The organism is Paludibaculum fermentans (assembly GCF_015277775.1).
Taxonomy (GTDB): Bacteria; Acidobacteriota; Terriglobia; order Bryobacterales; family Bryobacteraceae; genus Paludibaculum; species Paludibaculum fermentans.
On the sequence record NZ_CP063849.1, the window covers coordinates 5,325,629 to 6,248,374 of the forward strand.

Sequence of the window (922,746 nt, forward strand, 5' to 3'; positions counted from 1 at the left end):
TCACGCGCAGGAAGGCTCCACCCGGGACATTGCAGGTGAGACAGCGGATCTGGCGCGTCTTCAGGTCGATGCTGAATGCGTCGCCGAAGCTCTTGGCCATGAAGGCCACCGAAGTATTCGAGGGCGAGAAGTCGGCCCGTTCTCCGAAATGCGTCAGCACTTCGATGTTCTTCGGAAGGTTCTCCAGCGGGCTGGATTGCTTGCGGGGCGACTGCGCGAGGAGGGGGAGGGCGATGAGGGAGGCGAGGAGGAGCTTCATGGCTGCGACGTTGAGTCGAAACCAATGTACTGCACCTCTTCCTCCAGGTCGATGCCATACCGCTCATGGACACGCCGCTTTAACTCCGCCACCAGGCGGCGGACTTCAGCCGCGGTGCCGTCTCCGACGTTGAAGATCGTGTTGGCGTGATAGTCGGCCACACGGATCCCGCCCTCAAAAAGGCCGCGCGCGCCTACTTGATCGAGAAACCAGGCTGAGGGCACCTTGCCGCCTTTGACCACTTCCGCCGGAACCTCGGCGCGACTCGCGGCGGGCAGTTCCGCCAGGATCAGGTTCTTGAAGATGCTGCCGGCACACTTCATCTCGGGCGGGAACTTCCGATTGCGCACGGCCAGGATCTCGGCCGAGGTCTTCATTAGTTCGGCGGCGTCACCCGGCTGCATGCGCAGCTCCGCCGACAGGATCAGCCACGGCTCGCCCTGCAGACGGTTGCGCTTGAAGATGCTGCCGCGATACCGGAACTCGCAGCCGGCCTTGCCGGTCTCGCGAACGGCCTGGCCGTCGAAGTAGCGGACCCGCTCGACTACATCGGAGATCGACGCGCCGTAGGCTCCGGCATTGCCGTAGATGGCCGCCCCCACATTGCCGGGGATGCCGGTCATTGCCTGGATCCCCTTCAGCCCGCGGGCGGTGGTGTGGTCGACCAGATCCTGCAGCGCCGCTCCGGCCTGGACATGAACCTGGGTGCCATCCGAATCGATCACGCCGCCGCGGTAGCGCAGCACAATGCCGTCATACCCTTGGTCGGCCACCACCAGATTCGTACCGAGGCCGATAACCAGATGCGGCAACCCGCTCTCTTTCGCGAGGCGGAGTGCCTGCAGGAACGCCGCCTCGTCCTCGCTGTCGACAAACAGCGAAGCCGGACCGCCCAAGGCAAAGCGAGTGTGACGCGCCAGCGGTTCGTTGCGGCTAATCTGGAGAGACGGGACCAAACCGAGGCGCTCGTGCGCCTCTTGCACAGACAGCATTGTCCCAATTGTAGGGGAGGCAGCCGAATGCGTGCCAGCTTTGCCGGAATGCCCAAGGAATCCATCAAGTTCCTGAGGGATCTGGAGAAGAACAACAATCGCGACTGGTTTGAAGCGAACAGGACTACCTATCTGGAGAAAGTGAAAGCGCCGCTGGAGGCGCTGGTGACGGCGGTCGGCGCGGAGATGACGAAGTTTGCCCCGGAAGCGGCTACCGCGCCGGGCAAGGCAATCTACCGCATCTACCGGGACACCCGTTTCAGCTCGGATAAGACGCCGTACAAGACCCACCTGGCCGCGTCGTTCTACCGCAACGACCTCGGTAAGCACATCGCGGGTGGATTCTACTTCGAAATCTCCCACAAGTACGTCGGGTTCGCCGGCGGCGTCTACATGCCCGAGGCTGAAAACCTGCGGCTGATCCGCGTCCACATCATGGACAACTTCAAGCGTTTCCAGAAGCTGCTGGCGGATAAGAAACTCGCCGATATGGAGGCGCTGAAAGGCGATTCGCTCAGCCGGCCCCCCAAGGGCTTCCCGGCCGATCATCCGACCATCGAGTGGCTGAAGCGCAAGCAGTTCTTCTACTGGCGTGAACTGCCGCCCGAACTGGCCACCAGTCCGGAACTGCTGGGTGAGATCTGCGCGCGATTCAAGGCCATGGCGCCCATGATCAGCTTCCTGAACGAGCCGCTGTTGTCGATGAAGCAGAAGCGGGCTCCACTCGAGACCGGCTGGATCTAGTCCGCTTACCGGCCGGGGTGTGAATAGTCGTTCACGTGCGGGATCAACTCCTGGTACGTTTCGTTCGAGAGCGGGGTGTGCCAGTGGCCCGTAAGCTTGGCCGCCCCCACGAGTCCGAAGAACAGTACAGCCACCCCGGCCGCCATCACCCACGCCGGCACCGGCTTCTTTGACGGAACCACCAGCGCCATGTGGAGGGTGTCCTCCACCGGGCAAACCGCCACGCACTCCATACAGCCCAGGCATTCGGCCGACTGGATCTGAATCAGCTTGTCCACCGGCAACCGCGAGGGGCAGACCTTGGCGCACTTGCCGCAGTCGATGCACGACTCGGCCTTCCGCTGGATCTTCATCGGGCTCAGCATCGACACCAAACCCATCAGCGCGCCGTAGGGACAGAGGTAGCGGCACCAGAAATTCTGGACGAACACGGAGGCCAGCATCAGGATGGCGACGGTGATCGCCGCCGCCATGCCCATGTTGCGGAAGAAGTTCAACATTTTGACGTCGGCCACCAAGCCGTAGGGCGACTCCAGGAACTCCCTCAGCGCCACCGGCGGCATGGAGAACACGGCATAGAAGAACAGGCCGAAGAGGATGTACTTGAGGCTCCGCAGGCCGATGTCGAGCCAGCGCGGCAGGTAGAAATTGCGTTTGAAGGTATCGCGGCCGAGCTTCCAGAGGTACTCGGACAGCGTGCCCACCGGGCACAGCCAGCCGCAGAACGCCTTGCGGAAGAAGATCGAGGCCGCCAGGAATGCCACGAACAGCACCATCGCCGCGGGGTGGACTACCGGGACCTGTCCGGTGAGGACAAAGTAGCGGGTATTCATCATGCCCGCAATGGGCAACCAGCCTTCGACCCCGGGCGGACGGGTGTAGCCGGTCATACCCGAACCTTCGAACTGCCGCACAAAGAGGTAGAACTGGAAGCCGATCCAGAGATTCAAGGCCAGGAAAGAGAACTGGACGAGGCGCCGCAGCATCTGCGAGCGATCGACGCCAATGCGCCGGACAAACGGCTTTTTCGGCTTGCGGCCGGAAGCGGCGGGCGGGTCGGCAACTACTGGCGCTGCACTCATGGCCTCATTGTGGACTTTCGCCACAGGAAAGGCTGTGACTCAAGTCACTTGCCCAGGGTCTGCCGCGCCATTCCCACCACCGCGTTCACAAAGATCGAACCTAACGCTGTTGGAATCATGATCTTCCAGCCGATATTCATCAGCTGGTCGTAGCGGTAGCGCGGGAAGGTGCCGCGCAGCCAGATGAACAGGTAGAGCACCATGAACAGCTTGAGCGCCCACCAGAAAACGGGCGCCGAAGGAGCGTTCACGGCCGGGACCATAAAGAGCGCGGCCACCCCCAGGAAGGCGACGCCAAGTCCTGCCATGCCAATGGTATAGCCCTGGATAGGCTGGCGGCGGGAGAGATACAGGCAGCCGAGCCCGGTACCGCCGAAGACCAACAGTGGCATTCCGTAGTTCATGGGGACCGCCAGCCAGGAGACACTGGGGAACGGCCGCAGCCAGCCGCCCCAGAACAGGGTCACCAGAACGCTGCCGACGGCGAACATGTTGATGTACTCCGAGAGCATGTAGATGCCCCAGCGGAAGCCGCTGTACTCGGTGTGATAGCCGGCCACCAGTTCGGATTCTGCTTCCGGCAGGTCAAACGGGGCCCGGTTCGTTTCGGCGACCGAGCTAATGAAGTAAATTACCATCGGCACGAGCATCAGGCCGTAGTTGTCGAAGGCGAACCAGACGCCCTGCGCCTGCTGCGCCCGCACGATGCCCGTCAGCGAAAGGGTACCCGCGCACATCACGCCGCTCATCAGCGCCAGGCCGAGGGCCACTTCGTAGCTCACCAGCTGTGCAGCCGAGCGGAGCCCGCCCAGCAGCGAGTAGTGCGAGTTGGAAGACCACCCACCAAGGATCAGGCCTAGGATGCCGACGGCCGACATGGCCGAAATCACCAGCAGGCCTACGTTCACATCGGCTACTTTGATGGTGTCTGAGAACGGAACCACCGTGAGACAGGTAGCGCCGGTAAAGAAGCTGATCGCCGGAGCGAAACGGAAGATCCACTGATTGGCGTCCTTGGGGACGATGTCTTCCTTCAGCAGCAGTTTGACGGCATCGGCCAGGGTTTGCAGGACGCCATTCGGACCCACGCGCATCGGGCCCAGCCGCGCCTGCATGTCGGCCAGCACCTTGCGCTCCAACAGAACGGTAAACGCCACGGCCAACGGAGCCAACGCGATGATGATAATCCCTGTAACTAGCGGGATGAACCAGGGTTGTGTGAAAACGGTGCTCATCGAATAGGGCCTCTCATCGTTGGAAACTCTGCTGCGCCAGGCGGACAAACGGTTCCGGGTAGACGCCGATCACGAGGGTCATCACGCCGGTCACCACCAGGGCAACCTGCATGCCGAAACTGGTGCTCAGCGCGGGCGTCTCTTCCTCCTCCGTCTCGATGAACATCGCCTTCACCATCCGCATGTAGTAGTAGATGGCGACAGCAGCATACAGACAGCCGAGGACGGCCAGCACATAGTGGCCGGTCTCGATCAGGGACAGGAAGATGAAGTACTTACCGAAGAATCCGGCCGTGGGCGGAATGCCGGCCAGCGACAGCAGGAAGATCAGCATCCACAGCGCGTGTCCGGGCGACTTCTTCATCAGGCCGCGCAGATCGTTGATGTCTTCTCCAGCCAAGCCCTTACGGGTAAGGGAGGTGAGCACCAGGAACGCCCCCAGGTTCATGAAGGTATAGACCAGCAGGTAGATCAGAACGCCCTTGTAGCCCGTGTTGTTGCCAGCGATCACGCCCAGCAGGATGTAGCCGGCATGATTGACTGAACTGTAGGCCAGCAGGCGCTTGGTATTGGTTTGTGTAATCGCCGCCAGGTTGCCGATGGTCATCGAGAGTACGGCGGCCGCGATCAACAGCGGTTCCCAGGTGGCGCGGGCCGAACCAAGGGTACTGGCGAACAACCGCATCAGCAGGGCAAACGAGGCGGCTTTGGAACCAACGGCCAGGAAGGCGGTGATCGTTGTCGGCGCGCCTTCGTAAACGTCAGGCACCCACATGTGGAACGGAGCACCGCCGATCTTGAACAACAGGCCAACCGTCGTTGTCGCGATGGCCAGGAACAGGATCGTGTCGGAATGACTGCGGGTCGCCACAGCCTTGGCGATGTCGTTGAGCTGGGTGGAACCGGCGATTCCGTACAGAATCGAGAAGCCGTAAGCCAGGAACCCTGACGAGAGTCCGCCCAGCAGCAGGTACTTCAGGGCTGCTTCGTTGGAGCGCTGCTCGGCTCGCAGGAAACCGACCAGCACATAGAACGAAACGGCCATCGTTTCCAGGCCGACAAAGATGGTGACCAGTTCATTGCCGCTGGCCAGGAAGAACATGCCGCACTGGGCCAGCATCAGGATGCCGTAGTATTCGCCGTGATGCTCGTCGCGCACTTCGAGGTAGCGGTAAGAGATCAGCCCCACGATCAATGTCGTGATCAGGAAGATCCAGTGAAAGAACAGCGCGAAATGGTCAACTACGACCGCGCCATGAAAGGCCGAAATCTCACCGCCGTTGATCGCCAGGGCCATACCCTGCCGCCAGAAGGCCCAACCCGCGAACGCTTCGCCCAGGCCGAGAAAGATCAGCAGATACTTGCGCTGATGCGCTTCCGGGAAAACCCAGAAGTCGAACAGCAGCGTGGCACAACCAAACAGCGCCAGCAGAAGAACCGGCAGCAGCACGAAGTGGTCGAGCGAGGTGTAGTACACGCTCATCGGGAGGCAACCTCCGGAGTGGGGGTGGTAGGCACAGCAGCGGCGTTGGCCGTGTCATGCACGCGATGCACGATCTGCGCTACCGGCTTTTCCAGGATGTCGAAATACGGCTTAGGGTACACGCCGATGGAGATGGCCCAGATGATCAGCGGGATGAAAACCGCCCACTCGCGCCACTTCAGGTCCGGCAAACCCTTGTTCTTCTCGTTCGTGACCTCGCCCAGCATGGTGCGCTGGTAGAGCCAGAGCAGGTAGGCAGCGCCAAAGATCACGCCGAGCACAGCGAACGCGGCCCAAACGTGGTTGGCGTCGAACGCGCCTTGCAGGATGGTGAATTCCCCAACGAACCCATTTAACAGCGGCAGCCCGGCGCTGCTCAGCATGGCGATGGCGAAGACGATGGCGTAGTTGGGCATGATGTGCGCCAAACCGCCGTACTCCTTGATCTCTCGCGTATGTCGGCGTTCGTAGATCACACCCACCACAAGGAACAACATGCCGGTCGAAATACCGTGGTTGATCTGCTGGATGATCGACCCGGTGATGCCGCTCTGGTTCAGGGCGAAGATCCCCAGGGTGCAGAAACCCAGGTGGCTGACAGAAGAGTAGGCCACTAGCTTCTTCCAGTCCTGTTGCATCAGGCTGACCAGGGCTCCGTAGAGAATACCGATGATCGACAGGACCGCTACGATCGTGACGATCGTGTGATCCGAGCTGGCCTTGGGCAGCAGTGGCAGCGAAAACCGGATGAATCCGTACGTTCCCATTTTCAGGAGCACCGCGGCCAGGATCACCGAGCCGGCGGTGGGCGCCTCCGTATGGGCGTCCGGCAACCACGTATGGAACGGGAACATCGGCACCTTGATGGCGAAGCCCACGAAGAAGGCCCAGAAGACCCACTGCTGGGTGGCCAGCGGCAGGTTGATCTTCATCAGTTCCGCGATCTCAAACGTGTAGCGGCCGAACTGGGCAAAGTAGTTGAAGTAGAGCAGCAGGATGCCCAGCAGCATCAGGACGCCGCCGGTCAAGGTGTACAGGAAGAACTTGATGGCCGCGTACAGCTTCCTGGGGCCGCCCCACACGCCGATGATGAAGTACATCGGGACCAAGACCATCTCCCAAAAGACGTAGAACAGCAGGAAGTCCATCGAGATGAAGACACCCAGCATGCCGGTCTGCTGGAGCAGGAACATCGAGTAGTATTCCTTCTCCCTGTCCTTGATGGCGTCCCACGAGGAGAAGATGGCCAGGAAGCCCATGATCGTCGTCAGCATCACCATCAGCACGCTGATGCCGTCGACGCCGATCAGATACTGCACACCGAGCGACGGAATCCACTCCGCGCGTTCGACGAACTGGTAACCGCCATTGGAACGGTCGAAGCCAATAATCAGCGGCAGCGAGACCAGAAAGCCGATGGCCGCCGTGATGTTGGCCCAAAGCCGGATGAACGTCTTCTGCGACTTGGGGATGAACAGCAGAAGGAAGAGTCCGGCCAGCGGCGTGAACAGGATGACCGAGAGTAGGTGTCCTTGCATATCTCAATAGCTCCGCTAGCGAACCCACCAGAAGTATCCGAACATGGCGAAGACTCCGGCGATGAAGACGAGTGCGTACGACTGGAGGAAGCCGGTCTGGAAAAATCGCACCGGGAACGACAGCGCCCGGACGGTGTAGGCGCTCAAGTTGACGAGCCCGTCAACGATCCAGGTGTCGTACCACATGGAGATGCGCGAGACCATCTTGGTCAGCCAAGCCGTGCCGTTGACACCGCCATCGACCACGGTCCGGTCAAAGGCGCCCATCAGCGAACCGCCGCGCATCGACAACCCGCGGACGAAGAGGAAATCGTAGATCTCGTCCACATACCACTTGTTGTACAGAATGGGGTGCAGCGCGCCGCCGGTCGGCCGGTCGGATTCCTTCATTTTCAAGTAGATGTGGCGAGCCAGGAAGATGCCGGAGAGCGCCGCGCCAATCGACAGGCCCATCAGGATCCACTCCATGCTGGTGTCGTGGTGCTCAGCTTCGTGCTCAGCCACCTTCTTGCCGGTTTCGAACACCGGCGCCAGCCAAAGTTCCAGCCCTTGGAAGAAGCCGTTTTCCCCGAAGACCTTCGGCATGCCGATCCAGCCGGCGCCGATGGACCCGGCGGCCAGAACCATGAGCGGGATGGTCATCGACTTGGGCGACTCGTGGATGTGGTGCTTCGTGTGTTCGTCCATGCGGCCTTCGCCGTAGAAGGTCATGAACATGAGCCGCCACATGTAGAACGCGGTCATGAGCGCGGTGCAGAAGCCCACGGCCCACAATACTTTGGAGCCGAGCGGGGACGACCACGTCTGCCACAGGATCTCGTCTTTCGAGAAGAACCCGGCCAGCCCTGGGATGCCCGCAATGGCCAGCGAGGCGATGAACATTGTCGTGAACGTGATGGGAATCTTGTTTCGCAGGCCGCCCATCTTGCGCATGTCCTGCTCGCCGCTCATGGCATGGATCACTGATCCGGCGCCGAGGAAGAGCAGGGCCTTGAAGAAGGCGTGCGTGTAAAGGTGGAAGACACCTACCCAGTAGGCGCCGACGCCTACCGCAACAAACATATACCCAAGCTGGGAAACCGTGGAGTAGGCCAGGACGCGCTTGATGTCGTTCTGCACCAGGCCGATGGAGGCGGCGAAGATGGCCGTAGCGGCGCCGACCGCCGCCACGATGTGGGAGGTCTCGGGCGTCAGCGCGAACAGCGCATTGGACCGGGCGCACATGTAGACACCAGCAGTGACCATGGTGGCGGCGTGGATTAGCGCGCTAACCGGTGTGGGGCCTTCCATGGCATCCGGAAGCCAAACATACAGCGGGATTTGTGCGCTCTTGCCCGTGGCGCCGACGAAGAGCAGCAGGGCCGTCAGGCTCAGCACCCCAAAGAAACCAACCTCGGGAGCGAACCGCGCGGACCGCAGTGCTTCGTTCACGTCGACGAAGGTGAGCGAGCCGGTGAGCTGGAACAGGAAGAACATGCCCAGAATGAAGCCGGCATCGCCGATCCGGTTGACAATAAAGGCCTTCTTCCCTGCGTCGCCAGCGCTCTTCTTATTGAAGTAGAAGCCGATCAGCAGGTAGCTGCAAAGGCCCACACCCTCCCAGCCGACGAACAGCAGCGGGTAGTTGTTGGCCAGAACCAGCGTCAGCATGAAGAAGACGAACAGATTGAGGTATCCGAAAAAGCGATAGAAACCGCCGTGCCGGGGCCCGTGCTCATGGGCCATGTAACCGGTGGCGTACACATGGATCAGGAAGCCGATGCCGGTGACGACCAAGATCATGACGCTCGACAGCGGGTCCAGCATGTAGCCCATGTCCGCATGGAGTAAGGGGAGCCACTGGAACAGGATGACCTGGTGTACTTTCTCGGGCAGCGAGGCCAGTTGGATCACCGCACCGAGAGACAGTAAGAACGAAAGCAGGACCGCTCCGGGACTGATAATCCGGACGGCGGCCTTGGGCAGACTGCGGCCAAAGAACAGCATGATCGCCGCGCCGCAGAGCGGCAGGATGGGGATCAGCCAGATGAGATCGAGGAAGTTCATCGTGCCGGCTCCTCCTACCACTTCAACAGGTCGATTTCGTCGACCAGGACCGTTTCCTTGTTACGGAAGACGGCGATCAGGATTCCAAGGCCAACCGCGGCTTCCGCCACGGCAACAGTGATGATAAAGATGGCAAAAACCTGGCCGTTGAGCTGTTGCAGATGTTTGCCGAAGGCGACCAGATTGATGTTGACCGCATTCAGGATCAACTCCAGGGACATCATGACGACCACAGCATTGCGGCGCAGCAGGATTCCCACGGTGCCGATGAGCAGCAACGCGGCGCTCAGGACGAGATAGTGTTCCGTGGTGATGGGGTGCAGCATGGGTCAGATCCTCTTTTTCGCCATGATGACGCTGCCTACGACCGCCACCAGCAGCAGGATGGAGGCCAGTTCGAAGGGCACCAGATACTGTTTGAAGAGCACGTCGGAGAGCGCTTCGACGTTGCCAGCGGAGGGAAGTTCCGGCGCCGACTGGCCCAGGTGCATGCTGCCCGAACCCTGGCGCAGGAACCAGGTGATCAGGGCACCTGAGCCCACGACACAGACCACAGCGGCAATCCAATGGCGGTGGAACTGCCGTTCCCGTGCGGCGGCGTCCAGATTCACCAGCATGATGACGAAAAGGAAGAGGACCATGATGCCGCCGATGTAGAGCACAATCTGGACGGCGAACAGGAACTCGGCTTTCTGCAGCAGGTAAAGCCCGGCGACACCGGCCAGCGACCCAATCAGCGCGAGGGCGCAATGGATGGCGTTGCGTAAGGTGACGGTGAGGATGGCGCCGATGAGGGTCAGCGCCGCGAACGCATAGAAAAATCCGGTTTCTAGCATGGACACACGTCGGGTTTGAGAACCCGCTCCCTGTAAGTCATGGGGCGCTCAGAACTTGTACTTGGTAGGCTTGATGCCCTCTTCGAGGATCTGCCGGTCAAAGATCGCCCCTTCCCGCGAGTAACTCGCCAATTCAAAGTCCTGCGTCAATTCCAGAGCGTCTACCGGACAGGCATCTTCGCACAGGCCGCAGAACATGCAGCGCGAGGTGTCATAAGTGAAGTTAATGAGGTCTTTGCGCTTGGTCTCGGGGTTGCGTTCCCACCCGACAACAATCAGGTTCTCGGGGCAGGCCAAGGCGCAGAGGTCGCAGGCGATGCAGAGCGTCTGTCCGTTCTCGGGATTGATATTCAGGCGCGGAGCGCCGCGATAGCGCTCGGCGATCTTGGGGCGTTGGGCCGGATACTGCTCAGTGACGATGTTCTTCGGATTCTGGGTCCGGAAGGTCACCATCAGGCCCTGCACAAGGTCGACGAGAAAAATGGTTCTCAGAAGCTTACGCATGGTCGTTTAGATCCGCCGGGGGTTAGCGGTCCACCTCCCCAAGCACAATATCGATGGTGCCGATGATGGCCACCAGGTCCGCTACCAGCGAACCGCGCGCCATCTTGTCGAGCGATTGAAGATTAACGAAGGACGGCGGCCGCACCCGGCAGCGGTAAGGCTGCGTGGAACCGTCGCTGACAATGTAATACCCGAGCTCGCCCTTGGGCGCTTCGATCGAGACGTAGGCCTCGCCCACCGGCGGCTTCAAGACCTTGGGCACCTTGGCCATGATGGGGCCTGCCGGGATGTCGGCCACGGCCTGGCGCACAATGCGGACGCTTTGGCGCATCTCCTGCATTCTCACCATATACCGGTCGTAAGTGTCGCCGTTTTCGCCCGTCGGAATGTCGAAATCGTACTTCTCGTAGCCGGAGTAAGGCAGTGCCTTGCGGATATCCCAGGCACATCCGGCGGCGCGGAGCATCGGGCCGGTCACACCGTACGCCTTGCAGTCTTCAGTGTTCAGGATGCCCACGCCGATCATACGCTCGCGCCAGATTCGGTTGCCGGTGAGCAATTCTTCGTACTCATCGATCTTCGGCAACATCATGTCGCAGAAGTCGTTTGTGTCCTTCTCGAAACCTTCGTACGTCTCATACTGCAGGCCACCGATGCGGAAGGCGTGCGTCGTCAGGCGGGCGCCGCAGTACTTTTCGAAGATGTTGAGCGCATACTCGCGCTCACGCATGCAATAGAACAACGGAGTGATGGCGCCGATATCCAGGGCGTGCGTGCCCAGCCACAGCAGGTGGCTCGCAATGCGATTGAGTTCGGTGAGGACAACCCGGACGGCCTGCGCGCGCGGCGTGGCTTCGGCGTTCAGCAGTTTCTCGACCGCCAGGCAGTAACCTAATCCGTTGGAGATTGCCGCTACGTAGTCCATTCGGTCCACGTAGGGCGCAAACATGGTGTACGTGCGGTTTTCCGCGATCTTTTCGACGCCGCGGTGCAGGTACCCGATCACCGACTCCGTGCCCAGAACGCGCTCGCCGTCCAGTTTCACGATCACGCGCAACACGCCGTGCGTGGAGGGGTGCTGGGGCCCCATGTTCAGAACCAGTTCAGTGGAATCGAGGAATGTTCCCGCCATGGTTATTGTCCACTCTCGATCCCCAGGTTCTCCTGGACCCACTTCTGATCCATTTTGAGGATCCCGTTTTCCTTGCGCAGAGGGAAGGTCGACCACTCGTCCGGCAGCAGGATGCGCCGCATGTTGGGATGACCGTCAAACTCGATGCCGAACATGTCGTAGACTTCGCGCTCGAGCCAATCCGCCGTAATATGCACCGTTGTCGCGGTCGCAACCCGTTCCCCATCCTTGAGCAGGACTTTGATGCGGATGCGCTCATTTCTCCGGAAGCTGTAGAGAACGTAGATGATGTCGAATTGCTCATCACGCTTCGGCCAGTGGACTGCGGTAATGTCCACCAGGTAGTCGAAGCCGTGATTGTCCTTTAGCGACTGGAGGATAGGAATCACGGCAGCGGGCTTGGCTACCAGGAAGTTCTGGCCGAGATAACTCAGGAAAGCAGGAATCTGGTCGGAAAACTCAGCAGCCAAGACGGACGGTAACTCGCCTTCCCAAGGCGCGGTAACCATCACAGCCGGGGGCTTGGGCGCTGGCGGAACAGCCGGTTTCGCGGCGGCCGGCGGCTTGGGTGCGGCGGCAGCGGCAGGTTTCGGCGCCGCGGCCGGGGTTACCGGTGCGGCATCGGAAGTTTGTGGAGCGGCGGCAGGCGTTTGAGCTGGCGGAACAGGCTCCGGCGCGGGGGCGCCTTCCGGCTTTAGGTCGTCAGGCATGGAAGAATCCTAACTGAACATTCAGGGTTATCACAACCGGAAATTCGGTGTCAAATGTCCGAAGTTCCCTGAGTGCTGTGAACCCTTTGCAGGAGAGGGCTTCACGGCCCTCTGGCGACAAAAATACCTCAAAAGCCGAAGCCCGGAGCATAGCGGGAGGCCGGAAGCGGGCTCCAGGGTCTCACAGCGCCCCGTTTTCGACCGCACATTAACGTCAAGTTAAACTTCGGCGCTGAGCGCGCCCCACTAGTCCACGTAGGCCCGAAAAGTCCCGGTGGGCGCTCTGTTCCACCGGCACAACGGCCATGTCCAAGAGATTGTAAAATGGAATGAACCACTGTTCTCCTAAGGAGCTCCCGTAACAATGCTGAAGCGAGTTCTGGCGACTGCCGCCATTACCTTGAATCTGGTTTCCGGTCTGGCGCTGGCGCAGAAGAAGGGCGACGCGGATAAGGGCAAGGAAGTATTCGAACAATGCGGCGTGTGCCACAATGCCACGACCGACGAAAAAAAGATGGGTCCCAGCCTGAAGGGGCTGTACAAGAAGCCGAAGCTCGCCAACGGGCAGAAGCCGACGGATGCCGCCATCCTCGGGATCATCAACAAGGGCAAGGGTGCAATGCCGGCCTTTGATGAGGTGCTGAGCGCGGACGAAAAAGCCGACCTGATGGCCTATCTCAAGACGATCTAGCTCTATTTAGCCGGCACGCCGGTTTCAGTGACTTCGGCGGTCCACTGCAAAGCCCGAAGGTAGACGTCAGCGACAACTCCAACTGGCAGTAGGAGTTGTCGGCAATGCGGTTCCAACTCCTGAGGGGATGCTCGTTCGTAGGATTCGACAATCCGGACAAGCGCCCCCAAGGGCCCCTCACTGCGCCCGAGCAGAACGGACGCCAACTCCTCCCCCAGTCCCAACTGTTGAACTACCTCGCGCATGGGGGCGCCCAGCAGCGCATCCATCAGCGTGAACATGCCGGCCATGAAAGCGAGCGACTTAGCGAGCTTGAGCCCCGCCTCCTCCGCCAGTAACTCGCACATCCGCGCGCGGATCAGGGCGGCATCGATTATCTCGGTGCTGCGGCCGGCGGCCAGGGTAGGCAACAGGACGAAAGTCATCCAGCGGCGCGTTTCATTCTCGCCCAGCCGCATCAGGCACTGGCGCAGGCTGGAGATCTCGCGCGGAGCACCGAATCGTGCTGAATTGGAGTATTGAATCAGTCGGTAGCAGAGCCCGACATCGGGCGCGATGGCGGCCTCCACCTTTTCCAGCGTGAACTGGTCAGCACCCAGCAAAGTCAGCAACTTGAGCTTCGTATTGTGGCGGGCATTGAGGGTTCGCCCGCTGACCACGCGAGGCCGGTGCAGGAAGTAGCCCTGGAAATAGTCGTAGCCGGCGGCCAGGGCGGAATCGCGCTCCTCGACGGTTTCCACCTTTTCGGCCAACATGCGCAGCTTACGCTCTTTCAAGCGGCGCGCGATTCTGACGGAATCGGCGCCGGAGATAGCGCGAAAATCCACCTTTACCCAATCGACAAGCTCCAGTAGCGGGTCGAACTCCGGCAGCCCGGTATAGTCGTCCAGGACCAGCAAATAGCCGAGTTTGCGCAACTCCCGGCAGGCCGCCAAAACCTCCGCATCAGGCTGCACATTCTCCAGGATTTCGAGGCCGATGACGTCGGAAGGCAGTGAGCGGATGCGATCGTCCAGCAGCATGCTGCGAGGCACGTTGATCAGCGCCCGCCGGCCCTTCAGGAGAGAATCGAGGCCGATATCGAGGAAACTCGCCGAGAGAACCTGCCAACTGGCCAACTCGTCGTTTCGGGTAGTTGCGGTTGCGTCGGGAAGCGCTCGAAACAAAAGCTCATAGGCCACCACATTATTGGTGCGATCAAAGACAGCTTGGCGAGCTACGTGAACTTCGAGTGACATCCGCTAGATTTTGACCGAAATTGGAGTTCACGGGACGGCCGGCGGTTCCACTTCCGCCGACGCCGCGAATCTGTACCATGTTATATCAGCGCTTCTGTCAGCGGCTGAACACTCATCGGCACCAATCTAGCAGTATCGAACAAATCCAGCCACCCCGCCCAGCGGCCTGTGAAGATTTGACCAAAGCGGCGTGAGGCGGCTAAACTAAAAAGGTCAGCGGTTCTGCGCCGCTGTGTGCGTCCCCATCGTCTAGCCCGGCCTAGGACACCGCCCTTTCACGGCGATAACGCGGGTTCGAATCCCGCTGGGGACGCCATCTTAACTCTCCCCACCCGCATCAATTCCCCCAGAACGAGTAGCATCGCACGAGTCCCTCGCGCGTGTGAGATACGAGCGGACGAGTTCGCGGCTAGTCCCAGGGCTCAGGCTTCTTTTCCACCTTCGGCGGCGCCCCTTTGAAGGTCAGCACAACATCCACCAACTGGTTCTTGTCGTCGACCATTGTTTCCGCCTTCGTGTCACCGAGATTGTCGAAGATCCCCCGTTCCCGCACGCGCTCCAGGAAGGCGTCCGGATATTTGCTTCGAAACGGATCGCCAGGCTTGAGAATCCACAGCTTGCGCAAGACGGGCTCGGTTTCGATATCCAGGCCTTTGATCATCAGCCGGCCGAACTTGTACTCAGGCCCCGGATCCACGTTGATGAAGATGTCCACCGTCTTCTTCTCGTCGTTCAGCGCGCGATCCGCTTTGTAAGTGGCGCGCATGTAGCCGGTCTGCTTCACCTCATCAAGGATGCGTTGCATGCCTGCACCGATGACGGAGTAACTGACGGTCTCACCGGTCTTGAACTGCGCCAGATTCTGTACTTCTTCGGGCGAAATCGGCGCGCCACGCACTTCAATCTTGTCGAGTTTGTACACGGGCCCTTCGTCCACCTGCACGGTCACCACAACACCTTTCGCGGTCTTCGAGGGTTCCGCGGTGAACTTCGGGAAAGAGGCCTTGAGATGACCCACAGCCTCGTACATGGGCCGGATCTGGTTTTCCAGGAAGAGCCGGAAGTTGGTGTCCACGAACGGCATGCCCACGGCCACCTGGGACAAGGCTTTCACCAGATACCTGGAATCCAGTACCCGCGCCCCGGTGAAGGCAACCTCGGTGACAACGGGCGGCGCCGAATTGGGTCCAAACAGGATAGTGACCTGATCCTGGCCCAGCAGCAGGACCCGTCCCTGGACCGTCTCCTTGATCCCCTTCTCGCCGAGCATCGCCTGCATGATGGCGGCAACCTTATCGATTAGGACGTCCGACGGGGGGATCTTCTTACCGAACAGCGGCAGGGAGCGGCGAACCCGTTCCTCGACGGCCGCGCGCTCCAGCGGCAACCGGTCGAGCGACCACTCCATGAAGTTGGTGGGCTCAGTCACTTCCAGGGTGGCGGCCACACCTTTCACATCGGGCAGTCCTTCGTACTTCCAGCCGAAACTCTCAAAGAAGCCGGCGGCCAGGACGCGGTCGCGCGCCCGCTCGAAGTTCTGCTTGGTGGCGAGATCGCCCAGGCGGAGACCGGACGTGGAGATCACCTGTTCGGCCGTGTAGAACTTGTTGCCCGTCACGCGGATCTCGCGGATGGGCCAGATTTCGTTGGGTGCGGACTGCGCGGCGGCAGGATTCCGCGCCGGGACCGGGCGGCGGGCAGGCGCCTGTCCCCACCCCAGACAGGCGGCGACAAGGACGATGGCGGCGAGTCTCATTGCTTTCATTATGTGAAAATTTGCCAATGCTAGACTGAAAGTGATGTCCTACGATCTGATCGTGATCGGGAGCGGACCTGGGGGGTACTCCGCTGCGATTCGCGCAGGCCAGTACGGCCTCAAGACTGCGCTCATTGAAAAAAGCCCTCTCCTCGGTGGGACGTGCCTGCACGTTGGCTGCGTTCCCACAAAAGCCCTGCTCCACACTGCGGAAGTGTGGGACTACTTCCTGAACCCCGGACCTCAAGGGATTTCGTGCCAGGACCCCAGGCTCGACTATCTCAAAGTTCTGGAACGGAAGAACAAGATTGTCACCAGCCATGCCAAGGGCATCGAGTTTCTGATGAAGAAGCAGAAAGTCGAAGTCATTCGCGGCTACGGTCGGCTGAAGGGCCGCGGCCAGGTGGAAGTGCTCACCGACGGCGGCACTAAAACGCTGGAAGCAAAGAACATCATCATCGCCACCGGTTCCGAGGCGCGGATGATTCCAGGCCTGACGGCCGACGAGAAGACCATCGTCACGAATATCGAAATCCTGAGCCGCCCTCAGGTCCCCAAGAGCCTGCTGGTTATTGGCGCCGGCGCTGTTGGCGTCGAGTTTGCCTCTATCTTCAAGCGCTTCGGCAGCCAGGTGACCGTCTTTGAAATGCTGCCCCGGCTCGTGCCGGTGGAAGACGAAGACGTGAGCAAGGAACTGGAACGCCAGTTCAAGAAGCAGGGAATCAACCTGGAAACCGGCGCCAAGGTGCTGGAAGTGCAGCGTACCGCCGAAGGCGTCAGCCTGCAGGTACAGCTCGCCAGCGGGAAGGTGCAGCAGTTCGACGGCGAGATGCTGCTGGTGGCCGTGGGCCGCAAGCCGCTCACGGAAAACTGCGGTATCGAGAACACCCGAGTGGAACTCGACCGCGGCTTCGTCAAGGTCAACCAGTACCAGCAGACCGCCGAGCCGGGCGTCTACGCCATCGGCGACGTGGTCGCCGGCACGCCCCAACTCGCGCATGTCGCGACCATGGAAGGCATGGTGGCTGTCGCCCATATGGCTGGCAAGACCGCGACGCCTATCAACAAGAACCGGATTCCCGGCTGCACGTACACTGAGCCCGGCATCGGCAGCGTCGGCCTCACCGAGAAGCAGGCGCGCGAGAAGGGTTACGACGTGAAGGTGGGCAAGTTCCCCTTCGCCGGAAACTCGAAAGCCTCCATCCTCGGCAACCACGGCGGCTTCGTCAAAGTGGTGGCCGATGCCAAGTACGGCGAGATCCTGGGCGTCCACATCATCGGACCGCATGCCTATGAGCTGATCGCGGAAGCGGTGACGGCCATGGAAGCGGAAGCGACCGTCGAGACCATGATGTCGACGATCCACGCCCACCCGACGCTCTACGAAGCCGTCGGCGAAGCGTTCAACAGCGTGTACGGCCTGGCCATAAACGCCTGATCCCGATGCGAAAACTGCAAGTGCGCGAGCTCGGCCGCCTGGCCTATGGCGAGGCATGGGATTTACAGAAATCCCTGGCCGAGCAGCGCAAGCAGGGCCTCATCCCGGATCAACTCCTGCTGGTCGAACATCCCCACGTGCTCACCCTGGGCCGGAACGGTCACGAAGAGAATATCCTCTTAAGCCGCGACCGGTTGGCTGAACTCGGCATCGAATACTTTGAGATCAATCGTGGGGGCGACATCACTTATCACGGGCCGGGACAGATCGTCGGATACCCGATTCTTGATCTGAGAGAATGGAAGCGGGATGTCGTCGCCTATATCCGGGCACTGGAAGAAGTAATCATCCGGACTCTGCGGCGCTATGGGATTGAGGGAGTTCGTGATCCGGGCGCGGCCGGCGTCTGGGTGAACGGAGCGAAGGTCTGTGCGGTCGGCGTGCATATCAGCCGCTGGGTAACGACGCACGGCTTCGCCTTGAATTGGACTACGGATTTGAAGTACTTCCAGTACATCGTGCCCTGCGGGCTGACGAAGCCCGTGACCTCGATGGAAGAACTGGGAGTCCGAGTGGATCGCGCGGAGCTGCACCAGGCGATTCTGGACGAGTTCGCGCAGGTATACGAATACGAACCGGCGCTCGTGAGCGCCTGAGCCTGACAGACTGGAGAAAGTCGAAATGTCCGATGTCGTCATGCCCCAGATGGGCGAGAGCATTGTCGAAGGCACACTAACCAAGTGGCTCAAGAAGGTGGGCGATCGCGTGGAGCGCGACGAGCCACTCTTCGAGATCTCCACCGATAAAGTGGACACCGAGATTCCGTCGCCAACGGCCGGCACCCTCACCGAAATTCTGGTGCAGGAAGGCGCCGTGGTGGCCATCAACACCGTGGTAGCCCGTGTGGGCGACGGGGCCGCTGCACCGGCCCCCGCTCCGGCGCCTGCACCCGCTCCTGCCGTTGAGGCGCCCAAACCACCTCCGGCCCCTGTGGCTGCGGCACCTGCCCCGGCACCTGCCCCGGCAACTGCTCCGGAGCCTGCTCCGGTCCCGGTGGTGGAAGCAGTACCCGTACCGGCGGACGAGGACGACCAGGGCGGCCCCATTAGCCCGCTGGTGCGCCGCATGGCGCGCGAGAACAACATCGACGTAAAGGCGCTGAAGGGCAGTGGCGCCGGCGGCCGAGTGACCAAGCAGGACGTGGAAAACTACCTGGCCAGCCGCCAGGCTCCGCCTCCTGTGGCAGCAGCGCCTGCCGCTCCGGCTGCACCGCCTGCGTGGGCCACACCGGTGGCTCCGCCGCCCGCACCCGCCTCGACCGCGCCCCTACCCAGGGTCGAACCCGCTAAAGTACGCGTCGAGCCCATGTCCACCATGCGGCAGAAGATCGCAGAGCACATGGTGATGTCGAAGCAGACCTCCGCCCATGTGACGACGGTGCACCGCGTCGACATGACGAAGATCGCCAAGGTCCGCGCGAAGTCGAAGGATGAATTCCAGCAGCGCTACGGCTTCGGGCTGACGTTCCTGCCCTTCGTCCTGCGCGCCACCGCAGAGGCGTTGCGGGTGTTCCCGCTCTTCAACTCGTCGATCGAGGGCACCAACATCCTCTATCACAACGAGATCAATATCGGCGTCGCCGTGGCCCTGGAGAACGGGCTGATCGTGCCCGTCGTCCACCAGGCGGACGAGAAGAATATCGTCGGACTGCAGCGCTCCATCGTCGACCTCGCCGCCCGTGCCCGTTCCAAGCAGTTGAAGCCGGCTGAGGTCCAGGGCGGTACGTTCTCCATTACCAATTTCGGCAGCTTCGGCTCGCTCTTTGCGACGCCGGTCATCAACCAGCCGCAGGTGGCCATCCTCGGTGTTGGCGCCGTGGAAAAAGTGCCCGTGGTGATCGACGACGCCATTGCCATCCGCTCGATGGCCTACCTGGCCCTGACCTTCGACCACCGCCTCATCGACGGCGCTCTGGCCGATCAGTTCTGCCAGAAGGTAAAGTCGGTTCTCGAAAACTGGAACGACCAGGTTCTGTAACCACCACTCATTGACGAAAACACGCCGCTCATCGGATCTCCGGTGGGCGGCGTGTTTCGTTGTGGCACACTCGATGCCGTGAAGACGCTGCTTGGATTGCTGGCTTTGGCCGGGCTCACCGTTTCCGCGCAGCCCACAGCCAAAGAGCGCCTGTTGGAGCGGATTGAGGCCATCGCCGTCTCGGAACCGCCAGTGCTTGGCGTTGACACGCAGATCAGGACGGCGGCCACGCTGGCGTCCAAGGATCCGGATCTGGCCGAGCGCTGGCTGCAGGCAGCCACTTCGCGCGCCTTACCCCTGGTGGACCTGCACACCCGCGGCGAATTCCTCATTGCGATCGTCGACCAGTACCGGCAATTGGACACAGAAGCGGCGGAGCAGGTCTGCAGCCTCCTGCCGCGCCGGGCGACGGGCGCCAAAGAGGATCCCTTGGCCCGGTGTTACCACAGCCTCTTCTCAGTCAAGCGCTCATGGGAAGAAGAGAAGGCACTCACCCGCCGGGCCCTGTCCGCGGGGGCATTCCTGGCACCGGAGATTCGCAGCCACCTGGAACGCTCCATCAAGGAGCATCCGGAGGAGTGTGCCGCCGAGTTCGCCGTTATTGTGGAAGGCTTCCCCGCCGCCGATGCTTCCCCCCAGGAGCGCAGGCACTTGCTCGATATGGCCAATCTGATCAGGAAGCGCGAGCCGGAGTTGGCCGCGGCCGCCAGGAAACTGGCGGAGAGCAAGCCGAAAGCCCCCGCCGCGGGCACTGAAGAGGAGCTCGAAAAGAAGCAGGTGCTGGGTGAAGAGAAGCCACCAACGGAGGGCCTGGCCACGCCGGAACGGATCTCCCTGGCTCGCAAACAAACGCCCGCAATGCAGGTGGAGATGTTGCTGGAGGTCATGGACGGCGACAAGGAACTCTCGCCGCCACAGCGGATCGCCCTTGCCTATGAAGCGCTCGAGGTGACACCCAAGATCAAGGCCGGCGACGAACGGCTGGTCAGTCAATCGATGCTCGCGCGCCGGCTATATGACTACGGCGATCGAGGCAAGGCCGCCGTGGCCGCGCAGATGCTGGCTGAGTCGTTCGAGAAGTTCTACAACTGCGAGACCGCCGCGTGTGTAGCGTTTGAGGGCGACTCGAGCCCTGGTGAGGTGATCAATGATTTCGCGGAGTACTTGCGCGAGAACAAGATCCAGCCGGAGGATCTGGGGCTGCGCCACAAGTCGCTGGAAGCGCGGCTGCTGATCCTCGACCTGCAGCAGAGCCTGGGCATCGAAAAGAAGCGGTTCTCATTCTTTTGAGATATTCAGTTCTGATATTGACATTCTATAGGAGTGGGCGCATGATGGCCGTATAGGCAGTCTATACGAACCGATGCCGCCCACTACCAACCTCCTACAGGGGACTCTCGACCTTCTGATCCTGCGTTCGCTACTCACGGCCGAACTGCACGGACTCGGCATCTCCCGCCGCATCGAACAGATGACCGGCGGCACGTTCCAGGTGAAGCCCGGCTCTTTGTTCCCCGCGCTGCATCGTATGGAGGAGGCTGGCTGGTTGAAGTCCTCATGGGGCGAGTCGGAGTCAAACCGCCGCGCCCGCTACTACCAGATGACCGCCGCCGGCCGCCGGCACCTCAAGTTGGAAACAGAGGAATGGCAGCGGATCTCGCTCGCCATGGCGCAGGCGTTAGCCACCTCCTGAGGTACCACCGATGTCACTGCTAAGCCGGCTGTCCGCCTGGAAACGGAATCTCCTCCACAAGAGCCAGGTGGAACAATCTCTCGACGAAGAGCTGACCGCCTTTGTGGACTTGCTCACTGAAGAGAAGCAGAGGGCCGGAATGGAGCCGCGGGAGGCGCGGCGGGCGGCGCTCCTGGAGGTGGGCGGCCTCGACCAGGTGAAAGAAGAGTGCCGCGACAGCCGCGCGCTGCACTGGTTGGACGTGCTGCACCAGGACCTGCGCTACGGCCTGCGGCTGCTGCTGCGCAATCCGGGCTTCGCCGCTACGGTCGTCGTCACGCTCGGCTTGGGTATCGGCGCCACCACCTCGATCTTCAGCGTAGTGCACGCCACGCTGTTGCGGCCATTGCCCTACAGCCACCCCGAGACTCTCATCTATATCAAGCAGAATCTGGGCGGCTACGGCCCCATGCCGTTCTCGTTTCAAAAAGAGTTCACCGCCTGGCGCGACCGCAATCACAGCCTCAGCCAGATCGCCGCCTACATCGGCACCCGCGTCAACGTGGTCGGCGTGGGCGAGGCGCAGCGAATGAACTGCGGAATTGGCACCGCGTCGTTCTTCCAACTGCTGGGCACCCGGCCGGAGGCGGGGCGTCTCTTCGTGCCGGACGAGGATAGGCCGGGTGGGGCTCCAGTGGCGCTGCTGAGCTATGCGGTCTGGCGCGGCCGGTTTGGCGGAGATCCCGCCGCGGTGGGCCGCACGCTCACCGTGGACGGCAAGCGGTTTACCATCGCCGGTATCCTGCCCGCCTCCTTCCGGGTCCCGGATCGCTACGGCTTCGAGTACGAGATCTGGCTGCCCTTCTCCGCCAGCATTCAGCCCGAAGGCGCGCCGCCCTATATGCTGCGCGTCGTGGGCAGGCTGGCGCCCGGAGTCACCGTCTTGGCCGCCCAGGCTGAGATGGATTCCATCCTGCAGACCACGTTGCGGCGGCCGCGCAAGATCAATGCCTTACTGGTTCCGTGGCAGCAGGAGATCGCCGGAGGCGTTCGCACGTCGTTGCTGGTCTTTCTGGGCGCTGTCGGATTCCTGCTACTGATTGCCTGTGTGAATGTCGCCATCCTGCTACTCTCCCGGGCAGCGGTGCGGGAACGCGAAGTGGCCGTCCGCATGGCGCTGGGGGCTCCTCGCTCGCGCATCATCCGGCAATTGCTGACCGAGAGCATGATGATGGCCCTTTCCGGCGCGGCCTTAGGTCTCGCGTTCGCATATTGGGGCAAGGACCTGCTCGTCAATTTCCTCTCGAAGAACCTGCCTGCGATGTACCCGGTTCAACTCGACGACCGCGTGCTCGCCTTCACCCTCGGCCTGGCCGTCGCCACCGGCCTCTTCTTCGGACTGGCGCCGGCGCTGCAAACAGTCAGGATGCGAGATAAGGGCGGGCTTCGCGAATCGGCCCGCGGCGCCAGTGAGAGCCGCGCACACCACGGCTTCCGGAACATCCTGATCGTCACCCAAGTTGCGACCGCGATTACGCTGACCATCGGCGCCGGGCTTCTCGTGAAGAGCTTCCTGCGGCTGCACGGATTGGACATGGGCTTCCGTTCCGACCGGATACTGACGCTGACCGTAAATCTCACCCCTGCCGATTACCCGGATGCGGCGCGTCAAACGCAGTTCTTTCAACGCGCGCTGCAGAACATCCAGGGGTTGGGCGGGGTCGAATCGGCCGCTGCCAACTACTGCCTCCCCCTGGGTGATACACGCTGGAGCGTCAGCAAGTTCAAACTGGAGGGCCGGCCGGAACCGGTGGATTCCTCCGACCTGGAAGTCATCAGCACGGGTTACTTCCATACCATGCAGATCCCCTGGAAAGCAGGACGCGACTTCAACCAGCAGGACAGGGCCGGAAACCCAGCGGTGGCTATTGTGAACGAAACCTTCGCGCGGCGCTTCTGCCCCGAGGGCCGGTGCCTGGGCCGCCGTGTGGAGCATTGGAAGGATCCGAATCAATGGATGACCATCGTTGGCGTCGCCGGCGATACGCGCGCGTCCATGGAACGTCCGGTGGAACCCGTGCTGTTCATCCCCTATCTTCAGGGGGAGGCGCCCTCCATGACGTTTGCCATTCGAACAGCCGGCGAGCCGATGAGCATGGCCGCCGCCGTCCGGGCACAACTTGCCGCCATCGATCGCAATCAGCCGCCCAGCGACGTCATGAGCCTGGATGATCTGCGCGGCAACTGGATTGCCAGCCGGCGGGCGAGTATGCTGCTGCTGGCCGCTTTCGCGCTGCTCGCGCTGGTGCTCGGCTGCATCGGCATTTATGGCGTGGTGGCCTATAACGCGAACCGCCGTACACACGAAATCGGCATCAGGATGGCTCTGGGCGCCAGGGAGAGCGACGTGCTGACTCTCATCACGCGCCAGACCCTGGCGTTGATCGCCGCGGGTGAGTTGGCCGGACTCGGCGCCGCGCTGGCCCTGAACCGCGTGCTCACGACCCTAGTGGTCGAGGTTCCCACCACCGACCTGTTCACTTACATCAGCGCCTGCCTGCTCTGGACCACCGTGGCCCTGCTCGCCTGCTATGTGCCGGCGCGCCGCGGCGCTCGAGTCGAGCCGATGATGGCGCTGCATTGCGAATAGTCCCCTGCGCTTCGCGATAAAATCGAAGCGGGGGGAATGCTGCACGTGTCTGCCAGCGACCGGCTCTTCATCGAGTTTTCCGCAAAGAAACTGCGCCAGTTCCTCAGCCGCATCCATGTCTGCCTGGAGAAGTTGACCGACGACCAGATCTGGATCCGGACCGGCGATGCTTCCAATTCCACTGGAAATCTCTGCCTGCACCTGTCCGGGAACGTCCGCCAATGGATCCTGCACGGCATCGACGGCCAGGAGGATCAGCGGCAGCGGGACGCGGAGTTCGTCGCGCGCGGCGGTGTCTCCCGGGAAGAGCTGTGGCAGCGCCTGAACGGCACCGTGCAGGAGGCCTGTTCCGTCATCGAACAGATTCCGGCTGAACGCCTCACCGCCATCGTCCGGCCTCAGAACTACGACGTCACTGTCCTGGAAGCCATCTATCACGTCGTCGAACACTTTGCGCAGCACACTGGCCAAATCCTGTTCTCCACCAAAGCGGTGACGGGAGAGGATCTTGGCTTCTACCGGCACCTCACCGGAACCGTTCAACCACCGCCGCCGCCGGCGGGTCAGGAGACACCATAGCCATGGCAACTGTCGAGCAGGCTTTCCTCGTTTTCTCAACCTCCAAGCTTCGTATGCTGATGGGCCAGATCGAGACTTGCGTGGGCAAGCTGGAGGAGTCCCAGATCTGGGGCCGCACGGGCGACAATGCCAACTCCGCCGGCAATCTCTGCCTCCACCTGGAGGGCAATGTACGGCAGTTCATCATCCATTCCATCGGCGGGCAGCCCGACGTCCGAGTTCGCGACGCCGAGTTCGGTGCACGCGGCGGCCTCACGAAGCAGGAGCTTCTCGCAAAGCTGTCAGCCTGCGTGGAAGAGGCCTGCACTGCGCTCGAGAAACTGGCGCCGGAGCGTCTATTGGAGACGGTCGCCCCGATGGGACGCGCCATGCTCACCCTCGATGCCATCTATCAGGTGGTGCAGCATTTCGCACTCCATACCGGCCAGGTCATCTTCCTCACCAAGGCCTTTACCGGTGAAGACCTGAACTTGCCGCGGTTTTCGACGAAATGATCTCCCTGCGCGAGTGGGCGCCCGATGACCAGCCCGCCACGCGGGGGCTGCTCATTCGCGCATTCGGCCGCCCCGGCGAAGCCGACCTCGTGGAAGCCCTTCGAGCGGAAGGCGCCGTGATTCTCGAACTCGTCGCGGAGATGGGGCAACAGGTGGCGGGCCACATCGTATACAGCAGGCTCTCGCTGGACCCGGCCAGGGAATCGCTGCAAATGGCCGCGCTGGCGCCGCTGGCGGTGGATCCGGAATTCCAGCGCCGCGGCATCGGCGGAGCGCTGATCCACATGAGCCTACCCACGCTCGCGCATGCCGGAGTGGATGCAGTGGTCGTGCTCGGTGATGCCGCCTACTACAGCCGTTTCGGATTCTCGCCTGAACTGGCCGCCACCCTGCAGTCACCATTCCCACCTGGTGACCACTTTATGGCGATGGAGCTTTCCCCCGGCTCCATCGAGGGTTGCCGCGGCAGGGTCTGCTATGCGCGCTCCTTTGGTCTCTGATCGACGCCGCTGATCCCCCGCCAACCGCCGTTCATTGGCCTTCGATAGGTCTTGCCGGCATTCCGCCCTAGCCTGAATCAGGAGGTTTGGAACGCCATGCTGCCAAGGGAGCTCGAACGCCAGTCGGCCCTCATTGAGAGAGTCGGCTCGTTGCCCACCGGGGTGCCGGTGGAACTCACTACAACGGCGCGCCACAGAATCCAGGGCAGGCTTGGATTTGCGACCGACGACACCGTACATATCAACACCAGCAATGGGGAAACTGTCTGGATGTTCGACGAACTGCGGTCCGTGCGCCGATTGGATCGCCGCCGCTTCGGCGTCGTCCACAGGTTACTGGCCCTGTTGCTGGCGACGGCCTGCGGACTGTCTGCCGCGAACCTGCGATCCAAGGCTCTGGACATCCCGAATGGTGCGAAGGTCGAGATCCAAATGAAGGCCGGCGAAAAGTTCACGGGCTTGCTGCGCGCCGTCGCCGAGGAGGGCATCACGGTGGAGCTCATCTCCAGCCAGCCAGGCGCCCAACGCGTGATCGCCTTCGACGAGATGAAGTCACTGAAGTATCCGCGAGGCGGCCTGCATCCGGGCATCGTTGCGGCTCTGACGGTGGGCGCGCTCATGGCAATTGGTGGGTTAGCAGGTGGAGGTTAGAAGACGTATGCTGTTCCGGCCAATTTCGTTGCTGCTGTTCTTCGCGCTGCTGCTGCCGGCCAGGGACCTGCGCTCAATGGCGCTCCAGTTGCCTCTTGGCACGCCGCTACGCGTTCAAACCCAAACCCAGACTATTGTAAAGGCAAGGCTCCAGTCCGTCACAGACGAAGGAATCTCCATTCTGGTCCTCGACGGAGGCGCCCTGAAGGAACAGACCTATCGTTACTCGGAACTGCGGTATCTGGAAAGCCGCGCTGGACGCATGTCCGGAGGCAGAGCCGTCCTCACCACGCTCGGTATTCTCTACGGCATCTCGATGGTCTGCACTTTGGTCCTTCTTGCCGCGCACTGATAGCAGTCGTACCATCCTGATTGACGTGTACCGCACGATCTCAGTTCTGGTCTACACCTTCGGGCTGGCTGCCTTCATCGGGCTGTTTGCGCTCTGGACCCGCCAATTGCGCCTGGGCCGCACGGAGCTGCGCAGCTGGCTCTATCCCGCCATCTTCATTTCGTCCTCGGCCTGGTTCGGCCTGAATATCCTTGTGCCGAGCCACTACTTCGTTCTGCTGGCCGGAGCCTGCGTCTTCCCGGCCCTGCTCGGCAAACTCTTCGGCTGCCGCGGCATCCCGTTTGTCGCGCTGGCCAGTGCTATCATCGCCGCCCTTTCGCTGCTCCATACCGTGAACGCGATCACCCTGGCGCACGCCCAGCGCGACCTCAGCATCGCCTACTGCGTGGTCTTCGCCTGGACCTGCGCCACCGCGGCTCGTGCCCCCGGCAGCGGCCGCACCAGCGTAGTTCTGCTCGTCGTCATCATGGTGCTGATCCCGCTCGCCATGTTCACATTCGGCGACTGGCTGAGCCTGCTGATGCGCTCCCTTCCCCTGCCCGTCCTGATGGTGCACAGCTACTCCCGGCGGCGCTTTCTCTTCCTCGACCTCTTCGCCAAATGGGGCTCGAACTTCGCCGTCGCACTCATCGCGCTCACCGTCTGGTTCAGTCTGCTGCCTGCGGGCTTGGATCCCATCTATTCCGCGCTGCTGATGCTGCCCGTCCTGTGGGGCGTCTTCCGCCTCTGCCGATCTCTGGGCGAGCTATTGGATCGCCGCGTCCTGGGCCGTCCCTACTCGCCTGCTGAGGCCCAGCGTGTCTTCCTGGAGAAACTGCAGGGCAGTGAGGACGAAACCGTCTTGCTCCGCGAAGCCCACACGCTGGCCGAGCACATCTTCCACACGCGTGCCTCTGTCAGCGCAGACGGCGTCATTAGCCTGGAAGACCGTCCCGACGGGCGGCCGTTGTTCAGTGAGGATCTGGCGCTGGTGAAGACGCTTTCCGAGATGCTCCACTTCCTGCTGGAGAATCGCCGCCTGGAAGCCAAACGCCGGGCCCTGCTGCTCGATGCCAGCCGCTCGGAACTGAAGGCCCTGCGCGCCCAGATCAACCCGCACTTCCTGTTCAACGCCCTGAACACCGTGGCGGGGCTGATCCCCTCCAACCCCGAGCTCGCCGAAGAGACGGTGGAGAAGCTGGCCGAAGTCTTCCGCTACACCCTGCAGCGATCCGAAGCAGAGATGGAGCCGCTATCGCAGGAACTCGACTTCATCCGCGCCTGGCTGGATGTCCAACAAGCCCGCTTCGGCCAGCGATTGCGGGTGGAGATCGAAGCCGAAAGCGACACCCTGGCCGCTCGCGTGCCCGCAATGACGCTGCAGCCCCTCGTCGAAAATGCCCTCAAGCACGGCGTGGCAGTCACCAGCCAGCCCTGTCTGGTCACGATCCGCGCCTGCCTCCGGGGCGACACCCTGGTCCTCACCGTCACTGACACGGGCCCCGGCCCGAAGGAGCCGGCCACCGAGACCGGACACGGCCTGAAGAATGTCCGCGAACGCCTGTCCGGCTACTACGGCGACCGCGGCCGCCTCACACTCAGCCGCGACCACGCCCGTCAGGTCACGACGGCTACAATCGAGTTGCCTGTATGACCAGAGTGCTCATCGTCGATGACGAACTGCCTGCGCGCGAACGGCTCCAGCGGCTGTTAGGCGGCCTGGAAGGAGTCTGCGTCTGCGGCGAGGCCGACGATGGCGTTGCCGCGATTGAACAGATCCGCGTGCTGCGCCCGGACGTCGTCCTGCTCGATGTCGAGATGCCCGGCTGCCGGGGCACCGAGGTCGCCGCGTCGTTGCCGGACCCCCGCCCTCACATCATCTTCTGTACCGCCTACGATCGCTATGCCGTGGAAGCCTTCGAATTGCGCGCCATCGACTACCTGCTCAAACCTGTCACCCGTTCCCGCCTGGAGCAGGCCTTGGCCAAGACCCGCGAGGCCGCACCGAAGCTCCCCCCGCCGCAGCGCTTTCTGGCACGTTCCGGCGAGCGCTACGTCGTCATCCCAGTGGCCGACATCGTCGCGTTTCTCTCAGAGTCCGGCCTGACCAAGCTTTGTACGCGGGACCGCGAGTACTGGATGGACCCCACGCTCAACGACCTCGAAGCCCGGCTCGACGCCGCTCACTTCTTCCGCATCTCGCGCGCGGCATTGGTGCGTCTGGACGAAATCAAGGAAGTGGCGCCGCTGCCCGGAGGATCCGGTCAGGTAACACTGAAGAGCGGCCGCCGGGAAGAAGTGTCGCGCCGCCGCTTCCGCGAGCTCCTCGATCGCCTGGCGACCTAGACGATCTCCGTCTCGCTGCCGTATGCCATCGCTCCGAAGGCTAGTACGATCCACACGCTCACCGCCAGCGCCAGGTGCAGGATCTGCATCCAGACCGGAGCCAGCAGCACGACGTTCAATCCGCCCGCCGCCAGTTGCACCATCGTCAATCCAAGCAGCCAGGCCTTCATCCGGCCGCGGAAGCGCAGCAGCGCGGCCAGGATCAGGAACACGCCCGATGCGGAAGCAATCACCGGATGAACCAGCCTCAGTTGCAGCAATAGCGGAGCTTCCTTCGAGAACTCCTGCCGCATGCCCTCCTGCAGCGAGACCGCCGGCCAGATCGTGTCGCCCAGCGCAGCCACGACGCCGGTGATGCTGGCGCACAAGGCCACGCCCAGCGCCGTCCAGACCAGCGTGGGGACACTGGCCTTCACCCAGCGGTCGTGACGCGCAAACCATCCACACGATCCGATGGCCGCCAGTAGCAGCAGCGTATTCGTCAGGTGGGCGCAAAGGTAGAGGGCGCGTCCGGCCGACGCATTCTTCTCGACGTACGCCAGTAGCACCAGTCCCGCGCCCAGCAGCGCCTCGACGATGATGAAGATCAGGGAGGCCCAGGCCGCCTTGCGCGCCAGGTGCCCTTTGGAAAACAGCTTGCGGCTCCATGCCACCAGCGCGGCCACACCGATCAGGGCCACGCCGCTGGTGAGCCGGTGTGTGAATTCGATAATCGTGCTCGTGGTGGGCGACGGCGGCATCACCTCGCCGTTGCACAGCGGCCAGTGGCTGCCACAGCCCGCCCCTGATCCAGAGGCCCGCACGAAGGCGCCCCACAACACCACAAACACATTCCACCCCAGCATGGCCCACGCCAGCCGGACGAACGCCTGCACTCGATTGTTCATGACTTTCTACAATGAAACCGTATGCCTTCCACTTTACGGGATGCGTGGACCACAAGAGTACAGGTGGAGGACTATGAGGCCCACATGGCCGCCATCGGCCAGGCCCAGGCCAATGCCGCCCACATGGCGGACTTCCTCCAGCGTGTCGGCGAGCCCGGGGCCCGCCTCCTCATCGCCGGAGCCGGCACGGGCCAGATGTTCGACTACCTGCCGCCGGGCGTCTTCGACGGCTGTCGCGCGTTCTTCACGGACATCAACCCGCGCTTCCTCGCCGCCTTGCGCCAGCGTAGCCCAGGTGCGCTCTGTGTCGCTGATGACATGGAGTCCTCCGCGCTGAAGGGCCCGTTCCACGCTGCAGCCGCAGTCTTAGTCCTGGAGCACATCCGGTGGCGGCTGGGCCTCGACACCCTGACCGCCCTGAATCCGCGCTACCTCTTCCTCGTCCTGCAGCGCAACCCCGAAGGCATGACCACAGCTGTCAGCCCCACGCGAGTCCTGCCCGCCAGCATGCAGAACCTCGGCGGCCAGCACCCCGAACTTGTCGACAAAAACGAAGCGGCCACCCATCTCCAGCGCTTTGGCTATGCGCTGATCGAAGAGTGGCCACGAAAGGTACCCGACTCGAAAGTGATGCTGGGGCTCTTGTTCGAGCGCGTGCCTTAGCCCGCGCCGCCGCCCGAGGTCTCTTCCCGGAACGTCGCTGATGCCTTGATGTAGTCCCGGTGCATCCGAGCGATGTTCTCAATCGTGATGCCCTTCGGACACACGGCCTCGCACTCGCCCGTATTCGTGCAGTAGCCGAAGCCTTCGTCCGTCATCTTCAGCACCATGCGCATCGCCCGGCGGTCGCGCTCCACCTGCCCCTGGGGCAACTGCCCCAGATGCGAGATCTTGGCCGACACAAACAACGACGCCGAAGCATTCGGGCACGAAGCCACGCAGGCGCCGCAGCCAATACACGCTGCCGCGTCCATCGCCATATCCGAGCACTTCTTGATTACCGGCAGCGCATTGCCGTCCGGCGCCGAGCCGGTGTTCACCGAAATGAACCCGCCTGACGCGATGATGCGGTCGAACGAACTGCGATCCACCATCAGGTCTTTGATGACCGGGAAGGCCTTCGCACGGAAGGGCTCCAGCCACAACTCGTCGCCATCGTGGAAGTGGCGCATATGCAACTGGCACACCGTCGTCCCGCGCTGCGGCCCGTGCGGCACGCCATCAATCATGAATCCGCAGCAGCCGCAGATGCCTTCGCGGCAGTCGTGCTCGAACGTCACGGGATCCTCGCCCTTGCGGGTCAGTTCCTCGTTCAGGACGTCGAGCATTTCGAGAAACGACATGTGCTCGTTGGCGTTGGGCACCTCGTAGCGCACCATCCTGCCCGCGGATGTGGCGTTCTGTTGACGCCAGATGTTCAGAATGATCTTCATCTTCGGATGCCTCTATTTGTAGTTCCGCTGAGCCAGGTGGACGTGTTCAAACTCCAGCGGCTCTGTGTTGCGCACCGGAATCTTGTTCTCGCCCTGATACTCCCAAACGGCCGCGTGGCAGAAGTTCACGTCATCGCGCTTCGCCTCGCCGTCCTCCGTCTGGTACTCCTCACGGAAGTGGCCACCGCAGCTCTCTTCACGGATGCGTGCGTCGCGGCAGAGCAGTTCGCCCAGTTCCAGGAAGTCGGCCACACGGCCGGCGCGCTCCAGGCTCTGGTTGAGCTCGGCGCCGCTACCGGGGACATTCACGTTCTCCCAGAACTCGGCCCGCAGCTCGGGGATGCGGGCAATCGCGTGCTCGAGGCCCTTGGCATTGCGAGCCATGCCGCAGTCCTCCCACATCACCTTGCCCAGCTCACGGTGGAAGTCGTCCACCGTCTTCTTACCCTTGATCGACAGGAACTTCTTCGTCCGCGCGTCCACTGTCTCGCGCGCTGCCCTGAACTCCTGGTGCGTCGCGTCCACGCCGCCCGGCTTCACACCGGCCAGGTAGTTGCCCATGGTGTAGGGGATCACGAAGTAGCCGTCGGCCAGACCCTGCATCAGCGCGCTGGCGCCCAGGCGGTTCGCTCCGTGATCGGAGAAGTTCGCCTCGCCCAGCACGAACAGGCCCGGGATGGTCGACTGCAGCTGATAGTCCACCCACAGGCCGCCCATCGTGTAATGGACAGCCGGGTAGATGCGCATCGGCTTCTTGTACGGATCGTCGCCCGTGATGCGCTCGTAGATCTCGAACAGGTTGCCATAGCGTTCCGCGATCACGTTCTGGCCCAGCCGGTTGATCGACTCGCTGAAGTCCAGATAAACGCCGCGGCCTCCGGGGCCGACGCCATAGCCTTCGTCGCAAGCCACCTTCGCCGCACGCGACGCGATGTCGCGGGGGCAGAGGTTGCCGAACGCCGGATAGCGCCGCTCCAGGTAGTAGTCGCGCTCCGTCTCGGGGATCGTGTTCGGATCGCGCGTGTCCGCCTTCTTCGTCGGCACCCAGATGCGCCCGTCGTTGCGCAGCGACTCGCTCATCAGCGTCAGCTTCGACTGGTAGTCGCCGCTCTGCGGAATGCATGTCGGGTGGATCTGCGTGTAGCAGGGATTCGCGAAGCCCGCGCCCTTTTTGTATGCGCGCCAGATCGCCGTCGCGTTCGAGCCTTTGGCGTTCGTCGACAGATAGAACACGTTGCCGTAGCCGCCGGTGCCCAGCACCACGGCGTCCGCCACATGGCTCTCAATCTCACCCGTCACCATGTTCCGGGTGATGATGCCGCGCGCCCGGCCGTCGATCACGACCAGTTCCAGCATCTCGTAGCGGTACAGCATCTTCACACGGCCGGCATCCACCTGGCGTTCCAGCGCCTGGTAGCAGCCCAGCAGCAACTGCTGCCCCGTCTGCCCTCGCGCGTAAAACGTTCTCGATACCTGCGCCCCGCCGAAACTGCGGTTCGCCAGCACGCCGCCGTACTCCCGCGCGAACGGTACGCCCTGCGCTACGCACTGGTCGATGATGTCCACGCTGACTTCCGCCAGCCGGTAGACATTCGCTTCGCGAGCGCGGAAATCGCCGCCCTTCACCGTGTCGTAAAACAGCCGGTAGACGCTATCGCCATCGTTTTGATAATTCTTCGCGGCATTGATGCCGCCCTGGGCCGCAATCGAGTGGGCGCGCCGGGGAGAATCCTGAAAACAGAAGCACTTCACGTTGTAGCCCAGTTCGCCCAGGCTGGCCGCCGCCGCGCCGCCTGCCAGGCCGCTGCCGACGACAATCACGTTGTACTTCCGCTTGTTGGCCGGATTGACCAACTTCATCTCGAACTTGGCCTTCTGCCACTTCTGCTCAATCGGTCCGGAAGGGATCTTCGAATCCAGATTCAGTGCCATGTGTATTTGCCCTCCTTACTTCACGAGCCCGACCAGCACGGCCAGGGGCATGGAAACATTCCCGATCCCGACCACAAAGCCGTAGACCTTCGCCAGCGTCTTCAGCTTCGGTGTGTACTTCGGGTGGTTCACGCCCAAACTCTGGAACATGCTCCAGACTCCGTGGTAGAGGTGGATCGCCAGCAGGATGTTGGCAATGATGTAGAAGAAGGACGCTGCGGGGTTTTGGAATCCGACGATGACGTTGTGGTACACGTCACCCTTAATGAATTGATCGCCCAGGGCTTGGCCCGTCGTGAAGTGAAGGATGTGGTAGATCAGGAACGCCCCGACAATGGGCCCGCTCCAGATCATGGTCCGGGCGGCGTAGGTCGTGGCGATGTGGGCTTTCTTGACGTAAGCCTGTGGCCGGGCTTCATTCTTCAGCCGCCACAATTGAAACGCTGCGGTCACATGCAGCACGGCAGCCGACAGCAGGACAAAGCGGACGAACCACAGCAGCCCGCCCAGGCTCTGCAGCATCTCGGCGTAGTGATTCAGCTTCTCCCGCCCTTGAAACAACTGCAGGTTGCCGAACATGTGGCCAAGGACAAAGCCGCTTAGCACGAAGCCCGTCAGGGCCATGACCACTTTCTTGCCGACGACTGACTGGTAGAAGGTTGCTGTTCTGTTTAGGCCGCTGTTAACAGCGATTGAGCTCATCGAGGCACTCCGTTTTCCCCGTAGGTATGGTGTGGGGTGTGAGGGGCCATCCCATCTCGTTACCTAGGATGCCCGGAACCCACTATTGTATGCGAAATTTCGGAGTGCGGGGTACGTTGACAAAGCGGGCCCGCTCAGGTGGCGGGCCCGCTCAAAGGAGGAGGAGAAGTGGTCTTTCGTTCAGTTCAATCAACGCCGGCTAGCGATTGAGCGCGAGTACAACCCGCTCGGCCGGAGTATCCTTCGCCATCAGCAACTGGGCATGAGTGGCCGGAATACGCATCACGGACGCCGCACCGATAATCTGCGCCTGCGCCAGGCGGTAGGTCGAGCCTACGTGCTCGAACACCAGCTTGCCGTCAAACCGCGACTTCGCATCACCGGCCGGCGCTACGATGATCGCGTTTTTGCCAGCCTCTTTGCCGGTCAGGAAAAGGACAGTGCCGCTGTCGGATGTCTCCAGCAGATACTCGCCCGCCGGCAGCGAAACATTCGAAGCCTCAAATGCGAATGGGACGCTCACTCGAGCACTCGCTCCGAATGCCGGCATCGCCATCGTCAGGCTCATCGCCATTGCGATCACACCAAAAATCGTGAACTTCTTCCCAGTAGTCATGGTCACGTCTCTCCGTTCTTCTTCCGTTACTTTTCTTGGCTGGGCCGCTATCCCGGCGGCCCGCCTCTAATCTCAAGAACGCATCCGCCGAGAATTTGTTCGCTCGCAGGCGTGCAATTTACACCCGCGTCCTTTGTTTCACTTGGAACGCGCGATGCCCTCGCGGATCTGCTTCAGGTAGTGGACGCCGTTCTTCTTCTCGAAAACGAGGTTCACCTTCTTCTGATCCGTCGCGATGGCCATCGACCCCGAGTTGTAGCTCACCAGCGCCATCGCAGCGGCGCCGTTCGAGGCACGCAGGGTCAACACCGGGGCAGAGGGCTCGTTCACAAAGCTGTACTGCCCGGCCGGCATCTTCTGCCCCGAAGCGACGAAGTCGAACGGGATGTTCACCCGCACCTCCGGCGCGGCCGCGGAAGCCACCATTGAGGTCATCATCATCGCGGCTGTGGCCGCGTAAACACACATCGAGCGCAGCGATTTCATGGTCTGTTTCTCCAGTTTGTTCAGTTTGAGCCGGACGCTTGTTTCTGCGTCGCGTCCGCCTTCAATGAATTAAACGGATCAACCACACGAATAGTTCGCTGCGCTCGAAATGTGTTCGAAGTGTAAAATCCCTTACGCCATGACCCGTTCGAACGCGCTTTTGAATTTTTCCATCTCTTCCCTGGTGCCTACGGTCACTCGCACCTGCGTCGGCCAGATGGGCCACGCGCGGCCGACGTACACATTCTGCTTCGCCATCGACGCAATCACTTCCCGCGCCGGACGCTTCACATCCACCATGAACTTGTTGCTCACGGAAGGCACAAAGGAGTAGCCCTTCTGCGTCATCCACGAAAACACACCTTCGCGCACATCCTGCGTATACTTTTTCCGCTGCGGCACCAGGTCTTTCACAGAGAGGCTGACAGAAGCGCCCACCATGCCCGTCGATGGCGTGTAGCCCGTGCCGAAGCCCAGCATCTTGCTCAGGAGATCCGGACGCCCGAACGCCGCGCCCGCGCGCAAGCCCGCCATGCCATAGATCTTCGAGAACGTGCGCAGCACGATCACATCCTTGCCAGCCGCCACCATGTCCGTGCACCGCTTCGCATCGCTGAAGTGGATGTACGCTTCGTCCACCATCACGATGCTGCCCGCCGGCTTGTTCTTCACCAGGTACTCGATGTCCTCGCGCGCCGTCAGCGTACCCGTGGGATTGTTCGGATTACAGACATAGAACACGCCCGCGCCGCTGCCGCCCGCGGCCAGCATGGCCTTCACATCGTGCCCATAGCTCTTGGTCAACGGCACTCGATGCACCGGAGCCCCAATAAACTCCGCCGCGCGCTCGCCCGCTTCATAGCCTGGGTTCGCCACAACGAAACTCCGTGACGGAGAACAGAACGCCAGCACCGTGCGATGCAGCGGATCGCTCGAACCGCAAACGCCCGTGCGCACTCCTCGGGCAGTCCTTCCTGTTGCGCCAGCGTGCGGGAGAGCTTGATCGTCTCGCCGAAGAGGTAGCGCCCACCGCGCTTCAGGACGCCGTTCATGGCCTCCAGCGCTTCGGGACAAGGCCCCAGCGGATTCTCATTCGCGTTCAGCATCACCGCGTCGGCCGAGGGCTCCCCTACGAAGCTCAACTGCGCCAGCGCGGATTCGGAAAGGATGGTCAGCGCGGAGGCAACGCCCCCGAACGCACGTCTTGATACAGCCCAGCTCTGTCCCATTTTTCGATAATCCCTTTGACCAAGTCTGCCATCCGTTCTACCACTGCCTGGAAATAAACGGAAGCCTTGGCCTTATCGAACCGGACCGAGCCCTGCCCCGGCTGATACAGGATCACCGGCGTGGGGAATGGATAGGCCGCCCACGTGCCCGCCGCCGGACGCGGCGTCTCCAATTCCTTTGAATACAGCTCCGGATGCACGAGCTTCTCGTCAATCGCCTGGATAAACGCTGTCTCGTTCCAGCCCGCGTGCCCGCCGTCTTCTCCGAACACCTTCAACGTGACATCGCTGCAGATCGCCCACCAGTTGCTCACCAGCATCCGCACACGCTGCTCGCGGCCCACCTTCTCCGCGATGTCGTTCAGGATCGCGGTCTGCGGCCCGCCGTGTCCGTTGATGACGATGATGTTGCGGAACCCGTTCCGCGCCAACCCGGTGAAGATGTCGGTAACGAACGCCCGGTAAGCCGCCTCGGAGATCTGGAACGTGCCCGCATACCCGTCCAGGCTGCCCGTCACGCCATAATTCAAGGGCGGCGCCACCAGCGCATTCAACTTCGGAGCCATGGCCCGCGCCAGGGCCAGCGGTGCCGTATTGTCGGCCCCGTTATTGATCACCCCGTGAGCCTCCACTGTGCCTGTGGGCAACAGCACCGTCTGGATCTGTGCCGGAACCAACCGGCGGTACTCCATCCAGTTCAGATCGTTCAGTTCACGCGTGGACTGGGCCGGCAGGGTCAGCACGGCCAGAAAAAGGATCGCAGCGAGTCTGTGTACCATGGCAATTGCCTTCCATGGTACATGGCCACCTTAGTCCTCAATCGAGAACGAAGGCGCCTTCCGCAACGGCCCCGCGCTGCATCGTGCGATCACCTGCTTCGCAATCGCGTAGAACCCTTCCGCCTGTGGTTCCTGCTCGCCCATCAGCGCGATCGGCCGCCCCGTATCCCCACCAATCCGCACCTGCGGATTCAACGGCAGTTCACCCAGGAACGGAATATCCATGGCTTCCGCCGTCCGCCGCCCGCCGCCCTCGCCAAAGATGTCCACCTTCTGGCCGGTGCCCGGCACAATCAGGTAGCTCATGTTCTCCACCAGGCCCAGCAGTTCCACCTTCACCTGCCGGAACATCAGCACAGCCTTCCGGCCGTCTTCCAGTGCGACTTCCGACGGCGTGCTGACGACAATCGCGCCCGTAATCGGCGCCGTCTGGATCAGGCTCAACGCCACGTCGCCCGTACCCGGTGGCAGGTCGATCAGCAGGAAATCCAACTCGCCCCAATCCACTTGCCGCATGAACTGCTGCATCACGCTGTGCAGCATCGGTCCGCGCCAGATCAGCGGCTTGTCGCCGGGATTCAGGAACCCCATCGACATCAGCTTCACGCCGTGCTGCTCCAGCGGCTGGATCCGGTTCTCCACCGCGTAAGGAGTATCGTGGATGCCCATCATCAGCGGCACGTTGGGGCCATAAACGTCTGCATCCAACAGTCCGACCTTCTGGCCGAGCCGCGCCAGGGCAATGGCCAGATTCACCGAAACCGTGGTTTTGCCCACACCCCCTTTGCCGGAGCCGATCGTAATCAGATTCCTGACGCCGTCAATCGGCATCTTCGGAGGTTCGTTCTGCGGAGGCATACCCATAAACCTTTAGTGTACCGTCACGGCTACTTTTGGACGAACTCCCACAACTCGGCCGCATGATCGACCACCCGCTGGCGGTCCCGATCCAGCAGCAAGCGCAACTTCACCAGCTTCTCGGCCTCCAGGCCGACCGTCTTCAGGTATTCCTCCTTGCTCGCATACCTCCGGCCAATCGCGGCCTTGTCAAAGGCGAAGAACGAACCCAGCGTCGGAGCCATCTCCTTCGGCGCCCCCGCCGCCGCCGTCCGCATATTCCAGCCGGTAAACGTACCCAGCGGCACGGCCACCTCCGGCATCCGGATCCCGCCCAGTTCATTCCCGTCCGCATCCACCTGCGGCACCAGCACCGGAAACGGCTTCCCCACCTTCGGAGGCTCCATCGTGATCACACCCGTCGTCTCCCAGTCCGGACCGTAGGAGACGTTGTACGCCACCTTTGGATGCTCGGGGAGTGCCGCCTTCATCGACTTCGGCCACCTCACCTGATCCGGCCGCACCAGTTGCCCTTCGGTGATCAGCGGATACTGCGATGCTGGAGGCTGCTTGCCGTCCTTGATCCATGCCTGCATCGCATCCAGCAATGCCCGCTGCAGGGGCCGGTGATCGTTGGGATTCAGCGGATACTGCGCGCCCGCAGCCGCGCTGGGCAGCCGCCCCGGACCATGCTGCGACCCCGCCACCACATACAGCCGCGTATCCGGCGACATCGGCGCATCCATCTTGCCGTCCACGCTCACGTGGATCAGGGCGGCGCACCGATTCCAGTACTCCCACGAGCCATTCGTGTAGAAGATCTTCGGCATCGTCGCCGCGCTGACACCCATCAGCAACCCGTTCGGCTTGTTCGTATCCGGATCGATCTGCGGCACGTCCGTGAACGGAAATACATCGGTCGGATACAGCGTATTGAAGTGGGCATAACCGTCCCTAGACGCCTGCCCGAACCGGAAATTGAAGCTGCCCCGGCCCGCTCCGCCAACGTCTGCCCAGACGCCGTCGAACACTTTCCGTCCCTTCTCGTCTTCATTGAACCCGAAGTAGAGAAAAGTCCGCAGAAAGCGCCCGCTTTGCGAGATGCCGAATCCGATCGACCGCTTGATGAATCGCCGCTGGTCCGCCAGCAGCGTCTCCACCCCGCCGTACTTCAGGAACGAAATCGCGTCCCGCACCGCCGCCAGCCCCAGCCCCTCGATCCGCGGATTCTCCGCCTGGTACACCACCTCGTAGATCTGGCCGGGCTGGAATCCCGACTCCATTTCGATCGCTGTCCGGTCCTCGTTGAACTTCCAGTCCGCACCGGGAATCGTCCGCCGCGCGCCCAGCACGGTGGGCCGTACCGTCAACGTCACCGCCGGGCTCACAGCCGCGTACGTCGTGTGCTTGCGATCCGACAAGTGCATCATGTTGGTGCGCGAATCCGGAATGAACTCAGACCGCACCAGCCCGCGAATCGCCTGCCCGTTCAGCATCGCGATCGGGCTATCCAGCCGCAGCAGCTTGTCGCCAGGCGGCGTATCCCACTGCCACCCGACCCACAGCAGCGTGTACCCCTGCTCCAGCAGATTCCTGTCGCCGAACTCCTCTTCCGTGCGCGGATCCGAGGAACCCCGGGCATAGTTGAAGCGCGACAACATGCCTTTGCCGCCACGGTTCGACACCTCGAACAACACCGTGCCGTTGCCCTTCGCCGGATCGCGCGGCTTCAGGATGTAGAGATCCGCCGTGAATTCGACCAGCCCCCGCTCATTCCGCGGAGCCAACTCCAGGTCGCGCACCGCCTTATTCTGCGGCAGCTTCGGATCCAGCGCGAACTGCACTTTCGCAATGATCCGCTCGTATGGCCCGGCCGGCCCTGTGGATTGCCCGCCAAGCACGTCGCTTCTCTCGACGACGCTGACGCTCGTCACGCCCGCGCACAGCGGTAGCACGCATAACAGAACAATTCCGGATAGTCGCAAGTCAGGGCTCCTCAGCCCTCGATTCTATCCGACCCTCGCCACTCGCACTCAGGCCAGCGTGAGGTTAGCCTGCGCCTTCAGCGTAAGATCGTCGAATTCCCCCCGCAGGAACCGCGGCACCGCCGCCGCCGCGATCATCGCCGCATTGTCCGTCGACAGATGAGGAGCCGGGAAATACACCGGGCACATCAGGCGTCCGGACTGCGCCGACGCCCGCAAACCCGCATTGCAGGCCACGCCGCCAGAAATAATCACAGACCGCGCCGCCGTCTCTTCCACCGCGCGCCCCACGCGCCGCAGCAATTCCTCCACCACGACACGCTGGAACGCCGCCACGGCATCCAGCGTCGTCTGCGGAGTCACCGCCAGCCACTGCTCCACCGTCGGATGCGGATGCAGCTTCATCAGCGCCCGCCGCGTGACAATCTCGCCTTCCATATCATGCGCCTGCACCCAGCGCAGCATCGCCGTCTTCAACCCGCTGAAGCTGAAATCCAGGGCATTGCCCTTCATTTTTGAAATCGGTAGCGCCAGCCCGTCGGCATCTCCATAGGGTGCCAACTTATCCAGTACTGGACCGCCCGGATAGCCGAACCCCAGCAGCTTGGCCACTTTGTCGTATGCCTCGCCCGCCGCGTCATCACGGGTCTTGCCCAGCAGCCGGTAGGTCATCCGCTCGCTGACTTCGAACAGATGCGTGTGTCCGCCGCTGGCCACCAGCGCCAGTGCCGGGAGTTCGATCTCCGCACCGCACTGCCGCGCTTCCAGCAGCACCGCGTGGATGTGTCCCTCAATGTGGTTCACGCCGATCAGCGGCAGCCCGCGCACCAGGCACACGGCCTTCGCGTAAGTCAGCCCCACCAGCAGCGAACCCACCAGCCCCGGTCCCGCCGTCACCGCAATCGCATCAATATCGTCCCAGCCCAGCCGCGCCTGCTCCAGCGCGCCGCGCACCACCGGCCCAATCGCCCGCAAATGCTCGCGGGAAGCCAGCTCCGGCACTACGCCGCCATACTTGCTGTGCGTGTCGATTTGCGACGCAACGACGCTCGCACTCAGCTCTCCGTCCGACGTCACGATCGCCGCCGCCGTCTCGTCGCACGAACTTTCGATTCCCAGGATTCGCACAATGGCTCCGCAAATGGGTATATTATTCGCAGCGAGGTTTATTTTTTTCGCTCGCCTTTTTATGCAGTTATCAGAATTCGACTATCAATTGCCCGACGAACTGGTGGCGCAGGAGCCTCTCGCCGATCGCTCCGCCGCCAGGATGCTCGTCGTCAACCGGCAAGCCGGATCCTTCCAAGACGCTTCATTTCGCGACCTGCCCGCCCACCTGGGCGCCGGCGACTGCCTAATTCTCAATGATACGCGCGTTTTCCCGTCCCGCATCTTCGGCAAGAAGATCGGCTATGACCGGCAGGTCGAACTCTTCCTCCTCCGGCCCGAGTCATCCGACCGCCTCACCTGGTCGGCTCTCGCCCGGCCGGGCCGCCACCTTCACATCGGCACTCGCGTTTACATCACCCCTCGCCTGTTCGCGGAAATCCTCGAAACCCGCGATCGCGGCGAGCGCCTGCTGAAGTTTACATGTAACGGAAATCTCGACGCCGAGCTCGAAGCCAACGGCCACGTCCCGCTGCCGCCCTATATCCACCGGCCCGACCAGCCCGCCGATCGGGAACGCTACCAGACCGTCTTCGCCGAAAAACCCGGCTCCGTCGCCGCACCCACCGCCGGCCTGCATTTCACTCCCGAAGTCCTGGACGAGTGCCGCGCCGCCGGTGCGGAGATCGCCAAAGTAACCCTCCACGTAGGCCTAGGCACCTTTCAGCCCCTCTCCTCCGACGAAGTCGAACAGAATCACCTCCACTCCGAACGCTACGAAATCACTGCGCCCAACGCGGAAATCATCGCCCGGGCCACCCGCCGCATCGCCGTCGGCACCACGGCGGTCCGTACCATTGAGACTGCCAGCCGCAACGGCGGCTTCCATCCTCAATCCGGAGAAACGAGTATCTTTCTCTATCCCGGCTGCGAATTCCAGGGTGTCGATGCAATGATCACCAATTTCCATCTACCCAAATCGAGCCTCATCCTGCTGGTCGCCGCATTCGGCGGCAAGGATTTGATGCTGGCCGCTTACCGCCACGCCGTCGAGCAGCGTTACCGCTTCTTCTCCTACGGCGACTGCATGCTGATACTCTAATAAGCCATGCGGCTTCTTGTTCTCTGTGTGTTGGCGGCCTCTTCACTGCTTTTTGCGCAGGACGACGTCACCGTCACCCTCCAAAAACAGGCTGAGGCCTGGAATCGCGCCAATCTCGAGGAATTCATGACCACTTACATGGATTCCCCCGACATCACCTTCACCGGCCGCGCGGGCGTCACCCGAGGCTACAAGCCCGTGCTCGAGCGTTACCGCAAGAACTACGGCACGCCCGAAGCCATGGGCACCCTGCGCTACAGCGAATTGGAAGTCCGCCTATTGGGCCCGGACGCCGCCCTGGTCCTGGGCCGCTTCGACCTCACGCGGACCCAGGCCGGTGGCGGCAACGCATCCGGCCATTTCACGCTGGTGCTGCGCAAGACCGCCGCCGGCTGGAAAATCATCCACGATCACACGAGTTAAGCGGCCAGGCTCCGCGACAGAATCTCTTCCACCGTCTTGGGCGTAATGTCCTGCCGCTCGCCCAGCTTGACCGCCCCGTTGCTCTCCAGTTTCTTCGCCACCAGCGCCGGAGTCTCAGGCTTTACCTCCGGATACTGCGACAACCGCGTCGGCAATCCCAGCGACTCGAAAAACTCTTCCGTCTTCCGGATCGCCGCCTCGCACCTCTCATCGTCGGTTCCGGTCCGAATCCCCCAAACCCGCTCGGCAAACTGCAGTAACTTCTCGCGCTTGCCATCGGCCTGCACCCGGAACAGGTGCGGCACCACCGTCGCCAGCGTCCGCGCATGGTCGATGCCGTATAGGGCCGTCAACTCGTGCCCAATCATATGCGTCGCCCAATCCTGCGGCACGCCGCTGCCAATCAAGCCGTTCAAAGCCATCGTGGCCGACCACACAAACGTCGCCCGCAGGTCGTAATTCTCCGGCTCGGCCAGCGTCTTCGGACCGACTTCGATCAATGTCTGCAGAATCGCTTCCGCGAACCGGTCGTTCAATTCCGCATGCACCGGGAACGTCATGTATTGCTCCAGCGTGTGGACGAATGCGTCGACAATACCGTTCGCCACCTGCCGCTGGGGCAAGGAGAAAGTGGTCTCCGGATCCAATACCGCGAATTTCGGGTAGCAATGCACCGACCCGAAGGCGAGCTTCTGCCCGGCCGACCGCCGGCTGACCACCGCAAAAGTGTTCGATTCCGACCCCGTCGCGGGCAGCGTCAGGACGCACGCCAGCGGAACCGCTGAATCCACCGCCGCACCCTTGGTCAGGATGTCCCACGGCTCCCCCGCAAACGGCACCGCCGCGGCAATGAACTTCGTGCCGTCCAGCACCGAACCGCCGCCTACAGCCAGCAGCAGGTCCACCTTCTCCCGCCGCGCCAGTTCCACGGCGCCCATCAGCGTGTCGTACTCGGGATTCGGCTCGATGCCGCCGAACTCCAGCACCGTGCGCCCTTCCAGGGCCTGCATCACCTGCTCATACACGCCGTTCTTGTGGATGCTGCCGCCTCCGTAGGTGATCAGCACCTTGGCCGAAGCCGGGATTTCCTTGGAAATGGAGGCAATCTGACCCTTGCCGAACAGAATCTTGGTGGGGTTGTAGAAGGCGAAATTAAACATGAGAGGCTCGCTCCCACTATCTTAGGCGACCCGCGGCTAGTGCCGGGACCAGGCGAACCAGACGACTGACCCGGCCATGGCGCTCAACACCACCAGCCCGATCGCGGCCACCGCGGCTTCCGCGCTCATCCAGGCGATCCCGCCCAGCAGCCCCAGCCCGACCACGGCCATCGCCGCCCGCTCCGCCACCACCACCGGACGCGCCGCCCGCGCCGCATCATCGCGCCGGGCCCGCAACTGCATCTTCCACCACACCAACCCGGGCTCCTGCACCGGCGCCTCGGCCGTCGCCGCCGCCTCCTGCAGGAATCCGGCGACCATCAGGGTCTCCGCGCAGTCGCCGCATTCGGCCAGGTGCTCGCGCAATTCCTCGGTCCATGCATCATTGCGCTGCGCCGCCAAAACGTCCTGTTCGTGGGAACACATCGTCTTCATCGTCCAGTCTCCTGCCGGAAGCCCCGTTCACGCAAGAGGCTCGCCAGTTTCTGCTTCACCCGGAACAGCAGCGGCCGCACGCTGGCCTCTTTCAGCCCCGTCACGGCCGCTATCTCCCGGTGGCTCGCCCCTTCCACATACGCCATCCACATCAGCGCCCGCTCATTCGGTTTGATGGCATTCATCACTTTCTGGATGTCCGCCGACAGTTGAATATCGGCTCCGCTCTGGCCTTCCTGCGGACGGGTCGCAATCCGCTCATCCAGCGGAGCCGGTTCGAACTTCTTACTCCGGAAGTGGTCCCGCGCCAGATTCGTCGCCGTCCGGTACAAGTAGCTCTTCCGTTGCGCCTCGTCCATCGCCGGCAATTCGGACCGCATCAGCCGGTAGAACGCCTCCTGCATCAGGTCCTCGGCCAGCGCCGCATTGCCAGTCAACCGGGAGAGGTAGGACTTCAGCGGCCGCGCATGCAGCGCGTACAGGTCGCGGAAGCCCGCCTCGGTCATGCGTAGCGCCTCCACCGGCGCGCCGCTGGCCGCGACTATGTTCGCGAGTGGAATCGCCGGAGTCATCTCAGGTTCTATCACAGCAGCAGCCTTGCCGTTCTAGCTCTGTTCGTTCGTCTTCCCGTTGATCAGGCCCAAGGTCTTCGACAGCAGGTAGCTCGCCCCCGCCGCCGCCAGCAGGCCAATACCCAGCGTCAGGATCAGCGTGCCCACCACCGCCACGTCCCGCTGCGAGTATTTGTCCACAATATTCTGCAGGAACAACACCCCGATTCCGATCACCGTGCAGACAACCCCGTACTGCACCGAATTCAGAATCCGTCCAAAAGTTGCCGGTTTCTCCTGCGGCGCCCCCTGCATCAGGCGCTGCCCTGCCTCAGATTGCAGATAGGCAAGCACTTCCGCCCCGCTTCCCAGCTTGTCCATCAGCTTGTTGAAGATCTCCGCCTGGGCCCTCTCCGCCTTCGTCCGCCGCAGGTGGTCAAACAGGGCCCGCGTGATGATCACCACCGCCAGCGCGACCGTGCCGAACACCATGATGATCGCAATTGCTTCCGTTCCCATCGCTGTACTCCTTGATTTCCGCTGCGCCTTTGCGCTTCCTTCAGTCATTCCAACGCGTGGGGCCCGGGGCTTGTTAACGCCCTTGAAAACTATTTCCGGCCGTGCGGATTTCGGCGCTATTTGTATGACCAGAGAGAACATGTCCGACACGGGCGAACCAGTATACTGACAGGAGAATATGATGATTGAACGCTGCGCCTACGCGCGAGCCGGCCTGATCGGGAATCCATCAGACGGCTACTTCGGCAAGACCATCGCAGTCATCGTCAGGAACTACCAGGCCCGCGTCACCATATACGAAGCCCCCCGCATCTCCATCCGCGCCGGGCATCGGGACCGCCTGGACTTCTCCAGCTTTTCGGAGTTCCTGGAAGACGTCCACCTGAACGGGTACTACGGCGGCGTCCGCCTGATCAAGGCCGCCATCAAGAAATTCAACGACTGGTGCGCCGCCAAGGAAATCCGGCTGGACCGCACCTTCGCCATTGAGTACGACACGAACGTGCCGGTCCGCGTCGGCCTGGCCGGTTCCAGCGCCATTGTTACGGCCACAATCCGTGCATTAATGGCCTTTTTCCATATCGAAATCCCAAAACCGGTGCTGCCCGGCCTCATCCTCAGCGTCGAACTCGAGGAACTCGGCATCGGCGCCGGACTGCAGGACCGTGTCATCCAGGTCTATGAAAATGCGGTTTTCATGGACTTTGAAAAGGCCCGCATGGAGCGTGACGGCTACGGCTTGTATGAACCGCTCGACCCTGCCCTGCTGCCGCCCCTCTTCGTTGCCTTCCACGACAACCTGGCCGAGGGGACCGAACTGACCCATAACGACTTACGCAGCCGCTTCAACCGCGGTGAGCAGGCCGTGCTCGACGCCATCCAACACTGGGCGGACCTGGCCGAGCAATCCCGCATCCTGTTGCAGGAGGGGAAAGGCATGGCGATCGGTCCGCTCATGAACGAAGCCTTCGACCTGCGCGCCAGCCTGATCCGCATCAGCCCCGGCAATATGGAGCTCATCCGGCGCGGCCGCGACCAGGGCGCGTTCACCCAGTTCTGCGGTTCCGGCGGCGCCATCATCGGCTGTTACGACGGCGACCCGGCCCGCTTGCGGCGCCTGCGCATCTCCTACGCGGAGATGGGCGCTGAACTCATCGTTCCCCAGATCCAGGCCGTCTCCAAGACGAATGGCGAAGCAGTGGGGGCATTCCGTCTATGAAGGTACGCAAAGCAGTCATCCCCGCCGCCGGCATGGGCACCCGCTTCCTGCCCGCCACCAAGAGCATGCCCAAGGAGATGCTCCCCATCGTCGACAAGCCGGTGCTCCAGTTTGTCATCGAAGAAGCGGCACAGAGCGGGATCGAGGATGTCCTCATCATCACCGGCCGCGGCAAACAGGCCATCGAGAATCACTTCGACTTCAATCCGGACCTCGAGATCTTCCTGCGCGGAGCCGGCAAGCAGCACCTGGTCGACCAGGTGCGCGACATCGGGGACCGTGTCCAGATCCACTACATTCGTCAGAAGGAGCAGTTGGGCTTGGGCGACGCCATCCGTCTCGCCCGCGCCCATGTCGGCCGCGAACCGTTCGCCGTCCTGCTGGGCGACACCATCATCGAACCGCCTCCGGGCCAGAAACCCGGGCTCCGGCAACTGTTGGATTCCTTCGAGCAAACCGCGGCCAGCGTCGTGGCAGTCCACCACGTGCCCAAGGAGTGGGTCACCCGCTACGGCATTGTGGACGGCGAACCGGAAGGCAGCAATCCCGACCTGCTGCGCCTGCGCAAGCTGGTCGAAAAGCCGGCCGTGAATCTGGCGCCCAGCGACCTGGCCATCGCCGGCCGCTATGTGTTCAGCGCCGATATCTTCGACTGCATCGATGCCACCCAACGTGGGGTCGGCGGCGAGATTCAGCTCACCGACGCCATGAATTTACTGGCCCAGCTCCAGCCTGTCTACGCCCTCGCCTGGCAGGCCAAGCGCTTCGACATCGGCAACCGGGTCGAATACGCCAAGTGTTTTCTTGAACTTGCGCTGAAACGGGAAGACACTGGACCGGCCATTCGCGCCCATCTGGCACAACTACTCGCCGAGGAGTGAGTCGCGTTGCTATACTGGATGGTGCTGCCTTGGGCAGTCGTGTGTCACTACGCGTGTCCAGTGGGACGGCCGTGTGCCGAACCCTACCGGTAGGTCGCACCCCTAACAGTCTGGTGATGGCGTAAAGGAAACCGTCCGCGCGCGTGCGGGCGATCGAGAAGATGTTCGATTCGTTAAGCGACAAGCTACAGCGGGTATTCAAGAATATCCGTGGCGAAGGCAAGCTGACGGCCGAGAACATGGAAGTGGCCCTTAAGGAGATCCGTGTGGCTCTCCTCGAGGCGGACGTCCATTTCAAGGTCGTAAAAGCCTTCATGGAAGGGGTGCGCACAAAGGCACTCGGCCAGGAAGTCCTATCGTCCTTCTCCCCCGCCCAGCAGGTGATCAAGATCGTCCGGGATGAGCTCATCACTGTCCTGGGCACCCACACCGCCCGCCTTCGCACCGCCAACCAGCCGCCCACTGTGGTGATGGTCGTCGGCCTCCAGGGCTCCGGTAAAACCACCTCCAGCGGCAAGTTAGCCCGCTATCTGTCCAAAAACGGCCACCGGCCGCTGCTTGTTTCCGTCGACGTCTACCGCCCCGCCGCCCGCCAGCAACTCGCTGTTCTCGCCAAAGACCTCGGCATTCCGATCTACGAAGGCACCCCCGAAGAGACCAAACCTGTCGATCTGGCCCGATCTGCCCGGCGTGAAGCCGAGATCAGCGGCCGCGACATGGTGCTGGTCGACACCGCCGGCCGCCTGCACATCGACGAAGACCTGATGACCGAGCTCTCGCAGCTCAAAGAGGCCCTGAACCCCACCGAGATCCTCTTCGTGGCCGACGCCATGACTGGCCAGGACGCCGTCAAAAGCGCCGAGGAGTTTCATAAGCGCCTTGGAATCACTGGTGTAGTACTCACCAAGATGGACGGCGACGCCCGTGGCGGCGCGGCCCTCTCCATCCGCCACATCACCGGGCAACCCCTTAAGTTTGTCGGTACGGGCGAAAAATCAGACGCCCTGGAAGCCTTCCATCCCGATCGCGCCGCCTCGCGCATCCTGGGCATGGGCGACGTGCTCAGCTTCATCGAGAAGGTGGAGTCCGCCGTCGACCAGAAGAAGGCCGAGCAGATGCAGCGCAAGCTGCTCGAGGACGATTTCACCCTCGAGGATTTCCGCGACCAGCTCAAGCAATTGCGCAAGCTGGGGTCGCTCGAGTCCCTCCTGGGCATGATGCCGCAGGTCGGCATGTTGAAGGAATTGAAGAACGTAAAGGTCGATGAGCACGAGTTCACCCGCGTGGTGGCCATCATCGACTCCATGACGCCCAAAGAGCGGGACAACCACATGCTGATCAACGGTTCCCGCCGCCGCCGCATCGCCAAGGGCAGCGGCACCAGTGTCCAGGACGTCAATAACCTTTTGAAACAGTATGGGCAGGCACGCAAGATGATGAAATCCGTATCCGGCGGCCTGCTGGGCAAGAAGATGGGAAAACTGAAGCTGCCGTTTCCGAACCCTTTCGGGTGAGGCATGGCCGCTCACGCCAGATTTGCTAGGAGAGTAGAACGCATGTTGATGATTCGGTTGGCGCGTTTCGGCGCCAAGAAGAAGCCCACTTACCGTGTGGTCGTGATTGAAAAGGATCGCGCCCGCGACTCCAAGGCCATTGAGGTTTTGGGGCATTACAACCCCGTCGCCGACCCGGCCGTGGTCCAGTTGGATCATGCCCGCATCGAGCATTGGACCAAGAGCGGCGCGCAGCTGTCCGACACCGTCGCCCGCCTGGTCAAGGCAAACCCGGCTCCGGTGGAACAGCCCGCGGCCTAAAAGGCCTCAGGTTTCCGCTCGGCGCGGGGCGTGTTTGTTACGTGTCCTCAGCATGTTAGCATCGGAGGCAGGACGGGAGGTCCTCGCAATGTCTGGAATGAAAGATCTCGTTGAGGAAATTGCGAAGGCGCTCGTGGACACGCCAGACGAAGTCCAGGTGCGTGAAGTACAGGGCGAGCAGGTAACCGTGCTCGAACTGCGGGTTGCGGCCAGCGACCTCGGCAAGGTGATCGGCAAACAGGGACGCACGGCGCGTTCCGTCCGCACCCTGCTGGGCGCCGCCGGGATGAAAGTCAATCGCCGCTTCACGCTGGAAATCCTTGAGTAATGGGGAGTTCCACGCCGCTATCACCACCGGATGATGGGGTGATGATCGGACAGTTGACCCGCACGCACGGCCTCAAGGGTGAGATTCTCGCCGAGGGCTGGAACGATGTGGAACGCTATCAGGCTCTGCCGCTGGTCTGGTTAAGAAACCGGACGGGTGCATGGGCTCGCGGCGGCGAACCGCTGCAGGTGGAAAGCATCCGCCCCCACAAGGGCGGTCTGCTGGTAGCTTTTGCGGGACTGCCGTCGGTGGACGATGTCGAGCCTCTGCAAGGGTGTGAGATGGTGATTCGCAGAACGGATCGCCCGCCCCTCGACGAGGGTGAGTTTTACATGGCCGACCTGGTCGGCTGTGAGGTGTTTGACCGTGCCTCCGGGCGCAAGCTCGGCACGGTGACCGGCTGGCAGGAGTTCGGCGGGCCGGTGTTGTTGGAGGTTTTGGCCGAGGGTGCGAGTCCCGGAGAACCCGGAGACAGCATTTCGATCCCCTTCGCCCGTTCGATCTGCGTGGAGATCAATCCCGCGGAACGGCGGCTGGGCGTGGATCTACCCGACGGCTTGCTGGAGTTGAACAAAACCGTGCCGAAAGAGCCCGGTGACGCCCGATGATCTTCCATGTGCTCAGCATCTTCCCGGAGTTCTTCCAGGGACCTTTTGGGCATGGGGTCGTGGCCCGGGCGGATAAGTCCGGCCTGTTGCAGATCAAGATTCACGATCTGCGGACGTGGACCTACGACTTTCACCGGACCGTGGACGACCGCCCTTTCGGGGGCGGCGAAGGCATGGTACTGAAGCCACAGCCGCTGTTCGAGGCGGTGGAGGCGATTCTGCCCAACCGGAATCCGGAGAAGCAGAAGGTAGCACTGCTTTCGGCGCAGGGCCCCGTGTTCCATCAGGGGACCGCCCGGCGGTTTGTGGAATTGGATGAGCTTTTGCTGATCTGCGGACGCTATGAAGGCGTCGACGAACGGGTCAGTGAGTATTTGGCCGACGAGGAGATCTCGATCGGTGATTTTGTGTTGAGCGGCGGAGAGTTAGCCGCCGCGGTGGTAGTGGACGCAGTCGCCCGGTTGATTCCGGGTGTACTGGGCAACGAGGAATCTTCCCGTCAGGAGTCGTTTTCGGCTCTGGAAGACGGGGAGGAATCTGGCATCCTCGACTGTCCGCACTATACGCGGCCGGCAACATTTCGCGGCTGGAGCGTGCCGGAAGTTCTGCTGGGCGGAAATCATGCCGAGATCCGCAAGTGGCGCCGGCAGGCGGCATTGGAGAAAACGAAACGGCTCCGGCCGGATCTGCTGTCCTCACGGGCGGCGGTCCTGGACCCGGATGGAGTAGTGAAGAAAGGTTAGAAGGAAGAAGACCATGATCAGCCCCTACGTGAACAAGATCCTCAATAAGAACAAGCGCACCGATATCCCCGTACTTCACATCGGCGACACCATCAAAGTCCACGTGAAGATCAAGGAAGGTGACAAAGAGCGGCTGCAGGTGTTCGAGGGTGTGCTGATCGCGCGCAAGAACAGCGGTCTGGGCGAGACCATCACGGTCCGCAAGATCAGCTTCGGCCAGGGCGTCGAGCGCATCTTCCCCATCCATGCGCCTGTCATCGACCACGTCGAAGTGATGCGCTCCGGCAAGGTGCGCCGCTCCAAGCTCTACTATCTCCGCGCCCTGCGTGGCAAGGCCGCTCGCCTGAAAGAGCGCGACCAGCCCAAGGGCTAGTTCAGGATACACGTCCCGTGCGTTGCACCAACCAGTTGGAAGACGAGGTGCGACGCACGGGCTATGTCAGAATCGCGGGTGTCGATGAGGCCGGGCGGGGTTGCCTGTTCGGGCCTGTATTTGCCGCCGCCGTGATTCTAGATCCTGATAAGCCGTTGCGGGGTCTTGCCGACAGCAAGACCTTGGCATGTGAACGCCGCGCGGAACTGGCGGTTCTGATCCGGGAAAGGGCCATGGCTTGGGCAGTCGCCTCCGCCTCGGCCTCCGAGATCGATCAGATCAATATCCTCCAGGCCTCGCGGTTGGCCATGCGCCGTGCCGTGGAAGCGTTGAATCCGCCCTGCGACTATCTTCTCGTGGACGCCACTACCGTCGACTGGCCGGTTCCCCAACAGGCCCTGATCAAGGGCGACGCACGGGTGCGCGCCATTGCCGCCGCCTCGATTCTGGCCAAAGTCGGCCGCGACGAGTGCATCGGCCTGCTGGATGAGCAGTATCCCGGCTATGGACTGGCCCGGCACAAAGGCTACCCCACGGCCGAACACAAGGAGGCGTTATTGCGCCTCGGTCCTACCGATCTCCATCGCCGCTCGTATGCCCCCGTGCTCCAGGCCCTCCAACGTACGTTATGAACCCAGAGCTGCCCAATCCCGACGAATCCACCCCCTCCGGCCTGCCGCCCGAGGCGGAAGAAACCGGGCAGCCCACCGCGCGGCGCGCTACCTGGATGGAGAAGACGGCCGCCGTTTTGTTCTGCGTATTCTGCATTGAGCTGGGTCTGTTCCTGCTCGTCTATCCCTGGCTCGACAACTACTGGAGCCGCAATTGGCTCATCCAATTGCGCCCCGAATGGACGTCGATGCTCCTCAGCCAGCAGTTTCGCGGCGCCGTCAGCGGATTAGGGATCCTCAATATTTTCTTAGGTTTCCTGGAAGTGATGCGGCTCTCACGCTTCGCCCGTCCTTAATAGCCCAAGAACAAAGGGCGAAGATCAACGCGTCCCCGACAAAAACCACCTATCCCCCGGCCAGGTTTTGTATGCCCTACAAAAATGGCTCATGTCCTCCCCCGGCAAATCCGATATCTAACCGTGGCAGTACGCACTGAGACCCATGCCGGTCGCAGATTGCGCCTTATGGCGCTGGTATGCCTGTGCTGCCTCTCCTGGAGCTGCAATCGAAATGCGGCCTTGTCCGGCCCCTCCGTCAACTCCATCAGGGCACTGCGAAAGCTCGATCAGGCGGCATTGCAAGGCCAGGTTGCGGTACGAATCCAAGGCACAGTCACTTTCGTCGACCCAGCCTGGAAGCTTCTGTTCGTGCAGGACGAAACCGGCGGCGTGCGCGTGGACAACGCGGAGCTGCCGCCGGGCCTGCATCCCATGCAACGCGTGGAGATCACGGGCATGGCCGGGGCCGGCAGCCCCAGTCCCCTCATCATTCAACCGGCCATCCGGGTCCTGGCAGGCACCGCGGTTGTCAAACCGGTCGACATCGGACCAGAACGAAGAATTCGGCCGGAGCTGGAATACAACCTCGTGGAAATGCGCGGAGTCATCCGCTCCGTCGGCCTGGAGGGCACGGGACGTATCAAGGCAGTCCTGCAGTCAGCCACTGGACCGGTGAACGCGTTGGTCGTGGACCATGCGGGCGGCGAATACACCGGTCTCGTGGACAACGAGGTCGCCATTCGCGGAGTCCTCAGCCTGAGCTTCGACGCCGGCGGTGAACCCAGCCGCGCAAAGCTGCGGGTCTCGCGGCTATCCGACATCAGAGTCCTGAAACAGCCAACGCCGCTTGCCTCCCTGCCCGCCCAGTCCATCGCCTCCATCCTCACCGCGGGCTTGGATCACCTGCCTGTTCACCGGGTCCGGTTGCGCGGCCGCGCCGATGGCGACCAGTTCTCCGACTCTACCGGCCGGTTGCGGCTGCGAGCCGGCTTTGCCGCGCCATCCGGTCCGACCGAAGGCGCCGAGGCGCTGGGCTTCCTGGACGTGGAAGAAGGCAGACTGGTGCTGAGCGACGCCCAGTTGATTCCTGTCAGTGACATCGCCAATCCCGCCGGATCGGGCACTCAGACTCACCTGCGGACGTTGACCACCATAGGCGAGATCCATCGCATGAAATCGTCCGAGGCCGCCTTGGGCTACCCCGTGCGCATGAATGCGGTTGTGACCGCTCACGAGATCTCGCGCCACTCGCTCTTCGTGCAGGACTCAACGGGCGGCATCTATGTGGCGGGATTCTCACTAGACAACAGCAACCTCGTCACCGGCGACCAGATCGCACTGGAAGGCGTTACCGGCCCCGGAGAGTTTGCGCCGATCATTCTGGCCCCGCGCATCCGCAAGCTGGGCAAGGCGCCCCTGCCCCAGCCGCACAGACCTGAGATAGACGACCTGCTATCCGGCCAGGAAGACAGCAACTGGGTAGAGGCTCGCGGAGTCGTGCAGGCGATCAGGGTCTCGAACGCCGACACAACGCTGGACCTGAACTGGGGCTCGCACCGCTTCGAGGCCCGCATCCCCGGCTTGCTCACCCCGCCCCACAGCCTGCTGGACGCAACCATCCGCCTGCGCGGGGTCTGTGGTTCGCGCTTCAATTTCCGCCGCCAACTGGTGGGCATCTCGCTGCTGGTCCCTTCGCTCAGCTTCGTCACCGTGGATCAGCCGTCGTCCGACCCGTTCCTGCAACCGGCCCGGCCCTTCTCCGACCTCATGAGCTACTCGCCCGACGGCAACACGGCCCATCGGGTGAGGGTGTACGGCAAAGTTGTCATGACCCAACCGGAAGGTCCAACTTACCTCAGCGACGGCTCCGCGGGCCTGGTTGTGGAGAAGCATCCCAGGACTGCACTCCATGCCGGGGACGTTGTAGACGTAGCCGGCATTCCGCGTCCCGGTGAGTTCAGCCCACGGATGGGCTACGCCGAACTGCGCCTCATCCGCTCCAGCCAACCACCCGTGCCATTGCATGTCACGGCGGACCAGGCGCTGGAAGACGCCCGCGACCTGCAACTGGTCGAGGTGGACGCGTTTCTGGTCGACAGGGTTGTCACCCAGGTGGATCAGACACTGGTGATGCAGTCGGGCCGCGTGCTGTTCCCTGCCAAACTGGACCTCGGAACCCGTCTCCCCCCGCTGGAACGCGGCAGCCTGCTACGCCTCAGGGGCATCTGCTCGATCCATGCTGACGGCAGCGAGGATCTCAGGCCCGAATCGTTTTCCCTGCTGCTGGGCGATGCCGGCGATGTTCACGTGCTGCGGACGGCGCCCTGGTGGACGGTGCGGCGCACCTTCGAGGGGCTGGGACTGATCGGCCTCGTGGCCTTGTTGGCACTCTCGTGGGTGTTCATCCTGCGCCGCCGCGTGCGGCAGCAGACCGAGATCATTCAGGTCAAACTGACCCAGGAAGAGGCCCTGAAAGAAGCGGCCGAGGCCGCCAGCCGCGCCAAGAGCGAGTTTCTGGCCAGCATGAGCCACGAGATCCGCACGCCCATGAACGGCGTGCTGGGGATGACTGAGCTCGTGCTCGACACGAATCTGGCCAAGGAGCAGCGTGAGTACCTCGAACTGGTGAAGGACTCCGCGGATGGCCTGCTGACCGTGATCAACGACATCCTGGATTTCTCGAAGATCGAGGCCGGGAAGATCGAAATCGACCGCGTGGAATTCGATCTTCACGAGAGCATCCACACCGTCCTGCGCACCTTCGCGCTGCGGGCGCATGCCAAGGATCTCGAGCTGATCAGCGACTTCGAATCGGGTCTGCCGAATATAATCATCGGCGACGCCGCGCGCCTGCGCCAGGTGCTGGTGAACCTACTCGGCAACGCCCTCAAGTTCACGGCGGCCGGCGAAGTTGAGCTCAAAGCGATGGTGGATGCCCGCGACGAAAAGACCGGCGAGTTCCTGCTCCATTTTGCGGTACGGGATACCGGCATCGGCATTCCGGAGGATAAGCAGCAAGTCATCTTCGAGGCGTTCACACAGGCGGACAACTCGACGACGCGCATGTTCGGCGGGACGGGCCTGGGCCTGGCCATCTCGGCGCGCCTGGTGAACATGATGGGCGGCCGGCTGTGGGTCGAAAGTGTCCCGCAAGAGGGCAGCACCTTCCATTTCACGGCCAAAGTGCAGGAGTCCGCGGCGTCCACCTTGCCCGAGGCCGAAGGGGCTTACCCCTTGTCCGGTGTCCGGGTGCTGGTGGTCGATGATAACTCCACCAACCGCAGGATCCTGGATCTCACCCTGGCCAGCTGGAACATGAGTCCCATCCTGATGTCGGACGCCGAATCGGCCCTGGCAGAACTCCGGCGAGCCCAGCAATGCGGTGAAGCTTATCCGCTGCTGCTCACCGACGGCCATATGCCCCGCATGGATGGCTTCACCCTGGCCGGCTGTGTCCGCCAGGACGAGCGCCTGAACGAAACCTCGATTGTGCTGCTGACCTCGGCGGGCAAGGCGGGCGACGCCGCACGGTGCCGGGAATTGGACATGTCGTCCTATCTGACAAAGCCCGTGCGCCGGTCTGAGTTGCGCGCGGTGCTGAGCCGCGTCCTGGCCGGCCGTCTCACGATGCGACAGGCCATCCCTGCCGCGCCTCCGGTTCCTGTGGCCGCCCCGGCGGGGGGCCTGGATCCGCTGCGGTTCTCCCAATCACTGGCCGGCCTCAGAATCCTGCTGGCCGAGGACAACGCCATCAACCAGCGGCTCGCCGTGCAGTTCCTGGAAAAGCGTGGCTGTCAGGTGACCGTCGCCGGCAATGGGAAGATTGCCGTGGAAGCGGTGCGGAAGGATCAGTTCTCGCTGGTCCTGATGGACGCGGAGATGCCGGAGATGGATGGCCTGCAGGCGACCGCGGCGATCCGGCAGTGGGAGAAGGAGAACGGCGGCCACATCCCCATCGTGGCCATGACCGCCAGCGCGATGGAAGGCGATCGTGAACGCTGTCTCAACGCGGGCATGGACGGCTACATCGCGAAGCCCATCCGCCTGGCGGAGTTTCAGGCCGTCGTTGAGTCCTTTGCGAACGGAGTGCCGGAGAGTACCACCGCGCCCTTCGTCATCGAAACGAAGTGAGCGGCCCGGACCGCCCACTTCTTCCCTTTACTTGATCGTCACCAGGTTAGTCAGCAGTCCGGCCAGGCCGTCCGTAACGGTGACACGGTCCACCTTTTCCACCACCCGCTCCAGGGTCTCCAGCTCCTTGAGCCGGACGAGCAGCGGGTTCTCTTCCATCAGCCGGGCGGTGTTCAACAGCGAGCGGGTGGCCGCGGTCTCTTCCCGGCGCCGGATGATGTTGGCCTGCGCCTGCTTCTCGGCGGTGACCACTTGGTTGAGGATGTCACGCACATCTCCGGGCAGGATGACGTCCTTCAACGCGATGGCGCCCACGCGCAGGCCGCAGACGGACAGCTCTTCGCGCACCTCCTGCGCCACAGTCTCGTCGACGTCGGTCTTATCGGCCAAAACCTCGTCGAGGGTCCGGTGCCCCAGCGTGCGGCGCACCGCCAGCTGCAGGGCGCGGTAGAGCAGGGCGGCCGGATCCTTGGCGCTGCGGGCCGCCATCACCGGATCGGCTACCTGGTACTCAGCCGAGATGTTCACACGCAGCGAAACCTTGTCGCGCGTGAGAATATCCTGGCCGGCGATTTCCATGGTCTGGCGCCGCAGGTCGACCGTGTCGACGCGCGGGCTCGAGGCGTTCCAGAAGGCGTGCTTGCCGGCCTCCAGGGTACGAGTGAACTTGTTGTCGAGATACAGCAGGCCGGCCTGGCCCTCCGCCACCCGTGCCATCGTCACGGGTGCGGCGGAGCCCAGGCGTTCGAGAGCCGGCAACTTGGCCGCCGGAACCTCGGGCGCGTCGATCACGACGACGACCTCGGCGGTGACCTCGACCTCGCCCTTCCAGTACAGCGCCCGTCGCGCGGGCGGCAGCACATGGAACAGCCGGCCGTCGGCCGAAACCATCGCCACCTCGACGTCGCTGGTCTCCACCAGGACGAAGAAGGTGTCAATCAGGTCCTGCCGCTGCTTCAGCAGAAACCGGTTCCACTCGCTCTCGAAAATCAGCCCGTCGGTGCGGCAGACCACCGTCTCCAGCCGCGTGAGCGGGGAGACGAACAGGTTGTGCTCGCCGGGGCCGAGGATGGTGTCGAAGCGGCCGTCGCGGATCACCAGAACCCGCTCGCGGTCGCCTACGGCAATGCGCTTCCAGATCATACTTACCTCCTGATAGAACACGCCCCAGACACGGCTCCGCAAGCGCCACGCGGGCGAAAATCCAGCGCCTGATTGTCCGTATAATTCGACCGTAATTCCAGCGGAAATTCAGAACTTCCGCCTTCCGTGCCGGCCGGCTGAAACAGCCTGGTCAGGCGGCCATTGTCTTCGCGCTGAGCGAAGCGGCCGCTGCCTTCCTCGTCTTCAAGCCCACCCGAAGGAGGGATGGAGACGGTTCGGGCTGGAACCAGTGCCTGGGGTCAGTGTTGTGTGCTTGGTGGGCTTTGAGGGCCCGGTTGGCTGTGATAACGGGAGTCGAACCCGCAACCTACGGATTATGAATCCGTTGCTCTACCGTTGAGCTATATCCAGGCTGGATAGACGGACCATGCCGGTATGCGGTACTTCAGAGAAGCCGCACCAGGGAGGATTTGTGAACCTCGACATGTGGCAGTGATTCGTCATAGGCGTGTGCCCCTATCCTCTGCAAGGATAAAAGACCGGCCGACATAAGTCAACAACCTGGCGAAAATAATTCTGATTTATGCCGCTCTGGCGCCCCTGCATTTCGACGCAAAGCGCAGCGCACTTCCATCCCTGTCCACGCCTACGGAGAGGACCTCCCCTTCGTCTACAGCTTTGTCCAGGACCAGCCTTGCCAACGGCTGGATCAGGTGCCGGTGGATAGCCCGCTTCAGCTCCCGGGCGCCGTACTCCGCGCTGGTTCCACGCTCGATCAGGAAATTGCGTGCGTCCCGCGTCAGTTCCAAAGGGAATGCGGAGGACCCCAAGCGCTGCGCAATATGCCGATCCAGCGCCTCGAGTTGCAGGTCCAGGATCTTCTCGGTGGCATCGCGGTCCAGCGGCTGATAGGTGAGCATCGCATCCACCCGATTTACGAACTCGGGCGAAAACCGCCTGCGCACCGCTCCGGTGCTGATCGCGCGCAAGGTCTTCGCATTGGCCTTGGAGGGCAGCGCGGAGGCCAGGCCGAAACGGTCGTGCAGTTCCGCCATCATCTCGCGCGCCCCCAGGTTTGAAGTCATGAAGATCAGGCTGCGCTCGAAGTTCACGGTAGTGTTGTCGCCCAGCTTCAGCGCGGCCTTGTCCAGCACGCCCAGCAGCAGGCGCCGCATCGACGGAGCCGCCTTTTCAATCTCGTCCAGCAGGACGATGGACAGGCCGCTGCGTTCGCTCGCGACGGCATTCAGCTTCTGCTGGCTGATCATGGGCTGGGTCTCGCGATGGCCCAGGTAGCCGGGCGGCGCGCCAATCAGCTTCGCCACTTCGTGCTCCAATTGGAACTCCCCGCAGTCGATGCGCAACACGTTGCGCTCACTGCCATGCAGGGCGTCAGCCAGCGCCTCCACCGTGCGCGTCTTGCCGGTACCCGTGGGCCCCAGCAGCAGGAATACCCCCACTGGACGCCCAGCCGGAGCCAGCCCCGACTCGAAGAGTTCGACGTAAGGCACGATCGCCTCTATCGCCTCGCCCTGTCCCACTACCCGCCGCCGTAAGCCCGCGGCCAATTCATGTAAGCCTTCCGCGTTCATGCCGCGGGGCCGGATCACCTCAATCGAAGTACGCATGAGAATGCCTTTTTCTCCGCGCACATTATAGGACCCGCCTTCCAAATCCAGGCCATGGAGGGGGGCCTTTCAGACCTACATGTACGAAATTTAACTGGAGGTTCTAAATATCTAAGAATGAGTGGGTTGCGCCTGCAATCCGGCCGCAATTGTGGCGAATTTAGTGAGGACCCCGAAATCGTGTGACCGGTCCGCGGGCTCCGGCCGAATCGGGCAATAAGCGCCCAGGCAGGGCCCGGTTCTGTGCGGTGATACTGACTTTGGTGTGGAATTCCGCCGGATGGCTTTGCAGGTGCAGCACGGGCCAGCACAACTTACTGGCCTCGAGACTGGCGCCAGAAGCGACATGTGCCTGGGGCGGCTGCGTGCCTATCCCATGACCAGGAAGACAATACTACCCCAGCGCCTGAACCAGGAGTCAGGCGGCGCGGCTGAAATGGAATGGGGAACGGATTGAGGACTATTTGTGGCGGTAGGTGATGCGGCCCTTGGTGAGGTCGTAAGGTGACATCTCCAAGGTGACGCGATCGCCGGCCAGGACACGAATCCGGTTACGGCGCAGCTTGCCAGCCAGGTGAGCCAGCACGAGACGCTCGGCATCGAGCTGTACGCTAAACAGGCCGCTGGGAAACTTTTCCACCACCGTGCCAGTCACTTCAATGCAATCTTCTTTGCTCATCTTCCTCCAAACACGCGAATTGCGCACACTTCCCCCATCACGGGGACCGTGCATTCACAAGTATAGCCTAGAACGTGGGCCCGCCCGCCCAGATGCCGTGCACAGTTATGCGTCACAGAATGGCTGGCCGGGCCGATAGGGTCACCGGGGGCACTCACTCAGATGGCCAAAACGCTTTTGAGTATACGGAAAAGCATGGATTGCCTCGACGGGGCGGATGCGCGGTTCCGCCTGGCGCTATGCTGCTACGTGGCCGCCCTGGAGGGCGTCCAACAGCATGTATTCGAGGCACTTGCCGGCAAAGCAGGCGGCTCTCCACTCAGCCTGGAAGCGGAGGCCGCGACACTCCGGGCAACTCCGGACGATCTCGCTTTCGAAAACGCCCGGATGAAGCTGGACTCTCTACTGTGCACCTCATCCGGCCAGATCGAGCGCCACCTGGCGGGCGTCGTTGACCTGGAAGAAGTCCTGTCCATGCTCACCTCGGCGCGGCAATCTCTCTCCAAACGTCAGGAATCAAAAGAGGAGGAACTCCGCGCGGTAGCCTCCACACTGGACGAGGCGTCGAGAGAGGACGGGCTCGACCAGTTGCGCCGGAGGATCCGGCAGGAGGCCCAACGCGTGAGTGTGCTCGTCCAGCAGATGCACGCGGACAATCAGCGGATGTTGCAGGAGTTGGATGAGGAGATGAACCGCTACCGCAGGCGCCTGAACGATGCCGCCGATTCGGCCAACCACGACGCACTCACCGGGCTGGGCAACCGGCGGCTGGTGAACGACCGGCTGGCTGAACTCATCGACTCAGGCACCCCGCTGTGCCTGTTGATGCTCGATTTCAACCGCTTCAAATTGATCAACGACATCCATGGCCATCTGGCCGGCGACGAACTGCTGCGTGCGTTTGCCGCGCGCCTGCGGAATCACCTTAGGCAGGACGACATTGCGGCCCGGTGGGGCGGCGACGAGTTCGTTATCGCGCTGCCCTGTGCCATCACCGACGCCATGGCACGAACGAGACTGCTCCAGCAGAACCTGAGCGGGGAATATTCCATCCGGTTGAGCGGTAAATCCCTCCGGATTCAACTGACAGTGTCGATCGGCATTGCGGAGTACCGGCCCGGCGAGACGGTCAATCAGCTGATGACCCGCGCTGACGAATCCCTCTATACCCATAAGCACAGGTAGCCGGCGATCCCCCTTCCTACCCGGGGCGAGTCTGCTAGGATCTGGATGGGAAGTTTGATCGGTGCGCCAATTCAAAGAAAAGACAATCCTCATCATCGGCGCGGGACGCGGCATCGGGAAACGGCTGGCAATCGGATTTGCCCACGCCGGAGCGCGTGTCGGGCTGATGGCTCGCAGCAAAGCAGAGTTGGACCTGGCCAACCTCGAGATCGAGCACGCCGGAGGAGTATCTCTCCGCCTGCGGGCCGATGTCCGGGAGTACGAGCAGGTTGCGGCCGCCGTCGATCGACTGAGCGTGCAATTCGGCGGGGTCGATCTCCTCATCTGCGCCCATGCGGTGTTCGGCTCCATCGGACCGTTGGCAGAGAGCCTGCCGGCCCAGTGGGCGGATGCCACGGCCACGAATGTTGTGGGTACGATGAACGCATGCCGGGCCGTACTGCCCGGCATGCTCGAACGCCGGGGCGGCAAGATCATCCTGCTGGTCGGGCCGGGCAGCGAGAGTCCACGTCCCAATTTCAGCGCCTATAGCGCCACCCAGGCGGCGCTGGTCCGCTTCGCCGAAACGCTTTCGGAAGAGGTACGCGAGGCAAATGTGCAGGTGAACTGCATGAATCCGGGCGCCACTTACACCAGCCTGACCGACGAGATCCTGGAAGCAGGCGACCGTGCTGGCTGGAAAGAGGCCAAAGACGCCACGCAGATCCGCACAACCGGCGGCACCGCTCCGGATAAACAGATCCAACTAGCCCAGTTTCTTGCCTCGGAACGCTCCAATCACCTCAGCGGCAAACTGATCTCCATCCACGACGACTGGAAGAAACTGGAGAACGCCAACGCGCATGCCGAGATGTTTACGCTGCGCCGTTTGCAGAAGGTATAGCTTCAAAGCAGTGCGCGCGTTCTTTCTGATCCTGGCCGTCATGATGGCAGTTCCGGCGCATGCCGCCGAGATCCGCATCACGTTTCCCGTGGTCCGCAAAATGATGGCGGACCAGGTCTTTACGGTGGAAGGCAAGAAGTACGTACGCGGCGACAAGTCGAAGCGCTGCGACTACGCCTATCTCGAAAATCCGCAGGTGGGCGAGTGGAACGGACAGTTGATGATCAAGGCGAAGTTCTCGGGCCGGACGGCGTGGGACGTCTTCAGCCGCTGTGTCGGAGTCGGCGACGCCTTCGACCTCACCATCGTTGCTACCCCCCTGGTAAAACGGGGGGTACTCGTCCTGGCCGACGTCAAAGTGGACACGGGCGGCAAGGACTCCTACTACATCCGCAAGGTCCGCAAGGCTCTTGGGACCAGCCTGGAAAAGGAGTTCGGCCTGGACATCACAGGCCGTGCCCGCGAACTCATTGAGCAGAAAGACCCGAAGGCCGGCTATCTGCGCGACCTCTCCGGCTTCGATTTCCGCCAGGTGAAGCTGTCCAAGGACGCTGTCATCCTGGATGTCGATTTCGTGGTCACCATTCGCTAGCCGCGGCTAGGCCATGGCAGAGAGTACAGCGTAGGCGACCGCCTCGTTGGCGATGCCCGAGTGGCCGTTGACGAAGGTCGTCGACTCCAGATTCAGCACACCGCCGGAAGCGGGGAAACTGTACCCCGCCGTTCCTGATGCCAGCAGGGTGTTGGCGGTCGCCTGCGGAGTCTTCTGCGCGCCGTTGCGCCCCATCCCGCCGTAAGGATCGTTGGGCCCGCCGTCGATGGATGAGGCGATGATGCTCTTCAGCCGGGCCGCAATCGGGTACGCCCAGCCGACCGCGTGATCGTTCGGCGTGTGCGTAATCAGGATCGGCCCTTCGATCCGTTGATTCAGCAGGATGCTCTGGAACGCTCCGTTGCTGTGGCCGTCGTAGAGAGTCGAGAAGCCGTAGTGGGAGAAGGCGGCTTGCAGCAGCGTCATCGACTTGGGGTGGAACTGTCCGCCAGCGGCTGCGGCAGCCGTCACCAGCCGCGCACCGAAGCTGTGCCCCATCAGGTGGATGCGGGCATTGGCGTGGACGGCGATGCGGGCCAACAGCGGATTCAGAGCAGTCAACCCCACCAGGCCCGCGCGCTCGCGCATCGTGTAAAACGTGAACAGATTCAGCCCCGTACGAACGGCGCCCACCAGATCGTCCAGGGGATTGGAGAACAGGCCCGCGGCCCCTCCGTCATTCGGCCCGGCCGCGACCGCTTCGGCTTCACCGGTCAGCTTCTGCAGAAACTCCTCGTTGCTGAAAGCGCCGCCATCGGCGGCCGCGGCCTGCACGTTGGCCGAGCCCTCTTCGTTGCTGACGGGCACCGCGGCCAGAAGCTGCCGCAGCAGCCCGATGGCTTCGTCACGCTCCGGGATGGTCAAGTCACCCTGCACCGTCAACTCCTTCAGCCGGGCCAGGATGGCGGGATCGGCCGCCGCTTCCGCCCCTTCGAAGGCATCGGCCAGGGGATCCAGGAATTCCGCGCTGGCCGCGCCTCCCGGGATGGCGTCTTCCTCCGCGAACTTCTTCGAGGGCCAGAAGACCCCGGCCACGGCGATGGTGCGGCCCGCCATGGCCGGCACCAGATTCCTGTCGAGCACAGACCGGAAGCTGGTGAACATGCGCTTGTAAAGATCCAGCGCGTCCAGTTCATCGTTGTTCCAGCCGTGCGAGATGACGATGAGTTCCACAGGCCCCTGGCTCTGCAACCAGGTGGAGAGCGCCTGTTCCTCAGCGGCATCCACGGCCTGGGCGTCTTTGTTGAACTGCAGGGGAAAGAATGGGAAGTTGGACAGATTCCCGGGAAAAGCCATAACGAACACCTCCGAAAACTTCAGGAATGATCAGACCGACTGGATGACCCGCATCAGGTCGAGTAGTCCGCGGCCCTGGAAATAGCGCTCGCGGCCAAGGTCCGTAGCGGACTCGAGAAAGATGTTTTTGACCACCGAGGGTTGGCCAATGAATTCGCGGCGGATGGAGAGGAACGCGGCCACTGCGCCGGAAACATGCGGAGCGGCCATGCTGGTGCCGCTGTTCTCCAGGTAGGTGCGCGACTGCTCCTCGGGCGTGACGGCCACCCCGGTCTGCGCCAGCAGCTTACCGGCGGCGCAGGATTGGATCTTCTCTCCGGGCGCCACCAGGTCGGGCTTCAGGCGGCCATCGCCGGTTGGTCCCTTTGACGAGAAGTAGGAAACCCCATAGACATGAGGGGAATCGCGGTGCGTGGAGCCCACCGTGATGGCGTCCTGCGCATTGCCCGGATCGTTGATGCTCACCATCAGACCGGCGGATCCGGGTCCAGCGAATTGGGTTCGATTCAGCCCATAGCCGGTATTGCCGGCCGCCACCACAACCACCACGCCGGAACGAACCAAACGGTTCACGGCCACGCACAGCGGGCTCTGGCCGCAGGCAAACCACTCCGGCTCGAAGGCATAGCCGACGCTGAGATTGGCCCCGTGAATCAGCAGGTAGCGGCCATAGTCGTTGATCTCGAGGATCTTTTCAATGGCCGAGATGATGGAACTGGCACGCCCCTTCCCTGCCTCGTCCAGCACGCGCAGGCTCACCAGCCTCGCGGCGGGCGCAATGCCGGTATAGACCGTCTTGCCCATCTCGTTCTTGGTGTACTGGACACTGGGGACCGCGAGTCCGCCGGCATTCTCCTGGCGCCTGGCGGCCAGGCTGAGGGCCGGCAACTCCTTTGCCGGCGGAGTGTAGCTGCCGGCGATGATCCCGGCCACATGGGAACCGTGACCGTAGGGATCCACCGGCTGAGCGACAGTCGCCGGACTGAGGCCCGTAAAATCCCAGTGGGAGAGGGGCAACTCCAGCTCCAGGTTCTTGTAGTCCGACTTGAAGTGCTCGTGCGACGCGTCGATGCCGGAGTCGAGCACGGCCCATGTAATCCCCTGGCCGCGGGCGCCGAAGGCCACCCGGGCGGCATCGGCTTTGACAGTCCGCACGGATTCCACAATCATCGACGACACTTCGTGGTCGTCCCAGATGTGATAGATGGGACGCTGCCTGGGCAGCTTGCCCGCGTCTTCGTTCAACTGCACCAACTTGAAGATCTGCCACCACATCAGTTGGGCGAAGAGAAAGGGCAAAGTGGGAGACGGAGTAGCCAGGTGGGAGCCGGGCGCTGGCAGCGGGTCAGCGCCCCCAACCGGCGGAGCCACGGGCGGCATCAGCACCTTCTCTACCATGTCCGCTGTCGCCTGCACGGCCGCCTGGCGTCCCGCCGCAAACTCCAGGTTCACTTCGATGATCACCCTGTGCCCCTGCGGGCGCGCGGTGACCTCACCGGATGCCTCGCGGCGGATCTTCCCGTAGAGCGGCTCCGTAATGATGGACTTGGCCAGCGACTCGTTTAGCCGGTTGTTGTCGTCGGAAAATGCGGGCACAGGGGGATCAGGCATGTTGCATCCAGTGAGACGTTTATATCCCGTCCCAGCGCGAAATGCCAGAGAATACGGCCAAAGGAGAGCGGGTTCGGACGCGAAAAAGCCCCGCCGGAGGAGCAGCGGGGCTTTTCGTTACTTTCGAACGATTTAGGCGGCGGAATACTTGTCGGTCTTCGCGTCCCACAGCATCTTCTTGCCGGTGCGATAGCTCATCACCGAAAGGAACCCGGGGATGGCGGCTTCGTAGCCGGCCTGAGGCGGCGCGATGGGCTTCTCCACGCCGAGAATCGAGTTGAAGAAGTTGCGAAGGTGCGCTTCAACCGCCAGGTGGTCGTTGTTCGGGATCGTGATGGAAAGCTCCTTGCGGGCCTTCACGATATCGGACACGCCGTTGTAGTTCTCGGGGTAGAAGTTCAGCGTCGAGCGCTTGCTGATCTCGATGGTGCCTTCGTTGCCGCAGAACTGTTCGCCGTAGCCGAAGTGGTCGCTGCCCAGGTAGCTGGAGTAGTTCACATGGAACTTGCTCTCGGGGTAGTCGAGCAGGACGCTCCAGGTATCCGGCACATCGCGGTCGTCGCCATCCACCCAGCGATTGATGCCGCCGGTGGCTACAACGGAGGAGGGGAAGTGGCGGTCCATTACATAGGCGATGATGTCGGTCTGGTGGACCATCAGGTCGGTCGCGATGCCGCTGGAGTAGTCCCAATACAGGCGCCATTGGAAGTAGCGGGGCTTGTAGAACTCACGCTTGGGCGCGGTGCCAAGGAACTTATTCCAGTCGGTGTTCTCGGGGGTGGCGTCCGGCGGCATCGGGTAGCGCCAGGCGGCTCCGCCATTGGGCAGGGCGTTGCGGTACCAGAAGGCGCGGACGTAGTGGCAATCGCCGATGAGGCCCTGCGCAATCATCGTCTTGGCCATCTGATACAGGCTGTTGGAGCGGTTCTGCGTACCCACCTGCACGACGCTCTTCGACTTGGAGACGACGCGCATGATCTCCTGCGCCTCTTCCACGGTGTGGGCGAGCGGCTTTTCGACGTAGACGTTCTTGCCGGCGGCAAGGGCGTCCAGCAGCATCGTCTTGTGGAGATGCTCCGGCGTGGCGATGATGACGGCGTCGATCGACTTGTCGGCCAGCAGGTCCTTATAGTCGACGTACGTCTTGGCACTGTTCTTACCCTGCGTCTGGACGAGGTCCTTGGCGCGTGCCAGATTGCCTGAGAACGTGTCGCAGACGGCATTGATCTGAAAGCGGCCGGCATTGCCGGCATAAGCGCGTTGGGATAGATAGTAGCCGCGGCCTCCCGTACCGATCACGCCAAGCGAGATCTTGTCGCTGGCGCCCAGCGCCGGCAGCACGGCCGGAGCAGCGGCCAGCGCGGCTGCTTTCGCTACAAAGTTACGTCTCGAGAGTTCCTGGCTCATCTATTCATCTCCTTACTTAAAGAAAAGGCCCGTTTGTCCCCAACGCACCAGCATACAGGAACCGGGGCCGGGTTCGGCAACGCAAATCCCCCGGGAAGCATCTGAGATGATAGAAGCGAGAGCACTATGAATGGTCTGAAAACGGCACTCCTCCTCGGCCTGATGAGCGGCGTCCTGTTAGTCGGCGGCCAACTGCTGGGCGGACGGAGCGGTCTACAAATTGGCTTGATCCTGGCGGTGGGCATGAACTTCTTCAGCTACTTCTTCTCAGAGAAGATGGCGCTGATGTCGAGCGGAGCCATCCCGGTGAGCGAAACACAGAACCAGGAGGTCTACTGGCGGCTGGAACCCATGGTGCGCCGCCTGACCGAACGCATGGGGCTGCCCATGCCGCGCCTGTGGGTGATCCCCGAACAGGCTCCGAACGCCTTTGCTACCGGGCGCAACCCCAGCCATTCGTCCGTCGCCGTGACGGCCGGACTGCTGGAACTAATGAACGATACGGAACTGGAAGGCGTGATCGCCCATGAATTGGGCCACGTCCGCCACCGCGACATCCTGATCAGTTCGATCGCCGCCACCCTGGCCGCGGCCATCACCTACTCGGCCCACATGGCCATGTTCTTCGGTGGCCGGCGCAGCGATGACGACGACGCTCCGAATCCGCTGGTGGCGATCCTCATGATGCTGCTGGCGCCGATCGCGGCCGGCCTGATCCAGATGGCGATTTCCCGCTCGCGCGAATACAGCGCGGATGCGGCCGCCGCGAAGTATACCGGTTCGCCGAACGGCCTGATTTCCGCCCTCGGCAAGCTCGAAACCTGGTCGAAGCGAATCCCGATGGACGTCTCCCCGGCCATGTCCCATATGTACATCATCAAACCGTTCACGGGCCAGACCCTGGCTCGCCTGTTCTCCACCCACCCGGCCACGGAAGAACGCATTGCCCGGCTGGAAGGGTTGCGCGCCCAGTGAGCGGCGTCAAGGTCACTCGCAAAGCCGAATCCCGGATTGAGTCCGGTCACCCCTGGATCTTCTCCAGCGACGTCGCGGAGCGCGGCCAAGCGCAGCCCGGCGATGCCGTGCGGGTGCTGAACCTGCGCGGGCAATGCCTGGGCGTCGCGCACTACAGCAGTACGTCGCAGATCGTGCTGCGCATGCTGTCGCGCAAGGACCAGCCCATTGACCGCGCCTTCTACCTGGCCCGGCTGCAGGCGGCGCTGAAGCACCGGCAGCATGTGGTGCGCGAGAGCGACAGCTACCGCCTGGTGCATGCCGAGGGTGACCTGCTGCCCGGCCTGATCGTCGACCGTTATGGCGACTACCTGTCCGTCCAGTTACTGGACCAGGGCATGGATGCCGCCAGCGAAGTGCTGGCCAGTTGCCTGGAAGAGGTGGTCCAGCCGAAGGGGATCCTGGCCCGCAATGACGTGCCAGTGCGCAAGCTGGAGTCGCTGCCGCTGGTGCCCAAGGTTTTGTCCGGCGAGCTGCCGGAGCGGGTTCCTGTCAAGATGAACGGCCTGTCCCTGCAGGCGGATCTGCTGCATGGCCAGAAGACCGGAGTCTATCTGGACCAGCGGGAAAACTATGTGGCGGCGGCCCATTGGGCGCGCGGCCGGGCGCTGGACTGCTTCACCTCGACTGGCGGGTTTGCGCTGCATATGGCGCCGAGCTGCGAGTCAGTGGAAGGCATCGATTCGAGCGCCGAAGCATTGAAAACGGCGACGGCCAACCGGGACGCCAACGGAATCAAAAACGTGACGTTCCGCGAGGCGAATGCGTTTGACTACCTGGCCGGCCTGGCGGCGGCACGGCGTCAGTTCGACACGGTGGTACTGGATCCGCCGGCTTTCGCGAAGTCGAAGACGAACATGGACGCGGCGCTGCGCGGGTACAAAGAGATCAACTTCAAGGCGTTGAAGCTGTTGCAGCCGGGCGGGGTGCTGGTGACGTGCTCCTGTTCGCATCATGTGAACGAGGGCACGCTGCTGCAGTTGGTGGCGGAGGCGGCGCTGGATGCGGGCAAGACGTTGCGGGTGCTGGAGCGCCGGGCGCAGGCCCAGGACCACCCGATTCTGCTGACGGTGCCGGAGACGCTGTACCTCAAGTGTTTGATCTTCGAGGTGTTGTAAGTGAAGGTGTTGTGAGCAATTTCGCCGCCAAATGTTGCCCGTGAGGGGCGCAGCGTTTATACTGGAGTTTGTTCGCATGTGCGCCCGTAGCTCAGCTGGATAGAGCAACTGGCTACGAACCAGTAGGTCGGGTGTTCGAATCACTCCGGGCGCACCATTCCCCATCCAAAAAGCTCCTCTCTCCACCCAGGATTCAACGCGAGGTCGCTGACTCCGCCCACAACAGATTCACAAAACAGTGCCCGTCGTGCTGCCGGTCATCGAGACCGCTGAGTCTCACCGGGACTCCGTCGCGGAGGATCGCGTCTTCGAGGTGCTCCTTCGCGGGGTTCCAGAGGTTTTCGATGGCAATCACGCGTTTATTCGGACGGTCGTAGACGACCACGGATGAGTTGATGCGCTGACAGCCCGCGGCCGGCCGGATTTCGATCCACTCCTCCTGGCGGCCTACGATTTCGGTGCCAACCTCTCCGCCCAACGCTGTTCCGTGATCGTACACTTTGGGCGCTTTGACCGCCATATACGGTTTCGGCTCAATCGCGCACTGCGTTCCCCGGTAACTCCAGTTGTGGACGAATGGAAAGGTCAGGCCCGCCATCTCCCCTCTCACCTCCTCAGCGCGGAGATTCCGGAATCTGTAGAGTTGCGTGACCCAATGCCCGGAGCAAAACACGCTGACCATTGGGTCCGAGGCCGCCTCGTCGTACCAACTGGTCAGGAGTTCTGCGCGACCGTCATGGTCGAGGTCCACCAGGTGCTTGATGCCCATTCCGTCCTCCCCCTTGTAGACCAACGTGAAGAACGGCACGGGGAGCCCCTGGTCATCCATCAGGAGAATTGAAAGGGAGAACAGCGGGGTGGTCCGCCCATTGAAAGCGGGACCCGAGGCAAAGAGGACATAGTCCTGGACGCCGTTTCCATCCAGATCGCCCTTCCAGACCTCATCGAGGGCGTGGATATGCACTTCCCAGGCTTTCCCGCGTTTGCTCACTCCTCGGAGGAGGATGGCGCGTTCGTCCCGCTTCGACGAGGCGGAGATCCCATCGAAGACGATGTGCTTTCCAGCATCAAGCCGACCGGATCGAACCCGGGTCAACGGGAACCTCGGCAGTTTGTTCAGGTCGATGCCGGTGGACGTATCGTTCCAATTGCCCCATGCGGCGGCGAATGAGAGCATGACTACAAGCGCGGAGCGCAGAGCCCTGATCGACATGTCCCCATCTTCGCGCATTCTCCCGAATTTCGGCAGAATGAGATCGAATTTTCCGATCCAAGTACGGATTTACCGGAGCAGATCCAGATCTTCGTCCCGAGGAACCGCCGCCTCAGCCTGCGCGGCCAGTTCCTCGTCCGATAGAGTCGAGGCCTTCAACAATTCCAGCGCATCCTTGGCCCGCGATGCCGGCACCAGGAGCCGGATTCCACCCGAAGCCGCCACAGATAATTCCCGCCCTCCCAGCATGTACTCGTCGTACAACTCACACGGCATGCCCTCAGCCACCAGGACGGATTCGGCCAATTTGGCTTCTTCGAACGATCCGTAGGTCTGGACGACTACCAATTGCTCGGCATCCATGGCCGTAGCGTACCAGAAGCCGCCCCGGCGTCCACCGTAAAGTCATGAGGAACTAACCCACCGTTTGTTGTGCGTCGTGCCCTAAGGCGGAAAGGGGGAGAGACGTGCGATGATCCGGCTTAGCATGGCAACTATGCCCAGGGTCCTGCGGGTGCTTTGCATCCTGCTTCCGCTTGTCCTCGCAATCACCGGTTTCCTCTCACACATCCTGTCGGACTGGTGGCTGGAGAACCTTGCGGTCTTCCTCGTGCTGCTCGCCCTGGCGCTCGCTTACAAGCGGCTGCCCCTCTCCAATACGTCTTGGATACTGCTCTTCCTGTTCCTCTGCTTTCACGAATATGGAGCGCTCTACAGCTACAGCAACGCTCCTCTGGGTGAGTGGATGATGCCGTGGTTTCACACCCAGCGAAACCACTACGACCGGCTGGTGCACCTGCTTTTCGGGTTGATGCTGACATGGCCGGCTCTGGAGGCGATCGGCTTCCTGACCCGAAGCCGAGGCGCCATCCTCTACGCCTTAGGCGTACAGTTCATCCTGGCTGCCAGCGCCCTTTACGAGATCACAGAGTGGCTAGTGGCGTCGGCAGTGGATCCGGTCCTCGGAGTCGAGTTCATCGGCGCACAGGGCGACGCCTGGGACGCGGCGGAGGATATGGCTGCGGCCCTCATCGGCGCGCTGGTGGTTGTCTGTGTGGCGGGCACGGTGCGGGCCTGGCGGAACCGGCGCGCGCAGGCTCAGCGTAGAAGTTCCGCGTCCTCGGCCGACGGCTCCGCCGCCTCGGCCTGCGCCGCCAATTCCTCGTCTGACAACGTCGAGGCCTCCAGCAACGCCAGCGCCTCCTTGGCACGCGATGACGGCACCAGAAGCCGCATCCCGCCGGACATCACCACCGCGAGTGGCCCTTCTATCGCCAAGTTTTCGTCGTAAAGCTCGCACGGGACGCCTTCCGCCAGTAGAATCGATTCGGCCACTTTTGCCTCGTCGTACCACTGGTAGGTACGGATTACCACCAATTCGTCGTCCAGCATGGCTCCAGCGTAGCAGCCGCTCCGGCTGGTTCGGCGATAATGGGAGGCAGATTCCCCTTTGCGACGCGCTCTGCCATTCCTGGGTAGGCTCCCCGATTTCCGCCGCGATCCCGTGGGCTTTCTTGCCCGCATGTCCGCGGAACAGGGCGACGTGGCCCGCTTCCGCCTGGGTCCGCAGAACGTCGTCCTGCTGCGCCACCCCGACGACATCCGCGACGTCCTCGTCACCTACAACCAGCGCTTTGTGAAGAGCCGCATGCTGCAGCGGACGCGCGTCCTGCTCGGCGATGGGCTGCTCACCAGCGAGGAGCCGTACCACACGCGCCAGCGGAAACTCGTCCAACCCGCATTTTATCGAGACCGGCTGGTGCGCTACGCCGCCACGATGGCCGAAAAGGCACGCGACGCCGGCGTCCGCTGGTCCGACGGGCAGTCGGTCGACCTCGACCAGGAGATGATGCGCCTCACCCTCTCCATCGTCACGGCCACACTGTTCAGCGCAAATGTCGAGGCGGAGACGGCCGAGATCGGCGCCGCCATGTCGTCGATCCTCAACATGTTCAACCTGCTCATGCTGCCGATGAGCGAGTGGCTGATCCGCATTCCGATGCTCCCGTCGGCCCGGCGGTTTCGCGAGGCGCGCGGCCGGCTCGATTCGGTCATCTACCGCATCATCCGCGAGCACCGCCAAGCCCATGCCGACCAGGGCGACCTGCTCAGCATGCTGATGGATGCGCGCGACGAAGCCGGCAAGGGCATGAGCGACCAGGAGTTGCGCGACGAAGCCCTGACGCTGTTCATCGCCGGTCACGAGACGACGGCCATGGCGCTGAACTGGACCTGGTACCTGCTGGCACAGAATCCGGACGTCGAACGCCGGTTTCATGAGGAGCTCGATACCGTCCTGCAGGGCCGGCTGCCCGGATACGACGACTTCGCCAAACTGCCGGTGACCGAGAGTATTTTCGCGGAGTCGATGCGGCTCTATCCGCCGGCCTGGGGCATCGGCCGGCGGGCGATTGCGGCCCATACCGTGCGTGGAGTCGAGTATCCGGCCGGCACGATCTTTGCGGTCAGTCCGTGGGTAACCCACCGCAGCCCGACGCTGTGGGCGGATCCCGAACGGTTCGATCCCGATCGGTTTCGGGGAGAATCTCGCGCGGTACAACCGAAGTTCGCCTACTTCCCCTTCGGCGGGGGTCCGCGCGTCTGCATCGGCGAGCGCTTCGCCTGGCTGGAAGGGGTGCTGGTGCTGGCGGCGATCGGTCAGCGCTGGCGGTTTGAGCTCGATCCGGCGCAACCCGTTGAGCCGCAGCCTCTACTGACGCTGCGGCCCAAACACGGCATAAAGGTAACGATTCACCGGCGCTAGGCCGGGCTATTTGGCATCGACACGGGGCGGAATCTTCTCCAGGTTCCCGATCTCGATGCCCAACGCCAGGCCGAAGCGGGCGAACTGCTCCATCCCGCTGAAGTCCCAGGACGCTTTATACTCGTCGCTCGGCTGGTGGTAGGTGGACCCTTCCTCCTTGGCCTTTTGTGCGGCGTAGTCGGAAGGCCGCCCCTCGTATTCGCCCCCCATATTGATGGAGAAGGCGGGGATGCCGACGCGAGCGAAAGAGTAGTGATCGGAGCGGTAGTAGCCGCCGGACTCGGGGTGGCCGTCGGGCTTGATGCTCAGGCGGTGGCGCTCGGCGACGGATTGGACCAGGGCGAAGAATGAGGTGCGGTCCGCGCCGGTCATGATTGCATCCTTGACCCGCCCGTACGGCGAGAAGGAGTCGAAGTTCAGGTTGGCGGCGATCTGGGCCGCCGGCAGCATGGGGTGATCCGCGAAGTAGCGCGACCCCAGCAACCCGCTCTCCTCGGCGGCGACGGCGACGAACCAGCCGCTGCGCAAGGGTTTAGGCTCCATCGACGACCAGGCGCGGGCCATTTCGATCAGCAGGCCGCAACCGGTGGCGTTGTCGATGGCTCCGTTGTAGATGGGATCGCCGTTGACCGGCTGGCCGATGCCGAGGTGGTCCCAGTGGGCGGAGTACAGGACGGCTTCGGAAGACAGTTTCGGATCGCTGCCGGGGACAACGCCGGCGACGTTCACCGTCTCAATGTCCTGCAGTTTGAAGTTGAACTTGCCGGCCACGTGAATCTTGCCGAGAGGCATGGCTTTGAAGCCGCGCTTGTCGGAGGCCTGCAGCATCTCTTCCACGGTCCTGCCGGCCAGGCCCAGCAACTGGGCTCCGGCGTCGGTCGTCACCCAGGCGGCGAGGGTCAGGGCGGGCTCGCCGGCGGCGCGGCGGACCTGGGGCTGGGCTCGGCCGTTGGCGCGCAGCACCTGCCAGCCGTAACTGGCGGTGGGGGTGGTGTGGATGATGATGGCCGCGACGGCGCCCTGGCGGGCCGCTTCCTCGTACTTGTAGGTCCACCGGCCGTAATAGGTGAGAGCCTTTCCCTTGAAGAAGTTAGCGTCGGTGGAGGGCGGTTCGTTCGTGAACAGGACGACCACTTTACCCTTGACGTCTACTCCCTTGTAGTCGTCCCACTGGTACTCGGGGGCGACGATGCCGTGGCCGACAAAGACGGCCTCGGCGTCGAACTGCCCGGTGGGCTCCTGCGTGTGGGAGGTGGCCACGAAGTCGTCCAACCATTTGAAACTGATGGACTTGCCGCCGGCTGTGGCGGTGAGCGCTCCGCCCGGCTCCACTTCGACGCTGCGCAGGGGTACGCGCTGGAAGTAGGTGCCGTTTTCACCCCCGGGCTTGAGGCCGGCGGCGGCGAACTGGGCGGCGATGTACTCGGCGGCCAACTGTCCACCGCGGGCGCCGACGCCGCGGCCCTCCAGCAGGTCGCTGGAGAGGAACTTCACATGGGGGCGGATGCGTTCCCCCTCAATCCGGTCGATCTGGGCGGATAAAGTGGCTGCGGCGGCCAGTAGCAGGATGGAGGATTTCATTCGATCATGTCCTTTTGGCGGCAAGACGGGCGACGAACTTGGGAATGTTGATGACAAAGCGCTCGTGAGTTCCTTCACCAACCAGTTCTTTTTCGTCCCTGGCTTCGACTCGGAACACGACCCGGCGGTCGGCGACTTCGATGACCGTGGCAGTGAATGTTACAGACATGCCAACAGGGGTGGCGCCCAGGTGGCGGATGTTCACCGTGGTGCCTACGCTGTCTTCGTTTTCGTCAAGTAAGTGCTTGATAGTATTCCGGGAAGCCCATTCCATGTACGCGATCATGTGGGGCGTCGAGAGCACCCGGGCTTCTTCGTGGCCGAGGAAGTCGATGGCCACTTCCGGCGTCACCAGCAGCGGCAATTGGCCTGTGGTTCCAACCGGGATGTCATTCATGAGAATATGGTAGCGCGGTGGAGAGAGGGCTCGATTCCTCGATTCCAGTAACGTCAGTCCCAAAAACCGCATCCAACGGATTGATCGTATCCAACGATTGAGGATTTCATTATTTGCCCGTGCTTTGTGCGCTGATAGTTTTGGGGCTGCTGTCACCCGCCACTGAGGTAGCGGTAGATAGACCAGAGACCCTTACCTTCTCGGGATTGGCTGACACCCAGGCGGAGCGTGAGAGTGAGCAGGCGCTCACCCGCTACCTGCAGGCGAGCCGGCGCAACCTCATCCGTGGAGTGAGCATGATGGCTCATTTCGCCGGGCGTTTGCCCAAGATGCAGAAGTCGGCCACCCTGGATGCCCGCCGCCGTGTGACCAAGGAAGGCGCGATCATCTACGAGCCGACCGAGCGCCAGGGCGACAGCACCGTCCAGAAGGAACTCATTGTCCGCTTCATCAATGGTGAGATGGAGAACTCCGGCAAAGAGAATACAAAGGTTGCCATTAGTAATGAGAACTATAAGTTCAAGTACAAAGGCATCCGGGATCGGGCCGGGCGACAGGCGTATGTGTTCGAAGTAAACCCGCGCAAGAAGCGCGAAGGCCTGTTCAAAGGTGAGATCTGGATCGATACCGACACGGCACTGCCGGTGCGCGAAGTTGGACGGTTTGTGAAGAGCCCGTCGGTGTTCCTCAAGAAGGTAGACTTCACCCGCGATTACACCATCAAAGAGGGTGTCGCCGTGCCGCAGACGATGGAGATCAACAGTCAGACCCGATTCTGGGGGATGGCGGAGTTAGCCATCCAGTACAGCGAGTTCCACTGGGAAGATTTCCACGTGATGGCCAATTAGGCCGCCCGCCGCGCTTCTCTCCCCCGACCTTCATTCCATAGCCCTTTGATTTCAATCATTTAGTGCATCTATGTACACCGCCCGAGGCGGCGCACACGAAGCCTTAAACGAACAACGGGCCGCCTGAGCAGGCGGCCCGAAGTATGATCTGGGTTGGTAGTTACCAGCGGGGTTCGCGCCGCCGGCCGCCGAAGCCGCCGCCGCCGCCACCGCCACGATCGCCACCGCGACCGCCGCCGCCACCGCCACCACCGAAGGGGCGCTCCTCACGAGGACGAGCTTCATTCACATTCAGCTTGCGGCCTCCGAAGTCAGCGCCATTCAGCGCGTTGATAGCGCGCTCGGCTTCGTCGTCGTTGGGCATTTCAACGAACGAAAAGCCGCGCGAGCGGCCGGTTTCACGGTCCGTGATGATGCTGACGCGGTCCACGGTTCCATATGCTTCAAACAAGCCCCGCACTGAGTCTTCGCTCGAGCTGAAGCTCAAATTACCTACAAAAATATTCTTCAAGCAGACGCTCCTTCGTATTTGGACAGCTGGCTAGTTCGGGGGAGTTCAGACAGGCGGGAACAAACGCGGGTCGGACTCTAACCTACCTTCACACAGGCAATCTAAATACCGATTCAGAATAGCAAACCTTGTCAACCATTAAAAGTTAAATATCATTAATCTATAGATAGGTCAATGTGTGTGGATTGCCCTTCATCCATCCGGGGCCAAACCAGCCACAGGCCCCACAAATTCCTACACATGGCGCCTCCACGGGCACTACAATGATCCCCAATGAGACGCTTTGCCCTGCCCTTCACCCTGACTGTGCTTGCTACAGGCTTCGTCGCCGCTCAGCCGCCCAATGGCTACCCGACCATCGGCAAGATCCACCGGGAAAGTCCGGCGCTGGACGCCCTGATTCCGCCCAACGCCACCATCGAAGTCCTGGCCTCCGGATTTGAATGGGCGGAAGGCCCGGTCTGGGACAAGCGGCATGGCTTCCTGCTCTTCTCCGACATCCCCAACAACTCCATCATGAAATGGACTCGGGAAAAGGGTGTCGAGTTGTACATGAAACCCTCCGGCTACACCGGAGTTTCCCAGTGGGGCACGGAGCCGGGCAGCAACGGGCTGATCCTGGATCCGCAGGGGCGGCTGATCCTGATGGAGCACGGCGACCGGCGTGTTGCCCGGATGGACACCAATGGCGGCAAGAATACATTGGTGGACGGCTACGAAGGCAAGCGGCTGAACAGCCCCAACGACGGTGTCCTGAAATCGAACGGTGACGTCTACTTTACGGATCCCCCGTACGGGCTGCCAAACCGGGGTGAAGACCCTCGGCGTGAAATGGACTATTGCGGCGTATTCCGATGGTCGAACGGGAAGGTCACGCTCCTGACTAAGGAGATGACGCTCCCGAATGGAATCGCCTTTTCTCCGGACGAGAAGACGCTCTATGTGGCCCAGAGCGATCCAGCCCACGCATTGTGGAAGGCGTTTCCGGTGAAAGGAGACGGGACGCTGGGGGCGAGCCGCGTGTTCGCCGATGTCACCTCCCTGGTGGCGCAGTATCCGGGCTTGCCGGACGGCATGAAAGTAGACAAAAACGGCAACTTATTCGCATCAGGACCGGGCGGAATCCACATCTTCGCTCCGGATGGGACGCGGTTGGGCCGTATTGAGACTGGCGAGGCCACCGCCAATGTCGCGTGGGGCGACGACGGTTCCACGCTCTACATCACCGCCGATATGTACCTGTGCCGGGTCAAGACGACCACGAAGGGCGCGGGCTGGTAAGCGCGGTCAGACGAAGTGCCGGCGGCGGCGGCGGCGCAGCTCGTCCAATCCGGCTTCAAAATCAGCGGGTTGCGGGATGGCATCCCCTGGAGCGCCGGCCCCCAGCACGCGCAGCAGCGCCAGGCGGGAAGCACGGTTACAGAGGCCCAGCAGATCCTCCCCGGTGAAGTCCTGGGTGGAGCGGGCGAGGTAGTCCAGGTCCGCCTGGAGCTTCGGCGTGCGGCTGGCCAACAACAGTTCGAGAATCTCCCGGCGCTCGTTCTCCGCGGGCAGGGGAATCTCGATAATTTCGTCAAAGAAACCGGTCCCGAGCAAGGCCGGGTCGAGCCGGTCGATGCAACTCGTTGCGCCCAGCACAACGATCCCGCGCAGCCCGGCCAGGGCGCTCATCTCGGCCAGCAGATGTTGGGACAAGTAGGACTGCATCAGGTCCTCGACATGGTCCAGGAACAGGATACAGGGCGCGGATTGGCGGACCCGGCGGAAGGCTTCTCGTAAGGTCCCGGCCGGATCCTCGTGCTGGGCGTGGAAGATCTTGCCATGGAGAGCGAGGAAGCCGGCGCCGCTTTCACTGGCAACCGCCCGGGCCAGAAGGGTTTTGCCGACGCCGGAGGGCCCGCTGAGCAGGACGCCGCGGCTGCCGGAGACGCCCGCCCGGACATAGGCTTCAGCATGCCGGATGGGCCATTCGATCAACTCCCTGAGCCGCTGCTTTTGAGGCTCCAAGCCGCCGATACCGCTCCAGCGGGCGTTGGGAGTTTCCAGAAACACTTCCCCACGGGCCGTGCCTTCGACGACGCGCAGCGCCATCAGGAAGTGGTCCATTCTCAGCCGGGGCTGTTCGCGCTGATGACGGCAGGCGGCGAGCACGGCCTCTTCGCAGATGCTGGCCAGATCGGCTCCCGTAAAGCCGGACGTGATCCTGGCGAGGCTTTCGAGGTCGATGACGCCTTCCACCGGAAGGCTGCGGACGCATGCTTCGAGGATCTCTTTCCGGGCGACGCGGTCTGGCACGGGCATGACGATTTCCCGATCCAGGCGGCCCCGGCTGCGGAGCTCCTGGGCGATCGTGTTGGGCTTGGAACTGGCAGCAACAAGAAAGACCCGGCTGCCGGCTTCCGTGCAATCGACCTGTTTCAGCAGGTGAGCGACCAGAGGGAGTTCGGCACGACCCTGCTCGAAGACCAAACGAGGCGCCAGCATTTCAACATCAGACAGAAAGAGGATACTCGGCGGATGTGCTCGAGCTTCATCGAACACCTGCGTCAGGCCGCCGACCCCATCGCGGTAGAACTGGTCCAGTAAATGACCGCATTCGTGCGGAAAGAACGCTGCACCGCATTCCATGGCGGCAGTGCGCACCAGTCTCGTTTTGCCGCAGCCCGGGGGACCGGAGAGCAGGATCCCGCGCGGCGCCTGAAGTCCGAGGAACTGACCGGGCGAGCCGGATAGCACCCAACGGGTGAGTTCCTGGAGCCGCAGTTCATGCGGCTTAGCAGCCCGGTCTGGAGAAGGTGGATGGATTGACGCCATGGTGGTGCCTGGGCAATCTGGATTGCCCACTTACCTCTTCGTCCACTAAAAGGCTTTCTTGATTCGAATGCGCGCAGTCCAGGAAGGCGGCGGGGCTGGCGGATCAGGCACAAGCTCGGCAATGGCGTGCGGCCTGCGCGCCTCCAGCAACCGGATGCGTTTGTCCAGATCCTGCAATTGCCGTGTCTGGCGGTTCAGTGCGGCGTGCAGTTCATTGACGTAGAGTTGCCGCAGGTCCAGCTCTGTCCTGAGACGCCGCACCTCGGTGTCCTTCTGCGCGAGGATCGATTCAAGGCGGTCGAGATGACCAGCCAGGATCTCCTCCGGCTCGTCGCGGTTTAATCCGTCCACACCCTGCTAGTGGGTGGAAGACCGGGGAATTCTCTACTCGGATTCAGTCCATTGCAGGCCGCCGCCGAATTCGACACCGACCACAAACCCCATCCCTTTGGCAACGCAGTGCCGGACGTGGGCTACGCCGGCGATGCGGAACTGCAGGCACTCTAGGTTTACCAAGGTACCGACGGGGATGGCGCGTTCGAGTTCCAGGCGTATCCCGCCACGGGAAATATTCAGGCACTTGGCAGGCGAGTGGAACGAATGCCCTTCGACCGTCCGCCAGTGAACCTTGACCTTGCCCGGTAGGGGGTGGCGGACGTGCCGCCGTTCTTCGTTTTTTGCCGCCATTGCCGCCTACACCTAAATGAGTGAAACATCCCGAGCCTAATCTGGGTGTAGTTGATGCGGCGGCAGAATGCAAGGGGGAGTAATCCAATTCAGCGGACACCCGTCATGAGAGGTGAGGATGATGCGGCCCTTCGGACAGTGCCGCAAGGAAGCCCGGAAGAGATTGAAGGAACTGACGTTATGAAACGCCTCACGGTCGTGATGTTCATGCTGGCAGGCACCCTGCTGGCTCAGGGGCCGGGCGGCCCCGGATTTCGGCACAACGGGATGGGCCCCCGGCAGCAGCAGATGCAGCCGGCCGGAAACGCTGACGCGCTGAAACAGTATCTTGGCTTAACAGATGCGCAAGTCCAGCAGTTGAAGGACTTGCGGAAGCAGCAGGCGGAATCGCAGCGGCCCGTCATGGAGCAGATTCGCGATAAGCGGCAACAACTGCGGGACGCGGTGCGGGCGGCCAATCCGGATGCCGCGCTCATCGGCCAATTGACGGTGGATATCAAGAAACTCACTGAGTCGATGCTCGCCAATCGCACCGATCTGCAGGCGAAGGCGCAGGCCCTGCTCACTCCGGACCAGAAGACCAAGATGGCCGCGTTGGAGCAGGCGCAGAAACTGATGCCGGCCGCGGGCCAGGCGACGTCGCTGGGTCTGCTCGCACCCCTGGCCGGGACAGCCGGACAGGCGGGCATGGGCCCGGGGATGATGGGGCGGCCGCGGCAGGGCCGAATGATGATGCGCCCGAACGGACCACCGCCGCCAGCGGCGAATCAACAGTAATTTGAACGAGGTAGAGGAGGGGCGGGGCCGAGTCACCACCGACGCGGCTCCGCCCTTTTTCTTTATCTGGGCGCCCAGCCGGGCATTACGTAGGCGTAGAACAGGACGACGAGACCGATCACCGAAGCGAGAAAGATACTGTGGCGCAGGGTGAAGCGGAAGAGCCGGGATTCATCAGAGAGGGGCATGCCGGTGGCAGCCGCGGCCACGGCAATGCTCTGCAGGCTGATCATTTTGCCCATCACGCCGCCACTCGAATTGGACGCCGCCATCAAGATTGGATTCAGTCCGAGCCGGTTGGCGGTAACCACCTGAAGGTTACCGAACAGGGCGTTGGCGCTGGTGTCGCTGCCGGTGAGGAACACGCCCAGCCAGCCGAGCAGGGCGCTGAAGAAGGGGAAGGCGGCTCCGGTGGCGGAAAAGGCCAGGCCCAGGGTGCCGGTGGCTCCGGAGTAGTTCATCAGAAACGCCAGCCCCAGCACAGAACTCACGGTGAGGACGGGTTTGCCCAACTGGCTGCAGGTGGTGCGGAAAGCGAGGGCCACTTTGGCGACCGGCGGCTGCAGTACCAGCATGGAGAGCAGGCAGGATACGAGGCAGGCGGTACCTGCCGCGGAGAGCCAGTTCAGGGTGTACTTGGCGGCGTAAGGCAGCACCTTGGTGGTCACCGGCGGAGCCTGGAGGATCTGATTGTGCAGTCCGGGCCAGTCGAGGATGACCGTGAAGCTGTTGAGAAAGACTTTGATTTCGGGGCGGCCCCACAGGAGCACGCAAACCACGAGCAGACCGTACGGCGCCCAGGCCTTGATGACCTCCCCGAGCGGGTGGTGCGGCGGCAGCTTGGTGACGGCTTCCGCGCCATCGAAGACGAAGTGATCCTTGGGTTTCCAGATCAGGGTGAGCAGGACGCAGGAACCGATGGCCGCCAGGGATCCGAGAATGTCCGTCAGTTCCGGCCCCAGGTAGTTGGAGGCGTAGAACTGAGAACCGGCGAAGGCGACGCCGCACGCAATGGTGGCGGGCAGGACTCCGCGTAGGGCACGCCAGCCGCCCATGACCATGACCAGGTAACTGGGGACGAAGACGGAAACCGGGGCGCAAATGCGGCCGACGGCGGCGCTCAGTTGCGCAAGCGGCAGCCCGGTGATGCCGGCCAGGGTGATGACAGGGATCCCGATGGAGCCGAAAGCGACCGGAGCGGTATTGGCGAGCAGGCAGATGCCGGCGGAGTAGAAGGGCGAGAAGCCGAGCCCGGTCAGCATGGCGGCGGCGACGGCGACGGGAGCCCCAAAGCCGGCCGCGCCTTCGACAAACGCTCCGAAGGCGAACGCGATGAGCAGGGCCTGCAGCCGGCGGTCCTGGGTGAGGCCGCCAATGGAGTCCTTCACGACTTCAAACTGACCCGTCTCGACGCTGAGGCGGTAGAGGAAGATGGCCCAGAAGATGATCCAGCAGATGGGGAAGAGTCCGAAGGCGGCTCCATAGGCGATGGCTGCAAATGTCAGGACGGCGGGCATTTGGTAGACGCCTAGCGATACCAGTGTCGCGGCGGCCAGGCCCCAAAGCCCGGCGACCCAGGCCGCTTTTCGTTTGGCGCCCAATAAATAAAGGAGCGTAAAGAGTGGTAGCGCGGCCACCAGAGCGGATAAACCCAGACTGCCGGCAACCGGAGTATAGTGTTGCTGCCACATGGCAGGTCATTCTATGACATTCGGCCCATGGAGCGTGCGAAGCGCCGATGAGTACCGCCCGACGGCGGAGTCAAAAGGCAGCCAGGAGCTTTCCATGATCCGGCCGGCATCCGTTCACGAAGGGAATCTCCCTCGCCAAATCCTTCGCTGCGGATCCGGCCGCCGGGCCGCGGCAGGAGTTACGCCGCCGGACGGCGTGACGGCCGCTTTTTCCTTGCGGCGGGCGGCGGGGGCTCAACCGGCTGCGGGGCTGCGGGCCGGCGGGCAAGGTAACGGAGCCAGAGCAGGGACTGGCCCTGCGCATCGAACGTGGTGCGCCAGTATTCGCGGAATTCCGTCTCAAGATTTTTGGGCGCGAGCTTCCACTTCCGCCAGGGCCGGCAGGACAAGAGGATCGGTGGCGGACAGCGCGCTGAGGCGGTCGGCCGCGACGGCGCAATCCTGCCTTTTGCCGAGGAGCGACTGGATCTGCCGGACTCGCTCCAGGCGCTGCAGGAATACGGGCCCGTAGAAGGGACGGAAGAGTTCGAGAGTGTAGCGAAAGCGCTTGGCCGAGAGGCGGAAAGCGTGCAGCTTTTTCGCGGAACCGGCTTGGACTGCCGCTTTGCGTCCGGCGTCGAAGAACTCCGACGCGAGCGGGGGCAGGGCCTCGCGAGCCTGCAGGGCTGCGTCATCCGCTGGTCCGGCGATGGCGGCGACGCGCTGATGCCAGACGCCGGGCGCTCCAGTGGAGAGCAGGAGATAGACCTGCCCCAGGAGAGCCAGGGCCGCACTGTCCCGCTCCGCCTTCATGCTGACGAGCAGCGGGTGCCCCTCGGGCAGGCCGCATTTCACGAGGAGCGCTTCACAGACGTCGTGATCGCGGGCGATGGCGGCGGCATCCAGCGCCGGCTTCAGCGCCTTGCGCATGCTCCTGGCTGATTTTCCCGGCAGTAGGGGTCCAAACGTCCGAAGGGCCTGCGACACACGACGGATGGAGACGCGCAAGTCGTGTACGGGATCTTCACTCGTGTCCTTGAGCGTAACCACGATCTGCTCCTCCAGCTTGCCAATCGACTGGCGGAGCGTCTCGCGGGCATGTTCGGACGATGTCATGTTGAGCTCACAAACGAGCGGAAGTGACCGTGAGCGGCTTTTGGTAGACCTGGCGGAACTGCGCCGCGGCGCGCTCCACCGCCCACTGCTCGAGGCCGGTATCCTCGCTTGCCTCTATTGTGAGACAGAACGAACTACCCCGGAGCTCGCACTGGATGCCGGCGACACGCTGGTCGCGGCTGCGGTCGAGCGCGTCGGCGATGCGCAGCAGGGGCGCCAGCAGCATCACGACACGCTGGCGCTCGGGCGGCAATTGGAGGAAGTCGGCGTGCCGGGTGCCAGGCATGGCCTTGCGGTGATAGCGGCAGAGCATGGCGACCTCGATGCGTTCGAGGTCAGTGAAGCCGGCGATGTCGGAGTTGGCCACGATATACTGCGAGTGCTTGTGGTGGCTCATGTCGTTGATGGCGTGGCCGACGTCGCGCAGGTAGGCGGAGGCTTCGAGCAGGCGGCATTGCTCGGGCGAGAGGCGATGCCAGGGCTCCAGCGCCTGGAAGAGTTCCCGGGCAAAGATGCCGACGCGGCGGGCGTGGCGCAGGTCGACGCCGAAGCGGCGGGCGAACTGCTCCACCTGAAGGCGTTGCTCGTTGTCGAGCCGGGTGCGCTCGCGGCCGACTCCGCGCTCGGCCAGATCGCGCAGGATGCCGTCGCGGACACCGGCGGAGCAGTAGGCCAGTTGCGAGATCTGGAAGTGCTCCATCACGGCAGAGAGGACGGCCGCGCCCGGCAGGATGATCTCGGCACGGCGCGGGCCGATGCCGACCACCTTGCGGCGCTCGTCCAGTTTCATGGTGGCCAGACCTTTGTACAGACGGCGGATCTGGGCCAGGCTCGCCCGGCGGCGGTCGGCTTCGGGGCGGCGGGCGCGCGGGATCCGGTTGGCGGCGCAGACGATCGCTGAAGCAGAAGCGGAAGTCCCGATGGCTCGGGCGAAGCCTCCTTTGTCGATGCGGCGCGAGACGACGGCCAGCTTTTCCTCAATGAACTCGCTCATGCGGCGGAGGTCCTCGGGCAGCGGCGGGTCGGTCTGGAGGAATACGGAATGGAGGCGGACGGCGCCCAGCGGGCGCGAGAACGCGGCTTTCATGAGGCCGTGCTCTGCTTCGATGATCTCGGCGCTGCCGCCGCCGATGTCGACGATGAGGATGCGCTCGTCGGGATGCGGCCAGCGCGTCTCGACGCCCAGGTGGATGAGACGGGCTTCTTCCTGGCCGGAGATCACTTCGACGGGCTGGCCAAGGACTGCGCTCACGCGCTGTACAAATTCATCGCCGTTGGAGGCGTCGCGGACGGCGGCCGTGGCAACGGCCCGGACCGCCAGGACACCCAACGGCCGGTAAGCGGCGACCATGCGGGTGAGCACGCCGCAGAGAAACTCCAGGGAGGCCGGATCGATGCTGCCGGTGCGGAAGACACTTTCGCCCAGGCGCGTCACCTGGCGATCCTCGGCCAGCACCTTGAGGGGCCGGCCGCGCTCACTTTCCGCAGCCATCATGCGGACTGAGTTACTGCCGATATCTATCGCCGCATAGCGTGGCATGGTGCAAAATGAATGAGTTCCCGCGAGACTTCGATTATGACCCAATGGACCACCACACTGGGACTGTTTGCGCTGGCCGCCCTCAGTTCCGCCCAGACTCTTGACACGCAAAAGCTGCTGCAGCAGGTGGAGGCACGTTCGGGCCCGTACAAAGCGATGTCGCGCCAGATCTGGGAGAACCCGGAATTGGGGTGGTCGGAGTTCAAGAGCTCGGCCTTGCTGAAGGAGCAGTTGCGCTCGGCCGGCTTCCGGATCCAGGAGAATATTGGGGGTCTGCCGACAGCGTTCGTAGCGGAGTGGGGCAGCGGGAAACCGTTGATCGGGATCATCGGAGAGTACGACGCCCTGCCAGGCCTGTCGCAGGATGCGGAGCCGGCACGCAGCCCGCGAGTCTCCGGCGGTCCCGGCCACGGCTGCGGCCATAACCTATTTGGAACCGCCTCGGCGCTGGCGGCCGTGAGCGTGAAGGAGCACCTGATCGAAGCGAAGCTGCCGGGCACCATCCGGTTCTATGGCACTCCGAACGAAGAGGGCGGCGCGGGCAAGGTGTACATGATCCGCGCGGGCGCGTTCCAGGATGCGGATGTCGTGCTGGCCTGGCATCCCGGCGACACCAACCAGGCGGACGACAACTCCTATCTGGCGAACATCAGCGCAAAGGTGCGGTTCTATGGGAAGGCGGCCCACGCGGCGGGCGCTCCGGAGGCGGGGCGATCGGCGCTGGACGGCCTGGAAATCATGACGCATGCCGTGAACATGCTGCGCGAGCACATCCCGCAGGAGTCGCGCATGCATTACATCATCACCAGCGGAGGGGCGGCGGCGAACATCGTGCCGGACTTCGCGGAGCTGTCGATCATTGTGCGGCACCCGGATTTGAAGACCCTGGACGGGATCTGGGAGCGAGTGAAGAACTGCGCCGAGGCTGGTGCGCTGGCCAGCGGCACGCGGGTCGAGATCGAGATTGTTTCGGCCTACGCGAATTTCGTGACAAACCCCGTGCTGCGCGACCTGCTGGACAAGAACCTGCGCATCACAGGCGGCTTCACCTATACGCCGGACGAAGCTGCTTTCGCCGAGAAGATCAGGCAGTCGCTGGGGAATCCGAATCTGCCGCCGTTGGACACCACCTCGAAGATCCTGCGGCCCTATACGGCGGTGAGTTCGGTCTCCACCGATGTAGGTGATGTGAGCTGGGTGGTGCCGGTGGGCCATATGCGCGCGAGCACCTTCCCGCCGGGCACGCCGCTGCATTCCTGGCATTCGACGGCCTGTGCAGGAACGGAGCTCGGCCGCAAGGGCATGATGGTGGCTGCGAAGGCGCTCGCGTTGAGCGCTTCGGACCTGTTCCACAACCCGGAACTGGTAAAGTCGGCACGGGCCGCCTTCGACCAGAAGATGGCAGGGAAGCAGTATCGTTCGCTGATCCCGGAAGGGAAGCAGCCGGCCTTGCCGGCGCGGCCGTAGGCTTCACACCGAGGGCAGCGACCGGCGCCAATCGAGCAGTTTTCCCGAGAGCTCTTTGGAGACTACCGGATTCGCGGCGGCGACGTTCGCCTCCTCTTGCTGTGATTGGCGGAAGTCGTATAGCTCGAGGTTCGAGCCGTCGCCGTTCACGAGGAGTTTCCAGGGGCCGCTGCGGATGGCCAGATTCGGACTCTGATCGCGAGGCAGTCCCGGACGGATCATGGAGGCGGAGCGCCCGTAATCCCACAGCAGATCCTTCGGGCGATCCATTGGGCTGCCGAGGAAGGCCTGGCTGAGGTTCACGCCATCCAGTTTCGCTCCGGGCGGCGGAGCCACTCCGGCCAGGGCGCAGCAGGTGGGGAACAGGTCGACAGAACTGGCAACGGTGGTCGAATCGGTCTGGCCCGCCGGGATGCGTTGGTCCCAGCGAACGATGAGGGGCGTGCGGATACCTCCCTCGTAGAGGCTCCACTTGCGGCCGCGCAAGCCGGAAGTGCTGCCGGGAGGATCGAGCTTCTCCTTGTAGTAGTAAGGCCAGGCCGTGGGTCCGTTATCGCTCAAGACGACGAAGAGCGTGTTGGCGGCCTGCCCCATGCGCTCGATGGTGTCAACCAGGCGGCCGACCTGCTGATCCAGGTTGTCCAGCATCGCGAAGTATTGCTGGACGTACTTGTTTGCCGCAAACCGCTCGTACTTCTTCATCAGCTCCGGTTTGGGTTCGAACGGGTCGTGCACTTCGTTCGGCCAAAGGTGGAGGTAGAAGGGCTTGCGGGCAGCCGCACTGCGCTGGATGAAGTCGACGGAGCGGTCGACATAGATCCCGGTCAGCTCGCTCTGCGGGGCGTGGGTGATTTTGCCGCGGCCCATTTTCTCATTGAGCTCCGACAGCTTGCCCGGCGGCAGTACGCGGTCCCCGAGCCCTTCGAACGAGGTGTAGGACTCGTCGAAACCATACTCCGCCGGAAGCGGCGCATCGCCCACGTCTCGTCCGCCGCCCATGTGCCATTTGCCGAAGTGGCCGGTGGCGTATCCAGACTGCTGGAAGGCCCGGGCGATGCAGGGGGCACCGGCGTCGAGGAAATCCCGCTGGCCCAATTCCCGCTGCCGCTGCCGGGTGTCGAGATAGGAATGTATCCCCTGGCGGGACGGGAACTGGCCGGTGGTGATGCCCACACGCGACGGGGAGCAGACCGGAGAGGCCACATAGGCCTGGGTGAACCTCACCCCCTTGGCGGCGATGCGATCGATGTTCGGGGTGGCGATGGCCCCGCCGAAGCAACCCAGGTCACCGTAGCCCATGTCATCGATCAGGATCTGCACCACGTTCAGGCGCGGCGCCGGCGCGGCTAGTGCGCTGCTCGCCAACGCCGCGCCTGAGCTCTTCAGGAAATCCCGGCGATATACCACTCGTCCGATCCTCCTCGGCGGCTCGCTCGTCCGCGCATCCAATGAGATCATACCGGGTGGAGAGCGGGTGCGAGTGCTGCTTCTGCCGTTAGGAGAGGATCTCGAAGACCGCTTCGACTTCCACCGCGGCGCCGACAGGAAGCGAGACAAAGCCCAGTGCGGAGCGGGCGTGGTAACCGTTGCCGGTCTTGCCGAAGACTTCGTGGAAGAGGTCAGAGGCTCCGTTGATTACCAGGTGCTGCTCAACGAAGTCCGGGTGCGAGTTGACGCAGCCCAGCACCTTGATCACGCGCAGCCCGTCGAGAGTGCCGTGGGCATTCCAGACGGAGTTCAGAATCTTGGCCGCACAGTCGCGAGCGGCGGCGTAGCCTTCCTGCGTGGTAAGGCCGGCCCCGAGCTTGCCTTTCGCGGTGCTGACGTGGCCCGAGGAGATGAGCTGGTTGCCGGAGCGGATGCAGAGGTTCAGGTAGCCAGGTTCAATCCTGGTGAATTCGATGCCGAGGGATTCAGCGGTTTGTTGCGGAGTCATGCGTGAGTCTGTTGCTATTATCGCGGATCGACTGCGGGCGGCACCGGGCCCCGATCGGCAGTCAGTTTCGACGCCGGAATGGGCAAATTCCTCAACGGGAACACCCACCTAACGGCAGATTGCCGGGGGCTCTGCTCGTGGGGTAGAATCTGGCGAACCCACAGCAAAAGTACAGTACCCCGGCATGTGCTCCGCCCAACAGTTTTTAACACAACCTCGCTTACACCCCGGCCACAATAGCAAACGCCTGATGCGTCGCTGTGTCCGGGGCGAACAGACGTAAGGTGATGCAGCGCCTTACCCCAGGCCGGCGTTTCCTTCTCCTGACTGCAGTTGCCCTGGGCTTTGCGGCCCTTCCCGTATTGGTCGACTCTGGAGCCATCGCGGACAGCGCTCGCCTGTTTCCCAGGGCGGCCGGTCTACACCCTTACTTCGTACCCGAGCACGGAGTGTTGCTGTACTTGCGTGCGCCACTCGTGGCCATCAGTTCCTTCCTGCTTTGCCTGATGCCCGGCCTGTTTCTGGCATTTGCCACCGGCGCGGCCACTCGCCTGGACCGCTGGGTGCTTTCGGGCTTCGGACTCAGCCTGGCCGGGGTGAGCCTATGCGCGGGCATCGCGCAGTCCTTCCTGAGTCAGCCACTGGCCGGGGTAGGCTTCTTCGCACTTCTGATCGGGCTGGCGGCCGTGTCGTTTGGAGTCGCATGGCTGCGCGCCGGCGATCCTGCGCAGGCTCCGGAATGGAGCCGCGCCGACACGGAATCAGTACTCCTGACCGTGATGGTGTTGTGGTGCTGCCTGGCCGCGCTGGTGCCGAAAATCTACTGGGAAGCGTTCCATCCGGACGGGCACCAGGTGCTCGAAACCAGCCGGAGGCTGCTGTTTCACGCATTGCCTTTCTGGCCCCCGGAATCGGGGGACGCCAGCTTTCCCGGCTTCACCACGATGCTGTTTGCCTTCCCTGGCTCGTGGTTTGTAAGGATCTTCGGAGACAGCGAGGCGTCCGCCCGCCTTCCTTTGTTCCTGTACCTGCTGGTGTTGTTCTTCGGCGTACTCGCGTCAGTGACGCGGCGCATTGGACGGCCGGGGCAGATCCTGATCTGGATAGCCCTGGTCATTTACCTGGTGGTTGCGGGTTATAGCATCACCTACAATCCGTATCACGCGGACCTCGCCTCACCGGCGACGCAGGACACCCTGTTTGTGGTCTGTTTCCTTGGATTCGCTCTAGCCTATTGCCAGCGCGCGTATGGCTCGCTTGTGCTCTGGACGGCCGCCCTGTACACCTGTTGGCCTACCGGCGCCATGCTAGCCTGCCTGTGGTGCGCGGCGACGCTCGTCGCCTGGAAAGAGAAGCCCAGAAATCAGGTGGTGGCCACGGCGGTGGTATTGGCCGCTTGCATGATCACAACCAGGATCCTTGGTCACTTCTTGCCTTCTCTCGGAGTCCCCCAGCCTGGCGGCGAGCATGGTTGGTCCGCGCTGCTCGAGGAACGCCTGAATGTCTACCAGATCGGAGCCATGCTGCGGTTGAGATTTGTGTGGGACACCTTGTTCCTGCAGCGCTGGTGGTGGGTGGTTGTGCCCGCCGGCATCCTGCCTTTCGGTTCGCTGGCCCTGTGGCGCAGGCAGGACGAACTGAGCCGCGCTGTTACCTTGACCACGTTGGCCTACTTCCTGTTCTTCTACACCCAGGCGCTGGTGCACATCCATTACTTCGTGCCCGTCATGCTGCTGCCCCTGGTAGTCTTCTGGCGGATGGAGCCAGACGACGTGCCGCGCCGGCGGCGCTTCTACATGGCCACGGCAGCGGCCGCGGCGGTGGCGATGATCCTCTCCTGGCCGGAAAGAACCGGCGTGTATGTGACGACACGGTCCATCGGCTCCAGCATTGAATGCCTCATCCCCGGATACGACTGGCAGGAGCCTCGCGTGTACAAGGGGTTCCAGTTGATGGCCCAGGCGATTCCCGACGGCTGGGCGGAAGGAGTGCCGGAACGGCGCTTCGGCGTGCTGCCTTCGGTCTGGGCCTATTACGCGCACCGTAGCCGGGTCCCCGGCGTCCCGATCAACTACATCCTGACAGACCAGACCGCGGCTGTTCCTCCACTTTCAAGCCTCCTGGCCTCGGATGGCGAAGCGGCACTCTACGTGAGGAGCCGTGAAGTGATGGAATCCCAGCGCGGCCTGCGGCTGGTCGACAGAGCAGGCAGCTCGATCTACCAGGCTCCTCGATGGACCATGCTCAAGAAGAAGCAGCTGCTATCGGAGACTTGGGCCGAGATCCGCAGGCGCCTGGGTTTTTGAGGCAAATAAGCCGGGAGAGGTGGCGGCTGGGCCCCATATCCGGGACTCGCTACTGCCGCTGCAAAAGAACAAGGCCGCCTACCCTACGGAGGGGGGCGGCCTTGCTCCAATTCGACAGGAACCAGGATCTCAGCGCTTGTGCAGCCTTCTCCGCAGCAGGCCGAGCCCGATCAGCCCGCCTCCAAAGAGGACGAAGCTGGACGGTTCCGGTACGGAGGACGGCTGGGTATTCACGTTGATGTTGAAGCTGTTGCCCAGGTCGAGGTAATCGCCGTAGGTCATCCCATCAATCGTAAAGCCAAACCGGAAATAGTCGGGGACCCCCATGTTGGTTAAGTCGTTCGAGAAGGTGAGCGGGACGATGACGGAGCCATAGTTCTGAGAGAGGCTGTCCGAGATCCCGTAGGAACCCGAGCCGAACACCGCATAGGCCCAGTAAGAGATGCTGAACTGGTTGAATTCCCCTGTCGCGGTGATGCCAGGGCCGTAATCACTGGAAAGGAAACCATCAATGTCGAGACTGAAGATGCCGGGGTTGGAGACACCGTACAGCTTCGCCTCTACCGTAATGGGGCCGCAATCGAGATCGCCCCAGCAGGACAGGCTCATGTTCGACATCTCGTACGAAGATGCTCCAGTCTGATGGATCGACGGGCCTGACAGGTTGAACGGCTGGATGTACCAGTTCCCAGGCATGAAATCCAGCGGACCTGACTGGGTCGGACTGGAGCCGACGGTGGTCACCGTTACATTTGCTGAGATCCCGGCCGCGGTGGACGGGCCAACGATTACCATGAACGCAAGTACGGCCATCAGGCCGTAATAGCACACTAAAGACGACGTACGGACCTTTTTGTCCGGTTTCATTGACTTTCTCCTCCTCAATCGTGGACAGTGAACGAAGAATACATCCGGGTGAGAGTTCAGTCAAGAGTTTCGTGTAACAGCCCTGACAGTCAACGACTTCAGAACCGGCGCTGCCCGCCGGGCGTCTGGGTGGACCGCTACGGAGCCAGAACCTGGAAAAACCGGTCCTGATAGACAGGTTTCCAACCAGCGTCCCGAAGAGCCTTGGACGATGGGCGCACGGGGAAAGACCAGTGCATGCGTGAAGGGTATTGGTCGAAGACGGGGCGCCAGCCCGGTCGTGTGTCCCAGATTTGCATGACCTGGCTGAAGAGTGCGGCGCCATAGAAGTCCGAGCGCGAATCCAGGAAGACCTGCTTCCGGCCATTGAAGTTGTAGGTCAGGTAGCCCGCGTGGACATCGGCGGAGTAGATGCGCACATCGTCGGGGAGTTGAGCGAGGTACTTCCAGGCGCCATCGGGGTACATCATCGGGTTCCACCCGATCCGCTGCTGGTTGACCGGATCCTTGGCCCAGAGCACCAGATAGACCACTAACAGGCAGGCGGGGAGCGCCCCTTTGAAGGAGAAGTCGAACTCCTGGACTTCGTCCGAGAGGCGGAGGAAGCCTCTGGCCCAGCCGGCCTTGGAAAAGTCCTGCCGGATCCAATGCGTGAGGGATGCGGTGAAAATGGGCACTCCAACCAGGCCGAGCATTGGGATTCCGCGAACCACGCGCAACGCGGTAATCAGAACCACCAGCCCGATCAGCAGCCATTCCAACCGGCGGATGCGAACGGACAAGAGACAACCGGCGGCGGTCAAGGCCACGGCGAAGGCCAGTTGTCCCGCCTCCACGCGCAACAGATCGGGCTGCAACCACTCGCCCACCCCCTTCACTGCTTCGGGATGCAGCAGGAAGTCGACGATGTGTAAGTGAAGCTGGATCCCATAAGGATTGATCAGGCTGCCCGCGCCCGCACAGAGTGTCGCAAGCCCGTACCATCTCGCACGCTGCAGGCACTGCTGCCGGTCGCAATCCTTCCAGATCCAGGGCTTCACGAGCCAGGCGGCGCAATAGGCGGCCGCAAACTGGATCCCCAAGGGGAAGCTCGCGTGGAGGTTCGCCCAGAGTGAGAACAGCCCCACCCAAAGTAGGGCTTGGGGGATTCTGAACCGGCTGCCACCGCGTTCGAGCAGAACGAATGCAGCCAGCGTCAGGATCCAACCTATGAGATGCGGACGGGCGATCCAGTGCAACTGCGTGGCGGTCACCACCGGCGCGGCCAGCAGGCAGACGAGGATCGGACTGGAGCCCAGCGTCCGTTGCAGGTGGATCCACATCCAGAAGGCAGCGGCGATGACACCCAGATAGAAGGCGAGCAGTCCGGGCAACCCCGCCCAGGAGTGGACAACGCTCATGATCACTTCGGAAAGCCACTCCCACGCATGCCAGGGCCGGCCAGAGGTGACAAACGACATCCAGTCGGTACGGGGAATAGCGTGGTGGCGGAGGATCCAATCCCCGACCCGGATGTGCCAGCCGGGATCGGAGTCGGTCAGCAGCCGGCGAGGGGCATCGCCGCGCACGAGCGCATACGCCACTACAAGGATCGCCCCCACCATCCGCAAGTCCGGCAGAAACCAGGAGCTCCAGGATCTCGGCTCGGCGGCTTGTTGTTCCTTGTCGGCAGTGGGCGGCATTTGAGATCGGTCTCCAGCTAGAGTACTAGACGACGAAGGCCGCCTGCCCGGGACGGGGCGGCGGCCTTCACACAGTCAGGTTGAGGGGCGGTTCACTCCCGTTTGTAGAGCTTGCGCCGCAACAATCCCAGACCAACCAGCCCGCCGGCGAACAGCGCCATGCTGGAAGGCTCCGGCACGGAGGTAGGCGTGTTCACGTTGATGTTGAAGCTGTTCTCCATCGACAGGGTTTCCAGGTAGTTCATGCCGTACAACGTGACACCGAATACCAGGTTGAACGGGGATCCGACGGCAGAAAGATCCGGTGACGTAAACGGCCCAACCGCGAAGGAGCCGTAACTCCCCCTGAGGTTGCCGTACACCCCGACCTGCGAGTTGCCGAGGTAGGTGTACGCAAAATACGAGCCATTCAGTGATGAGCTATCGCCCAAAGTCGTCTCGTTGAAGCCTGGGAGGCCGAAATTCCCGTCGAGACTCACCGTGAACACTCCGGGATTGGTGAGACCGCTCAGGTACGCCGCAATGGTGACCTCTCCGCATCCGGCATCGTTTTGGCAGCTGATGCTCAGGTTGGACATCTTGATCGAGCTGCCTTTTTGGGTGATCGACGGTCCACTGATGTAGAACGGCGAAACATCCCATTCCGAAGCCACGAAATCAAGGTTGCCAGACTGAGACTGACCCGAGCCATACACGCCCGAGCCATAGACAACCACGTTGGCGGAGACGGCGCTAGCCGCGGATGGGCCGACCAGGACCATGAACGCGAGGACGGTCATGAGCCCAAAGTAAAGAAACGCGACGGGTGTATTGACCCGTTTCCTGTGCTGCATTGTGAACACTCCTCCAAATCTTCGGTCGGATCAGAATACAGCTAATGTAGAGCACCGTCAATGACTAACCCGTCTAGAATCAACGATACACGCTGGTCAGGCACATTTAGCGGTGACAAACGTCACACGCCACAACCAGTGGTGTACCTATAGCAGGCCTGACCGGAGTGTGGAGCTGATGACACGGAACTCGAGCGCCTCCGGGTCAATCAGCTCCGAGTGGCCGGTGGCAGGCAGGGTGATGAGGCGCGCATCGTCGCCGGCCTTGCGGGCGGCGGCTTCGTAGCGCTTGGAGATTTCCAGCGGTACCACGTCATCCTTGATGCCGTGGATCAGGCGGGTGAAGACCTTGATGGGCACACGCTCTATGGGCGAGCAGCGGGCATAGCGGTCCGGATGCTTTCCTGGATCTCCGCCCATCAGTTCCCCCACAACGCCATTATTCAGCTTCAACTCGAAGCCGCGGCGGAGGTCGGCGACTCCAGCGAGACTCAGCACCATCCGCAGGGGCGCGACCTTCTCGCCGGCCAACCAAAGGGCCAGGTGCCCGCCGGCGGAGTGGCCGGCCACACCCAGCCGCTTGGGGTCGAGGTTGTACTTACCCAGGTTTTTCGCGAGAAAGGCAGCTCCGGCGCGAACGTCATCGAAGGTACCAGGCCAGCCGCCGCCCGCCTGCCCGATGCGCCGGTATTCCAGATTGAAGCAGGCGACGCCCTCCATCGCGAGCGCCTTGCACAGAGGGGCCGCATGCTTCAGGTCAAAAGCAGCGCGCCAGAAGCCGCCGTGGAGGAAGATGATCGTCGGGTGGGGACCGGTCGCGCGCGGCAGATACAGCTCGCCAAACTGGTTCGGATCCTGGCCGTAGGCGATGCGGGCATCGGCATCGGGTGCGGGTTTGGACAGGGCACTCTGCATACTTTGCAGCCTCGACGCGGATCAGGCGGGTTTGTAGAGCAACACCGCAGCCTGCGCTTCGCCGGATTTGCCTTCGCCAACGGGCCCAACCTTCTCGGCGGTCTTGAACTTCACCGAGACACGGTCGACAGGCAGTCCCAGCGCGACAGCCAGGCTTTCCCGAATGGGCAGGCGGAAGTCCTTCAGCCGTGGCCGCTGCAGGATCACAGTGGAGTCGACATTGGAGATGGTGTAGCCCAATTCCCGAGCCAGGGTGACCGCGTGCCTCAGGAAGACCAATGAGTCGCAGCCCTTCCAGCGCGGATCTGTATCCGGAAAGTGCATCCCGATATCCCCCAGCGCCAAAGCACCCAACAGTGCGTCCGTGATCGCATGCGAAAGCACATCGGCGTCCGAGTGGCCGTCCAGGCCAAACTCGCAGGGGATTGTGACGCCCCCCAGAATCAGTGGCCGCCCGACGGCAATGCGGTGGTTGTCCCAGCCCAGGCCGGTGCGGATATCCATCAGTTCTGGACCTTCCGCTTTTCCTCGGCCAGGAACAAGCGGGCTAACTCGATGTCGGAGGGGCGGGTGATCTTGATGTTCCGGTCGCTGCCTGGAACCACTGTGACTTCGACGCTTTCCAGCCGCTCGACCAGGCTGGATTCGTCAGTGCCGACGAACTGGTCCTCGCGCGCCTTCCGGAAGGCTTCGCGAAGGAGTGCGGCACGGAAGACCTGGGGCGTCTGGGCCAGCACCAGGCGGTCGCGGTTCAAAGTTCCGCGCACCACATGCCGCTGGACCTGCTTCACGGTGTCCACAGGCACGATCCCGACAATGGCCGCTCCGGTCTCGGCAGCCTGCTGGATCACCTGCACGATGGTTTCAGAGTCGATGAACGGACGGACGGCGTCGTGGACCGCGATGATGTCGACATCGGGATCCAAAGCCGCCAGCGCGTTCTCGACGGAGTTCTGCCGGGATTCTCCGCCCTCCACGCAGCGCACGGGTTTGGCGAAGGTCTCCTGGCTCAGCAACTCCGCGGCGAGTTCGAGATCGGCTCCTCGCAGCGCTATCAGGACTTCCGTCACCAGCGGGCAGGCGACGAACTTGCGCACGGTATGCAGCAGAATCGGCGCGCCTTCCAGCGACATGAACTGCTTCTTATTGGTGCCCGTATGTTCGGCGGACTGGCTCTTCATGCGAGTGCCGAGTCCGGCGGCGGGTAGAATCACGGAGACTTTCATCTTGTCTGGCTCTTGGTCGATTCAATTTTCACTTGGCGGCCACGAGGCCGGCCGTCTCAGGGTTGCGGATGCGCGGGGAGGGCCGACTTCTCCTGACCCGACTCACTGGCACGGCCACGATCCGAGGGCATGCTCTTCTCGTGTACGTGGTGTACCCTCTCATCGAAGCGGCCAAAGATCATTTTGCCGGCCTGCGTCTGCAAAACGCTGGTCACGGAAATATCGATGGTCTTCGAGATCAGGCGTTTGGCGTTGTCCACCACCACCATCGTACCGTCATCCAGATAGGCCACGCCCTGGTTGTATTCCTTCCCTTCCTTAAGGATGAATACACGCATGATCTCGCCTGGCAGGACGATGGGCTTGAGGGCGTTCGCCAGTTCATTGATGTTGAGCACCTCAACTCCATGCAGTTGAGCCACTTTGTTGAGGTTGAAGTCGTTGGTGATGATCTTGCAGTCGTAAATCTTGCCCAGCTCGATCAGCTTCAGGTCGACTTCGCGGATGTGCGGAAAATCGTCTTCCAGCAGTTGGACGTTCAGATTGGCCATCTTCTGGACACGCTGCAGGACGTCCAGGCCTCGGCGTCCGCGGTTGCGCTTCATGGAGTCGGCGGAATCCGCCACCAACTGGAGCTCCCGCAGGACGAACTGCGGGACGACGAGAGTCCCGTCGAGAAAGCCTGTCTCAGCGATATCGGCGATGCGGCCATCAATGATCACGCTGGTATCGAGGATCTTAAAGGATTGCTTTTGAGCCTTTTCGCCGCCGAACAAACCGCCCAGGGCCGACAGGTTGAGCATGTCGCCTTTGGTCGCGCCGACAATGAGGCCCACATATGACATCAGAAGCAGGATTAGAAGTTGAAGGAACGGAACCGTTCCTTTGCTGCCCGGCAGGGCCCAGGCAATGATAAGCGACACGAGGAATGCGCCGACGATCCCCAGGACTGAGCCCACGGCCGCCCCGATCAACCGTTTCAGACTAACCTGCTTAAGCCGCACCTCGAAGAGAACAATCAGGATCCCTAAGATAATGCCGACACCGGCGGCGAATGGAGAGGTTAGACCAAAGGGCTGAAGGAACCAGGCCGCAGCTGTCAGGATGAGCACGAACAGCGCCCTGATCAGCAACAAGTCATTCACCGGATTCTCCTCAACTCACACTAAATTCCAGCAGGGGAACCCGATCATGATAGAGCGGACCCCCATCGCGGAATGAGTATACCACCAGCCCAACTCGGAGATTGGTACCACGTCAAGGACTAGGGGTAAGGGGACGACTGGAAAGACGGAACGGGCGCGCCAGACTAGCCGGCGCGCCCGTTCGTGTTTGAGTTAAGAAAATGAAGTCTAGAGAGCCTTTGCCAACTCTTCGGCAAAAGCGCTTTGAGGGCCATTCGGGCGGCGGTGCTTCTTGCCACCGCGGCGATTCCGGTCACGCTCGCCACCTGGGGCTTGAACGGCAGCGGAAACGGAAGCAGCGGGAGCAGAGGAAGAAGGGGAAGCGGTATGCCCGATGGGCCCACCGGGGCGCACAGCGCCCTTGGGGCGCGGCGGTTGAGCGGGATTTGCCCGCAGAAGGCGGTCTTCAAGAGGCGCGCGATCGAAACGCCGGATGATTGAATTCATCTCTTCGTCGTTCGGCGCTTCAATGAACGCAAAGCCTTTGGATTCCTGAGTCTCCGGATTGCGGATGACTTTCACGGAATCGGCCACCAAGTTGTCCGCTGTCAGCCACGCCTTGATATCATCGGCAGTGACCCAGACCGGAAGGTTACCGAGAAAAACGGTCGAACTCATCGAGTTGGGAAGTTAGCTCCGTCGGGGATTGGGACTGGTTCGAGAGGAAGTGCAGTCCATGAGGCACTTACATGTTATCACGCACAAATATGGGCGGCAATGCGAGCCGCCCATTTTTTTGAAACGAATTGTGTGGAAGTGGCGTCTTCCGCCAGTTGGCCTAGTCGCCGGGCTGCACGGTCACGGCCAGGCGAACGGCGGGATTGGTCCGCAACTCGTCCAGCACGGCCTCTCCTGGCGCGGAGTCCACCTCCACCAGCGCTACCGCGATCAGCGGCTGGCCTGGGGCAGTGGGCTTATCCTGGCGGCCCAGCGAGAAATTGGCGATGTTCACTGAGTTGCGGCCCAGGACAGTGCCCACGTGGCCGATGACACCGGGCACGTCGTCATTCCTCATGTAGATGAGCTGCCCGGCTAGCGTACTCTCCACCCGGATCCCATCCACCGACAGCAGACGCGGCTTGTCCAGGATGATGCTGCCTGAAACGGAGGTCACGCCCTGGTCAGTGTCGATTTCGACCAGCACGGAGTCCTCACCGATCGAACGCGGCTGGTGCGACTCGCTCACCGTCAGGTTGCGTTGTGCCGCCACCTGCATGGAGTTGACGAGATTCACCCGGTTCGAAAGCCCGCGGCTGAGCACGCCGGCCAGCGCGGCGTTCCGCACCAGATTCGTGTTCATCTCCGCGATCCGGCCGAAGTAAGTGACCCGGACGCCTTTGGGATGCCCCGTGGAGACGTATGCCGCGAACTTACCCAGGCGCTCCGCCAGGGTGATGGAGCCGCCAATCGCCTTATACTGCTCCGGCGTCACGGCGGGCATGTTCACTGCGTTGATCGCTACTCCATTCTGGAGGTACTCGACCAACTGCTCGACAATGCGGATGCCCACAATCTCCTGAGCTTCCTCTGTCGAGCCGGCGATGTGCGGCGTGGCGATCAGGTTGTCGCACTGCAGCAGCGGATGATCGGCGGGCAGCGGCTCCGGCTCGAACACGTCGAGTCCGGCGCCGGCCACCTTCTTCGAAACCAGGGCCTCGCAGAGCGCGTTCTGGTCGACAAGTTCGCCGCGGGCACAGTTGATGATGCGGACGCCATCCTTCATGCGCGCGATGGTGGCGGCGTTGATCATGCCCCGGGTCTCCGGAGTGACGGCCAGGTGCAGGCTGATGTAGTCGGAGTTGGACAGCAACTCGTCCAGGCTCACCAGTTCGACACCCAGGTGGGCCGCGGTAGCGGGATTGACGTACGGATCGGAGGCGACAATGCGCATCTCGAAGCCGCGCGCCCGCCGCACCACTTCCTGCCCGATGTTCCCCAGCCCCACGACCCCCAGGGTCTTACCCCGCAGCTCGTTGCCCAGGAACTTCTTCTTCTCCCACTTTCCGGCCCGGGTGGACGCCGTGGCCGCGGGCACCATGCGCGCCAGCCCCAGCATCATGGCCAGGGTGTGCTCGGCCACCGAAACGGCGTTGCCGCCCGGCGTATTCATGACGAGGACGCCAGCAGCCGTGGCGGCCGGCAGGTCCACATTGTCGACTCCGACTCCGGCGCGCGCCACCACGCGCAGCTTCGGAGCCTTCGCCAGGGTGTCTCCCTTCACCTTGACGGCACTACGCACCAGCAATGCGTCGCAATCGGCCAGGTGGGGTTCGTATTCTTTCGGGTTCGAGACGACGATGTCCCAACTAGACTGCTTCTGGAGCAGGGCGATCGCTGCGGGCGACAGGGGTTCAGCGACGAGGATCTTCATCGACTACTTCACCGCCGCTACTTCTTTGGCGGACACTGCTTCGGCGTAGACGCGCTGCACAGCGGCCACACCCTTGCCGAACTCCACGGGAATGCCCTTCGAGTGCAGGATGATTTCGAGCTCGGCGACCATGGCGAACAGGTCGGGGAAGTCGAAGTAGCCCAGGTGCGCGATACGGAAGATCTGCCCCTTCATCGTGCCCTGGCCGTTGGCGATGACGGAACCGAACTGGTTGCGGAAGCCCTTGACGATGTCGCTGGAATCCATCCCCTTGGGCGCCTTGATGGCGGTCACGGAGGACGATGGCGCGTCGGGCGCGAACAGTTCGAGCCCCAGCTCGAGAGCGGCGGCGCGGGTAGCCTTGGCCAGCAACTGGGCGTTCTCGACCAGCTTGTCCATGCCGAGTTCCTTGATGTACTTCAGCGCTTCGGCCAAAGCGAGGATGTGGCTGACGTTCGGCGTCCAGGCGCTTTCGCCCTTATCCGCCATCTTCTTCTCCTTCTTGAGGTCGAAGTAGAGGCGCGGCAGCTTGGCGGACGCGCTCTGCGCCCACGCCTTGGCGCTGACGCTGATGAATGCCAGGCCGGGCGGGATCATGAACGCCTTCTGCGAACCGCCCACCACGATGTCGAGGCCCCAGCCGTCGATGTCGAGCGGCATCGTACCCAGGCCGGTGATCGCGTCGACGATGCACAGGGCGCCGGTCTTCTTCGTGATCTCGCCGATCGCTTTGACGTCGTGCGCCGCGCCGGTGGAGGTTTCCGAGGCCTGGAAGAGAACGCCCTTGGTGTCCGGATTCTCGTTCAGGGCCGCTTCCACGGCGGCCGGAGCGACCACGGAACCGTATTCCGCCATCAGGACTACCGCGTTCAGGCGGAAGGCCTTGGCCAGCTCCACCCAGCGTTCGCCGAACTTGCCGGCGCAGCAGATGACGACCTTGTCGCCTTCGCTGAAGAAGTTGGTAATGGACGCTTCCAGGGCACCCGTGCCGGAAGACACGGTAATGAGAACGTCGCCCTGGGTCCCGAAGACTTCCTTCAAATCACGCAGCACTGTGGGGTACAGCTTGATGAAGTCCTGGGTACGATGGTGAATGTCGGACGCCATCATAGCGTGCAAAGCGCGCGGCAACAAGGGCGTCGGGCCTGGCGTCAGGAGTCGCTGTTTCTTGATATACATGGCTGTGGGAAAATAAACGGGAAGTAGGACTCAGGATATCAAATATGCCGCTCCTCGATCAGTTGCAGAAGGATATGGCGACCGCCATGAAAGCACGGGAGGAAGCGCGGCTCAGCGCTATCCGGATGGTGAAGGCGGCCCTCATGAAGGAGAAAGTCGACTCCATGAAGGAGCTCGACGAAGCCGCCGAAATGAAGGTGCTGAACTCCCTCATCAAGCAGCGCCGCGACTCCGCGGAGATGTACCGCAAGGGCGGACGCCCTGAGCAGGCGGAGAAGGAAGAGACGGAACTGCGGCTCATCGAGAGCTACATGCCGGCCGGCGCCACTGAGGAAGAGGTGGATGCCGCCATTGCCGCCGCCGTCGCTGAAACCGGCGCCACCACCGCGAAACAGATGGGCCAGGTGATGACGGCCGCCAAAGCCAAACTGGCGGGCAAACGCGTGGACGGCAAGTCGATGAGCGACAAGATCCGCGCCAAACTCAGCTGAGCCAGATCACCCAAGGCGAGACGCTCAACCCAAAAAGAGCCCGGCGCGTACTGTCCGCACCGGGCTTTTTGGAGTAACACACACTGGGTGCCCGGCAGGCGGGCAGATCTCTCAGGCCGGCAGCTTAGTTGTAAAACGCGGCGTTCGAATCCGCGAAGGCAGCCAGTTCGGCCGGCAGTTCTTCCAGGACGTAAATCGAGGTGGTGGGGCAGACGGGCACGCAAGCGCCACAGTCGATGCACTCGCCCGGATTCACGAACAGATGGGCCGCTTCCTCGTAGCCCGGTTCGTCGGGCGTCGGATGAATGCAGTTCACGGGGCAGGCGTCGATGCAGTGATTGTCTTTCGTGCAGGTATCGGTGATCACATATGCCATAAGAGTAGGGGCTCCGTTTATATCTTATGCAAGCGGCATGCCAATCCCACTCGATCTGGAAACTGCACAAGTTCAAACACTTAGCGCTTGCCCCACCCTTCCGCCACTTGGGGCAAATCACGCACTAGCGGGAACTCGCCCTAAACCAGTATCATGATCTCCGGTTCAGGGAGTTTACACCCGAATGGCTAACCCGCATAACCAACACAAGCCTTTTGTCCCACCGGACATGAAAATGGCGGAGTTCACACTCCGCGCAGTCCTCCTAGGTCTCGTCATGACCGTCATCCTCGGCGCCGCAAACGCCTACCTCGGTTTGCGCGCCGGCCAGACCATTGCCGCCACGTACCCAGCGGCCGTGATCGGCATGGCGGTTTTGCGTCTCTTCAAGGGCTCCATCCTGGAAGAGAACATCGCCCGCACCGTCGGCAGCATCGGAGAATCCGTCGCCGCCGGCGCCATTTTTACGATTCCCGCGTTCGTCATCGTCAAGGCTTGGACCCGCTTCGACTCCTTTGAAGCCTACTGGCAGTCCAGCGTTCTCATGCTGGTAGGCGGCACCCTGGGCATCCTGTTCGTCACGCTGCTGCGGCGCGTGATGGTGGAAGACCCCGAACTGCCCTACCCCGAATCCTCCGCCGCGGCCGAGATCCACAAAGCCGGCCAGCGCGGCTCAGACGCGGCCGCCACCCTGTTTCAGTCGATGGGCATCGGCGGGTTCATCTACCTGCTGGGCGAATTGAAGCTCTTCTCCGCCAGCAAGGACTTCCTGCTGCACGTCGGCGAGATCGGCAAGAGCACCGTGAAGCTCGGCGCCGACCGCATCCTGAACGTCGGCGGCGTCTCCAAGTTCTCCCTGCCCGCCATCAGCCCGGCCTACCTGGGCGTCGGCTACATCATCGGACCCCGCCTGGGCGCCTTGAACTTCGCCGGCGGCCTGCTGGCCTGGGGCCTGATGGTTCCGCTGCTGGCCTACTTCCTGGGGCCCGAAATCTCCAAAACGCTGCCACCCGGCTCAGGTGTCGAAGCCTGGGACGCCATCTCGAACCAGATCTGGCGCAATATCGTCCGCCCCATCGCCGTCGGCGGCATGCTGGTGGGCGCCAGCTACACGATGTTCAAGATGCGCAAGGCGCTCGCCAGCGGTATCGGCCGCGCCGTGGCCGACCTCAAGAAGGCCGGCGGCCAGAGCGAAGCGCAGGACCGCACCCAGATCGACCTCAACTTCCGGACCGTCTTCCTGGGCCTCGGCGCCACCTTCGCCGCCATGATCGCCCTCTACAACTTCTTCTCCGGCTCCATCGTGGCGGCCGTGGTCGCCGCGGTCGTCATGATCGTCCTGGGCTTCTTCTTCGCCGCCGTCTCCGGCAACCTGGTGGGCATCATCGGATCGTCCAACAACCCCATCAGCGGCCTGACCCTCTCCACCCTGATCATCGCCGCCCTCATGATGGTCGCCATCGGCGTGAAGGGCATCACGGGCGTCGCCGCGGTACTCGGCGTAGCGGCCGTGGTTTGCGTGTCGTCGGCGGTCGCCGGCGAGATGCTGCAGGATCTCAAGGTCGGCCACATCCTGGGCGGCACCCCGCGCTCGATGCAGATCGGCGATTTCATCGGGGTCGCCGTGGCCAGCCTGGTGCTCTACTTCCCGCTGCTGCTGCTCCACATGGGCAACATCAAGGAGGGCGGCATCGGCTTCGGCGACGCGAAACTCTCGGCTCCGCAGGCCGGCCTGATGGCCATGCTCAGCCAGGGTATCGTCGGCGGAGACATGGCGTGGCCTCTGGTCGTGGTGGGCATCTGCATGGGCCTGGCGCTGATCCTCCTCCAGGTGAAGAGCCCCATGCTCTTCAGCGTCGGCATGTACCTGCCGCTGGAAACCACCTTCGCCATCTTCACCGGTGGCGTCATCCGCTGGCTGATGGACCAGGCGCGCGACAAGAAGGGCTTCAACGACGCCCAGAAAGCGCGCGTCGAGAACGCCTCGGTGCTGATCGCGTCCGGCCTCATCGCCGGCGAGGCGCTGATGGGCCTGGTCAAGGCCGGTTTCAACATCGCCGACAAGCCCCTGGCCACACTGTTCAGCTTCTTCAACGATCCCCCCACCGTCGCGGGCCTCATCGTCCTGGTGCTGCTCTCCCTGCTCATGATCCGCTGGCCGCTCACCAAGGCCGGTGATCCCAACGAGCCCGCGCCGCCCACCGCGATCATGTAGCATCAACTGTTATGAATCTCATGCGCGACATCCGAGCCTTTCCCGTGGAGAAAGGCTCGGTCGCGCTGTGGTGGTTAGGCCAGAACAGCTTCCTCTTCAAGAGCCCGGAAGGCACCCTGGCCGGAGTCGATCTGTACCTCACAGACTCCTGCGCCGCCCTGGGCCACGCCGCCGGCATCAATCTCTCCCGCGCTGTCCCCATCCTCATCCAGCCCGAAGAGCTGGATATCGATCTCTTCACCTGCACGCACAATCACCAGGACCACACCGATCCCGAGACCATCCGCAACCTGCGCAACAAGGACGTCTTCACGTTCCTGGGACCGCACCCCAGTTGCGACGTCTTCCGCCAGGAAGGGGTAGAGTCCGGCCGCATCCAGGCCGCCTGGCCGCAGTGCGAATTCGAATTCCGCGACCTGAAGCTGCGCGGTACGTTCGCCCTGCCCACCGACACCACGGACCTGAACCATATGGGCTTCCTGCTGCAATTCGGCAATGGCCCGAAAATCTACATCACGGGCGACACCGACTACACCGAACTGCTGCACGAGGCAGCCGCGCACAAGCCCGACCTGCTCATCACCTGCATCAATGGTGGATTCAACAATCTGTCGTTCTGGGAGGCCGCACAACTGGCAGAAGCTGTAAAACCGAAGGCCGCCGTGCCTTGCCACTACGACATGTTCCCCGACAACTCGGTGAATCCGCGCATGTTTGAGGCTGCCATGAAGCTCAAGTGCCCCGATGTGCGGTACGCCCAGCCGGAACACGGAAAACCCTTTGTTTTTGATATCGGGTAATCGCCCGAGCCAGCGAGTATCATAGAAGTTTGTCGATCGTCTCTTCTTCTCTGTCAGGGAAATTTACCGCCTGGCCCATCCTCTACGGCGCTGTCGCACTGACGACAGGGGCGACGCTCATCCTTGAGCTGTCGCTGACGCGCATTTTCTCGGTCGTCTTCTACTACCACTTCGCGTTCCTGGCGATCTCCATAGCCCTGTTCGGCCTGGGCAGCGGCGGCGTCCTGTCTTACTACATCGTGGCGCGCGGCGAGAAGCTGTTCCATCGCCTCGGCGTGCTCTCGGCTCTGAACTCCGGCGCGGTCGTCCTTTCATTGGCCCTCATCCTCAATCTGGCCGGCAAGCCATCGGGCTTCCAGACCCTGGCCATGGTCTACTTTGCCGCCGCCCTGCCCTTCCTGCTCTCCGGCATGATCGTCTCGCTGGCCATCGCCGAGACCATCCACCGGGTCGACCGGGTGTATTTTTACGACCTCGTCGGCGCCGCCGGCGGCTGTCTTCTGGTCATCCCGCTGCTCAACATCGTCGGCGGACCCGGAGCCCTGCTCTCCGCCGCCGTCCTCTTCGCCGCCGCCGCCGCCGTCTGGTTTGGCCTGGCGCGCGCCACCACGGGCCGCGTCCTGGGTGTTGCCTTGGCACTCTTCCTGGTCGCCCTGATCATCGTCAACAAGCGCAAACCGATCCTCGACATCAGCAGCGCCAAAGGCAGCAAGCTCGCCGCCGAAATCTTCGTCCAGTGGAACAGCTTCTCGCGCATCTCGGTCCGCCAGGACCCCAAGGACCAGAGCCTGCTGGTCGTGATCGACGCCGACGCGACCACAGGAATCCCGCAGTTTGATCTCGACAATCTCACCGACAAGGACCGCGCTGAGCTCACCGCCCACGGTCCCGGCTTCCCCTATCAGCTCCGCCCGGGCGCCAAGACGCTCATCATCGGCGCAGGCGGCGGCTGGGATGTGGCGCGCGCCATCGCCTCGGGCTCGAAGGATGTCACCGGCGTCGAGATCAATCCGATCATCGCCGAGACCATCATGCGCGGCCGCTTCCAGGGCAGCAGCCACGGCCTGTATGCCCGCCCCGAGGCGCACATCGTCGTGGAGGATGGCCGCAGCTTCGTGCGCCGCTCCAAGGACAAGTACCAGCTCCTCCAGGCCACCCTGGTCGACACCTGGGCGTCCACCGCCGCCGGGGCCTTCGCTCTCTCGGAAAACAATCTCTACACGTCCGAGGCGTTTGAGGACTACCTCTCCCATCTCACCGACGACGGCGTCCTGGCCTTCACCCGCTGGGGCTTCGATCCGCCGCGCGAGTCGCTCCGCCTGCTCTCCCTGGCCCGCCAGGCGATGTACAAATTGGGCGAACATGACTTCGCCCGCCACGTGATCGTCGTCCGCGAGGACGTCCAGAGACTGAACACCTGGGGCGCCACAGACACTGTACTGATCTCGCGCAAGCCCTTCCGGGTCGAGGATCTGGAGAAGGCCGCGCTGGCCGCCGCCAAGGGCGGCTTCGAGATCCTCTACCTGCCCGGCCAGAGCCCCGACAACCAGTTCTCGTCGTTCCTGACGGCAAAGGATCAGGCCGCCTGGTTCCGCGATTACCCCTACGACGTGACGCCCGTCCCGGATGATCGCCCGTTCTTCTTCTATACCGTCCAGCCGCGCGACATCTGGAACTTCAAGACCACCGCTACCCACGAGAATGCGGATTTCAAGGTGAACCTGGCGGTCCCGACGCTCTTCTCGCTACTGGGCGTCAGCCTGCTAGCCACGTTCATCACGCTGGCCCTGCCGCCCTTCCTCCTGAAAGCGCGCCTGCCCCGCGAGCCCGGCGTCCCCACGTTCCTGCTCTACTTCCTCTGCCTGGGCGCCGGCTACATCCTCGTGCAGGTCGGTCTCATCCAGAAACTGGTGTTGTTCCTGGGACATCCCACCTACGCTTTGACCGTCGTCATCTTCTCCATGCTGGTCTCCAGCGGCTTGGGCAGTTATGCCAGCCGCAGGCTCGTCCGGGGCAACGATAACCGCCTGACGTACGCCTTATGCGCCGTCACGGCGATCGTCACGATCCTGGCCTTCAGCGTGAAACCGATCATCGACGCGGGCGAGGGCCTGCCCCTGCCGGTGAAGATGCTGATCACGGTACTACTGATCGCGCCGGCCGGCTTCGCGATGGGCATCCCCTTCCCCAGCGGCCTGACGCGGTTGGAGCACTGGCATTCGCCCTCGGTCCGCTGGGCCTGGTCCCTGAATGCGGCGGCGAGCGTCCTGGGCTCCTGCGGAGCCATCTTCCTGGCGATTTACCTGGGCCTGCGGATGACGCTGCTGATCGGAGCGGCGCTCTACCTGGTGGCTCTCGTGACGTTGAAGCTCACCAGCAAACACGCGGTGGCGCAGTAGCCTTCAGCGCGCGAGCCCTGGGTGGCGCTTGTTCGCATACCCAAAGAAGACATTACCGGAAACAACAACGGGGCCCCGAAAGGCCCCGTCAGTCTACAACCCAAGTGTGCAAGCTGGTGACTACAGTTTCCCCGACCCGTTCGGCTTCTTCTGTGCCAGATTGTGCCGCAGCGCCGCTTCCAGGGCCTCGCAGAAGAAATACTCGCCCCACATGACGCTCTCGTTCACACCCAGGTCCTTGTGGATGTGATACACACCGCCCTGCAGGATCCCTTCCCAGTTCGAGCTGTCCTGCTGCGTGTGCTTCTCGCACAACGTCTTCAGGATGCGCAGCGCGCTGGACCAGTAGTAGAAACCCTTCACCGGATCGGGCAACATCCGGCACAACCGCAGCAGTCCGCTCGCCGCAATCGCCGCCGCTGACGTGTCCAGCAGCTTACGCGTATCTTCCGGAGCATTGAAGTCCCACGAAGGCACGCCATCCGCGTTCGTGTGCGTCAGGAAGTAATCCGCGCAACGCTCCGCTGTCTCGAGGAATCGAGGATCCCGCGTGTACTCATAGCAACTGCCGAAGCCGTAGAGAGCCCACGACAGCCCGCGCGACCAGCAGGAGTCGCCGCGATAGCCCTGGTGCGTCGTCTGCCGCAGGAACTCGCCGGTCTCCAGGTCAAACAGACCTTCGTGCGCCGTCGAGCCATCGCCGCGCACCAGATAACGCCGCGTGGTCAGGGCATGCCGGATGGCGATGTCGCGCAAGCGCCGGTCGTTGGTCTCCCGCGCCGCGTAGAAGATCACCGCCACGTTCATCATGATGTCGATGAAGATGGAGTCTTCGCTCACGAACGACCGCAGGTACTGGCCCTTCTCCTGGAAGCGCAGCGACATCGTCTTGCCGGCCTGCACCAGTACATCGTTCAACCGCGGCTCGCGCGTAATCTGATACCAGCGGTAGTAGGTGGAGAGGAAAATGAAACCAAGGTCGTGAACGTCGCGATCAAACTGCCTGGGCTCCAGCGGGCGGCTGTACTCGATGGCCTTGTCCATCCAATACTGCTTGTTCTCGCCATTCTCCAGGGACCGCCGGTGGAAGATCCACATCATCCCCGGCAGAAAACCATCACACCAGTGCGTCCACGCCGGACCATCGTGTTTCCACTTGCCACTCTTTGTGTAAATGGGATAGAAACCTGGGTGCTTCTCGATGAGATTTGTGACCTGACGCTCCGCGAACCGCAGCGTATCCTCGAGCAAAGTGCGATCGATTTCTGGACCAAACTGAATCACGGCTTATCTTCTCCCCGTCCCTCCAGGGTACGCCAAGTAGTGTTGAAGCCGCTCGATAGCTTCGCCCGGGAGCCGCGCAACAGAATAATGGAGGCGCCCGGCGCGGCCTGCCCAATCTCGGCCGGCGGCAGCCGCTGCTCCGGTCGCACGTTCACAAACGCCATCTCCAACTGCTTGTCCAGCGCGGGAAACTGCAGCTTCGCCTGGAAGATCCCGCTGGCGTTCTCATAGCTGACCTGCCCCGGCACCAGGGCGAGAAAACAGTGTCCGGTCGGGAACTGCCGGCAAACCGCCATGTCGATCCGCATCTGCACCACCGCACCCTTGGGCAGCAGGACGGTGCCCTGCTTTTCCACGTTCTTCGCGACTTCGAACTTCAGTGAGTCGCCCACCACCGATTTGCCCAGGTCAACGGAGGAAGTCAGCTTCAGTTGCACCTGCACCCCTTCGGGCAGGTGGATTACAGTCTGGGCCAGCTTGGGCGCGGCTGCATCCGGAGGCGGGTCCTCAAAGATCAGCGTCGATTCGCCCGCATACTGCCGGCAACTGGAAAACATCGTGCGATTGCGGCTCTCCGTGCCATCCATCGAGGTCAGGCTCATGTCCATCCCCACCGGCAGCGTGTAGGTCTCCCCACCGATCTTCACCGGAGCGTAGTCCAGCAGCTTGTGCCCCTGCTTCAGCGGCACCTGCGGCGGGATCTCGTCGATGTTCATCTCGAGCCGCGTCAACTCCAACGTCTCCACGTCATTCCACACCCAGCCGTGGTACCCTACCTCACCTTCCGCCGTCCCCATGCGCATGAGGTAGTAACTGCCAATCATCGGCACCCGGAAGTAGAACTTGTGTGCCGGCCGGCCGTTGATCACTTCCTGCCCCTTGTACTCGAACTTGGCATTCCCGCTGAAGTAGATGCTCTTGGCATGCAGCGCGAAGTCGCCTGTCCCGATAGCCCCCTGGCCGCCTACCATCTGCCGGACATCACTCTCATCGAACTTCTTGGCGCCCGGCCAGGCATACAGCTCCTTGCCGTCCACTAACGCCACTTCCAGCCGGATCGTATCCAGCAGTTCGAACTTCTTCGATGTTTGTTCCCTGCGGCTTCGCTCAATCGTCTCCACGCAGGTGAAATTAGGCATGCGGGCCATCATCTGCGAGACAACGCTGCGGATGCGGGCCATCAGAATCGTATCGGCGGTCAACGGCGCCTTGGGGTCGTACTGCGCAGGCAACGCCTGGAGGCTCAGCAGCATCAAATACACGGGAGCCAGACGCATGACAAGATTATAGTCTTGGGGCCATCTGGTATTCTCTGCCTTATGGCTGTTAAGGTTACAGTATTCAACAACGGTCCTCTTCGCATCGAAGGGGAACCGTCCGATTTCACCATTTACGACGCACAAGGCGCTGCCTTTGGGCTCGGCGGGCGCGTGGCCATCGGCCTCTGCCGCTGCGGCCTCTCGGCGAACAAGCCGTTCTGTGACGGATCGCATGCCAGACAAGGCTTTGAGTCGGTTTGTGCGGCGCGCGAACTTCCGCCTCCGAAGCCCAAAGCCTAAAAACTATTTTCCAGGAGGATCGATGAGAATTCACGCAGGCCAAATGGCCTTCGCAGGCCTACTGACCACGACGCTGTTCTTCGCCGGGTGTTCGAAAAAGGACGAACTCCCTACGCAACAACAAGCCCAGCAGCCTGCTTCAAGTACTCCTGGCTCCGCGCCGGCAGGGCAGTTGAATACTGCCCCGCCCCCGGCGGCCAATGGACTTGCGAGCCAGGGCAGCCAGCCCGGCGCTCCGGTCCGCAGTGCCTCCACCTCAGCCGGCCAGGCAGGCCAGCCGCAAACCCCCTCGGGCGGCGCAGCGGTTGGCAGCCCAGCGGCCCCCTCCAATTCCTGGGGTTCCACGCCCGGCAAGGCTCAGCCTGTTGCACCCGCGCCTCCGCGGCAGTTCACGCTGTCGGCCGGCACCAGCATCCCGGTGCGTACCATCACCAACCTCTCCACCAAGACAGCCGCTCCCGGCGATGCCTTTGAAGCCACCCTCACACGCGACCTCGTGGTGGACGACTATGTCGTGGCGCCAAGGGGCTCCACCGTCACCGGCCGGGTCACCAACTCCGATCCCGGCGGGAAGGTGAAGGGCCTGGCCTCCATCAGCGTCGCCCTCTCTTCCATCTCCGCCGCCAACGGACCCATTTCGATTCAAACCTCGGCCGTCGGACAACAGGCCCGAACCACCAAGCGCAAGGATGCCGCTAAAATCGGTATTGGCGCCGGCATCGGCGCGGCCATCGGCGCAATCGCCGGCGGCGGCAAAGGTGCAGCCATCGGAGCCGGCATTGGCGGAGCCGGCGGCACCGGTATGGTCTTGGCAACAAAAGGCGAGGCGGCCGTGATTCCCAGCGAATCTCTACTGACTTTCCGGCTGTCCGCGCCCGTGACCGTTACTGAGAAGAGGTAGGACCCAGAACGAGTGAGACCGAGCGGGACTAAGTTAGGCCACCTGCGATCCAGATTATTCACAATTCCCGTAGCGGTTTTGGCGACGGCAGTACTTGTGACCACTGCCGTCGTCACTTCAGTCTTTGCTCCGGAAGGCCGCTGGCAGCGCTTCCTCTACCGCCTCTGGGGCGGCACCGTTCTCGGCATCTTCGGCGCCCACGGCCGTGTCGTCGGCGCTGAGAAGCTCAAGCCCGGCGCCAACTACGTCATCGTTTCCAATCACCTCAGCCTCGTGGACACCCCCATGATGTTCCGCTGGCTGCCCATCCCCTTCAAATTCCTGGCCAAGCGCGAACTGCTGAAGGTACCCTTCATCGGCTGGTATCTGAACCGCGCCCGCCATCTCACGGTCGATCGCGCCAGCCTGCGCTCCTCCATCGAGAGCATGAACGAATGCGCGCGCCTCATCCGCGAACGCCACCTCTCCGTCATCATCTTCGCCGAGGGGACGCGCAGCCTCACAGGTGAAATGCAGAGCTTCAAGGACGGCGCGGCCTATCTCGCCATCCAGTCCGGTACTCCGGTGGCCCCCATCGCCATGGTCGGCACCTGGGACATCCTGCCCGCCAAGTCTTCTTACTTCATGCCGGGCAACGTGGAACTGCGCATCGGCGAACCGGTGAGTCCGGAGGGCTACACCCTCAAGCAGCGAGCCGCGTTCACCGCCCTGCTGGAAGAACGTGTCCGTGAACTGCTGGCCGCCCCTACGGCCTGAGGTTCCTCCGACCATACCCCGAGACCGCCCCAAGCGGCATCATCCGACTGTACAATCGGCTGTCGGCCTTCCGTAGTCTCACTCTTTGTCGGCTCGAGCCATTTGGGGCCGTGGTGCTGGGTTGCAGCGGTTTCGCCCGGTGCCAAAGCGATTCAAATGCCGCCATCACTTCTCCAATTCGAAGGGGATCACTAAGGAACGCGGCAAAGTTGGACGATTCGGCTGGGTCGTCCGGCGTATGATCAATCGGGAAGTGAAGCACCGCAAACGCTGCGTTAACCACGAGGATTCTCACGCGGGGTGTCCCTCCAGCCGATAGAAGCCTCACATTCTCCCTGAGCTTCTCCAAGCCATATTCCGCAAGCTCCGCGGAGAATCTGCGCGCTGCGGCTTCTGGAATCAAGATACGCAGACAGCGACGCAGTTCGCCGACGCGCCGGAAAAACTGAGGATTGGTCTCACGGCCGCCACCGAGCATCGCAAGCAGGACCTCGATAGGGTAAGTAGCAGTGAGCCAATCGACATGCGAGAGGGTATGCTTGTTTCGAATGTAATCGATCTTCTTAATCGTCGCCTCAGTCACTTGCGTCGGGATCCATACCTGCTCTGCGCGCTCCCATTGCTCTATTCTCTGGCGAATGAGTTGATAGGGCACCTTTCTCCCCTCTGTATCGGACAGCCAGTGCATGATATACAAAACAGCCTCAACTGTGATCATACAAAATAGAGATCCAATATAAATTGCAAGATGAAAGTTTGGAGCCACAGCCTTGATGTTTACAGCCGCTTCACGTATAATTTCTGGCTTGACAATCGTGATAAATGTTGCAAGTCCAATTCCAGACGCGATAACGGTCTGAAGTGACAACGCCAGCGCTGTATTCTGGTTCACCGCCTGAATCCTGGCAATGGACACTAGCAGTAGTCCTCCACAAAGTGCTATTTCAATGGCCTCGACCGGTTCGTGCTGATGGACTGGAATTAGTTTTCCGAGGGACCCCCCAGTCAAAACCATCGACATGGCCGCAGAAATGTAGACGGCGTATAGTTTAAGCCAAGGCACCAGACGGGAATGAGGAATCTCGTCATGATGACCCGGGCCAATCGCCTTGCTCTCTCCGCTTGGTGAGGTCTCATCGGTCGCGGCATCCTTTCTCAGGATCCGTCGTAGCGGACTGGTGGCCGCAAGCAACATCCGAGGAAGCAGTCTCGACGCCAGAATACTCAGCATGATAGCCAGCACCATGGCACACAAGTATCGAAATGGATGATTCAACATATTCCTCCCACGGCTTACAGAGGCCTGGAGCCGCTGATCCATCTGAGCTTCAGTCCGTAGACGCCATCGGGGACAGCCATCAGAGCCAGAGTCACCAGAAGCGCAAGCATGATTGCATCCGGCCGGTTTGAATTCAGAAATACAAGTGGCACACTCAAGGAAAATGCAGTCATAAGCAATTCGCCAAGCTCCTTGTGACGTTCGCCCTTGAGGATCTTATAGAAATAGAAGACAAACAGAGTCACCATGTATCCAAAGTATATTCCTAAGCCAATATCCGATGGCCGGTGCAATCCCCGCGTCACTCGCACAAATGCGATCAAACCAGTGATACATAAGATAACGACTAGTTTGGAGATGGCGCTCCGCGCAGAGGGGACTTTACTCTTCCTCATCTCGAACGCCGAAATAAGACAGATGGTAGCAAGGATCATCTGCCGAGGTACAAATCCTGACGGTGCACCTTCATTTTTCGATTGCGTCTCAACCACATGCTTCAACAAGAATGTCTCCCCGGCGTTTATAGTTGGACGATCGACGGCGAAAGCGGGCTTAAGAATGAGGTGTTCAGCGAGGAATGACAGCACCAGAAGACACAAACATAGGGCGGCGGAGGCGGCGACCGCCTTCCAACCTCTGAACCTCTCTGGCCATCGGTAGGTCAGCAGGGCTCCAAGCCCTAATGAGGCGAGAACTCCAGAGATCCCTTGCAGGACAAGTGAATCGAGATAGAAGGTCAAGTCATTAAGAGGGGCTGTTGGCGCAATGGCCCCGTCCTGCCACTGGCATTCCGTGGATAGGACAATTGCGACGAACACCACTGGAATGAGTGCAACAAATAACCTGACCGAAGTATATGCGTTTCGAAAGTGGTTCATGAATACCCGAGTACGTCAGCATACTACTTTTCACTTCTCATATAAAGCACTAACAGATCCGTACATCTTAAAATCATTTTCAAAAGACCAATCCGAAGGACGGTCATTGACTGTTCACCTCTTTTAGGGAATGCCCTCTTCGCGAGACGTGCCAAGCCCAACGCGGCGTCTTCGGACATAAACCGCGCCGAAGTTCGCTGATACAACGCCCCTGCCTCCCCTCGGGATTGCGGGTTTGGAGCAAGCTCAGCCTCCCCTTTGACGGCGTAGTGAAGTGTAGGTACTCGGCCACTCGTAGCCGACTCAGGCAGGAGGCCCCAGACACCGGTGCACCCATGCAATCTGAGGGCAGCACGGCCCAGCAGGCACTGCTCAAATTGATAGAATGGTCGCGAGCCGGAAGACCGGCAAGTGGAGGTTGTTAAAGGTGATCGCCATGGTGCTACGTTTCTATAGCTGCTTGTTCGCCCTCTTGGCGGGTGTGTTCATGACTGGAGTCTCTTGCCTGCTGCTGCTCAGCGATACCAAGAACTTCAAGCTGGACATGCTGCCCTTCTGGAAGGGCGAGTCCGCGCTGTATGGAATGCTCGTTTTAGGATTGCTCGGTATCGCCGCAGCGCTCCTCGGCCTCGTGAGAAAAGTGAAGCCGCTCCTGCTGGTCTACACCGTCATCGTCTTTGCCCTGATGATTTACGGCTTCTTCCTCAGCCCCGTCTACCGCTTCTCAGGTGCGCCCGAAGCCAAAAGCGTGGCTTGGATCGCATGCGCCGCCCTCCTCGCCGTCGTGGGCGCTTTTATGCAGTACCGCGAACCGCGCCGGGCGTAAGTCCGCTGACAGGGTTCATCCACCGGGCCTGCCCCCACAAGGGGTGGGCCCATTTCATTTACGACCAGAGTTCGTGCACCGGCGCATACTGCTCCGACTGATTCGTCGGCACCAGCGAGAAGCCCCGGTTCAGCGGATCGTCGTGATACACCTTCGTCCAGTCGATCCCCAGCGCGGAGTACAGCGTCGCTTCCAGATCCTCCGGCCGGATCTCCCGCTGCAGCGACCAGCCTGGCTCCACCAACCCGTTGCCCTGCGCGTCCGTCTTGCCGATCACCCGCCCGCCCTTGATCTTCGCCCCCGCCATCATCACGGCCTGCGTCATGAAGTGGTCGCGGCCCGCCCCCGAATTGGGCGCGCCTACCGTACGGCCAAATTCCCCCATGCACAGGATCAGCGTCTCATCCAGCAGCCCGTCACTCTTCAGGTCCGCGATCAGAGTGCCCAGCGCCAGGTCGAACGTACGGCCCGTGGAGGCCGCATTCGTCGGATTCAGCCCCGTGCCCGTATAGATGCCCGTATGCATGTCCCAGCCGCCGGTCGTGATCTGGATGAACCTTGCGCCCAGCTTGCCGCGCAGCAGGTTCCGCGCCGTAATGCACGCATTCCCGAGGCCCGTCGTGCCGTATCGCGCCCGCTCCGTCGCATCGAACTTGAACACGTTGTCGACGGCGGTGTTGTACATCAACGATCGCGCCGTCAGATTGAACTGCTCCATCTCCTTGACGGCCGACCCGATCGCCGCCTCGGCCCGCGTCTCGGCATCCAGCTCCAGCAGCAGCCCATACCGGCGGTCGAAGCCCGTGGCGCCAATCGGGGATGTCGTGTTGCCTAATCCGTTTCCACCGGGACTCACATAGAACGGTGCCGTCGTCGGCTCCAGGTAGCCCTGCCCCGGACCGCTGCCCGTATTCAACGACACAAACGCCGGCATGATCGCCGTCGGATCGCCTAACTCGCGCGCGACCACAGACCCGATATGCGGCGCGATCTTCGACAGCCCCGACAGCGGATTCCGTCCAATCTGCACCCAGGTCTGCATGATGCCGTGCACCAGAGCCCAAGCCTTGGCGGAGCGCACCAGCGCAATCGAATCCATCTGCCCGGCCAGCGTCGGGAACAACCCGCGCGGCCAGCGGATGTCGCCATACGACGTCGGCTCCATCGCCGGCAGCGTCCAGTCCCCTTCCTTCAGGTCGAAGGTATCCGTGTGGCTGGGACCGCCCGACATCATCACGAAAATGACATTCTTGGCCGTGCCGATGGGCGTGCTCTGCCCCTTCGCGATCGTCTCCAATGCCCGGCCCGGCAGGAAGAAACTACCCGCCACCGCCGCGCCTGCATGCTGGAAGAACACCCTGCGGTCGATCGCCGGACGACGCCAGAAGTTCGTGCCCTGCACCTTCGACCAGTCAATGCCAAACCGGTTCTTCATGGTATGCGTCCCCTCTAATAGCTAAACAGAAAATCGGTCTTGTTGATCAGGGCCCATGCCAGGTCCTCCAAGGCGGCCGAGCGCGGATACGCCTTCGTGCCCGAACCGTTCAGGGTCTTCAGAGCAACCATCTTTTCATATTCGCTGGGATGGCGCGAGAGAAACGTGAGGAACAGATCCTCCACCACGTCCTCGTTCCCAGGATTCTTCACGAGTTCGGCCAGGTACGGGGAAGCCGTAACCTTCACCCGGTTCATGATCACCGGCGAGTTCATCAGCTGCAGCGACATCATTACCGTACCCGACGTGCCGCGCGGGATCAGGTCCCGGTTCCCGCGGTCGAACGCATCGAGAAACTCGCGCGCCCGCCCGTCTTTCTGTGGTTCCGTCGGCTCCGGCAACTGCATCGCCCAACTCACTTTGTCGGGCCACCCGCCCACCAGGTAAGCCGGCAGGATATCGGTCGCTTTCACCACCGCATCCAGCACCTCCTCCGCCTCCAGCCGCCGCGGCAGGTGGCGCGCATACGTGCGGGCCTTCGCCGAATCCCAGGGAGCGTTATACTCTGAGCTCAACTGATAGGTCGTGCTCTCGGCAATCAGCCGCAGAATCTCCCGCAGGTTGAAATCGTTCTTCCGCGCCAGTTGCGCCAACTCCTCCAGCAGCACGGGATGAGACGCCTGATAGGCCCATCCGGCCGGAGGCTTCACCGCCGGATCCAGCCGGTCCGGGTCCAGGTTGTCCACCGGCTCCGCCAGCCCCACCGTGAACATCGCCTTCCACAGCCGGTTCACGAAATTGCGCGCGAACATCGGATCCTCGGCGATCTTGTTCGCAAACGACGCCCGCCATTCTCCTTTCGCCGGTGTTCCATCCCGGTAGACCGGCGCCAGCTCTTTCTGCTCTTTCCCGTCCACCCGGATCGGATACCGGTCCGGACGGTTCCCCCACTTCGTGTCCAGCAGGTACGCGCCCGTCGGTCGGTCCAGCACGATATGCGAGCGTGTGTAGAAATTCGCCGTGTCGTTACCCGGGTAGGGCAGGAAGCTGATCCGTGCGAAATGCGCGGACATCCGCTCCGCCTCCAGGCGCGTCGTCCGTGTGCCCCACGCCGACACCGCCTCCAGGTGGCCGCGCCCATCGTGGCACATCAGGCAGTCGTAGGACCCCATCCCCAGGAAGATCGTCGCGGCGCGCACCGCCACCGAATCATAGATATCCTGGTTCGGCCCCATCGGGGCAAACCCGCGCACGATGAAGTTCACACCAGCCGATGCGTCGTCATAGCTGTTCCCCGTCGCGGTCAGCATATGGTACGCGATCTCCCGCCACGACCGGCCCTCCGCAATCGAAGTCTTGATGTACTTATGGACGGCGTTCCGCCCCGACATCCCTTCGTTCCGGTTCGTCGCCATCATCGCGTTCTGGAACAGGTCGCCCATCCAGACCGTCCACTTATCCACGAACTCCGGGCTGTGCAGCAGTTGGTTGATCACCGCATCGCGCTTGCGCGGAGTCCGGTCCGCCACAAACGCCCGCACCTCTTTGGCGCTGGGAATTCGTCCAGTCAGATCCAGATTGATCCGCCGGAAGAACTCCTCGTCCGTCGAGAGCGGAGCCGCCGGAATCTTGCCCGTCTGCAGGCGCTGGAAGATCTCACGGTCAATCACATTGCGGCGCGCCATTTGGGACGCGGCGACCACTTTCCGGTTCGTCTGCCGCCTCGGCACCGCTTTGGCAAATGCCAGCGCCTGTTCGTAGATCTCGCTCCGGATGTGCGTGGCTGCGGCCCCCGAGGATTTGGGAGCCGTGGTGTACGAGCAATCCCCCAGCCGCTCCGCTCCGCGCGGTGGTACTTCCCCCGCAACCGCCAACCGGGCAGCGCCGCTAATCGCCAGCACGACCCGCAAGAGAATTGGGTACAGCCGTCGAACCGTCATTCTGTACTCCGGCATAGTGAATTATAACCGCCGCCGGGAGTCTCACCCAGACCGTCTTGTGATTCCAGACGTCTGCCAGGTGGTAAAAGTGTACTTAATTATCTCCGGGAATAACAAAGAGAGGACTTTCGATTTCCCTTCCGCGAATTCCAGGATTCCCTGGAAATTCTTCGCGCCCGCAGGACGAATGTCCACCAACCGTCCTACGCGGCCATTCCGAAAGGTGGGAGGGCGAACGCCCTCGTCCGCAGCCGGCCCCGGCTAGTAACTGAACAGAAAATCAGTCTTATTGATCAGAGCCCAGGCCAGGTCTTCAACCGCCGCGGCCCGCGTATACGTCGCCGTACCCGACTTGCCCAGCGTCTTCAAGGCCACAGCCTTCTCATACTCGCTGGGACTCCGCGACAGGAACGTCAGGAAGAGATCCTGCACCACCGCCTCGTCCACCTTATTCTTGGCCAGTTCCGCAAGATAGGGAGACGCCGTCGTGCCCGTCGCCTTCACACGGTTGGTCACGACCGTGGAATTCATCATGTTCAACCACATCAGCACCGACCCCGACGTACTGCGCGGCTGCGTATCCCGATTCCCGCGGCTGAACGAGTTCATGAAGCCGTTCGCCGTCCCGTCGCTGCGCGGCTCAGTGGGTTCAGGCAACTGCATCGCCCAGTTCACCTTCTCGACCCATCCGCCCACGGAGTACGCCGGCAGCAACCCCGTCGCCTTCGTGATCGCGTCGTGCGCCTCTTCCGCTTCCAGCCGCCGCGGCAGATGCCGGGCAAACGTCGAGACCTTCGTCAGATCCCAATCCCCGTCATACCGCGAACTCAATTGATACGCCGTACTCTGCACCATCAGCCGCAGCGTCTCGCGCAGATTGAAGTCGTTGTCGCGCGCCGCCTGCGCCAGCTTCTCCAGCAGTACAGGATGGGAGGCCTGATACTCCCACCCGGACGGCGGCGGCACATTCGGATTCAGCCGGTCCGGATCCAGATTGTCCACAGGCTCTGCCAGGGCCAGGTTGAACATCGCCTTCCACAGCCGGTTCGCGTAGTTCCGCGCAAACATCGGATCCGTCGTCAGCTTCTGGGCAAACGAGTCCCGCCAGTCGCCGCCGGGCGCCGTGCCATCCCGGTACAACGGAGTCAGATTCGTCACCGCCACGCCATTGATGTTGGCGGCCACCCGGTTCGGCCGGTTCCCATAGGTCGTGTTGAGCGTGTAACTGCCCGTCGTCCGGTCCAGCACGATCGTGGAATTCAGGTAATAATCCGCCGTATCTCGACCCGGATAAGTCGACAGGCTGATCCGCGCGAAATGCGACGACATGCGCTGTGCGTCCACCCGCAATGTCTTCGCACCCCAGGCCGAAACCGCATCGAGGTGCCCCCGCCCGTTATGGCACAGCAGGCAGTCGTAGTGACCCAGCCCCAGGAACATCGTCGCCGCCCGCACGGTGACCAGGTCATACGTATCCTGCGCCGGACCCATCGGAGCAAACCCGCGCAGCATGAAGTTGACGCCGGCCGTATCGCGATCGTAGTTGTTGCCCGTCGCCGTGACCAACTGATACGCAATCTCGCGCCACGACTTGCCGGAGTCGATCGCATCCTTAATGTATTCGTGGAACCGGTTCCGCCCCTCCTGGTTCTGGTTCCGGTTGGCGGCGGTCATCGAGTTCTGCAGCAGGTCGCCCAGCCAGACAGTCCACTTATCCACAAACTCGGGGCTATACAGCAGCTTGTCAATGACGTCGTCGCGCTTCGCAGGGTTCGCATCCGCCACAAAGGCGCGGATCTCGGCCGCCGTTGGAATCCGCCCGGTCAGGTCCAGCTTGATGCGGCGGTAGAACTCCTCGTCTGACGCGAGCGTCGCCGGTGCCATGCCGTCCGCTTCCAACTTCCGGAAGATCTCTTCGTCGATGAAGCTGCGCCTGGGCAGATCGGCCGCCGAAACCGCCGCGCGGACCGCCACGGACTTGGGCATCGCCTTGGCGAACGCCAGCGTGCGGTCATACGCTTCGCGCCGGATACGGTCCGCCCGCGACAGCACCTTCTCCGGTGCGGCGATGAACGAACAGTTCTCTCCGGAGGCGCTAAGTGGTTGCTGCTCAGCCGCTTCCACAGGATCTTGAGCGAATGCCCGCGGCACTGGGCCGACGCATGCCACCAGCGCGAGCACGGAAGTGAGAGAGGTATGGATCCGCCGAGCAGTCATGGTCACCCTGGATGCGTGGATTATAGCAGGTCGTCTGACATCTGCCAGGCACGGACTACTCTGCCCCGCCCGCTGGCCAGGCCCAGTACGCTGGCCCATTCACCCGAAAGTACAAACCCGAGATTCCACGAAATTGCGCGATCTAATCCGAATGCCCGAGAGTATAATCGAGCCGGGTGCGGTCCTTAATTCTTGTCCTGTTACCCAACCTGCTCCTGGCGGCGGAGCCGGATCCCCTGCTCCCTCTCATCCGCCAGCGCATTTCCGATTGGCGCCGGGAACTCCCCGACTTCCTCTGCACCCAGGAGTCAACATTCGACCAGGGAAACCGCGGACGCGGCATCCGCATGTCCGACTCGGCGTTTTATGAAATCCGCGTCGTCCGCGGCCGTGAGTCGTACGTCCTCAGAAGCGTCGCGGGTATCGATATCAAGGCCAATCAGTTGGAGCCTGTCGACCTCGCCGGGATGAACCATCGCGGAGAATTCTCATCGGCCCTGCTGCTACTCTTTGATGCGCCTACGAAAACCCTCTTCCATCGCGCCGACCGGGAAAGAGTGGATGGCCGCCGCCTGCGACGCTACGATTTCAAGGTCCGCCAGGAGAACTCCCAGTGGTACGTCGGCCCCGGAGCCGCCTACCAGCCCGCTTACGAAGGCTCCTTCTGGGCGGATGAAGCCGACGGCAAGGTCTACCGTCTCCATATGGAAGCCCACCAGTTTCCCCGCAAATACGTCGTTCAGGACGCCTGGCTCACCGTCACCTACTCAACGGTGAGCATTGAGGGTGAGCCGTTCCTGATGCCCGCCCAGGCCGAGGTTCGGGCTTGCCATACCTTGATGGACTGCAGCCATGTCTACATGAAGTTCACGGATTACCGCCACTTCACCGCCACATCCAAGGTCGATTTCAAGGATTAGCCATGCGCGTTCTTTCCCGCCGCCGGACCATCGCCACCCTCGGCGCCTCCCTGATTCCGTCCGCCCTCGCCGCCCCACCCTGGCAAACCAGGCCGGTCGAGCAATGGTCAGAGAAGGAACTGCAGCGCGTAGTCACCGACTCCCCGTGGGCCGTCCGCGTCTCCGTCCCACTCACCGGACCCGACGGGCCCACCCCAGGCCGCTCAGGGTCCGCCCCTGGTCTTCCCTATGGCCGCAGCGCAGGCGCGGGTATGCCCATGCCTGTGGAACACGAGATTCCGTTCCTCGTCCGCTGGGATTCCGCCAAGCCGGTTCGGGAGGCCCTCAAACGGCTGAATTTGGCTTACCCGGAGGTCGACGAAAAGCAGGAGGGCCGGATCTACGTCATCACGATCCTGCCTGGGGAGACACTCTTATCCACCGGCCATATCATTCAGCCTGAAGGCGAAACCCGGAAGAGGATCCTCACCAGCACAGTGCTCCGCCGTCGTGGCCAGCCGGAAATACACCCGTTCAGTGTGAAGGGCCACTACGACGGCCCGGCCCTCTTCACCTACTTCTTCCAGCCGGCGATCCGGTTCGCCCCCGACGATGGTGCTGTCGAGTTCTCCACCATCGCCCCCAGGCCTCTCTCCTGCAAGTTCAAGCTCACTGAGATGGTCTACGAAGGCCAGCTCGCGCTTTAGTACGCCTTGGCGATCACCACTCGGCGATCCACAGTCTCACCCGTCAGGATGCACTTGCCCGGCCCGTCGTACAGATCCACCGACGGAATGTTTCGGACGCTTGCCTTGAATTCCTTGATCCGCGCGTCGTTGGCCGGATCGTCCTTCAAATGCGCCATCACGAACTTGCCGCCGCCCTTCTCGGCCGTGACCGAGCCCAGGATCTCCTCCACCTCGCCGATGGAGTTCGCCAGCACCGTGTTGTCCTGCATCCGCTGCCGCGCCTTCGCCAGCAGGTCGCGCTGCATCGCGTCCAGGATCTCCGCCTGCTTCGCCACTGCCTCGGACTGCGGAATCACTTCCTTCGTGCCCGTGTCGCGGCGCTTGATCACCATGTTGCCGCTGGCCACGTCGCGCGGACCCAGCTCGAACACCACCGGGATCCCTAACCGCTCCCAATGGAAGAACTTGGCGCCCGGGGTCATACCGTCTCGCAGGTCGACGTGCGCGCCCAGGTCCTTCGCCAGCTTGGCCGCCGCTTCCAGCACCACGGCCTTCTCTTCGTCCTTGCGGAAGATGGGCACCAGCACGCTCTTGCGCGGAGCCACCTTCGGCGGCAGCACCAGGCCCTTATCGTCCGAATGGGTCATGATCAGCCCGCCGATCAGCCGCGTGCTCACGCCCCAGCTCGTCTGCCACACGTAGTCCAGCTTCCCTTCCTTGCTCTGGAACTGGACATCGAACGCCCGGCCGAAGTTCTGGCCCAAGTCGTGGCTGGTGCCGGCCTGCAAAGCCAGGCCGTTCTGCATCATAGCCTCGATCGAGTACGACCGCAGCGCGCCCGCGAACTTCTCCGCCCGCGTTTTCACACCCTTGATCACAGGCACGGCCATGATCTCTTCCGAAACCTCGGCGTACAGATCCAGGATCCGCAGGACCTCTTCCACCGCCTCCTCATGGCTGGAGTGAGCCGTATGCCCTTCCTGCCACAGGAACTCGGTCGTCCGCAGGAACATGCGCGTGCGCAGCTCCCAGCGGATGACGTTCGCCCACTGATTCACCAGCACCGGCAAGTCGCGGTAGCTGTGGATCCACTTCGAGAAGAAATGGCCGACGATGGTCTCCGAGGTGGGCCGGATGACGTAAGGCTCTTCCAGTTCCTTGCCGCCGGCGATGGTCACCACCGCCAGTTCCGGCGCGAACCCCTCGACGTGCTCCGCCTCCTTCTGCAGGAAACTCTGTGGAATCAACAGCGGCAGGTAGATGTTCTGGTGGTTGGTGGCCTTGAACCGGTCGTCCAGCTCACGCTGCAGACGCTCCCACACGGCATAGCCGTTGGGTTTGATCACCATGCAACCCTTGACGATCTCGGCCGGCTCGGCCATATCGCCATGCAGCACCACATCCTGATACCAGGTGGCAAAATCTTTTCCGCGAGGAGTAATAGGAGACTCGGACATCGTAATAGACCATTCTAGCGTGCCGCTCCCAGGCCAAACGTGAGGAATTGCTGCATCTTGCCTGCGAACAGCCCGCTGAGCGTCCATACTGTGTAGACAAGGCCCATGGTCGCGCCAGGGAAAATCCGCTTCGGTCCTTACCTCTTCGATCTGAGGGAGCAACGGCTTTCCGGGCCGGCCGGCGAGATCCCGCTCAACCTGAAATCGGCCGCCGTCCTCGCCTACCTCGTCCAGCGCCCGGGCCAGATCGTCCCCAAGGACGAACTGCTCCATGCCGTCTGGGCCGACACCGCGGTCACCGACGATGCCCTGGTCCAGCGCGTGCTCGACGTGCGCAAGGCGTTGGGCGATAACTCGAAGACTCCACAGTACATCCGCACCCATCCCAAGCGCGGCTACGAGTTCGTAGCCGGTCCGGAAACTCCGCCGGCCAAACCGGGCGCCACCCGCTGGTGGAGGCCTGTCCTTGCCTTTGCTCTGACTGTTGCGGCCGGCGCGCTGTTCTGGTTCGGCCGCAAACCGCCTGCCGCCCCCGTCGAACTCAAAATCGCCCAGATGACCTTCCTGCCCGGCATGGAGGACTACCCCGCCTTTGACGCCACCGGCCGCCGCATCCTGTACGGCTCCGACGAAAATGGCACGGCCAACCTCTGGATCCTGGAAGAATCCAGCGGCGACCGCCGCCAGGTAACTCAATCCAAAGCCAATCTCTCCGAACCAGACTGGTCGCCCGACTCCGACTGGATCGCCTACCGCTCAGAAGAGGGCAAAGGCGGCCTCTTCGCCAAGTCCCTGGTCACCGGCGAAACCGCCCCCATCGCCGAGTTCGGCCACCACCCGCGCTGGTCGCCCGATGGCCGCTTCGTGGCATTCCATACCGCCGGAGCCCAGAGCGACATTTACATCTGGAAGAAAGAGGACCGCTCCCTGCGCCGCGTCGTCGTCACCACGCCGACCCTCCACAGCCTGTCGTGGCCCGCCTGGAGCCAGGACGGCCAGATGCTCTATTTCATCGCAACCGCTCAATTTCGCAGCGAAACGGCGCAGACACGCTCGCCCGACTGGGTCTACCTGGGCCATCAGATCTGGCGCGTCAATGCCGCCGGTGGCGAAGCCAAAGTGGTGACGCCCGGCACCGGGGTCCTGAAGGACGGCGGCTTTGACTACGACCGCACCCGCTCCCAACTGGTGTTTGTCGGCCTGGATCGCGGCCTCTGGCGCTCAGAGATTGACGGCCGCACCGGCGCCGAAACCGCCCGGCCGGTCCGCCTGACCCTCACCACCCAGGGTCACCAGCACCCGCGTTTCAGTCCCGGAGGCGAGATCGCGTTCTCCGCCATCGCCGCGCCGGAAGCCCTTTGGCTGGTTCCCTTTAAGCCAGATGGAAGGCTCGACGAAGCAGCCATGGCCCGCCTCACCACAGGCGCCGCCTCCGTCCGCGCTCCCGTACTCTCGCCCGACGGCCGCCGCATCGTCTACTTCCTCTGGCAGGGTGAGCGCTTCGAACTCTGGCTGCTCGACCTCGAGACCCGCGCCGTGCGGCCCATCGGCCCCAACGACCAGCTTTCCCGTACCTCTCCATCCTGGATCGACGAAGGCCGTGGCCTCGCCTACGACCTGATGGACGGCCGCAACCGCGAACGCCGCCGGGCCCTGTTCAACCAGGACTACTCCAAACTGGTGGATGAGAAGGTTCTCGACGGCGCGCCTTCTGGCCGGGCACCCAGCAACTGGGATCCCACCGGCCGGTTCCGGCCGTATGTCGAGTCCAAGGACGGCCAGCAGAACCTCTGGCTGGAACGAAAGGACAGCACACCGCTCCGCCTGGCCGGTCCGGGCCACTATCAGGGCGCCACCTGGTCAGTCGGCGGGCGGCGCATCTACTACCAGTCCGACGAAGACGGCTGGTTCAATATCTGGCTGCTCGACTTCGATCCTGCCCGAGGCACCCCCATCGGCCCACCCCGCCAAAGCAGTTACTTCCGCGGCAGCCCCTACCTGCTGTCGGACAGTAACCTGGGCTTCGCCATGCAGCCAAAGGGTTTAGTGGTTCCGCTGCTCGAAAATCGTGGCGACCTGTGGCTCATCCGCAGCCACTGATCCGGCCTCCGCTTAACGCCCCCATCGTCGATTTGTCGTGACAATTTCGCCCGGCTGTCAGTACTTGCGCCCCCTTCCGGGCGCAGCATGGGTCACCGTAGCGCAGTAAACAAAGGAGTTCCCGTCTATGTTGACCTGGGGTCTTAGAATCGCCACGTTCCTGATTCTCACCGGCCTGATGCATGCCCAGTCCATCACCGGCAGCATTGTCGGCACCGTCAGCGACACCTCCGGCTCGCCCGTTCCGGCGGCCAATGTCCAAGTCCAGAACCAGGATACGGGCGCCGCCCGCACCGTCGCCACGAACGAGCAGGGCAACTATGCCGCCACCCTGCTGCCGCCCGGCCGCTATACCGTCTCCATCGCCCAGCCGGGCTTCAAACCCGGCCGGATCGTGGACTTGGAAGTGCGCGTCGACCGCAGCCTCCGCGCCGACCTCGCCCTGCAGCTGGGCGAAGTCAGCGAGACCATCACCGTCTCCGACGCCGCCGCCACCAAAGTGGAAACCGACACCTCCACCCTGAACCAAACCCTCGGCCAGAAGACGATCGTCGACATGCCCATTTCGCGTAGCTTCGTCTCGCTGGCCGGGTTGACCGCGGGCGTCGTGCCCGTCACCGGTGAGAACGGCCAGAGCCTGCAGACCAGCTTTACCAACCGCGGCAACCTGAGCGCCTTCGTCAGCGGCCAGCGCGAATCGTCTGTTTCCTTCCTGATCGACGGCGTCGAGTCGCGCGGCGAACGGCTGGGCAACGCCAGCATGCCGGTCTCGGTGGATGCCATCCAGCAGTTCGGGATGCTGCGCAACACCATGTCGGCCGAGTACGGCAACGCCGCGGCGGTCATGAACGTGACCATCAAATCGGGCACGAACCAGATCCACGGCACGGCGTTCGAGTTCCTGCAGAACTCCGTCATGAACGCCCGCAACTACTTCGACACCAGCGCCAAGGCGCAGACGAAGATGAACGACTTCGGCTTCAGCCTCGGTGGGCCGGTGGTGAAGGACAAGACCTTCTTCTTCACCAACTTCGAGGGGATCCGCAGCCGCCGGACGACTCCTCTGCTGGGCCGTGAACCCACCCAGGCCCAACTGGGCGGCGACCTGTCGTCCATCGCCAGCGTGATCTACGACCCGCTTACCACGGACGCCGCCGGGGTGCGTACCGCCTTCCCGGGTAACATCATTCCTGTCAATCGCTTGGATCCGGCGACGAAGAACTTCAGCAACTACATCCCCGTAGCCAACCTGGCCCAGCCCATCAACAACAGCAACCTCTCGGTCTCGCCCAGCGCGATCGCCGACAGCAACCAGGTGCACTTCCGGGTCGATCATGCCCTCAGCAGTACGGATCAACTCTTCGGCCGGTGGTCGTACTACGACGCTCCGAACACGGCTCCGTCCCTTCACCCCCTGTGGAGCAAGGAATACCCCTGGACTACCTACAACGGCGCTCTCCAGGAGACACACGTCTTCGGACCCCGCACCGTGAACGAGTTCCGCTTCGGCTTCAGCCGCGACAACATCTTCCAGAAGGCGATTGGCGTGCCCGGCACGAACCTCGCCCAGTTGATCGGATTGAAGAACACGGTCCCCAACGAGCCCGATGGCGGCGCCCTGCCCGGCGTGACCATCACCGGCTACAACGTCTCCGGCGGCAGCCGTCCAACCGGCTATATTTCCAACCGTTTCCAGTACTCCGACGTGCTCAGCCTGACGCGAGGCAACCACGTCCTGAAGCTGGGCGCCGACATCCGGCGGCTGCAGTACAACGTCTACAGCTCCAACTCGCCGAACGGTGACATCTCGTTCGCCAAGATCTTCACGACCTCGACGGCGGGCGGCAGTACGGGCGGCGATCCCCTGGCCGACTACCTGCTGGGAGCCTTCAACACCGCCAGCGGCGCGCGTACGGTGAACAGCCCGGCCTTCCGCAATACGACCTACAACTTCTTCGCGCAGGATGAATGGAAGGTCACGTCGCGCCTGCACCTTTCCCTGGGCTTGCGCTATGAATATGCGCAGCGCGCCTACGATGTCCACAATAAGATCGCGATTGTCGACTTCTCGACCGGCAACCTGATCTTTGCCCGCAAGAACCCCTTCGATCCCAAGGACTTGAGCCTGAACCAGGACACCTCGCGCGCGCTGCTGGACGAGGACTACAACAACTTCGCGCCGCGCTTCGGCTTCAGCTACGACGCGGGCAAGGATACGGTGATCCGTGGCGGCTACGGCATCTTCTACGACGTCACCCAGGCCAACGAACTGAACTTCCTGGGCTTCGTGCCGCCCTTCCAGACGCTCATTTCGGTCACGAATAACCCCAAGGCCGGCACGCCGGGCACCCTCTTCCAGAACCTCTTCCCGAACCCGGGTCCGCCGGACCGCATCGATCCCGGCACCTCGACGTTTTCGCACCTCAAGACCGACCGGACACCCTATGTCCAGCAGTTCAACTTCAACATTCAAAAGCGGATCTTCGGCGATTACCTCATTGAGGCCTCATATGTCGGCACGCTGGGCCGCAAACAGTCGAAGCGCCGCAACTACAACCAGAAGCGGATCACGGCCGCAGTGCCCTACTTCCCGCTGCCCAACCTCGGCCCCATCCTGACGTCTGAGAAGAATTCGAACTCGAGCTACAACGCGCTGCAACTGCGGCTCGAACGCCAGTTCAAGACGGGCTGGTCACTGCTGGCGAATTATACCTACTCGAAGTCGATTGACATGGACTCCGCCAACGCGTCGTCGGCCGCCAACCAGGACGCCACCAACCTGGGCGCCGACCGTGGTTTGAGCGACTTCGACGTGCGCCACCGCTTCACGGCCGTGGCGAGCTATGAGCTGCCATTTGCCCGCAATACCAAGGGCATAACCCGCGTGCTGGCGGCCGGCTGGCAGACCAGCGCGATCGCCACCCTACAGGGCGGCTTCCCGCTGACCATCTCAGCTGCCGACACCTCTGGAGCCGGCTCGTTCACCGCGCTGCGTGCCAACCGCATCGGTGCCGGGAATCTGGACTCCGGCGACCGGACCATCCTGCGGTGGTTCGACACGGCGGCGTTTGTGGCTCCGCCGTCCGGGACCTTCGGCACGGCGGGCCGCAACATCGTGATTGGACCAGGCACGAACAGCTGGAATCTGGCGGCGATGAAGAACACGTCCTTCCTGGAGCGCTACAACCTCCAGTTCCGGGCCGAGTTCTTCAATGCTTTCAATCACACACAGTGGTTTGCGCCGGCCACGAACGTGAGCGCTCCGCTGCAGTTCGGGCGCATCACCTCGGCCCGCGCTCCGCGCAACATCCAACTGGCGCTGAAGCTCTATTTCTAGATAAACAACACCTGTCGTTTTGGCTCCAAGCATGAAAACCCTGAAAACAACACTTGTCGTTTTGGCGTCCTGCTGCGCCCTGCTGCCCGCCCAACGGCTCGATTCCTACGATGTAGTGGTGATTGGAGCGACCCCCGCCGGCGTCGCCGCCGCCATCCAGGCCGGCCGGGCCAAGCTCACGGTCGCCCTGGTGGAAGAGATGCCGGTCCCCGGCGGACTGCTGACCAGCGGGGTGTCGCGAGCGGATGACGCCATGGTCCAGTCCGTCAGCGGCGTGTTTGAGGACTTCCGCCAGCGCATCGCGAAGTATCACCGGACGGAACTGGCCAACGACCCGGTGGTGAAGGCCCAGCTCGCGGCGCCCAGGATCCGGCATAGCGTACCCATGGGGCAGGCGTGGGAACCCAAGGTCGGCGTGATGGTCTACCACCAGATGCTGGCCGAGCAGCCGAGTATCCAGGCCTACTACCGGGAGGTTCCGGTAGCCGCCAAGGTGGAAGGTAACCGCGTGGTGGCCGTCGTGACGAAGGACGCCCAGGGCGCGGAGCACACTTACCGCGGCCGGGCCGTGATCGACGCGACGTATGAGGGCGATGTCGCGGCGTTCGCGGGCGTGCCGTACGACCTGGGCCGGGAGGCGCGCTCGGCCGAAGAGCCCCATGCGGGTGAAATCTATACGGATGCGTTCTGCGAGGGCGTGTATCAGTTGCCGGGCACCATCCTGCCGGGCGGCAGCGGCCAGGACGACAAGAAGATCATGGCCTACAACTACCGTTTCCTGGTGAAGGACTACGGCAAGGCGGAAGGGCCGCACAGGATCAAAACTCCGCCGCCAGGGTATGATCCGAGCCGCTATAAGTGGTCGCCCCTCAAGGCTTACCTGCCCAACGGCAAGGTGGACGTGCTGGCCATAAACTGGGGCAACGACTGGTCGGGCCCGCAGTGGGCCTACCCGGAGGCGGGCTGGCCGGAACGGGCCGAAATCGCGAAGAAGTATCGCGACTATGCCCTGGGGTTCCTCTACTACATCCAGACCGAGGGCAAGCAGCCCAACTTCGGGCTGGCCGACGATGAGTTCACCGACAACGGCAACTTCCCCTACAAGCTGTATGTGCGCGAGGCGCGGCGCATTCACGGGCTCTACAAGCTGACCGAGAGCGATATCCATAAGGACTTGCGGGGCAATGGGTTGCGCGGACCCCTGCACGACGATAGCGTCGCCATCGGGCTGTATGAGATGGACTCGCATAACGTGCAGAACCCAACCAATCGCGAGTCGCGGTGCTCCGGCGAGGGGGCCATCAACCTGGTGGATGTCACGGGTCCGTACCAGATCCCGTACGGGGTGCTGGTGCCGGTGAACCGCGAGGGCCTGCTGGTGCCGGTCGCCATCTCGTCGTCGCACGTGGCGATGACGTCGGTGCGGATGGAGCCGGTGTGGTCGGCCCTGGGCGAAGCGGCGGGGGCGGCGGCCGTGCTCGCCCTGAAGAAAGGCATCTCGTTTCGCGAGGTGCCGGTGCCCGAACTGCAGCAGCGGCTGCTGGCCTCCGGCGCCAAGTTATTCTTTTACCAGGACGTAGACGCGTCCATGGCACGTTTTGCGGCGATCCAGAAACTGAGCCTGCTGGGTGCGGTGGACGGCGACGAGAACTACCGGTTCCATCCGGAAAGGCCCATCACGGTGGGCGAGCTGTCGAGGCTGCTGGTGAAGGGCCTGGGGCTGCCGCTGAGCATCACGGGGGCGCACTTCCGCGACGCTCCGCGAGGGCACGAGGCGTTCAAGTATATAGAAACGCTATACGATGCCAGCACTTCATCGGGCCAGCCGTTCCTGCCCTTCGAGGTCCGGCAATACCTGACCTATGCGTCGTATAAGGACTCGCTGGCATTCGTCTACCCCGATGCGCCCGTGACGCCGGAGGTCTTTCGGAAGATGACCGAGGGCGCCCTGCGGCGGGCCGGTAAGAGTTTGAAGGGACAGAAGTTCGAGTTCGAGTCCAAGACTACGGTGCGGCGTGAAGAGGCGTGCGGAATGATCGACCTGCTGCGTTGAGGTCAGACGGCGGAGACGTCAATGGACTGGACGATGATGCCCAACTCGCGGGCGTCCATCTCGCTGGGCGGAATCGCCTTGTCGAGGGAGAACTGGAGCAGGACCGGGGCTCCGCTGGGCAGCGCGGGGAGTATGGCGCGGTAGACCATATCGCCCGGCTCGGGGTAGAGCATGGGTTCCAGCGGCCGGCCGTCGGCCCGGCAGCGCAGGGTGATGGGCCCCATGACCCGGATCACATCGCCCGAAAGGAAGAATTGTACTTGCAGCTGGAAGGTGGAACCGGGCTCGGCCGTAACGGTGGCGAGGGCCGAGAACTCGCGCTGGGTCCAGCGCCAGCCGCGCTCTTCCGCAGGGTGCCAGCCGGAGAGTAACTCCACGTTGGCCAGGGCCTTGCGGCTCTTCAGCAGGACGTAGGCGCGCTCGTCGTGCTCCGCCAGGCTGAGCGGGTTGGAGGTGCGGGTGTCGCCGTAGTACGACACATGCAGAGTCGACCAACCGGCGCGGCGGGCCAGGCGGCGCAGTCCGGCGGGGGTGAAGATCCAGTAGTTGCTGTTGTCCTGGTTGAGCTCGGAATCGTCCAGCAAGTAGGCCAGCGGCTGGGGATCGAGCCGCAGCCCCTCCGGGCTCTGGCGGGCTACCCGCGTACTGAGAACGCAATACTGGGCGGAGCGGGCAATCGCCTCCAGCACCTGCAGCGGGCTCTTGAGGTGATAGAGCACGCCCAGGCAAAGGACGAGTTGGTACGGCTCGAGTTCGAAGTCGCGGTCGAGGTTCGCTCCCAGGATTGTGACGTTCGAACCCAATTCCCGGGCGAGCAGCCGGATCCCCTGCATGCCGTTGAAATTGGTCGCCGGGTTGTCCAGGGCGTGGACGGTATAGCCGGCCTGGGCCAGCAGGAAGGAAAGATCCCCATCGCCTGCTCCGATGTCGAGGATGGGTCCGGCACCGGCGAGTTCCTCAAACGAGGCCGCCGAGGCGGCGAAGACCGGTGTGAGTTTGGTGAGATTCGAGAGAGTCTCGTACGGATACCAGGAGCAGTCGCCGGCCAGCCGGGTCTTGGCCGCCTGCAAAGAAGAGGCGAAGGAGGCAGCCAGGTCGAGGATTCCGCTCCAGGTCGGGATAGGCATGGGGTACTACGGGGTGGGAGGATTGCGGCGGCGCCAGTCAAAGAGCACCACTCCGGCGGCGACAGAGACGTTCAGGGAGGCGATCTGGCCGGCCATGGGGATGCGGATGAGGAAGTCGCAGTGGTGGCGGGTCTGCTCGTGGAGGCCGCGCCCTTCCCCTCCCAGGACGATGGCGGCGGGGTTGGTGAATTCTGTGTCGGAGTAGTTCTGTTTACCGCGCTCGTCGACGCCGTAGATCCAGAAGCCGTGCTGCTTGAGGGTCTCCAGGGCGCGGTTGATATTGTTTACTTTGACGACCGGCAGCAGGGCGAGAGCTCCGGCGGCGGCCTTGGCGACGGTTTCCGTGAGGCCGACGGCGCGGCGTTCCGGAATGACTACAGCCGTAGCGCCGGCGGCATGGGCGGTGCGGACGATGGCGCCCAGATTGTGGGGATCCTCCACGCCGTCGAGGACGACCAGCAGGCCCGGCCTGTTGAGCACGGACTCCAGCGTATGGGCGACCTGGGTGGACGGAACGGCCACAACTCCCTGATGGGGCAGGCCTTTCACGAGACGGTCGAGGGCTTCGCGGGTATCGAAACGGACCGGCAGCTTGGCGGCGCGGCAGAGTTCGATGATCTCCTGGAGGCGGGGACCGGCGGCTCCTTTGACGATGTGGACGCGGTCTAATGATTGACCGGCGCGTAAAGCTTCGCGAACAGGGTGGATGCCGGCAATGAAGGCCATGACGTTTTCATGGTAACGGAGGCGGGTGCTTCGCGCATCAAACAAAAAGAGCCGGAAATGGTTGACGCCGGGTTAGTCTTTCTCTAGGATGACGGTAGACTCCCACAACCCGATGGCCACCGCAGCGACCCGGCCGCAGCCGGTAGAGATTCCGAACAAACTGTATTTCCGGATCGGCGATGTCAGCCGGATCACGGGAATCAAGTCGTACGTTCTGCGGTATTGGGAAACCGAGTTCAACCAGCTCTCGCCGAAGAAGTCGGGCACGAACCAGCGGCTCTATCGCCGCAAGGACGTGGAGATGGTGCTGGAGATCAAGCACCTGCTCTATGAAAAGCGCTTCACGATCGAAGGCGCGCGGACTTTCCTGCATCAGCGCAAGTCTTCGCCCCGTTCGACCGCGAGCACACCCTCGACGCCTCCGCCGCCGGCCACGCAGAGCAGTCTGTTTGGGCCGGATCCGGTGCAAATGGCCGCCCGGGCCACGGAAAAGATGGCCGGCGTGAAAGCTGAGCTGAAAGCCATTCTCGAACTACTGCGGTAGTTGCCCTTCCCCGTCCATTCTTCCCCCTCCGATCTCGAATCTCGTTCGCTCACCGCCTGGACTTTGCCTGAAAAGGCTGAAGGAAGAGGGCGGCGGGACGATATGGGCAATTGAGGTCAACAGCATGGTCCGTCTGACGCGCATCAATCAGGCGCCGTTCTATCTGAACTCGGACCTGATCGAATTCATTGACACGACCCCCGACACGCTGATCACGACGGTGAGCGGCACGAAGATTCTGGTGGTGGAGGGTCCCGAGGAGGTAGTGCGGCGCGTGGTGGAATTCAGGCGGTTGATTCATCCCGTGGCGCGAGGGCCGGTTGGGGTGCCGGACCCGGCGCAGGAGATGGGCCGGGTATGAGCAAGCTCGCGGAGGCTAAGGAACAGCCGGCCACAGCGAAACAGGCAGGGCCGACGAGCGAAGGAAAGCGCCGGAGCAAGCTGGACCTGAGCACCCTGGGCGGCCTGGGCCTGGCGCTGCTGGGCATCCTGGGGGGCTACGCACTGGAGCATGGGCGGGCAGGCGACCTGTGGGGCGCCTCGGCTGCGTTGATCGTGTTGGGCGGCAGCATCGGTGCGACGCTGGTGGCCAATCCCGTGGGGCTGGTGAAGAGGGCGGCGCGGCGTGCCTCGAGTTTGATCTTCGAGTACTCCGACGACAGCCAGGAGACGCTGGACCGAATGGTGAACTACGCCATGCGGGCCCGCAAGAACGGTGTGGTGTCGCTGGAGCAGGAGGCGGCGGAGATCCAGGATCCATTCCTGCGGAAGAGCATGATGCTGGCCGTGGACGGCATGGACCTGCACGAGATCCGGGCCTCGATGGAACTGGAGATGGATGCCGCGGAACGGCGGCTGGAGGAGGAGGCGAAGGTGTTCGAGATTGCGGGCGGGTTTGCGCCCACCATCGGCATCATCGGCGCGGTGCTGGGCCTGATTATCGTCATGGGCGAACTTTCGGACATGAACAAGGTGGGCAAGGGGATTGCGGCGGCTTTCGTTGCAACGATTTACGGCGTCGGCTCGGCCAATCTGGTGTTTCTGCCGGCGGCCCTGAAGATCAAGCTGCGGGGGGCGGCGGAACGGGAAAAGCGGGAGATGATGCTGGAAGGGGTGTGCGGGATTGTCGAGGGGATGAATCCGAAGATGCTGCGCGGGAAACTGGAAGCCTTCACTGCGGGGGCGCCGGAGAAGCCGGAAGAACCGGCAGTGGATCCACAGCGGACCGCGGCATAAGGGCCGGCCATGGCTAGGAAGCGGAAGGCGGGCGATCACCCGAATCACGAACGGTGGCTGGTGTCGTATGCGGACTTCATGACGCTGCTGTTCGCATTCTTCGTGATGATGTACGCCAACTCGCAGACGAACAAGGAAAAGGCCACGCTGATCTCGCATGCCTTCCGGGAAGCGATGCAGGAAGGAACTCTCGGCCATGCCTTGTCCCGCCTGCTGAAGACCAACCCCGGTCAGCAGTTGCCGGTTTCGGCGCCGTTGGTGACGGTGCTGCCGCAGCCCGGCTCGAAAGCGCGGCCGGTGGAATTGCTGCCGTCGCTGCATCAGTTGAACGAGACGCTGAAGAAGGAGATTGAGTCTGGGCGGCTGGAGGTGCGGATGGAGCGGCGGGGCCTGGTGATCAGCCTGAAGGAGGCGACCTTCTTCCCATCGGGTGGGGACATCCTGGAACCGACGACGCTGCCGATGCTCGAGGTGATTGCGACCGAGATCAAGCGGTCTCCGAATCCGATCCGGCTGGAGGGTCACACGGATTCGATCCCGATCAAGACTTCGCGGTTCCGGAGCAACTGGGACCTGTCGGCGGCACGGGGCATTGCCATGCTGGAGTTGTTTGCTGAGCGGTTTGGCGTGGAGCGGAGCCGCATGGCGATCTCGGGCTTCGCGGACACGGCACCGGTGGCCAGCAACGAGACCGACGAAGGACGGCGCAAAAACAGGCGGGTGGATATTGTCGTACTGAATGAAGTGGCGGCGGCCCAGGAGCCGGTGCAGGCGGCATCCGCCAAGCAGGGCGCGGGCAAGTAAGGGGGGAGGGCCGGCGGGGCTATTTGGATTGAAGCGATTGAAGGTGCTGGAGCAGGAGTTCGGCGGCCTTCTGTCCGGCGGCCTTTTTGGAGGTGCCTTCCGACTGGGCGGTGAATTCGCGTCCGACGCGAGCCTCCACCATGAACGTCTTGGCGTGCTCGGGGCCGGTTTCCTGCACGATGACGTAGCGCGGCACGGGCAGTTTGAGCGACTGGGCCAATTCCTGCAGTGCGCTCTTGGCGTCGACCGGCACTTCGGCCTCGCCGAGCTGTTCGACGCGAATGCCGCTCCAGACGTACTTCTCGAGGAAGCGGCGGCAGACTTCGAGTCCAGCCACGGGGCCGGCGTCGAGGTAGAGGGCGGCAATCAGCGCTTCTACGGCGTTGGCGAGCAGCGCTTTCTTTCCACGGCCACCGCTCATTTCTTCGCCCCGGCCCAGCAGCAGGTAGTCGCCGAGTTCGATGGCCTGAGCGGTGCTGAGCAGGTGCGCGGCACTGACGAGATGAGCTTTGAGCTTGGAGAGTTTGCCTTCGGGATAGGACGGACAGAGGGTCAGCACGAACTCGCTGGCCAGGAAGCCAAGAACGGCGTCCCCTAGGAATTCAAGCTGTTCATTGTCGCGGATGGCGGATTCGGTGAGGTACGAATCCGGGGAAGCATCGGCGAGGAGGGACTTGTGAGTCAGCGCGCGGAGGAGCAGTTCACGGTCGGCAAAGGTATGACCGAGCCGACGTTCCAGCTCCTCCAACGGTGCGCGCATCACTTCTAATCTACTTCGCCGCGGCCTTGGCTTTGTTGATGTCCATCTTGAGCTGGGTGGCGGCGCTCTTCACCTGGGGATGAGCGTTGGGATCGGCCAGCGCTTTGTCGACATTGGCGAGGGCTTCGTCGAGCTTATTGACCTTGATCTGGCAGCTGGCGAGGCGCAGCATGACGGCCGGATCGGGGGTGGAGGCGTTGTCGACCGAGAACTTGAATTCGTCGGAGCAGACGTCGTACTTCTTGCGCACCAGGGCGGAGAGGCCGAGAGCTTCATGCGCCTGGGCGGCGAAGTCCTTCTTGGCGGAGGCCCACTGGTCGTCCGGGATCTGCGGATTCGGCTTGGTGGCGGTGGGGATGAGCTCCAGGGCAGCCTTGGCCAGCTTTTCCGCGCGGCCAAGCTTCTCTTCCTTATCGAGGTCGAATTCCTTGGTGCGCGACGCCAGGCCGGTGGCGATCATGATCTGGGCGCCGAAGAACTTCGGGTCGGCTTCGAGGCACTTTTCGGCGAACACGACCATGTTCTCCATGTCGTTCTTCTGCTGATAGGAGAAAGCGGCGATGTAGAGGGCCGTCGCCTTGTACTCAGTCTCAGAGAACTTGGTGATGAGGTTGTTGGCCGCCGCGATGCGGGCATCGGGGTCCTGTGCCTGGAACATCGCCATGATGGCGTCGGCTTCCTTCTGGCCCTTGGGCGCCGGCGCTTTCGGGTTTGCGGTCTGCGCCAACAGAAGACTCAGGGAGATGGTTAGAGCCAGGATTGCTTTAGTGATGATGGAACGAGTCATGGAGTATTACCTCAGGGTTTAGCTTGCTTGATAGCTGCGGCCACGGTAGACATTTCCTGCCGAGCCGCTTTAGTGGCACCCTCGCTGGCCCCTTGAACTGCGAGAGCGGCCTGATAGTACTTGAGCGCGGCCTCGACCTCCGGCTCTTCAGCGGCAAGGACCAGGCGGGCCAAATAAACATAAGCCCATGCGCGCTCAAACGGTTCGGGATCCAGCTCGAGTGTGCGCTCGAGCATTTGTACTGCGAGTTCCGGGTGCTTCTCGAGCGCGGCGATCCGCCCCAGCCCAAAGAAGGCCTTCGCCTGCAACGGTTTGTCAGCGGACTGCTCGATCACCTTCCGGTAGGCGTTGCGGGCGGCGGAAAAGTTATGGGCGGCGTACAGTTGGCCGGCTGTGGCCAAGTCGGCGGCGGCACCGGTGAGCGGCGGCTCGGCGGCCTTGGGCGCGCTTTTGGCTACACGCGTGACGCGTTGCGAGACAAACTCGATCTGGGCGATGCGCTTGTCTTCCTTGGCGACATCCAAATGGTCGATCATCTCGGGCAGGTACATGCGGAAAGCGAGGTCCTGCTTCTCGTAGGCGGGCAACGCCTCGTAGAAGTACGCCGTGAGGATGAACCCCTCTTTCATGGACTGCTCAACGTAAGCGCTGCCACTGGGCCCGTCCAACCGAGCCTCGATCGCGCGCACCATGCACATGCTAGCCAGTCTAACGAAATCATTCTTGTAATCCTCGGCAAGAATGGGAGAGGCCTGGGCGAGGTCGCCGAGTCCCTTCTTCTTGTCGAAGAACTTGGAATTGCGAATGGCGAGCGGGTCGACCAGGTAGTCGAGGTAGGCGTGCCGGATATCGCGGATCCTGAGGTCGACGGACGGCGTGACGACCACGAAGTAGTAGTCGCCGTAAACCCTTGTATGGACTTGGTTTGGAGCGGCCAGCAGGTCGACGAAGACCTGGAAGCGATGGCCCCTGGTCCCGCTGGTGGGATTGCGCAGGAAGGCGTTGGATTCGAGCACGGCCTGGGTGACCGGCTCGTGGTAGCGCTCGATCGCCTGCTCAAAGAGCGGCTGGGCCTGTTTCCAGGCCGACTCCAGGTCCGCCTGCCGGTAGAAATCGGTCATGATTTCTGTAAACCCTTCCAGGGCAGCCACATCCGGGGGCTGCTGGTTGTCGGGCAGGATGGGTTTGAAATCGGGCGGCCCGTAGGTGGCCAGGGCAAAGCTGATGTACTGGCTGAGATCGGCGTTTGGATCGGCCTGATGATGGTCAGTGAAGAACTGCTTCAACCTGCGGAGAGCGGGCGGATTCCGGGCCTCGACCCACTTACGGACCGCGGCCCGAAGGGGGCTGTTGGTGGGGGAATCGAGGTTGGCGTCGTAACCGGCGGCATTGATGGCGGTGAGGACAGCGAATAGCGACGGGCTGGCATCCAACTGCCCCTGGCCTTCCACGGGCCGGGGTGGCGGCGGGCCGGCAGGAGGAGCGGCGGGCGAAGCGGCTTTCTGAGCAAAGCACAGGCACGGCGACAAGGAAGCCACCAACAATAGCGCCGTGAAAGAGGTAGCGCGGCTCATCCAACCGAAGCCTTTAGTGTAACGGATTCCCGGTGCGGGAACAGGCGAAACGTGCGCGGATTGAAGGGAGCGCGAGGCTCGGATTCGTAAAGAAACGTTTAGGAGAGTCCGGACAAGACCGGCGGGGGGCCGGGCCGCATCCTACTCGGGGAACAGACGGAGTTGCCTCTTCTTAAAGAAGAGGCGGGCCACGGCTTTCCCGCGCGACGGCACATGGGAGAGAAGCTTGCCCCGATAGCGGCGGGCCATTTCGCGGGCGAGCTCGAATTCGGGGTCATTTGCACTCAACGGGGGGCCGCCTGTTTCGCGGATCCACGAGTCCGTCACGCGAGTGAGTTCCGACTCCAGCAGGACATCGGCGCAACGCCAGAAGCCTCTGCGGAGAAACACTTTCTGGCCGCGAATTCTCAGTAGAGCGCCCATGATTCGAAGTACTCGGGCAAGTTCGATTATGCCACCACACCGGCCCCAGGCAAACCATCTTGCAGCAATCATTGATTTTGCGCGCCGGGGCAGGCGCCATTCTCCGTAGTACCTCAAATAGGTGAACCCGGAAAAAACCTTACAGAGACCTCAAGTGGGTCGGGTGTTCCGCCGATGATTTTAGCTAGGAGCAATCACCATGGCGGATGTAAGCGAGAACAACCTGGGCCGTCTGACCGCGCAGGATTACCACAGGATGGGCGTCCGGGCTCTGGAAGCGCAGCGGTTGGAAGATGCGGTGATTGCGTTGCGGCATGCGGTGGAACTGAATCCGCACATGGGCCGCACGTGGAACGATCTTGGCGTCGTGATGGAAGCCCTGGGCAATCCGCGTGAGGCGATTCGCTGCTACCGCCAGGCGCTGGCCGTGCAACCGGAGAACCAGGACGCGCAGGGCAATCTCAGCATGCTGATGCTGCAGATGAACATGGCCCACACACTGCGCCGTCACGCGATGTCGGCCGGGGCGTCTTACTAACCAGCCCTCGCGCCAGAGTACCAGCCCACAGCAGACCCCGCTTGCGTCTTTCCCGCCTCGGAGACGCAGGGCCCGACAATCCAGCCAGCCGGTTTCTCAGCCAGCGGCAAGGACTAGGATTGGCCCAGCCTGCGTTCCAGATCCAGACAGCGAACCCGCCAACTCTCCTGGCCCGCAATCTCCCTCCGCCGCGAGCCCAGAGTGGGGTCGTTCTCGGCCAGGGCCGCGTCCAACTGCCGGAGAAACTGCGCCGGGTCGTCGGCGAGATAGACGAGGTCTGAGTATCTTTCGACTTCCGGCAAGGTCGCGCTGACGACAGGCAAGCCGTATGCGAAGTACTCGTAGAGCTTGATCGGATTCGTGGAGAGAGTCAGGGCATTGCGCACGAACGGGATGATGCCGACGTCAAACGAAGCCAGGTGCCGCGGAAGGTCCGCATAGGGAACCTCGCCGTGCAGGTGGACGTTGGGCAGATGCCGCAGGGATTCGATGCGGTGGTTCTCGATGCGGCCGATCAGGACGAAGCGCCAGGCGGGCCGGGCCGCGGCCGCGAAGCGGATGAACTCGATGTCAAACCAGGTGCTGAGCGAGCCGACATAGCCAATGGTCGGCGCGTGCCCGGTCTTTGGGGCCGGTTGGTGACCAGGGGCAAAATCAGTGGAACTGACGGCGTTCCTGAGCAGGATCGAACGGCTCTCGATTCCGGGATGCAGTTTCCGGCAATGGTCGAAGAGCGCCTGCGCCGAGAAGATTACCAGGTCGGCGGAGTCGAGCAGACCGGATTCCGCGTGGAGGAGATCCGGCGCGATATTGCCGAACCCCGTCATCAGGTCGTGGCAATCGTAGATGACCTGGCTCCCCCACTGGTGTTTGAGAGCGTGGGCAACATCCGCCCACAAGGGGAAGCTGGTAATGACGAGGGGCGGGCCTGGGGCGTGGTTGAACGGCAATCGGACAATCGCATCGGTCAAAGTCCGGCTCTCCATACGGCTGAGGCAGCGGTGATGAAACACAGGCTCCCTGGGCAGGTGTACGTGGAGTTCCCGGATGCGAGGGCCGATGGTGGAGACGATTCGCTTCGAGCCGAAGGGGTACACGGAGGGAAACTCGCGCCCCAGGTGCGGATTCACATAGAAGCAGCGGTAGCCCATCGACGCGAAGGTGAGAGCGAGGTGCTGGGTGCGCTGGATGCGGGTGTGCCAGTCGGCGAGAGGCAGAAACAGAATGTCCGGCTTGTTGGAGGGCGGGTCCGCCAGCCCTGCGGCGTCAGGACGGGTACGCCCAGAATCGAGCGAGGTGGCGGGGTAGTTCCAGCAATCCCTGAAATAAGTGGGGCAATTTTGCGCCCGAAGCCGGAAGAACAACCATTTCAAGTAATACGGGCGGACATACTCCTTGGCGCTTTGGAGCCAGTGGTTGGGCATCGTCCAATCGAGGGAGGAAGGCCTTACGAAATCACCACCCACCCGATCTTATGGCAGGATAGCACCCCCCTTTGCACGATTGCAGCAAACGCGGGCGATCTCCGACTGTGGGGGCCCTGACGATTCCGGTTCCGGAGGCATGAATCCCGTGTCGTAGTCAGGCGACCGCATGAAGCTGAATTCACGGGCTGCGCCGCCGGCAGGACAACCCAACTTACCGCCCTCGGGCCTTGAACCTGGAGCGTACAATCGAATTCGTTGGCTGGGGGCCGGCTGGCCAATGTTCGGGGGCAATCTCTCGCGCCAGCCCGGGCAAGCCTTTAGTTTTTGGAGGAGTCGTCAATGAGTTTGTTCACTCGTAGATACGGAATCGCCTGGCTTCTGGGATCCATCTGGATGGCAGCCAGCGCTCAGCAGGTGCCATCGATCCAGGTTTCCGGGCTGCCCGCACAGGGACTGGTGGAAACGACCGGCAACAGCATCACGCTCGAAGGCTCCATTACGGCACCCGCCGGCCTGGCGAGCGTCACATGGACGGATCAAGCAGGCAGGCGTGGGGCGGGCCAGTTTGAGGCGGTCGCCGGCAGTACTTCCGAGTACAGATTCACACTGGGGCCGGTGGGCCTGCGGCGAGGCCTGAATGGTATCCACGTCGCCGCAATTGACCCGGAAGGGGCGGCCTCCTCCGTTCACGTTCAGGTGCTTTCCCAAGCACCGGCGGAGGCGGAAGGGGAGCGGCGGGTGGGCCGCTGGCAGAACCAGCCGGTCACCTATGAACTGGTGAATGGGATGGCCGTCGTGGAGGGCGATATTCTGCTTGGACCGGCAGACCAAATGGATAGGGAGCCGCCGCAGGGCAAGTCGACCGAGGGCAAGCGGGAAGGGCTGTCGATTCTGTACTCGAACAGCTACTGGCCGGTCGACGCCGTGACGCACGTGGCGAAGGTTCCGTATGTGGTGCTGAGCGGCACAACCAACATGACCACGGCGATCAGCCAGTTCAATACGCTCTTCTCGGGGCTGATTCAATTCGTACCGCGCGTGGCCGAGGCGGATTACGTCGCCATCGACTTGAACTCAGCCGACCACAGCCGGTCGTGCTTCGCGACCTTGGGGCGGGCCGGCGGCCAACAGGGCCTGCAGGGTTCCATCGACTGCGATGTCCCGACGCTGCTGCATGAGATGGGCCACTCGATCGGGCTGTATCACGAGCACCAACGTGCGGACTACCCAACGTTTGTCACCTTCAACCAGGCCAATCTGGACATTCCACTGATGTTTGGCAACTTCGGCGTTCAGACCCTGAATGCGAAGAACGTGGGGCTGTATGACTACGCCTCGATCATGCATTACGGAGCGGCCGGATTCTCGAAGAACAATCAGATGGTGCTCGAAACCATTCCGCCGGGCATGCCGATTGGCGAGGCGGCGACCTTCTCCCCTGGGGACATCGATACGGTGAAGCGGCTGTACGGCGCCGCGCCGGCGAGTGTCACCATCACCACGAACCCGGCGAATCTGCCCATCGTGGTGGACGGGGTGGCGTTGACGGCTCCGCAGACCTTCGCCTGGGCGCTTGCCTCGGTCCACACAATTGCCGTCCCGACCGGATCCCAGAAGACGACGCCGGCCGACGGCTCGCGGTACTTCTTCGGCAACTGGAATGACGGCGGCGCGCAGTCGCACCAGATCACGGTCACTTCCGGCACAGGCGCACCCGGGTCTCCGGCCACCAGCCCGGCCGTCACCGTCTACCAGGCGAGTTTCCAACGCTACAACCAGATCAATCCGGGCATTAGCGGGGTCACTGGAGCAGGGGGCGGGACACTGGCCCTCAATCCGCTGCCGCAGTCGATCAGCGGCGGCTCGTACTACCTGCTGCGCCAGAAGGTTAGCGGGCAGGCGGTACCGAATGCGAGTTCGGTGTTTGTAGGGTGGTTCGGCAACGATTTCCTGCCGCGCGGAGCGAATCCCCGCGAGTGGATCATCCAGGCCTCGCCGTGGAACATCCAGGCGGACCTGGAGCCGACGACGCCGGTCTATACGGTCTCATCCACTTTCACCAATCCGGTTCCGCCTACCAGTCCGCTGAACCCGGCGGTGACGGCGATCATTGACGGGGTGACGCACGTCATTCCCGAGATCTTCCGGGCGAGTGACGGGTGGACGAGCGGCTCGGCGCACACCCTGAATGTCACGAACCTGCAGACACCGGTGACCACCAACGTGGCGTACAAGTTCAACAACTGGAGTCTGGGTGGGACGAGCAGCGCCACAGCCGCGCAGAACATCAACGTACCGGCCGGCAGTACCAGCTATGTGGCTTCGTTCACACCTTCGTACCGTGGCTATTCGCTGATGAATCCGTTCTGCGCCGCCAGCGCTCCGAATCCACCGCTGGCGGACCAGAAGTATCTGGATGGCACGGTGGTCAACTTCCAGGTGAATCCGATCGCGCAGTGGTTCTTCGCGGGCTTCTCGGGCACCTTGAACACGTCCGCCAATCCGCAGTCGTTGACGGTGCACGACGAGTTCGCCGTGACCGCGAACCTGAATACGGTCGCAGCTCCGCTGACGGTCACTGGCTTTTCACCTGCCTCGCTCACGCAAGGCGCGGCCAGCACCGTGGTGACGATTATCGGAACGGGCTTCACGGCTACCAGCAAAGTGTTCGTGAATGGCTCGTACTCGTCGCTGCGCACGGTGGTGTTCGTGGATGCACAGCATATCCAGGTGCAGCTTGGCCCAACGGACCTGACGACGCCGGGCGGATTCCCGATTGCCGTCCAGAACGCCGCCAACGGCTGCAGCATTTTCGTGGAAGGTTCATTTACAGTGGATCCGGCGACGCCGCGCTGGCAGATTACCAAAACGCACACCGGCAACTTCACGCAGGGGAGCACAGGCCAGTATTCGATCACGGTGACGAATAACGGCGGTGCGGCCACTTCCGGCCTGGTGACGGTGACGGAGACCGTGCCGGCCGGCATGACGCTGACGGGCATGAGCGGAACGGGATGGTCGTGCTCCACCAACACCTGCACCACCAGTACGGCGCTGGCGGCCAGCGCGTCGTACCCGGTGATTCTGGCCAATGTCTCGATCAGCACCAGCGCGGCGACCGCCCTGACGAATCAAGTTTCGGTGACAGGCGGGGGCGCGGGCAGCGGACTGGCCTCGGATCCGACGACCATTGTCCAGGTTCCGGCCACGATCTCGGCCGTGGGCGGCGGCGGGCAGAGCACCGCGGTGCTGACAGCCTTTGGACAACCGCTGCAGGCCGCGGTGCTGGACGCAGGCGGGTCGGGCATACCGGGCAAGCTCGTGACGTTCTCGGCGCCGGGTTCCGGCTCCACCGCAGTCTTCACCTCCGCGAATCCGGCCACCACCAACGCAGCGGGCATCGCCTCGGTCTCGGTGAGTGCAAACGGGCTCGCGGGCGGGCCATACCTCGTGGGGGCGAATGTGTCGGGGGTGGCGGCGACGGCGCAGTTCTCGCTGACGAACGGCCTGGGGACGAACGTGATCTCGTTCCCGGCTATCCCGAGCCAGCCGTTCGGCACGCCGCCGATCGTGATTTCGGCGACGGCGACTTCCGGATTGCCCGTGAACTTCACTTCCAATACGCTGGCGGTCTGCACGCTGTCGGGTTCCACCGTCACGATGCTGACGCCGGGGAACTGTTCGATCACCGCACGGCAACCGAGTAGCGTGAACTACAGCCCGGCCGCGCCGGTGACACAGATTTTCCAAGTGACCGAACCGAGCATGATCTCAGTCAGTCCGTCCTCTGGAACAGGCGACCTGCAGACGTTTACGGCGATCTATTCGGCGGTGAAGGGCTATACCGACCTGCAGTGGGTCCAACTGCTGCTGGCGGTGGCTCCGGACGGAGGAGGCCAGTCGTTCTGCTATGTCCACTACGACGTGCAGGGCAATGCGTTCTGGCTGTACGGAGCGAGCGGATTCTTTGTCGGGCCGATCGCGCCGGGGACGCAGTCGAACCTGCTGCAGAATTCGCTGTGCGCGCTGAACACCTCCGCTTCCACGGCCTCGGGCACCGGCAAGAACCTGACGGTCAATGCCAGCCTGGTGTTCAAGGCGGCTGGGGCCCGCAATGTGTATATGCGCGCCATGAATAAAGCGCAGGCCGACTCCGGGTGGGTCTTGAAAGGGGCCTGGACCACGGTGGCCGCGCCGTTGGGTACGATGACGGCGACGCCGAACACCGGCAAGGGGAGTCCGCAGACGTTCACGCTGACCTATCCGGATCCGGCGGGCTTCGCCGGGGCGGCCTATGGATGGACACAGTTCCTGGTGGCGAAGGCGTCGGACGGCGGCGGCCAACCGTTCTGCTATGTGCACTACGATCGCGCCGGCAACGGGTTGTGGATGTACTCAGGGGATGTCGGGTTCTTCCTGGGTCCAGTGACGCCGGGCGTGGCCTCGAATGCGCTGGACAGCTCGGCCTGCTCGATCAACCCCGCCGGTACGACGGTGAGCAACCAGGCGGGCAATCTTGTACTGAACGTGCCGATTACGTTCAAGGCGCCGATGTCGGGTGGAAACAAGGAGTTCCAGAGGACTCTCGATGTGCTGAACCGGGATTCCGGCTGGCAGCAGACGGGCAACTGGACGGCTCCGTAGACTGAGAAGTTGAGCCGGAGTTCAGTATAAGAAAAAGGCCGCCGGATTCCGGGGTATGCCCGGAGGCCGGCGGCCTTTTCGGTCTATGGGTGGATGGACCCGTTTATGGGATGTTCCAGGTACCGGTCTGAACCCAACCGGTATCACGCCGCAGGACATCCAGGGTGCGTTCGAACAGCTTCTTCGCACCGCTCATGGGCGCCTTCATCGTGACCGGAACGGAGACGATCAGGTTGCCGGAGTTGTTCTGGACGGTGGTGCCGGCCGGATTGACCGAGCACGCCGTGCTGTCGAGGGCGTTCGAGGCCACTCCAGGGGTGATGGGCCCAAGGAAGAACCCAACGTCGCCTGAGTACATCCAGAGGCCGTTGCCGGCGCGATCGTAATGGACGAAGCAGAACGGCTGTCCGCCGCCATCGGTGGCGCTGGCGACCAGGAACTGCACCCAGCCAAACGGAGCGCCGAAGAAGCCGGGAGGATCGGGGTAGGTCAGGACAAAGGTCTGACTTGCACCGCTGCCGGAATTCGGGTTGACCGTGGGCGTGGCCGGCGGCGTGGCCACCGTGCTCCAGATGCCCTGCTGCACCCAGCCGGTATCGAAGAAGAACTGGTCCTGGGTGCGGAGGTAGACGTTGCGGGCGCCCGCCGTCTTGAAGATGACGTTGGGGCTGACCGTGAGGGTGGTGCCGTTACCCGCTACCGTGGAGGCCGAGGTGTTCACGGCGCAGAGGGTGTTCTGCAGGACTTGCGAGGCGGCGCCGGGCGCGATTGGACCGACGAAGAAGCCGCCGTCGCCATAGAGCCAGAGCCCGTTGCCCTGGACGTCGTAGTGCAGGAAGCAGAACGACTGGCCGCCACCGTCGGTTGCGACGGCGAAGAGCATCTGAACCCATTGGAGGGTGGAGTAGCCGTTGACGGTCCGGTAGACGCCATTGAACGTCTGAACGCCGCCGGAGCCGGTTTCGGGCGAGACCGACATGGTGGTGACCGGCAGAAGGATGCCAGGCTGCAGCAGACCCTGGACGCCAGAGGTGCTGGTGGCCGGGGAAGCGATGCCGAACTGGCCGAACGAGTTGCTGCCCCAGCCGCGGACGAAGCCGTCCGTCTTCCAGCCGATGCTGTGCGTGCCGCCGGCCGCGATGGCCAGGCCGCCGTACATGCCGACGGTCATCGTGGGGACAAAGCGAGTGGTGTTGGTGGTGTCGCCCAATTGGCCGCTGGTGTTCAAGCCCCAGGCCCAAACGGAGCCATCCGCCTTCAGTGCCAGACTGTGAGCGTTGCCGGCCGAGATAGCCACAACCCCGGTCAGCCCGTCCGCGCGGGAGAGGGTGACCCGGTTGCTGCTCGTGCCGTCTCCAACCTGGCCGGAAGTGTTGAGACCCCAGCCCCAAACGGTTCCATCGCTTCTCAGCGCCAGTCCGTGGGAAGCGCCGGCTGCGATGGCGATAATGCCCGCGAGTCCGGGGACCTGGACGGGCGTCAGTTTCCTGGTCAGGGTGCCGTCGCCCAGCTGTCCGCTGGTGTTGTTACCCCAGGACCAAACCGTACCGTCGGACTTCAGCGCAAGGCTGAAGCCGTCGCCGGCGGCCACGGAAACCATGCTGGTGAGGCCGGTGACCTGGACAGGCGCGAGGCGGGTGGACTGAGTGTTGTCTCCGATCGCACCATTTGTGTTCGCGCCCCAGGCCCAAACCGTACCGTCGCTCTTGCGGGCCAAGCTGTGATCCTTGCCGCCGGCAACCCGCGTCACGCCGGTCAAGCCGGTGACGGTGACTGGCGACAGGCGGGTGGTGGAGGAACCATCACCCAACTGGCCGGTCGAGTTGAGGCCGAAGCTGCGGACCGTTCCGTCCTTCAGAACCACAAGGGTATGTGACCAGCCCGCCGCTACGCCGAGGATGTTGGTCAACCCGGGGACCTGCACCGGCGTGGGGCGGTCGGTGGTGGTGCCATCGCCGAGTTCGCCGTTCGCATTGCCGCCACTGCCCCAGAGGGTCCCATCGTTATACAGCACCAGGGAGTGATCCTGGGCCGCCGCCAGGCGTTGCCCCAGCGTGCTGGGCGTCGGCGCCGGGTAGAAGCAGGGTGTTTCCGCCGCCGTCACGGCGAAGGTGTTGAAGTAGGGAGTCGCGCTGCCGCGGCCCAGTTCGCCGCGTTCGTTGTCGCCAGCGGTGATGACGCTGCCGTCCGAGAGGCGGATCAGGCTGTGGAAGGCGCCGGCGCCGGCGGCAACCGCCGTGGTTACGCCGCTGACGGCCGTCGGAACCAGAGCGTCAGAGAAATTGCCCTGTCCGAGAGCGCCGTAGACGCTGTAGCCCCAAGTCCAGGCGGTACCGTCGGACTTGATGGCAATCGTGTGATAGCCTCCACCGGCGATTTCCGTCGCGCCGGTCAGCGTGCCGGAGCGCACGGGAGCAGACTTGGCGACCAAAGTGTTGTCGCCCAACTGGCCGTGATTGTTCGCACCCCAGGCCCAGACTGAACCATCGAGCTTCACCGCAATGCTGTGGAAGCTGCCCGCTGCGACGGTTTCCGCCACGAAGCTGAGAATGGCTTTCGGCGTGAGGCGGGAAGTAGTGGTGCCGTCGCCCAGCTGGCCAACCGTATTGAGGCCCCAGGCGTAGACCGTGCCGTCGCTCTTGCGCGCCAAGCTGTGGGAGTCGCCGGCGGCGATTGCCGTGATGCCGGTGAGTCCGGAGACCTGTACCGGGCTCTGCCGCGTGGTGGTCGAGCCGTCACCCAACTGGCCCGCGCCGTTGAAGCCCCAGGCCCAGACGGTGCCGTCGTTCTTCAGCGCCAGGGTGTGATACTGGCCCGCGGCGACTGCAATGACGCCAGTCAAGCCGGGCACCATAATCGGCACGCTGCGGCTGGTATTGATCGAGGCGCCGTTGCCCAACTGGCCCTGTCCGTCGTCGCCCCATGTCCAGACCGTTTGATCCGATCTGACGGCCACACTGTGATTGGAGCCAGTGGCGACCGAAATGACGCCAGTGATGGCAACGCAGGTGGGGTCCAGGCGGGCGTGGACGGTTCCGTCACCCAACTGTCCATACTGATTCTCACCCCAGGCGCTGACCGAGCCGTCGGCCTTCAGCGAGATGCTGTGGTTGGCGTAGCCGCGGAGTGTGCCGGTGTTCGCACCAATTGCCTTGAGAGGACCACTGGCGGCCGATACCGCGGCCAGCGTAGTACCGTTCGCAGCCAGCGCCCGGTTGGCCCTGATGGCCGAGGCGGTGGCGTTCTGGGATTCAATCGAGGCCGCATCGGCGGAGATGACCGCCACGGCCCAACCGGCTTTGGCATCGAGTACGACGCCATCAAACTGATATTCGCTGTTCGTCCCGTCCTGGATGAGGGTCAAGGTGCTGTTCACGGCGGTCACTGACCGCGACGTGAGCGAGTTGCCCAACCATTTGGCGTCCACCAGGGGGCTCGGATCTTCCTGCTGGAACCGGCGCTTCAGCTCAGCGGAGCTCTTCGTCAGTTCGTCGCCGCCCAGGATGCGAGCGGAGGAGGATTCAGACCGGCCGTCAGTACCCCAAGCCCAAACTTGGCCCTGCGCGTCACGGGCGTAACCAAGGTTTCCGTACACGGCCACGGCCTCGATGCCGGAGAGTCCCTTCACCTGCATGGGTGAAGAGATCAGCTTGCGCGACTCGCCGGGGACAATGCCGTTCCAGTTCGAACCGAAGGCCCAGACCGTGCCATCGGCGCGTAGCGCGATGGAGAAGAGCTGGCCGGCGGCGATCATGCGGACGTTCGTCAACCCGGGGACAACCCCGGGGACAGCGCGATTCGCCAGGGTGCCGCTGCCGAGCTGGCCTTCCGTGTTCGCTCCCCACGCCAAAATTGTTCCATCCTGCTGCAAAGCCAGGGAGTGCTGGGCACCCGCCGCGACAGCGGTGACGCCGGAAACGCCGGCCACCTGACTCCATGTATTGCGCTGTTGAAGATCTCCAGTTCCTAGTTGTCCCTGGGCGTTGCTACCCCAGGACCAAACCGCCCCGTCCACGGTTCGAACCAGGATATGACCGCCGGTTTCGGGCACCGCCAGGTTCCGCGCCCCGGCGACTGTCCCGATGGAACGAAACGAGTACTGGGCGTTCTGCCCCGTATTTTCCTGTAGAATCTGAATCCGTTCCGCACCTGACGCCTGCACTGATAGCGCAGCCAGTGTGAATACGGTCGCGACGATGCCTCCGGCTGTGGGTAAACCCCTGAACAGTAGTGATTTGTGTTTGATCAATCTGACTTCTCCTCCGCCCCGCACACTCAAGAACCGCTCTGAGGGTAGGCACACCTCCCCCAGGCAATCAGTATAAGGTTAATCGCTGTGCCCGGGCCTGTCAATTGAGGGCCTTACCAGTACGGCACAGTATTCCGCCTAAACAATACGGAGTGAATTCAGAATGATCCGGCTTTCGCCGTGGCAGAAATGGCGAAATACCGCGTCAGCGGACGCGGCTCCGGCGGCGCACCGGCTCAGGTTCCGTGAGATGGCCATTCATCAGCCAGAACGAGCAGCCGTCCGCGTTCAAAATCCCCCGGCCGTGCAGAAAATGAACTGGCAAAAACGGCTTCCAACTGGAATTCCAGAGCAGAAAAGCGGCCAGCATATACTGTTCGTTGTAGTAACGAATGTCAAAATGCTCGGGGTACTCTTCAGGCAAATAGATATCGTGAACGTGCACCAGCACGCCCTTGGGCAGCATGGGCATGACGCGCAGGAAGAAGTGCGTGACGTCGGAGTCGTGGAAGCAGATATGGCTGCCGTCGAAGAAGACGAAGTCGCCCGGCTGCAGGCTGGCGAAATACTCCAGCGGCGTGGCGATCAGGCTCTCCTCGCGCACCTCGTCGGCCACGGCTTTGATGGACAACCGGGGGGACGGGTCGATGCAGGTGATCTGCGTCTTGAGCTTCCCGTCGCGAATCGCCTTGCGCAGGAACCGGGTGCTGTTCCCGCTGCCGATCTCGACAATGCGGCCCGGCACGTAGGCCCGTATCAGCGCGTAGGCGGCGCGCGCGTCCATCCCGGTAAAGAAGATGTTCTTCCAGAACGGCGAGACCTCGTCGGTGGGATCGGCCAATTCGTCGGCTACGTCAGGCAGTTCCAGGAACGGCTCGAGCCGGGTGTGGAGCTCCTCATACGCCCAGATCCTGGTCTCGAGCAGTGAGGTGATGGCGGCGTAAGGGTCGCGGCCCTTTTCCCGGGGCACGACTTCTTCGTAGTCGATTGGGACAATCAGCGCCGGCACATTGGTTTGCGGCATCAACGTACGATTCTGGTAATCGACGAAGCAATAATGCTCCAATACCAACGCTTTGATGTAGGCCAACTCCTCCTCGCAAGGGGGACCCGGCGGTACATAGGGTGCAATCTCCTCGGCGGGAGGCTCACCGATCTCAGCCAATTCGCCCGACTCTCCGACGGACGCTTCCCCTTCGGGCGCGGGCTCCTCGCTGGGTAGGGCAGCTTCTAATATGGGTTCCGGCTCGGGCTCCTCGATGGGGGCGGGCGGGGGTTCAGGCTCCTGGATGGGCGGGGGGGCTGGTTCAGGGTCCGCGACGGGCGGCGGCTCCGGAGCCGGCTCCTCGACGGGGGTGGGCTCTTCGACGGCAGGTTCCTCGACGGCGGGCTCCTCGATTTCGCCAGCCTCCACGGGCGGCGCAACCAGTTCCGGATCCGGTGCGGGATCGTTGAGGTGAACGGCTCTCAGGTTGAGACCGGATTCGTAGGCGGCAATGACCTCTTCGATGGGGCCATCCATGCGCAGTACGCCCTCGTCCAGCCAGATCGCGCGCTGGCACAGCTCCCGAACCGTCGCGGCGGCGTGGGAGACGCACAGTATCGTCTTGCCGGCCTGGTGCAGCTTGTAGATGCGTTCGACACATTTGTCCTGGAAGGCGCGGTCGCCCACGGCAAGAACCTCGTCGATGATGAGGAAGTCCGGGTCGACACAGACGGCGACGGAGAAGGCCAGACGCATCACCATGCCCGACGAGTATGACCGGACAGGCTCGTGCACAAAATCGCCGATTCCCGAGAACTCGATGATTTCGTCCATCAGCTCTTCGGTCCGCTGGCGGGAGACACCCAGGACGGAGGCGTTCAGGTGGATGTTTTCTATCCCGGTCAGGTCGGAATGGAAACCGGAACCGAGCTGTAGCAGGGCGGCACCGCGGCCGTTGACAATGATCTGCCCGGAGTCGGGATCGACCAGGCCGGCGACGAGGCCGAGCAGGGTACTTTTGCCCGCGCCATTGCGGCCGATGATGGCGACGCTTTCGCCGGGGTTCACTTCGAACGAGACATCCCGCAGCGCCTGAAAGCGCTCCGGCCGATGCCGCGTCATCAACTCCTTGAGGTGACTGCGCAATAGCCGCCGGGGCTTGTGCATGACAAAGCTCTTGGAGACGTTTCGGACGGTGACAATGGGTGAAGTAGTCACAGCGGTTACAGGTAGTCGTAGAACTGACGTTTCCAATGCCGGAAGGTGAACGACCCGACGGCTAAAGTGCCGAATGAGACCAGGGCAAGTTTCAGCAGCAGCTCACCGGACGGAGCCACGCCCTCTAAAAGGATATTCCGGGAAGCAAGCACCAGCGCAGCCACCGGGTTGTACTGATACAAAGGCTGGAGTTGCGGGGGGATTGCGCTAAACGGGTAGAAGATAGGGACCAGCCAAAACATGACTAGGTTGACTGACTCCACAACGTAGCGCGTATCCCGGATGAAGACGGCGAGCGTTCCCGTGATCAGGCCCAGGCCGCAGACAAAGGCGATCTCCAGGCCCCAGACCACCGGCAGCAGGAGCCAGTAGCGATTGACGCCATAGCCAAAGAACAGGACCAAGGCGAAGAGCAAAGCCACCTGCGCAGCCATGTTCAGCGCCGTCGAGAGCACAGCCGTGAGCGGGATCATCTCGCGCGGCACATTGACGCGCTTGATGAAATCGGCGCTTTCCACGATGGAGGCGCTGGAGGTGGCCCAGGCGAGGCTGAAGAAGTTGTAGGGCACCATGCCCGTCAGGACAAAGACCGCGAAATGATCGACGGTCTTGTTCGGGAAGATCATGGTGAAGACAAAGGTGAGAATCCCCATCATCACCAGGGGATTCAGCAGGGACCACAACATGCCCAGGGACATGTTGCGATACCTGACCTTGAAGTCCTTCAGGACCAGGTTCCGGACGAGATACAGCAGGTCGCCTCGCCACATAAGTCCGCTAGAGTCCGCTCTTTGGCCCGGTCAGCCTCGTGGTGCCGGGAACCCGGCCGCGCCTCGGCCCGGCGGGGCTAGACATTTGAATATCTCCGGGCTCTGAGGATCGTGAATGCCTTTTTGAGTTCATTGATACCCTCCGGCAGCGAGACCGCCGGCTGGAAGCCAGTGGCTTCAATCTTCGCATTCGAAACGATGTAATCACGCTTGTCCGGATCTTCGCCTATGGGCGCCTCCAAATAGGAGAAGCCCGGAATCAGCTTCTTGATCTCCGCGCACAGCTCGAGCTTGGACAGATTGGCGTCGCTCAGGCCGACGTTATACGGCTGCTCCTTCATGGCGTCGAAGCGCGCCATCACATGTTGGAAGGCGCGCGCCACATCGCGGATGTGGATGTAGTTCCGCTTGAAGTGGCCCTCAAAGATCACCAGCGAGCGGTCGGTGACGGCGCGGTGGACGAAGTCGTTCACCAGCAGGTCGATGCGCATGCGGGGGGAGACGCCGAACACGGTCGCCAACCGCAGGGAGACGCCGTTGCCGGCATCCAGCACCTGCCGCTCGGCTTCCACCTTGTCCCTCGCGTATTGGGAGATCGGCTTGAGCGGAGACTCTTCCGTACAGTAATTCGATGCTTCTCCAACTCCGTAACCGCTGTTGGTGCAGGGATAAAGGATCCATTGCTGCTTGGACCGCAGCTTCAGCAGCGATTGGATGCCTTCCAGGTTGGTGGTCCGGGCCGCAATGCGGTCAGCGTCGCAGACCGGCGCGCCCACCAGGGCCGCCAGGGCGATGATGATGTCGGCGGAACCGATGGCGTCGCGCAGCACCCGTTCATCCCGGCAGTCGCCGCGAATGATCTGAAAGTCGGGATGCCAGCAGTTCTCCAGGAGACTGGGCTGGCCGTACAGGAAGCTGTCGAGCACCGTGACGGCAAAGCCGGCATTGAGAAGTTGCGGCGTCAAAACCGAGCCGATGTAGCCCGCGCCGCCAGTGATGAGTACTTTTGCTTGAGCCATGGTTGGATGTCATCCGGGCGGCTAAATCGAGGCGGGCAGCAGCCTGCGCACCCGCTCGAATTGCCGGTCCCAGTTCAACTCTTCTTTCATTGCGAGATTGCAGTTCGCGACCATCTCGTCGTATTCCGGCGTGCCATACAGCTGCATGGCCCGGGTGAAGGCATCCAGCATGTCCTGGAAGCCCCAGCCTTTCATGACGATGCCGCACTTGTAGCGCTCGACAACCTGTTTCGGTTGAGGGTGGGGGGCGGTGATGGGCGGAACGCCGGAGGAGATGGATTCGAAGAACTTGCACGGACAGGCGAAGGTCTGGTTTTCGTTGGAGGTCTTCCAGATCGTCAGGCTATAAGCGTAATTCGGCCGGGCGGCTTCCAGGTACTTGGTATCGACAAAGCCCTTGTAGCGGATCTGGCCCCCGGCGTTCACGAGCACTTTCCGGGTTCTCTCGGGCTCCGACCCGCCGATATAGCCATAGATGTCGATAGGGAACAACTGCATCCGCGAGTCCCCGTAGTAGTCGACGAAGGTGGCGTTCACGTCGAGCGCACCCGAGTAGTAGATGCGGCCGTTCCGGTCGGCCGGGGGGATGGGATCTTCCAGATCGGCCAACCGGGTGGGCGAGTTATACGCCAGGGCCACCGGAATCTTCTCGAACCCGCAGCGGCGAATGTCGATGGCGGCCCGGTTCTCCTCCGGGAACACCACCACATCGATCCACTGGCGGGCATGGCGGTTGAACTCGGGGTCGAAGTTGCCGTAGTAGGTGGTCGACTCCGTCGCGTGGTAGATCACGAGCGGCGGCTTCTTCGCCAAGCGGAACAAAACAGGGATGTTCCAGGAGCAGCGGATGATCAGGATGCGCGGCTTTAGTTGATTGATCCGGGCAGCCACCATGGAGACGAACTCGATGCGTCCGGTGGTGCTGCGGAAGTGCGTGGAGGTGGGGATGCGCTCGACATCCAGCCCGCCTTCCAACTGGGAGATCGCCTTGTCCTGCTGATCGGGCTCCAGAATCGTGGCCGGGATGCCGTAGAGGTCGACCAGAGAACGGAGCAGCGACAGCGAGTCGAAATTGCCCGAGCCGACGCTGATATCGGAGACCTGAACGATGCCGCCGGTCGGGGTCATGCGGTCACCCGCGCGGCGCCGATCTTCGAACCGCGTTGCTCCTGCCCCGCGCGGGGCGCTTCAGGGGGAGCTCCGGCGATGGACGTCAGCATCGAAACGAGCCGGCCGGCATTGTGGAAATCGTAAGCGGCGGGGGCGTTGTCCATGGCCGTATTCCTGTAGTGGTCATAGTGGGCGAGAACCTCCCTTACGGCGGAAGAGAGCTTATCCACATGCGTGTAGGCGACGCCGATTGCGCTCAGGGGGAGCGGCGCAGCCCCTTCCTGCTGCAGGAGAAAGCCGACTTCAAAGTCAGTGCCGGTCAATTCCACGTCGGCAAAGGCGTGGCGCAGGTTCAGGAGCACCTTGGTGGTATCCGGCCCCACCGGGACGAGCGCCACGATCTGGGAGCTCGCATAGCCGGGGGACAGAATATCGGAGCCTTCCTCGCACTTACGGCCCGCGCGGTCGAGACCGGTTGTGCTGACCAGCACGGCGTGCCCCTCCTCGGAGCCCTCGAGGGTCATCCTGACCCAGAGGTATGTCGCTTCCGCGGGGACGCTGATCCAGGCCTGCGCGGCGCGGTCACCGCCGCCAAAGCTGATCTCCCGGCTGGCGCCGAGGTACCAGGATTTACCCGTGGCCGGCTGCTGCCAGAGTTGGTGGCGGCGGATGGGCACCACGTCCTCTTCCAGCTTCTGGAGGAGTTGGTTCCGGTAGGCATACACGCCGTCGGCAAACTGCCGGCCCAGCCAGGAGGCGGCGGGGGCAACGACCGGGATGCCGGCGGTGAGCGCCTCAATCAGGACCCCGGAACTGCGGGCGTAGTAGTTATCACGGTCGTAAGGCAGAATCAGCAGGTCGGCTTCGCGCAGCACGGCCCGGTATTGCTCAGAGGGCAGAGGCTCCAGAAACAGCTTGACGCCGCCGCCGAGCGCGCCCTGCAGCAGGCAGCGGGCGACCACCGCCTCGGATTCGCCCTTGGGAATATTGTAATTAGACTGAATCTGGAATTCGACGCGGCCCTTCGCGATGAAATCGCGCCGCAAATCTTCCACCAGAGCCGGGAAAAAGTGATACCCCTTTTCAGCACGAGCATCGCCCAAATAGACCAGCTGCAAAGGCTTGGCCGGTGTGGCCACGCGTACAGAAGGACACTCGGTGTGGGGAATCGGGCAGGTGTGGAAGGGCAGTGAAGAGACCCGCTCGTGCTGGATGGTCAGCTCTTCCGTATCTGTGTAGAAGAATACGCGGGCGGCGGAGGCGCGGCTGCGGAACGAGAGGTACGCATTGCGGAGCGGGGTCAGGTGCGCGTCCTGGTTCGGGTATTCCCACTCGCGTCCATCGTAGAGATTGCGGCGGAACAAGAGGTGGTAGGTGGCCTTCAAAGCCTCCGGATACTTCTCCCAAACCTCAATCAATCCAATCATTTCCGGGACGCCGAGAGTGGGAATGAAGATCAGGTCGCCTTCTTCGGGTTTCAGCGCGCGAAGCAGTTCCAGCGTGTCAGCGGCGAACAAACGCGCTTTGCGGCGCTGGAAACGCCACTCCTGGAGAGTACCCCCGCTGGAGAGGGATTCGAACAGCAGGCCGAGGGCGCCGGTCACGCTGGTCCAGGCGGCATCCCAGATCTGGCGGAAGAAGCCGCGGAAGGGGATGATGGCGGCCAGGATTCGGAAAATCGCCCGGATTGGCAGAAAGATTACAGCCAGGGCGGCCGCATAACCGATCTTAAATGCCGAATCAAATGGATGCCAGCGCAGGTACTCAATTGCGTTATTCCGGACAACCCAAAGAAAGCCCAATTGAGAGAAAAACAGGCGCGTCTTGAAAACAAAGAAGTGATGGTACAGGGCGGTGTAGGCGTTCGCCAGACGCTCGCCCAGCGTCGCCTTCGACATGCGCTTCCAGAAGCCTAGACGATAGGCAGGAAACACCTTCCAGGGCGCTTCTGTGGATTTGAACTCACGGTGAGCGGCGAGGACGGGGGTGTGTCCGGCGGCCTGGGCGGCGGAGAGAACATGCTGCGCGTATTCATAATGATGACCGCCGATATCGACAATTGATTGGTCTATCAATATGAATCTTGACATTGAACTGATCTTTTTACCTTTTCAATTGAACACTACGCGAGCATCCGCCTAGCTCGCAGTGCAGCGGGAGAAGGAGGTCCATGATATCATAATTAACTGTTGCTACCCCACCGCCCTCCGTGGCGGCAGAGCCTCATGCGAATACTTGTCACAGGTAGTGCGGGATTCCTCGGCCGGCACACGATGCTTGCGCTTCGTGCTCATTTTAGCGGAGTGCAAGTCATAGGGACAACACATTCCGACTTCGATCTTACGGAACCCGCCGCGGTCGAAAGCATGTTCCGGCAGCACAAACCGGACGTCGTCGTGCATCTTGCAGGCTATGTGGGCGGCATTGGTGCAAACCGTGCCTATCCGGCGGACTTCTATTACCGGAATACCCTCATCACCGCCCTCGTCTTTCACCAGGCAGCCATGGCCGGCGTTCAGAAGCTCGTCTACCCGTTTGGGGGCTGCAGCTATCCGGCGAAAGCGGCATCACCCATCGCCGAAGACCAACTCTGGCAGGGCTATCCCCAGCCCGAGAGTGCACCTTACTCCACTGCCAAGATGATGGGCGTGGTGGCCAGCGAGTCGTACAGGAAACAGTACGGCCTTAACTCTATTCCTCTGATTCCAGGTAACATGTACGGCGAGTACGACAACTTCCGGCAGCATGAGTCGCATGTCGTACCGGCGCTGGTGCGGCGCGTCCACGAGGCTCGAGAGGCCGGGGCGCCACAGATCGTCGCCTGGGGCTCCGGCAAGCCGGTGCGCGATTTCGTCTACGCGGGTGATGTCGCCAGGCTGATCCCGTGGTTCATTGAAAACTACGATTCCAGCCAGCCGGTGAACCTGTCTTCCGGGGTGGCTACCCCCATCCGGACGCTGACCGAAGCCGTCTGCCGCCTGTCTGATTTCGCCGGCAATCTGGAATGGGACTCGTCCAAGCCGGATGGCCAGATGGTTAAGGTCTTTGACGTCAGCAGGATGCGGGCGCTGGGACTGGATTGCCCGACGCCACTGGAAGAAGGACTGCAGCGGACAATCTCCTGGTACCGCGAACACAGCGCGGCCGGCACGGACGGAATCCGCCTATGACCGGCGGGGAGGTCTCCCGATGATCTTCGTGATTGGCGGACGCGGTCTGGTGGGCTCCGGCTTCGTGCGCCTGCTGGAAGCCAGGGGCGACGAGTTCCAGATTATCGATCGCGCCAACTACGACTCCCTGCGCGGCCAGAAGTGCGAACTGCTGGTGAACGCCAACGGGAACTCCAGGAAACCATTGGCCAAACAGGCCCCGTTGGAGGAGTTCGACGCGTCGGTCCGGTCCGTCCGGTCGTCGCTGATCGACTTCCCCTGCGAGACCTACGTTCACATCTCCTCCTGTGACGTGTACCCGGACTGCACCAGCCCGGAGGTTAGCCGGGAAGACCAGATCCTCAATCCCGCGAAACAGAGTCCGTACGGTTTCCACAAGTATCTGGCCGAGCAGTGCGTCATGCACGCCGCTCCGCGCTGGATTGTGGCCCGCTGCGGCGGCTTTGTCGGCCCGGGCCTGCGCAAGAATGCGATCTTCGACGCGCTGCACGGCGGTCCGCTCTGGCTGGACCCGGCCAGCAGCCTCCAGTTCCTCCACACTGACCAGGCCGCCGAGGTCATTCTGAAATTGGCCACCCAGGCGCCGGCCAACCGGGTGTATAACGTCTGTGGGCAGGGTGTGATTTCCATCGCGGAAGTAATCGAGGCCGTCGGCCAGCCGGTACCCGTTCAGCCGGGCAGTCCGAAAGTGCGCTACGAAGTCAGTGTCGAATCGGCTCAGCAGTTTGCGGAGATTCCGGAGACCCGCAAGACGGTGCTGGACTTTGTGCGCGCCCAACTGGAGACTCGGTAAGTCCATGCCAACAAGGAGCCTCCTGATTCTGGCCGGCGGCAGGGGGACAAGGCTCCAGGAGGTACATCCGGACCTGCCCAAGCCGATGGTGCCGGTGGCGGGCCAGCCGTTTCTCGAGTGGATGCTCCGGTTCTGGGAACAGCAGGGCGCAGGCGACGTGGTCGTGTCCACAGGCTATCTTGCTGAGGTGATTGAGGATTTCCTGAAAGCTCGCGGACGTGGAACGACGGTAAGAGAACGCGAGGCCCTGGGCACGGGCGGCGCGGTCCGTTTCGCGGTAGAGCAGCAGCCGGTGAGTGATCCCTTCGTGGTGACCAACGGCGATTCCCTCGTGGCGGCCGGCCTGAGCGGCATGTGGGATTTGGCGCCAGGGGTGGAGGCAGCCATCGCGGCCATCGAGGTAGACGACGCCAGCCGGTTTGGCACTTTGGCGATCGACGACGAAGGCTTCCTGCAGCGGTTCGAGGAAAAAAGGCCGGGGGCCGGGTGGATCAATGCCGGGATTTACTGTTTCCGGCGGCATGTGATTGACACATTTCCAATGGGTGCATCGAGCATCGAAATGGACGTATTTCCGTCGCTGCTGGCGGCGGGGGCTCGAATTCGTGTGATCCGAGTGAGCGGGCAGTTTCTGGATATTGGCACGCCGGCCAGCCTTTTGCAGGGGGATGCCTTCGTGCAGAAGCTCAAGGAGGTATTGCCGGCATGATCATCACGAGAACGCCGTTCCGCATCAGTTTCTTCGGCGGCGGGTCCGACTATCCGGACTACTTCCGGCAGTACGGCGGCGCGGTCCTGGCCACGGCGATCGACAAGTCGGCGTACCACTCGGTGACCCACTTCCACTCCCAGCTCTTCGACTACTCGATCCGTGTCGCCTATCGCCAGGTGGAGTGCGTCTCCCAACTGGACCAGCTCGAGCACGCGCCTTTCCGCGAGTGCCTGCGCAGTTGTGGCATCACGCAGGACGTCGAGGTGAACTATACGGGCGAGTTGCCCTCGTTCACTGGCCTGGGGACCTCATCTTCGTTCGTTGTAGGCCTGCTGAACGCCCTGCACAGCTTCCAGGGCCGTAGGCTGGAGCCGCTGGACTTGGCCTATGAGGCCATCCGCATCGAGCGCGATGTCCTGGGCGAGTGTGTCGGCTGCCAGGATCAGGCGCTGGCTGCCATTGGCGGTTTGGCCATTGTCGAGTTCCTACCGGACGGCGAGATCCGCCCCCATCCCCTGGTGCTGCGGGGCGAGCGCAAGGAAGAACTGCAGCAGCACATGATGCTGTTCCACACCGGGATTCACCGCCGCGCGGCCGAGATGGCCCGGCGGCAAATGAGCCGGCTCAGCGAGAATACTGACCGCATCCGGGCTCTGCGGAAACAGGTGGATGAAGGCTACGAGATCCTGACGGGCCAAGGCCCGATCTCCTCGTTCGGCGAACTGCTGCATGAGGCGTGGATCCTCAAACAGGAGCTGGACACGCATGTGGGGCCGCCGGTGGTGTGCGATATGTACCATCGGGCGCGCATGGCGGGCGCCCTGGGCGGCAAGCTGCTGGGCGCGGGCGGGGGCGGGTTTCTCCTGCTCTTCGTGCCGCCGGAACGGCAGGACAAGGTGCGGCGCGCTTTGCACGACCACCACGAAGTACCCGTGCGGATTGACGCTCCGGGTAGCCACGTCCTCTACTCAACGGAACCTGCGACTTCAGACGAGACGGTCGCTCCGGTGCTGCGCGCCAGAACCCAATTCGCTGACTGAATCAGACCCGGACTACTTACCTGCCGCACGCCCGGGCAGCGGAGTCCCGTCGCGCATCTCATCCGTGGCGCGGCGCACCACCTGGTCACCGGCCTGCAGGCGGCCCATCACTTCCACCATGTCCCCGTCGGCCGCTCCCTTCTTCACATCCACCCATTCGGCGCGGCCGCCATTGCTGCGCACCACGAAGGTCCGTTCCGTCGTGGTGACGACACTGGTCTTCGGAACAAACAGAGACGGCTTGGGGCGGCGGACCGGCCACTTCACTGACGGGTACATGCCGGGCGCCAGCGAGGCATCGCCGTTAGCGACATCCAGTTCGACGGGCATGGTGCGGGTAGCGGAGTCGAGCATATGGGCTGAGCGAGCCACCGTCCCCGCAAACGTCCTCTCTGGAAATGCCGGCACCTTGAAATCGACCCTGGCTCCGTTTGAAATGGCGCCTGTGTACTGCTCCGGCACGGCCACCACCAGGCGCAGCCGAGCCAACTGCTGGATACTCAGCAAAACCGGATCACTGCCGGGGCCCACCAGCGCTCCCGGATGAACCAACCGTTCCGTCACGACACCGTCGAACGGCGCGGCGATCCGCAGGTACGACTCCAGATCCTTCTGCGCACTCACGGCGGAAGCCGCAGCCTGGCTCGCCTGTTGCTTGGCCCGCACCAGGGCTTTCAGCGCGTCCACCTGTTTCTTCGCGAGAACCACTTCGTTGCCCGCAACGGCACCCGGAGTCTCGGCGGCCTTGGCCATACGCTCCGCCGTGCTCTCGGCCGCGGCGAGCTGCGCCTCTGCCTGAAGCCGCTCGGATTCGGCCGACTGCACCTTGGATTCCGCCTCGGCAATCTGGGCCTTCATCTCCGGCGCGGAGAGCTCCACTAGCGGCTGGCCCTGCTTCACGAAGCTGCCGCGATCCACCAACACCTTCTCCACATACCCGCGGACCTTGGCATGCACGGCTACGCTGAGGAACGGCTGGAACTCGCCCGGTAGCTCGACGGACTGCGAGACCGGCTTGGCCACTACGGGCACGAGGTCACTGGTCTGCGCCCAGACGGCCGCCATCGACACGAGGAGGGAGGCCAAGGTCAGGATGTTAATGCGCTTCATAGTATCGGCTCTCCGGATCCATCGGGTTGAGCGATGGCGAATTCGTGGACGCTTTGCGCTGCAGGATTGCGTAGATCGACGGCAGGACGGTGAGGGTCGTGAAGGTGGACGCGATGAGCCCGCCGATGACGGCACGGCCCAGCGGCGCGGACTGCGCCCCGCCCTCTCCGATGCCGATGGCCATGGGCACCATCCCGAAGATCATGGCGGCAGCGGTCATCAGGACAGCACGCAACCGGCCGGCGGAGCCTTCCTGCGCGGCCTCCAAATGGTCGCGGCCCTCATGCCGGGCGCGCTCAGCGAAGGTGACCAGCAGGATCGAATTGGCCACGGCGATGCCGATCGCCATGATGGCGCCCATAAACGACTGCACATTGAGGGTCGTGCCGGTCGCCAGCAGCATGATGGCCACGCCGCAGAGCACAGCCGGGATCGTGAGAACGATCGCCAGGGCGAGGCGCACGGATTGGAAATTTGCTGAGAGCAGCAGGAAGATCACCAGCACGGCCAGCAGCAAGCCCAGCCTCAAGCCGGAAAGAGTCTGCTCGAGTGCGGGCACCTCGCCGCGAAGCTTCACCGTGACACCCTTGGGCGGAGCACCCGCCGCCGCAATCGCCCGGTTGATCTGTATGACCGCCTCACCCAGCGTCGGGCCATGCAGGTTCGCCGTCAGGCTGACGACATGCTGGCCGTTGTAGCGCTCGATCATGCCGGGCATGGTGCCCAGCTTGAACGCCGCCACATCCGTAAGACGGGGCTGTGAACGGCCATTCTGCATGACAGGCAACTGCCCCAGGCTCTCCACGCTTTGCATCTGGTTCTGGGGCAGTTGGAGTTGGATCTGGAAGGCGTTGCCAGAAGCCGGGTCGCGCCAGTAGTTGGGCTGTGTGAAGCGCGAAGATGACGTCGCCGGCACAACGGACCGCACAACATCGGACATGGTCAGGCCGAACTGGCCGGCACGCTCGCGATCGATATTGATGTCGACCGTGGGGAAGTCCGACGCCTGGGCGATCTGCAGATCCCGCAGAAAGGCCAGCTTCGCCAGTTCACCCTGCAGCTTGTGCGCGAAGTCGTAGTCCGCCTGCAGGCTGATGCCCTGCACCGCCACCTCCACCGGCGTTGGCGATCCAAAGCTGATCACCTGGCTGACGATGTCGGCCGCTTCGAACGATATCCGCACGCCCGGCAAATCCTTGCCAAGCCGCTGGCGCAGCCTTTCCCGCAAAGCTTCGCCGCGCGGCACACCCGGCTGCAGTGCGACCTGGATGACCGCCTCCTGCGGACCGCTGGTGAACAGGTGGATCAGGTTCACCGGATAGCTGGAAGGCACAATCCCGACAAAGTCGCTGGTGATCCGAACGTTGTTCGCGCCGATCTCACCCTGGATCGAATCCAGGGCCCTCAGGACGATGCGCTCAGTCTCCTCAATGCGAGTGCCCGTGGCCGCCCGCAGCCGCATGCGCAGCAGAGGCGCATCCGCGTCCGGGAAAATCTCCGTGCCCAATCTCGGCAGCAGGAGGTACACGAGGCCGATGCTGGCGACGAGATACACGGCCGCCAGCGGCCAGCGAACCTTCAGCGTGGCGCGCAGATAGCTTTCGTAGAACGATCGCAGGCGCCCGAACAGGCCCTCGTGCTCCTCCCCGCGATGGCCTTCCTTCATCAGCCACAGGGAGAAGACCGGCACCAGGCTGCTGGAGAGCAGATATGACGCAATCATCGAGAAGCCGACAGCCAGCGAGAGCGGGACGAACAACTGCCGGCCCACACCTACCATGAAGAACGAAGGCACGAACACCGCGAGAATGCAGAACATTGATAAAAGCCGCGCCATGGCCGTGCGGCTGCACGCCTCGAGTACGGCGCGAGCGCGGGATACGCCCGGCAGCATCTGCGAGTGAATGTTCTCGATCTCCACGGTCGCCTCGTCCACCAACACGCCCACGGCCAGTGCGAGTCCGCCCAGCGTCATGATGTTGATGGTCTGGCCTGTGGCCCACAGCGCAACCACGGCGGCCAGCAGGGCGAACGGGATGTTCAGCACGACGATCAGCGCGCTGCGCCAGTCGCGCAGGAACAGCAGCACCATCAGACCGGTGAGCGCGGCGCCCAGCAGCCCCTCCGTCACGAGTCCGTTGATGGAGTTGGTGACGTAGGGCGACTGGTCGAACTCCAGCCGCACATCGACACCATCCGGCAGCACCTTGCGGAACTCCGGCAGGTTCGCTTTCACGGCCTGGATGACGGCCAATGTCGACGCGTCGGCGCGCTTGGTCACGGGGATGTAGACAGTACGCTTGCCGTTTACATGCGCATAGGCGGTAACGATGTCGGTTCCGCTCTCGATGCTGCCGATGTCGCGTAGGTAGATATTGGTTCCGCTGGCCGGATGGATGGGTGTGCTGAGCAGTTCCGAGAGGTTCCCGCCCAGTGCGGCATTGGTCCGCGCGATGCGCTCCACCTTGCCGGTCCACATGTTGCCTGAAGGCATGACCAGCGAAGACTTGCTGACCGCCACAATGGCCTCGTCCGGCGAGATCTGGTACTGCTGCAGCTTGGCCGGATTCAGCGTGATCACGATGGTCCGCTGATTCCCTCCGAAGGGCGGTGGAGCGGAAACGCCGGGCAGCGTCGCAAACAGCGGCCGGACCCGGTTCAGGGCGAAGTCCTGCAGTTCCCCTTGCGTGTGCGTCGCGCTGCTGAACACCAACTGACCCACGGCCACGCTGCCGGCATCGAAGCGGGTGATGAACGGCGGCACGGCGCCCGGCGGCATGAACGCGCGGGCCCGATTCACATAGCCCACGGTCTCCGCCATCGCCTGGCTCATGTTCGTGCCTTCGTGGAAGACCAGCTTCATCAGCGCGGCGCCCTGGACGCTCTTGCTCTCCACGTGATCGATGCCCGTGATGTAGAGGAAGTGATACTCGTAGTAGTAAGTGAGATAACCTTCCATCTGCGCCGGATCCATGCCGCCATAGGGTTGCGCCACATAGATCGCCGGGTCGCCCACCTGCGGAAAGATATCCACCGGCATCCGCTTCACAGCCAGGATGGCGCACAGAGCGACAGTGAGCAGCGCGACGACTACCGTGAGGGGCCGGGACAGTGCGGCTAAAACGATGCGCATGGAATGAAACCCCTGTGGACGCTCACTTGGATGCCTCGGCGAGGAAGGGCTGGAGATCTCCGCCCACTGCGGCAATGGCGAGCAACCCTCGCCAGACGCCGAGCCGGGCCAGCGAGTCGTCGATCTCCGTCTGAGTCAGCAGCCGCTGTGCGTCGGCGACTTCCGTGATGTTGCCCAGGCCCGACTGGTACCGTGCCGTCGCCTGCTGCACCGCGGCGCGGGCGGAAGTGAGCTGCACGGGCGTATTCGCGGCGATGCGGCGCGCCCCGTTGATCGTCGCCACCGCGCGGTTCCACTGGGCCCGCAACTCGGCGGCCAATTGCTCCGATTTCGCGGCCTGCGAGCGGATCACCGCACTCTGCGCGGCTTCACGGGCGCGAATGGCCGGCAAATCGAGAACCGGGAAGGTCACGCTGAAGCCCACCGCGTAGTTCTGCACATTCGGGGCCAGGCCGTTCGCGCCACCCAACCGCGTGCCGTCAATCTCCGCCCCTGTGCCTCTGGCGTAAGCGGCGCCCTGCAGGTAGAACCTGGGGAAGTACGACCGCTCCAAGGCGCGTAGCTGCGCATGGGCCTGCTCCACCGCCGCGCGTTGCTCGGCGACAGCCGGGTTCGAGGAGATCGTCATCGCCGGCACGTCCGCTTCGGGCGGCAACTTCAACAGGCTCCCCCCCGGAAGCGGCGTCGTGGCGGGCTCACCACCAGTGAACTGCGCCAGATTCGCGCGCGCCACATCCAACGCCTGTTGGGCCTGGATGAGTTGGGTCCGGGCAGCCGCCTGCTCGGCCTCTGCCCGGGATTGATCCGCACCAGGACGCAACTCGGCCCGAACCTGAGCGGAGATGATCTGGAGCACGGTGCCGGCTCGCTCGACGCCGGCCTGCGCGGCCCGCACGGTCTCCTGCGCGGCGACGACTGTGAGATAGGCGTCCGCGGCGGTAACCAGCAGGTCGAACTGCGCGCGCTTCAAGGCGGCTTCCGATTGCGCGCGAGTTGCGCTCGCCACGGCCACATTCGCGCCACGCAGGCCGAAGTCGAAGGGCTCCCAGCTGACACTCGCGCCAACGGCGCTGCCCCACACGCTGCCGAGATTATTCGACCCGATGACCGGCCCGGAGATGGACGGCAAGGTGCTTTGCGGCAGCACCGCTCCAAACACGTTGTTGCGGGTGGCTCGGTTCACCTGGGCGATCGCATCCACGCGCGGCAGATAAGCCGTCCGGGCCAGTGCGATCCCGGCGGTAGCGGCGTTCACCTGCTCCTGCGAGACGCGGATGGACGGGTAGTTCCTGAGCACCGCCTCCATCGCCTGCTGCATGGTCAGCGGCTGAGCGGCTGCGATCTGCTGCGGCAGTGCGGCGCCGGCGGTCAAGAGCAAACCGGCTGTGATCTGGAGAACGAACTGAGGCGGAGCCGTCATCGTGTTCAAGGGACTACTCGCCTTCTATGAGCTCACGAAAGAGTTCACGCACCTTGTGTTTCGCCCCCTCCAGGGCCCGTTTGCCCGCGGGGGTAGCCCGATAGAGTTTGCGCAGGGACTTCCCATTCCGCTCCTCCTTCGACCGCAGGTAGCCCTTCTTTTCCAGTCCATGCAGGATGGGGTATAGGCTGCCCGGACTGATCCTATAGCCATGCCGCGCCAGCTCCTCCATCATGCCGAGCCCGAAGATGGGCTCCTCTGAGGCGTGGTGAAGGACATGCAGGCGAATCAGGCCGGAGTACAAGTCCCGATCGATCGCCGGTTGTTTCCCCTCGGGCTTCGTTTTCGACATTCGATTACGAGTGTCGTCAGTATAGGGATCTTCCGGAGGAACTGTCAAACTGTCGATGGATGGTGGTAGAGAAGGCAGGCGGCGGCCAGGCGCTGATCGCCCGGCCGCCGTGACAAGGCGGGATTCCTGGGATCAGCGCTTTGTAGCGGGTTCGTGGAAGGTCAAAGCCATCACCGCGAACGAGGTCGCGGCATCGCGCATGAACAGCCCCGGCATGGCCCCTGCCGGGTAGACTTTGTTCATCGAAGTGGACTCCCAGTAACCCGCCTGCGGATCCTGGTGGGCACGCAGCCACGCCAGCGCCGCCGACATCCGGCGATCGGAAGCGGGCACCCCGCCGGTCTGCAGCAGGTACGCCGCAACGGCCGTCGCGTAGCTGTTCGCGCCCGCGCCAGGCATCGCATCCGGATGTTCCTTCCAGGGCCCCAACGCCTCAGTCGACCAGCTGCCGTCGGCGTTCTGCCTCTTGAGCGCCTCCTCGACAATCGCCTTCATCGCCGGCTTCGGCAACAGCCCGGGCAGCTTCCGCGCAGCCCACAACAGCATCAGCCGGTTGTGCAGCGGTTGTGCGGCGGAAGCGGCAGCGAAGTAGGCCTTCAGCGCGGCGGTGCCCGCCTTCACCTGCTCCTGGTCACGATACGACGCAGGAGTGCTGCCAACGGCCAGCGCCGCCAGCGTCGCGCCGAAGAACGGCGAGTCCGGCGTTTCGTACGGATCGGAATTGAACACGTACCACGGCCAGGCGCCCTGCAGTGGGCCGGACTTCTGCTGCAGGCGCCACAGCCGGTCAAAGGCCTGCTTCGTCGCAGGACTCATGCTGCCCGACGCCTCGTCCGCCCGCGCCAGGCACAGCGCCGCGAAGATCGCCTCCACCCCAATCGCCTGCGAGGCCATGGGCTCCTTTGTGATTCCGGGCGCGTACTCCTTTGCCTCGGTCTTATCGACCCTGGCTCGCAGCGCGTTCAACAGGCCGTTTTCGTACTCAGCGGGTTGGCCTTCGCCTAATACCCGGCGCAACGAAGGACGTGCGATCAGGTAGGTGAGACCGGTGTGACAGGACATGCAGGGTCCGCCCATGGATTTCGCGGGTCCCCAGGCAAACCACTCCTTCTGCCGGGTATCGAGATAGTCGGCGGCCAGCCGCGGGCTCCAATCCGCGGCGATAGCGCAGGTTGCGAGCAAGGTGGCGAAAACAGCCAGGGTAAGGAATATTCTCATCGTTGGTCCTTCCAGGAAGAGTCGACTACGGCCGCAGCTCACTGAACACGAAGTCGTGGTCGCTGCGATTCTTGTGGCACCCGGCGCAACCCTGCCGGCCGCTTTCGTCCAACGTCCCCTTCGTCACGTCGGAGCCCATAAACCGCTCAAAGCCCCAGCCGCCGGAAGCAGGGAACCGGGCGGCGCTCTTGATCATCACATCGACCCGGAGGCGAGCCCCTTCCACCGTGACACCCGCCTTCTCGCGCGCCTCCACCAGATCAAAGACCAGCACGGCTCCGTCGGAGTAGTGCCCCGTCTTCAATCCTTCCAGCGCCTTATCGTTGGCGTAGACATGGTGGATGCCGCCCGACCCCGCGAAGAAGGGGCTCTTCTCGCCGATGAGCTGTGTCTTCACGTGCGTCCAGCTACGGAACTGCGAGGGGTAGGAGATGACGGCCGGAGGCGACGCCCAAAGGTAGAAACAGCTGGCGGCCAGCGCCGCGAGTTCCGCCGATCGTCCCAGTGGGATACGCCAGCCCGCAATCGAAGATTTCCGGATCCAGGTCCTCATATTGGACCCAGTGTGCCAGCCGGATGGCCTCCTGGTCGCTCAAAAATGGATGGCCGGATGCAGGAACGGATGGAAATGCGGCGGCCGTCCTAGCGGCGGCTTTGGCGCAGCACCAGCCCGGGTGAAAAGCCCAGCGAGCGTTTCATGTGGAACGACAGATGGCTGGCATGCGTGAACCCGCACTCCTGCGCCGCCTGGCTGATGGAACTCGTCCCCTTGAGCAGCAGCGCCCGCGCGCGGTCTACTCGCCGCTCGATCACATACTGATGCAGCGGCCGGCCCATCGACTGCCGGAACGCAGCCTTGCAGTGGGACACGCTCAGCCCCACGAAATTCGCGATCTCTTCTAACGACAGGTCGCCGCCGAGATTCTCCTCGATGTAGCAGAGCACCTGCTTCAGGCGGTAGCCCGACAGGCCGCCCTTCGTCTCGCGCGGAGCACCCGACAGGCTGGAATGGTGTTGCAGCACATGCCCGCTCAGTGCGACAGCCAGGCTCTCGACATACAGCCGGCCGTTCGGATAGCCGGCCTCCAACTCTTCCCGTAAGGCCCAGCCCAGGTGCTCGATGCGCCCATCACGAACCTGGAAGCGGTTGGCGATCTCGATGGCGCCGCCGCGCAGACCGGACTCTTCCGCCACCGACTGTAGCAGGCTGGTGGAAAGACCCATGATCAGCGCCGTGTCCGCTTCCTTCAGGTCCCACCGGCTGGGCTCCCCCACGGGGATGATGTCGACGTCGCCGTGAACACTGCGGCCCCTGTGCCGCCGGCCCACGCGGTCACAGCCGATCATCACGGGAGCCCCGATGTGCACCACCAACGCGGCGCGCGGGCTACCCGGCGCCAGCAGCACGCCGGCCGGATCTGTCTGTACCCGCGCAAAAAACCGCTGGCCGGTCAGTGAATCGGCTGTCACCTTGGGGCGCTCCACCTTGCCAGTATCCACGAGATGAAGCTTTTTGTTTGTCACAATTCGTCCTCCTCTCGCACTCACAAATAGCGTAGCCACCCCGACTTTCGCGTGCTCTTCAGGCGCCAGTACCACACGCAAACGGGATACAACACTGTCACCAGCCCGATCCACACGAGGTAGACGACCCACAAGGGATATCCATAGCCCGCCGGATACAGCGATGCCGGCCCACCCATCGACGGCAGCGGATGAAACAGGAATGCACCCGAGCCATAACGAACAATCGCCAGCACCACCGCGAGTGCGTGGATCAGGTAGAGGTGGAGAAGGAAGTAGAAAAGCGGCACCCGCCCGAAGACCAGCAATGGATTCAACGGCCGGAACTGCATTCTGTCCAACAGGCTCAGCACCAGCAGCGCCGGCCCCAGCGTCATCAGCAGGAAGTCCAACGACGGCGGATACTTCAGTACGTTCAGGAACGACACCACCGTCATGGCTGCCGAACTCTGGCCCGACCACGGAGCGGGGTTCCCGTAGATGTTCACCCACCTGATAATGACGAACGCGGCCGTCGCCATAGCCCCAATCCGCACCATCCACCGCCGCCGCAATTCAGGTTCCTGCATCATCACTGAGCCGAAGCAGAAGCCGGCCGACATCACGGCGAACCACGGGATCAGCGGGTACGCCAGCAGGAAGATGGGCGCCTGCGGAGGAATCACCCCCGGCTGGTGCAGCACGTTCCAGATCCAGCCGAGCGACTGCAGCAACGCACCCTGCACCGGATCCACCGCATTGTGCAGGAAAATGACTGCGACACTCAATAGCGCCAGTGCGCGGATGGGCAGCCAGGCCAGCCCACCCAGGAGGATCATCGACCAACCCAGTGCCCACAGCACCTCCAGCACCACCAACCCTTCGGTCAGGCTGAATGAAAAGGCTAGCCGGACCGCAATCAGCTCCAGCACAATCAGCCAGAGCCCGCGTTTCCAGAGGTACTGCGCCAGCGCGGCCTTGTCACCCAGCCGCCTGAACACCAGGAAGGCGCTCATACCGGCCGAGAACATGAACACCGGCGCGCAGAAGTGTGTGATCCAGCGCGTGAAAAATAGGATCGGTGTCGTCCGCGCCAGATCCTCGGGGCTGAAGACGAACGCGCCTGCGTGAATGAAGTCGCGGATATGGTCCAGCGCCATGATGATCATGACGGCGCCGCGCAGCGCGTCGATCGAGTCGAGTCGATTTCTGGAGGTGGTCGGGGCAGGCATAGGTTCGGTTGGCTCGAGGGGCCAGCAGATGCGGCCTTGGCAGCGCGCAACATGTCAAAGCACACCGCCTCAACTCGATGAGGATATTCTAGCCGCACTCCGCCAACCAGGGGACCATCCCATGCAGAAAAGGACGGTGTTTTTGCAGCCTGCCGTGAAAGCCCCCCCCTCGGCCCCAGTGATAGACTCGGTGGTTTCCCATGCGGTTCCTTGTTGGGTTGATCGGCAGCAAGATCGCCGCGTCCGGCTCTCCGGCGATTCATGAAGAAGAGGCCCGAGCGCTCGGCCACCACCTCCTCTACCAGTTGGTGGACCTGCACCCGCGGGGCCTCTCCGCGGCCGACCTGCCGCGCCTGCTGGATGCGGTGGAACTGCTCGGCTTCGCGGGCGTGAACATCACACATCCCTGCAAGCAGGCCGTAATCCCGCATCTCCATGAACTCTCCCCGCACGCACGCGCCGTCGGTGCCGTAAACACCGTCGTTTTCCGCAACGGACGGCGCCTCGGCCACAACACCGACTGGCTGGGCTTCCACGAAGCCTTTCTACGCGGCCTGCCGGACGCCAGTCGCGACTCGGTCCTGCTGCTGGGCGCCGGCGGAGGCGGTAGCGCCATCTGCTATGCCGCGATGCAACTGGGCATCCAGCGCCTGTTCGTTTTCGACCAGGACCTCAGCCGCGCGGAAGCCCTGGCACGCCAGTTCGGTGAAGGACGCATCTCCGCAGTCACAGACCCGTTACCCGCGCTCCGTACGGCTAGCGGGTTGATCCACGCCACGCCCACCGGCATGACCGGCCAACCCGGCATCGCCATCGCGCCGGAGCACCTGAGGCCCGACCTCTGGGTCGCCGACATCGTCTACTTCCCGCTGGAAACGCAACTTCTCCGCGAGGCCCGCCTGCGCGGCTGCCGGACCCTGGACGGCGGTGGCATGGCTGTCTTCCAAGCCGCGGAAGCCTTCCGGCTCTTCACCGGCCTCGATCCCGACACGGAGCGCATGCTCGCCCGCTTCCGCGAAACCTATCGCGGCTGACCCGGACCCGATCAGCGGCCCGCATTCCGCGTTCGCACCGCGTACACGCTCGATCGCGCCGCAATGAACAACGTCTTCCCATCCTTGCCGCCGAACGACAACTGCACCGGCCGTTCCGGCACATCGATCGTGTCGATCAGCTTGCCGGCCGGCGTGTACACATAGATCTCACCCGCGGCCAGGTATACGTTGCCTTGCGCGTCCACGGCCAAGCCTTCCGCCGCCTGGTCCACAAACAGCTTCAGGTTCGTCAACGTGCCTTCCGCATCCACCGTGGCCGAATACGTCTGGTGCTGTTCTTCGTTGCTCACATAGAACGGCCTGCCCGCCGCCGCAGGCGCCAGTCCGAAGCCGCGGATCACGTCTACCAGCTTCGAGCCGTAGTACAACCGGCCCGTCACAAAGTCCTCGCCCGCCGGCAGAAACGTCGACCCGTCCGGCGTCACATACTGCGACGGCTTCCGCACCGGCACGTTCTCCAGGAAATCGTTCTCCAGCCGCCAGTGGGCCACCGGCAGCACCGGCGTCATCCCGGCTCTCGGTGCCGCGGCCTGCGGCTCCAGCATGCGCACCGGGGCGCCCGGCTTGTCCGGCTGCAGGCAGTACACCACCCCCTTGCCGCCATAAGAGACCACACACAGGTCGCCGGCTCTGTCGAAGAACAGATTCACCGGCTCCAGCGGAGCATCACTCACCGTCGACAGTTTCCGCTCAGCCGCATTCCAGCGGTGGATCCGCTGCCACTTGGCATCGACGAAGTAGTAGTCGCCGGCCGCCGAAACAGCGCCACCCGATACGTTGAAGAACCCCGTGGCCAGCCGCTCCACGTTGACGCCGGGCTCCACGACGACACTCGGAGCCTTCACCCGCGCCGCCGGAGCATGCCCGGAAACGTTCATCCAGGCGAATTCGCGCTGCCGCATCTGCACGTCGTGCGACTCGTCGTACACCGCACTCTCGAAGGACGCTTTGGCATCGGTGTAGCAGTGTATGTTGCGCAGCTTGATGTCCTTCGAACCCGCAATCCGAATGGCATACGGGAAGGACTGGAACGCGCTCACCACTCGATACAGATGGAAGTTCGCCACGGTGATATTCGACGAGTCCTCGATCTCCATGGGAATCGCGTATCCGCTCTCACCACGCTCCTCTTCGGTCTGCGGAGCGTACACCACCCAGTTCGACACACGGTGGAACTGCAGCTCATAGCGCACGTGGTGCTCGCTCGACACGTGATACACACGCCCCGGAGTCGTTGTGTCCGACACCAGCAGGCCGGCCCGCGCGAACGTGCTCGGGGTCCAGATGTCGACAAACGTCCCGCCTCCGCCATTCGTCACCCACAGGCTCGGATACTGGCTGTCCCATTTCCGGTTCAGGTTCGGGTCCGCCGTATGCGTGTTGTTGTAGATGTCCTCGCGCGTCCCATCAATCTTCGACGTTCCATGGCCGCCCAGGAATCGCACATCGTTCATCATTGAATCCCGGCCCGCCATCCAGAGCGCGGCCACCGCACGCGGATTGACGCCGTTCGTGTAGATACCGAGCCCCGCCACCAGGTTCGTCCCACTCTTCGGAGCCTCCAGCACCGCCACGGGCCCGCCCAAGCCCTGGAATGCGGGCGTCCCATCGGCCAACACCAGCGCGGTCCTGCTGGGATGCAGGCCCACCAGCACCGTATCCGGCCGCATCGTGATCGTATCGGTGACGCGATACATGCCCATCGGGAAGTACAGCGCCCGATGAGCCGCGATGGCGCTCCGCAGCGCGGCCGTATCGTCAGTGCTCCCATCACCCTTCACGCCCAGCGTCTGGACATTCACCCAGGTCTCCTGGCCCGGCAAGGCCGGCAGATCGGCGCGATCCGCAGGCATCGACGAAATCGCCACCGCCTGCAGATCGGTCCGGAAAACACCCGCCGCGCCAACATCGGCATAGTGCAGCCCGTGGGAGAACGCCTTGACGTGATAGATCGCCGCCGGCCCCGCCACACGCCGCCCGCTCTCACGCAGCAGCGCCAGCACAGGCACATTGCGGCAGTCCAGATCCTCCAGGTTGATCTCCGTCCGCGGGCTCTTCTCCCGGCTGATCACAATCGCCGGATTGCTGACATTCTCAAACCGGCCGTTCTTGATCCACAGCTCTTCGATGTAGCCGTCGTCGATATCGATGGCCGTGGGCACATTGCGGATCACCGGATGAATCAGCGTCAGCCCCGCTTCGTGCGTCCGGATCGCGGCCAGCCTCTGCCCCTCGAACACGGTGTCCACCAGCGTGAACTGCCAGCCCGGAGACGGCTTCCGCGTGAACACGCCATACTGCCCGCCCACAAAATGCAGATCTTCGCCATAATTTCCGCCGTCGTGGATCCCCGCCAGCGCACTGCCCAACCGGAACTCGACGTGAGCCAGGTAGCAATGCTGCGCATACCGCGAACGCACAGCAACTGCGCCGGCATTCCCCGCCCCGATCTCAAAATCAATGTTGCTCAATGCCGAGTAGAAAGTGCCCGGATTCGCATCCAATGGCTGGCTCAGGTTCGCCTGGTGCAAGCCGCTGCGGCGCGGTCCCTGCACCGGCTGCTGGCCACTCCCGCCTGGCCGCTGGCCCCGCCCCGGCCGGTTCCCGGTGAAAAACACCATGTAGTTCTCCTGGGCTGGATCCTGGTACCCCGCAGTGGCATCGGCCAACACCAGCACGGGCCGCTGTGCGCCATACCCCATCAGCCGGATCCCCGGCCACACATGCAGGGTCCTGGTGATGCGGTACCGCCCCTGAGGGACAAACACTACGCCCTGCCCCGTGCTCTCCTGCACCTTGTCGATTGCGCCCTGAATCGCCTCCGTATCGTCCGCCACGCCGTCCGCCTTCACAGCGAAGCCCGCGCTCGTCAGATAGACCGCCTTCGGGTCCTCCGGCTTCACCGTGTAATACGAAGCCGCCGGCACGGGCAAGGCGGACGACAGACAGATCAACACAGACCAGATGCGCTTCATGGCGGCGTCAGACTCCTTCTTCGGGCGCCGCGTCACCGCGCGCCCCAATGGCTCCAGGCCGGACTCGATTCCATCGAAGCCGGCGGCTTCCACCAGGAATTCCAGGCCTGTTGCACCCAATTAGTATCGAACCCCGTCCATAAACACAAGTGCGGGCGTGGTGCGGCTGTCTTGTGTCCGCCGGAGAATCGGCAACTCCATTTGCGCGCCCAAGCGCACTCCTGCCCAGCCACCCCAAAGGCTAATCCGCGGGACCCTAATTCTCGATATTCACAAACGGGATTGCTATACTAATCCCGTAGGCGATTCTATCGCTTATGCCTCGGATCGGATCGGCTTTGCCTTGAGGGGGGAAGAGCTGGATTTGGCAGGATCTTCCGTGCGCGGAGGCATAAGATGAACCGAACCGTCCAAGCTCCAGACTTTCCGCCATTCGCCCCCGATACCTGCGATTTCGCTCGCTGTCCGGATGCCTGGTACGCTCTCACGGTTCGCCCCCAGCATGAAAGAGCCGTGGAACTCGCGCTGGCGGCCAGGGGTCTTGCCGCTTATCTTCCTGTCTTCGCAACTGTCAGAAAATGGTCCGACCGTTTCAAGAAATTGGTCGTGCCGTTATTTCCCGGATATATCTTCTGCCGTTTCGACGCTTCTTCCCGTGTGCAGGTATTAAAAACCCCAGGAGTGATCTCCATCGTGTCCACAGGACAAACGCCCACCCCCGTACCCGACGCCCAGGTGGAGGCGGTTCAAAAGATGCTTGCCTCGGGCTCGCCCGTCGAGCCGTGCGCCTACCTCAAGGAAGGTGAGCGCGTGCGCATTGAGGAAGGACCCATGGCAGGCGTCGAGGGCATCCTGTTGGAAGTCCGCGACGCCTGCCGCCTGGTCGTGGCCATCGAACTCTTCCAGCGTTCAGTGTCCGTTCAGATCCATCGCGAGAGCGTCGTTCCCGTGCGAGGCTGACTCATACCGCCCGCCGCGGCGGCCGCCTTAACATGCGTGTCGCGTGGGACATCGCCCGCCGGAGGCATCGTCCGCCGGCCTCGCGTGTCGATCGCTACCTGCAGCTGCCTCAGCTTCTCGCCCATCCCGCGATTGATCGCATCCGCCAGTTCATCGGCACCGCTGCACGGTATGCGGCTTTCGTTCGTCCGGTAGAACTCCACGAAGTCCGACCCGCCCACCGGGACCCACAGCCGCCACATCCCTGGCGACACCGCCTCCGGCCCATCGCTAAACCGGGTCCCGCCCAGGCTCGCCCGCACCGCTGCGAAACCAAATCCGTGATACACACTCAGCACAGCCTGCCAGCAGCCCTCCAACGAGGTCGCCATCGCCAGTTGCCTCCGGAAGCTCTGCAGGATCAACTGCCGGTTTAGCAGCCGCCGGAAGATCCCCTGCCGCAGCATCCGGCCGGCCTCCCCAAACTCCACGTAATCCAACTTACGGACGCCGATCCAGGCCGCCACGCAGAACAGCAGCAGCACCAGCCCGCTGTAGTTCTCCCAAGTGCTGCCCGCCAGCGACAGAGCCGCTCCAAACGTACACACGCCATACAGGGTCAGCGTTACTGCCTTTGGGCCCAGCCCCCGGGCCAGCAGCCGGTGATGCACATGCCCGCGATCCGCACCGAAGATCGGCTGCTGCCGCAAATACCTCCGCGCAATCGCCAGGGTCGTATCCAGCAGTGGGACGGCCAGCGCCATCAGCGGAGCCGTCATTCCCAGGAACGTCGCCGACATCTGCCCCCACAGGATCGCGAGTATCCCTAGCAGGAACCCCAGCGTCAAACTCCCGCAATCCCCCAGGAAGATCGACGCCGGATTGAAGTTGTACCGCAGGAATCCCAGAAGCGCCCCCGCCAGCGGGATTGTCGCGAACATTAGCGGCTCATTCCCGCGCAACATTGCCGCCGCCAGCGTCGTACACGTGGCGAAGAACCCGATGCCCGACGCCAGCCCATCTACTCCGTCAATCAAATTGACGGCGTTCGTACACGCCAACAGCCAGACCACGGTGAGCACCAGGCTCAGCCAACCCGGCAACGGATTGCCGCGAACCCCGGTGATCGCCACGTGCGCGAACCCAATCACCCACACGGACGCCACCAGTTGCCCCAGCAGCTTCTGCCAGGGCCGCAAACCCTTGATGTCATCCAGCAACCCGACCAGGAACACGAGCGCCACCCCTGGTACGATCCGCAGGATCCCGGGCAGCCATTCCGGCAGCATGGCCCGGTAATGGGGAGCCGCCCCGAGAACCAGGCACGACGAAGCAACATAGGTGAGCGCGATCGCAATTCCACCCACGCGCGAAATTGGTAGGCGGTGAATCTTTCTCCGGCCATCCGGCTGATCCACCAGGCCGATCCGTTTCGACCAGCTCGCCACAATCGGCGTCAACACCAATGAGAGCAGGACGGAAAGCAGTCCCAGAAGTAACAATGAGTGCATTTGCAGTAGCTCCAAAATGGACCGGGCTCATCCGGCAAACCGCCGTTGCGGTGCCGTCCATGCAGGAAATTCGGTCAGGCGCTTCGCCAGTGGAAAGCAGTTCGGCTCAGCGCGTCCGCTCGAGCCGGTCGCGCCACGCCAGGAATGGCTGCTCCACGAATTGATAGGAAATCACCGCGACGCACAACGTGCACACTAGGTTCAGGGGGAACTGCGCCACAGTCAGACTCGACGTGCGGTCCAGGAACAGCTCCTGCCAGATGTACAGCGAGTAGCTGAGCACGCCGATGCGCATCAGGATCGCCGAGTTCAGCAACCCGCCGCCAAAGCTGCCCGGGTACCGCACGAAGCGGTCGATCAGCACCGCCACGCCCAGGTGCGCGAGTTGCATGAGGCCAAAGGAAAGCGCCTGCCGGTCGGCCAAATAGATGCCGGCCGCGGGAACCACCAGCAACAACAGCGGAATCGGCGACCTCAGCATACGCAGGTAGGTCTCCCATCGCCCCAGGCGCTCACTGACGCAAGCCAGCAGACAGCCGACGGCAATCGCGTCCGCATCCGTTGGCGCCCACCACGCGCCATGTCCGAAGGCCATCTTCGTCCCCACTCTTAGTAGCGGAGCCGCGACCGCAAACACCAGGCACGCCGCGCCGGCTCTCCGCCAGCCCAGCAGCACCAGGATCACCGGCCAGAGGATGTAGAACTGCTCCTCCACCGACAACGACCACAAGTGCCCCACCGCCCAGCTCGGCCCGTCGACGAAGTTCATCGTGTAGGTGGCCGCGTGCACGAAATCGCTCCAAGCCATTGGGATCGTCCCCAGTGCGGCCAGCACCGCCACCACACTCAGATACACGATCGCCACAGGCAGAATCCGGAACGCCCGCCGCCGGTAGAACGTCCCCACCCGGATGGACCCGTGCTTGCGCCACTCTGCCTGCAGGATCCGCGTGATCAGGTACCCCGAGATGACGAAGAATACGTGCACGCCGAACTTTGCCAGCGCCCGCACCGGTTCCGTCACTTCGGAAAACCAGAAGCCTCGTGTGCCCACCAGGTGGCCGAACAGCACCAGCATGATCGAAAGGGCCCTCATCCCATCCAGGCTGGGAATGCGAGCAGTGGCCACCGCCAATAGACGAGGCCGGAACGGAATTGTGGGGGATGTGGCTGCTTGCATGTCTGAGTACGCAATGGCGTCGAACGCCGGTTAACCGGATAACGGAACTCAGGCGCTGGCCCGCAACTCCGGACTCAGCCCCTGCATCGCGGCCCGCACACTCGCGTACGTCCGCTCCCAGGAATACTCGGTCGCCACCAGCCGCCGGCCCGCAAACGCCAGCGACCGCCGCAGCCCCACATCGTGGAACAGCCGGACGATCTGGTCCGCCGCATGCTTCGGCGAATGATAGACGAGCAGATCCCGGCCCGGCTTGGCCGCGATCCCCTCTAGCCCGATTGCAGACGTGACGCACGGCAGGCCCAGCGCCAGATACTCGAGGACCTTGTTCTGCATCCCCGCCCCGGCCCGCACCGGACAGACGGCGCAGATCGCGCCATCCACGGCATCCGCGATACTCTCCACGCGGCCCGTCACCTCCACGCCCTCCAGGCGCCGGAACGCCGCCGCCGCACCCTCGGGAATGTTGCCCACAATCCGGAACACCGCATTCACGCGCTGCCGCACCAGGGGCAGCACTTCCTGAATGAAGAAGTGGCAGGCATCCAGATTCTGCGCGCTCACCAGGTTGCCGATGAACGCGATCACGTTCCCCTCTTCGGGCAGCCGGAACCGCAACTGGTGCGTGTCCACGCCGTTCGGGATCACCTCCACCCGTGACGAATCGCTCTCCGTCAGGTACTCCTTATCTACATCGGAAATCAGCCACGTCGAATCGAACTGCGAGATCACCGTCTGCTCGTACTGCTTCAGCCGCTGCTGCTCCAGCCCGTAGATATACCGCCGCGGACCGCGCGCCCCTGTCAGTTTGCTGAAGCGCTCGTAGTTCAGCGACACCGCATCCGTCATTTCCAGGATCCGCCGGATCCCCGTGGCGTTCTCGATGTACTGCCCTGTGCGAATCAGGTGCGCCCATACCTGCCCGTGTGTCGGCAGCAAAGCCTCCACCCGTTCCCTGTATTCCGCTGACTCATAGTACGCAAGCTGGAACGGACGCGATGTCGGCAGCGCCATCAGCGTATTCCAATACGACTTCCACTTCGGCAAATACACCTTGTGGATCGCGTCAAACAGAGGCTCCGGCTGCTCGCCGTCCATCTCCTCCTGGCTCTGGCAGATGGTCAGCAGCGTCAGCCGCGACTCCTGCGCCAAGGCCTTGCAGACGTGATACACCCGCAGCCGGTCGCCTCCGATCACGGGGAACGGGAATCGTGAGGTCAAGACCAGGGTCCTATTGCTCTTCATTCAGATCTCTCCAAAACTCTTGAATCGGACCGGCCACCAGGGCCGGGTGATACTTGCGGGCCTGCTCCAGGCCCAGCCGTGACATCTCCTTGCGCAGCGAGGGATCCGTCAAAGCGGAGCCCAGGGCGCTCGCCATGTCCTCCACGCTCCGCGGATTGAAGTACAGCGCGGCGCTGCCGCACACCTCAGGCAGCGACGTACACTGGCTCGTCACCACCGGCGTGCCCGAGGCCATTGCCTCCAGCACCGGAATGCCAAATCCCTCCGATAGCGACGGAAACAGAAACACCGCCGCTTCCCTGTACAACTGCCTCAGCGCCTCATCGCCGACCCGCGGCAGCATCTCCACCAGCCCGCCGATACCCAGTTGCCTCGCCAGTTCCTGGTAGTGCCCGTGAAACGGCTCGGAAACACCCACCACTTTCAGCGCATGGCATCCGGGCCGCCCAATCTCGTTGCAACGGGCGAAGGCCCGGATCCCATCCGCGAGGTTCTTGTGCGGAGCCTCGCCGGACACACACAGCACATACGGCTCCCGAGCCGCCGCGGATCCGGGCGCCTCATACCAGTCCGTGCTGAGCGTGTTCGGAATCACGCGAATCCGGCCCGGTCGAATCCGGAACCGCTCCTGAATGCTCTGCGCCGTATGCTCGGATACGGCAATGATCTGGTCCGCCCGCTCAATCACGCGCGGCACCACGGTCCTTCGATACAGCCGCCCCGCCCGCTGGTACAGCGAGCCGTCCTGCGCACCGCGCTCCTGGTCCTCCAGGAAGATCAGGTCATGCACCACCAGCACCAGCCGCAGTCCGGCGGGCAACCGTAGCGGTGCCGTATTGAACGGGCAGATCAACACCTGCAGATCCAACTTCCGCGCCAGCGCCGGAAGCGAGAACTGCTCCCAGAGCGGGTACATCTGAAACCCGCCGGCCTCCAATCGGAAATCGGCATCCGACTCGCCCGGCGCGCACAAGCCGATCAGTTCCTTCTCCCGCCCGGCAATCAGAGTCCTGAGAAACCGCCCCATCCCACGGGTCGAGCCCATCGCCAGCCGCCCGTCAAAGCCAATGCGCAAGCTGCGCGATCGGCGCCGCGCCGCTGGGACCGTGTGTGGTGAAACCAACGTTGGTGAAGTTTGAGACATGAATTTCTACGTCGAAACAAGGTTTGGGCAATGAGCATGTATGCACACGGGAAGGCGCCTCTTCGCCGTGCGCGTTGGTTGAGATCTCGACTGGTCTTGTCGCCCGGGGCCGCCACCGCCTACGGCAACTGGAAAACGGCCCGGTACAGCGGAGCCACACGCTCCGCCGTGAAGTGCTCATCGACAATCTGCATGGCCGCTCGTCCCAGCGATTCGGCCTCCTGCGGATTGTCCCTCAGGTATTGGATCTTCGATCGCAGGTCCAGCGCGTTTCCGCACCGGAACAGCATCGCGCCCGCACCGTCGTTTGAGAGTTCCCGATGCGCCGGCAGGTCGCTGACCAATGCCGGTAGTCCATGGGACATCGCCTCCATCAGAACCAGGGAAAACCCGTCAGAGTGAGAGGGAGAGATGAAAAGATTCGCCTGTTGATAGAACTGTTCGGGGTCGTCCTGGAAGCCCCAGAAGGTCGTCTTCGTGCCCGCCGCCAACTGCTCCGCTTCGTCGCGGAAGGGTCCGTCGCCCACCACCCAGAGCTCCACCCCCTCCAGCCCGTCCATCGCCGCCAGCAGATCCGCCAGCCCCTTCTCGGGCACCAGCCGCCCCACGAAGATGAGCCGGTAGGGAGCTCGATCCTCGCGCCGCCGCCCTTCCGCCGCCCGTTTTGCAGGAATCCAGTTCGGGACCACCGCCAGCCGCGTCCTGCGCAGGAAAGGCCTGTGCTGCTGCGCCAGGTACGACGACACACAGACAATCTCCGTCGCAAACCGCGCATTGAAGCGGTACAGGCGGCGCTTGACCCCACTCGGCTCCAGCGTCAGCGCCGAATGCCGCGTCACAATCACTCGCTGCAACAGCAGCCGCAGCGGCAGGGCAAAGATCGCCTCCGCCTGCCCGTTGAGATGCACCCGCCGGATCCGCCGCGTCGCCATGCACCACAGCATCAGCAGCCACACCGCGGGCAGCCGTAGCAGCGCCGATTTCCGCGCCCACTGCGGCACCTCATACACCGACACCTCCGCGCCGCGCAGCATCCTCGCCAACACCGGCGAACACACCACCGCCGCCAGTTCGGCCTCGCCTTCCAGCAGCCGCGCCAGGCGCGTGTAATGAATCTCCGCTCCGCCGTAGATCCGGCCGAGACTCACCAGCAGCAGCTTTGTCTTGTCATTGTTCACGCCGGGTCATCTCCATAGCTCTGTGAACTGCGTGCGCCGCCAGCAGCGTGGCCGCCAGGGCCACCCAGCTCTTGAAGGTCGCTGCGAACGGCTCCACCATGCCCGATCGCGGCATGTAGATCAGGTTCATCATCGCCACCGTCGCAAACGCGCACGACGCGCCGCGCAACGACAGGTGCAGCCGGCTCAGCAGCAAGCCGATCAACGCCGACGCAATCGCCACCGCCGGAATTCCGCCCACCACATACGCCTCAGCCAGGTACGTCGACCCCGTGCCAAAACCCAGGCTCATCGCCTCCGCGTTCAGGAAATTGCTCAGGTCGATCCCGAACAACTGCCCCTCGCCGAATCGGTCCTGGTGCACAAATACCAGTGGGATCTGGTTCAGGATGTACTCCAGCCCATGTGCCGAGAACAGATGCCGGAACCCCACTGCCAGCGCCGTCACCTGGAACGACACGCCTTGCGCCCACAGAAACACCGCCGGAGACGCCGCCGCGCTCTCCCGCATCTCGCGGAACCCGGCCACCAGCTGCGCCACCGCGCCCAGTGTCGTCACCAGGATCGCCAGCGGCACACCGCGAAAGTGCGAGCCCTGCTTCTTCTTGTAGAGGAACAGGAACGTGAACAGCAGCAGAAACGCCTTGCCGCGCAATCCGATCAGCAGTTCCACCACCGTCACCGCGAAGTACGCCACGCAGATCGTCAGCAGCCGCCGCTTGCGCTGCTCGTACACGAAGTACAGCAGGAACGCCGATGAACACACCTGCGACAGCACGCGCGCCAGGCTCCCGGCCGCCTCCAGATGCGCGCCGCCATCCGTGTAGATCGCCAGATACCCGCCGTGCGAACGGATGTACGACAGGTACTGAACATTCTTGTAGATGTGGAACGGAAACGTGGCCAGGAACAGCAGCAGCAGCGCCTGCGTCAGATCCTCGCCCGGCGGAGCCTCAAAGCCCGACACCCGGTACGACAGGCTGCAGGGAATGTAGATCGCCACTCCAGACAACAGCAGCAGCCACGTCGCCGTCAGGTTCGCCTCCGTGGGCAAGGTAAACGGCACAGGCGACTGCAGGTCGATCAAATACGGATCCCCATCCATCCCCATCAGCGCCGCCACCATCCGGCCGCCCTGGAACAGCAGCAGCATCCCCAGGAACAGCCACACCGGATGCATCCCGCGATGAAACCGCAGCCACGTCATCACCAGCAGGCCCGCCAACCCCAGCGTCACCACCAGGGCGTGTTGCTCCGTTGTCAGCCATCCGGCCCGGATCGCCAGAAAGTCCAGGCTCACGACAGCCGCCAGTGCGAAACTCTCCATCCAGGCCACTGGAATGGCATTGGGCGCCTGGACCACCGCCGCCGTCATTGGACCACCTCCGCCGGCTCCACCACGGGCTCCATCTCCGCCGCTGCCGCAAACCCCCGCTGCACAATCGCCAGCGTCACCGGCAGCACATAGCTCACCGCCACGGCATTGATCAGCACGAACTTCAACGTTGCATTCAGCGCCAGCCCGTCAATCCGTGAGAACACGAAATACACCGGAATCGCCAGCACCGCCGCCGCCGCCAGGTTGATCACCTTCTTCAGCAGGAACGCCGGAGCCGGCATGTGAGCCACCGCGCGCGCCACCACAATCGACTTCGCCAGCACCGCGAAAATCACATTCGTGCCGATGCCGGCCCACAGGATCCCCTCACTCCCCATCCACCGCACCATCACCGCGCCCTGCAGGATGTACTCGGCCGCCTCCATCAGCGGCAGATAGTAGCCCGGCCGGAACGCGCCGCGCGCCGTGATGAACACGTCATCCACCGTCTTGCTCAAGTTCAGGAACAGCAGCACCGAGAACAGCGCCACCACCCCTGCACTCAAGCCCCGATCCTCATGGAACAGCGCCGACACAAACGAACCCGCGCTATACCGGAATGCCCCAGCCAGGCAGAATGCCGCAAAGTACGCCGCCAGGCACACCGTGCCGTACTGCCGCCGCCGCTCCTCGGGTGACGCCACAATCAGCCGTGCCGCAATGGTCGACGTCATGGACGCAAACGCGGCATTGAACAAACCGATCATCCCCGCCGCCAGGTACTGATACTGCGCGTACGTCTTCACCGCCACCAGCGATGCGGCCAGCGACAGGATGATGAAGTCGGACTGATAGTAGATCAGCCCGCCCACCTTGTGGAACAGCACGTACTTCGCCTGTGCCCGCAGCTTCAGTGTGTGTTCCGCCAGGTGAAATCCTTGAAACGCCGGAAACACCGCCCGGAACGTACGCCGCAGCAGGAACACTTCGCCCAGCGTCAGCAGCGCCACCGCCGCCGGCACCGCCAGGTACGAATGCAGATACACTGCCGCGCTCAGGCCCACTGCCGTCTTCAACAGCGCGCCTCCGCCCAGAATCATGTTCGTCCGGTAGATCTGGCCAGACGCATTCAGGTACGCCTGGCAGTGCACGGTCACCAGCGTGATCAGCGTGGACGCCGCCACCAGCACCATGCAGCTGAACGCAATCGCCCACGGGATCTCCGAATGCACGGCCCGCGAATACACATAGATCAGCGGCAGCGACAACGGCGCCGCCACCCACAGGAGCCGCCGGATGTCCCCGCGCAAGGCCGACAACAGCCCCGAGGTCTCCGCGACATCGCCTCGCTCCACGGGCTCGTACAGCATCGAGATCGCCGCCGTCGACAACCCCAACTCGGCCAGCATGACGTAATAGATCACCTGGTTCAGAACGGCGTTCAGGCCCCCGTACTCCGCCCCGATATACTGCGTCACCACCCGCAACTGGATCACCGCGCACACCGCTCGCGCCGCGAAGTAGAACACTCCCGACGCAAGATTCAGCGTGTGCCGCGATCCCATTACGGACCGTAGTGTCCGCGCCTCAGGCCGTTGGTTCATCAGGACGAGGCCACTCCATTTTGAAATTCAACATGGATCGGAGAATCACCCACGCGCATGCACAGAAGAACGCCACCATCGCCGCCGCCGCGCTCAGCAGCGCCCGCGGAGGCCACGACTTCCTGTCCGGCACCACCGCGCTATCCACCACCTGCAATACCGGAGCGCTCTTCGCCTCATCCAGCCTCGCCGCCTCCGACTGCTTCGCCAGCAGCTCGAACAGCGCCTCGTGATACTTCACATCCCGCAGCCGCCGCATATACTCCAACCCCGCCGTCGGCAGGTTGCCCGACGAGATCAGCGCCGAACCAGCGCCGCCCGCGCGTCCTTCCAACTGCCTCAACTGCTCTCGCACCGCGGCCTGCTCGCTGCGCAACACCTTGATCTGCGGATTCTGGTCCGTCGCGAAGGTGCTCATCGCCTGCGCCTGCACCTCCAGTCCGGCCAACTCGGCCCGCGCCTGCGCCTGCGCCCGGATAATCGCCTCCGCCTGGCCCGCCGGCTGGATCATCCCGCTCTTCTCCTGCGCCGTCTTCAACGCCGTCTCCGCCTCGGCCAGCGCCGACTTCTGCTCCTCCAGCTCCCGCTCAAAGAACAGCCGCCGCTGCGACGCATCCGTCACCGCCAGCCGCCCGTTCTGCTTCTGCAGCTCCTCGACGTAAGCGTTCGCGATCGCCGCCGCCCGCTTCGGATCCTTGTCTTCCACCGCGATCTCGATCAGTCCGCTCTTCCTGGACCCGATCTCCGTATGCTCCGCCAGGGCCTTCCGCGTCTCCATCATCGTGCTCTTGCCGTAGACTTCCCTCATCCGGAAGCGCTCGATCACCGAGTCCGCAATCGTGCGGCCCTCCAGGATGCCGACATACAGATCGCTCGGCGACTTCATCCCCATCAGTTGGGCCGATCCACCCAACCCGGTCAGCGCGCCCAACTGGCCCATCAGCGCCGACGATAACGATTGCGCCTGCTGCGGAGGCATGATCACCGCCGTCGCGGTGTACCTGCTCGGAATCAGGCTCAACACGCCAAACGCCGCCGCCGCGGTCAACACGGCCGCGCCGCCGATCAGCCGCCGGTGCGCCACCAGTTCCATCAGCACATCGCGGTGCCGGCCGAACAACATCTGCTGCTCGGGCGCGGATTCCGTCTTGGCAGCGCGCGCGGCGCGCTTCGCAGTAACAGGATTGCTTCGCGTGGGCGTCATAAGGTCACCGCAAAATATTGATCGCCGCCGCGCCCAGCGCCAGTTGGCCGAAGACCTGTGACCAGTCCCTCAGCCCGCGCAGAAACGGCGTCTTGAACATCTGTTGAGGGATCACCAGCGAATCCCCCGGATTCAGCCGCGTAGCGTCGAACGCCTTCGTGAACGGGCTGCTCGACCCCTGCTTCGGCACCACACTGCCATCCGCCCGGATGATGAAGATCCGGCCCTTGTCCGCATTGCGCGTGCACCCGCCGGCCTGCCGCAGATAATCGGCCACTCGCAGGCTGCCCTCGTGGATGAACGAATTCGGGTTGTACACCGCACCCAGCACATTCACTGTCGCCGGACGCGGCGGCACCACAAACCGGTCCCCGCCTTCCAGCACCAGCCCCATCAGCTTCGACACATCACTGCCGGCCGGATCCAGCCTCAGCACGATCCGCCCCGTCGCCTGTGTCGCGCGGAACGCATCCACCATCCGCCGCTCGCTCTCCATCCGCGTCGTCAGCGCCGCCGTATCCTGCGGAGTTGTCGCCCCGCCCAGCAGCGCCGTACCCGTCTGCTCCACCTCCCGCTGCAGGTCGCGCGTCAGCTCGTCCAGCCTCCGCTGCTGCTCCTTACGCGTCGATTCCCGCTGGAATTCGGAACCGAACAAGTACGCCTCCGGCATCAGCCCGCCGGCCCGCTCAATCAACTGGCCCAGCGTCTCGCCCGGCCGGATGCTGTACACACCCGCCGCGCGGATCTCGCCCTCCAGCCGCACCGTCCGGTTCTGCTGCGACACAGGCACCCGGATGTCATCCTGCGAAAAGATCGTCACCACGTCGCCCGGCCGCAGCTCCAGGTTCTGGCTCTCGTCCCGCTCCAGCAGCATCTTGCCCAGGTTGAACGGCAACAGTTCCGGCTTCAGATCCTTCTCGTTCTGCCGCTCCACCACCGCATAGGCCCAGTTGATCGACGGAGCCGTGACGTCCAGCTTCGTCTCCATGCGCTTCTTCAGCGCCTCCGACTTCGGCTCGCCCGCCACCGCGTCCTCCGGAGCAACGTAGCCCTGCAGATTTCGCTGGTTCCAGAAATCCCTCGTAATCAGCGACGCCTCATTCGGAATCAGGTCCCGCAGCCGCATCCCCGGCTTCCACGAGAACCGCCCCGGACTCGCCACATGCCCGCGCAGCGTCACCGCATTCGCGAACTGCGGCAGCACCGTCTGGACCCGCAGCAGGTCGCCATCCCTCATCGGCGTCGACAGCCCGCCGCTATCGAGCCCCAGGTCCGTCGTCTCCCGCGCCGCGCGATCCTTGATCCGCTCCAGCACGGCCCGGTGCCCTTCCGCGATCGACGACAACCCGCCAGCCAGCTTGATGGCATCGCCCGCGTTCGTCTCGCCCCTTAATTCGTAAATCGCCGGATGCTTCACGCTGCCCGCGATCGCCACTTGAGGCCCGGCAGTCGGGATGTAAATGACATCCCCCGGCAGCAGCCGCGCGTCCTTTGACTGGTCTCCGTTCAGCAGCAGGTCATACAGATCCAGCTCCGTCACCAGCACCCCGCGCCGCTTCAACTGGATGTGCCGCAGCGAACCCAGCGCCGTCGGCCCGCCCGATGCGAACACCGCATTCAACAGCGTGCTCAGTGAGTTCACCGTATAGTTGCCCGGCCGCCGGGCCTGCCCCACCACCAGCACCTGAATCGACCTCAGCTGCCCCAGCGTCACGCTGAACTCGAAGTTCCGGAACACCCTCGACAGCTCTTCGCGCAGGTGCCCCTGCATCTGCTGGTACGTCATGCCCGCGACATTGATGTTGCCCGCCTGCGGCACGTAGATCTGGCCAGCCCGGTCCACCGTCACATTCAGGTTCTGGTTGATCTGGCCCCACATCCGCAGCACCAGCTCATCACCCGGCCCAATCACGTAATCCATCGTGATCGGCGACTGCTGGATCGGCGTGATCGGACTGGCCTCACCAGCAAACAGTTCCATCCCGAAGATCGGCAGCGTCTGCCCAAACGACGACGCCACAAATCGCTGGAACTCGCTCGCCGGCTCCGGCTTCAGTTCCTTCTTTTCGGTCCTGCTATCTTCGGGAGTCTTCTCGTCCTTGCGCTCCGTCCTCGTCGCCGGCCCCTGCCCGGAGGCCGCATCCTGCTGCGACTTCATCCTCTGCAGCGCCGCCTTGGCTGCCTGGCACTCCGGCAGGTTCTCACTACCCGGAGCCGCGCACTTCTGCGCCAGCGCCTGCGCATTGTCCTCCTGCGCCGGCCTCGACAGGTCGCCGGGATTCGGAATCCCCTGCGCCCGCAGGCCCGCCGTCATCGCCACCACCAGTACCGTCGCCTTGCATATGTAGCCGACCGTCTCTCTCCACGCTTCCAAGGACAACTTCATGCTTCCTCTTCCTTCATTTCGCTCACGCGCTTACCGGAACAGCCGCAGCCGCGGCTCCCACCGCAACTCCACCCTTCCGCTCAGGTTTCGCTGCGGACCGCCCAGCACCGGCAGCCAGAACCGCTCGTACTGCAACATCACATCCGCATAGCAGTGCCCCGGTAGTTCCACCGACCCCTTCATCGAGGCATCGCTCTGCGTCCCTCCACCCGGCAGAAATTGCCCGCTGATCTTCCGTTGCCGGTAGCTGCCTTCCACCTTCGTCCGCGCGTTAAACCAGTACGTCGACCACGCTTGAATCGCCCGCCCGTCGCGGCCCACCGAACTGCCCAGCAGATTGCCGTAGTTCGTGTTCCCGCTCCGGTATTGGCCGTTGTAGTAAATGAACTGCCCGCCCCGGTCGATCGCCAACGGAGTCGTCGACGACGTCTCCACCCGCAAATCCAGCTTCGGGACACCCGGAATCCTCGTCAGGTGGATCCCAGGACTGATCGCGGCATGCCTCGGCGCCGCCAGCGGCGACGGATCGTCATCGCTGTACGAATCGCTATAGATCGTCACCCAGTCGCGCAACCCGGGAATCCGGTACTTGAAATTGAAACCCGCCTTGCGGTCGCCCGGATCGCGCGGATCCGTCGGCCCAATCGCCACCTCGCTCGACGTCGCCGTGAAGTTCCGCACAAAGCTCTTGAACGTAATCGGGTGCCCTTCCCCCCAGAGCATTGACCACCGCGTGAACCCCATCTCCAGGTTGTCCGTCAGCTTGAAAGACACCTTCTGCGCGTTGAACCACGGCCGCCAGGTATACGCGTGCCCGCCCAGCTTCCCCATCACGAACTCGCCCCGGATCTCGCCCAGATGCCCCAGAAACCCGGGCAGCCGGTACGGATGCAGCATCGAGATCTTCGCGTTCTTCGTCGGCTCCGCATTGGTGCTGAACGAGAGGGGCCCATCCGTCCCCGGCCCCCACCACAGCGCCTGCTTGCCTACCGACAGTTCCAGGTTCGCCAGCCGTACACCCGCATACCCTTCCACCACTCGATACCGGTTGGTGTCATCCGCCTCTCGCTCCGGCGGCAGGGGGATCGTGTCCAACTTCGAAATCAGTTGCCGCGTCTCCAGCGAGACCGGCGCCGCCGCGGCGGCATGCTGGAACTCGCTCCGCACATACCCGAAGAACCGCCCCGACTCCGCCCGCACCGTAAGACCCGTATTCATATTCCAGCCCCGTCCAAACGGACGCCCGAAGTCGTTCACCCACGTCTGTCCGAAGTGATACCCATCCGTCAGCGCCGGACCCGCGATCCCGCCGTTCCGCACGTACACCGAATCCAGCACCAGCGCCCCTCCGGCCTGATCCGCTTCATCGAACTCGCGGTGCAGCGCCGCCAGCAGCGGCTGCGCTTGCGACGCCGCGCGCCAGTCGCGGTCCCTGTCGAGCATCGCCTCATCGGCCTCCGCCAGTTGCCGCCGGCACTCTGCACGGGTCCAGGGCCGCAGTCCCGCAATCTGCGAAGGGATCAAACCCAACCCGGCCAACCGGTCCAACGCCGGATACACCCAACTGTCCATCGGCACATACACAAACCCGTGAGCCGCCGTGGAATCCGCCGCCCTCCGCTCGCTCGGCGGATCCAGGTACATCCGCTGTGATTTCGGCTCCGCGCCCTGCGCCAGGTAATGCCCAATCAGCCACCCCAGCGAACTGCCGATCAGCACATCCGAAGGGAAGTGCTTCTGCCCGGCCACCCGGCTGAGACTCACTGAGCTAGCCAGCCCGTAAACAGCCACCTTCGTCAGCCACCCCGGATACCGCTCCGCCACCACCGGAGCCACGGCCCAAACCATGGCTGAGTGCATCGACGGGAACGACGAGTTCACACCCGAGCCTTTCAGGAACGCGCCCGACCCGTCTCCGTCCAACGGCCTCTGCCTCCGCGCGATCAGCTTCACCACCTCGGTCGCAATCATGCTGGCCGCCAGGGCCCGTGTACTCACGGTCGCCGTCGTCGTCGCGTACTCGTCCGAGTGCCGCCACCCGTACCACGCCAGATACGCCGGAATCGAAAGCATCACGCCCGTGCCCGCGTTCGCAAACAGCGAGCTCCGATCCTGCGTCAACGGCCCTCCGTGAATTCGATCCCGCATGTTCCGTTCGTCAGTAGCAAATAGAAAGGAGGTTGCACCCGCCATGGGAACCAGCCAGGCCAGATCCTTTTTGCGAAGCCGCGCCGGACTTGTGATGACCTTCTTCTGGTCCAGGAAGAGGTCCTTAGGCAAAGCCGAAATCGGCCGGATATACGCCGGAGACCCGCTCGCCGGGGGCGGTTCCGTGCCGCTCTGTGCCATGGCCTGCTTAGGCCCCAGCACCACCCCGATCACCAACGCCAACCGCAGCCACAGGGCGCGCCGCCTCCCTGTTCCTACGCTCAAATACCGCTCCCTAACCGCCGGCCGGTTCCGCCGAAAAATCTCCAATACTGAAGGTAAGTCGTCATTTATCAATCGCTTCGGCGTGATTCGAAAACGTGGCGAATCGCCCGTCCGGGCATAGCTCACGCTCTGTGAGTCCCGAAATTCCGGCCCGGAACTCGTGGACCGTTTGGGTGGAACCCGTTACGCCTCTTTCACCCAAGCTTGCAAGTACAGGGCCAAGTCTGGCGTGGACACTGGCGTCGCCTGATCACTTGGAAGCACTCCGGCAAGGCCAGCCAATGGCGTCCCCCAAAGGCATGACATGCCTTGGCTTGGTCACCCACTGCGCAACGCTGCTCCTTCAGGCATTATCCATTTCCCGCACAAATACCCGCAACCAAACAATTGTCAATTCTTCATTAATCTGTTGAATACAATCGTCCAATTCCTGTCATGCAAATGCAGCCGCGCGGCGCCCCCCCGCTCATCCTGGCGGCCCGGAACTACTGCGCGTGATTCTCCGCCCGCACCGCCGGGCCGGCCCCCTGTCCGCCCCTTTGGCCTTGATATTGCTTAACTTAGCCCTGGGAGGATGCGGCAGAATGACAACCACGGGAGCACTCGGCCAGGGCGGCCCCGCCTCGCGCCGTAACCTCTTGAATTAACTTCACTCGTGGTCAACTCATCCCGCCGTCCCCGTGCCCGGCCGGTCGGTTACTGGAATACTATGCGATTGGTAAAATTTACTTAATTCAAGACTGATTGGAAGTTATTTCCACACTCCCAATTAGTCTGTCCGGTATTTTACACAGCCCGGCCGCGGCTTCCACCCAGTGCTTCAACCCGTCCATCCCCCACCCCGGCTGTCATACACGCCCACCCCGCCCGCGGATCTTCGCCCGTTGCTCACCCCTGCTCTCGCACACCCAAACTGCCGCCCCGCGTAACCTACTTGGGGACAACTGCGCCCGTAATAGATTCAGGTCCATGCCGTAGGCGTGGACTGCGGCCTTACTCTGTCCCCACAGGCAGGTAGTTTTTAACGTACTGAAAGGACTAATATGCAGTTCACACGGCGAGACATGGCCAGGTTCGCACTCGCTTCCGCTCCGCTAGCCACGGCACTGGCCGCAAAGAAGATCAATTCCAAGTTCGGCGGCGTGCAAATCGGCGCTATCACGTACAGTTTCAATCGCATCGCCAGCCCCGACGCCGAAGCCATCATCAAGGCCTACGTCGAGATCGGCCTCGGCGAAGCCGAACTCATGTCGAATCATTGCGAAGCCCTGGCCGGCGCTCCGCCCATGCCCAACTTCTTCCGCCCGGCCCCGCCCCGTCCTCCCGCCGGCAGCCCGCCCGCCGCTGCAGCGACCAAAGGACCCGGACCCCGCCCCCAACTCACCCCCGAGCAGATCGCGGAACGCAAGGCAGCCCAGGAAAAGCTCGTCGCCTGGCGCGGCACCACCACCCCCGCCACCTGGAAGGCCGTCGCCAAGAAGTTCAACGATGCCGGCATCGACCTCGCCCTCCTCTGCTACAACATGCAGGACTCCATGAAGGACGATGACATCGAGTTCGGCTTCCAGATGGCCAAGGCCCTCGGCGTCAAAGGCATCACCACCAGCACCACCCTGACCATGGCCAAGCGCATCGCGCCCTTCGCCGACAAGCACAAGCTCCTGGTCGGCTACCACGGCCACGACGCCACCAACGACCCCAACCAGACCGCGACGCTCGAGAGCTATCAGACCCTGATGGCCTACGGTAAGTACAACGGCGTCAATCTCGACATCGGCCACTTCACCGCCGCCGGCTACGACGCCGTGGCGTTCATCAAGGAACACCACGCCAAAATCACCAACCTTCACATCAAGGACCGTAAAAAGGCCCACGGCCCCAATGTCGCGGTCTGGGGCACCGGCGACACGCCCATGAAGGAAGTCCTCCAGCTCCTCAAAGCGGAAAAGTATCCCATACCCGCCAATCTGGAATTGGAATACCCCATCCCCGAAGGCTCTGATATCATCGCGGAGGCCAAGAAGTGCCTCGCCTACGTCAAGAGTTGCCTGGCGTAGCCGGCGGCTTAAAAACAGTCTGGTTGTAGAATTCCACGGAGAATAAGTATGGCTCACACAAGACGGCATTTCTTCTACGGCGCACTGCTGGCCGGGGCAGTCCCCACGGCCGGATTCGGCAGCGTTGCTTCCATGAAGTTCGCGGGCTATAAGTCCCCGAACGAGAAATTGAACTTCGCCGCGATCGGTTCCGGCGGCCAGGGCGCATCCAATCTGGGCGCCGCGGCCCCCACGGAAAACATCGTTGCCCTCTGCGACGTGGACGACCGCCGCGCCGCTCCCAGCTTCAATCGCTACCCCACTGCCACGAAGTATAAGGACTTCCGGCAGATGCTCGACAAGGAAGCCAAGAACATCGACTCCGTGATCGTGGCCACCCCCGATCACATGCACGCCACCGCAGCAATCTGGTGTATGGAGCGCGGCAAGAACGTCTACGTTCAAAAGCCCCTCGTCCGCACCATCTGGGAAGCCCGCCAGCTCCGCGCCGCCGCCGCCAAATACGGTGTCGCCACGCAGATGGGCAACCAGGGCTACTCCAATGAAGGCACCCGCCAGTGCGCGGAAATCGTGTGGAACGGCGACATCGGCGCCGTCAGCGAAGTCCATGCCTGGAGCGATCGCCCCCTCTGGCCCCAGGGCCTCACCGAAATCCCCAAGGAAGAGCCCGTACCCGCCACCCTCGATTGGGACCTCTGGCTCGGACCCGCGGAAAAGCGCCCCTTCACCGCCGGCGGCGCCACTGAACCCGACCGTTGGGGCGGCTTCTTCTATCAGCCCTTCAACTGGCGCGGCTTCTACGACTTCGGCTGCGGCGCCCTCGGCGATATGGCCTGCCACATCCTTGGCGCGCCCAATATGGCCCTCCACCTCTCCAAGCGCAAGATCGTCGGCGTCGAGTGCATTAAGAAGGAAGGCACCAGCCCCTTCATGTTCCCCAAGGTCTCCGTCATCCGCTACGACTTCGCGGCCTACGGCGACATGCCCGCCCTCAAGATCTTCTGGTACGACGGCCTCAAACAGAACCCCACCGTCCCCGGCGTCCCCGAGGGTGAGTGGATCGGCGATCCGCCCTCCATCGTCCGCAACCAGCCCGCCGGCGCGCCCGGCGCTGGTGGCCCAGGCGGCCCCGGAGCCCGTCGCCCAGGCGGCGGCCCCGGCATGATGCGTCCCGCCGGCAACGACTTCCACTCCCCCGGCCGCGTCTTCAACTACGACGACTTCAAGGCCATGAAGGATCCCGAAGCCAAGCTCCGCTTCCCCACCCCCGACGGCAGCGTCTTCCTCGGCGATAAGGGCGTCCTCACCACCGGCACCTACGGCGAAGTCACCCGTCTCCTCCCCGTCGAGAAGATGAAGGACTACCAGATGCCCGCCCCGCTCCTCACCCGTTCGCCCGGCCACATGCGCGACTTCATCCGCGCCTGTAAGGGCGGCGACCCCGCCTGCTCCAACTTCGACGTCGCCGCGCCGTTCGTCGAATGGATGCTCCTCGGTGTCATCGCGCTCCGCCACGAAGGCAAGCTCGAATACGACCCCGACAAGATGCGCATCACCAATAACGTGGAAGCCAACAAACTCCTCAAGCCCGTCTTCCGCAAGGGCTGGGAATTCCACACCGTCAAGTCCTAACCCATTCAGGTCCGGACCTTCGCAACGGCCGGAGGAAGTCCAGGGCGCCCGCACTCGCGGCGCCCGCTCCCTCCGGCCGCTTTGCGTTTACTGCCCGATTTCCCGCCAAACTACCTGCGCCGGAAACCCGGGAATTCGCCAAATCAGGAACTCCTCGCACCGCTGAAGTCCATGCGACGACACTGAGTGTGCTATATCAGAGCTTGCATCTCTGTGGGAGGATCGAGGAATGCCTCTGGTCAAGGCTCGAAATTTCTTTTTGTGTGTGATTTGTTTATCCCTTGGGTGTCCTCTATTCGCGCAAAAAGAGCCTGAAAAACGGCCTTCCGGGCAGACGCTCGCCACTGCGACCATCAACGTATCCCCATACTCTCCCGGCATCTTCACCCTCAGCGGCGACGGCCACGGCCGGGCCAGGGCAGAGGACGCCGCGGGCTTCGCCCTCACCGACTCCCATCTCGCGGTCCCGGGTTCAGTCGTATCCATCTCCGCGACCGGCTTGGGCCAGACCGTGCCCCCCGCCGTCACCGGCCAGATCCCCGCGACGCCCCTCACCACCGCCGTCACCCCCCTCGTCTTCGTCGCCGGCCAGAAGGCCACCGGAGTCCTCGCCCAACTCTCCAGCACCTCCTTCGGCGTCTACAAGGTCACGTTCACGGTCCCTGCCGCGATCGGACCCGGCGAGCAGCCCCTCTTCCTCCAGATCGGCGCCTACTCCAGCAACCTCGCGTCCATCCCTGTTCAGGGTGCCCTCGGCCCCATGCCGCCCACCGCCGACTCCGTCACCCCCGCGTCCGGCTCTGGCTCCAACCAGACCTTCTCTGCAGTCTATTCCGATCCCAACGGCACGCAGGATCTCGCCTGGACCCAACTCCTCTTCGCCGTCGCCCCCAACGGCGGCGGTCAACCCTTCTGCTTTGTCCACTACGACCGGGCCGGCAACGGCCTGTGGCTCTATGGCGACGGAGGCTTCTTCGTCGGCCCCGTTACGCCCGGCACAGTCTCGGCCGGTTTGAAGAACAGCGCCTGCGCCGTCAACACCAGCGCCACAACCATCACCCAGTTCGGCTCGGCCCTCACTTTAAACGCGCGCGTCGCCTTCAAGACGGGCTTCGCCGGACCGAAAAACATCTACCTGCGCGCCTACGACCGCTCCGAACAGGACACCGGTTGGCTCCATCGCGGGACAGTCGACGTCAACAATCCCACCCCGCCCATCCTCGCGGTCTCCCCACCCTCCGGAGCCGGCTCCGCCCAGATCTTCACCGCCAACTATCCCGACGCCCCCGGCTTCATCGGCCTCAGCCTCGGTTGGGCCCAGATGCTGTTTGCCGTTGCCACGGATGGTGGCGGCCAGCCGTTCTGCTTCGTCCACTACGACCGTGCCGGCAACGGGCTCTGGCTCTATGGCGACAGCGGCTTCTTCCTCGGGCCCGTCACCCCCGGCGTCTCCTCCAACCTTCTCCAGAACAGCAGTTGTTCCATCGATACCGCGGCCACCACCGCGGGCAGCGTCAGCGGCGCCCTGGAACTCAGGCTCTCCGTTTTCTTCGGGCAGACCATGGCCGGTGCTCGAAACATCTATCTGCGCACCCTCAGCCCCATCGGCCTCGACACCGGCTTCCTCCCGGCCGGCACCTGGACCTCCACCGTCACAGCTGGCGACCACCCAGCCCCCATTTAGGCGTACTCTTGCGCTCCCAATCGGGCCGTAAACCTTTGAAAGGTAAGAGTAGTACCATAATCCACCCTTAAGTCCCACTTAGATTTGAAATGACAGCAAGAAAAAGATCTTTTTGTGCTATATCAAAGATTGCGTCTTGGAGGAACGGCCGCCCCATGAACCTGCTCAAAGTCCGGAGTGTCGTCCTATGCGCGCTCATCTCCTGCGCGGGCACAGCCCTTCTCGCCCAGTCCGCCGGCAGCCAATACCAATCCCGCCACTCGGGACCCGTCCCATTCCATCTGCCCACCGCCAACTCGATCAGTGAACAGGCTGCGGCTCTCATCTCCCCCCAGGCGACCACCGCCGTCACCTCCGCCGTCAACGCCGCTTCCTTCCAGGACACCCACTCCCCCGGCGGACTCTCCATCCTCTACGGTTCAGATCTCGCTCTGCCCCTGCCCACCACCATCGTCACCTCGGTCAAGGCCAACGGCGTGGACGCCCCCATCCTCCAGTCCAGCCCCACCCAGATGACCATCCAGATCCCCAGGGAACTCTCCCCCGGCACCATCGACCTCACCATTCGCCGTCTCGGCCAAACTGTCGCCACCAAGTCCCTCAATCTCGCCCAGTTCTCGCCCGGGTTCTACACCGTCAATGGCACCGGCCAGGGCCGCGCGATCGCCGAGGATGCCGCCGGCGTTCCCATCACCGACTCACACCCCGCCGTTCCCGGCACCATGGTGTCCCTCTTCGCCACCGGCCTGGGACCCACCACACCCCCCGTTCCCACCGGCCAGATCCCGCCAACACCCCTCCCCACGACCATCACGCCCATCGTCGGCATCGGCAACCTCCCGGCCACCGGGGTCCTCATTCAACTCACCAACACCTCCCTCGGTGTCTACAAGGTCAGTTTCCTGGTGCCCGCCGCCACGGGTCCTGGCGAGCAGTCTGTCTTCCTCGCCAGCGGCGCCGTCAGCAATGTCGTTACCATCCCCGTCCAGGGCTCTCTCGGCCCCATGCCCCCCACAGCCGACTCCATTACCCCCTCCTCCGGCAGCGGCTCTACCCAGACCTTCACAGCCGTCTTCTCCGACCCCAACGGCGTCCACGACCTCGCCTGGGGCCAGATCCTCATCGCCGTCGCCGAGAACGGCGGCGGCCAGCCCTTCTGCTTCATTCACTACGACCGCTCCGGCAACGGCCTCTGGCTCTATGGCGATCAGGGCTTCTTCCTCGGTCCCGTCACCCCAGGCACCGTCTCCGCCTCCCTCAAGAACAACGCCTGCGCCGTCAATACGAGCGGAGCCACCTTTGACCCCGCCGGCACCAGCCTTCACTTGAGCGTGCCCGTCTCCTTCAAAACCGGCTTCGCCGGATCCAAGTACACTTACCTCCGCGCCTACGATCACTCCGAACAGGACACCGGCTGGGTCCAGCGGGGAGCTTTCACCGTCACCGATCCGCCCACCCCCGCCCTGTCCGTCACCCCCGCCTCCGGCTCCGGTGCGGTTCAAACCTTCACCGGAACTTACCCCGACGCCCCCGGCTTCACCGGCATCAATCTCGGCTGGGCGCAAATGCTCTTCGCCGTCGCCACCGATGGCGGCGGCCAACCCTTCTGCCTCGTTCACTACGACCGCGCCGGCAACGGCCTCTGGCTCTACGGCGACAGCGGCTTCTTCCTCGGCCCCGTCACCCCCGGCTCCGTCTCCAGTTCCCTCCAGAACAGCGCCTGCTCCATCGACACCGCCGGCTCCTCCGCCGCCAACGTCAATGGGGCACTCGAATGGAAACTCTCCGTCGCCTTTAAGTCGGCTATCCTCGGAGCCCGCAAAATTTACCTGCGCACCCTCAGCCCCATCGGCCTCGATACCGGCTTCCTCCAATCCGGCTCCTGGACCATCGACGGCACCCCCGGAGCCCAGTCCCTCACACCCGGGTCCGGCACCGCCCACACCCAGGCCTTCACCGCCAACTTTTACGATCTCGATGGCGGCGCCCAGATCTCCTGGGCCCGCATTATGCTCGGGGCGGCCTCCAACGGCGGCGGCCAACCCTACTGCCTGGTGCACTACACGCGCGCCACCAACGCCATGTATCTCTTCGGCAGCGACGGCTCCGTGCTCGGCCCAGTCACCCCGGGCTCCATCGCGGCACCCATCGTGAACAGCGCATGCATGCTCATCCCCTCCGGCTCCGCTGTTTCCGTTTCGGGCAACACGCTCACCGTCACCGCCTCGCTCTCGTTCCTCTCCGCCATTCCGGCCAGCGTCCAGTCTTATCTGCGAGCCGTCGACGTCAACACGCTCGACAGCGGCTGGCAACTCCGCGGCAGCTTCAACCCCGTACCGTGATGGGTCGCCCGCTTTCGACCAAATCCAGGTCCCGCTTCGATCACGACGCCTGCTTCCTCATCGCCTTCGTCCTGCTCGCTCCCCTCGCCTGGGCGCCCGGCCTGTCCTTCCACTTCGACGCCGCCCCCAAAGCCGTAGCCCTCCAACTCCTCGCCGCCGTCCTCCTCTGCCAGCCAGGCCGCCTCCTCCATCGCCTCACCGCCCTCTACGCCCGGCCCGCCGGCACACTCCTGCTCCTCCTCTGTGGGCTCTACGCCCTCACTCTCCTCATCGCCACCGCCTTCTCGGAAAACCCGGCCCTCTCCCTCTACGGCAGCGGCTGGCGGCGATTCGGCGCCCTCTCCCAACTCGCGGTCCTCCTCTGCGGCCTCTATTCCGCCGCCTGCTTTACTTTCGACACCCGCTACCTCCGCCTCGCCCTGCGAGCCCTCTGCCTCGCCGGCCTCCTCACCGCCGCCTACGCCGTCTGCCAGGCCATGGGGCTCGACCCCTTCCTCGACGCCTCCCTCTACGCCCTGCCGCCCCCCGCCAAAACCCTCCGCCCGCCATCCACCCTGGGGCACGCCGCCTACCTCGGCAGCTTCCTCGTCGTAGTCGCCTTCCTGGGCATAGCCGCGCAGTCGCTGGAAACGTCGAAGTTTTGGCGGACTCTCTGCCTGGCCTCCGTGGCCCTCAGCGCCGCCGGCATCGCCGTCAGCGGAACCCGCGCCGTCCTGGGTGGCCTGCTCCTCGGAGCTCTTGTGCTGGTCCTGTCCAAGAAAGGCAGCGCCGCCGTCCTCTTCCGCCAACGCACCCTCCTCTGGACCGCCGCCACCACGGCCTCCATCGCCCTCGCCCTCCGCCTCTCCCCCGCCTGGGCCCCAATGGTCTCGCGAGCCAAAGAATGGACCCTCGACCTCTCGGGCGGCACCCGCCTGCCCCTCTGGCTCGACACCCTCAGCCTCATCGGCCGCCGCTGGCCCATTGGATGGGGCCCGGAGACGTTTCCCGCCGTCTTTCCGCTCTACCAGTCCCTGCGCCTCAGCCAGCTCTACCCGGACTTCTACCACGAGTCCCCACACAGCGTCTGGCTCGACGCCGCTGCCTCCAACGGACTCGCCAGCCTCCTCTGCCTCCTGGCCCTCTTCCTGGCCGGCTTCTACTGCAGCTTCCGCGCCCGCCGCCTTGGACTCCTGCCCGCCTGCCTCTCCGCGGCCCTGCTAGCCTTGGCGGTCACCCACTCCTTCTTCGTCTTCACGCTCCCGTCCCTCTGCTGCCTAATGCTGATCCTGGCCGCCCAGTCCTCCCTGGCCGCGTCTCCAGCCCAAACCGCCCCAACCCTCAGCCCATTCTGGAAACCCGCCGCCGCCCTGGCCGGCTTGGCCCTGGCGATCTGCGCCCTCTCCGTAGCCTGGACGGACTCCGCTTACCAGCGCATCCAATCGCACCTGAACGCCGGCAACTGGCAGCCGGCCATCGAGTGGCACGCAAAAGCCCAGCCGTGGCCGGCCAGCCCTGCCCCGGAGCTCTGGTATTCGCAGCGCATGACGAAGCTGGCCTCCCTCCCCAACCCGGAAGCGACACGCATGGTGATCTGGAAAGAGGCCGTGGACTCCAGCCGCCTGGCCCTCAGCCGCCCGGGCGAGGACGTGAATCTGGCCTACTACAACGCTGGAGTCCTGGCCGTGCTGGCGCAAAACGGGCCCCAGGCGGAATCGGACCTCCGGCAGGCCATCCAGCGCGCCCCCAACTGGTATCAGCCCCGCTGGCTCCTCTGCCGCATCCTGGCCCAAACCAACCGCCCCGCCGAAGCCCGTCCGCAGTGCTCTCAAGCGCTAACCCAACTAGGTGACCAGCACGAAGACCTGCGCAAACTCATCACCCAAACCCTGGAGGCTCAACACTAGCCCTGCGCCCAAGCCCACCCCGTAGGACGGCGGACCCCCTGGTCCGCAAGGGGTCCCCTGACCCCGCCGCTTCCTACACGCCCAAAGAAAACGCGTGCCACCGCACACCCGCCCCGCTCACCCAGGCCGTCAACCACTCCAGACACAAACACCCAATCAGAACCAGCGGCCCCATCTTGACCGCCCTCCCCCTCACCCGATTCTGGAGCGTCAGCTACGGCCCTCCTCACTGCGGCGCTGTCGCCGCCGGCAGCCGCCACCCCACAATGCTGAACCGCGGAGCCGCGTTCTTTGCCTGATACTCCACCCGCAGCAAAGCCTCAAACAGTGGGAAACGCTCCCGCTCGCCCAGCTTCAAGGTTGTCCGCAACATCCGCACCCACGGCTCGCTGGTGATGAACTCGCCGCCCGCCTCGGTCGCCGCAATATCCGTACCCGAAATCATCAGCACGTGGCTGCCATGCGCCGGATTCCGCAGCAGGGCCACCCGGCAAAAGCCCAGCTTGCCCCAATCCAGCGTAAACGTCCGGCTCTCCCCCGCCCGCGGCGCCATGTTCTGAAAGTAGACGTAGTCCGGCCGCCCCGGCACCATGCTGCGGAAGTTCAATTGGTTCTCGAACATCTCCACCCACGGGTTCGACAGCCGGCTACCCAGCAGGATGACATTGTGGGATCGCAGGTAGTCCACGCCAAACTCGCGAGCCGGCACCACCTCGGTGCGCGTCCGCTGCGCTGCGTTCAACAGCGTCAGGGTCGCCACCAGTTGGGTGTCCACCACACTGCTGAACTGATACGCGGCCAACCCCTTCGCAAACTCCCGCTGCACCAGGTCGCTCATTTCGATGCTCGCCACGTGGTTGAAGTCTTTGATCCGGTACTCCGACAGCGTCATCCCGCGCCCCAGCATGTTCTCGAACAACACCAGCACCGGATCGGACATCACAATGCACGCCGGCTCGCCGTTCTCCAGCAACTGCGCCCAGAAACGGTTCACCGCCGGACCCGTGCCCGGTGCCGGCAGCAAAGGCGATCGCATCAGCGCCCACACCACCACCCCGCCCAACACGGCCGCCAGGCCTGCGAAACCCGCCGTCCACCAGTTCCACCGCCGCCGGCTTCGCTCCGCTGGCGCATCCAGCACAACAAGACCGGGCACTGGCTCGGCCACCCTGCGCGGAAATACCGGAGTGTAAGCGCCCCTGGGAATCTCGATCAGCACCGGCTCGCTCTTGCCTTCCGTCTCAAAGTGCTGCTGCAGCCGTTTCCTTAATTGGGACACCTGCACCCGCACCAGCGGATCCTGCGCCGTGTCGTAGCCAGGCTGCCGCCCAAACACTTCCGCGCCGATATCGCCCTCGTGAATCACATGGTCCGGGTCGGCCTGCGCGCGCTCGCACAGATAGTACAGCAATTCACGCAGCCGGGCCGATTTGCGAAAGGCCGCGCCGGCCACCACACGTTCAATGAGCGCGTCGCGCGAGGCATTCCGGCCATGCTCTCCGGAAGGCGCGAGACTATCTCCGAGCATTGCAGCGTCGAGTGTAGCACAGCCCCGCTAACCCCTTCTTTGCTGGTTAATTCTCGGTAAATTTACTTGCGGCTCAATGCCTTCCGGACAAACCATGAAACCGGCCCATGGGCCGCCTTCAGGCCCCATCCCAAGTGAGTTCAGGAGTCTTTCAACTGTGAAACGTGTCGTTACAATCGCTCTGTCCGCGTGGCTTGCCCTCCTCCTCCAAGCCGCTGCCTGGAGTCAGACCGGCAATGGAAGCGTCCGCGGCGTCGTGCGCGATCAGTCCTCGTCCGTCATCCCCGGCGCCGAAGTCACCCTCACCAACGCCGAAACCAACATTGAACTTCGTGCCAGGACCAACGAGGCCGGCCTCTACGTCTTCCCCAGCGTCCCGCCCGGCCCTCAACTGCTCCGCGTCTCCTTCGCCGGCATGGGCGCCTTCGAGGCCCGCCTCACCGTCCGCGTCCAGGAATCCAGCAACGTCGAGGTCCTCCTTCAGCCCGCTTCCACCTCCACCACCGTGCAGGTAACGGACGTTACTCCCATCGTCGTCGCCGATAACGCCACCCTCGGTCACTCCCTCGAATCCAAACGCATCGAGGAACTGCCCATCAACGGCCGGCAGTTGACCAACCTCCTCCTCACCACCCCCGGCATGACGTTCGATAGCAACGGCCGCATCCGCACCATGGGCGAAGGACCCGCTACCCACGACATCGTCCTCGACGGCTCGCCCCTCACCGACATGGTCTACGGCGAAGGCACCCTCAACCGCCAGCCCAGCCTCGAGAGCATTCAGGAGTTCCGAGTCGACACCAACGCCAACTCCGCCCGCTCCCCTCGCCCCACCAACATCATCATGACCACCAAGAGCGGCACCAACCAGTTCCACGGCTCGCTCTTTGAAACCAATCGCGACAATTACTATGGACTCGCCCGCCGCCGCGAGGACGGCAACACCGCCAGCAAGTTCATTCGCAACGAGTACGGCTTCACGGCCGGCGGCCCCGTCTTCGTCCCCAAGGTCTACAACGGGAAGAGCCGCACCTTCTGGTTCTTCGCCCTGGAAGAGTTCCGCCAATCCACCGGCACCACCGGAGCGTGGCGCGTCCCCACCGACGCCATGCGCGAAGGCGACTTCAGCGGCCTCACCGACGCGAACCTCGTCCCGCAGCGCATCTATAACCCCTACACCACCAACTCCACCACCTTCCAGCGCCAGCAGTTCTCCTACCAGGGCAAGGCCAACGCCATCGACCCCTCGCTTGCCAGTCCCCTCTGGAAATACCTCATGAGCGAGGTGCCCCACGCCAACCGCCCCGACGTCAATCCCGCCGTCGGCAACAACTACTTCGGCCCCTCCCCGTCCTTCACCAATCAATCCACCTGGTCGCTGCGCATCGATCAGAAAGTCACCGACAAGGATCAGCTCTTCGCCCGCCTCACCAGCGCGACCCACCACAACAAGTGGAACTCCGGCGGCGTCCCCTCCACCGACGGCATCGTCGGCTATCGCGCCTACGACTCACCCAACAAAACCCTCTCCGTCAATTGGACCCGCTCCGTCACGCCCACCCTGGTCAACGAGTTGCTCGTCAGCGGTACTCGCACCATCAGCTCCTCTGGCATGGGCAACGGCGACAACAGCCGCCTGTGGGCCACGGAACTCGGCCTGCCCAACCCCGCCCTCCAGTCCGGCTTCCCCGTCATCGGCAGCCTCGGCATCAACGGCAGCGGCAACTTCTGGAACACACCCCTCGTGCGCGGCGAGTTCTTCTCTTACTTCGTCCTCGACGACAACGCCACGAAAATGGTGGGCCGCCATGAACTCCAGTTCGGCTTCCACGGCCGCCGCGACCTGCTCAACTACCTGCCCCAGCAGCAGCGCAGCGGCGGAGCCCTCACCTTCCCCGGCGTCACCACCGCGCTCTACGACCCCAACTACCCCGACCGCAGCGTCGCCACCGTCAACACCGGCTCCGCCATGGCCGCCGCCTTTCTCGGCACCGCCAATTACGAGTACCGCGTCGTCAAGGGCAAATACTACATGCGGCGCAACGAGTTCGCCGGCTACCTCCAGGACAACTTCAAGGTCTCGCAGCGCCTCACGCTGAACCTCGGCCTCCGCTGGGACTTCAATCCCATCCCCACTGAGAAGAACAACGTCTTCACCTCCTACGACCGCAAAACCGGCGCCATCGTCCTGGGCCGCGACATGAACACCCTCTACAACCTCGGCGCCGTCTCGCGGCAGTACATCGCCGCCACCCAGGGCGTCGGCGTCACCTACGAGACGCCTGATCAGGCGGGGCTGCCTTACCACATGGTCAACAACAACTGGCGCGACGTCAGCCCCCACCTCGGCCTCGCCTATCGGGCCCTGGAAGGCAAACGCTCCTTCGTCGTGCGCGCCGGCTACTCCGTCAACTACTACCCCATCCCCATGTACGGCTGGAACGATAGCTTCAAAATGAACACTCCGTTCTACGCCGTCTATATCAACCAGACCCTCACCTCGCGCGCCATGTCGCCCGACGGCCTGCCCAACTACGGCCTGGTCTCCAGCCCCTCGATCATCGCCGGCAAGAACAGCAGCAACGCCATCAGCTTCGACAACCTCAGCCCCGGAGCCCTCGGCCTCGGCAGCAACTTCCAGGCCGCCTACTTCGACCCCAATCAACCCAGCTCCCGCGCCCACACCTGGAACTTCACCCTGGAAAAGGAAGTGCTCGCCAACACCGTCGTGCGCCTCAGCTACAACGGCAATCACGGCGCCCATCTGGAAAGCTATCAGGACCTCAATCAGTCCCTGCTCAGCTACGGCACCTACAACTGGTACAAACGCACCGGCAACCCGGTGCCGGAAGGCGATACCGCCTCCATGCTCACCAACGCCATTCCAACCAGCCCGCTCGGCACCACGCAACTCTGGGGCAAGGACGGCTGGTCCAACTCGCACGGCATCACCGCCGAGGTCGAGCGGCGCTACGCCAAAGGCATCGGCTTCCAGGCGTTCTATCAATTGACCAACGCCAACCGTGCCGCCGGCGAAGGCTGGTATGTCGGCACTGACCTGCCGGAAGCCTACCCCACCGGACAGCTCCCCTCGGACCTGCACCAGCGCATGCGGCTCCTCAACTATGGCCGCGACACCCAGATCCCCCAGCACGAGATCCGCTTCAACTGGAGCGTCGAAGTCCCCGTCGGCCGCGGCAAAGCCCTCGGCCACAATATGCCCAAGGCCTTCGATGCCATCGCCGGAGGCTGGCAGGTGGCGGGCATGGGCCGTTTCTACAGCAACTACCTCTCGCTGCCCACTGACATGTGGCCGACAGGCCAGAAGGTGGAATACTACGGTCACAAGTACCCCATCCAGGACTGCCGCAGCGGCACCTGCGAAGCCGGCTACCTGCTCTGGAACGGCTACATCCCGGCCTACCTCATCAACCAGCCCAACGGCATCATGGGCGTCCCGGCGAACTACAAGGCCGCCGCCGCTCCCACCAGTGCTTTCCCCGCCAACTTCCTCAGCCTGCAGGGAGACGACCCCAGCGCGCCCAACTACGACCCCAACTACTCCTTCTACGGAACGAGCGACCTCACGATGAAACTCTCGGACGGCTCCGTGGCCCGCACCACCAAGGCCGACCTGAATCCGTTCCGCAACACCTACCTGCCCTCCACCTGGCTCTCCACCACCGATGCCTCGATCTTCAAACTCTTCCGGTTTGGCGAGCGAGCCAACCTCAAGGTGAAGTGCGATTTCTTTAATGTGTTCAACCAGCCCGGCATGGCCTTCAACCCGGGCGATGGCACTGGCATCGTGACGAAACAGTACAGTCAGAACTCGCCGCGGCAGCTACAACTCTCCGCCCGGTTCTCCTGGTAACAGGAAAGGGGGGACGAGCCGCCGGGTCGTCCCCCCTTTCCAACTCGCTCGAAATCCCCGCGCTCACACGGTGAACTGGTCCACTTTCGACCGCAAATCGGCCACTAAAATCCACCGTGTTTCCGGTCATGCCTGCCGACCAGTCGGCATCTGCCGAAATCCCGCCAATCCTATGCTAGGACGTCATGTAAAACGTTGCCCGCTACGTCCGTCAACCGGAAGTCGCGGCCACTGTACCTGTACGTCAGCTTTGTGTGATCGATACCCAAAAGGTGAAGTATCGTCGCGTGAATGTCGTGAACATGAACGGGCTTGTCCACCACCTTGAACCCGAAGTCGTCCGTCTGCCCGTAGATCGTCCCGCCCTTCACTGCTCCGCCCGCCAGCCACATCGTGAAGCCGAAGGGATTGTGGTCGCGGCCCTTCTTCGCATTGCCGCCGCCGCCGCCCACCTCCCTCACCGGCGTTCGGCCGAACTCCGAACCGCACACGACCAGCGTGTCTTTCCATAACCCGCGTGCTTTCAGGTCTTTGACCACCGCTGTGAACGCCTGGTCGGAGTTCTTCGCATTCACCTTGTGCGCCATGATGTCGCCATGCGCATCCCATGGGTCGCCCTTCGAGTAGTAAAGCTGCACCATCCGGACGCCTTTTTCCAGTAAGCGGACGCCCGTCAACGCGCCACGCGCCACCGGTCCGGGGCCGTACAAATCCAGCGTCGCCTGCGACTCCTTGCGCACATCGAAGACCTCGGGGGCCTCGGTCTGCATGCGGTAGGCGATCTCCATCGACTTGATCACCGCTTCCACCTGCGGGTCCGTACCCTGTTCGGCACTGCGGATTTTCTCAAGCTTTTCAACGAGATCCAGCTCGCGGCGCTGCTCGGTCAACTCGAACTTGGGATTGTTGACGTAACTGACAAGCTTCTTCGGGTCGAAGTTCTTTTCAACCACGACTTTCTTCATCTTCTCGTCAGGCTTGCCGTCGGCCGTCATCGGCTCCATCGGCGGCGCCTCGCCCTCGGGAACCTGTACCTTGTTGGAGATATAGGTGCCCTGGTGAATCGCCGGCAGGAAGCCGTTGCTCCACAGCGGCGGCCCCACCGTCGTCGGCACATCGGGACAAAGCACGACGAAACCGGGCAGATTCTGGTTCTCTGAGCCCAAACCGTAAGTGATCCAGGCGCCCAGCGACGGCCGGCCCGCCTGGTTGGCGCCCGTGTTCATCATCAGGCACGACGGTTCATGATTCGGGATCTCGGTGTAAACCGAGCGGATCCAACAGATATCGTCGACCACCGTGGACAGGTGAGGCCACAGATCGCTCACATCCATGCCGCACTGGCCATGCCTTTTGAACGTGTACGGTGATTTCATCAGTTCACCGGTACGGCGCTCGGTTTTCACCTGGTTTCCAGGCAGCGGCTGACCGTCGTACTTGTCCAAAGCGGGTTTCGGATCGAAGCTGTCGATGGTGGACAGGCCGCCGTTCATGAACAGGAAGATGACGCGTTTCACTTTCTGCGGGTGATCCAGTTTGTAGCTGGCCATCGACCCATCGGCACCCAGGACGGCCCCGGCACGTGCCATCGATTCGCCGAGCATTCCGGCGAAAGCCATCATTCCAAAGCCATTACCGACCCGGCGCAACGCCTCGCGGCGCGTAGTTGGATTGCGGGACTTATGATCTGACATGCGGGAAACCGGGGCTCCTTCAGTTAATAAACAGGAATTCGTTCGAGCTCATCAGGACCTTCACATAACGGCCCCAGGCGCTCGGCTGGTACTTCGGTTCGTTGGACCCCGCCCCGCCGGGTCCACGCCGGCCTCCGGGCATCACGCCGCCCATCATGCCCATGCCCATCATCTCGGGGGCGGGCATGGCGTCGGCACCTGCCGCGGGCGCGGGCATCTGGTCTGCCCCCGCTCCACCGGTCTGCGCCTCAGGCATGTCGGTTGCTGTCTCCATGGGCGCAGGTTCTTTCTTTTCAGTATCTTTAGCGTCGCCTTCGGCTTTGGCCGGAGCGCCTCGCTTAGGCTTCTCCTTGGCCTTGTCCGCCTCGCGCTTTTTGGCCTCTTCGTACTCCGTCAGAGGCTCCTTCTTGAGGTAGTCGAGCGCCAGCGTGACTTCATCCAGCTTCGGTTCGCGTCCATAGACGATCTGGTACGCTTTGCGCACCCGGGCCTTGTTGTCGGCTTCGTTGGCGACCTTCTTGACCACCTCTTCCGCTTCCACTTGAACGAAGTCGCTATTCATCATGAACAAGCGCTGAAGTGGAACGGTAGTCGTGAACCGCTTCTCGGCGCTGATGGCCGGCGTCGGGAAGTCGAAAAGCTGCAAATACTGGTCGAGCTTATAGCGGCTCACCTTGCCATAAACGGTGCGCCGCGTGACAGCGGGGGTCAGGTCGACGGAGGGTCCGCCGAGAGAATCGTCAAGATTTCCGGCGACAGCCAGAATGGAATCGCGCAACTGTTCCGAGTCGAGCCGTTTCTTGTTGGCGCGCCAGTAAAGGCGGTTGCCGGAGTCTTTCGCGGCCGCGACAGTGTCGTTCTCGGTGCTCAACTGGTAGACCGAGCTGAGCATGATCTGGCGGTGCAACTTCTTGATGGATAAGCCGTCCTTCACGAACGAGTCGGCCAGGTACTCCAGCAGTTCGGGGTTCGTCGGCCGCTCGCCGGTGATGCCGAAGTTGCTCGGACTGTCGACCAGGCCGGTGTCGAAGTGCGACTTCCAGATGCGGTTGGTGATGACGCGCATCGCAATGGGCTGCCTGACTATGTCTTCTGCCAACTCGAGGCGGCCACTGCCCTTGGAATAGGGCTTCGGATCCGTTGGAGTCAGGACTGAGAGGAAGTGGCGGGAGACCTTGTCGCCCAGGTTGAAGGGGTCGCCGCGCTGCGCCACCTGGAGGTCGATGGGGCTGTCAGAATCTTTAACACCATGGAGATAGGGGTAATGGGGCTCCAGCTTCTTGCGCTCGGCCGTGAGGTCGTTGCGCAGCATTTCGAGCCGGGCGCGGGCTTCGCCACCGATGCGCGACTCCAGGCCCCAGCCCCGGAACAGCAGCACGCCGGGCTTGCCGAAGCGGCCCGAGGCAGCCATGGCGGCCGGGTCGTCGGCTTCGCTGAGCTCGCGCTGGAAGATCTCGGTCCAGAACGCGTTGGTCTCTTCGGGCAGGGATTTCAACTGTAGGGCGCAGCCCGGACAGAAGTCTTCGTTGGTGACGAAATTGGACGGCTTGTTCGTCCGTTTCTTCGGCTTGGTGCCCTCCATCGCCTTGCTGGCAATGACTTTGTTCTCTTCGTTGATCTCGTTGCGGGCCAGCATGACGGCGACCACATCCTGCTGGAACTTCTCGGCCGCGGCCTTGGCGGCTTGGGGGGTGCCGCCCTTCTTCATCATTTCCTGCCAGGCGGTCTTCTGCTTGTACTTGTCGCTGACCTTGCCCATGTAGGCGATCCAGCGATCCAGCAACTCGTAGTCGAGCTTGCGGGCGTCGACGACCTGCGACTTTTCCTTCTTCTGCGGACCCGTAACTTCCCAGACACCTTGCAGATAGTTGGCTGTCTGCAGCGCCAGGGTCTGCGAGAGCTGGGTGCTCTGGTCGCCCTGGAACTCTCCCAGCATCTTCTGTTTCTTATCGAGCTCGTCCTCGAGCTTCGCGTATTGATCGACCACCGACTTCGGGGCGCGCGGGTACTCTTCGTAGATCGTGTTCTGGAAGATGCCGGCCAGCGAGTAGTAGTCGGTCGTCGGGATGGGATCGTATTTGTGATCGTGGCAGCGGGCGCAGGCGACGGTCATGCCGAGGAAGCCGCGGGTGACGACGTCGACACGGTCGTGGCGCTCGTCGGCGCGGGTCACTTCGGTGGAGCCGTTGTCGTAGTACCAGGGGCCGAGGCCCAGGAAACCGGTGGCGGGCAGCGTCTTGTGGCGGACCGCGGGGTCCATCAGATCGCCCGCGAGCTGGGCCTTGACGAACTGATCGTAAGGAAGATCGTCATTAAAGGCCTGAATCACCCAATCGCGATAGACATGGGCGTTTGGATACGGGTTGAGGCCGCGGCGCATGGGGTCGAGACTGCGGTAGTCGTCTTCGCCGTAGCGGGCGACGTCGAGCCAGATGCGGCCCCAGCGCTCGCCGTAGGCGGGCGAAGCGAGCAGGCGGTCGACGATCCTGGCGAAGGCGTCGGGGGACGGGTCCTTCTCAAACGCCTGGATTTCCTCGAATTTCGGGGGCAGGCCGGTGAGGTCGAGGTAGGCGCGGCGGATGAGGTCGCGCTTCGAAGCCGCTTTGACTGGCTTCAGGCCTTCGCGCTCGAGGTGGGCGAGGATGAAGCGGTCGATCTCGGTTTTGGCCCACTTGGTGTCTTTGACAGCCGGCGCCGGCGTGGGGTGGATGGGCTGGAACGACCAGAAGGCGCGCTGTTCGGCGCGGATATTGTACTTGCCGGACTCGGTTTTAGAAGTAGTGGTGGGGGCGGCGGACTTGGGCCAGACCGCGCCTTCCTTCACCCAGGCGACGAGGGCGCTGATTTCGGCGTCTTTCAATTTGCCGCCCATCGGCATCTTATAAGCAGCGTCTTCGTGGCGGACGGCCTTGATCAGAAGGCTTTTGTCCGGGTCACCGGGTATGACGGCTGGGCCGCGTTTACCGCCTTTTTGCAGGGCTTCGGCGCTGTCGACACGAAGTCCGCCGAGCTGCGACTGAGTGTGGCAGCTAAAGCAGTTATTGGCCAGGATGGGGCGGATGGTGGACTCGAAGAACTCAGGGGAGTTGGCTCGAGTGGATTGGGCGAGGGACGGGTGGGCGGCGAGAAGAACGCCAGGCAGAAGTATCTTGAAGAGCCGTGTCGAACAGCGCATAGGGATGGATCCAAGCAAAAGGAGCGGGCAGTATTGCCGCCGACGGGGCTAAGCGTGGTTCGACTGGGAGCTGGTCTGCCAAGGGACCAAAAGATATATACGGCTTGAGATCAGTTGTATCTGTTCCAGTATTGGTTTGTCAACGAATATCGAGGCAACCGGCAAGGGGGCGGGTTTTCCGGGTTATACTGAGGATCCCAACGGCCAAGCCCGCCGCCCGCCCCGCCGCTCTGAATCCAATCCCACGAGAGAGCTATAGCGCGATGCACTTGTCCGTCCCCCTTTCTATTGTTTTGCTGTTGTTGCCGGCGGCTGGCGCGGCAACGAAGGAGAAGCCCGCCGCTGCGCCGAAGACGGGCGTGAAAACGCCGGGCGTACAGATCCCCTTCGCGAATCTGAAAAACGAAGCGCAGATCGCGGTAGCCGGCCTGTCGGGCGCGCCGGTGATGACGATGATGGCGTTCGCGCCGCAGAAGGGCACGGGCGCGCTGCTGCGGATCGACGCCAAGACGAACAAGCCCGGTGAAGCGATCAGCGGGCTGGACCAGCCTTGCGGGCAGATGGTGTCGGCATTCCGGAGCCTGTGGGTGCCGGGCTGCGGCAAGAAGGGCCTGCAGCGGGTGGATGCGCGATCGGGCAAGGTGAGCGCCACGGTGCAGACCGGCCTGGCTGGTGAAGGCGTGATTGTGGCGGCCAGCGAGGATAGCCTGTGGGTGCTGACGGACTCGCGGACGAACCTGATCCGGATTGATCCTGAGGGCAATCGAGTGGTTTCCGAGTTGCGGCTGCCGGTGGGTTGCTCGGCCGTGCTGTCGGCGGAGAGCGCCCTTTGGATTGCGTGCCCGCAGCAGGGGAAAGTGCTGCGGCTGGATCCGAAGACGGAAGTGATTACAAACCGGATTGAGACGGCGGCCGGGCCGGTGGCGCTGGCTGCGGGCGCGGGCTCGATCTGGGCGCTGTGCAAGAACGAGGGCAAGGTGTCGCGGATTGACCCGAAGACGAACAAGGTCTCGGCTACGGTGGAGCTGGGGGTGCCCAATGCGGAAGGCAGCCTGGAGTTTGGGGAAGGTTCGGTCTGGGCCAGCGTGCCGGGGTTTCCGGTGATGCGGATTAGCCCCGAGACCGATAAGGTCGTGCAGCAGTTCGCGGGCGAGGGCGGCGGGTTGATGCGGTTCGGACTGGGCTCGATCTGGCTGGCGGATGTGAAGGGCGGGCAGTTGCTGCGCTTTGATCCGAAGCGGATTGCGGCGACCTTGGCGGAGTGAGGGGGACGGGGTGGAGGGGACGAACGTCCCCTCCGGGTGCTATTCGCTTTGGGCGGCGATGAGGGCGCCCCTGGCGGTTGTTTCCAGGGGTGCTTTGGCCATGCGGATTTCCGAGATGGCCAGGGGCAGGCCGGCGGCCGTCACTGCCTTCTCGAAACGATCGCGGAAGCCTTCCGGCATGACTCCGCCGCCGCTGAGAACCAGCGGCACGGGCCGGCCGAACTTGGGCACGTTGCGCGAGGTCTGGAACGATTCCTTCAGGCCCTGGACGACCGCCTGGATCATGTCGTCGTAGTAGACGGTGAGCGCCTGCTGCACCTTGTCGGCGAAGTGTCCGTTGAAGTGGAACGCCTCTTCCTTCACGATGCGGACGCGGTTGATGAGTTCGCCGGTGACGCCGGCCGCGCTGGAATCGATGAAGTCGCCGCCCTTGGCGACGCTGAAGCTGAGCACGGGCACGGACATGTAGGAGAGGGCCACGTTGCAGAGGCCGCCACCGCAACTGATGCCGATGCCGGTGTAGTTGGAGTCTTCCAACTCGCTATAGATCACGGCGAGGCCTTCGTTAACGCTGCGGACATCCAGGTAGCCGAGCTGATTAAGGATCTGCTTGATAGTGGCCTCATGGTAAGTGAGGTTGCTTTCCTGGCCCAGCGGGGGAGCGGGCACACTGAAGCAGACTTTGGCGCCGCCCTCGGGCCGTTCGCCCAGGACGGAGTTCACAATCTCCTCCATCTGCTGGAGGCTCTCCGGTTCGTTGGAGTTGAGAATGCCGCGAGTCATGGGGCGGCGGATTTCGCGGCCCAGCAGGTCTGCCATGCGGGCGCTCTCATTGCCAAAGACGACCAATTGCCCGTCACTGACGGAGTGCGGAACGTGCTCCCGTTTCAAGCTGTTTTCCGTGAGCTTGGAGTAGGGGATTGCGACGAAGGCATTGAGCTGCGCCTCGACACTTTCCTGCTCATTCAATTGCTTGACTGCGACAACGCGGCTCGTACCAATGTCGAGTCCGATCATGGTCGCCTGTTGTTGCTCGGTTTTCATCCTTTATTCTCCTTGGACAGCTCTGTTTTCGTTTTCATGCGGGAGAGCACCTGCCTGTAGCGCTTCTCCAGTTCCTTGCGATAGGCGGCGACGTCGAGGCCATGGGCCGTGGCGTTCTGCCGCAATTGATCCTCACCGAGTAGCAGGCCTCGCCAAAAGGCCTGACCGGTCACCTGAACCAGCGAGGGGTCGTACGTAAAGCCGAAGAGCCAAAGACCCGGCGCGGGCACGGCGTAGTTGTCGGGCAGACCGACTGCGAGATAGGGGAAGTTGCTGGCCCAGTCGTAGTGGTAGCCCACCTGCATGTTGTCGGGATTCACGGACACCTGCGCATGCGTGGCGCAGTCGGCCGTACTGATTTTGTATTTTGCGCGCAGCATTTCGGTCAATACGCGCAGGGCGTGAATCTGGGCGGGTGTGGCCTGTGCCTTGGCCTCGCCCGGCTGGGTGATGGTTTCGACGGAGATTCCGAGGAAGGCGCGATTGACGTTGACGTAGGTGAACTTGTTGTCAGCCCAGATGGAGTAGCCGGCGTGGTTGGCGGAGTCGGACTCGCGGACCACGCGCCAGACGTTGCCGAAGCGGTCGACCATGTAGTGGTAGGCGTGCTCGCGCTGGAGGAATTCGAGCAGTTGGGCGCCTACGCGGCGGATGGTCCGGGTCTTGTCCTCGGCAAATTCGACCTGATTGCTTTCGGTGGTGTGGAAGACGATGCCGGAGGGTGCGGTGCGCTCTTCGACGGGGCCGGCGTCTTCGTCGCCGCGGCGGAAGATGGGGTATTTGCGGGGCTCGTTGGCGATTTCGTAGCGGCGTTCGATGCGGAGGCCGTTGGAGTAGGTCTCGAAGCCGGAGGTCGTTTCGACGAGCCAGACGTTGGGGAAGGTCTCCGGGCCGGACTCGTTGGCCTGGACGGTGACGATGGGGCCGCGCTTCCAGAGGCGGCTGGCGCTGGTCACGGTGCCGGCGGGGATGAGGAGCAGCGCGCCGAGCGCCAGGACCATCGTGGTGCGGCGGCTGCGGAAAAAGGCGCGGCCGACGTCGGAACGGGGGTCCCAGACGCAGCGGTCGCCGAGGGTGTGACGGAGGAAACGCAGGCGCTCAACGGGATCGGCAATGCGATCGGCCCGCCAGCCGGCAGCGGCTCGCAGAAGGGCGTTGGGCGCTTTTCGCATCACTGTCATGGTCGTTGGGCGGGCGGCGTGCAGACGCACGGTTCCCTGCTGTAGAAGAGATCGACGGAAGTGCGGCAAAACCTTAGTGTCATCGGTGATTTACCTTAGTGTTTATTTGGAGAAAACACTAAGCCCAAGTGAGTGAAGGAGTTGCTGGAGCTAAGGGAGTGTCCTCGGCTGGAATGAGGTCCGGGAAGGCCGGCGGCCCGGGAGACAGCCGATTGAGTTCTGTACCGGCAAGGTCTGATTCTACGCCGATTTGCCGGCCAGGGGAATGGCGTTGTGGGGCCGGCCTCACTTCACTGCAGGAGGTTCGAAGGTAATCGTCGACTCGCTGCCGAACTTCTTGTACGCCGAATAGCGGATGGTCAGCTTGATCCGCAGCGGCCCCGTCTTAAACGGCAGCGTATCGTCGGCATGGGTGAGCACGGGGAAGTAATGGACCCCGTCCAGGGCCCGCCGCAGCGTAGTGAACCGGGGAAACAGATTCTCCTGCCCCTTGGAGTAGATGGGCGGCACGGCCTGGCCGTAGGTCCGCACCACGCCGAGCGACTTCTTGTCCACCCACATCTCGCCTTCGAACAGGCGCATGCCGCGGAGGATCTGCCGGGGCTGCAGGCTCAGCACCCAGCACTCCACGCCGTCCACGGTCTCTTCGCCCCGGAACTTCACCTGGTACCTGGGCAGCAGTTCTGGAGTCAGCAGCAGGGGCTGGATGTTGCGGATGTCCTGGAAGTCCTCGTCGGTGAGGATCAGGCGCTGCAGCCGCGACGTCGGCTTCTCGGCAAACTGCTCATTCCGCTCGCCCGAAGGAGAGAAGATCACCTCGCGGAGTTCCCGGTAATTGCCGGCCAGGCGGCCCCGGTCAGCGAACTCCTCGATGTTCACCGACTGCCGGTAGAGATACTGGCTGCGCACGGTTTCGGTTTCGGCTTCGCGCTGGGCGACCTGGCGCAATAAGTCGGGCGGCGGTTCCGTCTGTAAGGATAGGATGGCTATGATGAGTGCGACCATTTGGCTGCCCACTGGAATGGAGGATATCGCAGGCTCGCTTCCGTGGATAGCGGCGGCCGTCCTCCTCGAAGTCGCAGCCTACCTCAGCCTGGCCTCCGAACGCGCCCGACAATGGTGGACCCACGAGCGCGTGACGCTCTTTGCGCCCATCCCATATCTGCTCTACGCCTTGCCTTTTCACATGCTGAACTGGGCCAGCGTCGTCGCGATCCTCACGGCCATCTGTGTCGCTTCCTACTGGTTCACGCTGCTGCCGCGCAATCGCTTCACCGACACGGGTTTCGTCGTGCTGATGGCCGCGCCCCTGATCTTCAAGTCGTTCGCCTTCGTCTACGGCCGGCCGCATCCTGACATCCGGCTGGAGTTCCTGGGGCAGCTCCTATGGATCCGGGCGGGCGTGCTCGCCGTCCTGAACGACCGCAAGCCGGAAGGGATCGGCTTCGGCTTCTGGCCCAAGCTGAGCGAATGGAAGATCGGCGCGCTCGTCTACATTGCCCTGCTGCCCGTCGTCTTTGTGCTGGCTTCGCTGACGGGTTTCGCCACGTTCACCTGGCCGCCGTGGACGTGGCAGGAGACCACCCTCCGCGCTGTCGGCACGTTCGTTGGCATCTTCTGGGTGGTCGCCCTGAGCGAGGAGTTCTTCTTCCGCGGACTGCTGCAGCAATGGATCGGCATTGCCGCTGCCTCCATCCTCTTCGGGCTCGCGCACCTGGGCTTCCGGCAGTTTCCGAACTGGCAATTCGCCCTGGTGGCCGGAGTGGCCGGCGTCTTCTATGGTTTTGCCTTTCGCCGCGCGGGTGGCATCCGCGCGGCGATGGTCACTCACGCTCTGACGGTCACTACCTGGCGCGTGCTGTTCAGGTAAGCACGGTCGCGGCGATGTGATCGAGCGCCTGCTCGAAGTCGCGCAGCAGGTCGCGCCAGTCCTCCAGGCCGATGGAGATGCGCACGAGCCCGCCGGTGATGCCGGCGATGCGCTGCTCCTCCTCAGAACAACCGGAGTGCGTCGTACTGCCCGGATGGCACACAAGCGTCTCCATCCCGCCAAGCGAAACCGCGTTGTGGGCGAGTTCCAGATGCCGCAGGAACTCAAACGCGGCGGTCTTGCCTCCGTTCAAGTCGAGGGCGATCATCGCGCCAGGATAGTCACACTGCGACAGCCGGATCTTGATCTGCTCCGTGTCGTCGAACAGGGTGGGGTAGTAGACCTTGCGGATCTCCTTGCGGTGCGCCAGGCTCTCGGCGATGCGCTGTGCGTTTTTGCTCTGCCGGTTCATGCGCAGCGACACGGTGGGCAGCCGGCCATCGAGAATCCAGCACTCGTCGGGCTGGAGGATGTTGCCGAACAAGCCGCGCTTGCCGCGGATCTTCTTCTGGATCTCGGGATCTGTTCCGAGCGCGACGCCGGCCAGCAGGTCGCTGAACCCGCCCAGGTACTTGGTGGCCGAGTAGAGCACGAGGTCGGCGCCCAGCGTGATGGGATGCTGGAAGGCCGGCCCCAGGAAGGTGTTGTCCACGATCACGACCGGCTTGGGATCGAGGCCGCCCGCCAGGATGCAGGCACGCTTGATATCCGTCATCACCATGGTGGGATTGGCCGGTGTCTCGATGAGGATCACGCGCAGGTTGGGGGTGTTCCGGATGGCCTCGTCGAGGTCAGGCCCATGGCCGGCCACGACTGCGCGGCACTGGATGCCGAACGGTTCCAGCAGGTCGTGGATCAGGTTCTGCGTCCCGCCATAAAGCGGCACTGTGTAGAGCAGGCAGTCGCCCGGCCGCAGCAGCGCCATCAGCGACGTCATGATCGCCGCCATGCCCGAGTTGAAGACCACGGCCCACTCGGACCCCTCTTCCAGGGGAATAATCTGGTCCTCCAGAATCTCCGCGTTGGGGTGATTGAAACGCGAATAGATCAGATCCGGCACCTCGCCGGGTTCCACCGTCTGGCGGCCGGAAACCAGGTCGAAGGCGCGCTCCGCCGCTTCGGGCGTAGGAAAGACGTAAGTAGAGCTCCGGAACACCGCCGGCCGGGCTGAACCAACCGAAAGGCGCGGGTCGAAGCCGCGGGTCAATACCGCGGTCGACGGATGCGCGCCAGGATTGCCACGTTGTTTGGCCATAGAGAGTTCTCCGCGCACTCAGTGTACCGCCGCGCGAGGAAGCGCATGCTCGCAGAAACCGCGCCACTGGGCAGCGGGAAACCCCGTAGTTCCACTTACGAGGAAGCGTGCGCGGACATTCGCGATCTCTACACCCCGTACTTAGTACATAGTCCGTCATGGTCCGGGTACCGGTTATGAACTGAGGGCCGAACTCAGCCGATTCCCCGATTCAGGCGCGCCCGTCCGGCCTCATACAATGCCCACAGAGGCGGATTCCGAATCTATGACAATCCCCCGGCCCGGCAAGGGTTACTACAGTGAGACTGAGGCGGCTCAGGCACTCGGGCTTACCGTCGACAGTTTGCGTGCCCTGGTGCGCCAGCACATCCTCCAAAGCGAGGATGAAATGGCGAATTTGCCCATGACCACGTTCCAGCCTTCCGATCTCCTGTTATTGCGCCTTTTGTCGTCGTCCCGATCGCAGCAGACGACCGTCGAGGTTCGCTGACTTCTCCCCGGCGAACCTCCCCTTGAGACGCTGAGTTGATTCCGTCATGATGGATCTCCGTAAGGAGACCCGCGTCATCATGAAGCAGATGCTTGCCGGCCAGATGGCCGCCATGAAGGAATACTTCGACCGCTCTACCCGCGCCCTGGATGAAGCCGATTCCGGCTTCGCTCCGCAGGCCGGGCTGTTCACTTCCGCGCAGGTTGTGGCCCACGCCGCCCAAACCGTCGAGTGGTTCATTACGGGCGCATTTGCACCCGAGGGTTTCAGTCTCGACTTCGACGGAATGGACAAGGAGGTGCGCGCTGTCACCTCGCTGGCCGCGGCCCGCGCGTGGTTCGACAAGGCGTGCGCCACGCTGCAGGACTCCATCGAAGCCCACTCCGAAGCCGAGTGGATGGCGGCGCTGCCTCCGGGCCCCATCATGGGCGACCTGCCGCGCATCGCCGTCTTCAACGCGTTGACCGACCATACGGCCCACCATCGCGGAGCCCTCACGGTATACACCCGCCTGCTGGGCAAGGTTCCGCCCATGCCGTACATGGACATGTAGAATAAACTGCATGCAGCCCGTCAGCCTACGCGAGAAATTCGCGCAATTCCAGGAGCACTGGAGCCCGAAAACGGTAGGCGAGCTGAACGGGCAGGCGGTCCGGCTGGTGAAGTTTCAAGGCGAGTTCGTCTGGCATCACCACGAGGACGAAGACGAAATGTTCCTGGTGGTGCAGGGCCGCTTCCGCATGGATTTTCGAGACCATGCCTGCTGGCTATCGGAAGGTGAGTTCCTGATCGTGCCACGGGGCGTGGAACACCGCCCCGTGGCCGATGAAGAAGTCCATGTGCTGTTATTCGAACCGGTAACCACCATCAATACCGGCAATGCCGGGGGCGATTTGACTGCCCCGACCACGCACCTCTAAAGCCGAGCACGGCCTTGCGTTCTACAACGTGATCGACTGCAGATACTCGCGGAACGGGCCGCCCAGATCCTCCCGCTTCAGGGCGAACTCCACGGTCGCCTTCAGGAACCCCAACTTATCGCCGGCGTCGAAGCGCTGTCCTTCGAACTTGTAGCCATACACCGGGCGGCTGGCCAGCAGGTGTTTCAGCGCATCGGTGAGCTGGATCTCGCCCCCGCGCCCGGGTTCGATCGCTTCGATGGACTGGAAGATCTCGGGCGTCAGGATATACCGCCCGATGATCGCCAGGTTCGACGGCGCATCCTCGGCCTTGGGCTTCTCCACCAGGTTGTGGATCCGGAACAGGCGGCCGTTTTCGCCGTTATGCGACACGGGTTCGGCCTGGACTACGCCGTAGGCCGAAATCTGGTCCTTGGGGACTTCCATGAGGGCCAGCACGGAGCAGCCGAAAAACCCGTAGACATTCAGGAGCTGCTGAAGACAGGGAGTGGGCGCGTCGATGACGTCATCGGACAGGACGACGGCAAAAGGCTCAGGGCCCACCAGTTCCTTGGCGCGGTGGACGGCATGTCCGAGTCCGAGCGCCTCCTTCTGGCGGACATAGGCCACATCGATCATGTCGGAGATGCCCCGGATGGCGGCCAGCACGTCGGTCTTTTTGCGCATCTCGAGGAGATGCTCCAACTCGAAACTGACGTCGAAATGATCTTCAATCGCGGTCTTCCCGCGGCCCGTGACGATCACGATGTTGTGAATGCCTGAGTGGATCGCCTCTTCGATGCCGTACTGGATGAGGGGCTTGTCCACAAGGGGCAGCATTTCCTTGGGCATCGCCTTAGTGGCAGGCAGGAAGCGGGTCCCCAGACCTGCGGCCGGGTAGACGGCTTTGCGCACTTTCGGTATCATGAAGTCCATTGTAAGCCGCCCATGTAAGTTGAAGAGGCGGCGATGCTTGTAAGGTTCTTTGGAAGCCTCGATGCCGCGGCGCGAAGACAACCTCGACAGCGAAACACGGCCCAGCGCGGAGCTGCGCAACCTGGCCTTTGAGCTATTCCAGCGCGCGTGCCAACTGCAGCAGCAATCTGAATTCGAACTCGCGGCTGAACTCTATCGCAAGTCCATCCAGGTGCATCCCACCGCCGAGGCGCACTGCTTCCTGGGCTGGACCTATCACTCCCAAGGCCGCCTGCATGACGCGATCACGGAGTGCCGCAAGGCGATTGAGGTGGACCCGGATTTCGGCAACCCCTACAACGACACCGGAGTCTACCTGATCGAACTCGGGCGGCCGCAGGAGGCGATTGAGTGGCTGGAGCGGGCCACCACCTGCACCCGCTACCAGACCTATCACTACCCCTGGTACAACCTCGGACGCGCCTATTTGACGCTCGAACTGTTCTCGCGAGCCCGCGAGTGCTTCCAGAATGCCCTGGATATCGAGCCGCACTACGGCCTTGCCGCCGAGGCCCTGCAGCGCGTCAGACTGCTGATCCAATAAGCGAAAAGACCCCCAAACACCGAAAATTGTGGGGGTTGTGGTGGTGTGCTATATTCCGATCAACGGCACCAAGCTGGAGAATTTTCAGAGAGGGACATTCATGGCGTACGTAATCGCTGAACCTTGCGTCGGAACGAAAGATACTGCCTGTGTGGATGCTTGTCCGGTCGACTGTATCCACCCTAAGAAAGATGAGCCGGCGTTTGAGACCAGCGAACTGCTCTATATCGACCCGGTCGAATGCATCGACTGCGGCGCGTGTGTGCCCGTCTGCCCTGTTTCCGCGATCTTCGCGCTCGACGATCTGCCGGAGAAGTGGGCGGAGTACACGGCCAAGAACGCGGCCTACTACGGTCAGTAAACCAGTCCGGTAGTTTCCATCGGTTTCCAGGGGCGCGGCTCAAATCCGCGCCCTTCCCGCATCTGCAGTTCTGCCTGCCGCCTTCCCCTTCCCCCTTCCACGCCCCATTCGATGTTTGCTGTTCATTTTCCGCTTGACTTGTATTAGAACATTAGTACACTAGCTAACTAGATGAGCAAGTCAGAACCATTCCGGTTTCGATTGGACAACGCCACTGGCGTTCCGGTCTATCGACAACTGATTGACCAGGTTCAGCTAGCTATTGCCTCCGGAGCCATGCGGGGCGGCGACCAGCTGCCCACCGTCCGCCAGGTGGCCGTGGACCTGGCTATTAACCCCAATACTGTGATGCGTGCATACCGTGAACTCGAAATCCGTGGCACCCTTGCCACGCAACAGGGGCTCGGCACGTTCGTCTCGTTGAAACGGGTCGAACCGGACCATGTGCAGCACGACGCCCGGCTGAGCCGCCTGGCCGCCGAATGTGCCGCGCGCGCCGGAGCAGAAGGCTTCAGTGTCCGCGAACTGATTGGCCGGCTGGCCGATCTGGTGCCCGATAACGAGCCCGAATCCTAAAGGGCTCAGGAGGATAGAGAGATGTTCGGCAGATGCGCCGTCTGGCTGGCGGCGTGGATGGTGATCGCCATCGGCGTAATGGATCTGATTCAGGCTCGCCAGGTGCTCTTTGAGCTCGCCGGCGAGCAGTTGGTTGAAATGTCGGTCAGGCAGATTGCAAGGAGATAGAAGTTTATGTTTCCCAAGGGTTTCTCGGTAAACACCGGCAGTTCCAGCGTCGTCCGGGCGCAGCCCGTGAGCAGCATCGGGGCGACTGTGTTTGCTATTTGCGTACTCATCGGCGTCGCCCTCGGCGCCTCACTCAAGATGCCGCTGGTGGTCCTCGCCTTCGTGCTGTTAGGCATCTATTTCCTCTTTGCCATCAAGGTGGCGCAGCAGTGGGAGCGGGTGGCCGTCATGCGCCTGGGCAAGTACCAGGGGTTGAAGGGGCCCGGGATCTTCACGATCGTCCCCATCGTCGACGAGTTGAGCGACTTCATCGACCAGCGCATCCGGGTCACGGATGTGAAGGCGGAGTCCTCGCTGACTCGTGACGCGGTGCCGGTGTTTGTGGATGCGATCGTGTTCTGGGTGGTGTGGAACGCCGAGAAGTCGATTCTGGAAGTGGAGAACTTCTTCAGCGCCATCACGATGAGCGCCCAGACGGCGCTGCGCGAATCGATTGGCCGGCACATGCTGACGGAGATGCTGACGGACCGGGAGGTGCTGGGCAAGGAGTTGCAGCGGATCCTGGACGAGAAGACGAACCCGTGGGGGGTGACGGTGCAGAGCGTGGAGATCCGGGATGTGCAGATCCCGCAGGAGCTGCAGGACGCCATGTCGAGGGAAGCGCAGGCGCAGCGGGAGCGGCACGCCCGCATCATCCTGGGCACGGCCGAGACGGAGATCTCAGAGAAGTTCGCGGTGGCGGCGGAGCACTATCGCGACAACCCCATCGCGCTGCAATTGCGTGCCATGAACATGCTGTACGAGGCGATCAAGGAGAAAGGCTCCATGGTGATTGTGCCCTCGTCAGCCGTCGAGACCATGGGCCTGGGCGGCGTGATGGGCACCTCGGCGCTGGCCCGCGGGGCCGGAGATCCAGGCGCCGTGAAGTAACCGGTTCGTCATCCAGAACGCATTCGCCGCCTGGCCCGGGGATTTCCCGCGCCGGGCGGCTTTCTTTTTGCGCCCTGTCATTGCCACGGCCAAGGCCCCTGCGGGATAGTGGAAGGAAGCCTGGAGGCAGCGATGGCGGATGGCGGAAAACATTCTCTATCTCACAGAACTGCTTGGGCTGAAGGTCTATGATCTGAAGCGCCGAGTGCTGGGACGCGTGCGCGATGCCGCGCTTGTGCCCGTGGTGCATCCGGTCCGCATTGAACGCATTCTGCTGAGCGGCGGTGGTGGTTATACGTGGGTCTCGGTCCGCTACGACCAGATCGAATCGATCACCCTGGACGGCATCTATCTCAGCGACGAGCACCTCATTCCGTATCACGAGGACGAGTATGTGCTGCGGCTGGTGCGCGACCTGCTGGACCAGCAGATCATCGATGCCCAGGGCCGTAAAGTGGTCCGTGTCACCGACATCACGTTCGATATCCGGCGCGAAGCCCTGCGCGACGTGCTGCATGTGCTGGAAGTCGACATCGGCGTGCGCAGCGTCTTCCGGCGGCTGGTGCAGGGCGTCCTGCCGCGGCGGATTGTCAGGAAGCTACAGCACTATATCCCGGTGAATTCGATCCGCTGGGAGCTGTGCAACATCCTGGAGCCGGATCCGCAGCGCCGCCTGCGGCTGAACATCGACCTCACGCTGCTGGAGGAGATGCACCCGGCCGACCTGGCCGACATCGTCGAGGAACTGAGCCCCGAAGACCGCGAAGCGATCTTTGAAGCCATCGACACCGAGGCCGCCGCGGAAGCGCTCTCGGAGATGGAGCCCGACATCCAGGCCCAGATCATCGAGTCCCTGGAAACCGAGAAGGCCGCCGATATTCTCGAGGAGATGGACCCCGACGAGGCCGCCGACGTGCTTTCCGAACTGGGCAAGGAGACCTCTGAGGAGATCCTGGAGGAGATGGAAGGCGAGCCGAAGGCCGAGGTGGAGGAACTGCTCGAGTACGACGACGACACGGCCGGCGGCATGATGAACACCGCGTTCGTGGCCGTGCACGAGGACGGCACCGTCGCTGATGCGCTGGAGGCCCTGCGGCGCCAGCAGGAGCTCGCCGACACCCTCAACACGATTTTCCTGACGGATCTGGACGAAAGGCTGAAGGCGGCGCTGCCGGTGGCGCGGGTCTTCCTGTCGCGCCCGACGCGAAAGCTCAGCGAGCTGGTGCAGGACGATGTGATCAAAGTGCCGGTCAAGGAAAAGGCGAACCGGATCATCGAGCTGTTCGACAAGTACAACCTGCTGACTCTGCCCGTGGTGGACGAAGAAGGACGCATGGCCGGCGTAGTCACGGCCGACGACATCATCTCAGTGCTGAGGCAGCACTGATGCAATTGCTGCGGCGGCTGAAGTATCACATCCTGATCTTCTTCTCGGTCATTGGGCCGGGCTTCATCACCGCCATGGTCGACAACGACGCCGGCGGCATCTTCACTTACTCCCAGGCCGGCGCCAAGTATGGGTACCTGCCGCTGTGGACGCTGGCTCCGATCACGCTGCTGCTCATCGTCACCCAGGAGATGGGCTCGCGCATGGGCGCGGTCACCGGCAAAGGCCTCTCTGACCTGATCAGGGAAGAGTTCGGATTGCGTACGACGTTCCTGATGATGGCGGTGCTGGTGCTGGCCAACCTCACCAACGTGATGGCCAACTTTGCCGGTATCGCCAGCGCCCTGGAGATGTTCCACGTCAGCCGCTTCATCTCCGTACCCATCGCCGCCATCGGGGTCTGGCTGCTGATTGTAAAGGGGACGTATGAACGCGTTGAGAAGGTCTTCCTCTTCGCCACGGCCCTGTATGTCTGCTATATCTTCTCCGGCATCCTGGTGAAGCCCGACTGGAAGGAAGCCGCGATCAACAGCGTCAAGCCGGTGCTGATGTTCGACGAAGGCTACCTCACGATGCTGATCGGCATGGTCGGGACCTCGGTGGCGCCCTGGATGCAGTTCTACCTGCAGGCGGCCGTTGTCGAGAAGGGCATTACGGCCAAGGATTACGCCGAGAGCCGGATCGAGGTGATTGTCGGCTGCATCGCCATGTCGGTGATCGCGTTCTTCATCATCGTGGCGTGCGCCGGCGCCATCCACACCGTCAAACCGCGCGACATCACCGACGCCACTGACGCGGCCAAAGGACTCGCTCCCTTCGGCCAGTACGCGGTGCTGCTCTTCTGCGCCGGCCTGTTCAACGCCTCTATCTTCGCCGCCTGCATCCAGCCGCTCTCCACGGCCTATACGGTGTGCGAGGGCATGGGCTTCGAATCCGGCGTCAACAAGCGCTTCAGCGAGGCGCCCATTTTCTACTGGCTCTTCACCCTGCTGATCGTCATTGGAGCCGGGGTGGTGCTGCTGCCCGATTTCCCGCTGGTCAAGATGATTCTCATGAGCCAGGTGCTGAACGGGGCGCTGCTGCCGTTCGTGCTGATCTTTATGATCCTGCTGATCAACAAAGAGCGGCTGATGAAGAAATGGAAGAACAGCACCATGTTCAACGTGGTGGGCTGGCTTTCGGTCATTCTGATGATCGGCCTGACCAGCGCTTTGGTGCTGCTGAGCATCCGCGATATCATGTCAAACCACTAAGCTTTACTGGCCGCCGCCCCATGCCCTGCACCACCATCGACGAAGTCCTGGCGTCGCTCGACGCCATCATCCATTCGCCCGAGGCCTCCACTTCCTGCATCGGCTACTTCCCGGCGCTCTACCGGAAGGTGACGGCGCAGGTCAAGATTGGTATTGCGAGCGGGCGCTTCCAGGACGGTCCGCGCATGGAGCGGATGGATGTCGCCTTCGCCAACCGCTATCTGGACGCCTATGAGTGCTGGCGCAGCGGCCGCCCGGTTACGGGCTCCTGGCGCGCGGCGTTCGAGGCCGCCCAGCGCTGGAAGCCGACGATTCTGCAGCACCTGCTGGCCGGCATGAACGCGCACATCAACCTGGACCTGGGGATCGCGGCGGCGGAGATCTGCACGCTGGACGATATCGAGGCCCTGCGTCACGACTTCGACGAGATCAACAACATCCTGTTCGCCATGGTGCAGGAGGTGACGGATTGCATCGGCAGCGTCTCGCCGTGGATGTGGATCCTGGACAAGCTGGGGGGCCGTACGGACGACAAGCTGATCGAGTTCTCCATCTGGCGCGCCCGGGCGGTCGCGTGGCAGAACGCCACCGGGCTGGTACGGCTGGACAAGGACGGCCTGGCCGCGCGGGTCGTTGAGATCGATGATTTTGTGGAAGGCCTGGGCCGGTTCATGCTGAAACCCGGCCCAATGATGCGCCTGGGGCTGTTTTTGATCCGACTGCGCGAGCCGAACGACCCGCGCAAGGTGTTAGCGGCGTTCTGCTGAGCTCAGCCCTTCTTGCGTTCCAGCAGATAGACGCACTTCTCTTTGCGCGACTGGCCGCCGCCGTCGTTTACCGCGTATTCGAACGACGCCATGTAGCCGTCACGGCGGATGCGGCCGTTCCAGAGCGATGCTCCGGCGTGGACGCCATCCTTCCTCAGGGCGTAGAAGTTGATGTCGAACCGGTCGAGCTTCTTCTCGTCGTTCTCATAGTTCTTCGCGATCCGCTTGAGGGCGTCCATGCAGGCGTCCGCGGGGGACATGCCGTGGCGCATATTCTCGACGATGGTGTGGGCTCCGGCAATGCGGATGTTTTCCTCGCCGCGTCCGGTGGAGCCGGCCGCGCCCACTTCCTGGTCGACAAAGCAGCCCGCGCCGACGATGGGGGAATCGCCCACGCGGCCCGGAATCTTCCACGCCAGCCCGCTGGTGGTGGTCGTGCCCGACATCTCGCCCTTGGTGTTCAGCGCCAGGCAGTTGATGGTGCCCGTGGTGGGGTGCTTCGCCATCCAGCGCGCCCACTCGAAGTCGTCGTCGGTGGCGTGCGGGAACATCTCCCGCAGCATCGCAGTTCCCTTCTTCTCCGGAGCGTCGAGGCCGTCGGTCCAGTTGTTGTTGTTGTCGGCATCCCGCAACGACTGTTTCCACGTCATCCACGCCAGACGGGCCTTCTCGGTGAGCAGGTTGATCTCGGGGATGCCCCAGGCTTTGGCAAACCGGGTAGCGCCCTCGCCGGCCAGCATGACGTGGTCGGTATTTTCCATCACCATCTTGGCCAGCCGGGCGACGTTCTTAATGTTGCGGACGCTGGCTACGGAACCAGCGCGGCCGGTGGGACCGTGCATCACGCAGGCGTCCAGCTCCACCACGCCCTCTTCGTTGGGCAATCCGCCGTAGCCCACGCTGGTGTCGTTCGGGTCGTCTTCGACGGTAGTGACGCCCTGCACCACCGCTTCCAACGTGTCGCCGCCCCGTTGGATCACGGCAATGGCCCGTTCACAGGCCAGCATCCCGTTTGCGCTCGAGATCACAATGTTCTTCGGCGCGCTCTGCATCGCCTGCGCTGCCATCGGTAAGGCGGCGCTCGACAACAACCAATCCCGTCTCCGCATCGGAAGACCCCCTCTCGCGTTCGCTACACTGAAACTTTATGAAATGGTGGTTGCTCGCGTTCATCACGCTAGCCTCCCTATTCTTGTGCGCGGCGCAGGACCAGCGCAAGCAGAAGGGGGCGTTGCTCAACGTAGTTGAGTGTAAGGCCGTGCGCCACGAGGACTCCATTCTGCTCGACGCCAAGCTGAGAAACGATGGCGAAGACACGATCAAGAACGTCGTTTTGACCATTTACTTCGTGGGGCCAGGCAAGAAGGTCGTCGCTACGCGCAAGACGGATATCGATGCCACCGACATCGAGCCAGGCGGGGAAGCCGAGATCAGCCTGGAGACCCCTTTCCCGGCGCGCACCATTGCCCTCCGGTTTGAAACCCGGACGCGCATGGAACGCTGGATCGACTTAAAGAACGATGGACCGTTCCCTATCGAGTAAGGAACGGCGGAAAGACACACTTATGAGAGAAATCATCACCCCGGGCGGCGCCCTGGAAGGCACAGTCCGCCTGCCCGGCGACAAGTCCATCTCGCATCGTTACGGCATGCTGGCGGCGGTCGCCGAAGGCGTCTCCACGATTCACAACTACTCTTCCGGCGCCGACTGCCATTCCACGCTGGGCTGCGTCCGCTCCCTCGGCATCGAGGTCGAGATCGACGGCCGCCAGGTGAAGGTCCACGGCCGCGGCATCCACGGCTGGCAGGCTCCGGCCACCGACCTGGACGCGGGCAACTCCGGCTCCACGATCCGCATGATCTCCGGCCTGCTGGCCGGGCAGCCCTTCACCAGCCGGCTGATCGGCGACGAGAGCCTGTCGCAGCGCCCCATGCAGCGCATCATGGGCCCGCTCACCCAGATGGGCGCCACGCTGACCGCCCGCGACGGCAAGTTTCCGCCGCTGGAGATCCAGGGCGCGGACTTGCAGCCGATTGACTACACCCTGCCCGTCGCCAGCGCACAGGTGAAGAGCTGCGTGCTGCTCGCGGGGCTGACCGCGAACGGCGAAACCACGGTCCACGAATCCGCCACCACGCGGGACCACACCGAAGTGGCGCTGCGCGAGTTCGGGGTCGACATCGAGACCGGCCGCGGCTGGGCGCGCGTCAAAGGGCCAGCCCGCCTGGAAGCCCGCGAACTCACCGTCCCTGGGGATATCTCCTCCGCCGCCTTCTTCCTCGTCGCGGGCGCGATTGTGCCCGGCTCCAAGCTCGTGCTGCAGGACGTGGGCCTGAACCCGACGCGCGCAACGTTGATCGAGTTCCTGGTCTCCACGGGCGTCGACGTCAAGATCCTCGACATGCGCATGAGCAACGGCGAGCCGCGCGGCGACCTGCTGGTGCAGGGTTCCCAGCTCAAGGGCGGCCTGATCGAGAAGCAGTGGGCCGCGGCCCTGATCGACGAGATCCCGGTGCTGGCCATCCTGGGCGCCGTCAGTTCGGAAGGCCTGACGGTGCGCGATGCTTCCGAGCTCCGCATCAAGGAGTCCGACCGGATCGAGACGGTCGCCACCAACCTGCGCAAGATGGGGGTGACCATCGAAACCACCCCGGACGGGTTCTACATCCCCGGCGGCCAGACGTTCCACTCGGCGGAAGTGGAGAGCTATCACGACCACCGCATCGCCATGGCGTTCGCCGTTGCCTCTTTGCGCGCCGACGGCCCTGTGGCTATCAATGGATCGGAAGCGGCGTCGGTGAGTTTCCCCGAATTCTGGAGTACACTGCGAGGGATCATTTCTTGAGCCGCGCGGCGGAGCCCTCCGTGGTGGATGATCCGAATCCTACTCCAGACCTGACACTGGCCGGACTGGTCCACGATCTCAACAATGTGTTCGAGACCATCTCCGAGGCGGCGGAGCTCGTCTCCGGTGATCCGCAGTCGCGCGCGCTGGCCCAGGCCATTCATCGCAGTGTCGACCGGGGCCGCCGCATCGTCGGCCTCTATGTCGACCAGAGCCGCTCGGGCCCGGAGCTCGATCTCGTGGTGGAGCGCGCCGCCACGTTCCTGCAGGACTTCCTCACCCACCTGCCGGGCACCAAGGTAAAGGTGATTCGCAAGGTGCCCGCCGGCATCCGCCTGCAGGGGGAGCCCAGCGACTGGGAGCGTGTCTTCATGAACCTGTTCCTGAACGCGGCCCAGGCGATGAAGGAGAATGGCGGAGGGGAGATCGAGGTCGTCGCCCAGGCGGCCGATGGCTCAGTGGAGTTGCGCGTCTCAGACAACGGGCCGGGCATTCCCGACGCCATCCTGGGCAAGATCTTCAAGCCGCGCTTCTCCACTCGCAGCAAACACGGCGGCCTGGGGCTCCATATTGTGCACACCATCACACAGCAGTGCGGCGGTAGCGTGAAGGCCGAGAATCGAAAGGACTCCGCCGGAGCGCTTTTCACGATCACCGCGCCCGTCGCCTGAGCCTCGCTCCGCCTGTCAGGCCTTTTTCGCTGCGCGCAGCAGATCCTGGATGGACGCCACGAAATCGTTCATGCGGGGCTGCTTGGGCAGCAGGTGATACGGCTCGGCTCCGGCCAGCTTCGCGTGGACGGCGGATTCCTCCGCCCCGCTCCAAACGACGATCTGCATCCGCGGGAACGCCGACCGGATCCGCCGGACCAGCTCTTTCGGGTCCAGGCCCGGCAGGCTCAGATCCAGGATCACCACATCCAGGGCCGCGCCGATCTGCTCGCAGAGGGACCACCCCTCGGCGTAGCTGTCTGTCACGAAGACGGTATGCCCTACCCGGCGGAGCATCTTCTCGGCCACTTCGCGTACGGCCGGCTCGTCGTCGATCAGGAGCAAGGTGGCGTTCAGTTGCTCCTCGGCGTCCAGTCCAGCGGACGAGTGTGTCTGCATGTGCCAACCCGGAATGGGAGGCATCGTGAAGCGGAAACAGGCACCGGAGCCGGGGGTGGAAACGACATCCAGCGACCCGCCGTGCGACTCTGCGATCACGCGCGCCGCCGCGAGTCCCAGCCCACGCTGGCCTCCTTTGGTGCTGAACTGGGGGTCGAAAATCCGTAAGCGGTCCTCCGCGGAGATCCCGGGACCGTCGTCCTCCACTTCCAGCGTGACCAGGGCCGGTTGCGCACTCTCGTCGAATCCGGTGCGGATCTTCACCTCGCCACCCATCCCGCCCTGCGATTCACAGGCGTTCCACGCGAGGTTGAGAATCAGTTGGCGCAGCTCCGCCGCCCTGCCGGCAACCGGAGGCGCATTGCGGGCCAAGCTGTACTTGAAAGTGCAGCCATGGGGCACGGAGACCCGCAGGAGCTCCGTCATCTCCCGGAGGATCTGGTTCAGGTTCAGCGTCCTTGTCTTGCCGGCATCGCGGTTGCTCGCATAGGCGAGCATCTGCTTCGTCATGTCGCCGGCGCGCTGGGCGGCGGTGTCGATCTGAGCCAGGCTGTACTTCACTGCTTCGGTGATCGACCGGTCCATCAAAGCGAGCTGGGCATTGCCCTGGATGGCCGCCAGCAGGTTGTTGTAGTCGTGCGCCAGCACGCCCGCCAGGGAACCCAGCGTTTCCAGCCGCTGTGCGCTGCGCAGACGCTCTTCCAGCGGCGTTTGGGCGCGGCCTCCGCCTTCCACCCGCAACCGCAGTGCCAGCAACCTCACCGCCAGTTCGCGCGTCTCGCAATTGAGGGCAATGTAATCGTCAGCACCCGCCGCCAGCAGGGTTCCGATCTCCGCCGGTTCCACCCACTCGCCGGCCGCCAGCAGCACCGCGTCCACGGCCAGCATCTGGCGCACCGCCCGAACCGCCTCGCCGGCCTGGTCCAACGGACCGCGCGGGCAGATCACGTGCAGCACGAGCCCGGGCTCTTCCGGCGAAACCAGGACACCGTCCGGAACCGACACGTAGCCCAGGGACTCAGCCCTTTTTCGCAGGGCGCGCCCGGCTTCATCGATCGGGATGGGCCATTGGATCTTCATTGCATCGCTAAGGTTAACGGATTAGTCTATCCCAGTTAGTCGTATGAAATCCTGCCTGATTTGTCTTCTCTTCGTCCCAGCCGCGCTGGTTTTCGCGCAGAACGCGGCCGCGGATCCGTCCGCCATCCTGCGCCGCAGCCTCGACCGCGACCGCCTCAACAATGTCCGGGCCAAGGACTACACCTACACACAGCGCGCGGAAAAACGGGACCTTGACTCAAAGGGTAAGGTCAAGAACACGGAATCCGATACCTTTGATGTCATTATGATCGGCGAACGGCCCTACAGCCGCAAGATCGCCCACAACGACAAGCCGCTTTCGGACAGAGAGGCGGCCAAAGCGCAGCAGGAGTTCGACAAAGAGCTGAAGAAGCGGCAGGACGAGAATCCGGATCAACGCCGGAAGAGGCTGGCCGAGGAGGAAAAACGCCGCCAGGAGAGCCGCGCCTTCCTGGCTGAGATCCCGGATGCCTTTCAACTCACACTCGCGGGCACAGACTGGGTGGACGGCCATCCGGCCTGGATCATCGACGCCCAGCCCCGCCCGGGCTTCAAAGGCAAGGCCAAGCGCTGGGAACTGCTCACCAAGTTCAAGGGCCGCATCTGGGTGGACCAGGCGGAATACCAGTGGGTGCGGGTGGAAGCGGAGACCATTGCCCCCGTTTCGTTCGGTTGGGTGTTGGCGCGCCTGGATCCGGGCGCCAAGCTCACTTTCCGCCAGGCGCGGATCAATGCCGAGGTCTGGCTGCCCGTGTATGCGGTGACCCATCTCGACGCCCGCCTCGGTCTCATCAAGAAGCTGCGGGCGGATGTCGAGGTGACTTGGAAGGACTATCGCAAGTTCCAGACCGATAGCCGCCTGCTGCCGGCTGGAGAGTCCCCGGACCAATCGAAACCTTAACCGGTTTGTTCCACTGGTCTCGAACCCAGAACCCAACGGTTTGGGACGAAGTGCTATTTGGGCTTGAGAGCGGTTTCCAGGAGGGCGGCGGCGTCGGTGAAGCCTCCGGCGCGGGCCAGTTCCAGGGGCGTGCGGCCGGCTTTGTTGCGGAGACGGGGGTTGGCGCCTTTGGCCAGGAGAACCTGCACCACCTCCAGACGGCCCCAACTGGCCGCTACGTGCAGCGGGGTGGAGCCGCTGTCGGTATCCGGGACATCCAGCTTCGCTCCCTTTTCCAGGAGGAGTTCCACTACGGATTTCTGGCCGGCCAGGGCCGCATCGTGAAGGGCGGTGGAACCGGCGGGGGTGACGGCGTTCACGTCGGCGCCGTGCTCGATGAGAAGTTCCACGATCTGGCGATGGCCTTTCAGGGCGGCGTCGGAGAGCAGGGGTTTCGGGTTCGCCCCGAGTGAGAGCATCATGGCCACGACGTCCGTTTGGCCTCGCAGGACCGCCTCGCGGAGCTGGCGCTCCATGCTGAGGGGCGCGCCCTTGGCCGAGAGCAGTTCCATCACCCGGGTGTGTTTGTAGCGCAGAGCCTCGTCCATGGGGGTGGCGTTGGAGTTGTCGCGGGCGTTCACGTCGGCTCCGGCGGCGAGCAGGACTTCGACGACGTCCGAGTGGCCTTTGACGGCGGCCTCGTGGAGGGGGGTCTGGCCGGTCTCCTCGCTGCGGATGTTGACCCTGGCGCCGCGGTCGAGCAGGAGCTTGGCTACGTCGGCATGGCCCTTCCAGGCGGCTTCGTCGAGGGGCGTGGAGCCGCTGGCGTCGCGAATGTTCACGTTGGCGCCCTTGTCGAGCAGGAGTTGGACCAGTTCGAGGTGGCCGCGGTTGGCGGCGAGATGGAGGGCGGTGGCGCCGTTCTTGTAGGCCGCGTTGAGGTCGGCCCCGTTTTTGAGCAGGATTTCGACGACCGGCTGGCGGTTCATGAGGACGGCGTAGTGGAGAGGGGTGGAGCCGGCTTCTTTGTGGCGGGCGTTGACGTTGGCTTTGTAGCTGATGAGGAGTTCGACGATGGCGGATTCGCCGCTCCAGGCTGCGTCGTGAAGGGGGGTTCCGCCCAGGGTGTCGTAGGCGTTGGGATCAGCGCCCTTGGAGAGGAGGGTACCTACCGTTTCGATGTCTCCGCTGCGAGCGGCTGTGTGGAGGTCGGAACAACAGAGGAGAGCCAGCAGCAGGGGGGCGATCATGGGTAGACCGGGAGGCGGCGCCGCGGGTGGCACCGCCTCAATTCGATCGTAGTCCTAAACGGCTTGCGTGGATTCTTCGCGAATCGCCATGGGGACGTACTCGCGTTCGTCGTAGCCGAGGTAGACCTGGCGCGGGCGGACGATGCGCTGTTCCGGATCGAGGATCTGTTCTTCCCACTGCGACAGCCAGCCCGGCGTACGGGGGATGGCGAAGAGGACGGGGAACATCTCGGTGGGGAAGCCCATGGCCTGGTAGATGAGGCCGGAGTAGAAGTCGACGTTGGGGTAGAGCTTGCGGCCGACGAAGTAGTCGTCTTCGAGGGCGATGCGCTCGAGTTCGAGGGCGATGTCGAGCAGCGGGTTGCGACCGGTGACTTCGAAGACTTCAAAGGCCACCTTCTTAATGATCTTGGCGCGGGGGTCGTAGTTCTTGTAGACGCGGTGGCCGAAGCCCATGAGGCGCTGGCCTTCGCCGGCCTTGACGCGGCGGATGAACTCGGGGACACGATCCTTGGAGCCGATTTCGACCAGCATCTTGAGGACGGCTTCGTTGGCGCCGCCGTGGAGCGGGCCGTAGAGGGCGGCGGCTGCGCCGGCGAGGGCGGTGAAGGGGTCGCAGTGGCTGGAGCCGATGCCGCGCATCGTCGTGGTGGAGCAGTTCTGCTCGTGGTCGGCGTGCAGGATGAAGAGGACATCCATGGCGCGTTCCAGCACGGGGTTGGGCTTGAACTTCGTTTCGGTGCCCTTGAACATCATGTTCAGGAAGTTGCCGGCGTAGCTGAGGTCGTTATCGGGGTACGCGAACGGCATGCCGATGGAGTGGCGGTGGCAGAAGGCGGCGATGGTGGGCATCTTGGCCACCATGCGTTCGAACTGGATGACGCGGTTCTGGGCGTCGAAGATGTTTTTGACTTCGCGGTAGAAGGTGGAGAGGGCGGCCACGGTGGAGAGGAAGGCGCCCATGGGGTGCGAGTCGTGGCGGAAGCCGTCGATAAACTTCTTGGTCTGCTCGTGGATGATGGTGTGGCTGAGCACCGTCCGCTTGAAGTCATCGAGCTGGGAGCGGGTGGGCAATTCTCCGAAGTAGAGGAGGTAAGCCACCTCGAGGAAGTCGCTCTGCTCGGCTAGCTGCTCGATGGGGTAGCCGCGGTAGCGCAGAATGCCCTTGTCGCCGTCGATGAACGTGATCCGGCTTTTGCAGGCGGCGGTGTTCATGAAGCCGGGGTCGTAGGCCATCAGACCGAAGTCTTCCTCGTCGGTCTTGATCTTGCGCAGATCCAGGGCTTTGATCGTTCCATCCTCGATCGGAACTTCGTAGGTCTTACCGGTTCGGTTGTCTGTAATAGAGAGGGTGTCAGGCATAGGGCTACCGCTAACGAGAATTAGTGCCGGGGTGAAACAACGACAATTCTAGCTCATCAGATGTTTCGGACGCGCAGCATGACGCAAAAGCCATATAATCCGTCACATGGCTGCACGTTTCAGGTCCCTCGCCCCTCGTGTGTTCACTCTCACGCTTTTCTGTGCCGCATTGGGCTTCGCGCAAGCGAAACGGCCCATTCTGCACAAGGATTTCGATGCCTGGCGGTCGATCACCGGCCAGACGCTGTCGCGTGACGGGAAGTTTCTGGCGTACGCGTACATGCCGCAGGATGGAGACGGGGACCTGGTTGTCCGCGAGCTCGCGACAGGCAAGGAATGGCGGCAGAGTGTGGGTGCGCTGCCTCCTCCGGCGATCGTCCCGGTGGATGTGGAGACGCCGCCGCCGCCGCGTACGGTGAAGATGAGCTTCACCAGCGATGGGCAGTACCTGATCGCGCAGACCTATCCCGCCAAGGCGGCGACCGAGCAGGCCAGGAAGGCGAAGAAGAAGGCCGAAGAGATGCCGAAGCAGGGGCTGCTGATCCTGAAGCTGGGCGGCGGCGAGGCGGTGCGTGTCGAGAACGTGAAGAGCTTCCAGGTGCCCGAGAAGGGTGGACCCTGGCTGGCATACCTGAAAGAGCCCGCGGTGCCGGTGAAGCCGACCGATGCGGTGAAGACTACGGAGCAGGACGGGGACGGCGAGGATCAGGCTCGTGGAGCGGCTGGACGCGGAGCGGCGGGCGGCAAGAAGGAGTTCGGGACGGAGCTGGTGTTGCGCAACCTGACGAAGGCCGAGGGCGGCGAGCGGACGTTTGCGAACGCGTCGGAGTACACGATTGCACGGGATGGGAAGACGTTGGTGTACGCCGTTTCTTCGAAGAAAGAAGAGGAGAACGGGGTCTATGCGGTGGCGACCACGGCGGAGGGGGCTCCGGCGGCGCTGGCGTCTGGCAAGGGCAAGTACTCCAAGATTGCGTGGAGCCGGGAGCAGGACAAGCTGGCGTTCCTGTTTGAGAAGAGCGCGATGCTTTGGGACGGGTCGGCCGGCAAGGCAGTGGAAGTGGTAAACGCGCAGACGGCCGGGCTGCCGGCGGGCATGGTGGTGAGCGACAAGGGCGCGGTGACTTTTTCGCGCGACGGGAAGCGGCTGTATGTGCCGGTGGCGGCTCCGCCGAAGGCCGAGAAGCCGGCGGAGGAGGCGGCGCCGAACGATGAGAAGGTCCTGATGGACCTGTGGCGCTGGAACGATGACCTGGTGCAGCCGATGCAGAAGGTGCGGGCGACCCAGGAGCGGAACCGGACCTATCGCGGGGTGTACGACATCGCGGCGAAGAAGTATGTCCAGTTGGCGACGCCTGCGATGCAGACGGTGCTGCCGACGGATGACGGCCTGCTGGCCCTGGGGCTGGACGACCGGGCCTGGCGGCGGATGATCGACTACGACTCGACGTATCAGGATGTGTACCTGGTGAATGGCAACAGCGGCCAGCGGAAGCTGATGCTGCGGCAGTTGCCGGGGGGCGGCGGGCCGGGCGGTGGAGTGCTGCAGATTGCTCCGGATGGCAAGCACGCGTTCTACTACAATGCCAAGGCGTGGCACGTGATGACGTTGCCGGAGGGGGCTTCGAAGAACGTGAGTTCGTCTTTGGGCGTGGCGTTCTTTGACGAAGAAGACGACACGCCGAACCCGCCGGGCTCGTATGGGCACTCCGGGTGGGCCAAGGACAGCCAGAGTTTCTTCGTGAACGACCAGTACGACGTGTGGCAGGTTTTCGTGGACGGGCGGCCGGCGCGGAACCTGACGTCGGGCGAGGGGCGGAAGGCGAAGATCCAGTTCCGCATCCAGCGAGTGGATGCGGTGGACGAGAGTGAGGACCGGGGCCAGGACGCGACGAAGCCGTTCACGTTCCGGGCTGAGAGTGAAGAGACCCGGGAGAGCGGGTTCTACCGCGTGACGGGCACGGGCGCGCCGCAGCGGCTGTTGTGGGGTGCGAAGAACTACCGGTTCGCCACACGGGCGAAGGACGCCGATGTCGTACTGATCACGGCATCGCGCTTCGATGAGTTCCCTGACCTGCAGTTGACGAACGCCAGCTTCGCCGCTCCGAGGAAGGTGAGCAACGGCGCGGCGCAGATGGAGCCGTTTTTGTGGGGCCAGGGTGAGCTGGTGTCGTACAAGAACGTGGATGGTGTGCCGCTGCGGGCGGCGCTGTACAAGCCGGCGAACTTCGACCCGAAGAAGAAGTACCCGATGATCGTGTACATCTACGAGAAGCTGTCGCAGGGCGTGCACGCGTTCGTGGAACCGCGGCCGGGCCACAGCATCAACTTCAGCCAGTACACGTCGCAGGGGTATGTGATTCTGACTCCGGACATCGTGTACTCGGTGGGGCATCCTGGCCAGAGCGCGCTGAAGTGCGTGCTGCCGGCAATCCAGTCGGTGGTGGATCTCGGGTTCATCGACGAGAAGCGGATCGGGATCCAGGGGCATAGCTGGGGCGGGTACCAGATCGCGTATATGGTGACGCAGACGAACCGGTTCCGGGCGGCGGAGGCCGGGGCTCCGGTGGGCAACATGACGTCGGCGTATAGCGGGATCCGGTGGGGCAGCGGCATGCCGCGGCAGTTCCAGTATGAGAAGACGCAGAGCCGCATCGGGCCGTCGCTGTACGACAACCCGCTGCTGTATATCGAGAATTCGCCCATCTTCCAGGTGAAGCGGGTGGAGACGCCGATGCTGATCCTGCACGACGACAACGACGACGCGGTGCCGTGGTACCAGGGCATCGAATTCTTCCTGGCGCTGCGGCGGACGGGCAAGGAAGCGTACCTGATGAACTACAACGGTGAACTGCACGGCCTGCGGCGGAGACCGGACCAGAAGGACTACGCGATCCGCATGCAGCAGTTCTTCGATCACTTCCTGAAAGACGCGGACAAACCGGAATGGATGGAGAAGGGGATTCCGTTCATCGAGCGGGAAGAAGAGAAAGAACGGTTTGAGAAGCTGACGGACCAGCGCTGAGCCATGGAGACCGAGCGTCTACTGCTGCTGCCTTGGCGAGAAGGGGACGAGTGGCTATTGGAGCCGCTGGCCACGGATCCGCTGGTGATGAGGTACATCACCGGCGGGACACCGATGACGGCGGAGCAGATTCAGGCCGGTGTGGCCCGGCAGGTGGCGCTGTATGCCGAGTTGGGCTTGTGCCGCTGGCGGCTGGAGCTCAAGGATACTCGAGAGACGATTGGGTTTGCGGGGGTGGGCCGCCTGGCTGGCATGGAGGAACTGGAGATCGGGTGGTGGCTGGCGCCGGTGCATTGGGGGCATGGATATGCAACGGAGGGCGGACGGGCGGCACTGCGGGATGCGTTTGAACGGGTCGGGCTCTCGAATGTGATTTCCATAACGCTGCCCGAGAATATCGCTTCGCAGCGGGTGATGCAGCGGATCGGACTCCACTACCAGGGCCGGCGGGTGCACGCCGGCCTTGAGCATGTTGTGTATACGACTACTCGCGAGGAGTGGCTGGCGGCGGAACTAGACCGCGCGGGCAGCGGTGGTTGAGATGGCCTGGCCGGCGGCCTCTCGCAGAAACGCTACGCCTTCGCTGGCGATGGAGTCGACCGTTGGGGCGAGGTCGCGCCAGATGCAGGCGGCCGCGGCGATTTCCGTTACGCGGGAGCCAAAGCTCTCGATGACGCACCAGTCGTCGTAGCCGGTGTCGCGCAGGGCGGCGAAGACGCCGGTCCATTCCACATTGCCGGTGCCGGGGATGCCGCGATCGTTCTCACAGGTGTGGACATGAGCGACGTGCTGGCCTAGTCCGCGGATGGCGTCGCCGGCGTGTTTGTCTTCGATATTCGAATGGAACGTATCGAAGAGGATGCCGATGTAGGGGTCGTGGACTTCGGCGCAGAGCTTCGCTGCATCGGCGGCGGTATTGAGCACGTAAGTCTCGAAGCGGTTGAGGGGCTCCACCGCCAGGGTGACGTCGTGGGCGCGCAGGGTGGGGGCCAGGGCTTTGAGCTCGTCGACGCCCCGCTTCCACTCGTCTTCGGTGCGGCGCCGGCCGGGCAGATAGCCTACAGGCGACAGGTAGGGGCCGACAAAGACCGGGGAGCCGATTTCCGCGGCGGTCTCGATGCCGCGTTTCATGAAGTCGCGGGCGCGGTCGCGGATGGAGGGATCGTCGCTGATGAGGCTGACGTCGCCGGTGAGGGCGGAGCAGAACGTAACTTCCAGGCCTTCGTTGTGCGCGGCTTCGCGGATGAGGCGCGCCGGGAATCCATCGAAAGCGAAGCGAGCGACCTCCACGCCGTCAAAGCCCCAGGACTTGATCTTTGCCAGCAGGGGCAGATGATCCAGATCAAACGCGGCGGTCCAGAGGAGAGTATTGATGCCGAATTTCATAAAGCGGGGTCCTTAGGATGGGTGGTAGCTGAATGCAGCCTGGCGGGGCCGGCCCGCACAGGGTTCGAACGGGCTATTGAAGCGGCCTACGCCCCAGGAGGCGGGGATGACGTTGGCTTTCATAGAGTGCCTTCGAGCTTATCGCATCGGTTCATGCGGCGGGGTCCTCGGAGTAGATGCGGAGGAGTTCGAGGGGGTCCTTCTCGCTGGTATTGCGAATGTCGAGGCCGCGGCGGGCGCGTTCGCCGGTGATGAAGACTTCGTCGGGTGTCAGTTTGCCGTCATGCAGGGCATGGGGCGATTGGATTTCGACCTTGGAGACGAGGCCCTGGCCGCGGAGGCAGAGGAGGACGACGGGTCCTTTGTACTGGAGGTGGCCGGATTCGCCGGGTCCGAGCATCCATTGATCCGAGACGGGTCCAAGTTCGACGTCGTCGAGGGGTTGGAGGGTGAGGTCGCCGTTGCTCCAGCGGGCGAGCACGTTCCAGTCGGGGGCTTGCGCGCCGAGGTACCAGTCGCGGAGTTTGTCGAAGGCGTCGCGCAGGGGGATGCGGCGGGCGCCGATGGCGATGCAGCTGAGATGAGGCTCGGAGATGGAGGCGATCCAGCGTTCGCCGTTATCGGCGAAGTTTGGGGCCAGTCGGACGACGCCCTCGCCCGCCGCGACGGCTCCGCGCAATAGAGTGACGCTCGGCATGACGGCTTCATCCTACACCTCGGGGGGGTGGGTGCGTGAGGAGCCGACCTGGGGGTCGGCTGCGGACGAGGGCGTCCGCCCTCCCAATGAGGAATGACGGCTGCTAGACCATGCTGGCGCCGCCGCCGGCCTGGAGGTTCTGGCCGGTCACCCAGCGGGCTTCGCTGGTGCAAAGCCAGGCTACGACTTCGGCCACGTCGGCGGGTTGGCCTACGCGCCCGAGAGGCGACATGCCGGCGGCGATGCCGACCAGCGTGGGGAACTGGTTCAACATGTCGGTGTCGGTGAAGCCGGGGGAGACGGTATTCACGGTGATGCTCCGGGGGCCGAGTTCGCGGGCCAGGGCGCGGGTGAGTTGCTCGACCGCGGCTTTGCTGCCGGAGTAGATGGCGCTGCCGGCGGGGCTGGAGACCGTGGCTCCGGTGGAGATGGAGACGATGCGGCCGCCGTTGCGCAGGCGGAGGGCGGCTTCGCGGCAGCAGAAATAGGTGCCCCGGGCATTCACTGAGAAGATATGGTCGTACTGCTCCTCTGTGGATTGCGCCACGGGCTGGAAGCTGGCGACTCCGGCATTGTTGACGAGGATATCGAGGGGGCCGAGAGCGGCTTCGGCGGTTTCGAAGAGGCGGCGGATGTCGGCTACAACGGAGACGTCGGCCTGGATGGCGAGGCCGCCGATTTCGGCCGCGAGGGCTTCCGCTTCGGCGGCGGAGCGGGTGTAGTTGACGACGACCCTGGCGCCTTCGGAGGCGAGGCTGGAGGCAATGGCGCGCCCGATGCCGCGCGCCGCGCCGGTGACGATCGCGGTCTTCCCGCTCAAACGCTGTAAGGACATGCAAGCAGGATAGCGCCCGGACGCGTGGTCCGGGCGTGGTCCGCTACTGGAGCTTCACTTTGAGAATGGTGAGGGAGTGTTTCGGGAAGGTGTAGGTGAAGCCGTTCTTCTCGACCTTGGCGGTGTAAGTGGAGTTGGCGGGCACGATCTTCTTATCGGCTCCGAAGGTGTGGGTGGCCTTGAGGTCGTCGTAGTTCATGGTCCAGACGCCGACGGCGGACTGGATGGCGCCTTCCACGTTATCGAGGCGGGTAGCAATGTCGAGCTTCTCGCTGCGGTTCAGCACATTGACGTAGAGGGCGTTTTCCTTCGTGTTGTGAGTGACGGAGACGTCGAGGTAGCCGAGAGGCTTGCGGCCCGGGGCGGGCGTGTAGGTGGGCGAAGTGACCAGGGCGTTGAGCGACATGTTATTGCGCTGTTTGCCGTATTCCGCGATGGGGAAGTAGATGGGCTGGAGGAAGAGGCCCTGCTTGTTGGTGAAGATGGGGGCGATGACGTTCACGAGCTGGGCGAGGTTGGCCATCTTGACGACGTCGGCGCGGCGGATGAACGAGTTGAAGAACATGCCCATGGCGAGGGCGTCCTCGTAGTTGTAGATCTCCTCGAGACGGGTGGAGCCGGTGGCGAACTCGGTGTTGCCGCGGGCGCGATACCAGACGTTCCACTCGTCGTAGGCGATGTAGATGGGGCGGGGGTTGCGCTGCCCGGACTGAGCGGCCTGGATGAGACCGGCGACGACTTCGATGCGTTCGTCGAGATCCTGGGAGGTGGCGAGGAAGCGCTCGAAGTTGTTCTCGCGATTGCCGATATAGGTGTGTAGCGAGATGTAGTCGATTTCGCTGCGCAGGTTCTGGAGGATCTCGCGATTCCAGGCGATCCAGTCGGCGTTGGGTCCGAAGTTGGAGGAGCCGCTGGCGATCAACTGGATGGAGGAGTCGACGCGGCGCATGGCTTTAGCCGCTTCGAGGGCGAACTTGGAGTAGTCTTCGGCGTTCTTGTGGCCGAGCTGCCAGGGTCCGTCGATCTCGTTGCCGAGACCCCAGATTTTGACGCCATAGGGCTTGTCGCGGCCGTTCTTGCGGCGCTGGTCGGCCCAGTAGGTGCTGCGGGCTTCGTTGACGTACTCCACCCACTCGCGGGCTTCGTTCACGGTGCCATAGCCGGCGTTAATGCAGATGTAGGGGGTGACGCCGAGGCGTTCGCAGTATTGGAGGAACTCGTCGGTGCCGAAGCGGTTGGAGTCGAGGTCGCCCCAGGCGTGATCGGGGCGGACGGGCCGCTGATCCTTGGGCCCGATGCCGTCCTTCCAGTTGTAGCCGGAGGCGAAGTTGCCGCCGGGCCAGCGGAGGAGGGAGACGCCGAGGTTTTTGGTGGCCTCCATGACGTCTTTTCTGAAACCGCTTGCATCGGAAAGGGGGCTGCCTTCCTCGTAGATGCCGCCATAGATGCAGCGGCCGAGGTGTTCGGCGAAGTTGCCGAACATGTTGGGGTGGACTTCGCCGACTTTGCGGTCTGTATCGATCTTGATGCGAGCCTGAGGGCTTTGGGCGTGGGCAAGCGAGAGGGTCAGGGCGAGGGCGGTAAGCGCCAGGTGCCGGGCACGAAACATAGGGCCTCCAGAAGGACTGCGAAGATTCCTGGGTATTCTATCGAGAAAGCAGGGCAGGTGCACGGGGTTCCGAACGGGCGAAGGCGGGGTTCTCTGAAAGGGCTTCCAGCGGATTGCGGCGCGTGTCGCCGGGAATGGCTGAGGGAGAGGGAGGATGGTGCCCGGGGCGGGGATCGAACCCGCACGACCCTTTCGGGTCAACGGATTTTAAGTCCGTTGCGTCTGCCAGTTTCGCCACCCGGGCATGCTGAAAAGAAAGGACTTACTGACGAAGTGCAGAACTCTTCGCTTCCAGTGTAGCGAAAACTGTGGAGGATGCCTGGAAACCTCGCGAAAGGCAGCTGCCCTGGCCGGCGCCGGCGGCACGGAGCCACTCGATTTACCCATCTAAAGACAACTACTTGATTAAGAACTTAATATCCTCATTTGGGTCATGTTCCTTACATGTCGCGCCGATGTGAAGACAATGCAAGCACAAGCCACAACCTGGTTTCCCTGGAAAGACGCCTATTCCGTTCAAGTGCCTGAGATCGATGCGCAACACAAGCGCCTGGTCGAGATCATCAACAGGCTGCAGGACGCAATGCTCCAGGGCCAGGGTAAGAACGTGATCAACTCGGTCCTGGTAGACCTGGAGGAGTATGCGAAGTACCACTTCTCCTTTGAAGAGGATTTGCTGAGGCGCCATGCGTATCCGAAGATGCTGACGCAGGAGGCCCAACACCGTAGTTTCGAGTCGAAGCTGGGCCAGTTCCGAGCGGATTACAATTCCGCCTCGATCACGATGTCGGTGAGTGTGATGGACTTCCTGAGAGACTGGCTCACCCGGCACATCATGCAGGAAGACCGGGCCTACTCGGCGCACATGGTGGCGGCGCTGGGCAAATAAGCGCGCGATCGTAGGCAGTTGCCTCCGGCCTGACCGGTTTTTGGGGTCCCTTACGTGGACAGGCCTTGCGGGGTTCCTGACGCGATGCTCTGATGGAGCGGCCATCCGCCGCCCAGCGAATCGACATCGGGTAACTCCACCGCTGCGAGCAGGACGTACCAGTCCTCTGGTAGTCAAAGTTTGGAGATACCGGATCGACCTCCGCCGACGTCCAATGTAACGGATAATGAAAGTATCCGACATTGCCTGGAAAGGGACCCACCCCACATGAAGCAGAGCTGCGCGGCGATTCTGTGCGCCGTGTCACTGGTTATCCCGGTCTGGGCGCAGAGTGCGCCACCCGTTCGAGCCACATCGGTCCACTCGCCTTACGGCGAGGCGCCCACGCTGCCGAAGACGATCATGGACCGGCCGAAAGCCGGCCCTGTGGCCATTATGCGCGCCTCGGAAGTGAAGGCGGGCATGCAAGGCGTGGCCTGGACTGTGTTCCAGGGCACAGTGCCTGAAGCGATTCCGGTGGAGATCATTGGTCCATGGAAGAACGCCTGGGGTCCGCGGCAGGACGTGATTCTCGCCAAGTTGGGCGGCAAGGCGGCTAAAACGAACGTAGCCGGCGGCATGAGCGGCAGCCCTGTCTATATTGATGGAAAGCTGGTGGGCGCCATTGCCCTGCGCATCAGTGTGTTCTCGCCGGACGCCATCTGCGGAATCACCCCGATTGAGCAGATGCTGGAGATCAACTCGATCGACGAGACCCGGCCATCGAATCCGAAGTCGCCGCAGCAACCCACGGCGCGCGCGGAACTGACCCCGCCGGCATCGCTGCTGGATCCATCCGCGCGCCTGGTGCAGATCGACACGCCGCTGACCTTCAGCGGCTTCAACGAAGCGACGCTGCGCGAGTTCAAACCGTACTTTGACCAGATGGGGATCACCGCTGTCCAGGGCGGCGCTGCCGGCGCCGTGACCTCCTCGAAGCCAGCCGCCGGGTGGAAAGACGCCCTGCAGCCGGGCGAAGCGATCGCGGGCGTGCTGGTTTCCGGTGACATGAGCATCACCGGCCTGGGCACGGTCACTTATAACGACGGCAAGCGGGTGCTGGGCTTCGGACACAGCTTCTTCAACCTGGGTCCGCTGAGCATGCCGATGAGCAAGGGCGAAGTGCTGATGGTGCTGAGTTCCGCCTTCCAGCCGAACAAGTTCGCGAATGCCACCGAGATCGCCGGAGCGCTGCATCAGGACCGGCACTCGGGCATCATGGGGGAACTGGGCGCGGCGGCCACGACGATTCCGGTGGATTTGAAGGTGCGGGTGCAGCCTGTGCCGGGCGGCCCGGTGATCGAGAAGAAGTACCACTTCGATGCGTTCATTCACCCAAAGTGGACCCCGTTCCTGATGATGCTGACGACGTTCAATACGCTCAACGACATCAACTCGTCGGCGGCGGATGACGCGACGTTCAAGCTCGAGGGGAAGGTGGAGTTCGACGGCCTGGAGACGCTGCAGGCCAGCACGATGGTGGTGAGTGGGGACGGCCCCATGCCCGCTCCGATGCAGCTGGGTTCCTGGTGGGCCGAGAAGTTCAGCCGGTTGTTCTCGAACCCGCGCGAGATTCCGAAGGTAAAGCATGTGGAACTCGTGGTAGAGATGCAGGCGGAGCGCAGGGTGACGACCGTGGAGAGCGCCTGGCTGGACAACTCAGATATCTCGCCGGGCGGTGAGTTGACGGGCAAAGTGGCGTTACGGCCATGGCGCGGCGAGCGTGTGCTGCGCGAGTTCAAGGTGAAGGTGCCTGAGAGCATCACGCGCGGCGATCACCGGCTGCTTTTGAGCGACTCCGACACGCTGAACCGCACGCAACTCATGGCGGGCATGTCGAACCGGACACTCGACCTGACGCAGACGGTGTCGCTGATCAATCAGGAACGGTCAAACGATAAGCTGTATGTCTCGCTGGTGGATCCGCGGCCGACGGTTTATGCCGACGACCGGGCGCTGGCCGATGTACCGACCTCGGTGTTGAATGTAATGCAGTCCGGAAGGGGCGGACGCCCGATGGCGGCGACCGCGGAAACAGCGCACCTGGTGGAATCGATTCCGCTCGATCAGGTTGTCAGCGGCAACGCCGCTCTGCGCTTCACGGTGAAGTAGAAAGCCTCAGAACGAACACATGAAGATCAGATTCTGGATATTGCCCGCGGCGCTGGCCGCTGTCTCTGCGTTTGCCGTTGAGACGAAGACCTGGACGCAGAGTGAATCGGCGGAGTTTGAGAAGGGCAAGCTGAAAGGGCTGGCACTCTCGAGCGAGGGCCGGCTGAGCCTGGCGCCGACGTGGAAAGAGATCTTTGATGCCGGTGTGCCACACCTGTGGTGCGCCGTCGCCAACGGAAAAGGGGAAGTGTTCGCGGGGGGCGCCGACGGCAAGGTGTTCGCCATCAATGCGCAGGGCAAGGGGCGGACGCTGGCCACGCTGGAAGGCGGCGCCGTCTACGCTCTGGCCGCGGGCACGAAGAACGACGTGTATGCCGCGGTCTCGCCCGAGGCGAAGATCTACCGTATCGAGAGCGATGGTAAGTCGACGCTCTTCTCCACCCTCAAAGCGGGCTATGTGTGGGCGTTGGTGCCCGCGGCAGGCGGCGGTTTCTATGCGGCCACGGGCAATCCGGGCCAGATCCAGAAGATTGGGACGGATGGGAAAGCCACCGTGTTCTTCGACGCCGGCGAGACGCATGTGCGGTCGCTGGCGATGGACAGCAAGGGCAACCTGATCGCGGGCACGGAACCGGGCGGCCTGGTGTTGCGCGTGGGTCCGGATGGCACTGGCTTCGTTTTGTACCAGACGTCGAAGCGGGAAGTGACGGCGGTGGTGGCCGGCCAGGATGGCGCGATCTATGCGGCTGCTTCCGGCACGCGGTCGGCCGTCCCGATGGTTACACCGGTTGCTCCGGCGCCTGCACCGGCAGCAGCGGCCGCGGCGGGTGGAGGCGTCCAGATCCAGATTGGCGGTGGAGCCCGCCCCCAGGCGGCCGCGCCACCAAGCATCGGAGTCGCCTCGGCTCCGGGCAACAGCGAAATCTACCGGATTGCGGCCGATGGCGAGCCGCGGCGGATCTGGTCGAACTCCCTGCTCACCGTCTATGCGCTGGCTTTCGATAAGAATGGAAAGCTGCTGGCCGGTACGGGCAACATGGGCCGCATCTATCGCATCGATACCGATTTCACGTTCACGCGGCTGGTGGATAGCGAACCGCAGCAGGTGACGGCGATGGCTGCGGGTCCAGGCGGCGCCGTGATTGCGGTGACCGCGAACCCGGCCAAGGTGTTCCAACTGGGACCGACGCTCGAGCGGACCGGCAGCATCGAGAGCGAACTCTTCGACGCGGGCAGCTTCACCTATTGGGGCCGGCTACGGAATGAGTCGGAGCTGAATGGCGGCAAGATCAGCGTGGAAGCCCACAGCGGCAACCTGGATCGCGCCGAGAAGAATTGGAGCCCGTGGGCTGCGGTGGATGCCGCGGCGGGTTCGCGAGTGTCAGCCCCGCCGGCGCGGTTCCTGGGTTGGCGCGCGACGCTGACCGCTGCTCCCGATGGACGGTCGCCGGTGCTGAAGTTGGTGGAGGCCGCGTATCAGGCGAAGAACGTGGCTCCGGTGTTGGAGGCGGTGGAAGTGACTCCGGCAAACTACAAGTTCCCGACCTCGTCTTCCTCGCTGACGGCGTCCTCCTCTCTCTCGCTGCCCCCGATTGGCCAGTCGCGGCGGCCGTCTTCTTCCTCAGCGACGGACACCGGCGCGGGTGCAGCCACACTGAGTTTTGAAAAAGGAACCCTGGGCGCACGCTGGCGTGCCCACGATGCCAACGGGGACACGCTGGAGTACAAGGTGGAGATCCGCGGCGCGGAAGAGCGCGAATGGAAGCTGCTGAAGGAGAAGGTGAAAGACGCTCGGCTGAACTGGGATTCGACGGCCTTCGCGGATGGGCGCTACCAGCTGCGGGTGACGGCCACGGACGATACGGACAACTATCCGGGGCAGGGACTCACCACGGTGATGGAGAGCGAGGAGTTCGTCATCGACAACACACCGCCGCAGATCGAAGGCTTGACGGCCCGGGTCGACGGCGGCAAGCTGCGGATCCAATTCAAGGCGACTGACGCACTGAACTCACTGCAGTTCGCCGAGTATTCGGTGAACGGCGGCGAGTGGATCTCGGCCAAGCCGACGACGCAGATCACGGACTCGCCCGCCCACGAGTACAATCTCGAGGCGGAGAAGCCGGCGGGGACGGAATTCACCGTGGCCGTGAAGGTCGCGGATGAGAACGACAACCTGGCCGTGCGCAAGGTGACGATCCACTAAGCTCGCTTCCACAAGTCCGACGTTTGGCTGCCGCCGGTGCCCTCAGCGCCGGCGGTTTTGCTTTCTGAGCGTCGGGTTGGACGGGTGCGCCCACTGAAGTCTGAAATTTCAGATTGGCGGCACTCAGACGCGCCGATGTAAAATGCACGCATGCCGCAGCTTGCCGGAGTCTTCCCGATTCTCGCCACCACGTTTCGTGACGATGGGTCATTGGACATGGAAAGCCAACTTCGCCTGGTGCGCCATCTGCTGGCCGCGGGCGCACACGGGTTCGGGCTTTTCGGCAATGCCAGTGAAGGCTACACGCTGACGGCCGCTGAGCGCCGCGAGATCCTGCAAGCCGTGGTGCGGGAAGTGGACGGCCGGGTGCCGCTTGTCGTCAGTTCCGGCCACACGGGCACGGCGGCGGCGGTCGAACTAGGCAGGCAGGCCGAGGACATGGGCGCGGCGGGCCTGATGGTGCTGCCGCCCTACCTGATGAAGACCGACGGCGAAGGGCTGCTGCATTACTACGGCGAGGTCGGCCGGGCGGTGAAGATCCCGGTGATGGTGCAGGATGCGCCGCTGATGACGCAGGTGGCGATGCCGCCTCCGCTGCTGGCGCGCATGGTGAACGAGACGCCGAATGTCTGCTACGCCAAAGTGGAGGCGCCGCCGACCGCGACCAAGACCACGTCGGTGGTGAAGGCAAGCGGCGGAGCCATAACGGTCTTCGGCGGCTTGAACGGGCTGTTCATGATCGAGGAGATGCAGCGCGGCGCGCGCGGCGTGATGCCGGGCAGCGACCTGACGGCGCAGTTCGTCGCCATCTGGAATGCCGTGGAGAGCGGCCACCTGCGTGAAGCCTGGCGCGTGTTCACCCAGGCGCTGCCCCTGATCCGGTTTGAACTGCAGCCCGGACTGGGCGTCTCCGCAATGAAACACAATCTGGTGGCGCGGGGGGTGATTGCCAGCGCGTTTGTCCGGCATCCCACTTCGTCCCTCACACGCGAAAGCCTGGGGGAGCTGGAATTCCTGCGGGAATGGGTGACCGCTGACCCGCAAACGACCGTGGACGCCTGACCCGGCGGCACCTCGCCATGCGCATCCGGCATTTGCGTTGGTACATTGCCGCGCTGCTGTTCGCCGCCTCGATGATCAATTACATCGACAGGCAGGCGCTCTCCGTCGTCGCACCGATTCTCACGCGCGAGCTGCACCTGTCGCCGATGCAGTATGCGGGCATTCTCCAGTGGTTCCTCTACGCATACACCATCACCTATGTGATCAACGGCTGGGTAGTGGACCGCTGGGGCACGCGGCGCTCGATGGCGGTCTTCATGGCCTGGTGGTCCGCCAGCAACATGGCGCATGCGCTGGCCTCCGGCGCCGGTTCGCTTTCGGCCTTCCGCTGCCTTTTGGGGATGGGCGAATCTGGCAGCTTCATGGCCTCGATCAAGGTGGCCTCGGAGTGGTTTCCGGCGAAGGACCGCGCGGTGGTGAATGGCCTGGTCAACGCGGGAGCAGCGGCCGGCGCGGTGGTGGCGCCGCCTCTTGTCGTCTGGCTGGCCACGCAGTATGGCTGGCGCTTTGCCTTCGTGGCGACTGGCGCCACCGGGTTCGTATGGCTGATTGCCTGGCTGGCACTGTATGAACTGCCGGAGCGGCACAAGCGGATCACGGCGGAGGAACTGGCGCTGATTCAGGCTCCGGCTCCTGCGGCTCCCGTGCAGGCGAAGGGGTATCTGCAACTGCTGGCGCTGCGACAGACCTGGGCTCTGCTGGGCGCGCGGTTTCTGTCCGATCCCGTCTGGTGGTTCTACCTGTTCTGGCTGCCGAAGTACCTGGTGGAGCACCGCGGGTTCACGCTGCTCCAAATGGGTGTCCTGGCGTGGCTGCCATACCTTTGCGCCGACCTTGGTTCTGTAGCGGGCGGGCTCGTTTCCGGCGCCCTGATCCAACGCGGCTGGGCGGCGGGACGGGCACGGAGGGCCGTCATGCTGCCTTGCGCGTTGTCGATGCCGTTGAGCATCGCAGTAGCGCTTACGCCTTCGTCCGGGGTCGCCATCGCACTTATCTGCGTCGTGCTGTTTGCGCACATGGCCTGGCGAACGAATCTGACCACGATGACGAATGATCTGTATCCACGCGCGCTGGTCGGGTCGGTTTCGGGGCTGATCGCCTTCGGCACAGGGCTGGGCGGAGCGTTGTTCACGAACCTGACCGGCCACCTGGTGGAACGCTACTCCTATACGTCCGTCTTCTACATCATGGGCTTCCTGCACCCGGCGGCGCTGCTACTGTTGGGTGTACTTCTGAAGAAGAGGCGTGAATGACACGAATCCGTAGCGTGGAAGCAATCCCGGTACGCCTGGCGAGGGATCTGGACGAGGCGACGGGCACGGCCGGCTCGCCCTCCGTGCTGAAGAGCGGCGAGGCGGACTACCGGTGGTCGGCCAGTGTGCCCGCCATTTACTCCCGGCACTTCGAGACGGCGCTGGTGAAGGTGACGCTCGACAACGGGCTGACCGGTTGGGGCGAGGCGCAGGCGCCTCTGGCTCCGCAGGTGGCGTGCGCGATTGTGGACAGGCTGCTGGCGCCACTGCTGGTGGGCGTGGAGTTCCAGCCGGAGCCTGAGCATATTGAGAAGACCTGGCACAACCTGTATGGGAGCATGCGGGTCCGCGGCCAGACGGGCGGCTTCATGCTGGACGCGATCAGCGGTGTGGACCTGGCGTTGTGGGACCTGGCCGGCCGGATGCGGCAGCAGCCCGTGTCGGGCATCATTGCCGGTTCCCTGGCGAAGACCAGGGTTTCGGCCTATCTGAGCGGCCTGCCCTCGGGCTCATTTGCCGACCGTTGCCGCTTTGCCCTCGATTATCAGGCGCAGGGCTTCGGCTGCTTCAAGGTCTTTCACGAGGCGGCGGAGGGCGAGTTGTTCCAACTGCTGGACGAATTGCACGACGCGTTGGGCGCTTCGGCTCAGCTGGCGGTGGACGCGTTGTGGCGCCTGGAGGAGTCGAACGCGGCGGCGTTTGGACGGCAGTTGGACCGGAGGAACGCGGTCTGGCTGGAATGTCCCTTTATGCCGGAGGAGGCAGAGGCGCACGTCAGGTTGGCCGACGAGATCCAGACACCACTGGCGGCAGGCGAGAGCTTCCGCACACGCAATGAGATCGCCCCGCTGCTCCATGCGCTGCGGTTTGTCCAGCCGGACCTGGGCCGGACGGGCATCACGGAAGGCCTGCGGATTGCCGCCATGGCCGCGAGCGCGAACGCCGCGGTGCTGCCGCATGTGAGCATTGCGCTGGGTCCGCAGATTGCGGCGGCGATCCACTTCGCAGCCGCGCTGGAAAATGCTCCGCTGCTGGAGTTCAATCCTTCCGTCTGCCGGATGGCGAACCTGTTCCTGGAGTCGCCGCTACGGGTGGAGGATGCCCATTGGCAGGTTCCGGCCGGGCCCGGACTGGGGATTCAGGTGAAGGAAGCCGAACTGCGGGCAGCGATCCGGTGGTAATTGGTCGGGAATGTAACATCTTCCGAACGCGAAGCATGATTAGTCGTAACTACTGGCTAGGTGAATCATGTTTGAATCCTTCGCGCAGGACATCTCCTACGGCCTCCGGCAACTGAAGAAGAGCCCGGGCTTTACGTTCGTTGCGGTCGCGTCCCTGGCCTTGGGCATTGGCGCCAATACGGCCATCTTTGAGCTGGTTGCGGCGATCCGGCTACAGACGCTGCCCGTGCAGAAGCCCGAGGAGCTGGTTTCCGTTGAATTTGCGAAGGGATCCGCGCGCTCCGGCTGGTTCTCGACGCGATCGGCGCGGCTGACTTCCGCGCACTGGGAGCACTTGCAGAAGCATCAGCAGTCCTTCAGCGGAGTCCTGGCCTGGAGCGCCACTCGTTTCAACCTGGCGGATGGCGGCGAGGCCCGGTGGGCCGAAGGACTGTACGTCAGCGGCGATTTCTTCCGGGTCCTGGGCGTCAGTCCACTCATTGGCCGCACCATCACGACCGCGGATGATACAGAAGCCTGCCCGAACCCGGGGGCGGTGGTCAGCTATGCATTCTGGCAGCGGGAGCTGGGCGGGGACAAGAGCGCCCTGGGCCGGAACATCAGCCTGAACGGGCGGCCTGTTCCGGTGATCGGCATCACCAAGCCCGAGTTCTTTGGCGTGGAAATGGGCCGGCGTTACGACGTGGCCATTCCGGTTTGCGCCGACCGCATGATGGCGGACGACGGCAAAGGGCGGATCCCGATCAGGCACGCGTGGTGGCTGTCGATGATGGGGCGGCTGAAGCCGGGCATGACGGTGGAGAAGGCGCGAGCCCAACTGCAGGCGTTGTCGCCGGGCATGATGGAGGCCACCATCTCGCCCACCTACAAAGCGCAGACGGCTAAGAAGTACCTGGCGAACAAATTGGATGCGCAGGAGGGCGGAACGGGCGTTTCGAACCTGCGCCGTCAATATGAGCAGCCGCTGTGGCTGCTGATGGCAACCACGGGCCTGGTATTGCTGATCGCCTGTGCGAATCTGGCGAACCTGCTGCTGGCACGGGCCAGCGTGCGGGAACGGGAACTGGCGGTCAGGCTGGCCCTGGGCGCCTCCCGCAACCGGCTGGTGCGGCAATTGCTGGCGGAGAGCCTGCTGCTGGCGATCATGGGCGCAACCCTGGGCGCGGGCCTGGCCCAACTGTTGAGCAGGGGCCTCATCACGTTCATCAGCACCACCGATAACCCCTTGTTCGTGAATCTCACGTTGGACTGGCGGGTTTTGGGGTTCACCGCACTGCTGGCGGTCAGCACGTGCCTGCTCTTCGGCTTGCTTCCGGCACTGCGGGCTACCAACATGCCGCCCTCAGCCGCGATCCGCTCTGGCGGACGCAGTGTGACCTCCGGGCCGGAGCGCTTTAGCCTGCGCCGCATCCTGGTGGTGACCCAGGTGGCGTTCTCACTGGTGCTGCTCACCGGGGCGTTGCTGTTTGTGCGCAGCCTGCGCAACCTGATGACGACGGACTCCGGTTACAAACCGGAAGGCATCATGACCGTGGACCTGGACTTCAGCCGCGGCCAGTATCCGAAGGAGCGGCGTCCTGCCCTCTACAGGGAGCTTTCCGACAAGCTCGCCGTACTGCCGGGCGTGCAGGCGGCGGCGCAGGTGATGATGACCCCGATGAGCGGATCGGGGTGGAACAACGACATCGGGCCCGATAACACCCAGGCGGCGTCGAGCGGCAAGCAGTCGTTCTTCAACCGTGTCGGTCCGGGCTACTTCCACACGATGGGTACCCAGTTGTTGGCCGGCCGCGAGTTCGACGAGCGCGACAACACGTCCGGGCCCAAGGTGGCAGTGGTCAACGAAGTGTTCGCGAAGAAGTTCTTTGGGAAGGCGAATGTGGTGGGCCGGACCTTCCACATGGAGGCGCCGGCAGGCAAGCAGGAAGACCTGATTCAGATCGTCGGCGTCGTGAAGAATACCAAGTACTACGAGCTGCGGGAGGATTTCCTGCCGATTGGATTCTTCCCGATGGCGCAGGATGAGGATCCGGGGCCTGGACTGTCGATGGTGCTGCGGGTGCAGGGATCACCGTTGGAGCTGATGAACGGGGTCAAGGGCGCCATCGCCGGGGTCAACCCGACCATCGGAATCGAGTTCAAGACGTTCTCGACCCAACTGGAAGAGTCGCTGTTGCGGGACCGCCTGATGGCCACGCTTTCGGGCGCTTTTGCGCTGCTGGCGGGCCTGCTGGCGACACTGGGTTTGTACGGCGTGATTGCGTACATGGTGGCGCGGCGGCGCAATGAGATCGGTCTGCGCATTGCCCTGGGCGCCGATCGGGGCAAGGTAATCCGGCTGGTGCTGACGGAGACCGGACTGCTGCTGGTGGCCGGGCTGGTCGTGGGCGTACTGCTGGCGCAATGGGCCGCGCGCGGAGCGGCCAGCATGTTGTACGGCCTGCAGCCCTGGGATCCGGTGTCGACCATGGTTTCGATTGCGCTGCTGGCCACGGTGGGCCTGTGCGCGGGATTCGGACCGGCCCGGCGGGCCGCGGCCTTGGAACCGATGTCGGCACTGCGCGAAGAGTAGCGGCCGATTGCGGGCGGACACCCCATTGCGGCGTGCCCGCCCGCGACAGCAAATCACGAGACCTTCATCAGGGCGTCATGCGGCTTTGACCGCCGCACTCCAGGATAGGGGATGCTCCGTGTCCTGCCGGTGGCGCTTGCGCACCTCTTCTTCTTCACCGTTCTTTCAGCCCAGACCACAATCTATGTGGTCCGCCATGCCGACCGCGCACCCGGCAACGAGGATCCGCCCATCAGTGAAACCGGACAATTGCGAGCCAAAGCGCTGGCGCGGCTGTTGACCGATGCGCCGCTGGGCGCCATCTTCGCGACGGAAGCCGTGCGGACCCAGCAGACGGCCGCCCACACCGCCTCAGCTCACCGCCTGCACACAGAGACCGTCACCGCCAAGGACATTGCGGGCCTGCTGCGGCGGATCAAAGCGGAACTGCCGCCCGGCAAGTCCGCCCTCGTGGTGGGCCATCGGGCCACGGTGCCCTTGATCGTACAGGCGTTGGGTGGCGGCGCCATACCTCCCCTCGGCAGTTCCGAGGTCGACCGGATGACGGCGGTCACTTGCTGGCCGGACGGCAAGTGCGCCGTGCAGGTCTTTCGATACGGCCCGGAGTAACGGAATTTTCAACAATCCGTTCACAGTTGGCAATGTGCGCCGCGTAGCATGGGGCCTTCGATCGACCCGCCCCTGGGAAGGACCCATGCACAGACCACCTCGCTATCCCGGCGCCACCGCGCCGCACCGCTCCAAGTTCCGCGCTGCGTTTGAAGTTCTATCCGCATTGCTATCGATCCTCCTGTTCTGCCTCACCGGCCTGCTGGGCCAAGCGACGGAGGGCACCATTCTAGGGACGATCACCGACAACTCCGGCGCACCCGTGGCCGGTGCGGTGGTCTCCGTGACCAACGTGTCCACCAACCAGAGAAGAACCACCGTTTCCAATGAGAGCGGCGAGTACGTGGTGACCAACCTGCCGCTGGGCCAGTACACCGTCTCGGCTGAGATGCAGGGCTTCCGCCGCGTGCAGACGCCGGGGGTGGAGATCACCATCAAAGCGCGGCCTCGAGTGGACCTGCGCCTGGAGGTTGGTGAGATCAGCCAGGCGGTCAGCGTGACCGGCGATGCTCCACTGCTCAAGACCGACACGGTGGAAGTGAGCACGGTGGTGAGCCGCCAGCAGTTGGAGAGCCTGCCGCAGATGAGCCGCCACCTGCTGACGCTGGCGTCCCTCACGCCCAGCATTTCGCACTTCAACGGCGGCCGTGTCGGCGACTTCTCCGGCGGCGAAGCCATCTCGCTGGGACCGCTGGGCGTCAACAGCAATAACTTCATGATCGACGGCATCTCGAACAATCTGGAGCTCACCGGCGGCATGAACGCCGTGCCGCCCATCGACGCCATCCAGGAGTTCTCGGTGCAGACCAGCGGCTATGCGGCGGAGTTCGGCCGCGCCGCCGGCGGCATCGTCAATGTGGCCCTGAAGAGCGGCACCAACCAGTTGCACGGCTTCGGCTACGACTATCTGCGCAACGACATTTTCGACGCGCGCCCCTATGACTTCTCCGGAACGAATCCGGCCCGCCAACCGCTGCGGCGCAATCTCTTCGGCGGCGGCCTGAGCGGCCCGGTCAAGAAAGACAAGATCTTCCTCTTCGGCAACTATGAGGGGCTGCGCCAGCCGCAGAACGCGATCGAGTACGACACCGTGCCGACGACGTTGGAGCGCGCCGGCGACTTCTCAAAGAGCGGCTTCAGCATCTATGACCCGGCGACGCAGCGGCTGGACCCTTCCAATGGCCGCTACGTCCGCGATGCGTTCCCCAACAACGTCATCCCCCAGAACCGCATCAATCCAATCGGCTCGAAACTGATCAGCATCTTCCCCACACCGAACTACAAGGACCAGAACCCTTCCGTCCTCAGCAATTCCCTGGCGATCCTGACCAATAACGACAAGCGCGACTCGATGAACCTGAAGGGGGACGTGAGCCTGTCCGCGTCGGATTCGCTGACCCTGCGCTACTCCAAACAGTGGTTGACGAAAGACCGCAGCGGCTACATGCCGGAGAGCTGGATTGGCGGCCATGCCACATTGAATGGGACGAATGCCGGCGCAACTTATACCCACATCTTCTCGCCGTCAGTGGTGAACGAAGCGCGCGGCGGCTGGAACTACATCACCGACGGCAACTTCAATTCCAACCAGACCGTGATTGCGGAGCTGAACAAGATTCCCGGCGCCGTCGTGCAGGCCGGCTATCCCACCGTATCGATGCGCAACATCTCGTCGACGAAGGCGGTGCGCCCGCTCACGACGCTGCCCACGCCGTATCTCGTCTGGCAGAACTCCGTCCAGCTGATGGACAACCTGAGCTGGCACAAGGGTAGCCATGCGTTCAAGTTCGGCGTGGAGTATATCCACCACCGCAACGATGTCGGCGGCGGCTGGGCTCCAGGCGGCGTGAAGTTCAATTTCGACGCCTACCAGACCGTGCCCTACGCCGGAGCCAAGCGCGAGTCCAATCGCACGGGTACGCCCGATGGCCTGCTGGGCCTGGCCGGAGCACTCACCACGTACCACTACCTGGACAAGACGCGCATGACCGACAACCGCTTGGCCGCCTTTGCCCAGGACGACTGGCGCATCACGCGCAAGCTGAGCCTGTCGCTGGGCCTGCGCTACGAGTGGTTCCCGCAGTGGAACATGGCCAAGGATCTAAATACCAACTTCGACCTCAGGACCGGCAAGATTGTCATCTCGGACACAACGCGCGACTGGGTCGCCGCCAATCTCGGTCTGGCGAACGGCGTGCTGCCGGGCAACTACGAGTACCGCCCGCGCGACCAGGTGCAGCCGACGTCCACCTCCATCGACCTGTCGCCGCGCATCGGCTTCGCTTACTCGATCAACAGCAGAATGGTGCTGCGCGGAGGCTACGGCATCTACTACTCGGTGCTGGACGCGCTGAACATGAACAACACCAGTGGGGCTCCGTTCAGCTTCCAGGTACAGCGCAACGGCGACACGATCAAGGCCATCGACATCAACGAAGGCTTCCCGTCCGCGAACATCTTCGAGACGCTGGGCTCGATCAACATCGGGCCGGCCCAGTTCGATACGCGGTTCAAGGATCCTTATGTGCAGAAGTACAACATGAACCTGCAGGTCAGCCCGACCAAATCGACGGTGGTCGAGATGGGCTACAGCGGTTTCCACTCCATCCGCGGCGCAACGTCGTGGCGGGTGAACTATCCCACTCCGGCGCCTGGCGACCTGCAGAGCCGCCGGCCTTATCCGCTGTTGGGCGAAGGGTTCGGGATCTTCTTCATGAACGCGGCGCGCTACAACGCGTTGGAGGTGAGCCTGCGGCAGCGGGAATGGCGCGGATTGAGCGTCACGACGGCACTCACGCTGTCGAACTCCATTGGCGACAACGGCAGCATCGATCCGTACAACTTCTCTTACGGGCACGGCCGGCTGTCGAACGACTACGGCTACAACTGGGTGAGTTCGGCCATCTACAACGTGCCCACCCCCAGCAACTGGAACAGGCTGTCCAGGCAGATCCTGGGCGGCTGGCAGACCGCTACCATCGTGCAATTGCAGGGCGGCGCGCCGTTCTCAGTGAACTCCTCGCAAACGATGAACGACGATGTCGATTCCAGCCGCGCGAACCTGATCGTCACCAAAGGTCCGGCGACGTTGGGCGGCAGCCAGCGCTCGATCAACCGCTGGTTCAACACGGATGCGTTTGTCAGCCCGGCGGACTATACCTGGGGCAATTCGGGGATCAACATCCTGCGGGCTCCGGCGTTCATGCAGGTGGATCTGGCGGTCCAGAAGAGCTTCCGGGTGTATGAACGGGCGCGCTTCACGTTCCGAGCCGAATCGTCGAACGTCCTGAACCAGGTGAACCTGGGTGGACCGTCGGCCACTGTGGGGGCAGCGGCCTTCGGGACGATCCGCAGCCTGAATGGGGATCCGAGGCACATGCAGGTGTCGCTGCGGGCGGATTTCTAGCCGCCATCGCAGGCTCCGTGCGCGGTGCGGCTTGGCAGTTGCACCGCGCAACACAGCATTTTTGACGGCGGTGTAGGGATTACGCGGCCCCGCGAGTCTTTGAATTGAGATGAATCCGTCCTTTTCAAGACGTTGCGGGTGCCTCGCCGTTGTTGCGCTGCTCACCCTTGCCCTGAACGCGCAGCCCCGCCTGGAGAGCCTGGCGGCGCTGAGCGGCGACGGCGCAACTCAAGTGAAGTCGATGGCAGTGGACGCCTTGGGCAACATCTACCTCACCGGCAGCACGACGTCGGCGAACCTGGCCACCCCGGGCGCCTACCGTGCGAAACGATCCAGCTCGAACCTCTACGCCTACTCGATCAGCGACGGCTCGTTCGAACCGAGTTACCCCACCCGGAGCGGCTATGCCAGTGATGTGACAGGAGATCCGCGCCAGAATGGTGAAGCTTACGCATTGACCCCGGACGGTCTGCGGAAGACCACAGACTCCGGCGCCGCCTGGGCTTTGGTCGATGGCGGATTGCCCCCCGGAGCTGGTCCGCGATTCCTGGCCTTCTCCCCATCGCAGCCAGATGTTTTGTATGTTCTGTTCGCCCAGGGCATCTATCGCAGTACTGATTCCGGCCGCTCATGGAGCGCCGCGTCGCCATTGGCCGCTGCGATGCCGCCCGATCTGAAGACCGTTGTCAGCAGTCTTGCGATTGACCCGTTTGATGCGGCCCACGTCCTGGCGTATGGCTACTATTCATACGACTCCCGGGATGGAGGCCAGACCTGGCACGAGCTGCCGACTACGCTCGTCCAGGCAGCCTTCGACCCGCTACAACGCGGAGTCGTCTGTGCCCTGGTCTCCGAGCAAGCGGGGCCTGTATCGAGGAACGTCCTGGTGAGGAGTACGGACGGCGGAAGATCGTTTCAACAAGTACCGGGTCGGCCGGTGACGCAACCACAGGCCTTTCTGCTGGATGGCAAGCGGGCCGGCCGGATCTACGTCAGTGGTTACAACGACTTCGGCACCGATCCAGGTATTTACCGCAGCGAGGACAACGGTGCGACCTGGGCCTTGGGGATCGGCACGGCTCCGGGACAGTTCCTGCAGGACACACAGTCGGGTGAAGTGTTTGCGGTGACCGGAAGCGAAGGCATCTTGCGCAGCACGGACGGTTTCCGGAGCGTCACCCAGATGAAGATTAAGGCCTATCTGGGCACCGCAACCATTGTTTCCAGCGGCAAACTGCTGGTCCGGTTTCCGGATGTCAGCACTGGGGACGCGTTCGTGGCAAAACTCGACCCGGCGGGCCGCCTGCAGTACTTCACCTACATCGGAGCTCTGTTTCAGAGTTCGGGCACCGCCATCACCGTCGACAGCCAGGGACGGGCCATCGTCGGTGGGTTCAGTTCCGGCGACGTGATCCCGAATGCAACGAGTCTTACCGGCGGGGCCCCTGGGTCCACCATCCTGTTCAGGCTCTCGCCCGATGGCAGCCAGATGGAGTATGCCACCTGGGCACCCGGCGGAGTCATCAACGCGCTAGCACTGGATACAAACGAAGACGTCTATCTCGCCGGGACGACTGGCAGCAGTTTCTATGCGACTGCTGGCTCCGCTCAACCCTACTTCACAGACTGGCCATATCTGCCCCAGGGCCCCACCCACAATGATGGCTTCATGGCGAAAATCACCCGGGAAGGGGACAAGTTGATCTACTCCACCTTTATGGGGTACGGAGGAATCGACCGCGCGTGGACGAACTCAGTGGATTCGCAGGGCAATGCCTACGCGGCCGGTACCCGGGTTTGGAAGCTGAATGCGGATGGCTCAGCGTTCCTCTGGAGCACCACCCTGCAACCAGGCGAGATCCTGTCCGGCGTGATCGATGGAGAGGGTAACTACTACGTCTGCGGGGCTACTCGCTGGACGGATATGTACACGACGCCCAACGCGTTCCAGCACGATGCTCCCCCAAGTTACGGAGTCTATCCGGGCGATGTCCGCTTCGGCCCGCCTGAGCTGGATGGTTTCGTGGCCAAGTTCGACGCCGAGGGAGGTGTGGTCTATTCCACGCTGCTGGGCGGCTCGTCGAACGACTCCGCGACGAACATCACGCTCGACGGGAACGGGCAGGTGATCGTGGCCGGCTACACCAAATCGACCGATCTTCCGCTGCGCAACCCGATTGAGAGCGGACAGGCAGCAGCGTTCCTGACACGCTTGAGCGCCGACGGGTCGGATGTCGCCTATTCCACCTACCTCCCGGGCGACAGCCAGATCCGGCCGGTGGGGCTGGCCTTGCGGCCTGGTGGTGGATTGATCCTGGTCAGATCGTCAGGTTTACCGGGCACCGCCACGGTTGAGCTAATTACCGAAAATCTCCACTAGTCGAGGGAAGAGTTCTCCAGGACAGCCCACTGCGCCAGGCCGGCGAAGCGGCGGTACTCGGCAACCCGGAAGCCCGGCACTCGGCGGGCGTCGAAAAGGTGGGAATGCGGAGACGTACGGCGTTGATTGACCCCCGCGTTCTCCAGGATCTTCAGCAGCCAGTCCCACTCAGGCGCGGGCGTGGTGAGCATCAACTGTCCTTTAGGCTTCAGCAACTGGCGGCAGGCCTCGAAGCAGTCGACGTGCTCCAGGATTTCGAAGGCCACAATCACGTCGAAGGCTCCCGGCTGCAGACCCAGGCGGGGCCACTCCAGGATATCGCCCACGACATCGGCCGGACCCTGTAAATCCAAGCCGGTGTATTGCTTAACGCCCCTGGCCCGCAGATGGCCGCCGGCCCAACCCGAGCCGCAACCCACCTCCAGAACCTTGGCATCGAGGGGGATGCGGTCGAGGAAGTAGCGGGCGCGCAAACGCCGCATTCTGGATTCGAGGAGGGCCATGGGGAGGGTTCGTTCCCATGGTAGCGGACGAAGCGGGCCGGCGGTCAGGCGAGGATGCTGAGGATCGCCTGGTTCAGGTTGTCGAAGTTCTGGGCAACCTGCACGTTGGCGTCCACCATAATCTTCGCCTGCATCATGGCTACCGCCTCGGCGCTGAGGTCGACAGTGTCGGTAGGCGCGGATGCCACGGTCGGCATCTTCGCAATACGCGCCGCCGTGGCCCCAGCCAGTTCAAGTCCATTGTTGATGCCCGCCAGGGCGATGCTCAGGTCTGCCATTTGTCCGTCTCGCAATTCTTATCGGAGAACCAGGCGGCCGTTTGAGAGAAACTTACCAGTCGACGGGTTTGCACCAATGTCGGAGAATGAAATTGAGCCATGCGTACGCCTTCGATTCTGCTCGCTGTCATTTTGTTCTGCTGCTGCCAGCTGGCGCTGGTGTCCCAGCCGTCCATCGTGCCGATGCCCACGTTTCTGGGCACGGTGAAGGGCAGCGACGGGAAAGTCCTTTCCATTGAATCGGATGACGGGAACACGATGCAGTTCACCTGCACCCGCAAGACGGAGTTTCTCGACGGCAAGAAGCGCATTAAAGCGACCGACCTCCAGCCAGGGGAGTATGTTTCGGTGGAAGCGAAAAAGGCACCCGACAGGACGCTGGACGCCGTGATCGTCCACCGCGAAAAACGCCCGGACGCCTAACCCCTCAACCGGCCCTGCGGAAGGCCAGCACCGCGTTCAAACCGCCGAAAGCAAATGAGTTGGAGAGCACCGCTTCGACCCGCGCAGCCCGCGCCTGGTTGGGAATCACGTCCAGATCGCACGCCGGATCCGGCTGCGTGAAGTTCACCGTCGGGGGCAGCAGATCACGCTCAAAAGCCATCATCGCCGCGGCGGCTTCCAAAGCGCCCGCGGCCCCCAATGTATGGCCGTGCATCGACTTAGTCGAGCTCACCACGGGCGGTTCCGCAAAGACCGCGCGAATCGCCTTCGTCTCCGTCGCATCATTCGCCGGCGTACCCGTGCCATGGGCATTGATGTAGCCGATCTGCCCGGGTGCCAGCCCGCCATCCGCCAGGGCGGCGCGCATGGCAGCGGCGGCACCCTCGGCCGAGGGCATCGTAATGTGCGAAGCGTCCGAGGTCATGCCAAAGCCGCAGATCTCGGCCAGAATGTGGGCGCCGCGGGCTACGGCTGACTCCAGCGGTTCCAACACCAGGATGGCCGCGCCTTCACCCAGAATCAGCCCCTTGCGGTCCACTGTGAAGGGCCGGCAGGTGTCGGGTGCCACGACTCGCATCGCTTCCCAGCCGCGCAGCATGCCCAGTGAGAACGGAGCCTCATGCCCGCCCGCCAGGGCCGCATCCACCATGCCCGCCCGCACCATCCAGAACGCCTGGCCGATGGCGTGGGCGGCCGACGCGCAGGCCGTCGAGACCGTGTACGCAGGTCCGGTGATGCCGTGGTGCATGGAGATATAGCTCGCCGCGCCGTTGGCCATCACCTTCGGAATCGTCAGCGGGTCAAACCGGGTCTTCTTTTCCTCGTAGAGTTGCCGGTAGGTTTCGTCTTCCGTCGTTTTCCCGCCGACGCAGCAACCGGTGACCACCGCGGTGCGGGCGGGTTCCAGAATCAGGCCCGACATTTTGAGCGCCTCGGCGGCCGCGACACCCGCCAGTTGCACCGTCCGGTCCAACTGCATGGCCGCCTTGGGATCGAAATGGAGGAAGGGATCGAAGTCCTGCACCTCGGCTCCGTTCGAAAAGCGGAGCGGAGTGCAGTCGACTGCCTTGATGGGGCCGATGCCGCTGCGGCCTTCCGCCAGCGAAGCCCAGAACGAGGGGAGATCCGGCCCCAGCGCGGAGATCACGCCCGCGCCGGTGATGACGACGCGCCTCATGCCGGATCGGATGCGGAAGCAGCAGCCTGCTTGCGCGCCAACAGCGTCTCGACGCCAGCGATGGCCTGCTGGATGGAGGTGAACTCCTTGCCGGCATCATCCGGGATATCGATGTCGAACTCCTCCTCCAGGGCAAAGAGGATATGGAGTCCGTCCAGGGAATCGATGTTGAGTTCCTGAAACGTGCTCTCAGCCTGAATGGTATCGACCGGGATGCGCTGGTTCTCGGCAATGACGCGGATGACGCGCTGACTGGTAGTTTCCTGCATTCTATTGAACTCCATTTGTCACGATTCGAGCCGCCGCGTGAATCTCTAAGTCTACTTTCTCGTTCACTCGAAGGACAAACGTACTTGGATTCTTCAGGCCCCAGGCAACATACGGGATCGAGAATTTGGAGTCGGCGCCGATGTGGCCGGGTTCGACACTCACCTGGATGGGCAGTGTCGCCTCGTGCTCACTGCCATGCAGCAGGAAACTTCCATGCACCTGCAGCGTGGCCGAACCCTGTGCGGGCACTTGTCCGTCCACATGCTTCGGCTTGAAAACCACGTCGGGAAACTTCGCACTCTCCAGGATGCTCTTGTGCATTCTGCCGTCCCGGCTGTCGTTCCCGCTGGCGCCGGTGCGGGCATCGACGATCAACTCACCCGAAGCGTTCCCGGTGGCCGGATCGAAGCGAACCGTGCCGCTGCGCAACTGGAACGTACCGTGCACGGTGTGCACCAGCGTATCCAGGGTCCAGTGGATCTGAGTCTGCGGAGGATCGAACACCAGCACGGTGTCGGCCGCGTGGAGGGGAAGAATCAGGCCAGCCGCGAGCAGCGGCAGGGAGAGCAGGTAACGCATGGTGGTGGCCTTTCTCAGGCGGTGAACATACTCCAACCCAAGGTGATGGCCGAGGTCGCCAACACCCGGGGGGAGAACCCGTGGACATGCATCGAGAGCATGTCCGCAAACACCTTCGGCCGGGCCGAGAGTGCGGAAAACACGCGGCGCCGCAGGGAGTCGCGCTGGTCCATCAGCAGCATCAGGTCGGCCATCAGGGCCGGCCGGCGGCGGATGCGGTTGTGAGCCTTCTGATACAAGCCCAGATCGTCCAACTCCATGGCTCCGGCCAGCGCCAGCGCCTGCTGGAACGCCAGGGACAGCCCCTCGCCGGTGACCGCATCCACCGAGCCGGAAGCATCGCCGATGAGGGCAATGCGGCCGTGGCACACCCGCCGCAGGCGGCGGGAAGCGGAGATGGAACCCCGCTCCGTCGAAGACGGCGCCGCGCCGCGCAGCCTCTCCATCAGTTCCGGAAACAGCGGCAGCGCCTGGTCCAGGCGCAGATCCGAACTGCGGGAAAGCAGGGCGACGTTCACCTGGTCGGCCGCTACTGGTGTGACATAAATCTGGCAGCCCGAAGCCCAGTGGACCTCGACATGATCCGTCCAGGGAGCCACCTGGAAGTGCCGCCGGAAGCCGAAACGCTGGCTGTCCCTCAATCTCGAATCGAGGCCGGCCCAGCGGCGTACGGCGGAGCCCGCACCGTCAGCCCCCACGATAAACCGCGCTGTCAGGGAGTGATTGCGCAGCAGCACCCGCTGCCCGTCCAGGCCCAACACGGGCGAATCCCACAGCAGGGTGACCCCGGCCTCTTCCGCTTTCGCGGCCAGGATGCGATGCAGTGTCGTGCGGCGGACACCGTAGCCAACTCCGGCCGGGAAGGTAGCGGCTACGGAACGCCCATGGCCGCTAAAGCGGATGCCGCGAAAGGGCACGTACTCGCCGGGGGCTATCGACACGCCCAAACTGCTGAGCGCCGCCACGGCATCCGGCATCAGGCCTTCGCCGCAGGCCTTGTCGATGGCGCTATGAGCGCTATCGGCGACCACGACACGGAATCCCTTCTGCCGCGCGGCGATGGCCGCCACCAGGCCCGCCGGACCGCCCCCGGCAATGAACACATCAGTTTCAGTAGGTAGATCCATACTTTCACCAGCGCAGCAATATCAGCTCGGAGCAGAACGCCGGGCCCATCGCCGCCATCAGGCTGTACGTACCCGGCTGCGGACGGCGGTTCATCATTACCTCTTCCAGCACCAGCAACACGGACGCGGAAGAGAGATTGCCCGTCCGCTTCAAGCACGCCCAGGACGCGTCCAGCGCATCCGGCGGCAATTGCAGGGCAGTGCTCGTTGCCTCCAGCACGCGGGGTCCGCCGGTGTGCAGCACCCAACTCCCGATATCGGCCCGGGTCAGGCCCTCCGTGCTCAGGAACGCGTCCACGTCCCCCGCCAGATTCTGCTCCACCACCTCGGGGACTTCCCGCGAGAGCACGATCTGGAAGCCCTTCTCCGAGATGTCCCAACCCATCACATGCTCCGTATTGGGATAGAAGACCGACCGTGTCGCCAGGATCTTCGGTCCACTCACGGGAACTTCGGCCCCGGCCACCAAGGCAATACCCGCGCCGTCTCCGAACAATCCCGAGGAGATCAGGTTGGCGATGGAGAGATCCTCGTGCTGCAGCGTGAGCGAACACAACTCCACGGCAATCACGGCCGCCACCTGCTTCGGGTACGCCTTCACATAGTCCGCCGCCCGGGCCACTCCAGCCGCACCGGCGACGCAGCCCAGTCCAAATATGGGAATCCGCTTGATGTGGACCGGCAGGCTCATCCGGTTCATCAGCCGGGCGTCCACCGAGGGGCTGGCGATGCCCGTCACCGAAACGAAATAGATCGCCCCCAGCGCCGACTTGTCGAGCCCGGCCCGCTCCAGCGCCAGGGTCAGGGCCTCTTCACTCAGGTCCACGGCCACGTCGATCCAGTGGTTATTCGCCTGGCCCCACGTCTTGATCCCGTAATACTGCTCCATCGGCAGCGCCAGATGACGAGTCTCCACGCCCACGCGGTTGTGAAGCCGCTCCATGAACTGGGGGTTGTCCAGCTTTGGTCCCCAGAACTGCTTCAGGGCGGCGAGCAGCACCCTCTGGTCGTACTTGTGTTTGGGTAGAGCGCTGGCCGCGCTGGCAATGATCATTGGAGAAGTCTACTTTCAACGGAGGCGGGCAAGTTCTTCAGCATAGAGATGGTTGTGGGGAAACTGCCGCGACAGCGACTGCAAAAGTGTCCGCGCCAGTTCCCGGTTCTTATCGCGAAGCGCGGCAACGGCCAACAGCAGGCGGGCGAACGGCTGCAGGAAACGGCCCTTCTCCGCCGTGATCTTCAGCTTCTCCAAACCCAATTCCTTATTGGTTGCATTGCCGTTCCACTGTAGAAACCAGCGCACCGGCAGCGGCTTCAGGCTCAGCAAATAATTCTCGACCCCAATCGCCAGCCAGGCATCGGCGAAGTTCGGATCGGCCCGCAGCAACTTCTCGGCCAGCAACCGGCTGTCCTTGGTGGCGTTTAGGGAACTCAGGTAGCGCTTCTCGATCAGGGCGTCGTAGTCGGATTGCAGGCCCAGCGCCAGCACCTGGGCGAAGACGGCGTTCGAATCGCCGGGCGACCGCGCCACAATCCGCCCCGCCAATTCTTGCGTACGCGCCAGTTCCCGCTGGAACGCCTGCTGCGCCGCGGCATCCGGTTTCAGCTTCTGGCTGGTCCGGAAATTATCGTCATGCAGGAAAAATTCCGACTGCAGAATATGCAGCCGGTCAAATTCCGAAAACAGGTAAGCGGCGGCGTTCGACACCGGGCCCAATGGATCCTCGGGATGTTGCCGCATCCATTCAGCAAATGTCTTGTGAGCCGCATCGAACTCAAGGTTGTACATCTGCTGGTAGCCAAGGTCTAAACCCTGAGTCTGCTGGGCAGTAACCGGCATGACGGCAGCCACCACAGTGGCAATTAATAAGTTGGCGAAGGATGACACAGATCGGTACTACTTATCAGATGCGCAGCCCCAGCGATCTTATTCCAAAAGGAGGTGTACCTCTTTTGGGGTGGTCGCTCAACACCCAGCATTACTTCGGATGCACGGCACGTTACATCGGTTACGCAGCGGGGGGCTTTTCTGTACCCAATCGATCGATCTGAATTCTGGCCACGCGGTTGAAGTCCATCCGCGCCACGGTGAATCGCCGTCCATCGTACTCGACGAAGTCCCCCGCACTGGGAATGCGGCCTAACCGGAACAGCAGGTAGCCCGCCACGGTTTCATAGGAATCGCCGGGCGGCAGCAGCACGCCGTACTGGGTCTCCAGATCCCGCAGGCTGGTGGCTCCGTCAATCTCGAAGTCCTCGGTGTCTTCCGGCACGGGCGTCGCCGTCTGAAGATCGAACTCGTCCTCAATCTCGCCGAAGATCTGCTCAAACACGTCTTCGATGGAAACCAACCCGCTGACGGTGCCGAACTCGTCCACCACCAGGGCCACGTGCGCATGCTTCTCACGCAGGTCGTCGAGCACCAGGTGCAGGGCGCGCGACTCGGGCACAATCGGGGCTTTGCGAACAATCCGGCTCAGCTTGAACGGCTCCACCGCTCTCCGCCGGGAGTTCGATTGGCGGCGCTGAGCCCAGAAATCCAACACGTCCTTCACATGGACGAAGCCAATCGGATTCTCCAGCGACTTCTGGCAGACAGGCAGCCGCGAATACCGGCTACCGCTCATGAGCTGGAGCACCTCGTCGATGTCCGCGTCCATCTCCACGGTCACCATCTGGTTGCGCGGCACCATCACCTGCCGCACGCTAAACTCCTGCAGGTCGATGATCCGGCTGATCGCCTCGCGCTCAAACTCAGTCAACTGGCCGGCCGAGTGGCTGGCCGCCACCACGAACTTCAGCTCTTCCGGCGAGTGCGCTCCGTGCTGGTGCCCATGCACGCCGATCAGGCGGGAGAAGATACCCGAGGCGCGCTCGATCACCCAGACAAATGGCTCGACGAGTTTGTAGAACACCAGCAGGACGGGGGCCACGATGATCGCCAGACGGTCCGACTTGTCAATGGCCACGTTTTTCGGCACGACTTCACCGAAAACCACGTGCGTGAAGGTCATGATCGCGAACGCGCACACCAGGCTCACGATGCGGATCACGGCTTCGGTAGCCGGCGTGCGCACAGCCGCGAACATCGTCAGCAGCATGCCGTCGAGCGTAGCCTCGCCCAGCCATCCCAGCGCCAGGCTGGCCAGCGTCAGTCCCACCTGGCTGACCGACAGCAGCCGCTCAGGGTTCGCCAGCAGGGACATGGCCGCGTGCGCACCCACCACGCCCTGATCCGCCATTTGCCTGAGCCGCGACGGCCGCACGGAAACAAGCGCCGTTTCAGCGGCCGCAAAGAAGCCGTTCACGCCGATGATGATGAACATCAAGAGCAGGCGGTAGCCGTAGCTTGCTGATTGTTCTTCCATGATTTAGCGGGGGTTCGCTCGCCGCGGTGGCCCTATGGGTACCATTGTAGAGATGTCGCGAATCCTGCGTGCCGTGAATGCCCTCATCCTCCTGCTTGTTTTGGCAGGACTGATAGGCGTGTACTGGTTTGTCTGGCGGCCCACCACCCAGACTTCCGGTGAAATTCCGGCGCCCACCGCCAAGCCGGTCCGCATCGTACGCGACAGCCTCGGCATCCCTCATATCTTCGCGGAGAATATCGACGACGTGCTCTTCGCCCAGGGGTTCGCCACCGCCCAGGACCGGCTCTGGCAGATGGACACCCTGCGCCGCCTGGCCGCGGGTGAACTCAGCGAAATCATCGGGAAATCCGGCCTGGAACTCGACCGCAAGGCGCGCAGGCTGCGCATGCGCCAGGTCTCCCAATTGTGGCTCAAGAATCTGCCGGCCAAGGATCGCGCCCTGCTGGCCGCCTACGCCCGCGGCGTCAATCATTACATCGAAACGAACCGTGGAAAATGGTCTCCGGAGTTCACGGTCCTGGGCTATCAGCCGCGCCCCTGGCTCATCTCCGACACGCTGCTCTGCGCCCTGCAGATGCACCGCACCCTGAGCGGCAACTGGGAGCAGGAAGCGCTCAAGGCCCGCATGCTGGCCCACGGTGATCGCGATAAGGTGAACTTCCTCTTCCCGGAACGCGTTGGCGACGAACCCATGCCCGGCTCCAATGCCTGGGCGATCTCCGGAGCTCATACCACCACCGGCAAGCCGGTCCTGGCCAACGACCCCCACCTGGAATGGAGCATGCCGTCCACCTGGTATGAGATCCAACTGCAGGCGCCGGGGCTCAACGTCACGGGCGCTTCCCTGCCCGGCGTCCCGGCAGTCGTCATCGGGCACAACGAGCGTATCGCCTGGGGCATCACCGCGCTCCAGTTCGACAACCAGGACCTCTATATCGAGAACATCGACCTGCGCACCGGAGCCTTCTCCTACAAGGGCCAAACCGGGCAGGCGCACCGCGAAGTGGAGCTCATCGCCGTCAAAGGCGACAAACCCGCCGAAGTGGTGATCTACACCACCCTGCACGGCCCCATCTTCCACTCCGAAGGCGATGTCCATATGGCCCTGCGCTGGGCCGCCGCTGCCAACAACCCGTTCGAGTTCCCGATGATCGACCTCAATCGCGCCCGGAACTGGACCGAGTTCCGCTCCGCCCTCAGCCGGCTCACCGGACCCAATATCAACGTGCTGTATGCCGATGTGGACGGGAATATCGGCTGGCAGGTCGCCGGCCGCCTGCCGCTGCGGAAGGGCTTCCGAGGCGACGTACCCCTAGACGGTGCCGGCGGAGCCCAGGAATGGGACGGCTTCGTTCCGTTTGACGAGCTTCCGTCTTACTACAACCCGAAATCCGGCATTCTGGTGAGCGCCAATCAGAACGGCTTCCCCCCGGACACCCCCTACCAGGTGAGCGGCTTCTTCGCCTCCACCCATCGGGCCCGCCAGATCGAAGCCCGCCTCCTGTCCAGGCCCAAATGGAAGCCCGAGGAGATGCTGCGCATCCAGTCCGACGTCTATGCCAGCAGCCTCAAGTTTCTGGCCACCCAGGCGGTGCAGGCGGTGGACAAGCGCGGCGACCAGAACCCCATGGCCCGTGAGGGCGCGCAACTGCTGCGCGACTGGGATGGACAGATGAACCGCGAGAAAGCCGCGCCTGTGCTCGCTTCCCTGCTCTACCAGCACCTGCGGCGCTCCATGGCCGATCGCGCCGCCCCGAAAGAGGGCGCCGACTACAAGCCTTACATCGCCCACAGCGTAGTGGAAAAACTGCTGCGGCAACGGCCCGCCGGCTGGTTCAACGACTACGACCTATGGCTCGCCACCTCGCTCGCCGACGCTGTCGAGGAAGGCAAACGGATGCAGGGCCGCAACACCGCGAAATGGCGCTATGGCGCGTTGAATCTGCTGACGCTGAAGCATCCCATCGCCTCGCTCGTACCAGGCATGGATTCCTTCTTCAACATCGGCCCATTGCCCCTGAACGGCTTCGGAACGACCATCAACGCCACCAGCGAACGCATTGGCCCGTCCCTGCGTTTTGTCGCGGATACCAGCAACTGGGACGCCAGCCAGATGAACCTGACCGTGGGCGAGAGCGCGCATATCTTCAGCGGCCACTACAAGGATCAGTGGGAGCACTACTATACCGGGCGCAGCTTTCCTCTTGAGTTCGGCAACGTCAAGGCAACGGGTACCCTGACGCTTCGGCCGTAGCCGCCGTGCCGTCACCGCGCCAGCGGTTGAACGCGGCACAGAACGCGAAGCCGGCCGCCAGCAGCGTCGCCCAAAGGAACGGCTGGCGGTAGCGGCTGTCGGCCTGGATGAAGTAGTACAACAACGGATAGACCATAAAGACCGTGACGAAAACCGGATGTCGCCGCAACAGGTACATGCCGGGCAGCGAAAGAATCGTCATGATCGAAAGCAGGGCGCCCCGCCAGGGCCGCTTGATGATACGGGGAAACCAGTACAGCCAGGCACGAGCCGCACTAAGCTGGAGGAACCGTTGCGGATGCGATGTGATCCATGCCCGAGCGCGGCGGCCCCGGTCGGCCATATACGCCGCCTCGCCCATCTGCTGGACGTCCTGCGCTTCGCTGAGGCTGAAATCCGGGTGATAGCGCAGCAGCGATGAGTTCTGGAACGTGTATGCCTGACTCTCGTCATTGTTGGAAACGTACAACTCCAACGGAAGGTTGTCCCGCAGGAAGAAGATCTTCCCAAAGGTTGTGTAGTTGCGGATGGTCCACGGAACACACGCCGCCACTAGCGTGAAGGAATAGATCGCTACCCATCGGCGCGGGGGCCGCTTCCACCAGAGCCAGCCTCCTAACAGCAGGATGCCCGAGGGGTTGACATGCAGGCTCAGTGCGCCCAGGAGAGCGGCCGGAACGGCGGACCACGCCGCGATGGGGATCAGCAGGCACACCAGAATCGTGACGGTTTGCAGGATGGTCTCAATTTGAACAGCCAGGGGGAAGAGAGGCACCACCAACAGTCCGGCTGCCACATACCCCGGCCTCCGGTCCCCCAGCAGCCGCAGCGAAACGAGAGGCAACAGCGCGAACTGCAGACCATGTAAGAAAACATGGAACAGCGCAAGGGGGATGGTGAGACGGACTTCATTGCCGAAAAGCCGGATGCCGCCGGCGACCAGCCACGGATAGAGAGGTGCGCAGTGGGCGGTGGGACCGGTGGGCAGAACCTGATAGGGATTCGAAAAGCCCTGCCCGGCCGCCAGGCTCCTCGCCACCGCCAGAGGCTCAAATCCCTGCCCCATCGAGGTATCCGGCATGACTTCGATGTGCAGGATGGTCACCACGCAACCCACCAGCCAGAGGAGTAGAAATGACACGCGGGGGCTGAGTCGGGAGGGCACCGCCAGCTAGGCTACTACATCGCTGTGCCCCTCGTCAGCGGGAACGCTGGTCGAACACGGGAAGGCCCATACCCCACTGCTATACTCGATCTTATTCCGCTCGCTTCGGGAGATTATGATGAGCCGCCCCACCGTCCTCCTGCTGACTCTCCTGCCCGTCCTCCTGCACGCCGAAATGACATACCAGAAGCCGCCGCAAGCCATCCTCGACGTCATGCACGCGCCGGCTTCGCCCGTACCCTCCGTCAGCCCGGCCAAGACCCACATCCTCCTCATCCAACGCCAGCTTTATCCCTCCATTGCCGTGCTGGCCGCCCCGGTGCACCGCATCGCCGGCCTGCGGATCAATCCCGCCAACAACGGGCCGCACGCGCCGCTGGGCATGGCCACCGGGCTGGTCCTCAAGACGATCGATGGCGGCGCCGAGGTCAAGATCGCCACCCCACCCGGAGCCAGCCTCGACACCCCGGTCTGGAGCCCCGATGGCAAGTACTTCGCCGTCGCCAACTCCACCGCCACCTCCATCGAACTCTACATCGGGTCCATCTCCAGCCCCATTCTCCGCAAAGTCCCTGGCGTTGTATTGAACGACACCATCGGCCAGCCGGTGATCTGGTTCTCCTCGAGCAAAGAGCTGCTCGTGCGCATGGTAGCCGCCGCCCGCGGACCCGCGCCCAGGCCGCCCGCCGCTCCGGCCGGCCCCAATGTCCAGGAATCCTCGGGCAACGCAGGCCCTGTCCGCACCTACCAGGACATGCTGAAGAGCCCTTACGACGAGAAGCTCTTCGACTACTACTGCACGGCGCAACTCGCCAGCGTCGATGTGGCCACAGGCCGCGTCACCCCCATCGGCAAACCCGGCATCTTCTCCTCCGTCGCACCCGCGCCCGACGGCAAACACCTGCTGGTCGCCCGCATCCAGAAGCCTTATTCATACCTCCACGCTTACCCGGACTTCCCGCGGGAAACCGAGGTCTGGGACCGCTCCGGCCGCACCGTCTACCAGGTCTTCAGCCATCCACTCGAAGACACCGTACCCATTGAGGGCGTCCCCACCGGCCGCCGCAACATCGGCTGGCGGCCCACCGAAGGAGCCACACTGATGTGGTGGGAAGCCCTGGACGGAGGCGATCCGAAAGCCAAGGCGCCCTTCCGCGACAAGCTCATGATGCTGCGCGCGCCGTTCACCGGACATCCGGTGGAAGTGTTCAAAACCCAGCACCGCGCCCGCGGCCTGATGTATGGCGAAAGCGGCGGGCTGGCCCTGGTCAGCGACTACGATCGCGACCGCCGCTGGCTGCAAATGTTCCGCATCTACCTGGACGATCCGTCCGCCCAAGCGAAGCTGGTCTCCAGCCGCAATGCCCAGGATCGCTACAAAGACCCCGGCCTGCCCCTGCTCAAGCGCCTGCCCACAGGCGGCATGGTGCTGCAGCAGAGCGGCGACTATGTCTTCCTCTCCGGCACCGGCGCCACACCACAGGGCGACCGCCCGTTCCTGGATCGCATGAATCTCAAGACCTGGGAGACCGAGCGCCTGTTCCGCGCCGGCGAGCAAGGCTACGAAACCGTCGTGGGGCTGCTCAATGCCGAGGGCACCCGCTTCCTCACCAGCTACGAGACGCCCAACACGCCGCCCAATCTGTTCATCCGGCAAAAGGATAGCGAAGACCGCGTCGCCGTCACCCACTTCCAGGACCCCACGCCCATCCTGCGCAAGATCAAGCGTCAACTCGTCACCTACAAGCGCGACGACGGCGTCCAGCTCTCCTTCACGCTCTTTCTGCCGCCAGACTACCACCCGGGCCAGCGTCTGCCCACCATCCTGTGGGCCTATCCGCTGGAGTACAACGATGCCGACACCGCCGGCCAGATCGGCGGGTCCACCCAGCGGTTTGTCCAGATGCGCGGCATCTCCCAGCTGTTCCTGCTGCTCTCCGGCTATGCCATCCTGAACGACGCCACCATCCCCATCGTGGGCGATCCGGAGACGGTCAACAACACCTACCTCGAACAGCTCGTCGCCAGCGCCAGGGCGGCCATCGACAAGGCCGTGGAAATGGGCGTAACCGACCGCAACCGGGTCGGCGTCGGCGGCCACAGCTACGGCGCGTTCATGACCGGCAACCTGCTGGCGCACAGCAAGTTATTCCGCGCCGGCGTCGCCCGCAGCGGAGCCTACAACCGCACGCTGACCCCGTTCGGCTTCCAAAGCGAGCGCCGCACATTCTGGCAGGCCCGCGATACCTATATGAAGATGTCGCCATTCACTTACGCCGACCAGATCAAGACCCCCATCCTGCTCATCCACGGCGAAGCGGATAACAACCCCGGCACCTTCCCCATCAACAGCGAGCGGCTCTACCAGGCAATCCGCGGCAACGGCGGCACCGTGCGGCTGGTCATGCTGCCGTTTGAATCGCACGGCTACGCGGCCCGCGAAAGCTCCGAGCACACCGTCTGGGAAATGTTGACGTGGTTCGATAAATACGTCAAAAACGCCCCGGCCGAAGCCGGCTCGAGATGACCCAAAAGGGCCTATCTTAATTATCTGCAACCATACTAGGTTAATATCTCGTCATTCCTATATAGGAGGGACGGCAGATGTTACGATTTGCATTCGCGGCGGCCTTCGCCGCCAGCCTGGCCGTAGCTCAGACGGAAGTCCCTGCGTCTGAGTGGAAGCACGCGGCTAAGGAAATAAGCGGCGAAGCCGCCTTGATCCGGGTAGCGGCCCAGGATGTGGCCACCAAGCCCTACGGCTTGGGCGTCGATCGGGGAGCCATCCGGCAATCTATAGAAAATCAACAGGTTAGCGCGGCGCGCATCCAGTCCAAGCTATACGAAGTCGAGCGCGCCGAGTGCGCCAGGGGCCTGTATCAGGACCACCGGCTCGACCGCCTCAAGGAAGCGGCCGACCGCCTGACGGACCTGACCGCCGTGCAGCGCGCCACGCTCGGGGACGGGGAGAATAAACCCGCCTGGGGCGTCCTGAAACGTCAGGCGAAAAGCACTTCAAAGCTGGCCGAAAAAATTGGGAAGGACATTGGGGGCATAGCTGATTAGCCCCTGATTGTGTGCTTTGGGAGGAAATGATGTATCGTTTGATCTTCGTTCTCGCCATCTGCCTGATCGTCGTCGGCCGGAACCTGGCCGCACAGTCCTCGAAGACGGTGGTCTCCGATGTGGTGCGGGAGGCCGGGGCCATTGCCAAGACGGAGAAGTCGCTCCAGAGCCTGCTGGAGCAGACCAAGTCGGACCCCAAGCAGGCCGAGTCCCTGGTTAAGACCGCCAAAGTGAAGGTCAAAACGATCAAGGAGCTGCTGGATCAGCTGGATGCGCGGTACGACACACTGAACGAGGAGCAGCGTTCGGCAGTCCGTGAGTCGTGGACGATCAGCGAACTACTCGGCGCCTACGTCGACAACCAGCAGGACGACCTGGCCGGCCTCGCCGACAATGAGCGCCGCGAAGATGCCCGCGTGAATGCCACCTGCGCCGTCCGGCGCGCCGAAATGCTGGTCGATTCTGTCCAGCGCCTGACGAAATAACAGCATCCGGCCGGCCCGCGGGCTGCGTACAATGAAGGCCGGAGAGCCTTCATGTCAGTCGAAGAGATTCTGAATAGACTGGGCATTCAGCCTTTGAATTCCGGAGCTTGCGGCGCAGGCTGGCTGGAAACCCCGGGCGGCGGCGAGCTCCGTAGCCTGAATCCGGCTACCGGCGCGCCCATCGCGAGCGTCGCCATGGCTTCAGCCGCCGATTACGACACGGTCATGGACGACGCCGCTGCCGTTTTTGAGCGTTGGCGCCTGCTGCCCGCCCCCAAACGCGGCGAAATCGTTCGCCTGATCGGCGAGGAGCTGCGGCTCCACAAAGACGACCTCGGCGCGCTGGTCGCCCTGGAAATGGGCAAGATCCTCGCCGAAGGCAAGGGCGAGGTCCAGGAGATGATCGACATCGCCGATTTCGCCGTCGGCCTGTCCCGCCAACTGTACGGGCTCACGATGCACAGCGAGCGGCCCGGCCACCGCATGTACGAGCAGTGGCATCCGCTGGGTGTGGTCGGCGTGATCAGCGCCTTCAACTTCCCCGTCGCGGTGTGGAGCTGGAATGCACTCATCGCCGCCGTCTGTGGCGACTGCGTCCTCTGGAAACCCTCCTCCGAAACCCCGCTCACCGCGATCGCTGTTCAGAACATCTGCAACCGCGTGCTGGAACGCACCGGCTGGCAGGGCGTGTTCACTCTCGTCATCGGACGCGGATCCACTGTGGGCGAGAAGATGCTCGCCGACAAGCGCGTACCCCTGGTCAGCGCCACGGGTAGCTGCCAGATGGGCTACCGAGTCGCCGAAGTGGTGGGCCGCCGCCTGGCCCGGACCATCCTCGAACTGGGTGGCAACAATGGCGTGATCGTCACCGAAGACGCCAACCTCGACCTCGCCCTGAGAGCCGTTCTCTTCGGAGCGGTCGGCACAGCCGGCCAGCGCTGCACCACCATTCGCCGGCTCTTCTTGCACAAGTCCATCGCGGGCCCCTTCATCGAGAAATTGAAGGCCGCCTACGCCCAGGTACGCATTGGCGACCCGCTGGATCCGCAGACGCTGATGGGCCCGCTGGTCAACAAACCGGCCGTGGAAGAAATGCTGGACGGGTTGGAGCGAGCCAAAGCCCAGGGCGCCGAGATCCTCTATGGCGGGGCGGCGCTGGAACAGAACGGCGGGTTCTTCGTCCAGCCCACGCTGGTCAAGGCCAGCGCGTTCATGCCCATCGTCAGCGAAGAGATCTTCGCCCCCATTCTGTACATCCTGGAATACGAAAACCTCGACCAGGCCATCGCCTGGCACAACTCGGTGCCCCAGGGCCTCTCCTCCGCCATCTTCACCAACAGCCTGATCTCCGCGGAGACCTTCCTCTCCGCCCGGGGCAGCGACTGCGGCATCGCCAACGTCAACATCGGCACCAGTGGCGCCGAAATCGGCGGCGCCTTTGGCGGCGAGAAGGAGACGGGCGGCGGTCGCGAAGCCGGCAGCGATTCCTGGAAGGCGTACATGCGCCGCCAGACCGTCACCATCAATTGGTCGAAGGACTTACCACTGGCGCAAGGCATCGAATTCAAGGTCTGAGAATAAATGGGAATACGCGGCACTAGTTCAGTGCTATGCCGCGTATCGCCATCTGCCTATTCCTTCTGATGCCTTTGGTCCGGGCCCAGGCGCCCGCCCGAACGCAGCCCGAAGTGGAACGGCTGGAGAGCCTCATCGAGGAGCTCACCGCGATGAAAGCGCAGGTGGCCGCCTTGGAAGGACGCATCGACACCGTCCTGCGCGGCCTCAGCGAGCAGAAGGGCGCACTCCAGAGCAAGCCCACTGCGTATAACGCACTCCGCAATATAGAATCGGATCCCGCTCCCGACGCCAAGCCGCCCGCTGTACGCTGCGCCGCCCTCACGGCCTCTGGCAAGCGCTGCACCCGAGCCGCGGCCGACGCTTCCAAGTACTGCAAGCAGCACCAGTTAGCGCACTCGAAGTAGTCTGGGCCGCCGCCGCGATCCACCGCCGTCGAAGGCGGCCCGTCCCTCTCCACCTAATGGCCATTCCCGATAGGGCCGATAGGAGTAGAGATGATCAGGACGAGTGTTCCGCCGGCGGGCCCGGTGCACTACCAATCCAGCGCATCCTCTACCAGGCACCAGGCGGAGGCGTCCCCGCGCACATTCTGGCCGCTGCCGGAGGCGCAAACGCGGGTCGTCTGCCGTTGGCTTCTGCTGGCACTGGCCGCTCTTTACCTGATCCAGATCCCCACTCCGCTCCGGCTCAACTACGACAGCGTTCACCTTCTGGGCGTGGGTGAAAACCTAGCGGAAGGCCGCGGCTTCATCGATCACGGGCAACGGCCTGTCTTCCCTCCGGGCTTCCCTCTCGTCGTGGCGGCGCTGCTGAGGACGGGCCTTATGTCGCCAGCCGCCCTCGCGCTTTTCAACCTGGCCATGCTCGCCGTGGGCTTGCTGGCGATTCGCCGCATCCTGATGAACCGGTTCGACATGGATGAATCTACGGTGTTGGGCGTTGCGTGTTTGTTCCTGCTCTCCGTCGTGGTGATCAAGCACTCCATGATCCCGCTTACCGACGTGCCGTTCTTCGCGATCTCCATGGCCGCGCTCGCCTCCATGGAACGGCTGCGGGACCTCAAACTGGGCTGGAAACTGTGTCTCGGGTGCGCCCTGGCACTGCTGTTGGTATGCTGCGCAACCCTGGTTCGAACCATTGGAGTGGCGCTTTGGCCGGCGTGGCTCTGGTGCGTGCTGAGCAACCGGAGCGTGCGGGTGCACACCGCCCGCATCCCCAGGAAATTGGTCGCCGCGGTTGCACTGCTCCTGCTGGCCGCTGTTGCTGTAGTCGCCTGGAAGCTCACTCTCATCCTGCGCAACTACTTCCTCCAATTCGTTGGAGCCCAGGCCTGGTACCAGTTTCTATGGGGCTTGGCGGAGTTCCGGCTGATGGAGTTCGGCCAGCTCTTCCTGAATCTGCCCAAAGGCGTCCTTCCGCTCGAATCACAATGGATTGTGAGGCTTCCGGGCGCCCTGCTGCTCGCCGCAACTGTCGCGGGCTTGCTGGGCAGGCGGCGGGACCTCAGCTCAACTGACGTCTATTTCGGGTTCTATGGGCTGATCCTCGCCATCTGGCCGCACTTCGATTCCCGCTTCTGGCTGCCGGTGCTGCCCTTGCTGGTCGCCTACGCGTTCAGGGGAGTAGAAGCATTGCCGCTGCCGGCAGCCATCAGCCGCTGGTCGCCCGTCGTCCTGGCGCTGTACGCCATTATCGGGCTGACTTCGTTGGCCTACAGCACCCAGCTCACTTACTCCGGACGGTCGTTCCCGAGCCTCTACCCTGAGTACTCCGCGTCTTACTGCGCCGAAGCATACACTTGCGGCAAGGTCGACCCGAACGAGGAACAAGACCCCGATGCGATCCATATCCTCCGCCGTTTCCGCTAGTTAGCTCCTACTCGCCCAATCTCACTGGAAGGCGATCTCGCGCACAACCGCGCGGGTCTTGTAGTCCAGTAGCAGCTTCACAGACCGGCCCGCACCCGGCTGCGCGCCGCGCTCGTCGTCGCGGTGGATGGCGGCCATCACCTCCGCGCTGCCGCCGGAATCGGGCCCCTGGCTCTCCAGCCGGTAGTCAGCCTCCTGCCAATGCTTGACCCGGACCAGATACTCCGTTGCCGCCTTCCGCAAATCCTCCGCCGGCACAATGGACGCGCGCAGAAATCCGGCGGACCCGTACTCTACCGTCGCGGGCCGCCATCCGTCCGCGGCGAAGAAGCCTTGCTGATAGCGCCACAGAATCTCCAGCCGGGCCCCGCTCCGTTTCAGCCACGTCAATCGGTAATACAGGTGGCGCCGCCAGGACGGAGCCGAGCCGGTCATGAAGTTCATCTCCAAGGGTGTCGGCCAGCTCACCCGGCTCTGTTCCGTCGTCAAGGTGACCTGATCACCCGCGTCGGGTTTGAATGTCACATCCGGCAGGGTATCCGGACCACCTTGTTTCCGGCCCGGCCCGCAGGGGAACTCGCCATCGGCGTAGGTGAATGTCACCCGGCCGGTTCCGGAAAGGGCCACGTTGAATCCCGACGGGAGGCTGCCCGGGACCATCAGATCAAGACGGACACCCGCCATTTCGAGCACGCCATTGTCGTATCTGAGCTGATCCAACGGCCGGACAGCGGTTCGATTTGTCGATAAACGATCGAGCGCTCCGCTCAGCACGCGGATGCCGTACAACCAGATGACTACCCCGACGGCAGCCAGGAGAGCCAGACCAAGCAGAATGCGCACGTCTGACTCTAGCGCAGGTTCCTCCGCTCCGCTTTAGAGAGTTCGAGTTACAGATCGTCGTGTGCCTGAGCCAGCACCACCTGGCGGTCCGGCCACGAGATCGACTCCACACACCTCGTCGTGAGCAGCACCTTCTGGCCGTTCATCCAGCTTCCTGTGCGGGCCACCACATACCGCACGTACCAATTCGAATCTTCCATGATCAGGTCGTCGATCTGGCCCAGTTCCCCGTCCGCCGCCTTCACCTGGTAGCTGATGATGTCTTTCGAACTGTGCAGGTGCGTGTCCTCTTCCATGACTGCCGTTTGGGGACTGGCAAAGACCGGGACCAGCGGCGGCTCCATCGACCAGTAGGTAGGCCAGCCGTAGTACTCGCTGATGGCGATCTCTTCCTGGCGCGACACCGGCCTCGCCGTATCGACATCCGGACTATTCCGGATTTGATCCATGGTCAGGCTCACCGGCAGGATGCGTTGGTCCCAATCCGGTTGCCCCGCCGCGGCGGGCGCCACCAGCACCTGCCGGCTGGAGAACCAACTCCCTGTTTCTACAACGAGATAGCGCACTCTCCAACCACGATCGTCGAACAGGAAATCGTGGACGTGTCCCAGATTGCCATCCTCCGCGTGGATCGTCGAGCCGATTAAAGAACTCAGGCTTCGCAGCATGATTTCCTCCTGGAATTTGCGTTTACGCTTCCAGTTTGGCCGCCGCGCGGAACGCCGGCGATCCCGATTTCAGGTGACAAGGGCTCGGAATTCAGGGCAGGCGACCACCGCGGCATGCGAACTTCGCCTCCTCTTCAGGAGTAGCCCGGCATTCGAACTCTCTCGCGCAATCTCCGCCCGAAAAGAAAAGAGCCCGGGGACCAGGCTCAGTTGGCCCCCGGGCTTTCTACGGTTTCTCAACCACAAACTCAGTCGTCGTCGTTGTCCGGCGCGTCCATCCAGCCGGGCCGGCGCAAAACGTCTCGGGGACGGGATCCATCCGGCGGACCGATGATCCCTTCACGCTGCATGTTGTCCAGGATGCGGGCCGCGCGGCCATACCCCAGCCGCAGGCGCCGCTGGAGAATAGACGTCGAAGCCTTGCCCATCTCGCAGACCACCCGCACGGCGTCGCGGTAGAGGGGATCTTCCTCGCCGTCGGCCTCGTCCGCCTCGTCGTTGTCGTCGTCGGACGGCGGAGCGATGAGGTAGCTCTGGTCGTAGTCCGGCGAACCTTGTTTGCGCCAGAAATCAACCACATCGGTGATCTCGGTCTCGGTGACGAAGGCGCCGTGCACGCGCAGCAGGCGGGAGGTGCCGGGCGGCAGGAACAGCATGTCACCCTTGCCCAGCAGGTGCTCCGCGCCCATCACATCGAGCACGATGCGCGATTCCACGCGCGTCGCCACGCGGAAACTGATACGAGCCGGGAAGTTGGCTTTGATCAGGCCCGTGATCACGTCGACACTGGGGCGTTGCGTGGCCAGCACCAGGTGCATGCCCACGGCGCGCGCCATCTGAGCCAGGCGGATGACGGATTCTTCCACCCCGGCGCGCTCCAGCATCATCAGATCGGCTAACTCGTCAATAACAATGAGGATATACGGCAGCGGCCGCTCTTCCTCCACCGGATCCTTCGGCTTGTTCTCGTCGAACAGCGACATCGGCTTGTCGTTCGCCAGCCGGATCTTCTTGTTGAACTGGTCGATATTGCGGACGCCGTAGCTGGCCAGCAGCTTCAGGCGGCGCTCCATTTCCAGCACCGCGTTGCGCAGCGCGTTCACGGCCTTCTTGGGCTCAGTGATCACCGGCGTCAACAGGTGTGGAATGCCGTCGTAGATGCCCAGTTCGACCCGCTTGGGATCCACCATGATCATGCGGACCTCGTCCGGAGTGGACTTGTAGATCACGGACATGATCAGGGCATTCAGCATGACGCTCTTGCCGCTGCCGGTGGAGCCGGCAATCAGCAGGTGCGGCATCTTCTCGAGTTCGGAGATACGGATGCGGCCGCTGATGTCCTTGCCCAGGGCGATGGTCAGGCGCGACGCCGACTCAATGAATTCATCGGATTCCAGGATCTGGCGCAGGCTGATCATCTCGCGCCGTGAGTTGGGCACTTCGATGCCCATGGTCGGCTTGCCGGGGATGCGCTCGATCAGGATCGACTCCGCCTGCAGGCCGAGGCACAAGTCCTCGCTCAAGGTGGTGATCTTGGCGATCTTTACTCCGGCGTCCGGCTTGAACTCGAACGTGGTGACCACGGGACCCGGGTTGATCTGCACCACATTGCCCAGCACATTGAACTCTTCGAGTTTCGACTTGATGCGGCTGGCGACGTCCTTCAGTTCGGCGCTGTCATAGCCTTCGCGTTCCGGCACGATGTTCAGCAAATTTGTGGGCGGAACCCGGAACGACGTCCGGCGGGGCGGTTCTTCCTTGGCCTTTACTGCAGGCTTCGGCAGCGGCGGAGCGGGCACGACAGCCGGGGAGAGGTCGTCTTCCAGCGAACGAATAGGGATATCCGGCTCCCACGGAGGGGCGTCCTCGACAGCGGCTCCGCCATTGCGGAAGTTGCCCGTCGAGCCGTTGGCATAGCCGTTCGTGTGGCCGTTTGAGTACACTTCGCCGTGGCCGTTCACATACTGAGGGATCTCGGTGTCGAGCCCGGCGCCTTCCATTTGCGCCACATCCGCGTTCAATCCGGCGGGACTCAGAGCCACGGCGCCGGCTGCGGCGGCAGCGGCCTTCCCCTTCAACTTGCGGCTCGCCATGGCCTGCGCCAGCAACCCGGGGGCTTCGGTGCCCTCGCCTTGCATCTGCTCATCGGCCGGGTCCATCTGCGGCTTCGGTTTCCGCTTCCATACCTTACTGAGTTGTTTCGCCAGCCATTGTTCAACCGCCTCGCCAATCGCGGCGATGGAGAAGGTCGACACCAGGTAGATGGACAGAATGAACAGGCAGGTCAACAGGATAGCGGTACCCGTGACATTCAGGATCCGGATCATGCTGCTCGCCACCAGGAAGCCGGCCACGCCGCCCACGGCAAACGCCCCGTCATAGGGAGTGAGCGGGTGCATCAGGTCCAGCGCGCCAGAGATCGAGGCGGACATGAGGCAGTAACCCAGCAGCCGGATGATGGGCGACCGCAGGCTTTTGGCGCGCATCCAGCGCAAACCGAGCCAGGCGGTGAGGAAGGGTACAACCCACGCCGTCAGACCAATTGTCTGGAACAGAAAATCGGCGAAGTGCGAGCCGACGCTGCCGATCTTATTGTGTGCGGGGGTCCGCCATGTGGCGTTATTCCAACTGGAATCAGTTGGATCGTAGGAGGCCAGAGCAAACAAAAACCCCACAGCGGCGAGGAGCAACACTATGCCCGTCACCTCTTTGAGGCGTGGAAAGCGTGTAAATAGTTTTACCTTCATCCGCCTTACCGGCGAGCGAAAGCCAGAGCAAAGCAAGTATAACAGAAGACCAGAGCGTCAGCCCTGGCCATTCTCGACGGGATAGCCGTGCTGGATCCAATCGGCCGAGAAGTTGGTATCGATGATCAAAGCCTTCAGGCGCTTGAACCCCAACTGCTTCAATTCCGCAAACGCCGGCTTCATGTTGGGGCAGTGGTCCCACGGACAGCAGCCGCAGTAGAGGACAACGTCCTGGTCCTTGGAAAGCCCGGCGGCGGCCTTCCTCAGCAACTCGATGCCTTCCGGCTTATTGCACGGCCCGACGTAGACCGAATTCGGGATGTGCTTGCTGCGATACAACACCCCAAAGCCCACATGGAAGATGGCAATCTTCTTCGCGTCCTTCCCGCCCAGCCGCTTGGCGAAGTCGGCCGGCAGAATCAGGTCGGCGTCGTTCCAACCGGCGGGCGCCGCGCTGGCAGCCACGGCCGTCAGAGCCGCCAGCGAGGTCCGCATGAGGCCGCGGCGCGACAGTCGTGGGGTTACTTCGGTACACATGCTCCAATTCTAGTCCTAATCATCCAATCCAATCCCACGTCCCGAATCGGCCTTAAACCATTCCCATCCAGTTCGATTCGCGCGGATCGCCGATTCCCACCGCTTGACTTGCCGTTCACCTCGACCCTATTATCGATATTTATATCGATTGTCAGACTCGAGGAGTTCCATGTCTGAATTCACAGGCATCAATCCAAGGCGCAGCCTGCACCCCTGGCTCCTGGTGGGCCTGCTCTGGGTCGTGGCCGCCCTGAACTACCTCGACCGGCAGGTGGCCTTCTCCATGTTCCCGCTGCTGCAACGGGATCTCGGCGCCACCAGCACCCAACTCGGGCTCGTCGGCACCGTGTTTCTCTGGACTTACGGACTACTCTCCCCCGCCGCCGGCTATCTGGCCGACCGCTTTGGCCGCATCCGCATCATTCTCTTTGGCCTGATCGTCTGGAGCGCCGTCACCTGGCTCACCGGCCACGTCCGCACCGTGGAAGAGCTGCTTTGGACCCGCGCGCTGATGGGCGTCAGCGAAGCCTGCTACCTGCCCGCCGCCCTGGCCCTGGTTGTCGCCGCCCACCCTGACAAGACTCGTTCGCTAGCGGCCGGCATCCACCAGAGCGGGCTCTATAGCGGGGTGATTCTCGGCGGAGTCTGGGGCGGCTGGATGGGCGAAACCCACGGCTGGCGCATGGCCTTCACGGTTCTCGGGGCTGTCGGGATTGTATACTTCATCATCCTGTTCGCCTTCTTCCGGCGCCATGCGGAGCCGTCGCCGGGCGCCGTCCCCCATCCGCTGCACGGCTTCGGAGAACTGCTGCGGAATCCGGCCTTCCTCCGGCTGGGCGCGGCCTTCGGCCTGGTCGGAGTCGCTAACTGGCTGGTCTACACCTGGTTACCCGCGTTTCTGGTCGAGAACTACTCGCTCGGCCTGGCAGCCGCCGGATTCTCGGCCACGTTCTACCTGCAGGTGGCCAGCTACGCCGGCATCCTGGTGGGCGGGTTCGCCTCTGACCGCTGGCAGCAGTCCTCCTCGCGCGGGCGCATCCTCACCCAGGTCATCGGACTCGGTGTCGCCGCACCCTTCCTCTTTCTCATGGGCACCACCAAGTCCTTTCCCATATTGGTCTTAGGCCTGATCCTCTTTGGCCTCGGCCGCGGGCTCTATGATTGCAACACGATGCCGGTGCTGAGCCAGTTTGTGAGCCCGGGCCTGCGCTCCACCGGCTACGGGTTGATGAACTGCCTCTCCTGCCTGCTGGGCGGTGTCATGGCCGGCCTGGCGGGGTATCTGAAGAGCCAGGTGGGCCTCGCGGCCGCGTTCCAATGCAGCGCCGCTGTGTTGTTGCTGGCCGTGATCCTGCTCTCCGCCCTGAAGCCCCGGCCAGCCCAGTAGAGGGGGATCACAAGATCCATCTCGCGTGATCGTGCCGGACCGCCCTGATTCGCTACAATCCGGCGATGGACCTGATTCTGTTGCTCAAAGCCCTCGTCATGGGTATTGTGGAGGGCCTCACCGAGTTCCTGCCGATCTCCTCCACCGGACACCTCATCCTGGTCGGGGATCTGCTGTCGTTCAACTCGGAGAAGGGCAAGGTCTTCGAGATCGTGATTCAGACCGGCGCCATCTTCGCCATCATCTGGGAATACCGTACAAAGTTCCTGGGCGTCCTGAAAGGCCTCTTTTCCGACCGGCGCGCCCAACGATTTGTGGTGAACCTCTTCATTGCCTTCCTGCCGATTGCGGTGCTCGGCCTGGCTTTGAACAAAGTCATCAAGGCTCATTTGTTCAAACCGGTACCGGTGGCGCTGGCGTTCATCATTGGCGGCCTGGTGATTTTGTGGGCTGAGCGGCGCAAACACGTGGTCCGCATCCGCAGCGTGGATGAGATGGATTGGAAGGATGCCCTGAAAGTCGGGTTGGCCCAGTGCCTGGCCATGATCCCCGGCACGTCACGCTCCGGCGCCACCATTATCGGCGGTCTCTTCCTGGGTCTCTCCCGCCAGGCGGCTACGGAGTTCTCATTCTTCCTGGCCGTCCCCACGCTGATGGTGGCCGGCGCTTACGAGCTGTATAAGGAGCGCTCGCTGCTCTCGATGGCCGATGCGGGCTGGTTCGGCGTTGGCTCCGTGGCCGCCTTCCTCTCCGCTTTCCTGTGCGTCCGCTGGCTGCTCCGCTTCATCAGCAGCCACGACTTCACTGCCTTCGCCTGGTACCGGATTGTCTTCGGTGTGGCCGTGCTGGCAACAGCTTACATGGGACTGGTGAACTGGACCGCGCGCTGATTACGGTTTGGTTGCTGGGGATTGGAGCCCAATACGGGGCATAATGGAATAAGGCCACCGTTGGGCGAAACATTTCACCAATCCGCATGACCAACACCAAGATCGTTGCCACACTGGGACCGGCCTGCAGCTCTCCGGAGATGATCCGCAAGCTCATTCAGGCCGGCGTAGACGTTTTCCGCCTGAATGCTTCCCACGGCACCGTGGAACAGCGCCACGAAGCCGTCCTGGAAATCCGCAAAGCCTCCGAAGAGCTCAAGCTCAATACAGGCATCCTGCTCGACCTGCAAGGCCCCAAGATCCGGATCGGGACCTTTGAAGGCGGCTCAGCCGTGCTCCTGCCCGGCGCCGAATTCGTCATCACGACCGAAGACGTCATCGGTAATACTGAAGGCGCTTCCACCACTTACAAGGACTTTGCCCGCGACGTAAAGAGCGGCGACCGCGTCCTGCTGGCCGATGGAGCCCTGGAACTCATCGTGATCGACTGCGACGGCATCCGCGCCCGCTGCCGCGTCGTCCGCGGCGGCGTCATCAAGGACAAGAAGGGCATCAACCTGCCCGGCGTCCAGTTGTCCACCCCCTCCATGACCCGCCGCGACATGGAAAACATGCTCGCCGGCCTCTCAGTGGGCGTCGACCTCGTCGCCCTCAGCTTTGTGCGCCGGTCCAGCGACGTGTTGCGCCTGCGCCTGTTCCTTGAGGAGAAGGGCTCGAATCTGCCCATCATCGCCAAGATTGAGAAGCCCGAGGCTGTCGAGAACATCAAGGACATCCTCAGCGAGAGCGACGGCGTCATGGTGGCGCGCGGCGACCTGGGCGTGGAATGCCCCATGGAGAAGGTCCCCTTCATCCAGAAGTCGATCATTGAATCCGCCCGCCGCGCCGGCAAGTTCGTCATCACGGCTACGCAGATGCTGGAATCGATGATCGAGAATCCGTTCCCGACCCGCGCCGAAGTCAGCGACGTCGCCAACGCGATCTACGACGGCACCGACGCGGTCATGCTCTCCGGTGAGACCTCCGTCGGCAAGTATCCGGTGGAAGCCGTCAGCATGATGGACCGCACGGCCGCCCAGGCTGAAGAGTCTACGCGCAAGTACGGTTTCCGCGAACTGCCCACCCGCGAGTACGTCACCCACGCCGAGATCGTCTCCGATTCCGCCTATCACGCCGCCAAGATGGCCGGCGCGCAAGCCATCGTGGTTTTCAGCTCCTCCGGTTCCAGCGCCCGTCACGTCGCGCGCTTCCGCCCGCCGGTGCCGATCTTCGTCTTCACGCAGACGCAGCAGGTGGCGCGTTCCCTGTCCGTCGTCTTCGGCATCAGTGCGATCGTCGCGCCTCACACCACGTCGACAGACGAAATGATGGCGCAGATGGACCGCGTGCTGGTCGAGAAAGGGCTGCTGAAGCCCCGCGACAGTGTGGTCTTCGTGGCCGGCATGCCCATCGGCCGCCCGGGCAGCACCAACATGATGAAGCTCCACCGCGTCGGCGAAATCGGCTGACAGGGGCAGCAGTCCCGATTCGCCCTGCACGGAGCCGCCGGAACTGTAAAATACTTTACGGTTCGATCCGATCAGCGCCACTGTTTGCGCGTATTGATGGAAGGACCCGGTAGGAGGGGCTCTCGCAGTGAAGAAAGTTCTGCTTTACGTTGTCATCGCCCTTGTGGTGATCGTGGGCGGCGGGTATGCCGCCCTGGTGCTCAAGAAGCCGGCCATGAATCCGCCTTCCGCGCTCAAGGTGGAAGCCACGGCGGAGCGCCTGCAGCGCGGCAAATACGTCTTCGAGTACGTGGCGGACTGCGGCGGGTGCCACAGCGAACGCAACTGGGACAAGTTCGCCGCGCCGGTCTACGACGGCCGTGCCGGCGTTGGGTTCGTGTTCCCACCCGAACTCGGTTTTCCCGGCAAAGTGGTGGCCCCCAACCTGACACCCGATGCCGAAACCGGCCTCGGTTCCTGGAGCGACGGGGAGAAGCTGCGCGCGATTCGGGAAGGCGTCTCCAAGGATGGGCGCGCCTTGTTTGCCTTCATGCCGTACACGCATTTCCGCAAGATGAGCGACGAGGATGCCAACTCGGTGGTGGCCTACATGAACTCGCTGCCACCGGTGAAAAACCGCCTGCCCCGGACGGAGCTCAACTTCCCTGTCAACCTGATGATCAAGTTCGCGCCGCAGCCGGTGACCACTCAGGTGCCCGTACCCGATCATTCGAACCGCCTGAAATACGGAGAATATCTGGTCGAGATGGGCGGCTGTACCGAATGCCACAGCCAGTTGGAGAAGGGCAAAGCCATCGAAGGCAAGGAGTTCGCCGGCGGCCACGAATTCAACCTCGCGGGCAAGTTGGTACGTTCGGCCAACATCACGCCGGACGAAGAGTCGGGCCTGGGCAAGTGGAGCGAGCAGCGTTTCGTGGACAAGTTCAAGGGCTTTGCGAACATGACGTACGACAACGCTCCCCGGATGAACCAGAGCAATTTCACGGTGATGCCGTGGCTGCCGATGTCGCAGATCCCGGAAGAAGACCTGCGGGCGATCTACACCTATCTGCGCACCCTCAAGCCGGTGCACAACCCGGTGGAAGTCCACCCGCCACTCGCTCCTCCGGCGCAGTAAGCCGCAAAAAAACGGGGGCGCCGTGGTGGCGCCCCCAATTAGCGTGAAAGCTCAGTTCCGCCTGCTTTGATCTCTACTGCTGCACGGTCGGGATCGAGGTGAATGCCTCGCCGCCGAAGCGCAGCCCCAGCACCGACAGGCCTGCCGCCGGTACGGAGAACTTCGCGACGCCCCGATTGCCTACCATCCCGCTCAAGCCGGGCAGACTGCGCAACAGCGCCGCAGTCTTGCCATTCGCCGGAACCGCGATGGTCGAGGTGCCGATCTGGTTGCCGCCCGCGTCCAGCACCAGCACGTTCACAAGGGCCGCCGATGCAGTGGGATTGGCCACACCCACAGCCGTGGCGAACGCCGTATCGTCCCAAATCAAGGTGCTGGTGGGCAGCGTCGTCCCGGTCAGCGGCACAACCGCCTCCTGGTCCGCGCGTCCCTGGATGCTCTGGCGGAAGATCGCATACCCGATCACTCCGCTGGGCAGATCCACTTTCACCCAGCCCTGCGTCAGCGCGCCGGTATTGGTCGCCTCGAAGAGCGCCGTGCCGTTGGCGCTGAGGTTCAGCGTCTTCGACGTTCCGCCCGCATCCGCGACAGGCAGCGGATTCCCGTCTTCGCCCAGGAAGTTGGCCGTGACGGAGACCGGACTACCGGTCGTATTGCTGAAGTACAGCGCCGTATACCAGCCGCCGCCGAAGGCCAGTTGCGGCAACGCGAACGAGGTCCCCACCGGAGCAGCCGTGGGAATGGAGGTGAAGGCCTCACCGCCGAACCGCAGCCCCAGCACCGACAGGCCGCCGGTAGCGATGGAGAACTTCGCCAGGCCCCGATTGCCCGCCATGCCGGCCAAACCCGGCAGGCTGCGTAACAGCGTCGCCGTCTTGCCGTTGGCCGGAACGTCGATCGTGGAGGTACCAATCGAGTTGCCGCCCGAATCGAGCACCGTCACGTTCACCGTAACCGCGCTCGCATTCGGATTCGCCACCGCCACTGCCGTGGCAAACGCCGTATCATCCCAGATCAGGGTGCTGTCCGAGAGGCTGGTGCCCGTCAGCGGCACAACCGCCTCCTGGTCCGCGCGTCCTTGAATGCTCTGCCGGAAGATGGCATAACCGGTCACCCCATCCGGCAACTCGACCTTCACCCAGCCCTGCGTCAGCGCGCCTGTGTTCGTTGCTTCGAAGATCGCCGTGCCGCTGGGGCCGATATCCAGGGTCTTGGTCGTCCCACCCGCATCCGGCACCGTGAGCGGACTCCCGTCCTGGCCAAAGAAACTGGCCTTCACTGAGACCGCACTGCCGGTCGTGTTGTTGAAATACAGCGCCGTATACCACCCGCCGCCGAAGGCCAACTGCGGTAAGGCGTAAGTGGTGGTCGTCGGAGTCGAACCGGAGCCGGGTGAGACCGTCAGCGACGAGTTGTAGATGTGGTCGCCCGGATCCTCGCGCCCATTGTTGTTGGCCGCATTGCCGGCTACATAAAAGGTCACGTTGCCTACGTTGACGTCAGCCGGCGGAGTCCAGAGAACATCCCAGGTGCCGGAGTTGGACGTGCCCTGATAGGTACCCGTTGACGTGTGTGTGATGAACTGGATCCCGGCGGAGCTGACCTTCCGGGTATTCGTGGAGTCCGCCACCACCAGCGTCCCCGCGCTCTGGTTGGCATCCGAAGCCAGCCGGGGGGAGATTTCGAAACCCCAGCGTCGCGCTGTCGGATCCGCCAATGTGATCCGCAAGCGGAGTTGCTGCCCTGGCGTCCAGTGGCTGGCGTCCACCAGTTCCACCTTCACGCTGCCGGTACCGCTATTGGCCACGCCTCCATGACAATCCGTACAGATTCCATCCCCAGGAGCGCCCGTGACAAACGTCGGAGCGCCCGTGCTATTTGCCAACAAGGAAGCGCCAAAAATTACGGCGCAAATTGACAGTTTTGTAGTGATTTGAATTTTCCCCATCCTCATGTCGATAGAAACCCGGATGCATATTTTTGGTTTTGGTTACTTATCGGTTGAGGGAATCGCACTGAACGACGTAGTTCCAACGCGGAAACCCGCCACCGAGAAACTGCCGGACTCCACCGTGAGTACAACCGTCCCACGATTGCCCGTGGCGGCCGTGAACTCCGGTATGTCCTTCAGGTTTACTTCCAGTTTAGTTTTGGCGGGCAGAGCGATGCTGGAACTAGCCACGGCTTGACCGCCAGGATCCGCCAGGGTCAAACGCACTGTGGTGTTTTCTGACCCGGGGTTGCTGAGCGAAAGCTGAGTCGTGAGCGTCGTATCGTCCCACGCCAGCGTACTGCTTTTGACGCCGGGCGAGGAGAAATTGAGTACAGTTTCCATCGCCGGCTGGTCCGGCGGAGACTTCGTGAGAACGGCATAGCCGGACACACCGTCCGGCAGCACAAGCGAGGCATAGCCTTCGGTCAGCGCGCCGCCGGCGGGCGCTTCGATCACCGCGCTGCCGTGCGCCGCCAGGTCCACTGTGGGCGCGGCGCCTCCAGGCACCCCGCTGGAGGGCGTACCATCGTTGCCCGTAAAGAAAACAAGAATCTTCGCCGCCGAGTCCGTGGTGTTATACAGATACAGCTTCGAGGACCAGTTCTCTCCGAACACAAACCTGGGCACAATGCGGTTCACCGTCGGCGCGGGCGTCGTTGGGTTGCTGGCCGCTGGCGAGACCGCGAGCGTCGTCGTATAGATCTTGTCGCCCGTATCGGGCTGGTTGTTTCCGTTGGCCGCGTTGCCGGCCGCGTAGAAGGTCACTTCCCCGGCGGATGCGCTGTCTGGTGGAGTCCACAGCAGTTCCCACGTGGACGAACCAGTGGTCCCCAGCTTGGTACCCACCAGGGTGTGCGTCACAAACTGGATGCCCCCGCCGCCGTTGTTCAGCCTGGTATTCGTCGTGTCGGCCAGCGCGAATGTCCCAGCCCCGGAGTTCGGATCCGAGCTCAGGCGCGCCGTGACGTTGAAGCCCCAGCGCCGCGCCTGCGGATCGGCTAGCGTGACCCGTAGCCGTACCTGCTGTCCCGGTGTCCAGGTTGCGGCATCCACCATCGCCACGGTCAGCTTGCCGGCGCCCGTATTGATGTTCCCACCATGGCAATCCGTACAGATGCCGTCCCCCGGCGCGTTCGTCGTGAACATCGGCGCCCCGTTCACCTCGGCCCACAGCGACGCACCCAGCATCGCCGAACACACTAATAACTGAATTGCCCTGCGGCCCATTTTGTTTCTTCACCCTTTCTGCGCTCCAGGGACCTTTCCGGCGTCCCCGCGAAAGCATCTATCCTGTGGGGTAGGACAAATGCTCGTTCCAGGTGGAACAGCTATCCTCCGCGGACGCTTTCAGGAGACGCTCACATGCCCAACGCCTTGCCCCCCATGAAGCTGGGGCTCAACACATACTGTCTGCGCGCGCTGCGCTGGAACGATGCCCAGTTGCTCGACTACACGGCGTCGCTCAAGCTGGATGCCGTCTTCCTGCAGGACTCCCTGGACCCCAAAGCGATGGATCCCGCCCACTGGAAAGAGGTCCGCGCGCAAAGCGAGCGGCTCGGCCTGCACCTGGAAACCGGCGGCGGCGGCATCATGCCCCGCACCGCCGACCAGTTCCAGCCGGCCGTTGCCTCCCTGCTCAAGAACGTTGAACGCGCCAAGGCCATGGGCTCTCCTTACATGCGCGGAGTGCTGGCCAGCGAGCGCGCGGCCTTCCCGCCCGGCCCCGTCGAGCAGCACATGGAGACGGCGGTCAAACTCCTGAAGGCCGTCCGGTCGCAGGTGATGGACGCCGGGATGAAGATCATCATCGAGGTCCACAAGGACCTGCTCGCCTGGGAACTGAAGCAGGTGGTGGAAGCCGCGGGCAAGGAGTTCGTGGGTGTCTACATGGATACTGGCAACCCGGTCTTTGTCCTGGAACACCCCATGACGACCCTGGAGACCCTCGCGCCCCACATCTGCTGCCTGCACCTGCGCGACTCCGTCGTTTACGAAACGCCGCGCGGCGTCGCCGTTCAGTGGGTGCCGCTCGGGGAAGGGGTGGTGGATTTCAAAGCCATCATGGCGCGAGCCCGTGAGCTCTGCCCGAATGTCTACGTCTACATCAAGCCCATCACCGGGCGTCCACCCGCCATCCTGCCTTACCTGGAACCCGGCTTCTGGAAGATGTATCCCGACATGCGTGGCTCCGACCTGGCTCGTTTTCTTGCCCTCGCCCGCCAGGGCCACCCCTACGAAGGCCACGTCGTCATCGAAGACGTGCCGGGCCGTCCTGTACCGCCCGAGTTCGTCGAGGCCCTGAAGTTCCAGCAGAAGGAGCACATGGAACGCAGCGTCGAATACGGCAAGAAGGTGCTCGATCTCGGCGTGCGCTGGCGAGGATAGCAAGTAGTGCCCGAGCCGTTGTCAGCCCGCCGCATCCCCGAACTCGATGGTGTGCGCGGGCTGGCCATCCTGTTGGTGCTGGCCGTCCACTTCGGCCTCACCGCCAATCCGCCGGAGCCGCTCTATTCCCTGCTGCGCCTGGGCTGGAGCGGCGTCGACCTCTTCTTCGTCCTCTCCGGCTTCCTCATCACCGGAATCCTGCTGGATACCGCCGGATCGCCCAACTACTTCCGCGCCTTCTACGCCCGCCGCGCGCTGCGCATCTTCCCCCTCTACTACATCTACATTGCGGCGTTCTTCTTCGCGGTCCTGCCCCTGGCCCATGCGCTGAACCGCCCCGTGCCGCCCGGCCCGGCCCAGGGCTGGTACTGGCTTTACCTTTCGAACTGGCGCAGCGCCCTCGGCCCAGACTATGCCTTCCTCAGCCACCTCTGGTCCCTTTCCATTGAGGAGCAGTTCTACCTCGCCTGGCCGCCGCTGGTGCTCTGGCTGGGCCGGCGCCGCCTGCCGTGGCTCTGCGGACTCCTGATCGCCGCCGCGCCCCTGTTGCGCTTCGCCTGGCGCGTCCATCCTTACTCGCCCGAGTTCCTCTATCGACTCACGCCATTCCGCGTCGACACCCTCGCCTGGGGCGCGCTGCTGGCCGTGATCGTCAGGAACGAAGCGGGACTCCAACGGCTCCTCCGCTGGGCACCACCCCTAGCCGGAGCGGCAGCGGCCGGCCTCACGGCAATCTTCGTCGTCTTCGGGACGAAGAACTCGCAACCCGTCGTGGCGGTCGCGGGCTACACTCTCTTTGGAATTCTGTACTTATTCGTAGTTCTAGCCGGCTTCCGTGGTTGGCGGCCGCTCCGCTCCACGCTGCTGCGCACGTTCGGCAAGTACAGCTACGGCGTCTATGTCCTGCATTTTCCGTTGGTCGGCTACTTCTACCTGGCCATGGAGCCAGCCGCCCGCGTCATCGGAGCAGTGCCCGCGGCCTTCGTGGGCTTCCTGCTCGGCTCAGCCATCGCCCTGGGGCTGGCCCGCCTCTCCTGGCTGCTGCTGGAACAGCGTTTCCTGGCTTGGAAGGACCGCTTCCAGGCGTGATATCGTGCTTCTGGGATTATCATTTTTTAGCGAGGTATTGTCATGAGCTCCGTCTCTCGCCGTCATTTTTTCCAAGGCGCCGTACTGGCCGCCTCCGCCACCCGCGTCATGGGCGCCAACGACAAGGTCAACGTCGGCATCATCGGCCTGGGCGGTCGTGGCAACGACCACCAGTCGAACTACATGCAGATTCCCGAGGCGCGCATCGCGGGCCTCTGCGACGTCAATCAGGCCGCCCGCGAGCGCTCGCAAACCCGTCTCACCAACGCCTCCCTCGAGAAGGCCGCCGAGTACGACGACATGCGCAAGATGTTCGCCGATAAGAACATCGACGCCGTCTCCATCGCCACCCCCAACCACTGGCACGCGCTGGCCACCATCTGGGCCTGCCAGGCCGGCAAGGACGTCTACTGCGAGAAGCCGGCGAGCCACAACATCCACGAGAGCCGCGCCATGGTGGCTGTAGCCCGCAAAACCGCCCGCATGGTCCAGATCGGCTCGCAGAGCCGCAGCACGCCCTACAAGATGCACGCCATGCAGATGCTGCATCAGGGCGTGATCGGTAAGCTCTACATGGCCAAAGGCCTGTGTTACAAACGCCGCAAGAGCATCGGCAAGGCGCCCGTCACCCCGGTTCCGGCCGGCATCGACTGGAGCCAGTTCCTCGGGCCCGCCCCCCTGCGCGACTTCACCATGAACCGCTACAAGTACAACTGGCATTGGTTCTGGGATACCGGCAACGGCGACATCGGCAACCAGGGCGTCCACGAGATGGACATCTGCCGCTGGGGCCTGGGCGAAGTCACCTGGCCCGAATCCACCTCGTCGACCGGCGGCAAGTACGCTTACGACGACGACCAGGAGACGCCGAACACCCAGCTCGCGTCCATGCAATACCCTGGCATGGAGATTGTCTTCGAGGTTCGCGGCCTGCTCACGGGTCCCGAAGGCGGCCAACCTGTCGGCAACTACGCCGTCGGCAACCTGTTCTATGGCGACGAAGGCTGGATGTGGGTGGACTCCACCGGCTTCCAGATCTATCGGGGCGAGAAGAGCGAGAAGACGTACGAAGAGAAAGCCGAGCGCGGGCCCGACGGCACCATCGCTCACATGAAGAACTTCCTCGCCGCCTGCCGCAGCCGGAATTACAAGGAACTGCATGCCGAAATCGAGATCGGCGCCATGTCCGCTTCGCTGTGCCACCTGGCCAACATCAGCTACCGCGTGAAGCACACCATCAAGTGGAACGCTGCCGGCATGAACTTCGGCGCCGACGCCGCGGCCAACGAACTACTGACGCGCAAGTACCGCGCGCCTTACGTCGTCGCTTAAACCGTACGCCCAGCTCCGGGTTGGGTGGATCCGCCATGCGGATATGATGGAGATGCCATGATCCTAGGCATTGAACATACCGCTATCGCATCCCCTGACCCGGCTGCCTTGGCCCAGTGGTACGTAGATACCCTCGGCTTCGTCATCAACTATCGCGGCAGCACCGCCTTCTTCGTCAAAGCCCCCAACGGCACGATGATCGAGATCATCCCCGCCGAAGGCGACCGCGGCGGGAACACCCTCAAAACGCCCGGCCTGCGCCACCTGGCCCTCACCGTCGGCGACTTCGAAGCCGCCCTGGCCGAACTCCGCGCCAAGAACGTCCATTTCCTCAGCGAACCCAGCGAGAGCAAGGGCAACAAGGTCGTCTTCTTCACTGATCCCGAGGGGAACATTCTCCACCTGCTCTACCGGGCGACGCCTCTCGCCTGATTCACTCGCCAGTTCTGGATCGGAGCCGGCTCAACCGGCTCCGCCCTCCGGGAAATCACCGGCCGCACAGACCGCACTGTCCCGTTTTGTGTCACCCACCCCCCTGACTGTTCCAATCCGAATCACTCCCCAGAATTGACGCTTGCTTCGCCGGAAAACTGGATCCTCCACGATTTCAACCACTTGGAGCAAAACCTGGCATTGGCAATCGACGTGTAATAGAAAGGAGCAACCCCCTCAGGTCACATCGGGAACGGGACGGGTTCTCCACTTCAAGACCGTGACCTGATCCAGGACACTCGACAGGTTTGCCGGGTTCCTCCGATGATGCGGCGGCCAGCGTACCTTCCTCCTCGCTGGCCGCCGTACCCATTTCCAGCGCAGGTTCAGTGCTTGCCGCACCACACGAATGGGACTACCGGCCCAGCAGCCGCCTCACCCTCGACGCCAACCGCACCAGCCAGAAACTGCGATACCGGGCGAACTCCGCCTCCAACTCGCGAAAATCGGCGATCGCCTTTTCCGCCTTTGCCTCCAGGTGGTCGATCTGCGATTGACCGGCGGTCAGGAGTACGTCGCTCTGCTCCAACTTCCACCGGGTGGCCGCTACCTGGGCCCTGACGAGCGGCAGCACGCCCGGCGTCTCAGGAAGCGGCGACGGACCGGACGCTGACGCCAGCAACGCCAGCCGCTCCCCATCGACGGCCCGATCCTCCACACGCGCCTTTCCGTGCCCTTCCCGCCATCCGCAGAACTGGGCCGAGCACCCGGAGCTCAGATACCGGCCCGCGATCATGTCGCTCCGCTTCGCCATCGCCGCCGGAGAATTCCACAGCGCCGAGAGCGAGGCCGCGTAGAGGTTGCCAATCGGTTTCGCGATGAAGCACACATGCGCGTCGCCGTTCTCCGCTACAAACAGGGTCGTCCACGGATTCGGGCACAGCTCGAACGCGCCCTCCGACAGACCGTCGCTATCCGGATAGAGGCCCAGCCGCCCCTCCTCCAGGAACGCCGTCTCCAGCCCGTGGCTCTCGAACAGGGATTGCAGCCCGGTGACGCGCAGCGTCCGGAAGACCTGCCGGTGAACGGGCAAGGCCGACTTCAGAATGGCGTGCAACTCTTTCACCTCGCCCCCGTCCCGGATCACTTCGTCCGCTTCCAGCGTCGGATGCCTGGCGGTGTTTTCCGTGGAGAGCTCCATCGTCTGCAGCGTCACGTCCGCCATGCCGTGCTCCGCCATCAGTTCCAGATATTGGGTGATCTCCCGGAAGTTCGACCGCATGATGACGAAGAACGAATCCAGATAGGGAGTTTCACTCTCCAGCCGCAGCTTCCAACTCCGGATCCGGTCGATGTTCGCCAGCACCTGGTCCAGATCCGCCCCGCGCCGCAGACGGTTGTAGGTCGCCCGGGTCCCGCCGTCGATGGAAACCGTGATGTTGACGAACGGTCCGCGCACCAGCCGCTCGGCCCACCCCTCGTCCAGCAATGTTCCGTTCGTGCTGATACTGATCAGCTTACGCTCCACCAGCCCCGTGACGTCGCCGATCAGTTCGCTGAATCCGCGCATCGCCAGGACCTCTCCACCCTGGATCCGCAGCGTGGACAGGTAAGGATAAAAGGCCATCAATTCGCGCCGCAGTTCGATCCCAATCTCCGCCGGCCGCAACAGATTGGCGCCGTTTTTTGCCTGATAGCAGTGAAGGCAGTCGATATTGCAGGCATTGCCCAGAACGAGCCCCAGGCAACGCGGCCGGCTGTAGAGATAGACCTGCCCCTGCTCATACTCCAACTGGCTGAGACGCAGATTCTGCCGGTATTCCCGATCGGGGTCGATCATCACGGGCGCCTGTTATCAGAGTGGCAGATTGTCCAGCCCGGTTGGGTAAGAGTTCGGCGGTGGGAAACTCTCCCCGCACATTTCACGGCAAGTCGGGGTTATCATCAATTACCATCTGGGCGGCAGTTGCCGGATGCTCAATTGGGGGGGTGCCGCATGTCTGGTCAAACTGGGGCCACCTTCGTGGCTTGCTTACTGTTCGCGGTAGGGCTGCAAGCCGCGGATTACTCCGTTTTCGGTGTCTCCAACACGCCAACCTCGGGCGGCGGCCAGTGGTCCACCGAACTGCGCGTCACGAATCAGGGCTCCGCCGCAGTACTGACATTCTCCCTGCGTGTCCCTCCCGATCAGGTGCCGCCAGACCCGCAAACACGCACCCTAGCGCCCAACGAGACCCTGGTTCTCCGGGATGTCCTAGCCGACCTCTGGGGTCTTTCCAGCGTCTCCGGAGTGCTGCAGGTCGCTACGGACCAACCCGTGCTGATCTCCGCCGCGAAATCTTCCGCGGGCCGTTACGGCACGAGGCTGCCCATCATCGGCGATCAGCTCAGGATCTCGTCCGGCCAGATCGGGGATTCCTTGTGGCTTCAGCAGGATGCCAAGGCCTCGACAACCATCACCCTCAGCCTGGAGACGCCCGATTCCAACCTGGACCTCATTCTTTTCGATGATGCTGGAACGAAGCTGAATACCCTCTCCTTCACCGGCGGCCCCCAGATTGTCGTCGTTCCGGTGAGCTCCCTGACCGGCACGGATCTTCCCGTTGGCCGCGCGGAGGTGCGGGTGAAAAGCGGACGGGCCGCCGGCTACTACGAGGTAACCGACAGCACGACTGGCGACCTCATGGGTACCGGCTTGCTGGGCCTGGCGGATACGGACCAGAGCCTCATGCTGGGCGGCGTCGTACACGGGCGTGGCGGTGAAACCGACGTCCGGATCTTCAATCCCGGGTCCAGCACGACCACGGTGTTAGTCGCGGCCGGTGACACCACCGCCAATGTCGACGTGCCGGCGCACGGACTGCGGCAACTGCCGGGCGTCCTCCCCAACACCCTCAACCTGTCCGACGACTGGGCAGGCTACCTGCGCTTCTTCTCCTACACCCCCATCGAAGTGACGGCTCGCACCACCACCCCGGACTCAAGCGGTGGCCTCTACGCCGAAGTACACAGCGCGACAAGGGCGGATTCGCTCTACGAACAGGGAGCCGCCACTTTCCTGCCCTCGCTGAACGCCGGCGCGACGCTCCTTTCCAGGGCTGGAGCCGGCGGCGCCACCGCACAGCTTTCGCTCCTGGACCTCACCGGAGCCACTGTGGGCTCGGTCAATCTGGCCCTCGACCCGAATGCGACGCGGGCCGACTCGATGGCGGATCTCTTTCCAGGTGTTACCGTCCCGGATTCATCCTCCATGCAAATCGCCGTGCTCAGCGGCGCCATGGACGGGGCCGCCCTGCTCAAGGCCCCTGGAACCGGCGATCCGTCCTACCTGGCTTCCACAACCACGCTGGCGGGCGGGTGCGCGCCCCCGGTCATCGATTCCTTCAGCGCCTCCAACGTCTCCCTGGCGCAGCCGGGTCAGGTCGTCCTCTCCTGGTCCGCTCGCGCCACCGATTCCGTCGATGTCACCCCGTTTGGCGCGGGCCTGCCGGCCGCTGGCACTCTCTCGGCCAATGTCGGGGAGACGGTCACTGTGTCCCTGGTTGCCTCCAACGGCTGCGGTACCGACACGCGCAGTGTCGTCATCGCAGTGGGTCCGCCGGTGCCTCTCTCAATCCTCGGCGGCACCCCATCGCCGGACACCGGTGAACCGTCGGCCAGTCCGGGACAGACCCTCGCCATACAATTCGACAATCTGGCCGACCCGGGCAATATCGACGTCCTGGTGCTGGTGGCGCCGGACGGCTCGGAGCGGCCCTTGACGCCCGAGGGCGTGACCACAAACGGAGCCATCGCGTTCCGGTTGCCCATCTGGGTGGATAGCGCCAGCGCGGGCGGCTATCGTACCGGCGAGGTCGTCATCGCGGCCGAGGCGGGCGGCACGCGCAGCGCAGCGCTCCCCCTCAACATCCTGCCGCTGTCTTATGCCGGAGACCCCATTGCGGACTTCCGCGCCTTGCTCGACCGCGTCTCCGCCGCCGGCCAGACCGCCCTTGCCGCCTGGCAGCAGGACGCATCCTCGGCGCCCATCGCCAGCGCCCAGCAAAAGGCAGCCGCCGCCATCGAGTCCAGCCTGCGCGCCATGGTCGACTCCATCCAGGCGAACGGCAGCGCCACGCTCGACTGGGGCACTCCGGGTCTGCCCACCGTCACGATTACCGCGGACAACCTGGCTACCCTGCTCGCCTACAACGCCAATGCCCTGGACTCGCCCATTCCCGGCGCCGAGGACGGCGGCAGCGCCCTCACGCCCGAGAAATCAGCGTCCTCCTCCCGCATGGCGAACGCACTCAACTGCTTGAACATCCGCTACCCCCTCATCGCCTCCTGCAAGAACCTCGACGCAGCCCACAAACTGGCCGACCCGGTGACCGATTTCCTGCATCAGGCCGATTCGATCAGCAAGGACGATATCGCCAAAATCGGCGCCAAGGAGGTGCAGGACCGCCTTCGGAAGAAGTTCGCTGGATCCTTTCTCGGCCTGCTCGGCAAACGGCTGCAGGGCTGGCTGAACGTCCTGGAAGTGGAGTGCAACGTTCAACCCATTCGTCTCGACGGGTTTACGGTGCGGCCATCCACGATCAAAGCGAACTTCCGCGGCTCAGGCCCCAGCGCCCTGGCCCTGAATGCGCAGATGACGCCGGACTACGATCAGAACAATCTGGCGAAGGACATCGAGAAGAAAGCGCTCGACCGGTACATGAAGGAGCTCAACAAGAGCGCGAAACTCAGCCCCGAGGCCTCGAAGAACCTGCGCGACTTCCTTCAGCTCATGCTCTTCGATTTCAATGCGGACTACGACAAGGCCCTCTCCGACGTGGTGAAGTCGCTGGGGCAGTTGAAATCGCGGGACAGCATCCAGGTCGGCATGTGCGACCTCGACAAATTCTACGCCGAAAAGAACGGCCCCAGCGACGCCTACAATCCACGCAAGAGCATAGTGGAGCCGGCCAGTTGGCGGTCGGATTTTGGAGACCTGACCTTCTGGTATATCGGCCGCCGCGCCCCCGCGCCTGAGAAGTTCTGCGTGTACCCGAAGGTCCAGAACTTCCTGTTTCACAAGAACCTGGAGCTCTCCAACACCGCCCTCAACATCACCAGCCGCGAGACCTGCTACAGCCAGCCCGGCATCTCAGTCGGAAACTCGGCGGGCAAGGTCCGAGCGGCCGGCAGCCGTGCCGCGGCGCTCACCCCGGGGGATTTCACGGGTCCCGGCTACGCCGACGATATCTATGTGGGCCCGGCAGGTGCGGCTGTCAACGTAACAGTCAAATACTGGGCCGGCAATGACAACGCTCTCTACGTCGGTCCGACCGCCCAGGCGGCCCTCGATCAGGGTGAAACCATCAACGCGTCCATGAATGGCGGCCAATCCAGCGTGACCCTCAACGCTTCGCGCAAGGGCCGGACCACCTATACCTCCACGCTCAGCGGCTACGGCGCATATACAGCGGACCGCCAGGTCTACGCGGCCGAGGGGTATGTGGGGATGAGCGCAGTCATTCCGCCCAACCGGGACGGCACCCAGAACTTCAACGCCACCGTCACCAATGTGGGCGGCAATTGCGAGGCATACGGCTACTTCATTTCCTGGACGGACGAGAATCAGCAATACCACAAGGTGGGGGACCTCTACTCCAGCAAGTTGCCTCCCGTGATCACGGCCTCCGGGGCAGGCGTACAGAGCGTCCAATTGGGCATGACATTCCGGGCCAATGGAACGCCCGCGAACAGTTGCTCGTTCAGCATAACGCTGGAGATTATCCCGAACGACGGGCAGTGAGCCGCTCAAGCTCGCTGCCAATCTCATTCAGGCTGCGGAGCCGGGATTCCGTTCGTTACAAATCGCTCCAGCCACTGGATGCCGAACTCCACCAGTTCCGGACCATCGAACAGATATGCGTCCGCGGCGCCAACCCGCCCCTGTACGCCTCGTCCCTCCGCGAGATAGGCCGTGGCAATCTGCTCGAAACAGTTCTGCGGCAGCAGGTCATGCACCGGATCCGCCGTGTCGAACTCCTCAAACTCCACCCACTGCGGCCCCTCCGCCCCGGGCATCAGCCGCCGGTAGCGCCGGATCCGCTTATCCGGCAGCCGTGCCTGGTGCTCAGCGTAGTGCAGCAGGGTGATCGTGTCGAGCGGAGCGCCGAGCATCAACACCCGCCCCTTCGCCCGCACAACCTTCTCCAGCGGCGTGCCGGGCCCGTAGCCGTATTGGAAGGGGTGTTCCGCCGTGATCCATTCCGCCTGGGCGCCCAGCGCCGCGACACCCGCGTCCGGATGATCGCTGCGCAGCGTGCCCGGCCAATTCCTGATCGTCTCGTGCAGGATTCCGTGGTCGCGGGCGGCGTGCGCGATCCGTTTGTCGAAGACAGGAACCTCCTCTTCGTCCTCGTCTTCGAAGCAGGGTTCGAAGTCCAGATACGCCACCAGCGTGCCGGAAGGCCCGAGAGTATCCAACAGGGCCTGCACAATGACGTTCACCCCGCCCCTGACCTCGCCCATCGCCCGCACGCTGGAATGGACCATCAGCACCTCGCCCGCCCGGATGCCCAGGCCATTGAAATCAGCGCGCAGTGAACTGCGGGTGGCAATCATAACTCAATCGTACAATCCGGCAGGCGAACCCTCGGCGGCTACAGGCCGCCCACGGTGACGCTCCAGGGCATAGAATCCTCCCAGGACGTTTATATGAACAGACGCGACTTCATGCAGATCTCCGCCGGCCTCGCCCTGCCGGCCGGCGCCCAGACGCCCGCTGCCGGGACGCGGGCGGGCTGGTACGACCGCCCGATGCGCTGGGCCCAACTCGCGTTTGTCGAAGACGACCCCGGCCAGTACGACCAGGCCTTCTGGCTCGACTACTTCCGCCGGATTCACGCCGACGCCGCCTGCCTGAGCGCGGGCGGTTGTGTCGCTTTCTACCCCACGAAGATCCCCCTCCACTACCGCAGTAAGTGGCTCAAGGATGGCGACGCCTTCGGCGACCTGGTGAAGGGCTGCCGCGGCCTGGGCATGAATATCATCGCCCGCACCGATCCGCATGGGCTCCACCAGGATCTGGCCGACGCGCATCCTGACTACGTCCTCGTCAGTGCGGATGGAAAACCGCGCAAGCACTGGGCCGACCCCGACTACTGGGTCTCCTGCGCCCTGGGCCCCTACAACTTCGATTTCATGACCCGCGTCACCGAGGAGATCGTCAGCCTCTACCAGGTGGACGGCATCTTCTCCAATCGTTGGGCCGGCTCGGGCATGTGTTACTGCGCGCATTGCGTCCGGAACTTTCGCGACTTCTCCGGCCTGGACCTGCCGCGCACCAACAATCCGCAGGACCCGGCCCGCCGGCAATACATCGTCTGGAAGGAGAAGCGCCTCTTCGACCTGTGGCATCTGTGGGATGCGCGCATTAAGGCCATTAACCCGAATGCGGCCTATATTGCCAATGCCGGCGGCGGCGCTCTCAGCGACCTCGACATGAAGACCATCGGCGAACTCACGCCCACGCTCTTTGCTGACCGTCAGGCCCGCCATGGCCTCATGCCGCCCTGGACGAACGGCAAGAATGGCAAGGAGTACCGGGCCGCCCTCGGCCGCAAGCCCATCGCGGGCATCTTCAGCGTCGGCATTGAGGAGTCCTATCGCTGGAAAGATTCCGTGCAGAGCGGCGACGAGATCCGGCTTTGGATGATGGACGGGGTCGCCCAGGGCCTGCGTCCCTGGTTCACCAAATTCAACGCGAAGCCGCTCGACCGCCGCTGGCTGCCCGTCGTCGAGGAACTCTATACCTGGCACCATCGCAACGAGCGCTACCTCCGCAACGAAGAATCACTGGCTCGGGTCGGCCTCGTCTACTCCCAGCAGACCGCCACCTTCTACGGCGGCGAACGCGCCCATGCCAAGGTCGAGGACCACACCCTCGGCTTCTACCAGGCCCTGCTCGAAGCGCGGATTCCGTTCGAGATGGTCCACGATCGCATGCTGGAACCGGCTCAACTGGCCCGCTTCAAGACGCTCATCCTGCCCAACATCGCCGCCCTCTCCACCGCCCAGTGCGGCCAAGTGCAAGCCTTCGCCGACGCGGGCGGCAGCATCGTCGCCACCCACGAAACTTCGCTCTACGACGAATGGGGTAAGCGCCGCGACAATCTTGGCTTGGCCCGCCTCTTCGGAGCCTCGGTCACCGGAGCACTGGAAGGTCCGCTCCAGAACTCCTATCTCACCCTGAACAAGGACCCGGCCACTGGCCAGTTCCATCCGCTGCTCGCGGGCATGGAGGATGCCGGCCGCATCATCAACGGGACCCATCGCGTCCCGGTCCGTGCGGACTCCGGTTCCGGGCTATCGCCGCTCACGCTCGTTCCGACCTACCCCGACCTGCCCATGGAATCCGTCTACGTGCGCCAGGCGCCGGGCAAGGATCCGGGTGTCTTCCTCAAGGAGAACGGCAAAAGCCGCATCGTCTACTTCCCCTGGGACCTCGACCGCACCTTCTGGGAGGTCATGTCCCTCGATCACGGCCGCCTTCTCCAGAACGCCGTCCGCTGGGCGCACAACGAGGTCCAACCGCTCACGGTCAAGGGCAAAGGCCTCTTCGACCTGGCAATCTGGACCCAGAAGAACTCAATGACGGTCCATCTCGTGAACCTGACGAACCCCATGATGATGAAGGGGCCCATCCGCGAGATCATCCCCGCCCCGCCCCAAACGGTGGTCGTGCGCCTGCCGCCAGGCAAAACCGCGGCAGCCGTACACTTGCTGGTGGCTGGCCGGACCATCGCGCATAAGCGCACCCCACAGGGGCTCGAAATTGCAGTGCCGCCGGTCGGGATCAATGAGGTGATCGCAATCGACTTCGCGGGCTAGCGCCGCACTGGCTGCCTCTAGCGGGAGCCCCGCCGGCGCATCTTCCGTCACGGGCCGCTACGCATCCAGGCTGAAAGTACTCATCACGCGGATCTTGCAACAGCCATAGGCGTTGGCGGGCCGGACGGCCTTCCGTTCCTCGTTCAGGTGCGACCTCTGGGCCCGGGCTGTCCGCTGAGCCCAGTGCCACAGCTCCAGTGCGTCCTCCCATCGCTGCAAATCGGTGCGGTAACTCACCGTCAGGATGTCCAGCAGAGCCGTGGAGGCACACGCCGCCGCATCATGCCGCTCCGCGGTCATCGCCGCGCGAAACTCAGCTTTCAGCTGTTCAAATTCGTGTTCCATGGCCCTAGTTGCTCGAGTTCGAGGAGCTCATCGCGTCCAATACCTGACTGATGTAGTTGTACTGCTGCTCCAGCGTCGCGACCAGCGCGTCGGCCGCCGCCATCCGTTGTTCCAGATCCGCCTGTATTCCGTCGATATAACTCTGCTTCTCCGCAATTTGGTTATCGAGCGCCGTGGCCTGGTTGTCGACTGAATTCTTTGCGGCCGTCAATGTTCCGTTGACGGCATCCTCCACTTCGTTCAATGCCGAAACCGCATCGTGCAGGAATCCCTTGGCCGCCGAATTGCCCAGAAAGTTTGTAACCCCCGCTGAATCGGCGAAGTTTGCCGCATAGAACGACATCTCGTTGAACGCCATATGGCCCGTCTGGTCGAGGCTTACCCCCAGGGCGGCCAGCGAGTTCACGCCGGCGCCCGGCTCCACGTGGCTGGTCATCTTCTGCAGGGCGCCTGTCAAAGCCCGGATCACAGACTGGCCCGCCAGCGCTCCTCCGGCCGTCCCGTGGTGCTTGTCTACCTCGTCGACAGCAGCATTGTACGCATTCACCAATGACGTCAATGCGCTGGAAACTGCTGAACTCTCACGGGTGAGCGTGATGCTTGTTGGATCGCCCGCTGTGCTGACACCAAGCAGGCTCACACTCAATCCTGGAGCAATCGTTACCGAGCGCGAGTCGCTTTCAGATATCTTAGAGGACCCATTCACTTTGTATCTGGCCACCTCGCCCCGTACCTGCTCTGTCTGCAGTTGGATCACGCCATCGGTGAGGGACACCGCAAAGTCCCCCAGCTTTGAAGCCTTGAGCGACAACCGGTAGTCTGGTGCGGCGTTTGATCCAACGTTCACCATCGTTGCGCGTACGCCGTTGAGGGAGTTCGCGTTGATCGCATCCACAAGACCGCTTAGCGTGTTCTTGGCAGGCTGGACCGTGAACGTGTTGGCGCCCACTGTGAGCCTGAATGCCGGCGCCGCCTGGTTGCTGAGACTCTGCGAATCCGGATTGGAGACAATGTTCGGCCCCGGCTCCCGGCTGCGGGTGGAAGTCACTCCCCCGCTCGCATCTCCGTGGCTCTGTTCGGCCAGCAGATCCATCGAACCATCGTTCAACTGAATGCTGACAGCGCCTGCAACCGAGCTCACTACTGACAAACGGTAGTCCGGCACAGCGGTCGTGCCCACATTCACCTTGGAGGCCTGGACGTTCGCGCCACTCTGCGCGTTGATCGCATCGACCAGCCCCTGCAATGTGTTGGAGGCCGGACTGAGCTCGTAGGTGTTCGTCCCCACAGTCAAACGGAAAGCAGGCGCAGCCGCCTTACTCAGGCTCTGGCTGGCCGGATTGGTGACCCGGCGCGGACCCGTATCCGAAGTAAGGGTCGTTGTGAACGCTCCCTGGTCCAATACCTCGATATCGTAGGTGCCTTCGATCGCACCGCTGGAAACTGAGGCGCTCACCGTGGCCGTGTCGGTCATGGTTGCCTTGATCGCACCGCTGCCCATCGCATCATTCAGCCCCGCGAGCGCGGTCTGCACGGCCTGGAATTTGGTGTCCAACCCCTTCAGCGCGGTCGACTCGTCCGTAAGACTTGTCTTCTGCGTCTTCAACTGATTGAGGGGCATCGAGGCGATCGCCACCGTGCGGTCGATGATCGTCTGGAAGTCCGTGGCATAGCGGCTGTTCCCGTTAAAGATGGTGCTGCTCATATTGCGATCGAACCGGGCAGCTCAAGGCCGCCCGGTTCGACTCGGGTTGTTATCGACCGTGGATTGTTAACCGCGGAGCAGGGACAGAATGAGCTGCGGCGCCGAGTTGGCTTGCGCCATGGCGGCCACCGCGGCCTGCTGCAATACCTGCGCCTTGGTCAGGTTGGCAGCTTCCGCGGCCACGTCGGCGTCCCGGATGCGGGACTCGGCGGCCGAGAAGCTGGAGATCTGGGACTGTGCCAGCGACAGGGCATAGCTCAACTGGTTCTGGCCGCGGCCTACGGCAGCCTGGGCGGAACCGAGTTTCGAAATGGCGGCGGAGATCGATGTGACAGCCTTCAATGCGTTCGACATGGTGTCGATCGAGATGGTGCTGGTGACATCGCCGAGCGTCGCCGAAGTGACCGATCCGGCAGTAGTTGTCGCGTCGCTGGCGCTGCCGTCGAGTCCGGTGTTGTTGGCCGTGCTGCTGACGCTCACCCGGAAACTGTCGCCGCTGCTGAGGAAGTTGATCTTCTCAGCACCTGAGACGGTCTCCTTCACCGCCACAATGCCTTGCAGGGCAGCGATGTTCGACTGCTGCAGTTGCTTGTTGATTGAGGCGACAGCCTCGTCAATCGAGCGCGAAGACCGGGCCGTGGCATCGTTCCGCAGAGACACCACTTGCGACTGGATCTTCCCATCCCCATCGGTGACCGAGACGGTGAGAGTCTGGTCGTCGCTGGCGTAGTTGGACGCCGTGAACGCCATCGCCGCACTTTGCTGCGCTCCATTGGAGTCAACCGCAGTCCGCTTGGATGTGGCCACCGTCAGGTTCGAAGCGGCGGAGGCATTGAAGGTTGAGCCGGAGACGCCGAACCCAAGATCGGCATCCAGGGCGACGGCCCCACCATTCACGCGGAAGAAGGTGCCATCGGAATCCAGTTTCAAAGCCGTGCCAGAACCGTCGGCCTTCATTCCGGCTTTCTGGAGAGTCGCGTCTTCCGAGATCTGCTGGTTGATGTCGGCCGCGATGCTGTCGAGCGAACGGCTGGCCGCAGCAGTCACTGTGGAAAACGTAAGCAGATTGGTGCTTACCGCAGTGCCGTTGAAGGTCAGGGTATGGGCTGCCCCTTTGTTGTCATTCTCGATGCTGATGCGGCCATCCTGAGTGACCGCAACGGTGGCGTGCGCTCCATTGAGCGTCGCCGACGCGCCGTCGATCTGACTCTGAATCGAACTGGCCAGCGAGAGGGGGCTTCCGCCTGAAGCCGCGGTGCCATAGCCAATGGTGCCGGAGGTGAAGCCCAATAGAGTCGCACCCGCGTTGCCCAAAGTGCTGGTCACCGCGACGCTGTGTCCAGTGCCGGTGGCGTAGCCCGTGATGACCAGGTTGCCGCTGCCATCCAACGAAGCGGTCGCCTTGTTCGCCCCGAACTTGTCGTCGATCTCGGCCTGGACCGCATCCACGATCGTGCTGCTGTCGTAGGTGTCGTCGGCGAGAGTGAGCGTATGGCTGACGCCGTCCACCGACAGGTCAAAGGACTCATTGTCCGCTGACGCGGTGATGGCGGGGAAGGCCAGAAGGTTGCTGGTCACGGCATCGCCCGCAAAGGTCAATGTGTGTCCAGTCCCCTTGTTGTCGTTCGTGATGCTGATGCGGCCGTCCTGAGTCACCGCAACAGTAGCGTGAGCTCCGTTGAGAGCCGCCGAAGCGGCGTCGATCTGCGTTTGAATGTCATTCGCAATGTCGACCGCGCTGCCCGCTGCCGCTGCTGCACCATACCCGATTGAGCCAGGGGTGAATCCCAGAAGCGCGGCGCCCGTCTTGCCGGTGGTGCTGTTGATGGCGACGCTATGACCGGCGCCCGTGGCCACGCCCGTAATGCTCAGGTTACCCGTGGCGTCCAGGGCCGCGGTGGCGATGTTGGCACCGAACTTGCTATCGAGTTCGGACTGGACTGCATTCACAATGTTCGAAGAGTCGTAGGTATCGTCGGCGAGAGTCAGCTTGTGGGTTACGCCATCCACGGTGACGTCGAACGACTCGTTGTCCGTCGAGGCATCCACTGTGATGGAGCCAGTGCCGTCGAACGTGTCTCCAGAAGCGGTAATCGCACCGCCGGTGGGCGCCGTGTGAGTCAGCCCGACGTTGACGGTGTGGCCATCAATGGTCAGGTTCAACGTGTCGTTGCTCGAGGTGATCGTATTCGAGGCGGCCAGTACGCCAGTCTTCGAGCTGTCCGATGAAATGTTGCCACCCGTGACGGTCACACTGCCCGCTGCTGCGAACTTGGCGCCGCCAGCCGCGACATTCCCACCAGCGGGGGCGGAATGAGCAAGCGTAACGTTCACCAGGTGGCCGTCGATTGTGACACCCAACGCATCATTGCTCGCGGTGATCGTGTTCGAGGCTGCCAGGACTGTCGTCTGTGACTTGGCGGCGGTCGCATTGCCGCCTGTCAGATCCACAGTGATCTGCCGCGCGGCGGCTCCATTCAGTGAGATCTCCAGCGTGGAAGTGTCACTCGTCGTGGAGGCCACATAGTTGGCGCCCGTGAGGGTACTGTAGTCCACAGCGCCGGCAGTTCCACTCTGGAACGCACCCAGGCCCAGCAGGTTGGCGCTGTCGCCGGTCGCCTCGACCGTGAACTTGTCGCCATGGCTGCTCGTAAAGGTGAGGGGCGTTCCAACGCTGCCGCCGCTCACGCTGATGCCGGCATCCACCAAGGCCTGTTTGGCACTAATCTGCGTGGTCAGCGAGGTAACCGCGGCAGCCATGGTTTGACCGCCGGCCAAAGTGATGTCGACCGGACTGGCCATCCCGCCGCCGACGATCCGGACAGTCACATTGCCCGCACCAAGAGTTCCTGCTGTGGTGTTGGCGCCATGCACACTGGTAGCCAGGGCCGCCCCGCGCGTCGCGGGATCCCCGCCCTGGACGCTGAAATTACCCATCAGGGCGTTGGCTTTCACGTCGCCGGCCTGAACCTGGATTGGGGCGTAGGACGAATTGAATGCCAGTTGCTTTCCGCCATTCACGTTGGTGTACGCCGTGGCCGAGATTCCGGCCTGCTTGAACGCATTGGCTGCGGCCGAGACACCGGCTCCGGCTTGCCCGATAGCGTCGTTGATGGCTGACACCAGGGTGTCGATGTCGCTCACGCCGGTCGTATTGACCGAGACCTTGATCTTGTTCCCGTCCGAGAAACCCGAGCCGGAGATCAGGAAGTCGGTATACCCCGCCGCACTGGTGTTACCCGTATCGTTGAGGATGTCCGCTACCGTATGCGTCGCGGAAGTGGTGCCGATATCCGTCGTATTGGAACCGGCCAGAACTTGCATGCCCTTCAGGTTCAGGCTCTTCGTATCGACAGCGGCGCCGCCGAGATCGAGTTTCACGGTGCCATTCGTTGTATCGACGGCGCCCAGGCCCGAAGTGCGTCCTCCGCCGACGAAGACGGAAAGGGTCTTCGCGTACAAGCCGTCTTTGTCGAGACCGACGGCCTGCGCCTGACGGTCAATTTCCTTCAGCAGGGTCTGGAACTCATCGTTCAGCACCTTGCGGTCGCCCGAGAACGTCTGCGAAGCGGACTGCGAAGCCAGCGTCTTCAACCGGTCGATCATCTTCGAGATGTTGTTCATGCCGCCGTCAATGATCTGCAGCGTGCTGATACCGTCGTTGGCGTTGCGCACGCCCTGGGACAGCTCGGCCACATCGCTGCGGAACTTGTTGGCCACGGCTAGGCCGGCAGCGTCGTCACCGGACTGGTTGATGCGATAGCCGGAGGTAAGCCGCTGGATGGTCTTGCTCTGGAAGTCGCCGTTCACGCGCATGTTCTCCTGCGCGATGAGCGAATTTACGTTGGTCTGAATTGAAAACATACGATTGGCAAATCCTTTATGCGTGCAATGCCGGACATTCCTTCCGGCGAATCCGAACGGAGTTCAGTTCGGAGTCACTGCCCATATCGGCCGGCCCTCAGGAAGATGAGGAAAAAAGAGGCGGTGCGCGGATCAGGCCAGCACGGACTTCCAGCTACTCTGTGTCCCGAGGCCGGGAGCGGGACACCGGCGCAACCGGAGACGCATCAGGCGCGCAGGCGCCACGTCCATTGCCCATCTCCTGGCGCAGCCGGCGCGCCAGCAACGCAGGCAGTTCCGCCCCCGCGCCCCTGGCGGCCGAACGGTTCTGTTCGCTCACCTGGCGGATCTCCCCGCGCACAATCGCCAACCGCTTCGGCACCACGAGGCCCAGCTTCACATGCCCTCGCGAGCACTCCAGGATGTGAATCTCGATCTCCTCACCAATCAGGATGGTGTCCGCCTCCCGGCGCAACATTACGAGCAAGCCGGGCCTCCAATGGGGTGGCGCAGCTGGTAGGCCGGATCCGCCTGGATGATCTGCACGGCCCGGCTGCCCGGCACATGGATCACCAGCGGCGCCATCAGATTGGCCGTGGGCGGGCCATCCTCACCCACTGAGATGATCGCCAGACACGCGAACTCGCTGCCGATCCCAGGCTTACAGTCCGCGGGGAGCCGCAGCGCCGACAGTTCATCCGGCTGCATGTCAATCTGGTAACCCGCGCACAGCGGCAATACCGACATTGTGACGAAGCACAACTTCGGCGTAGCCAAACTCTGCAGGAAGATCAGCGGCGCGCAGTCCTCCCTGGAGATCGACACGAACGCCGTCTCGTGTTCAAATCCGGGAAGCCCGCGTTCAAAACGGATCACGCTGGCCTCGGGAAAACTCACTTCGCCAAAATACGCTGTCTGAATTGCTTGCATTTGAACAAATCCGTCCCTAATCGGAACATCTGCCCAAATACCTGCAATCCATCGGCCAACTCAGCCCCACCACTCGCAGCCAAGCCGGAGTGCGGATCCGCTGACGAACCCGCACCTCCGGCTCAACCAGGGTCAATAACTCACAGAGACGTGATACTCGTGCGCCTCGGCAGGAGGAGGGTATGACGGCGCATAGCCGCCTGAATAGCCGGACCACCCATACTGTTCGTCCGAAACCGGCTCAGGTTCTGGCATGGGCTCAAAGTCCATCGCCGGGGCGGCGAGATGGTCAGGACGAGCGGGCACGGTCTCGGTGCACGCCATCCAGGCTTCCTGGATGATCCTCAGCAGGCGCGCCACTTCTTCCAGCGGCGCATCGCTCTGCTCCAGATTCGCGGCCAGCAGACGCCCGCGCAAATAGCAGTACGTCTCAGCCAGGTTCCGGCTCACCTCTCCACCCGCCTCATGATTCAGCGATACTTCCAGCTCAGTGATGATCTCGTGGGCCTTGGAGATCGCTCTGGAGCGGGCGGCGATATCTCCCTGCCGCAGACACTGTCGCGCCAGTTCCGCGGCATCGATGGCCGCCTGGTACATGATCTGAACCAGTTGAACTCCATCGGCATTCAGGATGCGGCTCTCGAAATATGAGTCCTGGACATCAATCGACAAAGTTATGTTTCTCCCTCAAAAGCCTCATCGGTAGAGACCCGCCAAGTGAGAGAAAACTGCTCGCTCTTCGCGTGAAGCGGGGAGAGGGTCCCGCTCAGTTCAGCTCTCCAGTCTCCGCAGCACCGATTGGATGCCCGGAGCCATCGCCAACATCAGATTCCGGTTCTCCTCGCTGCCCAGGTCAGAGACCACATACGCCAGATAGTCCTTCGTCTCGATCGCGGCCAACTGGAAACGCGCCGCGCGAGCCTCGTACAACGCCACCCCGTGCTCTTTCAGCTCAGGCACAATCTGGTCCCGCACGAACGATTCCTCGACATTCCGGCGGGTGATGATCACCGACAGCAGCTTGGAGTTCGACTTCAACTGGAAGTGCACAAACTTGCGGCCGTGCCGCGTACAAAGGTGAGCGGAATACAGTTGGAACGACTGCGGAGCCTGCTGTTGAACCACAGTCAGCACCTCGGCGAACTGCGGCGGCAGGTCCTTCACAGCCTGGGCCAACGGCGGGATCGTATGCGGCACTTTGCCGTAGACGGAGCAGTGCAGATGGTCATCCAGCCCCGGACGCATCGCCGTTGAGACCTTCACCAACATGGAGCTCATGAACGATTCGCGCTGCCCCGCAGTCAATCGCAGATGCCCCTGCTGGTAGACGATCCCCGCGGCGATGCTGATCACCAGCGCAGCCGCCGCCGGCAGCCACACCATGGCGAGCCCGAAGCCGCTCCGCCCGGCCCGCCGCTCCTCATCCAGCCGCTGCCTGATTTTCACCGCCAACTCGGGCGGCGCCTCCTGGCTTCGCACAGCCTGGCGCAGCCGTTCAGCCAGTTGTTGATCCCTGGGTGTCGAATCCATCGGCCCGGAACTCATAAACCTTGCTCCTTCGCCTGCTTCGTTCCAATCCCGTACGATTCGGCCACGGCCTGCAACAGCCCGCGCAGCAACTTACGCCCACGGCTGATCCGGGACATGACAGTGCCCAGCGGCAGGGAAAGAATAGCGGCGGCATCCTTATATGAAAACTCCTCGACATCAACCAGCAGGATGACAGCCCGGAAATCGCCGGGAATCTGGTCCAGGGCCTCCAGAATTTCGCCATCGGTCAACTGGCCGGAGACAGGAACCGGCGCGACCAGGTTCGCTTCCAGGAACTCCTCCGACTCCTTCAACAGAGGGAAACGAAACCACTTCCGCCGGTGATGGTTGATGCAGTGAAACAGGATCTTGAACAGCCAGGCACGGCAATTGGTGCCATGCTCAAAGCGGTGGTACGACTTCCAGGCCTGCAGGTAGACTTCCTGCACCACGTCCTCGGCCCGAGCGCAGTCACCCAGAATCCGCGTAGCCGTCCGGAACAGATCGTTCACGTGCGGCATCGCCTCGGACTCGAACTCGGTCCGGGTGAAGGCGGCCACTGTGGCTGGGTCCGACTGCTCCACAAATATCGGGTGTCCTGTCAGCTGATGCTCCATGACCCTCTCCATCGGGCTGGGAAATACCCGACAGAGACATATGACATAGGGTAGGCGATCTATTCCCGCCTGGAGAATGAAAATCAGGCTGCGCCGGGCGCCAGTGCCGGAAACTGCGACAGAAACCGCTCCACTGGCACAGCGTCTTCCTCCGCCAACCCGTGCGTGACGAGCGGCCCCCGAAAGCCTGCTGCATGAAGCCGGGCCAGATAGTGCCCATAATCGAGGACCCCGGCTCCGGCACGCGTGAACCGCCCGTCGGCCAGGCGATCCTTGGCATGAGCCAGAGAGATCCGGTCGGCCAGCAACTCAATACCCTCAGCCACAATCGCCCTCTGGCGCTCCAGCGTCTCCACCTCGAAGAGGTTCGCCCCATCGAGAACGATCCGCACACGCGGGCTCCCTAACTCGTCGATCAGCCGCCGCGCCCGCCGGGCGGAGCTGACGACATTGGCGTGCTCCGGCTCGATGCCCAGGTCGACATCGAACTCATCGGCAATCTTGACGGCGGCCTCCATACTTTCCAGCAGGCTCCGCCATGGCTCGGGCCCGTCATTCCCGGGATGGCGCCGCCACTGATCCTCCGCATCCAACGTACCCGTGCACAGCGTCAGCAGCCGCGTACCCATCGCCCGAGCCGCTTCCGCCAGCACGCGCAGCCTCCGGAGCCCCTTCTCGCGCACCCCGGCATCCGGATGAATCATGTTGTAAGTCGCCGAGAGCGCGGCAATCTGGATCCCCGACGCCTTCGCGTCCGCCCGGATCGAGGCCGCCAGTTCCGCCGGAATCACCTCCGGCATCGGATCCAGGCCGGCGCACGCCATGTTGTACTGCACCGCCGCGTACCCTGCCCGTCGCGCCGCTTCGAACGGCCGCTCGGCGAAGGTCCTGGCGAAGATTCCGGGAATCATAGAACACCACCCTGCACGCCTGCGAGTTTCACCGGCCGCCCGGTCCGGGCCGACTCCGCAATCGCCACCAGCGCCCGCACCGAAGCCACTCCGTCCTCAATCCCAGCCCCCAGCATCGGCGCCGAATGCAGGATGGTATCCGCGAAGCCCTCCAGTTGCCGCCGGTAGAAGTGGCCGTCCGCCCCCAGCACGCGCGTCGTCGAGGCCGTGGCTTCGTGGAAGATATCCACTTCACTCGACTTGTAGAACCACGGATTGAACGTCTTGCCCATCACGCTGCCATGCTCGCCGTAGATCTGGAACCCCTCGTGCCAGTCCATCCGGATCGCCACAGTCAGATCCAGGTGCCCCAGGGCGCCATTGGTATAGGCAACGTCTACAAACCAGCAGTAAGCACCAAACCGCTGGCTCAGGCGCGCCTCCACTTCCACCAGTTCGCCGCCCAGATACCGTGCGGTATCCACCAGGTGGCTGCCATGCGTCAGCAGGAAATAGCGGCGCAGATCCGCCTTCGGGTCACCCTCCGGACGGTGTGCCAACCGGCTGGTGACCAACGCCGGCTGCACGGCATCGGTCATCGCATAGCGATGCGTCGAATCGCAGTACCACGCCTTCAGCGCCAGCATCTGACCCATCTCGCCCTCAATGAACTCGCGAGCCGCCTGCAGTCCGGCGTCGAACCGCTTCATATGCCCCACCTGCAGCACCAGCCCCGTCTTCTCCACCGTCGCCCGCAACCCTTCCACTTCTTCCACCGTCAACCCCAGCGGCTTCTCGCACAGTACGTGCTTGCCGGCCTGCAAGGCCCGCTCCGCAGCCGGCACGTGGAAGGCATCCGAGGTGGCGATGACCACCGCCTCCACCTCCGGATCCGCCAGCATGGCGGAATAGTCCGAATACGCGCGGCGCGGCCCGTGCGTGGCGGCCATGCGCTCCAGCAGATCCGGCGCCACATCGCAGATCGCGTAGAGTTCTGTATTCCGGCCTTTGACGCAGCTTTCGAAATGGGCTGCCTGGGCGATAGGTCCGCAGCCGAGGACACCAACCTTAAGCAGGCGTTGCTCCTTCAGGGGCATGATTGGATTCTCTGACACTTGGCAGCCCGGTGGCGCGCCGTGCTGGTCAGGCCTGCCGCGCGATCCACCCGCGGATCAGATCCATCTTCAACGACTTCCGCAGGTGCCCCGCCCAACGGTCGATGCGAGCCTGGCGCTCGGCGGTCACCGCGACATGCCCAACAGCCGGAGGCAGGCCGCAGTCCTGCCTCGCCCGATCCACGAAGTTGTGGCGGAACGCATCGTCATCGAACAGCCCGTGCAGGTAGCTGCCCCAAACGCGGACCGTTTCATCCCGAGCACCATCGGCCCACTCCTCCAACCCGCCTTCCCTCAGGATGCGCGAGAACGGCCGGCTCCCCGGCTCATACACCGTCTCGCCCATGTGGATCTCATAGCCCGCAAACGCCGGAGCGGCCCAGCCCTCCACCCGGCCCGTAGCCCGCCGCACCGTCTTTTCCGCCTCCATCACCGTCCGGACCGGCAGCAGTCCCAATCCATCCGTCGACCTGGATGACCCGCCGTTCTCCACCCCTTGCGGATCCTCAATCGAAAGCCCCAGCATCTGGAAGCCGCCGCAGATGCCGATCAGCGGCCCCGTATGCACAGCCAGTGCCGCCGCGAACCCGCGCCCGTGCAGCCAGTTCAAATCGTCCACCGTCTGCTTCGTACCCGGCAGGATCAGCACATCGGCCAGAGCCGCCTCTTCCGGATGCTCCAGGAACGCCAGCGACACCGCCGGTTCCATGCCCAACGCATCGAAATCCGTGAAGTTCGCCATATGAGGCAGCGCCACGACGCCCACCCGGAGCCGCCCATCCCGGGGCCCGCCCCACTGCCGGCCCGCCGTACGCCGGTCCTCCATCGCGACCCCATCCTCTTCTTCCAGGCCCAGATCGCGCAAATAATGCACGACCCCCACGCAAGGGATCCCCAGCCGCTGCTCCATCATCTCGACGCCCGAGTACAGCAGCGACTCATCCCCGCGAAACTTGTTGATAATGAAGCCCCGGATGCGCGCCCGGTCCTCCGCCGACAGCAGTTCCACCGTCCCAAACAACGACGCGAATACCCCGCCCCGGTCGATGTCGCCCACCAGCAGGCAGTCCGCCTCGGCCGCATGCGCCATCCGCATGTTGACGATATCGTACGCCCGCAGGTTGATCTCGGCCGGCGACCCCGCGCCTTCCAGCAGGATCAGGTCGTGATCCGCGGCCAGCTTCCGGTAGCTCTCCAGCACGGACGGAAACAGCGCCTCGGTGCGGTGCTTGAAGTAATCGGCCGCCGTCACCTGGCCCCACACCCGCCCTTGCAGCACGATCTGCGCCCCCGTCTCCGACGATGGCTTGATCAGCACCGGATTCATCTCCATGCGCGGCGTCACCCGGCAGGCCTCAGCCTGCAGCGCCTGCGCCCGGCCGATCTCAAACCCGTCCGGAGTCGCGGCCGAATTCAGCGACATGTTCTGCGCCTTAAACGGAGCCACCCGCCGCCCCTCATCCGCGAAGATCCGTCCCAGACCGGCCGTAATGATGGACTTTCCGGTATGTGAGGCAGTGCCAAGGATCATCAGCGCGGGTGTTCTCATAGGGCTGCTACCAGCATGGCGCAGCCGGCCGCCCCGGCGCTGGACAACTCCCTCCCGCTCAATCAGTTCTGGGTCCTGCATCCCGCCGAATTGCTGGCGGGTCCCCGGACGCGGCGCTAGACTGTAGTTTGCAGTAGTCCCCCATGACCGGACCCGCTGAAGACCAGAAAGACTCCATCCGGGCAGAGCTCCAGCGGATCCTGGCGAGCGCGGCCTTCTCAGGCTCCGACCGCCACCGCAAATTCCTCAGCTTCGTCGTCGACCAGGCCCTCAAAGGCGACACGGAGAAACTGAACGAATTCGTCCTCGGCTTCGAAGTCTTCAACAAGAACGAATCCTTCGACCCGCGCATCGACTCCATCGTCCGCGTCGAGGCCCGCCGCCTGCGCGAACGCCTCAAGAAGTACTACCAGGAAGAGGGTCAGGCCGACCCGCTCATCGTCACCCTCCGCCCGCGCAGCTTCGTCCCCGAGTTCACCCAGCGCAACGCACCCTCCCCCACCTCCAGCCAAACCGCCGCCCGCTGGCTCCAATCGCGCCGCATCTGGATCGTCGCCCTCGCCGCCCTTCTCCTCGGCGCCGCCGGCACGGCCGTCTTCCTGTCGCTTCGCCCCCGCCCGTTCGTCCCGCCCTCCACCGCGTCGATCATCGTCCTGCCTTTTCAGACCTTCGCCGGAGCACCCGACCCCGAACTCGGCAGCTCCCTCGCCGACGCCATCATCTCCGGACTCGCCGGCAACCCCGGCCTGCGCGTCATCTCCCGCGGCTCCTCCATCCAGTTCAGCGAATCCGGCGGCTCGCGCTTCGAACGCGCCTCCAGCCTGGGCGTCGACTACATCGTCGAGGGCAGCGTCCGCGTCACCGGAGCCCGCTCGTCGGTCTCCGCCAAGCTCACCGACGTCCACACACAGTCTTACCTCTGGGCCGACACCCGCGAGACCGACACGGCCAAGCTATCCGACCTCGAACACGACCTGACCCGCGCCATCCTCGCCCGCATCCGCCTGCCCGCACCACCACCCGGAGCCCGGCGCCCCCGTCAACGGCCGGCCAACTCGCCCCAGGCCTATGGAGCCTTTCTCAAGGGCCAATACTACTGGTATCAGGGCGGCCGCGACAGCCTCGCCAAAAGCGCGGCCCTCTTTGAAGAAGCCCTGCGCGGCGATCCCACCTTCGCGCCCGCCTGGGCCTGGCTCTCGCAAAGCTACTTGCTGATGGTCTTTCATGAGGACGGCCGCAGTCCCGAAGCCCTCGCCAAAGGACGCCAGGCCGCCGCCAAATCATTGGAACTCGACTCCGGCCTCGCCGAAGCGCACGCCGCCGTCGGCAGTTACGCCGCCCTCGACTGGAACTGGCCCGACGCCGAACGCCGCTTCCGCCGCGCCATCGAGCTCAACCCCGACTGGGCCCAGGGCCACCTGATGTTCTCCATCATGTACCTCGTCCCCACCCGACACTTCCCCGAAGCGGTACAGGAAGTCTTCCACGCGCATTCGCTCGACCCGCTCACCAGCATTACCCGCTCCATGCTGGCCGAGGTGCTCTACTTCAACCGCGACTACGCCCGCGCCATCGCCGAGTCAGAGGATCTGCGCAAAGGCACCATCGGCCCGCCGGCCGACCGCGCTTATCTCCTCTCTCTCAGCCTCAACGGGCAAGGGCAGCGGGCGTTAGCCGAAATGACGCGTCCTGACGCGGATGACAACCCCCTGGGCCTCTCCCTGCGCGCCTACCTGCTCGCCCGCCATGGAGACCGCGCCCAAGCCCTGGCTATCCGCACCCAGCTCACCGCCAAGGCGAAAACATCCTACATCCCGCCCATGTCCCTGGCCCTGGTCAGCATGGGCCTGGGCGACTACGACGAAACCCTGAGCCAGCTCCGCGCAGCCGTGGCGAACCACGTCCCGGCGATCACGCAAGTAGCCGCCGATCCCGTCTTTGAGCCGCTCCGCAAGGACCCGCGCTTCCAGGACCTCCTCCGCCAGATGGGCCTGCACTAACACGACAAACAGAGCCGCAGCGACAAATAGAGCCGCGAACGTAAAGGAGTCGGATAGCCCGCCGAACTACTCCCTTCCCCTGGACGCAGCCGGCACAATCGGCCCCCCCTCACTTCAGGCGCTCACCGTCTCCGTGCTCTCCACCTTCTCCGGAACCTGCATCGGCACAATCCCGCCTTCCTGATCCCCGTCGACATCCAGAATCTCGCGGAAAGCCCCCTCAATCGTGCGCACGGCGTTGCCCAACTGGTGCAACCAGTTGCCCCAGAACTGCGGGATCGAAGGCACCTGCTTGGTCTGCTTGATCTCGCGCTGCACATCCTTCTTGTGCGTGGAAAGGTCGAAGCCGCGCAGCATCGCCGCCCCGACGTCGGTCAAGTTGATCTTGTCGTTCAGTTGCATCCGCACCAGGTCCCGCCGGATGATCCGCTCCACGCCTTCCTTGTTCATCACCGGCACACACTCCTGGAAGGTGAGGACGCCCGAAACAATCCCGGTGTCGCTCGTCATCCGCAGCAGCGTGGTCGCGCTCGTCGGAGCCTTCACCCCAATCGCCGGAGCCGTGGCGTGCAGCCGGATCACCGCCGGCCCTGAGATCCCGGCCCACAGCCCGCCCGGCAGCTCGGTCATCGAGAAGTAGTTCGCCACAATGGCTTCCATCACCCGATCTTCCAGCTTCTCGATCTCCTTCGCGCTGAACCGCTTCGCCTCCTCGGCGCGCTTCACGATCTCGTCCTCGTACTGGGTCTTCTCGTACAGCCGGTTGAGGACCTCCTCGGTCCAGTTCGGGGTGCCGAACGTCCACGCAACCGGGATCGTCTGGGCCGCCAGCAGGTTCAGCCGGACAATGATCCGGTAGATCAGCAGCTTGTTCGTGCTCTCGATGTAAACCCGGCCCTCGTTGAAGTCCAGCAGCACCGGAACCTGCTTGCGGACAATCGTGGTGACGCCGAGAGTCTCCTGGTCCACCGTCTTCTTATCGGTGGCCTGCAGAAACCGGTAAGGGCGCTCCAGCAGCACATACGACCGCTGCTCCTTGATCGAGGGCAGGTCGCTCGCCTTCTTCCAGTCGTTCGCAACGGCCCACATTCCAAACCAGGGCATCGTCGGGTGAAGCTGGAACCGCTCCGCCGTGACGGCATACCCCTTGTCCGCCAGAATCTCCTCCGGCAGGGTCTCTTCGGAACCCTCTTCCCGCTCAGTAATCGCAAACTTCGCCAGCTCCGCCTGCTGCTCCTCGTTGAGCTCCTGCTCCTCGTCGAGCCGCGGCGCGCTGAACGGGTTGAACCCCAACGCATCGGCCCCGTACAACCGCGCGATGGCGGACGCCGCCATCTGGGAGGAAGCCGCCATCAGCAATTGGTTTTCCAGGTTGGTCCGGAAGACTTCGAGCGACTCTTTCGCGAGCCCAAGGATGGCCCAATTACCGCGTCCAAACATGCAAAGTTCCTGCTTTTCCTCTAGAGAATGTCGACAAACGCCGGAATCTGGCAGCGCGAAGGAGTGGGTCGGCTGGCAGCTCGGAAGGTCCCAGGGGGCCGAGGCGCGTCACTGCGGCGGCACGGCGGCTGACTCCTAACCTCTCACTCTTTTTACCACGCGGCGGGATTTCGGCGGAATGCGAGCCGGTGCCCGCTGGAGAGCGGTTGCCTCCGCGGCAGGTGAATGCGCAGCGGCCGACAAGGCGCGATGGAAAACTCTTGACGGCCCCGGCCAGTCACTGTACCATCACACCATTACAGTGAAACAGCACCTCCTGCGCCTCGACCCCGCCTCCGGACTGCCCATCTACGTCCAGCTTGTCGAACAGATCAAACACGCAGTCGAGATCTGCGCCCTGCGGCCGGGCGACCAACTGCCCAGCGTACGCGCCCTGGCACAGGAGCTGGTGGTGAGCCCTAACACCGTGGTCAAGGCCTATATGGAGCTGGAATTCGCGGGCGTCATTGAGCTGCGCCAGGGCGCCGGAGCCTATGTCCTCGACGCCGAGCGCAACCCGCAGGCGGCAGGCAAACTACTCCAGGCCAAAGCCGAGGTGCACAGCCTGGTGGAAAAGCTGCGCGGGCGCGGACTGCTGGACGATGAGATCCGCCGCATCTTCGAAGCCGAACTGCTCAGCACCGGCGAAGTGGAAGCGAGGAACGGGCGGCACAAGTGATCATCGAGACCCGGCAACTCACCAAGAACTATGGCCCGGTGGTGGCGGTGTCGGATCTTCGCCTGCGCGTTCCCGCGGGCGGAATCAGCGCCTTTCTCGGTCCCAACGGTCACGGCAAAAGCACCACGATCAAGATGCTGTTAGGCATGACGCGCCCAGCCTCGGGCACCGGCCAGGTGTTGGGCCACAACATCACGGATCCCACCGGCAGCCTGGAGATCCGGCGCCGAACGGGCTTCGTGAGCGAGGACAAACTGTTGTACGGATACATGAGCGTACGCCAGATGCTAGCCTTCACCCGCTCGTTCTATCCCACCTGGCAGCCGCAGCGCGAAAAAGAACTCCTGGCCCGGTTTGAGCTGCCCCTGGATCGCAAAGTGAAGCAGCTCTCGAAAGGAATGCGCACGAAGCTGGCGCTGATCCTGGCGCTCGCCCGCGGCGCCGAGTTGTTGATTCTCGATGAACCCAGCGAGGGCCTGGATCCCGTCGTCACGGAGATCATGCTGCAGGAGGTCGTCCGATCGGCCGCCGAAGGCGCCACCGTCTTCTTCTCCTCCCACCAGCTCTCGGAAGCCGAGCGGATTGCGGACCACATCTTCATCCTGAAGCGCGGCCAGGTGGTGCTGGAGGGCCGGCTGGATGAGTTGCAGTCGAAGTACCGCCGCCTCAATGCGGTGTTCGCGGGCGCGCCACCACTGGAAGAGCTGCGGCCGCTCAACCTGCTGCACACACAGGCAGAGGGGCATGTCTTGAGCACATTGACCAATGGACAGGCCGAGACGGCGATCGCGGGCTTGCGGCAATTGGGCGCCCTGAGCGTCGAAGCGCATCCGGTGAACCTGCGGGAACTGTTTCTCCAGGTCGTGCAGGAGCAAGCACAGTGATCTGGTACAAAGCGTGGCTGGAGAGCCGCTGGCGCTTCGCCGCCGGAATGCTGCTGATAACGGCGATCGCGGCAATGGACATTGGCCAGGCACGGCTGTTGATGCCCAGGCTCGGCATACCCGAGGATCAATTCGGCCAGTTCGTGTGGAAGTCTTACTTCACACGCATCGCCTTTGGCTGGACCCTGAGCGCCTTGCTGCTGGCCGCCGGCGGGCTCGTTCGCGAACAGGCCCTGGGTTCCTGCCTGTTCAGCCTCTCGCTGCCGGTCAGCCGGCGCCGCTGGCTGGCCGTGCGAACCCTGCTGGCCCTGGGGCAATCACTGGCGCTGGCCCTGATGCCAGCCGGAATCGTCCCGCTCATGGCCAGACTGCTGGGCTGGAGCTACTCCCCCTGGGACGCGGCGAAGTTCTCCCTGCTCTTATTTGTGACAGGTCTGGCGACCTTCGCGGTCGGCATCCTGTGCTCCTCCCTGTTCCAGAACGAATTCGCGTCGGTGGCCGTCGGGGTGGGCTTCGTGTTTGCCTGCGGCATGGTGGCCAACGCGGTGGCTCCGCACAGTGAGTACGGCGCGTATATGACGGGCCGCCAGCACATGGATGCCGCCTGGCATCTGACGAACGGCTGGCCCTGGTGGGGCATCGCGGCAAACGCCGTCGCCTGCATTGCGCTGCTGGGCATCGCGCTGAGGAACCTGGAGCGCAGGGATTTCTGAACGTCCGATCAGGACACGCAGACCGGCATCGTCAGGACAGCGCCATCACTCGTCAGAGCGCACCCGCCATCGCGGCCGCCATCTCACGTCGAGCCACGGGCAGCGGACTGAGTAGCTGAGGCCGCTTGTACGCCTTGCGAGTCTCGATGCCCAGTCTCTTCATTTTGTAGACCAGGGTGGTTCGCGGCAATCCAAGAGCTGCGGCGGCGCCTCCACGACCTCCAATCAACCACCCGGTCTGGTTGAGGACCGCCAGAATGTGGTCCCTTTCGGCTTCGGCAAATGTGCGCGTGTCAGATTCCGCCGGTGTCTTCCGCCTCATCTGTTTGAGTTCTGCCAGAGGCGGACGCAGGACGGACGTCTGCGACATGACGACAGCGCGCTCAATGAAGTTCTGTAGTTCGCGAATGTTGCCAGGCCAGTCGTGGTACTTGAGGAACTCCAGCACTTCTTCCGGAACGCTTTCCATCGGCTTGCCGAGGCGCGTCGCGTACTTACGGACAAAGTGTTCGGCCAGCTCCGGAATGTCCTCGGTCCGCTCGCGTAGCGGCGGAAGGTAGATGGGAATCACGTTCAACCGGTAGTAGAGATCCGCGCGGAACTGCCGGGCCGACACCAGTTGTGCAAGATCCTGGTTCGTCGCCGCGACGACGCGAACGTCGACTCGAATGGTGTGCGCGCTGCCCAGCCGCTCGAACTCCTGTTCCTGGAGGGCGCGCAACAGCTTGGGCTGCAGTTCCAGCGGGAGGTCGCCAATTTCGTCGAGAAAGAGTGTGCCACCGTCGGCCTGCTGGAATCGCCCCTTGGTTTGGGTGACCGCCCCGGTGAAGGCGCCCCTCTCATGTCCAAACAGTTCGCTCTCCAGCAGGGCGCCCGGGATCGCCGCACAGTTTAGCGTGACGAAAGGACCTCGGCTGCGGTAACTCTGTTCGTGGATCGCGCGGGCGATCACTTCTTTGCCGGTGCCCGTCTCGCCCTGGATCAGCGTTACGGAATCGGCTTTCGCGATAATTGCGACCTGCTCCAGTACACTTCGCAGTGCCGCACTATGACCAACGATTTTCTCGTCAGAATGGGTGACAGGGTCCAGTTTGCTCAACACAGGCAGATCCCTCCTTATTCGGCTATCCAGGATGGCGTTCCGTTTTGTATTAGCATTCTGGCGCGCTTCGCGTCCGGCGCCTACCCTTGATCCAGTTGGATTCACCCCCTTGATTGGTATGGGGTGGGCTCCCTCATTCGTGGTAGCTATTTGTGCCGGCTGCGGCCGTTGATCTCGAAGCGCTTTCTTCCAAACAGGTGGGCATCCATCGACCAGGCACCGGGACCGAGCATCGCGACGCTGCCGGCGAGGATGGCCAGCAGGAAGTGGACCCACTCATCCCCTGGATGGAGCGGGCGAAGCGAAAACCCAATCCACGCTTCGGCAACTGCTACGACCGCGGCCACGACCGGGGTCCACAGACCAATCAGAAGCAGGATGCCCGCCAGGACAGCCAGCAGCCGGAAGGCCAGGCGAAGAGGCATATCAAAACCGTTAAAAACGCCGGCATCGAACCAGATGAGTGAAGCTGCCGCACCAGCCCGCAAGAGAAAAAGGCCCACTCCGGGCCAGCCATCCGGAAAAGTGGAAAATAGTCGTTGCAGAGGAATATCCCAGCTTCAGGTTAGAGGAAGCATACCGCCCTCGCCCCCCCAACAGACGCCGGAAAGACCCCTCTTTAGAGGGGGCCACAGCTCTACAGATCAATGATCCCGCGCTTCAGGCCAATGGTGACGGCGTGCGTCCGATCCTTGGCGCAGAGTTTCGCGAGAACGTTCTTGACATAGCCTTTGACGGTTTCCTCGGTGATGGAGAGGCGCGCGGCGATCTCTTTGTTCGCGTTGCCGCCGGCGATCAGGCGCAGCACATCGACCTCCCGCCCCGTAAGGGAGTCATCGCTGGAATGCTCGGCGATTTCCGCCGCCACTTCCGGCGACATCCGTTTGTGTCCCGCGTGCACGGCGCGGATGGTTTCAATCAACTCCTTGCGCAGCAGCCCTTTCAGCAGATAGGCGCGCGCGCCTGCCTGGATGGCCCGTTTCACCTGGATATCACCCACGTAGGTGGTGAGGACGATGATGCACGAACCTGGGAATTCGCTGCAAATCGCACTGGTTGCATCGATGCCATCCATTTCCGGCATTTGCAGGTCCATCAACGTGATGTCGGGGCGATGCCGGCGGAATAGTTCAACCGCTTCCCGGCCATTGCACGCCTCGGCCGCCAATTCCATGTCCGGTTGAATACTCAGCAGCCCAGCAATGCCTTCGAGGAGTAGCGGGTGGTCGTCTACAGAGAGAACTCGAATCACAGGATTACCTCGTTATTTTGCGAAACTGCTTAAAACGCGAGCCGTCGCTCGAACTGCGATAGGCGATGGCGCCCGGAATGCTAACCTCGACCTCAGTCCCCCTCCCGTCGCCGCTCCATATTTCCAGATTACCGCCCGCCTGCCGGGCCCGTTCCCGCATACCAGTCAAGCCGTAGTGGCCTGAGCGGCCCCCTGAGAGAAAGTCGGCTGGGATGCCTGCGCCATCATCGCGAATACGCAAGCGGAAGAGCCGGTCGCCGTATGTAATCTCGGCCTCAATCTTGCGCGCCTGTGCATGACGGAAGGCGTTCCTCAGAGCCTCGCATCCGATGCGATAAAGCTCGTCGCGGATGATCGGATGGAGGTCGCGAACGCTGCCTTCCACCAGCAGGCCGAACTTCACTGGATGCTCACCGATCAATTCACGGGCAGCCAGGCGTAGCGCCTCGGCCAAGTCATTGCCAGCCACTGCGGAGAAGCGAAGTTCCGAGACCGCGCGCCGTCCCTCGGCGATCGCCTGATCGGCCCGCTGCAGACTCTGTTCCAACTGCTCCTTTGCCTTGCCCGGAGGGAGCAGATCTTCCACCAACTGGAGGCGGAGCATCAGCCCCTGGAAGCTTTGCAACAGGGTGTCGTGCAGTTCGCGCGCGATCCGCTCGCGTTCCGCGGTCCGTCCCTCCAGCCGGCTTTGGACTTCAGCAGTCGCCTGCCGCAATCGCAGCCGGTACAGCAGCCACAAGAGGGCCAATCCTGTTGCGTAGCTGAGAACCTGGAACCAGGCGGTCTGGTAGAAGGCGGCATCGATGCGGAACGCGGCAACCGTGTCGGCTTCGCTCCAAACTCCATCGTTATTGCACGCCCTGACGCGGAACTGATATTCGCCCGGTCCGAGGTTGGTATAGAAGGCCCGCCGCCTCGTCCCCGCCTCGCGCCAACTGTTGTCCAAGCCATCGAGCCGGTAACGGAAGCGGACCCGTTCAGGCACTGTAAAACTCAACGCGGTGTAGGAGATGTCCAGGTCGCGCGTGAGCGCCGGCAGCCGCAGATTCGCGAAGGAGTCGTAGCGCTTTCCATTCGCAACAACGGAGCGAACCGTTACCGGCGGAGGCAGCGGATTCCGGGGCATATCGTTAGGGTCGACGGTAACGGGCCCTGCGCTGGAGCCGAACCAGAGTTTCCCATCGTTCGAACGGATCAGCGTGGGATAAGGCTGCGATTGCTGCGTCGCGCCAGGCAGGCCGTCGTAACTGTCGAGAACGGAGTATTCGGCAGTGGCGGCCCCAGCCTTCAATTGGGCAACCGCCGCGGGCGCGATTCGAATGATCCCCCGATACTCATTGAGCCAGAGCGCGCCGTTGGGCTCTTCGACGACGCCGGAGACGCTACCGAACGGGCCGCCTTCAGCCGGGCCGACATCGCGAAGCCGGTTTCCATCAAACCACTGCAAGCCCTTGGAGCCTGCGATCCAGGCGCCGGCTCCGCGCGCAAAAATCGCCAACACGGCGCCAACCCGCAAACCGTCGGATCCCGAGAAGACACTCTGCGCCGCGCCATCGAGCATCAGAATAGTGCTCTCTTTGAAGCCGAACCATAGGCGGCCGCCTGGGTCCGCGTAGATGAGAGTGGGATGCTTTCCGGCAATCCCGGCGGGCGGATCGAAGGCGCTCCAGATTCCGTCCCTGCGGACGAAAATACCGGGCTCGCCGGCAATCCACAGGGATCCCGAATGATCGGCCGCCATTCGAACGGCCTCGGCGTTGCGAGCGAAAGCCGGAGGATATCTGAAGAATGTGAATTGGCCGTGCACCTCCCGGAAACCAGCGACGTCCGCGGCCCACCATGTGCCGCCATGGGGGTCTGGAGCGATGACGAAAGCCGTCACTCTTGAGGGCTCGGGCATCCATTTGTTCTCGTGAATTCGTCCGCTGGCGACGCTCAGGCCGCCCACCCAGACATCATTCCCTTCACCGGGCGCCATGGTTGTGCGCGTCAGGGTCCCGGGCACAGGGACGGGAACCACTATCCCTTTACTGAAGCGATCGAGGCCGGCAGATGTCCCTACCCAGATATTCCCTTCGCGGTCCTGGTAGATGGTCGGTGCATAGTCGGCGCTCAGTCCGTCTTTGGCCGTGAAGGTCTCGAGTTGGTCGCTGGTCTTGCCGACTTTCTCGCGAATCAAGCGGTCGGGATACCGGATGCGACGCAACCCGTCGCCCAGGGTTGGAATCCAAAGGCTGCCCTCCTGGTCGAACAGGAGGCGCATGGATCCCAGCGAGATCCGCGGGTCCCTTCCAGGCGAGGGCATGGGCCTGACCGCGAGGCCTGTTTCCGCCATCCACAGGACGCCGCCCGGAGATTCCTGCATGTTCATCACGAAGCGCGTGTCGCTGAGCCGCCGTTGAAAAGATGAGGCGCCCGGCGGGAGCGCAAAGACGGCATTCACGGAGGCCACCCAGAAAGTACCGTCAGGACTGAGATGCAAGCTGATGGGAGTTCCTTCAAACCCCGATTCCGCGCCGACCTTCTGCCACTTTTCGCCAATGAGCTTGGCAAGACCCTGTTGAGTGGCCGCCCACATAATTCCCTGACGATCCTGGGCGAGGCCTAAGACCGCCCCCTCCGGGAGTCCGTCCGCCGCCAGGTAGTTCCGATTGGTTCCATTGTGGATGTGGCTGAGTCCGGCGACAGCGGAACCCACCCACAGGTCACCCTTGGGGCCGGCAAGCAGGGAGTAGACCGACGCGGACGGAAGCGGTTGGCCGAGCGGCGCATAGCGTTCAAATTCGACGCCATCGAAACGGTAGAGCCCCTGGCTGCTGGCCAACCACAGAAACCCGTCCGCGGTCTGCGTGATCGCCATGACATTCGTGGGAGCGCCATCCTTCGCTGTCCAGCCCCTGTGGACAAACTGCGCGATGGTGCGGCTATCGCCCCAGGCGCGTAGGCACAGCATGAGCAGCAGGAATGTCCGGCTCAGCATCAGGCGACATCGATCCTGCCGCCTCCGCTTTCGCGCCCAGTGCGGCAAAATTCGACACTTTCCCCTCTTCGGTATTGTACTCCGGCCACCCCAAGCGCCGGCGGTTCGAGTCCTAAGCCAGGCATCTCGCAGCGGCGCGTCGACTGTCGACCGCCGGTGTCCGGTGAGTGTCACTCACCTCACTTCGCGCGCAGAGTGAGTCCTTGGATGGAAGGTAAACACCCTGATTTCGAGATCATTGCCCCTTTCCGCAGGAAAGGCGGGGCTGGTTCTTGAAATGCACTCTGGCAGCTCGTGATCTCGCAAACAACAACATCCCCTGGGGCATTGACCTCGGACGCCGCGGGCTTGAGGGAAGCAAGTGAAGGTCTTCACGCCAGATACAGAGCCGTGCGGTCGATGACTCGCTCGATCGCAGCAGGAATCCCGGCTGAAGATCAGATGGTGCAATCCTGCCCGGATGCCAGCCCGATGAAGTGGCACCAGGCGCACACGACATGGTTCTTCGAAACGTTTGTGCTGCGCCCTTATCTTGCGGGCTACAGGCCTCTTCGCGAGGAGTTCCGCTGGCTTTTCAACAGCTATTACAACTCTCTCGGCGAGGAGGCGCCGGAAAAGCATCTGCGCGCTTCGTTGTCGCGTCCGTCGCTGGAGGAGGTCACGGCTTTTCGCAGTCATGTTGATGCCGCCATGGAGAACCTGCTGGCGAACAGCATGAATGACGAAGCTGCACGAAGAGTGGTTTTGGGCCTCAATCACGAGCAGCAACACCAGGAATTAATGCTTACCGACATTAAGCATGCATTCTTCTCGAATCCACTTCGTCCGGCTTACCGCGCCATCCGGCTGACTGAGGCATGCAACGTAGCGCCCTCCGAGTTCAGGTGGCACCGCTTCCATGAGGGGGTGACTGAGATTGGTTACCAGCTGGATGCGGCGAACTGCCTCGACTTCTGCTTCGATAACGAAGCTCCGCGCCACAAGGTGTACCTGGAGTCCTTTGGGATCGCAAACCGCGCCGTCACCTGCCGTGAGTATCTGGAGTTCATGGCGGACAACGCCTACACGCGTCCGGAGTGCTGGCTCTCCGAGGGCTGGGAAACGGTGAGGAAGCAGGCATGGAGGGCTCCACTGTATTGGGAGCGCGATGCCACAGACAGCACTGGCTGGCGCATCTTCACCCTTCGGGGTTGGCATCCGCTTTCCACGTTGCTGGATACGCCCGTGTGCCATGTGAGTTTCTTTGAGGCCGATGCATTCGCGCGCTGGAGAGGCTGCCGGCTTCCCAGCGAAGCGGAATGGGAGCTTGCGGCCAAAGGAAGTCAGATTCGGGGGAATCTGCTCGAGAGCGGAAGGTTCCAGCCCGCCGCCGCGCCCGGCGAGGGAATGGACCAACTCTTTGGTGACTGCTGGGAGTGGACCGCAAGCCCTTATACGGGCTATCCGGGCTACATGCCCCTGCCGGGCGCACTGGGCGAATACAACGGCAAATTTATGTCCGGCCAGATGATTCTGCGCGGGGGGTCCTGCGTCACGCCCGAGAGTCACTTGCGCGCGACCTACCGTAATTTCTTCCACCCGGCGACGCGATGGCAGTTCACAGGAATACGTTTGGCCGCATAAGGAGACAAAGCGATGGATACCGCGACCGATCTACGGATCATCGAGTCGAACAGCCTGGCGCCGCTGGACTCGCGCGAGGCGCTGATTGGTGAGGTTTTGCGCGGCCTGCGCAAACGCCCGCGTTCATTAGTTCCGTGGATGCTCTACGATTGCGAGGGCTCACGGCTCTTCGAATGCATCACAACGCTGCCGGAATACTATCCCACCCGGACCGAGCGCGGCATTCTGGCGCGTCATGCGGAAGCGATCGTCACGGCGACCGGCGCTGACTACTCCCGGCCCTTGCGGTTGCTGGAACTGGGCGCGGGGACGGCCGCCAAGACCGGGATTCTGTTGAGCGCCGCAATCCGCTTGTGTGGCCAAGTGGTCTATTTTCCGGTGGATGTTTCATCAGATGCGCTCGAGGCGGCCTGCGACAGTATCGGCTGCATGTGCCCGGGTGTGCGATTGGAGCCCATGGTGGCCAACTATGTCACGCACCCGCCGAGACTCGAACGATTCAATGGCACTACGCTGGCGATGTACATCGGTTCGAGCATCGGGAATTTCCCGCCGGCGGAAGCCCGCACGATCCTGCGCAATCTGAGGTCTCAGCTCAGAGCCGGCGATGCGTTGCTGTTGGGCACAGACCTGGTCAAAGACGAGGCGACCCTACTGCGGGCGTATGACGACGAAGCCGGTGTTACCGCGGCGTTCAACCTGAACCTGCTGCATCGCCTCAACCGCGAACTGGGTGCGAACTTCGATACCGGCTGCTTCCGGCACCGTGCGCGGTGGAATGGCCGGGCGTCGCGCATCGAGATGCACCTGGAGAGCACGTGTGACCAGTCTGTTGAGATCCCCGACGCTGGACTCAGCCTGCGCTTCGCAGCCCTTGAAACCATCCACACCGAGAGCAGCTACAAGTTCACGCAGGAGACGCTCGATTCCCTGTTGGAGGATGCCGGCTTCACGGTTGACCGGACTTGGACCGATCCGCGGCAGTGGTATGCGCTCACACTCGCGGGGGTGAGCTGACGGCAATACGGCAGAGCTGTGTACCCCATGCGGCCCGCAATCCGACTGCGGGCCGCGTCGCGTAGGACCCGAACTACACCTTCTTCGCAGCCCGGTTCAAGCCATGAAAGGCCGAGAAGTCGCCCGCGTTCCAGGCCTCACGGAGTCCGGGGGCACTCAAGTCCCAGTCTGGGCGGATCTCGCTGGAAACGGTGCGCAGGTCGTGCCAGAGGTCGGTGACAGAAGGCCGGCCCCAGAACCAATAGCCGTTGTAGATGCTGTGGATGATGAGCCCCGGCTTGAGCACGAACGTGTGCGGAATCATCGGATTGTGCTCGGGGTCAGTGTACTCCGCTATGTCCAGGTCCTTTTGAATGATTCTGCCGGGATCAGAGAGGAAGCTCCACTGCGCGCCGAGCGACGCGCGGAACTCCTGAAGTGTGTGGTGATCATCGGTGGAGATGGTGACGATCCTGGTGTAACCAACAGCGATCTTGGGATAGAAGGCGACAAGATCCCGATGCTGCTGGTGCTCCTTCGGGCAGTAGTGGCCGCGGGCCAGGGTCAGGATCAACGGATCATCGCCTTGGAGTCTGCTGAGCTTGCGAGGTATGTCCGTGTGGTCGGGCAACTGGTAGTCGGGAAAAACGGCTCCGGGGACGAGGTCCTGGCGCATGATTGGATTCCTTTCAACAGGGGCAATTGGGTTACCGCTTCAGGCGTTGCAAGAGCACGCCTGGAGCCTTGTTCCTACTCAGAAGTACAGACTGTCACTTCATCCGCTGAACCCATTGATGGCGCCAGGCCGGCGCTTCGAAGGGATCAGCGAAATACTGTGTCTCGTGGACGGCCTTGCCGTCCCGGAACTCCATGATGCTGACTGTGCAAGCTGAGCGCCCCTGGTAGTCGATTGTGTATTCCGTGACCCAGAGGTCACCTTGCCCGAGAATCCGGTGAATATGGAAGCCAGACGGCTTGCCCGGGTGATGGCTCCGCAATGCCTGCAGATTGGCGCGCCCGACAATCCGTTCGCCGGACTGAGGGTAATCACAGACGGCATCTTCGTCGTAAATCTCGTGTTCGGCGTTTGCATCGCCCACCGCCGACGCCTGCCAGTGCCTATCCAGAGCCGCACGGATCGTCTCGTCCTGCATGATCATCTACCTTTGGGAATGAAGCCGGGGCTGCCAGTCCGCACCACTTCATTGAATCTCTGCCGGGTTTGAATTCGAGCGATTTCGTCCATGGCGTCCTCCGGAAGAGGGGCGATGTCGAAGTTCTCCCGCGCGCGGGCCGCGGTTCTGGGGGTGGTCAGCAGAGCCGTGCCGCGCTGCACCGCCCAAGCCAACAGAACCTGAGCCGGCGTCTTCCCCACTCGTGCGGCAACTGCGGAAACGACCGGATCTTCCAGCGGCCCGGGCCGGATTCCGTGGCCCAATGGCGCAAAGGCAAGGAACACGATGTTGTTCTGCCGGCAGAATTGCAGAAGCTCCGTTTCCGGCAGATAGGGATGGGCTTCCACCTGGACCACAGCAGGCTTGATTCTGGCTGACTCGTAGAGGGGCAGCAGTCCTTCCAAGGTGATGTCAGAGAGTCCGATGGCCCGGCAGCGGCCACTGTCCACAAGAGTCTCCATCGCCCGCCAGGTATCGAGAAGAGTTACTCCGCGGTCGTAGAGGATGTTGCCGTCTGCGTCGCGCGGGTCCTGCTCCTCTCCTGGTTGAAAGGCAAAGGGAGTGTGGCTGAGATAGAGATCCAGGTAAGTGAGCCCGAGCCGGGCCAGACTCGCTTCGAAAGCGGGCGCGACGCGCTCCGGCCTGTGATTCGTGTTCCACAGTTTGGTGGTGACGAAGAGGTCTGCCCGGGCAATCCCCCCAGCGGCGAGTCCTGCCTGTAGCGCTTCGCCCACCTCGCGCTCATTGCGGTATCGTTCCGCACAATCGAAGTGCCGGAATCCGGCGTCCAGAGCGTCCCTGGTCGCGCTGATCGTCCCGGCTGCATCCGGGATCAGGGTGCCAAAGCCGAGTGCGGGCATTTGGCCGAATCCATGGTGGAGCGGGAGTCTCTTGGTGCGGAAATCAGGAGAGTCGATCATGGTTGTTTTGATCCCCCAGGTTTTCGTCTGCCCCGCGGCTGAACGCCAGAAGGTGTGGATCCAGTGGAGATCGATGGACTCCAATTCCCCACCGCCGCGAAGGCTGTAGCTGCCTGACCGCATTGGCCGCCGTCGTGCAGCGACCGCCGAATGAGGCAGGCTTCTGCCCACTACCCGGCAGGCCGCCTCTGAACTAAACGATTATTCATCGTGCCCCTTTCCCTGGGAAAAACCAATACTTTCCATCTCGTTCCTGACAAGGCGACACCCTTGTTCCGGGTGCCGGAGTCGACAGGTGCAAGGCTCGTGCCAGGGGTAACCGAGTGAATTGATTGGGTCAAGTCAAAGGGACAGGAGCAGGTGACGGGGGGCGGTGCCGGCGGGTCGACTCGAGGTCGGTCTTCCCCCAGGCGCTTGCCCACCGCAGACTCCATCCCAGCTTCGCGGCGTTGGATCACGATTCCGGCATGAACCCCTCCGCCGCATCGGACTCGATCTTCTGTTGGGTCGAGCGTATGGGCGGCCGCACGGGCACGGCCGCCACCTCTGTCACGACCCGCGGGCATTTTGCCCTCCTGGGGTGGATCTGTCGCCGTTGGAGGAACGCTCCTCGACACTGAACGACAGACTCACCCGACCTGGGTCAACCCGCTGAGTCGGGGTGCCGGGCATCCACGTGAGGTGAAATCAAGATGCGAATTTCAAAGACCATGGCGGGCCACGCGTGGGGCGTGGTCCGCGACTGTTCTCCCTGCATGAGGATCGCCCAGCACGGGTGAGCCGTTTCGGGTGGACTTGCGCTGGGGTTGGAGGAACTTCGCCAGGCGAAGCTCGTTTGCGTTCGTTAGCCGGGCGGGGGCGCCCTCCTTCCGACTGAGGTGAGTTGGCTGGTTGGAGGGGCTTGCTGTGGCTTTGATCGCTCGGGCAGAGAGGATTGCTGGTCCGGGCGGGGGTGGTTCGATTGGGCGTGGTGGCTCATTGGCTGGATGGCGGCGGCCGCAGTTGGGACGGGCGAGGGCTTCGACGTTGGGTTTGATGCCTCGTGGAGAGTGGATTTCGGGGTTTCGGGTGGGGCCGTGTTGGCCGGGGAGGAGACAGGGGTGGGCGTAATGCTTTGATTTGGGGATGGTTGGGGGCTTGGTGTGGCTCCCCCGCTCCTTCTAGTCGCGGCTCTGTACGCGGGGGAGTTCGTGGTGTTGGGGTTGCGGGGCTCGGTGGGCGCTTGGGATACGGGCGGCGCTGGAGGGTGGTTGGTTGGGGACTTTCGGTTGGCTATCCGCTCGTTTACACTCGGGGCTGGGACCGGGCGGACGGGGCGGCAGGCGCGTTGCCCCTTTCCGAAAAGTTGGAGGCCCGGAGACGGCAGAATGAAATGGCGGTTGCCTGACGCCGGGGCCTGGTCTTCCGCCCTCACTGGTGTCGTGTGGGTTGCACCGGCTTGCACGGTTAACGCTATGGGCCTGGTGGAACCGGCGGCCGAGGCGAAGAGGGCGTGGACCCGGGCGGGGATGGCTTGCTGATGAGCGACGTCTCCGGTCAGATAGGGGAAGGCGGACCTTTGGATGGCCCGGATGCGGACACAGATCCAGGCGTGGTAGCGGCCCAGGGGCTGGACTACTTCGCCCTGGTTCTCGCGGATCCAGAGCGCGGCTTGGGGGATGGCTTGGTTGTTGACTCGGAGGGCTTCGGCCCAGAGCTTGCCTTCGAGTTGGAAGAGGCGGCGCTCGTGGCCCCGGAGGATCAGGCGGTGGACGAAGAGGGCTCTGAACTTCGGGTTGGCGATGTCCGCCGTCTGCTGCAGCGCCTGATGGTAGAGGCGCGCTTCGATGTCTTCCGGCAGGCGGTGCGGGCCGGAGTAGAGGTTGTGGCGGGTGGCGTTCTGTGAGACCCGGAGCTTGCCTTCGGCGGTGCGGGGACCGGTCGATTTCTGGGCGTTGGCGCGGTTGGCGGCGAGGCGGCGCTCGGAGATGGGTTGGTTGGCCATGGCGGAAGTTCCCTGCTCCGGGCCTCAGCGGGGTTCGCTCCTCAACGCCTGGAGGGCGGCGATGTCGGCGCGGCGGCGGCGCCAGGAGCGGGTCTCGAAGTCCTGGCCGGCGCGGACGCAGGCGGTGTCGCGGGGGCCGAACTGGCGGAAGGCGGCGTAGGTGCGGTAGGCGGGATCGGCGTTGGGGCACTCCTTTGTCACCGAATCCCAGTCGCGCTCGATGGCGGCGGAGAGAGCTGTGCTTTCGAGGAGCGAGTAGCGGGCCTTGCGCCAGAGTTCCTCGGCGATGGAGTCAGCGACGTGCTGCTCGAAGCGGGTGGCCGGGGTGAAGTGTTGGTGAACGTCGTCCCGCAGTTCCGCGAAGAGGGCTTGGTCCTCGATGCACGTGATGAGGCTGGCCGAGTCGTCTCCGAGGAGAAGGGCATTCTCGGCGCCGGTCGTTGCCAGGAAATGGCGCGAGGGTACCATGTCGTCCGTATTCGTATTGAAAATCCGCATAGTTGTTCTCCTTGGGCAACGTTATACAGGCAGGATCCAAGGCTGTAGGGGGGTCTTCCCCGTAACCGATTGATTCGAAAGCGATGATAAATTTCGAACTTGGGAACTGGTTTTGGGGGAGGGGCGGAAATGGGGGAGAAGTCGAGCGGGTGGGGGGGGCCGGGTGGGTGGTGGAGGTGGTTTCGTGGGGGCGGGTTGGGCACTGGCCGGACAGGGACACAGGCACCCCTCCATTGGGATTCTGACTGAGCTAAATGATGACTCTCTTGTGTTGTTTGTTGAATATGCTGCAGGACCGGGCGACCTAGGCGGGTTGACGCGATCGACTCGGGCGTGGCGGCTCCGAGTGGCCGACCAGGGGGCCGTCGTCCCACGTGTTTCGGTTTCGCGGAGCTGTTCCCCGGTTCGGCGGCACGGAGGGCCATACTAGGACTCCATTTAGGGCGCGAAGGTAGCCCGTCGCTGGCGCTCTGGGACTGGGGATGGGGGGCGGCTTCATTTGTTTTGGCTGCCCGTGGGGCCATGGGGGACTCCTTGCCAGTCGCGGTTCGCAACGCGGAGGGGACGCCTCCCTCTCGGTCGGCGTGCGTTTCGGGTTGGTCCGGTTTGCGGCACAGCGGGCCAGGCGGGACTGCTTGGAGGACGGGCGGGCAATGGGGCGCGCTGCGGTACTGAGTGGAGCCTTTCGGTGGCTATCCGCTCACTCACGTTCGCGGCTCCGTTCGCGGCTCAAGGGGCGGTTGTTCGTTGACCGAAGACATTCACTCATGCAATAGTCAATAAACGTTTCCTGAGCCATGCAGCCAGAGGGTGCCACTTCCGGATCACGCGCCTGGATTGCGCTGGGCATGCTCACCTTCGTCTATGTCCTGAATTTCCTCTCGCGACAGCTTCCGTCCATCCTGGCCAGTAAGATCCAGGAGAGCCTGCACGTCTCCGACGCCGAGTTGGGCCTGATCGGTGGTCTCTATTTCGCCCTGTTCTATTGCGGCATCTCGGTGCCCGTTGCGCGGCTCGCCGACCGGACCAACCGCTCCCTGGTGCTGACGGCCGCCTGCGCGGTGTGGAGCGCGGCCACCATGTTTTGCGGCACCGCCGGCAGCTACCTCCAGTTCGTGGCTGGGTATATGACTGTTGGCTTCGGCGAAGCGGGCGGGGTGCCTCCCTCGTACTCCATCATCTGCGACTACTTTCCCACCGGCCGCCGGGGCACCGCGCTGGGGGTGTTCAACTTCGGCCCGGCATTGGGCGCGGCACTCGGTATCGCCTTTGGCGCCTCCATCGCCGCCGCGTACAGTTGGCGGTATGCCTTCCTCTTCCTGGGTGGCGCCGGTGTTCTCACCGCCATCGCTATCCCGTTCGTGATCCACGAACCCCGCCGCGGCGCCCTGGATGGCCTCGCAAACCGGCCGCTGTCCTCCGCCCGGACCAGCTTCGGGGAGAGCCTGCGGCTGTTCTTCTCGCGGCGTTCGCTGCTGCTCGCCGGGCTGGCCGCCGGCGCCAACCAACTGGTCACCTATGGACTCAGCAACTTCTCCGTCCTTTTTCTGATGCGCGAAAAAGGCATGACCCTGCGGGAAGTCGCCGTCTGGTACTCGTTGACCGTCGTGATCGCCATGGGGGCCAGCATGTTCGTCTGCGGCCGCATCATCGACCGGTTTGCGCGGCGCACGAAACTGGCCTACGCCCTGGCTCCCGCCATATCGCTAAGCCTGGCGATCCCGTGGTATCTCGCGTTCGTCTGGGCGCCCGCCTGGCGCCTCGCCCTCCCCCTGCTGGCCGTCACGATCTTCCTGAACTACTTCTATCTCTCGGCGATGGTGACGCTGGTCCAGGAGCAGGTGCGCGCGGATCAGCGCGTCATGTCGGGCGCATTGCTGCTGCTGGTGATGAACTTCATCGGGCTCGGGCTGGGCCCCACCTATGTGGGCAGCATCAGCCAGTTCTTTCGTGCCACGCATCCGCAGAACTCGCTGCAGATTGCCCTCTACGCCCTCACGCCGTTCTATCTCGTCGCCGTGTTTCTGTTCCTGATGCTGGCCCGCGTGCTTCGAAGAGAGAGTGCTGCTTCCGGAGAAACTGCCCCATGATTCCTCGTGCTGCTTCCGTGTGCCTGTTCTTCGCCGCCCTGGCGTACGGGGCGGATGCGGTGACCGCGCACCCTCCCGCCGGCAAACTGCAAGGCCGGCTGGAAGGCCAGGTGCGCGTCTTCAAAGGGATCCCTTACGCGATGCCTCCGGTGGGAGCGGCGCGCTGGAAGCCCCCGATCGCCATGCCCCGCTGGACGGGCGTCAGGAACGCGGCGGAGTTCGGACCGGCCTGCCACCAGCCACAGGCCAAGCTCTCGAACATCTATGCGCGCGATCCGATGCCGATGAGCGAGGATTGCCTGACGTTGAACATCTGGACGCCCGCCAATGCCCGGCGTGCGCCGGTCTTCCTCTGGATCCACGGCGGCTCCCTCACCGGCGGATCCAGCCGCGAGGAGATGTACAACGGCGCGCGACTGGCTGAGCGCGGGCTCGTCGTGGTCAGCGTCAACTACCGTCTGGGCGTGCTGGGCTGGCTGGCGCATCCGGAACTGAGCGCCGAATCGGCGGATGGAGTTTCAGGCAACTACGGTTTGCTGGACCAGATCGAGGCGCTCCGTTGGGTGCGGCGCAACATCGGCGCGTTCGGCGGCGATGCTGGGAACGTCACCCTGGCGGGGGAATCGGCGGGCGCCCTCAGCATCCTGTACCTGATGGCCTCGCCCGCGGCACAGGGCCTGTTTTCGAAGGCGATCGCCGAGAGTGCGTACATGATCACGACGCCCGAGCTGAAGACGGGCCGCTTCGGGTTGCCCTCCGCCGAGGAGAGCGGGACGCGCCTCGCCGCCGCTCTGCACGCCACGAACCTCGCCGCCTTGCGTGCGATGGATGGCGCCGAACTGAGCGCCAAAGCGCCGGCGGCCGGGTTTGGTCCGTGGGGCGCGATCGACGGACACGTCCTGAAGCGCCAGTTGGTGGACGTGTTCGACCGTGGGGAGCAGGCGCGCGTGCCGCTGCTGGCCGGCTTCAACAGCGGCGAAATCCGGTCCCTGAGAAGTCTCGCTCCGCCTGCACCCGCCGATGCCGCCGTTTACGAAGGGGCCATCCGCGAGCACTACGCCGATCTCGCCAGCGAATTCCTGCGTCTCTATCCGGCGACCAACCTGGAGGAGAGCATCCTGGCCACCACGCGCGACGCGCTCTACGGCTGGACCGCGCAGCGCCTGGCCAGGAAGCACACCGCGCTCGGAGTGCCGGCGTTCCTCTACTTCTTTGACCACGGCTACCCGGCCACCGACTCGGCGGGCCTGCACGCCTTCCACGCGAGTGAACTGCCGTTCGTGTTCGGGACCTTTGACGGCACTCCGCAGAACTGGCCGAAGATTCCGCCGACCCCGGTGGAGACCGGCCTCTCCGACGCAATGATGAGCTACTGGAGCACGTTCGCGCGCACCGGCCGCCCGGCCGCCGCGAAGCAGCCCGGCTGGCCGCAGTTCAATGCCGCGGGCGCGTACCTGTCGTTCACTGATGCTCCGCATGCCGCGGAACACTTACTGCCGGGCATGTATGAGCTGAATGAGCAGGTGGTGTGCAGGCGCCGCGCGGAAGGACTCACGCCGTGGAATTGGAATGCCGGGCTGTGGTCGCCCAAACTGCCGGCGCAGACGGCGGAGTGCCAGTAACGGAGTCAGCCCTTCAAGGCTAGGAAGCCCGCGGCCATGAAGCGGGCCAGGCGCAGCTTCACCGCCGGAAAATCCTCAGACTTGCACAGTCCGCCCGACAGACGATCGATGCGTCCGGTGCGCGCCAGTGTGTTCATCAGTGCGCCGGTGACGAAGTGGTAGCCCCAGAAGAGCTCCTGTTCACTGTAGTCCGGCAGGGCGCGTTTCAGAATGCCGATGAGCCGCAGTACGACGGGGTCGAAGTGAACCGCCATCATGGCCGCTCCCTCCTGGCTGTTACTGACGCGCGCGACAAACGCACCGTAGTTCATCCAGGATTCGCCGCCATCGTAGTAGAGGTCCAGATCCGTGTCGAGAAAGGCGTGCAGCGCGCCTTCCACGGTGGGGTGATCGCCGGCTTCCTGCTCGTAGCGCTCCAGCGCGGCCATGCGCCGTTCGCAGGTGGCGCCGGCCCGGCGTTTGAAGACCGCGTCGAACAGATGGTGCTTGTCGCGGAAGTAGTAATGCAGCAGCGTCGTGTGGATGCCCACGCGTTCGGCCACATCGCGCAGAGTCACACCGTGGAAGCCGTTCCTCGAAAACAGATACTCGGCGGCATCCAGGATCTGCTCCAGACTCTCGGCCCGCTGCTGTGCCTTTGTGCGGCTGGGGCGCTTCTCGCTAGCACCGGCCGGCATCACGTCCAACCTTCATTCCCTCAGGGTCCCATTGACCACCGGCAGCGATCAAGTTCCCCGTAAGGCGGGATACAGCGCCCGCGGGATCAACCGGTTCTCAAAGGCCTGGCGCTCCAGATCCTCGCGAAAGTCCGGATGCGCCAGCGAGATCATGGCGCGGGCGCGATCCGGCACGGACTTGCCCTTCAGGTTCACCATGCCGTGCTCAGTCACCACGTACATGATGTCCGTCCGCGGCGTGGTGACGATGTTGCCCGGCGTGAGCTCCATGACGATGCGGCTCCTGCGCGTGCCGCTCTTCTCGAAGACCGAGGGCAGGCACATGAACGACTTGCCGCCCCGCGAGGCATAAGCGCCACGCGCGTATTGAAGCTGGCCGCCGGTGCCGGAGATGTGGCGATGGCCGTCCGATTCCGAGGCAGCCTGTCCCTGCAGGTCCATCTGCGTCGTGCTGTTGATGGAGCAGACGCGGTCGTTCTGCATGATGATGTGGGGCAGGTTGGTGTGTTCGGTCCCGCAGCACAGCATGTCGGGATTGCCGTCGATGGCGTCGTACATCGATTGGGAACCCCAGCCAAAGGTAAACACGGCCTTTCCACGATCCAGGTTCTTGCGTGCGCCGTTGGCGACGCCTGCCCGGTACAGCTCCATCAGCGAGTCTGTGAGCATCTCGGTGTGGATGCCCAGGTCTTTGGCGCCCGAATCCCGTAGCAGGGAACAAACCGCGTTAGGCATGCCGCCGATGCCGATCTGGAGGCAGGCGCCATCCTCGACCTCGGCCGCGATGGTGCGTGCAATGGCGCGATCGATCTCGGTCACGGGCGGGCTCTTCAACTCCGGCAGTGGCGCATTGTCCCCCTCGACGATGTAATCGACCTCACTGATATGGACTCCGTTGTCCACCCCGTGAACGAAGGGGACCGCGGAGGACGTTTCGACGATCAGCGTCCTGGCGCGCTCCACCAGGGCCCGGTGCCACGTATTCGTCGGACCGAAGCTGAAGAAGCCGTCAGGTCCCGCCGGTCGCACCTTGAGGACGACGATGTCGATGGGATCGAGGAAGCGCCGATAGTAGTCGTGCAGTTCGCCCAGGTTGGGCGGCATGTGGTAGCAGACGCCGGCGTCGGACCTGGCCCGCTCCCAGGCCGTGAAGTGCCAACTGAACCAGTGGAAATGCGCCCCTTCCGGATCGCTCTCCACCACCGCGCGCGGCCGGGGAGCGAGGCTGGAGCGGAAGCTCACACCGGTCAACTCCAAGACGCGAGCCGCCAACGCGCGGTCAAAGACATCCGGTTGGCCGAGACACGCGCCATAGTCCAGCCAGAATCCCGATTTCACCAGGGATGCGGCTTCGGCGGCAGAGATTGTGCGGGCAGGCGCGGAGGCGGTGCGGTGGTACATGGCAGGTTGGAGAGTTCAGTATTGCCCAACTTGCCTCGTCATGCAATACTCATTCTGTCGTTAGTGAAGATCTTGCCGCGCGGGAGGTCCAGATGATCGAGCTGAAGGATCGTGTCGCCATCGTCACCGGAGCGGGCGGTGGGCTGGGCCGCTGCTACGCCCGGTTGCTGGCCGAACGCGGCGCGCGCGTGGTGGTCAACGATCTCGGCGACGCCGCTGAACTGGTAGCGCGGGAGATTGTGGAGGCGGGCGGACAGGCGAGCGCGGCGCCCTGCTCAGTGACCGAGGCCGAGGCTGTCCAAGGGATGGTGCAACGGACCCTGAAGGAGTGGGGCCGGGTCGATATCCTCGTCAACAACGCCGGCCTGCTGCGGGACAAGTCCTTCGCCAAAATGACCCTTGAGGACTTCCGCCTGGTGGTCGACGTTCACCTGATGGGCTCAGTGCACTGCACCAAGGCGGTCTGGGAGGCGATGCGCGAACAGAAGTATGGCCGCATCGTCATGACCACGTCCTCGTCGGGACTCTACGGCAGCTTTGGGCAGTCGAACTACAGCGCGGCGAAACTCGCGCTGGTGGGCCTGATGCAGACCCTCGCACTGGAGGGGGCCAAGTATGGAATCCATGTCAACTGCATCGCGCCGACGGCTGCCACGCAGATGACCCAGGGCATCCTGCCCGAAGACCAACTGACGCGGATACGGCCCGAACTCGTGGCTCCCGGCCTGCTTGCGCTGGTGGCGGAGAGCGCGCCGACGCGAACGATCCTGTGCGCGGGCGCAGGCAGCTTCGAAGTGGCGAACATCACCCTGACGAAGGGCATCCACGTCGCCGGTGATCCGCCGCCGGCTGAAGAGCTGGTGGCGCGGTGGGGGGCAGTGACCGATCGGGGAGGCGAGATCGTGCCGGGCTACGGCCTGGTCCAGTCAGAGATCGAGTTGAAGAAGGCCGGGCCTGTCCCGGCGGATGGGGAGGGCGCCTGAAGTGAGCCGTGAAGCCGTGATCGTTTCCGTTGCGCGAACCCCCATTGGCCGCGCCTACCGGGGGGCATTCAATGCGACTCCGGCGCCCACGCTGGCTGCTCACGCGATTCGCGCCGCAGTGGAGCGCGCCCAGGTCGACCCTGGCGAGATTGAGGACTGCATTCTCGGGTGCGCGATGCCCCAGGGCCTGCAACACACCATCGGCCGGACCGCCGCCCTCACCGCCGGCCTGCCGGTCGCCGTCGCCGGCCAGACGGTCGACCGGCAATGCTCTTCGGGGCTGATGAGCGTCTCCATGGCATCGAAACAGGTGGTGATGGACCGCATGGATGTCGTGGTGGCGGGTGGTGTGGACTCCATCTCGCTGGTGCAGACCGAGCAGTTCCGGGCCGGCTCCGATCCGGCCCTGCTCGCGTTGCACCCGGATATCTACATGCCGATGATCGACACGGCCGAGGTGGTGGCCCGGCGCTACGGCATTTCGCGCGAGCAGCAGGATGTCTATGCCTGCGAGTCGCAGCGCCGTACGGCGGAGGCCCAGGAGGCCGGCCGCTTCGACCAGGAGATCGTGGCGGTACGAGCGAACAAACTGGTGACGGACAAGGCCACCGGCGCGGCTTCGCTGGAAGAGACCGTGCTGCACCGCGACGAAGGCAACCGTCCCGGCACCACACTGGAGGGGCTCGCGGCATTGAAGCCGGTGCGTCCGGACGGGTGCATTACGGCGGGCAACGCCAGCCAGTTATCGGACGGAGCCTCGGCCTGTGTGGTGATGGAGGCGCGCCTGGCGGCTTCCCGCGGCTTGCGGCCGCTGGGCCGGTACTGTGGCATGGCGGTAGCCGGTACCGAACCGGATGAGATGGGCATCGGGCCGGTGTTTGCCGTGCCGAAACTCCTCAAGCGCTTCGACCTCACAATGGAGGACATCGGACTGTGGGAGTTGAATGAAGCCTTCGCCGTGCAGGTGATCTATTGCCGCGATCGTCTCGGCATTCCCGGCGAGCGGTTGAACGTCAACGGCGGCGCGATCTCAATTGGCCATCCGTACGGCATGTCGGGCAATCGCCTGGTGGGCCATGCGCTGATCGAGGGGCGTCGGCGAAACGTCCGCTATGTGGTGGTGACGATGTGCGTGGGCGGCGGCATGGGCGCGGCCGGGCTGTTTGAGGTTCTGTGAGGCAAGGAGCAACCCGCGCCGCGTAGCGACCCCGGCTGACCACCGGCATCTGCGCGGAGTCAACTCGTAGGGCCGCAATCGTGAGGGGTAGATGGGGCGGCTAACCCACACACAGTCCACTGCTCGAGTTGAGGAAGTGCCGCTCTCCGTTCCCAAATGTCCGTCTAAGCCTACGATGCGCCCGGCCCCTCGTTCAGCAGGTCAGCGGTTGGTTATATACTGAGCCGTGCCGGAGGGCGCGGGCGAACGCAAAGACGGCCTGCTGCCCTTTAGCGAGGAGAGAGAGATCTCATGTCGCCTTCTAATAAAGGTTTCGGATTCAACCGCCGCCAGGCGCTTCTGTCGGCTACCTCGGGTGTGGTCGCGCTGACGGGCGCAACTTCGGTTTCGGAAGTCAAAGCGGCCACTACCGCGAGTGCAAGCTGCAGTACGCCGCGGTCGGCAGTTGCGAAAACGCAGTACGGGAAGGTGCGCGGCTATGTGGAAGACGGCGTGCTGACCTTTAAGGGCGTCCCATACGGCGCCGACACAGGCGGCGAGAACCGATGGCTTCCGGCCAAGGCGCCCAAGTCGTGGGACGGCGAGTATCCGGCCTTGATCTATGGCGCAAACTGCCCGCAACGCCTGCACAGCTGGACGAGCGAACAGACTTTCCTTTTCCAGTGGACGGATGGCTGGCAGAGCGAGGACATGCTCAAGCTCAACATCTGGACCTCCAGCTTGAGCGGCAAGCGGCCGGTGATGGTCTACCTGCATGGCGGCGGCTTCACTTTCGGTTCGGCCTATGAACTCGCCTCCCAGGACGGGGCGCAGATGGCCCGGCATTACGACGTCGTCTCGGTGACAGTCAACCACCGCCTCAACGTGCTCGGATTCCTCGACGTGTCGTCGATCGGCGGGCCGGCTTATGCCGACTCCGTGAACGTCGGGATGACGGACCTAGTGGCAGCGCTGCAATGGGTGCGCGACAATATCGCCAATTTCGGTGGCGATCCAAGCTGCGTCATGATCTACGGCCAGTCCGGCGGGGGATCCAAGGTGACCACGCTCCTCGGGATGCCCTCTGCGGAGGGCCTGATCCACCGGGCGTCGGCGCAGTCGGGCGGGGGCGGCAATCCTCCGAGTGCCGAGGAGTCAAAAGAGTATGCCAAACAGGTGATCGCGGAGTTGGGCGTGAAGGACATCTCCGCGCTGCAGAAGATCGAGTGGGCGAAGCTCAATGAGGTCAGCAATGCTGTCGCGGCCCGGATGAATCCGGCCATTGGCGCTGGTGGGCCGACTCCAGCGCCGGGCACTGCCAGACCGCGGGTAGGTCCAGGGCCGACGGTCGACGGGCGCCTCATCACCATGCGGTCTTTCTACGATGCCGCTCCGGAGATTTCAAAGAACGTACCGCTGCTGTTCGGCTCGGTCAGCGAGGAGGGGAACATCATGTCCTCGCGGCCAACGGAGAGCCAGTGGCTAGCCAATCTCACCAAGGCCTATGGGGACGTCAAGGCCAAGTCGCTGGTAGAGGGGCTGAAGAAGGCACACCCGGAGAAGAGCATCCGCACGCTTTCCTATATGTGCAGCGGCTCGGGGTTGAACAGCCTGAACATGCGCAACAACGTTACTCGAATGGCAACCATGAAGTACAACCAGAAGGGCGCGGCCGCCTATGCGTGGTACTTCACATGGCAGTCGCCGATGCTGGAGGATGCGGGCGCCTGGCACACGGCGGAGCTGGCGTTCTGCTTCGACAATACCAGGCGCTGCGATCAAGGGACCGGCAATGGGCCGGATGCCCAGGCACTTGCAAGAAAAATGGCAACGGCCTGGGCGAATTTCGCCAGGACGGGCAATCCGAGCCAGCCCGGATTGAAGTGGGAGCCGTTCGAGCCGGCGACCGGGCGGACGATGGTGTTCGACAGCAATTGCCGGATGATCAACGATCCAGAAGGCGACGTGCGCAGGCTGTTGTTGGCCTAATCGAAAGACCGGGTGGAGACGGCGTTGTTGCGCTGCGACGTCTTTAGCAGGGGTCGGATGCGAGAGCTACGCTGGCGAGCGGATTCGCCGATGCGCCATGCCCAGGCGGCCTTATGGCAGGAGGACAATGAATGACTCTCGAAGTGGAAGTGATGGCAGATCAGATCCGTCGAGCCTTTCGCGGCGAGTCCTGGCATGGGCCCTCGGTGCTTGAGGTGCTGGCGGGTGTTTCGGCCGAGGACGCCGCGGCCCACCCGATCGCAGGCGCTCATAGCATTTGGGAAATTGTTCTTCACATGACCGCAGGATACAGGTTGGTTCTGCGGCGGGTTCGCGGCGAGGATGCGCAGTTTTCGCTGGTGGAAGGGTGGCCTCCCGTGCCGGCGTTGAGTTCGGAGGCCTGGCTTGAGAGCCAGCGCACCTTGGAGGAACTGAATCAGCAGCTCCAGAGCGCCGTGCGCACTTTCCCAGCGGAACGCCTTTCGCAAGCGCTCGGCTCTGAGTATTCGGCTTATACCCAGTTCTGCGGAGCGCCTCAACACGACGTTTACCATGCGGGCCAGATCACGATTCTGAAGAAGGCACTCGCGGCGGCGCGAGGAGCGGCCTAACCGGCGCCAGCCACGGCAAGCGCACGCACCAGGTGGCGCAACTTATCTGGATTGTGCACCACATACAGCGCCCGAATGACCTCACCCTCAATCTCGAACGCCGCAGCCTGAACCGGGCCTTCGGGTGCCTCCACGATAACGCCAGGCAATCCATTGACAAGTGCAAAGCGAAACCTGACATCCTTGCGCCACTCCGGATTGAGGCGCTCCCGCGTGGCGCCCACCAGGAATCGCAGCGCGCGATCGGCGCCGGTGATCTCGTGGCCGCCCCCGTGCCGGTTGGCGTTGGTCAGGGCCGCTGCCGGTTTGCCACCGCCGTCCGTCACGATGCGGACGTCGCTGGCTAGCAACTGCGTCAATGCATTGAGATCGCCAGACTGGGTTGCCGCTGAGAATGCCGAGATGAGCCGCACGTGCTTCGCATCGATCCCGCCCACGGGTTCCGGCGGCGCGCCCGTGCCGCGTGGCCGCAAGGTCCGGACGTGCGTGCGAGCGCGGGTTGCCAGCTTCCGGCACGCGGCCTCGCTTCGCTCCAAGGTGCTGGCCACTTCGGTGAAGGAGAAATCGAACACGTCATGCAACAGGAAGGCTGCGCGCTCAAGCGGCGACAACCGATCAAGCGTCAAAAGCAACGCGATGGATAAATCCTCAGCCAGTTCCGTGCGTCTGTCGGGCAGGAGAGCGGCCGTGTCCAAAACCGGCTCCGGCAACCATGGACCTACATATTCCTCGTGCCGTGCGCGCGCCGAGGTCAGGATGTCGAGACAAATCCTTGTTGTGATGCTCATAAGAAATGCCCGTGGATCTGACACTTTGCCGCGATCGGCCGCATGCCAGCGCAGGTAGGTCTCCTGCACCGCATCCTCGGCGTCAGCCATCGATCCGAGCATCCGGTAGCCGAGGCCGAGGAGCCGGCGGCGATGGGACTCGAAGGTCGCGGCCGGATCTGAGTTTGTTGAACTCACCGAGCTCACGTCATTCGTCCCGGTTCAAAGGCTGCGCGACGGCGACGGGTGAGCCCGGGCACGCCAAGGGCGACGGCAATCAGGCCGAGAACGAATGCCGCGGCGCCACCCACCACCCCGTTACCGGTGCCGGGACCTCCATTGGCAATCGCCACATTCAAGCCCCCACTGACCGCTGCGAGGAATCCCGCGACCAGGGCAACGGTGGGTCCCAGCCGCCCGGAGTCGGCTCCGAAACGACTCGTGGGGCGCACCCGAGCCAAACTACCCACAAGCACGCCCACCAGTCCCATCACAGCAGCCGTAGTTGCCCAGAGACGCCGTGGGGTCAGTCCGTAGACCGTGGTGGTCGCTGGCTCGGAAACGTGCGCGACCACCAAGACGGCATGCACGAGCCCGGCAAATATGGCGGCTGCGGCCACGGCGGTAATGATGAGGGTGATGAGTCGTCTCACAGATTCTGTCTCCAGCCTACAGTTGTGAGACGGAGCAGGCCGCTGGAATGTGACATTGCAGCCACCGAGGATCGGCTAGTAAACCCCAGACGTTGCGGATGCGATGCGCGACGCCAATACCTTCGCCTAGGCTCTCAGGGGAGAACGCATCAACCAGCCGTGGCGTGCTCGCAAAGTTTCATTCTGTCGGCCGCACTAAGAGCGGATTTGATTGACCTGACAAGGAAGCGCCTGATGCTTAAATCGCAGAAGCGAGGGCGTCAAGCTGTAGGCTGTTGATGCTATTGGTCGGGGCGGGGCGATTTGAACGCCCGACCCCCTGCGCCCAAGGCAGGTGCGCTACCAGGCTGCGCTACGCCCCGACATTGCTACACCTTCTCATTCTAGAACACTTGCATCGCTCGAATCCGCATCGCTTGCGGAGCCAGCCGTGGCAGCCTCACGCCGCGTTCAGCGGGAGCCTTACCTGAAACACGGTCCGCCCCGGTTCGGAATCCACCAGGATCGTCCCCTTGTGGCTGCGCACAATGCGGCGCACGATATCGAGCCCCAGGCCCGTCCCCTCGCCCACACCCTTGGTCGTGAAGAACGGATCGAAGATCCGGCTGCGCACCTCGGGCGGAATGCCGGGGCCGTTGTCGCCAACCTCCACCAGGATGCCCTCCGGTTCCAGGCACGTCCGCACGGTCAGCACCTTCGGCTGGCCGGCGGGCATCGCACCCATCGCATCCATGGCATCGATCGCATTGTCGATCAGGTTCGTCCAGATCTGGTTCAACGCGCTGCCGTTCGCACGCACCTTCGGCAGCTGGCCGCTCAGGTTCCGGTTCACCGTGAAGCCGTGCTTCAACTGGTGCTGGAACATGCGGAGCGTGAGGTCGATCCCCTGCTCCACATCCACTTCCGACACCGGACTCTGGTCCATGTAGGAGTACAGCTTCACCGCCTGCACCAGATCGGAAATCCGCCTCGACGCCTCTTCCAATTCGCGCGTCAGGCACAGCGTCTGGTGATCGGCCACGATCAACTTGAGAAAGTTCGCCAGGGGATCCAGCGGCAGCGCCGCCGATAGCGGTTTCAACTCCTCCAGCGTGATCCGGGCCTCGACGAGTGCCGAGGCCAGCGAGCTCGGCAAACCGGCGTGGTCCAGCCAGTCCGACATATCCGATTCGAGATCGGCCCGCTCCAGCGCGTCGATGTCTCCCGGTGTACTGACGCATTCCTCGATCGACTCGATCATGCCGCTCATGCTCTCCCGGGCCCCGGGCGGAATCACAACTCCATGCAGCGCCACGGCCGCTTTGCGCCGCTCCTTCAGCACGTCCCGCAGCAGCGCCGACGACCGCACCGCGGCCGAGGCCGGGTTGTTGAGTTCATGCGCCAGCCCCGCCGCCAGCTTCCCCAGTGCCAGCAGCCGGCTGGAACCCTCTTCCATGCGCGTGATTTCCCGCGTCCGGTCCGTCATCTGCGAAACCAGCCGTTGGGCCACCAGCGGCGCGCGATACACCAGCTCCCTCAGGTGGGATGACTCCATCGCGGCCAACCGCGTCGGCACCACCGCCCAAACGCGGCCCGTCGCCTGCTTCATCCGGGAGAATGGCAGCACCCCTGTCGGGTGGCCGGCGGTTCCTACAATGAACTGGGCATACGGATCATCGTCCCGCCGGTAGTGGAGTTCGCCTTCCAGGACCAACTGGAACTCCGTCACCACATCGCCCTGATTCCACAGAACCTCGCCGGCTGCAAGCCGCCGGATGTGCATCTGTTGCGCAATCCAGGCTACTGCTTCCGTGCTCTCATCCTGGAAAAGCGGAGATTGCATCAGGTCCGCAATGGTTGCTGGTTCGTACGTCTCTTCCGGCATTTGATCCCCTACCGATTCCGCATGTACTGGCGAATGAAGTACAGAACAATCGAGCCTTCGCCCACGCTATTCGCCACCCGCCGCACCGCGCCATCGCGGACATCGCCCACCGCGAACACACCCGGCACGCTGGTCTCCAGCAGGTAAGGATCCCGGTCCATCTTCCAGCCGGCCGGCCGCTTGCCGTCCGAGAGAACATTGGCGCCGGTCAGCAGGAAGCCCTTGTTGTCCCGCCGGACTACTCCGTCGAGCCACTCAGTGTGCGGCTCCGCGCCAATGAAGATGAACAGAGCCGAGGCAGGCAGTTTCTCTATGCGTTTGTCCGGGAAGTGCCGGACGCTGATCTCCTGCAGCCGGCCTTCCCCGCAGACGGACTCCACCTCGGCATTCGGCATTACCGAAATGTTCGGGATGGTCTCGATCCGCTGCACCAGATAGTGGGACATCGATTTCGACAAGGCATCGCCGCGGACGATCATGGTCACGCTGCGCGCCACTTCGGCAAAGTGGACGGCGGCCTGTCCCGCCGAATTCGCTCCGCCGACAATGTAGACGTCTTCGTCCTTGCAGGACGCCGCCTCGGTCGTGGCGGCTCCATAGTAGATGCCCGCGCCTGTGAGCTGGTCCATTCCGGGCACATCCAACCGGCGCCATTGCACGCCTGCCGCGATGACGACACTGTGCGCGGCGAGTTCCTGGCCGTTGGAGAGCTTCACTACCCGGTATTCGCCTTCCACCGAAAGCCCGACCGCGTCGGCCGGCGCCAGGACCTCGACTCCGAACCGCTTCACCTGGGCTACGCCGCGGCGCGCCAGATCCGCGCCGCTCAAGCCTGACGGGAAACCCAGGTAGTTCTCGATCCGCGAACTCAAGCCCGCCTGACCGCCGGCCGCCTCGCGTTCCACCAGGACGGTCTTTAAACCCTCCGTGCTGCAGTACAGCGCACAAGCCAGGCCCGCCGGGCCCGCTCCGATCACAATCACGTCGTAGAACCGGCGGCTGGGCACCGTAGCCAGGCCCAACTTCTGCGCGACTTGCGGCAGGTCGGGCTGTTCCAGAATGGTGCCGTCGGGGAAGATCAGGGCCGGCAGCGCCGGAGTCCGGCCGGCCAGTGCGGCGAGCACTCGTACGTCCGCCACGCCCTCCGGCTCCAACCAGCGGTAAGGCACTTGGCTCTTCGCCAGAAAGTCCTTTAGTTTGTGTGTCTCCGGAGCCCAACGAGTGCCCAGCACAATCGCACCGTCGAACTCTTCCCGGCTGGACGCCTGCCAGTCTTCCAGTTGATCGGCCAGCACCGGGTACAGATTGTGCTCCGGCGGTTCCCACGGCTTCATCAGGTAGTGGTTCAGCTTGACCTTATTGATCGCCTCGATGGCCGCCGTCGAATCCGCATAGGCGGTCAGCAGCACCCGCTTGGCGGAGGGCTGCAGGGCGATCACTTCCTGCAGGAATTCCGTGCCGCTCATGTGCGGCATCCGCTGGTCGACCAGGAAGAGTGCCACCCGGTCGCCACGAGATGTCAACTGGCGGACAACGTCAATCGCCTTTTGAGGCGCATCCACCGCGATGATGCGATAGTCCTGGGAGAACTTAGCCTTGAGATCGCGCTCCACAGCGCGCAACACCGAAGTGTCGTCGTCGATCGCCAATATGTAGGGTTTTTTCATGCACTTGGCGCTGAATGGGACGCGCTGCTCGGCCTAATGTCTCTGGAAACCATATCACCTTGTATTCTATCCCTTGCGGTCTTGGCAACCCGGCAGGCAGATCGCCAGGTGTGCTTCATGCGGCCCGCTCTGACACCATTACATCAGCCAGCATGCGAACCGCCGCGGCGGCGTACTCCGTCACCTGCTCCGGCCGGATCCGCAGCAGCCGCGCGCACTGCTCCAGCGGCATAGACTGAAGAAAACGAAGGACAAAGCAGTGGCGCAGGCGCGCCGGCAAGGCCAGTACCCGCTGCATTTCGGGCGGGAGGCCCAGCTCCTCTCCGCCATGCTGCGGACCGTCCAGAGCGGCGGACACTGTCCGCTGAAGCAGCGCCTCGTGCAACGATGCGCATTGCACGCCGCTATCCGTGATCTGCCGCAGACTTTCCGTCACCGCTGCGTCAGCCCTGCGCCGGCTGCCCGTCAGCAGCAGCGCCAGCGTATAGACTTCATTCAGAGATTCAGTGGTTACTTGCTTTTGAATCATGGCGTTAGTCCTGATGCCCTTTCTTCAGCCCAGCTACCAAGTCCTGTCCACACCCACGACGGAGGCGCCCTGCGCGTTCTGTCTCAAATAGACGATCACGGTCTGCCTGGGACGCGAAGGAGCGCTCAACTCCGCCGCCAGGTACCCATTCACGGCAGGCACGCTCTCCCCTATTACGTCTGACAGAGGCGTTCGGATCCCAGTCTGGTTGTCGAGCCGTGCCCAATGGACCTGCACGTTTCCTACCACTCCGAATCCATGTTTCTGGCTCAAATCATCCCAACCCAGACGTCCGGATTGAATCCTGAATCGGTCGAAGGGCAGGACCTTCGCGAAGTAGGCCATTCCGATCTTGTCGCGCCGCTCGCGCAGGCACTGGGCGAGGTAGGCAGCCGCCTTCTGGTTGGAAAGTTGCCCCGTGCCGACGATAGCCGCAATGTCGTCGTCGCTGAACGCCATCACCTGCTTCGCCGCCCAGAACTCGTCGTCCGGCAAACGATTGGTAAACGAGGGATTGGGGTATTCAGGCACCCACTTCTCCGGATCGAACACCTTCGACTCAAACAAGCCCACCGACGGATGATCCGGATATTGCGCGAAGGCCCAATACGGTGGCTTCAAGCCCAAGGTGAAGAGTTGCGCCGCGCTGCCCTTCCAGGTAAAGAAATAATCGCCGGAGCGGGGACTGTTCGCCCGGTTCGTCGCACTGCCCAGCGCCGAGCCGAAGTCCAGCAGGTAGTGGCGGACGTAGGACACTCCGTCCTCCGTCACCACCGTGTCCAGGTTGTTAATGGCCCGGGAATCATCGTGATCCAGCCAGGCGCAAAAGACCTGCAGGCCGCGCAGCACGCGCAGGTGTTCGTGTGGCGCGATATCGTTCGGATCGTCCGTACGCGTGCCGTGATAGCGGGGCGGGCCGATGGGTTTACCCGCCACGCTGCGGCTGGCGGTGGCGCGGTAACGGCCCTCGCGGTCCACCGGAACCTTCCGCAGCAGCCTTGTCACGTCATCCTGCGTCATCGGCCGCTTCTTGCCAGTGGCGTCTTCCACCTGAACGTTCGGGCCCAGTTGCAGTTGATCCGCCCGGAAGCGCACGAGGTAGTTCTCCGGCACGTAGTAGCCGAGAGCGTAGAAGAACCGCGCGCCAATCGAATCCGCCGCCGTCGCCATCTCTGGATTGGACGGCGGATCAAACTTTACGTAATAGAATTGCTTCTCGGAATCGACGATGGCGAAGCCGGGCGTCACGCCCTCCGACTTGGCGGCCACAATCGTCCATTTCCCGCTCGCCGAGGGGGGATTCTCCGCTCCAGGGCCGCGTACCAGTTCCTCCCGGCTCATCCGGTGATAGTAGTGACGTTTCCGATACCAGCCCCCGTCCATCGGTTCGCCCAGCGTATTCACCCCGAGGGCGCGGATGGGGGTGCCGCCACGGGGTTGCCGCTCTCCGACGTCACCGAACTGGTTCGAAAACAAGTCATAGTAATCGCTCAGCTTACGGCTCAGCAGGTCGCCTACAGAGAGTGGCGGCGGTTCTTTGTCCAGCGGATCGTCCACATAGAACCGTTGGGCGGCCAGCGGCGCGGCCAGACACAGGAATAAGGTCAGTCGACGCATCGCTTTGTCTCCTCAGTACAGGGGCTGCCCGGCACTCGTGCCGAACCGCCGCGTCGCAAAAACATCATTGAACTTGAACCACACCTGGAAGCCCTCGTGGCTGAAACCCACATCCACACGCACCGCGGTCCGGTTGCGCGCGTTGAACCGCAATCCAAACCCGACCGAAGATTCCAGATCCCGGAAATTCAGCAGGCCCCGGCGCGGGAAGACTTTACCGGCGTCGGCAAAAACCGCCCCGTCGAGTCCGCTGAAGATCTCCCAGCGGTATTCCGCGTTCAGAACCATGGAGTTACGATCGTTGAACCGGAACGGGCGGTAGCCGCGCAAATCGTCAGACCCGCCCAGAAACGGCTGCATGTAGAACGGAATCTGCTCGTTGCGGTCTGTATCGCTCAACCGCGCTTTGGCTCGCAGCGCGATCACCCGGGTCTTGTTCAGGAACCCGATGTATTGCTGGAGATCCAGGTCCAGCCGCCGGAAGCTGTACAAGCCTATGCGGTTATCGTGATACCACGAGTACTGCATCACGTAGTTCCCGCCCTGCTTGGGGCCCGCGGGGTTATCGCGGTAATCCCACTGGGCAAACACGCCATTGCGCAGGTAGTTCGTCTGGAGGTCGATGCCCGGCGCCTGGGCCGGCGTGAACGCGGTTTCGGCGGAGGCGAACCGGCTGTCGCGGCCGCGGCCGACATTGGTCCACAGGTAGCCGCTGGTCCCGCCCAGCACCAGGCTCTTCCACGGCCGGCCGGCGAGGGTGCCGTCCACGCTGGTGTCTTCCAGCAGGTAGTTGGTCCGGAACTCCTTCGGGGTGTCCGGGCCCGTCCCATAATATTGAAGCGACGGGAGATAGCGATGGACGGCGAGGACATCGAAGTTCAGCCGGCCGCGGGCCAGTTCCGGCATGGCCATCGACGCTTCCAGCTTGTGGTAGTTGCGCGTCGATATCTGCGCCGAGGCCCTGACGTTCATCAAGCCGTTGGCCAGTCCGTTTCTGTAATACTCGGGCCCGATCGCAAACCCGCCGCCGGTGACCATGTTGCCGATCTTCGGCCGAAAACCATAGATGCCGGCCGCAAACCGCTCCATGTAGTGCTGCTCGCGGAAGTCGCGCAAACGCCGTTCCGCCGGCGACACTTCATCCGGTTTCAACCGGGCCGCCTTCTCGGCCCGTTGCTTTTCAATCTGCCCTGCCCGGGTCTGTTCCTGCCCGCTCGCACCTTCCGCCAACAGCGCCAGGGCCGCCAGGCTGGAGCAGATGGCGGCTCTCCAGCCTGGCCGCTGAGGCCGCTTTCGGGGTGCACTGACGGTGCGGTTTTGATACCTCATGTTTGCTCCTCACACGGTTCTTCGGTCCGCTCACGCCAATACAGGCACGACTGGTACGAATGGAAATCTTGTTGTTTCGTTTGGACAGCTACCGGGTCGGGACGAGGACCCAGGCCTGCCTGGAGGAATCTGAACTGCTAAGTCCTTGACATCAACCGGGCCACGAATCAGAGCGCGATGAACCCGCGCGTCAATGCGATTGTCACCGCATGAGTTCTGTCGTTAGCGGCCAGCTTGCTGAGAATGTTCTTCATATGCATCCGCACGGTTTCGTCCGCGATGGATAAATGGGCGGCTACTTCCTTGTTGCGATTGCCGCGCGCTACCAGTCGCAGGACCTGTACTTCGCGAGGGGTCAACGACTCTTCCCCAAGATGATCGGCCAGTGCCGACGCCACCTGCCGCGGAATCGACTTCCGTCCGGAATGGACCTGGCGGATGACGTCGAGCAGTTCCTGGTTTGGCATGCCCTTCAGGGCCAGGCCCCGCACACCCGCCTCCAGCGCCCGCAACATATGGGCGTCGCCCTGCAGCCCTGTAATCACCACGATGCGGGCCGTGGGGCACTCCGCCAGAATCTGCCTCGCCACACTGTCACCGGGCATATCCGGCAACTGTAAATCGAGTGTGACCACATCCGGCCGCAGCTTCCGGAAGGCCTCCAGCGCTTCCTCCCCGCTGGCCGCCTCGGCCACCACCATCATGCCTTCTTCCTTGTTAATGACCGCCGCGAGTCCTTCCCTCACCAGGGGATGCGCGTCCACTGTCAGGACTCGAATCGACGCATTTCCGGATCTCAGACTCCAACGAAGCTCGGGGGCTGTCCAGGAGGCCTGGGGCATCGAGCTGGCAATCGCCGCCATGTTCCTTGTCTCCTTCCAATGTGGGTCCGGTTTACAGCCTCGACCCTTCTTACCTAATATGCGGCAATCCTGAAAAGAAACTATCCCAAAATATAATGATTGTTATCTACCACTGTAAGCGGGACAACACGCTACCACTTTTGAGGTAACAACGCGCTCAACCGCAGGGTCTACGGCTTGGGTGTCCGCGGCAGATGAGGGATGATGATCTCGCGCCGGCCGAACAAACGCGCATCGAGGGAGAAAGCACCCGGGCCCAGAAACACCACCGCCACCGCAACAATGACGATGAGCACTGTGGGCAGCGGAGCATTGAAGAGATTCCGCGAGGGAGCCGGCAGCCACGACATGGCGACACTCACCGCTTCCACGGCCACGACGACGCCGGCAACAGGGGTCATCAGGCCGATGCTGAGGGTGAGCCCCGCCAGCAGGCCGGCCAGACCCACCGCCGTGATCCAGACTGCCGCGTCGTCACGGCCAGACAGATAGACAGCGCTCTGAATCCCTGCCGTCACGCCCGCCGCGGCACGAAGCAGCAACAGGCCTACTCCAGGCCACCCGCCTGGAAACGTGGAAAATAGCCTCTGCAGCTTGCGTCTCCTTGCACCCTTACAGTGCGCTAAATGCGCACCTGACAGTAAGGTAGCGGCTGGCCGGACAAAGTGAATCCCTCAACTTCGTCATGCTCTGCTAACTCTATTGTGGTAGCCCTGCCGGCACTCAGAGTTGGATGACTCCGCGCCGCACAGCAATCGCGACTGCCTGCGTCCGGTCGCTTGCGCCGAGTTTCTCCATCAGGTGCTTCACATGGACCTTCACTGTCTCCTCGGAAATCCGCAGCAGTTCGGCGATGTCACGGTTCCGGTTGCCGCCAGCCAGATGCCGCAGGACGTCGATCTCCCGGTCTGTCAGTGACTCGTCGCTCAGGTGCTCGGCCAGTTGCGCCGCCACTTCGGCCGGCAGCCGTTTCTTGCCCGCATTCACCTGCCGGATCACCTCCACCAGTTCCTTGGGCGGCATGCTCTTGAGCAGGTAGCCCCGGGCGCCGGCGGCCAGTGCACGCTGAATTTCCACATCTCCTTCGAAGGTGGTGAGCATGATGATGCGCGCCTCGGGAAACTCGGTCCGGATCGCAATGACGGCATCGATGCCGCTCATATCCGGCAGCCGGAGGTCCATCAGCGTGACATCCGGTTTGTGCGTCCGGTACGCCTGGATCGCATCACTCCCGCTGGCCGCGTCGCCGACCAGCACCATGTCGGGCTGGTTGTTGATGATCGTTGCGATGCCCTCCCGCAGCAGTGGATGATCGTCCACGCTGAATACCCTGATCTGCTTTTCTTCGTTCATCCAGCTCCTTCACTCAAACCTTTGATTTGCCTACCCGTTTTCCACCAAACGCGATATGGTTCGGCACGGACAATTCGACTTCTGTCCCGGCCGAAGCGCTGCTGTAGACGTGCAGCTTCGCTCCGATCCATTCGGCTCGTTCCCTCATGCCGGGCAGGCCCCAATGCCCTTCACGGCCCTGCTTCAGCACCTGCGGATCGATACCGCAGCCGTCATCGCGCACCAGGAAGCGGAACTGCTTCGAGGTGTACTCCAACTCCACTTCAATGCTCTTGGCCTGCGCGTGCCGGAACGCGTTCACGACAGCTTCCCGGCCGATGCGGTAGACCTCATCCCGCAGGATTGGGTGCATCGACTGCGGCCGCCCCTGGACGATCACCCGGAATTTAACGTCTTCCTGGATGCCCATCTCCTGCTGGATCCGGGAGAACGCCTGGTCCAGGTCGTGGCTTTCGCTCCGCTGCGACCTCAGCCCCTGCACGGCGTGCCGCCCTTCCTCAATCACCTGCGCCATCAGTTTCAGAATCTTCTCCAGGCGCGGCTTGGCGGCCGACTCGTCGGGCAGTGTATCCGCCGCCACGTGCAACTGCATCGAGGCGCTGAGAAACCCCTGGAGGAGAGTGTCATGCAGGTCCTGGGCGATGCGCGTGCGCTCAGCCAGGCGCTCCTCGAACCGCATGTTCAACTGCCTGGTCAACTGCAGCAGCCTCAGCCGATAGAGCGCCGCCGTCATCAGGATCAGCAGCGCAGCGCAGGACAATTGAAACCACCAGGTCTGCCAGAACGAAGGCTCAATGTCGAACTGCAGGCTGGCCTCATTGCCGTTCCAGAGCCCGTCAACATTGCTGGCAATCACCCGGAACCGGTATGGGCCCGGGCCCAGGTTCGTATAGATGGCTTCGTGCGCGGAGGTGGGTTCGCTCCAACCCCGGTCGAACCCATCCAGCGTGTAGCGGAACCGCACGCGCTCGGGCACCGACAGGCTGAGGCCGACGAAGCCGAACGTCATGCGCTGCGGCCGGGCCGGAATCCTGGTGCGGCCGCCCAGTTCGATCGCCGCCCCGTCCGCCGCGAGCGACTGGATATGAGCGATGGAAGGCGCTGAGACGATCGTCTGGCGGCCCGGATCGACCACCGAGATACCGCGGCTCATCGAGAACCAGATGCGTCCCTCGGGGTCGGCCGCAACGGACCGGTGGCGCTTCACGCCTTCGACCCCATGCAGGCCGTCGGTCCAGCCAAACTCCCTTACCGCCTCGGCCAGGGAGGCGCCCTTGAGAATGAGAGCGCAGCGTAGCCGCATCACCCGGTTCGTGCTCGAGATCCAAAGCGAGCCGCCTTTGTCGAAGGCCAGGCCCAGAATCGGCTCTTTCAGCGCCGGGTAGTCGCCCGCCGGCGCCTGGATCCGGCCGCCGCGCAAGTAGGCTAGTCCGGCCGACGTGCCAATCCACAGGACTCCATTCGAATCCTCGGCCAGGCTGTTGACGCCTTCAGACGGCAATCCGTCTTTCAGGGCGTACGTGCGCCAGCGTCCCTGCGAGAGGGAGCTCAGGCCCTGCGGGGTGGCGAACCACATTGTGCCGTCCGCGGCCTCGAGAATCGAGGTGACCGTATTGGAGGCCAGCCCGCCGGCAACCTTATAGCTCGTGAACCGTCCGTGCTCCAGGTGGCTCACGCCGCCGCTCAGGGTGCCGGCCCAGACCGAACCATCCCGGGCGCGGTACACCGCGTAGACGCTGTTCTGCGCCAGTCCATCCGCCTGCGTGTAGGTCTTTGCCGTGATCTCACCGTGATCCACACGCAGTGCAGTCAATCCGCCTCGCTGCCGGCCCACCCACAGCTCACCGGGGGCGCCGCCGATGGAGTAGACCACATCCTGCCCAAGCCCTTCCACCCGCACCGCCGAGGCCTTCCCGTTCTCCAGTTTGTAGAGCCCGCCTTCCACCGGGGCGAACCAGGTCCGGCCGGAGCTTTCGGGAAACACCGGCCCATTGTTCTCAGAGGGCAGGCCCTCCGGCTCCCCGTAAGTAAGGAACACACTGTCGCGCAGCCGCTCGACGCCGCCGGCGCTGCCCATCCAGATGTTGCCCTCACGATCCTCGAAGACGGCCGTGACCGCCTCGGGGCTCCGTTTGGAGCCCTCATCCAGCATTGAGACGCCCTGCGCGTTCATACGGATGAGTCCCTGCGAGTTGGTGCCGACCCAAATGTTCGAGTCCCTGTCGCGAGTTAGCGCGAGAGCGCGTACCGGCAAGGGAAAGGCCGGCATCCTGGCCTGGATCAGTTTCTGCCCGTCCCAGTGCGCGATGCCATTATCGGTGCCCACCCACAACTGCCCCTCCCGGGTGGAGAGCAGGCAATTGATCTTCGGGTCGGGCAGCCCATCGCTGACCGCTTCAGCCTTGCCATCCCGCAGGCGGAAGAGACCCGCATCGCGTGTCCCAATCCAGATGGTGCCAGGTGTCGATTCCGACACCGAGAGGACAGGCGAGCGGGAAAGACCAGTCGTCGAGGCCACATTCTCGAAACGGCTGCCCGCGTACTTGATGGCGCTGCCTTCGCCTTCCAGCACCCACACCAGCAGCGCTCCGTCCTGCATCCGGCCCATCGCCGTGACGGTTGACGTCGGACGCCCTAACGCGCCCATGGCATTCTCGAACCGGCCGTCTTTATAGCGCAGCAGCGTCGGCCGCCGCAAACGAACCCACAAGCTGCCGTCCCGATCGCCCATCAAGCCCAGCACGTGGCCGTTCGCCAAGTTGGAGGTCGTGTCGCGAATAAGTTGGAACCTGGTTCCGTCGAAACGCACAAGTCCCTTCTCCGTGCCGAACCACAGATACCCATCCGCGGTCTGTGCGATGTCATAGACTGCGCCTTTGGGAAACCCGCTCTCTGTGCCCCAGTGGTCGCGGACATACTGCGACATGGCCCGGTTGGGATCCACCGCGCTAGCCGGTACCGCCAGGCACAGAGCCCCCAATCCGGCCAGCAGCCAGTGCCGCAGGCCGGTGGGCAGGCAACGGGACCATGCGGAGCTAGGGCAGATACTGGAACTTCTCAATCACCACCTCGGCCCCATTCCGCTGGAGCGTCCTTGATTTCCCATAGACATAGAGGTTCATATGAAGCGCCTCTCCGCCGGGTGAGGGGACACCCGAAGTGAAGACATGCTCCGAGATGACCGCCCCGCCGCGCTGCAATCCGTCCCCGTGCTGGGCCTTGAATGACACACGGCCCGGTTCCCAACGGAACGAATAGGTGATCTGGCCCGGCGGAGACAGGTAGCGAACCACATTCACAGGCACGTAATAGGGCTGGATCGTAAACTGTGAATTCTTCGACCCGGGATCGCCCCACTGGCTGATTTCTATGTCAATCTCCCGGTGGTTTTCCTCGACTCCCTGGTCGTCCCAGGTGAAGAAGCCCAGGACACTGGACGGCTCGAGACTCGCCACATCCCTCGTCACAAACACATAGGATCCGTAGCCCAGGCTGCGCTCCAGAGACAGCTCGGCGCACTCCCACCCATCGGCTCCTTTCGATATTTGCAAGTGCAGCCTGCCCCGGTCGTCCGTCCACGCGTTCTTCGCGGAATAGGGGTTCGCCGCGCCGCCCCGGTCGCTGGGTAGAAGGCGGACCTTCCAGTCGTAACCGCTGAAATGCAGCGTTGGCGACGTGAGCGTTTCTGGCGCACCACCTTTCACGACAGCAACGGCGCTGATTTTGCCTCCGATGGGCGGCAGGCTCGGCATTGTGGGAGCGGGCGCGAAACTCCTATCCACCAGCAGGGCGGCGTACTCCGTGCCCATGTGCGTGGCGCTCTTCCAGGTGGAGTCCGGCTGTATCTCGGTGTTCGGCAAGGTGGTAAAGGGCTGGACCCACCAGATGCCGCCACGCGCGTAGAGCACAAGTTTCTGGCCTGGCTTCGCGCCTTTCACCCGGCCCGCAATCGTGCCGATCATCTTGGGGCCGCCCGGACCTGTTGCCGGGACCTCAGTGAACGCTATCGATGGTTCGGGCTCAACCGCCGTTTGCCGCCTGCACCCGATGAGCAGGCAGCAAAACGCCAGGAGAACCACGCCAAGCCCAGGCGCCGGCCTCCACGCTACACGCTGCTCATTGCGCGATTCAACCACGGAACCTCAATTTTCGCGCCGTTCGCGGGGAAAGTGGAGCCTCACCAGTCCGCCCTCAAGCCCAGTTGGATTTTCCGTGGGGTAAACCAGTCGCTGGTGCCGGTCACCTGACCGAACAACGGACTGGCTGTGTTGACGTTGATTGTGCCCCAAAGGGTTCGATTGAAGGCGTTCAGCACCTCACCCCGCAATTGCACGCGCACCGCTTCGACCGGGCGAAATCCTTTCTGCACGGCCAGATCCTCCGACATCTCCCACGGGCTCCGCAATTGGGAGAGCTTATAGGATGTATTGCCCCGCTGGTAGCGCCCCAGCGTCGTGGGATTCACGAACAGCGGAGTATTCACATAGCGGTTGGCGGAGTTCGGCTGGCTGATGCGGCTCATGTCCAACTGGCCTGCGTCCCAACCCGTGGCCAGCGGCAGCCCGCCGGGATTCAGTGCATAGCCCCGGTTTGTCGCGAAGTTGCTGTTCGGTGTGCCGGAGCCGCTGACACCCAGGGCCCATCCGCTGTTGTAGGTGCCGATGTAATGCAGGGTCCATCCGCCCGCCAGCAGGTCCAGGGCGGCCGGCAGCGTCTTACCGAAGCGCCGCCCCCGGCCAAACGGAAGTTCGTACTGCACCGCCGTCTTGAAAACATGCGACCGGTCTGCGTCGGAAACCGACTTGTCCAAGCGCTGGTTGTAGTAGTCCAAGGGACGGCCGCTGTTGGCGCCCCACGTATCTCCGAAGGCCGATCTCACGTTGTCGATCGATTTCGAGAACGTGTAGTTCCACAGAAACGACAGGCCGCCGGAATACCGCTTGTTCACCTGCACCTGCAGGGCGTGGTAGGTGGAGAATCCCAGCGGGCTGTCCGCACTCTTGATCTCGTTGGTGCCCAGCATTTGCGGATATGGCAGCAGGGTCTGGTAGGCCGGCACCCGGATGCCGGCATCAAGGAACGGATACCGCCCGCCTGCCGCGGCCACCGAGGCCGGCAGTTCCGCCTGGCTGGAGACCGTGACGCCCAACGCGTCGCCCAGCGCCAGGAACCTGGGGTTCAACTGATTGAGGCGCCGCAGTTCATTCGCCTGGATCCCTGTGCTCTTGGAGCCCACATAGCCGGCGTCAACCACGATGCCGGCGCCCAGTTCGCGCTGGATGTTCAGGTTCCACTGCTGCGTGTAGCCGTTCTTGCCAGCATTGGGATCGTAGCTCACAATGCCCCAGATGCCGGGCGAACCGTTCGCCAGCGAGGCGTTTTGAGGTAGAGGCCGATTTACGCCCGGATAGGGATTGTTCCAGTTCCAGGCGGCCTGGTAGTCGACCGTCGTGCTGACGCGATTCTCCTGCCCGAAGCCGGCGGTCTGGGCCCACGGCACGCCAGACCAGCCGTTGCCGTTCCGAGCCAGGTAGAAGATCCCATAGGCTCCGCGAACGGTGGTCCTGGCATTGACCTGGTAGGCGAACCCGATGCGAGGCGAGAAGTCCGTGTAGTGATTGGGCGCGAAGGTCCGGCGGTCGGCACTGGCGAACTCCAGTGCGCCGGGCAGCCCCCATGCCGGATCCACCACGCCTGGATTCCAGTTGCCCAGCCGGTTGTACTGCTCCACCGGCAAGGGCTGGTAATCCCAGCGCACGCCCAGGTTGAGCGTCAGACGGCTGGTAGCGCGGAAATCATCCTGCAGGAACAAAGCGAAGTTGGTGAACCGGGACCCGGTCGGCGTCGGAGTGGGAACCGTGGCTGAGGCAACCTCGCCCAGCAGCATGCTGGCGAAGCCGTTGCCTGTCTGCGTGTAGCCCGGCAAACCCGTCTGGGCCTGGCTGAAGTTGATGGCCGCCGGCCCGTTGTCCGTCCGCCAGCGCAGGTACGAACGTCGCCAATCGGCTCCAGCCCGCACCGTATGGCGGTTCCGAACCCAGGAGACCGTGTCGATTACCTGGAAGTTTTGCCCGGCGCCAAAGTCGTTCGTCTGGAAACCGAGCGCCGGGTAGTTGGCGGGGTAGTTGTTCGATCCGAACTGGATCTCCGAGTAGTTGAACTCCTTCGAGAGTCCGGTCAGTCCCAGGGCGGCCACTCCGTTCTCGCCCAGGTGCGCCGACACGCTGGGGTTCCGCTGGCGGTTGAACCCCAACTGCAGGTGATTCAAAACCGAGGGCGACAGTGTCCAGTCGTACGCCAGCCGGCCATACCAACTGCGGACCCACTGCAGCCGGGCGCGCGACAGCGGGCCGCCCGATGGATCGTTGAAATCCCAGACTCCGCCCTGGTCCAGGATGGTTCTGGGCCGGTCGATGTAGGAGAACGATCCGCTCAGCTTGTGTGCCGCCGAGAGGTAGTGGTCGAGCTTGACCGAGAACTGGTTCTGCGTGAATCCAGCCTGGTTCGACACGGGAAAGAACGAGTTGTTCAGCAGGGGCACCTGGCCGTCGGCGCTTTTCACGGTGGGCGAGTAGTGCTGCCGGAAGATGGCGCCCAGCTTCTGTGCCGGTCCGGAGATCCGGCTCTGCGGGATCAGGTTGCCGGCGAACACATCCCGCACCACCTGTCCATTCACCGTCCGGGTGGAGGCCGGGTCGTAGATCGCGCCCTGGTTGACGTTGCGTCCCTGCGCATCCTGGCCAAGCACGGTGCCCGTCATCAGGCGGCTCAGATTGCCATTCCAGAATTCGTCCAGGGGAACCGTGACCGTGGGCGAACCACCGCCCGCATACGACTCCTTGTAGCGCTCGTACGCAAGATAGAAGAACGTCTTGTCCTTACCTTTGTAGAGCCCCGGCAGCACCACCGGTCCGCCCAGTGATCCGCCCCAGTCGTTCCTGCGATCGCGCTGCCGCGGCCGCCCATAGTAATTGTTCACGAACGAGTTGGCGTCCATCCACTCGTTGTGCAGGAACCCGACGGCCGACCCATGCATCTGGTTGGCGCCCGACTTCATCACGAAGTTGAAAACGCCGCCGCCCGTGCGGCCAAACTCGGCGCTCATGCCGGATGTCTGCACCTTCAGCTCTTCGAAAGCCTCCAGCGAAGGGCTGGACTCGCCGAACTGTCCACCTATATAAATGGTGGCATCGGCCCCATCCAGCACCACCGCCTTCGAGAACGCGGCGCTGCCATTGATCCGGCTTTCGTAATTGTTGCCGCCGACGCCGGGAGTCAGCTTGTAGGCGAAGTTCTCCGCATACCGTCCCCCGCTGAAGCTCAACGGCAGTCCGGTCAGCTTCTGGTGATTCAGCACCGTGCCGACATCCGGCGCATCGGTCTGCAGCAGCGGAGTCTCCGCCGTGACGTCCACAGACTCAGTCAAGGTGCCCAACTGCATCTGCGCGTCGATCCGCACGACCTGGGCCGCGTTGAGGACTACCTGCTCGCGGATCAGCGTTTTGAAGCCGCTGCCCCGAAACGCCAGCCTGTAAGCACCGGCCGGCAGATTCGGGACCGTGAACAGCCCCTCTTCGTTGGTTCGCGATTCATAAACGGCGTTCGTCGTAGCCGATTCGATCTTCAGCTCCACGCCCTTGACCGAAGCGCCGGACGAATCGCTGACCCGGCCTGTCAGCGTAGCCCGGTCCTGCTGGCCAACACACATAAAGACAAGTGCGAACGTAATCAGAATGTAACGGGAAACACAGCTGCATCCCATAGCTCCCTCCGGTCTGCAACAAGGCGTTCAACCCCATGCCCACAAGTCACAGATGTCGGGTCACGACACAGTGCGGGACACCTCGGCCAATTCCAGATTTGGCGGGGTGCCGAATCTCAACGTTTCTTAAGGATAGTTCGTGTGGGGGATATGGCGCACCCCCATTCTGTGGAGGATTACTATTACTCGAAATGGGGATGGGTTGCTGCCTATTTCGAGGCGGCACGCAATCTACTGCAGTTCCAAAGCAAACCCGCCCGATGCGGCCAGTTTCAGCTCCAACACGTCGCCGCGATTCACGGGCCTTCGTTCCACCTTGACCTGCCGGGCAGCGGCTCCATCGGTGTAGATGATGGCTGTTGCCGGCCCCGGCAGGAAGGTCAGCGGCACGGTCACGGTCCTTGCTTCTTCGTTTGTCAGCCCGCCAACAAACCAGCGCCTGCCCGACCGCCTGGCGACGATGACAGATTCGCCCGGCCGGCCGTCCAGGACACGCGTCTCGTCCCATACCGTGGGCACGTGGTCGAACAGCGCCAGCGCAGGATTCGTCTCGTCCACGTCGGAAGGACGGTCATACCAGTACATGAACTGGAATGGGCTGTAGTAGACGATGGACAACGCCATCTGATGCGCCGCCGAGTTCTTCAGCCGCGGAGTCGACCAGCAGATTGTATAGTCCGCCGCCCCGGCCAGGTACCGCGTAAACGGCAGCACCGTGTTGTGCGTGGCGTCGGGGAATTCTTCATTGCCGCGGATCCCCTCCTGTGTCAACAGATTCGGCCAGGTGCGGCTCATGCCCGTGGGCCGGAACTCGTCGTGGATGTCCACCATCAGGTGATGCGCGGCCGCCTTGCCCACCGCGTCGTACAGCCAGCGCGTCCAGCCCTGGCTGCCGGTGTTGACAAAGCCGTACTTCACGCCGCTCACGCCCCACTTCTCGTACAGCGGCAGGATCTGGTCCAACTGCCGCTCCATCGCCCGCCGGTTTACATACAGCAGCACGCCGATCTGGCGGCTCCTGGCGTAGGCGATCACGGCCGGCAGGTCCAGCCCCTGATACTCCGGCTCTTTCCGCAGCCGCAGGGGATCCACCTGGACCCGCGACGCGTCCGACTCGTCGCTGTACTCGTGGCCATACCAGCCGGCATCGAACTCGATATAGCCCAGCCCGCGCCGAACGGCGAAATCCACTGCCTCCCGGGCGCCTTTTGTCGACAACGTGACCTCCCGCAACACCTTGCCGGGACGGATCCACGACAGATCGGCGATCCGCGAGGGCGGGCAGAGATTCAGCAGCAGGTAGTTGCGCTCCAGCAGGTCGCCGGGTTTCTGCCCCACGAGAAACACGCGCCAGGGCGTCTCAGCCGCCCGCGCGCCTCCGGCCAGCGATACCGTCACAACTCCGGGTCGTTTCGCCGGATGGGACAACCGCATGGACGAATAGTCGCTGAGCGCCGCTTCCGCGATGGCGGCATACACGCCGTTCGCATACTCCAGCGTGAGCGGCCGCTCCGCGTTCGGCTTCAACTCGTCCACCGGCACTTTCGCATAGCGCGACTGGGCCCCGTGTGTCTCCCAGGCCAGTGTGCCCGGAGGCAGCGCGAACTCCGTGGCTTCGTTCTCGATCGCTACGGCCTGCGGCAAGCGGTAGCGGAATGCCAGGCCTTCGTCATAGGCGCGTACAATCAATTGCAGCGAACGCCGTGGCGGGATCGTCTCTTGCAGTTCGACCACCGCTTCTTCGTAGTGGTCAGGGATCAGCGCCCGCTCTCCGTACACGGGCTTCCATTGCGAGGAATGCGTGGTGTGGGTGGCCGTGCCCACCCGCAGAAACGGACCCAGCGGAGCGGCGCCATCCAAGATAAGTCCGATGACCGAATCCAAAACCAGCGGCTGTCCGCCGTACTGCACACGGTACTTATTCCCCTCAATGCGAAAGGACAGCCGCCCATCCGGCGAGGTCATCTCGAAACTCTGTGCCTGGCAGACGGAAACCAGGCAGGCGGCCAAAAGAAAACGGGCAAGTCCCATGACAGATAACATCTGATCACAGTCCTTGCCCGTGGACAGCGGGAGGGGATCCGCCGTTTACTTCTTTTTCTTGAAGATGTCCTTCAGCGCCTTCGTCGCCTCGCCCACGCTCTGCGCCGGAGCCGCCCCCATGCCCGCCAGCGGCAGGTTCGGGAAACTCAGGCTGTACTCCCGCACCGTCTGGATCTGCTGGCTCTGCAGTACGGCCAGTTGTTCCAGCGCGACGTCGAAGTTGTAGGCGTTGCCCACACCGCCATTGGGCGCCTGATTGCGGAAGAGACGGAAAGTCGCGTCGCGCGACTGCCCGGGATTCAGCACGAACTGCGGATCGGCTTTGCCGCCCTGCACCACGCCGATGCCCGTCACGCTGGTATCGTACGTGCCCGCCCGGCCCCAGTAGTAGCGCTGGCCCAGGTTGTCGATCACCGAACTCGTCCCGGCCTTATAGCCGAGAATGAGCTGCTCCCCCGAGACGTTCCGGATCCGGACATTGAGGCGCACCACGTGATAGCGGCTCTCAGTGCTGGGGATTACGCTCTTCACCTCAGCAATGAACGGACCCGCGTTATAGCAGCGCTGCAATCCCGCGCAGGCATCGGCTACCGGAGCCTGCGGCGCGGCGGCGGCCGGAGGGGCGGCCGGTTGAGGCACTCCCGCCGGCGCTGGAGCCACGACTGGCGGTTGCGCCATCGACGGCGCTGCCTGCCCCGGTGCGTTGAAACTTGTGTTGTTGGTCAAAGCCTTGAAATGCAGGGCATGCTCGGGCCCCAGGCGGATCTGGTTGCCCGGTAGGGGCACGATCTCGCGAATCGTCAGTTCCAGCTCGAAACTCAGCCCGAACACCACGCCGCGCGCGGGCTCCCAGATCAGCTCAAACCGCCCATCGCTTGCCTCGCCCGGCTGCAGGACGAACTTCGAGTCCGCGTTGCGCCCCGAGATCTCACCGATGCCCCGGATCGTGCTTGCCGCATAGCGGTTCCCCTGGTCGTCAATAGCGGCGCCGGAGCCGCTGACGTAACCGAGGATCAGCGGCCGGTTCGTCTTGTTCTGAAACCGGATCGACGTCGTCAGCACCTTGTAGCGCCCCGACGTGCTTGTCCGGAAGTCGTTGATCGTCGCGAGAAAGGGCGTCACTTCCGCGCACGCGTTCCGCCCCCCACAGAGCGGACCCATCTGCGCCGCCGCCGGACTCCCCATAGCCAGCAAGACCGCCACCGCCCCCAACGGGCAAAAACTCATCAGGTTCATTTTCATAAGTGCAGTTCCTCCAGAAATTACCGCTGCGATGCCCACTGTGCGTCCACCAGGTGCAGCACGATCTTGATGCGCGGCAGACTGTTCATCCCGCGGCTCATGAAATCTTCGTCCGCCGCATACTGTGCCCTCAGCGCACTGTGGAAGTAGTTCTTCTCCGGATGGTTTGTTTCGTTGACCTCAGGCCCCCAACCCAACTCCAACCCGCTGCCGGAGTTCTTCGCCGAAGCCACCGCGCCATACTTCTGCGTGAGCGACTTCCGGAAGATCTCCGAGTCGAACCAGGGGAACAGCCGCTCCACTCGAATCGCCCGCACAATCTCGTCCTTGTCGAAGTACGCCGTCACGCACACCGCGCCCGGGTTCGGGCTGCGCCTCCCGACATAACTCGCGCATCCCATGCTGTTCACTTCCAACGTGCCGGCGAACTTGTCGACACCGTTCTTCGGTGTCACGCGCTGGGGCTTGCCGGCCGTGCGCGCCAGTGTCGCTTCGAGGTCCGACACTTTCACGCCCACCCGGAATCCGGCCACATCCGCCTTCGCCAAATCAAACGGCGCCGCCGGCGCGCTCGCCGCCAGGGGCACGATCCTGGGCAGGTACACCACATTGCCGTTCCCATCCAGCAACCGCGAGGAGAGGATCTCCGCCCGGATGACCCGTTCGCCCGTCACGCCGCCGGCCGGATCGCCTTTGCCAATCACCTTGAAATGAATCTCATTCGTCACGTGCCGCGAGATCTTCTGCAACTGCAGGTCGAAGGCTCGAGCTTCTTCCTTCGGCATCGGGATGGCCCGCGCGCCCTCCACGTTCGCGAACACCAACTGGTATTGCTGCCGGAACGCATTCACGGGCACGAAGTAGCCTGGCCGGAACAGCACGACATAGAATTCGCCGCGCTGGTGGTCGTACTCCGAGATCGAGTCGTTCACGCGCATCACGAACTCTTTGCCCGGATCCGATGAATTCAGCTGCGCCTGCAACCGGGCCGTCTCGGTCTTCACCGCATCCGGCCGGTCGAAACCCGACGCGCTGCGCACCGCGTTGCTGCTCTGCGCCACGGTCTGCAGGTCCAGCGGGTCGCCTGTCAGCTTGTGATAGACCAGCGCGATCGCCTGATTCTCCGCATCTTCGTTCTGGGCGAAGAAGGCCGTCGCGGCCAGTAGTCCCAGTACTGCCAACCGTGTTGCCCGCATGTCTACTTCACCTCCGCCTTCTTACGCAATCCAATGGACTCGCCGCTGGAGAACTTCAGTTGCATGCGTTCCGGACCATCGAGAGTCAGGACCGCTTCCAGCCCGTTGGCGAGCCTGATGGCGCGGCCGCCATCTGACCGTGCTTCCGCTTTCAACGGAGTCATGCCCGCATAGATGTCATTGCCATCCACGACAATCAGGTGCAGGCCGTTGACGTAGGCCAGGACCGCGCCCGGCATGTCCGGCCGGCCCGCGGCGCGGTCGAGCTCCCACACCTCTCCACTCCTCGACGGGGCGCGCACACCTGCTGAATCTCCACCGCGGCCGCAGCCGGCCAGGCCTGCCAGAGCGACAGCCAGCATCATCGCCTGGCCCGTCCGGACCCAGCGCGCGCAAACAGGCCGGGCAGTACACGTAAGTGCTTGCATGGGAATATCCTTGGGTGTTAGCATCGCGGCATCAGGGCACACCTGTCGCAGGCCTCTGCCCACGGTCGTCAGCTGGGTTCCCTGTCCTCACCTCGCAATGCGCAGAGACCCTGGAAAAACCGTCATGTCCTCGGAGAATTCATTCAATGGTGACGGGGTCGAATCCGGTGAACCTCTCACCGTGGAGCGGCGGCGCGAACTCGATCATCTGTTCAGCGTGACCTATGAGGAACTGCGGCGGCTCGCCTCCACTGTCCGCCGCGGAGATCCCAGTGCCACCCTCAGCCCCACCGCCCTCGTCAACGAGGCCTGGCTCAAGATGGCGAACTCGCCGCGCGTGACAGCGGAATCCCATCTCCACTTCAAACGCATCGCCGCCCGGGCCATGCGCCAGTTGCTCGTCGAAGCCGCCCGCCGCCGCCATGCAAATAAGCGAGGCGGAGAGCAGGGAATTGTGTTTGTAACCCTACAGGACTTCATCGACCAATCGAAGCCCTATGAAGATCAGGTGCTCGCGCTCGATACCGCGCTCGAGGATCTCGCCCGGCTCAACCCGCGCCAGGCCGCCATTGTCGAAAGCCGTTTCTTCGGCGGATTGGATGTCGCCGAAACCGCGCTCATGCTCAATGTTTCGGAGGCAACCATCCTCCGCGACTGGCGCGTAGCCAAGGCTTGGCTCGCTCGTGAGCTGCGCCGCAACGCCTGAGATTTTCTTCGCACTGGGGGGCAGGTTGGACAGCGCGCGCCTGGAGCAGATCCAGAACCTCTTTCACGAAACGGCAGATCTGCCGGAAGCCGAGCGGCTGCCCCATCTGCAGGCCGCCTGCGCAGGCGATGCGGCCCTGCTGCAGGAGGTTCTTTCCCTATTGGAGGAGGATGCCCGTCATTCCTCCCTGCTCGACCAGCCGGTCGGCAGTGTCGCCGGCAAACTCCTGGCCGATCCGGCCCAACCCCGCCAGTTCGGCCCCTACCGCGTCACTTCCCTTCTCGGCGAAGGCGGCATGGGTGTCGTCTATCTCGCGGAACGCGACGACCTTCGCAGCCTGGTCGCCATCAAGATCCTCCGCGATGCCTGGCTCTCACCCGCCCGGCGCGAGCGGTTCTCCGCCGAGCAACGGACCCTCGCCCAACTCAACCACCCCTCCATCGCCCGTCTCTACGATGCGGACACTCTCCCCGACGGCACCCCCTGGTTCGCCATGGAGTACGTCGAGGGGGTGCCCCTCACCACCTTCTGCCAGCAGCACGCCTGCTCCATCGAGCGCCGCCTGCGCCTCTTTCGCGCGGTCTGCGAAGCGGTGCAGTACGCCCACGGCCACGCCGTCATCCACCGTGATCTCAAGCCCTCGAACATCCTCGTCAAGCAGGACGGCTCCGTCCGGCTGCTCGACTTCGGCATCGCCAAACATCAGGAAGCGCTCGACTCCGCGGCCGACGTCACGCAGACCGGGCTCCGCCTCATGACCCCGGCCTACGCCGCACCCGAGCAGATCCGCGGCGAGCGCGCCAGCATCCACAACGACGTCTACGCCCTGGGCGTGATTCTCTACGAACTGCTGGCCGGCCGCCTTCCGTTCGACCTCTCCAACCGCACACCCACAGAGGCCCAGGCGATTGTCGTGCAGCAGGAGCCCGAACGCCCCTCCAGCCTGGCCCGCAAGGCGGCCCGGCTCTCCGCCAGCGACTCCTCCTGGGCGGATCTTGATGTCCTCTGCCTGACCGCGATGCACAAGGACGTCCAGCGCCGCTACGGCTCTGTCGAGGCGCTCATGCGCGACGTCGATCATTACCTCGCCAACCAGCCGCTCGACGCCCGGCCGGACTCGCTCCGCTACCGCCTGGGCAAGTTCATTGGCCGCCATCGCAGCGCCGTCGTCACCTCTTCGCTCGCCGCCGCGGCGGTGGTCGGCCTGGTCATCTTCTTCACGGTCCGCCTGGCCAAGGCCCGCAATCTCGCGGAAGCCGAGGCCGCCCGCACGCAGCGCATCCAGCAGTTCATGACCCGGCTCTTTGAAGGCGGCGACGAAGCCGCCGGACCCAAGGACGACCTGCGTGTCGTCACGCTGCTTGACCGTGGTTTGCAGGAGGCGCGCGGGCTCGACTCAGAACCCGCCGTCCAAGCCGACCTCTACCAGACGCTCGGCGGCATCTATAAGAAGCTCGACAACCTCGTTCAGTCGGAATCGCTCCTCAAGCTCGCCCTGGAACGCCGCCAGGCGCTGTTCGGGCCGAATCACCCCCGCGTGGCGGAAAGTCTCGTGGCGCTGGGGCTGCTGCGTGTTGACCAGGCGCGCTTCGATGAGGCGGAAAAACTGGTCCGTGATGGCCTCGAGATGAGCCGCCGCACTCTTCCACCCGGCGACACCGGGATCGCCCTCGCCGCTTCCGCCCTGGGCCGAGTACTCAGCGAGCGCGGCTCCTACGACAAGGCGATCGGCGTTTTGGAAGAGGCGGTCCGCCTCCGTTCGGAGGGGGAAGTCACGCCCGAACTGGCCTCCAGCACCTACGAGCTGGCGAACGCACATTTCTACGCGGGCCACTTCGTGCAATCCGGAGAGCTCAACCAGAAGGTGCTGGCCATGCACCGCCAGCTTTACGGGTCGCGCCACCCCCACGTCGCGGAGGACCTGATCAACCTCGGCGCCATTCAGTTTGAGCAGGGCCGCTACCCCGAGGCGGAGGCCCTCTACCGCCAGGCGCTGGAGATCAACCAGTCCTGGTACGGCAAAGACCACCACACCACCGCATCCAACCTCACGATGCTCGGCCGCGCCCTTGTCCGGGAAGAACGCTTCGACGAAGCCGTCGACCTGCTGCAGCAATCCGTGGCCATCCAGGAACGTGTCTACGGCCAGGACCACCCGCGCGTAGCCTCCGCCATCAACGAACTGGGCTCCGTCGCCCTCAAGCGGAAGCACCTGGACGAAGCAGAGTCTCAATTCCGGCGCATGGTGGAGATCTACCGCAAGGCGAATGGCGACCGCCACTACCTGGTCGCCATCGGACTGTCGAATCTGGCTAGCGTTTACATCGAGCGCAAGGAAAACCACCGTGCCGAGCAAATCTATCGCGACGTCGTCCAACGCTTTACCACTGCGCTCTCGCCCGGCCACCTCAACACCGGCATCGCCCGCATCAAGCTCGGCCGGTCGCTTGTGCGGCAGCAGAAGTATCCCGAGGCCGAGACGGAGATCCTGGCCGGGTACGCGATTCTGACGAAACAAACCAGCCCTTCCGTCACCTGGCTCCAGGCGGCCCGTCAGGATCTGATTACGCTGTACGATGCGCAGGGCGATAGCGCCAAAGCGGCCCTCTATCGGGCCGAATCCGCGAAAGCCGCGCCGCCTAAGAAGTAGACGCCGCGCACTTCTGCACGCGTTCCACCAGCAGGGCCTTCTCCCGGCCGTTCTGCGCCAGCGACACGGCTCGCTCCAACTCCAGCCGCGCCTCGTCCATGCGGCCCAGTTTCATCAGAAAGTCGGCCCGGACGCTGGGCAGCAGGTGATAATTCTCCAGAGCGTTCGCCGCGGACAGGGCATCCACCAGTTCCAGCCCGGCGGCGGGGCCAAACGCCATGCCTACCGCGACCGCCCGGTTCAGTTCCACGACCGGAGAAGGCTGCAGCCGCACCAGTTCCCGGTACAACATCGCGATCCGCCGCCAATCCGTCTGCTCCGGCGTCCGCGCCCTCGCGTGGCAGGCCGCAATCGACGCCTGCAGGACATAAGGACCCACGTCGCCGTCCTGCGCCTCACCCAGTTTGTAGGCCCGGTCCAACGCCGCCAGGCCGCGCCGGATCAGCAACTGGTCCCACAACGACCGGTTCTGCTCGTACAACAACACCGGCTCGCCCTTGGGGCCCACGCGCGCGCGCCCTCTCGACGCCTGCAATTCCATCATCGCCACCAGGCCGTGAACTTCCGGCTCCTGTGGAGCCAGTTCCGCCAGGATCCGCCCCAGGCGCAATGCGTCGTCGCACAGCCCCGGCCGCATCCAATCGTCGCCGGCCGTCGCCGCATATCCTTCATTGAAGATCAGATAGATGACTTCGATGACCGAAGTCAGCCGCGCCGCCAGTTCTTCGCCCCGCGGCACTTCGAACGGCACCTGCTTTTCGGCCAGTGTTCGCTTCGCCCGCACGATGCGCTGAGCGACTGTGGATTCGGTGACGAGGAAGGCGCGTGCAATCTCACCGGTCGTCAAGCCGCCCAGCATCCGCAGGGTCAAGGCGACGCGAGCCTCGGGCGGCAGCACCGGGTGGCAGGCGGTGAACACCAGCCGCAGCAGGTCGTCGCCCACGGGATCGTCCAAAGCCGCTTCCACTTCCGGCACGGCCATCTGCCGCGCTTCCAGCTCGATCCCTATCTCCTCGTGCTTCCGCTCAATCCGTTTGTTCCGGCGTAGATGGTCGATGGCGCGGTTCTTGCCCGCCGCCATCAGCCACGCACCTGGATTGCGCGGCACCCCCGACTCCGGCCATTGCTCCAGCGCAGCCACCAGCGCATCCTGCGCCAGTTCCTCGGCCACGCCGACATCGCGCACAATTCGCGCTAGTCCAGCGATCAGCCGCGCCGATTCGATGCGCCAGACTGCTTCGATCGCCCGGTGTATATCGGTAGCCGTCACAACTACCGATCACACCACCTTCCACGCCGCACCCGCAAGGGCGTAAGCGTCCTTACGTGCTCTGTCCCGTCTTTTCCTGCATTTCCGGGAAGGCGCTCGCCGCTTCTTTTACATCCGGCGGGAAATCGGAGAATTCCATTACCTGTCGCAGCTCAATCGTCTCGTTGTCCGAACCCGGGCACCGGGTCGCCCACTCAATCGCCTCTTCCCGCGATTTCACCTGAATCATCCAGTAGCCGCCCACTACTTCCTTCGCCTCGGGGAAAGGTCCATCCAGCACGTTTGGCTGGCCGCCTTGGAATGAGACCCGCACCCCCATCGATGGCGGATGCAGCCCGTCCAGCGCCAGCAGGACCCCCGCCTTCTGCAGTTGTTCGTTGTAGGCCATCATCGCCCCAACGGCCTTCGGGTCCGGCATCGTTCCGGGCTTGGCGTCTTCATAACCCTTGGGCATCATCAGCATCATGAACCGCATACCCACTACACCTCCCCACCCGTGCGTCTTCCCTCGCAGCGGGCCATTCCCGGGCCCTTTGGGGGACGCCACCACAGCGTCCCCTCGCCCCTGACTTCTACATCGCCGGATCGCAGTTCACAATCCACGGGATCCCGAAACGGTCGGTCAGCATCCCGAAACGGGGTGACCAGAAGGTCTCCTGGATCGGCATCGAAATCACCTGCGCTCCTTCCGCCAGGGCATTGAAGATCCGGTTCGCCTCGTCCGGGCTCTTCACGTGCAGCGAGACCGAAATGCCAACCGGCTTCTGGTACTGGCCCGCCATGGCATCCGACGCCATCAGGGTCTGGTCGCCCACCTCCATGCGCGCGTGCATGATCTTCGCCAGTTGTTCCTTGGGCACGTGCTCCGCCGCCGGGGTGCCCGCATGGGGCATCATGGCCGTGATCTTGCCGCCCAGGGCCTGCTCGTAAAACTTGAAGGCCTCTTCGGCCTGTCCATCGAATGTGAGATAGCTAACCAGCTTCATAGTCGTCTCCTTGATCTAGACCTTCCCAGCGGTCTTCTCCAACTGCGCCCGCATCGCCTCTTCATGCGCCGCCTCTTCGGGCGTCAGCACATCCGAGGGGAAATCTTCCGTCTCGAACACCTGGCGAAGTTCCAAAACACCTTCGTTGCCCTCCATCGGGCCAGGGCACTTCAACGCCCATTGGATCGCCTCATCCCGGGAGTTCACCTTCAGCATCCAGTAGCCGGCGATCAGCTCCTTCGTCTCGGGGAATGGCCCATCGACTACCGTCTTCTGCCCGCCCGAAGAGACAATCCGAGCTCCCTTCGAGCTGCCCTGCAGCCCTTCGCCGCCCAACAACACCCCGGCGTCGAGCATTTCCTGGTTGAACCGCCCCATGGCTTCGATCAGCTCTCGGCTCGGCATGACACCCGCCTCTGATTCGGGAGTCGCTTTGACAATCATCATGAATCGCATTCAGGTCACGTTCCTTGTGGATTTTCACGCCCGACGGCCCGGTCTGCATCCCCCAGCCGTTCCTTTCGGGCTCTACCCTTGCGTCGATTCGCGACGCCCGGAATCGACAGCAATCGCGAGATTTTTTCCGCACATGGCCGCCGTGCCGCTGCCTTGCTAGCATGATCGTCAGCATCATGAGGACTCTTATCCTGCTCGCCAGCCTCCTGCTCCCTCTACAGGCTCAGATTGTCCGGGAGAACATCGAATGGCTGGACGTGTGGATGCCCGACACCAACGTGCACGCCCTGCCGCGCGTCCTGCTCATCGGCGATTCCATCACCCGCGGCTACGGCAAGCAGGTGGAAGCGCTGCTCAAGGACAAAGCCTACGTAGCCCGCCTCGCCACCTCGAAGAGCCTGGGCGATCCCGCCCTGCTCGATCAGGTTTCCCTTGTACTCAAGGAGCAGGCCTTTGACGTCATCCATTTCAACAACGGCATGCACGGTGACGGCTACAGCGAGGAAGCGTATGCGGCGGCCCTGCCTGAGCTGCTGGCCACGTTGCGCCGCCTGGCGCCCAAGGCCCGCATCGTCTGGGCGACCACCACGGACGTCCGCGTGAAGGAGCATCTGGACCAGGTCGCGCCCAAGACCGGCCGCATGATCAAAAGGAATGAACTGGCCGCGGCATTCGCGAAGCAGGAAGGACTGCCGGTGGACGACCTCTTTGAAGTGATTAAGGACCACCCGGACTACCACGTACCCGACGGAGTCCACTTCAACGCCAAGGGCTACGAAGCACTCGCGGCGCAGGTGGCCGCTGCCGTCGCGAAGGTTCTCCCGTGACCGTCCTGTTGCGGGGGTGGTTGCTGGCAGGCTGCCTGGGCGTTCTGGCCGCGGGCCAATCCTTCCCCACGACTCAGGTCGAGACCCTGGCCGGCGGGAAACTCTCCATCCCCCAGGCGTTCGGAGGCAAGCCGGCCATTCTGGTCTGGAGCTTCAGCAAGAAGGCCGGAGAGGCCACCCGGGCTTGGACCGACCCCTTGGCCAAGGAAGGCCTGCCGGTCTGGTCCGCGGCCATGCTGGAAGCCGCGCCCCGCTTCGTCCGCCCCATGATCCGCGGCGGGATGCGCAAGGACATGCCGGAAGCTCAGCAGCAGCACGCCCTGCTGTTTTACCAAGGCGAAAAGCAGTGGCGCCAGATCCTGAAGCCGCCGAAAGATGACGATCCGCTCGTGGTCCTGCTGGACGCGCAGGGCAATGTGGCGTGGAGCTACTCCGGCGTTTACGCCGCGAAGACCATTGACGAGGTCCGCCAGCGATTTAAGAGCCTCGCGAAGTAGCGGCGCAGCCTAGTCCTCGCTGCTGCCCTGGCTCACCTTCAACACCGACAGGAACGCCTCCTGCGGGATCTCGACGCGGCCTACGCGCTTCATCCGGCGCTTGCCTTCTTTTTGCTTCTCCAGCAGCTTCCGCTTGCGCGAGATGTCGCCGCCGTAGCACTTGGCAATCACGTTCTTGCGCAACGCCGCAATCGACTCGCGGGCTATGATCTTGGCCCCGATCGCCGCCTGCAGCGCCACTTCGAACTGCTGCCTCGGAATCAACTTCCGTAGCCGCTCGATCAGACCCTTGCCGCGCTCGTACGCAAAGTCCTTGTGCACGATAATCGACAGCGCGTCCACCGGGTCGCCCGCCACCAGCACGTCCATCTTGACCATCGGCGAAACGCGATGGCCCGACAAATGGTAGTCCAGCGAGGCGTACCCGCGCGAAGCAGACTTCAGCCGGTCGTAGAAATCGAGCACCACTTCGTTCAGCGGCATCTCGTAGACCAGCATCACGCGTCCGCCGCCGATGTGCTCGAACTTCTTCTGGTCGCCGCGCTTCTCTTCCAGCAGCTTCAGGATCTCGCCCAGGTACTCCTCCCGGGTGATCACCGTCGCGTCGATGATCGGCTCTTCGATCTTGATGATCTCGCTCGGATTCGGCCACTTGGTGGGGTTGTCTACTTCCAACACGTCGCCATTGCCCAAGGTGATCAGGTACCGCACACCCGGCGCCGTCGTGATCAGGTCGATCTGGAACTCCCGCTCCAGGCGTTCCTGCACAATCTCCAAATGTAGTAGACCCAGGAAGCCGCACCGGAACCCGAAACCCAGGGCCACCGAGTTCTCCGGCTCGAAATTGAACGCCGAATCGTTCAGCCGCAGCTTTTCCAGCGCATCCCGCAGCAACCCATGCTCGTGGCTCTCAATAGGATAGAGTCCGGCGAACACCATCGGCTTCATCTCTTCGAAGCCCGGCAGCGGTTCCGTAATCGGCCGTGCCGCCTCGTAGATCGTGTCGCCGATCTTCGCGTCCGACACCGTCTTGATGTTCGCGAACAGGAAGCCGACCTCGCCCGCGCTCAACTCGTCACAGGGCACCGGCTTCGGCGACTGGAACCCAAGCCCGTCTACTTCATATGTCGTTTCCGTCGTCCAAAGGCGGATCTTCTGGCCTTTGCGAACCTTGCCGTCGAGAATACGGGTCAGGATAATGACACCGCGGTACGGGTCAAACCACGAGTCGAAGATCAATGCCCTCAGCGGTTTGTCGGGGTCGCCCTTGGCATGGGGCACGCGCTTGACCACGGCCTCGCAGATCTCATGGATGCCGATGCCGCTCTTCGCGCTGGCCAGGACGGCCTCGCTCGCGTCCAGCCCGATTATATTTTCGATCTGCTCTTTGATCCGTTCCGGTTCCGCCGACGGCAGGTCGATCTTGTTGATAACAGGGATCAGTTCCAGATTATGGTGGATCGCCAAATAGGTGTTCGCCAGCGTCTGCGCCTCGACACCCTGGCTCGCATCCACCACCAGCAGCGCCCCTTCGCACGCCTGCAGGCTGCGCGAAACCTCATAGGTGAAGTCCACGTGGCCGGGCGTATCGATCAGGTTGAGCTGGTACAGATTGCCGTCGTCGGCGTGGTATTCCAATCGCACCGCATGAGCTTTGATCGTGATGCCGCGCTCACGCTCCAGATCCATGGAATCAAGGACTTGTTCTTTCATTTCGCGCTGCGAGAGCGCGCCGGTATATTCGAGCAACCGATCCGCCAAGGTCGACTTGCCATGGTCGATATGGGCGATGATCGAGAAGTTCCTGATGTAGGCGGGATCCATGCTGTAAACTGGGAGAGTCCCCTAATTATCCCATATGTCGCACAAGGTCTTTGAGGGCAACCTCGACGGGAAGGGCTTGAAATTCGCCCTGATCGTCAGCCGCTTTAACAGCTTCATCACGGAACGGTTGCTGAGCGGCGCTCTCGATGCCCTCAGCCGCGCCGGTGTCGCCCAGACCGATATCGAGATCGCCAAAGTGCCTGGTTCCTGGGAAATGCCTGTAGTCGCCGCCCAGATCGCCCGTCAGAAACGCCACGACGGCGTCATCTGCCTGGGTGCCGTCATTCGCGGAGAAACTCCACATTTTGACTATGTTGCGGGCGAAGCCGCCAAGGGCCTCGCGCACGTCTCGCTCGAAACCGGCATCCCGATCGCCTTCGGAGTCCTGACCACCAATACCCTCGAGCAGGCCATCGACCGCGCCGGGGCCAAGGGTGGCAACAAGGGCTTCGAGTCGGCCATGACCGCTATCGAGATGGCCAACCTCCTGAAGTCGCTCAGCTCGAAGGCTTAGCAGAACCGACAGAATGCCAGCAAGACGCAAATCGCGCCATCGTGCCGTTCAGGTTCTCTTCCTGTGGGACGTCCGCAAACTGCCGATCGACGACGCCATCCAGGCCTTCTACGACTCCCTCATTACCGCTGAAACCGAGGAAGAGACCGGTGAAGAGCCCGCGGAAGCGCCCGCCCACGACGCCTTCATGGAGAGCCTGGTCCGCGGAACCTCTGCAAATGTAGTAGAGCTGGATAGCTACATCGCCAAGCGCGCCGAAAACTGGCGGCTGGAACGCATGCCCATCGTCGACCGCAACCTGCTCCGCATGGCGGTCTACGAGATGAAGCACGTCGGCACTCCGCCCGCGGTCGTCATCGACGAAGCCCTGGAACTTGCCCGCCGCTACTCTGAGGAAGAGGCCGTCCCCTTCCTGAACGGAGTCCTCGACGCGGTCCGCAAAGTCCTCTTCCCGCCCAACTCCGCCGAAGCCAACTAGCCAGACAGTCCAGGTTTAAACGCAAAAAGGGCCGCCCCTGTGCGCCACGAACATCCGTGTGCAGGGGGACGGCCCTTGGAGTTTAGAACTCGTAACGCAGGGCGAACTGCATCACTCTGGCCTGGGTGGCCGTTGAGGTGAACTGGCCGAACGTTCCGGGACTCGACAGCGTCAGGGACAGTGACGAATCCGCAAAGTTCACGTTATTGAAAGCATTGAAGGCTTCGGCGCGGAACTGCACCGAGTGGCCTTCAAAGGGCAGATAGAACGTCTTGCCCAGGGAGAGGTCGAAGTTGGTGAGCGGCGCCCCACGGACAATATTGCGGGTGCCGACGCGGCCAGGAAACTGCCCGTAGAAGCTGTTCGTGGCCGTGGTGCTGGCGAAGATGCTGGGGGCGCCGTTCTGGTTGTATTGCACGCCCGTGGACGGCATCGTGGCTCCAGGCTTCAGGATCGCGATCGAGCCATTCAGGTAGTTGGTGGGGTAGACGCCGCCCACCGAGATGCTCAGCGGCATAGCGGTCCGGTACCGGCTCAACATCGAAGCCTGCCATCCACCGATGAATTGGTTGACCCAGCCCGGCGTGTCGTGGAACAGCAGCTTGCCCTTGCCGAACGGGAGCTCGACCACCGTGTTCGCCGTGATGTTGTGGCGGATATCGAAGTCCGACGAGGCGTAGGATTCCTTCGGATTGAAGGAGTTCTGGATCACCGCGCCGCCCGCGCCCGCTCCTGACTCGGCCGTCGACTGGATGTCGAAGGAGTGCGCCAGCGTGTAGTTGAAGTCAAAGCCCCAGCCCTTCGAAACCGGCCGCCGTACCACCAGGGTGCCGGCGTTGTAGCTGGAGTTGTTGGCATTCACCCAAACCCGCATACCCGCATTCTGCAGCGGGAAGAAGGTGTTGCAGCCCAGCACCGAGATACAGCTGCCGTCCGACTGCCGCTCGCGATCCATATCATTCAAAGCGTCCAGATCGCTGCCGGCGTAAGTGCCGTAGGTCGTGTAGAAGTAATTCGCCGTGGGGCTGCCCGCGAACTCATAGCCCGCGGCGCCGGGGAACATGTTCTCGAAGAACGGAACCTTTGGGATGATCCCGGGGTTGGCCTTCACTTGCGCCGGCGTAATGCCCTGTTCGTAATAGTTGCGCAACTGGCCCGCTGCCTGCGACCAGGTCTGGCCGGACTTCGGATCCTTGAACTCAGTCAGCGGCTGGAAGAAGTCCTGCTGCAAAAGGCCCTTGCGGGACATGCGGCCGACGTAGCCCACTTCCACCGTGATGTGCGCCTTCGTCTCCCGCGCGTAGCTCAGGTTGAGCAGGAACGAGTACGGAGCCACGAGGTGCGAGGCCACACCCGTGTTCGAATTGAACCCGCCCAGGATCGTCGGCGGCGTGTACGGGAAGCCGCTGTTGACCGGAGCCGAGGGCAGTGTCGGCAGGTTGCCACCCGTGTACCGCGCCGAGTCGCTGAAGTTGGTGTTGCGCGGCTGCGTGACCTGCGTCGCCAGACCCGGCGAACCGGACTGGTCGAAGTTCACTACCATGTCGCTGCCATACCGGTCATAGAGCATCGCCGCGCCGCCGCGGATCACACTACCCTTGCCGAACAGGCGGCCCCAGAAACTGTCGCTCACCGGAGCATAGGCGAAGCCGAAGCGCGGAGCCCAGTTGTTGTTGTCCCGGCCAAACCAGCCGCGGCCATTGTTCACCGGCCCGCCCAGCGCATAGGTCAGGGACGCGTTGGGCATCGTGGCGCCCGAAACACCCGCCATGGAAGCGCCAACGCGCTCAGCGAAATACTGCTCGAGATCGACAGTGGGTACCACCTGGACGCCGTTCTTCTCGTAAGGCACCTGGTAGCTGCCGTAGCGCAAGCCGTAGGTCAGCGTCAGGTCCTTGCGCACCTTCCACGAATCCTGGACGTAGAACTCATACTCCTTTGTGGCGAAGCTGCGCGAGATGGGATCGCCCACCGGAACCGCTTTGCCGTCACGCCCGAAGTTGTAGGTGACGCTGTACTGGTTCACCAGGCCCAGCAGCGCGCCCATGGCATTCGTCACCTGGGTGGCTTCGGAAAGGGCCAGCGAAGAGCTGCCATACTTCGTCCGGATGTAGCCGTTGATCGAATCCGTGATGTCGGAACCCAGGCCGCGCAGTGTGTTGCGGCTGAAGCTGTAGCTGGGGTACGACGTCGTGAACGAGTTGCGGTCGTTCTGGATGAAGCGGAAGTTGATGCCGTACTGTACCGTGTGGGTACCCTTCATCCAGGTGGTGTCATTGGCCAGGTTCTGCGTGGGGATGAAGCGGCCGAACCCGCGCGTGTAGTTCTGCAGTGTGGCCAGCGTGCCGAAGGTGATCGACGGACCCGGCGTACCCGACTGCGCAATACCCAGCCGCGTGTAGCCATAGCTCAGTACGTTCACAATCGTCGGCGAAATGACGGCGGTGTACCGCGCCGCGAGACCCTTCGAGTTGTCGAGGTTGCGTGCCGCGGCGTCCTGCCCGGGGAACTGGGCCAGCACCTGGTCACGTGAATTGTCCGCCAGCGTACCGCGCAGCATCAGCGTGTGCTTCGCGCTGCGGTCCAGGTTGAAGTCCATCTTGGAAACGAGCGCCCGGTCGTTCCGCGTCAGAGGAGCGTTGAACCGGAACAGCGAGAAGTTCAATCCGCGGTCGGCGCCGCCGGCCAGGTCGTTTCCAACCGGGTACTGCTTCATGATGTCGAGCATCGTCTGCGATGCGCCGAGACCCAGCGGATCGACACCCTTCAGTTCCTGCGGGTTCAACTCGCCAATCTGGCCGTTGTTCATGCGGAACCGCACGGTGCCGGCCTTCATCGTCTCTGTGGGCACTGCACGGCTCTGGGCCGTGGCCGACCGGTCTTTCCGCTCTTCCCAGTTGAAGAAGAAGAACGCGCGGTCCTTAATGATCTTGCCGCCGAAGGACGCGCCATAAAGATTGCGGATGAGGTTCTCACGAGGGATGCCGGCGCGATTGCTGAACCAGTCGTTAGCTGCCGTCTTCACATTGCGGTGAAACTCATACAGCGACCCGTGGTACTGGTTCGATCCACTCTTCGTCACCAGCGCCACCTGGCCGCCGGCGGAGCGGCCCTGGTCGGCGCCCTGTCCAGCAACCGTGACACGAAACTCCTGCACGGAATCCAGCGGCACCGGCAGCGCCGCGAAGAAGCCGCGATCATCGTTCGAAGTGCCGGCGCTTTGGTTGTCGTTGACGTCGACCCCATCGAGAGTGACGTTGTTCTGGTCGCGCTTGGCGCCCATCACGTTGCCCTGCGAAGTAACGCCAGGCTGCAGGCTCAGCAGTTCCACAACGTTTCTTGTTTGCAGCGGCAACTGCCGGATCTGCGTTTGCGTAAACGGGCTGCCGACCGTCGCGTTCTGCGTGTTCACCGATGCCGCATCTGCTTCGACACTCACCGTCTCGGTAACGAGACCCAACTCCATCTTGATATTCAGCGTGAGCGGGACGTTGATTTGCAGCTGTACCTGCTGCAGTTGTGTGCGAAAGCCGGGTGCCTGCGCCTCCACACGGTAGTTGCCGGGCGGTAGTTGCACAAAGGAATAAGTGCCTGAGTCGGTCGTCACCGTCTTGCGTGCGGCGGACGTTTCTGTGTTGGTGATATTGACGACGGCGTTGGGAACGGTGGCCCCTTGAGAATCACTGACAGTCCCCTGAACTGAGCTGGTTTGAGCGGCCAATGGCAGAAGCATGGCCGCGAGTAAGAGCAGCAATCGATACACGTGTACGTCCCCTATTTTTGATTCGAACGGAGTTGGCTTGGGCCCTTGACGGGAACACTTGGCTCTACAGGGAGAACACGAGCGGGGTATTTAGCTGGACGCCTTTGATGGACGAGTTGAATGACCCAGTTTCACAAAAGTTTGAGGTACTCGCGTTACAAAGTCAACAGGAAATGCGCTAGACTGAATCCACTTACCTGCAACGTCTGCGGGCACCCCCCGTCATCGGCCACTGGGCTCTGTCGTCTACGATCTCCAAAATCCAACATCGTAAGGACACCTCTGCCATGTCGGTCATGTTCTGGCCGGTCGTGATATTCATGGCCATTTCTCTGTGCATTGGGCTGTATACGTACACTCAGGTGCAAGGATCCAGCAAGCGTTATACGGTGTGCGGCAAATCGATGCCGTTTATCGTAGTAGGGACAGCGCTGGCCGCTCAGGCAATCGATGGCAACGCCACGCTGGGCAATGTCGCGCTGGCCTACTCCGGCAGCCTTTGGGCGGGGGCGGCAATCCCATTAGGCTTGGCTCTAAGCCTCTTCCTCGTGGGACGATTCCTGGCCGCGCCGCTCAACCAACTGGATCTCCTCACACTGCCCGAGTTCTTCTATCGCCGCTACTCCAAGCACGCTGAGTTGCTCGCCTCCATGCTCACGATCATCTGCTTTATCGTGCTGGTGGCCGGAAACCTGAGCGCCGTGGCGTGGATTCTTTCGGTGGTGAGCGGATGGGGCTATGGTGTTTGCCTGCTCATCGCCACTAGCGTGATCTTTCTCTACACCATCGCCGGCGGACTTTACGCCGCAATCTGGACCGATTTTTTCCAAATTCACGTGGCTATTATTGGCTTTGTGCTCGCCGCGGGTTACGTCCTCTGGACACAGGACTGGTCCGCGATCATGGCACGGGTCCCGGCGGCGACCACCAGCCTGACCGCGTTGACCACCGTGAAGGATGGCGGCCTGGCTAACTGGGCCACCATCATCTCGCTCGCCTTCGGCAACGCCATGGCTCTCGACTTCATGGAGCGCGTCTTCTCCGCTCGTACACCGGCAACCGCGCGTCGCGGATGCTACTACGCCGGCGGCTGGACCCTCGTGATCGGGCTGTGCTGCACGGTGTTGAGCCTGGCTGCCGTGGCCACCCTGGGCAAAGTGAGCGATCCCCGCATGGTGCTGCCCATGTTTGCCTCGGGTTACCTGCCCCTGGTCATCGGCATCATGGTCTTCGTCGGAGTTCTCGGCGCGTCGATGTCCACCGCGAATGGCGCGATGCTCGTCATCTCCGTGGTCGCCGCCAGAAACCTTTATCAGCGCTGGAGCCAACGGCGCCTCGACGACGAGTTCATGCTCTTCCTATCCCGTGCCCTGGCCCTGCCTACGGCCGTGGCCGCCGCCTGGATCGCCTATGTTCGTCCGGAACCCGGCATGCTGCTCGTCATCGCGTTCGACATCGTCTTCGCCGGCTGCGTGATCCCCTTGTTCTTCGGCGTCTACTGGAGCAAAGCCAACTCCAATGGTGCAATCGCCAGCATCCTCTCAGGCACTCTGGCCCGCGCCATCTGCCACTTCGCGATGCCGCCCCAGCTCGCAGGCCTCGACACCCTGCTGCCGCCGGTCATCAGCCTGGTCGTGTTTATGACGGTCTGCCTGGCTACACAAGGAGCCCCAGCAACGGCTCGGGTGCTCGATGAATCGTTCGGTGAGGCCCTGGAGGGGTAATGAAGCTCGCGAGTCTTTTTCTGGCCTGTGGTCTGCTCATGGGCCAATCTGCGCCGCCCGAAGCCGCCCCTAAAAAGAGGCCCTCTCGTCCGGCCCGGCCAGGCATCAAAGAGGTCCAGAAACCGATGACGGAGGTCGCGCCGCAGGCCGTATTCCCGGTTCCCGGCGTGCCCGACTGGACCACCGCTTCACCCGATGGGATCTGGGTCTCCAACAAACCCAAGAACTCCATCTCCAAGCTGAATGCGAAGACCAATGCCGTCGAGGGCACCGTCGAAGTGGGCCAGAAACCATGCAGCGGCATCGCTTATGGCTTCAAGAGCGTATGGGCTCCCAACTGCGGCGACAAGACGGTCTCCCGGGTCGACGACAAAACCCTGAAAGTCGTGGCAACGATTCCCGTCGGCCCCGCCGATAGCGAGGGCGGCATCGCCTGCTCAAAGGAAGCCGTCTGGATGCCCACCGGCGAAAAAGGGGATACGGTCGCCCGCATCGATCCCAAGAAGAATGCCGTAACCGCCAGGGTCAGCGTACCGGAAGGCTCCTACACAGCCGACTTCGGAGAGGGCGCTGTCTGGGTCACCTCCACCAAAGGCAACCTCGTTTCCCGCATCGACCCGAAGACCAACAAGGTCACCGATTCCATTCCCGTCGGCCCCGCGCCCCGCTTTCTCACGGTGGGCGAAGGCTTCGTCTGGACCCTGAATCAGGGCGACGGCACCGTCTCCAAGATCGACCCCAAGACCCGCAAGACCGTCGCCACCATTCCCGTCGGCATCCCCGGCGGCGGTGGTGAGATCTCAGCCGGTGGCGGAGCCGTCTGGGTAACCGTCTTCCAGATCCCCATCTCCCGCATCGATCCCGTAACCAACAAAGTATCGAGCCAGTATGCAGGCGCGGGCGGCGATGCCATTCTCTTCGCCCACGGCTCCGTGTGGCTCTCCAATCTGCGCGAGCAGAACATCTGGCGGCTGGAACTTTCGAAGATCGGAGGCAAGTGACAGCAATCCTGGTGGTTGTGTAGTCGAATAGGATTCATGATGCAATCGATTCTCTGGGAAGAGGAGTTGCGCGGCGGGCAGACCTGGTCGTACGTCCTGAAACGCGGCACCGCTTTACGATTGACCGATGTGGACGGCGGCGCCAACGTCAGCGCACTGTTCTACAACGCGGACTTTCCGGAAGAGCGCTACAACATGCCCGATACGCTGAAGGCCCAGCATATCGCGCGGCTCACTGAAGGCTTCGTCCTCTACTCCGACATGGGCCACATCCTGTGCTCCATCACCTCGGACAGCGTGGGCTGGCACGATCCCATCGGCGGCACGCTCAACGCCGCCATCGTCCACGCCAAGTACGGCGACAAAGACTATCAGCGCCACCGCAACGAATGGACACAGAGCAGCCGCGAAAGCCTGCTGCTCGAACTCGCGAAATACTCACTCGGACCGCGCGACCTCACACCCACCGTGAACTTCTTCAGCAAAGTGCAGGTTGACGCCGACGGCTCCATGCACTACGTACCGGGCAATTCCAAGCCCGGCTCGCAAGTGGAACTGCGCGCCGAGATGAACGTTCTCGTGCTGCTCTCCGCCAATCATCACCCCATGGAACCAGGCGCCGTCTACGCGCCGAAGTCCATTCACCTCGCAGTGGGCCAGGCCGCGCCCGTAGCCGCCGATGATGCGTGCCGCGTATCCCGGCCAGAGAACGGCCGCGGCTTCACTCTCACCGAACGCTACTTTGGCAGTGAGGCACGCGCATGAGCCTCATCGAAAGCACACTCCAGCCCGTCGACGCCATCCTCGACGTGACCATCCCTGCCGGCGACGGCTGGATCCATGAAGTGAAGAAGGGCCAGACCTTCCGCATCGTCGACCTGGAAGGCAATCAGGCCGTCGACACCTTCTTCTTCGACGCCCACGACTACACCGACCGCTACTCCGCCGTCGACACCATCTGCGCCCAGGGCAATATCTACCTCAGCACCGGCACCCGCCTGCTCACTCAGAACGGGCACGCGCTGATGACCATCACCGCCGACACCTGCGGCCGCCACGATACACTCGGCGGCGCGTGTTCGCAGGAGTCGAACATGGTCCGCTACGACATAGGCAAACGCTACATGCATGCCTGCCGGCAGACGTTCCTCAAGCAGATCCTCAAATGGAAGCCCGACCTGAACGGCCGCATCCTGGAGAAGCGCGACATCGGCCACAACGTGAACTTCTTCATGAACGTGCCGGTCACGCCCGAAGGCCGCCTCACGTTTGAAGACGGCATCTCCTACCCGGGCAAGTACGTCGAAATGCACGCCGACCGCGACACCCTCGTCGTCATCTCCAACTGCCCGCAACTCAACAATCCATGCAACGCGTACAATCCCACACCGGCACGCGTTCTCATCTGGGAGGCAGAGTAGAGCCGGTGATCCGGAAAGTTCTGATTGCCAATCGTGGCGCCATCGCGTGCCGCATCATCCGAACCCTGCGCCGCATGGGCATCGCCTCGGTCGCCGTCTATTCGGAAGCAGACAAGCACTCGCTGCACGTCCACCAGGCCGACGAGGCAGTCCTGATCGGCCCTCCGCCGCCGCAGCAAAGCTACCTCGATGTCGACGCCGTCCTCGACGCAGCGCGCCGCACCGGAGCCGAAGCCATCCATCCCGGCTACGGCTTCCTGAGTGAGAACGCCTCCTTCGCCGAAGCCTGCGCCGCCGCCGGCATCATCTTCATCGGACCCACGCCGCGGCAGATGGTCGAGTTCGGCCTGAAACACCGCGCCCGGGAACTGGCGCAGGCCTGCGGAGTGCCTCTCCTCCCCGGCACGCCCCTCATCACGGAAGCCAAAGCGGCAGCCGAAGTCGGCTTCCCCCTGATGCTCAAATCCACCGCCGGTGGTGGCGGCATCGGGATGCGTCTCTGCCACACCGAGGCCGAACTCGAAGACGCCTTCGCGGCCATCGAACGCCTCAGCCGCGCAAACTTCAAGGACTCCGGCATCTACGCCGAGCGCTTCGTCGAACACGCCCGCCACATCGAGGTCCAGATCTTCGGCGACGGCCAAGGCCGCGTCGTCGCCCTCGGGGAACGCGACTGTTCCGCCCAGCGCCGCAATCAGAAGGTCATCGAGGAGACGCCCGCGCCCGGCCTCACCGCTGCGGTCCGCAAAGCCCTCTTCGACTCCGCCATCCGCCTGGGCAAGGAGGTCTCCTACCAGTCCGCCGGCACGGTCGAATTTATCTACGACAGCGATCGCGGTGAGTTCTACTTCCTCGAAGTGAATACCCGCCTGCAGGTGGAGCACGGCGTCACCGAGGAAGTCACCGGAACCGATCTCGTCGAATGGATGGTCCGCCTCGCCGGAGGCGAGGATCCCATCCGCGAAGTCACGCCCCAAGGCGCCTCCATCCAGGTGCGCGTCTACGCTGAATCGCCCCTCAAGAACTTCCAACCCAGTGCGGGCCTGCTTACCGACGTCCAGTTCCCCTCCGATGCCCGTGTCGAAACCTGGGTTGAAACCGGCACCGACATTCCGCCCTATTACGACCCGCTCGTCGCCAAGATCATCACTCATGGCGCAGACCGCGCCGAAGCCCTCCAGCGCATGCGGGCGGCCTTGTCATCAACCAGCCTGGCGGGCATCGAGACCAACGTCGACTACCTGCGGGCCATCTGCGCGGAGCCCCGCTTTCAGGCCGGCGGCTTCCCCACGAAATTCCTGGGCGAGTTCCACTACGCCCCCCGCCTGACGGAAGTCATCGATGGCGGCACGCAGACCAGTGTCCAGGACTACCCAGGCCGCCTCGGCTATTGGGCCATCGGCGTCCCGCCCTCCGGCCCCATGGACTGGAAGTCGTTTACAGAAGCGAATGAACTCGTGGGCAACAAAGCCTCGGCGGCAGCGTTGGAGTGCACCCTCATAGGCCCCACGCTGAAGTTCCACAGCAGCGCCGTCATCGCACTCACCGGCGCGGACATGGAGGCCACGCTCGACGGCGCGCCCGTGCCGCGCTGGCAGCCCGTGGAAGTGCGCGCCGGATCAATACTCGAAATGGGCGCCGTCAGCGGACCCGGAGCGCGCGCCTACCTCGCCATGCGCGGCGGCATTGACGTCCGCGAGTATCTCGGCAGCCGCAGCACCTTCATCCTTGGCCGCTTCGGTGGCCCTGCCGGTCGTGTCCTCCGCACGGGCGATCTTCTCCACTACGGCACGGCCGTCGCCGCTGAGCCGCAGCCGGCCAGGCCCGTTCCCCAGTTCGATCACCACTGGAAGATCGGTGTCACCTACGGCCCGCACGGAGCGCCCGACTTCTTCACCGATCGCGACATCGACCGCTTCTTCGAAACCGATTGGAAGGTCCACTACAACTCCGACCGCACTGGCGTCCGCCTCATCGGCCCCAAGCCCGAATGGGCCCGCCCCGACGGCGGCGAAGCGGGTCTGCACCCGTCCAACATCCACGACAACGCCTACGCCGTGGGCACCGTCGACTTCACCGGCGACATGCCCATCATCCTGGGACCCGACGGCCCCAGTTGCGGCGGGTTCGTTTGCCCGGCCACCATCGTCCACGACGAATTGTGGAAGATCGGCCAGCTCAAGGCCGGGGACACGGTCCACTTCCAGCGCGTCAACGCGGAGCCCGCCATCCTGCAACAAGCCCCCGGAGTGGTGGTCCGAGCCGATGGCGATCGCAACCTCCTCGTCGAATTCGGCGAAGCCCATCTCGACTTCGGTCTCCGCCTGAAAGCACAGGCCATGGCCGATTGGATCCGCCAACAGAGCCTCAACGGAGTAGTCGATCTCACCCCCGGCATCCGCTCGCTGCAGATCCACTACGACACAGCCCGCATCCGCCGCGAGGAGATCCTCGAAGCGGTCAGCGCTTCGGCTGCCTCGGCCCAGAACGTGGAAGAGGTGCCCTCGCGCACGGTCTATCTGCCTCTCTCCTGGGACGATCCAGCCACTCGCCTGGCCATCGAGAAGTACATGCGCTCCGTCCGGCCCGACGCCCCCTGGTGCCCCTGGAACATCGAGTTCATCCGCCGTATCAATGGCCTCGGCTCCGTCGACGACGTGCACCGCATCGTCTTCGACGCCAGCTACCTGACGCTCGCCCTGGGCGACGTCTATCTCGGCGCCCCCGTCGCGACACCCATCGATCCGCGCCACCGCCTGGTGACCACCAAGTACAATCCGGCGCGCACCTGGACGCCGGAGAACGCCGTCGGCATCGGCGGCGCCTACCTCTGCGTCTACGGCATGGAAGGCCCCGGCGGCTATCAGTTCGTCGGCCGCACCATCCAGATGTGGAACACCTGGCGCACCACTGATTCCTTCACCCAGGGCAAGCCATGGCTGTTGGACTTCTTCGACCAGATCCGCTTCTACCCCGTCAGCGCCAAGGAACTCCTGGAGATGCGCGAAGGCTTCCCGCACGGCGAATACACCGTGCGCACCGAGCCCGGCGTCTTCAACCTCGCGCAGTACCAGTCCTTCATGCAGTCCATTGCCGGAGAAGCCGCAGCCTTCAAGGCGACGCAGCAGGAAGCCTTCCACGCGGAGCGCGAACGCTGGGCCGCCGCCGGCCTGGCGGAACACATCGAAGAACCTGTGCCCGTCGCGCCGCCCGAAGAGAGCGTGCCGGAAGGCTGCCGCTCCATCCGCTCCCCCATCACGGCCAGCGTCTGGAAGATCCAGGCGGAACCTGGACAGAAACTCAAAGCAGGCGACCCGCTCGTCGTACTGGAAGCAATGAAAATGGAAGTGGCTGTACCCGCCCCCGCAGCCTGCGAGGTCGTCGAAATCCGCTGCGCACCAGGAGCCATCGTCCACCCGGGCCAGGCCCTCATGGTGGTGCGATGACACCCGCCGAACGCATCCGCAAAGCTTACGAGCGAATCCGGCAACGAGGCGCCGCGCCGATCTGGATCTCCCTCTTGCCCGAAGAAGATGTCATTCGGCGCACCGAATCCATCGATCCGACGTTGCCCCTGGCCGGCCTCACCTTCGCCGTAAAGGACAACATCGACCTCGCCGGCCTGCCCACCACCGCCGCCTGCCCGGCCTTCGCCTACACGCCCCAGCGCTCGGCTACGGTCGTCCGCCTGCTGGAGGAGGCCGGAGCCATCGCCATCGGCAAGACGAACCTCGATCAGTTCGCCACCGGTCTCGTCGGCGTCCGCTCGCCCTACGGCATCTGCACCTCCGTCTTCTCGGAAGGCTACATCTCCGGTGGCTCCAGTTCCGGCTCCGCCGTCTCCGTCGCGCTGGAAGACGTTGACTTCGCCCTCGGCACCGACACCGCCGGCTCCGGCCGCGTCCCGGCCGCCTTCAACAATCTCATCGGACTCAAGCCCACTCGCGGCATCTTCAGCATGACCGGAGTCGTGCCCGCCTGCCGCACCCTCGACTGCGTCTCCGTCTTTGCGCGCGACCTCACCCTGGCCGAGCGCGTCTTCCGCATCGCCGCCCAGCCCGACCCCGAAGACTGGTCCACCCGCACCTTCCAGGATCCCGGCGACACCTGGTCCGGCACCCGCTTCCGCGTCGGCGTCCCTGCCCCAGCCCAACTCGAGTTCTTCGGAGACAACGAATCGCGCCGCCTCTTCGAAGCCGCCGTCGCTCGTTGCGAACGAGCCGGAGGTCAACGCGTCGAGATCGACTACGAGCCCTTCCGCGCCGCCGCCGAACTGCTCTACTCCGGGCCCTGGGTCGCCGAACGCCTCGCCGCCCTGGAAGACTTCGCCCGTGATCATGCCGAGGAGATGCACCCCGTCACCCGCAAGATCATCACCAGTGCCGGCACCCTTACCGCCGTGCAGGCGTTCCAGGCCGCCTACAAACTGGGTGAACTGAAATCGAAGACCGCCGCCGTGTGGAACTCCATCGACTTCCTCCTCCTGCCCACAACCGGCACCATCTACAAGGTCGAAGAGGTCGAAGCCGATCCCCTTCGCCTCAACACCAACCTCGGCTTCTACACCAACTTCGTCAACCTCCTCGACCTCAGCGCCCTCGCTATCCCCGCCGGCTTCCGGCCCAACGGCACACCCTTCGGTGTCACGCTGATCGGCCCCGCCATGGCCGACCTCGCGCTCGCCCGAGTGGCCGCCCGTCTCCTGCCAGAACAATGCGTCCAGGTCGCCGTAGTCGGTGCGCACCTCACCGGCCAGCCCTTGAACAGCCAGCTCACCTCGCGCGGCGGCACACTCGTCAAGACCTGCCGCACTTCGCCGGATTATCGCTTCTACGCCCTGGCAAACTCGACGCCCGCCAAGCCCGGTCTCATCCGCGAAGAAGGCTTCGACGGCCCCGGCATCGAAGTGGAAATCTGGAGCGTCCCCGTGAGCGAGTTCGGCAGTTTCGTAGCCCTCATACCGTCGCCGTTAGGCATCGGGACGCTCCGTCTCGACGATGGCACGCAGGTGAAGGGCTTCATCTGCGAACCCGCCGGCGTCACAGGCGCCCGCGAAATCACCTCCTTGGGCGGCTGGCGCGCCTATCTCCAAAGCCGCGCCTGAAACCACCGCACGGTGGTTCGGCGAACAAACGGCCACTTGCGAGTAATCCAGCCGCGTCATGTAACGAAGCGCTCCTCATCCGCACTACCTCTTCGCAACCGACAGAGGAGCCACCCCCCATGCCCACCCTTTCCAATCCCCAGGATCTTCTCCCCCTTCTCGGGTCCGTCGCCACCGCCGACGATCCCATCGCGTCCCTGGAAAAGCGCGGCAGTGTGTTCAGCCCGTCGCTGAAGTCCAATTTGCAGCCCCGGCGCGTCGTCAAACCGGCGCAGCGCCTGGCCTGGAACCAGGCCGCAGCCAAGGCCGGCAGGATCACCTACACGGCTGGAAAACACCCGCAAATTGCCCCCCGCGCGCTCGGGCAAGGGGAGTACGAATTCAGCGCCGGCCTGAAGACCTCTGCGGCCAACGAGGTGCTGGCCGGCCTCCTGGCCAGCGGCACCATCCCCAATACGGTCTTCCTCGATGAAATCTTGTCCTCCGGCGAGATCGACCTGCTGCAGGGCGCCTTCGTGGTCGATAAACCCGGTGGACGCATCAGCCGCTTCCAGGTCACGGCCCCGCCCACCATCGCCCTGTTGCGCGACGGCTTCGATCGCGTCGCCCTCACCATCCCCTTCCGGCTCAACTTCGAGCGCATCTCCCACATCGTCACAGGCGATCTCAGAACCGTCGTGACCTTTGCCACGGGCCGCCTTCGCCTCAGCGTCGGCCTCGTCACCAAAATCGTGCCCGTGAGCGTCGCCGCTCGGAACCTGGAGATTCAGCTCGATCTCTCCAACAGCACCGACGCCCGCCTCGAGCTCGATGCCAACTCTCCCGTCAAACGCGTCAACCCGCCTCCGCCCGATCAGGCCGACGGCTTCGCCATCCTCCTGCAGAACGCCCTGCAGCAGAAGCTGGCCGCCACGCTCCGCATGACCATCAGCGCCTCCATCCCGCTGCCCATCGGCAAACTGGAGATTCACGAGACCGCCCTGCTCACGCGAGGCGACGCCATCCTGGTTGGCATCAAGGTGCAGGGCACCCCTTCGCCGGGCAATCCCGCCACCCTCACCGCGCTCTTCCCGAACACTGATACGAACTTCTTCACCCGTGTCCACGACTCCGTCCTCCGCCTCATCGTCCAAAGTGCGGCCCGCAGTGGACAGCTCACAGCGATCGCCAAACAAACCCATCCCGACGCCGTCATCGACAGCGCCGACATCGCCTTCGGCAACGGCACCATCCAAATGATCACCACGGGCAAGATCGTCGACCTCTGCCCGCTCGGCGTCGACCTCGGCTTCACCACCACCACTACGCTCACCATCACGCTGGAAGGCACTCGGATCCGCGTTCAAAAGGACACCAACAACGACCTCGACAACACGGACGTCATCCTGTGTGTCATCACCAGCCTGGGCCTGGCTCTCCTGGCGGCCCTTTCCGTGATCCTGACGCAAGGCCTCAGCCTGGCTTCCGGCTTTGCCGCGGGCTTCGCGCTGGGCGTGGTCGGTGTGCTCAGCGTCATGATGGAATTCGATAGCAACGACTTCGCGCTGGTGCTGGGCGATGGGGGCGACAACAAACCCACCTTCATCGAGCTCGATTTCCCCATCCCCGGGACTGACCTGCTTCCAACGCTGACCGGCACCTTCATCCGCCTCGACGAAAGCACCATGCTCATCGCGGCCCATCTCAGTACCCGGGCGGACAACCTCAACACCTATTTCTACGTGCAGTTCCTCGAGCCCGATTCCCTGGGCATCGCCCGTGCCATGCGAGGCGTCACCGTGCGCCTCATGGATCGCGATTCACCTGCCCCGGCCGGAGACGATGTGGTCATGCCCGCGCCCACCACCACTCACAGCAGCCACCACCTGCCCACGGGCACCATCTCCACCACCATCAAGACCACTTACGAACGCACCAGCGACGAAACCGTGCAAACCGCCACCACCGATCACGCCGGCCGCATCCGCATCTACATCCCGCGCAACAAGCTCGCCAGCAAGGCCGGCAATAAGGTGGTGCAAACCACCAGGCTGAACGTGGACACCGACAAGGAGACCACCGGCACCATCAGGACCCCGGTGTCCGAGGCGCGTCCGGACTTCTACTTCCGCGTCACGCGCCCCAATGGAACCATCGTGGATACTCTCCAGATCCCCGCCGGCTTCTTCCTCAACTTCCAGTCCGCCCGCATAGGAACGCCCACGCAGCCGCGGGTCATCTCCTTCGGCGGCAGCGGCGGCGTCATCGTGGCCAGCAAAGCCGCCAGTTCCTAAACCACGTTGGGCACCACGTACGGGCTTCTATACTGCCGCGTCAGCAGCCCGTTCGCCTCCGAGTCGCCGGAAAACTGCATCTTCGCCGGGTCGAACCGCAAATCGCGGTTCACCCGGTACGAGATGTTGCTCAGATGACACAGCGCCGTCGAAATGGCGGTCTCTTCGATCTCCGCCAGCAGCAGATTCCGGTTCCGCGTCCTCACGGCTTCGGCAAACTGCTTGAAATGGTCAACGTCGGGCGGATAGGACGGCTCAGGCTCCGGTTGCTTGTTCCGGCCCAGGGTGACCTGCACCCTGCCGTCGTCGAAGATGTGAAGGTGCCCCTTCGTGCCGAAGAAGTCCCACGACATCGCCTCAGGCGTATACAGCCCGCGCAGCTGGCCCACAATCATCGAGCCGTCTTCGTACACCCACGTCGCGTTCTGCGTGTTCGGCGTCTGCGCCTGGTCCTTGTACCCGAACCGCCCGCCTGTCGAATGCACCCGCACCGGCAGCGTCTTCTTCATCGCCCAACGCGTAATATCCAGCAGGTGGATGGCGTTGTTGCCCATTTCGCCGTTGCCGAAATCCCAGAACCAGTGCCAGTTGTAGTGCACCAGATTCTCGTGATACGGCTGCTCCGGAGCCGGCCCCAGCCACAGATCCCAGTTCAGCCACGCCGGCGGCGGCTGCACCGGCTTGAATCCTATTGATTCCCGGGGACCCGGAAAGACAAAGTTGCCCTGATACACGTCACCGATGGTTCCTCCGTGAATCAGTTCCACCGCCTTGCGAAACCGGCCCCACCAGCGGCGCTGCGTCCCACCGGCCGCCATCCGGTTGTAATGGCGGGCCGCCTCCACCAGCTTCGTACCCTCCCACACGTTGTGCGACACGGGCTTCTCGACGTACACATCCTTACCCGCCTGCATGGCCCAGATGGCTGTCAGCGTGTGCCAGTGATTCGTCGTCGCAATCGTCACCGCGTCGATGTTCTTGTCGTCGAACACGCGGCGCATGTCAGACTCGATCCTCGGCGACTTGCCGGTCTGCTTCTTCACGATCGCCGCTGCCGCTTCCGTGCGCCGGCCATCCGGATCCACCACCGCGGCCACCTCGATGTTGCCCGCCGGCAGCATCTCTTTGATATGCGCGGTGCCGCGCGAGCCCACTCCGATCACAGCGACGCGAACCTTGTCGTTCGCGCCCGCCCACGATTGCGATGCCGCCGCCGAAGCAGCTACCAGAAATTGTCGTCGTCGCATGATTCAGAATATGCCCTGGCACCCACCCTATGCGAGCGCCGAGGTCGTGTCCACCGCGAAATACGGCTTCGCCGTCTTCCATTGCCCGCGCGTGAAATCCGGGAACGACACCGGCTTGCTGCCGCCCGCGATCGATTCCTGCGACAACGGCACCACCACGCTCATCGTCAACCCATCCTCCAGTGACAACGGCAGCGGCTGCTTGTCCCTTACCGCCTCCAGATACTTGTACAGCAACAGTGGATCCGTACCCCCATGACCCGCCGCTGTCTGGTCGACACCCGGCTTGTCGGACTTCACCGGCTTCCACCACGTGTGGTCGTACTTCGCCTGGTACGGTGGAAACGCCTCCCACTCGTGTACCTTCGGGCTGCGCCGCCACAGATAGATCGAGTTCCGCTCTTCGCTGTACACACCCTCGGTGCCCTGAATCATCCAGCGGTTGTCGTACGGCCGCGGAAGCTGCATATCGTTGTTCAGCACAATCGTGTTGCCGCGCTTCGTCTTGATCAGGGACGACACAATGTCCCCCTGCGCGTAGTGCCGCTTTGCCGCCGGATTGTCCGGTCCCAGCGTTTTCTCGAAGTAGTGATTGATCCCCAGCGACCGGCTGGCCATCGAGACGATACTGTCCAGCGCATCGCCGCAGTTGATATCCATCCAGCTCAGCACCGGACCCAGGCTGTGCGTCGGATACTGGTCGCAATTCCGCTGGATCAGATACTCGCCGCCCCACCGCGCGTTGCCCTGCCGGTCGAAGTACCACGGAGTCCGGTTCACGCAGTCGTTCCCGTGCGCGCAGTGGCAGTGCACAATCTCACCTAGCAGGCCCAGCCGGATCATGTTCAGCACCGCCAGGTTGTCTCGCCGGAACGACCAGTTCTCCAGCATCATGCACGGCGACCCCGTCTTGTCGCGCGTCTCCAGCAGCTCCCAACACCCCTCCACCGTCTGCGCCGCCGGCACCTCAACCCCCACCGCCTTGCCCGCCTTCATCGCCGCCAACGCCATCGGAACGTGATACTGCCAGGGCGTCGCCACAATCACCGCGTCCACATCGTTCCGCTCCACCAGGCGCCGGTAAGCTTCCTTCGATCCCGTGAACGTCGCCGGCTTCGGCTGACCCGCGGTTTGCACCCGGTCCTGCCCCTTCGCCAGCGCCGCTTCATCCACGTCGCACAGGGCCGTCACCTGCACCCACGGCATGCGCAGCACCGGACCCAGCAGCGCCCCGCCGCGATTGCCCGTCCCGATGAAACCCACCCGCAGCGGGCGATCCTGGGCCGCCCCCTGCATGGCGGCGGCCGCGCCGATCACGGCGCTCTTGATGAACTCTCTGCGTTCCGTCATGGTTATCTCTTTCCTTCCGGGATGCGCGCAATCGCATCGATCTCTACCTTGATCCCGCTCCACAGCACGCCCGCCGAATAAGCCCCTGTCGACACCTGCTTGTCCGGATGCCGGATCTCCTGCTTGCTCAAGCCACTCCTCCTTTTCCTCGGGCCGGCCTGCACAGGAACGTCGCACTCAGCGCCGTCACCGGCTGCCGCAGCACCGTCTTCAATGTCAACACCGCACAGCGTGGCGCGAACAGGTGGATGTTCTCTCGCCCGAACACAGGCTCGAACCTGGACTCCACCACCGCCTCGTCATAGCCGCTGTACTCCGTCACGCCCACGCGCCCCAATGGGGCCGAGGCCGCCAGTCGCTGCCCGGCGCCCTTAATCTCAATCTGTTCATTCTCCGCGAATGGCAACGCGGCGGAACCCTCCCAGATCTCCACTTTCCTCGCAATTGCGCTCTCCGTAGCCTCCACCACATGCGAGCGAAACTCCCTGTCGCCATCCGGCCGGATCCTGCTGCGCACCCGAATCCGAATCCCTTCCACCACCGCCCACCACTCCGTCTCATATCCGCCGTCCACCAGCCGTCCGCCCTCCACACCGGCGCGCCCCGCAATCAGGCCGCTCGCCGGATCCCGGAACACCAGCGCGCTGTCCCACGTGGCCCTGTCCTTGCGCTTCGTGAAACAAAAGAAGAGTTGCCCGGAGTACGAGAACTTCGTATATCGGTCCCGGTAGATCGCATCAAACCGCCCGTTGTTCACGAAATGCAGCCGCGACTCGCCCGTGCTCTTGCACCCCGAAATCAGGACGCCCGGCCCCGCCAGGGCGGTGACGAAGTCCCGCTTCTCGCAGGGCAACTCTTCCTCTCTCTCTGTCCAGAACGCATCCCTGCGCGGGATCAGCAGGAACGCGAACGCCTGCATGCCCCAGTACGGATGGCCGTTGTCGATATACGACTCCGCGAACTCCGGCGTGCCCACCTCGGAGATCGTCTCCCGCAGCTTGCCCTTCTGCCCGTCGAACGCGCCATGCCCCCAGAAGAACGCCATGTTGCGCCGCACCAGCCCGCGCAGCAGCCCGGCCGAATGCGGCCATAAGCCTTGCCGGTACGCCAGCACCAACGCCGTCAATACCGCGAACCGGTACACCAGCGAGACGCCCATCATCGCATGCGCCCCGCTCGCCGAGAACAACTCCGGAGCCTGCAGCATCAACTGCTTCACCCGCCCCTCAAAACGGCTGTTCCACTCCGGGTACTTTGCGCCGATGATCTCGCGCCAGTACAGATAGTGGCTCGCGAACACCCAGAACGAATAGTAATCGTGAATGTGCGTGCCCTTGCCGTCCGTATACCAGCCGTCGCCGGCATACATCGCGTCCATGGCCCTCAAATCGTCCAGCATCCAGGCTTCATCGCCGTGGAACTCGCTCCAACGCTCCGACAGCGCCAGCCGCACCGCCTGGTTCACCGCCGTGAACCACGCGAAATTGTTGTACCGCACCTCCCGCACCGTGCAGGACGCCAGCCACCTCTGCACGTTCTCGCGCTCCGCCACGGTTAGTGCGCCCGGCAGCCGGTCCCTGAGCAGCCACAGCGTCCAGGCCACCAGGGACGACTCCACCTGCCGCAGGTCGGGCTTCTCCGCTGGAGAAGGACCCCAATAATCCCGATGCTCCGGATCAAAAGCGTGCCGGTACACGCTGAGAATCGCCTGGAACAGCACTCCCTCCGCATCCCGCCCAGCCATCACGCAGGCCGCCAGCGCCGGCAGCATTCGCGACACGCTGCAATACGTCTTCCCCGATCGCGAAAGACCGTCCGGCCGCTTGCTGCCACCCTCAAAATCACAAACCGCCAGGCTGTCGCTCGTTCTCTTCGCGTTGGTCAGATACCCCTTCACCAGCGCGTTCAGCCAGGGCAGGTAGAACTCTCCGCTCACTGCGGGCATGCTCTCCTCCGAAAGCACACCCGCCAGTGCAACGGTGCCAAACAGGTCACGTCTGGTCATCTCTGAAGCATCCCTTTAGAAGAGGATGCGCACTCCGCCCGTGATCAGGCGGGAGTAGGCGTTGCCGTTCAGGCCGCGGATCTTGCCGTAGTCCGCACTGTCCATATTCATGTTGGGGTTGGTGAAGTTCGGATGATTGGGCAGGTTCCTCGCCTGGCCCTGCACCCGCATGCTCCACCGCTCAGTGAGGCGAACATCCTTGAAGACACCCGCGTCGATCTGCATGATGCCCGGCCCCGTCACCGTACCCACGCCCGCATTCCCGAACCGGCCCGCGAAGACACTCTTCCCGTCCGCGCTCAGGAACGGCGCCTTCGTGAACGCCGCCGTATTGAACCACGCCTCCGTCGTCTTCAAGCCCGTATCCGGATCCTGGCCCGCCACCACATCCGGCCGGTTGCGGGAGGAACAGTCAGTGCCGGCCTGGCAGTGGCTCGTGAAGAATGGCGTCAGGTGCGGACCGCTCTGGAACATCATGATGCTCGAGACCGTCCACCCGCCCGCGATCCCATCCACCAGCCGGTTCCAGCTGCGGCCCCAGTGCCGCCCGCGGCCCAGCGGAACGTCCCACAGGAAATCGGTCAGCAGCCGGTGATACGGAATGCCCACCATCGGTCCGCGCCAGTAGCGCGGATCGAACCGGTTGTTCAAATCCGCCGGGATCTCGTTCGAGAAGTTCGCGACGTTCGGATCCGTCTCCACATTGCTGATCCCCTTCGCGAACTTGTAGGAGTTCGTCACCGTCAACCCGCCCAGGCCCAGCAACCGGTGCTGGAAGGTCAGGTCGTGATAGCTGCTGCTGCCGCCGTTCGCGCGCAGGCGCACCTGCCGGTAGTTTGGATACTGGCGAGCCGACGCCGGCAGGTTGTTGTAGCCCACCGTGTTGGGCGCCACCTCATTGATGTTCGGCGACGTCACCAGCCCGACGCCGTGGTTGCCGGTATACGTGACGCGCACTGAGTTGCGCCGCGCCACTTCGCGCTCGATCGTGAAACTCCACTGCTGCGTGTAGGGATCCCGGAACCGGATCGCGTTGGCCGAGCTGAAGTTCAACGTGCCCACCGCGACGTTGCCCAGGTCCGCCAAAGAGTTGGACGTGTTCGGCCAGACAATGGAATGCGAACTGGTCGCGTCGTTGAAGGTGTTGGTGAAGATCTGCTGGCCCGACGTGTGAATGTCCGTCATGCCCGCGAAGAACGGCCCCAGGACGCGCACCGTGTAGAGGCCGTAGCCCGCTCGCAGCACCGTCTTGTTGTTGTTGAACGGCCGCCACGCCACGCCGATGCGCGGAGCGAAGTTGTTGCGGTCCGTGAACCTCAGCCGCCCCGGAATGCCCGCCTGGTCCGCCGTCAGGATCCTGGCAGTGCCAATCGCGTTCACGAATCGGGGCGTCGCCATCGCCCGCGAGGCCTCCGAAGGCACCACCACATCGCCGTTGGCCGACCCCTGCAGGAAGTTCGCAATGTTGCCCTTCGCATCCTCGAACGGCGAGTGCAGCTCGTAGCGCAAACCCAGGCTGAACGTCACCTTCCGCAACCGCCACTCGTCCTGCACAAAGAACCCGTAGTGGTTCGTGCTCGCATCCACACCCGGACCCGGCTGCGTCTGGTTCACCACCGTCGGCACGCCCAGCAGGAAGTTGGCGAAGGGGTGATTCGTACCCCGCGTCAGGTTGTTGTCGAACGTGAACGTACCCAGTTCCCCATAGCCGCCCGCCGGCTGCTGGAAGTTCAGCCAGTGCACCTGCACGCCGGCCTTCACTGTATGGTGTCCGGCCTGCCACGTCACGTTGTCCCCAAACTCGTAGGTATGCGTGACCAGCGGCTGGTCCTTCGCGCGGCCAAACGCCGTGTACCCGCTGATGTTCACATTCGAGGCGCCCGAAATATCCGGGATGCTCGACGTCACCAGCTTCAGCCCCGTATCCTGCAGGAAGTCCCGCGCCCGGATCCCCGACAGCGTCACATCCTTCAGCAGGCTGAAGCCGAAGCGCGCCTCGTTGATCAGGTTCGGCCGGATCACGAAGTTGTCCGACAGCACCATCGTGTGCGAAGGCGTCAAAGTCTGCAGCCCACCCTCCGACTCGAAGTTCGTCGCCGCCTTCCGGTTATAGGCCTTCCAACTGTACCGGCCGAACACATTGTGACGGTTTCCGAAGTAATGGTCGACCCGCACGTCGTAGTTCTGCTGGATTTCCGGAGCGTTGTCCTGCAGGTAGAAATACAGGTTGCTCGCCACGTTCACCGGTCCGATGTACTTGTCCGCAATCTTCCGGCTCACGCTGTTGATCCGGCTCGCCGGAATGATGTTGCCCGCGAACGGCTGGTTCGTCGCCGGATCGTTGATCACTATCTTCTGCGCCGTCGTCAGGAACCGCGAGAAATCGCCCTGCCGGATATCATTCTCCGGCACCGTGATTCCACTGGTCGAGTTGCGCACCAGCCCATACTTCGTCAGCCGCTCATACGCCGTGAAGAAGAACGTCCGGTTCGGAATGATGCGCCCGCCTACGTTGCCGACAATGTCGTTGTTCACTTCACGCGGCAGCACGCCGTTGTTCACCTGCTTCGCGAAGTACGACGGGTTCGCCCGCATCGAGTTGCCGTAGTAGTTGTACAGCACAGACCCGTGATACGCGTTCGTGCCCGACTTCGTGATCGTCGTGATGCTGCCCATCTGCGCGAACTCGGCGTTGTTGTTCACCGAGCTCACCTTCAGCTCCTGGATCGTGTCCGTCGACGGGAACAGCCCTTCCGCCCGCAACCCGATGCCGTTGTCGCGAATGTTCGTCGACAGGATGCCATCCACCGAAACGTCGTTCTGGTACACCATGCCGCCCGACAGCGAGAACTGCCGCTCTTCGCTCACTCCTAACTGCGACTCCGAGAATAGCCCCAGCACCCGCGCCGGCGACGTGGCCGCCGACCGGTACATGAACGGACCCTTCAACAGTTGCTCGTTGCTCCGCACCGACGAGACCGTGGGTGTCTCCGTGTTCACCAGCGGCGCGCTCGCCGCCACTTCCACCGTCGATGCCACCTCACCCACTACCAGGCCCGCGTCCATGCGGACAATCTGCCGCGCCTGCAACTCGAAGTTCGCCGTCGCGAACCTCTTGAACCCGGCCATCTCGATCACAATCTTGTACTCGCCTTGGGGTACATTCAGGAACTCATACAGGCCGTCCGGCGAAGTCGTGGCCTGCCGCGTCACGTGGGTCCTGACCTCCAACAGTCCGACCTTCGCGTTCGGAACCGCCCCGCCCGTGGAATCGGCCACCTGTCCGACAACCGAGCCAAATGTGGATTGCGCCGCCACCGGGGCGGATAGTGACGAAACCAACAGCAGGAGAACGAACAGGGGCCCTGCCGGACTCTTGAGCTTCACAGCTTTCATGGGTTGACCTCCTTCATGCCGCCGCTTTGCACGAAGCTCCAGCGGCCGGCATTGCCGCAGTGTAGGGGCGAATACGATCGCCAGTCAAGAAGAAAATAACAGAAACAAAACTTTCTATCGATAGACGCGCTTCCGTAACACATCGAATGTTCTCTTATGGAAACTTTCTCTTGACACACACGCCCGTTCATCCTACGATCGCTGGGAGGCCCGATGAAGTACGTCAACACTCAAAAGGAACGCGATGCCGGAGTCATCCTCAATGTCGTTCGGAACTTCGGACCCCTCTCCCGCGTCGAGATCCACCGTCTCACCGGCCTGCGTACCAGCACCATCTCTCAGTTGACCAAGGAACTTCTCAGCGAGCGCCGCCTCGAGGTCGCCGGACTCAGCGATAACCCCACGGGCCGCAAGCAGGTCCTCCTGCGCGTCAACCAGGAACAGGGCTTCCTCCTCGGCATCGAGTTCGACTCCGAAACCGTCGTCGCCGGCGTCATGGACCTCGCCCCCCGCATTCGCGGCCTCGTTCGCGAACCCACCCGCCTCGATGGTGGCGAAACGGCGCTCGTCGATCAGTTGAAAGACTGTGCCCGCAGGGCGCTCGCGGAAGCCGGGGTCTCGGCCCGCAGCCTCCGCGGCATCGGCATCGCCGACGTCGGCCTGGTCAATCGCACCCAGGGCATCTCCGTCCTCTCTTCTCAGTTGGACTTCTGGCGCAACGTCCCCCTCGTCAAAATCTTCGAGGACGCCTTCCATGTCCCCACGTTCGTCGAGAACGCTACCCGCTGCCGCGGCAATGCCGAACGCCTGCTCGGCGCCGGCGAATCCAACGACGACATGATCTATGTCGAATATGGCGCCGGCATCGGCTCCGCCCTCTTCTCCGGAGGCCGCGTCATTGAAGGCCGCCGCACCAGCGCCGGTGAATTCGGGCACACCCGCGTCAGCATGGCCAATATCGCCTGCAAATGCGGTAGCTTCGGCTGTCTCGAAGCCGTCGCCGGCTCGCCCGCCCTCGCCCATCGCTTCCGCGAGATCATCCGCGAAGGCGGCTCATCTCTCGCCCTCACGCGGACAGGCGGCGATCCCCTGCGCGTCACCGGTTGGGATGTCCTCGAAGCCGCGCGCGCCGGCGACAAAGTCTGCCTCTCCATTTCAGAAGAGATGTGCCGCTACCTCGCCATCGGCCTCGCCAACCTGGTAAATCTGCTCGACCCCGCCCGCATCGTGCTCGATCAACGCCTCGAAATCTGCGGTGCCGGCTTCCTCGACCAGATCCAGCGCACCGTGCGCCTCCAGGCCCTCAGCCATCTCACTGAGGATCTCGTTATCTGTTTCGGCTCGCTGGGCGACACCGCCGGTGTCCTCGGTGCGGGCCTGCTGAGCCTGGAAGAGCTGTTCACCATCCCCGAACTGAAGACCCCGCAGTATCTGCGCGAGGGCGGCTCGGGCCGCATGAAGCTCTCCACCAGCGACTAGAACCGTATGCGCAATCTCGCGTTGCTGGCCCTGGTGAATCTCCTCTGGGCCATCCAGTTTCCTGCGTCCCGTGTGGCGGCTCAAGAGCTGCGCCCGCTCACACTCACGTGGTTTGCCATGCTCCTCGCCGCCATCCTCATGCTCCCGGTTGCCTGGTCGGAACGCCGCCCCGCCGCGCCGCCCGGACGCTGGCCCGCCCGCGTGGCCCAGGTTCTCTTTCTCGGACTCAGCGGCTCCCTCGTCGCGCAGATGTGCCTGAACTGGGGCCTCGAACGCGCCCCCGCCTCCAACGCCTCTGTCATCAACCTGACGGTCCCCGTGCTCATGACCGTCCTGGCCGCCCTGCTGCTGGGCGAACGCATGAGCACCGTGCGCTGGCTCGCCTTCGCCCTCTCCATCCCCGGAGTCCTGCTCTCCTCCGGCATCCGCTGGAACGAAACCAGCTTCGTCGAAGGCCGCTACTTCCTCGGCAACATGCTCATCTTCCTCAGTTGCTGGGGCAGCGCCTTCTACAACGTCTACAGCAAACGCGCCCTCGATTGGCTGGGACCCGCGCAACTCCTCGTCGCCACCTTCACGGTCTCCCTCATCGCCCTGCTGCCGGCCATGCTCATCTACGAGCCCGGCCCGATGCAGCGCCTCCAATCCGCCTCGCCCGCGGCCCTCTTCGGCCTCATCATCATCGGGGCCCTCAGCCTCGCCCTGTCGATGTTCCTCTACTTCCGAGTCCTCGGCGAGGTCGATGCCACCCAGGCCTCCCTCTCCATCTACTTCCTGCCCGTCTTCGGAGTCCTGCTCTCCAGCCTGGCTCTGCACGAAACGTTGAACTCCGCGCTGCTGGCGGGCGGCTTCCTGGTAGGTTTCGGCGCCTGGCTCGTAACCATGCACGAACAGCGATCCAAACGAACGGTGACCACTTCATGACCTTTCAAATCGACGGAATTGTCCCCATCATCCCCACTCCCTTCGAGGAATCCGAGGAGATCTGCTGGACCGGTCTCGATCGCCTCATCGACTTCGCCGTGGACGCCGGCGCCTGCGCTGTCTGCCTCCCGGCCTATGCCAGCGAGTTCTACAAGCTCTCTGAGGAGGAGCGCCTCCAGATCACCAGCCGCGCCGTGCGCCGTTCCGCCGGCCGCGTGCCCGTCATCGCCCAGGTGAACTACGCCTCCACCCGCCTCGCCATCGCCGCCGCGGGACGCGCTGTCGATGCCGGAGCCTCCGCCATCTGCTCCGCCGCCCCCCGCCAGTTCGCCCTCTCCGACGCCGACCTCCTCGACCATTTTGGAGCCCTGCTCTCCGCCGTGCAGGTCCCCTTCATCCTCCAGGACTTCAACCCCGGCGGGGCCTCCCTGTCCGTGCCCGCCATTGCCGAGCTCAACCGCCGCCACCCTCAGTTCCGCTACATCAAGTTGGAGGAGCCCCGCCTCGCCGATAAGGTGGCCGCCATTCGCGACGCCACCTCCGGCCGCGTGGGGGTCCTCGAAGGCTGGGGCGGCATGTATACCCTCGAACTCGCCCCCGCCGGCATCGCAGGCGTCGTACCCGGCCTTGGCCTCACCGATCTGCTTCGCAAGGTCTTCCTGCTCGCCCGTGAGGGCCGCCGCGAACAGGCTCAGCCCCTCTTCGAAGGCATCCTGCCCCAGATCCTCTACAGCCTCCAGAACATGGAGCTCTTTCATCACGCCGAAAAGCTGCTCCTCCAGGCCCGCGGCCTCCTCGACAGCGTCACCGTCCGCCGCGCCACCCTCCGGCCCAGCCAGCACGACCTCCAGTACATCGCCCTCCTCAACCAGCGCATCGTCCGCCTGGCACAGGAGCACGGCCTCGAACCTGCCGCCCAGGGAGCGCCCCGTTGAAGCTGTCCGCTCTCACCGCTCCTGAAATCGCCCGCCTCGCACCCGGCGCAATCGCGGTCCTCCCCGTCGCCGCCGTCGAGCAGCACGGCCCGCACCTGCCCGTAACCACCGACACCGATCTCGTCACGGCCCTGGCCCATGCCGCCGAGCAAGCCCTGGCCGATCGCGTCATCCTCTGCCCGGCACTGCCCTACGGCTCCAGCCACCACCACTCCTCCTTCGCCGGCACGCTCAGCGTGAACCCGGAGCTCTTCACCCGCCTCGTCCTCGACCTCGTCCGCTCCCTCGAAAGCTCGGGCTTCCGCCGCATCGTCATCCTCAACGGCCACGGCGGCAACATCACGCCCGTCCGCCAGGCGCTCTCGATCCTCGCGCAAGCGCCCGTCGCCGAGGTCGCGCTGGCCACTTATTGGGAACTCGCCGCAGCCGCCTTCGCAGGCCTCCCGCCCCTGGAGTCGCCAGCCCTCAGCCACGCCTGCGAGTACGAAACCAGCATGATGCTCACCCTCGATGCAACCCGTGTGCGCATGGACCGCGCTGCTCGCGCCAATCGCCCCCCCGCCAACAATTACATCGGCTGGGAAGACGACGCCCCCTATCGCGGCGTCTCCCTCGTCCGCCGCACGGAGTTCCTCTCCGGCAACGGCGCCAGCGGAGAACCTCACAAAGCCACCCGGGAAAAGGGCGCCCACCTGCTCTCCGCCGCCACCACGGCCCTCATCGAATTCCTGAACGACTTTGCCTCATGGCCACCCATGGAGGATCTACGAAATGCCTGAAAAACTTGACGTGGGCCGTATGCCCGCCGGCGTCGCCGGCCTCGGCCTGATGGGCGCCAGCATCACCGCCTGTCTTCTCTCCGCCGGACACCCCGTAACCGGTGTCGAAAAGGATGCCGGCCAGCGCTCCACCGCGCGCCGCCGCATCGCTTCGCTCCTCCGCAAAATGGGCCAGGAGAACCTCCTCCGCGCCCCCGGCGACGAAGTCATGCAGCGCTTCCGCACTACCGGCGATGTCGCCGAACTTGGCGAATCCGAGATTGTCATCGAGTCCATCTCGGAGAACGGCGTGCAAAAGCAGAAGCTCATCGAGAGCATCGAGGGCGCCGTCGGCCGCCATGTGCCCATCGGCTGCAACACCTCCGCCATCCCCATCTCCATCCTTCAGAAGGAGACCCGGCACCCCAAGCGCATCCTCGGCATTCATTGGGCCGAACCCGCCCACACCACGCGCTTCCTCGAAGTCATCTGTGGCAACGACACCTCGCCCGCTGTCGCCCGGCGCGTCCTCGCGCTCTCGCGCCACTGGGGCAAGGAGCCCACCTTCCTCCGCCGCGACATCCGCGGCTTCATCACCAACCGCTGCTTCTACGCCCTCATCCGCGAAGCCCTCTACCTCGTCGAAAACGGCTACGCCACCGTCGCCGATGTCGACCGCTCCCTCCGCAACGACCTCGGCTACTGGATCACCTTCGCCGGCCCCTTCCGCTTCATGGACCTCACCGGCCTCCCCGCCTACGCCACCGTAGCCAACGACCTCTTCCCCGAACTCTCCAACGCCACCGAAGTCCCTGCCACGCTGAAACGCCTCGCCCAATCTGGAGCCAAAGGCGTCTCCAATGCGCGCGGCTTCTACAAATACCGCGACGGCCAGGCCGAACGGTGGGAGAAACTCTTCCTCGACTTCAGCTACCGTATCCGCACCCTCGCGCAGGAGTACCCCGAGGACATCGGCGACCGCCCCACCTCCCGCCGGAGGAAGCCTTGAGCCTCCTCATCCGTTCTGCCATCGCCACCCCTGTACGCGTCCCAGCCCGGCCCGACAGCCTCAACTCCCGCGAGGTCGACGACACCGACGCCGACTTCGCCCGCCGCTTCCATACCGGCAAAACCTGGCAGGACTTCCCGCACGAGGTGAAGTGGATCATCCAGCTCCAGGGCAGTGACGGCCGCGTCGGCATCGGCGAGACCTATCGCGCCGCCGATCCCGATCACGTCGAAGCCGCCCTCCAAGCCGTCGTAGGCCGCGATCTCTTCGCCCTCAACTGGCGCGCCCTGCCCGTCCCCCACGCCCGCGTCTACGACGCCATCGAATCCGCCGTCCTCGACCTCGCCGGCCAGGCTCTCAACGTACCCGTCTACCAACTCCTCGGAGGCGCCTTCCGCCCTTCCGTGGAATGCAGCGGCTGGACCGGCCGCCGCACGCCCGCCGACGCCGCCCGCAAAGCCCACGAAGCCATGCAGCGCGGCCACCGCGTCTTCAAGTTCAAGTGTTCTTCTGAAGACCCCGTCCGCGAATGGACTGAAGCCATCGAAGCCCGTTGCGGCCAGGGCATCCGCATCCTGCTCGACCCCAACCAGCGCTGGAACGACGTCCCCACGACGCTCCGCCTCATGGAGGGCGTCCGCCCTGAAACCATGTACGCCCTGGAAGACCCCGTCCTCCGCTCCGACATCGCCGGCTTCCGCCAGATCAAGTCGACCCTCGGCATCCCCCTCTACCTCCACGTCGCCCTGCCCTACGACCAGAACCCCGCTGACCTCCTCGCAGGCCTCCGCCTCGACGCCGTCGACGGCTTCAACTTCAATGGACCCATGTTCCGCTTCGTCGAACTCGCCTCCACAGCCGCCCTCGCGGGCCTGCCCTGCTGGCACGGCAGCGAAGTCGATCTCGGCATCCTCGAAGCCTCCGCCCTCCACGCCTGCGCCGCCGCCCCGTCCTGCACCATCCCCTCCGACATCTTCGGAGAACTCGTCCGCGAGGACGACCTCCTGGAAGCTCCCATCGTCTTCAACCGCGGCTTTGCCCAGGTCCCCCAGGGTCCCGGACTCGGCGTCCGCCTCGACCACTCGGCCCTGCGCCGCTACCAATCCGGAGAACCTCTCGAATGCTGATCCGTCTCGGCGCCGCCCTCCTCGCCGCCTCCACCCTCGTCCCAGCCCAGGACCTCCCCCTTCTCCCGCAGCCTCACTCCCTCCAACGCGGCCCCGGCTCCCTCAAACTCATCCGGCCCACCCTCGGCTTCGCCGCCAAACCAGACAAGGACGACGCCCTCGTCGAGCGCGCCCTCCGCGACATCCTCCACCACGCCGGCATCTCCGCCACCTCATCCACCGCAGCCCCCGTCATCCTTCTCGAACGCACCTCCCACCAGCAATCCTGGCAGTGGGACGACGCCCCCGGACCCAACTCCTCCGAAGCCTACTCGCTCAAGATCACCCCCACACGCGTCCATCTGAAAGCCGCCACCGCCCGCGGCCTCTTCTACGCCGTCCAGACCCTGCGCCAGCTACTCAGTCCCTCCGCCACCCTGCCCATCGTCGAGATCAACGACTGGCCCGCAATGCGCCTGCGCGGCTTCATGCTCGACCTCAGCCACGGCCCCTTCCCCAAGTTCGACGAGCTCAAACGCCAGGTCGACTTCCTCGCCCGCTGGAAGGCCAACCAGTTCTACCTCTATTCCGAAACCAACATCGAGCTCGACGGCTACCCGCTCCTCAGCGCCTCCGCCCGCCTCACCAAGGCCCAGGTCCGCGAACTCGTCGCCTACGCGCACGACCGCTTCATCGACGTCGTCCCCTGCGTCGAACTCTACGGCCACCTCCACGACCTCGCCCGCATCGAAACCTACTCCGCCCTCGCCGAAATGCCCCACGGCGGCGAAATCAACCCGCTCAACCCCAAAGCCCAGGCCCTCATCAGCGACTGGGTCAACCAGCTCACCGCCCTCTTCCCCAGTCCCTGGTTCCACGTCGGCATGGACGAGACCTACGAACTCGGCAAAGTGCCCGGCCGCCAGCTCGAGCCCGCCAGGGCCGGCGAGATCTACCTGCGCTTCTTCGAGCAGGTCTCCACCCTGGTCGCCGCCAGGGGCAAGCGCGTCATGATCTGGGGCGACATCCTGCTGCAGCACCCCGAGGTCATCCCGCACGTCCCCGCCGGCACCGTCGCCATCCCCTGGCGCTACTCCGACGAGCCCGATTACGACCGCTTCGTCGCCCCGCTCGCCACCGCCAAGGTCAATTCCCTCCTTGGCTCCGGAGTCTGGAACTACTACGACGCCGTCCCCGATTTCGACCACACCCTCCGCAACGTCGACGGCCTCATCAAGAGCGCCCGCAAACACGGCTCCCTCGGGATCCTCCACACCGAATGGACCGACTGCGGCCAGGTCCTCCTCCGCATGGCCGATCCCGCCGTCGCCTACGGCCCCATCGCCTCCTGGAATCACGAGACCCTCTCGCACGCCCAGGTCTACGATCGCTACGCCCGACTCCTCCACCCCCGCCACGCCGCCGCCGTCAGCCGCCTCCTGGCCACAGTCTCCGAATCCCAGGGCGCCCTCGAAAACGCCCTGGGCACCCGCGTCTTCCAGACCCTCTGGGCCAACCCGCTCGAACCCCGGCGCCTCGAGCGCGCCCGCACCCACGCCTCCTCCATCCGCGAAGCCCGCATCCAGGCCGAGACAGCCCAGGCCGATCTCCTCGCCCTGCTCAAAGACGGCGCCGACCCGTTCTACGAGTCCCTCCTCTACGGCGCCCGGCTCCTCGACTACATCGCCCTCCGCCAGCTCTACGCCCTGGAACTGGACGAATTCCGCGAGGCGCACGCCAAGGACCCCAAACTCGCCAACTATCGCCTCCTCTTCGGCATCGAAACCAGCGAAACCGATCACAGCCGCCTCTTCGACCTCATGGAGGCGGCCGGCGAACTCCGGGCCCAACTGCGCACCCTCTGGCTCCGCGACTACGTGCCCTACCGCCTCGAAACGGCACTGGGCCGCTGGCAGGGCGAGTTCGACCTCTGGCGCAACCTCCAGGAGAAAATCGCCCACCCCGTAAAGAGCTACCGCGAAGGCGACCCGCCGCCCAGCCTCCTGCCCTGAGGCTGGCGGCGGCCGCAGTTCCCATTCGGATGTACCGATCCACAAAGCCGGCGCTGGTAAACTAGCCTCACCGGCAATTGAAACCGCCTGCCATGGCATGGATCCGCCTCACATCGCGATCTGCCTCCGCTGATCCCTCCCAGCCCTCGCCCTCACTCTCGTCTACCGCGGCCGGCGTCCACCAGGATGGAATTTTCCTCGGAGTTACGCCTTACCAGATAAGGGTTCGCCGCGGAGCTGCCGTCAGTACCCTGCTGCGCCGGGAGGATTCCAGCACCGCCCCAGCTCGTTCGAACCGGCGGAACGGCGTAGTTGCACTGGCACCCTGCGGAGCCGGAAAGGCCCGGGCTATAAGGACTTACGAAATGTCATGGTGTTTGGAATGGACCGGTACTCGGAAAACTGCTCAAGCGGCGCCGCCAGCCGGCCGGCTGTCCAAACACGGTTGGCATCGCCCCATCTATGCAGACTCGGCCCGCATCGTCCGCGGCGGTCTTGACAGCCGCGTCATCGTCATCGCGCGCCGCCCTGCCCACACGGCAGCTTGAGGTACAGGCATGACTACCAGAACCATTGGCAACTACCGCTTCACCCGCCAGTTGGGAGCCGGCGGCATGGGCGCCGTCTTTGAAGCCGTCGACGTCATGGTGGATCGGCGCGTCGCCATCAAAATGCTGCACAGCGAGATCGCTCGCCAGCCCGACCTCATCGAGCGCTTCAAGGTCGAGGCCGCCACCCTGGCCAAGCTCAACCACCCCTGCACCGCCACCCTGTTCAGCTTCTTCCGCGACGGCGATGACTACTACATGGTCATGGAGTTCGTGCCCGGCCGCACTCTGGACCAGATCCTCAAGACCTCCGGCCCGCTCCCCGTCGATTCGGCCGTCTCCGTCATCCAACAGGTCCTGCAGGGCCTTGCCCACGCGCACCGCACCGGTGTCCTCCACCGCGACATCAAACCGGCCAACATCATGATCTCCGACGATGGTCACGTCAAAGTCACAGACTTTGGCATCGCCCGCGTCCTCGGCTCGTCGCGCCTCACCCGCATGGGCAGCGTCATCGGAACCCTGGAATACCTAGCGCCCGAGCGCATCCGTTTTGAAGAAGCCGACAGCCGGTCCGATATCTACTCCACCGGAGTCGTCCTCTTCGAGGCATTGGCCGGCCGCGCTCCGTTCCTCGGCGCCTCCGATCGGGAAGTCCTGCAGGCCCACCTCGAACAGCCCCCGCCGTCTTTGCGGGCGCTCGGCGTGAACTGTGCGCCGGAACTCGAAGCCGTGGTGGGCCGCGCCCTCGCGAAGAAAGCGGATGACCGGTTCCAGTCGGCCGATGAATTCCGCGAGGCCCTCCTCGCCGTGCCGGTCGCCGCCAGGAAGCCCACCCGCCTCGCCAGTGATGAACCCTCCGCTCCGCCGCCCCCCGAGACCCGCCTGGCAGCCGTCGCGCAGCCGGGTCCCAGCGCCGTTCGAAAGTCCCAGTTGCCCCTTCTCGCCGGCGTCCTCGCCATCGCCGTGGTCGCCGCCGCATCCGGAGTCTGGGTCTTGCAGCACTCCGCCCCACCACCCCCGCCGCAGCCTCCAGTTGAAGTAGTTCGGAATCAGCCGCCACCGCAGCAGCAAGCCCCCTCTCTGCCGCCGGGCTCGCTCGACGCCCCGGCCTCCATCGCCCCGGCCGGCAGCATTACGCCAATCCTGAACGAACCCACGCCCGTCCAGCCCGTGGCGCCCAGCCGGCCCGCCCTCACGCCGGAGCCGCGCAAGAAGGTCGCCCTGCCTCCGCTCAACGCGGCTGTACCCGAAACGAAGCCGGTTGAGCCGGCCGAACGCCCGCGCGCCGCCGCGCCCCCGCCCGTCGAAACCCCGGCGCCCGCCCCAGCGCCCACACCGGCCGCCCCGGCCCGGCCCACCGTCCGAGCCCTGCGCGATGTCAGGACCATCTTCGTCGAGAAGATGGACAACGACCTCGATGTCTACCTCAGGATCGAGATCGCTGAACAGTTGGCCGGCTTCCTCTCCGTCGTGCAGCACAAGGAAGAGGCGGACGCCGTCTTGAGCGGCAGGAGCGAAGACACAGCCACCACCGGCTCGAAAGTCACCGGAGGCTATCTGGGCATCAAGGATCAGGCGCGCGGCGCGGTCACCTTGCGCGACCGTGGCGGGCACGTCGATCTCTGGTCCGGCGAAGCTGGCGACAAATCGCTGATCATCGGCGCCGTCAAACGCGGCGGCAGCCGCAAGGTCGCTGAGCGCCTCGTGGGCAACCTCAAGAAAGCCATCAAATCCACCCGCTAGTCGGCGTTCTCGCGCGGCCGCCGGTGCCGCGCCCGCCACTCTTCCTCCAGGGCGATCCGCAACGCCTGCACCCCACGCCGGATCTCCCGGGTGTCGACCGCCGCGAAGCCCAACTGCAACCCCTCCGCGATCCCTCCGCCGTGGCTGTACTCACTCAGGGGCACCACGTCGACGTTCCGCCGCGCCGCCGCCGCTCGCACCGAGACACCGTCCAGCCCGTTCCGCAGCCACCCCGCTGTCTGCAGACCTGCCTCGACATCCGAGATCTCCAGCAGGCCGCTTAGCTCTTCGCGGGCACTCTCCAGCAACACGGCCACGCGCTCCGCATAGATCCCGCGCATCCGCCGCAAATGCCGGCCGAAGTGCCCCTCCTCGATGAAGTCGCACAGCACAGCCTGTTCCAGCACGGGCGCATGCCGGCTCGTCACCGAGATCGCCGCCGAGAACACCTCAACCAAATCAGGCGGGATCACCAGATAACCCAGCCGCAACGAGGGGAACAGGACCTTGCTGAAGCTGCCCGTGAACAACACCAGCCCATGCCGGTCCAGTCCCTGCAGCGCCGGAACCGGCCGCCCCGAGTAGCGGTACTCGCTGTCGTAGTCGTCCTCGAGGATCGCCGCCCTGCTCTTTCTGGCCCATTCCAGTAGTTGCAGCCGCCGGGCCAGGCTCATCGTGACACCCAGCGGGAACTGGTGGCCTGGAGTGATGTACACCAGCCGCGCCCCCTTCAACGCGGCCAGGTCCATCCGCATGCCCTCGTCATCCAGCCCAATCCCCTCCACCTGCGCGCCCATCGCCTCGAACATCGTGCGCGCCCCGGTGTAGCCCGGATTCTCCATGCATACCCGGTCTCCGGCATTGACCAGCACACGCGCCGTGAGATCCAGCGCCTCCTGCACGCCGCTCAGAATCGCAACTTGCTCCGGTGTGCACTTGACGCCGCGCGAAGTGCTCAAATAGTCGGTCACCACGCGCCGCAGCGGGAGATGTCCCAGCGCGTCGCAGCCTAGCAGCAGCTGTGTCGAGACGCGCCGCAGCCGCCGCGCCGCCACCTGCGCCCACAGCGTGGCAGGGAACAAATCCAGGGCCGGCACGTTGGGCCGGAAGGCGCGCGTCGGCCGGGCCTCCAGATTGGAAAACACCTGCACCCGTCGCCCGTAGTCGGACACCGCCCGTGCCGGCTTCAGCGTCCGCCGTGGCGCCCTCGCTTCGCTGCGTGCCACTTCCAGCAGTTGTTCAGGCAGCACCTGGCTCACCCGCGTCCCCGAACCAACCGCCCCTTCCAGGTACCCCTCGGCCTTCAGTTGCTCGAACGCGCGAACGATGGTCCCGCGGGCCAGCTCAAACTGGGTGGCCAGCTCGCGCGTGGCGGGTAGCCTCGAACCGGGCCGCAGCCGCCCCTCCAGAATTGCGCTCCGCAAAGCCCCGTACAGCCAGCGGTAAGCCGGAGCCTTCGCCTCCCGGACCGGCAGCACCAGGCTGAAGTTAGTCGGCTTCTTCGCCATGAAAGTGGTACAGCGAAAATATCATAAATGGACCTAGTGGCTAATCCACTATCCCGTACGATTGGATTCAGAAGGAGCTGTCGATGAGCCACCTATTCCAAAGCGCGGGCACGAGCCTGGTCCTGCTCTGTACCCTGGCCGGCCAGCCCGCCGCGGCGCCCCAACGCGTCCGGCCCGTACTCGCCCACACCCTGCCCCGGCTCGCCGGCGGCCATCTCAAAGCCTCGATGCTGGAAGTCAATTACGGCCCCGGCGAGTCCTCGCCCGTCCACAGCCATCCCTGCGCCGTCCTCGGCTATGTCGTCCAGGGCGCTATCCGCACACAGGTAAAAGGCGAACCCGAGGTCGTCTACAAGGCCGGCGAAGGCTTCTACGAGGCCCCCAACGGAATCCACGCCATCTCAGCCAATGCCAGCAGGACGGAAGGCGCGAAGTTCGTAGCCTACTTCCTCTGCGACCACGACGCGCCCCTCAGCGTCGATGTCCCCGCCGGCAAGGAGCCTCGATGACCGGCCTCAACTGGGAACGCGCCGCAATCCTCTATGCCCGCATCGCCCTGGGCGCGGCCTTCCTCTCCGGCATCGCCTCCCGCTTCGGGCTCTACGGTAAGGATGTCGGGTATGGCAACTTCGGCAACTTCCTCAAGTACACGGCCGAGGTCAACGCCTTCATGCCTGCGTCCACCATCCCGTTTCTGGGCTGGTCCGCCACCCTCGCCGAGTTCCTCCTCGGCCTTGCGCTCATCCTCGGAATCTGGCCCCCCTGGGTAGCCCTCGCCAGCGCGTACCTGCTGGCCCTGTTCGGACTCGCCATGACCATTTCGCTTGGTATCAAATCACCGCTGGACTACTCGGTCTTCTCCGCCTCGGCGGCGGCGGTACTGCTCGCAATCCACAAACCCGGGAGAACAACGTGAAGACACGACGCACTCTGATCATGGCCGGCCTGCTGCTGGCCGGTGTACTGGGCGGAATCCTTCCGCTCTCAGCTCAGGACGACCTGCTGACCGTCCGCGAGGCCGTCTGGCGCTCCTGGTTCGCCAACGACACCAAGGCCCTGGCGAAACTGGTGCCTCCGGACACGATCGTGATCAGCTCTGGGGAGGTGGCCTGGAAGCACCAGGCCGAGGTCTTCAGGAGCGCCGGGGAATTCCAGGCCGCCGGAGGCAAGCTCATCCGGCTGGAGTTCCCGCGCACCGAGGTGCAGCGCTTCGGGGATGTCGCCATCGTCTGGAGCAGCTATCTGGTCGAGACGGAGACCAAGGGCAAACGCTCGATCTCATCAGGACGCGTCACCGAGATCTTCGTGCGCCGCGATGGCCAATGGACCAACCCCGGCTGGCATACAGACGCCGAGAAATAGTTAGGGCGTTGGGGACGGCCCCAACGCCCTGTTCAGACTACTGCGCGATGTTGGTGAGTACCGGCTGGGAGGTAGCCAGCCGGGGCACTTCCAACTCGGGCATCATCTTGCCACGGAACAGCTTCAGGCAGATCAGCGCGGTCCAGCGCGCCCAGCGGTTCGCGCTCTTCCTGCGGGCGCTATCGGTGGCGATGCCGGTATTGGCGTACATCTGCCGGTACAGCTTGGAGATGAACACGAAAGCCAGCCGGCCCTTCCACGACTTCACGCATTGCGCGCGCTTCCACACCTCGCCCAGCGTGTAGTAGTTGTCCCATACACCCTGCGTCCGGATGCGGATCTCTTCCGAGCTCATGCTCGGATGGGGCATGTATAGCTTCGGACGCCGGTGGCCCGGGATCAGCCAGTAGCGCGTGATCGGGATGCCTTCGACCTTCTCGTTCTTGCCCTGCGAGCTCTTCTCCCACTTGTCGAAATCGACGGTGCCGGGGAAGGGGGTCATCATGACGAACTGGGCGAAGGTCAACTCGGCCTTCTTGGCCAGTTCGGCTGTCGCATCGAAGGTCTCCGCCCGATCGCTGGAGAGTCCGAAGATGAATGAGCCCAGCACGTGGACGCCATGTTGCTTGAACAGCTTCAGCCGCTCCACCAGCTTGTCGCCGGAGAGATTGAAGTCCTTGAACACCGTCTTCAGGCCTTCCGGAGTGACGGCTTCTACGCCCACCAGCGCTCCGCGGATGCGGGCCTTGCGCATGGCCTTGAGGAACTCGATGTCCTCGGCCGCTTCCATCGTGATCTGCGTGAACATGATGGTGTCGTCCGGCAGCCCGGCCAGCAGTTCCATAAACTCGAAGCGGTCTGACCGCAGTTTCTGCAGTTCGGCCAGCTTTTCCATGTTGCCCTGGCGCTCCGCCAACGCGAGGTCGTTGAGCGTGACCGGATAGAAGTTGTCGTCGGCCAGGGCGATGAAGCGATAGCCCATGCGCCGCAGTTGGACGATTTCGTCGATCACCGCGTCGCCCGTGCGCTGCCGCGGAGCCTGCCCGTCGGTCCGCCACACTGAGCAGAACGAGCAATGCTTGGGGCAACCCCGGACGGTCTGGACCGAAGCCCACATGTAGCTCTTAGGGGGCAGCAGATCCCAGCGTGCCGGCAGGAACTGGCCGGACTTCACGCGGCCGCCGTCGTACAGCGGCTGCAGCCTGCCGTTCACGTGATCGGCCAGCAACTGGCCCCACGCTTCGTCGCCGTCGCCTTGCACCACGGAGTGAGCCGCGCCGTATTCCACCGCTTCACCCGGATACAGCGTCGAGTGGATGCCGCCAAACACAACGATGGCGCCGCGCTCGCGCGCCATGCGGCCTACTTCAAAACCGCGCAATGCGTTCGCAGTGTGGATTCCGATGCCGACAACATCACCGGATTGAATCTGCTCGGGGTTAATGGCCTCCAGCGTCTCGTCGACGATGATGGGGTCCCCATACTGCCGCGGCGTGGCGGCAGCCAGCACATAGAGCCAACGTGGAGTAATAACGCCAACACCAAATGCCACGTCGCTCGGGTTGACCAGGATAATGCGCATCAAACTTCTCCTTCACTTTCAGTAAGGCCGCCGGACCTGGGTGAAGGATCAGCGAGGCTCCTGAGATTCTCGAACTTAAACCGCCAATCTGCAGTACTGCAGATACTGAAGTGCCGGGCGCAATACCCGCGCCCTCGATTCACTGGACACCGCCGGATTCGGGGGCAGCTTGGAAATGCAGCGGGTCCCTTAAACTCTGAAGTTCACGGTAGTAATACAGGGCGGAAGGACGCCGGCCGTCAAACTTCAGCTTTCTCAAAAACTCGATCTCCTCTTCGGTCGCACTCCCACTGAGGGAGGCATCTCTCAAAAACTGCTCGAAGCCCGGCTCCATCTCAGGTGGCCGCTCGGGCGAGCACTCAACGAACTCGAAACGCTTGACCGCAGCCGGCCCAAGCCGCTTGTTGAGGACGACTTCCATGCCGAACGATCTTAAGTCTATGTCCCAGGAGTCTATCATTGGATGGAGGAACGACACACAGCTTTCCAGCGAGACCTGGAACATGTCGGTGTCCAGAAACTCCAGCATGGCCACCCGGACCTGTTCAAAACTGCGTTCGCTGTGCTCCGCCAAGGCCCGCAACCAGGCCTCATTGCGCAGTTCCTCGCGTGCCACGGCCTGGGCCGTATCGAGAATCTTCTGCGTCACCAGCCGCTCTAGTTCGCCAAACGGATCCTTCTCGAAGATCCGGCGAACCTCTTCCCGGCTACCGGGTTCGCACTTTCGGAGGATCAGGTCGCGGCAGTCCTTGAAGAGGGGCGTAGGCGGCTGCGCCACCCGCTTCTTCAACTCCTGCTGGCGCTGAAGGTCGGCCAGCCTGGAGAGTTCTCCTGAAGGCAGCCGAAGTACCCGCTCGACCTTCTCGTAGATGTCGGTTCGTCCAGGCGCGGGCGGAGCCTTCTTCCGGCCCAACAATTGGGAGATGTAGGACTCCGTCACCTGTGCGGAGGCAGCGAGGTCCTTTTGGTCCAGGCCCAGTTCGCTCAGGCGCTGCCTGATTAATAGCGAAACGTCCACGTGTGCTCCGGCTTGAAAGTGACTTAACTTCTCTGAGTAAATCAGCGGCTCCCAATTGTGTCACTTCCCGCCTTGACTTGCAAGCACGGTTAACTAATAATGGTTAATGTCTGGACAGCTCCGTTCACTCACGGACTGCCTGAACTAAGTCAGGCCGTCTGTCCCGTCCTCTTAGGCACAACCCGACAACCGGAGGAGGTTGCCATGACAAAGGACTGTCTCTGCCCAGAAGTTGCGTGGCCGTCATCGGTCCTGCCAGTGGGAATCCCAACGGGACGCCGCGCAGGCGGCGCATGATGCTCAAGACGGTGAAGCTCAGCACCCACGAAATTGAGTTGCTTGTCTCCCTTGCCTCCGATCAACTGTTCCGCCGAGAATTCATCGATCCGAAGATGCCCGGGCATGTTTCGAAGTCGGAAGACATTACCCTGGGCAAATCGCTGGTGGCCCGCCTGAAGGCGGTGCTGGACCAGGACAAGGTGCGAACCGCTCTACCCGGGAAGAAAACAGGATGAAATTCGATTGCCCTCACCGTGGGGCAACTCATGCCATTTGAGAGGCCCTTCCCCCGGCCGTTCACGGTCAGCTCCATCCGGGAGCACGCGCCGGCGCTGCCCGGTGTATTCGGGCTTTCGAACTCGCGCGAGTGGCTGTATATCGGCGAGGCCGAGAACATCCAGGCCGCATTGCTGGAACACATGGTGTCGGCCGGCTCCGCCGCACCCCACCAGCAGCCTACCGGTTTTGTCTTTGAAGTCTGCGATCGGGCCCGCCAAGCAGTGCGGCAAGCCAGCCTGATGCACGAGTACAAGCTGACAGGGCAGTCCCAACGGCCGTCGCAGCGGTGATTGCCGAGAGGGAAAGGAGAATTCGATTGGAGAAACCGAAGATGCAGTTCGTATTGACCGGGTTCAAAGAGATTCTGGGCGCGCGAGTCTTCCAGTTCGAAGGGGTTGCCGCGGACCGCAGTCGAACTCCGTATAGCGTCACGACCAACCTGGCGATGTCGCGCCAGTATGGGATCCGGCTGCAGGAACTGCCGCTGCTGTGCCGGTCGGTGCTGGAGCAAGGTTACGAGGCCACCACCAACCATGCGTTCACGTATGCCGAGGCCGATATGAGCCGGTATGCCGAATGCGCGGCGGCGCGAGTGGAAGCGGCGCACCGCAGGAAGGCTCCGCGGCGTCCGTTGACCGACCATGTCGGCGCGGCGTGGCGCGACCCGACTCGTTAGTCCGTTATTCATGGCGCAGCGCCTCGATGGGGTCCAGCTGCGCGGCTTTGCGCGCGGGCACAAAGCCGAAGAGCACGCCGACCATGGCCGAGAAGATGAAGGCGATGGTGGCGATGCGCATGTCTGGCTGGAATGGCACTTCGAGCGCCTTGGCGCCGGCGACGGAGACGAGTAGTCCGAGGGCGAGGCCCATGGCTCCGCCGAGCGAGGACAGCACGACGGCCTCGACCAGAAACTGCGTCATCACGTCGTTCTCAAACGCACCGATCGCCAGCCTCACGCCAATCTCCCTGGTCCGTTCCGTGACCGAAACCAACATGATGTTCATAATGCCGATGCCGCCGACCAGCAGGCTGACCGCGGCGACCGCGCCCAGCAGCATGGTGAGCAGTTGGGTGGTGCCGGTGAGGGTGCTGATGAGCTCCTGCGGGTCGCGCACCATGAAGTCGTCCTCCTGATGCGGCTGGATCTTGCGGCGCTGGCGGAGCAGGCGCTGCACATCGGCCACGACGGCGGAGGAGATGGAGCCGGGCCGCATGCCCACGAGCAGGCTGCTGATATAGCGGGTGCCGGAGATGCGGCGCTGGAAGGTGCGCAACGGGGTGAGCACCAGATCGTCCTGATCCATGCCCATGCCGGACTGGCCTTTCGATTCGAGCACCGCGACCACCTGGCAGGAGATGGCCTGCAGGCGGACGTTGATCCCGATGGGGTCCCGGGTGCCGAAGAGCTGTTTGCGGACGGTGGCGCCGAGGATGCAGGCGGCTCCGCCGGAGCTGAGCTCGGCCGCGGAGAACTCGCGGCCGCCGGCGAGGGTCCAGTTCCTCACCTTGAAAAAGGCGTTGTCGACTCCGTTCACCGTGGTGGACCAGTTCGTGTTGCCGTAGATGACCTGCATGGACTTGGAGGCCGTGGGCGCGACGGCTGTGACTCCGGGCACCTCATCGCGCAGGGCCTCGACGTCGGCCGCTTCGAAGAGCTTGGCTTCTTCGCGCATGCCGCCGCCCATGCCGCGGCGTTCCTGGCCGGGCATGACCATCAGCATGTTGGCTCCGAGGCTGGAGATCTCTGAGGTGACGCGGGCGGTTGCTCCGTTGCCGAGGGTGACCATGATGATGACCGCAGCCACGCCGATGACGATGCCCAGGACTGTGAGCGTCGAGCGCATGACGTTGCGCCGGATGGCCGAGAGTGCGAGTAGAATTGCGTCCCATAACATGATTTGCCTGCTTTCCGGGGTCAGTGGTGGACGGGGTTGTCGTTGGGGATGGGGTTGGGTGGGAGATTGCGGCGCTCCCTTTGGGTCGCGATGGGAGCTCTGGGCGTAGTGCCCGCTCCCTTACGGTCGCGGCTCTGTACGGGGGCGCGGCTTGGCGCGGAATCGCGGCTCTGTACGGAGGCGCGGCTTGGCGCGGAATCGCGGCCCTGGACGGGGTTGGGGTTGGTTGCGGGTTTGGGGCGGATGGGGTGGAGTTTCATGATGGCCTCGCTGGTTCAATGGCTCAATGCCTCACTGGCTCACCACTTGGGCTCGGGCGGAACGTGAGACGTCCGAGGAGACCAGGCCATCGCGGAAACTGATGGTGCGGCTGGCGTATTCCGCCATGTCCGGTTCGTGCGTCACCATGGCGATGCTGATGCCGCGCTCCCGGTTGAGCTGGCAGAGGAGTTCCATGATCTCCTTGCTGCGGGCCGAGTCCAGGTTGCCCGTGGGCTCGTCCGCCAAGAGGACGGCCGGTTCGGTGACGATCGCCCTGGCGATGGCGACACGTTGCTGCTGGCCTCCCGAGAGCTGGGCCGGGGTGTGATCCTCCCAGCCCTTCAGGCCTACGGTCTGGAGCGCGATCGCTGCCCGCTCGCGGCGCTCGGCTGACTTCGTACCGCGGTAGACGAGCGGCAATTCCACATTCTCCAGGGCCGAGGTGCGGGCCAGCAGGTTGAAGCCCTGGAACACGAAGCCCAGGTAGTAGCGGCGCAGGCGGGCGCGCTGTTTGCGCGGCAGGCGGCCGACGTCGATCCCCTTGAAGAGATAGGCTCCGCCGGTGGGCGTGTCGAGGCAGCCCAGGATGTTCATGCAGGTGGACTTGCCTGAACCGCTGGGCCCCATGATCGCCACGAACTCACCCTCTTCGATGCGGAAGTCGACTCCGGCCAACGCCAGCATGGAGGCGTCCCCCTGGCCGTAGACCTTCTCCACTTTGCGAAATTCCATCAGCGCCGGTTCCTGGGCGCTATTGAGCGTTGGGGTGTCTTCGGGTTTCATTTCATCCCCTTCATCGCTTCGACGATCAGCGGGACTCCGGCGGCCAGGGAGCCGGAACGGATTTCGGTTACCTTGCCGTTGGTGACTCCTGTTTTCACCGGCACCGCTACGGGTTGCTGGTCTTTCAGGACCCAGACTCGCGGACCGGTGGCGGCGGGGTCTTCCGTCTCCGCCTTGCGGTCGGGCATGGGCGGCGGCCCCGGCATGAGTTTGCGGAAGAAGCTGCGTTGATCGCCCTGCGGGCCGGCGGCGAGCGTGGCCGGTTCGAAGCGGAGCGCCACATTGGGCACCAGCAGCGCGTTGTTCAGGGACTGGACGGTGATGGTGGCGGTGGCGGTCATGCCAGGGCGCAGCAGCATCTTCTGGTTGTCGACCGAGATCACGGCCAGATAGGTGACCACGTTGTTGGTGGTGGTGGACTGGTAGCGCAACTGGGTGATGCGGCCGGGGAAGTTCTGACCTGGGTAAGCGTCGACGGTGAAGGTGACCTTCTGGCCCTCTTTCACCTCGCCGATGTCGGCTTCGTCGATGTTGACCTGGAGTTTCATGCGGGTGAGGTCCTCAGCCAACTGGAACATCGTGGTGACCGCGAACGACGCGGCGATGGTCTGGCCGGGTTCCACGTTGCGGGCCAGGACGATGCCGTCGACGGGCGACTTGATGACGGCCTTGGAGACATTGGTCAGGTTGATGGACAGGGTCGCTTCGGCTTGCGTGACGGCGGCCTGGGCACTGCTGACGGCGACCTTCGCGCGGCCATAGGCGGCCTTGGCGGTATCCAGGTCGTGCTGCGAGGGCAGCTGGCCCTTGGAGCGTTCCCGCGCGGCTTCGATGCGCTTGTATTCGGCCTCGGTCTCCTCGACGGTCACTTTGGCATCCTGCACTTTGGCGCGCGCGGTCTCGAGCGACGCGCGGTCCTGCAGTACCTGGGCTTCCAGCTTCTCGGTGTTGATCTTGGCGAGCACCTGGCCGACCTTGACGAAGTCGTTGTAATTCACCAGCACGGCGTCGATGATGCCGGAGACTTCGCTGCCGACGTCGACGGTGCGAGTGGGCAGCAACTGGCCGGTGGCGGTGACGGTGACGGTGAGATTGCCGGTGCGGGCCTCTTCGGTGCGGTAGTGCACGGACGGTTCGGCCGCGGCGGCCTGGTAGCGGCCGACGAGGATGGCCGCGCCGATGCCCACCGCAATGAGAATCACCAGCCACCAGAGGATGCGCTTCCAGCGCCGTTTGCCGGGGGCCACACCGAGGTTTTCCTGAACTTCGACGACTGAGGTTGTCATGACCATATCTCCTTTCATTTCCTTTGGGTGCCGGGCGGGATCGCCCTTAGCTCCACCCGCCGCCCAAGGCTTTGTACAGCCGGATGAGGTCGGCGGTAATGGCGGCATCGCTCTGAGCCAGTTGATTCTGCAGACTCAGCAACGACCGTTGGGCATCCAGCACGGTGAGGAAGTCCTTCAGTCCTGAGCTGTATAGATTGCGTGACAGGGTTGCGGCGCGTTCGGCGGCGGCGGCCGCATCGGCCAGCGACTTCCGCCGGAGCTGTTCGTTGGCGAAGGCCTTCAAGGCGTCCTCGACGTCCTGCATTGCGCCGAGCACCGTGCCTTCATAGGCTGTTTCGTACTGTTCGAGCAGGACGTCCTGGATGTTGAGCTGGGCGCGCAGGCGGCGGCGGTTCAGGATGGTTTGCTGGACCGAGCCGGCGAGGCTGCCTGCCAGGGTGGCCGGGGTGAAGAGGTTCACGATGTCGAGGGAGCTGAAGGACAGCAGGCCGGAGAGGGCGAACGAGGGATAGAGGTTGGCGGCGGCGACGCCGGCGCGGGCGGACTGGGCGGCGACCTGGCGTTCCGCACCACGGATGTCGGGGCGGCGGCGCACGAGATCGGCGGGCAGGCCGACGGCGACTTCGGCCGGGATGACGGGGACGGGCTTCACTTCGCCGAGCAAGGCGTCGACGGTGCCGGGCCGTTCCCCGAGCAGGACGGAGATGGCGTTGGACGCCTTCTGGAGTCCGGTTTCGAGGGTGGGGATGCCGGCGCGGGTGGATTCGACGGAGAGGGCGGCCTGCTGGACGTCGAGCTCGGTGGCCAGGCCGCTTTCGTGTTTGGCGACGGTCAACTGGTAGGTTTCCTGCTGGGCGGCCAGGTTGGCGCGAGTGATGGCCAGTTGCGACTGGTAAGAGCGCAGGTCGACATAGTTGAGGGCGACTTCGGCGGTGAGGCTGACGAGGATGTTGCGGAGGTCCTCCTGGGCCGCGTCGACATCGGCGGTGTAGGCGGCGACGGTGCCGCGAATCCTATTGAAGAAGTCCGGTTCCCAACTGGCGGAGAGGCCCGCGGAATAGGACTGGCCGAGTTCGCCGTTGGCGCGAGTGCTGGCGCGGCTGCCGGTAGCGGAGCCGCTGGCGGTGATGGAGGGATAGAGGTCAGCGCGGGCGCTTTCGCGCTGGGCGCGGGCCTGGCGGATCTTCATTTCGGCCTGGCGGAGGTCGAGGTTGCCTTTGACGGCGCGTTCTTCCAGGGCGGTGAGGACGGGGTCGCCGAGGGTGGACCACCACTGGGCGAGAGTCTTGTCGTCGGTAGGGCTGGCCTTGGCACCGCCGGCCGGGGTGGTATTCCACGTGCCGGCCTGGGCCAACTGGGGGCGGCCGGGGGGTGGTATTGCATCCTCTTATTGGCGCAGCCGGCCAGCAGGAGGCAGGCGCCCAGCAGTGCGCCGGCAGTCTGAATTGTTTTTCGTTTCATCGATTCGGCCTCGCAAGCCCAGAGTCCGCTGGAGGGGCGGACGTACGTGAGAGACAGGTGGAGACATGGAGGTGATGTAACGTGACACGTGTTGTGTTTTCAGTGGGATGCGTGGAGGGGGCAGGGCGCACGGGGTGGGTGGGACCGGACGCGCCGTGGGTGGGCGGGTTCATAGCCGTACGTTCCGGGCGGCCCACCATGCAGCCAAGGCGAGGGCGATGGCCATGTCGTCGTGCCTGGGTCCAGATCCGTCCTGGAGGTTGAGGACCTCTTCGCGGATGGAATCGAAGTCGTGGACGCGGGTGGGGATGCGGAGGAGGCCGCGTTCGAGGAGGAGTCGGAGGTTGGTGACGAGGTCGCGGCGGGGTACGGTGTAGCCGCAGCCCTCGTAAGCGCCGTTGCTGTGGGCGGCGCCGCTACCGGTGATGGTGAGGGCGATGAGGGAGGCCTGGAGGTTGGCGCGCTGGAAGAGTTCGACGACGGGTGCGCCGACTCCGGAGGCGTCCACGATGAGGGTTTTGTATGGATTGGTGATGCGGCCGGAGGCGACGGGCCAGCCGCCGAGGAGGTTGCCGTCGCCGTCGCGGAGGAGTTCGCAGACGCGGTCGACGATGGTGATGTAGGGGGTGCCGAGGTGGAAGCGCTCGACATGGCGGAGGCGGAAGAGGAGTTCCCACTCCGGCTCCATTTTGAAGCGGTTCCATTCGCCGGTGGGTTCATGGATGCGTTGGAGGATGGCGAGGGCGGCGGGGTCGCGGCGCTGGCCGAGGTCGAGGCCGAAGTAGAGGTGGGGCGGGAGGCGTTTCATGGGCGGGGGTCCTTGACGGGGTGGAGCGGGGGTGGGCCTCCGGCGATGCCGGAGGGAATGCTGGTGGGGGTGTGGGCGAGGTTGGGGCGGGGTTCGCGGGGCCGCTCGTTTTGGACGGGGTTGGACGGGGTTGGGCCCCGGCAATGCCGGAGGGAATGCTGGTGGGGGTGTGGCTGGGTTGGGGGGTTGGTTGCGACGGTGCTGGAGTCCCTCGGAGTTGTGTGGGTTGCGGCGGGGCTCCGGCAATGCCGGAGGGAATGCTGGGGGGAGAGCTTGGTGAACTGGCGAGACTGGGGTGGAGTGCTAGTTGAGAATTGGTTCTTCGGCGGGGGTGCGATCGGGCGGGCCGGATTCGAGGCGAGCTTCCATGGTGGGAATGTCGAAAGACTCGCGCCTGAGTGTGGTGGGCAGGTCCTTTTCGACGGGGCCGGACGGGGTTGGGCCTCCGGCAATGCCGGAGGGAATGCTGGTGGGGGCGTTGGCTTGGTTGGGGCTGAGTTTGCTGAGCCGGTCCTTTTGGACGGGGTGGAGCGGGGGGGTGCTTCGGGGTTTAGTCGTTCCATAGGGGTTTGCCTCCGTTGAAGGGGATGTCGTCCTCGTCCAGGGCGGAGTCCCAGAGCTCGCGGCTGATGATTTGGGTGGCGTCGGAGACGAACTCGCATTCGTATTCGTTGCGGAAGACCGTTTCGCCCTTGCGGATGCGTTCCTCGGCTAGGAAGGCGGCGTCGATCAACGGGCATTCCGTGGCGGGGACTCGGAAGCGGCGCCAGTGGGTGCGGGCCGGGTCGGACCACTCCTCGTAGAAGAAGCCGGACTTGGCGGCGGGCGTGGAGATGAGCCAGAGGGACCGGTTGCGGACGACGGCCTGGAAGGGCGTTGCCATGTGGTAGAAGGAATCGCGGGTGTAGGCCGCCTCCTCGAAGATGAGCAGGGAGACGGCATCGAAGCCGCGCGTGGTGGTCTCCTGTTTGGGGAGGGCGTAGATGCAGCTTCCGTTGGGGAGGCGGGCTCCGTAGGTGCCCTCGGCGGTGGACCGGATTCGGACGCCGGCACGGCGAAGGAATTCGCCCGCCTTGTAGACCAGACGGGCCGACTGGCGCTGGCCTGGGGAGCCGACGACCACGCTCGTGTTGGGCGTGGAGAGGGCGTGATAGGCGGCTTTCAGGGCCGTGAGCGTGGTTTTGCCGAACTGACGGGTGCAGCAGAGCATGACGTGGGAGTCCTGGCAGTCGAGGATTTCGGCCTGGGCCGGGAAGGGATGGAAGTCGAGGGCCTGGGCGGCCCATTCGGACAGGGGCGGCAGAGGAGCCGCGGGCTGGAGGGAGCCGTCCGATTCGGGCGTGAGGGCTCCGCCGGTGGCGGATGCACCTGGGGCGGCGGCCTGGAGTCCCGACGAGCGGGCGCCGATCCGGCTACGCGTTTCCCTTTGGATTGCGTAGAGCTGGAGGGGCTCCGCCATCGCGTTGCGCTTGTGCTTGCCGATCAGATAGGGCATGACTTTGCTGGTCCCGAGAAAGCGAGATTCCGGCTGACAGGGCCGCGACCTGGAGTCCCGCGTGGGGCAAGGTAGGGCCTGGCGGCGGAGTTCAGGCGGCAGGCCTCCTTTCGAGCGGAGTGAGCCCTGGTTCCGCGTCGGGGGCTGACTGAGCCTCCAGGGCGACTGGGCCGGATGGGGGCGTTGGCGCGGGGTTCACGAGTTGCGGGGTCGCCTGGCTGTGGGATTCCTGGCCGAGGGGGCGGTCGATTGCGGGCGTTTCGGCAGGCTGCGGAGCGGGGTCCGGGGGTTGAGGTGTTTGCGCGGAGGGCGGTGCTGATTCAATGGGCGGCTCCGGGGCGGCTTCCGCGGTCTCGGGGGCGGGCTCGGGGTCCCAGAGGTCGACATCCGTTGGTTCGTTTCGCGGGTCGTCGTCGGAGTCGAGCCGGCGGTCAAGTTCCTGCAAAATGGCGGGTTCCTGCGAAATCACGACTGTTTGCTGGCGCTTGCGGAGCGAAAAAAGCGCGTTGAGTGTTTCGCGGCGCGAGCGCTGGAGGCGGGTGAATTCGCGATCGGAGTAGGCGAGGAGTTTGGAGGTTTCGAGGAGCTTGGTTTCGGCCATAACGGTGACGTCGATGGGGGCGACGCCGCGGAGGGAGCCCTGGGTGCGGCGGATGGCCTCGCACTCAGCGGCGATCTGGAGGTCGATGGCGCGGGTCTTGACGGCCATGTTGCGGACGAGCATCCACTCGATGGCGCAGAGTTCGCGGACGAGGGTGCACTCGTAGGAGTTGGTGGGGAGGAGGTCCTGGTTCAGGCGAGCCAGGAGGTCGTTGAAAGCGGAGCTGTCCTCATTCCGGAGAAGGGCCGCGTGGGCGGCAGAGACGGGTTTGGCGTACTGGCCGTGCTTGGTCGAATTGTGGGCCGAGCGCGCTTTGCCCTCGGCCGTAACAGGGCCGCGGGAGCGCTTGCCGTTGGCCCGCGCCCGCTCGGATTTCGAAAGTTCCTGCATAAATCACCTCGACGGAGACGGTAGAGTATGGAGTGGAGGAATCGGCTCGGGGTTGGGCGGGGTGGACGAGACTGATCCTTTATTTGTAGTTGGTTACAGGCGAAAGAAATATTTCGAAATGCGGTGACTGGGGTTTTTGGGGTGGGGGATTTTGGGGAGAAGTGGGGGTGGCGGGGGCGGCGGGGCGGTGGCGCCACTGGGTGTCGCGGTCGGGCTATCCGGCGCTAGAGTTGGCGCGGACGGGTTTGGCGGAGGTGCTGTTCGATGTCTGCCGGGAACTTCGAAGGGCCAGTTTGAGGCTGCGAGGGAATCGCTTCGTACACACTTGGCAGTTGACGCTCACAATCGGACTAACGGCAGGGCAGGGCCGACGAATCACTGGTGCTGACGGACTTGTTGACGTGAATTTGACTGACTTAACCGCCAGGTGGCGTACGATCCAGGAGCAAACCGGTATGAAGCCGGAAAAGGGTCTGGTAAACGCTGGGCTGCCGCTGGCTGTACCCAACCGCGTGCCGCGCACTTGCGTTACGTCGGGATCGGCTCTCACTTTTCAGAATGGATGGTAGAGAAGACCACCGAACTGACGCGGACAGTGTCGTGACGGACGCGCGAGCTCATGCCGGACGTCAGGTCGCAGCGTCCGGCACTCAGTCACCCCGGAGAGCCGACGCCGGCTCCACTTTGGCGGCTTGAGAAGCAGGGATCGACACACCTAGCATCGCAATCACCCACATGGCCAAGACCGCAAGGGAGAGTGCCAGCGGATCATTCGGCTGAATTCCAAACAGGAGGCGATGAATGAGGGAACTCAGACTGAGCGTGACGGCAAGCCCGCCAGCAACGCCAACCAACACAAAGTGGGCAACGCCACGCACGATGGTCCAGGCCGCCTGAGCGGGGCGGGCACCGAGCGCAATCCGGATGCCGATCTCCCGCTTCCGCTGCGCCACTGAGTATGAAAGGACCCCAAAGAGACCGGCACCGGCGAGCAACGCGGCCACCATTCCGAAGAAGATCGAGAGGGTCGCCAGGGCCCGCTCCAGCCGGACATTGTCTCCGATTTGCGCGTCGACGGTCTTGATGTCGAAGAGAGCGATCGTCTTGTCGACGCGCCCCACGGCGGCGCGGATACTGTTGGCCATGGATGCCGGGTCGGACGACGTCCGGACGAACAGGGTGAGGGCGCGGAAACTACTGGTGTCGCTGCCGAGTTGGGCGAACGGCACGTACCAGAACCTGGTAGTGGCTTCGCGCATTTCCCGGTACTTGGCGTTGCGGGACACGGCGACGATGGTGTAGTCGGGCTTGCCGCCGCCGGGGCCGATGCGCATGCCGAGAGGATTCCGGCTGCCGAAGTAGAATTGGGCGAAGGCTTGATTGACGATGGCGACTTTGGGGGCCGCGGCAGTGTCGGCATCGGTGAATTCGCGCCCGGCAATCAGGGGGATGCCCAACGCAGAGAAGTATTTGCTGCCGATGACGTCGCGACTCGGTCCGTTGTCCCCTTCTGGCGGATTGAAGCCCGGGACGACAATCCCACTCTTCCAGGCTGCATTGGAGATGAGACGCTGGCGCCCAAAAGCGGCCGCCCGAACTCCAGGCAGTGAACGGACTTGCTCCACCAGTTGGTTGTAGAAATCCGGCAGGCGCTCGGGCGCGTAGGTGGACGGATTGAGAGTCACCTGCAAGAGCTTATCGGTACGAAAGCCGAGGTCGATGCCGCGAAGGTTGACGAGGGACCGCATGAAGAGGCCCGCGCCGGACAATAAGATTAGCGAGATGGCCACCTGAAGGCTGATCATGACTTTTCTGCCCATGAGACGGCCGACGTGGTACGAATGGGCGCCTTTCAGACCGGGCGCGAGCACGGAGCGCGACGACTGCAAGGCGGGCGCGAGTCCAAAGGCGATGCTCGCGGCCAGAGCCACGGCGAAGTTGAAGGCGAGCAGTGCGGCGTCCGGAGCAACGGCGACGGTGGAGTGCTCCCGATCTGAGATGACCAGTGAGACCAGGATTCGACCGAGGCTGTAGGCGACCAGCAAGCCGGCGCCCCCACTGAAGACGCCGAGCAGAAGGCTTTCGGTGAGCAGTTGGCGGACCAGGCGGAAGCGGCTGGCGCCGATCGCGAGGCGGATGGAGAACTCATGCGCGCGAGCGGATGCTCTGGCCAGCAAGAGATGCGCGACGTTGACGCACGCGAGCAGGAGGACGGCAGCGACCATGAGGCCCAGCGCCCAGATCGCCCTCTCGTAGGTGTGTCTCTGCGCGCCCGTTCCCTGGGCCGCCGGCGTGACGTGCAGGCGTTCGGAAGCCAGTACCTTGGCGCGATACTCCGTACGACGGGACCGGCCCGGGTCGAGGTCGTGATCCTGCAGCAGGACGGGCATGAGCGATTCAGCAGCACGGTTGGCAGACACACCCGGCTTCAGACGCCCGAAAACCTCAATCCAGCGGCTGCCCCGGTTGGAGAGAGGGGGTGGTCCCGGGAACTCGACCAGGGTGGAGACCATGCTGATGGTGACTCGCAGGTCGGGCGAGTGTCCTGGATCGAGGCCGGCGAAGCCGCGTGCGGAGACACCGATTACGGTAAAGGGGTGATTGTTCAGGTGAATCGTCCGGTTGAGAACGGAGGGGTCGGCACCAAAACGGCGCTGCCAGAAATTGTGACTCAAAACGACGACAGGCTGGGCATCCGGCGCCTGATCGTCGGCGGGGGTGAACTGGCGGCCGAGGGCGGGGTGGACTCCGAGAAGTTCGAAGTAGTTGCCAGTGACGAATTCGGCCGAGACGGGTTCCGCGGCGGAATCGACCAGCATGGCGATCTGGTCGCGGCGATCGAAGCCCAGAAAGCCATCGAACGGGAGGTTGGCAGAGGACTGAAGGTCGCGCAGGAAGGGATTCGAGAAGGAGCTGGAAGGTCCGGGAAGTTGGATCGAAGTTTTGGTAATGGCGACGATCTGGTTAGGATCGCGGACCGGCAGCAGGTCGAGAATGACCTGCTTGACGAGGCCGAAAATCGCCGTGTTGGCGCCGACGCCGAGGGCCAGCGACAGCACGGCCGTGGCGGTGAAGCCAGGCGATTTGAGGAGCAGGCGCGAGGCGTAGACGAGATCTTTGCCGATGTCTTCCACGAGACGGACACGGCGGTTATCGCGGCACTGCTCGGCAGTGTCCACTATGGCGCCGAAGGCACGGCGGGCCGCATCGGCAGCATCGCGTTCGCTCATTCCAGCAGAGCGGTATTCCCTAGTGAGCTGTTCGAGGTGAATGTCGAGCTCCCGTTGGAGATCGTCCTCCGCCTGGGAGTGACGCAAGAGAGAGCGGAGCCGCTGACGCATTATCCTGATGAGACGCATTGCTTAGGCCCTCTGGATGACCAGGGCGACGGCGGAGGAGAGCCGTGCCCAGCTATTCAGTTCGGTGGCGAGTTGTTTTCTGCCTTCGCGAGTAAGCGAATAGAATTTCGCGCTGCGGCCGAGGTCGGAGTCTCTCCATTCGGCCGAAATCCAGCCCTGTTGTTCCAGGCGGTGGAGCGCCGGATACAAGGATCCCTGACCGACGGACAGGACGTCGTCGGACAACTGTTGAATCCGCTTGGCGATGCCCCAACCGTGCATCGGCTCGCGGACGATTGTCTGGAGAATGAGTAGATCCAGAGTGCCCTGGATGAGATCGGATGATTTGGCCAATAGTGATACCTCGACAATCGACAATCATGCCTCGATGATCGACAATACTACCTTGACGATCGACAATCGTCAAGAGGCTCGGAGGATTGGGGCTGAGTGTGTTGTGACATGTAAGACGGGTGGGGAGTGGATCCCCACTGACGGCGCAATGTTTACCAATGGCTTCCGAATAGCCAGTTATGCGGACGTTGAACCAGGTTGATCCCGCAAGACGATTTCTCGCCTTCATTGGCCAGGCAGTCCCTCACTTAGAACTTGCGGCTACTAACACTCCTGGACCATAAAACTCCCGCTGCTCGATGAACCTCGAGCGGCGAGATCCTTATCACTCCGTCGTACTCGCCGGCGGCCTCCTCGTGCCCTGGATGCGCGGCGGTTGCGGCAACGGGTGCAGGCACGCATCGGGGCCCGCGGAATGTGGTAGAAAACTTCATGACCCGTGGACTTCTGCTCTTTCTTGCACCGCTGCTTTGCGCCGCTGACTTTGGACCTCCGGACTTCCTGGCGCGGCGCGCACAGGTCTTCGACCAGATTGGGCATCGGGCGGTTGCCGTTGTGCAGGCGGCTGCGCTGCCTGAAGGGTTTGGCGTGTTCCGGCAGGCTAATGACTTCTATTACCTGACCGGGCTGGAGGTGCCGCACGCCTACCTTCTGCTGGATGGCCGGACGCGCAGAGCGACGGCGTTTCTCCCGCACCGCAATGTGGCTCGCGATAACAATCAGGGCAAAGTGCTGGCTCCGGAAGATGCCGAGGAGGTGAAGCAGGTTTCCGGCGTCGATGCGGTGCTGGGCGTCGAGGCGCTGGCACCGCAGCTCGCTTCCATGCAGATCCGGCTGCCGGCTCCAGTGCTGTATGTGCCTTCGAGCCCGCTGCAGGGCGTGATGGGGAGCCGCGACGAACTGCTGAAGGCCGCCGCCGAGGTGGCCTCCGACCCCTGGGATGGTCGACCGACCAGGTCGGCGCAGTTCCTCTCCCTGTTGAGAACCCGCTTCCCGTCGCTCGAGATTCGCGACCTGTCTCCGGTTCTCGACGAATTGCGGCTGGTGAAGAGCACGCGGGAGATTGAACTCATCCGGCAGGCGTCGAAGATCGCGGCGCTGGGCCTGATCGAGGCGATGCGCCATACGAAGGAAGGCGTCTTCGAGTATGAACTGGATGCGGCGGCGCGGCAGGTCTTTCTGGCGAATGGCGCGAAGTATGAGGGCTACCCGTCGATTACCGCGGGCGGCACCAATGCCTACATGGGGCACTATATGTCCAACGGCAGCAGGCTGAAGGATGGCGACCTGGTGCTGATGGACTATGCTCCGGATTACCGTTACTACACGAGCGACGTGACGCGGATGTGGCCCGTGAACGGCAAGTACACCAAAGACCAGCGGGCGCTGTGTGAGTTCATCCTGGCCTACCGGAATGCGCTGCTGAAACGGATTCGCCCGGGCGTGACGGCGGATGAAGTCATGAATGGCGCCAGGGCGGAGATGACGCCGCTGGTCGCGGCACTGGCCGTTTCCAAGGAGATCTACCGCGAAGGCGCGCGCGGGATGCTGGCCTTCCGGGGCCATCTCTCGCATCCCGTCGGGATGACCGTCCACGACGTGGGTGACTACCGCAAGGCCCCGCTGGCCGTGGGGCAGGTGTTTTCCATCGACCCGATGATGTGGATCCCGGAAGAGCGGCTGTATGTCCGGATGGAAGACGTCGTGGTGGTGACGGCGGGGGGCGTGGAGAACTTCACCGACTTCATGCCGGCGACCCCGGATGACATCGAGAAAGTGCTGAGGGAGAGGACGCAGTGATTCGGGCCTGGCTTGTGCTGGCCGCTTCGCTGGTTGCGGACAACCCGCCGCAGCAGTTTGAACGCAGCCGGGACTACGATGTGCAGCATTACCGCATCGAGCTGAGGCTGGATGAGAAGACGCACTCCTTTCAGGGCTCCACCCGCATCAGCCTGCAGCCGCTGAAGGACGCATTCACGCTTTGTGAACTGGATGCAGAGACGTTCACGGTACTGGGCGTGAAGGACGCGGAGGGTCCGCTGCGCTTCGAGCAGGGTCCGGGGAAGCTGGCCGTGCACCTGCCCCGGCCCTACCAGTATCGGGAGGCGGTGTCGTTCACGGTTGCCTATGAAGCTCGCGGCGTGAAGGTGGATCCGGAGAAGTACGGCATGCAGAAGGAGTACGACCTTGGACTCAATTTCAAGGACGAGACTCAGGAGCATCCGGCGGTGATCAACACGCTCTCATTTCCGGAGGGCGCGCGTCACTGGTTTCCGTCGAACGACCAGCCGAACGACAAGGCGACCTCCGAGGTCATTGCCACGGTGCGGGCCGATTACGAGGTGGTCTCGAATGGCCGGCTGCTGGAGACCACACGCAGCGGGAACACGCGCACGTTCCACTGGTCACAGGAGCAGCCGCACTCGACGTACCTGTTCGTGCTGGCGGCCGGCCCGTATGTGCGGGTGCCAGATGGCGGAGGACCGCTGCCGATCAGTTACTGGGTCTATCCCAAGGACGAGAAGAATGCCACGCGTTCGTTCGGCCGAACGCGCGAGATCATTCAGTTCTTCGAACGCGAGTATGGCGTGCCTTTTCCGTGGGCCAAGTACGATCAGGTGACGATTCCGGGCATCGGCGGCGGCGCGGAGAGCACCTCGGCTACCGTCGTTTCGGACGGGACGATCCACGACGAGAAGGCGGACAAGGACTATCCCAGCCATTGGCTGGTGGCGCACGAAGCGGCGCATCAATGGTGGGGCGACCTGGTGACGATGCGCGGGTGGAGCGAAACCTGGATCAACGAGAGCTTCGCCACCTATGGCGAGTACCTGTATTCCAAGCATTCCCTGGGGGAGGACGAGGGCGCGCTGAACCTGGCGTTGAAGAGGAACCGGTATCTGGAAGAGGCCAGAACGAAGTACCGGAGGCCGATCGTCTCCGACCGTTGGACGACGCCGAACCAGAACTTCGACCGGCACACGTATGAGAAGGGGGCGGCCGTCCTGCATATGCTGCGGTGGAGCATGGGCGACCGGGAGTTCCAACGCGCCACGGCGCACTTCCTGAAGAAGCACTCGTTTCAGGCGGCCGATACGCACGACCTGCTGATCGCCATCCGTGAAGCGACCGGGCAGGTGCAGGACTCGTTCTTCGAGCAATGGATCTACCAGGCCGGCCACCCGGTGTTCGAGGTGCGGTGGGCGTGGCTGGAGGGAGAGGGCGCGGTGGAACTCACGGTGGTGCAGAAGCAGGCTCCGCTGTTCAGCACGCCGGTGGACATCGGGGTGACTACGGGCTCCGGCAAGAAGGTGGAGCGGCTGCAGATTGGTAAGCGGGATCGGCAGGTGTTCCGAATCGCCTGCGCGTCCAGACCGCGGCTGGTGCGCTTCGACGAGGGCAATCACCTGCTGATGGAGATGGAGTTCCCGAAAGAGGTGGAGGAGCTGGAGTACCAACTGGAGCATGACGATGCGATGGGCCGGATGTGGGCCGCGTCGCAACTGAAAGGAAAGGGGGCCGAGGCGGCGCTGCGGAAGGCAGCGCATAGCGACCCGTTCTGGGCGGTGCGGCGAGAGGCCCTGCAGGCACTGGAGGGGAATGCGGCCTTCTTCTCGGAGTGTGTGAAGGACCCGAAACCGGGGGTCCGGGCGGCAGCGATCAAGAGACTGGCGGCGTTGAAGGACTGCGGCCTGATGGCCGAGCGCTTCCGGGCTGAGGATAGCTACGCCGTGCAGGCGGAGGCGCTCCGGGCAATGGGGAGTTGCGGAGACCGGAGCCAACTGCCCCTGCTGAAGGAGGCCGCGGCCATGGAGTCACCCGGCCAGGTGCTGAGGCGGGCGGCGCAGAGTGCGCTGGGGGTGCTCGGAGAGAGATAGGCGTGGATCGCAAGGGGCCCGCGACGAAGGAGCATAATAGCTGAATGCTGATCACGAAAATCAAGGTGTACCAGGTGGCGCTGCCCCTGCACGAGGGGAGCTACAAATGGTCCGGCGGCAACTCAGTGGAGGTCTTCGACTCCAGCGTGGTGGAGATTCAAACCGATGAAGGGATCAGCGGCTTTGGAGAGATCTGTCCGCTGGGGCCGGCGTACCTGCCCGCTTACGCGGCCGGCGCCCGCACGGGCATTGCCGAGCTCGCGCCGCACCTGATCGGCTGCGATCCCACGCAACTGGCGGTGATCAACCAGACGATGGATCGGGCCATGCGCGGCCATCCCTATGTGAAGTCGGCGCTCGACATGGCTTGCTGGGACATTTTGGGGAAGGTGAGCGGCCAGCCTGCCGCCGTTCTGCTGGGGGGGCGTTTTGGCGAGGACTTCGCCCTGTATCGAGCGATCTCGCAGGACACGCCGGAGGCGATGGCGAAGATGGTCCAGGTCTACCGCGACCAGGGCTATACGAAGTTCCAACTGAAGGTGGGCGGGAATCCGGATACGGACATCCAGCGCATCCAGGCGGCGGCCGCGGGGTTGCAGCCCGGCGATGTCCTGGTGGCGGATGCCAACACCGGCTGGACGCAGCACCAGGCGGTGCGGATCGCCGATGCGGTCCGTCACGAAGACGTGTATATTGAGCAGCCGTGCTTCCACTATGAGGAGTGCCTGGCGGTGCGCCAGCACACGGACCGGCCGATGGTGCTGGACGAGGTGATCGACGACGTGGTCCAGGTGTTGCGCGGGTATCACGACCGGGCGATGGACGTCATCAACCTGAAGATCTCGAAGGTGGGCGGGATCACGAAGGCGCGGCAGATCCGCGACCTGTGCGTCTCGCTGGGCATTGCCATGACGATCGAAGATACGTGGGGCGGCGACATCATTACGGCGGCCATCGCGCACCTGGCGCACAGCACTCCACCGGAGTTGCTGTTCTCGTCGACGGACTTCAATAGCTATGTCACCGTCAGCATTGCGGAAGGCGCGCCACAGAGGAGCCATGGCCGTCTCGCGGCTTCCAAGGCTCCGGGGTTGGGCATCGCGCCGCGGTTCGACGTGCTGGGGGCCGCGGTGTTGGAGACCCGATAGACGGCCCGCGGGCGGGCGCAGGCACTGTCTGGCTGAGGGAGGGATTAGCGTCCAGCGGCGTTCAGCGCCCGGGTGAGAATCTTCTCCAGAAGCTGGACCTGCCCGGCCCCGGCGATGGGCCGGACTTCGAAGCGCTCGCCGAGTTCCATGGTGACGGGCGTGTTCCCGTCGAGCGCCGGCCACTGCGGGAGCCCGTCTCCGTTCGGGTTGCCGGTTTTGACGAAGTTGGCCCAGTAGCTGGTGGTCTTGTCCGCCATCGCCGCGTCGGCCGGTTCCCAGGGCCGCTGGACTGCGGCGAGGCTGTTGAACATGTAAGGCAGCTCTGAAGAATGGAACGCGCCGTACTGGTCCCGCTTGGGTCCTGGCAGCGGGTGGTCCCACAGATACGTATAGACCGCTGTCCTGGAGTGGGCCGCCCGCTGTTTCGCCCACAGGAACGTCGACACCATGTTTTGGGCGCGGGCGCTCTCGATCTGCGATGGGCCGGGAGTGGAGGCGGGGTAGAACTTCAGAAACTCGTCCGCCAGGTCGCCGGCGGGGGTCAAGCCGAAGAAGCCGCCGGTGCCGCCCATGGGGGTGCGGCGCACCTCCCGCTCAAACTCTTCGGGTGTGCGTTTGCCGTACTTCGCGTCGGCGCTGCCCTCATCGGCGCACCAGCCTGTGAGGGTCGCAACGTCGTTCTGCTTACCCTGCGCAAAGATCGCGCTGACGGTGTCGGGCAGCAGCGCCCCATCGACCGCGAGGCTCCAGCGGAAGGCGGCCCCCTCGACCGGGGCCATCAGTTGGTAGACCGGCAGGGCGCGCAGGTCCTTCAGGGATCCGGCCTTTTTCGCCGCCTGGAACCGCAGGCCGTCTTTCTCCGCGTCGGCCAGCGAACGCTGCCGGCCACCGATGCTCGAGCCGCTCTGCGCGATGGCCCCGTGGAAAAGTCCTTTGGCGAGAGGAGACGCCAGCAGCGCATGCACGGCCGACGCTCCGGCCGATTGGCCCGCGATGGTCACCCGGGCGGGATCGCCTCCGAAGGCCGCGATGTTGGCCTTGACCCACTGGAGGGCGGCCACCGCGTCCAACAGGCCGTAGTTGCCGGAGGAATGGGTTTCGGATTCCCGGGTCAGTTCCGGATGCGCGAGGAAGCCGAAGACGCCCAGGCGGTAGTGGATGGTCACCACCACGATGCCTTTTCGCGCCAGAGCTTCGCCATTGTAAAGGGTGACGGAGGTGGAGCCCTGGTCGAAGGCGCCGCCATGGATCCAGAGCATCACGGGCCGTTTGCCGGAGGCGCCGCCGGTCCATACGTTCAAATAGAGGCAGTCCTCGCTGCGTTCGCCCTGGTCCATGTACTCTTCGGTCCAGGGGCCCACCGAACTCGGAGAGGCCTGCATGCAGGAGCGCGAAAAGTGGTCCGCTTTCAGGACGCCTTTCCACGGGAGGGCCGGCTGGGGAGCCCGCCAGCGCAGATCGCCCACCGGCGGGGCGGCGTAAGGAATGCCCCGGAATACGGTGATGGCGCCATCGGTAGTGGCGACCCCTTCCACCAGGCCGCGGTCTGTCCGGACGGGCTTAGCGGCAGCGGCCGAACCCACGACGAGCAAGGCGACAAAGACGGTGCGAATCATGGCGGGGACTCCTCAGGCTGACACCGGCTGGTATATCACAGCGTGCGCGGGAGCGCTTGCCGTGGGGGTGCGCCCGCTTGATTTGAATGAGAGCGCGGGGCAAACCGAGCAGGAATTTTGTTTGACGCATCGGAATATGCAGTGCGATCCGCAAGCGCTTGCGATAAATTAGATGCGCATGAAAAACACCCCGAAGTCCGGTTCGGTCGCGGTGCGCTCTGCCGGCAAGACGAAAGCACCCGCCTACAGGGATCCCAAACTGGCGCCGGAGAGGCGGACGAAAGACCTGCTGGGGCGGATGACTCTGGAAGAGAAGGCCGCGCAGATGATCTGCGTCTGGCAGCAGAAGGCGGAGAAGCTGGTGGATGCGGAGGGCCGGTTCGACCCGGCCAAGGCCAGGGCCGCATTCAAAAAGGGTCACGGTCTTGGGCAGGTGGGGCGGCCCAGCGACGCCGGAAAGGGCCTGGATGCGCGGCAGATGGCGGAGCTGACCAACGCCATCCAGAAGTTCTTCGTGGAGGAGAGCCGCCTGGGCATCCCGGTGGTCTTCCATGAAGAGTGCCTGCACGGGCAGGCCGCGATCGGCGGCACGAGTTTTCCGCAACCGATTGGGCTGGGTGCGACGTTCGACCCGGCGCTGGCCGAGTCGCTGTATACGATGACGGCGCTGGAGGCGAGGGCGCGCGGCGCGCACCAGGCGCTGACTCCGGTGGTCGATGTGGCGCGCGATCCGCGCTGGGGGCGTGTGGAAGAGACCTTCGGCGAGGATCCCTTTCTGGTTTCGAGGATGGGGATTGCGGCGGTGCGCGGGTTCCAGGGTGACGCCACGTTCCGGGACAAGACCCGTCTCATCGCGACACTGAAGCATTTTGCGGCGCACGGGCAACCGGAATCCGGGATGAACTGCGCGCCGGCCAACGTGAGCGAGCGGGTGCTGCGGGAGACGTTCCTCTATCCGTTTGAGCAGGCGATCCGGCATGGAGGGGCGATCTCCATCATGCCGTCCTATAACGAGATCGATGGCCTGCCGTCGCATGCCAACCGCTGGCTGCTGCGCGACGTGCTGAGAAAAGAGTGGGGCTTCCAGGGCTACGCCGTATCCGACTACTACGCCATCTGGGAGCTCTCCTACCGGCCCGATACGCACGGGCATTTCCTCGCCGAAGACAGGAAACAGGCCTGCAAGCTGGCCGTGGAAGCCGGGGTGAACATCGAACTGCCGGAGCCGGACTGCTACCTGCATCTGGTGGAACTCGTGCGCAAGGGAGTGCTGAAGGAAGCGCAACTCGACGAGTTGGTGGCTCCGATGCTGCTGTGGAAGTTCCGCATGGGTCTGTTCGACGATCCGTATGTCGATCCGGAGTATGCGGCCACTGTCGCCGGGTGCGAGGCGCATCGGGGCGTGGCGCTGCAGGCGGCGCGCGAGACGATGACGCTGCTGAAGAACGAAGGCGGCCTGCTGCCGCTGGACCCTGGGGCCGTCAAGACGATTGCGGTGATTGGCCCGAACGCCGACCGTCCGATGCTGGGGGGCTATAGCGGCAAGCCCGTGTACTGTTCGACGGTGCTGGAGGGGATTCGAGCCCGCGCCGGCAAGGGCATGAAGGTTCTCTATAGCGAGGGCTGCAAGATCACGCAGCCGGGGTCATGGAACCAGGATGAGGTGCTTCCATCGGATCCGGCGGAAGACCGCACGCTGATCGCGGCGGCGGTCCGGACGGCCCGCAAGGCGGACGTGATCGTGCTGGCGATCGGCGGCAACGAGCAGACTTCGCGGGAGGCGTGGTCGCTGCAGCACATGGGCGACCGGACGAGCCTGGACCTGATTGGACGCCAGGACGAACTGGTGCGTGCCATGCTGGCGCTGGGCAAGCCGGTGGTGGTTCTGCTGTTCAACGGGCGTCCGTTGTCGATCCGCGAGGTGGCGGAGACGGTGCCGGCGGTGCTGGAGTGCTGGTATCTGGGCCAGGAGACGGGTACGGCGGTGGCCGAGGTCCTGTTCGGCGATGTCAATCCCAGTGGCAAACTGCCGATCACGATTCCGCGCTCAGCCGGGCACGTGCCAGCCTACTACAACCACAAACCGTCGGCCCGGCGCGGGTACCTGTTCGACGAGGTTTCCCCGCTGTTTGCATTCGGCTTCGGGCTGAGCTACACGACCTTCGAGTTCTCAGCGCCTCGGCTGGCGAAGAAGAGCATGCGGATAGATGGCTCCACGCGGGTTTCGGTGGATGTGAAGAATACCGGGACACGCGAGGGCGCGGAGGTTGTCCAGTTGTATATTCGCGACGTGGTCAGCTCAGTGACGCGGCCGGTGAAGGAGCTGAAGGGCTTCCAGCGCGTTGTGCTGCAACCGGGCGAGGCGCGCACTGTTGCTTTCGAAATCACACCGGAACTGCTGGCCTTCTGGGACGTGAACATGCGTTTCACCGTGGAGCCGGGCGCGTTCGAGTTGATGACCGGGAACTCGTCACGCGATTGCGACCTGCAGAAAGTCACGTTGCGGGTGAATTGATCCGATCTCCGAAAGAGGCACCACGATGGCAGAGAGCACACAGAAGCTTGCGGTCCGCGAGAAGCTCGGATACGCCTGCGGCGATATCGCTACGAACTTCTTCTTCCAGTCGATGATCCTGTACCAGACCCGTTTTTATACGGACACGGTGGGGATATCGGCGGTCGCGGTGGGATCGATGTTCCTGGTGCTCCGGCTTGCGGATGCCATTTTCGATCCGATTATTGGCGCCCTCTCTGACCGCACTCAGACCCGCTGGGGTAAGTTCCGTCCCTGGATCCTGGGCACTGCCCTGCCCTTCGGCCTGATCTTCTGGCTGGTCTATGTTTCACCCGACTTCGGGCCGCAAGGGAAGCTGATCTACGCCTACCTTACCTATTCGCTGGTGATGATCCTTTACTCGGCGAACAACACGCCTTACGCCGCGCTGATGGGGGTGATGACTCCGGATGTGAGCGAGCGGAACAACGTCGCCCGCTATCGCTTCGTCGGCGCGCTGATTGGCCAGTTCCTGATCCAGGCGCTGCCTTTGCCCCTGGTGGCCAAGTTGGGTGGCGGGAATCCCGCGCGGGGCTGGGCCCTGACGATGGGGATTTTCGGCGGCCTCATCGTGCTGCTGAACCTGGTCACGTTCGCCACCACGCGTGAGCGTGTTCAGCCGGATCCGCGGCAGAAGTCGGATCTGCGCTCCGATCTGAGGAACGTGTTCACCTGTGGACCGTGGATCGTGATGTTCGTCCTGACACTGCTGATCTTCACGATGCTGGTGGTCAGGGGGAGTTCCTCGAACTACTTCTTCGCGTACTACCTCGACCAGCAGCAGATACGGTCCTTCCTCTCGGGCTTCGGCCTGGCCGGCACTGCCGGTCCGGTTACCGGTTGGCGCACGGTATTGGACTCACTGGGCCTGCTGGTGAACCCGGATGGCTCGAACGCCTCGGCGGTCGGGCTGAGCCTGTTCTTCGTGGCCGGGAGCCTGGTTCAGATCGTGGGGATCCTCTTCTCGAAGCCGCTGGCCGACCGTTTCGGCAACAAGGCGGTCTTCATCGCCGGCATGTTCGTGACGATGGTCGCCACGCTGCTGGTCTTCTTTGTCGGGCCGATGCAGATCCAGTTGATGTTCGCGCTGAGCATCCTGTGGGCGATCGGATGGGGTCCGACGGTCCCGCTGCTTTGGGTGATGATCGCCGATGTGGCGGACTACTCGGAATGGAAGACGTCGCGGCGGGCAACCGGATTCATGTTTGCCGGGGTCCTGTTCGCGCTGAAGGCCGGGCTCAGCCTGGGCGGGGCTTTGAGTGCCTGGGTGATCGACGCGTTCGGGTATGTCCCGAATGCGGTGCAAACGGAACGGGCGCTGCTGGGGATCCGCCTGGGCGCGAGCGTGTATCCAGCAATTGCGATGGCTCTTGGGCTGGTCTGCCTCGCCAGTTACAAGATCGGGAAGAAGATGAATATCCAGATCCAGGAAGAACTCACTGAGCGGCGGAAGAAGTTCGCCTCCGCTTAGAGGCTGGTTCCACATCGACCGGAATGCGCAGGGGAAGACCCTTGCCGCGGGCCTCAGGAATCCTATGACTCGAACACGTGTACGATTCGCACTTGCGCTGCTGGTGGCCGGAGCCTTCGCTTTCGGGCAACCCGCCGCGATCCAGCAGCAACTCACCTTCACGCCTTATCACGCGAACGGCATCTACGAGGTGAACGAGGTGGTGGGCTGGACCGTCACTCCGGGACCGGTCGCGCCAACCTATGCCTACAAGTGGACCGTCCGCCGGAACAATGCGGTGGTTCTCAAGGAGGGCAAGCTGGACCTTTCCTCGGGTAAGGACAAGATCGAAGTCACGTCGGATGAACCGGCGATGATCTATGTCGCGATCGAGCCGTATGCGGAGTTGGCCCTCGCCGGTGCGGAGAAAGCTGTTCCTGCCACATTCGTTGGCGGCAATACCGGCCGCAACAACGGGCTTTACGCTGTCGGCGCCGCGGTCTCTCCGACGAAGATCGGGCTGTCCACAGCGGCTCCCGGAGACTTCGGTTCCTTCTGGGAGGCCAAGCTGGCGGCGCAAGCCAAAATCGCGATCAATCCGCAGTTGACTCCTGTACAGACGGAGGTACCGGGCGTCGAGATGAGCATGTTTGTGCTGGATGCCCTGGGATCCAAGGCGCATGGGTACGTGGCGAAACCGGCGAAGGAGGGCAAGTTCCCGGCGTTGATCCAACTGCAGTATGCAGGCGTCTACGCGCTGAATGCACGCGCGGTGGCTCAGCGGGCGGCGAGCGGCTGGCTGATGCTAAATGTCGATTCGCACGACAAGCTGCCTTCGGACCCGTCCGGCAACATCCCGAGGAACTACCAGGCGATCGGCAACACCGACCCGGAGCAGTCCTATTTCCTCAACATGTACCTACGGGATTCGCGAGTGTTGGATTACCTGCTGACCCGCCCTGACTGGGATGGCAAGACGATTGTCCTGACGGGTGGCAGCATGGGCGGCCAGCAGACGCTCGTGCTGGCGGGCTTGCGGCCGGAGAAGATCACCGCCGCCCTGGTGTGTGTACCGGCCGGCGCGGATACGAATGGAGCTTTGCACGGCCGCAAACCCGGCTATCCCAACTGGCCATCCGACAATCCCGAAGTCATGAAGACCGCGCTGTATTTCGATCCCGTCAACTTTGCACCGCGCATCCAGGCGGTGGTGATGGCGGGCATCGGCTTCATCGACACGATCTCGCCGCCAGCGGGCATCTGGACGGTGTTGAACCAGATACCCGGGCCCAAGGAACCGCTGCCGCTGCTCGAATCGGAGCATGACAACCTGACGCCGCAGAAGGGGCGGGCCTGCCCCGAACGAACCCGGGAGCTGCTCGATCTGATGGTGAGCGGAGGCGTGTTCAAGCCGAACGGAATCAGGCCGTAGGGCAGGGTCAGCCAGCGATTTCGAAGATTGCCTCGAGCTCGACCGGCACTCCCAGCGGCAGGCTTGCCACTCCAAACACGAGGCGTACGGAGACCTTGTCCTGTCCGAAGATGTCGCGAAGGAGTTCCGAGGCGGCATCGGCGATTTTGGGTTGGTCGACTGGTTCGCCATCGGCGGCGATGTACACTCCGAGCCGGACAACGCGGGTGACGCGGTCGAGTGACCCAAGCGCCTGCCTGGCGACGGCGAGTACGTTGAGAGCCGCGGCGTAGGCAGCGCTTGCGCCTTGTTCCGCGGTCAACTCCCTTCCGACGCGGCCGCGGAACTTCGCTTCGTGGCCCACCGTGGGGAGCATGCCGCTGAGGAACAGGAGATTGCCTGTTCGAACCGCGGGCACGTAGGCGCCAAACGGAGTCGGAGCGGACGGCAGATCAATGCCAGCCGCCGCGAGTCTGTCTTCAGCGTTCCCTGACGAGGGATGGCGCCCTTCCTGATCGATTTGCTTCTGCATTGATCTGCCTCCTTGGGCAACTTCTTCCTGAGTGTGCAGCCGCCTGCAAGGGCCAGGCTGTTTGCTGGCCTGGTCTAAACCAGGTGAATGGCGACATCGACATTGCCGCGGATGGCCTTGGAATAGGGGCACGTCTGGTCAGCGGAGTCGACCAAGGCCTGGGCGACTTCACGGTCCAAGCCCGGCAGGCTCACGTTCAGGCGTGCGCGAAGAGAATAGGCGCCATCACGGAGGCAGAGGTCTACTTCGCTGTCGATGGCCATGTCGGCTGGCAGAGTGACTCGCCGCTTGGTGGCCGCGATCCCAATCGCGCCCTCGAAGCAGGCCGCCCAGCCGGCGGCGAAGAGCTGTTCCGGATTTGTGCCCGTGCCGAGGACTCCCGGCGTGGAGAGCCTGACATCCAGGCGGCCATCATCGCTGCGCGAGACGCCGTGATCGCGTCCACCCGTGGTGTGGACCTTGGCCGTGTAGAGGACCTTCTCGAGTTGAGTCATGATTTGAACTCCGTTGTGGGCAGCTCCGGGGTCACTTTTGCCGACGCTTACCACTTGCCGCTGTGAGCGCCGCCGTCCACGTGCAGTACCTCACCCGTGATCTGGCGAGCCTCGGTCAAATACACAACGGCACTGGCCACTTCTTCAACGGTGGAGATTGTCCCCATGGGCGAAAGGGTCTTCAGGAAGTCCTTCGGGTTGTTGGCGTGGAGCGGGGTGTCGACGACACCGGGCGCCACGGCGTTGAACCGGATGTGCTCCTTTGCGTACTCGGTCGCCAGGTTCTTCAGCACCGCCTCCAACCCGCCTTTGGTGATCATTGACAGGGACACAGGCATACCAGCGATAGGATTCTCAATCATTGACGTCGTGATGGCCACGACGCTGCCGCCGGCCTTCTGCGCCTGCATCTGCTTCACCGCCAGCTGCGTGATGTAGATGAAGCCTTCGAGGTTGGTGGAGACCAGGGCGCGGAAATCCTCCTGCGTGTACTCGGTGAACGGCTTCACCAGGAAGATGCCGGCATTCGCGACGACGGCATCGATCGAGCCAAACCGCTTGACCGCGAGGTCCGCTGCCTTCTGGGCGGTCTCCGGTTGGCCGATGTCGCCGTCGACCAGGGCGAGGGAGTCGGACGCCGAGAGTTCCTTGGATTTTGTGGCGTTGCGCGAAGTGCCCACCACGTTGTACCCGCGCGACAGGAACGCCTTTACAACGCCTGCACCGATGCCTTGCGAAGCACCCGTCACGATTACCGTCTTCTGATTGTTTGCCATAAATGGCTCCTTTCCATTGCTTTTTAAAAGCTGGATGATCTGCAATCTCGATTTCGATTAAGCCAGAGGTTCAGCGGCGAAGCTATTGGACGAAGGTATTGCTCCCTGTTCCCGCAGCTTCCGGCGGGATCGGCCGCGCCGACGCGGGCTCTGGATTAAGTTGGAGAGATAGGCAGAGGGATCGTTGCCGGCGCGCGTACGCAAGGCGAATTGCAATACCAAAGTACAATGGACGCCCATCCAGCCGGCGCGGCATGCTAGCGAGGATGGGGTGCTGCCAGGAAAGGACTGCCATGGAGAAGGACCTCAGCTGGGTCATCGATGCTCTTCCCGAAATGGTGTGGACCGCACGCCCCGACGGGAGCATCGAGCATCTGAACCAGCATTGGTGCACGTACACAGGTCTCAGTCGGGACGCGGGGCGCGGCCAGGGGTGGCAGGCGGTAGTTCACCCTTCCGACTTGCCCGCGGTGAGTGATGCCTTGCGGATTGCGCTGGAGGAGGGAGAACCTTACAGGATCGAGAACCGCCTGCGCGGAGCTGACGGCAGTTACCACTGGTTCCTGGCAACCGGGTCGCCGATTCGCGACAACGTCGGCAAGCTGACCGGGTGGTGCGTACTGCAATCCAACATCGACCACCCGAAGCGAGTGGAGGCGCTGCTGGCAGGAGAGAAGCGGGCTTTGGAGATGATTGCGACCGGCGAATCGCTCTACGCGACGCTGGCCACCCTTTGCCTGCTCATGGAAGAGCTGTGTCCGGCCTGCAGTTGCTGTTCGACGCTGTTGCTGGATCCGGAGACCAACCGGCTGTGGCACGCCGCGTCGCCCAATGTACCCAGCGCCTACACGGCTGCCATCGACGGTTTTGCCCTCGGGCCGAATGCCAGCTCCTGCGGAACGGCCGCCTATTACGGGCGACAGGTCGTGGCTTCGGATATTGCGGTGGATCCGCGGTGGACCGAGTTCCGTGACGTTGCCTTGGAGAACGGGCTGAGGGCGTGCTGGTCCACACCGATTTTCTCGCAGCAGGGAGGCGTACTGGGTACGTTCGCATTGTTTTCCGCCCAACCCGGCCTGCCTACGGCGGCAGACCAGGAGGTGATCGCCCAACTGACCCATCTGGCCAGCGTCGCGATTGAGCGGGAACGCGCCCAGATGTCGCTCATGCGAGCTCTCGATGAGCTGAGAGGCTCAAGCGGCCGGCTGGCCGCCACCATTGACGCGATTCCAGGATTCGTGTGGAGCGCCGCGCCCGACGGCAGTGTGGACTTCCTGAACAAGCAGTGGTGTGACTACACCGGCGTCAGCCTGGAGGGCGGCTGCGGTTGGGACTGGCAGGCCACGATCCACCCGGACGATGCCGCTCAGGTGCCAGCCCAGTGGCGAAGCGTCCTGGAATCAGGACAGTCCGGAGAGTTTGAAGTCAGATTGCGGCGATTCGATGGTACGTTCCGATGGTTCCTGATTCGGGCGGTGCCGCTGCGGGACGAAGCCGGCGACATCGTGAAGTGGTACGGACTGAATACCGACATTGAAGATCGAAGGCAGGCGGAGGCCGTGCTGGCTGGTGAGAAGCGGTTGCTCGAAATGGTGGCCGGCGGCCATGCGTTATCGGAGGTACTGGAGGCGCTTTGCCTGCTGGTGGAAGACACGGCGAGCGGGTGTTACTGCAGCGTCTTTCTGGTGGAGCCGGACGGCATGCGACTGGGACACGGGGCCGCGCCAAGCCTGCCGCCCAGCTTTGTCGATGCCATCGCCGGCCGGCCTGTCTGCGTGGACGCCGGCCCCAGTGCGATGGCGGCGTGCCTCAACCAGCAGGTCATATCCACCGACTTCCAGTCAGAGACCCGCTGGAAGGCATCCGAATGGTGTCCCATGGCGCTGGCACATGGCTTGCAGGCGTGCTGGTCGATACCGATTTCCTCCACGGCGGGGAGGGTCCTGGGTTCGTTTGCGATCTACTATGACAAGCCCGGATCGCCCTTGCCTATTCATCAGCGGCTGATCGCGCAATTCACACAGATTGCGGGCATCGCCGTCGAGCGGGCCCAGAGCGACACCATACTGAAACGCAGTGAAGCACGGAAATCCGCGATTCTCGACTCAGCGCTCGATTGCATTGTGACGATCGATCACGACAGCCGCATCGTGGAGTTCAATCCGGCCGCGGAACGAACCTTCGGCCACCGCAGGGAAGAGGTTGTGGGGGAACGTCTCGCCGACGTGATTATTCCGCCGCCGTTGCGAGAGAAGCATGAGCGGGGGTTTGCACGCTACCTGAGCACCGGCGAAGCACGAGTGATCGGACGGCGTGTGGAGATGACGGCCATGCGGGCGGATGGGCGCGAGTTCCCTGCCGAGCTCGCGATTACGCGCATCCAGTCGGACGGACCGCCCTCCTTCACGGGTTATTTGCGGGACATAACGGAGCGCAAGAAGGCGGAGGAAGAGTTGAGGCGGAGTGAGGCGTTTCTGGTACAGGGCCAACATCTCAGCCGGACGGGCAGCTTCTCGTGGCGTGTGGCCACGGGGGAGATTACGTGGTCGGACCAGTTGTATCGCATGTTCGAGTTCGACAAGGGGATACCGGTGACGCTGGAACTGATCGGTACGCGGGTCCATCCCGAAGACCTGCCGCTGATGAGCAACATGATTGAGAGGGCTCTGGCCGCCGTCGCGGGCTTTCAATATGAACATCGCCTGCTGATGCCCGACAATTCCATCAAGCACCTGCATATGGTCGCCCATGGAACAAGAGACAAGGATGGCCGCCTGGAGTATATCGGCGCGGTGCAGGATGTGACGGAGCGGAGAAGTTCAGAAGAGGCGCTCAGCAAAGCCCGAGCAGAACTGACGCATGTCGCCAGGGTCACGAGCCTGGGGACTCTGACCGCGTCGATCGCTCATGAAGTCAACCAGCCGCTGTCGGGCATCGTCACGAATGCCAGCACCTGCCTGCGAATGCTGGCCGCGGAGCCACCCAATGTCGAAGGCGCACTCGAGACCGCGCGGCGTACGATTCGCGATGCAAATCGCGCGTCGGACGTGATCACCCGATTGCGCGCGCTGTTCTCCAAGAAAGATGCCGCAACCGAACTGGTGGACCTGAATGAGGCTGCACGGGAGGTGATTGCGCTTTCGGTGCACAAGCTTCGAAGGGACCGGGTGATTCTGCAGCCTGAGTTGGCCGACGGGCTACCCCAAGTCCTGGGAGACCGGGTCCAACTACAGCAGGTGATCCTGAACCTGCTCATGAACGCCTCCGACGCGATGAATGGCATCGACGATCGCGCCAGGCGGCTGATCATCCGAACTGAGCGGGAGGGCCGCCAGTGCGCGCGGCTCACCGTCCAAGATGTGGGCGTGGGATTTGAACCGCAGGTGGCGGAGAAACTCTTCGAGGCGTTCTATACGACGAAGGGCGATGGGATGGGGATCGGACTCTCCGTCAGCCGGTCGATTATCGAGAGACATCTTGGCCGTATCTGGGCAGCACCGAATGAAGGCCCCGGGGCGACGTTCGCGTTCTCTCTCCCGATTGCAGAGGAGAGTGGCGGGAGTGAGATCACGAATCGTGTCTAGCAAGCGAGGGAGAGACGATGGCAATGAGATCCCTGGTGTCGGTGGTTGACGACGACGAGTCGGTGCGTGAGTCGCTGCCCGACCTGTTGAGAGAGTTCGGTTTTGCAGCGAAGACGTTCTCGTCAGCGGAAGAGTTCCTCGCGTCTGATAGCGTTGGCGCGACTGGCTGCCTGATCCTCGATGTGGGCATGCCGGGCATGTCTGGGCCGGAGCTGCAAAGAGAATTGCAGCTGCAAAAGAAGCAGATTCCGATTGTCTTCATCACGGCTCATGGCGATGAAACCGTACGGCCCCGCCTGATCGCACAGGGCGCTGTGGAGTGTTTGATCAAACCCTTCAGTGATACTGCGCTGTTCGCGGCCCTCAAGACCGCCTTTCAGATGAAGGGAGCAACCCGCCCCGAAGTGGACCGCGATGCAGGAAGATAGAATGAGCCAAGCGATCTCACCGGGCAGAGACTTGAGGGCGCCTCACATGCCAAGCACCACTCCGATTGTGTTTGTAGTAGACGACGATGTCTCTGTGCGTGAGTCCCTGGAATTGCTCATCCGCCATGCAGGCTGGCAACCTGAGATCTTTGGGTCCGCACAGGAATTCCTGGCCCAACCACGGCTGGCGGTTCCGAGCTGCCTTGTGCTCGATGTCAGCCTGCCTGACCTGAATGGGCTGGAGCTGCAAAAGCGCGTGGCCGCCGATCGGATGGACATGCCGATTATCTTCATCACGGGCTACGGCGATGTGCCCATGACGGTGCAGGCCATGAAGGCCGGCGCCGTCGAATTCCTGATGAAGCCCTTCAGCGCCGAAGTGCTGCTGGGCGCCATTCAGAATGCGATTGAGTACAGCCGGACCGCACTGGGGCATGAGGCGGAGCTGCGCGCACTACGGGACCGGTATGAATCGCTGAGCCGCCGGGAACGTGAGGTCCTGACCCTGGTGGTTTCCGGTCTGTTGAACAAACAGATCGGAGGTGAACTCGGCATCAGCGAGATCACGGTCAAGGCGCATCGGGGCAGCGTCATGCGGAAGATGAACGCCGATTCGCTGGCCGACCTGGTCAAGATGGCGGGGAAACTCCAGCTGGCCTCCGACCACGCCGGCTGACAGGGTACGCGCCGGTCAGGCCTCCAACTTCCAGGGCTTGCGGTATTCGCGTTGCAGCAGCGGACGCGCCGACTCCTGCTGGACGGTGTGGCGCTCTTCATCCCAATCCAAACGCATGCGGGCGCGCAAGGACAGATTCCCGAGAATCGATGTGATGGAAGAGCGGACGCAGGTCTCGATGTCGCTGTTGGGCCGCTGCCTGGTCCTCACGCAATCCAGGAAGTTCGCCCAGTGCAGGGGATGTGGATCGGCCACTCTCTTCATCTCGAATGGGGCAAGATCCGAGCCCTTCTCCGGCGTAACCCGCAGCACCGTGCGGTCGACATAGACCGTGCCGCGCGTGCCGTGAAAAGTCGCGCCCATCAGGCGGTTGCCGGTGAGTTCGGTGTTGTTGGAGCGGTGCTCCCAGGAGCCCAGGAAGCCGGGGTATTCAAAGGTCGCCTGCATGGTGTCCGGCGTCTCCGTATCGTCCTGGAACCAGTATTTGCCACCCAGTGCGACAACAGCCCGCGGCATGGGATCGCCAAACGCCATCTGTACGATGTCGAGCATGTGAATGCCGGAATCAGTGAGCTGGCCGCCGGCGTAATCCCAGAAGAAACGGAAGTAGGAGTAGGCGTTCGGATAGATGCCGAAGCGATTTGGGTTGAAGCGGCGTGCCGGGGCGGGGCCAAGCCACAGATCCCAATCCAGGCCGGCGGGCGGCTCCTTGTCGACCGGGTTGCCGATGCCGGCAGCGGGCTGATTGCTGTAGATCCAAGACTTGGCCATACTGACCTTGCCCAGTTCTCCGCTGCGCACGATTTCGCATGCCTTCTGGAAGTGGGCGCCAGAGCGCTGCCAGGTTCCGGCCTGCACGACGCGCTTGTACTTCCGGGCAGCCTCCACCATGACGGCCCCTTCCGAGGCCGCGACGCAGGCCGGCTTCTCGACATAGACGTCTTTGCCCGCCTTGCACGCCTCGACACAGATATACGGGTGCCAGTGGTCCGGGGTAGCGATGCAGATGGCATCGATCGAGCGATCGGCCAGTATTTCGCGGAAGTCGCGAACCTCTTTCGGCTGGTGTCCCGCCCGCCGGGCGAGGGCGGAGGCGCGCTCCAGGTTCGGCTGGTAGACGTCGCAGACCGCGCTGACGGCCACGCCGGGCTGCTTCATGGCTGCTCCGAGATTCTCAGAGCCCATCACGCCGGTGCCGATAAAAGCCAGGGAAATACGATCGTTCGCCGCGAAGAGGGGCGCGGCCAGAGCGGCGGCGCTCATCGACGCAGCTTTGCGCAGCAATGTGCGCCGGGGCCATTGTGTGTCTTGAACCGGTTGATCTGGCATGGAAGGTACTCTCTCTCGGCGTCCAAGGGCAGCTTGAACAGCTTATTTCGTCAGCGTTCGGTCAGTACGGGCATTCCGAATTCAGTGGACTGCTGCCCGCCGTTCTCGAACAGCCGGGCTATGTGCTCGTAGGCCTGCCTTCGCGCGGCGACGATTGTGCCCAGCAATACCGCCTCGTCGCCGATGGTGGAAATCTCGATTCGCGTTTCCCACGGCACCAGCCGCTCAACGGCCGCCCTCAGTTCCTGCTCCAACGCGCCGAGCAAGGCGCTCTGCAGGACCACCATGGCCGGGTCGTTCACAACGATCAGATTCGCGATGGCAATTCCGAGGTGGGTCGCAATGTAGTCAAAGAGATCGCGTTCCGGACCTGTCTTGTTGCGCGCGGTATGGAGGAATTCCAGGGCCGTCTGCGCGGTACTGCCGGCGTCCTGCGCCGCGGCCAGAATGCGGTCAGCGCCCACGATCGATTCCAGATAGCCGCGGACACTCCAGTCGGTGCTCGTGTTCTTGTGGTCCAGCAGCATGTGGGCGACTTCGCCCGCTGCCCAGTGACTGCCCAGCATCAACTGGCCACGGTTGATCACGGCCGCGCCGAGCCCGGTCTCCAGCTTGACCAGCACGACGTCCTGCTCGCCGCGCGCGGCCCCAAACTGCACCTCGCCCAGCGCCGCCATCCGGACGTCGTTGTCGACGAACACAGTGGTGCCGAACGCCGCTTCCAACTCTTCGCGGATCGCCACATTCTGCCAGTTAAAAACGTTGCCGGCTTGCAAGACGATGCCCCGGACCACGTCCACGCGGCCGGGCGCGGCCACACTGATCACCCGCTGGTCAGCCGAGCAGGGATGGCCGGACATCAATTGTTCCAGTCCGTATTTGGCGAGGGAAATGACATTGGCCGCCCTGCGATCGTTGCCGATGGACAGCGCCAGCCGGGCGAGTATGTTTCCTTCCAGGTCGGCCGCGGCCAGCCGCACATGCCAAGCTGCAATTTCGACGGCGAAAAGCCGGCCAGCATTGGCATTGAAAGTCAGCATCGTGGGCTTTTTACCGCCCTTTGATCCTGATTCTCCCCGGCCCAACTCGACCACCCAGCCCCGCTGCATCAACGTTTCGACCTGACTGGACACTGTCGGTTTGCTCAAATTGCTCAGCTTAGCCAAGCTTGCGCGGGAAACCGGCCCGTGCTCCCTGATCAGATTCAGCAGCCCGATGCCATTGATGCTGCGCATCAGCGGCGCGCTCAGGTTCTGAGAGATGAGATGTTCGTGCGGAAGACGCATTTACCTGTTGCCTCTGATCCTTTTCTGCTTCGTCCGGAAGTGCCCCGAAGCAGGACCGGAACCGGCCGCCCCACGGCACACACCCAGGGCTGCGGGTGGCCCAAGGCATGCGCCGCGGGCCACCCCTAAATTCAATCAGAGCCGGGGATCAGAACTCCAGTTTCGCCTGGAATTGCACGAGCCTCGCGCTGCCGAGGCCGCTGGTCACGACACCGGAGGTGAGATTCGGCAGGTTGAAGTTCTTGTGATTGAGGAGATTGAAGATCTGGCCCTCAAGCCGGAACTTCACCTGCTCAGTGATCTGCGTGACCTTGTAGAACGAGGCGTCGATATTGTTGAAGCCCGGTCCGGTCATGTAGTTGCGGGGCACGTTGTTCAGGAAGTCGCTATCCAGGGACGTCCGCCGGATCCAGCTCTGGCCGTTGCAGACTTCGCCGATGTCGGCGCGGCAGACACTGGGATCGAACCACTTGGCACCCTGGCGCTGGTCGGCGGGCAGGATGGCTGTCTTACCCGGCGCCAGATAGGTGTTGGACCCGCGGGCGCTGTAGTAAGGCGAGAAGAACAGGCCGCTACGCCAGTAGTAGAAGGCCCCGGCGTTCCAGCCGCTGACCAACCGGCTGACAAGCCCGTTGGCGTGGCCAAGCAGCGCTTTGCCACGGCCGAAAGGCAGCTCGTAATTCGCATTGAAGCTGATGTTGTGCGTCGGCAGGCCGCCGTCATGGCCATAGATGAGGCGAAGCCGCTGGTCTGATGAGGCGTTGTTCGTCAGGGCCGCGGGCAGCATTTCCAGAGCGCTGAAGCTGCTATTGGCTCCTTCGGAAGTCGTCAGGGTCTTCTGGAAGGTGTAGAAGCCCTGGAAGACGAACCCATTCGAGAAGTTGCGTTTGACCTCGGTCTGCAACTGATGCGAGTTGGAGTAGCCGTTGGTGCGAATGAGGTCCATCGTGCTCGTGCTGGACGTGTTGTAGTCGGGGTAAGCGCGGCGTTGCGCCACGCTGGCTCCGGGTGCGAGAGCTCGAGGAACCAGGGCGTTGATGGGATCGAACTGGACCAGGTTGCCGCCGTGGGTGCCGACATACGAGGCGCGGGAGCCGAAGCGGCCCGGCAGTTCGCGTTCAATGGTGAAGTTCCACTCATGCGCCAACTGGGTCTTGAAGTCGCTATCCCAGGGGGAGATGTTCCAACCGCCGCACTGGCAGACGGAGAGCGCACTGGGCTTCAGGAAGTCCTGCCCAAGCGTGCGCGAACCCAACGCCTGGTTGGCATAGTTGCTGGGGCCGACAGGCCAGGTCATCTCGGGGGGCACGATGCCGTAGCCGCCCGGGAAGTTGTTGTCCACGACGCTCTGGGCGCCGTAGGAGAAGGGAGCGTTCTTACGAGTCTGCTGGTGATATTGAACGAGGGGCATCACCCAGTAGTAGAGGCCGTAGGCTCCGCGCAGCACCGTTTTGGGTGTGAGCTGGTAGGCCGCCCCGACGCGAGGCGCCAGATTGCCCTTCTGCATTTTCCACAGACTGGAGGGCAGACCGGCGGAACTGGCCGATTGGAACTTCATGCCCGCAGCCGTATAGGCAGCCACCACATTGGCGGGGAAGCCCTGGCTGGTGATGTCACCATTACCTGCGAAGACGACAGTGGGACTGCCGGCGGCGCGCAGATTCAGGGTCGTTGCCTGGTTCCGCTTGTCCTGGAACGGCGACCAGATCTCGTAGCGCAACCCCATGTTGATGGTGAGTTTCCGGCTCACCTTCCAGTTGTCCTGCGCGTACACCGCGAAGTCGTTCTGGCGCGTGTAGAACCGCGGATAGGTATTCAGGCCGGCGTAGTCGGTGTAGCCCATCAGCATGTCGGCGAGACCCGCGCCGGTGTTGGCGAGGGGCGCCGAACTGTCAATTCCGTTGCCAATGGTGGCGGGATCCATCAGGGCCGTGAAGCCGCCGGAGAACGAGTAGTCACCGCCGGGCTGACCCGTCTCAAAAGTGTTGACGATGTTGCGCTGGAAGATAAATCCAAACTTCATCTCATGCTTGGAGCGGTTCCAAGAGAAGTTGTCCGCGACCGTGAAGGTCAGGCCGGGCGCATCCTGCGGATTGTCGCGATCGATGCCGTCGAAGTAGTTCGTCAGCCACGAGGAGTTGTAGTCGACGAAGTAGATTCCCGGCCAGGCGATGGTGCCCGGATATGTGGGCAGGCCCAAGGTCTGGGTAACTGCCGGGGTAATTGGCACGGGGCCGCGATACGCGTGGAAGCGCTGCAACCCGCCGCGAATCTCGTTCACCATCGCGGGATTGAGGAGTTGCGTATACGCGAGGCTCGCGTTGTGTCCGCCGTACGCCCTGACATTGGGATTCAGGAAGTACCTGGGCGCCACCTGGTTCTGGTCGGTGTAGGTATAGCGGCCGGAGAACCGGTTGTTGCCGATGAGCTGATCCACCTTGGCCGTCAGCATCGACCGGTCGTCGGCCAACTTGCCGTTAGGGTCCTGCCAGTTCGGGCCGTCATACCATTTCGTGGCGATGTTTGGATCCGGCAGGTAGCTGGCAATCTTCTGGCCGATGGGGTTCATGGCGCTCGCCGGGAGCTTGTTTCCGGTGTAGGGCGTGCGGGTGTAGCTGCCGGTGGTGGGGTTCCTGGCTGTGGAGAGAGGATCGTAGATCGTGATCGGAACACCGGTGCCGTCCTTGAAAGTGGAGAAGTCTCCGGCCTTCCAAGGCGCTTCCGGTACGGTATAGAAATTCTGGCTGGCGGCCGACCGCTGGCGAATCTGCTCGTAGTCGAAGAAGAAGAAGGTCTTGTTGCGGCCGTTGTACAGCTTGGGCAGCAACACGGGTCCGCCCAGGTTGAAGCCGTACTCGTTGCGGGTCAGGAAGCTCACCGACTTCTGGTGGAAGCTATTGGCCGCAAGGTGGTTGTTCTGGTTTAGTTCGAAGATCTGCCCGTGGAAGGAGTTCGAACCCGACTTGGTCACTACTTCCACCACGCCCGGGCGGCTGTATTCGGCGTTGGTGTTCGCGGTGTTGACGCGGATCTCCTGGATGGTCGGCAGCGACTGGGGCAGCCGTTGTAGTTCGTTGGTGTAGCGTTCGGAGGCGGTGGCGCCATCCACCAGGAAGTCGATGGAACCTCCGGGGATGCCGTTGACTCGCGTGAAGCCCTGGCCCTGGCCGGCAAAACTGTTCGCCACGACACCGGGGGTGAAGTTGAGAATGCCGAGGAAGCTGCGGGTCTGCAGCGGCAGTGTCTCAATGCGGGAAGCCTCTTTGACGTCGGCGAGAGAAGAGGTCTCCGGACTGATCACCGGTGTGACGTCCGCGACTTCCACGGTGGTCTGGACCGTGGCCGTTTGCATCATCACATCGACGACCGCTTCCTGCGCGACACGCAGGGTCAGTTGACCATTCCAATCGGCGAAGCCGACGGCGCTTACCTTGACGGCGTAGTTGCCGGGCGGTAAGGCGCTGAAAATGTAGACACCCACCGGCGAAACTTGCGCCTTGCGGCGTTCGCCCGTCGCCGCATTGCTCACTTCCACATCCGCCTTGGGCAGAACCCCGCCCTGGGCGTCAACGACCGTACCTTTGATGGTGGCGTTGAACAACTGAGCATAGGACGGGTTCAGGAATGCCATGCAGAGCAGGACGGCAAAGCTTCTGAGCATTTTCTCTCGCATTCGGGACTACTCCTTTAAGTCTTTTAGCTGGAACTATTTCGTTGCCCAGTTCCACTCGAACAGGTGGTGTTTGTGGAACTGGAAAGCCTGATAAAGCGGTTCTGCGCCGAACCGTACGTCCGGGGTAAAGCTGAAACTCCAACTCTCGCAGTCGAGAATCAACGGGATCTTCTCTTCGACTGGTGTTTTGCGAGACAGGCGGACGAGACTGGTCCGGTTTTGAGCACCGGTCCACTCGCGCTGTTTATCTTCCTGGATGTCGTCTTCTTCGGTGAGCCAGCGCGAACTGGAATACACCTTCGCGCGGCACCAATTGTTCTTGTCGAATGGGTCGAGTCCTTGTGGGAGCCGAACCCATATGGTGGCCGCTTCTCCTGGTTCGAGGCGGCCATTTCCGTTGCCGGCGCCTTCGGTGACGGTGCGCTGGATGCTGGCGCCTCCACCCTGGTTGCCCGTCTGACGGAAGACGGAAAACGTGCGCGTGGCACCATCCAGAACCACTACCTCCGCTGGAGCAGGCAGGGGATCCGGGGGCACCATGACGTCGAATGTCTCTTTGGCTTGCCCGCCATCGAAGGAGAGGGCCAAGTCGAGCCGCGTGCGCGCGAAGTCACCGGCACCGGCCGTGAACTGCACCGACAGTTCGCCGCTGAGGTCCGCTGTCGCCCCCGCGCCTACCGTCTTCCGCGCGGCAGTTCCCTTTAGAATCTGTACGGTTGGGTAGCTCGACGTCAGCTCCACGGACAGATTGGTCAGCGGCGCCGTACGGGTGTTCAGAATGTGAAGGGGCAGGTGGATGGGTGCGCCAGGCATCGGCCGGAAGGGGCCGAGCTCGGATAAGGGCAAGAGGGAGGGCGGCAGGAGTTCGGCGCCCGGGCCTGTGAGCGAAACTTCATGGGCGCCGCAGTCGAGCTCGATGGAAACACGGCCGGCCGCATCGGCGCGCGTTTCGGTTTTCGTGGAAGTGCCGCTTTCTACTTTGTAGTCAGCCACTTGGTATGGGGCATTGGGACGGTACAACGGGGCGGTGAGCACGGTGAGCGAAGAACAGGCCGCCGCCGGGCCATCCGGCGACCAGCGCCGGGTTCTCAGGCCGAAGCCGCCCGGCGAAACGTTCCGGAGGAAGGTGAGTCCGGCGCCTTCGATGCCTGACGAGACGGAGTAGCCATACACGCTAAACCGGCGTTGTGCGCTGGAGTAGTTCCACTGCTTCGGGGGCGCCTCGAGCTTCGGATTCTGGAAAGCCCGAACGTGGAACTCGAACGTCTCGCCGATCGAAGTCGCCCAGTGGCGATGGTACTCATCCTGCCTGAATTCGAAGTCGACCTCTGGCGCGGCGGCGTAGGCAGCGCGCGTCTCTTCGTGGTACTGGCTGATGTAGTCGCCACTTGCCCTGATCAGCCGGATCATGGTGTGTCCATGGCTGGAGGTTTGATCCTTGGGACGCCAAAGTGAGCGCCGGCCGGGTTCACCGACGTAGAATTCCGGCCCGGGATTGAAGGCGGACGCGCTGCCGATGAGGTCGGGGTACCTGGCGCTGAGGTAGAGGCTGGCGAAGCCTCCCATGCTGAGGCCTGAGGTAGCGTGATAGCGCCGGCCCGGCAGGGTGCGGAACGAGGAGTCGATATGGCGTAACAGTTCCAGGAAGTACTCGCCGTAGTCGTACTGGCCGCCGTCCCGTTTGACGTCGTAGGGCGCTCCACCGTAGAAACCGGTGTAGTCCCGCGCCACATACCCATCGGCCGCTACGACGATCACTTCGTGCGATGCGGTGAATGCCGCGATCTTGGGTACCGTGTCCTTGCCGTCGTCATACTTTTCCAAGGTGTAGCGATCGCTATGTCCATGAAAATAGAAGATCACCGGATAGCTGCGCGTGGACGTTTCGTACCCGCGAGGCAGAAAGATGCGATAGTGGCGCTTCTCGCCGAAGACTTTGGAGTCGTGCGTCAGGTCCTGGTATGGCTGCGCAGCGGCGGTCCCGGCCGCGCACGCCAGCAGGGCAGGCAGGGCCACGCGCAACAGGCGAGTGGCACCCGGGCGCTTGCGGCGGCTCCAGCCTGCGCGGCGAGGCGGCAATTCCGGCCCACAACACGGGCTTCCGCCGGATTTTGTCCGGCCTTCGGCCACGCCAAGTATTTGGAAACAACGAGACAACCCCGACTCCCCCACCTTTGATGACAAGGCAAGGCCAGGTAACCTATTCGTCAAGACCGCTACTCGGCGGCGGCGGATAGTAAGTTAACTTTCCGAACCTAGACAAAGTTACGATAAGCCGGTGCTTGTGTCAACCCTGTTAATCACAGTTTTCATTCGTTTCTTTTGTCGAGGCAGGAACCAGACGCGTAGCCACGTCTACCGCCGGCCAGCGGGCGCCAGGGGATCGGGTGCTTCACCGCGCAGCTCGATGCGCGCCGCCAGGAAGTCCGGCTTGGCTTCGATCGTGTTCCCGAGCAGAGCGAGCGCCTCGGTTGTCTTGCCCTCTCGTTTGCGGATCAAGGCCAGGAGATACCGCGCTTCGGCGCGCCTCTCACGCAGACGGTCATCCACCTCCGACTGGCCAAAGTTGACGAAGCGGTTCTGGAGCGCAGTTGCTTCGTCACGCCGGCCCAGGCGGTCCAAAGCCAAGACGATGAAATAGTTCTCGCTGCTCCAGCTATCCCGGTCGCCTGACAGCTTTTCGTAGCCCGCGCAAGCGCGCTCGAGCGCGGACTTTGCCTCCGCCTGCCGGCCCAGGGCTTCGTAGGCGCGCCCGAGATAATACAACTGCCGTGGCGTACTCTGCGATGCGAAGTCGTCGATCCCCAGACTCGCGGGAGGCCGCAGGGAATCCTCGAAGAGCCGCAGCGCCTCGGCGGCATTCCCCTGGTTCAGGGCGGCCGCGCCCTGGGCAAACCGCATGAGGCGGAACTTGTCGCGCAGGCCATAGCTGCGATGGCGCGGGCTGAACCGGTGCTCTGCAATCAGCCGCTCGGCCTCCGGATAGAGCCCCTTCATGAGGTAGGAGGTGAGCACTCCTTCGGCCAGATCGTCATCGCCGGGCCGGCTGGCCAGGGCTTTCTGGAGCAGTGCGAGCTGGTCATCAAAGCGGCCGGCGCGCGCGTACAGGTTGCTGAGATCGTTCAGCGTCCGAATGTGAGCGGGGTTCAGTTCGACGGCGCGCTGGAGCTCATTAGCGGCTTGCTCGACACCTCCGTTTTCAGCGAGGGAAAGGCCCAGAGCCCGCCGGATGGAGAAATCCCGAGGCCGGTTCCCGGCGGCCGCCCGCCAGTGCTCGATGGCCTCTGCCGGCTGCCCCAGGTGATACAGCAGGCAGGCGAGGAGGTAGTGGGCCTGCCCATCGGAGGGATCCAGGGCAACAGCCTCTTCCAGCGGGGCGAGGCTTTCGCGCCGGGACGGGAACCGGTCGATCTTTCCAGAGGAGGCGTGGGCTTTCCGGAGCGAACCATCGGCGCCGGGGATGTCACCCGCACGACGCTGGCAATAGGCGAGGATGTAGTAAAACTCGCCCGGAGTGCCAAACGGGTCTCCGTTGTTCTCGTCAACCAAACGCAGCACGCGAACCGCGTCGTTCCATCGCAGCAGGTCTGCGAAGAAACCCGCCACAGCCATGGCCTCCTGGCTTTGGCGGCCCAGCAGGCGCAAAAGCTCCGCCTTGGCCTGGGGATCGCCGGCCAGGAGGAAGCGCGCGGCAGGCGCCAACCGGCTGGAGGGCTGCAGCTTCGAGGCAGCGAGCAGCGCCTCGCTGGCCTGGCTCCGCTGCCCGAGATCGGCCAGCGCCAAACCCAGCGCTACCCGCGCGGAGAGATCCCCGGAGTTCGCGCCCAGAGCGGCTTCGAAATGGCGGACCGCAACTTCAGGCTGTTTGCGCCGCATGGCGAGCCGCCCTAGTTGGTATTCGCGGGCTCCGAAGTAGCCGCTATCGGCCCCTACAAAGTAAAACGCCCGCTCGGCCTCGGTTTCCCGGCCCAGCGCTAAACGGCAGAGCGCCAGGTAGTAGTGGCTCTCCGCCCCGTAAGGATCGCGATCGACCGACTTCTCCAGGTGCTCCGACGCCGCTTTGAATCGGGCATGCTGGTAGTCCTGGATCCCAAGTTGCCGGTGCGCGCGGGAGTCACCGGGATCCCGGGTCAGCGCCTGTTCGAACAGCGCCACCGCGCCTGCGTCATCCAACTCCTTCAGCCTGTATTCACCGGCCATCACGAGCTCTTCCACGCTCATCTCGCTGACCGTTTTGCGCGGACGTTCGAGAGGCAGAGTGAAGGGCGTGTATTCCTTGCGGCCGGGCGGAGAGTCCGGCCTGTGGTATTCAAACACCACACGGCCGCCGGCATCGGTCACCGTGACCACCAGTTCCCTGGGCGTTCCGCGCAGGGGAATCTCCGCCTGGTAAACTCGCTCCGGATCCAGGTTGGCTTTCAGATTGAGCAGCTCCCCGGCCTGGCTGCGCACGACGATGCCGGCTCCGGTCAACCTGCGGGTTGCGGCCAGCGTGAGCGAGCCCATCGCGCCATTCTGTTCCGGAATTTCAAGATTGAGCGCGACGGCGGCACTGAGGCTGGTGAGCCCTTTCGTGCCGGCCACCGGTACCCACCATTCGCTCCAACTCTCGGTCTTGTGCGGCTGGACCCATTCATAGTGGCCGTCCCAGACGTAGCGTCCGCTTTGCAGTTCGACATACGGCCCGGCGTGATCGGTATAGCCCGCTTCGTGACTGGAGCCGCTGTCGCCGTAGCCAAAGGTCCAAAGCTTCATGCCCTGGACGACGCGCCGGTCAGCATAGCGGAAGATGCCATAGTCGAGGTCGAACTGATAGGCGCCCTGGAAGTTGTCGTAGCTATCGATGCCGAACACGCCCAGCATGTGGGTGTTATTGCGGTCCCAACTGTAGTCGAGGCCGTTGTAGAGCGGCCAATCGGCGATGTCCGCCGTGGTGTGGCCGACGGTGCGGCTCATGGGATACAGGAAGCGGGTCTTGGGCGTGGCGCGGATGGCGGTGTTGATCCAGAGCATCTGCGGCATCCGGGAGGGCCGTCCGTTGAAGCAGCGAATGCCCAGCTCGAGCGCGGCAACGCCGGGGTGCAGGGTCGCCGATAGCTGCACCTCCATTCCGTAAATCGGATCGGTTTCGCCCAGGGCCAGCGTCACGCTGCCGTCGGCGTTCTTAACAACGAGATTCGACCAGTAAGGCTCAGAGTGCAGGGTGAGCATGTGCAAGTCGTGCGGCCCCGTGAGCTCCAGACCCGACTGGGGCCAACTGTTTCGGGGATTATACGACGCAGGTTTGATGACATCATTCCGGTAGAGAACCTCGCGTCCGCGCAGCTTGTCATAGAGCGAGAACAGCCGCCCGCCGAACTCCGGAATGTAGGTGAGCTTCAGGTATTCGTTCTCGACAAAGAGCGCCTGATAGCGTTGCGGCTTCGGACCCCCCTCCCGAAAAGGCATCAGGTAGGTGGTGAACGGATACAAACCGGTGACGGTGGACGTGGGGAAGAGCGCCGGCTCCACTTCACGCCCGGAGTGTTCATAGGTCGGGATGACGAGGGAACCCTCTTCCACGCGCACCGCCGGTGGCCCCTGGGCCCAGGCAAGCGCGCTCGCTAGAATCAGAGCACTGAACAGCCGTCTCATTTCACGTTCTCCTGCGGATCCACCCGCTGTTGCGCAACCACTTCCACCAGCGCAACGATGTCATCCAGACTGTTCCGAACGGGGGCCAGGACGGAGACTTTGCCGCCCGGGCCGGACACCGTGACTCGTTCGCCCGTGTCCAAAACGCGCTTCATCTCCGGCGGCATCGGTTGGTGCAGGACGCCCCATTTCCAGAAAGAGCTCATCTCGTGAACGTTGCGGATCATGACCTGCACGCGGCTTTTGCTGGCATCGAGCGGCAGCCACAGATTCACGTCGCAGGCGAGTGGACACAGGCGACTCAGGCGGATCAGCGTCTTCTTGGTGCGGGTGAAGGCCTCGTGCTCGACGTCGTAGTTGTCGCTGGCCAGATAAGGGTCCTTTGGATCCTCTTTGAACATGAAGCCGCGGGACCGTTCCGTCTGGATGCGCAGGCAGATGTCACCATCGACCATCACCGTTGCGGTGCGGGCGACGTTGTCGAGATCCCGGGCAAGATCCCGAGGTTGAGCCGTCGCAAGGGTGCACAACAGGCACACGGCGGGCAGTTTCCAGTTCATCGTTGTTCCCCTTTGACAAGTTCCAAAACGTACGTCCGAACCCGTTGCCAGGCCGCCGCGTCCAGACCGGCGTCGAACTTGGGACTGCGCTCGGGTCCCGGATCGGCATTGGTTCGGTCGAGCGGATCCTTGTCGGCATAAGCAGGGCGCGGCGAACGCCAGTCTTTCAGTTCGGTGCCGTTGAAGCGCCTGGCTGCTTCCGAGCGGAGCTGGGCGATTGGCTTCGTTTTGGCGAAGTCGTTCAGCAGGGTGACGTCCTGCACGGCGTTGCGCTGGATCTTCAGGCGGATGGAGGGAATGGGTTCGTTGATTCCAAAGCGGTCGCCGGGGTAGATCAGCGTTTCGCCGCCGCCCTCGAACCGGAACCAGGGATCGGGCCCGGGCGCCGTCGCCAGCCAGTGAACAAAGCCGTCGGTACCCCAGATCCAAGGCCACAACACATCGCGAGTGACGTGGGAGGAGGGTTTCGATACCTCGGGCGTGCCGCCGTAGGTCCACACGATGTCCCCGCGGGCCTTCATGATCCGCGGCGCATCGGGTAGATAGGACATGTCGCTGTGGGAGCAGATCCACATGTTGATGATGCCCGCGAACTCCTGGATCTCGCGCTCGAGCATCCAGCTCACGTCCGCTCGAAAAACAAATTTCACTGGGGAATCGCGCTTCACGGCGAGTTTCAGCAGCCGGTCGTACTCGCGCAAATACGGGAGGTCGTTGGCAAACCGGGCTTCGTCGCCATCCCAGGCAAACGCCTTGTAGCGCTTCTTGTGATTGAAGAACATCTCGAAGTTGGTGTTGGTCCAGCCCTTTTCGCGGAAGTGCTGCTCCATGGCGGAGACCACATTGACGAACTCCTGCTGGTAGCCGGGTTCGCCCCACCAGAGGTAGGAGGCTGGCCATTCCGGATTGATAGGAAGGTAAACTAACTTAGTCGGCCTAGGCCCAAGATGCGTATTCGCGAAAGCAGATCCGTCCAACAGCGGTCCGTAGTGGCGGTCGAACAGCGTCCAGTCCGCGATCCGCTTGTTCCGGCCGGTGCCGGCGAGTTCGGGCGCGAACTCGGGCCCCACCTTGCCGCCATGGCCGTAGCCCAACTGATGGAAGGTGCCGCGGTGGTCGTAAAAGATGCGGTGGTAGGCATGGATCAGGCTGAAGAACCGGTCGCTCAAGTAAAACTCGCCGCCACCCTGGCGAGCGAGGGTGGGGTAGTCGCCAGCCAGCCACGATGTCCCGTAGGTATTGTGATCCATGGTGACGGCGTCTTCGGCGGGCACCGTGGCCGCCAGGACCCGGACCTTCAGGACAGCGTTGGACTTGCGGCCGTTCGTTTCGAGCACGGCCTTGGTTTCGTAGAGACCCGGAGCGGTGTTCGCGGGAATCCAGATGTCCAGCCAGTAGCCCTGCGCCGTCTGAGCGGCGATCCGGTTGTCCGGCGCGGGCAATTTCGATTGCAGGGTGAGCGGAACCGGCGCCAAAGCGTCCGGGTAGTAGGCATTCGATTTCGGCAGGAAGTGATACCACTCGCGGAACTGTTCCACCTGCAATCCGCTGGGAGCGGGAAAGGGAGACACTTCCAGGCGGTAGTCCCCTGGCCTTGCCATGCTGACAAGCAAATGACAGGAAACAAAAGACGCCCGCGCTCCTTCCAACGTCAGGGCTTTTCCGGGGGTGAAACCTGCCGTACGGTCCACTTCCACGACTTTTCCAAAGGGGTCCGGACGCATGTGTTCGGGCATCAGCAGCACTTCTTGAGCGCTGCAACCGACACCAAACAAAAGCAAATAGGCACTATACGATAGAATTTGCTTTCGCCAACAGGGTTCAATGCGAAACATATGAGTAGAATACGATACATCGGCCAAAGAGCAATTCCGGGCGGGTCGAGACCCCGTCATCTGGCGGCCGTGCCGCTGCTGGCGATCCTGCTGGCGTCCGCCTGTGGAGCGCAATCCCTTTCGACGCTGGCCGCACGTGGCTACCATGTGCTGCCATTGCCCCAACAGATCCAGCTCGATCCGTCGGATGTCCGATTCGGGCCTTCGTTTTCGATCCAGAATGAAGCCGGAAGCGGCGGATCGGGAGCGGTGGCCAGCCTTCAGGAACACATGGCCGAGCGGTTCGGCCTGAAGCCCGCCCCGTCCGGCGGGACGGCGATCCGGCTCGAACTGCGTTCCGGCTCAGTCGCGGCGGGCCGGACCGAGGATTCCGACACCGCGGCGATCGCCGAACAGGCGTATTCGCTGCAGACCAGCCCGACGGGCGTGGTCCTGCGAGCGAATGCCCCGGCCGGACTGTTCTACGCCGTGCAGACCCTCGTTCAGTTGCTCCAGTGGCGGAACGGTTCGCTTTGGCTGCCTTCGGGCCGGATCACCGATTGGCCCGACCTGAACAGGCGTCACATCTACTGGGACGATGCCCACCACCTGGAGCGGCTGTCCGAACTGAAGCGCGCCGTGCGCCAGGCGGCGTTCTTCAAAATCAATGGCTTTGCGCTCAAGCTGGAGGGCCACTTCCAGTTCGCCTCAGCGCCGGCCGTCGTCGAACCGTACGCGATGACTCCGGCCGAGTACCAGGAGCTGACCGATTACGCCCTGCGTCACGAGGTCCAACTGATCCCGTTTCTGGACGGACCCGCGCACCTCGCCTTTCTGCTGAAGCACCCGGAGTATGCCGCGTTCCGCTCGTTCCCTGACAGCAACTATGAGATCTGCGCGGTGAACCCAGGGGCGGTGAAGCTGCTCTCGGGCATGTTCCAGGACCTGATCAACGCCAACCGGGGCGGCCGGTATGTGTACCTCTCGACCGATGAACCTTACTACATCGGACTGGCGGACAGTCCTCAATGCCAGGAGAAGGCCGCGGCGGCCAAGGCCGGGAGCGTGGGCAAGCTGTTGGCGGACTTCATCGGCCGGGTGGCCGATCCGATCCACGCGCAGGGCCGCACGGTGATCTTCTGGGGTGAGTATCCACTCAAGCCCGAGGATATTGGTTCGCTGCCCAGCCACCTGGTGAATGGCGAAGTCTACGGTCCGCGGTATGATCCGGTGTTCCGGCAGCGGGGCATTCGCCAGATGCTCTACACGTCCACGCAGGGCGAAGAGCGGCTGTTCCCGAATTACTTCACCCTGCCGAATGCCCGGCTGCTCCACCCCGCGGCGCAGCAGAGCGAACGCGTGAGTGAAGGATTTCGCGAGATTTCGACCCAGCCCGCCCGCGGCCAGGCCCAACTCGTCGGATCGAATGTGGCCGGGTGGGCCGACGCGGGGCTGCATCCGGAGACCTTCTGGCTTGGCTATGCCGCCATCTCGGCCGCCGCCTGGCATCCCGGAACACCCACGGCGCAGGAATCGATGACTGCTTTCTACCGGAACTTCTACGGCGATGGTGGACGGAACATGAGCCGGGTTTACCAGCTGTTGAGCCAGCAGGCGCGGTTCTATGCCGACAGTTGGGAGTGGGGTCCCTCGACGAGGAAACCGCTGTTCGGGGATTCCGACGAGATCTTCCATCCACGCCAACCGGTAAAGGACCAAACGCTGAATCTCCCGCCCGCCCCTGCGGCGAACCTGGACATCGACCTGGCGGATTGGAACAAGGCCCACGCCCGCCGCCTGGAGCTCGCCGCCGGCTTCCTGAGTGAGAACGATGAGTTGCTGGCGCTGTTGCACGAGAACGCCGCCACAGTCGCTTTCAACCGCTACAATCTCGAAGTCTCCATTTCAGTCGCAAGCCTGTGCCGGGAGAATCTGGAGATGCTGGCCGACCTGGGCCGGATCTCCTCACAGCTCGAAAGCGCGCGCGACGCGGCCCGGAGTCAGAAGGCCCGCGAGGCGGTCGAGGCACTGGACCGAGTTCTGCGCCTGGCGCGAGGAATCCAACAGCGGCGCAACACCACGCTGCGGGATGCCGTGGCTACCTGGCAGAAGAGCTGGTATTCGCGGACTGCCGCCGCCAATGGGCGGACCTATCTGCATGAATTGGACGACGTGAAGGACCACGTACCGGACCGCACCGTCGACATGCGCTACCTGATCCAGCGTGAGCTCGACTTGCCTTTCGGCGCCTGGGTCGAATCCATCCGTACGGCGCGCAACGCCTACGCCACCGCCCACTCTTTACCCGTCGATTCGAGCGTCTTCGACTGGGCCGCGCTGAATAGCGATCCCGGTCAGAAAGCGAAGCCGGAGTAGGAACCGCCATGTCACAAGCGAATGCGCCGCCTCACGAGTTGAAGCGGATTCTCACCCGCCGCGACTTGATTCTCTACGGGCTGGTGCTGCTCGGCCCCACGGCTGCCTACCCGGTCTATGGGATCGTCCAGCAAACTTCGCACGGCCACGCCGTTCTGGCTTATCTGGTGGCGATGACGGCGATGCTGTTCACCGCCGCCAGCTATGGCAAGATGTCCAGCGCCTATCCATCCGCTGGCTCCACGTATACGTACACAAACCGGGCACTCAACACCCAGGTCGGATTCCTGGCCGGATGGGCCATGCTGCTGGACTACTTCCTCATCCCTTTGCTGAGCGTGGTGTATGCGGCACTTACGGCCAATCGAACGGTGCCGCAGGTGCCCTACGCAGCCTGGGCCATCCTGTTCACGGTCGCCATCACGCTGATCAACGTGCGGGGCCTGCGGGTCACGGCGCGAGCGGGCAACGTGATGATGGCGTTGATGTGCGCCTGCGCGGTGTTGTTTGTGTTTCTGGCGGCCTGGCATACGATCAGCCAGCATGGCTGGGCTGGCCTAGTTCAATTCCGCAACGTTTACAATCCAGCCGAATTCGCCGTGAAGCCCCTGGTGCTGGGGGCGGCCATTGCGAGCCTATCGTATATCGGATTTGATGCCATCTCCGCGCTGGCCGAGGATACGATTCGTCCCGAGCGGGACATCTCCATCGCCACCATCCTGGTCTGCGTCGTCCAGACGCTGCTCTGCGTCCTCACCGTCTACATGGCCGCCCTGGTCTGGCCGGATTTCCAGAGCTACAAAGATCCGGAAACCGTCATCCTGGACATCGGCGCCCTGGCGGGCGGCCCGTGGATGCTGGGCTTCATGACCTTCATCCTGCTGGTCGCGGCACTGGCGAGCGCCCTCACCGGACAGGCTGGAGCCTCCCGGCTGCTGCTGGGCATGGGCCGTGACGGCGTGATCTCGCCGCGCATCTTCGCCCACATCGATCCGCGGTACTCCACTCCTGTGCGCGGCATCTACTTCATGGGCGCGGTATCGTTGCTGGGCTCGCTGGTGCTCCGCTTTCAACTGGTCGTCGAACTGCTCAACTTCGGCGCCTTCGCGGGCTTCATCCTGGTGAACCTCAGTGTCATCCGCCATTTCTATCTGCGGCAGCACCAACGTGCGGGGCTCGCCGTCCTCGGGAGCCTCGTGTTCCCATTGCTCGGCGCAGGTTTCTGCACCTACATCTGGCTGAACCTCAGCGCCAAGGCGCAATTGGCCGGCTTCGGCTGGCTTGGCTGCGGACTCATCTATCTGGCCATCCTGACGCGGGGGTTCCGACTCACTCCGCGGTCCATGGATAGTCTCGCCGCCGGTGATTTGTCATGACCCCAGCACTTGAACAGCAACTCATCAGCTATGTCAGCCGGAACCGCGAAGCTTTGATTGGAATCCTCGCTGACCTGGTTCGCTGCCCCTCGGAGAACACGCCGCCGACCGGCAATGAGGGCAACTGCCAGCAGTACCTGTTCGACGCCCTGCAACAGGGCGGCTATCAACCGGAGCTTTACGCGATTGACGAAGTTCCGGGTCTGCACGCTCACCCCATCTACCATGCCGGGCGCGATTACAACGGGCGGCCTAATCTCGTCGCGCGCCGCCAGGGCGTGGGGGGTGGAAGGTCGCTCATCCTCTCGGGCCACATCGACACCGTGCCCCGCGGCACGCAGAACTGGACCGCGGACCCCTTTTCAGGACACGTAGCCGGGAATCGACTGTATGGGCGCGGCTCCAATGATATGAAGGCTGGAATCGCCTCGAACCTGTTCGTCGCGCAGGCGCTGAGCGATCTCGGCATCCAACTTCAAGGCGACCTCTGCATTGAATCCGTGGTGGACGAGGAGTTCGGAGGGGTCAACGGTACATTGGCCGCACGGGTCGCGGGGATCACCGCCGACGCCGCGGTGATCAGCGAACCGTCGTCGTTGCGGGTCTGCGCGGCGCAACGAGGCGGACGGACGGCTCATATTACCTTTCATCCTCCAGGCGATGTGATCGAGCAGGTGACGCACTTCCTTGTGGCTCTCCGTGAGTTCGCAGCGATCCGGCGCACCGCCAGCATTCATCCGCTGTATGCCGACTGCCAGGATGCTGTGCCTGTCTCGGTCACAAAGATCTTCACCAGTCCGTGGGGCACCGGCGAGCCGATTGGAGTGCCGCAGGAATGCAGGCTGGAACTCTTCTGGCAATTGATGCCGGGCGAAGAGCAGGCCGCCGTGGAGAGCCAGTTCGAGGCCTGGTTTGAGGACGTGCTTTCCTCTGCCTACAACCTCTACCGGCGCCGGCCGACGCTGGAGTATCCCATCCGCTGGCTGCCGGGCTCCGCCATCAGCGCGGAGGAGCCGGCGGTCCGCGAATTGCGGTCCTCCGCGGCGAAGGTGCTACCCGCGCCGCCGCCCGTGACAGGGATCGAAGGCCCCTGCGATCTTTACGTCTTCCACGAGTTCGGCATTCCGGCTGTACTCTGGGGCGCCTGCGGGACAAATGGGCACGGTCCGGACGAATCGGTCGATCTCGACTCGGTGGTAACCGCTACGCAGGCCTTGCTGCTCTTTGTCTGCCAGTGGTGCGGTGTGCAGGAGGAAAGCCAGTAATGCGTGCTGTTTTGGTCCTCCTGTTGTGCTCACTCGCTTTGCAGGCGCAGATCTACTCTCCTCGCGTCCTGCTCAAGGGTCAGCCCGATCCATCTGACCTCACCCGCTTCGCCAACGGGATCTGTGCCCGCGCCAAGGCGGTCACGCCGCGTGCCCGTGCCGAGGCGATCTGGCGTTATTTCCTCACCGACGGGCGTTTCGTGGCCCCTGGCGCGTGGTATCACATCGCAGGGTGGGCCTACGAGGAGCCGATGGGTGAGCTGCTGGATCCCTTGAAGCTCATCAATAACTATGGCTTCGGGCTCTGTTACCAACTGGCGCCGGTGCTGGCCGCCACCTGGAAAGCCGCTGGGCTGGAAGATGCCCGAGTCTGGTTCCTCACCGGCCACACCGTGGCCGAGGTCTTCTACGACGGCGCCTATCATTACTACGATTCGGACATGCTCGGCTACACCACCATCGGCCGCGGTGCGCCCGCCAAATCCGTAGTCGCCTCGGTCCGCCAGTTGGAATCCGATCCCGGCATCCTGCTTTCGAAGCTCAAGAGCCCTACGGAAGTGGATTCCAGCCTCGTTGACCAGCCGTGGTACCCCGCGGATTTGCGGGCAGGCGCCATCGACGGCCTGGCTGATCTATTCTCTACGAGCGCGGACAATTCGCTCTTTGCTTTCGAGCGTGCACCGGCGGGCTACCGCCCGGACTTCGTGCTCCGCCCCAATGAACGAATCATCCGCTACTTTCATCCCGAACGTCCAGGGCTCTACTACCTGCCCTACCGCTTCGACGGCGAGACCTGGACGGAATTCCCACGGGAAGTCGCGCAATATGGAATTCGGACCAGCGATGGTCCACGCTCGCAGAAAGACGAACGAACCTGGGGGACAGGCCGCCTGGAGTACCAGCCACTTCTGCGGAAGGCGCCATCCCAGACGATCCCGGTGCAAAGCCCGTTCGTCATCATCGACGGAGAGTTTCAGCTTGACGTCGCACTTTCTACGGAATCCGCGCTCGTCGAGTTGGAGACATCCGTGGATGCGGGCCGGACGTGGTCGCCCGCTGGAACTCGCCATGGTCCTTTTACTGGGTCCTGGACAACCGAACCAGCCGTCGTGCAGAAGTCCGCGCACGGCCGCCGTACCGCGATCAGCGGCCACTACGGCTACCTCGTCCGCCTGAAGTCGACCGGTGGGGCCGAGGTCCGGTCGATGCTGCTGCTGACCCGCTTCCAGCACAACCCCCGGAACCTCCCGGCGCTTGCTCCGGGGCCGAACCAGCTCGTCTTTGAATCCTCCGCACCGCGTGCTCGTACCTCCCTGCCGCTTGAGATACGGAAAGTGCACGAAACCGCGGTCAGCCACTCCGGCGTCAGTTTCGTTGCCGAAAAGGGCCAGGGCTACTGGGTGCCTGCTGGAGCGGGTCCCGCCGAGTTCGTCTTTCGACTCACTTCACCGGATGGCGCGGGCCTCTCCGGCTTCAACTCTGGCGGGCGCTTTCTCGACCTGAGCCGTTCGCTGGCGCCAGACAAGTTCACGGCCGAGGTGCGCTCCGTCGCCGCCTTGGATTCGAAAGGCGCGGAAGCGTCCATCGCCTGGAGCCGTTCCCCCGGCGGGCCATTTCAAACGATCTGGAGTTACGATCCGAACCTGAACTGGAAGGATGGCGCCCCTGTCGACCGCACTCTCCGCTGGCCCGAGGTCGACCGGCATGTGAACGCTGCCGGTTCGCGGGAGGTCTTCGTGCGGTTCCGTTTCGCGGGACTGGCCCTGGATGATATCCGGCTCAGCCTGGAAACCACGCCGCCGGCCGGCTCGTGCCCCCTCAGGATCACCCATCTCTGGAAAGAGGATCGGATCGACAAATCGACAGTAAGAACCATTGCCGCCGGAGTCACGCGATCTGACTACATCGTCGAGGCAGCCTCCGGAGCGAAAGTGGAGAACGAGGCGGTGATCCTCGAGTGCGTACCAGGCAGGCCACAACAATGACCACGCTGACAGCGTAGAGCGAGTGGCGCGGGCAACTCGAACGAACGATCCCAGGGGAGTTCCGGGCTCTACAATGGAGCAAGGAGAACTGCCACATGGATCGTCGCGAGTTTCTTGGGACCGCGGTCGCCGGTACTTCCACGGCCGCGTATGGTGCGGGCACCGCTCTCCCCCGCCGCCAGTACAAACCGGGCATCGACCTTTCCATCATCGCGTTTGGCGGAATCGTCGTCTGCCATCTGGAGCAGGAGGAAGCCAACAGGCGCGTGGCGCAGGCCTTTGACCGCGGTGTGAACTACTTTGACTGTGCTCCGTCGTACTTTGACGGAGAGGCGGAAATCAAGTTGGGCGAGGCCCTTCAGCCCTACCGAAACAAGGTGTTCCTGGCCGAAAAGACTACCCGGCGTGATGCAAAAGGTGCGCGGCAGGAGTTGGAACAAACCCTCAAGCGGTTTCACACCGACCACGTGGACCTGTACCAGTTCCACGCTGTGGGCTCCATGGAAGATGTCGACCAAATCCTCGCGCCCGGCGGCGCGGCTGAAACCTTTGTAGCCGCCCGGAAAGAAGGGAAGGTCCGGCACCTCGGCTTTTCGGCCCACCACGCTCCGGCGGCCATTCGCTTAATGGATGCGCTGGAATTGGACAGCGTGCTGTTCCCGGTGAACGTCAATGCCTGGGAAAACGGCGGCTTCGGGCCGCAGATCCTCGCCAAGGCGAAGTCGAAGGGTATGGCAAGGATGGCGCTGAAGGCACTGGCCTTCGGGATGTGGCCTAAGAGCCTGAAGGAGGGCGACCGTAAATACCCGAAGTGCTGGTATCAGCCGATTGACGACCGGGAGATGGCCCGGCAGGCGCTGCGATTCACGCTGAACCAGGAAATCACCGCCGCAGTACCGCCCGGAGATGAACGTATCTTCGATCTGGCTGTGGACCTGGCATCGGCGCCCCTGCCAACGCTGACTGGCGCGGAACTGGCGGAGCTGAAGTCCAAAGTTGCGACGCTCGACCCCGTGTTTCACGTCTGAGCTTCGTAGCGTTGAGATTCGCCGGTCAAAGACACGGGCGGCCCTCGTTTGAGAGCCGCCCTTTTTCTCTGTGCTCGTGAATCAGCAACCCGGCTAGAAGTTCAGGCGGAATGACACCTGAAGGCTTCTGGCATTCGATCCGGTGATGTAGCCGCGAGTGGCATTGCCTGTACCCGCGCTGGCGATTGGCGTGAAGATGCCGTTGGTGACCGTGTAGGCGGCTGTGTTCACATTGGTGTTGAATTGCGTATTGAGCAGGTTGTACGCCTCGAAGACCAGGCGTCCCGTGAATCTCTCGGTAAAGGGAAGCGGACGAGCGAGCCGGGCGTTTACGCTGTATTCGTTATCCCCGCGCAGGCTGTTCACCGGCAGGAACGGGACGCGAGACCATCCGCCCGCACCCGTCAACGAATTCGCGAAGGCGGAAGGAACGCCGGAGAACTGCTGCCCCAACACGATAGCCATTGCCGTAGCCGGCAGCGGCGATGCGAGAGTCGTCACGGAGGAGAGTTCCCAGCCATTTAGGAGGAAGCGGGCAGCCGCTGATTCGCTCTTGATGACTCTGGGTTGCCAGGTCCAATCGATGACGGCCCGGTGGCGCTGATCGTTCGCGGAGTTCCCCTGGTCGGCGCGGAAATCGTTCGCGGAGCTACCTACGGGCAGACCGCCGACGACCAGCGGACTACCTACGTCGTCAATAGCATGCGCCCACGTGTACGAGATATGCGCGGTGAAGCCATGGGTCATCTTCTTGCTGAGCTCGGCGACCATGGCGTTGTACCAGGAGGAGCCGCCATTCGTGACTTCGTAAACGTGCGCCCGCGTGGTATCCAGGCGATACCGGTAGAAGTAGGGCGAGTACGTGCCGCTCTTGCTGCCATCCTCGTCGAGGATCGTGTAGGTGACCTTCTTCGTCGTTGTGGCGATGTTCACTTCCTCCGCGGTGCGCAGCTTCAACCCGCGGCTGCCAACGTAGCCCAGATTCATCGTGAAGCCGCCGCCCAGCGCTTTCTCCAACGAAAGAGTGGCCTGCCGGGTATAGGGATTGCTCGGCTTTCCGGATTCGTACATGAGGTTGCCGGTACCACTCGGCGCCGTCCTCGCCGTCAGGCTGTTGGGGAAGTAGGGCGAACCGGATTGAGTCGGATAAGCCAGAATGCTGGGTTGATAGGCGCCGTTGCCGGTGAAGAGCGCGTCGAGCAGTTCACCGCTCTGCATCGAATGATAGAGCCCAAAACTGGCGCGGATCACGGTGCGTTCGTTGGCCTTCAAGGCGAAGCCGATGCGGGGATCGGCGTTGTAGGAAGGTGACTTGATCTGGCGCGTCTGGTAGTAGCTCGCATCCCAGGCGGTCGGCTTCGGGATGAACTGCTTGCTGTAGCGAAGTCCGCCGGTGATCTGGAGGTTCGGAGTGACCTTCCAGATGTCCTGGGCGTACATACCAAACTCGGAACTGGGCAACCTTCTGAGGGACAGGCCGCGTGACTGCGTGAACTCGGTGTAGTTCTTCCCTGCGCCGCTCGCCAGATCCTGGGCGAAGGACGTCAGCGAGTTGTAGTAGTAGGTGCCCTTCGCATTCGGCAGCGTGTCGATCCAGTCGCGAGTCCGGGTCACATCCGCGCCGAACATGATGGTGTGGGCGCCGACGCTCACGCGGAAATTGTCGATGAACTGATAGCGGCGCTCGCGCATGATCCCGCTATCCTGATTGCTGGCACCGATGGAACTGCCCAGGAGATTGATGCCGATGCCACCGGTTGAAAGCGATGAGGCGGTTGGGAGAGTGGCCACGCGATCCTGGAACACGCCGAGCCGCATCTCATTCGTGGAGCTGGCTGTGGGCGCACTGATCCACTCGAGCCTGGCGTACTGGGTATCCTGTTTCGCGGTGCCGTTGTCCAGCAAGCCTCCGTTCGAGCTGACAGCCTGGCTCTGCAGACCGAGCGGTGACCGGGCCTGCGTGGCGAAAACGGAGAGGTTGAACGTATTGCGGTCGCTACGCCGGTAGTCGAGTCTCGCGAGTCCGGAAATGTTGCGTTCCGCTCGCGGCACGAGAACATTCATCTGGTTCTGAATGAAGCGGGCGGCGGACGCGCACTGGACAGCGGTGGCGGTGCAACTCGAGGAGTCCACTGACAAGCCGGTGCTGTCGGTGAGGAGCGGGTTTGTGATTCGGTTCAGGCGTTGGCCGTGACCGTCGGCAATCTCCAGGTTGGTGAAATAGAACAGCTTGGTGCGCGGCACGTTGCCACCCAGGTTAAAGCCGAATTGATTCCGTTTTCCGAAGAGTTGGTTGCCTAGCGCGTAGCGGTCAGTGGCATTCAGGCTGTTGTTGCTGAAGTACTCATACAGCCCGCCGTGCAGTTGGCTGCTGCCACTCCGAGTCACCACATTGACGGCCCCGCCTTTCCCATGTCCGAACTCGACAGGAGCGTCCGCGGCGAGAACTTCAATGCCTTGAACAGCATCCTGGGAGACAGGTCCGGTGGCCACCGAGCGCCGCGCGGAATAGCTGTTTGACGTGAGTATGCCGTCCGTGAAATATGCGTTCCCGGCGGAATCGCCGCGAATGGCCAGTGCGTTCTGTGCCAGATCGAAGGTCGTGACCGGAGACAGAAGGACAAGACTGTCCCAGCGGCGTTGCTGCGTAGGCAGCAACTGCAGTTGACGCTGGCTCAACGCCACGCCGACGGGCAGAACTGAGCCATCCAGCTGTACATCCGCGGGAGCATCGGCACTGGCAGCGGTCGAGTCCTGGGGCCGCATGGAGATATCAAAGGAGGATTGCTTCCCGGCCAGTACTTCAAACTCCTTACCGTCCCAATCCAGATAGCGTTCATGGGTAGCGCGCAGCCGGTAACCGGTAGCTGGAGGGAGGCCCGTGATCTCAAAGACACCGTCGTCCGTGCTGAGAAAAGTGCGGGTCACGCCCATGGCTGGATTCTCGAGGCTCAATTCGGCTCCTGGCATGCCGACACCCTGCTGATCCACGACCCGTCCGCGAACCACACCAGAGCCCACAACTGACTGGGCCCAGGCTCCGGCGGAGTACAGACACACGAATAGCATTAGAAAAATTTGCTTCATAAACATAACCTCGGAATTGACCTGGTCAACGTATAGAAGTACGCCGGAAACATACGGTTTCGTGGTCAAACGGCTATTTACAGTACTTTACATCCGCTTAGCAAATGCAGAAGACGATGTAAAATTCGTGCACGCAGCTCGAGCGGATCGTCGGCGCTGCGCAGTGAATCCGTGGATCTCAGCAGTTGCTCGACCAGGCCCGGGATGGGCTCAATCGCAGGCCCTGTGTGGTGCCACAGCAGGTGCGAGCATTCGCCACACCGTCATTTTTAACATTTTTTACCAGACTTAAATTGACTTTCGCTGGAGACAGCTGCCAATGGCCGGAGATTTCTATCTCCGGATAAGGCTGCGCCATTCCGGTCCGATTTTGTCGAACCCTACGGGCAAATCAGTATTTCCTGTATTTGCGCATAGAGAATGCGTCGCTTGAACCAACGCGCTAATCTGTGGGGGAGCCGGCGGAGAACAGGGCGGCGGAGATGAGCGCGACCGCGCCCGAAACGGCCAGGGGCACTGACAGGCCAAACTGGAGCAGCAGGGCGCCTGCCGCTGCACCCGCAAACATGAGGCCCACCGAGGTCAATCGCCGGGACAAGCGGGGATCGACGCCGCCGGCCAGCGACGAATCAGCGGCGATGCCGGTCAGGGTCAGAGTGAGCACGGTCGTGGTCAGGTCGGGGACAGCCAACCGGCGCACTGTCGCGTTTCGCAGGCCCATGGCCAGTGCTGTGAGGGATATGACGGCGTAGAGACTGCTGGGGGGCTGCCCGGAGGAGATGTCGAACCCGATCGCCACGAGCACCGCCGCGAAGAGGAGTCCTGCTTCCGTCAGTGCCGCGGTAACGAGCCATTGTGAAGTGGGATGCGTAGCCATGGCTTTCCCAAGCCGGCCGCCGCCAACGCCTCCAACCAGAAACATACCCAGGGAGAGGATAGAACGGATAATAGAGAGTCCAGGACTGCCTGCGACAGCGAACCCAAGGAACACGATGTTGCCCGTCATGTTCGCGGTGAAGACGTGGCCCAGGCCCAGGAAGCTGACTGCATCGATGAGGCCCGTGCTGAACGTGAGCAGCAGCAGCCCGGCGTGCAGCGGCAGTGCGCTTTCCTGTGCAGGTGATTTCGAGAGTTGGGGGACTACCGGAGGATTCATGCAATGCCTGGATCGGCGAGCCAAGTGCCAGGGCGGCCAATCCACCCGGTGACAGCAGGCGATGCCACGGGCTCAGCAGTCACTGGCGGTCTCCGCAAGGAACCATGCACGGCGTTCGGCTTCATCCACCCAAACCTCAATGAGGCTTGCCGTGGCCACATCGTTATGCCGGTCGCAGATTTCGTGCGCGGCCCGCAATTCCGAAGTGAACTTGCGGTTGTCGGTACACAGCTCGGCGAGCATATCCAAGGGCGCAACCACGTCCGCGTTGTTGTCACGAATGTGTTGGAGCCGGGCAACCTCGCTGATGGAGCGAATTGTCCTACCGCCGATCTTCCGGGCCCGCTCAGCGATATCGTCCGTGATGGCGAAGATCTGGCCGGCCTGCTCGTCCAGCAGCAGATGATAGTCGCGGAAGTGCCGCCCGCTCATGTGCCAGTGGAAGTTCTTGGTCTTCAGGTAGAGCGCAAAGGAATCGGCCAGGAGGCCCCGCAGTGCCGAGGAGATTTCGTCAACGGCCTCGGCACTAAACCCAGCAGCCCCTGGGAAGGCTGCGCTGGACTGCTCCTTGGTAGAAACCACGCCTTGTGTCTTCATGAGTTTGGAGATCCTGGAAATTGAACTAACCCTGGCGCGGACGCGCGCCGCGAAGAGGCGGATTCATTGCCAAAAGCAGTTATGCCTTCGGAGGAATACTTCACGTGCGGCGTCCACCCGCAATGAGGCAAGCTCCAGGGAGCTGGAAGCTGCCTTCACTATCCCCATTGTGCAGTGGTAGATGCACTGCTGATACCCCCGATGGGGTGTAGCCGATACTGCTGCCAAAGTCGAATGCGCCCAAGTAGTACCTGACGTCACGTAGTACCATTCGTGTCCTTTCGTGTCGCGCCACATCTTGTTTGTTTGCAGCAGATAGGGTCTCCTTGAGTTATGGCGTATGAACATGACCGCCGGACCTCGGCACGCCACACCGAGGATTGCAGCATTTACTTTTTCGGCGAAGGCTCCCAGGGCACCTGGCAACTGCGTGGCGTGGTGTCCGACGTTTCCGGCGAGGGCTTGGGATTCCGGTCGCAACACAAGTGGGATGTCGGAACCATCCTTTGGTGCGCGGTCCCCTCCAAGGCGATCTACTCCAGGGCTATGGTCTGCCATTGCACCGGGCGGCCCTGGGACCGCAAGACAGGCGTCCGTTTTCTCGCCGGCCCCCTTGCACGCGACTAGGCGAAAACAGGCTTTTCAGTCTTTTGGACCTGTTATTACAAAACTCTGACAATTCAGCCGTTGCGCGTATAGGATGATGCTCTATAGATGGGCAACTCTTCCAGTTTTACCCTCCCCAAGATCATCCAGGGTGGGATGGGTGTCGGTGTTTCGAATTGGCGGCTCGCCCGCACGGTCTCCAGCCTGGGCCAGTTAGGCGTCGTCTCCGGGACGGCCTTGGACCGGGTTCTGATCCGGCGGCTGCAGGACGGCGATCCGGGCGGCCATATGCGCCAGGCCTTGGACGCCTTCCCCTTTCCCGAGATCGCCGAGTCGATCCTGGCGAAGTACTACATCGAGGGTGGCAAAGACGAGAAGACTGCCTACCGGAATGCCCCGCTGCACGACAAGGTCATGCCCCGTGAGGTGGCTGAACTCTGTGTTGCTTCCAACTTCGTGGAGATCTTCCTGGCCAAGGTCGGCCACTCTAACCCAGTCGGCATCAACTACTTGGAGAAGATTCAACCACCCCATCTGGCCTCCATCTACGGAGCCATGCTGGCTGGCGTCGACTACGTCCTGATGGGCGCCGGGATCCCGATGAAGATCCCGGGTGTGCTCGACCGCTTCGTGAACCACGAAACAGCCACCTATCCTCTTTACGTAGCCGGAGCCCAGCCCGGCGACGACACCACCATGGTGTTCGACCCGCGTGGATTCCGCGAACACACCCTGCCCCCGCTGAAGCGGCCCATGTTCCTGGCCATTATCGCGTCCAACACCCTGGCCGTCACCCTCGTCAAGAAGGCCAATGGCAAAGTGGACGGGTTCGTCATCGAAGGCCCCACAGCCGGCGGCCACAATGCCCCTCCACGCGGAAAACTCCTTCTGAATGAGAAGAATGAGCCGGTCTACGGCGAGCGCGACAAGGTCGACCTGCCCAAGATGTGCGAACTCGGCCTGCCGTTCTGGCTGGCCGGCGGCTACGGCTCCCCTGAGATGCTGGCCGAAGCGCTGGACTCCGGCGCCGCCGGGGTGCAGATCGGCACGGCATTTGCTTATTCCGACGAGTCCGGGCTGCGCGATGACTATAAGCAGCAAGTTTTGAACCTGGTCCGCCTCGGCGAGGCGACCGTATTTACCGACCGCCTGGCCTCCCCCACCGGCTTCCCGTTCAAAGTGGTGCAAACCGCGGGGACTGTGTCCGACGCCACCGTCTACGACGCCCGGCCCCGGATCTGCGACTTGGGCTACCTGCGCGAGGCCTACCGTACGCAGGCAGGGGAAATCGATTTCCGCTGCGCATCCGAGCCCGTCTCCATCTTCGTGTCTAAGGGCGGCGACATCGCCGAGACCGTGGGCCGCAAGTGCGTCTGCAACGCCCTGATGGCCACCGTGGGCCAGCCGCAGATCCGCAATGGCAAATACCTCGAGGCCGGCGTCATCACCAGCGGCGATGATCTTCCTGAAATTAAACGCTTTATGCGTGAAGATGGCAGCCGTTACCACGCCTCGGACGTCGTCACGCTGATGCTCAGCAAAGTTCAGGAACTGGTCTAGATTACTTGGAAGCGGGGGGATCGGCCACAAACCGGTACCCCACCCCGCGCACCGTCAACAGGTGCTGCGGCCGCGTGGGCACGTCCTCAATATAGCGGCGCAACCGGACGATGAAGTTGTCGATCGCGCGCGTGTCCGTATCCTCGCGCAGACCCCATACCTCTTCCAGCATGGTCTTGCGTGACACCGGAGCCCCTTCGTGCTGGATCAGATGCCGCAGCAGATTCGCTTCCATCAGCGTCAGTGGGAACGCCTCGCCGCGTACTACCAGTTCCAGCCGATCGAAGTTAACTGACTTGTCTCCAAAGGTATAGGTATCCTTCGGCTCTGGCTGCACGGCCGCCGCGCTCGAAAGCGACGATTGCAGCCATTCCCGCCGCCGCAGCAGTCCCCGCAGCCGCGCGATCAGGATCCCCAAATCGAACGGTTTCGTCAGGTAGTCGTCGGCACCGGCCGAAAACCCGCGCAACACGTCATCGGGATGGCCCCGGGCCGTCAGCATCAGGGTAGGGATAAACTGTCCGCTTTGACGGAGTTCCGAGATCACGGTGAACCCGTCCTTGCCTGGCAGCATCACGTCGAGCACGACTACATCGAAAGCCAGTGACTGTGGCGAAGGGACTTCCGGAACCAGCAGGGCCAGCGCGGCCTCGCCATTGTCGACGACCTCCACCTGGTAGCCTTCCGCCTCCAGATTGAAGCGCAGCCCCTCGGCCAGGTGCTGCTCGTCCTCGACAACAAGAATACGGCTCATAATGCGATGGGAAGTTGGAGTACAAACGTGCTGCCGCGGCCCGGCCCCTCACTCTCGGCCCAGACCCGGCCGCCGTGCCGCTTGGCTACGGAACGCACAATAAACAGACCCAGACCGGTACCTTTCACCCGCGCAGCCACCGGGCCCGGCACCCGGTAGAACCGCTTGAAGATCGACTTCAGCTCCGACTTGGCGATGCCCGGGCCGTGGTCGATCACGCGAACCACCGCGAACTTCTGGTCCGACCGCGTCGTTTCCACCGTAACATCGACCTCTTTGCCGGAGTACTTCACCGCGTTGTCGATCAGGTTCGAGATGGCGGCCCGCACCTCCTCCGGATCGCCCAGCACCTGCAGGGGGGAACTCGGGATGTGTTTCAACGACTCGACCGGCACCCGGTGCACGGTTCGCGCGCGATTCAGGCACTCGGTGACCATGGCGTCCAAGTCGATAGGCAATACAGTTAACCGCTTGCCGGAAGCACCGATGCGGCCGGCCCGCAGCACCTGCTCCACCGTGCTGAGCAACCGGTCGCTGTCTTCCAGCATGATGCGGTAGAACTCGTGGCGCTTCGCCTCGTCCACCTGCCGGGTCTGTAAAGTCTCCAGATACAGCCTGATAGAGGCGACAGGAGTCTTCAGCTCATGGGTGACGGCGTTGATGAACGCGTCGTGCTGCTCGTTCCGCCGGATCTCGCGCACCAGGAAGATCGTGTTCAGCACTACGCCGCTGATAATCAGCGCCAGCAGGACGACTCCCAGCGCCAGCAATAGACCAGTGCGCCAACTGAGCAGCACCCAGCCGACGTAGAGCAAAACCGTAACGGCAATCAGGCCGACGCCCAGCGCGATGAAGAAGGCGATCGACTTGCGGCGTCCGGCGACAACCATACCTCTAGGGTATGCCAGAGCGAAGGAGGTCATGAGGATGATTCAGGGGAAATGGAATCGCCCCGCTGCCAGCCGTCTCAGCCGGGCAGCGGGGCGATGGGGAAGTGCAGGAAACTAAGCGGCTTCGCGGTCAGCGACAGCGGAAGAGATGGACGCGACACGGATCGCCTTGGCGATGCCCAGCGCCTTCAGAAGCTTGATCTGGATCCAGGACGGATCGAACTCATACCAGGCCAAGCCGTGACGGGCGGAAGTGGGATGGGCGTGGTGGTTGTTGTGCCAACCTTCGCCGAAGGTCATCAACGCGACCCACCAGTTGTTGCGGGAGTCGTCGCGGGTATTGAAGCGGCGCGCGCCCCACATGTGGGTGGCGGAGTTCACCAGCCAGGTGGCATGCAGGCCCACGACAACGCGCAGGCAAATGCCCCACAGCATCAGCGGCAGACCGCCGACGGCCAGCAGGATCAGGCCCAGCGCCACCATCGGAATCCAATGCCAGTTGTTCAGCCAGAGATAGAACTTGTGCTTCGCCAGATCCGGAGCGTACTTCGCCATCATCTTTGTATTGTTGTGGTTGGCTTCACCAAAGATGATCCAGCCGACATGCGACCACCAGGCGCCGTCGCGGGGCGAATGCGGGTCACCGGGCTGGTCGGACTTCTGATGATGGATGCGGTGCGTGGCCACCCAGAAAATGGGGCCGCCCTCCAGGGTCAGCGCGCCGCAAACCGCGAAGAAGTACTCCAGGAACAACGGCACCTTATACGACCGGTGCGTGTGGAGGCGATGATAACCCATGCTGATGCCAAGGCCGATCGCCAGGTAGTAGAGACCAGCGGCAACCAACAGGTTCCGCCAGCTAAACATAAACAGGGCTGCTACAGCCCCAATGTGGAACAGCACCAGCACGACGATGGTGATCCAGTTCATACGTCGGCGGTTGGTCAGAGTGACAAGGTCAGCAGTCATGGGTTTGTTCAGGAAGGGATAGCCCAGTGAGGAATCTCTGATCCCAAGTTAACAGGGGTCTGTCTTTAGTTCTGTAAGAGTTGTGTAATAGCGATGCGCCGAAGTATTACAAAAACTAAAGGAGCGCATCGATATCCGGGATCACGAGCAGGCGGCTCGTCCAGCGAAACACTCCACGGATGGCCTCGGTCTTCAACCCCGCGTCCTCGGGGTGGATCGCTATGGCATGAGCAGGATTCACGCGCTGAAGCGCCGCCGACGCCATGAACGCGATGGGCTCGTGGCGGCTCGTCCCGCGCACCACCACCAAGCGCTCCTCGGGCGCGCCCAACAGCGGCTCCAGTCCGAAGCAGCGGGCCAGGTCCACCAACTGCGCCGTCTGGCCGCGCCAGGCCAGGATGCCCCGCAGCCAGCCACCCTCCACCTGCAGCGGGATCCACGGCAGCGGTTCCGACACGTCCAGCACCTGTTCCAGCGGAATCCCGACCACCACTTCGGGCCGCGCCGTGTTCGAACGTGCCAGCCGCAGGCTGGTAATCAGGATCTGCGGCTCTTCCACAGCGGGCGCTGCCCTTCCGGCCGAAGGGCGCGTAATGACCGCCGGCTGGATCCGGATGGGATCCACTGCGGCCAGAAACGCCGTCTTGACCAGCGGCACCGATACTCCGTCAATCTCAACCACGCCGAGCAGCCCTTGCCCCGCCCGGCCCAGGCGCTCCGGCGGCTGGCAGATGGAGGCCCGCTCGATCTCGGTTACGCCCCCTACCCGGTCCACCGCAATGCGCTCACCCGTCGCCCGATCAACCAGCAGCGTGCGGTACAGAGCCGACCGGTCTCGCTCAATGGAGGCGATCTCCTCCACCCCGACCGCGAACGACTGGCCGTGCCGGTCGCACATCAGCACCTGCAGCACCTGTTCCGGCATCACGCTACCCTCGTCGTGTTCGACCCGGTTTCCGCGCTGTTCCTCAGGATGGAAAGCAACATCTCTTCCTGGTAAGGCTTCACCAGATAGTGGGTCGCGCCCAGCGACAGTGCTTTCGAGCGGTGCTTCTCACCGGCGCGCGACGTCAGCATCACGATGGGTGTTTTGCGGTAGTCGGCCTGCGACCGCAGTGTGGCCGTCAACTCGAAGCCGTCCATACGCGGCATTTCGATATCCATCAGGATCACGTCCGGTTTGTGGTCGATGTGCTGCAGCATCTCCAGCGCCTCCAGGCCGTCCTTGGCCTGCAGCGGGGTCCAGCCATTGTTCTTGACCAAGTTCGCGACCACACGCCGCACGCTCAGCGAATCGTCGACAATCATGACGTTCAGCGGCCGGCGCTGCACCGCCACGGCTCGAGCCGCTCCGGCGCGTACCTTCTGGCTCTGTTGGTAGCCTGGCGACAACGCCACCGGATTCAGGATCAGCACCACATTCCCGTCGCCCGTCAGGGTGGCTCCGCCAATGCTCGCCGAGCGCCGCATGATGCCGGCCAGCGGCTTCACCATCACCTCACGGGCACCCGAGATGTGATCGACCGCCAGGGCGAACTCTTCGTTGCCCGACCTCAGCACCAATAAGGGCTGCCTGGGAGAAGGCCCAGACTTGGCCCGCGGCAGATTCAGCGCCTCGGACAGATACAACAGCGGCAGCAGGCTGGACCCCAGCCGCACCACCGGTTTATGGCTGACATACTCCAATTGAGACGCTTCCAGCCGCGCTACCTGCGAGATGGCAGCCAGCGGCAGCGCATACGTCTCCTGCTGGTCTTCCACGAACAGAACCTTCGTGATCGCCAGGGTCGTGGGCATGCGCACCGTAAAGGTGGCGCCCGAGCCCACGGGCGATTCCAGCGCAACACTGCCCTTCAGGGCTTCCACGGCGCTCTTGACAACATCGAGTCCCACACCGCGGCCGGAGATTTCACTCACGGTCGCCGAGGTACTGAAGCCAGGCTCGAAGATCAGCGAGAAGAGTTGCTGCCGCGTGGCCTGCGCCGCTTCACTTTCCGTCAGGAAACCGTGGCTCGCCGCGGTTTCGCGGATCTTTTCCGGATCCACGCCCGCCCCGTCATCACTGAGGCGGATGACCACCTCGGTGCCTTCCTGCGTCGCCCGCAACCGTACGCGGCCCTGCTCCGGCTTCCCAGCCGCCCGCCGCACCTCCGGCAGTTCGATGCCGTGATCGACAGCATTCCGCAGCAGGTGATCCAGCGGAGCAGCCAACTGCTCCACGACGCTCTTATCGAGCTCGGCCGTCATACCCTCTACTTCCAACTCCGCCAGCTTTCCGCTCTTCTGGGAGGCCACACGGACCGTGCGGTGCAGCCGGTTGGCCAGCAGGTTCAGCGGCACCATGCGCAGCCGCACCAGCTTGTCCTGCACTTCGCTCGTCAGCCGCCCCTGCATACTGACATAGCTGTCGAACGAACCGATCAACTGCTTCAATTGCGACGTGGCCGTGGCCAGGTCGCTCGTCGTCTCAGTCAACTCCCTGGACAGCAGGTGGAGTTGCGTGTAGCGGTCAAACTCCAGCGCATCAAATTCAGGGGCGGAATCACCCTTCGCCGTCGGCGAAGCCAGGCGGTTGCCGGAAGGCAGTTCAAGGTGTTCCGAATCAAACTGGGCGGTCAACCTGCGGATGCGCTGCAGGCTGAGATTGAGCTCTTCCACTTCCCGCGCGTACGATGCCAGGTGGCGCTCAAAGCCCGAGCGGTTTACGAACAGTTCGCCCACCAGGCGGACGAGATCGTCCAGCCGCTCCAGCGGCGCACGCACCATGCGGCTGGAGTCCGCGGTCTCGGCTTCCGGAATCGCCACCGGCGCCGCATCTAGCGGCAGCCCGGCAGCCGGCTCCATTTCGATCTGGCCAGGCTCCTCGAGATCCGCCACGGCCAGATCGTACACCTGCAGCAACTCACGGATCTGGTGCGACAACGGGCCCACCCGCCCCTTCTGCCTCACCAGGTCGCTCAGCGTGTCGTACGTCGCCACCAGCAGTTCGTGCCGGTCCGGCGAGTACTCCAACCGGCCCTCGTACAGCAGGTCGAGCAGGTCCTCCATGCGGTGCGCGAGGCGGCTGAACGTCTCCAGGCCCACCATGGCCGCCGCACCCTTGATGGTGTGAATGGACCGGCGGATTTCGCGCAGCACCGGACCGCGGTCCGCCGCCCTCGAACTCAATTCACGGAACTGGATCCCGGTGCTCTGCAGATGCTCATCGGCTTCCTCGATGAATCCTGATAACAGGTCAGCGGGAATGCGGTCAAAGCGTGGCTCCGGCAGCTCCACCGGAGCTTCCGGTTCGGGGATGTCCGCCAGAAGCTGGGTCATGCGCAGCACGCCCTCGGCCATCGGCTCCAGCACGGCCGGATCGAGCGGCTGCTCGTCCAGCACCACTGGATCCAGCAGGGTCTCTACTACGCGAGCGGCTTCGCCCAATTCGCTCATGCCGATGACGCGGCTGGCTCCGCTCACGCAGTGAGACAGCCGGTGTAGTTCCTCGGCGGACTTCTGATCGCCGGGAATGGCCCGCAGCGCCGCCAGACAGCGGTTCATGCCGGGCAGGTAGCTGCGCGCTTCTTCCAGAAAGCCGCGCAGCACCTCGGGATCGAGCGCATTGCTCATAGCTCGCTCCTTGTCGCTTCCGCCTCCACCGCCTAAGCGGCGAGAGGAGTCCTGGTCTCACTCGCCGGCAGTTTGAAGCGGCTGACCGAGCGGTTGAGCTCCTCGGCCAGCGCCGCCAGTTGACGAATCGAAGAGGCAGCCTGCTTCGCGCCATCGGCCGTCTGCTGCGTTACGTCGGAGATCCCCGTCACGTTCCGAGCCACCGACTCCGACCCCACGGCCTGCTGCTGGGCAGCCTGCGAGATCTGCGACACCAGGTCCGCAATGTGCTTGGACACCGACTCGATCTGCGACAGGCGCTGACCAGCCTCGTTGGCCAGCTGCGATCCGCCTACCACTTCGCGTGTCGTCTCTTCCATGGCCGAGATGGCCTCAGTCATGTCGCCCTGCACCGACTTGATCAGCGCGCCGATGCGCTTCGTCGCTTCCGTCGCGCGTTCCGCCAGCCGTTCCACTTCGTCCGCAACCACCGCGAAGCCCTTGCCTGCTTCGCCGGCCATGGCCGCCTGGATCGAAGCGTTCAAGGCCAGGATGCTGGTGCGATCCGCAATATCGCCGATCAGCTCGACGATCTCGCCGATCTCCTGCGAGCTCTCGCCCAGCCGCTTGATGCGTTTGGACGTTTCCTGCACCTGGCCGCGGATCGCGTTCATCCCCTCGATCGTCTTGCGCACCGAGTTTGCGCCCTGCTGCGCGCTGCCCAGCGCTTCCTGGGCAACCACCGCCGCGCTCGAAGCCGTCTTCGACACCTGCTGGATGCTGCCCGCCATCTGCTCAATGGCCGACGACGCCTGGATGATCTGCACCGACTGCTCTTCACTACCGCGCGCCAGCACTTCGGCCGTCGTCTGCACCTGGTTGGCCGAGTTGTTCACCGCGAAGGTCGTCTTCTGCACCGTGGAAATGATGGTGCGCAGCTCGGCCATCATGTAGTTGAACGAATCCGCAATGGCGCCCGTGATGTCGGCCGTCACCTCGGCTTCCTTCCGCAGGTCGCCTTCGGCCACGCCGCTCACCTCGTCCAGCAGCCGCGAAATACTGTGCTGAATCTGGTCACGCTCTTCGCGGGACTGCATCAGGCTCAGGGTATTGTCCAGCGTGCTGTTCAGGCCTACGGCGATCGAGCCCAGTTCGTCGCTCGACAGCACGTCGGCGCGCGCCCGGAAATTGCCGGCATCGATCTGCTTCAGCAGGCCCATAATGCTGCTCACCTGGCCGGTGATGCCGCGCTGGATGCGCAGGGTCGCGAACGCCGCCAGCAGCAGGATGCAGATGACAAAGCCAAGCTGAACCCACTTCTGGTTGTTCAGCTCCGCGATGCGCGCCTCCACCAGGCCCGCGATCGCAGAACTGCTGGCGTCCCAGACCGCGAAGTACGCCGCCACGGCCTTCGAGCCGTCTTCGTAATAGGTCTTCGCACTCACCGAGGGAGTGCCTTCAATGAACTGGAACCGCGTCAGCTTCGAGTAGTAGCCCGCCGTTTCACGCGCCGCGCGCACCTTCGGCTCCAGCAGCTCCCGCATGGCTTTGTCCTTCGACATCGCCATGTCCGCGTTATGTTCCACCACAGCGCTGGTGTTCTCGATCTGGCGCGAAAGGAAGATCATCTGCGCCGTATCCTCCGCTGACAGACGCCCCTTGCTGGTGCTGCCGGCGCCCTGGGCGCGCAACTCCTCCAAGGCCTCGGCCGTCTGCACTACCTGGACCAGCAGGTTGTCGGCAAGGTAGAACGACTCGACATCCGGATCCATCGTCAGGCCGCTGGTGTCGCCGATCTGGCGGATCAGCGTCAGGGTGCTCTGGATGGCCGCCGTGTGCAGCGAGAACGCATCCTTGGGAGCCATGGTGAGCACCCGCTCCTTCAGGATGTTCCAGGTGGCGGTGATCTGATCCCACTGCTTGCCGTACTCCTTCTGCTTGCCCGTATCGGCCGCGATCTCCTGCATATCGCTGGCCACGTTGCCCTGCAGCCTGACCAGATCGTTCTGCACCGAAAGGTCGCCGTTGAGGTAGACATTTGTCAGGGCGCGGTGCTGCGCCAAGTGTTCCAGCAGCCGCCTGGCCGGCTGGAGCGATTCGAGTCCGGCGATTTCGGCGCGCGACTTCGCAATCTGCTCATTGCGGCTGGTGATGAACAGGAACATCAATACGACGATGGGCGTGGCGCCCAGCAGGGCCAGGACCATCAGCTTCTGCGAAATCTTCAGATTCTTCATGGCGACCGAACTCTCCTTACCTCTCCAAACCGTTGAACTCCCGCTCCGGCAGACGGCCGGAGCCGATCGTGATCAATAGGCCGCCGGCTGTTCTCGCAGCTCTGACGCGGCAAAGACCCTGTCCAGATCCAAGACACTCAGCAGCCGCCCCTTGTGCGACCCGATCCCCTCCAGGAACGGAGTCGTGCGGCCGTCCAGCCAATGCGGAGTGCGATGCAGCTCTTCCCTCGCCAGCATCGCGACACCCTGCAACGCATCCACCACCAGCGCCACCGGCGAATCGTCCGGCGAGGGCCGCACCACCAGGATGCGGGCATCGTGCGGCCGGCCCGTGCTCTCCAGCTCCAGCAGCATCGCCAGGTCGACCAGCGGCAGTACGGAGCCGCGCAGGTTCGCCACGCCCATGACGAAGGCCGGCAACCCGGGCACCGCCGTCACCTTCGGCAGGCGTTCCGTCTCCATCACACGCGTCAGCGGGACGGCGTAGCTCTCCCCAGCCAGTTGGAAGGCCAGGAACCGTTCTGTTACGCGGCCCGCGCCTGCCGGCGGCTCGGGCAGCCTCGGCCGTACACTCTCCGCAAGCTCGCGCTTCATCGTTCCCAGAAGCAGCCGTAGCGTGCCGTCGTCGCTTTCCGGCTCCGGCGCTGTCACCGTGGGCAGGCTCACCTCGGCCGCCGCTTCTGCCGGTTCAGGCATTTCAACGGCCGACAGCCCGGCCCGGTGCACGGCCGGCAGCACGGGACGAAGGTCCGCCAGGAAACTCACTTCCTCCGCTGCGTGCTTCCTGCCCAGCGGCTGCGGCTCGGTCACCTGGCTGTCGGCCACGTGCCCGGCCGGCAGCGCAGTACCGGGCTCCTCATCAGGCAGCACAATCGATAGCGACTCCAGATCGACGAAAGCCTCTGCCAGGGGTTCCGCTACCGTTGTTTCGGATTGGGCAGTGGGCGCCTGTACGGTTGCTTCCGTGTCGTCCAGCAGCAGCCGGTCCATCAGCGCCGAAACGGAGACCGGTTCATCCTCCACCGGCTCGTACGGCCGGTCAGGTGCAGCTTCCAGTTCAGCCGAGTCCACATCCTGCCAGTTGCCCAACAGCTCCGCCAGCAACCCGTCCATGGGCAGATCACCGCCCTCGACCGGGGTCCTGTCGTCGAATCCAAGAAAGAGATCGTCGCGTTCGGAGCCGCTCATGGTGCGTACCTCGCCGGAGAATTAGAGCGCTCGCTCTACCGCGGCCAGCAGGTCGGCCGCCTCAAACGGCTTCGTGACGTAACCGTCGGCGCCCTGCTTCAGGCCCCAGTAGCGGTCGGAGTCCTGCGACTTGCTGCTGACCATGATGATCTTGATCGCCTTGGTATCGCCCGCCGCCTTCAGTTGCCGGCACACCTGATACCCATTCTTTTTAGGCAGCACAACATCCAACAGGATCACGTCGGGGTGATAGGCCTGCGCGTGATGCAGCGCCTCTTCCCCATCGGCCGCGGTGAGGATTTCGTACCCTCGCCCCTCAATCGCCGATTGCATCAGTTTCAGATGAGCTGGACTGTCGTCCACCACAAGAATGGTTCTTGCCATAATCCTTCCCTCGCTTGAGCTGCGGCCCTTACGACCGCGGCTTCAGATGTTTTTCCACTGCCTTGACGAGCGCCTCTTCCTGAAACGGTTTCGTCAGGTAGTCGGTCGCCCCGGCCAGTTTTCCCTTCACCTTGTCGAAAAACCCGTCCTTGCCCGAGAGCATGACCACCGGAATCGGCTTGGTATACGAGTTCTGCTTGATCGTCTTGCAGACCTGGTAGCCATCCATGCGCGGCATCGTAATGTCCAGCAGGATCAGGTCGGGGCGCTGCTCATCCAACTTCGCCAGCGCCTGCATTCCATCCATTGCGGTGAGCACCCGGTAGCCGTAGCGCTCCAGCGTCACCGACACAATCTTGCGGACAGTGGTGCTGTCGTCCACGGCCAAAATCAGGCGGCGGTTGCGGAGCTTTTCCAGCGCCTGCTTCACGATGGTTTCGTCCGGCTTCAGCTTGCTGGCCTTCTCCAGATGCGGCAGCGCTTCGGCGGAATGGTTGAGATTGAGATAGGCCCGTGCCAGGTTCAGGTGGCCCTCAAAGGTGGGATGACTGCGCATCTCCCGCAACAGCCGCTGGATCGCTTCGCTGAGGGTGTTCTCATCCACGTCCCGGCTGGCCGCCAGGTCGTCGAGGCTCTCCAGCGTCAACAGCGCGCCGCAGCGCTGGCAGCGTTCGATCGGATGGGTCGAGTCGGCGCTACAAAGGGGGCATTGCCAGACCTGGGGAGCCGGAACCGGGAAGGGAGCGGGCGGCTTTGCAGCCACGGGCTTGAACGACGGCATTTCGCCCGCGACGGAGGCGGCGGCTTGCCGCTTCTGGCCCAATGCCGCCTCGGCCCGCTGCTGGCGCAGGGCGGCCTCGCGCAGCCGCTGCAGCGCCAGCGCGTTCAGCGCATGATGGTTGTTGGGATTGATGTCGAGGACCTTGACCAGGCTCCGGTGCGCTTCGTCCGGCGTCTCCGCCAGCGCGGCATTCCACAACCACGCCTCTTCGTTCTGCGGATCGCTGTCCACCAGTTCGCGGAACAACCGGCGCGCCATGCTCTTATGGCCCAGTTTTGCCGCAGCGACGGCTTCCCGCAGTCGCACGTGCTTATTCGCTAGTTCCGCTTCCGCCATGTTTCTTCCAGACCAATCTCAACGCTGAGCAGACCTGTGGCCTTGAGTCATGACCGCGAGGGCAGTCCGTGGATCGCAATTCTGATTTATACCCACGAGTTTGATTTGACCTGATCACCACTGCTTCGCTGGTCTTTGGCGCCCGGTTCCAGCCTCTATGGGCCGGTTGCCTCCTGGACGTCCAAATCAATTTGGTCCCCCCGCCGCTCACAATTCCTCGCCGAAAGGATCCGATGTTCTCGATAGATTTGAAGGTTTATTCTGTGGGATTCACCGTGGGAATGACAGTAGCCGGAGCACCCATCTACGGTGGGCAGTGCTACCTAGCACCACTAAGTGAATTCACTCCGCATCTGGGCCACTCGTTCTACAGCGGACACAAAAAAACCGGCTGGCCCGAGAGCCTGCCGGTTTTGATTGATTCGGAACTAGTCAACTAATGAGCTATTGATTGTCGGCCCGGGCGGGCGGAGCGGGTGCCTTCGGGGCCTTCGGCGGGGCAGGCAGTTCCTGCGCCGATACTTCGCCCATGCCCATCTTGCGCAGCGTCACTTCACCGCGCGAAGTGGCAAGTTTGATTTCCGGACCGGCCCCCAGCGACCCGCGCAATTTCGCGCCGCGATCCTCGCTGGTTTCCTTCAGCCTGTCGTCAAAATCATTGGTGATTTCGCCGCGCTGGGTAGAGGCGTCCAGCGTGAACCGGCCATCCTTGGGCAGCGCCACTTCAATGGCGCCGGCACGGACCTTCACGTCCATCTTGGCCAGCGGCAGCTTCGATTGCAGAATCTCCACGTTGCCGTTGTCAATGTTCAATTCGATGGTGTCGGAGACATCGGTGAGCCGGATATCCTTCGATTTGGCCCGCACTGTCATGGGGCCTACCACGTTATTTGCCGTCAGCGTCGACAGGCTCAGCTGCAATTCTCCGGGAATCCGTTCCACCCGGAAATCCGTCACCGCACTCTCGAACCGTACGGTCTTGGCCAGCTTCCGCATCGTCGTTTCGCCGGAGTACGACCCGTTGATCGTCACCTGCCCGGCGATGTTTTCCAGTTCCACGTCACGGCCGCGGCCCTTCAACTCCAGGTCACCCTTCAAGTCGACGGCGCGAATGATGTCGCTCTTCCGCGTATCCACCTTCACCCGTCCGCCGATGTTCTGCAGCCGCACCCCTGCATTGTCGCTGTTGATGGTGACGTCGCCGGTCACGTCGGAGATTTCAAAATCGCCGTAGCGGCCGCGAGTCTCAATCGAAGAGCCTTTCGGTACGGTGATTTCCAGATCGGTGGACACCCGCTGCCCGTCGGCCCGGTCCTGGTTCGCGGCGATCGTCACTGTGGAACCAGCGGCGTTGCACTGTACTTTGGTCAGTGCATCCGCCTTGTCGGCCTCGGTGCGGCTCAAAGCCCGCACCGTCTTGCGGCCCGATACGCTCACCTGCTCGGTATCGGCTGCGATGATCCGAGTATTGCCCCGGACGTTATCAACCACGATCCGCGGCGTCTTGCCGGACTTCACATCCTGCGCGGCCACCGAGTAGTCGAAGCTCTCACCAAACACTTCCACCCCGCCGATGGGGAACCGCCCAAAGCCGTTCCGTGTGAACTGCTGGACACCCCATACCGACGACCCAACCATGGACAGGATAATCACCAGGGCCCACTCACCACCCGAAATGCCGGTGACCGGGAGCTTGGAACCGCGGAAGTAGCTTACCAGGATCTCCACCAGCCGCAGACCGCCCCAGGCGATCAACAGGAACGGCCAGTAGCTCATAAAGAGCTCAAACAAGGGCAGATCCGGCCGGATGTTCTTCAGCAGGAAGACGACGCCGATCACAATCAGGACCAGCGGACCAACCAACGAACCTCTTCTCATGGCCTTGTCCTCCCTTCCTTACAATTGCCCATCCGGGCCCACGTACGGGCCGCTCGTCGAAGCCGCGCTGGCGCTCAACGCCATCCGCTCGAACAACTTCATCAAACCCAGCAGGATCAGGAGCACCGGCCAGGTTTTGGTAAAACTGATGTCTTGAAACCGGTGCAGCGCCATCAGGCTGCCCAACGCGATCAGCAGGATCGGACCCCGCACTGCGCGAACCAACATATATGAGGTGTTCACAGCGCACCTCCAGGACCGGTGGGAGGATTCACGTTCGGATTGTAGGGATCAGCCGGCGGTTCCGCAGCCGGGCCGCTCATCCGCGCATACAGCATCCACACTCCGGCCAGAATCAGCAGCGCCGGCCAATACCGCAGCACCACACGCAACCGCAGCAGTTCCAGATTATTCAGGAGGAACAATACGCCCAGTCCGATCAGCACCACCGGCACCACCGGCACCGAGCCTGGAGTGTTGCGGATCTGCACCAGCGACGAGAACTCATCCACCGGCTCGCCCAGCATCCGCCGCCGCGCCGTGTGGTAAGCCTCGAAGGCCATGTAGAACCAGAAGACAGAGGTCAGCATCACGAAGAGCGGTTCCAACCCGCCCGCCGCATCGGTCGAGTTGATGCTGATCATCAGACCCAGCACCAGGACATGCACCAGGCCCTTGGCGTATTGGCCGTTGTAGATGGCGCCTACACCGGGGATCAGGCCCAGCAGAAATGCAAGGCCAGGTGAGACCCCTGGATTCGGGACTGCCCGCCCCGCGCCATACGGCGACGAGTAGGGGTTGGCCGCCTGCGCTTGCGGCGGTGCTTGTTCCTGGGCTTCCTGTGGCAGATGGTCTTCGCAATACACTGTCCCATGCGCCACTTTCGCCGTGTCTTCGGTTAACGGCTTTCCGCATGAACGGCAATACGCCGTCACGGGTTTCACATTCTCACTAGGAGCCGTCATTGTCTCGCCCTCCCGTCCTGCTTGTTCCCCTGCTGTTCCCCCTGGGGCTTCGTCTCGATCGGCCCTTCCATAGTTGACGAATCAGTCTTGCCCGAGGCAGGTGCCACTGCCCCTCCACCCTTCTTCGCCGCCTGGGAATCGTCGGTCTCGTTCCAGTCCCGCAACGTCTGCTGCACTTCATACACAAGCCGCAGACTCTCGTAATACTTCTTCGCGCGGTCCCAGGAGTGGTACGCCTTGTCTTCCAAGGTCGACCAGATCCTGGCCGGCTCCAGATCCGCCGGCTTCAGTTGCCTGATCGGGATTCCGGCAAACCGCCCAAGCATCGAAAAACTCAGAATCGTCATCGCCATCCCCATGGCGAATTTCGGTTGGAGCACTGGCTCCAGCAACCGGGCGATCCAGTTCTTCGTGCCCGCTCTCTTCACCGGAGCGGCTTTCCCGTTCCGGACTTCAAATAAGATTGTGTTGATCAGGGCCGGCGGCGGTTCCACATCCGCCGCCTTTTCCATGAACTCTACCGCCGCGCGCGAATCCGCGACCAACTCCCGGCAGGCCTCACAGTTGGACAGGTGCAGTTCCACTGTTGCCTTCTCGGGCGCCGCCAAAACGCCGTCGACATAATCGCAAAGCAAGGCCTCGAGATCGATGCACTTCATACGAACACCTTCTGCCGTCGCAGGATGCGGGCCAGTTCAGCCCGTCCGCGGTTCAATCGCGATTTCACCGTTCCCTCCGGCACCCCCAGAATCACGGCGACCTCACGGTACTCCAACTCCTGCAAGTCGCGCAGAATCACAGTCTCTCTCAACTCAGGCGACAGTTTCGCCAGAGCCGACTGCAATGCCTCGCTCGCCTCGCGTCCGGCCAGGATCGCGTCCGTTCGCGATTCCAGGGCCGTCTTCTCTTCCAGCATGGGCAACTGTTCTTCAATGGAATCCGTCGCCCGTTCCATCTTGGTGCGCCGGTAGTGGTCGATCAGCAGGTTGCGCGTCAAACGCGTCAGCCATACCGCGAACGAACCCTCACCAGCCCGGAAACTCTTTACTGATTTGAAAACACGGAGAAAAACGTCCTGCGTCAAGTCCTGTGCTTCGCTGTCCTTACCAGTGAAGCGGTAGCAGATCGCATACACACGCCGCGTATGCGCCTTGACCAGGTCTTCCCAGGCACCCTCGTCGCCTTGCAGGCAACGTTCCACGAGTTGTGCGTCGATATCGAGATCACTCACGGTGGGGCGGCCCCAGGTGCGCCCCAAGCCCGAGCCCGGAACCATCGCCAGCGGCGTCGCGCTGGTGCCGATTCCGTGGACCACTGCTTGAGGTACCGCAGCCATGCCTTCTTCCCTTTCTCATGGAAGGGACAACAGATAACGGAACCTTCACCAAACTAAAAACTCGATCCGCGCCGGTAAGTCCGTCCGTTGCCTTCCAGTTTGAGAAACGAGGATTTATCATGAGAAGTTCGCTCAATCTGCAGGAGCCGGCTGTCGGATCTCTTATTCTAGTTCAATTCTTTGCAGCCAGAACCTCCAGCAGCGCCCGAATCCTCCACCAGGGGGAGAAGCGAGGACGACATTCCAAGAAACCAAGCGGCACCCTCCCCTGCGGCGGAAGGACACTGGCGGTTGGGCATCTGGATCATGCTGGCGGCTACCGTGGCGGGATGCTGGTTTCTCGTGCACCGGGCGGCCGATAACGGCTTTGACTCCAAGGTCTTCCTGGCAACCATGGCACGGGCCGACTGGCGCTGGCTTGTCGCCGGCTGGCTGCTGGCCATCGCCAGCTACTATGGCCGTGTGCTGCGCTGGATGGTCATGCTCAGGCCTATCGCTCCGCTGGCCCGCAGCGTCGACATCTTCACGGCGACGGCCATCGGGTTTTCGGCCGTTGTTCTCCTCGGCCGTCCCGGCGAGTTCGTGCGTCCCTACCTCATCGCCCGGGCCGCCCAGGTCTCTGTGCCCTCCCAACTCGCCGCCTGGCTGCTGGAACGCATCTACGACACCCTCATCGTTCTCGCCATCTTCGGTTACGCCCTGGCCGCCGTCGTCCAGTCCGGGCAGAAAGTGGGACCGAAGATGCAATGGGTGCTGCAGACCGGCGGTTGGTTCACGGGCATCACCTGCACCCTCTGCATGGCGGTGCTCATCGGACTTCAGTATTACTCCGACCGCCTGGAAGACCGCCTCAAATCGGCGCTCAGCATACTGAAAGCTCACCACCAGGAACGGATTCTGCCAGTCGTCTCCGCCGCCATGGACGGATTGCGGTCCACCCGCAACGCCAAATCCATGGCCCTGCTGTACGGCTACTCCGCGCTGGAGTGGCTGATTATCTACCTGTGCTACCACGCGCTGTTCCTCGCCTTCCCTTCCACTGCCAACCTCGGCGTTACCAGCACTCTGGTTTACATTGGCTTCGTGGCGTTCGGGGGAATCGTCCAGATCCCAGGCATCGGCGGCGGAGTCCAGATCGTGGCAGTCCTCGTCCTAACCGAGTTTTTCCATGTTGGAATCGAGCAGGCCACCGGCATCGCCCTGGTCACCTGGGCCATCACCCTGATTGGGATTGTGCCGCTCGGGGTGATCCTGGCTTTCCGTGAAGGTTTGAGCTGGCGTAAATTGCGCGAAGTGGAGCGAGAGGCCTCTATATGAATTGCCCGTTTTGCGGCTTCAAGGAAGACCGCGTCATCGACAGCCGCGAGAGCAAGGAAGGCGACACCATCCGCCGGCGCAGGGAGTGCCTGCAGTGCGTCCGCCGTTTTACTACATATGAAAGAATCGACGAAGTCCCCTACATGGTCGTCAAAAAGGACGGCCGGCGCGAGAAGTTCGATCGGCAGAAGGTCCTCGGCGGACTGCTGAAGGCCTGCGAGAAGCGGCCAATAAGTATGACGAAACTCGCCGAGCTCGTCGATGAGGTGGAAGGAAGGTTGGCGGACAAAGGCGAGCGGGAGATCTCTACTACGGAAATAGGAGAACTCCTGATGAAGCAGTTGATCCCGCTGGACAAGATCGCCTACGTACGATTTGCGTCAGTATACAGGGACTTTCAGGATGTGGAGGCTTTTCTCAGTGAATTGAAGGACTTAATGCGCCAGAAGCGTGGCTGAACTGCCACAACTCCGGCGCTCTCGGGCGCTCCGCTTGTGACGATGTCTGTAACTATTTCCAGTCTCAAGCATCCTAACAATAGGAACTTAACAAGCGGTTGAAACCATGCTATCCTAGTTCGGAGCGTCTAGCCGTCCCAAACCAACTTCCAATTTCGTGGGTGCCCGATCGGTCTGTCTGCGGGCCCGGTCATTGGGAGGTCTGCCACCGAACGACCTTTGAATACCCTCGGCTGTCGGCAAGGAGTCCGAACAGGCTATTGCTATCGCTTGACATTATGGAATCTTCTTTGTCGTGTATCAGCCCAGTGGCTCAGTTTCGAACCCCGTTTGCTTACGCCCCGATTCACCGGTTCGCCGGGCCTCAGGCTGTTGAAGGAATGCGCTTTTGAGGTCTGAACCTGGAGGCTTGCCACAAGTGGACAATTTTGAAGATCAGTTTCTAGCCGACTCGACGGATCCTCTTGGTCTACCCTTCGACGAGGAAACGAATTACTTCCATCCGGAAGACGTGCAGGAAGAGGAATTTGCTGCCTCTCAGCCCGTCGAGGAATCAATTTACACCGACGACCCCGTTCGCGTCTACCTGCGCGAAATGGGCGCCGTGCCGCTGCTCACCCGCGAGGGTGAAGTGGATCTGGCCCGCAAAATGGAACGCGGCAAGCTTCGCATGCAAAAAGCGATCAGCCGCTCAGTGTTGGTTCAACTCCAGGTCGTCGAGATCTCCGAGCTCATCCGCAAGGAAGCCGCGGATCTGGACGACTATGTAGACCTCGGCGATGCCGAGGAAGCGACATCCGCCTTCGAAAAGCGCGCCAAAGAACTGCGCGAGCAGTTTGCTGAGCTGGTCAACCTCTACAAAAAGCAGGAGTTGGCCCACGAAAAGCTTGACGCCACGGCCTCCAATAACAAAAAGGGCCGGCGCAAGGCGATCATGAAGTTCAACCGGTCGCGGGTGGAAACCTCCCGCGCCATCCGCCACACCCCCTGGCTGCTGCCCAAGTGGCGTGTCTTCTCCAGCGCAATCGAGAAGGCCGCCGAAGAGATGGCCCAGCTCGAAGGCGAAGTGAAGCGGCTGGAATCCAACAAGAACGACAACCAGTCGAAGATCCGCGAACTGAAGCGCGAGCTCAAGAAGCGCGAGACCACCGCCGGCGCCACGCTGGCTGACCTGCGCCATACGCTGACGGTCATTCGCCACGGCGAACACGAAGCGGAACGCGCCAAGAAGGATCTGGTCGAGGCCAACCTCCGCCTGGTCGTTTCCGTCGCCAAGAAGTACGTCAACCGCGGCCTTCACCTGCTGGATCTCATCCAGGAAGGCAACATCGGCCTGATGCGTGCCGCCGATAAGTTCGAATACCGCCGCGGCTACAAGTTCTCCACTTACGCCACCTGGTGGATCCGTCAGGCCATCACCCGTGCGATCGCCGATCAGTCCCGCACCATCCGCATCCCGGTGCACATGAACGAGTCGATGAACAAGTTCCTGCGCGCCACCCGCGAGCTGGAAAAGGAACTCGGCCGCGCTCCTACGAACGAAGAGATCAGCCGCCGCATGGATATCCCGGTGGAGAAGGTCCAGAAGCTCAAGACCATCTCCCGCGATCCGGTGTCGCTGGAAACCCCTGTCGGCCGCGATGGCGAGTCGGCTCTCGGCGACCTCATCGAGGATCGCTGGGTGGGCTCCCCGGTCGATGCCGTCATCGATTCCAACGTGCGTGACGAGACCGCTAACATTCTGAAAACACTCTCCCCGAAAGAGGAGAAGGTCATCCGGCTCCGCTTCGGCATCGGCTGCGAGCGTGAGCACACCCTGGAAGAGATCGGCCAGCAGTTCGACGTCACTCGCGAACGCATCCGCCAGATCGAAGCCAAGGCCCTGCGCCAGCTTCGTTCTCCGGAACGCGCCCGCCACCTGCGCGCGCTGCTCGCGGCCCGATAAAGCTTTTATCGACTAGCGCCCGCCTCCATTCCAGCCGGCGACGCAACACCGGAGCCCTTCCAAGGGCTCCGGTTTTTCTTTGTATGCTCCTGATGCCTTCCACCATGCACATTCACCCCGGCTTTCGCATCCCAGGAAAAAAGTGCTGCTCTACTTTGATCTTGGTACTAACCTTACAGTGGTCCGTCGGAGTCTAACGTAAGACATGCTGGAAGCTCGCAACTTGGCCAAACACTACTCGGGTGTTCCAGCGGTGGAGGATGTCTCCTTCACCATCGCTCCAGGTGAAATCCTCGGCTATCTCGGACCCAACGGCTCCGGCAAAAGCACCACGGTGAAGATGATCACCGGACTCCTGCAGCCTTCCCACGGGCAGATTCTCCTCGATGGCGTCTCGCTCGACGCCGACCCCATCAACTACAAGCGGCGCCTCGGCTATGTCCCTGAAGAACCACAGCTTTACTCGTTTCTCTCAGGGCGCGAATACCTTCAACTCGCCGGGCGCCTGCGGGAGCTCCCGCAACCGACTCTCGACCGCCGCATCGATTCCCTCCTGGAGCTGTTCGGACTCTCCGCCGCCCGCTACTCCGCGCTAGCCTCTTACTCCAAGGGCATGCGCCAGAAGATCCTGCTTGCCGGAGCTTTGCTCCACAACCCCGACCTCATCGTCCTCGACGAGCCCTTCTCCGGCCTCGACGTCACGACCTCGCAGGTCCTGAAGGCGCTTTTGAAGGACCTTGCCCAGGCCGGCAAGATCATCCTCTACTCCTCGCACGTACTGGAAGTTGTCGAGCGGGTGGCCACCCGCGTGATCATTCTCCATAAAGGCCGAATCGTCGCCGACGGCAGCGTCGCCGACCTGCGCTCCATGATGACCCTCCCGTCGCTGGAGCAGATCTTCACCCAGCTGGTCCATCAGGACGACTCCGGCCGCACAGCCAGCGCCATCCTTGACACCATTACGGACCGGCACGACTAGAACACCCCGCCGATGTATAAGATCCTCTACCGGCACTTCCTGTCACAGTTCTTCGAGAACGACCTGGTCGCTCCGCAGGGTGAACTCCGCTCTGGTGTCACCGGAATCCTGGCTTTCATCGCCATGCCGGGACTGATTCTCCCCCTCTGGATGATGGGGAAGTACTCCTCCCTCATCTCGTTCCTCCGCATGCAGCGCTTCGTCGACCGCGATGCCGCCACCTGGTCCGACAAGATCGTCTACCTCACCCTGGCGCTGGTGATCCCGGCTCTCGCCATGCTCCTCAAGTGGGATTCCATCTTCCCCACCCGGCTCGACCATTCGATCCTCGCGCCTATGCCGCTGCGCCTGTCCCGCATCCTCCTGGCGAAAGCCGCGGCGCTGGGTTCGTTTGTGGCCTTATTTGCGCTCGCAGTGAACGCCGGAGCCACCATACTCTTCCCCCTGGTCGTCCTCGGAGATACCGGAACCCTCTGGGACGCCCTTCGCTACATCGCCGCGCACTTCCTGGCCACTATGGCGCTGTCGCTCTGCGCGTGCACTTTCCTGATCGCCTTGCAGGGCATCGGGCTGACCACCCTGGGATTGGAGCGGTTTCGCGGCATCTCCGCCGCCATCCAGTTCACCATCCTCACTGCGCTGCTCACGCTCTTCCTGCTCTGCCCGTCGCTCAGCAACCTGGCCAGAAAACTCCATACGCTGCCGCAAGCCGAGTGGCTGCCGCCGTTTTGGTTCCTGGGCCTCTACGAAGTACTTCTGGGAAAAGCCGACGCGGCCTATCGCGCCCTGGCCGCCACCGCCCTGCAGGCGCTCGCCATCTGCTGCGTCACCGCGGTGGTCACCTATGCTTTGAGCTACCGCCGCCACTTCCGCCGCATCCCGGAAACCCTGGAACGCGGCTCGTCCTTTGCCGCGCCGGTCTGGGATCGCCTGGAACGTTTCGCCGGCCGCTTCATCAAGGACCGGCGCCGCCTCGGCCTGCTGCTGTTCGTCCTTCAGACCTTCATCCGCAGCCACACCCACCGGCTGCTCTTCGGGGTCTTCCTGGCCCTGGCCAACGCCGTGATTCTGAACGACGTCCTCACCCTCGTGCTCACCACCAACCGCGAGACGGACATCGTGCTTTCCGCGCCACTCATCGTCAGCTTCTTCCTGCTCACCGGCTTCCGGTTTCTCTATGAAATCCCGGCCGACCTGCCCGCTCACTGGCTGTTCCGCATCGCCGCACCCGGCCGCCCCATCACGTTCCACAAGCTGATGCTGGCCTTCGTACTGCTGCTGACTACGCCCATCAACTTTCTACTGCTGCCGGTCAACGACGCCCTGCTCCATTCGGCCTACTGCGGGCTGCTAGCCGTAGTCCTGGGTGAGGCCCTCTTTGTTGGCTACCAGAAGATCCCGTTCACGTGCACCTTCGGCGCGGCCAAGTGGAACGTCACCTATTCGCTCTTCATCTGGTTCCTGATCTTCATCCTCTATACCTGGGTGGCTATTCGCGTGGAGCTCTATCTCGGCGCCAGTCCGGTCGCCTTCGCCGCAGCCTACGCGCTGCTGGCTGCGGTTGCGTTCTGGCTCCATCGCTACCGCAACCAGCTCTGGGACGAAGATCCGGCCCTGCGCTTCTACGATGGACAAGCGCCCACCGTCCAGACTCTCGACCTCAACGGTTGACCTACTCGGCCCGCAACGTCACCGCCGGATCGGTCCGTCCTGCCCTTCGCGCGGGTCCCATGCCTGACAACAAACCCACCAGAATCAACACCGCCGGAGCCAGGACCCACGAGACCATATCTCCGCTGCTCACCCCGAACAGCAGGATTCGCAGCGCCCGTCCCGCCGGCCAGGCCAGCAGCAAACCCAGCGCGATCCCACTGCCTGCCAGCTTGCCGGCATGCCGCAGGACGATCCCGCGAATGTGGTTCCTGTCCGCCCCCAGCGCCATCCGGATTCCGAACTCCCGCAGCCGCAGGTCCGCCATATACGAGACCACTCCATACAGTCCCAGGCACGCCAGTAACAGCGAAGCGAATCCAAACAGGGACACCAACCCCGTCATCACGCTGCGCCCCTGCATGACTCGCTGGACCCACTCGTCCATTGTCCGGACATCATAGACCGGCTGTTCCGGATTCTCCGTGTGGATCTGCTGGATCACTGCTTGAGCCAGCAACCCAGGCTGCCCGGCCGTCCGCACGGCCAGCGCCGCCCGGTCCTGGGTCCTCTGGGTTTCCGGCCAATAGACCTGCGAACGCTCATCCTTCTCCGGGGAATCGTTCCGGACGTGGCCGACCACCCCGACAATCTCCGCCCAGGGCCCCTTGAACGACGGACCAGCGATACGGAACCGCTTGCCCACTGGACTCTCCGCGCCAAACACGGTGCGGGCCAGTTTTTCGTCGATCAGGCCAACGGCCGCCGTGTGCGGGCGGTCGCTCTCCTGCAGCAACCGGCCTTGCCGCAGCGGGATCCCCATGGCCGCAAAGTACCCGGGGGTGGCCGAGCGCCAATCCGCCGTGTAGCGCTCCGGCCTCCCTTCGAACTCGATGCCGCCGGTTTGCGCGATCCCACTCATGGGCAGGCGGTTCACCAGGCCCGCCGCCGTCACCCCCGGTACCGACATCACCCTTTGAATCAACCGGTTGTAGTAATCCGACACCTGTTGGTCTTCGGGGAACCGCGCCCGCGTGACCGCCAGGTGCAGGGTCAGCACCCGCTCCGCGGTGAAGCCGGGCTGCACCCGGAGCAACTGCGAGAAACTACGCAGGAATAGCGCTCCACCGAAAAGCAGGACCACCGTCATCGCCACCTGCGCCACCACCAGGAGGTTCCTGGACTGGCCGCCGCCCGCCACCGAGCGCGTATTCAATCGCAGCCCGGCAGAAGGGGACTCGCGCGCTGCCATCCTTGCCGGCAGCAGCCCCGCACACAGCACGACCAGCAGGGCAACGCCGATCGCAAATGCCAGCACCGGTCCGTGCAGCCCGATGGACTCGAGACGGGGCGTATCTGCTGGCAAATAGGGGACTAATATCCGGAGCAGCCACAGGGCCAACAGGATGCCGCCGGCGATCCCAGCTAACGCCAAGGGCAGCACCTCGGCCAGCAGTTGACGTCTCAGCCGACCGCCCGTCGCGCCCAGGGCCACGCGCAGGGCGATCTCCCTCGACCGGGCACTGGCACGGGCAATCAGCAGGACACCCAGGTTCATCGCGCCGATCAGCAGCAGGCAGCCCACCGCCGCCAGCAGAACGTACAGGGTGCCGCGCACCTGCAGGGCGTCGCTGTCCGCCAACGGCTCCACCACGGCTCCGATTTCGGCCTGGTCGCCTTTGAAACTCAGTGGGTTAGCGAGAGCCAGCTTGTGCATCAAAGCGTCCAGTTCCGCTTGCGCCTGCTCCACCCGCACGCCCGCCTTCAGACGCCCCACCGCTCTGTATTGGTAGTTCATGTCGGCCCGGATTTCGTCCGGCGGAATGTAGAGCGGCGTCCATAACTCGAAGTCTTTGTTGGGATAACGGTAGGCCGGCGGCATCACACCGATCACTTCGTATGGCTGACCATTGAGCTGGATCTTGCGGCCCACGACGCCGGAATCGCCGCCAAACCTCCGCTGCCAGAACCCATGGCTGAGAATCGCCACTTTGGCATCGGCCAGTTGCTCTTCCTCTGTGAATGCATGCCCCAGCAGTGGGCTCATGCCCAGCACGCTCGGAACGTTGTAGGTTGTCCGCGCACCCTGCAGCCGCTCCGGGGGGCCATCGCCTGTCATGTTGAAGTTCGCGATGGGGCGCGTCAGCCCCAGGTCCTGCAACTGCTTCAGGCCGTTGCGCCACTCCAGCCACAGTGCGGCGTTCACGTTGAACCGGCCGGTGGGGCCCTTGGTCCACGTCGGCGCCAGTGCGACGAGTTGTTCCTGTTGCGGGTACGGCAGCGGCTGCAGCAGCACACCATAGACCACGCTAAAGATGGCCGTACTCAGCGCGATCCCCAAGGCCAGGGTGGCGCAGATCACCCCGGTCCACACCGGAGTCCGCCCCAGCATCCGCACTCCATGGCGCGCATCTTCCAGAAAGCGCTGGATGCCCGCCATGCCCCACGTTTCACGCGCCTCTTCCCGAATCTGGGCCAGATTGCCGAAGGCTCGCCGCGCCGCGCGCTCCGCCTCCGCTGGATCTTCCCCGGCCGCTACACGCTCCTGGACTTCGATCGCCAGATGCGACCGCAGTTCCTCATCCAGATCAGTCTCTTCCTGATTCCTGCGCCGCCACCAACGGATCCACTCGGGCATGGTCTACTCCTGCGGGCGCATCACGCGCGCCATCGTCTTCACGAAGAGCTTCCACTTCGTCTCTTCCTCGATCAGTTGCTGTTTGCCGGCCTCGGTCAGCCGGTAGAACCGCGCGCGTTGTTTGTTCTCGGTGACGCCCCACTCGGCTTCGATCCAGCCTTCGCGCCGCAGGCGGTGCAGCGCGGGATACAGGCTCCCATGCTCCACTTGTAGTAATTCGTCGGACTTGGCCCGGATCACCTGACCGATCCCATGCCCGTGCTGTGGACCCCATTGCAGCGTCTGCAGGATCAACAGATCCAGGGTCCCTTGCAGCATCTCCAGCTTCCGCGGTTTGTCCATGTGGTAGAGAGTCTACTACCATAAGGGGTCGAATACCTACCACTATGTAAGGCAGGCCAATCTGTTTACTTTTTTCTCGATTGCTGTCGGCTTTTCCGCGCAATTGCTGCGTAGTGTGGCAGGGGCTGTCAGAGACGCCTGATTTGGTGTAGCGTCATCATCCTTACCTGGGTCATACGCCGCGTCCAGTTCACGGAGGAGGGTGTCCTTTCCGCCCCCAAACAACCGCTGGGGAAATACATGAAAAAACAACTGGGAACTACGTTTGCCCTGCTCTGTGGGTTAGCTATGTCCTTGACCGCCCAGGAGAAATGGTCGCTGGAAGCGCCTGCCTCCGTGAAGTGGTCGCGTGTCATTCTGGGTGGCACTTACCTCTTTTCGACCGAGAAGGGCCTGCACGCCATCGATACCGAATCCGGCAAACTGCTCTGGACCCGGACCGACCTGGGCAAACTCCTCGAATTCAACATCGAAGAGGTTCCGGGCATCCCGCTGCTCTTCATCGCCGAGAACAGCCGCCGCTTCTCGAACAACTCGAGCCTCGTCGCCATCAGCCTCGAAACTGGCGAAGACGTCTGGAAAACCGAGAAGATGAAGGGCGTCCTGATCGATCTCGTCGGCAACCGTGCGGAAGGCATGGTGGTGGCGCTCTCCTGTGAATTCGCCGGCAACAAGGTGCCAGTCCGCTACATCGGCTTTGACATCGCGACCGGCCAGGTTAAGTTCGAAGGCGGCATCAAGGACAAGGCCGATCTCTATATCAATGAAAAGAGTGGCAAGTTCATGCCGCGCCTCGATCTCGACGGCCATGCCCAGCCCACCTTCGAGGAAGGCGCCATGTATCTCGCCTACGCCGGCCTGCACAAGATCGACACCAAAACCGGAGCCGTCCTCTGGGGCGCGCCATTCGACGTCACCGAAGGCCACTACAAACGTACGAATTCGTCACCCATCGTCGATGGCGGGCTCGTCTACAGCTCGGCCAAGGGCATTGTCCGCGCCTTCGACAAGACCAGCGGCACCCTCAAGTGGACCTCGTCCGACTTCGGCGCCGCCATACCCGAGATCCTGGTCAGGAACAACCTGGTCATTGCCCGTATGGGCGGCACCTATTTCGACTCCAGCAAGCGTGAGTTCGAACTCAAGAAGCCCCTGGGCATCGTGGCCCTTGATTCCGGCTCCGGCCAGTTGAAGTGGCATTACGACGGGGCCAAGGAATCGACAACAAACATGGTCTACGACGCACCGTCAAACACCGTCATGATTGCCGACGCCCGCTCCCTGGTCGGCCTGAAGGCGGACGCCGCCGGCGGAGCCAAGGAAGCCTTCCGCGTCCCGCTCGAATTCAAAGCCAAGTCGAGCGGCGGCAAAAAGGCCGCCAAGATGGCCGGCAAGTTCGCGCTGGGCGGAGTGCGGGCCATGGCTCGCAAGGATAACAGCGACGAGGATTTCCCGCTCGCCCTGGTGCCGCGCCAGAACGGCACGGTGGTCGTCCGCGCTAAACAACACCTGTTGTCTTTCAAGCCGGCCACCCACGAGATCGCCTGGGGTGTTGAATACAAAGCTCCGGACCTGCCCGGTTGGCAGAAGCTGGCCACCACGGCTGCTTTCGCCATGGCTTACTACATGAACACCGGCACCGCGCTGAATACCCAACTAGGCACGTCCACCAACACTCAGGCCAACAACATGCGCCAGGACAACATCTCGGGCATGTTCGGAGCGTGGTCCAAGCGTTTCAGCGCAGCCAACGCCACGTTCAACTACGCTTACATGCTGACCGACGTTGAGATGGACAACAAGGGCGCGCCGGGCATCGTCGGCGTGAACCTCGACAGCGGCGAAACCGAGCAGGAAGTAGTGTTTAACGACCGTGAGCCGGACTACGTCGTCGACGAACTGCACGGCATCGTGGTCCGTACGCACAAGTCCGGTAAACAGATCGTCGCTTCGTCCCTACGCTAAGTTACACTGTTTCATTCGGTTATGCCTGATACCGCCGAGCCGCGCAACACCCTCGACGACCAACTCCCGCTGGTCTACGAGGAGTTGCGCCGGCTCGCCGCGTCCTACCTGCGCCGCGAGCGCACCGACCACACCCTGCAGCCCACCTCCCTCGTCCACGAGGCCTACCTCCGCCTGCTGGAGCAGCGCCAGACCGGCTGGTCGAACCGCGCCCAGCTCATCGGGCTGGCGGCGTCCATGATGCGCCGCATTCTGGTGAACTACGCCTGCGCCCACGACGCCCTCAAGCGCGGCGGCGGTGCCCTGCGTATGTCCATCGACGAGCCCGACTCCTCTGACCCTGCCTCCAAACCCCCATCTACGGTAGACTTACTCGCGCTCGACCAAGCCCTGGACCAGCTCGCACTCTTCCATCCGGAATGTGCCAGAATCGTCGAGATGAAGTACTTCGGCGGCCTCAATTTCGAAGAGGTGGCCGAGGTGCTGGGCATCACCGAGCGTACCGTCCAGCGCCATTGGCGCACCGCCCGGGCCTGGCTGTTCTCGCGCCTGTCCACCTGAACCGATGCAACCCGCGCTGACTCCGGAACAATGGCGGCAAGTGGCCCAGCTCTTCGAGGCGGCCGTCGAGGTGGAGGTGGAAGCGCGCGGAACGTTTCTGGACGAAGCCTGCCCTCCGGACGCGGCGATCCGTGCGGAAGTGGACCGCATGCTCGCGGCCGACCAGTCGGCCAACACCTTCCTGGAACGCGACCCCCTGCCCGAGTTCTCGAATGTACTCTTCCGTCCGGAAACAGGCGCGGTCGTTGGGTCCTACCGGCTGGTCCGTGAATTAGGGGCGGGCGGCATGGGCGCCGTCTGGCTGGCTGAACGGGCCGACGGCGCCTTCGCCCAGCAGGTCGCCATCAAGTTCAGCCGCACCGGGCTCGTCACCGCGGCCGCGGAGCAGCGCCTCCGGTCGGAGCGCCGCATTCTTGCCCAGCTCCAGCACCCGCACATCGCCCGGCTGCTGGACGGCGGCTCCGTCGGTCCCGGGGTCCCTTATTTTGTAATGGAATACGTCGACGGCCAGCCGCTGTTGACCTACGCCCGGCAGCACCAGCTGTCGCTCCCCCAACGGGTCAGAATCCTGGCCGACATCTGCCTGGCGGTGCACTTCGCGCATCAGCGGCTGATCGTCCACCGCGACCTCAAACCCGCCAACATCCTGGTGGACTCGGGCGGCCGCGTCCAATTGCTGGATTTTGGCGTAGCTAAACTACTACATCCGGAGGAGAAAAGCGGAGCCGCGACCGGTTTCTATACGCCTGGGTATGCCAGTCCGGAACAACTCGCGGGCCTGCCGGTCACGACCGCATCCGACATCTACTCCCTGGGGCTGATCAGTTTCGAGCTCCTGGCGGGCGAGCGCGCGAAAACCGCGGCGGGCGAGGATCTGCCCGCGCTCAGCAGCGTCAACCCGGCGGTCGACCGCGATCTGGACTCCATAGTCCGGCTTTCCACCCATCGGGAACCCGACCGCCGCTACCCCTCGGCTCGCAGCTTGGCCGAGGACCTCCTTCGCTACCTGGAAGGGCGCCCGGTCACCGCCCGGCCCGATACGATCTCCTATCGCCTGTCGAAGTTCGTCCGCCGGAACCGCAGCGCCACCGCGATCCTACTGGCGGCGATCCTGTCCACTGTGGTGGCTGTAGGCCTGTTTTCCTGGCAGTGGAGGCAGACGCGCCGCGCCGAAAGCCAGGCCCGGGCGCACCTGGACGACCTCCACAAACTCGCCCTCAACCTGCTCTTCGACTACCATGATCGAGTGGCCCGCCTGCCCGGGTCCACCGCCTTGCGGGAACGCATCGCGACGGACGCCCTGAACTACCTGCAGAAGCTGGACCGCGACGCGCAGGCCGATAAGTCCCTCAAAGAGATCAGCTTAGACATCTCCACGGCCTGGCTGCGGCTGGGCGACGCCCAGGGCCGGCCGTGGAGCGCCAATCGCGGCTATCCCGCCGAGGCCTTGCGCAGCTATCAGGAGGCCGAGAAATGGGCCAGGCAGGTGGCGACCAAGGCGGATCCGGATCGCCGGCGCCGGGCCTTGGCCACGGTGCTGCAGCGGCGCGGCCAGTTGGAGAATCGCCTGTTTCACTGGCCCGACTCTCTACGACACTTGCAGGAATCTGTAGCCCTGTTCCGTTCCTCAGGGCAAACCTCCGATCAGGTACTCCTCGTCTCGGCGCTCAGCGCCTGGGGCGATGCCACTTTGCGCAGCGCAACGGCTCCGGCGGACGGACTGGCCCGCCTCACCGAAGCGCGTGCGCTTGGAGAGCGGCTGTTGCCGGTGGCCCCCCGCGATCCGGCGCTGTTGCGATCTCTTGCAGTTGTAGAGCAACGGATCGGAAACCATCTCGCCAAGCACGGCAAACCGGCCGACGGACTCCAAAGTCACATTCGCGCCCTGGCCTACTTCCAAAAACTGACAGAGCTCCAGCCCAACGAGCCCGCCTTGCTTCGCGATCACGCGGATCAACTCGTTATGAAGGCAGAGGCGCAGGCCCGGGCCGGTGACGTGGCCGGTGCACTGGCCGATTGCGATCGCGGCATCGCCATTCTGAGGCGATTGGCCGAATCTGACACTACAAACGTCGAAGCGTCGCGCGACCTGGGGTATGCGTGGTACTTCCGGCTGGCCGCCTACTCGATCGGAAACAAAGGGTGCGACAAAGCGTCCACCAGTGAGGCGCTTCGCATCTTTACCGGGATTGTCGCCGGGCCGTCTTCGACCAAGGAGGATGAGGAGTCCCTGCACGGCCTCAGGAGCCGCGCCCTTGGTTGCCAGTGAAGGCGTGCCTGCGGTACAACTTAGGGGCAAAGATGTCAGATCCAGCCCAGTCGATTTCGGTCAAGCGCGCGCAGGTGGACTTTCACAACTTCGCGTCGCTGGGCGAACCGGAACGGGCGCTGGCCGCCTATGCCGATGAGAACTTCCGGCGCGGCTCTGTTCTCAAGGCAAACCGGGACTTCATCCCGTCGCTGACCCCCTTCCTGGAAGTGGGCGCCAATGCCGGGCACACATCCTATTTACTGGCCAACGAGTTCCAGGCCGACGGCTTCGCGCTGGATATCTCGGCTGACGCCTTACGCTATGGCCAGTTTCTGAAGACCGCCTGGAACCTGGACCGCTCACCGATCCTCACCGCCGGCGACGCCACGCACCTCCCGTTCCGCGACAACTCGCTGGCGTTTGTCATGTCGTTTCAGACACTTTCCCAGTTTCTGGACATCGAGAGTGTCATCCGCGAGGTACACCGCGTCCTGGCCCCGGGCGGCGTCTACTACTTTGCCGAGGAGCCGGTCCGCCGCAAGCTGACGCTGCGGGTCTATCGCGCGCCCTATCCCGAACGCATGAAGCCGTTCGAGAAGCGCCTGTACGACAGCGGCCTGCTCGACTTCATGGCCATGGACGTCATCGGCGCCGATCAGGAGGAGTCGTTTGGCATCCGCCAGAACCACCGGTTCGGCCTGAGCGAGTGGTCCGGCCTGCTCCATAAGTACTTCGAGGAGTGCCGGTTTGTCACCTTCCCCAGGCAGCGCGGCTGGGCCAACCAGATGGTGCAATGGGTGTTGCGCCGCATGCCCGGGAATGCCGACGCCCGCATTGCGGACTCCCTGGGCGCCACCCTGGCCGCATTCTGCCGCAAACCGGGGCGCCTGCCTGCGCAGCTCCCCCTGACCGAGGCGCTGGCCTGCCCCGACTGCGGGGCCGATCTTCCCTTTCAGACCACTGACCAGATGGCCTGCCCCCGATGCAGTTACCAGGCGGGCAACGAATCGAACGTTTACAACCTGCTGAGTACCTCGCTGAAGGCCGAGCTCTATCCCGGTAACCGCGCGGATACATTGGACTTCTCGAAGCCGGGCCACGAAGACGGGCTCGTCGAGGGCTTCTACGAACTGGAAGGCGACTTCGGCAGCAAGTACCGCTGGATCGGCGCCCGCGCCGTGGTCAGGTTGGTTCGAATGCGTCCTGGAGCACCCTTGCTGCGTGTGCAGGGGTTCGCGCCCTCGGTGGCGAAGGTCGAGCTGCGCGCCAACGGCGAGTCCGTCGGGCAATGGAAACTGGACCGCCCGGGCCTGTTCATCCTGGAGGCTCCGCTGGCGGAAGCGCCGGAGTACCAGGTGGAGATCCTGGGCTCGCCGACCATTGACGAGCCCAATCAACCGCCCGGCGAAGGCCGTGTCCTGACAGTCAACCTGTCCCTCATCAAACTCCTGCCCCGCGAATAGCAGAATTTGGAGGATGCCCCGATTTGCCGCTTGCCTTCTTCCATAATTCCACTATAGTAGAAATATAGAAACAAGCCGTAGCAATGCCGTGGCAACTCCGGTCACCCCATTGCAGGAACAGGAGATTACTATGAGCACGACAGATGTAAAACAGGCAGTGCAGGAGCGTTATGGAAAGGCCGCCCTGCGCGTGGTGGAAGGCGAAGCCTCCTGCTGCTGCGGGTCCAAGAAGGCCGTGGCGCTGGGCGCGAACGACCCGATCACGGCCAACCTCTATTCCGACGACCAGGCCGCCCAGATCCCCGAGTCCGCGGTGCTTGCCTCGCTGGGCTGCGGCAATCCGACCGCCCTGGCCCAACTGCATGAAGGCGAAACAGTGCTGGATCTCGGCTCCGGCGGCGGCATTGATGTACTGCTTTCCGCCCGGCGCGTAGGCCCCACCGGGAAGGCCTACGGTCTCGACATGACCGACGAGATGCTCGCCCTGGCCAATTCGAACAAAGAGAAGTCGGGCCTGACCAACGTCAAGTTCCTGAAGGGCGAGATCGAGCGCATCCCGCTGCCGGACAACTCGGTGGACGTCATTATCTCGAATTGCGTGATCAACCTCTCGGCCGACAAGGACATGGTGCTCAGCGAAGCCTTCCGGGTGCTGAAGCCCGGCGGCCGTTTCGCGGTCTCCGACGTGGTGACGCGCGGCGAAATCCCGGCTGACGTGCGCCGCAGTGTCGAACTCTGGGTGGGCTGCATCGCCGGCGCACTCGACGAGCAGGACTACCACGCCAAACTGGCCAAGGCCGGCTTCGAGAACATCGGTTTCGAGCCGACTCGCGTCTACAAAGTGGAGCAGGCGCGTGAGTTCCTCGACGGCCAAGGCATCGACGTGGAAGCGATCGCCCCGCTGGTGGACGAGAAGTTCATGAGCGCCTTCATCCGCGCGACTAAGCCTGTCTAAGCCGTAGTCCAGGACAAGGGCGGCCCAATCTCGGTAGTACAATTGGGTTTCATGCGAAACTCGCGAGTTTTCGCCGCCCTGGCGCTGGTCAGCGCCCTGACGATCCCCGCCCCGGCGCGCGAACCGGTGCGTACCCGCAAGGCCATGGTGGTCTCGCAGGAGCCCAACGCCACCGATGCGGGTGTCGCGGTGCTGAAAGCCGGGGGCAACGCCGTCGACGCAGCCATCACCGTGGCCATGACCCTCGCCGTCACCCATCCGCGGGCCGGCAACCTGGGCGGCGGCGGTTTCATGCTCATCCGCCTGGCCAACGGCACCAGCACGTTCATCGACTTCCGGGAGCGCGCTCCGCTCAGCGCCACACGCACGATGTACCTGGGCAAGGACGGCAAGCGCACCAAGGACAGCCAGGTGGGCTGGCGTGCCGCCGGAGTGCCCGGCACCGTGAGCGGTCTCGAATACGCCCATAAGAAGTACGGCACCAAGCCGTGGGCCACGCTGCTCAAACCCGCCATCGACTTCGCCACACAGGGCGTCACCCTGACCTACGCCGAAGCGCGCAACCTCTGCGGCAATCGCGACGTGATGGAGCCCTTCGCCGAATCCAAGCGCATTTTCCTCAAAGGCGGAGCCTGCTTCGAACCGGGCGAGAAACTCGTCCAGCCGGAACTTGCCCAGGTGATCGGGCGCATCGCCAAGTCGGGCGCCCGGGATTTCTACGAGGGCGAAACCGCCCGCATCTTCGCCGAGGAATCGAAGAAGGCCGGCGGCGAGATCACGCTGGAAGACCTGAAGGCTTACAAAACCCACGAGCGCAAGCCGCTGACCGGCGAATACAAGGGCTACCAGATCATCACCGCGCCGCCGCCTTCTTCCGGCGGCATCGCCATGTTCCAGATGCTGGGCATGCTGCAGGGCACCGGGTATGAAAAGGCCGGCGCCGGATCCGCCAGCGCTACCCACTACATGGCCGAGGCCATGCGCCGCGCCTACGCCGACCGCGCCCGCTATGTGGGCGACCCGGATTTCGTCAAGATTCCCGTGAGCGGCCTGGTCAATCGTACGTACACAAAGAAGCTCTGGGCCAATGTGGAGCCCGCCGCGGCCACGCCCAGCAGCGCGATCCAGGCCGGTGACCCGGCGCCTTACGAAGCATCCGAGACGACGCACTTCAACGTGATCGACGAGAAGGGCAATGCCGTCGCGCTCACCTATACCATCAACGGCCTCTACGGCAACGGAGTGACCGTGCCGCGCCTGGGCTTCCTGCTCAACAACGAGATGGACGACTTCACCACCAAGCCGGGTGAGGCCAACATGTTCGGCACGGTGGAAGGCGAGGCCAATGCGATTCAGCCGCGCAAAGCGCCGCTGTCGTCGATGACGCCCACCATCGTCACCAAGGACAACCAGCCGTTCCTGCTGCTGGGCGCGCCGGGCGGTTCGCGCATCATCACCGCCGTCACGCAGGTGCTGCTGTATGTGATCGATTTCGGCATGGATGTGCAGCAGGCCATCGACCAACCACGCTTTCATCATCAGTGGCTGCCGGACACGCTCTATCTCGAGCCTGGATTCTCGCCGGACACCCGCTCCGCGCTGGAGAAGATGGGCTACAAGGTGGCCAGCACCTCGGGCGTGGCGAGTGTCGAGGCGATCATGGTGGAACGGCCCAGGGCCGCCGCCGCCTCGCGGGGCGGTGTGGTGGCCGACGGCGCCACCGCGGCCAGCTCGCGCCAGGGCGGCAACACTGATACCTGGATGTCGCGCATCACCTGGCTCGCTGGTGCGCAGAATGGACGCTCTTCCGGCAAGGCGGCCGGTTACTAAACTCGTATGGAACACGCACTCTCCACCCACGTTCTCGTCAATCACCGGCTCAACACGGTCTGGCTCGACCGGATATGGAATGCCGGGATCCCCAAGGTGGAGATCTTCTGCGCCCGGCAACATTTCGACTACCGCGACCAGTCGCAGGTGAATGAGCTGGGCTACTGGTTCCGCGATGCGCAACTGCAGTGCCACTCGCTGCACGCGCCCATGTACAACGACGACTGCTGGGGCCGCACCGGGCCCTCTTCCGTCGTTACGCTCACCGACACCTCCAAGCCGCGCCGCCTGCAATCCGTCGAGGAGATCAAGCGCGCCATCGAGGTGGCCGAGAAGTTCCCGTTCAAGTACCTCATCCAGCATCTGGGTGTCTCGGGTGAGGAGTATAGCGACGAGAAGCTCGATGCGGCGTTCACCGCGCTGGAGGACTTGCAGCTTTTCGCCAAGCACCGCGGCGTGGAGATCCTCATCGAGAACATCCCCAACCGCCTGAGCAGCGCCGAACGCCTGCTCTACTTCAGCGGCATCACGCACCTCGACCTGAAATTCTGCCTGGACCTGGGTCACGCCAACATGATGGAAGGCATTGAACCCACCTTTGCCCTGCTGCAGGACCGGCTGCGGTCCACGCACGTCCACGACAACGACGGCAAGGATGACAAGCATCTCTTCCCGCTGCTGGCCGAGGGCGGCACCATTCCCTGGAAGCAGACCATGGATCTGCTGCGCACCAGGGAGTCGCAGTATCCGCTCCTGCTGGAGGTTAAGGACTCACCCGCCTTCGCCAACCCCATCGATGCGGCCCGGCAGGCCTTTGACCGATTGGAGAACCTTTGATGTCTGACTACCGTCGAATCACGATTGCCAGCGCGGGCCAGCATACCGGCGAACCCGTCGAAATCGCCGGCTGGCTCTACAACCTGCGCAAGTCCGGGAAGATCATCTTTCCGATCATCCGCGATGGCAGCGGGACCATCCAGTGCGTGGGCGTGAAAGCCCAACTGCCCGAGGATGTCTTTGAAGCCCTGAAGAACCTGACCCAGGAATCTTCCGTCATCATCCGCGGGCGGATGCGCGCCGAAGCGCGGGCCCAGGGCGGCTATGAGATGGACATCGAAGGCGCCGAAATCGTCCAGCGTGTGAGCGAGGAGCATCCTTACCCCATCACGCCCAAGGAGCACGGCGTCGAGTTCCTCTTCGACCAGCGCCACCTGCACCTGCGCAGCCGCCGCCAGCACGCCATCCTCAAGATCCGCCACGAGATCATCAAGGCCGTCCGCGACTACTTCGACTCCAACGGTTTCACCCTGGTCGATTGCCCCATCTTCACTCCGGCGGCCTGCGAAGGCACGACGACGCTGTTCGAAGTCGACTACTTCGAAGACGAGAAAGTCTACCTGACGCAGTCCGGCCAGCTCTATAACGAAGCCACGGCCGCCGCGTTCGGCAAGAGCTACTGCTTCGGCCCGACCTTCCGCGCCGAGAAGTCAAAGACCCGCCGCCACCTCACCGAGTTCTGGATGGTGGAGCCAGAGATGGCCTACGCCGACCTGGAAGACGTGAAGCGCGTGGCCGAGGAACTGATCGTCTTCATGGTGGGCCGCGTCCTGGAGAACCGCAAAACCGAACTCGCCACACTGGAACGTGACATCACCAAACTGGAAGCGATCAAGGCGCCGTTCCCCCGTATCAGCTACGACGAAGCAGTGGAGATCCTCAAGCGCAAGGGCAGCGAGATCGAATGGGGCGGCGACTTCGGCGGCACCGACGAGACACTGCTCAGCGAAGAGTTTGACCGTCCGGTGATGGTTGACCGTTATCCCGCCGCCGTGAAGGCCTTCTACTTCCAGCCCGCGCCGGAACGGCCCGAAGTCGCGCTCGGCGTCGACGTCCTGGCCAGCGAAGGCTACGGCGAGGTCATCGGCGGCGGCCAGCGTGTCCACGACTACGACCTGCTCTTGCAGCGCATCAAGGATCACAACCTGCCGCCCGAGGCGTTCCAGTGGTATCTGGACCTGCGCCGTTTCGGCAGCGTGCCGCACGCCGGCTTCGGCATGGGCATTGAACGCGCGGTGTCGTGGATCTGCGGCCTGGAACATATCCGGGAAACCATCGCCTTCCCGCGCATGCTGTACCGGACGCGGCCCTAGGAGCCTATGGCGCAAACCATCGCGATTCTCGGAGCTCCCCTGGACCTCGGCGCCGGCCGCCGCGGCGTGGACATGGGCCCCTCGGCCCTGCGCGTGGCGAACCTGAATGCGAAGCTCGTGTCCCTCGGCTACAAGGTCGAGGATTTGGGCAACGTATTCGTGAGCCAGCAGGAGAGCTCCCGGATCGGCGCGGCCCACGCCCGTTACCTGAAGCCGATCGCCGCAACCTGCGTCGAGTTGGCGCACAAGGTGGAGCGCGCGGCCGGACAGGGCAAGTTTCCGCTGGTGCTGGGCGGCGATCACTCGGTTGCCGTCGGCACTGTCAGCGGCATGGCCCAGCACTTCCGGAAGAAGAAACAGAAGCTGGGCGTCATCTGGCTGGATGCGCACACGGATATGAATACGCCGGATTCGTCGCCCAGCGGCAACGTCCACGGCATGCCCCTGGCGTGTCTGGTCGGCTACGGCCCCAAGCCGTTGACCCACCTTTACGGCTACGCGCCAAAGGTGGACGCGAAGAATGTCGTACTGGTGGGCATCCGCGATGTCGACCTGACGGAACGGCCCATTGTGAAGCAGAGCGGCGTGCGCGTCTTCACCATGCGCGATATCGACGAGCGCGGCCTGCGCTCCGTCATGGAAGAGGCGGTGATGATCGCCTCGCAAGGCACGGCCGGCATCCACATCTCGCTGGACATGGACGGCGTGGATCCCGATGAAGCGCCAGGGGTCGGCACACCCGTGCGCGGCGGTTTCTCCTATCGCGAGGCGCATCTGGCGATGGAGATCCTCAGCGACTCACATCGCGTGCGTTCCATGGAAGTGGTGGAAGTGAACCCGGTGCTCGACACTGCTAACCGGACCGCCCTGCTGGGCGTCGAACTGGTGATGTCGGCCATGGGCAAAAGGATCCTCTGACAAGGTATTTATGAGTAAACTCCGCGTCGCAGTTGTGTACGGCGGCCGCAGCGGCGAGCACGAAGTCTCCATCCGCTCGGCCCAGGCCATCATGGCCGCCCTGAACACCGAGAACTACGAAGTCATCCCTTACCTCATCGGCAAAGATGGCAAGTGGGACCCCAAGCCGATTCTGCCCGAGCCCGGCGCCAATGAAGGCATTGACGTCGTCTTCCCGGTGCTGCACGGCACGTTTGGCGAGGACGGCACCATCCAGGGCCTGTTTGAAATGGCCGACCTGGCGTACGTCGGGCCCGGAGTATTCGGCTCCGCCGCGTCGATGGACAAGGAGCACTTTAAGCGCCTCAGCGTGGAGCGCGGCCTGCCCGTGGTGGAGTACGCCATCGTCCACACCGGCAATCCGCACAAGGCCGTCGATTGGGACACAACGCTCACTCAGATCGTCGAACGCTTTGGACTGCCCGTCTTCGTGAAGCCCTGCAACCTGGGTTCATCTGTGGGTGTCGCCAAAGCACACACCGTGGAAGAGCTGCAGGCAGCGATCCTGGACGCGGGCCGCTATGACCTCAAGGTGCTTGTCGAACGCGCCATCGTCGGCCAGGAGGTGGAGTGCGCCGTGCTGGGCAACTACCGCCCGCAGGCCTCCACGCCATGCGAGATCCTGCCGTCGAAGGAGTTCTACGACTACGACGACAAGTACCTTCTCGACCAGGCGAAGACAGTCATCCCGCCCAATTTGAGTGAAGAGAAGATCGAAGAGGTCCAGCGCCTGGCCATCGAATGCTTCCAGGCGATGGACTGCAGCGGCATGGCCCGGGTCGACTTCCTGATCGAGAAGGCCACCGGCAACATCTACATCAACGAGATCAACACCATCCCGGGCTTCACCTCCATCAGCATGTACCCGAAGATGTGGGAGCACGCCGGCTGCCCGTTCGAGATGCTGGTGGGCATGCTCATCAGCCTTGCGCTGGAACGTCACAGCCTGCGCCGGGCTCTGCGCTACGAACGATGAGAACGCTGGCCGTACTTCTGCTGGCGGCCACGCTGCCGCTGGCCGCACAGCCCAAACCGCCTGCCAATCCGAACCGGCCCCTGCCGAATACCGAGGAGCTGGAACGCGAGCTGAAGCGCGTGCTGGACGTGTTTCTGATCGCCAGTGAGAACGCGGCCGATCCGGTGAGCCCCGATGCGGCGTTCTACGGCGGAGCCATCCCCGGCATGCTGCGCCGCCTGGATCCGCACTCCATCTTCTTCGACAAGGAACAGTTCCAGCAGTTGCAGGAGATGGAGCGCAGCGTCACCAAGGGCTTCGGCAGCGTGGTCAGCGTGCTGCCCGGCCGTGTCATCGTCCTGCAGACCCTGCCCGGCACGCCATCGCAGAAGGCCGGCCTGTCGCCGGGCGACGAGATCGTCGGCGTCAACAACATCCCGTTCGCCAATCTCGACCTCGAACAGTTGGTGCAGGTGCTCTCCATGACCCGCCAGCAACAGGCGCAGATTGCGGTGCGCCGGCAAGGGACCGCGGGGCTCATGTTCTTTACACTGACTCCGGAGGAGCTTCAGTCGCCCTCTGTCGACCGCTCCTTCCTGCTGGAGCCGGGCATTGGCTATGTCCGCGCCACCAGCTTCGACACGAATACCGCGACGCTGATCCAGGAAGCCATTGAAGGCCTGGGCGGCGCCAAGTTGAAGGGCCTGGTGCTGGATCTGCGTGAGAATCCCGGCGGCGTCCTGCAGGCCGGCCTCGCCACGGCGGCGCTGTTCCTGAAGCCGGGTACACGCATCCTCAGCGCGCGCGGCCGCAGCACCGAGACCGAGAACATCGAGGTGCCCAAGGAAGCGAAGCCGTACGAATTCAAACTGGCCGTGCTGGTCAATTCGAAAACCGCCAGCGCGTCGGAGATTGTGGCCGGCGCCATCCAGGACAACGATCGCGGCATGGTGATCGGCGAGACGTCCTACGGCAAGGGCCTGGTGCAGCGCGTGTTCCCGCTCAGCGACAATGCGGGCCTGGCGCTGACCACGGCGTTCTACTACACGCCCAGCGGCCGCAGCATCCAGAAGCCGCTGAAAGACAATGAGCTCGCGGCAGCCACGGCGACAACGCGGCCCGAGTTCAAGACAGTGGGCGGACGCACGGTGCGCGGCGGCGGTGGTATCGAACCCGACTTCGTGGTCTTCCCGGAACGGCCCGGCCGCTTCCGCTATGTCCTGGAGACCTCGGCCGCCTTCGCCGGCTACGCCACGGAATGGCTGGCCGGACATCGTGCCGATTCCAGCCGCGACATGGAGATCACCGGTCCAATGCTGGACGAGTTCCAGCTCTGGCTGTCCAAGCGCAACATCCGGCCCGGCCTGGCCGAGTGGTCGTCTGAGCGCGAGTACATCCGCCGCCGTTTGAAACAGGAGATTCTGAACCAGTCGATCAGCGTTGCTTCCGGCGACGAGATCGAGCTTCGGAACGATCCTGTGGTTCGGCGGGCTCTGGCAGGCTTTCAGGAGCCCTGACCAGCAGCACGCCGGCGAACAGCAGCGGCGCAATCACCTGAACCATTTTGCGGTCGAGCGCGGTGTCGATCTGCCAGCCCACGGATGCCGGTGTAACCCAGAGGACGATCAGGTCGGCCAGCAACAGCAGGCCCGGCACGATGAGAGGCCACCACGGTCCGCGTGGCGACCGCACTTTCAGCACCAACGCCAGGGCAGCGAACAGCAGCACCGGGTGCGCCGGGAAGTCGCCCAACTGCAGCAGCGAATCCAGGAAGTTCCTCAGCACCGCAGCGCCGCGGCCCATATCCGCCAGCAGACCAAACGAAAGGCCGGCCGTCTTGGGAGCCAGCAGCAGCGGGAAGCAGATGGCCAGCAGCAACGCAGGCAGTGCTCCACCCAACCAGGCAGCGGCTTTGACCCGCGCCTGCCAGGCCAGCGTGCCGGCCAGCAGCACGAAGAACACAGCACCCTCGTTCTTGGCGGAGGCGGCCAGGGCGGCCAGTAAGCCGCTCAGCGCGAGCGCGCCGGGATCCCAGTTCTTCCGCTCTGCCAGCGCCGCGACGATGAGGGAAGCCAGAATCAGGCAACCGACAGGCGTGTCGGCATACTGCCCCGGAGCCTGCCGCCACAACGGCGTCGACGCCAGCAGAATCACGCCGCCCAGCCAGCCGAGTGCCGGCGACCGCAGCAGCGCCAGCGCAAACCCGAGCAACAGCGGGATGGCCGCACCGAACAACAGGGAAGCGATGATCGGCACGCGGGCATCGCCCACCGCTCCGCCATAGATCCAACCACGAGCCACTACCGAGGGCCACAACAGCGGGGCATCGGCGTTGGCCAATCCGTACTCCGACGTCACCGCCAGCCGCCACGTCGAGGCGTCCGTCAGGAACTTCGCCCGCAGGTTCCAGCTCGACCAGGCATCCCAGTTGCCTTGCGGATTCCCGTTGGTGAACGCGAAGAACGCGGCTACGAACAGGACCATGCCGACCCCGAAAGCAACCGCGGCCAGCCAGGTCCACTTGAACACCAGCACCTCTGGAGCGTCATCCTGTCCGGTGTCAGGGTTCCGGCGTAGAAACCAACCCACAACGCCGCACACAGCCAGCACTCCGTCAGCCGTGTAGGCGGCTGTTTGCGCGCCCAAGCCCGCCCAGAGCAGGGCAAAGGACAAAGCGGCTGTAGCGGCAAGACCCACCGGCAAGGCCAACAGAATCTCCAAGATCCAGGCCATCCAGCGCGGCCGCAGCCCGTCGCAAGCCTGCGACGCACGCACCCAGGGCCAACCGATCGCCCACGCCAGCAACAACGCGGTAAGACCCATCACGCTAGCGGCCCTCCCGGCTACTGCGTGTAGGCGAAAGCGGCCTGCTGAGCCAGGTCGCTATCCGGAAGATCGGAGAAATAGCCAACTTTTTCGGTGACCGGAATGCGCGCCAGCACAGGCTGGAGCCGCTCCTGTTGCGCCATCACGTGGAAGGGATCGTGGAACTGCGAGGCATACTGGTCAGACAGGCCGTACTGCTGTAGTGCGCCGAAGAGCGCCACCACAGCCACCGCGGCCACTCCGGCCAGCGCGCGCGCGCCGGTCGTATGGTCTTGGGCAGGCATAGGGTGCAACTCTCAAGTATAGCGGCCGGTCCTACAGATTTCTGAGACGCCTCAACCGGTTGCGCCGCACGCGCTCGGCTCGCACCACTTCCCGTTCATCCAGTCCGAAGTAGTGTGCCACCTCGTGCCAGATGGTCTCCTCCACCAGGCGGCGCAGGTCCGCCGGATTCCGAGCCTCGCGTTCATGCGGACCCTGGTAGAGAGTGATCCGGTCGGGCATCGAGAAAGACGGGACGGACGTGCGTTCGGCCAGGGGACGGCCCTCGTACAGGCCGAGGAGCCCGGGCGTGGCCGGCTCCTGTTCAACAAGGAACACCAGGTTCTGCAGCCGGCGCCGGAAGCGCGGAGGAATGACGCCCATGCACTCTTCGACGAGTTGGTCGAACTCTTGTGGGGTCATCGTCTGGATTGTAGCGTTGCCGGCTTTCCGCATCCAGCATTCGGATCCGGGACGTCGGGCCGTCCTCAATTAGTGCAGAAAAATGAACTCGGAATTTGGTCGAGCGCCAGTTCAAGAGTGGAACGCCCCCGCCTGGCTACTTCGCTGCCGGAATCAGCCCGAGCCCTCGCATCCATACTTCCGCCAGCTTCGGCCAGCCGGTCACGGGCAACTCCGTGGGCCGCAAACCGTAGCCGTGACCGCCTTTGGCGAACAGATGCATCTCGGCGGGGACCTTGGCGTTCTTCAACGCCAGATAGTAAACGAGGCTGTTTTCGACGCGTACTCCGTCATCCTCGGCCTGGACCAGGAAGGTCGGCGGCGTGTTCGCCGTGACGGGCGTCTCGTCGGCCAGTTTGTCGCCCTGCTCTTTCACCGCGAGGTAGGCGGGATAGATCACCACGGAGAAATCGGGCCGGCTGCTCACCTGGTCGGCCGCGTCCACCGCGTCGTAGCTGCGGCGCTCGTATTGCGTGCTGGCCACGGCAGCCAGATGGGCTCCGGCGGAGAAGCCCAGGACGCCGATCTTGCGGGGGTCGAGCTGCAGTTCGACGGCGCGCGAGCGGACAATGCCGACGGCGCGTTGCGCGTCCTGCAGCGGGGCGGCCCAGCGCGGTCCACCCTTGCGGGCCGGTACGCGGTACTTCAGCAGGATACCGGTGACTCCGATGGAATTGAGCCACTCGCACACTTCGGTGCCTTCCAGGTCGAGCGCGAGGATGTTGTAGCCGCCGCCCGGCAGCACCACCACGGCGGCGCCGGAATTGCGATTCTTCGGGGCCGGATAAATCGTAATAGTTGGTTCACTTACGTTGCCGAGGCGGATCACACGCCGGCCGGCGACCAGCGCTCCATCCGCTTTCGTCGTATCGGCTTCCGGGCCGATATCGCCCTTTTCACCGGGCGCGCCTTTGGGCCAGATCTTCTCGGCCGCCGGTTCCGCGGCATAGGCCATGGTACTAGCGATGGTCAGGAACACAGTGAAAATGCGCATCGTCGTAAGTATCCTTGCTGAGCCACTATCGTATCGCTTGCTCTATCGGCCCGCGGAGCCGCTGCCGATACTCTCGATAACCGGGGAACGGTCCCCCGGAACCGTCCAGCCCGATTTATGTCCAAGCTGAGCCTGGAAGAGATTCTGGCCCGCCTCAATACGGAGGAAGCCTCTCCGCTGCCCGACCGCGCTGCGTTCCTCGACGCGGCCTGCGGCTCGGATGCGGACCTGCGCCAGCTGGCCGGTGCCCTGTTCGACAGGAAGTTCCACACCGCGGACCCGAAAGGGGCCGATTCCTCGGATATACCGCGCATGGGCGGACGAGTGGGTCCCTACCGCATTGAGCGCGAGCTGGGCCGCGGCGGCATGGGTGTGGTGTATGTCGCGATGCGCGACGACGACCAGTATCACAAGCGCGTCGCGATTAAGGTGCTCAACATCAGCCAGGACAGCGAGGAACTGCTGCACCGCTTCCAGAACGAGCGCCAGATTCTCGCGAACCTCGATCATCCCAACATCTGCCGGCTGTTGGACGGCGGTGTGACGTCCAACGGACTGCCGTATTTCGTCATGGAGTACATCCGTGATGCGCGGCCGATTGACGAATACGCGAATGCCCACAACCTGTCAGTGCGCCAGCGGCTGCTGCTGTTTCTCAAGGCCTGCGCAGCTGTGCAGCATGCCCACCGGTTTCTGATTGTTCATCGCGACCTGAAACCCAGCAACATCCTCGTCTCCGAGGAGGGCGAGGTGAAGCTGATGGACTTCGGCATCGCCAAAAACCTACTGGCGTGCCTGGACGGCAGCTTCCACTCGCAAACCATGGGCCTGCAGCCGATGACGCCTGCTTATGCGAGCCCTGAGCAGGTGAGCGGCGAGCCCATCACTACCAGCAGTGACGTTTACTCCCTCGGCGTGGTGCTGTACGAGCTGCTGACGGGCCAGCACCCGTCGCGCCGCATGGAGCAGCCGCTGCCGGAGCTGCTGAATTCCATCTGCCTGGCCGATCCGCAGCGCCCCAGCGTGATGGTGCTCAAGCACGCGCCCCCGCAGATGGAGGAGAACCCCAAGCGGCTCAGCAAGCTGCTGCGCGGCGACCTGGATTGGATCATCCTCATGGCGCTGCGCAAGGATCCCAACCGGCGCTATGCCTCGGTGGAACAACTCACCGACGATCTGCGCCGGGTCCTGGGCGGGCGGCCGGTGCGCGCCCGCAACGACACTCTGCGCTATCGCGGCTGGAAGTTCGCCGGCCGCCACCGCTTCGGTGTCACGGTGGTGTTCCTGCTGGGCGTCACACTCATGTGGGGCGTCTGGTCCACGCAGAACCAGAAGGCGCGGGCCGAAGAACGGTTCCGGGACACGCGTGAGCTGGCGCACAGCATTCTCTTCGAGATCAGCGACGCCATTCGCGACCTGCCGGGCTCCACGCCGGCTCGCATGCTGCTGGTGCGGCGCGCGTTGACCTATCTGGACAAACTGGCCAGCGAGGCCGGCAACGACCTGACGCTGCAGTCCGAACTGGCCGAGGCTTACCACAAGATCGGCGAGGTGCAGTACCGGGTGGGCTACCCCAATATCGGCGACATTGCCGGCGCCCTGAACAGCGCTCGCAAGGAGCTGGAGATCCGCTACAAACTGGCCAGCGCCGTGCCCGGCCAGATCTCGCAATTGAACCTGGCCTCCGCCCACCAGCGGGTGAGTGAAATGTTCGACGGCACCGGCGACGCCTTCAACGCCGCGCATCACCTGGGGAAAGCGTTGGAGATCCGGGAGGCTCTGAACGCCAAGGATCCCGACAACGCCGCGATTCAATCCGACCTGGCATCCACTTACCGCGTGCTGGGTGACATCCAGAAGATCGCGGGCAAACCCCAGAATGCGATCGACTGGAATCGGAAGGCGCTGGCCATCCGGGAGGCACTGCTGGCTCGCAGCCCTAGCGATGACGGCCTGCGGCGGCAGATCTCCATGGACCTGGTGCGAATCGCCGACTCGCTGGGGAGTCCCAATGAGACGAATCTGGGCCGCTATGCCGAAGCGCGCTCCGTTTACGAGAAGGCCCTGGTGATCCGGTTGGAAGTGCTGGCGGCCAATCCAAACAGTCCCACGGCCTTGCGTGAGGTAGGCAACATCTACCAGCGCATGGGCGTCATGCTCATCGAGACTGGCGAGTATAAGGACTCGCTGGCCATGAGCCTGAAGAGCGCCGAGATCTCAGAGCGGTTGGCCCTCGACGATCCCGCGAACTTCGAAGTCAGCCGCGACCTGGGTGTGAAATGCGACCAGATCGGTGTCGTCCTGGAGAAACTGGGCAATCTGGCCGGAGCAGAGTCAAGCCTGCGCCGCGGCCTGGCGTTGAAATCGGCCCTGCTCGCCCGCAGTCCCAGCAGTCAGCGCAGCCAGGAGGACGTAGCCATCACGAACTCGCTCCTGGGCGTCCTGTTGGCTCGCGTCCACCGTCCCATTGAGGCCCTGACTCACTTGAAACAGTCGGCCGACGCGTTCCAGCAGATCGTCCGGTCGAACGCCGAAGCGGGCCGTTACCAACTGAATCTCCTCAAGGCCCTGGCCGCGATGGCTGAGATCTATGCCACAAACCGCAACTGGCCCGAGGCGCGCGCCTCTTACCAGCGCGCGCTGGACCTGGCCCGGCAATTGCAGCAGGACGGCAAGCTGGGCGCCACGGACCAGGGCGAACCCGATCGCCTGGCCCGCTGCCTGCAAGCAATCCCCACTGAGTAGTTACGGAACGTTCTGCCCCAGGGGCACGCCGCTGATCTCTTCACCCTGGTCGCCGCTGGGCAGGGTCTCTGTGAACCGGAACACCCGCGCATCGACATTGCGGTTGAGCGTGATGTCGATCATGACCGTGGCGTTGGGCTGCAGCATACTCGTGACGCCGCCCACATCGGACTGGAACTCGGCTACTTCGTAGTAGACCAGGCCGCCCTTCACCGGACGCGCCAGGATCTTGAACCCCAGCCGGCCTTCCGCCGCCTTCCCTTTCAACTTCGCCATCGCGTCGTAGTTCAGGTAGTAAGTGAGCTTGCCCGGGTTGCGCTGATTCCGCTGGCGGTCGACGAAGAAGCCTTCCGGCAGGTCATCGGGGGAGTAGTCGGGGCCCGCCGTGAGAAGAAGATCGTAATCGGAAAGATACTCGCCCCGGTCGTTCTTCAATCGGAAGACGAGCATGACATAGCGGTCTGTCTGGTATTTGGTGGTGCGCAGCAGGCCTTTAACCTCCTCCACCTTCTCGTCCTTCTGCGTTTGCGCGGTGAGCGCATCGAGGTCTTTGCAGAGCGCGTCATAGGAGTCGACGTCTGACACCGCCAGGCAGCGCGTCACCCATTCCAGCGTGGGATGCTCGCCCGTGCCGCGCACACTGGCGATGATGCCCATGTCCCGACCCGAGTGCGACCTTCCGGGCAGCACGCCCAGGCCTGTATCCGTGGTCTTCTTCTGTCCTGTGAATTGGAGCTTGCGGCCCTTCTGCTCGAAGGTCAGCAACTCGGTGTTGAGATTGGCGGCCGCGACGCGGACCACGCCGTCGGACCCCTGCTCACCCGTGTAGCTGTTGAGGTGGTCGTACAGACTGCGGTCGATGCGCTGGCCGGTCAGCGTGAACACCCAGCAGGCCGCCGCCCGGCAGTCGTAGTCCAGCCACCTGGTGTTCAGATACCAGCTGAGCTCGCTGCCCAGTTCCAGCCAGTCGAGCACACGCTGCCCTGGCTCCACGCCATCGAAGAAGCTCTTGATGCGGCTCAGCCGGCTCTTGCCGAGTTGAGCCAGCGCCGATCCATGATTCGCTGGCGCCAGCATGATCAGGTGCGACAGCGGGCAGTCGACCAGCTTGCCCGCGCCGTAGTAGAGCTCCATCCACAGCCGTACGACCGGGCCGCCGGTGGAATGGGTGATACACGCGAACTTCTTCCACTGCTTCGTGGCCGGATCGTAAAGCTTCTCCCGCAACGCGCAATCGAAGGCCCGGGCGATGTCGTCGACCGTCACCTGGTCGTCGAAACTCACATACTGGCCCAGGTAGATATTCTCCACCTGCACCTGTTTTCCGGCGGCCTTGAAGCTCTTCTTGAGACGCAGGGGCAGTTGCCCATACGTGTTGGTGTTGCGCACGCTCCATCCATGGACGAAGACGATGACCATACTCACCTCCGAAGGTTTTCGTACAGCTTTATGTTTGCGGTGGAAGCCCCAATGCAGACGATATCCGCTTTCCCATCGCCTGTGAAGTCTTCAATCTTACAATCTGCGCCGGCGATGCCGCCGTCGTCCAGCACGGTCCGCTTCCAGTGCTCCCCTGCCTTGTCCTCGGCCTGGTAGACGGAGAGCCGGAACCCCTTGCCGCGGAAGCCGGAGACAATCTCATCGCGGCCATCACCGTCCAGATCGCCCACGGCCAGGGCGTGCGCATTGATCATGCCGTCTTCAATCACGATCCGTTTCCACGACTTTCCCCGCGGCAGATAGACCACCACCTGATTGCCGTGCCAGGGCTCGATCGCCGTGATGAAGCGCTGCTTACCCAATTTGCCCAGCCGTACCTCACTGCTGCCGCATTCCGGGCACTTGCGGGGGTCACCCTTGCTGAGCTCGGTCCACTTCCAGCCGCCTCCCTTCTTTGGCTCAAACAGCCGCAGGCCATCGAAACTAGCCGTGATCAGGCGCTGGCCGTGCGTGGTCCAATCCACCGGAGCTATGGCATGGACAATGCCGTGCAGCTCTTCCGTCACCGTTTCGCGCTTCCAGGCGCCCGGACGGTACAGATAGACAGGCGTCTGTCCCTCATATAGCGGCGGCTTCGCGGTGAGTCCCACCAGCGGAGACAGCAGCAGCACCTTCTTGCCGTCGCCGTTCCAGTCGATCCAGCGCAGGCGGTGGGCGGTGGGGATGCGGTCGAGCTCGCGCATGGTCCACGGTTGCCGCACATCCTTGCCGCTCTTCAGCAGATAGACGTCACCGATGCTCTTTTCCGGGCTGGTTTCGAAGTGGGTGGCTACCACGCATTCCGGAATCCCATCGCCGTCGTAGTCGAAGCAGTCGAGGTTGATGGGCCGCGGAGCATTGCTGGCCATCACGTGACGCTCCCACGTCGGGTTCTCAAACCAGGCGAGCTCCGTTGCCCGTTCATCGACCGCGATCAGGTCCTTCTTGCCATCTCCGTTCAGGTCAACCGCAACCAACTGGTAGCCCATTTTCAGGCCGCTTGTCACCACATGCGCCCGGAAAGCCGGCAATTCGCCGCCACACAACGGCAGCGCCAGGAGGAACAGATACAAGTGTCTAGTCATGTCAATGAAACCCCGCATCCGCGGGACACATCCTTTGCACAAAGAGTTCTCTGTGATAATAGATACTATGCGTTTCGTGCGCACCTTATTCTGGTGCACATTAGCCGCCGTCTGTACTGGGGCGCTGGAGGCTCAATCCGTGATTGAGCCGGTGAATGTGGAGGAGACCGGGGGGGATGCAGTACCAACACTCCCAGTCCTGCCACCTGCATTCGTCCGTCCGGTTGAATCCCTGCCGAGGGAACCGTGGATTCAGCCCAGCCGCCAGGAAGGTGTGAACTGGAGCGGCGTTTTCAAGCAGTCGGCGCTCTTTCTGGGCATCGAACATTCCTTTCGCCTTTTGTCCGAACCAGGCACCCGCGAGGGCATGAAGGGCTCGTTCTTCTCCGGTTGGCTGGCGGCTTCGGGCAATCTTCACGGCTGGGCGGACGGCGACCCCTTCTACGTCAACTACGTAGGACACCCCATGCAGGGGGCGGTTTCCGGCTACATCTGGGTCCAGAACGACGGCAAATACATCGACGCGGAGTTCGGCGCCAACCGGCACTACTGGAAAAGCCGGCTGCGGGCGGCCGCATTCTCAGCGGCTTACAGCTTCCAATTCGAAGCCGGGCCGGTCAGCGAAGCCTCCATCGGAAAGGTGCAGGGCAAGTGGCCCCAGCAGGGTCTAGTAGACCATGTGATTACGCCATTTGTCGGAACCGGCTGGATGATCGGCGAGGACGCTATCGACCGCTTCATCATCAAGAAGCTGGAAGCGAAGTGGGAGAATCCTTATGCGATGGTTTTCGTGCGGGGCGTCCTCAACCCCTCGCGGTCGCTGGCCAATGTCCTGCGCTTCCAGGTGCCATGGGTACGTGACGACCGTCCTGGGCTGTGGTCCCCGATGCACTCTGCCTACGTGCGCGAACTGCGCGAAGGCCGTATCTCCGGCTTACCGCCGGAAGCGCCGCCCGAACTCGAAGGCGAGGCGGGGCTGTCGTCTTTCGAATTCAGCCTGGATGCCCAGCCGCAATTCTTCTTCGGCAGTGGCGGGACAGGCCCCTGCATGGGCGGCGGCGGCGAGGCTGCATTACGCATGACTCCGAGCTGGCAACTGGTCGCGCAGGTGCATGGCTGCAAACTGAATGGGTTGCCTCAGAACCTGAGCGGCGACACCCTCAGCTTTTACGCCGGACCGCGCTGGAATCCCAATCCCACCGGCCGCTGGAGCCCTTACTTCCACGTCCTGGTAGGCGGCATGAAAGTGTCGCAGGAGGAGATGTTCCCGGCTCTCAAGGAGGCGGTGGAGAAAGCCGCGAAAGAGAAGGGCGAGCCGGAAGTCGCGCTGCACGATCTCTACACGAAGGAGTATGAGGCGAACGGCTTCTCCATGGCGGCTGGAGGCGGTGTGGACCTGCGCGTGAATCCTGCCATCGCGCTGCGCCTGGCGAATCTGGAATACAAACGCTCGTGGCTGCCGCCCGCCAATGGGCGCGACTACAACAGCGGCCTGGCGTTCACCGTTTCGATGGTGCTGCGCATGGGCACCTGGTAGACGTCAGCGCAGAGCCTCCGCAACCGGTTTGCCGGTCCAACACGGGTGTGGCGCGACACCGAAGATCGCGGCGATGGTGGCCGCCGTGTCGATGGTCCGCACCAGCGAGCGGATCTCGCGGCCGGGCGGTACCGCGGGTCCATTGAGAATCCACGGAATCTCGAGATCGCGCTGGGTGGGGTGACCATGGCTTGTGCCGGTGCCGCCGTGGTCGGCCGTAAAAAGGATAAATGTGCTGTCCGCCATGCCCGAGTCCCGGATAGCCTTGTGTAGCGAGTCCAACAAACCGCCTACCATCTCCACCGCTTTCCGGTACTCCGGGCCAGACCAGCCGTGGTCGTGACCGGCATGGTCGACATCGTCCAAATGAATGAAGAGCAGATCCGGCTTCGCTGCCTTCCAGTACTCGATGGCGGCCTGCATCGCCTCCGGACTCCCTTTCACGTGGCGTAACACCGGTACCGCTCCGGGTTCGATCAGGCGGCCGAAGTCCTTCCAGTCGTGAAACACGGCCAGGCGCAGCTCCGGCCGTTTGTCGTGCAACAGCCCGAATACGGTGGGGAAACGGCCGTTCGCGTCCTTACAGGCGGGTGCGATGTCGAACTTGTCCGGCTGCCAGTCGTTCGAGGTAACCCCGTGAAGCTCAGGTACGGCGCCCATGATCATCGACGCCCAGTTCGGGCTGCTTACGGTCGGCAGCACGCCGCGCGCATGCAGCGTCCACGCGCCGCTCTTCATCAGGCCCTGGATTTGGGGCGGCGCCTCTTCACGCAACATCTCCGCGCCGAGTCCATCCACGCCGACAACAATCACATGCCGCTGGCCATGGGCGGCCATCGCGATCAGGAGTACCAGGGCCAAACGCATACCGAGCATGATATCCGCATGCGCGGAGGGGCGTCACTGCCGGGCGTTCAGTGAACGGATCCCATCGGCCAGATCGGAGGGACGGTAGATAGGGATCACCTTCCCCTTGGCCGATTTCACCAGGCTCGTGACGGAATCCCCATCGCTGGGATAAGCCGGTGGAGTAAAGGCCAGGAACCAGGTCTTGGGCAGAGCCTCGCGCAGGGCCGGATCAATCGGCGGCAGTTTGGGCCCGGCGCGCCATGTCGGTCCCACGAAAACAAATGCGTCGCTCTGTGTAGGATCCTTCACCTCTGTGCGCAGCATCTCTTCCAGGAAGTCCTTCGGCGAAGGTCCATTCTTCAGCGTCGCCATGTCGATCGTGCTGAGGTCTACTGCGGCCAACTGGCGGATGAGCCGGCGCATACTACGGCGGTCGAAAACGGCCTCCCGGTAAATGACATTGCGGCGCTCCAGGTCGAACACCACAACGCAGGCCGAGGTGAAATTGGCGTCACGCAGCAGGGAATTCAGGCTGCTCAGCAGGATCTGGCGATCCCACGGTGAGAGCTTGGTGACCACGCGCCGGGGCCATACGGGCGCTGCATGGAGAAAGATGGTGGCGTGGGATGCCTTCGTTCCGGGCGCCAGCGCGGGAAAGCCAGGCCAGATCTCATTGCCCAGGGCCTGCACGGTGCCCGGCGGGACCGTCGGCGACACGGCCTTGAAGTTTGCTGTCAGTTTCCAGGCAGCCTTGCAGCGGCGTCCCTTGCCATCGGCCATCAGCCATTCCACTGAATACTTACCCTGACCCACATAGAAGCCGCCGCCCATGCGCAGTTCCAGCTTCCTGAGGTCAGCGCCCTCGGGATACTTGCCGGGCACCTCGAACGGCAGCCAGAGATACTTGGGCTTGGCCGGGCCTTCGCTGGGAATGACACGAAACACCACGGCGGAGGAACGATCCGGTTTGCCATCGAACTCCGCTGCGGAAATCGCCACCTGGAAGCCGGTCCAGATCCGCAGGCCATAGTCGAGCGCCGGATTGAAGTGAGTGATGGTGCACGCCAGCTTACCTGCCTGCGGATCATTCCAGAACGAATCGAAGGCCACGACAGCCTTGCGACCCTGCTCTGACTCAGGATCCAGCTCAAGTTGAGCGAGCAGCGGATAGGCCGCCCACAACGCAATCAGGCAAAGCCGCCCGTGGAACATCGCTTTCCTTCTCCCTCAATCATAGATGCCCGCGGGTGCTCTTTCGTATTCCCTACCTCCCGGTGAAGGACCGCCCAATCGTCATAGAGACGTCGAAAGCCCACTTTTTCGGCCTCCGAGCCTATCTCTGCCCCAAAAAGCCCGGAAAATAGGGGTTTCTGGCCACAGGCCCCTTTACACCGCGCGCGGCCATCCCTTATGATTGATCTGCAAACGAGACCTTCGAACAAAATCGATCGGTTTTGTTTTTAGCTTCCGATCCTCCTCCCGACGGCCTGTCACGGCCGCGACAACGATCGGAGAAGTCACAAGGAGTCGTTATGGCCGAAGTAAAGAAATTGACGCAGACTCAGTTGGTGAAGGAGATCGCCACCGCAACCGGGATTTCCAACAAGCAGGCGAAGGCCGTTCTCGACAAGTACGTTGAGATCGCCATCGCCCAGACGAAGAAGGTTGGCCTGTGTGTGTTGCCTGGCATCGGCCGCCTGAAGAAAGTGGAGCGCAAGGCTCGTACCGGCCGCAATCCTGCCACCGGCGCCACCATCAAGATCCCGGCCAAGAAGGTCGTGAAGCTGACCTTGGCCAAGTCCCTGAAGGACGCCATCGTTCCGGCGCCGAAGCCGAAGGCCCCCAAGAAGAAGGCGTAGTCTCCGGACCGTCGCTGGATTCATTCATTTCCAATCGCAATACAGCCCCGCGTCCTGCTCCAACAGGATGGCGGGGCTCTTGCTTAGGTTTTGAAGGGAGTCCGGAACCCGGTGGCTGCCGGCATCCAGAAACTGGAAAAGCCCCGAATCCGTTGGGATCGGGGCTTTTCATCTTGGGAGACTTAGATAGGATCGCCGCTCAAAGTGCGGGCGGTGTTCCGGAAGAGGGCAAGCGCGAAGCGCGGGCCTAAGCCTGCTTCTTCTCTTCGGGCTTCGATTCTTCTTCCTTCAAGGCGTGCTTGAAGTTCTTGATCCCCTCTCCGAGGCCTTTCGCCAATTCTGGGATCTTCTTGCCGCCAAACAGCAGGACGGCGACCGCCAGAATAATAACCAACTCCATAGGGCCAATGGAACGCACAGGGCCTCCTTATCCATTAACATTGTAGGTATTGGGGAAAACGGGCGTCAAGCGTCCCCTCGTCCTGTCTACCTGTCTTACGGATGCCATGAAGAAGCCTAAACCATTGGAGATTAAAGAGGATCGCTCTCTCCAGGCACGCCGCCGGGCGCGTCAGGCAGTTGGTACCGTCAAGCCCGCGCGTGTCATTACGCCCAAGGTCCTCAAGGATCCCCGCCACAAGAAGTCCCAGCTCGACGATCCGGAATCTTGACTTCGGTTGAGAGTTCTCTCCCCCTCCAACCACTACTCTCGTAGATGAAAAATCCGCTGGTCGCGCCCGCGGCTGCCTTCGCCGCAGGCATCGTCCTGGTGCGTCTGGCCGGCTTCAGCTCGGCGGAGCTTGCAGTGTGCGCCGGCGGATTCGCTCTTCTCGCTCTCTTCGGTCATCGACACCGCTGGCCCTGGCTGCGGTGGACCGCGATTGGCCTTTCCATGCTCGCCTTCGGTGGGCTCGATGCTATCTGGCAAAAGGATCCACCTGTACCACCCATCCCCGAAGGCCCCCTGCTCACCGGTTGCGTGGTGGAGCCCGCCGTCGCCAGCGGCGACCGCCATCAGTTCACTCTCGAACTGCAGCCCGGAGTCCGCGCCCGAATCAGCACCTCGTCCAGTGCCGGAGAGTTTGTCTACGGCCGGCGTGTCCAGGTGGAAGCCACTCTGCGGCCCGTGCACGGCTTCCACAATCCCGGCGCCTTCGACCTCGAAGCCTGGATGGCGCGCCGCCAGATCTACTGGTCCGGCTCCATTGGAAAGAACAAGCGAAGCGAAGTGCTGCCCGGTGCATGCGGTACACCCTGGCGCCGCGGCCTGGAACAACTGCGCGCGTCGGCACTGGCTCGTGTCGACATTCTCTATCCCGGCGACGCCTATCGCAGCGCCATGATGCGCGGCCTGCTGTTGGGCGACAAGAGCGGGATCCGCAAAGCGTGGATCGAGGACTTTCGCCGCACCGGCACCTATCACGCCCTGGTCATCTCCGGCAGCCACATCACCCTGGTCTGTGGCATCCTGCTGCTCTGGCGGCGCTTTTTCGGCTATGGCAGTCGGACCGTTCTGGTCGCTTCCGCCCTCATCGCCTGGCTGTACTCGCTGGTCGCCGGCGGTGATGCTCCGGTGCTGCGCTCCGCCGCGGGCTTCAGCCTCTTCGCCGTGGCGGCCTTGCTGTACCGCCGCACTCAGATTCTCAATCTGCTGGCCGCCGTGGCCCTGGCCTTTCTTGCTTTCGATCCACGCCAGCTCTTTGATGCCAGCTTCCAGTTGTCGTTCCTCGCCGTAGCAGCCATCGGAGCGTTCCTGCCGCATCCCACCCTGACTCTGCTGGAGTCACCGAATGACGCACAGGCGCTGCTGGAAAGCCGCCTCGTGGCGGAGACCCTTCACCTGCTTTTCCGGGTGCCCATGAAACTCTGCCTCGGGACCATGCGCGGAGCTGTGCAGTTGGGGCACTTCTTCTGGGAAGCCCTGCGGCTCTCCGCGGCCGTCCAGGTTGGGCTGGCTCTCCCCATGGCGCTCTACTTTCACCGGCTCTCCGCCACCGGGCTCACCGCCAACGTCCTCGCCGTGCCCGTGGTATCCGCCGCCGTGCCCGTTGGGTTCGTCGCGGTCTTCACCGGTTGGCACTGGCCGGCCGCCATAGCAGGCTGGCTGCTGGACGTATCCCAGGCGATCGCTGCCTGGCATGCCCTGCGCGAGCCCGCGTGGCGCATCGCCGACCCGCCGCTCTGGTTGTCGCTCGCCCTGGCTGCCAGCCTGGTGGCCCTGGCTGCCCGCTGGCCTTCGCGGCTCCTGCCCGCCGCCCTCACCACGCTCTTCCTGGTCCTGCTCGTCTGGCATCCCTTCCCGCCCTCGCAACAGCCAGGCACCCTGGAACTGACCGCCATCGACGTCGGGCAGGGCGAAAGCCTGTTGCTCAGCCTGCCCAATGGGGAGATGGCGCTGGTCGATGGCGGCGGCTTCCCGCAGTTCGGCCGCCGTACGCCGCCGCAGATGGACGTGGGCGAGGACGTCGTGTCGCCCTATCTCTGGTCGCGCGGCATCCGAAGACTCTCGATCATCGCCGTCAGCCATCTCCACGACGACCATTGCGGCGGCGTGGCCGCTTTGATGGAAAACTTCCGGCCGCGCGAACTGTGGACCAGCTTCGCTCCGGATGCCAAGGTCTGGCGCGCGCTGGAAGAGACGGCACGGCGCTGCGGGGTCCGCATCCGGGTCCTCAAGGAGGGTGACGACCTGGATCTGGGCGGAGTTCGCTGGCAAACCCTGGCGCCTGCCCGCCAGCAACGCTGGACCGGGCGGCCTCAGAACAACGATTCGCTCGTCTTCCGGCTCCGCCACGGGCGGCATTCGTTTCTACTCACCGGAGACATCGAGCAGGGCGTGGAGAGGCGGCTTTTGGAAGAGGCGGCCCTGCAGCATGTCGACGTGCTGAAAGTCGCGCACCATGGCAGCAAACGCTCCTCCAGCGACGCCTGGCTGGACGCCATGAACCCATCCGTGGCCCTGGTCTCCGCTGGCACCGGCAACATGTACGGCCTGCCTCATCCCCGCGTGATCGACCAGTTGAACACACACCACGCCCTCATCCTGCGGACAGATCAGGACGGATTGGTCACGGTGCGCAGCGATGGACGGTATTTAACCGTCGGCAAAGCCCGTTGGGAACCGCCGGAGTGGCGGCTGCTGGATCTGGACTGAACGTTATTCCGTGACTTCGGCGCCCGTCTGCTGCGCATCGCGGACCACGCGAACCGCGTCTTGCAGTTGGTTAGCCGGAACCAGGATCTCGTAAGGCAGATTCGGCATCTGGCTCGCGCCTTGCACGACAACCTGAATATCGTTGGCTTCGAGCAGCGTCTTGATGGAGAGGCACTCCATCTCGGAGAGCTCAAGCTCCAAGCCGCCCTCCGTCAGGGGTACGAGGTTCACGTCCGGGGTGGGGATGCTGGAATCGCTCATATAGCCTCCGCCTTCATTCTACGCTGTAAGTGCGCAATAGAAGTCCAGCATTTGTGCGGCCTCCAGCATGGGCTGTTAAGGCGGACTTGGCTGGGCTGGCGCTACAATGACGGTCGGAGGCACATTTCTATGTATTCGGAAATCGAAGAAAATTCCGGCAAAGCTCTGTGGTTTGTAGCCGGCGTCGCCGTGGGCGCCACCATCGCACTGTTGTTCGCTCCTTCGTCGGGCCGCGTAACGCGGCGCCGCATCGGCCGCGTGGCGGAACGCGGGCGTGATTCGCTGGCCGACACCGGCCGTGATATCGCTGAAAAGGGCAAGGAACTCTACGAGAAGGGCCGCCGTCTCGCAGACGAAGCCGCCGACATGATCGATCGCGGCAAGAAACTAGTGGAAGGCTGAGTCTTATGCGTCTTTGTGATTTCAGGAACGAGCCGTACGCCGACTTTTCGAAACCCGAAAATGCCGAGCCCATGCGTGCGGCTCTGGCGGCGGTCCGCGCCGAATTCGGAAAAGAATACGACCTCCGGATTGGCGATGCGCACCACCGCACCGGCGACCTGCTGAAGTCCATCAACCCGTCGCAGCCCGGCGAGGTGGTGGGCCTTCATCATAAAGCCACGCCCGAATTGGCCAATCAGGCCATCGCCGTGGCTGACGCCTATTTCCCGGTCTGGGCGGCCGTACCTGCGGCCGACCGGATCGCCAGCCTCCGCAAAGCATCGGCTATCCTGCGCCGCCGCAAGCTCGAGTTCGACGCCTGGCTCGTCTACGAAGCCGGCAAGAGCTGGGCCGAGGCGGAAGCCGACGTCAGCGAAGCAATCGACTTCTGCGACTACTATGCCCTGCTGGCGGAACGTCTCGCGTCGCCTGAATCGCTGGTGCAACTGCCCGGCGAGCACGATGAAATGCGCTACCTGCCGCTGGGCGTGGGCATCGTGATCCCGCCCTGGAACTTCCCGCTCGCCATCCTGGTCGGCATGACGACGGCCGCGCTGGTGACCGGCAACACCGTCGTGGTGAAACCGTCCTCCGACACGCCGACCATCGCCGCCAAGTTCGCCGAAGTGCTCGATGAGGCCGGCTTCCCGCCGCACAGCTTCACCCTCATGGTGGGCAGCGGCGCCGAAGTGGGCGATCTGCTCATCACCCACCCGCGGACGCGCTTCATCTCGTTCACCGGCTCGCGCGAAGTGGGTCTGCGCATCAACGAACTGGCGGCCAAGACGGCGCCCGGCCAAATCTGGATCAAACGCGTCATCGCCGAGATGGGCGGCAAAGACGGCATCATTGTCGACGAAGAGGCCGATCTCGACGACGCTGTGCAGGGCGTACTCTGGAGCGCTTACGGCTACCAGGGCCAGAAGTGCTCGGCCTGCTCCCGCGCGATCGTCAGCGAGAAGCTCTACGACTCGTTCCTGGAAAAGCTCGTCGCAAAAGTGAAGGACATCAAGGTAGGCCCGTCCGATGATCCCGCCTACTACATGGGTCCTGTCATCAACGAGCGTTCGATGAAGTCCATCCTGGACTATGCCGAGGTCGGCAGGCAGGAAGGCCGTGTGTTGACGGGAGGCGAACGCCTGCCGGGCGACGGCTACTTCGTGGCGCCGACGGTGATCGCTGACATCGACGTCAAGTCGCGCATCTTCCAGGAAGAGATCTTTGGACCCGTCCTGGGCGTCACCAAGGCGCGTGATTTCGATCATGCCCTGGAGCTGGCGAATGCGACGGATTACGGCCTGACCGGAGCGGTCTATACGAACAATCCGGAGAAGATCGCCAAGGCCAAGGAGCAGTTCTTCGTCGGCAATCTCTACATCAACCGCAAGTGCACCGGAGCCATGGTCGGAGCCCACCCCTTCGGAGGCTTCAACATGTCCGGTACCGATTCCAAGGCCGGCGGCCCGGACTACCTGCTCTGGTTCGTCCAGGCCAAGAGCATTGCGCAGAAGATGAGTTAGTGGAGCTATACTGATGGTGACCCCGATTAGAAGGGGACCATCAAGTAACAGACACAGGGTCAATTCCGATCCACGTGGCGAACGGCGCAGCTTCGGTTGCGCCGTTCTCCCTTTTTAGGGCCACATCTCTGCACGATCTGATCTCTCGTCGGCCTGGATTGTATATGCTATTCTGTATATACAAGTGACCCGGTACGAGTGGGACGAGAACAAGAACCGTGCAAACAAAGCGAAACACGGTCTCTCGTTCGAGACCGCGATTCTGGTCTTCCAGGATCCATACGTCCTGAGTGAAGTGGAACGGGTGGTGGATGGCGAAGAACGTTGGCAGTCCATAGGGTTGATCGCAGGCACGCTCATCGTGCTGGTGATCCACACATGGCATGTGGGGGGCAAACCGGGTGAAATCATTCGAGTGATCTCGGCGCGCAAAGCGACTTCCAAGGAACAACACTGCTACGAGAACCTGCTATGAAGAAGCTCACACTCCAACAGAAGACCGAATTGGAAGCTCTGGCCGGACAGCCGGATAGCCAGATCGATACATCCGACATCCCTGAAGTTTCATTTAGCGATAAGGCAGTCGTGGGTAAGTTCTACCGCCCGATCAAGAAGCCGGTATCCGTGCGTCTCGACGCGGACGTACTGGACTGGCTCAAGCGCTCGGGGCCCGGCTACCAGCGCCGGATCAACCTGATCCTGCGTTTGGAGATGCAGCGCAGCCTGAAGACCTAGCCGGGATTGAAGCCACCGAAGCTGCGAGCGTTGGCCGCCCCGGCACCACAATAAACCCCTCCGTGTTCGACCCATACACCGTGTTCCGCGCCTTGCCCCACCACCACCAGTGAGCCGCAATGTAGGCGCATAACACCGCATCGATCTGATCCTCCACCGGCTTGGTCGGACCCCTCTCCGGAATCTCCGGCAGCGTCAGGGCCAGCGGCGGATCAAGCATGGGTAGCCTCGACAACATCAACCCGCGCAGACGCGCTAACTCCGCCGCCCGCTCCGCCCGGCGCCCGCGCTTATACTTCACGATTCGCTCCAGCCCAAACAACCGGACCGACGCCGCGTGCGGGTGGATCTCAATCTGGAAACGGCCTGTTGCTTGCGCCTGGATGTCTGCCCCATGCCGAAAACCCGCGTCGGCCAACCGGCGGCTGAAGGCGAGGACCAGCGGCGCAAACGGCAGCCCCAGGTTCGCGGCGTGGCAACCCGCGTGAAACCGGCGGAAGTCCTTGTTCAGTTCGCGTTCCGCGTCCCGGATGCCCGTCTGCCGCGTAATGATGGTCGGCGCGTCGACACCCACCACTCCGTCCTCGTCCTGCATCTCGATGCGGATCCAGTCCAGAATCTCATCCGCGGCCTCCAGCCGCGTGACGTTCCGAAGACGCAAACCCGGACCGTCTGGAACCACGGACGCCAATCCGCTGGGCTTCCCGTACCAACCCAAATCCACGCCGAGGAAGACGCTCACGGCTGGATCAACTCCACTTCATCCCCCTCGCTGATTCGGCCTGGTTCGAGGACATAGCTGTTCAAACCCAACACACCCTGAAAACCGCGCTGGATCCGCCGCAATACGTTCAAGTCCTGTGCGCCGGTATCCGGGTCGTAAGTTGTCATGATGCACCGGCCACGCAGGTCCTCCATTCCGATCAAAACGGAGCCGATCCGCAACTGGGCGCCTTCCCACGCCCGCTCAGCCAGTCCCGGCACTCCGCTGATCACCAGATTCGGCCGGAAGCGCCGCGTATCCACGCCCACCGCCTGCAGCATCCCGTCGGTGGCCACCAGCAGCGGGAGGATATCGAACCGGTCCTCCGCGTCACTCCGCACCAGGTGCGCGCCGGCCCCCGCCACGGCTTCGACAGCCCGCCGGATCTCCTCGGACTGCCACGGCAGCCCGTCCACCAGCACTTCTCCGTCAGCGGTCAGAATGGCGCGATGCCGCAGCAGCTTCGGACGCGTGCGAGCCGTATAAATCCGGCCCTGCCCGTTGCGCACCTGGATCACGCGGTCGCCCGCAATCCCAGCCGGTCCGATCTCAGCCGCCGGCAGCCGCTCGCCGGCCATCGACTTCACTGGATATCGCCAAATCTCCTGGACTCGCATCGCCTTGCCCTCGCTCTCTAGAGACCAAGCGAGGCAGTGCAACCTGCGTGCCAAACTACCTGCGCCGCAATATCAACAGCTTACGAAGAGAAGCTAGTGGCCGCCGCCATGAGATCTCAGGACAAACCTGAGATCTCATGAACCAATGCAATCCGTCCCTGCTGGACGTTCAATCACAACCGGCCGAGAGTAACCCTCTACTCCGGCTTTACATCCGCCCGCAGCCGCACATCGGCAATCATCTTCTCCCAGTGCTCCTTCAGGAACGGCGGATTCGCCAGGCTGTCAAGCACATAGCCACGATCGGCCCGCGCCAGGTCCAGCACCGATGTGATCATCTCCTCCTGGTAATACCCCGCCTCGGCCAGCGGAATCCCGTTCGGTTCACGGATGAACGACATCCCACTCGACGTCTGCAGCCCATCCGGCGACTGCCCAATCGTATTCGCCACACAGTGGAAGATCTTCGAATTCGGACCCACCGGCTGCTGCGCCCGGCCCGACGTCCGCTTCCAGCACACCGCCTCGATCTCGTCTGAACTGCACGACGGGTGAAACAGGATCTGCGCCCCAGCCATCGCCGGGATCCGGTAGAGTTCCGGATGGCGCCCATCGCGGCAAATCACCAACGTACACGGCACGCCGTCGATCTCGAACAGCGCCAGCTTGTTGCCGCCCCGGCAGTACTGCATCTCATCGCGCCCGGCCATGTGTACCTTGGCGTACTCGTGCGTAATGGCTCCGTCCGGAGAAATCACATGCGCGAGATTGAGGAATCGGTCGTGTGTCTTCTGGATGGTGCCGGCGATCACCCAGACGCCAAACTCCAGCGCGGCCTTTTGCGTCTGGGCCAGCGCGTCCAGCACTGCTTTCTGGTCGAGGTTCACCAGATAGGGGAAGTAGTAGCTGGTGAGGTGGGCCTCCGGGAACAGCACCACCCGGCTGCCTGCCTCGGCGGCGGCCCGGATGTACTTCAATGTGGTACGCAGGTTCGCTTCCAACGGAGTCGCCCAGTGCATCTGGACGCAGGAAACCTGCAACGTGGCGGGAGCGGACATGGATCAGTTCCTCCTGGAGTTTCTGACAGCTTGCTCCTCCATTCTCCAATGTCCGCGGCCCGCCGCGCCGCCGCTCCTCAGGTGGTATAGGCTATGCGCACCCGCTTCGGGAAGACACGCGTCCCGGCCAGGGTTACGCCCGGTATACCATCCAGATGGACCTCCCGCAGGTTCGGCAGGCCGGCCAGGAACACCAGGCCCGCGTCGGTCACCTTCTGGCACTCATACAGCTCCACTTGCTCCAGCGATGGCATGCCGCCCAGGATCTGCAAGCTGCGGTCCGTAATCTGCGTCAGCCCCGCGTAGTAGTACCGTATCGGCAGCGCCACGATATGGCCCGTCGCGATGTCTGTAGTCTCGCGGCAGTACATGCACGTCAGCCTCTCCAGGTCGGCGCAGCGGCCTACATGGCGGAAGCCGTCATCCAGCAGTCCGATGGGTGTAAGTTCCCGCAGTGCCGGGAACTGCGGCAGGCTCGACAGCGCCTGCTCATCGACGTTGCCCAACCCGATGCCCAGGCTGCGCAACGCCGGCATGCGCGACAGCGCGAGAAAACCGCGGCTGCCGAAGTGCGGACACACCCGGCCCCACAGCCCTTCCAGCGTCCGCGATCGGCTCAGCGCCTCGAAACCCGCGTCGGTCGCAGTCGACTCCTGCGCGCGCAACCGCCGCAACCGGGGGATGGCTGCAATGTGGGGCATCGCCGCGTCGCAGCTAAGCTCTCCGTCGCAACCAAGTACGCTCAGGTTCGGCATCTGCGCGAGGTGCGCCATGCCGTCGGCCGTGATCCCGCTGACGTGCCAGAAGAGATCGAGCTCATAGACGCCCTCCAGGCCGGCCAGCCCCGCCAGGCCGGAGTCCGTGAACGGCCCGTCCACCAGCAACTTCACCCCCCGTTCCTGCGCGGTATTGTCTCCCGCTTCGAGCGCCGGACCGTGCCACCGCTTCAACATCGGGAGATTCTGCAGCAGCGGCAGACCCGCGTCCGTCACCATCCGGCCCGTGCTGAACCGCCGCAGCTTCGCTTTGCCCTGCAGCGCTTCAATCGCTCCATCACCAGTGGGTGAACCCATCAGGTTCACCTCCTCGATCTGCTCGCAATACCGCAGCTTCGAGACCCCCGCATCACTGATGCCCGCCTGCCACGTCATCTCGAAGCTCTTCAGGTTCGGCAGGTGGCGCAGCACCTCCAGCCCCCGGTCAGTCAGTTGGCCGCCGGTGAGGTTCAGGTGCTCCAGTTGCGGCATGCGCGCCAGTTGCAACAGGCCGTCATCGGTCAGTTCACGCGATCCGCCCAGGTTCAATCGGGTGACGTGGACCAGTTCCGCGATGCGCGCCAGCACCTCATCCGTCATCAGGCCGCCGGCGTCCACCGCAGGAATTCGCTGCTCCTTCATGACGCCGACAAAGCCATCCCACTCGCTCCGGTTCATCCGGCGCCGCGGTGCGATGCGATTCTCCTTCGCATCGACCTCGTATGCCTCCACTGCAGGAGGAGCCCCCGTCGCCACCGCCTCCAGCAGCGCAATCCAGCTTCCGAATCCCGCGTCCTGCGCCACCACCACCCGGGCCTCCTCCAGCGCCAGGTAGTTCTTCGGAACCTTCGATGAACGCTGCCGCAGCGCGTAGACCCGCCGCCATGCCTCCGCCCGCACATCGCCGTGGGCAAAGGTCCGCCCGTAATGCGCATTCAGGCGCTGCAGGGCGGCCTCGTCCCCTTCAAAAGCCTGGACGAAATCCTGGGCGGCCTGGGAATAGGCCTCCTGGCTCGCCAAAGACGCGGTCACCGGACCACGCGCCTCCAGTGCCAGTTTCAGCTCCTTCCAGCTTGTCTGGTCGTACTCACGCGCAAGCGCATGCTGCACATCGCGCAGCACCGGAGCCGCTGGGCCATTCGGGTAAGCCTGCTGGAACCGCTCAATTGCGTCCGCATCGTTTTCGCGCAGGGCTTTCAGCCAGCGCTTGGCAGCCCGCTTGAGATTCTCGAGCGAGGTGGTAGAGGTGAGCTTTCGCTGCATGGAAACCTTCCTTCCGTCTGTGCCCGGATTCCGCTTAATTCAGGGCCGGAATGAAAGGTCCGTGAATTGTACACACGTAACAGGGTGGGAGCAGGCTCCCTTGCCGCGGAAAGGAGGCGCCCCTTGGCGCACTGGCAGCAGATTCTCACAGGTTCGATTTTCCTGTCAACACCCGCGCGCCCGCTCCTCCCGGCAAGTATGCTGAAAGTCGCGCATGTCCCTCCGCTGGATCCCGGTCCTCTTCCTCCTGCCCTTGCAGGCTGCTCCCGGCTCTCGCCCGCTCACTCCAAAGGATGTCCTCCGCCTCGAGCAGTGGGGCGAAACAGCCGCCGCCCCTGACGGTCAACTCGTTGCCTTCGTTCGAATCCGCGCTCGCACCTCAGCCGCCAACTCCATGCGCGACTTCATGAACGGCAACGACCGCGCCGATATCTGGATCTCCTCCCTCAACGGGGCGCCGCGTCCCATCACCAATGGAGCCGCCGATGACTCGGGCTTCTTCCAGCCCGTCTGGTCGCCCGACGGCCGGCGGTTGGCCATGCTCTCCACGCGCGGAAACAAAGTCCGGCTATGGGTGTGGACCCGCGCCACCGGAGCCCTGCGCCTCGCCGCCGGCGAGACCGTGGAGATTGCGCGGCCCGTCTGGATCGGCCCCGCAAAACTGCTCTGCGCCACGCCGCCGCCCGGCCGCCAACCCGGAGTCTTCTCCCTCGAGACCCAGGCGCCCGAGGAAGCGATGCGCGCCTGGCCGCTCGCCTGGGCCGGTCGCACCAGCACGGCCAGTGTCCTCAATAGCGGAGAGCCCCTCGACATGGCTTCGCGCCCGCAGGGCCGCCTGCTCCAGTTCGATCTGACCACCGGAGCCGCCACACAACTCCAATCCGGAAACTTCACGAACCTCACGCCTTCACCAGACGGCCGTCATGTGGCCATGCTCGAACTCACTGGCATCCTCCAGCCCGAACCCGGCCGCGTGCTGCCCAATCGCAACCCTTCCCAATACAGCCTTGTCGTGGTGGATGCCCAGGGCCGCCGCCTGCCCCTCACCGGCGCTCCTTCAAACGATGTGCTGCCCGCTTCCATCCAATGGTCTCCGGCAGGAGGAGCCCTGGTCTGCGTTGCCAATACCCCAGAAGGACCGCGCGTCTCCCGCTTCGACGTCGACGGCGTCTCCTTGCGCCTAGCGCCCAGTTACGAAGGAACCCTCGCCTCCGCGCGCGGTGTGCAGTGGGCTCCAGACGGACGGCTGCTTGTCCAGGTTCGCGCGAACGGCCGTGCCGATTGGCTTGTAGCCGGTGGCCCGGCACCAGCCAACCTCACCTCTTCCATGACCCGCCCGCCGTCCGCGCTCGTCCAGTTTGGTGCGAAGCGCGAACTCGCCGCGGTGGCCGATGGCCGGCTGTGGGTCCTGCGCACAGGATCGGCCGCTTTCGAGCCAGTCGGTGACGCCCAGGCCGGACCGCGGCCGGACAGCATCGTCTGGCCCACCGATGGCTCCTCCACAAACTCCCTCGTCGTCATGGCCGCCCGGCGCCTCTTTGCGATCGACACCACACAGGCAGCATTCCGCCTGATAGAGTCACCCAGCCCGTCAGCCCAGTTCGCCGGCTTCCTGCCCCAGTCGTCTACGGCCCTGTTCAAGGACATCACCCCAACCGGGTCATTCCTCTGGACGTCCAACCCCGGCGCCGCACCGCGCCGCCTCCAGGCCGCCAACCAGTTCCTGGAACAGATCGCAGCCGGCACCCTCGAGAAGTTCGAGTACGCCGGCCCCGACGGCAAGCCGCTCATCGCCTGGTGCCTCCGTCCACCCGGTTACGAGCAGGGCAAACGCTACCCTACCGTCTTCTGGCTCTACGCCGGGCTGTCCTTTGGACCCGAGCCCCCGCCCTTCTGGGTCCCGCTGAACTCATCGGGCGTCTTCAACCTGCAACTGCTCGCCGCGCGCGGCTATGTCGTAGTGATGCCCAGCATCCCCCTCGCTCCGGAAGGCCAGCCCAGCGACCCGTATCTCGACATCCCGAAAGCGGTTCTGCCTGCCGTGGACAAAGCCGTAGACCTTGGCATTGCAGATCCGCACCGCCTGGCCGTGATGGGCCACAGTTATGGCGGCTATAGCACTTACGCGATGATCACGCAGTCCCCGCGCTTCCAGGCTGCCATCGCCCTGGGCGGTTTCTGCAACCTCGTGAGCCTCTACGGCCAGTTGGACCCGCGCCACCGCTACGCGGAGTTCGCCCGCGACCGCCTGCTCCACATGCCCCTCCTCGAGTCCGGCCAGGACCGCATGGGCGGTCCCCCCTCGCAGCAACTCGATCGCTACCTCCGCAACAGCCCCATTACGCAAGCCGATCGCGTCATCACGCCCGTTCTCATCGTTCAAGGTGACCAGGACTACGTGCCCATCCAGCAGGGTGAGGAGTTCTTCACCGCCCTCTACCGCCAGAACAAACCCACCGGCTTCGTCCGCTACTGGGGCGAAGGACATGTCCTCGAATCTCCGGCCAATATCGAAGACGTGTGGAAGCGCATCTTTGCCTGGCTGGAGCGCTACCTGCGCTGAACGTCGTCCAGTCTGGTGCGCCACCAATCGTACAGGCAAGTCATTTGCAATACAGATTCCGTACCCTGACGCTCGCGCCAAGCGGCGGGATCAACTCCGGCCAATCGCGAAAAGCCTTGCTTCTCAATGATTACGGCAGCTTCTAGCTCCCAGGGGCTTCGCGCCGCCTGCGGAAAGTCTCCCTGGGACACACTGCGCCCGCCTCAGCCACGCGGGCTTCATTTATGCAATTCACTTGCAGATTACTATTGACTCACATCGGCCGCCTTAGTAATCTGGAGCGGAGAGAGGCTGGACTGGGGACTCCAGCGCGCTCTCTGTGAGCGAATTGAGCCCCATGGAACCAACGGAAACCAGCAGAACGGCGCACCCCGCCAAACAGGAGACGCGGACTGACCGCATTCACCTGGAGTGTTTGGGCTGCGGCCGAGTGGAAGAGTTTGCCAGCCCCCTGTTTGCAGTTGTCAGGGACGAGATTGCCCGTACAACCGGCTACTCCATTCACGCTGTAAAGCTCGGAGCGACCGGGCACTGCCGTTCCTGTCGTATCCGGCAGTCGGCAAATCAGCACTGAGACCCGGTGCGCGGAAGGCAATCCGCGTCATTTCGATTGGAACCGGGCTTCCGTTCCGCGTCGCTGCGGGCACTCGTTCCACACCAGAATCACCGGTGCGTGTAGTCGCGTGCATTGATGCCATTCGAGCGGCCTTTGGCCATTTACAGGAGAGGCGGAAACATGGAAGCGGATGCGTATGTTCTGGCCGAGATCCCGGGCTTTGGCCGGATCTACGACTGTGGCGGATGCGGGAACCTGCACCTGAGTATCGGGCCGGTCAGTCTCACTCTGACCCCGGAGGCTTATATGCAGCTCACTGCACTGCTCAATACCAGCGCGGCCCAGTTCGAAATGCTGCTGCACAGCCGCCGGATGAACGCCCCCCATCAACTACCCGGCAGCATGCCGCCGGGACTGGAAGGGTTGTGAAGCCCACGCGAAGCGCCGGCCGCCATCCGCGCCCTCTGCAATGGGAGCTGTGGGCCGGGCTGCTGCCGGGACTCTACATGGCGTTGATCGGCTTGGGCGGGCTCGTGTGGCTCTCCTGCGCCGGAGCCTAGTGGCGCTGGCCCTACCTGGAAACAATAGGAGCACGGTCGCCTGCGGGTACACCGTGCTCCTCAAGCTACGCCGGTCGGCCAGGAGCCTTATCTGTGCGCACTGGGATCGCCGGTCGGCGGCGGAGCCAGGTCCTCCTGCGCCGGTGCGCCCAGCAACTCCTGGAACAGCGGCTTCAAAGCGTCCGCCCAGGCCTGATATGCCGGCTCCACCGGGTGGAGCTTGTCCGCGCTCATCATGCCCGGCCTCAGCACGCCCTGGCTGTCCGCCAGTTTGTCGTTGATATTCAGATACCGCACCTTCGCGCCGTCCGCCGTCTTCGCCAGATTGGCGTTGATCCCGTTGATCACCGGCATCGCCGCCATGTTGTCGTTGCGCGGGAAGATTCCGGTGACGATGATCGTTGCGTTGGGCGCCTTGCTCCTGATCGCATCGACGACAGCTTGCAGCCCCTTGCTGACATCCGCGATCAGGGCGTCTTCCGAACCCCGCACCGTCCTGGAGCCGATGTTGTTCGTGCCGGCCATCACCACGACGACCTTCGGGTTCACCCCTTCCAACTCCCCATTGTTGAGGCGCCACAGAATGTTCTGGGTCCGGTCTCCCCCCCAACCGAAATCGGCGGCGTTCCAGCCGGAGAAATTGCGCTTCCAGTTGGCCAGAAACTCGGGATAATCCGTGGCGCCCCAGCGCCGCGTAATCGAATCCCCCTCGAAGTAGATGTCGATCCGCCCCTTCTTGGCCTTCTCCACCAGTTGTCCGTGCGCGACGATCGAATTTGCGTCCATGCGCGGCGCCGCCACATCCGCCGCAATCGGCGGAGCCGGCTCTCCCACATACGAAATGAACTTGCTCGCCCACGGGAGGAAGTACTTCCAGTTCGGGCCGTCCGTGTGACCGCCGTCGTGCTGCCGCCACGCCAGTTGCCCTTCCAGCAGGCTGACATTCACACCCGGCATCTTGGCCGTCCGGTAATCCCCGGTCACGCCGATGTCCTTTACCCCAAGCAGCCGGAACACCGGACCCGCGGCCACCGTCGCCATGAAGCTCCCCTGTTGGTCGAGCCACTTCGCGTCGCCCTTCTCCGGAATCCCATAGCTGATGAACGTGAGCCGCGGCGCGCACAGCGCAATCAGTTCGTGCGAGTCCACCGGCACATCGCCCGCGTTCTTGCTCCCAACCGTCGCCTCCGCCGCGCCATACTTCAGGAAATTGCCGGCCATCCAGTGGTATTCGCCGGAGCCCGTCAGGTTCTCCACGGCCTCACCAAAGTTGCGGCGGTGCGGCTTGGCCCCACCTTCCCCCGAGGAGCCCACCAGCACCAGCGCGAACCGCGTGTCGTACGCCATCGTCACGAGAGCCGCTTTCCCATACCGCGAGACCCCCTCGATGCCCACATGCTTCGCATCGACAGCTGCATCGGTCTCCAGATAATCCAACCCCCGTGAAGCACCCCAACCCCAGGCCCGCAGCGCGCCCCAGTCCTCCGGCTTCCTCGGCTGGCCCTTGTTCACCAGCCCGATGATGCCCTTGGTCAGTCCCGCGCCGTTGTCGGCCTGCACGCTGCCCGGATTCAGCAGCGCGTAGCCCCAGCCCGCCGCGATCAACTGCATCGTCGATGGCGGATCCGTCCCCGCCATGGCCGCAAATCGGGCCATGGCTGCCGGCAGCGGCGTGGGAGGCAGCGCCGCCCGGCCGAACATCATCATCACCGGAACCGGCTTCTTCGTCCAAGCCGGAGTCACCACCACCATCTGGATCTCCACACTGATCGCAGGGCACAGGCTGTTATCCGCACGGCCCGTGAGCTCCTTCGCGATGACTGGATACGGCCCCACCATGTCGTTTACTGTCTTGGTAACAGTCCACGTGATCTTCGGAACGACGGGAGGAACCCGGCCCAGCACCTCACGGTCAAAGTCCTCCACGATCTCCGGCCGCCGCTGCTTCCACCACGCCTCAGCCGTCGTGACCGGCTGCCCGTTCTTCAACGTCAGAACGGCCGGGTAGTCCGGAAAGGGATTGGCCGTGGCTTCGTCGTAGTTCGCATGATTCGGCGCGCTCTCGTTCCCGCTCGGACCCGGCCGCAGCGCCTTGATGCCGAGCTGCTCCATCATATTGCGATGGTCTTCGGCGGCGGTCCAGTTTTTCGGTTCAGGAGACTGGCCGTTCACTGCAAACAGCATCGAAGCAGCGAACAACAGGGACATTGAGCGGGACAGGCAATTGGGGCGGCTAGGCATCGTGGACTCCCGGAATTGGCAGCACCTAGTGTATCGATTCATTTCCCCGGTTGCAGGCCCTTGGGGGAGGCATGCACGAGCCAGCTCGCCGGCTTCCAGCCTGATTTGCAGCCTGGACCGGTGCCCGGATAGCCTCTCAATCCAGCCTTTCCACTTCAGCCTCACCTTCCACACTCCAGCGGGAAGCTAAAATTCATCCATGAGGTTGCTGGCCCTATTCACCCTCCTCGCCACAGTTCTCAATGGGTGCGAATCCGTCACCTTGATCTGGATGCCCTTCACCAATTCCGCCGATCCGCTCTTTCGCATCATTGAGAATGACCGCGCCGGATACATCGACGCCCAGGGGCGCGTCGTGATCCCGCCGACCCTTCGGTTCATGAGCGAGGGCGGCCAGGCTTTTCACGACGGTCTGCTTTCGCTTGGGATATCGGCTGGCCCATTCCTCGACAGCAAGGGGCAAAAGGTTCTGGACAACCACTTCTATCGCGTCTGGAACTTCTCCGAAGGCCTGGCCGCGGCCATGGAGACCTCAGAATCCGCTTGGGGCTACATCGACCGCTCCGGCCAGTTCGTGATCCCACCGAAGTTTCCGTTCTATCCAAAAGGCGCGGTTAGTGACTTCTCGGAAGGGCTGGCCGCCGTCGAAGTGGAAGGGAAACTCGGCTACATCGATCGCACGGGCGCTTTCGTGATTCCGCCTCAATTCGCAGCCGGAACCAGCTTCGAGAATGGCCTCGCCCGGGTGGTGGTGAATGGGCCCTGTTCCTACATGAACTACGATTCCGCTGACCCCTGTATGGCCATGTCCCCTGCGGTGGCACCTACCACGCGAAACGACGCGGAGAAACCGCCCGCTCCAACCCGCCAATGCCAGTGGATCTTCATCGACAAGACCGGCCGCAGAGCGATCTCCTCCCAATTTGAAGGTGCCATGGCCTTCCACGAAGGACTGGCGGCCGTCCGCTCCGGGGACCAATGGGGCTTCCTCAATCGCCAGGGCGCCTACGAGATCTACCCGGCCTTCGAAGCGGTGCATTCTTTCTCCGACGGCCTGGCCCTGGTGTCGAACGGCAAGGACAGCGGCTTCATCGACAGGACAGGAGCCCTCAAAATCCGCGTCGACTACTACCACGCGAAACCGTTCTCAGAAGGCCTGACCGTCATCCGGACACCCGAGGACCGCTACATCTACGTCGACACCACCGGCAAACAGGCGATCCCGGAAACCTTTCTCCTGGCCAGCCGTTTCTTCCACGGCCTGGCCCACGTCAAGCTGACCTCAACCTCCAAGTTCGGACGCAGCGGCACCTACGCCTACATCGATAAAACCGGCAAACGTGTGTACGAGTACACGCGCTGAGTGGGCGAAGAAGAGACACTCGCCCCAATGGAAAACGCACTCAAATCACGCTGATCAACAGAGAGCGTCGAAAAGCTTCTGAGGAATCCCTCACGGCCCACCGTGCCGCCAAGGCGGACCAGACCGCAACGAACCCCGACCGTCAGGGAGGGGTCCCCACCGCGCTACGAACCGCGACTGGCATGAAGCGGGCCTCGGCCACCCACGCGTCTTCAACGAAGCGGATAGCCACCGAAAGCTCCACTCAATGCAGCAGCGCAACCCTTTGCCGGCCCGTCTTCAAGTGAGCACTGTACGACCCCTGCTGTCCGCCAAAGTGGAGGAAAGCTCCGCTGGACCCAAACCCGTAGGACGGCGGACCCCCTGGTCCGCGGGCGACCCCCTGGTCGACCACCCGGACGCTCTTCGCCACCCACCGGCCTGACTTTCAACAGAGGCCCAGCATGGCCCCACGGGCCGCCAAAGCCGAGGAAGCCGCAAATTGAGCCGCGAACGTGAAGCGGATAGCCCGCTGAACGGCTGCAACGACCCCATCCATGCGACCCTTTGCCAGCGCGTCTTCAATTGGGTTGGGCAACCCCGAGCGGCATCGGCAGTGAATCCTCAAGCAAAGCGACAGTCCCGCACATCCGGCTCCCCCGCCTACCGCGCATCAATCTGGCGGTTGATCGTCGTGTCCTTGATCTTCTTATCCTCCGCCAGCAGAAAGGCCTTGCTCAAAATGACAGCCAGGGTCAGGTCCCCTTCGAACGGCAGATAGATCTCGCCCTCGGCTGATCCGGCCCGGGCATCCCGCACGATGCACAGATACTGGTCATTCGGCTCCATCAGGATATTGCCGGAGCCCAGGTGGATCTTGTACGTCCGCCGGTCGCCACGCACCTCCAGGAATCGCTCGGTCAGGGTGCACCGGCCCGCGATCTTCAATCGCGGCACCAGCCTCTGCAGCGTTTCGCGTCTTGTGACCGCTGTGGCCGAAAGCGCCCCAAAGGAATAGGACGCCCAATAATTGCCGTGTTGCGCGGCATGACCGCCATCCTGCCACGTAGGATCGTTGCCGATCGAAGACACCCCGACAAACAGATCCACATCCCGCATGATCTCGGAGAGCACCAGCTCTGGAATCTGGTCGAGCCTCAGCGGTTCGTTGATGTTCTCAACCCCTGGTCCCATCGCATTCGCACAGTAGCCGCCGCCACCGGCATGAGCCGCATTCTGCGCGGCGCCGATTCGATAGAAACGCACTTGGTCGGTGGCAAGCCGGTGGTAGACCCCCGCGTCGTTCGTATCCGCGCCATAGTCTGTCCCCACGCCCTCCACCCAGAACTCAGCCCGCAGCCCCCAGGCCGTCAATTCGCGGCTGGCGGGTGGATAGGAATCGTCCACCAACAGCCGGAGCTTATTCTTCCACCGCCGGGCTCCGCAGAGAGCGTTGAACTGGTGCTGCCGGAGGATGTGGCCCGCGAACCGGTTCGAATAAGTGGAGGTCTGCTGCTCTGCATCGGTCAGCAGATAGACTTCCCGATGGGCCTGCTTGAAGGGCTGCACAATGTCCAGTTCTTCAATCCTGCGGCGCCAGGCAACCACTTCGTCGATGCTCTTGCCCGTGGGATGCCACAGCGAGACCAGGGCACCCTCAGGAATCTCATGGCGGTTGCCCTGCACATCCAGAGCCTCGCCATCCGCTACCGTAACCGCGGTCTCCCCGATTGACCAGATGAGCCGCCGCCCAATCGTGCCAACCAGTGGATGATCGACGTACCGCTCTCTCCACACTTCCGCCGGCCAACTCTTCCGTTCCAGGAACAGGGCATCCACCCGGTCCCGCTGCGCCGACAGCATCGACTTCACGTCGCTGAGCCCCTGCTGAAGCTCCTTGAGTGTTTCGCCCCCGCTCTTCTTCACCGCCGCCGGAATCGACTTCAGCGGCTTTCCCTTCGCATCGAACCACTTCAGTTCGGCCTCGCTGCCCGTCACGGCCAACTCCGCCCGGTATTCGCCGAATACCTCCTCGCGCCGGCCGACACTCTCCAGCCCACAGGCCGGCACGCTCATCTCTTCAACCTGATCGCGCGGCAACTCCAGCGCCTGGGCAGCCCCATCGAAGGCTTTCTCGATCTCCTTCTGCGCTGTCCCGAAGCGCACTCTCACCTTCAGCATGGCCAACTGCCCCATCGCCTCCGGTGAAACCATCTCAGACAACGCATAGACCGCCGCATTCCCCGCCTTGACCGCGCGCGGCCCGATGCCCGGAATCTTCTTGTAACTGGAAAGCGCGACGGAGCCCACCAGGCGCGCCAGCCCCGCGGGCTGGGGGAGCAGCGGGATCGACCACAGCAGGCCTCTCAAAGCATTGGCGTTCTCGTCATGCATGGAGTCAGCCGCGCCGCGCGTGTCACCGAGAAATCCAGGGGCCTTCAGCAGAGTCCGCCCGCGCGCCACCAGCGGCAACCACCTCTCCATCGCCTCGCGGAACTGAGCTTCCCCCAGTTCCGCCACGAGGAGCATCGTGGCCTTCTTCCATTTGCCCGAAGGCCTCGAGGAACTGGCCCCCAACAGGTGCTCCAGCAGCTTGACCCATCTGGAACGGGACGCTCCGTCAAGGCTGGCAATGTCTGCGTTCAATGCATCACTCCAGGCTTCTCCGGGTACCAGGTAAAAGCGCGCGGAGTCGCCAATCCATTCCGTGATTCGCTCGATCTCCGGAGCACCGATCCCTAACGGCGGTCCGCTGACCCTAGCCCCGCGCCAAAGATGAAGCACGAATCGCTCTCCGTCACTCAGGTTTGCTCCGTTACCGGTAAACTCCTCAATAGCGTTGAGGACCGTCTCTATCAGCCTCTCAGGCAACTGATCCGAGGCAGCTCTCATCGAGAGATACAACAGGAAGTCGAATAGTCCCTCGCGATCGAACTGCGCTCCCGAAGCGATCAACGTCCGGGCAATGGCCGCGACGGCATAGTTGGCCTGCCACACCCGCGTATTCAGGTAGTCGGGACTGGAGCCCAGCAGCGTTTCCAGATAACGCTCAGCCGCGGCCAGCATCATCCGCCCTCGTCGCGGAGGGTCGAGCGCCAACACTTCCCGGCCCGCCGCGAAATTGCCGAGAACGGGGTTGTGGTAACTGTCGGCTTCCAGGATCTCTGTCAGTAGTTCCGTCAGCTTGCCGTGCTCCCAACTCAGCGGGGATCCGGGGGGTAGTGGGAAACGGTCCGGCTCAATCTGAACGCCGGTGTGCTCTGGAACGGTATTCGTGATCCCAAGCGCCAGCTTGAGGTTGTTCAGGACCAAGGGCGTGCCCACCGGCGCGGGCTCGGGCGGCGGAGCGGCCGTCCTGGGCGGTTCCACCTCTTCTGTCGCAAGCCCCGCCCGCCCGCAAATCTGCTCGAGCGTCGTGCCCATCCGGCTGGACTCCCGGTTGTGCGAACTTCGCAGCGCTACCGCAAAGGCGCGCGTAGCCTCGCGCAGCTCCGTGTCCAGTTCATGCGCGGCTATGTAGCGTTGAATTGCCTGGGTCAACATCGAGACCGAAACCTGATAAAAGCTCGGATGGTTGGGTCCGATGCACCATTCGATCAAAGCCAACAGGTCACTCCTCGTGAAAGGCAGCGCCCGGCGCAGCAGTGCGGAGATCAGCGATTCCACCGCCTGCCGCGGAGTCCACCACCGGATCCACTCGGGGTGCGTTTGCGGATTGAGGCGGTCCATGTCCGTCTTGCCTTCTGCACGAACTCGCGCCACCTGCGCATCGAAGTAACTTACCTGCTCCAGGCAGGCCAGGATCAACCGCCTGGCTCCCTCCGGCGGCGTCTCCCACAGAATGCGGCCGCTCTCCGTGGACTTTATCTCGAGTGGTCGGAAGAACCCGCCGTAGGCCACCGGCCGCGCCACATCGCGAATCCAGCGGCTGATGGCCTCATGCTCGGAGCCAAGCGGATGGCCGGCTTGCGGCGGAAACTCCTCGATCTTCGCCACGGCTTAGCCCCCTACCAACGGCACGAGCTTGACGAAACTGATCTTCGTAGAAGGTCCGGCCGCGATCTCCTCGTCCAGGCTCTCCACCTGCCGGTCGTCGACGATCACGAAGTAGGCATTCCGGGCAAACCCGTCCAGCGCCCGCGCAAACTGCGCCTCCCAATCAATCGGCGCGCGTTTCCGGAAGCGAGGCTCCGCCTTGTCGCTGTTGAGGACCCGTTCCGTCTCGGTTGGTTGAACCAGGCCCTGGAATGCCTTTCCATCATCGCGGCGGTTGAACGCCCGCACCTCCTGATGGACGCGTTCCCTGATCAGCTCGCGGACCGTAATTCGTTCGGTCAGGAACTCGACCGACACTTCGTGCAGGGACTGACCCGAAGGCGTTTCGTCCCGGATGCAAAGCAGCATTCTGGAATCCTCGCGGCGAAAGCCGAAGCAATTTCCGTCAGTACTCACGGATGAACTTCAGATTGTACCGGGAATTCTGCCGCAATGACTCAGGCCAGCCTCCGCCCCCCGCGAGGCCCTCAGCGCTCGCAACCGCGCTGCAAACCGCGACTGGCAAGGAGTCCCCCATGGCCCTGCGGGCCGCCAAAGCGAATGAAGCCGGGCCCCCACATCCCCAGTCCCGGAGCGCAGCGACGGGCTACGCGGGCGGCTTCAACGGAGTGGTCCGCGGACACATGCGCCTCTCTTGACCCCAGCCAGGCGCCTTTTGCGACCTGCCCGGCCAGACGGTGCCCGCCGCGACAGAAGAATATCTCTCTTCAAATCAACCGCTTCCCAAAAACCGTGCCGAAAAGCCGGGGATCGGCCTGCTATCATCTCCGCGGATCCGGAGGGTGTGTCCGCCCGGGTCCCAGTCGTGGGGCACCCGGTGCCGCGCGAAGGCTCTTTGACATTTAAACCGCCGCGTCGCCTGGGGCCGCCCCACGCCCGCACTCATTCGAAAAATTCGCATTCGAACCAATTAACTAATTAATTATCAATAAGATGCGTTTTCAAACGAACCCAACGCAACCGCCTACCCCGCCGCCGCCAGGATCTTCTCCAGCGGCCACTCCCCCAGTTCCCCAATCCGCTCCAGCGACACATCCGCCGCCTCATACTGCGCATTGGCTTTCACATCGAGGGCATAGTGACCCTGCCTCACAAACACAGTCGTCACCTTCTTGCCCCAGACGCGTTTGATCGCCGCCAGGATCCTTAGCTTGTCGTCCACCACCACATAATGCTCCGCCGGATACCGCGCCTCGACATCGGCCAGTTCCAGCTCCTTGTGGACGTAGATCAACACGTTCTTGTCGAACGCCTCATACAACCCGGACCGGAAGACCTTCTGAGGCTGGAACACCACATCCCCGTCCGTCAGGATCACCGCCGTGCCCCACTGCTGCACGTGCGCCACCGCATCCAGCGATCCTGGAAACAACCGGTTCGCGAACGGATACCCGGAGAGGTAATACGACACCGCCAGCAGGTTGGGTTCGTGCGGATACTCGATGCGGTACCGCTGCAGCGCGCCCAGGTAATCCGCATACCCCAACTCGGCCCGGATCTCTTCAAAGAGCTGCCAGTACCGCCGCGCCAGCTCCGGGCCGATGGTCCCGTCCAGGTGCCGCCGCAGGTCGGCGGACACCCGGTCGTGGTTCAGCAGCGTGTTGTCGACGTCAAAGAGGAAAACTACCTTGCCGGCTGCCATGCGGGACCCTCGATTCTTACGCCACCGTGATCGAACTATCCAGGTACACGTCCTGGATCGTGTTCAGCAGTTCCACGCCTTCCTTCATTGGCCGCTGGAACGCCTTGCGGCCCGAGATCAGGCCCGTACCGCCCGCGCGCTTGTTGATCACCGCGGTCGCCACGGCCTCCGCGAAATCGTTCGCACCCGATGCGCCGCCGCTATTGATCAGGCCCGCGCGGCCCATGTAGCAGTTCGCCACCTGGTAACGCGTCAGGTCGATCGGATGGTCGCTGGTCAGCTCGCTGTAAATCCGCTTGTCCAACTTCCCGTAGCTCGAATCGCCCGCGTTCAACGCCAGGTATCCGCCGTTGTTCTCCGGCAGCTTCTGCTTGATGATGTCCGCCTCGATCGTCACGCCCAGGTGGTTGGCCTGGCCCGTCAGGTCGGCCGACACGTGGTAGTCCTTGTCCTTCTTGAACGCGTTGTTGCGCAGGTAGCACCACAGCACCGTCGCCATGCCATACTCATGCGCCAGCGCAAACGCCTGGCTCACTTCCACAATCTGCCGCGAGCTCTGGTCGGACCCGAAGTAGATGGTCGCGCCAATCGCCGCCGCGCCCATGTCATAGGCCTGCTTCACCGTGCCGAACATGATCTGGTCCGCCTTGTTCGGATACGTCAGCAGTTCGTTGTGGTTCACCTTCACGATGAATGGGATCTTGTGCGCGTACTTCCGGGACACAATCCCCAACACGCCAAAGGTGGACGCCACCGCGTTGCAGCCGCCGTAAACGGCCAGCCTTACGATGTTCTCGGCATCGAAGTAGTCCGGGTTCTTCGCGAAGCTCGCGCCGCCGGAATGCTCGATCCCCTGGTCGACGGGCAGGATCGACAGGTATCCGGTCCCGGCCAGGCGGCCCGACTGGAACATCCACTGGAGGTTGCCCAACACCCGGTTGTTGCGGTCGGAGTGGACGTAAATGCGATCGACAAAGTCCGGCCCGGGTACATGCAGCCGCTCTTTCGAAATCTTCGGTTCAGAGAAGCCCAGCAGTGATTCGGCGTGGCTGCCCAGCAATTCAACAATCTTGGTAGAGCTCATTTCTTCTCCTTGAGGAAAGGTGGTGCGTCTCCGGTGATCAGCCGGCGGCGGATTCCCATTCATCCGCTCTGCGCCGCGTCAGGCATCCCTGTCCTGGATCGGCGCGTACCCCTCTATTCGCCCAGCATGACACACTCCACCCGCGCCTCGGATCCCCCATTTGAGCAGGGACCTGTCCATTTCGGCCCGTCCTGGTGTACAGTGGCCTTGACTTCCTCCGCCGGACGCCGCCGTCGACCCCGCCCGGTGCAGCCTTCGAAAAGGAGCTCCGTATGACCCGCCGCGAACTCTTCGCTCTCCCCGCCGCAGCCGCCCTCGGGCTCGCCAAACCGGCCCCCGCCTCCACCGTGGCCATCGCCCGCTCGCGCGCCTACGACGCCAAAATCTACGACACGCTCCGCACCATGTTCGACCAGGTGGGCGGCCTCGCCCCCATCGTCCGCAACAAGACCGTCGCCCTCAAGCTGAATCTCACCGGCAACCCCGCGCGCTTCCCCGTCAAAGCCGAACTGCCCTATCGCACCGACCCCGGCAGCGTCCTGGCCACCTGCCAGTTGATGGCGCGCGCCGGAGCTAAGCGCATCCGCATCCTCGAGAGCTTCTTCCCCGCCAAGTCCGACCGCGAACTCTGGGCCCGCTACGGCCTCGACATCCAGGCCATCGAAAACTGCGGAACCAAGGTCGAATGGGAGAACACCAACAACCTCGGCCTCGCCACCCAGTACACCCGTATGAAGGTGCCCGGCAGCGGCCGCATCTTCCCCTCCTACGACCTCAACCACTCCTTCGCCGACTGCGATGCCTACGTCTCCATGTCCAAGCTGAAGAACCACTGGCTGGCCGGCGTCACCATGACGATGAAGAACAACTTCGGCCTCACACCCTGCTCCCTCTACGGCGGCGACGCAGGGCCCAGCGGGAATGAGGACCCCCGCCAGGAGCGTGGTCCGGTCGGCCACAACGGCACCCGTACGCCACCCAAGGGCGTCCCGCAGGAGATCGACCTCAGCACCCCGCGCGAGCCCGGCTTCCGCATCCCGCGCATCGTCGTCGACCTCTGCTCCATCCGCCCCGTCGACCTGTCCATCGTTGATGGCATCGAGACCATCCGCGGCGGCGAAGGCGAGTGGAACCAGGGCGTCGAGATCATGAAGCCCGGCCTGCTGCTCGTCGGGCGCAACATGGTCTGTACCGATACCGTCTGCACGGCCGTCATGGGTTACGACCCGCGCGCCGCCCGCGGCCAGGGCCCGTTCATCCGCGGCGACAATACCCTGCTGCTGGCCGAAGCCGCCGGCCTTGGTTCCGCCCGTCTGGAAGACATCGAAATCGCGGGCCTCAAGCTCAAGGACGCCAAGGTCGACTTCGGCCCCGGCGCCATCGGCAAACGCGTCTTTGCCGCCTGATCGAGACCGTTACTGCTGGGCCGCCGGAGGCTGCGCCTGCGCTGAGTCCGTCCGGCCTTGCGCGTAGTAACCCGACCGCGCGTGGACTTCGGCTTTGGGATACCGGCGCCGGGCCTCGGCGCTCAGCTCCACCTGCAGCCTCCGGAATGCCCCTTCCGGCGCCGGCGTTGCCGTGATCCCCAGGCTGTAACGATTGCGGATCCGCTCCAGCATCTCCTGGAACCGGGCACCCGCCTTGTCCGCCCGCAGCACCTCGCCGCCCGTGTCCTCCGCCAGGCGGAAGACGTTCGCCGGCGTAAAGTCTGTGTTCACATCCGCGCCCTTCGGCATCGCCGGAGGCGGCTTCGTCCCTGGAGCGACAATCGCGTTCAGTACCGTGTCGTTCTCCGACAGCGCCCGCACCACCTTCTCGTCCGGCAACTGGTAGTGCACTCCGCCGTTGTCCGTCAGGATGATCAGGGCCCGGCGACCGGCGAACGGAGGCTGCTGCTTCAGATAGTCCGTCACCTGCAGGATCGAATCGTTGATCGCCGTCCCGGCCCCCAGGTTGTGGTCCATCGGAGCGTCCTGCAAAGCCACCACCGCCAGCCGCTTCTCCCCCGTCAGCTCCTGGGTGAATTCGGCCCGCCGCGAGAACAGCGCCACCGCGATCTGGTCCTCCGGCTTCAGGCTGGACAGCGCTTCCTGCGCCACGGTCGCCATCTCCCGCAGCAGCTTGCCCATGCTGCCCGACACGTCCAGCAACAACAATACCTGCAGTGGTTCGGACTCCTGCCCGAAGTACTCGATGTGCCGCTCGACCGCTTCTTCCTTCAGGACGAAGTCCGACGATTTCAGCCCAGGGAGTGGTTGCTTGTTGTTCACCACCTGGACGTCGATCCGCACCAGCGTGGTTCCCGCCTTGAAGGTGGGTGTCTCGTTTGATTCGGTCCCTGGCTTGGCGGCTTCCGGAGCCTTTGGCGCCGCCTCTTCCGCGGGCGCCTGGACCGGCTTCGGGGTCTCCACCTTGCGCCATCCGCCGCCGGGCGGACGAGGCGGTTGCGGAGCAGGCGATTGCGCCGCCGCCGCCATCGCGGCGAACATAAGTACGAACACCGGCCTCATGAAGAACATTATCGTCGGCACGGCGGGCCATATCGACCATGGCAAGACAACTTTGGTGCGCGCGCTCACCGGCATCGACACGGATCGCCTGGAGGAGGAGAAGCGCCGCGGCATCACTATCGACCTCGGCTTCGCCCACATGGAGCACGCCGGCATCCGCTTCGGCTTCGTCGATGTGCCCGGCCATGAACGGTTTGTGAAGAACATGCTGGCCGGCGCCGGCGGCATCGACATGGTGCTGCTGGTCATCGGCGCCGACGAATCCATCAAGCCGCAAACCCGCGAACACTTCGACATCTGTAGGCTGCTGGACATCCGGCAGGGGCTGGTGGTGCTCACCAAGTCCGACGCCGTCGATGAGGAGATTCTGGAACTGGCTCGCATGGAGGCCGCCGAGTTTGTGGCCGGGTCCTTTCTGGAAGGTGCGCCGATTGTCGCAGTAAGCGGTGTGACGGGCGCCGGCCTCCCCGCGTTGCGTGAGGCTATGACCGCCATGGCCGCCCGCACGAAAGGCCGCGACACCACCGCCCCGTTTCGACTGCCCATCGACCGGTCGTTCACCCTCAAGGGCTTCGGCACCGTGGTGACCGGGACGCTCACCGCCGGCCAGTTGAACGTGGAGCAGGAGGTGGAGGTCCACCCCGGGGGCCGCCGGCTTCGCGTGCGCGGCGTGCAAGTCCATGGCGGAGCAGTGGATAAGGCTTACGCCGGGCAGCGCACGGCCGTGAATCTTGCCGGTGTCGAGGCTTCTGAGTTGAGCCGCGGCATGGTGCTCACCCCGCCCGACCTCTTCCTTCCCACCCAGGCCCTCGACTGTTCATTCACCCTCCTGCCCGGCGCCCAGGCCTTGAAACATCGCGCCCCCATCCACTTTCATGCCGGTACGGCCGAGGTGGAGGCGCAGGTCCGCATGCTGCGCGGAACCGAACCGCTCCAGCCTGGCTCCACCGGCTTCGTCCGGCTGCTGCTCAACGAGCCACTGCTGCTCCTGCCCGGCGACCGCTTCATTGCCCGTATGTTCTCGCCTGTCATCACGATAGGCGGTGGCGTGGTGCTGGATAACGCTCCGCCGCTGCGGATGAAGAAGCCGCTGGTGCTCGACCGCCTCGCCCTACTGGAGGGCGCGCCCCTGCCAGTCCGGATGAGCCTGTTTGCCCAGGAGGATCCCGCCGGCTGCACCGTCGCCGCCCTGGCCGCCCGCGTCGGCGCGACCCCCGAGGCCCTCCACGCCGCCGCCGCGCAGGCCGGGTTAGTCTTCGTACGTGCCGCCGAACCGCGGTTCATCGCCCAGGCCGCGCTGGAGACCTGCGCCGCCGGACTGCGGCTTGCCCTGGCCGGCTTCCACAAGCAGAACCCGCTGCTGCGCGGCATGCCACGGACCTCGGCGTCCGTGCCCGCCTTCCTGCTCGATACGCTGCTTGGGTCGATGAAGGACGTCGTGGCGGAGGAGGACCTGCTGCGGTTGGGCTCGCACCGGCTCCAGTTAAAGGGCGAGGAAGACGAGGCCAGCGGCCGCATCGAAGCGCTGTTCCGCGACGCCGGCCTCAGCGTGCCGGCCGTCAACGAGGTGCTCGCCAAGTCAGGTGTCGACGCCAACCGCGCCCGGACCTTGCTTCAGATCCTGCTGAAAGACAAGAAGTTAGTCAGGATCTCAACCGACCTGATCTACCATGCGGAGGCGCTCATATACCTGAAGGAGTTGTTGACTCCTCGCAAGGGCGTCCGTTTCGGTGTCGCCGAGTTTAAGGATTGGACCGGCGTTTCCCGCAAGTACGCCATCCCGCTGCTGGAGTTCCTCGATCGGGAACGGGTCACCCGCCGCGAGGGCGACCAGCGCATGATTCTGTAATACCCGGCCCCGTCTCTCCGATGAGTCTCCTGGAGGCTCGCGTCTTGAGAAGCGTTCACATCGGAATCCTGGCGGCAGCGGCCCTGCTGGCCCTGCCAGCCCAAGCCCAGACTTTGAAGGCGACGCCGGTCAGCCTGAGTTATGCCTACACGTTGGGATCCGCCACGTTCCCGGCCGCCCAGACCCTGGCGGTGGCGCCTGCCAGCGGAGCAGCGCTGTCCTTCAACGCGGTCGTCGTGGGAGGGCCGTGGGTAACCGTCACTCCGGACAGCGGCAAGACCAATGCCAGCCTGAAGGTGTCGGTGAACCCAACCAGTTTGCCTGTAGGAACTTACACGGCCAACATCATGCTGACGCCGGTAGGCGGAACCACGTTGAACGTGCCGGTCACGCTGTCGGTGAAGGCACCGCCCGCGACCCTGGTGGTGACGCCCAGCCCGGTGACGCTCTCTTACACGCGAGGCGACCCGACGCCGGACCCCGTGGCCATTAACCTCAGCGGCGGCGGAGCGCTCCTGTCTTTCACCGTCACCGTCTCCGGCGCCACCTGGCTATCCGCCACGCCGAAGAGCGGCATCATCTTTCCAGCCTTCAGCTCACAGGTGGCCTTGCTGGTGGACCCAACCGGCCTGACGCCCGGCACTTACAAGGGGTCCATCAAGATCGACGCGCCGTCAGCGGCGAACAAGACCCAGACGGTCAGTTTCGACCTGACGGTGAATCCGGGTACTCCGGTATTGAATTCAATCTTCCCGACAGGAGCCACCCAAGGCTCGGCTGCGACGACGATCACATTGACCGGCAGCAACTTCTACTCGGGCTCGACGGTCACCGCCAAAGGCCAGACGCTCTCGTCCACTTTGCTGGGGCCGACCGTGCTGCAGTCCACCATTCCATCGTCGCTGCTTGCCTCCGCGGCGAACCTGAACGTGGTGGTTACGAATCCAAACCCCGGCGGCGGTTCCTCGGCGGATCAGACGTTTACGGTCTACGCGCCCGGACCGCGCATCACCGGCATCACCAACGGGGCGAGCTTCCAGTCGGGCTCCATTGCACCCGGCGAGTTTGTGAGCATCTTCGGAACAGGCCTTGGTCCGGACGCGATCGTCACCTTCCAGCCTCCGGCAGGCGGGGCGCCCATTGCCGACACCCTGGCCGGTGTCCAGGTCTACTTCGGACCCACCGCGGCTCCCCTGATCTTCGTCTCGTCCACCCAGATAGCGGCCATGGTTCCCTCCGGGGTGCTGGGACCCGGCATCAACGTCTCAGTGGATTACAACGGGACATCATCGTGGGTCTATCCCGTGTCGGTGGCACCAACCGCGCCTGGATTGTTCGCTTTAGGCTCATCCGGCGCCGGTCCCGGTGCTGTGTTCAACGAGAACGCCTCCACCGGCGAATTGACCCTGAACACCGAAACCAATGCCGCCACCAAAGGGTCTACCATCTGGCTCTACGCGACCGGGATTGGAGTCACTACCCCGGCTGGCTTTGACGGTGCGATCAGCACCATGGAATCGAACCTCACGGCGCCAGTGGCCAGCCTGAACATTGGAGGGACGGATGTGACGCCGGCTTACTTTGGCCCGGCTCCGGGCTTGGTTTCCGGCCTGGTCCTGGTGAAAGCCGCGATACCGGCAACCATCGTCGCTGCCAAGGCGGTGCCTGTTTTGTTGACGTTAGGCTCCGTCACCAGCCAGGTGGGAGTAACGATTACGGTGAAGTGATTTGGGGCAGCGGCTCGCCCGTCAGCATGGCCAGGATCTCGAGGGCGGATTGTTTACTGCGTTCTCCGGTTTCTCCGGCCGGTCCGACGCAGCTCGGGCAGCCGCCTTCGCAGCCGCAGGCCTGGATGAGTTGGCGGGCTCCGTTCAGCAGCTCCGTTGTCATTTTGAACAGAGGGGCGCTCTGGCCGATGCCGCCCGGGAAGTTGTCATAGAGGTGCAGATTCGGCTCGAAGCCACGCACGTCGACAGAGATCTCTTCGGTCAGGGTGACACCCAGGTCGCGCGGATCGCACATCAGCAGCAACGACGCCACAGTCCTCAGCGCGTTGCCTAAACCGCTGAGCGCATTCAGCTTGTCGGTAGGCGTCAGGTTGGGGAACTTGTCCAGGAACTCCACTGGGAAGTGCAGCCAGAACGAGGTCGTGTGCATCTCTTGCTCCGGCAGGGAGAGAGTCCCGGCGCCCACGTTCTCGTTGGTGTAGAACTTCACCTTCTTGAAGCCGACGATCTGCCGGTTGACCCGCACTTCGCCGTGCGCCGACTTGGCCGTGTCGACCGGCGAGGAGTCAAACTCTTCCAGCACTTTGACTTGCGTGTAATCGATGGCATCGGTGAAGTAGTCGCACTCCACCTGGCGTACGTAGGCCTTGCGGCCTTCGTAGTCCATCTTCTCGACCTGATACTGCCGAGCCTCGTGCAGGTAGATCGCCTTCTCGTGGAGCTCCACCAGGGCCGCCGGGAACGCCACTTCGGCGATCAGGCGCTCCTCATTGGTGATGTCGATCACGACAAAGTTGTCGCTGGTGACCGACCGCAGGCTGATCGCATCGGCCGGGTAGCTGTCCGAGGTCCAGTGCCAGGCGCCGCCGCTGTGGTGCACCACCCGCAACTCCTCCAGGAAGCTGCAGAGCTCGGCCGTCTCGTGGGGCCCGAACTTGGATCCGTCCTTGATGGGCAGCTCGAAGGCCGCGCACTTCAGATGATTGATGAGAATCTCCAGATTGTCCGGGTTGATCTGGGCGTGCTCGGGCGAACCCTCGAAGAAGTACTCGGGGTGCTCGACCACATACTGGTCCAGCGGAGCACTGGAGGCGACCATCAGGGCGAGCGATGTGCCCAGCCGGCGGCCCGCGCGGCCCGAACGCTGCCAGGTGGAGGCGATGGAACCGGGATAGCCGGCCATCACCACCACGTCCAATGAGCCGATATCGATGCCGAGCTCCAGGGCGTTGGTGGCCACCACGGCCCGGATGGTGCCTTCCCGCAGGCCGCGCTCGATCTCGCGCCGTTCCCGGGGCAGGTAGCCGCCGCGATAGCCGCGGATGGTGCCGGCCTGGCCCGGCTTCTCGCAGGAGTCTTTCAGGTAAGTGAGCAGGACTTCGGTGGCGAGGCGGTTGTTGGCAAAGACCAGGGTCTGCTGGCCGCGCTGGATCAGGTCCGACGCGATGCGCCGCGTCTCGTTCAGGTAGCCGCGGCGGATGCCCAGTTGCTTGTTGACCACCGGCGGATTGTAGAAAACAAAGTACTTCTCACCCGTCGGCGCGCCGCTTTGGTCGACCAGCCGGAAGTCCACGCCGGTCAAGGTCTCGGCCAGGGTCTTCGGGTTGGCGATGGTCGCCGAGCAGCAGATGAACTGGGGCTTCGAGCCGTAGAACTCGCAGATGCGCGCCAGGCGCCGCAGCACGTTGGCCAGGTGGCTGCCGTAGACTCCGCGGTAGTAGTGAAGCTCGTCGATGACGATATAGCGGAGGTTCTCGAACAGTTTGCCCCACTTCGTGTGGTGCGGCAGGATGCCGGCATGGAGCATGTCCGGGTTGGTGAGCACGACATTGGCGCGCTCCCGGATCTGTTTGCGGGCGTCCTGGGGCGTGTCGCCGTCGTAGGTGAAGGCCCGGACTCCGGAACCCATGGCCTCGACGATGGAGTGGAACTCGTGGAGCTGGTCCTCGGCTAAGGCCTTGGTGGGAAAGAGGTAAAGCGCCCTGGCCTCGGGATCTGCCACCAAGCGGTGCAGAATCGGCAGGTTGTAGCAGAGCGTCTTGCCGCTGGCCGTGGGCGTCACCACCACCGGGTTGCCGCCGTCCTGCAGGGTCTCGAAGCATGCCGCCTGATGCGTGTAGAGCTGGGTGATCCCCTTCTCTTCCAGCACCTTGCGCAACGCCGCGGGAATGCCGCCGGGCATGGGCGCGAACTGGCCCGGCTTGGCCAACTGGTGCCGGATGGCGCGAATGGGCGAGTTCGGCTCTTCCATCCAGGCGCGCAGACGGGCAATGGTCATCGCCAGATCGGCCCTACGGGCCAGTCCGAGCGAATTCTCTTGCGAGCCTTCGCGTTTGGGATCAGGAAAATCGAGACTCAGGTTCATCCGCGCGGCTTCGCCTTTTCTTTGCTAAGCGTACACGAATAGAACGTCAATGACAACCGGCGCCTGGCCACGTAGCAGATGGCTCAAGCGGTTGCGGAGTTTACCCGGACGAATTCGTAGCGTTCCAGGGTGGCGGCCAGGGCCTGGCTCTCGCCGTCGCGGCGAACGACCTTGCCCATGCACCGGATGCGCACGTCGCCCATCGACTTGCCGGTCGGCAGGCTGATCATGTATTCAATGGGCTGGCCCAATTCAATGGGTTCAGCCGGGTCATTGAAGAGGACTCCTCCAGAACTAACGTTCCTGGTCTCCCCAATATGTGAAATCCGCCGTGAACCGGCTCGTACCAGTTCCAACGGTAGCTTCAGTTCAAATCGTCTGGATCTTCTTTGCTCTGACACTGTAGTTCTATCTAAGAGGTTTTTCCTAGGATGGTCAACTCCTTTTCGCCCCGCGTAATGGGGAGAACCTCCTAGTACTACCCAAACTAGGTCAAGGGTGCTTCTCGCAGTCGCCGTTTTGTTCGCCTCAGACACAGTACAGCGTGCGGCGGCATGGAACTTTCCCGAGGCGTGCCCAGGGCCGGGTCTCGAATCTGCACCAGACGGTCTACGGGATCGCTTCAGCGCTGGGTGGCTCCCGCTGGAGCAGGAACCTTCGGCTGTCTTCCGAGAACTGCCGGCCCATCTAATAACTATCGATAAGCCACTTTAAATCAATATCTTGATGAACTGTCTAGACGATCTCAGTTCGAGCCGGAATGGAACTCCGAGACGCCGGGCCGGACCTCGGGTTGCCGGGGCGGCCACCACTTCGAGATTTGGTGCGCGGGCCGGACGGACGGGCAGACCTGAGTCCAGAAGCCGGGCCTCGTGCCGAAGTGGGGCGGAATCCCTGTCTCAGGACGGTGGTTTCCCTTCGCGCCTCCCTGTGGATCCAGGCTAGAAACGTCAGTTTTCCACAGGTACTAAGGCGTTTACCGGAGAAGAGGCCGACCCGCCAAACTACTAATCCGTACGGTCTATATCGGATTGAGTGAACCGCATCCGGCCGATTCAGGCCCGGGGATGTGCCTTGTCATAGACCCGCATGAGGTCGTTCAACGAGAGCCGGGTGTACTTCTGGGTGGTCGACAGAGAGGCGTGGCCCAGCAGCTCCTGGATGGCCCGCAGGTCGGCTCCGGCGCTGAGCAGATGCGTCGCGTAGGCGTGGCGCAGGGAATGGGGATGGAGCGAGGAGTCGGCCGAGAGGGCGATGGAGTACATCTTGAGGATGCCGCGGGCGCCCCGATCGGTCAGCCTGTGGCCGCGATGGTTCAGGAACACGGCCATCTCGCCGTCCAGGGGACTCCTGGCGGCCAGGCACGCCCGCAGGGCATTCATGGCCTTGCGAGGGACGGGTACCTGCCGTTCTTTCTTACGTTTACCGCGCACACGGAGCCAACCTTCGGCCATGTCCAGGTCCCCGGTATCCAGGCCGACCAATTCGCTGACCCGCAGGCCGCAGCCGTAGAGGAGCTCGAACAGGGCGAGGTCGCGCTCAGGCGAGGGACGTTCCAACGTGCCTTTGGCAATCTCGTCGATGAGGGTATTCGTCTGCTCCTCGGTGGGCACGTCCGGCAGCGACTGGGGCATGCGGGGGGTGGTGAGGAGCTTGGCGCGGTTCAGCGTGATGACGCCCTGGCGCAGGCAGTGGTCGAAGAGGCTGCGGACGGCGGCGAGTTTACGGCGGATGGTGGTCCTGGCGAGGTCCTGGCTATAGAGGTCGGCCAGCCATTCGCGCAGCATGAGCTGGTCGAAGTCCTTTGGTTCCGGTGGGTTGAGCCCGCCGCGCGAATAGTAGCCCACAAACTGTTCCAGGTCAGCCTGATAGTTGCGGACGGTATGGACCGACGAGTTGCCCCGCGTGAGCTCCTCCAGGTAGGAGTCGATCCAGCGCTGCAGTTCAGACATAGGAATCCATGGCCGCGATGGCGCGCCGGCACACCTCGGCATGGCGCGCCTTCTTGTCCCGTTTCAGGCGTTGGCGCGCGGCCTCGTCGAGCGCGGGCAGCAGGTCGAACGCAATGTTGGCGGGTTGGTAGTGTTTCGGGTTGGCGTTGGTAATGTAGTGGGTGAGCGACCCCAGGGCGGTTTCGCGCGGCACCGGCGCGGGTGACTCGCCCAGGGCCAAGGCGGCGGCGAACCGGCCGGCCAGCAGGCCCGTGGCGATGGACTCCACATAACCCTCGACCCCGGAGATCTGCCCGGCAAAGAAGATGCGCGGATCGCTCTTCAGTTGGAGGGTCGCGCTGAGCAGCTCCGGTCCATTGATGTAGGTATTGCGGTGGATCTGGCCGTAGCGCAGGAACTCCGCGTTCTCCAGCCCGGGAATGAGCCGGAACACGCGCTTCTGCTCCGGAAACTTCATATAGTTCTGAAAACCAACGAGATTGTAGCTGCCGGCGCGCTGGTCTTCCTGGCGCAACTGGACCACGGCGTACGGCCAGCGGCCCGTTTTCGGATCGTCCAGGCCGACGGGTTTCATGGGTCCAAAGCGCAAGGTGTCGCGGCCGCGGCGGGCAATCTCCTCGATGGGGAGGCAGGACTCGAAGAAGGCGACCTTGCCGTTGTGGATGGCGCGGTCCTCGTCGATATGGGCTCCGGCGCTTTCAGCGGTGAGCACGGCATCGACGAAGGTCTCGTACTCCTGCTTGTTGAAGGGACAGTTCAGGTAGTCGTCGCCGCCGTCCAGCGATTTGCCGTAGCGGGAAGCCGCGAAGACCTTCTCGCGGTCGATGCTTTCGGCGTCGATGATGGGGCTGATGGAGTCGTAGAAGTAGAGGCGTTCACTGCCGGTGAGGCGGGCGATGTCGGCCGCCAGCGGGCCGGAAGTGAGCGGACCGGTGGCCACGACGACAATGCCGTCGGCCGGGATCTCAGTCACCTCCTCGCGGACCACCCGGATCAAAGGGTGGCTTTCCACGGCTTTGGTGAGGGCGGCGGCGAAGAGGTCGCGATCCACTGTGAGTGCGTGGCCGCCGGGCACACGGGTCTCTTCAGCGGCGCGCATCGCGAGGGAACCCAACTGGCGCAATTCGCGCTTCAGCAGCCAGGAGGCGGTGTTCTCGGAGTCGCTTTTCAACGAGTTGGAGCAGACCAGTTCGCCGAAGTCGCTCGTCTTATGGGCCGGCGTTTGCCGCAGCGGGCGCATTTCATATAGGATGCAGGAGATCCCTTTGTCCGCGATCTGCCACGCCGCCTCGCTGCCGGCCAGCCCCGCGCCGAGCACGTGAATGGTAACCTTTTTCGTCAAGCTCCTACCATTTTAGGTCTTAGCCCAATGCGAACCATCTTTCTTTCTCTCGTCTTCTCGATTTCCCTGTTTGCGCAGGCGCCCGTGCGGTACACGTTGAAGTTCCCCGCTCCGCACACCCACTATGTGGAGGTCACCGCGGAGATGCCCGCGGGCCAGCCGGCCGTGGAACTGTACATGCCGGTTTGGACTCCGGGCTCCTACCTGGTGCGAGAGTACGCCCGCAATGTGGAGAACTTCAAGGCGCAGGACAGCCAGGGCCACGAGTTGACCTGGAGCAAGACCCGGAAGAACCGCTGGAAGGTGGACGCGAAGGGCGCCGCCTCTATCTCTGTGAATTACAAGGTCTATGCCCACGAGATGAGCGTACAGGGCAACTGGGTGGATGCCGGCTTCGCGATGATGAACGGCGCCGCCAACTTCATGACCCTGGTGGGTGCGGAGAAGCGGCCGTACGAGGTCAAGCTGGGGCTGCCCTCCGGCTGGACGCGCAGCATCAGCGGCATGAAAGAGGGCTCCGCTCCGCACACTTACCTGGCGGTGGACTGGGACCAGTTGCTGGACAGCCCGATCTACGCCGGCAATGGGCCGATTCACGAGTTTGAGGTCGACGGGAAGAAGCACTATCTGGTCAACGAAGGTGAAGGGCCGATGTGGGACGGGCCGGCTTCGGCTCGAGACGTGGCCAAGATCGTGGCTGAGTACAGCCGCCAGTGGGGCGGACTGCCGTACGACAAGTATGTCTTTTTCAATATGATCACGGAGTCCGGCGGCGGCCTGGAGCACAAGAACTCCACCTGGATGGGGACCAGCCGCTGGGCCTACGGCAATACGCAGGATCCGCCGGAGATCCCGGGCGGCGGCGCGGCGGCGGCGGGCAACCGGCGGCCGAACCGGGTGGGCTGGCTGGGCCTGGTGAGCCACGAGTACTTCCACCTGTGGAACGTGAAGCGGCTGCGTCCGGTGGAACTGGGGCCGTTCGATTATGAGAACGAAACCTACACGCGGAGCCTTTGGCTGGCGGAGGGCGTGACGTCCTACTACGGTCCGCTGGCGCTACGGCGGTCGGGCCTGTCGACGCAGGCGCAGGCGCTGCGGGCGATGTCGGGGGCGATCGGGCAATTGCAGACCACCCCGGGGCGGCTGGTCACCTCGGCGGAATCGGCCTCGTACAATGCCTGGATCCAACTGTACCGGGCGAACGAGAATACCGCGAATACGGCCATCAGTTACTACACCAAGGGGCAAGTGATCGGGTTTATCCTGGACGCCAAAGTCCGCAAGGCTACCAACGGCGCCAAGTCACTGGACGACGTGCTGAAGTTGGCCTTTGAGCGCTATAGCGGCGCCAAGGGGTATACGCCGGAGCAGTTCCGGGCGGTGGCCAGCGAAGTGGCCGGAGTCGACCTGAAGTCCTTCTTCAAGAACGCTTTGGAGACGACGGAGGAGTTGGATTATACAGAGGCGCTGGACTGGTATGGGTTGCGGTTCAGGCCGCAGCCGACGAGGGGCGGCGCTCCGCGGATTGTGACCGGCGTGACGGCCGCGACAACCTCGGGTCGTATTGTTGTCTCGCGGCTGCAGCGCGGCACGGCCGCCTACGATGCGGGCCTGAACGTGGATGACGAGATCCTGGCCGTGAACGGCTACCGGGTGCGGCCCGAGCAGTGGCCTTCGCGCCTGGACAACTACAAGCCCGGCGACACGGTGGACCTGCTGGTGGCGCGGCGGGATAAGCTGATGACCTTGAAGATGCCGATCGTGGCGGACGAGGCGAAGTCGTGGGCGCTGGAAGTGAAGACGGACGCCAGCGACGAGCAGAAGGCGCACCTGAAGAGCTGGTTGATGCAGTAGGCGCTGGCACGAGGCACCGGATTGCGAACAAGTCTCTTTGATCTCTTCAAGATCGGCATCGGGCCCTCGAGTTCCCACACGGTGGGTCCCATGCGGGCGGCCTACGCATTCGTGCGGCAGTTGGACGAGCGCGGGTTGCTGCCGGCCGTGCGGCGAATCCGGGCGGAGTTGTACGGTTCGCTGGCCCTGACCGGGCGCGGACACGGCACGGATCGCGGCATCCTGCTCGGCTGGCTGGGCGAGCAACCGGATGGTGTGGATCCCGCAGCCATCGGGCCGCGGCTTGCCCAAGTGGAGCAGGACGGACGGCTGTTGCTGCTGGGGAGTCAGGCGGTTGAGTTCGCGGCGGAACGGGACCTGGTCTTCCACATGGACATGGTTCTGCCGGGCCACCCGAACGCGGTGCGCTTCTCGGTGCTGGGCGGCGCGGGTGAGGTGGTGGACAGCCGGGTGTACTACTCGGTGGGCGGCGGGTTCATTCGGGAAGAGGGAAAGGCGGCCTCAGAGTCGTCGCGTCCGCCGGTTCCCTATCCCTTTCAAAGCGGCGCCGAGCTGCTGGAGCGGGCGGAGGCCAACGGCCTGACCATCGCGGAACTGATGCTGGCCAATGAGTTAGCGTGGCGCAGCGAGACGGAAGTGCGGGGCGGGATCCAGCGCATCTGGGGCGCCATGCAGCAGTGCACCCAGCGCGGACTGGAGACCGAAGGCGTGCTGCCAGGCGGGTTGAATGTGACACGCCGGGCGGCTTCGCTGGTGCAGCGGCTGGCGGGGAGCGACGCGAACGATCCGCTGGCTCCGCTGGACTGGGTGAACGTCTGGGCGCTGGCGGTGAACGAGGAAAACGCAGCCGGAGGGCGAGTGGTAACGGCGCCGACCAACGGCGCGGCGGGCATCATCCCGGCGGTGGGGCATTACTACATGCGGTTCCAGGAAGGCTCCGGCGAAGGCATGGAGCGGTACCTGTTGGCGGCGGCGGCGATTGGTGTGCTGTACAAAGAGAACGCCTCGATCTCCGGAGCCGAGGTCGGCTGCCAGGGTGAGGTGGGTGTGGCGTGTTCGATGGCGGCGGCGGGCCTGGTGTCGGCCCTGGGCGGGACGAACGACCAGGTGGAGCATGCGGCGGAGATCGGGATGGAGCACAACCTGGGGATGACCTGCGATCCCATTGCCGGGCTCGTCCAGATTCCGTGCATCGAGCGGAACGCGTTCGGGGCCATCAAGGCGGTGAACGCGGCCCGCATGGCGATGCAAAACACGACGGGCCACCGGGTGACGCTGGATCAGGTGATCAAGACCATGTACGACACGGGCATGGACATGCAGAGCCGGTACAAGGAAACGTCGCTGGGCGGGCTGGCTTTGAACGTGATCGAGTGCTGAGCTAGACGGTTTCCGGGGTGCGGCGGCTGCGCAGCACCTGAAAGATCACCGGCAGGACGGAGACCAGCACGATGAGGACGACCACCTTCTCGAAGTGCGCCCGGATGATGGGGAAGCTGCCGAGCTTGTAGCCGAGCAGGGTCATCGAGATCACCCAACCCACACTGCCGAAGACGTTGAAGGACAGGAAGCGCGGCAGGCCCATGCCGGCCACACCGGCCACGAAGGCGGCGAAAGTACGGATGATGGGCACGAACTGGGCGTAGATGATGGTCTTGCCGCCGTGCTTCTCATAGAAGGCGTGGGTGCGGTCGAGGTGTTCGCGGCGGAAGATCTTCGAGTTCGGATTGGCGAAGAGGCGGACGCCGATGAAGCGGCCCAGGAAATAGCCGCAGGAGTTGCCCAGAAGGGCGGCGACGATCAGGGTGATGATGATGCCGGCGAGGTCGAGTTGACCGGCGCCGGCGACCACGCCAACGGTGAAGAGCAGGGAGTCGCCCGGGAGGAAGAACCCGACGAGCAGACCGGTTTCGGCAAACACGATGCCGAAGAGCATCGCGTAGCTCCACCATCCGGTAAAGACGGTGGTGAGAAGCCGGATCAGCGCGTCCGGGTCCTTCAGGGCCAGGACAAAGTCGATCAATTCACGCAACATCTAGCCGCCGTAGGAAGCGACCAGCTTCTTGATGTTGTCGTCGTAGATCTTCACCTTCTTCTGCTTGATGAGAGCCTGGACCACGCCGTCGCCGAAGAGCTCGCGGCGCTCGTTGGCGCGGCGGGACTTCAGTTCCTGGATGAGGGCGGCGCGGTTGGCGATGATCGCCGTCAGGTCAGCCGCTTCCTTCTCGAGGACCTTGCAGTAGAAGGTGCCGTTGGGGGTCGGGACCGGTCCGAAGACCTCACCGACGTTGCGGGTATAGCCTTCACCGACGGTGCTGGCGGAACCGAGGCCGGTGATGGCGGCATCGCGGTTGACCAGTTCCGAGGTCTTGAGGTCGGCGCCGAACTGCTTGGCGAGAGCGGCGAGGTCGCCGTTCACGGACTTGAGCTTGGCGGTGGCATCCTTGACGGCGTTCTGCATCGCGTCCTGGGCCTTCTGGCCGAGGAGGGCATCGCGTACCTGCGCCTGGACGTCGGCAAACTCGGCCGGGTGGGCCGGGAAGATGTCGGAGACCTGGGCGACGGCCAGCTTATTCTGACCGACCTGGATGACGGGGGTCACCCCATTCTTGGCGAGGCCGGCGGCGGCGTCAGCAAACTGGGGATTGATGCCGATTTCCTGGATGGGGTCGCCGGGGCCGACGCGCTCAGCGCGAACCGGGGTGATGCCATTGGCGGCGGCGAGCTTCTCGGCTTCGGCGGGGGACTTGATGAGCGCCGCGCGGAGCTGGTCAGCGAGGTTCTGCATCTTGTCGAAGACCATGGCGCGAGTGGCTTCGCGGGCGATCTCGTCGCGGACTTCAGCAAAGGTGCGGAGGTGGGCGGATTCATGGGCATCCACCTTGATGATGTGGAAGCCGTACTCGGTTTTGATGAGGCCGCTGACGGTGCCCGCCGGCGTGGAGAAAGTGGCCTTTTCGAACTCGGCCACCATCTGGCCGCGAACGACCCAGCCCAGCTCGCCACCCTTGGCGGCAGAGGCGCCGGGGGCATTATCCTCGGAGTTCTTCTTGGCGAGCTCGGCAAAATTGGCGCCGCCCTTGATCTGCTTCAGCAGGTCTTCGGCCTTCTTCTGAATCGCAGCCACTTCGGCCGGCGATTTGTCGGTCGTCTTCAGCAGGATGTGGCTGGCCTTGACGCGCTCCGGCGTGCGGAACGATTCCTGATTCTGGGTGTATAGCTTCTGGAGGGTGGCGTCATCGACCTTGATGCCGGCTGCGATGGTCGCTTCGTCCACCGGGAAGATGAGGTAGCTGCGGCGCTCCGGCGACTGGTAGAGGGTGCGGTTCTTGTCGTAGAACGCCTTGACCTCTTCGGGGGTGACATTCACCTTGCCCTTGAAGAGCTCCGGCCCGATGCCGAAGTAAGCGATCTTGATCTTATCGTGGCGGTGCTTGTATTCGCCTTCGATGTCGCCCGGCGTCACGACGGTGCCTTCCAGGGCGAGGGTCTCGAGTCGCGTTTCCAGGGCGGCCGTGCGCACGTTCTCTTCAAACTGCTGGATGGTGAAGTTCTGCTGGGCGAGGAAAGCGGCATACGCTTCGTTGCCGACAAACTTCCCGTTTTCAAAAAGTTGGGGCAGGATGGAGCGGACGGTGTTGGCCAGGTCCTCATCGCTGACCTTCATGCCCATGCGGCCGGCCTGGTAAGCGACGGCGCGCTGCGCCACCATCTGCTGGACAGCCAGGGGCACGTAGAACTGCTCCATGCCCTTCTGGATCGCACTGCGTTCGCGAGCCATGAACTGGCGGACATCCTGGGCCGTGACCTTCTGGTCGCCGATTTCCGCGAGGACGTTCGGGTCGCCGCTTTTGCCGCCGCCGCCCCATCCGCCACCGTAGCCGGGGACCAGCGTGATCACCATCGAAAGAGCAACCAGCGTCAAAAGCGCACCGAGCAGGTAACGCACAGACTTCTCACGGCTGCGGAACAGGTCAAACATGGGAAGAAACTCCTAGCTGAAGCGAAACTACTATTATAAACCCGCCGGCGCGCCCGAAAAATGGGGGCCGGATGCGCTGCTAATTACCCAGGCCGCATTCGGCGTGGACGGCCCGGACAGCCTTCTCGATGCCGTCCTTGCGGACTACGATGCCGATGGTGAGTTCCGAGGAACCCTGGGCGATGGCGATAATGTTGACCATCTCACGGGAGATGGCCGTGAAAATCCGGCCGGCCAAACCCGGGTGGCCCTTCATGCCCTCGCCGACGATGGCGAGCAGGCCGACATCGAGTTCGACGTCGATGGGATTCAGGTAGCCGTGGGTGAGCTCAATAGAAAAGGTCGCCTCCAGGCGTTCAATGACGGCGGGCAACTCTGCCGTGCGGATGAGGAAGCAGAAGTTCTGACGATAGCTGGAGCTGGTCAGGGCCAGCACCTCGGCGTTGGCGGCGGCGAGGGCCTCGAGCGAGCGGGCCATGATCTTGGTGCCGCTGAGCAGGGCGCTGGCCGGATCGAGCGTCACCAGGGCGACATTCGTCATGGAGGTGACGGCGCGCGGCCCGATGGGGCCTTCCCTGGTTTCGGGGACGATGCGGGTACCGGGGGCGGTGAGATTGAAGCTGTTCTTGCTCCAGACGGGGATATCCTTCTCCATCAGGGGCACCAGGGTGCGGGGGTGGAGAACTTTGGCGCCGTTGTAGGCGAGTTCGGCCGCTTCGCGGTAAGTGATCTCGTCGAGGACCTTAGCGTTGGGCACGAGGCGCGGGTCGGCGGACATGATGCCGTCGACGTCGCTCCAGATCCAAAGTTCGGAGGCATCCAGGACGGAAGCGAGGATGGAGGCGGAGAAATCGCTGCCGCCGCGGCCCAGGGTGGTGGCGCGGCCGTCCATCGTGGCTCCGTTAAAGCCGGTGATTACAGGCAGTTTCCGCTGTTCCAGGGCCGGCTTGAGCTGATTGACGGCCTTTTCGCGGGTCTGGTCCATCAGCGGGCTGGCATTGCCGAATACGGCATCGGTGACGACGAGGTCGCGGGCGTTGACAGCGAAGGCTTCCACCCCGCGGCTCTTCATGTAGGCGGCAATCAAGGTGGACGAGAGCCGTTCACCCACGGCGATGGCTTCGTCGACGGAGCGCGGCGGGCGCTCACCCAGCATCAGGACGCCGCGCGCGATGCGCGAGAACTCCAAGAGGATACTGTCGAGAAGGGCCTGGGTGGCATTGCGGGCGGGCAGGTCCGGCAGAAGGTCCGCGCAGCAGTCGCGATGCTTGTGGTCGAGGGCGGCCAGGTTGGCGTCGACGCCGCGCTCATCGCCGCCTTCGGCGTGGCGCAGGGTTTCCAGCAGCATGTCGGTGACTTTCGACATGGCGGAGACAACGACGACGGTGGGCCGGTGGCTGTGAGCGTCCTCACAGAGCGCGGCGGCCGATTTGATCCGCTCGGCGGTGCCCATGCTGGTGCCGCCGAACTTCATCACGAGCAAATTCTTCAACGATGAACTTCCTTTCCATTGCTGGTGCGTTCGCGCACGATGCGCAGCAGCGCCTCCTCCACCTGGCCGGCGTCCATGTGGCTGGAGTCGAGGTAGGTGGCGTCGGGGGCCTGCCGCAGAGGAGAGTCGGGGCGGGTGGAGTCGCGCTCATCCCGTTGTTTCATTTCGCGCAGGACTTCGTCGAAGTCGGCCGGGAGACCGCGTCCCTGGAGATCGGCGACACGGCGCTGCGCGCGCACCTCGGGGGTGGCGTCGAGGAAAACCTTCACCTCTGCATTGGGAAAGACGACGGTGCCGATGTCGCGGCCTTCCATGACAGCGGAGTGGATCTCGCCCATTTCCTGCTGTTTAGCGACCAGGGCACGGCGCACGCCGGAGACGGCGGAGACGATGGAAGCGCCCTGGGAGATCTCGGGCTCGCGGATGGCGGCGCTGACGTCCTCGCCGTTCAGCAGGACGCGGCCGTCATGCTCCAGGCGGATCACCGCTTCGCGGGCAAGTTGCTCCAGGCTCTGGAGGTCGTTCCATTCGACTCCGGTGCGGCGGGCCCAGAGGGCCACGGCACGGTACATGGCTCCGGTGTCGATGTAAATGAAAGAAAGACGGGCGGCCACCCTCTTGGCAAGGGTGCTTTTACCGGCGCCGGCCGGTCCGTCGATGGCTACGATAATGCGTTTCGTCAAGGCTAACACTCCAGTTTATCGCGCTAGACTGGAAATTATGCTGGGAAAGACAGTTTTGATGACTCTGGCGGCCGCGATCTGCCTGTTTGCCGCCAATCCGAAGGTGACTCAGGCGGAGGCCAAGGTGAAAGCGGGCAAGTTCGAGGAAGCGTTCGCGCTGCTCGATCCGCTGTACAAGGCGAACGCCAAGGACGCCGAAGTGAACAAAGCGCTGGCGGATGCGCACTTGAAGTATGCCGACAGCTTCATGAACAACGAGGCCCTGCCGCCGCGGCAGAAGTACCGTCCGGCGCTGAAGCAGTACCGCGAGGTGCTGACCTACGACCCGGCGAACAAGGATGCGAAGGCGAAGATCAACCTGATCGAGGGGATCTACAAGCAGATGGGCATGCCGGTCCCGCAGTAAACGAAACGGCCGGAGAGGCGGGGGCTACTCCTCCGCCTGGGCCAGCGGATCGCGCGCGAAGACAAATTCCTCCACCGGTTGCCCGCCGATCAGGTGCTCCTGAATGATGCGCTCCAGCACCGCCGGCGTGGCGTTACGGTACCAGACTCCCTCCGGATAGACAACGGCGATGGGACCCTGCTCGCAGATCCGCAGGCAGTTCGCCTTGGTGCGATAGATCTCCTTGTGGTTCAACTCCTTGAGCCGGGACTTGAGATAGTCCCACGACTCGAGACCCTGCTCTTTCTCGCAGCACTTGGGATTGCTCTGGTCGGCGCAGAGAAAGATGTGGCGCCGGAGCGAGCCGATGCCGTAGGCGGACGCGAGTTTCTGGAGTTTCTCTTCGGATTCGGAAGGCATGGGTCAGCTTTCAGTATGGACTGATCGAATGCGGCGCCAGCTCCGCGCTGCGCCCCAGTAGTTTCTCCACGTCCTTGCGCAGGGGGCCCACCGCCTTGGTGAAGATCATCTTATAGGCCTGGCAGAAGTAGTCGAGATCCTCAAACTGCTTGTGCATGCCGTGGCGGGTCTTGGGGCAGCCGCCGTGGCAGATGGTTTGGAACTCGCACACCTGGCACTCAGGATGCGCCAGCGTCTTCTTCACCGCGAACGAGTAGCGCTTCTGCCGCCGCGCGAGCTCCGGAAACGAATCCAGATTCACATTGCCTAGCTTCCACGACGACTCGACGAAGAAGTCGCAGGGGTAGACGTCGCCGTTGTACTCCACCACGACATAGCTGTCGCACGTCTCGTGCATCGTGCAACTGCCGGGCTTCTGGCCGGCGATGGCTTCCGCCAGATTGTCGAAGAAGCGCACACGGATCCTGCGGCGCTCGGGCCACCACAGGTCGAAGATCTCGCACATGAACCGCCCGTACTCTTCCGGTGTAATCGTGAACGGAAACGGCTTGCCCTCGGCGTCGAACTCGGCCAGCGGAATGAACTGCATGTAGTCGATGCCCAGCGAGCGGTAGAACTTATAGATCTCGCGCGGCTTGTGCACATTCGACTGGCTCAGCACGCACAGCACGTTGAAATCGACCTTCTCTTTCTGCATCGCCTCGACGCCGCGCATCACGTTTTTCCAGGTGCCATGGCCCGCTTTGTTGAAGCGGTAGAGGTCGTTTACCTCCTCCGGTCCGTCCAGCGAGATGCCGATCAGGAACTTGTACTCGCGGAAGAGCTGGCCCCAATCCTTGTCGAGCAGGACGCCGTTGGTCTGCAGGGCATTCGAAACGGACTGCCCATTGCGGCCATGCCGTTGCTGCAGGTCTACCAGCTTCTGGAAGAACGGCAGTCCGGCAAGTGTCGGTTCACCGCCCTGGAATGCGAAGGTCGAGGCCGGGTAGGAGTAGAACAGGTAGTTGTCCACCAGCCGCTCCAGCGTATCGTTGGTCATCAGCCGCGCCGGCAGTTCCTTGTAGGGATCGGCATCGCGGTCGAGATAGAAGCAGTAGGAGCAGTCGAGGTTGCAGACGGCCGAGGCCGGTTTGATGAGCAGCGAAGTGATACGCGGTGCCTGGCCCTGGATGGACGCGGTCGAATAGCTGTCGTTGACGATCGCAAAGGGATTCCCAGGCGTCATATGCTCGGAGTGTATCACTATGACCCCGGACGGCCTGTCAGCCCACATTCATGAGCGGATGCTTGCCTTGGCGGACGCCGGGTTCGCCGCCGGCCAGCGCCGCTTTTTCCAGCATGAAGTGGACACCTATGGTGTACGGACCCAACATCTGAACGGCCTTGTCCGTGAGGTGTACGCCGAGGTCAAAGCGTGGCCGCTGGCTGACCGCAATGCGTTGATGAAGCGCCTGTGGGAGACCGGGAAGCTGGAGTCCGGAACCCTCGCCTGCCACGTCTACCGCCGTTTCGCCCGGCAGTGCACGTCCTGCGAGTTCCAACTGTTCGAGCGCTGGCTCGACCGCTATGTTCACAACTGGGCCCACACCGACGGTGTGGCGTCCTGGCTGCTGGCCGCCTGCATCGAGAACGTACCCGAGTTGCGCTTTTCACTCAAGCCCTGGACGGCTGCCCCCAACCGTTGGAAACGCCGCGCCTCGGCGGTGGCCCTGCTGCAGGAGGCCAAGGCCGGCCGCCATGCGGACTACATCTTCGAAATCGCCCGCCTGCTGCTGCCGGATCGCGACGACATGGTGGAAAAAGGGGTGGGCTGGCTGCTGAAAGAGGCCTATCCCCAGCGTCCGCTGGAGACGCACGCCTTCCTGCTGGAGAACCGTGACCTCGCGACGCGCCTCACACTGCGCTATGCGGCGGAGAAGATGACGCCGGAACACCGGCAATCGCTGCTCGCATCTCATCGATGAGCGCGTCGATGGTGAAGGGCTTGGGGATGAACCGTCCGGGCAGCGACTCGATTCGTGTCTCGTGGCTGTAGCCCGACATGAACAGCACCGGGATCTCCGGGTTGATGGCACGCATCTGTCTCACCATGTCGACACCCGTCATGCGCGGCATGACGACGTCCGTGACGACAAGATCGAAGGTACGGCCGGCAAAAAGCTCCAGGGCTTCGGCGCCCGACCCGGCCGGCTGCACCTGAAATCCGGACCGGTCCAGCGCGGTAGCCAGAAACTCCCGCACCGCCTGCTCGTCCTCCACCAGCAGGATCCGCGCTCCGGTGCCGGCCTCGGCTGGAGCTGTCTCTGCCTGCCCGGCCGGACTGGCGACGCCGGTGCGGGCGGGAAAGTGGATCAAAAACTGGGTGCCCTGCCCGGGTTCGCTATGCACCTCGATCGCGCCCTGGTTCTGCCGCACGATGCCATACACCGTCGCCAACCCCAGCCCGGTGCCGCGCCCGGTCTCTTTCGTGGTGAAGAAGGGCTCGAAGATCTTCGGCAGGAGATCGTTGGCAATCCCCGCTCCGGAATCGCGGAACTCCAGAGTCACGTGCGGACCCGGCAGCAGCCCCGTCAGGTCACCGGTGTGGCCGCTTTCGATCCGGGAGATGTATGTCCGGAGCGCGATCCGGCCGCCGCCCGGCATGGCGTCCTTGGCGTTTGCCGCCAGATTCACGAGAATCTGTGAGATCTGGCTGGGATCGGCCAGGATCACCGGCAGTTGGGCGGCTGGTTGAAAAGTCACCTCAATACGCGCCCCCAGCAGGGGCGGCAGCAGTTGCAGGGTCTCGCGGATCTCCAGGTTGAGATCCAACAGCCGGGGCTGTGTAATCTGCCTCCGGCTGAAGGTGAGCAATTGGCGCGTGAGCTCCGCTGCCCGTTCGGCGGCTTTCTTCACTTGCTCCAGCGAAGACGTGGGCGACTGCCCGCGGCCCGCCTGATTGCGGGCAATCTCGTTGAATCCGAGAATCGCGGTGAGCAGGTTGTTGAAGTCGTGCGCCACGCCGCCCGCCAGGCGGCCGACGGCTTCCATCTTGCTGGTCTGGCGGATCTGCTCTTCCATCTCCTTGCGCTGCCGGATGTCCTCCAGCAGCACGATGCAGTAATCCGGCGAACCGTCCGGCGTCAGCGCGATGGAGATGCGGGCCCGCGCCCAAACCGCATCGCCGCTCTTGGCTACAAAGGCGCGTTCAAAGTCGTGGTGGCGGGCCTCGCCGATCACCAGGTCGAACGCCCGCTGCCGGGCGACGGCATGCTCTTTCGGGTCTACAATGTCGAGATAGTTCATCCCGCGCAACTCTTCCCACGCATAGCCGAAGATCTCGCAGAACTGGTTGTTGGCGAGAATGAAAGCGCCGGTGGTTGAGACGTGGGCTATGCCCAGGGGCGCCTCGGCAAAGGTGGTGCGGAAGCGCCGCTCCACTTCGTCCACTTCGCGCACCCGGCGGCTGGCCTCGTGTTGGAGATCGCGATTCCACTTCCAGGCCAGGACAATGCCGCCTCCGCAGAGCGCCAGGATCAGCGACATCGTCACGCGGCTCATCAGCGTCCACAACATGCTCAACACCAGCAGGTTGCGGCCAATGCGTTCGGCGGAACCGGAGTGGAATGTGGCTTCCAGCCGGTGCCACATCATGTCGGTGACTCCGAACATGATCACGGCAAGGATGACGGCGCCGGCCAGCACTCCGGCGAAGACGGTGCGGGCGGAAACCGGCGCCTGGTTCAGCAACCCGAAATTGCGCTGCTTCCAGCGTTCCACCGCGGGGGAACAGAGATGCAGGATCACCGCGGCGGCGGCCGCGTCCACCAACGCGCCCAGCCACCAAGCTTCCCATTGGGCCAGCGTTACCTGCGCCTGCGCATCGCTCATCTGGCTGAGGAAGAACGAACCGGAGGAAGCGACCAGAGTACAGAGCAGCGCGCTCATAAAGTAGCCCAGGCGCGCCGCTGCATTGCGGAACTGGTAAGGGAGGCCCGAAAGCCGGTAGACAATGGCCAGGATTGTCAGCGCTGATGCGTCAACGAGACTGAACGGCGCCAGCCAGCGTAGGGGGACATGCACAGCCACGCCAATGCCCAGACACGCCGCAATCACCGGCAGCAGGGCATACTCCAGCCCGAACCAGAACATCAGGACAATGCCCGCCGCGAAGGGGGGGAAGATCGCGATGCGCCAGTCGCCCACAGCCACCCGGTTGAGTGGCATCGAGACCGAGGAAAAGCCGTACAACCAGCTCAATCCGGTGAAGCCCACGCATCCGGCCAGCAACAGCAGGGCGGGCCGCTGGCGCCACAGACCGCACTGAAACAGCATCCACACGGGAATGGGCGCCCAACTCCCGTGGGCCGCAGGATCCGGTCTACTGGCGGACGCTGGCTCAGAATGACGCACAACGATTTAATCGGCTGCTTCGAAGGATTCTGCACACCGGGGCGCAAGATAAGCGCCCCGGTGTGCCGTTCGGATTATGATACCCGAAGCTGCCGGTTTCCGTTGCTTAGAGTGGAAGTATCTCTTCCCGCAACGGATCGAAGTTCAGCCGCCGCTTCTGCACATAGCTGATGTTGCCCAGGTGCGAAGCCATGGCCGAGCGGTGGCCCGTGTAGACATCGCAGTTCGGCCGCTGCCGGGTCTTGCAGCACTCCAGGAAGTTCTTGACGTGGTCGAGCGTGAAATCGTAGTTCGGCCCCATCACTTCCACCGGCTTCGCCCCGCGCTCCGCACTGGTGTACTCATACCGCCGCCGGTCGATGTAGAGCTTGCCCTTGGTGCCGCAGAATTCGATGCCCTCGCCGCGAATGCCGGGCGCCAGGGTGGCTTCGAACGTCGCCGTGAACTCGTTGCCGTACTCCAGCAGGACGTTGATGGTATCCGGAGCCGTGCGGCCGTCCTTGTAGCAGTAGACGCCGCCCGCGGCCACGCCGGAGGTGGGCGAGTCTGTGCCCATGAACATGTGCACCACGTCGATCCAGTGGGTCATCAGGTCGGTCACCTGGCCGCCGCCGAAGTCGAGGTACGCGCGCCAGTTCCAGAACTGTTGCGGATCCCAGTCGCGCCATTTCACTGGACCCAGGAAGCGAGCCCAATCCAGGTTCGACGGCAGGGTCGCCAGCGACGGCGGAGCCTTCCGCAGGTGGTAGCCGTTGCCGTGCCACCAGGTACGGACCAGCGAGATCTTGCCCAGCACGCCCTCGTCGATATACTTCTTCTTCGCCTCGATGTAGTGCGCGCCGGAGCGCTGCTGCAGGCCGACCTGGCACACGCGGTTGTTCACGCGCGCGGCCTTCACGATCAGCGGACCTTCCTCCATCCGCAGCGTCAGCGGCTTCTCGACGTAGACGTCCTTACCCGCGTTCAGCGCGTCGATGGCCACAGTGGAGTGCCAGTGGTCTGGGGTGGCGATCAGAACTGCGTCGATGCCCTTCTCTTCCAGCAACTGGCGGTGGTCCTTGAAGCCCTTCGCGCCCGGCGCCATCTTCTGCGCGCGGTCGATCATTTCGGCGTAAACATCACACGCCGCCACGAGATTGGTGTCGCCGGTCTTCAGGAAGTTGCCCATCACGCCGCGGCCGCGTTCGCCGGCGCCGATGAGGCCCATGTTGATCTTGTCGTTGGCGCCCAGGATCCGGGAATAGGAGAGAGCCGACCAGGCAATGGCGGCCTGACCGGCGGAGCGCAAGAACGCTCGCCGCGCGTGAGTCTGACTTGGCATGCAGGAATTATATCCCCGCCGCGCCCTTTCCGGCGGACCGATCTGCGGGTTTGTTCACGCAGATTTGTAATCGGTTCACGGAAACGGCGGCCCCGCGTTGCTGCGCATTCCCATGGCGTTCAGGGCACCGACGAAAGATACTCGCCGGGGCGGTGGACCGCTCACGCCCGGCCCACTCCGATACAATCATCCTTCGGAGAATTCCCTATGCGTATCCTGCTGTCCTGTTTACTGCTGGCCCTGCCCCTGGCCGCGCAAACCCTCCAGATCACGAAAGGAGCCGCCGAATACCAGGTCTACCAGCGCGGACCCGGCAACACCGCCACCATCCGCGTGGAAGGCTCCGCCCAGGGCGCCGCCGGCAAAGCCGTGGAAGCCCGCCTGGTCGCGGCCGGCCTGCCCGCCAAAGACCTCGACTGGAAACCCGCCGGCAAGGCCACCGCCACCGGTTTCACGGTCGAACTCGCGAACGTCCCCACCGGCGGCCCCTATCGCCTGGAACTGCGTGTTGGCGGCGGACCCGTCACCGCCGTTTCCAACCTGCTAGTGGGCGACCTCTGGCTGCTGGCCGGCCAATCCAACATGGAAGGCGTCGGCAACCTCGAGAACACACCGCTGCCCAGCGCCCAGGTCAACTCCCTGGATATGACCGACATCTGGGTGACCGCCACGGATCCGCTGCATCGCCTGCCCGACTCGAACGACCGTGTTCACTGGCGGGTCAACGCCCAGAAGCAGCCCGAAAAGCTGGAGGGCGAAGCGCTGGCGAAGTGGATCGCGAACCGCAAGAAGGGCGCCGGCCCGGGCCTGCCGTTCGCGCTGGAGATGGTCCGCCGGACCGGAGTGCCCATCGGCCTGATCCCCTGCGCCCACGGCGGAACGTCCATGGAGCAGTGGAACCCTGCCCTCAAGGACAAGGGCGGCGACTCCCTCTACGGCGGCATGGTGCGCCGCTTCCAGTTGGCCGGCGGCAAGATCAAGGGCCTGCTGTGGTACCAGGGCGAATCCGATGCGTCGCCCACGGCCGCGCCGCTCTTCGAAACGAAGTTCACCAACCTGATCACTGCCATCCGCAAGGACTTCAACCAGCCTGACTTGCCGTTCTACTACGTCCAGATTGGCCGCCACACCAACCTGACCAATCAGAATGAGTGGAACCAGATCCAGGACCTGCAGCTCAAGATCGAGTCGAAGATCCCGAACGTCGGCATGGTCACCTGCGTCGACTGCGAACTGGACGACGGCATCCACGTCGGCACGTCGGACCAGCCGCTGCTGGGCCACCGCCTGGCCAACCTGGCCACCGGCGAAACCCGCAAGGGCCCCCGGCCTGTCTCGGCGCGGGCCAAGGACGGCATCATCCGGGTCGACTTCGCGGAAGTGAACGGCCGCCTGAAGCATGCCGGCCGCCTCTATGGTTTCAGCGTGCATGACGCCAGCGGCGCCTTCATTCCAGCCATTTACAGGCAGCGCGTCAGCGCCGACGATCCCAATGTGGTGGAGTTGCTCTTCGGCGGCAAGCTGCCGGAGGGAGCGACGCTGCGTTATGGACTGGGCCGCGATCCTTACGTCAACCTGCGGGACGAAGCGGGCATGGCCGCCCCGGCCTTTGGCCCGATGCCGATCTCACAGTGATTTGAGCCACTTAGCGGCGGCCGCCAGGTCCGCCGACTTACAGATCAGGGATCCGGGGACGAGCCCATCGGCTCCGGACGCCCGCAGCAAAGGAGCCGTCTCCTGACGAATGCCCCCATCGGCTACCAGCCGGATGGGGGTTTCGTCGATCAGGGACTTCATCGCCGTCACGCGGTCGCACGCCCGCTCGTCCAGCCCGCAGCCCTTCACACCCATCGCCGTCCCCATCAGGACGACGGTATCGACCTTTGTTTTGAATGGCCTGACGAGCTCGACGGGGGTATCCAGCTCGAACGAGATGCCGGCGGACTTGCCCCGCGACTGCACCCGCTCCAGCACCTGCCAGACGCGCTTACCAATCTCGATGGGAACGGTCACCTGGTCCACGCCGGCTTCCAGAAAGGCGTCCAGCAGGTCCATGGGCCGGGTGGCCATCAGGTGCAGGTGGAAGGGGACCCGGGTCAGTTCGCGGAGCCGGGCCACCAAGTCTGGGAAGAATAGCAGGCAAGAGGCGTAGTGCCCGTCGCAAGCGTCCAGGTGGAAGGAGTCCGCAAATGGCTCCAAACGGGCAATTTCCTGCTGTAGGTTGGCCAGGTCCGCTGACCACAGCGAGACATCCAGCCAAAGCTTCTCTGTCAAAGACCCCATGCTACATTCAAAGTATCACGATGAAGTGTTTGCCCCTCTTTGCCACGATTTTCTGCGGTGTTCTGTTCGCTCAAGCCCCTCCCGCCGAACCGAAACCCGCTGCCCCCGCTGAAGCTGCCCCATCTTTGAAAGATGACAATGTGGTTGTCGTCATCGAGGGCAAGGAGTGGAAACGATCTGATCTGGAAATGCTCATCCGGGCGATGCGGGACACCAGTATTCCCCAGCAGTTTTACGGTGACAAGCGTGGGTTTCTGCAGGTCTTCGCAAGGATGGTGAGCCTCGCCAATGAGGCCGAGAAGCAGGGTTTGGACAAAGTGGATCCCCACAAGTGGCGGTTGATGTACAACCGGGACCTCTACCTGGCGCAGATCTACCTTGCTGCCAAGCAGAACACCATCCAGGTGCTGCCGGACGAGCAGAAGGCTTATTACGAAGCCCACAGGGCGGACTATTCGAAAGCCAAAGTGAAGGTCATCTACCTCGCTTTCAACGATACGCCCATGGCTTCGGCCGACCCGAAGGCAAAGAAGCCGAAAACCAGCGCAGAGGCGCAGAAGTTGGCGAATCAGGTGATACAATTAGCTCGCGGCGGGACGGATTTCGGGCAGTTGGTACAGAAATACTCTGACGACGCCGATTCCAAGGCCAAGAACGGCGAGTTCCCGGTGATCCAACCGGGGGACAATTCTTTGCCGACCCAGATCAAGTCTGCGGTTTTCGCCCTCAAGCCGGGCCAGGTTTCCGATGCTGTACGCCAGACCGGTGGGTTCTGGATCTTTCGTCTGGAAGAGTTTGTCACCTCGTCCTTCGATGAAGTACGCGACGACATCTACCTGACGATTCAAAAGGAGCGTTTTCAGCAGTGGATGGACGGCAAGCAGAAGAGCCTCGACGTCCAGTTCAAAGACGACAAGTACTTGGACTACAAGTCTCCGATCGAGTAGCCAAACAACTGTTGCGTCTCCCTCACTTTGAGGGCAAGCCTGTCAACATTACCTGGCAGCATGGGTTGAGAGCCTACCGAGGCCGCCTTCATTCAGGGGAAGGCCCTGGCGAGCAGGTTCATGCCGCCAGTTTTCTGCGCAAGCGGGAATTGGTTCTCGATACTTCCCTCAAGCACGACTCCATTGAACTGGCTCGAATTCTGACACACGAGATCTTTCACTTCGTCTGGTGGCGGCTAGGCAATCGCACCCGATTGGAGTGGCAGGCGCTCATTGAAGAGGAGTTCGCACGCGGAGCCATGGGTGAACTCGGCTGGTCGGCCGAGGCCCGGAAGAAGTGCTTGAGCGTCGAGGACCGCCACGACCGGACACGGATCTGGCGCGACTACATTTGTGAGAGCTTCTGCGACACCGCCGCCTGGATCTATAGCGGAGTGAGTGAGCATGAGGAGTTTACACTGAAGCCCCGCTTCCGAACCATCCGGCGCGACTGGTTTGATCAACTTACCAGACACCACGGCGGCGCGCTGCGCATCTAGTTGGTAGAATCGCCGTTAGGACCCTACTGAATGACATCTTCCTGGAAGCGAAGCGCCGCCACGCTCGCAGTTTTCGTGATTACGTTGGCGGGTTGCGCTTCCCAAGCTCAAAAGGGCCTGGAAAAGCCGCCTAGTTCCAAACCGGCCAGCACCCGCAACGCCGCTCCGAACTTCACCCTGAAAGACGTTGACGGCAAACCGGTCTCCCTCGCCGACTACAAGGGGAAGGTGGTGCTGCTGAATTTCTGGGCCACCTGGTGCGGCCCCTGCAAGATCGAGATTCCGTGGTTCATCGAGTTCCAGAAAACCTATAAAGACAAAGGTTTTACGGTGATTGGCGTGGCCCTGGACGACGAAGGCTGGGAAGCGGTCAAGCCCTACATCTCGGATAAGCAGGTGAACTATCCAGTGGTCACCGGCACCACTGCGGTAGAGCAGCTCTATGGCGGCATCGACGCACTGCCAACCACGTTCATCATTGATAAGGAAGGCCGCATTGCCAATACGCATGTGGGCCTGGTGAGCAGAAAAGAGTATGAGAGCGACATCAATGAACTGCTTCAGTAGGATCGCGGGCATCGCGCTCTGCGCCGCCGCAGCATTTGCGCAGGCGCCTTCATCGGGAGTGCTTACCGTCACCGAACCGGCCAAGCTGATCGTGAAGCGGACCGAGAATCCAGCCTTTGAGCTCAAGGTTTCGCTGCGCCCCGGCTATCACGCCAACTCGAATACGCCCACCGAAGAGTACCTGATCCCCTTCAAGCTCACCTGGGAGCCGGGCGCCCTCGAAGTAGCCGAGGTCGTCTATCCCAAGCCGAAACTGGAAAAGTACGATTTCACCGACAAGCCGATCTCGGTCTTTGGGGGCGAGTTCTCGGTCGTCACCAAGTTCAAGCGGGCCGCCAATCCGGCGCTTGGCCCGGGTTACATCACCGGCAAGCTGCGCTATCAGGCCTGCAACGACAAGATGTGCCTGCCGCCCAAGTCCGTCGAGATCAGACTGCCCATCCTGATGCAGTGACCCGCCGGCTGATCCTCCGCCCGGGTGCCATCGGCGACACCCTGGTATCGCTGCCGGCACTGGAATCTCTCCGCACGGACGCCACCGAGCTTTGGGCCCCGTCCGTCAACCTGCCGCTTCTCAGCCACTTGGGCAGCACACAATCGTTGGTTTCAGCCGGTGTCGACGCCCTGCGCCTGAGTCCGGCCACGCTGAACCGCCTGGCCCGATTCGACGACATCGTCTCCTGGTACGGCGCCACCCGTGAGGACTTCCGGGCCCAGGTCCAACACCTTCCCTTCCGCTTCTTCACCGCCCTGCCGCCCACCGGCTCAACCCTGCATGCGGTCGACTACTACCTGGATCAGGCAGGCGCTCCGCTGGGCGCCATCCCCCGATTGCCCATCGACCACAGGCCCGAAGGGTTCGCCGTGATTCACCCCTTCTCCGGTGGACGCTCGAAGAACTGGCCGCTCGCCCGATTCCAGGAGGTCGCCCGCCGGCTGCCGCTGCCCGTGAACTGGTGCGCGGGTCCCGAGGAGACGCTCGACGAGGCCATTCGTTTCAATGATTTAGGCGCCCTGGCCCGGTGGCTCGCCACGGCCAGCCTCTACATTGGCAACGACAGCGGGATCTCGCATCTCGCGGCGGCCTGCGGTGTCCCGGTGGTCGCCGTCTTCGGGCCTACCGATCCCGCCATCTGGGCTCCGCGCGGGCGGCATGTCTGTGTAGCCGCCTGGGACTGGCCGCCGGAACGGGTTGCGGCCGAGGCCTCGGCGCTGCTTACTGCTTCGGCTGGAACCCGATTCCTGTGAGGATCATGCCTAAACGACGGTTGTCGCCTGCCGGGCTGAAATCCTGGTCGATGCTCAGGGTCACGGTCGCCGTGTCACCCGGCGCAGTTAGCGGCCCGGTCTCCAGCGTGTAGCTCTCCGGCTTGGGAAAGGTCTGTTTTGCGACTTCGACTCCATTGAGAGTCATCGTGATGGTCCGCCCTGGCGCGGGGTCGGGAATGTACACCTTGGCCACTAACGGCTGGGGGGTCGGCGGCGGTTTCAGCAGGAACACCGCCCGGCCGCTCATCCAGCGCCACTGCTGGTTTTCCAGGCTGTAGACGCCGCTGACGAACTGGTTCGCGGCGGCCGTGGTCGACATGGGCAGCCAGGACAATTCCGGTTTCTTCTCTACAATCAACGACTTCGTGACGATGTCGACCGGCGCGGAGCTGATGTCGAAGGGCCAGAGTCCAAAGGACACACTGGAATAACCAGATCGCGACCCGAGGCCAACGAGGCGCAGCGGCAGGGTGGGGCGGATCTCCGTCCGCATCTGTTCCACCGCGAGCCCTCCGCCGGTGGTGTACGGAATCTGGTCGGACAACTCGCTGCCGATCACGATGTCGCCTGGCCGCAGGGTTTGCCCCCGCACCACCGCCAACGCCCCTTCGGCTTCCGTATAGAATCGCAGGCCCCATTCGCTATTCACCCACACCCGGTGGTTGGCGGTGTCTTTCATGGCCGCTGCCGCAAACTTCCGGTAACCGTCCCAATGCTGGTAGTTCACCGATGCCAGCCCCAGGCCGAGGGCCAGTTGTAAACCGAAGATGAGCCACAGCAGGCGGGGCTTTCCGGCATAGTAGCGCGCCACCAGAATCGCGAACGGAGCCGCCAGCGGCAGCAGGTAGCGCGCTGACCCGGCAAAGAACAGCACCAGCGCCGCCGCATAGAAGATCGCCACCCAGGCGCTGAGGAACCGGTCGCGGCTGCGCAACAGCGCCCAGAGCCCCAGGGGGGTGAACATCACGGCCAGGTGGCCGGTGAGGGCGATGGCGCTGCGCAGCTTCATCTCGCCGCGCTGTAACTTATATGTCTGAAAATGCTGGCCCAGGACCAGGGCCGGATACTGCCCGCTGGTGATCCGCTCGAAGCCCTGGTAACCCACAAACCCGAGAACCGGCACGGTGAGCAGCCACCAGTTCCTGCGGAGCGTCCCCTGCTGCCAGAAGTAGAGACCCAGGATCGGGATCAGCACCACGGACTGGTACGCCATGATCGAGCACGCCGCCAGGGCCAAGCCGGCGCTCTTCGGGCGGTCGTACACCACCAACGCCACTGTCAGAACCCAGAAGGCGAGGAACGGAAGGTCCGACTCCAGCGAAGTGGAGTTGACCAGGAACGCCGGGACCGCACAGAAGAGTAAGGTAGCCTCCACCGCCCGCTCCGGCACAAACTTCCGCGCCAGCGCGAGCATCGACAGTGCCGCGGTCAAAGCCAGCAGGAAGTAAGCGGCGTGGAATGGCACCTCGCGGATGTCTCCCACGAGAGCGAGGATGCCCCCCAGCAACCACCCGTCGCCGGGCGGATGCGGATGGCCCCGCATGTCCATGGGAATACCCAGGAATACGTATTTCGCGTGATGGGGATGCAGCGGGTCGATCTGCGCGTGTTGCGCCGCGGCCAGGTAGTAATAATCGTCGCCCTGGATCGCCTGATTCCAGAACGGCAGGCTCACCAGCAGGACAAACAGGCAGACGAGGAGTGCTTGCTTCCGCAAGTAATCAGTGTACCCCTGCTCAGCGTAGGACAGGCGCGTTCAGCCAGGCTCCGAACGCCTTCAGTACCGGCCAACCCTCCGGCCGCTCATAGAGTTGGACGAACGCCCGAGGGTACTCGACGGCGGGCGATCGCGCTCCGGTAGGGGTACGCGGATCCACCAGCCACATGGGGCGGGGCGCGATCACCTTGACCAGGTCTGGCAGATCGAAGTCCAGTAGGACACCGGGGATCGTGATTTCGGCCAGATTGGAGTGCAGGTGGCTTTGCGTGCACACAAACCAACTGGTCACCGTGTCTTCGGCCATCACCCGGGCGACCCTGGGCTCGAGCGCAGTGAACAGCAGCGCGGAGACGCCCGCATTCCCCTTCCCCCAGACAGAAATATTCTCGGGATCGACCTCAGGGTCCGCCGCCAGGTCATAGAAAGCGCTGGTGAGCTCGCTCACCCGCCAGCTCAGCAGCGACCGCCCGTTCAGCCACTCCTTGGCGGCCGCCTGGTAGGCAGGACTGTATCCGGCGGATCCACCCTGGGGAATGGGCGAATTCACGACCCGCAGGACGTAGCCCGCCGCTCGCAGTTCCGCCAGATCCGCCTCAGGGACTCCCGAGGTGACGATACCGGGCCGGCTGCCACGTGGGGACGTCCGGGCGACCAGGTGCAGCGGAGCGGGCGCCACGCGCTGCAGGATCAGTTGCCTGAGCTGCTGGGGATTCGCCGCCGCGAGCGCCCGGCGTGTGGGGTAGATGCGCTGGGCCAGGGCCCGGTTCATGGAGAAGACGGTTTCCGTGCCAAAGGAGGGCGCCAACTGCCCGGTGGGGGTCACCCACAGCAGGCTCTCCGGTTCAGTGTCGATGGGCTCCTCGTGAACTTCGGCGTCGACGCCCTTTAAGTATTTGTCCAGAAAGCGGTAAGCCGCCTCACGCCGAGGCTGCGACCAGCCGTGGGTATCGTCGAACTCAAAGAACGACACCCGGCCCGGAGCGTCCACTGACTCGTAGTGGCGCGCTGCGGCTTCAAAGGTAGCCCGAGCTCCGGCAATAGGGAAGAAGTCGCGTGTGGCGGAGGTAACCAGAAACGGCTTTGGCGCGAATCCCTTAATGAAATCAACGAAGTCCAGTCCCTGGCCGAGGAAGCCGGGAAAGATCTGCTCGGCATCCTGCGGACCCGGACCGTCCATCAGTTCGCGCCAGCGTGTGATGTAGCAGGACGAAACCGCCGCCGCCAGCCTGGGTTCGAAAACGGCCAGGTAGGCAGCCTGCGTGCCGCCTCCGGAGTTGCCGGCCACGGCGATGCGGGCCGGATCCACCTCTTTGCGGGTGAGCAGATAATCGACGGCGCGAATGCCGTCCCAGATGAAGTAGCGGGCGATGGAGGTGCCCGTGAGCAGGCATTGGACACCGGCAGTGATGTGCTCGTTTACGCCGGGCCCGACCCGCGAAAGCCCCAGCTCCGGATCAAAATACTCCAGCCGCTCGCCCTGGCCGGGCGGATCGTACGCCAGCACGACGTAGCCGCGCCGGGCCAGCGTGATCCACACCTTCTGATAGTTGGGATAGGCCTTGCCGTTGTCTGAGTGCCCAGCCACGCCCAGCACGGCCGGAAACGGGCCTTCGGATCCCGTGGGCACGTAGAGGTTGGCGGTGACCCGGAAACCGGGCAGTGATTCGAACAGCAGCTTCTCGACGCGGTATCCGGGCCGCTCAAAGGTGCCGGTGATGCGGGCATTCAGGTCGGCCCTGACACCCGGCAGCCCGCCGATGGACTGCTCCATCTTCGCTTTGATATCACCCGGCGGTTGGAGCAGGGCGAGCAGCAGTACGAAAGAGGTCATCGTGCCGGAATTGTAGCTCATCCTCGCGGGGGAGGCGATTCCTGGAATCCCCACTAACCCGGAGAGATTACCTGGCAGAAAGTACTGACGGAAATCGCACTTAGTCCGTCAGGGTTGCCTCAAAAGGACCACCAAAACGGCCGCCCCTCCTCCTAACTCATTGATTCCAGGTGGAAACCGATTGGCCCGGCGATTGCCATTAGTAAGGGCAGGAGGCACTAATGAATCTGTCGATCAGGACACACGGCATTGAGTTGACTGGGGAACTGCAGCAGTATGTTGAGCGGCGGATCGGATTTGCCCTGGACCGCTATGAGACGCGATTGTCCGAGGTGGTCGTCTATCTCGACGACACCAACGGCCCGAAGGGCGGCGTGGACAAGCTGTGCCAGATCACAGCCGAGCTGCCCGGAATTGACCGCGTCAAGATCCTGGAACAGAATGCGACGTTCGCCGGCGCTGTGGATGGCGCGGCACGGCGCCTGGGTTACCGCATCCATCAGGTGTTGCGCCGGCGGCGTCCGGAAGACGCTCAACACCGCCTGCATCGCCGCGCGGCTCGACTGGAATCCGTGGGAGGTGCCGTTTGAGCTGGCCGTTCAACCCGCCCCTGTTGGTAGTAAGTGAAGATCGCGTATTGCGCGGTGAACTGGCACGGGTCCTGACCAAGCAGAGTTGGGATGTGTTGTGCTTCGCGGATTGGGAGCACGCCACGACGGGCCTGCCACAAGCCGCGGGCGGCATCCTGGTGACGGATCATTCCTGGGACCAGGCCGTCGAGGTCGCTAAACAGTTGGATCCGCCCGCCCTGGTGGTGGCCGTCTGCGATGGTCCGCACCACATCAAAGAGGCCAAGGAGGCCGGCGTCTACGACACGATTGTGAGGCCATTTGAGGCCATGGAGCCCGCCTGGACCGTCGCCTGTGCATGGCATTTCGCCTCGTGCCAGGCAGAAGCGCGGTCGCAATGCGACGCTGCCTGAAACGGTATTTTGCAGCCGCCGCCGTGATGCCGGCCTTTTCCCTCTCCCCGGCACTCACGGCGGACGGCCAGACTTTGGAACTGAAGCACGGGCCGCCTGCGGAGGCGGCCCATTTTTTGCGTCAGGCGAAAACAGCTCTCTGTCCGGGCTAGCCCATGGGCACAATATAGGAAAGAATCGTCCATGGTGACCGACACACGATATGTATGGGTGCAGCGCTCGGCCGTGGTCCTGGCCGCCTTTTCGATCGCCGCCCTGCAGGCGACGGTGCCGCTGGAGCGCGTCAACTGGCATTTCGTGCTGCCCCGTCTGTTCTATGTCGCCATTCTCTTCTCGGCCGTGCATGACGGCTGGCGCGGCGGCCTCATCACCGCCGGACTGTGCAGCGGCCTCATCCTGTCGCTGAAACAGACCGATACGACACTCCACCATGCCATGGAAAGCGTGGTCTTCTGCTTTGTCGGCACCGGCACCGGCATCCTCACGGAGCGCCTCAATGCCGCCTACCAGAAGATCCAGGAGACCTCTGAAGCGATGAAGCGGGCGGAGCGGCTGTCGGCCATTGGTCAATTATCCGCCGGCCTGGCCCACGAGATCCGCAATCCGCTGGCGAGCATCGCCGGAGCGGCGCAGATCCTGGGCCGCGCCCCGGCACTCGATGAGAAGCAGTCGCGCTGTGTCACCATCATCGGGCAGGAGTGCACTCGGCTCGACCGGTTGCTGACCACCTTCCTCAACTTCGCCCGGCCGCGGCCGCCCAAGATGGGCCAGGCTGCATTGGAACCGCTGCTGGAAAACGTGGCCGCGCTGGCGGAATACCGCATCGGCCGGCGCGGCATCACCATCGAACGCCGCCAGCAGGGGAAGATCCCCTCGCTCTACTGCGATCCGGAGCAACTGGAGCAGGTTCTGCTGAACCTTCTGATCAACGCGGTGGAGGCCAGCCCCGACGGCGCCGCGGTTATTCTCGAAGCGGGCGCGGACCGCCGCAATGTGTGGATCCGGGTGCGCGACGAAGGCTCCGGCGTAGCGCCGGGTGACATCGACAAACTGTTCGACCCCTTCTTTACGACGAAGGAGAACGGAACAGGCCTCGGCCTGCCCGTGGCCCACCAGATCGTGGGCCAGATGCACGGCTGGCTGGACGCACGCCGCAATCCCGGCAAAGGGATGACCTTCAGTGTCCACCTGCCGCTGCAACGAAAGGGAGTATGACTGCACAGAGCATCCTACTGGTGGACGACGACGAGAACCTGCGCTGGGTGGTGCAAACCCAGTTGGAAGACGCCGGCTACTCCGTCAAAACGGCGGGCTCGGCCGAAGAGGCGCTCACCATCGTGGGCAATCAGCCGCCGGCGCTCGTCCTGACGGACCTGCGCATGCCCGGCCTGTCGGGCATCGAACTGCTGCGCCAGTTGCGGGAGTCCCACCCGGATTTGCCCGTCGTCATCGTGACTGCCTTCGGCACCATCCAAAATGCGGTCGAAGCCGTGAAGTCCGGCGCGTACGACTATCTGACCAAGCCCATCGACTTCGAGGAGCTCAATCTGCTGGTCCGGCGCGCGCTGGAGCATTCCCGGCTGGTGGAAGAGGTCCGCACGCTGCGTACGAACCTCGACCGCAAGTACGGCTTCGAGAGCATCATCGGCCAGTCGGAGACGCTACTGACCGTTCTCGACATGGCGTCGCGCGCGGCGCAGACCAACTCGACTATCCTGATCCGGGCCGAGACCGGCACCGGCAAGGAGCTGCTCGCCCGCGCCATCCACCAGAACAGCCCGCGCAAGGAGCGTGCCTTTGTCACGATCAATTGCGGCGCCATCCCCCGCGATCTGCTCGAAAGCGAGCTGTTCGGGCACGTGAAGGGTTCGTTCACGGGAGCCGTGTCCCACCAGCAGGGCAAGGTGGAACTGGCCAGCGGCGGCACCCTGTTCCTGGACGAAATCGGCGAACTGCCCATGGAAGTGCAGGCCAAGCTGCTGCGCCTGATCCAGCAGGGTGAAATCGAGAAAGTCGGTGCGGCCGCGGTGAGCCGCGTGGATGTACGTATCATCGCCGCCACCCACCGCAACCTGCAGGCCATGATCGAGGACGCCGCCTTCCGCGAGGATCTGTACTACCGCCTGGCCGTCATCCCCCTGGAGCTGCCTCCGCTGCGTGAGCGCGCCGAGGATATTCCAGAACTGGTCCAGAGCTTCTTTCTGAAATCGAAGGAGAAGGTGGGGCGCCCCGACCTGATCCTGCCCGGCCGCCTGATCCCGTTCTTCCAGAGCTACCGCTGGCCCGGCAACATCCGCGAATTGGAGAATATCGTGGAGCGCATTGTCGTGCTCAGCCGCGGGAATACGATCACCGAGGAAGATCTGCCGGAGATGATCCGCAAAGCCCGCCCGGCCGCGGCCGCGGTGAGCCTCGACCTGCCGGCGCAGGGCCTCAGCCTCGACTCGGTGGAGAAGGAACTGATCGTGAAGGCGCTGGAGATGTCGAACTGGAATCAAACCCATGCCGCGCGCTATCTCGACATCAGCCGCAAGACGCTGATCTACCGCATGGAGAAGCATGGCATCCGACGCAAAGGCTCCGACGCCGGGCCCGCCGAACGAAGCTGACCCGGCCCCTTTTCCGGGCTTCACTGAATTCATTACAGTGAAAGAGATCTCATGATCTCGAAATACCTAATCCTACTCTGCGCGCCTGTCATGCTGGCCGCCGACCTGCCGAAAGTGGACCTCCACATCCACCTCCATGGGGAGGACCACAACACACCCGAGATGAAGCCCGCGGACGCCGCCGCATTGTCCCGCAAAATGGGGGTCCGATTCGGAATCCTGGCCGAAGGAGGCTGCCGCGGCGACATCCACGACAACCAGACGCTGGGCGAGTTCCTGGATGAAGTGCGGGACCAGCCGCTGTGGCGCGGCCTGCAGGTCTACGGCTTCGACTGGGCGAACTGCCTGTCCTCCGACCTGCGCGGACAGCTCGACTACATCGCTGCCGACGCGCTCGTCTTCCCCGACAAAAACGGCAAGAGCATCTGGCTCTGGCTACCCAATATCGAAGTGGGCGACGCCCAGGACTTCATGGACCGGTACGTTGCCTTCAACGAGCGTGTCCTGTCGCAGCCGATCCAGATCTGGGCCAATCCGACCTACGTGCCCGAGAAGCTGAAGGCGCAATACGACGCCCTCTGGACGCCAGCCCGCATGGACCGGCTGATCCAGGCCGCCGTTCGCAATCACGTCGCCATTGAGATCAATGCGCACTTCCAGGTGCCGAGCGCCGCGTTCATCCGCCGTGCGAAAGCCGCCGGAGCCAAGTTCTCCTTCGGCTCCAACAGTCACGTCAAGGGCATGGGCGAGATCGACTACTGCCTGCGCATCGCGCAACAGTGCGGCTTGACCGCCGCCGACATCTACGTCCCGGCCCGCCGCCCGGGCCGCTAAAGCGAACGGGCCGGAAGCGCACGCCTCCGGCCCGTTCTTCTCGCTGCTGGAATGAGAGCTAGATCGTCATCGCCATGTAGCCGCCGTCGACACGCATGATGGAGCCCGTCACGAAGCTCGACGCCTTGTCGGACGCCAGATACACGGCCGCGCCCACCAGCTCCGACGCCTCGCCGAAGCGGTTCATCGGCGTGTGCTTCATGATGGAGGCCACGCGCTCATCCGTCAGCAGCTTGCGATTCTGCTCTGCCGGGAAGAAGCCCGGCAGGATCGCATTCACGCGCACACCCTGCGTCGCCCATTCGCGCGCCAGGAACTGTGTCACCTGGTTCACGCCGCCCTTGGCCACCGAATAGGTGAAGACCTTCGAAAGCGGCGGGCCGGAAGAAGCCGACGAGATATTGATGACGGAGCCGCCCTTGCCGGGCTGCACCATGTGCTGGCCGAAGACCTGGCAGGCCAGGAAGACGCTGGTGAGGTCGACATCCAGAATGCGGTGCCACTCCTCTTCGGTGATCTCGAAGAACGGGGTGCCCGAGTTGATGCCGGCCGCGTTCACGAGAACCTCGACATGGCCCAGCTCCGCCAGAATCGCGTCCAGCGCGGCCTGCAGGTCGGCCTTCTTCGTCGCGTCGACTTTCACGCCGATGGCGCGGCGGCCCAGGTCGCGAACCTGCGCGGCCCGGGCGTTCGCCGCATCCAGATTGAAATCGAGGATGGCGATGTCGGCGCCGGCACGGGCCAGCCCAAGGGCCATCTCGCCGGCCAACACGCCGCCGCCGCCGACGATGGCGGCTACTTTACCGGAAAGGTCAAAAAGATCGGACATTCTCAAACCTCAACTTTTCTTTGCTGTGGATAGGTTATCGCAGCCGGAGGGAGGGTTAAAAGCGCAGGCGCAGGACGAGCTGGACCGATCGCGAACCGCCGGACTGGAACACGGGAGCGAGCCCGCTGCCTGGGCTGCCCGTGCCTAACATGAGGTTGAGCATGGACGTCGACTGCCCGAACAGCGGGCTGGCCAGGGTTCTTACCGGATCGCCGAAGTTCGGGTGATTGAGGAGATTGAAGGCCTCGGCCCGCATCTCCAGCGTCTGGCGGCGGCTCAGCCGGAAGTCGCGGCGCACAGCCAGATCCATCTGCGACATGCCGAAACCGGCGATGCTGTTCCGTCCCAGGTTGCCTTGCCGCGCGGTCCCTGTGGTCTGGAAAGCGGCCGCGTTCAGCCGGCGTCCGCCCGGCGCGGTGGTGTCCTGGATCCAGACCGGTACGCCCGGCAGCAGGTTCGGCCGGAAGGCGTTGGAGAAGCTCAGCCCCATCGCGTACTCCTGGTTCACCACCGTGATGGGGAAGCCGGTGCGCGCGCGGTAGATGCCGTCGAACGTCACGCCGCGCATCACCCGCGGAGCGAAGGTGAATGCCGCCGTGAAGGAGTGGCGGATGTCGAAATCCGACGAGCCCCGATTGCTGCTGCCCGCCGTGGCTGTATTCACCAGGAACAAAGCCGCATCGCTCGAACTGTCGTCGATCGAGTGAGCCCAGGAATAGGAAACGTGCGCCTGCAGCGAGCGCGTCATCCTGCGCCGGTATTGGACGAGCAGGGCCCGGTAGTCCGACGAGGCGTGGTTGGTGGAAAGCACGGTCCGGATCAGCTCATTGCCGCCCTGCATCCCGTATTCGCGCCGCACCAGCCATTGCCCCTTGGCGACAACATAGCTGGCGGAGAGGAGGTTGTTGAGGCCGAAGGCGCGTTCCACTGAGAGGTTTCCCTGCTGCACGCGCGGCAGCCGGAGGTTGTTGTCGAAGCCGTACTGCAGGATGGTGGTGAACGGAGCCGACGCCCCGCTGGTGAACTGCTCCATGTTCAGCGGGCCGCCATTGACCAAGTCCGTCGCCAAACTCAGGCTGGAGTCGTAGTAGGAGCCATAGGCGGCGCGAACCACTATCTGCCCGGCCCGGTCTGGCCGCCAGGCCAAGCCGGCTCTGGGGGCGATGTTCGTATACCGCATGGGCCAGACCGCGGAACTGGGGCCCGTGCTGGTGGTGCCGCCGAACGGGTTCGCCGTCAGGTCCCTGGTGGTGGGCGCGGGCGCCAGCTCCCAGCGCACACCGGCCGTGAACGTCAGGGCACGATGGATGCGCCAGGTGTCCTGCACAAATAGCGAAGACTCCAGCAGGCGGCCGGCCCGGCTCTGCTGGGTAGAGGACGCCGTCCACAGATTGCGGCTCTCCACCAGGTCCTCGAGGCTCTCGGCGATGATACTGAAGCTGCCATCCACGTCGCGGCGCGAGGGGTCCAGCCGCCGCAGGTCGCCGCCGAAGCGGATCTGGTGGGCTCCGTGGATCACATAGGCGCTGGGCACAATTTGCCACTGCGTCTGGCGCTGCACGCTTTCGGCGCCGGAGACAGTCTGCCCCACGCCCGCGATCGAGAAACGGTAGAGATAGCTGCACGCGCTCTTGGTCGGCATGAAGGTGGTGGCCACCGCACTCAGCGAGCAGCCGGTGGAATCCGTCGGATCGGCGGGCCGCCATACCGAGTGCGCCTCGATGCGGGCGAAGTTCATCCGCAAATCGAAGACCGCATCAGGCCGCGGCCGGAAGTTGGCCGCCCAAGTCAGGGTACGGGAGCTGATGTTGAAGTCGCTGATCTGCGAACTGCCGAACCGGCTCGACGAAGGGGATTCCTGGAACCGCGCGAAGAGGGTGATCTTCGAGGTCAGGGCATGGTCCAGCCGGGCGCTCCCGTTGTCCGACCGCGCCGGGCGGCTGATGCGCCCCGTCCATTCGCCGATGTTCTGATCGAAGTTCCGCCCATTGGGCAGAGGGAAGAGTTCCAGCACCGGCCGCACCCAGTTCTGTACTCTCCCGCGCAGTTGCGCCGTCGGCACAGCCTGCATCCAGGAGGTGGGCTGCAGCAGCCGCAGCCCCTCGTAGTTCAGGAAGAAGAACGTGCGGTCGCGCAGCACCGGCCCGCCCAACGCTCCGCTGAAGTCGTTGACCCGCAAGGGCGTCCGGCTCGCGCCGGGTTCGTTCATAAACCAATCGTTGGCCGCCAGCCTTTCATGCCGGAAGAACTCGGTGAGGGCGCCGCGATACTCGTTCGAGCCGGACCGGCTGCTGAGCGACACCTGGGCGCCCGGGTAGCGCCCGAACTCTGATCCCGTGGAGGACGTCTGCACCACGAACTCGTTCAGCGAATCCAGCGCGATGATCCCCGCCAGTCCGCCGATCGCGGTCATCGACGGCAGGGTGCCGCCGGTGGTCTGGGCCGGCAGGCCGCCGCCGATCACGCCGGAGTTCGCGCTCACGCCATCCACCGAAAAGCCGTGTGTGTTGGGCCGCTGCCCGTTGGTGGTGAACTGGCCGGCTTCGCCTCGGGTCGCGGGCGTCACCACCGTCCCCGGAGCGAGTTCCAGCAGGCTGAGGATCCCACGGCCGTTTAGTGGAAGATTTTCAATGGGTTGGCGGCCGATCAACGTGCTGACCGAGGTCTCCTCGCGGCTCAGGCCGCCGGGTGTGTCCTCAACGGTGATGGTCTCCTGCATGCTGCCGATCTGGAGGCTGAAGTCGACCCGCGCGGCCAATGCGACGTCCAGCTTCACGCCAAAGCGCACCAGGGTGCGGAACCCGTCCTTGCGAACCATGACTTTGTATTGGCCCGGCTGCAGCGCGGCCACGAGATACGTGCCATCGGAGTGCGTCAGGGTCACCCGCCGGAAGCCGGTGTCTTCGCTGGAAACGCTCACGATGGCGGCCGGAACGGCGGCGCCGGAAGGATCGGTGATCTGCCCGGAGAGATGCGTCAGGGTTTGCGCCGTCAGGGGCGCAATCAGGAGACAGAAGGCAAACAGCGCGGGCGGCGGGCAGTGTCGCATGGCTGGCGAGCTTTTCTACTGCACCTCCCGGGCCATCTTCTCGAAACCTTCAGCCTGGACCATGAGGTCGGCCAGGCGGGCCAGCAAGTCACCGGGAATCGATTCGGCAGGACGCGCAGCCGGAGTCGCCGCCAGCGTCCCGGCCAGCAGCAGGTCCACCTGCCGGCTGGTATTAAAAAGCTGCTCCGTGGCGCCCTGCCAGGAGCCGGCGGAGAGCCCGGCCGCGGGCCGCGCATCCACCTTGGGAGCTACCTTGCGCAGGGCGGAAGCGAGCAGCTTCTGCAGGGTAGCCGCCTGGGCCAGAACGGCCGAGGCGTGATCGTGGCGCAATCCGGCCAGCAGCGCGCGCTCGTCGCTTGTCATGCCAGCTTCGATATTTGTAGAATATCGTTCCGCCAAGCGCCGCAGGGCATGCATGCGAGCCATCAGATCGTCACTGGACTCCAGCGCCCGGTCTGCAATACTCGTGAAAGCGGCCCGTCCGCCCAACGCGGACTCCAGGCGCCCCTGCAATTGTTCGATCTCCGGACTGGCCGCAGTGCCCGTGTTCGACAAATGTCGTTCCTGCTGGGGCGTGCTCGCGCTGCCCGCATCGTTAAACTGCAACCGGACCCGGGGTAGGGCGTCCAGGGCGGCGTGAAGCTCCTGCCGCCGTTCCGCCGGGACTCCAATGCCGGTGACTTCCACGGCCGGGCCGTTGCGGGTCACTTCCAAGGGCTGGTCGAGATCCGCTCCAATGCCGCGCAGCGCTTTGAAAACAAGAAGTTCGTCGTGTAACGTGGCCGGCTGCGCCAGGGCTTCCGGCGACACGAGACCCGGGCTGGAGTGGGGGGCTGCCGCGCTGGATACTATAGATGTAGATCCAAGGGCCGGCTCCTGGTCGGTTGCCAGCGCCTGAATCTCGATGGGTTCGTGATTCCGGAATTCCAGCAGGCCTGACGTGGGTTCCAGGTCCGACGCCCGCAAGGTGAGGGAAGCCGCGATCAGTTCACCAGAGTCCGTGGTCGTCCGGATCCGATGGTAGCGGCTCTCCGGTGCGGCGGCGTCCACGGTGGACACCAGTTCGTCGTGCTTGGACGGCAACTGGGACCGCCAGCGCTGAAACGTCCTGGCGCTGAGCGGATCGTCCCAATCGTAATTGGCCTGGCGGAACAGGGCCTCAATGGGCTCCAGTTCTTTATTTTGTGTCGCCTGGAGCGGGGAGCCGATCACGCGGGTCATCGTCGCGCTGCGAGTCTTGATCCTGACGCGCCGCACTTTGGCTGGCTTCGATTCGGCGGAGGCTACGGCGCGCCGCAGCAAGCTTGCGGCTTGCACGGCGGGCAACTGCCACGACTGCCAGACCAGCAGGGCGATCAGCGCGGTGGCGAGAGCCGCATAAGAGGTCCGGCGGATCGTCCATGCTCCTGTCAGCCAATCAGAAAACCGTGCAAACCAGGACTGTGAAGCGGCCTGCTCATCGAGCCTGTCAAATTCTCTATAAATGTCGAACCACGGCTGCGGAGGGGCCGGATAGGCCTCCTTCACAACGGTGTCCCTATACTGGACACAGGCGTTGACGGCCTTCTGTGTCTCTTCCAGCGCCGAGCGGCATTGCCAGCAAGCGGCCAGGTGAGACCGCAACTTCTTTTCTTCCGGTACGGTGACTTCACCGTCCGCGAATCGCAGCCATTCGCCATCACTGGGGTGGCCGCTCAAATACTCTGAGCGGTCGTTGACACTACTCATGTCGCACCTTCTTCAGCCGGGCGATTGCACGCCGTAGAAACTCACTCACCGTCGATGGACTAATGCCAAGAATGGCTCCTATCTCCGGATAGCGCAGACCTTCCATCCTCAAATGCAGGCACCGTTTCTGTTGCTCGGACAGTCCTTTCAAAGCCTCGTGCACGCGGCGCATCTGCTCGCGTTCGATGACACTGTGTTCCGGATTGGAAGCCGGATCCGCCAGGTTCAGCCCCAAGTCGGGGTCGTATACAACCCGGGCATTCTCCCTCGACCGGACCCTGAGCCCTAAGTTATGGGCAACACGGAAGATCCAGGCCCGGTCGTTGCGGATCTCCTCACCCTTCCGCAGCGTCGTGTAGAGACGCAGAAACACCTCCTGCGTCACCTCCTGGGCTTGGGGTGGGTGCAAGCCAAGGGTCATCAGGTAGCGATACACGTCGTCGCGAGCCTCTTCAAACAATTTCGCCACCCGGCTCTGCATCGCCGGCGTGGATGGTGTGGATGACAAGATCCCTGCCCACTCTTCTCTGAATGCGTCGGAACCCATTTCAGTCTGACCCGCGGGAGCGCACCTCAAACGGGTGTCGCCCTGCAGCGGTGTCACTCCCAAAGACCATCGACTGGGTCACTCTACTACACCACTGTGAAAAAATGCCTCGCCTACCAGCGGCATTAAGTATTTTTCGCCCTTCTGTAGTCGAATTGGTGCCGTTCCGGGTCTTTGAAACAGGAAATCTTACGCGAACAGGAGCATTGATGCGACTGGATTCGGTTACCGTCACCATCGTCACCTATAACAGCGCCCGTGTCATCGAGCGCTGCCTCGACTGTGTCCTGGCCCAGGATTACGGTTCGTTGGATGTTGTGGTGGTCGACAACGCCTCGAAGGATGCCACCCGGCACATCCTGGCGGGCTATGAGGGACGTATCCGTGTGATCTATAACCCCAGGAATACCGGCTTCTCCGCCGGCCAGAACCTGGCGATCCGGGCTACCCGCTCAGACTGGGTATTGACCCTCAATCCTGATGTCTTCCTGCTGCCGGACTTTGTGAGTCAACTGGTGGAGGCCACCCGCATCGACCGCCGCATCGGCACGGTCTGCGGCCGCCTGCTCCGGATCCAGTCCGACGGTTCTCCGCTGCATGAACGGCGCATCGATTCGGCAGGTATCTTCTTTACTTCCACCGCGCGGCACTTCGATCGCGGGTGGAATGAACCGGACGACGGGCGCTACGGGCAGACCGAGTATGTCTTCGGCGCCTGCGCCGCCGCGGCGCTCTACCGCCGCAAGATGATCCTGGATGTCGCCCAGTCGGATGGCTTCTTTGACCCCGACTTCTTCTCTTACCGGGAAGACGCCGATGTCGCCTGGCGTGCCCAACTGCTGGGCTGGCGCTGCCTGTACGTACATACGGCCGAGTCGTACCACGTCCGCCGCATGCTGCCGGGCAGCCGCAACAGCGTGCCGGCCGTGCTGAACATGCACTCAGTGAAGAACCGGTTCCTGATGCGCGTGAAGAATATGACAGGGGACCTTTACCGCAGAATCTGGTTCCCGACCACCGCTCGCGACGTTCTCATCATTGGAGGGTGTCTGTTCTACGAACCCACTTCGCTTTCCGCGTTCTGGCACACCCTGACATCCCTGCGCCGCGCCATCAATAAGCGGCGTGACATCATGGCCCGACGCAGGGTCACTGACGATTACCTGGCCGGCTGGTTCCAGCAGCACGCCACCGCCCAACCGGTCCCGGAAGCGGCTGTCTCCGAGGTTTATCGATAACGGTCTATGCAGTGCCGCTCCCGCGGCCCCCAAATCGAGCCCGCCCCGCAGTTTCCCATTACCCCCAGTCACCGGCGGGGGGTTACCGGGAAGGGGCGGGCTTGGGGGGATTCCATGATCGTCGGATTCTCCCGGCGCAGGCGCAGGGAGAGCAGTTTCTCCGCCGTGGCCTTCTCCTCATCGCCCAAACGGAAATAGACCTGCGACAGGAACAGGTGCGGCTGCGGGTGGGCCGGACTCATGCGGGCACACGCTTCCAGCGCCTCTTTCGCCTCCTGATTCCGGTCCAGGCCCATCAGCGCCTTCGCCAGGGCCACGCAGGCCGAAACGTAATCGGGCCGCAGCTTCAGGGCGGTTCGCAGGGGCTCTACCGCCTGCCCGTACTGCTCGTCCAACAGCATCAGGTTCCCGTAGAAGTAGAACGGCTCCTCGTATGACGGATCCTGGCTCATCGCCTTGCGTAGAAACGGCAGGCTCTCGTCGCGCAGGCCGGCCTTCTGTAGCTGGAAGCCGTACTCGAAGTTGGCGCGGGCCGACTCGGGGAACCGTTCCGCCGCCTGCTTGGTCAGGGCCAGCGTCTCCGGATCGCGAGCCTCGAAACAGGCCTTGATCGCCACAAACCACGGCTCCGGCGTATCCCCGCGCAAGGCCACCGCCTGCCGCCCCACTGCGCAGGCTTCCTTGTAGTAGTACCCGTTCGAGTACTCCACCGACATAATCTGCATCAGCTTGTAGTTGTTAGGCTGCACAGCCAGCGCCGCCCGCCAGGCGCGGAGCGCGTCCTCGCGCCGTTCCAGCTTCAAGAGAGTCGTACCGAGCAGATACCGCGAGTTGAAGTCGCCGGGTTTCGCCCGGGCCGCGCGCGTCAACCAGTCCTCCGCCGCGGTGAACTGCCCCAACGAATACCGCATGAAGCCGAGGTTAAACAAAGAGGGAAAGTGATCCGGCGCCGCCTGCAGGGCCCTCTTCCACAGAACTTCCGCCTCGTCATACCGCTTTTGCATCGCCAACTGCTGAGCCTGGTCGGAGAGCAAGTCGGGTCCGGCTTGCAGCCAGAGCGCCATTGCCGTCACCGCCAGCAGTCCTGTCATCGGGGCAACTCCTGCGCGGCCGCCTGACCCGAGCCCTCCACCAGCAGATATAGAGCATTCGCCGCCACACCCGGGAACTGCTCACGCTGCCCGTTGGGCCATTGCACGGTGATGCGGTCCACCTGGGCCGCCGCACCCAGGCCGAAGTGCAGGCGCAGGTCGTTGTGGGACAGGAAGCTCGACTGGCTAAGCACGGCATCGGCTTGCGTGCGCCCGGCGGACTCCACCGTCACCACCGCTCCAATCGCGTCCCGGTTCGACCGCGTGCCGCGCAGCCGCAGTTTCATCCAGTGATTCGACGACTTCAGTTCGTTGCGCAGCAGGGACGGAGCCTCGTGCATGTTCATCACCAGGACGTCCATCGCGCCGTCGTTGTCGAAATCGCCCAGAGCCATGCCGCGGCTGGAATGCTCGGCTGCAATGCCCGGGCCGGATTGCCCGGAGACGTCCTCAAACCGCCCGCCGCCCAGATTGCGGTACACCAGACGCGCGCGCTGGTAGTGCTCGCGCGCGTCGATCTGCGCGACCTCGGGATAGACGTGGCCGCTCACCTGCACAATGTCCTTCCAGCCGTCGTTGTCCAGGTCAGCGAACCCGGTGCCCCACAACACGTGGTCAGGGTTCACGGCCAGGCCGGCCCTGAGGCAGACATCGCTGAACAGCCCTTTCCCCAGGTTGCGGTAGAGGTTCGGATAGTCGCCCGTGAAGTTGGTCTTCAGGATATCGATGCGCCCGTCGTTGTCGAAGTCACCGACGGACAGGCCCATGCCCGCCTGCTCCGAGCCATTGTCGTTGTAGGCGAGCCCGGTCTCGGTGCCGATGTCCCGAAAGGTCCCGTTTTTCTGGTTGTGGAACAGGATACTCGGGGTGGAATCGCAGGCGATGTAGAGGTCCGGCCAGCCGTCGCCGTCGAAATCCGTCGCCACGGCCGTGAACGCGTAGAAGCCCTTCACCGCGCTGATGCCGGAGGGGACCGAGACGTCCTCAAAAGTGCCGTCGCCTTTGTTGTGATAGAGCGCGAGCGATCCGAAAGGCAGGCCGCGCGGCCCGCAATAGACAGGGCTGCCCTTCCACATGCAGAAGGGGAACGCCCCGGGCAGCGGGCTCTTCCCAGCCTGGAAGTTCAAATACCGGGTCACCAGCAGGTCCAGGTAGCCGTCGCGGTCGTAGTCGACAAAGGTGCAGCCGGTGCTCCATTCACTGCCGCTGCCGCCAGTGCCGCTGCGCGCGGTTACATCGCGAAAGGTGCCGTCACCATTGTTCTTCTGCAGCAGGTTCTTCCCGAAGTAGGTGACGTAGAGGTCGGTGTGGCCGTCGTTGTCGAAGTCGCCGGCACAGACGCCGTTGCCCCAGCCGGACTGGTCGAGCTTCGCGGTCTTTGTGACATCGGCAAACTGGCCCTTGCCCTTGTTCTGGAAGAGATGATTCGTCGGCGACGTGCCGGCAGGAAAGCCTTCCAGCCTGGAACCATTCACCAGGAACACGTCCAGCAGCCCGTCACCGTTGTAGTCGAGGAAGGCTACGCCGGCGCCATTGGCTTCGATGACGTACTTCTTCTTCTGCGGATGGCCGTAGGTGTACTGCATCCGCAGGCCGGCCTGCGCGGCCACATCGGTGAAAGTCACGGGCCAGGGGCGGCCGGAGGGCTTAGGCCGCGGCAGCGCGGCAGCCCCACCGCTGATCATGCCTTGGCCGGATTCGGCCGCGGGTTTCTGCGGCTGCAGCGGCGGCGCAGCCAGAAGACACAGCACCAGCGCCAGAAGAGATGGAGGAATTCGATTCACGCGTGCTCGTACGCTCAGTCTCGCATCATATCCGACCGCGCCCGCTCCACGCCCTTATTTCGCCGGAGCCGGACCGGATGAATGCCGCACCAGCAGCTTGGGCGCGAACGTGCGGATGTGCGTTTCCCCGCCGTCCGAGTCGGCGATGGCTTTCATCAGCAGCTCCGCCGCGGCGCGCCCCATCTCCTGGTTGGGCCACCACACGGTGGTGAGAAAGGGATTCGGATTGTGGTCGCCTTCGATGCTGCCTGCGCCCACCACCGAGATATCTTCCGGCACGCGGAAGCCCGCCTCACGGCAGGCGCGGACGGCGCCGATCGCCAGCGGGTCGTTCGCGGCGAAGACGGCCGTCGGCCGCGGCTTCAATTGCAGCAGTTTGCGCATGGACACGTAGCCGTTCTGATTGCTGAAGTCCTTGCCGATCATCCAGTCTTTGTCGACCGGCAAGCCATGCGCCTTCATGGCGGTCAGGTAGCCGCGTCTCCGCAGCACGGCGGGGGTGACGGGCGGGCCTTGAATGTGAGCAATCAGCCGGTGCCCCATGTCGATCAGGTGGTTGGTCGCGATTTCGCCCACCTCAAGATCGTCCACCAGCACGGAGCTGAACCGGCGGTTGGGGAAAAAGCGGTCGACCAGCACGAAGGGAATACCGGCATCCTCCAGTTCAGTGAAGGGCCGCTCGGTTTTCGAATCCTGGACAGAGGCGATGATCAGGCCATCGGCGCGGGTGCCGATCAGCATGTGGATCTCCGCCCGCTCTTTCTCGGCGTCGCCGCGTGAGTGGCAGAGCAGGAGATCGAAGCCGGTCTTGTCCACGATCTCTTCCACGCCGCAGGTTACTTCTGCAAAATAAGTGTGCGAGATTTCGGGGATGAGGACGCCGATGATCGAAGACCGCCGTGTCACCAGGCTGCGCGCCCAGCGGTTCGGAACGTAGCCGAGCTCCTTAGCGGTTTTTAATACTTCCTGCTTTGTCTTCTCGCTGATCTGCTCGCTGCCGGTGAAGGCGCGAGAGACAGTCATCGCGGAAAGGCCCATTGCTTTCGCGATGTCCGAGAGCGTGACGCCTGTCTTCTGGACCGGCTTTTTTGCAGGCTGTTTTCCCGATTTACGTTCGCCCATCGTGTTGACCGTCCGGCAGGGCGTTCCCGGCTCCGCCCGTCCAGAGCCTCCAGCAGGAGGTTCTGATCCCGTTCTGGAAACGCTTACCTGTCCGACAGATTATCGCAAAGCATCGGAGAGTGGGGTGTGAATCCGCTCACCCCGATGATCTCTGCTGCGCTCCACCATGTGATCTTTTTCGCCATGGCTTTCAGCAGCACTTCTTGCAGCTTCATCATTCGCTCCACTTCCGCGGCCGGGCAATCGTGAAAGGCTTTCACCCTCCAAGGGTTACCCGCCGCTTTGGTCGAGCGGACAAATCACGTGTGAACTCATGCGGACAGATCACATACTAGCGACACACCGGTGTGAATCCGCTTGCACCCGAAACCGAGTCGATATAGAATGACCCAAACCGACGCGTTAGCGTTAACGCGTTTGGATGACTATCAGGAGGTCTCCGTAATGACCATCAGACACAGTTGGGTGTGGCTTACCTTACTCATTCTGGCCGGCACACTCTGCGCCGTGCTGCCACTTTCCGCTCAAACTACAAATGCCGCTATCGTTGGAATCGTCACCGACGCTTCCGGAGGCGCTGTCCCGAATGCAACCGTTACCGCTACCAACACCGGTACCGGTATCAATCGTGTGGTGACCACCAACGATTCCGGTGCATTCACCCTTGCTCCGCTCATCCCCGGCCCTTACGAAGTAAAGGTCACCAACTCCGGCTTCAAGACGAAAGTCCAGTCCAACATCACGTTGGAAACCGGCGCCACTCTCAAGCTCGACATTCAACTCGAAGTCGGCCAGGTGAGCGAGCGTATTGAAGTCACCGCCGCCGCTCCCATGATGCAGACCCAGGAAGCCTCCGTGGCCAGCGTGGTCAGCACCTCCCAACTGGAACGCATCCCAGTCAACGGCCGCAACTTCACCCGCCTGATCGTCATGATGCCGGGCACCAGCGACATCGCGCCCAACCAGTCAAAGGGTGGCCAGGCCGGCCTGACCATGGTTTCCGTCAACGGCCAGCGCCAGCAGGACAGCAACTACACCATTGACGGTGTCGACAACAACATGATGTACATGAGTTCCGGCGTCGGCGCCCCTCCCATGGACGCCATCCAGGAATTCCGCGTCGCCACGAACAACTCCGCTGAATACGGCCGCAGCGCCGGCGCCAACGTGAACCTCTCCATCAAGTCCGGTACCCGCGACCTGCACGGCAGCGTCTACGAGTACTTCCGCAACGACAAACTCGACGCCAACGACTGGTTCCGCAACGCCCAGAAGCAACTCGACCCGGCCACCAAGGCCACGCGCGTTCCCTTCCGCCAGAATCAGTACGGCGTCGCCGTCGGCGGCCCGGTCGTCCTCCCCAAGGTCTACAACGGCCGCGACAAGACGTTCTGGTTCGCGAGCTGGGAAGGCTATCGCCGCCGCCGCGGCAATACCACGATCAGTTCCACTCCTATCGCCGCCTGGCGAACGGGTGACTTCTCCAGCTTCAACAAGCAGATCTACGATCCGCTCACCGGCACCCAGACCGCCGACGGGATTGTGCGCCAGCCCTTTGCCGGCAACATCATTCCGAAGGCCCGCCTCAATGCCGGCATGCTCTACCTCCAGGACACCTACCTGCCCCTGCCGAATGTCGCCGGCCTGCAGACGAATAACTACGTCATGACGGACCCCACGGCCAACAATCGCGACATGCTGGTGCTGCGCGGCGACCATTCCCTGGGCAGCAAGGACACCTTCTTCGCCCGCTACATGCGGCAGCGAGTCGGTGAGAATGCCCCGTCCAACTTCTCCACCGTGCGCTACAACGGCACCCGTATCGATTCCGACAACTTCGGCGTCGGTTGGAACCACGTCTTTGGAACCACCACTGTCCTGGAAGTGAAGTATGGTTACAACCATCCCAACAACCCCGGCTGCGACCAGTTCAAGAATGGGCTGAAGCGCAGTGATGTCCTGGCCAAGGCCGGCATCAAGATGTTCGACAGCAACGCCCTCTGCGACGTCATGCCGAACTTCAGCGCCGACGGTCTGTTCGGCACCTTCGCCGGCGGCGGCGGCGAGACGATCATCGACACCGACCATCAGTACGAAGCCAAGCTGTCCAGGATGATGGGCCGGCATTCCGTCAAGTTCGGCGGCCAGTATATGCGCCGTGCGATGGACGCCTTCTTCACCAACCCCACCAATGGCAGCGCCAATTTCTGGGCCAGCATGACCAATACGGCCGGAGATGCCAGCGCCGGCAACTCCTACGCCAGCACCCTGCTCGGCTATCCCAATGCCATCGCCCGCGGCGTCGGAATCCCGAACGCGCAGGGCCGGCAGAACTCCTACTCCGCGTTCTTCCAGGACGACTGGCGCGCCACCGATAAGTTGACGATCAACATCGGCGTCCGCTGGGAAGGTTTCAACCGCCCCTACGACGCCCAGGATGCCCTCGGCAACCTCCTCGTCACGCGTGAGAATGGCCAGGACAAGGCCCAGTTGATGTGGGCCGGCATCAACCCGCTGCCCGATCCCGTGACCGGCGTCGCCGGTGAAGGCCCCCATACCTTCGGCTACGGCCGCACGCTGATGAAGAACCGCTGGATGAACTTCGCCCCGCGCGTCGGCATCGCCTATCAGGCCAACCAGAAGACGGTTGTCCGCCTCGCGTTCGGCATGTTCTTCAACAGCACCTTCATGCAGGAACTCAACGACCTCCGCAAATTCTGGCCCTATCTGCCTCAGCAGGTTTTCAGCCCGAACAACACTGGCGCCGTTCCTGACACCTCCATCTCGGATGCGGGCCCCTCGTTCAACAGCACCCAGGCTCTGGGCGGCTGGCCGCAGGATCCCAACAACCGCACGCCCTATTCCCAGCAGTGGAATATCTTCGTGCAGCGCGAGTTGATGCAGGACGTCACCCTCGACGTCGGCTATGTCGGTTCCGCCAATCGCAACCAGGTCGGCTATGTCGGCTGGAACAACGCGCTCAAGCCCGTCGCGGCCGGCGTCGCCAATCCGCGCCGCTTCGCTGCTTCCGGCTTCACCGGCAACCTGGACGGCGGCAGCAATGTCTTCGCCTCCGAGTACAACGCCATGGAAACGAAGATCACCAAGCGCTTCAGCAAGGGCCTGTCGATCCTGGCCAACTACACGTGGGGCAAGGTCATGGACGACCAGTCGTCCCTGCCCGAAGCCAAATATCAGGACATGTTCAATCGCCGCGCCGACTGGTCACCCGCCAGCTACGACCTGCGCCACGCATTCAAAGTCGGCTACGTCTACGATCTGCCCTTCGGCAAAGGCCGCACCTTCGGCGCCAGCTGGAATCGCTTTGCCGACTCCCTCCTCGGCGGCTGGGCCCTGGAAGGCATCGTTCAGGTGCAGACCGGACGTCCGCTCAACGTGACCTCCGGCCAGGATACCGCCCACACCGGCAAGTACATCGGCCGCGCCGATGTCAGCGGCAATCCCATCCTCCCCATGGAACAGCGCTCCATCGACAAGTGGTTCAACACAAGCGCGTTCACCATGCCCGTCAATGCCTACGGCAACTCCGGCGCCAACACCGTCCGGGCCGATGGCAAGGTCGTCGCGGATGTCTCGGTCGCCAAAAAGTTCAAGTTCATGGAACGGCAGTCGGTGGAATTCCGCGGTGAATTCTACAACTTGCCCAACGTGATCAACTTCGGCAACCCCGACACCAACCGCAGCTCTGCCACGTTCGGCAAGATCACCAGCGCGGGCAGCGCCCGCCAGGTGCAGTTCGCCCTGCGCTACGCGTTCTAACCAGCCTCACCTCCAGAGGCCCCTGCGCCCCGTCGCACCAATCGTGCGGCGGGGCGTTTCTATTACCAGACCAGAGCGTAGAGCACCACGAACGTCAACGCCACCACAACCGAAAGCACCCGGTAATCCGCCAGCCCCCGGCCGCCCGCATTCCCTTCGAACGACTCGTTCCACCTCGACCACACCAGCGGCTCCGCTTCCGCCTTCAAAGGTTCAGGAAACGCCTTCGACGCCGCCACCAGCACCACCGAGCACACCAGGAACATCCCGAACGCCGTCAGCATGAAATCCTTCACCCCGTGGCCTGAGAAGTCCAGCACGAACATCGCGGCTCCAAACACCGCCCCGGAGGTCATCGTGATGTAGGCGCCTTTCCCCGAGGCCTTCCGCCAGAACACGCCGATCAGGAATACCGCCGTGATGGGCGGTGACACGTACGACACCAGCCGCACCAGCCCGTCGTAGATCGTGTTGTAGTGGCTCAGCAGCGGTGACCACGCAATCGCCAGCACGGTCGCCACCACCGTCGTGATCTTACCGATCACCACCAGTCTGTGATCCGTGGTCCCGGGCCGCCAACGCTTGTAGATGTCGTACGCAAACAGGGTCGCCGTCGAGTTCAGCGCCGCCGAACACGTCTGCATCGCCGCCGCCAGCATGGCCGCCGTCACCAACCCCTTCAGGCCCACCGGCAGCAGGTGGGTGATCATGAACGTGTAAGTATCGGCCGCTGTCGCCGGACCTTCGCCCTGGAACACGTTGTTCTGCACCAGCGCCACACAGATCGTCCCGGGCAGCACAAAGAAGAATACCGGCAGGATCTTCAGGAACGCGCAGAACAGCGGACCCAGCCGCGCCTGCTTTTCGTCCCGCGCCGCCAGCACCCGCTGCACAATCGTCTGGTCAGCGCACCAATACCAGATCCCCAGCACCGGGTAACCGAGAATCACGCTGTACCAGGGCAGGCCCGACAGATCCGACGCATCGCGTGCCATGTTCAGGAAATTGCCCGTCGTGGCCGGGATATCCTTCGCCGTGCCCGCCAACGGGTGCGCCTTGGCCGCCAGTGTCGCCACCAGCACTTCCCAGCCGCCCAGCCGGTTCCAGGCCACGACAGTAATCACAATCGCCCCCAGCAGCAGCAGGACCGTCTGGATGCTCTCCGTCCACACCACCGCCAGCAATCCGCCCAGCATCGTGTAGATGCCGGTGAGCACGCCCAACGCAATGATGAAGAACATCAGCGCGTCCATTCCGAACAGTGTCGCGCCCGGATGCATGCCCAGAATCCCCCGCAGCACGAAGGCCGCGGTGTACAGCGCAATGCCGATGTGGATCACGATGGCCGAAAACAGCGAAACCACGGCCAGCAGGTCGCGGCATTGCCGGTTGAAACGCCGCTCCAGGAAATCCGGCAGAGTCGGCACCTTCGACCTCAGGTACAGAGGCGCGAAAAACAGGGACAGCAGGATCAGCGTGAACCCGGCCATCCACTCAAAGTGGCCGAACACCAGGCCATACTTGTAGGCCGCCTCCGCCAGGCTCACCAGGTGCACCGTGGAGATGTTGGCCGCGAACATCGCCAGCCCGATCACGGGCCACGTCAATGTGTTGCCGGCCAGGAAGTAGTGACTGCCCTCGCCGCTGCCGCGCCGCCGCACAAAGCCCGCATAACAGCCAAGCGCCACCACCCCGGCCAGATACACCAGGATCACCGCCAGATCGAGCCCGCCAACCGACAAGTTCATATGGTTCGTCGTATTCTATCGGGAACGCCGCGACGCGAGCTCACTTCGCGGGGTACTAGTCCCAAAACCCCGGCAAAGTAATGGGCCAAAGCCGCACAGGACTATCCGCCCGGTCCATTGCCACATCGCACCCCGCCTACCAGACTGAATGTGTAGCTCCATGCAACGCGCAGACCTCGATCAATGGAAGTCCTCCGAAGTGTCGCGGTTGCTTGCGCTGGTGGAGACAGAACGCCGTTACTACCAGGACATCTTCGCCCAATTGCCGGTCGCTGTCGCGATCGTCGACAGCGAATGGGGCCTCAGCGCCGTCAACCGCGAATTCCGCCGCCGCTTTGGTCTCCGCAACGCCGACCTCTCGCGCATGCGCCTGCCGGACCTGCTGCCGGACCCTCAGTTGGAGGCCGCGCTCGCCGATGTTCTGAAGACCGGCACGCCTCGCGTCAACCACCCCGTGCAGCTCGGCGGGGATAGTTCCGCCCTGCGGCTCACCGCAAGTATTCAAAGGATCCCAGGATGGCAGGCCGGCGCCGAGGATGAACTGCTCCTCACAATTGATGAGGATCGGGCCTCGGAGTCCTCGGCGCCGGCCGCCTCCTCGGTGCCCGATATCGACCCTTTGCTGGAACGCCGCCGCCGGCGCGAAGTCATCGAGGAGTCCAAACGCGGCGCTATCGAACGCCTCTCCGGCCGTCTGGCCCACGTCGCCAACAACCTGCTCATGATCATCGGCGGCTATGCCGAAGAGCTGATGGAAAGCCTGCCCGCCGACGATACCCGCCGCGACGATGTCGCCGAGATCGTCAAGGCTTCCGCTCGCATGGGCGCTCTCACCCACGACCTTACGTCGCTCACCCGGCCGCCGGTTCCGGTCGCCGCACCGTTTTCCCTCGTCGCCTGGGCTACCACGGCCGTCGCCCGCTGGCGGCTCGCCTCCGCCACCGATACCGACTTCCAGGCCCATACCTCCCGCCAACTGCTCGATGTCATTATCTTTGAGACGCTGCGCCATCTGCGGCCCGAGCCCGGCACGCCCGAACTGCGCATAACCCCCCTGGACGGCTGCAAGGTCGAGATCGCCCTGCACCTGCCCGGACTCGCTGTCTCCGAGGAGACCTGCGATCGCCTCTTCGAGCCCTTCTCGGGTCCCAAGGAAGGCACGGATCCGCCGCTTGGACTCGCCGGCCTGGTCCGTCCCTGGCAGGCCTTGGAAGGCACCATCACCTTCGAAGCGCAGCCCGGCGAAGCTCCGCGCCTCATCCTTACCTGCCCGCGAGCCTGCGAAACACCCCAGCCCGCCGCGCCTGTGACCGTGCTCGTGGTCGAGGACGAGCCCGGCATCCGCTCACTCATCTGCAAAGCCCTCGACCGGCAGGGCTACCGTGTGACCCAGGCTTCCTCCGCCGACGAAGCGATCAAGGCCTGTGAGGAAGGCGAGGCCCGGATCGACCTCCTGGTCACCGACCTCACGATGCCCGGCCAGACCGGCCGCGAGCTCGCCGAACGCGTCCGCGCCAAGTGGCCCGCCACTCGCGTACTTTTCATCTCGGGCTTCACCGACGATACGGAGCTCGCTGCCCAGATCGGCGCCCGCAAACTGCCCGAGCAGACCCGCTTCCTGGCCAAGCCCTTCCACGTCGCCCAGCTCATCACGGAAGTCAAAACCCTGCTAGCGGGCTAGCCACGCCAGAAACGCCTGCGCGGTCCGGTCCAGGTTTTCTTCGGATCCGCCGCCCAGCAACGGGCTGCACATCTCATAGGCCAGCGGACCCTCATACCCGCCCTCTTGCAGCGCGCCCAGGAAGCGCTCATAGTCGATGAACCCGGCCCCCATCTGCACAGCCTGCACCGCCGGTGTCAGCGCCTCATAATTCACTTGCGCCGGCACATACCGGAATCGCGGCCTGTACTGGTAGTCCGCCGCCGTCGTGTGCACCGTCAACGGAGCCATTTTGCGGGCCGCCGCCGCGACATCGTCGCCCTGCAAGGCCGGACTCCACGCGTCGAAACAGGCTTTGCAGTTGGGATGGCCCACCGCGCTGAGCAGGTCGTAGAACGCCAGGTAGTGGCCCGCGCAGTCGTGGTGGTTCTGCACGCCCAGCGTCACGCCGAAATCCGCCGCGCGCTGGGCCGCCTCGCGCAGCGTATCCACCAGCGTGTGCGTGGCGAACGACGCATGTTCGTACGCCGTGAAGATCCTGACCACCGGAGCCCCGATGTCCCGCGCCCGCCGGCACAGCGCCTCGATGTGCGCCAGTTGGATCTCCCGCTGCGGGATGTCCGGATGCTCGGCGTCGGCCGAGAAGTTGTTATACCCGGCCACCACGGCGCACCGCAGCCCCAGCATCTCCAGCTTCTCGCTCAATCGCAGGCAGGCATCGCGGTCGTAATCCAGCACCGAGAAATGCGGCCTTTTCGCCATCAGCATCACGGCCGGAAACTTCAGCTGCGCAGCCTTCTCCAGAAACGCGTCCAGCGTCAGGCGCGCCTGACCCGGCCAGACGCCGGCATAACTCACCGAATGCAATACGGGCTCAAACGGCTTTCCAGCCATAGGTTCGATACTCCCAGGAAATCTCTTCACCGCGCACCGTCAGCACCGCGTAGCCTTCCGGCGTGCCATAGTGCGCACCCTTCCACCAGTTGCCGCAGACTGCGCCGGAGGTGAGATACTGCACGCCCCGGTGCTCCACCCGTTCCGCGATATGCGTATGGCCCTGCAGCACCGCCTTCAGATTGTATCCCTCGAACAACGCCAACACCTGCCGCGCATTCGTCACCGTCAACACCGGCCTCAACTCGGGCAGGTCGGGAAACGGAAACGTGCCAAACGCGGTCGCCAGCGGGATGTGCGTCACCACCACCAGCGGCGCCTTGCGCCCGGTCTTCTCCAGGTCCCGCTGCAACCACGCCAGTTGCTCATCGTCCACACGTCCTTCATAGGTCTTTTGCGGCGTGACGAACACCGAGTCCAGCCGGATGAAGTGCCAACCCTGGTAGTCGAAGGAACCAAACCGCGCGCCCAGCCGGTCTTCGTAGAACTTCTTCCCATACAGAGGATCCGAAGCGGCCACGCCGCTCTTGGCCGAAACGCCGAACACATCGTGGTTGCCCGGCACCGTATGCACCGGCTTCGCCAGGTCGCGCACGGTCGCTCCATACAGGTCGAACAGCGCCTTCGCCTTTTCGTGCGGCTGCTCAAAGGCATCCATCACCGTGTCGCCGCCGCAGATGGCGAAATCGTGCGGTTCCCGGTTGATCGCCGCGAAACACGCCTTCGTGCCGGCCGATCCGCGCAGCTCCGGTTGAATGTGCGTGTCCGTGAAGTGTATGAATCGAAACGAGCTGGAAGCCGCGGCGGCCCCCGGCGTTGTAAAAGGTGCGATTACCGCTGTCCCCAGAAAGGCGCGCCGTTCCATGATGGATAGTATCGAAGTGGAGACTGGCCTTGTACAAGCTGTTCGAAGAAGTTGAGGTCTCCGCCAAGGACCTCAAGGGCGATTGGCGGCACCTCTGGCACTATATTCTCGAGACCGAAGTCCACGTCTACGCCTTTGCCATCGGCGGCAACGTGCTGCTCTCGCTCTGGCCCTTCCTGATGGTGATGATCTCCCTTTGTCGCAACGTCTTCCATTGGAGCGCCGCGGAAGAGGCCATCTATGTCGCCGTGAAAGACTACTTCGCCGGCAACACCGGCGAGTTCCTCGTCTTCAACCTGCGCACCATCGCCGGCTATACCTACCGCGTGGAGTGGATCTCGCTCATCATGCTGCTGTTCGTCTCCAACGGTATCTTTCTGCCACTTGAGGTCGCGCTCAACCGCGCCTGGCAGGTCAAGGTCAACCGCAGCCTGGTCAAGAACCAGCTCGTGAGCATGGGCCTCATCCTCGCCTGCGGAGCCCTCACCCTGCTCACCGCCGCCTTCACCGCCGCCAATCTGCAACTGCTCTCCGGCGTCGAGAACTACCACGCCACCGCCTTCACCTGGATTGTCCGCCTCGCCTTCAAGATCGCCTCCATCCCCATCACCATCGTTCTGCTCTTCCTGGTCTACTCCTACCTGCCCAATACGAAGGTGTCCAAGAAGCATGTCCTGCCCCGCGCCATCATCGTAGGCCTCGTCCTGGAAGTGCTCAAGTGGATCAACATGCTGGTGTGGCCGTGGATGTATAAGAAGTTCTCCCACGAGTACGGTGTCTTCGTGAATTCCATCACCATCTTCACCTGGGGCTTCGTCGCCGGGCTAGTCGTACTCGCCGGAGCGGAATGGACCGCCCGCAGCGTCCGCCAGGCTGTAACTACCTCCGTCCTCAGAGCGCCAATTCAAGATAGAATAGGGGCGGAATCCGAGCCCCGATCTTAGACTTCCAAAATCTTCTCCGAGGTTTGCTAAATGGCCGACAACAAGGATCTGACGCGTCGTGACGCCATCAAGGCTGCGGGCGCAGCTACTATCGCAGGTGTCGCCGCCTCCCACATTCAGGGAGCGCCGGCCATCTTGAAAGCGCGTGCCGCCACGAACGCCGTCAACTATGGCATGGTCGGCACCGGCAGCCGCGGGACCTATCTGCTCAAGCATTTGAAGGGGATCGACACCGGCCGCTGCGTCGCCATCTGCGATCTCACCGACGACGCCCTCAACAAGGCCGATCAGACCATCGGCGGCAGCCCCAAGCGTTATAAGGATTACCGCGAGCTCCTCGCCGACAAAAACGTCGAAACCGTCTTCGTCACCACCCCCCTCTTCATGCACTTCCCGGTCACCAAGGACGCCTTGGAAGCCGGCAAGCACGTCTTCTGCGAGAAGAGCATGGTGTTCAAGGCCGAGGAAGTCCACGCCCTGCGCGCCCTCGCCGCCGCCCGCCCCAAACAGACCCTCCAGGTCGGCCTCCAGCGCCGCTACAGCGCCATGTACCAGGCCGCCCGCCAGATGATCGAAAAGGGCATGCTGGGCGACGTCACCTACGTCCAGGCCCAGTGGCACCGCAATCCCGGCTGGAAGATGAAGAAGGGCGTGCCGAATGAGCGCATGGCCAACTGGCGCCTCTTCCGCGAATACTCCGGCGGCCTCGTCGCCGAACTCGCCTCCCACCAGATCGACGTGGCCGACCGTATGCTCGGCATGACCCCCGAGTCCGTCATGGGCCTCGGCTCGCACGACTTCCTGAACGACGGCCGCGACATCCTCGACAACGTCCAGCTCATCTATAAGTACCCCAAGGGCCGCCGCCTCGTCTGGACCGGCATCCCCACCTCGTCCCACTGGGCCGGCGTCGGCGGTCAGCGCACCGAAATGGGCGAAATGATCTGCGGCACCCAGGGCACCATCCACATCACCATCGGCGACGACAACAACATGCCCATCGGTATGTGGTTCAGGGAACCCAACCCGCCCGCCAAGGTCGAAGAGGCAGGCAAGAAGAAGGAAGCCTTCAAGGCCGGCGCCACCATGGTCGCCGCCGCCGGCTCCCGCCCGCTCCCCATCCTCCTCGGCAAGGACCTCATGACCGGCCAGGAGAGCTTCCTCGAGAAGGAAATGAAGTTCGCCCGCCAGTGGCTGTACCAGAAGGGCATCATGGTCCCGCTGGAAGAGCGCAACCCTGTCGACATCGAACTCGAGAGCTTCTTCAACGACATCAAGACCGGCGGCCACCCGCGCGCCGACATCGAAGTCGGCCTGCAGGACTCCATCGCCGTCATCCTCTCCAACCTGGCCCTCGACGAGAACCGGACAGTTTCCTTCAAGGAAATCGAAACCATGGGTAAGCCTGGCGCAGCCGCTGCCAAGACCCCCGTCAAGAAGGGCTAGCCTTCCATCCGCGGCCCCGGCCGCTTACAGTCGAATATAAAAATAGGGCCGTCCCACCCCGGGACGGCCCTTTTGATTGCCTGGCACTCCTCCTACTTCGGCAATCGGAAGTTTCTCACCGCGATGCTGGACGTCAATCCCGCCGCGGCAAAATTGCCCGTCGTCGCCCACGCCGCCTGCTCCGGGTGCTTCTTCAACAGCAGATACTGCGACCCCAGCAACGCTCCGGCAATCCCAAACTTCAAACCCGCGCTGCGCGCATTGAACTGGCCCATCCCGCCGCGCAGCAACGGATTCAGCTCCGGCCGCCCCATGCTCGACGCCGTATCCGCCGCCACCGACGCCATCAGCGCCGCCGCACTCCACGCCCAGGCCTTCTTCCACTTCGCCTGCTTCTGCTCCACCGGAGCCCTTTCCACCACCATCGCTCCACTTTCGGCGAATACCGGACCCGCCAGGGCGAAACATAGCATTGCGGTGCACACCAGACGCCCGCAATTCGTCGAATTCTTCAATGGGAAACTTCCAAACGGCATGCTTTCAGCCTGCGGCCACCCCTCCGGCACTTCAATTCAATGAGTTTTGGGTCGAGAGTTTAGCATGGAGTAGTACAAAGCGAGCGACAGGAATACGATAGAGGGTCAGGCCTTATATATGAGCGAGATCCTCTACCGAAACCGTCGTGCCGTCCAACTCGAAAACGAGCACCTGCAGATTGTGGTCACCCGCGAGGGCGGACACCTGGCCGTCATCCGCGACAAGGCGACCGGCGTGAACCCGTTGTGGTCTCCACCGTGGCCCACAATTGAGCCTTCCACCTACGACCCCGCCAAACACCCCGAATACGGCGGCAACTCCGAGAGCAAACTGCTGGCCGGCATCCTGGGCCACAATCTCTGCCTCGACCTCTTCGGCGGCCCCTCCGACGAAGAAGCCGCCGCCGGCATGACCGTCCATGGCGAGGCCTCCGTCAACGAATACGAAATCACGGTGGAAGGCGACACCCTCACCCAGAAAACTACCCTCCCCTGCGCCCATCTCGCCTTCCAGCGCACCATCCGGCTGCCCGCCGGCGCCCGCCGCGCCGCCATCACGGAAACCGTCGAGAATCTCGAATCCCTGGACCGGCCCATCGCCTGGACCCAGCACGTCACCCTCGGCCCGCCCTTCCTCGAATGCGGCGTCACCCAGTTCCGCTCCACCGCCACCAAGTCGCAGGTCATCGACACCGGCTTCTCCGACGTCGGCTACATGAAGCCCGGAGCCGAATTCACCTGGCCCATGGTGCCCACGCTCAACGGCGGCGTCGAAGACATGCAGCTCTTCAGCGACCGCAAGGTCTCTGGAGCCTTCTCCACCCACCTGATGGACCCCGAGCGCGAGCTGGCCTACTTTTCCGCCTGGAACCCCACCTCCGGCATCGCCTTGGCCTATGTGTGGAAACAGAGCGACTTCCCCTGGATGGGCATCTGGGAAGAGAACCATGGCCGGGACGTCCCCCCATGGAACAACCAGGCCCTGACGCGCGGCATGGAATTCGGAGCCTCGCCCTTCCCGGAGAGCCGCCGCAAAATGATCCACCGCGGCAGCCTCTTTGGCGTCCCCGGCTACTGCTGGGTCCCGGCGAAATCAAAGGTAACGATCGAATACGCCGCCCTACTCCAACCGGTAGCCTCAATCGACGACCTCGAACTCTGACACAGAGCCGCGCACATCAGTAAGCGGAGGAGCCCCCAAACGGCCGCAATCCAAGCCGTTCAGCCCTCCGCCTCCCCCCTAAACATCACGGCCAGACGAACCCCGACCGCCCGGCAAGGGGCTCCACCGCGCCCCTCTCCTCCATCCACCAACTGGGCCAACCCCGCCCTACGGCACCACCCAAGTCCCCGTCTGCACCCACCCCGAATCCCGCTGCAGCGCATCCATCGACCGCTGGTACAGCTTCCGGCTCCCCTTCATCGGCGCCTTTAACGAAATCGGAGCCGTGATCACCAACTGCCCGGCCACACTGACCGCCGTAGTCGCCGCCGTCTTGATCGAACACGCCGAACTCTGCAGGGCCGTGGAACTCACACCCGGCTTCACCGGCCCCAGGAAGAAACCCACGTCACTGGAGTACATCCACAACCCGTTCCCCGCACGGTCATAGTGCAGATAGCAGAACGGCTGCCCGCCGCCATCCGGAGCCGCGGCCACCAGCATCTGCACCCAGCCGCCGCTCGTGGCCGGCAATCCCGAATGGTCCGCATTCGTGAGGACGAAGGTCGGGTTTGCACTGCTGCCCGTGTTCGGAACCACGCTGAAGGTCGCCGCCGCGGCCGGAGTAAAACTCCACGTGCCCTCCTGGATCCAGCCGGAATCGACACCCGACTGGTCCTGCGTCCGCGAGAACATCTTGAGACTGCCCGTCTGCTTGAAGATGACCTGACTCTGCCAGCTCAGGCCCGTGGCGCTCTCCTGCACCGCCGACCCCGCCGTATTCAAAGCGCACACGGTGTTCTGCAACAGATTCGACGCGACTCCCGGCTTCACCGGCCCCACGAAGAACCCGCTGTCGCCGTAAAGCCAGAATCCGTCCCCTTGCACGTCATAGTGCAACAGACAGAACGGTTGGCCGCCCCCATCGGGATCGGTGGCGAATAGCAACTGTGCCCACTGCAGTGACGCCGCGCCGCCGGCCGCCGCGAAGTCCGCCTGAAAGTTCTGCGCGGAACCGCTGGCGCCCTGCGGCGTGAAATCCAGGGGGGTCGTGGCCAACGGCAGTCCGGGCTGGAAGCCACTCAGAATCGGAATCAGGCTGCTGGCCAATCCTGTCAATCCAAACGGTCCGGACTGGTTCGAGCCCCACGCCAGGAGACTTCCGTCGCGCGTCCACGCCAGCGTGAACCCGTCGCCTCCGCTCACGCCGGCCGCCCCGAACAACTGGGGCACCTGCGCGGGCACCGGGACATCCACTGGACTGGGCGCACCCGTGCCCAGTTCACCCTTTGTATTGGCCCCCCAGGCCCACACCGTGCCGTCCGACTGGATCGCCAGGCCGTGGCCGACTCCGGCTCCGATTCCGGCCATGCCCGTCAGGCCCGCCACCCTCGCCACGCCAATCACTGGATCGATCCCCAGGCCGCTGCCTAAGCGCCGCAATCCACCCGACCCCCAGGCCCAAACCGTTCCATCCTGCTTCAACGCCAGCGCGAACTCCCCTCCGGCGGCAATCGCCGCGACATTCGAAAGCTCGGTGACCTGCACCGGCGTCTGATACCCCGGGGTGCCCACCTGGCCTAAACCCAGGCCCCAAATCCAGACGCTGCCGTCGGAAAGCAGCGCCAGGCTGAACCGGTCGCCCGCCGCGATCTCCACAGCGGTCTGCAAGCCCGCCACCGGTGTGGGGAACATCCGCGGGATCGGCACTCCGTTCCCCAGTTCGCCCACCGAGTTGCTGCCCCCAGGCCCACACCGTGCCATCCTGCCGCAGCGCCAGGCTGTGGTTGCCGCCCGCCGCAATCTGGACAACCGAATCCAGCCCCTGTACCGCCACCGGACTCGACCGGTTCGTCAGCGTGCCGTCACCCAACTGGCCGGCCGCGTTGTTCCCCCAGCTCCACACCAGCCCGTCAGCTCCCAAGGCCAGCGTGTGTTTGCTGCGTGTGGCAACAGCCGTCATCGCGGGTAGGCTGGCCACCTGTCTGGGGATGGCCACGGACGTTCCCGCGACCCCCAGGCCCAGTTGGCCCGAATCCGTTCACGCCCGCCGCCCAAACCGTGCCGTCGTCCCGCACCACCAGGGTCTGCGCTTTCCCGGTCGCCACCCGCTGGCCGGTAGCCAGCGGCGTCAGCGCGGCCCACGAGCACGCCGCATCCGGGTTCGGCGTCACAAATACATCACTACTGCTCAGGTCCGGCCGCCCCAGCTCGCTATTCGAGCTGTCGCCCATCACCCGCACCGTGCCGTCGTTCAGCAGCACCAGCACATGATCCTGCCCCGCCGAGACGCCAATCGCCGGTCTCGGCAGGGCAAACTGCGTCGCCACGTTCGAAACCAGACTGCCGCTGTACCTCGTCGCCAGGCCGCTGCCCAAATACCAGACGGTGCCGTCGGCCCGCAGAATCACGTTCAACCCGCTCTGGTTGGACACCTGCGTCACATTCGTAAATGAGGTCACTTTCGCCGGCGTCAGCACATACTGCACGGCGCCCGGACCGGCCAGCCCGAGACTCGTCGCGTCGCCCCAGCCCCAAAGCGTTCCATCGCCCCTGATCGCCAGCGAGTGCCAGTCGTTCGCCGACACCGACGCCGCTGTAAACGAACCCAGCCGGACGGGCGTCCACCGGTCGGTCTGCGTGCCGTCGCCCAACTGCCCAAACGTGTTGTCGCCCCAGACGAAAACCGCGCCGTCATTTCTCCGCGCCAGGCTGTGCGACCGGCCCGCCGCAATCGACGTGATGCCCGTCAGCCCCGCCACCTGCATCGGTGTCCCGTTGTCGCTCGTCGTGCCGTTCCCCAACTGGCCGGAGGTGTTCGATCCCCAGGCCCATACCGTCCCGTCGCTCTTCAGCGCCAGGCTGTGGAAGTACCCGGCCGACACGGCCACCACCCCGGACAGCCCCGGGATCTGCCGCGGCGACACCACCACATGCGCGGTAGTCACTCCATCGCCCAACAGGCCGAACGCGCCCACGCCCCAGCTCCACACCGTCGAATCCTGACGGATCGCCAGGCCGTGTGACGCCGAAGTCGAGACCGACTTCACCCCGCTCAATAGATTGCAGACAGGCTCCGCTTGCTCCACGCCCGTGCCATCGCCAAGCAGGCCCGCCGTGTTGAAGCCCCACACGCGCACCGTGCCATCGGCCCGTACAGCGAAGGAATTGTTGCCGCCGGCGCTCACCTGCACCGTGGAAGCGCCCGCTGTCCTGCCCGGCTCCTGGACGGCTGCTGCCTGCGTCGTATTCGCGCTTCCATTCGTCTCCTGGCTCAGCCCGCCGCCCGAATCCACGGCCGCCACACTCACGCCGGCCGTCGCCGCCGCCGCATCCACAATCGCCGCCACCGCCCAACCTGCCGCCGCATCCACCACCGCGCCCGGCAGTGCGAACGCGCGCCGCGCCCCACCACCGCTGACCGTCAGAGTCGCACCGGTAATCTCGACCACCTGCCGGGAACTCGCTGCTCCCGACCAATCCAACACGGTCTTTACCGCCTGGACCCGCGCAGCCGACAGCCGCGCCACAGCCGAGCCGCGCTCCGCCTCGCCCAGCACCCTCGGGACTCCCCCGGCGTTTTCCACGCCCCGGCCCCACACCCAGACGCGCCCCTGTCCATCGAGGGCATACCCGCTGCCCAGCCGCACATCCACCGCACGAATATCGCTCAGCCCAGCCACCCGCACCGGCTCGGTCACCATCTTCCGGGCGTCGGCGCCGGCCAGCCCGCTCCAATTCGACCCGAACACCCAAACCGTTCCATCCGCCTTCAGCGCCACGCTGAACAGCGCGCCCGCCGCGATCATCGAAACATCGTTCAGGCCCGGCACGACCTCCGCGCGCGCCCGGTTCACCAGCGTCCCATCCCCCAACTGGCCTTCCGTGTTCGCGCCCCACGCCCAAACCGTACCGTCGCTCTTCAACGCCAGCGAGTGCTGCGCGCCGGCCGCGATGGCGCTCACACCAGTGAGACCCGCCACTTCAGTCCAGATGGAACGCGCGGCCACATCGCCGGTCCCCAACTGTCCATGGAGATTCTGGCCCCAGCCGTACACCCGGCCCTGTTGCGTTAGCACCAGGACATGACCGCCGTTCTCAGGCAGGGCCACCTTGCGCGCCCCTTCCAATTCACCGAGCGATCGCAGGGAGTAAGCCGGATTCATCCCGGCTGCAGGTTCCAACAGGTACACGCGTTGCGAGCCCGCCGCGGGTAAAGAGACACACGCCAACACGGCGAGGAACCAGGGGAATGGGCGCAATCCGGCGGTGCTTGGGCCGCTCTGGTCAGGTTTAAACAAGATAGGAATCTCCGATTCGCGAGACGGCAGAGCCGTAAGCGTGCAAAGCACACCCGATCTTACCATCCGCTCAAACGAGACCCTTCCTGCGAGCACCCCGGGGCCGTTCTGTATCCAGGCCCGGCCCGCCCGGCCGGTTTCTCTACGGCACGCTCCAAATCCCCGTCTGCACCCAGCCCGTATCCCGCCGCAGCGCATCCATCGACCGCTGGAAGATCTTCTTACCCCCCGCCATCGGACTCTTCAAAACAAAGGGAGCCGAAATCACCAACTGCCCCGCATTATTCTGCACCGTAGTGCCCGCGGTATTGACCGAACAAGCCGTACTCTGCAGCACCGAAGAGCTCACCCCCGGCTTCACCGGACCCAGGAAAAACCCGACATCCCCGGAGTACATCCAAAGCCCATCCCCAGCCCGGTCGTAGTGTAGATAACAGAACGGCTGCCCGCCCCCATCCGTAGCCGCCGCCACCAGCAGTTGTACCCATCCGCCGGCACCGGCCGGCAGGCCCGACCCCTCGGAATAACTCGCGGCGAACGTTTGCGTCCCGCCACTCCCCAGGTTTGGACTCACACTGGCAGCTGGCAGCAGCACCGCCGTCGAATCCCACGACCCCTCCTCGATCCACCCCGAATCCAGGCCATTCACATCCTGGCTTCGCAGGTAAATCTTCCGCGTAGCCACCTGCTTGAACAACACTCGCGCATGTACCGTTAGGTTCGCGCCGCCCCCAGCCACGCTGGTGGCCTGCGTGTCCACGGCGCAGAACGAATTCTGCAGCCGGTTCGAAGAGGTCCCGGCGGCCACCGGCCCCTCGAAGAACCCGCCATCACCATACAGCCACAGCCCCTTGCCCTGCACGTCGTAATGCAGGAAGCAGTAAGGCAACCCGCCCCCATCCGGAGCCGCCGCAAACAGCATCTGCACCCATTGCAGGCTGGTGTATCCCGCCGCCGCACGGAAACTCAGTTGGAATAGCCCACCTGCGCCGGTGCCGCTGGCCGGGGTGACGTCTGTCGGTGACGATACTACCGGCGGCTGTGGGGCAAACCCGCTCTGCACGGGGGTTTGAGTGGCCGCGACAACCGGATAAGCCAGCTGCCCGTATCCATTCCAGCCCCATCCGATGAGCCTTCCGTCGCGCTTCCAGGCCATGCTGTGCGAGAAGCCCGCGGCAACCGCCGCCACACCGTACAGACCCGGTACCTGCACAGGCCTGGCCGCGTTCACCAGACTCCCATCACCCACTTGGCCACTGTCGTTGCGGCCCCAACCCCACACCGTACCGTCGGAGCGAAGTGTCAGCAGGTGGCCGCCCCCGCCCGAAATCGCCACAACGTCCGTCAGATCCACCACCCTGACAATGCCGAGAATGGGGTAGGACTCCATCCCCCACCCAGCTCCCACATAGTTCTCGACACCCGGTCCCAACTGCTGGAACCGGTTGTTGCCCCACGTCCAAACGGTCCCATCCCGCTTCAGGGCCGCTCCGAAATCGTCCCCCGCGCTGATCGCCAGCACATTACTCAATCCCCTGACTTGCGCCGGAGTCCACCTGCTTGTGTAAGTGCCGTCTCCCAGTTGGCCTGTCCCGTTCTCGCCCCAGGCCCACACCGTGCCGTCACTCTTCAATGCCAGGCTGAACCAACCCCCTGCCGCTACGTCGATGACATGATCGATGCCTGCCACCTGTGCCGGTGGAGCGTCGATACCCAGCGCGCCGTTTCCCAGCTCGCCTGCTGGGTTGGAGCCCCAGGCCCACACCGTGCCATCCGCCCGGATCGCCAGAGTGTGGGTATACCCAGTCGCGATCTTCGTTGCGTTGGTCAGGCCGGGCGCAACAACGGGATTGTAGGTTTGCATCGTCACGCCGCCCGGAAGGTTCAAGCCGCCCCACAACAGCCACGTCCGCACCAGCCCATCCCGCCCCAACGCCGCATTCAGATACCGCCTGGCCGAGACCCCCACCGTTTCCGTCACCCCGGGTACCTGGATCGGTGTCACGTTCTTCGTCGTAATCGACCCGAATGAATCACCCGCGGTCCAGACTGTTCCGTCGTCCCGTAGCATTACCGTCTGCACCAGCCCGGCGCTCAGACGCTGTCCCAAATTCACAGGATTGGGAGCCGTGGCGCTGCACGGCGCTTCTGCATCCGGCGCAACGAATTGATCTGTAGTGGCCAGGTCGCTCCGCCCCAACTGGCCCTTCGCATTCGATCCCCAGCCCCTGACCAACCCGCTTTTCAGCAGAACAACAATATGCTTCTGCCCCAGTGCTACGCTCTCCACCTGCTCTGGAGCTGGCAGGCTCACCGGGGTATTCGAGTAAACTCCCGTATTCGTGTCGTAATCCCAATTCGACCCCCACGCCCACAGGGTGCCGTCTGTCCTCACCACCGCCGTCAGGGTCTCTCCTCCGGCCACCTGGTGTACATTCGTGAAGTTCACCATCTGCAGCGGACTCAACTGCGGCTGTGCCGCCCCGGGCCCCAACTGCCCCATTCCGTTTTCCCCCCAGCCCCACACCGTGCCGTCCGTCTTCACCGCCAGGCTATGGAAATCACCCGCCGCCAGGGAAGCCGCCATTAGCCCCGCCACCTGCACCGGCGCATGCGCTTCCACATAGCCGCCCGTTCCCAGTTGCCCGTGGTCGTTGGCCCCCCACGCATATACTGTTCCGTCGCTCTTCAACGCAAGGCTGTGCCGGACACCTGCCGCAACCGCCACAATGCCACTCAACCCGCTCACCTGCACCGGCCGGCTGCTCGTGTTGGTCGTGCCATCGCCTAGTTGACCCGAGTCGTTCGCGCCCCATGCCCAGACCGTTCCATCGTTCTTCAGCACGAGATCGTGCCTCTCGCCGGAGGTCACCGCCACCACCCCGCTCAAGCCCAGGACCATGTCCGGTGTCGCTCGGTAGTGGGGTTGCACCATGCCATTGCCGAGTGCGCCATACTCCCCGCTCCCCCAAGTCCACACCGTCGAGTCCTGCAGGACCGCGATCGCATGGGAACTGCTCAACGATAGCCCCGCCACTCCGCTCAGCACCGTACAACTCGGACGCATCCGCCGCACCCCGCTGCCGTCTCCGATCGTGCCGGCTGTATTGCTGCCCCACGCTCGCACTTGGCCATCGCCCCTGATCGCCACGGACGTGTCCCTTCTGGCCGACACCTGCATGAATACCGAGGTTGCCGCTCGCCCCGCCCTCGTCGCGGCGCGGCTCATTAGGCCCGCCTCCAGGCCGCTGCCTTGCCGCGCGGAACCTGTCTCCCGGGCGTCTCCGCTGGAGGCTCCCTCCAGTCCGCTGATCACCGCCACCGCCCAACCCGCCGCCACATCCACCGCCGAGCCATCCAACGCGAACGTCCGCTCGGCCCGGCCTGCCCTCATCCGCAGTACACCACTCGCTGCATCCACAGTAATCCCCAACCACTCCGCCGACAACCGAGGCCCAGACGACATGAGCCCTAAGGCCAACCCGCGCTCCGTCTCACTCAACATCCGCGGAGCCCCTGCCGCATTCTCCACCCCACGCCCCCAAACCCAAATCCGCCCCTGCCCATCCAGCGCATACCCGAGGCCGAGCCGCACAGCCACCGCCCGCACATCACTCAGCCCATCGACGCGCACGGGTTCTGTGACCAGCTTCCTCGCGTCCGTCCAGGCGATGCCGTTCCAGTTCGAGCCGAAAGCCCAAACGGATCCATCGCTCTTCAGCGCACCCGTAAACAACGTGCCCGCCGCGATCATCGAAACATCGCGCAGCCCCGGCACCACAGCCGGCCGCAACCGGTTCACCAGCGACCCATCGCCCAACTGTCCTTCTGTATTCGCGCCCCAGGTCCAAACCGTCCCGTCGCTCTGCAAAGCAACGGAATGCTGAGCCCCCGCAGCAATCGCAGTGATCTCGGAAATCCCGGGAACCTCAATAAATCCGGCCCTGGCAGCGCGATCGCCCGTTCCCAGTTGCCCATGCAGGTTCTGCCCCCAACCCCAAACCCGGCCCAGCGAAGTCAGAACAAGGACATGTCCGCCTGTTTCGGGCACGGCCACACGCCGCGCGCCTTCAATTTCACCAAGGGTTCGGAACGAATAGGGCGCGGAACCCTGCGCCTGCTGTTCCAGGAGATAAATCCGTTCAGCGCCACAAACCGGAGCCGCCACACACACCCACGCGGCGGCAATTCCAATAGCTGACCGATACATCGACATGTGGACCTTCCTAATTCACCGAGGCAGGCGAGAATACGCCTACAAAAGGAAGGCTAATTCTACCAGACACCCACACCACTAAATCAACGGCTGGCGACACCCCAACTCTTATTCGGCTGGGCTCCCAACTCCACTTCCAGCACGCCCCCGGCAATGACTTCCTTGTGCGTCACCCAGAACCGCCCCGTCAGCGGCTTGCCGTTCAGCTTCGTCGACTGGATATACACATTGCCCGGTTTCGCATTCCGAGCCACTACCGTGAACGTCTTTCCGGGATAGAACTTCGGATCCAACTGGAACGTAACCCGCTCAAACAAAGGGCTGGTGATCTCATACCGGGGCTCGGCTTCCGCGCCGCCCTGGACATCAAACAACCCCGCCGCCATCAGCACCCCCAGCGCCCCCATCTGCCCCTGGTCCTCGTCCCCGTTGTATCCGCCGTTCGGCGTGGCGTTCCCAAAGACTTCCTCTTTCACCCGCCGCACCCAATACTGCGTCAGCCACGGAGCCCCCGCATAACTGAACAAATGCGCCATGTGGCAAGCCGGCTGATTCTCATAATCCACCCAGTTCTCCCCATGCTTTCCATGCGGAGTAATAAACCGCGCCGGCGCCGCTCTCTCGAATTGTCCCTGCAGCTTTTCGATGAACTTTTGGCGTCCGCCCAACGCCTCGATCAGGCCCGGAATATCCTGCATGACGTAGTAGGTATAAATCGCCGCATTGCTCTCCACAAATCCACGGCAAGTCGACCCCTCGCACGTCGGCGCAAACGGCTCCAGCCACGACCCGTCCATGTTCTTCGGCCGGATCCACCCCGTCGATTTGTCGAACAGATTTCGCCAGTTTTCAGACCGCTTCTGGAACAGCGCCGCATCGTCCTTCTTCCCCAGCGCCTCGGCAAACCGGGCCAGCGTCCAATCCTGATAGGCATACTCCAAGGTCTGCGCGGCGCCCTCACGATGCCCGCCTGTTCCGAAGTTGCCCAGCGGCACGTAACCCCTTTCGACGTAATACTTCATGCCGCCGCCTTCGGCCTTGGGACCCGGTTCATACCCCGCGTGATCGCGAATCCCGCCCGGAAACGCGTTCTTCTTTGACCCCTCATAGGCAGCCTTCACGTCGAAATTGCGGATGCCCTTCTGGTACGCCGCCGCGATCAGCGGCACCGCCTGGTCACCTATCATCACGAAGGTGTAGTTGCCGCCGCTGGGCCCCGCGCAATCATGCCGCCGTTGGTATAGTAATCGACCAGCGACTGCGTCATGTCGCCCATCAGCTTCGGGTAAGCGATAGACCACAGGACATTTAGCGTCCACTGCGAACCCCAGAAGGCGTCGGAATTGTAGGTACTGCGCAGCGGCTGGCCCTTCGCATCCAGTTCCACCTGGCGCACCACCGGCTTGTCCCCGGTGTTGTCGATGTACTTGCCGTTCACGTCGCTGAACGTCCGCCGGCCCAGCAGAGAATGCCACAGATCGGTGTAAAACTTCGTGCGCTGCGCCGGGGTGCCGCCCGTGATCGACACCTTGCCAAGCCATTCATTCCATTCCTGTTTGGACTCCCGCACCACCCGCTCGAAGTCCCAGTGCGGCAGCTCCGCAGCCAGGTTCAGGCGGGCCTGCTCCTCGCTCACGTACGAGATCGCCACCTTCATCTGGACTTGGCCCGGCTGCGCGAACTTATAGTGAACATAGGCGCTTCCGCCCTTGCTCCAGTCGCCATAGCCGTCAAACGCCTTGTCCAACTGGACGACGAAGTACACGGTGACTGTCTTCTTGCGGCGGATCGTCGGCGCCAGAACGGTGTAGCCCGCCAACTCCCGGTCGCTCACGCGGCGGATCTTGGCGTCCGGCGGAGCGTCCATCATGGCCAGCTTGGCCGCCGTATCTATATAGATATAGGCGTCTTGTGCCGCCGGGAAGGTGTAGCGGTGCAGCCCCACACGCTTCGTCGACGTCAGCTCCGCCGTGATTTTGTAGTCCTCGAGATAGACCTTGTGGTAGCCCGCTTTCGCGACTTCTTTGTCGTGGCTGAAGGCCGATTTGTAGGCCTCATAGCCAGCCGGCCCCTTCAGCTCACCGGTCGCGGGCATCACCGGAACAGCCGCGAGCTGCCAGTCATGCACATGGCTGAAGCACCGTATGTACTTCTCTCCGTAGAGGTAACCGGCATTCCAGTCGCCGTCGACCCCGGTGTCCGGACTCAGGTTCACCATCCCGAACGGGCGGCTGGCGGAGGAAAAGAAGAACCAGCGGGACTTGTGCGTGTCGATGAGCGGGTTGACCTCATCGGCGGGCGTCACCTGCGCACGGCAATCCGCCGCGGCGCCGATCAACAGGGCGGCAGCCGCCGCGCGGACACACTTGCTGAACACTGCTTAGTCCTTTCGAATCACACGCCTGCCCTCGACGCGGTAGGCTCCGCTGAGGATCAGGGCGATGGCTTCGCTGAAGATTTTGTGCTCTTCCACCAGGATCCGGGCGGCCAGGGTATCGGCCGTATCTCCATCTAAAACAGGCACTACGGCCTGCGCCACGATGGGGCCGGTGTCCAGCCCGGCATCCACGAAGTGCACGGTGCAGCCGGAAAATTTGACCCCGTAGTCCAGGGCTTGCTGCTGCACATGCAGCCCGGGAAAGGACGGCAACAGCGACGGGTGGATGTTGAGAATCCGGTCGCGGTAAGCCTCCAACAGCGGAGTCCCCACGCGCCGCATGAAGCCTGCCAGGATGATCAGGTCGATGCCCAGCGGAGCCAGTTGCTCCACCACCATGGCCGCGTAGGTATCGGTATCGATGCCTTTCGACGGCAGCGAAATGGCCGGTAAGCCCAGTGTTTCCGCCGTTTCCAGGGCCTTGGCCGACGGCACATTCGCCACCACGGCGGCGATCTCCGCCTGCAGCTTCCCTGCGCGGATCTGGCGCGCGATGGCCTCGAAGTTCGAGCCGCGGCCCGATACCAGAATCGCCAGCTTCTTCACTTGTAGATCACTCGTCCCTTGCCGCGCGGCTGAGCGATGATCTTGCCGATCTCGTAGTAAGGCTCCTTCATGTGCTTCAACAGGCGGGTCGCCTTGGCGGCTTTCTTCTGTGGAATCACGAGGATCATGCCGATGCCGAGGTTGAACGTCCGGCGGTAGTCGTCGTCCGGCACGTTGCCCAGGCGGCGCAGCAGTTCAAACACGGGCAGCACCGGCCACGAACCGAGCTTCACTTCGGCCGCCATGCCCTTGGGCAGTACGCGCGGCGTGTTGTCCGTGATGCCACCGCCGGTGATGTGCGCGGCCGCCGCAAGCAGGTTTGCTTTCAACAGCTTCTGGATGGGCTTGAGGTAGCTGCGGTGCACCTTCAAGAGCTCATCGGCCAGGGTGCAGTCCAGTTCCGGCAGGAAGGTCTTGGGTGTGTATTTGCCCACTTCGAACAGCAGCTTGCGGGCCAGCGAATAGCCATTTGTATGCAGCCCCGTCGAGGGCAGCCCCAGCAGCAGGTCGCCGGGCTGTACAGTCTTGCCCGTCAACAACTTGGCCTGTTCAGCCGCGCCGACAATGAAGCCTGCCAGGTCGTACTCGCCAGGCTGGTAGAGGCCCGGCATCTCGGCCGTTTCGCCGCCGATCAGCGCGCAGCCGTTCTCCTGGCAGGCCTTGCCCAACCCGGTCCCGATCTGGCCCGCCACCTCGGCTTCCAGCTTGCCGACGGCGAAGTAGTCCAGGAAAAACAACGGCATAGCGCCCTGCACGGCGATGTCGTTGACGCAGTGGTTCACCAGATCCTGGCCCACCGTGTCGTGCCGGCCGGTCATGAAGGCGACTTTGATCTTGGTGCCTACCCCATCGGCTGAGGAGATCAATACGGGGCGCTTGTAACCTGCCAGGCGGTACATCGCGCCAAAACTACCGATATCCGTCAGCACGCCTCTCGTAAAGGTCTTCTTTGCAGCTACCTTGATGTAGCCGACAGCACGGTCCGCCTCGTCAATGTTGACGCCGGCGTCTTGGTAGCGGATGGTTTTCTTAGTAGGCATCGCTGAAGTACCAGTCTAAAATACAGGGATTCTCCATGCGCCAAAGAATATTTGTCCTCACTCTATTGGCCTGCGCGTTCATACCGTTGCAGGCCGAGGTTCCCTCCTTAGTGGCGATCCAGGACGCCCGCATCGTCACAGTCAGTGGAGCCGTGATCGAGAAGGGGACTGTCGTTTTAAAAGACGGCATCATCGCCGATGTGGGCCCCAACGCAGCCGTTCCGGCTGGGGCCTGGGTGGTTGATGGCAAAGGACTTACTGTCTATCCGGGCCTGATCGACGCCTTCAGTACGTGGGGCCTTCCGGAAGCTCCGGCAGCCGCTCCGGCCGCCGGCGGACGCGGCACCCAGGCTGCTGCGGCACCCGGACAGGCCGCTCCGCCCAGGTCTCGGGGTCCGGAAGACCGGCCCGGCACCAACAGTTGGGTGATGGCCGCCGATCTCGTTAAAAATACTGAACGCCGCGTGGATCTCGCTCACAGCGCCGGATTCACGACTGCGGTCACCTTCCCCCGTCAGGGGTTGGTGGGCGGACACGGCGCGATCGTGAACCTGGGCGGCGAGACGCCCGGAGCCATGATCGTGGAGCCCGACGCCGGCCTCTATATGTCCACAACCCCTTCAGGCTATTTGGGTTACCCGAATTCGCTGATGGGCGTGCTGGCGTACTTCCGGCAGCTCTGGATCGACGCGAACTACTACAAGATGGCCAAGGAGATGTACGCCAAGTCGCGGCAGACGATCCCTCGTCCCGCTTATGACCGTGCCCTGGAGGGCGTCCTGAGCTCGCGGCGCCTGCTGTTGCCCGCCGCCGGACCGGTCCAGATGGAGCGTATGGTCAAGCTGGGCAAGGAGTTACAGACTCCAGTGGTGCTCTGGGGTGTGACCGAAGGCTACCGCATGGCCGACGAACTGAAGAAGTCGGGCACTCCGGTGGTGCTGAATGTGAAGTGGCCCACCCGTGAACGCGATCGCGATCCGGATCTGATTGACACGATGAAGGTTCTGGAGCACCGGGACAAGGCTCCGACGGCTCCGGCTGTTCTGGCCAAGGCCGGCGTGAAGTTCGCTGTCTCGTCCGACGGGATGGAGTCCCCCAAGGATGTCCTGAAGGCCCTCAAGAAATCGATCGACCTGGGGCTGTCCAAGGAAGCGGCGATCCGCGCGCTGACCCTGAGTGCCGCCGAGATCTACGGCGTCGATCAGCGGATGGGGTCGATCGACAAAGGGAAGATGGCCAACCTCGTCGTGGTCAAAGGTGACCTGTTCGACGAAAGGTTGACGATAGCAATGATTTTTGTTGACGGAGTCAAGTATTTACCACCGCCAGATCCACCGCAAACACCGGGCGGAAACGGTCCCGGCAACCGTCCGTCGACCGTAGATCAGGAGGAGAACTAGACCATGCGAACGATCCTACTTGGCCTCCTGACGCTGGCGGCCCTTTCGGCCCAGAATACAGTCGTCATACAAAACGGAATTATCCATACGGTTACCAAGGGAACCATCACTGGTTCCGTCGTGATCGTGAATGGCAAGATCACCGAGGTCGGGGAGAAGGTGATGACCCCGGCCGGCGCGAAGATCGTGGACGCCAGCGGCAAGCATGTGATCCCGGGCATCATCGATTGCCACACGCACATCGCGGTGGATGCCATCAACGAAGGCAGCGTCTCCGTGAGTTCGATGGTGGGCGTCGATGATGTCGTCAACAACGAGCGCATGGACATCTACCGCGCGCTGGCCGGCGGCGTCACTACGGCCAATGTTCTGCACGGCAGCGCCAATGCGATCGGCGGCCGCAACGTTGTGTTGAAGATGCGCTGGGGCAAGGACGCCGACGGGCTTGTTTTCAAGGAAGCGAAGCCCGGTTTGAAGATGGCGCTGGGCGAGAACCCGAAGCGGCAGGGCATGCAGACGACCGGTTTCGGCGCGCAGGCCGGACAGCAGAATTTGCGCTACCCCGGTACGCGGATGGGGGTGGAAGACGTGATCCGCGAAGCCTTCACGAACGCCAAGGAATACCAGAAAGAGTGGAAGGACTACGAGGCCAAAAAGGCCAAGGGCGAGATGGCGCTGCCTCCACGGCGCGACCTGCAACTGGAGACGCTGGTGGAAGTGCTGGAAGGCAAGCGCCTGGTGCATGCGCACTGCTACCGCGCCGATGAGATCCTGATGCTGCTGCGTGTTTCGCAGGAGTTCGGCTTCAAGATCGCGACGCTGCAGCATGTGCTGGAAGGCTACAAGGTGGCGAAGGAGATTGCGGCGGCGGGCGTGGGCGCGTCGACGTTCTCTGACTGGTGGTCGTACAAGGTGGAAGCCTATGACGCCATCCCTTACAACGCGGCGGTGCTGCAGAAGAAGGGCGTGCTGGTGAGCCTGAACTCCGACGACGCGGGCGGCGCCGAGCTGATGCGGCGGCTGAACACCGAGGCCGGCAAGATCATGAAGTATGGCGGCATGACGGAAGACGAAGCGCTGGCGATGATCACGATCAACCCGGCGAAGCAGTTGGGCATCGACCAACTGGTGGGCTCGATTGAAGCCGGCAAGCAGGCCGATCTCGTGATCTACGACAAGGATCCGCTGTCGATCTTTTCGAAGGTGGAGAAGGTGTTCATCGACGGGCAACAGTACTTCGACCGCGACGGCGACATGAGCGCGCGTCCGCGCAAAGAGGCCGAGAAGAAGGGCCTGCTGGAGAAGGAAAAAGAGACCGACCGGCGCAACGCGCCGCAGACGAGGAGGCCTTCGTGAGAAGCCGCGGACTGTTGGGCATCATTCTGGCCGCCAGTGTTTATGCGGGCGCGAACGATTCGATGCTGATCCGGAATGCCACCGTGCATCCGGTTTCAGGACCGAAGCAGGAGAACGTGTCCGTGCTGGTGGTGGACGGCAAGATTGCCGAAGTGGGCGCGAAGGTCGCGGCCAAGGGCAAGATCAAGGTGGTGGATGGCAAGGGCCTGCACGTGTATCCGGGCATGATCGATTCGGGTTCGCCGGTGGGCATGTCGGAGATCAGTTCCGTGCGGGAGACGACCGATACGGGCGAGCTGGGCGACTTCAATCCTCAGCTGCGCGCGCTGATTGCCGTGAATCCGGAGAGCGAGCATATTCCGGTGGTAAGGGCCAACGGCATTACGTCGGTGATGGTGCTGCCGGGTTCGATGGGCGGCCGCGGCGCCGGCGGCGGCAGCATCATCAGCGGCCAGGTTTCGATGATTCACCTGGATGGCTGGACCTGGGAAGAGATGGAGATCCGGCGGGATGCGGCGCTGCAGTTGGTATGGCCGGCGATTGCCTCGCGCGGGCGCGGCGCGAGCGATGACGATCTGCCTCCGGCCCTGGCGGCCCGGCGCGTCACGTTCGCGCAGGCCAAGCGGAACCAGGAAGAGGATGTCCGCAAGCTGAAGGAGTTCGTGGAAGAGGCGCGGCGGTATCAGAAGGCCAAGGCTGGTAAGGAGACCGGGCTGAAGCCGGACCTGAAGTACGAGGCGATGCTGCCGGTGCTGGAAGGCAAGCGGCCGATCATGGTGTTGGCTTCGCGCGAACGGGAGATTCGGGAGGCAGTGGAGTGGGCCGAGCGCGAGCGGCTGAAGATCGTGCTGGCCAATGTTCGCGAGCCGGGCAAGATGACCGAGGAGCTGGCGAAGAAGAAGATCCCGGTGATCCTGGGTTCGCCGTTCACGACGCCTATCGATGATGACGCCGCGTATGATGAGCCGTTCACGCTGGCGGCCGAGTTGAACAAGGCCGGCGTGAAGATTGCGTTCGCGAGCTTCGGGACGCAGTTTGCGCGGAACCTGCCGTATGAGGCGGGCCAGTCGGTGGCGTTCGGGCTGCCCTATGATGAGGCGCTGAAGTCCGTGACTTTGAATGCGGCCGAGATCTGGGGGGTCGCCGATCAGTACGGGTCGATTGAGCCGGGCAAGTGGGCGGACCTGGTGGTGACGGATGGGGATCTGCTGGAGGTCAAGACGAACGTCAAGATGATGTTCATCAAGGGGGCTCCGGTGGATCTCGAGTCGAAGCACACGAAGCTGTACAAGAAGTATCTGGCTCGGCCGTAGTCGGGGACGGGCTGGTGGTACAGGGGGGGCTGGCTTTCGGGCTGGCCTCCTTTTTTGTTGGAGGGTGGTGGTTCGGATGTTGGAGATGGGCCGTCGTTTGGAGGGTGGGGCTGGCATTGGGGTTGGTGTACGGCCGCGGACATGGGTGACAATCTGGTCTACCGACATGGGTAACAGTCGTCGCGGGGGCTTGTCTGATCGCCTTTCGCGATTCTAGCCGGATTCGTACGCCTGTGGAAATGTGGGAATCGCGTAGCGATTTCCAAGCGCGGTGGGAAGCGAGGGAATCCTGTTTTTGGATTTCCTCGCTTTCCACGGTGCGTCATTTCCATGGGCCTTACTCAGCGGCCGGCACCGCCGCGGATTCGTCGTCCTGTTGCTCCAGCGCCTTCGGCTTCTTCCTCATAAACCGATTACGCTCTATGTCCAGCCAGCCGAGCAACAGCATGCCGTAGAACACTTCGAAATAGCGATCGTCAACCTGCCGCAGTCCAAGCAACTGACGCGCAAAGATCTCGCTGATGAAAATCCTCTGATCCTTGTAGTAGAGATCTCCGTGATTCTGGATCCGTCGTAGCACGAGCCCTGCCGGGTACTCCACCTCCGGGATCCGACGTGGCATCGGGCGCAACGACGGCTGATAGTGTTTTGCCGGCGTATCGTAGTCCAGGGCTTCATGGGGCCGCTGCTCGTTGTAGATCCTTTGAAAGTCGTGAAATCGCTTCTGCTGCTGGCGCGGGTTGGCCGCCGGCGGATTCAGCGTGTCCTGTTTCAACGTCCGATGCATGCGCTCGTGGCGGCCGTTTTCCTGCGGTGAGGCCGGTGCTGTGCGCTCCGGCAGAATGCCCAGCCGAACCCAGCGCATCGACAACCGACTGAGTCCGCCAGGCGCCCGCGTCGAAAACGGCGTGCCATTGTCCGTACGAATCACCTCCGGCAGACCGTACTCTCGAAACGCCGCCTCGAAGATCGCAGCCGCATGCTTTCCATCCGTCTTCGGCGTAATTTGGCAGCGCAGCAAGTACCTGCTGTGGGCGTCCGTGATGGTCAATGGATCGCAACGCACGCCATCACCTGTACGGAACCAACCCTTGAAGTCCGCGCACCACGTCCGATTGGGTCCATCCACGGACGCAAAGGGCTGCCCGAAGGGCGGCGTCCGCAAGCGTCGCTTTCGTGTGACACTCAGACCCGCTCTTTTCAGGATCATGGCGATGGTGCTGGGCGCCGGCCAGTGCTTCCTCTCCGGCTCCGCCTCGGCCAACTTCCTCAATAGCTTGCGCGGGCCCCAGTTCCACTTCCGCCGCTCAGCCAGGATGCGCTCTATGACTTCCTGACTGACTTCCTGCGGGCTGGTATGAGGCGCCCGGCTGCGGTCCTGCAAACCGGCCACGCCTTCCTCCTCTCGACGCTTGATCCACTTGTGGACCGTCTTTCTCGATACGCCATAGGCTTCCGCCAGTGCGGTCACGGTCTCGCCTTCGTCGTACTCCTGCAATAGTTGAACCCGTTGGTCCATTGCTCTGGTCTCCTTCCACGGCATCGACACTCATCGTGCCGTACCGATAAGGCGGATCAGATCTCTTGCGCCGCTGATCTGTGTTACCGATGTCGCCGGTCCAATTCGTTGGCCAGTTGGGGATGGGACGCTGGTGAACCGGGCGCGCGCGGAGGTCGTGCCGGGCCTGAACGATGTTTCGATGATCGCGGCGGGCGCGCTGTTCAGCGTGGCGCTGAAGGCGGATGGAACGGTTTGGGTGTTCGGGTCGAATTGAGCGGGCTGGCCGGCGCCGACGCCCGGAAGATGGTGACCGAGCCGGTGCGGGTGGCTGGGCTGAGCGATATTCGTGCGGTGGATGTGCGGCTGGGCAGCGGGTATGCCCTCGATGGGGCTGGGGGGAGGTGGTTTCGTTCGGCGGGAGGATGCAGATCGGCCGTCGTTGGGACGGTGGGGTCGGCGTTGGAGTTGCGGCGGGCCCCCGGCTTGCGCCGGGGGTAAGGCTGGGGGGAGGTGGTTCGGATGTTGGAGATGTCGCAGATCGGCCGTCGTTGGGTTGGTGGGGCTGGCGTTGGAGTTGCGGCGGGCCCCCGGCTTGCGCCGAGGGTAAGGCTGGGGGAGGTGGTTCGGATGTTGGAGATGCTGGAGATCGGCCGCCGTTGGGGTGGTGGGGCTGGCGTTGGGGTTGCGGCGGGCCCCCGGCTTGCGCCGGGGGTAAGGCTGGGGGGGGCTGACTGCAGCGTTGGGAGCTTCTGCCAGAAGAATTACGAGCGGGCCATGGGAGAACTACGATCGAGCCGCGGGTGAATTACTACCGGGCCACGGGTTCGCGGATTAGTCTACGACGCCGCGCCAGGTTTTGCCCTTCTGGTCCCGGAGGATCACGCCGTAGCCGTCGGAGACTCCGGAGATGAAGTTGCCGTTATCATCACGGAAGCGGTAGCGGATGGTGTCGTCGGCCATGCGCTCGGCCATGCCCCGCCAGGACTGGCCGAATTCGTCGCGAAGATGGATGAACTCGCCATCGCCGGGTCCGGTGATGGTGCGGTTCAGGGAGTCCGTGAAGCGGTAGAATCCGCCGGGCACGGTCGTCTTACTCCGTCTTCTGCGGTAAATCATAGTATCTGGCATAGAATCGGCGTTCCTGAGAACAGAGTCTATAGGATGAATACCTGATGCGGGTCATAGTGCAGCGAGTGAGCAAAGCGAGTGTCGAAGTGGACGGGCGGATTACCGGCGCCATTGGGCAGGGCATTCTCGTGCTGTTGGGCGTCTCCCACGCCGATGGAGAGGCCGAGGCCGATTACCTGCTGGACCGCGTTACCGGGCTGCGGATGTTCAATGACGCGGCAGGCAAGATGAACCTGAGCCTGCGCGACGTGGGCGGCAGCCTGCTGGTGGTTTCGCAGTTTACTTTGTATGGAGATACACGGAAGGGCCGGCGGCCCAGCTTCGACCTGGCGGCTCCGGCGGAGCAGGCCCGGCGGCTGTATGAATACTTTGTGGAACAGGCCCGGGCCGGCGGAATCCCCACGGAGACTGGCGAGTTCCAGGCGCACATGGAGGTGTCCCTGGTGAATGACGGGCCCGTCACATTTGTGCTCGATTCCAAGTAAGGCGCGGCCCTGGCTGAAGCCAGAGCGAACTCATCCAAAAGAGAGCGAGTTCTACTGCGCTGGTACGGGCGGGCGCGCGGCGGCGCTCAGAGATCCCAGTGAAAACGGGCGGCGATCTCGGCCGTACTGCCCTGCGCCTGGACGCGGCCGCCTTCGAAGAAAGCCGCTTGCGGGCAGAGCGCCTTCGCGAACGCCGTGTCGTGGGTGACTACCAGCTTGGCTTGCGGCAGGGATTGCAGCAGTTCCAGCAGATGGCGGCGGGCGGGCGGATCGAGGTGCGTCGTGGGTTCGTCGAGGATGAGGATCTCGGGTTCGACGGCCAGGATACCGGCCAGCGCGACGCGCTGTTTTTCGCCACCGCTGAGGTGGTAGGGCGGACGCTCCCAGCCGGCGCGGATGCCTACCTGTTCCAGCACCTGTTTGGCGCGGGCTTCCGCTTCGGCCTGGGTGAGGCCGGATTGCAGGGGTCCGAAGCAGACGTCTTCCAGAATGCTGGGCAGGAAGAGCTGGTCCTCGGGGTCCTGAAAGAGGAAGCCGACTTTGCGGCGGATGGCGACGTAGTGGCGGGGTTCGACCGGGAGTCCGCAGACGTGCAGTTCGCCCTCGCCCTGCAGGACTCCGTTGAGGTGCAGCAGGAAGGTCGTTTTGCCGGAGCCGTTGGGACCGAGGAGGGCCACGTTCTGGCCGGCCTCTAGGCGGAAGTCCACGCCACGCAGGGCTTCGAAGCCGCTGTCGTAGTGAAAGCGGAGGCCGCGCGCTTCGATGACGGGGTTCATCGGGTGACTCCGGCGGCTCCGCGGGCGAGCATGGCGCGGTGGATGCGTTCGGCGCGGGCGTAAGAGCTGGCGAAGAGGACGGCCAGGCTGGCGGCGGAGACCTGGAACGATTTCTCACCGCCGCGCGCCAGGGCCGCGGTGCGCATGCGCCAGGCCTGGGCGGAGATGACCGCGATGTAGCGCCAGGTGAAGTGCATCACGTCCACCAGCAGGCGCGGCACTCCGAGGCGGGCGGCGGCTTCGAGCAGGCGTTCCAGCGGGGTGGAGGCCATGAGCAGGCAGACCCAGAGGGCGGAGAGGTAGCTCTTCCAGAGGAGGGCCACGGCGCGCGGGGTGTCGCCCATCCAGGCGGTGAAGGCCGCAAAGACGAGGGTAAAGGGGAGAACGACGGCGGCGCGGGCCGTGATGGAGAGTATCGGCAGACGGGCGGCGAGGAGCAGGATCAGCGCAAGGGCGGCGAGGCTCCACGCCAGCGGCCAGGTGCCGGTGGCGATGAGGAGCGCGAGGCAGGCGAGGATCTTGGCGCGCGGGTCGAGCGCGTGGAGAGGGCTTTTCCGGCGGCTCCACTCATCGAAAGCAAAGATGTCGGGTGCTATGCGTTGCGCCACCGGACGATCCACCGACCGAGAAGATAGCAGGCCAGGAAGGTGGCCGTGAGACCGCCGAGTCCGAGGGCGGCCTGATGGAGCCAGGGTTCCGCCGCGGCGGCCGATTCCTTGCCGGCCAGTCCGGCGAGGCCGGCGACGCGTTCGAGACCGTCGGGCAGGGCGGAGGCGGCGAGGAAGCCGGCGGAGACCAGGACGAGGGCGAAGAGGCCGAGGAGGATGAGGGCGGGGCGGCCTTCCGTTTCGGGGGCGCGCAGCCAGCGCGGGTTCATCTTCTCGAGCGAGCCGAGGACGGCGAGCGTGATGGCGCCTTCAAGGAGTCCGGTGATGCAGAAGACGATGAGACCGATGCCGAGGGCGTGATTTGGGATGCGGACTCCGGAGAGGAAGAGTTCTCCGAGGCAGAGGATGGCCGAGACGAAGACGCTGAGGAAGCCCCCGAGGGCGATGCCGAAGTTGCGGGCGCGGGTGCGGGCCAGCAGGCGGTAAGGCCAGTAGCCGGCGAGGACCCCGGCGATGGCCATGTTGAAGACGTTGGCGCCGAGGGCGAGCAGGCCGCCGTCCTGGAAGACGAGCGCCTGGATGATGAGGATGGCCGTCATGACGATGGCGGCGGGCGCGGGTCCGAGGGTGGCGGCGAGCAGGGCTCCGCCGACGAGGTGGCCGCTGGTGCCGATGCCGACGGGGAAGTTTATCATCTGGGCGGCGAAGACAAAGGCGCCCATGACGCCCATGAGGGGCAGGCGGGCGTCCTGCAATCCGGCCTGGGCACGACGGGCCAGCATGCCGATGGAGGGCACGCTGACAGTCGCGAGTCCGGCCCACACGGGTGTGGACAGGAAGCCATCCGGGATATGCATGATCGATTTCACAGTAGCAAAAACGGCCTAGAGTTGCTACGGATAGGGGGAATCGGGCAGGGCGTCCGATAATGGAGTGTGCGTCAAAGTGCAATTCTCCTGATCAACTGTCCGGATGCGAAGGGGCTGGTGGCTTCGGTGTCGGGGTTTCTGTATGAGCATGGAGCGAACATCCTGTCGGCCGATGAACACCGGGACGACGCCTCCGAGCGGTTTTTCATGCGCATCGAGTGGGATGTGGCGGATTTCCGGCTGGACCCGGCGGCGTTTCCCGCGGCGTTCGAGAGCCAGGTGGCGCGGCGTTTCGGGATGGACTGGCGGGTGGAGTACTCGCAGCGGCCGATGAGGGTGGCGGTGTTTGTTTCGAAGTATCTGCACTGCCTGGCGGATCTGCTGTACCGGCACCAGACGGGCGAGCTGGCCGCGGACATCCGGCTGATTGTCAGCAATCACGAGGACGCGCGGCGGCATGCCGAGTTTCACGGGATTCCGTTCGAGTATGTGCCGGTGGGTCCGGGCGGCAAGGCGGAGGCCGAGGCGCGGGCGCTGAAGCTATTGGATGAGCAGGAGATCGACCTGGTGGTGCTGGCGCGGTATATGCAGGTGTTGTCGCCGGAGTTTGTGGAGCGGTATGAGGGCCGGGTGATCAATGTGCATCATTCGTTCCTGCCGGCGTTCAGCGGGGCGAAGCCGTATCATGCGGCGTTCGCGCGCGGCGTGAAGCTGATTGGGGCGACCGCGCACTATGTGACGGAGATCCTGGACGACGGGCCAATTATCGACCAGGAGGTGATCCGGGTGTCGCATCGCGACCAGTTGGAGGAGTTGATCCAGAAGGGCCGGGATGCGGAGCGGATGGTGCTGTCGAGGGCGGTGAGGTGGCACCTGGAGCACCGGGTTTTGTTGTGCGGGCGGAAGACGGTTGTGTTTGAGTGAGGGGGGGGGCGCGCGGTGGGTGGACGGGGCATTCTAGTCCACATGGAGCTCATCTTCGAGGTTCGCGACGCAGAAGAGGGCGGATATTGTGCACGCGCGCTTGGGCGCTTGGGCATTCGATCTTCACTCAAGCCGAGTCGTGGGACGAACTGCGAGTCAACGTTCTGGAAGCCACGACTCTGCACTTTGAAGACCGTGACGAGCAGCCCCGGTTAGTGCAACTCCATTACGTGAAGGACGAGCTTATTCCCGTCGTTGCGGCATGAAGTTTCCTCGAGAAGTTTCCGGTGATCGCGTGACTGCCGTACTTGCCGCCGGGCGCTTATGACGCGGACGCGCCCCTCCCGCAACTCCGTGAAACAAACTACCACCAGCCGCTGCAACTGGGATCGGCCGATGATAATCTCCCGCCGCTCGTTCGTGGAGTGGTCATCATCCGAAAAGATCCTGGCCAGAGCATCACCGAATACGGAAGCCGCCTCGGAAAAACTCACCCCGTGCTTCACCAGATTCGCTCGAGCTTTGCGCGGATCCCATTCGAACACCAAGTCTATGGCGTTCTAATCATAGAATAGCGAACGAGCCAGTCGGCGCTATCCTCTCCCTACAGCGTGAACGCCGCCTTCAACACCTTCTCCCGCTCCATCGTCCGCCGCATCACCTCGCGCCACATCTCCGGCAGCACCGCATCCATTGCCAGCAGCCCTTCATAGGTCATCCCGCCCGGCGTGCTGACCTCTTCCAGCATCTCCCGGCCGTCGATGCCCGCCTTTGGCAGATCCGCCGCCGCCCGGACCGTGTCCCACACCAGCGACTCCCATTCCACCAGCGAGATGTCCGGCTGCATCTCGTGCGCCGCCGCCGCCCACTCCGTGCAAAATCGCGCCAGAAACGCAGGTCCGCAGCTCACCACATTCGTCGCTGCCCGGCTTTGCGTCTCCTCAATCTGCTCCGTGCGGCTCAACCGCTCCAGTAGATCCCGCAGATACGCCAGATCCTTCTCCGTGCTCCGCGGACCCGGAATCAGCAGGCTCACCCCGCCGTGCACAAACTGCGTGAACGAGGGAATCACCTTTGCCGTACGGCAGGGCGTCGTCGCCGCCAGCCTTTCCAGCTCCACGATGTTCGAGATGCTCACCAGCAAATGCCGCCCTGTCAGGACCGGCTTCACCTCTTCCAGCACGTGCGCCGTATCGCCCGGCCGCACGCACAGGAACAGCGTCTCGCACTCCTGCCCCAACTCCGCGTTGGTGCCCGTCCGCAGACGCGGATAGTGCAGCTGCAGATCCTCCAACTTCTCTTGAGACCGGTTGCTCGCCCAGATCTCTTCTTCCACCGGACGCTCGGCGCGCAACAGCGCGCGAACCAGCATTGCGCCCATCTTGCCTGTGCCAATGAACCCGATTGCCATGCGAACAGAAGTATACAACCCTCCGCGCTACACTGGAGATGGTTGAGACCTGATGACGAATAGCATCCACGGGACCACTATTTTGGTGGTCCGCCGCAACGGCAAAGTCGTGATGGCCGGAGACGGACAGGTGACCCTGGGCAGCGAGGTGTTGAAGGCGAAAGCCAATAAACTCCGCCGTCTGCACAAGGATAAGATCGTGGCTGGATTCGCCGGCTCCACGGCCGACGCCTTCTCTCTCTTCGCCCGCTTCGAAGCCAAACTCGAACAACACAACGGCAATCTGCCGCGCAGCGCCGTCGAACTTGCCAAGGACTGGCGAACCGACAAAGCGCTGCGGCACCTGGAAGCTCTTCTTCTGGTAGCCGACGCCACCAACATCTATATCCTCAGCGGCAACGGCGACGTCATCGAACCCGATAGCGACTGCATGGCCATCGGCAGCGGCGGACCCTTCGCCCAGGCTGCCGCCCGCGCCCTGCTCGAGAATACGAAACTCACCGCGCGCGAGATCGTCGAGAAAGCCATGATCATCGCCGCCGACACCTGTATCTATACCAACGGCAACATCAGCTATCAGGAGCTCGGCTAAGCATGGTCATCTACCTCCCCGGCGACGCCAATCGCGACGAGCCCCTGCTTGACGAACTCACGCCGCGCCAGATCGTCGCCGCCCTCGATAAGTACGTCATCGGCCAGGCCGACGCCAAACGCGCCATCGCCGTCGCCCTCCGCAATCGCATCCGCCGCCAGAAACTCGATCCCGAAATGGCCGAGGAGGTGATGCCGAAGAACATCCTCATGATCGGCACTACCGGCGTCGGCAAAACCGAACTCGCCCGCCGCCTGGCCAAACTCTCCAACTCGCCCTTCCTCAAAGTGGAAGCCAGCAAGTTCACGGAAGTCGGCTATGTCGGCCGCGACGTCGAATCCATGATCCGCGACCTCGTCGAGGTCGCCATCGACATGGTCCGCGAAGAGAAACTCGAGGAAGTGGCCGACCGCGCCGAAGAGGCCGCCGAAGAACGCCTCCTCGACATCCTGCTGCCGCCTACGCCCGAGCCCAGCGACACCGCGGACAAGACCCGCGACAAAATGCGCGAGAAGCTCCGCGCCGGCCGCCTCGACGAGAAGATCGTTGAGATCGACGTCAAGGACCGCGGCCCGTCCTTTGAAGTCTTCTCCAATACCGGCAACGAAGACATGGACATGAACCTCCGCGAGTTCCTGCCCCAGTTGTTCGGAGGCCGTACCACCAAGCGCAAACTGCGTGTCGCCGAGGCTTTTGAATACCTCACCCAGGAAGAGGAAGGCCGCCTGGTGGACATGGACCAGGTCACCCGCCTCGCCATCGAGCGAGTGGAACGCAACGGCATCCTGTTCCTCGACGAAATTGACAAGATCGCCGGCCGCGAAGGCGGTCACGGCCCCGACGTCTCCCGCGAGGGCGTTCAGCGCGACATCCTCCCCATCGTCGAAGGCACCACGGTCAACACCCGCTACGGCTTCGTCCGCACCGATCACATCCTTTTCATCGCCGCCGGCGCGTTCCATGTCTCCAAACCGTCGGACATGATCCCGGAGCTTCAGGGCCGCTTCCCCATTCGCGTCGAGCTCAAGTCCCTGAACGAGGACGACTTCGTGCGCATCCTCACGGAGCCCAAGAACGCCCTCATCAAGCAGTACACCGCCCTGCTCGAAACCGAAGGCATCCAGCTCGAATTCGGTGAGGATGCCATCCGCGCCATCGCCGGCTTTGCCACCCAGGTGAACGAGTCCAGCGAGAACATCGGCGCGCGCCGCCTTCACACCATCCTCGAGAAACTGCTCGAAGAGATCAGCTTTGAAGGCCCCGATTTGAAGAAGAAGAAGGTCAAGGTGGACGCGGCGTTCGTACGCCGCCAACTGGCCGACATCGTCGCCGACCAGGACCTCAGCCGGTATATCCTGTAATGCGACCGTTCGCCGCCCTTGCAGTCCTGACCCTTGCCCTCGCCGGATGTGGCTATGTCGGCGACCCGAAGCCGCCTGCCCTCAATATCCCCCTGCCTGTGCAGGACTTGCGCGGCGTCCAGCGCGGGGCGAATATCGTCCTCGCCTTCACGCCGAATCCCAGGACGACCGAGGACATCCTGCTCAAGTCCTTTGCCGCCATCGACCTGCGCGCCGGCGAGAACATTCAGGGCGGCTTCGAAGTGAACCGCTGGGCGGATTCGGCTCGCAAAATCCCCGTGGCTGACGCCTCCATCACGCCCCACGAACTCACCATCCCCGTCGACGGGTTCGCCGGCAAGGAGATCATCTTTGCCGTCCGCACCACCGGCCCCAAGGGCCGCTCGTCCGGTTGGTCGAACCTCGTCACCCTGCGCATCGTGCCTACCCTCGCAGTGCCCACCGGACTCTCCATTGTCCCCACGGCCAAAGGCGTCTACCTCGAATGGAAAGAGGAGCATTCCGCCCCCGGCACCGAATGGCGGGTCTGGCGGATGGTGGAAGGCGAAAAGGAACCCACCGTCCTCGGCAATGCCGGCGGCCCTTCCTGGCTCGACTCGAATACCGAATACGGCAAGACTTACGGCTATACCCTGCAGCAGGTCCTGAAGATCAACGAGAAGGAAGAGGCCGAAAGTGAAGTCACGCCCACCCTCTCCCTGAAGTTTGAGGACAAGTTCCCGCCCAGCGTACCCACCGGCCTCACCGCCATCGCCGGCATCAAATCGGTCGACCTCAACTGGGACCGCAACCAGGAAACCGACCTCAAATCCTACATCGTCTTCCGCGCCGAAGGCGCCGGCGCTCTCACCAAAATCGCCGACCTCGGCACCAGCCCCAATTTCAACGACAGCAAGGTCGAGAGCGGCAGGAAGTACCGCTACGCTGTCGCCGCCATCGACGAGCTTGGCAACACCAGCGATCCCAGCGCCGCCGTCGAAATCACCGTACCCTAACCCGAACTGGGGTGACGAACCTGCCCCGGATGTCGCAACATAGTCTTTAATGACGCGCTACGTTCGTATTGCCCGCGAGCCCGCCGTGCCCATGAGCGCACCGGACTCGCATCCCGGCGTCCTCCGCGGAATCCTTCAGGACGATCAGATCCTCCTCGCCGAAGGCCGCACCCTCCCTCTCGCCCAGGCCCGCCTGCTGCCCGCGGTCTCGCCCACCAAAATCGTTTGCGTCGGGCGGAACTATGCGGAACATGCCAAGGAGCTCGGCAACGCCGTGCCAACGGAGCCGCTCATCTTCATGAAGCCTCCGTCTTCGCTGAATGGCCACCTCGGCGCGGTCGTCTACCCCAAAATCTCCCAACTGGTGTCGTTCGAGGGCGAAGTCGGAATCATCATCGGACGGCGCGCCCGCCGCATCAAACAGGAGGAGGCCGACGCCTATATCGCCGGCTATACCATCGTCAATGACATGACGGCGCGTGATCTTCAGAAGAAGGATGGCCAGTGGACCCGCGGCAAAGGATTTGATACCTTTTGTCCCGTCGGGCCGTGCTGGGTTCCTCGCGAAGAGATTGATTTTCAATCACTTCGCGTCACCACCCGGGTGAACGGAGAGGTCAAACAGGATGCTCCCGTCACGGATATGATCTTCAGCGTGGGTGCTATTCTACAGTTCGTAACGGAGTTCATGACGCTCGAGCCGGGTGATCTCATCGCCACTGGCACCCCGCCCGGCGTCGGCCCGGTTCAACCGGGTGATGTGATCCAAGTGGAAGTTCCCGGACTTGGGATCCTCGAAAATTCCATCGTGGCAGAGTAAGTAGTAAGACTTCAGACAGGAGGGGCCGGTATGAAGTTTTTTCTGGACACCGCTAATCTCGATGAATTGAAAAAGGGTGCGGCCTGGGGCGTCGTCGACGGCGTCACCACCAATCCCTCGCTCATCGCGAAAGAAGGCATTCCCTTACAGGAACAGATTCGCAAGATCTGTGAAATTGTCGATGGTCCAATCAGCGCGGAGGTCATCTCCACCGACGTCGATGGCATGTTGCGGGAAGGCCGCGAAGTGGCCAAACTGCACCAGAACATCGTCGTGAAGTGTCCTTTGACCCGGGCCGGCATCCAAGCCTGCTCCACTCTTTCGAAAGAAGGCATCCGCGTCAATGTCACTCTCTGTTTTTCGCCCAGCCAGGCGATTCTGGCCGCGAAAGCCGGAGCATGGTGCGTCAGCCCCTTCGTCGGGCGTCTTGACGACATCGGACTCGAAGGCATGACCCTCATCCGCGACATCTGCAAGATCTACGCCAACTACGGCTACAAAACGCAGGTGCTCGCCGCTTCGCTTCGCTCGCCTCTGCACGTCGTGCAGGCGGCCGAGGCCGGCTCGCACATCGGAACCATGCCCTTCAAGGTACTGGATCAGATGTTCAACCACCCGCTCACCGACAAGGGTCTGGATCAGTTCCTCAAGGACTACGCCAAAGCGTTCCAGGAGGCGCCGGCCGGAAGATAAAGAGTGCTTATTCGAGATCCTCGTTATTTGATCGGACTCATTGCGACGGCGGTCCTGGTTGCCCTGGCCGTCTATGTCATCTTCCAGCGGCGCCTCACGCCGGTGGAGAAGGAGCGCCGTCGCCGCGTCTTCGTCAACCGCAGCCGGCGCACCATTGAGGGCGTCATTACCGAGGCTGGCGAGGATCTCATCTACTATCAATATGAACTGCGAGGCGTGATGTACTCCGCCTCGCAGGACGTCTCCGCCATCCACCCGCTGCTTCCTCTCTTTCCCGATCGGTTGATTGGTCCTGTTAGTGTGAAGTATGATCCGAGAAACCCTGCCAACTCGATAGTTATCTGCGAAGATTGGTCAGGACTCACTGTCAAAAGGGAAAGCCAGGATGCAATTGTCGAGTGACTGGAAAAAAATGATCGGCGCCACGCTCTTCGTGGTGCTCCTCGGCGCCGCAATCGGAGTGGCCGCCAACAAGTACAACAAACCCAAATCGGTGCTGCACATCGTCACGCTGCTCTATAAGGACGGCACCACGGATGAGCAGAAGAAGGAAGTACTCGAAGGCATCGAGCGTATGGCCGCGGATATCCCCGGCATCCGCAATGTCTGGCTGAAGGGCACCAGCGTCCAGGGCAACTACCCCTATAAGCAGGCCGACGGCAGCATCAAGCTCCGGCCCGTCACCGACGCCTTCGTCATCGAATTCGAAAGCGAAACTGCCTTTCAAACGTACGCCGACCACCCTGCCCACCGCGCCTGGGAGAAAGTCTACACGAACGTGCGCGAACGTTCGATCACAACCGACGTCACCAACCCGTAAGTTCCACCGGACCACAGGCTTCCGTCCGGCCTCCGGTCCCATTTCGACCACAAAAACAACAGCTGTCGTTTAGGCGCTTTTCCGTTCGCGGCCTAAAACGACAGCTGTTGTTTTTTGGTTCTAACTTGTTGAATTAGCTCTTGGAGCCCCGAGTAGCCTTACCGCCCGACGCGGCCGCCGGCTCCGGCGTCACCGTCGGCTCAACGGCATCCGGCAGCTTCGCCAGCCCCAGCACCTCGCGCACCATCTGATCCAGCTTCACCAGCGTTTCGGGATGGTCGCGCAGGAACTGCTTGGCGTTCTCGCGGCCCTGGCCGATGCGCTCGCCCGAGAAGCTGTACCACGATCCGCTCTTCTCGACGATGTTGTGCTCCACGCCGATGTCGACCAGGTCGCCCATCAGGCTGATGCCCTCACCGTACATGATGTCGAACTCGGCTTCGCGGAACGGCGGAGCCAGCTTGTTCTTCACCACCTTCACCTTGGTCCGGTTCCCCACCACGTTCTCGCCATCCTTGATCGCGGCAATGCGCCGGATGTCGATACGTACGCTGGAGTAAAACTTCAACGCGCGGCCGCCGGTGGTCGTTTCCGGGTTGCCGAACATCACGCCGATCTTTTCACGGATCTGGTTGATGAAGATCAGGCAGGTGTTCGACTTCGAGACATTACCAGTCAGCTTGCGCATGGCCTGCGACATCAGCCGCGCCTGCACGCCCATGAACGAGTCGCCCATCTCGCCGTCGAGTTCGGCCTTCGGCACCAGCGCCGCCACCGAGTCCACCACGATGATGTCGATCGCATTCGAGCTGATCAGCGCCGACGTGATCTCCAGCGCCTGTTCCGCATAATCCGGCTGCGACACCAGCAGGTTGTCCACGTCCACGCCGAGCTTGCGCGCATAGATAGGATCCAGCGCATGCTCCACGTCGACGAACGCCGCCATGCCGCCCACCTTCTGCGCCTGGGCTACCGCCTGCAGCGCGAGCGTGGTCTTACCAGAGGATTCCGGCCCGTACACCTCGATGATGCGCCCGCGCGGGAATCCACCCACGCCCAGCGCATAATCCACGGAGACCGACCCGGAAGAGATGACGCCGACGGGAACGATGGCATCGTGTGAGCCCAGCCGCTGGATGGTGCCCTTGCCGAATTGCTTTTCAATATTGCCAAGCGTGACACTCAGCAGCCGCTGTTTTTCTTTCTCTTCGAGAGCCATGGCCTTCCGGGGGCCTCCTTTGGTGACTAGTGAAAACTCTTACAGTATAGCAGCGCTTGTCAAGATGCGCGCTTCCTAGTGTAACTAGTGAACCGCCCACGGGGAGTATCTCCTAAAATTAACCTCTATCTCCAGCCTCTCCTATTGCTTTCCCACAAGAACCTGCGTATCCTTCTTGTGGGATTCCCAGCGGAGATACAGATGAAAGACAAGAACGACGTCTGGCAGGGCACCCTCGCCCTCATGGTCATGAAAACACTGGACATGATGGGGCCACAGCACGGCTATGGCATCGCCCGCCGCATCGAGCAGATCAGCGAAGACCTCCTCTCGGTCAACCACGGCACCCTCTACCCCGTCCTCCTCAAGCTGGAACAGGAAGGCTCCATCGCCTCCGACTGGGGCCTCTCCGAGAACAACCGCAAGGCCCGCTTCTATCGCCTCACCGAGGACGGCCGCCGGGAACTCCGCTCCGAACAACTCCACTGGGAGACCACCACTTCGATCATGGCCCGCTTCCTTTCCGCCCCAGGAGGAAACCAATGAATCGAAAGACCTTACGCCGCTCCTGGAGCCGTCTGAAAGGGCTGCTCCCCAGCCGCCGCCGCGACCAGGAACTGGCCGACGAACTCGAAACCCACATCGAACTTCTCACCGCGGACAACATCCGCCTCGGCATGAACCCCGCCGATGCCCGCCGCGCGGCCATGCTGAAACTGGGCGGCATCGAGTCCGTCAAAGAGTCCTATCGCGACCAGCGCGGCCTGCCCGCCCTCGAAGCGCTCTTCCAGGATCTGCGCTACGCCTTCCGCGGCATGCGCCGCCGTCCGGGCTTCACCCTCACCGCCGTCGCCTGCCTCGCCCTGGGCATCGGAGCCACCACCGCGCTCTTCAGCGTCCTCAACGCTGTCCTCATCCGCCACCTGCCGGTCGCCCAACCGGAGCAACTGGTACAGCTTCGCTTCCAGGGCGACGCCAAATTGCCCCGCACCATCCGCCACAGCAACTCGGGTTTCAGCCGGGCCTCCTTCCCGCACTACATGCTGCAGGACCTCCAGGACAGCGGCAGCGGGCTCTCTGAACTCTTTGCCTTTGTCCCGATGAACTTCGACCGCCACGGCGTCACAGTCAACATCGACGGCGTACCGTCCACCGCGGGCGGCGAAATGGTCTCGGCCAACTACTTTCGGGGACTCGGCGTTGCGCCCGTCATCGGCCGCGCCATCTCGGAAGAGGACCTCAAGCCCGGCGCGCCCAACGTGGCCGTGCTCAGCCACGGCTACTGGACCCGTCAGTTTGGCCGCGACCGCGGTGTCGTGGGCCATCGCATCTCATTGAACGGCCAGCCCTTTACCGTCATCGGCGTGGCGCCCCAGGAGTTCTTTGGCGTGAATGCGGCCCAGCCGCCCGAGTTCTGGATTCCCCTCCGCGACCTGCCCGGCCTCGCCCCCTGGGGCAACAGTTCCCCCAAAGCCAGCCAGATGTTCAGCGACCGCACCTGGTGGTGGTGCATGCTGATGGGCCGCCTCAAGCCCGGGGTCACGGCGCAGCAGGCTCAGCTTCAACTGGACGCCCGCTTCCGGCAGAGCCTCGCCGCCGCCGGCCCGGCAGACCTCAAGCCGGAGATCCTGCCGCATCTGGAACTCACCGACGCCGGCAAAGGCCTCGACAACCTGCGCAGCCGCCTCTCCCGGCCTCTCCAGCTTCTGCTCGCCGCCACGGGACTGGTCCTGCTGATCGCCTGCGCCAATGTCGCCACTTTGTTGCTGGCCCGCGCCTCGGCACGGCAGAGGGAAACCAGCGTCCGGCTCGCCCTGGGCGCCCTGCGCGGCCGCCTCATCCGCCAGTACCTCACGGAATCGGTGATGCTCGCCCTGGTCGGCGGCGGCCTGGGGGTCCTCGTCGCCTACTGGGGCAGCCACGGCCTTGTCCTGCTCGACCGGGACACGCGGGCGCTTTCGCTGGACGTGCAACCGGACGGCACGGTCCTCGGTTTCTGCCTCGGCCTGTCCCTTCTCACCGGCATCCTTTTCGGGCTCGCCCCGGCCTTTCGGGCCACACGCACGAACGTCTCCACCCGCATCCAGGAGGGCGTGACGATGCATGTCCGCCGCCTGAGCCTGGGCTCCGCGCTGGTCGCCGGGCAGGTCGCCCTTTCCGTGCTGCTGCTGTTCGGGGCAGGGCTGTTCCTCCGGACGCTGGGCAACCTCGAATCGCAGGACCTCGGGTTCCGCAGCGAAAACCTGGTCGTCTTCTCCCTGAATCCGCCCCGCACCGCCTACACCGGCGACCGTCGTGTCGAGCTCTACCACCGCGTGCTGGAGGCGATCCAACCGCTGCCCGGCGTGGAGTCCGCCACCTCCTCCGGCCTCGCCTTACTCTCGGGCTGGATCAACAACTCGGACGCGTCCGCCGACACCGCCAATCGGGCCAAGTCCTCCAACTCGCTGAGCTGGAACACCGTCGGCCCCAACTACTTCCACACCATGGGCATGAACCTGATCCAGGGCCGCGACCTCGACTGGGCGGACATCCGCCTCGCCCGCAAGGTGGCGGTGGTCAATACTGCCATGGCGCGTCACTTCTTTCCCAGCCAGAATCCGGTGGGCCACCGCTTCTCGATGAGCGAAGAGTACAACCCCTCCGAGGCCATCGAAATCATCGGCGTCGTGGGGGATGCCAAGTACGGTACCCTGCGCGGCGAGGTGGATCCGACGGCGTACATCAGCTATCCAGCCATCCCGGAATCGGTGAGCAAGATGCACTACGAAGTGCGGACGGCGGGCGACCCGGCTGCTGTTCTCAGCACCATCCGTACCGCCATGCGGGGCATCGACCCGGACGTGCCGCTGATCGACCCCAAAACCCAAACCGAGTTGCTCCGCGACAGCCTGGGTGAAGAGCGACTCTTCGCCGTCCTCTGTACCGTCTTCAGCGGCCTGGCCCTGATTCTCGTCGCCGTCGGACTGTATGGGACCCTCGCTTACGCCGTAACCCGCCGCACCAACGAGATCGGCATCCGCATGGCCCTAGGCGCCCCGCGTGCCCACGTCCTGTGGATGGTGTTGAAGGAATCGCTGGTTCTCACCGGCGCCGGCGCCCTCATCGGCCTGCCCGCAGCCCTCGCCGCTGCCCGCCTGGTCGAGAACCAGATCTTCGGCGTCAAACCCGGCGATCCCCTCACGCTGGCGGCCACGCTGTTTATGCTCATTCTGGTCGGCGCCGCGGCCAGCTTCCTGCCCGCGCGCCGCGCCGCCCACATCGATCCGCAGGTCGCGCTCAGAAACGAGTAGCGGCTAGAATACCCGGGCGCCCCAGAACTGCAGGAAACAGGCCGGCACCAACCGGTGCACGGCCAAACCCGGCACGGGAAACACGCGCCGCAGCGACCGCTGGTACTCCGAGGGCGACTGCCCCACCAGGCTCCGGAATCGCGTACTGAACGACCCCAGGCTCTCGTACCCCACGGCCATGCAGACCTCGGTCACCGCCAGCTCATCCCGCGCCAGCAGGCGCTTCGCTTCGTCCATCCGCAGTTTGGTCAAAAACTCGTGCGGCGACTCGCCAAAGGTCCGCCGGAACACCCGCTGGTAGTGAAAGGGGGAAAGACACGCCTCGCGCGCGGCATCGTGCAACCGCAGCGGCTCGCCGAACCCCGCGGCCAGGTAGTCGCGCGACCGCACCAACCGCCGGAACAGTTCATCGTGCACCGCCGGCCCCAGCCGCAGCGGAGCCGTATAAATGAGCGGATGCGTCACGTCAGATGAGTGTAACCGGAAAACCTACTCCGGCCGCAACACCTGTGCCGGATTCAGCCCCGAGACCCGCCGCGCCGCCATCAGGATCGCCAGGCCGGCAATCACCACCAGCCCGAGCCCGGCCGCCGCGCAATCCTGCCAGGTCACTTCCTTCGCCTGGTACACCAGCGCCGCCAGCACCCGGCCCAGCGCCAGTGCCGCCGCGGTGCCGGCCACCAAGGCCGCCAGCACCACCGGCATCGACTGCCGCAGAATCAGCCCGCGCAGCCGCCCCGGCGTTCCGCCCAGGGCCAGCCGCACCCCCATCTCCTGTGTCCGCTGCGACACCGAGTACGACACTGTGGCGTACAGGCCGAGAATCGCCAGGAACCCTGCAAAACAACCGAAGAACACCAGCGTGCCCGTGTACAGCCTGGGCTTCGCCATCCGCTCCGCCAGGTACGAGTCCATGCTCTGCACCGCGAACACGGGCACTTGCGGGTCGACGCTCGCCAGCGCCGCGCGCGCCGCGGCCATCACCGGCTCCAGCTTGCCCCGCGTCTTCAACACGAAGGTGAGGTTCGCGGTATCGGCCTGTCCCAGCGGCGTGAAGACCTGCGGCAGCGGCTCGGAGCCTGGTCCGAAGTGCAGCGCCGGCTTCACGACGCCAATGATCCGCCGTGGCTTGCCCTTGCTGGACGCGTGGATCCATCGCCCCAACGCAGCCTGCGGACCGCGCAGCTTGCGCGCCAGCGTCTCGTTCACCACCGCCACCAGTTCCGCCGCCGCGGTGTCGGTCTCGCGGAACTCGCGGCCCGCCACAACCGGCGTACTCAGCGCCTCGAAATAATGCTCCGTCGCCACCACGCCCATGGCGGCATCCAGCTTCCGCCCGTCATCCAGGAACCACTGCCCCAATCCGATGGGCTGCAGCGACAGCGGCAGCAGGTTCACGGCTCCGGCCGCTTCGACGCCCGGCAGCGACCGCAGCCGCTCCAGCGCCTCGCGGTAGTAAGCCGTTCGACGAGCCCCGTCTTCCCTTGATGTGCCCGCAAGCGACACCCGCAACGTGGCCACGCCCGCTGTCCGGTACCCCGCGTCCACGCGCATCATCGCCAGAAACGTCCGCCCCAGGCTCACGCCGCCGGCCAGCAGCACGATGGTCAGTGTCACCTGCAACGCGGTCAGCGCGACGCGGATCCGCGCCGCCGGCACCCGCGCCGTGCCCGCCCGCAACGCCTCGTTCGAGGTCTGCAGCCGGCTCACATGCCAGGCCGGCAGGACTCCGAACACCAGCCCGGTCAGTAGCGACAACCCCACCGCGAAGGCCAGCATCCGCCAGTCGATCCCCGCCTCGGCCTGACCGGGCTGCAGCGAGGCCGCGATGCGCGCCACGCCGCGCGCCACCAGAATCCCCGCCGCTCCGGCCACCAGCGCCAGCGCCACGCTCTCAAACAGCAACTGCTGGAACAGCCGCGCCCGCGAGGCCCCCAGCGCGGCCCGGATCTGCAGCTCCCGCCGCCGGTCCAGCACGCGCGTCAACAGCAGGTTCGCGACATTCCCGCACGCGATCAGCAGCACACACAGCACCGCGCCAAACAACACCAGCGACGGCCTCCTGGCCGGACCCGCCAACTGCACCTGCAGAGTCCGCAGCGCTGGACGGTTCGCCTCATCCTCCAGCATGCGCTTGGGCGCAAGTCGGCCCGCTTCGGCCACATATAACGCCTGCGCCTCCGCCAGCGGCAGGCCGTCCTTCAGCCGCCCCAGCACCTCCCAGAAGATCACGCCCTCTTTCGGAATGCGTTCGAACTCAAACACCGTCGGTGTCCAGACCTGCGCGCCCATCGGGTAGTCGAACCCCGCCGGAGCCACACCCACCACCCGGAACGGAGTCCCGCTGATCCGGATCGTCCGCCCCAGAACCCGGGGATCTCCGCCGAACTCCTGATCCCACATCGCGTGGCTGATCACCGCCGCGTCGTTCCGCCCGCGTGTCTCCTCCTCGGCCAGAAACCCGCGGCCCCACGCCATCGGTGTGCCCATCAGCGCGAACAGATTCGCCGAGGTCTCGCACACCCGCACCCGCACCGTCCGCGGACCGCCCGCCACGTTCAACTCATCGCTCGCAAAGACGGCCGCGTCTTTCAGGTACGCATTCTGCCCCGTCCACCCGCGCAGCGCCGCCGGCGACTCCGTCAGCCGCATCGAGCCCGGCAGCATGTGCAGAAACACCAGCCGCTCCGGCTCGGCGTAAGGCAGCTTGCGCCACAACATTGCATCCAGTACGCCGAACAGGCCCGTCGCGACGCCAATGCCCAAAGCCAGCGCCGCCATCGCAAACAGCGCCACAAAGGGACGCCGCGCATGCACCCGCGCGCTGTGCCGCAGGTCCTGCGCCGCCTCTTCCATCAGGCGCGCCGGCACCGTCGCCGCCAGATCCCACAACGTCCTCAGCCAAAGCCGCGCCGCCGGAGCGCCTTCCGCCCGCTCTTCGCGGAACGACCGCAGCAACTCCCGCTCAAACTCCTCGCGAAAGCGCGCCGGATACAGCTTCAGCAGCGCCCGGTACAGCCGTTCGCTGTTCATGCCGGCTCTCCCAGGCCAAAGCGTGTCTCCGACAACTCCACCAGCGCCCGCATCCGCGCCGCCTCCGCCTGGGCCACCTCCAACCCCAGCTCCGACATCCGGAAATACCGCCGCCGCTCGTCGTCCAGATGCGGATCCGGCCGTTCGCCCGACTCTTCAATCAACCCCTGCTCCAGCAGCTTCTGGATCGTGCCGTACAGCGACCCCGCGCCGGGGTTCAGCCGCCCCTCCGTCCGCTTCACGATTTCCCGCTTCAACGCATACCCGTGACGCTCCCCCTCGCCCAGACACAGCAGGATGTGGAACGCCAGCGGTGGCAGCGGCAGATACTCCGACGGATCAGTTGGTTTTGGCTTCGGCATAGTAGTACAACTTTCGTAATAGTTATACGGCGAGTGAGGGATCTTGTCAAGCCAAATCAAACAGACCCGAAATTCGATATCTATTCCACTGCGAAGGGCACGAAATCCCTTCGTCTCCTTGTCGCCTCGAGCCTGGTATATAGTCAACGCATGCAACGGCATGACGTTTTTACACTCATTATTGTTGCGGTACTCACCCCTCTTGGCGCGGCTGGCCAGGCCCGGGACTTGAAGGCTCTGCCTCCCACGGAGAACACGATCACCGCATCACCCAGAACACCCACCGGCCTTCGTGCCGCCTCGGGAACACAGAATCCGGGCAAGTTCACCTTTGTCGGCCCTAGCGACATGGTCTTCCCTCATCTCGCCACCGGCGGCGGCTGGGAGACCACCCTTGTCCTGGTGAACCTAACCAACACGGCCGTCACGTTCGGGCAGGCCTTTTTCGATACCTCTGGCCAACCCCTGACCGTGACGTTCCAGTCGATTCCCGATGGACAGCAATTGACCACCAGTTCAGCCCAGGGCACGCTGAATCCCGGCGCCAGTTTCAACATAAAGCTGGTTGACCAGGGGACTGGATTAAAGACTGGTTGGTCCGTTATTTCCTACGATGCCACCGGCGCCCGACTCGGCGGCTACGCCATCTTCAAACAGAGCATCGCCGGTTCGCCCGATTTCGAGGCCCTGGTTCCGCTCAGCGCCTACGATGACTACGTGTTCATCATGCCCTACGACAACACCAACGGGTATGTCACTTCGATGGCGCTTTTGAACCCCGGAGCCAACCTGGACAGCCAGGTCTACGTCACCCTGCTCGACACCGAGGGCAACACCGTCAGCACCGACACCATTCCCCTGGCCAAAGGGCAGCAGTTGGCCTTCTCCATTCCGGAGCGCTTCCCCGACACGCAAGGCAAGGTCGGCTCCATCCTCTTTGAGAGCAGCACCACGCGGCTCTCCGCACTCGGCTTCCGCTTCAACCCGCAGCACGCGTTCGCCACCATTCCGGTCCTGAACTGGTCCGGCATGTTCCCGCAGTAGTTCGTCGTCCCAGACCCCTGCGATCCCCTTTCATGCTCCTCAGGCAGGGGAGAGGATCGCAGGGCCTTCCACCCGCCAGAGACCGCACCGCCCGCTGAACGCTATCCTGTGAAGAACAGTTATGCGGAAGCTATTGGTCTCGCTCCCCCTCCTCGTCCTCTCTCTCCACGCACAAAAGGCTGAGTTCTGGCCAGGTGCGCAATACGATCCCGCCATCCCCACCATCCAGCAGGTGCTCGGCCACGAGCCCGGTACGCGCATCACGCCGCCCGGAGACATCGTCCGCTATTTCGAGGCCCTGGCCGCGGCCGCCCCGTCGCGCATCCAGCTCCACGACTACGCGAAGTCCTGGGAAGGCCGCCGCCTCATCTATGCCGTCATCTCCGGCGAGGAGAACATCCGCAACCTGGAACAGATCAAGGCCGCCCAGCTCAAACTGGCCGATCCGCGCAAAACGTCCGCCGCCGAGGCGAAGAAGCTGATGGCCACCATGCCCTCCATCCTCAGCCTCTCCTACGGTGTGCACGGCAACGAGATCTCCTCGCCCGACGCCGCCATGATGACCGCCTATCACCTGCTGGCCGCGCGCGGCGACCAGATGATCGACAACGTCCGCAAGAACGTCGTCGTCCTGATCGACCCCATCCAGAACCCCGATGGCCGCGAGCGCTTTGTCCACAACTTCCGCGTCAACGAAGGCCTGCTGCCCGACGAGAGCCCCGTCGCCGCCGAGCGCGCCGAGCCCTGGCCCGGCGGCCGCACCAACCACTACTTCTTCGACATGAACCGCGACTGGCACGCCATCACGCAGCCCGAAACCCGCGGCCGCATCCAGTACCTCCGCCAGTTCCTGCCGCTGGTCCAGGTCGACCTCCACGAGATGGGCGGCAACTCCAGCTACTTCTTTACCCCCGGCTCGCTGCCCTACAATCCGAACCTCACCCAGGACCAGAAGGACCAGATGAACTGGTTCGGCCGGAACGACGCCAAGTGGTTCGACAAGTTCGGCTGGTCCTATTTCACCCGCGAAGTCTACGACGAGTTCTACCCCGGCTACGGAGCCTCCTGGCCCTGGTTCTACGGCGGCATGGGCATGACCTATGAGAACGCCTCGGTGCGCGGCCTCGTCCTGCGCCGCTCCGACGAAACGCTCTACACGTTCGAGGAGAGCGTGAAGAAGCACTTCGTCGGCTCCATCGCCACCTGCGAAACCGCCGTCGACTACCGCGAAAAACTGCTCGACAGCTTCTACCGCTACCAGGTCACCGCCATCGAAGAGGGGCAGAAGGAGCCGGTGAAGGAGTACATCCTGCCCCGCAACGGCGACGTCGGCGCGGTCGACAAGCTCGCCCACATCCTTGCCGAACACGGCATCGAAATCCGCCAGGCGAAGGCAGCGTTCAGGAACGGCGGCAAAGACTATCCGGTGGGCTCTTACTCCATCGTCCTCGCCCAGCCCCGCAAGCGCTTCATCCGCGCCCTGCTCGACCCCAATACACCCATGGAACCCGACTTCCTCAAGGAGCAGGAGCGCCGCCGCAAGAAGAAGCTCGCCGACCAGATCTACGACGTCACCGGCTGGAACCTGCCCATGTCCTTCAATGTGGATTGCATCGGCGCGGCCGAGGTCTCGCAGGGTTCGTTCGAAACCGTCACCGGCGCCTACCAGCCGCACGGCGCAGTCTCGGGCCGTGCCGATGTCGCCTATCTCGTCCCCTGGGGTACGCAGGCCGCCGGCCGCTTCCTCACCGCCGCGCTGCGCGCCGATCTCCGCCTGCTCTCCGCGAACAAGCCGTTCACCCAATCGGGCCGCAAGTTCCCCTCCGGCACGCTGATCGTCATGGTCAAGCAGAACCCCGCCGGCGTCCACGACAAGGTCGCCGCCATCGCTACCGCCAGCGGAGCTGAGGTCGTCGCCACCAACACCGGCTGGGTCGAGGACGGCGTCAACTTTGGCAGCGCCAACGTCGGAGCCTTGAAGAAGCCCGCCATTGCGATGCTCTGGGATGCACCCACTTCGTCCGCCTCCGCCGGCCAGACGCGCTTCGTGCTGGAACGCCAGTACGGCTACCCCGTGACCGTTGTGCGTACGTCGAGCTTTGGTGCGCTCGACCTCGACAAGTTCCAGGTGCTCATCCTGCCCAGCGGCGGTTACGCGGGCGCCTTCTCGCCTGTCGTGACGGACCGTATTAAGAACTGGGTCCGCGAGGGCGGCGTGCTCGTCGGCATCGGCGCCGCGGTCTCCTATCTCTCCAGCCCGCAGGTGGGCCTGCTCGGAGTCGCCCAGGAAGGTCTCGCCCAGGACAGCGGCCGCCCGGCCGACGCGGCTAAACCCGCAACGGGCGGAACTGGCTCTGCGCCCTCTACGCCTGCCCCCGGTGCGCCCGCCGCCGGCCCCGCCCCCGGCAAGATCTTTACCAGCATGCAGGACTACGAGAAAGCCATCCGCGCCGATCGTGAACTGCCCGACTCCGTCGCCGGCGTCCTCGTGCGCGCCAAGGTCGATCCGGAAACCTGGATCACCGCCGGCCTGCCCGAAACCCTCTACGTCCTGGTCGATGGCCGCGCCATCTATTCCCCAGCCAAGATCGACCACGGAGCCAATCCCATCCTCTACGCCGGGCCCAACGAGTTGGTCGCCTCCGGCTACCTCTGGGAGGAGAACCGCAAGCAGCTCGCCTATAAGCCCTTCCTCACCACCCAGAACGAAGGCCGCGGCGTCGTGGTCGGCTTCACCTCCGATCCCAACTTCCGCGCTTATATGGACGGCTTGAACGTGGCCTTCCTCAACGCCGTCTTCCGCTACACCGGCGGCGGCGGCCGAGGGGGAGCCCAGCAGGAGCAACAGTAATGATTCTGGGCACCGGCATCGACCTGGCGGAAGTCGACCGCATCCAGGCCTCCATCGAGCGCTACGGCGATCGCTTCATCCACCGGATCTATACCGAAAAGGAGCGGGCCTACGTGGCCCGCAAGGCCAATAAGTACGAGCGCTATGCCGCCCGCTTTGCGGCCAAGGAGGCCGGCATGAAGGCCATCGGCACCGGCTGGCGCCATGGCATCACCTGGCAGGACTTCGAGGTCACCAACCTGCCTTCAGGCCGGCCCACGATCACTTTTCACGGGGTAGCGAAGCAGATTGCTGAGCGGATGGGCGTCAAACACGCCCATCTGTCCCTAACCCATACCAAGCAGTATGGTCAGGCGTTTCTGATTCTGGAGGATTGAAGCGCGCGGGCGCTCAGTGTCCGGCCGTGGTGGCCGACATCTCTTTGGGCTGTCCGGCTGCCTGTTCGCCAGCCAGGTCCATCGCCTTCGTCACGTCCCAGGTGTGCATCATGCGGTGGATCACCGTGATGTTGCCCAGCACCGCGATCACCCATAACACCGGAGCCATGCGGTCGAACAGCGCGCCGATAATCAGCAGGACGATCCGCTCCGGCCGCTCCAGGAAGCCCGCCTTGCACGAAGGAATCACGTTCTCGGCCCGCGACCGCGTGTAGCTGATCATCACCGAGGCCGTCATCACCACCGCCGTCAACACAACATAGAAATTGCGGTTGATGTTCGCGTAGTACACCAGCAGGCCCATCAGCAGCGCCAGGTCGGAATATCGGTCCATTACCGAGTCGAAGAACGCCCCGAACCGCGTCACCTGCTTCGTCTCGCGCGCCACCCGCCCGTCCACCATGTCGAACAGGCCCGCGCCGATGATCACCAGTCCGGCATAGAAGAACTTGCCCGATGCCAGCAATACTGCAGCGTAGATATTGATCAGCAGCCCGATGAACGTCAGGACATTCGGGTGGATGCGCGACAGCGCGAGCATGCGCACAATCCAGTACAGAATTTTCCCCGCTCCTATGCCAATCGCGCGGGTGTACGTCATGAGCTTTGCCTTCTCAATCCATCCTATTCAACTACGTCGTGAATCGTCGTCAGTTGAAGGATCTCCATCTTCCTCACCCCGCCAGGGCTTGGAATCGCCACTTCATCGCCCACCTGCTTGCCCAGCAGCCCGCGCCCTATCGGAGAGCTCGTCGAAATCATCCGCTTCGCCGCGTCCGATTCCTCGCTGGCCACAATCTTGTAGGTGACCTCTTCTTCCTTGTCCAGGTCCAGCACCACCACCGTGGACCCCAGGCCCACCCGGTCGTGCGGAATCTTCGTCATGTCGATGAGGGAGAAGTCCATCAGCCGCTTCTTCAGCTGGGCGAGACGGGCATCGACATACCGCTGGCGCTCTTTCGCCGCATGGAACTCTGCGTTCTCTTTCAAATCGCCATGCGCACGCGCCTTCAGAATCTCTTTGGGCAGCTCATTCCGAAGCTCGTATTCGAGCGTCGTAATCTCCGCCTGCAACTTCTTGATTAATTCCTCCATCGCGTGTGCAACATGCTCCCAGATTCCGATTATAGACCACGCACACCGGCAGGGTGCTCATTCCGCGGCCCAGCCCCAAACTCGCCCGCCTCGAACCAAAAAAATGCGGCCGCCCCCGAGTCTGGTGGAGGGGCGACCGCCAGTACGTCTCGAGATAGCTATCTCTTGATAGTTTATCTCAGATTTCAATTCCGTCAACTTTATTCCGTAAGTTGTATGACAGGATGCCGGTCACTACGGCGTCGTGATCGAGTATGTCCGCTTGAGATCACCCACCTCGATCCGGAACACGTTCGCGCCCGCCTCCGGTCCCATCCGCAACTGCACCAGCCAGCCATTCGGAAACAGGCTCATCGTCGATTCCACCTTCAGCACCGTCACTCCGCCCGACACCGGCACCACCACGGGCTCGGTCTTGCCCATCGCCAGTCCAGCCTGGTCGTGCACCCTGACATAGATCCCGACAACGCTGTTCTTCTTGGGGGCCGACGAGCTGATGTCCAGAATCGTGATACTGGCCGCCCCGCTGCCCTCCACCGCATACCAGTAAGGCACGCGCGCCACGGCGCCAGACTGCGTGTCGGTGATCTTCACGAACCCCTGATACGCACCCGGATCCGCTCCGCCGCTCGCCAGGCTCACCTGGAACGTGGCCGTCGAACCCGGCTCCACCGTCACTTCGCTGGCCGATAGAAGCGGCTGCACGGTATCGCGGGTCTCCACGCTCAGCCCGAACGTGGCTGTGGCTGCCCCCACGTTTTTCACTGTCACGTCTTTCGTCAGGTCGATGGTTCCGCCGCCCGACCCGAAGGACAGCGATACCGGCGCCGCCGCGATCGTCGAGGTCACCGCGCTGTTCAGATTCAAATAGCCGGCGCCCGCTGAGTTCACCGGGGCCGTCGTGCCGTCCAGGAACACCAGCGGCGACGCGCTATCGATCAGCAGCGACCGGTACTCATCCATCGACAAGCCCGGACGCCCGCTCTTCAGCACGGCCGCCGCCCCCGCCACCAGCGGCGAGGAAAAACTCGTGCCCTGGGTCGAAATGTAGCCGCTGGGGTCGCACACCGGGCAATAGTCCGCATCGTAGGGCTCCTTCAGCGCCGCCGTGTACACCGGCGCGCCCGTCGCCACCAGGTCGGGCTTGATCAGCAGTTCCACACTGGGCCCGCGGCTGGAGAACGACGCCAGCGACCGAGGTGCGCCCTTCCCGAAGGGGAACCGCAACTGCACCTGCAGATCCTCCACCGTGGCCGCCAAGTCCTTCAACTGCAACCCCTTGCTGCGAGGCACGAAGATTCCGGGAATCTGATCAGGATTGTCGACAATCATGATCACGAGCTCCTCGCCGGATTTGTCATAGGACGGGTCCGCCGTGTTGAACACCACCGCGCCCACCGCCCCGGCCGCCGCAACATTCGCCAGTTTGGTCTCGAAGTCGCACTCCCCGCGTTCCATCAGCGCGATGGCGCCTTTCAGGCTCTCCAGCGGAAACAGGCTCCCGTCGCAGGCGAGACCCGTTGGATCGAACACCGCGATATCCACCAGCGGCCCGCTCACCGGAGCGTGCTCCGTCACGTTTGTCGACGCCACGCCGTCCATCGACGGACCCGCCGACGGCACAACCTGCGTCGTGGTCGACGCCGTCGCGCTATTCGCACCCACCGCAATTACCCTGTCGATCGCGGCCGTGTCGTCCACGGTCATCGGTCCAGACGTGTTGCCCGCCGCGCGGACCACGATAATCCCACGGTCCGCCAGGCCGCGCACCGCATCGCCGTAAATCGTGTGGGACGCTCCAAACCGGCCCAGGGAACCGAAGCTCATGTTGACGACATCCATGCCGTCCTGAACCACCCAATCCAAAGCCCGCAACACCGTGTCGCTGTAAATGCCGCCGTCCGCGATGTCGGCCACCCGGTAAGCTCCGATCCACGCCGCCGGCGCTACCCCCGAAATCGTGCCCCGCGGACTCTCATGCTGCACGCCCGCCGCGGTCATGGCCACGGCCGTCCCGTGCCCCTCGAAATCGGTCACCGGTGCCCCGTCGAAGCTGCGCGCCACAATCACCTTGCCATTGGTCAGGGCCAAATTCTGGCTGCTGCTCGCCTGGGGAAATCCATCCGGTGCCGTCATGTCGCCCGCGGCAAAGCCCGGATGCGTCATGTCGATGCCCGTGTCGAGAATCGCAATCTTGATGCCCTTGCCCGCGTTCGCCATGCCGCCGGTCGCGGCCCAGGCCTGCGGCACCTGGTGGATGGGCAGGGCGTTCATCAGGAACAGATCAAACCGCTCAACCGGCTCGACGCGCTTCACGCCCGGCAGCCCCGCCAGTTGCTGGGCGCTCGCCGCCTGCACCACCAGCACGTTGGCCACGGTCGTGACACGCGCCACCACCATCGCCCGGCGCGCCTGCAGCGCACCTTCCACCGTGGCCTGCTCCGTCTCGATCGCACTGCGCCGCGACCCCATGTCCTGCGCCTTCATCGCCGGCGCCCCGGTCAACTCCACCAGAAACCGCCCCGGCACAACGTCCTGGGCAAAAACTGAACCGGCAAATAATAGTACAAATAGAAATCGCATTCGAAATGGCCCACCCAAGCGGGATCCGCCGCTACCGCACCGGGACGGAGTCCTCTGGTTACTAATCTAGCGGAAATCCGGGGCAACGAGGCCCGTTCCCATTCATGTAAGACACGAAAAAGCCCCAGGCTACCCTGGGGCCTCTTCATGAATTTTTGTTTTTCCGCGATTACTGCATCGGCGTATGACGGAACGGTAATGTATCCGTAAAACCGCCCTGGCCCACGGTCAACAGGTACCCTCTCACCCGCGTCGGATCAAACGTCTGCTGCACCAGGTCGCCCACTCCGCTGTCGTAGTAATACCCATACGCCTGGCTCAGGTTCACCACAATCGTGGTCGCATCCAATACCTGCACCGCATTGCTGGGCACCACCAGGTCCTCGAAAATCACATGCGCTGTCAGGTCGGTCCGGAACCGTCCCTTGATCTCGACCATCGTCGCGCCGTTGTCCAGATACTCACGCGCGCCGGTCAGGCCGGGAATCACAAACGGCAGATCCGCAAATTTCCGGTAATATAGCCCCTGCCAGTCCGCCGTCCCGAAATCAGTACCTGCCCAGGTCTCGGTACCATCCGGCAAAGTGATTTTCACCGCATAAGCCGTCAGGCCGTATTCCCAGAAGAATCCGAAATCCTTGACGTTCGTCAGTGCCAGCGATTCACCCGGGGCGATGTCATAGCTGAACTTCACGGAACTCAGCGCCAGTTGCTGGTTGTCCGGCAAGTAAATGTACTGCTGGAGCGTGCTGCCGCTGGGAATCGTCCGGGTCGCCACGAAATACGTCTCGCGGCCCGACTTGTAGCCCTCGAACAGATTCATTTGCAGCACGCCCGGAGCCTGCGCCAGCGTCGTCGCATTCGCCTGGCCCGAGGAACCCAGCGCCACCCCGTCCGTCGCACCACCGCCTGACCGCCCGCGCGACATCGCCGCCCGGAACTGCGCCGCACCCGCCGTGCCGCCCGTCCCTTCCGAACTCAACTTGCTCGCCACCCGCGACAAGTCGACCGTCTTCCGCTCACCGCGCTGCGCCCAACTTGCCGGCGCGGCCAACGTGGCCGCTATCGCCAGAATCGTGAATTGCCGGATCACAACTGCCTCCTTAAACTTCTTTACAGATCCAATGACGCTATCTTTGCCGATCGGGTTGCACCGCATCTTCGCCGATTTTCGCCCGCGCCGAAGCTGCACCCGTCAGGCCGGAATCTCGATCACCGTCTTCGTCCCCTCGCCGCTTTGCGACGTCACGCTCAGCCGGTAATTCGCCCCAAACAGCACCAGCAGCCGCTCGTTCACGTTCGACACGCCGATGCCCGGCTGCTCCAGAATCGACTCCAGCCGCTCTTCCTCGATCCCCACCCCGTCGTCCGCCACCGTCAGCAGCAGCCGCAGCCCTTCCGGCCGCCGCTCAAACCGGCTCTCCAGCCGGATCGTCCCGCCGTCCACCTTGCGCGCCAGCCCGTGCTTGATGCTGTTCTCCACCAGCGGCTGCAGCAGCATTGCCGGAATCTGGCAGTCCAGCGTGCCCGGCTCCACATCCTTCACGAAGCGTAGCTTGTCGCCAAATCGCGTCATCTCGATGGACAGGTAGTCGTCGATGAATGCCAGCTCCTCCCGCAGCGGAGCGAAATTGTCCGTCTTCCGCAGCAGCCGCCGCAGGATGTTCGACAGCTTGTAGACCACCTGCCGCGCCTTGTCCGGATTCGTCCGGATCAGCGAGCTCACCGTATTCAGCGTGTTGAACAGAAAGTGTGGATTGATCTGCGCGCTCAAGGCGCTCAACCGCGCCTCCACCAGCAGCCGCTCCTTGTTTTCCAGCAGCCGCTCATTGCGCGCGCTCACCCAGATCTTCAGCGGCAGCGCCACCGTGAAGATCGTCGACACGAACACCGGCGTATTGGCCCACCCGCCCTGCGGCAGGTAGAACGCGAAGATCATCCTCTCTCCAAACAGCCGCACCACCGTGTACCGCATCAGCTCCGCCAGCACGATCGTGAACAGGCCCACGATCTGGAATAGACTCCGCCGCCGCGCCTCGGGATAGCGGATCAGCCGGTACACGCTCAGGTCGAAGAACGGCGAGATCCGCCACACCTCCTCCTGGTCGTACGCCAGGTCCCGCAGCAACCCGCCCATCACGCCCACCGCCGCATACAGCGGCATCGCCAGGTATTCGCCATGCAGCAGCGCCGGAATCGAGCAGATCACCCCGGTCAGCAGCCCCGAGATATAGCCGCCGATCAAACCCGCTAACAGACTGCCCTCCAGGCACATATCGGCCGCGGCGTAGCTCTGCGTATAGATCCTGACAATGGAGCCGGTGCCGCAGAAACCCGAGATCCCCAGGCTCAGTTGGAGCTGCTCCAGCATCGTCCGCCGCTCCCGCAAAAGCAGGTTCAGGAACTTGGACGAACGCGCCAGAATGCTGGCGATCGACGCCGCCGCCGCCAGCTTGATCAACAGGATGATGAACTGCTTTTCCATTCCAACCCAAACCCGCTGTACCCGACCATACTAAAATAAAGACAGAAACCACCGTTTCCATGTCAGATCCCAACCCTATCGAAGTCCGCAAGGTCGCCGAGGCGGACTTCCCCACGGAGTACGGCCATTTCCGCATCTACGGCTTTGCCGGCAGGCGCGGAGACTACACCGAGGACTCCGTAGCCGTGGCCATGGGCGACCTCCAAGCGCCCGAGCCCCTGCTCGTCCGGATCCACTCCCAGTGCCTTACAGGCGACGTCTTCCACTCTCTGCGCTGCGACTGCCGCGCGCAACTTGAACTGGCCCTGGAAACCATCGGCGCGGAAGGCCGCGGCATGGTGATCTACGAGGCCAAGGAAGGCCGCGGCATCGGCCTCCTCAACAAACTGCGCGCCTACGAGCTCCAGGACGCCGGCGCCGACACGGTCGAAGCCAATGAACAGCTTGGCTTTGAGGCGGATCTGCGCGGCTACGAAATGCCGGGCGCCATCCTCCACTCCTTCGGCATCAAAGCGGTCCGCCTGATGACGAACAACCCCGAAAAAATCGCCGCCATGGAAAACGTGGGCATCCAGGTGACCGAACGCGTCCCCTGCAACGCCGTCCGCAGCCGCCACAGTGCCCGCTACCTGAAAACAAAGAAGAAACGCTTCGGCCACCTGCTGGAGCTGTAGTCCCACCTGCGCCTGGCTCGAGCGCCCCCGCCTCGAGCCCGTGTTCAGGCTACCCTGTCCTTGATGGCCCTGAAACGCCGTAAGGACACTACGCCCCGCCGCTCGCCCGCTGACCTGCCTGCCAGCCTCGACGACCTGACCCCGCTCTCCCTCGACGCCCTTCTCGAAGGCGAAGATCTGGAGGACGCCCTCTTCCAGGGCCTCGATCTCTCCGGCCGCTCCATCCCCCGCCTCGTCGCCGCCTCCGTCGTCTTCCAGGGCGTCAACTTCGCCGGAACCACCATCCGAGCCCCCCGCCTGCGCGACGTCCGCTTCCTCAACTGCGACCTCTCCAACGCCGATTGGCGCGGCTTCGAGGCCATCCGCGTCGAATTCATCGACTGCCGCCTGACGGGGCTCGGCGCCGTCGAATGCCACTGGAAGGACGTCCTTCTCGATCGCTGCGAAGCCCGCTACCTCCGCCTGAACGGCGGCCACACCGCCACCTGCGAATTCCGCGCCAGCAACCTGGCCGAATCCGATCTCCGCTCAGTCAATCTGGGAGGCGCGGCTTTCGACAAGGTGTCCCTCCAGAAGGCCGACCTCAGTCACGCCACCCTGAAAGGCGTCGACCTCAGCGGAGCCGAAATCGAAGGCATCACCGTCTACGCAGAGGACGTCCGGGGCGCCTCCGTCAGCGCGCCGCAAGCCATGGACCTCGCCCGCCTGCTGGGCCTGACCATCAAGTAGGGGCAGATCCTCGCACGCACGTCCAGCAGAAATGCCTCTGCGGCTGTGTATCTAGGACATCGAGAGGATCGACTTCACCTCGATGGCTCTCGCTGTCGCAACGTCGTTGACGATGGCGTGCAAAGTACCTGCTTTGAGGTGGGTGTGTCGAGGTACGGTGATCGAGTGAGACGGCGGCCCCTCATGTCTCAACCGGACGTGGCTTCCCTTTTGCCGAATGATCTCGTAGCCGAGAGCGGCAAGTACGGCAATCACGCGATCACCGGAAACTTCATGCCGCAACGACGGGGATAAGCTCGTCCTTCACGTAATGGAGTTGCACTAACCGGGGCTGCTCGTCACGGTCTTCAAAGTGCAGAGTCGTGGCTTCCAGAACGTTGACTCGCAGTTCGTCCTACGACTCGGCCTGAGTGAAGATCGAATGCCCAAGCGCGCGTGCACAATATCCGCCCTCTTCTGCGTCGCGAACCTCGAAGATGGAGAAGGGAGCAGCGCGACTATGAAATCCACATCACGCAGTAAGGAGAAGACTGGTGGGGCGGACGATTTGGCGCCGGAGTACCATCTCGACTACGCCGAGGCGCAGCCAAACCGTTTTGCGAGCCGGGTTCAAGCTGGCTCAGTGGCGGTGCTGCTGGATCCCGATGTGGCCCAAGTATTCCAGGATGGCGCTTCAGTGAATGCCGTGCTTCGCGCCTTGTTGACGACCATGCCACCTAATCGAAAGCGCGGAAAGAGCAAGTAGCCACCGGCGACGACGCCCGGCTTCGCCCTTAACCATTCTCCATCTGCCTGTCTGTTAGCGCGCCGCCGGCCGGATGCGCGTGCGCCAGAGTTCGGCGAAGAGGGTGAAGGCGGCCGGCATCCGTTTGCCGGTGATGCAGCGGATCACTTCGACGGCGAACCAGAGGAAGTAGATCGCGGTCACAATCCAGTGGATGTGGCCGGCGATCATGCCCCAGGCGGTCGGGCCCGGTTGCACCGGCGACAGGATGAACTGGATGAACCACAGGCCCAGCAGCGTACCTGCTTCCCACCAGGTGAGCATCATGTTGACCAGGAAGATCATGCCGACCAGCGACTGCCCGATGGTCATGAGCAGTTCGAGTTCCTGTTGGGAGTCGAAGGTGATGGCCGACGGGGTGCCGCGGCTGATGGAGTAGATGACCGGCAGCATGGCGGCGAGCAGCGTCCACTGGTTGATGTTGGAGCTCACCATGTTCATGAGCGCCATGGGGGCGCGGTCGATGGTGCGGGCCCAGTAGAAGGCCGAGACCTTTTCCGGGAATTCACTGACGAAGGGCGCAACCCACTGCACGAAGACGAAACTGGGGATGCCCAGGACGGCGGAGAGCGCCAGCAGGCTACCGAGGAAGGGTTCCGCGCAGAAGTAGATGAGCGCGCCGCCGGCAGAGAACAGGGCGAAGATCAGGAAAGTCCGGACGCGCGGGCTGGATTCGACTACGGCGCGGGGGATGCGGTCGAGGTCCTCGATGCCTTCCACTTCCTGCGGCGGCATCTTGGAGAGAACCATCAGGTAGGCGACATAGATGGCAATGAGGATGGCGGCGTCGAAGAGGTTCAGGGAGGACTTGGCCCAGATGATGGTGACGTAGACCAGCGGGACGAGGAGGCCGACCACTTCCACACAGTGCTCATCCGCCAGGTGGATGGCATTCAGCGCCTTCTTGTACTTGATGCGGTGGAAAGCGGCGGCTGTGAAGTAGATGAGGGGCCAGCCGAGGCCGGTGAGCAAGCGGAGGGCTCCGGTCAAGTTGGCGAGCAGGAGCGGAACCTGCTGTTTCCAGGCCAGGACGGCTTCGACGGCGAACTCGGGCAGGGTCTGGAGCCAGGCGAGGATGGCGAGGGCGAAACCCTGGGCGATGTAGAACTGGGCGGACTCTGCGGCCCAGGCGATCAGCATCGCGGCTAGCAGGATGGCGGGCGCAGCCCAAAGCGCGGTGGAGGGGCCCACCTGCATGAGCTCGAGCGAAGTGAGGAGGAGAAAGGCGCAAGCTGGAGCTGTAACCGTATTGCGTCTATTCAAAAGTCACCTCGCGCTGGCTGATCCGGATCCGGGAGTGCTTTTCAAACGCCTCCACTCTCTTAGGATAGTCGGATCGGCGGTGCGCCCCGCGACTTTCTTCGCGGGCACGAGCACAGCGCGCGATTAACTGCGTGAGGGTGTGGATGTTCGCCACTTCGATGTCGGCGCGGGAAACCTGGCGTTTGCGCGAGGCCGGCATGCCGCCAAGGATGGTCAGAGCCGTGGTGAGGCCGTCGCCGTTGCGGATGATCCCGCAGAAGTCCGTGGCGATGCGGCGCACGATTGCCTCTTTCGTTTGGGGGATTTCGAGAGGTTCGAAGCGGACGCCGCGCAGGCGGGCCGTGGAATCAGAGTCGACAATGGACTGGCCGGCGCGAGCACCGAAAACGACACCTTCCAGTAAAGAATTCGACGCCAGGCGATTGGCGCCGTGGACGCCGGTGCACGCCACTTCGCCGGCGGCCCAGAGTCCGGGGCTGGAGGTGCGGCCATCGAGGTCAGTCCAAACGCCGCCCATGGAATAGTGCGCGGCGGGATGGACGGGTGCAGGCTCCTTGTCCAGATCGATGCCGTACTCGAGGCAGGTGGTGTAAATGCGGGGGAAGCGGTTTTTGACGAAGCCGGGTCCGCGGCCGGAGAGATCGAGGAACACGTGGGGGGACTTCTCGCGGCGCATTTCCTCGACAATGCAGCGGGAGACGACATCGCGGGGCGCCAGTTCCGCCATCTCGTGATAGCGGCGCATGAAGCGTTCGCCCTTTGCATTCAATAGATGGGCGCCCTCGCCGCGGAGGGCTTCGGAGAGCAGGAAGCGCGGCGCGCCCTCGATGTGGAGGGCCGTGGGGTGGAACTGGATGAACTCGATGTCGGAGATGGTGGCGCCGGCGCGCCAACCCATGGCGACTCCGTCGCCGGTGGCGACATCGGGGTTGGTAGTGTCTGTGAAGACCCGGCCGAGACCCCCGGTGGCCAGCAGGACGGCTTTGGCGGAGATGGGGATGAGCGAGCCGGTATTCTCGTCGAGGGCGACGGCGCCGACTACGCGGCCATCCTGGACGAGAAGGTCCACCACGGCGGAGAAGCTGCGGAAGGAGACGTTTTCGAGCGAAGCGGCCTTGTGATAGAGGGTACGGGCGATCTCCTTGCCGGTGGAGTCGCCGTGCGAATGGAGGACGCGGCTGCGGGAGTGGGCGCCTTCGCGGGCGAAGACGAGGCGGCCGCCTTCCTTGTCGAACTCGGCGCCCCAGTCCATCAGTTGCTGGATAGCGGCGGGGCCCTCCTCAACGAGGACATGGACGGCTTCGCGGTTGCAGAGGCCGTCGCCGGCGGCGAGGGTGTCGGACTCATGCAGGTCGACCTCGTCGTCATCGCTGAGGGCAACGGCGATGCCGCCCTGGGCATACTCCGAGGAGGATTCGCGGAGGCTGTCTTTGGCGACTACCAATACACGACCGGCCGGAGCGAGTGCGATGGCGGCGCGCAACCCGGCGACACCGGCGCCTACAACCAGGTAGTCAGTCTGAATCAAGTCTGAGATGGCGCTGATAACTCCCATGGTACAACGAAGATATGCCTGCCTTTGCCGTGACAACAACGGCGCACCGATATGAAGCAACAGTAGAGCGCGGAGTGCTGCGGCGGCTGCGCGATTTTCTGCCGGCCAAGCACGGGAAAGTGTTCGTGGTGGCGACGGACGACGTGTGGGCGCTGCATGGTTCGGCGGTAGCGACAGGCCTGGATGGCACCGACTGGCACCGGCTGGTTTTCCCTGGCGGCGAAGAGCGCAAGCGGTTGGCTTCCGTGGAAGCGATGGCGGACCGGATGGTGGAGTTGGGCGGTGACCGGTCGAGCCTGGTGGTGGCCTTTGGCGGCGGGATCGTGAACGACCTGGGTGGCTTCCTGGCCGCGATCTACATGCGCGGGATTCCGGTGATCCAAATTCCGACCACCTTGCTTTCCCAGGTGGATGCGGCGGTGGGCGGCAAGACCGGGGCGAACCTGGTGGGCGGCAAGAACCTGATTGGTTCGTTCCACCAGCCGCTGGCGGTATTGACGGATCCGGACGTCCTGATGACCCTGCCGGAGCGCGAGTACCGGGCGGGGCTGTTCGAAGTGATCAAGCACGGCGTGATCGCGTGCGAGCCGCTGTTCCGGCTGATGCAGAACGAGCAACCGCGTGTGATGGCGCGCGAGGCAGGGGCCGTTGAGCAGATGGTGGCCGAGAGCGTACGGATCAAGTGTGAAGTGGTCACGGCGGACGAGAAAGAGATGGGGCTCCGCAAGATCCTCAATTTCGGACATACCGTAGGGCACGCGATGGAAGCGGAGACGAAGTATGCGCACTTCCTGCACGGCGAAGCGGTGGGGTTGGGCATGATCGCGGCGACGCACCTGTCGCGGCTGGCGGGCCGGCTGAGCGAGGCGCACTCCCAGGAAATCATTGACGTTGTGAACGCATATGGTCCGTTCCCCTCGACGGAGCCGCTGCGCACCGAGAACCTGATGCCGAGGTTGGTGAAGGACAAGAAGGCGATTCAGGGGACGGTGCACTTTGTGCTGGCGACGGGGATCGGGTCGACGGAAGTAGTGGCGGGGCTGCCCGCGGAGATGGTCCGCGAGGCGATCGAGTTGACGCTCGCATGACAGCACAGAGAGGAACGACTCCGCAGGGCACCGCGACGGAAGAGCAGGCGGCGCGGTATGTGCGCGGCATGTTCGGCCAGGTGGCCGGTCAATACGACCTGCTGAATCACCTGCTGTCGTTCCAGGTGGACCGCTATTGGCGGAACACGACGGTGCGGCGGGTGGAGCACATCCTGCGCCGGCCGGGGATGAAGGTGATGGACCTGTGCTGCGGGACAGGCGATCTGCTGCTGGCGCTGGAGCAGAAGGCGTCGGAGCAGACGCTGGTTCTTGGCAGCGATTTTTGCCACCCGATGCTGGTGGCGGCAGCGGCGAAGTCGGGTCAGCGGAATGCGTTCACGCCGCTGTTCGAGGGGGATGGGCTGCAGTTGCCGCTGGCTGACAAGTCACTCGACCTGGTGACCGTGGCGTTCGGATTCCGCAATTTCGCGAACTACCGGAGGGGGCTCAAGGAGCTGCGGCGGGTGCTCAAGCCGGGCGGGATGCTGGCGATCCTGGAGTTTTCGACGCCGCCGAATCCGCTGATTCGCGGGGTGTACGGGTTTTACTCGCGTCGGATCCTGCCTACGATTGGCGGGCTGGTGTCGGGGTCGAAGGAAGCGTATACGTACCTGCCGGAGTCCGTCAGGAAGTTTCCAGGGGCGGAGTCACTGGCGGCCGAGATGGAAGGGGCCGGGTATACGCGGGTGAAGTTCGAACGGATGACGTTCGGGGTGGTCGCGCTGCATACGGGGCTTTCGGGCTGAGTCTACCAGCGCGTGGCGTCGCGGATGACGCCGGCCATGCGTTTGGAGACGATCGCCTCCAGGCCGTTCGACATCTTCAACAACCAGCGTTTCGAGGTCAGCGGCGAAATCTTGCGGATGTGGTCCGTATTGATGATCGTGCCGCGGTGGATGCGGCGGAACTGGGGGGGCGGGAGCTTGGCCTCCAGAGTGCGCAGCGAATGGTCGGCGTAGTAGCGGCCCTGGGCCGTGATGATCTGGACCGTGTCGCCGTCGGCCTGGAACGCGATGACGTCGCCCGGGTTGAGCATGTGGAGGTCGCTGCCCAGGCGGCCGAGAATGCGGCGTAGGGGCTCGGTCACCGGAGGCGGCGGCGGGGGTTCCGATTTCAGTCCGGCAATCTGGGTGCGGGCCTTTTCCAGTGCGGCGGTGAGGCGCTCTTTGCGGACCGGCTTGAGCAGGTAGTCGACGGCTCCGGTGTCGAAGGCCTGCAGGGCGTGGGTTTCGAAGGCGGTGACGAAGATGACGATGGGGAGCGAGTCGCCGCGCAGGGTGCGGGCCACGGAGAAGCCGTCGAGGCCGGGCATCTGGAGGTCGAGCAGGACGACATCGGGATGGAGACGGGCGATCTGCTCCACGGCTTCGAGTCCGGTGGAGGCTTCGCCGGCCAGGTTGACGCCGGGGTGCTCCTCGAGCAGCTCGCGCAGGATCTGGCGGGCGATGGGTTCGTCGTCGACGATCAGGACATTCATCCGGCTCACCTATTGAGGGGCGCATGGAAGCCGACCACGGTTTCCCCCTGCTCCCTGCTGATTTCCAGTTTGGCGACCGCTCCGTAGCGCAGGTGCAGGCGCTGGCGCACGTTGTCGAGGCCGACGCCCGCTCCGGCGCCGGTCGATTGGGAGAAGCCCGGACCTGTATCCTGCACGCAGACGCAGAGCATGCCGTCGTCGACGCGGGTGCGAATGCGAACCGTGCCGCCCTGCGGCAAGGGGGCAATGCCGTGCTTGACGGCGTTTTCCACCAGGGGTTGAACGCTGAGGACCGGGATGGGCGCGGTTTTGGTTTCGGGTGCGATGTCGAATTCGATCTTCAACTTGGGACCGAGGCGGAGACTCTCGATTTCGAGGTAGGCGCGAATGATTTCGAGTTCCTGCTCCAGGGCGATGGTCTGGCGGTCGCCGCGCAGGAAGTAGCGGAAGATGTCGGAGAGGTTGAGGACGGTGCGGCGGGCTCCGGCGGCCTCCTTGGGAATGATGCCGTAGAGGGTGTTGAGGGCGTTGAAGAGGAAGTGGGGGTGGATCTGGGCCTGCAGGGCGCGGAGTTCGGCCTGGGAGAGGAGGCGTTTCCGCTCGCTCTCCCGGTATTGCTCGAGGCGTTCGGCGGTCTGGGCTTCGAGGCGCGCGAGGATGGCGAGGTCTTCACTCAAATAGGGACGGCCTCCGGCGCGGCGGCCCGGACCTTCGGGAAGACGCTCCGCTTCCATGAACCGGGCAATTTCGCTCTGGGCCCATTCCTGATAGGACTGTTCTGATTCGATGGGTTCCTTGCGCAGGCGATCGAGGAGCTGATCGGGGTCGCCGCGGCGGAAGACGAGGCGGGTGAGCATGGCCTGGGCGGCTCCCCGGGCGGCGGAGAAGGCAATGAGGGCACCGCAGGTTCCGAGGACCATGAGGGCGATCTGGCGGACCGGCATCTGGTCGTAACGAACCCAGCCGGCGCGGTGCGCCACTTCGGCGGCGCCCCAGGTGAAGAGTCCGGCCAGCAGCATATTGGCCAGGAAGCGCAGAAAGGCGTCGAGCAGGAGGAAGCGGTAGTCCTGCATGAGGACGAACACGGCCAGGGGGATGCCGGCGTGGTGGACGGCGAGTTCAGCGGGCCAGGCGTGCTCGGTTCCTTCGTTGTGAAAGTGGGCGAAGGAGAGCGCGAAGAGGAACAGCGCCATGGCGGGGATGGCGCGGCGGGCGGCGGGGGCGTTCCTGACGAGGAAGGCCGCACTGATAGCGGTGAGGACGGCGAAGCCGATGGCGGTGCCGGCCAGGGTGCGGCGGTGCATCTCGGTGACGGGGATGGGGAACAATTGCTCACTGGCATGCAGAAGCATCGACACGCCGCTGAACACGTAGCCGGTCCAGGCAATGGGGCGCAGACGGCCATCGAGCAGGATGTCGAGCAGGAGCGCGGGTAGAAGGCTGAGGGAGCAGGTGGTGACGATCAACAGGAAAAAGGAATCGGTGAAAAGGAGAGCGAGGGAGCCGGCGTTCCAGATGAGCGCCATGGCGGCGGCGGCGAGGGAGAGGCGGCTGGTGCGCAGGCGCTGGCCAGCACGGTCGAGGGTAAGGAGGACGAAGAAGATGGCGAAGATGAGGGTGCCGGCGGAGTAGCCGAGGAGGTTGGCGAGAAGGGGCTCGTGCGGCGTGTTCATCGCTCTGGCGACGCGGCGCGGCGGAGGCGGTCGCGGATGCCGGACCACGCGGAATCCAAAGGTACCTCTTCGACGGCCAGCCAGTCCAGCCCCTGTTCGTCGAGCTGGTGGAGTGTGGCGTAGAGAGCGGCTGCGTATGCTTTGGGGTCGGCGGGCATGTTGACGCCGGGCTGGAGGTAGACTCCGCGGCCGGTTTTTGGAAGATCCCCCTGGCGCACGAGAAGTAGAGGGGTGCGGGGGCTGTAGTGGCGAGCGTGCAGGCCGGGGGCGGCGTGGGCTCCGGCTCCGGGGTCGGTGGCGAGATCGACGGGTCCGATGAGTTCTTCGATTTCGTCGCGGCCGATCATGCCGGGGCGAAGGAGGATGGGGCGGTCCGCGGCGAGGGAGAGAACGGTGGATTCGATGCCGACCGGGGTGGAGCCGCCGTCGAGCACCAGATCGACTGAATCGCCGAGGCTTTTGCGAACGTGGGCGGCGGAGGTGGGCGAGAGGCTCATGAAGCGGTTGGCGCTGGGCGCGGCGATGGGGCAACCGCTGCGGCGGATGAGTTCGAGCGCGATGGGATGAGCCGGCATGCGGAGACCGACACTGGGGAGGCCGGCCGTGACCTCGTCAGGGATATCCGGAGTTTTTGGAAGGACGAGAGTGAGGGGGCCCGGCCAGTGGCGGGCGGTGAGGAGCGCGGCGGCCTCGGGCCAGGTGGTGCAGTAGCGGCGGGCCATCCCGGGTGAATCGACATGGACGATGAGAGGGCTGGTGGAGGGGCGGCCTTTGGCGGCGAAGATGCGGCGGACGGCGGCGGGGTCGAGGGCATTGGCGCCGAGGCCGTAGACGGTTTCGGTGGGAAAGGCGACGAGGCGGCCGGCCCGGATGAGCGCGGCCGCCTGTTCCAACAGAGCTTCGTCCATGTGGCGGTTAGTCGGCGAGGTCGTCCTTGCTGGAGTCGCCGAAGGTCTTGCCGGTCTTCTTCCACACGAGGTAGGCGTGGATCATGTCTTCCATGTCGCCGTCGAGCAGGCGGTCGACATCGCCGACGGAGTAGCGCGAGCGGAGATCCTTCACCATGCGGTAGGGCGCGAGGACGTAGGAGCGGATCTGGCTGCCGAAATTGGCGTCGGCCTTGGAGTCTTCCAGCTTCTTTTCGGCGGCGCGGCGTTTATCCATCTCGTACTCGTAGAGACGGGCGCGGAGTTGCTTGAGAGCGGCAGCGCGGTTCTTATGCTGGCTGCGCTCGTTCTGACACTGGACAACGATCCCGGTAGGGATGTGGGTGAAGCGGACGGCGGATTCTGTCCTGTTGACGTGCTGGCCGCCGGCGCCGCTGGCGCGGAAGACGTCGATGCGAATGTCTTCGGTCTTGATGTCGATCTTGACGTCATCGTCAATCAGGGGAATGACGAAGACGCTGGCGAACGAGGTGTGGCGGCGGGCGTTGGCGTCGAAGGGGGAGATGCGGACGAGACGGTGGACGCCGATCTCACTTTGCAGGAGACCGAAGCAGTTGTCGCCGTCGATTTCGACGGTGGCGGATTTGATGCCGGCGCCTTCCCCTTCCAGGCGGTCGGTCACCGCGGCGGAGAAGCCGTTGCGTTCTGCCCAGCGGAGGTACATGCGGAGGAGCATCTCCGCCCAGTCCTGGCTTTCGGTACCGCCCGCGCCGGGATGGATGGTGACGATGGCGCCGCAATGGTCGTTCTCGCCCGAGAGCAACATATTGGTCTCGAGGTGGTCAACGAGTTTGCGGAGCTTGTCGAATTCGCGGGCCAGTTCGGCTCCGACGTCTTCGCCTTCGCGGCCAAGTTCAAAAAGGGTATCGATGTCGCTGACGAGGGTGGTGACGGAGCGGTCCTGATGGACAAAGGCCTCGAGGCGTTTGCGCTCCTGCATCACCTTCTGGCTGGCTTCCTGGTTGTTCCAGAAGCCGGGATCGGCGATGGTTTCTTCTATGACGGCCAGTTGTTTGTTTTTTGAGGGAATGTCAAAGATAGCTCCGCACAGCTTCCGATTGCTGGCGGAGCGCAAGGTATTCCCGCTCGAGTTCGACGAGGGTCATATTCTCTATCCTACCAACGCCGGACGGATTTCCCATTCGCCGGGCAAGTTGTGTAGACTTGTGGGGTTTGGAGAAGGATTAGGACTTGCGTACTGTTCTTTACGGTCTGATCCTTGTGCTGCTGCCAGTGTTGCTGACACTGGGCGGCTCCGCGCTGGGTGCGACAGGCAAAAAAGCGGCTTCGAAAGGCAAGCGGGCTACGGCCAAGCCGGCCATATCCAAGCGCGGGCATACGACCCACAGGCGTGCGGTGAGCCGCAAAGGAACTGCAAAGAGCGCGGTGCGGAACATGGGTCCGCTGCTCGAGCCTGTCAGTGTGATGCCGAACGGGCTGACCGGGTTGCCGATTCTTTCGCTGAATGTTCCGACGTATCCCCCACCCCCACCGATTCCAGGGACCTGTGCAAACTGCACGAAGCCGCTGCTGGCCACTGCGTATTCGCTGATTGGTACACCTTACCGTTGGGGCGGGAGCAGCCCTTCTTACGGATTCGATTGCAGCGGGTTCGTGCGGTATGTTTACCAGTCCAACTTCTCCCTGGCGCTGCCGACTTCGGCCCCGGCTCAGTTCCACGTGGGCGTTCCGGTCCAGAAGGAAGAGCTGCTGCCGGGTGACCTGGTGTTTTTCCATCACCGGCGGAGGGGCTGGCACGTAGGGATGTACGTCGGCGGCGGGTCGTTTATCCACGCACCGAACCGGCGCAAGACGGTGATGGTGACTCCGCTGTCAGACCCTTATTTCAGTGTGACTTACGTTGGGGCGAGACGGATTCCGCTGGCGGACCTGGAAGCGGTGGGCAGCATGGATGTGGAGACGAGCAACTAGGCTCAGACCACTCGCAGGCCGAGGTGCTTCGAGAAGGGCTCGAAGTCACGATCGTTGTGCAGAAGCTCGTAGCCGCTTTCGATACAGCGAGTCGCAATTACCGTGTCGATCGTCTTGCGCACCGTGATTCCCAGATTCCGCAAGGCCCGGAAGTTCCTGGCCGCCTGAAGAGCGACCGCCTGACCACCTAGTTCCACGACCTCCAACGAGGTGAGCAGCTTGCTGGCCTGCTGAAAATCCCGCTCGTCTGAGAACCCCTGCAGCACTTCCGTGAGAATCAAATCGCCGACTGCGAGCGGTTCCTGGCCGAGGAGGTCGTCCAGTTTTTCAGTTTGCGGCGTATCAACACCATTGAAGTAGTCGATCCAGACGCTGGAATCCACGAGGATCAACGAGTGGTCCTCATTGCTTCCAAATCACCCTGCCAGTTCAGCTTTCCTCGAAACTTGCGAATCTCGGCCTGCCGGCTGAGGCGCAGCAGCGTCCGAAGCCCTTGCTCGACCGCCTCGCGTTTGGTCTTCAGACCAGTAGCACGCAGCGTCTCGCGCATGAGCTGGTCATCAATGACGATGTTCGTCCGCATCAATGTGTATCCTTACAAAATATCATACACACAATTGCGGAGAGGATTTCAGTCCGGCAATTCCAGCAGGTAGCCCTGTTTGCCTACATTCCGGGCCCGGGTGGCACCGAGGGTGACTTCCCGGCCGGCGGCTTCGTGGATGTGGCCGCAGAAGAACCAGGCGGGCTGGACCTGGTCGATGAAATCGCGAACGGATTGGCTGCCGAAGTGGCGGCCGGGAGCGGCCTCGTCCAATTCCGTTCCCAGGGGCGGGCAGTGGCAGATGAGGATCTCGGGGTGGGGGTCGGCTAGCGGCGCGAGGCGCTGAGCCATTTCGGCTTCCGAATATTCTCCGGGGGTGTTGAATGGAGTAGGGCTGGAGTGACCGAGGCCTGCTACCGTATGACAGCCTGCCTGGAGGTGCTTGCCGTGCAGTGGGTTGAGGCCAAATTCCTGACAGAAGGCGTCGATCTGAGCGGCGTTTTCGTGGTTGCCCGGAAGGACGTGGACTTTGGGGGCTTTCGTTTGAAGGATGGGGCCTACGGAGTCCAATCCTCGCGCCCAGTTGACCATGTCGCCGGCGGCGACGTAGTAGTCGGCCTCCCTCTCCATGAGACGGCGGAGGGCGGCGAGGTCGTGGTGAATGTCGGAGAAAACAAGAAGTTTCATGCCCTTTGGTAGACATTGTACGCGGAAGGAAGCCGGGTGCTTCCAGGAACCCGGGAGGGGGGTCCGCGCATCTGTGAAAAAGGGAGCTATCCTGAAAGCAAGACTGGGCCCAGTCTGGGCGTACCCCGCCGTAACCACACCATGTCCTCAGAACCGCGACAGCGCATCACGATCAACTCTTGGCTGGAAGAAGAGCTGTATCAAGACTTTGTTAACAACAGCAGCAACGTAGACGAGAGCTGGAAAGAGAAGTTTGAGGCGGAGCCGGCCGAGGAGGCTGACGAGCCCGCGGCCACGACGGCAGTTGTTGCCGCGCCGCCTCCCACTGAGACTCCAGCCCCGACGCCTGCTCCGCCGCAGACAGTGCAAGTGCGGCCGGTGGCTCCGGCTGTTCCCCCGGTAGCGCTGAGCCCCGCCGACCAGTTGGTGCCCCTGAAGGGCGCGCCGATGCGGATCGCGGAGAACATGACGCTGAGCCTGACGGTGCCGACGGCGACGTCGCAGCGGACGATCCCGGTGAAGGTGATCGACGAGAACCGGCGGCTGCTGAACCACTGGCGGGACCTGCACGGCAAGAGCAAGATCAGCTACACGCACCTGATCGCGTGGGCGATGGTGAAGGCGATCCAGAAGGTCCCGGCCATCAATGATGCCTATGCGGAGATCGACGGGCAGGCTCATCGCGTGGTGCGGCCGGAGATCAACATCGGGATCGCGGTAGACGTGGCGGGCAAGGACGGCCACCGGTCGCTGGTGGTGCCGAGCATCAAGAACGCCGGGGCGAAGGGGTTCTACGAATTCCTGACCGCATTCGACGAGATTGTGGCGAAGTCGCGGACCGGCAAGCTGACGGTGGACGACTTCAAGGGCACGACGGTATCGCTGACGAATCCCGGGACGGTCGGGACGCTGGGCAGTGTGCCGCGGCTGATGCCGGGCCAGGGCGCGATTGTCGCCACCGGCAGCATCGATTTTCCGGCCGAGTTCCAGGGTGTCAGCGAAGAGCTGCGGGCGACTTTGGGCGTGTGCAAGGTGATGACGATGTCGTGCACGTACGACCATCGCATCATTCAGGGCGCCGAGTCCGGCCAGTTCCTGGGCAAGCTGCAGTCGCTGCTTGAGGGCAGCGAAGGCTTCTACGACGAGATTTTTGAACAGACCCGGATGCCCTACCAGCCGTTCCGCTGGCAGGTGGACCGGAAGGCGGCGAGTTCGGCATTCCGTGACGAAAAGCGGATGGAGGAGATCGCCAAGCAGGCGGCGGTGTTGCAATTGATCAATGCCTACCGCGTGCGCGGGCACCTGATCGCCGACCTGAATCCGCTGGGCGTGCAGCCGAACTATCACCCGGAGCTGGATCCCACCACCTACGGGCTGAGCATCTGGGATTTCGACCGCGAGTTCATCATCGGCAACCTTGCGACCAGCGGGAAGCAGACCATAGCCACGCTGCGTACGATTCTGGAGACGCTGCGGCAGACCTACTGCGGGCGGCTGGGCTGCGAGTACATGCACATCCAGCATCCGGAAGAGAAGCGCTGGCTGCAGGAGCGGATGGAACCGCAGGCCAACAACTGGCCGCTGGAAGAGACTGCGAAGCGCCGGGTGCTGCTGAAGCTGCTGCAGGCGGAGAGCTTCGAGAACTTCCTGCATACGCGGTTTGTGGGCCAGAAGCGGTTTTCGCTGGAAGGCGGCGAGAGCGCGATGGTGGTGCTGGACGAGTGCCTGGACCGCGGCGCGGACAGCGGCGTCCAGGAGGTCGTCGTCGGCATGGCACACCGCGGGCGGTTGACGGTGCTGTCGAACCTGATTGGCAAGTCGATGTCGCAGGTGTTCGGCGAGTTTGAAGGCAACGTGGATCCGGAAGCGACCCAGGGCTCGGGCGACGTGAAGTACCACCTGGGCGCGAGCGGGATCCAGAGGACGGCTTCCGGCAAGGAGATCAAGGTCTCGCTGGCGCCGAATCCGAGCCACCTGGAAGCAGTGGATCCGGTGGTGGAAGGCATCGTCCGCGCAAAGCAGACGTGGATGGGCGACGTGAAGCGCGAGAAGGTTCTGCCGATCCTGGTGCACGGTGACGCGGCTTTTGCGGGCCAGGGCGTGGTGGTGGAGACGCTCAACATGTCGCAGTTGAACGGCTACCGGACGGGCGGCACGATCCACCTGGTGATCAACAACCAGATCGGGTTCACGTCAACGCCGGACGAGAGCCGGTCGTCGACCTACTGTACGGACGTGGCACGGACGGTGCAGGCCCCCATCCTGCATGTGAACGGCGACGATCCGGAAGCGTGTGTGCGGGCGACTCAGGTTGCGATCGACTACCGGATGCGGTTCAAGAAGGATGTCGTCATCGACATGATCTGCTACCGCCGGTATGGACATAACGAGGCGGACGATCCGAGCTACACGCAGCCGTTGATGTACAAGATCATCAAGGCGAAGAAGCCGATTGGGACGCAGTACTCCGAGCGGCTGACGAAGGAAGGGTCGGTCACGAAGGATGCGGTGGAGCGGATCCGCCGGCAGATCCAGGATGCCTTGAATGCGGCGCACGAAGAGGCGCAGTCGAAGGGCGAGAAGTGGGAACTGCAGGAAGTGACCACCTTCGAAGAGACCACGGTTCCTTTGGTTTGCCCACGGACGGCGGTGGATGAGGGTTTGATTGCGCGCGTCGTGGAAGGCATGACCACCTTCCCGGACACCTTCACGCTGCATCCGAAGCTGAAGGGGTTCATCGAGAAGCGCAAAGAGATCCTGAAGGGCGGTACGGCGGACTGGGCGACGGGCGAGGCCCTGGCGTTCGGTACCCTGGCGCTGGAAGGGACTCCGGTGCGGTTGAGCGGACAGGACAGCGGCCGCGGCACGTTCTCGCAACGCCATCTGGAGTATTTCGACTACAACACCGGCCAGGTGCACACGCCGCTGATGCACATCGATCCGCAGCAGGCGCGGTTTGAGGTGTTCGACAGCTCTCTGTCGGAATACGGCGTGATGGGCTTCGAGTTCGGCTATTCGCTGGGCGACCCGCTGACGCTGACCCTGTGGGAAGCGCAGTTCGGCGATTTCGCGAATGGCGCGCAGATCATGATCGACCAGTTCGTGTCGTCGTGCGAAGCGAAGTGGGGCCAGCCGAGCGGGCTGGTATTGCTGCTGCCGCATGGCTACGAGGGGCAAGGTCCGGAACACTCCAGCGCCCGGCTGGAGCGTTTCCTGCAGCTTTGCGCCGAGAACAACATGCAAGTCTGCAACGTGACGACGCCGGCGCAGTATTTCCACCTGCTGCGGCGCCAGATGTACGGCGGGCAGGACCGGCGCGGGTTGCGCAAGCCGCTGGTGCTGATGACGCCGAAGAGCCTGCTGCGGCATGCGAAGGCGGTGAGCACGCTGGCCGACTTCACGCACGGGCATTTTGAACCGGTGATTGGAGATACGGGGACGGCTGCTCCGGACCGCGTGTCCAGGGTCATCTTCTGCACGGGCAAGATCTACTACGAGTTGGTGACGGAACGCGAAAAGCGCGGGTTGAACAACGTAGCGATCCTGCGGCTGGAGCAGATGTATCCGTGGCCGGCGGAAGAGATCGAGACCATGCTGTGGCGGTACCCGTCGACAGCGGAGATCGTCTGGGCTCAGGAAGAGCCGCGGAACCAGGGTGCGTTCCTGTTTGTCCGCGATAAGCTGGAGCCGATGCTGGCGGCGACACGGCGTACCTTGCGCTATGCGGGCCGGCAGGAAGCGGCGGCGCCCTCCACCGGGTCGAGTAAGCGGCATGCGCAGGAGCATGCGGCCGTGATGGAAGATGCCTTCAGCGCCGGGCCGGTGCGGCAGCGGCGGTACCGGGTGGTCGCCAAGGCCCAGAAGGAACTGGTGCCGGGCAAAGCCTGATTGGACCGAATGTAGAACAGATGAGGCCGGGCCTTCGGGTCCGGCCTTTTTTTGTGAAGACGGGGATCGCCGCGTGTCAGCTTTGGCGAGCAGAGGCCGCGCGATTGGGGGACCAGAGAGTCTCGGGCAGGTTCTGCACATGATTTGCCCAGCGGCTCCAAACGAAGAGCGCATCGCTGAGGCGGTTCAGGTAGCGAAGATTCACAGTGTCGATGGGCAGCTGCCGGGTGGCGGTGACCAGCAGGCGCTCAGCCCGCCGGCAGACCGTGCGGGCGATATGAAGGTCCGTGTTGATGCGGGAGCCGCCAGGCAGGACGAAGCTGCGCAGGGGTGGGAGTTCGGCGTTCATTGCGTCGATCTCCGATTCGAGTTGAGCCACGTCGGCCTCGGTGATGCGGGCCTGTTTGGGGTGAACGTGCTCCGGTGTAGTGGCAAGGATGGAGCCGAGGTTGAACAGCTCGTGCTGGACGCGAATCAGGATGTCGACGAGTGGCGCGAGTGCTGATTCCGGAGATGCGCTGACAACAGCAGCACCGACGAAGGAGTTGAGTTCATCCACGCAGCCATAGCACTCGAGGCGTGGGGAGTCTTTCGCGACGCGTTCGCCGCTGGCCAGGTGCGTGTCGCCCTGGTCACCGGTTTTGGTGTAGATGCGGTTGAGCGCGAGGCGGGGTTCGTTGAACGATTGATCTTCCATGGAGGCGGACTAAATTTCATTGTAGGTGGAATATACTGTGGATGAGGGCCCAACCCTCGCATGCATGCGCAGCTAAACCAAATTCCCAGGTCTTTTTGACATCCTGACGCCCGATGGGGCGCAGAGGGGGATTGGTCTATGCTGCGAATCCACGAGATTTGCTACGAGATCCAGTGCGGGTTGCCGCTGTTTGCGCACGCCTGCTTTGATATCAACCATGGCGACCGGATTGGCCTGGTAGGGCCGAATGGCGCCGGGAAATCGACGCTGATGCGCGTGGTGGCCGGAGAGCTGGCGCCGAGCGCGGGCAGCGTGATTCGCCGCGGCGGGTTGCGTGTCGCTTACCTGGCGCAGGAAGCGCCGCGGGGGACGGGCCAGACGCTCTTCGACCGCGTGATGGAGGCCGATGCCGAACTGGCGCGGCTCCGCCAGGATCCGGATTGGTTTGGCGAATATGTCGCGTTGGGTGGCCCCGGGTTTGAAGCTCGCGTGGAGCGGGCTTTGAGCCGGCTTGGATTCCCTGAAGAGAGCTGGGGCCTGGCGACGGAACGGTTGTCGTCGGGTCAGCGCATGCGGGCGGAACTGGCGCGGTGCCTGCTTTCGGGCTCGGACCTGCTGCTGCTGGACGAACCTACGAACCATCTGGATTCGGCGGCCCGGGCCTGGCTGGAAGGCGAGTTGCGTCGGCTGGATGAGGCCGTGCTTCTGGTGTCTCACGACCGGGCCTTTCTGAACCGGGTGACGAAGCGGACGGTGCTGATGGAGCGCGGCACCGTGCAGTGCTTCGAAGGCAACTACGAGAAGTTCATCGAGCAGCGGTCGTTGAAGGAACGGCAGGCGTGGCAGCAGTACGAGGCCCGGGAGCGGCAGGCGGCGGCGGAGCGGGCGGCGGCGGAGAAGCGCATGGCTCTGGCGCGTAAGGTGGCAAAGGCTCCGGAGGGGCAGAGGGACGCGCGGGCTTGCGGGCCGCACTATGCGAAGAAGGCCGCGAAGGTGGCTCGGACGGCACGGATCCTCCGGGAACGGCAGTCGATGCTGGAGGCGATGGAGAAGCCTTGGGAAGAGCAGGGGATTCCGGAGCTCGACTTCAGCGCTGTTGAACGGGGCGATGAGATTGCCGTGCGCGTGGAGAGGATGAGCAAGCGTTTTGGCGAGCGGGTGCTGTTCGAAGAGATGGACCTGCACGTGGCGCGCGGAGAGTGCTGGGTTCTGTCGGGGCCCAACGGCTCCGGCAAGAGCACGCTGTTGCGGATGATGGCGGGTACGGAGCAGCCAGACTCCGGAGTGGTGCAGGTGGGTGGTCGAGTGCGGGCGGGCTACCTGGCCCAGGAGGGCGAGAATCTGGCGCTGGGGCAGACTCCGCTGGAGTTGTGTCTGAGTGTGTGCGCGGATGAGACGCGGGTGCGAACCATGCTGGCGTGCTTGAAATTGCGAGCGGAGCAGATCCTGCGGCCGCTGGCTACGCTGAGCGCCGGCGAGCGGACAAAGGCAGGGATGGCGATGCTGCTGTTGTCCGGAGCCAACCTGTTGCTGCTGGATGAGCCCACGAATCATCTGGAAATGGAGGCCCGGGCGGCGCTGGAGGAAGCGCTTATCCGGTATCCCGGCACGGTGGTGCTGTCGACGCACGATGAGTGGCTGGCGGAACGGGTCGCCGACTATTCGTTGGAATTGGGGGCTACAATCGAGGCATGAAGAGGGGCGCATCCGAGACTGTGCAGCCGTGTACGCTCAGCGGGATTCCGCTGGAGAGCCACTATGGCTCACCGGCTCCTGGGGAGTATCCGTACACTCGCGGTATTCATGCGGCGATGTACCGGGCGAAGCTCTGGACGATGCGCCAGTTCTCGGGTTTCGCCACTCCGGAAGAGACGAACGCCCGCTACCGGTATTTGCTGGCGCAGGGGCAGTCTGGTTTGTCGGTGGCGTTTGATCTGCCTACGCTGATGGGCTGCGATCCGGACGATGCGGCGGCGTTGGGCGAGGTGGGCAAGTGTGGCGTGTCGATCGCATCGCTGGCCGATATGGAGACTTTGTTCAACGGCATTCCGCTGGACAAAGTGAGCGTCTCGATGACGATCAATTCGCCGGCGCCGGTGCTGTTTGCCATGTATCTGGCGGTGGCGGAAAAGCAGGGCGTGGCGTTCGACAAACTGAATGGCACGCTGCAGAACGACATTCTGAAGGAGTACATCGCGCAGAAGGAGTTCCTGTATCCGCCGCGTCCTTCGATGCGGCTGGTGACGGACGTGGTGGAGTACGCCACGCGGCATGTGCCGAAGTACAACCCGATTTCGATCAGCGGGTATCACATTCGTGAAGCGGGCTCGACGGCGGTGCAGGAGCTGGCATTCACTTTGAGGGATGGGATCGAGTATGTCGAATGGGCGCTGGAGCGCGGTTTGGCGGTGGACGAGTTCGCGCCGCGGCTGAGTTTCTTTTTCAACGCGCATAGCGATTTCTTCGAGGAGATTGCGAAGTACAGGGCGGCTCGGCGGATCTGGGCGCACGTCATGCGGGAGCGGTTCGGTGCGAAGGATGAGAAGAGTTGGAAGCTGCGGTTCCATACGCAGACGGCCGGGTGCTCGTTGACCTGGCAGCAGCCATACAACAACGTGGTGCGGACCACTCTGCAGGCGCTGGCGGGCGTGATGGGCGGGACGCAGTCCCTGCACACGAATTCCCTGGACGAGGCCTATGCGCTGCCGAGTGAACAGGCGGTGACGCTGGCCCTGCGAACGCAACAGATCATCGCGCATGAGAGCGGAGTGGCCGCGGTGGCGGATCCGCTGGGTGGGTCGCATTACGTCGAAGCCCTGACGGATGAAGTGGAGCGGCAGGCGCTGGAGTACATCCGGCGGATCGATGAGATGGGCGGGATGATCCCGGCCGTTGAGCGCAACTTCCCGCAAGCCGAGATCGCCGAGGCGAGTTATCAGTATCAGAAGCGCGTGGAGAGCGGCGAGCAGGTGATTGTGGGCGTAAACCGCAATACGCAGGAGAACGAGCCGAAACTGGAGATTCTCAAGATCGACGAGGAGGCGGAGAAGGCGCAGGTGGAGAAGGTGGTTGCACTGCGTGCGTGGCGCGACGCAGCACGCGTCGAGGCTGCGCTATCGGCGCTGCAGGCTGCGGCGGAGAGCCACTTGAATACGATGCCGCTGATCCTGGATGCCGTGCGCGTGTATGCCACGACGGGGGAGATTTGCCGGACCCTGGGCGGGGTGTTCGGGGGGTGGCAAGAGAGAAGTGTTTTGTAGGGATATACTTAAGGGGACCAAGTGCAGATGGATCCAAAGATCCGAGTACTGGTTGCCAAGCCAGGTCTCGACGGACACGACCGCGGAGCGAAGGTTATCGCGCGGGCGTTACGCGATGCCGGGATGGAAGTTATCTACACAGGACTGCGGCAAACGCCGGAAATGATCGTAAATGCGGCTTTGCAGGAAGATGTTCAGGTAATTGGTCTGAGCATCCTGTCTGGCGCGCATAACGCGATTGTTCCGCGGGTGATGGCAATGTTGCGTGAGAAGGAAATGGGCGACGTAGTAGTCGTCGTTGGCGGCACCGTCCCGGATGACGACGCCGCGAGACTGAAGGAACTGGGGGTTGCGGCTGTGTTTCAGCCCGGCGCCGCGCTGGACGAGATTGTGGCGTTTGTGAAAAGCGCCGTCCGTGCGGCTGTTTGACGGGCCATGGAGGACGAGGCCGGCTTCCACAACATTTTGCTAGGATTTTGTTACAACACATGCAAGACCGACTCAACATCGCCGTGTTTGTCGACTACGACAACATTGAAATCGGCGTGAAAAGCACACTTCGACGTGAGTTCGAAGTGTCGCTCGTGCTGGACGCTCTGAAAGAGCGCGGGGACATTGTCGCAAAGTTCGCGTATGCGAACTGGAGCCGCCAAGAGGGCGCCACGCGACAGATGGCGGAAAACGCGGTGCAGATGGTGCAGCGCATTCCTTCGCCACGCGGGGACAAGAACGGCGCGGACATCAACCTGGCGCTGGACGCGCTGGAGATGGCGTTCACGCACGACCACGTGAATGCATTTGCGGTGGTGAGCGGCGATTCTGATTTCATTCCTCTGGTGAACAAGCTGAAGGAATATGGCAAGACGGTCTTCGTGGTGGGCGGCAAAGCCTTCACCTCGACCATCCTGCAACAGAACTGCCACGAGTTCATCAGCTTTGAATCGCTGTTGAACACGGACTCGATTCCGTTGCCGCTTCCGCAGTCGCAGTCGCAGCAGGCCCAGGCGCAGGCAGGGCCGCCGACGGGCGACCGCGATCGTGAGCCATATCGCGAATCCTACAGGGATCGCAAGGAGAAGCGGTTCCGGGAGCGTGAAGAGCGCCGCCGGGAACGCGAGCAGCGGGAAGGCCCAATGCCGGCCGCGGGTCCGGCGGGCGCACCGGGCGTGGGCCCGGCTCCGAAGGATCAGCCGCAGCAGGGGCGTCCTGCTCCGCTGGACCTGGCGCTGGCCATGCCGCTGGTGGAACGTGCGCTCCAGGTGCTGGAACGCCGCAACGTTCAGCCCCAGTTGGGCCTGCTGAAATCCACCATGCTGCAGCTGGATTCCGCCTTCAACGAGAGCGCCTATGGTGCGCGCAGCTTCTCCGATTTCGTCGAGAAGTTGAAGCGGGCCGAGCTGGTCTATGTGAAGGGTACGGGCGGGCGCTACTTCATTGAGCGCAAGCACAACTACCAGGAGAAGGCGCTGCCTCGTCCGGAAGAGGCGCTGCCGCAGCTGCGCGAGGTGCTGGAGATCCACCGTCTGGAGTTCGAAGAGAGCGGACAGACGGCGGAAGACCTGGCGGCCTGGATGAAGGAAGAGTATCCGAGCTTCGACCATGCCAACTATGGCTTCCAGGGCTTTGCGGAGTTTCTAAACTTCGCCCAGGACAAGACCGTGGTCCGGCTGCAGCATCGCCAGGAGGGCGGTCTGCTGGTGAGCCTGGGTTCGGAGTTCTATCCGCAGGCGCCGCCCAAGCAGGAAGTAAAAGAAGAGGACCTGCTCACCGAGCACGACTTCAAGCAACCGATTGTGAAGGGCCAGCCGACGGCCACCGGCGAGATTCCGCCGGACGACGAGCCGCCCAAGGCAACAAAGAAGCGCGTGACGCGCAAGAAGGCCGACACGGGCGGCCAGGACAAGCCGGTGCGCCGCACCCGGCGGAAGGCCTCGGAGTAATCAGTCATGGGCGACATTCAACGTATCTTCCCGAAGGATACGCCGACGCCGCGAGGTCCGTATTCGCCGGCGATCCGCGCAGGCGACTTCATCTTCGTGTCAGGGCAGGGTCCGGTGGATCCTGCCACCGACACGATGTCCTATGGCGACATCCAGCACGAGACCAGAATCACGCTGAACAATGTGAAGCGGATTCTGGAAGCCGCCGGGGTGGCCATGACGGATGTGGTGAAGTGCAGCGTCTTTCTGCGGGATGGTAAGGACTTCGCGGCAATGAACGAAATCTACCGTGAGTTCTTCGGAGAGCAGCGGCCCACGCGCACCACGGTGGCCGTAGCGTTCGCGGATCCGACGATGAAGGTCGAGATCGACTGCATCGCCTATAAGCCTGTGTAGAGTTCGAGTTCTCTGGTTGGTTTTCATGACGCCGCGGGATCGACAACGATTCCGCGGCGTTATTCATTGTGGGGGAGTAAAGCGATTCGTAGCCCCGCGGCATTGGGGACGCCGGAGCCCGGTTGGGTGCAGAGCGATCCGCCGGAGCACTCCGAGCACCAGCAGTGAACGGCCCTACTTTTCCGGCTGCTTCTCGAACAGGAGTTTCTGATCCTGCGGGCCGCCAGGTCCTTCGAAGTGACGGTAGATCATGACGGCCTTGCCGCCGGGCTGGGTCTCCCACTTATCGATGAGCTTGATCTCGTTTGGCCCGAATTTACCCCAGGTTTCGACGACGAGAACGGCCGCATCCCAGTGTGCCTTGTACTTCAGGGGATTGCCCTGGGCGGACACGTCGCCCTCCTGACCATTGATTACATACTTGAGCTTGCCTGCGCTGGTGCCGGGGGCCGCGTCGTGGAAGACTTCGTATTCGAGCTCCGGCTCCTTGTGGACGATGGCGTAACGCACAGCCCTGGCCGGCTGCTTGGCGAAATCGCTCTTGGCGATGTTGAGTTCCCAGTGACCAGTGAAGTTGGGCTTGTCCTGGGCGAAGCCCAGCATGGCCGTAAGCAGCAGGAGCGCAAGAGTTCTCATAGACAGCATCCAGGATAACCCCGTGATTGCGAGAGAGAGCAAGGATCGGAGTTTTTTCCGGGCCGGGCGCGCGTATTGTCGAAGCATGGACGGGCCGCGGAAAGCGGCCTGAAAGGAGCGGAGACAATGACTGGGATGCGCTATTCGACAATGCAATGTTCGCTGGGCTGGGTGCTGCTGGCGGCCCGCGAGGACGGGGTTTGCGCGATTCTGCTGGGGGATGGACCGGAGGAGTTGACGGCGGATCTGCGCCGGAGATTTCCGCGGGAGGTTCCACACCTGGACACGGACGGGCTCCAATGCTGGCTGGACCAGGCGATCGAGTCCATTGAGCACCCGGGCACAGCATTGACGCTGCCGTGGGCGGAACAGGGAACTCGCTTCCAGCAGCGGGTGTGGCGCGAGTTGAAGACGGTACCGGCCGGCTCGACCACAAGCTATCGGGAACTGGCCGCGCGGGTAGGCAATCCGAAGGCGGTGCGGGCCGTAGCCCGGGCGTGCGCGGCGAATCCGCTCGCCGTGGCTGTGCCGTGCCATCGTGTATTGCGAGTCGACGGCGAGTTGGCCGGGTATCGCTGGGGCTTGGATCGCAAGCGGGCGCTGCTGGAACGGGAGGCGCTGGCATGGGCCTGAGCTTAGGAGAACGGATAGCCGCGCTGAACTGGACGGATCTGACGAGCCAGCTCAATGAGCACGGCTGCGCGGTGGTTGAGGGTCTCCTGAGTGCCGGCGAGTGCGCTGAGGCGGCGGCCTGGTATGGGGACGGAGCGTTGTTCCGCAGCCGCGTGGTGATGAGCCGGCATGGGTTCGGGCGCGGCGAGTATCAGTACTTCGCGGCGCCGCTGCCTGAAATGGTGGCGGAGCTGCGCTCCGGCCTCTATGGGCCCTTGGCGCGGATCGCCAATCAATGGAACACGTCGCTGAACCTGACGGAGGCCGGGTTTCCGGAAACGCATGCGGAATTCCTGCAACGCTGCCACGAGGCTGGACAGACGCGCCCGACACCACTATTGCTGCAGTACGGGCCCGGCGACTACAACTGCCTGCACCAGGATCTTTACGGAGCGCATGTCTTCCCGCTGCAGGTGGCGTTCCTGTTGAGTGAGCCGGGGCGTGATTTCACGGGAGGAGAATTCGTGTTGACCGAACAGCGGCCGCGCATGCAGTCGCGGGTCGAGGTGGTACCGCTGCGCCAGGGCGACGGAGTGATCTTCCCGGTTCATCATCGGCCGGTCGCCGGAACACGCGGAGTCTACCGGGTCCAGATGCGGCATGGAGTGAGCCGGCTGCGAACGGGCCGGCGTCACACGCTCGGTGTGATCTTTCACGACGCGCAGTGAATCCGGCCACAGCGGCAGCCCCAATTAACATTGCTTCGTGCTGTTGACAGGCCGCGGAGCGGCTGGGGTAATGAACCACAGCGGCGTCAACATGTAGACGACGAAGGCGGCCTCAATACTGAACCAGGCAGTCGCTACACCGGCCAGGTAGGAGAGCGGACCGACAAGCGACTTTGCGAGGATATGCGGATCCTCGGTGCCCTTCAACTCGGGCTTCATGAGGTTCCGCAGGATGTAGCGATGCAGCAGCATGAACAGCAGCGTGTTCACAGCCATCACACAGCCGAATACGCTCACGGCAAGCGGATTGCGCGGGTACTCTCCGATGAGCGCGGTGGGAAAAGGAATGAATGACTGCGTCATCAGGAACAGGGAGTTCATCCAGACCAGCGCATAGTTGGCGTGCCGCGCGAGGGAGAAGATGTGGTGGTGGTTGAGCCAGAACTTGCAAACAATGATGAAGCTGATCAGCCAACTGAGGAACTTCGGCGCGAGGTCGAACAGGCTGTTTCGAAGTTCCGTAACACCGGCGTGATGGGGCAGCACTGGCACCCTGAGTTCAAGTACCAGTAGCGTGACGATGATCGCGAAGACGCCGTCGCTAAAAGCCTCGATGCGGTTGAGATGCAGCTCGCCCCGCGTGAATCGATCGAACACGGATGGAATCTCCCTCTGTCGTTCAGAGGTGATTGTCGCACGCGCTATATGGCCGATGGGGCAGGCAGCGACCACGGCGCGCGGTACTGTTTCGTGAGCTGACGCGAGGCCTCGCGGTCACCCAGGATCTCCTCTTTCTGCGCATCCCAGCGGATGGTCCGGCCGGTGCGGTATGCAATGTTCGCGAGATGACACGGCACGATGGACGTGTGGCCGACTTCGACGTCGGCAAACGGGCGCTGCCGGCTCTTCACGGCGTCGAGGAATTTCTGCACATGGACGATCTGGATCTCGGGATCGAGGGACAGACCGGTGACTTCGATGGGCTCACAGAGTGGCGGCGCCGGCGAGGCTAGGCCGCGCGGCCGCTTCTCGCCGGTGACTTCCCGCCTGCGCGAGGCCAGCATCTCTTCCACCTGATCGACATCTGAACGCACAATCGCCGAGAACTTTGACGGAATCACCTGATAGCCGTTGCGGTCGACGAACAGAGTGCCCTTGGTGCCATAGAAGATCGTGCCCGCGTAGCGGTCCATGCGCATCCCCACCTGGCTATTCGCGAAGCGGACCGTGAAGCCGGGATACTCAAACGTGGCCAGGAACGAGTCGGGCGTGTCGCGATTGTCTTTCAGCATGCGAGCGCCGGTGGCCGAGACGCCCTTCGGCGCCGTCACATTCATGATCTGGTGGATGCTGTCGATGTGGTGCGCGCCCCAATCCGTCATGTTGCCGCCAGAGTAATCCCAGAACCAGCGCCAGTTCCAGATGTAGCGGTTGCGGTTGTAAGGGGTCTTGGGCGCGGGGCCCAGATAGAGATCCCAATCGAGTCCGGTGGGCGCGGCGGAATCCGGAATGTGTCCGAAGCCCTGTGGATACTCGTTGGACACGATCCAGCAGTCGATGTCTGAGACCTCTCCGATGTAGCCGCTCTGCACCAGCTCCGCGCATTTTGCGAAATGCGGCGCCGAGCGTTGCTGGCTGCCCACCTGGAAAATGCGATTGTGCTTGCGCGCCGCCTGCACCATGCGGCGGCCTTCTTCCACGGTGTGCGACAGCGGCTTCTCGCAGTAGACGTCCTTGCCCGCCTGGCACGCCATGATCGAGATGGGCGCATGCCAGTGATCGGGCGTCGACACGAAGACTGCGTCGATGTCCTTGCGCTCGAGGATGCGCCGGAAGTCCGTGTAGGCTTCAGTCTTGCCGCCCACTTTCTGCTTCGTCATGTCGGCGAGAGGCTGGAAGACATCGCAGACGGCCGCCAGGTCGACCCCGGAGTTGCGAGCCGTGATGGTGGTCTCGTAGTAGCCCCGGCTGCCCAAGCCGATCTGGCCGATGGTGATGCGGTCATTGGCGCCCAGTACGCTGCCGAGGAACGGCCCGGCTGAAGCGGCCTTCACAAAATCTCTACGTTCCATGCCTATGCTCCGCGCCAATGGAATCGAAGCCAATCTTCCCGAGTCAGACGGACACGAACCATTCGGAATTGGTGATGCCAAGCTGCACGCCTGGTTGCGCTCCTTGAGTGCAGAAGCCTTCCGATGCCTCGTGAAGTTCCTTCATGAATGTCCACCAACAGGAAGGACCCATGCTATCATCCCTTGCCGGAGATAGAAGCTCTGAAGACATGGTACGTTCCTCGCGCCAAGCGCATGCGCCGGGCTGATGCCCGCGGGTTCGAAGAGGCAACGAACAAACTCGCGCAGCTGGGCGCCGCAATATCTGGTATATCGGAGATACGGCACGGACGCGATGGGGCAAGTGTGATTGGGTTTCAGCGTGGGATCGAGCAGGTTCGTGCGCCGGAACTGATCGCTGTCTGTATGGATACCGTCGGGGTGGGGAGCCAGGTGACCCGGATGGCGATCGCGCGAGTCGAGTCCGGTGGGCTGGAGCGATAGGTGGGCAGTAGACATCACGAAAGGATGAAGAGCCTGAACAAGGCCCAGGTACCGATTATGGCAAGTGGTCCCCTGACAGCATCACAAGTATCGGAGTATCACGAGAAGGGCTACGTTCTCGCCCGCGGCATGTTCAGCGAGGCGGAGATCGAGCTTCTGGGGCGGGCGGCGAAGCAAGACCGCGAGTTGGACGCGCGCTCGTTCGGGCGCAACGATGGCGAAGGCCATGTGGTTCGCCTGTCGCTGTGGAATCACCCCGGCGACGCGCTCTACGGCATGTTCGCGAGATGCAGCTCCATCGTCGATTCGGCGGAGAAGTTGCTCAACGACGAGGTCTACCACTATCACTCGAAGATGATCATGAAGGACGCGCGCGTGGGCGGCGCGTGGGCCTGGCACCAGGATTACGGCTACTGGTATCAGAATGGCGTGCTGTCGCCGGATCTGTGCAGCGCCTCCATCGCCGTCGACCGCGCCACTCGCGAGAACGGCTGCCTCCAGGTGGTGCCCGGCTCGCACAAACTGGGCCGCATCGACCACGTATTGACGGGCGAGCAGGCCGGCGCCGACCGCGAGCGCGTCGATGCCATTCTCCAACGCTTTCCTCTTGTCTACGTCGAGATGGAACGCGGCGACGTGCTCTTCTTTCACAGCAACCTGCTGCACCGCTCCGACGAGAATCGCTCGGAGCATCCACGCTGGTCGATGATCTGCTGCTACAACGCGGCGAAGAACGATCCCTACAAAGAGGCGCACCACCCGCGCTACACGCCCTTGAACAAGGTTCCGGACTCGGCCATTCTCGATGCCGGGTTACGGCGCTTCGCCGACTCAAGCTCGGATGTCGCCTGGCTCGAGGCCGCTCGTGATCAGAGCGCAACCAGCCTGGATCAGCCCGAGTAGAGGCGTTTGACGGCCATGGCAGATCTCCACTCCACGCAGCCTATTTTGCGCACACTCATGAGCTGGCTCGCGCTGGAAGACATGGCGCGGTTCGAGGACGCTCGTGGCAATGCGGGCGCCCTCCTGCAGCGGCGGCTCGACGATGTGCTTGAGGCTGGTTACGACGGTGTTCAGTTCGATGTTGTGTTCACCAGTGACCAACTCGCTCATTGCCGGCAGCGGGGGCTCGGCATCGCGGCGACAGGACGCGTGAATCATCCGGAAGAGGCCGGCCCCTTGGCGGAGAGGCTCGCGGACGCCGGATTCCCTTGCGCGACTTTGCATGTGGGCTGGGGCATGGAGAGCCCGGACGAGGCGGCACGTTTGATCGAAGCGGTGCTCACAGCCTCAGACCGCCATCCCATCCCGCTCTTCATTGAGACGCACCGCGCCACGATTTTCCAGGACGCCTGGCGCACCGTGGACTTCCTCGCGCGATACCCGCAAGTCCGCATCAACGGCGATTTCTCGCACTGGTACACCGGTCTCGAGTTCGTCTATGGCGGCTTCGAGAACAAGCTCCGCTTCATTGAACCGGTGCTGGAACGCGTGCGCTTTCTGCATGGCCGCATCGGCAATCCGGGCTGCATGCAGGTCGACATTGGAGACGGGGACGAAACCGCACATCCCTACGTCACTCACTTCCGCATGCTGTGGACGCGAGCGATGGAGCAGTTCCTCAGACAGTCCGAGCCAGGAGGCTCCCTCTTCTTCGTTCCGGAGCTCCTCTCGCCGAAGATCTACTACGGGCGCACCTTCCCCGATGAGAACGGAGTGCTTCGCGAGGAATGCGATCGATGGGCTCAGTCGCTGGTGCTGCGGGGCTTGGCGCAACAATGCTTCGCAGAAGCGAAACGTCGTGTGGACGCCGGCTCAGGCCGGGTCCGCTAGGCGTAGAGACCCGATGGGCACGTAGAAGACGCGATAGCGCTTGCCGTCGGAAAACAGCTGTCCCGCCGCATCCTCCACCAGGACGGTGACGCGCTTGGTCACGCGATTCACGCGGCCTTTGTAGGTGCGGCCTTCGAAGGCGAAGCTGACCATGGAGCCCACACGGATGCCCGCTTCCGCAGCCTGCTCACGACGCGTGATGAGATTGTGCGTATGGGCCGTGTGGCGGAAGTGGCGGGCGGTGATGCCCTGGAATCGCGCGGCCGAGCAATCGCTCTCGCCCCAACAGAGCATCTCAATGAGGTGCACGAGTTCGTGTTCGAAGATGCGCTGCAAGCCCGCGAAGCGATTGGTGCATTCGATCCCGCAGACGGTGACGGAACGCGAGTCCTCTTCAAACGAGTCGAACAACATGTTCACCGCGACGGAGATCTCGTAGCTGACCGCGCCTGTGCGGCTGGTGAAACGAGTCGTCTTGCCGCCAGTCTTTGTCATGCGCGATGACAGCCGGAAGCTGAGACTTTGCCCTTCCAGGGCATTGCCGCACAGGCCCTCGAAGAAGAATCTGTCGTAGGCCTCAAAGAGCAGGTGCAGATCGCGCGGGTGTACAACAATGAAGTCCTCGCGATGCAGATGCCGGGACTGGGCCAGGACGTACTCCCGCACCTGCCGCAAGCGGTGCGCGACCAGATCGTCGGACCAGTGGAATAGCAGAACGTTCTCGGCGAGCAGACCGCGCGCCGGCGCTGGAGACGGAGACGCCATCTAGTCGAGCCAGCGCACGCTCACCGGCTCACCGTGCGTGCATTGTTGTGTTTCCGTCACGCCCGCGGCAATCAACGCGCAAGCTGTGTCCGTCGCGGTACGCAACGCCGCTTCCTTCGATTCTCCGGAGGCGACCTTGCACGAGTTGCGGCCCTGGTAGGTCATGCACACCTCGACACGGTTCTTGCGATTGCCCAGCATCAGGTAAGTCGTCACCCCAAGGAAGAGGAAGAAGGCGACCACGCCCATCAGGATAAATTTGCCCTTGTTCAAGCGTCGCTACTCCGTGAAGAAGCTGCCCATCTGCCGGAACTTCTGATACCGCTGTTCGATCAATTGGTCCGGACTCATCGGAGCCAGTTCGTCAATGGCCGCGACCAGCGTCTGGTGCAGATACTGCGCGGCTCGATCGTAGTCGTCCTGCGCGCCGCCAAGCGGCTCGGGGATAATGCCGTCGATCAGGCCCTGCCGCACCAGGTCGCTCGCCGTGATCTTCAAAGCAGCGGACGCCAGCGCACCCTTCGTGGAATCGCGATAGATGATGGCCGCGCAGCTTTCCGGAGAGATCACGCTGTAGACCGCGTTCTCCAGCATGAACACCTTGTTGCCCACACCCAGCGCCAGCGCGCCGCCGCTGCCGCCTTCGCCAATCACCACCACAATCAGCGGCGACTGCAGTCGGGTCATCTCCCGCAGATTATAGGCAATGGCCTCGGCCTGGCCGCGCTCTTCCGCGTCAATGCCCGGATAGGCCCCCGGAGTATCGAGGAAAGTAATGATCGGACGCCGGAACTTAGACGCCATCTCCATCGCGCGCATCGCCTTGCGGTAGCCTTCCGGCTTCGGCATGCCGAAATTGCGGATCAGCTTCTGCTTTGTGTCACGGCCCTTCTGCAGGCCGACCATCATTACCGGGTGGCCGCCGAGCATCGTGCCGAAGCCCGCGACAATGGCCGCATCTTCACCGTAGAATCGATCGCCGTGAATTTCCGTGAAGTCCGGCACGAGCCGGTTGATGTAGTCCAGCGAGTGCGGCCGTTTGGGATGGCGAGCAAGTTGGACACGCTGCCACGCCAGATTGACGCCTTGCTCACCGCGCAGCGCTTTCAGTTCGCCCTCGAGATCGGCGAGCTGTGCCTGCGCACCTGTGGAGGTGAGCTGGAGCTGCGAGATCTCGCGCTCGATATCGGCGATGCGTGCTTGCGAAGTATCGCTCATATAAAGATGCTTCCTACGAGGCTATCACTTCAAGCGCTTCCGGTCCGCAGATGCGCTCGATTTCGGCCTTGAACTCCTTATCCGGACGGATGCGCGCCGTGACATCAAGTGTCACTGCAAAGTCTCTCGGCTTCTCCAGCTTCAGCCGCACTGAGGTCTCGCCCGGCTTGGTCGTGAACAGCTTTTGCAACGCTTCGGCTTTCTCGTTGCCGGTTGCCGAAAGCCGCACACGGATGGAGACCAGCGAAGGGAAATTCACACGGGCCAACTCGAGCGGAATAATCTCCTGGATGTTCAGCTTGATCGTGCCGTCTTCCTCGGGCATCGCCTTGCCACGCACCAGCACCGCTTTGTCCTCTTCAATCTCTTTTTGAAGATGCTCGTAGCGGGTGGCGAAACACAACGCTTCCACCGAACCAGTCCAGTCCTCGAGCTGTGTGATGGCCCAAGGCTTCTGTTCCTTGTTGCGCCGCCTCTGCACGCTGCGCAGGATGCCGCAGACCGCGATTTCCATGCCTTTTTCGAGGCCCGCCAGATTCTCGGTGGTGTACGACGTGAGCTCCGTCACTTTCCACCGATACTCGTCCAGGGGGTGGCCGCTGACGTAGAAGCCGATGGTCTCTTTTTCGCCGCGCAGCTTCTCCGCCTGACTCCAGTCATTCAGCCTGGGCAGTGCGCGCGAAGAAGAGGGAGAGTCGTCTCCAATGAGCTCGCCGAACAAACCAGTCTGCCCGCTGAGCTTGTCCTTCTGGGCGCGCTGGCCGGATTCGATGCAGTCCTCGATGATCGCGAACAACTGCGAGCGGTAGCCTTTCAGACTGTCCATCGCTCCCGCTTTGATCAGGCTTTCCATCACGCGGCGATTCACCGCCGAGAGATCAACTCGTTCACAGAAGTCGTCCAGCGACTTGAAGACGCCGCCTTCGTTGCGAGCCTTCACAATGGCTTCCACCGCGCCCACGCCGACATTCTTCACTGCGCCCAAACCGAAGCGGATCTTGTCGCGGCCCACTGGCGTGAAGTTCAGGTCCGACTGGTTCACGTCGGGCTGCAGCACCTCAATGCCCAGAGAGCGGCATTCGTTGATGTACTTAACGACCTTATCGGTGTTGCCCGTTTCCGACGTTAGCAGCGCCGCCAGGAACTCCACCGTATAGTGCGCCTTCAGGTAGCCGGTGAGATAGGCGAGATAGCCATAGGCCGCCGAGTGTGACTTGTTGAACCCGTACTCGGCGAACTTCGCCAGCAGGTCGAACAGGGCCTCGGCCTTCTTGGGCGGATGGCCGTTCTTCCTCGCGCCGTCGAGGAAACGGGCGCGCTGCTTGTCCATCTCCTCTTTTTTCTTCTTGCCCATCGCGCGGCGCAGAAGATCGGCTTCACCCAGCGAGTAACCGGCGATACGCTGCGCCACCTGCATAACCTGCTCCTGATAGATCACCAGGCCGTAGGTTTCTTCCAGCAGCGACTTCAACTCGGGCAGATCGTACGTGACCGGCTTGCGGCCCAGCTTGCGATCGACATAGTCGTCGACGAAGCCGTTCTGAATCGGGCCTGGACGATAGAGGGCGTTGAGGGCGATGAGGTCCTCAATGCGCTCAGGATGCGAGCGCCGCAACACATCCTTCATGCCCGACGATTCAAATTGGAAGACGCCGTCAGTCAGGCCCTGGCCGAAGATGCGCTCATACGCGTCCTTGTCGTCCAGAGGCAGATCTTCCAGCACCAGCGTCTCGCCGCGCGTCTTCTTGATCAGCGACAGCGCCTCGTGCACGATGGTCAGCGTGGTGAGACCCAGGAAGTCCATCTTGAGCAGCCCGAGTTTCTCGAGCATGGACATTTCGAACTGGGTAACAATTTCCTCTTTGTTGGTGCGGTAGAGAGGAACGATCTCGGCGAGCGGCACCGGTGAGATGACAACGCCCGCGGCGTGCACGCCCGAGTTGCGGGCCATGCCCTCCAGGCGCTGCGCGATGTCGAGAATCTCTTTGACCTTCGGATCCTTGGCGGCGGCCTCCAGGATCGCGGGCTCCTCGTCGAGAGCCTTCTTCAACGTCATCTTCGGGTCGGCCGGAATCAGCTTCGAAAGCTTATCCACTTCGCCAAAGCTCATGTCCAGCACGCGGCCCACGTCCTTGATCGCGGCCTTCGGAGCCAGCGTGCCGAATGTGATGATCTGCGCCACCTGCTCGCGCCCGTACTTCTCGGTGACGTACTGGATGACCTCGCCGCGGCGGTTCGTACAGAAGTCCACGTCGATATCAGGCATGCTGACGCGTTCAGGATTCAGGAAGCGCTCAAACAGCAGGCCGTAGTGCAGCGGATCCACATCGGTGATCCCCATGCAGAAGCTCACCAGCGAGCCGGCGGCCGAACCGCGGCCCGGACCCACCGGCACGCCCGTCGATTTCGCGTAGCGGATGAAGTCCCAGACGATGAGGAAGTAGCCCGAGAACTGCATCTGCTGGATCAGTTTGATTTCGCGATCCAGCCGCTCAATGTACTCGGCCATGTCGAAGCGCAGTTGGCCCTGCGCCGCCATCTTGTCCAGCTTGCCGCGGCGCTTCTCAAAGCCCTGCCGCGCCACGTACTCGAAGTAGCTGTCGATGGTCTGCTCCGGCGGGACGTCGAACTTCGGGAAGGGCTCCTTCACCGGGTCCATCTTCACCTGGCAGCGTTGTGCGATGTCCCACGTGCGGTCCAGCGCGTCTTCCACCTCGCCGAAGATAGTCATCATCTCTTCGCGCGTCTTCAGGAAGAATTCGTTGGTGGAGAACTTCAGGCGCTTCTCATCGCTCACCAGCTTGCCGGACTGGATGCAGGTGAGAATGTCCTGCGCGCGATGGTCGCTGTGCTCCAGGTAGTGCGCGTCGTTGCTCGCCACCAGCGGAATGCCGGTCTCGCGCGACATGCGGTAGACCTGCGGCATCACGACCTTGTCTTCTTCCAGCCCGTGATCTTGGATCTCGAGGAAGAAGTTGTCCTTGCCGAACAGATCGCGATACTCGTACGCCAGCTTCTGCGCGTCGTCGTACTTATCGTTCATCAACGTTTCGTTGATGTCGCCCTTCAGGCAGGCCGACAGCGCGATCAGCCCCTTGCTGTGCTGCGACAGCAGGTCCTTGTCGATGCGCGGCTTGTAATAGAAGCCGTCGAGACTTGCCGTCGACACCAGCTTGATCAGGTTCCGGTAGCCTTCCTGGTTCTCGCACAGCAGCACCAGATGGTTGTAGCGCCGGTTCGTTTCGTCCTTGATCCGCCGGTCGTTCGGCGTGATGTAGACTTCGCACCCGATCACCGGGTGGACGCCATTGTCCTTCGCCTTGAAGTAGAACTCCGCGGCGCCAAACAGGTTGCCATGGTCCGTCAACGCCACCGCCGGTTGGTTTTGCTTCACGGCGAGCTTCATCAGCTTGCCGATTTCGCAGGCCCCGTCCAGCAGCGAGTAGTCGGTGTGGCAGTGTAGATGGACGAACGGCTTGTCGGACATCGGTGAATTCGGCAGAAATGGTAGGGACGGGCAGATTCGAACTGCCGACCTTCCGCTTAGGAGGCGGACGCTCTATCCAGCTGAGCTACGTCCCCGGATCTTCTATCTATTCTACAGCCCGGCTGGGGTCATCGTCTGCGCTTACCAGCGCTTCAGACCCTTGGCTCCGATGTCGCGCCGGATCTGCATCCCGTCAAACCGGATGGGCGCGCAGGCGGCGTAAACGTTATCGATCGCAGCCTGCAGCGTCGCGCCGCTATGCGTCACGCCCAGCACGCGCCCGCCGGAGGTGACCAGCTTACCGTCCGCCATCCTGGTGCCCGCGTGGAACACTGTCGCGCCGGTCGCTTCCGCTTGCTCAATCCCGGTAATCTCGTCTCCCGTCCGCACCTTGCCCGGATAACCATGCGCCGCCAGCACCACACAGACAGAAGGATCCTGTTTAAACTTGAGCAGTTCGGGCCGCACCTGCCCGCTAGCCGCCGCATGCAGCACCGCCCCGAAGTCGCAATCCATCCGATGCAGCAGCGCCTGCGTCTCGGGATCGCCCAGCCGGACGTTGAACTCCAGCACCATCGCTCCGCGTTCGGTCATCATGAGCCCGGCGTACAGGAATCCGCGGAACGGCGCACCCTCCGCCTTCATCTGCTGGACCGTGCGCTCCATCACGTCGCGCATCACCTGGTCGCGCTGCGCCTGCGGCAGGATCCGCGAATCCGAGTAGGCGCCCATGCCGCCGGTGTTCGGACCCTGGTCGCCCTCGAAAATGGTCTTGTGGTCCTGCGAGGGCTCCAGGGGCAGTACACGCTCTCCGTCGCTGAGCCCTATGAAACTCACCTCTTCGCCGGTGAGAAACTCCTCTATGACCACCTTGCCGCCAGCGGAGCCCACCAGGGCACCGCTGAACATCCCATCCAGGGTTTCTTCCGCGTGGCGGCGGTCCGGACTAATCACGACACCCTTGCCGGCAGCCAGGCCGTCGGCCTTGATCACGACGGGGTAGTCGAATTGATCCAATGACTTACGGGCTTCAGCAGGGTCAGAAGTCGAGACAAACCGGGCCGTGGGAATGCCGGCCCGCTCCATGAAACGCTTCGAGAAGATCTTGCTGCCTTCCAGCTGAGCCGCGGCCCGGGTCGGCCCAAAGATCAGGCGCCCTTTGGATTCAAAGAGATCCACGACTCCCTCGACCAGCGGAGCCTCCGGACCCACCACGGTGAGATCCGCGCCAATTGAGTCCGCCAACTGTAGTAAATCTACAGGTGTAGAAGATGATGGCTTCAAACAGGTGGCCACGGACGCGCAGCCAGGGTTCCCAGGCGCTACGTAAACCTCTGAAACAGAAGGGCTTCGCTTCAACCGCCAAGCGATGGCGTGTTCGCGTCCGCCGCTGCCCAGAACCAGAACTTTCACAGCGTAACTCCTCTCGCTACAATTAACTAGGATATCTGGGAACCCCCTCACCTGCCAATGCGACAGATCAACTACGACGTTGTGATCATCGGAGCCGGACATGCCGGATGCGAGGCGGCCCGTGCCTGCTCGCGGATGGGCCTGCGCACCGCGATGGTCACAATGAACATCGACCTCATCGCGCAGATGTCCTGCAACCCAGCCATTGGCGGAATCGCCAAAGGGCACCTGGTCCGGGAGGTCGACGCGCTGGGTGGAGTGATGGCCGAGGTGGCCGATCAGATCGGGATCCAGTTCCGCCTCCTGAACACCAGTCGCGGCCCGGCTGTCTGGAGCCCCCGCGCCCAGATGGATAAGAAGCAGTATCGCTTCAAGATGCGTGAGACCCTGGAGCACGAACCGAACCTCCGCATCCTGCAGGCCGAAGTGGCCGAGATCGAGTATGACGATCTGGCGGACGGCCGCCGCAAGGTCCGCTCCATCCGCTTGTCGGATGGACGCTCGCTCCAGACCCGCACCGTGGTCGTCACCACCGGGACCTTTTTGAATGGCCTGGCCCACGTAGGCGAGACCAAGTCCAACTGCGGCCGGAGCGGGGAAGCGCCGTCGAACCTCCTGGGCCACCACCTCCGCAGCCTCGGTCTGCAGTGGACCCGCCTCAAGACCGGCACCCCTCCGCGTCTCGATGGCCGCACCATTCAGTGGGACCGGTTCGAACCGCAACCGGGCGACCCCATCCCCACCCCTTTCTCTTTCCTCACCACCAGGATCGACCGCCCCCAGATCGAATGCCACATCGCCTACACCACTGATGAGACCCACCGCATCCTGCAGGAGGCGATCCCGCGTTCCCCGCTCTACAGTGGACAGATTGAAGGCATCGGTCCCCGCTACTGCCCCTCCATCGAAGACAAGATCGTCAAATTCCCGGATAAAACCCGCCATCAGATCTTCCTGGAGCCGGAAGGACTGGATACGTACGAAGTCTATGTGAACGGCATGTCCACCAGCATGCCCATCGACGTGCAGGAAGCAATGGTCGCCTCCATCCCTGGCTTGGAGAATGCGGAGATGATCCGCCCCGGTTATGCCATCGAGTACGACGCCATTGACCCCAGGGAACTGAACCATACCCTGGAAGTGAAGAAGATTGAGGGCCTTTTCCTCGCTGGGCAGATCAACGGGACATCAGGCTATGAGGAAGCCGCCTGCCAGGGGCTTCTGGCCGGAATCAACGCCGGCTGCCAGGTAAAGGGCATCGATCCCATCGTTTTGCGCCGCAATGAGGCCTACGCGGGCATCCTGGTCGACGATCTGGTGACCAAAGGGGCTGATGAGCCCTACCGCATGTTCACCTCAAGAGCCGAATTCCGCCTGTTTCTCCGTATCGACAATGCCGACGAGCGCTTAACGGCGGAAGGACGCCGCGTCGGACTGGTAACGGATGAGCGCTGGGCGGTTTACGAGAAGAAACTGGCGCAGAAGGCCCAGGTACTCCGTCTTTTGGAGACAAACCGGGTCACACCGGAGCATTTCTCCGCCTTGGGGCTACCTGCGGACGAAAGACCCATGCTCCAGGTCTGGTTGCGCCGTCCCGACGCCAAGATCGAGCAGATCCGCCCCTGGCTGGAACAACAACTGGGAGAACCTACCGTTGCCGCCGTTCTGACCACCGTGGAGACCGAAGTGAAGTACGAGGGCTACCTTCACCAGCAGGAACGCCAGATTCAGCGCCTGAAGGACTCGGAAGGCCGCCTGATCCCTGCCGGATTCGCATTTCGGGGCATTCCGGGCCTCAGTCGGGAGATCTGTGACAAGTTGGAGCGGGTTCAGCCCGAGACGCTTGGTCAAGCGGCCCGGATTCCCGGTGTTACCCCTGCCGCCGTCGCGGTTCTGGATTGCTACCTCAGTTTGAACCGTCAGGCCTAGCATTGTTCCACGTGGAACATCCAAACAGTCCGCTTCCCTTCCTCAGTTCCCTCTGACTTGGCCTCAGCCTGGAGATCTGTGACGAGTTGGAGCGGGCTCAGCTCGAAAGAGTCGGGCGGGCGGCGTACATCCCAGGCTTAACACCCGCCGCGGCATCGGTTCTCGATTACTCCCTCAGTCTTGACCGTCAGGCCTGGCATTGTTCCACGTGGAACATCCAAACAGCCCGCTTCCGTGCCTCAATCGCCCTCTGGCCGCTATGTTCCACGTGGAACACTCCCAATTCCGGCCCTCAGTGTTCCACGTGGAACGTACGTGGTAGGATAGCGGTTTCGGCGACGCTCCGGAGCTGACCCTCGCGTTAGCACCTCACCCCAGGATGGAATCCCGGATTGCCGCTGACACGCCATTCCTCTGTATAGATAAGGACGCCCCATGGGCAAAGTCATCGCAATCGCAAACCAAAAAGGCGGGGTCGGCAAAACTACCACCGCCATCAACCTCGCGGCCTCCCTCGCCTCGAATGACCTCAAAATCCTGCTAATCGACATGGATCCCCAGGGAAATTGCACTACTGGGGTCGGCATCGCCAAAGAACCAGGCATGCCCACCATCTACGACGCACTCATGGGTGCCCATTCCCTCGCGGAAACCATCGTCAGTACCGAATTCGACGGCCTCCAGCTCGTACCCGCCGATAAGAACCTCGTCGCCGGCAACTTGGACCTCGTCGACATGGATCGGCGCGAATTCCGCCTTCGCGACGCCCTCGACACCATCAAAGCCGATTTCCACTACATCCTCATCGATTGCCCCCCGGCCCTCGACCTCCTCACAGTCAACTCCATGGTCGCGGCCGATTCCGTCCTCGTCCCCATCCAGTGCGAATTCTTCGCTCTTGAGGGCATTTCCCAGCTCATCGACACCGTCGAGCGCCTCCGGGAGTCCCTTCAGCCCAATCTGAAGCTCGAAGGCGTGCTCTTGACCATGTACGACGAGAGAACCAACCTCACCCGTCAGGTGGCCAAGGATCTCCGCGACTTCTTCAAGGAAGAGGTCTTCCAGACCGTCATTCCTCGCAGCATCCGCCTCGCCGAGGCCCCCAGCTTCGGAAAACCCATCCTCAGCTACGACGTCAGCTCCCGCGGAGCAGAAAGCTACATCAAACTCGCCAAGGAGATACTCGGTCATGAGCAACGCACCGGATCAGCCGCGTAAAGCCCTCGGCAAGGGCCTCTCTTCCCTGCTCCCGTCGAACCGGTCCACTACTCCAGCTCCGGCGCCGGCTCCAGTGGCCGCTCCTCCCCCTGCGCCTGAACCGGCGAGTGGTCCGCTTCAGGTCGAAATCGACCTCATCGACGCGAATCCGCTGCAGCCGCGTACAGTCTTCCAGGAAGAGCGCCTGATCGAGCTGTCCCAGTCCATCAAGGAGAATGGGATTATCCAGCCGCTAGTCGTCCGTAAGTCCGGTGCTCGCTTCCAGTTGATCGCCGGAGAGCGCCGCCTCCGTGCTTCCAAACTGGCCGGACTTGTGAAAGTCCCGGTCGTCGTCCAGGACTTCGCCGACGACCGGCTCATGGAGATCACGCTGATCGAAAACATCCAGCGCGAAGATCTCAACCCCATCGAAGTCGCCCACGCCTTCGAACGCCTAGCCCGCGAGTTCAGCCTTTCCCATGAGCAGATCGCGCAACGCACCGGCAAGGAACGCAGCACCATCACCAACATGCTTCGGCTCCTCCGCTTGCCCGATCCCGTACAGGTCCTCCTCGCCGAACAACGCCTGTCAATGGGACATGCCCGCGCCCTCGCCGGCCTGATCACCACATCCGCCCAAATCGAGATCGCCAACAAGACCATATCCGAAGGGCTCTCCGTCCGCCAGGTGGAGAAGCTCGTCCAGAAAGCAGCCCATCCTCACATCGACAAGGAAGAGGAAAAGAAGGAAGAGGTCCGGATCGACCCGAACATCAAGGCAGCTCTCCAGGAATTGGAGCGCACCCTCGGCACCCGGGTCCGGCTCGTCCAGCGCGACGAGAATCGCGGCCGCCTCGAAATCGAGTACTACTCGATGGACGACCTCACCCGTATCTACGAGAGCATCGTCGGTGACTGACATTCAGGCGGGCCGCGTGAGCGGCCCCATGCCTCGATCAATCTCCCAATAGACGCACCCGCGCCACAGACACACTTAAACTGAATGGATAGTGGAAGATACCTGTGGGTCCACAGGCAAAAAGGAAGTGGTGCCGGCGGGAGGATTTGAACCTCCGACCTACGGATTATGAGACCGTCGCTCTAACCCCTGAGCTACACCGGCAGCTCCAGCTACCAGAGTAGGAAAGCTGACCCCACTCTGTCAAATTCAGATACACGACTCTTAAATACAGGATTGGACCTTGTACAGCATTTGGGGTATTGACACAAATGACATACGGGTCCATATTGTAGCCAGAGATTCGGTCAGCGGACAGAATTTCCGCCAGTGGCTGATCGGCACGAAGCTGGTCGTCATGGCATCCGCCCGGTTCTTTTGCCGGGCTCATAGAGGAGGTTGACCCATAGAGATAGACCACCTCACGGGGCGGCTACCGATTACCTGATCCGCCCGTGTGCGCGCCTCCAGCGTCCATCCGGCCTCACCTAGGCCCAGACGCGCGGACCATTGCACCGCTGATAAGAGGCTCCCCGCATCACGGACCAAATCCAAGTCTAAACAGACGAGGATTGCGGTATGGGATCGGCGGTCGCCCTGTTGCTCATTTATCCCCTGAATTGACACCCACTTATGCGGTTCAGTAGAGTCGAGTTAGGATCCGGCTGTAACTGGGCCGGCCTCGCGATCGATTTCTTTCGGACCGTGACACCGCCGTGAGCCTGATCCAATTCCAGGCCGTCTCCAAGAGTTACCCCATCTATAGCTCTCCGAGCGACCGACTCAAAGAACTTCTCACCTTCAATCGCCGCAAGTTCCATCAGGACTTCTGGGCGCTGCGTGATGTGTCCTTCGAGGTCCCGCGCGGCCAAACCTTTTGTATTGTTGGTGAAAACGGCTCCGGCAAAAGCACTCTCCTCCAGATTGTCGCAGGCATCCTCGCCCCCACCTCCGGCAGTGCTTCCGTGAACGGACGCGTCTCCGCCCTCCTCGAATTGGGCTCCGGCTTCAATCCTGAATTCTCCGGCCGCGACAATGTCTACCTCAACGCGGCCATCCTCGGCTTTTCCTCCGCGCAAATCGACCGCGTCTACCGACAGATCGAAGAGTTCGCTGAAATCGGCGACTTCATCAACCAACCGGTCAAAACGTACTCCAGCGGCATGGTGGTCCGGCTCGCCTTCGCCGTGGCCATTCACGTCGACCCCGAGATCCTCATTGTCGATGAGGCCCTCGCCGTCGGGGACATCTACTTCCGCCAGCGCTGCCTGCGGAAAGTTCACGAAATGCGGGCCCGCGGCGTCACCATCCTCTTCGTCTCCCACGCCGCTGGTGATGTGAAAGCCCTGGGCGACCGCACGATGTGGCTGGACAAGGGCCGTGTCCGCGAATTGGGCAACACCGATATGGTGGTCTCCAAGTATCTGGCCGCCATGGTAGAGAAAGACACGGGCTATCTGGAGTTGAAGCACCGCGATCCCGTCGATCGCAACGGACCCGTGCACGCGCCCGAAGTCGTCACCGAGATTCCCAACATCGACCACCGCTACGGCGACCGGCGGGCCGAAATCATCGGCATCGCGGTTCTCGACCCCTATGGCCGCAAACTGCCCCTGCTGGAACCGCACAGCGATATCGTCGTCCGCATCAGCGTGCGCGCCAACGCGTCGTTGCAGATGCCCAATGTCGGATTCATGCTCCGCAACCATCTGGGCGTCGACTTCGCCGGCACCAATACAACACGGGAAGACATCGAACTTCCGCCCATGGAAGAGGGCGATGTCTATACGTTGGATTTTCACCTGGAAGTGCCGGACCTTTACCCTGCTTCCTTCTCCTTCTCACCGGCCATTGCGGACGGAACTCTGATGAATTACCAGATGTGCGACTGGATCGACAACGCCGTGTCGCTGCAGATGGCTCCCGGAAACGGTCAGGTCTATGGCTACATGCACCTGCCCTGCAAAGTCGAAGTGAATGCCCGGCTCGACGACAATCGGAAAGTGGCGGAGGCGCAGCTTGGTTGAGTTCACCGGAGAGCGGTTGGTCCCGGGCCAGGTCGATCAGGACCTGCTGAATGAGCACATGTCGCGCTACGCCTTCGCAGCCCGGTTGGCCCGCAATAAGCGCGTGCTCGATATCGCTTGCGGCATGGGCTACGGCTCCTTTGAACTCTCAAAGCACGCCGCTCGCGTTGTCGGCTTGGACGTGTCGGAGGAGGCCGTCAACTCGGCCCGCGAACGCTACCAGTCCGCCAACCTCCAGTTCCTCACCGCGCCTGCCCAGCAGATCCCGCTCGACGATCATTCCTTCGATCTCATCGTCGCGTTTGAGGTCATCGAACACCTCTCCGATTGGGAAGAACTGTTGGGGCAGGCCAAACGTCTGTTGGCGCCTGGCGGGCAATTCATCGTTTCCACTCCAAACAAAGCCTATTACGCCGAAACACGCCGCTTGGCCGGCCCGAATCCCTTTCATGTCCACGAATTCGAGTTCTCTGAGTTTCAGTCGGAGCTCGGCCGGTTTTTCCCTTCGGTGACCATGTTCCTGCAGAATCATGTGCAGGCCATTTCCTTTCACCCGACGCCTGGAGGCTCCGGACTCGTGGCCGAGTTGGAGGCCGGCAGTGCTCCGGCCCAGCCCGAGACCAGCCACTTCTTTCTGGCGGTCTGCGCGCTGGCGCCCCAAACCGGATCACCCGTCTATCTCTACCTGCCCACCTCCTCCAACGTGCTGCGCGAACGGGAACAGCACATCGCCTTGCTTGAATCTGAACTCGCCAAGAAGGATTCCTGGCTCGAGGATTTGAAGCAGGACCATGCGCGCCTCAATACGCTGCACGAGGAGTTGCGAGCCGAGACGGACAAGACCGCAAGCTGGGCTCTTGGTCTGGAACAGGAATTGACCGCAGCCCAGGCTCGCGTCGCTCAAGTCCAGGACGAGTTGGCCGCGGAGCAGAGCTCTGCCCGGGAAGTCGTCGCCGCCTACGAGGCAAAGATCGACGAACTGCACATGGAACTCAGGACCAACGCGGCAGCGGCCGAGGAAGCGTTGCGCCACGTGGAAGAGCATTTACAGAAGAAGGTAGCCGATCTGGCCAAGTGCGTCGAACTGCTCGATGCCGCCGAGGAAACCGTGAAAGAACGTACGCTTTGGGCGCAAAGCCTTCAGGCCCGCGTGGAGCAGTTGGAACAGATGCTCGCCGCGGCACAGTCCTCCCGTTGGGTTCGTCTTGGACGCCGCATTGGTGTCGGCCCGGATCTTCATAACTCCTAAATGTCAGCCCTGTTCAGTCGAATTGCCTGGCAACTGCCGCTCGCCTTGCTCTCGCCGCTGTTTGTCCTGGTGGCGCTGCCCGCGCTGTGGCTCACTGATCTCTTCTGGAAACTCCTCGGCACCCGCCGCACCCCCCAAAACAGCCGCCCGAACGTCACCTCCGCCAGCGTGGTCATTCCTAACTGGAACGGCAAGCATCTACTGGAAAAGTACCTGCCCAGCGTGGTGACGGCCATGAGCGGCAATCCCCGCAACGAGGTCATCGTGGTCGACAACGGCTCGATGGATGGCAGCGCCGAATATCTTCGAGAGCATTTCCCCACGGTCCGCTGCATCGCCTTGCCGCAAAATCTCGGCTTCGGCGGCGGCTCCAACACCGGCTTCCAGTCCGCCAACAATGACATCGTTGTCCTGTTGAATAGCGACATGCGCGTGGATCCCGGTTTCCTCCAGCCCCTGCTCGACGGCTTCACCGACGAAAAAGTCTTCGCGGTCTCCTGCCAGATCTTCTTCAGCGACCCCGGCAAGCGGCGCGAAGAGACCGGGCTCACCCAGGCCTGGTGGAGCGAAGGAGCCCTCCGCGTCCGGCACTGTGAAGACAATCAGGTGGACCGGCCGTTCCCATGCTTCTATGGCGGCGGCGGCTCGTGCGCCTTCGATCGCCGCAAGTTCTTGGAATTGGGCGGCTTCGACCATGTGATGAAGCCGTTCTACCTGGAAGATACCGACCTCGGCTACATGGCCTGGAAGCGTGGCTGGAAGGTGCTTTACCAGCCACTCAGCAGGGTTTGGCACGAACACCAGGGCACCATCGGCAAGAAGTTCTCCCGCCAATACATCGATAACGTCGTCAACAAGAACTTCCTGCTGTTCGCCTGGAAGAACATTCACGAACCCGTCCGGTTGGCCGGCCATTTCTTCCATGCCTGGACCGGCGCCGTGTTGAGTCTCTTTGCAGGGGATTCCCGCGAACGGGCCAGCATCGGCGGCCTCACCCGAGCTTTCCTCCAACTACCCGGCGCCATGGCCGCCCGTTGGAATGCACGCACCCTGGCCACGGTCGACGATTCCGAAGCCTTCCGGCGTCCCATGGGCGGCTACTTCCGCGACCGTTTCGAAACCGTGGAAAAGAACCCCGAACGCCTGAACGTCCTTTTCCTATCCCCCTACGCCATCTGCCCGCCCATCCACGGCGGTGGCGTTTTCATGTACGAAACCGTCAGGCAATTGGGCAAGCGGACGAATCTGCACCTGATCGTGATGCTCGACGATCCCAAGGAACGCCAGGCGCATGCCGCCATCACGCCAACCACGCAGTCCATCGAGTTCTGCATCCGGCAGGAGGGCCATCCCAAAGGCGTCGGCGCCATCACGCCCTATGCGGTCCGCGAATTCTACGATCGAGACTTCGAGTGGCTGGTTCACCGCCAGATCTTCCTAAAGGAGATCGATGTCGTCCAGGTGGAATACACGAACATGGGGCAGTATGCCGGACCGTACCAGCACATCGCCTGGACCCTGTTCGAGCACGACGTCTATTTCCAGTCCATAGGCAGAACGATGAAGAGCTTCGGACCCATGGGCCAGATGAAGGCCTTCACGGAATACCTGCGGGCCATCCGCTATGAACTCGGGATGCTGCCCCGCATGGACGAGATCCAGACCTGCACGGAAGAGAATACGAACTACCTGCTGTCGTTCCTGCCTGAACTGAAACCGCGCATCCACCACCATCTCCGTGCCGGCATCGACACCAGCGACTATGAGTTCCGTCCCGGCGGGCGCAGCCCCAAGACGATGTTGTTCCTGGGCAGTTTCCGCCACCTGCCGAACCAGGCGGCCCTGCGCTGGTTCCTGAACGAGGTGATGCCGCATGTGCTGGAACGGGAGCCCGAGGCCAAATTGAAGGTGATCGGCTCCGATCCGCCGGCCGGCCATACCATCCCGAACTTCAATGGCTCGGTCGAGCTGGTCGGATTCGTGGAGAACATCCGCCAGCCCTTGACGGAGTACGCCGTCTTCATCTGCCCCATCCTCAGCGGGTCTGGGGTGCGGGTTAAGTTATTGGAAGCATTCGCTTCCGGCATCCCCACCGTCTCAACACGGATCGGGGCGGAAGGCTTAGGCGGGGAAGACGGACTCTACTGCGCATTGGCTGACGATCCTCAGGAGTTCGCCGCCAGGATCGTTCAACTATTTGACGATCCGGAAGGAGCGGCCGAGATGGCTCGCCGGGCCAGGGAGTTTGTGGTTGGAAATCGCGATATCGGCCGGATGACCGAATCGCTGGAAGCGACTTACCGGGCAACGCTAGCCGCGAAGAACCGGAACTAGCCCTCTACTACCAGGGACGCCAACCCTTTTTGCCTGCAACAGCCCGGCCCTCACTCTTCAGGGCCTCGCCCAGCCGTTCCACCACATCCTTCGCCGTATCGTTGAGGGCGTCGGCCTGATTCGTCCGGCTGCGCTCGTAGGTCGACCAGATCACGTTGCGGGTTGAGCGATTGACGAGAAAATAGGTGCCGCGGCCCTTGCTCCCGCCGCCCAGGCGGTCTTGCGGAGCAATCGGGATCTTGATGGATGAATCCGAGGAAGGCGCATTCGGGTCCTCATCCTCAGGCTTCGCTGGATGTTCAACCAGCACCTCCGGCTTCGCCACCGGATACAGCTCGTCCAGCTTGGATTCAAAGGCCTTGCCCAGCCGGTCTGTGAAGATCGCGTCCGCCTTGGCCGGATCGGTTACCACCTGGTATAACCCACTGCGCGTCAAATGGTTAGCCAGGTACTGATCGAACGAGTAGCTCATCGGCAGGAGATACACATGCCTGACTTGCAGCAGTTCGCTGGCATGCTGTGGGGCCGGTGCCGTGGCAGCCGACGGAGCTGACGGGGGAGCAGGCGGTGCTGCCGGCGCTTGAGGCGCGGCGGGCGCCTGCATCATCAAAAAAAGAAGAGCGGAAGTCAGCATGTCAACACCTCAATCATATCCCGGCACACATACAATAGACGTTTTGGGCCGCTCGAAAGACGAACCGCCGCGTGTATAAGAATCTGAGCATCACAGTTGTCATCCCATGCCTGAATGAAGAGCAGGGTATCGAGAAGGTTTTGAGCCGCATGCCGGAGTTCGTCGACGAAGTGATCGTCGTCGACAACGGCTCCACTGACCGCACTGCGGACGTGGCCCGAAGCTTCGGAGCCCAGGTGATTCGCGAAGGCGTCCGTGGCTACGGCCGCAGCTACAAGAAGGGGTTCTCTCTCGCCACCGGCGACGTCATCGTCACGCTCGATGGAGACCATAGCTATCCGCCCGATGCGATCAGCTATCTTCTGGAAGCCTATCTGCACCTGGAAGCCGACTTCCTGAATGCCTCGCGCTTCCCTGTACGGGACCGCCGGGCAATGAGCTTCAAGCACAAGTTCGGTAACCTCGTCCTGTCGGTCGTGATGTCCCTGCTGTTCTTCCGCTGGATTCACGACTCCCAAAGCGGCATGTGGGTCTTCAGCCGCAAGATTCTAAAGGACATGATCCTGGAATCGGACGGCATGGCCTTCTCGGAAGAGATCAAGATCGAGGCTCTGCTCCACCCGACCGCCCGATTCGAGGAGATCGCCATCATGTACACCTCGCGCCTGGGCGAGATCAAGCTCAACCCCTGGCGCGATGGCTTCCAGAATCTGTTCTTCCTTCTCAAGAAACGTTTTGCGAGACGATGACATAGGAACATGCCTTCGGATGTAACGATTGTGATTCCGAACTGGAATGGAGCCGGCCGCCTAACCCGGGCCATCCAGTCGGCACAGTCTCAAACTATTGAACCGAAAGAGATTCTCGTTGTGGACAACGGCTCCACGGACGACTCCTATCAGGAAGCCTGCGACGCCGGCGCGCTGGTTCTCCGCTTCGAAAAGAACACCGGCTTCAGCCGCGCCGTGAACGCGGGCGTAGGGGAGTGCTCCACCCATTGGGTCGCCATCGTGAACAACGATGTTGTCCTGGAGCCCACGTGGCTCGAGAACCTGCTGGCCGGTTGCGGGCCGGATACTGCATACGCTTCCGGTAAGATCCTGAATGCCAAGGACCATTCCGTCATCGACGGCACTTACGACCTGCTGTCCTGGTCCGGTTGCGCCTGGCGGGCCGGGCATGGTGCTCCCGCCGCGCGATTCCATCAGGCGAGAGAGGTTCACTTCGTTCCCCTCACCGCCGCCCTGGTGCAGCGCGACATCTTCCTGCGCATGGGCGGTCTGGATGTCCGCTTCGAGTCCTACCTGGAAGACATCGATTTCTGCCTCACCTGCGCCGCCGCCGGATTGCAGGGCCGCTACATACCAGAGGCAATCGCCTATCACGAGGGCAGCGCCACCCTCGGCGCCTGGAGCCCGCGCATGGTCGAACTTCTGGCACGCAACCAGATTTACCTGATCTCCAAGCACTTTCCCGGGCGCCTGACCAGACCCGTTTTGGCCGGCCAGTTGCTTTGGGGCCTGCTGGCTCTTAAGCGCGGAGCCGGCGTCGCCTGGCTGAAAGGCAAATGGAAGGGGCTCACCTCCCTCCGCGGCATTCGCCCGTCGCAGTTCGACGCGGCCCGGCTCACCGCCATCCTGCAGGATTCAGAGGATGAGATCCGAAAGCTCCAAGCGGACCAGGGAGACACTTTCTGGGAACAGTATTTCCGATGGAGGGGCCGGTGAAGTTAGGCGCGATTCTTGTCGCCTACAACTCAGCCGATCATATCGACAAATGTATAGATTCCTGCCTGCAATTCCAAACTGAATTCGAGGCCGGCATCGTTGTCATCGACAACGCCTCCACGGATGGAACCGTCGCCAAATCCCGGTCCCGGGCCGGTGTCCTCACCGTGGAAAACACCACAAACCGCGGCTTCGCCGGGGCCGTGAACCAGGGATGCGAATTGCTCTCGGACGCCGACGCTGTTCTGATCCTGAACCCGGATGTCATCTTACTGGATACTCCATCCAAATTAGCGGCCGCGCTGGCGGATGGGAGAGTGGCCGCTGCCAGCGGGCGCCTGGTCGATTCAAATGGTCAGGCCCAGTCGGGATTTCAAGTCCGCCGGTTTCCCACTGCCAGCACTCTCGTCTTCGAGAACCTCGGTATCAATAAGGTTTGGCCGGGGAATCCGATCAACCGCCGCTATCGCTGCCTGGATCTGGATCCGCAGGTTTCCGCAGACGTGGAGCAGCCCGCCGGCGCTTGTCTCCTGTTGCGGCGCGCAGCCTGGGCCGCTGTCCGGGGCATGGATGAAGGTTTCTTTCCCGTCTGGTTTGAGGACGTGGACCTGCTGCGGCGCTTGGCGGCGGCCGGTTGGAAGGCACGCTATGTGGCTGCGTTTTCAGCCCGCCATGAGGGCGGGCATTCCGTCAACGCGGTGGAGTGGGGCAACCGGCAGCTATACTGGTGTGGTAGCCTGCTGAGGTATGCAGCAATCCACTGCTCCACGTTTGGGTTGTGGGCCGTGGCTTTTTCTGTATTGTTGGGTTGGATTCCGCGAGCGGTAACGGGGATGTTTCTGCAGCGGTCTTTCCGGCATTTGACGGAGTATGTAAAACTGTTTAGGCTTGTAAGTGCCTATCTTTTGGTGGGACGCTCGGAGGCGCGCCTGCCCTAGAACGCCTTATTCGCCGGATCAGGGGACTGTGGGCCTAACGGTTCTTGGAAGGGAACCCAGAGGCAGGATGCCAAAACTGCATGGCAAGTAACGACTTAGTCTCGGTCACGTTAGTGACCTACAACAGCGGCCGATATATTAAGCGGTGTCTGGAATCCGTACTGGCCCAAAAAGGACCACAGATCGAGATTGTCGTTGTCGACAATAACTCGACGGACGGCACACGCGACATTCTCGAACGCTACGAGGACCGCTGCCTCATTCTGTACAATTCCAGTAATTCTGGATTTGCGGCAGCACAGAATCAGGCAATTCAACTTTCCCGCGGCGACTGGGTTCTCACTCTGAACCCTGATGTTCTCTTGATGCCCTACTTCATCCAGGCCCTGCTCGAAGCAGGACGCCTCGATAATCGTATCGGCACAGTCTGCGGAAAACTGTTGACCATGAGTCCAGATTTCGACATCGACGCCAAACCTCGTGTCGATTCCACCGGAATCTACTTCACCCCCAACCTGCGGCATCTCGACCGCGGCAGCCTCGAAATCGACAACGGCCATTACCTCAAGCGCGAGTACGTTTTCGGCGCAACGGCGGCCGCTGCCCTCTACCGGCGCAGCATGATCGACGACATCTCGATCGACGGCGAGTTCTTCGACACGGATTTCTTTGTCTACCGCGAAGACGCCGACGTCGCCTGGCGCGCCCAACTCCTGGGTTGGCGGTGTCTCTACACCCCCTACGCACGTGGCTACCATGTTCGCGCGGTTCTGCCGGGTAACCGGCGGGCCTTGCCGAAGCAGATCAATATGCATTCGGTGAAGAACCGCTTCCTCATGCGGATCAAGAACATGACCTCCGACCTGTATCGCAAGCACTGGTTGTCGATCACCGCGCGCGATCTGGTCGTCGTCAGCTGTTGCCTCGTCTACGAACACTATTCCCTGCGGGCATTCGGCAAGGTGCTGCAATCCTGGCGCCGGGTCTGGTCCAAGCGCAGTGAAATCATGGCGCGGCGGCGCGTGACCGACGAGTACATGGCCGGCTGGTTCCATTACAATCCAGTGAGCCGGCCCGCTCCGAAGAAGGGTTCGGCCGCACTGGCGCCGGCGCGTTCAGACACCCAGGTAGCGGAGAGTTGATTGCGGGCCGGTGGATAGCATTCCCCATTCCGGTTCGCTTCGCATAGCACTGCTGGGAACACGCGGCATTCCCGCCCGCTACGGCGGGTTTGAGACGTTCGCTGAAGAGCTATCCACCCGTCTGGTTCAACGCGGTCACGAAGTGACCGTCTATTGCCGGGATGAACATGAACAGCCGCTCTACCGCGGCGTGCACTTGTGCCACATCCCCCCAATCCGGCATAAGTATTTGGAAACACTGGTCCACACGTTCGTTTCCACCATCCATCTGGTGCGCCACCCCCAGCAGGTGGCCCTCTATTGCAATGGCGCGAACGCCATCTTCACGCCGCTCGCCAGATTGGCCGGCATGCCCGTCGCCCTCAACGTCGACGGCCTGGAGCGCAAACGGAAGAAGTGGAACGCCCTTGCACGCGCCTGGTACCTGATGTCCGAAGCCCTTTCGACTTTCTGCCCCACGGAAATCGTCACCGACGCCGTACAGATTCGCGAATACTATCGTTCCCACTACGGGGCCGACTCCACCTTCATCTCCTATGGAGCACCCACCGGTAGGGTGGAAACAGACGCCGTCCTGCAGCAGCTCGACCTCGAACGCCGCCGCTACTTCCTCTACGTCACACGCTTTGAACCAGAGAACAACCCGCTGATGGTGCGCCGGGCCTTCGAACAAGTAAAAACGGACTTGAAACTCGCTTTGATCGGTGACGCACCCTACGCGGCCGACTATATCCGCCAGGTGCGCGACACCTGCGACCCGCGAGTCGTCCTGCCGGGCACGGTCTTCGGCGAGGGTTACCACGAACTCCAGTCGCACAGTTTCGCCTACATTCATGCCACGGAAGTAGGCGGAACCCATCCGGCGCTGATCGAAGCCATGGGCCGCGGAGCCCTGGTTCTCTACCTGATGACCCCCGAAAACCACGAAGTGGCCGGAGGAGCCGGCCTGCCCTTCCACAACGAAGCCGAGCTTTCCGGGAGAATAAGTGAAGTATTGCGGATGCCCGAGGAGGAGCGCGAACGCCTGCGGGCCGCCTCCCTCAAACGGGTGCAGGAGCGATACAGTTGGGATGCGGTGACCGATGCTTATGAGGAACTGTTCCGGCGCCTGCTGGCGCAATAACCATGTACCGCATCTGGGTTGAAATCTCCCTCGATCAATTGGCGGCCAACTACCACGCCGTTCGGAAGGTGGTAGGTCCGGGTGTCGCCGTCGCTCCGGTCCTGAAAGCCGATGCGTACCGGCACGGCTCCGTCGAAGTCGCCCACCGGTTGCAGGAAGAGGGGGCGCACTGGCTGGCGGTAAGCAACGCCGAAGAGGGGGTCGTGCTGAGGGAGTCCGGCATCCGGATGCGCATTCTGGTGATGGGCGATTTCCTCCCTCCCGAACGCGACGCACTGGTTGAGTACTCGCTGACCCCGGTAATCCACTCGCTGGAAAGGCTGAAGGAATACGACCGCCTGGCCCAATCGGTGGACCGGATCCTGCCCTGCCACTTGAAGATCGATACCGGCATGGGGCGGCTTGGCGTCCGGTCGACGTGCGAAGAGTTGAGGGCCGCCGCCGCTTCCGCGCATCATCTGCACTTGGAAGGCCTGATGACCCACTTCGCCTCAGCCGCCGATTTTACGACGGCTCAGACCACGGATCAGATCGTCCTGTTCGAAACAGCAGCGCACTCCCTGGGGCAGGCCGGCATCCAACCGGCGTTGCGGCATCTGGGCAGCAGCGCCGCGGTGGCGTATGGAATCCGAAGCGCGTTTGGCACCATGGTTCGCCCAGGCTTGGCCATCTACGGCTATGTCACTCCCAGCAAAGGAGATGCTCCCCCAACTGAGCTGAAGGTGCGGCCGGCGCTCACTTGGAAGAGCCGTCTGGTAGAGATCAAGGAGATACCCGAAGGAGCCAGTGTCGGCTACGGGGCCACCTGGCAAGCTCGGCGTAGAACGAGGCTCGGCATCGTGGCGGCCGGCTACGCGGACGGGATTCCTCACGCTGTCTCAAATCGTGGCCACGTAATTGTGGACGGCTACCTGGCTCCCATCGTCGGAGCCGTCTCCATGGATTTGATCACCGTGGACCTCACTGAGGTTCCACCGGCCCGGATCGGCGACACCGTGATCCTGTTGGGGCGGGCGGGGGATGTGAAATGGGATGCGGACGACATCGCGGCCGCCGGCGGGACCATCAGCTATACGGTTCTGTGCGGGATTGGCAATCGAGTGAAGCGCGTCTATACCTGACGGACGCGGTTCAGGCTTTACGGGCCCGGTCCGGCACCCAACGCTCCAGCACCGCCGCGAGGCCAGCCATCTGTATCGGCTTGGCGAGATAGTCGGACATGCCCGCTTGGAGGCACTGTTCGCGATCCCCGTGCATGGCGTTGGCGGTCAGTGCGACAATCGGTACCTGATGGTCCGCCACTTGAGACTGGCGCAGAAGTCTTGTCGTTTCAAGACCATCCATGCCAGGCAGCCGCCAGTCCATCAGAATCAGGTCGAAGGTGAACGACTGTGCCTTCCGCAGCGCCTCGTGCCCGTCACCGGCCACATCCACCTCACAGCCCAGACGCTCGAGCATGCGGCGCACCAGCCGCTGATTCACCGTATTGTCCTCAACGACGAGAACGCGAGCCATGGATGAGCCCGTCAACTCAGAGGACTTTGCGGTGTCGACCTCTTCGATCGTATTGTCGGCGGGCCGCAAAGGCAGGAAGAGCGTGAATCTCGAGCCCTCGCCCGGTTTGGATTCGACCTCGATGCTGCCGCCCATCATCGCCGCGAGTTTCCGCGAAATCACAAGGCCGAGGCCCGTGCCGTCATGGCGGCGCGAGGCAGTGGAATCCAGCTGGATAAAGCTCTGAAAAAGCAGGGGAATCTTCGATTCGGGGATGCCGGCTCCGGTGTCGGAAACGAGGATCCTGAGGTCTACCAGGTCCTTGGCGCGCGGGACGACGTCCACCCGAATGGTGACGCCACCATGTTCAGTGAACTTCACGGCGTTGCCTACCAGATTCGCGACAATCTGCCGGATGCGCAGATCATCCCCCACCAGCAGCGGCACCCGGGTGGGGATCTCGACATCCAGGGTGATGCCCTTGTTCAAAGCCCTGGGACGCAGGAGCCGGGCAACCTCGTGGCAGACGTCCGCTGCCCGGAAAGGGGCCGATTGGAGTCGCAGTTTGCCGGCTTCCACCTTGGCCAGATCGAGAATGTCGTTGATCAGCTCCAGCAGGCGGCGGCCGGAGACATCAATCGTTTCGGCATACTCGCGCTGTTCAGCGGTGAGCGGGGTGCGCAACATGAGCTCGGCCATCCCGAGCACTCCGTTCATCGGGGTGCGGATCTCATGGCTCATGTTCGCCAGGAAAGCTGACTTGGCCCGGCTGGCCTCTTCCGCGGCATGCTTGGAGGCGAACAGCCGGCGCTCTTCGCAAACAAGAACAAGGATGGTGCAAATCAGGATGCCCAGGCACAACTTCAGCAGCAAGGTCTGGCGTTTCAAATCCTGCAGGGCGAAGAGAGCCACGCTTTGACCGCTGGCTAAGGTGTTCCAATTCAATACGATGGAGGCGAAGGTGCCATCGGCTACCATGCTTCCTATCTCGTCATGCAGCACATCGGCTACCTGCTCGGCCGCCCGGTTGCCCTTTCGCGTAGCTACTCCGTAGTAGTTGGCCGCCTGCTCGAGGTGATGCAGGCGGACCCGGGTTGAGCTGCACGCGTCCCGCTTCAACTCCAGCACCGAATCGCCCAGCCCGTCGCCGACCAGGGCCACTTCAACCTCTCCGCGGCACATCGCTTGCATCACGGCCCGTTGGTCGGGCAGCCTGACGATGGTTCCCCCGGGGGCGAGCCGCTCGATGACACCGTCCAGGATGACTCCGGACCGCGCGGCTACGTTCTTTCCTGCGAAGTTACCGTCAAAGGTAGAGCCCTCGCGCGTGATCGCCCAGAACGTGATCTTAATGTACGGGGCGCTGATGTAGTACAGCCGGCGATTCTCAGCAAAGTCGCCAACCATGGGCCAGATGTCAAGGTTGTGCCGGTTCGTGGGATCGCGGGGGCCTTCCGGAGCAAAAACCCATTCGAGCTGGATGCCGCGGCGCTGCGCGGCCATCGAGATGGTTTCCACGATGGAGCCGCGGGCTTTGCCGTCCGGGCCCATCTGCGAGCCGGGCGGCCAGTTCCCATACCCAACGCGGAAGATTCTGCCGTGCGTTTGGTCGCGGTAATGCCACACCCCGACCGTGCCCAACAAGCACACGATCGCCACGGATACCCGCCAGTATCGCCGCGATGAACTCACCTAGCGATTTTATCGGCAGAATGTGCCGAAACCTACACTTGCAGTCTAGTTTTGACTAGACGTCGAGATTGCGAACGTCCAGCGCATTGTCCTCGATGAACTTACGGCGCGCTTCGACATTCTCGCCCATCAGGGTTGTGAAGATCTCTTCGCACTCGACAGCGTCTTCCAACTTCACTTCCAGAAGCGTCCGCGATTCGGCGTTCATGGTCGTGCTCCAAAGTTGATCCGGGTTCATTTCACCCAGACCCTTGTAGCGTTGGACGGCGCAATCGCGCGTACCTTCATTCTTGAGGTAGGCGATCAGTTCGCGCCAGTTGTTGATGGTCTCGCGCCGGGCGTCCTTCACCACAACAAAGGGCGGCTGGTTAAACTTCTGGGTCTGTTTCGCCAGGACGCGCAGCCGTTTGTACTCCGGCATGGAGGCGAGCTCAATGCCGACCGTGCGGTCGCCGTGCGAATCATCGTGGTAAATGATCTTGAACGCGGAGTGTTCTTCGTCCGGCTCGACGCGCGCCTTCAAGCGGGGTCCTTCCAGGACAGCCGCCACTTTGCGCAGCTCTTCCTCGTTGGCAAAATCCGTCTTGGTATCCAGGGCGAAATCAGGGTTGGCCAGCGCCTCGACCACAACGGTTTCCCGCATGCGGCGTTCCAGGCGGGTGAACAGAACCTGGAATTCGTCCAATGACATCAGGAAGTTACGGAGTTCCCCGCCTTCCAGGCGAAGCTCGCCGTCGACACCGCTCAACACATGGACGTTCTCCGTGGCGCGGCGCAGGATCTCCCGAACGAACTCTTCGTCGTTCTTGATGTACTTTTCGCTCTTGCCCTTCTTGATGCGATACAGCGGCGGTTGCGCGACATACACGTGGCCGCGGGTGATCAACTCCTGCATGTGACGGAAGAAGAAGGTCAACAGCAGGGTCCGGATGTGGCTGCCGTCGACGTCGGCGTCCGTCATCAGGATGATCTTGTGGTAGCGAAGCTTGCTGACGTCGAAATCTTCCTTGCCAATCCCCGTGCCGATGGCCGTGATCATGGCGCGGATTTCGTCGTGGCCCAGCATCTTGTCGTAGCGGGCCTTTTCGACGTTTAGAATCTTACCTTTGAGAGGCAGGATGGCCTGGTATTTACGATCGCGGCCGGTCTTCGCCGTGCCGCCGGCCGATTCGCCCTCGACCAGGAACAGTTCGCAGCGGGCGGGATCCTTCTCCTGGCAGTCGGCCAGTTTCCCGGGCAGGCCGCCGGAATCGAGCGCACCCTTGCGGCGCGTGAGTTCGCGCGCTTTGCGGGCGGCTTCGCGGGCCCGGGCCGCTTCCACGGCCTTGCCAATAATCTTCTTCATCACCGACGGATTCTTGTCGAAGAATTCGGTGAGCTTCTCGTTCACGATCGCCTGGACCAGCCCGCCGATGTCGGAATTGAGCTTGCCCTTGGTCTGGCCTTCAAACTGCGGTTGAGGCAGCTTCACGCTGACGACGGCGGTGATGCCTTCCAACACGTCGTCGCCGGAGAGATTGGCGTCCTTCACTTCCTTGAACAGCCCGGCCTGCCGGGCGCTGGCGTTCAGCGTGCGGGTGAGCGCGGTGCGGAAGCCGGTGAGGTGCGAACCGCCATCCTTCGTGTTGATGTTGTTGGCGTAGGAGAAGATCTGGTCGGAGTAGCTGTCGTTCCACTGCATCGCGATGTCGATGACGAGCGTGCCGCCATTGGGCATCTCGCGTTCACCTTCGATGCTGATGGGCTTTTCGTGTAGAACGTTCTTGCCGCGATTCAGGTGCTTGATGAACTCTGCAATGCCGCCGGAGTAGAAGAACTCATGGCCCTTGACAGGCTCGACGCGCTCGTCGGTCAGGGTGATCTTGAGGCCGCGGTTCAGAAAGGCGGTTTCGCGCAGACGGGTGGCCAGGGTGTCGAAGTTGAACTTCGTCGCCTCCATGATGGTGCCGTCGGCTTTGAACGTGATTTTTGTGCCTGTTTTGTTCGCTTTACCGGTACGGGTGAGGGGGCCTTTGGGCAGGCCGCGCTCGTAATCCTGCTCCCAGGTCGCCTTTTCCCGCCAGATTTCGAGGTGCAGCGTCTCAGACAGGGCGTTCACGCAGCTGACGCCGACGCCGTGCAGGCCGCCGGAGACTTTGTAGGTGTTGGCGTCAAACTTGCCGCCGGCATGGAGCTTCGTCATGACGATCTCCGCGGCGGACACGCCAAACTCTTCCTTGATGCCGACAGGGATCCCGCGGCCGTTGTCGACGATGGTGATGGAATCGTCGATATGAATAGTCGCCTGAATCTCAGTGCAATAGCCGGCCATGGCCTCGTCCACAGAGTTGTCGACGACTTCGTAGACCAGGTGATGCAGCCCCATCTCGCTGGTGGAGCCAATATACATGGCGGGGCGGAGGCGCACGGCCTCCAGACCCTCCAGAACCTTAATGCTGCTGGAATCGTAAGTGCCAGGAGTGCTCAAAACTGTCTAATCCTTGTTTCCACCGCTCGCATCACGGTCAGATGCGCATGGGCATCACGACATAGCGGTACTTGTAGTCAACGCCTTCGCCGGACGGAGTCAATTCTCCGGCGCTTTGCGCGTCCTTGAAGTGGAAGGCCACCTTGGCCTCGGGCACGGCGCGCAGGAACTCTAGCAGATACTGTGCATTGAAACCGATTTCGACCGTCGGGCCGCCGTATTCCACTGCCAGGCTCTCTTCCGACTCGCCGCTCTCCGAGAGCGAGGAATGAATAGTGGCTTCGTTGTCGGCGAAGCGCACTTTGATGGCGCGAGAGCGCTCATCGGAAAACTGGGCCACACGCTCAATGGAGGCGCGGAGTTCGTCCCGTTCAATGGCTACGGTATGGCTGTGGGACTTTGGCAGAACGCGTTCAAAATCGGGGAAGTTGCCGGTGAGCTTGCGGCTGATCAGCAGGCGGGCCCCAACCTGGAAGAACAGGTGGTTGTCATCGCCTGAGAAGTCGACGGCAGCGTCCTTCGTTTCGGAATCCGAAGCGAGCTTGAGAATCTCAGCCATCGCCTTCCGTGGCAGCAGCGCCTTGTAGTTCGTCTCGCTCTGCATCGGGTTCTCACATTCGACCAGGGCGAGGCGATGTCCGTCAGTGGCAACCATCGTGATGGTCTTGCCCTTCACCTGTAGTAGTGCGCCGTTGAGGGTGAAGCGAGACTCCTCCGCGGAAATGGCGAAGATCGTCTTCGAAATCATGCTGCTGAGCAGCGCGAGAGGAAGCTGAGCCAGCGGCTCCGGCATCTCGGGCAGTTCGGGGTAGCTCTCCCTCGACATACCGGCAATGCGCGTCTTGGAACGGCCGCAGGTGAGGCTGGCCCAGTGGTTGTCGCTGAACTTGACCACGACATCGGCGTCGGGCAACAGGCGGACATAGTCGAGCAGCTTCTTGGCAGGAATGGTGCCTGCCCCGGCCGACTTCACTTTGGCGGGCGTCGAACAACGGATGCCCAGTTCCAGATCCGTGGCCGTCAAGGTCAGCCGCTCACCGGAGAGCTCGAGCAGAACATTCGACAGGATTGGAATGGTGGTCTTACGCTCGACCACGCCTTGCGACAGATTCAGCTCGCGAACGAGGTCGGCTTTGCTGACGGTGAACTCCATGGAACCGTTTCCCCTTCTGGTCGGACCCTACGCCTACTGCTATCTCTCTCTCAATGAACAAGTCCTATTGCTTCTAGGATTCGTAGGACCTGTGGAAATGTAGATTTCTCTCTAAATTATACAAAACTCTGAGCCTTGACGGATCCGCGAAGTGTGAAAACTAACGTTGGAACTACCGGATCTTCCGGCAGGCCCCAAGATCCTCACAGCAGTGCAGAGGGTCTGTGGACCCGTCTCTGTGGAAAACTCAGGAAATCTAATTGAATGAATCGGATACGCTGTGGATCAGCCTGTTCAAATCGGGGTCGGACTGGCGCAGCTCCTCCACTTTGCGAATGGAATGGAGGACGGTCGTGTGGTGCTTACCCCCAAAGTGGCGTCCGATCTCAGGCAAGGAAGCGGGTGTGAGCTCCTTGCAGATGTACATGGCGACCTGGCGGGGCCGGGCGATCTCGTGGGCGTTCGTCTTCTGTTTGAGCTGCGAGGGCTGCAGGTTGTAGCGCTCGGCCACAGCCCGGACGACCGCATCGATGGTGATGCGCCGTTCCGGCCCGGGCAGAAGCTGCTTCAGCGCCTGCTGGGCCATCGGCAGATTGATGGGGATATTGGTGACGGAAGAGTATGCCAGGAGCTTGGTCCAGGCGCCTTCCAGCTCGCGGACGCTCGACTTCGTCTTGGTGGCGATGTAGATGCGGACGTCCTCGGGCAGACGGATGCCTTCCATCTCGGCCTTCTTGTCAAGAATGGCCATCTTGGTCTCGAGGTCGGGTGGTTGGACATCCACCATGAGACCCCACTCGAAGCGGGACCGCAGGCGCTCGACCAGGCCCGGGGTGTTCTTGGGCATCTGGTCGCTGCTGATCACGATCTGCTTCTGGTGGTCGTAGAGCTCATTGAAGGTGTGGAAGAACTCTTCCTGGGTGCGTTCCTTGCCGGCCAGCGAATGGATGTCGTCGATCAGCAGCGCATCGGCGGTGCGATAGTGCTGGTGGAAAGCGGCCATGCGATCGGTGCGGATGCAGTGAATCATCTCGTTCATGAACCGCTCGCCCGAGGTGTAGACCAGGCGCAGGGCGCCATGGTTGTCGATGAGCGCGCGGCCGATGGCATGGATCAGATGGGTCTTACCCATTCCGCTGCCACCGTAAATGAACAGGGGGGTTATAGCTTTTGGAAGGCGAGTTGGCCACGGCCAGGGAGGCCGCATGGGCGAACTGGTTGCAGGAACCCACCACAAACGAGGAGAACGTCAGGCGGGGGTTCAACTGGCTGTTGACCGCGGGGAATTCCGGCGCGGGTGCGGCGGCGGCCCCATTCACCGGGCGGGGCGAGTTCCGGTCCACAAGCTGCGCCGACAACGGGGCGAGCTCATAGTGGATTTCGGCGATTGGCAATCGCAAATCCCGGATCGCCGTAGCTACCTTCGGCGCATACTCACTCTCCAGCCAGATCTTGGTTACTTCGTCTGGTACAGCCACCCGTAACCTTGCACCATCCAGCTCCAGGAACTCCGTACGAGATACCCAGTTCTGGTAGGCCTCCGAGGTTAACTTGTGATGTAGCTGCTCTTTGATCGCTTCCCATGTATTTTTTTCCAACATCGAGTGACAATACTCCCACGCAATTTCCACAGAGTGGAAAGGTCGACAGAAACAGATTTATGGATTGGCTGGAGGCGACCGTTCTGTCTGGCGTCGTTGATCGGGAGTGTCCTCCCGCAGCGTACGCCGCCGCCCAAGCGAAGATCAGAATAGCACAATTCACAGGGCATCAAGCACCGCCTCTCACATATTTGTAACCGTTTAAAAACAAAGGATTATCTACGTTTGCAGGGGTTGTGGAAATCGCTCGCATTTCCGTCGGATTTTGTTCTGGAGAAGCTGCAAGCGGCTGAACGGATTGGTACTACTCGAGGCTTGGGTGGATGGGTTCGGAAGGCCGGATTTGACAGATGGAGGGTAGGCGAGCAACAATTAAAAAGTACCGGCGAGCGGGAGTAACTCAGCTGGTAGAGTGCGACCTTGCCAAGGTCGATGTCGCCGGTTCGAATCCGGTCTCCCGCTCCAATCCGCCTCCTTCTCTTCCCCCCTAATTCAGCGTAAGTTGACACTCGTCTCCCCGGCTGCGGAGAAGTCCGCTGTCACCCCGATCTTCACAAACACCGTCTGTATCGGTGTATGCGAAGAGTTCTGTTCCTCCTGGCCATCCCGCTGATTGCGGCCGCTCCGCACCTGACGGAAGAACAACGTACGGAACACCTGCTGGCCCGGGCCACTTTTGGAGCGCGGCCCGGAGATGTGGAGAAGGTTCGGCAGCTGGGTTGGAAAAAGTGGCTGGATCTGCAGTTGCATCCTGAACGGATCCAGGAGGATCCGCAGCTGGAGGAAAAGCTGCAGCCGCTGGAGTCGCTCCGGATGTCGAGCGAAGAGCTGGCAAGAACCTATCCAAGACCCAACCAGAAAAAAATTTCGCGGCGGCGGACGCTACGCGTCCGCCCCGGCCTGCTCGGCCGGGCTTCCGCATGGCGGAAGCAACAACACAACAGCGTCGGGACTATCTACTGGAGGTGGGGCCGCCGCGAGTGATCGCGTACGACCTGGGTGAGGGGAAGATCCTGCGGGCCGTCTACTCCAATCTCCAGTTGGAAGAAGTCCTGACGGACTTCTGGTTCAACCACTTCAACGTCTTCTTCGACAAGGGCGCCGATTGGTATCTGACCACATCGTACGAACGCGACGCCATCCGTCCGAACGTTCTCGGCAAATTCAAGGATCTGCTCATTGCGACCGCCAGGCACCCGGCGATGCTCTTTTATCTGGACAACTGGCAGTCCGTTGCGCCGGGCTCGCAGCCGCGTCAAAAGCAGCGTGGATTGAATGAGAATTATGCCCGGGAGCTGATGGAGCTTCACACCCTGGGGGTGGATGGAGGCTATTCGCAAAAGGACATCATCGAAGTGGCGCGCTGTTTCACCGGCTGGACGATCCGGCAGCCTCAACAGGGTGGGGCGTTTTACTTCGCGCCGCGGCTCCACGACCGGGGCGAGAAAACCGTACTTGGCGTCAAGATTGCCTCGGGCGGCGGCGAAGAAGATGGGCTCAAGGTGCTCGAGTTGCTCGCCAGACACCCCTCAACCGCGCGTTTTGTGTGCCGCGAACTCGCTTTGCGGTTCGTCAGCGACAACCCGCCGGCCGCGCTCGTCGACCGGATGGCGAAAGAGTACCTGAAAACCGACGGCGACCTGCGGGCCGTGGTCCGAACCATGTTCGAGTCCAAGGAGTTCTGGTCGGCGGAGGCTTACAAGAGCAAAATAAAATCGCCTTTAGAATTCGTCGCCAGCGCTGTTCGCGCTGGCGAAGCGAACATCACCTTCGGTTTCGGCCTCGCCCAGATCGTGGAGCGCCTGGGGCAGCCGTTGTACAAGAAGGCTGAGCCTACGGGCTACTCCAACAAGTCGGAAGAGTGGGTCAATTCGTCGGGCCTCGTGGCACGCCTGAACTTCGCCGGAGCGCTGGCTGCGAACCGCGTACCAGGGATTCAGGTCGATGCGGCAAAGTACAAGGACTCCGGCGCGGTCTGGGGTTCGCCGGAGTTTCAGAAACGTTGAAAGGGGCATAGCAATGGCAACACGACGAGTGTTTCTCAAGAGTTCCGCGCTGGCTTTGTTCGGCGTGGGTGCGGCTCCGCAATGGCTGGCGCGGGCGGCGGCCGGTCCTGAACGCAAGAAGATCCTGGTGGCGGTGCTGCAGCGCGGGGCGGCCGATGGCCTGAATATCGTGGTACCTCACGGCGACACGCGCTATGCGGAACTACGGCCTACAATCGGGATCGCACGCAACACCGTCATTGACCTCGACGGCTACTTCGGCCTGCATCCGCAGCTCGAGCCCCTGAAGGCGCTTTACGATTCGAAGCAGCTTGCCATCGTACACGCCACCGGTTCGCCGGATGCGACGCGGTCGCACTTCGACGCGCAGGATTACATGGAGAGTGGAACTCCGGGGCTGAAGTCGACCAGTGACGGCTGGATGAACCGTGCGCTGCCGCGCGAAACGAACCCATCACCGCTGCGGGCCGTGAGCGCAAGCGGGAATCTGGCGAAGACGCTACGCGGGCCGCAGGCGGCAGTGGCCATCGGCAATGTGAACGACTTCCAGGTGCGCGACAGGAAGATGGCCGGCGACTATCAGTCAATGTACGCCGCTTCGAGCGACGCGCGGCTGCAGACCGCCGGGAAAGAAACGTTCGAGGCGATGCGGATGCTGGAGTCCGTACGCCGTGCCAATCCGTCGCCGGACCATGGCGCAGTCTATCCGAAAGGCCGGCTGGGCCAGAGCCTGCATCAGGTGGCGCAGTTGGCGAAAGGCAATGTCGGACTGGAAGCGGCGTTCGCGGACATGGGCGGCTGGGATCACCACACCAACGAACTGCCGCAGATGGAGAATCAGCTCCGGGAGTTTGGCCAGGCGCTGGCGGCGTTCCACCGCGATCTGGGCGACCGCATGGAGGACGTCGTCGTGGTCACGATGTCGGAGTTTGGCCGGACCGCACGGGAAAACGGCACGCGCGGCACCGATCATGGCCATGCCAACGTGATGTTCGCGATGGGCGGCGGCATCCATGGCGGGCGCGTAGCGGGCCGATGGCCGGGTCTTGAGACCGAACAGCTCTATGAAGGCCGCGACCTCGCCGTCACCACGGACTTCCGCGATGTATTGGGCGAGGTCGTGACGGCACACCTGGGGCTCGGCGATCTGCAGACCGTGTTTCCAGGCTTCCGGCCAGGCGCCGCACCAGGCTTGTTCAGGGGTTGATGGAGTTTAAGCGGCCCGGCCCAAGGGCGGTTGTCCGGCCGGCTGGGCCGTCACGCGTACAGGCAGTTGAGTGACGGAGTGAACGGGTTTGCGCTGCTCTTCCCACGGGACCGCATAGGTGCGGAGGCATTCAGGGCAGCGATACTGGCCATTGACGGGCCACATCGGCGCGGGATGCATCACCCGGCACCACGTTGTGGCGGCCTTTTCCCAAAGTTGTGAAGACCGATCGTTCCAGGAGTGGAACATAAAGGCCCCTCCCTTCACTCCTATGGATGAGAGAGCAACCTTCGGGGTTTCATCGTCCTCGAGCGTCCCGCCGCGCGGCCCAGCGGCATATGATAGACGCATGCGACGCCGAAGCCTGTTTGCCCTGCCTGCTCTGCTGCCTGCCGCGATGGCGGCTCCGAAGACACCAGCCTTTGCCGAGAAGATCAGTGCCTTCGGGCTGCAGTGGGACGTGATCGCCGCCGCCGATTGGAAAGTCAGCGCCTCGGAGCTGGAGCTCGTGGTGCCGCGCCCGCAGGAGGCAAACCCGCGCCGGCCGGTCCAGTTTGCACTGGCGCAAACGGAGCCAATTGCGAAGTTCACGCTCGAAACCGAAGTGAAGCGCAAGCCCGGCAAGGGCTCGCTGGTGCTCGTCTACGCGTGGCAGAAGGACGGCTATTTCGATTACGTCCACCTGTCCAACGACTCGCCGGAGAAGGTGGAAGTGCACAACGGAATCTTCCATTGCTTCAATGGCGACCGCGTGCGCATCAGCCCCACCAAGGGCCCCGGGACGCTGATGACGGACGACTGGCAGAAGGTGAAGATCACCTATGACGCGTCGAAGGGCCTAGTGGAATGTTGGGTGAACGGCCAGACCTCACCCGCGCTGAAAGGCATCGACCTGAGCCTCGGCGCGGGCCGGATCGGGCTCGGCAGCTTCTTCGATACGGGTTCGTTCCGCAATTTCAAACTGACCAAGGGCTGAGCGCGACTACCACGACACCTGCTCGCCGCCGGTGAAAACGAACATGAGAATGCCGTCACCGGCCTGGTTCAGGTCGACCGGTACGAGCTTGCCATCATACGGCTTGCTGATCTTGAGAGTGGGCAGCACTGTCTTGGGATCACGGATGCCCGCGGCCCGGAGCAGATCGCCAAGGCTGCCGCCAACCGGCACGTAGAGACTGCGGTTGTTGGTCTGCACGAGGAGCTCAGGTCCAATGACCGTATCCTTGGGCACGCCGACGCAGGAGACGCCGCGCGCGGCCGCGCCGGCGCAGAAAGCCTCGGGGTTCTCGTTGAACTCCGCGGTAGCCGATTCCAGGGCGCCCTGGGATCCGGCCGCGAGAACGGCAATCCGGCGGTCCGACTGGATGCTCCATGACCGGAAGAACAGCCGCAGGTAAGTCGCATCGGCCGGCAGGTGGAGCAGTTCGGAGTCGACGGCTGTGCCCGCAGTGATAGTTCCGGCGGTATTGCTCTCTGAAGCTCCAGCAGACACTTCGACACCTCCGCGGGCGGCGGGTTTCAACAGATAGAAAGACGTCCGGTAGCCGGTCACCTGACCGTTGGTTCGAATAGGTTCGACGCCGGTCAGCCGGAACTTCGCGTCCACATCGATGTAGCCGTTCATTGCGAATTCGCCGTAGCGGAGTCGGTAGGCGGTCGCCGTGGGGATGGCGAGATTGTCGATGACCCGCTGCGCAAGCCCAGGGATCTCGATGGGCGCCAGGCAGCCGGCGGACTGCTGGCTGGCGAGGTTTGGCAGGAAGTCCTCACGGAACCAATTCCTGGCGAGTACAGTCTCGCTCGAGAGCCCCTGCGGTCCTTTGCTGTTGTCCGCGGCGACCAGCGAACCCGGAGTCGCCACGAGCGAGTCCGGCAGAGCGTGGACCCTGGCGTTGCGGCCCTTCCAGCGGAACGAGACATCGCGGGTCTCCAGGCGGCAGGCCGGTGCATTCTTCCTGGAGGATCGGGCGTTTGTGAGAGTGAAGTCCGGCCCGGGCGGGCGCGGAGGATTCAGTGTCAGGGTCCGGCCGGCGCCCACGAGCCGCCACGATTTCGCGCCTGGCTGGCGAGCCGCGCAACCGGCCAGAAGCAGCACGCCCATCGTGGCGCTTGACGCCAGAATCAGACCTGATAGTCTGCAATGCATCATACGGAGGAACCCATGGTTAGGTGTTGGACACCGCTGGTAGTGCTTTCGGTTTCCATCTGTCTGGCTCAACCCAAGGCAGTTTACTTCAAACGTGTGGCTGAGCCGAAAGAAGGCGCCTTCAGCTTTCTACTCCCGGCCGATTGGAAAGTGGCCGGCGGGGTTGTCCGCGTGAATCCGATGACGTCGGGCGGAGCGTTGAATGCGATCTCGGCCAAACTCGAGATGACGGCCTCGAGCCCGGACGGGCGGATCACGCTGCACTGGCTGCCCGAGACGATGTATATCGACTCGCGCCGCATGCCCGCGGCCGGATTGTTTCCGCAAGGCAGCAACTACAACGGCGCACTGGTCTGGCCGGTGCTGGACGCGTTCGGCTACCTGGACCAGGGCGTCTTTCGCCGCCAGCATGCGCGGGCGTCCGGGTTGCAGGTGAAAGGGCGCTATCCGTTGCCCAAGGTGGCCGAATCCTACCGGCAGTTGCTGCGGACGTCTGGAGTCCCGATCGATATGCAGTACTCCGCCGGGCTGATGGTGCTGAACTACCAGGAAGGATCGGGTCAGTGGGAGGAGGCGCTGTACACGGCCGTGCAGGATTTCGGTCCGGCGGGCGCCGGCCTGTGGAGCAACAAGGACACCTTCACCGTCCGTGCGCCGGCCGGTGAACTGGAGAAGACCGGCCCGATCGTTGCCACCATCCTGAATTCCATTGAGTTGAACCCGCGCTGGGTGGATGGTGAGATCCGCGGCCAGGTGCAGCGCAACGAAATCGCCATTCGAACCCAACAGGACATCGCCCGGCTGGACCGCGAGATTGTGGAGCACCGGCGGCGAACGAATGCCGAAATCAACAATCAGATGTATCACACGCTGATGGGCACGGAAGAGTATGTGAATCCGATCACGCGCAAGGTGGAGACAGGCTCGAATGCCTGGAACCACCGCTGGGTGAACGAGCGCGGCGAAGCGGTCTACAGCAACGACCCGAACTACGATCCGAAGCAGAACGGATTGGAGGGATTCCAGCGCAGCCCGGTCCGCAAACGATTTCCCGACCGGTAGGGCGCTGCTATCCTGGTACTTTCCCTGGCATGTTCCTCAAAATACTGTCGCACCCTGTCTTTGTCCAACTGAACTTCCATATGCCGATCGTGGTGGATCTCACGCATCCCCTCGTTCTGCTGACCGGTGAGAACGGCTGCGGCAAGTCGACGCTGTTGCACTCCATCTACTACGCCCTGCAGGGCGAACAGATTGAGGGCTACATCTACCGCTTCGAAAAGCAGGTGGAAGCGCCGAAGATCTTCCTGTTCGACGCGGAACAGCACAATCCGCGGATGCACCCTGAGCTGTTTGAAGGGAATCCGCAAATGCAGGAGTTCATCCAGGCGGCGAGCCACGGGCAGGTGATGCTGTCGATGTTCCGGGAGACGTTTCCGGCGCTGCCGGAGGGCACCATTCTGCTGCTGGACGAGCCGGAGATGGCGTTGTCGGTTTCCAACCAGCGCCGCATCCTCAAGATGCTGATGGAGTTGGTGCAGGAGAAGAAGTTCCGCATCATCTGCGCGACGCATTCCCCCACGCTGATCGATGCTCCGGAGACCTATGTGATCAACCTGGACAACCACATCAACAAGAATGTGGCGAGCACGGACATGGGGATTCAGGGTTCCAGCACGATCCAGTAAGGTTGGCAGTGCATGGTGCGTGAAACGCTGCTGGACTATTTCCGCACGGTCGCGGAGCTGGAAGGCGAATACCTCGTATACGATGACGGCTTCCGGCCGCGCGCGTACAGCTATTCCGGGCTGGCCCGCGCGGCCCGCAACTTCGCGGCGAAACTGCAGGCGGCGGGGATCGGCAGCGGCGACCGCATCATCCTCTGGAGCGAGAACCGGCCCGCGTGGGTAGCGGCCTTCTGGGGCTGCGTCCTGCGCGGTGTGGCCGTCGCCCCGATTGACGAGCACCATTCAGCGGAGTTCCTGGAGCGCGTGATGCGCATCACCTCGGCGAAGGCGATTGCCGCCGGAGACGAAGTGAAACTGCCGGTTCTGGAAGGTGGACCGCCGGTGTGGCGGTTGTCGGAACTCGACTGGAAGTCCGGCGACGCTCGGTTTGACGAAATCGAAGCCAAGCCCGACGACATCGCGGAGATCCTGTTCACGTCCGGCGCGACGGCCGAACCCAAAGGCGTGATCATCACGCACCGCAACATCCTGGCAAACATCGTGCCGGTGGAGCGCGAGGTGCTGAAGTATCGCAAGTATGCGCGTCCGTTCTCGCCCATCCGTTTCCTGAACCTGCTGCCGCTGAGCCACATGTTCGGTCAGGCGATGGCAATCTTCATCCCACCCATGATTTCGGGGACGGTGATCTTCCAGCGCAGCCAGGATCCGCGTGAGATCGTGCGGCAGATCAAGTCGCGCAAGATCTCGGTCCTGGTGTCGGTGCCGAAGATCCTGGATGTGCTGAAGGAGTATCTGAAAGGCGTGGCGCCGGATACGGCGCAGAACGCTCCGGCAGGCGAGAAGTTCTGGTGGCGCTGGTGGCGCTACCGCCGGGCGCACCGGCTGTTCGGCAACAAGTTCTGGAGCTTCGTCGTAGGCGGCGCAGCGCTGGATCCGGGGCTGGAGGAGTTCTGGGGCAATCTCGGCTGGGCCGTGATCCAAGGCTACGGCCTGACCGAAGCGGCTCCGATTGTCACGCTCAACCACCCATTCCACTCGCGGCGCGGTACGGTGGGCAAGCCCATCGCCGGTGTCCAGATCCGCATTGCCGACGATGGCGAGGTGCTGGTGCGCGGCGGCAACGTGACATCGGGCTACTTCAACAACCCCGAGGCCACGGCTGAGGCTTTCGAGAATGGCTGGTTCCACACAGGCGACATCGGCGAACTGGACGACTCCGGCCGGCTGATGATCAAGGGCCGCAAGAAAGAGATGATCGTGCTGCCCGACGGGCGGAACGTCTTCCCCGAAGACGTGGAGCGAGTATTGAACGGGATCGCCGGCGTGAAGGAAAGCGCGGTCATCGGTTTGAAGGCGGAAAGTGGAGAGCGGGTCCACGCTGCGATCGTGCTGGAGCCCGCGGCGCGCGCCGAACAGGTGATCGCACAGGCCAACGGGGCATTGGAAGAGCATCAGAAGGTACGCAGCTATACCGTCTGGAGCGAACCCCAGTTGCCGCGCACAGAGGGTACACGCAAATTGCGGCGGCGCGAGATTCGCGGCCGATTGAGCGGTGAGGCGCGCCAGACGGGTCCCGGCAAAGATGCGACGGGGATGGAAGCGCTGCTGGGTAAGTGGACGACCGGCCGCGAAGTCAGCGCGGGTACGTCGTTGGATGACCTGGGTTTGTCCTCGCTGGACCGCGTTGAACTGCTGGTGGCTTTGGAGCGGGAACTCGGCGCGCCGGTAGACGAGAAGGCGTTTTCGAACGCCAAGACCATCGCGGATCTGGAAGCGCTGAAGTCGGCGCCGGCTGGTTCCTCCGGACCGGCGGAGGTGATGGACTTCCCCACCTGGAACCGGTCGAAGTGGGCGCTCTGGTCGCGCATCTTCCATCTGAACGTGTGGCTGCTGAACCTGGCGCGGATCTTTGCCTGGGTGCGCGTGGAAGGCCGCCAGAATCTGCGCGAGATCGATGGGCCCGTGATTTTCGCCTCCAACCACCAGGGCTATTTCGATGCGCCAATCCTCTTCATGGCCATGCCGTGGAAGTGGCGCCACAAACTCGCTCCCGCCATGCGCAAGGAGTTCTTCGACGCGCATTACCATCCGGAGCGCCACAGCCTGTTTTCGAGGCTGACCAGCAATCTCAATTACTACCTCTCGTGCCTGATGTTCAACGCGCTGCCCATCCCGCAAAAGGAAGCCGGCACACGCCAGACGCTGCGCTACATCGGTGAGATGGTGGAAGAGGGTTGGTGTCCCCTGATCTTCCCGGAGGGGAAGCACAGCTACGACGATTCTGTAGGACATTTCCAGGCTGGCGCGGCCATGATGGCTTCGCGACTGAAGGTTCCGGTGGTGCCCGTTCGGATCCATGGTTCCAACCGTGTGCTGCATCCGACATGGTCATTCCCCAGGCCCGGTTTTGTCCGGGTGGTGATCGGCAAACCGATCCGGCTCGATGGAGACGACTATCTCGAATTGAGCAAACAACTTGAAGAACGCATTAAGTCCATGTAATATTTTGAAACCATGAGGAGGAAGACGCCCGCGATACTTGTGCTGGTACTCTGCGGGTTGTCGCTCACTCTTCCCGGCCAGATGGACCGCCGGTCCGCGGCGATGTCATACGAGCGCGGGGTTCGTGCAGAGGCGGCCGGCAAACTGGACGAAGCCGCCGAGCGTTACTCCGAAGTCCTGTCAGCTGACCCACGTTCATCCGGGGCACTCCGGCGCCGCGGGGTCATCTACTACAAATTAGGCAAGTTCCAAGAGGCGGCGACAGATTTGAGCCTCGCCGCGGAGCTCACTCCAAACGATGTTGAGGTGCTGCGCTACCTGGGAGAGTCCCGTTTGGCCTTGCAGCAGTACCCCGATGCGGCCGCGGTCCTGCAGCGCGTCCTGGAGGTCCGCCCCGAAGGCTCGGCGGTCTACCGCAGTCTGGCGGAGGCCTATGCGGGGATGGGTAACATCCCCAAGGCTCTGAATGCCTATACAGAGTGCATCCGCCTCAAGATTGACAATCCCGAATCGTATTTCGAGCGAGGCAAGCTGTACGCAAAGGCGGCCAAGTACCGCGACGCGGTCGAGGACTATGACCGGGCGATTGCTCTGAAGCCGGATTATGCGGACGTCTATTTTGAGCGCGGACATGCGCAGGGCCAATTAGGGTACTTCGAGAAGGCAGTAGCCGATTTCACCAGGGCACTGGAACTGCATCCGGAAGCCGGCTGGACGGACCGGGCGACGGCCTACATGTACCGCGCCGCCGCGCGGGAGACCCTGGGGAAGAATGACGACGCTTTGCAGGACTATGCCGCCTCCCTGAAGGCCAATCCGCAGAATGCCCGAGCCCTGTTAGCGAGGGCGGACCTGATGGTGCGGCAAGGCCGGCCGAAGGAAGCCCTGGAAGATCGAAACCAAGCGGTGGAAGTGGATCCGACGAGCGCAATGGCGTACATCGCGCGCGGCGGCAGCTACCATTCCATGGGCGAGCACCAGAAGGGGTTGGCTGATCGCACGAAGGCGATCGATCTCGATCCGAATAACGCCCTGGGTTGGTATTCCAGAGGCAGCGCCTACTACCTCCTAAAGGATTACGCGGCCGCCCTCGCGGATCTCGAGACGGCTGAGCGGCTGGACCCATCGAACACCGAGATCCACGATGTGGCTGCCAAGGCCCGTCGAGAACTGGCGGCGGATAAGGAAGCCAAGGCTGCGGCCTTGCGGGCGAGTGCGACGGCGGCCGAGGCTCCTCCCCCGCCGGCGCCTGCTCCGGTTGCCAAGGTGCCGCCCACCCTGGCGGCGGTTCCTCCGGCGCCCGCTGAGCCCAAACTCCAGCCTGCCGCTCCGGCCCCGGTTGCCATCCGGCCCCCGACACCCGCACCGGCGGCGGCGCCTGCCGGCAGCGCCGAATCGCATCACGCCGCCGGCCGGGCTCTGCTACAGGCCAGCAAATTCAGGGAAGCGATCAGTGAACTGACGCTGGCCTTGGAGATGAACCCAAAGTTGCCGCTGGCGTGGAATGCACGCGGCTACGCCTACATGCGGCTGGCCGAGTGGGAGAAGGCCGTGGCCGATTTCGACCGGGCGCTGAGCCTCAATCCCAACTATGCGAATGCCCAACAGAACCGGAACGCCGCGTCGGGCCACCTCAAGAAGTAGCGCGCTTATAGACCTCCATCGTGAAACAGCCGGCCGCACTGGCCCCGCCATCCAAATGCAGAACCTGGCCGGTCATATAGCCCGAGGCTGGGGAAAGCAGGTAGAGCGCAAGTTCCGCCACCTCCGCGGCTTCCGCCATGCGCTGCATCGGAATCGTGCGGCAGCGTTCGGCCAGTTTCTCGGGGCCGTAGAGATGCTCCATCATGTCGTTCCAGACGGGTCCAGGAGCGATGCAGTTGACGGAGATCTTGTGTTGCGCAAGTTCCACCGCCATCACCCGGGTGAGCGCCTCGACTCCGGCTTTCACGGACGAGTAGGCGGTGAAGCCAAACTGGCCGAACGAGGCGGCAATGCTCGAAATATTAAGAATGCGGCCGCCCCCGGCTTGCGCCATGACCCGGGCCGCCGCTTGAGCGCAATAGAAAGCGCCGCTGAGGTGGATGTCCAGGAGCCGTTTCCACACAGTCGCCTCGAACTCGAGAAACGGCTGCATCTTCACTACACCCGCATTATTCACCAGGATGTCGAGGCGTCCAAATTTCTTGACTGCAAAGTCCATTAAGGCGATAGCGGTAGGTTGGTCAGCGATATCCCCTAGAAAGACGGCGGAGTTCGGCCCGCAGGCCTGCCGAACCTCTTCGGCCCTCTCGGCATCCATGCCGTGCACGACGACACGGCAGCCCTCGGCGGCAAACCGTATAGCCATTTCGCGGCCCAAACCTTTGGTAGAACCTGTGACGACCGCCACCTGTTGATCCAGTCTCATGGAGCATTGATATCACACCGGGGACTCTGGTTTGAAGCCTCAGGTTTGGCGAAGAAAAATCAAAGATGGGATTGGGCCGAGCCGTTCATTTCTGTTTAATGTGAATACTCCGTAACAACGGATCACTAAGTGGTCAAGTTACGCGGGAGGAGCGGTCCCGAGTGACAGAATGGATGCGCAACTGTAACGCAATCGCAGATTCGGTCTGCTATTCTCATAGATGTTGAGTCTTCAGGGAAGGAAAGCTCTGTTCGAACAAGGTCACGCGAACGGCTTGTTGTTCAGGCACTGGCGTGAACTGTCGTCTCTAGCTACGAGGACCGCCTGGGAAAACCGTGACGTTCCCCCGCAGGCGGAGTGCAATCCACCATCCACCGGCTGTAGTGCGCAGTTTACCTTACCCCGTTACAGCAATTGGGAGATTCCGATATGAAAATAAGAATATTTTTCCTCTCGGTCGTACTGGTCCTGGCGGCAACCTCCGCCTGGGCTCAGGCCGTCGCGGGATTGGCTGGTGTTTCTGGCAGTGTCCGTGACGAGTCAGGCTCTGCCGTCCCGGGCGCGAGTGTGATCGTTTCGAACGATTCCTTGGGTATCCGCCGCACAATGGACACGAATGAATCGGGCGCCTTCAGCGCTCCTTCGCTGCCGCCGGCGACCGGTTACGCCGTCTCGGTCAAGAAGCAGGGGTTTGCACTGCGGGAAGTCAAGAACTTCCAGCTGCAAGTGGGTGCAACCCAGAGCTTCAACGTGACCCTTTCGGTGGCCACCACGGCGACGACCGTGGAAGTCACCTCGGCCGCGCCTCTGGTGTCCGACACGAACGTGGGCGTTTCTCAGGTGGTGGGCCAGTCGCAGATCGACAACCTGCCCATCAACGGCCGGCGCGTTGACTCTTTCGTACTGCTGACACCCGCTGTCGTAAACGATGGCACCTTTGGACTGGTCGCATTTCGCGGCATCGCCATGGGCAACGCGTTCCTGACGGATGGCAACGATACAACAAACAGCTTCTATAACGAGAACGCCGGCCGCACCCGCATCTCCACCCAGATCTCCCAGGATGCCGTGCAGGAATTCCAGGTTCTCTCGAACGGTTTCTCGGCCGAGTTTGGCCGCGCGATGGGCGGCGTCATTAATACAGTGACGCGCAGTGGAACGAACGCCACGCACGGAACGGCCTACTGGTTCTTCCGCAACCGGACGCTGAATGCGACCGACCGCTATGCGAACGGTCTGAACGCTCCGGAATGGCGGCATCAGGCCGGCGCCAGCCTGGGCGGCGCTCTTAAGAAGGATAAGCTGTTCTACTTCGGCAACTTCGAGACGGTGAAGCGCAACTTCCCGGGTCAGAACCGTATCGTCAACAACAATCTGACGGATGGCACTGGCAATTTCATCCCGGCGTCCAACTGTAAGATCGACCCCCTTAACGGGCCTACCGCCGAACAGTGCACCGCAGCCACCAACTTCATTCAGAAGCAGATGAACGTACTGGTGCCCCGCACCGTGAGCTCCGTAATGGGCTTTGCGAAGCTGGACTACCGCCCCAACGACAAAGACTCGTTCAGCATCAGTCTGAATGCGATGCACTGGCGCTCGCCCTATGGCATCCAGACCCAGGCCGTTCTCACGAACGGCAATATGCTCGGCAACAACGGTAACTCGACCGTGGAAACCCGCTACGGTAAGGCTTCCTGGACGCGCATCGTAACTCCAAACCTCGTGAACGAAGTGCGCTATGGCTGGTTCAAGGACCGTCTGTCCGATCCCGGTGCTTCCGACCTGTGGCCCGAGACCGGCGGCGTGTACATCACCGTGGCCGGGTCTACTGTCGGCGCTGCCCAGGCTTATCCCCGCACCTACCCCAGCGAAATGCGCCACCAGTTGGTCGACAACTTGAGCTGGACCTATGGTAGCCACTCCTTGAAGTTCGGGTTGGATTTCCAGACTACGGAAGACTGGATGAACCAGTTGTATAACGCTAACGGAGGTTACAGTTACGCGAACCTCACCGCTTTCGCGAAGGACTTCTCGGGCCCCAGGTCAGCCACTCCGAACTACTCCACGTTCACGCAGGCCTTCGGCAACCCGATCCACACTCTCCGTACTTCCGACATCAATGCATATATCCAGGACGTCTGGAGGTTGAACAGGAAGCTGACCCTCAGCTACGGCCTGCGCTACGAGAAGGCCTTCCTGCCGCAGCCGACAATGACCAACGCAACATGGCGTCAGACCGGGTCTGTGCCATCGTCGAATCTGAACTTCGCCCCACGCTTCAGCCTGGCTTACAACCTGACCGAGAAGACTGTGGTCCGAGCCGGCTACGGTATCTTCTACGCTCGTATGCACGGCAACATGCTTGACACGCTATTCCTGGGGAATGGCCTTTATCAAACCTCCATTTCCATTAACAGCAATCAGGCCGGGGCTCCGTTTTTCCCCAACATCCTGTCCAGCTCCACCGGACTTCCGGCCGGGACTGTCGGGTTGGCGCTCGCTGCCACCGGACTACACAATCCCTATTCTCAGCAAGGTAATTTCAGCATCGAGCGCCAGTTAGGCAAAGACCTGGGCTTGACCGCGAACTACATCTGGAGCCGGGGTATCGGAATCTTCACGCAGCGGGACCTGAACCTCGGCGCGCCCGGGCCGACGGTGACTTACAAGATCCAGGATGCAGCCAAAAATGTAGTCGGGGAGTTCCGGACTGTCACCTATCTTTCCGCAAACAAGGTGGATAAGAATTACGGCAAGATCCTGCAGGTGGAGAACGGAGGCCAATCCTGGTACAACGCCCTGGCCCTGCAACTGCAGAAGCGCATGTCGCATGGCCTGACCGCCCAGGTTTCGTATACGTGGTCACATGCCATCGACAACGCGAACCAGCAGGGTGCGAGCAATAACATCAGCTCATCTTTCGTCAACTCCACGTACCCTGGCGATTACGCCGGTGACAAGGGCACCTCCAGTTTGGATCAGCGCCACCGCGTGGTGATCAACTGGCTGTGGGCGCCTACCTTTGCGAAGAACAGCTCGGCCTTCAACCGCTTCCTAGTCAACGGCTGGGAGCTCTCTTCCATCACGACCATGGCCTCCTCGCAGCCCACTACCGGCACGGTTACGTTCTCGGGCAGCACCAGTAGCCAGTTCTCAGGCGTGGTTCTTGCTTACACCACGCTGAACGGTTCCGGCGGCTGGAACCGTGTACCGTTCCTGCCGACGGGCAACATCGACATCGACCGCGTGTTCCGAGTGGATGCGCGCATCGTGCGGTCGCTGCCGTTCTCTGAGCGGGTCAAGGCGAACCTGATGTTCGAAGCGTTCAACGCTTTCAACACTCAATACAACACGGCCGTGAATGTTGCTTCCTACACGGCGACCGGGGGTGTCCTGAGCCCGATCGCCAACGTGGGCACCGGCACGCAGTCGCAAGGGTTCCCGGACGGAACCAATGCGCGCCGCATGCAGGTCGCGTTCCGCCTGAACTTCTAAGGCAGGCCGGATCGCGCTATACTGGACAATTGGCGGACCCGCGCTCCACTCGGGGCGCGGGTTCTTTTCTTTAGGAATACCCGAATGATTATCCTGTTCACCATCGTGCACGTGATCGTGTGTCTGTTCCTGGTCATTGTTGTATTGCTGCAGAGCGGCAAGGCGGCCGATCTGGCCGGTGCGTTCGGCGGCATGGGTTCGCAGACGGCGTTTGGCCCGCGCGGCGCGGCCACCGTCCTGTCGAAAGCCACGACGATCTCCGCGGCTCTCTTCATGGTCACCTCTTTGACGTTGTCGGTGCTCTACACGCGAGCGGGCGGCGGCTCGACCGGCACCTCCGTGCTGGAGAAGGCTCCGATTACCCAGACGGCCCCGGCACCCAAACAGGCGGCTCCGGCTCCGCAGGCGCCCATCAAGGTCGACCTGCAGACCCAGGACGGCAAGACGGTGTCGACGCAGGAGATCCCGCTTCCCAACGCGCCGAAGTCCGCGCCCGCGCAGACTCCCGCGGCGCCGAAGAAGTAGTCGCCAACCCAAGGGGGTTCGGCGTATAATTGAGTTTTGCCAAAGGGTTTGGAAGCAGTTTCAGACCCAGCAATGCGGTCGTGGCGGAATTGGCAGACGCACTAGCTTGAGGTGCTAGCGGGAGCAATCTCGTGGAGGTTCAAGTCCTCTCGACCGCACCAGTTTCAATGAGTTACAGCCAGCGGCAGTTGGCGTGACGCACTAGTTCGAGCATCGACGATGCGTTTTTTGGGCGACCGGTTGAACCTGTTATCAATAGGTTACGGTCGCCCAAACTGCATCTGCGCTGGTTTTCCTGTTACAGTAGTCTCGCCGGTGTGGTGCTTGAATCTTGCCGATCAGCTTGCGCGGAAACTTCACGCCTGCACGGGTCCCTCATCCGTCGGTAGGGCAGGAGATGTGCTGGGTATTCTGGTCATGGACTCCCTCGGCGGGATCGACTACTCACCAGCCGGCGCTCCAGCCCGGCGAGGATTCGAAGTTCGGGCTACTCCTCCGTCCCAGCCAGTGTTCGTGATGCCTCCGGAATGGCGTCCTGAAGCAGAGGCTCTGGCGCAAGAATTCCAGCTTCCGATTACGACCGCTGAGACAATTGAACGGCAGTTCGTGAGGATCATCGACCGACTGGCAACTCCGGCCGGTGGTCATGACTGACGATCAGGAGCGCTTGCGCCGCGAGAATGTGCGTCTGAAGGCGCTTCTGGCAAAGCACGGCATCGAGATTCCGAAAGAGGCCACCGGCGATCCCCACTTCGGGTCCCCTAAGACGCGCGCACTGAGCTCCGAACAGAAGATCGAGTTGTTCCGAAGCCTGTTCATGGGACGACAGGACGTATACGCCGTCCGTTGGGAGAGCCCGGATGGCCGCAAGGGATACAGTCCACGCTACGAGCGCGACTGGAAGGCCTACTACGCGGCACCCCCAAAAGATCGTCCACGGGTAGATAAGGAAACCCGCAAGTACCTGCCCCTGAGTGATTCTGTCGTCGAAGAGCACCTAAAGGGACAAATCACCGTAGGGCTGTATCCGCTGCTTCCAGACGACACTTGCTGGTTTTTGGCGGCGGACTTCGACAAGGAAGCGTGGCAGGAGGATGCATCGGCGTTCCTCGCTGTGTGCCGGGAATGGGCTGTTCCAGCGGCGTTGGAGCGCTCCAGATCCGGTAACGGAGGCCATGTCTGGATCTTCTTTGAACAACCGATTTCTGCGACGCTGGCGCGGAGGCTGGGGTGCGCGCTGCTGACCCGCGCGATGGAGCGCCGCCATCAGATCGGACTCAGTTCGTACGACCGCTTCTTCCCGAACCAGGACACGATGCCGAAGGGAGGGTTCGGCAATCTCATCGCGCTGCCACTGCAAAAAGGTCCGCGGCAGGTGGGGAACAGCGCTTTCATTGATGACCGTTTCGAGCCCTTTGCTGATCAGTGGGCCTTCCTGGGTTCCCTTTCCCGGATCAGCGCCACGTCGGTTGAGAAGCTCGTGGAGGAAGCGCAGCGTCGAGGCGATCTGGTCGGCGTGAGGGTCAGTATCACCGAAGACGATGAGGAACCCGATCCGTGGACCCTTCCTCCATGCCGCAAGCGAAAGGATCCGGTCATTGCCGGCCCTTTGCCCAAGACTGTGAACATCGTGAGGGCGAATCTTCTCTTTATTGAGAAGACTGGGCTTCCTCCCGCAATGATGAATCGACTCCTGCGCGTCGCGGCATTCCAGAACCCCGAATTCTACAAAGCGCAGTCGATGCGCCTGCCGGTATACGACAAGCCTCGGGTGATCGCCTGCGGGGAGGATCTACCGAAGTATCTCGCCCTCCCGCGTGGGTGCCTGACCGAACTGACTGACTTGTTGGAATCCCATCGGATTCGACCGGTGATTCGCGATGAGCGCTTTGAGGGCCTGCCGATAGCCGTGGACTTCAAGGGAACACTTCGCGAGGCGCAGGCCACCGCGGTCCAGGCGATGATTGCCCACGACGACGGAATCGTCTGCGCACCGACCGCATTTGGGAAGACCGCGGTGGCAGCCTGGCTGATCGCGCACCGGAGAGTGAATGCGATCGTGCTCGTCCACCGGCAGCAACTGCTGGATCAATGGCGCGCCAAGCTGGCGATGTTCCTCGGGCTGCCGGTCGATGACATTGGACAGATCGGCGGCGGCAAGACGGCTCGCACGGGCCGCCTCGACGTTGCGGTGATTCAGAGCCTGCATGAGAAAGAAGGGGTCAAGGACTTCGTTGCCGAGTACGGCCACGTGATCGTCGACGAGTGCCATCATTTGTCTGCTGTCACGTTTGAGCGAGTGATGCGTTCAATCAAGGCGAAGTACGTGGTTGGACTTACGGCAACGCCCACACGAAAGGACGGACATCACCCGATTATCTCCATGCAGTGCGGTCCAATCCGGTTCAGGATGCAGGCCCGGGCGATGACCGACTCGACCCCCTTCGATCACATCGTCGTGAGGCGCCCAACGGACTTCAGGATGAATGACGAGGCAGGTGAATTCACGATTCAGGATGTGTACGCCGCACTTATCGGTGATGAGGCCCGGAACGGCATGATCGTGGCGGACGTCATTCGGGCGGTTCAGTCAGGCCGATCTCCTCTTCTGCTGACGGGCAGAACAGAACACCTGGAAGTGTTCCGCAGCCGGCTCGCTGGACAGGTGAAGAGTATCTTCGTGCTCAAAGGCGGCCTCGGCCGTAAGCAACGCAAAGCCGTCATGGACGAGTTGGCCAGCCTGCCGGAAACTGAGCCCAGGGTGATTCTGGCAACCGGGAGCTACATCGGAGAAGGCTTCGATGACTCGCGCTTGGACACGCTATTCCTCGCGATGCCGATCTCGTGGAAGGGTACTCTCCAGCAGTATGTGGGTCGGCTTCATCGCCTGCACGATAACAAGCGGGTAGTTGAAGTGTACGACTACGTCGACGGGAATCTGCGAATGCTTGCGCGGATGTATGAACGCCGGCTCAAAGGATACTCGGACATGGGCTACCGGGTTGTGGATTCCGCCGTGAGTCAGCAGGGCTTGCCTATCTGATGGGGTCAGTTGATACCCTCAGTTGCTCCAGTTGGTTCACCGGCCGGCACGACTCCGAGACTCTTGTCCGGGACGATTTCTCCTCTCGGATAGGGCAGACACTAGTTCTTTCTGGCTTCCAAACACGGAAGCGAGGCTAGGTCTGGGGACGGGCACTGGCCAGCACGGCCAGATTCTTCTTCATGACTTTCAGCCGCTGGCGTCCAGGGCCGGTGCCTTCGATGAGCCGCTCGATGCTGATGAGGAACTCCGGCAGGTTCATTCGCTGGCGGAGTTGCGCCAGGAATGGCTGGACTTTGGCGTACTGGAAGTACATTTCCTGACAGGTGTCATAGACCAGTTGGGCATCGAGAGCGCCATTGGCCACGAACGCCGCCACCATGTCCCAATAGCCGTACACCTGGAGGACAAAGGCGCTTTCTTTTGTACCCGCGGACACAATCTCGAAGAGCTCGCCGGCGGACTGCGGAAGAAACCTTCCGCCAATGTAGGACCGGGCTTCCCGCATCACGGTTTCCCGGCGTAGTTCGTACAACTTCAGAATCAGTTCCGCCTGGCGGATGGGATCCTGCTTGGATGGCTTGGGTGTTGGTTTGGTCACGTCGGGGTCCATTCACGTTGCCGCTGGGCACACGCTAAAAGTTCATCGGGAAGAGAATGTTCAGCCCGGTCCGCGGGTCAGGCACGCCGGCATTGTTCAGCAGGTAGTTGTACTCGGGCAGGCGGGCCAGTTGCTCGTCGGCGTCGGGAATCCAGAGCGCCGCCTGATACCGGGAGCCCGAGTGAACCGTCCGGGGCATGGCAATCTCCACGGAGGTGGAGCCTTGTCCATTCACGGCAGCCAACTGGCGCAGGTCGAAAGGAACCCGAACCGGCACGAAGATGGAGGAGTCCACCGGGTTGCCATCGGCGTCGACGAGGACGAAGTACATGGGCTTGGGGCTGAACAGCCTGGAATACCCGGTGTTCCGGAAATTCAGCGTGAGTGTGCTTGTGCTGCCCTGCAGGAAAGGTTTGTCCAAAGAAGCACGCGTCAGAGCGATGGCCGGACCCACCTTGTTCATGAGGCTCGGATAGCAGGATTGTGAAGCCAGAAAGTCCATGTGAAAGCCGATGTTGATCATGTTCAGGTGGAGCCTGGTCGAGTAGGCATCGAATGCCGCGCAATTCTGCGTGGTCGGATCCAACCCGCCGACTTCGCCGCTGAACGGGATAATGTCACTGCGCTCCGCCGCGAAGCTCTTGAGTTCGTCCGACGTCCACTTCCCGTTGTCCCAGGGATGCGAGATCCAGGTGCCCGCATCTTCGGCCGTCGCATAGTGATCGTCATGGATGCCCCAGTAAGGGGTCGAGCCTAGTTCCCAACTGAGGATGTTGGCCGGCTGCCGGTTCAGCATGAAGGTGGCATCCCCGAAGGCGACCTGCTCAGCCTGCATGATCTGCTGCATGTTGGATTGGGTGTTGTTGCCGTAGGTGGAGTCGTGTCCTTCTCCCCAGAAGCCGATGAAGCCCTGGTTCATCGCATAGATGATCGGCTTGTATTTCTGAACCAGGGGCGCCAGGCTCTGAATATCCTGGAGGATCACATCCAGCGGAGCGTCGTCGCCGGGACCGTGGTTATAGGCGAAACGCAGGACAATCTTGATGCGGGCTTGCAGGGCCTTGGCCAACGCGTCGTCAATCTTCCGAACATCTTCGGCGGAGATCGGCTTGGGGTTGGGATTGGTGGCGCTGCAGGCGGTGTACTCGATGCCGACGGGGTTCAGGCAGATGTAAGTGTGGACCAGGCGCATCGGACCCACATCGAAAGGCTGGCCGTCCACGGTGTACGACTGAACGTGGCTTTGCAGTTGTTCCACGCTCATGGTCATCAGATCGAGGTGAGCCCACGGCCCGCCGTCGCGATTCAGAACGGTCTGCGGAGCCTGCTGGTAGCTGCGCACCATGGCGTAGTCAGCCGCGGACGCCGATGGCGGCGCAGCAAAAACCGTGACAACAAGTGCAAGGCCCAGCACGGAGCCGAGCTTGGGGGCGTGACAAAACCGCATTGGTGGAATTCTCCTCGATCAAATTAAGGCGCTTTGATAGATAGGGGGGCTTGGGCGCGGCAAAACTTCTCATCTTTCTTGCCGGCTTCCTCTTCCGGGCCCATCGCGTGAGGCCGCACACACGGGCCATTCCGGTGGCTGCATTTGCCCCTACTGATTCCAGAGCCGGAGGTGACCATGCCTGTGCGGTCGATGCGGCTTACCCTTCTGTGCTGCAGCTGCTTTCGGAGAGAGAATCAGCGTGACGGGAAGCTCCGCCGGATTTCGTCGACCACCCGGCGGAGCCTCTCCGTTCGGACACGCCAGCCTATCGGCCCGCACACCCGGAGTCACACACGGCCATGGTGACGAGGTTCGAAACCGCGCCGCCGATCCGGATACTGACCGGCACGGCATCACCGCGCTTGCCGCCGGCTGGTGCGCGAGCGCGAATCTCGTACAAACCCACCGTGCCGGGGCTCAGCCCCGCATAGGTCAACACGGCGTTGACTCCACCGATGGTCACTGTCGGAGTCGTCAGCGTATTGTGCACCAGCTTCTCTGAGGCGGGCACGCCCGTGGGCGGCTGCTCCCTTACCGGCCCCAGTCCTGTGCAATGGATGATGATGTCGGACCCTGTGTGTGCGGGATGAGCAGGGTCAACCAATTGGCCATCGGTGGTGTAGATGTGTCCCTGCCCGTAGACCGCATCGCCCGTGGCGAAGATCGATGGTGAGTAGTCGGACAGCCGCACGGTGAACTCGGCGCTCTCTTCGTTGTAGCCGCGAACGACAACGGTGTCGCGCAGGTAGCCCGACAATTCCCACGGAACCTGGAAGACAGCGAAGCTGGGTGTCCCGGTGAAGATCGGCGCGTATTGGCCATTGGCGAAGCGGAGGCTCAGGCCGCGCATCGCGGTGGGCAGTGGCGTGCCCATGCCGGGGGCGTAGGTGGCGGCGCTCACCGCCAGGTCGCCGGAAAGTATCGCCACGCTGCCCGGTGCAAGGTACACACCGCGAACATAGGAGGCGGCGTCCACGATCGTCAGGTCGCTGGGTGGGTCGACTTCCGTCAGATCCGTGTCTGGAAGGATCGAAAGGGTAACATTCGACCCGTCACCCAGGGCTGACGATGGAAACTGGACGCGGTCGCAGTAGGGGAACGAGTAGGCGTCGCCCACGCCGGCCAGATAGCTCGCGTATTGGTCGTAGTGCCCGGGATTGTTCGGCTGCGCGTAAGAGAACGAGTTCGAAATCGACAGCGGCGGCACGTTCGTCCCATCAGGCCGGTTGCCGAACCAGGTCCAGGACGGCGAATCGCCGATGGCGGTCCCGGGCAGCGCCGGATTGTCCACCAGGCTACCAAGCAAGCCCAGGTTCATGGCGGCCAGATAGTCGGTCACGGCGCGTTTTGCCACGCCGTTGATGTCCGATCCCTGGACTATCGTGTACTTCGCATCCGCTCCATAGAAAGCGGCTGAGGTGATGTCCGCTGCCCGCACATACATGGAGAGAGGGAGATCCACTCCGCCATTGTTCATCGTGCCGTCGATCATCAGGTCGCCAGGGTAGATGGCCGCTCCCACGAGGGCATCGTTCTTATTCGAGATCCAGGCCTTGAGGGTGTAGGTCTGACGCTCTCCGCCGGGCAGCACTCCGTTGTTGCCGGCCAGGCTCGAATAGACCGGATAGCCCCGGCGCTTCGTACTGCCGCTCCGCAGATAGCCAAGATACACATCCGGCGCCGGCCAGGCATTGACGTCTCCGGCTGCTCCCGAGAACTTCGCGCCGGACGGACCCAGCACGCGCACCACGCTGCCGTTCACTCCGTCGACGGTCACGCCGTTCAGGCCCGTGACCACCGTGCCGGACGGGTTCTGAGGAGTCAGTACGGAGTAGCCCGACATGCGCGTCAGGACCGACAGAACCTTGTCGCTGCCAGTGCGCCACGAGAGATTCGCCGGGTAGTAGGTGGCCCAGGAGGATTTCAACTGCAGCGGAATCCCAAAGAACTCCGACGCGGTGAGGTTCGCGAGCCCCTGACCGGAGCCGGAACTGCCGGTCTGAAAGCTCAGCTCCACCTGATCCCAACGCGTAGTGAAGTCTTCTTTGGACGGGTCGGCGTGATTCGCGCGGAACCCGTTTGCCTCACTGGGCGACCTGAGCTGGGTGCCGAGGGAAACATAGATCCTGCCGCCGTCGAACTGGGTAATGCTGATACCGGCGCTCAACTTGCCCAGCTCATACGCGACACCCTTCTGAAGCGCACTGTTGTCGCTGAGGTTGGTTCCGGTCAGTGTCCCCGCGCCGCCGAAGGCAATGTAGACGGGCAGCGACCCGCTATCCGGCCGGAGATTTTCGAACTTGAGCACCACTCCCTTTTGCGCGTATGCAGAGGGGAGTAACGCTTGTGAAACGCACAGCACAATGGCTGCGGTGAGAACATGGGGCCTTCTCATGGCAGTGCTTCCTTCCTGGGTCCGATGAAGTGGTTTGCCGCCCGGATAGATGCTGCAGGGAATCGGCGGGGAGCCCGTGCGGCGGCGCTCCCCCAGTTCCAGGACCGGCTAGCCGAGGGCGTACACCGCGTTGGCGATGCCGGAGGCGGTCGGGAAAACCCAATCCGTCAAAGCCACACCGAGCCGGATCTCGTCAGTCGCACCGCCAGTCAGTACTTTGTTTCCGCCCGGAAAACTCTGGGCGGGGTTGGCCAGCAGCCCCTTGGGGACATAGTCCAAGCCGTTGAAGAGATTGGAGACCAGCAGGATGTGTCCCGGGCCATCCCATTCGGTCGGGTTGTCGACCGCCAGGCAGATGGACAGGACGATCATCCCAACCCCATAGAGGGAGTAGCCCAGCGGCGCAAAGAAGTTGGAGAACTTGCCTGCCACGCTGGTTGCATCCTTGGCAGCGTTGACGGTTCCCGCCTGCAGGGACGCCAACAGAATCGGGAACGCTCCCATCGCATAGTAGAGATACGTCGGGTCGTTACTCGTCGCAATCGTGCTGGGCAGCGAAAGCGCCATCTCCACCAGCGAGCCGGCAATGTCCAGCTTTGCCGAAAACGAGTTTGAACTCACGTTTTCGAGATCGCAGAAGCCGTCGATTCCACCGGAGAAGAATGACGCCGTCGCGCCGGCCACCGCCATCCACGCCGCCCCGTCAGCGGACATTTTCAGCGTTCCAGCCGGCTTGGCCGAAACCGATGTCGGAGGAGTGATGTTGGCGGCGGAAATGATGATGTGCGAGGGAATGGCAACCACCAGGGCGAAGACATTCAGCAAGGTGAGCGGCTCTCCATGGCTGATCAGGGACCAGAGATCCGAAATCACCGGGATGTGGATCGACTCATTCACCAGGCTGAGGATGTCGTTCATGACCGCCGACAGGGTCTGCAGCACGAACCCAACCACCAGCTTGATGGCCGTCAGCAGATCCTTAGCCAGATCAAAGAACAGGTTCACCATTACCGAGACCTCGGTTTCGATGAAGCCCGCCGGATCACTGAACAGCAATTTGAAGCCGTCGAAGAACGCCTTGATCGAGGTGAGGAGTTGATCGAGCACCGTTTCCAGCAGACTGCCTCCCTGGGTAATCAGGTTGCTGAGCGCGCTGGCCAACGTGGGATTGTCAGCCGTGACAGCGCCTGTGGAACTGGTCGATGTCGCCTGCCCGATGTTGCTGGAGACCTTTGACGACAACGAACTGGACTGGGCGCGGGATTTCGCCCCATTCACTCCGTAGACCGTCTGCGGATCGTTGTTGTTGACCTGATTGCCCTTCAGGGAGCCACCGAGTTTGCTCAAAACGCTGGCCTGGGCGACCGACAGCGCGTTGATCTTGCTATCCAGGAATGCGCCCACGGCGCCGAAGTCTGTTCCCTGCGCGGCGATCCACGTGGAGAGACCCTGCACCCCGGTGTTGACCTGGTTCACGATGCTCTTCTGCAGTTTCAGGATGCCGCCCCAATCGAATAGCTTGGAAAGCCATTCCGCGGCGCGGACGATGTCGCCCACCACTGTGCGGATGAAGCCCGTCACCACCGCCACCGCCTTCTCCACCGTGTCCACGACAAAGCTGAAGGTGCCGCTCGCCAAAGTGGTAATTTCGTGGGAAATCTCATCCGCCACCTTGCAGGCAATCGAGACGATCTTGTCAGTGACATTCTGCTTCAGCCAGCTCTTGAACTCGTTCCAGCCGCCGCCGAGGGCGCTGCCGACACCGTTCACCGCCGCCACGGAAGCCGTCTGCGGAGGGCCGAAGGTCACATTCCCGTCACTATCGATGATGGTCGTGAAGCTCTGCGCCGAGCCCTTCACAATCGTGCGATCGGTAACCCCGGCCACCTGCTGGTAGAGCATGTTCACCGTGGTCTCCGGAAACGACAGGTACGTGTTGTCCGCCTGGATCGTGGACGCCTGCCCCACGCCCAACTTGCCTGACTGACTGCGGACTCGCAGATCCGCCTCTGCGCGCTGGCGGTTCTTCAGCCGCGTGGCCATCATCGCCGCTGCCGCACCGCCCCCCATCGTGTTCTGGATCGTGTTCGCCACGGCGACGTGATCGACGCCATCCGGCACGATCGGCTTGCCCGCGTAGTCCTTGGCCACACTCTGATCCAGATCGCCGGCCTGGATGTTGGACAGCCGCGCCAAAGCCTCGTGATCCGGATAGACCACGATCGCCTCCTGGTTCAACATGAACGGTCCCCAGAAATACAGCGCTGGGGTGGTGATGTCGGAAGCCGTGGAGACGATGTTCAGTTGACCCGCCGCATCCGTCTTCAGCCATGCGATGTCTGGCGGATTCAGTGAATAGGTGTTGACGCCATCGGAGATGGAGACGTCGTCCGACGCCCAGACTTTGATGGAGACGTTGGCTCGGGGATTGCCGCTGCCGTCCAGAAGCTGGATGATCGTGCGGTAGGAGGCGCTATCGGGCTGGTAGCCGTCGGAGTTGGTGGACGAGACGTAGTTGTCCGCCATCAACTCACTCTCGCTGGAGTAACCATGCACCAGATCCGCCATGTTGATGGCTCCAAGGTAGGTGCCCGCGCCGGTGCCATTGGGGCCCAAATAGAAGGCCACGCAGATTCCACTTTCAAAACCCACCAGCGCATCCCCGGCGATTCCCGTGGGGAAAACCGCCGGTGAGGTTGCGTCGTTAATCCCCTTCGACAGGTCGCACGCGTTGATCACTCCAGCAGCCGAACAGATGTAGAGGATTCCGTCGCTGATGTGAGGAATCCCGGTATTCATGGCGCTGTCGAACTTTGCCGCCCCCAGGGATACGCCCGAGGCGGCATCCACCGCATGCAGCAGGTTCGTGGAATCGCCGACATAGACCACTCCGCCGTAGCTGATGGGTGTGCCCAACGTGCCGGGGGCCAGAAACCCTCCTTTCGGCCACAGCGTGGCGCCGGTCGCGATGTTGTAGGCGTCCAATCCGTTCCCACCGGCGACATAGGCGGAATTGCCGTCCAGGCACACTGCCGAGGATACCCCCTGGCCCGTCACCGAATACACCAGATTGCCTGCCGTGCGCGAAATCTCCACCAGGGCGAGATTTTCGCCCGCCGCCACCACCACCCTGTTTGCACCGTCCAGGGCCAACGAGGCTGCGCTACTCGGGGGGCCGAATTTCAGATCCTTGTACCACAACACATTGGCGTCGTAGTTGTTCGACGCCGGATTCCAGACAGGGTCAACCGCGTAGAGGACGCCATCCACCCCGAGGTAGAGCAGGTAGTCGTCATTGCCGACGCTGTAATACTCGCTCAGAGCGGTTTCCGGCGCCGGAGAAGGAGAGTAAAACTGGCACAACGGGCCGAACGTCGAACTCCCGTTTTGGCAGACAACCATGGCTCCGTTGGCGCCCTGTGCCACAAAGGCGCCGTCTCTCCAGGCAGTCATGGTGCCCAGACTTTCGCCGATGTGGTTGGCCGAATTCTGGTCTGAGCCTGCCTGAATGTCGGTGATCAGCACATTGTTGTCGTCGTCCATCATGACGAAATAGCCGTTCCCGTAGGCGGCCTGCTGCAGCACCTTCTCGTTAATCTGGACTATCTCCTGTTGCCAGAGCTGCTGTGGCGGAGTTACCGACACCCGCTGCGGCACGGGCTTCTTCGCCGCCGGCGTTAGTCTGGACTGGGCGCTGGCGGTGAATTGTGTGGCCATCAGGCCCGCCCCCGCGCCGCCCAGTAGTGTTTTGAGCATGCTGCGGCGATTCATGCCGGCGCCCGTGATCTCGTTCCGATAGTTCTGTTGGGTCTTCATTCCAGCCTCCAAACGGTGATGTGGGTACTTTGGGCCTACGCCGATCCCGCGGAACCCCCGGATCTCCGAAAGGGCTTCTCGATGCGACCTCACCGCGGTGTTCGGGCTACATGAAGAGGAGGGCGAGCAGCCGGCCTGAAATTATCCGTGAGGAAGAAAATGGTCTCTTTTGCGAGTTTGAGCAGGGACAGCCGGGACGAGGCGGTGGCGTGCGATGCGCCGGCATCTTGTCGACCGCGCCACAGCGCGGGCCATCACAACCCGACTACGCTCAGCGGGACTTCTTCAACTCCACCCGGATCGCCTTCAGGGGTTTGGTGCTCTCCAGATTCTCCATCTGGTGCGGAGGTCCAACAGGCAGAAAGATCACCGTCCCATCCGCTCTGAGGCCTCGATCCACCGCCGGAACGCCCGGGCTATGCTCCTTCATGTGGGCAGCCGAGATGTAATACAGGACACTCGGATACCGGTGGGCATGCAGCGGTTCCCGGACGCCCGGTGCGACGGTCACCTCCAGCACCTTTACTTCCTCGTTCTCGAAGAGCAGTTTGTGGTGTTGCGGAGCCGCTGCCAGAGCGTCGTTGTCCGCCGTCCACCATTGATCGAAGTGACTTGTGCTCTGACCTGCCAGGAACGCCGCGCCCAGCGCCCCGGCCATCAGTACGACTTTCCAGACACGCCTCATGGTCGATTCTCCAGCCCACGGACTATCGGCAGAGTGTATCGCGTTCCCAGGCTGAAGACCAAACCTGGCGCCTCAGCCTGTGCATTTCCCTGCCCCAGCCCGGCCGGCTGGGGCACCTCCGTGCGGCCCTGACGGCTGGCGATTACTGCTGGGCCGGCACCGGACAACCTGCTTCACCCGACGGCCCGCACGCCGGAGAGGAGCGCGGCCAATCTCTCACCACCACCGTCACGGATCCAAACGCCGTTGCGTCATAGTACGCATCGGCCGGATAGCGGGCCGTGAAGACATGCGTGCCGGGCTTGAGGTGCCGGATGGCCAGCGTGGCCAGTGTGCCGTTCGCCGACAGTTTCGCGGTACCCACCAGCACGTCGCCTTCGTAGAACTCCACCGGATTGGTGAGGGCGGGAGAGCCGACGGCCAGCAGGCCGGGCTGTGCGTTGTAGCCCTTGGGATTGAAGAACGTGCTCTGGGACATGATCGGCTGTACCACCGCATTCAAGGTCACCGAGCCGCCGGCATTGATGGTTGCGGTCGGCAGGCTGGATGGTTCGCCAAGCGGCAGCGTGCGCCCAAGCGTCAGATAGAGTTCGCCGGTGACGAATGGCGGCTTCGCCGGGCAGGCGTAAGCCAGCGACGGATCGCTGACTGAAGTTGCCTTCGCGTAGAAGTTGGAATCGAGATTGAGCGTCGGACCGGCGGCGCTGGCGGCGGCCTGGTTGTTGAGGTTGTTGAGGATCGGCGGATAGACATTGTTGACAGTAGTGAAGGCCGTACCGATCGCGGTAATCTCCGCCAGCGAGGTCTGCCCCTGGGCGACATCGTCGAAAACGACATTGTCCAGTGTGATGTCGTTGTAGTAGTTTCTGGATGGATCCGCCTGCAGGAAGAAGCCATAGCCGCCCGCAGCCGCCGGTGTGACTGGGACGCCTTTGTTCGTTTTGGGGAACTGGGCTGTCGGCGGCAGCACGTGCACATCCCGGAACACGACGCCGGCAATAGCAGGCAAGTTGTCGGTGGACTTGAAGGGGGACAGCGGGACAATGTTGATCGGCCGGACAATGTCCTGGACGCAGACGGACTGGAACGTCACGTTGCTGATGGTGTTGCCGGGTTTGGAGCCGGTGCTGGAACTGATGTTGGTCGTGATCTGCATCGCCTTCAGGTCGCCGGTCGACGTGGGCAGCGCCTGCGCGTAGCTCTGCAGGCTGTAGGGCGGCTGCATCAGTGTGGCTTCCGTCACGCCGTTCACCGTGGTCCCCACCACGCTAGGCAGGCTGCCGGTGAAAAGCAGCTCTTCAAACAGCAGGTTCGATGTCAGATGCGAATCCCCTCCGGCCAGGATGGTGATGCCGCCTTTGTTATAGCCGCGAAACTTCCGGACGGTGATGTTGGACGTGTCGATGTTATTGGTGCTGATGGCGATGTCCTGATCCCCGATCGCCACGGTGGTGTCGTAGATGGTTATGTTGCTGCCGTGGATGTCGAAGCCATCGCTGTTCGGCATGGTCCAGGGAGCCTGTACTTTCACGCCCCAAACGGTGAAGCCGTTGCCGCCGAAGCCCACGGTGTGGAATGGCGGGTTGCGGATTGTGATCTTGTGGAGCACGACATTGCTGGCAAACGCACCCGCGACCCCGGCATTGATGATCTTGGGGCTGGCCTGCTCATTGGAAGAATTCTTCTTCTTGAAAGCCATGTCCCACCAACTAATGCCCTGATTGTCGCCGCTTAGTATCGTCCTGTTCCCCTGGCCGTCGATTACGCCGTAGCCGTAGATGCCGTTGTCCGTGCGCAGGGTGAACAGCGGCAGGCAGCCCCGGTCCACCTGGTACTCGCCCACAGTGCCGCAGATCGCCCCTTGCGCGTGGTCGCTGTTGTCCTGGTACCGCGAGGGATCGCGCGAACCATACACCGTCACGCCTCCATCGATGATGAGCGAGACATTCGCCGGCAGGGTGACCGGTTCCAGCAGGAACGCGTTGAACGACGGGTTTACACCGAGCGTTAGTTCCACCGCCTGGCCCTTCGTGCAGTTCAGCAGCGCCGTCTGCAGCGTGGTCGTCTCCCGGGATGATTCCGCGTTCTGCTCGTCGGCGGTGTCGCCGAGGACAGGGCCATCCGCCGCGGACTTCAACGGCGCGCGGAGGACCGCGCAAACCTTTGGAGTGATGGGTTCGGTTACATTTCGTGTGTCCTGTGCCATCAGGCCCGCGGTTGTCGCCCCGCAGAAGCACAGGAACAGGGTGCTCCATTTTGTCGTTTTCATCTTCGCTTCCCCAGTTCTTCTGTTCTCGATGGTTCGCCCGTGCCGCTGGGCCGCTGCCCGGCGCGATCCGTGCGAAACCCTTACAAAAAGGAGGGGGGACATCGGCGGCCGGAATTGCTCACCTTGATCTTCTTTTTCGGAGCTCCGGCGCCTGCGCGCGGCGCTGGATCCGATCTGGAGCTTCCAGTTGCTGGGCAGCTCAGCCACCGGAGCGGGTCAAAGCGGGTAAGGGAGCCGCCCCAGCCTTTCCCGGACGCGCTGCACTTTCTTTGGGAGATTCCTTGATGAGTTTCCTGCGGGTGGAATCCCCCTATTCAGTGCGGAGCAACACCCCATGCCATTCCAATTCCAACATTCCCGTCTCCGGCAGACCCGGACCCAGGTCATACCGGCCCTTGGACTTACCCTTCGAGTCCTCCTCGAACCGGAGGACTCCGGACGAGAGTTGACGATCATCGAGACCGTCAACGCCCCCGGATTCGGCCCGCCCTTTCACCGTCACCCGGAGACGGAGATCTTCCGGGTCCTGGAAGGCCGCTACATCTTTGAAGTGGATGGGACCCGCTACCCCGCCGAAGAGGGTGACCTGGTCACTGTTCCGGGCGGGGCGCCGCACCGCTTTGTGAACGTCAGCGGCAAGCCGGCACGCCAGTTGGTGATGATGTTGCCTGGGCTCGACGCCTACGCCTTCTTTGGCGGATTGGCGGAAACCATGCGCAACGGCATCCCGTCGAGGAGTGTCCTGAACGCATTCGGCGAACCTTGGGGCTGCGAGTTTCTGGGTGGTCCGCTGACGCTGGACCAACTCACTCCCGCCGAAACAGGTCGTTAACAGGCATACGTCCTCCCGGGCGTGCGCCCGCCCGCGTGACCTTCCTCTTTGACGCCCCTTCGGCCCGCCGGCCGTCCAATGACTCGAAGGGGCGCAGCTCGCCCCCGAGGCAATGCAGTTGAGACGATCGCCATTAATCGCGGATCGAGTTCACCGTGTGTTCTGGTCATCCGGCCTCGCAACCTGTTGGTGAACAGCCGCTTGGCCGCGGCCCGGGCGCGCAGCAGGGATTTGGTTCAGGGACCCGGGTGCTTCATAATGAATTGATTCAGATGGGTTCCGAACGGCAACCGATCAACTATCAATTCGGCGTCTTTGAGTTTTCCGCCAACACGGGAGAGCTGCGCAAAAACGGGATAATCGTCCGTCTCGCCCCCCAGCCAGCACTGGTGCTGAAAATGCTCCTGGCCCAAAATGGAGGCATTGTATGCCGGGAAGACCTCCAACTGGAGGTCTGGAAGGGTGACACGATCGTAGATTTCGAGCTCGGGCTGAATCGCTGCGTCGCCCGAATCCGGAGCGTGCTCTCCGACGATGCCGACACGCCTCGGTATGTCGAGACGATTCCTCGCTTGGGTTATCGATTCATTGCTCCGGTGAAGATCGTGCCGGTGCCCCAGCGTCAGGGAATTCAGGTGGCGGCGGCCCCTGATCCGGCCCCTGCTGCCGCATTCGAAGCTATCCTCGCGCCTGAGACCACTCCGGAGGTCGTCCCCCAGGAATCCAATCGTTTAGCGCCACCGCAAGTGGATGCTCCGCTGGAAGGCCCCAGCCGAAGTCCGGGCCGGAAGTGGCGGAGCATCCTCTTTTATGGTCTGCCGGCCGCCGTGCTCATTCTCGTCGGGTTGTTCTGGTCCCGGCACTTTGTGCGCAACCGGACCGTGCAACTCCGCTCGGACTACTCCGTTGGGCCGCTGTTCAGTGAGCCCGGTCAGACCGGGAGTCCGTCTTTCTCCCCGGACGGCTCCAAGGTTGTCTTTAGCTGGAGCGGGAGCCGGCAGGACAACTTCGATCTCTACATCAGGTCAATCGGTACTCAGGACACAACCCGGCTCACCAAGGCACCGGAAACGGACTACAGTCCTGCCTGGTCGCCCGACGGGAAGTCCATCGCCTTCTGCCGCGCCGGCCCGCGGGACGGTTCGTCCATCTGGGTGATCTCCCTCTCCGATGGCGCGGAGCGGAAACTCATCGATGTGCCATGGACCCCGGTAGTGGGCAGCCGCTTTCTGACCTGGTCTCCGGACAACAGGCGGTTGGTGTTTGCCGGAAGCATGAGCGAAGACAAGGCCTCCGGTCTTCTCGAAATGGAGGTCGCCACGGGCGCGACCCGCTACCTGACGAAAGCCCAGGCAGGGAGCGTGGAAATGCATCCAGCCTACGCTCCCGATGGGCACGCAATCGCCTTCGTCCGCGATATCGCCCGCGGAATCAGCCGCATTCTCGTGCTGCCCATGAACCCCGAAGGCGGGGCGGCCGGGCCGCCGGTTCCGCTGTCGTGGCCCGGTTTCGAGAGTTCCAACGTGGCCAGGCCCACCTGGACCCCCGACAGCAGCTATCTCCTCTTTGCTTCCAATCGGAACAGCGAACAATACCTGTGGATCGCGAAGGCGGAGCAGGGGGCCGCGCCCCAACTGCTCAGTACCTTGGGTCCGGGCCTGATGGATGCGGCGATCTCCTCCACCGGAGACCTCGCGATGGTTCGCGAGCGCCTGGACATCGATATCTTCAAGCTCGACATGGACCGGTTGCGCCGCGGCGATTCCACCGCGACGGTACCCGTGGTGAACTCCAACCGCCTGGAAACTTACCCGAATGTTTCGCCCGACGGCCTGAAGCTTGCCTTTGAATCCAACCGCTCCGGCTTCACTGAGATCTGGACCTCGAATGTCGACGGCACCAACCTCACGCAGATCACGAGCATGGGCCATCCCATCACCGGCTCCCCCTCTTGGTCTCCGGACAATCGGACCATCGCCTTCGACTCGCGGGCCGGTGGCGTTCCGCGAATCTACCTGGTGCCCGCGGGCGGTGGGAAGGTTGAGGCGCTAACCTCTTCGAATGAAATGAGCGTCACGCCCGCCTGGTCCGCGGACGGCGCCTGGATCTATTTCACCTCCGATCGCACCGGGCGGCCCGAGGTCTGGCGGATCCCCTCCAGCGGTGGTACGCCGCAGCAGGTTTCCACCACCGGCGGATTCTCTCCGTCCACTTCCGCCGGTAAGATGATCCTCTACTCGGCCAATCGGTCCTGGGTCACCACACTCAAATCCCTGAATGTGGAAACCCGTGAGGAAAAAGTCCTGGCTACGGATGCCATCCGCCGCAGCTACTATCCGGCCGCGGATGGCGTGTATTACATCGCCGCCGGTGCCGGCGGCCACTTCCTGCTGAAGTTCATCCCGTCCGCGGGCGGCGCCGCCGTAACTCTGTACGAGTTCCCAAGGCGCACGGCCGAAGGCATGGGCATGTCCCGGGACGGCCGTTCCCTCTTCTTCGGAGAAGCCGAACAGTTGAATACCGACCTGCAGTTGGTTCGGGACTTCTGGCGGAATTGACGGGAGCGCACACGGCCTGCCATCTCCCGTCCCGCGACGGCCTTCTCACAACGGGTCAGCGGCGGTTGGCGACGTCGGCGGCCAGGCGCAGTTCGGCATCCGCCTTGATCAGATACTCTTTTGCTTTTGCGGCGTGCCCACCCAGTTCGTCGCTGTTGTTTGCCTGGGCGGTGCTGATGTGGGCGAAAGACGAGACAATCGCTTCCTGTGCCGCCCGCAGTTCTCCATGGCGTTTCCCGATGTTGACTACCGGGTCGCTCATCATCGCCTGGAGACAGCCCACGACTGCTACAACGGCGACGGCTAAATGGATGCTCTTCCTCTTCATGACTTGAATTCTCCTTAAGTTAGGTTGATCCGAACTTCCCTGTCTGGCGGGATTGTGTCGCAGGACGAATGCTGAAATCGATGTTGCACGCCAGTGTTCCAGTGGCGCACAGGACTGGCACCCTCATCAGGGACACCCTCCTGTTCTTCTCCTGACGTCGCGATCCCGGAGCCGGAAGGGAATCGTCACGGCTTCACTGGATAGGGGGAGAATCCCATGTCAAATTTGATCAGTCTTTTTCATCTGCGCGGCCGGCCGCCTGCGCTTGCCTCCCTTTCGCCCACCGCCGCCATTGCCGGCCTCCGGCCAACAGCGCCAGCCCGATCCCTGCCATGCCGATTGTCGTGGGCTCCGGCACCGGGTTCGCGCCCAGCGACCGCTCCTGAATCGTCAGGAATCCGCCGGGGATGGCAATCTGATTGGACGGATTCTGAACGGGGACCAGCGTCGCGTCCGTAAACGCGTAATGCCCCACCGCCGTCGCAGCAGGAAACAGCGCAAAGAACTGATACAGATTGTTCGTGCCGCTCGGCTCGCCAATCGTCACCACCACCTCGCCCGGCGACGTGGAAATGGTCAGGTGGTTCACGTCGTCCCGCAACACTGCGCCGGAAAACGGAAGCAGGTTCAAGTCGATGGCGCTGGGATCAATCTGCGCGACGCCATTGAGCAGCTTCAGTGAGAGAAACTCCACCTCGGTCTCGCTGGTCACCGCGGTGGCGTCAAAGTGCAGCGTGTAGGTGTAAATCGACGCGCTCCAGCCCATCGTGCTGGTAGCGAGCAAGCAGAAAATCGTGAGAAACAGCCGGGGCATAGTCATGAGTTGAACTCCTTGTGAGGTTGATCGGATCGGCGTGCTGCGGCTGGCCGCTGCCTTTCCACTCACACAGTGGTGAGCACCGCCGCAACAGTGATCATCGCTTCGTGCGGCACTTTGTGGCCGCCACAAACCAAAACGCCGGGGAGACGCGAAGTCCCCCCGGCGCTCTGCCACTTCTCAAACCCGTCAACCCTCCAGCATCACCAGGCCGTTGATGATGCCTGCCGTCGTGTCACAAACGCCGTCTGTGATGCCCGCCCCAACACGTCCGGGGCTGAACGGCTCACCCTGCGCCACCGTCTTGCCCACATACGGAATGTAGGTGAAGACATTGGCTAACACGGTTTGCCCATCCTGGCCGAGGAAATCCGCATGGTTGAGAATCGCGCCGACTGACGCCATGATCAGCATCATCGCCCCGTATCCGCCATTCAGCCGCGAAACGGTCCGCGCCCAGGCTTTGGACACCGCCGGGTCTTGCTCCTTGGCCTTCGCGTAGTTCGCCGCGGAGAGAATCAGCGGCAGCGCCGCCAGGCTCCAGTAGGCAAAGACGAACGGATCAGTGCTGCTCACCGGAACGCTCAGCCCAATCCCGATGGCCGTCAACGAAGCTGCCGCCATCGCCACACCCCCGTTGCCCGATGCGTTCGACAGGTCGCCCCAGGCATCCATCACTGAGTACGTCATCCCGTTGAGGATGGTGGCGATGCCGGTCAGGTCCGTGAAGTCTCCCGTAGCGGACCGCGGCGCCTTGGCCGCCGCCGTGTTGTTCGGAATCAGATCCGTGATGATCGCCGACGGGATCGCCACAACCAGCGCAATCAAGTCGAACATCGACAACTGGTCCCTCGAGATCACTTCCCACAGCTGGCTCACAATCGGTATCCGGATGGGGCGCTGGATAATCGCGATAGCCCCCCGCAGAAGTGCCGGCAGGTTGTCGATCAACGCATCCAGCACACTCTTTAACAACCGCAGCATGTCCACCAGAAGATCGCCCAACAGGTTCATGACGTCGGAGATCGAGTTGGTCACGAACTTCGTCGGATCCTTCATCAGATTCCCGAAGTTGGAAAAGAACGCCTCCAGGTCCTCGCCGATGCTGCTCAGCGCGCCGCTGAGTTGCTGGTGAACTGCCGCCGCCAGCGCATCCACCGCCGGAAGAAAGTCGGAAGGGATCGGCGTGGAGGCCACCGACAGGCTCGACGAGTCCTCCGTCGTGTTGGCCGCATTGTCGGTCACCTTGCCGGTCCCCCAACGGCTCTGCGGGTAAGACTGTTTGCCATTGGCGTTGTAGATCGGCGTTGGGTCGTTATCGTTCTTCTGCGAGGCCTTCATCGACTTCTTGAAGTAAGCGTCCAAGGCACCCAATCCGCCCTGGATCTTACTGATCGCGCCGTCCAGCGCGGCATCCACTGACGCGCGGAAGGCCGGCGTCATCGTCGCCGTCTGGTCAGCGAGAGCCGTCAGGTTCTTAATCGCCGTATTTTTGATCGTGTCCTTGGCGGCCAGAATCTTGCCCCAATTGAAGATCTCGCTCAACCATTCCACAACCTTGACGATATCCTTCACCACCGACTTCAGGAAGCCGCTCACCACCGCCAGGGCGTGCTCCAGTGCCGTCACCGTGATGTTGTAGATGTTGCCGAGCTCATCCGTGATCGTGTGCAGCACCTTCTCCGTCGTCGCGACCACCAGTTTCACCACCTTGCGCGCGCCCTTCACCACGTTGGAAACGAAACTCTCAAAACCCAGTCCCGTGGTGGCCTCGGCCGCAGCCAGGCTTGTTTCGGTGGTCCCGGGTTGGAATGACCATTTCCCGGTGGCCGCATCCAGCACGGTTGTGAAGTTCGGAACCGAACCAGGCTCATACACCCGCGTGTTGCCATTCTGCGTAACGTCCCCGTTGTACACCAGGTTCTTCGGCGAGAACGCAATAAAGTCCCCCTCACTCGAGGTGGCACTCATCCGGCCCTTACGCCGGCTCCGCCGTTTGCGCCGCGCTTCGGTCACACTCATCCTCACCTTCGCCATGTGCTTGCGCGTCAGTGACAGGGACACGCTCGTGTTGCCCAGCGTACTGACAATCGTATTGGCCGCCGCCGAGGCGCTATCCGGGTCCACCAGGATCGTCTGCCCGTCGTAGCTGGTCGCCGCTGCCATGTCACTGGCAGTCACGCCCGACAGCTTCTCCACCACGTAGTGATCCGGGTAGATCATCATCGCTTCATTGGTGTCCATGAAGTCCGACCACAGGAACAGGGTTGGGCATGACACATCGGTCGCCTCCACCGTGATGCTGACCTCACCGGCAAAGTCCGACGCCGCCGACGCCGAAGCGCTGGGACCAATCGTGAACGCCTTGCCATTGATCGTCACATTGATCGTGTCCGACGCCCACACCCTCACCGCCTTGTTGATCCGGGGGTTGCGGTTCGTATCCAGCAACTGCACGTGCGTGCGGTACAGCGGCGTGGAGGGGATCGGGTTGTCCGGAGCACCCTGCGCACTATCGGCCAACAGGGTGCTGTCGCAGTAGAACTGGTGGAATTGGTCCACAAAGTCGATGGCGCACAGGTTATACGAGTTCTGATTCGACACGTAGCAGATGCCATTGTCGACACCGATGACTGTGCCGGACTGGTCCGTGCAATAGCTCAGCGTCTTGGTGCCCGAACTCGTCAGGTCCACGGCGTAAATCGTCGCCGAGGTCTGCTGCGAATCCGACGTGCGCGTGGAAAGATAGGCGTACCCGTCCTCGATATAGACCGGCGCCGAGTCGATCGGGTGGCCCAGGTCAACTACCCATTCCTGCGCCTTTGTCGAAGTGTTGATCGCGTAGAAGTTGCCGCCCGAGTCCGTGCAGTAGATCCCGTTACAGTACGTGTACGGAGCCGACAGCGCCGTCGACAGATTCTTGTTGTCCGGCGGCCAAGCCCAGCCGGCCGCGCCTGACCCGACATCGAAGCTCTGCACCGTCCCCATGGAGGTGCTGACATACACCAGCGCACCGGAGACGCACACACCCTTGGGAGTGCCGGCAAACGACGACGTCCACTGGATGGCGCCCGTCTGCACATTCACCGCCATGATCGACCCATCCACCGCCACGAACACCTGCCCCGCCGCGCCCAGGGCGAAGCGCGCCTTCGTGGGCGAGCCTTGCAAGGGCGTTATCCAAAGCTGGGCCTGGGCGTCCAAATCGTAAGCAATGATGTTGATGTTGTCGGGATTACTCAGGGGCATGCCACACAACACCATCACGCTGCCAAACAGAATCGGCGGGCCCAGGTCCGCTTGGGCGTAGAGCGATTTCTGGAGTTCGCCCGGGTTGGCTCCGATGATGTACGACGGCGACGTGTCAGGCAAGGCCATCCTGTACAACTTCGAATCCGAGCCGTTGGTGGGCATCAGGATGTTGTCGATCCGGGGGACGATGGAAAAGTTCGTGGTATTGCCTTCGCGGGCGCCGGACTGCACTTCAAACTGAACCAGCGCCTGGACCGGCTCCTCACCGCTGCTGCCTCCAACCATGCTCCACATCGAGCCTCGTTGGAAAAGCACGGAACTGGGGTTGATGGGCCCCCCGGCGCTCCTGTTCCAAAGCACTGCGGGCCCGGCGGCTCCTGAACAACCCGACTGCGCGAAAGCCCCGCGCGGAAGCCCCGCCAGCATGGCGCCGCCGGCCAGTGTCTTGAATAAATCGCGTCTGGAAAAGCCTTTGATTGGAGTCTTCATGGTCTGTAACCTCTTTTCAGTCACAGAGTGGACTCCAGCCGGAGAAAGTGATCACTGGGGCGTGGAATGCCGCTATTTCGGTCGCAACGGTTCTAGCGAAATCGTCGGTCTGCTCAAGGCTCAAGGATGAGACCCCCGATCCCACCGCCGGAGAGGTGGAAATCGAGGGCCTCCGCGCCCTGCCGATGCTGCCGGACTCCCGCCGGCCAACTCAGCCGTATTGCCTATCGATCGCCCTGCTCAGGCGTCGCCGCAACAACTCTACGCCGCCGGTAGAGCCCTACCCCGCCCAGGCCCATTCCAGCCAGCAGCATCATCGACCAACTCGACGGTTCGGGTACCGGGCTCGCCCCGGTCAGGGCCGCGACCTTGATGCTGTTGATGAGAAACTCATTGTTGCCCGTGATGGTCAAGTGCGTGAGGACTCCAACTGGCACCGTGTGGGTAAACTGGTACGTCGTGAACTGGGTATTGGCCACAACCGTGATCATTTGAGGTGCGCCCAGTTCCGCCAGTACCAGCGCGTTGGCCGCGCCGCCCGCCATCTCGATTTGTACTATATAGTCGCCGGGGCCGAAGGCGTGGGCCGATGTCAAAGTCGGATTGATGCCCTGATAGGTGGGCATCTGAAGGCAAGTCGCACTCGACGCGCCGGCCAGGAAGCACGGGTTGCCCGGGTCATTGGCGATCCCGCCCAGATAGAAAACGTCTTTGCCGGTGACCGAGAAGGTGTCCGGCGACCCGACAGTCGACCCGGCTGGGGTGGGCGAGGTCGGCGACCCGTTGTCGAAGCTCGTCGTCAGGACGAGAGCTGCGGCCTGGGACGAAAGGGTGGAAGCAGCGCACAGTACGCCGAGCGCCGCCAGTTTGTAAAGGAACTTCAGTTGATACATTTCCATTTCTCCTGTCAATAACTCGCGCCAACAGGACGGCATTCGACGCCTGGCAACGGGCCCAGCAAAGTCTCGCGGAGCTCCGTCTTGCGTTCCTCCGCGCTGGACGCCAACCAGAATCGGGCGACTGGGAGGTGAGGATCAATGAGTGAGTGGTGATTTGCAGGTGTGAAAGATATGCTCGGCTATCACATTGAAAAAAAGGGGGATGGCGATCACGGCGGAACCCTGGTGATCATGCACGCGTACGGCAATAGGTGGGCGAGGGATGACTCTCCCTCGGGCAGGGACAATTAACGGCGGCGGCGGTCCGGCACCGTGCATCCGGATTTCGGTCTGGAGCGGCACTCTGGGGCACTCCTGCCCACGATGGTCGCGGGAATTCGAACTTCAGCAGGAGAGCCGGACCGGCGCTTTCAGTTCTTCCAGAAATCCTGCACTAGAAGAAGGTCGGAACCTGACTTCTCCGATTGCCCGTAGTAGAGCACATGGCCATCCGGAGACAGGCTCATGCCCTCCGCCGGCTGGGCGGTGAATTCGAAGATGCTCTGGGCAGGCTTGAGGTTTGAGGCAAGAAACTTGAGGGGATACCGGCCAGACGCGCTTGGCCCGATGTAATAGACCCCATCACCGGAGGGGCAGTAGTCGCGGCGCATCACCTCCGTAGCCAGGTTCGTCTCCTCATTGGTATTCAGGTTGAGTTCCCGCAGCGTGGTGACGCGAGCTTGGTTTGCGGCATAGACCAACCGGTTGTGGGCGATCACCGGCGAGAAACCGCCGTTCTGGGAGACCTGCTTGGCAGCTCCTCCTGTGGAAGCGATACGCCAGACTTCAGAGCGGCCGCTTCGGCCGGAACTGTAGTAGATCCAGGCGCCATCCGGCGACCAGGTTGGCACCACCCCTGCGGTTTCGGCGGTCGTCAGTGCATCGGCCGTGCCGCCCTGTGCGGACACGACATATATCCCAGGGACTCCGCCCACCCGGGAATCGAACGCAATTCTCCGTCCGTCCGGGGACCACGCGGGCGAGCCGGAAATCGGGTTCATCAGGTTAGTCACCTGGGTCAGGTTAGTACTGTCGGTATTCGCCGTCCAGATCTCGCGGAAGCCCCCGCGATTGGACTCCATGGCGATTTTTGAGCCGTCCGGAGACACCTGCGGATTCGACTCCATCTGCGTTGAGTTCAGCACCGGCTTTGGTGCTGACGACAGGCCTCTCCGCAGAAGATCAACGTCGAGTTGGTAGATATCCACATCCAGATGCTGCCGAACCAGGGCGAGTTGGCCTCTGGAGGAGATGGCGGCGTCGATGTTGCCCGCGCCCAGCGCGGCCAATGACCTGGGCTTGGCGCCGTGCGACGGTTGCACCAGCCAGAGGGCAGCCTGGCCCATTCGGTTCGAGGAGAAGACCAGATAGCGGCTGTCCGGCGTCCACACGGGGCGTGAGGAAGTGGCGCTCTCGAAACCCGGCAATTCCAACATCACGGGATCGCCGTCTGCTCCGCCGTCCTGCTTCATCGGGAGAATCCAGATCCGGCTTACGCCGCTTCCGATATCCCGTGCAAACGCCACTCGGCGGCCATCCGGGGCAAAGGCTGGATGAAGATCCGTTGCGCCCCTCTGGGCGGAGGTCAGCCGTTGGATCGAGCTCGTGGCCACGTCGAGCTCGAAAAGCCCGTTCACCCGTTCATCGGTCGCGCTGCCTGCGTACACAATGCGCTTGCTGTCGGGAGACCACGTCAGGTAGCGGCTGCCGGGCGCGGCATCCCACTGTAGCTCAGCCAGTTTCCTTTCCGCTCCGTTGGCCAGGGAAATCAGCCAGATGGCGGAGTTTTCATGCCCACTGCCACGGCAAAACGCGATGGACCGTCCGTCCGGAGACCAGGCCGGGCTGTAGTCGGCCTCAGGCGAACTGGTGAGCCGCCTCACCCGTTGCGATCCAGTCTCCCTAAGATAGATGTCGAAGTTGTCCTGATGCGTGCCGTTCCAGCAGTAGGCGATCTCCCGTCCGTCTGGCGAAAACGACGGACCCGCCGCGATCCCGGCATCGCTGGTGAACGGCAGCACCGTGTAATTAGCGCTGAGCTCTACCTCCTGGCCGCGCCACCAGCGGTAGCTGCCGTACCCCGCCGCCACGAATATCAGTGCAACCGCACTCCACAACATGACCCTCGACCTGGCCTGCGGAAGCGGGGAAGATCGGGGTTGCTCCCCCTGCTCGGACCGAGGTTCCCCGGCATCCGGCGCTGGCCGCGCTGCTAAATCGGCTTCGCCGGCCTCTGCCACCGCCGTGTCAGGCTCATGCCCCGCCTGTTTTGGAGCAGGGAGCGAGGCGTCCGATTGCGGTTCCGGAATGCATCGAACCGGAGCGATAAAACGGTACCCTACGCGGGGTACCGTCTCTATGTAGCGCGGCGAGTCGGCATCGTCCAGGAGCGTCGCCCGGATCCGGCGGATGCAGCGATTGACTCCGAGCTCGAAGTCTACATTAGTGTTATCGTTCCAGATCTCCTGCCTCAACTCCTCTCGCGTGACCAGTTCGCCGCTCCGTGAAACCAACCGGAGTAGGACAAGGGTAGGCTGCGGGGGAAGCCGAAGGACCGCACCACCCTTTCGGAGTTCTCCCGCTCTGGTCGAGAGCTCAAAGTTTCCGAACTGGTAAATCATTTCCTTTGGTTTTGGATCCAAGGTGGGCTGCTTTAGGTCCGGATTGTAACAGATGCGCCAGCAGGCATGCATTCGATCCTGCCGCCTGGGATCCACCGAGCTCCCGGCGCGGACACAGGGACGGACGCCTCTGGCGACATTTCTGCAACTTCGTCACATTTGCTGATTAGTTTCGTGCCCGGATTCCCCACCCAACTAGTGGAGGCGCTAATCATGAAACTAAGCGTAAGGATCCCATCCAGGTCGAATTCCGATCCACTTCCCTACAGACCGAATGCGCCGGTGTCAGTCGAACTGGACGCGACGAACCTATCGATTGAGGGCGAGATCCCCAACGGGCTCAACGGCGTCTTCCTCAAGAACAGCCCAACGTCACTCTTCCATCCCGCCGGCTCCGGATTTCCGGCAACAGGTGCGGGCAAGGTTCATGCCTTGTATTTTGAGAATGGCGCGGCGCGGTATCGAAACCGCTGGGTGCGGACAGAGGAGTACCGGGCGGAACGGGCCGCGGGGCATCCCCTCGCCGAATCCTCCGCCGGCGCACATCCGGCAAACAGCCGGATCGTCGCCCACGCCGGCCACCTGCTGGCCATGGGCGACGCCGGCCGGCCCTATCGCCTGGATTGGGGTTTACACACGCTGGGGCCGAATGACTTCCAGACCGCATTTCCGGGCGGCATGTTGTCCCATTCCAAACTGGACCCCGAAACCGGGGAGATGATCCTGCTGGCCAACGAAACGCGGGAGTGCCGGCTGGACTGCCTGACCGTCGATCCCACCGGCAAACTGGCGAGAATCCTCAGTTTCGACAGCCCGTGGCCCTCCACGATCCACGATATCGCCGTCACCAGAAACTACATAGTCGTCATCGTCTCTCCCTTCGTCCTGGAGGATCCAGCCCCCCGTTGGCGCCCGGTGATGGGCACAGCCGTGGCTTTGATTCCACGCCGAGGTACGGAACAGGGGATCCGCTGGTTCGAGACCCGGCCATTCTTCCACCTCCATGTAATGAATGCCTTTGAGAAGGATCGCTACATCGAACTCCAGCTGCCATGGTATTCCTCGTGGCGTGAAGGCGCGCCGCCGGTGGGAGCGGAACTCCGCCGCCTTCGCATCAATTTGGAGAACCGGACCATCATAGACGAGCAGATTGACGATTGTGCCTGTGAGTTTCCGCGCATCGACGACCGCTTTGCCATGCGGGAGAACCGGTTCGGATACACTGCTTTCCGGAACACGCGGCCTGGCGAACAACCGGCGGAAGGCAGCTTCGAGGGCTTTGCCCGCTATGACTTCAAAGCGGCCAGCCGCACGGTGCACACCCTGCCCCCCGGAGAGTTTGTGGGGGAGCCTGTGTTTGTCCCGGCCAGGAATGCCGGCAATGAGGGCGAGGGGTACCTGATGGCAATTGTTTTCAATGCACTACAGGACCGGACCAGCTTGCGCATCTATGACGCACAGAACCTGTACGCGCCGCCTTTGGCCCAAATTCAGCTACCGTGCCGGGTGCCGGCGGGATGCCACGCCTCGTGGGTGCCGCACCCGGATGCGTCCTAACGCTTCAGCCGGCGTCTGGATGCCACTCTTCCTTCAGCCAACGCTTGGCGAACTGCCAGTAGCGGTGGACAGTAATCGGAGAGCATTTGAGTTCGGCGGCAACTTCGGCGGAGGTCCGGCCCTCAAACACCTTCATCTCCACGATGGCCCGAAGCATGGGTTTCATGGCGTCGAGCCGCGAGAGCAGCGACTCCACCTCGGCCAGCCCGCCGTCGTCCACACACTTCACATCCTCCCAAAGCGGCACCTTCTGGGCCTTGGCCGAGAGGGGACGCGCGTGGTGGATCAGCAGCCGTTTCATGATCTGCCCCGACAGCGCGAGGAAGGCGGCTCGGTCGTTAGGTCGGTCCTGGTCGTCCGGTTGGAGCGCTTTGATCTTCACCAACTGGAGGTACAGCTCGTTGACCAGCAACGTCGGCTGCCAGCTATGCCCTTGCCGTTCGCCTCGCAGCTTCGAGGCAGCCATCCGTTTCAGCTCAGGGTAGAAGACCTCGATCAGCTTCGCGCCCGCGACGCTGTCGCCCTGCCGGAAGGCAGCCATGAGAGGTCCGATGTCCTGAACAGAATTCCGGGCCACGACAACAGAATATAGCAAATGGACGGGGAAACCGCCCGGCGGGGAACTCCGGCCGGCAGCAGCATGATCCGTACTGGTTTGGACAGATTGCGCCCACCACGTTCGGCCGGGCGATCACCTCGAGCAATAAATCATTATGATTCAGCAGGTTGGACAATCATAAACAAAACATCCAACGCTCACTCGCTTTCACTTGGCCCGGGCTGCTGCGGGCCGCATAGTAGTGGACAGAGAGATACGGAAAATGATTATTTCTGCCCATGCCGGCGTCCGCCGGCCGATAGTCCTGTGGCTGGGGATGCTGCTTGCATCCACGTTGGCCTCCGCAACTGACCTGGTCGTCACCCTGCCAGGATCCAAACTGCTTTCTCGCAAGGTCGTGCAGTACAGCTGCGACGCGAGTGCGGTCAAAATCGGTCTCCCCGCCGTCCCCTTCGACGTTGAGTACATCAACGGCAGCGGCAACAACCTCGCCACGGTACCCATCCTGGGCGGCCTCCTGATCTTCGCCAATGTTTCGTCGGCCTCGGGCGCCCGCTACGCCGCCCAGCAGTATATATGGTGGGAAGCGAAAGGCTCCGCGACCCTCTATCTGGATTCTCCCGCCCAGAAAGACAAGTCCGTTTGTCAGCCGGTCACCCGGAAATAGTCCCCCGCAACTGCGCTTCCTCTATCGCCGGCCAGATCCCAACTTTCCTGGAGGACAGGTGAGGGTCTGGCCGGCTTCCTCATTCTGGGCGGCAACACGCCCGCCCTAGGCCGCCACCCGCGCTCGGACATCCTCCCTTCCTGGGGACAAGCTCCATCCTTATTTATGTACCGGACCAGAACATTTCGGGCGGGTCCAATCATCCAGTCCCTGAACCAAGGTTGCATTCTGTATCTTTTCGTTTTGATCATTGCGCATCTAGGTAAATATCTTGTTTATTATCTGAATGTTAGGTGCGAAGCAGAGAATCATGGAAAAAGCCCCTCCCACGCATGGAAGCCAAGTGCCGCCCGGCGCAGAATCGCTTTCGAGGGAAAAACGATGCAGGCAATTGGCGACGCAGAGTGGCTTCATATTCTGGATCTGGCGCACCAGGTGGCAGATCTTCCGGAATGCGACCGGTTTAGTTTCGTGTCAGGTCAAGATCTGGATGCTGAACTGGAGAGCCTCGTCCTGGAACTGGCGGCGGATTTTGAACCGGCTCCGGAGTTCGGCGTGGGCTCCCAACTCGGACGCTACGAAGCCACCGGAGAGATCGGACGCGGCGCCACCAGCCAGATCTTTTCCGCCATCGACCGCGATTTGGGCCGCAACGTCGCCCTGAAGGTGTTGAACACGGAGGGGGCAGGCGAGGGCGATGCCCTGGGCTCTCTGCTCCGCGAAGCACGCGCCGCGTCGGCCCTCAGCCACCCGAACATCGTCACGATCTTTGAGGTGGTCCGTTCCGGCCGGCTCACCGCTCTCGCGATGGAGTATGTGCCTGGCACGCCGCTCCGGTCGATGATGCGCCGCCCTCTGGACCTCCGGGAATGTCTGCCCGTGTGGAGACAGGCGGCGAAGGCACTGGAGGCCGCGCACGCCGCCGGCATTGCCCATCGCGACATGAAGCCCGAGAACATCCTGGTCAGGCCGGACGGCCTGGTGAAGATACTCGACTTCGGCATGGCGCACTCTTCCACCCACGAGGCTGAATGGGAGGAGACCTCCGGCACGCCGCGGTATATGTCCCCGGAACAGTGCCGCGCCCCCCGCGTCGGCGTCGAAACCGACATCTTCTCCCTCGGAGTCGTCTTCTACGAGATGATCACCGGGCGCTGCCCATTCGAAAGCGATTCCGCCTGGGACACGATGACCTCCATTGTGGAAGACGCACCCGAGCCACCCTCGAAGTGGAACCCCGCCATCCACCGCCAGCTCGATGCTCTGATCCTCTCTATGCTGAGGAAGAAGGCCGCCGACCGGCCCACCGCCGTCCAGGTGACAGAATCGCTCGAACGTCTGGCGTACACCGCGGTGGGCGCCCCGGCCCTCTGGCCCGCCGTGGAAACCATCCTGAGCTGCGCCGCCGCCTGGGTCTCCAGACCCGTGCACGCCATCTGGCGGGGCCTCTCGGTTGCCGGCGGCCGTACCTCCAGTGCGGTCCCAACGCCGTTGTTGGACTAGGCGATCCCCGGCATTGTTTAGGTCGGCCTGATCAGATTCTGCGATTGGGCGCCCCCTATAGAAGTGTGACGGCGGAACGCCGGAACGATGGAATGAAAGGAAACCAGCCAGATGCGCAGTATCGGTCCCATGGAATTAGTGCTCATTCTTGCCGTCGCAGTCCTTCTGTTTGGCGGCAGGAAAATCCCCGAACTCGCCAAGGGTCTTGGCGACGGACTCAGGAACTTCAAACACGCTTTGCGCGAGGATCAGCAACTCGTGCCGGCAGACGAGAGGAAGCAATCGGCAAGCTGAAGCGGGCGGTGCGCTGAGCCGTGGACTCGGCCTAAGCCTTCACGATGAGCACCGCGAGTTCTCCTCTCCGTAGCGCAACGCAGCCCGGCAGCCCTCGAAGGCGCCGGGCTGCTTTCGCGTCCAAAGAGGGTGCCAGGACTGCCCCACTGCGGGCTCCACGCTGGGACGGAGAGGACCCCCATGCCCGGAGTAGGCGTCGCTGCGCTTCCAGCCCTCCTGTCTGGGCGACACGGGTTGGAAGAGCTCGAGCCCGGCACTCTGCTGCCCGTTCGGTCCTACTTGTCGAGCGGAGTCAGCTTCACATCGATCGAGTAGTAGTAGACCCCGGTGACCGCCTCATAGCCTGATTCGGTGCCGACTGCAATCCACAACTGCTCGTGGATCGTTGTGACCGGCTTCGGATGGTCGTACGTGCGTCGCAGCATGACCCACTTCCGGTCTTTGGGGTCCGGTTCGCACTCCTGGCCATTCCAGATGTTGCCGATCACCCCCAGGTCCTCCCCGCCCTCCGACTGTTGCCCTTTGTCGACGTTGATCGAAACGTACTCCCCAATCAGCAGCGGCACCGGCTCCACGGCAGTACCGCCTGCTTTCAGGAAGACGTTGGCTTGGTTGCCGCCCGCGCCCGCGCAGTTGGTCGAGTTCGATGCGACCTCGAATTGCAGGCTGACCTTGTACCGTTGATCCTGCTCGACACCATCCGCGGCGGTAAGCGGCACCTTCAGAAACATGAAAATATCATCCGGGCGATTGTTGCATGACAGGTAGAAGGCGCGCCGGTTCCGCGAGAAGACGTTCAGCTCCTTTGGCAGCTCACGAATCTCGGCCAGGAAGTTCAGGTCCGCGGTCTGCAGGTGGTAGTCAGTGAATCCCGCCAGGACGCCGCCGCTGCCCTGGCTGAAGTCGAAGTGTTTGATGATCTCCCGGCGCCGCTTCCCGCTTCTGGCGGACTGCTCCGCTTGCGATTGAGCCAGCAACGCGGGCGCCGCCAGCATTCCGGGCGCGGCTGCCAGCCAGATCCGGCGCGTCAATCCCGTCCGCGAACTCGAACTCATACTCGTAAGCCCTCCTCGAACCATCTGCGGCAGCGCCGCTATAACAAGAGGGGCTTCCAGTAGTGAATCCTTTCGCCGCGTCGCAAAGAAAAATCGAAGGCGATGCCCCGCTCAACTGGGGTCCCCTCTACGCACAAAAAGACCGGGGGCCCGACAGGCCCCCGGTCGTGTTTCAAAATGAACCCTTCCGCTCGCTACCGCGTACAATTACCAGAGCTGGAATATCGCGGCAGGTCGCCCTGGTTACGCAATCCCACCGGCCCCAGTGCAAACCAGACATCCTTGGGCAAACCAGGTATGCCGGTGGCGGCATCCGGCAGGAAGAGGATCTGACCATACAGCGCCGGCGGCATCTTCTCTTTCATCGTCGTGTCATAGTTGTTCGTGATCTCGCCCGTGAGAAAGAAGGTGTCATTCCCGCCCGTCGTGGCCGAGCTAAGCGCCGGGAACACACCCCAGACGTTCAAGCTGTCATCGTAAAGAGCCTCGCACTTCCTGACGGGATGGCTGATATCCAGGGGCCCCCAGGCTCCGACCTGGCTCGGCAGAGTCTCCCCCCGGCCGTAGTAGCTGTCGAGCTGATATGTCCCGGTCAGCAGCGCCGATGTGAAGTAGCGCTTCGCCCCCAGTTGCATCACCTGGTCGACCTTATCCACCTGGCTGTCCTCGAACGCGACATTCAGGCTCATGGTGTTGAGTTTGGGCCAGTCCTGAACGAGGGTGCTGAACACCGCGTCATAGGTCTCATCCTGGTGTTGCAGGTAAGTGGCGAAATTGGCAGGCACGGCTGCCGCATTGGCAAACACCGTGTAGTCGGGGATGCCGTCGTTTCGTGGATCGAGGAGGCCGGAGGAACTCATCGCGTGGATAAAGCCGCTGAGAATGCCGTACAAGGAGTCCTGATTGGTGTCCGACGCCAGTATTCCCGTGACGTTGGCCATTGAGGCTCCCCAGTTCATCACGTCATTCATGCGGAAAGAGAGTTGAGTCTGGCCGTTGCCCCCACTTTCCAGCGCGAGGCTGAGCTCGTTGGTCATATGCGGAATCACCGTGTCCAGCAGCGCGTCCCGCAGGCCGGGGCGCTCGGACCCGTACAAGCGGACGACCCGGTCCATCGCGGCGAATTCCGCCTGAAGCTGCTGCGCCACGTCGGTCATGTCCTGCTGGCTGAAACTGTAGATCGCTCCGTTGTCCGGATTCGTAAAGGTGCCACCCGAAGGATACGGATACTTCGTCAAGTCCGTGGGATCCACTCCGCCGAAGACCCCGTTGATCGAAGGCTCGCCATAAATCCCGCGAATATCCGTGGTCGCGGAGGTCGGTTGCTGGTCTGCTGCCCACAAATTGTGGAAGATCTTGTAGCTGAGGTACTGGTAGGCGTTCACCCGGCCGGGCGTATCCATCATCGGCCAGGGCGTGGAGGGCTGCCAAAGGGTCTTCAGGAAGCTCAGGTCGATAAATGCCGGCCCCTGATCACCGTCAGCCGACAGGTTATTCTGCACGCCGTTGACCGGACGGTACAAATCGTACATGTCGCGCATCAACACCGCCGAAATCTGCCCCAGTTGGCCACTCGTGCTGGGCGTCGAAGACACCAGCGCCTGCCGGTTCGGAAGCCGCGCCCCGACCGCCGGGTCAGGAGTCACCAACCCGGCCAGCACCGAACCCGGATCGGTCATCGACGTCAGGCTATAGGAGGGAATGCCCATCTGGTTCAACATCGTGTAGGGTTGCTGGTCCGTCACCAAGGCGATCGAGTTCAGGCCGGGCTGTTTTCCCCAGGCAACCACGTAGATCAGATCCCGCCACGAGATATTGCTCACGTACACGGTCATCGACGTTAGCTTCTCGAAATTGTCCGCATCGTAGACGGCGCCACAGAACTTTGGGCATTGCGAGTTGTCCCACTCGGGCTCCTGCACCGGAGTCAACGTCCGCCGCGAAATGGGCAGCACCCAGAACCCTGCCTTCAGGTTCGCCGCTGCAGCCGGAGGCGTGTAGGTCACACCGTCGATCTGAATCGTCTTGTTCACCGCATCCACGTGCGTAATCGCGTTGTTGGTCGGGTGGAAATCATAGAGGCCGTGCGCGTTCATCGTCAGCACGCCGTTCACCTGAGCCTGCTGGGCCGGATCCAACTCATAGCCCGTGTTGTAGGACTCTACGCCCAGGCCCCAGCCGGACTTCCCCATCCCCAGCATCATGTAGGTCCACGGGGCTTCTTGATCTCCGATCTTCCGGTAATCACTGCCGCCGATCGCTTGCGGGTAAAGGTTGCTCCAGTCCGCGTTGATGTAGGCCAGACTGCCAAAGACGGCGAACGACGTCGACGGAATCGCCGCCAGCGCCGAGCTCACTTGCGGCGACGCCAGGCACGTCGTTTTGACTTCCTTTAACGTCCGACGGTCCACCTCAACCAGGAGGTACACACTGTTGGTGCAGGAGATCGGGTTCGACGGAAACGTCCTCGGACTGCCTGCCGAGAAGGCGTTAGAGCTGATCTGGAACCAGGGCTGCGAGCCGCCCTGATGGCCGCCAGGCGTCAGGGTGGTGAAGTTGAAGTCCGGCTGTGCCGAGGAGACGGTGGGGGAAGCGGTCGGATCCCCCAGGAGACTCCAGGTAAACGCGGCCCGCACGTTGGAATACTCGCCACCCCACTCGCGCACGCGCATCCGCACCACGTTCCGTCCCTCCTGCAACCCATCCACCTTGCTCAGCGCAGCCGACTCGGTGCACGTGATTGGATTGCCGCTGCAACTCCGCACAAACCTGGCGGTGATGTCCTTGCCGTTCAACGTGGCGCCAAATGTCGATTCAGTCGCCCGCGGGCTGATTTGGGCGGATACTCGCACGGTCACACCGTCGAGTGTGGCGTTCCGCTTTGGACTGGTGACCACCAGCAGTGGCGATTTACGCGCCTGCTGAGGGGGGGGAGATGCCGCCCATCCCAGGGAAGTGAGAGCCAAAAAGGCGGAGATGCCGGAGGAGGCCCAGGATATCGATTTCATGGAGTTCTTTCCTTTCTTCAGGCCAGGCGCTATCCAGCGCCCCCTACAGGGAGGGGGACAGTAGCTGGAGGGTTCTTATCAGGGGTTGACAGACAATCACCGCGGCAGCAGTCTCAGCCGCCGGCTACGGGTAGACCCGCGGTGGTAACAGGGGCCACGCGATCAGGGTGGGGAGAGGCCCGCGGGTGCCAAGGGACTGTGCAGATCAGCCCCTGGCACCCCGCGGGTTGCTCCAGCACTTACCGATTCCTAGCGGAATCCAGCCGCCAGGCTGTGCTGTGAGCGGCCGGGACGAACTCCACCTCGCCCGGCAATGTCGTGGATACCGCTGCCGCCAACCGGCTGCCCACCGGCGCGATCTGGAAGACTCCCGCGCCCGCCTCCCGCAACTGGAACCTCTGCGCCGCCGAAGCCTCCGCACAGGCCGCCAACCCCAACCGGTAGCGCCCGCCATCCCCGCGCGCCTCGGCGCAACGGCCGGACTGGGCGTCAATGAACTTCACCGGCCAGTCCGGCCCCTCGCCGGTTGGCGCAACCAGCCACTTCTGCGCCGCGCCGCCTGCCGAGGTGCCCGAGGCGGCCGACACCGCGCCATCCGCATCATCCGCCGCCAGCCACTGGACTCCGGAATCGAGCGCCGCGATCGACGTCGATTCCAGAATTTTCCAGCGGTACACCTGGCTAGGCGGGAACGTGGTCTTGTCGATCAACATCAGCCGCGAGGAGCCGGGCAGCGCCGTCACCGCGAGCCGAGGCATGTCCGCCATCACTACGTAGAAGTAGGAGCCTGTGTACTCCAGCCAGAAAGCCTGCGTCTGCGAGTTCTGCACGTCGGCCTGGCAGGGCCCCTGCGACACCTCGTAGTTCCTCAACTCCGCGCAGAGTCCGTTCGCCTCGTTGCGCAGTTGGTAGGCGGTCACCCCCGACTTCTTCACCGGCCAGAAGATCCAGGAGTCCGCGCGGCCGGTGCCGGCCGGCAAGGCATGCAACTCGGCGCCCGGCTGGTCCACCTTACCCTTCTGATGCCACAGCGTCGTGGTCCCCCCGGTGGTCGAGGTGATGGCGCCCCGGTTGTAGGAACCGGAGATTCCAATCGTGCCATTCCGCTCCACCCACCCGTAGCGGGCGCCGTTGTCCAGGAGAAACAGCGAATTCACTTCGTGGCTGTTCCCGCCCGTGGACCCCAGGAAGGTGGCGTCGCCGTAGCTGAACACCCCGCCGTCCCGCTTCAGCATCCAATACCCATTCACCGCGCCGCCCGCCGTGTGGCTGAGCGCCAGCCCCGTGTAGTCCTGTTTGAACGCGCCGCCGGTGGAACCGTAGAACACCGCGTCCCCCCGGGCATGCACGCCGCCATCGTCCTTCAGGATGTAGTAGCCGTTGCCCGACGGCGTCGGCGCGATCGTGGTCCCCATCAGATCGAACCCCTCCACGGCGTCCCCAAAATGCTTGGCGGTCCCCGCGCACCACACCTGGCCTCGATAGCTCAGCGCCCACAGCCCCTGTCCATCCGGTGTGGCCGCCGCGGACGTCACGTACTCATATTGGCCTGGATCCATGGGGTAGCCCGCGCAGTTCGACAGGCGCCCGCCGCAAATCTCGGGAGCTTCGCCGCGCGCATGGATCACGCCCCTCTTGGTCACCACCCAGTAGCCCGACTTGCCGGGAGCGGCCACCACCGTGCCAGGCTCGTCCACACTCGGGTATGCGGGCGCGCCTCCAATCGCCAGGGTCTTGCCGGAGTCCTCACCGGTCTGCAATTGGAGCCAGATGCCGCCGTTAGGCGCCTGCGCCGCGCTGGTGAGCCAAACCATGCCGCCATAATCTGACGCCCGCGCCATCGGCGCCAGCGTCAACCACGCCAGCGCCAGGGGCGCCGCAAGTCTGCATAGAGTCTGATAAATCGTCTTCATTTTCCTGTTCTCTCGAAGTCTTTGGATTGCTTCCTGGTCCTATCGTGGGCGACTCCGCGCTTTCCGGCCATGGTCTGGAGAGGGTCTCGAGCTGAATCAATATGTTGCGTGTTTCCAGTACTTTACGGGCGCCGATCACATACCCGCGAGACGGCGCCCTCCGTACCGCCCGCTATGGTAATTTGCTCAGGTCCATGATCCAGCGCACGCTCGCCGCGGAGAACATCACCCCGTGGTTCCAGGCCGGCGCGGCGCCCACCGAGTCGCTGAACGCGATGTTGATGCGATAAGCCTTCGGGCCGTCTTCCATCAGGCGAAACGTCTGCGGCTGCACGGCAGGCTGACACACGGACTGAAACAGGTGATGCGCCCCGTCCAACCACTTGAACTCCCCGCAGTACCCCGTCTCCATGCTGATGAACCGGACCGTCGAACCCGGAACCGGGGCGGTGGCCGCCACAACCCAGTTCTGACGAGGCGTCTCGGGTCCCGGCACGCTGGTGCTGGTCTGGTTGCCCACCGCGTTCCACGTGTGCCACTGCGCACCCGGGGCTTCGGATGTGACCGTCGTCACGTCCAGCGTGCGCCACTCGCCGTTGCCGGCGGTCAGCAGCCTCAGACGTGACCCTTCCTCCTTCACCAGGTAGTACTGCGGGTGTGGGGCCCAGACCACCCAGAAGGTTCCGTTGGCGCCGTCCACGATCCAGAATGCCTGTGGCTTCATCTTGAGGAGATCCTGTTGGCAGGCCGCCAGCACCAGCACATCCGAGCGGACCTCCAGGCACATGCCATTGCGTTCGTTGCGCACCTGGTTGACGTACGTTCCGTTCCACCTGATGGGCCAGAAGATCCAACTTTCCACGCGGCTGGACCCGAGCGTCGCCGTGTGCAACTCCGTCCCGGGCTTGTCCACACCGCCATTCAGGGTCCACACCGGGCTGAGATCGTAGTCAGAAGTCGTCACCGGCCCCCGGCGGTACGAGTCGGACAGCCCGATCTTGCCGTCATAGGTCACCCAACCGTACCGGATACCGCCATCCACCTGAAACAACGACGTGACCCGCGAAGCCTTGCCTCCCGTGGATCCCAGGAAGGCCGCATCGCCATAGGCGTGGACGCCGCCGTCCTGTTCCAGCATCCAGTAGCCATTCACCGCTCCGCCCGCCGTCCGGCTCAGCACCAGGCCGTTGTACTCCCGGTGGAAGTGGCCACCGGTAGACCCGAAGAACTCCGCGTCACCTCGGGCATGCACGCCGCCGTCACTCATCAGAATGTAGTAGCCTTTGCCGCTCGGAGTCGGCGTGATGGCAGTCCCGACAGTCGAGGTGTCACTCCGCTCGTCACCATAGGGCACGGCTGTTCCGGCTGTCCACACCTGGCCGTGATCACCCAAGGCCCAGAACCCCCCGCCATCGGGGGTGGCCGCGGCGTGAGTCACGTACGAGTTGGCGCCGGGATTGCTCGGGAAGTTGCTGCACTTCGAGAGGTGCCCTTCGCACAGCAGTGGCGCCTCTCCCCGTGCGTGGATGTCGCCCTTCTTGGTAATCACCCAATAGCCGTTCTTGCCAGGAATCGCCACCAGCGTGCCGGGCGCGTTCACGCTCTCAAACACCGGGGCTCCTCCCGATACAATGGTCCTGCCCCCATTCACGGTGTCGTTCACCTGAATCCAGAAGCCGCCATTGGGAGCCTGCGCGGCGCTGGTGACAAAGACGTTGCCATCGTAGTAATCCGAAGCCTTGGCGGCATGGCTCAACCCAAACGCCGCCAGCACCATGGGAACTACCATCCGGATCAGTTGACTCGTTATCATTTCTCTGACCTTTCCTGCTCTTTCAATCTCTTGTGGAACTCTCTTCTGCCCCATATTCGGCCAACCCGGGCGGCAAAGCCATGGACCGGAGTTGAACTCGACATCAACCGGTATCCGCCGTAAATTCAGTTGCTTACAGGCGCCAATGGCGGTCGCCTCACAGGGTGCCCGGAAGGCTACCGTGGCGAGGTGCCCTACAGCGAATCTGTGAGGTCCAGCACCCACCGCTGGCTCGCCATCGTGAACATCACCCCGCCGGTGAAGCCCGGCGCGGCGCCAACCCCACTGTGAAAGGCAATGCTGATCCTGAAGACATTTCCACCATCAGGCACCAACCGGAACGTCTGAGTCTGCACCCCCATCTGGCAGGTGGCGTTGAACAGGTAGTCAGCCGTGCCGCTCCACTTGAACTCCCCGCAGTGTCCCGTCGCCATGCTGACGAACCGTACCGTCGAGCCAGCAACCGGAGCCGTCGTGGCCACCACCCATCTCTGCGGTGGCGTCTGCAGATCCGGTACGCCCAGGTGCGTCTTGTCGCCCACCGCGCCTGACGTGTACCACTGCCCTCTGGTGGCCTCGGAGGTGACAGTCGTCGTGGCCAGCGTGCGCCACTGCGTACTCCCACTCATGGAAATCTCCAGCAGCGATTTGCCCGGCTTGATGACGATCGCCTGATATCCGTTTTGAGCCGGCGACACATACATGTTGTCGTCCCCTCCTGAACTGGCCAGAAACGCCTGTGCCCCGGAGTTGTTGAAATTGGCCTGGCACACTGCCTGCACCAACCGGTCTCCCTTGGCTTCCAGGCACAGGCCGTTGAACTCGTGCCGCAACTGATACACCGGCAGCCCTCCCCACTTGGCCGGCCAGAAGATCCAACTGTCCACCCGGCCGCTTCCCAGTTGCTTCGCGTGGACCTCGGCGCCCGGCTTGTCCACATCGCCCTGCAATGTCCAAACCATGCTCAGATCGTGCTCCGTCGTCGACACCGGGCCCCGGCGATACGACGTGGAGTAACCAATCGTGCCGTTGTAGGTCACCCATCCGTAGCGGATACCGCCATCCAAACTGAACATCGAAGTCACTCGGGAGGTGTTCCCGCCAGTGGACCCCAGAAATTGCGCATCGCCGTACGCATGCACTCCTCCGTCTTCCTCCAAAATCCAGTAGCCGTTCACTGCGCCCACCGCCGTTTTGCTCAGCACCATGCCGGTATACTCACGGCCATACTGGCCGCCGGTGGAACCGAAGAAGACCGCGTCACCCCTGGTATGTACGCCCCCATCGCTCATCAGGATGTAGTAGCCCTTGCCGCTCGGCGTCGGAACAATGGCGGACCCGTAGATGTTGTTCTCTCCTTGCCGATCGCCGTAGGGCTGTGCTGTCCCCACAGTCCAGACTTGGCCGTCATAGCCCAAAACCCACAAGCCCAAACCGTCGGGCGTGGCTGCGGCATGGGTGACAAAGCTCTTATTGCCCGGATCACTCGGGTAGTTGCTGCACTTGGAAAGATGGCCTTCACAGAACGCTGGGGCATCGCCCCGCGAGACGATGTCGCCACGCTTCGTCACTACCCAGTAGCCCATCTTGCCGGGCACGGCTACGATGGTGCCGGGCGCGTTGACACTCTCAAACACGGGAGCCGGACCCGACACAATGGTCTTGCCGGTGTGCGCTGTGTCGTTCACCTGGATCCAGAAGCCGCCCTGAGGAGCCTGCGCGACGCTGGTGACCCACATGTTGCCGCTATCATGATGGGCGGCAGTGGCCGAGTAGCTGAATGTGAACGCCGCCAACACTGCGGTAATATCGGCGCGGTTCAAGTAATTGGTCTGCATTTTCTGATCGCTTTTCTTTTGTGGAGTTTTGTTCGATCCGGACATGACCCATGTTCGGCGAGTTCCCGGTTCAAAACCATGGAACACGCATGAACTCGTTCTGAACCGATAACTTATGCGTATTCAGTCGCTTAGGCGCACCACTGACGTCTCCCGCGCCAGCGGTCAGTCAGCTTCCGGAGTTGAGCGGAACCCTACGGCAAATTCGTAAGCTCCATACCCCAGCGCTTGCTGACCACCGTGAACATCACCCCGCCGTTGCTGGCTGGCGCGGCGCCGAAGCCATCGACAGAGGCAAAGTTAATGCGGTAGGTATTCACGCCATCGGGTGCCAACCGGAACATCTGCGGCTGCACTGCCGGCTGGCACGGAGATTGATACAGGTAGTAAGTCGTGATGTTCCACCTTTGCTCCGCGCAATGGCCTGTTTCCATGCTCACGAAGCGCACCGTCGAGTTGGGAACCGGGGCCGTCGTGGCAACCGCCCATCTCCGGGGCGGCGCCTGAATGCCGGGTGCACCGAGGGTTGTCAGGTTGCCCGCCGCGCCCCCCGTCTGCCATTGAGCCCCGGTGCCCTCGGCGGTCACCGTCGTCGTGTTCAGCGTGCGCCACACCGTGGCGTCCGTGATGGAGATCTCCAGCCGGGACCGCCCCGGCATCTTCGCGATCGAGTATTGGGCCCGCTCGGCCGGCGCCAGGTACATGTTCTCGCCCGCTCCGGCGTAAAGCCGAAACGCCTGCGCCACGGAATCATTGAAGTTGGCGTGGCAGACGGCCTGCACCAGTCGGGCGCCGCTGGCCTCCACGCACAGCCCGTTGCGTTCATGCCGCAACTGGTAGACCGGCGCTCCCATCCACTTCACCGGCCAGAAGATCCAACTGTCCACGGGACCGGACCCGAGAGTGAATGCGTGCAACTCGGCGCCCGGCTTGTCCACATCGCCCTGCAGCGTCCAGACCGGGCTGAGGTCGTGCTCCGAAGTCGTCACCGGGCCCCGCCGGTACGACGTGGACAACTCGATCTTCCCGTCATAGGTCACCCACCCATAGCGCACGCCGCCGTCCACTGGAAACAAAGAGGTTATCCGGGAACTCTTACCGCCTGTGGACCCCAGAAAGACCGCGTCGCCATAGGCATGCACGCCTCCGTCCTGCTCCAGCATCCAGTACCCGTTCACGGTCCCGCCCGCCGTCCGGCTCAGCACCAGGCCGTTGTACTTGCGGTTGAAGTGGCCACCAGTGGATCCGAAGAACACCGCGTCGCCCCGGGCATGCACGCCGCCGTCGTTCTTCAGGATGTAGTAGCCCTTCCCGCTGGGAGTCGGCGCAATGGCCGTCCCATAGATATGAGCCTCTCCCCGGGCGTCGCCGTAGGGCTGGGCTGTGCCCACCGTCCACACCTGACCGTCATAGCCCAGCGCCCAAAAGCCCCCGCCGTCCGGCGAGGCCGCCGCATGGCTGATGTAATTCATGCTGCTCGGACTTGCAGGGTAGTTGCTGCACTTCGACAGGTGCCCCTCACAAAGCATCGGAGCTTCCCCCCGTGCGTGGATGTCGCCACGCTTCGAGATCACCCAGTAGCCGTTCTTGCCCGGAACGCCCACAATGCTGCCGGGCGCATCGACACTCTCAAACACAGGAGCCCCGCCCGACACGATCGTCCTGCCGCTGTTCACTTTGTCGTTCACCTGGATCCAGAGGCCCCCATTGGGGGCCTGCGCCACGCTGGTGACGTAAAGATTGCCATCATAGTGATCAGCCGCGCCAATCTGGGGGCTGAAGGCGACCGCCGCCGCCACCAGGGCAATCGCGCTACGAATCAGTCGAATTGGTGTCATTTTTGTAGTCTTTCTTGCACGTTTTGAGCTGTTTTGAGCCTGTTTTGCTGCAATCCGCAGCCTCCACACACCAGTCGCATCCGCAACCCAAGCCTGCGGAGCATTGCCGGTTTGACCGCGTCCTAAGGCAGATTGCTGAGTTCCATACGCCAGCTCCTGCTGGCCACCGTGAACATCACCCCGCCGTTGCTGGCCGGCGCCGCGCCGAAGTTATCCACGAAGGCGACGTTGATGCGGTATGTATTTACGCCATCGGGCGCCAACCGGAACGTCTGCGGCTGCACCGCCGCCTGGCACAGGGATTGATACAGGTAGTAAGTCGTGGTGTTCCACTTAAACTCCGCGCAATGGCCGGTTTCCATGCTGACGAAGCGCACCGTCGAGTTGGGAACCGGGGCCGTCGTGGCAACCACCCATTTCCGGGGCGGCGCCTGGATCCCGGGTGCGCCGGTGGTCGTCAGGTTGCCTGCCGAGCCCCCCGTCTGCCATTGAGCCCCGGTGCCCTCGGCGGTCACCGTCGTCGTGTTCAGCGTGCGCCACACCGTGGCGTCCGTGATGGAGATCTCCAGCCGGGACCGCCCCGGCATCTTCGCGATCGAGTACTGGGCCCGCTCGGCCGGCGCCAGGTACATGTTCTCGCCCGCCCCGGCGTAAAGCCGAAACGCCTGCGCCACGGAATCATTGAAGTTGGCGTGGCAGACGGCCTGCACCAGTCGGGCGCCGCTGGCCTCCACGCACAGCCCGTTGCGTTCATGCCGCAACTGGTAGACCGGCGCTCCCATCCACTTCACCGGCCAGAAGATCCAACTGTCCACGGGACCGGACCCGAGGGTAAATGCATGCAACTCGGCGCCCGGCTCGTCCACATCGCCCTGCAGCGTCCAGACCGGGCTGAGGTCGTGCTCCGACGTCGTCACCGGGCCCCGCCGATACGACGTGGACAACTCGAACTTCCCGTCATAGGTCACCCACCCATAGCGCACGCCGCCGTCCACCGGGAACATCGATGTGGCGCGCGGAGTTTTGCCGCCGCCGGAACCCAGAAAGACAGCATCGCCGTAAGTGTGCACGCCCCCGTCTTCTTCCAGCATCCAGTACCCATTCACCGTCCCGCCCGCGGTCCGGCTCAGCACCAACCCCGTATAGTCCCGTGTGTAATGGCCCCCCGTGGAGCCAAAGAACATCGCGTCGCCGCGCACATGCACCCCGCCATCGGTCTTCAGGATGTAGTAGCCATTGCCGGATGGCGAGGCCGCGATCGCCGTCGCCACATGCTTGTCCTCGTACGCGTCGCCGTGGAACGCCGCCGTCCCCGCGGTCCACACCTGGCCCGACCGGCCCAGTGCCCAGAAACCCCGCCCATCGGGTGTCGCCGCGGCATGGGTCACGTACTGTTTGTCATTGGGCGTCACCGGGAATCCCGAGCACTTCGACAGGTGTCCCTCACACAACTCCGGCGCCTCGCCGCGTGCGTAGATGTCGCCATTCTTCGAGATCACCCAATATCCGTTCTTCCCCGGAACACCCACGATGGTGCCGGCCGCGTTGACGTTCTCATACAGCGGGGCCCCTCCGGTGGCCACGGTCCGGCCGCCGTTGACCGTATCGTTCACTTGAATCCACAAACCGCCATTGGGCGCCTGAGCCACACTGGTGACATACACGTTGAAATCGTGCGAATGGGCCGCCTGAACGCCTGGATGGAGGCTGAGCACGGCCACTGCCGCCTGAATGGTGAGTCGAATCGAAGTCCGCATCTGTTCCTCTTTTTGATAACCTTGCTGACCCTATCGTGCGCGCTTCGGCCGCACAGGACCATGGTTTCGAGGTGACTTCGCAATCAACCGATATCTACCGTCTTATCAATGACATCAGAGTCCCGCTGGAGCGCCTTCCCCCAACAAAAAAACGGGGCTCCGAAGAGCCCCGCGCTGTCGACTGGAACCGGTTGTGTTACGGCAGGACGCACCCGCCGTAGCCGTACTGTGGAGAGTCCGCGCCCGATCGGACGGGCAGGGCGCCCATCGTGAACCAGACGTCTTTCGGCATGGCGAACTGGCCGTTGGCCTGCTCGGTTCCGAAGAGCATCAATCCCAGATCGGCGCCCGGAGTCTGGACGGTCATGAGCTTCGACTCGTTGTCCTTGATCGGTGTTGCGATCTGGAACAGGTCGTACTTGCCATTGGGCGGGAAGCTCGAAAACGCCGTTGAGGAGTTCGGCGACGGCGAATCCGTGTAGACGCCCCGGCACTGCGGCGTGCATGAACCGAAGCTGCACTCTTCCTTCATCGATCCGACTTTCAGGGGATCCGTCGTGCTGGTGAACCAGTAAGCGTCATGCGAGTAGTAGGTGCGCATGAACGTCGTGTAGAAGAACCGGTTGGCTCCCAACTGGAGCGTTGGGCTGTGATCCAGAACGGTGTAGTCGTCGAGGAACCATTTCGACTTGATCGCCTGGCTGAGGATTTGCAGCCGGTTCCAGTCGGACACGGCGAGGTCCATGATCTGGTCATAGGCGCGATCGGCGTTGCCGACCCACGTGACGTAATTGAAGACGAAGTCTTTGATCGTGGTATTGGCCGCGTAGCCTGCCGTCGGCACCCCGCTGTTGTTCACATCCATGGCGCCGGTGGAACCCACCGCGATCACCAACTCGCCCAACATCCCCTCAATCGGGGCGAACAGCGGGTTGCCCATCGCCGCTTGATTGGGAGTCAGCGCTGAGGACTGGTACACAAGATCGTCGAAGCTGAAGCCGATGGGCCCGCTTTGGTTCACCCAGGGCGACTGATTGAGAATGATCGTATTGCTGGTCACCCAGGCCGGCATCCAGGCGTTGTCGTTTTCAATCAGCCGCCCCAGCAGATTGGCGCCGGTGGTGCTGGTACCCAGGAAGGGGAGAACCTGGGCGAGGGCCGTGAACTCGGCGCGCAACTGCTTGGCGACGCCCGACAGGTCGGACTCCGTGAACACATAGCTCTCGCCGGTGTCCGGATTGGTGTAAGTGCCCCCAACCGGGTACGTGAAGGCCGGGTCGGCGTCCGGATTGACTTTGGTCAGCAGGCTGGCGCCGGCAGAGGTGTAAATGTAGCGGATGTCGTCAGTGGGACCGGCGGGCAATTTGTCCGGCCAGACCACGTGCAGAATCCGGTTGCTGAGGTACTTGTAGGCGTTCACGCGGCTCGTGCTGTGCATCATCGGCCAGGTGGAGTTCGGGAGCCAGATTGTCTTCAGGAAGCTCGCGTCGATCGGCGACGACGAGGACAGGTCGGCTTGCGCGGTGTACATCGAGCGGTACAGGTAGTATTTGTCCCGGCCCAGGGAGCCCACCAACTGTCCGGTCTGGCCGTTTTCGCTGGGCGTCATCGAGAACGGCACGCGCCGGTTGGGCAGCGCAATGGCAACCGTCGGATCCGGAGTCACCAGGGCGGCCATCGCCGATTGGTCAGTGGTCATCTGCTGAATGGTGGTATACGGGACACCCATCGAAGCCAGGGTGGTCACCAACGGGTTGAGACTCTGCGGCAAGCTGAGTCCTGGCTGCTTGCCCCACCCGATGACAACCGCCATTTGCCGCCAGGTGAGGTTGCTCAGCAGGGTGTTCATGGCGGTGAGATCCGCGGCTTTCGTGGCGTCATAGACCACGCCCTGGGTTCCGGCCAGCGGCGCGAACGTGTTGCGTGTGAAGGGGAAAACCCAGAAACCGGTGGTGGGCACGGCGGACGGCACCGTGAACCTCTGGCCATCGAAGGTGGCCCGCTTGTTCGGGCCGTCGATCGAATAGGTGATGTAGTCAACGGGGTGGTAGTCGAAGAGGCTGTGGCCGTTCCGGGTGAGTGCGCCCTGAATCTGTGTCAGGGAGGTCTCGTTTACCTCGTAGCCGGTGTTGTAGGACTCCATGGCCACGCCATAGGGGGCCTTTCCGATGCCCAGCACCATGTACCCGTAAGGCACTTCCGCTGACGGCGCATTGCCGCGAAAATCGGTGCCCCCAATCGGCAGCGTGTTCAGATTCTGCCAGTCCGCATTGTAGGTGGAGTTCGTGCCGAACACAGCAAACTGGGTGGAAGGAACCGCTTTGAGCGCGGCGTCGACATCCGGGGTGTTGAGACAGGTCGTGGCGACTTCGTTCAGGTTGTTCCGATCGATCTGGACGAGCGTGTACGTGTAACCCCGTCCTCCGCACATTGGCGGTTGAGCCGGATAGGTCCGCGTGACTCCATGCAGACCGTTGCTGGAGATCTGGAACCACGGCTCGCCGGTGCTTCGATAGCCGCCGGGCGTCAGCGTCGTGAAGTTGTAGTTCGGCTGGGGCAATTCGGTGACGTCGCCGTCATTGACGCCGGTGGGGTTTCCCGGAGTCCAGGCAAACACAACGCGGGCGCGGGTTGTGTTGGCGCCCCAGCCCTTGATGCGCAGGCGGAGGACGTTCTGTCCCTTGATCAGCCCGTCCGCCTGGGTCAGCAACGCCGTTTCGGTGCAAACCGCCCCCCGGCACGGAGCCTTGACCGCGAATTGGCCAGTGATGTCCTTGCCGTTGAGGACGGCGGCGAGGGTGTTCCGGATCGCCTCCGGTTGGATCTGTATCTCTGCCAGCAGGCTTTGGCCGTTCAGCTGGGCGCCCGCCTGGGGGCTGGTGACAGTGAGCAACGGTGCCCGCTGGGCACTGGGTGTGGTGGTGGACGCTGCGTAACCCACCGAAGCCAGCGCCAGCAAGGCGGTCAGGCGGCGGGAGCAGGCCCCGGATATCATCTGCATGGAGATTTGTTCCTTGTCTTAGGGCGGCGTCCAGCGCCTCCCCACTGAATAAGTGGGGGACAACAGCAGGCGGGAAATTATCAGGGGTGGGCGGTGAATTCGCGCGGCAGGTTCATCTGCCGGTGGATCCGGGCAAACGCGGGCTCCGCGCGGAGTGTATCGAAGGGCGGCAACTGGGAATGCAGCGGCAGATTCACATCGTGCAACTCGGCCGCCTTCTCCAGCCATTGGAGCGCCTGATCTCGCTCCCCCAGGCCAAGATAGCCCAAGGCCATGGTCACGGGCCGCACGTGCGCCGAGCTTTGCAGTTGCGCCAGACGGCGGAAGCAGTCGCGGGCTTCGCTGGAACGCCCCAAGCCGGAGTAGGCGTGGATCATGCCCGTCAGGGCGATGGGAAGCGGCGTCGCCGCATAAGCGCGCTCCAGCGCCGCCAGTGCATCGGCGTACCTCTCCACGGCGAGCAATGCCGCGGCATAGACCAACAGGCCCAGGGCGAATTCGGAGTTGCCCTCCAGCAGGTCTTCGCTTTCCCTGAGCGATTCGGCGGAACGGTTGGCGAACAAAAGAATCTGCGCGCGCTCACTGCGCAGGAAGAGCGACGATGGCTCGATTGCCAGCGCCCGGTCGACATGCTGCAGCGCCTCCTGGTGCCGGCCTTCGGCCAGCAGCACCATGGCGTACAAATGCTCGGCGTGAGCCGATTGAGGATTGTAGTCCAGCGCGGCCTTGAGCCGTTCCTCCCCCTCTTTCCAGTTCCAGTCGTGCAGCGCGAGGATGGCCCCCATCGTGGCGTGGGCCTGCGCCTGCGCGGGATCGAGAGCCAGCGCCTGCACCGCGTAGCTGGTTGCCAGCTTGGCCGCATCCTGAGAGGGGATGTGTTCGAAGAAGTCCAGCCGCCGGTAGGTCTCCGCCAGGCCGGCAAAGGGCGCGGCCCACGACGGAGCCTCGGCAATCGCGGCCAGAAACCAATCGATGGCTCTCATCAATGATTTTGGGGCGCGCACGGACAACAGATAGTTTGCTTTGAGATAAGCCTCATACGCCGTGGGACTGATCCGAACCGGCTCCGGTGCATGCTCGGTCCGCAAGGCTCGAGAGGTAGAGGTCACGATCGCCTGCGCCACTTCTCTTTGCAGGAACAGAATGTCACGCAAGTCGCGATCGTAGGTTTGCGCCCAGAGATGCCGGTCCGCTTGCGCGTCCAGCAGCCGGACGGAGATTCGGATGCGGTCACCAGAGCGGAGAATGGAGCCCTCCACGATGGACTGTACCTCCAACTCCTGCGCGATCTGCCGGAGGCTGAGTGACGATTCCCGGTAGTGCAGCATGGTCAGGTGCGAGATCACCCGCAGGCCCGACTGCTGGGCCAGTTCCGTAATCAGCATGTCCGTCAGGCCGTCGGCGAAGTACTGTGTCTCGGTGTTGCCGGAGAGGTCCCGCAGGGGAAGAACGGCAATGCCGGGGACGTCCTTCGCTGAGGCCTCCTCGAGGATCGGCGCCATCAGCCGGTACCCTTTGCGGGCGACTGTCTCGATGTAGGTAGGCGAAGCCGCATTCTCCCGCAGGGCCTGGCGGAGCTTCATTACCGCCGTATTGATGCTGCCTTCGAAGTCAACGAAGTAGTCGTCCGGCCAAAGCGTCCGTTGGATCTCCTGCCTGGATACAAATCGCCCCCGGTGCACGAGCAACAGCTTGAGGATCTCGAACGGCTGCTGCTGCAGCTTGATCGGCACGCCCTTGCGGCGCAACTCCTGCTTCTCCAGGTCGACGTCGAACACGCCGAAGCGGAAGAGATTCCCGGCCGGCGCGCCACCGTCGGCCCTTCGCAAATCGCTTGAGTTCATGCGCTGGTTCCCTCCTGGATGATGGGTGTTTGCGACCCCATAGGAATAGGGGCGCGGGCAGCGCTACAACTCATCACCCGGAAGGAATATCCAAGGAACCCGAAACGCCAAACGCATCACAGGACCAGCTTCCCTGGACGAAAGCGCCAACCGGCCGTAGCCCCGCCTGTCCGTCTAGCGCCCCGCCTCCGGCCGTAGATCGCCGCCCGGGACCCCCGACAATCGGTGACGGAAGTCCCGCCAGCCGCGCGCCTTCTGCCGCAGGCTGCTCACAGCCATGGCCTGAATCGGCCCGCTTTCCGTCCGGACGATCGCCTGGGCCGGGCAATCACGCATTGAATCGGAGTTTTCAGTCTGATAAAAAACGGACGTGCTTCTCCACCCGGCGCTGATTCTCTCCCTATTACTCGCCCCAGCCCCGGATCGCCGGCTCATTCAATCACGTTCCGGGCGGGTGTACGTCATCGATTTCAAGAAGGTGAGCCGGCCTGTGAATGGATGGCATCGCCAGGCCGGCGAAAGTGTATCAACTCGGCCTCATCACACTTTGGCCGGAAGGGGCCGGCACACTCTCGTTCGACGATGTCGAAGTGAGCGGCCTCTCGGGGCCTTCCCTGTCTGACCAGCTCTATTATGTCCGTGCAGTCGACACGTCAGGTGCCCGCGACAAGGCGTGGTCGGTCGAAGGCGCCGCCCAGCCCGATGGCACCTATCGCCGCGCCGTGGTTCGCACGCCCGTATTCACCTTGAAAGCGCCCCACGTTCGAGTGATCGAAACGGGAGACGCTGTGAAGATCCAGGTGCTCGCCCGCGTCTGTGAGGGCTCCTGCGCGTCTCAGTAGCCTGCCACGTGCCGCTCCGGCTCATTCAACCGCCGGCCGCGGAAACTGCGAGGGTTGCGGCGCCTACCCTGTGAAAGCTTCCAGGAGGCCCGGGGACCGGCCGGAATCCTGCCATGAGGAGCGCCTCGGAGAGCGGCAGCCCGGGACGCGGGCGCTGAGCCCGGACGATCACCCCGCCACCCCCGCAGACTTCTCCCCCATTCCCCCACGTTAAGCCTCCTTCATCACAGAACAATCAAAAATTTCTTCTCCCCTGCAATCAATCAATTACAGACATCCCTCTCCTCAATCCTTGGTCCACGCCCCCTAAGAATGGGTATAGAGGACATTTTCCATGTACACCACCGAACCAATCGACTGCGCCTTCCCCGACATCGACCTCCTCACCCGCCACACTGAGGTCGAAGAAGACGGCATCCTCACCGGCCCCAACGCCACCGGAGCCATCACCTTCTGCGAACGCAAGGGCTTCTACAAAAAAGTACGTGCCGCCGTCCACGAACAGTACAAACCCGCCAACGTCTACCAGCACATCCTCGCCGACCGCATGGCCGACTGCATCTGGCGCGCCGAACGCTACGCCTCCTTCGAAACCACTGCCCTGAACTTTCAGATCCAGCGCCAATGGGACCACACCAATGAGCTCGTCCCCAAAGCCAGCGTCGGCGTCCACGCCTACCAGGCTTTCCAGACCATGGACCCCGCCCAACGCAAATCCCTCATGGAAGCCCTCAAACTCGAGGAACGCTACTGGCGCCGCCATCGCGTCCTCGCCGCCGAACTGCGTCTCGTCCAGCGCCTCTACCCCAACTGAGCGCGCACTCCAACCCCAAGTATCGACGAAAGGACCACGTCATGCCCCTTGCCCAAATCTCGGAAAAGCGCCTTGCCGCCAACCGGGCCAACGCCCAAAAATCCACCGGCCCGCGCACTGCAAAGGGCAAAGCCAAAGTCGCCGAAAATGCCCGCCGCACCGGAGTCCACAGCGCCGGCCACCGCATGCCGCCCCGCATCGAAGCCCACTTCCGGGCCATCGCCGAAGCCCGCACTCAACACCTGGCCGATCCATCCATTCATGCCCTCAGCTTCGAATGGCACATGCTCCAGGGCCACCTCGCCCTCCACGATAGCCGCGAACGCGCCCTCTTCAACGCCGGTCTCGAATACGGCCGCGGCAACGAGGACGCCGCGCGCGAATGGGTCCTCCGTCAGCACGGTTACATTCAGGCCCTCAATCGCTACGCCGGCTGGATCCAGATGCGCCTCCGCCGTGTCGAAGCCGCCATCCTGGCCACCTCGGCCGGACTGGACCACCTCGTCCGACTCCTGGCCTCCTGCGAGCAGGCCGGGTCCGAAGCCACCCAACCCACTGCGAATTTTGAGGGAACAAACCCATCTGCTCCGGAACCGCCGTCCGCCGCGCCGGAACCCACCGCGGAATTTGAGGGAACAAACCCACTTTCCGTCTCCGGACTGCCGCCGGGGGCGCCTGCGGAACCAGCCTGCCCCACGCCAGCTCCATCGGTTCCCTCCCCCTGCGCCAGGCCGCAGCACGCGGACCTTCGGCGGCGTCTCCCCCGCCAGGGCCGACACCGAAGGTCTCAGTCCTCTTTGTCGAACGCTTCGCGGTGGTTCCCCTGCACTCCCGGACGGGCTAGAGGACACGGACGAAGTGCGCGATCGCGTGCCCGCTGGCCTCGCTGGAATAGACCACGACGTGGGCGCCGGCGGCAACTCCGTGCGCCGTGTCCTTGGCGGCGGTCTTGGTGGCGTGCTCACTCAGCTTGTACGTCTTCACTGAGCCGTCCTTCGCCTTCACTGCCACGGTCCGCGCGCCTTCGTCGATCGCCTGCACCGTCCCTTCGGTCGCCTTCAATCCCTTGTCGCCGACCTTCTGGATCTTCAGCGCGCTTTGGCGCGTGCCGGCAACGGTGTAGTACACCACCACATCTGAGCCCTTGGTCACACCGTGCAGTGCGCCCTTGACCACACCCTGGCGCTCAGGTTCGAACCCCAGCACCTCGCTGGTCTTCGTTACCTCCACCGTATACAGCGTGCCGTCGGCCGCCTTCACCACCGCGGTCTCGCGTTCCACCGCAATCTCGTCCACGGTTCCATAGACAGCGCGCACATCCGTCCGCGCGGAACAGAGGGCCGGCACCATCACCAGTGCCGCCAGTGCGGTCATCATCATCGACTTCATATCGTTCTCCTTGCTTGTTGATCTGGTAGCCGGAAGGCTCTCTTCGCGGCCGCACTCACTAAGGGGCGCATGGGGCGCGGAAAATGATCATCATCTCGATCCGCGCCGCCGGCCGGTGATGGCCAGGGTTACCGTGTTGGACATCACGCCATCGGCTTCGACGGCCACCGGCACGGCCCGGCCGCTGCTGACGCCTTCGGGGACCAGGAAACTGATCTCGTAACGGCCCACTTCGCCCGGAGTGAGCCCGGAGTCCAGCACCACGGCCTCCACGCCATGCACCCATACTCGCGGCCTCGACAGCGTGCCGGCGCGCGGCGACGAGGGAGCCGGCTCTCCGGTGCGCGGCTGATGGTTCACCGCCCCCAGGCCCGTGCAGTAGAGGACTACCTCCGATCCGGGCCACGCCGGATTGCTCGCGTCCGCCAGTTGGGAGTCCCGGCTATAGATGAGCCCCTGCCCCGAGCCGTGACCGTTCAGGGCGAAGAGTTCAGGGGCGGCATGCGCCAGCGAAACTGTCTCCACTTCGGTGGCCTGGGTTCGGCCCACCAGTTGAAGCCCGGCGCTGGCCTGGCCCTGGAGCTCCCAGGGAATCTGGATCAGCGCTTCGTCGGGACGCACCAGGAGAATCGGCGCCGCGACCGAGCCGTTCCACCGGGCGGTCAGCCCACCCAGGCTGTAGGGTAAGGGAACCTGCACACCGGGCGCTCGAAACTGCGCGCTGACCGGCACGCCGCCATGGATCGCAATCACGCTGCCAGGGACAGCCGGAGAAGCTATCTCCCGGGTGGCGACGCTATGTGCGGTGATCTCCGCCGGCCCGCTGGCCTGGGGCGCCTGGGTATCGGGCAGGATGGACAAGGTCACGGTGGCGCCGTCCGTGAAGGAGGCCAGGGGCGACTGGAGGCGGTCGTTGTAGGCGAAGCCGTAAGCGTCGCTGATGCTGGTGAGGTAGGCCGCGTATTGCATGTAGCGATCATCGTGCGACGGCTCGGCGGACGAGAACGCGTCGGTGATGAGGAGCCGGGGCTGGTCGGTCCCGTCAGGGCGGTTGCCGTACCAGGTCCAGGAGGGCGAGTCGCCAATCGCGGTGCCGGGCTGCGCGGGGTTGTCGATGGTGCTCCCCGCCAGTCCGAGGTCGAGAGCGGCGAAATAGTCAGCGGTCACCTTCTCGACGATACTGTTGGCGTTGGTCCCCGCCAGCAAAGTCCAGTCGGGATTGGCCCCGTAGATGGCATGGTCCGTCAGGTTGACGGCAGGCACCCGGATCACCAGCGGCAAATCTCCTGAGCCACTATTCACAGTGCCCTGCATCACCAGATCGCCGGCGGCGATGGCTGTGCCGGCAATGGTGGTGGGTGTGTTGTAGAGACTGGCCGTCAGGTTGTAGCTCTGGAAGGGGCCGCCCTTGCTGATCTGGCCGTTGTGGCCTCTGATTTCCGTCTGGACCGGCTGGCCGGGATTCGTCCGGCTGCCGGTCTTCAGGTAGGTGACATAGCTGGCCAGGCTCTTGTAGACCGTCGCGCCGGAAGCACTGGTCGGTGCGACGCTGGCGGGGCTGATGATGCGCACGATGGACCCGCCGCTCACCTGGGGGATCGTGACGCCATACTCACCCAGGCCGATGGCGCCGGTCGCATTCTGCCGGCTGCTCACCGCGTAGCTCGTGAGGGCGCCCAGGGCGGTGAATGCATTGGCCGTGGTTTCGCGCCACGTCAGGTGGGCCGGCGCAAAGCGCCCTCCGTCTGAGTCGATCTGCAAAGGGATGCCGAAAAAGTCCTGTGCCGAGAGATTGGCGCCTCCCGCCAGGCCGGTCTCGGCGGAGTCGAGGTCTATCTCAACTTTGTCCCACCGCGTGGAGAAGTCGGGCAGGCTGGGGTTGGCAAAGTTCGGGCTATAGCCATTACTGCTGTTCGCTGTGGTGAGCGGGGACCCCAGCGAGAAGTAGATGCGGCCTGAGTTGAAATGGCTCAGCGCCACACCCGCGCTGAGATCGGTAAGGCGGTAGGCGACTCCCTTGGCCAGCGGTGTGTGATCGGCGAGATTGACCGCCGTCAGCACGCCGCCGCCGCCAAAGGAGACATAGGCCGGGAGAGTCGAGGCGTCAGGCCGCAGATTGGCGAATTTCAATAGGACCGGCGCCACAGTATCCGCCTGGAGAACACCCAGGAACGGAAGGACAATCAGAGCGGCCAGCTTGTTGGAGGTGCGCAATGTTGGAAACATCTGTCAGAAAGGACAGTGGCCAGTTCCAGGTGCCAGATGATCAATGTTGCGAAAACCGGGCTGGCTCGGCCGCCGCGGGCCAATTGCTATACTCACAAAAAGCATTGAGCACCAGCACCGACAACATCACCCAGTTGATGGAGGCCCTTCGGAAAGGCGATGGCCGTGCGGCGGAGCGCCTGACGGAGATCTTCTACCCCGAACTGAAACGCCTGGCCGCGGCCAAGCTGCGGGGGGAACGCAAGGATCATAGCTGGCAGCCGACCCTCCTGGTGAATGAGCTGTACCTCCAGCTCATGAAAATCAAGTCCCTTCAGCCGTCCGAATTCGATCGCCAGGACGACCGCGCCGCCTTCCTGTCGCTGGCGGGCCAGATCATGAAGCGGTTGCTCATCCATCACTCCAGGCCGCTGTCCGCCAAGGCGAAAAAAGTGCCCGTCTGGGACGACATGCAAATCACCGAGGACGACAGCCTCCTCGAAGTGGAACGCATGTTGGTTCAGCTCGGGAACATCCGGCCCGTACTGCGGACCGTCGTCGAAATGAAGGTCTTTGAGGGCAAGACGTCGGAAGAGATCGCGCTGGAGCTAGGCTGCTCCACCGTGACGATCCACCGCCACTGGCAGTTCGCCCGGCACTGGCTGCGGGATGCCTGGCCGGTCGATGAGTAGACCCCGGTCCCTCAGGAAAGCACCCCATCCGTTGCCTCCACCGCGGCGGGTATCCGCGCCTCCCCGAGTTGTTCCAGCAGGTTGATCTCGATCGTCCGTGAGATGGCCAGCATCGGGGTGCCGTAAGCAGTGCTGTCGAACGGATCCTCCAGGTTCTTGCCGATCCGGTTCAGCGATAGGAATATGAACGTGACGACGCCGGTGAACACCGGGGTCATCAGGCCGACATCCTGCACGATGCTCAACGGCACAATCAGGCAGTAGAGATAGATGAAGATCTCCGGGAAGTAGTCATACTGCCGAGGCAGAGGCGTATTCTTGATCCGCTCGCAGCCGCCCAGCGTGCTGGTCAGGGCTCGCAGCGTCTGGTCGAGCAGGGTCAGGCGGAGCTCAGTGAGAGACCCCGCGTCCGCCGCGGCGGTGATGCGGCGCTGCATGACCTGCAGCAGCGCGGAGGGTATGTTGCTCTGGGCCGTCACCGGCGGGATCTCCTCCGGCGCCAGGCGTCCAGGCAGCTCTATTGAAGGATCCTCGCCGCGCAGGTGGCGCCGCAGCGCGTGCACAAATGCGATCTGGCTGAAGATTACGCGCTCGGCCACGCGGCGCTCCGGCGTGTAGGCCAGCACCTGGCGGGCGAGTGTGCGCGAGGAGTTCACCAGTTCACCCCATAGGATCCGCGCCTCCCACCAGCGCTGGTAGGCGGAGTTGGTGCGGAAGCCGAGGATCATCCCCAGGCCTGCGCCAATCAGGCTCACGGTGGTGGCGGGCGCCGCCGGAATCAGGAACCAGTGCAACTCCTGCGCCATGCTGATCAGCAGCGCGAATCCAATATCGAAGGCCAGGGGCTTGCGGATCTGCCATAGCACCTGGCTCCAGTCAAGCCGGTTCTGAACTAGCATCGGAGACTCTCCGCCCTAGCGTTCACTGCCAGCAGGCGGATTCGCCCACTCCTCGTCGTTGAGCTTCCAGCCGCCGCCCAGCGCCTTGTAAAGCTGGACGATCACCACGCGGCGGTTGATCTCTGTCACTGCCTCGGCGTTCTCAGCCGGAAACAGCTGCTGCTGGGCCTCCAGCACTTCGAAGTAGCTCGACCGGCCCGAGGCATAGCGCTTCAGCACGACATCGACGGACTCCCGGTAGGCCGCCACCGTGGCCAGTTGCTGCGCGCGGATCTGCTCGAACTTCTCATGCGAGGCGAGGGCGTCCGCGACATCCCGGAAGGCGCCCAGGGCTGTCTGCTGATAGCCGAGGCGGGCCTGCTCCCAGGCCGCTACGGCCTCGCGTTTGCGCGCCTTGAGGGCGCCTCCCTGATACAGCGGGCCGGCCAGGTTCGAGGCGAAGCTGAAGGCGGGCGTCCGGCCATCGACGATGTCGGACAGCGGGGTGCTCAACGCGCCCACCAGCGCCGTCAGTCCAATGCGGGGAAAGTAGGCCGCCTGGGCCACGCCCACCTGCGCGTTCGTCTGGCGCACCAGTTGTTCGGCCGACCGCACATCCGGCCGGCGCTCCAACAGGTCCGACGGCAATCCGGCCGGGATGGCCGGCGGCGGCTGGCGCTCCAGCAGTGAGCCGTGGCGTTCGATCGGGCCCGGGTTGCGGCCCAGCACGACGCTGATCTGGTTCTCCTTCAGCAGGATCTGCCGCTCCAGTTCGGGAATGGTGGCGGCGGCGGCCGCGCGCGCAGCCGCAGCTCGGGAAGTATCGAGACGGGAGGCGGCGCCCCCCTCCAGGCGCCGCTGGAACAGGCTCACCGTCGCGTCGAACGACTCGGTAGTCCGCCTGGCGATCTGCAGTTGGAGATCGAGCCCGAGCAGTTCGAAATAGGCCTGCGCCGTCTCACTGGCCACCAGCAGCCGCACGCCGCGGCGTGCTTCTTCCGTCTGCAGGTAGGCGGCGAGGGCGGCTTCGTTGGAACGCCGGATGCGCCCCCACATGTCTGCCTCCCAACTCACACGGCCCACGGCCGCAAACGCGCCACGCACCGCTCCGCCATTCACCGTGGGGTTGCCGGCGAACTCGTTGCGGCCCGTGCTGAGGGCCGATTCGTAGCCCACGGCCGGATAGAAGGCAGCGCGGGCCTCCGCGGCCATGGCGCGCGCCTGTTCCACCCGCCGTGTGGCGGTGAGCAAGTCGTAGTTGTTGGCCAGGGCCGTGCGCACCAGGTCCTGTAGAACCGGATCCGCGTACACGCCCCACCAGGGCAGGTCCGCCAGCGGCTCCGCCTGCGGTGCGAACGTTTCGGCGCCGCGGAACTGCGCGGGCGTCTGGACACGGGGCCGGTGGTAGTTCGGCCCCACGACACAGCCGGAAAGGGCGAGGATCAATGGGAACAGCGCGGCGAGGCGCATCAGGCTTCTCCTTCTTCCGCGGTACGCAGTGGAAGTGCGGCGCGGTGGCCTGCGCCGAGCCGTTCCACCAGGTAGAACAGCGCGGGCACCAGGAATATCGCAATCAATGTGACGGCCAGCATGCCCCCGATGACCACCGTGCCGAGAATGCGCCGCGAGACCGCGCCGGCGCCGTCGGCGGTCCACAGCGGTACGCAGCCAAGGACAAAGGCGAACGACGTCATGAGAATCGGGCGCAGCCGCAGGCGGGCCGCCGAGATGGCTGCGTCGGCCGCGGACATTCCTTTGTCCACGCCCTCCTTGGCAAACTCGACGATGAGGATCGCATTCTTCGCGGCCAGCCCGATCAGCATCACCAGCCCGATCTGCGCGTAGACGTCGTTCTCGAACGACAGGCTGGTGAAGCGGCGCAGCATCAGGGCCGCGTAGGCGCCGAAGACCGCGATGGGCGTGCTCAGCAGGACGCTGAACGGCAGACTCCAACTGTTATACAGTGCCGCCAGGATCAGGAAGACGAACAGCAGCGATAGCCCGAAGACCAGCGCCGGCGGGACACCCTGCTCCGACTTCTTCTCCTGGTACGACATGCCGAGGTAGTCGTAGCCCATCCCGCTCGGCATCGTCTCGGCGAAGACCTCTTCCAGCGCCTTCGTCGCCTGGGCCGAGCTGTAGCCTTCGGCGGCACTGCCGTTGATCTGCGCGCCCCGGTAGAGGTTGTAGCGCATCGTGAACTCGGGGCCCGTGGCCGGTCCGATGGTGGTCAGCGCCGATAACGGCGCCATCGAGCCCGATGAGCCTCGGACATAGAACTGGCCGACATCTTCCGGCTTGGTCCGGTACTCGCCCTCAGCCTGTACATAAACCGGCCACTGGCGGCCGAACCGGTTGAAGTAGTTCACGAACGTGCCGCCCATGAACGTCTGCACCGTCCGGTAGACGTCGTTCAGATTGACGCCCTGCCGCAGCACCCGGTCCCGGTCCACCTTCAGCGAGAGCTGGGGGACGGCGGGCAGGAAGGTGGTGAAGAGTCCGCTGAGCTCCGGCCGCTTGCGCGCAGCCTGCATGAACTTCGCGACGTTCGCGGCCAGGAATTTGACGTCCTTGCCGGCGCGGTCTTCCAGCACGAAGGTGAACCCGCCGGAACTGCCCACGCCGGGGATGGCCGGTGGAGCGAAAGAGAACGCGACGCCTTCGGGCAGCGCGGCCAGCGACCGGTTGATATGTCCCTTGATGGCGCCGAACTGCTCCTCCGGCTTCACCCGGTCCTTCCAGTCCTTCAGGCTGACGTAGAAGAACGAGCTGTAGGAGTTGCTCACCTTGCTCAGCATGTTGTAGCCGATAACGCTGGTGACGTGCTCCACCCCGGGCGTCGTCTGGAGGATCCGCTCAATCCTCCCCGAGGCTTCCTGCGTGCGCTGCAGCGACGCCGCGTCGGGCAGTTGCAGGCCGACGAACAGATAGCCCTGATCCTCTTCCGGCAGGAAGCCGGAGGGCACTTTCCTGCCCATCCACAGGCCGATGACCGTGAAGCCGGCCAGGATCAGGCACGTGGCCGCCGCCTTGCGCAGCAGCAGGCTGCAGCCGCGGACATAACGGCCGGTGAGCGCGTCGAAGGAGCGGTTGAATCGCAGGAAAAACCGCCCCATCGGTCCGCGCTGCTCCGCGCGCGGCCTGAGGAGCAGGGCCGACAGCGCGGGGCTAAGCGTTAGTGCATTGAACGCCGAAATGACCACCGACACGGCGATGGTGACGGCGAACTGCTGATAAAGCCGCCCGGTGATCCCCGGGATGAATGCGGTGGGAATGAAGACCGCGGCCAGCACGATGGCGATACCCATCACCGGTCCGGCCACTTCACGCATCGCCTCCAGCGTGGCTGCCTTCGGGTCCAGGCCCTGGGCGATGTGGTGTTCCACCGCCTCCACCACGACGATGGCGTCGTCGACCACAAGTCCGATTGCCAGCACCAGGCCGAAGAGCGACAGGGTGTTGATGGAGAAGCCCAGCAGCGGGAAGAACAGAAAGACGCCCACCAGCGAGACCGGCACGGCCAGCAGCGGGATCAGCGTCGCGCGCCAGCTCTGCAGGAACAGGTAGACCACGAGGATGACCAGGATCAGGGCTTCCACCAGCGTCTCGATAATTTCGCGCATGCCGTCCGTGACCGGCTTGGTGGAGTCCAGGGCGATCGTGTACTCGAGACCCGGCGGAAACGACTTCTTCGCCTCCTCCATCAGTTGGCGCACGCCCTTCGCCGTCTGCAGGGCGTTCGACCCCGGCGCCTGGTAGACCGCCACCACCGCCGAGGGCTTGCCGTCCGTCCTTCCGATGATGCTGTAGGTCTGCGCGCCCAGCTCCACCCGCGCCACGTCTTTCACTCGCACCACTGAGCCGTCCTCATTGATGCGCACGGCAATCTCGCCGAACTCCTCCGGCGTCGTCAGCCGTCCGTCCGTGCGGACGGTGTAGGTGAACTCCTGCCCCTTGGGTACCGGCTCACCGCCAACCTGGCCCGCCGGGTTGACCGTGTTCTGCGTCTGGACGGAATTGACGATCTCGGGGATCGTGATGCCCATCTTGGCCAGTTGGTCGGGCTTCACCCACAGGCGCATGGCGTACAGGCCCGCGCCGAACACCGAGAGGTTGCCTACGCCGGGCGTCCGCATCAGCTGGTCGTTCAGTTGGATCACTCCGTAGTTGGCCAGGAAGGCGGCATCATAGCGGCCGTCTGGAGAGTACAGGTTGATCAGCATCATCGGCGCCGAGGTCGCCTTCTGCACGGTCACGCCCAGCGTGTTGACGTCCATCGGCAGTTGCGAGGCCGCCTGCGCCTGCCTCATCTGCGCCAGAATCTGGTCTGTGTTCGGGCTGCTGCCCACGTCGAAGTTGACCGTTAGCTGCATCGTGCCGTTGCTGGCGTTCACTGAATACATGTACGCCATGCCGTCGACGCCGCTCATCTGTTGCTCAATGGGCGTGGCGACCGACTGCTCCATCGTGAGCGCGTCCGCGCCGTTGTAGTTGGCCTTCACCAGGATCTCCGGCGGGGCAATATCGGGAAACTGCGCCACGGGCAGGGTGACCGCCGCCAGCGTGCCGAGGATTACGAAGAAGATCGCCAGGACGCAGGCGACGACAGGATGGTCGATGAAGTATTTGTACATGGCCGTTCTCCCCGCTTAGCGCGAGGCGCCCTCTGCCCGCGTCTCGAACGGTTGGGGTTGGACCTTCATGCCGTCGCGGATCTTCTGGATCCCTTCGGCCACCACGCGGTCGCCGGGCTGCAGGCCTTCCTTGATGACCCGCAATGGGCCCACGGCGGCGCCGAGCTTCACCGGGCGCAGTTGGATGGTGTTCTCCGGCGTGACCACCGCCACCAGGTAGGCGCCCTGGATCTCACTGATCGCCCGCTGGGGGACCGTCAGCGCCCCGTGGTCGACCCCGGCCACGGTCGAGATCCGCCCGAATCCTCCAGGCCGCAGCTCCCCGCGCGGGTTCGGGAACGCAACCTGCACGGCAATCGCCCCGGTCTTGATATCCACATTGCGGTCCACTGCGTGCAGCTTGCCCTTGAGCGGGTAAGTGGAACCGTCGGTGAGTTGCAGGCTGAACTCCAGCTCGCTGCTGCGCTTGCCTGCATCACTGCCTTCCGGCAGGCGCCGGATGCCCAGGTACTCCTGTTCCGAGAACGTGAAACTGACCAGGATGGGATCCACCGTGGAGACGATGGTCAAGGCCGGGCTCTGCGGCCCGACAAGGTCGCCGATCTGGGCGGCGTTGATGCCGGCGATCCCGTCCACGGGCGAGACCACCGTCGCAAAACCGAGATTGAGCCTGGCCGTTTCCAGCTTCGCCTGTGCCGCGTCTATCGCCGACTTGGCCTGGCTGACCGCAGCCTGGGCGGAGGCCACCTGGGCCGCGGCCACGAGGTCCGCCTGGACCGCGTCATCCAGTTCCTGGCGGCTGATCGCCTGCTCCGCGGCCAGCGGCCGGGCGCGGTTCAGGTCGAGCTTGCTCTTGCCGCGCTGCGCCTCGGCGTTCTGCACCTGGCCCTGTGCTTCCAGCAGGTGTCCGCGCGCCTGTTCGACGTTGGCTTTCGCCTCGTTCACCGCCGCCTGCAGGGTCCGGGTGTCGATCTGGAACAGCGGCGTCCCCCGGCTCACCCGGTCGCCGTTGCGGTAGAGCTGGCGTACCAGATAGCCCGTTACCTGGGGCCGCACCTGGGCGTTCACCAGCCCGTCCATGGTCGCTACCCATTCCCGGACGTTGGGTACGTCCTGCTGCCGGACCTGGACCACCTCCACGGGGGGCGGCGGCATCGCGTGGGCCTGCTCCTTGCGTCCGCAGGCCGCCAGCGCCAGCGCGCCGCAGGCCAGCGTGAGCAACGGGATGGCGCGCGCACCCTGGCGCGGGCTGCCCGTCGATATCGGATTCGTTCGGTGGGGTGTAGTCAAGCGGTGCTCCGTCTTCCTTGTCGGGGTTCCGATAGCACTGGGGGGCGGAGGCGGGTAAAAGTGATCAGCCGGACGCAGCTTTTCCGGCGGGAGCCGGCAGGGGCGAGGGCGCTGCCGGGACTAATGCCGTTCGATCATCCAGGCGTTGGCGGCCACGATGCGGTCGAGGTAGGCCACACGCCGCCCGTCCGGCGACGGCACGGCCCAACCCTGGATGTCTCCAATCAGGTGCCGGCGGCCATCCAGATAGACGTAGTACAGGTGCTTTCCGACGGTCGTGTTCACGCTGACGAACCACCCGGTGCCGTCGGCCGACCAGGTCAACCCCGACAGGTCCGACAGGCCCTTCAGTTCCACCGTCCACTCGGCCGGTTCGTTCGCCCTGTGGTCGAGCCGGACCAGGCGGATCGTCGCTGAGCGGTTGTCGTGATTCGGCAGTGCTACCAGGGATCCGTCCGGCGAGACGTCCCAATCGGCTAACACCCCCACCATCCACGGCGTGCGCGCCAATTCCGCGCCGATCCCCTTCTCGGGGTCGAGCGCGTGGAACGCGTAGTATTCACGGCCGATGCTGCGCCGGATCACACAGGGCTGCCGCGGGCCGATGCCACAGCGGAACGTGTCTACCGGCGAACCCACCTGCACCTGTTCAGGCGTTCCACCACCCAGCGGCACACGCATCACCGCATCCAGACCCTTCGCTTCCTGGCCTTTCGGGGCGGTGCTGTACAACATCCACTTGCCCTGGCCTGCCACCTGGGGCAGCACCTCCGCGCGGGCCGGGTGGTTGACGATGACGTCCGGCAGGCGCTGGTCCGCCCGCTGCTTGAAGATATCCCAGTTGCCGCTGCGATCGGACTCGAAGATCACGGCCGCGTTATCCGGAGTCCAGGCATGCGGGAAGTTCAGGCGGTCGTCCAGGGTCAGCCTGCGCGATTTCGAGAAGGACGGCGGCGCACTCGAGTAATCGGCCACATACACCGCCGGCGCGTTGTTGCGTAGCACGAACATGATGCGGTTCCCGTCGGCCGTGCAGGAGATGCCGCTCAGCTGGCCGCGGAAGCTCTCTTCCATGCCCTGGATCTCATGGGCGGAGCCGTGGATGACGCCCGTTCTGGGATTCATGTGGATCTCCCAGACCGCGCTGCGTGAATCCGAGCCCCGATCCATCTTGAGCAGCAGCACCGTCCCGTCCTTCAGGGCCACCGCCGAATCGGCCCACATCTCGGGCATGCTGCTCACTACTTTGCCCGTATCCAGGTCCAGCACCTCCAGGCTTCTGCGATAGTACCGGTCCACCACCACATTGCCGAGATCCTGGTCCGTCGCGTAGTGGCGGCGCTGGAAGATCAGGTGGCGGCCATCGGCGGCCCAGCAGACGAACGTAAAGGTGTCGCTGGCCGGGCTGGAGAGCACTTTGCGCGGCCGCTCGCCGCTGATGTTCGTGACCCAGATCTCAGACCAGTCCTCGCTGAGCGACGCCAGTTGGGTTCCGTCGAACGAGGGCACGCCCGCCCGTGCCTCCTCCCGCAACAGCCGCGGAGCCATGCCCGTAATGGAGACCGCCCACACACTGGGCTGGTTGGTGATTGTGGAAAAGCCGCTGACCGCCAGTCTCGTGCCATCGGGAAACCAGGCCATCCGGTCGGCCAGAAAGCTTTCGGGCTGGCGCAGGGTGACCGTCTCCCCGCTTTGGCTCGACTTCAGAAAGACGCCGTCCACGTTGGCGTAGGCGGCAAAACGGCCATCCGGGGAAATCGCCGCTGCGGTGGCGTGGTTTTCCGCCACCAGGGTGGTCACCTGCTGCAGCACCGCCGTCGGGACCTTGGGGTTCCAGCGCCACATAAACACGCCGGCGGCCGCGGCGAGTGCCAGGGCGGCCGCGATCCCGCCCACCCACGGGGCGGCCCGCCTCGATCGCCTCATCAGCAGTTGAGGCGGTGTCCAGTTGGGATCCGCCCCCTTGCGGAGGGCGGAAAAAGCGGCGGCCACCTTCTCGGCATCCGGCCGGGCGGACGGCTCCGTGGCCAGCATCCGCAGGACGAGGGTATCCAACTCCTTAGGTATCTCCGGGTTCCACGCCGAGGGCGGCCGCACGTCCTGGCTGCGCATGGCCGCCGCGCCTGCGGCACCCGCCTCACCCGAGCCGAAAGGCTGTCGCGCGCAGAGCTCGTGAAAGACGATCCCCAGCGAAAAGATGTCCGTGGCCCCGGTCAGGTTCTCACCCCGGCACTGTTCGGGCGACATGTAGCGCCAGGTGCCTACAGGCAGGCCCGGCGCCGAGACCCAGATGCCGGACCGGTTCTCCGCCTCGATCCACCGCGCCAGCCCGAAGTCCATCACCTTCACCCGCCCGTCAGGACGGACGATGATGTTCTCCGGTTTGATGTCCCTGTGAATGATGCCGGCCGCATGGGCGGCCGCCAGGGCATTGGCAATCTGCTCTCCAATGTCCAGCAGGCGTCCGGTCTCCAGCTTCTCGTACCGCAGTTCCCGCAGCGTCTTGCCCTCGACCAGCTCCATGACGATCGCCAGGCTCGATTCCGTCCGGATCACCTCGTAGATTGTGACGATATTCGGGTGGTTCAGCATGGAGGCTGTCCGCCCCTCGCGGATGAACCTCTCGACGGCTCCTTCCACCATGCTGACTTCCGGCCTCAGGAACTTGAGCGCCACCGGACGGCGCAGTTCCGTGTCCGTCGCCGCATAGACATCGCCCATCCCGCCGCTGCCCAGGTGTCCGGTGACCACAAAGTGGCTGATCGTGCTGCCGTGCTGCACCGCGGTCTGCGTGGGTGCTTCAAACTCTTCCAGCAGGGTGAGCGCCTGTTGGATCACCACCTTCTCCTGGCCGCTGGCATCCAGGAACTGGCGCCGCTCCGCCGCGGGGACTTCAGCCGCCGCGTGCGCAAGCTCGAAAGCAGCCTTCCACTGCTCTTCGTTTAGTTTCTGGCCCATGTGTTGCAGGCAGGGTGCCAGGTGCGGCGCGGGTACATCCAGGAACTGCCTTGGATTGCGCCGTCAGCCCAGGCTCCAACTAAATCACGATAGCAGTTTCGTTATTGGCCCAAAATGTGCCAAAACGAGTTCCATAAGGATGAACCTGAATTGATCACTTCTCCCGGCCTGCTCTCCACTTATCAAAGTGAAGGCTTGTCATTATGAATGTCGATCCAACACGCGGAATGGTCCAAGGACCCTCGAGTCAGCCCTTGCGCGCGACCGACGATCCGTGCGTCCCGCTCCCGAAGACTGCCGTCCTGTCCATGAGGCGATCGCGCCTCATCCGGTGGATTTTTCTGCTGGCGCTGGTGGCCTTCGTCATCCTGGAAAGCCATGCGCAAAGCGAGCCATTGGCCCCCACGGTCCAGCCGCTGTGGGTCCGGCTCGAATCCTCGGTGAACTCCGCCCACCCGGGCGCTGAGGTGCGGGCGGTGGTGTTGCGTCCGTTCCCGGCAGGGGACGGGCGGGGTATTCCCATGGGCAGCCAATTGATGGGCCGGTCCGTGACGGAAGCCCCGAAGACACGCACCAAGCTGCAATTGCAGTTCGACCGGGTCCGGATCGGCGCTCGCGATTTCCCGATCTCCGCCCGGGTGCTGGATGTGGACAACGCCCGCGAAACCGTGGAAAAGGATGGAACCATCGTGGCCCTGCAGCCGCTGCGCAAGCGGCCTGGCACCGTCGAGGCGGTACTTCTCGCGGCGGCCTATGCCCATCCGGCCTTGCTGGTATCCCTGGAGACGACGAAGTACGTGGTGCGCGAGGTCGACCGTCCAGAGGTCCACTATCCGCCCGGGGTGAACCTGTCGCTGGCACTCACGACGACCCCTCCCCTCGCCGCCCTCCCGGAGTTGTCCGGGAGTGAAGCCCCCCTGCCGCCGGGCGTTGCCGCCATCCTGAACCAACTGCCCGATCGGACCGAGGCCAAACACCTCTCGGCTCCTTCTGATTGGATCAATCTCGCCTTCGTGGGCAGCCGGGACGAGTTGACGCACGCCTTCCGGCAGGCCGGCTGGCATACCGCAGCCCATCTCTCGCTGGAGTCGGGCACCCGTACCTTCCTGGCCGTGGCCGCCCACCACTCCTACCAGCGCGCTCCGGTCTCCACCCTTGTGGTCGGCGGCAGGGAGCCGGATCTCGTATTCCAGAAGCAGAACAACACCTTCGCCAAACGGGATCACATCCGCATCTGGTCCAGCGGGACGGACTGGCGGGGCCGGCCCATCTGGATCGCCGCGGCCACGCACGACATTGGAATCGAGTTCTCCACCAAGGCCCGCACCTTCTCCCATAAGGTGGACTCAAATGTCGACGATGAGCGCAGCAAAGTGATCTTCGATCTGCGGTTTGCCCGGCAGGTGGGCTCCGTGTCTTATCTGGTCCGCCCCGCGGTGCCACGTGAGAGCACCAACGGAACCGGCGACCGCATCCGGACCGACGGCCGGATGGCCCTGGTCGAGCTGATCAAGCCGCAAGGCTAGCGGAATCTGACCTTCCAGACGTTGGCCGCGACAATATGGTCGACAAACGCCACTTTGCGGCCGTTCGGAGCCTGCACCACCGCCTGCAGGTTGCCCAGCGGTGCGACGCGGCCGTTGGGATAGGCGAATACCGTCCGCACCCCAACCGTCGTCGTCAGGCTGAGAAACCAACCGGAACCATCCACGGCCCAAGTCAAGCCCTTGAGATCCGCGATGTTTGGGAGCACCACTTCGCGCTCGGCCTCGCCGGGCGTCAGCGCCACCAGGCGGATACGGGCGGACTTCGCATCGTGATTCGGCAGGGCCACCCACCGTCCGTCCGGCGAGACATCCCAGTCGCCGAGGATGCCCGGCATCCAGGCCGTCCTCGCGATCTCGCGGCCCACGCCTCGTTCCGGATCCAACTCATAGAAGAGGTAGGACTTCTGTTCCTCCGCCCGGCGCAGCACACAGCGGCCGGCCGGGCCGGACGAGCAGCGGAACTCGCCCAATGACCCATTCAAAGGGACCTCCACGGGCAGCCCGCCGTTGAGGGGTACCCTCATCATCCGGTCGATCTTGCCGCTGCTGTTGCCTGAGCCAGTGGCATACAGGACGTTGCGGCCGCCGGGCGCGAGCTGCGGCAGAACCTCCGCCCGGCGCGCTTCGGCCACCACCGCCTCCGGCTCCGCGCTGTCCACTCTCTGCCGGAATACATCCCACGAGGTATTGCGTTCGGAATCGAAGATCACCTGGAGGCTGTCGGGGGTCCAGGCATGGGGAAAGCTACGTCCCCGATCCAGGGTCAGGCGCTGGATATGGGTCAGACGTGGCGGCGAAGGGTCGAAGTCGGCGGTGTAGATGGCATGTTCGTCGGTTGCCTGCAGCATGGTGGCCACTTCACCGCTGTCAGTGCTGGTCAACCCGGCCAGGTAGCCGCCGTACTCCCGCTCCGGCCCGCCGAGGTGGAGTGGCTCCCCTTGAATGATGCCCGACTCCGGCAGCGTTCGGATCTCCCACAGCTCCTTTGCATAGTACGCGCCCGGTGAGGAGTAGCGCAGGAACCGGAGGCGGCCGTCCGGCAGCATGGCCGCCGATTCGATCCACAACTCGGGCATCTTGCTGACCACCCGGCGAGTCCGCAGATCGAACGACTCCAGGCTTCGCTGGAAGTACCTGTCAAAGCTGCCGGAGCCCAGATCGCGAGTGGAAGGAGACCGGCGCTGGAACAGGATGCAGCGCCCGGTTGGGCACCAGAGAACGAACGGAAAGGTGTCGCCGGCGCCTCCTTGCAGGGCTTTCTCCGTCTGTTGCCCGTCGGCTCGCGACACCCAGATCTCAGAGCTGTCTTCGCTGGCGAACGCAAGCTCGTTCCCGTCCGGCGAAGGCACGCCGCCGCGGGCGCCCTGCCGCAGCAGGCGTGGCGGCGTATCGGTGATGGACACCTGCCAGATCGCGGGCTGGTTCCGTGTCGCCGAGAAACCGCTGACGGCCATCCGCGCATGATCCGGATACCAGGCGATGTGGTCCACCACGAAATCGGCCGGAACCTGCAGCGGCTGCGTGTCGCCCGATTCCAGCATCCGCAGGCTGATCCCCTGCGAGTTCGCGAAGGCCAGGAAGCGGCCGTCCCCCGAGATTGCGGCCGCCGTGGCCCGGTTCGACGGCAGCAGCTTGGTCAATGCATCGGCCAGTTCGATCTCCGGAGTCCTGGGGCGTGTCTTCCAATACGCGACTCCGCCCAGCCCGGCCAGGCCAAGCACACTGGCGGCCCAGATCGCGGCCTTCCACAGGCGGCGTCGAGGGGCGGGCCCCTTTACTCCGGATCCGCTGGACGAAGTGGAGCCCCGCAGGTCTTCCAGGATCGACTCCACCGCCGCGCCCACTGCCCCAGCCGCCGGGCGGGCCGCGGGGGCCTTCGCCATCATGGCCTCGATCAGCCCGTAGAGGGCGGGCGGCAACCCGGGCGCGCGGTCCCGCAGCGCCGGCGGCTTGTCGTTCACAATCGACCACATCGTCCGGATGGGCGATGTCCCGGGGAACGGGTGCTGCCCGGCCAACAGTTCGTAGAGCACGGTGCCGAAGGAGTGGACGTCGCTGGCCGGGGTCAGCCCGGAACCGTCGCACTGCTCGGGCGACATATACCGGAACGTCCCCGCCCACAGCCCGGCCGACGAGACACTGTGCAACGGATCGCCGGAAACCGTACGGGCCAGCCCGAAATCGAGAACTTTCACGTGGCCATCCGGCCGCAGAATCACGTTCTCCGGCTTGATGTCGCGGTGAATGACGCCGGCGTTGTGCGCCGCCTCCAACGCCGCGGCGATCTGCCGGGCCGCCTTCAGGCACGCGGCGGCATTCATTGGTTTGGCCGCCAGGACCCGCAGGGAATCCCCGGGAACGAACTCCATCACGATGGCGACGGTCTGGCCTGTGTGGACCACCTCATGGATGGTGACAATATTCGGATGGTTCAACGAGGAAGCAGTGCGGGCCTCGCGGATCATCGGCTCCGCCCGCTGCCCGGCCTGGGCCTGATCTTCGGTGAGAACCTTGATGGCGACCGTGCGGTTCAGCACATCGTCTACCGCCGAGAACACCTGGCCCATGCCGCCCTGTCCGATGCGGGCCAGGATGGTGAACCGGCCGAGGCGCGAGCCCGGTTGCATCGCCGGAGCTGCCGCCGGAGCATGGAACTTCTGCGCCAGGTCGAGAACGCTGGAGACAATCACCGGGTTGTCGCAACGCGTCCGGAGGAAGGACTCCCGCTGTTCACTGGGGACCTCCGCCACCTCGTGGGCTAACTCCAGGATCCGCTGCCAGTTGTGCTCTTGATTTGGTGCTGCCATGGTGGTGGGCACGGCCAGCTTCGTTCACGGATATCCCGACGAAAATGGTATGGCTCGGAGCCCGCAATATAGCACATGCCGCACCACCATGATCTGCGGGGCGCTGGCTGCAAATCCGGGCTGCCCGCCATTGCCCGGGCGGAGCCGCCGAGGCCCGGCCACTATGGACGGCGCAGCGCCACCGCCAGCCCGTTCCAGAGGATTTGCAAGCCCAGGGCGAACAGGACGAACGAGGAAAGCCGGTTCAGGATCTCGGTGCCGGTGGTGCCCAGCAACTGCTCCAGCCGGTGCGCATTGTGATACACGATCCACACCACGATGGACAGCACCACCATGCCCAAGGTGGAGGCAATCATCAGCTCAATGCCGTTGCTGTTCAGGTGGGCGCCCAGGCCGATCGCCGTTGAGATGGAGCCGGGTCCCACGGTCAGGGGCAGCGTCAGCGGATAGAACGCGCGTGTCAGCGGCGCCTGCACAGGCGTCTCCCTGACTGCTGTGTCGTCGACCGGGCTCTCGTGCCGGAGGAGTTCCCAACCTGTGTGCGCGATCACCATTCCACCGGCCACCTGGACCACATTCAGCGAGATTCCGAAGAAAGCCAGGATCTTCACGCCCAGGAAGAGGGAGCTGACCAGCAGCAGTAAACCGTACAGGGCAACCTTACGGGCCAGGGTCTCCTGTATATCGCGTGGATATTGCCGCACGAATGCCTGGAAGATGGGGGCGGTCCCGACGGGGTTGACCAACGGCAGCAGCGCCACGAACGAAACCGACGCAGCCTTGGCCAGCTCCAGAAAAAGTAGTTTGTCTTCCAGCATTCAGTGCCTCCCCTTCGCCCGAAACAGGCGGCGGCGAACCGTCCATTTCAGTAGGGGGCGGAAGGCGCCAGGATCTGATCAACCGGGCGCCCGGAAAAACAGAAGCCTGTTCCTGATCACTTCCGCCGCGCCACCGCCCCTGATTCAGTGGGAGTGCATCCAAGTGAAATTTCCGAGATTGAGAATGAGCACGGCTCTCTGCCTGGCCAGCCTGGCGCTGGGCGCCGCTAGCCTGGCAAAGGCCAACGATGCCGGGTGGCCCCGCGTCGTCCATGACGGCAGTACGGAGATCATCGTCTATCAGCCCCAGCCCGACTCGCTCGACGGTGTTACGCTGCAGAGCCGCGTCGCGGTTTCCATCAAACGGCCGCAGGACAAGCAACCGGTATTCGGCGCCCTATGGGTGGCCGCTACCCTGAGAACCGACCGGGATCGTGACATCGCGGAGGTGAGGTCGGTCCAGGTGATCCGCACGCGGTTTACCGAGATTCCCGACAGCGACCTGCAGGGGATTGTCGCCTTCCTGGAGAAGGCAGTCCCGCGTTGGGATCTCTCGCTCTCGCTCAGCAGGCTGCGCGCGGCGCTCCAACCGGTGGATTCCGGCGGAGACCCGGGTTATCGCAACGATCCGCCGCGCATCGTCGTCGAGAACCGGCCGGCGCTGCTGCTGCTGCTGGACGGCCCCCCTCGCTTCCAGGACACCGGCAAGAAGGACTTGCAGGTGGTTGCCAATACGGCGCTGCCTGTCATCTATGACACCAAGCACAAGGAATACTGGCTATCCGGTTCCAGCGTCTGGTTCACTACACGCGACATCCTGCAGGGCGAATGGAAGGCCGTCGACAGCGCCCCAGCCTCCATTCAGGACCTGGTGAAGGATTCCAATACCCAGGCCTCGCCGGGCGTGGAGGGCCAGAAGACCGCGTCGGCCGACCAGTTGCGCTCGGCCCGGATCGTAGTGGCGACCGAACCGACCGAACTGGTGGTGGTGCAGGGCGCGCCCAACTACGCGCCGCTGGCCGGCGGCGACATTCTCTACGTCAGCAACTCAGAGAGCGACATCTTCCTGGAAGTCGCGACCCAGCGCCACTATCTGCTGATCTCCGGACGCTGGTACGCGGCGCCGTCGCTCCGCGGGCCCTGGGCCTTCATTGCCCCCGACACTTTGCCGAAGGCCTTCGCCCGGATCCCCGAGAGCTCGCCCAAGGCCAGCGTCCTGGCGTTCATTCCCGGCACCGACCGGGCGAAGGATGCGCTGATGGACAATGTGATCCCGCAGACCGCGGAAGTCTCCCGGAGCAACGTCAAAATCGATGTCGCCTACGACGGGGAACCCCGGTTCTCGCCCATTCAGGGCACCACGATGGCGTATGCGGTGAACACGCCGTCGCAGGTCATCCAGGCCGATGGGCGGTATTTCGCCTGCGAAGGAGGAGTCTGGTACTCCGCGCCCACGCCGGGCGGCCCCTGGCAGGTCTCGGATGTCCGCCCCACGGCCATCGACCGCATTCCGCCCAGCAGCCCGGTCTACAACACACGGTATGTCTACATCTACGATTCGACGCCCGATGTCGTGTATGTCGGGTATCTGCCCGGCTACCGCTGGTCGCTGCCCTACCGCGGGGTGATCGTCTACGGGACCGGTTGGAACTACCCGGGCTGGTATGGAACCGTCTATTATCCACGCCCGGCGACCTGGGGTTTCGCCGTGCGCTACAACCCCTGGGCCGGCTGGAGCTTCGGCATGAGCTGGAACTCGGGCTGGATGGGCCTCTCCGCCCGTTGGGGCTCCGGATGGGGCGGCTGGGGGCCGGCGTATCCGGGCCCCTATCGTCACTACAACGGCGGATGGTTTGGTCCGGGCGGCTACCGCCCGCCGCGCCCGCCGGATTGGCGTCCTCCCTACCGGCCGATTGGTCCGCAACCTTACCCCGGTCCTCGGCCCTGGGCCGGCCCCGGTGGCAACATCTACAACCGTCCCGGCCAGCCCGGGATCCGCCCACAGCCCTATCAGCCTGGCCGTCCGCCGGCCGGTGGAAATCCGGGCCGGCCTGTGCCCATGCGGCCCGATCCCGGCCGGCCGAATAACGTCTACGTCGACCGCAACGGGGATCTGCACCGCGATACCGGCGGAGGCTGGCAGCGCCGGGATGGCGGAAACTGGGCGCCCGAGCGGCCGGCCCCAGCCCCGCGTTCCATGCAGCCCGAACGGCAACGCCAGTTTCCCGGCCCCAGCGTGGAACCGCGAGGCCCCGGCATCGATGATGAGCGCAGGAGCCGGGAGCGCGGAGCGGGCATGGCCGGCCCCGGCTTTCCCAGAGGCGGAGGAGGCGGCGGAGGCCGGCGAGGGCCGCGCTAACCGCCACACCGCTTAGGTGGATGATCACTTTTCCGGCCCGCCGCCCCCCATTAGAAGTGAAACGGATAGTAAGGAGGATTCGGATGAAACGCCTGTTATCAGTTGGGTTCTTTGCATTTGCGATGCTTGCCGGCGCTGCCGAGGTGAGCGTCAGTGCACGCTTCGGCCCGCCGCCCCCGCCGCCTCGCGAGGTGATTGTTGTGCGGCCCGGACCGCGCCATGTCTGGGTCCCCGGCCACTACTTCTGGGATGGCCGGCGCTATGTCTGGGCCAGCGGATACTGGACGGTCCCGCCGCGCGGGCGGGCGGGCTGGGTCCCCGGACGCTGGGAGCGCCGGAATGGAATGCACATCTGGGTGGAGGGCCGCTGGCGCTAGATCCGGTGGTCCACAACAGGAAGACGCGCTCGTGCGAGGCATGGGCGCGTCTTCGTCTTTGAACGCCCCATTTCACCTTCGGAAAACCATGAACAATCGACTCCTGTTCGCTCTATCCCTGATTCCTTTCAGTCACGCCGCGCTGGCGCAGATGCCCACCGGTACTCTCGTAGACCGGATCGTTCGCCGGATCGATATTCGCGGCGACCGCACGTTCGACATCCTCCTGCTGTCCGGCGGCGGTGAGTATGGAGCCTATGGCACCGGCTTCCTGCGCGGCTGGCAATCCAGGGCCACTGATCCGATGCCGAAGTTCGACATGGTGACCGGTGTCAGCACTGGTGCGCTGATCTCGCCCTTCGCCTTCGCCGGCGACGAGCAGTCCCTGGCTGAGATCAGCCGGGAGTACACCGAGAACGCCGCATCGATGAAGCCCAGCTTTGAGTACCTCTTCTTCCTGAAGCGGGATGGCGGTCTGCTTGATCGCAGGAACCTGGAGAACTCGATCGACCGGCTCTATGGCGAGTCCCTGGCTGCTCGTGCCCGGCGCGGTTTTGACGAAGGACGCATCCTGCTGGTGGGCACAACCAATCTCCGCAGCGGCCTGGGATCGATCTGGAACATCGAGGAGGAACTGGGGCGCGGGCCAGGCGGCCTGGGCTCCTTCCAGAAGATCCTGCTGGCGTCCGCCGCGATTCCGGGCGCATTTGCTCCCGTGGAGATCAAGGGCGATCCGCATGTGGATGGTGGCGTCGCCAGCAATACGCTGCTGGGGCTCGACCTCTCCGATTTCCAACGGCTGGCGGAACGGCTACGGGCTGGTCGAACGAGGGGGACGGTACGGATCCGGCTGTGGGTGATCGTCAACAAGCCGCTCTACCCCAGTGTGGAGACGAGCGGCTATCGGGGTGTCGGCGCGGTGCGTGATCGGGGGGAGAGGCTGCTGTTCGGCTTGAAGGAACTCCAGACGCTCACGCGCTACTGGGAGCTCTCTGAGGCGGTCAACTCAGGGGTGCCCGGCCTGTCCATGGAGGTGCGCTGCACCGCCGTACCGCAGGACATGACGGCGAAGGTGACCATCAACAAGATCTTCGACCAGGCCTTCATGAAGAAGCTCGACCAGTTCGGGTTCGAACGGGCGCGGGGGCGGCAACAATGGGATCGTCTTCCGCTCTCCCCCTACCAGCGGCCGCAATAGACGGGGAGAGGTAATCGGGAGCCGGAGAGGCGGCTCCCGATCCAGGCAACTGTCAGGACTGCTTCTTCACCGGGGGCGGGAAGTTCTTCAGCAGCTTCTCGGCACCGGCCTGAATGGTCTTCTGCCACTTCTCCGGCTTCATGTTGGGATCCAGGGTCTTCGACGCGACACCCCGCCAGACCAGTTCATGCTTCTCCCGGTCGTAGATGTCGAGGGCAAACTCGCCCACCCGGATGGTGGAAGTCTCGGCGGTCGTGATGCCAGGACCGTAGCCGGACCAACGGCGTCCCCAGCCACGGCCATAGCCCCAGCCGCTGTCGAATGAGGTGATCTGCTTCTCGTTGCGCGTCGAAGGCTCGTAGACCAGCAGCAGGTCGGTGCGTCCTTCTTCCTGCCGGACAAAGCCCTTCTTCGTCATCTCGGCGTCAACGGCCTCCCGCAGCTGGCGGTCGGTGATGGTATCCAGCTTTTCCGCCGCCCGGCTCTGGCCCCATTTGTAGGTCTTGTACTGGCTGAAATCAGTGCCGTTGGCATAGTTGTACCGGACATCCTGCGCGAAGCCCGCCGAGGTGAGGCAGGCCAGCGCCAAGATCGTGTTTCTGAGTTTCATGGACTCGCTCCTTTTCGCATGGGCGCTTTGTCACGCGCCTTCATTCCTTCTGGGGCGAGTTAGGGGCAGGAAGTGATCAACTTCCCCGCGCATTCAGGGCTCAGCTTTCCGCTTTCGCTCTTGGTGCTCCAGCACACGGCGGTCACTTGTTCCTACTTGTGCGTCAATTCGGGCACCGGCCTTGCCGGGTGCAGGGCAGCGTCCTGAGCCCGGTTGTAGCTCTCCAGGACCGCGGCATAGTTCGGCGCAACCAGCGTGTATAGCTGGGCGATCTCCGCCGCGTCCGGCCGGTTCCATGTGCGCTGCAGTTCGCACAGAACCGCGTTGGCGCTGATGGGGACAACGCCTGCCTGGGAGAAGCGGGCGAGTGTGATGCGAGAGGCCATTTCGCTGGGGTCTCCCGATGCATCGACTACGGCATAGACGTTGAATCCGGCTGCCAGCGCATCCAGTGCGGGGAACATGACGCAGACACTGGTCCAGACACCGGCAATGACCAGCGTCCGCCTGCCCGTCTCGCGGACTGTCTGAACGAACAGTTCGTTGTCCCAGGCATTGACCTCGCCCTTGCGGGGCACGTATACGGCGTGGGGCGCGAACTGGTGAATCTCCGGCATGAGTGGGCCATTGGGGCCGTCAGGCACCGAAGCCGTCGTGATGACGGGGATCTTCATGAGCGCAGCCAGTTTGGCGAGCATCGCGGTATTGGCTCGAAGTTCCGCAACGCTGATATCCTTGACCACTTGAAACAGGCCCGATTGATGATCGAGCAATAGAAACACGACGTCATCGAGCCGAAGCAGGGCGTCGCCGCCACCCTCCGCGTGCACCAGGCCGTCCTGAATTGCATTCAAACCATGATGGTTCGCTGTGTTGCCGGAGCGAGAGGTGTTGAGATCCGTCATTGAAGTCTCCTGTTCCCGTAAGTTCTTCTACTTCGCGATGCAACGAAATTGGGTCGTGGCGCTCATTTCCGGCCACGCGGTCAAAGCGTGCCAACCAGTTCCGATCAGGATTCGTATTGAAGGTATGCCTTCGCGGAATCCGACATCGTCACGATGGCGGCGCCGAGCATGATAATGTCCTTGACTACCAACCGGCCCCCAACCGAGAGAAATGGGAAGCCGTGCGCGGTGTCGCCAAGGGCTGGAACCCAGGCCTCAGGCGTGGTGACCAGAAACGACAGTGTCGTGAGTGACATGAGGATGAGGAGCAGGCTCCCGGCCGCGGCCACTTGAGGACGGAACGGGTGGAGCGCGATCAGGCAGCCGATCAGGATGATGGCGCAGCCCAAACCGTGCGAAAACTCATAGGTGCCGTTCGTCTCGTGCCAGCGGCGATTGTCGTCATTCAGCTCACCCTCCCTGTTCATGTGTTGCCGGTATTCCGGTGCCGAATGATGGTAGAAGAACTCCATCAACGGACTATTGGCAACCAGTGGCACTATGCCATCCGCTTCGTAATTCGCGAACTTGAGTCCTCCGATCCAGAACAACACGACAACCAGTGAAAAGCGGAGGGCGCCCACTCCAAATCGGTCCAGCCTGGCGGCGAGAGCATATATTGAGATCAATCCGCTGTCGCTGTGCCACGGCCGTCCGGCTGGTGTCACGTGAGCGGGTGGTGATTGTTGGGTGGATATGTTGTTCATCGTTCTACCAGATGGTAGGAGCGATGAAGAGCGGTGTCTATTATAGATCTATATAGGTAGCCGTAACTCGATGGGACACTCGGCCTTTACGGGCGGGGCCGCCTAATCTTGAGCGCGGCGATCTTAGAGGAGAGTGTGGTTGGACGCAGCCCAAGGAGTGCCGCGGCGCCGTCCGACCCGTAGATTTTGCCCTTGCACCGTTCCAAGGCTTCCACGATCTGGCTGCGTTCCAACTCCAGCAACTGACCCCGGGTATGCAACCGGCCAACGGGTTGGGCCGCCGGGGATGGCGGCGGAGCGGAGTTCCTGAGATCGAAGCGCAGCTGCCTGCCACCGGACACAATCAATGCGCGTTCGAGAACATTCTGTAGCTCCCTCACATTTCCTGGCCAATCGTAGTTGCACAGGTCTCGAATGTTATCGGCGGTCAAGCGAGGAATGGAGAGATTCAACCGCTTGGAGGCTTTCTCCAGGAAATCGGCGGCCAGGATGACGACGTCCTCGAGGCGGTCGCGCAGCGGCGGCGTTTGGATGGGGAAGACGCTCAAGCGGAAATAGAGATCCGCTCGAAAGCGCCCCGCGGCCATTTCGGAACGCAGATCCCGGTTGGTCGCGGCGATGACGCGGACGTCCACGGGCCGGGTCCGCTCTTCCCCCACGCGTTCGAACTCGCCCTCCTGCAATACCCGCAGCAGCTTGGATTGGAGTTCCAGGGGGATCTCTGCAATCTCGTCGAGAAACAGGGTTCCGCCATCGGCCAGTTCGAAGCGCCCAAGGCGATCGCGCATCGCGCCTGTGAACGCGCCTTTCACGTGGCCAAAAAACTCGCTTTCGAACAGCTCGCGGGGGATCGAGGCACAGTTCGCCTTGACGAGCACCCGGTTCGCGCGGCGGCTGTTGTCATGGATCGCGCGCGCCACCAGTTCCTTGCCTGTGCCCGACTCACCGAGAATCAGCACGCTTGCATCCGTCGGGGCCACCTGGCCAATCTGAGAAAGCAGCCTCTGCAGGGCCGGGCTTTGGCCCCGGAAGCCACCGAGATTTTCCTTCACCTCTGTCTTGAGGTAATCGTTCTCCCGCTCCGCGCGCAGCTGCAAGGTCTGGATCTCCTCGAACGCTCGCGCATTGGCGATGGACACGGCTGCCTGGTCCGCGAACACCCTGAGCAATTTGAACTGCTGTTCCGTGATGTGCACCCGGGCGAAGACTCCGAGCACGCCCAAGATCTCACCGCCATAGACCAGCGGATGGCCAGCGAAGCCGTGTATGTTCTCATTCCGCACCCAACCGGGGTGGAGAGTCCATCGCGTGTCCGAGACGGCATCCTCAATGAGCATGGATTGGCCGGAGGAGGCGATCCAGCCAATCTTCCGAACCTGGAGCGGGAAGCGCCGGAAGGCACCATCGAGCGACGACCAATCGGAGCCGTCCATCCGGGAGCGGCCCGCACTCGCCGCCAGGTGAAGACAGGTGTGCCGATCCGCGCACTCTGAACTCATCCGGCACGTTGGACAGATGTCGCCCGGGCCGATGAGCCAGATTCTTGCGAGGGCGACCCCAGCCGTATCGACCAGGCCGGACACAATCATCTTCAGGACCGTTTCGACCGTCCGGACCTGACTCACGGCAAGGGAAATAGACTGGAGGAGTTCCAGTTCCATTTCGTCAAGCTTACAGGAGCCCTTCGGGTTCAGCAACGACGGATCGTCGTTGTTGCGCCTGAGCGTCGTTGGAAGGCGACGGGATGACCTTTTGTTCTCTGCGTGTTACGCGATGTGCCCAGTGGAAGGCAAATTGCTGTTAGCGGAGTGGTCAGCGCATTCCTGGGAACAGTTCCTGGTGGGATCAGCGAGGGAGGGGCAGATGAGGATGAGCGGGTACCATCGGGTGGATCAGGCCGGCCAGGGCAGTCGAACGCCCGCGACCCGGAACGGACGAACGGGCGATGGAGAGGAGTCCAAATGAACCGTACCGGCAGTTGGGTTTGGGATGTCCAGCAGGCGCAGCCGGCCTATTGGTCAGCACAGATGAACAAAATCCATGGGCGCGACATAAGCCAGGCGCCCCCCGGCGCCGGCGAGTACTCCGGGCTGTTCCCCGCTGAGGACTGGCCGCTCTGGGTATCCGGAGTGCAACAGGCGGTGGAGAACAAAGCGGCGTTCAGTTGTGAGTGCAGAATTTGGCAGGAAAACGGCAGGACTCAGTTGGTCAGGCACCTTGGTTGGGCGGTTCTGGGCTCGGCTGACGAGGTGACCGAGATCATCGGGACGACTCTGGAGCTGGGTGATCCAACGCGAGAGCCCATGGACCGGCCGCAGCCTGGGGACAGCCCGGTCAGCGAACTGGTCGATCTGATACCCGCGCTGGCGTGGTCCTGCCAACCGGACGGATCGGCCGACTTCTTCAACCGCGGCTGGCTGGAGTACACAGGCCTTTCGCAGGAGGAAGCGTGGGGGTGGGGATGGACCAAGGCCTTCCATCCCGACGATCTGGACAAGGCCTTGTCCTGCTGGAAGACTCTGGAGGGGACCGGGCAACCGGGTCAGCTTGAGGCGCGGCTACGCCGCTTCGACGGGCAGTATCGCTGGTTCCTGGTTCAAGCCAAGCCGCAACTGGACGAAGCCGGGCGGGTGGTGAAGTGGTATGGCACCAACACGGATATCGAGAACCGGAAGCACGCCGAAGCTGCGCTGGGTGAGAGCGAGCGCAATTTCCGTCAGATTGTGGATTCGATCCCGGCGCTTGTCTGCACGATGACGGCGCGCGGCGAGGTTGAGTGTGTTAACCAGCAGGTGCTCGAATACTTCGGCAAGACTCTGGAGGAGCTCAGGAACTGGGCTTATACCGGAGCTGTCCATGAGCAAGATCTCCCTGGCGTGATTGCCAGGTGGCAGCACTCGGTGGAAACAGGCGAGCCATATGACGTAACTCATCGCATCCGGCGTTTCGACGGCGTCTTCCAGTGGTTTCATGTGCGCGGCCTTCCCCTGCGGCACCCGGATGGCGACATTGCCCGGTGGTACATCCTTCTGACCGACATCGAGGACCGGAAGCGGGCGGAGGACGCGGTTCGCGCGAGCGAGGCCCATCTGCGTTTGACTATCGACACGATCCCCGCGCTGGTATGGCGCGCCGATCCGGCCGGCGAGCCTGACTATCTGAATGCGCGTGTTGTGACGTACACCGGAAGGAACCTGGGCGAGTTCACCCGATTTCGATGGGAGGATCTGATTCACCCGGACGACCTCGAGTTAACAAACAAGGCGTGGCGGGCTTCGATCCGGTCTGGAGCTCCGTACAGCGTCAAACAACGGCTTCGCAGCGCCGACGGGTCCTATCGATGGTTTCAGGTGAATGGAGCGCCGTTGAGGAACGAAAACGGAGAGATCCTCAGTTGGTTCGGCCTGGACATCGATATCGACGACAACTGGAAAATGGCTGAAGAGTTGAGGCAGACGCAGGCGAAGCTTTCGCGCGCCACGCAGATCGCAACCGTTGCTGAGCTGTCGGCATCCATTGCGCACGAGATCAATCAGCCATTGGCGGCCGCGGTGGCCAACGGGCATGCGTGCCAGGCCTGGTTGTCGGCGGAGCCGCCCAACCTCGAGCGAGCCCGTCTGACGGCCGGAAGAATGATCCGCGATGTGAACTCCGCGGCGGGGGTGGTCCAGCGGATTCGAGCACTCTTCAAGCGATCGGCGCAGGACCTGGTTCCTTCCAACATCAACGAGGTGATCTCGGCGGTTCTCCAGTTGACGGCAGACGAATTGCGCGAAAGCGGAATCAGCACTCGCGCCAGCCTCGCGGATGATCTACCCGGGGTCGCAGTCGATCGCGTGCAGATGCAGCAGACGCTGCTCAACCTGATTCGCAATGCTATCGAGGCGATGGAGGGCTCCGGTGATCGCCCGAAGGTGTTGTCAATCACCTCGCGGCTGGACGACAGCGGCCTGCTGATTCAGATCAGCGATACCGGCTGCGGCCTTACGGACACCTCAACGGTGTTCGAACCGTTTGTCAGTACAAAAGAAAGAGGGATGGGCATGGGTCTTTCGATTTGCCGGTCGATCGTGGAAAGCCACGGCGGGCGACTCTGGGCGGCCTCCAATGAGGGAGTGGGAACGACTTTCAGCTTTACGCTCCCTCTCCATCGGGACGAACCCTCATGAAGGCGGCGGATGAGGTGGTCTACGTCCTTGACGATGACCATCGGATTCGCGAGGCACTTTCCGAAGTCTTCGCAGCAATGGGGATGCCACACGTCTCATTTGGATCCGCGACGGAGTATCTGCGCTACCGCCGGACGGACGCCTGTGCGTGCCTGATCCTCGATGTCGACCTGCCGGATATCAACGGCCTGGATCTACAGAGGCAACTGGGGGAAGATATCGGGCCGCCGATCATCTTTCTCAGTGGATATGGCGACATCCCCTCCACTGTGCGGGCGATGAAGGCAGGCGCCGTGGAGTTCCTCACAAAACCGGCTGACCACGAAATGCTGCTGGGCGCAATCCGGACAGCGTTTACCAGAGACTTGCAGCAAAGGCAGCGGGTTGCGGAAATAGCCGATCTGCAACGGCGGTTTGCTCTCCTCACTCCACGCGAAAAAGAAGTCCTGCCACTGATCGCCGATGGAATGTTGAACAAGCAGGCAGCTGCGGCGCTGGGCATTTCGGAAGTGACGCTGCAGGTCCACCGTGGGCAGATTATGCGGAAGATGTCCGCGGCCTCATTCGCGGATCTGGTCAGAATGGCCTTCCGGCTCGCTGCGTGAGCACCGGGCGGACCTACTATAGAAACCCATAATATGCAGCCGAAGCCCGGTGGAGTACGATGAGCCCTTGCCTGTAAAGCAGTTGACCCCATGGGCCTGAGCCAATTCCTTATCGGCGTCGTGGACGACGACCACAGCATGCGGCAGTCGCTGGAAGAACTGCTCGCTTCCGGCGGTTACAATGTGCTGCTGTACTCTTCTGCCCGGGAATTCCTGGACTCCGATGGCTTCCAGCGCGTGAGTTGCCTGATCACCGACGTGGAGATGCCCGCGATCTCGGGTTGGGAGCTCCTGCGGATGGCCCGAACCGACCACAGTGAACTGCCGGTGATTCTGATCACGGCGGAGGAACCGGACGATCCAGAGAGTCGATTCGAATTCCAGGGAGCCCGATTCTCCTTCAAAAAACCCTTCGACGGGCGCGCGCTACTCGCGGCCCTTGATAGTATTTTCCGCAAGGCATGACAACCTGCGTTCACCTCAGCACAGCGTATTCGGCTTTAGCTGTATCCAACACAGGGATGCCAGGGTCCGCATCCTTCCAAAGGGACAGGAACTCCTGGTACGATTTTCGGGCTGCCGGCTTGTCGCCCAACAACACCTGCGCACGCCCAAGTTGCAGACGAGCCAATACCCCAGTCACAGATTGTCCGACAAGGGCGGGGTGGTCGAGCAGCTTTCGAAACTGAGCGGCGGCCGGACCGCCTTGGCCCAATCGAAGATAGGCGAGTCCGCGGAGGTAAGCAGGATAGATCCAATCGAAGGAACGGCTGAAGATCAGGTCGTATTCTTCAACCGGGCGAAGTATGTCTACCGCACCTTGAGCGTCGCCCTCATGAAGCCTGATCGCCGCGCGAATTGTAGGCAGGCTGAATTTCTGAACCAGGGTATCGGATGGGGACGCCCGATCGATCTCGTCAACCAACGTTGCTGCTTGTGCCGGCTCACCGGAGCGAGCCAGCGCCAGGGCCAGCCCCAACCGGTCGTCCCGGCCGTTCACCACCGGAATCGCTGCAATTAGCGACAGCCTCGCATCTGCCGTTCGACCCACTTCAGATTGCCACAGGGCGGTGTCCAGGTTGAAAAGGGCCACGGCGGATTTTGACCGTGCCTTCACCGCCGCTTTTCGTGCTTTATCCATCCATTGAACCGCATCTTCGAAACGACCGGAGTATATACGAGCATCCGCCGCTTGGGAAAATAGTTGCCAGGCATCATGAGTTTCTGCCCAGGCAAGTTGCTCCTTCATCGCCGGCTCGTCATGTTGCAGGAAGGCGATCAGGTGGCGCGAAGCATGCAACGGGAATTCGTCAAAATTCCGCGCCTGGGCCTCGGCGAAGATGATCTTCGCCTCGTCCAAACGATCCGCCTTCGTGGTTGCAATCATGAGCGTCGTGTAGTTTCCACCGGCGAGCGATGGCATCAGCCGGATGGCCTCTCTCGCTGCGGCGGCCGACTCGTTATACTTGCCCAGCGACAGCGCAGCGCCAGCATAGTTGTTGTGCGCGACTCCATCCAGGGGAAAGGTCTGGATCCATTGGCGATAAATGGGATACGCCTTCTCCTGATCGCCCAGGCCGACCGAGTAATACAGCGTCACCGCGAGGAATCTCAGCTGTCCCGTCAGCCGGTCTCGAAGATCATAGGCCCTCTTCTCCGCCGCGACCGCCTCCCCGACTCTTCCTTGGGACAGATAAATAATACCGACTGAGGCGTAAGCCAACGCGAAATCGGGGTCTATGTCGATGGCGCGCTCATAGTAAGACGTAACGGACGCCTTGTCCGGAGAAAAGTGGTTTCTGAACCCTTTTGCCAGGAGTTGCAGGGCTTCGGGAGACGATGACGTCGCTTGCTCAAGCGGCACATCGTATGATCGCAGAGAGCTGGCGGGTTCCCCCATTCTTCCACGAAGCTCAACGCCAGCCAGGCCCAGCGCGTGCACGATGTCTTTACGCAAAGCCACGTCCCGCCTGGATTCCGCAAACGTGTTGCCGCTCTGGCAGTTGATACCACTGAGCAGGATGCGAAAGTGATTGCCCACATCGGCGATGGAACTGGTGACGACCGCCTTGCTATTGGTCTTCCGGCAGACCTCCCGGGCAATCTCCGTCGTCACCTTGCCATCCTGTGGATGCTGCAACTGCTTCATTGACTCGCGCACTTTGTCCTGCGCCAGTACCTGGAGGAATGGCGTTTGCGCCAATTCGACCGGCAAGGCGAGATTGAGGGCATCATCCAGCACCGGGTCGCTGGTGTGGTTGGACAAATCGGCAATCACAATGGTGTCGTTGGCGGTGAGCTGATAGCGGGTCAGGTAACGCCAGTAGCTCCAGGAGGCAGCCGAGGCGAGCAGCACCACCGCGGCGATGGCCAACCATTGCCGGATGCGACGGAGACGCAGTTGCCGTGGAGTTGGCACGTCGTCCAGAGCCTTGCGCATCTCCTTCGCCGTCGGGTATCGGTTGTCCCGGTCCTTCTGCAGCGCTTTGGCGATGATTGCCTCGAGCGCCGGAGGGACCGCCGGATTCAGCTCGCGAACGGGAGGGGGCTGCTTGTTGAGCAGGGCATGGTGGATCCCTGTGGCATTGTCTCCCGGGAATGCGCGCTGGCCGGTTGCCATTTCATACAGCACCAGTCCCAGGGAGAACAGGTCGGTGCGGGCGTCCAGTTTCTCCTTCCTGATCTGCTCGGGCGACATGTAGCTTGCTGTCCCCATCGCGCCACCAGGGGCCACGAGGCTGAGATCAGCGGTTCTGGACGCCAGTGGAGATTGGGCCGCTTGCCCGTCCCCCAGATCCTGCCCCTCCACAAGCTTCGCCAACCCAAAATCAAGGATCTTGACCGCACCTTCGGTGGAGAGATAAATGTTGGCAGGTTTGATGTCCCGATGGATGATCCCTTGGGAATGGGCAACCTGCAGACCGTCGCAAGTCTGCTTGGCAATTGGCAGCAGTTGCTCCACAGGCATCCCTCCGGACTCGAAGGGGACCAGGCAATCGCGGAGGGTCGCGCCTTCCAGCAACTCCATAACGAGCATCGGCTGTCCTTCGTGCTCGTCGATCTCGAAAATCGTGCAAATGTTGGCGTGGTTGAGAGAGGATGCCGTCTGGGCTTCCCGTTCAAAGCGCTTGAGTGCGACCGTATCGGTGGCCATCTCTTCCGGCAGGAACTTCAGGGCCACCTGGCGGCCGAGTTTCAGGTCTTCCGCCTTGTAGACCATCCCCATGCCGCCGCCGCCGATCACCTCAAGTACCCTGAAGTGTGAAACCTTCCTGCCGATCAGGCTGCCCGCGGCTGTGGTGAGCGCAGGCGTCGAGACCTCGGGTTCCCGGGAGGGCTCGTCGATGGCTGCGAGTGGCTCAGGCTGAACCAGCAACCGGTAACCGCGCCGAGCGACGGTTTCGATGTACATGGGCTGCGCCGCGGAATCGCCGAACGCGCGGCGAAGTGTCCCAATGGCCACATTGATGCTGTGGTCAAAATCCACGATCGTATCGTTTGGCCAGAGCGTTTTCCTGATCTCGTCGCGGGTGGCGATCTCGCCGGTCCGCTCAATCAGGATTCGCAGCACCCGGAAGGGTTGCTCCTGCAGCAGGGTCCTGCGGCCCCTCTCGCCGTTCTCCGGCAGGCTCAATTCACCCGTGCGGAGATCAAGATGGTACGACCCCAGCCGCAGGCGAGTTGGCTGATCAGGCGTCATGTAGTCCTAAGGGCACACGCAAGCGTCGATCGTCCCGGCTATCGTTACTGCTGAGAGAGGATAAGCGTAGTGTACACCAGGCAATCTTCGCCCTTTAGAATCTGTCAGCTCCCACCTCCTCGCCTGAATTGACCGCGAATTGACCTGCAGCGAATTGGATTCCACAGCGCTCTCGCGCATATTCAGCCCAGAGATGACATCTATGCAAAACGCACAGTGGAAGTGTGATCCCTCGGCGAGAACCAGCGCCGGCGCCCGGTTTCAGGATGCCCCCTGCCAGCGGCAGCAGGGCTTTGATGTGGCCTATCTGGTAGAAGATGATCCGAGTGTTCGTGAGGCCCTTGGTGAACTCTTTGCCTCAAATGGGATCCTTCACGTGCCTTTCAGTTCGGCCGCGGAGTTCCTGCGCTGTGTCAGAAATGACACAACTGCCTGTCTCATCCTCGATGTGCGCCTGCCCGACATGAACGGCCTTGAGTTGCAGCGCAAGCTGGGGAGCGAAGGTGCGCCGCCGATTGTCTTCATCAGCGGCTATGGTGACATTCCTTCAATCATCCAGGCGTTCAAGGCCGGAGCGATGGAGTTCCTCACCAAGCCAGTCAACCCACAATTGCTGCTGCCGGCAGTTCGGGCGGCCTTTGATCTGGATCGTGAAAGGCGGCGCAGCACGGCGGCGAGGATGGAGCTACAGCGGAGGTTTTCCCGTCTGACGCCAAGGGAGAGGGAGGTATTTCCGCTCATCATCGGGGGCATGCTGAACAAGCAGGCAGCCGCCCACCTTGGTATCACGGAGGTGACCTTGCAGGTTCACCGGGGACAGATCATGAGGAAGATGCAGGCGGAATCATTCGCGGATCTGGTGAGAATGGCAGGAGTGCTCGGGATCCCGGGGCCGGATTCGGTCCAGGCAGGCTAGTCGCCCCGCAGGCTCTGTTCCATTGCATAGCACTGATCCCAGATGAAAGCGTCGAATCCGGCCAGCCTCGTTGACCACTTCGGGGTGAGGGTGTTGACACACTGGACCATCACCCGGTCCGTGTAGTTGTCGAAGAGGGCCCAGGGATTGGCCATGTCCCTTGGGTCCATGCCCTCACCCGGTTTCGTTGTGTTGAGAGCCTGGCCTGCCGCGAGCTTCAAGTCCTTGAGAAACTCGCTCTGCAACTCCACGTCCGCCTTGGTACCCGTGCGCGCTACGTGTCCGGCCACGAGGGTGTCGAAGGGGAGGTGTCTGATCTCTTCCACCTGGGCGAAGTAACCGGGAATATCCTCGGCCAGGGAGAGCCTGCGCCAAGGCATCCAACCAGGACAGATCACATCGACTACCATGAGCGTCTTTGACGCTGGTACGGAGATGAAGATGTTGCCTGGCTCGTGCGCATTCCCGTGATAGGAGAGTTCGAGAATCCGGCTGCCGGCCCTCAGTGTGAAGCGATCCCGGAAGGTCACGGCCGGCACCGGGCGATTGGGGTCGTTCGCGCGGACGAGCAGGCGGCGTGTCTCTTCGTGCGCAACGATGACGGGATGGCCGCCAAGCCCCTTCGCTCCGCCAATGTGGTCGAGATGCGAATGACTGTAGATCAGGTGAGTCACCGGTTTGAGGGTGATCTCCGCAATTGCCTGGCGAATGTGGCCGGCGAAAGAGGGTGGAGCGTCGACGACGACAACGCCGGTTTCGTATACCAGGAACATCGACTGGTATGCGTTGTCCGTGATGACGAACAAACCCTCGCCAAGATCCTGGAGCCGGTAGCCCTTCGCCGGATCAACGGCCGGGCCCTTCGCCGATTCAGGAACGTCCATATACCTGGCAATCCGGCTCCCGATCGGTGCGATCCGTGGCATGTCCGGATACGGTGCTCCGGCGGCGCCTGGAGAATCGTCCCCAGCCACGGATGCCAGGAGCATGCTCCCAACTAACGCGGCCATGGCCGCAAATCCTGATTTCATAAGTGGCCTCACTGCCTCCGAGCGTACGGTGCCAGGATCCGTAGGACTTGCAGAAAGAATCGAAGCTGGCGGAATGTTGCGATAAAAAGCCTCCGCACGATTATGAAAGCCACAGAAGGCAGGTCCAAATACGATGGGGCTACCACCAAGCGACCCAGGAGTGACGCAATGAAGACGATTGCCGTGATCGGCGGGCTGCTGGTCCTGACTGCAGCGGCGCAGAATGCTCCCCACGAGGACAGCTTCAGGAAGGAGATGCACGCCACCATGCAGGTGATGGATCGCGGGATGACCGCTGCCCCCATGCTTGGCGATGTGGATCACGATTTTGCGGCCATGATGATCCCGCACCACCAGGGTGCGATCGATATGGCGAAGTCGGAGCTCAAGTACGGCACCGACCCGGTAATGCGCCGGCTGGCGCAGGAGATCCTGGTTGACCAACAATCCGAAATCGTGGCCATGCAGCTTTGGCTGGACAAGCGTGCGGCCAGGCGGGAGAAGTAGGCAATATGAAGCGCTGCCTGATGATCCTTCTCGCCGCTGGAGTCATGCCAGGGGTTCAAGGCGGTGATCGGGTGTACACGGCGGATCAGACGTCCAACACTGTCTCCGTCATCGACCCCGCGACCAACAAGCTGCTAGGTTCCATTCACCTGGGAGAGGATGTGCCCACGGCATTGCTGCCTCTGTATCGGGGTGAGCTGCTCGTTCATGGACTTGGCTTTTCGTCGGATCACAAAACCCTCAGCGTGGTCTCCATTGGATCGAATTCGGTCACCTTGATCGATACCGAAACAAACACGGTGAAGGGGAAGATCTACCTTGGCCGCTCACCGCATGAGGCCTTCTTCCGGCCGGATGGCAAGGAACTCTGGGCGGCCGTCCGCGGCGAGAACTACGTCAGCGTCATCGATCCGATTCGCCGCAAGGAGATCCGCCGGATCGAGACCGCCAACGGCCCGGGCATGGTGCTCTTCCGGCCGGACGGCAGGTACGCCTTTGTGCCGTCCAGTTTCACACCCGAGCTGGATGTGATCGAGGTCTCGACTTATCGCGTCGTTGCACGCATCCCGCAAGTGAGTCCATTCTCACCGAATCTGGCGGTCGATCAGGACGAGGTTTGGCTGACCTTAAAGGACTCCGGCAAAACCCAGGTGGTGAGCGCGAAGCCTCCCTTTGCCACAACCGCCGTCCTCGAGACCGGGCCGATCACCAATCACGTCACCTTCCTCTCCAACCCGAATGGCCGTTTTGCTTACGTCTCGGTCGGGGGCAAGGACCAGGTGCTGGTCTACCGGCGTGTTCAGGGTTCGACACCCCAGCTTGTGTCGACGATCAAGACCGGCGACCTGCCTCACGGCATTTGGGGGTCTGGAGATGGCAGCCGTGTCTATGTTGGGCTTGAGAACGGTGATGCCGTCCAGGCGATCGACACCGGCTCGAACGAGATCATCGCCACGATACCGGTGGGCCAGTTGCCGCAAGCCCTGGTCTATGTGCCACAAGCAACCTCCTCCGATCGCGGTACGGCCAACCTGAAACCGCTCGAACATGCGGCAGAGGCGTTGCATCTCACGTTGGCCGCCCCCGAAGGTAGCGGTTCCACCGCCCATGCCAGCGTCTCGATCAATTCATTGGGGCTTATCGATAGTCTGCAAATTGCTGCCACGGGGCTTACCCCGGGCAGCAGATATCGCCTGGTGCTGGTGGGTGGCACCGAACCGCAGGACCTCGCCACTTTCACCGCGGGCATTGGCGGGGTCGCGATCACTCAAACGCTTGGGCCCCTGAAGCGCGTCGTCGCCGGCTCACACGCCACGGCCCCATTGCAGCTCGAAGTGAGATCGGCCGAGCCCGGCGCATCGCAGGTGGTGCTGCAGCAGGCCAGGCCCATCGTGGATCAACAGTAGTCAAAAGGAGAATCAGATGGCACGCAAGCTGGAAGGCAAGATCGCCTTGATCACAGGCGGCAGCAGTGGGATTGGACTGGCCACCGCAAAAGACTTCGCCGCGGAGGGCGCGCATGTCTATATCACCGGCCGGCGCCAGAGTGAGCTGGATCGGGCCGTTGACGAGGGCGGCGGACAGATCACCGCGATCCAGGGCGACGTGTCCAGAATGGAAGATCTCGACAGACTCTTCCACGTCATTCAGACAGAACAAGGCTGGCTCGATGCCGTCTTCGCGAACGCCGGGACGGGTGGGTTCGCCCCTCTGGGGCAGATCACTGAAGAGCACTTCGACAAACAGTTTGACCTGAACGTCAAAGGCTTGTTGTTCACCGTGCAGAAGGCCTTGCCGCTGCTACGCGACGGGAGTTCGATTGTATTGAACGCCTCGATCGTGTCCGTTAAGGGCAACCCGGCTTTCAGCGTCTACAGTGCCACCAAGGCGGCGGTCCGCTCCTTTGCACGCACCTGGGCGGTGGATCTGCGGGAACGCCGGATTCGAGTGAATGCCATCAGTCCCGGCGTCGTCCCGACGCCCGGGTACAACACCAGCCTGGGGATGAATGAGCAGCAGGTGGACGAGTTTGTGCAAGGCTCACTCGCCAGTATTCCGCTCGGCCGCGCCGGCACACCAGAGGAGATTGCGAAGGCCGTGACTTTCCTGGTCTCCCCGGATAGCAGTTACATCAACGGAATTGAGTTGTTTGTGGACGGTGGGCTGGCACAGATCTGAGTTGCCGCGCCGGCCGGGCCGCCCCATTTACCTAATTGGGGCGACCCGCGGCTTGCGGTGCCAAACACGGCCGGTGGCCCAAAGCTAAGAGTCCTGGCTACTCCCGGAACCGCGCCAGGCAGCACCGCCCGGCTCGGTCCAGGGTTGCCTCTTCCAGTTGGTCACGACGCAGCCGGCACTCCCTGGCTTAGGAAGGCCAGTAGTTCGTCGTTCACCCGCGCTTTCAAGGTCGAACACATTCCATGCGGCGCTCCTTCGTAAATCTTGAGGGTAGCGTTGCGGATGATTTTTGAAGAAAGCAACGCGGAGGCGCCGATTGGCACAATCTGGTCGTCATCGCCGTGGAGAACGAGTGTTGGAACGTCGAACCGTTTGAGGTCCGCCGTGAAATCGGTCTCGGAGAATGCCCGGATGCAATCAAGCGCCGCCTTATGGCCCGCCAGCATGCCCTGGAGCCAGAAGGAATCCCTCAATCCCTGTGAAACCTGCGCCCCGGGCCGGTTGAACCCATAGAACGGCATACTCAGCTCCCGGAAGAACTGCGACCTGTCCGACAAGACACCCGCGCGGATCTCATCGAAAGCAGACAGAGGCAGCCCCCCGGGATTCGACGCCGTCTTCAGCATCAGCGGCGGCACCGCGCCGATCAGCACGGCTTTGGCTACACGGCTGGTCCCGTGACGGCCGATGTAACGGGCGACTTCCCCGCCGCCTGTGGAGTGCCCGATGTGCACCGCGTCGCGAAGATCGAGGGCCGTCACCAACGCGGCAAGATCATCGGCGTAGGTGTCCATATTGTTGCCGTCCCACGTCTGGCCGGACCGCCCATGGCCTCGCCGATCGTGAGCGATGCATCGATATCCGCGATCTGCCAGGAAGATCATCTGGTCTTCCCAGGCATCCGCGCTCAAAGGCCAGCCGTGGCTGAAGACCAGCGGTTGCCCCTGGCCCCAGTCCTTGTAATAGATCGACGTACCATCCGGAGTTGTAAATGTAGGCATTTGGATTCCCTCGTTGACGGATTCAGCTAGACACCCATGTAGACCAGCCCGACGAACATGGCGGGCGTGATGAGAAAGTTGCCCCACTTGGCATCGAAGGCAGCCGTGGGCCGCTCTCCGATGGTCTCATCCAAGGACTTGCCGCGCTTCTTCAGCACGGCTACTTTTTCCCGGATCGTCGCCAGCATGTCGTGGAACTCGACGAGATCGGAGTGCCCGCCAATCGCGCCATGCCCGGGGATCACGATCGTCTTTCCAGCGACTGTCTTCGTGTTGGCCGCAGCGGCGCGAATCGATCCGTCAATACTGCCTCCCGTGGAGTAGTCGATGAACGGATACACGCCGTTCCACCAGGTGTCCCCTACGTGAATGACGTCCGCGTCGGTGAAGTTCACAGAGATATCACAGTCGGTATGGGCTGGCCCGTAGTAGTTCAGGGCAATGCCAGTGTTGTTGCGGCGCAGGTTGTGCGTGGTGGCGAATACCGTCTCTGGCAACGCACCCTTGGGCGCCGCGGGAAAGGTGTAGTTCCAACCCTCCACGCGTGTGGCGACGGCCAACCGTTTCCTCGTGTTTTCGTGAGCGGTGATGCCCGCGCCGTCTGAGTGAAGCCAGTCGTTGCCGTCCGTGTGGTCGGTATGCCAATGCGTATTCACGAGGTCCTTGATCGGGTCAGGACTCACCGACTGCAATGCGGCGGTGAGGGCAGGCCGCGACACCGAAAAACCGGCATCGACCAATAGCTTGCCGTCCTTGCCGGTCAAGACCGCGATGTTCCCCCCTGAACCCTCGAGCACCGTAATGCCTCGCCGCAGGGGTTGAACCACAATCTTGGCCTTCGCGGCTGCGTTGACCATTGTCGGGACAATTCCGTCCTCCAACGCCAACAAGGGGCTGCCGGCCGTAAGAGCCGCGCCCATGGCGGTGCCCGCCACCGCAAGCATCCGGCGCCGCGTAATCGCATATGATTCGGCGTGTCTCATCGTGAGTCTCCTTCTATCGTCGAGTGTTGGCTTCAGTGCCAGGTGTTGGAATTTGTCTTCACCGGAAGAACAAGCGAAACCCCGTGCTTGCGCAGGAATGGGGGGCCCGCATCGACCAATTCGATGAGGATGCCGTACACTTCCGGCGAAGAACTGTTTTGATGGGCGGCTCGCTGCTGCCGCCCGCCCAATCGGCCATCGAGTTCTATGCGTCGTGCTTCTGATTGAGTTGCTCACGCAGGGCTTTATTCTGCTGCTCCAGTTCCTGGAGACGCCGTTCGAAGGGCTCCAGCGCTTCCTGGATCTGATCAGCAGTAAAGCGAGGCGTAATGTGCTGCGTGCAGTTCCAATCGAATCCTTCAATCCTGATCACGTAAGCCCGTTCGATCACGGCCTGATAGCCAGGTTCGCGGAGCCGCTTGATCCAACTGACCAGTTGCTCACCTTCGAAGACCTCCGCCCGCCCCAGTATCTTCAACCTGCCCTGGCTTGGATAGTCGACCAGGATGAGGGCTACCCGGTTGTCGGTACCAATGTTGCCCGTGCTGACGAACTGCAGATTGCCCCGGAAATCGGCGAAAGCAATCGTCTGATCATCGATCACCTTGAGAAACCCCTTGGGGCCACCGCGATGCTGGACATAGGGCCACCCAGTCGCACCTACGGTGGCCATGTAGAAACTGTCCCGCTCGGCTATGAAGGCTGATTCGTCAGGGCCCAGACGATCAGAGGAGGGCGCCCCCGCCTCCAGCCGGGCATACCGACGCCGGCTGCCATACCTTTCCTGCAGCGCTTTGACAAGCGGGGTGAAAACAAGCGATCCGAAGTGATGTGCCATGTCGGGACCAGGCTGTCGTAGCCGCCGCTAGCGCGCCGGAGTCCGAGTCGCCAGGAACAGCTCGATTCGTGCCGCGATCTCCTCGCCGTGCGTCTCCAGGGCGAAGTGACCAGTGTCGAGCATGTGGGTCTCCACATGCTTGAGATCGCGCTGATATGGAGGGGCTCCATCCGCCGGGAAGATGTAGTCGTTCTTGCCCCAGACAATCAGTGTCGGGGGCTGATACTGCCGGAAGAAGGCTTGAAACTCCGGATAGAGCGGCACGTTCGTTCCGTAGGACAGCATCAGGTCCATCTGGATATCCAGATTCCCCGGGCGGTCCAAGCCCACCTGATCCACCAACCAGGTTGTCGGGTCCAGCAGGCTGGTGTCCGCCACCCCGTTTTCGTACTGCCAGCGGGTCGACTTGGGATCGACGAGGAAGTGCAGACCGGCGCGGTTCTCGGGCGTCGGATCACCCCAGTATTTCTTGATCGGATCCCAGAATTCGAGCAACCCCTCTTCGTACGCATTGCCGTTCTGCACAATCAGCGCCTGTACCCGCTCAGGATGCCGCAGTGCCAGGCGATATCCAACCGGAGCGCCGTAATCCATGACATACATGGCAAACCTGGTAAGGCCCAGCGCGTGTACAAAGCCGTCCGTGACATTCGCCAGATTCTCGAACGTGTAAGAGTACTCCTTGTGGTTTGGCATGCTGCTCTGGCCGAACCCCGGGTAGTCCGGAGCCACTACCCGGAACTGTCCGGCGAGCCGCGGGATCAGGTTGCGGAACATATTCGACGAGGTTGGGAATCCGTGCAGGAGCAGGATCACCGGAGCCGACTCCGGCCCCGCCTCACGGTAGAAGATGTCCAGGCCGTTCACCTGAACTGTCCGGTAGTGCACCGGAAACCGGGTGCTTGCCGGCGTTGTCACTGCGGTCATTGTGTTGTTCTCCATTGCTAACTGTGTTCAAGAACGATCCGTCTGCAATCACCTTACGTGGTGGGGCAAAACCGAACTTCCGGAAAAGTGCGATTCTTCCTGGATCCTGCGGGGAGATCGCCGGGCGTTGCGGCAGAAGACGGAAAACGCTCGAAATGGGCGCGTCCCGGCCCCACGTCGAGTGAGTTCCAGCCTATAGAAATGTGTAATAGCGACTGCCCTGACGCTTTGGTAACCTCAGGCAGAAGTCGGCGTGAGTTCCTGGGTGCTGCACGCGGATTCTCACGCTGGGGCCCCACCGAGCCTCTCTGGGATACATCTCAACACGGATACAGGGCTCTCCACGGCCGAGCGAGACCGTGTCCGTCGACCCTCACCAGGAGTTCCCGCACCAACAGCAGTAGGGCAAGACGATAACCGATCAACAAGTTCCCTTTACCGGAGAAGATCGCGATGCAAGCTCAACTACTAGACCCGAATTTGACTTCGAATGGACAAAGCTGGAACCAGGCTGGACACGCTGCGGACATGGCCCCGGCGTCCGCTCTCCGAACCTTCGCGCCAGGACGAGTTCAAGTTGTCAGTTCCAGCCGCCACCTGCCCTGGCCGGGGCTGCTTCTTGAAAGGCACGTGACGATGCCTGGAGAGCGCGCTGGTGCCTCGATCCACGCGCCTGTCATTACTCTCTTCTCCGGGTCTCCGTGCCGTTTTGAGTACCGCCGGGGATCCGGCCATTTTCAGTCCTGTCTGGCCCGCCCGGGAACATTGATGATAACGCCCTCCGGCCCGGTGCCCGACCTTCGCTTGCACACGCCCGCCATGTTGATCCATTGTGTCCTGAACATGGAATTGATACGTGCCGCGATGGAAGAGTCGGGCGGCCAGGTCCGCCCCACGCCGCGCTTCCATGCCGGGATCCGTGACAAGCCAATCCAGAGAATCCTCGGCATGCTCACCACGGAAATGGAAACGGAACAACCATTGGGCGAGCTCTATGTCGCCTCCCTTACACACGCTCTGGTCACGCGCTTCGTGCAACTCGATTCAACCTGCGAACTGCATTCGACGGCGGGCGTCTCGGCCCTGCCGCCACGAATTCTGAAGCGGGTCCTGGAGAAGATCGAAGCCAATCTTGACGCGGATCTCACCGTAACGAACCTGGCCCAGGAGACCGGCTATAGCCGTGGCCATTTCCTCCGGATGTTCAGGGCGGCTACAGGCCTGACGCCGCACCAGTACGTTCTGGATTTGCGCTTGAGGAGAGCGCAGGACTCCCTCAAGCGGAAAGACACGCGGATCATCGATGTCGCCCTGTCGTGCGGATTCTCCAGCCAGTCGCACATGACCAGCGTGTTCCGGCAGCGCCTGGAGATGACGCCGGCGGAGTTCCGACGCAGCGCTTAAGGTCTGTCGTTCCCTGCTGTGGCAGAGCTGGGGCGTACAGCCGGGCAGCCCCGCACATCACCCACTTGAACCCCATCTTCCACCGCCCGCGCGCTCGGGTGTGGTGTGCCGCCGCGCTACACTGCCCAAATGAAAGCTCGCCCGGCGGTACCTTCCGACTCCGCGGCTATCGCCAGCATCTATAACGAAGGCATTGAAGACCGCACTGCCACTTTTGAAACCCGGCCCCGCTCCGAAGCAGACATCCGAAGCTGGTTCGATGGAGCCCACCCGATCGTCGTCGTGGAAGCTGAAGGCCGAATCATCGCCTTCGCCGCCACGTCCACTTACCGGCCTCGAGACTGCTACGCCGGCGTCGCGGAGTTCTCCGTCTACGTTGCCCGGTCCGGCCGCGGCAAGGGCGCCGGCCGCATAGCCATGCTGGCTCTGCAGGACGCGGCCGAGAAGTCCGGCCTCTGGAAGCTCGTTTCCCGCGTCTTCACAGACAATCAGGCGAGCCTGGGGCTGTTGGCCTCTCTCGGCTTCCGCCAGGTCGGCGTGTATGAGAAGCACGGTAAACTCGACGGCGCCTGGCGCGACGTTGTGATTGTCGAACTGCTGCTGCCCGCCAATTGCCGTTGAGCCTCCCTCAATGCCAGACTTGGGGAATCGAGGATAGGCAAGGAGGAACTGGGTATGCGTTGGACACCCGGCGGCTCAAGTGACGACATCGAGGATCGCCGCGACGACGGCGGAAGTGGCGGGGGTGGTGGGGGTGGTGGCTTCGGAGGTTTCAAGCTAGGTCTGGGCGGCATGCTCGTGCTCGGCGTCCTGAGCCTGGTCTTCAAAACCGATCTCATCAGTCCCTTCCTGGGTCTCAGCCGTGGGGGTTCGCCCGGCGTTAGCCGTCGCGCACCGGATACGGCCCGCACGAAGAGCGAACAGCCCCTCGTCGAGTTCGTCTCATTCGTTCTCGATGACAACCAGAAGACCTGGGCACAAATGCTCACTGCCCAGGGCAAGACTTATCAGAAGGCGAAGCTGGTGTTGTTCCGCGACAGCGTGGAATCCGCCTGCGGCATGGCCGAATCCGCGACGGGTCCCTTCTACTGCCCTGGCGACGGGAAGGTTTATATCGATCTCGGCTTCTACGACGAACTCCGCACAAAGTTCGGCGCGCCCGGGGAGTTCGCCGAGGCCTACGTCATCTCCCACGAGATCGGTCACCACATCCAGAATCTCCTCGGCATTGAAGCGCAGGTGCGCTCCGCCCAGCGCCGCAACCCATCCCAACGCAATGCCCTCTCCGTGAAGATGGAACTGCAGGCCGATTGCTTCGCGGGCATCTGGGGACACAGCACCAATGAACGCGGCATCCTGGAGAAAGGCGACGTCGAATCCGGCCTCGGCGCGGCTGCTGCCGTCGGGGACGACCGTCTGCAGAAGGCGGCCACCGGTCACGTTTCACCGGAGTCCTTCACCCACGGTAGCTCCGCCCAGCGCATGGAATGGTTCCAGCGGGGATACAATTCAGGGAAGCTCTCGGCGTGCAATACCTTCGCCCAGGACTGATCAGGCCCAGCTATGAAATACCAAACTCCTCTCCTCACCCTAGCTATTGCAGCGCTAGCCGCCACCGCCGGCTGGATGGCGCGCGGCATTCCGGCATCCGCGGCCGAAACCCACGTCTATGAATTGCGGACCTATCACTGTGAGCCGGGCAAGCTGCCCAACCTGCTCACCCGGTTCCGTGACCACACCACGAAAATCTTTGAGAAACACGGCATGAAGAACATCGGCTACTGGGTGCCCTCCGATGGCCCGGAGCATGAGAACACGCTCATTTACATCCTGGAACACAAGAGCCGCGACGCGGCCAAGGCCTCCTGGGATGCCTTCCGGAACGATCCCGAGTGGAAGAAGGTTCGCGACGCTTCCGAGGTCGGCGGCAAGATCGTCACCAAAGTCGACTCGGTCTTCATGGACCCGACTGACTATTCCAAGCTGCGCTAGCCCCAAAACAACAACGGCTCCGGCCGCCCCATCGCGGGCGGCCGGAGCCATTCTCTTTAGAGAGCCCTTCGCTATTCCTTCTGCATAAACTTCTGGGCCATCCCCAGCACGTCATCCAGCGCCGACCCGTCCTTGTCCCGGTCCAGCATCGACGTCACCGTATCCAGCAGTCCGCCGCCTTGGCCGCCCTGCTGTCCGCCCAGGAACGAGCTCAGCAGCGGCGCCAGTTGTTGCAGCAGTCCGCTATCCAGCCCCGTACTCGCCGCGGCTTGCGCGGCTGCTTCTTCGTGGGCCGCGCCGCCCTGCAGCGCGGGTAGCAGCGCACCCACTGCCGAACTCACCTGACTCTCGTCCAGGCCGAATTGGCCGGCCAGTTGCCGGACGACGTCCCCGCCGCCGCCTTGCAGCATGTTCTCCAGAAGATCCATGATGTGAAAATCACTCCTTTCACCAGAGGACCCATCATCACATGAGACGCCGGAATTTTCTATCCCTGCCCGCCATGGCGCTGGCCCCCTCAAAAGATCTGCTGGACGCCATCCGCCGCGACATGCTGGGTGTGGACGCCGATATCTCCCTCTATGCCAAGAATCTCGACACCGGCCAATCTTTCGGCCTGCGTGAGAATGCCCGCGTCCGCACCGCCAGCACCATCAAACTACCCATCATGGCGGCCGTCTTCCATAAGGTTGCCAGGCGCCAACTCCGCTGGGACCGTACCCTGCTGCTGCGTGAGTCGGACAAAGTCTCGGGCTCCGGCGTACTCCACGAATTCTCCGCCGGCTTGCACCTGCCGCTGCGCGACGTCGTGAACGTCATGATCGTGGTCAGCGACAACACGGCCACCAACCTTATTCTCGATCTCATCACCGCGGACGCGGTGAACGCTTTCCTCGACACCATGGGTCTCAAGCAGACGCGCAGCATGCGCAAGGTGCGTGGCGACGGCAATCAACTCAAGGCGCCCTCCGGTTGGAGCAAGGCCGGCCTGCTGGAAGAGAACAAGCGTTTCGGCATCGGGTCGTCCACACCGTTTGAAATGGTCAGCCTGCTGGAACGGCTGGAGAAAGGCGAGGTCGTGAATGCCGCCTCCAGCCGGGCCATGCTCGACATCCTGAAGCGCCAGCAGTTCAAGGACGGCATCGGCCGCCGCATGGGCGCCATGCCGGTCGCCAGCAAGTCCGGTGCCCTGGACGCTTTGCGTTCCGATGTCGGCATCGTCTATACACCCAAGGGCCGCGTCGCCCTCGCCATCACCGTCGACGGGCTCAAACAGATCGACGAGAGCCAGGACAACCCCGGCCTGCTGCTCATTTCGCGCGCCGCGCAAACCCTTTGCCGGGGACTGACAGGCATGCTATAACTGTCCGCTATGAAGCTCTTCCGTCTGATCCCAGTAGCGATAGTAGCCTTGTCGCTCGCGTTCGGCCAAGGGGCAGCCAAGAAGGCTGCTGATGCCAAAACAGCAGTCAAGTCCGCGGCTGCCGCGCCCGCCAAGGCTGCTGATCTGCTCGATATCAACACCGCCTCGGTAGACTCCCTCAAGGCCTTGCCCGGCATCGGCGACGCCTACTCCGGCAAGATCGTCAAAGGCCGCCCCTACAAGCGCAAGGATGAACTGGTCCAGAAGAGCATTCTGCCGCAGGCCACCTACGACAAGATCAAAGACCTCATCGTAGCCAAACAGAAGTAACCCGGCTACTCCTTATCCTTGGCGATCGGCGCATAAATCGCATTGACGGCGCGGCGGTAATCCTCGGGCGCGAGCAGAATCTGCATGCCGCGCTGCCCTGCCGAGATCGAGATGCGATCGTAGAGCTGCGCGAATTCGTCGAGATAGACCGGGTAGTCTTTCTTGCCGGCAAGCGCGGTGACGCCGCCTCGGATGTAGCCGGTCAACGGCTGAACTTCTTTCAAGGGGACCGTGTCCGCCTTGCGGTCCCCCATAGCCTTGGCCAACGCCTTCAGGTCCAGTGCGGCGTTGCCGGGGATCACGGCCAGACACACACCTGTCCTGTCGCCGCGCGCCACCAGGGTCTTGAAGGTCTGCTCCAGGGGAAAGCCTATCTTCGCGGCAACGGTCTCAGCGGACAGGTCCTCCGGATCCACCTCGTACTCTCTCACTTCGAACGAAATGTTCAATCCTTCCAGGAAACGTACAGCATTCGTCTTAGCAGCGGCCATCGTTACGATGGTACATAGGAAACTATGCGGATACGCAAAGCAGTAGTCACCGCGGCCTCCCCGGCGCAGCGTCGTCTGCCATTACAGAATCTTGTCGATCGCGATGGCCAGGAGCGTAGCGTCCTCGGCATCCTGCTGGAAGAGATTGTCCGCGCCCGTGTGGAAGAAATCTGTGTCGTCGTTTGTCCCGGCGACGCCGGCAACTATGCCTCCGTCACCGGCGACCATGCGGGCCGCGTCCGCTTTGTCGAACAGACAGAACCTCGCGGCTACGGCCATGCCATTCACTGTGCCCGTCAGTTCACCGCCGGCGAACCTTTCCTGCACCTGGTGAGCGATCACCTGTACGTCAGCCGCGGCGAGGCCAGTTGCGCCGCCGAGCTCATCGAGGTGGCCGAAGCCGAAAACTGCTCAGTGTCCACCGTGCAGGCCACCCGCGAGGGCCACCTCAAAGAGTTTGGAGCCGTCGGCGGGCAGCGGCTCGCCGGGCGCGACCGTCTCTACAAGGTCGATACGGTCCTCGAGAAGCCCACACCCACCGAAGCTGAACAGAAGATCATCGTGCCCGGCCTGCGCTCGGGACACTATCTCTGCTTCTTCGGCATGCACGTGCTGACCCCTGGCGTCATGGCCATCCTCGAGGAACTCCTCCTCGAATCCAAAACCGGAGCGGTTACCCTCTCCGCCGCCCTGTCCGAACTCGCACGCCGCGAGCGCTACCTCGCCCTGCAGATGACCCATCGCCGTTACGACCTGGGCGCCCGCTACGGCTTGCTCACCGCCCAGCTCGCGTTGGGGCTGAGCGGCCGCGACCGCGACGAGATTCTCTCGCAACTGGTCGAACTGATGGCCTTGCGGGAGACGGCCGCGAAATGAGTGAACTGGCCCGCATCATCCTCTCCTCAGACCAGGAAGTACGCAACCGGTCTCTCGATTCCTTCTGCCGCGCAGCCACCGCGGCAACCCTCCTCACCGAATGCGAGGAGCTGGAAGCGCTCCGCCGCGACAGCGACAACCTGTACACCCGCGTCCGCGCCCTGTTCTTCCTCGCCTCGGTTCACCGCATGTACCTGGCCGGCAAGCCCGGCGTGGCCCCCCAGGGCCGTGTCCCTTTCGAGGGCTATACCCACCTGCTGCACCGCCGCTTTGAAGAAGCCATCCGCTGCTTCCTCGACGCGCAGCAGCAGCAGGGTCCTAACCAGGCCGTCAGCAGCGCCCTCGCCACCACTTATCGCAGCCTCGCCTTCCAGAATCTCGCCGACCAGGTCCGCCGCAGCGTCCGTAGCGTGCGCGGCAACCAGTGGATGTTCCGCACCGGCCACCCCGCCGACTACCCATTGCGCCTCCGGCCGGAGCTGCTCCAGGCCCACCCCTCCACCGGCGTCTTCCCTGTTCTGCGCGAAGCCACCCCGGTCCGCATGGACCTCTCACACAGCGGTTGGAGCGACATCTTCTTTCTCGGCATGGACTTCCCCGAGGGCGCCCGCGTCCTGAATACGTCCATCGATCTGGCCGTCCGTGGCCAGGGCGACTCCACCCCAAAGCCCCCCGTCGAAACCTATCTCCGCGTCATCGACGAACCGGTCCTGCGGCTCGCCAGCGTGGACCTGGGCGCCACCGCCGACATCACCTCTCTCGCCGAAGTCTTCGACTTCGGGCGCGACTATCTCGGTCTCCTGAAAGCCGCCATCATCGCCGCCGGAGTCGTGCCGCCCGGCATGGAAGGCTCCGGTCAATCCCTGGCTGAACTGCTCACCGCCCTGACCGGCCGGCCCGGCTGTGGTCTGGAAGTTGCCAGCAAGGTCAACGACATCCCCAAGGGCTCGCGTCTCGCCGTCTCCACCAACCTGCTGGCCAGCCTGATCTCCGTCTGCATGCGCGCCACCGGGCAGATCCACTCCCTCATCGGAGGACTCCAGGAAAGCGACCGCCGGCTCGTCGCCGCACGGGCCATCCTCGGTGAATGGCTGGGCGGCAGCGGTGGCGGCTGGCAGGACTCAGGCGGGGTCTGGCCCGGCATGAAGCTCATCGAAGGCGTCGTGGCCCGCGAAGGCGACGTCGAATTCGGCATCAGCCGCGGTTGCCTGCTGCCTCGCCACCGCGTCTTCCCGCTCGAAGAGATCTCCGCCGAAACGCGCGAGAAGCTGCAACACAGCCTCGTCCTCGTCCATGGCGGCATGGCACAGGACGTCGGACCCATTCTCGAGATGGTCACCGAGAAGTATCTGCTGCGCGGGGAGAAGGAATGGCAGGGCCGCCTGCAGGCCATCGAACTCCTCGACGAGATCATCGATTGCCTGCGCCGCGGTGACATCCGCGGTGTCGGCGCCTGCACCCAGCGCAACTTTGACGGACCCATTCAGACCATCATTCCGTGGGCAGCCAACCAGTACACGCTGCGTCTCATTGAGGGCGCCCGCCAGGAGTTCGGCGACGATTTCTGGGGCTTCTGGATGCTCGGCGGCATGGCCGGTGGCGGCATGGGCTTCCTGTTCGCGCCGCAGGTGAAGGTCCGCGCCCAGCAGCGCATGGCCGAAATCATGCTCGCCGCTAAACGCGCCATGGACCGTGCCGTGCCTTTCGCGATGGAACCCGTCGTCTACGACTTCACCATCAACGAACGCGGTACCTGGGCCGAACTCCTCACCGGCGAAGACAGTCTCCTGCCCGCGGGCTACTACGCCCTGCGTGTCCCCGAACTCGTCCGCCGCCAGACGCGCGAACTCAGCCCGGCCCAGCGCGGCGACCTGATGGCCTTCGGCGAAGCCTGCCGTCACAAGCCGGAACTCACCGGCATGGTCCAGACCCTCTTCGATCGCCTGCTGCCGCGCGACACGAACAAGGAAAGCGGCTCAGCCCTTTCGCTCCAGCAGTTGCTGGAAGACTACGGCTTCGATCGGGTCCAACACGAGAAGATCCGCGCCGACCTCCGCAGCGGCCGCATCGGCCTCGCCCAGAATCGCCTGCCCGTCAGCAGCCGCATCCAGGACGTCGCCCCAGCGGAAGTGATCGACGCGCGCCTGCCGCTGCCCGCCCGTCTGGTGGAACTCGGCGCCCAGGCGCTGTCGGAAGGCTCCGTGGCGGTGATCTCCCTGGCCGGAGGCGCCGGCAGCCGCTGGACCAAAGGCGCCGGCGTCGTCAAAGCACTCAACCCCTTCGTCCTGATGGCCGGCCGCCATCGCAGCTTCGTCGAGATCCATCTCGCCAAGTCGCGCCAGACCGCGCGCCGCTTCGGCCACCCCATCCCCCACGTCTTCACCACCAGTTACCTCACCCACCCCCCGATGCAGCAGTACCTGCAGGCCGCGGGCAACTTCGGTTATGAGGGGCCCCTCCATCTATCGCCCGGCCGCATTGTCGGACTGCGCCTGATTCCGACGGCTCGCGACCTTCGCTTTGCCTGGCAGGAGATGCCGCAGCAGGTGCTCGACGACCAGAAGCAGAAGGTCCGCGACAGCGGCCGCGCCGCCCTCATGAACTGGGCCACCTCACTCGGCGAAGCCTCGGACTATACCGACAACCTTCCGCAGCAGTGCCTTCACCCCGTCGGCCACTGGTATGAGATCCCAAACCTGCTGCGCAACGGTACCCTGCGCCGGTTGCTGGAAGCCCAACCCAACCTGCGCTACCTGATGCTGCACAACATCGACACCATGGGTGTCTCGCTGGACCCGGGGCTGCTGGGCCTGCACATCGACTCCGGCGCCGCCCTCACCGCCGAAGTCATCGGTCGGGAAGTCGAGGATCGAGGCGGCGGCCTGGCGCGGGTCGACGGTCGTGTCCGGCTCATCGAAGGCCTGGCGCTGCCCGACGAGAAGCTCGAATTCGAGCTCTCCTACTACAACAGCAACACCATGTGGATCAGTGTGGACGCCCTGCTGCGTGTCTTCCATCTCACCGTGGAAGATCTGGCCGATGATGAAAAGACCGCTGTCGCCGTGCGCAATCTCGCCGCGCGCATGCCCACCTACATCACGTTGAAGGATGTGAAGAAACGCTGGGGCACTGGCCAGGAAGACATCTTTCCCGTCACTCAGTTCGAGAAGCTCTGGGGTGACATGACCGCGCTGCCGGAACTCACCTGTGGCTACGCCGTGGTCCCGCGCATGCGCGGCCAGCAGCTCAAGGAAGTTGCCCAGCTCGATGGCTGGCTCTCCGACGGCTCGGCTGCCTATGCCGAAGCGCAGTGCGACTGGTAGCGGCAGCTACTCTTTGCGCGCCACCAGGCGCACGATGGGGGCTTTGCCCTCGGGACCGTTCGACCATTCGGCCTGCATCGTCCGATCCTCATACCGCAGGATCCGCAGCCGCTCGAACGCCCGCACCAGCTGATTCGTCATGTAGCCGGGAGGCCCGCCCGACACGGGCCGCAGGCCCAGCGACTGCACGTCCGCATGATGCCCCTCCACGATCAGCAACCCGCCGGGTTTCAGCGCCTCGATCAGCTTCCGCGCGTTCTTGATGGGCACCATGTGGATGTACATGCAAAGGATCAGGTCGTACCGGTCGCGGCCCAAGTCCATCCGCTCAATGTCGCCGGCTCGTGCGTCGAACTCCACCTTCAGCTTCGCCGCTTCCTGGCTGGCTTGCTTCACGGCCGCCGGAGAGATGTCGACACCCGTCACTTTCCAGCCTTTGCGAGCCAGATAGATCGAGTTCCGCCCGTTGCCCATGCCCACGTCCAGCGCCGCGCCAGGCTTCAGGTTCGCCGTGGTTTCCAGCACCAGGGTGCTCGGATTCACGGGAACCTTGGCGTCCTGGTTGAGATAGATCTGATCCCAACGGGCGGCCGGATTTCTCTGCGTCTGCGCCGCCAACAAACCCATACCCGCCACAAACAGAAACACGAACGAAGTGCGCATGGTTACTCCACCGTAATGCCGGTCAGCCAGAAGAACATGTCGTTCACGTTGACCGTGGCGCGAATCGCGGCGCCCGGTTTCAGCTTGCCGAACTCCTCGGCCGAGGGCACGGGGAATTCCATGGTCATGGCTTCCATCCAATCCCCGATCTTCTCATGCTTCACCACCACCACGCGATCTTCCGGCTTGAGGTTTACAACCACACCTTTCAGCTCGTACTTCTTTTTCGCCTCGCCGTAATCGAAGCGGTTTTCACCCTTCTTCGCGCACGCGGTGCATACCGCGGCCAGGGCCGCCGTCACAAAACTTCTACGCTTCATATTCTCCTTAACGATAAGCCGGTAGACCGGTCACCCGCTCGCCGATCACCAGCGCGTGGATATGGTCGGTACCCTCATAGGTCTTCACCGTCTCGAGGTTGCACATGTGCCTCATGATCGGATAATCGTCGATAATCCCGTTGCCGCCCAACAGATCGCGCGAAAGGCGCGCGCAGTCCAGGGCGATGGCCACGTTGTTCCTCTTCAACATCGAGACGTGCGCGAAGTCGAGCTTCTTTCCGTCCTTCAACCGGCCGCACTGCATCGCCAGCAGCTGACCCTTGGTAATCTCCGTCACCATCCACGCCAGCTTCTCCTGCACCAGTTGGTGGGTGGCGATGGGCCTGTCGTCGAACTGCTTGCGCACCAGCGTGTACTGCCGCGCCGTCTCAAAGCAGTCCATGGCCGCACCCAGGACGCCCCAGCCAATGCCGTACCTGGCCTGCGACAGGCATCCCAATGCCGTCTTCAACCCGATCGCATTCGGCAGCCGCTGCGACTCCGGAATCCGGCAATCGTTGAACGCCAGCGATGACGTGACCGACGCGCGCATCGACAACTTTCCGTGAATGTCGCTCGACGTGAAACCGGGCGTCCCCTTTTCGACAAGGAAGCCTCGAACCCCTTCCGGAGTCCGCGCCCACACAACAGCCACGCCGGCCGCGGTCCCGTTCGTGATCCACGTCTTCTCGCCGTTCAGGATCCAATCCTCGCCATCCCGCTTCGCCGTGGTTGTCATGCCGCCTGGGTTCGATCCGAAGCCGGGTTCGGTCAATCCGAAGCAGCCGATCAGCTTGCCCTCGGCCAGTAGCGGCAGGTACTTTTCACGCTGCTCCTCGCTGCCGTAGGTGTGGATCGGATACATCACCAGCGCGCCCTGCACGCTGACGAAACTGCGCAGGCCCGAGTCGCCCCGCTCCAGTTCCTGCATGATCAGTCCGTATTCCACGTTCGAGAGGCCGGCACAGCCGTAGCCTTCGAGATTCGCCCCGAAGAAGCCGAGCTCGCCCATCTCCGGAATCAATTCGGCCGGAAAGCGGCCCTGGTTGTAACAGTCCTTGATGATCGGGACCACCCGGTCCTCTGTAAACTGGCGCGCTGTTTGCCGGACCAGCTTCTCTTCATCGTTCAACAGGGAATCGATGTGAAGGTAATCCACACCCCGAAAGGGAGTCATATACCTCCATGTTAGACCCTGAATATTCCGTGAGAGCGAAGACCTTACGCTCGCACTACTTTTTCAAATGCTCGTGTTGTTCCTGCTACTGTCGGACGCCTCGTGCGCCCTCTGGCCGGCCGATCCGGCCACCGCGGCCTATGCGGCGCTTCGCGAAAACAGGCTCGATGCGGCGGTCGCGGCCTTCCATCTGGCGCTACCCTGCAATCCTGCCAACGCCAGGATCCGCAAGGACTTCGCTTACGCCCTGCTCCGCACTGGCGATCGCCTCGCCGCCCGCCGCCAGTTTGAAGACGCGTTGCGCCTCGACCCATTGGATGACTCCACGGCGCTGGAATGCGCGTTTCTGAGCTTCGAAACCGGCCAGCCCCGCCAGGCACGCCTACTCTTCCTGCGGCTGAAGGACTCAGTGGATCCTCAGGTGCGCGCCAAAGCTGACCGCGCCTTTGAAGACATCGACGAGCCCCTGCGCACCGGCATCACCCGCTGGCAGGAGGCGCTGCGCCGCGCGCCCGGCCAGTGGTCGGCCCACGAGGAACTGGCCCGCCTGGCCGAAAAGCGTGACGAACCCGCCCTGGCCGCGGAACACTTCGAGGAGGCCTGGCGCCGCCGCCCCGGCAATACCGATCTCCTGCTCGACCTCGCCCGCGTCTGGAAGGAAAAGGGCGACGCCTCAAAGGCCCGGTCCGCGCTGGTCACCGCCTGGCGCACAGGCTCCCCGCGAGTTGCTGAGTCGGCCCGCGAACAACTGGGCGGCTCGCTGCCCACCGCCACGGAGACCGCCCTGGCCACGCCGCCGTCCTCACCCCAGCAGGACGATTCCCCCGTTTTCGAAGCCAAGGAGATGGGGGCCCGCTCCCTGGAAAACAGCTACCTGAACGACGCCTTGAAATACCTGACCCAGGCGTACCAACAGAATCCGAAAGACGCCGAGGTTCTCTACCAACTCGGGGTCACCAACAACATGCTGCACCGCGACACCGAGGCGCTGCAGTGGTTCGCCTTGGCCCGCCGCTCGGACGACGCCGAAGTAGCGCCCAAGGCGGCGCAGGCCTATTCCGCCCTGCGCGCCACACGGCCGGGCCTTCACGTCTCCGCATGGTTCGTCCCTCTTTACTCCTCACGCTGGAACGACGCCTTCCTCTACAGCCAGGCGACCGCCGAGTACCGCCTCGGCCATTCCATCTTTACCCCGTACGTGTCCCTTCGTTTCCTGGGCGACACCCGCAGCGGCGTGAAGTTCAATGCCTATACCTACTTGTCCGAGACCAACTTCATTGGCGCAGTCGGACTCAAAGCCCGGCTCTTCCCGCACGCTTACGGCTGGTTTGAGGCCGGAGAGGCTGTTAGCTATCTGGGCCGTCGCCCGAACCTCGGCCTGGCCACCCCGGACTACCGTGGTGGGCTCTCCTGGTCGAAGGGCTGGGGCCGCCTGTTCGGCTCGCCGGAAGGTGGCTGGTTCACCGAGACCGCCCTCGACGGCATCTACCTCCATCGCCAACAGGACGACTTGTTCCTGTACTCCCAAACGCAGTTCGGCTACACCCTGCCCAAGGACGAGCGCGGCCACCAGTTGATGGCCTATTGGAACTTCAATTTCACGGCCGATCGTCTCGGAGCCTCCTGGGCCAACTTTGCGGAGTTTGGACCCGGAATAAGGGTCCAACTGCCGGGCATGCCGCGCGGCATGGTGCTCCGCTACGACATTCTTTACGGCAAGTACACAATGCCCGCGGGGTCACGGAATCCCGGCTACTGGGATGTCCGCACTGGACTGTGGTATGCGCTATCTCATTAGTTGTCTGTTATTTACATTGACGGCCTGGGGCTCCTGGCCGCGTCTGTTCCAGTCCCTGGGGCTCGACTCCGCCCGTGTGACGATCCTCGAAGGAGCTGTGCCGAAGGAGGGCTTTCAGCCCGGATCCGCAACCGTCAACGTTCGCAGCGTGACCGATCGCTTCGGCCCCGAACTCCAAATCGTATGGAAAGAGGCGCAAACCGTGCCACGCTACGAGTTGCCGGCGGAAGCGATCGTTTTCACCCGCGAACGGTGGACCGGCGCACCCCTGGCGGCTGGCTTCCGGCGCGGTTCGCAAATCGTCTTCTGGACGGCTGTTCCTCTCGGCGAGCAGGGTTACGAGCGCTTCCCTTACATCCCCCAGGCATTGGCGGAGCTGGGCCTGCTGCCCCGCGCCGAGAGCCGCGGACTGTGGGCCTTCTTCGACTCCTCTTACCGCCTGCGCGCCGATCCTGACTACCTTGCCGCCCGCTGGCGCTCCGGTGGGGTCTCTGCCCTCCATATCGCCGCCTGGCACTACTGGGAACCCGATCCGGAGCGCGATGCCTGGCTCAGCCGCCTGATCGAGGCCTGCCACCGCCACGCCATCGTCACCTACGCCTGGGTGGAACTCCCGCACGTCAGCGACCGCTTCTGGGCCGATCACCCGGAGTGGCGCGAACAGACCGCCACCGGCCAGGACGCCCATCTCGACTGGCGCAAGTTGATGAATCTGAACAATCCAGACTGCGCCGCATCGATTGACCAGGGCCTGCGAGCGCTGCTCCTACGCTTCGATTGGGACGGCGTCAACCTGGGAGAACTCTACTTCGAGTCCTTGGAAGGCTACCAGAATCCAGCCCGGTTCACGCCGTTCAACACCCAGGTGCGCGACGCGTTCCGCGAGAAGAACGGCTTTGATCCCAAAGACTTGTACGACCCGCGCTCGAAGCGCTTCCACGCCCGTGACGCTCGTCCCATGCGCCAGTTCCTGGACTATCGCGCCGACCTCGTCGCCGGCCTCCAGGCCGACTGGCTCAACCGCATCGAGTCCATCCGCCAGTCGAAGCCCTGGCTCGATCTCGCCTTCACCCACGTTGACGATCGCTTCGACCTCACCATGCGCGACAAAGTCGGCGCGGACGCTGCCCGCCTGCTGCCCGCAGCCGCCGCGCACCATGCAACGTTCCTTGTGGAAGATCCGGCCACGGTGTGGCACCTGGGGCCGGAACGCTACGAGGAGATCGCCCGCCGCTACGTCCCGCTCGTAGCCGGCGGGCAACCGCTCGCCATCGACATCAATGTGGTCGAGCGCTACCAGGACGTCTATCCAACCAAGCAGCAGACCGGGGCCGAACTGTTTCGTCTGGTTCATGGCGCAGCCACGGCCTTCCCTCAGGTTGCCCTATACTTCGAGAACTCCATCCTCCCGGTGGATTGGCCGCTGTTGGCCGCCGCCGCCTCTCCAGCCACTCATTCCGTCACCGGTGATGCCTTTGACGTCGAGTCACCCCAAGTGGTCGCTGTCGCGTGGACCGGTTGCGCTCTGGTGAACGGTGAACCCTGGCGGATCCACCAGGCAGGCCGGCTGCTGCTGCCAGCCGGGCACAGCCAAGTCGAACCTTGTCCGCCAGGAACGCAACCCGGCCCGCTCCTGCTTGATTTCAATGGCGGAATGGAAAAAGCCGTGCTCCATGACAGTCGTTTGACGGTCACTTACACGGCTCGGACCCGCGCGATTGCTGTATTGCCCAGTGGTGAGTTCCGCCTGCTACCGGCGGGTCATCACACGGTTACCCTGGGCGCCGGCGAACCTTAGTTCACCCGGACGATTTCGCCCTCTTTGACACCTTCGAGAATGGCCACCTGCGTCCCGTTGTTCATGCCGAGGCGCACCTCGCGCTTCTCGAACGTATTGCCATTCTTCACATACACATAGTTCTTGTCGCCGTTCTGCTCGACTGCTGACGCCGGAGCCGCGAGAACGTTGTCGGCCTTGCCCAGCAGTACATCGGCGGAGGCCGAAAGGTCCGGAATCACGTTCTTGTCCGGATTGACCATTTGCACGCGCACCGGCACGTTGCGAATAAAGAACTGCTGCCGGCCGCCGCTGGTCGCCAGGGCGCCAATCGCGTAAACCTTTGCATCGTAGTGAGATCCGGGGAAGGCGTCGAGGCTGACATCGGCTGGCTGGCCAATGCGGAAGGTGCTGCTCTCTGACTGGTTGATCTGGCCTTCCACCTGCATGGTGCGGGCATCGATGATCTTCATGATCGGCTGGCCCGGCCGCACCTGATCACCAACAGCGAGCGTGACCTGGTCGCCGCCCGGCCGGAACATGGTCTGCAGCACCACCATCCCGTCCATCGGGGCCTTGATCACCATCTTGTCCAGATCGCCCTGTTGGCGCTCGGCGTTGATGTCTTCAATCTTCTTCGTAATCTCCAGAATCCGCATGTCCGATTTCTGGGAGGCCACCTTCTGAGGAACGTCGGTTTGCTGCTCCTTATAGGCCGCTTCCGCCTCGTCGACGGAAAGCTGCAGCAGCTCCCTGTCGATATCCATGCGGATTTGAGTTGTACGGAAGTCGAGCTTGGCCTTATCCACAGCCGCCTTGGCCTGGCGGAGGGACTGTTGCAGGTTCTCCATGTCGAGTTCCTGCTCTACGCGCCGCTTCTTGATGTTGTTCTCGTAGTCCTTGATCGTGGCGATCTGGTCGTCCATGCGATCCTTCATGGCCTGCGGATCAAACTCCGCCACGACATCGCCCTTTTTGACCATCGAACCCGACGTCGCCAGCTTCAACAGCACCATGTTCGGGTCCACGCCGCGGAACCGGATGCGCGGAGCAACCATAAAAGCAAACTCACGGGCCGAAGTCTGGCCGGTCACCCGCAACCGCATTTCGATATTGGTCCGGCGAACAGGCACCGTCTTGGCCACTGCGACGACCGCCGCCTGGGCCGCTCGCGCCGGACGCACCACGTTCCAGTAATACGCACCACCGCCCACCAGTGCCAGCAAGCCCAATCCTCCCAATATGTTAGGGAGCGGATTCGGCTTCTTGGGCGGTTCGCCCGTATACTTCGGCATCGGCAGCTGATCCGGGTTGGGGTTCGTCATCGCGGGCATACAGACACACTCAGCCTTTCATTGGACTCGACGCGCCAACAAACGAAAAGGCGCAATCCCGGACTCCCGAGGTTACAGAGGCAATCTTTCAGACAGCGCCATGTTTATGGGCATCAAAAGCCCAGGCGCTCTCCACAATCGACGCCAGGGTGTCGTACTTGGGTTTCCAGCCAAATGTTTTCTGCAATTTAGAGGAATCCGCCACCAGTTCGGCCGGGTCGCCTTCGCGCCGCTCGCCCAACGTGAAGGATGCCTGCCGCCCCGTCACCGTCTCCGCCGCGCGAATCACTTCCATCACCGAATAACCCTGGCCCATCCCGGCGTTAAACACGCCGCTGGGGCCACCGGCAAGCAGACTGTCCAGGGCCAGCCTGTGCGCTTCCGCCAGATCCGACACGTGGACATAGTCACGCACACAGGTGCCATCCGGAGTCGGGTAGTCGTTGCCAAACACCGTGATCGGCTTCCCCGTCCGGATCGCCCGGAAGATCAGCGGGATCAGGTGCGTTTCCGGTTCGTGCTCCTCGCCGATTCCGTACTTGCTCTCCGCGCCGCAGGCGTTGAAGTAGCGTAGCGCGACATAGCGCAGCGACGAGCACTCATCCAGCCAGCGCAGCGTCGTTTCCGTCATCAGCTTCGATTCCCCATAGGGATTCACGGGCTTCAGAGTCTGGTCTTCGACGATCGGCACATGCTCTGGATTTCCATAGACCGCCGCCGTCGAACTGAACACCAGACGCCGCACTCCGTGCCGCCGCATCGTATCCAGCAGCGACAACGAGCCGCCCGTATTGTTGCGGAAGTACTTTTCCGGCTCGCGCACCGATTCGCCTACCGCGATGAAGGCCGCAAAGTGAATCACCGCATCGAAATGGCCCTTGGAAAAGACGCGGTCCAGCGCGGCCGTATCGTGCAGATTCACGACGTGCAGGCGGCCCTCCGGCACGTTGTGGGCGTAGCCCTTCGACAGGTCATCCAGTACCTGGACGTCATGGCCCAGGGAAAGGAGATGGTGTGTGGTGTGCGAACCAATGTAGCCGGCGCCGCCGGTGACGAGAATGCGAGCCATAAAGAAAAGGGTTGGGCCGCCTCGCGGGCGATCCAACCCTCTAAGCTATCAGATTCAACAGGCTAACTTATTGCAAAGCCTTTTCCACGGCGGCCGTCAGCTCAGGCGATTCCGGAGCGACCTTCGACTCGAAGCGCTCAATCACCTTGCCGTCCTTGCCCACCAGGAACTTGGTGAAGTTCCACTTCACGTCGCCACCCTTGGCCGCTGTAAGGTACTGATACAAGGGCGTTATATCCGCGCCCTTCACGCTGACCTTCGACATGATGGGGAAGGTTACGTTGTAGTTCCGCGAGCAGAACGTCTTGATCTCCTCGTCCGTGCCCGGCTCCTGCGCGCCAAAGTTGTTGGCCGGAACACCCACGATCTCGAAGCCCTTGCTGTGATACTTCTGGTACAGATTCTCCAGGCCGGTGTACTGCGGCGTGAAGCCGCACTTGCTGGCGACATTCACGACCAGCACGACCTTTCCGGAATAGTTCTTTAACGGCGTCGGCTTGCCGTCAATGTTGTTCATCGTAAAGTCGTAAATGGAGTTGGCGGCAAAGGCGCTCATGGCAACGAGGAGTACTCCTCCCAGGACGGTGGCAATCGCTTTCATGCGCCATTAGATGCTGGCGCTTCCAAATCGGACCAGAAAATCCATGAACCAGGAAATGATTCACACGCAACAGGTTGGAGCCGTCCTGACGATCACGCTGGCTCGGTCCGAGCGCCGCAACGCGCTCTCCCTACAGATGATGCGCGAGCTCATCGCGTGCCTGGAAACGACCGCGGCGACCAAGGAAGTGCAGGTCGTCATCCTGGCGGCCGAGGGCAAGGTCTTCTCTTCCGGCCACGACCTCTCCGAGATGACCGGCCGCTCTGAGGCCGAGTATCGCGAGATCTTCGAGACCTGCTCCGCCATGATGGAGACTCTCCAGCGCCTGCCCCAACCCGTAATCGCCCAGGTGCAGGGGCTCGCAACCGCCGCCGGCTGCCAACTGGTCGCCGCCTGCGATCTCGCCGTGGCCAGCGATCTGGCTGCCTTTGCCACCCCCGGAGTGAAGATTGGCCTGTTCTGCACGACACCCATGGTTCCCCTGACCCGGGCCATCGGCCGCAAACGCGCGTTGGAAATGCTGCTCACCGGACGCCTGGTCTCCGCGAACGAGGCGGCGGAGTGGGGCCTGGTCAATCGTGTCGTACCGGCTGCGCAACTGAACGAAGCCACCCAGGAACTGGCGGTACAGATCGCCGCCGCCAGCAGCTACACGGTCGGTCTCGGCAAAAATGCCTTCTACCGCCAGATTGACCTCGACCAGCACCACGCCTACGAGTACGCCTCGGGGGTCATGACGGAGAACGCACTGGCCGGCGACGCCCAGGAAGGCATCTCCGCATTCCTGCAGAAACGCCCGCCCAAGTGGACCGGCCGCTAAAAAGCTAAAAGGGCACGCCGAAGCATGCCCTTTGTTTTGATTCGATTGGAAGCCAGCGTCAGCCGGGCAGCAGTTTCGTGATGTCGTTGTAGAGCACGAAAACCACCACCATCATCAGGAAGACGAAGCCAAGCTTGAAGACCGTCTCCTTCAGTGCCAGGCTCAGGTCCCGCCGCATCAGCATCTCGATGAGTAGCAGCAGGATGACGCCGCCGTCCAGAATCGGGATCGGCAACAGGTTGAAAATAGCCAGATTCAGGCTGACCGTCGCCATCAGGTTGATGAACGACATCGGGCCTTCCCGAGCCGCTTCGCCAGAAAGCCGGGCAATGCTGATTGGCCCTTCCAACGACTTCGGCGACGAACGGCGCTCCAGAATCGCGTGCAGGAACTGATAGATGAGCGTAGCGCCCTTCAGGTTCTGCTTCACCGACTCATTGATGGCCGCTGCCGGCGACAACTTTGAGTAAATCACGCGCGGCGCCAATTCCACCCCGATCAGCCAGCGGCCGCCGCCGCCCATCTGATCGCTAAAGTGCGGCAGAATGCTGACCGTCTTGACGTCCTGACTGCGCCGGTAGGCAATATCCACCGCGCGGCCGTCGGATTCCTTCAATACTTCGTGGATCCGGTAGATGGTGCGAATGGGCTGGCCGTTGATGCTGATGAGCACGTCGCCCTTCTGCAGGCCCTTCTTCTCCGCATCCATGCCGGGCACCAGGCCGCCGACTTCGATATCCGTCTGCTCCGCCCAACCGGCCAGGCCGACACCCGCCTTGGGGTCCATCTCGGGTGTGACCGATAACGGAATACGCTCGCCCTTGCGGTCGATCACCAGCGGCAGTTCCTTGCTGGCGCTGACCACTTCCTTCAGCAATACGTCTTCCCAGGTTGGATTGGCTTTGCTTTCAATCTGGACGATGATGTCGCCTTCACGCAGGCCCGCTTTCGCGGCGGGTGAATCCGGTTTCACGTAACCGATGCTGGCCGGCCCTTGGGCGCTCGCCAGTTTCGGGTAACGGACCATGTACAGGCCGGCCAGCAGCCCAACCGCCAGCACGACGTTCATGGCCGGGCCCGCAAAGACGACAATCAGTCTCTGCCACCGCGGCTTGGCCAGAAATCCACGCGGGTCAATCTCATCGGAAGGTTGCTCACCGGCCATCCGCACGTACCCGCCGAACGGGATCCACGCTACGCGGAAGTCGGTTTCGCCCTTCTGAAAGCCGAACAGCCTCGGGCCAAATCCGATGCTGAACGTGTCCACCCGGATGTCAAAATATCGGGCTGCCCAATAGTGGCCCAGTTCGTGGATGATGATCATCACCCCGATCAGGACCAGCAGCCACCACACATTCTCGAAGAATTGGTAGAAAACCATTCCCCATTCCTTTTCTAGTACTTTGCGGGGCTAGCCATCACCCGCGCACCCAACCGTTCGCGCGTCACCTGACGCGCCACCGTTCGAGATTCCCGATCCACTTCCAGCACCTGCCCAATGGATTGGGACGGCTGGCTGGGCACCCTGTTCAATGTCTCTTCGACCACTTCCGCGATCCCGGGAAACGAGATCTCATTCCGCAGAAAGGCCTCTACCGCTACTTCATCGGCTGCATTCAGCGTACAAGTAGCGGTTCCACCTGTATCTTGCGCCTCATATGCCAATCGCAACAGGGGAAACTTGTCCAGGTCCGGAGCGTGGAACTCCCAAGTCCTGGCCTGGGCCCAATCCAAACGCGGCACCGGAGCGTTCGCCCGCTCAGGATATGTCAGGGCGTACTGGATGGGCATTCTCATGTCGGTCGCACAAACTTGCGCGATCACGCTGCCATCATTGTATTCCACCATGGCATGAACCGTGGACTGTGGATGTACTACTACCTCCACCTGCTTGGTCGGGAAGTCAAAGAGCCAGCAGGCCTCGATCACTTCGAAGCCCTTGTTCATCAGGGTCGCCGAATCGACGGTGATCCGTGGACCCATCTGCCATGTTGGATGGTTCAAAGCCTGTTCTGGTTTTACCAGAAGCAACTCTTCCTTAGGAGTTTTCCTAAAAGGACCGCCGGATGCGGTCAGAATCAGCTTCGTGGCGTCTTCCCGGCGGCCGGCCCGCAGACACTGGTGAGCCCCGTTGTGCTCACTGTCCACCGGAATCAGTTCGGTTTCAAACTGTTTCACGGCGGCCATCACCAGGCTGCCGCCCGCCACCAGGGTTTCCTTGTTCGCCAGCCCGATACGCTTGCCCAGGCGGATCGCTTCGTAAGTGGCTTCCATCCCGGCCACCCCCACGATCGCGGACATGACGAAATCGGTCTCGGGCGCTGTCGTGACTTCCGTATAGGCTGCCAGCCCGGCGCGCAGGTCGGGTACGCGCACGCCCGCTTCCTTTAAGAGCGCGGCCAGCACGGGGACGTCTTCTTCCCTGGCTACCACTGCTACAGCGGGCTCAAACTCTTGTATCTGTTGGGCCAACCTGCTCAGGTTACGGCCCGCTACCAGGGCGTGGATCGCAAAGCGGTGCCGGTTCTGACGAACCACGTCCAACGTGCTTTGGCCGATGCTGCCGGTAGATCCGAGGAGGGTTACTCGTTGCATGAGCGAACGCCCGTAATTCTATCACTGCGCGCTGCTACTGATTTGGTTGCGCACATTTCTTTACGGTGGATTGCTGCTTTGGAGGAGGAAATGAAAGACCCAGAGGGCGCCAGGGAGGTGAATGCTTCAGGGGTCTTTTGAGGTTAGTCTCGCTTTGGTGGGAGTTGCCTCCCTGGCTTGATTCCAATCTTAGAATACTGTTTCCCGGATTGCAAGAGTTTTCTACAAATTTCTGTAGAAAAAATTAAACCTGCCGGTGTGGATTCTGTAAGTCATTGATTATACGAGACTATGAATTTTGAAAGAGTGCGTCCCGACTCCCTTGCACCTCGGCCATCGTCCGGCAAGCCCTTCTGTCTCAGTCCGATGAGCCCTCCAGTTTCTCATAAGCTGGGTCTGCGACCCGCACTCCTCACCCAACGGCCACCAAAATTGGAATCCGCTACCCCCGTCCGCCAATCGGACCGAAACCGTCAGAATTCCGGTCATGGCAAACCGCAGCAGGCGAAGCGCTAATGGGAGAGAATTCTCAGCAGGAAAAAGGGGTGGGAGAGGAAGGAGCCGGTGGACGGCGACGCACGTTCAGATCGTCTTCAGGATCGGGTGGATTTTTTTGGAGGAGGGAAGCAAGACCCAGAGGGCGCCAGGGAGGTTGAATGCTTCAGGGGTCTTTTGAGGTTAGTCTCGCTTTGGTGGGAGTTGCCTCCCTGGCTTGATTCCAATCTTAGTATACCGTTTCCCGGATTGCAAGAACTTTCTACTATTTTTGGGAGGATTTTTTTACTTCGACCCCTGCCAAGCGCTCTAACACCTTGATAGTGCTACAGATATCGTCTTCTCCGACCCCTTCAGCAATCGCCGCCCGGAACAACTGCTGCGTCAGAGCGGTCAAAGGCAGCGGCACATCCATCTCGTTGCCCGTTTCCAGCATCAGGCCGATGTCCTTGTGCATCCATCTCACTGAAAAATTGGTACTAAAGTCGCGCCGGAAGACATACGGAGCCTTGAACGACACCAATCCGCTCTTGGCCGCCGAATTGTCCAGGATATCCAGCATCAGTTCCGGATCCACCCCCGCCTTGGTGGCCAGCACCATGCCCTCGTTGAACGCCTGTAACAGATTCGAAAGAATGAGGTTCTGCGTCAGTTTGGCGTGCAGCCCCAGCCCGGTTCCTCCGCAGTAGTAGAACCGCTTGCCCATCAATTCCATGAAGGGCTTCACTTTTTCATAGACCGCCTCGTTGCCGCCCACCATAAAGGTCAGGGTCGCGCCCTCGGCACCCGGCTTGCTACCGGTTACCGGAGCATCCAGGAACTCGGCGCCCTTTTCGGCGAGTGTCGCGGCCGCACGGCGGGCATAGCTGGGGGCGACAGTGCTGCAGTCGGCGATCACGGCACCAGGCCGGAGCCCCTCAATCAGCCCGTTCTCCCCCAAGGTCACCTTCGCCGACATGTCGGTGTCGCCCACGCACAGGAAGATGATGTCGGCATTCTCGGCCACCTGCTTTGGCATCTCGCACACCAGAGCCTGGCCCAGTCCCGCCAGCGCCGTCGCCTTGGACGCCGTGTGGGACCACAACGCCACCTCGTGCCCGGCTTTCAGAAGATGGCCGGCCATCGGACCGCCCATGATGCCCAGACCGAGGAAGCCCAGTTTCGCCATGTGTATTCTCCTGTCCTTCTTTTCTTTACAGTGACCAACGATTCATGGAAGATCCTCAATTGTAAGCCCCTCGCCGCTCGTGCGACAATCGCGGCTGACTCTGCCATGTCGAAGATTCTAGTCAGCAAACGCGTCTACCCCGAAGCCGTCGAGTTCCTGCGCAAGGACTTCGAGGTGGACTACGAAGGCACCGACGCCGGTCTGACGACCGAGGCGTTGATCGAACGCGCCAAAGGCTGCGATGCGATCGTCAGCCAGCTCACCGACAAACTGAACGCCGAAATACTGTCTCAGCTCGAGGGTATTAAGGTGATCGCCAATGTCGCCGTCGGCTTCGACAACATCGACGTCCCGGCGGCCACGGAGCGCGGCATCCTGGTCACCAACACCCCCGGAGTCCTCACCGAGACCACGGCCGACTTCGCGTTCACCCTGCTGATGGCCACCGCCCGCCGCATCCCCGAAGGCCATGCCTTTGTCCATTCCGGAGAATGGAAGACCTGGCTCATCGACCTGCTGGCCGGCCAGGATATCCATGGCGCGACCCTGGGTCTGTTCGGCCTGGGCCGCATCGGGGCCGCCGTCGCCCGCCGGGCCAAGGGCTTCGGCATGCGCATCCTCTATAACGACGCACAACCCGCCCCGGCCGCCCTCGAGCACGAGCTCGACGCCCGCTTCGTCTCCAAGGACGAACTGCTGCGCGACTCCGATTTCGTCAGCCTCCACGTCCCGCTCACGCCCGAGACCCGCCACTTCATCGGAGCCGCCGAACTGGCCCGCATGAAGCCGACCGCCATCCTCATCAACACCGCGCGCGGCCCTGTTGTCGACGAAGTGGCCCTGGCCGATGCCCTCGAGAAGCGCCTCATCTGGGCCGCCGGCCTGGATGTCTTCGAACGCGAGCCGCAGGTGGAAGCAAAACTCCTGTCGCTGCAGAACGTCGTCCTCGCGCCGCACATCGCCAGCGCCAGCGTCGCCACGCGCCGCCGCATGTCGATGATGGCCGCCGAAAACGCCGCCGCCGCCCTGAAAGGCGAGCGCCCCGCGAATCTGCTGAACCCCGACGCCTGGACCGCGTAACGGCTCTCCGCCGGGCGTCCACATTTAGTTCTGACTTGCACGATAATCGTGTTGATGCAACGCAGAAGTTTTCTCTCCCTGGCTGCCGCCTCGGCCGCGTCATCCGCCCTTCCCTCGCTCTCCGCACAGACCGGTGAAAAGCGCCTCATCGTACACGCCGACGATGCCGGAATGTGCCACTCCGTGAACATGGCCACCGTGGAAGCCCTCACCAAGGGCTCCGTCAGTTCGGCCAGCATCATGATGCCCTGCCCGTGGGTGTCGGAGTTTGCCGCCTGGGCCAAGGCCAACCCCAAAATGGACCTCGGCCTCCACCTCACGCTCACCAGTGAGTGGAAGTACTACCGCTGGCGGCCCGTCGCCCCCATCGATCAGGTGAAGGGCCTCATCGACCCCGAAGGCTACATCTGGCGCGACGTCCGCAACGCTGCCACCCACGCCACGCCGGCCGAAGTGGAAACCGAACTCCGCGCCCAGGTCATCCGCGCGAAGGAATACGGCATCCAGTTCACCCACGTCGACACGCACATGGGCACGCTCTTCGCGCGGCCCGACTTCTTCGAGGTCTATACCAAGGTCGCGAAGGAGTTCAACGTCCCCTGCATGCTCCCGCGCCCCACGCCCGAAGCCGAGAAGGAGATGAAGGAGTACCCCATCACCGTCGACATGCTGAACAAGAAGGCGGCCGCGGGCTACAAGATGCTCGACCGCCTGGTGACCGGTGTGCCCGGCAAAGGCTGGGAAGAACGCACCGCCAGCTACCGCAAGCTCATCGCGGAACTGAAGCCCGGCGTCACCAAGCTCATCATCCACCTGGCCAAGGACGATGCCGAAATCCGAGCTGTCACGGGCGCCTGGGAATACCGCTGGGAAGATTTCCGCTTCTGGACCAGCCAGGAAGCCAAGGATCTTCTCGCGAAGCACAACGTTCGGCTCTTCACTTATCGCGAACTTGCCGGATAATAGCCAAATGCAGCGCCGCGAATTCCTCGCCACGACCCTTGCCGCGCCGGCCGCCCTGGCCGCCGCGCCTGCTGGAGCCAAACTCGGAGTGGACCTGTTCAGCCTGCGGTCGCAGAACTGGTCCGCCTTCGAGTATCTCGACTACTGCTCCAAATTCGGGGCGCGCACCGTGCACTTTTCCGAGATCCGCTTCCTCGGCTCCCTGGAAGACGACCACGTGCGCAAAGTGGGCGAACACGCGGCCAAACTCGGCATCGAGGTGGAGATCGGCATGCGCTCCATGTGTCCCACCTCCACCGCCTTCGATCCCAAACAGGGCACGGCCGAGGAACAGCTCATCCGCCTGATGCGCGCCGCCAAGCTGACCAATTCCAAGCTGGTGCGCGCGTTTCAGGGGACGTTTGCCGACCGCAAAACCCCCGGCGGCATCGAAGCCCGCATCGAGGACAGCGTCAAGGTGCTGCGCAACGTCCGCTCGCAGGCGCAGGATCTCAACCTGAAGATCGCCATCGAGAACCACGCCGGCGACATGCAGGCCCGCGAGCTCCGCATGCTCATCGAAGGCGCAGGCAAGGATGTGGTCGGCGCCTGCTTCGACTCCGGCAACCCCTGCTGGGTGCTGGAGGATCCCAACTTCACCCTCGAAACCCTCGCGCCCTACATCCTCACCAGCCACATCCGCGACAGCTACCTCTGGAACGACGACAACGGCACCCAGGTTAGCTGGACGCGCATGGGCGAGGGCAACATCGGCATCGAGGGGCTGCTGCAGCGCTTCCTCGAGCTCTGCCCCGGCAAGTCCATGTCGCTGGAGATCATCGTCACGGGCCCGCGGCCCTACACCTGGCGCAAACCCGAATTCTGGGAAGGCTATCGCGGCATCCCCGCGGCCGACTTCGCCCGCTTCCTCAACCTGGCCGGCAAAGGAACTCCGCAAACTCCGCGCCCGGCGCCGGCCAAAGACCAGGTCGCCGCGCGCGAACGCGAGGACTTCGAAGCCTCCATGAAGTGGACCCGCGCATTCCTGAAGCTATGAGTCGCCAGCCCGCGGGACTCCTGGCCGGCAAGGTCGCGCTGATCACCGGCGGCTCCCGAGGCATCGGAGCCGCCATCGCCGCCGCATTCCACCGCGAAGGCGCCAAGGTCGCCATCTGCGGCCGCAAGCAGGAAACCCTCGATGCCGTCGCCGCCTCCATCGGAGCCGGTGTTCTCGCCTGTGCCGCGCACGTCGGCCGCGCGAATGACCTCAAGGCCCTAGTCGCGAAGGTCGAGCAGGAACTCGGGCCCATCGACATCCTCGTCAACAACGCCGCCACCAACGTCGCGCAAGGCCCGTGTCTCAGCCTCGACGAAGCCGCTTTCGACAAGATGGTGGAAGTGAACCTGAAGTCCACCTTCCGCCTCACCCGGAGCATCGCCCCGGGCATGTGCGAACGCGGCCGCGGCTCCATCCTCAACATTGCTTCGGTGGCCGGGCTCAAGCCGCAGTTCGAAAGCCTGCTCTACTCCATGACCAAGGCCGCGCTCATCATGATGACCAAGTCCTATGCGCAGGAGTTGGGCCCTAAAGGTGTCCGTGTCAATGCCATAGCGCCCGGCCTCATTCAGACGAAGCTCAGCGAGTTCTTCTGGAAGGACGAGGAGCGCCGCCGAATCTTTTTCAAAGACCAGCCCATCCAACACGTGGGACAGCCTGAAGAGATCGCGGAATTGGCCGTACTTCTGGCCAGCGACCGGGCCTCTTATGTGACCGGCGAAGTGGTTGTCGCCGACGGCGGATTCCTGCTGACCTGAGAGCCCGAATGCGTCGAACCCTACCCCTCCTTTTCCTCATGATCATCACGAAAGTGGCGCTACCGCCCGTATACGCCCAGAAACCGCCCATCGTCCGCGAAGTGCGCGACGCCCTCGACGTCAAGGACTATGCGGCCGCCCTCAAAGCCCTGGCTGCCGACCGCGCCGCCACCGGCGTCACCCCCTCCTACATCGAAGCCGTCTCCTGGATAGGCCGCGGCTACCTCGCCGCCAAGAACTACGACCAGGCCGATCACTACGCCGTCGAAGCCCGCAAGCTGGCCCTGGCAGCCCTCAAGCATCGTCAGTTGGATGCCGAGCCGTCCCTGCCGCTCGCCCTGGGCGCCTCCATCGAAGTGCAGGCCCTGGTACTCGACGCCCGCGGCCAGAAGGCCGAAGCTGTCGCGTTCCTGCAGCAGGAAGTGAAGGCCTGGCACGCCACCTCCATCCGCGCCCGCATCCAGAAGAACCTGAACCTGATCTCATTGAAGGGCCACGCGGCCCCCGTGCTCGACGTCCACGAATATGTGGGCGACAAGCCGCCGGCCGTGGCTTCCCTGAAAGGCCGCAAAGTCCTCGTCTTCTTCTGGGCCCACTGGTGCGCCGACTGCAAGGCCATGGCCGGCGTCGTGGCCCGCCTCGCCCGCGAGTACCCGCAAACGGCGGTCATCGGACCCACCCAGCCTTACGGCTACGCCTCCGGCGGCATGGAAGTGCCTCGCGCGGAGGAGATCAAGTACATCGACGAAGTCCGCCAGCGCTACTACAAGAACATCCCGGGCCTCACGGTTCCGGTCAGCGAAGAGAACTTTAAGCTTTGGGGCGCCAGTACCACGCCGACCGTGGCCGTGATTGACGCTCGCGGCATGGTGCGCCTCTATCATCCCGGGAGGATGAGCTATGAGGAACTCCTGCCCTATGTCCGCGATTAACGCCTTTCTTGACGGCATCCTCGACTACGCGGGCCTCTTCCCGCCCGCGCGGCTCGATCTGCCCACTGCGCTCGGCAACTACGACTTCTACCACCGCCACCCGCGGGCTTCCGTGCTGGCCCGCTTCGTGCTGCCGCTTGACCTGCTTTCCCAGGCAGAACCCCTGCCCGCCCGCATCGCGCTCATCTGCCGCGGCGAAGGCATCCACCTGCCCGACCTGCCTCCCCAGGTCGAAGCCCTCGAAGTCGCCGGATCCCTCTCCACTTCCACGGGGCTGCCCGTCTTCCACGAAATCGACTGGCGCGGCTCGCTCACCAACCACTTCCCCACCGCCGGAGGCGTCAAGCTGCGCACGGGCGGGCTCACCCCCGACACCATTCCGCCGCCCGACGCAGTGGAGAGCTTCCTGCTCGAAGCGGCCCGCCGAGCCCTGCCCATCAAATTCACCGCCGGCCTGCACGGCCCCGTGCCCCACGACGATCCCCAAGTCGGCGCCCGCCTGCACGGCTTCCTCAACGTCTTCGCCGCGGCGTTTGCCGCCTACTCCGGTGAGACGAACCTGGCCGGCTTCATCGCCGCCGCGAGCTGGGGCGACTTCCAGTTCACCGACACCCACTTCCACGCGGGCCCATTCTCGTTTACTCTCGATGAGATCGTCACGCTGCGCCGCAAGTTCGTCATCAGCTTCGGGTCCTGCAGCTTTCTGGAACCAATCGAGCACCTGGAACGCCATGGCTTCTTACCATCCGAATGACCCCACCCTGACGAGCTGGGTCCCCACGCCGCCAGACCATCCGTTCCCGCTCCAGAATCTGCCGTTCGGAATCTTCGCCCCCAGGCCCGGCGATCCGCGCCCCGGCGTGGCCATCGGCGATCACGTGCTCGACCTCGCCGAACTCGGCCTGCTCGAAGGCGATTCCCTCAATGACCTGATGGCCCAGGGGCCGGCCGCCTGGCGCGACCTGCGCGCGAAAATCTCCTGGCTCCTCAACGCCGGCAATCCGGAGCTCCGCGACCACCCCGGCTCTGCCCTCCACCGCAGCGCCGAGGTCGAACTCCTCCTGCCCGCCCGCATCGGCGACTATGTCGACTTCTACTCCTCGCTCGAACACGCCACCAACGTCGGCAGCATGTTCCGCGATCCCGCGAATCCCCTGCTGCCCAACTGGCGTTGGCTGCCCATCGGCTATCACGGCAAAAGCGGCACCATCGCCCTCAGCGGCACGCCCGTCCGCCGCCCCAAGGGCCAACTGACCGCCGACAACCAGACCGCCGTTTACGCGCCCTGCCGCCGCCTCGACATCGAGCTCGAAACCGGCTTCTTCCTGGGCTCCCACACAGACATCTTCGGCCTCGTCCTCCTCAACGACTGGTCCGCCCGCGACATCCAGCGCTGGGAGTATCAGCCCCTGGGCCCCTTCCTGGCCAAGAGCTTCCTCACCTCCATCTCGCCCTGGGTCGTCACCCTCGATGCGCTGGAACCCTTCCGCGTCGACGGACCCGCGCAGCAGCCCGAGCCCCTGCCGCACCTGCAAACACCGGAGCCCCGCAACTACGACCTCCACCTCGAAGTCTGGCTCCAGCCCGCCTCCGCGCCCCGCGCCACCTGCCTCGCCCGCACCAATTTCCGCCATATGTACTGGTCGATGAGCCAGCAGCTCCAGCACCTCACCTCCAACGGAGCACCGGTCCGTCCGGGCGACCTCTGCGGCTCCGGCACCATCAGCGGCCCCACGCCGGACTCCTACGGTTCTCTCCTGGAACTCGCCTGGAACGGCACGCGGCCCCTCACGCTGGATACCGGCGAGACCCGCACCTTCCTGGAAGACGGCGACACCGTCACCCTCCGCGGCTGGTGCCAGGGCGCCGGCTACCGCATTGGACTTGGCGACGTCACGGGCCAGGTGGTGCCCGCATGATCTGGCGTCCTTCCATGCGCCGCGTCGCGCAGACCAACCTCGATCGCTTCATGGCCGGCCACCGCGATTACGACTCCCTTTGGCGCTGGTCCGTCGAGAATCGCGACGAATTCTGGACCGCGATCTGGCGCTTCTGCGGCGTGAAAGCCTCCCACCCCTACACCGCCGTGACCGAACCCGCCGAAGGCGTCCACCAGGTCACCTGGTTCCCCGGAGCGCGCCTGAACTTCGCCGAGAACCTCCTCCGCTACAACGACGACTCGCCCGCCATCATCGCCTGGAACGAGAGCGGCCGCCTCCGCACGTTCACGCATCACGAACTCCACCAGCAGGTCTCCCGCGTCGCCCAGGCGCTCTACGCCTCCGGAGTCCGCACTGGCGACCGCGTCGCCGCCTGGCTCCCCAACATCCCCGAGACCGTCATCGCCATGCTCGCCACGGCCAGCCTGGGCGCCATCTGGTCCTCCTGCTCCCCCGACTTCGGCGTACAGGGCGTGCTCGATCGCTTCAGCCAGATCGAACCCAAAGTCCTCATCGCGGCCGACGGCGTGCAATACAACGGCAAGCGTCTCGACACCCTCGGCCGGCTGGCCGAGATCGCCAAAGGCCTGCCCACCCTCAAACTGACCATCGTGGTCACGCTCGACGATCTCCACCCCGATCTCAGTGCGATCCCGCATGCCATCCGCTGGCAGGATGAGATCCTCTTCTACCCACCCAAGCCACTGACCTTCGCTCAACTTCCGTTCGAGCACCCGCTGTATATCCTCTTCTCGTCCGGCACCACCGGCCTTCCCAAGTGCATGGTCCACGGAGCCGGCGGCACGCTCGTCCAGCACCTGAAGGAGCACGTCCTCCACACTGATGTGAAGCCGAACGACCGCGTCTTCTACCACACCACCTGCGGCTGGATGATGTGGAACTGGCTTGTGGGCGTCCTGGCCACCGGAGCCTGCATCGTCCTCTACGACGGTTCGCCCGTCTATCCGCGCCAGGACGTCCTATGGGACATGGCGGCCGCCAGCCGTGTCACCATCTTCGGCACCAGCGCGAAGTACCTCATGCTGATGCAGAAGGCCGGCTCCTCGCCGCGCTCCACCCACGACCTCTCGGCCCTCCGTACCGTTCTCTCCACCGGCTCGCCGCTGCCCTTTGAAAGCTGGGAGTACATCTACTCCCACGTCCACCCCGACATCCAGGTCTCCTCCATCTCCGGCGGCACCGACATCGTCTCCTGCTTCGCCCTCGGCAACCCGGTCGGCCCGGTTTATCGCGGTGAAATCCAGGTGCGCGGCCTCGGCATGCACGTCGAAGTGTTTAATCAGGAAGGCCAACCTGTCATCGGTGAAAAGGGCGAACTCGTCTGCCACCCGCCATTCCCCTCCATGCCGCTCTACTTCTGGAACGACCCCGGCGAAGCCAAATACCGGGCCGCCTACTTCGAGCGCTTCCCCGGAGTCTGGTGCCATGGCGACTGGGCGGAAATCACTCCGCGCGGCGGCGTCATCATCTCCGGACGCTCCGATACGACCCTCAATCCTGGCGGCGTCCGCATTGGTACCGCTGAGATCTACCGCCAGGTCGAACTCGTCGATGAGGTCCTCGAATCCCTCGTCATCGGCCTTCCCATCGACAATGACGTAGAGATTGCCCTTTTCGTGAAGCTTCGCCCCGGTGTCGAGCTCACCCCCGACCTCAAAGACCGCCTCTGCCGTCAAATCCGCACCGGAGCCAGCCCCCACCACGTCCCCCGCCACATCTTTCCCGTCAGCGACTTACCCCGCACCGTCAGCGGCAAGCTGAGCGAAGTTGCCGTCCGCGAAACCATCCAGGGAAGGCCCGTGAAGAACACCTCCGCGCTGGCCAATCCTGAATGTTTAGTCAATTTTATTTCGCTTCCTTTCGTCAGGAAACCTTAATTCCAGCCACGGCATTTGCAGCCGGTAACTACGGCGTTCTGCTGCTGGTCCTTTAGTTCTAGTACTTCTAGAATTGAATCCGTAGCTTGGACCTTAAGTGGTCATTGCGGAGGAGGAAGTCGTCGCCGCTGCGTGTCGGAACCTTGCGCCAAAGTGCGTGTGCCCGCGCCACAGTCCCTCCAACGAATTCCCTCCCATTAGGATTCGCTCATTAGAACGGAAGTCAAATAAACATGAAACACGTTAAGACGTTCACGCTCACCACGGCTTTGATTCTTGCCGGATTGGTCATCTTTTCCGTCCCCGTGAAAGCTCAGCCAAAGGCCTCCAGCGGAGCAATTTTCACCACGCTGGGCGACGGTACCGCCGTGAACCACAATCAATATTCCTCCACCTGCGCAGTCTTTTTGGATGGCGGCCCCGGCCCCAACGCCCCGGCTCATGCCGCGGGTCTGGACAATGGTGAGTACTACTTCCAGGTCACTGACCCTAGCGGCAAGACCCTGCTCAGCACCGACATCGTCGCGAACCGGAGATTCCGCGTCCAGAATGGCGTCATCGTTGCCTATACCGGTGTTGGCGGACCCGTTCACCCCATCGGCCTCGATCAGGATCATCCCGAACTCGGCGCCATCACCATCCGCCTTGCCAATGCCACTTGCCCCACTGACTTCGCCCAGACACCCAACAACGGCGGCGCCTATAAGGTGTGGGCCACCCCGGTGACCAGCTTCGTCGGCGACCCCAACCTCGTCGACAACCCGTGCGGCAACGGCTGCTTCCATGGCTTCATGCCTTCCGCGTCCAAGTCGGATAACTTCAAGGCGAAGAACGACTCCGCCACTTTCTGCCTGAGCGTCGAAAAGCAACTGCAGTTCGTCGACGGCCACACCGGCATCGGCACCGGCTGGTTGTTCAACGTCACAGATCCGCTCGGCGTGGTGAATGCTTATTTCACCGACGATAACGGCTTCCTCAATATCTGCGGCCTCGCCGCCGGCGCCTACACAGTGGCTGAGGACCCGAACTCGCAAATCCGGGGACTGTACGTCAACAGCGTCCAACTGCCGCTCAGCACCACTTACTCCTTCACCTGGGCCGCCGGCCAGACCGCGCCCGTAATCCTCTTCCAGAACCTCTACGGCAACCCGTTCTAGGCTTGGCGAGATTCCGTTACAATCCACTCCTTCGGAATCTCCCCACCCGACGGCCAGGGGCGCCTTTCACCGGGCGTCCCCTGGCCATCCCTGTCTGTGACATCATGTTCACGCATGAAACGTAGAGCCTTCCTTGGCGCCCTTGGCCTGTCGCCTCTCCTCAAAGGCCTGCCACCCCTCAAAATCACCGACCTCAAAGCAGTCAACGCCGACGGCTACATCTTCTACCGCCTCTACACCAACGGCGGAGTCACCGGCGTGGGCGAGCCAAGCCCCTCCAACGGACCGCTCAATGTCACCTTCGTCGGGATGATCAAGCCGCTCATCCTCGGCATGGACGCGTTTCACATCGAAGAGATCTGGCAGAAGCTCTACATCGGCCTCTACAAGACCCGCGGTCAATCGGCGTCCATGGCCATCTCCGCCGTCGACATCGCGCTCCACGACGTGGTCGGCAAAGCCCTCGGGGTGCCCGTTTCCACGCTCTTAGGCGGAGCCGTGCGCGACCGCATCCGCATGTACGCCAGCTACACCAGCCGCGACCGCGCCCCCGTCGACCAGGCCAAGCTCTGCGCCGCCGCCATCCAGGGCGGCTTCACCGCCACCAAGATCAAGATCGCCGCCCGCCACGGCTTCGACGCCGATCCCAAATACCCCGATCACGACATGGTGCGCGAAGTGCGTTCCGCCATCGGGCCCAAACCCGAGTTCATGGTCGACGCCAACTCGGGCTACAGCGTGCCGCGCGCCATCCAGATCGGACGCATGCTCGAGAAATACGACGTGTTCTGGTTCGAGGAACCCGTGCCGTTCACTGACTATGCTGCCACCGCGCGCGTCAACGCCGCGCTCGACCTCTTCATCGCCGGCGGCGAACAGGACCACACGCGCTACGACTTCCAGAAGATCATCGAGGCCGGAGCCGTCGACATGGTCCAGGCCGACGTCACCAAGGCCGGCGGCGTCAGCGAGTGCAAAAAAATTGCCGCCATGGCCGATGCGGCGGGTCTCGGCTATACGCCGCACGATACCTCGCACAACATCGGCCTGGCGGCCTGCTTACACATGGTGGCGTCCACACCCGTCTGCCGCTATTCGCAGGAGTTCATCATGGAACCCGGCGGCAAACGCATTCTCAAGACGCCGCTCGTGCCCGAAAAGGGCTTCATCACGCTGCCCACCGGCCCCGGACTTGGCATCGAAATCGATCCCAGGTACGGAGAATAGCGGGCTGGCCTAGAACGACAGCTTCAAGCCGCCCGTCGCCCAGATGCCGGGGGTCCGGAACCCGTCCTCGAAGTAGCGCTGGTTCGTCAGATTCTCCGCTCGTGTGAAGAACCGCAACGACGTCCGCTCGCTCAGCGGCAGCGTGTAGCTCACGGCCAAGTCCAGCTTCCGCGGCCCGTCGAACTGATACGGCCGGTTGCCGCTGCCCACGAAGAACGAACCCGAGATGTAGTCGCTCGCGCCCAGGAAGCTCAGCGTCACCTGCGTGCGCTTCGACACCTGCTGCGTAGCCACCGCCGTGAACATCTGCGGGAATACACGGATCGACCGCAGCGAACCGCCGATCACTCCGCTCTTCCGTTCGTCCGCATTCGTGTAGGTATAGGACGACGACAGGGTCAGGCTGCGGTACGGCCGGGCCTCGCCCGACACTTCCACGCCGCGTGCCAACCCGCCGCCCATATTCACATAGCCGCCGTAGCGGCCATACGGGTCGTTCACAAGGCCGGCGTAGCCGATCACCTCCTGCAGCCGTGTGTAGAAGTACGAGGCGCTCACGCGATACTTCGAGTTCGCGAAGTATTGATCCACGCCGAAGTCGCTCGACACCGTCCGCTCCGGCCGCAGCCGTGGATCGCCCAGCGGGCTGAAGGCTCCGAAGTAGAACGACGAGCCCAGCCGCTCATACAACGTCGGCGACCGGAACCCGTTGCCCGCGTGCGCGCGCAGCTTCGTCGAGCTCGCCGGCACGAAGTAGCTCACCGCCACATCGCCCGTGTACGCATTCGGAGGCGCCGCAAATGTGGCCCCCTGGTACAGCGGAGTGCCACCCGTGAACACCGGCTGCGAGAGCTGGAAGCCCTGGAACCGGCCGCTCAGGTTCACCTGCAGCCGCTCGCCCAACATCCGGATCTGATCGGTGAAGAAAGCCGAGTGGCTGCGCTGCGTGGCCGAGGCCTTGGCATCCACGCGCTGCACCGGATCCGGATTCTGGTCGGTCGACGGGTTCTCATAGAACTCCCGTTCCCACTCATATCCGGCGCTCAGCACGTTCCATTTCGCCAGCACCCAGTCAGCCCGCGCCTGGATCGTATCCAGCCGGCCGGCGAAGATGCTCGACGAATTGTAAGGCGATTGGTAGCCCGAGCCCGCCGGACCGTTCCTGTTGTCGCGATCCGAGTTCACGGCCTGGTAATTCACCCGGTAGTTGAACCGCGGCGACACCTGCTGGTTCCAGCTCAATAACGAGGAGACCACCAGGCCCACGCGCCGGCTGTCGGGATCATAAAGGTTCGGGGCAAACGTGGCGTTGCCCCACGAGAACGGCTTGCCTTGATCCGCCAGACGCGCCTGGTCGGCCGCCAGCGGAATCGCTGGAATCACGGTGGAGGATGGCAGGTTCGCCGCCGGAGCTGCCTGCGGAGTTGAGTTGATCCCTACATTCGCCGAGGTGCCCCACACGCGGCCGGAGAGCGAAGTGTTGGCCGAAGGGCGCCACAACGCGTAGCCCATCCCGCTGGTGTTGCGGACATTTTCGATTCCGTCGATGCCGCCGTTCACGTTTAGTTCGGCCAGCCCGGCGCTGTATTGGAACTTGTCGTGCTTCAGGCCGCCGGCTACGCGAGCCATGCCGCGAAACAGGCCCAGGCCGCCGCCTTCGCCCGTCACTTCGCCGCGCAGCGCGCCGCCGCCCTGGTCCGTCACCAGGTTGATCACGCCCGCCGTGGCATTCGTCCCATACAGCGACGAACCCAACCCGCGCAGCACCTCAATCCGGTCGGTCCCAATCAACTGCAGGTCGCCGAGAAACGCCGTCGCATCACCCTGCACGCTGGCTGCGTCGCGCAGCCGCATGCCGTCGATCAGGACACCCGTATCCGCCGCGCGCAGGCCCCGTGTAAGAATGCGCGTAAATGAACCCGGTCCGCCCAACTGCTGCACACGCAGCCCGGCTGTCAGCTTGATGGCTTCCGAAAAGGTGATGACCTGCCGCCGCGCCATCTCGCCTGAATCCACCACATCCATCGCCTTGCCGGACTCCGAAGTCGACACCGGATTCGCGGTGGCCGTCACCAGCACGCGCGACGCCAGCCCGCGAATCTCCAGCTTCAAATCGACCGCCAGGTCTTTCCCTGGTTCGACGGTGATGTTCACGGCGCTGGCCTGGTCCAGCCCGCCGGTCCGGCCTTCCAGCAGGAACTCGCCGGCCGGGACCTCCTCCATCCGGAAGGAGCCCTGCCCGTCGGCGACCGCCGTCCGCAGGAACGAACTATCGCGGTTGTAGAGCCGGACGGTGGCGCCGGGCACAGCCGCGGCGGATGGATCGAGCACGCGGCCCGACAGGGTTTGGGTACGAGACGGCTGTGCGCAGACACACAACGCCGTCAGAAAGGAAAATGTAAGAACGCGAAACATGCGCTCCTCCCTCGAGAGCTACTTGGAGATGCCGGAAACGTTTCCGGCCCGACGGCAGGTCTTCGGACTTGTGAGCATGTCCCGGATGACTCCGGGCTTTCCTACGATCCGCGGCTTCCCAAGTGCCCGGGGGCGCTCAGTGCCAAACTGCGGAGCTCGTTCTCACTTACCGCTGCGGGGCAGTCCCGGATTCTCACCGGGTTCCCTCTTACGCGGCTGGTTGTTGACGCCAGCCGGCCAGTCGTATTCAGATTATCCCGTCCGTTTTGCCTTCCAGTCAAACTGAAAGTAACCGGGTCCGTGTGAAAGCCCACTAAAGCCGACCAGCCCCGAAGGATCCGCGGAGCTGCCACACGGTTCCGATTGAGCTCAGTTTGGTATATGCTACCAGTTTGGGAGCATAGTACTGGAATAGATTTATGGGATCAGGACTCCGTCTCCCGTGAGAGTGATCGCGTTGCGGACTCTTCGCGAGTTCTGGGAGAGCGATTCGAAGCATGCGGATTCGAAAGCCCCGTTGCAGGCTTGGTACCACGAAGCGAAATGCGCAACCTGGTCCAATCCCGCCGCCGTCAAGGCTCAGTACCGCAACGCAAGCATCCTGAAGGAGAGTAGAGTCGTCTTCAATATTGGCGGAAACAAATATCGCCTGGTCGTCAGGATCAACTACGCCGTCGAGATTGTATTCGTGCGGTTTATAGGGACCCACGAACAATATGACGAGATCGATGCGGAGACCATATGACTGAAACAATTCGCCCGATCCGGTCAGAGCAGGACTACGAAGCAGCCCTCGCCCGAATCGACAGTCTCATGGACGCCCGGCCGGGCACGCCCGAAGCGGACGAACTGGATCTCCTCGCGACTCTCGTGGAGTGGTATGAGAAGCGGCACTTTCCCATCGAGAAGCCGGATCCCGTCGCCGCCGTCCGATTCCGCCTGGAACAGGCCAATCAGACAAGCCGCGATCTTGTGCCGCTCCTCGGTAGCCGCGCCAAAGTGTCCGAAGTGATGTCCGGCAAACGTGGGCTCACGCTCCAGATGATCCGCGCGCTTCATCGCCACCTCGGCATCCCTGCGGAGGTTCTGTTGCAGGAAACTGCCGCCGCTTCGCCCAGCACCGGCACGGCTGCCGACTGGACACGCTTCCCCATCGCCGCGATGGTGAAAGCCGGTTGGTTCGACGCAAGCCGTCGGACAGGTCCAGGCTGGAAAGCGCAAGCCGAAGTTCTGATGCGGGACCTTATTGAAAGGGCGGGTGGCCTGGATGCCGTTCCGGAGGCCCTATATCGTAAGGGCGTTACCAGCCGGCAGAACGCTAAGACAGACCGCTTTGCACTCAAAGCCTGGTGTTACCAGGTAATCGCTACCGCTCAAGCCAGGTCGCTCCCCGCAAAGTACCGGCCCGGCGTTGTCACTGAGCCATGGGCGCGGAAACTGGCGAAGCTGAGCGCCTCTTCCGCGGGCCCTCAACGGGCAAAGGAATACCTTGAGCGCCACGGGATTCACTTGATCCACACTGGCCATTTGCCCCGGACGTATCTGGATGGGGCGGCGATGCTCCTGCCCAATGGGACGCCGGTCATTGCTGTCACCCTGAGGTTCGATCGGCTCGACAACTTCTGGTTTTGTCTGTTCCACGAACTCGCCCATATCGCCCTGCACCTGCGCGACAAAAATGATCTTTTCATCGATGACCTCAGTCTGGACGGCTCTTCGGATGGTTCTACCAATCGTGCAGAGGCTGAAGCCGATCGATGGGCCGCGGATATGTTGATTCCCCCAGACCTCTGGCAATGCAGCGCTGCGGCCGAGCGGCCGACTCTTATGAATGTTGTGAGTCTCGCGCAGGAACTCGGAATCCATCCCGCCATCGTTGCGGGGCGGGTGCGCAAAGAACGGCGCAACTTCCACCTCCTTTCCCAAATGGTCGGCAATAGGCAGGTAAGGCAGCACCTGGATTCCGGTTCCTCTCGGAATTGAAGTCCGCCAGATAAATTTAAGCCGATTTATTTCCGCCTGCGCCGCGCGCCGTTTTGCGCCCATAATGAGCTGACACCAAATTTCCGGCTGCAGAGGATTTGGCCATGGCCTTGCCCGTCTCCATCTTGCAAGCTGCACTGCTCTATGCCCCGGCCTACTCCTCCAGGCCCAACCTCGTCCAGCTCCCGATCCACTCGCCTGCATCAGCCTGCGCCTCACTCCAGTGGCGACACCAGCGGATCCCCGTGCCGCCGCGGAGGCTGCCTCTCGCAGCGGCCCTGCCCGCCCGGCACCTGTCACTTTCGATTTCCTCCTGAAGAACGATTGCGCCCAGGGTCTCACGGCCTTCGTGATCAACATCCCGGGTCCACAGGATTCCGCTGCGGGCATCGCCAATCAGATCCGCTTCGATTCCGCCCTGCAAGTGGGACCGGACGGCCAGGCCCTGGTGAAGCCCTCCGCTTCGTTCAGCCGGCGGATGCCGGCCAATGGGCCCGTCGACTCTCTCTGCGCAGCCCATCTCAATGCGGCGATCTTCGCGGACGGGTCCACCTTTGGGGATCGCCGCGAGCTCGCCAGCCTCATCTCCGACCGGCGCAGCCTTCTCGACGGCTATCGCCAGATAAAGTCGATCCTCGAGACGATCCCCTTTCGCGGCGACGCGGCCCGCTACGCGTCAAACCTGCTCGAAATCCCCGAATATGCACCGGTCAATAGCATGGGCGAGATGGCGCTCCGCAGCTTCAAGGGAAACATCGCGTCCTTCGTGAAGTATGGCAATCGCTCCGATTGGGACGGTTACTACCAAGGCAAGCAGAAGTGGGTCCAGCTCCAGATCGACCAGCTCCCCGCCGCCCTGGCGGGCACGCCCGGCACTCTGCCGGGGCCGGCCGCCCGCTGAGTCCGCCCCACAACCGCAAGATCCGAGAAGCACCTCCACCTCCACCCATGGCAATCTATGCTTCGGGAGGCAGTATCCATGATTCAACGGCTTTCGCACGTTACCATCTACGTTCTCGATCAGGACGAGGCGTACGACTTCTACATCAACAAACTCGGCTTTGAGGTCCGCATGGACGCCAAAATGGACAACGGTTTCCGCTGGCTCACCATCGGACCCAAGGGCCAGCCCGACCTCCAGATCATCCTCATGCCCACCACGCCCACCCCCATGATGGACAAGGAAACTTCGGATACACTGAGGTCTCTAGTGAAGAAGGGCGTGCTCAGCGGGGGCGTCTTCAAGACGGCCAACTGCCAGCAGACCTACGAGGAGCTCAAAGCCAAAGGCGTCGAATTCGTGCAGCCGCCCACGGAACGGTTCTACGGCATCGAAGCGCTGGTCAAAGACAATTCGGGCAACTGGTTCAGCATGACCCAGCCCAAGGAAGCCTATGAAGTCCCCTCTAAATGAGAAACTTCGGGCCTGGTGGTCGCACCGCCAGGCCCTCGATGGCCGCATGGCCAACGCCGCACCCGCCGACGTCCTGGCCCAGAGTGGTTGGGCCCGCTCCGTCGCCGGCGTGGGTCCCTACTTGACCCTGCTGTCCCGCGCCGGCATCACCCGCGAAGCAGCCGACAAAGCTGTCACCCAGCTCGAGATCCACGAACTGCCGTGCGCTCGCGGCTGCACTTACGTCGTCCCCGCTTCCGATTTCGCCTTCGCCCTTCAGGCCGGAGCCAGCTTCGGCGGCGCCGAATTGAAGACAGCCGCGAAGCTCGGCGTGACGGAGAAGGAAATCGACAAGCTCTGCGCCGCCGTGATCGACGCCCTGGCCAAGGGGCCCATGGAGCCGGACGAGATCCGGGCCGCCACCGGCAACGCCTCCCGCAGCCTCGGCGAGGAAGGCAAGAAGAAGGGCCTCACCACCACCTTGCCGCTCGCCCTAGGCCAGCTTCAAACCACCGGCGACATCCGCCGCATCCCCACCAACGGCCGTCTCGACCAGCAGCGCTACCGCTACACCCTCTGGCGTCCCAACCCCCTCGCCAAGTCGAAGATGACCACGGAAGAGGTCCACATCGAGCTCGCCCGCCGCTACTTCCAGTGGATCGGCCCAGCCACCCAGGCCGAGTTGCAATGGTTTACCGCCCTCAATGGCAGGGACACCAAGGCCTCCCTCGCCGCCCTGAAACTCGAGAAGCTCGAGGGTGACAAACTGATCCTGGCCGAAGACCGCGATGCGTTTGAATCCTTCCAGGTCCCCAAACAGGCCCACTACGTCCTCACCAGCTCCATCGACGGTCTCAGCCTGCTGCGCCGCGACCTGCAAAGCCTGCTCGACCCCGCCGACGCGGCCAACCCGCTGCTCCAGAGCACCAGCCGCGGCGGCTTGTTGATGGAACTGCCCAGCCACGCCATCTTCGACCGCGGCCGCCTCGTCGGCCTCTGGGAGTACGACCCCTCGACCGAGTCCATCGCCTGGACCTCGTTCATTCCAAAGAACAAAGAGTTGGAAAAGGCAGTGGCTCGGACGGAAGAGTACGTGCGCACCCAGCTCGGCGACGCCCGGTCGTTCAGTCTCGATAGCCCGAAGAGCCGCATGCCGCGGATCGAAGCGCTCCGCCAGGCTGGTCGCTGATGCCCGCCAGATGGTAGCTGGTGCTGCGCCCGCCCTCCGGACCCCGCACCAGCGCCCCGCTCTCCACCAGTGCCGCAATATCTCGTAACGCCGTGTCGTGCGAGCACTTGGCCAGCTTGGCGTACTTCGAAGTCGTCAGCTTGCCCTCAAACCCGCCCAGCATCTTCTTCAGCACCAGCCGCTGCCGCTCGTTCAGCGGAACCTGCGCGATGGAATCCCAGAAGTGCGCCTGCTGCAGCACGTTGCCCAGCGTTCCGTGCGCGCCGGCAATCGCCCGGTCCAGCGTTCGCAGGAACCACTCCAACCACGGAGTCACATCCAAAGGCCCCCGCTGCGTCTCTTCCAGAATCTGGTAGTACGCCGCGCGCTCCTGCCGGATCTCGGCGGACATACTGTAGAACCGCTGCCCGCTGCCTTCTGACCGTGCCAGCATCAGGTCCGCCACCGCTCGCGCAATGCGACCATTGCCGTCGTCAAACGGGTGCACGGTCACAAACCACAGGTGCGCCAGGCCCGCCTTCAGCACCGGATCCATCGCCGGACCCGCCTCAAACCACTCCAGGAACCGCGCCATCTCCTCGTCCAGCCGCTCCGCCGGAGGAGCCTCGAAGTGGACGTGCTCCTTGCCCATCGGCCCGGAGACCACCTCCATCGGACCCGTCGCATCGTCCCGCCACGCGCCCACCCGGATCCTGGTGATGCCGCTGCGGCCCGTCGGGAACAGAGCCGCATGCCAGTCGAACAACCGCTCGCGCGTCAACGGCTGGTCATACCGGCCGGTCGCGTCCAGCATCATCTCGACGACGCCCTCCACATGGCGGTCCGCCGGTTTCAATGCCCCGATGTCCACGCCCAGACGCCGCGCGATGGAAGAGCGAACCTGCTCCAGGTCCAGACGCTCACCCTCGATCTCACTGCTTTTGAGGACGTCGTCTGTCAAAGTCCGCAGCACGGCCTCCTGCCGGGAGGGAAACCCGAGCGCCTCCATCTGCCCCAGCAGCCGCCCCTGCCGGTGCCGCACTCCGGCCAGCAACTCCGACAGGTAATCGGCCCGCCACAGGAACTTCGGCCACTCGGTCCGCTGCCACAGGTACATTCAACGCAATCCTTGCGTCGATTGTATCACCTAATCAACGCATAATTTGCGTCGAATACGCTGCCTAATCGACGCAACCCTAATGCGCCGCCACCGGACCAGCCATCTTCCCCGGCCGCTTCATGATCAGCACCAGCGGCACCAGCGCCAGGAAGATCACCGACAGGATGCGGAAAATCTCCAGGAACGACAGGATCGTCGCCTGCTGCTGCACCAGTCCGAACATCTGGGCGTAGCTCTGCCGGTAGGCCACATTGGGAGCCGACCCGTGCGCCATCATCGACTGCTGCATCCCGCGCATCAGCCCCATGGCCTTCTGGTTGTAGGGCGTGATCTGGTGAACGAGGTCAGCCGTGTTCGACTGCGCGAAGCGCGCCACCATCGTGGTGACGCCCGCGATGCCCACGCTGCCGCCGATGTTCCTCAGCAGATTGAACATGCTTGCCGCGTTGCCCATCTTCTCCTTCGGGATCCGCGACATCGTAATGGTCGTCAACGGCACGAACAGCATCGCCAGTGACACCCCCTGGACGAACTGCGGCCAGAAGAAGTCCCAGTAGCCGGCGTTCAGATTCAAACGCGACAACTGGAAGAGCGTTGCCGAAGAGACCACCAGCCCGGTGGCCAGAAACTTCCGCGCATCGAACTTCGACAGCATGGCGCCCACCAGCGGCATGGCGATGAACGAGCCGAGCCCGCGCGGCGCCAGCGCCCAACCCGCCTGCAGCGAAGGGTAACCCAGCAGCGTTTGCAGCCAGATGGGCAGCAGCACCATGCTGCCGTACAGGACGAAGCCGAGCATAGTCATCAGCAACGTCCCCGTGGAGTATGTCCGGTCTTTGAAGACGCGCAGGTCCACCACCGGTCCCTTCACTCTCAACTCATGGTAAATAAACCACCCCAGCGCCACCAGCGCCGTGATGAACAGGCTCAGGATCCAGCTCGAAGCGAACCAGTCTTCCTGCTGGCCCTTGTCCAGCACGATCTGCAGCCCGCCGATGCCCACCGCCAGCAACCCGATGCCCCAGTAATCCACACCTAGCTTGCTGCGTTGGATATACGGCGGATCGAACACAAACCAGCGCGTCATCAGCAGCGACGCGATCCCTACCGGAATGTTGATGTAGAACACCCAGCGCCAACTGTACGCATCCGTCAGCCAACCGCCCAGCACCGGCCCCAGAATCGGAGCCACGACAATGCCCAACCCCCAGAACCCCATGGCCTTGCCGCGCTGGTCCGGCGGAAACGCCTCCAGCAGCACAGCCTGCGACAGCGGTTGCAGCGCCCCGCCGGCCGCCCCCTGGATCACGCGGAACACAATCAGGATCGGCAATGTCGGCGCGAAGCCGCAAAAGAACGACGCCACCGTGAAGCCGATCACGGACATCATCAGCAACCGCTTGCGTCCAAAGTAGTTAGCCAGCCAGCCCGTAATGGGCAGGATCATTGCGTTCGCCACCAGGTAGGAGGTCAGCGCCCACGTAGCCTCGTCAATCGACGCCGACATGCTGCCCGCGATATGCGGCAGCGACACGTTCACCACCGTGGTATCCAGCACCTCCATGAAGGTGCCGAACATCACCGCGATGGCGACGATCCAGGGATTCACATGCGGCCGTTCGGCGGTCGCGCTCATAAGCGTTCCTCAAACGACATGGCGTGGACGATCACCGAGGCCGCCTCCTCTTCGCCCAAACCGGAACTGACCATCAGGTCGTACAAATGCGGATCCGACCAGACACAGTCGAAGCGCTCCTTCACATACTGCGCCCGAATCTTGTCCGTATTCACGATCTCCGCCCAGGCGTCCCCGCAGTCCGGCACCCGCCGCCGAATCCGCATAATCCGTTGATCCCAAGGGGCATACACAAACGTATGGAAAACATCCGCCTTGTCCTGCAGCAGGCATTGGGCGGCCCGGCCCACTATCACGCACTGCCCCTGTGCATAGGCTTCCCGGATGAGATCTCCTGCCAGCCGGGCTTCGGTCTCGGCGTCGAAGATGCTGGTCCCCACCGGACCCGCCACGCCCTCGATCGCCCCCTGCCATAGCGCTATCCGGCTCACCCGGTGCAGCCAGGAATCCACCTTCTCGTCGAACTGCCGCACCAAGTCCGGCGACACCTGGGCCGCCCGCGCGATCTCCTGCACCAGTGCGTTATCCAGCAGCCGCCAGCCCAGCTTGGCGGCGACAATCTTCGCCACGGCAGCCCCGCCGCTGCCGTACTCCCGGGCCACCGTCAGTGCGCGGTATCGCATTAGCGAACCTCGACCGTCGGCATCACCGACATACCCGGCCGCAGCACATGGTCCGGATCCTGACCCTTCTCCAGCAGGATCTTCACCGGCACCCGCTGCACCACCTTCACGTAGTTGCCAGACGAGTTCTCCGCCGGCAGCAGGCTGAACCGCGCGCCTGTCGCCGCCGCGATGCTCTCCACGTGCGCCTGATACTTCCGGCCGCCGTACGCATCCACCGAGACCTCCACCTTCTGCCCCACCTTCATGTGGGCCAGCTGGTTCTCCTTGAAGTTCGCCACCACCCAGATGTCATCCATCGGGACCACCGCCATCAGAGGCTGCCCGGCGTTGATGATCTGCCCCACTTCCAGGCTCTTCTGGCTGACAATCCCGCTCGCCGGCGCACGCACCGTGGTGTAGCTCAGGTTCAGCTCCGCCTGCTCCAGGGCGGCCTTCATTTGCAACATCTTGGCGCTGGACGACTCCGCCCGCGACCGTGTCGCCGACACCTGCTGCGGAGCCGTGGCCGCCGCCTTCACGTCCGACTCGGACCGCGCCAGCTTGGCCCGGTGCTCGCCCAACTGGCTCTGCGCCACCCGCACCGCCTGCTCCGCTTCGTGGACCTGGGCCTGGGAAGCTTCCACCTGCGCCTGCGTGGCGTCCGCCGTCGACTTCGCCGCGTCGTACTGCTGCTTCGAGATCTCGTCCTTCGCCAGCAGCGCCTCATAGCGCTTGAAGTCGCTCGCCGCCCGCACTCCGTTCGCCTGCGCCTGCCGCAGCATCGCCTGCGCGGACTTCACCCGCACCTGCGCCGACTCCACCTGCTGCTCCGCCGTCGCCAGCGTGGCCTTCGATTCCTGCACCGCGGAATGGGCGGAATCCAGCCGGCTCGCCGACGAGGCCGACATGATCGGCACCTCAGTCCGGTCCGCCTGCATCGTCGCCTCGGCTTCGGCCAGATCCGCCTTCGCCTTGGCCACCGCCACCTCGTAATCCTTCGGGTCGATCCGCGCCAGCACGGTGCCCGCCTCCACAAACTGGTTGTCCCGCACCCGTACTTCGATCACTGTGCCGCCTACGCGCGCGCCAACCGAGTGAATGCGCCCGTCGATCTGCGCGTCGTCGGTCGACTCCCGGCCGGCTGCATGAGTCCAATACGCATAACCGCCGCCGGCCAGCACGAGCAGCAGTACCACCGCCGCCACCGGCTTGACCAGCGAGGACTTCTGCGGCGGCGCCGGCGTCGTTTCCATCACTTCACGTTCCATGTTGGGGCTCCCCATATACCTATTGCTTTCCTTCCGGGAAGAGGACATCCACGTTCTTTTCAATGCCGCCCATGGCCCGGGCCAACTGCGCCCGCGCCAGATTGTAGGAGTACAGGCTCGAGATGAAGTTCTCGTTCGCGGTAGCCACCGCCTCCTGCGCCTGCACCACTTCCAGATTGTTCGTGACACCCGCCGCGAACCGGTCCCGCGCCTGCTCCGACTGCTGCTTGGCCAGCGACACGGCCGAGCGGTTCACATCCAGTTGCTCCGCCGTCGACTTCAGGTCCAGCAGCGCGCTTCTCAGCTCAAAGGCGATCTGCCCGCGCAGACTGTCCAACTGGGCCCGCTCCTTCGCCAAAGCCGCCTGCGCCTCCAGCACCTCACCCTTCACCCGGCCGCCCTGGAAAATGGGGATGTTCACGCCGACGCCCGCCATGAACGTGCCGTGCATGTTCACCGGACTCTTGCCCAGCACACCGTAGTCGCCTGTGAACCCCACCGACGGCAGATACCCGGCCGACGCCGCGCGCGCTGACAACTCAGCGGCCTTCACCCGGCTCGACAGGCTCAGATAGTCCATCCGACCCTCATACGCCCGGGTCAGTGCCTCTTCCATGGCCGGAGCCGGCGGTGTCGCCTCCGGCATGACATCGGCCAGCCGGATCTCCTGCCCATCCGGCAGCCCGATCGCCCGGCCCAACGACAACTTGCTCTTTTCGAAGGAGTTCCGCGCCGCGATCAGCCGTTGCCTCTGCGCCTGCAGTTCCACTTGGGCACGCAGTACATCGATGCCCGGCACCATGCCCTCTTTCTTGAAGTCAACCGCCTGGTCATAAAGCGCTTGCGCCGCCGCGACCTGTGCCTCTACAGCCTCGATCCGGCTCGATTCCGAGTTCGATTGCAGGTACAACGCGGCCACCACCAGCGCCACCGTATCCCGCGCGTCCTTGTAAGACAGCTCCGACGCCTTCTGCGCCGCCACGCTCGCCTGCGACCCGCGCAGCGACCGGAAGTTCAGAATCGTCTGCGACACCGTCGCCCGCGCGTCAAATACGCCAAACGGTCCGATGATCGACCGGATCCCCGGGAACGAATCGAAGCCGAAGGCCGCCAGGTTCACCTGCTGCGAGGTCTCGGCCACCCGGCCGTTGATGTTCGGCAGCAACTGGCTCAACGCCACCAGCCGTTCGCCCCGCGCCGCTTTGGCCGACTCTCCGGCCAGCACCGACCCCAGGTTGTGCTTCAGCCCGCGCGCCACCGCCTGTTGCAGCGTCAGCGCCATTGGTCCGGCCGTCGCCTGCCCCTCAGGCACTGCGCCCAGAAACGGATTCTGCTGGGCCGCAACCGACCCCGCCAGCAGCCCGCCCAGAATCGCTAAGTGTATGCCCCTCATCAGTTGGAGATTCCTTTCCAGGCCAGGTCCGTCAGTGTCTCCACGTCTTCGTCCACGCTGGTTCCGGTGGGCAGCATCAGGCGCCGCATCATCGTCCCCTTCGCCATGTCGTAGATCGCCGACGCGATGGTCGTCAGGTTCGAGGCGCGGATCTCCCCCGCCTCCAGGCCTTCCCTCAGCACGGCCTCAAACGCCACCAGGTTCTTCAGGTAGAGATCCCGGAAGTCCTGGCACAGCGCCACCGGGTGCATGATGTTGCCGAACTCAGAGTGGTAGATCAGGAAGAAATCACGGTTCTCTTCCAGGTACTGCAGGCGCGTCTGGAAGAACGCCCGGATCTTCGCCCGGAACCCCGCCACCGCACCCATGCGCTGCACCGTCAGGACGCCCAGTTCCTCGGCGCCCTGCATCAGCGCGGCCAGGTAGACGTCTCGCTTCGACGGGAAATAGAGGTACACCGTGCCCTTCGACAGCCCCCCCGCTTCCGCGATCTGGTCCATCGTGGCGTCGTTAAATCCCTTCTCCGCAAAGACTTTACGCGCCGCGCTGAGGATCTCAGCGGTGCGAAAGGCGGAGAGCACTTCGTGTTTTGTTTTGCCTTGTACGGCCATAATGACTGACGAGTCATAAAACCGACCCGTTAGTTACTAGACTGTACGATCTGGTCAACTGATTCAACCCGCAGCCGAAAGATGGCCACTAATAGGGCTGTTGCGAGTCCTTCGAAACCTCCACCCGGCCCTTGTAGTGCTTGCCGATGAAGCCGAAGTAGAAGAATGACAGTACGAACGCCACCGGCCACCACCAGGCCGCCGCCCACAGGCTCGCGGGATCGGCTGACCCGTTGTAGACCGTGATCGAGTGCTTCGCGTCCAGGGTCGAGTGCAGGATCACCGGGAACAGGCTCACCGCGGCTGTCGCCAGCAACCCCGCGATGAAGGCGATCCCGCCCAGGAACACGCGCGCTTCCTGCCCGTACCGCAACCCTGTGCCGATCGCCCCGGCTCCGCCCATCACCACCGCGACGGTCAGCCAGGCCAGCGGCCGCCCGGCTATCCCTGAGAACAGCTCCGGCCTCACCACGGCCGTCATGCCCGTCACCACCGCCAGCAGCACGGCCACCGCCAGCCAAAGCCGGCCGGCCAGGCGGCGGCTGCGGTCATGCACGTCGCCGGTCGTCTTGAGCGTCAGGTACGAAGCGCCATGGGCCGCCAGGGTCACCACGGTGAACACCGCTACCGAGACCGTGTACCAGTCCAGGATCCCGACGCTGCCCTCTACCCCGAAATGGGTGAACAACGGCAGGCTGAGCTCCGCCTCCGGACCCAACGGCATCCCCCGCACGACATTCCCCAGCGCCGCTCCGAACAGCACAGCCAGCAGCGTATTCGACACCACAATCACGAAGTCCCAGAACGACCGCCACATTCCGTCGTCGATGTGACCTCGGAACTCCAGCGAAATCCCGCGCAGCACCAGAGTCCACAGCACCAGGAAAAGAGCCAGGTAATAGCCCGGAAACGCGATCGACAGCACCCGCGGAAACGCCACGAACAGCACGCCGCCCGTCGCCACCAGCCACACCTCGTGCCAGCTCCACAGCGGACCCACGGCCGCAATCAGCACCCGCCGCTCGTCCTGGTTCTTCGCCACCAGGAAGTGGAGCATGCCTGCCCCGATGTCCCACCCGTCCAGGATCACGAAGAACGTGATCATCAGGCACAGAACGCCAAACCATGCCTCCACCATCAGAGCACCTCCGCCGCGGGCGGGCCGTGCATCACTTCCCGGCCAACCAGATACAGATACAGCAGTCCAACGACGAAATAGAGCCCGGTGAACCCAATCAGGGTAAACAGCACGTCGCCCGAGTTCACGGCCTTGCTATACCCTTCGCTGGTCCGGAACAGCCCGTAGATCAGCCACGGCTGCCGCCCCAGTTCCGCCGTCATCCAACCCGCTGTATTGGCGATGAACGGGAACGGGAAAGCCAGCATCAGCACCCACAGCATGGGCCGCGCCGTCTCCAGCAGCCCGCGCCAGCGCAGCAGGTTCGCCAGCCCCATCAGTCCGATGAAGATGGTGCCCAGCCCGGCCATCACGTGAAACGCATAGTAGAGTAGTTCGATATTCGTGGGCCAGGTGTCTTCGGGAAACGCCGCCAGGCCCTGCACATTGCTGTGAAAGGTCCCGAAGGCCAGGAAGCTCAGCATGCCCGGCACGCGGATGGGATTATCCAGCCGCCGCATCTTCACATTGGGCTGGCCGATCAAGGTGATGTCGGCCATCGGCCCGGTCTCGAAGCGCCCCTCCATCGCGGCCAGCGCGGCCGGCTGATGATGCGCCACCAGCTTCGCCTGCGCGTCGCCTGTCGGGAACGCCACCAGCAGGGCCGCCGCCAGTCCGATCGCAGTGCCCCACCGCAGGTAGAGCCGCGCCTGTTCGGTATGTTCCGTTTTCAACAGGTAGAACGCGCCCACCGCGGCGATGACGAACGAGCCCGTCACCACCGCTGCCGCCTGGTTATGACAGAACTGGATGAGTGCCCACGGGTTCAACAGATACTCGCTCAGGCTGCCGATCTTCAAAGTGCCGTCCGCCGCCACGGCGTAGCCGGCCGGATGTTGCATGAAGGCATTGGTCACGATAATGAAATAGCCGGAGATCCAACTGCCCAGGGCCACGCCCAGTGCCGCCAGGAAATGATTCCGCGGCCCCAGCCGTTTCTCGCCCCAGACCAACGCGCCGATAAACGCGCTTTCCAGGAAAAAGGCGAACATTCCTTCCATCGCCAGCGACTGCCCGATCACGCTGCCGGAGTACTTCGAGAACGACGCCCAGTTGGTGCCGAACTGAAACTCCATCGGGATGCCGGTCACCACGCCCACGGCGAAGTTGATGCCGAAGATGCGGGCCCACAACCGTGCGGCCGCACCATACTGCGCATTGCCCGTGCGCCAGTGAAGATATTTCCAGAAGACCAGGAACCACGCCAGGCCCATGGTCAGCTGGGGAAAAAGGTAGTGATAAACGATAGTGAATGCGAACTGCAGGCGATGCCACAACGCAGGATCGCCGGTCATGATCGAACGAATCCCCTCATGCTTCCATTTAAGCGCGAAGGGATGTCAAAGGTGCGAACACTGCGCCGGCTGTCAGGCCTTGGGCGCGTAATAGCCCTTGCGGGCGCGCACCACCAGATCCTTGCGCTCCCGCACCTTGATCTGCACCGGATGGTACAAACCGTCGGTCTTCAGCGGTTCCGGCCGGAACAGGATGCTGTACTGCGACCGCAGCTCGTTCGCAATGTTCTCGAAGTCCTGCGACAGGTCCTCTGCCTTAAACGGGAAAAACGCCAGGCCGCCCGTCTCCGCCGCGAAGTATCTCAGAATCTTGTCGCCGCTCGTCTCGCTGTGCGTCGTGTTCGTCGAGATGGAGTACACCACCACTTCCGTCTTGTGGACCATCTCCAGCGCCTGGTCACGCGTGTAGTGGGAGTTGTTGTCCTCGCCGTCGCCCACCATGATCAGCGCGCGCCGGAACTTGTGGCGCGGCTGTTCCTTGTCCAGGCGGTCGCGGCAGCACAGGAAGATGGAGTCGTAGAACGCCGTGCCTCCGCCCGGCCGCAACTCGCGCACCTTCTTGTCGAGCACGTCGGCATCGTCGGTGAAATCCTGAACAATGCGGGTCTCCGTATCGAAGCTGTACACCACCGCTTTGTCGACATTCTTGCGGACGACGCTCTTTAGGAACTGGCCCGAAGCCTCCAGCTCAAAGCGGAACCGGTCGCGGATCGAATTGCTGGTGTCGATCAGCAGCCCGATGCGCAGGGGCAGGTTCGTCTCCGCAGCGAATTCCAGAATCCTCTGCTTCTTCTTCTCTTCGTAGACTTCGAAGTCGTCCCGCCCGAGGTTGTTCACAAACCGCCCCCGTTTGTCGGAAACGGTATACAGCAGGTTGACGCGCGTGACGTCGAACGTGATGGTCTGGTTGGAATCGGCGACCTGCTGGCCCAGGGCCGGCAGGCAGGAAGCCAACGACAGGAATGAGCGTCTCGTCGTCATAAAACCTCGGTTCACCTTCAATACCACCTTGATTATAAGAGCCGTTGTTTCCAAGCCTCAAGCTCAGCCGGCACCGGCGCTTCGATTGTCACCTCCTCGCCCGTCGCCGGCGAGGTGAACGTAATGCGCCACGCATGCAGCCACGGCCGGTTCTCCGGAGCCGCCGGAGCCCCATACAGCGGATCCCCCGCCACCGGATGCCCCAACTGCGACAGGTGCACCCGGATCTGGTGCGTCCGCCCCGTCCCGATCAGCACGCGCAGCAGCGTATGGTGCGGCAGCCGCTCCAGCACGTAGTATTCCGTGTGCGCTTCGCGCCCCTCTTCCAGCCGCGCCGTCATCTTCGTCCGGTTCACCGGATCGCGGGAAATCGCCGTATCAATCCGCCCCGCATCCCTTTTGACGTGCCCCATTACCAGCGCCAGGTAAACTTTTTTCACCTTGCGCCCGGCAAACTGCGCTGACAGATTGCGGTGCGCGGCATCCGTGCGCGCCACTAGCATCACGCCGCTGGTCCCTTTGTCCAGCCGGTGCACGATGCCCGGCCGCAGCTCACCGCCCAGGGTCGAAAGCGATTCGAAGTGGTGCAGCAGCGCGTTCACCAGGGTGCCCGATTCATTCCCCGCTCCGGCATGCACCACCAGCCCGGCCGGCTTGTTGATCGCCAGCAGGCTCTCGTCTTCATACAGGATTTCCAGCGGGATGTCTTCCGCAAAGGCGCGCAGCGGCTTCAGTTCGGCCGGTTCCACTTCCACCGTCTCGCCGGACCGCAGCTTCCAGGAAGCCTTGCGGCTCTCCCCGTTCACCTGCACCCGGCCCTCTTCCACCCACGACTGCAGCCGCGCCCGGCTGAACTCCGGCAGCCGCGTCATCAGGAAATGGTCGAGCCGCTGGCCCGCGTCGCCCTCACCGATCAAAAAGCTATGCACCCTTTCCAGCGTACACTGGGGCAATGAGAAGGATGATCGGGCTGACACTGGCGATTATTGGCGGATTTGTGGTGGTGCTCGGGTTTCTGGTCGTTCTGATTGCCTTCCTGGCGCAACGCAATGTAGCCAAGGTCGCCCAGAATACGATCGTCGAACTCAACCTGGAAACGAACCTGATGGAGCAGGCGCCGTCCGACGCCCTCTCGCAATTCCAGAACCGCGGCGGCACCACCCTGCTCGACATTGTGCTCGCCCTGGAGAAGGCTTCGCTCGACCCAAAAGTGAAGGGCTTGATCGTCCGCGTCGGTTCTTCCCCCCTCATGCCCGCGCACGCCCAGGAGATTCGCGACGCCATCCTCGCCTTCCGCAAATCGAAGAAGTTCGCCATCGCCTATGCCGAGGATTTTGACGGCGAGAACTCCGGCCTGACGTCCTACTATCTCGCCTCCGCCTGCGACGAAATCTGGCTCCAGCCCAACTCCGATTTCGGCGTCGCCGGCATGCGGTTCCAGGTGCCCTTCATCCGCGGAGCCTTCGACAAACTCGGCATCGCGCCGCGCTACGAAGGCCGCAAGGAATTCAAGAACGCCATCAACACTTACCTGGAGAAGGAATTCACGCCCGCGCACCGGGAAGCCGAACAGCGCCTGCTCGATTCCAGTTTCTCCGTCATGGCCCAAGGCGTGGCCCAGGGCCGCAAGCTCACCACCGAGGCCGCCCGGCAGGCCCTCTCCGAAGGACCCTATCCCGGCGATCGCGCCCTCGCCCTGCACCTGATCGACGGCCTGGCTTACCGGGACGAGGTTTACGAAAAGGCCAAAGTCCGCGCGGGCAAGAACGCCAAATTGCTCTGGCTCGGAGCCTACGACAGCCGCACCGACGACCTCCACACCGATGGCAAACGCATCGCCCTCATCTACGGCTCCGGCGACATCGTCTCCGGCCGCAGCGGCTTCGATCCCATGAACGGCACTGAGTCCATGGGCTCCGACACCGTCTCCGCCGCCTTTCGCAAAGCCGTCGACGACAAGGACGTGAAGGCCATCATCTTCCGCGTCGATTCCCCCGGCGGCAGCGTCGTCGCCTCCGAAACCATCTGGCGAGAAGTGCTGCGCGCGCGGCAGGCGAAGAAGCCGGTCATCGTCTCCATGTCGGCCCTGGCCGCTTCCGGCGGCTACTACGTCGCCATGGGTGCAGACCGCATCATCGCCCAGCCCGGCACCATCACCGGCTCCATCGGAGTCTTCACCGGCAAGATGTACACCCGCGCCCTCTGGGAAAAGCTGGGCGTCTCCTTCGACGCCGTCCAGACCGGCCCCAATGCCGGCATGTACGACGGCTATTCCGACTTCACGCCCGAACAATGGGCCGTCGTCCGGGGCTCCCTCGACCGCATCTACTCGAACTTCACCCGCAAGGTAGCCGAAGGCCGCAAACTGCCGCTGGCGCGTGTCGAGGAGATCGCCCGCGGCCGCGTCTGGAGCGGTGAAGATGCACTGGCCCGGGGCCTGGTCGACGAGCTGGGCGGCTTCCCCGCCGCCATCCAGGCCGCCAAGAAGCTTGCGCATATTCCTGAAAAGGAAGACATTGAGCTGCGCATCTACCCGCCGGCCAAAGGCCGCATGGAAGCTCTCCTGGCCTTGTTGAACGGTGAGGGCGAAGATAGCAGCGATCCCCGCGACGAGGCGATGCTCAGCCTGCTGCGCAGCGTGCAACCCATGACCCGCATGATGCACCGCCTGGGCCTCACCCAGCGCCGTCAAGGGTGGCTGCGGATGCCGCCCGTGGGTGTCGAATAAATTCCTGATAGGGTTTTCCCGCCGATCCCGCGTTCCAGAGTGACGAGATATTGAATCGGAGGAGACCACCCAGGTATCCGCGGAGGGGCGGATGCCGGGTGGATGCCTTCTTTTCTCACGAACCGCGCACGTCAGTAAGCGGGCGCCGGCACCCCCGGACAACCGGAAGTGCGCCACCCTTGCACCCGTGGAGGAGCGGGTGCGGGATGGTTGTACCCGGGTCCAGTCATCAACTGTCACCTTCGACCGGCATCGTTCTCCCGCTAGCCGCCGCAAAAAACCGCCGAACCTGAATTCCCAGCCAGTCAAACACGCATCCGTCAACCCGAAGGGCAGCGTCTCCCCGTGGTCCCCCCTACGGCCGCGGACATGGGTGACAATCTGGTCTACCGACATGGGTAACAGTCGTCGCGGGGGCTTGTCTGATCGCCTTTCGCGATTCTAGCCGGATTCGTACGCCTGTGGAAATGTGGGAATCGCGTAGCGATTTCCAAGCGCGGTGGGAAGCGAGGGAATCCTGTTTTTGGATTTCCTCGCTTTCCACGGTGCGTCATTTCCATGGGCCTTACTCAGCGGCCGGCACCGCCGCGGATTCGTCGTCCTGTTGCTCCAGCGCCTTCGGCTTCTTCCTCATAAACCGATTACGCTCTATGTCCAGCCAGCCGAGCAACAGCATGCCGTAGAACACTTCGAAATAGCGATCGTCAACCTGCCGCAGTCCAAGCAACTGACGCGCAAAGATCTCGCTGATGAAAATCCTCTGATCCTTGTAGTAGAGATCTCCGTGATTCTGGATCCGTCGTAGCACGAGCCCTGCCGGGTACTCCACCTCCGGGATCCGACGTGGCATCGGGCGCAACGACGGCTGATAGTGTTTTGCCGGCGTATCGTAGTCCAGGGCTTCATGGGGCCGCTGCTCGTTGTAGATCCTTTGAAAGTCGTGAAATCGCTTCTGCTGCTGGCGCGGGTTGGCCGCCGGCGGATTCAGCGTGTCCTGTTTCAACGTCCGATGCATGCGCTCGTGGCGGCCGTTTTCCTGCGGTGAGGCCGGTGCTGTGCGCTCCGGCAGAATGCCCAGCCGAACCCAGCGCATCGACAACCGACTGAGTCCGCCAGGCGCCCGCGTCGAAAACGGCGTGCCATTGTCCGTACGAATCACCTCCGGCAGACCGTACTCTCGAAACGCCGCCTCGAAGATCGCAGCCGCATGCTTTCCATCCGTCTTCGGCGTAATTTGGCAGCGCAGCAAGTACCTGCTGTGGGCGTCCGTGATGGTCAATGGATCGCAACGCACGCCATCACCTGTACGGAACCAACCCTTGAAGTCCGCGCACCACGTCCGATTGGGTCCATCCACGGACGCAAAGGGCTGCCCGAAGGGCGGCGTCCGCAAGCGTCGCTTTCGTGTGACACTCAGACCCGCTCTTTTCAGGATCATGGCGATGGTGCTGGGCGCCGGCCAGTGCTTCCTCTCCGGCTCCGCCTCGGCCAACTTCCTCAATAGCTTGCGCGGGCCCCAGTTCCACTTCCGCCGCTCAGCCAGGATGCGCTCTATGACTTCCTGACTGACTTCCTGCGGGCTGGTATGAGGCGCCCGGCTGCGGTCCTGCAAACCGGCCACGCCTTCCTCCTCTCGACGCTTGATCCACTTGTGGACCGTCTTTCTCGATACGCCATAGGCTTCCGCCAGTGCGGTCACGGTCTCGCCTTCGTCGTACTCCTGCAATAGTTGAACCCGTTGGTCCATTGCTCTGGTCTCCTTCCACGGCATCGACACTCATCGTGCCGTACCGATAAGGCGGATCAGATCTCTTGCGCCGCTGATCTGTGTTACCGATGTCGCCGGTCCAATTCGTTACCTATGTCCGCGGACCGTACCCCAGCCTTACCCCCGGCGCAAGCCGGGGGCCCGCCGCAACAACGAAGCCACTTCCAGCTCAATCGGAAAAGCCCCAGAAAACTTCTGTTCGAAACCGCGACGCGACCCACCGGGCACCCAAGCCGGGGGCCTCCGCAAAGCCCCGAATCCAACCCCGTAGGACGGCGGACCCCCTGGTCCGCGCGGGATCCCCCGATCCCGCCCCCGTCCCCCCCCCAACTCACAAATCAAACGCCGTAGCATGCTTCGGCTGATACAGCCCCAACGCCCCTCCGCTGGGCAGCATCAGCCGGGTCAGCCTGCCCCAGCGCTCTTCCTGGACCGGCGCTAACTCCACTCCACGGGCGCGTAACTCGCCCATCGTGGCCTCCAGGTCGTCGCACATCAGGTAGACCTCGGCCGGCAGCAGCGAGCCATTCTTGGGCAACCTGCCGCAAGCCTCCGCAAAGCCTCCCCAGCCTTACCCCCGGCAGCCGGGGCCCGCCGCAACAACGAAGCCACTTCCAGTCCCAACCCAAAAACCCCCAGAAAACTTCTGTCCTAACCGCGACGCGCCTCTGGGCAACCCAATCCGCAAGCGTCCGCAAAGCCTCCCCCAGCCTTACCCCCGGCGCCAGCCGGGGGCCCGCCGCAACAACGAAGCCACTTCCAGCTCAATCGGAAAAGCCCCAGAAAACTTCTGTTCGAAACCGCGACGCGACCCACCGGGCACCCAAGCCGGGGGCCTCCGCAAAGCCCCGAATCCAACCCCGTAGGACGGCGGACCCCCTGGTCCGCGCGGGATCCCCCGATCCCGCCCCCGTCCCCCCCCCAACTCACAAATCAAACGCCGTAGCATGCTTCGGCTGATACAGCCCCAACGCCCCTCCGCTGGGCAGCATCAGCCGGGTCAGCCTGCCCCAGCGCTCTTCCTGGACCGGCGCTAACTCCACTCCACGGGCGCGTAACTCGCCCATCGTGGCCTCCAGGTCGTCGCACATCAGGTAGACCTCGGCCGGCAGCAGCGAGCCATTCTTGGGCGCGGTCCCCGTGGTGTCGGCTGGATGCACGGCCGTCTCCGCCGGCGGCAACTGGAAAATCAGCCAGCCATGCCCCGCATCGACAAACGGCATTCCCAGCGATTCCCGTAGAAAGGCGCGGTCCGCCTCGGCATCGCGGCTGAAGAAAAGTACATGGGCTCCAGAGAACATGCAGCGAGTGTAAACCCAGAACCCGCTAAATGTGACCCCGGCAGCGCGCGATTCCCGCCAAAGCCTCCCGCCGCATGCGGGCCGGGTCGAAGTCGCCCGGCAGCCGGTCACTCATTGGCAGTGCGCGGAAGTCGGCGTCCGCCCAGGTATAAGCCTGCAAAGCGCGCGTCCAGTTTTTCCGGCGCACCTGCGCATCACCCAGATTCAGCGCGGCCCAACCGGCGTGCAGCCTCAAGTCGTGGTTGTCCGGCGCCTGCCGCAGCTCGGCCAGCAACCTCCGCCGCGCCTCACTTAGCAGCTCAATCGCCCGCTGCGCATTCCCAGCGTCCAGATAAGCCGGAGCCGCCGTGATCATCAGCTTCGCCAGCTCGATCCGTGCCCGGAAGTCGGACGGATCCTCGGCTGCGAGCTCCTCCTGGATGGCGAACGTCCTCTGGTAGTCCTCCACGGCGGAGCGGTTGTCCTTCAGCATGTGGTGGATCCACCCCATCTCCACGAGAACGAAGGAGAGTTCCATGCGGCCCCGCGTGTTGCGCGGCATCGCCTCCACCAGCTTCTTCTGCAGTTGCTCCGCCTGGAGAAAGTGCCGCAGCGCAGCTCCAAGGTCGCCCGCCTGCTGGCTGGCGCGCGCCAGGCTGCTGTGGCAGCGGGCCAGCGCACGCAGCATGCTCGCGTCCGATGGATCCTTCGCCAGCAACTGGGTGTAGGCGGCGATCGCGGCATTCCATAGCGGAATCGCGTCCGGCAATTTGCCGTCCATCCCGGCGTCATAGGCGATACGCACCTTGTACAACGCATCCAGCTCCGGGCGGTCCGGGTAACGCCGCGACCTCGTCCGCATCAGCCCCGTCAGTTCGGCACGCAGCGCGTTCCAGCCCTTCGCGTCGCCCTGGATCTCGTAGATGTCCGTAAGCCCCGTATCCGCATCCACCAGCAGCCGCTGCGCCTCGTCGTTTTGCGAATCAGATCTCAAATAGGCGAGCAGCAACTCACGCGCATGGCGGAAGCTGTCCAACGCTCCATCGAAATCGCCCAGGTTCGCCCGGCTCTGGTGACCCTGGACATCGCCGATCTTGAGGTACGCCGCCGCGATCTCCAGTTGCAGTTGGCGATTCTTGCCGCCGGTGGTCTCCAGTTCCCTCAAGTAGTGCAGCGCGCGCTCCACCAGCAGCTTGCGCGCCGGCGTGGAGCCGGGCAGGTCCGCAATCGCGTCGTGCAGCTCGTAAATCACGGTGCGCGCCAAGCCCCGGGCCTGCTGGAACCGCAACTCGCTCTGCCGCCACTGCCACAGGATCGCGGCCATGAAGATGGAAGCGGCCAGCACCGCCGCCGCCGAGACCGCCACGCCCCAGCGATGCCGCCGGACGAACTTGGCGGTGTTGTAGGTGAAGGTGCCGCGCGAGGCCCGCACCGGCAGGCCTAGCAGATGGTTCTCGATGTCTTGCCGGAACTCCTCCACCGTGGCATAGCGCAGCTCCGGCTCCTTCCGCAGCGCCATCAGCACGATGTCATCCAACTCCTGCGGCAACTTCACCAGATGGCTGGGCGGCTTAGGCTCTACCTCGCACACCGCGCGGTAGGTCTCCAGTGGCGAGGTATCCACGGCGGCGTACGGCCCTTGGCCGGACAGCAGTTCATACAGCACCACGCCCAGCGAATAAATATCCGTGGCCGTCGAAAGCGGCTCGCCGCGCACCTGCTCCGGGCTCGCATACGCCGGGGTCAGAAGGGTTGAGGTCGTTTGCGTAGTGGTCGTGCCGACGGCCTCGTCAAAGACCTTGGCCAGCCCGAAATCGAGCAGCTTCGGGTTGCCGGCCTCGGTCACCAGGATGTTCGCCGGCTTGATATCGCGATGGATCACCAGATTGCGATGCGCGTGCGCCACCGCGTCGCAGATCCGCATGAACAGTTTCAGCCGCTCGTCGACCGTGTAGTCTCTGGCCCGGCAGTATTCGATCACCGGCCGGCCTTGAATATACTCGAGGACGTAGTAAAGGCGCCCGTCCGCCGTCGCGCCGCCATCCATCAAAGCGGCAATGCCCGGATGCCGCAGGCTGGCGAGTATCTGCCGTTCCCTTCGGAACAGCTCCGCCAGGCGCGCCGCACCCGCGCCGGAGCGCATGATCTTCACCGCCACCTGCTGCGTATACGCGCCGTCGTCGCGCACGGCCAGATAGACGATCCCCATCCCGCCTTCACCCAACTCGCGCAGAATCCGGTAGGGTCCCAGCCGCTTGGGCGGTGCATCAGGCACCGGCTCCGGCCCCGCCTCCATCTCTGACCAGCGCGTCACCGGCAGCCTCTCCGCAGCCTCGGGTTCGTACCGCAGATATGCCTCGACCTCGGCTCGCAGGGCGGCATCCCCCGCGCACACGTCATCGAGATAGGCCGCGCGCCGGTCCGGCTCCAGCTCGAGTACGGCCGCCAGGATGTCCTTGATCTGGCTCCAGCGCTGGTCGATCATTTGCGCCGCGCCTCGCTGACGTGGCGCAGCAGCCACAGACGCGCCGTCGCCCACTCACGGTGAATGGTGGCCACCGAAATCCCCATCGATTCGGCAGCCTCCTCGGCCGTCAACCCGCCGAAGAACCGCAACTCCACCACGCGCGCCTGCTGCGGATCGATCTCCTCCAGCCGCCGCAGCGCCCGGTCCAGATCCAGGATCTGGACCTCCGGACCGCGCAGCATCGCATCGCCGTCGTCCATCGGCACCCGGATCAGCCCGCCCCAGCGTTTAGCCGCGCTATGGCTGGCGGCATGGTCCAGCAGGATGCGCCGCATCATCTGCGCCGCCAGGCCCAGCAGTTGCGCGCGGTTCCGCCAGTCGATGCAGTGCTGCCCCGCCAGTCGCAGATACACCTCGTGCACGAGGGCAGTCGGCTGCAGTGTGTGGTCGCGCCGCTCGCCATACATCTGAGCGGCCGCCAGCCGCTTCATCTCCGCATAGACGGACTGCATCAGCTCATCCAGCGACGGGCTCGAGTCAGGCATCTGCGAATATCGTATCCGAAACTACTTATTTGTTGAGAAGATTCCCGGCCCGTTGCCGCGTTCCGCCCTAGGAAGCCTGCATCCCCATGAGAAAACTCTCCCCCTCTTTCGCCGTCCTCGCTCTCGCCCTTGCCTGGCAATGTCCCGGCCAAGCCGTGTTCCATCAGAACCTGGTGGTGAACGGCGGCGCCGAGAACGGCGAGGGCGCCACTGGTATCAACGACCCCGCGGTAAGGCCCATCCCTGGCTGGACCGCCTCCGGCAGCCTCACTGTGGTCACCTATGGAGCCAACAGCCTTCTCGCCGCCGGTGATCCCGGGCCGCAGAATCGCGGGCTGAACTACTTCTCTGGAGGGCCGGGCGGAGGCGCTTCCACGGCTCGCCAGACCATCGACCTGTCCGCCCTCGCCACCGATATCGATGGCGGCCGCGTCCGCTTCTACCTCAGCGGATTCCTCGGCAGCGCCGATGGCTGGGATTCTCCAGTGATCCTGAAGGCGGCTTTCCGCAATGCCGCCGGCGAGGTGCTGCTGACGTCGTCCGTCAATGGGCCCTCGGCTCTCGAGAAGAACTACACCCCCGAACTCATGAACTCAGCCATGAGCGGCTACCTGCTGCCGAATACCCGCAGCGTCGACCTGCTGTTGGACATGACCGCCCCCAGCAGCGCGTTCAACTACTTCGGCGCCGACAACCTGTCGCTGATCCTCCGGCCAGAGTCTGTCACGGGGGTCAACCTGGTGGTGAACGGCGGCGCCGAGACGGCCGAAACCTCCGACGGCCTGATGGGCTATGGCTATCAGATGCCCGGCTGGACCGGCACAACCGACGTCTACGCCAGCCCCTATGACGACACCTCGTGGGAGGACGGCGCTTCCCTTCCGGCCGATCGCGGAAAGAACCTGTTCTATGCTGCCGGGCAACGCTCCATCGCCCTCCGCCAGACCGTCGATCTCACCCTGCTGCGCTCACTCATTGAGGCCGGAGCGGCAAACTACCGCTTCAGCGCCTGGCTGGGGACCTGCGCCGGCTGTCTCGACTCGGCCTCGGCTAAGGCCGAGTTCCTCAATGCGGCCGGGGAAATCATCGGCAGCGCGCCGCTGGACGCCGTCGGTGCGGCCGATCTTGGAGGCAAGGGTGGCCTGCTCCAGCGCCAGTCCGACGGAACCATGCCCGCCGCCGCCCGCCAGATCGTCATCACCCTGCAGTTTGTCAGCAACGATCCGCTGCAGTTCTTCGCCTACGCCGATTCGGTCTCGTTCGTGATCAAATCGCCGGCCACCGGCCTGTCCATCCAAAGCGGCGGAATCCTGAACTCGGCCAGCGTAGCCGGCGGCGCCGTGGCTCCGGGCGAGATGGTCACAATCAGAACGACAGGTGTCGATCTCGAGAGCATCGTGCGCATGCAGTTGACGCAGGACGGGCGGGTCAGCACCAGCCTGGCCGGAGCGAAGCTCTACTTCGACGGCACCCAGGCGCCGCTGTTATACGTGAACTCCAGTGAGATTGCCGCGATTGCCCCGTTCGATCTGGCCGGCAAAGCAAAAGCCGACGTGCGGATCGACTACAAAGGCGTACAGTCCAACACGGTCAGTATCGATGTCGCGGCGACCGCTCCCGGCCTCTTCACCCAGGAAGGGACCGGCCAGGGAGTTGGCCTCATCTATACAGACGGGTGGCAGTTGGTCTCCGCCGCCAATCCGGCCGCCAAAGGTTCAGTCGTGACAATCATTTGGACCGGAGGAGGCCAGACGGATCCGGGCGGCGTCGACGGCCGCATGGAGACCCAGTCGCTGCCTAAACCCAATGCAGGCGTGTCCGTAAAGATTGGCGGACAGGCAGCGGAAGTGGTGTACACCGGAGCCGTGCCCTACTCCTGGGCCGGTCTGCTGATGGCGCAAGTCAAAGTACCGTCAGGAGTTGCCACGGGTGTTGTGCCGGTACAACTGACCGCCGGAGGCTCGACCTCGCAATCAGGGGTGACGATGGTAGTGAAGTAGCGGCTGCGGGCTCGGCACAGGTTGCGCCACAATCTACGTATGGTCAAGCGCGCCGTCTGGATCGGAATAGTCCTATTGCTCGTGGCCGCGCGCTTCTGCCATCTCCATGTCCTTTGGGTGGAAGAGGCTTATCCAACGGCCGCGGCTCTCGAGCTGCTGCGCGGCAAGGTCCTCTACCGGGACATCTGGTTCGACAAGCCGCCTTTCTTTGCAGGGATTTACATGCTGTGGGGGGCCCAGATCGGGTGGGGCCTCCGCGTGGCCGGATCGCTGTTCGCAATCTTTACTTGCTGGGTCGCTTCGCGTTCGGCGCGTGTGCTGTGGGGTGAGAAGACGGAGCTTTGGGCCGCCGGGCTGATGGCCGTATTCCTCACATTCGACACGGCTTCCGCGGTCATGGCGCTCACGCCGGACCTGCTCACGGTGCCTCTGCACATGGGCGCGATCGCCTTGGCGGCGGCGGGCTTTCCGCTCTGGGCGGGGGTTGTGGCCGGCATCGCCATCCTATTCAATGCAAAGGGTTTGCTCATCCTGCTGGTGTGCCTGGCCTGGAGCTGGCCCCGGCGGCTGGAACTGCTCGCTGGTTTTGCGGCTCCTGTTCTTATCGCATTGACCTGGATGGGTTTACGCGGCTCGCTGGTCGATTTCTGGCAGCAGGTCTGGGCCTGGGGCGCTGTGTATTCGCGAGACACCAACATCCCCCACCCGATGCTCGAAGGGGCGAAGAGAACCCTGAACTGGGCGGGCTTTCACATTGCCCTGGTGGTCGCCACCTGCATCACCGCCTGGAAGGAAGAGGACTGGCGATGGGCGGTCTGGCTGATCGTTTCGGTCGCCGGGGTGTTCCTTGGACTGCGGTTTTTCCCGCGGTATTACTTCCACCTTTTGCCGGTGTTTGTGCTGCTGGCTGCCCGTGGATTTACGCTTTTTCCGCGGCGGTTCGCGATCCTGGCGTCATTCCTGCTCATTTTGCCGGTGGCGCGGTTCGGACCGCGGTATGTGGCCCTGGCGCAGGACAAGCCTTGGGGCGACCTGCTGCTGTTCCGGAGCTCCCAGGAGGCCGCCAACACTTTGAAAGCAAAGGCCGCTCCGGGCGATACGCTACTGGTTTACGGCTACCGTCCGGACCTGTTCCCGCTCAGCGGCCTGCCGGCCGGGACCCGGTTTTTGGACTCCCAGCCGCTGAATGGAGTGCTGGCCGACCGGCATTTGATCAGCGCCAAGGTCAGTTTTCCAGAAGTCGCATCGACAAATCGCGATATGTTGATGCGAAGTCCGCGGCCCACGTGGATTGCGGACGGGCTGGGTCCCTACAACGGCGTACTGGATGTACGCGTCGTTCTCAAGGACCTCATGAAGGACTACCGGCTGGAAGCCGAGACTCCGGGCTACCGCCTCTGGCGGCTTCAGCGCACCGGCGAATAGGCCGTGCCTTTGAAGAGCGAGATCTGCATGATGCTGGAGATCTGACCCGCCTTGGCGATGGATTCCGCCCGCGCCTTGATCCAATCCGGATCGGCTCCGAAGGCCGCCCAGGCTTTTTCGCGCGCGGCGAGGTCGTCGAACGGCGTCAGGTAGACGAGGTTCGGCTTGCTGGGCCCGATCAGCGTGGAACTGTACAGCACCGGATGGATTCCGTTGCGGTGGAAGATCTTGATCTCGGGACCGGCGAAGCGTTCGTGCAGTGCCTTCAACTGCTTCTCGGTGGGCGAATGGTAGAGGCGAAGCTCGAAGATGCGCGGCTTGCCGGGTGTGGTGGCTTCGAGCGGTGGCGTGTACGGAGCGGCCTCCAGGAGTACTTCGGAGTAGCTCTCGTAGGGCGGCTCGTCCCCCGCTTCCCATTGAGAAAGAGCGGCTTGCAGCTTCGAGTCCGCACTGAGCTTCTTCCGCGCGTCCCGCATTTCGTCGATGGAGGCATAGGCGCTGATGCACGCGATCTGCGGCATGTGCGGAGCGGCGACGGCCTCCAGGACAAAGCGCGGTCCGGGCACGCCTAAGCGGGCCGAAGCCTCAATCGGGCCGTTTTTGAGGTAGTCGGCAATACGGGCAGCTTGCGTGCCATTCTTGAGGTAGTACTGTTCGAGCAGGTAGTAATGGGGTGCGGATTCTTTGCCTTCGGCTGGCAGCATGGCAGCGACTCCCACGGATTGAATGAACGTTCGGCGTTGCACAACGCCTCCTTGCTTTGACAGGCTATCAGAAGAGTCACCGATGCGTTTTCTGATTCTGATTGCGGCCGCCAATATGGCGCTCTGGGCGGCAGAGTATCGCACGCCAGCCGGGATCCGGCCGGCGGCGCGCAGGCCCGGGGCGGAATCCGTACTGCCCGGCGGCCGGATGATCGCTCCGCTGGGGCGGCAGTTCATGACGGGTCCGGGCGCGTACGGCATCGCGATCAGTCCCGATGGCAAGATCGCTGTTTCGGCCAACGGCGGGCGCGGCAACTTCTCCTTGAGCTTCCTCGACATGACGTCGGAGCCGTGGCAGGTCCGCCAGGTGAACGCCCAGCGCAAGGAAGACAAGGGCGACGACGACGATAAGGACTGGCGCAGTGTTTTCATGGGCCTGGCGTTCGTCGAGGATCGCAGGCTGTTCGTCTCCGAGGGCGGAAGCGGGCAGGTGCGGCTGGTCTCGGCGCCGGGCGGCCGGACGCTCGAAGTGCTGCAACTGAACCAGGGTTCCTGGAAGGACAGCTACTCGGGCGACCTGGCCTATGACAGCGACAAGCGGCTGCTCTACGTGGTGGACCAGGCCAACTTCCGCGTCGCCATTTTCGACACCCGCAGCCGCAAGCTGGTCTCGTCGGTCCGGGTGGGCCGGCTGCCGTTCAAGATCGCGCTATCCGCCGACAAACGCAGGGTTTTCGTGACCAACCTGGGCATGTTTGAGTACAAGGCCGTGCCCGGCGCCGATCCGAAGGACGCTCCGCGGACCGGGTTGCCGTTCCCGGCGTTTGGGTTCCCTTCGCCCGAGGCGGAAAACGGCGCGAAGCGGGCGACCGCGGCCGGCGAAGTGGATGTGCCCGGCCTGGGCGACCCGAATGCGCCGGAGTCGAACTCCCTCTGCGTGGTGGATGTGGCGGATGCGGCGGCGCCCAAGGTGGAGCGCTTCGTGCGCACCGGCGAGCCCTTTGGCCCGGGCAGTTTGGGGGGATCCAGTCCGTCCGGCATCGCCATGACCGGCACGACGATCTACGTCTCCAACGGGAATCAGGATTCGATCACGGTGATCGACTCGCAGTCGTGGCGGGTGACGGGCCAGATTCTGCTGCGCATTCCGGGATTGGAAGCATTCCGCGGCGTGCTGCCGGTGGGTTTGACCCTGGATGTTCCCAATGGGCGCCTGCTGGTGGCCGAGGCGGGCATCAACGCAATCGGGGTGGTGGACCTGGGTACAGGGAAGGTGACGGCGCATATGCCGTCGGCCTGGTTCCCGACGGCCGTCCAGGTGGACCGGGGCCAGATGTATGTGGCCAGCGCCAAAGGACTTGGCACCGGGCCGAACGCCACCAAGACGGGTCCGCTGGAGCGCAGCTTTCAGGGTGAGATGCGGACCGGCGCGATCAGCGTTTACCCTTCGCCGCTGAACCGGGTGCTGCCAATCTATACCGAGCGGGTCATGAATCTGAACGGGTTCCTGGCCAGCCGGGAGCAGCCGCGGCCGATGCCGATGGAGATCCGGCACGTGGTGATCATCGTCAAGGAAAACCGGACCTTTGATGAAGTGTTCGGGGACATCGAGGACGATTCGACGGGTTCGCTGCGCAGCGCTCCGGAGTTGGCGCGATTTGGGCGGCGCGGCTGGGTGATTCCTGAACCGGGCGCGCTCAAGAGCCGGCTGGACAAGAAGTTCTACAACATCACGCCGAACCATCATGCGCTGGCGTCGAAATACGCGTTCAGCGACAACTTCTACGCGGACAGCGAAGTGAGTGTCGATGGACATCATTGGCTGGTGGGCTCGTACCCGAATACGTGGGTGGAGAGTACGCTTGCTGGGGCTACGAAGGAGTTCCGGTTTCCGACGAATGCTCCGGGCCGGTTGTCGAATCCGGGCAGCAACTCCAGTGTCCATCCCGAGGATCAGTTGGAAGCCGGCGCCTTGTGGCATCACCTGGAGCGGAACGGCATTACTTTCAGGAATTTCGGGGAGGGCTTCGAGCTGGCCGGGAATGTGGAAGATCCGGACGAGAAGCCGACCGGCGCGCGGTTCCTGACGAACATGCCGATGCCGGATCCTTTGTATCGCAACACGTCCAGGAACTATCCCGGCTACAACACGAACATTCCGGACCAGTTCCGCGCCGAACAGTTCATCAGGGAGATCGATGAACTGTACGTAAAGACGGGCAAAGACCTGCCCCGGCTGATCTTCATCCACCTGCCGAACGACCATATGGCGAAGCCGCGGCCGGAGGACGGGTACCCCTTCTCGCCGTCCTATGTGGCCGACAATGATTACGCTTTGGGCCGGATTATGGAGTACTTGAGCGGCACGAAGTGGTGGCGGAGCATGTCGGTTTTCATCACCGAGGACGACGCCCAGGGTGGGGTGGATCATGTGGATTCGCACCGCACGGTGTTCCTGGTGGCGGGTCCGTTTGCGCGCCGGAATTACGCTTCGCGGACCAACGCCAGTTTTCCCGCGTTGTTGAAGATGACCTTCCGTTTGTTGGGGATCCCGCCGCTGAACCTATATGATGCGACGGCGGCGGACCTGTCGGACTGCTTCACGAGTGTGCCGGATTTTTCGGCTTTTGATCCCATCCGGCCGGAGCCTGACATTTTCGTTCCGGAGAACGCGAAGGACCCGGCGGACCCGAAGCCGGCGCCGAAAATGGACGACCCCGAAGTACTGCGCGAGCAGCACCGCCGGCAAAAGCCATGATTAGGCGTACCGGAACCGCTGGTGTATACTGAAATTTAGCGAACCATGGAAGTGGGCGAAAGCCCACTTTTTTATTGGTTGGTACTGTTTCAGCAAAGCAGGAACCGAGATGGCGGGCAGCAACCGGGAAGCCCTGGTCGGGAAGATCACCGAAATTGCCAATCGCGTTGCACAGCGCGAGGGGCTTGAGGTGTGGTCTCTCGAGCTGCTGGGAGCGGGCCAGAGCCGGATTTTGCGCATATTCATCGACAAGCCCGAAGGGGTGTCGCTGGCTGACTGTGAGACAGTCTCGCATCAGGTGGGCGCCATTCTTGACGAAGAGAACTTCATTCCAGGTGACTCCTACCAATTGGAAGTGAGCTCGCCCGGAGTTGAACGCAAGTTATACCGTCCGGAGCATTTCACACGGTTTGCCGGCAAGAAAGCGCGCCTTGCGCTGCGTGAGCCGGTAGAGAACCAACGCCGCTGGGACGGCGTGCTGGCCGGCTATGAAGACGGTTGTGTGGTGCTCGAGACGGGCGTGGACAAAGCCATCCGGGTCCGGATGGAACAAATCGAAAAGGCAAATCTGAAATTCGAGTGGTGAAGGCGCCCGGTTTCGTAGGGCAGCCAATCAGTCGGAAGGGGAGCGTACAGCTTGGCATCCATTTATCAGTCCATTGAAATCCTGAGCAAAGAGAAGGGCATCGATCCTCAGATCGTGCTCGACGCGGTGAAGGACGCCATGCTTGTGGCCGCTCGGAAACAGTTCAAGTCCACCGACGATCTGGTGGCTGACCTGGACGAGAAGACCGGCAACATCATCATCTATTCGGTCAAGATTGTAGCGGATCCGGTGACGGACGCGACCAAGGAAGTAAGCCTGGCGGAAGCGCGGCGCTATGACAAGGCCGCCGAAGTGGGCGCGGTGATTCGATTTGCGAAGCCGACCGAACTATTGGGCCGGATTTCGGCGCAGACCGCCAAGCAGGTGATTCTGCAGAAGGTTCGGGAAGCGGAGCGGGAGAATATCTTCGCGGAGTATTCCGGCCGGGTGGGCGAGCTGGTGAACTGCACAATCAAGCGTGTGGAAGGTCCGGACCTAGTAGTAGACCTGGGCAAGACGGAAGCGCGGCTGGGCAAGAAAGAGCAGTCGCGGCTGGAGAACTTCTCGGTGGGCGAGCGTGTGCGGGCGGTGATCCGCAGCGTGGACAAGACCGGCAAGAATGCGGGCGTGATCGTATCACGCGCGGCGCCGGAGCTGGTGATGCGCCTGTTCGAGCAGGAAGTGCCCGAAATTTATGACGGCACGGTAGTGATTCGTGGATGTGCCCGGGAAGCCGGTGAGCGCACCAAGATCGCCGTGCTGAGCCGTGACCGCGATGTGGACTGCGTGGGCGCCTGCGTGGGCATGAAGGGCATGCGCGTGCAGTCGATTATCCGCGAGCTGCGCGGTGAAAAGATTGACATTATTGAGTTTAGCGACGATCCGGTGGTGTTCGCGACGCATGCGTTGAGTCCTGCCAAGATCTCGCGGGTAGCGATCATCGATTCCGTGGAAAAGCACATGGAAGTGATCGTGGAAGACTCACAGCTTTCCCTGGCGATCGGCAAGAAGGGTCAGAACGTACGGCTGGCGGCGAAGCTGCTGGGCTGGCGGATTGACATCAAGACGGAAGAAGAGAAGCGGCAGGAAGTGGAAGCGCACATGGCGGCGCTTTCGGCCGGGACGCCTCTTTCGGTCCTGCTGGATCATCAGTTGCCGGAACCGGTGTTGGAGCTCCTTTTGGTGGGCGGCATCGGGACGGTGGAGAAGTTGGGTTCGATGACTCCGGAGGAGCTTGAGTTGATTGCGGGCATTGATGCGTCGGTGGTGGAAACCATTGGTGCCTCAGTGAACGCCTTCTACAATCACCTGGACGCGCCGGCGGGGGAACCGCAGGCGGAGGAACAGGTGGAAGCAGTGGCCGAACCGGCTGTGGAAAACCAGCCGGAGAGTGAGCTGGCAAACGCGCCGGCCGTCGTGGAACAACCAGTGGCGGATGAATCTGATACGATGGGAAACTCGGGTCTTCCTGTCGAGCAGTAGTCTGAACTGGCCACGGGGGGCGGAGCAAGGAGTGAGTTGGGCTAGCCCTGTCTACAGGGCCGGCAGTCTCAACTATGAAGAAGATTCGCATCAACGAGTTGGCTCGCGAACTGGAAGTCAAGCCCGGCACGATCATTGATATGTTGCCGGACCTTGGGGTCCAGGAGAAAAAAACGCATTCCAGCTCCGTCGACGAGGATGTGGCCCTGCTGCTCAAAGAGCGGCTGACCGGGCATGCCACTCCCTTCTCCGCCGATCTTGACCGGCCAGGCGGCACATTTTACGTCAACGAACACACACCGAATCAGCCAGAATCCGCTGACGCGGCCGAACCAGCCGTAACGCAGCCGACCGAGCACGCTGTAGCACCCAAGCCGACATTGCCCGTTAAGCCCGCATCTGTTTCCGTATCTGCTCCTGTGAAAGACACCACCGCTGAACAGCCGGCTCCGGCCGCCGCACCTGCCGCACCCGCGGCGCCCACACGGGCCCCGATCCGTCCTCCCTTAGCTGGGGTGAGGCCGGGCGCGCAGCCCACACTCCACGCGCCATCGATTCCGATTCCGGCGCGGACGATTATTGCTCACCCGGCACCGGCCGCGGCTCCGGCGGCACCGCCTGTGAAGCCGACAGTTCCGGTGAAGGCGCAAGTAACGCATCACGTTCCGGCTGCTCCGGCGCCGGTCCAGCATGCGCCCGCCGCTCCGGCGGCTCCCGCAGCTCCGGCTGTGCCCGCGGCTCCGGCCGCGCCCGTCGTGCATGCGACGCCGGCTGCTCCGGCGCCTGCTCCGGCAGCGCCAGCGGCTCCAGCAGTTCCTGCCCCCGCGGTTCCCGCGGCGGCGGCTCCGGCCGTGCCCGCGACTCCGGCGCCTGTTCCGGCTACGCCAGCACCGGCCGTGCCGGTGGCGGCGGCTCCAGCGCAGGTGATGCCGGAAGCGCCGAGACCGACTGCGCCGGCTGCACCCGCAGCGCCCTCACTTCCAGCGCGACCGCCCGTGGCGCGTGCGCCGCAGCGTCCGGCTGCACCGGCCGCTCCGCAGGCTCCGCGTCAAGCGGCGCCGGAAGCTCCGGCTTCCCCCGGGGCGCCCGCCATGCCGGCTCCTCCGCGCCAGGCTCCAGCGAAGCCGACGGGACCATCCCAGCCGCTGCCTCGCAATGCGCCGATCGCGCAGCGTTCCGGCGGACCGGGTACACCCCGTCCAGGCCAGATTATTTCCGGGCCGCGCCAACCTCTCCCAGGTGGCGAAGTGCCTCGTCCGCCGATGGTGTCGCCGGGCGCTCCGCGTCCGCAGGCTCCGCACCTGCCGCGTCCCCAGCAGGGCCAGGGCGGACCCAGCCAACCGCGCCAGCAACAGCAGACAGCCGGACAGCCGACGCGTCCGCCGCTGGCCGGTCAACCCGCCGCCCGTCCCGTGGTGCCGCCCCGCGCGGACATCCTGGCGCGGCTGCAGCAAGCTCAACCGAAGGCAACGCCGGGTCAACCGGCCGCGCCGCGACCCGGCATGCCGACGCCGGGCCAGCCGATTTATCCTGGCGCCCGCCGCAGTGGCCCGGGCCAGCCCACGCCGGGCGGCCGGCCGCCGTATGGCGGAGGTCCGGGAGGACGTCCTCCCTTGCGGGGCCGTGGTCCTCATCCCACCAGCCCTGTCCTGGAAGCGCCGCCGCCTCCGACCGCCGATGCGGGCCGCCGTGACGCGGCCAAGCGCCGCGGTCTGCAGAGAGACCATCGCGACCGGGATACCGAGGGTAAGCTCAAGTCGCATTACCGCAAGTCCGAGCCGGCTCCTCCTCCGCCGATCGACCGCGAGATCACGATCTCGGACGGCATCACGGTGAAGGAGTTGTCGGAGAAGCTGGGCGTGAAGGCCGGCCTGGTGATCAAGCAATTGGTCGACCGGAAGATCTTCGCGACCATCAACCAGACGCTCGATATGAAGTTGGCCGACGAAGTTTCGCGCGCATTCGGCGCGTCGACGGCCAAGATGAGCTACGAAGAAGAGTCCGTGCAGGATGTGGCGAGCACGGAAGTGGACAGCGACCTGGAGATCCGGCCGCCGATCGTGACCATCATGGGTCACGTCGATCACGGCAAGACCTCGCTGCTGGACGCCATCCGGACGGCCAATGTGGCCGGACGCGAAGCGGGCGGTATCACGCAGCACATCGGCGCATACCACGTAGAGATCAACGGCCGGAAGATCGTGTTCATCGACACCCCGGGTCACGAAGCGTTCACCCGCATGCGTGCCCGCGGTTCCAAGGTGACCGACATTGTGGTGCTGGTGGTGGCGGCGGACGACGGCGTGATGCCGCAGACCCGCGAAGCCATCGACCATGCGAGGGCGGCGAAGGTGCCGATCATTGTGGCCGTCAACAAGATCGACAAGCCGGACGCCCAACCGGAGCGCGTAAAGCAACAGCTGACTGAGCTGGGGCTGATGCCGGAAGACTGGGGTGGCGACACTCCGTTCGTGCCGGTGTCGGCGAAGAAGCACGAGAACCTGGAACTGCTGCTGGAGATGATCCTCCTGGTGGCGGACATGCAGGAGATCAAGGGCAACCCGACGCGGCCCGCCGTGGCTACGGTGCTGGAAGCGCAACTGGATCGCGGACGCGGTCCGGTGGCGACCCTGCTCATCAAGAACGGCACGTTGCGGGTGGGCGACCACTACCTGTGCGGAACGGTCTTTGGCCGTGTCCGCGCGCTGTACGACGATCGCGGCAACCAGATCAAGGAAGTCGGACCGTCGATGCCAGTGGAATTGGTGGGCCTGGAATCGCTGCCGGATGTGGGCGATCAACTCCAGGTGGTGACCGACCTGGCGAAGGCGCGGCAGATCGCGGAGTTCCGCGAAGTGCGGGCTCGCGAGCAGCAGATGGCCAAGACACGCATCACGCTGGATCAATTCCACGCGCAGTTGCGGGAAGGCCAGACCAAGGAACTCAACGTCATCCTCAAGGCCGACGTGGGCGGTACCGCGGAGGTCCTGTCGGACACCCTGCAGAAGCTCTCCACGGAAAAGGTCACGATCCGCGTACTGCATGCCGGCGTGGGCGCCATCACGGAAACCGACGTGGTGCTGGCCTCGGCGTCGAACGCGATCATCATCGGCTTCAATGTCCGCCCCGAGAGAAAGGCTGCGGAAGCGGCCGAGCTCGAGAAGGTCGACATCCGGTTGCACACCATCATTTACGAGCTCACCGACGAGATCAAGAAGGCCATGGTGGGCATGCTGGAGCCGGTGTTCAAGGAAGTGTACAAGGGCCGTGCGGAGATCCGCGAGACCTTCCGCATTACCAAGGTGGGCACGGTGGCCGGTTGCTATGTGGTGGACGGCTCACTGTTGCGCGACTGCCAGATCCGGTTGCTGCGCGACAACGTCGTGGTGCACACGGGCAAGCTGGAATCGCTCAAGCGGTTCAAGAACGATGCGAGCGAAGTGAAGTCCGGCTTCGAGTGCGGACTCTCGATCGCGAACTACAACGACTTGAAGGTGGGCGATATCATCGAAGCCTTCGTCAAGGAAAAGGTCGCGCCGGACCTGTCGGCGTAATTGAGTGGATCCAGGACCCCGGGCTTCGGCCCGGGGTCTTTTTGCGTTATGGCAGCTATTGGTGTACTGACTCTCGAATTGGAACTGGTGCAGTCGCACTCGTTGAAGGACAAGCGGCATTGGGTGCGGGGGCTGAAGGACCGGCTGCGGGCGGGGTTCAACGTGGCCGTGGCCGAGGTGGAGGATCAGAACCTGCTGAACCGGTCGGTGGTGACGGCGGTGACGGTGTCGGGGTCGCGGGAGAATGCGGCGAAGGTGCTGGAGTCGGCGGAGCGGGCGGCGGCGGCGTTTCTGGGGCCGAATCTGGTTAGCAGTGGGATTGAGTGGTTGGAGTGAGGGGGGCGGCTATGGCCGTCGGTGCAGTGGGGGCGTCGCTTCTGCACAGGATTCGCAGCCGGATTCGCCATGGTGGATTTCCATGGGGGCGCCTTGTCCATTGAGTACATAGTTGATCGCCTTGTTGATGGCGTAGGGTGATCCCAAGGGCCGGATGTGGCCGTAGTCGGCCCAGATACGGTCCCCCCATGTCGCCAAGTTGGCTTCTTTCAGCGCATTCGTACAGGCACGTTTGAGCTCTCCCATCGATCGTTCCGGGGTTGCTGATGTGTCCAGAATGACGTGGAGATGGGTGGATCGGATGTGAGCGGCCAGGAGCGCCCAGTTCCAGGTCTTACATGCGTTGCAGATAGTCTCCAGGATTAGCTTCCGGTGCGGTCGCTCCAGGACATATGGGCGAGATTTGGCGTTTTGCTGCCGCCATCGGACAAGGCTTTCGCTTTTGTGGATTGTGGGGTGGAGACCGTAGCCACTCCAGGTTAGTAGGACTACCACGTCATTGATGTGCGTGCTGGGCGCGATTCCTCTCAGGCTATGGATGAGGACTTCGTTGATGGATTCGGGCGCTTTCGAGATTGGGATGGTCCCCAGCAATGCCGGAGGGGATGCTGGGGGGACTGCGAGGTTGGAGATGTGGCGTTGGTTGAAGGTGGAGGGCGGCGTTGGAGTTGGAATAGGCCCCCGGCAATGCCGGGGGGAATGCTGGGGGAGGAGCCTGCGAGGTTGGAGATGTGGGGTTGGTTGAAGGTGGAGGGCGGCGTTGGAGTTGGAATAGGCCCCCGGCAATGCCGGGGGGAATGCTGGGGGAGGAGTCTGCGGAGGTTGGAGATGTGGCGTTGGTTGAAGGTGGAGGGCGGCGTTGGAGTTGGAATAGGCCCCCGGCAATGCCGGGGGAATGCTGGGGGAGGAGTCTGCGAGGTTGGAGATGTGGGGTTGGTTGAAGGTGGAGGGCGGCGTTGGAGTTGGAATAGGCCCCCGGCAATGCCGGGGGGAATGCTGGGGGAGGAGTCTGCGACAGGCTATGGATGAGGACTTCGTTGATGGATTCGGGCGCTTTCGAGATTGGGATGGTCCCCAGCAATGCCGGAGGGGATGCTGGGGGGACTGCGAGGTTGGAGATGTGGCGTTGGTTGAAGGTGGAGGGCGGCGTTGGAGTTGGAATAGGCCCCCGGCAATGCCGGGGAATGCTGGGGGAGGAGTCTGCGAGGTTGGAGATGTGGCGTTGGTTGAAGGTGGAGGGCGGCGTTGGAATTTGAATGGGCCCCCGGCGATGCCGGGGGAATGCTGGGGGAGAGGTTGGCTTGCCTGGAACGGCTGGCTGACTGGGAAGAGTTGACGTGCTTGTGGGCAGCCGCCGACTGGGAGAGATTGGGTTGTTCCCAGGCAGTTGGAGGGTTGGCGGGCTCCTACTCTTCTTCCTGGTAGTCAGTTTCCGTGTTGACTTCCCAGAGGTTGGATTTGTCGGTGCGGCCTTCCAGGATGTTGTCTACCGCTACCATGGCCGTCAGCATCGAGTGGTCCTGGTTGTTGTAACGGTGCATACCGTTGCGGCCTATCGGGAAGAGATTTTGCAGGGAATCCAGGTACGTGCGGAGCACTTCGAAGCGGTCGTAGGTGCCGAAATAGGCCGGGTAAGCCTTCTCTACCCGCAGGACCGTGGCGTCCAGGACATCGCTGGTTTCTATGATGCCGATGCGGGCCAGTTCCGTTCGGGCTAACGCCTCGAGGTCCGCGTCCGGGCTGGACCAGAGCGCGTCGGTCTGGTTGCAGAAGTACTCCAGGCCCAGCCACACCGTGCCGGGATCGGCGACGAGATACGGGCTCCAGTTGTTGTAGATCTGGAGGCGGCCCACCTGCACATCGGATTCCTGAATGTAGATCCAGTTGTCGCGGATCAGCTTGCGGCCCTGCTCAGTTTCGTCGTGGATCTTGAGGGACCGGACCAGCAGGCCTACGGTGACGAAGTCGCGGTAAACGAGACCCTGGCTGACTGCCCGGACTTGTGGCGGCGGGGCGGGTGTCATGGACTCGATCAGTTCCGAGAGCGGGGCCGTGGAGAAGAAAAAGTCCGCCGGATACGACTCCGATTCACCGGTGGCCAGGTTGGTGGCCTTCACTGCGACGACTTTGCCGTCCTCCAGTGTCAGACCGTCGACGCGGCGTCCGGTGTGAATGACTCCACCCAGCTCACGAACCTTGCGGGCGGTCTCTTCCCACATCTGACCGGGGCCGAATTTGGGGTAGAGGAACTGCTCGATGAGGGAGGTTTCGGTTTTGGCGCTGGTGCCCTTCCGGCCAAACATCTTGCCCAGGGCGTGGCCGAGCACTTTGCGGACGGAGAGACCCTTGATGCGCTGCCGGCCCCAGGCGGCACTGATGGCCGAGCAGGGGACGCCCCACACCTTCTCGGTATACGACTGAAAGAACGTGCGGTAGAGTTCACGGCCGAAGCGGTTGATGAAGAAGTCCTCGAGGGACTTCTCTTCCGGCAGCGGGCGGAGGACGGTGCGCAGGTAGCTGAGGCCGATGCGGAAGGTCGCCCAGAGGCCGAGCTTCCGGATGGTGTCGACGCTGAGGGTGATGGGGTACTGGAAGAGGCGGCGGCGGAAGTAGATGCGGGACTTGCGCGGCCGCAGCAGCATGACGTTGTCTTCGCGCTCGGGATCGGGGCCGGAGCCACCGGACTGGAGCGAGCGCCGCATGCGGTGGTAGGTGATTTCCGGGGTACCGGGCGGAAGTGCCTGGATGGGCAGCATGCGATGCCACCATTCCATGACACGGTCGGATTTGGAGAAGAAGCGGTGGCCGCCGAGATCGATGCGGTTGCCTTTGTAGTTCGCCGTGCGCGAGATGCCGCCGAAGTGTTCGCTCTTCTCCAGCACGATGGGCTGGATGCCTGTGCGAGTCAGAAGTTCAAAGGCAGCTGTGAGTCCGGCAGGGCCGGCTCCAATGATGATTGCTTTTTTGACGTGCATCCCCGATTGAGACGCGGACCCCTCCGAGAAGCGCGCCCATCCGACAGAATCTCTTATCATATCGGAGGAGAGGCTTTAGGCGCTGAGAATCCGCGCATTGGGCCAGCAGCCCGCGGCAGGAGTTTCGGCTAGCGAGACTTTTGCCGCAGGCTGCTAGGCTTATAGAGTGGATCCACTTCGTACCCGCCGCGTTGCCGAGAAGATGAGAGAGGAGTTGTCGGAGCTCATCCGGTATGAGTCCGACGACCCGCGCATTCACCAGGTGGAAGTCACCGAGGTGGTGGTGTCGCCGGACATGCGGCAGGCGGACGTGCTGGTGGTGCTGCCGCAAAAGGCGGAGGAGCGCGTGCTGGCGCTGGCCGGGCTGGAATCGGCGAAGGGGTATTTGCGGCATCAGCTGATGCAGCGGCTGGAGTTGTTCCGGATGCCGGAGCTGCGCTTTAAATCGAACGTGGGATCGGCGCAAAGCGCTCCAATCGAAAGACTTCTGCGGCGGGTGCGGCGGGGCCGTCCGAAGGCGGACCCGGGCCCCCTGCCCGAATGAGCTATCGCTCATCTGCAAGAAAATAAGAGCTTTCCTTGCTCCAGCAAGGGTCTCAGTTGTAGGCTAAAATCAGGGCGCGCCGCGCGAGGCGCCCAAAACGAACCCGTGCAACCCACGCCCCCTGGCCGCAGCCTCAAAATCTGGTCCGTAAATATCACAAAGTGGGGCTTTTTTGCGGCTTCTGTGCTACTTCTAGTGTTAATGGCCGCATGGCCGGCAGTGGCCGGACCGGGGCCAGGATCCCTGCTGCGGTTGGAACGTTCCCTGGATTCGATGGGGACGACCTATACGATCGCCGTTTACGGAAGCGACAGGTACGCCTTGGATTCAGCGTTGGACGAAGCCTTTGAAGAGGCCCGCCGGCTGGACAACCTGTTGTCCAATTACCGGCCGGAGAGCGAGTGGAGCCGGGTGAACCGGGAGGCTCCCCAGCAGGCGGTGAAAGTATCCACCGAGATGTATCAACTGCTGAACTCCTGTGTGGAATACAGCCGGCAGAGTGAAGGAGCGTTCGACATAACCGTCGGTCCGTTGATGAAGATCTGGGGTTTTTACAAGGGTACGGGACGCACGCCGCACAAGGCGGAGATCCGCACAGCCATGCAGCGTGTGGGTTGGCGTCATATCCACCTGGACCAGAAGGCGGGGACGGTGCGGTTTGACGAGCCGGTGGAGATCGATCCGGGCGGGATCGGCAAAGGCTATGCGGTGGACCGCATGGCTGCGATTTTGAAGAAGGATGGCGTGGCCAGCGGCATTATTACGGCTGGCCGTTCGAGTATCTACGCCATTGGCGCACCTCCGAACGAACCGCGGGGGTGGCGCGTGACGATTCCCAATCCGCGCAATCCAAAGGTCAATGCGGCCGAGTATTTTCTGAAGGACGAATCGATGTCCACATCGGGCACATCGGAGAAGTTCTTCATCGCCGGGGGCACGACATACAGCCACATCATGGATCCGCGCACGGGTTATCCGGCGCAGGGGATGTTGTCTGTATCGGTGATTGCTCCACGGACCATCGACACCGAAGCGTGGACGAAACCCTATTTCATCCTGGGCCGGCAGTGGGCCGCCCAGCACAAGCCTAAGCAGTTTCGGGTCTTCCTGTGTGAAGACAGATCGGAGATCGCATGCGTGTCCCTCCCATGAGCAGCCGTTTTCTGGATGCCTGCCGCCGCCGTCCCACGGACGTGAGGCCGGTTTGGTTTATGCGGCAAGCCGGCCGGTATATGAAACAGTACCGGGAGATCCGAGCCAAGAACAGCATCCTGGAGATCTGCAAACGGCCCGACCTGGCGGCGCAGGTGACACTCCAGCCCGTCGAAGTCCTGGATGTGGACGCGGCCATCATCTTCGCGGATCTGCTGCTGCCTATCGAGCCGATGGGGTTGCGGCTGAAGTTTGTCGCCGGCGAAGGTCCGCAGATCGACAATCCGATCCGCACTTCGCACGATGTAGACACGCTATCGACGGCCAATACCGATGAACTCGGCTATGTTGGCGAGTCGATCCAGATTGTGTCGAAGGCGCTGGCCGGGAAAGTTCCGGTTATCGGTTTCGTGGGCGCTCCGTTCACGATGGCGAGCTACATGATCGAGGGCGGCGCGTCGCGCAACTTCATCAACACGAAGACGCTGATGTACCGCGACGAGACGCTGTGGCGGCGGCTGATGGGCAAGCTGGTGGACGTGCTGGGTCCGTTCGCGATGCTGCAGGTGGCGGCCGGCGCGCGTGCGATTCAGGTGTTCGACTCCTGGGTGGGCGCGTTGGGCGCGGACGACTATGTGCGGTATGTGGCTCCCTATTCGCGGGCGTTGATCGAGCGCATCCGGTCGACGGGTGTTCCGGTGATCCACTTCGGCACGGGCGCGGCTGGCTACTTCCGCGAACTGCATGCGGCAGGCGGCGATGTGATGGGTGTCGACTGGCGCCTGAACATCGACCAGGCCTGGATGGACATCAGCTACCGCTCGGCGATTCAGGGCAACCTGGATCCGGCGGCGCTGCTGGCTCCGCTGCCTGAGCTCAAGACCAAGGTTCACGAACTGCTGAAGCGCACGGGCACGCGGCCGGGCCACATTTTCAACCTGGGCCACGGCATCCTGCCTGAGACCCCGGTGGAGAACGTGAAGGCTGTCGTGCAGATGGTCCGCGAGTTCAAGCCCTAACGTGCGTACGGTCATCATCGGCGGCGGCATCACCGGGCTCTCGGCAGCCTATGAACTGGTGAAGGCCGGCCGCCGGCCCACGATTGTCGAGCAGCAGCCGCACCTGGGCGGCGTCATCCAGACGGATACGGTGGAAGGCTGTGTACTCGAGGGCGGTCCGGACAGTTTCCTCTCGGCCAAACCCGCGGCCAACGAACTCATCAGGGAAGTCGGGCTGGGCGACCAACTCATCAGCTCGAACGACGCGTCGCGTGTCACCTATCTGGTCAAGAATGGCCGGCTGATGGCCATGCCGGACGGGCTGATGATGATGGTGCCCACGAAGATCCTGCCGGTGGCCGTGAGTCCGCTGCTGTCGTGGGGCACGAAGATCCGCATGGGTCTCGAGTACTTTCGCAAGCCGCCCGCGCAGCCGCTGCCGGACCGCACGGTGGAAGACTTCATCCGCGATCACTACGGGCAGGAGACGGTGGACTACCTGGCCGAGCCGCTGCTGTCGGGTGTCTACGGCGGATCGGTGGCGCGGCTGAGCGTGGGCAGTGTGCTGACTCGCTTCGTCGAGCTGGAGAACCGCTATGGGAGCCTGACGCGCGGGGTTTTGGAGTCGCGCAAGAAGGCGCCCAAGGCCTCCAAACCGGCGCCGCTGTTCCAGACGCTCAAGGGCGGCCTGGCGCAGTTGACGAACGAATTGGAACGCCGCATCGAAGGGCAGTGCGACGTCATCACCGGGCGGGCGGAGGGTGTCGAGAAGACCGAGACCGGATACCGGATCCGCGTGAATGGCGCGGCTGTCGAGAGCGAAGGGCTGATCATGGCGTGTCCCGCGTGGCAGGCGGGCGTGCTGCTGCGCGATGTGCAACAACGGCTGGCGCAGTTGCTGGAAGGTATCGAGTATAGCTCGTCAGTGACCCTGGCGCTGGGCTACCGGCGGGCCGATTGCGGGCCGATTCCTCCGGGATTCGGGTTCCTCATCCCTTCGAAAGAACGCAAGACCCTGGTGGCGTGCACGTTCGTGGGCGCCAAGTTCCCCTTCCGGGTACCGGACTCGCACGTAGTGCTGCGGTGTTTCCTTGGCGGAGCCGGGCACGAAGAGATACTGGATCGCGGTGACGACGACATTGTCGCCACGGTGCGCGCGGAGCTGAAGCAGTTGCTGGGCTGGGACACCAAGCCGGCTTTTGTCAGGATCCGGCGCTGGCGCAAGTCGATGGCGCAGTATACGGTGGGCCATGCGGCGCGGGTGCAGGAGATGCGCGGCCTGCTGCGCGGCCTGAACGGGCTGCACCTGGCGGGCAATGCGTATGAAGGGATTGGGATCCCCGATTGTGTACGCACGGGCCGTGCGGCGGCGCAGGCCCTTGTTCGCACCGCCTGAAGTTTACGCCTAAGATACGTCCTCCAGGCCTCGCGACCGGCCGTGGGCGTTGCTACCATCAACACATATGAAGAAGTTTTTACTTGCTGTTCTCGCCGCTTCCACGGTCTGGGCCGGTGAAGCGGAGGATAAGCGGTTGCAGGAAGCCTCGACGGTCCTCGGCGAAATCATGTCGACGGGCGACAAGGCGATTCCCCAGGACCTGTTTTCGAAGGCACAGTGCGCAGTGATTGTACCCGCCATGAAGAAGGGCGGATTCATTCTCGGCGCGAAGTATGGGCGCGGTTTTGCGGCTTGCCGGGAGGCGGACGGGAAGGGCTGGACGGCTCCGGTGGGCGTGCGTGTAGAGGGTGGCAGTGTCGGGTTCCAGATCGGCGGCGCGGAGAGCGACGTGATCATGCTGGTGATGAGCCAGAAGGGCATGGAGCGCCTGCTGGCGAGCAAGTTCACCCTGGGCGGTGAAGCGACGGTGGCGGCTGGTCCGGTGGGCCGCGATACGACGGCGCAGACGGATGCGTCGATGCGGGCCGAGATCCTGTCGTGGTCGCGGTCGCGCGGTGTGTTCGGCGGTATCGCGCTGCAGGGTGCGACCCTGCGGGCGGATGAGGATGTGGATACGGCGCTTTACGGCTCCGGTGTCGATCGCAAGTCCGTGCTGCAGGGCAAGAAGCCTGTGCCGCCGGCTGCGAAGGGCCTGGTCGACCTGTTGAACAAGTATTCCGCCTACAAGGGAAACTAAGCGGTTCGCGCGGCGGCCTAGGATTGGATGGATACCATCCGGCCGCCGTCGCGGATCGATTGACGGGCCGCCTCGACAACGGCCTCGTTGTAGCGTGAATTGGCCGGCGTCGCCATTACGCCGGCCGCATCCCACTGGGTGAGTAGCTGCTGACGGGCAGCCAGATCCCGCCCCTGCATCTCCAGGGCCCGCTCCACGATATAGGCGGTGGAACGGTAGCCGTAGCCGACGGGCGTCAGCCCGGGGCCTCCCACATCCACATACTGGAAATAGTCCGGCGACGGTTCGGCATAGGTGTTCATGCCATCGCCGCCCGGGTTGGCGGTGTAGCAGTACTGCATGCCGCGGAATTGATCGGAGTGATGGAGCCAGCCGCCGACCTGGCCGTTGGAGCAGTACATCGTCAGGCTCTGCATATTGGTGCCGGGCGCGGCGTCGGGGAAGCCCAGGGCGTTCTGGACATTGAGACAGGCACCGTTGTTCCAAATCACGCGAGCGTCGGTCCACAACCAGCCTTCGTTGCCGTTCGGGAACTTGTCCTTGATGCCGTAGACACTGACGCTGGTGGGCCGGAGGCCCGTGACGAAGGCGACGAGGTCGATGTAGTGGCAGCCGATGTAGGTGAACGCGTCGGACGCGTCGACGGTGAACCAGTTCTGGAAGTTGGAGTGGCGGTAATACCATTTCTCCAGCAGGCAGGCGGTGCCGAGCTTGAATTCGCCGAAGAGGCCGCTCTGGTAGCGGCGGCGGGCGAGCAGCGAACGGTCATCGAAGCGCTTGTGGTATTCGATGCCCACAACGAGGCCGCGGGTCCTGGCTTCGTTCTCGATCTCGATGGACTGGGCGACGGTGAGCACCAGCGGCTTCACGCAGAGGACGTGTTGATCGTGCCGCAGGGCGGTCATGACCGCATCAAAGTGGAGGTCGTCGGGCAGGGCCACGACCACGAGCTGCCGGGGCGGGAGGCCGGCAATCACCTCGGCGTACGGCTGAGTCCGCGCCTGGAACAGATGGCCGGGGAAGGCGCGTTGGATGATGTCGGAAGAGGCGAGCTTCTCGAGCGTTTCGGCGTGACGGGCGCAGACCTCGACGGGTCCAACCAACCCCAGCCTCTGCATCTGGTAGATGGTGGGCAGGATCTGATCGTGGGCGATCATGCCGCCACCGATAATCGCGATTTGCATGGTACGGCTCCGTAGTTTCTCAGGCCTGCGCAACGGCGTCGGGTGTGGTGGCGGCGCGCTCGGCGAGCACTTCCTCGAACGCCTCTTCGAGCACCGCGCAGCCTTCGCGCACTGCTTCCGCCGTGATGTTGAGCGGCGGAGCGATCTTGATGGTGCAGCCAGCGGGGCCCACCGGCGAGAACATCAGCAGTCCCTTTTCGACGCAACGCCAGACGATGGCGTGGGCCAGTTCTCCATCGGGCTGCTTGTGGGCTTTGACGCAGGCGAGACCGGCGACCAGGCCCTTGCCGGCGAGGTAGGCGGCCTGCGGGAAGCGGGCCTTGATCTTGCGTAGGCCTTCCTGCAGCACCTCGCCGACGACAGCGGCGTTGTGCGGAAGGTTCTCTTTCACGATGAGGTCGACGTTGGCCAGCGCGGCGGCGCAGCAGACAGGGTTGCCGGTATGGGTGGAGGAGGCGGAACCGGGGTTCGGCAGATCCATCAATTCGGGCTTACCGACGATGGCTGAGATCGGCAGCGAGCTGGAGATGCCCTTGCCCCAGGTAGTGAGGTCGGGCAGGACTCCGTAGTGCTCGAAGCCCCAGAGCGTGCCGGTGCGGCCGAAGCCGGCCTGGACCTCGTCGAAGACGAGCAGGGCGCGGTGGCCGTCGCACCACTGGCGCAGGGTCTTGATGTACTGCGGCGGCGCGAAGGCGGCGGTGCCGCCCTGGTAGGTTTCGAGGATGACGGCGCAGACCTGGCTGGGCGCGACGCCGTTCTCGGCGAGGGTGCGTTCGAAGAGCTCGAAGCTGGTGTCCTCGGTCCAGTAGCCGTCGGGGAACGGGACCTGGACGAAGCCGGGATCGAGATTGCCGATCCATTCCTTCAGGACGGGGATGCCGCCCACCTGCTGGGAGCCCATGGTGCGGCCGTGAAAGGCCTTTTCAAACGAGACGATGACGTTCTTGGAACGGCCGCCGATTTTGTGGCCGTGGATGCGGGCGATCTTGACGGCGAACTCGACGGTTTCGGAGCCGGTGGTGAGCAGGAAGATCTTCTTCAACGGCTCCGGCATGAGGCCGACGAGGCGTTCGCAGAGCTCGGCGCGGATGGCCGAGGGGAAGCAGTAGTTCGTGAGCAGCGTGTGCTGGGCCTGGGCGCTGATGGCGTCGGCGATCTCTTTGCGGCCATGGCCGGCGTTGGTGATGAGGACGCCGGACGACCAGTCGAGCCACTTGTTGCCCCAGGCGTCATAGACCTGGAAACCTTCGGCGCGGTCCCAGACGACGGGCGGTTGGCCCGCCATGGCGCGCAGCTCGAAGTCATGCAGCTTCTGGAGGATGGGGAGTGACTCCGGCACCGGAAACTGGGTGTGGATGCGACGGAACTGGGTCTCCACGGCGGGGACGGGGCGCGGTGTAAAGGAAGGGTCACTCATGAGATCTATTGTGAGGAATGCGGAGCGGGGGTGCAAATTGCGGTTCGGGTAGTGCCAGAAAGCTGGAGGAATTGCGGTTGGGTCCCGCGGGGCTGGCGACGAGCGAAAGTCTACTCGTCGCGCAGCACTTCGAGCGGGCGCTGGTTTAGGATGCGGATGGACGCGGCCCAGCCGGCTATTACGGCTAGCAGCGTCGTCATCGCGATGGTCGCCGCATTGGGCAGCAGTTCGAACTGGAAGCGGGCGTCCAGCAGGCGAAGGAGCAGCACCCTGGCGAAGACCGTGGCCATGACGCCGCCCATCAGGCCGGCTACCGCGCCCAGGATCGCGAATTCTACTGAGAAGATCGAGACCAGGACGTTGCGGCGGGCTCCGATTGTCTTAAGGACTGCCGATTCGCGGGTGCGGCGCAGACGGGTGCCGGCTACCGTCGAGGCCAGGATAATCGCGCCGGCCAAGATCGCGAAGGCCGAGATGAAGCGGATCACCAGGGCGACCTGGTCGACCACCTCCTGCACGATGTTCATCACATCGGCGGCGTTGATCACGGTCACCGTCGGGAACTGTTTGTAAGCGTCGCGCTGGAACGCCGAAACCTTGGTGGGCGGCAGGCGCACGGCGCCGAACCACTGCGTGGGCAGGCCTTCGAGCGCTACGCGGTTGAAGACGAAGTCGGGCTCTCCCCCGAAGCGGACGGCCTCGACACGGTGGACGGAGACGACTTTCACGTCGAACTCACGGCCGACGGAGCTCCAGTGGAGCGTCATGCCGGGTTCGATCTTCAGGTTGGTCGCCGTGCGCTCAGAGACCGAGGCGGCGGGGACCTTTTCTCCCGGCTGCCACCACGTTCCCTTGCGGATGATGACGTCGTCGAGCTTGTTCTCTGACCAAGTGACCTGGGTGGTGAAGCTGCGGCGGCGGCGCGGGCGGCCCTGGTTGTCGGTAGCCTGCGGGCCCTGCATGGGCAGGTTCAGGTCTTCGATCGCCGTGCCATTGATGGAGACGAGACGCGCGGCGATGAGCGGCGTGAGGGTCGGTTTGGCGGTGAGATCGGTGCGGCTGTCGAGGAACTGTTTTACAGCTTCCTGGTCGCGGCTGGTGATGTTGATCATCAGCACGTTGGGCGAGCCCTTTGGAGCGGCTCCGGCGACCTCGACCAGCAGCGATTTCTGCACCAGGTAGATGGTGAGGGTGAACATCACGCCGATGCCGAGGGCGACCAGGACGCTGGTGGCGTGGTTGCCGGGGCGGTAGAGATTGGCCATGCCGTGCCGCAGGGCGACGGGCAGGCGCACCGGGGTCCAGCGGAGGAAGAGCTTCAGGCCGCGCAGGAGGAGCCAGGCGACGCCGGCCAATAGGAGGAGGGCCACGGCCAGGCCTCCGACGAAGTACGAGCCCATCTTCACCGATTCGGCCAGCCAGGCGGCCACACCACCGAGTCCGGCGAGGATCAGCACGCCGCTGAGCAGCGCGGGCCACTGCATGCGCAGGCGCTTGCCGAGTTTCGGTTTTACTTCAGCCATTTCACGCCGGAAGATCAGGGCCGGCTTCACCTGACGCACGGCCAGCAGCGGAGGGATGGTGAACAGCAGGGTGACCAGGACTCCGGCGAGAATGCCTTCCACGGCGAATGACGGATTCCACGGAATGCTCTGGAACTGGAAGTAGCGCGCCAGCAGGATGGGGAACAGGCGCTGCACGATGCCACCGACGGCGACGCCGGCGAGGCCTCCGGTCAGCCCGAGCAGGAGTGTCTGGAGCGTGTAGATACGGATGATCTGCGAAGAGCGCGCGCCCAGGCACTTCAGGATCGCGATGGTGTCCAGGCGTTGCTGGATATGCGAATAGATGGCAGTGGCCACGCCCAGGGCCCCCACGATGAGGGCGATCAGCGAGACGAGGCTGAGGAACGTGGTGGAGCGATCGAGCGCGCGCGTGATGAGCGGATGGGTGTCGCGATAGTCCACCACCATCGATTCCGGGAAGGCTTTCTTCAGCGCATCGAACATCTGCGCCACTGGAATGCCCTGGGCCGGCAGCTTGAAGAGGAAGCGGTGGGAGGCGCGCGAGCCGAAGGTCATGAGGCCCGTGCGATCGAGGCCTTCGCGCGTAATCATGATGCGCGGGCCGACGTTGAGCGAGCCCGTCATGCGGTCCGGTTCCATGCGTACGACACCGCAGACCCGGAACTGCGCTTCGCCCAGCTTCACCATGGATCCGACGGAGAGGTTCAGCCGCAGCAGCAGATCGTCGGAGACGGCCACGGTGTCGGGCGTCAGGGCTTTGGAGAGAGGCTCGTCCGGCTCCAAACGTACTTTGCCGTAGTAGGGATAGACGCTGGGATCGACCGCCTTCACGGAGACCAGTGCGGGGGTGGCGCCCTCGGCGCTCAGCATGGAGACGGTTTCGGTAATGCGCGTGAGCTGGGCGCCCTTTTTCAGCCAGGACTGGATCTCAGTGTCCTGCGCCGGGGTGAAGGGCATGAACTGGCGTATGGTGAGGTCGGCCGCCATGAGCGTGCGGGCTTCCCGGCGCAGTGCCTCATGGAAGGCGGCGGAAAAGCCGCGGACTCCGGTGAGCGCACCCACGCCGGCGGCCACGCCGAAGATGACGAAGATGAACTTGGGGGCGGACGCGCGGGCTTCGCGCCACGCCATGCGCCAGGCAGCGGATTGGAGCATCAGGCGGCGTCCTTGCGCTCGTCGGAGACGACGGCGCCGTCTTTGAGGGTGATGATGCGGGTGGCGTAGGTGGCGAGGTCGCGGTCATGCGTGACCAGGACCAGCGTGGCGCCTTCCTGCCGGTTCATCGAGAGAAGCAGGTCGAGCACCTGGCGGCCGTTGACGGAGTCGAGGTTGCCGGTGGGTTCGTCGGCGAGCAGCAGCGGGGGCTGGCGCATGAAGGCGCGGGCGAGGGCGACGCGCTGCTGTTCGCCGCCGGAGAGCTGGACGGGGTAGTGCTCGCGGCGGTCTTCCAGGCCGACGGTGTCGAGGAGCTGGCGCGCGCGGGCCATGGCTCCGCTGGAGACGTCGCCGGCGAGTTCGGCGGGCAGCAGGACGTTCTCCTCGGCGGTGAGGGTGGGGATGAGTTGGTAGCTTTGGAAGACAAACCCGATCTTGCGGCCGCGCAGGTCCGCCAGCGCGTCCTCGCCGA

At 63.2% G+C, this 922,746-nt stretch carries 740 protein-coding genes, 9 tRNA genes, 3 pseudogenes and 1 riboswitch (2 of these 753 only partly in view); of the genes and pseudogenes, 348 read left to right on the forward strand and 404 right to left on the reverse strand.

Annotated features, from left to right (window positions below; all coding sequences use genetic code 11):
- Both IRI77_RS20855 and murB read right to left on the reverse strand, forming a co-directional pair.
- Positions 1-259: the beginning of a TolB-like translocation protein gene (locus IRI77_RS20855; RefSeq protein ID WP_194446955.1), read on the reverse strand. It extends 755 nt beyond the left edge of the window; only the first 259 of its 1,014 coding nucleotides appear in the window; the start codon lies at positions 257-259; its stop codon lies off the left edge, out of view.
- Positions 256-1,251, reverse strand: coding sequence for a UDP-N-acetylmuramate dehydrogenase (murB, locus tag IRI77_RS20860; RefSeq protein ID WP_194446956.1), 996 nt, complete (start codon positions 1,249-1,251; stop codon positions 256-258). Before murB ends, IRI77_RS20855 begins: the two co-directional genes overlap by 4 nt.
- Before the next feature lie 27 nt (positions 1,252-1,278).
- Here murB and IRI77_RS20865 point away from each other — a divergent pair, with 27 nt between their 5' ends.
- Positions 1,279-1,995: a DUF2461 domain-containing protein gene (locus IRI77_RS20865; protein WP_194446957.1), complete on the forward strand. Its 717-nt coding sequence runs from the start codon at positions 1,279-1,281 to the stop codon at positions 1,993-1,995.
- A 5-nt stretch (positions 1,996-2,000) separates the two neighbouring features.
- Here IRI77_RS20865 and IRI77_RS20870 read toward each other — a convergent pair whose 3' ends face one another.
- The 10 genes from IRI77_RS20870 to IRI77_RS20915 are packed head-to-tail and all read right to left on the reverse strand — an operon-like array spanning position 2,001 to position 12,561.
- Positions 2,001-3,077 carry a 4Fe-4S binding protein gene (locus IRI77_RS20870; protein WP_194446958.1) on the reverse strand — a complete coding sequence of 359 codons (1,077 nt, stop codon included), beginning with the start codon at positions 3,075-3,077 and terminating at the stop codon, positions 2,001-2,003.
- Positions 3,078-3,121: 44 nt separating this feature from the next.
- The gene (locus IRI77_RS20875; RefSeq protein ID WP_194446959.1) at positions 3,122-4,312 is read right to left on the reverse strand and encodes a complex I subunit 1/NuoH family protein; all 1,191 of its coding nucleotides are present in this window, start codon (positions 4,310-4,312) and stop codon (positions 3,122-3,124) included.
- 13 nt (positions 4,313-4,325) lie between these two features.
- The gene (locus tag IRI77_RS20880; protein ID WP_194446960.1) at positions 4,326-5,795 is read right to left on the reverse strand and encodes an NADH-quinone oxidoreductase subunit N; all 1,470 of its coding nucleotides are present in this window, start codon (positions 5,793-5,795) and stop codon (positions 4,326-4,328) included.
- On the reverse strand, positions 5,792-7,333 hold the full coding sequence (locus tag IRI77_RS20885) for an NADH-quinone oxidoreductase subunit M (RefSeq protein ID WP_194446961.1): 1,542 nt from the start codon (positions 7,331-7,333) through the stop codon (positions 5,792-5,794). Before IRI77_RS20885 ends, IRI77_RS20880 begins: the two co-directional genes overlap by 4 nt.
- Before the next feature lie 15 nt (positions 7,334-7,348).
- Complete coding sequence (gene nuoL, locus IRI77_RS20890; RefSeq protein WP_194446962.1) at positions 7,349-9,379, reverse strand: NADH-quinone oxidoreductase subunit L; 2,031 nt, start codon at positions 9,377-9,379, stop codon at positions 7,349-7,351.
- Between the two features lie 14 nt (positions 9,380-9,393).
- A complete protein-coding gene (gene nuoK / locus IRI77_RS20895) occupies positions 9,394-9,705 on the reverse strand; it encodes an NADH-quinone oxidoreductase subunit NuoK (protein WP_267239320.1) in 312 nt (103 codons plus the stop codon).
- 3 nt (positions 9,706-9,708) lie between these two features.
- Positions 9,709-10,215, reverse strand: coding sequence for an NADH-quinone oxidoreductase subunit J family protein (locus tag IRI77_RS20900; protein ID WP_194446963.1), 507 nt, complete (start codon positions 10,213-10,215; stop codon positions 9,709-9,711).
- Positions 10,216-10,263: 48 nt separating this feature from the next.
- A complete protein-coding gene (locus tag IRI77_RS20905; protein WP_194446964.1) occupies positions 10,264-10,719 on the reverse strand; it encodes a NuoI/complex I 23 kDa subunit family protein in 456 nt (151 codons plus the stop codon).
- A 22-nt stretch (positions 10,720-10,741) separates the two neighbouring features.
- Complete coding sequence (locus tag IRI77_RS20910) at positions 10,742-11,851, reverse strand: NADH-quinone oxidoreductase subunit D (protein ID WP_194446965.1); 1,110 nt, start codon at positions 11,849-11,851, stop codon at positions 10,742-10,744.
- Between the two features lie 2 nt (positions 11,852-11,853).
- Complete coding sequence (locus tag IRI77_RS20915) at positions 11,854-12,561, reverse strand: NADH-quinone oxidoreductase subunit C (protein ID WP_228486238.1); 708 nt, start codon at positions 12,559-12,561, stop codon at positions 11,854-11,856.
- A gap of 364 nt (positions 12,562-12,925) precedes the next feature.
- Between IRI77_RS20915 and IRI77_RS20920 the strand changes: the two genes are divergently transcribed.
- Complete coding sequence (locus IRI77_RS20920) at positions 12,926-13,252, forward strand: c-type cytochrome (protein WP_194446966.1); 327 nt, start codon at positions 12,926-12,928, stop codon at positions 13,250-13,252.
- A 2-nt stretch (positions 13,253-13,254) separates the two neighbouring features.
- Here the strand turns inward: IRI77_RS20920 and IRI77_RS20925 are convergent, their stop codons facing one another.
- Positions 13,255-14,490, reverse strand: coding sequence for an EAL and HDOD domain-containing protein (locus tag IRI77_RS20925; RefSeq protein ID WP_194446967.1), 1,236 nt, complete (start codon positions 14,488-14,490; stop codon positions 13,255-13,257).
- A gap of 238 nt (positions 14,491-14,728) precedes the next feature.
- On the opposite strand from IRI77_RS20925, the gene IRI77_RS20930 reads away from it, so the two are divergent.
- A tRNA-Glu gene (locus tag IRI77_RS20930) sits at positions 14,729-14,806 on the forward strand.
- Positions 14,807-14,899: 93 nt separating this feature from the next.
- Here IRI77_RS20930 and IRI77_RS20935 read toward each other — a convergent pair.
- Positions 14,900-16,246, reverse strand: coding sequence for a POTRA domain-containing protein (locus IRI77_RS20935; RefSeq protein ID WP_194446968.1), 1,347 nt, complete (start codon positions 16,244-16,246; stop codon positions 14,900-14,902).
- Positions 16,247-16,289: 43 nt separating this feature from the next.
- Here IRI77_RS20935 and lpdA point away from each other — a divergent pair, with 43 nt between their 5' ends.
- From lpdA to IRI77_RS21000, 13 genes are all read left to right on the forward strand, one after another.
- Positions 16,290-17,684, forward strand: a complete 1,395-nt coding sequence (gene lpdA, locus IRI77_RS20940) for a dihydrolipoyl dehydrogenase (RefSeq protein ID WP_194446969.1) — start codon at positions 16,290-16,292, stop codon at positions 17,682-17,684.
- Positions 17,685-17,689: 5 nt separating this feature from the next.
- On the forward strand, positions 17,690-18,340 hold the full coding sequence (gene lipB, locus IRI77_RS20945; RefSeq protein WP_194446970.1) for a lipoyl(octanoyl) transferase LipB: 651 nt from the start codon (positions 17,690-17,692) through the stop codon (positions 18,338-18,340).
- 25 nt (positions 18,341-18,365) lie between these two features.
- Positions 18,366-19,721, forward strand: coding sequence for a 2-oxoglutarate dehydrogenase, E2 component, dihydrolipoamide succinyltransferase (gene sucB / locus IRI77_RS20950; RefSeq protein ID WP_194446971.1), 1,356 nt, complete (start codon positions 18,366-18,368; stop codon positions 19,719-19,721).
- A 78-nt stretch (positions 19,722-19,799) separates the two neighbouring features.
- Positions 19,800-21,011 (forward strand): hypothetical protein, encoded by a 1,212-nt coding sequence (locus IRI77_RS20955; protein ID WP_194446972.1) that lies wholly within the window; start codon positions 19,800-19,802, stop codon positions 21,009-21,011.
- Positions 21,012-21,084: 73 nt separating this feature from the next.
- Positions 21,085-21,414, forward strand: coding sequence for a PadR family transcriptional regulator (locus IRI77_RS20960; RefSeq protein WP_194446973.1), 330 nt, complete (start codon positions 21,085-21,087; stop codon positions 21,412-21,414).
- A gap of 10 nt (positions 21,415-21,424) precedes the next feature.
- On the forward strand, positions 21,425-24,043 hold the full coding sequence (locus IRI77_RS20965; protein WP_194446974.1) for an ABC transporter permease: 2,619 nt from the start codon (positions 21,425-21,427) through the stop codon (positions 24,041-24,043).
- Between the two features lie 36 nt (positions 24,044-24,079).
- Positions 24,080-24,622: a DinB family protein gene (locus IRI77_RS20970; RefSeq protein WP_194446975.1), complete on the forward strand. Its 543-nt coding sequence runs from the start codon at positions 24,080-24,082 to the stop codon at positions 24,620-24,622.
- Between the two features lie 2 nt (positions 24,623-24,624).
- Positions 24,625-25,116: a DinB family protein gene (locus IRI77_RS20975; RefSeq protein ID WP_194446976.1), complete on the forward strand. Its 492-nt coding sequence runs from the start codon at positions 24,625-24,627 to the stop codon at positions 25,114-25,116.
- Positions 25,113-25,616, forward strand: a complete 504-nt coding sequence (locus IRI77_RS20980) for a GNAT family N-acetyltransferase (RefSeq protein WP_194446977.1) — start codon at positions 25,113-25,115, stop codon at positions 25,614-25,616. Before IRI77_RS20975 ends, IRI77_RS20980 begins: the two co-directional genes overlap by 4 nt.
- Positions 25,617-25,712: 96 nt before the next feature.
- Positions 25,713-26,267 (forward strand): LSm family protein, encoded by a 555-nt coding sequence (locus IRI77_RS20985; RefSeq protein WP_194446978.1) that lies wholly within the window; start codon positions 25,713-25,715, stop codon positions 26,265-26,267.
- A gap of 7 nt (positions 26,268-26,274) precedes the next feature.
- Positions 26,275-26,619 (forward strand): hypothetical protein, encoded by a 345-nt coding sequence (locus IRI77_RS20990; RefSeq protein WP_194446979.1) that lies wholly within the window; start codon positions 26,275-26,277, stop codon positions 26,617-26,619.
- Positions 26,606-28,252 (forward strand): sensor histidine kinase, encoded by a 1,647-nt coding sequence (locus IRI77_RS20995; protein ID WP_194446980.1) that lies wholly within the window; start codon positions 26,606-26,608, stop codon positions 28,250-28,252. Before IRI77_RS20990 ends, IRI77_RS20995 begins: the two co-directional genes overlap by 14 nt.
- Positions 28,249-28,944 (forward strand): LytR/AlgR family response regulator transcription factor, encoded by a 696-nt coding sequence (locus tag IRI77_RS21000; RefSeq protein ID WP_194446981.1) that lies wholly within the window; start codon positions 28,249-28,251, stop codon positions 28,942-28,944. Before IRI77_RS20995 ends, IRI77_RS21000 begins: the two co-directional genes overlap by 4 nt.
- Here IRI77_RS21000 and IRI77_RS21005 read toward each other — a convergent pair.
- The gene (locus tag IRI77_RS21005) at positions 28,941-29,831 is read right to left on the reverse strand and encodes a COX15/CtaA family protein (protein WP_194446982.1); all 891 of its coding nucleotides are present in this window, start codon (positions 29,829-29,831) and stop codon (positions 28,941-28,943) included. The genes IRI77_RS21000 and IRI77_RS21005 overlap by 4 nt on opposite strands.
- 21 nt (positions 29,832-29,852) lie before the next feature.
- Between IRI77_RS21005 and IRI77_RS21010 the strand changes: the two genes are divergently transcribed.
- The gene (locus IRI77_RS21010; RefSeq protein ID WP_194446983.1) at positions 29,853-30,494 is read left to right on the forward strand and encodes a class I SAM-dependent methyltransferase; all 642 of its coding nucleotides are present in this window, start codon (positions 29,853-29,855) and stop codon (positions 30,492-30,494) included.
- On the opposite strand, the gene IRI77_RS21015 is transcribed toward IRI77_RS21010, so the two are convergent.
- From IRI77_RS21015 to tsaD, 11 genes are all read right to left on the reverse strand, one after another.
- Positions 30,491-31,264: a succinate dehydrogenase/fumarate reductase iron-sulfur subunit gene (locus tag IRI77_RS21015; RefSeq protein WP_194446984.1), complete on the reverse strand. Its 774-nt coding sequence runs from the start codon at positions 31,262-31,264 to the stop codon at positions 30,491-30,493. The genes IRI77_RS21010 and IRI77_RS21015 overlap by 4 nt on opposite strands.
- 12 nt (positions 31,265-31,276) lie before the next feature.
- Positions 31,277-33,190 carry a fumarate reductase/succinate dehydrogenase flavoprotein subunit gene (locus tag IRI77_RS21020; protein WP_194453741.1) on the reverse strand — a complete coding sequence of 638 codons (1,914 nt, stop codon included), beginning with the start codon at positions 33,188-33,190 and terminating at the stop codon, positions 31,277-31,279.
- A 21-nt stretch (positions 33,191-33,211) separates the two neighbouring features.
- A complete protein-coding gene (locus IRI77_RS21025; RefSeq protein ID WP_194446985.1) occupies positions 33,212-33,898 on the reverse strand; it encodes a succinate dehydrogenase cytochrome b subunit in 687 nt (228 codons plus the stop codon).
- A 199-nt stretch (positions 33,899-34,097) separates the two neighbouring features.
- A complete protein-coding gene (locus tag IRI77_RS21030) occupies positions 34,098-34,520 on the reverse strand; it encodes a hypothetical protein (RefSeq protein ID WP_194446986.1) in 423 nt (140 codons plus the stop codon).
- A gap of 132 nt (positions 34,521-34,652) precedes the next feature.
- The gene (locus tag IRI77_RS21035; protein WP_194446987.1) at positions 34,653-35,000 is read right to left on the reverse strand and encodes a hypothetical protein; all 348 of its coding nucleotides are present in this window, start codon (positions 34,998-35,000) and stop codon (positions 34,653-34,655) included.
- Between the two features lie 132 nt (positions 35,001-35,132).
- On the reverse strand, positions 35,133-35,876 hold the full coding sequence (locus IRI77_RS21040; protein WP_267239400.1) for an aminotransferase class I/II-fold pyridoxal phosphate-dependent enzyme: 744 nt from the start codon (positions 35,874-35,876) through the stop codon (positions 35,133-35,135).
- Positions 35,801-36,229 carry a hypothetical protein gene (locus IRI77_RS38115; RefSeq protein WP_228486868.1) on the reverse strand — a complete coding sequence of 143 codons (429 nt, stop codon included), beginning with the start codon at positions 36,227-36,229 and terminating at the stop codon, positions 35,801-35,803. The genes IRI77_RS21040 and IRI77_RS38115 overlap by 76 nt, the downstream gene beginning before the upstream one ends.
- The gene (locus IRI77_RS21045; RefSeq protein ID WP_194446989.1) at positions 36,172-37,008 is read right to left on the reverse strand and encodes a creatininase family protein; all 837 of its coding nucleotides are present in this window, start codon (positions 37,006-37,008) and stop codon (positions 36,172-36,174) included. The genes IRI77_RS38115 and IRI77_RS21045 overlap by 58 nt, the downstream gene beginning before the upstream one ends.
- 30 nt (positions 37,009-37,038) lie before the next feature.
- A complete protein-coding gene (locus tag IRI77_RS21050) occupies positions 37,039-37,866 on the reverse strand; it encodes an Mrp/NBP35 family ATP-binding protein (protein ID WP_194446990.1) in 828 nt (275 codons plus the stop codon).
- Between the two features lie 29 nt (positions 37,867-37,895).
- Positions 37,896-39,830 (reverse strand): alpha/beta hydrolase domain-containing protein, encoded by a 1,935-nt coding sequence (locus IRI77_RS21055; RefSeq protein WP_194446991.1) that lies wholly within the window; start codon positions 39,828-39,830, stop codon positions 37,896-37,898.
- 48 nt (positions 39,831-39,878) lie between these two features.
- Positions 39,879-40,961 (reverse strand): tRNA (adenosine(37)-N6)-threonylcarbamoyltransferase complex transferase subunit TsaD, encoded by a 1,083-nt coding sequence (tsaD, locus tag IRI77_RS21060; RefSeq protein WP_194453742.1) that lies wholly within the window; start codon positions 40,959-40,961, stop codon positions 39,879-39,881.
- Between the two features lie 58 nt (positions 40,962-41,019).
- Between tsaD and queA the strand changes: the two genes are divergently transcribed.
- Positions 41,020-42,039, forward strand: a complete 1,020-nt coding sequence (gene queA, locus IRI77_RS21065) for a tRNA preQ1(34) S-adenosylmethionine ribosyltransferase-isomerase QueA (protein ID WP_194446992.1) — start codon at positions 41,020-41,022, stop codon at positions 42,037-42,039.
- Positions 42,040-42,045: 6 nt separating this feature from the next.
- On the forward strand, positions 42,046-42,462 hold the full coding sequence (locus IRI77_RS21070) for a YybH family protein (protein WP_194446993.1): 417 nt from the start codon (positions 42,046-42,048) through the stop codon (positions 42,460-42,462).
- Here IRI77_RS21070 and IRI77_RS21075 read toward each other — a convergent pair.
- The 4 genes from IRI77_RS21075 to IRI77_RS21090 are packed head-to-tail and all read right to left on the reverse strand — an operon-like array spanning position 42,459 to position 45,127.
- The gene (locus tag IRI77_RS21075; RefSeq protein WP_194446994.1) at positions 42,459-43,622 is read right to left on the reverse strand and encodes an iron-containing alcohol dehydrogenase; all 1,164 of its coding nucleotides are present in this window, start codon (positions 43,620-43,622) and stop codon (positions 42,459-42,461) included. The two genes, IRI77_RS21070 and IRI77_RS21075, sit on opposite strands and share 4 nt — an antisense overlap.
- A 36-nt stretch (positions 43,623-43,658) precedes the next feature.
- On the reverse strand, positions 43,659-44,057 hold the full coding sequence (locus IRI77_RS21080; RefSeq protein WP_194446995.1) for a hypothetical protein: 399 nt from the start codon (positions 44,055-44,057) through the stop codon (positions 43,659-43,661).
- The gene (locus IRI77_RS21085; protein WP_194446996.1) at positions 44,054-44,644 is read right to left on the reverse strand and encodes an RNA polymerase sigma factor; all 591 of its coding nucleotides are present in this window, start codon (positions 44,642-44,644) and stop codon (positions 44,054-44,056) included. The genes IRI77_RS21080 and IRI77_RS21085 overlap by 4 nt, the downstream gene beginning before the upstream one ends.
- 18 nt (positions 44,645-44,662) lie before the next feature.
- The gene (locus tag IRI77_RS21090) at positions 44,663-45,127 is read right to left on the reverse strand and encodes a hypothetical protein (protein ID WP_194446997.1); all 465 of its coding nucleotides are present in this window, start codon (positions 45,125-45,127) and stop codon (positions 44,663-44,665) included.
- Between the two features lie 178 nt (positions 45,128-45,305).
- On the opposite strand from IRI77_RS21090, the gene IRI77_RS21095 reads away from it, so the two are divergent.
- The 11 genes from IRI77_RS21095 (at position 45,306) to IRI77_RS38120 (ending at position 56,173) form a co-directional block, all read left to right on the forward strand.
- A complete protein-coding gene (locus IRI77_RS21095) occupies positions 45,306-46,346 on the forward strand; it encodes a mevalonate kinase family protein (RefSeq protein ID WP_194446998.1) in 1,041 nt (346 codons plus the stop codon).
- Positions 46,343-47,227, forward strand: a complete 885-nt coding sequence (galU, locus tag IRI77_RS21100; protein ID WP_194446999.1) for a UTP--glucose-1-phosphate uridylyltransferase GalU — start codon at positions 46,343-46,345, stop codon at positions 47,225-47,227. Before IRI77_RS21095 ends, galU (IRI77_RS21100) begins: the two co-directional genes overlap by 4 nt.
- 161 nt (positions 47,228-47,388) lie before the next feature.
- The gene (ffh, locus tag IRI77_RS21105) at positions 47,389-48,741 is read left to right on the forward strand and encodes a signal recognition particle protein (protein WP_194453743.1); all 1,353 of its coding nucleotides are present in this window, start codon (positions 47,389-47,391) and stop codon (positions 48,739-48,741) included.
- A gap of 42 nt (positions 48,742-48,783) precedes the next feature.
- Complete coding sequence (rpsP, locus tag IRI77_RS21110; protein ID WP_228486242.1) at positions 48,784-49,041, forward strand: 30S ribosomal protein S16; 258 nt, start codon at positions 48,784-48,786, stop codon at positions 49,039-49,041.
- Between the two features lie 97 nt (positions 49,042-49,138).
- Positions 49,139-49,369, forward strand: a complete 231-nt coding sequence (locus IRI77_RS21115) for a KH domain-containing protein (RefSeq protein WP_194447000.1) — start codon at positions 49,139-49,141, stop codon at positions 49,367-49,369.
- A gap of 41 nt (positions 49,370-49,410) precedes the next feature.
- Positions 49,411-49,977, forward strand: a complete 567-nt coding sequence (gene rimM, locus IRI77_RS21120; protein ID WP_194447001.1) for a ribosome maturation factor RimM — start codon at positions 49,411-49,413, stop codon at positions 49,975-49,977.
- Positions 49,974-50,720: a tRNA (guanosine(37)-N1)-methyltransferase TrmD gene (gene trmD, locus IRI77_RS21125; protein WP_194447002.1), complete on the forward strand. Its 747-nt coding sequence runs from the start codon at positions 49,974-49,976 to the stop codon at positions 50,718-50,720. The genes rimM and trmD overlap by 4 nt, the downstream gene beginning before the upstream one ends.
- A 16-nt stretch (positions 50,721-50,736) precedes the next feature.
- Positions 50,737-51,093 carry a 50S ribosomal protein L19 gene (gene rplS, locus IRI77_RS21130; RefSeq protein ID WP_194453745.1) on the forward strand — a complete coding sequence of 119 codons (357 nt, stop codon included), beginning with the start codon at positions 50,737-50,739 and terminating at the stop codon, positions 51,091-51,093.
- Positions 51,094-51,110: 17 nt separating this feature from the next.
- On the forward strand, positions 51,111-51,725 hold the full coding sequence (locus IRI77_RS21135; RefSeq protein WP_228486244.1) for a ribonuclease HII: 615 nt from the start codon (positions 51,111-51,113) through the stop codon (positions 51,723-51,725).
- Positions 51,722-52,060: a hypothetical protein gene (locus IRI77_RS21140; RefSeq protein ID WP_194447003.1), complete on the forward strand. Its 339-nt coding sequence runs from the start codon at positions 51,722-51,724 to the stop codon at positions 52,058-52,060. Before IRI77_RS21135 ends, IRI77_RS21140 begins: the two co-directional genes overlap by 4 nt.
- A gap of 168 nt (positions 52,061-52,228) precedes the next feature.
- Positions 52,229-56,173 carry a response regulator gene (locus tag IRI77_RS38120; protein ID WP_228486245.1) on the forward strand — a complete coding sequence of 1,315 codons (3,945 nt, stop codon included), beginning with the start codon at positions 52,229-52,231 and terminating at the stop codon, positions 56,171-56,173.
- Positions 56,174-56,200: 27 nt separating this feature from the next.
- Here IRI77_RS38120 and IRI77_RS21150 read toward each other — a convergent pair whose 3' ends face one another.
- From IRI77_RS21150 to infA, 4 genes are all read right to left on the reverse strand, one after another.
- Positions 56,201-57,316, reverse strand: coding sequence for a slipin family protein (locus IRI77_RS21150; RefSeq protein ID WP_194447004.1), 1,116 nt, complete (start codon positions 57,314-57,316; stop codon positions 56,201-56,203).
- A 297-nt stretch (positions 57,317-57,613) separates the two neighbouring features.
- Positions 57,614-57,687, reverse strand: a tRNA-Met gene (locus tag IRI77_RS21155).
- A 171-nt stretch (positions 57,688-57,858) separates the two neighbouring features.
- Complete coding sequence (locus tag IRI77_RS21160; RefSeq protein ID WP_228486246.1) at positions 57,859-58,905, reverse strand: AAA family ATPase; 1,047 nt, start codon at positions 58,903-58,905, stop codon at positions 57,859-57,861.
- Between the two features lie 460 nt (positions 58,906-59,365).
- Positions 59,366-59,584 carry a translation initiation factor IF-1 gene (gene infA, locus IRI77_RS21165; RefSeq protein ID WP_194447005.1) on the reverse strand — a complete coding sequence of 73 codons (219 nt, stop codon included), beginning with the start codon at positions 59,582-59,584 and terminating at the stop codon, positions 59,366-59,368.
- Positions 59,585-59,779: 195 nt separating this feature from the next.
- On the opposite strand from infA, the gene IRI77_RS21170 reads away from it, so the two are divergent.
- From IRI77_RS21170 to IRI77_RS21180, 3 genes are all read left to right on the forward strand, one after another.
- Complete coding sequence (locus IRI77_RS21170) at positions 59,780-60,769, forward strand: GGDEF domain-containing protein (RefSeq protein WP_194447006.1); 990 nt, start codon at positions 59,780-59,782, stop codon at positions 60,767-60,769.
- Positions 60,770-60,830: 61 nt separating this feature from the next.
- Positions 60,831-61,652 carry an SDR family NAD(P)-dependent oxidoreductase gene (locus IRI77_RS21175; RefSeq protein ID WP_194447007.1) on the forward strand — a complete coding sequence of 274 codons (822 nt, stop codon included), beginning with the start codon at positions 60,831-60,833 and terminating at the stop codon, positions 61,650-61,652.
- Positions 61,653-61,662: 10 nt separating this feature from the next.
- On the forward strand, positions 61,663-62,244 hold the full coding sequence (locus IRI77_RS21180) for a hypothetical protein (RefSeq protein ID WP_194447008.1): 582 nt from the start codon (positions 61,663-61,665) through the stop codon (positions 62,242-62,244).
- 6 nt (positions 62,245-62,250) lie between these two features.
- Here the strand turns inward: IRI77_RS21180 and IRI77_RS21185 are convergent, their stop codons facing one another.
- The 3 genes from IRI77_RS21185 to IRI77_RS21195 form a co-directional block, all read right to left on the reverse strand.
- Entirely contained in the window at positions 62,251-63,540 is a 1,290-nt protein-coding gene (locus tag IRI77_RS21185; RefSeq protein ID WP_194447009.1) for a hypothetical protein, read from the reverse strand.
- Between the two features lie 30 nt (positions 63,541-63,570).
- A complete protein-coding gene (locus IRI77_RS21190) occupies positions 63,571-65,151 on the reverse strand; it encodes a S8 family peptidase (protein ID WP_194447010.1) in 1,581 nt (526 codons plus the stop codon).
- 132 nt (positions 65,152-65,283) lie between these two features.
- Positions 65,284-66,558 (reverse strand): Gfo/Idh/MocA family protein, encoded by a 1,275-nt coding sequence (locus tag IRI77_RS21195; protein WP_194447011.1) that lies wholly within the window; start codon positions 66,556-66,558, stop codon positions 65,284-65,286.
- Positions 66,559-66,684: 126 nt separating this feature from the next.
- Here IRI77_RS21195 and IRI77_RS21200 point away from each other — a divergent pair, with 126 nt between their 5' ends.
- The 3 genes from IRI77_RS21200 to IRI77_RS21210 all read left to right on the forward strand — a co-directional run bounded on the left by IRI77_RS21200 (position 66,685) and on the right by IRI77_RS21210 (position 68,847).
- Positions 66,685-67,533: a zinc metalloprotease HtpX gene (locus IRI77_RS21200; RefSeq protein ID WP_194447012.1), complete on the forward strand. Its 849-nt coding sequence runs from the start codon at positions 66,685-66,687 to the stop codon at positions 67,531-67,533.
- Positions 67,530-68,690, forward strand: a complete 1,161-nt coding sequence (locus IRI77_RS21205) for a class I SAM-dependent rRNA methyltransferase (RefSeq protein ID WP_194447013.1) — start codon at positions 67,530-67,532, stop codon at positions 68,688-68,690. The genes IRI77_RS21200 and IRI77_RS21205 overlap by 4 nt, the downstream gene beginning before the upstream one ends.
- A gap of 80 nt (positions 68,691-68,770) precedes the next feature.
- Positions 68,771-68,847: transfer RNA gene (locus IRI77_RS21210), tRNA-Arg, on the forward strand.
- 36 nt (positions 68,848-68,883) lie between these two features.
- On the opposite strand, the gene IRI77_RS21215 is transcribed toward IRI77_RS21210, so the two are convergent.
- Positions 68,884-69,903 carry a hypothetical protein gene (locus IRI77_RS21215; protein WP_194447014.1) on the reverse strand — a complete coding sequence of 340 codons (1,020 nt, stop codon included), beginning with the start codon at positions 69,901-69,903 and terminating at the stop codon, positions 68,884-68,886.
- A 69-nt stretch (positions 69,904-69,972) separates the two neighbouring features.
- A complete protein-coding gene (locus IRI77_RS21220; protein WP_194447015.1) occupies positions 69,973-70,266 on the reverse strand; it encodes a hypothetical protein in 294 nt (97 codons plus the stop codon).
- Between the two features lie 109 nt (positions 70,267-70,375).
- On the opposite strand from IRI77_RS21220, the gene IRI77_RS21225 reads away from it, so the two are divergent.
- Together IRI77_RS21225 and IRI77_RS21230 are read left to right on the forward strand one after the other, a co-directional pair.
- A complete protein-coding gene (locus IRI77_RS21225) occupies positions 70,376-71,194 on the forward strand; it encodes a DUF2238 domain-containing protein (protein ID WP_194447016.1) in 819 nt (272 codons plus the stop codon).
- A gap of 159 nt (positions 71,195-71,353) precedes the next feature.
- The gene (locus IRI77_RS21230) at positions 71,354-72,667 is read left to right on the forward strand and encodes a cytochrome P450 (protein ID WP_194447017.1); all 1,314 of its coding nucleotides are present in this window, start codon (positions 71,354-71,356) and stop codon (positions 72,665-72,667) included.
- A gap of 6 nt (positions 72,668-72,673) precedes the next feature.
- Here IRI77_RS21230 and IRI77_RS21235 read toward each other — a convergent pair whose 3' ends face one another.
- Positions 72,674-74,248, reverse strand: a complete 1,575-nt coding sequence (locus IRI77_RS21235) for a M28 family peptidase (protein ID WP_194447018.1) — start codon at positions 74,246-74,248, stop codon at positions 72,674-72,676.
- Between the two features lie 4 nt (positions 74,249-74,252).
- Positions 74,253-74,645, reverse strand: coding sequence for a thioesterase family protein (locus tag IRI77_RS21240; protein WP_194447019.1), 393 nt, complete (start codon positions 74,643-74,645; stop codon positions 74,253-74,255).
- A 113-nt stretch (positions 74,646-74,758) separates the two neighbouring features.
- Between IRI77_RS21240 and IRI77_RS21245 the strand changes: the two genes are divergently transcribed.
- On the forward strand, positions 74,759-75,493 hold the full coding sequence (locus tag IRI77_RS21245) for a LolA-like protein (RefSeq protein WP_194447020.1): 735 nt from the start codon (positions 74,759-74,761) through the stop codon (positions 75,491-75,493).
- Positions 75,494-75,653: 160 nt separating this feature from the next.
- Here IRI77_RS21245 and IRI77_RS21250 read toward each other — a convergent pair whose 3' ends face one another.
- On the reverse strand, positions 75,654-76,004 hold the full coding sequence (locus tag IRI77_RS21250; protein WP_194447021.1) for an RNA recognition motif domain-containing protein: 351 nt from the start codon (positions 76,002-76,004) through the stop codon (positions 75,654-75,656).
- Positions 76,005-76,277: 273 nt separating this feature from the next.
- Here IRI77_RS21250 and IRI77_RS21255 point away from each other — a divergent pair, with 273 nt between their 5' ends.
- Positions 76,278-77,285 (forward strand): SMP-30/gluconolactonase/LRE family protein, encoded by a 1,008-nt coding sequence (locus tag IRI77_RS21255; RefSeq protein WP_194447022.1) that lies wholly within the window; start codon positions 76,278-76,280, stop codon positions 77,283-77,285.
- Positions 77,286-77,291: 6 nt separating this feature from the next.
- Here IRI77_RS21255 and IRI77_RS21260 read toward each other — a convergent pair whose 3' ends face one another.
- From IRI77_RS21260 to IRI77_RS21270, 3 genes are read right to left on the reverse strand one after another with little or no spacing between them, the layout of a single operon-like run.
- Positions 77,292-78,818 (reverse strand): AAA family ATPase, encoded by a 1,527-nt coding sequence (locus tag IRI77_RS21260; protein ID WP_194447023.1) that lies wholly within the window; start codon positions 78,816-78,818, stop codon positions 77,292-77,294.
- A 45-nt stretch (positions 78,819-78,863) separates the two neighbouring features.
- Entirely contained in the window at positions 78,864-79,169 is a 306-nt protein-coding gene (locus IRI77_RS21265; RefSeq protein WP_194447024.1) for a hypothetical protein, read from the reverse strand.
- Positions 79,170-79,202: 33 nt separating this feature from the next.
- Positions 79,203-79,505: a PilZ domain-containing protein gene (locus IRI77_RS21270; RefSeq protein WP_194447025.1), complete on the reverse strand. Its 303-nt coding sequence runs from the start codon at positions 79,503-79,505 to the stop codon at positions 79,203-79,205.
- Between the two features lie 180 nt (positions 79,506-79,685).
- On the opposite strand from IRI77_RS21270, the gene IRI77_RS21275 reads away from it, so the two are divergent.
- A complete protein-coding gene (locus IRI77_RS21275) occupies positions 79,686-80,282 on the forward strand; it encodes a Spy/CpxP family protein refolding chaperone (RefSeq protein ID WP_194447026.1) in 597 nt (198 codons plus the stop codon).
- Positions 80,283-80,344: 62 nt separating this feature from the next.
- Here the strand turns inward: IRI77_RS21275 and IRI77_RS21280 are convergent, their stop codons facing one another.
- From IRI77_RS21280 to IRI77_RS21290, 3 genes are all read right to left on the reverse strand, one after another.
- Complete coding sequence (locus IRI77_RS21280; RefSeq protein ID WP_194447027.1) at positions 80,345-81,973, reverse strand: L-lactate permease; 1,629 nt, start codon at positions 81,971-81,973, stop codon at positions 80,345-80,347.
- Positions 81,974-82,312: 339 nt separating this feature from the next.
- Positions 82,313-83,068 (reverse strand): CHAD domain-containing protein, encoded by a 756-nt coding sequence (locus IRI77_RS21285; RefSeq protein WP_194447028.1) that lies wholly within the window; start codon positions 83,066-83,068, stop codon positions 82,313-82,315.
- 7 nt (positions 83,069-83,075) lie between these two features.
- Positions 83,076-84,563: a Ppx/GppA phosphatase family protein gene (locus IRI77_RS21290; protein WP_194447029.1), complete on the reverse strand. Its 1,488-nt coding sequence runs from the start codon at positions 84,561-84,563 to the stop codon at positions 83,076-83,078.
- Between the two features lie 57 nt (positions 84,564-84,620).
- Here IRI77_RS21290 and IRI77_RS21295 point away from each other — a divergent pair, with 57 nt between their 5' ends.
- Complete coding sequence (locus IRI77_RS21295) at positions 84,621-86,075, forward strand: amidohydrolase (protein ID WP_228486247.1); 1,455 nt, start codon at positions 84,621-84,623, stop codon at positions 86,073-86,075.
- A 3-nt stretch (positions 86,076-86,078) separates the two neighbouring features.
- Here the strand turns inward: IRI77_RS21295 and IRI77_RS21300 are convergent, their stop codons facing one another.
- Together IRI77_RS21300 and IRI77_RS21305 are read right to left on the reverse strand one after the other, a co-directional pair.
- The gene (locus IRI77_RS21300; protein WP_194447030.1) at positions 86,079-87,482 is read right to left on the reverse strand and encodes a sulfatase-like hydrolase/transferase; all 1,404 of its coding nucleotides are present in this window, start codon (positions 87,480-87,482) and stop codon (positions 86,079-86,081) included.
- 88 nt (positions 87,483-87,570) lie between these two features.
- The gene (locus IRI77_RS21305; protein ID WP_194447031.1) at positions 87,571-88,011 is read right to left on the reverse strand and encodes a RidA family protein; all 441 of its coding nucleotides are present in this window, start codon (positions 88,009-88,011) and stop codon (positions 87,571-87,573) included.
- A 461-nt stretch (positions 88,012-88,472) separates the two neighbouring features.
- Here IRI77_RS21305 and IRI77_RS21310 point away from each other — a divergent pair, with 461 nt between their 5' ends.
- Entirely contained in the window at positions 88,473-90,317 is a 1,845-nt protein-coding gene (locus IRI77_RS21310) for a hypothetical protein (RefSeq protein ID WP_194447032.1), read from the forward strand.
- 129 nt (positions 90,318-90,446) lie between these two features.
- Here IRI77_RS21310 and IRI77_RS21315 read toward each other — a convergent pair whose 3' ends face one another.
- The 10 genes from IRI77_RS21315 to IRI77_RS21360 all read right to left on the reverse strand — a co-directional run bounded on the left by IRI77_RS21315 (position 90,447) and on the right by IRI77_RS21360 (position 100,505).
- On the reverse strand, positions 90,447-91,184 hold the full coding sequence (locus IRI77_RS21315) for a PEP-CTERM sorting domain-containing protein (protein WP_194447033.1): 738 nt from the start codon (positions 91,182-91,184) through the stop codon (positions 90,447-90,449).
- A gap of 137 nt (positions 91,185-91,321) precedes the next feature.
- Entirely contained in the window at positions 91,322-92,866 is a 1,545-nt protein-coding gene (locus tag IRI77_RS21320; RefSeq protein WP_194447034.1) for a hypothetical protein, read from the reverse strand.
- A 92-nt stretch (positions 92,867-92,958) separates the two neighbouring features.
- Positions 92,959-93,699 carry a PEP-CTERM sorting domain-containing protein gene (locus IRI77_RS21325; protein WP_194447035.1) on the reverse strand — a complete coding sequence of 247 codons (741 nt, stop codon included), beginning with the start codon at positions 93,697-93,699 and terminating at the stop codon, positions 92,959-92,961.
- Between the two features lie 147 nt (positions 93,700-93,846).
- Positions 93,847-94,614 (reverse strand): alpha/beta hydrolase family protein, encoded by a 768-nt coding sequence (locus IRI77_RS21330; RefSeq protein WP_194447036.1) that lies wholly within the window; start codon positions 94,612-94,614, stop codon positions 93,847-93,849.
- 21 nt (positions 94,615-94,635) lie between these two features.
- On the reverse strand, positions 94,636-95,118 hold the full coding sequence (gene ispF, locus IRI77_RS21335; protein ID WP_194447037.1) for a 2-C-methyl-D-erythritol 2,4-cyclodiphosphate synthase: 483 nt from the start codon (positions 95,116-95,118) through the stop codon (positions 94,636-94,638).
- Positions 95,118-95,840 carry a 2-C-methyl-D-erythritol 4-phosphate cytidylyltransferase gene (gene ispD / locus IRI77_RS21340; RefSeq protein WP_194447038.1) on the reverse strand — a complete coding sequence of 241 codons (723 nt, stop codon included), beginning with the start codon at positions 95,838-95,840 and terminating at the stop codon, positions 95,118-95,120. Before ispD ends, ispF begins: the two co-directional genes overlap by 1 nt.
- 56 nt (positions 95,841-95,896) lie before the next feature.
- On the reverse strand, positions 95,897-96,985 hold the full coding sequence (locus tag IRI77_RS21345; protein WP_194447039.1) for a PIN/TRAM domain-containing protein: 1,089 nt from the start codon (positions 96,983-96,985) through the stop codon (positions 95,897-95,899).
- A gap of 207 nt (positions 96,986-97,192) precedes the next feature.
- On the reverse strand, positions 97,193-97,642 hold the full coding sequence (locus IRI77_RS21350) for an RNA recognition motif domain-containing protein (protein ID WP_194447040.1): 450 nt from the start codon (positions 97,640-97,642) through the stop codon (positions 97,193-97,195).
- Between the two features lie 160 nt (positions 97,643-97,802).
- Positions 97,803-99,395, reverse strand: a complete 1,593-nt coding sequence (serA, locus tag IRI77_RS21355) for a phosphoglycerate dehydrogenase (protein ID WP_194447041.1) — start codon at positions 99,393-99,395, stop codon at positions 97,803-97,805.
- A gap of 3 nt (positions 99,396-99,398) precedes the next feature.
- Entirely contained in the window at positions 99,399-100,505 is a 1,107-nt protein-coding gene (locus tag IRI77_RS21360) for a pyridoxal-phosphate-dependent aminotransferase family protein (protein WP_267239321.1), read from the reverse strand.
- Positions 100,506-100,618: 113 nt separating this feature from the next.
- Here IRI77_RS21360 and IRI77_RS21365 point away from each other — a divergent pair, with 113 nt between their 5' ends.
- The gene (locus IRI77_RS21365; protein ID WP_194447042.1) at positions 100,619-101,065 is read left to right on the forward strand and encodes a GatB/YqeY domain-containing protein; all 447 of its coding nucleotides are present in this window, start codon (positions 100,619-100,621) and stop codon (positions 101,063-101,065) included.
- A gap of 124 nt (positions 101,066-101,189) precedes the next feature.
- Here IRI77_RS21365 and IRI77_RS21370 read toward each other — a convergent pair whose 3' ends face one another.
- Complete coding sequence (locus IRI77_RS21370) at positions 101,190-101,441, reverse strand: 4Fe-4S dicluster domain-containing protein (RefSeq protein WP_194447043.1); 252 nt, start codon at positions 101,439-101,441, stop codon at positions 101,190-101,192.
- A gap of 184 nt (positions 101,442-101,625) precedes the next feature.
- On the opposite strand from IRI77_RS21370, the gene IRI77_RS21375 reads away from it, so the two are divergent.
- From IRI77_RS21375 to IRI77_RS21385, 3 genes are read left to right on the forward strand one after another with little or no spacing between them, the layout of a single operon-like run.
- A complete protein-coding gene (locus IRI77_RS21375; protein WP_194447044.1) occupies positions 101,626-103,656 on the forward strand; it encodes an OPT family oligopeptide transporter in 2,031 nt (676 codons plus the stop codon).
- A gap of 20 nt (positions 103,657-103,676) precedes the next feature.
- Complete coding sequence (locus IRI77_RS21380) at positions 103,677-104,456, forward strand: MBL fold metallo-hydrolase (RefSeq protein ID WP_194447045.1); 780 nt, start codon at positions 103,677-103,679, stop codon at positions 104,454-104,456.
- A 29-nt stretch (positions 104,457-104,485) separates the two neighbouring features.
- On the forward strand, positions 104,486-106,855 hold the full coding sequence (locus tag IRI77_RS21385; RefSeq protein WP_194447046.1) for a spermidine synthase family protein: 2,370 nt from the start codon (positions 104,486-104,488) through the stop codon (positions 106,853-106,855).
- Positions 106,856-106,975: 120 nt separating this feature from the next.
- Here IRI77_RS21385 and IRI77_RS21390 read toward each other — a convergent pair whose 3' ends face one another.
- Positions 106,976-108,139, reverse strand: coding sequence for a glycoside hydrolase family 88 protein (locus tag IRI77_RS21390; RefSeq protein WP_194447047.1), 1,164 nt, complete (start codon positions 108,137-108,139; stop codon positions 106,976-106,978).
- Positions 108,136-109,416: a hypothetical protein gene (locus IRI77_RS21395; RefSeq protein ID WP_194447048.1), complete on the reverse strand. Its 1,281-nt coding sequence runs from the start codon at positions 109,414-109,416 to the stop codon at positions 108,136-108,138. Before IRI77_RS21395 ends, IRI77_RS21390 begins: the two co-directional genes overlap by 4 nt.
- A 42-nt stretch (positions 109,417-109,458) precedes the next feature.
- Here IRI77_RS21395 and IRI77_RS21400 point away from each other — a divergent pair, with 42 nt between their 5' ends.
- The 3 genes from IRI77_RS21400 (at position 109,459) to IRI77_RS21410 (ending at position 111,355) form a co-directional block, all read left to right on the forward strand.
- Entirely contained in the window at positions 109,459-109,698 is a 240-nt protein-coding gene (locus IRI77_RS21400) for a CDGSH iron-sulfur domain-containing protein (protein ID WP_194447049.1), read from the forward strand.
- 22 nt (positions 109,699-109,720) lie between these two features.
- Positions 109,721-110,599: a hypothetical protein gene (locus IRI77_RS21405; RefSeq protein WP_194447050.1), complete on the forward strand. Its 879-nt coding sequence runs from the start codon at positions 109,721-109,723 to the stop codon at positions 110,597-110,599.
- 96 nt (positions 110,600-110,695) lie between these two features.
- The gene (locus IRI77_RS21410) at positions 110,696-111,355 is read left to right on the forward strand and encodes a lysophospholipid acyltransferase family protein (protein WP_194447051.1); all 660 of its coding nucleotides are present in this window, start codon (positions 110,696-110,698) and stop codon (positions 111,353-111,355) included.
- Here IRI77_RS21410 and IRI77_RS21415 read toward each other — a convergent pair.
- Positions 111,345-112,601, reverse strand: a complete 1,257-nt coding sequence (locus tag IRI77_RS21415; RefSeq protein ID WP_194447052.1) for a hypothetical protein — start codon at positions 112,599-112,601, stop codon at positions 111,345-111,347. The two genes, IRI77_RS21410 and IRI77_RS21415, sit on opposite strands and share 11 nt — an antisense overlap.
- Before the next feature lie 47 nt (positions 112,602-112,648).
- Entirely contained in the window at positions 112,649-113,512 is an 864-nt protein-coding gene (locus IRI77_RS21420; RefSeq protein ID WP_194447053.1) for a phosphatase PAP2 family protein, read from the reverse strand.
- Positions 113,513-113,897: 385 nt separating this feature from the next.
- On the opposite strand from IRI77_RS21420, the gene IRI77_RS21425 reads away from it, so the two are divergent.
- Positions 113,898-114,338, forward strand: a complete 441-nt coding sequence (locus IRI77_RS21425; RefSeq protein ID WP_194447054.1) for a hypothetical protein — start codon at positions 113,898-113,900, stop codon at positions 114,336-114,338.
- A gap of 58 nt (positions 114,339-114,396) precedes the next feature.
- On the opposite strand, the gene IRI77_RS21430 is transcribed toward IRI77_RS21425, so the two are convergent.
- The 3 genes from IRI77_RS21430 to IRI77_RS21440 all read right to left on the reverse strand — a co-directional run bounded on the left by IRI77_RS21430 (position 114,397) and on the right by IRI77_RS21440 (position 119,837).
- Positions 114,397-115,773 carry a DUF1501 domain-containing protein gene (locus IRI77_RS21430; RefSeq protein ID WP_194447055.1) on the reverse strand — a complete coding sequence of 459 codons (1,377 nt, stop codon included), beginning with the start codon at positions 115,771-115,773 and terminating at the stop codon, positions 114,397-114,399.
- Positions 115,774-115,787: 14 nt separating this feature from the next.
- Positions 115,788-117,713, reverse strand: coding sequence for a DUF1553 domain-containing protein (locus IRI77_RS21435; RefSeq protein ID WP_194447056.1), 1,926 nt, complete (start codon positions 117,711-117,713; stop codon positions 115,788-115,790).
- Positions 117,714-117,974: 261 nt separating this feature from the next.
- Entirely contained in the window at positions 117,975-119,837 is a 1,863-nt protein-coding gene (locus IRI77_RS21440; protein ID WP_194447057.1) for a DUF1549 domain-containing protein, read from the reverse strand.
- A 269-nt stretch (positions 119,838-120,106) separates the two neighbouring features.
- Between IRI77_RS21440 and IRI77_RS21445 the strand changes: the two genes are divergently transcribed.
- Both IRI77_RS21445 and IRI77_RS21450 read left to right on the forward strand, forming a co-directional pair.
- Positions 120,107-120,850: a hypothetical protein gene (locus tag IRI77_RS21445; protein WP_194447058.1), complete on the forward strand. Its 744-nt coding sequence runs from the start codon at positions 120,107-120,109 to the stop codon at positions 120,848-120,850.
- Between the two features lie 2 nt (positions 120,851-120,852).
- Positions 120,853-121,536: a hypothetical protein gene (locus IRI77_RS21450; RefSeq protein WP_194447059.1), complete on the forward strand. Its 684-nt coding sequence runs from the start codon at positions 120,853-120,855 to the stop codon at positions 121,534-121,536.
- Here IRI77_RS21450 and proS read toward each other — a convergent pair.
- On the reverse strand, positions 121,533-122,975 hold the full coding sequence (gene proS / locus IRI77_RS21455; RefSeq protein WP_194447060.1) for a proline--tRNA ligase: 1,443 nt from the start codon (positions 122,973-122,975) through the stop codon (positions 121,533-121,535). The genes IRI77_RS21450 and proS overlap by 4 nt on opposite strands.
- A 105-nt stretch (positions 122,976-123,080) precedes the next feature.
- Here proS and IRI77_RS21460 point away from each other — a divergent pair, with 105 nt between their 5' ends.
- The 3 genes from IRI77_RS21460 to IRI77_RS21470 all read left to right on the forward strand — a co-directional run bounded on the left by IRI77_RS21460 (position 123,081) and on the right by IRI77_RS21470 (position 130,465).
- Positions 123,081-125,075: a winged helix-turn-helix domain-containing protein gene (locus tag IRI77_RS21460; protein WP_194447061.1), complete on the forward strand. Its 1,995-nt coding sequence runs from the start codon at positions 123,081-123,083 to the stop codon at positions 125,073-125,075.
- A gap of 127 nt (positions 125,076-125,202) precedes the next feature.
- Positions 125,203-128,412 carry a TonB-dependent receptor gene (locus IRI77_RS21465; RefSeq protein ID WP_194447062.1) on the forward strand — a complete coding sequence of 1,070 codons (3,210 nt, stop codon included), beginning with the start codon at positions 125,203-125,205 and terminating at the stop codon, positions 128,410-128,412.
- Between the two features lie 31 nt (positions 128,413-128,443).
- The gene (locus IRI77_RS21470) at positions 128,444-130,465 is read left to right on the forward strand and encodes an FAD-dependent oxidoreductase (RefSeq protein ID WP_194447063.1); all 2,022 of its coding nucleotides are present in this window, start codon (positions 128,444-128,446) and stop codon (positions 130,463-130,465) included.
- 2 nt (positions 130,466-130,467) lie between these two features.
- On the opposite strand, the gene IRI77_RS21475 is transcribed toward IRI77_RS21470, so the two are convergent.
- A complete protein-coding gene (locus tag IRI77_RS21475; protein ID WP_194447064.1) occupies positions 130,468-131,592 on the reverse strand; it encodes a class I SAM-dependent methyltransferase in 1,125 nt (374 codons plus the stop codon).
- 6 nt (positions 131,593-131,598) lie between these two features.
- Positions 131,599-132,318, reverse strand: coding sequence for a 23S rRNA (guanosine(2251)-2'-O)-methyltransferase RlmB (gene rlmB, locus IRI77_RS21480; protein WP_194447065.1), 720 nt, complete (start codon positions 132,316-132,318; stop codon positions 131,599-131,601).
- Between the two features lie 112 nt (positions 132,319-132,430).
- Here rlmB and IRI77_RS21485 point away from each other — a divergent pair, with 112 nt between their 5' ends.
- The 4 genes from IRI77_RS21485 to IRI77_RS21500 all read left to right on the forward strand — a co-directional run bounded on the left by IRI77_RS21485 (position 132,431) and on the right by IRI77_RS21500 (position 134,902).
- Complete coding sequence (locus IRI77_RS21485; RefSeq protein WP_194447066.1) at positions 132,431-132,862, forward strand: MerR family transcriptional regulator; 432 nt, start codon at positions 132,431-132,433, stop codon at positions 132,860-132,862.
- A 124-nt stretch (positions 132,863-132,986) separates the two neighbouring features.
- The gene (locus IRI77_RS21490) at positions 132,987-133,223 is read left to right on the forward strand and encodes a flagellar FlbD family protein (RefSeq protein WP_194447067.1); all 237 of its coding nucleotides are present in this window, start codon (positions 132,987-132,989) and stop codon (positions 133,221-133,223) included.
- A complete protein-coding gene (locus tag IRI77_RS21495; RefSeq protein WP_194447068.1) occupies positions 133,220-134,098 on the forward strand; it encodes a flagellar motor protein in 879 nt (292 codons plus the stop codon). The genes IRI77_RS21490 and IRI77_RS21495 overlap by 4 nt, the downstream gene beginning before the upstream one ends.
- Positions 134,099-134,107: 9 nt before the next feature.
- A complete protein-coding gene (locus tag IRI77_RS21500; protein WP_194447069.1) occupies positions 134,108-134,902 on the forward strand; it encodes a flagellar motor protein MotB in 795 nt (264 codons plus the stop codon).
- Between the two features lie 19 nt (positions 134,903-134,921).
- Here the strand turns inward: IRI77_RS21500 and rnc are convergent, their stop codons facing one another.
- From rnc to IRI77_RS21520, 4 genes are all read right to left on the reverse strand, one after another.
- On the reverse strand, positions 134,922-135,650 hold the full coding sequence (rnc, locus tag IRI77_RS21505; protein ID WP_194447070.1) for a ribonuclease III: 729 nt from the start codon (positions 135,648-135,650) through the stop codon (positions 134,922-134,924).
- A gap of 22 nt (positions 135,651-135,672) precedes the next feature.
- Complete coding sequence (locus tag IRI77_RS21510; protein WP_194447071.1) at positions 135,673-136,449, reverse strand: hypothetical protein; 777 nt, start codon at positions 136,447-136,449, stop codon at positions 135,673-135,675.
- Positions 136,450-136,460: 11 nt separating this feature from the next.
- On the reverse strand, positions 136,461-138,023 hold the full coding sequence (locus tag IRI77_RS21515; RefSeq protein WP_194447072.1) for a tetratricopeptide repeat protein: 1,563 nt from the start codon (positions 138,021-138,023) through the stop codon (positions 136,461-136,463).
- Between the two features lie 141 nt (positions 138,024-138,164).
- Entirely contained in the window at positions 138,165-138,413 is a 249-nt protein-coding gene (locus tag IRI77_RS21520; protein ID WP_194447073.1) for a hypothetical protein, read from the reverse strand.
- Between the two features lie 232 nt (positions 138,414-138,645).
- On the opposite strand from IRI77_RS21520, the gene IRI77_RS21525 reads away from it, so the two are divergent.
- Positions 138,646-138,984 carry a tetratricopeptide repeat protein gene (locus IRI77_RS21525; RefSeq protein WP_194447074.1) on the forward strand — a complete coding sequence of 113 codons (339 nt, stop codon included), beginning with the start codon at positions 138,646-138,648 and terminating at the stop codon, positions 138,982-138,984.
- A gap of 113 nt (positions 138,985-139,097) precedes the next feature.
- On the opposite strand, the gene IRI77_RS21530 is transcribed toward IRI77_RS21525, so the two are convergent.
- Entirely contained in the window at positions 139,098-140,408 is a 1,311-nt protein-coding gene (locus tag IRI77_RS21530) for a glycosyltransferase (RefSeq protein ID WP_194447075.1), read from the reverse strand.
- A gap of 342 nt (positions 140,409-140,750) precedes the next feature.
- Between IRI77_RS21530 and IRI77_RS21535 the strand changes: the two genes are divergently transcribed.
- Positions 140,751-145,055: a M12 family metallopeptidase gene (locus IRI77_RS21535; RefSeq protein ID WP_194447076.1), complete on the forward strand. Its 4,305-nt coding sequence runs from the start codon at positions 140,751-140,753 to the stop codon at positions 145,053-145,055.
- A 103-nt stretch (positions 145,056-145,158) separates the two neighbouring features.
- Here IRI77_RS21535 and IRI77_RS21540 read toward each other — a convergent pair whose 3' ends face one another.
- The 6 genes from IRI77_RS21540 to IRI77_RS21565 all read right to left on the reverse strand — a co-directional run bounded on the left by IRI77_RS21540 (position 145,159) and on the right by IRI77_RS21565 (position 156,481).
- Positions 145,159-149,304 (reverse strand): RCC1 domain-containing protein, encoded by a 4,146-nt coding sequence (locus IRI77_RS21540; RefSeq protein ID WP_194447077.1) that lies wholly within the window; start codon positions 149,302-149,304, stop codon positions 145,159-145,161.
- A 205-nt stretch (positions 149,305-149,509) separates the two neighbouring features.
- On the reverse strand, positions 149,510-151,456 hold the full coding sequence (locus IRI77_RS21545; protein ID WP_194447078.1) for an ATP-binding cassette domain-containing protein: 1,947 nt from the start codon (positions 151,454-151,456) through the stop codon (positions 149,510-149,512).
- A gap of 56 nt (positions 151,457-151,512) precedes the next feature.
- Positions 151,513-152,277 (reverse strand): ABC transporter permease, encoded by a 765-nt coding sequence (locus IRI77_RS21550; RefSeq protein WP_194447079.1) that lies wholly within the window; start codon positions 152,275-152,277, stop codon positions 151,513-151,515.
- A 77-nt stretch (positions 152,278-152,354) separates the two neighbouring features.
- On the reverse strand, positions 152,355-153,296 hold the full coding sequence (locus IRI77_RS21555) for an NAD-dependent epimerase/dehydratase family protein (RefSeq protein ID WP_194447080.1): 942 nt from the start codon (positions 153,294-153,296) through the stop codon (positions 152,355-152,357).
- A 21-nt stretch (positions 153,297-153,317) separates the two neighbouring features.
- Entirely contained in the window at positions 153,318-154,424 is a 1,107-nt protein-coding gene (locus IRI77_RS21560; protein WP_194447081.1) for a glycosyltransferase, read from the reverse strand.
- A complete protein-coding gene (locus tag IRI77_RS21565; RefSeq protein ID WP_194447082.1) occupies positions 154,421-156,481 on the reverse strand; it encodes a glycosyltransferase in 2,061 nt (686 codons plus the stop codon). The genes IRI77_RS21560 and IRI77_RS21565 overlap by 4 nt, the downstream gene beginning before the upstream one ends.
- A 150-nt stretch (positions 156,482-156,631) precedes the next feature.
- Between IRI77_RS21565 and IRI77_RS21570 the strand changes: the two genes are divergently transcribed.
- From IRI77_RS21570 to IRI77_RS21585, 4 genes are read left to right on the forward strand one after another with little or no spacing between them, the layout of a single operon-like run.
- On the forward strand, positions 156,632-157,576 hold the full coding sequence (locus tag IRI77_RS21570) for a GDP-L-fucose synthase family protein (RefSeq protein WP_194447083.1): 945 nt from the start codon (positions 156,632-156,634) through the stop codon (positions 157,574-157,576).
- A gap of 19 nt (positions 157,577-157,595) precedes the next feature.
- Complete coding sequence (locus IRI77_RS21575; protein ID WP_194447084.1) at positions 157,596-158,369, forward strand: NAD-dependent epimerase/dehydratase family protein; 774 nt, start codon at positions 157,596-157,598, stop codon at positions 158,367-158,369.
- A gap of 4 nt (positions 158,370-158,373) precedes the next feature.
- On the forward strand, positions 158,374-159,078 hold the full coding sequence (locus IRI77_RS21580; RefSeq protein ID WP_194447085.1) for a sugar phosphate nucleotidyltransferase: 705 nt from the start codon (positions 158,374-158,376) through the stop codon (positions 159,076-159,078).
- Positions 159,075-160,121 (forward strand): GHMP family kinase ATP-binding protein, encoded by a 1,047-nt coding sequence (locus IRI77_RS21585; protein ID WP_194447086.1) that lies wholly within the window; start codon positions 159,075-159,077, stop codon positions 160,119-160,121. The genes IRI77_RS21580 and IRI77_RS21585 overlap by 4 nt, the downstream gene beginning before the upstream one ends.
- 12 nt (positions 160,122-160,133) lie before the next feature.
- Here the strand turns inward: IRI77_RS21585 and IRI77_RS21590 are convergent, their stop codons facing one another.
- The 8 genes from IRI77_RS21590 to IRI77_RS21625 form a co-directional block, all read right to left on the reverse strand.
- Positions 160,134-161,231: an efflux RND transporter periplasmic adaptor subunit gene (locus tag IRI77_RS21590; RefSeq protein ID WP_194447087.1), complete on the reverse strand. Its 1,098-nt coding sequence runs from the start codon at positions 161,229-161,231 to the stop codon at positions 160,134-160,136.
- A complete protein-coding gene (locus IRI77_RS21595) occupies positions 161,218-164,364 on the reverse strand; it encodes an efflux RND transporter permease subunit (RefSeq protein WP_194447088.1) in 3,147 nt (1,048 codons plus the stop codon). The genes IRI77_RS21590 and IRI77_RS21595 overlap by 14 nt, the downstream gene beginning before the upstream one ends.
- A 22-nt stretch (positions 164,365-164,386) precedes the next feature.
- The gene (locus IRI77_RS21600; protein ID WP_194453751.1) at positions 164,387-165,784 is read right to left on the reverse strand and encodes a TolC family protein; all 1,398 of its coding nucleotides are present in this window, start codon (positions 165,782-165,784) and stop codon (positions 164,387-164,389) included.
- 13 nt (positions 165,785-165,797) lie between these two features.
- Positions 165,798-166,136: a PadR family transcriptional regulator gene (locus IRI77_RS21605; protein WP_194447089.1), complete on the reverse strand. Its 339-nt coding sequence runs from the start codon at positions 166,134-166,136 to the stop codon at positions 165,798-165,800.
- A gap of 132 nt (positions 166,137-166,268) precedes the next feature.
- On the reverse strand, positions 166,269-167,354 hold the full coding sequence (locus IRI77_RS21610; protein ID WP_194447090.1) for a hypothetical protein: 1,086 nt from the start codon (positions 167,352-167,354) through the stop codon (positions 166,269-166,271).
- Between the two features lie 25 nt (positions 167,355-167,379).
- Positions 167,380-167,907 carry a cytochrome P460 family protein gene (locus IRI77_RS21615; protein ID WP_194447091.1) on the reverse strand — a complete coding sequence of 176 codons (528 nt, stop codon included), beginning with the start codon at positions 167,905-167,907 and terminating at the stop codon, positions 167,380-167,382.
- An 89-nt stretch (positions 167,908-167,996) separates the two neighbouring features.
- Positions 167,997-168,878, reverse strand: coding sequence for a helix-turn-helix transcriptional regulator (locus IRI77_RS21620; protein WP_194447092.1), 882 nt, complete (start codon positions 168,876-168,878; stop codon positions 167,997-167,999).
- 20 nt (positions 168,879-168,898) lie between these two features.
- The gene (locus tag IRI77_RS21625; protein WP_194447093.1) at positions 168,899-170,089 is read right to left on the reverse strand and encodes a DUF1624 domain-containing protein; all 1,191 of its coding nucleotides are present in this window, start codon (positions 170,087-170,089) and stop codon (positions 168,899-168,901) included.
- A gap of 200 nt (positions 170,090-170,289) precedes the next feature.
- Here IRI77_RS21625 and IRI77_RS21630 point away from each other — a divergent pair, with 200 nt between their 5' ends.
- Entirely contained in the window at positions 170,290-171,123 is an 834-nt protein-coding gene (locus IRI77_RS21630) for a shikimate dehydrogenase (protein ID WP_194447094.1), read from the forward strand.
- An 11-nt stretch (positions 171,124-171,134) separates the two neighbouring features.
- On the opposite strand, the gene IRI77_RS21635 is transcribed toward IRI77_RS21630, so the two are convergent.
- Entirely contained in the window at positions 171,135-174,239 is a 3,105-nt protein-coding gene (locus IRI77_RS21635; protein WP_228486249.1) for a glycosyl hydrolase family 28-related protein, read from the reverse strand.
- A 276-nt stretch (positions 174,240-174,515) separates the two neighbouring features.
- Between IRI77_RS21635 and nusG the strand changes: the two genes are divergently transcribed.
- Complete coding sequence (gene nusG, locus IRI77_RS21640) at positions 174,516-175,079, forward strand: transcription termination/antitermination protein NusG (RefSeq protein ID WP_228486250.1); 564 nt, start codon at positions 174,516-174,518, stop codon at positions 175,077-175,079.
- On the opposite strand, the gene IRI77_RS21645 is transcribed toward nusG, so the two are convergent.
- From IRI77_RS21645 to IRI77_RS21690, 10 genes are all read right to left on the reverse strand, one after another.
- A complete protein-coding gene (locus tag IRI77_RS21645; protein WP_194447096.1) occupies positions 175,040-176,569 on the reverse strand; it encodes an MraY family glycosyltransferase in 1,530 nt (509 codons plus the stop codon). The genes nusG and IRI77_RS21645 overlap by 40 nt on opposite strands.
- A 106-nt stretch (positions 176,570-176,675) precedes the next feature.
- Complete coding sequence (locus IRI77_RS21650; protein WP_228486251.1) at positions 176,676-177,749, reverse strand: acyltransferase family protein; 1,074 nt, start codon at positions 177,747-177,749, stop codon at positions 176,676-176,678.
- Between the two features lie 48 nt (positions 177,750-177,797).
- Positions 177,798-178,994 (reverse strand): glycosyltransferase family 4 protein, encoded by a 1,197-nt coding sequence (locus IRI77_RS21655; RefSeq protein ID WP_194447098.1) that lies wholly within the window; start codon positions 178,992-178,994, stop codon positions 177,798-177,800.
- Entirely contained in the window at positions 178,981-180,069 is a 1,089-nt protein-coding gene (locus IRI77_RS21660; RefSeq protein ID WP_194447099.1) for a glycosyltransferase family 4 protein, read from the reverse strand. Before IRI77_RS21660 ends, IRI77_RS21655 begins: the two co-directional genes overlap by 14 nt.
- A gap of 188 nt (positions 180,070-180,257) precedes the next feature.
- Entirely contained in the window at positions 180,258-181,316 is a 1,059-nt protein-coding gene (locus tag IRI77_RS21665; protein ID WP_194447100.1) for a glycosyltransferase family 4 protein, read from the reverse strand.
- Positions 181,306-182,691 (reverse strand): O-antigen polysaccharide polymerase Wzy, encoded by a 1,386-nt coding sequence (gene wzy, locus IRI77_RS21670; RefSeq protein ID WP_194447101.1) that lies wholly within the window; start codon positions 182,689-182,691, stop codon positions 181,306-181,308. The genes IRI77_RS21665 and wzy overlap by 11 nt, the downstream gene beginning before the upstream one ends.
- Entirely contained in the window at positions 182,688-184,238 is a 1,551-nt protein-coding gene (locus tag IRI77_RS21675; protein WP_194447102.1) for a lipopolysaccharide biosynthesis protein, read from the reverse strand. Before IRI77_RS21675 ends, wzy begins: the two co-directional genes overlap by 4 nt.
- Positions 184,222-185,442, reverse strand: a complete 1,221-nt coding sequence (locus IRI77_RS21680) for a GumC family protein (protein ID WP_194447103.1) — start codon at positions 185,440-185,442, stop codon at positions 184,222-184,224. Before IRI77_RS21680 ends, IRI77_RS21675 begins: the two co-directional genes overlap by 17 nt.
- Positions 185,443-185,446: 4 nt before the next feature.
- Positions 185,447-187,828 (reverse strand): SLBB domain-containing protein, encoded by a 2,382-nt coding sequence (locus IRI77_RS21685; protein WP_194447104.1) that lies wholly within the window; start codon positions 187,826-187,828, stop codon positions 185,447-185,449.
- A 30-nt stretch (positions 187,829-187,858) separates the two neighbouring features.
- Positions 187,859-190,261 carry a capsule assembly Wzi family protein gene (locus IRI77_RS21690; protein WP_194447105.1) on the reverse strand — a complete coding sequence of 801 codons (2,403 nt, stop codon included), beginning with the start codon at positions 190,259-190,261 and terminating at the stop codon, positions 187,859-187,861.
- Between the two features lie 1,064 nt (positions 190,262-191,325).
- Here IRI77_RS21690 and IRI77_RS21695 point away from each other — a divergent pair.
- The 5 genes from IRI77_RS21695 (at position 191,326) to IRI77_RS21715 (ending at position 199,862) form a co-directional block, all read left to right on the forward strand.
- A complete protein-coding gene (locus tag IRI77_RS21695; protein ID WP_228486252.1) occupies positions 191,326-192,318 on the forward strand; it encodes a sugar phosphate isomerase/epimerase family protein in 993 nt (330 codons plus the stop codon).
- Positions 192,319-192,366: 48 nt separating this feature from the next.
- Positions 192,367-193,950 (forward strand): Gfo/Idh/MocA family protein, encoded by a 1,584-nt coding sequence (locus IRI77_RS21700; protein WP_194447107.1) that lies wholly within the window; start codon positions 192,367-192,369, stop codon positions 193,948-193,950.
- A 265-nt stretch (positions 193,951-194,215) separates the two neighbouring features.
- Complete coding sequence (locus tag IRI77_RS21705; protein WP_194447108.1) at positions 194,216-195,634, forward strand: hypothetical protein; 1,419 nt, start codon at positions 194,216-194,218, stop codon at positions 195,632-195,634.
- A gap of 155 nt (positions 195,635-195,789) precedes the next feature.
- Positions 195,790-197,976: a hypothetical protein gene (locus tag IRI77_RS38370; RefSeq protein ID WP_194447109.1), complete on the forward strand. Its 2,187-nt coding sequence runs from the start codon at positions 195,790-195,792 to the stop codon at positions 197,974-197,976.
- Positions 197,976-199,862 (forward strand): O-antigen ligase family protein, encoded by a 1,887-nt coding sequence (locus IRI77_RS21715; protein WP_194447110.1) that lies wholly within the window; start codon positions 197,976-197,978, stop codon positions 199,860-199,862. The genes IRI77_RS38370 and IRI77_RS21715 overlap by 1 nt, the downstream gene beginning before the upstream one ends.
- 226 nt (positions 199,863-200,088) lie before the next feature.
- Here the strand turns inward: IRI77_RS21715 and IRI77_RS21720 are convergent, their stop codons facing one another.
- Positions 200,089-201,390 carry a helix-turn-helix domain-containing protein gene (locus IRI77_RS21720; protein ID WP_194447111.1) on the reverse strand — a complete coding sequence of 434 codons (1,302 nt, stop codon included), beginning with the start codon at positions 201,388-201,390 and terminating at the stop codon, positions 200,089-200,091.
- Between the two features lie 157 nt (positions 201,391-201,547).
- Between IRI77_RS21720 and IRI77_RS21725 the strand changes: the two genes are divergently transcribed.
- Positions 201,548-205,264: a carboxypeptidase-like regulatory domain-containing protein gene (locus IRI77_RS21725; RefSeq protein WP_194447112.1), complete on the forward strand. Its 3,717-nt coding sequence runs from the start codon at positions 201,548-201,550 to the stop codon at positions 205,262-205,264.
- Between the two features lie 170 nt (positions 205,265-205,434).
- Here the strand turns inward: IRI77_RS21725 and IRI77_RS21730 are convergent, their stop codons facing one another.
- Positions 205,435-206,958 carry a DUF1501 domain-containing protein gene (locus IRI77_RS21730; protein ID WP_194447113.1) on the reverse strand — a complete coding sequence of 508 codons (1,524 nt, stop codon included), beginning with the start codon at positions 206,956-206,958 and terminating at the stop codon, positions 205,435-205,437.
- Between the two features lie 19 nt (positions 206,959-206,977).
- On the reverse strand, positions 206,978-210,133 hold the full coding sequence (locus IRI77_RS21735; protein ID WP_194447114.1) for a PSD1 and planctomycete cytochrome C domain-containing protein: 3,156 nt from the start codon (positions 210,131-210,133) through the stop codon (positions 206,978-206,980).
- Between the two features lie 263 nt (positions 210,134-210,396).
- Between IRI77_RS21735 and IRI77_RS21740 the strand changes: the two genes are divergently transcribed.
- Complete coding sequence (locus IRI77_RS21740; RefSeq protein ID WP_194447115.1) at positions 210,397-211,398, forward strand: Vgb family protein; 1,002 nt, start codon at positions 210,397-210,399, stop codon at positions 211,396-211,398.
- Positions 211,399-211,437: 39 nt separating this feature from the next.
- On the opposite strand, the gene IRI77_RS21745 is transcribed toward IRI77_RS21740, so the two are convergent.
- From IRI77_RS21745 to IRI77_RS21755, 3 genes are all read right to left on the reverse strand, one after another.
- On the reverse strand, positions 211,438-212,442 hold the full coding sequence (locus IRI77_RS21745) for a disk-shape morphogenesis protein volactin (protein ID WP_194447116.1): 1,005 nt from the start codon (positions 212,440-212,442) through the stop codon (positions 211,438-211,440).
- The gene (locus IRI77_RS21750) at positions 212,439-213,614 is read right to left on the reverse strand and encodes a peptidoglycan recognition protein family protein (RefSeq protein ID WP_194447117.1); all 1,176 of its coding nucleotides are present in this window, start codon (positions 213,612-213,614) and stop codon (positions 212,439-212,441) included. The genes IRI77_RS21745 and IRI77_RS21750 overlap by 4 nt, the downstream gene beginning before the upstream one ends.
- Positions 213,615-213,908: 294 nt before the next feature.
- The gene (locus tag IRI77_RS21755; protein ID WP_194447118.1) at positions 213,909-214,628 is read right to left on the reverse strand and encodes a hypothetical protein; all 720 of its coding nucleotides are present in this window, start codon (positions 214,626-214,628) and stop codon (positions 213,909-213,911) included.
- On the opposite strand from IRI77_RS21755, the gene IRI77_RS21760 reads away from it, so the two are divergent.
- Positions 214,612-215,493, forward strand: a complete 882-nt coding sequence (locus tag IRI77_RS21760; protein ID WP_228486253.1) for a CPBP family intramembrane glutamic endopeptidase — start codon at positions 214,612-214,614, stop codon at positions 215,491-215,493. The two genes, IRI77_RS21755 and IRI77_RS21760, sit on opposite strands and share 17 nt — an antisense overlap.
- Here IRI77_RS21760 and IRI77_RS21765 read toward each other — a convergent pair.
- A complete protein-coding gene (locus tag IRI77_RS21765) occupies positions 215,486-216,748 on the reverse strand; it encodes a trans-sulfuration enzyme family protein (RefSeq protein WP_194447119.1) in 1,263 nt (420 codons plus the stop codon). The two genes, IRI77_RS21760 and IRI77_RS21765, sit on opposite strands and share 8 nt — an antisense overlap.
- A gap of 265 nt (positions 216,749-217,013) precedes the next feature.
- Here IRI77_RS21765 and IRI77_RS21770 point away from each other — a divergent pair, with 265 nt between their 5' ends.
- From IRI77_RS21770 to IRI77_RS21780, 3 genes are read left to right on the forward strand one after another with little or no spacing between them, the layout of a single operon-like run.
- The gene (locus IRI77_RS21770; RefSeq protein ID WP_194447120.1) at positions 217,014-217,238 is read left to right on the forward strand and encodes a hypothetical protein; all 225 of its coding nucleotides are present in this window, start codon (positions 217,014-217,016) and stop codon (positions 217,236-217,238) included.
- A 46-nt stretch (positions 217,239-217,284) separates the two neighbouring features.
- Positions 217,285-217,791, forward strand: coding sequence for a DinB family protein (locus IRI77_RS21775; RefSeq protein ID WP_194447121.1), 507 nt, complete (start codon positions 217,285-217,287; stop codon positions 217,789-217,791).
- Between the two features lie 10 nt (positions 217,792-217,801).
- Entirely contained in the window at positions 217,802-218,158 is a 357-nt protein-coding gene (locus IRI77_RS21780) for a cupin domain-containing protein (protein WP_194447122.1), read from the forward strand.
- Positions 218,159-218,179: 21 nt separating this feature from the next.
- Here IRI77_RS21780 and galU (IRI77_RS21785) read toward each other — a convergent pair whose 3' ends face one another.
- On the reverse strand, positions 218,180-219,064 hold the full coding sequence (gene galU / locus IRI77_RS21785; protein WP_194447123.1) for a UTP--glucose-1-phosphate uridylyltransferase GalU: 885 nt from the start codon (positions 219,062-219,064) through the stop codon (positions 218,180-218,182).
- A 70-nt stretch (positions 219,065-219,134) separates the two neighbouring features.
- On the opposite strand from galU (IRI77_RS21785), the gene IRI77_RS21790 reads away from it, so the two are divergent.
- The 8 genes from IRI77_RS21790 to IRI77_RS21825 all read left to right on the forward strand — a co-directional run bounded on the left by IRI77_RS21790 (position 219,135) and on the right by IRI77_RS21825 (position 225,098).
- Positions 219,135-219,656 (forward strand): tetratricopeptide repeat protein, encoded by a 522-nt coding sequence (locus IRI77_RS21790; protein ID WP_194447124.1) that lies wholly within the window; start codon positions 219,135-219,137, stop codon positions 219,654-219,656.
- 100 nt (positions 219,657-219,756) lie between these two features.
- Positions 219,757-220,017, forward strand: coding sequence for a 4Fe-4S dicluster domain-containing protein (locus tag IRI77_RS21795; RefSeq protein WP_194447125.1), 261 nt, complete (start codon positions 219,757-219,759; stop codon positions 220,015-220,017).
- Between the two features lie 171 nt (positions 220,018-220,188).
- Positions 220,189-220,593, forward strand: coding sequence for a GntR family transcriptional regulator (locus tag IRI77_RS21800; RefSeq protein ID WP_194447126.1), 405 nt, complete (start codon positions 220,189-220,191; stop codon positions 220,591-220,593).
- A 21-nt stretch (positions 220,594-220,614) separates the two neighbouring features.
- Positions 220,615-220,761, forward strand: coding sequence for a hypothetical protein (locus tag IRI77_RS21805; RefSeq protein ID WP_194447127.1), 147 nt, complete (start codon positions 220,615-220,617; stop codon positions 220,759-220,761).
- Positions 220,762-220,767: 6 nt separating this feature from the next.
- Positions 220,768-221,691 (forward strand): slipin family protein, encoded by a 924-nt coding sequence (locus IRI77_RS21810; RefSeq protein WP_194447128.1) that lies wholly within the window; start codon positions 220,768-220,770, stop codon positions 221,689-221,691.
- A 139-nt stretch (positions 221,692-221,830) separates the two neighbouring features.
- Positions 221,831-223,078, forward strand: a complete 1,248-nt coding sequence (locus tag IRI77_RS21815) for a magnesium transporter MgtE N-terminal domain-containing protein (RefSeq protein WP_194447129.1) — start codon at positions 221,831-221,833, stop codon at positions 223,076-223,078.
- Positions 223,078-224,331 (forward strand): NRAMP family divalent metal transporter, encoded by a 1,254-nt coding sequence (locus IRI77_RS21820; protein ID WP_194447130.1) that lies wholly within the window; start codon positions 223,078-223,080, stop codon positions 224,329-224,331. The genes IRI77_RS21815 and IRI77_RS21820 overlap by 1 nt, the downstream gene beginning before the upstream one ends.
- Positions 224,332-224,351: 20 nt before the next feature.
- Positions 224,352-225,098 carry a DUF5995 family protein gene (locus IRI77_RS21825; RefSeq protein ID WP_194447131.1) on the forward strand — a complete coding sequence of 249 codons (747 nt, stop codon included), beginning with the start codon at positions 224,352-224,354 and terminating at the stop codon, positions 225,096-225,098.
- A 2-nt stretch (positions 225,099-225,100) separates the two neighbouring features.
- On the opposite strand, the gene IRI77_RS21830 is transcribed toward IRI77_RS21825, so the two are convergent.
- The gene (locus IRI77_RS21830) at positions 225,101-226,207 is read right to left on the reverse strand and encodes a N(4)-(beta-N-acetylglucosaminyl)-L-asparaginase (RefSeq protein WP_194447132.1); all 1,107 of its coding nucleotides are present in this window, start codon (positions 226,205-226,207) and stop codon (positions 225,101-225,103) included.
- 38 nt (positions 226,208-226,245) lie between these two features.
- On the opposite strand from IRI77_RS21830, the gene IRI77_RS21835 reads away from it, so the two are divergent.
- From IRI77_RS21835 to IRI77_RS21845, 3 genes are read left to right on the forward strand one after another with little or no spacing between them, the layout of a single operon-like run.
- Positions 226,246-226,641: a hypothetical protein gene (locus IRI77_RS21835; RefSeq protein WP_194447133.1), complete on the forward strand. Its 396-nt coding sequence runs from the start codon at positions 226,246-226,248 to the stop codon at positions 226,639-226,641.
- Positions 226,642-226,663: 22 nt separating this feature from the next.
- Entirely contained in the window at positions 226,664-227,944 is a 1,281-nt protein-coding gene (gene aroA / locus IRI77_RS21840; protein WP_194447134.1) for a 3-phosphoshikimate 1-carboxyvinyltransferase, read from the forward strand.
- The gene (locus tag IRI77_RS21845) at positions 227,941-228,615 is read left to right on the forward strand and encodes a sensor histidine kinase (protein WP_194447135.1); all 675 of its coding nucleotides are present in this window, start codon (positions 227,941-227,943) and stop codon (positions 228,613-228,615) included. The genes aroA and IRI77_RS21845 overlap by 4 nt, the downstream gene beginning before the upstream one ends.
- 15 nt (positions 228,616-228,630) lie before the next feature.
- On the opposite strand, the gene IRI77_RS21850 is transcribed toward IRI77_RS21845, so the two are convergent.
- Entirely contained in the window at positions 228,631-230,133 is a 1,503-nt protein-coding gene (locus IRI77_RS21850) for a hybrid sensor histidine kinase/response regulator (RefSeq protein WP_194447136.1), read from the reverse strand.
- Between the two features lie 43 nt (positions 230,134-230,176).
- Between IRI77_RS21850 and IRI77_RS21855 the strand changes: the two genes are divergently transcribed.
- Positions 230,177-231,034, forward strand: a complete 858-nt coding sequence (locus tag IRI77_RS21855; RefSeq protein WP_194447137.1) for a hypothetical protein — start codon at positions 230,177-230,179, stop codon at positions 231,032-231,034.
- 53 nt (positions 231,035-231,087) lie between these two features.
- Here IRI77_RS21855 and IRI77_RS21860 read toward each other — a convergent pair whose 3' ends face one another.
- Positions 231,088-232,263 (reverse strand): ankyrin repeat domain-containing protein, encoded by a 1,176-nt coding sequence (locus IRI77_RS21860; protein ID WP_194447138.1) that lies wholly within the window; start codon positions 232,261-232,263, stop codon positions 231,088-231,090.
- Between the two features lie 54 nt (positions 232,264-232,317).
- Complete coding sequence (locus tag IRI77_RS21865; protein ID WP_194447139.1) at positions 232,318-233,625, reverse strand: citrate synthase; 1,308 nt, start codon at positions 233,623-233,625, stop codon at positions 232,318-232,320.
- Between the two features lie 106 nt (positions 233,626-233,731).
- Between IRI77_RS21865 and IRI77_RS21870 the strand changes: the two genes are divergently transcribed.
- Positions 233,732-236,650 (forward strand): alpha/beta hydrolase family protein, encoded by a 2,919-nt coding sequence (locus tag IRI77_RS21870; protein ID WP_194447140.1) that lies wholly within the window; start codon positions 233,732-233,734, stop codon positions 236,648-236,650.
- Positions 236,651-236,653: 3 nt separating this feature from the next.
- Positions 236,654-237,190: a GNAT family N-acetyltransferase gene (locus IRI77_RS21875; protein WP_194447141.1), complete on the forward strand. Its 537-nt coding sequence runs from the start codon at positions 236,654-236,656 to the stop codon at positions 237,188-237,190.
- On the opposite strand, the gene IRI77_RS21880 is transcribed toward IRI77_RS21875, so the two are convergent.
- From IRI77_RS21880 to IRI77_RS21900, 5 genes are all read right to left on the reverse strand, one after another.
- Positions 237,164-238,036: a sugar phosphate isomerase/epimerase family protein gene (locus IRI77_RS21880; RefSeq protein ID WP_194447142.1), complete on the reverse strand. Its 873-nt coding sequence runs from the start codon at positions 238,034-238,036 to the stop codon at positions 237,164-237,166. The genes IRI77_RS21875 and IRI77_RS21880 overlap by 27 nt on opposite strands.
- Before the next feature lie 151 nt (positions 238,037-238,187).
- A complete protein-coding gene (locus IRI77_RS21885; protein ID WP_194447143.1) occupies positions 238,188-238,733 on the reverse strand; it encodes a hypothetical protein in 546 nt (181 codons plus the stop codon).
- 103 nt (positions 238,734-238,836) lie between these two features.
- Complete coding sequence (locus IRI77_RS21890; protein ID WP_194447144.1) at positions 238,837-239,568, reverse strand: SDR family oxidoreductase; 732 nt, start codon at positions 239,566-239,568, stop codon at positions 238,837-238,839.
- Between the two features lie 43 nt (positions 239,569-239,611).
- Positions 239,612-241,177 carry an alpha-N-arabinofuranosidase gene (locus tag IRI77_RS21895; RefSeq protein ID WP_194447145.1) on the reverse strand — a complete coding sequence of 522 codons (1,566 nt, stop codon included), beginning with the start codon at positions 241,175-241,177 and terminating at the stop codon, positions 239,612-239,614.
- Positions 241,178-241,332: 155 nt separating this feature from the next.
- Positions 241,333-241,421: transfer RNA gene (locus IRI77_RS21900), tRNA-Leu, on the reverse strand.
- Between the two features lie 222 nt (positions 241,422-241,643).
- Here IRI77_RS21900 and IRI77_RS21905 point away from each other — a divergent pair.
- The 10 genes from IRI77_RS21905 to IRI77_RS21950 all read left to right on the forward strand — a co-directional run bounded on the left by IRI77_RS21905 (position 241,644) and on the right by IRI77_RS21950 (position 258,886).
- Positions 241,644-242,066: a bacteriohemerythrin gene (locus IRI77_RS21905; RefSeq protein ID WP_194447146.1), complete on the forward strand. Its 423-nt coding sequence runs from the start codon at positions 241,644-241,646 to the stop codon at positions 242,064-242,066.
- A gap of 267 nt (positions 242,067-242,333) precedes the next feature.
- The gene (locus tag IRI77_RS21910) at positions 242,334-244,217 is read left to right on the forward strand and encodes a hypothetical protein (protein ID WP_194447147.1); all 1,884 of its coding nucleotides are present in this window, start codon (positions 242,334-242,336) and stop codon (positions 244,215-244,217) included.
- A 19-nt stretch (positions 244,218-244,236) separates the two neighbouring features.
- Positions 244,237-246,423, forward strand: coding sequence for a ligand-binding sensor domain-containing protein (locus IRI77_RS21915; protein WP_194447148.1), 2,187 nt, complete (start codon positions 244,237-244,239; stop codon positions 246,421-246,423).
- 150 nt (positions 246,424-246,573) lie between these two features.
- Positions 246,574-247,485 carry a dihydrodipicolinate synthase family protein gene (locus IRI77_RS21920; protein WP_194447149.1) on the forward strand — a complete coding sequence of 304 codons (912 nt, stop codon included), beginning with the start codon at positions 246,574-246,576 and terminating at the stop codon, positions 247,483-247,485.
- Positions 247,486-247,502: 17 nt separating this feature from the next.
- Positions 247,503-248,738 (forward strand): MFS transporter, encoded by a 1,236-nt coding sequence (locus IRI77_RS21925; RefSeq protein WP_194447150.1) that lies wholly within the window; start codon positions 247,503-247,505, stop codon positions 248,736-248,738.
- Positions 248,735-249,919, forward strand: coding sequence for a mandelate racemase/muconate lactonizing enzyme family protein (locus IRI77_RS21930; protein ID WP_194447151.1), 1,185 nt, complete (start codon positions 248,735-248,737; stop codon positions 249,917-249,919). Before IRI77_RS21925 ends, IRI77_RS21930 begins: the two co-directional genes overlap by 4 nt.
- A 67-nt stretch (positions 249,920-249,986) precedes the next feature.
- Positions 249,987-252,491, forward strand: coding sequence for an ABC transporter permease (locus IRI77_RS21935; RefSeq protein ID WP_194447152.1), 2,505 nt, complete (start codon positions 249,987-249,989; stop codon positions 252,489-252,491).
- Between the two features lie 111 nt (positions 252,492-252,602).
- Positions 252,603-253,100 (forward strand): SixA phosphatase family protein, encoded by a 498-nt coding sequence (locus IRI77_RS21940; RefSeq protein WP_194447153.1) that lies wholly within the window; start codon positions 252,603-252,605, stop codon positions 253,098-253,100.
- A gap of 85 nt (positions 253,101-253,185) precedes the next feature.
- On the forward strand, positions 253,186-256,506 hold the full coding sequence (locus IRI77_RS21945) for a TonB-dependent receptor (protein WP_194447154.1): 3,321 nt from the start codon (positions 253,186-253,188) through the stop codon (positions 256,504-256,506).
- Positions 256,507-256,615: 109 nt separating this feature from the next.
- Positions 256,616-258,886 (forward strand): SBBP repeat-containing protein, encoded by a 2,271-nt coding sequence (locus IRI77_RS21950; RefSeq protein ID WP_194447155.1) that lies wholly within the window; start codon positions 256,616-256,618, stop codon positions 258,884-258,886.
- Here IRI77_RS21950 and IRI77_RS21955 read toward each other — a convergent pair.
- Both IRI77_RS21955 and IRI77_RS21960 read right to left on the reverse strand, forming a co-directional pair.
- A complete protein-coding gene (locus tag IRI77_RS21955; protein WP_194447156.1) occupies positions 258,883-259,389 on the reverse strand; it encodes a class I SAM-dependent methyltransferase in 507 nt (168 codons plus the stop codon). The genes IRI77_RS21950 and IRI77_RS21955 overlap by 4 nt on opposite strands.
- A 44-nt stretch (positions 259,390-259,433) precedes the next feature.
- Complete coding sequence (locus tag IRI77_RS21960) at positions 259,434-259,667, reverse strand: hypothetical protein (RefSeq protein WP_194447157.1); 234 nt, start codon at positions 259,665-259,667, stop codon at positions 259,434-259,436.
- Between the two features lie 99 nt (positions 259,668-259,766).
- On the opposite strand from IRI77_RS21960, the gene IRI77_RS21965 reads away from it, so the two are divergent.
- Entirely contained in the window at positions 259,767-260,090 is a 324-nt protein-coding gene (locus IRI77_RS21965; protein WP_194447158.1) for a hypothetical protein, read from the forward strand.
- Positions 260,091-260,094: 4 nt separating this feature from the next.
- Here the strand turns inward: IRI77_RS21965 and IRI77_RS21970 are convergent, their stop codons facing one another.
- The 7 genes from IRI77_RS21970 to IRI77_RS22000 all read right to left on the reverse strand — a co-directional run bounded on the left by IRI77_RS21970 (position 260,095) and on the right by IRI77_RS22000 (position 266,632).
- On the reverse strand, positions 260,095-261,288 hold the full coding sequence (locus IRI77_RS21970; RefSeq protein WP_194447159.1) for a beta-ketoacyl-[acyl-carrier-protein] synthase family protein: 1,194 nt from the start codon (positions 261,286-261,288) through the stop codon (positions 260,095-260,097).
- A complete protein-coding gene (locus IRI77_RS21975; protein ID WP_194447160.1) occupies positions 261,285-261,557 on the reverse strand; it encodes an acyl carrier protein in 273 nt (90 codons plus the stop codon). Before IRI77_RS21975 ends, IRI77_RS21970 begins: the two co-directional genes overlap by 4 nt.
- 1 nt (position 261,558) lies before the next feature.
- Positions 261,559-262,137, reverse strand: coding sequence for a YceI family protein (locus IRI77_RS21980; protein WP_194447161.1), 579 nt, complete (start codon positions 262,135-262,137; stop codon positions 261,559-261,561).
- Positions 262,138-262,151: 14 nt separating this feature from the next.
- Positions 262,152-263,264 (reverse strand): NAD(P)/FAD-dependent oxidoreductase, encoded by a 1,113-nt coding sequence (locus IRI77_RS21985; protein WP_194447162.1) that lies wholly within the window; start codon positions 263,262-263,264, stop codon positions 262,152-262,154.
- A 4-nt stretch (positions 263,265-263,268) separates the two neighbouring features.
- On the reverse strand, positions 263,269-264,318 hold the full coding sequence (locus IRI77_RS21990) for a type III polyketide synthase (RefSeq protein WP_194447163.1): 1,050 nt from the start codon (positions 264,316-264,318) through the stop codon (positions 263,269-263,271).
- Between the two features lie 15 nt (positions 264,319-264,333).
- Positions 264,334-265,104: a hypothetical protein gene (locus tag IRI77_RS21995; protein WP_194447164.1), complete on the reverse strand. Its 771-nt coding sequence runs from the start codon at positions 265,102-265,104 to the stop codon at positions 264,334-264,336.
- 169 nt (positions 265,105-265,273) lie between these two features.
- Entirely contained in the window at positions 265,274-266,632 is a 1,359-nt protein-coding gene (locus tag IRI77_RS22000) for a hemolysin family protein (protein ID WP_194447165.1), read from the reverse strand.
- Positions 266,633-266,684: 52 nt separating this feature from the next.
- Here IRI77_RS22000 and IRI77_RS22005 point away from each other — a divergent pair, with 52 nt between their 5' ends.
- Positions 266,685-268,889 (forward strand): penicillin acylase family protein, encoded by a 2,205-nt coding sequence (locus tag IRI77_RS22005; protein ID WP_194447166.1) that lies wholly within the window; start codon positions 266,685-266,687, stop codon positions 268,887-268,889.
- Here IRI77_RS22005 and IRI77_RS22010 read toward each other — a convergent pair.
- Entirely contained in the window at positions 268,855-270,030 is a 1,176-nt protein-coding gene (locus tag IRI77_RS22010) for a hypothetical protein (protein WP_194447167.1), read from the reverse strand. The genes IRI77_RS22005 and IRI77_RS22010 overlap by 35 nt on opposite strands.
- 139 nt (positions 270,031-270,169) lie before the next feature.
- Here IRI77_RS22010 and IRI77_RS22015 point away from each other — a divergent pair, with 139 nt between their 5' ends.
- The 6 genes from IRI77_RS22015 (at position 270,170) to IRI77_RS22040 (ending at position 277,051) form a co-directional block, all read left to right on the forward strand.
- Positions 270,170-272,581, forward strand: coding sequence for a S9 family peptidase (locus IRI77_RS22015; RefSeq protein ID WP_194447168.1), 2,412 nt, complete (start codon positions 270,170-270,172; stop codon positions 272,579-272,581).
- Positions 272,582-272,658: 77 nt separating this feature from the next.
- The gene (locus IRI77_RS22020; RefSeq protein WP_194447169.1) at positions 272,659-273,120 is read left to right on the forward strand and encodes a hypothetical protein; all 462 of its coding nucleotides are present in this window, start codon (positions 272,659-272,661) and stop codon (positions 273,118-273,120) included.
- A gap of 26 nt (positions 273,121-273,146) precedes the next feature.
- Complete coding sequence (locus IRI77_RS22025) at positions 273,147-273,605, forward strand: hypothetical protein (protein WP_194447170.1); 459 nt, start codon at positions 273,147-273,149, stop codon at positions 273,603-273,605.
- Between the two features lie 51 nt (positions 273,606-273,656).
- Complete coding sequence (amaB, locus tag IRI77_RS22030; protein ID WP_194447171.1) at positions 273,657-275,180, forward strand: L-piperidine-6-carboxylate dehydrogenase; 1,524 nt, start codon at positions 273,657-273,659, stop codon at positions 275,178-275,180.
- A gap of 35 nt (positions 275,181-275,215) precedes the next feature.
- Positions 275,216-275,587, forward strand: a complete 372-nt coding sequence (locus IRI77_RS22035) for a hypothetical protein (protein WP_194447172.1) — start codon at positions 275,216-275,218, stop codon at positions 275,585-275,587.
- A gap of 90 nt (positions 275,588-275,677) precedes the next feature.
- Positions 275,678-277,051 carry a hypothetical protein gene (locus IRI77_RS22040; RefSeq protein ID WP_194447173.1) on the forward strand — a complete coding sequence of 458 codons (1,374 nt, stop codon included), beginning with the start codon at positions 275,678-275,680 and terminating at the stop codon, positions 277,049-277,051.
- 21 nt (positions 277,052-277,072) lie between these two features.
- Here IRI77_RS22040 and IRI77_RS22045 read toward each other — a convergent pair whose 3' ends face one another.
- The 4 genes from IRI77_RS22045 to IRI77_RS22060 all read right to left on the reverse strand — a co-directional run bounded on the left by IRI77_RS22045 (position 277,073) and on the right by IRI77_RS22060 (position 281,846).
- Complete coding sequence (locus IRI77_RS22045; RefSeq protein ID WP_194447174.1) at positions 277,073-277,894, reverse strand: hypothetical protein; 822 nt, start codon at positions 277,892-277,894, stop codon at positions 277,073-277,075.
- Positions 277,895-277,941: 47 nt separating this feature from the next.
- Positions 277,942-278,562, reverse strand: coding sequence for a PRC-barrel domain-containing protein (locus tag IRI77_RS22050; protein WP_194447175.1), 621 nt, complete (start codon positions 278,560-278,562; stop codon positions 277,942-277,944).
- A gap of 248 nt (positions 278,563-278,810) precedes the next feature.
- Positions 278,811-281,309: a DNA translocase FtsK gene (locus IRI77_RS22055; protein WP_194447176.1), complete on the reverse strand. Its 2,499-nt coding sequence runs from the start codon at positions 281,307-281,309 to the stop codon at positions 278,811-278,813.
- Positions 281,310-281,366: 57 nt separating this feature from the next.
- A complete protein-coding gene (locus IRI77_RS22060) occupies positions 281,367-281,846 on the reverse strand; it encodes a rhodanese-like domain-containing protein (RefSeq protein ID WP_194447177.1) in 480 nt (159 codons plus the stop codon).
- Between the two features lie 169 nt (positions 281,847-282,015).
- Here IRI77_RS22060 and IRI77_RS22065 point away from each other — a divergent pair, with 169 nt between their 5' ends.
- The 4 genes from IRI77_RS22065 (at position 282,016) to IRI77_RS22080 (ending at position 286,748) form a co-directional block, all read left to right on the forward strand.
- Positions 282,016-283,233: an MFS transporter gene (locus tag IRI77_RS22065; RefSeq protein WP_194447178.1), complete on the forward strand. Its 1,218-nt coding sequence runs from the start codon at positions 282,016-282,018 to the stop codon at positions 283,231-283,233.
- Between the two features lie 65 nt (positions 283,234-283,298).
- Positions 283,299-284,123: an undecaprenyl-diphosphate phosphatase gene (locus tag IRI77_RS22070; RefSeq protein WP_194447179.1), complete on the forward strand. Its 825-nt coding sequence runs from the start codon at positions 283,299-283,301 to the stop codon at positions 284,121-284,123.
- 86 nt (positions 284,124-284,209) lie between these two features.
- The gene (gene pyk, locus IRI77_RS22075; RefSeq protein WP_194447180.1) at positions 284,210-285,631 is read left to right on the forward strand and encodes a pyruvate kinase; all 1,422 of its coding nucleotides are present in this window, start codon (positions 284,210-284,212) and stop codon (positions 285,629-285,631) included.
- Positions 285,632-285,758: 127 nt separating this feature from the next.
- Complete coding sequence (locus tag IRI77_RS22080) at positions 285,759-286,748, forward strand: c-type cytochrome (protein ID WP_194447181.1); 990 nt, start codon at positions 285,759-285,761, stop codon at positions 286,746-286,748.
- Between the two features lie 73 nt (positions 286,749-286,821).
- Here the strand turns inward: IRI77_RS22080 and IRI77_RS22085 are convergent, their stop codons facing one another.
- Together IRI77_RS22085 and IRI77_RS22090 are read right to left on the reverse strand one after the other, a co-directional pair.
- Entirely contained in the window at positions 286,822-288,702 is a 1,881-nt protein-coding gene (locus IRI77_RS22085) for a choice-of-anchor V domain-containing protein (protein ID WP_323745112.1), read from the reverse strand.
- Between the two features lie 36 nt (positions 288,703-288,738).
- Positions 288,739-289,968, reverse strand: coding sequence for a choice-of-anchor V domain-containing protein (locus tag IRI77_RS22090; RefSeq protein WP_194447183.1), 1,230 nt, complete (start codon positions 289,966-289,968; stop codon positions 288,739-288,741).
- A gap of 135 nt (positions 289,969-290,103) precedes the next feature.
- On the opposite strand from IRI77_RS22090, the gene IRI77_RS22095 reads away from it, so the two are divergent.
- The 4 genes from IRI77_RS22095 to IRI77_RS22110 are packed head-to-tail and all read left to right on the forward strand — an operon-like array spanning position 290,104 to position 293,979.
- Entirely contained in the window at positions 290,104-291,126 is a 1,023-nt protein-coding gene (locus IRI77_RS22095; RefSeq protein WP_228486254.1) for a sugar phosphate isomerase/epimerase family protein, read from the forward strand.
- A gap of 6 nt (positions 291,127-291,132) precedes the next feature.
- Positions 291,133-292,215 carry an acyltransferase family protein gene (locus IRI77_RS22100; protein WP_194447184.1) on the forward strand — a complete coding sequence of 361 codons (1,083 nt, stop codon included), beginning with the start codon at positions 291,133-291,135 and terminating at the stop codon, positions 292,213-292,215.
- A gap of 42 nt (positions 292,216-292,257) precedes the next feature.
- A complete protein-coding gene (locus IRI77_RS22105; RefSeq protein WP_194447185.1) occupies positions 292,258-293,547 on the forward strand; it encodes a Gfo/Idh/MocA family protein in 1,290 nt (429 codons plus the stop codon).
- 57 nt (positions 293,548-293,604) lie between these two features.
- A complete protein-coding gene (locus tag IRI77_RS22110) occupies positions 293,605-293,979 on the forward strand; it encodes a VOC family protein (protein ID WP_194447186.1) in 375 nt (124 codons plus the stop codon).
- 415 nt (positions 293,980-294,394) lie between these two features.
- Here IRI77_RS22110 and IRI77_RS22115 read toward each other — a convergent pair whose 3' ends face one another.
- A complete protein-coding gene (locus IRI77_RS22115) occupies positions 294,395-295,819 on the reverse strand; it encodes a radical SAM protein (RefSeq protein ID WP_194447187.1) in 1,425 nt (474 codons plus the stop codon).
- A 156-nt stretch (positions 295,820-295,975) separates the two neighbouring features.
- On the opposite strand from IRI77_RS22115, the gene IRI77_RS22120 reads away from it, so the two are divergent.
- Entirely contained in the window at positions 295,976-299,761 is a 3,786-nt protein-coding gene (locus IRI77_RS22120) for a hypothetical protein (protein WP_194447188.1), read from the forward strand.
- Between the two features lie 23 nt (positions 299,762-299,784).
- Here IRI77_RS22120 and aac(3) read toward each other — a convergent pair whose 3' ends face one another.
- On the reverse strand, positions 299,785-300,576 hold the full coding sequence (aac(3), locus tag IRI77_RS22125) for an aminoglycoside 3-N-acetyltransferase (RefSeq protein ID WP_194447189.1): 792 nt from the start codon (positions 300,574-300,576) through the stop codon (positions 299,785-299,787).
- Between the two features lie 93 nt (positions 300,577-300,669).
- Here aac(3) and IRI77_RS22130 point away from each other — a divergent pair, with 93 nt between their 5' ends.
- Positions 300,670-302,844, forward strand: a complete 2,175-nt coding sequence (locus IRI77_RS22130) for an alpha-amylase family protein (protein WP_194447190.1) — start codon at positions 300,670-300,672, stop codon at positions 302,842-302,844.
- A gap of 57 nt (positions 302,845-302,901) precedes the next feature.
- On the opposite strand, the gene IRI77_RS22135 is transcribed toward IRI77_RS22130, so the two are convergent.
- The 11 genes from IRI77_RS22135 to IRI77_RS22185 all read right to left on the reverse strand — a co-directional run bounded on the left by IRI77_RS22135 (position 302,902) and on the right by IRI77_RS22185 (position 315,350).
- The gene (locus IRI77_RS22135; protein WP_194447191.1) at positions 302,902-303,189 is read right to left on the reverse strand and encodes a hypothetical protein; all 288 of its coding nucleotides are present in this window, start codon (positions 303,187-303,189) and stop codon (positions 302,902-302,904) included.
- A gap of 4 nt (positions 303,190-303,193) precedes the next feature.
- Positions 303,194-304,894: a flagellar filament capping protein FliD gene (fliD, locus tag IRI77_RS22140; RefSeq protein WP_194447192.1), complete on the reverse strand. Its 1,701-nt coding sequence runs from the start codon at positions 304,892-304,894 to the stop codon at positions 303,194-303,196.
- A gap of 66 nt (positions 304,895-304,960) precedes the next feature.
- Positions 304,961-308,758 (reverse strand): flagellin N-terminal helical domain-containing protein, encoded by a 3,798-nt coding sequence (locus tag IRI77_RS22145; protein WP_194447193.1) that lies wholly within the window; start codon positions 308,756-308,758, stop codon positions 304,961-304,963.
- Positions 308,759-308,912: 154 nt separating this feature from the next.
- Complete coding sequence (locus IRI77_RS22150) at positions 308,913-309,215, reverse strand: carbon storage regulator (RefSeq protein ID WP_228486846.1); 303 nt, start codon at positions 309,213-309,215, stop codon at positions 308,913-308,915.
- Positions 309,215-309,667 carry a flagellar assembly protein FliW gene (gene fliW, locus IRI77_RS22155; protein WP_194447195.1) on the reverse strand — a complete coding sequence of 151 codons (453 nt, stop codon included), beginning with the start codon at positions 309,665-309,667 and terminating at the stop codon, positions 309,215-309,217. Before fliW ends, IRI77_RS22150 begins: the two co-directional genes overlap by 1 nt.
- Positions 309,668-309,799: 132 nt before the next feature.
- Positions 309,800-310,339 (reverse strand): flagellar export chaperone FliS, encoded by a 540-nt coding sequence (gene fliS, locus IRI77_RS22160; RefSeq protein ID WP_194447196.1) that lies wholly within the window; start codon positions 310,337-310,339, stop codon positions 309,800-309,802.
- Between the two features lie 99 nt (positions 310,340-310,438).
- Positions 310,439-311,212, reverse strand: a complete 774-nt coding sequence (locus IRI77_RS22165; protein WP_194447197.1) for a hypothetical protein — start codon at positions 311,210-311,212, stop codon at positions 310,439-310,441.
- Positions 311,209-311,814, reverse strand: a complete 606-nt coding sequence (locus IRI77_RS22170; protein ID WP_194447198.1) for a sigma-70 family RNA polymerase sigma factor — start codon at positions 311,812-311,814, stop codon at positions 311,209-311,211. Before IRI77_RS22170 ends, IRI77_RS22165 begins: the two co-directional genes overlap by 4 nt.
- 83 nt (positions 311,815-311,897) lie before the next feature.
- Positions 311,898-312,725: a sugar phosphate isomerase/epimerase family protein gene (locus IRI77_RS22175; RefSeq protein WP_194447199.1), complete on the reverse strand. Its 828-nt coding sequence runs from the start codon at positions 312,723-312,725 to the stop codon at positions 311,898-311,900.
- Positions 312,722-313,801 (reverse strand): Gfo/Idh/MocA family protein, encoded by a 1,080-nt coding sequence (locus IRI77_RS22180; protein ID WP_194447200.1) that lies wholly within the window; start codon positions 313,799-313,801, stop codon positions 312,722-312,724. The genes IRI77_RS22175 and IRI77_RS22180 overlap by 4 nt, the downstream gene beginning before the upstream one ends.
- 46 nt (positions 313,802-313,847) lie before the next feature.
- Positions 313,848-315,350 (reverse strand): cobyric acid synthase, encoded by a 1,503-nt coding sequence (locus IRI77_RS22185; protein WP_267239322.1) that lies wholly within the window; start codon positions 315,348-315,350, stop codon positions 313,848-313,850.
- 161 nt (positions 315,351-315,511) lie between these two features.
- Here IRI77_RS22185 and IRI77_RS22190 point away from each other — a divergent pair, with 161 nt between their 5' ends.
- Positions 315,512-317,368, forward strand: coding sequence for a hypothetical protein (locus tag IRI77_RS22190; RefSeq protein ID WP_194447202.1), 1,857 nt, complete (start codon positions 315,512-315,514; stop codon positions 317,366-317,368).
- Positions 317,369-317,482: 114 nt separating this feature from the next.
- On the opposite strand, the gene IRI77_RS22195 is transcribed toward IRI77_RS22190, so the two are convergent.
- On the reverse strand, positions 317,483-318,808 hold the full coding sequence (locus IRI77_RS22195; protein WP_194447203.1) for a hypothetical protein: 1,326 nt from the start codon (positions 318,806-318,808) through the stop codon (positions 317,483-317,485).
- Positions 318,809-319,109: 301 nt separating this feature from the next.
- On the opposite strand from IRI77_RS22195, the gene IRI77_RS22200 reads away from it, so the two are divergent.
- From IRI77_RS22200 to IRI77_RS22210, 3 genes are read left to right on the forward strand one after another with little or no spacing between them, the layout of a single operon-like run.
- Complete coding sequence (locus tag IRI77_RS22200) at positions 319,110-319,526, forward strand: GntR family transcriptional regulator (RefSeq protein WP_194447204.1); 417 nt, start codon at positions 319,110-319,112, stop codon at positions 319,524-319,526.
- A complete protein-coding gene (locus IRI77_RS22205; protein WP_194447205.1) occupies positions 319,523-320,410 on the forward strand; it encodes an ABC transporter ATP-binding protein in 888 nt (295 codons plus the stop codon). The genes IRI77_RS22200 and IRI77_RS22205 overlap by 4 nt, the downstream gene beginning before the upstream one ends.
- Entirely contained in the window at positions 320,407-321,123 is a 717-nt protein-coding gene (locus IRI77_RS22210) for an ABC transporter permease subunit (protein WP_194447206.1), read from the forward strand. Before IRI77_RS22205 ends, IRI77_RS22210 begins: the two co-directional genes overlap by 4 nt.
- A 52-nt stretch (positions 321,124-321,175) precedes the next feature.
- Here IRI77_RS22210 and IRI77_RS22215 read toward each other — a convergent pair whose 3' ends face one another.
- The 4 genes from IRI77_RS22215 to IRI77_RS22230 all read right to left on the reverse strand — a co-directional run bounded on the left by IRI77_RS22215 (position 321,176) and on the right by IRI77_RS22230 (position 326,457).
- A complete protein-coding gene (locus IRI77_RS22215) occupies positions 321,176-322,225 on the reverse strand; it encodes a sigma-54 interaction domain-containing protein (protein ID WP_228486255.1) in 1,050 nt (349 codons plus the stop codon).
- Positions 322,226-322,371: 146 nt separating this feature from the next.
- Positions 322,372-322,650, reverse strand: coding sequence for a hypothetical protein (locus IRI77_RS38140; RefSeq protein WP_228486256.1), 279 nt, complete (start codon positions 322,648-322,650; stop codon positions 322,372-322,374).
- A gap of 212 nt (positions 322,651-322,862) precedes the next feature.
- Positions 322,863-323,477: a response regulator transcription factor gene (locus tag IRI77_RS22225; RefSeq protein WP_228486257.1), complete on the reverse strand. Its 615-nt coding sequence runs from the start codon at positions 323,475-323,477 to the stop codon at positions 322,863-322,865.
- Between the two features lie 4 nt (positions 323,478-323,481).
- Positions 323,482-326,457, reverse strand: coding sequence for a sensor histidine kinase (locus IRI77_RS22230; protein ID WP_194447209.1), 2,976 nt, complete (start codon positions 326,455-326,457; stop codon positions 323,482-323,484).
- Positions 326,458-326,856: 399 nt separating this feature from the next.
- Here IRI77_RS22230 and egtB point away from each other — a divergent pair, with 399 nt between their 5' ends.
- Positions 326,857-328,080: an ergothioneine biosynthesis protein EgtB gene (gene egtB, locus IRI77_RS22235; protein WP_407673995.1), complete on the forward strand. Its 1,224-nt coding sequence runs from the start codon at positions 326,857-326,859 to the stop codon at positions 328,078-328,080.
- A gap of 12 nt (positions 328,081-328,092) precedes the next feature.
- Positions 328,093-329,097, forward strand: a complete 1,005-nt coding sequence (egtD, locus tag IRI77_RS22240) for an L-histidine N(alpha)-methyltransferase (RefSeq protein ID WP_194447211.1) — start codon at positions 328,093-328,095, stop codon at positions 329,095-329,097.
- A gap of 73 nt (positions 329,098-329,170) precedes the next feature.
- On the opposite strand, the gene IRI77_RS22245 is transcribed toward egtD, so the two are convergent.
- The 3 genes from IRI77_RS22245 to IRI77_RS22255 form a co-directional block, all read right to left on the reverse strand.
- Complete coding sequence (locus IRI77_RS22245; RefSeq protein WP_194447212.1) at positions 329,171-329,752, reverse strand: redoxin domain-containing protein; 582 nt, start codon at positions 329,750-329,752, stop codon at positions 329,171-329,173.
- Between the two features lie 94 nt (positions 329,753-329,846).
- Positions 329,847-330,230: a nuclear transport factor 2 family protein gene (locus IRI77_RS22250; RefSeq protein WP_194447213.1), complete on the reverse strand. Its 384-nt coding sequence runs from the start codon at positions 330,228-330,230 to the stop codon at positions 329,847-329,849.
- A 2-nt stretch (positions 330,231-330,232) separates the two neighbouring features.
- Positions 330,233-331,171, reverse strand: coding sequence for an aldo/keto reductase (locus IRI77_RS22255; RefSeq protein WP_194453755.1), 939 nt, complete (start codon positions 331,169-331,171; stop codon positions 330,233-330,235).
- A gap of 1,519 nt (positions 331,172-332,690) precedes the next feature.
- Between IRI77_RS22255 and IRI77_RS22260 the strand changes: the two genes are divergently transcribed.
- Positions 332,691-333,056, forward strand: a complete 366-nt coding sequence (locus IRI77_RS22260) for a hypothetical protein (protein WP_194447214.1) — start codon at positions 332,691-332,693, stop codon at positions 333,054-333,056.
- Between the two features lie 123 nt (positions 333,057-333,179).
- Here IRI77_RS22260 and IRI77_RS22265 read toward each other — a convergent pair whose 3' ends face one another.
- Complete coding sequence (locus IRI77_RS22265) at positions 333,180-333,653, reverse strand: hypothetical protein (RefSeq protein WP_194447215.1); 474 nt, start codon at positions 333,651-333,653, stop codon at positions 333,180-333,182.
- A gap of 797 nt (positions 333,654-334,450) precedes the next feature.
- Here IRI77_RS22265 and IRI77_RS22270 point away from each other — a divergent pair.
- On the forward strand, positions 334,451-335,743 hold the full coding sequence (locus IRI77_RS22270; protein WP_194447216.1) for a spinster family MFS transporter: 1,293 nt from the start codon (positions 334,451-334,453) through the stop codon (positions 335,741-335,743).
- Complete coding sequence (locus tag IRI77_RS22275; protein WP_194447217.1) at positions 335,740-337,365, forward strand: carboxylesterase/lipase family protein; 1,626 nt, start codon at positions 335,740-335,742, stop codon at positions 337,363-337,365. The genes IRI77_RS22270 and IRI77_RS22275 overlap by 4 nt, the downstream gene beginning before the upstream one ends.
- Positions 337,366-337,370: 5 nt before the next feature.
- On the opposite strand, the gene IRI77_RS22280 is transcribed toward IRI77_RS22275, so the two are convergent.
- On the reverse strand, positions 337,371-338,042 hold the full coding sequence (locus IRI77_RS22280; protein ID WP_194447218.1) for a TetR/AcrR family transcriptional regulator: 672 nt from the start codon (positions 338,040-338,042) through the stop codon (positions 337,371-337,373).
- A gap of 48 nt (positions 338,043-338,090) precedes the next feature.
- Positions 338,091-339,443: an acetyl-CoA hydrolase/transferase family protein gene (locus IRI77_RS22285; RefSeq protein WP_194447219.1), complete on the reverse strand. Its 1,353-nt coding sequence runs from the start codon at positions 339,441-339,443 to the stop codon at positions 338,091-338,093.
- Between the two features lie 92 nt (positions 339,444-339,535).
- Between IRI77_RS22285 and IRI77_RS22290 the strand changes: the two genes are divergently transcribed.
- From IRI77_RS22290 to IRI77_RS22305, 4 genes are all read left to right on the forward strand, one after another.
- Positions 339,536-340,426, forward strand: a complete 891-nt coding sequence (locus tag IRI77_RS22290; RefSeq protein WP_194447220.1) for an SDR family NAD(P)-dependent oxidoreductase — start codon at positions 339,536-339,538, stop codon at positions 340,424-340,426.
- A 1-nt stretch (position 340,427) separates the two neighbouring features.
- The gene (locus tag IRI77_RS22295; RefSeq protein ID WP_228486259.1) at positions 340,428-341,603 is read left to right on the forward strand and encodes an acetyl-CoA C-acyltransferase; all 1,176 of its coding nucleotides are present in this window, start codon (positions 340,428-340,430) and stop codon (positions 341,601-341,603) included.
- A 291-nt stretch (positions 341,604-341,894) separates the two neighbouring features.
- Entirely contained in the window at positions 341,895-343,571 is a 1,677-nt protein-coding gene (locus IRI77_RS22300) for a carboxylesterase/lipase family protein (RefSeq protein ID WP_194447222.1), read from the forward strand.
- A gap of 131 nt (positions 343,572-343,702) precedes the next feature.
- Positions 343,703-344,182 (forward strand): DinB family protein, encoded by a 480-nt coding sequence (locus tag IRI77_RS22305; RefSeq protein ID WP_194447223.1) that lies wholly within the window; start codon positions 343,703-343,705, stop codon positions 344,180-344,182.
- On the opposite strand, the gene sigJ is transcribed toward IRI77_RS22305, so the two are convergent.
- The 18 genes from sigJ to IRI77_RS22395 all read right to left on the reverse strand — a co-directional run bounded on the left by sigJ (position 344,179) and on the right by IRI77_RS22395 (position 367,495).
- The gene (sigJ, locus tag IRI77_RS22310) at positions 344,179-345,147 is read right to left on the reverse strand and encodes an RNA polymerase sigma factor SigJ (RefSeq protein WP_194447224.1); all 969 of its coding nucleotides are present in this window, start codon (positions 345,145-345,147) and stop codon (positions 344,179-344,181) included. The two genes, IRI77_RS22305 and sigJ, sit on opposite strands and share 4 nt — an antisense overlap.
- 5 nt (positions 345,148-345,152) lie before the next feature.
- Positions 345,153-345,602, reverse strand: a complete 450-nt coding sequence (locus IRI77_RS22315; RefSeq protein ID WP_194447225.1) for a DUF6223 family protein — start codon at positions 345,600-345,602, stop codon at positions 345,153-345,155.
- Between the two features lie 285 nt (positions 345,603-345,887).
- Positions 345,888-345,964, reverse strand: a tRNA-Pro gene (locus tag IRI77_RS22320).
- Positions 345,965-346,041: 77 nt separating this feature from the next.
- The gene (locus IRI77_RS38495) at positions 346,042-347,466 is read right to left on the reverse strand and encodes a sensor histidine kinase (protein ID WP_194447226.1); all 1,425 of its coding nucleotides are present in this window, start codon (positions 347,464-347,466) and stop codon (positions 346,042-346,044) included.
- A gap of 8 nt (positions 347,467-347,474) precedes the next feature.
- On the reverse strand, positions 347,475-349,133 hold the full coding sequence (locus IRI77_RS22330; RefSeq protein ID WP_194447227.1) for an FAD-dependent oxidoreductase: 1,659 nt from the start codon (positions 349,131-349,133) through the stop codon (positions 347,475-347,477).
- Between the two features lie 115 nt (positions 349,134-349,248).
- The gene (locus IRI77_RS22335) at positions 349,249-349,662 is read right to left on the reverse strand and encodes a hypothetical protein (protein ID WP_194447228.1); all 414 of its coding nucleotides are present in this window, start codon (positions 349,660-349,662) and stop codon (positions 349,249-349,251) included.
- A 33-nt stretch (positions 349,663-349,695) separates the two neighbouring features.
- Positions 349,696-351,279: a hypothetical protein gene (locus IRI77_RS22340; protein ID WP_194447229.1), complete on the reverse strand. Its 1,584-nt coding sequence runs from the start codon at positions 351,277-351,279 to the stop codon at positions 349,696-349,698.
- A gap of 12 nt (positions 351,280-351,291) precedes the next feature.
- A complete protein-coding gene (locus tag IRI77_RS22345; protein ID WP_194447230.1) occupies positions 351,292-352,608 on the reverse strand; it encodes a BamA/TamA family outer membrane protein in 1,317 nt (438 codons plus the stop codon).
- A 167-nt stretch (positions 352,609-352,775) separates the two neighbouring features.
- On the reverse strand, positions 352,776-353,471 hold the full coding sequence (locus IRI77_RS22350; RefSeq protein WP_228486260.1) for a response regulator: 696 nt from the start codon (positions 353,469-353,471) through the stop codon (positions 352,776-352,778).
- A 170-nt stretch (positions 353,472-353,641) separates the two neighbouring features.
- Positions 353,642-354,013, reverse strand: coding sequence for a hypothetical protein (locus IRI77_RS22355; RefSeq protein WP_228486261.1), 372 nt, complete (start codon positions 354,011-354,013; stop codon positions 353,642-353,644).
- A gap of 181 nt (positions 354,014-354,194) precedes the next feature.
- Positions 354,195-354,824 carry a response regulator gene (locus IRI77_RS22360; RefSeq protein WP_194447231.1) on the reverse strand — a complete coding sequence of 210 codons (630 nt, stop codon included), beginning with the start codon at positions 354,822-354,824 and terminating at the stop codon, positions 354,195-354,197.
- A gap of 13 nt (positions 354,825-354,837) precedes the next feature.
- The gene (locus IRI77_RS22365) at positions 354,838-357,885 is read right to left on the reverse strand and encodes a sensor histidine kinase (protein ID WP_194447232.1); all 3,048 of its coding nucleotides are present in this window, start codon (positions 357,883-357,885) and stop codon (positions 354,838-354,840) included.
- The gene (locus tag IRI77_RS22370) at positions 357,860-358,786 is read right to left on the reverse strand and encodes a glycoside hydrolase family 16 protein (protein WP_228486262.1); all 927 of its coding nucleotides are present in this window, start codon (positions 358,784-358,786) and stop codon (positions 357,860-357,862) included. Before IRI77_RS22370 ends, IRI77_RS22365 begins: the two co-directional genes overlap by 26 nt.
- A 215-nt stretch (positions 358,787-359,001) precedes the next feature.
- Complete coding sequence (locus IRI77_RS22375) at positions 359,002-362,586, reverse strand: TonB-dependent receptor (RefSeq protein ID WP_194447233.1); 3,585 nt, start codon at positions 362,584-362,586, stop codon at positions 359,002-359,004.
- Between the two features lie 231 nt (positions 362,587-362,817).
- Positions 362,818-364,617 carry a glycoside hydrolase family 97 protein gene (locus tag IRI77_RS22380; RefSeq protein ID WP_228486263.1) on the reverse strand — a complete coding sequence of 600 codons (1,800 nt, stop codon included), beginning with the start codon at positions 364,615-364,617 and terminating at the stop codon, positions 362,818-362,820.
- 57 nt (positions 364,618-364,674) lie between these two features.
- Positions 364,675-365,871, reverse strand: coding sequence for a hypothetical protein (locus IRI77_RS22385; RefSeq protein ID WP_194447234.1), 1,197 nt, complete (start codon positions 365,869-365,871; stop codon positions 364,675-364,677).
- Between the two features lie 20 nt (positions 365,872-365,891).
- Positions 365,892-367,067, reverse strand: coding sequence for a DUF4852 domain-containing protein (locus IRI77_RS22390; protein ID WP_194447235.1), 1,176 nt, complete (start codon positions 367,065-367,067; stop codon positions 365,892-365,894).
- A 2-nt stretch (positions 367,068-367,069) separates the two neighbouring features.
- A complete protein-coding gene (locus IRI77_RS22395; RefSeq protein WP_194447236.1) occupies positions 367,070-367,495 on the reverse strand; it encodes a hypothetical protein in 426 nt (141 codons plus the stop codon).
- Positions 367,496-367,619: 124 nt separating this feature from the next.
- On the opposite strand from IRI77_RS22395, the gene IRI77_RS22400 reads away from it, so the two are divergent.
- Both IRI77_RS22400 and IRI77_RS22405 read left to right on the forward strand, forming a co-directional pair.
- Complete coding sequence (locus tag IRI77_RS22400) at positions 367,620-368,201, forward strand: ECF-type sigma factor (protein ID WP_194447237.1); 582 nt, start codon at positions 367,620-367,622, stop codon at positions 368,199-368,201.
- Positions 368,202-368,226: 25 nt separating this feature from the next.
- Positions 368,227-370,851 (forward strand): serine/threonine-protein kinase, encoded by a 2,625-nt coding sequence (locus IRI77_RS22405; RefSeq protein WP_194447238.1) that lies wholly within the window; start codon positions 368,227-368,229, stop codon positions 370,849-370,851.
- Here the strand turns inward: IRI77_RS22405 and IRI77_RS22410 are convergent.
- The 4 genes from IRI77_RS22410 to IRI77_RS22425 form a co-directional block, all read right to left on the reverse strand.
- Positions 370,841-372,121, reverse strand: a complete 1,281-nt coding sequence (locus tag IRI77_RS22410) for an RNA polymerase sigma factor (protein ID WP_194447239.1) — start codon at positions 372,119-372,121, stop codon at positions 370,841-370,843. The two genes, IRI77_RS22405 and IRI77_RS22410, sit on opposite strands and share 11 nt — an antisense overlap.
- A gap of 52 nt (positions 372,122-372,173) precedes the next feature.
- Complete coding sequence (locus tag IRI77_RS22415; protein ID WP_194447240.1) at positions 372,174-372,596, reverse strand: YciI family protein; 423 nt, start codon at positions 372,594-372,596, stop codon at positions 372,174-372,176.
- Positions 372,597-372,693: 97 nt separating this feature from the next.
- The gene (locus IRI77_RS22420; protein ID WP_194447241.1) at positions 372,694-373,107 is read right to left on the reverse strand and encodes a VOC family protein; all 414 of its coding nucleotides are present in this window, start codon (positions 373,105-373,107) and stop codon (positions 372,694-372,696) included.
- A 15-nt stretch (positions 373,108-373,122) separates the two neighbouring features.
- Complete coding sequence (locus tag IRI77_RS22425) at positions 373,123-373,563, reverse strand: YciI family protein (RefSeq protein WP_194447242.1); 441 nt, start codon at positions 373,561-373,563, stop codon at positions 373,123-373,125.
- A gap of 176 nt (positions 373,564-373,739) precedes the next feature.
- On the opposite strand from IRI77_RS22425, the gene IRI77_RS22430 reads away from it, so the two are divergent.
- Together IRI77_RS22430 and IRI77_RS22435 are read left to right on the forward strand one after the other, a co-directional pair.
- Positions 373,740-374,390 (forward strand): SGNH/GDSL hydrolase family protein, encoded by a 651-nt coding sequence (locus IRI77_RS22430; RefSeq protein WP_194447243.1) that lies wholly within the window; start codon positions 373,740-373,742, stop codon positions 374,388-374,390.
- A complete protein-coding gene (locus tag IRI77_RS22435) occupies positions 374,387-374,887 on the forward strand; it encodes a hypothetical protein (RefSeq protein ID WP_194447244.1) in 501 nt (166 codons plus the stop codon). Before IRI77_RS22430 ends, IRI77_RS22435 begins: the two co-directional genes overlap by 4 nt.
- A 9-nt stretch (positions 374,888-374,896) precedes the next feature.
- Here IRI77_RS22435 and lepA read toward each other — a convergent pair whose 3' ends face one another.
- Positions 374,897-376,711, reverse strand: a complete 1,815-nt coding sequence (lepA, locus tag IRI77_RS22440) for a translation elongation factor 4 (RefSeq protein WP_194447245.1) — start codon at positions 376,709-376,711, stop codon at positions 374,897-374,899.
- A 34-nt stretch (positions 376,712-376,745) separates the two neighbouring features.
- On the opposite strand from lepA, the gene ribH reads away from it, so the two are divergent.
- Together ribH and nusB are read left to right on the forward strand one after the other, a co-directional pair.
- On the forward strand, positions 376,746-377,225 hold the full coding sequence (gene ribH / locus IRI77_RS22445) for a 6,7-dimethyl-8-ribityllumazine synthase (RefSeq protein WP_194447246.1): 480 nt from the start codon (positions 376,746-376,748) through the stop codon (positions 377,223-377,225).
- A gap of 13 nt (positions 377,226-377,238) precedes the next feature.
- Complete coding sequence (gene nusB / locus IRI77_RS22450; protein WP_194447247.1) at positions 377,239-377,703, forward strand: transcription antitermination factor NusB; 465 nt, start codon at positions 377,239-377,241, stop codon at positions 377,701-377,703.
- Positions 377,704-377,785: 82 nt separating this feature from the next.
- Here the strand turns inward: nusB and IRI77_RS22455 are convergent, their stop codons facing one another.
- A complete protein-coding gene (locus tag IRI77_RS22455) occupies positions 377,786-381,466 on the reverse strand; it encodes a TonB-dependent receptor (protein ID WP_194447248.1) in 3,681 nt (1,226 codons plus the stop codon).
- Positions 381,467-381,786: 320 nt separating this feature from the next.
- Between IRI77_RS22455 and IRI77_RS22460 the strand changes: the two genes are divergently transcribed.
- The 7 genes from IRI77_RS22460 to IRI77_RS22490 all read left to right on the forward strand — a co-directional run bounded on the left by IRI77_RS22460 (position 381,787) and on the right by IRI77_RS22490 (position 392,989).
- Complete coding sequence (locus IRI77_RS22460; protein ID WP_194447249.1) at positions 381,787-383,190, forward strand: sodium:solute symporter family transporter; 1,404 nt, start codon at positions 381,787-381,789, stop codon at positions 383,188-383,190.
- Between the two features lie 125 nt (positions 383,191-383,315).
- Positions 383,316-384,191, forward strand: a complete 876-nt coding sequence (locus IRI77_RS22465; RefSeq protein WP_194447250.1) for an NHL repeat-containing protein — start codon at positions 383,316-383,318, stop codon at positions 384,189-384,191.
- A gap of 36 nt (positions 384,192-384,227) precedes the next feature.
- On the forward strand, positions 384,228-384,956 hold the full coding sequence (locus IRI77_RS22470; protein ID WP_194447251.1) for an urea amidolyase associated protein UAAP1: 729 nt from the start codon (positions 384,228-384,230) through the stop codon (positions 384,954-384,956).
- Complete coding sequence (locus tag IRI77_RS22475) at positions 384,953-385,612, forward strand: urea amidolyase associated protein UAAP2 (protein ID WP_194447252.1); 660 nt, start codon at positions 384,953-384,955, stop codon at positions 385,610-385,612. The genes IRI77_RS22470 and IRI77_RS22475 overlap by 4 nt, the downstream gene beginning before the upstream one ends.
- Positions 385,613-385,617: 5 nt before the next feature.
- Positions 385,618-389,058 (forward strand): 5-oxoprolinase/urea amidolyase family protein, encoded by a 3,441-nt coding sequence (locus IRI77_RS22480; RefSeq protein WP_194447253.1) that lies wholly within the window; start codon positions 385,618-385,620, stop codon positions 389,056-389,058.
- Positions 389,055-390,716 carry an allophanate hydrolase gene (gene atzF / locus IRI77_RS22485; RefSeq protein ID WP_194447254.1) on the forward strand — a complete coding sequence of 554 codons (1,662 nt, stop codon included), beginning with the start codon at positions 389,055-389,057 and terminating at the stop codon, positions 390,714-390,716. Before IRI77_RS22480 ends, atzF begins: the two co-directional genes overlap by 4 nt.
- A 119-nt stretch (positions 390,717-390,835) precedes the next feature.
- Positions 390,836-392,989: a hypothetical protein gene (locus IRI77_RS22490; protein ID WP_194447255.1), complete on the forward strand. Its 2,154-nt coding sequence runs from the start codon at positions 390,836-390,838 to the stop codon at positions 392,987-392,989.
- Here the strand turns inward: IRI77_RS22490 and IRI77_RS22495 are convergent.
- The 5 genes from IRI77_RS22495 to IRI77_RS22510 are packed head-to-tail and all read right to left on the reverse strand — an operon-like array spanning position 392,986 to position 400,987.
- Positions 392,986-394,236 (reverse strand): Gfo/Idh/MocA family protein, encoded by a 1,251-nt coding sequence (locus IRI77_RS22495; protein ID WP_194447256.1) that lies wholly within the window; start codon positions 394,234-394,236, stop codon positions 392,986-392,988. The genes IRI77_RS22490 and IRI77_RS22495 overlap by 4 nt on opposite strands.
- Before the next feature lie 27 nt (positions 394,237-394,263).
- The gene (locus IRI77_RS22500) at positions 394,264-395,586 is read right to left on the reverse strand and encodes a Gfo/Idh/MocA family protein (RefSeq protein WP_194447257.1); all 1,323 of its coding nucleotides are present in this window, start codon (positions 395,584-395,586) and stop codon (positions 394,264-394,266) included.
- 2 nt (positions 395,587-395,588) lie between these two features.
- Positions 395,589-395,717, reverse strand: a complete 129-nt coding sequence (locus tag IRI77_RS38375; RefSeq protein WP_267239323.1) for a hypothetical protein — start codon at positions 395,715-395,717, stop codon at positions 395,589-395,591.
- Positions 395,714-397,591, reverse strand: a complete 1,878-nt coding sequence (locus IRI77_RS22505; RefSeq protein ID WP_194447258.1) for a DUF2264 domain-containing protein — start codon at positions 397,589-397,591, stop codon at positions 395,714-395,716. Before IRI77_RS22505 ends, IRI77_RS38375 begins: the two co-directional genes overlap by 4 nt.
- 15 nt (positions 397,592-397,606) lie before the next feature.
- Complete coding sequence (locus tag IRI77_RS22510; RefSeq protein ID WP_194447259.1) at positions 397,607-400,987, reverse strand: TonB-dependent receptor; 3,381 nt, start codon at positions 400,985-400,987, stop codon at positions 397,607-397,609.
- A gap of 213 nt (positions 400,988-401,200) precedes the next feature.
- On the opposite strand from IRI77_RS22510, the gene IRI77_RS22515 reads away from it, so the two are divergent.
- The 8 genes from IRI77_RS22515 to IRI77_RS22550 all read left to right on the forward strand — a co-directional run bounded on the left by IRI77_RS22515 (position 401,201) and on the right by IRI77_RS22550 (position 411,504).
- Positions 401,201-402,466 carry an ROK family protein gene (locus IRI77_RS22515; protein WP_194447260.1) on the forward strand — a complete coding sequence of 422 codons (1,266 nt, stop codon included), beginning with the start codon at positions 401,201-401,203 and terminating at the stop codon, positions 402,464-402,466.
- Between the two features lie 6 nt (positions 402,467-402,472).
- Complete coding sequence (locus IRI77_RS22520) at positions 402,473-403,390, forward strand: DMT family transporter (RefSeq protein WP_194447261.1); 918 nt, start codon at positions 402,473-402,475, stop codon at positions 403,388-403,390.
- Positions 403,387-404,325 carry a dihydrodipicolinate synthase family protein gene (locus IRI77_RS22525; RefSeq protein WP_194447262.1) on the forward strand — a complete coding sequence of 313 codons (939 nt, stop codon included), beginning with the start codon at positions 403,387-403,389 and terminating at the stop codon, positions 404,323-404,325. The genes IRI77_RS22520 and IRI77_RS22525 overlap by 4 nt, the downstream gene beginning before the upstream one ends.
- Positions 404,322-405,104, forward strand: a complete 783-nt coding sequence (locus IRI77_RS22530) for a creatininase family protein (RefSeq protein WP_228486265.1) — start codon at positions 404,322-404,324, stop codon at positions 405,102-405,104. Before IRI77_RS22525 ends, IRI77_RS22530 begins: the two co-directional genes overlap by 4 nt.
- Positions 405,097-406,092 (forward strand): 3-hydroxyacyl-CoA dehydrogenase family protein, encoded by a 996-nt coding sequence (locus tag IRI77_RS22535; protein WP_194447263.1) that lies wholly within the window; start codon positions 405,097-405,099, stop codon positions 406,090-406,092. The genes IRI77_RS22530 and IRI77_RS22535 overlap by 8 nt, the downstream gene beginning before the upstream one ends.
- Positions 406,089-407,219: a mandelate racemase/muconate lactonizing enzyme family protein gene (locus tag IRI77_RS22540; protein ID WP_194447264.1), complete on the forward strand. Its 1,131-nt coding sequence runs from the start codon at positions 406,089-406,091 to the stop codon at positions 407,217-407,219. The genes IRI77_RS22535 and IRI77_RS22540 overlap by 4 nt, the downstream gene beginning before the upstream one ends.
- Positions 407,213-409,210, forward strand: coding sequence for a glycoside hydrolase family 20 zincin-like fold domain-containing protein (locus IRI77_RS22545; protein ID WP_194447265.1), 1,998 nt, complete (start codon positions 407,213-407,215; stop codon positions 409,208-409,210). The genes IRI77_RS22540 and IRI77_RS22545 overlap by 7 nt, the downstream gene beginning before the upstream one ends.
- A 557-nt stretch (positions 409,211-409,767) precedes the next feature.
- Positions 409,768-411,504: a serine/threonine protein kinase gene (locus IRI77_RS22550; RefSeq protein WP_194447266.1), complete on the forward strand. Its 1,737-nt coding sequence runs from the start codon at positions 409,768-409,770 to the stop codon at positions 411,502-411,504.
- On the opposite strand, the gene pdxR is transcribed toward IRI77_RS22550, so the two are convergent.
- Complete coding sequence (gene pdxR / locus IRI77_RS22555) at positions 411,501-413,012, reverse strand: MocR-like pyridoxine biosynthesis transcription factor PdxR (RefSeq protein WP_194447267.1); 1,512 nt, start codon at positions 413,010-413,012, stop codon at positions 411,501-411,503. The two genes, IRI77_RS22550 and pdxR, sit on opposite strands and share 4 nt — an antisense overlap.
- Positions 413,013-413,095: 83 nt before the next feature.
- On the opposite strand from pdxR, the gene IRI77_RS22560 reads away from it, so the two are divergent.
- From IRI77_RS22560 to IRI77_RS22570, 3 genes are read left to right on the forward strand one after another with little or no spacing between them, the layout of a single operon-like run.
- Positions 413,096-413,521 (forward strand): cupin domain-containing protein, encoded by a 426-nt coding sequence (locus tag IRI77_RS22560; protein WP_194447268.1) that lies wholly within the window; start codon positions 413,096-413,098, stop codon positions 413,519-413,521.
- Positions 413,518-413,928, forward strand: coding sequence for a DoxX family membrane protein (locus IRI77_RS22565; RefSeq protein WP_194447269.1), 411 nt, complete (start codon positions 413,518-413,520; stop codon positions 413,926-413,928). The genes IRI77_RS22560 and IRI77_RS22565 overlap by 4 nt, the downstream gene beginning before the upstream one ends.
- The gene (locus tag IRI77_RS22570; protein WP_194447270.1) at positions 413,925-414,374 is read left to right on the forward strand and encodes a nuclear transport factor 2 family protein; all 450 of its coding nucleotides are present in this window, start codon (positions 413,925-413,927) and stop codon (positions 414,372-414,374) included. Before IRI77_RS22565 ends, IRI77_RS22570 begins: the two co-directional genes overlap by 4 nt.
- A 37-nt stretch (positions 414,375-414,411) precedes the next feature.
- Here the strand turns inward: IRI77_RS22570 and IRI77_RS22575 are convergent, their stop codons facing one another.
- Complete coding sequence (locus IRI77_RS22575; protein ID WP_194447271.1) at positions 414,412-415,956, reverse strand: B12-binding domain-containing radical SAM protein; 1,545 nt, start codon at positions 415,954-415,956, stop codon at positions 414,412-414,414.
- Between the two features lie 139 nt (positions 415,957-416,095).
- Complete coding sequence (locus IRI77_RS22580; RefSeq protein ID WP_194447272.1) at positions 416,096-416,974, reverse strand: helix-turn-helix domain-containing protein; 879 nt, start codon at positions 416,972-416,974, stop codon at positions 416,096-416,098.
- A 236-nt stretch (positions 416,975-417,210) separates the two neighbouring features.
- Here IRI77_RS22580 and IRI77_RS22585 point away from each other — a divergent pair, with 236 nt between their 5' ends.
- From IRI77_RS22585 to IRI77_RS22595, 3 genes are read left to right on the forward strand one after another with little or no spacing between them, the layout of a single operon-like run.
- Complete coding sequence (locus IRI77_RS22585; RefSeq protein WP_194447273.1) at positions 417,211-417,489, forward strand: hypothetical protein; 279 nt, start codon at positions 417,211-417,213, stop codon at positions 417,487-417,489.
- A gap of 30 nt (positions 417,490-417,519) precedes the next feature.
- Complete coding sequence (locus tag IRI77_RS22590; protein WP_194447274.1) at positions 417,520-417,822, forward strand: hypothetical protein; 303 nt, start codon at positions 417,520-417,522, stop codon at positions 417,820-417,822.
- Positions 417,823-417,848: 26 nt separating this feature from the next.
- Positions 417,849-418,208, forward strand: coding sequence for a hypothetical protein (locus IRI77_RS22595; protein ID WP_194447275.1), 360 nt, complete (start codon positions 417,849-417,851; stop codon positions 418,206-418,208).
- Positions 418,209-418,212: 4 nt separating this feature from the next.
- Here the strand turns inward: IRI77_RS22595 and IRI77_RS22600 are convergent, their stop codons facing one another.
- From IRI77_RS22600 to IRI77_RS22640, 9 genes are all read right to left on the reverse strand, one after another.
- On the reverse strand, positions 418,213-419,427 hold the full coding sequence (locus IRI77_RS22600; RefSeq protein ID WP_194447276.1) for an ABC transporter permease: 1,215 nt from the start codon (positions 419,425-419,427) through the stop codon (positions 418,213-418,215).
- 291 nt (positions 419,428-419,718) lie between these two features.
- A complete protein-coding gene (locus IRI77_RS22605) occupies positions 419,719-420,471 on the reverse strand; it encodes an ABC transporter ATP-binding protein (RefSeq protein WP_194447277.1) in 753 nt (250 codons plus the stop codon).
- Positions 420,468-421,757, reverse strand: coding sequence for an efflux RND transporter periplasmic adaptor subunit (locus IRI77_RS22610; protein WP_228486266.1), 1,290 nt, complete (start codon positions 421,755-421,757; stop codon positions 420,468-420,470). The genes IRI77_RS22605 and IRI77_RS22610 overlap by 4 nt, the downstream gene beginning before the upstream one ends.
- A 46-nt stretch (positions 421,758-421,803) precedes the next feature.
- On the reverse strand, positions 421,804-423,114 hold the full coding sequence (locus tag IRI77_RS22615; RefSeq protein ID WP_194447279.1) for an efflux transporter outer membrane subunit: 1,311 nt from the start codon (positions 423,112-423,114) through the stop codon (positions 421,804-421,806).
- Between the two features lie 276 nt (positions 423,115-423,390).
- Positions 423,391-424,029 (reverse strand): hypothetical protein, encoded by a 639-nt coding sequence (locus tag IRI77_RS22620; RefSeq protein ID WP_194447280.1) that lies wholly within the window; start codon positions 424,027-424,029, stop codon positions 423,391-423,393.
- Positions 424,030-424,579: 550 nt separating this feature from the next.
- On the reverse strand, positions 424,580-425,524 hold the full coding sequence (locus tag IRI77_RS22625) for a terminase large subunit domain-containing protein (protein ID WP_194447281.1): 945 nt from the start codon (positions 425,522-425,524) through the stop codon (positions 424,580-424,582).
- 91 nt (positions 425,525-425,615) lie between these two features.
- On the reverse strand, positions 425,616-426,515 hold the full coding sequence (locus IRI77_RS22630; protein ID WP_194447282.1) for a hypothetical protein: 900 nt from the start codon (positions 426,513-426,515) through the stop codon (positions 425,616-425,618).
- Positions 426,516-427,165: 650 nt separating this feature from the next.
- Entirely contained in the window at positions 427,166-429,874 is a 2,709-nt protein-coding gene (locus IRI77_RS22635; protein ID WP_323745113.1) for an ABC transporter permease, read from the reverse strand.
- Between the two features lie 3 nt (positions 429,875-429,877).
- Positions 429,878-430,207 (reverse strand): PadR family transcriptional regulator, encoded by a 330-nt coding sequence (locus tag IRI77_RS22640; RefSeq protein WP_194447284.1) that lies wholly within the window; start codon positions 430,205-430,207, stop codon positions 429,878-429,880.
- A gap of 432 nt (positions 430,208-430,639) precedes the next feature.
- Here IRI77_RS22640 and IRI77_RS22645 point away from each other — a divergent pair, with 432 nt between their 5' ends.
- The 3 genes from IRI77_RS22645 to IRI77_RS22655 are packed head-to-tail and all read left to right on the forward strand — an operon-like array spanning position 430,640 to position 435,233.
- The gene (locus IRI77_RS22645; RefSeq protein WP_194447285.1) at positions 430,640-432,007 is read left to right on the forward strand and encodes an aminopeptidase P N-terminal domain-containing protein; all 1,368 of its coding nucleotides are present in this window, start codon (positions 430,640-430,642) and stop codon (positions 432,005-432,007) included.
- Positions 432,004-434,085 carry a M1 family metallopeptidase gene (locus IRI77_RS22650; protein WP_194447286.1) on the forward strand — a complete coding sequence of 694 codons (2,082 nt, stop codon included), beginning with the start codon at positions 432,004-432,006 and terminating at the stop codon, positions 434,083-434,085. The genes IRI77_RS22645 and IRI77_RS22650 overlap by 4 nt, the downstream gene beginning before the upstream one ends.
- Positions 434,086-434,129: 44 nt before the next feature.
- A complete protein-coding gene (locus IRI77_RS22655; protein WP_194447287.1) occupies positions 434,130-435,233 on the forward strand; it encodes a cis-3-hydroxy-L-proline dehydratase in 1,104 nt (367 codons plus the stop codon).
- Positions 435,234-435,277: 44 nt separating this feature from the next.
- On the opposite strand, the gene IRI77_RS22660 is transcribed toward IRI77_RS22655, so the two are convergent.
- Positions 435,278-436,849, reverse strand: coding sequence for a carboxylesterase/lipase family protein (locus IRI77_RS22660; protein ID WP_194447288.1), 1,572 nt, complete (start codon positions 436,847-436,849; stop codon positions 435,278-435,280).
- Positions 436,850-437,027: 178 nt separating this feature from the next.
- Between IRI77_RS22660 and IRI77_RS22665 the strand changes: the two genes are divergently transcribed.
- The 3 genes from IRI77_RS22665 (at position 437,028) to IRI77_RS22675 (ending at position 442,285) form a co-directional block, all read left to right on the forward strand.
- Positions 437,028-439,364, forward strand: coding sequence for a glycoside hydrolase family 3 N-terminal domain-containing protein (locus IRI77_RS22665; protein ID WP_194447289.1), 2,337 nt, complete (start codon positions 437,028-437,030; stop codon positions 439,362-439,364).
- A gap of 25 nt (positions 439,365-439,389) precedes the next feature.
- Complete coding sequence (locus tag IRI77_RS22670) at positions 439,390-440,874, forward strand: MFS transporter (RefSeq protein ID WP_194447290.1); 1,485 nt, start codon at positions 439,390-439,392, stop codon at positions 440,872-440,874.
- Positions 440,875-440,938: 64 nt separating this feature from the next.
- The gene (locus tag IRI77_RS22675; RefSeq protein WP_194447291.1) at positions 440,939-442,285 is read left to right on the forward strand and encodes an acetylxylan esterase; all 1,347 of its coding nucleotides are present in this window, start codon (positions 440,939-440,941) and stop codon (positions 442,283-442,285) included.
- Positions 442,286-442,292: 7 nt separating this feature from the next.
- On the opposite strand, the gene IRI77_RS22680 is transcribed toward IRI77_RS22675, so the two are convergent.
- The 3 genes from IRI77_RS22680 to IRI77_RS22690 form a co-directional block, all read right to left on the reverse strand.
- On the reverse strand, positions 442,293-442,796 hold the full coding sequence (locus IRI77_RS22680) for a RidA family protein (protein ID WP_194447292.1): 504 nt from the start codon (positions 442,794-442,796) through the stop codon (positions 442,293-442,295).
- Between the two features lie 74 nt (positions 442,797-442,870).
- A complete protein-coding gene (locus IRI77_RS22685; protein WP_194447293.1) occupies positions 442,871-443,290 on the reverse strand; it encodes an organic hydroperoxide resistance protein in 420 nt (139 codons plus the stop codon).
- A 47-nt stretch (positions 443,291-443,337) separates the two neighbouring features.
- Positions 443,338-444,066, reverse strand: coding sequence for an SDR family NAD(P)-dependent oxidoreductase (locus IRI77_RS22690; RefSeq protein ID WP_194447294.1), 729 nt, complete (start codon positions 444,064-444,066; stop codon positions 443,338-443,340).
- Positions 444,067-444,359: 293 nt separating this feature from the next.
- On the opposite strand from IRI77_RS22690, the gene IRI77_RS22695 reads away from it, so the two are divergent.
- The 3 genes from IRI77_RS22695 to IRI77_RS22705 are packed head-to-tail and all read left to right on the forward strand — an operon-like array spanning position 444,360 to position 448,754.
- Positions 444,360-447,650 carry a PAS domain S-box protein gene (locus tag IRI77_RS22695; RefSeq protein ID WP_194447295.1) on the forward strand — a complete coding sequence of 1,097 codons (3,291 nt, stop codon included), beginning with the start codon at positions 444,360-444,362 and terminating at the stop codon, positions 447,648-447,650.
- Between the two features lie 17 nt (positions 447,651-447,667).
- Positions 447,668-448,078: a response regulator transcription factor gene (locus IRI77_RS22700; RefSeq protein ID WP_194447296.1), complete on the forward strand. Its 411-nt coding sequence runs from the start codon at positions 447,668-447,670 to the stop codon at positions 448,076-448,078.
- Between the two features lie 46 nt (positions 448,079-448,124).
- Positions 448,125-448,754 (forward strand): response regulator transcription factor, encoded by a 630-nt coding sequence (locus IRI77_RS22705; protein ID WP_194447297.1) that lies wholly within the window; start codon positions 448,125-448,127, stop codon positions 448,752-448,754.
- Between the two features lie 15 nt (positions 448,755-448,769).
- Here IRI77_RS22705 and IRI77_RS22710 read toward each other — a convergent pair whose 3' ends face one another.
- From IRI77_RS22710 to IRI77_RS22740, 7 genes are all read right to left on the reverse strand, one after another.
- Entirely contained in the window at positions 448,770-450,017 is a 1,248-nt protein-coding gene (locus tag IRI77_RS22710; RefSeq protein ID WP_194447298.1) for a Gfo/Idh/MocA family protein, read from the reverse strand.
- A 116-nt stretch (positions 450,018-450,133) separates the two neighbouring features.
- A complete protein-coding gene (locus IRI77_RS22715) occupies positions 450,134-451,369 on the reverse strand; it encodes an ROK family transcriptional regulator (RefSeq protein WP_194447299.1) in 1,236 nt (411 codons plus the stop codon).
- A gap of 148 nt (positions 451,370-451,517) precedes the next feature.
- Positions 451,518-455,042 (reverse strand): TonB-dependent receptor, encoded by a 3,525-nt coding sequence (locus tag IRI77_RS22720; RefSeq protein ID WP_194447300.1) that lies wholly within the window; start codon positions 455,040-455,042, stop codon positions 451,518-451,520.
- 33 nt (positions 455,043-455,075) lie between these two features.
- Positions 455,076-457,121 carry an alpha/beta hydrolase-fold protein gene (locus IRI77_RS22725; RefSeq protein ID WP_194447301.1) on the reverse strand — a complete coding sequence of 682 codons (2,046 nt, stop codon included), beginning with the start codon at positions 457,119-457,121 and terminating at the stop codon, positions 455,076-455,078.
- Positions 457,122-457,397: 276 nt separating this feature from the next.
- Positions 457,398-460,676 carry a tetratricopeptide repeat protein gene (locus IRI77_RS22730; protein ID WP_194447302.1) on the reverse strand — a complete coding sequence of 1,093 codons (3,279 nt, stop codon included), beginning with the start codon at positions 460,674-460,676 and terminating at the stop codon, positions 457,398-457,400.
- Positions 460,673-461,236, reverse strand: a complete 564-nt coding sequence (locus IRI77_RS22735; RefSeq protein ID WP_194447303.1) for a hypothetical protein — start codon at positions 461,234-461,236, stop codon at positions 460,673-460,675. The genes IRI77_RS22730 and IRI77_RS22735 overlap by 4 nt, the downstream gene beginning before the upstream one ends.
- Complete coding sequence (locus tag IRI77_RS22740) at positions 461,233-462,972, reverse strand: glycoside hydrolase domain-containing protein (RefSeq protein WP_194447304.1); 1,740 nt, start codon at positions 462,970-462,972, stop codon at positions 461,233-461,235. The genes IRI77_RS22735 and IRI77_RS22740 overlap by 4 nt, the downstream gene beginning before the upstream one ends.
- 99 nt (positions 462,973-463,071) lie before the next feature.
- On the opposite strand from IRI77_RS22740, the gene IRI77_RS22745 reads away from it, so the two are divergent.
- The 5 genes from IRI77_RS22745 (at position 463,072) to IRI77_RS22765 (ending at position 471,080) form a co-directional block, all read left to right on the forward strand.
- A complete protein-coding gene (locus IRI77_RS22745; protein ID WP_228486269.1) occupies positions 463,072-465,426 on the forward strand; it encodes a glycoside hydrolase family 20 zincin-like fold domain-containing protein in 2,355 nt (784 codons plus the stop codon).
- 8 nt (positions 465,427-465,434) lie between these two features.
- The gene (locus IRI77_RS22750) at positions 465,435-466,802 is read left to right on the forward strand and encodes an APC family permease (protein ID WP_194447305.1); all 1,368 of its coding nucleotides are present in this window, start codon (positions 465,435-465,437) and stop codon (positions 466,800-466,802) included.
- Positions 466,799-468,067: a M20/M25/M40 family metallo-hydrolase gene (locus IRI77_RS22755; protein WP_194447306.1), complete on the forward strand. Its 1,269-nt coding sequence runs from the start codon at positions 466,799-466,801 to the stop codon at positions 468,065-468,067. The genes IRI77_RS22750 and IRI77_RS22755 overlap by 4 nt, the downstream gene beginning before the upstream one ends.
- Positions 468,067-470,052 (forward strand): hypothetical protein, encoded by a 1,986-nt coding sequence (locus IRI77_RS22760; protein ID WP_194447307.1) that lies wholly within the window; start codon positions 468,067-468,069, stop codon positions 470,050-470,052. Before IRI77_RS22755 ends, IRI77_RS22760 begins: the two co-directional genes overlap by 1 nt.
- A gap of 95 nt (positions 470,053-470,147) precedes the next feature.
- Positions 470,148-471,080, forward strand: coding sequence for an aldo/keto reductase (locus IRI77_RS22765; protein ID WP_194447308.1), 933 nt, complete (start codon positions 470,148-470,150; stop codon positions 471,078-471,080).
- Positions 471,081-471,173: 93 nt separating this feature from the next.
- Here IRI77_RS22765 and IRI77_RS22770 read toward each other — a convergent pair whose 3' ends face one another.
- The 3 genes from IRI77_RS22770 to IRI77_RS22780 form a co-directional block, all read right to left on the reverse strand.
- A complete protein-coding gene (locus IRI77_RS22770) occupies positions 471,174-474,167 on the reverse strand; it encodes a TonB-dependent receptor (protein WP_194447309.1) in 2,994 nt (997 codons plus the stop codon).
- A gap of 442 nt (positions 474,168-474,609) precedes the next feature.
- Positions 474,610-475,323, reverse strand: coding sequence for a YoaK family protein (locus tag IRI77_RS22775; RefSeq protein ID WP_194447310.1), 714 nt, complete (start codon positions 475,321-475,323; stop codon positions 474,610-474,612).
- 72 nt (positions 475,324-475,395) lie between these two features.
- Positions 475,396-475,920, reverse strand: a complete 525-nt coding sequence (locus tag IRI77_RS22780) for a Dps family protein (protein ID WP_194447311.1) — start codon at positions 475,918-475,920, stop codon at positions 475,396-475,398.
- 333 nt (positions 475,921-476,253) lie between these two features.
- On the opposite strand from IRI77_RS22780, the gene IRI77_RS22785 reads away from it, so the two are divergent.
- Positions 476,254-476,547: a PilZ domain-containing protein gene (locus IRI77_RS22785; RefSeq protein WP_194447312.1), complete on the forward strand. Its 294-nt coding sequence runs from the start codon at positions 476,254-476,256 to the stop codon at positions 476,545-476,547.
- An 87-nt stretch (positions 476,548-476,634) separates the two neighbouring features.
- Positions 476,635-478,086 (forward strand): nitronate monooxygenase, encoded by a 1,452-nt coding sequence (locus tag IRI77_RS22790; protein ID WP_228486270.1) that lies wholly within the window; start codon positions 476,635-476,637, stop codon positions 478,084-478,086.
- A 1-nt stretch (position 478,087) separates the two neighbouring features.
- Here IRI77_RS22790 and IRI77_RS22795 read toward each other — a convergent pair whose 3' ends face one another.
- From IRI77_RS22795 to IRI77_RS22860, 14 genes are all read right to left on the reverse strand, one after another.
- The gene (locus IRI77_RS22795; protein WP_194447313.1) at positions 478,088-478,840 is read right to left on the reverse strand and encodes a response regulator transcription factor; all 753 of its coding nucleotides are present in this window, start codon (positions 478,838-478,840) and stop codon (positions 478,088-478,090) included.
- The gene (locus tag IRI77_RS22800; protein WP_228486271.1) at positions 478,837-479,763 is read right to left on the reverse strand and encodes a sensor histidine kinase; all 927 of its coding nucleotides are present in this window, start codon (positions 479,761-479,763) and stop codon (positions 478,837-478,839) included. Before IRI77_RS22800 ends, IRI77_RS22795 begins: the two co-directional genes overlap by 4 nt.
- Positions 479,764-479,844: 81 nt before the next feature.
- Positions 479,845-480,699 (reverse strand): acyl-CoA desaturase, encoded by an 855-nt coding sequence (locus IRI77_RS22805; protein ID WP_194447314.1) that lies wholly within the window; start codon positions 480,697-480,699, stop codon positions 479,845-479,847.
- 115 nt (positions 480,700-480,814) lie between these two features.
- Entirely contained in the window at positions 480,815-481,624 is an 810-nt protein-coding gene (locus tag IRI77_RS22810; protein WP_228486848.1) for a chemotaxis protein CheW, read from the reverse strand.
- Complete coding sequence (locus tag IRI77_RS22815) at positions 481,624-484,311, reverse strand: hybrid sensor histidine kinase/response regulator (protein ID WP_194447316.1); 2,688 nt, start codon at positions 484,309-484,311, stop codon at positions 481,624-481,626. The genes IRI77_RS22810 and IRI77_RS22815 overlap by 1 nt, the downstream gene beginning before the upstream one ends.
- A 32-nt stretch (positions 484,312-484,343) precedes the next feature.
- Positions 484,344-486,527: a methyl-accepting chemotaxis protein gene (locus tag IRI77_RS22820; RefSeq protein ID WP_194447317.1), complete on the reverse strand. Its 2,184-nt coding sequence runs from the start codon at positions 486,525-486,527 to the stop codon at positions 484,344-484,346.
- 72 nt (positions 486,528-486,599) lie between these two features.
- Positions 486,600-487,715, reverse strand: a complete 1,116-nt coding sequence (locus IRI77_RS22825; RefSeq protein ID WP_194447318.1) for a chemotaxis protein CheW — start codon at positions 487,713-487,715, stop codon at positions 486,600-486,602.
- Between the two features lie 21 nt (positions 487,716-487,736).
- Positions 487,737-488,099: a response regulator transcription factor gene (locus tag IRI77_RS22830; RefSeq protein WP_194447319.1), complete on the reverse strand. Its 363-nt coding sequence runs from the start codon at positions 488,097-488,099 to the stop codon at positions 487,737-487,739.
- Between the two features lie 28 nt (positions 488,100-488,127).
- Positions 488,128-489,216 (reverse strand): response regulator, encoded by a 1,089-nt coding sequence (locus tag IRI77_RS38150; protein WP_228486272.1) that lies wholly within the window; start codon positions 489,214-489,216, stop codon positions 488,128-488,130.
- Positions 489,217-489,660: 444 nt separating this feature from the next.
- Complete coding sequence (locus IRI77_RS22840; protein ID WP_194447320.1) at positions 489,661-491,094, reverse strand: DUF4097 family beta strand repeat-containing protein; 1,434 nt, start codon at positions 491,092-491,094, stop codon at positions 489,661-489,663.
- A gap of 18 nt (positions 491,095-491,112) precedes the next feature.
- Complete coding sequence (locus IRI77_RS22845) at positions 491,113-491,322, reverse strand: LiaI-LiaF-like domain-containing protein (protein ID WP_194447321.1); 210 nt, start codon at positions 491,320-491,322, stop codon at positions 491,113-491,115.
- An 11-nt stretch (positions 491,323-491,333) separates the two neighbouring features.
- A complete protein-coding gene (locus IRI77_RS22850) occupies positions 491,334-492,059 on the reverse strand; it encodes a LiaI-LiaF-like domain-containing protein (RefSeq protein ID WP_194447322.1) in 726 nt (241 codons plus the stop codon).
- The gene (locus IRI77_RS22855) at positions 492,056-492,718 is read right to left on the reverse strand and encodes an anti-sigma factor family protein (RefSeq protein WP_194447323.1); all 663 of its coding nucleotides are present in this window, start codon (positions 492,716-492,718) and stop codon (positions 492,056-492,058) included. The genes IRI77_RS22850 and IRI77_RS22855 overlap by 4 nt, the downstream gene beginning before the upstream one ends.
- Positions 492,715-493,395, reverse strand: a complete 681-nt coding sequence (locus tag IRI77_RS22860; RefSeq protein WP_228486273.1) for an RNA polymerase sigma factor — start codon at positions 493,393-493,395, stop codon at positions 492,715-492,717. The genes IRI77_RS22855 and IRI77_RS22860 overlap by 4 nt, the downstream gene beginning before the upstream one ends.
- 291 nt (positions 493,396-493,686) lie before the next feature.
- On the opposite strand from IRI77_RS22860, the gene IRI77_RS22865 reads away from it, so the two are divergent.
- From IRI77_RS22865 to IRI77_RS22885, 5 genes are all read left to right on the forward strand, one after another.
- The gene (locus IRI77_RS22865; protein WP_194447324.1) at positions 493,687-494,712 is read left to right on the forward strand and encodes a lysylphosphatidylglycerol synthase transmembrane domain-containing protein; all 1,026 of its coding nucleotides are present in this window, start codon (positions 493,687-493,689) and stop codon (positions 494,710-494,712) included.
- Positions 494,709-495,170: a transcriptional regulator NrdR gene (gene nrdR, locus IRI77_RS22870; protein WP_194447325.1), complete on the forward strand. Its 462-nt coding sequence runs from the start codon at positions 494,709-494,711 to the stop codon at positions 495,168-495,170. Before IRI77_RS22865 ends, nrdR begins: the two co-directional genes overlap by 4 nt.
- A 418-nt stretch (positions 495,171-495,588) precedes the next feature.
- Positions 495,589-497,115 carry an RNA polymerase sigma factor RpoD gene (gene rpoD, locus IRI77_RS38500; RefSeq protein WP_194447326.1) on the forward strand — a complete coding sequence of 509 codons (1,527 nt, stop codon included), beginning with the start codon at positions 495,589-495,591 and terminating at the stop codon, positions 497,113-497,115.
- A gap of 223 nt (positions 497,116-497,338) precedes the next feature.
- The gene (locus tag IRI77_RS22880; RefSeq protein WP_323745116.1) at positions 497,339-498,094 is read left to right on the forward strand and encodes an ABC transporter ATP-binding protein; all 756 of its coding nucleotides are present in this window, start codon (positions 497,339-497,341) and stop codon (positions 498,092-498,094) included.
- A gap of 12 nt (positions 498,095-498,106) precedes the next feature.
- On the forward strand, positions 498,107-499,765 hold the full coding sequence (locus tag IRI77_RS22885) for a hypothetical protein (protein ID WP_194447328.1): 1,659 nt from the start codon (positions 498,107-498,109) through the stop codon (positions 499,763-499,765).
- Position 499,766: 1 nt separating this feature from the next.
- Here IRI77_RS22885 and IRI77_RS22890 read toward each other — a convergent pair whose 3' ends face one another.
- Together IRI77_RS22890 and IRI77_RS22895 are read right to left on the reverse strand one after the other, a co-directional pair.
- Positions 499,767-502,382, reverse strand: a complete 2,616-nt coding sequence (locus tag IRI77_RS22890; RefSeq protein ID WP_194447329.1) for an ABC transporter permease — start codon at positions 502,380-502,382, stop codon at positions 499,767-499,769.
- 3 nt (positions 502,383-502,385) lie between these two features.
- Positions 502,386-502,724 carry a PadR family transcriptional regulator gene (locus tag IRI77_RS22895; RefSeq protein WP_194447330.1) on the reverse strand — a complete coding sequence of 113 codons (339 nt, stop codon included), beginning with the start codon at positions 502,722-502,724 and terminating at the stop codon, positions 502,386-502,388.
- Between the two features lie 240 nt (positions 502,725-502,964).
- On the opposite strand from IRI77_RS22895, the gene IRI77_RS22900 reads away from it, so the two are divergent.
- The 11 genes from IRI77_RS22900 to IRI77_RS22950 all read left to right on the forward strand — a co-directional run bounded on the left by IRI77_RS22900 (position 502,965) and on the right by IRI77_RS22950 (position 517,328).
- Positions 502,965-504,689 (forward strand): outer membrane protein assembly factor BamB family protein, encoded by a 1,725-nt coding sequence (locus tag IRI77_RS22900; protein ID WP_194447331.1) that lies wholly within the window; start codon positions 502,965-502,967, stop codon positions 504,687-504,689.
- A gap of 21 nt (positions 504,690-504,710) precedes the next feature.
- Positions 504,711-505,250: an ECF-type sigma factor gene (locus IRI77_RS22905; RefSeq protein ID WP_194447332.1), complete on the forward strand. Its 540-nt coding sequence runs from the start codon at positions 504,711-504,713 to the stop codon at positions 505,248-505,250.
- Positions 505,251-505,254: 4 nt separating this feature from the next.
- Positions 505,255-507,519: a serine/threonine-protein kinase gene (locus tag IRI77_RS22910; RefSeq protein ID WP_194447333.1), complete on the forward strand. Its 2,265-nt coding sequence runs from the start codon at positions 505,255-505,257 to the stop codon at positions 507,517-507,519.
- Between the two features lie 32 nt (positions 507,520-507,551).
- Complete coding sequence (locus IRI77_RS22915; protein ID WP_194447334.1) at positions 507,552-508,964, forward strand: class I SAM-dependent methyltransferase; 1,413 nt, start codon at positions 507,552-507,554, stop codon at positions 508,962-508,964.
- 130 nt (positions 508,965-509,094) lie between these two features.
- Positions 509,095-509,919, forward strand: a complete 825-nt coding sequence (locus IRI77_RS22920; protein WP_194447335.1) for an arsenite methyltransferase — start codon at positions 509,095-509,097, stop codon at positions 509,917-509,919.
- Positions 509,920-509,970: 51 nt separating this feature from the next.
- Positions 509,971-511,749: a gamma-glutamyltransferase gene (gene ggt, locus IRI77_RS22925; RefSeq protein WP_194447336.1), complete on the forward strand. Its 1,779-nt coding sequence runs from the start codon at positions 509,971-509,973 to the stop codon at positions 511,747-511,749.
- 6 nt (positions 511,750-511,755) lie between these two features.
- Complete coding sequence (locus IRI77_RS22930; protein WP_194447337.1) at positions 511,756-512,586, forward strand: sugar phosphate isomerase/epimerase family protein; 831 nt, start codon at positions 511,756-511,758, stop codon at positions 512,584-512,586.
- Positions 512,586-513,899: an asparagine--tRNA ligase gene (gene asnS, locus IRI77_RS22935; protein ID WP_194447338.1), complete on the forward strand. Its 1,314-nt coding sequence runs from the start codon at positions 512,586-512,588 to the stop codon at positions 513,897-513,899. The genes IRI77_RS22930 and asnS overlap by 1 nt, the downstream gene beginning before the upstream one ends.
- Positions 513,900-513,905: 6 nt before the next feature.
- Entirely contained in the window at positions 513,906-514,817 is a 912-nt protein-coding gene (gene rocF / locus IRI77_RS22940) for an arginase (protein WP_194447339.1), read from the forward strand.
- Between the two features lie 10 nt (positions 514,818-514,827).
- The gene (locus IRI77_RS22945; RefSeq protein WP_194447340.1) at positions 514,828-515,832 is read left to right on the forward strand and encodes a D-alanine--D-alanine ligase family protein; all 1,005 of its coding nucleotides are present in this window, start codon (positions 514,828-514,830) and stop codon (positions 515,830-515,832) included.
- The gene (locus IRI77_RS22950; protein WP_194447341.1) at positions 515,829-517,328 is read left to right on the forward strand and encodes a S41 family peptidase; all 1,500 of its coding nucleotides are present in this window, start codon (positions 515,829-515,831) and stop codon (positions 517,326-517,328) included. Before IRI77_RS22945 ends, IRI77_RS22950 begins: the two co-directional genes overlap by 4 nt.
- On the opposite strand, the gene IRI77_RS22955 is transcribed toward IRI77_RS22950, so the two are convergent.
- From IRI77_RS22955 to IRI77_RS22970, 4 genes are all read right to left on the reverse strand, one after another.
- Positions 517,246-518,637 (reverse strand): hypothetical protein, encoded by a 1,392-nt coding sequence (locus tag IRI77_RS22955; RefSeq protein WP_194447342.1) that lies wholly within the window; start codon positions 518,635-518,637, stop codon positions 517,246-517,248. The genes IRI77_RS22950 and IRI77_RS22955 overlap by 83 nt on opposite strands.
- A gap of 17 nt (positions 518,638-518,654) precedes the next feature.
- Complete coding sequence (locus tag IRI77_RS22960; protein ID WP_194447343.1) at positions 518,655-518,921, reverse strand: hypothetical protein; 267 nt, start codon at positions 518,919-518,921, stop codon at positions 518,655-518,657.
- A gap of 31 nt (positions 518,922-518,952) precedes the next feature.
- Complete coding sequence (locus IRI77_RS22965; protein WP_194447344.1) at positions 518,953-519,321, reverse strand: metallopeptidase family protein; 369 nt, start codon at positions 519,319-519,321, stop codon at positions 518,953-518,955.
- Positions 519,322-519,457: 136 nt separating this feature from the next.
- Positions 519,458-520,354, reverse strand: a complete 897-nt coding sequence (locus tag IRI77_RS22970; RefSeq protein ID WP_194447345.1) for an alpha/beta hydrolase — start codon at positions 520,352-520,354, stop codon at positions 519,458-519,460.
- A gap of 117 nt (positions 520,355-520,471) precedes the next feature.
- Between IRI77_RS22970 and IRI77_RS22975 the strand changes: the two genes are divergently transcribed.
- Complete coding sequence (locus IRI77_RS22975; protein WP_194447346.1) at positions 520,472-523,099, forward strand: serine/threonine-protein kinase; 2,628 nt, start codon at positions 520,472-520,474, stop codon at positions 523,097-523,099.
- On the opposite strand, the gene IRI77_RS22980 is transcribed toward IRI77_RS22975, so the two are convergent.
- Positions 523,100-524,518, reverse strand: coding sequence for an esterase/lipase family protein (locus IRI77_RS22980; protein ID WP_228486274.1), 1,419 nt, complete (start codon positions 524,516-524,518; stop codon positions 523,100-523,102).
- A gap of 2 nt (positions 524,519-524,520) precedes the next feature.
- Positions 524,521-525,663 (reverse strand): FG-GAP repeat domain-containing protein, encoded by a 1,143-nt coding sequence (locus IRI77_RS22985; RefSeq protein ID WP_194447347.1) that lies wholly within the window; start codon positions 525,661-525,663, stop codon positions 524,521-524,523.
- A gap of 274 nt (positions 525,664-525,937) precedes the next feature.
- On the opposite strand from IRI77_RS22985, the gene IRI77_RS22990 reads away from it, so the two are divergent.
- Complete coding sequence (locus IRI77_RS22990) at positions 525,938-527,200, forward strand: hypothetical protein (protein WP_194447348.1); 1,263 nt, start codon at positions 525,938-525,940, stop codon at positions 527,198-527,200.
- Positions 527,201-527,203: 3 nt separating this feature from the next.
- Here the strand turns inward: IRI77_RS22990 and IRI77_RS22995 are convergent, their stop codons facing one another.
- Complete coding sequence (locus tag IRI77_RS22995; protein WP_194447349.1) at positions 527,204-528,067, reverse strand: alkaline phosphatase family protein; 864 nt, start codon at positions 528,065-528,067, stop codon at positions 527,204-527,206.
- Positions 528,068-528,100: 33 nt separating this feature from the next.
- On the reverse strand, positions 528,101-529,261 hold the full coding sequence (locus IRI77_RS23000; protein ID WP_194447350.1) for a hypothetical protein: 1,161 nt from the start codon (positions 529,259-529,261) through the stop codon (positions 528,101-528,103).
- Between the two features lie 320 nt (positions 529,262-529,581).
- Here IRI77_RS23000 and IRI77_RS23005 point away from each other — a divergent pair, with 320 nt between their 5' ends.
- The gene (locus IRI77_RS23005; protein ID WP_194447351.1) at positions 529,582-529,908 is read left to right on the forward strand and encodes an HU family DNA-binding protein; all 327 of its coding nucleotides are present in this window, start codon (positions 529,582-529,584) and stop codon (positions 529,906-529,908) included.
- A 247-nt stretch (positions 529,909-530,155) separates the two neighbouring features.
- Here the strand turns inward: IRI77_RS23005 and tatA are convergent, their stop codons facing one another.
- The gene (tatA, locus tag IRI77_RS23010; protein ID WP_194453766.1) at positions 530,156-530,308 is read right to left on the reverse strand and encodes a twin-arginine translocase TatA/TatE family subunit; all 153 of its coding nucleotides are present in this window, start codon (positions 530,306-530,308) and stop codon (positions 530,156-530,158) included.
- 106 nt (positions 530,309-530,414) lie between these two features.
- Here tatA and IRI77_RS23015 point away from each other — a divergent pair, with 106 nt between their 5' ends.
- Both IRI77_RS23015 and IRI77_RS23020 read left to right on the forward strand, forming a co-directional pair.
- Positions 530,415-530,579, forward strand: coding sequence for a hypothetical protein (locus tag IRI77_RS23015; protein WP_194447352.1), 165 nt, complete (start codon positions 530,415-530,417; stop codon positions 530,577-530,579).
- Between the two features lie 44 nt (positions 530,580-530,623).
- Positions 530,624-533,062 carry a DNA internalization-related competence protein ComEC/Rec2 gene (locus IRI77_RS23020; protein WP_194447353.1) on the forward strand — a complete coding sequence of 813 codons (2,439 nt, stop codon included), beginning with the start codon at positions 530,624-530,626 and terminating at the stop codon, positions 533,060-533,062.
- A 3-nt stretch (positions 533,063-533,065) separates the two neighbouring features.
- Here the strand turns inward: IRI77_RS23020 and IRI77_RS23025 are convergent, their stop codons facing one another.
- Positions 533,066-533,323, reverse strand: coding sequence for a putative signal transducing protein (locus tag IRI77_RS23025; RefSeq protein WP_194447354.1), 258 nt, complete (start codon positions 533,321-533,323; stop codon positions 533,066-533,068).
- Between the two features lie 129 nt (positions 533,324-533,452).
- Between IRI77_RS23025 and IRI77_RS23030 the strand changes: the two genes are divergently transcribed.
- The 4 genes from IRI77_RS23030 to IRI77_RS23045 all read left to right on the forward strand — a co-directional run bounded on the left by IRI77_RS23030 (position 533,453) and on the right by IRI77_RS23045 (position 536,019).
- Positions 533,453-533,725, forward strand: coding sequence for a YtxH domain-containing protein (locus IRI77_RS23030; RefSeq protein WP_194447355.1), 273 nt, complete (start codon positions 533,453-533,455; stop codon positions 533,723-533,725).
- 5 nt (positions 533,726-533,730) lie between these two features.
- Complete coding sequence (gene pruA / locus IRI77_RS23035) at positions 533,731-535,284, forward strand: L-glutamate gamma-semialdehyde dehydrogenase (protein WP_194447356.1); 1,554 nt, start codon at positions 533,731-533,733, stop codon at positions 535,282-535,284.
- A gap of 184 nt (positions 535,285-535,468) precedes the next feature.
- Positions 535,469-535,759, forward strand: a complete 291-nt coding sequence (locus IRI77_RS23040) for a BrnT family toxin (protein WP_194447357.1) — start codon at positions 535,469-535,471, stop codon at positions 535,757-535,759.
- Complete coding sequence (locus tag IRI77_RS23045; protein WP_194447358.1) at positions 535,756-536,019, forward strand: BrnA antitoxin family protein; 264 nt, start codon at positions 535,756-535,758, stop codon at positions 536,017-536,019. Before IRI77_RS23040 ends, IRI77_RS23045 begins: the two co-directional genes overlap by 4 nt.
- On the opposite strand, the gene IRI77_RS23050 is transcribed toward IRI77_RS23045, so the two are convergent.
- The 4 genes from IRI77_RS23050 to IRI77_RS23065 all read right to left on the reverse strand — a co-directional run bounded on the left by IRI77_RS23050 (position 535,973) and on the right by IRI77_RS23065 (position 540,475).
- Complete coding sequence (locus IRI77_RS23050; protein ID WP_194447359.1) at positions 535,973-536,761, reverse strand: DUF429 domain-containing protein; 789 nt, start codon at positions 536,759-536,761, stop codon at positions 535,973-535,975. The two genes, IRI77_RS23045 and IRI77_RS23050, sit on opposite strands and share 47 nt — an antisense overlap.
- Positions 536,758-537,399 (reverse strand): MOSC domain-containing protein, encoded by a 642-nt coding sequence (locus IRI77_RS23055; protein WP_228486276.1) that lies wholly within the window; start codon positions 537,397-537,399, stop codon positions 536,758-536,760. Before IRI77_RS23055 ends, IRI77_RS23050 begins: the two co-directional genes overlap by 4 nt.
- 197 nt (positions 537,400-537,596) lie before the next feature.
- Entirely contained in the window at positions 537,597-538,457 is an 861-nt protein-coding gene (locus IRI77_RS23060) for a carbon-nitrogen hydrolase family protein (RefSeq protein ID WP_194447361.1), read from the reverse strand.
- Positions 538,458-538,534: 77 nt separating this feature from the next.
- Positions 538,535-540,475: a leucine-rich repeat domain-containing protein gene (locus tag IRI77_RS23065; protein WP_194447362.1), complete on the reverse strand. Its 1,941-nt coding sequence runs from the start codon at positions 540,473-540,475 to the stop codon at positions 538,535-538,537.
- 214 nt (positions 540,476-540,689) lie between these two features.
- On the opposite strand from IRI77_RS23065, the gene IRI77_RS23070 reads away from it, so the two are divergent.
- The 3 genes from IRI77_RS23070 (at position 540,690) to IRI77_RS38380 (ending at position 544,154) form a co-directional block, all read left to right on the forward strand.
- Positions 540,690-543,038 (forward strand): S9 family peptidase, encoded by a 2,349-nt coding sequence (locus IRI77_RS23070; RefSeq protein ID WP_194447363.1) that lies wholly within the window; start codon positions 540,690-540,692, stop codon positions 543,036-543,038.
- 736 nt (positions 543,039-543,774) lie between these two features.
- Positions 543,775-544,023, forward strand: a complete 249-nt coding sequence (locus IRI77_RS23075; protein WP_194447364.1) for a hypothetical protein — start codon at positions 543,775-543,777, stop codon at positions 544,021-544,023.
- Entirely contained in the window at positions 544,020-544,154 is a 135-nt protein-coding gene (locus IRI77_RS38380) for a hypothetical protein (RefSeq protein ID WP_267239324.1), read from the forward strand. The genes IRI77_RS23075 and IRI77_RS38380 overlap by 4 nt, the downstream gene beginning before the upstream one ends.
- 87 nt (positions 544,155-544,241) lie before the next feature.
- Here IRI77_RS38380 and IRI77_RS23080 read toward each other — a convergent pair whose 3' ends face one another.
- Complete coding sequence (locus tag IRI77_RS23080) at positions 544,242-546,395, reverse strand: glucuronyl esterase domain-containing protein (RefSeq protein ID WP_194447365.1); 2,154 nt, start codon at positions 546,393-546,395, stop codon at positions 544,242-544,244.
- A gap of 199 nt (positions 546,396-546,594) precedes the next feature.
- On the opposite strand from IRI77_RS23080, the gene IRI77_RS23085 reads away from it, so the two are divergent.
- Positions 546,595-547,758 (forward strand): WG repeat-containing protein, encoded by a 1,164-nt coding sequence (locus IRI77_RS23085; RefSeq protein ID WP_194447366.1) that lies wholly within the window; start codon positions 546,595-546,597, stop codon positions 547,756-547,758.
- Between the two features lie 642 nt (positions 547,759-548,400).
- Here IRI77_RS23085 and IRI77_RS23090 read toward each other — a convergent pair.
- The 4 genes from IRI77_RS23090 to IRI77_RS23105 form a co-directional block, all read right to left on the reverse strand.
- Positions 548,401-551,733: a DUF4132 domain-containing protein gene (locus IRI77_RS23090; RefSeq protein ID WP_194447367.1), complete on the reverse strand. Its 3,333-nt coding sequence runs from the start codon at positions 551,731-551,733 to the stop codon at positions 548,401-548,403.
- Positions 551,734-551,736: 3 nt separating this feature from the next.
- The gene (locus tag IRI77_RS23095; protein ID WP_194447368.1) at positions 551,737-552,141 is read right to left on the reverse strand and encodes a hypothetical protein; all 405 of its coding nucleotides are present in this window, start codon (positions 552,139-552,141) and stop codon (positions 551,737-551,739) included.
- 616 nt (positions 552,142-552,757) lie between these two features.
- Positions 552,758-553,435: an HAD family hydrolase gene (locus tag IRI77_RS23100; RefSeq protein WP_194447369.1), complete on the reverse strand. Its 678-nt coding sequence runs from the start codon at positions 553,433-553,435 to the stop codon at positions 552,758-552,760.
- Between the two features lie 16 nt (positions 553,436-553,451).
- On the reverse strand, positions 553,452-554,519 hold the full coding sequence (locus IRI77_RS23105; protein WP_194447370.1) for a class I fructose-bisphosphate aldolase: 1,068 nt from the start codon (positions 554,517-554,519) through the stop codon (positions 553,452-553,454).
- 272 nt (positions 554,520-554,791) lie between these two features.
- Here IRI77_RS23105 and IRI77_RS23110 point away from each other — a divergent pair, with 272 nt between their 5' ends.
- Positions 554,792-555,925 carry a DUF362 domain-containing protein gene (locus tag IRI77_RS23110; RefSeq protein WP_194447371.1) on the forward strand — a complete coding sequence of 378 codons (1,134 nt, stop codon included), beginning with the start codon at positions 554,792-554,794 and terminating at the stop codon, positions 555,923-555,925.
- Positions 555,926-555,934: 9 nt separating this feature from the next.
- Here IRI77_RS23110 and IRI77_RS23115 read toward each other — a convergent pair whose 3' ends face one another.
- A complete protein-coding gene (locus IRI77_RS23115; protein WP_194447372.1) occupies positions 555,935-557,029 on the reverse strand; it encodes a VWA domain-containing protein in 1,095 nt (364 codons plus the stop codon).
- Here IRI77_RS23115 and selB point away from each other — a divergent pair.
- The gene (gene selB / locus IRI77_RS23120; protein WP_194447373.1) at positions 557,028-558,878 is read left to right on the forward strand and encodes a selenocysteine-specific translation elongation factor; all 1,851 of its coding nucleotides are present in this window, start codon (positions 557,028-557,030) and stop codon (positions 558,876-558,878) included. The two genes, IRI77_RS23115 and selB, sit on opposite strands and share 2 nt — an antisense overlap.
- A 44-nt stretch (positions 558,879-558,922) precedes the next feature.
- Positions 558,923-560,605, forward strand: coding sequence for an IPT/TIG domain-containing protein (locus tag IRI77_RS23125; protein WP_194447374.1), 1,683 nt, complete (start codon positions 558,923-558,925; stop codon positions 560,603-560,605).
- On the opposite strand, the gene IRI77_RS23130 is transcribed toward IRI77_RS23125, so the two are convergent.
- The 4 genes from IRI77_RS23130 to trmFO form a co-directional block, all read right to left on the reverse strand.
- Positions 560,592-562,970, reverse strand: coding sequence for a DEAD/DEAH box helicase (locus IRI77_RS23130; protein WP_228486277.1), 2,379 nt, complete (start codon positions 562,968-562,970; stop codon positions 560,592-560,594). The two genes, IRI77_RS23125 and IRI77_RS23130, sit on opposite strands and share 14 nt — an antisense overlap.
- A gap of 83 nt (positions 562,971-563,053) precedes the next feature.
- Complete coding sequence (locus tag IRI77_RS23135; protein WP_323745122.1) at positions 563,054-563,506, reverse strand: PilZ domain-containing protein; 453 nt, start codon at positions 563,504-563,506, stop codon at positions 563,054-563,056.
- Positions 563,507-564,025: 519 nt separating this feature from the next.
- Positions 564,026-564,922 (reverse strand): tyrosine-type recombinase/integrase, encoded by an 897-nt coding sequence (locus tag IRI77_RS23140; protein WP_194447376.1) that lies wholly within the window; start codon positions 564,920-564,922, stop codon positions 564,026-564,028.
- Positions 564,915-566,264 (reverse strand): methylenetetrahydrofolate--tRNA-(uracil(54)-C(5))-methyltransferase (FADH(2)-oxidizing) TrmFO, encoded by a 1,350-nt coding sequence (gene trmFO / locus IRI77_RS23145; protein ID WP_194447377.1) that lies wholly within the window; start codon positions 566,262-566,264, stop codon positions 564,915-564,917. Before trmFO ends, IRI77_RS23140 begins: the two co-directional genes overlap by 8 nt.
- Positions 566,265-566,291: 27 nt before the next feature.
- Between trmFO and IRI77_RS23150 the strand changes: the two genes are divergently transcribed.
- Together IRI77_RS23150 and IRI77_RS23155 are read left to right on the forward strand one after the other, a co-directional pair.
- Positions 566,292-568,118, forward strand: a complete 1,827-nt coding sequence (locus tag IRI77_RS23150; protein WP_194447378.1) for a M61 family metallopeptidase — start codon at positions 566,292-566,294, stop codon at positions 568,116-568,118.
- A gap of 21 nt (positions 568,119-568,139) precedes the next feature.
- Positions 568,140-569,498: an L-serine ammonia-lyase gene (locus IRI77_RS23155; protein ID WP_194447379.1), complete on the forward strand. Its 1,359-nt coding sequence runs from the start codon at positions 568,140-568,142 to the stop codon at positions 569,496-569,498.
- Position 569,499: 1 nt separating this feature from the next.
- On the opposite strand, the gene IRI77_RS23160 is transcribed toward IRI77_RS23155, so the two are convergent.
- The 4 genes from IRI77_RS23160 to cmk form a co-directional block, all read right to left on the reverse strand.
- Positions 569,500-570,153 carry a VTT domain-containing protein gene (locus IRI77_RS23160; protein WP_194447380.1) on the reverse strand — a complete coding sequence of 218 codons (654 nt, stop codon included), beginning with the start codon at positions 570,151-570,153 and terminating at the stop codon, positions 569,500-569,502.
- The gene (locus tag IRI77_RS23165; protein ID WP_194447381.1) at positions 570,154-572,100 is read right to left on the reverse strand and encodes a peptidyl-prolyl cis-trans isomerase; all 1,947 of its coding nucleotides are present in this window, start codon (positions 572,098-572,100) and stop codon (positions 570,154-570,156) included.
- 79 nt (positions 572,101-572,179) lie between these two features.
- Positions 572,180-573,592: an aspartate kinase gene (locus tag IRI77_RS23170; RefSeq protein ID WP_194447382.1), complete on the reverse strand. Its 1,413-nt coding sequence runs from the start codon at positions 573,590-573,592 to the stop codon at positions 572,180-572,182.
- Positions 573,589-574,275: a (d)CMP kinase gene (cmk, locus tag IRI77_RS23175; protein ID WP_194447383.1), complete on the reverse strand. Its 687-nt coding sequence runs from the start codon at positions 574,273-574,275 to the stop codon at positions 573,589-573,591. Before cmk ends, IRI77_RS23170 begins: the two co-directional genes overlap by 4 nt.
- Before the next feature lie 58 nt (positions 574,276-574,333).
- On the opposite strand from cmk, the gene IRI77_RS23180 reads away from it, so the two are divergent.
- Positions 574,334-574,681, forward strand: coding sequence for a hypothetical protein (locus IRI77_RS23180; RefSeq protein WP_194447384.1), 348 nt, complete (start codon positions 574,334-574,336; stop codon positions 574,679-574,681).
- A gap of 24 nt (positions 574,682-574,705) precedes the next feature.
- Here the strand turns inward: IRI77_RS23180 and IRI77_RS23185 are convergent, their stop codons facing one another.
- Both IRI77_RS23185 and IRI77_RS23190 read right to left on the reverse strand, forming a co-directional pair.
- Complete coding sequence (locus tag IRI77_RS23185) at positions 574,706-575,080, reverse strand: (2Fe-2S) ferredoxin domain-containing protein (protein ID WP_194447385.1); 375 nt, start codon at positions 575,078-575,080, stop codon at positions 574,706-574,708.
- Between the two features lie 10 nt (positions 575,081-575,090).
- Complete coding sequence (locus tag IRI77_RS23190) at positions 575,091-576,305, reverse strand: anaerobic sulfatase maturase (protein ID WP_194447386.1); 1,215 nt, start codon at positions 576,303-576,305, stop codon at positions 575,091-575,093.
- 19 nt (positions 576,306-576,324) lie between these two features.
- Here IRI77_RS23190 and IRI77_RS23195 point away from each other — a divergent pair, with 19 nt between their 5' ends.
- A complete protein-coding gene (locus tag IRI77_RS23195) occupies positions 576,325-577,044 on the forward strand; it encodes a DNA alkylation repair protein (RefSeq protein ID WP_194447387.1) in 720 nt (239 codons plus the stop codon).
- Here the strand turns inward: IRI77_RS23195 and IRI77_RS23200 are convergent.
- Both IRI77_RS23200 and IRI77_RS23205 read right to left on the reverse strand, forming a co-directional pair.
- The gene (locus tag IRI77_RS23200; protein WP_228486849.1) at positions 576,974-579,394 is read right to left on the reverse strand and encodes a response regulator; all 2,421 of its coding nucleotides are present in this window, start codon (positions 579,392-579,394) and stop codon (positions 576,974-576,976) included. The genes IRI77_RS23195 and IRI77_RS23200 overlap by 71 nt on opposite strands.
- A 184-nt stretch (positions 579,395-579,578) precedes the next feature.
- Positions 579,579-580,793 (reverse strand): Gfo/Idh/MocA family protein, encoded by a 1,215-nt coding sequence (locus IRI77_RS23205; protein ID WP_194447389.1) that lies wholly within the window; start codon positions 580,791-580,793, stop codon positions 579,579-579,581.
- Positions 580,794-581,000: 207 nt separating this feature from the next.
- Between IRI77_RS23205 and IRI77_RS23210 the strand changes: the two genes are divergently transcribed.
- Positions 581,001-582,428 carry a sialate O-acetylesterase gene (locus IRI77_RS23210; protein ID WP_194447390.1) on the forward strand — a complete coding sequence of 476 codons (1,428 nt, stop codon included), beginning with the start codon at positions 581,001-581,003 and terminating at the stop codon, positions 582,426-582,428.
- Here IRI77_RS23210 and IRI77_RS23215 read toward each other — a convergent pair.
- Complete coding sequence (locus tag IRI77_RS23215) at positions 582,420-583,076, reverse strand: ribulose-phosphate 3-epimerase (RefSeq protein ID WP_194447391.1); 657 nt, start codon at positions 583,074-583,076, stop codon at positions 582,420-582,422. The genes IRI77_RS23210 and IRI77_RS23215 overlap by 9 nt on opposite strands.
- A 125-nt stretch (positions 583,077-583,201) precedes the next feature.
- On the opposite strand from IRI77_RS23215, the gene IRI77_RS23220 reads away from it, so the two are divergent.
- The 5 genes from IRI77_RS23220 (at position 583,202) to IRI77_RS23240 (ending at position 586,377) form a co-directional block, all read left to right on the forward strand.
- Entirely contained in the window at positions 583,202-584,023 is an 822-nt protein-coding gene (locus tag IRI77_RS23220) for a peptidylprolyl isomerase (protein ID WP_194447392.1), read from the forward strand.
- Between the two features lie 65 nt (positions 584,024-584,088).
- Complete coding sequence (locus IRI77_RS23225; protein ID WP_194447393.1) at positions 584,089-584,562, forward strand: hypothetical protein; 474 nt, start codon at positions 584,089-584,091, stop codon at positions 584,560-584,562.
- A gap of 30 nt (positions 584,563-584,592) precedes the next feature.
- Positions 584,593-585,129 (forward strand): TlpA disulfide reductase family protein, encoded by a 537-nt coding sequence (locus IRI77_RS23230; RefSeq protein WP_194447394.1) that lies wholly within the window; start codon positions 584,593-584,595, stop codon positions 585,127-585,129.
- A complete protein-coding gene (locus IRI77_RS23235; RefSeq protein ID WP_194447395.1) occupies positions 585,113-585,583 on the forward strand; it encodes a protein-disulfide reductase DsbD domain-containing protein in 471 nt (156 codons plus the stop codon). The genes IRI77_RS23230 and IRI77_RS23235 overlap by 17 nt, the downstream gene beginning before the upstream one ends.
- Complete coding sequence (locus IRI77_RS23240) at positions 585,580-586,377, forward strand: glycosyltransferase family 9 protein (protein WP_194447396.1); 798 nt, start codon at positions 585,580-585,582, stop codon at positions 586,375-586,377. The genes IRI77_RS23235 and IRI77_RS23240 overlap by 4 nt, the downstream gene beginning before the upstream one ends.
- Here IRI77_RS23240 and IRI77_RS23245 read toward each other — a convergent pair.
- Both IRI77_RS23245 and IRI77_RS23250 read right to left on the reverse strand, forming a co-directional pair.
- Positions 586,346-588,115 (reverse strand): ArnT family glycosyltransferase, encoded by a 1,770-nt coding sequence (locus IRI77_RS23245; protein ID WP_194447397.1) that lies wholly within the window; start codon positions 588,113-588,115, stop codon positions 586,346-586,348. The genes IRI77_RS23240 and IRI77_RS23245 overlap by 32 nt on opposite strands.
- 19 nt (positions 588,116-588,134) lie before the next feature.
- Positions 588,135-589,949 carry an alpha/beta hydrolase family protein gene (locus IRI77_RS23250; protein WP_194447398.1) on the reverse strand — a complete coding sequence of 605 codons (1,815 nt, stop codon included), beginning with the start codon at positions 589,947-589,949 and terminating at the stop codon, positions 588,135-588,137.
- Positions 589,950-590,170: 221 nt separating this feature from the next.
- On the opposite strand from IRI77_RS23250, the gene IRI77_RS23255 reads away from it, so the two are divergent.
- From IRI77_RS23255 to IRI77_RS23275, 5 genes are all read left to right on the forward strand, one after another.
- A complete protein-coding gene (locus tag IRI77_RS23255; RefSeq protein ID WP_194447399.1) occupies positions 590,171-590,539 on the forward strand; it encodes an HPF/RaiA family ribosome-associated protein in 369 nt (122 codons plus the stop codon).
- On the forward strand, positions 590,536-590,931 hold the full coding sequence (locus IRI77_RS23260) for a response regulator transcription factor (RefSeq protein WP_194447400.1): 396 nt from the start codon (positions 590,536-590,538) through the stop codon (positions 590,929-590,931). The genes IRI77_RS23255 and IRI77_RS23260 overlap by 4 nt, the downstream gene beginning before the upstream one ends.
- A 183-nt stretch (positions 590,932-591,114) precedes the next feature.
- On the forward strand, positions 591,115-592,146 hold the full coding sequence (locus IRI77_RS23265; RefSeq protein ID WP_194447401.1) for a two-component system sensor histidine kinase NtrB: 1,032 nt from the start codon (positions 591,115-591,117) through the stop codon (positions 592,144-592,146).
- Positions 592,143-593,540: a sigma-54-dependent transcriptional regulator gene (locus tag IRI77_RS23270; RefSeq protein WP_194447402.1), complete on the forward strand. Its 1,398-nt coding sequence runs from the start codon at positions 592,143-592,145 to the stop codon at positions 593,538-593,540. Before IRI77_RS23265 ends, IRI77_RS23270 begins: the two co-directional genes overlap by 4 nt.
- Positions 593,541-593,591: 51 nt before the next feature.
- Positions 593,592-594,374, forward strand: coding sequence for a hypothetical protein (locus IRI77_RS23275; protein WP_194447403.1), 783 nt, complete (start codon positions 593,592-593,594; stop codon positions 594,372-594,374).
- A 58-nt stretch (positions 594,375-594,432) separates the two neighbouring features.
- On the opposite strand, the gene IRI77_RS23280 is transcribed toward IRI77_RS23275, so the two are convergent.
- From IRI77_RS23280 to IRI77_RS23295, 4 genes are read right to left on the reverse strand one after another with little or no spacing between them, the layout of a single operon-like run.
- Entirely contained in the window at positions 594,433-595,203 is a 771-nt protein-coding gene (locus IRI77_RS23280) for an SDR family oxidoreductase (RefSeq protein WP_194447404.1), read from the reverse strand.
- Between the two features lie 55 nt (positions 595,204-595,258).
- Positions 595,259-598,252 carry a TonB-dependent receptor gene (locus IRI77_RS23285; RefSeq protein WP_194447405.1) on the reverse strand — a complete coding sequence of 998 codons (2,994 nt, stop codon included), beginning with the start codon at positions 598,250-598,252 and terminating at the stop codon, positions 595,259-595,261.
- 15 nt (positions 598,253-598,267) lie between these two features.
- The gene (locus IRI77_RS23290) at positions 598,268-599,980 is read right to left on the reverse strand and encodes a hypothetical protein (RefSeq protein ID WP_194447406.1); all 1,713 of its coding nucleotides are present in this window, start codon (positions 599,978-599,980) and stop codon (positions 598,268-598,270) included.
- Positions 599,973-600,488: an RNA polymerase sigma factor gene (locus IRI77_RS23295; protein ID WP_194447407.1), complete on the reverse strand. Its 516-nt coding sequence runs from the start codon at positions 600,486-600,488 to the stop codon at positions 599,973-599,975. The genes IRI77_RS23290 and IRI77_RS23295 overlap by 8 nt, the downstream gene beginning before the upstream one ends.
- A gap of 248 nt (positions 600,489-600,736) precedes the next feature.
- On the opposite strand from IRI77_RS23295, the gene IRI77_RS23300 reads away from it, so the two are divergent.
- Positions 600,737-601,765, forward strand: coding sequence for a glycosyltransferase family 2 protein (locus tag IRI77_RS23300; RefSeq protein WP_194447408.1), 1,029 nt, complete (start codon positions 600,737-600,739; stop codon positions 601,763-601,765).
- A gap of 68 nt (positions 601,766-601,833) precedes the next feature.
- Here the strand turns inward: IRI77_RS23300 and IRI77_RS23305 are convergent, their stop codons facing one another.
- The 4 genes from IRI77_RS23305 to IRI77_RS38385 form a co-directional block, all read right to left on the reverse strand.
- Entirely contained in the window at positions 601,834-602,856 is a 1,023-nt protein-coding gene (locus IRI77_RS23305; RefSeq protein WP_194447409.1) for a tetratricopeptide repeat protein, read from the reverse strand.
- Complete coding sequence (locus IRI77_RS23310; protein ID WP_194447410.1) at positions 602,853-604,640, reverse strand: CRTAC1 family protein; 1,788 nt, start codon at positions 604,638-604,640, stop codon at positions 602,853-602,855. Before IRI77_RS23310 ends, IRI77_RS23305 begins: the two co-directional genes overlap by 4 nt.
- 54 nt (positions 604,641-604,694) lie before the next feature.
- Entirely contained in the window at positions 604,695-605,762 is a 1,068-nt protein-coding gene (locus tag IRI77_RS23315; RefSeq protein WP_194447411.1) for a LacI family DNA-binding transcriptional regulator, read from the reverse strand.
- Between the two features lie 83 nt (positions 605,763-605,845).
- Positions 605,846-605,980, reverse strand: coding sequence for a hypothetical protein (locus tag IRI77_RS38385; RefSeq protein WP_267239326.1), 135 nt, complete (start codon positions 605,978-605,980; stop codon positions 605,846-605,848).
- Positions 605,981-606,206: 226 nt separating this feature from the next.
- Between IRI77_RS38385 and IRI77_RS23320 the strand changes: the two genes are divergently transcribed.
- On the forward strand, positions 606,207-609,542 hold the full coding sequence (locus IRI77_RS23320; protein ID WP_194447412.1) for a TonB-dependent receptor: 3,336 nt from the start codon (positions 606,207-606,209) through the stop codon (positions 609,540-609,542).
- Positions 609,543-609,604: 62 nt separating this feature from the next.
- Here the strand turns inward: IRI77_RS23320 and IRI77_RS23325 are convergent, their stop codons facing one another.
- Positions 609,605-611,290, reverse strand: a complete 1,686-nt coding sequence (locus IRI77_RS23325; protein WP_194447413.1) for a sodium:solute symporter family transporter — start codon at positions 611,288-611,290, stop codon at positions 609,605-609,607.
- A gap of 160 nt (positions 611,291-611,450) precedes the next feature.
- Between IRI77_RS23325 and IRI77_RS23330 the strand changes: the two genes are divergently transcribed.
- Positions 611,451-612,971 (forward strand): PAS domain-containing sensor histidine kinase, encoded by a 1,521-nt coding sequence (locus IRI77_RS23330; RefSeq protein WP_194447414.1) that lies wholly within the window; start codon positions 611,451-611,453, stop codon positions 612,969-612,971.
- Here the strand turns inward: IRI77_RS23330 and IRI77_RS23335 are convergent.
- Positions 612,960-613,844 carry a sugar phosphate isomerase/epimerase family protein gene (locus IRI77_RS23335; protein WP_194447415.1) on the reverse strand — a complete coding sequence of 295 codons (885 nt, stop codon included), beginning with the start codon at positions 613,842-613,844 and terminating at the stop codon, positions 612,960-612,962. The two genes, IRI77_RS23330 and IRI77_RS23335, sit on opposite strands and share 12 nt — an antisense overlap.
- Positions 613,825-614,709 (reverse strand): metallophosphoesterase family protein, encoded by an 885-nt coding sequence (locus IRI77_RS23340; protein WP_194447416.1) that lies wholly within the window; start codon positions 614,707-614,709, stop codon positions 613,825-613,827. The genes IRI77_RS23335 and IRI77_RS23340 overlap by 20 nt, the downstream gene beginning before the upstream one ends.
- 29 nt (positions 614,710-614,738) lie before the next feature.
- Between IRI77_RS23340 and IRI77_RS23345 the strand changes: the two genes are divergently transcribed.
- Both IRI77_RS23345 and IRI77_RS23350 read left to right on the forward strand, forming a co-directional pair.
- A complete protein-coding gene (locus IRI77_RS23345; protein ID WP_228486280.1) occupies positions 614,739-615,653 on the forward strand; it encodes a YihY/virulence factor BrkB family protein in 915 nt (304 codons plus the stop codon).
- Between the two features lie 30 nt (positions 615,654-615,683).
- The gene (locus IRI77_RS23350) at positions 615,684-617,099 is read left to right on the forward strand and encodes a Gfo/Idh/MocA family protein (protein WP_194447417.1); all 1,416 of its coding nucleotides are present in this window, start codon (positions 615,684-615,686) and stop codon (positions 617,097-617,099) included.
- A gap of 92 nt (positions 617,100-617,191) precedes the next feature.
- Here the strand turns inward: IRI77_RS23350 and IRI77_RS23355 are convergent, their stop codons facing one another.
- A complete protein-coding gene (locus IRI77_RS23355) occupies positions 617,192-617,572 on the reverse strand; it encodes a hypothetical protein (RefSeq protein ID WP_194447418.1) in 381 nt (126 codons plus the stop codon).
- A 181-nt stretch (positions 617,573-617,753) separates the two neighbouring features.
- Here IRI77_RS23355 and IRI77_RS23360 point away from each other — a divergent pair, with 181 nt between their 5' ends.
- Positions 617,754-618,797, forward strand: a complete 1,044-nt coding sequence (locus IRI77_RS23360; protein ID WP_194447419.1) for an aldose epimerase family protein — start codon at positions 617,754-617,756, stop codon at positions 618,795-618,797.
- Positions 618,798-618,965: 168 nt separating this feature from the next.
- Here IRI77_RS23360 and IRI77_RS23365 read toward each other — a convergent pair whose 3' ends face one another.
- The 7 genes and pseudogenes from IRI77_RS23365 to purM all read right to left on the reverse strand — a co-directional run bounded on the left by IRI77_RS23365 (position 618,966) and on the right by purM (position 631,337).
- The gene (locus tag IRI77_RS23365) at positions 618,966-620,561 is read right to left on the reverse strand and encodes a hypothetical protein (protein ID WP_323745127.1); all 1,596 of its coding nucleotides are present in this window, start codon (positions 620,559-620,561) and stop codon (positions 618,966-618,968) included.
- Positions 620,545-620,760 (reverse strand): annotated as a pseudogene (locus IRI77_RS38680) (RCC1 repeat-containing protein); the annotation flags it as partial. The gene IRI77_RS23365 and the pseudogene IRI77_RS38680, both read right to left, overlap by 17 nt.
- A complete protein-coding gene (locus IRI77_RS23375) occupies positions 620,711-623,098 on the reverse strand; it encodes an RCC1-like domain-containing protein (protein ID WP_194447421.1) in 2,388 nt (795 codons plus the stop codon). The gene IRI77_RS23375 and the pseudogene IRI77_RS38680, both read right to left, overlap by 50 nt.
- A 142-nt stretch (positions 623,099-623,240) precedes the next feature.
- Positions 623,241-627,308: an RCC1 domain-containing protein gene (locus IRI77_RS23380; RefSeq protein WP_194447422.1), complete on the reverse strand. Its 4,068-nt coding sequence runs from the start codon at positions 627,306-627,308 to the stop codon at positions 623,241-623,243.
- Positions 627,309-627,397: 89 nt separating this feature from the next.
- Positions 627,398-629,691: pseudogene (locus IRI77_RS38685) on the reverse strand (GH92 family glycosyl hydrolase).
- A gap of 3 nt (positions 629,692-629,694) precedes the next feature.
- Positions 629,695-630,297: a phosphoribosylglycinamide formyltransferase gene (purN, locus tag IRI77_RS23390; RefSeq protein ID WP_194447423.1), complete on the reverse strand. Its 603-nt coding sequence runs from the start codon at positions 630,295-630,297 to the stop codon at positions 629,695-629,697.
- Entirely contained in the window at positions 630,294-631,337 is a 1,044-nt protein-coding gene (purM, locus tag IRI77_RS23395; RefSeq protein ID WP_194447424.1) for a phosphoribosylformylglycinamidine cyclo-ligase, read from the reverse strand. The genes purN and purM overlap by 4 nt, the downstream gene beginning before the upstream one ends.
- 35 nt (positions 631,338-631,372) lie before the next feature.
- On the opposite strand from purM, the gene IRI77_RS23400 reads away from it, so the two are divergent.
- Genes IRI77_RS23400 through IRI77_RS23410 form a run of 3 tightly spaced genes read left to right on the forward strand, consistent with a single transcriptional unit; the run spans position 631,373 to position 635,406 of the window.
- Positions 631,373-632,737 (forward strand): amidohydrolase family protein, encoded by a 1,365-nt coding sequence (locus IRI77_RS23400; protein ID WP_194447425.1) that lies wholly within the window; start codon positions 631,373-631,375, stop codon positions 632,735-632,737.
- Positions 632,738-632,740: 3 nt separating this feature from the next.
- On the forward strand, positions 632,741-634,093 hold the full coding sequence (locus IRI77_RS23405) for an amidohydrolase (protein ID WP_194447426.1): 1,353 nt from the start codon (positions 632,741-632,743) through the stop codon (positions 634,091-634,093).
- Positions 634,090-635,406, forward strand: a complete 1,317-nt coding sequence (locus IRI77_RS23410; protein WP_194447427.1) for an amidohydrolase family protein — start codon at positions 634,090-634,092, stop codon at positions 635,404-635,406. The genes IRI77_RS23405 and IRI77_RS23410 overlap by 4 nt, the downstream gene beginning before the upstream one ends.
- 337 nt (positions 635,407-635,743) lie before the next feature.
- Here IRI77_RS23410 and IRI77_RS23415 read toward each other — a convergent pair whose 3' ends face one another.
- Entirely contained in the window at positions 635,744-636,925 is a 1,182-nt protein-coding gene (locus IRI77_RS23415) for an IS481 family transposase (RefSeq protein WP_228486229.1), read from the reverse strand.
- A 133-nt stretch (positions 636,926-637,058) separates the two neighbouring features.
- On the opposite strand from IRI77_RS23415, the gene IRI77_RS23420 reads away from it, so the two are divergent.
- A complete protein-coding gene (locus IRI77_RS23420; protein WP_194447428.1) occupies positions 637,059-637,181 on the forward strand; it encodes an RCC1 domain-containing protein in 123 nt (40 codons plus the stop codon).
- Positions 637,182-637,738: 557 nt separating this feature from the next.
- Here the strand turns inward: IRI77_RS23420 and IRI77_RS23425 are convergent.
- On the reverse strand, positions 637,739-638,035 hold the full coding sequence (locus tag IRI77_RS23425) for a hypothetical protein (RefSeq protein WP_194447429.1): 297 nt from the start codon (positions 638,033-638,035) through the stop codon (positions 637,739-637,741).
- A 44-nt stretch (positions 638,036-638,079) separates the two neighbouring features.
- Between IRI77_RS23425 and dtd the strand changes: the two genes are divergently transcribed.
- Positions 638,080-638,520 (forward strand): D-aminoacyl-tRNA deacylase, encoded by a 441-nt coding sequence (gene dtd, locus IRI77_RS23430; RefSeq protein ID WP_194447430.1) that lies wholly within the window; start codon positions 638,080-638,082, stop codon positions 638,518-638,520.
- A gap of 86 nt (positions 638,521-638,606) precedes the next feature.
- Here dtd and IRI77_RS23435 read toward each other — a convergent pair whose 3' ends face one another.
- From IRI77_RS23435 to IRI77_RS23445, 3 genes are read right to left on the reverse strand one after another with little or no spacing between them, the layout of a single operon-like run.
- Positions 638,607-639,296, reverse strand: a complete 690-nt coding sequence (locus IRI77_RS23435; RefSeq protein WP_194447431.1) for an energy-coupling factor ABC transporter ATP-binding protein — start codon at positions 639,294-639,296, stop codon at positions 638,607-638,609.
- Positions 639,293-639,904: an energy-coupling factor transporter transmembrane component T family protein gene (locus tag IRI77_RS23440; protein ID WP_194447432.1), complete on the reverse strand. Its 612-nt coding sequence runs from the start codon at positions 639,902-639,904 to the stop codon at positions 639,293-639,295. The genes IRI77_RS23435 and IRI77_RS23440 overlap by 4 nt, the downstream gene beginning before the upstream one ends.
- The gene (locus tag IRI77_RS23445) at positions 639,889-640,761 is read right to left on the reverse strand and encodes an energy-coupling factor ABC transporter permease (RefSeq protein ID WP_194447433.1); all 873 of its coding nucleotides are present in this window, start codon (positions 640,759-640,761) and stop codon (positions 639,889-639,891) included. Before IRI77_RS23445 ends, IRI77_RS23440 begins: the two co-directional genes overlap by 16 nt.
- Before the next feature lie 78 nt (positions 640,762-640,839).
- Here IRI77_RS23445 and purU point away from each other — a divergent pair, with 78 nt between their 5' ends.
- Positions 640,840-641,697: a formyltetrahydrofolate deformylase gene (gene purU / locus IRI77_RS23450; RefSeq protein ID WP_194447434.1), complete on the forward strand. Its 858-nt coding sequence runs from the start codon at positions 640,840-640,842 to the stop codon at positions 641,695-641,697.
- A 212-nt stretch (positions 641,698-641,909) separates the two neighbouring features.
- Here purU and IRI77_RS38690 read toward each other — a convergent pair whose 3' ends face one another.
- Both IRI77_RS38690 and IRI77_RS23460 read right to left on the reverse strand, forming a co-directional pair.
- Positions 641,910-642,242, reverse strand: coding sequence for a BrnT family toxin (locus IRI77_RS38690; RefSeq protein ID WP_407674121.1), 333 nt, complete (start codon positions 642,240-642,242; stop codon positions 641,910-641,912).
- Between the two features lie 59 nt (positions 642,243-642,301).
- A complete protein-coding gene (locus IRI77_RS23460) occupies positions 642,302-643,108 on the reverse strand; it encodes an NAD(P)-binding domain-containing protein (protein WP_194447435.1) in 807 nt (268 codons plus the stop codon).
- A 52-nt stretch (positions 643,109-643,160) separates the two neighbouring features.
- On the opposite strand from IRI77_RS23460, the gene hslV reads away from it, so the two are divergent.
- From hslV to IRI77_RS23495, 7 genes are read left to right on the forward strand one after another with little or no spacing between them, the layout of a single operon-like run.
- Positions 643,161-643,700: an ATP-dependent protease subunit HslV gene (hslV, locus tag IRI77_RS23465; protein WP_194447436.1), complete on the forward strand. Its 540-nt coding sequence runs from the start codon at positions 643,161-643,163 to the stop codon at positions 643,698-643,700.
- Positions 643,701-643,702: 2 nt separating this feature from the next.
- Positions 643,703-645,061 (forward strand): ATP-dependent protease ATPase subunit HslU, encoded by a 1,359-nt coding sequence (gene hslU, locus IRI77_RS23470; protein ID WP_194447437.1) that lies wholly within the window; start codon positions 643,703-643,705, stop codon positions 645,059-645,061.
- Positions 645,061-646,056 carry a fibronectin type III domain-containing protein gene (locus IRI77_RS23475; protein WP_194447438.1) on the forward strand — a complete coding sequence of 332 codons (996 nt, stop codon included), beginning with the start codon at positions 645,061-645,063 and terminating at the stop codon, positions 646,054-646,056. Before hslU ends, IRI77_RS23475 begins: the two co-directional genes overlap by 1 nt.
- Before the next feature lie 49 nt (positions 646,057-646,105).
- Entirely contained in the window at positions 646,106-646,876 is a 771-nt protein-coding gene (locus IRI77_RS23480; RefSeq protein ID WP_228486281.1) for a fumarylacetoacetate hydrolase family protein, read from the forward strand.
- A 30-nt stretch (positions 646,877-646,906) separates the two neighbouring features.
- Positions 646,907-647,569, forward strand: a complete 663-nt coding sequence (gene fsa / locus IRI77_RS23485) for a fructose-6-phosphate aldolase (protein ID WP_194447439.1) — start codon at positions 646,907-646,909, stop codon at positions 647,567-647,569.
- A 27-nt stretch (positions 647,570-647,596) separates the two neighbouring features.
- The gene (locus IRI77_RS23490; protein ID WP_194447440.1) at positions 647,597-647,971 is read left to right on the forward strand and encodes a hypothetical protein; all 375 of its coding nucleotides are present in this window, start codon (positions 647,597-647,599) and stop codon (positions 647,969-647,971) included.
- A 10-nt stretch (positions 647,972-647,981) separates the two neighbouring features.
- Complete coding sequence (locus tag IRI77_RS23495; protein WP_194447441.1) at positions 647,982-648,389, forward strand: Dabb family protein; 408 nt, start codon at positions 647,982-647,984, stop codon at positions 648,387-648,389.
- Between the two features lie 133 nt (positions 648,390-648,522).
- Here IRI77_RS23495 and recA read toward each other — a convergent pair whose 3' ends face one another.
- Complete coding sequence (gene recA / locus IRI77_RS23500) at positions 648,523-649,608, reverse strand: recombinase RecA (RefSeq protein ID WP_194447442.1); 1,086 nt, start codon at positions 649,606-649,608, stop codon at positions 648,523-648,525.
- 201 nt (positions 649,609-649,809) lie between these two features.
- On the opposite strand from recA, the gene IRI77_RS23505 reads away from it, so the two are divergent.
- Complete coding sequence (locus IRI77_RS23505) at positions 649,810-650,154, forward strand: PadR family transcriptional regulator (RefSeq protein WP_194447443.1); 345 nt, start codon at positions 649,810-649,812, stop codon at positions 650,152-650,154.
- Entirely contained in the window at positions 650,151-652,901 is a 2,751-nt protein-coding gene (locus IRI77_RS23510; protein ID WP_194447444.1) for an ABC transporter permease, read from the forward strand. The genes IRI77_RS23505 and IRI77_RS23510 overlap by 4 nt, the downstream gene beginning before the upstream one ends.
- Before the next feature lie 3 nt (positions 652,902-652,904).
- Here the strand turns inward: IRI77_RS23510 and IRI77_RS23515 are convergent, their stop codons facing one another.
- Genes IRI77_RS23515 through IRI77_RS23525 form a run of 3 tightly spaced genes read right to left on the reverse strand, consistent with a single transcriptional unit; the run spans position 652,905 to position 656,296 of the window.
- Positions 652,905-653,366 (reverse strand): helix-turn-helix transcriptional regulator, encoded by a 462-nt coding sequence (locus IRI77_RS23515; protein ID WP_194447445.1) that lies wholly within the window; start codon positions 653,364-653,366, stop codon positions 652,905-652,907.
- A gap of 24 nt (positions 653,367-653,390) precedes the next feature.
- Entirely contained in the window at positions 653,391-655,934 is a 2,544-nt protein-coding gene (locus IRI77_RS23520) for an ADOP family duplicated permease (RefSeq protein WP_194447446.1), read from the reverse strand.
- Entirely contained in the window at positions 655,931-656,296 is a 366-nt protein-coding gene (locus IRI77_RS23525; RefSeq protein WP_194447447.1) for a PadR family transcriptional regulator, read from the reverse strand. Before IRI77_RS23525 ends, IRI77_RS23520 begins: the two co-directional genes overlap by 4 nt.
- 228 nt (positions 656,297-656,524) lie before the next feature.
- Between IRI77_RS23525 and IRI77_RS23530 the strand changes: the two genes are divergently transcribed.
- The 3 genes from IRI77_RS23530 (at position 656,525) to IRI77_RS23540 (ending at position 660,568) form a co-directional block, all read left to right on the forward strand.
- Positions 656,525-657,340 (forward strand): hypothetical protein, encoded by an 816-nt coding sequence (locus tag IRI77_RS23530; protein ID WP_194447448.1) that lies wholly within the window; start codon positions 656,525-656,527, stop codon positions 657,338-657,340.
- 121 nt (positions 657,341-657,461) lie between these two features.
- Entirely contained in the window at positions 657,462-660,191 is a 2,730-nt protein-coding gene (locus tag IRI77_RS38400; RefSeq protein ID WP_194447449.1) for a M14 family zinc carboxypeptidase, read from the forward strand.
- Positions 660,191-660,568 (forward strand): holo-[acyl-carrier-protein] synthase, encoded by a 378-nt coding sequence (locus tag IRI77_RS23540; RefSeq protein ID WP_194447450.1) that lies wholly within the window; start codon positions 660,191-660,193, stop codon positions 660,566-660,568. The genes IRI77_RS38400 and IRI77_RS23540 overlap by 1 nt, the downstream gene beginning before the upstream one ends.
- Before the next feature lie 13 nt (positions 660,569-660,581).
- On the opposite strand, the gene IRI77_RS23545 is transcribed toward IRI77_RS23540, so the two are convergent.
- The 5 genes from IRI77_RS23545 to IRI77_RS23565 form a co-directional block, all read right to left on the reverse strand.
- Positions 660,582-661,229, reverse strand: a complete 648-nt coding sequence (locus IRI77_RS23545) for a CDP-alcohol phosphatidyltransferase family protein (RefSeq protein WP_194447451.1) — start codon at positions 661,227-661,229, stop codon at positions 660,582-660,584.
- Positions 661,230-661,252: 23 nt separating this feature from the next.
- Positions 661,253-661,723 (reverse strand): GreA/GreB family elongation factor, encoded by a 471-nt coding sequence (locus IRI77_RS23550; RefSeq protein WP_194447452.1) that lies wholly within the window; start codon positions 661,721-661,723, stop codon positions 661,253-661,255.
- Positions 661,724-661,957: 234 nt separating this feature from the next.
- The gene (locus IRI77_RS23555) at positions 661,958-664,306 is read right to left on the reverse strand and encodes a S8 family serine peptidase (protein ID WP_194447453.1); all 2,349 of its coding nucleotides are present in this window, start codon (positions 664,304-664,306) and stop codon (positions 661,958-661,960) included.
- 169 nt (positions 664,307-664,475) lie between these two features.
- Positions 664,476-665,399, reverse strand: a complete 924-nt coding sequence (locus IRI77_RS23560) for a hypothetical protein (RefSeq protein WP_194447454.1) — start codon at positions 665,397-665,399, stop codon at positions 664,476-664,478.
- A 102-nt stretch (positions 665,400-665,501) separates the two neighbouring features.
- Positions 665,502-666,791, reverse strand: coding sequence for a histidine kinase (locus IRI77_RS23565; RefSeq protein ID WP_194447455.1), 1,290 nt, complete (start codon positions 666,789-666,791; stop codon positions 665,502-665,504).
- A 59-nt stretch (positions 666,792-666,850) separates the two neighbouring features.
- Here IRI77_RS23565 and ribA point away from each other — a divergent pair, with 59 nt between their 5' ends.
- Positions 666,851-667,465 carry a GTP cyclohydrolase II gene (gene ribA / locus IRI77_RS23570; protein ID WP_194447456.1) on the forward strand — a complete coding sequence of 205 codons (615 nt, stop codon included), beginning with the start codon at positions 666,851-666,853 and terminating at the stop codon, positions 667,463-667,465.
- A gap of 63 nt (positions 667,466-667,528) precedes the next feature.
- A complete protein-coding gene (locus IRI77_RS23575; protein WP_194447457.1) occupies positions 667,529-668,194 on the forward strand; it encodes a pentapeptide repeat-containing protein in 666 nt (221 codons plus the stop codon).
- Between the two features lie 51 nt (positions 668,195-668,245).
- Here IRI77_RS23575 and IRI77_RS38695 read toward each other — a convergent pair whose 3' ends face one another.
- Entirely contained in the window at positions 668,246-668,449 is a 204-nt protein-coding gene (locus IRI77_RS38695) for a type II toxin-antitoxin system HicA family toxin (RefSeq protein WP_407673996.1), read from the reverse strand.
- Positions 668,450-668,693: 244 nt separating this feature from the next.
- On the opposite strand from IRI77_RS38695, the gene IRI77_RS23585 reads away from it, so the two are divergent.
- Entirely contained in the window at positions 668,694-668,939 is a 246-nt protein-coding gene (locus IRI77_RS23585; RefSeq protein WP_194447459.1) for a hypothetical protein, read from the forward strand.
- A gap of 54 nt (positions 668,940-668,993) precedes the next feature.
- On the opposite strand, the gene IRI77_RS23590 is transcribed toward IRI77_RS23585, so the two are convergent.
- Positions 668,994-670,241 (reverse strand): sodium:calcium antiporter, encoded by a 1,248-nt coding sequence (locus tag IRI77_RS23590; protein WP_194447460.1) that lies wholly within the window; start codon positions 670,239-670,241, stop codon positions 668,994-668,996.
- Positions 670,234-671,769: an L-aspartate oxidase gene (locus IRI77_RS23595; protein ID WP_228486282.1), complete on the reverse strand. Its 1,536-nt coding sequence runs from the start codon at positions 671,767-671,769 to the stop codon at positions 670,234-670,236. The genes IRI77_RS23590 and IRI77_RS23595 overlap by 8 nt, the downstream gene beginning before the upstream one ends.
- Positions 671,770-671,810: 41 nt before the next feature.
- Between IRI77_RS23595 and aroB the strand changes: the two genes are divergently transcribed.
- Positions 671,811-672,884 carry a 3-dehydroquinate synthase gene (gene aroB, locus IRI77_RS23600; protein WP_194447462.1) on the forward strand — a complete coding sequence of 358 codons (1,074 nt, stop codon included), beginning with the start codon at positions 671,811-671,813 and terminating at the stop codon, positions 672,882-672,884.
- Positions 672,881-673,630 (forward strand): bifunctional demethylmenaquinone methyltransferase/2-methoxy-6-polyprenyl-1,4-benzoquinol methylase UbiE, encoded by a 750-nt coding sequence (gene ubiE / locus IRI77_RS23605; protein WP_194447463.1) that lies wholly within the window; start codon positions 672,881-672,883, stop codon positions 673,628-673,630. Before aroB ends, ubiE begins: the two co-directional genes overlap by 4 nt.
- Positions 673,631-673,632: 2 nt before the next feature.
- On the opposite strand, the gene IRI77_RS23610 is transcribed toward ubiE, so the two are convergent.
- From IRI77_RS23610 to prfB, 4 genes are all read right to left on the reverse strand, one after another.
- Positions 673,633-674,361 carry a LytR/AlgR family response regulator transcription factor gene (locus IRI77_RS23610; RefSeq protein ID WP_194447464.1) on the reverse strand — a complete coding sequence of 243 codons (729 nt, stop codon included), beginning with the start codon at positions 674,359-674,361 and terminating at the stop codon, positions 673,633-673,635.
- A gap of 5 nt (positions 674,362-674,366) precedes the next feature.
- Positions 674,367-676,034 carry a sensor histidine kinase gene (locus IRI77_RS23615; protein WP_194447465.1) on the reverse strand — a complete coding sequence of 556 codons (1,668 nt, stop codon included), beginning with the start codon at positions 676,032-676,034 and terminating at the stop codon, positions 674,367-674,369.
- Positions 676,031-676,942, reverse strand: coding sequence for an L-threonylcarbamoyladenylate synthase (locus IRI77_RS23620; protein WP_194447466.1), 912 nt, complete (start codon positions 676,940-676,942; stop codon positions 676,031-676,033). The genes IRI77_RS23615 and IRI77_RS23620 overlap by 4 nt, the downstream gene beginning before the upstream one ends.
- A 7-nt stretch (positions 676,943-676,949) precedes the next feature.
- Positions 676,950-678,087 (reverse strand): peptide chain release factor 2 gene (prfB, locus tag IRI77_RS23625; RefSeq protein ID WP_228486283.1). Its coding sequence is split into 2 segments (ribosomal slippage): positions 676,950-678,014 and positions 678,016-678,087, totalling 1,137 coding nucleotides; the frame shifts between segments, so codons are not numbered across the junction.
- 85 nt (positions 678,088-678,172) lie between these two features.
- On the opposite strand from prfB, the gene IRI77_RS23630 reads away from it, so the two are divergent.
- On the forward strand, positions 678,173-678,913 hold the full coding sequence (locus tag IRI77_RS23630; RefSeq protein WP_194447468.1) for a C40 family peptidase: 741 nt from the start codon (positions 678,173-678,175) through the stop codon (positions 678,911-678,913).
- 2 nt (positions 678,914-678,915) lie between these two features.
- On the opposite strand, the gene vapC is transcribed toward IRI77_RS23630, so the two are convergent.
- From vapC to IRI77_RS23645, 3 genes are read right to left on the reverse strand one after another with little or no spacing between them, the layout of a single operon-like run.
- Positions 678,916-679,305 carry a type II toxin-antitoxin system VapC family toxin gene (vapC, locus tag IRI77_RS23635; RefSeq protein WP_194447469.1) on the reverse strand — a complete coding sequence of 130 codons (390 nt, stop codon included), beginning with the start codon at positions 679,303-679,305 and terminating at the stop codon, positions 678,916-678,918.
- Entirely contained in the window at positions 679,302-679,496 is a 195-nt protein-coding gene (locus IRI77_RS23640) for a type II toxin-antitoxin system VapB family antitoxin (protein ID WP_194447470.1), read from the reverse strand. Before IRI77_RS23640 ends, vapC begins: the two co-directional genes overlap by 4 nt.
- A gap of 48 nt (positions 679,497-679,544) precedes the next feature.
- The gene (locus IRI77_RS23645) at positions 679,545-680,144 is read right to left on the reverse strand and encodes a metallophosphoesterase family protein (RefSeq protein ID WP_194447471.1); all 600 of its coding nucleotides are present in this window, start codon (positions 680,142-680,144) and stop codon (positions 679,545-679,547) included.
- A 141-nt stretch (positions 680,145-680,285) separates the two neighbouring features.
- Between IRI77_RS23645 and IRI77_RS23650 the strand changes: the two genes are divergently transcribed.
- Positions 680,286-684,032, forward strand: a complete 3,747-nt coding sequence (locus IRI77_RS23650; protein WP_194447472.1) for a multifunctional oxoglutarate decarboxylase/oxoglutarate dehydrogenase thiamine pyrophosphate-binding subunit/dihydrolipoyllysine-residue succinyltransferase subunit — start codon at positions 680,286-680,288, stop codon at positions 684,030-684,032.
- Between the two features lie 76 nt (positions 684,033-684,108).
- Here IRI77_RS23650 and IRI77_RS23655 read toward each other — a convergent pair whose 3' ends face one another.
- Entirely contained in the window at positions 684,109-684,729 is a 621-nt protein-coding gene (locus IRI77_RS23655) for a cob(I)yrinic acid a,c-diamide adenosyltransferase (RefSeq protein ID WP_194447473.1), read from the reverse strand.
- A 138-nt stretch (positions 684,730-684,867) separates the two neighbouring features.
- Here IRI77_RS23655 and abc-f point away from each other — a divergent pair, with 138 nt between their 5' ends.
- From abc-f to IRI77_RS23680, 5 genes are read left to right on the forward strand one after another with little or no spacing between them, the layout of a single operon-like run.
- Positions 684,868-686,424, forward strand: a complete 1,557-nt coding sequence (abc-f, locus tag IRI77_RS23660) for a ribosomal protection-like ABC-F family protein (RefSeq protein WP_194447474.1) — start codon at positions 684,868-684,870, stop codon at positions 686,422-686,424.
- The gene (locus IRI77_RS23665) at positions 686,421-687,989 is read left to right on the forward strand and encodes an acyl-CoA mutase large subunit family protein (protein ID WP_194447475.1); all 1,569 of its coding nucleotides are present in this window, start codon (positions 686,421-686,423) and stop codon (positions 687,987-687,989) included. The genes abc-f and IRI77_RS23665 overlap by 4 nt, the downstream gene beginning before the upstream one ends.
- 27 nt (positions 687,990-688,016) lie before the next feature.
- A complete protein-coding gene (locus IRI77_RS23670; protein ID WP_194447477.1) occupies positions 688,017-688,418 on the forward strand; it encodes a cobalamin B12-binding domain-containing protein in 402 nt (133 codons plus the stop codon).
- Positions 688,419-688,477: 59 nt separating this feature from the next.
- Complete coding sequence (locus IRI77_RS23675; RefSeq protein WP_194447478.1) at positions 688,478-689,929, forward strand: NYN domain-containing protein; 1,452 nt, start codon at positions 688,478-688,480, stop codon at positions 689,927-689,929.
- 6 nt (positions 689,930-689,935) lie between these two features.
- On the forward strand, positions 689,936-690,325 hold the full coding sequence (locus tag IRI77_RS23680; RefSeq protein WP_194447479.1) for a RidA family protein: 390 nt from the start codon (positions 689,936-689,938) through the stop codon (positions 690,323-690,325).
- A gap of 174 nt (positions 690,326-690,499) precedes the next feature.
- Here IRI77_RS23680 and IRI77_RS23685 read toward each other — a convergent pair whose 3' ends face one another.
- Entirely contained in the window at positions 690,500-690,961 is a 462-nt protein-coding gene (locus tag IRI77_RS23685) for a hypothetical protein (RefSeq protein ID WP_194447480.1), read from the reverse strand.
- Positions 690,962-691,096: 135 nt separating this feature from the next.
- Here IRI77_RS23685 and IRI77_RS23690 point away from each other — a divergent pair, with 135 nt between their 5' ends.
- Entirely contained in the window at positions 691,097-691,594 is a 498-nt protein-coding gene (locus IRI77_RS23690) for a methylated-DNA--[protein]-cysteine S-methyltransferase (protein ID WP_228486284.1), read from the forward strand.
- Positions 691,585-692,301 carry a 2OG-Fe(II) oxygenase gene (locus tag IRI77_RS23695; RefSeq protein WP_194447482.1) on the forward strand — a complete coding sequence of 239 codons (717 nt, stop codon included), beginning with the start codon at positions 691,585-691,587 and terminating at the stop codon, positions 692,299-692,301. The genes IRI77_RS23690 and IRI77_RS23695 overlap by 10 nt, the downstream gene beginning before the upstream one ends.
- Before the next feature lie 24 nt (positions 692,302-692,325).
- Here IRI77_RS23695 and IRI77_RS23700 read toward each other — a convergent pair whose 3' ends face one another.
- Both IRI77_RS23700 and IRI77_RS23705 read right to left on the reverse strand, forming a co-directional pair.
- Positions 692,326-692,958, reverse strand: coding sequence for a TMEM175 family protein (locus tag IRI77_RS23700; RefSeq protein ID WP_194447483.1), 633 nt, complete (start codon positions 692,956-692,958; stop codon positions 692,326-692,328).
- 44 nt (positions 692,959-693,002) lie between these two features.
- Positions 693,003-694,373 carry a Gfo/Idh/MocA family protein gene (locus tag IRI77_RS23705; protein WP_194447484.1) on the reverse strand — a complete coding sequence of 457 codons (1,371 nt, stop codon included), beginning with the start codon at positions 694,371-694,373 and terminating at the stop codon, positions 693,003-693,005.
- A 540-nt stretch (positions 694,374-694,913) separates the two neighbouring features.
- On the opposite strand from IRI77_RS23705, the gene IRI77_RS23710 reads away from it, so the two are divergent.
- Positions 694,914-695,759: a phytanoyl-CoA dioxygenase family protein gene (locus IRI77_RS23710; protein ID WP_194453771.1), complete on the forward strand. Its 846-nt coding sequence runs from the start codon at positions 694,914-694,916 to the stop codon at positions 695,757-695,759.
- Between the two features lie 15 nt (positions 695,760-695,774).
- Positions 695,775-696,689 carry a sugar phosphate isomerase/epimerase gene (locus tag IRI77_RS23715; RefSeq protein WP_194447485.1) on the forward strand — a complete coding sequence of 305 codons (915 nt, stop codon included), beginning with the start codon at positions 695,775-695,777 and terminating at the stop codon, positions 696,687-696,689.
- On the opposite strand, the gene IRI77_RS23720 is transcribed toward IRI77_RS23715, so the two are convergent.
- The 6 genes from IRI77_RS23720 to purD all read right to left on the reverse strand — a co-directional run bounded on the left by IRI77_RS23720 (position 696,672) and on the right by purD (position 703,623).
- Positions 696,672-697,454, reverse strand: a complete 783-nt coding sequence (locus tag IRI77_RS23720; protein ID WP_194447486.1) for a SprT-like family protein — start codon at positions 697,452-697,454, stop codon at positions 696,672-696,674. The two genes, IRI77_RS23715 and IRI77_RS23720, sit on opposite strands and share 18 nt — an antisense overlap.
- Positions 697,455-697,727 carry a hypothetical protein gene (locus tag IRI77_RS23725; protein ID WP_194447487.1) on the reverse strand — a complete coding sequence of 91 codons (273 nt, stop codon included), beginning with the start codon at positions 697,725-697,727 and terminating at the stop codon, positions 697,455-697,457. It abuts the gene before it with no gap.
- A 6-nt stretch (positions 697,728-697,733) separates the two neighbouring features.
- Complete coding sequence (locus IRI77_RS23730) at positions 697,734-698,672, reverse strand: acetyl-CoA carboxylase carboxyltransferase subunit alpha (RefSeq protein ID WP_194447488.1); 939 nt, start codon at positions 698,670-698,672, stop codon at positions 697,734-697,736.
- Positions 698,673-698,685: 13 nt separating this feature from the next.
- Complete coding sequence (gene dnaE / locus IRI77_RS23735; protein ID WP_194447489.1) at positions 698,686-702,159, reverse strand: DNA polymerase III subunit alpha; 3,474 nt, start codon at positions 702,157-702,159, stop codon at positions 698,686-698,688.
- 18 nt (positions 702,160-702,177) lie between these two features.
- Positions 702,178-702,254 (reverse strand) — tRNA-Arg (locus IRI77_RS23740).
- A gap of 46 nt (positions 702,255-702,300) precedes the next feature.
- Positions 702,301-703,623, reverse strand: a complete 1,323-nt coding sequence (gene purD, locus IRI77_RS23745) for a phosphoribosylamine--glycine ligase (RefSeq protein WP_323745134.1) — start codon at positions 703,621-703,623, stop codon at positions 702,301-702,303.
- A gap of 6 nt (positions 703,624-703,629) precedes the next feature.
- Here purD and mnmG point away from each other — a divergent pair, with 6 nt between their 5' ends.
- The 3 genes from mnmG (at position 703,630) to IRI77_RS23760 (ending at position 707,617) form a co-directional block, all read left to right on the forward strand.
- Positions 703,630-705,501: a tRNA uridine-5-carboxymethylaminomethyl(34) synthesis enzyme MnmG gene (mnmG, locus tag IRI77_RS23750; RefSeq protein ID WP_194447491.1), complete on the forward strand. Its 1,872-nt coding sequence runs from the start codon at positions 703,630-703,632 to the stop codon at positions 705,499-705,501.
- A 435-nt stretch (positions 705,502-705,936) separates the two neighbouring features.
- Positions 705,937-706,719: a ParA family protein gene (locus IRI77_RS23755; protein WP_194447492.1), complete on the forward strand. Its 783-nt coding sequence runs from the start codon at positions 705,937-705,939 to the stop codon at positions 706,717-706,719.
- Positions 706,691-707,617 carry a ParB/RepB/Spo0J family partition protein gene (locus tag IRI77_RS23760; RefSeq protein WP_194447493.1) on the forward strand — a complete coding sequence of 309 codons (927 nt, stop codon included), beginning with the start codon at positions 706,691-706,693 and terminating at the stop codon, positions 707,615-707,617. Before IRI77_RS23755 ends, IRI77_RS23760 begins: the two co-directional genes overlap by 29 nt.
- Before the next feature lie 128 nt (positions 707,618-707,745).
- Here IRI77_RS23760 and IRI77_RS23765 read toward each other — a convergent pair.
- A tRNA-Met gene (locus tag IRI77_RS23765) sits at positions 707,746-707,821 on the reverse strand.
- A 551-nt stretch (positions 707,822-708,372) separates the two neighbouring features.
- Between IRI77_RS23765 and IRI77_RS23770 the strand changes: the two genes are divergently transcribed.
- From IRI77_RS23770 to IRI77_RS23780, 3 genes are read left to right on the forward strand one after another with little or no spacing between them, the layout of a single operon-like run.
- The gene (locus IRI77_RS23770; RefSeq protein WP_194447494.1) at positions 708,373-709,683 is read left to right on the forward strand and encodes an ABC transporter ATP-binding protein; all 1,311 of its coding nucleotides are present in this window, start codon (positions 708,373-708,375) and stop codon (positions 709,681-709,683) included.
- A complete protein-coding gene (locus IRI77_RS23775; RefSeq protein WP_194447495.1) occupies positions 709,676-710,932 on the forward strand; it encodes a class I SAM-dependent methyltransferase in 1,257 nt (418 codons plus the stop codon). The genes IRI77_RS23770 and IRI77_RS23775 overlap by 8 nt, the downstream gene beginning before the upstream one ends.
- Positions 710,933-713,266: a glycosyltransferase gene (locus tag IRI77_RS23780; protein ID WP_194447496.1), complete on the forward strand. Its 2,334-nt coding sequence runs from the start codon at positions 710,933-710,935 to the stop codon at positions 713,264-713,266.
- A gap of 7 nt (positions 713,267-713,273) precedes the next feature.
- On the opposite strand, the gene IRI77_RS23785 is transcribed toward IRI77_RS23780, so the two are convergent.
- Entirely contained in the window at positions 713,274-713,738 is a 465-nt protein-coding gene (locus IRI77_RS23785; protein WP_194447497.1) for a hypothetical protein, read from the reverse strand.
- Positions 713,739-713,971: 233 nt separating this feature from the next.
- Between IRI77_RS23785 and IRI77_RS23790 the strand changes: the two genes are divergently transcribed.
- The 6 genes from IRI77_RS23790 to alr all read left to right on the forward strand — a co-directional run bounded on the left by IRI77_RS23790 (position 713,972) and on the right by alr (position 719,951).
- Positions 713,972-714,649 carry a glycosyltransferase family 2 protein gene (locus tag IRI77_RS23790; RefSeq protein ID WP_194447498.1) on the forward strand — a complete coding sequence of 226 codons (678 nt, stop codon included), beginning with the start codon at positions 713,972-713,974 and terminating at the stop codon, positions 714,647-714,649.
- Positions 714,650-714,658: 9 nt separating this feature from the next.
- On the forward strand, positions 714,659-715,627 hold the full coding sequence (locus IRI77_RS23795) for a glycosyltransferase family 2 protein (RefSeq protein ID WP_194447499.1): 969 nt from the start codon (positions 714,659-714,661) through the stop codon (positions 715,625-715,627).
- Positions 715,624-716,565 (forward strand): glycosyltransferase, encoded by a 942-nt coding sequence (locus IRI77_RS23800; protein ID WP_194447500.1) that lies wholly within the window; start codon positions 715,624-715,626, stop codon positions 716,563-716,565. The genes IRI77_RS23795 and IRI77_RS23800 overlap by 4 nt, the downstream gene beginning before the upstream one ends.
- Positions 716,566-716,645: 80 nt before the next feature.
- Positions 716,646-717,707 carry a glycosyltransferase family 2 protein gene (locus IRI77_RS23805; RefSeq protein WP_194447501.1) on the forward strand — a complete coding sequence of 354 codons (1,062 nt, stop codon included), beginning with the start codon at positions 716,646-716,648 and terminating at the stop codon, positions 717,705-717,707.
- 10 nt (positions 717,708-717,717) lie between these two features.
- Positions 717,718-718,830: a DUF1972 domain-containing protein gene (locus IRI77_RS23810; protein ID WP_228486286.1), complete on the forward strand. Its 1,113-nt coding sequence runs from the start codon at positions 717,718-717,720 to the stop codon at positions 718,828-718,830.
- A gap of 2 nt (positions 718,831-718,832) precedes the next feature.
- Positions 718,833-719,951 (forward strand): alanine racemase, encoded by a 1,119-nt coding sequence (alr, locus tag IRI77_RS23815; protein ID WP_194447502.1) that lies wholly within the window; start codon positions 718,833-718,835, stop codon positions 719,949-719,951.
- A gap of 10 nt (positions 719,952-719,961) precedes the next feature.
- On the opposite strand, the gene IRI77_RS23820 is transcribed toward alr, so the two are convergent.
- The 5 genes from IRI77_RS23820 to IRI77_RS38405 all read right to left on the reverse strand — a co-directional run bounded on the left by IRI77_RS23820 (position 719,962) and on the right by IRI77_RS38405 (position 727,237).
- Positions 719,962-721,983, reverse strand: a complete 2,022-nt coding sequence (locus IRI77_RS23820) for a response regulator (RefSeq protein ID WP_194447503.1) — start codon at positions 721,981-721,983, stop codon at positions 719,962-719,964.
- A gap of 88 nt (positions 721,984-722,071) precedes the next feature.
- Complete coding sequence (gene gyrB / locus IRI77_RS23825; protein WP_194447504.1) at positions 722,072-724,483, reverse strand: DNA topoisomerase (ATP-hydrolyzing) subunit B; 2,412 nt, start codon at positions 724,481-724,483, stop codon at positions 722,072-722,074.
- A gap of 37 nt (positions 724,484-724,520) precedes the next feature.
- Positions 724,521-725,636 (reverse strand): DNA polymerase III subunit beta, encoded by a 1,116-nt coding sequence (dnaN, locus tag IRI77_RS23830; protein ID WP_194447505.1) that lies wholly within the window; start codon positions 725,634-725,636, stop codon positions 724,521-724,523.
- A gap of 256 nt (positions 725,637-725,892) precedes the next feature.
- Positions 725,893-726,768, reverse strand: coding sequence for a chromosomal replication initiator protein DnaA (gene dnaA / locus IRI77_RS23835; protein WP_267239328.1), 876 nt, complete (start codon positions 726,766-726,768; stop codon positions 725,893-725,895).
- On the reverse strand, positions 726,761-727,237 hold the full coding sequence (locus tag IRI77_RS38405) for a DnaA N-terminal domain-containing protein (RefSeq protein WP_267239329.1): 477 nt from the start codon (positions 727,235-727,237) through the stop codon (positions 726,761-726,763). The genes dnaA and IRI77_RS38405 overlap by 8 nt, the downstream gene beginning before the upstream one ends.
- A 389-nt stretch (positions 727,238-727,626) precedes the next feature.
- On the opposite strand from IRI77_RS38405, the gene IRI77_RS23840 reads away from it, so the two are divergent.
- From IRI77_RS23840 to IRI77_RS23860, 5 genes are all read left to right on the forward strand, one after another.
- Positions 727,627-727,702 (forward strand) — tRNA-Gly (locus tag IRI77_RS23840).
- A gap of 111 nt (positions 727,703-727,813) precedes the next feature.
- A complete protein-coding gene (locus IRI77_RS38410; RefSeq protein ID WP_194447506.1) occupies positions 727,814-728,221 on the forward strand; it encodes a DUF1800 family protein in 408 nt (135 codons plus the stop codon).
- Positions 728,218-729,243, forward strand: coding sequence for a DUF1800 domain-containing protein (locus IRI77_RS23850; protein ID WP_194447507.1), 1,026 nt, complete (start codon positions 728,218-728,220; stop codon positions 729,241-729,243). The genes IRI77_RS38410 and IRI77_RS23850 overlap by 4 nt, the downstream gene beginning before the upstream one ends.
- Positions 729,244-729,256: 13 nt before the next feature.
- Complete coding sequence (locus IRI77_RS23855; RefSeq protein ID WP_194447508.1) at positions 729,257-730,450, forward strand: DUF1501 domain-containing protein; 1,194 nt, start codon at positions 729,257-729,259, stop codon at positions 730,448-730,450.
- A gap of 349 nt (positions 730,451-730,799) precedes the next feature.
- A complete protein-coding gene (locus IRI77_RS23860; RefSeq protein WP_194447509.1) occupies positions 730,800-731,426 on the forward strand; it encodes a hypothetical protein in 627 nt (208 codons plus the stop codon).
- 6 nt (positions 731,427-731,432) lie between these two features.
- Here IRI77_RS23860 and IRI77_RS23865 read toward each other — a convergent pair whose 3' ends face one another.
- Positions 731,433-732,551, reverse strand: a complete 1,119-nt coding sequence (locus IRI77_RS23865; RefSeq protein WP_194447510.1) for a hypothetical protein — start codon at positions 732,549-732,551, stop codon at positions 731,433-731,435.
- A gap of 60 nt (positions 732,552-732,611) precedes the next feature.
- Between IRI77_RS23865 and IRI77_RS23870 the strand changes: the two genes are divergently transcribed.
- Genes IRI77_RS23870 through IRI77_RS23885 form a run of 4 tightly spaced genes read left to right on the forward strand, consistent with a single transcriptional unit; the run spans position 732,612 to position 738,430 of the window.
- Positions 732,612-733,658, forward strand: a complete 1,047-nt coding sequence (locus tag IRI77_RS23870) for a hypothetical protein (RefSeq protein WP_194447511.1) — start codon at positions 732,612-732,614, stop codon at positions 733,656-733,658.
- Positions 733,659-733,687: 29 nt separating this feature from the next.
- Entirely contained in the window at positions 733,688-734,284 is a 597-nt protein-coding gene (locus tag IRI77_RS23875) for an AAA family ATPase (protein ID WP_194447512.1), read from the forward strand.
- Positions 734,285-734,296: 12 nt separating this feature from the next.
- The gene (locus tag IRI77_RS23880; RefSeq protein WP_194447513.1) at positions 734,297-736,786 is read left to right on the forward strand and encodes an AMP-binding protein; all 2,490 of its coding nucleotides are present in this window, start codon (positions 734,297-734,299) and stop codon (positions 736,784-736,786) included.
- Between the two features lie 12 nt (positions 736,787-736,798).
- Positions 736,799-738,430, forward strand: a complete 1,632-nt coding sequence (locus IRI77_RS23885) for a tetratricopeptide repeat protein (RefSeq protein WP_194447514.1) — start codon at positions 736,799-736,801, stop codon at positions 738,428-738,430.
- On the opposite strand, the gene IRI77_RS23890 is transcribed toward IRI77_RS23885, so the two are convergent.
- A complete protein-coding gene (locus tag IRI77_RS23890; RefSeq protein WP_194447515.1) occupies positions 738,420-739,196 on the reverse strand; it encodes an SDR family NAD(P)-dependent oxidoreductase in 777 nt (258 codons plus the stop codon). The two genes, IRI77_RS23885 and IRI77_RS23890, sit on opposite strands and share 11 nt — an antisense overlap.
- Before the next feature lie 429 nt (positions 739,197-739,625).
- On the opposite strand from IRI77_RS23890, the gene IRI77_RS23895 reads away from it, so the two are divergent.
- From IRI77_RS23895 to IRI77_RS23910, 4 genes are all read left to right on the forward strand, one after another.
- Positions 739,626-742,694: a TonB-dependent receptor gene (locus IRI77_RS23895; RefSeq protein WP_194447516.1), complete on the forward strand. Its 3,069-nt coding sequence runs from the start codon at positions 739,626-739,628 to the stop codon at positions 742,692-742,694.
- A gap of 84 nt (positions 742,695-742,778) precedes the next feature.
- A complete protein-coding gene (gene secG / locus IRI77_RS23900; RefSeq protein WP_194447517.1) occupies positions 742,779-743,219 on the forward strand; it encodes a preprotein translocase subunit SecG in 441 nt (146 codons plus the stop codon).
- Positions 743,220-743,293: 74 nt separating this feature from the next.
- Positions 743,294-743,380: transfer RNA gene (locus tag IRI77_RS23905), tRNA-Leu, on the forward strand.
- Between the two features lie 485 nt (positions 743,381-743,865).
- A complete protein-coding gene (locus IRI77_RS23910; RefSeq protein ID WP_194447518.1) occupies positions 743,866-746,262 on the forward strand; it encodes a TOTE conflict system archaeo-eukaryotic primase domain-containing protein in 2,397 nt (798 codons plus the stop codon).
- Between the two features lie 136 nt (positions 746,263-746,398).
- On the opposite strand, the gene IRI77_RS23915 is transcribed toward IRI77_RS23910, so the two are convergent.
- The 6 genes from IRI77_RS23915 to IRI77_RS23940 all read right to left on the reverse strand — a co-directional run bounded on the left by IRI77_RS23915 (position 746,399) and on the right by IRI77_RS23940 (position 757,517).
- The gene (locus IRI77_RS23915; protein WP_194447519.1) at positions 746,399-746,863 is read right to left on the reverse strand and encodes a DUF4760 domain-containing protein; all 465 of its coding nucleotides are present in this window, start codon (positions 746,861-746,863) and stop codon (positions 746,399-746,401) included.
- A gap of 34 nt (positions 746,864-746,897) precedes the next feature.
- The gene (locus tag IRI77_RS23920) at positions 746,898-748,310 is read right to left on the reverse strand and encodes a DUF4874 domain-containing protein (protein ID WP_194447520.1); all 1,413 of its coding nucleotides are present in this window, start codon (positions 748,308-748,310) and stop codon (positions 746,898-746,900) included.
- 307 nt (positions 748,311-748,617) lie between these two features.
- On the reverse strand, positions 748,618-750,660 hold the full coding sequence (locus tag IRI77_RS23925) for a hypothetical protein (RefSeq protein ID WP_194447521.1): 2,043 nt from the start codon (positions 750,658-750,660) through the stop codon (positions 748,618-748,620).
- Between the two features lie 195 nt (positions 750,661-750,855).
- A complete protein-coding gene (locus tag IRI77_RS23930) occupies positions 750,856-754,563 on the reverse strand; it encodes an outer membrane protein assembly factor BamB family protein (protein ID WP_194447522.1) in 3,708 nt (1,235 codons plus the stop codon).
- Positions 754,564-754,834: 271 nt separating this feature from the next.
- Positions 754,835-755,248 (reverse strand): cupin domain-containing protein, encoded by a 414-nt coding sequence (locus tag IRI77_RS23935; RefSeq protein ID WP_194447523.1) that lies wholly within the window; start codon positions 755,246-755,248, stop codon positions 754,835-754,837.
- Positions 755,249-755,390: 142 nt separating this feature from the next.
- On the reverse strand, positions 755,391-757,517 hold the full coding sequence (locus IRI77_RS23940; protein ID WP_194447524.1) for a glycosyl hydrolase family 28 protein: 2,127 nt from the start codon (positions 757,515-757,517) through the stop codon (positions 755,391-755,393).
- 334 nt (positions 757,518-757,851) lie between these two features.
- On the opposite strand from IRI77_RS23940, the gene IRI77_RS23945 reads away from it, so the two are divergent.
- On the forward strand, positions 757,852-758,349 hold the full coding sequence (locus tag IRI77_RS23945) for a cupin domain-containing protein (RefSeq protein ID WP_194447525.1): 498 nt from the start codon (positions 757,852-757,854) through the stop codon (positions 758,347-758,349).
- A 272-nt stretch (positions 758,350-758,621) separates the two neighbouring features.
- Positions 758,622-760,907 carry a winged helix-turn-helix domain-containing protein gene (locus IRI77_RS23950; RefSeq protein WP_194447526.1) on the forward strand — a complete coding sequence of 762 codons (2,286 nt, stop codon included), beginning with the start codon at positions 758,622-758,624 and terminating at the stop codon, positions 760,905-760,907.
- Between the two features lie 55 nt (positions 760,908-760,962).
- Here IRI77_RS23950 and IRI77_RS23955 read toward each other — a convergent pair whose 3' ends face one another.
- The 6 genes and pseudogenes from IRI77_RS23955 to IRI77_RS38700 form a co-directional block, all read right to left on the reverse strand.
- A complete protein-coding gene (locus tag IRI77_RS23955) occupies positions 760,963-761,235 on the reverse strand; it encodes a hypothetical protein (RefSeq protein WP_194447527.1) in 273 nt (90 codons plus the stop codon).
- A 229-nt stretch (positions 761,236-761,464) separates the two neighbouring features.
- Positions 761,465-762,055 (reverse strand): PEP-CTERM sorting domain-containing protein, encoded by a 591-nt coding sequence (locus IRI77_RS23960; RefSeq protein WP_194447528.1) that lies wholly within the window; start codon positions 762,053-762,055, stop codon positions 761,465-761,467.
- A 186-nt stretch (positions 762,056-762,241) separates the two neighbouring features.
- On the reverse strand, positions 762,242-765,598 hold the full coding sequence (locus IRI77_RS23965; protein ID WP_194447529.1) for an outer membrane protein assembly factor BamB family protein: 3,357 nt from the start codon (positions 765,596-765,598) through the stop codon (positions 762,242-762,244).
- A 419-nt stretch (positions 765,599-766,017) separates the two neighbouring features.
- On the reverse strand, positions 766,018-766,686 hold the full coding sequence (locus IRI77_RS23970; RefSeq protein WP_194447530.1) for a PEP-CTERM sorting domain-containing protein: 669 nt from the start codon (positions 766,684-766,686) through the stop codon (positions 766,018-766,020).
- A 416-nt stretch (positions 766,687-767,102) separates the two neighbouring features.
- On the reverse strand, positions 767,103-768,851 hold the full coding sequence (locus IRI77_RS23975; protein WP_228486287.1) for a hypothetical protein: 1,749 nt from the start codon (positions 768,849-768,851) through the stop codon (positions 767,103-767,105).
- Between the two features lie 219 nt (positions 768,852-769,070).
- Positions 769,071-769,424: pseudogene (locus IRI77_RS38700) on the reverse strand (winged helix-turn-helix domain-containing protein); the annotation flags it as partial.
- A 210-nt stretch (positions 769,425-769,634) separates the two neighbouring features.
- Between IRI77_RS38700 and IRI77_RS23980 the strand changes: the two are divergent.
- Entirely contained in the window at positions 769,635-770,909 is a 1,275-nt protein-coding gene (locus IRI77_RS23980; RefSeq protein WP_194447532.1) for a carotenoid oxygenase family protein, read from the forward strand.
- Between the two features lie 4 nt (positions 770,910-770,913).
- On the opposite strand, the gene IRI77_RS23985 is transcribed toward IRI77_RS23980, so the two are convergent.
- A complete protein-coding gene (locus tag IRI77_RS23985) occupies positions 770,914-771,486 on the reverse strand; it encodes an ECF-type sigma factor (RefSeq protein ID WP_228486289.1) in 573 nt (190 codons plus the stop codon).
- 244 nt (positions 771,487-771,730) lie between these two features.
- On the opposite strand from IRI77_RS23985, the gene IRI77_RS23990 reads away from it, so the two are divergent.
- The 3 genes from IRI77_RS23990 to IRI77_RS24000 all read left to right on the forward strand — a co-directional run bounded on the left by IRI77_RS23990 (position 771,731) and on the right by IRI77_RS24000 (position 773,932).
- Positions 771,731-772,135: an MliC family protein gene (locus IRI77_RS23990; protein ID WP_228486290.1), complete on the forward strand. Its 405-nt coding sequence runs from the start codon at positions 771,731-771,733 to the stop codon at positions 772,133-772,135.
- A gap of 471 nt (positions 772,136-772,606) precedes the next feature.
- Positions 772,607-773,638, forward strand: coding sequence for a serine/threonine-protein kinase (locus IRI77_RS23995; protein ID WP_194447534.1), 1,032 nt, complete (start codon positions 772,607-772,609; stop codon positions 773,636-773,638).
- 111 nt (positions 773,639-773,749) lie between these two features.
- A complete protein-coding gene (locus IRI77_RS24000) occupies positions 773,750-773,932 on the forward strand; it encodes a twin-arginine translocase TatA/TatE family subunit (protein ID WP_194447535.1) in 183 nt (60 codons plus the stop codon).
- 275 nt (positions 773,933-774,207) lie between these two features.
- Here IRI77_RS24000 and IRI77_RS24005 read toward each other — a convergent pair whose 3' ends face one another.
- The 9 genes from IRI77_RS24005 to IRI77_RS24045 form a co-directional block, all read right to left on the reverse strand.
- On the reverse strand, positions 774,208-774,987 hold the full coding sequence (locus IRI77_RS24005) for a hypothetical protein (protein WP_194447536.1): 780 nt from the start codon (positions 774,985-774,987) through the stop codon (positions 774,208-774,210).
- A gap of 194 nt (positions 774,988-775,181) precedes the next feature.
- Positions 775,182-777,995, reverse strand: a complete 2,814-nt coding sequence (locus IRI77_RS24010) for a hypothetical protein (RefSeq protein WP_194447537.1) — start codon at positions 777,993-777,995, stop codon at positions 775,182-775,184.
- A 239-nt stretch (positions 777,996-778,234) separates the two neighbouring features.
- Entirely contained in the window at positions 778,235-779,908 is a 1,674-nt protein-coding gene (locus IRI77_RS24015) for a hypothetical protein (protein WP_194447538.1), read from the reverse strand.
- Positions 779,909-780,080: 172 nt separating this feature from the next.
- Entirely contained in the window at positions 780,081-781,721 is a 1,641-nt protein-coding gene (locus tag IRI77_RS24020; protein ID WP_194447539.1) for a hypothetical protein, read from the reverse strand.
- 194 nt (positions 781,722-781,915) lie between these two features.
- On the reverse strand, positions 781,916-783,559 hold the full coding sequence (locus IRI77_RS24025; RefSeq protein WP_194447540.1) for a hypothetical protein: 1,644 nt from the start codon (positions 783,557-783,559) through the stop codon (positions 781,916-781,918).
- Between the two features lie 194 nt (positions 783,560-783,753).
- On the reverse strand, positions 783,754-785,397 hold the full coding sequence (locus tag IRI77_RS24030) for a hypothetical protein (RefSeq protein ID WP_194447541.1): 1,644 nt from the start codon (positions 785,395-785,397) through the stop codon (positions 783,754-783,756).
- A gap of 122 nt (positions 785,398-785,519) precedes the next feature.
- The gene (locus tag IRI77_RS24035) at positions 785,520-787,154 is read right to left on the reverse strand and encodes a hypothetical protein (protein ID WP_194447542.1); all 1,635 of its coding nucleotides are present in this window, start codon (positions 787,152-787,154) and stop codon (positions 785,520-785,522) included.
- A gap of 196 nt (positions 787,155-787,350) precedes the next feature.
- Positions 787,351-790,155, reverse strand: coding sequence for a hypothetical protein (locus tag IRI77_RS24040; protein WP_194447543.1), 2,805 nt, complete (start codon positions 790,153-790,155; stop codon positions 787,351-787,353).
- Positions 790,156-790,235: 80 nt separating this feature from the next.
- A complete protein-coding gene (locus IRI77_RS24045) occupies positions 790,236-791,999 on the reverse strand; it encodes a winged helix-turn-helix domain-containing protein (protein ID WP_194447544.1) in 1,764 nt (587 codons plus the stop codon).
- Between the two features lie 494 nt (positions 792,000-792,493).
- On the opposite strand from IRI77_RS24045, the gene IRI77_RS24050 reads away from it, so the two are divergent.
- On the forward strand, positions 792,494-792,841 hold the full coding sequence (locus IRI77_RS24050; protein WP_194447545.1) for a hypothetical protein: 348 nt from the start codon (positions 792,494-792,496) through the stop codon (positions 792,839-792,841).
- 334 nt (positions 792,842-793,175) lie between these two features.
- A complete protein-coding gene (locus IRI77_RS24055) occupies positions 793,176-793,655 on the forward strand; it encodes a hypothetical protein (protein WP_194447546.1) in 480 nt (159 codons plus the stop codon).
- On the opposite strand, the gene IRI77_RS24060 is transcribed toward IRI77_RS24055, so the two are convergent.
- The 3 genes from IRI77_RS24060 to IRI77_RS24070 form a co-directional block, all read right to left on the reverse strand.
- On the reverse strand, positions 793,643-794,155 hold the full coding sequence (locus IRI77_RS24060) for a hypothetical protein (RefSeq protein WP_194447547.1): 513 nt from the start codon (positions 794,153-794,155) through the stop codon (positions 793,643-793,645). The two genes, IRI77_RS24055 and IRI77_RS24060, sit on opposite strands and share 13 nt — an antisense overlap.
- A 340-nt stretch (positions 794,156-794,495) precedes the next feature.
- Entirely contained in the window at positions 794,496-795,044 is a 549-nt protein-coding gene (locus IRI77_RS24065; protein ID WP_194447548.1) for a hypothetical protein, read from the reverse strand.
- 90 nt (positions 795,045-795,134) lie between these two features.
- Positions 795,135-797,258: a beta-1,3-glucanase family protein gene (locus IRI77_RS24070; protein ID WP_194447549.1), complete on the reverse strand. Its 2,124-nt coding sequence runs from the start codon at positions 797,256-797,258 to the stop codon at positions 795,135-795,137.
- Between the two features lie 116 nt (positions 797,259-797,374).
- Here IRI77_RS24070 and IRI77_RS24075 point away from each other — a divergent pair, with 116 nt between their 5' ends.
- Positions 797,375-797,941 carry an ECF-type sigma factor gene (locus IRI77_RS24075; RefSeq protein ID WP_194447550.1) on the forward strand — a complete coding sequence of 189 codons (567 nt, stop codon included), beginning with the start codon at positions 797,375-797,377 and terminating at the stop codon, positions 797,939-797,941.
- An 11-nt stretch (positions 797,942-797,952) separates the two neighbouring features.
- Here the strand turns inward: IRI77_RS24075 and IRI77_RS24080 are convergent, their stop codons facing one another.
- The 5 genes from IRI77_RS24080 to IRI77_RS24100 all read right to left on the reverse strand — a co-directional run bounded on the left by IRI77_RS24080 (position 797,953) and on the right by IRI77_RS24100 (position 807,701).
- On the reverse strand, positions 797,953-798,840 hold the full coding sequence (locus IRI77_RS24080) for a bestrophin family protein (RefSeq protein ID WP_194447551.1): 888 nt from the start codon (positions 798,838-798,840) through the stop codon (positions 797,953-797,955).
- Between the two features lie 15 nt (positions 798,841-798,855).
- Entirely contained in the window at positions 798,856-800,289 is a 1,434-nt protein-coding gene (locus IRI77_RS24085) for an efflux transporter outer membrane subunit (RefSeq protein WP_194447552.1), read from the reverse strand.
- Entirely contained in the window at positions 800,289-803,453 is a 3,165-nt protein-coding gene (locus IRI77_RS24090; protein WP_194447553.1) for an efflux RND transporter permease subunit, read from the reverse strand. Before IRI77_RS24090 ends, IRI77_RS24085 begins: the two co-directional genes overlap by 1 nt.
- Positions 803,454-803,468: 15 nt before the next feature.
- Positions 803,469-804,743 (reverse strand): efflux RND transporter periplasmic adaptor subunit, encoded by a 1,275-nt coding sequence (locus tag IRI77_RS24095; protein ID WP_194447554.1) that lies wholly within the window; start codon positions 804,741-804,743, stop codon positions 803,469-803,471.
- Between the two features lie 120 nt (positions 804,744-804,863).
- Positions 804,864-807,701: a protein kinase domain-containing protein gene (locus tag IRI77_RS24100; RefSeq protein ID WP_194447555.1), complete on the reverse strand. Its 2,838-nt coding sequence runs from the start codon at positions 807,699-807,701 to the stop codon at positions 804,864-804,866.
- A 308-nt stretch (positions 807,702-808,009) separates the two neighbouring features.
- On the opposite strand from IRI77_RS24100, the gene IRI77_RS24105 reads away from it, so the two are divergent.
- A complete protein-coding gene (locus tag IRI77_RS24105; RefSeq protein WP_194447556.1) occupies positions 808,010-809,227 on the forward strand; it encodes an LssY C-terminal domain-containing protein in 1,218 nt (405 codons plus the stop codon).
- Here the strand turns inward: IRI77_RS24105 and IRI77_RS24110 are convergent.
- Both IRI77_RS24110 and IRI77_RS24115 read right to left on the reverse strand, forming a co-directional pair.
- Complete coding sequence (locus tag IRI77_RS24110; protein ID WP_194447557.1) at positions 809,224-812,055, reverse strand: serine/threonine-protein kinase; 2,832 nt, start codon at positions 812,053-812,055, stop codon at positions 809,224-809,226. The two genes, IRI77_RS24105 and IRI77_RS24110, sit on opposite strands and share 4 nt — an antisense overlap.
- A 161-nt stretch (positions 812,056-812,216) precedes the next feature.
- Entirely contained in the window at positions 812,217-812,873 is a 657-nt protein-coding gene (locus tag IRI77_RS24115) for a MarC family protein (RefSeq protein WP_194447558.1), read from the reverse strand.
- A gap of 184 nt (positions 812,874-813,057) precedes the next feature.
- Between IRI77_RS24115 and IRI77_RS24120 the strand changes: the two genes are divergently transcribed.
- From IRI77_RS24120 to IRI77_RS24130, 3 genes are all read left to right on the forward strand, one after another.
- Positions 813,058-815,232, forward strand: coding sequence for a carbohydrate-binding family V/XII (locus IRI77_RS24120; protein WP_194447559.1), 2,175 nt, complete (start codon positions 813,058-813,060; stop codon positions 815,230-815,232).
- An 83-nt stretch (positions 815,233-815,315) separates the two neighbouring features.
- A complete protein-coding gene (locus IRI77_RS24125; RefSeq protein WP_194447560.1) occupies positions 815,316-815,609 on the forward strand; it encodes a YXWGXW repeat-containing protein in 294 nt (97 codons plus the stop codon).
- Positions 815,610-815,697: 88 nt separating this feature from the next.
- A complete protein-coding gene (locus tag IRI77_RS24130; RefSeq protein WP_194447561.1) occupies positions 815,698-816,807 on the forward strand; it encodes a patatin-like phospholipase family protein in 1,110 nt (369 codons plus the stop codon).
- A 52-nt stretch (positions 816,808-816,859) separates the two neighbouring features.
- Here the strand turns inward: IRI77_RS24130 and IRI77_RS24135 are convergent, their stop codons facing one another.
- The 4 genes from IRI77_RS24135 to IRI77_RS24150 all read right to left on the reverse strand — a co-directional run bounded on the left by IRI77_RS24135 (position 816,860) and on the right by IRI77_RS24150 (position 820,729).
- Positions 816,860-817,417, reverse strand: coding sequence for a DUF4136 domain-containing protein (locus IRI77_RS24135; protein ID WP_194447562.1), 558 nt, complete (start codon positions 817,415-817,417; stop codon positions 816,860-816,862).
- 152 nt (positions 817,418-817,569) lie between these two features.
- Positions 817,570-818,322, reverse strand: a complete 753-nt coding sequence (locus tag IRI77_RS24140) for an isochorismatase family protein (RefSeq protein ID WP_194447563.1) — start codon at positions 818,320-818,322, stop codon at positions 817,570-817,572.
- A gap of 104 nt (positions 818,323-818,426) precedes the next feature.
- Positions 818,427-818,990 carry a DUF417 family protein gene (locus IRI77_RS24145; RefSeq protein ID WP_228486291.1) on the reverse strand — a complete coding sequence of 188 codons (564 nt, stop codon included), beginning with the start codon at positions 818,988-818,990 and terminating at the stop codon, positions 818,427-818,429.
- A 164-nt stretch (positions 818,991-819,154) separates the two neighbouring features.
- Positions 819,155-820,729, reverse strand: a complete 1,575-nt coding sequence (locus IRI77_RS24150; protein ID WP_194447565.1) for a sigma-54-dependent Fis family transcriptional regulator — start codon at positions 820,727-820,729, stop codon at positions 819,155-819,157.
- Positions 820,730-821,029: 300 nt separating this feature from the next.
- Here IRI77_RS24150 and IRI77_RS24155 point away from each other — a divergent pair, with 300 nt between their 5' ends.
- The 3 genes from IRI77_RS24155 to IRI77_RS24165 all read left to right on the forward strand — a co-directional run bounded on the left by IRI77_RS24155 (position 821,030) and on the right by IRI77_RS24165 (position 824,307).
- On the forward strand, positions 821,030-823,237 hold the full coding sequence (locus tag IRI77_RS24155) for a PAS domain-containing sensor histidine kinase (protein WP_194447566.1): 2,208 nt from the start codon (positions 821,030-821,032) through the stop codon (positions 823,235-823,237).
- Positions 823,234-823,842, forward strand: coding sequence for a response regulator transcription factor (locus IRI77_RS24160; protein ID WP_194447567.1), 609 nt, complete (start codon positions 823,234-823,236; stop codon positions 823,840-823,842). Before IRI77_RS24155 ends, IRI77_RS24160 begins: the two co-directional genes overlap by 4 nt.
- Positions 823,843-823,932: 90 nt before the next feature.
- Positions 823,933-824,307: a response regulator transcription factor gene (locus tag IRI77_RS24165; protein ID WP_194447568.1), complete on the forward strand. Its 375-nt coding sequence runs from the start codon at positions 823,933-823,935 to the stop codon at positions 824,305-824,307.
- Between the two features lie 10 nt (positions 824,308-824,317).
- On the opposite strand, the gene IRI77_RS24170 is transcribed toward IRI77_RS24165, so the two are convergent.
- Positions 824,318-827,542: a protein kinase domain-containing protein gene (locus IRI77_RS24170; protein WP_194447569.1), complete on the reverse strand. Its 3,225-nt coding sequence runs from the start codon at positions 827,540-827,542 to the stop codon at positions 824,318-824,320.
- A 139-nt stretch (positions 827,543-827,681) separates the two neighbouring features.
- Here IRI77_RS24170 and IRI77_RS24175 point away from each other — a divergent pair, with 139 nt between their 5' ends.
- Complete coding sequence (locus IRI77_RS24175) at positions 827,682-828,458, forward strand: response regulator transcription factor (protein ID WP_228486292.1); 777 nt, start codon at positions 827,682-827,684, stop codon at positions 828,456-828,458.
- On the opposite strand, the gene IRI77_RS24180 is transcribed toward IRI77_RS24175, so the two are convergent.
- Positions 828,455-829,342, reverse strand: a complete 888-nt coding sequence (locus tag IRI77_RS24180; RefSeq protein WP_228486293.1) for an MBL fold metallo-hydrolase — start codon at positions 829,340-829,342, stop codon at positions 828,455-828,457. The two genes, IRI77_RS24175 and IRI77_RS24180, sit on opposite strands and share 4 nt — an antisense overlap.
- Before the next feature lie 228 nt (positions 829,343-829,570).
- On the opposite strand from IRI77_RS24180, the gene copM reads away from it, so the two are divergent.
- From copM to IRI77_RS24195, 3 genes are read left to right on the forward strand one after another with little or no spacing between them, the layout of a single operon-like run.
- Positions 829,571-829,996, forward strand: coding sequence for a CopM family metallochaperone (gene copM, locus IRI77_RS24185; RefSeq protein ID WP_228486852.1), 426 nt, complete (start codon positions 829,571-829,573; stop codon positions 829,994-829,996).
- 5 nt (positions 829,997-830,001) lie between these two features.
- Positions 830,002-831,402 carry a YncE family protein gene (locus IRI77_RS24190; RefSeq protein WP_194447571.1) on the forward strand — a complete coding sequence of 467 codons (1,401 nt, stop codon included), beginning with the start codon at positions 830,002-830,004 and terminating at the stop codon, positions 831,400-831,402.
- Positions 831,403-831,418: 16 nt separating this feature from the next.
- Positions 831,419-832,174: an SDR family NAD(P)-dependent oxidoreductase gene (locus IRI77_RS24195; RefSeq protein WP_194447572.1), complete on the forward strand. Its 756-nt coding sequence runs from the start codon at positions 831,419-831,421 to the stop codon at positions 832,172-832,174.
- 161 nt (positions 832,175-832,335) lie between these two features.
- On the opposite strand, the gene IRI77_RS24200 is transcribed toward IRI77_RS24195, so the two are convergent.
- The 4 genes from IRI77_RS24200 to IRI77_RS24215 all read right to left on the reverse strand — a co-directional run bounded on the left by IRI77_RS24200 (position 832,336) and on the right by IRI77_RS24215 (position 835,923).
- The gene (locus tag IRI77_RS24200; protein WP_194447573.1) at positions 832,336-833,175 is read right to left on the reverse strand and encodes an alpha/beta fold hydrolase; all 840 of its coding nucleotides are present in this window, start codon (positions 833,173-833,175) and stop codon (positions 832,336-832,338) included.
- A 26-nt stretch (positions 833,176-833,201) separates the two neighbouring features.
- Complete coding sequence (locus tag IRI77_RS24205) at positions 833,202-834,158, reverse strand: MBL fold metallo-hydrolase (RefSeq protein ID WP_194447574.1); 957 nt, start codon at positions 834,156-834,158, stop codon at positions 833,202-833,204.
- A gap of 205 nt (positions 834,159-834,363) precedes the next feature.
- Positions 834,364-834,996 carry a pyridoxamine 5'-phosphate oxidase family protein gene (locus IRI77_RS24210; protein ID WP_194447575.1) on the reverse strand — a complete coding sequence of 211 codons (633 nt, stop codon included), beginning with the start codon at positions 834,994-834,996 and terminating at the stop codon, positions 834,364-834,366.
- 27 nt (positions 834,997-835,023) lie between these two features.
- The gene (locus IRI77_RS24215) at positions 835,024-835,923 is read right to left on the reverse strand and encodes an alpha/beta fold hydrolase (RefSeq protein ID WP_194447576.1); all 900 of its coding nucleotides are present in this window, start codon (positions 835,921-835,923) and stop codon (positions 835,024-835,026) included.
- Positions 835,924-836,766: 843 nt separating this feature from the next.
- On the opposite strand from IRI77_RS24215, the gene IRI77_RS24220 reads away from it, so the two are divergent.
- The 4 genes from IRI77_RS24220 (at position 836,767) to IRI77_RS24235 (ending at position 839,319) form a co-directional block, all read left to right on the forward strand.
- A complete protein-coding gene (locus tag IRI77_RS24220) occupies positions 836,767-837,327 on the forward strand; it encodes a helix-turn-helix domain-containing protein (protein ID WP_194447577.1) in 561 nt (186 codons plus the stop codon).
- Positions 837,328-837,456: 129 nt separating this feature from the next.
- On the forward strand, positions 837,457-837,948 hold the full coding sequence (locus IRI77_RS24225) for an arsinothricin resistance N-acetyltransferase ArsN1 family A (protein ID WP_194447578.1): 492 nt from the start codon (positions 837,457-837,459) through the stop codon (positions 837,946-837,948).
- A 54-nt stretch (positions 837,949-838,002) separates the two neighbouring features.
- Positions 838,003-838,878: a KPN_02809 family neutral zinc metallopeptidase gene (gene ypfJ, locus IRI77_RS24230; protein ID WP_194447579.1), complete on the forward strand. Its 876-nt coding sequence runs from the start codon at positions 838,003-838,005 to the stop codon at positions 838,876-838,878.
- Between the two features lie 12 nt (positions 838,879-838,890).
- Complete coding sequence (locus IRI77_RS24235) at positions 838,891-839,319, forward strand: NIPSNAP family protein (protein WP_228486294.1); 429 nt, start codon at positions 838,891-838,893, stop codon at positions 839,317-839,319.
- A gap of 71 nt (positions 839,320-839,390) precedes the next feature.
- On the opposite strand, the gene IRI77_RS24240 is transcribed toward IRI77_RS24235, so the two are convergent.
- Positions 839,391-839,747, reverse strand: coding sequence for a DUF937 domain-containing protein (locus tag IRI77_RS24240; protein ID WP_194447580.1), 357 nt, complete (start codon positions 839,745-839,747; stop codon positions 839,391-839,393).
- A 41-nt stretch (positions 839,748-839,788) separates the two neighbouring features.
- On the opposite strand from IRI77_RS24240, the gene IRI77_RS24245 reads away from it, so the two are divergent.
- Entirely contained in the window at positions 839,789-840,682 is an 894-nt protein-coding gene (locus IRI77_RS24245) for a serine hydrolase (RefSeq protein WP_194447581.1), read from the forward strand.
- A gap of 9 nt (positions 840,683-840,691) precedes the next feature.
- Entirely contained in the window at positions 840,692-841,012 is a 321-nt protein-coding gene (locus IRI77_RS24250) for a ComEA family DNA-binding protein (protein WP_194447582.1), read from the forward strand.
- A 5-nt stretch (positions 841,013-841,017) separates the two neighbouring features.
- Here the strand turns inward: IRI77_RS24250 and ybaK are convergent, their stop codons facing one another.
- Positions 841,018-841,503, reverse strand: coding sequence for a Cys-tRNA(Pro) deacylase (gene ybaK, locus IRI77_RS24255; protein ID WP_194447583.1), 486 nt, complete (start codon positions 841,501-841,503; stop codon positions 841,018-841,020).
- Between the two features lie 24 nt (positions 841,504-841,527).
- On the opposite strand from ybaK, the gene IRI77_RS24260 reads away from it, so the two are divergent.
- Entirely contained in the window at positions 841,528-842,379 is an 852-nt protein-coding gene (locus IRI77_RS24260; RefSeq protein ID WP_194447584.1) for a sugar phosphate nucleotidyltransferase, read from the forward strand.
- Complete coding sequence (locus IRI77_RS24265; protein WP_194447585.1) at positions 842,376-845,702, forward strand: UTP--glucose-1-phosphate uridylyltransferase; 3,327 nt, start codon at positions 842,376-842,378, stop codon at positions 845,700-845,702. Before IRI77_RS24260 ends, IRI77_RS24265 begins: the two co-directional genes overlap by 4 nt.
- Before the next feature lie 6 nt (positions 845,703-845,708).
- On the opposite strand, the gene IRI77_RS24270 is transcribed toward IRI77_RS24265, so the two are convergent.
- Genes IRI77_RS24270 through IRI77_RS24280 form a run of 3 tightly spaced genes read right to left on the reverse strand, consistent with a single transcriptional unit; the run spans position 845,709 to position 847,862 of the window.
- Positions 845,709-846,365: a class I SAM-dependent methyltransferase gene (locus IRI77_RS24270; protein ID WP_194447586.1), complete on the reverse strand. Its 657-nt coding sequence runs from the start codon at positions 846,363-846,365 to the stop codon at positions 845,709-845,711.
- A gap of 2 nt (positions 846,366-846,367) precedes the next feature.
- Complete coding sequence (locus IRI77_RS24275; RefSeq protein WP_194447587.1) at positions 846,368-846,685, reverse strand: copper-binding protein; 318 nt, start codon at positions 846,683-846,685, stop codon at positions 846,368-846,370.
- Between the two features lie 7 nt (positions 846,686-846,692).
- The gene (locus IRI77_RS24280; protein ID WP_194447588.1) at positions 846,693-847,862 is read right to left on the reverse strand and encodes an acyl-CoA dehydrogenase family protein; all 1,170 of its coding nucleotides are present in this window, start codon (positions 847,860-847,862) and stop codon (positions 846,693-846,695) included.
- 73 nt (positions 847,863-847,935) lie between these two features.
- Here IRI77_RS24280 and IRI77_RS24285 point away from each other — a divergent pair, with 73 nt between their 5' ends.
- Entirely contained in the window at positions 847,936-849,660 is a 1,725-nt protein-coding gene (locus IRI77_RS24285) for a tetratricopeptide repeat protein (protein ID WP_194447589.1), read from the forward strand.
- Positions 849,644-851,458 carry a hypothetical protein gene (locus IRI77_RS24290; RefSeq protein WP_194447590.1) on the forward strand — a complete coding sequence of 605 codons (1,815 nt, stop codon included), beginning with the start codon at positions 849,644-849,646 and terminating at the stop codon, positions 851,456-851,458. Before IRI77_RS24285 ends, IRI77_RS24290 begins: the two co-directional genes overlap by 17 nt.
- On the opposite strand, the gene IRI77_RS24295 is transcribed toward IRI77_RS24290, so the two are convergent.
- The 3 genes from IRI77_RS24295 to IRI77_RS24305 all read right to left on the reverse strand — a co-directional run bounded on the left by IRI77_RS24295 (position 851,455) and on the right by IRI77_RS24305 (position 854,441).
- Entirely contained in the window at positions 851,455-852,762 is a 1,308-nt protein-coding gene (locus IRI77_RS24295) for an efflux RND transporter periplasmic adaptor subunit (protein ID WP_194447591.1), read from the reverse strand. The genes IRI77_RS24290 and IRI77_RS24295 overlap by 4 nt on opposite strands.
- Before the next feature lie 97 nt (positions 852,763-852,859).
- Complete coding sequence (galE, locus tag IRI77_RS24300) at positions 852,860-853,840, reverse strand: UDP-glucose 4-epimerase GalE (RefSeq protein WP_194447592.1); 981 nt, start codon at positions 853,838-853,840, stop codon at positions 852,860-852,862.
- A gap of 67 nt (positions 853,841-853,907) precedes the next feature.
- A complete protein-coding gene (locus tag IRI77_RS24305) occupies positions 853,908-854,441 on the reverse strand; it encodes a glutathione peroxidase (protein WP_194447593.1) in 534 nt (177 codons plus the stop codon).
- A 43-nt stretch (positions 854,442-854,484) separates the two neighbouring features.
- On the opposite strand from IRI77_RS24305, the gene IRI77_RS24310 reads away from it, so the two are divergent.
- The gene (locus IRI77_RS24310; protein WP_194447594.1) at positions 854,485-855,261 is read left to right on the forward strand and encodes an enoyl-CoA hydratase; all 777 of its coding nucleotides are present in this window, start codon (positions 854,485-854,487) and stop codon (positions 855,259-855,261) included.
- Positions 855,262-855,319: 58 nt separating this feature from the next.
- Here the strand turns inward: IRI77_RS24310 and rseP are convergent, their stop codons facing one another.
- The 3 genes from rseP to IRI77_RS24325 all read right to left on the reverse strand — a co-directional run bounded on the left by rseP (position 855,320) and on the right by IRI77_RS24325 (position 859,519).
- Complete coding sequence (gene rseP, locus IRI77_RS24315; protein WP_194447595.1) at positions 855,320-856,642, reverse strand: RIP metalloprotease RseP; 1,323 nt, start codon at positions 856,640-856,642, stop codon at positions 855,320-855,322.
- 14 nt (positions 856,643-856,656) lie between these two features.
- Positions 856,657-857,856, reverse strand: a complete 1,200-nt coding sequence (locus tag IRI77_RS24320; protein ID WP_194447596.1) for a 1-deoxy-D-xylulose-5-phosphate reductoisomerase — start codon at positions 857,854-857,856, stop codon at positions 856,657-856,659.
- Between the two features lie 760 nt (positions 857,857-858,616).
- Positions 858,617-859,519, reverse strand: a complete 903-nt coding sequence (locus IRI77_RS24325) for an NAD(P)-dependent oxidoreductase (RefSeq protein WP_194447597.1) — start codon at positions 859,517-859,519, stop codon at positions 858,617-858,619.
- Positions 859,520-859,624: 105 nt separating this feature from the next.
- On the opposite strand from IRI77_RS24325, the gene IRI77_RS24330 reads away from it, so the two are divergent.
- From IRI77_RS24330 to IRI77_RS24375, 10 genes are all read left to right on the forward strand, one after another.
- Positions 859,625-860,599, forward strand: a complete 975-nt coding sequence (locus tag IRI77_RS24330; RefSeq protein WP_194447598.1) for a 2-hydroxyacid dehydrogenase — start codon at positions 859,625-859,627, stop codon at positions 860,597-860,599.
- Between the two features lie 54 nt (positions 860,600-860,653).
- Complete coding sequence (locus tag IRI77_RS24335) at positions 860,654-861,562, forward strand: polysaccharide deacetylase family protein (RefSeq protein WP_194447599.1); 909 nt, start codon at positions 860,654-860,656, stop codon at positions 861,560-861,562.
- Between the two features lie 7 nt (positions 861,563-861,569).
- On the forward strand, positions 861,570-862,598 hold the full coding sequence (locus tag IRI77_RS24340; RefSeq protein WP_194447600.1) for a sugar phosphate isomerase/epimerase family protein: 1,029 nt from the start codon (positions 861,570-861,572) through the stop codon (positions 862,596-862,598).
- Positions 862,595-863,356, forward strand: coding sequence for an SDR family NAD(P)-dependent oxidoreductase (locus tag IRI77_RS24345; protein ID WP_194447601.1), 762 nt, complete (start codon positions 862,595-862,597; stop codon positions 863,354-863,356). The genes IRI77_RS24340 and IRI77_RS24345 overlap by 4 nt, the downstream gene beginning before the upstream one ends.
- Positions 863,357-863,364: 8 nt before the next feature.
- Positions 863,365-864,288 carry a TlpA family protein disulfide reductase gene (locus IRI77_RS24350; RefSeq protein WP_194447602.1) on the forward strand — a complete coding sequence of 308 codons (924 nt, stop codon included), beginning with the start codon at positions 863,365-863,367 and terminating at the stop codon, positions 864,286-864,288.
- Entirely contained in the window at positions 864,275-865,042 is a 768-nt protein-coding gene (locus tag IRI77_RS24355; RefSeq protein WP_194447603.1) for a hypothetical protein, read from the forward strand. The genes IRI77_RS24350 and IRI77_RS24355 overlap by 14 nt, the downstream gene beginning before the upstream one ends.
- Positions 865,020-866,207 carry a fumarylacetoacetase gene (gene fahA / locus IRI77_RS24360; RefSeq protein ID WP_194447604.1) on the forward strand — a complete coding sequence of 396 codons (1,188 nt, stop codon included), beginning with the start codon at positions 865,020-865,022 and terminating at the stop codon, positions 866,205-866,207. The genes IRI77_RS24355 and fahA overlap by 23 nt, the downstream gene beginning before the upstream one ends.
- Complete coding sequence (locus IRI77_RS24365) at positions 866,204-868,126, forward strand: acetoacetate--CoA ligase (protein ID WP_194447605.1); 1,923 nt, start codon at positions 866,204-866,206, stop codon at positions 868,124-868,126. The genes fahA and IRI77_RS24365 overlap by 4 nt, the downstream gene beginning before the upstream one ends.
- A gap of 233 nt (positions 868,127-868,359) precedes the next feature.
- The gene (locus IRI77_RS24370) at positions 868,360-869,283 is read left to right on the forward strand and encodes a hypothetical protein (protein ID WP_194447606.1); all 924 of its coding nucleotides are present in this window, start codon (positions 868,360-868,362) and stop codon (positions 869,281-869,283) included.
- Between the two features lie 114 nt (positions 869,284-869,397).
- Positions 869,398-870,510, forward strand: coding sequence for a mandelate racemase/muconate lactonizing enzyme family protein (locus IRI77_RS24375; protein WP_194447607.1), 1,113 nt, complete (start codon positions 869,398-869,400; stop codon positions 870,508-870,510).
- 9 nt (positions 870,511-870,519) lie between these two features.
- On the opposite strand, the gene IRI77_RS24380 is transcribed toward IRI77_RS24375, so the two are convergent.
- Positions 870,520-872,925, reverse strand: a complete 2,406-nt coding sequence (locus IRI77_RS24380; RefSeq protein ID WP_194447608.1) for a TonB-dependent receptor — start codon at positions 872,923-872,925, stop codon at positions 870,520-870,522.
- A 36-nt stretch (positions 872,926-872,961) separates the two neighbouring features.
- A riboswitch (cobalamin riboswitch) is annotated at positions 872,962-873,178 on the reverse strand.
- A gap of 189 nt (positions 873,179-873,367) precedes the next feature.
- Here IRI77_RS24380 and IRI77_RS24385 point away from each other — a divergent pair.
- From IRI77_RS24385 to IRI77_RS24405, 5 genes are all read left to right on the forward strand, one after another.
- The gene (locus IRI77_RS24385) at positions 873,368-873,670 is read left to right on the forward strand and encodes a type II toxin-antitoxin system HigB family toxin (RefSeq protein WP_194447609.1); all 303 of its coding nucleotides are present in this window, start codon (positions 873,368-873,370) and stop codon (positions 873,668-873,670) included.
- Between the two features lie 68 nt (positions 873,671-873,738).
- Positions 873,739-874,908: an ImmA/IrrE family metallo-endopeptidase gene (locus IRI77_RS24390; protein ID WP_228486295.1), complete on the forward strand. Its 1,170-nt coding sequence runs from the start codon at positions 873,739-873,741 to the stop codon at positions 874,906-874,908.
- 223 nt (positions 874,909-875,131) lie between these two features.
- On the forward strand, positions 875,132-875,809 hold the full coding sequence (locus IRI77_RS24395; RefSeq protein WP_194447610.1) for a hypothetical protein: 678 nt from the start codon (positions 875,132-875,134) through the stop codon (positions 875,807-875,809).
- Between the two features lie 78 nt (positions 875,810-875,887).
- On the forward strand, positions 875,888-876,322 hold the full coding sequence (locus IRI77_RS24400; RefSeq protein ID WP_194447611.1) for a VOC family protein: 435 nt from the start codon (positions 875,888-875,890) through the stop codon (positions 876,320-876,322).
- Positions 876,303-877,490 (forward strand): DNA glycosylase AlkZ-like family protein, encoded by a 1,188-nt coding sequence (locus tag IRI77_RS24405; RefSeq protein ID WP_194447612.1) that lies wholly within the window; start codon positions 876,303-876,305, stop codon positions 877,488-877,490. Before IRI77_RS24400 ends, IRI77_RS24405 begins: the two co-directional genes overlap by 20 nt.
- On the opposite strand, the gene IRI77_RS24410 is transcribed toward IRI77_RS24405, so the two are convergent.
- The 10 genes from IRI77_RS24410 to IRI77_RS24455 form a co-directional block, all read right to left on the reverse strand.
- Positions 877,426-878,586 (reverse strand): Fic family protein, encoded by a 1,161-nt coding sequence (locus tag IRI77_RS24410; protein ID WP_194447613.1) that lies wholly within the window; start codon positions 878,584-878,586, stop codon positions 877,426-877,428. The two genes, IRI77_RS24405 and IRI77_RS24410, sit on opposite strands and share 65 nt — an antisense overlap.
- A gap of 79 nt (positions 878,587-878,665) precedes the next feature.
- Entirely contained in the window at positions 878,666-880,225 is a 1,560-nt protein-coding gene (locus IRI77_RS24415; RefSeq protein WP_194447614.1) for a DHA2 family efflux MFS transporter permease subunit, read from the reverse strand.
- Entirely contained in the window at positions 880,222-880,848 is a 627-nt protein-coding gene (locus tag IRI77_RS24420) for a cytidylate kinase-like family protein (protein WP_194447615.1), read from the reverse strand. The genes IRI77_RS24415 and IRI77_RS24420 overlap by 4 nt, the downstream gene beginning before the upstream one ends.
- Complete coding sequence (locus IRI77_RS24425) at positions 880,848-882,098, reverse strand: HlyD family secretion protein (RefSeq protein ID WP_194447616.1); 1,251 nt, start codon at positions 882,096-882,098, stop codon at positions 880,848-880,850. Before IRI77_RS24425 ends, IRI77_RS24420 begins: the two co-directional genes overlap by 1 nt.
- A gap of 19 nt (positions 882,099-882,117) precedes the next feature.
- The gene (locus IRI77_RS24430; protein ID WP_194447617.1) at positions 882,118-883,491 is read right to left on the reverse strand and encodes a TolC family protein; all 1,374 of its coding nucleotides are present in this window, start codon (positions 883,489-883,491) and stop codon (positions 882,118-882,120) included.
- Positions 883,491-884,072 (reverse strand): TetR/AcrR family transcriptional regulator, encoded by a 582-nt coding sequence (locus IRI77_RS24435; RefSeq protein WP_194447618.1) that lies wholly within the window; start codon positions 884,070-884,072, stop codon positions 883,491-883,493. The genes IRI77_RS24430 and IRI77_RS24435 overlap by 1 nt, the downstream gene beginning before the upstream one ends.
- A 118-nt stretch (positions 884,073-884,190) precedes the next feature.
- Complete coding sequence (cydB, locus tag IRI77_RS24440; protein WP_194447619.1) at positions 884,191-885,240, reverse strand: cytochrome d ubiquinol oxidase subunit II; 1,050 nt, start codon at positions 885,238-885,240, stop codon at positions 884,191-884,193.
- Positions 885,240-886,574: a cytochrome ubiquinol oxidase subunit I gene (locus IRI77_RS24445; protein ID WP_194447620.1), complete on the reverse strand. Its 1,335-nt coding sequence runs from the start codon at positions 886,572-886,574 to the stop codon at positions 885,240-885,242. The genes cydB and IRI77_RS24445 overlap by 1 nt, the downstream gene beginning before the upstream one ends.
- Positions 886,575-886,646: 72 nt before the next feature.
- Complete coding sequence (locus IRI77_RS24450; RefSeq protein ID WP_194447621.1) at positions 886,647-887,555, reverse strand: VWA domain-containing protein; 909 nt, start codon at positions 887,553-887,555, stop codon at positions 886,647-886,649.
- 32 nt (positions 887,556-887,587) lie between these two features.
- Positions 887,588-888,484: an RluA family pseudouridine synthase gene (locus tag IRI77_RS24455; protein WP_228486296.1), complete on the reverse strand. Its 897-nt coding sequence runs from the start codon at positions 888,482-888,484 to the stop codon at positions 887,588-887,590.
- Positions 888,485-888,516: 32 nt separating this feature from the next.
- Between IRI77_RS24455 and sppA the strand changes: the two genes are divergently transcribed.
- Positions 888,517-890,283, forward strand: a complete 1,767-nt coding sequence (sppA, locus tag IRI77_RS24460) for a signal peptide peptidase SppA (RefSeq protein ID WP_194447622.1) — start codon at positions 888,517-888,519, stop codon at positions 890,281-890,283.
- Positions 890,284-890,848: 565 nt separating this feature from the next.
- Here the strand turns inward: sppA and IRI77_RS24465 are convergent.
- The 5 genes from IRI77_RS24465 to IRI77_RS24485 all read right to left on the reverse strand — a co-directional run bounded on the left by IRI77_RS24465 (position 890,849) and on the right by IRI77_RS24485 (position 896,343).
- The gene (locus IRI77_RS24465; protein WP_228486229.1) at positions 890,849-892,030 is read right to left on the reverse strand and encodes an IS481 family transposase; all 1,182 of its coding nucleotides are present in this window, start codon (positions 892,028-892,030) and stop codon (positions 890,849-890,851) included.
- Between the two features lie 352 nt (positions 892,031-892,382).
- Positions 892,383-892,589: a VOC family protein gene (locus IRI77_RS24470; RefSeq protein WP_194447623.1), complete on the reverse strand. Its 207-nt coding sequence runs from the start codon at positions 892,587-892,589 to the stop codon at positions 892,383-892,385.
- A 388-nt stretch (positions 892,590-892,977) separates the two neighbouring features.
- Positions 892,978-893,352, reverse strand: a complete 375-nt coding sequence (locus tag IRI77_RS24475; RefSeq protein ID WP_194447624.1) for a VOC family protein — start codon at positions 893,350-893,352, stop codon at positions 892,978-892,980.
- A gap of 25 nt (positions 893,353-893,377) precedes the next feature.
- Entirely contained in the window at positions 893,378-895,816 is a 2,439-nt protein-coding gene (locus tag IRI77_RS24480) for a serine/threonine-protein kinase (RefSeq protein WP_194447625.1), read from the reverse strand.
- Entirely contained in the window at positions 895,813-896,343 is a 531-nt protein-coding gene (locus IRI77_RS24485) for an ECF-type sigma factor (RefSeq protein WP_228486297.1), read from the reverse strand. The genes IRI77_RS24480 and IRI77_RS24485 overlap by 4 nt, the downstream gene beginning before the upstream one ends.
- An 86-nt stretch (positions 896,344-896,429) precedes the next feature.
- Here IRI77_RS24485 and IRI77_RS24490 point away from each other — a divergent pair, with 86 nt between their 5' ends.
- Together IRI77_RS24490 and IRI77_RS24495 are read left to right on the forward strand one after the other, a co-directional pair.
- Positions 896,430-898,343 carry a hypothetical protein gene (locus IRI77_RS24490; protein ID WP_194447626.1) on the forward strand — a complete coding sequence of 638 codons (1,914 nt, stop codon included), beginning with the start codon at positions 896,430-896,432 and terminating at the stop codon, positions 898,341-898,343.
- Positions 898,344-898,382: 39 nt separating this feature from the next.
- The gene (locus IRI77_RS24495) at positions 898,383-899,768 is read left to right on the forward strand and encodes a hypothetical protein (protein WP_194447627.1); all 1,386 of its coding nucleotides are present in this window, start codon (positions 898,383-898,385) and stop codon (positions 899,766-899,768) included.
- Here IRI77_RS24495 and IRI77_RS24500 read toward each other — a convergent pair.
- On the reverse strand, positions 899,750-900,472 hold the full coding sequence (locus IRI77_RS24500; RefSeq protein WP_194447628.1) for an NIPSNAP family protein: 723 nt from the start codon (positions 900,470-900,472) through the stop codon (positions 899,750-899,752). The two genes, IRI77_RS24495 and IRI77_RS24500, sit on opposite strands and share 19 nt — an antisense overlap.
- Before the next feature lie 82 nt (positions 900,473-900,554).
- On the opposite strand from IRI77_RS24500, the gene IRI77_RS24505 reads away from it, so the two are divergent.
- The 5 genes from IRI77_RS24505 (at position 900,555) to IRI77_RS24525 (ending at position 909,188) form a co-directional block, all read left to right on the forward strand.
- The gene (locus tag IRI77_RS24505) at positions 900,555-903,230 is read left to right on the forward strand and encodes a bifunctional YncE family protein/alkaline phosphatase family protein (protein ID WP_194447629.1); all 2,676 of its coding nucleotides are present in this window, start codon (positions 900,555-900,557) and stop codon (positions 903,228-903,230) included.
- A gap of 109 nt (positions 903,231-903,339) precedes the next feature.
- The gene (locus tag IRI77_RS24510) at positions 903,340-903,816 is read left to right on the forward strand and encodes a ribosome maturation factor RimP (protein WP_194447630.1); all 477 of its coding nucleotides are present in this window, start codon (positions 903,340-903,342) and stop codon (positions 903,814-903,816) included.
- 51 nt (positions 903,817-903,867) lie between these two features.
- Complete coding sequence (nusA, locus tag IRI77_RS24515) at positions 903,868-905,298, forward strand: transcription termination factor NusA (protein ID WP_194447631.1); 1,431 nt, start codon at positions 903,868-903,870, stop codon at positions 905,296-905,298.
- Between the two features lie 74 nt (positions 905,299-905,372).
- A complete protein-coding gene (gene infB / locus IRI77_RS24520) occupies positions 905,373-908,852 on the forward strand; it encodes a translation initiation factor IF-2 (protein ID WP_228486298.1) in 3,480 nt (1,159 codons plus the stop codon).
- A gap of 48 nt (positions 908,853-908,900) precedes the next feature.
- Positions 908,901-909,188: a DUF503 domain-containing protein gene (locus tag IRI77_RS24525; RefSeq protein WP_194447632.1), complete on the forward strand. Its 288-nt coding sequence runs from the start codon at positions 908,901-908,903 to the stop codon at positions 909,186-909,188.
- A gap of 9 nt (positions 909,189-909,197) precedes the next feature.
- On the opposite strand, the gene IRI77_RS38705 is transcribed toward IRI77_RS24525, so the two are convergent.
- Together IRI77_RS38705 and IRI77_RS24535 are read right to left on the reverse strand one after the other, a co-directional pair.
- Entirely contained in the window at positions 909,198-909,683 is a 486-nt protein-coding gene (locus IRI77_RS38705; protein WP_407674122.1) for a transposase, read from the reverse strand.
- A gap of 911 nt (positions 909,684-910,594) precedes the next feature.
- The gene (locus IRI77_RS24535) at positions 910,595-912,163 is read right to left on the reverse strand and encodes an NAD(P)/FAD-dependent oxidoreductase (protein WP_194447634.1); all 1,569 of its coding nucleotides are present in this window, start codon (positions 912,161-912,163) and stop codon (positions 910,595-910,597) included.
- Positions 912,164-912,329: 166 nt separating this feature from the next.
- On the opposite strand from IRI77_RS24535, the gene rbfA reads away from it, so the two are divergent.
- The 5 genes from rbfA to IRI77_RS24560 all read left to right on the forward strand — a co-directional run bounded on the left by rbfA (position 912,330) and on the right by IRI77_RS24560 (position 916,992).
- Positions 912,330-912,707 carry a 30S ribosome-binding factor RbfA gene (gene rbfA, locus IRI77_RS24540; RefSeq protein ID WP_194447635.1) on the forward strand — a complete coding sequence of 126 codons (378 nt, stop codon included), beginning with the start codon at positions 912,330-912,332 and terminating at the stop codon, positions 912,705-912,707.
- Between the two features lie 252 nt (positions 912,708-912,959).
- Complete coding sequence (locus IRI77_RS24545; RefSeq protein ID WP_228486299.1) at positions 912,960-913,859, forward strand: FAD:protein FMN transferase; 900 nt, start codon at positions 912,960-912,962, stop codon at positions 913,857-913,859.
- The gene (gene hemE, locus IRI77_RS24550; protein WP_228486300.1) at positions 913,856-914,878 is read left to right on the forward strand and encodes a uroporphyrinogen decarboxylase; all 1,023 of its coding nucleotides are present in this window, start codon (positions 913,856-913,858) and stop codon (positions 914,876-914,878) included. Before IRI77_RS24545 ends, hemE begins: the two co-directional genes overlap by 4 nt.
- A gap of 1 nt (position 914,879) precedes the next feature.
- Positions 914,880-916,253, forward strand: coding sequence for a protoporphyrinogen oxidase (gene hemG / locus IRI77_RS24555; RefSeq protein ID WP_194447638.1), 1,374 nt, complete (start codon positions 914,880-914,882; stop codon positions 916,251-916,253).
- Between the two features lie 67 nt (positions 916,254-916,320).
- Positions 916,321-916,992 carry a lipid-binding SYLF domain-containing protein gene (locus tag IRI77_RS24560; protein ID WP_194447639.1) on the forward strand — a complete coding sequence of 224 codons (672 nt, stop codon included), beginning with the start codon at positions 916,321-916,323 and terminating at the stop codon, positions 916,990-916,992.
- A gap of 17 nt (positions 916,993-917,009) precedes the next feature.
- Here IRI77_RS24560 and IRI77_RS24565 read toward each other — a convergent pair whose 3' ends face one another.
- The 4 genes from IRI77_RS24565 to IRI77_RS24580 form a co-directional block, all read right to left on the reverse strand.
- Complete coding sequence (locus IRI77_RS24565; RefSeq protein ID WP_194447640.1) at positions 917,010-918,176, reverse strand: Gfo/Idh/MocA family protein; 1,167 nt, start codon at positions 918,174-918,176, stop codon at positions 917,010-917,012.
- Between the two features lie 19 nt (positions 918,177-918,195).
- Positions 918,196-919,593: an aspartate aminotransferase family protein gene (locus IRI77_RS24570; protein WP_194447641.1), complete on the reverse strand. Its 1,398-nt coding sequence runs from the start codon at positions 919,591-919,593 to the stop codon at positions 918,196-918,198.
- A gap of 110 nt (positions 919,594-919,703) precedes the next feature.
- The gene (locus IRI77_RS24575; RefSeq protein ID WP_194447642.1) at positions 919,704-922,274 is read right to left on the reverse strand and encodes an ABC transporter permease; all 2,571 of its coding nucleotides are present in this window, start codon (positions 922,272-922,274) and stop codon (positions 919,704-919,706) included.
- Positions 922,274-922,746 carry the 3' portion of an ABC transporter ATP-binding protein gene (locus IRI77_RS24580; RefSeq protein WP_194447643.1) on the reverse strand. It continues 226 nt past the right edge of the window, so the window shows 473 of its 699 coding nt (coding positions 227-699); its start codon lies off the right edge, out of view — the gene reads right to left on this strand; it ends in the stop codon at positions 922,274-922,276. The genes IRI77_RS24575 and IRI77_RS24580 overlap by 1 nt, the downstream gene beginning before the upstream one ends.

Coding starts and splice junctions, on each gene's coding strand:
- murB (WP_194446956.1), bottom strand. CDS start 1,251: ATGCTGTCTGTGCAAGAGGCGCACGAGCGCCTCGGTTTGGTCCCGTCT.
- IRI77_RS20865 (WP_194446957.1), top strand. CDS start 1,279: ATGCGTGCCAGCTTTGCCGGAATGCCCAAGGAATCCATCAAGTTCCTG.
- IRI77_RS20870 (WP_194446958.1), bottom strand. CDS start 3,077: ATGAGTGCAGCGCCAGTAGTTGCCGACCCGCCCGCCGCTTCCGGCCGC.
- IRI77_RS20875 (WP_194446959.1), bottom strand. CDS start 4,312: ATGAGCACCGTTTTCACACAACCCTGGTTCATCCCGCTAGTTACAGGG.
- IRI77_RS20880 (WP_194446960.1), bottom strand. CDS start 5,795: ATGAGCGTGTACTACACCTCGCTCGACCACTTCGTGCTGCTGCCGGTT.
- IRI77_RS20885 (WP_194446961.1), bottom strand. CDS start 7,333: ATGCAAGGACACCTACTCTCGGTCATCCTGTTCACGCCGCTGGCCGGA.
- nuoL (WP_194446962.1), bottom strand. CDS start 9,379: ATGAACTTCCTCGATCTCATCTGGCTGATCCCCATCCTGCCGCTCTGC.
- nuoK (WP_267239320.1), bottom strand. CDS start 9,705: ATGCTGCACCCCATCACCACGGAACACTATCTCGTCCTGAGCGCCGCG.
- IRI77_RS20900 (WP_194446963.1), bottom strand. CDS start 10,215: ATGCTAGAAACCGGATTTTTCTATGCGTTCGCGGCGCTGACCCTCATC.
- IRI77_RS20905 (WP_194446964.1), bottom strand. CDS start 10,719: ATGCGTAAGCTTCTGAGAACCATTTTTCTCGTCGACCTTGTGCAGGGC.
- IRI77_RS20910 (WP_194446965.1), bottom strand. CDS start 11,851: ATGGCGGGAACATTCCTCGATTCCACTGAACTGGTTCTGAACATGGGG.
- IRI77_RS20915 (WP_228486238.1), bottom strand. CDS start 12,561: ATGCCTGACGACCTAAAGCCGGAAGGCGCCCCCGCGCCGGAGCCTGTT.
- IRI77_RS20920 (WP_194446966.1), top strand. CDS start 12,926: ATGCTGAAGCGAGTTCTGGCGACTGCCGCCATTACCTTGAATCTGGTT.
- IRI77_RS20925 (WP_194446967.1), bottom strand. CDS start 14,490: ATGTCACTCGAAGTTCACGTAGCTCGCCAAGCTGTCTTTGATCGCACC.
- IRI77_RS20935 (WP_194446968.1), bottom strand. CDS start 16,246: ATGAGACTCGCCGCCATCGTCCTTGTCGCCGCCTGTCTGGGGTGGGGA.
- lpdA (WP_194446969.1), top strand. CDS start 16,290: ATGTCCTACGATCTGATCGTGATCGGGAGCGGACCTGGGGGGTACTCC.
- lipB (WP_194446970.1), top strand. CDS start 17,690: ATGCGAAAACTGCAAGTGCGCGAGCTCGGCCGCCTGGCCTATGGCGAG.
- sucB (WP_194446971.1), top strand. CDS start 18,366: ATGTCCGATGTCGTCATGCCCCAGATGGGCGAGAGCATTGTCGAAGGC.
- IRI77_RS20960 (WP_194446973.1), top strand. CDS start 21,085: ATGCCGCCCACTACCAACCTCCTACAGGGGACTCTCGACCTTCTGATC.
- IRI77_RS20965 (WP_194446974.1), top strand. CDS start 21,425: ATGTCACTGCTAAGCCGGCTGTCCGCCTGGAAACGGAATCTCCTCCAC.
- IRI77_RS20970 (WP_194446975.1), top strand. CDS start 24,080: ATGCTGCACGTGTCTGCCAGCGACCGGCTCTTCATCGAGTTTTCCGCA.
- IRI77_RS20975 (WP_194446976.1), top strand. CDS start 24,625: ATGGCAACTGTCGAGCAGGCTTTCCTCGTTTTCTCAACCTCCAAGCTT.
- IRI77_RS20980 (WP_194446977.1), top strand. CDS start 25,113: ATGATCTCCCTGCGCGAGTGGGCGCCCGATGACCAGCCCGCCACGCGG.
- IRI77_RS20985 (WP_194446978.1), top strand. CDS start 25,713: ATGCTGCCAAGGGAGCTCGAACGCCAGTCGGCCCTCATTGAGAGAGTC.
- IRI77_RS20990 (WP_194446979.1), top strand. CDS start 26,275: ATGCTGTTCCGGCCAATTTCGTTGCTGCTGTTCTTCGCGCTGCTGCTG.
- IRI77_RS21000 (WP_194446981.1), top strand. CDS start 28,249: ATGACCAGAGTGCTCATCGTCGATGACGAACTGCCTGCGCGCGAACGG.
- IRI77_RS21005 (WP_194446982.1), bottom strand. CDS start 29,831: ATGAACAATCGAGTGCAGGCGTTCGTCCGGCTGGCGTGGGCCATGCTG.
- IRI77_RS21010 (WP_194446983.1), top strand. CDS start 29,853: ATGCCTTCCACTTTACGGGATGCGTGGACCACAAGAGTACAGGTGGAG.
- IRI77_RS21015 (WP_194446984.1), bottom strand. CDS start 31,264: ATGAAGATCATTCTGAACATCTGGCGTCAACAGAACGCCACATCCGCG.
- IRI77_RS21025 (WP_194446985.1), bottom strand. CDS start 33,898: ATGAGCTCAATCGCTGTTAACAGCGGCCTAAACAGAACAGCAACCTTC.
- IRI77_RS21035 (WP_194446987.1), bottom strand. CDS start 35,000: ATGAAATCGCTGCGCTCGATGTGTGTTTACGCGGCCACAGCCGCGATG.
- IRI77_RS38115 (WP_228486868.1), bottom strand. CDS start 36,229: ATGGGACAGAGCTGGGCTGTATCAAGACGTGCGTTCGGGGGCGTTGCC.
- IRI77_RS21045 (WP_194446989.1), bottom strand. CDS start 37,008: ATGGTACACAGACTCGCTGCGATCCTTTTTCTGGCCGTGCTGACCCTG.
- IRI77_RS21050 (WP_194446990.1), bottom strand. CDS start 37,866: ATGCCTCCGCAGAACGAACCTCCGAAGATGCCGATTGACGGCGTCAGG.
- queA (WP_194446992.1), top strand. CDS start 41,020: ATGCAGTTATCAGAATTCGACTATCAATTGCCCGACGAACTGGTGGCG.
- IRI77_RS21070 (WP_194446993.1), top strand. CDS start 42,046: ATGCGGCTTCTTGTTCTCTGTGTGTTGGCGGCCTCTTCACTGCTTTTT.
- IRI77_RS21075 (WP_194446994.1), bottom strand. CDS start 43,622: ATGTTTAATTTCGCCTTCTACAACCCCACCAAGATTCTGTTCGGCAAG.
- IRI77_RS21080 (WP_194446995.1), bottom strand. CDS start 44,057: ATGAAGACGATGTGTTCCCACGAACAGGACGTTTTGGCGGCGCAGCGC.
- IRI77_RS21090 (WP_194446997.1), bottom strand. CDS start 45,127: ATGGGAACGGAAGCAATTGCGATCATCATGGTGTTCGGCACGGTCGCG.
- IRI77_RS21095 (WP_194446998.1), top strand. CDS start 45,306: ATGATGATTGAACGCTGCGCCTACGCGCGAGCCGGCCTGATCGGGAAT.
- galU (WP_194446999.1), top strand. CDS start 46,343: ATGAAGGTACGCAAAGCAGTCATCCCCGCCGCCGGCATGGGCACCCGC.
- ffh (WP_194453743.1), top strand. CDS start 47,389: ATGTTCGATTCGTTAAGCGACAAGCTACAGCGGGTATTCAAGAATATC.
- rpsP (WP_228486242.1), top strand. CDS start 48,784: ATGTTGATGATTCGGTTGGCGCGTTTCGGCGCCAAGAAGAAGCCCACT.
- IRI77_RS21115 (WP_194447000.1), top strand. CDS start 49,139: ATGAAAGATCTCGTTGAGGAAATTGCGAAGGCGCTCGTGGACACGCCA.
- rimM (WP_194447001.1), top strand. CDS start 49,411: ATGATCGGACAGTTGACCCGCACGCACGGCCTCAAGGGTGAGATTCTC.
- trmD (WP_194447002.1), top strand. CDS start 49,974: ATGATCTTCCATGTGCTCAGCATCTTCCCGGAGTTCTTCCAGGGACCT.
- IRI77_RS21140 (WP_194447003.1), top strand. CDS start 51,722: ATGAACCCAGAGCTGCCCAATCCCGACGAATCCACCCCCTCCGGCCTG.
- IRI77_RS38120 (WP_228486245.1), top strand. CDS start 52,229: ATGGCGCTGGTATGCCTGTGCTGCCTCTCCTGGAGCTGCAATCGAAAT.
- IRI77_RS21150 (WP_194447004.1), bottom strand. CDS start 57,316: ATGATCTGGAAGCGCATTGCCGTAGGCGACCGCGAGCGGGTTCTGGTG.
- IRI77_RS21160 (WP_228486246.1), bottom strand. CDS start 58,905: ATGCGTACTTCGATTGAGGTGATCCGGCCCCGCGGCATGAACGCGGAA.
- infA (WP_194447005.1), bottom strand. CDS start 59,584: ATGAGCAAAGAAGATTGCATTGAAGTGACTGGCACGGTGGTGGAAAAG.
- IRI77_RS21170 (WP_194447006.1), top strand. CDS start 59,780: ATGGATTGCCTCGACGGGGCGGATGCGCGGTTCCGCCTGGCGCTATGC.
- IRI77_RS21185 (WP_194447009.1), bottom strand. CDS start 63,540: ATGGCTTTTCCCGGGAATCTGTCCAACTTCCCATTCTTTCCCCTGCAG.
- IRI77_RS21190 (WP_194447010.1), bottom strand. CDS start 65,151: ATGCCTGATCCCCCTGTGCCCGCATTTTCCGACGACAACAACCGGCTA.
- IRI77_RS21195 (WP_194447011.1), bottom strand. CDS start 66,558: ATGAGCCAGGAACTCTCGAGACGTAACTTTGTAGCGAAAGCAGCCGCG.
- IRI77_RS21200 (WP_194447012.1), top strand. CDS start 66,685: ATGAATGGTCTGAAAACGGCACTCCTCCTCGGCCTGATGAGCGGCGTC.
- IRI77_RS21215 (WP_194447014.1), bottom strand. CDS start 69,903: ATGTCGATCAGGGCTCTGCGCTCCGCGCTTGTAGTCATGCTCTCATTC.
- IRI77_RS21220 (WP_194447015.1), bottom strand. CDS start 70,266: ATGGATGCCGAGCAATTGGTAGTCGTCCAGACCTACGGATCGTTCGAA.
- IRI77_RS21225 (WP_194447016.1), top strand. CDS start 70,376: ATGATCCGGCTTAGCATGGCAACTATGCCCAGGGTCCTGCGGGTGCTT.
- IRI77_RS21235 (WP_194447018.1), bottom strand. CDS start 74,248: ATGAAATCCTCCATCCTGCTACTGGCCGCCGCAGCCACTTTATCCGCC.
- IRI77_RS21240 (WP_194447019.1), bottom strand. CDS start 74,645: ATGAATGACATCCCGGTTGGAACCACAGGCCAATTGCCGCTGCTGGTG.
- IRI77_RS21255 (WP_194447022.1), top strand. CDS start 76,278: ATGAGACGCTTTGCCCTGCCCTTCACCCTGACTGTGCTTGCTACAGGC.
- IRI77_RS21260 (WP_194447023.1), bottom strand. CDS start 78,818: ATGGCGTCAATCCATCCACCTTCTCCAGACCGGGCTGCTAAGCCGCAT.
- IRI77_RS21270 (WP_194447025.1), bottom strand. CDS start 79,505: ATGGCGGCAAAAAACGAAGAACGGCGGCACGTCCGCCACCCCCTACCG.
- IRI77_RS21275 (WP_194447026.1), top strand. CDS start 79,686: ATGAAACGCCTCACGGTCGTGATGTTCATGCTGGCAGGCACCCTGCTG.
- IRI77_RS21280 (WP_194447027.1), bottom strand. CDS start 81,973: ATGTGGCAGCAACACTATACTCCGGTTGCCGGCAGTCTGGGTTTATCC.
- IRI77_RS21285 (WP_194447028.1), bottom strand. CDS start 83,068: ATGACATCGTCCGAACATGCCCGCGAGACGCTCCGCCAGTCGATTGGC.
- IRI77_RS21290 (WP_194447029.1), bottom strand. CDS start 84,563: ATGATGGCTGCGGAAAGTGAGCGCGGCCGGCCCCTCAAGGTGCTGGCC.
- IRI77_RS21295 (WP_228486247.1), top strand. CDS start 84,621: ATGAGTTCCCGCGAGACTTCGATTATGACCCAATGGACCACCACACTG.
- IRI77_RS21305 (WP_194447031.1), bottom strand. CDS start 88,011: ATGACTCCGCAACAAACCGCTGAATCCCTCGGCATCGAATTCACCAGG.
- IRI77_RS21315 (WP_194447033.1), bottom strand. CDS start 91,184: ATGAAACCGGACAAAAAGGTCCGTACGTCGTCTTTAGTGTGCTATTAC.
- IRI77_RS21320 (WP_194447034.1), bottom strand. CDS start 92,866: ATGCCGCCCACTGCCGACAAGGAACAACAAGCCGCCGAGCCGAGATCC.
- IRI77_RS21325 (WP_194447035.1), bottom strand. CDS start 93,699: ATGCAGCACAGGAAACGGGTCAATACACCCGTCGCGTTTCTTTACTTT.
- IRI77_RS21330 (WP_194447036.1), bottom strand. CDS start 94,614: ATGCAGAGTGCCCTGTCCAAACCCGCACCCGATGCCGATGCCCGCATC.
- ispF (WP_194447037.1), bottom strand. CDS start 95,118: ATGGATATCCGCACCGGCCTGGGCTGGGACAACCACCGCATTGCCGTC.
- ispD (WP_194447038.1), bottom strand. CDS start 95,840: ATGAAAGTCTCCGTGATTCTACCCGCCGCCGGACTCGGCACTCGCATG.
- IRI77_RS21350 (WP_194447040.1), bottom strand. CDS start 97,642: ATGAGTTCGACCGTTTTTCTCGGTAACCTTCCGGTCTGGGTCACTGCC.
- serA (WP_194447041.1), bottom strand. CDS start 99,395: ATGAAGATCCTCGTCGCTGAACCCCTGTCGCCCGCAGCGATCGCCCTG.
- IRI77_RS21360 (WP_267239321.1), bottom strand. CDS start 100,505: ATGATGGCGTCCGACATTCACCATCGTACCCAGGACTTCATCAAGCTG.
- IRI77_RS21365 (WP_194447042.1), top strand. CDS start 100,619: ATGCCGCTCCTCGATCAGTTGCAGAAGGATATGGCGACCGCCATGAAA.
- IRI77_RS21370 (WP_194447043.1), bottom strand. CDS start 101,441: ATGGCATATGTGATCACCGATACCTGCACGAAAGACAATCACTGCATC.
- IRI77_RS21375 (WP_194447044.1), top strand. CDS start 101,626: ATGGCTAACCCGCATAACCAACACAAGCCTTTTGTCCCACCGGACATG.
- IRI77_RS21380 (WP_194447045.1), top strand. CDS start 103,677: ATGCGCGACATCCGAGCCTTTCCCGTGGAGAAAGGCTCGGTCGCGCTG.
- IRI77_RS21395 (WP_194447048.1), bottom strand. CDS start 109,416: ATGCGTCTGGCTCCCGTGTATTTGATGCTGCTGAGCCTCCAGGCGTTG.
- IRI77_RS21400 (WP_194447049.1), top strand. CDS start 109,459: ATGGCTGTTAAGGTTACAGTATTCAACAACGGTCCTCTTCGCATCGAA.
- IRI77_RS21405 (WP_194447050.1), top strand. CDS start 109,721: ATGAGAATTCACGCAGGCCAAATGGCCTTCGCAGGCCTACTGACCACG.
- IRI77_RS21415 (WP_194447052.1), bottom strand. CDS start 112,601: ATGGTGCTGGCTATCATGCTGAGTATTCTGGCGTCGAGACTGCTTCCT.
- IRI77_RS21420 (WP_194447053.1), bottom strand. CDS start 113,512: ATGAACCACTTTCGAAACGCATATACTTCGGTCAGGTTATTTGTTGCA.
- IRI77_RS21425 (WP_194447054.1), top strand. CDS start 113,898: ATGGTCGCGAGCCGGAAGACCGGCAAGTGGAGGTTGTTAAAGGTGATC.
- IRI77_RS21430 (WP_194447055.1), bottom strand. CDS start 115,773: ATGAAGAACCGGTTTGGCATTGACTGGTCGAAGGTGCAGGGCACGAAC.
- IRI77_RS21435 (WP_194447056.1), bottom strand. CDS start 117,713: ATGACGGTTCGACGGCTGTACCCAATTCTCTTGCGGGTCGTGCTGGCG.
- IRI77_RS21450 (WP_194447059.1), top strand. CDS start 120,853: ATGCGCGTTCTTTCCCGCCGCCGGACCATCGCCACCCTCGGCGCCTCC.
- proS (WP_194447060.1), bottom strand. CDS start 122,975: ATGTCCGAGTCTCCTATTACTCCTCGCGGAAAAGATTTTGCCACCTGG.
- IRI77_RS21460 (WP_194447061.1), top strand. CDS start 123,081: ATGGTCGCGCCAGGGAAAATCCGCTTCGGTCCTTACCTCTTCGATCTG.
- IRI77_RS21465 (WP_194447062.1), top strand. CDS start 125,203: ATGTTGACCTGGGGTCTTAGAATCGCCACGTTCCTGATTCTCACCGGC.
- IRI77_RS21470 (WP_194447063.1), top strand. CDS start 128,444: ATGAAAACCCTGAAAACAACACTTGTCGTTTTGGCGTCCTGCTGCGCC.
- IRI77_RS21475 (WP_194447064.1), bottom strand. CDS start 131,592: ATGCCTATCCCGACCTGGAGCGGAATCCTCGACCTGGCTGCCTCCTTC.
- rlmB (WP_194447065.1), bottom strand. CDS start 132,318: ATGGCCTTCATTGCCGGCATCCACCCTGTTCGCGAAGCTTTACGCGCC.
- IRI77_RS21485 (WP_194447066.1), top strand. CDS start 132,431: ATGGCCACCGCAGCGACCCGGCCGCAGCCGGTAGAGATTCCGAACAAA.
- IRI77_RS21490 (WP_194447067.1), top strand. CDS start 132,987: ATGGTCCGTCTGACGCGCATCAATCAGGCGCCGTTCTATCTGAACTCG.
- IRI77_RS21495 (WP_194447068.1), top strand. CDS start 133,220: ATGAGCAAGCTCGCGGAGGCTAAGGAACAGCCGGCCACAGCGAAACAG.
- IRI77_RS21500 (WP_194447069.1), top strand. CDS start 134,108: ATGGCTAGGAAGCGGAAGGCGGGCGATCACCCGAATCACGAACGGTGG.
- IRI77_RS21510 (WP_194447071.1), bottom strand. CDS start 136,449: ATGACTCGTTCCATCATCACTAAAGCAATCCTGGCTCTAACCATCTCC.
- IRI77_RS21515 (WP_194447072.1), bottom strand. CDS start 138,023: ATGAGCCGCGCTACCTCTTTCACGGCGCTATTGTTGGTGGCTTCCTTG.
- IRI77_RS21525 (WP_194447074.1), top strand. CDS start 138,646: ATGGCGGATGTAAGCGAGAACAACCTGGGCCGTCTGACCGCGCAGGAT.
- IRI77_RS21530 (WP_194447075.1), bottom strand. CDS start 140,408: ATGCCCAACCACTGGCTCCAAAGCGCCAAGGAGTATGTCCGCCCGTAT.
- IRI77_RS21535 (WP_194447076.1), top strand. CDS start 140,751: ATGAGTTTGTTCACTCGTAGATACGGAATCGCCTGGCTTCTGGGATCC.
- IRI77_RS21545 (WP_194447078.1), bottom strand. CDS start 151,456: ATGCACAAGCCCCGGCGGCTATTGCGCAGTCACCTCAAGGAGTTGATG.
- IRI77_RS21550 (WP_194447079.1), bottom strand. CDS start 152,277: ATGTGGCGAGGCGACCTGCTGTATCTCGTCCGGAACCTGGTCCTGAAG.
- IRI77_RS21555 (WP_194447080.1), bottom strand. CDS start 153,296: ATGGCTCAAGCAAAAGTACTCATCACTGGCGGCGCGGGCTACATCGGC.
- IRI77_RS21560 (WP_194447081.1), bottom strand. CDS start 154,424: ATGACCCCGACCGGCGGCATCGTTCAGGTCTCCGATATCAGCGTCGGC.
- IRI77_RS21570 (WP_194447083.1), top strand. CDS start 156,632: ATGCGAATACTTGTCACAGGTAGTGCGGGATTCCTCGGCCGGCACACG.
- IRI77_RS21575 (WP_194447084.1), top strand. CDS start 157,596: ATGATCTTCGTGATTGGCGGACGCGGTCTGGTGGGCTCCGGCTTCGTG.
- IRI77_RS21580 (WP_194447085.1), top strand. CDS start 158,374: ATGCCAACAAGGAGCCTCCTGATTCTGGCCGGCGGCAGGGGGACAAGG.
- IRI77_RS21585 (WP_194447086.1), top strand. CDS start 159,075: ATGATCATCACGAGAACGCCGTTCCGCATCAGTTTCTTCGGCGGCGGG.
- IRI77_RS21590 (WP_194447087.1), bottom strand. CDS start 161,231: ATGAAGCGCATTAACATCCTGACCTTGGCCTCCCTCCTCGTGTCGATG.
- IRI77_RS21595 (WP_194447088.1), bottom strand. CDS start 164,364: ATGCGCATCGTTTTAGCCGCACTGTCCCGGCCCCTCACGGTAGTCGTC.
- IRI77_RS21600 (WP_194453751.1), bottom strand. CDS start 165,784: ATGACGGCTCCGCCTCAGTTCGTTCTCCAGATCACAGCCGGTTTGCTC.
- IRI77_RS21605 (WP_194447089.1), bottom strand. CDS start 166,136: ATGTCGAAAACGAAGCCCGAGGGGAAACAACCGGCGATCGATCGGGAC.
- IRI77_RS21610 (WP_194447090.1), bottom strand. CDS start 167,354: ATGAGAATATTCCTTACCCTGGCTGTTTTCGCCACCTTGCTCGCAACC.
- IRI77_RS21615 (WP_194447091.1), bottom strand. CDS start 167,907: ATGAGGACCTGGATCCGGAAATCTTCGATTGCGGGCTGGCGTATCCCA.
- IRI77_RS21625 (WP_194447093.1), bottom strand. CDS start 170,089: ATGCCTGCCCCGACCACCTCCAGAAATCGACTCGACTCGATCGACGCG.
- IRI77_RS21630 (WP_194447094.1), top strand. CDS start 170,290: ATGCGGTTCCTTGTTGGGTTGATCGGCAGCAAGATCGCCGCGTCCGGC.
- nusG (WP_228486250.1), top strand. CDS start 174,516: ATGAACCGAACCGTCCAAGCTCCAGACTTTCCGCCATTCGCCCCCGAT.
- IRI77_RS21645 (WP_194447096.1), bottom strand. CDS start 176,569: ATGCACTCATTGTTACTTCTGGGACTGCTTTCCGTCCTGCTCTCATTG.
- IRI77_RS21650 (WP_228486251.1), bottom strand. CDS start 177,749: ATGCAAGCAGCCACATCCCCCACAATTCCGTTCCGGCCTCGTCTATTG.
- IRI77_RS21655 (WP_194447098.1), bottom strand. CDS start 178,994: ATGAAGAGCAATAGGACCCTGGTCTTGACCTCACGATTCCCGTTCCCC.
- wzy (WP_194447101.1), bottom strand. CDS start 182,691: ATGACGGCGGCGGTGGTCCAGGCGCCCAATGCCATTCCAGTGGCCTGG.
- IRI77_RS21675 (WP_194447102.1), bottom strand. CDS start 184,238: ATGAACCAACGGCCTGAGGCGCGGACACTACGGTCCGTAATGGGATCG.
- IRI77_RS21680 (WP_194447103.1), bottom strand. CDS start 185,442: ATGACGCCCACGCGAAGCAATCCTGTTACTGCGAAGCGCGCCGCGCGC.
- IRI77_RS21685 (WP_194447104.1), bottom strand. CDS start 187,828: ATGAAGTTGTCCTTGGAAGCGTGGAGAGAGACGGTCGGCTACATATGC.
- IRI77_RS21695 (WP_228486252.1), top strand. CDS start 191,326: ATGGCCAGGTTCGCACTCGCTTCCGCTCCGCTAGCCACGGCACTGGCC.
- IRI77_RS21700 (WP_194447107.1), top strand. CDS start 192,367: ATGGCTCACACAAGACGGCATTTCTTCTACGGCGCACTGCTGGCCGGG.
- IRI77_RS38370 (WP_194447109.1), top strand. CDS start 195,790: ATGAACCTGCTCAAAGTCCGGAGTGTCGTCCTATGCGCGCTCATCTCC.
- IRI77_RS21715 (WP_194447110.1), top strand. CDS start 197,976: ATGGGTCGCCCGCTTTCGACCAAATCCAGGTCCCGCTTCGATCACGAC.
- IRI77_RS21720 (WP_194447111.1), bottom strand. CDS start 201,390: ATGCTCGGAGATAGTCTCGCGCCTTCCGGAGAGCATGGCCGGAATGCC.
- IRI77_RS21730 (WP_194447113.1), bottom strand. CDS start 206,958: ATGTCAGATCATAAGTCCCGCAATCCAACTACGCGCCGCGAGGCGTTG.
- IRI77_RS21735 (WP_194447114.1), bottom strand. CDS start 210,133: ATGCGCTGTTCGACACGGCTCTTCAAGATACTTCTGCCTGGCGTTCTT.
- IRI77_RS21740 (WP_194447115.1), top strand. CDS start 210,397: ATGCACTTGTCCGTCCCCCTTTCTATTGTTTTGCTGTTGTTGCCGGCG.
- IRI77_RS21745 (WP_194447116.1), bottom strand. CDS start 212,442: ATGAAAACCGAGCAACAACAGGCGACCATGATCGGACTCGACATTGGT.
- IRI77_RS21750 (WP_194447117.1), bottom strand. CDS start 213,614: ATGCGAAAAGCGCCCAACGCCCTTCTGCGAGCCGCTGCCGGCTGGCGG.
- IRI77_RS21760 (WP_228486253.1), top strand. CDS start 214,612: ATGATGAGTGCGACCATTTGGCTGCCCACTGGAATGGAGGATATCGCA.
- IRI77_RS21755 (WP_194447118.1), bottom strand. CDS start 214,628: ATGGTCGCACTCATCATAGCCATCCTATCCTTACAGACGGAACCGCCG.
- IRI77_RS21765 (WP_194447119.1), bottom strand. CDS start 216,748: ATGGCCAAACAACGTGGCAATCCTGGCGCGCATCCGTCGACCGCGGTA.
- IRI77_RS21770 (WP_194447120.1), top strand. CDS start 217,014: ATGACAATCCCCCGGCCCGGCAAGGGTTACTACAGTGAGACTGAGGCG.
- IRI77_RS21775 (WP_194447121.1), top strand. CDS start 217,285: ATGATGGATCTCCGTAAGGAGACCCGCGTCATCATGAAGCAGATGCTT.
- IRI77_RS21780 (WP_194447122.1), top strand. CDS start 217,802: ATGCAGCCCGTCAGCCTACGCGAGAAATTCGCGCAATTCCAGGAGCAC.
- galU (WP_194447123.1), bottom strand. CDS start 219,064: ATGATACCGAAAGTGCGCAAAGCCGTCTACCCGGCCGCAGGTCTGGGG.
- IRI77_RS21790 (WP_194447124.1), top strand. CDS start 219,135: ATGCCGCGGCGCGAAGACAACCTCGACAGCGAAACACGGCCCAGCGCG.
- IRI77_RS21795 (WP_194447125.1), top strand. CDS start 219,757: ATGGCGTACGTAATCGCTGAACCTTGCGTCGGAACGAAAGATACTGCC.
- IRI77_RS21800 (WP_194447126.1), top strand. CDS start 220,189: ATGAGCAAGTCAGAACCATTCCGGTTTCGATTGGACAACGCCACTGGC.
- IRI77_RS21805 (WP_194447127.1), top strand. CDS start 220,615: ATGTTCGGCAGATGCGCCGTCTGGCTGGCGGCGTGGATGGTGATCGCC.
- IRI77_RS21810 (WP_194447128.1), top strand. CDS start 220,768: ATGTTTCCCAAGGGTTTCTCGGTAAACACCGGCAGTTCCAGCGTCGTC.
- IRI77_RS21815 (WP_194447129.1), top strand. CDS start 221,831: ATGGCGGAAAACATTCTCTATCTCACAGAACTGCTTGGGCTGAAGGTC.
- IRI77_RS21820 (WP_194447130.1), top strand. CDS start 223,078: ATGCAATTGCTGCGGCGGCTGAAGTATCACATCCTGATCTTCTTCTCG.
- IRI77_RS21825 (WP_194447131.1), top strand. CDS start 224,352: ATGCCCTGCACCACCATCGACGAAGTCCTGGCGTCGCTCGACGCCATC.
- IRI77_RS21830 (WP_194447132.1), bottom strand. CDS start 226,207: ATGCGGAGACGGGATTGGTTGTTGTCGAGCGCCGCCTTACCGATGGCA.
- IRI77_RS21835 (WP_194447133.1), top strand. CDS start 226,246: ATGAAATGGTGGTTGCTCGCGTTCATCACGCTAGCCTCCCTATTCTTG.
- aroA (WP_194447134.1), top strand. CDS start 226,664: ATGAGAGAAATCATCACCCCGGGCGGCGCCCTGGAAGGCACAGTCCGC.
- IRI77_RS21850 (WP_194447136.1), bottom strand. CDS start 230,133: ATGAAGATCCAATGGCCCATCCCGATCGATGAAGCCGGGCGCGCCCTG.
- IRI77_RS21855 (WP_194447137.1), top strand. CDS start 230,177: ATGAAATCCTGCCTGATTTGTCTTCTCTTCGTCCCAGCCGCGCTGGTT.
- IRI77_RS21860 (WP_194447138.1), bottom strand. CDS start 232,263: ATGATCGCCCCCCTGCTGCTGGCTCTCCTCTGTTGTTCCGACCTCCAC.
- IRI77_RS21865 (WP_194447139.1), bottom strand. CDS start 233,625: ATGCCTGACACCCTCTCTATTACAGACAACCGAACCGGTAAGACCTAC.
- IRI77_RS21870 (WP_194447140.1), top strand. CDS start 233,732: ATGGCTGCACGTTTCAGGTCCCTCGCCCCTCGTGTGTTCACTCTCACG.
- IRI77_RS21875 (WP_194447141.1), top strand. CDS start 236,654: ATGGAGACCGAGCGTCTACTGCTGCTGCCTTGGCGAGAAGGGGACGAG.
- IRI77_RS21880 (WP_194447142.1), bottom strand. CDS start 238,036: ATGAAATTCGGCATCAATACTCTCCTCTGGACCGCCGCGTTTGATCTG.
- IRI77_RS21885 (WP_194447143.1), bottom strand. CDS start 238,733: ATGCCGAGCGTCACTCTATTGCGCGGAGCCGTCGCGGCGGGCGAGGGC.
- IRI77_RS21890 (WP_194447144.1), bottom strand. CDS start 239,568: ATGTCCTTACAGCGTTTGAGCGGGAAGACCGCGATCGTCACCGGCGCG.
- IRI77_RS21895 (WP_194447145.1), bottom strand. CDS start 241,177: ATGTTTCGTGCCCGGCACCTGGCGCTTACCGCCCTCGCCCTGACCCTC.
- IRI77_RS21905 (WP_194447146.1), top strand. CDS start 241,644: ATGCAAGCACAAGCCACAACCTGGTTTCCCTGGAAAGACGCCTATTCC.
- IRI77_RS21910 (WP_194447147.1), top strand. CDS start 242,334: ATGAAGCAGAGCTGCGCGGCGATTCTGTGCGCCGTGTCACTGGTTATC.
- IRI77_RS21915 (WP_194447148.1), top strand. CDS start 244,237: ATGAAGATCAGATTCTGGATATTGCCCGCGGCGCTGGCCGCTGTCTCT.
- IRI77_RS21920 (WP_194447149.1), top strand. CDS start 246,574: ATGCCGCAGCTTGCCGGAGTCTTCCCGATTCTCGCCACCACGTTTCGT.
- IRI77_RS21925 (WP_194447150.1), top strand. CDS start 247,503: ATGCGCATCCGGCATTTGCGTTGGTACATTGCCGCGCTGCTGTTCGCC.
- IRI77_RS21930 (WP_194447151.1), top strand. CDS start 248,735: ATGACACGAATCCGTAGCGTGGAAGCAATCCCGGTACGCCTGGCGAGG.
- IRI77_RS21935 (WP_194447152.1), top strand. CDS start 249,987: ATGTTTGAATCCTTCGCGCAGGACATCTCCTACGGCCTCCGGCAACTG.
- IRI77_RS21940 (WP_194447153.1), top strand. CDS start 252,603: ATGCTCCGTGTCCTGCCGGTGGCGCTTGCGCACCTCTTCTTCTTCACC.
- IRI77_RS21945 (WP_194447154.1), top strand. CDS start 253,186: ATGCACAGACCACCTCGCTATCCCGGCGCCACCGCGCCGCACCGCTCC.
- IRI77_RS21950 (WP_194447155.1), top strand. CDS start 256,616: ATGAATCCGTCCTTTTCAAGACGTTGCGGGTGCCTCGCCGTTGTTGCG.
- IRI77_RS21955 (WP_194447156.1), bottom strand. CDS start 259,389: ATGGCCCTCCTCGAATCCAGAATGCGGCGTTTGCGCGCCCGCTACTTC.
- IRI77_RS21960 (WP_194447157.1), bottom strand. CDS start 259,667: ATGGCAGACCTGAGCATCGCCCTGGCGGGCATCAACAATGGACTTGAA.
- IRI77_RS21965 (WP_194447158.1), top strand. CDS start 259,767: ATGCGTACGCCTTCGATTCTGCTCGCTGTCATTTTGTTCTGCTGCTGC.
- IRI77_RS21970 (WP_194447159.1), bottom strand. CDS start 261,288: ATGAGGCGCGTCGTCATCACCGGCGCGGGCGTGATCTCCGCGCTGGGG.
- IRI77_RS21975 (WP_194447160.1), bottom strand. CDS start 261,557: ATGCAGGAAACTACCAGTCAGCGCGTCATCCGCGTCATTGCCGAGAAC.
- IRI77_RS21980 (WP_194447161.1), bottom strand. CDS start 262,137: ATGCGTTACCTGCTCTCCCTGCCGCTGCTCGCGGCTGGCCTGATTCTT.
- IRI77_RS21985 (WP_194447162.1), bottom strand. CDS start 263,264: ATGGATCTACCTACTGAAACTGATGTGTTCATTGCCGGGGGCGGTCCG.
- IRI77_RS21990 (WP_194447163.1), bottom strand. CDS start 264,318: ATGATCATTGCCAGCGCGGCCAGCGCTCTACCCAAACACAAGTACGAC.
- IRI77_RS21995 (WP_194447164.1), bottom strand. CDS start 265,104: ATGCCGGTTACTGCCCAGCAGACTCAGGGTTTAGACCTTGGCTACCAG.
- IRI77_RS22000 (WP_194447165.1), bottom strand. CDS start 266,632: ATGGAAGAACAATCAGCAAGCTACGGCTACCGCCTGCTCTTGATGTTC.
- IRI77_RS22005 (WP_194447166.1), top strand. CDS start 266,685: ATGTCGCGAATCCTGCGTGCCGTGAATGCCCTCATCCTCCTGCTTGTT.
- IRI77_RS22015 (WP_194447168.1), top strand. CDS start 270,170: ATGATGAGCCGCCCCACCGTCCTCCTGCTGACTCTCCTGCCCGTCCTC.
- IRI77_RS22020 (WP_194447169.1), top strand. CDS start 272,659: ATGTTACGATTTGCATTCGCGGCGGCCTTCGCCGCCAGCCTGGCCGTA.
- IRI77_RS22025 (WP_194447170.1), top strand. CDS start 273,147: ATGATGTATCGTTTGATCTTCGTTCTCGCCATCTGCCTGATCGTCGTC.
- amaB (WP_194447171.1), top strand. CDS start 273,657: ATGTCAGTCGAAGAGATTCTGAATAGACTGGGCATTCAGCCTTTGAAT.
- IRI77_RS22035 (WP_194447172.1), top strand. CDS start 275,216: ATGCCGCGTATCGCCATCTGCCTATTCCTTCTGATGCCTTTGGTCCGG.
- IRI77_RS22040 (WP_194447173.1), top strand. CDS start 275,678: ATGATCAGGACGAGTGTTCCGCCGGCGGGCCCGGTGCACTACCAATCC.
- IRI77_RS22050 (WP_194447175.1), bottom strand. CDS start 278,562: ATGCTGCGAAGCCTGAGTTCTTTAATCGGCTCGACGATCCACGCGGAG.
- IRI77_RS22055 (WP_194447176.1), bottom strand. CDS start 281,309: ATGAAGGTAAAACTATTTACACGCTTTCCACGCCTCAAAGAGGTGACG.
- IRI77_RS22060 (WP_194447177.1), bottom strand. CDS start 281,846: ATGTGTACCGAAGTAACCCCACGACTGTCGCGCCGCGGCCTCATGCGG.
- IRI77_RS22065 (WP_194447178.1), top strand. CDS start 282,016: ATGTCTGAATTCACAGGCATCAATCCAAGGCGCAGCCTGCACCCCTGG.
- IRI77_RS22070 (WP_194447179.1), top strand. CDS start 283,299: ATGGACCTGATTCTGTTGCTCAAAGCCCTCGTCATGGGTATTGTGGAG.
- pyk (WP_194447180.1), top strand. CDS start 284,210: ATGACCAACACCAAGATCGTTGCCACACTGGGACCGGCCTGCAGCTCT.
- IRI77_RS22085 (WP_323745112.1), bottom strand. CDS start 288,702: ATGAGGATGGGGAAAATTCAAATCACTACAAAACTGTCAATTTGCGCC.
- IRI77_RS22090 (WP_194447183.1), bottom strand. CDS start 289,968: ATGGGCCGCAGGGCAATTCAGTTATTAGTGTGTTCGGCGATGCTGGGT.
- IRI77_RS22095 (WP_228486254.1), top strand. CDS start 290,104: ATGCCCAACGCCTTGCCCCCCATGAAGCTGGGGCTCAACACATACTGT.
- IRI77_RS22105 (WP_194447185.1), top strand. CDS start 292,258: ATGAGCTCCGTCTCTCGCCGTCATTTTTTCCAAGGCGCCGTACTGGCC.
- IRI77_RS22110 (WP_194447186.1), top strand. CDS start 293,605: ATGATCCTAGGCATTGAACATACCGCTATCGCATCCCCTGACCCGGCT.
- IRI77_RS22115 (WP_194447187.1), bottom strand. CDS start 295,819: ATGATCGACCCCGATCGGGAATACCGGCAGAATCTGCGTCTCAGCCAG.
- IRI77_RS22120 (WP_194447188.1), top strand. CDS start 295,976: ATGTCTGGTCAAACTGGGGCCACCTTCGTGGCTTGCTTACTGTTCGCG.
- IRI77_RS22130 (WP_194447190.1), top strand. CDS start 300,670: ATGAACAGACGCGACTTCATGCAGATCTCCGCCGGCCTCGCCCTGCCG.
- IRI77_RS22135 (WP_194447191.1), bottom strand. CDS start 303,189: ATGGAACACGAATTTGAACAGCTGAAAGCTGAGTTTCGCGCGGCGATG.
- fliD (WP_194447192.1), bottom strand. CDS start 304,894: ATGAGCAGCACCATCTTTAACGGGAACAGCCGCTATGCCACGGACTTC.
- IRI77_RS22145 (WP_194447193.1), bottom strand. CDS start 308,758: ATGTTTTCAATTCAGACCAACGTAAATTCGCTCATCGCGCAGGAGAAC.
- IRI77_RS22150 (WP_228486846.1), bottom strand. CDS start 309,215: ATGTTGCGCCGGGAGGCGGACACCATCCTGATTGGTGAGGAGATCGAG.
- fliW (WP_194447195.1), bottom strand. CDS start 309,667: ATGCAAGCAATTCAGACAGCGTATTTTGGCGAAGTGAGTTTTCCCGAG.
- IRI77_RS22165 (WP_194447197.1), bottom strand. CDS start 311,212: ATGAGTTCCGGGCCGATGGATTCGACACCCAGGGATCAACAACTGGCT.
- IRI77_RS22170 (WP_194447198.1), bottom strand. CDS start 311,814: ATGGAGCATCAGCTGACAGGACACCCGATATTTGTGGAGCAGTCGGAC.
- IRI77_RS22175 (WP_194447199.1), bottom strand. CDS start 312,725: ATGATTCCCGGAATCTTCGCCAGGACCTTCGCCGAGCGGCCGTTCGAA.
- IRI77_RS22180 (WP_194447200.1), bottom strand. CDS start 313,801: ATGCCCCTGAAGGAGCAACGCCTGCTTAAGGTTGGTGTCCTCGGCTGC.
- IRI77_RS22185 (WP_267239322.1), bottom strand. CDS start 315,350: ATGATCCTTGGCACTGCCTCACATACCGGAAAGTCCATCATTACGGCC.
- IRI77_RS22190 (WP_194447202.1), top strand. CDS start 315,512: ATGACCGGACCCGCTGAAGACCAGAAAGACTCCATCCGGGCAGAGCTC.
- IRI77_RS22195 (WP_194447203.1), bottom strand. CDS start 318,808: ATGTTTGGACGCGGTAATTGGGCCATCCTTGGGCTCGCGAAAGAGTCG.
- IRI77_RS38140 (WP_228486256.1), bottom strand. CDS start 322,650: ATGCCTCTTCGCCTGGCCTTCCGGCTGCTGGCTGTCCTGGCGGGCATC.
- IRI77_RS22230 (WP_194447209.1), bottom strand. CDS start 326,457: ATGCTGAGCCGGACATTCCTGCTGCTCATGCTGTGCCTACGCGCCTGG.
- egtB (WP_407673995.1), top strand. CDS start 326,857: ATGACTCGCTCGATCGCAGCAGGAATCCCGGCTGAAGATCAGATGGTG.
- egtD (WP_194447211.1), top strand. CDS start 328,093: ATGGATACCGCGACCGATCTACGGATCATCGAGTCGAACAGCCTGGCG.
- IRI77_RS22245 (WP_194447212.1), bottom strand. CDS start 329,752: ATGCGCCAGGACCTCGTCCCCGGAGCCGTTTTTCCCGACTACCAGTTG.
- IRI77_RS22250 (WP_194447213.1), bottom strand. CDS start 330,230: ATGCAGGACGAGACGATCCGTGCGGCTCTGGATAGGCACTGGCAGGCG.
- IRI77_RS22255 (WP_194453755.1), bottom strand. CDS start 331,171: ATGATCGACTCTCCTGATTTCCGCACCAAGAGACTCCCGCTCCACCAT.
- IRI77_RS22260 (WP_194447214.1), top strand. CDS start 332,691: ATGAGCGACGTCTCCGGTCAGATAGGGGAAGGCGGACCTTTGGATGGC.
- IRI77_RS22265 (WP_194447215.1), bottom strand. CDS start 333,653: ATGCGGATTTTCAATACGAATACGGACGACATGGTACCCTCGCGCCAT.
- IRI77_RS22270 (WP_194447216.1), top strand. CDS start 334,451: ATGCAGCCAGAGGGTGCCACTTCCGGATCACGCGCCTGGATTGCGCTG.
- IRI77_RS22275 (WP_194447217.1), top strand. CDS start 335,740: ATGATTCCTCGTGCTGCTTCCGTGTGCCTGTTCTTCGCCGCCCTGGCG.
- IRI77_RS22280 (WP_194447218.1), bottom strand. CDS start 338,042: ATGCCGGCCGGTGCTAGCGAGAAGCGCCCCAGCCGCACAAAGGCACAG.
- IRI77_RS22285 (WP_194447219.1), bottom strand. CDS start 339,443: ATGTACCACCGCACCGCCTCCGCGCCTGCCCGCACAATCTCTGCCGCC.
- IRI77_RS22290 (WP_194447220.1), top strand. CDS start 339,536: ATGATCGAGCTGAAGGATCGTGTCGCCATCGTCACCGGAGCGGGCGGT.
- IRI77_RS22300 (WP_194447222.1), top strand. CDS start 341,895: ATGTCGCCTTCTAATAAAGGTTTCGGATTCAACCGCCGCCAGGCGCTT.
- IRI77_RS22305 (WP_194447223.1), top strand. CDS start 343,703: ATGACTCTCGAAGTGGAAGTGATGGCAGATCAGATCCGTCGAGCCTTT.
- IRI77_RS38495 (WP_194447226.1), bottom strand. CDS start 347,466: ATGCCGGAAGAGACGTACGAACCAGCAACCATTGCGGACCTGATGCAA.
- IRI77_RS22330 (WP_194447227.1), bottom strand. CDS start 349,133: ATGAAAAAACCCTACATATTGGCGATCGACGACGACACTTCGGTGTTG.
- IRI77_RS22335 (WP_194447228.1), bottom strand. CDS start 349,662: ATGATTCAAAAGCAAGTAACCACTGAATCTCTGAATGAAGTCTATACG.
- IRI77_RS22340 (WP_194447229.1), bottom strand. CDS start 351,279: ATGCGTCGACTGACCTTATTCCTGTGTCTGGCCGCGCCGCTGGCCGCC.
- IRI77_RS22345 (WP_194447230.1), bottom strand. CDS start 352,608: ATGAGGTATCAAAACCGCACCGTCAGTGCACCCCGAAAGCGGCCTCAG.
- IRI77_RS22350 (WP_228486260.1), bottom strand. CDS start 353,471: ATGGCGGCGATTGCCAGCTCGATGCCCCAGGCCTCCTGGACAGCCCCC.
- IRI77_RS22360 (WP_194447231.1), bottom strand. CDS start 354,824: ATGAACGAAGAAAAGCAGATCAGGGTATTCAGCGTGGACGATCATCCA.
- IRI77_RS22370 (WP_228486262.1), bottom strand. CDS start 358,786: ATGATCGGCACGATTGCGGGCCGGGTGAAAGGCGCGAAGCCAGGCCAG.
- IRI77_RS22375 (WP_194447233.1), bottom strand. CDS start 362,586: ATGGGATGCAGCTGTGTTTCCCGTTACATTCTGATTACGTTCGCACTT.
- IRI77_RS22380 (WP_228486263.1), bottom strand. CDS start 364,617: ATGGGACTTGCCCGTTTTCTTTTGGCCGCCTGCCTGGTTTCCGTCTGC.
- IRI77_RS22385 (WP_194447234.1), bottom strand. CDS start 365,871: ATGAAAATGAACCTGATGAGTTTTTGCCCGTTGGGGGCGGTGGCGGTC.
- IRI77_RS22390 (WP_194447235.1), bottom strand. CDS start 367,067: ATGCGGGCAACACGGTTGGCAGTACTGGGACTACTGGCCGCGACGGCC.
- IRI77_RS22395 (WP_194447236.1), bottom strand. CDS start 367,495: ATGCAAGCACTTACGTGTACTGCCCGGCCTGTTTGCGCGCGCTGGGTC.
- IRI77_RS22400 (WP_194447237.1), top strand. CDS start 367,620: ATGTCCTCGGAGAATTCATTCAATGGTGACGGGGTCGAATCCGGTGAA.
- IRI77_RS22415 (WP_194447240.1), bottom strand. CDS start 372,596: ATGCGGTTCATGATGCTGATGATGCCCAAGGGTTATGAAGACGCCAAG.
- IRI77_RS22420 (WP_194447241.1), bottom strand. CDS start 373,107: ATGAAGCTGGTTAGCTATCTCACATTCGATGGACAGGCCGAAGAGGCC.
- IRI77_RS22425 (WP_194447242.1), bottom strand. CDS start 373,563: ATGCGATTCATGATGATTGTCAAAGCGACTCCCGAATCAGAGGCGGGT.
- IRI77_RS22430 (WP_194447243.1), top strand. CDS start 373,740: ATGAGGACTCTTATCCTGCTCGCCAGCCTCCTGCTCCCTCTACAGGCT.
- lepA (WP_194447245.1), bottom strand. CDS start 376,711: ATGGATCCCGCCTACATCAGGAACTTCTCGATCATCGCCCATATCGAC.
- ribH (WP_194447246.1), top strand. CDS start 376,746: ATGTCGCACAAGGTCTTTGAGGGCAACCTCGACGGGAAGGGCTTGAAA.
- nusB (WP_194447247.1), top strand. CDS start 377,239: ATGCCAGCAAGACGCAAATCGCGCCATCGTGCCGTTCAGGTTCTCTTC.
- IRI77_RS22460 (WP_194447249.1), top strand. CDS start 381,787: ATGGCCATTTCTCTGTGCATTGGGCTGTATACGTACACTCAGGTGCAA.
- IRI77_RS22465 (WP_194447250.1), top strand. CDS start 383,316: ATGACGGAGGTCGCGCCGCAGGCCGTATTCCCGGTTCCCGGCGTGCCC.
- IRI77_RS22470 (WP_194447251.1), top strand. CDS start 384,228: ATGATGCAATCGATTCTCTGGGAAGAGGAGTTGCGCGGCGGGCAGACC.
- IRI77_RS22475 (WP_194447252.1), top strand. CDS start 384,953: ATGAGCCTCATCGAAAGCACACTCCAGCCCGTCGACGCCATCCTCGAC.
- atzF (WP_194447254.1), top strand. CDS start 389,055: ATGACACCCGCCGAACGCATCCGCAAAGCTTACGAGCGAATCCGGCAA.
- IRI77_RS22490 (WP_194447255.1), top strand. CDS start 390,836: ATGCCCACCCTTTCCAATCCCCAGGATCTTCTCCCCCTTCTCGGGTCC.
- IRI77_RS22495 (WP_194447256.1), bottom strand. CDS start 394,236: ATGCGACGACGACAATTTCTGGTAGCTGCTTCGGCGGCGGCATCGCAA.
- IRI77_RS22500 (WP_194447257.1), bottom strand. CDS start 395,586: ATGACGGAACGCAGAGAGTTCATCAAGAGCGCCGTGATCGGCGCGGCC.
- IRI77_RS22505 (WP_194447258.1), bottom strand. CDS start 397,591: ATGACCAGACGTGACCTGTTTGGCACCGTTGCACTGGCGGGTGTGCTT.
- IRI77_RS22510 (WP_194447259.1), bottom strand. CDS start 400,987: ATGAAAGCTGTGAAGCTCAAGAGTCCGGCAGGGCCCCTGTTCGTTCTC.
- IRI77_RS22515 (WP_194447260.1), top strand. CDS start 401,201: ATGAAGTACGTCAACACTCAAAAGGAACGCGATGCCGGAGTCATCCTC.
- IRI77_RS22520 (WP_194447261.1), top strand. CDS start 402,473: ATGCGCAATCTCGCGTTGCTGGCCCTGGTGAATCTCCTCTGGGCCATC.
- IRI77_RS22525 (WP_194447262.1), top strand. CDS start 403,387: ATGACCTTTCAAATCGACGGAATTGTCCCCATCATCCCCACTCCCTTC.
- IRI77_RS22535 (WP_194447263.1), top strand. CDS start 405,097: ATGCCTGAAAAACTTGACGTGGGCCGTATGCCCGCCGGCGTCGCCGGC.
- IRI77_RS22545 (WP_194447265.1), top strand. CDS start 407,213: ATGCTGATCCGTCTCGGCGCCGCCCTCCTCGCCGCCTCCACCCTCGTC.
- IRI77_RS22550 (WP_194447266.1), top strand. CDS start 409,768: ATGACTACCAGAACCATTGGCAACTACCGCTTCACCCGCCAGTTGGGA.
- pdxR (WP_194447267.1), bottom strand. CDS start 413,012: ATGGCGAAGAAGCCGACTAACTTCAGCCTGGTGCTGCCGGTCCGGGAG.
- IRI77_RS22560 (WP_194447268.1), top strand. CDS start 413,096: ATGAGCCACCTATTCCAAAGCGCGGGCACGAGCCTGGTCCTGCTCTGT.
- IRI77_RS22565 (WP_194447269.1), top strand. CDS start 413,518: ATGACCGGCCTCAACTGGGAACGCGCCGCAATCCTCTATGCCCGCATC.
- IRI77_RS22575 (WP_194447271.1), bottom strand. CDS start 415,956: ATGCGCATTATCCTGGTCAACCCGAGCGACGTGGCATTTGGTGTTGGC.
- IRI77_RS22590 (WP_194447274.1), top strand. CDS start 417,520: ATGCCATTTGAGAGGCCCTTCCCCCGGCCGTTCACGGTCAGCTCCATC.
- IRI77_RS22600 (WP_194447276.1), bottom strand. CDS start 419,427: ATGTTATGGGACGCAATTCTACTCGCACTCTCGGCCATCCGGCGCAAC.
- IRI77_RS22605 (WP_194447277.1), bottom strand. CDS start 420,471: ATGAAACCCGAAGACACCCCAACGCTCAATAGCGCCCAGGAACCGGCG.
- IRI77_RS22610 (WP_228486266.1), bottom strand. CDS start 421,757: ATGACAACCTCAGTCGTCGAAGTTCAGGAAAACCTCGGTGTGGCCCCC.
- IRI77_RS22620 (WP_194447280.1), bottom strand. CDS start 424,029: ATGAAACGCCTCCCGCCCCACCTCTACTTCGGCCTCGACCTCGGCCAG.
- IRI77_RS22625 (WP_194447281.1), bottom strand. CDS start 425,524: ATGCCCTATCTGATCGGCAAGCACAAGCGCAACGCGATGGCGGAGCCC.
- IRI77_RS22630 (WP_194447282.1), bottom strand. CDS start 426,515: ATGCAGGAACTTTCGAAATCCGAGCGGGCGCGGGCCAACGGCAAGCGC.
- IRI77_RS22635 (WP_323745113.1), bottom strand. CDS start 429,874: ATGCGTCTCATCAGGATAATGCGTCAGCGGCTCCGCTCTCTCTTGCGT.
- IRI77_RS22645 (WP_194447285.1), top strand. CDS start 430,640: ATGACCCGTGGACTTCTGCTCTTTCTTGCACCGCTGCTTTGCGCCGCT.
- IRI77_RS22655 (WP_194447287.1), top strand. CDS start 434,130: ATGCTGATCACGAAAATCAAGGTGTACCAGGTGGCGCTGCCCCTGCAC.
- IRI77_RS22660 (WP_194447288.1), bottom strand. CDS start 436,849: ATGATTCGCACCGTCTTTGTCGCCTTGCTCGTCGTGGGTTCGGCCGCT.
- IRI77_RS22665 (WP_194447289.1), top strand. CDS start 437,028: ATGAAAAACACCCCGAAGTCCGGTTCGGTCGCGGTGCGCTCTGCCGGC.
- IRI77_RS22670 (WP_194447290.1), top strand. CDS start 439,390: ATGGCAGAGAGCACACAGAAGCTTGCGGTCCGCGAGAAGCTCGGATAC.
- IRI77_RS22675 (WP_194447291.1), top strand. CDS start 440,939: ATGACTCGAACACGTGTACGATTCGCACTTGCGCTGCTGGTGGCCGGA.
- IRI77_RS22680 (WP_194447292.1), bottom strand. CDS start 442,796: ATGCAGAAGCAAATCGATCAGGAAGGGCGCCATCCCTCGTCAGGGAAC.
- IRI77_RS22685 (WP_194447293.1), bottom strand. CDS start 443,290: ATGACTCAACTCGAGAAGGTCCTCTACACGGCCAAGGTCCACACCACG.
- IRI77_RS22690 (WP_194447294.1), bottom strand. CDS start 444,066: ATGGCAAACAATCAGAAGACGGTAATCGTGACGGGTGCTTCGCAAGGC.
- IRI77_RS22695 (WP_194447295.1), top strand. CDS start 444,360: ATGGAGAAGGACCTCAGCTGGGTCATCGATGCTCTTCCCGAAATGGTG.
- IRI77_RS22700 (WP_194447296.1), top strand. CDS start 447,668: ATGGCAATGAGATCCCTGGTGTCGGTGGTTGACGACGACGAGTCGGTG.
- IRI77_RS22705 (WP_194447297.1), top strand. CDS start 448,125: ATGCCAAGCACCACTCCGATTGTGTTTGTAGTAGACGACGATGTCTCT.
- IRI77_RS22710 (WP_194447298.1), bottom strand. CDS start 450,017: ATGAGCGCCGCCGCTCTGGCCGCGCCCCTCTTCGCGGCGAACGATCGT.
- IRI77_RS22715 (WP_194447299.1), bottom strand. CDS start 451,369: ATGCGTCTTCCGCACGAACATCTCATCTCTCAGAACCTGAGCGCGCCG.
- IRI77_RS22720 (WP_194447300.1), bottom strand. CDS start 455,042: ATGCGAGAGAAAATGCTCAGAAGCTTTGCCGTCCTGCTCTGCATGGCA.
- IRI77_RS22730 (WP_194447302.1), bottom strand. CDS start 460,676: ATGAGACGGCTGTTCAGTGCTCTGATTCTAGCGAGCGCGCTTGCCTGG.
- IRI77_RS22735 (WP_194447303.1), bottom strand. CDS start 461,236: ATGAACTGGAAACTGCCCGCCGTGTGCCTGTTGTGCACCCTTGCGACG.
- IRI77_RS22740 (WP_194447304.1), bottom strand. CDS start 462,972: ATGCCCGAACACATGCGTCCGGACCCCTTTGGAAAAGTCGTGGAAGTG.
- IRI77_RS22745 (WP_228486269.1), top strand. CDS start 463,072: ATGAGTAGAATACGATACATCGGCCAAAGAGCAATTCCGGGCGGGTCG.
- IRI77_RS22750 (WP_194447305.1), top strand. CDS start 465,435: ATGTCACAAGCGAATGCGCCGCCTCACGAGTTGAAGCGGATTCTCACC.
- IRI77_RS22755 (WP_194447306.1), top strand. CDS start 466,799: ATGACCCCAGCACTTGAACAGCAACTCATCAGCTATGTCAGCCGGAAC.
- IRI77_RS22760 (WP_194447307.1), top strand. CDS start 468,067: ATGCGTGCTGTTTTGGTCCTCCTGTTGTGCTCACTCGCTTTGCAGGCG.
- IRI77_RS22765 (WP_194447308.1), top strand. CDS start 470,148: ATGGATCGTCGCGAGTTTCTTGGGACCGCGGTCGCCGGTACTTCCACG.
- IRI77_RS22770 (WP_194447309.1), bottom strand. CDS start 474,167: ATGAAGCAAATTTTTCTAATGCTATTCGTGTGTCTGTACTCCGCCGGA.
- IRI77_RS22775 (WP_194447310.1), bottom strand. CDS start 475,323: ATGAATCCTCCGGTAGTCCCCCAACTCTCGAAATCACCTGCACAGGAA.
- IRI77_RS22780 (WP_194447311.1), bottom strand. CDS start 475,920: ATGAAGACACAAGGCGTGGTTTCTACCAAGGAGCAGTCCAGCGCAGCC.
- IRI77_RS22785 (WP_194447312.1), top strand. CDS start 476,254: ATGGCGTATGAACATGACCGCCGGACCTCGGCACGCCACACCGAGGAT.
- IRI77_RS22790 (WP_228486270.1), top strand. CDS start 476,635: ATGGGCAACTCTTCCAGTTTTACCCTCCCCAAGATCATCCAGGGTGGG.
- IRI77_RS22795 (WP_194447313.1), bottom strand. CDS start 478,840: ATGAGCCGTATTCTTGTTGTCGAGGACGAGCAGCACCTGGCCGAGGGG.
- IRI77_RS22800 (WP_228486271.1), bottom strand. CDS start 479,763: ATGACCTCCTTCGCTCTGGCATACCCTAGAGGTATGGTTGTCGCCGGA.
- IRI77_RS22805 (WP_194447314.1), bottom strand. CDS start 480,699: ATGACTGCTGACCTTGTCACTCTGACCAACCGCCGACGTATGAACTGG.
- IRI77_RS22810 (WP_228486848.1), bottom strand. CDS start 481,624: ATGCCGGAACAGGTGCTGCAGGTGCTGATGTGCGACCGGCACGGCCAG.
- IRI77_RS22815 (WP_194447316.1), bottom strand. CDS start 484,311: ATGAGCAATGCGCTCGATCCCGAGGTGCTGCGCGGCTTTCTGGAAGAA.
- IRI77_RS22820 (WP_194447317.1), bottom strand. CDS start 486,527: ATGAAGAATCTGAAGATTTCGCAGAAGCTGATGGTCCTGGCCCTGCTG.
- IRI77_RS22825 (WP_194447318.1), bottom strand. CDS start 487,715: ATGAGCGGCTCCGAACGCGACGATCTCTTTCTTGGATTCGACGACAGG.
- IRI77_RS22830 (WP_194447319.1), bottom strand. CDS start 488,099: ATGGCAAGAACCATTCTTGTGGTGGACGACAGTCCAGCTCATCTGAAA.
- IRI77_RS38150 (WP_228486272.1), bottom strand. CDS start 489,216: ATGGCGGAAGCGGAACTAGCGAATAAGCACGTGCGACTGCGGGAAGCC.
- IRI77_RS22840 (WP_194447320.1), bottom strand. CDS start 491,094: ATGAGAAGAGGTTCGTTGGTTGGTCCGCTGGTCCTGATTGTGATCGGC.
- IRI77_RS22845 (WP_194447321.1), bottom strand. CDS start 491,322: ATGTTGGTTCGCGCAGTGCGGGGTCCGATCCTGCTGATCGCGTTGGGC.
- IRI77_RS22850 (WP_194447322.1), bottom strand. CDS start 492,059: ATGACGGCTCCTAGTGAGAATGTGAAACCCGTGACGGCGTATTGCCGT.
- IRI77_RS22855 (WP_194447323.1), bottom strand. CDS start 492,718: ATGAAGTGCATCGATCTCGAGGCCTTGCTTTGCGATTATGTCGACGGC.
- IRI77_RS22860 (WP_228486273.1), bottom strand. CDS start 493,395: ATGGCTGCGGTACCTCAAGCAGTGGTCCACGGAATCGGCACCAGCGCG.
- nrdR (WP_194447325.1), top strand. CDS start 494,709: ATGAATTGCCCGTTTTGCGGCTTCAAGGAAGACCGCGTCATCGACAGC.
- IRI77_RS22885 (WP_194447328.1), top strand. CDS start 498,107: ATGTATAAGATCCTCTACCGGCACTTCCTGTCACAGTTCTTCGAGAAC.
- IRI77_RS22890 (WP_194447329.1), bottom strand. CDS start 502,382: ATGCCCGAGTGGATCCGTTGGTGGCGGCGCAGGAATCAGGAAGAGACT.
- IRI77_RS22895 (WP_194447330.1), bottom strand. CDS start 502,724: ATGGACAAACCGCGGAAGCTGGAGATGCTGCAAGGGACCCTGGATCTG.
- IRI77_RS22900 (WP_194447331.1), top strand. CDS start 502,965: ATGAAAAAACAACTGGGAACTACGTTTGCCCTGCTCTGTGGGTTAGCT.
- IRI77_RS22905 (WP_194447332.1), top strand. CDS start 504,711: ATGCCTGATACCGCCGAGCCGCGCAACACCCTCGACGACCAACTCCCG.
- IRI77_RS22910 (WP_194447333.1), top strand. CDS start 505,255: ATGCAACCCGCGCTGACTCCGGAACAATGGCGGCAAGTGGCCCAGCTC.
- IRI77_RS22915 (WP_194447334.1), top strand. CDS start 507,552: ATGTCAGATCCAGCCCAGTCGATTTCGGTCAAGCGCGCGCAGGTGGAC.
- IRI77_RS22920 (WP_194447335.1), top strand. CDS start 509,095: ATGAGCACGACAGATGTAAAACAGGCAGTGCAGGAGCGTTATGGAAAG.
- ggt (WP_194447336.1), top strand. CDS start 509,971: ATGCGAAACTCGCGAGTTTTCGCCGCCCTGGCGCTGGTCAGCGCCCTG.
- IRI77_RS22930 (WP_194447337.1), top strand. CDS start 511,756: ATGGAACACGCACTCTCCACCCACGTTCTCGTCAATCACCGGCTCAAC.
- asnS (WP_194447338.1), top strand. CDS start 512,586: ATGTCTGACTACCGTCGAATCACGATTGCCAGCGCGGGCCAGCATACC.
- rocF (WP_194447339.1), top strand. CDS start 513,906: ATGGCGCAAACCATCGCGATTCTCGGAGCTCCCCTGGACCTCGGCGCC.
- IRI77_RS22945 (WP_194447340.1), top strand. CDS start 514,828: ATGAGTAAACTCCGCGTCGCAGTTGTGTACGGCGGCCGCAGCGGCGAG.
- IRI77_RS22950 (WP_194447341.1), top strand. CDS start 515,829: ATGAGAACGCTGGCCGTACTTCTGCTGGCGGCCACGCTGCCGCTGGCC.
- IRI77_RS22960 (WP_194447343.1), bottom strand. CDS start 518,921: ATGCCTGCCCAAGACCATACGACCGGCGCGCGCGCGCTGGCCGGAGTG.
- IRI77_RS22965 (WP_194447344.1), bottom strand. CDS start 519,321: ATGACCCCACAAGAGTTCGACCAACTCGTCGAAGAGTGCATGGGCGTC.
- IRI77_RS22970 (WP_194447345.1), bottom strand. CDS start 520,354: ATGCGCATTTTCACTGTGTTCCTGACCATCGCTAGTACCATGGCCTAT.
- IRI77_RS22975 (WP_194447346.1), top strand. CDS start 520,472: ATGTCCAAGCTGAGCCTGGAAGAGATTCTGGCCCGCCTCAATACGGAG.
- IRI77_RS22980 (WP_228486274.1), bottom strand. CDS start 524,518: ATGGTCATCGTCTTCGTCCATGGATGGAGCGTGCGCAACACCAACACG.
- IRI77_RS22985 (WP_194447347.1), bottom strand. CDS start 525,663: ATGACTAGACACTTGTATCTGTTCCTCCTGGCGCTGCCGTTGTGTGGC.
- IRI77_RS22995 (WP_194447349.1), bottom strand. CDS start 528,067: ATGCGTTTGGCCCTGGTACTCCTGATCGCGATGGCCGCCCATGGCCAG.
- IRI77_RS23000 (WP_194447350.1), bottom strand. CDS start 529,261: ATGTTCCACGGGCGGCTTTGCCTGATTGCGTTGTGGGCGGCCTATCCG.
- IRI77_RS23005 (WP_194447351.1), top strand. CDS start 529,582: ATGGCCGAAGTAAAGAAATTGACGCAGACTCAGTTGGTGAAGGAGATC.
- tatA (WP_194453766.1), bottom strand. CDS start 530,308: ATGGAGTTGGTTATTATTCTGGCGGTCGCCGTCCTGCTGTTTGGCGGC.
- IRI77_RS23015 (WP_194447352.1), top strand. CDS start 530,415: ATGAAGAAGCCTAAACCATTGGAGATTAAAGAGGATCGCTCTCTCCAG.
- IRI77_RS23020 (WP_194447353.1), top strand. CDS start 530,624: ATGAAAAATCCGCTGGTCGCGCCCGCGGCTGCCTTCGCCGCAGGCATC.
- IRI77_RS23025 (WP_194447354.1), bottom strand. CDS start 533,323: ATGAGCGATTCCAGCATCCCCACCCCGGACGTGAACCTCGTACCCCTG.
- IRI77_RS23030 (WP_194447355.1), top strand. CDS start 533,453: ATGTATTCGGAAATCGAAGAAAATTCCGGCAAAGCTCTGTGGTTTGTA.
- pruA (WP_194447356.1), top strand. CDS start 533,731: ATGCGTCTTTGTGATTTCAGGAACGAGCCGTACGCCGACTTTTCGAAA.
- IRI77_RS23045 (WP_194447358.1), top strand. CDS start 535,756: ATGAAGAAGCTCACACTCCAACAGAAGACCGAATTGGAAGCTCTGGCC.
- IRI77_RS23055 (WP_228486276.1), bottom strand. CDS start 537,399: ATGCGAGTCCAGGAGATTTGGCGATATCCAGTGAAGTCGATGGCCGGC.
- IRI77_RS23060 (WP_194447361.1), bottom strand. CDS start 538,457: ATGTCCGCTCCCGCCACGTTGCAGGTTTCCTGCGTCCAGATGCACTGG.
- IRI77_RS23065 (WP_194447362.1), bottom strand. CDS start 540,475: ATGCAGCGAAAGCTCACCTCTACCACCTCGCTCGAGAATCTCAAGCGG.
- IRI77_RS23070 (WP_194447363.1), top strand. CDS start 540,690: ATGTCCCTCCGCTGGATCCCGGTCCTCTTCCTCCTGCCCTTGCAGGCT.
- IRI77_RS23075 (WP_194447364.1), top strand. CDS start 543,775: ATGGAAGCGGATGCGTATGTTCTGGCCGAGATCCCGGGCTTTGGCCGG.
- IRI77_RS23080 (WP_194447365.1), bottom strand. CDS start 546,395: ATGCCTAGCCGCCCCAATTGCCTGTCCCGCTCAATGTCCCTGTTGTTC.
- IRI77_RS23085 (WP_194447366.1), top strand. CDS start 546,595: ATGAGGTTGCTGGCCCTATTCACCCTCCTCGCCACAGTTCTCAATGGG.
- IRI77_RS23095 (WP_194447368.1), bottom strand. CDS start 552,141: ATGCTGCTTTGCATCCGGGACGAAACGCCTTCGGGTCAGTCCCTGCAC.
- IRI77_RS23100 (WP_194447369.1), bottom strand. CDS start 553,435: ATGGCAGCCGGCAAGGTAGTTTTCCTCTTTGACGTCGACAACACGCTG.
- IRI77_RS23105 (WP_194447370.1), bottom strand. CDS start 554,519: ATGAGCTCTACCAAGATTGTTGAATTGCTGGGCAGCCACGCCGAATCA.
- IRI77_RS23110 (WP_194447371.1), top strand. CDS start 554,792: ATGACCCGCCGCGAACTCTTCGCTCTCCCCGCCGCAGCCGCCCTCGGG.
- selB (WP_194447373.1), top strand. CDS start 557,028: ATGAAGAACATTATCGTCGGCACGGCGGGCCATATCGACCATGGCAAG.
- IRI77_RS23115 (WP_194447372.1), bottom strand. CDS start 557,029: ATGAGGCCGGTGTTCGTACTTATGTTCGCCGCGATGGCGGCGGCGGCG.
- IRI77_RS23130 (WP_228486277.1), bottom strand. CDS start 562,970: ATGAACCTGAGTCTCGATTTTCCTGATCCCAAACGCGAAGGCTCGCAA.
- IRI77_RS23140 (WP_194447376.1), bottom strand. CDS start 564,922: ATGTCTGAACTGCAGCGCTGGATCGACTCCTACCTGGAGGAGCTCACG.
- IRI77_RS23150 (WP_194447378.1), top strand. CDS start 566,292: ATGCGAACCATCTTTCTTTCTCTCGTCTTCTCGATTTCCCTGTTTGCG.
- IRI77_RS23160 (WP_194447380.1), bottom strand. CDS start 570,153: ATGTTGCGTGAATTGATCGACTTTGTCCTGGCCCTGAAGGACCCGGAC.
- IRI77_RS23165 (WP_194447381.1), bottom strand. CDS start 572,100: ATGTTTGACCTGTTCCGCAGCCGTGAGAAGTCTGTGCGTTACCTGCTC.
- IRI77_RS23180 (WP_194447384.1), top strand. CDS start 574,334: ATGACTCTGGCGGCCGCGATCTGCCTGTTTGCCGCCAATCCGAAGGTG.
- IRI77_RS23185 (WP_194447385.1), bottom strand. CDS start 575,080: ATGCCTTCCGAATCCGAAGAGAAACTCCAGAAACTCGCGTCCGCCTAC.
- IRI77_RS23190 (WP_194447386.1), bottom strand. CDS start 576,305: ATGACGCCTGGGAATCCCTTTGCGATCGTCAACGACAGCTATTCGACC.
- IRI77_RS23195 (WP_194447387.1), top strand. CDS start 576,325: ATGACCCCGGACGGCCTGTCAGCCCACATTCATGAGCGGATGCTTGCC.
- IRI77_RS23200 (WP_228486849.1), bottom strand. CDS start 579,394: ATGCTGTTTCAGTGCGGTCTGTGGCGCCAGCGGCCCGCCCTGCTGTTG.
- IRI77_RS23205 (WP_194447389.1), bottom strand. CDS start 580,793: ATGCCAAGTCAGACTCACGCGCGGCGAGCGTTCTTGCGCTCCGCCGGT.
- IRI77_RS23210 (WP_194447390.1), top strand. CDS start 581,001: ATGCGTATCCTGCTGTCCTGTTTACTGCTGGCCCTGCCCCTGGCCGCG.
- IRI77_RS23215 (WP_194447391.1), bottom strand. CDS start 583,076: ATGGGGTCTTTGACAGAGAAGCTTTGGCTGGATGTCTCGCTGTGGTCA.
- IRI77_RS23230 (WP_194447394.1), top strand. CDS start 584,593: ATGACATCTTCCTGGAAGCGAAGCGCCGCCACGCTCGCAGTTTTCGTG.
- IRI77_RS23235 (WP_194447395.1), top strand. CDS start 585,113: ATGAACTGCTTCAGTAGGATCGCGGGCATCGCGCTCTGCGCCGCCGCA.
- IRI77_RS23250 (WP_194447398.1), bottom strand. CDS start 589,949: ATGACCTCTTTCGTACTGCTGCTCGCCCTGCTCCAACCGCCGGGTGAT.
- IRI77_RS23255 (WP_194447399.1), top strand. CDS start 590,171: ATGAATCTGTCGATCAGGACACACGGCATTGAGTTGACTGGGGAACTG.
- IRI77_RS23265 (WP_194447401.1), top strand. CDS start 591,115: ATGGTGACCGACACACGATATGTATGGGTGCAGCGCTCGGCCGTGGTC.
- IRI77_RS23270 (WP_194447402.1), top strand. CDS start 592,143: ATGACTGCACAGAGCATCCTACTGGTGGACGACGACGAGAACCTGCGC.
- IRI77_RS23275 (WP_194447403.1), top strand. CDS start 593,592: ATGATCTCGAAATACCTAATCCTACTCTGCGCGCCTGTCATGCTGGCC.
- IRI77_RS23280 (WP_194447404.1), bottom strand. CDS start 595,203: ATGTCCGATCTTTTTGACCTTTCCGGTAAAGTAGCCGCCATCGTCGGC.
- IRI77_RS23285 (WP_194447405.1), bottom strand. CDS start 598,252: ATGCGACACTGCCCGCCGCCCGCGCTGTTTGCCTTCTGTCTCCTGATT.
- IRI77_RS23290 (WP_194447406.1), bottom strand. CDS start 599,980: ATGAGTAGTGTCAACGACCGCTCAGAGTATTTGAGCGGCCACCCCAGT.
- IRI77_RS23300 (WP_194447408.1), top strand. CDS start 600,737: ATGCGACTGGATTCGGTTACCGTCACCATCGTCACCTATAACAGCGCC.
- IRI77_RS23305 (WP_194447409.1), bottom strand. CDS start 602,856: ATGACAGGACTGCTGGCGGTGACGGCAATGGCGCTCTGGCTGCAAGCC.
- IRI77_RS23315 (WP_194447411.1), bottom strand. CDS start 605,762: ATGGGCGAACGTAAATCGGGAAAACAGCCTGCAAAAAAGCCGGTCCAG.
- IRI77_RS38385 (WP_267239326.1), bottom strand. CDS start 605,980: ATGATGAAGCTGCAAGAAGTGCTGCTGAAAGCCATGGCGAAAAAGATC.
- IRI77_RS23320 (WP_194447412.1), top strand. CDS start 606,207: ATGACCATCAGACACAGTTGGGTGTGGCTTACCTTACTCATTCTGGCC.
- IRI77_RS23325 (WP_194447413.1), bottom strand. CDS start 611,290: ATGAACTTGTCGGTTGGCGGGCTCGATCTGGCGGTGATCCTGGTGTAT.
- IRI77_RS23330 (WP_194447414.1), top strand. CDS start 611,451: ATGCAACGCGCAGACCTCGATCAATGGAAGTCCTCCGAAGTGTCGCGG.
- IRI77_RS23335 (WP_194447415.1), bottom strand. CDS start 613,844: ATGGCTGGAAAGCCGTTTGAGCCCGTATTGCATTCGGTGAGTTATGCC.
- IRI77_RS23340 (WP_194447416.1), bottom strand. CDS start 614,709: ATGGAACGGCGCGCCTTTCTGGGGACAGCGGTAATCGCACCTTTTACA.
- IRI77_RS23350 (WP_194447417.1), top strand. CDS start 615,684: ATGGCCGACAACAAGGATCTGACGCGTCGTGACGCCATCAAGGCTGCG.
- IRI77_RS23355 (WP_194447418.1), bottom strand. CDS start 617,572: ATGCTATGTTTCGCCCTGGCGGGTCCGGTATTCGCCGAAAGTGGAGCG.
- IRI77_RS23360 (WP_194447419.1), top strand. CDS start 617,754: ATGAGCGAGATCCTCTACCGAAACCGTCGTGCCGTCCAACTCGAAAAC.
- IRI77_RS23365 (WP_323745127.1), bottom strand. CDS start 620,561: ATGGCACGGTGTGGGCCTGGGGGCAGCAACTCGGTGGGCGAACTGGGG.
- IRI77_RS23380 (WP_194447422.1), bottom strand. CDS start 627,308: ATGTATCGGTCAGCTATTGGAATTGCCGCCGCGTGGGTGTGTGTGGCG.
- purM (WP_194447424.1), bottom strand. CDS start 631,337: ATGCCTACTAAGAAAACCATCCGCTACCAAGACGCCGGCGTCAACATT.
- IRI77_RS23400 (WP_194447425.1), top strand. CDS start 631,373: ATGCGCCAAAGAATATTTGTCCTCACTCTATTGGCCTGCGCGTTCATA.
- IRI77_RS23405 (WP_194447426.1), top strand. CDS start 632,741: ATGCGAACGATCCTACTTGGCCTCCTGACGCTGGCGGCCCTTTCGGCC.
- IRI77_RS23415 (WP_228486229.1), bottom strand. CDS start 636,925: ATGGACCAACGGGTTCAACTATTGCAGGAGTACGACGAAGGCGAGACC.
- IRI77_RS23425 (WP_194447429.1), bottom strand. CDS start 638,035: ATGCCAGATACTATGATTTACCGCAGAAGACGGAGTAAGACGACCGTG.
- dtd (WP_194447430.1), top strand. CDS start 638,080: ATGCGGGTCATAGTGCAGCGAGTGAGCAAAGCGAGTGTCGAAGTGGAC.
- IRI77_RS23435 (WP_194447431.1), bottom strand. CDS start 639,296: ATGAACCCCGTCATCGAAGCGCGCGGCCTCCGCTTTCACTACGACAGC.
- IRI77_RS23445 (WP_194447433.1), bottom strand. CDS start 640,761: ATGCATATCCCGGATGGCTTCCTGTCCACACCCGTGTGGGCCGGACTC.
- IRI77_RS23460 (WP_194447435.1), bottom strand. CDS start 643,108: ATGGCAATCGGGTTCATTGGCACAGGCAAGATGGGCGCAATGCTGGTT.
- hslV (WP_194447436.1), top strand. CDS start 643,161: ATGACGAATAGCATCCACGGGACCACTATTTTGGTGGTCCGCCGCAAC.
- hslU (WP_194447437.1), top strand. CDS start 643,703: ATGGTCATCTACCTCCCCGGCGACGCCAATCGCGACGAGCCCCTGCTT.
- IRI77_RS23475 (WP_194447438.1), top strand. CDS start 645,061: ATGCGACCGTTCGCCGCCCTTGCAGTCCTGACCCTTGCCCTCGCCGGA.
- IRI77_RS23480 (WP_228486281.1), top strand. CDS start 646,106: ATGACGCGCTACGTTCGTATTGCCCGCGAGCCCGCCGTGCCCATGAGC.
- fsa (WP_194447439.1), top strand. CDS start 646,907: ATGAAGTTTTTTCTGGACACCGCTAATCTCGATGAATTGAAAAAGGGT.
- IRI77_RS23495 (WP_194447441.1), top strand. CDS start 647,982: ATGATCGGCGCCACGCTCTTCGTGGTGCTCCTCGGCGCCGCAATCGGA.
- recA (WP_194447442.1), bottom strand. CDS start 649,608: ATGGCTCTCGAAGAGAAAGAAAAACAGCGGCTGCTGAGTGTCACGCTT.
- IRI77_RS23505 (WP_194447443.1), top strand. CDS start 649,810: ATGAAAGACAAGAACGACGTCTGGCAGGGCACCCTCGCCCTCATGGTC.
- IRI77_RS23510 (WP_194447444.1), top strand. CDS start 650,151: ATGAATCGAAAGACCTTACGCCGCTCCTGGAGCCGTCTGAAAGGGCTG.
- IRI77_RS23520 (WP_194447446.1), bottom strand. CDS start 655,934: ATGAACAGCGAACGGCTGTACCGGGCGCTGCTGAAGCTGTATCCGGCG.
- IRI77_RS23525 (WP_194447447.1), bottom strand. CDS start 656,296: ATGCCGAAGCCAAAACCAACTGATCCGTCGGAGTATCTGCCGCTGCCA.
- IRI77_RS38400 (WP_194447449.1), top strand. CDS start 657,462: ATGCGGAAGCTATTGGTCTCGCTCCCCCTCCTCGTCCTCTCTCTCCAC.
- IRI77_RS23540 (WP_194447450.1), top strand. CDS start 660,191: ATGATTCTGGGCACCGGCATCGACCTGGCGGAAGTCGACCGCATCCAG.
- IRI77_RS23545 (WP_194447451.1), bottom strand. CDS start 661,229: ATGACGTACACCCGCGCGATTGGCATAGGAGCGGGGAAAATTCTGTAC.
- IRI77_RS23550 (WP_194447452.1), bottom strand. CDS start 661,723: ATGGAGGAATTAATCAAGAAGTTGCAGGCGGAGATTACGACGCTCGAA.
- IRI77_RS23555 (WP_194447453.1), bottom strand. CDS start 664,306: ATGCGATTTCTATTTGTACTATTATTTGCCGGTTCAGTTTTTGCCCAG.
- IRI77_RS23565 (WP_194447455.1), bottom strand. CDS start 666,791: ATGGAAAAGCAGTTCATCATCCTGTTGATCAAGCTGGCGGCGGCGGCG.
- ribA (WP_194447456.1), top strand. CDS start 666,851: ATGTCAGATCCCAACCCTATCGAAGTCCGCAAGGTCGCCGAGGCGGAC.
- IRI77_RS23575 (WP_194447457.1), top strand. CDS start 667,529: ATGGCCCTGAAACGCCGTAAGGACACTACGCCCCGCCGCTCGCCCGCT.
- IRI77_RS23585 (WP_194447459.1), top strand. CDS start 668,694: ATGAAATCCACATCACGCAGTAAGGAGAAGACTGGTGGGGCGGACGAT.
- aroB (WP_194447462.1), top strand. CDS start 671,811: ATGCCTGCCTTTGCCGTGACAACAACGGCGCACCGATATGAAGCAACA.
- ubiE (WP_194447463.1), top strand. CDS start 672,881: ATGACAGCACAGAGAGGAACGACTCCGCAGGGCACCGCGACGGAAGAG.
- IRI77_RS23610 (WP_194447464.1), bottom strand. CDS start 674,361: ATGAATGTCCTGATCGTCGACGACGAACCCATCGCCCGCCAGATCCTG.
- IRI77_RS23615 (WP_194447465.1), bottom strand. CDS start 676,034: ATGAACACGCCGCACGAGCCCCTTCTCGCCAACCTCCTCGGCTACTCC.
- IRI77_RS23620 (WP_194447466.1), bottom strand. CDS start 676,942: ATGGACGAAGCTCTGTTGGAACAGGCGGCCGCGCTCATCCGGGCCGGC.
- IRI77_RS23640 (WP_194447470.1), bottom strand. CDS start 679,496: ATGCGGACGAACATCGTCATTGATGACCAGCTCATGCGCGAGACGCTG.
- IRI77_RS23645 (WP_194447471.1), bottom strand. CDS start 680,144: ATGAAACTTCTTGTTTTCTCCGACATTCACCACGACCTCGCCGCCCTC.
- IRI77_RS23650 (WP_194447472.1), top strand. CDS start 680,286: ATGTCCTCAGAACCGCGACAGCGCATCACGATCAACTCTTGGCTGGAA.
- IRI77_RS23655 (WP_194447473.1), bottom strand. CDS start 684,729: ATGGAAGATCAATCGTTCAACGAACCCCGCCTCGCGCTCAACCGCATC.
- abc-f (WP_194447474.1), top strand. CDS start 684,868: ATGCTGCGAATCCACGAGATTTGCTACGAGATCCAGTGCGGGTTGCCG.
- IRI77_RS23665 (WP_194447475.1), top strand. CDS start 686,421: ATGAAGAGGGGCGCATCCGAGACTGTGCAGCCGTGTACGCTCAGCGGG.
- IRI77_RS23670 (WP_194447477.1), top strand. CDS start 688,017: ATGGATCCAAAGATCCGAGTACTGGTTGCCAAGCCAGGTCTCGACGGA.
- IRI77_RS23675 (WP_194447478.1), top strand. CDS start 688,478: ATGCAAGACCGACTCAACATCGCCGTGTTTGTCGACTACGACAACATT.
- IRI77_RS23680 (WP_194447479.1), top strand. CDS start 689,936: ATGGGCGACATTCAACGTATCTTCCCGAAGGATACGCCGACGCCGCGA.
- IRI77_RS23685 (WP_194447480.1), bottom strand. CDS start 690,961: ATGAGAACTCTTGCGCTCCTGCTGCTTACGGCCATGCTGGGCTTCGCC.
- IRI77_RS23690 (WP_228486284.1), top strand. CDS start 691,097: ATGCGCTATTCGACAATGCAATGTTCGCTGGGCTGGGTGCTGCTGGCG.
- IRI77_RS23695 (WP_194447482.1), top strand. CDS start 691,585: ATGGGCCTGAGCTTAGGAGAACGGATAGCCGCGCTGAACTGGACGGAT.
- IRI77_RS23705 (WP_194447484.1), bottom strand. CDS start 694,373: ATGGAACGTAGAGATTTTGTGAAGGCCGCTTCAGCCGGGCCGTTCCTC.
- IRI77_RS23710 (WP_194453771.1), top strand. CDS start 694,914: ATGGCAAGTGGTCCCCTGACAGCATCACAAGTATCGGAGTATCACGAG.
- IRI77_RS23715 (WP_194447485.1), top strand. CDS start 695,775: ATGGCAGATCTCCACTCCACGCAGCCTATTTTGCGCACACTCATGAGC.
- IRI77_RS23720 (WP_194447486.1), bottom strand. CDS start 697,454: ATGGCGTCTCCGTCTCCAGCGCCGGCGCGCGGTCTGCTCGCCGAGAAC.
- IRI77_RS23730 (WP_194447488.1), bottom strand. CDS start 698,672: ATGAGCGATACTTCGCAAGCACGCATCGCCGATATCGAGCGCGAGATC.
- dnaE (WP_194447489.1), bottom strand. CDS start 702,159: ATGTCCGACAAGCCGTTCGTCCATCTACACTGCCACACCGACTACTCG.
- mnmG (WP_194447491.1), top strand. CDS start 703,630: ATGCGACAGATCAACTACGACGTTGTGATCATCGGAGCCGGACATGCC.
- IRI77_RS23755 (WP_194447492.1), top strand. CDS start 705,937: ATGGGCAAAGTCATCGCAATCGCAAACCAAAAAGGCGGGGTCGGCAAA.
- IRI77_RS23760 (WP_194447493.1), top strand. CDS start 706,691: ATGAGCAACGCACCGGATCAGCCGCGTAAAGCCCTCGGCAAGGGCCTC.
- IRI77_RS23780 (WP_194447496.1), top strand. CDS start 710,933: ATGTCAGCCCTGTTCAGTCGAATTGCCTGGCAACTGCCGCTCGCCTTG.
- IRI77_RS23785 (WP_194447497.1), bottom strand. CDS start 713,738: ATGAGCTACTCGTTCGATCAGTACCTGGCTAACCATTTGACGCGCAGT.
- IRI77_RS23795 (WP_194447499.1), top strand. CDS start 714,659: ATGCCTTCGGATGTAACGATTGTGATTCCGAACTGGAATGGAGCCGGC.
- IRI77_RS23805 (WP_194447501.1), top strand. CDS start 716,646: ATGGCAAGTAACGACTTAGTCTCGGTCACGTTAGTGACCTACAACAGC.
- alr (WP_194447502.1), top strand. CDS start 718,833: ATGTACCGCATCTGGGTTGAAATCTCCCTCGATCAATTGGCGGCCAAC.
- dnaN (WP_194447505.1), bottom strand. CDS start 725,636: ATGGAGTTCACCGTCAGCAAAGCCGACCTCGTTCGCGAGCTGAATCTG.
- dnaA (WP_267239328.1), bottom strand. CDS start 726,768: ATGGGTAAGACCCATCTGATCCATGCCATCGGCCGCGCGCTCATCGAC.
- IRI77_RS38405 (WP_267239329.1), bottom strand. CDS start 727,237: ATGTTGGAAAAAAATACATGGGAAGCGATCAAAGAGCAGCTACATCAC.
- IRI77_RS38410 (WP_194447506.1), top strand. CDS start 727,814: ATGCGAAGAGTTCTGTTCCTCCTGGCCATCCCGCTGATTGCGGCCGCT.
- IRI77_RS23855 (WP_194447508.1), top strand. CDS start 729,257: ATGGCAACACGACGAGTGTTTCTCAAGAGTTCCGCGCTGGCTTTGTTC.
- IRI77_RS23860 (WP_194447509.1), top strand. CDS start 730,800: ATGCGACGCCGAAGCCTGTTTGCCCTGCCTGCTCTGCTGCCTGCCGCG.
- IRI77_RS23865 (WP_194447510.1), bottom strand. CDS start 732,551: ATGGGCGTGCTGCTTCTGGCCGGTTGCGCGGCTCGCCAGCCAGGCGCG.
- IRI77_RS23870 (WP_194447511.1), top strand. CDS start 732,612: ATGGTTAGGTGTTGGACACCGCTGGTAGTGCTTTCGGTTTCCATCTGT.
- IRI77_RS23875 (WP_194447512.1), top strand. CDS start 733,688: ATGTTCCTCAAAATACTGTCGCACCCTGTCTTTGTCCAACTGAACTTC.
- IRI77_RS23880 (WP_194447513.1), top strand. CDS start 734,297: ATGGTGCGTGAAACGCTGCTGGACTATTTCCGCACGGTCGCGGAGCTG.
- IRI77_RS23885 (WP_194447514.1), top strand. CDS start 736,799: ATGAGGAGGAAGACGCCCGCGATACTTGTGCTGGTACTCTGCGGGTTG.
- IRI77_RS23890 (WP_194447515.1), bottom strand. CDS start 739,196: ATGAGACTGGATCAACAGGTGGCGGTCGTCACAGGTTCTACCAAAGGT.
- IRI77_RS23895 (WP_194447516.1), top strand. CDS start 739,626: ATGAAAATAAGAATATTTTTCCTCTCGGTCGTACTGGTCCTGGCGGCA.
- secG (WP_194447517.1), top strand. CDS start 742,779: ATGATTATCCTGTTCACCATCGTGCACGTGATCGTGTGTCTGTTCCTG.
- IRI77_RS23910 (WP_194447518.1), top strand. CDS start 743,866: ATGACTGACGATCAGGAGCGCTTGCGCCGCGAGAATGTGCGTCTGAAG.
- IRI77_RS23920 (WP_194447520.1), bottom strand. CDS start 748,310: ATGCGGTTTTGTCACGCCCCCAAGCTCGGCTCCGTGCTGGGCCTTGCA.
- IRI77_RS23930 (WP_194447522.1), bottom strand. CDS start 754,563: ATGAAGACCCAACAGAACTATCGGAACGAGATCACGGGCGCCGGCATG.
- IRI77_RS23935 (WP_194447523.1), bottom strand. CDS start 755,248: ATGAGGCGTGTCTGGAAAGTCGTACTGATGGCCGGGGCGCTGGGCGCG.
- IRI77_RS23940 (WP_194447524.1), bottom strand. CDS start 757,517: ATGAAAACGACAAAATGGAGCACCCTGTTCCTGTGCTTCTGCGGGGCG.
- IRI77_RS23945 (WP_194447525.1), top strand. CDS start 757,852: ATGCCATTCCAATTCCAACATTCCCGTCTCCGGCAGACCCGGACCCAG.
- IRI77_RS23950 (WP_194447526.1), top strand. CDS start 758,622: ATGGGTTCCGAACGGCAACCGATCAACTATCAATTCGGCGTCTTTGAG.
- IRI77_RS23955 (WP_194447527.1), bottom strand. CDS start 761,235: ATGAAGAGGAAGAGCATCCATTTAGCCGTCGCCGTTGTAGCAGTCGTG.
- IRI77_RS23960 (WP_194447528.1), bottom strand. CDS start 762,055: ATGACTATGCCCCGGCTGTTTCTCACGATTTTCTGCTTGCTCGCTACC.
- IRI77_RS23965 (WP_194447529.1), bottom strand. CDS start 765,598: ATGTGGAGCATGGTTGGAGGCAGCAGCGGTGAGGAGCCGGTCCAGGCG.
- IRI77_RS23970 (WP_194447530.1), bottom strand. CDS start 766,686: ATGTATCAACTGAAGTTCCTTTACAAACTGGCGGCGCTCGGCGTACTG.
- IRI77_RS23975 (WP_228486287.1), bottom strand. CDS start 768,851: ATGTTGTGGAGTGCGGTTGCACTGATATTCGTGGCGGCGGGGTACGGC.
- IRI77_RS23990 (WP_228486290.1), top strand. CDS start 771,731: ATGATTATTTCTGCCCATGCCGGCGTCCGCCGGCCGATAGTCCTGTGG.
- IRI77_RS24000 (WP_194447535.1), top strand. CDS start 773,750: ATGCGCAGTATCGGTCCCATGGAATTAGTGCTCATTCTTGCCGTCGCA.
- IRI77_RS24005 (WP_194447536.1), bottom strand. CDS start 774,987: ATGAGTTCGAGTTCGCGGACGGGATTGACGCGCCGGATCTGGCTGGCA.
- IRI77_RS24010 (WP_194447537.1), bottom strand. CDS start 777,995: ATGAAATCGATATCCTGGGCCTCCTCCGGCATCTCCGCCTTTTTGGCT.
- IRI77_RS24015 (WP_194447538.1), bottom strand. CDS start 779,908: ATGAAGACGATTTATCAGACTCTATGCAGACTTGCGGCGCCCCTGGCG.
- IRI77_RS24020 (WP_194447539.1), bottom strand. CDS start 781,721: ATGATAACGAGTCAACTGATCCGGATGGTAGTTCCCATGGTGCTGGCG.
- IRI77_RS24025 (WP_194447540.1), bottom strand. CDS start 783,559: ATGCAGACCAATTACTTGAACCGCGCCGATATTACCGCAGTGTTGGCG.
- IRI77_RS24030 (WP_194447541.1), bottom strand. CDS start 785,397: ATGACACCAATTCGACTGATTCGTAGCGCGATTGCCCTGGTGGCGGCG.
- IRI77_RS24035 (WP_194447542.1), bottom strand. CDS start 787,154: ATGCGGACTTCGATTCGACTCACCATTCAGGCGGCAGTGGCCGTGCTC.
- IRI77_RS24040 (WP_194447543.1), bottom strand. CDS start 790,155: ATGCAGATGATATCCGGGGCCTGCTCCCGCCGCCTGACCGCCTTGCTG.
- IRI77_RS24045 (WP_194447544.1), bottom strand. CDS start 791,999: ATGAACTCAAGCGATTTGCGAAGGGCCGACGGTGGCGCGCCGGCCGGG.
- IRI77_RS24050 (WP_194447545.1), top strand. CDS start 792,494: ATGGATGGCATCGCCAGGCCGGCGAAAGTGTATCAACTCGGCCTCATC.
- IRI77_RS24055 (WP_194447546.1), top strand. CDS start 793,176: ATGTACACCACCGAACCAATCGACTGCGCCTTCCCCGACATCGACCTC.
- IRI77_RS24065 (WP_194447548.1), bottom strand. CDS start 795,044: ATGAAGTCGATGATGATGACCGCACTGGCGGCACTGGTGATGGTGCCG.
- IRI77_RS24080 (WP_194447551.1), bottom strand. CDS start 798,840: ATGCTAGTTCAGAACCGGCTTGACTGGAGCCAGGTGCTATGGCAGATC.
- IRI77_RS24085 (WP_194447552.1), bottom strand. CDS start 800,289: ATGCGCCTCGCCGCGCTGTTCCCATTGATCCTCGCCCTTTCCGGCTGT.
- IRI77_RS24090 (WP_194447553.1), bottom strand. CDS start 803,453: ATGTACAAATACTTCATCGACCATCCTGTCGTCGCCTGCGTCCTGGCG.
- IRI77_RS24100 (WP_194447555.1), bottom strand. CDS start 807,701: ATGGGCCAGAAACTAAACGAAGAGCAGTGGAAGGCTGCTTTCGAGCTT.
- IRI77_RS24105 (WP_194447556.1), top strand. CDS start 808,010: ATGAGGCGATCGCGCCTCATCCGGTGGATTTTTCTGCTGGCGCTGGTG.
- IRI77_RS24110 (WP_194447557.1), bottom strand. CDS start 812,055: ATGGCAGCACCAAATCAAGAGCACAACTGGCAGCGGATCCTGGAGTTA.
- IRI77_RS24115 (WP_194447558.1), bottom strand. CDS start 812,873: ATGCTGGAAGACAAACTACTTTTTCTGGAGCTGGCCAAGGCTGCGTCG.
- IRI77_RS24120 (WP_194447559.1), top strand. CDS start 813,058: ATGAGCACGGCTCTCTGCCTGGCCAGCCTGGCGCTGGGCGCCGCTAGC.
- IRI77_RS24125 (WP_194447560.1), top strand. CDS start 815,316: ATGAAACGCCTGTTATCAGTTGGGTTCTTTGCATTTGCGATGCTTGCC.
- IRI77_RS24130 (WP_194447561.1), top strand. CDS start 815,698: ATGAACAATCGACTCCTGTTCGCTCTATCCCTGATTCCTTTCAGTCAC.
- IRI77_RS24135 (WP_194447562.1), bottom strand. CDS start 817,417: ATGAAACTCAGAAACACGATCTTGGCGCTGGCCTGCCTCACCTCGGCG.
- IRI77_RS24140 (WP_194447563.1), bottom strand. CDS start 818,322: ATGACGGATCTCAACACCTCTCGCTCCGGCAACACAGCGAACCATCAT.
- IRI77_RS24150 (WP_194447565.1), bottom strand. CDS start 820,729: ATGGAACTGGAACTCCTCCAGTCTATTTCCCTTGCCGTGAGTCAGGTC.
- IRI77_RS24155 (WP_194447566.1), top strand. CDS start 821,030: ATGAACCGTACCGGCAGTTGGGTTTGGGATGTCCAGCAGGCGCAGCCG.
- IRI77_RS24160 (WP_194447567.1), top strand. CDS start 823,234: ATGAAGGCGGCGGATGAGGTGGTCTACGTCCTTGACGATGACCATCGG.
- IRI77_RS24165 (WP_194447568.1), top strand. CDS start 823,933: ATGGGCCTGAGCCAATTCCTTATCGGCGTCGTGGACGACGACCACAGC.
- IRI77_RS24170 (WP_194447569.1), bottom strand. CDS start 827,542: ATGACGCCTGATCAGCCAACTCGCCTGCGGCTGGGGTCGTACCATCTT.
- IRI77_RS24180 (WP_228486293.1), bottom strand. CDS start 829,342: ATGGACGTTCCTGAATCGGCGAAGGGCCCGGCCGTTGATCCGGCGAAG.
- IRI77_RS24190 (WP_194447571.1), top strand. CDS start 830,002: ATGAAGCGCTGCCTGATGATCCTTCTCGCCGCTGGAGTCATGCCAGGG.
- IRI77_RS24195 (WP_194447572.1), top strand. CDS start 831,419: ATGGCACGCAAGCTGGAAGGCAAGATCGCCTTGATCACAGGCGGCAGC.
- IRI77_RS24200 (WP_194447573.1), bottom strand. CDS start 833,175: ATGCCTACATTTACAACTCCGGATGGTACGTCGATCTATTACAAGGAC.
- IRI77_RS24205 (WP_194447574.1), bottom strand. CDS start 834,158: ATGAGACACGCCGAATCATATGCGATTACGCGGCGCCGGATGCTTGCG.
- IRI77_RS24210 (WP_194447575.1), bottom strand. CDS start 834,996: ATGGCACATCACTTCGGATCGCTTGTTTTCACCCCGCTTGTCAAAGCG.
- IRI77_RS24215 (WP_194447576.1), bottom strand. CDS start 835,923: ATGACCGCAGTGACAACGCCGGCAAGCACCCGGTTTCCGGTGCACTAC.
- IRI77_RS24220 (WP_194447577.1), top strand. CDS start 836,767: ATGGAATTGATACGTGCCGCGATGGAAGAGTCGGGCGGCCAGGTCCGC.
- IRI77_RS24225 (WP_194447578.1), top strand. CDS start 837,457: ATGAAAGCTCGCCCGGCGGTACCTTCCGACTCCGCGGCTATCGCCAGC.
- ypfJ (WP_194447579.1), top strand. CDS start 838,003: ATGCGTTGGACACCCGGCGGCTCAAGTGACGACATCGAGGATCGCCGC.
- IRI77_RS24235 (WP_228486294.1), top strand. CDS start 838,891: ATGAAATACCAAACTCCTCTCCTCACCCTAGCTATTGCAGCGCTAGCC.
- IRI77_RS24240 (WP_194447580.1), bottom strand. CDS start 839,747: ATGGATCTTCTGGAGAACATGCTGCAAGGCGGCGGCGGGGACGTCGTC.
- IRI77_RS24245 (WP_194447581.1), top strand. CDS start 839,789: ATGAGACGCCGGAATTTTCTATCCCTGCCCGCCATGGCGCTGGCCCCC.
- IRI77_RS24250 (WP_194447582.1), top strand. CDS start 840,692: ATGAAGCTCTTCCGTCTGATCCCAGTAGCGATAGTAGCCTTGTCGCTC.
- ybaK (WP_194447583.1), bottom strand. CDS start 841,503: ATGGCCGCTGCTAAGACGAATGCTGTACGTTTCCTGGAAGGATTGAAC.
- IRI77_RS24260 (WP_194447584.1), top strand. CDS start 841,528: ATGCGGATACGCAAAGCAGTAGTCACCGCGGCCTCCCCGGCGCAGCGT.
- IRI77_RS24265 (WP_194447585.1), top strand. CDS start 842,376: ATGAGTGAACTGGCCCGCATCATCCTCTCCTCAGACCAGGAAGTACGC.
- IRI77_RS24270 (WP_194447586.1), bottom strand. CDS start 846,365: ATGCGCACTTCGTTCGTGTTTCTGTTTGTGGCGGGTATGGGTTTGTTG.
- IRI77_RS24275 (WP_194447587.1), bottom strand. CDS start 846,685: ATGAAGCGTAGAAGTTTTGTGACGGCGGCCCTGGCCGCGGTATGCACC.
- IRI77_RS24280 (WP_194447588.1), bottom strand. CDS start 847,862: ATGACTCCCTTTCGGGGTGTGGATTACCTTCACATCGATTCCCTGTTG.
- IRI77_RS24290 (WP_194447590.1), top strand. CDS start 849,644: ATGCGCTATCTCATTAGTTGTCTGTTATTTACATTGACGGCCTGGGGC.
- IRI77_RS24295 (WP_194447591.1), bottom strand. CDS start 852,762: ATGACGAACCCCAACCCGGATCAGCTGCCGATGCCGAAGTATACGGGC.
- galE (WP_194447592.1), bottom strand. CDS start 853,840: ATGGCTCGCATTCTCGTCACCGGCGGCGCCGGCTACATTGGTTCGCAC.
- IRI77_RS24305 (WP_194447593.1), bottom strand. CDS start 854,441: ATGAAAGCGATTGCCACCGTCCTGGGAGGAGTACTCCTCGTTGCCATG.
- IRI77_RS24310 (WP_194447594.1), top strand. CDS start 854,485: ATGAACCAGGAAATGATTCACACGCAACAGGTTGGAGCCGTCCTGACG.
- rseP (WP_194447595.1), bottom strand. CDS start 856,642: ATGGTTTTCTACCAATTCTTCGAGAATGTGTGGTGGCTGCTGGTCCTG.
- IRI77_RS24320 (WP_194447596.1), bottom strand. CDS start 857,856: ATGCAACGAGTAACCCTCCTCGGATCTACCGGCAGCATCGGCCAAAGC.
- IRI77_RS24325 (WP_194447597.1), bottom strand. CDS start 859,519: ATGGCGAAACTGGGCTTCCTCGGTCTGGGCATCATGGGCGGTCCGATG.
- IRI77_RS24330 (WP_194447598.1), top strand. CDS start 859,625: ATGTCGAAGATTCTAGTCAGCAAACGCGTCTACCCCGAAGCCGTCGAG.
- IRI77_RS24335 (WP_194447599.1), top strand. CDS start 860,654: ATGCAACGCAGAAGTTTTCTCTCCCTGGCTGCCGCCTCGGCCGCGTCA.
- IRI77_RS24340 (WP_194447600.1), top strand. CDS start 861,570: ATGCAGCGCCGCGAATTCCTCGCCACGACCCTTGCCGCGCCGGCCGCC.
- IRI77_RS24345 (WP_194447601.1), top strand. CDS start 862,595: ATGAGTCGCCAGCCCGCGGGACTCCTGGCCGGCAAGGTCGCGCTGATC.
- IRI77_RS24350 (WP_194447602.1), top strand. CDS start 863,365: ATGCGTCGAACCCTACCCCTCCTTTTCCTCATGATCATCACGAAAGTG.
- IRI77_RS24355 (WP_194447603.1), top strand. CDS start 864,275: ATGTCCGCGATTAACGCCTTTCTTGACGGCATCCTCGACTACGCGGGC.
- fahA (WP_194447604.1), top strand. CDS start 865,020: ATGGCTTCTTACCATCCGAATGACCCCACCCTGACGAGCTGGGTCCCC.
- IRI77_RS24365 (WP_194447605.1), top strand. CDS start 866,204: ATGATCTGGCGTCCTTCCATGCGCCGCGTCGCGCAGACCAACCTCGAT.
- IRI77_RS24370 (WP_194447606.1), top strand. CDS start 868,360: ATGAAACACGTTAAGACGTTCACGCTCACCACGGCTTTGATTCTTGCC.
- IRI77_RS24375 (WP_194447607.1), top strand. CDS start 869,398: ATGAAACGTAGAGCCTTCCTTGGCGCCCTTGGCCTGTCGCCTCTCCTC.
- IRI77_RS24380 (WP_194447608.1), bottom strand. CDS start 872,925: ATGTTTCGCGTTCTTACATTTTCCTTTCTGACGGCGTTGTGTGTCTGC.
- IRI77_RS24390 (WP_228486295.1), top strand. CDS start 873,739: ATGGACGCCCGGCCGGGCACGCCCGAAGCGGACGAACTGGATCTCCTC.
- IRI77_RS24400 (WP_194447611.1), top strand. CDS start 875,888: ATGATTCAACGGCTTTCGCACGTTACCATCTACGTTCTCGATCAGGAC.
- IRI77_RS24405 (WP_194447612.1), top strand. CDS start 876,303: ATGAAGTCCCCTCTAAATGAGAAACTTCGGGCCTGGTGGTCGCACCGC.
- IRI77_RS24410 (WP_194447613.1), bottom strand. CDS start 878,586: ATGTACCTGTGGCAGCGGACCGAGTGGCCGAAGTTCCTGTGGCGGGCC.
- IRI77_RS24415 (WP_194447614.1), bottom strand. CDS start 880,225: ATGAGCGCGACCGCCGAACGGCCGCATGTGAATCCCTGGATCGTCGCC.
- IRI77_RS24420 (WP_194447615.1), bottom strand. CDS start 880,848: ATGCGATACCGCGCACTGACGGTGGCCCGGGAGTACGGCAGCGGCGGG.
- IRI77_RS24425 (WP_194447616.1), bottom strand. CDS start 882,098: ATGGAACGTGAAGTGATGGAAACGACGCCGGCGCCGCCGCAGAAGTCC.
- IRI77_RS24430 (WP_194447617.1), bottom strand. CDS start 883,491: ATGAGGGGCATACACTTAGCGATTCTGGGCGGGCTGCTGGCGGGGTCG.
- cydB (WP_194447619.1), bottom strand. CDS start 885,240: ATGGTGGAGGCATGGTTTGGCGTTCTGTGCCTGATGATCACGTTCTTC.
- IRI77_RS24445 (WP_194447620.1), bottom strand. CDS start 886,574: ATGACCGGCGATCCTGCGTTGTGGCATCGCCTGCAGTTCGCATTCACT.
- IRI77_RS24450 (WP_194447621.1), bottom strand. CDS start 887,555: ATGACGACGAGACGCTCATTCCTGTCGTTGGCTTCCTGCCTGCCGGCC.
- sppA (WP_194447622.1), top strand. CDS start 888,517: ATGATCGGGCTGACACTGGCGATTATTGGCGGATTTGTGGTGGTGCTC.
- IRI77_RS24465 (WP_228486229.1), bottom strand. CDS start 892,030: ATGGACCAACGGGTTCAACTATTGCAGGAGTACGACGAAGGCGAGACC.
- IRI77_RS24475 (WP_194447624.1), bottom strand. CDS start 893,352: ATGTTCTCTGGAGCCCATGTACTTTTCTTCAGCCGCGATGCCGAGGCG.
- IRI77_RS24480 (WP_194447625.1), bottom strand. CDS start 895,816: ATGATCGACCAGCGCTGGAGCCAGATCAAGGACATCCTGGCGGCCGTA.
- IRI77_RS24485 (WP_228486297.1), bottom strand. CDS start 896,343: ATGCCTGACTCGAGCCCGTCGCTGGATGAGCTGATGCAGTCCGTCTAT.
- IRI77_RS24490 (WP_194447626.1), top strand. CDS start 896,430: ATGAGAAAACTCTCCCCCTCTTTCGCCGTCCTCGCTCTCGCCCTTGCC.
- IRI77_RS24495 (WP_194447627.1), top strand. CDS start 898,383: ATGGTCAAGCGCGCCGTCTGGATCGGAATAGTCCTATTGCTCGTGGCC.
- IRI77_RS24500 (WP_194447628.1), bottom strand. CDS start 900,472: ATGCTGCCAGCCGAAGGCAAAGAATCCGCACCCCATTACTACCTGCTC.
- IRI77_RS24505 (WP_194447629.1), top strand. CDS start 900,555: ATGCGTTTTCTGATTCTGATTGCGGCCGCCAATATGGCGCTCTGGGCG.
- IRI77_RS24510 (WP_194447630.1), top strand. CDS start 903,340: ATGGCGGGCAGCAACCGGGAAGCCCTGGTCGGGAAGATCACCGAAATT.
- infB (WP_228486298.1), top strand. CDS start 905,373: ATGAAGAAGATTCGCATCAACGAGTTGGCTCGCGAACTGGAAGTCAAG.
- IRI77_RS24525 (WP_194447632.1), top strand. CDS start 908,901: ATGGCAGCTATTGGTGTACTGACTCTCGAATTGGAACTGGTGCAGTCG.
- IRI77_RS24535 (WP_194447634.1), bottom strand. CDS start 912,163: ATGCACGTCAAAAAAGCAATCATCATTGGAGCCGGCCCTGCCGGACTC.
- hemE (WP_228486300.1), top strand. CDS start 913,856: ATGAGCAGCCGTTTTCTGGATGCCTGCCGCCGCCGTCCCACGGACGTG.
- IRI77_RS24560 (WP_194447639.1), top strand. CDS start 916,321: ATGAAGAAGTTTTTACTTGCTGTTCTCGCCGCTTCCACGGTCTGGGCC.
- IRI77_RS24565 (WP_194447640.1), bottom strand. CDS start 918,176: ATGCAAATCGCGATTATCGGTGGCGGCATGATCGCCCACGATCAGATC.
- IRI77_RS24570 (WP_194447641.1), bottom strand. CDS start 919,593: ATGAGTGACCCTTCCTTTACACCGCGCCCCGTCCCCGCCGTGGAGACC.
- IRI77_RS24575 (WP_194447642.1), bottom strand. CDS start 922,274: ATGCTCCAATCCGCTGCCTGGCGCATGGCGTGGCGCGAAGCCCGCGCG.